Below are 906786 nucleotides of genomic sequence, written 5' to 3'. Positions count from 1 at the left end.
CGTGATGGACGGCGGAGCCGTGAGCGAGGTCCCGCAGAGCGTCGCGGAAGCCGGGTACTGCGGCCGGTTCGAGGAACACCGACAGCGGCTTCCCCCGCACGCGGCTCAGGGAGACCTGGAGCAACTGGGCGAGCGCGGGATTGGCGTCGTGCACCCGTCCGTCGCCGTCGGTGACGCACAGCCCCACCGGTGCGAGGGCACCGAAATGAACCCGCCACCGGCGCTCCGCCTCGTACCGCTCCAGCAACGCCAGAATCGTGCGCTGCTGCGCCGCGACCTCGGCCTCGGTCACGCGGAGCTCCTCGCGGGCGGTGTCCAGGTCGGCCAGCTCCTCGAGCGCCCGTTCGCCGAAGGGCAGCCGGCCCGGACCGACCTCGTCGTCCTCACTCGAGGTGCGCGGGCGGGGGACGTCGTCAGTCGCCACGGGCCCGGCGCTCCTCGTCGCGCTGCCGGCCCGGCGGGGGCGGACTCATCGCGGCGCGGACCGCCGTCGCCTCCGACCAGTGGGTGGCAGCGGCGCGCCGGTGTTCCGCCGCGTCGCCGATGCCGTGCGCCGCAGCGCGCTCGTGGGCCTCCGCGGCGCGCTCGTGCCCGACGGCGGCACGCTGGTGCGCGGAGTACGCGCGCTGTGCCGCGACCCGGGCGTGCACCGCGGCGGCCCGGACGTCGTCGGCGCCGGGCCGCTCGCCGGCGCCGAGCCGGACCAGGCGGTCGGCAAGCTCGACGCTGCGCCGCGCGGCCTCGCGGGCGCGATCGCCGGCCGGCCCGGCGTCCTGCTCGTCCCTCGGCATGGGGGCAGTCTGCTCTCCTGGGCCGCCCGCGGCACCGGTCCGCGCGCCGTCGTGCAGGCGCCCCATGGGTCGGTCAGAGCTGGGACTCGTCGTCGGCGAGGATCATCGCCGACCGTCGTCCGGTCACCAGGTCGTGCGCGAGTTCCCAGACCGTGCACCCCAGCACGAAGGCGTGTCCCTTCAGCCGCGCGTAGGCGTCGTCGCGGTCCACCCCGAACGCCGCCATCGCCATGCCGAGCGCGACGTTGAGCGTGTCGTCCCCCAGCTCGGCCGCCGACGTCGGCGTGGTGTCGACGAGCTCCGGGTCGGTCAGCCGCTTCACCAGCATCTGGTAGACGATCGCCGCGAGGTGGGTGAGCATCTTCACCTCGTCGTCGGTGAAGGGATGCAGCAAGGAACGGCCGACCGCGAGAAAACCGAGGACGGCGCCCGGGGCCGGCGCACCCACGGCCCGCAGCGGCAGCAGGGCGAGGCTGCGCAGGCCCGAGCACGCCGGGTCCAGGCTCGCCAGCAGCGGCCACCGCGCGCGCTCGGACAGCACATCGCCCAGGACGACGGGTGCCCCCGTCCGGTACAGCTCGACCGCCGGCCCCTCGCTGACCGACTGCTGCCAGTCCCCGAACTGGCGAAGCCGCGCGTCGGAGCCGGGCAGGGTCGCGTGGTGCTCCATGTCGAGGGCCACGACCACCGCAGCGGCGTCGAGGGGGATGATGCGCGACATCGCCGAGGACAACCACAGCTCCGGCGCGGCCGCCTCGGACACCGGCGTCCACGTCCGGTGCGCCAGGGCCCCCACAGAGCCGGCCTGCTCAGCCGCCGTGCCGAAGCGTCGTCCGCTCCGCACCGCCTCGAGCACCTGGCGCGCCGTCGACCTGGTCACGGCGGCGCGACGGCGCGTGTCCTGAGCGCGGCGGCGTACCTCGAAGGCTGCCGTCCTCGCCTGACGCGCGTCGCCTCGCGCGGCGTCTCCGTCCATGGTCATCGCTGCCCCCGGCCCGTCGTGAGCCCCCGCCGAACGAAGGGCCGACGGGCAGGTCCCATGGTGGAACGGACCACGGCCTCTGCACCACCCGGGGGACCGTCACGAGCAGGAAGTTCACAGGCGGAAGTTCCCCGGCGCGGACGGAGACCTGCTGCCGTACCGTGGAGTCCGGTGACCTCCACCCGGGAATCCGCGAGCCGGAGAGTCGGTGAGCCATGGCGCCAGCCGTCGCCGGCCGCACTCCCAGCGTCGCGCCGGGGCAGGCGTACCGGCACCGCGGCCTGATCTACGCGTCCACGCAGGATTTCCTCGCGGCCGCCGTGCCGTTCCTGACCGAGGGGCTCGACGCGGGCCAGCCGGTCGTCCTCGGCTGCCGGCCGGAACTGAACGCGCTCCTGCTCGAGGCGCTCGGCCACGACGAGCGCGTCTCCCTGCTCTCCGAGGGCGACGTCAGCACCAGTGACGTGCGGGCGCTGGCGGCCCGCCACCGCATGGTCGGCCGGCAGCTGACGGGCGGCGCCTCCGGGGTCCGGCTGATCGTCGAGCCGGTCCACCGCGACGACCGGGAGGGCTGGCGTGAGTGGCTGCGCTTCGAGGCGGCCTCCAACGTGGCCACGGGCCCGGTGCCGCTGGCGATCGTGTGCGCCTACGACGCGCGGAGCCTGTCCGAGCCGGTCCGGCGCGGCGTCGAGGCGACCCACCCGGTGATGCTCACCGCCTCCGGCGACGTCCCCAACGATCGCTACGTCGATCCCGTGCTCGTCCTGCTGCGCGCCACGGCGCCGCCGGATCCGGTGGAGACCACCCGGCCGACCCTGCACCTGACCCGCCTCACGGAGGCCGGAGGACTGCCGCAACTGCGCCGGCGGGTGCGGGCGGTACTCGACCTGCCCGGTGGCGACCAGCAGCCGAAGGCGGACTTCGCCATGGCGGTCGGGGAGGTCCTCGACAACGCGTTCCGGCACGGTCGGCCACCGGTGGAGTTGCGCCTGTGGGTCACGCCGACCCGGTTGGTCTGCACGGTGACCGACCACGGGGACGGCTTCGACGACCCGTGGGCCGGGTACCGCCCGCCGTCCGTCGGCACCCCGCGACGGGGCTCGGGTCTGTGGCTGGCCCGGCAGATGTGCGACACCGTCCAGGCATCGACGGACGGGCTGTTCACCGTGCGGCTGACGACGTCCCTGCTGGAACACGCCCGGGAGCCGCCCGGCGCGACCGCGCAGGCCGCCTATGCCGAGGCGGCGGTCAGCCGCGCCGAACAGGCCCACAGCCGGTCCCGGCAGCTGCGGAACGCGTCGCACGGCCACGCCGACTGGGCCCTCGACATGCGCCAGGAGGGACGCCGGGCCGCGACGCGGCTCGACGAGGTCAGCGATCAGGTCCGGGACCGCCGTCAGTGAGCCCGGGGGGCGGCGACGCCGACCCCGCCTGCCCCGCCGCGCGGCGACGTTCCTGCTCCGAGTACTGCTGTGCCTGCTCCGCGTGCGACCGCAGCCGGGCGGCGAGCTCGGCGTGCCCGCGCCGGTCGGCGGCGGTGGCCAGGTCGCTGAACGTGACGGCCAACGCGGCCTCGGTGCGGGCGATGTCCGCCTCGGTCGCGGTGAGGGCGGCGTTGACTCGGATCAGAGCGGCCCGGGTCCGACGGACCCGGGCCGCGGTGGATTCGACGTCCTTCGCCAGCCGGGAGGGGCCGGGGGCGGTGTCCGGCGCGCCGCTCATCGTCACGCGCCAAGTCTCCGCTGCCGCGGACTCGACCGCTACGCCCCGCCCCTTCCCGGTGTCGGATCCGAGCCGCCCGACGCCGGCCCGCGACCGGCCTGGCAGAGGGCGGGAGCCCTGTGTCAGGCGCCGGGAACGAGCTGAGAGTGCCCCCGGCAGGATTCGAACCTGCGCACCCGCCTCCGGAGGGCGGTGCTCTATCCCCTGAGCTACGGGGGCTCGTGTGCGTGGGGCAGGGAAGAAGTTACCAGCCGCACCCGCGCGTCCCGACAGGCCCCGTCACGGGGGCGGCAGCGGAGTGCCGCCCCGGGCCGTGAGCATGTCGGCCATCGTCCGCACCTCGGCGCCCTGGGTCTGGGCGATGGACCGCGCGAGGGTCCGGACGGGGGACAGCTCGGCGTGCGACGCGGCGTACTCGGCCATGCCGGAGCCGCCCTGGTGGTGCCGGATCATCAGCCGCAGGAACTGGACGTCGAACGCCGTCCCGGACAGCGACCGCAGCTCGGCCAGCTCCTCCTCGGTGGCCATGCCCGGCATCAGGCCGGTGCCGGAGTGGTCGTGGCCGGAGGCGCCCATCCAGGCCATCTGCGTGCCGCCCGTCGGCGGCAGCCCCCACAGGCTCAGCCACCCCTGCATCCGGCCGATCTGGTTGGTCTGGGTGGTCGCGATGTCGAAGCCGAGCTGCCGCACCTCGGGGTCCGTGCTGCGGTCGGCGACGAGGTTGGCCATCTCCACGCCCTGGAGGTGGTGGGCGGCCATGTCCCGGGAGAACCCCGCGTCGACTGAGTCCGCCGTCGGGGGGTCCTCCCGGGCGATGCCCAGGGCCACCGCGCCCGCGCCGCCGAGGACGACCAGCGCGACGGCGATGATCCCGAGCAGGACCGCCCGCAGCCGGCTGTGGGGTGCAGCGGCCGGCTCCGTCGCGACGTCCTCGGGGCTGACGACGGCCATGGTCAGGGCGCGTCGGTCCCGCCGGCCTCGGGGGACGGCGTGGTGGGCATGTCGCTCGAGCCGACCGGCGCGCTCGCTTCCCCGTTGGTCAGCGGGGAGGCGACGAAGTCGGGGTTCTCACAGGACGCGCCGGGCTCCGGCGTGTTGTCCGCGTTGTAGGTCAGGAAGTCGACGAACTGCTTGATCCGCTCGTCCGTGGCCGAGTCCACCTTCAGCTGGTGGTTCCAGGCCTGCAGGCTGACCGCGGCGTCCAGGCCCGGCCGCGGGGAGAGCATGGTCCCCGACGTGTTGTCGACGATCTCGCTGAGCGCGTCGATGCCGTCCTGGTCGACCAGATCGGGGTTGTAGACGATCCACACGGCGCCGTGCTCGAGGGAGTGGACGGCGTTCTCGTTGCGGATGTCGACGGTGTACACGGTGCCCGTGCAGTCGGCCCAGACGCCATCGTGCGGGCCGCCGACCGGCGGCGACTCCTTGTACTGGACCTGCGTGGTGACGTGCTCCTGGCCCTTGGCGTAGTCGTAGGTCTGGATCCCCGCGATCTGGTCGACCGAGGTGACCTTGCCCTCGTTCGCCTTGCGCACCTGGATGGTCGCGTAGGTGATGACCGCCGCCGCGAAGACCACGACCGCGACCGCGCCGGCGATCAGCCCCCAGGGCTTGCGCTGCTGGGTGACCACCTGCGTCGGCGGCCGGGTGCGCCCGCCCTTGCCGCCGGCCGGCCGCGTGGTTCCCTTGGCGCCGGAACGGGACGCCGAGCCGCCACCGGCCGACCGGCCGGACCCGCCGCGGGTCTCGCCGCGCACGGCACGCGCGTCGTCGGTCTTGCGGTCCTTGGCCAAGGCCACTCCTCGATGCTGGGCGCGGGCGCGCGCCGTCGGGGGCGAGCGCGCCCTCCTCCGCGCCGCAGTCTAGGTCGGCGAGCTGTGGACGCCGGGGAACCGAAGGTCCGCGGGCGGCAGGGTCCGACGACGGGCGCGCGGGGGCCGGACGGCGCCTCAGTACGCTCGAGCAGTGACACCCGAGCAGCTGCGCGACGTCGTCCGGACCGCCGTGGCCGCGGCCGTCGACCGAGGCGCGCTGTCGGTCGAGGTCCCCGCCGACGTCCTCGTCGAGCGGCCGAAGAACCCCGAGCACGGCGACTACGCCACCAACACGGCCCTCCGGCTGGCCAAGGCCGCCGGCCGCCCGCCGCGCGAGGTGGCCGAGGTGCTGGCCGGCGAGCTGCGCGCGCACCCGGGCATCGCGTCGGTCGACATCGCCGGCCCCGGCTTCCTCAACCTGGTCCTCGCCAAGGACGCGCTCGGGCAGATCGCCGTCCGGGCGGTGACCGCGGGGGCGGAGTACGGGCGCACCGAGGTGCTGGCCGGTCAGCGGCTGAACCTCGAGTTCGTCTCGGCCAACCCCACCGGGCCGGTGCACATCGGCGGCACCCGGTGGGCCGCCGTCGGCGACGCGCTCGCCCGCCTGCTCGAGACCTCCGGCGCCGACGTCACCCGCGAGTACTACTTCAACGACGCCGGCGCGCAGATCGACCGGTTCGCGCGCAGCCTGCAGGCCGCGGCCAGGCAGCAGCCCGTGCCCGAGGACGGCTACGCCGGCGCTTACATCGACGACATCGCCGCGCAGGTCGTCGAGGAGGAGCCCGGCCTGCTCGAGCAGGAGGACGACGAGGAGCAGCTGCGCGTCTTCCGCTCCCGCGGCGTCGACCTCATGTGGGACGAGATCAAGGGCTCGCTCGCGCAGTTCGGCGTCGTGTTCGACGTCTACTTCTCCGAGCGGACGCTGCACGAGACCGCCGCGCTGGAGAAGGCGATCGCCCGGCTGCGGGAGAAGGGGCACGTCTACGAGGCCGACGGCGCCGTCTGGCTGCGGACGACGGACTTCGCCGACGACAAGGACCGCGTGCTGATCAAGAGCGACGGCGAGCCGACCTACTTCGCCGCCGACTGCGCCTACTACCTGAACAAGCGCGAGCGCGGCTTCGACAAGGTGGTGATCATGCTCGGCGCCGACCACACCGGCTACGTCGGCCGGTACAAGGCGCTGGTGGCCGCCATGGGTGACGACCCCGACGCCAACCTGGAGATCCTCATCGGCCAGCTGGTCAACCTGCTGCAGGGCGGCGAGCCGGTGCGGATGAGCAAGCGGGCCGGCACCGTGGTCAACCTGGAGGACCTGGTCGAGGCGATCGGCGCCGACGCCGCCCGCTACGCGCTGGCGCGCACGTCGATCGACCAGACGATCGACCTGGACCTGGACCTGTGGAGCCGGCAGACCAACGACAACCCGGTCTTCTACGTCCAGTACGCGCACGCGCGCATCTCGTCGGTGCTGCGCAACGCCGCCGACCTGGGCCTGGCGCTCGGGGACGCCGCGGAGGTCGACACCGCCCAGCTCTCCCATCCGCGCGAGGGCGACCTGCTGCGCGCGATCGGCGAGTTCCCGCGGGTGCTGACGACGGCGGCCGAGCTGCGGGCGCCGCACCGGGTGGCCCGCTACCTCGAGGAGCTGGCCGGCACCTACCACCGGTTCTACGACAACTGCCGGGTCCTCCCGCGCGGCGACGAGGAGGCCACCCCGCTGAACACCGCCCGGCTCTGGCTGTGCGCCGCGACCGCGGTCGTGCTGCGCAACGGCCTCGGCGTCCTCGGCGTGCACGCTCCGGAGCGGATGTGAGGGCGCACCCCGCGGGCCCCCTGCACGGGAGCCTCGCGCAGCCCACCCCGGCCGGCTCCCCGCCCGCGGACCTCGGCGTCGTCGACCCGCACGTCTGGCCGCGCACCGCCGAGCGCATCGACGGCGAGCTGCACCTCGGCGGGCGGGCCGTCACCGAGCTGGCCCGCACGCACGGCACGCCGCTGTTCGTCCTCGACGAGACCGACTTCCGCGGCCGCGCCGCCGACTTCGCCGCCGCGTTCGCCGGCGCCGACGTGCACTACGCGTCGAAGGCGTTCCTCTGCGGCCAGGTGGCCCGCTGGATCGCCGAGGACGGCCTGCACCTGGACGCCTGCTCCGGCAACGAGCTGGCGCTGGCGCTGGCCGCCGGGTTCCCGGCCGGGCGGATCGCGCTGCACGGCAACAACAAGTCGCCGGTCGAGCTGCAGATGGCCGTCGACGCCGGCATCGGGCGGATCGTGCTCGACTCGTTCGACGAGATCGACCGGCTGGTGCCGCTCGCCGCGGCACGGGTGGCCGCCGGCGGCTCCCCGGTCGCCGTCCTCGTCCGCTCGACGGTCGGCATCGAGGCGCACACCCACGAGTTCATCGCCACCGCGCACGAGGACCAGAAGTTCGGCTTCTCGCTGGCCACCGGTGACGCGCTGGCCGCGGCGGTGCGGGTGATCCGGGAGCCGGCGCTGCACCTGGCCGGCCTGCACAGCCACATCGGCTCGCAGATCTTCGACACCGCCGGGTTCGAGGCCGCCGCGCACCGCGTCGTGGGGCTGCTCGGCCAGATCCGCCAGGCGACGGGGGAGGTGCTCGGCGAGCTCAACCTCGGGGGCGGCTTCGGCATCGCCTACGTCTCCGACGACGACCCGGTGAGCCCGCACGACGTGGCCGGCCGGCTGCGCGCGGTCGTGGCCGCCGAGTGCGCGGCCCTGGACCTCCCGGTGCCCCGGCTGGCCGTGGAGCCGGGCCGGGCCATCGCCGGGCCGGGCACGGTGACGCTCTACGAGATCGGCACGATCAAGCCGGTGCGGCTCGGCGCCAGCGGCACGCCCGGCGCCCCGCTGGTGCGCAACTACGTGTCGGTGGACGGCGGCATGAGCGACAACATCCGCACCGCCCTCTACGACGCGGCCTACACCTGCGTGCTCGCCAACCGCACCTCCGACGCCCCGCCGGCGCTGTGCCGGGTGGTCGGCAAGCACTGCGAGAGCGGCGACGTGCTGGTCCGCGACCTGTGGCTGCCCTCCGACGTGCAGGCCGGCGACCTGCTGGCGGTCGCCGCCACGGGCGCCTACTGCTGGTCGATGGCGAGCAACTACAACTATCTGCTCAAGCCTCCGGTGGTCGCCGTGCGGGACGGCGCCGCCACGGAACTCGTGCGGCGTCAGACACTGTCCGACGTGTTCGCTCTCGACGCGGTCCTCGCGGACGTGCCCGCACCCGCGCCCGCCCCCTCCCAGCCGGCCCCCGAGCACCCCGTGGGAGCCCGATCATGAGCGCCCCCCTGCGCGTCGCCCTGCTCGGCTGCGGCACCGTCGGCGGCGCGGTGCTGCGGCTCATCGGGGAGCAGGCCGAGGACCTCGCCGCCCGGATCGGCCGCCGCGTCGAGGTCGCCGGCGTCGCCGTCCGCCGTCCGGACCACCACCGGGACGTCCCGGCGGAGCTGCTCACGACCGACGCCGAGGCGCTGGTCAGCCGTGAGGACGTCGACCTCGTCGTCGAGGTGATCGGCGGCATCGAGCCGGCCCGCACGCTGCTGATGGCCGCGTTCGAGGCGGGCAAGCCGGTGGTCAGCGCGAACAAGGCGCTGCTCGCCGAGGACGGCGTCGCGCTGCACGCCGCGGCCGCCAAGGCCGGTGTCGACCTCTACTACGAGGCCGCGGTGGCCGGTGCCATCCCGCTGCTGCGCCCGCTGCGCGAGTCGCTGGCCGGTGACCAGCTGCGCCGCGTCGTCGGCATCGTCAACGGGACGACGAACTACATCCTCTCCCGCATGGCCGAGACCGGCGCCGGGTTCACCGAGGCGCTGGCCGAGGCGACCGAGCTGGGCTACGCCGAGGCCGACCCGACCGCCGACGTCGACGGCTTCGACGCCGCCGCGAAGGCCGCGATCCTCGCCGGCCTGGCGTTCCACACGCCGGTGACCGCGGCCGACGTCTACCGCGAGGGTATCTCCGCGGTCACCGCCACCGACGTGGCCCGCGCGGCAGAGATCGGCTGCGTGGTCAAGCTGCTGGCGATCTGCGAGCGGGTGCCCGGCCCGGACGGAGACTCGGTGGCCGTCCGCGTGCACCCGGCGATGATCCCGACGTCGCACCCCCTGGCCGCGGTCGGCGGGGCGTTCAACGCGGTGTTCGTCGAGGCCGAGGCCGCGGGGCAGCTGATGTTCTACGGGCAGGGCGCCGGCGGCGAGCCCACCGCCAGCGCCGTCCTCGGCGACCTGGTCGCGGTGGCCCGCAACCGGCTGGCCGGCGCCGCGGGCCCGGCCGTCACCTCCTACGCCGGCCTGCCCACGCGGCCGATCGCGGAGACCCCGACGCGCTACCACGTGAGCCTCGACGTGGCCGACAAGCCGGGCGTGCTGTCGGCCGTCGCGCACGAGTTCGCCGAGCACGGGGTGAGCATCGCCACCGTCCGCCAGGACGGGCACGGCGACGCCGCGACGCTGGTGATCGTGACCCACAGCGCCCCCGACGCGGCCCTCTCGGCGACGGTCGAGGCGCTGCAGGAGATGCCCGCGGTCCGCGGGGTGACCAGCGTGCTGCGCGTGGAGGGGCTCACATGAACGCGAGGACGACGGGCGAGCGAGCATCGCAGCGAGGAACGAGCGAGGAGCGGAACGAGTCCGGAGTCGAGTCATGAGCTCAGTTCCGCAGGTGATGTCGCCGTACTGGCCGGGGCTGATCGAGGCCTACCGCTCCCGGCTGCCGGTCAGCGCCGACACCCCGGTCGTCACCCTCCAGGAGGGGGCGACGCCGCTGGTGCCGGCGAAGGAGCTCTCCCGCCGCACCGGCTGCGACGTCTACCTGAAGGTCGAGGGCGCCAACCCGACCGGGTCGTTCAAGGACCGCGGGATGACGATGGCCATCACCAAGGCCGTCGAGGAGGGCTCGCAGGCGGTCATCTGCGCCTCCACCGGCAACACCAGCGCCAGCGCCGCCGCCTACGCCGCCCGCGCCGGGCTGGTCTGCGCCGTCCTGGTGCCGCAGGGCAAGATCGCCACCGGCAAGCTCGCCCAGGCGCTGGTGCACGGGGCGAAGCTGCTGCAGGTCCAGGGCAACTTCGACGACTGCCTCGCGCTGGCCAGCAAGCTGGCGATCGACTACCCGGTCAGCCTGGTCAACAGCGTCAACCAGTACCGGATCGAGGGGCAGAAGACCGCCTCGTTCGAGATCGTCGACGTGCTCGGCGACGCCCCCGACGTCCACTGCCTGCCGGTCGGCAACGCCGGCAACATCACCGCGTACTGGCAGGGCTACCGCGAGTACGCCGCCGACGGGATCGCGACGAGGACCCCGCGGATGTGGGGCTTCCAGGCCTCCGGCGCCGCGCCGATCGTCAACGGCGCTGTCGTGGAGCAGCCGACGACGATCGCCACCGCGATCCGGATCGGCAACCCGGCCTCGTGGACCAAGGCGCTGGCCGCGCGGGACGACTCCGGCGGCCGGATCGACGCCGTCACCGACCGGGCGATCCTCGCCGCCTACCGCCTGCTCGCCCGCACCGAGGCGGTCTTCGTCGAGCCCGCCTCCGCGGCGTCGGTCGCCGGGCTGCTGCAGGTCGCGGAGGCCGGCGGGCTGCCGGCCGGCTCGCGGGTGGTGTGCACGGTCACCGGCAACGGGCTGAAGGACCCGGAGTGGGCCATCTCCGGCGCCCCGGCCCCGGTGACCATCCCGGTCGACGCCGCCGCGGCCGCCGCCCAGCTCGGTCTATGACCTCCACGGTTCGGGTCCGTGTACCCGCCACGAGCGCGAACCTCGGTCCCGCGTTCGACTGCGCCGGCCTCGCGCTGACCTGCCACGACGTCCTCGAGTTCGGCGTCACCGACGGCGGGCTGTCCATCGGGATCAGCGGGGTGGGCGCGGGGGAGCTGCCGACCGACGAGTCGCATCTCGTCGTCCGCGCGTTCCGGGCCGCGTGCGACGAGCTCGGCTGGACGCCGTCCGGCCTGCGGCTGACCGCGACCAACGAGATCCCGCAGGGGCGGGGGATGGGCTCGTCGGCGGCCGCCGTCGTCGCCGGCGTCGTCGGGGCGTGGGCGCTGTGCCCGGACGTCGCGACGATCGACACCGACGCCGTCCTGCGGCTGACCACCGAGCTGGAGGGGCACCCCGACAACGTCGCGCCCTGCCTGCTCGGCGGGGCCACGCTGTCGTGGACGACGGAGCGCGGCGCCCGCGCCGAGCGGATCGACGTGCACCCGGAGATCCGGCCGGTGGTGCTCGTCCCGGAGCGCACGCTCTCGACGCACGTCGCCCGCGGGCTGCTGCCCAACGTCGTCCCGCACACCGACGCGAGCTTCAACGCCGGCCGCTCCGCGCTGCTGGTGCACGCCCTCACCCAGGCGCCGGGATTGCTGCTCGAGGCGACCGAGGACCGGCTGCACCAGCGCCAGCGGGCGGCCGCGATGCCCGAGTCGGCGGCGCTGATCGAGCGGCTGCGCGCGGCGGGGCACGCCGCCGTCGTCTCGGGCGCCGGGCCGAGCGTGCTCGTGCTCAGCGGGGCGGCGGCCGCGGCGGACGAGGTGAGATCGCTCACCCCTGAGGGGTGGGACGTGCGGCCGCTCGACGTCGACCCGACCGGGGCGCAGGTAGTCTCGGAAGGGGCCGAGGTAAAGTCCTGATAACGAGGAACACGCCGGGAAAGCACGGTGTTGTCGTGTCCGTGGGTCGCGTCTAGGCTCACGGCGTAGCCGCCCTCTCGGGCGAGCCTCGCGCGGGGCGTTGCAGACGATTCCGTCGCCGCTGATCCGCCTCGCACCCATGAGATCCGCTCCCTTTGTCGTCCCGTCACCGGCCGGACCGCCAGGGGAACGGGTCACCCCCTGCGCTGGTAGGCGCAGGTCACCGCAGGGAAGGACCTGTACGTGAGTGAAAGCACCGACCTCGTCGTGACCGGCGCGCAGTCCGCTGCCGGCTCGAGCGAGGCACCTGCCGCTTCTGGGACGGCGGGTCGTTCCCGTCGCCGCGGCAGCGGGCTGTCCGGGATGCTGCTGCCCGAACTGCAGCAACTGGCGGCCGAACTGGGCATCTCCGGCACCGGCCGGATGCGCAAGAGCGACCTCGTCGCCGCCATCTCCGAGCGCCAGTCCGGCGGGTCGGCCGACGGCACCGTGCCTGCCCCGGCGACCTCGACGGAGAGTGCGGGAAGCGGGAAGCGCAGCGGTGGCGCGCCCGCCACCGCCGAGCCGCTCGAGGCCCCGGTCAGCGGTGGCGCCAACGCCGGCCCGGTCGTGAGCGCCCCCGAGGTCGAGAGCACCACGGGTCGCCGTCGTCGTGGCGCCAGCCGCCCCGCCGGGTCCCCGGCCGTCACCGACGCCGCCCCGGCCGAGACCACCGCGCCCGCCGAGGCGGCGCCGGCGCAGACCGAGGCGAGCGCTCCCGCCGAGGAGCGCACCGAGGGCGAGCGCCCGCAGCGCAGCCGCGACCGCCAGCGCAGCCGTGACGGCCGCGACGGCGGCGAGCGGACCGAGCGCGCGGAGCGGACCGAGCGCGCGGAGCGGACCGAGCGCACGGAGCGCACCGAGCGCACCGACGGCGACCGCCAGCAGCGCAACCGCGACCGGGACGGCGGCGATCGCCCCGGCAACCGCGAGGGCAACCGCGGTCCCGAGCGCGGCGAGCGCACCGACCGCGGCGGGCGGCCGGACAACCGCGCCGACAACCGCGGCGGGGACAACCGTGGCGGCACCGACCGCGACGAGGACGACGACGACTTCGAGGGCGGCCGCGGCCGCCGCGGGCGCCGCTACCGCGACCGCAACCGGCGCGGTGGCCGGGACCGCTTCGAGCCGAACGAGCCGACCGTCAGCGAGGACGACGTCCTCCTGCCGGTGGCCGGCATCCTCGACGTCCTGGACAACTACGCGTTCGTCCGCACCTCGGGCTACCTGACCGGGCCGAACGACGTCTACGTCTCCCTGTCGCAGGTCCGCCGTTACGGCCTGCGACGCGGCGACGCCATCACCGGCGCCGTCCGCCAGCCCCGCGAGGGTGAGCGCAAGGACAAGTACAACGCGCTCGTCCGCCTGGACACGGTGAACGGCCTGGAGCCCGAGCAGGCGCGCCAGCGCCCCGAGTTCCACAAGCTGACCCCGCTCTACCCGCAGGAGCGCCTGCGGCTGGAGACCGAGTCGCACCAGCTGACCACCCGGGTCATCGACCTGGTCATGCCGATCGGCAAGGGGCAGCGCGCGCTGATCGTCAGCCCGCCGAAGGCCGGCAAGACGATGGTGCTGCAGGCGATCGCCAACGCGATCACCACCAACAACCCGGAGTGCCACCTCATGGTCGTCCTCGTCGACGAGCGGCCCGAGGAGGTCACCGACATGCAGCGCTCGGTGAAGGGCGAGGTCATCGCCTCGACCTTCGACCGGCCGCCGTCGGACCACACCACGGTCGCCGAGCTGTCGATCGAGCGGGCCAAGCGCCTGGTCGAGATGGGCCACGACGTCGTCGTCCTGCTCGACTCGATCACCCGGCTGGGCCGCGCCTACAACCTGGCGGCCCCCGCCAGCGGGCGCATCCTCTCCGGTGGTGTCGACTCGACGGCGCTGTACCCGCCGAAGCGGTTCCTCGGTGCGGCGCGCAACATCGAGCACGGCGGCTCGCTGACGATCATCGCCTCGGCGCTGGTCGAGACCGGGTCGACCATGGACACGGTCATCTTCGAGGAGTTCAAGGGCACCGGTAACGCGGAGATCAAGCTCGACCGCCGGCTGGCGGACAAGCGGGTCTTCCCGGCCGTGGACGTCAACGCGTCGGGCACGCGCAAGGAGGAGATCCTCATGTCGCCCGACGAGCTGGCCATCCTCATCAAGCTGCGCCGGGTGCTGTCCGCTCTCGAGCCGCAGCAGGCCCTCGAACTGCTGCTCGACAAGCTGCGCAAGACGCGCACCAACGTCGAGTTCCTCATGCAGATCCAGAAGACCACCCTGGGGCCGGGCAACGACTGAAAAGACGATCGGGGATACTCACCGATCGAGTGGCGCCGGCGGGCGTGGAATGCATCCCCGCCCGTCGGCGTTCGACCACCCGCAAGCTTTCGCAACGAAGAGGCAGAGGCGCATGAAGCCCGACATCCACCCGGCCTACAACGTCACCACCGTGACCTGCGGCTGCGGCAACACCTTCACGACGCGCAGCACGTCCCCGAGCGGTCAGCTGACCGTCGAGGTGTGCTCGGCGTGCCATCCCTTCTACACCGGCAAGCAGAAGATCCTGGACACCGGTGGCCGCGTCGCCCGCTTCGAGAAGCGGTTCGGCAAGCGGACCGCCGGCTCCGGCGCCGACAAGTAGCGACACCGACGGCGCCCGTGCCCACCCCGGAAGGGGAGGGGACGGGCGCCGTCGTCGTGTCCGCACCGCGCTACCGCGCTTTATCGCGATAAAGCGCACTGAGAGGCGAACGTGATGAGCACCGAGGCCGGCACCGACCGGTTGGCGGGGCTGCTCGCCGAGCACGCCTCGCTGGAGGCCGAGCTCGCCGACCCGGCGGTGCACGCCGACCAGTCGCGTGCCCGCCGGCTCGGCCGCCGCTACGCGCAGCTGGCGCCGGTCGTGGAGACCGCCCGCGCGCTCGACAGCGCCCGCGACGACCTCGCCGCCGCGCGTGAGCTGGCCGCCGAGGACGCCTCCTTCGCCGCCGAGGCGACCTCGCTCGAGGCCCGCATCGACGAGCTGTCGGATCGGCTCCGCGAGCAGCTGCTGCCCAAGGACCCCGACGACGACAAGGACGTCATCCTCGAGATCAAGGCGGGGGAGGGCGGCGCGGAGTCGGCGCTGTTCGCCGGCGACCTGCTGCGCATGTACCTGCGCTACGCCGAGCGGCGCGGCTGGTCGGCCGAGGTGATCGACGCCGTCGACGCCGAGCTGGGCGGGTACAAGGACGTCTCGGTCGCGGTGAAGTGCCGGGCGGCCTCAGGCGACACTGCGGGCATCTGGTCGCGGCTGAAGTTCGAGGGCGGCGTGCACCGCGTGCAGCGGGTGCCGGTCACCGAGAGCCAGGGCCGCATCCACACCTCGGCCGCCGGCGTCCTGGTGCTGCCCGAGGCCGAGGAGGTCGACGTCACCGTCGACGCCAACGACCTGCGCATCGACGTCTTCCGGTCGAGCGGGCCGGGCGGGCAGAGCGTCAACACGACCGACTCGGCGGTGCGGATCACCCACCTGCCCACCGGCATCGTGGTCAGCTGCCAGAACGAGAAGAGCCAGCTGCAGAACCGGGAGTCGGCGCTGCGCATCCTGCGCTCGCGGCTGCTGGCCGCCGCCCGCGAGGAGGCCGCCGCCGCGGCCAGCGACCAGCGGCGCAGCCAGGTGCGGACGGTCGACCGCAGCGAGCGGGTGCGCACCTACAACTTCCCGGAGAACCGGATCTCCGACCACCGGGTCGGCTACAAGGCCTACAACCTCGACCAGGTGCTCGACGGCGACCTCGACGCGGTCATCGACGCGCTGACCCGCGCGCACACCGCCGAGCTGCTGGCGGCCGGCTCCTGAATCCGCGCACGCTGCTCGCCGAGGCCGCCCGCCGGCTGGCCGAGGCCGGGGTCGAGTCGCCCCGGGTGGACGCCGAGCTGCTGCTCGCCTGCGCACTCGGCACGTCCCGGACGGCGCTGCTCACCCTCGACGCCGTCCCGGACGACGCCGCCGCCCGCTTCGCCGCGCTGCTCGACCAGCGCGCCGACCGCGTGCCCCTGCAGCACCTCACCGGCCGGGCGCCGTTCCGCCACCTCGAGCTCGCCGTCGGCCCGGGCGTCTTCGTGCCCCGGCCGGAGACCGAGCAGCTGGCCGGCTGGGCGCTCGAGCGGCTGGCGGGCATGCCGCAACCGCTCGTCGTCGACCTGGGCGCCGGCTCCGGGGCCCTGGCGCTCTCGATCGCCCACGAGCACCCCGGCGCCCGGGTGGTCGCCGTCGAGCGCGATCCGGTGGCCATCGAGTGGACGCGCACCAACGCCACCGGCTCGACCGTCGAGGTGCTGGCCGGCGACATGACCGACCCCGTGCTGCTGCGCGAGCTCGACGGCGCCGTCGACCTCGTCGTCTCGAACCCGCCCTACGTGCCGGACGGCGCCGGCCTGCCGCGCGAGGTCGCCGACCACGACCCGCCGCTGGCGCTGTGGGGCGGCCCCGACGGGCTCGACGTCGTCCGCGGGCTGCTCGACACCGCCGCCCGGCTGCTGCGCCCCGGCGGCGGCCTCGGCATCGAGCACGCCGACCAGCAGGGCACCGCGCTGCCCGCGCTGGTCCGGGCCCACGGCGGGTTCGCCGACGTGGCGGACCACCCCGACCTCGCCGGCCGGCCCCGGTACACGACCGCTCAGCGCTCGCAGAGCGCGAACTCGTAGCCCGCCGTGCCGGGCGTGGTGAGCCCGAGGTCGCGGCGCAGCACCATCACCTGCGCGGGAGCCGGCGCGCACGGCCCGTACTCCACGTCGAGGACGACGTCGTAGGCGGCCGCGTACGCCGCGCACTCGCCGAGCGCCGCGCAGTCCTCGGTGATCGCGAAGTCGAACCCGAGGTCCTCCCCGAGGAGCTCGACGGCGTTCTTCTGCGCGATCGCGAGGCCGTCGGCGTGCGCGCGGGCGACCAGCAGCCGGGCCATGGCGACGGCGTCCGCCCGGTCGAGCGCACCGCCGGAGCGGGTCCAGCTGTCCAGGTTGTCCGGCTCGACGGCGTCGAACCGGTCCTCCGCGCAGCCGTCGATCCACCCGCCGACGGTCTCCATCAGCGCCGCGCGCCGGGCCACCGTCGAGATGTCGAAGAGGTGCTCGCGGGGCCAGTCGGGGTCCTCGACGCGGTCGCCGTCGGCGTCGTGCAGCAGCAGGGACTCGGGGACGGCGTCCTCGCCCGGCTGGGTCTGGAACGCGTTGACCGAGCAGACGGAGTAGTGGCCGCGGTTCGGGGCGTCGTGCCGGTCGCGGACGAGGATGCCCACCCCCTCCGGGGCCGGGTAGGCGCCGCCGAGCTGGTAGTCGAAGGCGGTCCCGCGCGGCGGGGCGGTGATGTGCTGCGCGGCGGAGCAGCCGGTCAGCAGGAGCAGCCCGGCGACGGCGACGGCGTCCCACCGCACAACGTCCGAGGGTACGTGCGGCAGGATCGGACGGCGTGGCCGACGTGTACGACTGCTCCGACCCCGACGCCCGCGAGGCCGGCCTCGACGCCGCCGTCGCCGCGATCAGCGCGGGCCAGCTGGTCCTGTTGCCGACCGACACCGTGTACGGGGTCGCGGCCGACGCGTTCTCGCCGACGGCGGTGACCGGGCTGCTGGCGGCGAAGAACCGCGGCCGCGCGATGCCGGTGCCGGTGCTGATCGGCGAGTCCTCGACGATGGGCGGCCTGGTGCTGCGGGTGCCGCCGGTGGCCACCCAGCTGGCGGAGGCGTTCTGGCCGGGCGGGCTGACCGTCGTCGTCGAGCACGCGCCCTCGCTGGCCTGGGATCTCGGGGACGCCGAGGGCACCGTGGCCATCCGCCTGCCGGACGACGACGTGGCCCGTTCCCTGCTGCGCCAGACCGGTCCGCTGGCCGTCTCCAGCGCCAACCGCTCGGGTCGCCCGGCGGCGACGACCGCGGAGCAGGCGATCAAGCAGCTGGGCATGCACGCGGCGGTCGTCCTGGACGGCGGCCCGCGTGCGAACTCGGAGCCGAGCACGATCGTCGACTGCACCGGACCGACGCCCCGCGTCCTGCGGGTGGGCGCCATCTCCGTCGACCGGCTCCGCGAGGTCGTGCCCGAGATCACCGACTGAACGGAGGGGGACCGGCACGGATCCCCTCCGTTCCGGGGCTGGGCGATACCGTGGGACGACAGCCCCCCGCCTCGACGCCTCTGGAGCGCGCCGCGATGAGCACCCCCTACTGGGGCCCGGACTTCGACGCCCTGGCCGCCTTCGATCCCGACATCGCCGGCGTCGTCACCGACGAGCTGGACCGCCTGCGTGGCGGCCTCCAGCTGATCGCCAGCGAGAACTTCACCAGCCCGGCGGTGCTCGCCGCGCTGGGCAGCACCCTGTCGAACAAGTACGCCGAGGGCTACCCGGGACGGCGGTACTACGGCGGCTGCGAGGTGGTCGACCGGGCCGAGGAGATCGGCATCGCCCGGGCCAAGGAGCTCTTCGGCGCCGAGCACGCCAACCTGCAGCCGCACTCGGGCGCCAACGCCAACCTGGCGGCGTACGGCGCCTTCCTGCAGCCCGGCGACACCTTCCTCGCCATGGCCCTGCCGCACGGCGGCCACCTGACCCACGGCGCGAAGGTGTCCTTCTCCGGCAAGTGGTTCAACGCCGTCCAGTACGGCGTCAACCCGGAGACCGAGCACATCGACTACGACCAGGTCCGCGACCTGGCCCGCGAGCACCGGCCCAAGATGATCATCTGCGGCGGCTCGGCGATCCCGCGGCTGATCGACTTCGCGGCGTTCCGCCAGATCTGCGACGAGGTCGGCGCGATCATGATGGTCGACGCCGCGCACTTCATCGGCCTGGTCGCGGGCAAGGCGATCCCGAGCCCGGTGCCCTACGCCGACGTGGTCACCTTCACCACGCACAAGGTGCTGCGCGGCCCCCGCGGCGGCGCGTTCGTCTGCAAGGCCGAGCACGCCAAGGCGCTGGACAAGGCCGCCTTCCCGATGATGCAGGGCGGCCCGCTCATGCACGCGGTCGCGGCCAAGGCCGTGAACCTCAAGGAGTGCCTGCAGCCGGAGTACCAGGCCTACGCCCGGCAGGTCATCGCCAACGCGCAGACCCTCACCGAGGGCCTCGCGGCGGAGGGGCTGCGGCCGGTCGCCGGCGGCACCGACACCCACCTGGCGCTGCTCGACCTGCGCGAGACCGGCGTGACCGGCGCGGAGGCCGAGGCCCGCTGCGACGCCGCGGGCATCGTGCTCAACAAGAACGCCATCCCGAACGACCCGCAGCCGGCGTCGGTCGCCTCGGGCATCCGCGTCGGCAGCCCGGCGGTCACCACGCAGGGCATGACCGAGACGGACATGAAGGAGATCGCCTCGCTCATCGGGACGGCGATCCGCGACACCGACGGCAGCCGGACCGCGGAGGTCAACACCGCGGTCCGCGAGCTGGTCGGCGCGCACCCCGCGTATCCCCACACCGCGCAGGCCGTCTGACTCCGACATGCGCGAGTACGCCGTCGTCCTGCTCACCGCCGGTCTGGTCACCTTCCTGGCCACACCGGTGGTGCGGATGGTGGCGATCCGCTGGCGCATGATGGCCGCGCCCCGCGAGCGGGACGTGCACGTCATCCCGACCCCGCGGGGCGGCGGCGTGGCCATGTACCTGGGGGTGGCCGCGGCGGTGCTGGTCGCCACGCGGCTGCCGGCCCTGCAGCGGACCTTCGACGACTCGCAGACCGCGGCCGTGCTGGTCGCGGGCGGGCTGATCTGCCTGCTCGGCGTGCTCGACGACAAGTTCGGCCTGGACGCGCTGACCAAGCTGACCGGGCAGATCGCCGCGGCCGGCGTCATGGTGCTGCTCGGCGTCCAGCTGGCCTTCGTCTTCCTGCCCGTCGCCGACATCGGCACGCTGTCGCTCGGCCCGAGCATCGGCGTGCCGCTGACCGTCCTGCTCACCGTCCTCACGGTGAACGCGCTGAACTTCATCGACGGCCTCGACGGGCTCGCCGCCGGGGTCTCGGCGATCGCGGCCCTGGCCTTCTTCGCCTACAGCTACAACCTCGGCCTGGTCGGCTACGACGACGTCGCCAGCGCGCCGGCGCTCATCACCGCCGTTCTGGCGGGGGCCTGCCTGGGCTTCCTGCCGCACAACTTCAGCCCGGCGCGGATCTTCATGGGCGACTCGGGCTCGATGCTGGTCGGCCTGATGCTGTCGGCGGCCGCGGTGACGGCGACCGGGGGAGTGGACCCGCAGTCGTTCGACTCGGCGGCCAGCCTGCTGCCGCTCGCGCTGCCGCTGCTCGTGCCGATCGCGGTGCTCTTCATCCCGTTCGTCGACCTGGTCATGGCGGTCGTGCGCCGCAGCCTGCGCGGCAGGTCGCCGTTCTCGCCGGACAAGATGCACCTGCACCACCGGCTGCTCTCGATCGGCCACTCGCACCGGCGCGCGGTGCTGGTCATGTACTTCTGGGCGGCGCTGCTCTCCTTCGGGGCGGTCACGCTGTCCATCACCGGCGGCCGGGTCGAGCTGCTCCTCGCCATCGGCGTGCTGCTCGCCATCGGCGTCGTCGTCGTCCTGAGCCCGCGTGCCCGCCGGGCGGCGCGGGAGGCGCGGGCCGCCGAGCTGGCGGCGCAGAAGGAGCGCAGCCGGGCCGCCCACCCGACGGCCCGCGCGGTGCGGACGGCGGCCGTGCCGCCCGCCGCGGCCGAGCAGGCGCCGGCGCGACCGGGCGTGCGGCAGGTGGTCCCGTGACGGCGCCGACGCGCTCGAGCGCGCCCTGGGACCTGTCGTTCCTCCGGGTCGGCGCCCTTGTCGCGCTGAGTGTCACGGCGGTCGCGGCACCGGTCGTGGGGCTGCTCATGAGCTGGCCGGATGCCATCGGTGTGCTGGTGGGGGCGGTGATCGTCACCGTGTTCTTCTGCGCCTCCGGGGTGGTCGTCGCCTGGGCCGGGCGGATCTCGGACTCCTTCACGCTGCCCGCGGCGCTGGGCATGTTCTTCGTCAAGGCGCTCGCGCTCTTCGCCCTGCTGAACGCGCTCCCCGAGGACGGCTGGCTCGACCGGCTGACGCTCGCCTGGTCGGTCGTCGTGGGCGCGCTGCTGTGGAGCGGTGTCCAGCTCCGCTGGGTCTGGACCCGCCAGCTCTACTACGTCCAGCCCCCGCCGCCGCCCTCCGCCGAGGTCTGAGCACGGGCCCGGTCGACGGCCGGGAAAGCCCCCTCACAAGGGGCTTGATAGTGTCCGTCGCGATGGCCGAGGACATGTCCCCTCGTGGGGGCCCCCGGTCTCGACCTGCGAATCCAGCGCGGGGCGGCAGCGGTGCCGACACGGGCTGGTCGATCATCGGGACGATGTTGTCCGGGATGGCCGTGTGGGGCGGGGCCGGATGGCTGCTCGACCGGTGGCTGGACACGAAGGTGTTCGTCCCGGTCGGGATCCTCCTCGGCATGGCGGTGGCCATCTACCTGGTCGTCGTGAAGTACGGAGCCGTCGACCCGCCCGCGGGGACGCGGTCAGGGAACACCCCGGGCGGACGACGGAGCCGGCCCAGGACGCAGAAGGGACAACGGTGACCTCCAGCGCCCTCGCGCTCGGTGATGTGATCGCCGCCGCCAGCGATGGTTTCGAGGCCCCGGGCCTCGGTGAGTTCTACCCGGAGCCGATCGCGACGTTCTCCCTGTTCGGGATCCCGTTCGAAGTCACCCGGATCACGATCATCCTGTGGATCGCGACGTTCGCGATGCTGGCGTTCCTGATCGCCACGGTGCGCAAGCCGTCGATCGTGCCGGGCAAGCTGCAGTTCGTCGGCGAGACGGGCTATTCGCTCGTGCGCGACGGCATCGCCCGTGACGTCGTCGGCCCCAAGGGGCTGCCGTTCGCGCCCTTCCTGGCGTCGCTGTTCTTCTTCATCCTCGCGAACAACCTGATGTCGATCATCCCGTTCGCGCAGATCTCGCCGATGTCGAAGTTCGCCTTCCCGCTGGTCCTCGCGCTGATCTGCTGGGTGCTCTACATCTACATCGGGATCCGCGAGCAGGGCGCCGGCCGCTACTTCAAGGACATCCTGTTCCTGCCCGGCGTGCCCGCCCCGATGTACATCCTCGTGACGCCGATCGAGATCCTGCAGAACTTCATCGTGCGGCCGTTCACCCTCGCCGTCCGACTCTTCGCCAACATGTTCGCCGGCCACATGCTGCTGGTCGTCTTCTCGCTCGGCGCCGTCTACCTGTTCAGCCGCTTCGGGGAGAACTTCTCCTGGATCTTCGGCCCGGTGTCGGCCCTGATGGCGATCGTGATGACCTTCTTCGAGCTGCTGGTCATCTTCCTGCAGGCCTACGTCTTCACGGTCCTGATGGGCACCTACCTGAACGGGTCCATCGAAGCCGAGCACTGAGCCGGCACCAGCAGCACCACCCGGACAGCACCACCGCACGAACCCCGCAAGCCGCCCGGAGGACACCGGGCGACGACACAGGAGGAAAGACCCCGTCATGGATCTTCTGGCAGAAGTCAGCGGCAGCATCGGCTCGGTCGGCTACGGCCTCGCCGCGATCGGCCCGGGCATCGGCGTGGGCATCGTGTGGGCGGCCTACATCCAGGCCACCGCCCGCCAGCCCGAGTCGGCCGGTCTCACCCGTACCTACGCGTTCCTCGGGTTCGCCCTCTCCGAGGCGCTCGCCCTGATCGGCTTCGTCGTCCCCTTCGTCTTCGGCATCTGATCCGTACCTGCACGTACGGGTTCCGTCACCGACCAGGATGGTGAACACCATGCTCATCTGGGCCGCCGAGGAAGAACACAACCCGCTCCTCCCGCCCCTGGGCGAGATCGTCATCGGCCTGATCGCGTTCGCGATCGTGCTGGTAGTGCTGTTCAAGTTCGTCGCGCCTCGCTTCGAGCAGGTATTCCGCGCCCGCCGCGAGGCGATCGAGGGCGGGATCGAGCGCGCCGAGGCCATGCAGGCCGAGGCCAAGGCGGCGCTGGAGCAGTACCGCGCGCAGCTGGCCGAGGCCCGCACCGAGGCGGCCCAGATCCGCGACGCCGCCCGGGCGGAGGGGCAGCAGATCCTCGAGGAGCTGCGCGTCCAGGCCCAGGAGGAGTCCGCGCGCATCCTCGCCCGGGGTGAGGAGCAGCTGGCCGCGAACCGGCAGTCGGTGGTCAACGAGCTGCGCGGTCAGCTCGGCGCCCTGGCCGTCGAGCTCGCCGGCAAGGTGGTCGGTGAGTCGCTCGCCGACGAGGCGCGCCGGCGGGGCACCGTCGACCGTTTCCTGGACCAGCTCGACACGCTGACCGCCGGCTCCGACGGCCGTGGCGGCAGCACCGTCGCGGCCCAGGACGGCGGCCGCTGATGGATGCCTCCAGCCGGGCCGCGCTGGCCGGGTCGCGCGAGCGTCTCGACGAGCGGTCGCGCGGCGCGTCGGCCCAGGCTCTGCTGAGCCTCGCCGACGAGCTGTTCGCCGTCGCGCGGCTGCTCGACGGCCAGCCGACGCTGCGCCGCGCGCTCTCCGACCCGGCCGCCAAGCCCGACGACCGCGCGGGCCTGGCCCGCCGGCTGCTCGCCGGCAAGCTGTCGGAGGTGGCCCTCGACCTGGTCGAGACGGTCGCGCGGCAGCGCTGGTCGCGGCCGCTGGACCTGGTCGAGGCCGCCGAGGCGCTGGCCACCGACTCCGCGTTCCTCGCCGCCGACGCCGGCGGGCACCTCGACGGCGTCGAGGACGAGCTGTTCCGGTTCGGCCGCATCGTCGCCGGCGACCCCGCCCTCTCGCGCGTGCTGAGCGACCGCACGGCCTCCGCCAAGGGCAAGGCCGAGCTGCTCGACCGGCTGCTCGGGCGCAAGGTCGACCCGGTCACCGCGCTGCTGCTGCGCAACGTCCTCACCGGCCGGCACGTCGGGCAGGCGGAGAACGCGATCGAGCGGCTCTCCGAGGCAGCCGCCGCCCGGCGCGGCCGGTCGGTGGCCTTCGTGACGTCGGCGGTCGCGTTGAGCCCCGCCCAGGAGCAACGGCTCGGGCAGCTGCTCGGCCGGCTCTACGGGCGGACGATCGGCCTGCAGGTGACCGTCGACCCCGACGTGCTCGGTGGCCTGGTCATCCGCGTCGGCGACGAGGTCATCGACGGCAGCATCGCCCACCGGCTCGAAGCCGCCGGCCGACGGCTCGTCGGCTGACCGCCCCCCAGACTCCAGAACACATCCAGCAGGGAAGAGGACGCGCGCCATGGCCGAGCTGACCATCTCCGCGGACGAGATCCGCAGCGCCATCCAGAGTTACGTCACCGAGTACGCCCCCGACGTCTCCCGTGAAGAGGTCGGGACCGTCACGGAGGCCGGCGACGGCATCGCCCGGGTCGAGGGCCTGCCCTCGGTCATGACCAACGAGCTGCTCGAGTTCGAGAGCGGCGTCCGCGGTCTGGCGCTCAACCTCGACGTCCGCGAGGTCGGCGTCGTCGTCCTGGGTGACTTCGCCGGCATCGAGGAGGGCCAGCAGGTCCGCCGCACCGGTGAGGTGCTCTCGGTGCCCGTCGGTGAGGGGTACCTCGGCCGGGTCGTCGACCCGCTGGGCAACCCGATCGACGGCGGCGGCCCGATCGAGACCTCCGGCCGCCGCGCCCTGGAGCTGCAGGCGCCGACCGTCGTGCAGCGGCAGTCGGTGCACGAGCCGATGCAGACCGGCATCAAGGCGATCGACGCCATGACCCCGATCGGCCGCGGCCAGCGTCAGCTGGTCATCGGCGACCGGCAGACCGGCAAGACCGCGATCGTCGTCGACACGATCATCAACCAGAAGGAGGCCTGGGCCACCGGCGACCCGAAGCAGCAGGTCCGCTGCATCTACGTCGCCGTCGGCCAGAAGGGCTCCACCATCGCCGGCATCCGCGCCTCCCTCGAGGAGGCCGGCGCGATGGAGTACACGACGATCGTCGCCGCCCCGGCCTCAGAGGCCGCCGGCTTCAAGTACATCGCGCCGTACACCGGCTCGGCCATCGGCCAGCACTGGATGTACGAGGGCAAGCACGTCCTGATCGTGTTCGACGACCTGTCCAAGCAGGCCGAGGCCTACCGCGCCGTCTCGCTGCTGCTGCGCCGGCCGCCGGGCCGCGAGGCGTACCCCGGCGACGTCTTCTACCTCCACTCCCGGCTGCTGGAGCGCTGCGCCAAGCTCTCCGACGAGCTGGGCGCGGGCTCGATGACCGGTCTGCCGCTGATCGAGACCAAGGGCAACGACGTGTCGGCCTACATCCCGACCAACGTCATCTCGATCACCGACGGGCAGATCTTCCTCGAGACCGGTCTGTTCAACTCCGGTGTCCGCCCGGCCATCAACGTCGGCATCTCGGTGTCCCGCGTCGGCGGCTCGGCGCAGATCAAGGCCATGAAGTCGGTCGCCGGCCGGCTGCGCCTGGACCTCGCCCAATACCGCGAGCTCGAGGCCTTCGCCTCGTTCTCCTCCGACCTCGACGCCACCAGCCGCGCCACCCTGGACCGCGGGCAGCGCCTGGTCGAGCTGCTCAAGCAGGGCCAGTACCAGCCGTACCCGGTCGAGCGCGAGGTCGTCTCCATCTGGCTGGGCACCACCGGCAAGCTGGACAAGGTCCCGGTGAGCGAGGTGCGCCGCTTCGAGAGCGAGTTCCTCGACTTCGTCGCCCGCAACCACACGGGCGTCTTCGACGAGATCCGCACCTCGAAGGCCCTCGGCGACGACGCCGTCTCCTCCCTGGAGAAGGCCGTGGACGACTTCTACGGCCAGTACCAGACCGCCGAGGGCGAGACGCTGCGCATCAACGAGCCCGAGGCCGAGGCCATGGACGCCTCGGAGCGCGGCCAGGAGCGCGTCCAGGTGAAGCGGGGCTGACGTGGCCGGTTCCCTTCGCGCGCTGCGGCGCCGCATCCGCTCCACGCAGTCGACGAAGAAGATCTTCTCGGCGCAGGAGCTGATCGCCGGTGCCCGCATCGTGCGCGCCCAGGCCCGGGTGGAGGCGTCCAAGCCCTACGCCCGGGAGATCACGCGGGTGCTGTCGGCGCTGGCCTCCTCGGCCAGCCTCGACCACCCGCTGCTGACCGAGCGGCAGAACCCGCGGCGGGCCGCGGTCCTGGTGATCACCTCCGACCGCGGGTTCGCCGGCTCGTACAACGTCAACGTCCTGCGCCGCACCGAGGAGCTGCTGTCGCTCCTCCGGCAGGAGGGCAAGGACCCGGTGCTCTACGTGGTCGGCCGCAAGGGGGAGACCTACTACTCCTTCCGCAGTCGGCCGTTCGAGGAGTCGTTCACCGGCTTCTCCGAGCAGCCGCACTACGTCAACGCGCAGGAGGTCGGGCGCGTCCTCATCGACGCCTTCACCGCCGGTGAGGACGACGAGGACGGCGGCCCGGGGGCGGACGACGTGCTCGGCGTCGACGAGCTGCACATCGTCTACACCGAGTTCCGCTCGCTGCTCTCGCAGGTCCCGGTCGCCAAGCGGATGGCTCCGCTGGAGGTCGAGGAGGTCGAGGAGTTCGACTACGAGCGGGAGGACCGCGCAGCCGGGCACACCGGCGAGAGCGGCGTCCCGACGTCCTACGAGTTCGAGCCCTCCGCCGAGGCGCTGCTCGACGCGCTGCTGCCGAAGTACATCACCACCCGGATCTACGCGGCGATGCTCGAGTCGGCCGCCTCGGAGTCCGCGTCCCGGCGCCGGGCGATGAAGTCGGCCTCCGACAACGCCGAGGAGCTGGCCAAGAACCTCTCGCGTCAGGCCAACCAGGCCCGCCAGGCCGAGATCACCCAGGAGATCAGCGAGATCGTCGGCGGCGCCGACGCCCTCGTGTCGGCCGGCGCCGACGACTGACCGTCTTCACACAGGAGAGCACTTCATGACCGTCACCGAGGACCGTCCGTCCACCTCGCCGACCGGGGCCGCCACCGGCCGGGTCGTGCGGGTCACCGGACCCGTCGTCGACGTCGAGTTCCCGCGCGACGCGATGCCCGACCTGTTCAACGCCCTGAAGGTGGAGGTCACCCTCGCCGACCTGGGCAAGACGCTGACCCTCGAGGTCGCCCAGCACCTGGGTGACAACGTGGTCCGCACCATCTCGATGCAGCCGACCGACGGCCTGGTCCGCGGCGCCGAGGTCAGCGATACCGGCGGCCCGATCTCGGTGCCCGTCGGGGACGTCACCAAGGGCCACGTGTTCAACGCCCTCGGGGAGTGCCTCGACGAGCCCGGCTACGGCAGGGACGCCACGCACTGGGGCATCCACCGGCACGCGCCGCGCTTCGACCAGCTCGAGGGCCGCACCGAGATGCTGGAGACCGGCATCAAGGTCATCGACCTGCTGACCCCGTACGTGGCCGGCGGGAAGATCGGCCTGTTCGGCGGCGCCGGCGTGGGCAAGACCGTGCTGATCCAGGAGATGATCCGCCGGGTCGCCCAGGAGTTCGGTGGCGTGTCGGTGTTCGCCGGCGTCGGCGAGCGCACCCGCGAGGGCAACGACCTGATCACGGAGATGACCGAGTCCGGCGTCATCGAGTCCACCGCGCTGGTCTTCGGCCAGATGGACGAGCCGCCGGGCACCCGGCTGCGGGTGGCCCTGTCGGCGCTGACGATGGCGGAGTACTTCCGCGACGAGCAGAACCAGGACGTGCTGCTCTTCATCGACAACATCTTCCGGTTCACCCAGGCCGGCTCCGAGGTCTCCACGCTGCTCGGCCGCATGCCGTCGGCCGTGGGGTACCAGCCGACCCTCGCCGACGAGATGGGCGAGCTGCAGGAGCGGATCACCTCGACCCGCGGCCACTCCATCACCTCGATGCAGGCGATCTACGTGCCCGCCGACGACATCACCGACCCGGCGCCGCACACCACCTTCGCCCACCTCGACGCGACGACCGTGCTCTCGCGGCCGATCTCGGAGAAGGGCATCTATCCGGCCGTGGACCCGCTGGACTCCTCGAGCCGCATCCTGGACCCGCAGTACATCGGCCAGGAGCACTACAGCATCGCCCGCGAGGTGCAGCGGATCCTGCAGCGCTACGTCGAGCTCCAGGACATCATCGCCATCCTCGGCATCGACGAGCTCGGTGAGGAGGACAAGGTCACCGTCCAGCGGGCGCGGCGCATCGAGCGCTTCCTCTCGCAGAACATGTTCGTGGCCGAGGCCTTCACCGGGCAGCCGGGATCCTTCGTGCCGCTGTCGGAGACCCTCGAGGCGTTCAAGGCGCTCACCGAGGGCACCTACGACCACGTGCCGGAGCAGGCCTTCTTCATGTGCGGTGGACTCGAGGATCTCGAGAAGAACGCGGAGAAGCTCAAGCGCAACTGAAAGAGGACCCGCTGCAGGGACCCTGCAGCGGGGCCGTTCCAGCACGGCATCGGCCGGGTCCCCCTCACGGGGGCCCGGCCGTCGCGTCTCCGGCGGACCGGCGTTCCCCCGACCGGGTGATCTCTACCTGAGACGACTGCTTCCCCCGCCCCGCGCTGCCGAGCATGCTGGTGGTGCCCAGACCTGGGGCGCTGTGGGAGACGAAGGTGGAACCGGAGATCACGAGGACCGACGACGGTGGGGCCGGCTGGAGCTGGCCGCCCTACGCGCCGTGGGAGTCGCACAGCCAGCCGCGCTACGTCGTCGAGGACTGGGCCCCGGCCTCCACCGTCCGCCACCCGTGGGTGCGCGTGGGGCGCTGGACGCTCCTCTACCGTCGCGCAGCCTAGGCTCGGGGCGGGTGCCCTGGACGGGGCCGCCGCCGGCCGCGACGCTAAAGTGTCGCTGACCCGTCGTCGTGTCCTCCGAGACCGGCGACCCGTACCGCCATCGTCGGTGGACCCCGAGGAGTGTCGTGGCGACCCTGCAGGTCGAGTTGGTGGCCGTCGAGCGCAGGCTCTGGTCGGGCGAGGCCCGCATGGTCATCGCCCGCACGACCGAGGGCGAGCTGGGCGTCCTGCCCGGTCACGCCCCGCTGCTGGGGCAGCTCGCCGAGGGCGGTGTGGTCACCATCCGCACCGAGTCCGGTGAGGACGTCGTCGTCGCCGCCCACGGCGGCTTCCTGTCGGTGACCGAGCGCGGTGTGTCCATCCTCGCCGAGACCGCGGAGTTCTCCGGCGACATCGACGTCGAGCGGGCCCGGGACGCGCTGCGCCGCGCCGAGTCCGACGACGACCCCGAGTCCGTGGCCGCCGCCCGCCGGGCGATCGGGCGGCTGCGCGCCGCCGGTCAGGACGTCTGACCCGCCCGTCGACGGCTGTCCCCGGATGCCCACGGACCCGCCATGACGGTGGTCCTGCTGGTGCTGGCCGGGGTCGTGCTGGTCGCGGTGGTGGTCGCCTTCCTGCTCCGCCGCCGCTTCCTGCTCTCCGGCCTGGGCGCGGTCACCATGTGGCTGCGCCCCGCGCACTCGTCGCGGTGGTCGGTCGGGGTCGCCTGGTTCGGCGGCGACAGCCTGCTCTGGTACCGCGCCCTCTCGCTGGCCGTGCGGCCGCAGCGCCGGCTGCCCCGCGCCGACCTGCGGGTCGAGGGACGGCGGCCCGCGGGTCCGGACGACCTGGCGCTCCCCGCCGACGTCGTCGTCCTCACCTGTGAGACCCGGGAGGGCCGGCAGGAGCTGGCCATGGAGCCCTCCACGCTGACCGGCTTCCTCTCCTGGGTGGAGTCCGCGCCCGGCCTGCGCTGAACGCCGCTACTCCTTCGCCGCGCGCTGCGCGTGCACGCCGCTGTGCGCGCCCGGCTCCCACAGCACGTCGCCGTCGGGATTGGCGACCCTGGCGAGGATGAACAGCAGGTCCGAGAGCCGGTTGAGGTAGCGCGCGGTCTCCGGATTGGTGCGCTCGCCGTCGGCGGCGAGCAGCGCCCACACGCTGCGCTCGGCCCGCCGGACCACCACCCGGCCCTGGTGCAGCAGCGCCGCGGCCGGGGTGCCGCCGGGCAGGATGAAGCTGGCCAGCTTCGGCAGGTCGGCGTTCCAGGTGTCGCAGGCCGCCTCCAGCCGCTCGGTGTAGGCGGCGGTCACCCGCAGCGGCGGGAACTCCGGGTCCGGCGTGATCGGCGTCGACAGGTCCGCGCCGACGTCGAACAGGTCGTTCTGGACGCTGCGCAGCAGTTCGGCGACCGGCTCGGGCGGCGAGCCCAGCGCGAGCGCGACGCCGAGGACGCTGTTGGCCTCGTCCACGTCGGCGTAGGCGACCAGGCGCGGGTCGGTCTTGGCCACCCGGCTCATGTCGCCCAGGTGCGTCTGGCCGGCGTCGCCGGTCTTCGTGTAGATGCGCGTCAGCCGGACCGTCATGGGCCGACTCTAAGGCGGCCGTAGGGTGGACCGGTGGACTGCTTCCAGGTGACCGGTGGAACGTCCCTGCGTGGACGGGTACGGGTCACGGGTGCCAAGAACAGCGCCCTGAAGCTCATGGCCGCCGCGCTGCTGGCACCGGGGCGCACCGCCCTGGACGAGGTCCCCGACATCCTCGACGTGTCGATCATGAGCGAGGTGCTGCGCCGGCTCGGCTGCGGCGTCGCCTACGAGCGCACGCCCGGCAGCGGCGGGGGCGGCCGGGTGACCATCGACGTCCCCGAGGACCCGTCGACCGAGACCGACTACGACCTGGTCCGCCGCATGCGCGCCTCGATCAGCGTGCTCGGCCCGCTGGTCGCGCGCTGCGGCAGCGCCCGGGTGGCGCTGCCCGGCGGCGACGCGATCGGCTCCCGCGGGCTGGACATGCACATCTCCGGGCTGGAGAAGCTCGGCGCGACGATCACCAGCGAGCACGGCTTCCTCGTCGCCGGCGCGCCGACGCTGAAGGGCACCTCGATCTGGCTGGACTTCCCGTCCGTCGGCGCGACGGAGAACCTGGTCATGGCCGCCGTCCTCGCCGAGGGGACGACGGTCATCGACAACGCCGCCCGCGAGCCGGAGATCGTCGACCTGTGCGCGATGCTGGCGCTGATGGGCGCCAAGGTCGACGGGGCGGGCACGTCCACGATCACCGTCGAGGGCGTCTCGGCGCTCACCCCGGTCACCTACACCACCGTCCCCGACCGGATCGTGGCCGGCACCTGGGCGATCGGCGCGGTGATGACCCAGGGCGACATCGTCATCGAGCGCGCGGTGGCCGACCACCTCACCGTCGCGCTGGACAAGCTGCACACCGCCGGTGCGCGCGTGGAGGCGCTGCCGGACGGCGTCCGGGTGGCGATGGACGAGCGGCCCCGCGGGGTGGACGTCGTCACGCTGCCCTACCCGGGCTTCCCGACCGACCTGCAGCCGATGGCCGTGGCGCTGGCCGCGGTCTCCACGGGCACCGCCCTGATCACGGAGAACGTGTTCGAGGGCCGGTTCATGTTCGTCAACGAGCTGGTCCGGCTCGGGGCGTCGGTGCGCATCGACGGGCACCACGCCGTCGTCCGCGGCCGGGAGCGGCTCTCCAGCGCCCCGGTGGTGGCCACCGACATCCGGGCCGGCGCGGGGCTGGTGCTGGCCGGCCTGGTCTCCGACGGGGTGACCGAGGTGCAGGAGGTGCACCACGTCGACCGCGGCTATCCGGCCTTCGTCGAGCAGCTGTGCGGGCTCGGTGCCCAGGTCGAGCGGGTGCAGCGGGAGTTCTGAACTACTCCGGCGCGGCGAACGACGCGGCCAGCGCCCGGGCGCGGTCGGCGTCCTCGGGGAAGACCAGCACGTCGGCACGCAGCGGCTCGGGGAACCGGATCGTCGACCGGATGCCGGCGTCGGAGAGCACGGCCCGCAGTGCCAGCGCCGACTCCCGGCGCGAGAACGTCGCGACCCGGGTGAGCAGCCCGTCCTCGGTGGCGCTGGACCGGGACGCCCGCGAGCCGGTGCCGAAGGCCCAGCGCAGGAACAGCCCGATGAGCAGCAGGACGACGATCGCGATCACCGGACCGACCGCGTAGTGCAGGCTGCCCGCCTGGATCGGCACGGCCCACCTCCCGCGTCGGCGTTCCTCCCGCCGAGTGTGCCACCGGTCACCATCCCCGGGACCCGGCGGGCTACTGCCCGGTAACCGCCTTAGACTCCGGCGGCATGCCGTTCCCTTCAACGCCGAAGGACCGCGACCGGCCCTGGGTGATGCGCACCTACGCCGGCCACTCCTCGCCCGCGGAGTCCAACGCGCTGTACCGGCGCAACCTGGCCAAGGGCCAGACCGGGCTGTCGGTGGCCTTCGACCTGCCGACGCAGACCGGCTACGACCCCGACGACGAACTCGCCGCCGGTGAGGTCGGCAAGGTGGGCGTGCCGATCACCTCCCTCGCCGACATGCGGGCGCTGTTCGACGGCATCCCGCTCGACGAGATGAACACGTCGATGACGATCAACGCCACGGCGATGTGGCTGCTCGCGCTCTACCAGGTGGTCGCGGAGGAGCACGGGCACGACGTCTCGCAGCTGGCCGGGACGACGCAGAACGACATCATCAAGGAGTACCTGTCGCGCGGGACCTACGTCTTCCCGCCCGGGCCCTCGATGCGGCTGATCACCGACATGGTCGCCTACACGGTGACGGCGTTGCCGAAGTGGAACCCGATCAACATCTGCAGCTACCACCTGCAGGAGGCCGGGGCCACGCCGGTGCAGGAGATCGCCTACGCGCTGTCCACCGCGATCGCCGTCCTGGACTCGGTGCGCGACTCCGGCCAGGTGCCGGCCGACCGCTTCGGCGAGGTCGTCGCCCGCATCTCCTTCTTCGTCAACGCGGGCGTCCGCTTCGTCGAGGAGATGTGCAAGATGCGGGCCTTCACCCAGCTCTGGGACGAGCTGACGAAGGAGCGCTACGGCGTCGAGGACCCCAAGCACCGGCGGTTCCGCTACGGCGTGCAGGTCAACTCGCTCGGGCTGACCGAGGCCCAGCCGGAGAACAACGTCCAGCGGATCGTGCTGGAGATGCTCGCGGTCACGCTGTCGAAGGACGCCCGCGCCCGCGCCGTGCAGCTGCCCGCGTGGAACGAGGCGCTCGGCCTGCCCCGGCCGTGGGACCAGCAGTGGTCGCTGCGGCTGCAGCAGGTGCTGGCCTACGAGACCGACCTGCTCGAGTACGACGACCTGTTCGCGGGCTCCGTGGTGGTCGAGCAGAAGGTGGCCGAGCTGGTCGAGGGCGCCCGCGCGGAGATCGCCCGGGTGCAGGAGATGGGCGGCGCCGTCGCCGCGGTCGAGAACGGCTACATGAAGGGTCAGCTGGTCGCGTCGCTGGCCGAGCGGCGTCGGCGCATGGAGAGCGGCGCGGACGTCGTCGTCGGCGTCAACAGGTTCGAGAGCACCGAGCCCAACCCGCTGCTCGCCGACCTCGACACCGCGATCCAGACCGTCGACCCCGCGGTGGAGGCGGCGGCCTGCGAGTCGGTGAAGCGCTGGCGCGACGAGCGCGACCCGGAGCCGGCGCGGCGGGCGCTGGACCGGCTGCGGGCGGCCGCCGACACGTCCGAGAACCTCATGGCGGCGACCCTCGAGTGCGCCCGCGCCGGTGTGACGACGGGGGAGTGGGCCGGGGTCCTGCGGGAGGTGTTCGGGGAGTACCGGGCGCCCACCGGGGTGAGCGCGGCGACGGGCGGCGGCGAGGCCGACGAGTCGCTGGCCGACGTCCGGGCGCGGGTGCGGGCGACCGGTGAGGAGCTCGGCGGCCGGCTGCGCTTCCTGGTCGGCAAGCCGGGCCTGGACGGGCACTCCAACGGCGCCGAGCAGATCGCCGTCCGCGCGCGGGACGCCGGGTTCGAGGTGATCTACCAGGGCATCCGGCTCACCCCGGCTCAGATCGTCTCCGCCGCGGTCCAGGAGGACGTGCACGTCGTCGGGCTGTCGGTGCTCTCCGGCTCGCACCTGCAGGTGGTGCCGGCCGTGCTGCGCGGGCTGAGGGAAGCCGGGCTGGACGACGTCCCGGTGGTCGTCGGCGGGATCGTGCCGGACAGCGACGCCCGGCGGCTGCGCGAGCAGGGCGTCGCGCGGGTGTTCACGCCGAAGGACTTCGGGCTCACCCAGATCATGGGCGAGGTCGTCGACGTGATCCGCGAGGCCCACGGCCTGGGGGAGAAGGTCACCGCCCCCGCCTGAGCAAGGACCCCGTCCTCCCCACCCGTCGCGAGCTCAGGGCGGGACCCGGGACGGGGCCGCGAAGCGGGCGTCCTCCACACCGGGGGAGAAGAGCACGCTCATCGGCGGGCCGGACGGTGGCGGCAACCCCGCGGCCGCGAGCGGGTCGCCGTCCAGGCTGGTGAGCTCCGCCGCGCGCAGCGGCCACGGTCCGTGCGCCAGGGGCAGATGGACCGTGCGCCCCGCGACCCGCGTGTGCAGCCCCCACCGGTCGGTGAGGAACCGCTCCAGCGGTCCCGGCTCGACCGGCTCGCCGATGGTCAGCGCGATCCGCCGGCGCCCGGCGGCGGCCTCGTAGCGGTCGTCGTCCCGGTGGATCCGGGTGCGGGACCAGACGTACGGCAGGCGGATCAGGGTCCGGGCCACCAGGACCGGCACCAGCCGGGCGGCGTCCATCCGCAGGAAGACGACGCCGCGGCGGCCGGCCCCGTCGATCGAGTAGAGCCGCACGTTCACCTGGCCGAACGACCCCAGGTACGGCACGGCAGGACCTCGGCCGGGCGCGGTGCGGGTGATCCGCAGCGCCACCACACCGACGTGTGCTCTGCCCTCGAACAGGTCCGGGCGGGTGCCCGGCGGCAGGAGCGGCGCCGCGGTCGCGGGGTCCAGCGGCCAGTGCAGGAAAGCAACGTCCCGCAGCGCCTGGCGCAGCAGCACCGGCTCGGCCATCAGGTCAGCCGGACGACGCCGCCCTCGGTGGCGCTGCGGCGGGCCGCGTCGAGCACCGTGGCCGTGGCGATCGCGTCGCGGCCGGTCACCGGCAGGTCGCCGTCCCCCCGGACCGCGGCCGCGAACGCCGGGTAGAACGTGTTCCAGGCGCCGGGCACGGTCGGCACCGTCTCGCCCTCGTCGCCGCGCGAGAACCGGCCCCAGCGCGTCTCCGGCTCGGCGCCCCAGTCCCGGCCCTCGGTGGCCGGCGTCCGGCCGGCGAGCAGGGCCGGCTCCTGGGAGTCCATCGGTCCGCCGACGACGTAGGCGCCCTCGGTGCCGGACACCCGGAAGCGGTCGCCGGGCGCGCCCTGGGTCCAGCTGCCCCACAGGTGCGAGCGGGCGCCGTTCTCGTGGGTCAGCGCGACGAAGAAGTCGTCGTCGAGGCCGCGTGCGTTGACGTGCCACTCGGCGTAGACCGCGGCGACCGGCCCGAGCAGCACCAGCGCCTGGTCGACCAGATGGCTGCCGAAGTCGCGCAGCGTGCCCCCGCCGGCCGGCGGCGGACCCGGCTCGGGGTCGAACCGCTCGAACCGCGACTCGAAGCGGGTGATCGTGCCCAGCCGGCCGCTGTCGGCCAGGGCGCGGACGGTGAGGAAGTCGGAGTCCCAGCGCCGGTTCTGGTACGGCGCCAGCGGCAGCCCGAGCCGCTCGGCCCGCTCCACCGAACCGCGGGCCGCCTCGGCGTCGAGGGCGAACGGCTTGTCGCACACCACCGCGAGGCCCAGCTCGAGCGCGGCGTCGGTGAGCGCGGTGTGCGTGTCGGCGGGCGTGGAGATCGCCACCGCCTCCGCGCCGGCCGCCGCCAGCTCCTCCAGCGAGCCGAACACCGCGGCGTCCGGGTGCTCCCGGCGCACCAGCTCCTGCCGCTCGGCGGACGTCGTCACGACGCCGAGGAAGGCGCATTCGGGGGCGGCGGCCAGCAGCGGGGCGTGGAAGTACCGGCCGCCGAAGCCGTACCCCACCAGTCCGAACCGGACGGGTTCCATGGCGCTCCTCCCTCGGGCAGTCGTTCCCCGCGGTGCTTGTGCTCTGCCCACCATGGTGGGCAGAGCACAAGCACCGAGCGATCATGGCGTGTGGACGTTGCCCCGGTCGCCGCCGGGTGGTGGAGTCGGCCCATGAGCGAGGACGGCGCACCGCGGATCGAGCGCGACGGCGACACGGTCTGCATCACGATGACCCGAGGGGCGCGGCGCAACGCGCTGGCCCGGGACCACCTGCAGCAGCTGCTGGCCGCCTTCACCGAGGCCGGCGGCTCGGACGCGACGGGGATCGTGCTGGCCGGCGAGGGGCCGGTGTTCAGCGCGGGCCACGACTTCCGCGACGTCAAGGACAAGCCGGTGACCGAGGTGCGCAGCCTGCTGGCGCTGTGCACCGAGCTGATGCAGACCATCCAGGACGTGCCCCAGGTCGTCGTCGCGCGGGTGCACGCCCTCGCGACGGCCGCCGGGTGCCAGCTGGTGGCCTCCTGCGACCTCGCGGTCGCCGCCGAGTCGGCGGGCTTCGCCGCGCCCGGCGGCAAGGGCGGCTGGTTCTGCCACACGCCGATGGTCGCCATCGCCCGCAACGTCGGCCGCAAGCGGGCGATGGAGCTGGCGCTGACCGGCGACGTCATCGACGCCCGGACGGCGCTGGACTGGGGGCTGGTCAACAGGGTGGTGCCCGACGACGAGCTCGACAAGGCGGTCCGCGACCTGCTGGACCGGGCCACCCGCGGCTCGCGGGCGAGCAAGGCCTGGGGCAAGCGGACGATGTACGCCCAGCTCGACCGGACCGAGCGGGACGCCTACGCCATCGCCGTCGAGGTCATGGCCGCGGCCAGCCAGCTCCCGGGCGCCCGCGAGGGCATGGCCTCGTTCCTGGAGAAGCGACACCCGGTGTGGCCCGACTGAAGCCGCGAGCCGAGCGTCCCTGGATGCCCGGCTACGGGATCCTCCCCGCCGACCAGGGCAGCGGCCTGATGCCGTGGGCCGAGGCCGAGCGGCGGCTGACCGCCTCGCACGACTACTGGTGCGCCACCGTGTGCCCGGACGGCCGCCCGCACGTCATGCCGGTCTGGGGCGTGTGGGAGGGCGCGCGGCTGTGGTTCTCCAGCGGGCTGCGCTCGCGCAAGGCCCGCAACCTCGCCGCCGACCCGCGGTGCACGCTCACGACGGACGACGCCGGCGACCCGGTGGTCCTCGAGGGCGAGGCGGAGCGGGTCACCGATGCGGCGCGCATCGCCGGGTTCGTGGCCGCGGTCAACGCCAAGTACGACGCCGGCGTGACGGTCGAGTTCCAGGACCCGGCCGTGAACGGCACCTTCGCCGTCCGGCCGGTGCGGGCCTTCGCCCTCTCCGGCGCAGACTTCCCCGGCAGCCCGACCCGCTGGACGTTCCCCGCCGAGTGAGCCTCCGCACACCGGGGATGGTTGCGCGCCGGAACGGCATTGACCCCTTCCGTGCAGAACCTGTGGGGCCTCACGCGACGGCGTGCGCTGGACTTCGGCCGGGTGACGACCGCCGGCTGTTGACGCCGACCGTCGTCCCTCCTCCTCCCGAAGCTCATTCTGCGAAAGGCTCCACCTCTCGTGCTCGCACGTCTCCGCCGAGTTCCGTTCTCGGCGCAGGTCCTCCTCGCTCTCGTCGTCGGCGTCGCCCTCGGCCTGGTCGCCCGCGGCCTCGGCCCCGTCGACGACGGCTCGCCCAACTGGCTGACCAGCACCCTGGACACCGTCGGCCACACCTTCGTCGCGCTGCTGCGCGTCATCGTGGTGCCGCTGATCGTCACCGCGGTCATCGTCAGCATCGCCAACCTCAAGCAGGTCTCCAACGCCGCGCGGCTCGCGGCCCGCACGCTGCTGTGGTTCGCCGTCACCGCGCTGATCGCGGTGTCCATCGGCATCGGCCTGGGCCTGCTGACCCAGCCCGGCCGCAACAGCTCCGTCGACGCGGCCGGCGCCACGTTCGACGGCTCCACCGGGTCGTGGTGGGACTTCCTCACCGGCCTGGTGCCCGGCAACATCCTCGGCCTGCAGGCCGCGGCGAACGACGACGGCTCGATCGGGCTGTCGTTCAACGTGCTGCAGCTGATCGTGCTCGCCGTGGCGATCGGCGTCGCCGCGCTCAAGGTGGGCGAGGCCGCCGAGCCGTTCCTGCGGCTCACCCGCTCGGTGCTCGCGATCGTGCAGAAGGTGCTGTGGTGGGTCATCCTGCTCGCGCCGATCGGCACGGTGGGCCTGATCGGCAACGCCGTCGCCAGCTACGGCTGGGAGTCCCTCGGCTCGCTGGGCGCCTTCGCCGGCTCGGTCTACGCGGGTCTGGCCCTCGTGCTGCTGGTCGTCTACCCGGTGCTGCTGCGGCTGCACGGCCTCTCGCCGCGGCGGTTCTTCGCCGGTGCATGGCCGGCCATCCAGCTGGCCTTCGTCTCGCGCTCGTCGATCGGCACCCTGCCCGTCACCGAGCGGGTCACCGAGCAGAACCTGGGCGTGCCCCGCTCGTACGCGTCCTTCGCGGTGCCGCTGGGCGCGACGACCAAGATGGACGGCTGCGCCGCGATCTACCCCGCACTCGCGGCGATCTTCGTGGCCCAGTTCTTCGGCGTGGACCTCTCGATCACCGACTACCTGCTGATCGTCCTGGTGTCGGTCGTCGGGTCCGCGGCCACGGCCGGCGTCACCGGCGCGGTGGTCATGCTGACCCTCACCCTGTCCACGCTGGGGCTGCCGCTGGCGGGCGTCGGCCTGCTGCTGGCCATCGACCCGATCCTGGACATGGGCCGGACGGCGGTGAACGTCGCCGGTCAGGCGCTGGTGCCGACGATCGTGGCCAAGCGCGAGGGCATCCTCGACCTCGAGCGCTACGAGTCGACGTCGACGATCGACACGCTCGCCACGGTCGAGGAGCGCAGTGGCGTGGACGCCGACCTGCGTTCCCGGGAGCCGGCGGTCGCCTGAGGTTCCACGCCGACGGGCCCGGCCCCCCGCACGGGGGCCGGGCCCGTCGGCGTCCTCAGCCTCGTTGCAGGTCGGCGCAGCCGGTCTCGTGGGGGAGGAGCGGGCGGAACAGCACCGACCAGCGGGCGCCGTCCGCGGTGACCCACGGGGTGAGCGCGTTCGCCTGCGCCGCCGCGTCGAGCACCGCGGCGGCCTGCCCGCCGGTCGCGAGGACGCAGGAGAGGCCGAGCGGCGCCGCGAGCGGCTCGCCGGGCAGCGCGGGGCCGGGCCAGGCGGTGTCCGGCTGGGGCAGGTCCGGCTCCGCCGCGTACGGGGTGGCCAGCGCGGCCACGTCCTCGGGCGCGTAGGACTCGGAGGCGCCGCCGGACAGTCCGCTGAGCTCGTCGAGGAGTTCCCGCAGCTCGGCGCGGGCGGCGGTCTGCTCCGCGGTGAGGCCGGCGCTGTCAGCCCCGGCCTCCGCCAGGGCGTAGACCTCCCGGACGATCGTCTCCAGGCCGGTCGAGACGGTGAAGCGGGTGGACGGCGCGTCCGCCAGCGGGGGAGTGCCCAGGTCGCCGGTGTCGCCCACGCCGGCGTCGAGGGCCCGGTCCACGAGGTCCTGCACCGCGGCGCGGTCGATGCGCGCCACCTGCAGGTTGGGCAGCGCCGGGCCGGGATGGACGGCGGGCACGGGCCCCTCGCTGATCACCCGGCCGTCGCCGTACACCGAGACCAGCGGCAGCCGGCCGGCCAGCAGCTGCGGGGTCACGAAGCCGCCGGTCCAGGCCACCTGCAGGACCAGGTCGTCGGGGGCGTAGGAGTAGGGGCCTGCGGGGGTGCCGCCGCCGTCGTCCCCGCCGCCGCGCGCGCAGGCGCCGAGGACGAGGAGCAGGACCAGGGCGGCGGACCGGGCCACGCGGAGCGTCACGGCCCTTCGACGATCGCGTGCCCGTCGCGGTTCCGGACGGGCGGCGAGGTAGCGTCGGCCCCCGTGCGCCTGGTCATCGCCCGCTGCTCCGTCGACTACATCGGCCGGCTCACCGCCCATCTGCCGATGGCGACCCGGCTCCTGCTGGTGAAGGCCGACGGCTCGGTGTCCATCCACGCCGACGACCGCGCCTACAAGCCGCTGAACTGGATGAGCCCGCCGTGCTCGCTCAAGGACGAGCTGACCGACGGCACGGGCACCTGGACGGTCACCAACAAGGCCGGCGAGCAGCTGATCATCACGGTCGAGTCGGTCGAGCACGACTCCTCCCACGAGCTCGGCGTCGACCCAGGCCTGCAGAAGGACGGCGTCGAGGCCGAGCTGCAGCGGCTGCTGGCCCTGCACGTGGAGACGTTCGGGCCGGGGTGGACGCTGGTCCGCCGCGAGTACCCGACCGCGATCGGCCCGGTCGACCTGCTCTGCCGCGACGCCAGCGGCACCACGGTCGCCGTCGAGGTCAAGCGCCGCGGCGAGATCGACGGCGTCGAGCAGCTGACCCGCTACCTGGAGCTGCTCAACCGCGACCCGCTGCTCGCGCCGGTGAAGGGCGTGTTCGCCGCGCAGGAGATCAAGCCGCAGGCGCGGGTGCTGGCCACCGACCGCGGCATCGACTGCCTGACCGTCGACTACGCCGTCCTCAAGGGCACCGACGACCCCTCCGCTCGGCTGTTCTGAGCGTCGCCGACCGCCTGACCCGCCGTGCGGGTCACCGCGGCCGCCGGCTCCAGCCACCCCACGAGGGCGGCGAGGTCCATCCGCAGGATCTGCAGGGCGAACTCCGGCGTCACCGTGGCCAGGACGTCGCGCTCGCTGTGGATGTCGCCGTTGGCGCTGTCGGCCCCCTCGATGCTGAGGACGGCGGGGATCCCGGCGTCGAGGAACGGCACGTGGTCGCTGGCGAACGGGTTCAGCGACGTCTCCACGGCCAGCGAGCTGACGCTCGCCGCCGCCGTCGCCAGCTGGTTGATCATCACCGACGAGCGGGGAGCGCCCTCGAGCAGCACGGTCGGCGCGTCGGTGTTCAGCCGGCCGACCATGTCGAGGTTGAGGACGGCGCGGATCCGCGCCCGTTCGTCGTCCGGCAGCGAGTCGACGTACTGCTGGCTGCCGAACAGCCCCTCCTCCTCGCCACCGAACAGGATGACGCGCAGGTCGTGCCGCCAGGCCTCCCCGGCCAGCGCCGCCGCGATCTGGAGCACCCCGGCCGAGCCGCTGCCGTTGTCGTCGGCGCCCGGCGCGCGAGCCGACGGCCCGCCGGCGAGGTTGATGGAGTCCAGGTGCGCGGTGAGCAGGACCACCCCGCGGTTCCCCAGGCCGTCGCCCGGCCGGTCGCCGATCACGTTCCGGCTCGTGCCGGTGCCCACCGTGATGGCGGGCTGGGTCACGTCGAAGCCGAGCCCGGCCAGGCGGTCGGCGACCCACGAGGCCGCGGCGCCGAAGCCGTCGCTGAGCGAGTGCCTAGTGCCGAATCCGACGAGCTGGGTCAGGTCGGCGAGGAACTCCTCCGCCGAGAGCGTCGCCAGCAGTCCCGCGGTCAGCGGGTCCACCACGCGGGCGCGCGGGCGGGCCCGCTGGAGCACCAGGCCGTCCGCCGGCAGGACGTCCATCCGCCAGTCCCGCATCGCCAGCGTCTCCTCGGGGGGGCCCGGCTGCCAGGTGTCCGCGGACGGTGCCTCCACCACGATGTGGCGGCCGTGGTCGAACAGGACCGGCACGTCAGGGTGCTCGGCCTGGAACGACCGGCCCACCTGGGTCACGAGGACGGGCCGCGCGGCCCGTCCGGAGGCGGCCGGCCGCCACTCGAAGACCCGGTCACCGAAGCGCCAGCTGTCCGATTCGCTCATCTACGTGCTCTCCTTGCGCAGTTCGAGGCGGTCGGCGTCGACGTGGACGACCTCGAGCACCTCGGAGCCGGCGTCGGTGGAGACCTCCAGCCGCCCGGACGGCGTCGGCCGCCACTGCCCCGGCACCGGTTCGCGGGCGTCGCCGCGGCCCACCGCCCAGCGGGTGAAGCTGCCGTCCTCGGCGAACTCGATCCCGTCCCTGCCGCGCGCGCGGGGGAACCCGTAGCCGGCGGGGCGGTAGACGGCCACGTCCCCGTGGTCCTCCTCGAAGGAGTGCATCCAGCGGCCGGAGAGGGCGGCCGGGGCCGGTGGTTGGGACATCTGCCCTCCTCGTCAACTGTGGACAGGGTGTTTCCGGACACCGAACGCGGTGGCGGGAGCCGCGCCGCCCCCGCCACCGCGGAGGTGATCAGGCCCGCGCGGGGACCGGACGGTCGTCGGACGCGGCGGCCGGGAGGTCCTCCGCCGCATCCGCCGGGGCGGCCGCACGGAACGACGAGATGATCCCGCCCTGGTACTCGTAGCCGGTCAGCGACGGTCCCCAGGCCCGGCCGTCCCACCACTTGTGGTACAGCGCGCTGTCGGTGCCGGTGACGAAGACGTCGAGCCGGTTGGGGCCCCAGGCGGTGACCCGCGGCTCACCGACGATGACCCCGCCCTGGTACTCGTAGTCGGTGACCGACGGTCCCCAGGCCCGGCCGTCCCACCACTTGTGGTACAGCGCGCTGTCGGTGCCGGTGACGAAGACGTCGAGCCGGTTGGGCCCCCACGAGGCCACGGCCGGCGTGCTGGTGCAGACGCCGCCCATGTACTCGTAGCCGGTGACCGACGGTCCCCAGGCCCGGCCGTCCCACCACTTGTGGTACAGCGCGCTGTCGGTGCCGGTGACGAACAGGTCCAGCCGGTTCGGGCCCCAGGAGACCACCGTCGGCGGGCTGGTGCAGACACCGCCCAGCGATTCCCAGCCCGTCACCGACGGTCCCCAGCGGCCGTCGAACCACTTGTGCCAGACGGCGCCGTCGGTGCCGAGGACGAACAGGTCCAGCCGCCCGTTGCCCCACGACACCACGGTCGGCGGGCTCAGGCAGACGCCGCCCAGGCTCTCGTAGCCGGTGATCGACGGTCCCCAGGACCGGCCGTCCCACCACTTGTGGTAGACCGCCCGGTCGGTCCCGAGCACGAAGAGGTCGAGCCGGTTCGGCGCCCAGCTCGCCACCCGGGGCGGGCTCAGGCACACGCCGCCCATGTACTCGTAGTCGGTCAGCGACGGTCCCCAGGCCCGGCCGTCCCACCACTTGTGGTAGACCGCCCGGTCGGTGCCGATGACGAACGCGTCGAGCCGCCTCGGCCCCCAGGTGGCGACCTCGGGCGAGCTCTGGCAGACCCCGCCCTGCCGCTCGTAGCCGGTGAGGGAGGGTCCCCAGGCCCGGCCGTCCCACCACTTGTGGTACATCGCGCGGTCGGTCCCGATGACGAAGACGTCGAGCCGGTTCGGACCCCACGAGGGGACCGGCCCGGCGGGGCTCGGCCGGCCACCGGCCCGCGACACGTCCTCGCCCAGGGAGGAGCGGACGCCGTCGAGGCAGGCCTCCATGCGGGCCGCCTGGCCGTTGGTGAACATCACCATGCCGCGGTCGTCGGTGTAGTCCATGTAGTCGAAGAAGAGGTCGCCGTTCGGCCCGTTCTCGCAGGTGACGTGCGGGAACGTCGGGACGCCCATGTTGGGGCCGGCCTGGTTGGGCGTGTCGTCGACCTCGTCGGTCCCGCCGCAGCCGGTGCCGTCGTCCCCCCAGATGTGGAACAGGTTGAAGTAGTGCCCGACCTCGTGCGTCGTGGTGCGGCCGAGGTCGAACGGGGCCTGGGCCGTCCCCGTCGTCCCGAACCCGGTGTAGGTGATCACCACGCCGTCGGTCTCGGCCGGGCCGCCCGGGAACTGCGCGTAGCCGAGCAGACCGCCGCTGTCGAGCGGGCAGACCCAGATGTTGAGGTAGCGGTCCGCGGGCCAGGCGTCCTCGCCACCGGTCGAGCTCCGCTTGACCTTGTCGTCATCGCTGAACGCCGTCTCCGACGTCTGCGTCCGGGTGATGCCCGTCGTCGGATTGCCGTCCGGGTCGGTCGTCGCGAGGAAGAACTCCATCCGGCTGTCGGCGATCAGGCTCGAGAACGCCGGCGGCACGATCGACACGTCGGAGTTCGTGGCCCGGAAGTCCCTGTTGAGGACGTCGATCTGGCTGGTGACCTGCTCGTCGGGGATGTTCTGGTCGTCGGTGTTGTAGACCACGTGGACGACGACCGGGATGTGCACGACCCCCGGGAACCGTTCCTCCCCGCGGGCACGAGCGGCGAGGAGCGCGCGGGTCCGCGTCTCGATCCGGGACCTCGCCTCGCGGTACTCCTCCGAGCTGTTGAGCAGCCGCCGGTGGACCTCCTGCGCGCTGCAGCGGCGGCGGCGTGGCGTCTGGTCCTGGCCGCCCGGGCGGCCGCCCATGGCGTTGCCCCCGGCCGTCGCGCCCCGGTCCATCGCGTTGCCCGGCATGCCGCTGCTCGATGCGGAACCCATGCTGCTCTCGGCCATCTGACGTTCCCCCTCCGGTCGCTCGCGGAGGTCCAGGGTCCGCCGCGGGCCGGGGCGAGGGCATCAGGCAAACTACCTAGACCGCCCAGTTCCCTCGCTGGCGACGGCTCAGCCCAGGACCCCCAGCCGGTGCGCGGTGGCCGCCGCCGCGGTGCGGCTGCGCGCGCCGAGCTTGCTGAGGATGCTCGAGACGTGGACGCTCGCGGTCTTCTCGCTGATCATCAGCCCCGCGGCGATCTGCCGGTTGCTCGCGCCCGAGGCCACCAGCGACAGCACCTCGCGCTCCCGGGGGGTGAGCGTCGAGGTCGCGGGGTGCCGGAGGCGCTCGACGAGGTCCAGCCGGGTGGGGGGCGGCGCGGCGCCGTCCTCGGCCGGGCCGAGCGCGACGACGGCGGCGCCCAGGGTGCGCAGCGCCCGGTCCTCCTCCTCGGCCGCGCCGGTGCGCCGGGCGGTGGCGACCGCCGTCAGGGCCTGCAGGTGCGCCTCGCGGTAGCGGCCGGCGGACGCGAGCACGCGCGCGCGGCCGGCCTGCACCGCCGCGGTGAGCTCGGCCTCCGGTAGCTCCGGCAGCAGGAGCTGGGCGCTCTCGTACGTCGCGAGCGCCTCCTCGACCCGGCCGGCGTCGGCGAGGTGGCGGGCGAGCTGCTCCACCAGCCGGCAGCGGTTCTCCACGTCCGGCGCACCGGCCGCGGCCTGCCGCAGCAGCGCCGCCGCGCGGTGCGGGCGGCCGGCGCGGGCGCAGGCCAGCGCGGCCTCGCGCACCAGTGCCAGCCGGTCGAGGCCCGGGAGCGCGACGGCGGTGCCCAGCCGGTCCCAGAGCGCCAGGGCCCACTCGAGGTGCGCGCTGCTCTCCCGGGGGCAGGCCCGGCGGAGCGCCTCCCGTCCGGCCGACGCGGAGGCCGCGATCGCCGCGGCGGTCGGCGATCCGCGCGCCGGCCACGCCGCGAGGAGGGCCAGGGCCGCGGCCGGATTCCCCTCGGACCGCCGGCGCACGACCTCCGCCGTGTCCGGGTCGACCGGACCGCCGGCCGCGCCGGCGAGCACGGAGGTGACGTCGGCCGGGCTCAGCGGCGGCAGCTCGACCTCGACCACGCGTCCGGCCCGCGCGAGCCGGAGGAGCCACGGGCCCAGGCCGGCCGCGTCGTCGGTGCCGCAGCAGCGTCGGGTGACCACCAGCAGCGTGCGCGTCGCCTGCAGGTGGCAGGCCAGGAAGCCGAGCAGGTCGAGCGTGCACCGGTCGGCGAGGTGCACGTCGTCCAGGGCCAGGACGACGGGGCGGGTCCGGCCGAGGTCGGTCAGCGCCGCGGCGACCTGTGAGAACAGCCGGCGCCGGGATCCGGGCGCCGGCGGTGTGCACAGCCGCGCCGCCGGGGAGCCGGCCAGGGCCCGCTGCAGCGGCGCGAGGGGGAGCCGGGGCCCGGCCTCCGGCGGGCAGGTCCCCGAGAGGACGAGTGTGTCCTCCGGCAGGCCGGCGAGGAACTCGCGGAGAAGCCGGCTGCGGCCGCTGCCCGGCTCGCCGCTGACGGCCACGGTCCCCGGGACGGCGGCCCGTGCGGCCGCGTAGCGGTCCCGGAGCACGGCGAGCTCCCGGTCGCGGCCGGCGAGGGGCGGGTTCAGGGCGTCCTCGGCCACGCGGAGAGGCTAGGGGCGGTGCCGGATCCCCGGGACCGGGCCGATCACGGGCACCCGGCCCCCGGCGGGCCGGTCGCGGTGGGTGATCACGAGCCGACCCAGCGGACCGGGTCGTCCGCCCGGTTACCGGCGGGTAGCCCGCGGGGGACGACGATGGCGGGGGGTGAGACACTTCCCGCGATCCGCACGGCAGGAGGGTTGGCAGCGTGGCCAGAGAACTGACCGAGGTCGGCGTCGTCGGGCTGGGCACCATGGGTGCCGGCATCACGGAGGTGCTCGCCCGCGCGGGCCTGTCGGTGACCGCCGTCGAGGTGAACGACGAGGCGCTGGCCCGCGGCCGCGCGCACCTCGAGCACTCCACCGACCGGGCGCTGAAGCGGGGCAAGCTCGACCAGGCCGAGCGGGACGCGATCTTCGACCGGATCCGGTTCACCACCGCGCTCGAGGACCTCGCCCAGGCCGAGCTGGTCATCGAGGCCGTGCCGGAGCGCATGGAGCTCAAGACCGAGATCTTCTCGGCGCTGGACAAGATCTGCCCGCCGGACACCATCCTCGCGACCAACACCTCGAGCCTGTCGGTCACCGAGCTGTCGGTGGCCACCGGCCGGCCGAGCAAGGTCATCGGGATGCACTTCTTCAACCCGGCGCCGGTCATGAAGCTGGTCGAGGTCGTGCGGACGGTCGTCACCGACCCGGCGGTCATCGAGGACGTCGAGGCGCTGGCCGAGCGGCTGGGCAAGGTCGACGTGACCATCGGCGACAAGGCCGGGTTCATCGCCAACGCCCTGCTGTTCGGCTACCTCAACCACGCCGTCTCGATGTACGAGAACCGCTACGCCAGCCGTGAGGACATCGACGCGGCCATGCGCCTGGGCTGTGGGCTGCCCATGGGCCCGCTCGCGCTCATGGACCTCATCGGCATCGACACCGCCTACGAGATCCTCGACACGATGTACAAGCAGTCGCGCAACCGGCTGCACGCGCCCACCCCGATCATCAAGCAGATGATGACCGCGGGCCTGCTCGGCCGGAAGTCCGGCCGCGGCTTCTACACCTACGCCGAGCGGGACTCCGCCCAGGTCGTGCCCGACGCGCTCACCCCCGCCGAGGGCGGCGCGGTCGAGGGCGCCCGGCCGGTGTCCAAGGTCGGCGTCGTCGGCTCCGGGACCATGGCCACCGGGATCATCGAGGTCGTCGCCAAGGGCGGCTACGACGTCACCTTCGTGGCCCGCAGCGCCGACAAGGTCGAGGCGGTGCAGACGGTGCTGGCCAGGTCGCTCGACAAGCAGGTCGTGCGCGGCCGGCTGGAGGAGCCGGCCCGGGACGCGATCCTCGGCCGGATCACCGGGACGACGTCCCTGGACGACCTCGCCGACGTGGACCTGGTGATCGAGGCGGTCGTCGAGAACCTCGCGGTGAAGCAGGCGCTGTTCGCCAACCTGGGCGAGATCTGCAAGCCCGGCGCGGTCCTGGCGACCACCACCTCGAGCCTGCCTGTCATCGAGTGCGCCAAGGCCAGCGAGCGGCCGGCCGACGTCGTCGGCCTGCACTTCTTCAACCCCGCGCAGGTCATGAAGCTGGTCGAGGTGGTCTCCACCATCGCCACCGCGCCGGACGTCGCCGCCACGGCGCACGCGGTCTGCCAGCAGCTGGGCAAGCACGCGGTGTCCTGCACCGACCGGGCCGGGTTCATCGTCAACGCGCTGCTGTTCCCCTACCTCAACGACGCGGTGAAGATGCTGGAGGCGCACTACGCGACCTCCGACGACATCGACGCGGCGATGAAGGTCGGCTGCGGCTACCCGATGGGGCCCTTCGAGCTGCTGGACGTCGTCGGGCTCGACGTCTCCCTGGCCATCGAGCGGGAGCTGTACGTCGAGTTCCGCGAGCCCGGCTTCGCCCCGGCGCCGCTGCTGGAGCACCTGGTCACCGCGGGCTACCTCGGCCGCAAGACCGGCCGCGGCTTCCGGGACTACGCGAGCCGCTGACCCGGTGCCGCGGCGCAGGAGGAGCGGCCCGCCGGCGCGCCGCCCGGCGGCGCCGCGGGCCGAGACGGTCGAGGAGGGGCCGGACGGCGACTGGGTCGTCCGGTCGCTGACCGGCTCGGCGTCCACCAAGCCCTACCGCTGCCCGGGGTGCGACCAGGAGATCCGGCCGGCGACGCCGCACGTCGTCGTCTGGCCCGCCTACGCCCGCGACTCCGACCTCGATCCCTGGGACACCGACTCGGCGTCCGACCGGCGCCGGCACTGGCACACCGCCTGCTGGCGGGCCCGGGGCCGGCGCCGCTGAGGGACTTTCGGCGCCGAAAGTCCCTCAGGCGAGGCGGGCCCAGACCACCACGTTGTCGAGGTAGCTGCGCCGGCTCCGGTCGAAGGCGCCGCCGCAGGTGATCAGCCGGAGCTCGGCGCCCGGCGTCGGGCCGTAGACCTCGGCGGTCGGGAACGCGGTCTTGGGGTAGCGGGCGACGCGGGTGACGGTGAAGCGCGCCGTCGTCCCGTCGGCCCGCTGCACCCGCACCTCGTCGCCGGGCGCCAGCTCCGCCAGCCGGAAGAACACCCCCGGGCCGCGGAAGGAGTCGACGTGGCCCGCCAGCACGGCCGGGCCGACGTCACCGGGCACCGGGCCGGCGGCGAACCAGCCGGCCCGCGCCGGATCGTCCGGTGGCACCAGCACGCCCGCGGCGTCGACCGCGAGCGGCGGCAGCGGGCCGTCGACGCCGATCGCCGGGACCTGCAGGCGCAGCGCAGCCGGGGCCGGCACCAGCGAGGCCAGGAGGGACCGCAGGAAGCCCGGGAGTGAACCGCCGCCGGCCGGCACCCCACCCACGGGGACGACGTCGGCGGCGCCCACGGCGTCCCGCACCGGCCGCACCTCGAGCCCGCCCTCCTCGCGGTCCAGCACCAGCAGGCTGTGGACCGAGCCCGCCTCCAGCGTCACGGGGACCACCGTCGGGCGGCCGCCGTCGGGGGTGAGGCGCAGCGCAGGGCGCCCGGCGGGGACGTCGACGTAGCCGCCGGCGGCGCCGAACGCCAGATCCGTCGCCAGCGGTGCCCCGGCAGCGTCGACGTCCACGCGGGGGGCGCCGGCGGCGGCGGCGATCACCCGGACGCGCGCGGAGCCGGGCGCCGGCGCGGCGAGGTCGTCGTCGAGGACCGCCAGGGCCAGGTCGGCGAAGGAGCCCACCGCGGCGACCGTCCGGGCCGAGCCCGGGCGCACGTCGACGGTGGTGGAGAGCACCGGTGGGCCGGCCGGGTCGGCGCCGGCGGCGCGCAGGCTGACCGCGTACGTGCCGGCCGGCAGCTCCCGGTAGGCGGAGACCGCGCCGTAGCCGAGCCCGGGCTCGGTCGCGCTCCCGCCCGGGCCGGCGAGACCGGTGACGGCGACGTCGACGGCGGGGGAGTCGGGGGACAGGTGCGCCACCCGCAGCCGCCCGGTCTCCGCGGCTGCGGCCGGCGGTGCCGGCCAGACGAGCGCCGCTGCCACCCCGAGGACGGACAGGGCGGAGATCAGCCGCCGCACGAGCCCTTGTCTACCGGGCGCGCGCTGCGGAAACGGGACCGGCCCCCCGCGACGGGGTCGCGGGGGGCCGGGAGGCCGGGCGTTACCGCCGGTTCTGCGGCGGGGAGTCGATGACCTGGGTGGGCGGGCCCTGCACGGGGCTCGCGCTGGAGCCGCCACCGGACGGGGCCGGGGACGGCGACGGCCGCGGCGGCACGGGCATCCGGGCGCCGCTGGCCGCGGGCTCGGGCCGCCGCTCGGCCGGGCCGGTGGGCTGGTCGGCGGTCACGGCGGGCTGCACCGCGGTGGGCGGCCCGGACGGGCGGGCCGCCGGGGTCTCCTGCCGGATCGGCTGGCGGGCCGCCGCGGACTCGCCCTCCGCCGTGCGGACGGTGAGCTGGTTGGTCTGGGGCCCGGTGGTCTGGGGCGCCGTCTGCGGGCCGCCGGTCTCCGGGCGACGCTCCTCGGCCGCGGACCGGTCGGTGCCGGTCTGGGGGCGGTCACCGAGGTCGGGCAGCGAGCTGAGCAGCTGGCGGGCCTGCAGCAGCCGGGAGGTGAGCTCGTCGCGGACCTCGCGGATCGCTGCCGCCTTGGCCTCGGCTTCGGCGACGATCTGGGCGGCGTGCTGCTCGGCGGTGGCGACCCGCTGGCGGGCGGCCTGGGTCGAGACGCGCTCGCGCTCCTCGTCCTGGCGGGCGGCCTCCGCCCGCTTGGCGCGCATGGCGATCTCGAAGTCCTCCTCGGCCTTGGCGCGGCGGGCCTGGGACTCGGCGTCGAGCCGGGCCACCCGCTCCTGGGCCTTCTGCACCAGCTCGTCGGCGCGGATCTGCGCCTTGCTGGCGATCTGCTCGGCGTTCTGCCGGGCCTCGGCGATCATCCGTTCGACCTCGGCCTGGCCGGCCGCGTGCCGCTCGTGCATGGCACGCTCCTCGGCCGCGGTCTGCTCGCGGACCGCCTGGGCCTCCTGCTCGGCGATCCGCCGGATGTCGGCGGCCTCCTCCTCGGCCAGCCGGAGCATGTGCGAGATGCGCTCGCTCATGTTCTCGAAGGTCGGCGCGGCGGCGGTCGCGGCCTTGCGGCGCAGCGACTCGATCTCCCCGTGCATCGCCGACAGCTGGCCGGCCAGGTCGGCGGAGCGGGCGACCGCGGCGTCCCGGTCGGCCAGCGCGATCCGGAAGTCCGCCTCGAGGCGCTCGATGGTCTCGGCGACCTGGTTGCGGTCGTAACCCCGCAGCACCACGTCGAACGAGTGCTGAGCCTCGTGCATCGGCATCATGTCGCGGTGCGGGTCGCTCATGCGGGCCATCCTCTCAGACCTTCCGCTCGCGCACGGCGTGTCGGGTGGCGTGGCGGCGCGGTTCCCGGCTACTTCCCAGAAACCGCGCCGCGACCCCTGCTAGACCCCGCGGAAGCGGTTGATCTGCGTCTCGAACCGGGCGCGCTTCTCGCGGTCGCGCACGCCGAGGCCCTCCTCGGGCGCGAGGGTCAGGACGCCGACCTTGCCCTGGTGGGTGTTGTTCTTGACGTCGCAGGCGGCCTGGCCGACGTCGGCCATCGGGTAGGTCCGCGACAGGGTGGGGTGGATCAGGCCCTTGTCGATGAGCCGGTTGGCCTCCCACGCCTCGCGGTAGTTGGCGAAGTGGCTGCCGATGATCCGCTTGAGGTTCATCCACAGGTAGCGGTTGTCGTACTGGTGCAGATAGCCGCTGGTCGAGGCGCAGGTGACGATCGTGCCGCCCTTCTTGGCCACGTACACGCTGGCGCCGAAGGTCTCCCTCCCCGGGTGCTCGAAGACGATGTCGACGTCGTCGCCGCCGGTCAGCTGCCGGATCCGCTTGCCCAGGCGCTGCCACTCCTTGGGGTCCTGGGTGTCCTCGTCCTTCCAGAACTTGTAGCCCTCGGCGGTGCGGTCGATGACCAGCTCGGCGCCCATCCGGTGGCAGATCTCGGCCTTCTCCGGGCTGGACACGACGCAGACCGGGATCGCGCCGCCGTTGAGGGCCATCTGGGTCGCATACGAGCCCAGCCCGCCCGACGCGCCCCAGATCAGCACGACGTCGCCCTGCTTCATGTTCGCGCCGTTGTGCGAGACCAGCTGCCGGTAGGCGGTGGAGTTGACCAGCCCCGGGGCGGCGGCCTCCTCCCAGGTCAGGTGGGCCGGCTTGGGCATCAGCTGGTTGGTCTTGACCAGCGCCAGCTCGGCCAGCCCGCCGAAGTTGGTCTCGAAGCCCCAGATCCGCTGCTGCGGGTCGAGCATGGTGTCGTCGTGCCCGGCGGCGTCCTCCAGCTCCACCGACAGGCAGTGCGCCACCACCTCGTCGCCGGGCTTCCACTTGGACACGCCCGGCCCGGTGCGCAGCACCACGCCGGCCAGGTCCGAGCCGACCACGTGGTAGGGCAGGTCGTGCCGCTTGGACAGGTCGTTGAGCCGGCCGTAGCGCTCGAGGAACCCGAAGGTCGACACCGGCTCGAAGATCGACGTCCAGACGGTGTTGTAGTTCACCGACGACGCCATCACCGCCACGATCGCCTCACCCGGCCCCAGCTCGGGGGTCGGCACCTCCTCGACGTGCAGCGACTTGCGCGGGTCCTTGTCCTTGGTGGCCAGGCCCTCGAACATGTCCTGCTCGTCCTTGCGGACCAGCACCGCGCGGTAGGACTCCGGCACCGGCAGCCCGGCCACGGCGTCCAGCTGATCGGCGAGGATCGCGTCCCTGATCTCGTTCACTAGCGTCTCCCGGGTCTTCATTGGCTCGGAGGCGGTGGGATGCTGCTGGAGGTTACCGGCCGGTAACCGGTACCGCGAGTCCGCGGTTCAGTGCGCCGTCGCGGCCGGCTGGACGAGCTCGACGAGCACGCCGCCGGCGTCCTTGGGGTGCACGAAGTTGACCCGGCTGTCGGAGGTGCCGCGCTTGGGGGCGTCGTAGAGCAGCCGCAGCCCGCGCTCCCGGAGGGTGGCGCTGACCGCCTCGACGTCGTCCACCCGGAAGGCGAGCTGTTGCAGGCCCGGTCCGGAGCGGCCGATGAACTTGGCGATCGTCGATTCCGGCGTCAGCGGCGCCAGCAGCTGGATGCGGGTCTGGCCGTCGCCGACGGCCAGCATCGCCTCGCGGACGCCCTGCTCCTCGTTGGTCTCCTCGTGCACCGACCGCACGCCGAAGGCCTGCGCGTAGAAGGCGATCGCCTCGTCCAGGTCGGGGACGGCGATGCCGACGTGGTCGATCGTCGTGAACAGCTCACGGGGAAAGCTCTGCGCGTCGTCGGGCATGGCGCAGAGCATGCCGCTGCGGCTGCCCGAGCGGCGCGCCGGGGTGGCGTATATCACGTCGGCGGTCGCGACGGGCGTGGTGGCCGATCCGCCGTCCTATCCTGGGCGGCAGCCCGACGCACCGCACGGTGCGCCCCGAAACTCAGGCCGCCAACGACGGCGGCCCGGCACTGGAGGCCTCGCATGCCCCGATCGGTCATCGTCAGCGGCGCCCGCACCCCGATGGGGCGGCTGCTCGGCTCGCTCAAGGACTTCTCCGCCGCCGACCTCGGCGGCGTCGCGATCAAGGCCGCGCTGGAGCGGGCCGGCATCTCCGGCGACCAGGTCGACTACGTGATCATGGGCCAGGTCCTCCAGGCCGGCGCCGGGCAGAACCCGGCCCGTCCGGCCGCGGTGGCCGCCGGCATCCCGATGTCGGTGCCCTCGTTCACGCTCAACAAGGTCTGCCTCTCCGGCATCGACGCGATCGCCCTGGCCGACCAGCTCATCCGCGCCGGTGAGTTCGAGGTCGTCGTCGCCGGCGGCATGGAGTCGATGACCCAGGCCCCGCACATGCTGCTGAACTCCCGGGTCGGCACCAAGTACGGCGACACCACGCTGGTCGACGCGATGGCGCACGACGGGCTGTCGGACACCTTCGACCAGATCGCCATGGGGGCGCTGACCGAGCGGGCCAACGAGACCTACCAGCTGACCCGCGAGGAGCAGGACGCCTTCGCCGCCGCGTCGCACCAGCGCGCCGCCACGGCCGCGAAGAACGGGCTGTTCGACGACGAGGTCACGCCGGTGCTCATCCCGCAGCGCAAGGGCGACCCGATCGAGTTCCGCGAGGACGAGGGCATCCGCGCCGACACCACGGTCGAGAGCCTGGCCAAGCTGAAGCCGGCCTTCGCCAAGGACGGCACGATCACCGCCGGCACCGCGTCGCAGATCTCCGACGGCGCCTGCGCGGTCGTGGTCATGAGCGCGGAGAAGGCCGCCGAGCTGGGCCTCACCCCGCTGGCCGAGATCGGCGCGCACGGCGTCGTCGCCGGCCCGGACGCGACCCTGCAGACCCAGCCGTCGCGCGCCATCGCCAAGGCGTGCGAGCGCGAGGGCGTCGACCCCAAGGACCTCGACCTGGTCGAGATCAACGAGGCCTTCGCCGCGGTCGGCATCGTCTCCACCCGCGAGCTCGGCCTCGACCCGGAGAAGGTCAACGTCAACGGCGGCGCCATCGCCCTCGGTCACCCGATCGGCATGAGCGGGGCGCGCATCGTGCTGCACCTCGCGCTCGAGCTCGGCCGCCGCGGCGGCGGCGTGGGCGCCGCGGCGCTGTGCGGCGGCGGCGGCCAGGGCGACGCGCTGATCGTCCACGTGCCTGCTCGGTGAACGAGCGTGCGAGTTCACGGTTAGCAGAGCGAGCGCCGCGAACTCGCCCGACGAGCGCCAGCGAGGCGGGCGTGTGAGCGAGGGGACCGCGGTCCAGACGCCGGATCCCGCCGCCCCGACCGGGCGGCGGGGCCGGCGCAAGGTCGACGTCCCGGATCTCGTCTCGCGCGCCCGGGAGGGTGATGCACGGGCGGTGGCGCGGCTGATCTCGCTGGTCGAGGACGCCAGTCCCGCGCTGCGCGAGGTCGCCGCCGCGCTCGGCCCGCACACCGGGACGGCGCAGGTCCTCGGCCTGACCGGCTCACCCGGTGTCGGCAAGTCGACGACGACGACGGCGCTCGTGCGGGCCTTCCGGCAGCAGGGCAAGCGGGTCGGCGTGCTCGCGGTCGACCCGTCGTCCCCGTTCTCGGGCGGGGCGCTGCTCGGTGACCGTGTCCGCATGCAGGACCACGCGGGGGACAGCGGGGTCTACATCCGGTCGATGGCCTCGCGCGGGCACCTCGGCGGCTTGGCGTGGGCGACCCCGCAGGCGCTGCGCGTGCTCGATGCCGCGGGCTGCGACGTGGTGCTGATCGAGACGGTCGGCGTCGGCCAGTCCGAGCTGGAGATCGCCTCGCTGGCCGACACGACCCTGGTGCTGCTGGCGCCCGGCATGGGGGACGGCATCCAGGCGGCGAAGGCCGGGATCCTCGAGGTGGCCGACATCTTCGTGGTCAACAAGGCCGACCGGGACGGCGCCGACCAGACGGTGCGCGACCTGCGCTACATGCTCTCGCTCGGAGGCCGGCACTCCGAGGCCGGTCACTGGCGCCCGCCGATCGTCAAGACCGTCGCCGCCCGGGAGACCGACAACGGCGTCGACGAGGTGGTGGCCAAGGTCGAGGCGCACCGCGAGTGGCTGGAGTCCTCCGGCGAGGGGCACCGGCGGCGCAGCGAGCGGGCCGCCCGCGAGATCGAGGCGATCGCGCTGGCCGGCCTGCGCGAGCGCATGGGCGACGTGCACGGCTCCGCGGCGCTCGGCTCGCTGGCGGACAAGGTCGTCACCGGTCAGACCGACCCGTACTCGGCGGCCGACGAGCTGCTCGCCCAGCTCTGACGGGCGGCCGCGGCCCCGCGCGGCGACGATGGGCTGGTGAACGGTAAGCCGGACGCCGTCGTCGTCGGGGCGGGACCCAACGGACTGGCCGCCGCGCTGCGGCTGGCCGCCGCGGGCCTGCGGGTGCAGGTGGTGGAGGCCGGCGCCCGCCCGGGCGGCGGGATGCGCACCGAGGAGCTCATGCGCCCCGGCTACCACCACGACGTCTGCTCGATCGTGCAGCCGATGGCCGCGGCGGCCCCGTTCTTCCGCGAGTTCGACCCGGAGAGCCGCGGCGTCCGGCTCGTGCACCCGGAGATCAACTTCGCGCACCCGCTGGACGGCGGGCGGGCGTCGCTGTCCCGCCGCTCGCTGGAGGAGACCGCCGCGGGTCTCGGTCCGGACGCGGCGGCCTACCGGCGGCTGTTCGGGCCGATGGTCGAGCACGGCACCGACGTCGTCGACTTCTTCCTCACCAGCCGGCTGCGGTCGCTGCCCACCCGGTCCCCGCTGCAGATCGCGCACTTCGGGCTCAACGGGCTGCCGAACGTGCGCTGGCTGGCGCACCGGTACTTCGAGACCGACGGCGCGCAGGCGCTGCTGGCCGGCGCCGCGGCGCACGGCATGCTCGACCTGACCCAGCCGCTCACCTCGGCGCTGGGGATGCTGCTCACGATGCTGTCGCACCACGCCGGCTGGCCGTTGATCGAGGGCGGCTCGCAGAAGCTGGCCGACGCGATGGTCACCGCGCTCGAGGAGCAGGGCGGCGAGGTGGTGACCGGCCACCTCGTCACCGACCTGAGGGAGTTCGAGGGCGTTCCCGCCGTGCTGCTCGACACCACTCCCGAGGCCTTCGTCGCGATGGCCGGTGACCGGGTGAACGAGGGCTACCGCCGCTGGGTGTCGCGGTACCACCACGGCGCCGGCGTCTTCAAGATCGACTGGATCCTGTCGGAGCCCGTGCCCTGGACCAACCCGGACGTCCGGCGGGCGGGGACCCTCCACCTGGCCGGCACTCTCGACGAGACGATCGCGGGGGAGCGGGCCCCGAACGAGGGGCGGCTGACCGACCGGCCCTACGTGCTGGCGGTGCAGCCGACCGTGCCCGACCCCACGCGGGCGCCCGCGGGCGGGCACATCTTCTGGGCCTACGTGCACGTGCCGCACGGCTCGGACGTCGACATGACCGAAGCGATCGAGAACCAGGTGGAGCGGTTCGCGCCGGGGTTCCGGGACACCGTCGTCGAGCGGTACACCAAGACCGCCGTCGAGATGGAGAAGTGGAACCCGAGCTACCTCGGCGGGGACATCTCCAACGGCCAGGCGACGCTGCGCCAGATGCTCGCCCGCCCGGTGCCGCGGTGGAACACCTACAAGACCCCGGTGGAGGGCGTGTACCTCGCGTCGGCCGCGACCCCGCCCGGACCCGCCGTGCACGGCGCCTGCGGCGACAACGCGGCCCGGGTGGCGCTGCGCGAGGTGTTCGGCGTCCGTCGCGTGCCGCCGCTTCGCCCCGCGCTGGGTTGAGTTGTCCGCCGCGTTTGTCGGCACGCCGTGGTCTCGGCGTCGTCCGAGGCCACGGTCTGCCGACACTCAGCGGGCGCGAGCCAGCGTGCTGGCGACCCGCGCGGTGAGGCGCTCCGGATCGTCGAGATCTTCGGCGGTGACGAACACGACGGTCCACCCCGCGGCAGTGAGCCGGTTGAGCCGTCGCCGATCGCGCGCGACGTTCTGGCGCTCACCGTGCCATTGGCCCTCGTATTCCAGGGCGACCTTCACCTCGGGCCAGGCGAAGTCGACCCTCGCCACGAATCCGTCGGCGTCCCGGACGACGTGCTGCGCAACCGGCGCGGGGAGCCGTGACCGGCGCAGCAGCAAGCGCAGCCTCGTCTCCTGCGGTGATGCCGCCAGCCCGTCGGCCAGCGCGACTGCCGCCCTCGCGCGGCGGCTCCCGGGCCCGGACGCCTCGTTCGCGGCGCGCTGCACGGTTGCAAGGTCGACCACCCCGTGGCGATCAGGCGGTCGATGAGGATGACGGCGTCGTCCTGGCCGGCCCCGCGGGCGATGTCCACGGCCGTGGCTGCGGGTTTCGTGACCGGGACACCTCGTCGCAGGGTGATCGTGTCCGTGGCCAGGTCCCGGCGCCGCACACGGACGCCGCGCACCGCGGTGATCCTCCGGCCGAGCGGCACCGTGAGCTCGACGTCGTCCTCGGCACTCGCGGCATCGACGCCCCAGAGCACGGCCGCGCTCCGGCCGGTGACGACCGAGCCCGGCAGCAACGTACCGGCGGCCGCCACCGCACGCGTGGCGTGCGTCGCGGGCACGCAGGCGCAGACGTAGACGTCGTGGAAGAGCCGGCGCCAGGCGCTGCTGCGCAACTCGTTCCGGGTGAGCCGCCCGGCGGCGACCACAGCAGACCCACGGAACACCTTCCGATGCAGTTCGGCGGGACGTCGGGCGGCAACGGGCATCGCGGCAGCCTGCCGTGTCCGCGTGTCTTCGCGCCGACGGCGTCCACAGGACGTCGGCGATTGTCGGCACTGCGTGGCTTCGAACCCTGGGGAGGTCACGGTCTGTCGACAGCCGTCGCCACGGGATCCGAACATCGCTCGTGTGGGTCATCGCGCATCTCGGTGGCGCCTACCGCCCGGTAGCGTTCCGGCCATGGTCCGTGCGCTGGGGCTGCCGTTCGACCCGATCGAGCGCGCCGGGGAGACGTGGGAGCAGCGGTTCGGTCCGGCGTCGGCGATGCGGGCAGCGACGTCGGTGTTCCGCGTGCAGCAGATCCTGCTCGCCCGCTTCGACGAGGTGCTCAGGCCGCACGAGCTGACCTTCGCCCGCTACGAGGTCCTCGTCCTGCTCACCTTCAGCCGCACCGGCCGGCTGCCGCTCAAGGTGATCGGCAGCCGACTGATGGTCCACCCGACCAGCGTCACGAACGCGATCGACCGGCTGGTAGCCGCCGGCTACGTGGAGCGCCTGCCCAACCCCGCCGACGGCCGCGGCGTGCTCGCCGGCATCACCGACGCGGGCCGCGCGGTCGTGGAGGTCGCCACCGACGCGCTGACCGGCCTGGACTTCGGCCTGGGCGACCTGCCGGACGCCGAGTTGGACACCCTGTTCGGCATCCTCCGCCGCGTCCGCCTGGGCGCCGGCGACGTGGCCGAGGTGGAGCCGGTGGACAGCCGCACGTCGTAGCGGCGGTTGTTCGGACGTCCTAGCATCTGTCCATGAGTGACGAAGCCCGTCAGCGGTGGCAGCAGCGGTACGACGCAGCGCTCGCCGCGGGCAAGGTCCGCGACGCCGACTTCACCACGTTGTCGGGCGTCGAGGTGGACCCCGTCTACGGCCCCGCCGACGAGTCCGCCGTCCCCGGGTTCGAGCGGATCGGCTACCCGGGCGAGTTCCCGTTCACCCGGGGTCTGCACGCCACCGGCTACCGCGGGCGGGCGTGGACGATCCGGCAGTTCGCCGGCTTCGGCAACGCCAGGCAGACCAACGAGCGCTACCGGATGATCCTCAAGGAGGGTGGGGGCGGCCTCTCCGTCGCCTTCGACATGCCGACCCTCATGGGCCGCGACTCCGACGACCCGCGCTCGCTCGGCGAGGTCGGCCACTGCGGCGTCGCGATCGACTCGGCCGCCGACATGGACGTGCTCTTCGACAGCATCGACCTGGGCGGCACCACGACGTCCATGACGATCAGCGGTCCCGCCGTCCCGGTGTTCTGCATGTACCTCGTCGCCGCCGAGCGGCAGGGCGTCCCGATCGAGAAGCTCAACGGCACGCTGCAGACCGACATCTTCAAGGAGTACATCGCGCAGAAGGAGTGGCTGTTCCCGCCGAACCCGCACCTGCGCCTCATCGGCGACCTCATGGAGTACTGCGCGGAGAAGATCCCGGCGTACAAGCCGATCTCGGTGTCGGGCTACCACATCCGCGAAGCCGGCTCGACCGCCGCGCAGGAGCTGGCGTACACGCTGGCCGACGGCTTCGCCTACGTGGAGCTGGGCCTCTCCCGCGGGCTGGACATCGAGCAGTTCGCGCCCGGTCTGTCGTTCTTCTTCGACGCGCACGTCGACTTCTTCGAGGAGATCGCCAAGTTCCGCGCCGCCCGCCGGATCTGGGCGCGCTGGCTGCGCGACGTCTACGGCGCGACGACGGACAAGGCGCAGCAGCTGCGGTTCCACACGCAGACCGCGGGCGTCTCGCTCACCGCCCAGCAGCCGGACAACAACATCGTCCGGACGGCGGTCGAGGCGCTCTCCGCCGTCCTCGGCGGCACCCAGTCCCTGCACACCAACGCCCTCGACGAGGTGCTCGCGCTGCCCAGCGCCAAGGCCGCCCAGATCGCGCTGCGCACGCAGCAGGTGATCATGGAGGAGACCGGCGTCATGAACGTCGCCGACCCGCTCGGCGGCTCCTGGTACGTCGAGGCGCTCACCGACGAGTTGGAGCGCCAGGCGGAGGAGATCTTCACCCGCATCAAGGACATGGGCGCCGACGGCACGCTGACCTCGGGCATCCTGCGCGGCATCGAGGAGGGCTGGTTCACCGGGGAGATCGCCGAGGCCGCCTTCGTCTACCAGCGCGCGCTGGAGAAGGGGGACAAGAAGGTCGTCGGCGTCAACGTCTACGCCGGTTCGGTCGACGCGCACGACCAGCTCGACATCCTCCGGGTCAGCCACGAGGTCGAGCGGGACCAGAAGGCCGAGCTCGCCGAGCGGCGGAAGTCCCGGGACGACGAGGCCGCCCGCAAGGCGGTCGAGCGCATGGTCGAGGTGGGCCGGACCGAGGCGAACATGGTCCCGGCGATGCTCGACGCCGTCCGGGCGGAGGCCACCCTCGGCGAGATCTGCGACGCGCTGCGCACGGAGTGGGGCGGCTACACCGAGCCCGCGAGGTTCTGACGCCGAGGTGGGCCGGGAAGGCTCCGCGCAGGTCGGGGACGGCACCTGGCCGCGGTGTCGACCGGTAGGGAGACAATAGGAACATGCAGCCCACTCGTCCCGGCCGTCCCGACCCGCGGGCGCAGGCTCAGCAGGCGCAGATGGCCGCCTCGCTGGCCGGTGCCGTCGACCTCGCCGCAGTCAAGGCCCGCTCCGAGGCCGCCGCCCGTGCCCAGGCCGCTCCGCCGCCCAGCGCGGACGGTCCGGCCGGGGCGCCCGGGAGCGCGGTCGTCGACGTCACCGAGGCGACGTTCCAGGCCGAGGTGCTCGACCGTTCCTTCCAGGTGCCGGTGGTCCTCGACCTGTGGGCCGAGTGGTGCGGGCCGTGCAAGCAGCTCTCCCCGTTGCTCGAGCGGCTGGCCGTCGAGGGCGGCGGCTCGTGGGTGCTGGCCAAGATCGACGTGGACGCCAACCCGGGGCTCGCCCAAGGTCTGCGGGTGCAGGGCATCCCGGCGATCAAGGCGGTCTGGCAGGGCCAGTTGGTCGCGGAGTTCTCCGGTGCCATCCCGGAGGAGCAGGCGCGCGAGTTCGTCACCGAGCTCGTGCGGGCCACCGGCGGGACGGTTGCGGGGGCCGAGGACGGCGGCGCCCCGCTGGACGACCCGCGGCTGGACGCCGCCGAGGCCGCGCTCGAGAGCGGCGACCTGGCCGCGGCCGAGGAGGCCTACCGGGCGATCCTCGCGGAGGACCCCGACCACCCCGAGGCCGGCCTGGCGCTGCGTCAGGTCCAGCTGTTCCGCCGCGCGGAGGAGGCCGGGCCGAACGCGCTCGCCGAGGCCGACGCCGCCCGTGACGACGTCACCGCCCAGACCCGCGCCGCCGACTTCCTGCTCGGCATGGGGGACGTGGACGCGGCCTTCGACCGGCTGCTCGACGTCGTCCGCCGCACCGCCGGTGATGACCGCGACCAGGCGCGCAAGCACCTGGTGGAGCTGTTCGAGATCGTCGGCGACCAGGACCCGCGGGTCGCTGCTGCCCGGCGGCAGCTCTCCCTCGCCCTGTTCTGAGGCCCCGCTGCAGGGGCCCGCTGCGAGCTTGCGAGCAGTGAGGGGCAGGGGGGTCCTTTCTCAGGCGCCGACGTCGCAGGCGGCCGGGCCCTGGATGAATCCCTGACGGAAGAGGTCGACCAGTTCGAACCCGGACCGGTCGACACCCGGCAGCACCCGGTCGTCGCCGCCGTACTGCAGCAGGAACTGCACGCTCTCGTCGAGGTCGCCCGGTGAGATGAGCACGTCGCGGACCTGTCCGGTGGTCACCGCGGCGCCGAACCACCCGGACAGGCAGACCGCGGACTCGTAGGCGGCCCGGTCGTCGTCCGACAGCCCCAGGGCGTCGCGGGCGGCCAGGCCGTAGGGGATCGAGACGGCGGTGACGACGGCGTAGTCGCCCAGCTCGTAGGCCGGCCGGGCGAGATCCGGCTCGTCGTACCCGATCAGCTGCCTGTCGGCGCAATAGACGAGCAGCAGGTCTGCGTCGGCGCAGGCCGGCGGCCGGCTGAACGGCTCCAGGCTCACGTCGGGGAACTGTTCGCCGAAGACGTCGGGCAGCGCGCTGGTCCAGAAGCCCGTCAGCCCCTTCTCCATGAGCTCCTGCAGCTTCGAGTAGCTCTCGTTGCCCTGGCGTGCGATGTCCTCGTCGGTCTGGAACTGGCCCTGGGTGAACACGCGGTCGGGCCCGAAGTCGTCGCGGCACGCGGCCGGACCGTCGTCGAAGCCCTCCTGGAAGGCGGCGACACGGTCGAAGCCGGAACCGTGCGCGGACTGTGCCGCGGAGCTCGTGCCGACCGGGTCACGGAGGAGCAGGTAGCCGCGGAGCAGGTCGTCGAGCTGCGCCGTCCGCAGGGTCACGTGCGCGGCGGAGCCGTCAGCGACCCACGCCGTCCAGGCACCGGCGAAGCAGTCGGCCTGGGTCTCGGTGGCGATCGATGCCCCGGGCGAGCCGACCCGGGCCTGCACCGCGTGCCCGAACTCGTGCGCGACCACCAGGTCCGGGAGAAACCGGCCGTACTGATCGGCCAGCTCGCCGAGGAAGGCCCGGTCGTAGCTGATCGAGTCCGAGTTCGGGGTCCCCGGCTCGGCGCAGTAGAAGGCGTTGCCCTCGACCGCCGCGGGATCCTGGCCGCAGCCGATCCCCTGCGGGTACGCGCTGGGGTCGACGGCGTCGGGATCGACGCTGAAGTAACCGCCCTTCAGCGGGGGGAACGAGGTGCCGAACACGTCGGGGAACTGCTGGGCCCAGTAGTCCTGCAGGTCGGCCAGGGCGTTGCGGACCTCGTGGTCGACCGGGCTGTCGACGGCGCCGACGATGGTGAGCTCGCTGTTCTCGACCTCCGGTGCGGTGGTCCGGAGCCCGCCGGGCCGGCCGATCACCACCGTGGCGCAGCCGGTCAGCAGCACGCAGGCCGGCACGGTCGCCGCCACCAGGGTCACCCAGGATCGCTTCACCGTCCCTGTGATGCCCAGCGGCGGCCGGTATCACCACCCCGGGCGCGTTCAGCCCTGGATTCCGACGTCGCAGGCGCCGCCGCCCTGCAGGAAACCGGACCGGAAGGCCCGCAGCAGCTCGAACCCGGACAGGTCGGTGTCGGGGAACACCTTGTCGTCGGTGCCGTACGTCAGCAGGAACGACACGGCCTCGTCGATGTCGCCGGGCTGCAGGCGCACGGTCTCGTCCCGGCCGCTGAAGATCTGCGCCTCCCACCAGCCGGTCAGGCAGACCGCCGAGCGGGTGGCGTCGGCGTCGTCCGTGGAGAACCCGGCCTGGTCGCGCACGGCCAGGGCGTAGGGCAGCGAGATCGCCGTGGCCACGGAGAAGTCGCCCAGCTGGTCGTAGGCCGGCTGGGTCAGGTCGGTCTCGTCGAAGTAGACCGTCTGCTCGTCGGCGCAGTAGCCGAGGTCGCGGTCGCCGTCGACGCAGGCCGGCGCGGTGCCGTCGAACGCCTCGATCGCCGGCTCCTGGAACTCCGTGCCGAAGGCCTCGGGGAAGACGGTGCTCCAGAACGGCGGGAGGCTCTGGTCGACGAGGTCCAGGGTCTCGTCGTAGGGGGAGTTGCCCTGGTTGGCCTGGTCCTGCTGGCTGAACTCCTGCGCGGTGAAGACGCGGTCCGGGCCGAAGTTGTCGCGGCAGGCGGCCACGCCGTTGTCGTAGCCCTCGGCGATGGCCGAGACCCGGTCGAAGTACGAGCCGTGCGCGCCCTCGCGGGTCGGGTCGCTCCCGACGGCGTCGGCGGTGATCAGGTACCCGCGGATGATCTTGTCCAGCTCCGGCGTGCGGATGGCCACGTGGTCGGCGTTGCCGGCGACCACCCAGGCGGTCCAGGCGCCGGCGAAGCAGTCGGCCTGGGTCTCCACGTTGATCGACTCGCCGTCGAGCCCGTTGAACCGGTACTGGATCGCGTGGCCGAACTCGTGCGCCATGACGAACGGCACGAGGGAGCGGCCGTAGTCGTCGGACAGCTCGGTCAGGAAGTTCTTGTCGTAGCTGATGGAGTCGGAGTTGGCCGTGCCGGGTGCCGCGCAGAAGAAGGCGCCGGTGCCCTGCACCTGGAGCGGGTCCTGGCCGCAGCCGATGCCGTCCGGGAACTGCGATTCGTCCAGGCCCGCGAGGTCGACGCTGAAGATCCCGCCCTGCAGGGTCTGGAAGTCCTCGCCGAATGCCTCCGGGTAGGCCTCTTCCCAGAAGGTGTAGAGGTCCGCGAGCGCGTTGCGGGAGGCCTGGTCGACCGGGTCGTCCTCCTCCGCCGCGGTGATCGGGAACTCGTCCTGCGTCACGTCGACCGGGACGCCCTCACCGGGGGACGCCGAACCGGTGACGACGCTGGAGCAACCGGTGAGCAGCGTGCCGCCCACCGCAGCCGCGATGAGCACGCGACGCAGGCCTTGCCTCATGGAGCGCTGTTACCTCGTCCTTCGGGGCCGGCAGGCACCGGCGGTGATCTCGCAAGCCGGCACATGATGCCCGCTCGCGACCCCGCACGGGGCACGCGGGCGCGCGGCGGTGTCGCATCGACACCGCCGGTGACCCGCCCGCGACCAGCCCCGCGAGCGGCTCAGCCCTCGTGCAGGAACCAGACGGTGCCCAGTGGCGGCGCCTCGACGACGGCGGAGAACGGCTGCCCGTGATACGGCTCCTCGACCGCCTCGACCCCGCCCATGTTGCCGACACCGGAGCCGCCGTAGCCCTCGTAGTCGGTGTTGAGCACCTCCCGCCAGCGGCCGCCCCGCGGCAGCCCGATCCGGTACCCGGAGTGCGGATTGCCGGCGAAGTTCGCGACGCAGGCCAGCGCCTGGCCCTCCGCCGTCCGCTCCCCGCCGCCCTCGGTCTGCCCGGCGTCGGCGGGCGCGCCGTAGCGGAGGAAGGACAGCACGTTGCCCGACGAGTCGTTGGCGTCGATCCACTGGAAGCCGGCCGGCTCGACGTCGAGCGACCAGAGCGCCGCCAGTTCCTTGTAGCGGGCGTTGAGGTCGGTGACCAGCTGCAGGATCCCGCGGTGCGCCGGGTCGTCGAGGTGCCACCAGTCCAGCGACCGGCTCTCGGCCCACTCGGCGTCCTGGCCGAACTCCGAGCCCATGAACAGCAGCTGCTTGCCGGGGTGCGCCCACATGTAGGCGAGGTAGGCCCGCAGGTTGGCCAGCTGCTGCCAGCGGTCGCCGGGCATCTTCCGCAGCAGCGAGCCCTTGCCGTAGACGACCTCGTCGTGGCTGATCGGCAGCACGTAGTTCTCGGAGTAGGCGTAGATCATCGAGAACGTCAGCTGACCGTGGTGGTAGCTGCGGTGCACCGGCTGCTTCTCGATGTAGGCCAGCGAGTCGTGCATCCAGCCCATGTTCCACTTGAAGCCGAAGCCCAGGCCGCCGAGGTGCGTCTGGCGCGTGACCCCCGGCCAGGCCGTCGACTCCTCGGCGATGGTCACCACCCCCGGGACCTCGCGGTACACCGTGGCGTTCATCTCCTGGAGGAACGCGACCGCCTCGAGGTTCTCCCGCCCGCCGTGGACGTTGGGCACCCAGTCGGTGCGCGAGTAGTCCAGGTAGAGCATCGAGGCGACGGCGTCGACCCGCAGGCCGTCGACGTGGAACTCCTTGCACCAGTACAGCGCGTTGGCCACCAGGAAGTTGCGCACCTCGGTGCGGCCGAAGTCGAAGACGAACGTGCCCCAGTCCAGCTGCTCCCCGCGGCGCGGGTCGCCGTGCTCGTACAGCGGCGTCCCGTCGAAGCGGCCCAGCGCCCACTCGTCCTTGGGGAAGTGCGCGGGCACCCAGTCGACGATGACGCCGATGCCGGCCTGGTGCGCCTTGTCGATGAGGTAGCGCAGGTCGTCGGGGGAGCCGTAGCGCGAGGTGGGCGCGTAGTACGAGGTCACCTGGTAGCCCCAGGACCCGCCGAACGGGTGCTCGGCCAGCGGCATGAACTCGATGTGGGTGAACCCGGCCGAGACGACGTACTCGACGAGCTCGTCGGCCAGTTCGCGGTAGGACAGGCCCTGGCGCCACGAGCCTGCGTGCACCTCGTAGACGCTCATCGGCCGCTCGTGCCAGCCGCCGCGGGCGCGCTCGGCGAGCCACTCGTCGTCCTGCCACTCGTAGCGCGACTCGGTGACGACGGAGGCGTTCGCCGGGGGCACCTCGGTCTGGAAGGCGAGCGGGTCGGACTTCTCCCGCCACTGCCCGTCGGCGCCGAGGACGTGGTAGCGGTACCGGCTGCCGACCTGCACGCCGGGGATGAAGATCTCCCAGACGCCGGAGGCCCCCAGCGAGCGCATCGGGTAGGCGCGGGCCTGCCAGTAGTCGAAGTCGCCGGTGACCTTCACGCCGCGGGCGTTCGGCGCCCAGACGGCGAAGGAGACGCCCTCGACCGGGCCGCGGGGGGTGTCGTAGCGCCGGACGTGCGCGCCCAGCACCTCCCACAGCCGCTCGTGCCGGCCCTCGCCGATCAGGTACTGGTCGAGCTCGCCGACCGTCGGCATCCACCGGTACGGGTCGTCGACCTCGTAGGTGTTGGTGCCGCCCTGGCCGTCCCCGTAGGTCACCGCGATCCGGTAGTCGCCGGGCTGCTGGGGGAGGGTCGCCTCGTAGATGCCCCCGGCGTGCCGCTGGCGGGTCTCGTAGCGGGTGCCGTCCTGGTCGATGACGGCGACGCCGACCGCATCGGGGCGCAGCGTGCGCACCACCCAGCTGCCGTCGCCCACGGGGTGGGTGCCGAGCACCCGGTACGGGTCGTGGGACCAGCCCTCGACGACCCCGCGCAGGTCGTCGTCGGTCACCTCGGCGGGGGCCGCGGCACCGCTGGTGGCGGCCGGCTGCGTGGGAGCCGCCGGCTCGGCGGCGCCGGGGGCGGTGGTCACGGCCTCCGGCGTCCCCGGGGCCGTGGTCCCGGGCGAGGCCGGGGCGGCGGGTGCGCCGGTGCCGTCGCCCGGCTCGGCCACCGGTGCCGGCGGCACGACCGGGGGCGTCGTCCCCGGGGCCGTCTTCGCCGCGGCCTTGCGGGCGGTCGTCTTCTTGGCCGGCGCGGCCTTCTTCGCGGCCGCCTTCGCCGGTGCCGCCTTCTTGGCCGCGGTGGCCTTCGATGCGGTCGCCTTCGATGCGGTGGCCTTCGCCGGCGTGGTCTTCGCGGCGGTGGCCTTCTTGGTCGTGGCCGCCTGCTTCGCGGCCTTGCGGACCGGGCGGGCCCGGCTCACCGTCTCGTCGGCGTCGGCCTGCGCCTGGACCCGGGCGGTCGTCTCCTCCACGGCGGCCTGCAGCTCCTCCTTGCCCGCCACGTGGTCGCGTCCCTCGTCCGTCGTCATCGTGCCCTCGCCGTCTTCTCTGGTGCGTTCGTGTCGGTCGGATCCAGCCGCTGCATCAGTTGCCGGAGATCCGGGACAACGAGTGCAGCGGGATCATCAGCCAGTGCGGCCGGTTGCGTGCCTCGTAGACGCACTCGTACACCGCTTTGTCCGCCTCGAACGCGCGCAGGAGAGGGGAGTCCCCGCACGGGTCCAGCCCGCTGGCCGCTGAGTAGCCGGAGCAGTAGGCGTTCCGGTTGCGCTCTGCCCACTCCTGGGCGCGGTATGCGCGCTGGGGGTCGTCCGGCTGCTCGACGAGCATGTGACGTGCGGCGTAGTCGAAGCTGCGCAGCATCCCGGCGACGTCGCGCAGCGGGCTGTCCAGCTGCCGGCGCTCCGCCAGCGACCGGGCCGGCTCGCCCTCGAAGTCGAGCACGATCCAGCCGGTCGCGGTCCGCAGCACCTGGCCCAGGTGCAGGTCGCCGTGCACGCGCTGGCGCACGACCGGCTCGGAGCTGGCCGCCACCTTGGCGTACAGCGCGCGCAGGCCGTCGGCGTGCTCGGCCAGCTGCGGGACGACCTCGATCGCGGCGTCCAGCCGGGCGTTCATCTGCTCGGCCAGGGCGGTGAACCAGCCGGGATCGGCCGGCTCGGTCGGCAGCACCTTGGCCATGTCGGCGTGCACCGAGGCGGTGGCCGTGCCGAGCCGCTCGCTGTCCGCGGCGAAGTCGCCGCCGACCTCGTCGGCGTGCAGGTCGCCCTCGGCGTACAGGTCGCGGACGCTCGCCGTCGCCAGCCGCCACCCGTCGCTGGCGTTGGGCACGAACGTCTGCAGCATCGCCGCAGTGGCCGCCGGCGTCGCGGGGTCGGCGTCGTCGATCTCGACGTACCCGAGCAGCGGCGCGATGTGCTGGTTCTCGGTGCGCCGCAGCGCGTCGTGGATCTCGACGTCCGGGTTGAGCCCCGGCTCGAGCCGCCGGAAGAGCTTGAGGATGGCCTGGTCGCCGTAGATGAGCGAGGTGTTGCTCTGCTCGCCGGACACGATGTCGCCCGGCAGCCCCTCCGGGATGTAGGCGATCCCCGCCGGGTGGAAGTGCATCGGCCCGACGGTCGAGGCGTTCACCAGGTGGGCCAGCCACGGCACCGTCGCGTCGCGGTCGCGCATGGCGTCGTAGCCGTAGAGCTCACGGCCCTCGAAGGTGACCGCGCCGATGAAGGCGTGGGTCAGGTCGTCGTTCGGGTGGTCGTGCCAGGACACCGGTACCAGGTAGGTCTCCCGGTGCCCGTCGGCGTAGGTCACGCCGACGCGGTGGATCGACAGCACGGGGTTGTCCCGCTCGAGGAAGAACCCGCTCTCCTCGACGTCGGCCCACTCCCGGCCCTTGCCGCCGAACCAGCGCTGGTTCGGCATCCACTCCCGCAGCAGGTCGCTCGCAACGGTCATCGGGGGCCTCCCTCGTCGCCCTCGTCCCCGTTGCCGACCACGCCCGCCGACAGCAGGTCCGCGACGATCGCGCTGCCCGTCTCCTCCGGCTCGGGCTCGGGTTCGGGCTCGACCGGGCGGGCCAGCTCGAACCAGTAGAAGCCGTGCCCGGCCAGGGTGAGCATGTAGGGCAGGACGCCGATCTGCGGGAACTCCACCCGCCCGGTCAGCTCGATCGGCGTGAAGCCCTCGAACTGGCGCAGGTCCAGCTCCACCGGCTGAGGGAACCGCGAGAGGTTGTTGACGCAGAGCACGATGTCGTCCCCGAACCGGCGGACGAACGAGAGCACCGTGGGGTTGCGCGAGCCGACCTCCTCGAAGGAGCCGAGGCCGAAGGTGGGGTGCTCCTTGCGGACCTGGATCATCCGGCGGATCCACTGCAGCATCGAATTGGTGTTGCGCAGCTGCGCCTCGACGTTGGTGGTCTGGTAGCCGTAGACCGGGTCCATGTTCAGCGGCAGGTACATCCGCTGCGGGTCGGCGGTGGAGAAGCCGCCGTTGCGGTCCGGCGTCCACTGCATCGGCGTCCGGACGCCGTCGCGGTCACCGAGCCAGATGTTGTCGCCCATGCCGATCTCGTCGCCGTAGTAGAGGACCGGCGACCCGGGCAGGCTCAGCAGCAGCGCGTTGAACAGCTCGAGGGTGTTGGTGTCGTTCTCCAGCAGCGGGGCCAGCCGCCGGCGGATGCCGATGTTGGCCTTCATGCGGGGGTCCTTGGCGTACTCGCCCCACATGTAGTCGCGTTCCTCGTCGGTGACCATCTCGAGGGTCAGCTCGTCGTGGTTGCGCAGGAAGACGCCCCACTGGCAGTTCTTCGGGATGTCCGGCGTCTGCGCCATGATCTCCGAGATCGGGAAGCGCTGCTCCCGCCGCACGGCCATGAACAGGCGCGGCATGACCGGGAAGTGGAACGCCATCTGGCACTCGTCGCCGTCCTGGCCGAAGTACTCGACGACGTCGGCCGGCCACTGGTTGGCCTCGCACAGCAGCACCCGGTCGGGATAGTCGGCGTCGACCACCTTGCGCACCCGCTTGAGGAACTCGTGGGTGCGCGGGAGGTTCTCGCAGTTGGTCCCCTCCTCCTCGAACAGGTAGGGGACGGCGTCCAGCCGGAACCCGTCGATGCCCAGGTCCAGCCAGAACCGCAGGGCGTCGATGATCGCCTCCTGCACCCGCGGGTTCTCGAAGTTGAGGTCGGGCTGGTGGGAGAAGAAGCGGTGCCAGAAGTACTGCTTGCGCACCGGGTCGAACGTCCAGTTCGAGCTCTCGGTGTCGACGAAGATGATGCGGGCGTCGGAGTAGCCGGTGTCGTCGTCGGCCCACACGTAGAAGTCGCCGTACGGGCCCTCCGGGTCGCTGCGGCTGGCCTGGAACCAGGGGTGCTGGTCCGAGGTGTGGTTCATGACGAAGTCGATGATCACGCGCATGCCGCGGGCGTGGGCGGCGTCGAGGAAGTCCTTGAAGTCCTCGATGTCGCCGAACTCGGGCAGTACCGCGGTGTAGTCGCTGACGTCGTAGCCGCCGTCGCGCAGCGGGGAGGCGAAGAACGGCGGCAGCCACAGGCAGTCGACGCCCAGCCACTGCAGGTAGTCGAGCTTGTCCATCATGCCGCGCAGGTCGCCGACGCCGTCGGCGTTGCTGTCGGCGAAGCCGCGCACGAGCACCTCGTAGAAGACCGCGCGCTTGTACCACTCGGGGTCGCTGCCGGGAGCCGGCAGCAGCGAGCGCTCGTCGTCGCGGTCGGACGTGGCGGCGTCGGGGACGGAGAGGGTCATCGGGAGAAGTCGTCCTCGATCTTCTGGTGGAGCGGGGGAGGCCCGGGCGATCAGGAAACGGGCGGCGGGAACTTCACCGGCCGCGGGAAGGCGACCGAGAACACGTGCGCCGGCTCGCGGTAGGGGTCGAGCTCCAGGTAGTTGAACTGCCCCCAGTCCCAGGAGGCGCCGGTGAGCTCGTCGGTGACCGAGAACCGGTCGTGCCAGTCCAGGCCGAGGGTGGGCAGGTCGAGCGCCGTCGTCCCGATCTGGGTGTGGTGGCTGGAGAGGTTGACCACCACGAGCACGGCGTCGTTGGAGCCGGGATCGGTCTTCGAGAAGCAGATCAGGTTCGGGTTGTCGACCGGGTGGAAGCGCAGCGTGCGCAGCTGCTGCAGCGCCGGGTGTGCCCGCCGGATCTCGTTGAGCCGCCGGAGGTAGGGCACGAGGCTGCGGCCGGAGTGCTCGGCGCCGGCCCAGTCGCGGGGACGCAGCTGGTACTTCTCGCTGTCCAGGTACTCCTCGCTGCCCGGCCGGACGGCGACGTGCTCGAACAGCTCGAACCCGGAGTAGACGCCCCAGGTCGGGCTCATCATCGAGGCCAGCACCGCGCGGATCTTGAACATCGGCGGGCCGCCGTACTGCAGCGACTCGTGGAGGATGTCCGGGGTGTTCACGAAGAAGTTCGGCCGCATGTAGTGGCTGTTGCTGGCCAGCTCGCGGCCGTACTCCTCCAGCTCCCAGCGTTCGGTGCGCCAGGTGAAGTAGGTGTAGGACTGCGTGAACCCGAGTTTGGCCAGCTGGTGCATCATCGCCGGCCGGGTGAAGGCCTCGGCGAGGAAGAGCACGTCCGGGTCGGTCTTCTTCACCTCCCAGATCAGCCAGTGCCAGAAGTTCAGCGGCTTGGTGTGCGGGTTGTCGACGCGGAAGATCCGCACCCCCGCCGCGATCCAGTGCCGCACCACCCGGAGCACCTCGGCGTAGATGCCCTCGGGGTCGTTGTCGAAGTTGACCGGGTAGATGTCCTGGTACTTCTTCGGCGGGTTCTCCGCGTAGGCGATGGTGCCGTCGGGCTTGGTCGTGAACCACTCCGGGTGCTCCTTCACCCAGGGGTGGTCCGGTGCGGCCTGCAGGGCCAGGTCGAGCGCGACCTCCATGCCGAGCTCGCCGGCGCGCCAGACGAAGGCCTTGAAGTCGTCGAGCGTGCCCAGCTGCGGGTGGACGGCGTCGTGCCCGCCCTCGTCGCTGCCGATCGCCCACGGCGAGCCGACGTCGTCGGGCCCGATGTCGTAGGGGTTGCCGCCCGGGAACTGCGCGGTGTTCGGGCCCTTGCGGTTGACCCGGCCGATCGGGTGGATCGGCGGCAGGTAGACGACGTCGAAGCCCATGTCGGCGATCGCGGGCAGCCGGTTCTGGGCGTCCGCGAACGTGCCGTGCACCGGCCGGTCGGCCACCACGGCCCCCTCGGAGCGGGGAAGAACTCGTACCAGGAGCCGAACAGCGCCCGCGGCCGGTCGACCCACACCTCGTAGGCCGGCGTGGCCGTGACCAGCTCCCGGACCGGGTGGTCGTGCAGCACCTGCTGCAGCGCCGGGGCGAAGGCGCGCGCGACCCGGGCGGTGAGCTCCAGCGACTCGTCGCGCAGCGCGGCCGCGGCGGCGCCGACGGCGTCCCGGTGCTCCTCGGGGCAGTCGGTCGCGACCCGGTCGAGCAGCCGCGCGCCCTCCTCGAGGTCGTTGGCGAGCTCGGCGGGCCCCTGGCCGGCGGCGATCTTCACCTCGACCGCGTGGTGCCAGGTGGCCAGCGGATCGCTCCACGCCTCGACGGTGAAGGTCCACCGCCCCTCGCGGTCGGGCACGACGGTGGTCAGCCAGCGGTCGGGTTGCTCGCCGTAGCGGGCCATCCGGTTCAGCGGGGGCGTGCCGGTCCCGTCGGGCGGGCTCCACACCACATTGGCGGCGACGGCGTCGTGCCCCTCGCGGAACACGGTGGCGGTGATCGGCACGTGCTCGCCGACCACGGCGCGGGCGGAGAAGGACCCGCAGGACACGACGGGGGCGACATCGGTGATGCCGAGGCGGAGGTCAGGGCGGCCAGTCATCGGGCCAAACGCTAGCGAGATCGCGGAGCGCGAGCACCTCGGCGGTCACCCGTACGAGCTGGGACGAAAGGGAACCGTGGGGTCCGCCGTCCCCAGGCCACCCGCCGGGTCGACGCGTCGGCCGCGCCGCCCTGGTTAGGCTCGGCCGGTGCGAGCCCTCCGACGCTTCACCGTCCGCGCCTCCCTGCCCGAGCCGCTGACCCCGCTGGCCCAGCTGGTGATGAACCTGCGCTGGTCGTGGCACCCGGAGACCCGGGACCTCTTCGAGGCCCTGGATCCCGCGCTGTGGCAGACCTGCGGCGGCGACCCGGTCAAGATGATGGGCGAGATCTCGGCCGAGCGGCTCGCCACGCTGGCCAAGGACCGCCGCTTCCTGCGGCGCCTGCAGGACGTCGTCGACGACCTGCACGAGTACATGACCGCCGAGCTCTGGTACCAGTCGCTGGGCGCGGAGGCGCCGAGGTCCATCGCGTACTTCTCCGCCGAGTTCGGCATCACCGAGGTGCTGCCGCAGTACTCCGGCGGCCTGGGGATCCTCGCCGGCGACCACCTCAAGGCCGCCTCCGACCTCGGGGTCCCGCTGATCGGGGTGGGGCTGCTCTACCGCGCCGGGTACTTCGACCAGGGCCTGTCCGCCGACGGCTGGCAGCTCGAGCACTACCCGTCGCTGGACCCGCACGGGCTGCCGGTCAAGCTGCTGCGCCGTCCCGACGGCTCGGCCGTCGTCATCTCGGTGCCGCTGCCCGAGGGGCGCACGCTGCACGCGCACGTGTGGCGGGCCCAGGTCGGCCGCGTCTCGCTGCTGCTGCTCGACAGCGACATCGAGGAGAACGCCCCGGCCGAGCGGCACGTCACCGACCGGCTCTACGGCGGCGACGAGGACCACCGGCTGCGCCAGGAGATGCTGCTCGGCATCGGCGGCGTGCGGGCCCTGCGCGCCTACTGCTCGCTCACCGACACCCCGCAGCCGGAGGTGTTCCACGCCAACGAGGGCCACGCCGGCTTCCAGGGCATCGAGCGGATCCGCGAGCTCACCGAGTCGCACGGGCTGACCTTCCCCGAGGCGCTGCAGGCGGTCCGCGGCGGCACGGTGTTCACCACGCACACCCCGGTGCCGGCCGGCATCGACCGCTTCCCCCGCGCGCTGATCGAGCGGTACTTCGCCGGCTTCGGCGTCCCCCTCGACCAGCTGCTCGCGCTGGGCGGCGAGGACGACCCGACGAAGTTCAACATGGCGCACATGGGCCTGCGGCTGGGCCAGCGGGCCAACGGCGTCAGCCGGCTGCACGGCCGGGTCAGCCGGCACATGTTCAACGCCCTGTGGCCGGGCTTCGACGAGGACGACGTCCCGATCAGCTCGATCACCAACGGCGTGCACGCCTCCACCTGGACCGCCCGCGAGCTGGTCGAGCTGGGCACCCAGACGTCCAGCCAGGGCGACCCGGTCGCCGTCGACGGTCCGGTGCACTTCGACGGCGTCGACCGGATCCCGGCCGGGGAGCTGTGGACCACCCGGCGGATGCTGCGCGGCCGGCTGGTCGACGAGGTCCGCCGCCGGCTGCGGGACACCGCGCTCGCCCGCGGCCAGGTCGAGGCCGAGGTCGGCTGGATCGACAGCGCCTTCGACCCCGACGTCCTCACCATCGGCTTCGCGCGGCGGGTGCCGTCGTACAAGCGGCTCACCCTGATGCTGCGCGACCCCGAGCGGCTCAAGGCCCTGCTCCTCGACCCGGAGCGGCCGGTGCAGCTGATCATCGCCGGCAAGAGCCACCCCGCCGACGACGGCGGCAAGCAGCTGATCCAGCAGATGGTGCGCTTCGCCGACGACCCCGGGATCCGGCACCGGATCGCGTTCCTCCCCGGCTACGACATCGGCATGGCCCGCTACCTGTACTGGGGCTGCGACGTCTGGCTGAACAACCCGCTGCGGCCCCTGGAGGCGTGCGGCACGTCCGGGATGAAGGCCGCGCTCAACGGCGGGCTGAACCTCTCCATCCGCGACGGCTGGTGGGACGAGTGGTACGACGGCCAGAACGGCTGGGCGATCCCCACCGCCGACGGCGTGGCCGACCCCGACCGCCGTGACGAGGTCGAGGCCCGGGCGATCTACGACCTGCTGTCCACACAGGTGGCGCCGCGCTTCTACGAGCGCGACCGCGACGGCATCCCCGGCCGGTGGGTCGAGATGGTGCGGCACACGCTGCGCGAGACCGGCCCGAAGGTGCTGGCCGCCCGCATGGTCCGTGACTACGTGTGCGACCTGTACATGCCGGCCGCGCTCTCGGCGCGTTCGATGGCCGACATCGCGTACGGGCCGGCGCGGGAGGAGGCCGCGCGGCGGGCGCACCTGCTGGAGAACTGGGGCGCCGTCCGGGTCGCGCACGTCGAGGCCACCGGCGCCGGCGACACCCCGGAGATCGGGTCCACCCTGGCGCTGCGCGCCGAGGTGGAGCTGCCCGGCCTGACGCCGGCCGACGTCCAGGTGCAGGCCGCCTACGGCCGGGTGGACGACGCCGACGGGCTGCACGACGTCGAGTGCATCGCGATGGAGCACGAGCAGGTCGACGGTTCCCGGCACTGGTTCACCGCCACCGTGCCGCTGGAGCGCACCGGGGCCTTCGGGTACACGGTGCGGGTGCTGCCCCGCTCGGAGCACCTCGCGGACCCCGCCGAGCTGGGGGTCGTGACCACCGCCTGACCGCCGGAGTGGACGCCCGATCCATCGCTTGAGACCCTCAGGTCACGGGTACCACATGCACCCCGGGTGAGACCATGCTCGCCCGGCGTGGCGGTGGCGTGCGACCGCGCACACCGTCTGCGCATCACTAGGCTGGAGCCCATGCCCGACCGCTGTGAAGTCCTCCCCGGAGACTCGGTCGTCGCCCGTCGCGGCGGCGGTCTGCTGTGGGTCGACGCGCCCGGCTCGCCCGCCCTCGTGGCGGCCCTGCACGCCTGCCTGGGGGTCACCGGCCCCGGCGCCGACCGCGTCCTGGCCGCCGTCGCCGGCCAGGTCATGACGCTCGGCAACGGCGGCGTCTCGTTCGCCCTCGTGCTCACCGACGCCGCGCAGGGCGCCGGCACCGGTGTCGCGCTGTGGTCCGGCAAGGGCCAGCCCGCGGTCGACGGCGTCCCGGTCTCCGGCTCGTCGGTGGACGGCGGCTGCACGCTCGCCACCGGGTTCACGCTGGGCCAGACCCTCTACGTCGGGCCGGGCCAGGCGGCGCCGCAGGTACCGCCGGGTGTCGCCTTCGACCTGGTGGAGGGGACCGTCCCGGGTTCCGGGGTGATGCTGCAGCTCGCCGCCGCCGCGCCGCCGGCCTCCGCGCCGCAGCCGGCCGCCGCGCCCGCGCAGTCCTTCACCGCGTCGTCCGACGCCGGCTTCGGTGCGGCTCCGGCCGCGCCGGTCGCCCAGGCGCCGGCGGCCGACTCCGGTGAGCAGACCGCCTTCTGGCGGCCCGACGAGCCCTCGGCTCCGCTGCTGCGCTTCGACGACGGCATGGTGGTGACCGTCGACGAGGACCTCGTGCTGGGTCGCCGTCCGGACAACCACGAGCTGGTGACCAACGGGACGGCGCGGCCCGTGCCGATCGCCGACACCCAGAACGTGCTGTCCTCGGCGCACGCCGCCGTCCAGCGGGCCGGCCGCGAGGTGTCCCTGGTCGATCTCGGGTCGCTCAACGGCACCCACGTCGCCGGTCCCGAGGCCACCGAGTGGACCCAGCTCGAGCCCGGCGTGGCCCACCCGCTCTCCGACGGCGACCGGCTGCTGCTCGGCTGGACCGTCATCACCTTCGAACAGCCCCAGGACTGAGAAAGGGCCCCTGCCGGATCGCCGGCGGGGGCCCTTCGCGTTGCCGGGCGCGACCCCCGCGGTGCGGTCGCGACCCTCGCGGCACGCCGCGCGGTTCCCGGCCACGCCCTGCCGGTGAGTCGCGTCGTCCTCCCTCAGCGCAGCGCGTCCTGGCTCACCTCCCACCGTGAGCCAGGACCCGTCACGACCAGGTCAGCTGATCCCGGGCGGGGACCCCGGGCGGCGGAGGACCCGCATCAGCCAGACGCAGCGGCCGGGCAGCTCCACCGGCCCCGGGCCGACGACGGCCGGCCGCGGCGGGGCGCCGATCGGGTACTCCGTGGAGAGCGCGAGCTCGTAGCCGTCGGCCCACGGCGGACCGGGCAGCGTGACCTCGGTCGTCTCGGCCCCCGCGTGCAGCCAGACGAACCAGGACTCGTCGACCACCCGGCGGCCGAACTCGTCGCGGTGCCGGATGGCCCGGCCGTCGAGGTACATGCCGATCGTCTTCAGGCCGGTGTCGAACCAGTCCGACGTGGTCAGCTGCCGGCCCTCGGGGTTGAACCAGGCGAGGTCCCGGGTGCCGCCGGTCGCGGGGATCTCGTGGCCCTCGAAGAACGCCTCCTGCCGCAGCGCGGGGGCGGAGCGGCGCAGCCGCAGCAGCCGGGTGACGAAGGCGCGCAGGTCCTCGTCGACGTCCTTCCAGTCGACCCAGGAGACCTCGTTGTCCTGGCAGTAGGCGTTGTTGTTGCCCTGCTGGGTGCGGCCGAGCTCGTCGCCGGCGGTCAGCATCGGCACGCCGGTCGAGAGCAGCAGCGTGGCCAGGTGGTTGCGCACCTGCCGGGCACGCAGCGCGTTGACTGCCAGGTCGTCCGTGGGACCCTCCACGCCGCAGTTCCAGTTGCGGTTGTGGCTCTCGCCGTCCCGGTTGTCCTCGCCGTTCGCCTCGTTGCGCTTCTTCTGGTACGTGACCAGGTCGGCGAGGGTGAAGCCGTCGTGCGCCGTGACGAAGTTGACGCTGGCGAACGGACGGCGGCCGTCGGAGCGGTACAGGTCGGACGAGCCGGTCAGCCGGTACGCCAGGTCCCGGACGCCGACCTGCGCCCCCGACCACACGTCGCGGACGGTGTCGCGGTACTTGCCGTTCCACTCCGTCCACGGCGGCGGGAAGTTGCCCACCTGGTAGCCGCCCTCGCCGACGTCCCACGGCTCGGCGATCAGCTTCACCTGGCTGACCACCGGGTCCTGGTGGACGACGTCGAAGAACGCCGACAGCCGGTCGACGTCGTGCATCGAGCGGGCCAGCGCCGAGGCGAGGTCGAACCGGAAGCCGTCGACGTGCATCTCGGTCACCCAGTACCGCAGCGAGTCCATCAGCAGCGCCAGGACGGCGGGACGGCGGACGTCGAGGGTGTTCCCGCAGCCGGTGTAGTCGGTGTACCGGGAGCCGTCCCCGCCGCGCAGCCGGTAGTAGGCGCGGTTGTCGATGCCCTTGAACGACAGCGTCGGGCCGCTGTGGTCGCCCTCGGCGGTGTGGTTGTAGACGACGTCGAGGATCACCTCGATGCCCGCGGCGTGCAGCGCCTTGACCATCGCCTTGAACTCGGTGACCTGCCCGCCGCCGCTGCCGGCCGAGCTGTACTCGGCGTGCGGCGCGAAGTAGCCCAGCGTGTTGTAGCCCCAGTAGTTGGTCAGGCCGCGGCGCAGCAGGTGCGGCTCGCTGACGAAGTGGTGCACCGGCAGCAGCTCGACCGCGGTCACGCCCAGGCCGGTCAGGTGCTCGATGAACGCCGGGTGCGCCAGGCCCGCGTAGGTGCCGCGCAGGGCCGGGGGGACGTCGGGGTGGCGCATGGTCGCGCCCTTGACGTGCACCTCGTAGATGACGGTGTCCGACCACGAGGTGCCCGGCGGCCGGTCGCCCTCCCACGGGAAGGAGTCGTAGATGACCACGCCGCGCGGGACGAACGGCGCGGAGTCGCGGTCGTCGGGGGTGTGCGTGTCGGGCTGGTCGTCGCGGAACCCGAACAGCGACCCGTCCAGGGCCAGCCGGCCGTCGACGGCGCGGGCGTAGGGGTCGAGCAGCAGCTTGGCCGGGTTGTAGCGCAGGCCCTGCGGCGGGTCGTAGCCGCCGTGCACCCGGTAGCCGTAGCGCTGGCCCGGGCCGACGCCGGGCAGCCGCGCGTGCCACACCTGGTGGGTGCTCTCCTGCAGGCGGTGCCGGTGCTCGGTGCCGTCGGGGTCGAACAGGCAGAGGTCCACCGCGGAGGCGCCGGCCGACCAGAGCGCGAAGTTCGTGCCGGTGCCGTCCCAGTGCGCCCCGAGCGGGCTGGGGGACCCGGGCCACGTCTCGACCGCGGGGAGTGTGTCCACCCTGCGATCCTGCCCTCTCGGGAGCCGGGCCGCGTGGCAGGAAGCGGTACGCGGGTTGGTTGGATGGACGGGTGTCGAGCAGTGTGTCTGGTGGGGGTCGCGACGAGCCGGTCGTCCGCATGCGAGGGGTCGACGTCGTGCGGGGGGACAACCACCTCCTCCGCGGCGTCGACTGGGCCGTCGAGTCCGACCACCGCTGGGTGGTGCTCGGGCCGAACGGCGCCGGCAAGACGACGCTGCTGCAGCTGGCCGCCGCGCAGATGCACCCGACCCGCGGCGAGGTGCAGCTGCTGGGGGAGACCCTCGGCGCGGTCGACGTCTTCGAGCTGCGCCCGCGCATCGGCCTGACCAGCGCGGCGCTGGCCCAGCGGATCGGCCCGTCGGAGAAGACGGGGGACGTCGTCCTCTCCGCGGGGTACGCCGTCCTCGGCCGGTGGCGCGAGCGCTACGACGTCCACGACCTGACCCGCGCGGCGATGCTCATGCAGCAGTGGGGCGTCTCGCCGATGGCCAACCGCGCGTTCGGGACGCTGTCGGAGGGCGAGCGCAAGCGCGCCCAGATCGCCCGCGCGCTGATGCCCGACCCCGAGCTGCTGCTGCTCGACGAGCCGGGCGCGGGGCTGGACCTCGCCGGCCGCGAGGACCTCGTCGGCCGGCTCTCCGACCTCGCCCGCTACCACTACGCGCCGGCGCAGGTGCTGGTCACGCACCACGTCGAGGAGATCCCGCCCGGCTACTCCCACGCGCTGCTGCTGCGCGGCGGCGAGGTGGTGGCGGCCGGGCCGGCCGACGACGTCCTCACCGCGGCGGCGCTGTCGGAGACCTTCGGCCTGCCGCTGTCGCTCTCGCGCGAGGACGGCCGCTTCGCCGCCCGCCGCGCCTGACCGCGAGCGCTGGCTAGGGTGCCGGGCATGACCGAGCCCGAGTTCGTGACCCTGCAGGCCGAGGACGGGGTGGGCACGATCCGCCTCGACCGGCCGAAGATGAACGCGATCAACGAGCAGCTCCACTGGGAGGTCCGGCGGGCCGCCCAGGAGGCCGCCACGCGCGAGGACATCCGCGCCGTGGTGCTCTACGGCGGCGAGCGGGTCTTCGCGGCGGGTGCCGACATCAAGGCGATGTCGCAGCTCGACGGCGCGGCGATGGTGGCCTGGGGCCGCGAGCTGCAGAACTCGTTCATCGAGGTGCAGCGCATCCCCAAGCCGGTCATCGCGGCGGTCACCGGCTACGCGCTCGGCGGCGGCTACGAGCTGGCCCTGTGCGCCGACTTCCGGGTGCTCGGCGCCGGCGCGAAGATCGGCCAGCCCGAGATCCTGCTCGGCGTCATCCCGGGCGCCGGCGGCACGCAGCGGCTGGCCCGGCTGGTCGGCCCGGCCAAGGCCAAGGACCTCGTCTTCACCGGCCGGCACGTCGGCAGCGAGGAGGCGCTCGAGCTGGGCCTGGCCGACGCCGTCGTCCCGGACGACGAGGTGTACTCGACCGCGGTCGCGATGGCGAAGAAGTTCGCCGCCGGCCCGCCGCTGGCCCTGGCCGCGGCGAAGCGGGCGATCGAGGAGGGGCTGGACCTGCCGCTGGCGCGGGGCCTGGACCTGGAGAGCCGGCTGTTCGCCGAGCTGTTCGACACCGAGGACCAGAAGAGCGGGATGCGCTCGTTCCTGGAGAGCGGCCCCGGGAAGGCGACGTTCGCCGGTCGCTGAGCCGCCGCCCGGGGTCCCTCACACGTTCGGGTTCGCCGACGTCCCGGAACCGGCCCTGATCAGCCAGAATTCGCAGCGCCCGTCTGCCTGCCGGGCCAGCGGGGTCCGGCGGGCGCGGCGCCACGACTGGAGGAGTCCCGTGCGACGACGCACCCCGGTGACCGCCGTGGCGGTCCTGACGACCGCGCTCACCCTGGCCGCCTGCGGCTCGGACGACGGGGGGTCGGGGGGCGGCGGCGGCAGCGACACCGACGCCGCGACGGCGACCTCCGTCGACGACTTCGGCGGCATGGACGCCCTGGTCGAGGCCGCGCAGGCGGAGGGGACGCTGAACGTCATCGCGCTGCCGCGGGACTGGGCGAACTACGGCGAGATGCTCGACACCTTCGGTGAGAAGTACGGCATCGAGATCAACAGCGCGACGCCGGACGGCTCCAGCCAGGACGAGCTGAACACGGTCACCAGCCAGCGCGGCCAGGACCGCGCCCCCGACGTCCTCGACCTCGGGACGGCGTTCGCCCGGCAGGCGGCCGCGCAGGACCTCCTGGCGCCGTACCAGGTGGCCACCTGGGACGAGATCCCCGAGGGCCAGAAGGACGAGCAGGGCCTCTGGTACAACGACTACGGCGGCTACATCTCCATCGGCTGCAACCAGACGGTGATCGGCGACTGCCCGACCAGTTTCAAGGACCTGCTCGACCCGCAGTACGCCGGCCGGGTGGCCCTCAACGGCAATCCGACGCAGGCCGCGGCGGCCTTCGGCGGCGTGTGGGCGGCCGCGCTGTCCAACGGCGGCAGCCTCGACGACATCGGCCCGGGGATCGACTTCTTCGTCCAGGTCAAGGAGGTCGGCAACTTCAACCCGGTGGAGATCACCCCGGCCACGATCCAGAGCGGGGAGACGCCGCTCGCGATCGACTGGGACTACCTCAACGCCGGCCTCACCCAGACCCTCGCCGACCAGGGCGTGACCTGGCAGGTCAACGTGCCCAGCGACGGGCTCTTCGGCGGCTACTACAGCCAGGGGATCAGCAAGTTCGCCCCGCACCCCGCGGCGGCCCGGCTGTGGGAGGAGTTCCTCTACAGCGACGACGGCCAGAACATCTGGCTCAAGGGCGGCGCCCGTCCGGTGCGGCTGCCGTCGATGCAGGAGGCCGCGACCGCCGACGAGACGGCGCTCGCCGCGCTGCCGACGGTCGAGGGCACCGCGGACTTCCCGACCCAGGAGCAGGAGACGGCCGCCCAGCAGGTCGTGGCGACCCGGTGGAACGAGGAGATGTCGGGCTGAGCACCGTCCATGGCGCCCCGGTCCGCGACGGCGACGCCCCGGTCGCCGTCGCGGCGCCGGCGCCGAAGCTCCCACGGCGCCGGCGCCGGCGCCGGCGCCGCTGGGTGCGGGTGCTGCCGGCCCTCGGCGCGCTGCCGTTCTTCCTCTACGTCGCCGTCTTCCTGCTGCTGCCGGTCGGCGTGCTGGCGGTGGAGGCCTTCCGCGCGACCGATCCGGTGACCTTCCAGGAGTCCTGGTCGACGGCCTCGATCCGCGCGATCACCGAGGGCGCCTACCGCCGGGCCTACCTCGGCAGCCTGCGGCTGTCGGCGATCACCGCGGTGCTCGCGGCAGCCCTCGGCCTCGCGCTGGCCTTCGCGGTCCTGCGGACGCGGCGCGGCACGCTGCTGCGGCGGCTGGTGCTCACCGCCTCGGGGGTCGCGGCCAACTTCGGCGGCGTCCCGCTGGCCTTCGCCTTCCTGGCCACCATCGGCAACGCCGGCGTGCTCACCGCCCTGCTGCAGGACACGCTCGGCCTGGGCCTCGGCGGGTTCTCCCTGTACTCGATGACCGGGCTGGCGCTGGTCTACCTGTACTTCCTCATCCCGCTGATGGTCCTGACCATCACCCCGGCGCTGGAGGTGCTGCGGCCGCAGTGGCGGGAGGCCGCCGACAACCTCGGGGCCAGCGGCTGGCAGTACTGGCGCTACGTCGGCGGCCCGGTGCTCGCGCCGCCGGTCATCGGCGCCACCATGCTGCTGTTCGCCACCGCGTTCGCTGCCTACGCCACCGCCCGCGCGTTGGTCGGCAGCAGCGTGCCGCTGGTGACCCTGCAGATCGCCGACGCCCTGTCGAGCAACGTCGTCGTCGGCTCGGAGAACCTCGGCAAGGCGCTGGCGCTGGGGATGGTCGTGCTCATCGGGATCGTCATGGCGTTCTACGCCTGGGTGCAGCGGCGCACCCAGCGGTGGCTGTCGTGACCGCCTCGGCCGGGCTCGGCACGGTCACCGGGGCGGGCAGCGTCGCGCCGGCCCACCCGGTCCGGACGGCGGGGCGCGGCGCGCGGGGGTGGCGCTGGGCCGTGCTCGTCGTGCTGGGGCTGTACTTCGTCGTGCCGATCGCGGCCAGCGTGTGGTTCACGATCCGCGACCGCGGCCGGGGCGGGCTGACCGCGCGCCACTACACCGGCATCCCCGGCGCCGAGGGCTTCGCCGACGCGTTCATCCGCTCGCTGCTGCTCGCCGTCCTCACCGTGGTGCTGGCGCTGCTGCTCATGGTGCCGACCGTCGTCCTGGTGAATTTGCGCCTGCCGCGGCTGCGGACGGCGGTGGAGCTGCTCACCCTGCTGCCGCTGGTGCTGCCGCCGATCGCGCTGGTCGTGGGGGTGCGCAGCGTGCTGGCCTGGGCGCCCGACTACTTCCTCAACACGCCCCTGGCCGACGCGTTCTTCGCGCTCCAGGAGCCGTCGCTGCCGTGGATCCTCGTCCTCGTCTACGTCGTGCTGGCGCTGCCGTTCGTCTACCGGGCGCTCGATGCCGGGCTGCGCGGGGTCGACCTGCGGACGCTGACCGAGGCCGCGCGCAACCTCGGCGCCTCCTGGCCGCGGGTGCTGGTGTCGGTGGTGCTGCCGGTGCTGCGCACCTCCGTGCTCAACGCCGCGTTCCTGACCTTCGCCCTGGTGATGGGGGAGTACACGATCGCCGTGATCCTCGGGTTCGTCACGTTCCCGACCTGGATCGTGCAGATCGCCGGCTCGCAGCCGCAGCTGTCGGTGTCGGTGTCCGTGCTCTCCCTCGCCGTCACCTGGGCGCTGCTCCTGCTGATCTCCGCGCTGGACCGCCGGCGCACCGGGAAGGACCCCGCATGACCTCCGCCCCCGTCTCCGCCCCGGCCGGCGCCGCCGCCGAGCTGCGCGAGCGCCCCGGGGTCGCCGTCCGCCTCGAGGGGCTGACCCGGCGCTACGGCTCGGTCCTCGCCCTCGACGGCCTCGACCTGGAGATCGCCGGCGGCGAGCTGGTCGCGCTGCTGGGACCCTCGGGCTGCGGCAAGACGACGGCGCTGCGGGCGATCGCCGGCTTCGAGCGGCCCGACGCCGGGCGGGTGCTGCTCGACGGCCGCGACCTCACCGACGTCCCGGCCAGCAAGCGCGACATGGGCATGGTCTTCCAGGCCTACAGCCTGTTCCCGAACCTCACCGTGGCCGACAACGTCGCCTTCGGCCTGCGGGTGCGCCGCCGCGGCCGGACCGAGCAGCGGCGGCGGGCGGCGGAGCTGCTGGAGCTGGTCGGCCTGGCCGACCGCGGCGGGCGCTACCCGCACCAGCTCTCCGGCGGCCAGCAGCAGCGCGTGGCGCTGGCCCGGGCGCTGGCCGTCGCGCCCCAGGTGCTGCTGCTCGACGAGCCGCTGTCCGCGCTCGACGCGCAGGTCCGGGTGCAGTTGCGCGACGAGATCCGCCGGCTGCAGCTCGAGGTCGGCATCACCACGGTCTTCGTCACGCACGACCAGGCCGAGGCGCTGTCGGTGGCCGACCGCGTCGGCGTGCTGCGCGCGGGCCGGCTCGAGCAGGTGGCCGGGCCCGACGAGCTCTACGAGCGGCCGGCGACCGCCTTCGTCGCGCAGTTCGTCGGCACGATGAACCGGCTGCCCGCGACCCTGGTCGAGGGCGGTGTGCAGGTGCTCGGCACCCGGCGCCCGGTCGCCGGGGCGGTCCCGGCCGGCGGCCCGGGGGTCGCCCTCGTCCGGCCCGAGGCGCTGGGTGTTGCGGCCGACCCCGACGGCGCCGGCCGGGTGGTGACCCGCGTCTTCTCCGGCGCGGTCACCCGGCTGACCGTCGCGCTGCCGGACGGCACGGAGGTGCGGGCCGACGTCGCCAGCGCCGAGAGCCAGCACCTGGTGCCGGGGACGGCGGTCGAGGTCACCCTCGCCGAGCGTCCGCTGCTCGTGGCGCCGGTCGAGCCGGCGGGGGACGAACCGGCGTAGCCGTGCGGAATCATCGGGGGGTGACGGCGCCGGCAGACGACCTCGACCGCTCCGATCCCTCCGGCCGGGCCTGGGTGGACCGTGCGGTGGCCGCTGTGGAGGCCGACGCGCTGCGCAGCGCGGACACCCACCTGCTGGTCTACCCGCTGCCGCCGGAGTGGGGCGTCGACCTCTACCTCAAGGACGAGTCGACCCACCCGACCGGCAGCCTCAAGCACCGGCTGGCCCGCTCGCTGTTCCTCTACGCCCTCTGCTCCGGTCAGATCACCCAGGGCAGCACGGTGGTCGAGGCCTCCAGCGGCTCGACGGCGGTGAGCGAGGCCTACTTCGCGCGGATGCTGGGCCTGCCGTTCGTGGCGGTCATGCCCGCGAGCACCAGCCCCGAGAAGATCGCGCTCATCGAGTTCCACGGCGGGCGCTGCCACCTGGTGGGAGAGCCGTCGGCGGTCTACGACGAGGCCCGCCGGATCGCCGCGGAGACCGGCGGCCACTACCTCGACCAGTTCACCAACGCCGAGCGGGCCACCGACTGGCGCGGCAACAACAACATCGCCGAGTCGGTGTTCTCGCAGATGGGCCGCGAGCCGCACCCGGTGCCCGAGTGGGTCGTCGTCGGCGCGGGCACCGGCGGCACCAGCGCCACGATCGGCCGCTACCTGCGCTTCCGGCGGCTGCCCACCCGGCTGGCCGTCGTCGACCCGGAGGGGTCGTCGTTCTTCCCCGGCTGGCGGGACGGCGACCCGACGGTCGCGACCGGCCGGCCGTCGCGGATCGAGGGCATCGGGCGGCCGCGGGTGGAGCCGTCGTTCGTGCCGACGATCGTCGACCGGATGATCTGCGTCCCGGACGCCGCGTCGCTGGCCGCCGTCCGGCACCTGGAGCGGGTGACCGGGCGCCGGGCGGGCGGCTCCACCGGCACGAACCTCTGGGGTGCCTTCTCGCTCGTGGCCGAGATGCTGGCGGCGGGCCGGAACGGCAGCGTCGTCACCCTGCTGTGCGACGGCGGGGAACGCTACGCGCACACCTACTACTCCGACGAGTGGGTGGCCGCGCGCGGGCTGGACCTCGAGCCGTACGCCGCCACGCTCGACCGCTTCGCCAGCAGCGGGGATTGGCGGCCGCCGGCGTGATGCGGGTCACCAAGGCCCTGGGGGCTGGGTCCGTTACCGGCCAGTAACCTCCATGATCGGAGCTAGGCGGGCGGCAGGCCCGCGCCCCGACCCCATCGCGGAGGTAGGTCTGGCGATGAACATCGTCGTTCTGGTCAAGCAGGTCCCCGACTCGGGCAGCGCGCGTGCGCTCGACCCGGCGGACAACACCGTCGCCCGTGCGACGGCGGACAACGTCATCAACGAGATGGACGAGTACGCGATCGAGGAGGCATTGCAGGTCCGCGACCGCGAGGGCGGCGAGGTGACCGTGCTGTCCGTCGGCCCGGACTCGGCGACCGACGCGATCCGCAAGGCGCTGTCGATGGGCGCCGACAAGGCGGTGCACGTCTCCGACGAGGCCATCCACGGCTCGGACGCGGTGGCGACCTCCGCAGTCATCGCCGCGGCGCTGCAGCAGTTGGAGTACGACCTCGTCCTGTGCGGCGCCGAGGCCACCGACTCGCAGATGAGCGTCATGCCGGCGCTGCTGTCCGAGCGGCTGGGCATCCCGCAGCTGTCCGGCGCGCGCAAGCTCACCATCGAGGGCGGGCGGGCGTTGGTGGAGCGGCAGACCGACACCGGCTACTGGGCGCTGGAGGCCTCGCTGCCGGCGATCGTGTCCACCTGGGACTCGATCAACGAGCCGCGCTACCCGTCCTTCAAGGGCATCATGGCCGCCAAGAAGAAGCCGGTGGAGACCAAGTCCCTGGCCGACCTGGGTGTCGACGCCGGAAGCGTCGGCCTGGGCAGCGCCACCAGCCAGGTCCTCGACTTCGCCCCCCGCCCGCCCAAGGGCGCCGGTGTCAAGGTGACCGACGAGGGCGACGGCGCCGAGAAGCTCGTCGGCTTCCTCGCCGAGCAGAAGATCGTCTGACCGCGGACCCGAGCGAACAGAAGGAGATCGAGCAGTCATGGCAGAGGTCTTGGTCCTCGTCGAGCTCAACCCCGATGGCGGCGGCGTCCGCAAGACCACGCTGGAGGCGCTGACGGCCGCGCGTGCGCTGGGTGAGCCCTCCGCCGTCGTTCTCGGCGCCCCCGGCTCGGCCGCCGGCGCCAAGGACGCGCTGGCCGAGTACGGCGCGCAGAAGGTCTACGTCGCCGAGTCGCCCGACATCGACGACTACCTCGTCGCCCCCAAGGCCGAGGTGCTCGCGCAGCTGGTCGAGCGCGTCTCGCCGGCCGCGGTCGTCATCCCCTCCTCGCCGGAGGGCAAGGAGGTCGCCGCGCGCCTCGCGGTCAAGACCGGCAGCGGCTTCCTCACCGACGTCACCGAGATCACCGGCGACGGCACCGCCACCCAGGTGGCCTTCGCCGGGCAGGTCATCGTCCACTCGAAGGTCGCCACCGGCACCCCGATCTACACGCTGCGCGGCAACTCGGTCGCCCCGGAGCCGGCCTCCGGCGCCGCCGCCGAGGAGACCGTCGACGTCCAGCTCTCCGACGCCGCCAAGGCCGTCCGGGTGGTCGACCGGGTCGTGGAGCAGAAGAGCAGCCGGCCGGAGCTGACCGAGGCCGCGATCGTCGTCTCCGGCGGCCGCGGCGTCGCCAGCGCCGAGAACTTCTCGATCATCGAGGGCCTCGCCGACTCCCTCGGTGCCGCCGTCGGTGCGTCGCGCGCCGCGGTCGACTCCGGCTTCTACCCGCACACCTTCCAGGTGGGGCAGACCGGCAAGACCGTCTCGCCGCAGCTCTACATCGCCGTCGGCATCTCCGGCGCGATCCAGCACCGCGCCGGCATGCAGACCTCGAAGACGATCGTCGCGGTCAACAAGGACCCCGAGGCGCCGATCTTCGAGCTGGCCGACTTCGGCGTCGTCGGCGACCTGTTCCAGGTGGCCCCGCAGGCCACGGAGCTGATCAAGTCCCGCAAGTAGAAGGACCCTCCTGCCCCCCGCCACTCGCAAGCTCGCGGCGGGGCCCTGCAGGAGGGCCGTTCCAGTACGTCACGTCGGGCGCCGACCCCCTGGCGGGGTCGGCGCCCGACGTCTGTCCGGACGGGAACGTGCGGGTGGGTGCGACGGTTGGCAGGGAGGTGGCAGCGGTGACGCAGGGCGGGGTGTTCGACCGCGCGCACCGGCTGACCACCGCCGGCCTGCTCATGCTGGTCACCTTCATCGCCTTCGAGGCGATGGCCGTGGGGACGGCGATGCCGACCGCGGTCGCCGAGCTCGACGGGCTGGCCTGGTACGCGTGGCCGTTCTCCGCCTTCCTCGTCGCCTCCGTCGTCGGGATGGTCGTCGGCGGCGACCTCGGCGACCGGCGGGGGCCGCGGGTGGCCCTGCCCTGGGGTGTCGGCGCGTTCGCCGCGGGCCTGCTCACCGCCGGCGCGGCCGGGCACATGGCCGTCTTCGTGGCTGGGCGCGCCGTGCAGGGCTTCGGCGCCGGGGTGATCGCCGTCCTGCTGTACGTGATCGCCGGCCAGGCCTACGAGCCGGCGCTGCGCCCCCGGCTGTTCGGTGCGATCAGCGCCGCCTGGGTGCTGCCCGCGCTGGTCGGCCCCGTCGTGGCCGGGCTGCTCACCACGCACGCGACCTGGCGGCTGGTCTTCCTCGGCCTGCTGCCGCTCATCGTGCTGGGCCTGGCGCTGGTGCTGCCCGCCGTCCGGGCGCTCCCGGCGCCGGCGGAGGCCGCCGCGCACGGCGCCGGGCGACGGTGGTGGGCGCTGCTGGCCGGGCTCGGCATCGCCGCGCTGCAGTACGCCGGCCAGCGCCGGGACGCCGTCGCCCTGCTCGTCGCCGCCGCGGGACTGGCGGCGCTGGTCGCGGGCCTGCGGCCGCTGCTGCCGAGGGGCACCGGGCGGGCCGCGCGGGGGCTGCCCGCCGTCGTCGCCTCGCGCGGGCTGCTGGCCGGCGCCTTCTTCGGCATGGACGCGCTGCTGCCGCTCACCCTCACCGAGGTGCACGGGTTCGGCGCGACCGCCGCCGGCATCCCGCTCACCGCCGGCGCGGTCGGCTGGGCCGCGGCCTCGCAACTGCAGGGCCGGTTCCCCGACGCGCCGCGGGCGCGGCTGCTGCGGCTCGGGTTCGCGCTGCTCGCGGTCGGCCTCGGCGGCACGGCGCTGGCCGCCGTCCCGGCCCTCGGTGGCTGGCCGGCGTACCTGACCTGGGCCGTGGCCGGACTCGGCATGGGGCTCGGGATGCCGAGCGTCGGGGTGCTGCTGCTCGACCAGTCGCCCGAGCACCGGCGGGGCGCCGACTCCGCCGCGCTGCAGATCTCCGACGTCACCGCCTCGGCGCTGTGCATCGGGCTGGCCGGTGTCCTCGTCGCCGCCGCGGCGGCCGGGGCCCTGAGCCTGCCCGCCGCCATCCTGTGCTCGGTCGGCGCCTTCACGCTGCTCGCGCTGGTCGGCGTGGGGGTCGCCGGCCGCGCCGCGGCCCCGGTTCCCGGCCGGGGGGCTCCTTCGGACGCGACTACCCTGGCGGCGCCATGACTTATCTGGACCACGCGGCCACGACCCCGGTGCTGCCCGAGGTGCTGACCGCGATGACCGAGCAGCTCGGCCGCGTGGGCAACGCCTCCTCGCTGCACGCCAGCGGCCGGGCCGCCCGCCGGGTGGCCGAGCAGTCGCGCGAGCGGCTCGCCGAGGCGCTCGGCGCGCGCCCGTCGGAGGTGCTGTTCACCAGCGGCGGCACCGAGAGCGACAACCTCGCCCTCAAGGGCCTGTTCTGGGCCCGGCGCAGCGCCGACTCGCGCCGGCGGCGCATCGTGGTCAGCCCGGCCGAGCACCACGCCGTCCTCGACAGCGTCGAGTGGCTGGCCAAGCACGACGGCGCCGAGATCACCTGGCTGTCCCTCGAGCCGAGTGGGCGCGTCCGGCCGGAGGCCCTCGCCGAGGCGCTGGGCGACGGCTCGGACGTGGCGGTGGCCAGCGTCATGTGGGCCAACAACGAGATCGGCACGGTCAGCGACGTGGCCGCGCTCGCCGGCGTCGCGCACGCCGTCGGGGTGCCGCTGCACACCGACGCGGTGCAGGCGGTCGGCCAGGTGCCGGTCGACTTCGCCGCCAGCGGCGTGGACGCGCTCACCATGACCGGGCACAAGCTCGGCGGGCCGATGGGCGCCGGGGTGCTGCTGCTGCGCCGCGACGCCGAGTGCACCCCGCTGCTGCACGGCGGCGGGCAGGAGCGCGACGTCCGGTCGGGCACGCTCGACGTCGCGGCGATCGTCGGCCTGCAGGTGGCGACGACGACCGCCGTCGCCGCCCGGGAGGAGCGCGCCGGCCGGCTCACGCAGCTGCGCGACCGGCTGGTCGCCGGCGTGGTCGAGCGGGTCCCGGACGTCCAGCTCAACGGCGCGCCCCTGGACGACGTGGTGGCCGGCGGGCCCGGCCGGCTGCCGGGCAACGCGCACCTGTCGTTCGCCGGCGCGGAGGGCGACGCGCTGCTCATGCTGCTCGACGCACGCGGCATCGAGTGCTCGACCGGCTCGGCGTGCAGCGCCGGCGTGGCCCGGCCCAGCCACGTGCTGCTCGCCGTCGGCGCCGACTCCGACCGCGCGCGCAGCTCGCTGCGGTTCAGTCTCGGGCACACGAGCGTCGATGCCGACGTCGACGCGCTGCTCGAGGTCATCGCCCCCGTGGTGGAGCGGGCCCGCCGGGCGGGCATGGGCTCCCGATGAGGGTCCTCGCGGCCATGAGCGGGGGAGTGGACTCCGCGGTGGCGGCCGCGCTGGCCGTCGACGCCGGTCACGACGTCACCGGGGTGCACCTCGCGCTCTCCCAGCACCGGCAGGCGCTGCGCAGCGGCTCGCGCGGGTGCTGCAGCGTCGAGGACGCGCACGACGCCCGCCGGGTCGCCGACGAGCTGGGCATCCCGTTCTACGTGTGGGACCTCGCCGAGCGCTTCACCGAGGACGTCGTCGAGGACTTCGTCGCCGAGTACGCCGCCGGCCGCACGCCCAACCCGTGCCTGCGCTGCAACGAGAAGATCAAGTTCGCCGCCGTCCTCGACCGTGCGCGGGCGCTCGGGTTCGACGCCGTCGTCACCGGCCACCACGCCCGGCTGGCCGACGGCGAGCTGCGCCGCTCGGTGGACGCGGCCAAGGACCAGTCCTACGTGCTCGGCGTGCTCACCCGCGAGCAGCTGGCCGGGGCGAGGTTCCCGCTCGGGGGCATGACCAAGGACCGGGTCCGGGAGATCGCCGCCGAGCGCGGGTTCGCCGTCGCCGCCAAGCCCGACTCGCACGACATCTGCTTCATCCCCGACGGCGACACCCGCGGCTTCCTGGCGCGGCGGCTGGGCAGCCGCCCCGGCCCGCTGGTCGACGCCACCACCGGCGCGACCGTGGGGGAGCACGGGGGCACCTACGGCTTCACCGTCGGCCAGCGCCGCGGCCTCGGGGTGGACGTCGGCGACGCGCGGCCCCGCTACGTGCTCGGCATCGAGCCGGTCAGCCGCACGGTCACCATCGGGACGGCGGAGCTCGCCGGCGTCCGGGAGGTGCGGACCGCCCCGCCGACCTGGACCGGTGCCGCGCCCGCGCTGCCGTTCCGCGCCGAGGTGCAGCTGCGCGCGCACGGGACGCCGGTCGCCTGCGAGGTGACCGCCGCCGACGACGGGGGGCTGCGCCTGCAGCTCGCGGAGGAGCAGCGCGGGGTCGCGCCCGGCCAGTCCGCGGTGCTCTACGAGCCGGATGCCGCGCGCGGCGACCGGGTGCTCGGCCAGGGGACCGTGTCGCGGGCCGGCGAACCCTTCCCCCGGTGACGACGCCGGGCCGCTGAGCGGACCGGCTACCGTCGCCGTCGTGGTGCTGCCGACCGAACCCCAGCCGCAGGAGAACGAGCCGCGGCCGGTTGCCGCACCGTGGGGGCCGGCCTCCGGCGTCGGATCCCTGCCCGGCGTCGATCCCGCCGAGGCGATCCGGCTCGTGCTCGGCGAGCTGCCCGACTTCCCGCACCTGCCCGAGCTGCCGGCCCGCGGTCCCGGCGCGGACCTGATCGGCCGCACAGCGGCGCTGCTCGTCGACGTGGCCGTCGACCTCACGCCGGCCGGCTGGCGGCTGGTGCCCCGCCCGGGCATCGATATGCGCCGCGCCCGCGACCTGCTCGAGCGCGACCTCGACGCCCTGACCGACGTCGCCGACCGCTACACGGGCCCGTTCAAGGTCCAGGCGGCCGGCCCGTGGACCCTCGCCGCCGGGCTCGAGCGCAGCCGCGGCGACCGTGCCGTCGTCGATCCGGGGGCGCGGCGTGACGTCGCGCAGTCCCTGGCCGAGGGGCTGGCGGCGCACGCCGCGGCGGTCGCCGCGCGCGTGCCCGGCGCGCGGGTCGTCGTCCAGCTGGACGAGCCGTCGGTGCCGGCGGTGATCGAGGGCGCCCTGCCGACGGCGAGCGGCTTCGGCACGCTGCCGGCGGTCGAGGCCGACGTCGTCGAGCAGGAGCTGGCCGCCGTGGTCGCCGCCCTGCCCGGCACGGTGGTCGTGCACTGCTGCGCGCCGCGCGCCCCGCTCGAGCTGTTCCGCGCGGCCGGCGCCGAGGGCGTCTCGTTCGACTCTGCTCTCGTGCAGGACCTCGACGCGATCGGCACGGCGGTCGAGGCGGGCACCCACCTGCTGGTCGGCGTCGTCCCCGGGACCGACGCCCCGCTCGGCACGCCGAAGGCGACGGCCTCCCGGTTGCAGGGCCTCTGGCGCGAGCTCGGCTTCCCCGACGAGCGGCTGCACGAGGCGGTGACCGTCACCCCGGCGTGCGGCCTCGCCGGTGCGACGCCCGCCTACGCGCGTGCCGCCATGACCCACGTCCGCGAGGCGGCGAAGTACCTGCTCCCGGAGTGACCGCCACGGCAGGGTGAATGCGGGTTCGGCGTCGTACCCGCCGGATACGGTTCGGTCGTGAGCACCGAAGCGGAGATCGACGCCCCGCAGGTCGCGGCGGTGGGTGACCGGGAGGACCTCACCGAGGTCCCCGACGACGCCCGCACGCGCCACCGGGACCTGTCCGAGCTGCTGGACAAGTACGCGTTCGCCTACTACGTCCGCGACGAGCCGCTGGTCAGCGACGGTCAGTACGACGAGCTCATGGGCGAGCTCAAGACGGTCGAGTCCGCCCACCCCGCGCTGGTCACGCCGGACTCGCCGAGCCAGAAGGTCAACGGCGGGTTCACCGCCACCTTCGCCCCGGTGCAGCACCTGGAGCGGATGCAGAGCCTGGACAACGCGTTCAGCAGCGACGAGCTCTCGGCCTGGGCAGCGCGCGTCGAGCGCGAGGTCGGCACCGGCGCCCGCTACCTGTGCGAGCTGAAGATCGACGGCCTCGCCGTGGCGCTGCTCTACGAGCGCGGCCGGCTGGTGCGCGCGGCCACCCGCGGCGACGGCGTCACCGGCGAGGACGTCACCGCGAACGTGCGCACGATGCAGGACGTCCCGCAGCAGCTGACCGGGGACGACGTGCCCGAGCGGCTCGAGGTGCGCGGCGAGATCTACTTCCCGGTGGAGGCGTTCGCCGACCTCAACGCCTCGATGGTGGAGCAGGGCAAGGCGCCGTTCGCCAATCCGCGCAACGCCGCCGCGGGCTCCCTGCGGCAGAAGGACCCGCGGGTCACCGCGTCCCGGCGGCTGCGGCTGATCGTGCACGGCCTCGGCGCGCACGACGGGTGGCAGCCCGAGCAGCAGTCCGAGGCCTACGCCCGGCTGCGCGAGCTCGGCCTGCCGACCAGCGACCGGTTCCGGGTGGTCGACGACCTCGAGGGCGTCTGGGCCTACATCGAGCACTACCGGGAGAACCGGCACGCGGTCGAGCACGAGATCGACGGCGTCGTCGTCAAGGTCGACCAGGTGGCGCTGCAGCGCCGGCTCGGCTCGACCTCTCGCGCCCCCCGCTGGGCGATCGCGTTCAAGTACCCGCCGGAGGAGGCGACCACCAAGCTCCTCGACGTCCGGGTCAACGTCGGGCGCACCGGCCGGGTCACCCCGTTCGCGTTCATGGAGCCGGTCAAGGTCGCCGGCTCCACCGTCCAGCTCGCGACGCTGCACAACGCCAGCGAGGTCAAGCGCAAGGGCGTGCTCATCGGCGACACCGTCGTCATCCGCAAGGCCGGCGACGTCATCCCCGAGGTCCTCGGCCCGGTGGTCGCGGCGCGGACCGGCGACGAGCGCGAGTTCGTAATGCCGACGCACTGCCCCGAGTGCGGCTCGGAGCTGCGGCCGGAGAAGGAGGGCGACGCCGACATCCGCTGCCCCAACGCCCGGTCCTGCCCGGCGCAGCTGCGGGAGCGCGTGTTCCACGTCGCCGGCCGCGGCGCGTTCGACATCGAGAACCTCGGCTACGAGGCCGCGATCGCGCTGCTGCAGAGCGCCCTTCTGCAGGACGAGGGCGACATCTTCTTCCTCGACGCCGCGAAGCTCGAGCAGAGGGACTTCTTCACCAAGAAGGACGGCACGCTGTCGGCCAACGGGCAGAAGCTGCTGGCCAACCTCGAGACCCGCAAGGACGTCCCGCTGTGGCGGGTGCTGGTGGCGCTCTCCATCCGGCACGTCGGCCCGACCGCCGCGCAGGCGCTGGCCCGCGACTTCCGCTCGCTGGACCGGATCGCCGAGGCCGGCGAGGAGGAGCTGGCCGCGGCCGACGGCGTCGGCCCGACGATCGCCACGTCCATCCGCGACTGGTTCGCCGTCGACTGGCACCGCGAGGTCGTGGAGAAGTGGCGCGCCGCCGGCGTCCGGATGGCCGACGAGGGCGAGGCCGCCGGCCCCGGCCCGCTGACCGGTGTCACCGTCGTCGTCACCGGCTCGCTGCGCGACTACAGCCGCGACCAGGCCACCGCCGCCATCCAGGAACGCGGCGGCAAGGTCACCGGCTCGGTCAGCAAGAAGACCGGCTTCGTCGTCGTCGGCGCCGACCCGGGCAGCAAGTACGACAAGGCCGTGCAGGTCAAGGTGCCGATCCTGGACGACGACGGCTTCCGCGTGCTGCTCGAGCAGGGGCCGGACGCGGCCCGGGCGGCCGCCACGATCGGCGACGGCGGGGAGCCGGCGTGAGCCTCGACCTGGTGGAGCTGGAGGAGAGCGGCTGGCGGGCGCTCGCCGAGAGCGCCGAGGCGGCGGCGGACTTCTACGAGCGGACGCTGGACGTCTCGGTGGTCATGCTCTTCCCCGGCGGCGCCCGCATCGACGACCGCGCCGCGGTCATCGCCTCGATGGGCGGTCCACCCTGGTCCGCCTACGCGCTCGAGGACCCGCAGGTCCTGGAGCTCACCCCGGACATCGGCCTGGTCACCTACGGCGTGGTGGCGCAGCGCGAGGGCGCCCCGGCCTACTCGGCGCTGATCAGCAGCCTGTACGTGCGGCGCCCGGACGGCTGGAAGCTGGCCTTCCACCAGCAGACGCCGCGCTGACGCGCACCGGCCGCCGGGCGCTCAGGCCGGCGGCAGGTGGGTGACCGTTCCGGCGATGCCGCTGAGGTGGGCCAGCCGGAGCAGCTCCGAGCGGCGGTACGCCGGTCCGCCGGAGCGGCCGAGCACCACCGCGGCCCGCCCGCCGAACGGCGCGGCCATCATCTCGATGGCCATGGCCCGCCACCGCTCGGGCAGCCAGTCCTCGTCGCTCGGCAGCAGCCGCGGGGCCGTCAACGGCATCCACGGCAGGGCCATCCCCTCGAACGCCGGCGCCGCCTCCGAGGCCGCCAGCACCTCGCACGCCTCCGGGACGGCGCCGGCCAGCAGGACCGCCCAGCCGCTGTGGAAGACCCGCGGCAGCTCGGCCGCCAGCAGCTTCTCCGCCGTCCCGTCGGCCGCGCGGGCCAGCTCGTCGAGCAGGTCCAGCTCGCGGTGGGTGTCCAGCGTGCCGGAGAACGGCCGCAGCGACTCCACCTCGACGCCCGGCACGGTCCGGGCGGCGGTGATCAGGCTGTCGGGCAGCCGGCCGTCCGGCAGCTCCACGACGACGTCGTCGACGGCCAGGCCGCCGGCCCGCTCGAGGACGTCGAGGGAGACGATGTCGATGCCGGCTTCGCCGAGCGCCGTGGCGACGGCGCCCAGGATGCCCGGGCGGTCGGGGACCACGAGGCGCAGGAGATAGGACACGGTTCCTCCGGGACGTCCATGCTGTCAGCCGCTGCGGTGCTGGCCATCTCCGTCGATCGCCGGTCGGCGTCCAGCTTCCCGCATGCACCCGCCCCGGGTCGAGCGCACCCCCCTCCCACGTATGGTGACGGGGTTGCATCCCTGGATCCGCGCGGTGCGCACACGCGCCGCCGAAGTGGAGTTCGCGCCGCAGTGAACAAGCTCTCCCGGGACGAGGTCGCCCACCTGGCGCGCCTGGCCCGCCTCGCCGTGACCGACGAGGAGCTCGACGTCTTCGCCGGCCAGCTCGACGTCATCCTGGACGCTGTCGCGCGGGTGGGTGAGGCGGCGGCCGAGGACGTCGCCCCGACCACGCACGCCGTCCCGATGACCAACGTCTTCCGCCCCGACGTCGTCACCCCGAGCCTGCCCCGGGACGTCGTCCTCGCCCAGGCCCCCGCCGCGGAGGACGGCCGCTTCCGCGTGCCCCGCATCCTCGGGGAGGAAGCGTGAGCACCGACCTGGTTCGCGCCGACGTCGCCGAGCTGACCCGGCTGCTCTCCTCGGGCGAGGCGAGCGCCGTCGAGGTCACGCAGGCCCACCTCGACCGGATCGCCGCCGAGGACGGCCGCATCGCCGCCTACCTGCACGTCGACGCCGACGCGGCGCTCAAGCAGGCCGGCGACATCGACGCCGCCCGCGCCGCCGGTACCGAGCTCGGCCCGCTGGCCGGCGTACCGCTGGCGCTCAAGGACGTGTTCGTCACCGAGGGCGTTCCCTCGACCAGCGGCTCGAAGATCCTCGAGGGCTGGCGGCCGCCCTACGACGCCACCGTCGCCGCGCGGCTCAAGGCCGCGGGCACCGTCCTGCTGGGCAAGACCAACATGGACGAGTTCGCGATGGGCTCCTCCACCGAGAACTCCGCCTACGGCGCCACCCGCAACCCCTGGGACCTCGAGCGGGTCCCCGGCGGGTCGTCGGGCGGGTCCTCCGCGGCGGTCGCCGGCTTCCTCGCCCCGTGGGCGCTGGGCACCGACACCGGCGGCTCGATCCGCCAGCCCGCCGCGGTGACCGGCCTGGTCGGGCACAAGCCGACGTATGGCTCGGTGTCCCGCTACGGGCTGATCGCGTTCTCCTCGAGCCTGGACCAGGCCGGGCCGATGGCGCGCACCGTGCTCGACGCCGCCGTCCTGCACGAGGCGATCGGCGGGCACGACCCGCGCGATTCCACGAGCATCGACGCCCCGCTGCCGCCGCTGGCCGAGTGCGCCCGCCGCGGCGCCGACGGCGACCTCTCCGGCCTGCGCGTCGGCGTCGTCCGGCAGCTCGGCGGCGAGGGGCACACCGAAGGCTACGAGCCCGGCGTGCTGGCCCGGTTCGCCGAGGGGGTCGAGCAGCTGCGGCGCATGGGGGCGGAGGTCACCGAGGTCTCCTGCCCGGCCTTCGACCTGGCGCTGCCCGCGTACTACCTGATCGCGCCGAGCGAGGCGTCGTCCAACCTGGCCCGCTTCGACGGCGTCCGATACGGGCTGCGGGTCGGCGACGACGGCGTCAACGACCTCGACACGGTCATGGCGCTCACCCGCGAGAAGGGCTTCGGCCCCGAGGTGAAGCGCCGGATCATCCTCGGCACCTACGCGCTCTCGAGCGGCTACTACGAGGCCTACTACGGCCAGGCGCAGAAGGTGCGCACGCTGATCAGCCGCGACTTCTCCGGCGCGTTCGAGGGCTGCGACGTCCTGGTCAGCCCGACCACGCCGACCGTCGCGTTCCCGCTCGGCGCCCGCGTCGACGACCCGCTGGCGATGTACGCGGCCGACCTGTGCACCCTGCCGGCGAGCCTGGCCGGGCTGCCGGCCATCTCGGTGCCGTGCGGGCTGGCCGACGGGCTCCCGGTCGGGTTCCAGATCATGGCGCCGGCGCTGGCCGACGACCGCTGCTACCGCGTGGCCGCGGCCCTCGAGGCCGCCCTGGACGCCGCCCGCGGGCACCGGTTGCTCGACGAGCTGGCCGGCCGTGGGGACGCGGCGTGAGCGGCCCGCTGAAGGCCGCCTGGGCCCTGACCGCGTTCGTCGTGCTCGCCGGGCTGGTGCTCTGGCTGACCACCGGGCGGGCCGTCTTCGCGGTCTTCCTCGTCCTCGGCGCGCTCACCGGTGTGGGCGCCTGGGTCACCGGCCGCGCCGAGAAGAACAGCAAGAGGGAGACGCCGTGACGACGACGACCGGGGAGCGGCTGGCCGACTTCGACGACCTGCTGACCCGCTACGAGCCGGTGATCGGGCTGGAGACGCACGTCGAGCTCGGCACCGCCTCGAAGATGTTCTGCGGGTGCGCGACCACGTTCGGCGCCGAGCCCAACACCCAGACCTGCCCGGTCTGCCTGGGCCTGCCGGGCTCGCTGCCGGTGGCCAACGCGGCCGCGATCGAGGCGACGATCCGCATCGGCCTGGCCCTGGGCTGCCGGATCGCCACGTGGTGCCGGTTCGCGCGGAAGAACTACTTCTACCCGGACATCCCGAAGGGCTTCCAGACCAGCCAGTACGACGAGCCGCTGTGCACGGCCGGGCACCTGGACGTCGAGGTGGACGGCGAGACCTACCGGGTGGAGATCGAGCGGGTGCACCTCGAGGAGGACACCGGCAAGAACCTGCACGTCGGCGGCGCGACGGGGCGGATCCACGGCGCCGACCACTCGCTGATCGACTACAACCGGGCCGGGATCCCGCTGGTCGAGATCGTCACCCGGCCGATCCCGGGCACCGGCGCCAAGGCGCCCGAGGTGGCCCGCGCGTACGTCACCGAGCTGCGCGACATCCTGCTGGCCCTCGGCGTCTCCGAGGTGCGCATGGAGCAGGGCAACCTGCGCTCGGACGTCAACACCTCGCTGGCGCCGATCGGCAGCCTCGAGTGGGGCCTGCGCACCGAGACGAAGAACGTGAACTCGCTGCGGTCGGTGGAGCGTTCCGTCCGCTTCGAGATGCGCCGGCAGGCCGCCGTCCTCGACGCCGGTGAGCGGGTGATGCAGGAGACCCGCCACTTCCACGAGGACACCGGCACGACCTCGCCCGGCCGCAGCAAGGAGGAGGCGACCGACTACCGGTACTTCCCCGAGCCCGACCTGGTGCCGATCGCCCCGGACCCCGAGTGGGTGGAGAAGCTGACCGCCGCCCTGCCCGAGCTGCCGGCCGCCCGCCGGGCCCGGCTGCGCGAGGAGTGGGGCCTGTCGGACACCGAGATGGCCTGGCTGGTCAACGCCGGCGCGCTCGGCCTGGTCGCCGACACCGTCGCGGCCGGCGCCACCCCCGCCGACGCGCGCAAGTGGTGGCTGGGCGAGCTGGCCCGCCGCGCCAACGACGCCGGGGTCGACCTCGCGGAGCTGCCGGTCACCCCGCGCCAGGTCGCCGAGCTCACCCGGCTGGTGGCCGAGGGCACGGTCAACGACCAGCTGGCGCGGCAGGCGCTCGACGGCGTGCTGGCCGGCGAGGGCGATCCGGCCGCGGTCGTGGAGTCGCGCGGGCTGGCGGTCATGGGGGAGTCCGACGAGCTGGTCGCCGCGGTCGAGGCGGCCATCGCGGGCGCGCCCGACGTGGTCGAGAAGGTCCGCAGCGGCAAGGTCGCCGCCCTCGGCGCGCTCGTCGGCCAGGTCATGAAGGCCACGAAGGGCAAGGCCGACGCACCGACGGTGAAGCGCATGCTCGAAGAGCGCGTCCTGGGCTGATGCCCGGGCTTTCCGTACCGCCGTACCGAAAGCCCGGGTCCTACAGCGGGGAGTCTCCGCCGCTCGTCGGCGGGATGATCCGCAGCACCTTGTCGTCGCCGTCCCGCGGGACGCCGATCCCGTCGCGGTTGGACGTGGTCACCCACAGGCCGCCCTGCGGGTCGAGGACGACGGTGTGCAGCCGGCCGTAGGTGCCCGACAGGAACGCCTCCGGCTCGTCGACGACGGCGCCCTGGTTGTTCAGGGTGGCGATCGCGATCCGCTCGCCCTCGAGCATGCCGAGGAACACCGTCTGCCCGGACACCGCGCAGCCACCAGGCCCGCCCGCGGCTGTCGGGAACGTGACCACGGGGTCGATCCGCCCGGCGGTCAGCGTCGGCCAGCCGTAGTCCCCGTCGGGGACGATCGCGTTCAGCTCGTCGGTGCCGGTCACCGAGTCGTCGGTGGCGAACAGCGTCTCGTCCCCGCCCAGGCACAGCGCGGTCACGTCGGCCAGCCCCCGCGCGTGCACCGGGCCGGCGCCCACCGGCCGGCCGAACACGTCGACGTGCAGCACCTTGCCGGCCAGCGACTGCGGGTCCTGGGCCAGGACGGCGTTGCCGGTGTCGCCGGTCCCGACGTAGAGGGTGCCGTCGAAGCCGAACAGCAGCCCGCCGCCGTTGTGCGTCTCGCCGCGCGGGATCCCGGTCAGCACCGGGTTCGGCGTCCCGCCGATCGGGAAGCGGACGACGCGGTTGTCCGTGGCCGTGGAGATGTAGGCGTAGAGCAGGCCGTCCTCGGCGAAGGTGGGGGAGAGGGCCAGCCCGAGCAGCCCGCCGTCACCGGCGGTGTCGATGCCGGCCACCGTCATCAGTTCCCGCGCCGGCGAGCGGTCCGGGAAGACCTGCAGGAGGCGGCCGGTCTCACGCTCGCCGACGATCGCCGTCCCGTCGGGGAGCACGACCAGGCCGGTCGGCACGTTCAGGTCGGTCGCGACCACGTTGGGGTCGCCGGCCTGCTGGCCGGACCCGGGATCGGCCGGCTGGCCGGGGGCCGGCGCCGGCACGGAGTCCGACGGCGGCCCGACCTCCGGCGGCGCGCCCTCGGGGAGGGGGCGCCAGGGGCCGTCCTGCTGGTAGCCGTCGGTGCCGCAGGCGGCCAGTGCGGTGGCCAGGGTGAGGGCGGCGAGCAGCCGCGACGCGCGGCCCGCCGTCTGTCGCCTCACCCGGTTCACAGTACGTGCGACGAGCGCCCAGGTGGGGCCGGCAGCCCCGGTCCGCGAGCGGGTGGACCGCGCGGGCTAGCTTCGGGACCCGTGCGCCACGCGACCACCGGGACCGACGTCGTCGGCCCCGACGAGACCCTGTCCGTGCTCGTCCCCTCCACCGCGCTGGCCCGCGCGGTCGAGGCGCTCTCCCCCCGGGTGCGGGCGCACCGGTTCGACCCGGCCGACGGGCTGCCCACCGGGGAGGCCGCGGCCGCGCAGGTCCTCGTCCCGCGGGGCGGTGGCTTCCTGCCCGACGAGCTGTTCGCGGCGCTGCCGCGGCTGCGCCTGGTGCAGCTGATGAGCGCCGGGGCGGAGAAGTTCGCCGGCCGGATGCCCGAGGGCGTGGTGCTGTGCAACGCCCGCGGGGCGCACACCCCGTCGACCGCCGAGTGGGCGGTGACCGCGACCCTCGCCGCGCTGCGCGGCATCCCCGAGTTCGTCCGCGCGCAGGACGCCGGCCGGTGGTCGCCGAGCACCCAGCGGTCGCTGGTCGGGGCGCGGGTGCTGATCGTCGGCGCCGGCGACATCGGGCGGGCCATCGGCCGGATGATGGCCGGCTTCGACGCCGAGCTCACCTACGTGGCGCGCACCGCCCGGGACGGCGTCCACTCGACCGCGGAGCTGCCGCGGCTGCTCCCGGAGGCCGACGTCGTCGTCCTCATCGTCCCGGTGACGCCGGAGACCACCGGACTGGTCGACGCCCGGTTCCTCGCCGCGATGAAGGACGGCGCGCTGCTGGTCAACGCCGCCCGGGGCGTGGTCGTCGACACCGACGCGCTGGTGGCCGAGCTGGCCAGCGGGCGGCTGCGCGCGGCCCTGGACGTCACCGACCCCGAGCCGCTGCCCGAGGGGCACCCGCTGTGGTCGGCGCCCGGTCTGCTGCTCACCCCGCACGTCGCCGGCGCGGTGCCCGACACCAACGCCCGCGCCACCGCGGCGATCACCGACCAGCTCACCCGGGTGCTGGAGGGCCGCCCGCTGGAGAACGTCGTCGGCGCCTACTGAAAGGACCCCGCTGCCCCCCGCTCGCAGGCTCGCGGCGGCCCCCTGAAGGGTGGCCACCTATACGGGGATGCGCCCGCCGGAGAGCTCGGAGAGCCGGGGGAGGTCGCGGGCGCGCAGCACGGGCAGGGCCACCTCGGTGCCGCCGGTGGTGACCAGCCACAGGTCGCCGCGCTCGCCCACCCGGATGCCGGCCAGCTCCGGCCACCGCACCGTCCGCGCGCCGACGACCTGGCGGGCGGTGATGCCCTCGTCGTCGATGTCCACGCCCACCCGCAGCACCCACGCGGCGGCCAGCAGCGGCAGCAGCAGGACGACGAGCGCCCACGGGGTCGCCGCGGCGAACGGGATGACGCAGATGAGCAGGATGACGACCGGCAGCAACGCCGTCCGGCTCATCCGCAAGCGTGCAGGAACGGCCACGAGGACCGATGGTCCCAGACGTCCCCCGTCGCCCCGCCCGCCGGCGGGCCTACCCTGTCGGCTCGTGACGAGCGTCGAGGACCGACCCACCAGCCCCCAGACCGCCGACCTGAAGCCGCGCAGCCGCGAGGTGACCGACGGCATCACCAAGGCCCCGGCCCGCGCCATGCTGCGCGCCGTCGGCATGGGGGACGACGACTGGGAGAAGCCGCAGATCGGCGTGGCGTCGTCCTGGAACGAGATCACCCCCTGCAACCTCTCGCTGGACCGGCTGGCCAAGCGGGCCAAGGAGGGCGTGCACGCCGCCGGCGGCTACCCGCTGGAGTTCGGCACGATCTCGGTCTCCGACGGCATCTCGATGGGCCACGAGGGCATGCGCGCCTCGCTGGTCTCCCGCGAGGTCATCGCCGACTCCGTCGAGACGGTCATGTTCGCCGAGCGGCTCGACGGCTCGGTGCTGCTCGCCGGCTGCGACAAGTCCCTGCCCGGCATGCTCATGGCCGCCGCCCGCCTCGACCTCGCCAGCGTCTTCCTCTACTCGGGCTCGACGCTGCCCGGCCGGCTCGGCGACCGCGACGACATCACGATCATCGACGTCTTCGAGGCCGTCGGGGCCTGCGCCCGCGGCCTGATCACCCGCGACGAGCTGGCCGAGGTCGAGAAGGCCGCCTGCCCCGGCATGGGCGCGTGCGGCGGCATGTACACCGCCAACACCATGGCCAGCGTCGCCGAGGCGCTCGGCATGGCCCTGCCCGGCAGCGCCGCCCCGCCGGCTCCCGACAGCCGCCGCGACGCGTTCGCCGTCGCCTCCGGCGAGGCCGTGGTCAACCTGCTCCGCAAGGGCATCACCGCGCGCCAGATCATGACCAAGCAGGCGTTCGAGAACGCGATCACCGTCGTCATGGCGCTCGGCGGCTCGACCAACGCCGTCCTGCACCTGCTGGCGATCGCCCGTGAGGCGCAGGTGGACCTGACCCTCGACGACTTCAACCGGATCGGGGACCGCACCCCGCACCTGGCCGACGTCAAGCCGTTCGGCCGCTACGTGATGACCGACATCGACCGCGTCGGCGGCGTCCCGGTCGTGCTGCGGGCGCTGCTGGACGCCGGCCTGCTGCACGGCGACGCGCTCACGGTGACCGGCAAGACGATGGCGGAGAACCTCGCCGAGATCGCCCCGCCGGACCTCGACGGCACGATCGTCCACGCGATGAACAACCCGATCCACAAGACCGGCGGGCTCACCATCCTGCACGGCTCGCTGGCGCCGGAGGGTGCGGTCGTGAAGTCCGCCGGGTTCGACGCCGACGTCTTCGAGGGCACCGCGCGGGTGTTCGACGGCGAGCAGGGCGCGATGGACGCCGTCACCGAGGGCACCCTGAAGTCCGGGGACGTCGTCGTCATCCGCTACGAGGGCCCGCGGGGCGGCCCGGGGATGCGCGAGATGCTCGCCGTGACCGGCGCGATCAAGGGCGCCGGCCTCGGCAAGGACGTCCTGCTGCTCACCGACGGGCGCTTCTCGGGCGGGACGACGGGCCTGTGCATCGGCCACGTCGCGCCCGAGGCCACCGACGGCGGCCCGATCGCGTTCGTCCGGGACGGCGACCGCATCCGGCTCGACCTCACCACCCGCACGCTCGACCTGCTGGTGGACGACGACGAGCTGGCCCGCCGCCAGGAGGGCTGGGCGCCGCCGGCGCCGCGCTACACCACCGGCGTGCTCGCCAAGTACGCCAAGCTGGTGGGCTCCGCGGCCCAGGGCGCCATCTGCGGCTGACGCCGGTTCGGGCGTCATGGGCGCCAGCCGCGGCTGAGCAGGGCCCGCCGCGTGCGGTCGACGACGGTCGCGGGACGGGCGAGGTGGCGGCCGGCGCAGCGCAGGACGAGCCACCCGTCGGCCGCCATCAGGGCGTAGCGGTCGATGTCCTGACCGAACTGCCCGGCGTCGGCGTGGTCACGCCCCTCGTGCTCGAGGGCCACCTTCCACTCCGCGTAGCCGAGATCGGCATGGACGACGGCGCGGCCCCACCGGTCGCGGAGCGGGATCTGCGGCCGCGGAACCGGCAGGCCGGCGTCGTGCAGCCAGTACCGGACCAGGCTGTCCGGGCGGGACTGCGCCGTGCCGGTGAGCAGCGGAGCACAGGCACGGGCGCGCGCCACCCCCCGGACGCCGCCGGCCCGGCCCAGGCGTGCCGCGAGGTCCGGCGCGGTCAGCCGCCCCGCGCGCATCAGCCCGTCGCCGGCCGCCACCAGCTCGGCCGGCGGCAGGCGTGCCGCCAGGTCCAGGAAGGTCTGCGCGCCGCTGGTCACCCGCAGGCCGGAGACCTCGGTGACGTCGTCGCCGCGCAGCTCCCGCACGTGCACCTCGAGCCCACGCCGGCGCGGGAGCACCGGCCGGGGGCGCAGCGCGACCTGCACCGCGGACGGCGGGTCGACGTCCGCCCTGAGCAGCGCGGCCGCGGTCTCCAGGCCGAACGCGGCGTCCGGGGGCAGCAGCCGGGTCCAGGCGCGGCAGCGGACGAGCAGCGTGGGGGACACCGCCCGGCTCCCGGAGCGCCGGGTGTCCTCGGTGCCGAGCGGGACGTCGTCCATGCGCCGACGATGCGGACGGCGGCGGGCCGGTGGTGCCCGCGCGGCGGTTCTGTGGACGCCCCGCCCGGCTGTGGAGAACCCCCGCTGAGCCGATCGGGGGACACCCCCCGAACGGGTGACGGCCTGCCCGCGCGGCCTCCACACGCTGCGTGAGCGTGCCGACAGACGCCGTGTGGAGAGGCTGAGGTGGGCGCTGGGCGCCGCCGCCGTGCTGGCCGGTGCTGCCTGCGCGGCCGCGGCGGTCGACGACTCGCTCGACGGCGCCGCCGATCTCGCGGTCGTCGTCCTGGGGCTGGTCATCAGCGCGGTCGTCTGGACGGCGGGCCGGTCGAAGAGCTCCGGCGTCCGTGGCTGGCGGCTGCTGGCCGCGGCGCCGCTGTTCCCCGTGCTCGGCGCCGGCCTCGCCGCGTTCGCCGGACCGTCGGGACCGCTGCAGCTGGCGGTCCTCCGCTGGGTGCCCACGGTGCCCGGCTACGCGGTCGCCATCCTCGGCATCCTGACGCTGGTCGACCGCGCGCGGCTGCGTGCCGGCCGGCGCGTGCTGGTCGAGCTGGCCCTGTTCGTCCTCGCCTGCCTGATCGTCGTCGAGCTGCTGCTGATCGGCCCCGAGGGGCACTGGTCCGCGCTCGGCGTGGGCGGGCGGCTGGTCCTCGGCGCCGCCGTCGTCGTCACCTCGCTGACCATGGCCGCGGCGCTCACCCTGCTCGGCGTCGTCGAGTCCACGCGCCAGCGCATGGCGGTCGTGCTGCTCGTCGGGGCGGTCTCGCTGACCGCGGGCCGCGGGCTGTCGACGGCGGCGCAGCTGGTCGGCGCCCCGGGCGCGGGCGTGGCCAGCCGCTTCCTCGTCGTCGCCGGCCTGAGCCTGCTCGGTCTCGCCGCCCTGGTCGACCCGGGCCGGCGCAGCGGCACGCCGTCCCGGCCGGTGAGCGGCCGGTCCACCGCGCTGGGCCAGGCCCTGCCGCACGTCGCCATGGTCGTGGCGGTGGTGACCATCGGCACGGCGGCCCTGCTCGGCATCCCGCCGAACCCGTTCAGCTTCGTCGGCGGCACCGCGTGCATCGTGCTCGCCGCGGTGCACCGGTGGGTCACCGCCCGCGACGAGCAGCTGATGGGCGCCCGGCTGCGCCGCAGCGAGGCCTACTTCCGGTCGCTGGTGTCCTCCTCGGCCGACGCCGTCCTCATCCTGGACGGCGGCCTGCGGATCACCTGGGCCTCCCCGTCGCTGGGCGGCATCCTCGGCGAGGCGGCCGGGGAGCTGCCCGGCCGGCTGCTGCCGGACGTCGTCCACCCCGACGACGCCGAGACGCTGGCCGCGCTGCTGCCCACCGCCACGGAGAACGACGCACCCCACGGCGAGCTGCCCCTGCTGCGGCTGACCGACGCCGCCGGCGCGTGGCGCTCCCTCGAGGCGAGCGTCTCAGACCTGCGCCGCGACCCCGAGGTGGGCGCGGTCGTGCTGCGCTGCCGCGACGTCACCGAGCGGCAGGCCCGCGAGGAGGCCCTGCGCAGCGTCGCCTACACCGACCCCATGACCGGGCTGCCCAACCAGGCCGGGTTCCTGCGCGCCGTGCACCGCTCGCTCGACGAGGCCGTCGAACCCGAGGGCCGCGTGGGCACCAGCCTGCTGCTCATCGAGCTCCAGGGCCTCGCCGAGGCCCGCGAGCACACCGGCCGCGACGTGGTCGCCAGCGTGGTGGCCGAGATCGGCGGGCGGCTGCGGAGCACCGTCCGCGGCGGCGACGTCGTCGCCCGGATGGGCGGCGGGGCGTTCGCGATCCTCGCCCGCAGCACGGCGCCGGAGGCCGACCAGCTCGCCGACCGCTGCCTCGCCGTCGTCGAGCGGCCCATCTCGACCGCGGCCGGCATCGTCGACCTGACCGCGGGGATCGGCCTGGTCACGCTCGAGCCGGGGCTGGCCGTCGAGGACCTGCTGTTCCGCGCCGCGCTCGCCGTCCGCGCCGCCCATGCGGCCGGACTGGGGACGGCGATCCGGTACACCCCGGCCCTCGGCGAGGCCGCGGCGCGGCGCGAGCGGCTGCGGATCGACCTGCAGGGCGCCCGCGCCCGCGGCGAGCTCGACCTGCTCTTCTCGCCGATCGTCTCCCTCGAGGAGCAGCGGGTCGCCGGCGTCGAGGCGCACCTGCGCTGGCGGCACCCCGAGTTCGGCGAGGTGCCGGCCGCGGAGTTCCTGCCCATCGCCGAGCGGTCCGGCCTCATCGGCGACCTGCAGGGCTGGGCCCTCGAGGCCGCCGCGACCGCGGTGCGCACCCTGCCCTCGGCCGGTGCGCCGCTGCGGCTCGGGGTCGACGTCTCGGCCGCCTACGTCGCCGGCGGCACCCTGGTCGCCGACGTCGAGAGCGCCCTGGAGCGCTCCGGGCTCACGCCGGAGCGGCTGGTGCTGGAGATCTCCGAGGCGACCGTGCTCGCCGACGACGAGCGCATCGGCATGGACATCGCGACCGTGCGGCTCATGGGCGTGCACGTCGCGCTCGACCACTTCGGCACCGGCTACTCGTCGCTGGCCAACCTCACCCGGCTGCCCATCGACATCCTCAAGCTCGACCGGTCCTTCCTGTCCCGCATGGACCGGGACGCGCAGGACCGGGCGCTGTGCGAGTCGGTCGTGGGCATCGGCCGGGCGCTGGGCGTCGACGTCGTCGCCGAGGGCGTGGAGACGCCGGCCCAGCTGGCCACCCTCTGCGGCTTCTCCTGCGGGTTCGCGCAGGGGTTCCTGATCTCGCGGCCGCTGCCGCTCGGTGAGCTCTCGGCGCTGCTCGAAGCCCGCGCCGGTGTCCTGTGGCCGGGCCTGGTCGGCCAGCGCTGAGCGGGGAGCCGGCGCCGGCCTGGCCCCGTGCCGCCGTCGTGGGCCCGCTCGCCGCGCTCGCCGTCGTCCTCGCCGCCCAGGAGTTGCTCCTCCCCGCGTGGACCCCGATCGCCGCCCCCGCGGCGCTCGCGGCCGCGACCGGGGTCGTGAGCGTGCTGGTGCTGCGGCACTGCCGGCGGCTGGACCGGCTCGTCGCCGCGACGTGGCACGGGTTCGCGGTCATCGCCGGCCTGCTGGCCCTGGGCCAGCTCATCCGCGCCGTCACCGCCGTCGGGGTCAACCCGCCCGCCGCCGGCCCCTCGGACCTCGTGCTGGCGGCCACCGGCCCGGCCTCGATCCTCCTCTGCGCCCGCCTGGTGGGGTCCACCCGCGGCCGGATCCGCGCGCAGGTGGTCCTGGACGCCGCCGTCGCCTCCGCTGCGCTGGCCGTCGCGCTGGAGATGCTGATCCCGTTCGCGGTGGGCGCCGCCGACCGCGGCGGGGACGGATTCCTGATCGTCGGCTACCCGGCCGTCAGCGCGGTCCTCTGCACGGTCGGCCTGGTCACCCTCGGCGGCGTCTCCGCGCCCCGCCGTGTCGCCGCCGGCTGGCTGCTGCTCGGGTTCGCGAACCTGGCCGTGGCGATGGCCTCCGGCGCGCTGGCCGTCGCCCGGCCCGCTCCCGTGCTGGACGTCGTCACGAGCACCGCCTACCTGGCCATGCTGGTCGCGGCCACGTTCGCGCTGGCGGCCGATCCCGGGCCGCAGGCACCGACCCGGGAGCCGACCGCGGCGGTGCCCCTGGCCGGCGTCGTCGTCAGCTACTGCCTCAGCTTCGTCGTCGTCCTGCTCCTGCTCGGCGGCTGGGCGCTGGGCCACCCGCCGACGACGGTCGAGCTGGTCACCGTCGCGGTGCTGCTCCTGCTGACCTTCGTCCGCACCCTGGTCTGGGCGCGCGACGGCGCCCGGCTGACCCGGCAGGTGCTGCGGACCGAGGGCTTCTTCCGGTCGCTCGTGCACCGGGCCGCCGACATCACGATCGTGCTGGACGCGGCGGGTGCCATCACCTGGGCCTCGGGCGCAGGCCAGACACCCACCTCGTGGTCCGCCCGCGACCTCGAGGGCCGGCCGCTGGCGGGCTTCGTGCACCCCGACGACCGGCACGAGCTGCTGCGCGCCCTCGGCCGCACGGCCGACCTGGACGACGGGCCCGCGCCGGTCTTCCGGCTGCGCACCCGGGACGGCGGCTGGCGGCGCCTGGAGACGGTCCGGACGGCGTCGTCGGCGGGCCTGCCCGGCCGCGGCGTCGACTCCGACGGCACCGTGCTGCACCTGCGCGACGTCGTCGAGCGGCGCAGCGCCGAGCTGGACCTCGAGCGCATGGCCTACACCGACTTCCTCACCGGGCTGCCGAACCGCGCCCGGCTGATGGCCGCGCTGGAGACCGCCCGCGCCCGCGCGTCCCGGCGGGGCGAGTTCTGCGTGCTCATGCTCGACCTCGACGGCTTCAAGCCGGTGAACGACCTCGCCGGCCACGACGCGGGCGACGACCTGCTCGTCCAGGTCGCCGCCCGGCTGCGCCGCACCGTCCGGGACCGGGACCTGATCAGCCGGCTCGGTGGGGACGAGTTCGCCGTCCTGGTGCGGGCCGGGCTGGACGAGGCGACCGTGCTGGCCGAGCGCATCGTCGCCGAGCTGCACGACCTGCGCCCGAGCGCGGCGGCCGACGGGCTGGTCCTCGAGGTCTCGGGCAGCGTCGGCGTGGCCGAGCTCGACCCGGCCGACGACGTCGCGACGACGATGCGCCAGGCCGACCTCGCGCTGCGCGCGGCCAAGACCGCCGGCAAGAACTGCGTGCGGCTGCACGCCGTGGACGACGACCCCGGACGGCGGGCCCGGCTCGCGCGGGACCTGCCGCGGGCCATCGAGGACGGGCAGCTGCGCCTGGTGTTCCAGCCGGTCGTCGGCGTCGCGGAGCGGCGGGTGCTCGGGCTGGAGGCGCTGGTCCGCTGGCAGCACCCGGAGCTCGGCACCGTCCCGCCGGACGAGTTCATCTCCCTGGCCGAGGCCGACGGGCTGATCGTGGCGCTGGAGCGGTGGGTGCTGGGCGCGGCGACCGCCACCCTCGCGCCGCTGCTGGCCGAGGGCCGGGACCTGCGGCTCGGCGTCAACGTCTCGGTGCGCCACCTGCAGGCCGGGTGCCTGGCGCCCGACGTCGCCCGCGCGCTGGCCGACAGCGGCGTGTCGCCGCAGCGGCTGATGCTGGAGATCACCGAGTCGGTGCTCATGGCCGCCCAGGACCAGATGGCGGGGGAGCTCTCGACGCTGCGCGAGATGGGCTGCGTGCTCTCCCTCGACGACTTCGGCAAGGGCTACTCCTCACTGGCGCGGCTGGCCCGCCTTCCGGTCGACATCCTCAAGATGGACCGCGAGTTCGTCGGGAACATCGACGGGGACCCGCGCAGCGCGGCCATCGTCGGCAGCGTCGTGGAGCTCGGCCGCACCCTCGGGATGGACGTCGTCGCCGAGGGCGTCGAGACCGCCGGTCAGCTGGCGGCCCTGCACGGGCTCGGCTGCCGCTACCTCCAGGGCTATCTGCTCGGCCGCCCGGTGCCCGCGGAGCAGCTGTCCGCGGTGCTCGACGGGTTCGACCCCGGGCTGCTCGACGAGGCGGCCGATCTCACGGATTCGATGCTCGCCGTCCACTGAGTGGGACGCGTTAGTTGACGGAGCCGCCCGGCAGGGCGCAGAGTGTGCGGGTGCGTCCTGCCCGCCAGCTCCTCGTAGTCGCCTAGCGCGCCGGTCTGCCGACCGACGCGCTGACCCTTCGTGCCTGCGGCACGAGGGGTTTTTTGTTGCCCGCACCGCACCCCGCCCGCACCGCACGGCCCCCGTCCCAGGAGAACGCCGCGATGAGCACCACCACCCCCCGCGAGTCCGCCAGCCGCGAGGCCGCCGCCTCGCTGGCCGGCGTCGAGACCACGGCCGGCCCCGAGACCGCGCCCGCCCCCCGGGCACCCGAGCCGGCCACCGGCATCACCGGGGCGCAGAGCCTCGTCCGCTCGCTCGAGGCGGTCGGCGTCGAGGTGATCTTCGGCATCCCCGGCGGCGCGATCCTGCCCGCGTACGACCCGCTGTTCGACTCCACGGTGCGCCACGTGCTGGTCCGGCACGAGCAGGGCGCCGGGCACGCGGCGACCGGCTACGCGCAGGCCACCGGCAAGGTCGGCGTCTGCATGGCGACCTCCGGGCCGGGCGCCACGAACCTGGTCACCCCGCTGGCCGACGCGCACATGGACTCGGTGCCGATCGTCGCGATCACCGGCCAGGTGCCCAGCGCCGCGATCGGCACGGACGCCTTCCAGGAGGCCGACATCCGCGGCATCACGATGCCGGTCACCAAGCACAACTACCTGATCACCCATGCCGACGAGATCCCGCAGCGGATCGCCGAGGCATTCCACCTCGCCGCCACCGGCCGGCCCGGCCCCGTCCTCGTCGACATCTCCAAGGACGCCCTCCAGGCGCGGACGGACTTCTCCTGGCCGCCGCGGATGGACCTGCCCGGCTACAAGCCGACCACCCGGCCGCACGGCAAGCAGGTCCGCGAGGCGGCGCAGCTGATCGCTGCCGCCCGGCGCCCGGTGCTCTACGTGGGCGGCGGCGTCATCAAGGCCGGGGCGACCGAGGAGCTCAAGGAGCTCGTCGAGCTGACCGGCGCGCCGGTCGTCACCACGCTGATGGCGCGCGGGGCGTTCCCGGACAGCGACCGCCGGCACCTGGGCATGCCCGGCATGCACGGCACGGTGGCCGCGGTGACGGCACTGCAGAAGGCCGACGTCATCGTGGCGCTCGGCGCGCGCTTCGACGACCGGGTGACCGGCAAGCTGTCGACCTTCGCGCCCGGCGCGCTGATCGTGCACGCCGACATCGACCCGGCCGAGATCGGCAAGAACCGCAGGGCCGACGTCCCGATCGTGGGCGACGCCAAGGAGACGATCGCCCAGCTGGTCGACGTGCTGCGGCACGAGCACGACGCCGGGCGGACGGCGGACCTCTCGGCCTGGTGGGCGCAGCTGGACAGTTGGCGCGACAAGTACCCGCTCGGCTACGAGTGGCCCGAGGACGGGACGCTGTCGCCGCAGTACGTCATCGAGCGGCTCGGCGCGATCGCCGGACCGGACGCGATCTACGCCGCCGGCGTCGGCCAGCACCAGATGTGGGCCGCGCAGTTCATCTCCTACGAGAAGCCCGCCACCTGGCTCAACAGCGGCGGCCTCGGGACGATGGGATACGCCGTCCCCGCCGCGATGGGGGCCAAGTACGGCCGGCCGGAGACCACCGTCTGGGCGATCGACGGCGACGGCTGCTTCCAGATGACCAACCAGGAGCTGGCCACCTGCGCCATCGAGGGCATCCCGGTCAAGATCGCGATCATCAACAACGGGAACCTCGGCATGGTCCGGCAGTGGCAGACGCTGTTCTACGAGAGCCGCTACTCGAACACCAAGCTGCACGCCCAGAACGAGGACGGGACGCCCAAGCAGGTGCGGATCCCCGACTTCGTGCTGCTCGCCGAGGCGATGGGCTGCGTCGGGCTGCGCTGCGAGAGCAAGGACGACGTCGACGCGGTGATCGAGAAGGCCATGGCGATCAACGACGCGCCGGTGGTCATCGACTTCGTCGTCGGCCACGACGCCCAGGTCTGGCCGATGGTCGCGGCCGGGGCGAGCAACGACGACATCATGGCCGCGCGCGACGTGCGCCCGGTCTTCGGCGACGACCAGGTGTAGGACCCCCGTTCCCCCCACCCCTCGCACGCTCGGGGCGGGCCCCGGAACGGGGGCCGCCCGCTGGTGACGACCCGCTTAGAAAGGAACGTTGGGCAATGCCGCGCCACACCCTGTCCGTGCTGGTCGAGAACAAGTCCGGTGTCCTGGCCCGCGTCTCGGCGCTGTTCAGCCGCCGCGGGTTCAACATCGAGTCCCTCGCCGTCGGGCCGACGGAGAACCCGGACCTCTCCCGCATGACGATCGTCGCGGACGCCGAGTCCGCGCCGCTGGAACAGATCACCAAGCAGCTGAACAAGCTGATCGAGGTGATCAAGATCGTCGAGCTCGAGGAGGGCGCCGCCGTCGCGCGCGAGCTGCTGCTGGTCAAGGTCCGCGCCCCGCTGGCCGACCGCACCCAGGTCCTGCAGACGGCGGAGCTCTTCCGCGCCCGCGTCGTCGACGTCAACACCGACACGGTGACCCTCGAGGCCACCGGAACCCCCGACAAGCTGCAGGCGCTGCTCGCCGTCCTCTCCCCCCTGGGGATCAAGGAGATGGCCCAGTCCGGCACCGTGGCCCTGGGCCGCGGTCCGAGGTCGATGTCGGGCGCGGGTACCTTGCGCCCCGTCGAGCGCACCGCCTGAGACCGCTCAGAAAGAACAACCGAAGGGACGTACCACCGCATGGCCGCCGAGATCTTCTACGACGACGACGCCGACCTCTCGATCATCCAGGGGCGCACCGTCGCCGTCCTTGGCTACGGCAGCCAGGGGCACGCGCACGCCCTCTCGCTGCGCGACTCCGGGGTCGACGTCCGCGTCGGCCTGCCCGAGGGCTCCAAGAGCCGGGCCAAGGCCGAGGCGGAGGGCCTGCGGGTCGTCACCCCGGCCGAGGCGGCCGCCGAGGCCGACCTGATCATGATCCTGGTGCCCGACCACGTGCAGCGGAAGCTGTACGCCGAGGCCGTGGAGCCCAACCTGCAGGACGGCGACGCGCTGTTCTTCGCCCACGGCTTCAACATCCGGTTCGGCTACATCAAGCCCCCGGCCGGCGTCGACGTCGCCATGGTCGCCCCCAAGGGCCCCGGCCACCTGGTGCGCCGCGAGTTCGAGAACGGCAAGGGCGTCCCCGCGCTGGTCGCCGTCGAGCAGGACGCCAGCGGTCAGGCGCTGCAGCTGGGCCTGTCCTACGCCAAGGCGATCGGTGGCGCCCGCGCCGGCGTCATCAGGACGACCTTCGCCGAGGAGACCGAGACCGACCTGTTCGGCGAGCAGGCCGTGCTCTGCGGCGGCATGTCCGCCCTGGTGACGGCGGGCTTCGAGACCCTGACCGAGGCCGGCTACCAGCCGGAGATCGCCTACTTCGAGTGCCTGCACGAGCTGAAGCTGATCGTCGACCTCATGTACGAGGGCGGCATCGCCAAGCAGCGCTGGTCGGTGTCGGACACCGCCGAGTACGGCGACTACACCTCCGGCCCGAAGGTCATCGACGAGCGGGTCAAGGCGACCATGGGCGACATCCTGGCCGCGATCAAGGACGGCTCGTGGGCCGCCTCGTTCATCGCCGACCAGGACGCCGGCGCGCCGGACTTCAAGCGCCGCCGCGCCGAGGCCGAGGCGCACCCGATCGAGGAGACCGGCCGCAAGCTGCGCGGCCTGATGAGCTGGGTGTCCGCGTCGGACGACTACACCGGTACCGCCGCCCGCAACTGAGGAAGGGCCCCCTTCTCCCCACCCCTCGCTCCGCTCGGGGTGGGACCCGGAAGGGGGCCGCTCCGGTACGTCACCAGAAGGGCCCCCGCCGCCGGCCGGCAGCGGGGGCCCTTCTCGTGTGCGGCTACTTCGCGCCGCGGCTGGCGAAGTACTGCTTGGACACCGGCTGCACCAGCAGGAAGACGATGGCCGCACCGATGATCAGGGAGACGACCGACGAGAAGTCGAAGCTGCCCTGCACCAGGTAGGAGATGAGCGCGAGGAGGCTGAGTCCGGCCGTGATGCCACCCGCGATCTTGAGCAGCATGCTGCCCTTCCCCTGGATGGCCTGGACGCCGCCGACGATGTTCAGCGCGGCCAGGGCCAGGTAGAGGATGCCGAAGATCGCCGCGATGCCACCCAGGAGGGTCGAGGCGGCGAAGAACAGCAGGCCGCCGAGCAGCAGGAAGAACGCGACGACGAAGCCCAGGATCGCGGCGACGAGCACCTGGGGCGGGCGCGCGGTGGACGGCGCGCCGTACCCGGCGGGATCGCCGGTGTAGGAAGGCGCGGGCTGGTAGCCCTGCGGCTGAGGAGCTCCCCAGCCCGGCTGGCCCTGAGGAGCACCCCCCTGCGGGAAGTTCGGATCGGAGCCGGGGGTGGGCGTGGACATGAGCGGCTTCCTCCTGGTACGTGCGTCCGCCTGACTGGCGGTCGGCGGCGGAGTGTAGGGGCAGGCGCACGGCCGTGGGGCGGTCCGCGCCGTGTTCGAGATGCGCCCGTGATCGTTTCTGGATCAGGGGCGGATCAGCTGCTCACCGGCCCCGGAGCGCCCGGTGGGTCCGGAAGAACTGAGAGGCGGCACGGACCGACAGCAGGATCACGATCGCCAGCGCGGCCAGGAAGAACAGCAGGCTCGCGACGATCGACCCGCCGCCGGCCTCGTCGGCGTTGGCCAGGTTGCCGATGAACCCGAAGGCCGTGAAGGCGAGCGCGATCGAGCCGCCGACGAGCAGCAGCACCCGGCTCCGGCCGGTGAGAGCCCACACCGAGCCCCAGATCATGAGCACCGTCCAGACCAGGGCCAGGATGCCGACGACGATCAGCGCGCCGCCGAGGAAGCCGAAGGCCTCGCCGAAGCCGGGCAGCTGCTGCTCGAAGTCGTCCGAGCCCCCGGTCGCCACGGCGCCGACGAAGAGGAAGAGGATCGTCACCAGGGCGCCGATGGCCCCGAAGATGAAGCCGAGGACCGCCGCGGTCACCACGCCGCCGGGCTTGGCCGGGCGGCTTCCGGGCGCCGGCTGCCCGTAGCCCCCGGGCGTCGAGTACTGCCCGTAGGGCATGGGCTGCTGCTGGCCGTACGGCGACTGCTGGCCGTACGGGGACGCCGGGTACTGCGGTTGTGCGCCGTACTGCGGCTGCTGCCCGTACGGCTGGGACTGGCCGTAAGGGTTGTTCGGCTGCTCGGTCATGATCTCCTCCGTCGGCGCCGGCGATGCCGACTTCTCCGGCGCCAGGATGTCCGTCCGGTGATCCTCAGGGCAAGCAGCGTCCCCGGGACGGGTGGTGTCGCTCCAGGGACCGGCTGACGCCGGCCCGGCCTGCGCTCCTAGGCTGTCCTGCCGTGACCACGACCGCGCCCGTCGTCCTGATCGCCGAAGAACTGGCCCCGAGCGTCCTGGAGGTGCTCGGCGGGGACGTCGAGATCCGGCACGTCGACGGCGCCGACCGTGCCGCCCTGCTGCCGGCCCTGGCCGACGCCGCGGCCGTGATGATCCGCAGCGCGACGCAGATCGACGCGGAGGCCCTGGCCGCCGCCCCCAACCTCAAGGTCGTCGCCCGCGCCGGCATCGGCCTGGACAACGTCGACGTCAACGCCGCCACCGCGCGCGGTGTCATGGTGGTCAACGCCCCGACGTCGAACATCGTCAGCGCCGCCGAGCACGCCGTCGCGCTGCTGCTGGCCGCCGCGCGGCACATCCCGGCCGCCGACGCGTCGCTGCGCGAGGGGCAGTGGAAGCGGTCGAAGTTCACCGGCGTCGAGGTCACCGAGAAGACCGTCGGCGTGGTCGGGCTGGGGCGCATCGGCGTCCTCGTCGCCCAGCGCCTGGCCGCCTTCGGCGTCGAGCTGATCGCCTACGACCCCTACATCCAGCCCGGCCGGGCCGCGCAGCTCGGCGCGCGGCTGGTCTCGCTGGAGGAGCTGCTCCGCGAGTCGGACTTCATCACCATCCACCTGCCCAAGACGCCGGAGACCGTCGGCCTGATCGGCGCCGCGGAGCTCGCCCTCACCAAGCCCGGCGTGATCATCGTCAACGCCGCCCGCGGCGGGCTGGTCGACGAGGCGGCCCTGGCCGACGCGCTGAAGTCCGGCCACGTCGGCGCGGCCGGCATCGACGTCTACGCCACGGAGCCGTGCACCGACAGCGCCCTGTTCGAGCTGCCCAACACGGTGGTCACCCCGCACCTCGGGGCCTCCACCACCGAGGCGCAGGACAAGGCGGGGACGGCGGTGGCCCGCTCGGTGCGCCTGGCGCTGGAGGGCGAGTTCGTCCCCGACGCGGTCAACGTGCAGGCCGGGGGCGTGGTGGCCGAGGACGTGCGCCCGGGGCTGCCGCTGGCGGAGAAGCTCGGCCGGTTGTTCACCGCGGTCGCCGGCGGGCTCGCCCAGTCGCTCACCGTGGAGGTGCGCGGCAAGCTGGCCGAGTTCGACGACTCGGTCATGCAGCTCGCCGTCCTCAAGGGCGTCTTCTCCGACGTCGTCGAGGAGCAGGTGACCTATGTCAACGCCCCGCTGCTGGCCCAGCAGCGCGGGCTGGAGGTGGCACTGTCGAGCGATCTCGAGAGCCCCACCTACCGCAACCTGGTCACCGTCCGCGGGGCGATGGCCGACGGAACGCAGCTCGCCGTCTCGGGCACGCTGTACGGCAAGAACCAGGTGCCGCGGCTGACCGAGGTCGCCGGCTTCGAGATCGACCTCGAGGCGTCGGGCTACCTGTTGTTCTTCACCTACACCGACCGGCCCGGCGTGGTCGGCACGGTGGGTGCCGCGCTGGGCGAGGCGGGCGTCAACATCGCCGGTGCGCAGGTCAGCCGGACGACGCGCGGCGGCGAGGCGCTCATGGCGGTCACCGTCGACAACCCGGTGAGCACCGAACTGCTCGAGGACATCGCCGGGCGGATCGGGGCGCGCGAGGCACGTGCCGCAGATCTCAACAACGCCTGACCTAGGGTTCCCTGTCATGCGCCTGGCAGTGATCCCTGGAGACGGCATCGGGCCCGAGGTGGTGGCCGAGGGCCTCAAGGTCCTCACGGAGGTCGCCCCCGACGTCGAGACGACGCAGTACGACCTCGGCGCGGCCCGATGGCAGCGCACCGGCGAGCTGCTGCCGGACACCGTGCTCGGCGAGCTGCGCCAGCACGACGCGATCCTGCTCGGCGCCGTCGGCGACCCCGGGGTGCCCAGCGGCATCCTCGAGCGCGGCCTGCTGCTGCGGCTGCGCTTCGAGCTCGACCACCACGTCAACCTCCGCCCCGCGAAGCTGTTCGACGGCGTGCAGAGCCCGCTGGCCGACCCCGGGCCGATCGACATCCTCTGCATCCGCGAGGGCACCGAGGGGCCCTACGTCGGCAACGGCGGCGTGCTGCGCAAGGACACCCCGCACGAGATCGCCACCGAGGTCAGCCTCAACACCGCCTACGGCGTGGAGCGGGTGGCGCGCTACGCCTTCGAGCGGGCGATGCTGCGGCCGCGGCGGCACCTCACGCTGATCCACAAGACCAACGTGCTGACCCACGCGGGCGGCCTGTGGTCGCGCACGGTCGAGGAGCTGGCCGCGGAGTTCCCCGACGTCACCGTCGCCTACCAGCACGTGGACGCCGCGTCGATGTTCTTCCTGACCGACCCGGGGCGCTTCGACGTCATCGTCACCGACAACCTCTTCGGCGACATCATCACCGACATCGCCGCCGCGGCGACCGGTGGTATCGGGCTCGCGGCCAGCGGCAACCTCGACGTCTCCGGCACCAACCCGAGCATGTTCGAGCCGGTGCACGGCTCCGCGCCGGACATCGCCGGGCAGGGGCTCGCCGACCCGACCGCCACGGTGCTCTCGATCGGCCTGCTGCTCGACCACCTCGGTCGTGCCGACCAGGCGAAGAAGGTCAACGCGGCGGTCGCCTTCGACCTGTCCACGCGCGACCCGCAGGGGCCGGTCCGGACGGCGGAGGTCGGCGACCGGCTGGCCGCGCTCGCCGGCGGCTGATGAAGGACCCCGCTGCCCCCCACCGCTCGCACGCTCGCGGCGGGCCCCTGCAGCAGGGTCGCTCCAGCACGTCACCGTTCCCCTGGGAGGAGTCCCGGCGGGCGTTCGCCGACGCCGCCGGCTGGTTCGTGCGCACTGCCGGGCTCGTCGGCGACCGCTGGGCCGAGCCGGGCCTGGGGGAGTGGGACGTCCGTGCGCTGGTCGGCCACACCAGCCGCTCGTTCCTGACGGTCGAGGAGTACCTGGCCCGGCCGGCGGCGGCCGTCGAGGTCGCCTCGGCGGCGGACTACTACGGCGCGATCCGCGGGATGACCGACGGGCCGGCGGTCGCCCAGCGGGGGCGTGACGCCGGTGCCGCGCTCGGCGACGACCCGGCGGCCGCGGTGGCGGAGATCGCCGCCCGTGTCGTGCCGTTCGTGGCGGCTTGCACCGGCGACGAGCTGCCGACCACGCTCGCGGGCGGCATGCGGCTGGCCGACTACCTGCCCACGCGCACGTTCGAGCTCGTCGTCCACACGTGCGACCTGGCTCTGGCGCTCGGCGAGCCGATGGACGTACCGCCGGCGGCTGCCGCCCAGGCCCTGGCCCTGGTTTCGGAACTCGCGGTCACCAACGGCCTCGCCGGACCGCTGCTGCTCGGGGCCACCGGCCGACCGGCGCTCCCGGAGGGCTTCTCCGTCCTCTGACCGCGCCCGCCACGATCAGCTCAGCTCACCGCAGCGCGTCCTGGCTCACGTCCCACCGTGAGCCAGGACGACCTGGGATCAGCTGACCTGATCATGGCGCGGCCTCCACCAGCAGGGCGCCCACCGGAACCGGCAGGGCGGCCCGCGCCGTCAGCTCCTCCGGGGCCGGCCACTCCGGGCGGACGGTGCAGCCGGCCGGCGACGCCTCGATCACCACCACCGGCCGCCACTCCCAGCCGCGCTGCGGCTCCCGAGCGGCGAGCACGCCGGCCGGCAGCGTCGCGGGCAGCCGGCACCACCACCGCCGGTCCAGGCTCGGCAACCCGCGCTCGGCCAGCACGACGAGCGCAGACCCGCGGTCCTGGGCGGGCCCCAGCGCAGACCCGACCAGCGAGGTCGGGACGACGCGGCCGTCGCCGTCGGGCACGAGGTAGCCGACGTGCTCGGCGTCGGACGGGCGGGTGACCGGGGTCCAGGAGGTCGGGATCACCGCAGAGGAGTAGCAGGCGCACCGCAGGTCGCTCACCCGGTTTTCCGGACCGCGCGCACCCACGGCGGTCCGGGCCGTGCTTTACTCGTCGGCGATGACCGCCGTCCGCTCGATCATTATCGCCTAGCGCGCAGTCCGTTCCCGACTGCGCGCAGACCTCCCGTACCCGGGGGGTCTTTTTGTTTGCCGGGAACATCTCGCCCACCAGCACCCAGGGGATCCCATGTCGACCGACCTCGACCCGACGACCTCCGTGGAAGCCGCCCGCGACTTCCACGTCTTCGACACCACCCTGCGCGACGGCGCCCAGCGCGAGGGCGTCAGCTACTCGGTAGCCGACAAGCTCGCCGTCGCCCGGCTGCTGGACGAGATCGGTGTCGGCTTCATCGAGGGCGGCTGGCCCGGCGCACTGCCGAAGGACACCGAGTTCTTCGCCCGCGCCCGCACCGAGCTCAAGCTGCGGCACGCCCAGCTGGTCGCGTTCGGCGCCACCCGCAAGGCCGGCGTCCGCGTGGAGGACGACCCGCAGGTGAAGGCGCTGCTGGACGCCGAGACGCCGGTCGTGTGCCTGGTCGCCAAGTCCGACGTCCGGCACGTGCGCGAGGCCCTGCGGACGACGCTCGAGGAGAACCTCGCGATGGTCGCCGACACCGTCGCGTTCTTCGTCGGCCACGGCCGGCGGGTGTTCCTCGACTGCGAGCACTTCTTCGACGGCTACAAGGCCGACCGCGACTACGGCGTGCGCGTCCTGGAGGCCGCGTTCGGCGCCGGCGCCGAGGTCGGCGTCATGTGCGACACCAACGGCGGCATGCTGCCGATGGAGCTGGGCCGGATCGTGGCCGACGTCCGCTCCCGGGTCGGCGGCAAGCTCGGCATCCACTGCCAGGACGACACCGGCTGCGCCGTCGCCAACAGCCTGGCCGCCGTCGAGTCCGGGGTCACGCACGTCCAGGGGACGGCGAACGGCTACGGCGAGCGCGCCGGCAACGCCGACACGTTCTCCCTCATCGGCAACCTGGTGACCAAGCTGGGCCTGCCGGTGGTGCCCGCCGAGTGCCTGCCCGAGCTGCAGCGGGTCAGCCACGCGATCGCCGAGCTGGCCAACATCGCCCCGAACGACCACCAGCCCTTCGTCGGCACCTCGGCCTTCGCGCACAAGGCCGGCCTGCACGCCAGCGCCATCAAGGTCCGCCCGGAGCTCTACAACCACCTCGATCCGGCCGTCGTCGGCAACGACATGCGCATCCTGGTCACCGAGATGGCCGGCCGCGCCTCGGTCGAGCTCAAGGGCCGCGAGCTCGGCGTCGACCTCGACGGGCACGCCGACGTCATCGGGAAGGTCGTCGACCAGGTCAAGGTCCTCGAGGCCGACGGCTGGTCGTTCGAGGCGGCCGACGCCTCCTTCGAGCTGCTCCTGCGCGCCGCCCTGCCCGAGGCCCCCGACCCGCTGTTCGAGCTGGAGAGCTACAAGACCTCGGTCGAGCACTGGGGCAACGGCGTCGTCGTCAGCGAGGCGACGGTGAAGGTGCACGTCGACGGCGAGCGGATCATCAGCACCGCCGAGGGCAACGGCCCTGTCAACGCCCTGGACAACGCGCTGCGCCAGGCCCTGGTCAACCGCTACCCGCAGCTGGGCGGCGTCTCGCTGGCCGACTACAAGGTCCGCATCCTGGGCTGGAAGAGCGGCACCGGCGCCACCACGAGGGTGCTCATCGACACCACGGACGGCGTGGGGGAGTGGACCACCGTCGGCGTCCACTCGAACATCGTCGAGGCCTCCTGGCACGCCCTCGTCGACGCGCTGACCTACGCCGTCCGCCACCGCTCGCCGGTGGTCAGCCCGCAGGGCTGAGAGCTACGCGGTCCCGCGCCGGAGGTCGTCCTCGATCTCCCTGACCGTCGCCAGCAGCGGCGGCAGGAGATCGGACCGGATGGCCTCCGGCGTGCTGCGCCGCGCGGACGCCGACATGTTCATCGCCGCGACCACCTGCCCGTCGCGGTCGTGGACCGGGACGGCGATCGAGCGCAGCCCCTCCTCGAGCTCCTGGTCGACCAGGGCCCAGCCGGCCACGGCCACCTCGGCGAGGACGTCACGCAGCCCCGCCGGGTCGGTCACCGTGAACGGGGTCAGCGGCTCGAGCCGGACGGCGGCCAGGTAGGCCTCCCGGGCGTCCTCGGGCAGCGCGGCGAGCAGGACGCGGCCCATCGACGTGGCGTAGGCCGGGAAGCGGGTCCCCACGCTGATCGCCACGGTCATGATCCGCACGGTCGGAACGCGCGCGATGTAGACGATGTCCCCGGCGTCGAGCACCGAGATGGAGCAGGACTCGTGCACCGTCGCGGTCAGCGCCTCCATGTGCGGCTGGGCGACGTCGGGCAGCGTCAGGCTCGAGAGGTAGGCGTAGCCCAGCTCGAGCACGCGGGGCCGCAGCGAGAACAGCCGCCCGTCGGTGCGCACGTAGCCCAGTTCGGCCAGCGTGAGCAGGAAGCGGCGGGCGGCCGCGCGGGTCAGCCCGGTCTGTCGCGCGACGTCGCTCAGAGTCAGCCGCGGATGGCTGCGGTCGAACGCGCGGATCACCGCGAGCCCGCGCTCCAGGGACTGCACGAACGCCGTCCTGCGCTCCCCGGCTTCGTCAGGTGACGGTTGGGTATCGGACGTTGACGTGACGGTGGTCACACTCATACGTTCCCCATGCGTTCTCTTCGTGAACGGCTGTGCGCGATGCGCACATCGATTGTCACCATCCGGACCGGCTCCGTCCGGGGACGACTCCGACATGCAGAGAGACCTCAGCCAGTTCCGTCGCTCCCGCGTGGCCGGCCGCCGTCCCGTCCCCGAGGGGGGACGGCGATGACGGCCAGCGACGCCGCCACGGCCCGCGCGGGCGTCGTGCCCGCTCGGCGTCGCCGTGACCTGTCCGGCTCGCTGCTCGGCCTGCTGGGCCTGGTGATCTTCGCGCTGGTGCTGGAACTGCTGCCGCGCAGCGGCCTGGTCTCGGAGGAGTTCTTCCCGCCCTTCAGCGAGATGGTCTCGACGCTCGTGGGCCAGTTCGGCGAGGCGTCGTTCTGGCAGGCGACCTGGGACACGGTCCGCACCTGGGGGGTCGGCCTGGCCATCGCCCTGGTCGCGGGCATCGGGCTGGGGCTGCTGCTGGGGTCGGTGGAGGTGCTGCGCCGGTTGACCGCCTCGACGATCGAGTTCCTGCGGCCGGTGCCGTCGGTGGCGCTGATCCCGCTGGCGGTGCTGATCTTCGGGATCCGGGACATCTCATCCACGGTGATGCTGGTGGTCTACGCCGCCTTCTGGCAGGTGCTGATCCAGGTGATCTACGGCGTGCACGACGTGGACCCGGTGGCGCGGGAGACCGCCCGCTCCTACCGGCTGGGTTCGGTGGCGCGGCTGCGGTGGCTGGTCTGGCCGACCGCGCTGCCCTACGTGATGACCGGCGTGCGACTCGGGGCGGCGGTGGCGCTGATCCTGGCGGTGACCGGCGAGCTGATCATCGGCGGCGGCGTGGGGCTCGGCGCGGCGATCGCCAACGCGCAGTCCTCCGGCGCCGTCCCGCTGGTGTACGCGCTGGTGATCTTCACCGGCCTGCTCGGCGTGGTCGTGAACCTGGGCGCCCGGTTCCTGGAGCGGCGGGTGCTGGCCTGGCACACCTCGGTGCGCGCGGACCTGGCGGGCTGAGCGATGGGGTCCCGCTGGGCGAAGTCGGCGGTGTACGCGCTCGCTCTGCCGGTCGTGCTGCTGGTGGGCTGGTGGGTGCTCTCCGCGGACAGCCAGACCTACTACTGGCCGCCGCTGTCGACCATCCTCGGCCGGTTCCCGGACGTGTGGTTCGGTGCGCGGATCGGCGACGACGTCCTGCCCAGCGTCGGGCGGCTGTTGCTCGGCTACGCCGGTGCCGTCGTCCTCGGTATCGGGCTGGGCGTGCTGCTGGGCGGCAACCGGACGCTGCGGCGGACCACCGAGCCGGTGCTGGAGTTCTTCCGGGCGATCCCGCCTCCGGTGCTCATCCCCATCCTGTTCCTCTTCGCCGGGATCGGTACCACCGCCAAGATCATCGTGATCATCTCCGGGGCCGTCTGGCCGGTGCTGCTCAACACCGTGGAGGGCGTGCGCGCGGTGGACGAGGTGCTCTCCGACACCTCCCGCTCCTACCGGATCACCGGCCTCGCCCGGCTGCGGTACCTGGTGCTGCCGGCCGCCTCGCCGCAGATCGTCGCCGGCATGCGGCAGGCGCTGAGCATCTCGATCATCCTGATGGTCATCTCGGAGATGTTCGCCTCGTCCAACGGGCTGGGGTTCGCGATCGTGCAGTTCCAGCGCAGCTTCGCCATCCCGGAGATGTGGACCGGGATCCTGCTGCTGGGCCTGCTCGGCGTGGCGCTCTCGCTGATCTTCGCCCTGTTCGAGCGGCGCACCCTGCGCTGGTACCGCGGCCTGCGCGCCGCGCAACGAGGAGAGAGATGAGCTCACCGGCCGGCGCGCTGCTCGAGGTGGCGGGCGTGCAGAAGATCTACACCGGCGCCGGGCGCACGGTGGAGGCGGTGCGGGATCTGACCTTCGCGGTCGGCGACGGGGAGCTGGTATGCATCGTCGGCCCGTCCGGGGCCGGGAAGACGACGCTGCTGAAGATCATCGCCGGGCTGCTCGCCCCGACGAAGGGCAGCGTGACCCTGGCCGGGCAGACGGTGACCAGGCCGCCGGAGTCCATGGCCGTCGTCTTCCAGGAGTACGGCCGCTCGCTGTTCCCGTGGCTGACCGTGGTCGGCAACGTCGAGCTGCCGCTGAAGCAGAAGAAACTGTCCAGGGGCGAGCGCCGCCGCCTCGTCGCCGACGCGCTGGAGGCGGTCGGGCTGGCCGAGGCGCACGGCGCCTACCCGTGGCAGCTCTCCGGCGGCATGCAGCAGCGCGTGGCGATCGCCCGCGCGGTGGCCTACCAGCCGCGGGTGCTGCTGATGGACGAGCCGTTCGCCGCCGTCGACGCCCAGACCCGCGCCGACCTCGAGGACCTCATCCGCAACCTCTGGCACCGGCTGGGCGTCACGATCCTGTTCGTCACCCACGACATCGACGAATCGGTCTACCTCGGCCAGCGCGTCCTGGTCCTGTCCTCCTCCCCGACGGTGGTGATGGAGGACCTGACCATCGACCTGCCCGACGCGCGCAACCAGCTCGAGACCCGCTCCTCGCGGCACTTCGCCGAACTGCGCGCGCACGTCTACGAGCAGATCCAGCTCGCCAAGCACCGCCGCGGCGGCGGCCCCGCCGCGACCCCCGACGCCGGGGCCTACGACGCCTCGGAGCCCGCGGCCGGCCCGGGGAGATGAGCGCCGCCGGCCGACCGGCCCGTCCCGCACACCCGACACCGGCAAGGAGCCACCATGCGTCGTCTGCTGACCCCGATCGCCGTCCTGGCGCTCCTGACCACCGCCGCCTGCGGTTCGGGTGACGGCGGCGGTGGCTCGTCCTCGGGTGAGGGCGGCGGCACCACGGCGCTCACCGTCGGGGTCATCCCGATCGTCGACGTCGCGCCCATCTACCTCGGCAAGGAGCAGGGCTTCTTCGAGGACCACGACATCGACCTGACGCTGGTCCAGGAGTCCGGCGGCGCGGCCGCGGTGCCCGGTGTCGTCGCCGGCGACTTCGAGTTCTCCTTCGGCAACGTCACCTCGATCCTGCTCGCCGCGTCCCAGAGCATCCCGCTGCGCATCGTCGCCGAGGGCAACTCGTCGACCGGCGACCCGGAGACCGACTTCTCCTACGTCGTCGTCCCGCCGGACAGCCCGATCCAGACCGCGGCCGACCTGGCCGGCAAGACGGTGTCGGTGAACAACCTCAAGAACATCGGCGAGGTGACCATCCGCAAGGTGGTGGAGGACGCCGGCGGCGACCCCGACAGCGTCAACTTCGTCGAGCTGGCCTTCCCCGACATGCCCGCCGCCGTGCTGAACGGCGACGTCGACGCCGCCTGGGTGGTCGAGCCGTTCGTCACCGCGGCGACCTCGCAGGGCGCCCGCAAGGTCGTGGCCAACTTCGCCGAGGCGGTCGACGACCTGACGGTGGCCACGTACTTCACCACCGAGCAGTACATCCAGCAGAACCCGGACGTCGTCGACAATTTCCAGGCCGCGATCCAGGAGTCGCTCAAGTACGCCAACGACAACCCCGACGAGGTCCGCCGCATCGTCACGACCTACACGCAGATCGCCCCCGAGGTCGCCGACCAGATCGCGCTGCCGGCGTTCCCGCAGGACGTGAACGTGGACTCGCTGGAGACGGTGGCCGACCTGATGACGCAGTACGGCATCACCGAGGACACCGTCGACGTCTCGTCGCTGCTCGCGACGGACTGACGACGCGGCCCATGACCGACCCCTCGACAGGGACGGCGCGGACCGTCCGGGACGCCACGCTGGAGGAGTGCCGGCGGCTCGGCCTGACGACGATCTTCGCCAACCCCGGCTCGACCGAGGTGCCCCTGCTCGCCGGGCTGCCGGAGGACATCCGGTTCGTCCTGGCCCTGCACGAGGGGTCGGTCGTGGGCGTCGCGACCGGCTGGGCGATCGCGAACGAGCGCCCGGCCCTGGTCAACCTGCACACGACCGCGGGGCTGGGGAACGCGGTCGGGGCGCTGGCCACCGCCCGGGTCAACCGCGCGCCGCTGGTCGTGCTGGTCGGCCAGCAGGACCGCCGGCACCTGGCCCTCGAGCCGTTCCTCACCGGCCGGCTCGAGGGTCTGGCCGGCGACTACCCGGTGTGGGTCGACCAGCCCCTGACCGCCCAGGACGTGCCCGGTGCCATCGGGCGCGCCTACCAGGAGGCGCTCACGCACCGCGGCCCGGCGCTGGTGCTCGTCCCGATGGACGACTGGGCGCAGCCCCTGACCGCCGGCGGCCCGCCGGCCGCACCGCGCGCGGTCCGGCGTCCGGCCGGCGTCGACGAGGCGACCGTCACCGAGGTCGCCGACCTGCTCGACGGCGCGCGGGCGCCGCTGCTCGTCGTGGGAGCCGGCGCCGACACGGCCGGCACCCGGGCGGCGCTGGTCGCGCTCGCCGAGCGGCTCGACGCGCCGGTGCGGCAGGAGGCCTTCGGGGCCCGCGCCGGCTTTCCGCAGGACCACCCGCACTACGCCGGCCTGCTGCCCGCCGGCCGCGGCCGGCTGCGGGGGGTGCTGGCGCCGCACGACGTCGTCCTCGTGGTGGGCGCGCCGGTCTTCCGGCAGTACCCGTACGAGCCCGGGCCGTTCGCCGAGGACGGCGTCCGGATCGTCCAGGTCAGCCAGGACCCCGCCGAGGTGCACCGCAGCCCGGCCGACCTGGCGGTGCTCACCGATCCGCGGGTGTTCTGCGCCGCGCTCGCCGAGCGGGTGACGCCGCGCGCGCCCTCCGGCCGGCCCCCGCGGGTGGTGCCGCGGATCCCGCAGCCCGGGCCGGGCGAGCCGCTGCGGGCGCCGCACGTGTACGCGCTGCTCGCCGAGCGCACCGACCGCGACACGGTGATCGTCGAGGAGACGCCGTCCACCCGGCAGGCGCTGGAGGAGACGGTGCCGGCCCGCGAGCCGCTGGGCTTCCTGTCCGCCGCGATGGGCGGGCTGGGCTTCGGCCTGCCGGCCGCGATCGGCGTGCGGATGGCGCAGCCGAACCGGCCGGTCGTCGCGGTCCTCGGCGACGGCTCGTCGCTGTACGCCGTCCAGGCGCTGTGGACGGCGGCGAACTACGGCGTCGGCACGCTGTTCGTCGTCCTCGCCAACGGGGGCTACGCGATCATGGACAAGCTGGCCGAGCGCACCGGCCAGAAGGCGCCGTGGCCGGGCTTCCCCGAGGTGCGGCTCTCCGCCCTCGCCGCCGCGCTGGGCTGCCCGGCCCGCCGGATCGCCACCTACGACGAGCTGCTGGAGGCCCTGGACGACGTCCTGCCCCGGCTGCGCACGATGGACGCCCCGCTGCTGCTGGACGTCGAGGTCACGCCGGAGCGCGAGTTCAACCCGTGACCGGCTCGACCCGGCTGCGCAGCAGGCAGAAGGCGTTGCCCTCCGGGTCGGCCAGCACGTGCCAGGACTCCTCGCCGGTCTGGCCCACGTCGGCCGGGGTGGCGCCCAGCTCCAGCAGCCGGGCCAGCTCGGCGTCCTGGTCGCGGTCGGTGGCGGAGACGTCGATGTGCAGCCGCGCCTTGCCCGGCGCCGGGTCGGGTACCGGCGCGAACACGAGCGTGGGCGCCGCCCCGCCGAAGCCGGCCTCCGGGCCGATCTCGACGGCGCCGTCCTCGTCGCGGGACAGGACGCGGTAGCCGAGCACCGCGGCCCACCAGGCGGCCAGCGCGTCGGCGTCGCGGCAGTCGACCACCAGCTCGGTGAACCGGCAGGCCACGCGCGGCCCTCAGCCGCGCGGCCGGATCTCGCCCATGGGCCCCCAGCCGCTGAGGTCGGGGACGTCCGCGTAGATGATCTGCGGCTGCGCGGCCACGAGGTCGGGGGCCTCGTCGACGAACCGCTTGAAGTGGTCGGTCCCGGTGTGCGCGGCCCCGGCGGCGGCGTCCCGGAAGCCCTCCACGCACACGAACGTGTCGGGCTCGTCCAGGCTGCGCGACCACTCGAAGAAGAGGCTGCCCTCCTCGGCGTTCACCGCGCGGGCGTAGTCGCCGGCCAGCGCCGTCCACTCACCGGCGCGCTCTGGCCGGACGGGGAACTTGACCACGATGAGGATCATGGGCCGACCGTAGCCCGGAGCGGGCCGGGGCTTCCACCGCTGGCCGACTAGCCTCGACGCCGTGCGCATCGTCCGCTTCGCGAGCCCTCAGGGCATGTCCTTCGGCGTCCTCGACGGGGACGGCCACGTCGCCCAGATCGAGGGTCACCCGTTCGGCCAGATCTCCTTCACCGGCGCCCGCCACGCCCAGGCCGACGTCCGGCTGCTCTCGCCGATCCTGCCGAGCAAGGTCGTGGCCGTCGGCAAGAACTACGCCGAGCACGTCAAGGAGATGAACACCGGCGACGCGCCCAAGGAGCCGCTGCTGTTCCTCAAGCCGTCGACCTCGGTGATCGGCCCCGGCGACGCCATCCGCATCCCGCCGGGCAGCACCAACGTCCACCACGAGGCCGAGCTCGCCGTCGTCATCGGCGCCCGCGGCGCCCGGCACGTCCGCCCGGACCAGGTGGCGGCCAGCATCTTCGGCTACACGATCGCCAACGACGTCACCGAGCGGGACATGCAGAAGAGCGACGGGCAGTGGACCCGCGCCAAGGGCTTCGACTCGTTCTGCCCGATCGGCCCGTGGATCGAGACCGACCTCGCCGGCCTGGGCAAGGACCCGGCGGACCTCGAGGTCACCTGCACCGTGGACGACGAGCTGCGCCAGTCCGGCCGCACCAGCCAGCTGCTCTTCGACGTCCCGACGCTGATCTCCTACATCTCCGACGTCATGACGCTGCTGCCGGGCGACGTCGTCCTCACCGGCACGCCGAGCGGCGTCGGGCCGATCAAGGCCGGCCAGCGGGTGGACGTGACGATCGAGGGGCTGGGCACCCTGTCCAACCCGGTGTCGGACGCCGACCGCGTCTCCACCGCCGGCGGGGCCCGATGAGCGTCACCCGGTTCTGCCCGTCCCCGACGGGCCTGGTGCACGTCGGCGCCATGCGGACGGCGCTGTTCAACTGGGCGCACGCGCGGCACACCGGCGGCACGTTCGTCTTCCGGATCGAGGACACCGACGCCGCCCGCGACACCGAGGAGTCCTACCGGCACCTGCTCGAGTGCATGCGCTGGCTCGGGCTGGAGTGGGACGAGGGCCCCGAGGTCGGGGGACCGCACGGGCCCTACCGGCAGTCCGAGCGGCACGAGATCTACCGCGACGTCGCCGCCAAGCTGCTCGAGGCCGGGCACGCCTACGAGTCCTTCTCCACCAACGAGGAGGTCGACGCCCGCCGCCTGGCCGCCGGCCAGGACCCCAAGCTCGGCTACGACAACGCCGACCGCTATCTCACCGACGCCCAGAAGCAGGCCTTCCGGGACGAGGGCCGGCTGCCGGTGCTCCGGCTGGCGATGCCCGACACCGACATCACCTGGACCGACCTGGTCCGCGGCGACATCTCCTTCGCCGCCGGATCGATCCCCGACTTCGTGCTGCTGCGCGGCAACGGCGTGCCGCTCTACCCCTTCACCAACCCGGTCGACGACGCGCTGATGGGCGTCACCGACGTGCTGCGCGGCGAGGACCTGCTGCCCTCCACCCCGCGGCAGATCGCGCTGTACCAGGCGCTCACGGACGTCGGCGTCGCCAAGGGGACGCCGCGGTTCGGGCACCTGCCGCTGGTCTTCGGCGAGGGCAACAAGAAGCTGTCCAAGCGCGACCCGCAGTCCAACTTCGACGTCTACCGCGACCGCGGCTTCCTGCCCGAGGGGCTGATCAACTACCTCGCGCTGCTCGGCTGGGCGATCGCCGACGACCGCGACGTGTTCTCGCCCACCGAGATGGTCGAGGCCTTCGACGTCACCCGGGTCAGCGCCAACCCGGCGCGGTTCGACCTGAAGAAGGCCGAGGCGATCAACGCCACGCACCTGCGCGCGCTGCCGCTGGGGGAGTTCGTCGAGCGGGTGATCCCGTTCCTGGCCGCGGCCGGGCTGGTCGCCGAGCCGCCGACGGAGGAGCAGCGCCGGGTGCTCGAGGCGATCGCCCCGCTCGCCCAGGAGCGCATGGTGGTGCTCTCCGACGCCGTCGGGCTGCTCTCCTTCCTGTTCACCGAGGACGTCGAGATCGACCCCGCGGCCGCCGACAAGCAGCTCGCCGGGAACGGCGCGGGGGAGGTGCTGGACGCGGCCTCGGCGGCGCTGGCCGGCCTGGACAGCTGGACCACCGAGGCGATCGAGGAGGCGCTGAAGACGGCGCTGGTCGACGGCCTCGGCCGCAAGCCCCGGCAGGCCTTCGGGCCGGTGCGGGTCGCGGTCAGCGGACGGACGGTCTCCCCGCCGCTGTACGAGTCGATCGAGCTGCTCGGCCGTGAGCGGACCCTCGCCCGCCTGGACCGGGCCCGCCGGCTGGCCGGCTGAGCGGGCCGCGGATGACCGCCCCGGAGCACGAGCCCTACGCGGGACCGCCGCCGACCGGGCCGTACGGCGCACCGCCCGTCGTCCCCGGCGCGGTCCGGGCGCCCTGGACGGGCGGCTACCCGGCACCGCCGGGACCGTGGCCGCAGCCGCCCTGGGGCACCGCGCCCTGGGGCACCGCGCCCTGGGGCACCGCGCCGTGGCCGGCCGCGCCGTATCCCGGGGCGCCGTGGGGGCAGGCCGTCGCGCCGTGGCCGCCCGGGCCCCCGATCCGCTGGCAGCCGCCCCCGGGCACGCCGCCGCACGACGTGCCCCGGCCGTTCCTGCAGGTCATGCGCTCGCGGGACTGGCGCTGGTGGCGCCCGCTGCTCGGGCTGGTGCTGTTCGGCGTCGTCTTCTCGGTGGCCGACGTCATCGTCGTCCTGGTGGCCCTGCTGACCGCCGTCGGGCCGGATCTGGCGCTGCAGAACCTCACCGACCCGGTCACCCTGCTGGTCACCAACCTGACGCTGATCGTGGCCATCCCGACCGTCTGGCTGGCCTGGGCGGTCGCGCACGGGATGCGGATCGGCTGGTCGTCGTCCGTGCTGGCCCGGCTGCGACGGCGGCTGTTCCTGCCGCTGACCCTGCGGGCGCTGGCCACCCTCGGCGTGGGGCTCGCCCTCACCGTGGGCATCTCCGTGGCCTTCGATCCGGCCGCGGTCACCGGGCCGATCCCTGGCTACGGCTGGCTGCTCCTGGTCGTGTTTCTCACCACACCGCTGCAGTCGGCTGCGGAGGAGTACCTCTTCCGCGGCTACCTCAGCCAGGCGATCGCCGGCTGGATCCGCGCCCCCCGGGCGGGGGCGGTCGTGGCCGCGGTGCTCACCGCCGCGCTGTTCTCCCTGGCGCACATCCCACCGGACGTCGTGACCTTCCTGGACCGGTTCTTCTTCGGTCTCGCCGCCTCCGCGGTGGTGTGGCTGACCGGGGGGCTGGAGGCGGCCATCGTGCTGCACGCGGTCAACAATGTGCTGGTCTTCGTCCTGGCGGGCGCACTCGGCGAGGCCGTCGCGACCGAGGACGTCTCCGGTCCCGGCGTGCTGGCGGTGCTCGTGGACCTGCTCGCCATGGGCGCCTACGTGGCCGCCGTCGGCCTCGTCCGGCGGCGGCTGGAGCCCGAGACGGTCACTGCCGCGCTGGACCTGCGCCCGCCCGCGCCGGCGGTCGCGGGGCCGGGTCCGAACGGGCCCGCGGCCCCGGCGCCGGGGCAGCCGCAGCCCGCCACGCCCTGGGGGCGGTGACCGCCTCTCCGGAACCGTCAGGTATGGTCTCTTCCTGGCGCCGCGAGGTGCCGCGCCACCCTTGGGGTATGGGGTAATTGGCAGCCCGACGGATTCTGGCTCCGTTAGTCTAGGTTCGAGTCCTGGTACCCCAGCGAGGAAGCCTGGTTCCTCTTGCAGTACCGCACGGCCCCGTCGTCTAGCGGCCCAGGACGCCGCCCTCTCACGGCGGTAGCGAGGGTTCGAATCCCTTCGGGGCTACGCACCGCGAGCGCCCCCGGCCCACCCGGCCGGGGGCGCTCGTGCGTTCGGGGCACGGCCCGGTGGCACCGGCCGGCCCCGGGCGTGGCAGGATCGGTGCTGCCGCGGCCCCGTCGTCTAGCGGCCCAGGACGCCGCCCTCTCAAGGCGGTAGCGGGGGTTCGAATCCCCTCGGGGCTACGTCTGTGCGAGGAGCTCCCGGCCACCGGCCGGGAGCTCCTCGGCGTTCGGGGGCGCTCCCCACCCCGAGTGGCCCATGATCCGAACGCGGGGATAGCGTTCTGTGGGCCGAGACCCGGCCCCCTGGACGCGGAGGTCGGTCAGCGGTGATCCGGACGAGTCGTCGGCTGGCCGACGGCCGGGAGATTCTCTACTACGACGAGGACGGGTCCCCCGGGACCCGTGATGCGGTCGACACCCGCGACCTCCCGCCGGTCAGCACCCGCTCGCAGCTGCGCTACGACGCCCTGCTCGGCGAGTGGGTCGCCATCGCCTCGCACCGGCAGTCGCGCACGTTCCTGCCGCCGGCCGACGAGTGCCCGCTCGACCCGTCGCGGCCGGGGCGGCCGACCGAGATCCCGGAGAGCGACTACCAGGTCGTCGTCTTCGAGAACCGGTTCCCGTCGCTGGCGACCGGCGTCGACCGCGACGTGCCGCCGACCGCACCCGGCGCCCCGCTGGCCGAGCTGCGCCCCGGCTTCGGCCGCTGCGAGGTCGTCTGCTTCACCGACGCGCACGACCGCGTCTTCGCCGAGCTCGGCCCCGGGCGGGCCCGCCTGGTGGTCGACGCCTGGGCCGACCGGACCGAGGCCCTCTCCGCCGTCGACGGCGTCGAGTACGTCTTCCCGTTCGAGAACCACGGCGAGGAGATCGGGGTGACCCTCTCCCACCCGCACGGGCAGATCTACGCCTACCCGTACCTGCCGCCCCGCGCGGCGAAGATCCTCGACTCCGTCCGGCGGGCGGACGGCGACCTGTTCGCCGAGGTGGTGGAGAGCGAGCGCAAGGGCCCGCGGGTGGTCTGCGAGAACGAGCTCTGGACGGCGTTCGTCCCCGCCGCGGCGCGCTGGCCGTACGAGGTGCACTTCTTCCCGACCCGGCGGGTGCCCGACCTGCCGGCGCTCGACGACGCCCAGCGGGACGCCTTCGTCGAGGTCTACCTCGACGTGCTCGGCCGCTTCGCGCGCCGGTTCGACACCCCGATGCCCTACATCGCCGCCTGGAACCAGGCGCCGGTGCGCGAGGGCCGTGACGAGTGGTGGCTGCACCTGCAGCTGTTCTCGATCCGGCGGGCCCCCGGCAAGCTCAAGTACCTGGCCGGCTCGGAGTCGGGGATGGGTGCGTTCATCACGGACACCAACCCGGAGGACGTCGCCGAGCAGCTGCGTGCCGTGGTCGTGGGCGCGTGAGCGACGCGCAGGCGGCGAAGACCGCCCGCGAGGCGTTCACCGCACGGTTCGGCACCGAGCCCGCCGGCGTGTGGGCGGCGCCCGGCCGGGTCAACGTGATCGGCGAGCACACCGACTACAACGGCGGCTTCGTGCTGCCGATGGCGCTGCCGCACTCGACGCGCGCGGCGGTCGGCCCGCGGACCGACGGCGCGGTCGCGTTCGCCTCGCTGCAGCAGCCCGAGGACGTCGTCGTCGTGCCGGTCGCCGCTCTGGAGCCCGGCCGGCCCGCCGGCTGGGCCGGCTACCCCGCCGGGGTCGTGCACGAGCTGCGCGAGGCGGTGGCTGGGGGCGGCGGGCTCTCGGTGCTCGTCGACAGCGACGTCCCCGCCGGCGCGGGTCTGTCGTCGTCGGCCGCCCTCGAGTGCGCCGTCGCCCTCGCCGTGCGGGACCTGTGCGCGCCCCAACTGAGCGCGGCCGACCTGGTCGACGTCGCCCGGCGGGCCGAGAACGACTTCGTCGGGGCACCCACCGGGATCCTCGACCAGTCGGCGTCGATGCTCTGCACGGCGGGGCACGCGCTGTTCCTCGACACCCGCGACCGCAGCAGCGAGCAGGTGCCCTTCGACCTGGCCGCCGCCGGGCTGGCGCTCCTGGTCGTCGACACCGGCCAGACCCACGAGCACGCCGGCGGCGGGTACGGCGACCGTCGCCGCGAGTGCGAGGAGGCGGCCGCCCGCCTCGGGGTCGGACTGCTGCGCGAGGTCCCCGACGTCGCCGCGCTCGCCGTCCTGGCCGACGGCACCCCCGGCGGCGCGGTGCTCCAGCGGCGGGCCCGGCACATCGTGACCGAGAACGCCCGGGTGCTGGAGGCTGTCGCGGCGCTGCGGGGTAAGGAGGACGTCCGGGCGATCGGGCCGGTGCTCACGGCCGGCCACCTCTCCCTGCGCGACGACTTCGAGATCTCGACGCCGCTGCTGGACGCGGTGGTCGAGGCCTCGACCGCCGCCGGGGCGTACGGCGCCCGCATGGTCGGCGGCGGTTTCGGGGGGAGCGCGATCGCGCTGGTCGACGCCGACCGGGTGGATGCGGTGGTCGCGGCCGTCACCGAGAGGTTCGACCGCGAGGGGGCGCCGCCGCCCCGCACGTTCGTCGCCGTCCCCTCGGAAGGGGCCCGGCGCATCGCGTGAATCCCGCGTCCGCGGGAGGAAGAAGGCCTTCGTGGACCTCAGACTCGACGCCTCGTTCGTCGACTACGCGCTGGTCGTCGTGTACTTCGCCGTCGTCCTCGGCATCGGGTTCGCCGCCCGGCGCCGGGTGTCCGACAGCCTCGACTTCTTCCTGTCCGGCCGGTCCCTGCCGGCCTGGATCACCGGACTGGCCTTCATCTCGGCCAACCTCGGCGCCGTCGAGATCGTCGGCATGTCCGCCAACGGCGCCCAGTACGGCATGCCGACCTTCCACTACTACTGGGTCGGCGCCATCCCGGCGATGCTCTTCCTCGGCATCGTGATGATGCCCTTCTACTACGGCTCCAAGGTCCGCAGCGTCCCGGAGTTCATGCGCCGCCGCTTCGGCACCGGAGCGCACCTGGTGAACGCGATCAGCTTCGCCGTCGCCCAGGTGCTCATCGCGGGCATCAACCTGTACCTGCTGGCCAGCATCGTGAACGCGCTGCTCGGCTGGCCGCTGTGGGTCTCGCTGATCGTCGCCGCGGCGATCGTGCTCAGCTACATCACCCTCGGCGGGCTCTCCGCGGCGATCTACAACGAGGTGCTGCAGTTCTTCGTGATCGTCGCCGCGCTGCTGCCGCTCACCCTCATCGGCCTCAACCGGGTCGGCGGCATCGGCGGCCTGGTCGACAAGATGACCGCTGCGGGCAACGCGGACGAGCTCTCCTCCTGGCCCGGGACCAACCTCACCGGCTTCACCAGCTCCTTCTGGTCGGTCATCGGCATCGTGTTCGGCCTGGGCTTCGTGCTCTCCTTCGGCTACTGGACGACGAACTTCGTCGAGGTGCAGCGGGCGTTCGCGACCAAGTCGATGTCCGCGGCCCGCGCCACCCCGGTCGTCGGCTCGTTCCCGAAGATGTTCATCCCGTTCATCGTCGTGATCCCGGGGATGATCGCCGGCGTCCTGGTGCCCGCCGTCGCCCAGGCGAAGGAGAGCGGCGACGCGAGCTTCGACTACAACAACTCGATCCTGTTCCTGATCCAGGACACGCTGCCCAACGGGCTGCTGGGTGTGGCGCTGGCCGGCCTGCTGGCGGCGTTCATGGCCGGCATGGCGGCCAACATCTCGGCCTTCAACACCGTGTTCAGCTACGACATCTGGCAGCAGTACGTGAAGAAGGACCGGCCGGACGGCTACTACCTGCGGATCGGGCGGCTGGCCACGGTCGCCGCCACGGTCATCGCCATCGGGACCGCGCTGATCGCCGCGGGCTACAGCAACCTGATGGACTACCTGCAGTTGCTCTTCGGCTTCTTCAACGCGCCGCTGTTCGCGACGTTCATCCTCGGCATGTTCTGGAAGCGGATGACCGCGACCGCGGGCTGGGCGGGCCTGGTCTCCGGCACGGTCGCCGCCGTCCTGGTCGCGGTGCTCAGCGAGGACGCCCTCGGGACGGCGTCGCTGGGCGTGCTCCCGCTGTCCGGCCAGGGGGCGAGCTTCGTCGCCGCCGGTGTGGCGTTCGTCGTGGACATCGTCGTGAGCGTCGTCGTCACCCAGGTGACCCGCCCGAGGCCGGCGGCCGAACTCGTCGGCCTCGTCTACTCCGAGACGCCCAAGGAGCAGCGCACCGACCCCGACGCGTCCCGGCTGCCCTGGTACCAGTCCCCGACCAAGCTGGCCGGCATCTCGCTGGTCCTGGTCATCGCCCTGAACCTGATCTTCCGCTGAGGAGCGCGCGATGAGCACCCCCACCTCCCGGGACGGCGGCCGCAAGCACACCGCCGGCGCCTACGACGTGCGCACCTTCATCGCCGGCCTGATCGGTCTCTACGGCGTCGTGCTGGTCCTCATGGGCCTGTTCGCGGACCCCGAGCCCGACAAGACCGGCGGCGTCAACGCCAACCTCTGGTCCGGCCTCGTGATGGTGGCCGTCGCGATCGCCTTCGCGGTGTGGACCCGGCTGCGCCCGGTCGTCGTCGACGAGCAGGCCGTCGCCGAGGCGCGGGAGAGCACGGACGAGGACCGCCCCGCCCATTAGGGACTTTTTCGGGCTCAAGTCCCGGGACTCGAGCCCGAAAAAGGTCCCCTCAGTTCTCGAGGACGGTGACGGGGACCCGCTGGACGAGGTTGTTCGCCATGCCCTGCCGGTTCCACTCCTGCTCGACCGGCTGCGTCTCCCCGGCCTCGTCGGTGGCGCGGGCCAGCAGCTCGGCACGCCCCGGGACGGCCTCCCACTCGTAGCACCACGCCCGCCAGGTGTAGGGGTGCTCGGGGTCGGCGGGGGAGAGGACGGCGTCGTCCCACGTGCCGCCGCCGTCGGTGCTCACCTCGACCCGGGTGACCGGCGCCTGCCCCGACCACGCCCGCCCCGACAGCTCGACCGTGCCCGGGCGCACGAATCGCTCCCGCGTCATGAAGTCCGGCCAGCCCGGCGGGGTGACCAGCGCCCGGGGCCGGATGCGGGTCACCGGCTCGCCGTCCTCGTGCGCGTCGACCTTCAGGCGGTAGGCGGTGGCGTTCTGGAAGCCGTCGAACGGCCGGTCGAGGACGTCGATCCGCCGCAGCCACTTGACGTGGGCCATGCCGTACCAGCCCGGGATGATCAGCCGCACCGGAGCACCGTGCTGCGGCGGCAGCGGAGCGCCGTTCATGCCCCACACCAGCAGCGCGTCGGAGCGCAGCGCTTCGGCGAGCGGCAGACCGCGGGCGTAGTCCTGCTCGACGCCGCGCTCGACGCCGTGGTCGGCGCCGGTGAAGACGACGTCGACCGCGTCCTCGGAGAGGCCCGCCTCCTCCAGCAGCGGTGCCAGCGGGGTACCGGTCCACTCGGCGGCGCCGACGGCCTCGAGCAGCCAGGGCTGGCTGACCGGCCGCGGCTCGTAGCGGGCGCGGCCGTTTCCGGCGCACTCCAGCAGCACGTGCGCGGTGACCTGCGGACGGCGCTGAAGCTGCTCGAGGCCGAGGCTCAGCGGCCGCTCGACGGCGCCGGTGAGCTCCAGTCGCCAGGTGCCGGGGTCGACGGCGGGGATGTCGTAGTGCGTGAGCACGTAGTGCAGCCCCGGCGGCGTGATGTCGTAGCGCAGCGCCTCGAGGGGCATCCCGTGGTTGCGGGTGGCCAGGGCCAGCTCGTCGAGGCCGATGCCCTCACCCGGCTCGGCGATGCGAGCACGGCCGGCGTGGGTCTCCGTGGCGGTCATGGGGTGCAGTGTTCGCCGAGCCGCCCGGCCGACGGAAGCCCGGGTTCAGCGGACGGCGCGGGAGATGGCCGAGGCGGCGTCGAGGACGGCGCCGATCACCTCCGGCGACGGACGGCGGCCCAGCCGCTCCACCGGCCCCGAGATGGAGACCGCGCCCAGCACGCCGCCCGCGCCGTCGCGCACCGGCGCCGACAGCGACGCCACCCCGGCCTCGCGCTCGGCGATGCTGTGCGCCCAGCCGCGCCGGCGCACGTCGAGCAGCGTGCGGGCGGTGAAACTGGCCGAGGGCAGCAGCGGCGTGACCTCGTCGGCGGGGGCGAAGGCGAGCAGGGCGTGCGCCGCGGACCCCGCGGTGAGCGGCAGCCGGGCGCCCACCGGCACCGTGTCGCGCAGCCCGTGCGCCCGCTCGGCGGCGGCGACGCAGACCCGCGAGGCGCCGTCCCGGACGTAGAACTGCGCGCTCTCGCCGCTCACGTCGCGCAGTGTCGCCAGGTGCCGCTCGGCCAGCTCGGCGAGGTTCGGGCCGCTGCGGGCCAGCTCGCGCAACCCCGGCCCGGTGGCCCAGGTGCCGGCCTCCGTGCGCTCCACGAGCCGGTGGCCCTCGAGCGCGACGGCCAGCCGGTGCGCCGTCGCCCGGGGCAGCCCGGTGCGCGCGACGAGGTCGGCGAGCGACGCCGGCTCCTCGGCGACGGCGCGGAGGATGGCCACCGCTTTGTCCAGAACCGCGACGGGGTTAGGCTGTCCCACACAGCAATACTTGCATCCCATACAGTGGGAGCGCCAGTGAGATCCCCCGAGAGGACCAGTGCCGTGCCGAAGACCCTGGCGGAGAAGGTCTACGACGCCCACGTCGTGCGCAGTGCAGCCGGTGAGCCGGACCTGCTCTACCTCGACCTGCACCTCGTGCACGAGGTGACCAGCCCGCAGGCGTTCGACGGTCTGCGCGCCGCCGGCCGCAAGGTCCGCCGTCCCGAGCTGACGATGGCGACCGAGGACCACAACGTCCCGACCCTCGACATCCTCGAGCCGATCGCCGACCCGGTCAGCCGCGCCCAGGTCGAGGCGCTGCGCACGAACGCCGCCGAGTTCGGCATCCGGCTCGCGCCGATGGGCGACCGCGACCAGGGCATCGTGCACGTCATCGGCCCGCAGCTGGGCCTCACCCAGCCGGGGACGACGATCGTCTGCGGCGACAGCCACACCTCGACGCACGGCGCGTTCGGCGCCCTGGCGTTCGGCATCGGGACCAGCGAGGTCGAGCACGTGCTGGCCACCCAGACCCTGCCGCAGTACCGGCCCAAGCAGATGGCGGTCACCGTCGACGGCGAGCTGCCCCCGGGCGTCTCGGCCAAGGACATCATCCTGGCCGTCATCGCCCAGATCGGCACCGGCGGCGGCCAGGGCCACGTCATCGAGTACCGCGGCAGCGCCATCGAGAAGCTCTCGATGGAGGCCCGGATGACCATCTGCAACATGTCGATCGAGGCCGGCGCCCGCGCCGGGTTGATCGCTCCCGACGAGACGACCTTCGAGTTCCTGAAGGGCCGCCCGCACGCCCCGCAGGGCGAGGACTGGGACGCCGCCGTCGAGTACTGGACGACGCTGCGCACCGACGAGGACGCCGTCTTCGACCGCGAGGTGCACATCGACGCCGCCGCGCTGACGCCGTACGTCACCTGGGGCACCAACCCCGGCCAGGGCCTGCCGATCTCCGAGCGGGTGCCCGATCCGGCCGAGATCGCCGACGAGCACGACCGCACCGCCGCCGAGCAGGCGCTGGCCTACATGGGCCTGACCGCCGGCACCCCGCTGCGGGAGATCAAGGTCGACACCGTCTTCCTCGGCTCGTGCACCAACGGCCGGATCGAGGACCTGCGGGTCGCCGCCGAGCTGCTGCGCGGCAAGAGGATCGACCCCGACACCCGGATGCTCGTCGTCCCCGGCTCGGTCGGGGTCAAGGCGCAGGCCGAGGCCGAGGGTCTGGACCAGGTGTTCCTCGAGGCCGGCGCCGAGTGGCGCGGCGCGGGCTGCTCGATGTGCCTGGGCATGAACCCCGACCAGCTGCAGCCGGGGGAGCGCTCGGCGTCCACCAGCAACCGCAACTTCCAGGGCCGGCAGGGCAAGGGCGGCCGGACCCACCTGGTGTCCCCGGCCGTCGCCGCCGCCACGGCGCTGACCGGCCACCTGAGCGCCCCCGCCGACCTCGAGACCGCTGGAGTTCCCGCCTGATGGACGCCTTCACCACCCACACCGGCACCGCGGCCCCGCTGCGGCGGACCAACGTCGACACCGACCAGATCATCCCGGCCGAGTACCTCAAGCGGATCACCCGCACCGGCTTCGAGGACGGCCTGTTCGTCGCCTGGCGCCGCAACGAGCCCGACTTCGTGCTCAACCAGCCGCAGTACGCGAACGCGTCGATCCTGGTCGCCGGGCCGGACTTCGGCACCGGCTCCTCCCGCGAGCACGCCGTCTGGGCGCTGCTCGACGGCGGCTTCCGCGCGGTGATCTCCTCGCGGTTCGCCGACATCTTCCGCAACAACTCGACCAAGTCGGGCCTGCTCACCGTGCTGCTGCCGCAGCCCGAGGTCGAGGCGCTGTGGACGGCGGTCGAGGCCGACCCGGCCACCGAGGTGACCGTCGACCTGGTCGCCAAGGAGGTCCGGTTCGCCGACCGGGTCGTCGGCTTCGACATCGACGACTACACCCGCTGGCGGCTGCTGGAGGGGCTGGACGACGTCGGCCTCACCGAGCGCCACGTCGGCGACATCGAGGCCTTCGAGGCGCAGCGCCCCTCCTGGAAGCCGCAGGCCCTGCCCGCCCGCTGAGAAAGGACCCCTCTGCCCCCCACCGCTCGCAAAGCTCGCGGCGGGACCCTGCAGAGGGGTCACTCAGAGCGCTGCGGAGAAGTCGCGGTAGTAGTCGGCGGTCAGCGCGCCGGGGCGGCCGCCGAGCGCCCAGGTGCTGCCCTTGGCCGCCGGCGGGTACAGCCGCCCCGCGACGCCCTCCCAGCGCACGCCCAGGGCCAGCAGCACCGACGGGATCGCCCCGCCCTGGCTGCACAGCACGGTGACGCCCGGGCGGTTCCGCGGCGCGAGCAGCCGCTCGACGATCGCCAGCCCGGCCTGCGGGTCGTCGGAGAACTCCTCCTCGCCGAGTTCACGGCAGGGCAGGACGTCGAGGCCGAGGTCGTCGGCCAGCGGCGCCACCGTGTCCCGGCAGCGGGTCCGCTCCGCCGACAGGACGGCGGTGGGCGCGAACAGCGGCAGCACGTCGGCGAGCCGCCGTGCCTGGCGGCGGCCCTTGGCGTCCAGCGGCCGCAGCTCGTCGGGGCCGTCCCACTCGGACCTGCTGCCGGCGCTGCCGTGGCGGATCAGCAGCAGCGTCGGCGCCCGCGGGACGTCGTCCCGGGCGAGGTCGGCGACCACCGCGCGGTCGTGCCCGTGCGTGACCAGTTGATCGGCCTCGCCGAGCGGCAGCCAGCGCAGCTCGTCGACCTCGGAGTTGGGCTCGAACTCCCCGCCGACGGCCTGCATCAGCCAGTAGTCGACCTGCTTGTCGCCCTCGGGGACGGCGTACCGGGTGCGCAGGCTGCGCCGGCCGACGACGACGGCCAGGCCGGTCTCCTCACCGACCTCGCGCACCGCCGCGGTCAGCGAGTGCTCGCCGGCGTCGAGCTTGCCCTTGGGCAGCGACCAGTCGTCGTACTTGGGCCGGTGCACCAGGGCCGTCTCGACGACGCCGTCCGGGCTCGCCCGCCAGACCACCCCACCCGCGGCGAGCACCGGCGTCTCAGCCGGCGTGCTCACCGGCCCGCTCCATGAGCTCGGCCTGGTAGTCCTGCTCGCCGCCGCGTGTCCACGCCCCGTCGGCGCCCAGCTCCCAGCACCGCACACCGGGCGCCATCGCCTCGTCGAACATCGTCTGCAGCTGGGCCCGTGCCGGCTCCTCGCAGACCTTGAGCAGCACCTCCACCCGCCGGTCGAGGTTGCGGTGCATAAGGTCGGCGCTGCCGATCCAGAACTCCGGCTCGCCGCCGTTGGCGAACGACATCACCCGCGAGTGCTCGAGGAAGCGGCCGACGATCGAGCGCACCCGGATGTTCTCCGACAGCCCCGGAACCCCCGGGCGCAGCGCGCAGATGCCGCGGATGAGCAGCTCCACCGGGACGCCGGCGGTCGACGCCTCGTACAGCGCATCGATGATCCGCTCGTCGACCAGCGCGTTCATCTTGAACCGGATGCCCGCCGGGCGGCCCTCCTCCGCGTGCCGGATCTCGCGCCGGATCTTGTCGATCAGGCCGGCGCGGATGCCGCGCGGCGCGACCATGAGCGTCCGGTAGGCGGTCTGCCGGGAGTAGCCGGTCAAGGTGTTGAACAGGTCGGTCAGGTCGGCGCCCACGCGCGGGTCGGCGGTGAGGATGCCGAGGTCCTCGTAGATGCGCGCCGTCTTCGGGTTGTAGTTACCGGTGCCGATGTGGCAGTACCGGCGCAGCACCCCGTGCTCGCGGCGCACCACCAGCGCGGTCTTGCAGTGCGTCTTCAGGCCCACCAGGCCGTAGACGACGTGGCAGCCCGCCTTCTCCAGCTCACGCGCCCAGCTGATGTTGGCCTCCTCGTCGAAACGCGCCTTGATCTCGACGAGGACGACGACCTGCTTGCCGGCCACGGCCGCGTCGACGAGCGCGTTGACGATCGGGGAGTCGCCGGAGGTGCGGTAGAGCGTCTGCTTGATCGCCAGCACGTTCGGGTCGGCGGCCGCCTGCTCGATGAAGCGCTGCACGCTGGTCGCGAACGAGTGGTACGGGTGGTGGACCAGCACGTCGCCCTCGCGCAGCGTGGCGAACACGCTCTTGGGCGTCTCGCCCTCGGACAGGCGCGGATGGGTGGCGGGGACGAACGGCTCGTCCTTGAGCTCGGGGCGGTCGAGGTCGTACAGGCCCCAGAGCGCGGCCAGGTCCAGCAGCCCGGGGACCTCGACGACGTCCTCCCGGCCGATCTCCAGCTCGGAGAGCAGCAGGTCGAGGATCTGCGGGTCCATCGTGTCGGTGACCTCCAGCCGCACCGCCGGGCCGAACCGGCGCCGGGCCAGCTCGCGCTCGAGGGCCTGCAGGAGGTCCTCGTCGCGGTCCTCCTCGACCTCCAGGTCGGCGTTGCGGGTGACCCGGAACAGGTGGTGGGCGAGCACCTCCAGGCCGGGGAACAGCTGCGGCAGGTGCGCGGCGATGAGGTCCTCGAGCGGCAGGAACGTCGCCCCGCCGTCCGCCGATCCGACCGGCACGAACCGCGGCACGTTGTTGGGCACCTTCACCCGGGCGAAGTGCGAGGTGCCGGCCTCCGGCTCGCGGACCGAGACGGCGAGGTTGAGGGAGAGCCCGCTGATGTACGGGAACGGGTGGGCCGGGTCGACCGCGAGCGGGGTGAGCACCGGGAAGACCTGGTCCCGGAAGTAGTCGCGCAGCCGCTTGGTCTCGGTGTCGGCGAGGTCCTCCCAGTGCACGATCCGGATCCCGGCCTCCTCGAGCCGTGGCGCGACGTCCTTCAGGAAGACGTTCGCGTGCCGGTGCACGAGGTCCTGGGTCCGCTCGATCACGCGGGACAGCTGCTCCCGGATGGTCAGCCCGTCGGGGGAGCGGACGGTGAGCCCGGTGCTCTGCCGGCGCTTGAGCCCGGCGATGCGGACCATGAAGAACTCGTCGAGGTTGCTGGCGAAGATCGCGAGGAACTTCACCCGCTCCAGCAGGGGCGAGGTGTCGTCCTCGGCCAGCTCCAGGACCCGGGCGTTGAAGTCCAGCCAGGACAGCTCGCGGTTGAGGAAGCGGTCGGCCGGCAGCGGCTGCTGCGCTCCTGCTGACCGGGCGGACGCCGTCTCGAGAGCCACGCCGTCATCGTGCCGTACCGGGGTGAACGGCGTGCGGGTGCGCTCAGGGGCGGGTGCTCGCCACGCCGAGCCGGCCGGTGACCGCCGCCGTGCTCGGGCCGACCCCGAGGCGCAGCGCCGCGCGGAGGGCGGCCTCCGTGTCGACGTCCTGCGCCAGCCCGGGCCAGTCGCCGACCAGTGGCAGGGCGCCGCTGGCCCGGTGCGCGGCGGCCGAGCCGGTGCCGAACCGCGGGTCCAGCGGTGCGCCGAGGGTGGTCAGCAGCGTCGTGCCGGTGCCGTCGGTGTCGGCGACGAAGCAGCGCGACGCGGCCTGCGCCGCGGTCAGCGCGGCCGCCAGTTCCTCCGGCCGCAGCGCCGGCAGGTCGGAGGAGAGCGCGGCCACGGCCGGCCCGCCGGCGCTGCGGGCGCCGTGCTCCAGGGCGGGGTTGAGCCCGCGGTCCGGCTCGTCGCCGACCGTCGCGGCGCCGATCGCGCGCACCGTCTCGCGGGCGGCCGGGTCGTCGGTGACCACCAGCACACGGCCGACGAGCGGGCAGTCGACGGCGGCGGCCACCGTGTCGGCCAGCAGGGCGAGCACCAGCTCGGCGTGCGCGGTGCCGCCCGGCCCGGCCGTGACGGGACGCAGGCGCGTCTTGGCCAGCGCCAGGCGCTTCGCCGGGATCACCACCGACCAGGTCGTCGCAGGCATCCCCCTCACGACCACATTGTCAGCACACCGCCACCGGCCTGCGGGGACCCCGCCTGCGGTGCTCCGGGCCGGAAGGGTCGATCATGGGCGGGATCACATCCCAGGAGGTGCCGGTGGCGAAGCAGACGCGACCGTCGAAGTGGCGAACCCGCCGGCCGATCCCGATCGGCATGTGGGTGTGCATCGCCACCGTGTACCCGGTCGCCTCGCTGCTGTTCCGGCTGCGCTACCGGCACGAGGAGCGCATCCCGCCGTCCGGACCGGTGCTGGTGGTGGCCAACCACGTCTCGATCCTCGACCCCATCGCCTGCGCGCGCCTGGTGTTCGACAGCGGCCGGATCCCGCACTTCCTCGCCAAGTCGTCGCTGTTCACGGGCGTCGTCGGCTGGGTGCTCCGGCACGCAGGGCAGATCCCGGTGGCCCGCTTCACCGCCGATGCGCGGGGCTCGGTGTCGGCCGCGCAGGCCGACCTGGCGGCCGGCAACGCGATCATCATCTACCCGGAGGGCTCGGTGACCCGCGACCCCGACTGGTGGCCGATGGAGTCGCGCACCGGCGTGGCGCGGCTGGCCCTGACCACCGACGCCGTCGTCGTCCCGGTCGCGCAGTGGGGGCCGCAGCGGCTGCACGACTACCACACGAAGAAGTGGCACCTGCGGCTGCGGACACCGGCCGACTACCTGGTCGGGGAGCCGGTCGACCTCACCGCGCTGCGCGCCGAGGTGCGCGCCGGGCGGCCGCTGTCGGCGGACCTGCTGCGGGACACGACCGACCTGATCATGTCGCGGGTGCGCGACCAGCTCGCCGAGCTGCGCGGCGAGCCGGCGCCGGTCGTCTTCCACCCGCGGCCGGGGCGCGAGCTGCCCGGCGACGTCTCCGGGAGCGCCGCGTGACGCGGGCGGCCGTGCTGGGGGCCGGTTCCTGGGGGACGACGTTCGCCAAGGTGCTGGCCGACGCCGGCTGCGACGTCGCCCTGTTCGCCCGCCGCTCCGAGCTGGCCAAGGCGATCACCGAGGACGGCGAGAACCGCGACTACCTGCCCGGTATCCGGCTGCCCTCCGCGGTGCGGGCCACCGCCGACGCGGGGGAGGCGCTGGTCGACGCCGACGTCGTCGTGCTCGCCGTCCCGTCGCAGTCGCTGCGCGCGAACCTGACCGAGTGGACGCCGCTGCTGCCGGCCGACGCCAGCCTGCTGTCGCTGATGAAGGGCATCGAGCTCGGCACGACCAAGCGGATGAGCGAGGTCATCTGCGAGGTCACCGGCGCCGGCACCGACCGGGTCGCCGCGCTCTCGGGACCGAACCTCGCCCGCGAGATCGCCGAGGAGCAGCCGGCGGCCACGGTCATCGGCTGCCCGGACACCGGCCGCGCCGAGGCGCTGCAGGCGGCCTGCAAGACGGCCTACCTGCGGCCGTACACCAATGCCGACCTGGTCGGCTGCGAGCTCGGCGGCGCGGTCAAGAACGTGATCGCGCTGGCCGTCGGGATGATGGAGGGGCTGGGTTTCGGCGACAACACCCGGGCCTCCCTGATCACCCGCGGGCTGGCCGAGACCGCCCGGCTCGGGATCGCGCTGGGCGCGGAGCTGACCACGTTCGCCGGGCTGGCCGGCCTCGGGGACCTGGTCGCCACCTGCAGCTCGCCGCTGTCGCGCAACCGGACCTTCGGCGAGAAGCTCGGCCGCGGGATGACGGTCGAGGAGGTGGAGCAGAGCACCCGCCAGACCGCCGAGGGCGTCAAGAGCTGCCGGTCGGTGCTCGACCTGGCCCGCGCCCACGGCGTCGAGGTCCCGATCACCGAGGCCGTCGTCCGCGTCTGCCACGAGGGGGAGGCCCCGGCGAAGATGGTGCGCGAGATCATGTCCCGCGAGGCGAAGGCCGAGTGAATCCCGAGTACGGCGACGGCACCCGGGCGGTCCGGGCGGGGGAGGACCCCGCCGTCCCCGGGGCGCCGCTGCGGCCCTCGCCGGTGTTCGCCGCGCCGTTCCACCTCGGCGACGTCCCGCCCCGCACCGGGGGCGCGGACGCCTACGCCCGCACCGAGCACCCGACGCTGCGCGTCCTGGAGGACGCGATCGGCGAGCTGGACGGCGGCCGGTGCCTGTCCTTCGCCACGGGCATGGCGGCGATCAGCGCCGCGCTGCTGGCCTGCGCGGGCGCCGGCGACCGGGTGGTGCTGCCGTCGGACGGCTACTACGCCACGCGGTTGCTGGCCGCCGACGAGCTCGCCCGCTTCGGGATGCGGGTGGAGTACGTCTCGACGCCGGACATCGGTGAGGTGGCCGCGCGCGGGGACCTCGAGGGCGCCCGTTTCGTGCTGCTGGAGACGCCGAGCAACCCGCAGCTCGACGTCTGCGACATCGCCGCCGTGGCGGCCGCCACGAAGGCGGCCGGCGCGCTGCTCGCCGTCGACAACACGACCGCGACGCCGCTCGGCCAGCGGCCGCTGGAGCTCGGCGCCGACCTGACGATCGGCAGCGACACCAAGGCCCTGACCGGGCACAGCGACCTGCTGCTCGGCCACGTGAGCACGCCCGACGGCGATCTGCACGCCCGCATGAAGGGCTGGCGCGACCACACCGGTGCCACCCCGGGGCCGTTCGAGGCGTGGCTGGGTCACCGGTCGATGAGCACCCTCGATCTGCGCCTGGCTCGGCAGGGCGCCACCGCCGCGGCGGTCGCCGACCTGCTCGCGGCCCACCCGGCGGTCACCGGCGTGCGGTGGCCGTGGCTTGCCGGTGACCCGTCGGCCGCCCTGGCCGTCCGCCAGATGCTGCGGCCGAACGGCGTGGTCTCCGCGACGCTGGCCTCGGCGGAGGCGGTCGGGCGGCTGCTCGGCGCCAGCCGGCTGTGGACCGCCGCCACGAGCTTCGGCGGGGTGCACAGCACGGTCGACCGGCGGGCGCAGTGGGGCGGGGACGCGGTGGACCCGGGCTTCGTGCGGTTCTCCTGCGGGATCGAGGACACCGCCGATCTGGTCGACGACCTCTCGGCGGCGCTCGACAGCCTCTGAGAGGGCCCCGTCCTCCTCACCCCTCGCAGGCTCGGGGCGAGCCTCTGGACGGGGCCGAGGACGGCCGGAGCTCCGCCCTCCGAAATTGCTCCGTTAGGGTCGGCCGCGATGAGCGGCAAGGGTGGCAAGGTGCGCGTCGCGGTCGTCTTCGGGGGGCGCAGCGCGGAGCACGCGATCTCCTGCGTGTCCGCGGGCAGCGTGATCGCCGCGCTGGACCCGGAGCGCTACGAGGTGGTGCGCGTCGGCATCGCCACCGACGGCCGTTGGGTGCTCGCCGACCCGGAGCAGGGGCTGGCGATCACCGACGGCCGGCTGCCCGAGGTCTCCGGGGGGACGGCGGTGTCGCTGGTCGGCGACCCGGCCGGCCGCGGGCTCGCCGTCCTCGAGCCGGGCGCGGCCATCGGACCGGCGCTGACCGAGGTCGACGTCGTCTTCCCGGTGCTGCACGGGGCCTACGGGGAGGACGGCACGATCCAGGGGCTGCTGGAGATGGCCGGGATCCCGTACGTGGGCTCCGGCGTCTTCGCCAGCGCCGCGTCGATGGACAAGGAGTTCACCAAGAAGCTGCTCGCGGCCGCCGGGCTGCCGCAGGGCGACCACGTGGTGCTGCGCGACGCCTCGGGCGCGATCTGCGCCGACCCGTCGATGCTCGACGACGCCGCGCGCGAGCGGCTGGGGCTGCCGGTGTTCGTCAAGCCGTCGCGGGCCGGCTCCAGCATCGGCATCACCAAGGTGACCGACTGGGCGGACTTCCCGGCCGCGGTGGCGACCGCTGCCGCCGTCGACCCCAAGGTCATCGTCGAGGCGGCCGTGCCGGGACGGGAGGTCGAGTGCGGCGTCCTGGCCGGGCCCGAGGGCGGGCCACCGGAGGCCAGCCTGCCCGCGGAGATCCGGCTGCGGCCGGGCACCGACTGGTACGACTTCGACGCCAAGTACCTCGACGACGCCGTCGACTTCGACGTCCCGGCCCAGCTCACCGCCGAGCAGACGCGGGCGGTGCAGGAGGCCGCCCGCCGGGCGTACTTCGCACTGGACTGCCGCGGGCTGGCACGGGTCGACTTCTTCCTGGGTAGTCACCCCGACGGCAGCGACCACCTGGTCATCAACGAGGTGAACACCATGCCCGGGTTCACGCCGATCTCGATGTTCCCTCGCATGTGGGCGGCCTCGGGGGTCAGCTATCCCGAGCTCGTCGATCGGCTGGTCGCCACGGCGCTGCGCGCCGGCGGCCGGGACGGCGGCCGGACCCCCCGGTGACCCACCGCCGGCTGTCCCTGCGACCGGGCACGGCCGGCCGGCTCCTGGCGGGTGCGCTGCTGTGCGCCGCCCCGCTGCTGACGGGCTGCTCCCGCTCCGTGGCCGGGGAGGCGACGGCCGCGCCGGAGGCGCCCGCGCCCACCTCGCCGGAGGAGCTCGAGGAACTGGTCGTGACCGAGGTGCCCTCCGGCCTGCCCCGGCTCCCCGACGACGCGCTCACCCCGCCGGCCGGCGCGAAGTGGGTGTCCGACGTCGCCGCCTACGCCCGCGACCCGCACCGCGAGCGCGACGTCCTCGCCGACCACGGCTTCCGGTTCGGCTGGGAGCGGTTCTGGGGCGCCGGCGCGGAGTCCGGGCCGGTGACCGGCGTGTTCGTCTACGAGTTCCGGGACCGGGCGGGCGCCGGCGCCTACGCGCGCGAGGTCGCCGGCAACGAGGCCGAGTTCTACCGCGGCATGCTGCGCGACGACCCGCCCGGCCTGCCCGGCGGCTGCCGGCTGCTCACCGTCGACCGGCCGGCGGAGGACCTGCCGGGCCCGGCGGCGATGGCCTGGTGCGGCTCCGGGGTGTTCGGCGTCTCGGTGACCTCCGTCGCGGGGTCGCCGTCGGCGGCCGCCGACGAGGTCGCCGCGGTCCTGCGCGCGCAGCTGGAGCGGCTGCCGCCGTCGTGACCGGTCAGGGCCCGGGCTGCGGCTCCTGGGCGGGCAGCGTGGTGGCGATGAGCGTGCTCAGCGCGGTGGCCGGGCCGCTGTCGACCGAGCTGGGGATCGCCAGCTGCACGTAGACCGGGCGGTCGACCGTCGTCCACACGACCGTGTCGGGGTCGGAGTCGTCGACGAACCACTGGACGGCGTTGATCTGGATCAGGCTGGCCGTGGCGTCGAAGCCGGCCGGGCGGTCCACGCCGCAGACCAGCACGACCGCGGGGTCGCCCCACGCGTAGGCGAACGGCGAGTCCGACTGCACCGGCCGGGACTGCTCGCCGGCGAGCTCGAGGGGGAGGGCGCCCATGAGCGCCGGGCAGTTCGCGTCCGCCTCCGGCGTCACCGGCGGGACGTCGACCGGCAGCGGCGAGAGGTCCGCGCGCTGGGGTGTCGGGGTGCCCTGGACCTCGGCCACGGCGCCGCCGTCCGAACCGCCGCCGAGGACCCGCACCAGGACGAGTGCGGCGACCACCACGGGGACCAGCACCGCCGCGGCGATCAGCGCGATCCGGCGGAGGGGGTCCTCGCGGCGGGCCGGCTCGCGGGAGGTGTCCTGGCTCAGGGCGGGGTCAGAGGTTGACGACGGGGCAGGTCAGCGTGCGCGTGATCCCGTCCACCGACTGGACCCGCGCGACGACGAGCCGGCCGAGCTCGTCGACGGTCTCGGCCTCGGCGCGGACGATGACGTCGTAGGGCCCGGTCACGTCCTCGGCCTTGGTGACGCCGTCGATCTCGCTGATCGTCGAGGCGACCTGCGCGGCCTTGCCGACTTCGGTCTGGATGAGGATGTAGGCGTGGACCACGGAAGACCCTTCCTGGGGCAGCGCTGCCGATGTGCTGATCCGGCCGGGTGGCGGACGACTGGAGACCTTACGGCAGCAGGGGAGGCCGGCCGGTGAGTCGACCCCGTCCGCTGGTCCCCCGGAACGACCCCGCCGACAGCGTGCGAGTTGTCGGCGAGTTCGGCGTGATCGCCCGCGTCGTCGCGCGGGCGGGCGCCGCCGCGGCCGCCGAGGTCGGGCCCGGCGACGACGCGGCGGTGGTGCGCACGCCGGACGGCCGCGTCGTCGCGACCACCGACGTCCTCGTCGAGGGGCGGCACTTCCGCCGCGACTGGTCCTCGGCCGAGGAGATCGGGCACAAGGCGGCCGCGGCCAACCTGGCCGACGTCGCCGCGATGGGCGGCGCGGCCACGGCGCTGCTGGTCGGGCTGGCCTGCCCGCCGGACACGCCGACGAGCTGGCTGGAGGGCGTGGCCGCGGGGCTCGCGGCCGAGTGCGCGCCGCTGGGTGCGGCCGTCGTCGGCGGCGACACCGTGGCAAGCGCCCCGGACAGCGCCGGCGTCGTCCTGTCGGTGACCGCGCTGGGCGACCTGGGCGGCCGGCCGCCGGTGCTGCGGTCGGGCGCCCGCCCGGGGGACGTCGTCGCGCTGGCCGGCCGGCTGGGGTGGTCGGCGTGCGGGCTGGCGGTGCTGCGGCGCGGGTTCACCAGCCCGGCCGTGGTGGTCGCCGCGCACCGCCGTCCCGAACCGCCCTACGCCGCCGGGCCCGCGGCCGCCGCGGCCGGGGCCACCGCCATGTGCGACGTCAGCGACGGGCTGCTGGCCGACGCCGGCCACCTCGCCACGGCGAGCGGCGCCGTGCTGGACCTCGACCGGGCCGCGCTGGTGCGCGCCTGCCTGGAGCCGCCGGGCCCGCTGCAGCAGGTCGCCGCCGCGCTCGGCGCCGACCCGATGGCGTGGGTGCTGACCGGGGGCGAGGACCACGCGCTGCTGGCCACCTTCCCGCCGGCGGTCGCGCTGCCCGAGGGGTGGGCCGCGATCGGCACCGTGCGGGAGGCCGGGCAGGATGCAGCCGTGCTGGTGAGCGGGCAGCCGGCGGCCGAGGCCGCGCGGGCGGTCGGAGCGGAGGGGCCGGGCCATGTCCACTTCGGCTGACGCCCTGCTGCGCGACGGCCGTGCCGTGCGGCTGCGGGCGGTGCCGTACGAGGACCCGGTCGCCCGGGAGCTGGTGGCGCGGGTCCAGCAGGAGTACACGGTGATCTACGGCGGGCCGGACGAGGCCGTCGTCGACCCCGCGGAGTTCCGCCCGCCGGCCGGGCTGTTCCTGGTCGTCGAGGTGGACGGCGAGCCGGCCGGGTGCGGCGCGTGGCGGGTGCACGAGCCGGGGGTCGTGGAGGTCAAGCGGGTCTACGTCGAGCCGGCGTTCCGCCGGCTGGGCCTGGCCCGGCTGGTCATGCGGGCGCTGGAGGAGACCGCGGCGCAGGCCGGCCACCGCGCGGTGGTGCTGAACTCGGGGCACCGGCAGCCCGAGGCGCTGGCGCTCTACGCCGGCAGTGGCTACGGGCCGGTGCCGGGGTACGGGGTCTACGCCGACGCGCCCGGCGCCGTGTTCCTCGGCAGGGAGCTGCCGACGGTCGGCCCTGGAGAGGAGTCGTCGTGGGCATCGTGACCATCTCCGCGCCCTACGGCGCCGGGGGCGCGGAGATCGCGCCGGCGGTCGCCGAGCGGCTGGGCCTGCCCTTCCACGACCGCGCCATCCCCGCGCAGGTGGCCGGGCGGCTCGGCGTCCCGGTGGCGGAGGCCGAGGCCAACGACGAGACCGTGGTGCGCGGGCTCTGGCGGCTGGTCGCCTCCCTGGGCACCATGCCCGACCCGGTGGGCGGGGTGCTGCCCGCGTCGGCCCTGCCCGACGAGCGGGCCTACCGGCAGCAGACCGAGAAGGTCCTCGCCGAGGTCGCCGACGGCGCCGGGGGAGTGGTGCTCGGGCGGGCGGGGGCGCTGGTGCTCGGCGAGCGGGCCGACGCGCTGCACGTGCGGCTGGACGGGCCGGCCGAGCGCCGGTTGGCCGCCGCGGTGGCCCGCTCGGGGCGGCCGGAGGAGGAGGTCCGCCGCGACCTCGAGGCCAACGACCGCACCCGGGAGGCCTACGTACGGCACTTCTACCGGTGCAACCCCGGTTCCGCGCGGCACTACCACCTGGTGATCGACAGCACCGCACTGCCGCTGGAGACGGTGGTCGAGCTCGTCGTCACCGCGGCGCACGCCCGGGGGATCGGCCGGCTCTGACGCCGTCCGGGAGGGGTGTGCGGAAGTGGCGCACTCCTCGCGCGGGGATGCGCCGTCGACGCGCACTCTTCGCGAGGCGGTCCACGCGAAGAACCCCGGAGGCCGGTGACCTCCGGGGTTCGCGTACGGCGACTGCCGTCAGCTCAGGCGCGCACGACCTTGCCCGCGCGGATGCACGAGGTGCAGGCGTTGATGCGCTTGCGGTTGCCCGGGGCGACGAGCGCCCGGACGGACTGGATGTTCGGGTTCCAACGGCGCGGCGTGCGGCGGTGCGAGTGCGACACCGACATACCGAAACCGGGCCCCTTGCCACAGACATCGCACACGGCAGCCACGGCGGATCACTCCCAGAGAAAATCGTTGCAGATCGGCGGTGCGCGACAGCGCCCGCACGGAAGACCGCCGAACAGTCTAGCCGGTCTCGGCGGACGGCGTCGCCGCGGGCGGCGGACCCGTGCAATTCCCGGCGATGTCGCCGCGCGTGGGTACCCTCCGGCCGTGCTGCAGGCGCTGGACGAGGCCGCGGCCGGCCGGTGGTGGCGGGCCGCGTGCGCAGCCCTGTCCGAGTCCCGCGGCCGGCTCGACGACCTCAACGTCTTCCCGGTGCCCGACGGCGACACCGGCACCAACCTGCTGCTCACCGCCGAGGCGGCGCTGGCCGCGCTCGACGAGGCCGGAGAGGACCCCGCCGAGTCGGTGTGGACGGTCATGGCCCGCGGCGCCGTCCTCGGCGCCCGGGGCAACTCCGGCACGATCCTCGCGCAGCTGTTCCGCGGCCTGGCCGACCAGCTCGCCGGCGAGGGTCCCGCCGACGGCCCGACGTTCGCCCTCGCGATGCAGAAGGCGGCCGACACCGCCTACACCGCCGTCGCCGACCCGGAGGAGGGCACGTTCCTCACCGTGGCCCGTGGCGGGGCCCGGGCGGCGATCGCCGTCGTCGACGAGGGCCGCATCGGGCTCGCCGACGTGGTGTGCGCCGCCGCCGACGGCGCCCGGGCGGCGCTGGAGGGCACCATCGACCAGCTCCCCGCGCTGCGCGACGCCGGGGTGGTGGACGCCGGCGGCGCCGGCCTGTGCCTGCTGCTCGACGCGCTGGTCAGCACGGTCACCGGCGTCGAGCCGGCCCGCCCCCCGCTGACGCGCCGCCCGCCGAACCGCGCGCACGGGCACGGCGACGCCCCGCACCAGCCCCCGGCCGGCCCCGGCAGCGAGGTGCAGTACCTGCTCGCCGACGCCGACGAGGAGGCGGTCGCCCGCCTGCACGACCGGCTCGCCGCCCTCGGCGACAGCCTCGTGGTGGTCGGCGTGGACACCCCCGAGGGGCGGGCGTGGAACGTGCACGTCCACGTCAGCGACGTCGGCGCCGCGATCGAGGCCGGCATCGAAGCGGGGCGGCCCTACCGGATCTCGGTCACCCCGCTGGCGCCGATCCGGCCACCGGCGCCGGTGCCCGGCACGCGCGCGGTCGTCGCGATCCTGCCGAGCACGGGGCTCGCCGAGCTGTTCACCGGTGAGGGCGTGCGGGTCATCACCTGCGGCCCCGACGGCGTCGCCGAGGACGACGTGCTCGCCGAGATCCTCGCCTGCACCGCGGCCGACGTCGTCGTCCTCCCGAACGACGCCGGGCTGACCGCCCTGGCCTCGCGGGCCGCCGAGCGCGCCCGCGACGAGGGCCGGGACGTCGCCGTCGTCCCCACCCGCTCCCCGGTGCAGGGCCTGGCGGCGATCGCCGTCGCCGACTCCGGCCGCCGCTTCGGCGACGACGTGATCGCGATGGCCGAGGCCGCGGCGGCGACCCGCTGGGCCGAGGTGACGATCGCCGACCAGGAGGCGCTGACCTCCGCCGGCCGCTGCTGGCCCGGCGACGCGCTCGGGTCGGCCGAGGGCGACGTGGTGATCCTCGGGCCGGACCTGACCGCCGTCGCCTGCGAGCTGCTCGACCGGTTGCTCTCGGCCGGCGGGGAGCTGGCGACCCTCGTGGTGGGACCCGACCCCGAGGTGGGCGACACGGTCGCCGCCCACCTCGCGGCCGCCCACCCCACCGTCGAGGTGACCCGCTACGACGGCGGGCCGGCCGGGGTGCTCCTGCTGGTGGGGGTCGAGTGAAGGTCGGCATCACGATGGACACGCCGCTGGCGAAGGTGCTCGGCGCCAAGACGGCGGAGGCGATGGAGTCCTCCCTCGAGCTGAGGACCGTGCGCGACCTGCTGCGGCACTACCCGCGGCGCTACGCCCGGCGCGGCGAGATGGCCAAGCTGGAGGATCTGCAGGTCGGCGACCGGGTCACGGTGCTGGCCCGCGTCGAGCGGATGAACACCCGCCCGATGCGCCAGCGGCGCGGCTCGCTCACCGAGGTGACGGTGTCCGACGGCGCGAACTCGATGCAGCTGGTCTTCTTCAACCGCAAGCACCCGAACCTGGCGGTGGGGGCGTGGGGCCTGTTCGCCGGCACCGTCGGCCAGTACAAGCAGGAGAAGCAGTTCGCCCACCCCGACTTCCACCTGCTCACCGGCGATGAGGACGAGGACTGGGCGCGGGCGCTCATCCCGATCTACCCGGCGACCAAGGACGTCTCCAGCTGGGTGCTGCAGCGCTCGATCAAGCTGCTGCTCGACACCCCGGGCGGCCTCGGCGCGCTGGTGTCCGACCCGCTGCCGGACGAGATCCGCGCCCGTCACGGCCTGCTGTCGCTGGGCGCGGCGCTGCTCGACATCCACCGGCCGACGTCGATGGACGACGTCGAGCGCGCCGCCGACCGGCTGAAGTGGGACGAGGCCCTGGTCCTGCAGCTCACCCTCGGCGCCCGCCGGCGCGCGGCCGCGCTCGAGCCGGGCGTCGCCCGCGCCCGGAAGCCCGGTGGCCTGCTCGACGCCGTCGACGCCGCGCTGCCGTTCACGCTCACCGACGGCCAGCGGGCCGTCGGTGACGAGCTCGCCGAGGAACTGTCCGACGAGCAGCCGATGCACCGCCTGCTGCAGGGCGAGGTCGGCGCCGGCAAGACCGTCGTGGCGCTGCGCGCGATGGCGCAGGTCGTCGACGCCGGCGGGCAGGCGGCGTTGCTCGCGCCGACGGAGGTCCTCGCCGCCCAGCACTACCGCGGCATCTCCGCCCTGCTCGGCCCGCTCGGTCGCGCCGGTGAGCTCGACGGCGACCCCGACGGCACGCGCGTGGTCCTGATGACCGGCTCGCAGAAGGCCGCCGCCCGTCGGGAGGCGCGGGCCGCGGCGGCCGACGGCAGCGCGGGGATCGTCATCGGCACGCACGCCCTGCTGCAGGAGAGCGTCGACTTCGCCGACCTCGGCCTGGTCGTCGTCGACGAGCAGCACCGCTTCGGCGTCGAGCAGCGCGACGCGCTGCGCGCCAAGGGCAACAAGCCCCCGCACGTGCTGGTCATGACGGCCACGCCGATCCCGCGCACGGTCGCGATGACGGTGTACGGCGACCTGGAGACCTCCGTCCTGCGTCAGCTGCCCAGCGGCCGCGGTGGGGTGGCCTCCTCCGTCGTCCCGGCCGCGGAGAAGCCGAGCTGGCTGGGCCGGGCGTGGGAACGGCTGCGCGAGGAGGTCGCCGCCGGCCGGCAGGCCTACGTCGTCTGCCCGCGGATCGGTGAGGACGGCGCCGACGCCGACGAGCCCGACGCCGAGGACGGCGCCCCCGCCGGTGACGAGGGCAGCAGTGAGCGGCGGCCCCCGCTCGCCGTCCTCGACGTCGCCGAGGCGCTGCGCGAGGGTCCGCTGGCCGGGCTGCGGCTCGACGTGCTGCACGGGCGGCTGACCCCGGAGGACAAGGACGCCCGGATGCGCGCCTTCGCCGCCGGCGAGATCGACGTCCTGGTCGCGACGACGGTGGTCGAGGTGGGCGTCGACGTGCCCAACGCCACGGTGATGGTCGTCATGGACGCCGACCGGTTCGGCGTCAGCCAGCTGCACCAGCTGCGCGGCCGGGTCGCCCGCGGCAAGCACCAGGGGCTGTGCCTGCTGGTCACCGAGGCACGCACGGCGTCCGCGAGCGGCGTCCGGCTGGCCGCGGTGGCGGCGACCTCCGACGGTTTCGAGCTGGCCCGCCTCGACCTGGAGACCCGCCGGGAGGGCGACATCCTCGGTGCCGCGCAGTCCGGCAGCCGGTCCGGGGTGAAGCTGCTCTCCCTGCTCGAGGACGAGGAGCTCATCGCCACCGCCCGCGCCGAGGCGCAGGCGCTGCTGGAGTCCGAGCACGGCCTCGCCGACCACCCGGGCCTGGCCGCGGAGGTCGCCAGGCTGGCCACCGACGAGCGCGCGGAGTGGCTGGAGAAGGCATGACCCGGCTGATCGCCGGGGAGGCCGGCGGGCGGCGGCTGAAGGTCCCGCCGACGGGCGTCCGCCCCACCGGCGACCGCGCCCGCGAGGGGCTGTTCAACTCGCTCGGGTCGCTGCTCGACCTCGACGGCGCGCGGGTGCTCGACCTCTACGCCGGGTCCGGCGCGCTCGGCCTGGAGGCGCTCTCCCGCGGGGCCGCGGAGGTCGTGCTGGTCGAGTCCGGACCCCGCGTGCTCCCGGTGCTCCGGGCCAACCTGGCCGCCGTCGGGCTGCCCGGCGGGCGCGTGGTGGCCGGCTCGGTGCCCACCGTGCTGGCCGGGCCCGCACCCGCGCGGTTCGACCTCGTGCTCGCCGATCCGCCCTACGCCACCCCGGTCCAGGAGGTGCTCGGGGTGCTGCGGGCGCTGATCGCGGGTAGGTGGCTGGCCGACGACGCCGTCGTCGTGGTCGAGCGGTCGAGTCGCGAGGAGCCCTGGGAATGGCCGACACCCCTGGCCGGACTGCGCGACCGCCGCTACGGAGAGGCCCTGCTCCGGTACGGTCGCCTGTCGTGAGGCGCGCCGTCTGCCCCGGATCCTTCGACCCGGTCACCAACGGCCACGTCGACGTCATCAACCGCGCGGCCGGCCTCTACGACGAGCTGGTGGTGGCCGTCCTGGTCAACCCCGGCAAGGCCGGCCTGTTCCCCGTCGAGGAGCGCATGGAGCTGCTCCGCGACGCCGTCGCCGGGCTGCCCAACGTCACCGTCGACAGCTTCCAGGGCCTGCTGGTCGACTACTGCCGCAGCCACGACATCCCGGTGATCGTCAAGGGCCTGCGCGCGGTCAGCGACTTCGAGTACGAGCTGCAGATGGCGCAGATGAACCGCGAGCTCGCCGGCGTCGAGACGCTGTTCGTGCCGACGGCGCCGCAGGTCGGGCACCTGTCCTCCAGCCTGGTCAAGCAGATCGCCCAGTTCGGCGGCGACGTCTCGAGCCTGGTGCCCAAGGCGGTCCTGGACCGGCTGCTGGTGCACCGCGAGCAGGCCCGGCAGGGCGAGGGGACGACGTCGTGACGCGCGGAACCGGCCACCAGAGCGAGGTCGTCTACCGGCTGTACGAGACGGTCGACGAGCTCACCACCGTCATCGAGAACGCCCGCAGCGTGCCGATGTCGGGCTCCTGCATGGTGCCCCGCGACCACCTGCTCGACCTGCTCGACGACCTGCGCGAGTCCCTTCCGGCCGAGGTCCAGCGGGCCGGGCGGATCGTCGAGCAGCGCACCGAGATCCTCGAGCAGGCGCAGGCCGAGGCCGAGCGGCTGACCGAGCACACCCGCGCCGAGAGCGAGCAGCTGGTCGCGACGGCCCGCCGCACCCGCGACGAGGTCCTCGGCATGGCGCGCCGGTCGCGCGACGACCTCATCGCGCAGGCGCAGGGCGAGGCCGAGGAACTGCTCGAGCAGGCCGAGGCCGAGGCCGAGCGGATCGTCGAGGAGGCCCGCCGCTCCGCCGAGGCGCTGCTCGCCGAGGCCGCGGAGCAGCAGGCCCAGGCGCTGGCCGCCGCGCAGGCCGAGCACGAGCGGCTGGTCACCGAGACCGAGGTGTACCAGACCGCGGTCGCCCGCGCGGACGAGCTGGGCGCGCAGACCGTCGCCGACGTGACCCGCATGCGCAGCGAGGTCGACGAGTACGTCGACACGCGGCTGGCCGACTTCGGCGGCACCCTGGAGCGCATGCTGCGCTCGGTCGAGGCCGCCCGGGGGAACCTCCGTTCCTCCTGACCGGACGGAGACTTCCCGTCGTCGGGTAGTCTTCTAGACCGGTCCGAGCGCCGGCGGCACCCCGCCCAGCCGGCCGACCCCCCGATCCCGACCGCGAGTACCGACATGCCTGCCGCAGTTCCGCACCGCACCGGCGCCGCGTCCTCCGACGCGCGGCGTCCCGCAGGCAACCCCTGGGTCGTCGAACTCCGGGAACTCGGCCGCCGCGCGGGCTCGATGCAGCAGCTCGAGCGGACGCTGCCCGCACCCGAGGGCTGGCGGGTCGAGCTGATCGGCGTCCCCGAGGGGGCCGAGGTCGCGCTGCGGCTGCGGCTGGAGTCGGTCATGGAGGGCGTGCTGGTCTCCGGGGAGATCGACGTGCCGCTCGTCGGCTCGTGCGCCCGGTGCCTGGAGCCGGTCGAGGACACCCTGGAGCTCGACGTCCAGGAGCTGTTCGCCTACGAGGGCAGCACCACCGAGGCGACCAGCGAGGAGGACGAGGTCCGCCTGGTCGAGCACGACCGCATCGACCTCGAGCCGATGATCCGCGACCTCGTCGTCCTGAGCCTGCCGCTCTCGCCGGTCTGCTCGGAGGACTGCTCCGGCCTGTGCGTCGACTGCGGCCAGCGGCTCGACGACCTCCCGGCCGACCACTCCCACGAACTGCTCGACCCCCGCTGGGCCGGACTCGCCGGCCGATTCGCTTCGTCGCCCGATGGTGACGACAACTCAGAGGAGAACTGACGTGGCCGTTCCGAAGCGGAAGATGTCCCGCGCCAACACCCGCTCCCGGCGGTCGCAGTGGAAGGCGACGGCCCCGTCGCTGACCCCGTGCCCGAACCGTGCCTGCGGCGAGCTCAAGCCGCCGCACCAGGCCTGCCCGAGCTGCGGCCAGTACGCCGGCCGCCAGGTCCTCTCGGTCTGATCCCGCCGGCCGCCGTGGGGAGCCCCGTCGCCGAGCCGTCCGCACCCGCGGGTGCGGACGGCGGCACCTCCCCGGCGGGGCAGGCGCACGCCGACCGCGCGGCCGCCTGGCTGCACGACGCCCTCGGGGTCGTGCTGCCCGGCGGCCTGCTGGCATTGGCGCTGACCCACCGCTCCTACGCCTACGAGAACGGCGGGCTGCCCACCAACGAGCGCCTGGAGTTCCTCGGGGACTCCGTGCTCGGGCTGGTCGTCACCGACGAGCTCTACCGCAGCCAGCCGGACCTGCCCGAGGGGCAGCTGGCCAAGCTGCGCGCCTCGGTGGTCAACATGACGTCGCTGGCCGGGGTCTCCCGGGGCCTCGGCGACGGCGGCATCGGGCCGCACCTGCTGCTCGGCCGCGGTGAGGAGACCACCGGCGGGCGTGAGAAGGACTCGATCCTCGCCGACGCCCTCGAGGCGCTGATCGGCGCGATCCACCTGGGCCGCGGCCTGGACGTCGCCGCCGCGATCGTGCACCGGCTGTTCGACCCGTTGCTGGCCGAGGCCGCCACCCGCGGCGCCGGTCTGGACTGGAAGACCAGCCTGCAGGAGCTCGGCGCGGCCCGCGGTCTCGGCCCGCCCAGCTACCTGATCGAGGACGACGGCCCCGACCACGCCAAGACGTTCACCGCCGCCGTCGTCCTCGCCGGGACCGTGCACGGCACCGGCAGGGGCCGCACGAAGAAGGCCGCCGAGCAGGAGGCCGCCGAGGCCGCCTGGCGCACTCTCTCCGCGGAGGGCTGAGTCGTGCCCGAACTGCCCGAGGTCGAGGTGGTGCGGCGCGGGCTGGAGCAGTGGGTCGCCGGGCGCACCGTCGCGTCGGTCGAGGTGCGCCACCCGCGCGCCGTGCGCCGGCACCTCGAGGGCACCGAGCACTTCGTCGCCGCGCTCACCGGCCGCACGCTGACCGCGGCGCACCGCCGCGGCAAGTACCTGTGGCTGCCGGTGGCCGAGCCGGACGGCGCGCCGGGCGATCGGGCGCTGGTGGCCCACCTGGGCATGAGCGGTCAGCTGCTGGTCGAGAAGCCCTCGCAGCCCGACGAGACCCACCTGCGCGCGCGGTTCACCTTCACCGACGGCGGCCGGGAGCTGCGCTTCGTCGACCAGCGGACCTTCGGCGGCCTCGCGGTGGAGGACTCGACCGGCGACGGCATCCCGCCGCGGCTGGCGCACATCGCCATCGACCCGCTCGACCCCTCCTTCGACGAGGCGGGGTTCAGCGCCGCGCTGCGGCGCCGGCGCACCGAGGTGAAGCGGGCCCTGCTCGACCAGACGCTGATCGGGGGCGTCGGCAACATCTACGCCGACGAGGCGCTCTGGCGGGCCCAGCTGCACGGCGCCCGCCCCACGGACAAGCTGACCCGGGCGCAGGTGGGTGCCGTCCTCGAGGGCGTCCGGGACGTGCTCGGGGAGGCGCTCGCGCAGGGTGGCACGTCGTTCGACTCGCTCTACGTCGACGTCAACGGCCAGAGCGGGTACTTCTCCCGGTTCCTGGCCGTGTACGGGCAGGCCGACCGCCCGTGCCCCCGCTGCGGGACGCCGGTCCGCCGCGAGGCGTTCATGAACCGCTCCAGCTACAGCTGCCCGCGCTGCCAGCCGCGGCCGCGCTCCCGCCGGTCATGAGCGACGTCCGCACTCTCGCCGTCGTCTCGGGCCACGTTCAGGGCGTCGGCTACCGCTACTTCGTCCGCGGGCTGGCCGACGCGGCCGGTCTGACCGGCTCGGCGCGCAACCTGCCCGACGGCCGGGTCGAGGTGGTGCTCGAGGGCCCGTCGACGGCGGTGAACGCCGTGGTGGCGCAGCTCGACGGTCCCCGCGCGCCCGGCAGCGTGACCCGCGTCGACGTCCGCAACGAGAGTGTGCAGGGAGGGGCGGGATTCACCGTCGCGTGACGAAGATGACACACCCGGGACACGGTGAGTAGGCAGTCTGGACGTTGACCTGCGTCTGCGGTCCTGTCACCCTTGTATCACCACTCCCGCGCCGACCGCTTCCCGGGGCGCCGGGTCACCAAACCGCTCGTCGGAAAGGCCGCCACAGTCATGGCAAAGGCCCTGTTCGGTCACCTCGTCGCACCTGTAGAGCTCCGAGTAGCCGAGGAGAACGCCGTCCTCCGGTCCAAGGTGCGTCGACTGGAACAGGAAGTCGCTCAGCTGCGTGCCGAACGCGACGCGCACATCGCCTCCGAGCTGCTGTCCCTGGCCGGCGAGAGCGCCGAGCCGGCGCTGGCCTGAACTCGTCCGTCACAGCGACACCACCGCACTCTCCGGCCCCTGATTGCCGGGGGTAGCTGCGTGTTTCCGGCTAAGATCCACTTTCTGTGCACCTGTCGAGCCTGACGCTCAAGGGCTTCAAGTCCTTCGCGTCCGCGACGACCCTGCGCCTGGAGCCGGGGATCACCGCCGTCGTCGGCCCCAACGGCTCGGGCAAGTCCAACGTCGTCGACGCCATCTCCTGGGTTCTCGGGGAGCAGGGCGCCAAGAGCCTGCGCGGCGGCAAGATGGAGGACGTCATCTTCGCCGGCACCGCCGGCCGGCCGCCCCTGGGCCGGGCCGAGGTGACGCTCACGATCGACAACGCCGACGGCGCCCTGCCGATCGCGTACACCGAGGTGTCGATCACCCGCCGCATGTACCGCTCCGGCGAGAGCGAGTACGAGATCAACGGCGACAAGGTCCGCCTGCTCGACGTCCAGGAGCTGCTGTCCGACTCGGGCATCGGCCGGGAGATGCACGTCATCGTCGGCCAGGGGCAGCTCGACGCCGTCCTCTCCGGCCGGCCGGAGGACCGCCGCGCCTTCATCGAGGAGGCCGCCGGCGTCCTCAAGCACCGCAAGCGCAAGGAGAAGGCGCTCCGCAAGCTCGACGGGATGCAGGCCAACCTCGACCGCCTCGCCGACCTCACCGCGGAGCTGCGCCGCCAGCTCAAGCCGCTCGGCAAGCAGGCCGAGGTGGCCCGCCGCGCGGCGTCGGTGCAGGCCAACCTGCGCGACGCCCGGCTGCGGCTGCTCGCCGATGACCTCGCGCAGCTGCGCGAGTCGCTGGAGAAGGACGTCGCCGACGAGGCCGCGGCCCGCGCCCGGCGCAGCGCCGTCGAGGCACAGCTGGCCGACGCGTCCCGCCGCGAGTCGGGGCTGGAGTCCGCGCTGGCCGCCGACGCGCCGCGGCTGCAGAGCGCGCAGGACACCTGGTACCGGCTCTCGGCGCTGGGCGAGCGCTTCCGCGGCGTCGCGCAGCTGGCCGCCGAGCGCCACCGGCACCTCTCCGCCGCCGCGCCGGCCGCCGGCACGGGCCGCGACCCCGACCAGCTCGAGGCCGAGGCCGACCGCGTCGCCGCCACCGAGGCCGAGCTCGCCGCCGGGCTGGAGGCCGAGCGCGGCCGGCTGGCCGCCGTCGTGAAGGAGCGCGCCGAGCTCGAGTCCGCGCTGACCGACGCCGAGCGCGCGGTCGTCGCCGCCGCCCGGGCGATCGCCGACCGGCGGGAGAAGCTCGCCCGGCTCTCCGGCGAGGTCGCCGCGGCCCGTTCCCGGGTCACCGCGGGGGAGGCCGAGATCGAGCGGCTCGCGCTCGCCGCCGGTGAGGCCGCCGACCGCGCCGAGGTCGCCGCCGAGCGGCTGGCCGACCGGCGCGGGCAGGTGGCCGAGCAGGAGGACACCGACGTCGCGCTGGTCGCGGCGCACGAGGACGCCGTCGCCGCGCACACCGCCGCCGCGAAGGCCGTCGCCGAGCTCGCCGAGGCCGAGCGCGCCGCCGAGCGGGACCGCGCCTCGTGGCGGGCCCGCCGCGACGCCCTCGCGCTGGGCCTCGCCCCGGCCGACGGCGCCGCCGCCGTGCTGGGCGCGGGCCTGGCCGGCGTGCTGGGCCCGGTGGCCGAGCAGCTGTCGGTGAGCCCCGGCTGGGAGGTGGCGCTGGCCGCCGCGCTGGGCGGGATGGCCGACGCCGTCGTCGTCGCCGGCGTGGCCGAGGCCGCGGCCGCGCTGACCCACCTGAAGGAGACGTCGGGCGGCCGCGCCGGGCTGCTGGTCACCGCGGGCCTGCCGCCGGTGCCGCGCGACGGCTGGCCGGAGCTGCCCGAGGGCGTCCGCTGGGCGCTGGACCTGGTGACCGCGCCGGAGGACCTGCGCGCAGCGCTGGCGCGGGCCCTGGAGCGGGTGGCCGTCGTCCCCTCGCTGGACGCCGCCGTCACCCTCGTCCGCACGCACCCCCGCGTTCGCGCCGTCACCGCCGGCGGCGACCTGGTCGGCGCCGACTGGGCGGTCGGCGGGCAGGCCGACGCGCCGTCCGGGCTCGAGCTGCGCGCCCGGGTCGACGAGGCGGCCGCCGAGCTCGGCCGCGCCGAGCAGCGCGCCGCCGAGCTGGCCGAGCAGCTGTCGGCCGCCCGCGAGGTGGCCGTCGCGCGGTCCGCCGACGTCGACGCGGCGCTGGCCGCCCGCCAGGCCTCCGACAAGAGCCGCTCCGCCGAGGCCGCCGCGCTCGCCGAGCTGGGCGCCGCCGCCCGGTCGGCCGCCGCCGAGGCCGAGCGCTCCGCCGCCGCCCGGGTGCGCGCCGAGCAAGCGCTCGAGCAGGCGGTCACGAAGCTGTCCGAGCTGGAGGGCCGGCTGGCCGCGGCCGAGGCCGAGCCGGTAGAGGAGGAGCCCTCCACCGAGGCGCGCGACCGGCTGCGGCTGGAGGTGGCCGCGGCCCGGCAGGCCGAGACCGAGGCGCGGCTCGCCGTCCGCACCGCGGAGGAGCGGGCCCGGGCGCTGTCCGGCCGCGCCGAGTCGCTGCGCCGGCAGGCCCGGCAGGAGCGGGCCGCCCGCGAGCGGGCCGCCGCGGCCCGCGCCGCCCGGGAGCGCGGGGCGCGGGTCGCCGCCGCCGTCCGGGCCGACGCCGAGACCGCGCTGGCCGCCGTCCACACCTCGCTGGCCCGCGCGGCCGCCGAGCGCGACGAGCTCGCCACCGCCCGCACCGGCCGGGAGGCCGAGCTGCTGGAGGTGCGGGCGCGGGTACGGGCCGCCACCGCCGAGCTGGACCGGCTCACCGACGAGGTGCACCGCGACGAGGTGGCCCGCGCCGAGCAGCGCTACCGGATCGAGGCGCTGGAGACCCGCGCCGCCGAGGAGTTCGGCGTCGACCTGCCGACACTGCTCGCCGAGTACGGGCCGGCCGCGCCGGTGCCGCCGGCACCCGAGGAGCTGGCGGCCGCCGAGGCGGCGGGGAAGCCCGAGCCGGACCCCACGCCCTACGACCGCGCCGTCCAGGAGCGGCGGGCGGCCAAGGCCGAGCGGGACCTCGCCACGCTCGGCAAGGTCAACCCGCTGGCCCTGGAGGAGTTCGCGGCCCTGGAGGAGCGGCACGGCTTCCTCGCCACGCAGCTCGAGGACCTCAAGAGCACCCGCCGCGACCTGATGACCGTCGTCCGCGAGGTCGACGAGCGGATCCACGACGTCTTCGCGAGCGCCTTCGCCGATGTCGCGCGCGAGTTCGAGCAGGTCTTCGCCACCCTCTTCCCGGGCGGCCAGGGGCGGCTGGTGCTCACCGACCCCGAGAACATGCTGACCACGGGCGTCGAGGTGGAGGCCCGGCCGCCGGGCAAGAAGGTCAAGCGGCTCTCGCTGCTCTCCGGCGGCGAGCGCTCGCTGACCGCGGTGGCGCTGCTGGTGGCGATCTTCCGGGCCCGGCCGTCGCCGTTCTACGTGCTCGACGAGGTCGAGGCCGCGCTGGACGACGTCAACCTCGGCCGGCTGCTCACCCTCGTCGAGCAGCTGCGGGCGACGTCGCAGCTGATCATCATCACGCACCAGAAGCGGACGATGGAGATCGCCGACGCCCTCTACGGCGTGAGCATGCGCGGTGACGGCATCACCGGCGTCATCAGCCAGCGGCTGCGCGAGCCCGAGCTCGAGAGCGCGTAGGCCCTACACCCCCGAGGCGATCTCAAGGTCGACCACGAGCGGCAGGTGGTCCGACGCCCCCTGACCGTCGAGGACGCGGGCCGAGGCGACGGCGACGCCCTCGGTGACCCACGCCTGGTCGATCCGCCGGTGCGGGGAGCCCGCCGGGTGGGTGAAGCCCGCGTCGTGCCGCCAGAACCGCCAGCCCGCGCGGTCCTCGCGGTCGCGGGCGACGGCCCAGGCGTCGGTGAACAGCGGGCGCAGCTCGGCCAGCTCCGGCGCGTCGGGGGTGGTGTTGAAGTCGCCCACGACCACCCCGGCCTCCATGGCCCCGGTGTGCAGGCCGGCCACGGCGGCCAGCTGCGCGGCCCGCTCCCCGCCGCTGCGGGTCAGGTGGGTGTTCGTGACCCACAGCGTCCCGCCGTCGAGCTCGAGGAGCGTCCGCAGCGCGGTGCGCGGCTCGCCGCCGCCCGGCAGCCGGTGGACGTCGCTGACCAGGATCGGCAGCCGGGAGAGCAGCGCGTTGCCGTACTCCTTGTCCGGGCGGTCGTCGCCGCGCTCCTCCTCGATCGCCGGCCCCCACGCCAGCTGCATGTCCAGGGCGCGCGAGAGCAGCAGCGGCTGGTCGACCTCCTCGCTGCGCGGCCCGTAGTGCCGGTCGACCTCCTGCAGGCAGATCACGTCGGCCTCGGCCGCCTGGAGCACCCTCGCCAACCGCGGCAGGTCGAACCGGTCGTCGGCGCCGACGCCGTGGCGGATGTTGAAGGTGACCAGCCGCACCGGGATCGGGGGCTGGTCCGGGCCGGGCGCCGGCTTGGTCATGACTCCAGCGTGTCAGGCCCGGTGAGCGGCACGTCGAGGACCTGTCGCAGCCCCTCCTCCCGGCCGCCGTCGTGGTCGGTCAGCCAGAGCACGAAGCGCGCCTGCCGGCCGTCGAGCACCAGTTCGCCCAGCTGGTTGCCGAAGAACGGGCCGGCCTGCTTCTGCCAGGTGAGCGCGCTCGGTCGCACCCGGGCGAGCCGGGCCAGGCCCGCGGTCAGGTTGCGGGCCCAGCGGCTCCAGCCGATCCGGAAGCCCACCTGGATCGGGTGCGGCGCCTGGTTGTGCAGCGGCGACACGGTCAGCTGGTGCACCCGCGTGGTCAGCCCCTCCGGGCGGACCAGCTCGGCTGCGTAGGCGTGGTGGACGTCGCCGGAGAGGACCAGCGCGCTGGCCGGCGGCCGGCCGTGCTCGCCGCGGGCCAGCGAGACCAGCGCGGCGCCGAGCCGCTCGAAGGACGCGCCGAACGCCGCCCAGTGCTCGAGGTCGGCGGCCTGGCGCAGCTTCTCCGCCAGCCGCCCCAGCGGTCGGCCCTCGTGCCGCACGTTGAGGGTCTCGTTCCACCGCTCGAGCTGGTGGATCGCCGGGGGCAGCAGCCACGGCAGCGAGGTGCCGATGACCAGGTGCTCGACGCCCTCGTCGGCGGCCCGGCGCATCGCGGCCTCGACCCAGTCGAACTCGGCGTCGTCGAGCATCCGCCGGTCCTGCTCGTCGAGGACGCGGCCCGCCCGGCTGTCCACCATGATCATGCGGGCGTCGCCCCAGTGCCGGACGTAGCTCCAGCGGATGCCCGCCGGCTCCGCGTCGGCCCGCTCGGCCATCTCGCACAGCAGCGGTTCGGCGTCGTCGTCGTCCTCGGGGAGGGCGAGGACGGCCTGCCAGGTCTTGTTGTCCGCCAGCTCCTGCGGACTGAGGTTGCCCAGGTGCTGGTAGACCCAGTAGCTGACCAGCCCGCCGGTGATCCGCGGGCGCCACCAGGCCTGCGGGGTCACCTCCCGCCGCCAGGCGGCCGAGGTGTTCCAGTCGTCGATCATCTCGTGGTCGTCGAAGATCATGGACGACGGGACCGTGGAGAGCAGCCAGCGGACCTGCGGATCGCTCCAGGACTCCGCGTAGAGCCGGGTGTACTCCTCGAAGTCCGAGACCTGGGCGTCCTCCGGCACCTCCGCGCCGCGGCGCAGCCCCAGCCAGCGGCGGGTGTGCGGGGTGAGCTCGTCGGCGTAGACCTGGTCCCCGAGGAGGACCAGCGCGTCGGGCCACTCGTCCTCCGGCGTCTCCGCCATCCGGAGGGCGTAGGCGTCGAGCGCGTCCGGCGGGATGCCGTGGCGGACGTCGACCGTCGTCGGTGAGGCGTAGCGGCAGGAGCCGAACACGATGCGGAAGGGCCCGGGCCGGCCCGCCGTGCGGATCCGGCTCTGCGGGAAGGGCGACTGCTGCGAGGGCCACACCCGCGCGCCGTCGAGGTGGACCTCGTACGGGGTGGTGCTGCCGGGCTCGAGGTCCTCGACGACGACCAGCCCGTAGTGGTGCCCGCGCACGCAGAAGGTCCGCGCCGTCCGGCCGAGCACCGAGACCTCGCAGGGCCGGTCGGTCTCCACCCAGACCGTCGCCGAGACCGGGTCCACGTGCCGCAGCAGCGGACCGAGGAGAAGCGCGGGGACGTCGTCGTCGGCGGGTGCGGTCATGCCCGCCACCCTTCCTCACGGACCCGTGTTGCGCCCAGGCGTGGCGCGGGCTGGGAGGATCAGGGCATGGATTACGTGCTCATCGCGATCGCGATCCTGGTGGTCGCCCTGCTCGCCGGGGTCGGCCTGCTCGTCAGCCGGGGACGGCGCACCACCCGCCTGGACGACGACGCCGCGGCGGGCACGACGCTGACCCGGCCGCGCCCGCCGCAACCCACCGCCCCACCGCAGCCGACCGCGCCCTCCCCGGGCGAGCAGGAGCAGCCGGACACCGTCTCGCCCGAGGCGCCGCCGGAGCCCGAGCTGCCGCCGGCCGAGCCCGAGCCGGGGCTGGTCTTCGAGACGCCGCTGCCCTCGGCCGGCCGGCTGGTGCGGCTGCGCTCCCGGCTGGCCCGCTCCCAGTCCTCGCTCGGCCGCGGCCTGCTCACCGTCCTGGCCCGGGAGAAGCTGACCGAGGACGACTGGGAGGAGCTCGAGGAGACCCTGCTGGCCGCCGACGTCGGCGTGGCCGCCACGACGCAGATCGTCGAGCGGCTGCGCACCCAGTCCATGGTGCTGGCCACCGCGTCCGGCGCCGAGCTGCGCGAGCTGCTGGTGCGCGAGCTGACCGCCGTCCTCGGCCCGGACCTCGACCGCTCGCTGGGCGCCGACCGGCACGACGGGCGACCCGGCGTCGTCCTCGTCGTCGGGGTCAACGGCGCGGGCAAGACGACCACGGTCGGCAAGGTCGCCCGCGTGCTCGTCGGCGACGGCAAGAGCGTCGTCCTGGGCGCCGCGGACACCTTCCGGGCCGCCGCCGCCGACCAGCTGGAGACCTGGGGCGAGCGGGTCGGCGTGCTCACCGTGCGCGGCCGCGAGGGCGCCGACCCGGCGTCGGTCGCCTTCGAGGCGGTGCGCACCGGCATGGAGGGCGAGGTCGACACCGTCGTCGTCGACACCGCCGGCCGGCTGCACACCAAGGCGGGGCTGATGGACGAGCTCGGCAAGATCAAGCGGGTCGTGGAGAAGCAGTCACCGGTCACCGAGACCCTGCTGGTGCTCGACGCCACGACCGGCCAGAACGGCGTCGTCCAGGCGCGGGTGTTCACCGAGGCGGTCGACGTCACCGGCGTCGTCCTGACCAAGCTCGACGGCACCGCCAAGGGCGGGATCGTCGTCTCGGTGCAGCGCGAGCTCGGCATCCCGGTCAAGCTGATCGGGCTGGGGGAGGGGCCGGACGACCTCGCCCCGTTCGAGCCGCAGGCCTTCGCCGAGGCGCTGGTCGGCGGCGCCGACTAGGCCCAACTAGGCCGCGCCCGAGCCGCGGCGCGCGGCCCGGGACCGCCAGAACCACAGCCCGGCGCCGACGATGGCCAGCGCGAGCACCACGACCGTGACGATCACCCCGGTGTTCGAGCCGCCGTCGTCCGCGGCGGGGGCGGCGGTGTCGCTCGGCGCGGCGGTGGTCGTCGGCGCGGCCGATGCAGACGTGGTGGACGCCGGCGCCGACGTCGCGGCGGCCGGCGCCACCGTGACCGAGGGGGCGGGGAAGTCCGGGTCGGGGGCGCCCGCCGTCGTCGGCTCGATCCAGGCGTCCTCGCTGCCGTCGCCGTAGCGCACGATCGTCGGGAACACCAGCTCGGTCAGGTCCGGCGGCAGCGTGGCGATCGTGACGGCGTACTCGGCGTCGGTGCCCGTGGCCAGGGTCGGCCCGGTGAGCTGGTAGCCGTTGTCGGTCGCCGACAGCGCCCACCCGGGCGGTCCGGAGGCCAGCGACACCCACTCCGGGAGCACGCCCTCCGGCAGCTGCGTCGCGACGCTGGCGATGCCGGCGGCGTCGGACTCGGCCTCGGCCGAGAAGGTGATGGTCACCGGACCGTCGCCGGCCTGCGCGCCGTCGCTGGCCGTGGCCTCGACGTGCGCGAGCGCCGGCCCGGCGCCGAGGATCAGCAGGGCGAGACCGAGGAGGGCGGGGAGAACCGTGCGGCGGGGTCGCATGCCGCATTGGTCGTCGCGCGGCGCCCGGGAGTTCCCGCCGGTCAGCCGTCCGCGGGTCCCGGCGTCCAGCGCTGCTCGATGCGGCCGAACCGCCAGACCGCCACCGCCCCGGCCCAGGCGACGACGAACAGGCCGACGATCGCGAAGCCGACGTACTCCAGGTCGAGCGAGGCGGCCCAGACCAGCGGCCCGGAGCCGATGTCCAGCCGGTCGACGAGCAGCCCCGCGAGCACCAGGACGCCGATGACGAGGGCGACGGTCACCGAGAGCAGCGTGACGGTCAGGTTGTAGAAGACCTTCCGGACCGGCTTGAGGAACGCCCAGCCGTAGGCCCGCGACATCAGGACGCCGTCGGCGGTGTCGAACAGGCTCATGCCGGCGGCGAAGAGGACCGGCAGCACGAGGATCGCGTACCAGGGCAGGACGAACGCGGCCGAGCCCGCGGCGAGCACCAGGAGCGCGACCTGGGTGGCGGTGTCGAAGCCCAGCCCCATGAGCAGCCCCACCGGGTAGAGGTGCCACGGCTTGCTCACACGCCGGGTCATGCGCCCCAGCAGCCGCGCGAGGAACCCTCGGTTGTGCAGGTGGCGCTCCAGCTCCGCCTCGTCGAACCGGCCCGAGCGCATCTGCCGGAACACCTTGGCGATGCCCACCGCCGCGACGAGGTTCATCAGCCCGATGAGCAGGAGGAACACCCCGGCGACGATCGTCCCGATCAGGCCGAGCAGCTGACCCACGCCCGAGTCGCCGTCCTGCACCACGCCGGCCACCGAGCGGACGCCGAGCACCAGCAGCAGGGCGGCTCCGAAGACCACGGAGGAGTGCCCCAGTGAGAACCAGAACCCGGTGCTCACCGAGGACCTGCCCTCGCCGACGAGCTTGCGGGTGGTGTTGTCGATCGAGGCGATGTGGTCGGCGTCGAAGGCGTGCCGCACGCCCAGCATGTAGGCCGTCAGCCCCACGCCGACGCCCAGGACGCCGGTGCTGCCCAGGTGGTAGCCCTTCGGGGCGACGGCGAGCACGAGCACGCCCCAGCCGACGACGTGCAGCAGCACGACGAACGCCGACATCCCGGCGATCGTCCGGCGGTCGCGCGTCGAGAACCGCCCGGGCGGTAGCTCGGTGGGCGACAGGGCCTGGCTGGTGGACGGCACGGCGGCAACCTTACTGCGAACGCTTTGCAACAACATTCGCGCGCCGGGTCGGTTGTGGTTCAGGTCACCCGCAGAGGACCGCGCAACACGGCTGGAACACGACGGCCGGACACGCGGCACGGAGTTCACCGCAGCGAAACAGTGGCGCGCGCTCAGGCGAAACAGGCCGACGGCACCGTGAACCCCACGTCGCCTCCATGGCCGGGGGCGCCGGACTCCCGCCCGTCCCCGGTGCGCCCACGTCGTCCCGGGTCCGTCCTCCCGTGGCCGTCCCCGGACCGCCACACCGATCCCGTCAGGAGGTTGCCGTGGTCAACACCGGCGACACCGCCTGGATCCTCACCAGCGCGGCGCTCGTGCTGCTGATGACTCCGGGCCTGGCGCTCTTCTACGGCGGCATGGTCCGCGCGAAGAGCGTGCTGAACATGATGATGATGAGCTTCGGGGCCCTGGCGCTGATCAGCGTCCTCTGGGTCCTGTGGGGCTACTCGATGGCCTTCGGCGACGACGTGGGCGCCGGCCTGCTCGGGAACCCGTTCCAGTACTTCGGCCTCAAGGGCCTCATGACCGACGTGACCAGCGACGCCGGCGGCCTGCCGACGATGGCGTTCGTCGGCTTCCAGGCGGTCTTCGCCATCATCACCGTCGCGCTGATCTCCGGCGCCATCGCCGACCGCGCCAAGTTCGGCGCCTGGCTGGTCTTCGCGGGCGTCTGGGCGACCATCGTGTACTTCCCGGTGGCGCACTGGGTCTTCGACTTCAGCCTCGGTGACCACGTCGGCGGCTGGATCGCCAACAGCCTCAAGGCGATCGACTTCGCCGGCGGCACCGCGGTGCACATCAACGCCGGCGCGGCGGGCCTGGCGTTGGCTCTCGTCCTCGGCAAGCGCCGCGGCTTCGGCCGCGACCCGATGCGGCCGCACAACCTGACGCTGGTGATGATCGGCGCCGGGCTGCTGTGGTTCGGCTGGTTCGGCTTCAACGCCGGGTCGGCTCTCGCGGCGAACAACACCGCCTCGGTCGTGTGGGTCAACACGATGGTGGCCACCGGTGCCGCCGCTCTGGGCTGGCTGCTCACGGAGAAGATCCGCGACGGCCACGCGACCTCGCTGGGCGGCGCCTCCGGCGTGGTCGCCGGCCTGGTCGCCATCACGCCGTCCTGCTCGGCGGTCTCGCCCGTCGGCGCGATCATCCTGGGCGCGATCGCCGGTGTCGTCTGCGCCCTCGCGGTGGGCCTGAAGTACCGGCTGGGCTACGACGACTCGCTCGACGTGGTCGGCGTCCACCTGGTCGGCGGTCTCTGGGGCACCATCGCCGTGGGTCTGCTCGCCGACCCCGACGCCCCGGCCGGCGTCGAGAGCCTCCTCTTCGGGGGCAGCCTCGACCAGCTGTGGCGCCAGGTCATCGGCGCGGTCTCCGTCCTGGTCTTCTCCTTCGTCCTCAGCGCGATCATCGGCTTCGTCATCCAGAAGGCGATGGGCTTCCGGGTCTCCGAGGAGGAGGAGGTCGCCGGGATCGACAGCGTCGAGCACGCCGAGACGGCGTACGACTTCGCCTCGCTCGGTGGCGGTGGGGGAACATCACTCGTCGGCCAGGCGCACGCCGAGGCCCGTAACACGGAAGGGGTCCGCGCATGAAGCTGGTCACCGCCATCGTCAAGCCCTTCAAGCTCGACGACGTCAAGAACGCCCTCGAGCTGATCGGCATCGCCGGCCTGACGGTCAGCGAGGTCCAGGGCTTCGGCCGCCAGCGCGGCCACACCGAGGTCTACCGCGGTGCGGAGTACCAGGTCGACTTCGTGCCCAAGGTCCGGATCGAGGTCGTCGTCAGCGAGCTCGACGCCGCCCGCGTCGTGGACGCCGTCGTGGAGTCGGCCTCCACGGGGCAGATCGGCGACGGGAAGGTGTGGGTCACCACGATCGACGAGATCGTGCGGGTCCGCACCGGCGAGCGCGGGGACGACGCGCTCTGACCCGGCCGCGCTGAGCGGCTGAGCACGCCCGTCGGCCGGGGTAGCCGGGGAGACCCGCTGCCCCGGCCGACGCATTCCGCGCGGGACGCACAGAGCCGGACCCACAGAGGGGACATCGTGCTGGACATCGAGGCGCTGCCGCGGCTGACCCGCGCCGAGCGGGTGCAGGCGCTGGACTCCTGGCTGGCCGGCCTGCTGACGGAGGCCGTGGGCGGCACCCCGCCGCCGAAGCAGCGGCGCGGGGCGCCGCCGCCCCGCACCGGCACCGAGGGGCTCGCGCTGGTCGCGGTGGGCAGCCTCGGCCGGCGCGAGCCGGCGCCGTACGGCGACCTCGACCTGGTGCTCGTGCACGACGGCCGCCCGGAGATCGCCGCGCTCGCCGACGCGCTCTGGTACCCGATCTGGGACACCGGCCTGCGGCTGGACCACTCGGTCCGGACCGTCCACGAGGCCGTCTCGGTCGCCTCGGCCGACGTCAAGGCCGGGCTCGGCCTGCTCGACGCCCGCCCGGTCGCCGGGGACGCCGCGCTGGCCGCGACCCTGCGCTCGGCCACGCTCGCCAGCTGGCGCTCCTCGGCGGGCAAGCTCCTCCCGCAGCTGCGCGACCTGCGACGCGGCCGCGCCCGGCAGCTCGGCGAGCTGGCCTTCCTGCTGGAGCCCGACCTCAAGGAGGCCTACGGCGGCCTGCGCGAAGGCCAGGTGCTGCGCGCCCTCGCGGCCGCCCAGCTGGCCGACGGCCCGGGCCCCGAGGCCGAGCAGGCCTACGCGCTGCTCCTCGACGTGCGCGACGAACTGCGGCGGCGCAGCGGCCGCCCGACCGACGTCCTGGTCCGCCAGGAGCAGCGGCCGGTCGCCGATGCGCTCGACCTGGCCGACGAGGACGCGCTGCTGCGCGAGGTCAGCCTGGCCGGACGCCGGCTGGCGTTCGTCGCCGACGAGACGTGGCGGCGGGTCGAGGCGGCGCTGGTCCGGCGCCCTCGCGGGCGCTACCGGCGGGTCGGCCGCGAGCCCCTCGCCGAGGGCGTGGTGCGCCAGGGCGACGAGGTCGTGCTGGCCCGCGACGCCCGCCCGGCCGCCGACCCCGGGCTGCTGCTGCGCGCCGCGGCGGCGGCCGCCCGCGCCGACGTCCCGCTGTCGCCCTACACGCTCAAGGTGCTGGCGGTGCACGCGCCGCCGCTGCCCGAGCCGTGGCCCGCGGAGGTGCGGTGGTCCTTCCTCCGGCTGCTGGCCTGCGGCCGGCCGGCCGTCGCCGTCCTCGAGCAGCTGGACCAGGAGGGGCTGCTGGCCCGGCTGCTGCCCGAGTGGGACCGCGTGCGCTCGCTGCCGCAGCGCCACCCGTGGCACCGCTTCACCGTCGACCGGCACCTGGTCGAGGCCGCCGCGGCGGCCGCCGAGCTCACCCACGACGTCGACCGTCCGGACCTGCTGCTGGTCGGCGCGCTGCTGCACGACATCGGCAAGGGCTATCCCGGCGACCACAGCATCGTGGGGGAGCCGATCGCCGCCGGCATCGCCGCCCGCATGGGCTTCACCCCGGCCGACGTGGTGACCATCGGCGCGCTGGTCCGCCATCACCTGCTGCTGCCCGACACCGCCACCCGGCGGGACATCGACGACCCCGCGACCGTCGCCCGCGTCGCCGGCACCATCGGCCGCGACGCCGCGGTCCTGCAGTTGCTGCACGCCCTCGCCCAGGCCGACGGCGCCGCCACCAGCGCCTCGGCGTGGTCACCGTGGAAGGCGCACCTGGTCGCCGCCCTCGTCGCCCGCGTGCAGGCCAGCCTCGGGTCCGCGCCGGCGCCCGAGCCCGAGCCGGTGCTGCACCCGGCGAAGGCCCAGGTGACCGCCATCGCCCCCGGCACGGCCGGGGAGCTGACGGTCGGGGTCGAGGACGTCGCCGACGGCCAGCAGGTCACGTTCGGGGCGCCGGACCGGCACGGGCTGTTCAGCGTCCTGGCCGGCGTCCTGGCGCTCAACCAGCTCGACGTGCGGGCGGCGAAGGTGTCCATCGAGCAGGGCTACGCCACCGCGGTGTTCGCCGTCCGGCCCCGGTTCGGCCGGGCGCCGGTGCCGGAGATCCTGGCCGACGGCGTGCGGGCGGCGTTGGAGGGCACGCTGTCGCTGCCGGCCCGGCTGCGGCAGCGGGAGGCGGACTACCGGCAGAACGGCGGCCGGGCGGCCGCCCCCCGCATCTCCTGGCACGACTCCGAGGTCAGCGGGGTGGCCACCGGCATCGTCGAGGTGCGGGCCGCCGACCGCGCGGGGCTGCTGTACCGGCTCACCGCGGCCCTGGCCGACGAGGGGCTCGACGTCACCTCGGCGCGGATCGAGACGCTCGGGGCGGACGCCGCCGACAGCTTCTACGTGGCGAACCCGTCGGGCGTGCCGATCGAGGCCGAGCAGCGCCGGCGGGTGGAGGCGGCGCTGGTCGGCGCCGCGGGGGGCGCGCCGGCCGACGTCCCGTAGCCCCGTCCCGGTGCGGAGCGTGCGCGACACGCCACGCGACGTCCCCGGTTCTGTCGGGGGCGCGTGCAACGGTTCCCCGGACGTCGCGGGACGGAACGGTCCCGCCTCGGGAGAGGGGAGCTCCTCGTGGAGAGCCGGATCTGGCCCTGCCGCAGTTGCGGGGAGGACCGCGTGTTCGTGCAGCCGCCGTGCGTCGACGGGCACAGCGCGGACGGCGGGGAGTGCCCGGAGTGGGCCTGCGCCGAGTGCGGCGACGCCGTGTTCTCCGGCGCGCCGATCCCGGTGGTCGAGGTGGCGCTGCCCCGCGCGGCCTGAGCTTTCGCCCGGCCGCCTCGATACCCTGGAGGCAGGAGGCGCGGCCCGGCCGCGCCCGTGACTTCGACGAGGACGTGCTGTGTTCGAGACCCTCTCCGACCGCCTGGACAAGGTCTTCACCGGCCTTCGGGGCAAGGGCCGGCTGACCGAGGCCGACATCGACGCGACGGCGCGGGAGATCCGCATCGCGCTGCTCGAGGCCGACGTCGCGCTGCCCGCCGTCCGGGCGTTCATCTCCGCGGTCAAGGAGCGGGCCCGCGGCGCCGACGTCTCGCAGGCGCTGAACCCGGCCCAGCAGTTCATCAAGATCGTCAACGAGGAGCTCATCGGCATCCTCGGCGGCGAGACCCGCCGGCTGCGGTTCGCCAAGACCTCGCCGACGGTGATCATGCTGGCCGGCCTGCAGGGCTCCGGTAAGACGACGCTCGCCGGCAAGCTCGGCCGCTGGCTGAAGTCGCAGGGCCACACGCCGCTGCTCGTCGCCGCCGACCTGCAGCGGCCGAACGCGGTCAACCAGCTCTCGATCGTGGCCGGCCAGGCCGGCGTCGACGTGTTCGCGCCGGAGCCGGGCAACGGCGTGGGCGACCCCGTCCGCGTCGCGGCCGACTCGATCGAGCACGCCCGCCGCACGATGCACGACGTCGTCGTCGTCGACACCGCCGGCCGGCTGGGCATCGACGCCGAGCTGATGCAGCAGGCCGCCGACATCCGCGACGCCGTCCGCCCGGACGAGACCCTGTTCGTCGTCGACGCGATGATCGGCCAGGACGCCGTCACGACCGCCGAGGCGTTCCGCGACGGCGTCGGCTTCTCCGGCGTCGTCCTCACCAAGCTCGACGGCGACGCCCGCGGTGGTGCGGCGCTCTCGGTCCGCTACGTGACCGGGCAGCCGATCATGTTCGCCTCCACCGGCGAGAAGCTCACCGACTTCGACGTCTTCCACCCCGAGCGGATGGCCTCGCGCATCCTCGGCATGGGCGACGTCCTCACCCTCATCGAGCAGGCCGAGCAGGCCTTCGACGCCGAGCAGGCCGAGAAGATGGCCGGCAAGCTCGTCAGCCGCGAGGGCTTCACGCTCGAGGACTTCCTCGAGCAGATGATGGCGATCCGCAAGATGGGCCCGATCGCCAACCTGCTCGGCATGCTGCCCGGCGCCGGGCAGATGAAGGAGCAGCTCAAGCAGATCGACGACCGCGACCTGGACCGCACCGCGGCCATCATCCGGTCGATGACGCCGGAGGAGCGGGTCAACTCCAAGATCATCAACGCCTCGCGGCGGGTGCGCATCGCCAACGGCTCCGGCGTCAGCGTCACCGACGTCAACCAGCTGCTGGAGCGCTTCGTCCAGGCCCAGAAGATGATGGGCCAGATGGCCGGCAGCATGGGGCTGCCGGGCATGGGCCCGATGTCGAAGAAGGCCCGCGGCCGGCAGATGCAGGCGCAGTCGAAGAAGGGCAAGAAGGGCAAGGGCAAGGCCAAGGGTGGCGGCCCCGCCCGCCGGCCGATGGGCGCGCCCGGCGGCTTCCCGGCCGCCGGCGGGAACCCCTTCGGCGGTGGGCTGCCCGGCGGCATGCCGGGCGGGATGCCGGGCCTGCCGCCCGGCCAGGGCCTGCCCGACCTCTCGAAGCTCGACTTCGACCAGTTCAAGGAGGACGGCGGCCGGTGAGCCCGGCCGTCCACCTCTCCGGCGTCGTGCTCCCCGAGGGGGAGCACCGCGACGTGTGGGTGCGCGACGGGCGGATCACCTTCGATCCGGTGCCCGGCGCGGAGACGGTCAGCCGCGGCGGGTGGCTGCTGCCCGGTCTGGTCGACGCGCACTGCCACGTCGGCATCGCGCCCGGGGGGACGCCGCTGGAGGACCCCGCCGCGCTGCGCGAGCAGGCGCTGACGGACCGGGCCGCCGGGGTCCTCGCCCTGCGCGACTGCGGGTCCCCGGTCGACACCCGCGCGCTGGACGACGATCCCGAGCTGCCGCGGATCATCCGCGCCGGCCGGCACATCGCCGCCCCGCGCCGCTACATCCCGGGTCTCGCCGCCGAGGTGGAGCCCGGCGACCTCGCCGCGGAGGTCCGCACCCAGGCCCGGCGGGGCGACGGCTGGGTGAAGCTGGTCGGCGACTGGATCGACCGCGGGGTCGGCGACCTGGCGCCGGAGTGGCCGCGCGAGGCGGTCGAAGCCGCGATCGCCGCCGCGCACGCGGAGGGCGCCCGCGTCACCGCGCACACGTTCGGCACCGACGCGCTGCCCGACCTGATCGACGCCGGCATCGACTGCATCGAGCACGGCACCGGGCTGACCGAGGAGCTCATCGGCCGCATGGCCGCCCGGGGCACCGCCGTCGTCCCGACCCTGGTCAACGTCGCCAACTTCCCGGGCTTCGCCGCGTCGGGGGAGAGGAAGTTCCCGTCCTACGCCTCGACGATGCGGCGGCTGCACGCATCGGCGGGGGCGGTCGTCCGGGCCGCGTTCGACGCCGGGGTGCCGGTGTACGCGGGCACCGACGCCGGCGGCGGGATCGCGCACGGGGTCATCGCCGACGAGGTGCGCGCACTCGCCGACGCGGGGCTGCCGGCCGAGGCGGCGCTGGCCGCGGCGTCGTGGGGTGCCCGCGACTGGCTGGGGCTGCCGTGCGTCGAGGAGGGCGCGCAGGCCGACCTGGTCGTCTACGACGCCGATCCGCGCAAGGACCTCGACGTGCTCGCCCGCCCGCAGCTCATGGTCCTGCGCGGCCGCCTCGTCGGCTGAGCGGAGTGCCCGGGCGCGGTTTCCGCTCCCGTGGCACTCCGCTCGGCGTCAGACGGTGACGCCGGCGGCGGTGCAGGCGTTGCCGAAGGCGGTGACCGGCTCCTCCAGCCCGCCGATCGCGGTGTACAGGTCGCCCCCGGACTCCACGTCGCCGATCACCTGGTCGGTCGCGGCGGAGACGTCGGCGGCGGCGTCGAGCAGGGCGGCGTCGGCGTCCTGGTGGTCCCGCGGCGCGTCGCGCAGCAGCTCGAGCAGGGGGACGACGTCGGCCGGGTTCACCTCGCCGCTCTCGTCGACGGCGAGCAGCGAGAGCCCGACGTAGCCGAACCAGCCGACGACCGCCTGGCAGAGCCCCTCGTCGCCGGGCACGCCCGCGCCGGGGACCGGGAGGTCGTCCGAGCCGGTGGCCTCGGTGCCGGGGTCGGCGGTCGCCGGGTCCGCGGTGCCCGGGTCGGCGGTGCCCGGGTCGCCGGCCTCCTCGATCGGGGGAGCGGCGGCCTCGCCGGTCTCCTCCTGCGTCGTGGGCGCGGGGGAGGCCGTGGCGTGGACGGTCGAGGAGCAGGCGGCGAGGGACAGGCCGGCGGTGGCGGCGAGGGCCAGGGTGACCAGCCGTCGGGGGGTGCGCATCGGGTTCTCCGTTCCGAGGGAGCCGCGGTGCGCGGCTCGGTCGGGACAGACGTTCGCCGGGGCCTCTTGGACGGTGCTTGCGCTCGGCTAGGCCGGCGGCCCAAGGTCCAGCGCGACCGTCGTCCCGGCCGGGGACGACGCCAGCCGCAGGCCGCCGCCGGAGTTCTCCGCGGTCCGGCGGGCGATGTCCAGGCCGAGCCCGGTCGACCCGCCGCCGCTGCGGCCGCGCTCGACCGCGGCCTCGGTCAGCCCCGGCCCGGTGTCGGCGACCGACACCTCGGCCCCGCCGCCGTCGCGCGGACGCACCGCCACCCGGAAGCCGGTGCCCTCGGCGGTGTGCGCGAAGACGTTGCCGAGCAGCGCATCCACGGCGGCGCCGAGGTCGGCCGCGGCCACGCGGACCGGCAGCGGCCGGCCGGGCAGGTCCAGGCCGACCTCGCGCCGCTCCTCCTCGGCGAGCAGCGACCAGAACGCCACGCGGTCGGCCACGACGGCCGTGGCGTCGCTGGCGGCGCCCAGCCCCTCGCGGACCGGCCGGCGGGCCTCGTTGATGATCTCGTCCACCGTCCGGCCGAGCGCGTCGACGTCGTCGAGCAGCCGTTCCCGGTCCGCGGCGGCCAGCGACTCGGCGTCCAGGCGCAGCGCGGTGAGCGGCGTGCGCAGCCGGTGGGCCAGGTCGGCCGCGGACTCGCGCTCGGCGGCGAGCAGCTCACCGATCCGCCCGGCCAGCCGGTTCACCGCCGTCCCGACCTCGTGGACCTCCGGCGGGCCGGCCGGCTGCACCCGCGCGGTGAGGTCACCGCTGCCCAGCCGGTGCGCGGTGTCGGCGAGCTCGGTGACCGGGCGGGTCAGGGAGCGGGCCAGGCGGTCGGCGACCAACAGGGCGAGGACGAAGAGCAGCAGGCCGAGGCCGGCCAGCACCAGCCAGGTTCGGGTCACGCCGGCCCGCAGCACGTCCGCGGGCACGAAGACCTCGACGACGGCGGTCCCGTCGACCCGCTGCACCGGCTGCACCAGCCGGGTGCCGTCGGCCGTGTCGATCTCGGTCGCGGTGGCCGGGGCGTCGGCGGTGCTCACCCCTTCGGTGCCCAGCCAGTTGCCGTCGGTCCAGCGGACGCCCGCGCGGTCCCCGTCGTCCCCGAGGCCGGAGAGGGCGACCTGCACGTCCGCCGGCTCGCGCAGGGCGACCGACGGGATGAGGAACTGCAGCTGCGACCGGGCCGAGTCCAGCGCCCGCGCCTCCGCCACCCGCGAGACCAGGGACGCCGCGGGCAGCAGGAAGGCCAGCAGCACGACCGAGGTCGTCGCCGCCACCAGCAGGGTGATCCGCCGTCTCACGGCTCGGGCTCGGCGTCGGGTTCCGCGAGCCGTACGCCGACGCCCCGCACCGTCTGGATCAGCCGGGGCTCGGCCGCGGATTCCCCGAGCTTGCGGCGCAGCCACGACAGGTGGACGTCGACGGTCTTGTCCGAGCCGCCGTAGGGCAGCTGCCACACCTCGCGCAGCAGCTCGCGCTTGGGCACCACCGTGCCGACCCGCGCGGCCAGGTAGGCGAGCAGGTCGAACTCCTTGGGCGCGAGCTCGACGGCGCGGCCGGCCAGGGTCACCCGCCGGCTGCGCGGGTCGACGGTCAGGTCGCCCACGGTCACCGGCGCCGGCCCGGTCTCGCCCCCGCCGGAGCGGCGCAGCACCGCGCGGATGCGGGCCTCGAGCTGGCCGGCCTGGAACGGCTTGAGCACGTAGTCGTCGGCGCCGGCGTCGAGCGCGGAGACGATGCTGCCGTCGTCGTCGCGGGCGGTCGCCACGATGACCGGCACGGAGGAGACCGCCCGCAGCATGCGCAGCAGCTCGGCGCCGTCGAGGTCGGGCAGCCCCAGGTCGAGGACGACGATGTCCGGCCGGCCCTCCACCGCCTGCTGCAGCCCGCCCAGCGCGGTGCCCGCGGAGCTGACGGCGTGGCCGCGCTCCCGCAGCGCCCGGATGAGGGCGGTGCGGATGCGTTCGTCGTCCTCCACGACCAGCACCTGTGCCACGACCGGGACGCTAACCCCGCACCGGGCGGTCGCAGGGCGCCCGCGCCGCACCTTGACCCGTCGTTGGGACTCTCTTAACCCTTCTGCGTGCAGGCTGACCGCCATGAAGCGCACTCTCCTGCTGGCCGCCGTGTGGCTCGCCGCCGCCGCGGCGGCCGTCGGCGTCGGTTTCCTCGCCGTGTCGCTGGTCGACGCCTCGGCGTCCCCGGCCACCCAGCCGGCCGCGGACACGACCGCCGCCACGACCAGCGCGACGAGCACCGGCACGCCGGCCCCGGCGCCGGTCGTCGCCTCGGGGGAGCAGGCCACCGCCGGGGGCACCGTGTTCGCCTCGTGCGTCGACGGCGGTGTGGACCTGGCCGCGGCGCCCGCCGCCGGCTGGGAGGTGGAGACCAACGCCGACCACGTGGAGTTCGAGAGCGCGACGCAGAAGGTCGAGGTCTTCGCGGACTGCGCGAGTGGCTCCCCGCAGTTCGTCGTCGAGGGGCCGCGGTCCAGCGGCGGCGGTGGCAGCGACGACACGGTGTCGTCCACGTCGTCCACGTCGTCCTCGTCGCCGGCGAACCCGGCCCCGACGGTCACCGACGACAACGGCGGCGGCGGCCACGGCTCCGACGACGCGCCCGGCGACGACCACGGTGGCGGTCGCGGGGGCCACGGCTCGGACGACTGATCAGGCCCACCGCCGGGCCCGGCTACCCCCGAAGCCGGGCCCGGCGGTGCTCTGCTGGGAGACTTTCCCCGTGCTGTTGCGGATGTCCTCCCTGTTCCTGCGCACCCTGCGCGACGACCCGGCCGATGCCGAGGTGCCGAGCCACCGGCTGCTCGTGCGCGCCGGCTACATCCGTCGTGCCGCGCCCGGCGGCTTCACCTGGCTGCCGCTGGGCTACCGCGTCTTCCGCAACGTGGAGCGGGTGGTCCGCGAGGAGATGGACGCGATGGGCGCCCAGGAGGTGCACTTCCCGGCCCTCCTGCCGCGCGAGCCCTACGAGGCGACCGGCCGGTGGACCGAGTACGGCGACAACCTGTTCCGGCTGCAGGACCGCCGCGGCGCCGACCACCTGCTCGGCCCCACCCACGAGGAGATGTTCACGCTCCTGGTGAAGGACCTGTACTCGTCGTACAAGGACCTGCCGCTGTCGCTGTACCAGATCCAGACCAAGTTCCGGGACGAGGCCCGGCCCCGCGCCGGGCTGCTGCGCGGCCGCGAGTTCACGATGAAGGACAGCTACTCCTTCGACGCCGACGACGCCGGCCTCGAGGCCTCCTACGCGAGGCACCGCGAGGCCTACATCAAGATCTTCGACCGGCTCGGCCTGGAGTACGTCATCGTCTCGGCGATGTCGGGCGCCATGGGCGGCTCGAAGAGCGAGGAGTTCCTGCACCCGACGGAGATCGGCGAGGACACCTTCGTCCGCTCGCCCGGCGGGTACGCGGCCAACGTCGAGGCCGTGAGCACCGTCGTCCCCGAGCCGATCCCGCTCGACGGGCTGCCGGCCGCGCACGTCGAGGACACCCCCGACACCCCGACCATCGAGACGCTCGTCGCCGTCGCCCGGCAGCTGTTCCCGGGCGAGGGCTACACCGCGGCCTCGACGCTGAAGAACGTCGTGGTCACCCTCGTGCACCCGGACGGCGCGCGGGAGCCGCTGGTCATCGGCATCCCGGGGGACCGCGAGGTCGACGCCAAGCGGCTGGAGGCGCAGGTCGCGCCGGCCGAGGTGGAGCCGTTCACCGAGTTCGACAAGCACCCGGGGCTGGTCAAGGGCTACATCGGCCCGGAGGCGCTGGGCAAGGACAGCGAGACCGGCATCCGCTTCCTGGTCGACCCGCGGGTCGTGCCGGGTACCCGGTGGATCACCGGCGCCAACGCCGAGGGCAAGCACGTCTTCGACCTCGTCGCCGGCCGGGACTTCACCTGGGACGGCGTCGTCGAGGCCGCCGAGGTGCTCCCCGGCGACCCGGCGCCGGACGGCTCCGGTCCGCTGGAGCTGGCCCGCGGCGTGGAGATCGGCCACATCTTCCAGCTCGGCCGCAAGTACGCCGACGCCCTCGGTCTGCAGGTGCTCGACGAGAACGGCAAGCTCGTCACGGTCACGATGGGCTCCTACGGCATCGGCGTCTCGCGCGCGGTCGCCGCGATCGCCGAGTCCACGCTCGACGAGCTGGGCCTGTGCTGGCCGCGCGAGATCGCGCCGGCCGACGTCCACGTCGTCGCCACGGGCAAGGACGCCGCCGTGTTCGAGGCGGCCGACGCCCTGTCGCGGGAGCTGGTCGCCGCCGGGCTGACCGTCCTCTACGACGACCGGCCCAAGGTCAGCCCCGGCGTGAAGTTCAAGGACGCCGAGCTGCTCGGGATGCCGACGATCGTGACCGTCGGCCGCGGCCTGGCCGAGGGCGTCGTCGAGCTGCGCGACCGGCGCTCCGGCGAGCGGACCGAGGTCCCGGTCGGCGAGGCCGCCGCCCGGGTGCTGTCCGCCGTCCGCGGCTAGTCGCCGTCCACCGGGCTGCCGAAGTCGTCGAGCACCCGTTCGAAGGGTGCGGGGGGCACGGCGATGGCGCCGGCGAAGGGGTAGTTGAAGCCGACCGTCACGAACAGGAGCACGCCGATGAGCACCGAGAGGCTGCCCACCATCACGAGGTGCAGCCCGGCGCGTTCGAGGCCGAACAACATCGCGAAGCCGACGGTGACGGTGGCGCCCACGAACAGTGCGATCCACAGGCTGCCGGGGATGCCGCTCTCCACGAAGTCGAGCCGCTGGCTGCGCAGGCTCACGAGCTCGTTCAGCCGCTCCACCTCGGCGGCCACGAACTCCTGCTGAGCGGGCGTCGCGATGGGGGTGGCGGCGAGCACGTCCGCCATCTGCGCGAGGATGTCGCCCGCCTCGGGGTCCCCCGGCCGCCCCTCCGCCATGGCCGGCCAGGAGTCCTCGACCACCTCGGTCGCGTACCGCACGACGAGGTCCTGGATCTGGGCCTGCGTGTCCGTGGGCAGGCCGATGCTGTCCCGGTAGATGGTCCGCAGGGCGCTCGCCTCCTGGCCGACCACCGCCTCGGCCCTGGTGACGGTCTCCCAGGCGACGATGACCACGAACGCCAGCAGCACCGCGTAGATGACACCGACGACCGCGATGATGAAGCCGACCACGTCGTTGTGCTCGCCGCGTGCCAGGGTCGGCCAGCGGCGCCGGATCCCGAGCTGGACGAGCAGGATCAGCGCGGGGACGACGATCACCAGCACGAGGAAGGCGAGCCATCCCGGGGCGGAGAGGATGCTCCGGACCATGCTGTCCTCCCGGGGCTCCTGATCCCGGGCGCCCGGGATCGCCTCGCGGTCGAGGGCAGCGTCGCACTCCCGGGCGGGGTGCGGAACCCATCCGGCGTCGTCGGTCCGGCCTGCCGGGGCCACGAGCTCGACTTCGTGGCCGTCGTCGTCCTCGGGTGGGTGGCCCGGTGCTGCGGGCCGCCGGCGACGCGGCACGAGCGCCTCGTCGCGGATCTGGCATGATGGTCGGTCGAACACGGCGGTCGCCGGCCCTCTCACCGTCGCCGGCCGTGTCCTATGGCTCCGCCCCGGCGTACCCCCACGCGTCCGTCCGGCGGGCAACCGACCGAAAGCGTTCGAGGAGTACACCACCCACCGTGGCCACCAAGATCAAGCTCATGCGCCTGGGCAAGATGCGCGCCCCGTACTACCGCATCGTCGTCGCCGACGCCCGCACCAAGCGCGACGGCCGGTCGATCGAGACGATCGGCAAGTACCACCCGAAGGAGGACCCCTCCTTCATCGAGGTGAACAGCGAGCGCGCGCAGTACTGGCTGGGCGTCGGTGCGCAGCCGACCGAGGCCGTCGCCGCCATCTTCCGGGTGACCGGTGACTGGCAGAAGTTCAAGGGCGAGCCGGCCCCGGCGCCGATGAAGGTCGCCGAGCCCAAGCCGGACAAGAAGGCCCTCTACGAGGCGGCCGTCCGCGCCTCCGGTGGCGAGGAGCCCGCCGCCGGCGCCACGACGCCGAAGAAGAAGGCCGCCCCGAAGAAGGCCACCGAGTCGCCGGCCGAGACCGTCGCCGAGGCCGCCGGTGCCGCCGGCGAGGGCCCGGCCTCGGGCGCCCCGGCCGAGACGCCCGCCGAGTAAGACGTGCTCGAAGAAGCGCTCGAGCACCTGGTCAAGGGCATCGTCGACCACCCCGACGACGTCACCGTCGACCTGCTGAACAGCCGCCGCGGCAAGACCCTCGAGGTGCGGGTGCACCCCGACGACCTCGGCAAGGTCATCGGCCGCGGCGGGCGCACCGCCAAGGCGCTGCGCCAGGTCATGACGGGGGTCGGCGGGCGCGGCCTGCGGGTCGACGTCGTCGACACCGACGGACGCTGAGCACCGACCCGACGGACACCGTGGTGGTCGGCCGCATCGGCCGGCCCCACGGTGTCCGCGGTGAGGTGACCGTCGAGGTCCGCACCGACGATCCCGACCTGCGCTTCACCCCCGGGGCGGAGCTGCGCACCGACCCCGCCGCGCGCGGGCCGCTGACGATCGAGCGCGCCCGCTGGCACCGCGAGGTGCTGCTCCTCACCCTCGACGGCGTCGAGGGCCGCGAGGCGGCCGATGAGCTGCGCGACACCCTCCTGCTCGTGGACGTCGCCGCGCTGCCCGAGCTCGAGGACCCCGACGCCTACTACGACCACCAGCTGGTCGGCCTGGACGCCCGGCTGCCCGACGGGTCGGTGCTCGGCGAGGTCACCGCCGTCCGCCACGAGGGCACCGAACTGCTCGTCGTCCGCCGGAGCGAGGGCGGCGAGGTGCTGATCCCGTTCGTGCGCACCATCGTGCCCACCGTCGACCTCGACGCCGGGCACGTCGTCGTGGACCCGCCCGAGGGTCTCCTGGAGCTCTAGATGGGCTACCGGATCGACGTCGTCACGATCTTCCCCGAGTACCTGGCGCCGCTGCGCCAGTCGCTGCTCGGCAAGGCCGCCGAGCGCGGCCTGGTCGCCATCGGCGTGCACGACCTGCGGCAGTGGACCGACGACGTCCACCGCACCGTGGACGACGCCCCGTACGGCGGCGGCCCCGGCATGGTCATGCGGCCGGAGCCCTGGGGACGGGCCCTCGACGAGGTCCGCCCGCCCGGCACGCGGCTGGTCGTGCCCACCCCCGCGGGCCGCCGGTTCACGCAGGCCATGGCCGCCGAGTGGGCCGCCGAGCCCGGCCTGGTCTTCGCCTGCGGCCGCTACGAGGGCATCGACCAGCGCGTCGCCGACTGGGCCGCCGCGGCGGGGCCGGTGTCCGAGGTCTCCCTCGGCGACTACGTCCTGGCCGGCGGCGAGTCCGCGGTGCTGGTGATGGTGGAGGCGGTCACCCGGCTGCTGCCCGGCGTCGTCGGCAACCGCGAGTCGGTCGAGTTCGACTCGCACGCCGACGGCCTGCTCGAGGGGCCCTCCTACACCCGGCCGGCGTCCTGGCGCGGCCACGACGTCCCGCCGGTGCTGCTCTCCGGCGACCACGCGGCGATCGCCCGCTGGCGGCGGGCGGAGTCGCTGCGGCGCACCGCGGCCCGCCGTCCCGACCTGCTCGCCGCGCTGCCCGAGACCGCGCTCTCCGACGGGGACCGGGCGGTCATCGAGGGTGAGTGAGCCCTGGATCCGGCCGACGGCGCGGGTCGTCGTGCTGGATCCCGCGGGCCGCGTGCTGCTGCTCGGGGCGCGGCTCACCGATCCGGCCGTTCCGCCCGGCGAGGTGCTGTTCTGGTACACCCCCGGCGGTGGCGTCGAGGACGGCGAGAGCGTCCGCACGGCCGCCGTCCGCGAGCTGGCCGAGGAGATCGGGCTGGTCGTCGAACCGGCCGCGCTGGAGGGCCCGGTGTGGCTGCGCCGGCACGTCGGCCCGTTCGCCGGCGTGGACATCGACTCCCGCGAGACCTTCTTCGTGCTGCGCGACGTCGTCCACGAGGTCGACCCGAGCGGCCGGACCGAGCTCGAGGTGCTGGGGGAGGAACCGCACCGCTGGTGGAGTGTGGCGGAGATCGCGGACGGCACCGAGGAGTTCGCTCCGCGCGAGCTGGCGCGGGTGCTCCCGGAGCTGCTGGCCGGCCCCTGGACGGGGCCGCCGCGCATCGTCGACTGAAGTTGTGGCACAGTAGAGAGCTGCTGCAGACGTCAGCGCCCGCTGACGCGTGCTCTCCCATGGAGCCGCAGCCCCCCGGGACGGACAGCCGGTGACCATCGCTGTCCGGGCCGAGAACGAGCCACCGCTAGGACGACAGGACTGCTGAGATGAACACCCTGGACGCACTCGACGCCGACTCGCTGCGCGCCGACATCCCCGAGTTCCGTCCCGGCGACACCGTGAAGGTGCACGTCCGCGTCGTCGAGGGCAACCGTTCCCGCATCCAGGTCTTCCAGGGTGTCGTCATCCGCCGTCAGGGCGGCGGCATCCGCGAGACCTTCACCGTGCGCAAGGTCAGCTTCGGCGTCGGCGTCGAGCGCACCTTCCCGGTGCACACCCCGGTCGTCGAGAAGATCGAGGTCGTGACCCGCGGTGACGTCCGCCGGGCCAAGCTGTACTACCTCCGCGAGCTGCGCGGCAAGGCCGCCAAGATCAAGGAGAAGCGCGAGCCCGTCGCGCGCTGACGCGGCTCACAGCTTCCGGGTCGAACGACCCGGCCTGACCCCGGCGGGTCCCACCCGGCCGTACGCTGGTCCTCGATGAGCAGCGACCGGCCCGTGGGGCCCGCCGACGTCGTCCCGGAGGACGACGGACAGCCCGGCTCCCAGGGCTCCGGGGAGCCGGCGGCGACGGAGGACGAGCGCCCGTCCCGTCGACGGCGGCACCGGCGCGAGAAGCCGAAGAAGAAGGGCTCGCTGCTGCGCGAGCTCCCGGTCCTGCTGCTGATCGCCTTCGTGCTGGCGCTGCTCGTCAAGACCTTCCTCGTGCAGGCGTTCTTCATCCCCTCGGGGTCGATGGAGAAGACGCTGCACGGCTGCACGGGCTGCACCGGCGACCGGGTCCTGGTCAACAAGGTGCCGTACTGGTTCGGTGAGCCGGAGCCCGGCGACATCGTCGTCTTCAAGGGGCCCGAGACCTGGGCGCCGGAGGTCGAGGTCGCCGAGCCGAGCAACTGGTTCTCCGGCGCGCTGCTGTGGTTGGGGCGCTCGATCGGGGTCGCCCCGCCCAGCGAGGACGACTACGTCAAGCGGGTCATCGCCACCGGCGGCCAGACCGTGCAGTGCTGCGACACCGAGGGCCGGGTCACCGTCGACGGCAAGCCCCTCGACGAGCCCTACATCTTCGAGAACAACCCCATCGAATCGCGCGCGTTCGGGCCGGTGACCGTTCCCGAGGGCCGGCTGTGGGTCATGGGTGACCACCGTTCGGCGTCGGCCGATTCGCGCATGCACGTCGGCGACAAGTACGCCGGGACCATTGCGGTGGACGACGTGATCGGCAAGGCCGCGGTCATCGTCTGGCCGCTCGACCGTTTCGGGCTGCTCGATTCTCCCGACATCCAGGCCGCGGGGGCCTCGGGCCCGGTGCCCGCCCCGGATGCCGTGGTTCCGGCGGCGATCGTGCCGTTCGTGCTGTGGCGGCGCCGACGGGCCGACTGACGGCCGGCAACCATTCCGGGAATTGCATCGACGTGGCCCGTGTGACTCGCGGCGCATCGAACACCGATCGGGGTGAATTCAAAAAAATCCCCAGAAAGTGTTCAAGCAACCGTTTCACCCGTCCGATGGAGGTGTTGGAACTTCCCGGAGTGTGAAACGGAGTCAGTTGTGTCTGCACCTATGGCGAGCACCGCCCGCGGCGTGACCCGCGTGCTCCTCCTCGCCGACAGCCCCGTGCTGCGTCGCGGCCTCGTCAGCATGGTCAACGAGACCGCCGGCATGCAGTCCGTGGGCACGCCCGGTGAGCTGCGCCGGGCCCTCACCCTGGTCGAGACCGCCCGCCCCGACGCCGTCGTCGTGGAGCTGGGCGCCGGCCGGGCGGCCACCCTCAACGCCTGCCGCGACCTGCGCCGCCGGTTCCCCCGCGTGACCATCGTGGCGCTGGCGACCTCCGAGGACCCGGCCGTGGTCAACGAGGCCGTCGCGGCCGGCGTCCGGGGCTACCTGCTCCTCAACACCTCGCCGACCCTGCTGGGCTGGGCGATCCTGGCCGCCCGCGCCGGGCGGACCGTGGTCGACCCGCAGATCCGCCGGGTCGAGCCGTCGGCCGTGCCCGCCGGCAAGCCGTTCGTCCCCGAGGTCCCGCTGACCCGCCGCGAGCAGGACGTGCTCGACGAGCTCATCCAGGGCCAGTCCAACCGGCAGATCGGCCGCAACCTGTTCATCAGCGAGGACACCGTCAAGTCCCACGTCAAGGCCATCCTGCGCAAGCTGGGTGCCCGCGACCGGGCGCACGCGGTCTCCCTCGTCCTGTCGTCGCGCAACGGCGGCGGGGTGTGCACCTGCGGCGCGCACGCCCTGACCGCCACGCCGGAGACGGCCGACGCCGACGCCTGAAGCCCCCTCCTTGGGATCCGGACCGTCCGCCTCCTCGGCGGTCCGGCAGCACGGGCCGGTCCCCTCGGGGGGACCGGCCCGTGCCGTATGTCGGGGGAGGGTGTCCCGGCGCCGTCCTGTCGCCGGGGCGTCGTAGGGTCGGACGGCGATGGCTCTGCGTTCCGCTCCCGCCCGCTCCGCTTCCCCCGGGCCGGCCGCCGACGAGCGTGCCGACGCGTTGTGGGACATGGAGCGCCGCCTCCGCCGCCGCGGGTTCTCCGCGATCGCCGGCGCCGACGAGGCCGGCCGCGGCGCGTGCGCCGGCCCCCTCGTGGCCGCCGCGTGCGTCCTGCCGGCCGGCCGCCGCGGCCGGGTGCCGGGGCTGGCCGACTCCAAGCTGCTCACCGCCGCGGCGCGCGAGCGGGTGTACGCCGAGATCGTCGACCGCGCGGTCGCCTGGTCGGTCGTCGTCATCTCGGTGGAGGACCTCGACGCCCGCGGAATGCACGTGACCAACCTCGAGGCGCTGCGCCGCGCCGTCTGCGCCCTCGAGCCGGGCCCCGACTACGTCCTGACCGACGGCTTCCCGGTGCCGGGGCTGGCCCGGCCGACCCTCGCCGTCTGGAAGGGCGACCGCGTGGCGGCCTGCGTGGCGGCCGCGTCCGTGCTGGCCAAGGTGAGCCGGGACCGGATGATGCTCGAGCTGCACGAGAAGTTCCCCGAGTACGACTTCGCCGGTCACAAGGGCTACATCACCGACGTCCACAGCGCCGCCCTGGAGCGGCACGGGCCGTGTCCCGAGCACCGGATGCGGTTCGTCAACGTCGCCCGCGCCCGGGACTCGCACGCCGTGCGCACGCTCCAGCTGACCGGCCCGGCCGGGATGGTCGATGATGAGCCCATGAGTCCCGCGCCCGGAGATCTGCGATGAGCACCGAGGATCTCGAGAAGTACGAGACCGAGATGGAGCTGCAGCTCTATCGCGAGTACCGGGACATCGTCCGCCAGTTCACCTACGTGGTGGAGACCGAGCGGCGGTTCTACCTGGCCAACTCGGTCGACCTGCAGGTCCGGGAGGCCGGCGGCGAGGTGTTCTTCGAGCTGAAGCTCTCCGACGCCTGGGTGTGGGACATGTACCGGCCGGCCCGCTTCGTGCGCAACGTGCGCGTGCTGACGTTCAAGGACGTCAACGTCGAGGAGCTGGACAAGCCCGACCTCGAGCTGCCCTCGACCTAGTGCCGCGGCTGCGAACGTTGGCCCTTCCTGAGCCGCCTCGGGGGTTGGAGTCTCGCGTCGTCTGATCCTGTCTTCCCCACAGGAGATGCGAGATGGTGCATCGGGTGCAGGTCCGTGCCATCAGCGCTGACGAGGGCAACCGGCTGTTACGGATCGTGCGCCGGTCCAGCGGTTCGGTGGTGACCTGGCGGCGGGCGCAGATGGTGCTGCTCTCGGCGCAGGGCATGGATGCCGCGAAGATCGCCGAGGTGACGTTCACCAGCGTTGATCGGGTGCGCGACGTGCTGCACAACTTCAACGCCGACGGGTTCGACTCGCTCCGGCCGAAGTACGCCGGCGGGCGGCCACCGAAGTTCGACCTCGTGCAGCGGGCTCAGATCAAGAAGATCGCGCTGGGGCGGCCGGCCGATCACGGGCTGCCGTTCTCGACCTGGAGCCTGTCGAAGCTGGCCGACTTCCTGGTCGCCGAGGGGGTGGTTGAGGACATCTCCCACGAGGGGCTGCGCGTGCTGCTGCGCGAGCAGGGCGTCTCCTTTCCAGGCCATCAAGACCTGGAAGACCAGCACCGATCCTGACTACGAGGCGAAGAAGAACCGGGTGCTGGGGCTCTATGCCATCGCCGACGGCAAGGCCGCACCCGGCCCCGGCGACCCGACCGTGGTGATCTGCATGGACGAGTTCGGGCCGCTGAACCTGCAGCCGCATCCGGGCAGGCAGTGGGCGCCGATCGCGGCTGGCTCCGGCGATCAGGGGCGGCCGCGGCGACGTCGCCGGCGGGCCACCTACAAGCGCCCGAACGGGATCCGTCACCTGCTGGCCGGCTACGACCTCTCGACTGACCGGCTCTACGGGCACATCAGGCTGCGCAAGGACCGCACCCAGTTCCTGGCCTTCTGCCGCTACCTGCGCTCCCTGCACCCACCGCAGGTGCGGATCGCGATCGTGCTGGACAACTTCAGTCCCCACCGGTCGACCAAGACCGATCGGCGGGTCGGGGACTGGGCCGCGGCGAACAACGTCGAGCTGGCCTACGTGCCCTTCTACGGGTCCTGGCTGAACCGGATCGAGGCCCAGTTCACCGCGCTGCGCTACTTCGCCCTCGACGGCACCGACCATGACAGCCACCGAGCGCAGGCCAGCATGATCCGCCGCTACATCGCCTGGCGGAACCGCCACGTGACCGACCCCGCGCTCCGCAAGGTCGTCCGCCGAGCCGAGACGATCAAACGGGCGAAGGTTGCCTGACCAGGCACTAGCTCGCCGGCTGCAGCGCCGCCTTCTCGCGCAGCACCTCCTCGACCGTGCGCAGCGGTCCGAGGCCCAGCCGGTCGACCAGGTCCGCGGTCGTCCAGGCGCTCTCGGAGGTCGCCAGCAGCCGGTTGAGCCCCATGATCCCGGCCAGCGACGGCGCGACCCGCCCGAACAGCCGCTGGGGGATGGCGTAGGCGGTCGCCGGCACGCCGAGGACCCGGACGGGCCGGCCCAGCACCCGGGCGTAGATCGCCGCGACGTCGGACCAGCTCAGGATCTCGGGCCCGGCGAGGTCGACCGCCCCGGTGAGCTCGGGGTGGTCGACGGCCGCGGCGAGCGCACGGGCGGCGTCGTGGACGGAGAGGAAAGACTGCCGGGCCGACGCGGGGCCGGGGACGACCATCAGGCCGCGGCGCTCCACCGTGCGGCCGGTCAGTCGCCGGAAGCGGCGCAGGGTGGCGTACGGGCGCTGCAGTGTGGCCCGCGACTCGCCCCGCAGCGGCAGCTCGCTGCCGACCAGGGCGAGCCACACCTCGGTGAACGGCGGCATCCGCAGCGAGACCCACGACAGGGTGGACCCGGCGAGCAGGCGCTCGATCCGCCGCTTGGACGCCGCGATCGGCACGTGCTCGTCGAGCGCCGTCTCCGGCACGCTGGCGAGCGCGAACCGGGAGACGCCGGCGCGCTGGGCCCTCCTGATGAGCTCGCCGTAGCCGGTGTCCAGCGCGGCGGCGGTGTCGCCGGTGCGGGCGGGGGCCGCCACGTTCGCCGTCGCCACCACCGCCGTGACGCCGTCGAGCGCGGCGTCCAGCGTCTCCGGCCGGGTCAGGTCCGCCGTCGCCAGCTCGGCACCGGTCGCCGCGAGGTCCCGCGCGGTCGCCGGGTCGCGCACCATCGCCCGCACCGGCCGCCTGTGGTCGCGCAGCGCCCGCACGACGAGGCTGCCCAGCTGTCCGGTCGCACCCACGACGAGGATCATCGCCACCTCCTCGGCCCGCCCCCGCACCCTCGTCCACAGCCGCAGCGCCCGTCCACAGGTCGACGGAGGGACTTGAGGCGGCCGCGGCGCGCCGCGACGGTCGGGACGTGTCCACGACCTCTGACCTCGGCGTCCACGGCGAGTGGATCGCCGCCGCCTATCTGACCGACGCCGGCCTGCGCGTCCTCGACCGCAACTGGCGCTGCCGGGAAGGCGAGCTCGACATCGTGGCGCGCGAGGGCTCCGCCCTGGTGTTCTGCGAGGTGAAGACCCGGCGCGGCACCGGCTTCGGCCACCCGGTCGAGGCGGTGACGGCGGTCAAGCAGCGCCGGCTGCGCACCCTCGCGCAGCGCTGGCTCGCCGCGCACGACGAGCACGCGCCCGACCTGCGCTTCGACGTCGTCGGTGTGCTCGTCCGCCCCGACCGGCCGGCGCTGGTCACCCACCTGCGCGGGGCGTTCTCGTGACGCTCGCCCGGACCTGGTCGGTCGGCCTGGTCGGTGTGCACGGCGCGATGGTCGAGATCGAGGTGGACCTGTCCTCGGCCGTGCCGCAGGTGATCCTCGTCGGGCTCCCGGACGCCGTGGTCCGCCAGTCGGTCGACCGGGTCCGCGCCGCGATCACCAACGCCGGGGCCGCCTGGCCGCAACGGCGGATCACCATCGGCCTCTCGCCGGCGTCGATGCCCAAACAGGGCAGCGGGTTCGATCTCGCCCTGGCCGCGGCCGTGCTCGCCGCGGCGGGGACGGTGCCGCCGGCCGCGGTCGAGGAGCTCGTGCTGCTGGGCGAGCTGGGGCTCGACGGCTCGGTCCGCGGGATCCGCGGGGTGCTGCCCGCCGTGCTCGCGGCCGCGCGGGCCGGTCACGCACAGGTCGTCGTCCCGCCGGCGAACGCCGACGAGGCCGCGCTGGCGGGCGGTATCGAGGTGCTGGCCCCGCCCACGCTCGCCGCCCTCGTGGACCACCTGACCGGGGGCGAGCGGCTGGCGCCGCACGTCCGCGGGCCGGTGCCGCCGCCGAATCCCGGTCCGGACCTCGGCGACGTCATGGGCCAGACGGCGGGCCGACGAGCGGTCGAGGTGGCGGCGGCCGGCGGCCACCATCTGTACCTGACCGGACCACCCGGCGCCGGCAAGACGATGCTCGCCGAGCGGCTGCCCGGTCTGCTGCCGCCCCTGGACGACGAGGCCGCGCTCGAGGTGACCGCGATCCACTCGATCGCCGGCACGCTGCCGCCCGGGGCGCCGCTGATCACCCGGCCCACCTTCGAGTCACCGCACCACTCCGCCAGCCTCGCCTCCCTGGTCGGCGGCGGCTCCGGGCACATCCGGCCGGGCGCGGTCTGCCGGGCGCACCGTGGGGTGCTCTTCCTCGACGAGGCGCCGGAGTTCCCCCGGGCCGTCCTCGACACGCTGCGCCAGCCGCTGGAGAAGGGGCAGGTGACCATCCAGCGGGTGTCGGGGGCCGCGACGTTCCCGTGCCGGGCGCAGCTCGTGCTGGCCGCCAATCCGTGTCCCTGCGCCAGCGCGGCCGGTGACGCCGCATGCACCTGCAGCGCCCTGGAGCGGCGGCGCTACCAGTCCCGCCTCTCCGGTCCGCTGCTGGACCGCATCGACCTGCGGGTCGACCTGCCGCCCGTCACCCGGGCGGCCTGGCTGGACGGGCTCGGCACCCCGGAGCCGACGGCGACCGTCGCGGTCCGGGTCGCCGCGGCGCGCGCCGTCGCCGCGGAGCGGCTGCGGGGGAGTGGCCTCACCCTCAACGCGCACGTCCCCGGCCGCCTCCTGCGCGAGCGCTGGCCGATCCCGCGAGCGTCGCTGGCGCTGGTCGAGCGGGCGCTGGAGCGGGGCGCGATCTCCGTGCGCGGCTTCGACCGCGTGCTGCGCGTGGCCTGGACCCTGGCCGATCTGGCGGGGCGGACGGTGCCCGGTGCCGACGAAGTGGCCGAGGCCCTCGGCATGCGGCTGCAGCGGGCGGCGGCATGAGCCTCGACGAGGACCTGGTGTCCGGCGAGGCGATGCCGGTCGTGCGGCGCGCTCGGGCATGGCTGAGCCGGGCGGTGGAGCCGGGCACGATCGACTTCTGGCGGTTCGTCGACCGGCTCGGACCGGTCGAGGCCGTGCGGCAGATCCGTGCGGGCGTGGCGCCGGCCCGGATCCTCGGGCTGGTCGGGGCGCGGGCCGGGCAGGACCAGAGCCTGGAGGACCTGCGCCGCGCCGAGCGCTGCGGCGCGCGGCTGGTCGTGCCCGAGGACGACGAGTGGCCGGCCTTCCCGCTGCACTCGCTGACCCTCGCCACCGCCGAGGAGCCCGATGACCCGCGGCGCCAGTCCCCGCGCACACTCGCCCCGGTGCCGCCGCTGGCGTTGTGGGTGCGCGGCCCGGCTCGCCTCGACGGGCTGGCCGACCGGTCGGTGGCGATCGTGGGGTCGCGCGCGTCGACCGCCTACGGCGAGCACGTGGCCGGCGAGTTCGGCTACCAGCTGGCCGAGCGCGGGTGGACGGTCGTCTCCGGCGGCGCCTTCGGCATCGATGCCGCCGCGCACCGCGGCGCGCTGGCCGCGGACGGGCCGACGATCGCCGTCCTGGCCTGCGGGGTCGACCGGCCCTACCCGGCCGGCAACGGCGCCCTGCTCAACCGGATCGCCGGCAGCGGGCTGCTGGTCAGCGAGTGGCCGCCGGGCGCCGCGCCGCACCAGCACCGCTTCCTGGTGCGCAACCGGCTCATCGCCGGGCTCACCCGCGGCACGGTGGTGGTCGAGGCCGCCGCCCGGTCGGGCGCGGTGGCCACGGCCAACCGGGCGAAGAAGCTGGGCAGGCTGGTCATGGCGGTGCCCGGGCCGGTGACGAGCGCGATGTCGGTCGGCTGCCACGAGCTGCTGCGGGGCACCGCCGAGGAGTCCGGTGCGCAGCTGGTCGCCTCGGCCGGGCACGTCCTGGACACGGTCGGCGGCCTGGGGGTCGACCTCGCCGCGCCGGCGGAGCGGCCGGCGAGCGCACGCGACGGGCTCTCCGATGTCGCGGTCCGGGTGCTGGACGCCTGCCCGGTGCGGATCGGCGTCCCGCCCGAGCGGCTGGCCTCGATCGCGGGCTGCGACGTCCTCGACGTCCTCCGGGTGCTCCCGGCCCTGGAGCTGGCCGAGCTCGTGCAGTGGACGGGCACCGGCTGGCGGCTCACCCCACCACCGAAGACCCCCGCGACGGCCTGGTGAGGTGGTGCGCGCGAGTCGATTGCGGGCAACCGGTCGGCGCGGCGCCTTGACGGTGCACGCGGCTCGTCGGACGGTTCCCCCGTGGCCGGGTCGACTGCGGAGGCACGGGCGGGACTGCCTCCGGCGCTCGCCGATGCCCTGGACGGGTTCGAGGAGCATCTGCGCGCCTCGCGCGACCTGTCCGCGCACACCGTCCGCGGCTATGTCGGCGACGTCGTCCGGCTGCTGGACCACCTCACCCGCCGCGGCGGCGCCACGGTCGCCGACCTCGACCTCGCGACGCTGCGCAGCTGGCTGGCCAAGGGACGCACCACCGGGCACAGCCGGGCCACCACCGCCCGCTCCGCCGCCGCCGCCCGCTCGTTCACCGCGTGGCTGCGGCGCTCCGGCCGGACCAACGAGGACGTCGGCCTGCGGCTGGTGAGCCCCAAGGCGCACCGCACGCTGCCCGACGTCCTCGCCCCCGATCAGGCGCGGGCGGTGCTGGAGACCACCGCCGCCGCCGACGAGCCGGCCGCCCTGCGCGACGCCGTCGTCCTGGAGCTGCTCTACGCCAGCGGCATCCGGGTGAGCGAGCTGGTCGGGCTGGACGTCGACGACGTCGACCGGGGCCGCCGGCTGCTGCGGGTGCTCGGCAAGGGCCGCAAGGAGCGCAGCGTCCCCTACGGCGTCCCGGCGGAGGCGGCGATCGACGCCTGGCTCACCCGCGGCCGTCCGGCGCTGGTCACGGCCGACTCCGGCCCGGCGCTGCTGCTCGGCGTCCGCGGCCGCCGGCTGGACCCGCGGGAGGCGCGGCGCGTCGTGCACAGCGCCGTCCGGGCCGCCCCCGGGGCCCCGGACATCGGCCCCCACGGGTTGCGGCACTCGGCCGCGACGCATGTGCTGGAGGGCGGCGCCGACCTGCGCTCGGTCCAGGAGCTGTTGGGCCACGCTAGCCTCGCGACGACCCAGATCTACACGCACGTGACGGTCGAGCGGCTCCGCGCGGTCCACGCCCAAGCGCATCCGAGAGCCTGAGGACGGTCGAGTGCGAGACCCACGGGGAACAGACCCGACCGACGTACTGGCAGCGAGCACCACCGAGGAGCAGGACCGTGCCTGAGGCGACCATCGAGCTGGACGAGCACAGCGAGGACGCCGACGCCGCGCTGGCCGATCTGTGGGGGCGCTACGTCACCGACCGCGCCCCCGAGCTGCGCGACCGGCTGATCCTCCACTACGCGCCGCTGGTGAAGTACGTCGCCGGCCGCGTCGGCAGCGGCCTGCCCGCGCACGTCGAGCAGGCCGACCTGGTCTCGTACGGCACGTTCGGGCTGATCGACGCGATCACCCGCTACGAGCCGACCCGCGAGGTCAAGTTCGAGAGCTACGCGATGGCGCGCATCCGCGGCGCGATCATCGACGAGCTGCGCAGCACCGACTGGATCCCGCGCTCGGTGCGCATGAAGGCGCGGCAGTTCGAGCGGGCCGTGGCCGGGCTGGAGAGCCGGCTGCAGCGGACGCCGACCGACGAAGAGGTCGCCGACGAGATGGACATGGACGTCGAGGACGTCCGCAAGTTCCTCGGTCAGCTGTCCCTGGTCAACGTCGTCGCCCTCGACGAGCTGCTCACCGACGACGACGGCGGCGCGCCCCGCCTGGTCGACACCCTGCAGGACTCCACCGCGCTGGACCCGCAGGCCATGGCCGAGCACGGGGAGGCCCGCCAGTTGCTCGCCCGCGCCGTCGAGCAGCTGCCCGAGCGGGAGAAGGTCGTCGTGAGCCTCTACTACTTCGAGGGCCTGACCCTGGCCGACATCGGCCGGGTCCTCGGCGTCACCGAGAGCCGGATCTGCCAGCTGCACACCAAGGCGGTGCTGCACCTGCGGACCAAGCTCGCCGACATCGCCTGACGATGGGCCTCAGGGACGTCGTCGGCGGCGGCGCGCAGGCCGTGCCGGTGCCGCTGGAGGAGGGCGAGACCGAGCTCGACCGCGTGGTCGCCGCGGTGCACCCGGGCACCCTCTCCTCGATCCCCGGCGACCTCGTGCTCACCACGTCCCGGCTGGTGTTCACGCCGTTGCCGGGGGGCAAGCAGCCCCAGCTCGTCGCCTGGCGCATCACGAAGGGCCGCAGCCGGACGAAGGCGCCCGACGGCCTGGCCGCCGTCCGCGCCGGTGCCTCGCCGGGCCTGATGCGCCCGCCGACGCTGCTGCTCACGACCGGCGACGGCACCAGGTGGGAGCTCGGCGTCCTCGCCGGCCGCCGCAAGGCCAACCGCTCGCCGGACAACGCCGCGGCCCGGGACCGCCTGGTCGAGGCGATCCAGCGCCGCCTGGCCGACTGACGCGGCTCAGCCGGCGGCCAGGAGCTCCCGGAGCGTCCGGCGGGACTGCGCGGCGAGCGCCGGGTTCGTGTCGCGGTAGTACGGCAGGGCGATCACCGCGACCGACAGCGCCCAGCCGCGGCCGCGCACCCACGTCGCGTCGTCCACCCCGAGCGCCGTCCGGTAGCGCTCGCGGGACGGCCCCGAGAACAGGTTCCACGCGACCAGCAGGTCCACCGCCGGGACGCCGACGTTCAGCGCCCCGAAGTCGAGGACGGCGCTGAGCCGGCCGTCGACGAGCAGCAGGTTGCCGGGAGCGAGGTCGCCGTGCACCCACACCGGCGGTGCGTCCCGGGCCGGGGCGGCCAGCGCGTCGTCCCAGATCACGGTGGCGGCGGCGGTGTCGATCTCGCCGGCGAGGGCGGCGATCGCTGCCCTCGTCGCGGCGTCCCGGTCGGCGAGCGGCCCACCGCGGCCGCCCGGCGCCGGTCGGTCGTCGCCCACGTCGATCCGGTGCAGCGCGCCGACGAACCCGGCCAGCTCCACCGCCGTCCGGTCGGGATCCCGCACGCGGTCGGGGGCGGCCTCCGACCCCGACAGCCACCGGTACACCGACCACGGCCACGGGTAGCCGGCGTCCGGCGCGCCTGCGGCCACCGGCGCCGGGATCGGCAACGGCAGCTGCGGCGCGAACCGGCGCATCCGGCGGTGCTCCTCCTCGACGTCGACCACCGCCCAGCCGATCCGCGGCAGCCGCACGACCAGGTCCTCGCCGAGCCGGTAGAGCGCGTGGTCCGTCCCCGAGGACGGCACGGGCCGGCCCGGCAGCTCCGACCACCGCGGGAACTGGTGGGCGAGCAGCCGCCGAACCAGGTCGACGTCGGTCTCCACCTCGCCGGCGTGCATGCGCCGTACGCCCATCCCACCTCCGCAGTCGAACGAGCAGAACCGGCGCGCGGATGCGTTGTCCACCGGATCACGGCGGCGGGAGAGTGGCGCATGGCCCCACCGCCTCGCACGGACGACGTCGAGCGCTGCGACGTGCTCGTCGTCGGCGCCGGTCCGACCGGGTTGACGCTCGCCGCCCAGCTGCAGGCCTTCGGCGTCTCGTTCGCGCTGGTCGACGCCGCGGCCGACCGGGTGCACGAATCGCGCGCGCTGGCGGTGCAGCCGCGCACCCTCGAGGTGCTCCGGCCGTTCGGGATCGGCGACGAGCTCGTCGCCCGCGGCAACCGCGGCGTCCGCCTGCGCCTCACCGCCGGCGGACGCGCGACGCACGTCCCCCTGTTCGACATCGGCGCCGAGGACACCGCCTATCCGTTCCTGCTCTTCCTCTCCCAGGCCGAGACCGAAGCGCTGCTCGCCGAGCACGTGGCAGGGCAGGGCGTCGCGATCCAGCGGCGCGTCGCCCTCGAGGACGTCCGCGAGGACGGCGACCGGATGACCTGCACGCTTCGCGGACCCGATGGCACGCAGCGCCGGCTCGCCGTCCGCTACCTCGTCGGCTGCGACGGCGCGCGCAGCACCGTCCGGGAGCGGGCGGGCATCCCGTTCACCGGCGGCCGCTACCCGCAGACGTTCGTCCTGGCCGACCTGGCGGCCGACGGCCTCGAGCCCGGCGCCGTCAACGCCTACGTCGCGCCCGAGGGACCGTTCCTGTTCTTCCCGCTCGGCTCGCCGGCGCCGTGGCGGCTGATCACCCTCCTGCCGCCGGGGCAGGCGCGGGACGGAATCGAGCTCGCCGAGATCCAGCGGCTCGCCGACGTCGCGACCGGCGGCCGCGTGCGGCTGCACGACCCCGTCTGGATCAGCGTCTTCCACGTCTCCCACCGCGGCGCGGCCCACTACCGCTCCGGCGGGATGTTCCTCGCCGGCGACGCCGCCCACGTGCACAGCCCCGCCGGCGGCCAGGGCATGAACACCGGCATCCAGGACGCGGTCAACCTGGGCTGGAAGCTGGGCCTGGTCTGCCGCGGGGCGGCACCGGACGCCCTGCTGGACTCCTACGACGCCGAGCGGCGGCCGGTCGGCGAGTACGTGCTCCGCTTCACCGACCGGGCGTTCACCGCGGCCACCTCGGGCAGCGCGGCGGCCCGCGTCGTCCGGGCGCGGGTCGTGCCCCGCCTGCTGCCCGCCGCGCTCCGGTTGCGGCCGGTCCGCCGGCTGGCCTTCCGCACGGTGTCGCAGCTCGGCATCCGCTACCGCCGCAGCCCGGCGGTCGTCCCGGCGTCGGCGGGGCCGCGCGGTCCGCGACCCGGCGACCGGCTGCCCGACGTCCGGGTCGACCGTGCCGGGCAGCAGCTCTGGTTGTCCGAGGCGCTGGCCGTGCCCGCGTTCTCCCTCCTCCTCCACGGCCCGCACGACGAGCCGGCCGACGAGGCCGCCGCGCAGCTGCGTGCCGACACGGCGCCATGGCTGGTCGTGCACCGGCTCGTGCCCGGTGGTGGCGGCCGGTCGCCGGCCGACGCGGACCTCGTCGACGTCACCGGGGCGGGGCGGCGGCGCCTGGGCCTGCGGGGGAGCGGCTGGCTGCTCGTGCGACCGGACGGGCACGTCGCCGCCCGCGCCGAGGGCACCGACCTGAGCGGCGCCCGGGCCTACACCGACCGGTGGCTGGCGGCGGCGCCTCCGCGGCGCACCAGCGCCTCCACCGGGCCGGTCAGGAACAGCAGCAGCAGCGCCCAGTAGTTCACGGCCGGGACCAGCGTGCCCAGCACCAGCGCGACGAGGAGCACGGCCGGACTCACCAGCGACGGGCCGCGGGCAGCCGCGGGTTCGTCCGTGTCGCGGCGCAGCGCCGGCCGGCGCCGGACCAGCAGGCTGATCGCGGACAGGAAGCAGGAGTTCAGCGTGATGGTCCCGATGTAGATCGCCACGGCGAGGCGCTCGATGCCGTAGCGGCCGGTGACCTGCGTGGCGAACGGCAGCAGGATGACGGTGAGGATCCAGCCGAGGTTCAGCAGGACGAACGCCCGGTCGTAGGCGCCCACCCGCTCGAGGAGCTGGTGGTGGGCGAGCCACAGCCGGGCGATCACGGCGAAGCTGAGGAAGAACGCGCCGAACTGGCCGGCCTCGTCGGCCAGCAGGCTGCCGAGCTCCTCCTGCGGACCGATCCCGTCGAGACCTCCACCAGCGGCAGGACCAGCAGGGTGATGGCGATGGCGACGACGGCGTCGAGGAAGGTGACGAACCTGTCGAGCCCGCGTTCGGTGCGCACCGGCGCAGGCTAGGGACGCCGGCCCTCCCCGTCAGCTCGCCGGACCGCTGGCCAGCGTGACGTCGGCCGTGTGCGTCGCCCCGGCGGCGTCGGTCCAGGTCACCGATTCCGTGTCGCCGGGGTCGTAGCCGGCGAGCGCGGTGGTCAGGTCGTCGGCGGACCCGATCGCCGTCCCGCCGACGGCGGTGACGACGTCGCCGGCCGCGAGCCCGGCCTGCTGCGCCGGTCCGCCGGAGACCACCCCCGCGACCGCGGCGCCGGTCGCGCCGGCCGGGGTCACCGAGACGCCGAGGAACGCGGGGTAGCCCTGATCGATCGTCGCCGACTCCACGCCGCTGACGATCTGCTCGGCGATCGAGAGCGCCGAGTCGATCGGGATCGCGTACCCGACGACGTCGCCGCCGGAGGAGGCCGCGGTGTCCATGCCGATGATCTCGCCGGAGGCGGTGTCGTAGAGCGGCCCGCCGGAGTCGCCGGCCTGGACGTCGGCGTCGGTCTCGATCAGGCCGCTCAGCTGCTCGGCGTTGCCGCCGGTCTCGTCGGTCGCGGTGATCGACTGGTCCACCGCGGTCACGGTGCCGCTGACCGCGCTCGGCGTCCCACCCGTGCCCCCGGCGTTGCCCACCGCGGTGACCGCGTCCCCGACGGCGGCGGCCTCGTCGCCGAAGTCGGCGACCTGCAGCCCCGAGACGCCGCTGAGCTGCAGCACCGCGACGTCGTCGGTGGCGTCGGTGCCGACGACGCCGAGCTGCTGGTCGTCCGTCACCTCCGTCGTCGCCGCCGTGGCGCCGCCGGCCGAACCGCCGCCGTCCGAGCCGCCGAACCCGAACGACCCCGAGGGCCAACGGTCGCCGGGCACCGTCGGCACGGTGTCCGCGGCCGTCCCGGCCCCCACCACCGTCGTCGCGCCCGCCGTCCCGACGCCCACGAGGACCGCGGTGGTGACGCCGACGGCGCCCAGCGCCCCGGCCACCGCCAGCGCTCTGCGGCGGCGCGGCGGCGGACCGGCCGGAGCCGGGGGGAGCGGGTGCACGACGAGAGGATCGGGGTTCTCGGTCACGGTCCCAGTGGAGGACGGCCGGTGATCAGGACGCTGTGGGGCCGCGGGGAAATGCCTGAGAGTGCCGGCTCACCCCCACGGCAGCAGCCGCACCCGGACCGGCCGAAGCAGCCCGAGCGGGTCGAGGTAGGTCTCGCCGCGGCGCACGCCCCAGTGCAGGCAGGCCGCGGCAGGGCAGCCGGCGTGCCCGGCCAGCAGCGTGCCGAGCGGGGAGCCCCGCGCCACCGCCTGGCCCGCGGCGACCGACGGGTCCACCGGCTCGTACGTCGTCCGCAGACCGCCCGGGTGGTCGACGCTCACCACCGGCCGCCCGGCGACCATCCCGGCGAAGGCCACCACACCGTCGCCCGCCGCGAGCACCGGCGCCCCCGGGGCGGCCGCGAGGTCCACGCCGCGGTGACCGGGGCCGAACGGGCCGGCGGGCGCCTCGAACGGCCGGGTGACCTCGGGCGTCCCGGCCAGCGGCCACGACCAGGCCGCGGCCGGCGCGGGGAGGGCGGGCTCCGGCGCCGCCTCCGCGGGCACGGGCACGAGCAGGGCGAGGCCGGCGACGGCGGCGAGCAGCAGGCGAAGGAGCACGGCGCCCACGGTGCCGCTCAGGGGTGCCCGAGAAGGCCGCGGCCGGCCGGCTGTGGACGGTTCCCGCGCCCGGGAAGGCCGCCTCCCCGCAGCGGGTATGCTGGTCGGTGCGATCCGTCTCGGGCGGGTCGACTTCGCGCGTTCTCCTCCCGCCGCACGGCGGGGCAAGCGCCACCTCGGTCCCGTCGGGCAACCGCCGGGCTGTGGTGCTGCCGGACGCCAGGGCGGGCGCCACCCGGTGCCCGCGTCAACCGAACAGCGCGGCCCCCGGGCCCGCGCGCCAGACAGAAAGGCTGCACGGCATGGCAGTCGTCAGCATGAAGCAGCTGCTCGACAGCGGCGTCCACTTCGGGCACCAGACCCGCCGCTGGAACCCCAAGATGAAGCGGTTCATCTTCACCGAGCGCAACGGCATCTACATCATCGACCTGCAGCAGACGCTCGGGTACATCGACCAGGCCTACGAGTTCGTCAAGCAGACCGTGGCCCACGGCGGCTCGATCATGTTCGTCGGGACCAAGCGCCAGGCGCAGGAGGTCATCGCCGAGCAGGCACAGCGCGTCGGCATGCCCTTCGTCAACCAGCGCTGGCTGGGCGGCATGCTCACCAACTTCCAGACCGTCCACAAGCGGCTCCAGCGGCTCAAGGAGCTCGAGGACATGGAGCAGACCGGCGTGATGGCCGGCCTGTCGAAGAAGGAGCAGCTGGGCCTGACCCGCGAGAAGGCCAAGCTGGAGCGCTCGCTCGGCGGCATCCGCGACATGCAGAAGGTGCCCAGCGCCATCTGGGTCGTGGACACCAAGAAGGAGCACATCGCCGTCGGCGAGGCCCGCAAGCTGGGCATCCCGGTCGTCGCGATCCTGGACACCAACTGCGACCCGGACGAGGTCGACTACAAGATCCCGGGCAACGACGACGCCATCCGCAGCGCCGCCCTGCTCACCCGCGTGATCGCCGACGCGGTCGCCGACGGCCTGATGGCCCGCTCGGCCGCGCAGGCCAACGCCGGCCGTGAGGACGGCGGCGAGCAGGCCATCGGCGGCGACGAGCCGCTGGCCGACTGGGAGCGCGAGCTGCTGACCGGCCAGCAGGGCGCCGAGGCGACCCCGCTGCCCGAGACCCCGGCCGAGCCGCCGGCCGTCACCGCCACCGAGGTCGCCCCGGTCGAGGGTGTGCCCGCCACCGGCGACACCGCGACCGGCACCCAGGGCGCTCAGAACGGCTGAGCCGCCGACGCCGCTCCCGCCTTGCCGGGAGCGGCGTCGCGGCACGCCCGCATCCCCTCGCACTCGCACCACCACACCCCAGAGGAAGTGACATGCCCGCCTTCACCGCAGCCGACGTCAAGCGCCTCCGCGACGCCACCGGCGCCGGCATGATGGACGCCAAGAAGGCCCTGACCGAGGCCGATGGCGAGTACGACAAGGCGATCGAGCTGCTGCGCATCAAGGGCGCCAAGGACGTCGGCAAGCGCCTCGAGCGCTCCACCACCAACGGCGTCGTCGTCAGCAAGGGCGGCGCGCTGCTCGAGCTCGACTGCGAGACCGACTTCGTCGCGAAGAACGCCGACTTCGTCGCCCTCGCCCAGCGCCTGCTCGAGATCGCGATCGAGCAGAGCCCGGCCGACGTGGCGGCCCTGCTGGCCACCGAGGTCGACGGCCAGACCGTCGAGAAGCTGATCGAGGCCGAGTCGGCCCGCATCGGCGAGAAGCTGGTCCTCTCGCGGTTCGCCCTCTTCGAGGGCCCGACCGCGGTGTACCTGCACAAGCGCGCCACCGACCTGCCCCCGGCCATCGGTGTCGCGGTGCAGTACCGCGGCGGCAGCGAGGACGCCGCGCGCAGCCTGGCGATGCACATCGCCGCCGCGCGCCCGCGCTACCTCAGCCGCGACGAGGTCCCGGCCGAGGCGGTCGAGACCGAGCGCCGCGTCGCCGAGCAGACGGCCAAGGAGGAGGGCAAGCCCGAGCAGGCGATCGTCAAGATCGTCGAGGGTCGGGTCAACGCCTACTACAAGGACTTCGTCCTGCTCGAGCAGCCGTCGATCACCGAGCCCAAGCGCACCGTGAAGCAGATCCTGGACGAGGCCGGCCTGACGGTCGACCGCTTCGCCCGCTTCGAGGTCGGCCAGGCCTGAACCCGGCCGCCCGCGCTCGTGACACCGGCCCCGTTCCTCGCCCGAGGGACGGGGCCGGTGTCACGTGCGGCAGGATCATCGAGAACAGACATCGAGCGAGGGATGAGCAGTTGACCGATACCGCCGAGTCCACCTCCGCCGCGGTTCCGTTGTCCGCCCCCAGCGCCTTCGCCCCCGCCGACGTCCGGGGCTACAAGCGGGTGCTGCTCAAGCTCTCCGGTGAGGCCTTCGGCGGCGGCAAGGTCGGCGTCGACTCCGCCATCGTGCAGAGCATCGCCCACCAGCTGGCCGAGGTGGTCCACGGCGGGACCCAGGTGGCCGTCGTGGTCGGTGGGGGCAACTTCTTCCGCGGCGCGGAGCTGGAGCAGGCCGGCATGGACCGCCGGCACGCCGACTACATGGGCATGCTGGGCACGGTCATGAACTGCCTGGCCCTGCAGGCCTTCTGCGAGCAGGTCGGCCTGCAGACCCGGGTCCAGACCGCGATCACGATGGGCCAGGTCGCCGAGCCCTACATCCCGCGCAAGGCGGTGCGGCACCTGGAGAAGGGCCGGCTGGTCATCTTCGGCGCCGGCGCCGGCATGCCGTACTTCTCGACCGACACGGTGGCCGCGCAGCGGGCGCTGGAGATCGGCTGCCAGGTGCTGCTGATGGCCAAGAACGGGGTGGACGGCGTGTACGACGACGACCCGCGCACCAACCCGGACGCCCGCATGTACCACGACCTGGAGTACGCGACCGTGCTGGCCAAGCAGCTGAAGGTGGCCGACGCGACGGCCATCAGCCTCTGCATGGACAACAGCATGCCGATCGTCGTCTTCAACCTGCTGCAGGACGGCAACATCGCCCGCGCCGTCGCAGGTGAGAGGATCGGGACGCTGATCAGCCAGCCGACCTGAGCGGCGGGCGGCCGGCACCTTTGGAGACGAGACCCGGCGGAACGAGCCGCCGGCAGGAGGAGAGACCCGTGATCGACGACACCCTGCTCGACGCCGAGGAGCGGATGGACAAGGCTCTGTCGGTCGCGCGCGAGGACCTCGGTTCGGTGCGCACGGGCCGCGCGGCCCCGTCGATGTTCAACAAGATCCTCGTCGACTACTACGGCACCCCGACCCCGGTGCCGCAGATGTCCTCCATCACCGTCCCCGAGGCGCGCATGGCGGTCATCAAGGCCTACGACAACAGCCAGCTGTCGGCGATCGAGAAGGCCATCCGCGACAGCGACCTCGGCGTGAACCCGACCAACGACGGCCAGATCATCCGCGTGGTCTTCCCGCAGCTCACCGAGGAGCGCCGGCGCGACCTGGTGAAGATGGCCCGGGCCAAGGGCGAGGACGCCAAGGTCGCGATCCGCAACGTGCGCCGCCGCTCCAAGGAGGAGCTCGACCGCATCGCCAAGGACGGCGAGGCCGGTGAGGACGACGTGCGGCGCGCGGAGAAGGAGCTCGACGACCTGACCAACCGGCACGTCCACCAGATCGACGAGGCGGTCAAGCACAAGGAGAGCGAGCTGCTCGAGGTCTGAGGCTGTTCCGGACCTCCTCCCATGAGCACTCCCTCCGCCGGCGGACCGCGACCGCGCGACCCGGGGACCGTCGAGCTGCCCGCGGCGCAGCCGGCCCGCGCGCCGCTGCACGACGACACCGGGCCGATCCCGATCGTCGGGGCCCGGCCGGCTCCGCCGCCGCCACCGTCCCCGCCGCCCCCGCCGCCGCGCCCGCCCGTCGCCGTCCCCGAGGAGCAGGACACGCAGGACGAGGAGGCGGCGCCGCCGCCGCGGAAGAGCCGGGCCGGGCGCGACCTCGGCGCGGCGATCGGCGTCGGCGTCGGCCTCGGCGCGGTCATCGTCGTCTCGCTGCTGGTGTACCGGCCGGCGTTCCTGCTGGTCCTGCTCGCTGCGGTGCTGGTCGGCGTCGTGGAGCTGACCCGTGCGCTGGAGGCCGGGGACTTCCGGCCGCCGCTGGTGCCGGTCGTCGTCGGCGCGGTGGCGATGACGGCGCTGGCCTGGACCCGCGGGCCCAGCGGCCTGGTCGTCGGCTTCCTCCTGACCGTGCTCGCCGTCGTCGTGTGGCGGCTGGCCGACGGGCCGGGGGACTACCTGCGCGACACCGCCGCCGGCGTGCTCGTCGCGCTCTACGTGCCGTTCCTCGCCGGGTTCGCCGTCCTGCTGCTGGTCCCGGACGACGGCGTCGCGCGGGTGCTGATCTTCATCGCCACCGTCGTCTGCAGCGACGTCGGCGGGTACGCGGCCGGCGTGCTGCTCGGCAAGCACCCGATGGCGCCGTCGATCAGCCCCAAGAAGTCGTGGGAGGGCATGGCCGGGTCGATCGTCGCCTGCGTCGTCCTGGCCACCCTGGTGCTCACCTTCACCTTCCACGCCCCGTGGTGGACCGGCCTGGTCTTCGGGCCGGCGATCGCGGTGTCGGCGACCATCGGCGACCTGGGGGAGTCGCTGATCAAGCGCGACCTCGGGATCAAGGACATGGGCAACCTGCTGCCCGGGCACGGCGGGATCATGGACCGGCTGGACTCGCTGCTGCCGTCGGCGGCGCTGGCCTACCTGCTCCTGTCGACGTTCGCGCCCGTCTGAGATGAGCGCACCGACCTCGGCGACCGGCGACCCGGGCCCGACGGAGTGGGGATCGTCGGTCGGCGTCGGCCCGTGGCCCGGACCGTGGCCGGAGGACCCGCGCTACGACCCGGAGCTGCTCGCGCACGGCGACCGGCGCAACGTCGCCGATCGCTACCGGTACTGGACGGTCGAGGCGATCGTCGCCGACCTCGACCTCCGCCGGCACCCGTTCCACGTCGCGATCGAGAACTTCGGCCACGACCTCAACATCGGGACCGTCGTCCGGACGGCGAACGCCTTCCTGGCCGCCGAGGTGCACGTCGTCGGGCGCCGTCGCTGGAACCGACGCGGGGCGATGGTGACCGACCGCTACCAGCACCTGCGCCACCACGCGGACGTCGCCGGCCTCGCCGCGTACGCCGCCGACGAGGGGCTGACCCTGGTCGCCGTCGACAACGGTCCCGGGGCCCTGCCGCTCGAGACGGCGGAGCTGCCGGAGCGGTGCGTGCTGCTCTTCGGTCAGGAGGGGCCCGGGCTGACGCCGGAGGCGCGCGCGGCGGCCGCGGTGACCGTCTCCATCGCGCAGTTCGGCTCCACGCGGTCGATCAACGCCGGCGTCGCCGCGGGGATCGCCATGCACTCCTGGATCCGGCAGCACGCCGACCTGGGCGCGGGGCGCGGGCTCAGCTGAGCGGCGGGTCGGGGTCGATGCCGCGGGCTTTCAGCGCCGACTCCACCGCGTCGCACACGGTGCGGACGACGGCCACCCGCGCCCACCGCTTGTCCTCCGCGGCGATGACGTGCCACGGCGCGGCCGGGGTGTCGGTGCGCTCGAGCATGTCCTCGACGGCTGCCTCGTAGTCATCCCGCTTGGCCCGGTTCCGCCAGTCCTCGTCGGTGAGCTTCCAGGCCCGGTACGGGTCGTCGCGCCGGGACTCGAAGCGGCGCAGCTGCTCCTCCGGCGACAGGTGCAGCCAGAACTTGACGATGATCATGCCCTCGGCGGCCAGGGAGTCCTCCAGATCGGAGATCTCGCGGTACGCCCGGCGCCAGTCCTCCTCGGGCGCGAAGCCCTCCACCCGCTCGACCAGCACGCGGCCGTACCAGGTGCGGTCGAACACGGCCATGCCGCCCCAGCCAGGTAGTGCCGGCCAGAACCGCCACAGGAAGTGGTGCCGCTTCTCGTCGTAGGTCGGGGCGGAGAACTGCCGCACCCGCACGTGCCGGGGGTCGAGGCGCTCGGTCAGCCGTTTGATCGCCCCGCCCTTGCCGGAGGCGTCCCACCCCTCGAAGAGCACGAGCAGCGGCGGCCCGAGCTCACCCGGGCCGATCTGCCCGCCCAGGAGCAGCCGCAGGTGCACCAGGCGCTTCTGCGCGACCTTGAGCTGCTTGGCCTCCTTGTCCTTCGACAGCCGCAGCGACAGGTCGACCTCGGTGAGCCGGCTCATGTGCCGAGCTTGGCGGCTGACTCCCGGTCGCGCCTCCGGGAGTCCGCGCCCGTCGTCCGGCACCATGTTCCGGCTGCGTTCTGTTAGCGGGGGATGACGTTGAGTGGCTGACAGGGAGTGAGCAGCAGTGACACGTGAGGACGACGAGGCACCGGACCTGGCGGAGACGCCGGCGATCGATGCTGCCGTGCTGGATGGCGCGGCCGACGAGGACGACGCGCGTCCGCGCTCGGACCTGTGGGACGAGCTCTGGGTGCCCGGCTGGGTGAGTGACGACGAGCCGGTGGACGACGAGCCGGTGGACGACGAGCCGGTGGACGACGAGCCGGTGGCCGCGGAGGACGCTCCGGACGACGCCGCGGAGCCGGCTGACGAGGCGCCCACCGCGGAGCCGCCGACCATCGAGCCGCCTGCGCTCGCGCCGGCCGTCGCGGTCGCGCCGACCGTCGTCGCGGCGCCCGTGCTGCCGCGGGTCGTGGTGCGCGCCCGTGTGCGGCCGCGGCGCCGCGCGGGGCTCGCGATCGTGGCCGGCCTGCTCGCCGCGGGCGGGATCGCCGGCGCCGCGCTGCTGGCCACCTCCTCGGGCTCGGTCCCCGCGGCCGAGGTGCGGTCGTCGCCGGCGGAGGTCACCACCCCGGCCCGTACGTCCTCTCCCACCGCACGGTCGGCCGTCGGCGCGGACGCCTGGGTGGCGCCGACGGAGACCCCGGCCCCGACGACCGCCGCCGAGACCCCGGCGACGTCCGCCCCGGTGCGCGAGCGGCCCCACACGACCGCGGCTCCCGCACCCGCGACGCCCCCGGCCCCGGCCCCGCCACCGGCACCAGCACCGGCACCGCCGTTGCTCCCGCTGCCGCAGGTCGTCGTCCCACCGGTGTCGCCGCCGGCGCCGGACGTCGTCCCGCCGGCGGATGATCCCCAGGACACCCCGGACCCGTCCGGCGACACCGGGCAGCCGACCGATCCGGGCGACGATCCGACCCCGAGCCCGACCGCGAGCCCGACGCCGACCGGCTCGACCGACGAGACGGCCCCGGGCGAGGGGGACGGCGCGGGGACCGCGCCGGAGGGGACCGAAGCGGTGACGACCACGACCGCGGAGCCGACCGAGCAGGACCCCGGGGGTGTGGCCGGCGCCCGGAGGCAGTGATCTGACCCGCATGCGGACCCGGGCAAGACCGGGCGGTGGGACCATGGAGCACGCCATGACTGCCCTGCCCCTCGTCTTCGACGCCCCCCGCCGCGGCAAGCCGCCCCGGCACCTCGCCGATCTGACCCGCGAGGAGGCGCGCGCGGCCGTCACCGAGCTGGGGCAGCCGGCCTTCCGCGCCGACCAGCTCGCGCGGCACTTCTACCGGGGGATCACCGACCCGGCGCAGATGACCGACCTGCCCGCCGCCGCCCGCGGCGACCTCGCCGAGGCGCTGCTGCCGGGTCTGCTGACGCCGGTCCGCCACCTGTCGGCCGACGGCGGCCGCACCCGCAAGACGCTCTGGCGGCTGCACGACGGCGCGCTGGTCGAGAGCGTGCTCATGCGCTACCCGGACCGCGCGACCGTGTGCATCTCCAGCCAGGCCGGCTGCGGCATGGCCTGCCCCTTCTGCGCGACCGGCCAGCAGGGCCTGACCCGCAACCTGTCGGCGGCCGAGATCATCGGCCAGGCGGTCGCGGCCGCCGCGGCCATGGCCAACGGCGAGATCCCCGGCGGCCCGGGCCGGCTGTCGAACGTCGTCTTCATGGGCATGGGCGAGCCGCTGGCCAACTACCCGCGGGTGCGCAAGACGCTGGACGCGCTGCTCACCCCGGCGCCGCACGGCCTCGGGCTCTCGCAGCGCTCCGTCACCGTGTCCACGGTCGGCCTCGTGCCGGGCATCCGCCGGCTCACCGAGGAGGACCTGCACGTCACCCTCGCGGTGAGCCTGCACGCCCCCGACGACGAGCTGCGCGACACCCTCGTGCCGATCAACACGCGCTGGAAGGTGCAGGAGGTCGTCGACGCCGCCGACGCCTACGCCGCGCGTACCGGCCGCCGGTACTCCGTCGAGTACGCCCTGATCCGCGACGTCAACGACCAGCCCGAGCGCGCCGACCTGCTCGGCCGGCTGCTGAAGAACCGCCTGGCGCACGTCAACCTCATCCCGCTCAACCCCACGCCGGGCAGCCCCTGGGACGCCAGCCCGCTGCCCGCCCAGCGCGAGTTCGTGGCCCGGCTGCGGGCCGCCGGGGTGGCGACGACGGTGCGCGACACCCGCGGCCAGGACATCGACGGCGCCTGCGGCCAGCTCGCCGCGGCCGACCGGGTGGACGGCGTCCCCGCCGTCGCCGTCCCGGCGCCGTCCCTGGAGCCGCCGGTCGAACTGGGCGCGGAAGCCGACCAGTGAGTGAGGAGACCCTCCCCGCCGAGGCGCACGGGCACACCCACTCCGACGTCTCGGGCGGGTGGCTGCGGGCCGCCGTGTTCGGCGCGATGGACGGCCTGGTCAGCAACACGGCGCTGGTCGCCGGCGTCGGCGGCGGCCGGGTCTCGGCGCACGCGATCGTGCTCACCGGGGTTGCGGGCCTGATCGCCGGCGCCATCTCCATGGCGCTCGGCGAGTACACCTCGGTCAAGACGCAGAACGAGCAGCTCGACCTCGAGGTGGAGCGGGAGCGCGCGGAGATGGAGCGCAACCCTCGGGGGGAGATCGCCGAGCTCGCCCAGATGATGGTCGACCGCGGCGTCGACCCCGAGTTGGCGGCCGAGACGGCGGAGCAGCTGCACCGTGACCGGGAGGCGGCGCTGCGGCTGCACATCGTCGCCGAGGTCGGGCTGAGCCCGGCGGACAAGCCCTCGCCCCGGACCGCGGCGCTCTCCTCGCTGGTGACCTTCTCGGTCGGCGCGGTCTTCCCGCTGCTGCCCTACCTGTTCGGCCTGCCGCTGCTGTGGGTCGCGCTGCTCTCCGGCGGGATCGGCCTGTTCGTCGCCGGCTGCCTGTCCGCGCGGTTCACCCCGCGCCCGTGGTGGTACGCGGGGCTGCGCCAGCTGCTGTTCGGCGCCGTGGCGGCCGGGGCCACCTACCTCATCGGGACGGCGATCGGCACCACCGCCGGCTGAGCGCTACTTGGAGCGCCAGGCGTTCTTCCGGCGGATCCGGTCGAACAGGAAGATGACCACCATCAGCGCGGCGAGCGAGATCAGCCAGATGTTCTCGACGTTGCCCTTGTGGTTGCCGACCAGGTAGGCGAGCAGCACCAGGGGTGCGATCCACCAGGTGCGCCGTCCCCACTTGCCCATCTCGCCGTGCCAGCCCCAGTCCTCGGGGCGCTCGTGCTCGACGGGGTGCTCCCCGTGCCGGACGAGGGCCTCCTCGCGGCCGGGCTGGTTCACGCGCTCGGTCGCCGGGTTGTGCTGACGCGATTCCTGGACCACGGCCGTCATCTTGCCAGCCGGGGCGCACCGGAAACCGGTGGGGACGGCGCGGCGTGCCGTCGGGGAGGATTCTCCCCGTGAGCGACGCGCGCGAGGTCACTGTCCTGGGCTCGACCGGCTCGATCGGCCGGCAGGCGATCCAGGTGGCGCAGCAGAATCCCGACCGGCTGCGGATCACCGCGCTGGCCGCCGGCGGTGGGGACGTCGCGCTCCTGGCCGAGCAGGCGCTGAGCCTCGGCGTCCGCACCGTCGCGGTCGCCCGCGCCACCGCCGCCCAGGACCTCCAGCTGGCCTTCTACGCCGCCGCCCAGCAGCGGGGCTGGGCGAAGGGCGAGTACGCGCTGCCCGAGATCCTCGCCGGGCCGCGCGCGGCCGAGGAGCTGGCGTCGCGGCCGGTGGACGTCGTCCTCAACGGGATCACCGGGTCCATCGGTCTCGGCCCCACCCTGTCGGCACTCGGCGCCGGGAACACCGTCGCGCTCGCGAACAAGGAGTCGCTGGTCGCCGGCGGAGACCTGGTCACCGCGGCGGCCGAGCCCGGCCAGCTGGTGCCGGTCGACTCCGAGCACTCCGCTCTGGCGCAGTGCCTGCGCGGCGGGCACAGGAGCGAGGTGGCGCGGTTGGTGCTCACCGCCAGCGGGGGGCCGTTCCGCGGCCGCAGCGCCGCCGAGCTCGAGGGGGTCACCGTCGAGGACGCCCTGGCCCACCCCACCTGGGACATGGGGCCGGTCGTCACGATCAACTCGGCCACGCTCATGAACAAGGGCCTGGAGCTCATCGAGGCGCACCTGCTCTTCGGCGTCCCGTACGCCGACATCGACGTCGTCGTGCACCCGCAGTCGATCGTGCACTCGATGGTCACCTTCGCTGACGGCGCGACGATCGCCCAGGCCAGCCCGCCGGACATGCGGCTGCCGATCGCGCTGGCCCTCGCCTGGCCCGACCGGCTGCCCGACGTCCAGCCGGCGCTGGACTGGTCGGCGGCGAGCAGCTGGGACTTCTACCCCCTCGACACCGACGCCTTCCCCGCCGTGGCGCTGGCCCGCCGGGCCGGGGAGGCGGGCGGCGTGGTGCCCGCGATGTTCAACGCGGCGAACGAGGAGGCGGTGGCCGCTTTCCTGGCGAGGAAGCTCGCGTTCTCAGCCATCGTGCAGGTTGTCACGCGTACCCTCGACGCGGCGCCGGAGCTCGGCGCACCCACGTGCGTGGATGACGTGCTGGCCGCGGAGAAGTGGGCCCGGGAGCACGCCCGCGCCGCCATCGCCGGAGGATGACCTGTCCGCTCTGCTGACCGTTCTGGGGATCGTCGCCTTCGCGCTCGGCCTGCTGTTCTCCATCGGCTTCCACGAGTACGGCCACTTCTTCTGGGCGCGGAAGTTCGGCATGCGGGTGCCGCAGTTCATGGTCGGCTTCGGCCCGACGGTGTTCTCGCGGCGCAGGGGCGAGACCGAGTACGGCGTCAAGGCGGTGCCCCTCGGCGGCTACATCCGCATCGTCGGCATGATCCCGCCGGCCGAGGAGGGCGAGAGCAAGCGCGCCACCCGGATGCGCAAGTTCATCGCCGAGGTCCGCGGCCAGGCGCTCCACGACATCCGCCCCGGTGACGAGGGCCGCGTCTTCTACGCCAAGCCCTGGTGGCAGCGGGTCATCGTCATGTTCGCTGGCCCGTTCCACAACCTCGTGCTCGCGGTCGTGTTCTTCACCGTCGTCCTCACCGCCGTGGGCACCAACGTCTTCACGACGACGCTCTCCAGCGTCCCGGCCTGCGTGCTGCCCGCGGGTGCGGAGACGGCGGCCGACGACAACGCCTGCGACGAGCCGATCCTCACCGGGGGCGCCGACGTCGGGCAGAAGTGCAGCCTCGGGACGGCGGACTGCGCGCTGCCGGCCGAGAGCCCCGCGGCCGCGGCCGGCCTGCGCCCCGGCGACACGATCGTCGGGATCGGCGGCCGCCCGCTGGAGACCGACGCCTTCGACAGCTGGACGACGGTCCAGGAGGCGATCCGCAGCTCCCCGGGCGAGGACGTCGTCCTGACCGTCGAGCGGGACGGCGACCGGCGCGACGTCACCGTGACGCCGATCGAGAACACCGTCTACGTCGAGGCCGGCAGCGCCGACACGACGACGGCCGGCTTCCTCGGCGTGAGCCCCACGCCCGGGTTCGCCCGCCAGTCGATCGGCGACGTGCCGGGCTACTTCGGCATGGTGATCACGCAGTCGGTCCAGAAGCTGGTGCAGATCCCCGAGCGCATCCCGCAGGTGTTCCGCGCGGCGTTCCTCGGCGAGGAGCGGGACCCGAACGGCCCGATCGGCGTCGTCGGGGTCGGCCGGATCTCGGGCGAGGTGTTCGCCGAGCAGAACTTCAGCGGCATCCAGAAGGTCAGCCTGTTCCTCAGCCTGCTGGCCTCGATCAACCTGGTGCTGTTCCTGTTCAACCTGCTGCCGATCTACCCGCTCGACGGCGGGCACATCGCGGGGGCGCTCTACGAGAAGGCGCGGGCCACCGTGGCCCGGGTGCGCGGCCGGCCCGACCCGGGCCCGTTCGACATCGCGCGGCTGATGCCGGTGGCCTACCTGGTGGCCGGCGTCTTCCTCGTGCTGTCGGCGCTGCTGCTCGTCGCCGACGTCGTCAACCCGATCACCATCGGCTAGCGCAGCAGCTCACAGTCCTGCTCCCGGCGTCGGTCGGCACACCGGGCGATACTGGGGGCATGGCGATCCCCGTCAGCCTCGGCATGCCCGAGGCGCCCCCGCCCGTGCTCGCTCCCCGCCGCAAGACCCGGCAGCTGAACGTCGGCGGGGTGGGGGTCGGCAGCGACTTCCCGGTCAGCGTGCAGTCGATGACGACGACGAAGACCGCAGACGTCAACGCCACGCTGCAGCAGATCGCCGAGCTCACCGCCTCGGGCTGCCAGATCGTGCGGGTCGCCGTCCCGGACACCGACGACGCCGAGGCGCTGCCGCAGATCGCGAAGCACTCGCAGATCCCGGTGATCGCCGACATCCACTTCCAGCCGCGGTACGTGTTCGCGGCCATCGACGCCGGGTGCGCCGCCGTGCGGGTCAACCCGGGCAACATCAAGAAGTTCGACGACCGGGTCGGCGAGATCGCCAGGGCGGCGAAGGACGCCGGCATCCCCATCCGGATCGGCGTGAACGCCGGCTCGCTCGACAAGCGGCTGCTGGCGAAGTACGGCAAGGCGACGCCCGAGGCGCTGGTCGAGTCGGCGCTGTGGGAGTGCTCGCTGTTCGAGGAGCACGACTTCCGCGACATCAAGATCTCGGTGAAGCACAACGACCCGGTCGTCATGGTGCGCGCCTACGAGCAGCTCGCCGCGCAGTGCGACTACCCGCTGCACCTCGGTGTCACCGAGGCCGGCCCGGCGTTCCAGGGCACGATCAAGTCCGCCGTCGCCTTCGGCGCGCTGCTGTCCCAGGGCATCGGCGACACGATCCGCGTCTCGCTCTCCGCCCCGCCGGTGGAGGAGGTCAAGGTCGGCACCCAGATCCTGGAGTCGCTGAACCTGCGGCAGCGCGGCCTGGAGATCGTCAGCTGCCCGTCGTGCGGCCGCGCGCAGGTCGACGTCTACCGGCTGGCCGACGAGGTCACCGCCGGCCTGGAGGGCATGGAGGTGCCGCTGCGGGTCGCGGTCATGGGCTGCGTCGTCAACGGTCCCGGCGAGGCCCGCGAGGCCGACCTCGGCGTCGCCTCCGGCAACGGCAAGGGGCAGATCTTCGTGAAGGGCGAGGTCATCAAGACCGTCCCCGAGTCGCAGATCGTCGAGACGCTCATCGAGGAGGCCCTGCGGCTCGCCGGGGAGTCCGCCGAGGGCGGCACCCCCGCCGGGTCACCGGTCGTCACCGTCTCCTGACCGCCGTCCCGGTCCCGCCGATGCTCCGCACGCAGCCCGCCCGAGTGCTCGGCGAGGCCGACGAACCGGCCGTGCTCCGGCTGCTGGCCTCCGATCCCGTGGCGGCCTGCGTGCTCGCCGGGCGGGTCGAGGCGGCCGGGACCTCGCCGACCACCCTGGGCGCCCCGCTCTGGGGCGTCGGCAACGGCGCGTCCCTCGACGCCGTCTGCCTGGCCGGGGCCAACCTGATCCCGTTCGCCGCGCCCGGCGCCGAGCGTGCCGCCGCCGCGGCCTTCGCCGACCGCGCCCGGCGGGCCGGCCGCCGCTGCTCGACGATCGTCGGGCCCGCGCCGTCGGTCGCCCCGCTCTGGGACCTGCTCGCCCCCTACTGGGGCCCGTGCCGCGACCACCGGCCGCGCCAGCCGCTGATGGCCATCGAGGGGCCGCCCGCCGTCCTGCCGGAGCCGCGGGTGCGCCCGGTGCGCCCGTCGGAGCTCGAGGTGCTGATGCCGGCCGCGATCGCCATGTTCACCGAGGAGGTCGGCGTCAGCCCGCTGCGCGCGGACGGCGGTGTCGGGTACCGCGCCCGCGTCTCCGAGCTGGTCCGGGCCGGGCAGTCGCTGGCCTGGATCGAGGGCGGCGAGGTGCTGTTCAAGGCCGAGATCGGCGCGGTGTCCCGCGCGGCCTGCCAGATCCAGGGCGTCTGGGTCGCGCCGGCCTACCGCGGCCGCGGCGTCGGCACGGTGGGGACGGCGGCCGTCGTCGAGTACGCCCGCAGCACCATCGCGCCGGTGGTGAGCCTCTACGTCAACGACTTCAACGCCCCCGCCCGCGCGGCCTACCGCCGGGTCGGCTTCCGCGAGGTCGGCCGCTACGCCAGCGTGCTGTTCTGACCCGTACCGCCGGGCGCCAGAGGGGTGCGGACGGCGCGGCGAGAGGCCACCATGGGCGCTGCCCGAGCCGGGGGCAGCCGACCCCGGCCACGGGTCACCTCGCCGGGAGCCGCGATGCCCACAGGGCTGATCGAACTGGTCGAGCACGAGCCGCAGCGGGTGGCGGTGGTCCACGGGAACGTGACCAACTCCGAGTTCGACGACTTCCTCGCGCGCGCCTTCAGCGAGGTCCGGGAGCTGCTGGCCGACCAGCACAGGGCCGCGGCCGGACCACCCTTCGCCCGCTACCGGGTGATCGGGCGCGGGATGGAGGTCGAGGCCGGCCTGCCGGTCGAGGACGGCGTCCGGCCGTCGGGCCGGGTGACCGTGGAGACGCTGCCCGGCGGCGCGATGGTGACGGCGCCGCACCAGGGCGACCACGACACCGTGGGCTTCACCTACGAGACCCTCTGGGAGTGGCTCGCCGGCAACGGCTGGGTCGCGACGGGCGACCCCTGGGAGTCCTACGTGGACCTGCCCGGGGCCTCCCCGGTGACCGTGGTGACCGTGCCCTGCCGGCGGGTCCCCCCGGCGCCGCCGCACCAGTTCCACAACTGACCGGCGGTGGTCACTCGCAGGCCACGCCGTCGCCGTCGCCGTCGAGCTCCGGGCGGTAGCCAGGCTGCCCCCTGTGCAGCGGCGCGGCATCGGCGGCCCGGGCGGCGTCGCAGCTCGCGTAGCCGGTCTCCGGAGCGGAGGACGGCGCCGGGACGCCGGCCGCGACCCCGCCGGGCAGCGGCTCGTCCGGGCAGGCGCTGAGCACCGTCGCGGCGGCGTTCTTCTCCGCGCCGGTCATCCACAGCCCGTAGGAGATCTTCACGGCCACCTGCCGGGCCACGTAGGCGCAGCGGTAGGACCGGTTCGGCGGCAGCCAGGTGGCCGCGTCGCCGTCCCCCTTCGCCGTGTTGAGCGAGCCGTCGACGGCCAGGAGGTTCAGCGGGTCGTTGGCGAAGGCGACACGGCGGTCGGCCGGCCAGCGCTGCGCGCCCTTCTGCCACGCGTCGGAGAGGGCGACGACGTGGTCGATCTGCACGTCGTCGCTGGTGTCCTGACCCCGCACGAACGCGATGGTGGAGCCGGAGTACGGATCGTCGAGCGTCCCGGTCCGGACCACGCAGTCGTGCGTGCCCGGCGCGAAGGTCTCGTCCACGAGGTCCCGGGCGAGGACGTCGTTGCGGGTGTCGCAGCCGTTGTGATCGGTGTCGACCCAGCCGGAGCCGAACTCGTCCCGCGCGTACCCCGTGCGCGGCGCGCGGCCCTTGACGTCGACGGCGGCCAGCGCCGCGAGCGCCGACGAGGACGGGGCGGCCTCGACCGCGGACGTCGCCGCCGGGTCGTCGAGGACGTCGCTCGGCCCGGTCGGGCCGGCCGACGGGAGCGCCGTGCACCCGGCGAGGCCGGCCAGCAGGACGACGCCGGCGGCCGCCGATCGCACGCATCGGCCCCACTGCTCCGTCACGAGATTCCCCCTTCCCCCGCGACGGTAGGTGAGCGCCCGCTCCCCGTCGGGAAGCGACCCTCCGCGCGTGTGCTCCGGCGCCGGGGGGTCGATCTGAGAGGGTGGCCGTCGTGCGTAGACGGCGGGGGAGAGCCCTGGTCCTGACCGCGGCGCTGCTGGCCGCGCCGGTGCTGACGGCGTGCTCGGGGTCCGCCGAGGACGACGTGCGGGCGGCCGCGCAGGACTTCCTCGACGAGTGGACCGGCGGCTCCCCGGACGCCGCGGCGAAGCTGACCAGCGATCCCGCCGCCACCACCGCGCTGCTGAAGCAGACCGCCGAGGACCTGCCCGGCGCGACGCTGTCCGCCGAGGTCGGCCGGGTGCGCGTCGACGGCGAGCAGGCGACCGTCGCCTGGACGCCGACCTGGGACCTCGCCGGGGCGCCCGACTGGAGCTACGACGCGACGCTGGACCTGCGGGAGGGCGACGACGGCTGGCAGGTGGTCAGCGCGCCGACGATCGTCAATCCCGGGCTGGGGGAGGGGCAGCACCTCGAGCTGGCCCGCACCCTGCCCGAGCGGGCCGCGATCACCGACGCCACGGGGGCGCCGCTGTTCACGCCGACCGAGGTGGTCAACGTCGGCGTGGACCCCGGTCAGGTCACCGACCTCCCCGCACTCGCCGCCGCGCTGTCCGCGGCCACCGGCATCGAGGCGCAGCAGATCGTCACCGACGTCCAGAAGGCCGAGCCGGGACAGTTCGTCCCGGTCATCACGCTGCGCCGTCCCGACTTCGAGGCGATCCGGGCCCAGGTGTTCGACCTGCCCGGCGCCGTCTTCCCGACCGACACGCGGCTGCTGGCGCCGAGCTCCCGCTTCGCGGTGGGCCTGCTGGGCCGGGTGGGGGCGGCCACCGCCGAGGTGCTCGACGAGACCAAGGGCGACGACGGCGAGCCGCTCTACGCCGCCGGCGACCAGCTCGGGCTGTCCGGCCTGCAGCGCGCCTTCCAGGAGCAGCTGACCGGCACCCCCGGGTTCACCGTGTCGGTGGCCAGCACCGACGAGGGCACCGGCGACGAGGGGCGCGAGATCGCCTCGGTCGCCCCGAAGGCCGGCACGCCGGTCCAGACGCCGCTGGTGCCGGCGATCCAGAACGCAGCCGACGCCGCCGTCGCCGGTCAGCAGCTGCCGACGCACATCGTCGTCGTCCGGCCGGGCACCGGGGAGCTCCTCGCCGTCTCGTCGAACGAGGCCGCGGACCCGGGCAACGCGCTGCGCGGCCAGTTCCCGCCCGGCTCGAGCATGAAGACGATGACGTCGACCGCGCTCCTCGCGGCCGGCGCGGTCACGCCGGACACCCCGGTGGCCTGTCCCGGCACCACCGTGGTCGAGGGCCGCGAGTTCGAGAACGAGGACCAGTTCGACCTCGGCACCGTGCCGTTCACCGAGGCGTTCGCTCAGTCCTGCAACACCACCTTCATCCAGCTGGGCCTCCAGCTGCCCGACGACGCCCTGGCGCAGGCGGCCGCCTCGTACGGCGTCGGCTCCGACTGGGACCTGCCCATCGGGATCTTCAGCGGCACGGTGCCCTCCGACGCGACCGGCACCACCAAGGCCGCCGACGCGATCGGGCAGGGGCAGGTGCTGATGAGCCCGGCGCAGATGGCGCTGGTCGCTGCGGGCATCGCCAGCGGCACGCCGGCCGCGCCGGTCGAGGTGGTCGGCGCCGATCCGGCCGGTGAGGCGCCGTCCGGGCCGTCGCAGCAGGTGCTCGACGCCCTGCGGCCGCTGATGCGGCAGGTCGTGCTCACCGGGACGGCCAAGGCCCTCGGTGGCCGCGGCGAGGTCTACGGCAAGACCGGGACGGCGGAGTTCGGCGACAAGACGCCGCCGGACGCGCACGGCTGGTTCGTCGGCTATCAGCTCGGCGGGCCGCAGGGCGACATCGCCTTCGCCGTCCTCGTGGAGGGCGGGCACTCCAGCAGCGCCGCCGTCGCGATCACCGACGCCTTCCTCGGCAACCTCGGCTGAGGGCCGCGCCGTTGTGCGCCGAGCCGCCCTGCCGGCGAGCGCGAAGGCCGGCTGAGCGCACAACCGCCGCCCGACGGCGCCCCGCTACTGCTCCGGGAGGCCGGGGAAGGCGGTGGTCACCGGGGTCTGCCCGGCGGCGGTCCGCCAGCCGACGGCGCGCCTCTCGGTGGCGCTGAGCGTGTCGACCGCGAGCTCCCGGACGTCGCGGTCGGCGGCGCCGCCGAGGACCCGCACCCACGCCCCGGCGACCCCGTTCTCGAGGACGACGGCCAGCGCGGCGGCGTCGACCGCCGACAGCACCGGGAAGGGGAGGTCGTACGCGGCCTTCGCCGGCACGGGGTCGGCCTCGCGCTCGTCCAGCATCGCGACGAGCTGGTCGCGGACGTCGCGGTGCTCGCCCTCGGACACCCCCGCCGTCGCGCGGGCGTCGGGCGCGAGCGACGCACCCACGACGCCGTAGCCCCACACGGCGGCGTGCTCGGCGGCCAGCGCCTCGCGCAGGGCCGAGGTCTCGGAGCGCGCGTCGACCTCGGTGCCGGTGTCGTCAGCCATTCGCCGTCCCCCTCACGCGAGCTGCGCGTCCTGGCCGCGCAGCCCCGCGGCGATCGAGCCGAGCAGCGCGGCCCGCGCCCCCGTCTGGTCGAGGCAGGCGGCGGCGTGCGAGTCGGCCGTCGCGGCGACCTGGCCGCGCAGCCAGGCGCGGGCCTCCGCGGCCGCCGGCGGCGCCGCGCCCGACGAGGAGGCGCTCGCGGAGGCGCCGGGCGCCGCCGCCTTCAGCCGGTCCAGCTGCTCCTGCGCCTGCGCCGCGAGGTCGGCCACCTGCAGCGCCGGGTCCGCCGTCGTGGCGGCCGTGAACGCCGCCACGAGGGCCTCCTGCACGGTCACCTGCCCGGCGAGCTCGTCGGCCTGCTGCGGGGTCACCGAGGCCTCGCCGCCGGACGACGTGCACCCGACCAGCAGCGCGCCGAGCCCCGCCGCCGAGGCGGCGAGCAGCGTGCGGCGGGAGAAGGCCGTGCGCGCGCCGGGTGCGGAGGGCGCCGCGGCGAGGGGAGTCGTGAGGGCCATCACCGCAATCCTGACAGCCGGGACCGCGGGGGGCCGCAACGGCTCCGGGCGACGCTCCGGGCGCGTCCCACCCGTCCCGCCCGGCACGGTCGCGTCCGGCGATGGCCCGCGTCCGGGCCGAACGTGCGCCACGACCGGGCGGTAGCCTGATCACTTCCCGCCGTTCCCGGCCCGACCAGCATCTGGACCGTCCGGGCGGCGGGTCTGCCGTGCGTGAGAGAGCCGATCGAGCACTGCGATCGTGCCAGGAGGAGGAGCCCGTGTCCGCGTCTCGCGGCAGCCGACGGCCCGATCCGGCGACCGAGCGGCTGGCCGGCTGGATCGAGCCCGTCGTCGGCGCCGCCGGCTACGACCTCGAGGAGCTCGTGGTCACCCCGGCCGGCCGGCGCAGCGTCGTCCGGGTGGTGGTCGACCGCGACCACGGCGTCACCCTCGACGACATCGCGGAGGTCAGCCGGGCGGTCTCGGCGGTTCTCGACGACAACGACGGCGACCTGGGCCGCGCGCCCTACGTCCTCGAGGTGACCAGCCCCGGGGTCGACCGGCCGCTCACCGAGCCGCGGCACTGGCGGCGCAACGTCGGGCGGCTGGTCTCGGTCGCGGTCGGCCCGGCCGGCTCGACCGAGCAGGTCACCGCCCGGATCACGGCCGTGGACGACGCCGGCGTCATGCTGGCCGTCGAGGCGAAGGGCAAGCCGGGAGCGAAGAAGCGGGCGCCGGTGCCCCGGCAGGTCCCGTGGGTCGCGCTGGGTCCCGGCCGGGTGCAGGTCGAGTTCGGCCGCGCCGCGGCGGGGGAGGACGACGGACCGGAGGACGATCTTCCGGACGACGAGGACGTGCGCTCGGGGAGCGACGGAGGAGAACGGTGAACATCGACGTGACCGCGCTCAAGGCGGTCGAGCGCGAGAAGGGCATCCCCGCGGACACGGTCATCGAGGCGATCGAGTCGGCCCTGGTGACCGCCTACCGGCACGCCGACGGCGCGGCCAAGCACGTGCGCGTGCACGTCGACCGCAAGACCGGTGAGGTCGCCGTCCTGGCGCAGGAGCTGGGGCCCGACGGCGAGGTCGTGCGCGAGTGGGACGACACCCCCTCCGACTTCGGCCGGATCGCGGCCAGCACGGCCAAGCAGGTCATCGTGCAGCGGCTGCGCGACGCCGAGCACGAGCAGACCTTCGGCGAGTACGCCGGCAAGGAGGGAGACATCGTCAGCGGCATCGTGCAGGCGCACGAGCGCCGCAACGTGCAGGGCACGGTGCTCATCGACATCGGCAAGGTGGAGGCCGTGCTGCCGCCCGCCGAGCAGGTGCCGCACGAGACCTACGCGCACGGCACCCGGCTCAAGGCCTACGTGGTCTCGGTGGCCCGCACCTTCCGCGGCCCCCAGGTCACCGTCTCGCGCACCCACCCGAACCTGGTGCGCAAGCTGTTCGCCCTCGAGGTGCCCGAGATCGCCGACGGCAGCGTGGAGATCGTCGCCGTGGCCCGCGAGGCCGGTCACCGGTCCAAGATCGCCGTCCGCACCAAGGTGGCCGGGCTCAACGCCAAGGGCGCGTGCATCGGCCCCATGGGGCAGCGGGTGCGCAACGTCATGAGCGAGCTGCACGGCGAGAAGATCGACATCGTCGACTGGTCGGACGACCCCGCCACGTTCGTCGCGTCCGCGCTCAGCCCCGCCCGGGTGAGCAGCGCCCGGGTGGTCGACCCGCAGGCCAAGGCGGTGCGGGTCGTCGTCCCCGACTACCAGCTCTCCCTGGCCATCGGTAAGGAAGGGCAGAACGCCCGGCTCGCCGCGCGGTTGACCGGCTGCCGGATCGACATCCGCAGCGACGCCCAGCCCGACGACGACGCGGCCAGCCCCTCCCCGGGGATCGGCCGGCCCCCGCTGCGTTCCGGCGCGCCCGCCGGCGGTCCCGGTGGACGCGGCCAGGCCCCGGGAGGGGGAGGTCACCGTCCGCCGCCGCGCCGCGCGGAACATCCCGGTCCCGCCGCGCGCTAGACTCCTCGGTGGCCGAAACGTCGATCCCGGTGCGCACCTGTGTGGGCTGCCGGAAGCGCGCTCCGGTCACCGACCTGCTGCGTGTCGTCGCTCGGAACGGGGTACTGATCCCTGATCCGCGGCGCCGGCTCCCCGGCCGGGGCGCCTCTCTGCACCCCACGCCGGAGTGCCTGCACGCAGCGGAGCGACGCCGGGCCTTCGTCCGGGCGCTGCGGTGCAGCGCCCCGCTGGAGGTCGGTCCGGTCCGGTCCCACGTTCTCGGCGTCTCCCCGGAGACGCACGCGGGCGCGGAACCGGAACGGGCACAGACAGCACGACAGACCCGCAGTTCCACAGTCGGGCCGGCACCAGGCCGGCCCACGCGTCGAGAGCAGGACGTCGTCGGATGAGTCAGCCGTGAAGTCCCCACGATGACCATGCACCACTAGCGACAAGGTCGAGCGGGCAAGCCGCCGGCCTCGAAGAGGAGATCCGTGCCAGGCAAAGCCCGCGTACACGAACTCGCCAAGGAGTTCGGAGTCGACAGCAAGACCGTTCTCGCGAAGCTCAAGGAGCAGGGCGAGTTCGTGAAGTCCGCCTCGTCCACCGTCGAGGCCCCCGTGGCCCGACGGCTGCGTGAGGCCCTAGCGCCCAGCGCCGGCGGCAACGGCACCTCGGCGCCGGCAGCTCGGCCCGCCGCTCCGGCGGCCCCGGCCGCTCCGCGTCCTGCTGCTGCGGCGCCCGCACCGGCCGCACCCGCCGCGCCGGCCCAGCCGGCCGTGCGCCCGACCGGGCCGACCCCGGGTCCGCGCCCTGCGCCCCGCCCCGCCGCGCCCCAGGCTCCGGCGGCCCAGGCTCCGGCGCCCCAGGCTCCGGCGGCCCAGGCTCCGGCGGCCCAGGCTCCGGCGGCCCAGGCTCCGGCGCCGTCCGCTCCGGCCGCTCCGGCCGCTCCGGCGCAGGGTGCCCCGGCGCCCGGCCCGCGTCCGGCCGCGCCCGGTCCGCGCCCCGCTCCCGCGGGTGGTGGGGGTGGGGCGTCGCGCCCGGGCGCCCCCGGCCCGCGGCCCGGTCCTCGTCCGGCCCCGCGGCCGGGCAACAACCCCTTCAGCAGCGCGCCGCGTCCCGCCCCCGCGGGCGGCGGCCCGCGTCCCGGTCCGGGTGCTCCCGGCGCCCGTCCGGCGCCGGGCGGTCCGCGTCCGGGTCCGGGTGCCGGCGGTCCCCGTCCGGCGGCCGGTCCCGGCGGTCCGCGTCCGGGCCCCGGTGCCGGTGGTCCGCGTCCCGCGGCCGGTCCGGGTGGGCCCCGGCCGAATCCCGGCATGATGCCGCAGCGCCCGTCGCCCGGCATGATGCCGCAGCGGCCGGCCGGCGGTGGCCGTCCTGGCGGCCCCGGTGGGCCCGGCGGCGGTCGTGGCCGTCCCGGTGGCGGCGGCGGTGGCGGTGGCTTCCGTCCCGGCGGCGGTGGCGGCGCCCCCGGTGGTGGCGGCGCTCCGGCCGGCGGTGGCTTCCGCGGTGGCGGCGGCGGCCGTGGCCGTGGTCGCGGTGGCTCCGGCGCGGGCACCGCGGGGGCCTTCGGGCGTCCCGGTGGCCGTGGCCCGGTCCGCGGCCGCAAGAGCAAGAAGCAGCGGCGTCAGGAGTTCGACTCCATGGCGGCGCCCAGCATGGGCGGCGTCAGCCTTCCCCGCGGCAACGGCCAGACGGTCCGCCTGCCGCGCGGCGCCTCGCTGACCGACCTGGCCGAGCGCATCGGCGCCCAGCCGGCCGCGCTCGTCACAGCCCTGTTCCACCTGGGCGAGATGGTGACCTCGACGCAGTCGGTGAACGACGAGACGCTGCAGCTGCTCGGCGCCGAGATCGGCTGGGACATCCAGGTGGTCAGCCCCGAGGACGAGGACCGGGAGCTGCTCTCCGACTTCGACCTCACCTTCGGCGACGAGGGTGACGCCGACGACTGGGACGAGGTCCGCCCGCCGGTCGTCACCGTCATGGGTCACGTCGACCACGGAAAGACCAAGCTGCTCGATGCCCTGCGCAACACCAATGTGGTGGCGCGCGAGGCCGGTGGCATCACGCAGCACATCGGCGCCTACCAGATCGTCAGCGAACTGGACGGCGTCGAGCGGCCGATCACCTTCATCGACACCCCGGGTCACGAGTCGTTCACCGCGATGCGTGCCCGTGGGGCGAAGGTCACCGACATCGTCGTGCTCGTGGTCGCCGCCGACGACGGCGTCATGCCGCAGACGGTCGAGGCGCTCAACCACGCCCAGGCCGCCGAGGTGCCGATCGTCGTCGCGGTGAACAAGATCGACAAGGAGGGGGCCAACCCCGCCAAGATCCGCCAGCAGCTCACCGAGTACGGGCTGGTGGCCGAGGAGTACGGCGGCGACACGATGTTCGTCGACGTCTCGGCGACCACGCGTCAGGGTCTCGACGACCTGACCGCGGCGATCCTGCTCACCGCCGACGCCTCGCTGGACCTGCGCGCCAACACCGAGCAGGACCCGCAGGGCGTGGTCATCGAGGGCAAGCTGGACAAGGGCCGGGGCCCCGTGGCTACCGTGCTTGTCCAGCGCGGCACGCTGCGGCAGGGGGACTCGATCGTGGCCGGTGACGCCTACGGTCGCGTCCGGTCGCTGCTCGACGAGCACGGCACCAAGCTCAAGGAGGCGCTGCCCTCCCGGCCGGTGCAGGTCGTCGGCCTCACCTCGGTGCCCCGTGCCGGCGACACCTTCCTCGTCGTCGAGGAGGACCGCGTCGCCCGGCAGATCGCCGATCGCCGCCAGGCCCGCATCCGCAACGCGCAGAACGCGACGATGCGCAAGCGGATCAGCCTGGAGGACCTCGACGCGGCGCTCAAGGAGACCCGCCAGCTCAACCTGATCATCAAGGGCGACAACTCGGGCACCGTCGAGGCGCTCGAAGAAGCGCTGATGAAGATCGAGGTGAGCGACGACATCTCGCTGCGGGTCATCCACCGCGGCGTCGGCGGGATCACCAAGAGCGACATCGACCTGGCGCTGGCCGACGACGTCATCGTCCTGGGCTTCAACGTCCGGGCCGAGGGCCAGGCCACCGAGCTCGCCAACCGCGAAGGCGTGGACGTCCGGTACTACACGGTCATCTACCAGGCCATCGAGGAGATCGAGGCCGCGCTCAAGGGCATGCTCAAGCCGGAGTACGAGGAGGTCCAGCTCGGCACGGCGGAGGTCCGTGAGGTCTTCCGGGTGCCGAAGATCGGCAACGTCGCCGGCTCGCTGGTCCGCAGCGGGACGATCGTCCGGAACTCGAAGGCCCGGCTCATCCGCGACGGTGCGGTGATCGCCGACAACCTCACCGTCGAGTCGCTGCGCCGGTTCAAGGACGACGCGACCGAGGTCCGCGAGGGCTACGAGTGCGGTATCGGCCTGGGGTCGTTCAACGACATCAAGGTCGAGGACGTGATCGAGACCTTCGAGATGCGCGAGAAGCCGCGCGCCTGAGGAGGTAGCGGCAGCAGGTTGGGGGTAGTCCGGTGTTCACCGGGGCGCTGACCGCCGACCTGCTGCTGGGCGACGTCCACTCGCTCAAGGGCAAGCGCGCCGTGGTCCGGCCGATCGTGGCCGAGCTGCGGCGCCGCTTCGCGGTGGCCGCCGCCGAGGTGGGCGACACCGACCTGCACCGCCGTGTGCAGGTCGGTGTCGCCACCGTCGCCGGGGACGCCGGTCAGGTGACCGACGTTCTCGACGCGTGCGAGCGGTTGCTGGCCGAGCGGCCGGAGGTGACGCTGCTGTCGACGCACCGGCAGCTGTTCTCCGACTCCGACTAGCCGCACCACCCGGCCCAGTTCCGCCGACCCCTGTCCGCCCGGGCGCGTGCTGCCGCGCCCCCGTCCCGAGGAGGGTCCGATGGCCGATCCGGCCCGCGCCCGCAAGCTGGCCGTCCGCATCCGGCAGATCGTCTCCGCCGCGATCGAGATGCAGATCAAGGACCCCCGCCTGGGCATGGTCACGGTGACCGATGCCCGCGTGACCAACGACCTCCGCGAGGCCACGGTCTTCTACACCGTCTTCGGCGACGACACCCAGGTCGCCGACTCGGCCAAGGCCCTCGCCAGCGCCACCGGAGTGCTCCGCTCCACCGTCGGCCGGCAGACCGGGGTGAAGTTCGTCCCCACGCTGACCTTCGTCGCCGACCACGTGCCCGACACCGCCCGCGAACTCGACGAGGCGCTCGAACGGGTCCGGCATGCCGACGCCGAGCTGGCCCGTGCCCGCGAGGGCGCCCGCTACGCCGGGGACGCCGACCCGTACCGGCACCCGGCGGAGCGTCTGGACGACGACGAGACTGCCGATGAGAGTCCTGACGACGTCGACGCCGCCCTCGGGCAAGCCGTGCCCGCCGATCCTTGGAGCCGTTCGTGAGCGAAGTGGACCCGGATCCCCAGCTCCCCGACGAGGGGCAGGACCGCGCCACCCTCGGCGGCCGGCCGGAGCCGGCCACGGGTGATCCCACCGAGGGCGGCAAGCGCGGGGAGATCGGCGAGGCGCCGAGCGTCGCCTCCGACGAGCCCGCCGACGGGAGCCGCTTCCCGGTCGGCGGCGGGCACGTGAGCGAGGAGTCCGACGCCGCTCCGGTCGCCGACCCGGGCCCGGACGCCTGAGCCTCATGAGCTTTCCCCTGCGTGAGGTCGCGCAGCCGACCGTCGCCGCCGTGCTCGCCGAGGCGGCCGACGCCCGCGCCACCGTCGTCCTGTCCGGGCACGTCCAGCCCGACGCCGACGCCATCGGCAGCACCCTCGCCCTCGCCGAGGGGCTGCGCCGGCGCGGCGCCCGCGTGCTCCCGACGTTCCCGGATCCCTTCGTGCTGCCCGCGTCGCTGGGCTGGTTCCCGGGTGCGGAGGCCTTCGTCCCCTCGAGCGAGGTCCCGGCCTCGCCGGACGTGTTCGTCAGCCTGGACGCCGCCTCCCCGGGCCGGCTCGGCGAGCTGGCCGGGCTGCTGGACTCCGCGGCCACGGCCGTGGTCATCGACCACCACGCCAGCAACCCCGGCTTCGGGGACGTGTCCCTCATCGACCCCTCCGCCCCGGCCACGGTGACGCTGGTCGCCGCGGTCCTCGACGACCTCGGGGTGCTGGTCGACCGCCGCCTCGCCACGTGCCTCTACGCCGGGCTGGCCGCCGACACCGGGTCCTTCCGCTTCGGCAGCACCCGGCCGGAGACCCACGCGTTCGCCGCCCGCCTGCTGGCCACCGGCATCGACCACGCCGACATCAGCCGTCGGCTGTTCGACACCGCACCGTTCGGCTGGCTGGGGCTGCTGTCGGTGGTCACCGGCCGCGCCGTCCTGGAGGCCGGCATCGGCGCGGGCCTGGTCTGGACCTGGTCGAGCACCGCCGAGGCGGCCGAGCACGGCCTGCCCGGTGAGCAGCTGGAGGCGCTGGTCGACGTCGTCCGCTCCACGCAGGAGGCCGACGTCGCCTGCGTGCTCAAGGGCCAGGACGACGGCTCGTGGTCGGTGTCGCTGCGCTCGCGCGGCGCCACGGACGTCGCCCGGGTCGCCATGGCGCTGGGCGGCGGCGGGCACCGCGCGGCCGCCGGCTACACGTCGTGGGACGACCGCGAGGCGACCGTGGCGGCGCTGCGGAAGCAGCTGTGCACATCGCTGCCCTCCGGCCAGCAACCGCGGCCAGGAGCCGTCCCCGACTGACGTGGAGCCCACCCACGGCTCCGCGTCGGAGGGCCTCCGGCCCCCGCGCCGCGGCCCGTCTGTCGTGTCCCTCGCGCTCCCGGCCCTGGTCGTCCTCGCCGCGGAGCCGCTGTACCTCCTGGTCGACACCGCCGTCGTCGGGCACCTGGGCACCGTGGCCCTGGGCGGGCTCGCCGTCGGCGGCGGCCTGCTGGCCTGGGCCGGGGCCCTGCTCAACTTCCTCGCCTACGGGACGACGGCCCGCGCCGCCCGCCGCGCCGGGGCCGGTGACCGGGCCGGCGCCGTCGCTGAGGGCGTGCAGGCCTCGTGGCTCGCGCTGGCGCTGGGCGTCGCCGTCCTGCTGCTGTTCCAGCTGCTCGCCGGGCCGCTGACCCGTCTGCTCGCCGGCTCCGCGGGCCCGGTCGCCGAGGCGGGGGAGACCTGGCTGCGGATCGCGTCGGTCGGCCTGCCGCTGCTGCTGCTCTCGCAGGCCGGGAACGGGTGGCTGCGCGGCGTGCAGGAGCTGCGCAAGCCGGTGCGCTACGTGCTCGGCGGCAGCCTGCTCAGCCTGGTCCTGTGCCCGCTGCTGGTGCAGCCCCTCGGGCTCGGCCTGCCGGGCTCGGCGGTCGCCAATGTCGCCGGCCAGGCGGTCGCCGCCGCGCTGTTCGTCCGGGCGCTGCGGCGCGAGGGGGTGCCGCTGCGTCCGCGCCCGGCTGCGATCCGCGCCCAGCTGGGCATCGGCCGCGACCTGCTGCTGCGGGCGGCGGTGCTGCAGCTGTCCTTCCTCGTCGCCGCCGGCGTGGTCGCCCGCGAGGGCGCGGCGCAGCTGGGCGCCCACCAGATCGCGCTGCAGCTGTTCTTCTTCCTCGCCCTGGTCCTCGACGCCTACGCGATCGCCGCGCAGACGCTGGTCGGCTCCGCCCTCGGCGCCGAGCGGCCCGACGAGGCGCGCGCGACCGCCCGGCGGGTGACCCTGTGGGGCCTGGGCACCGGCGTCCTCGTCGCCGCGCTGCTCCTCGCCCTGCGCGACGTGCTGCTCCCGCTGTTCACCAGCGACCCCGCCGTCCTCGAGCAGGCGGCGCTCGTCTGGTGGTTCCTGGCGCTGATGCAGCCGCTGGCCGGCGTCGTCTTCGCGCTCGACGGTGTGCTCATGGGCGCCGGCGACGTCGGCTACCTGCGCACCATCACGATCGGCTCCGCGCTGGTCGGGTTCCTCCCGCTCTCGCTGCTCGCGCACCCGCTCGGCTGGGGTCTGGCCGGCGTCTGGACCGGGCTGGACCTGTTCATCGGGCTCCGGCTGGTCGCCGTCCTGGGCCGCGTGGCCGGACGGCGCTGGCTGTCTGCTGGGGTGGTGGCGTGAGTCCGAGACGGCCCGACGCCGACGTCCCGCCCGGTCTGCTGCTGGTCGACAAGGCCGGCGGCATGACCTCGCACGACGTGGTGGCGCGGGCGCGGCGCGCCCTGTCGGTGCGCCGGGTCGGGCACGCCGGCACCCTCGACCCGATGGCCACCGGCCTGCTGGTCCTCGGCGTCGGCGCGGCCACCCGGCTGCTCGGGTACGTCGGCGGCCACGACAAGACCTACGAGGCGACGATCCGCCTCGGGCAGACGACGGTCACCGACGACCGCGAGGGCGAGGTGCTGGCCACGACGTCGGCGGCCTCCCTCACCGACGACGACGTCCGGACGGCGCTGGCCGCGCAGACCGGCGCCCTCCAGCAGGTGCCCTCGTCGGTGAGCGCGGTCAAGGTGGGCGGCCGGCGCTCCTACGACCGGGTGCGCGCCGGGGAGCAGGTCGAGCTGGCCCCGCGCGCGGTCACGGTGCACGACCTCACGGTCCACCGCATCGGCCGCCCCACTCCCGACCTGGTGGACGTCGACGTCACGGTCTCCTGCACCGCGGGCACCTACATCCGCGCCATCGCCCGCGACGCGGGGGCGGCCCTCGGGGTCGGCGGGCACCTCACCGCCCTGCGCCGCACCGCCTCCGGCCCGTTCACCGTCGCGCAGGCCGCCCCGGTGGAGGAGGCCGCCGCGGCGCTCGCGGTCGGCGGCGGGACCGGCACGCTCGGGCTCACCGAGGCGGCGACGACGACGTTCCCCGCCCGCGCGGTCACCGAGGACGAGGCGCGGGCCCTGGTCTTCGGCCAGCGGATCCCGGCCACCGGCGCGTCCGGGCTGCACGCCGCGGTCGACCCGGCCGGCCGGCTGGTCGCGCTGGTCGAGGACGCCGGCCGCACCGCGCGCGTGGCGGTCGGCTTCCCGCCGGGTGGCTAACCTCGCGTCCGTGACCCTCGACGCCCGCCTCGCCGCGCTGCACGAGCAGCTGGCCGCACTGCCAGGCGTGCTGGTCGCGTTCTCCGGCGGCGTCGACTCGGGGATGCTGCTCGCCGCGGCCGTCCGCGCCCTCGGCGCCGACCGGGTGGTCGCGGCCACCGCCGTCTCGGCGAGCCTGCCCGCGGCCGAGCGGGCCGGCGCGGTCGCGTTCGCGGCCGGGCTCGGCGTGCGGCACGAGCTGCCCCGCACCTTCGAGCTCGCCCGCGCCGGCTACGTCGCCAACGCCGGCGACCGCTGCGCCTTCTGCAAGACCGAGCTCGTCGACGTCCTGCTGCCGCTCGCGGCCCGGCTCGGCATCGCCGACGTCGTCACCGGCACCAACGCCGACGACATCGGAGCCGGCTTCCGGCCCGGCATCCGCGCCGCCGCCGAGCGGGGCGCCTGGGCGCCGCTGGCGAAGGCCGGCCTCACCAAGGGCGACGTCCGCGCGGCCGCCCTCCGGTGGGGCCTCTCCCTCGCGGACAAGCCGGCCGCCGCCTGCCTGGCCAGCCGGATCGCCTACGGCGTGCCGGTCTCCGCCGAGGGCCTGGCCCGCGTCGAGGCCGCGGAGGCGGCGCTGCGCGCGGCCCTCGCCGACGCCGGCCTGCCGGTGCGCGACCTGCGGGTCCGGGACCTGGGGGACGACGTCGCCCGGGTCGAGGTGGACGCCGCGCTGGTGCCGGAGCTGAGCCCGGAGCTGCTCGCCGCCGTCCGCGGCTTCGCCCGCGTGGAGGTCGACCCGCGCGGCTTCCGGTCCGGCTCGATGAACGAGCTGCTGCCGGACCCGGCCCGCTACCGCTGAGCCGAGCGGGCGATCCGCGCCGCGGCCACCCCGGCGCCGAAGCCGTTGTCGATGTTGACCACGAGCACGCCGGGGGCGCAGGCGGTGAGCATCGTGAGCAGCGCCGCGAGCCCCTCGAACGCCGCGCCGTAGCCCACCGACGTCGGGACGGCGACCACCAGCCGGTCGGTCAGCCCCGCCACAACGCTCGGCAGGGCGCCGTCCATCCCGGCGACGACGACCACGGCGTCGGCCGCGGCGACGTCCGGCGCGACCTCCAGGACGCGGTGCACCCCGGCGACGCCGACGTCGTCCACCCGCCCGGCGCGCACCCCGCAGGCGGCCAGCGTCGCCGCGACCTCCGCCGCCACCGGGCCGTCGGAGGTGCCGGCGGTCAGCACGAGCACGTTCCCGACCGGGGCCGGCAGCGCGCCCACGAACACGCAGCGGGCCTCGGCGTCGACCCGCGCCTGCGGCCACCGGGCCAGGACGGCGTCGGCGGTGGCGTCGTCCACCCTCGTGGCCCAGGCCAGCGGGGCGCCGGCGTCCAGCAGCCCGGCCAGGCAGGCCACCGTCTGCTCGGGTGTCTTGCCGGCGGCGTAGACGACCTCCGGGGTCCCGGTGCGGGCGGCCCGGTCGACGTCGAGCCGGGCGAAGCCGAGGTGGGCGGTGCGCTGCGGGTTCACGCCGTCCAGCATGCGGGATTGATCGCCGCCCGTGCCGGGAAGGGGAGGCCCCATGAGCGTCGTCAAGATCAATGCGATCACCGTGCCCAAGGACAAGCAGGGCCGCTTCGAGGAGCGGTTCCGCGGGCGGGCCGGGGCGGTCGAGGAGACCGAGGGCTTCGAGTGGTTCGAGTTGCTGCGGCCGCTCGAGGGCACCGACCAGTACCTCGTCTACACGCGGTGGAGCAGCGAGGAGGCCTACCGCACCTGGGAGAGCGGTCAGGACTTCGCCCGGGCGCACGAGGGCGGCGGCAGCGACCTCGCGCCCGCGGCCAGCGACTCGCACCACCTGTGGAGCTACGAGGTGATCGAGAGCGCGGGGCCGAAGGCCGGTCCGGCGTAAGCGGCTACTGTGACGAGGCGGGGCGGCGACCCGCCGTGCCCGCCACGTCCCTCGCCCGCAGGTAGGAGCCATGACCGACACGCTCTCCGACAGCCGCAACACCTCCCGGTTCTTCACCGAGGGTGTGCCGGTGGTCGTGGAGGACGTGCGCCGGCGGCCCCCGGCCGAGCGGACCGAGCTGCTGGCCGACCCCGGGTTCGGCCGCTACTTCACCGACTCGATGTTCGTGGCCCGCTACCGCACGGGGGAGGGCTGGTACGACGCTCGGCTGACCGCCTACGCCCCGCTGCAGATGGACCCGAGCACCGCCGCGCTGCACTACGCGCAGTCGATCTTCGAGGGGCTCAAGGCCTACGCCCAGCCCGACGGCAGCGTGGCCACCTTCCGGCCCGAGGCCAACGCCGCCCGCTTCGTCCGCGGCGCCAAGCGGCTGGCGATGCCGCCGGTGCCGGAGGAGGCGTTCATCGCCGCCGTCGACGCCCTGGTCGACGCCGACCGCGACTGGGTGCCCACCGGCCCCGACCAGACGCTGTACCTGCGGCCCTACCAGCTCGCCACGGAGCCGTTCCTCGGCGTCCGGCCGGCCAACGAGTACCTGTTCCTGGTCATCGCCAGCCCGGCCGGCGCCTACTTCGCCCGCGGCGTGCACCCGGTGTCGGTGTACCTCTCCGAGGACTACATCCGCGCGGCGCCGGGCGGCACCGGCGACGTGAAGTGCGCCGGCAACTACGCCGCCAGCCTGCTGGCGCAGGAGCAGGCGATCGCGGCCGGCTGCGACCAGGTCGTCTGGCTCGACGCGGTGGAGAAGCGCTACGTCGAGGAGATGGGCGGGATGAACCTGTTCTTCGTCCTCGGCTCCGGCGCCGACGCCGAGCTGGTCACCCCCGAGCTCACCGGCACGCTGCTGCCCGGCATCACCCGCGACTCGCTGATCACGCTGGCCCGCGAGAGCGGCCACCGGGTGACCGAGCGGCGGTTCAGCGTGGAGGAGTGGCGCAAGGGCGTCGCCGACGGCACCGTCACCGAGACCTTCGCCTGCGGCACCGCCGCCGTCATCACGCCGGTGGGCGAGGTGCGCGCCCGCACCGGCGACTTCGTCATCGGCGACGGCAGCCCCGGCCCGCTGTCGATGAAGCTGCGCGAGTCCCTCCTGGACATCCAGCACGGCCGGGTGGCCGACACCCACGGCTGGCTGCACCGGGTCTCCTGAGCGTGCGCCGCTGGCGGGGGCTGGAAGCGACCCCGGGAGATCTGGGCCGGACCGTCGTCACCATCGGGATGTACGACGGCGTCCACCGGGGTCACCAGGCGCTGATCGGTGAGGCGGTCGCGCGGGCCCGGGCGCTGAACCGGCCCTGCCTGCTGCTCACCTTCGACCCGCACCCGGCGGAGGTCATCCGCCCGGGCTCGCACCCGGCGATCCTCACGTCGATGGACCGCAAGGCCGAGCTGGTGGCCGACCTCGGCGTCGATGCCATGTGCGTGCTGCCGTTCACGCAGGACTTCATGCGGCTCTCGCCGGGCAGCTTCACGCACACGGTGCTCGTCGAGCACCTGCACGCGGCGCTGGTCGTCGTCGGCCCGAACTTCACCTACGGCCACAAGGCCGCGGGCAACGTGCAGACACTGGCCGACGAGGGGCGCCGGTTCGGCTTCGCGGTGGAGGGCGTGCCGCTGGCCAGTGTCGAGGACGACGACGCGGTCACGATCTCTTCCACCTACATCCGCGCCTGCGTCGCGGCCGGCGACATGGAGCCCGCCGCCCGGGCACTGGGGCGGTCGCACCGGGTGGACGGCGTCGTCGTCCGCGGGGACCGCCGCGGCCGGGCGCTGGGCTACCCGACGGCGAACGTGGAGACGCCGGCGTTCACCGCGGTCCCGGCCGACGGCGTGTACGCCGGGCACGTGGTCCTGCGCGACCCGCGCAGCGGAGCCAGCAAGCAGCGGTACCCCGCCGCGATCTCCGTCGGCACCAACCCGACCTTCGAGAGCAGCCGGCGCACCGTGGAGGCCTTCGTCCTCGACTTCGACGGCGACCTGTACGGCGAGCACGTCGGGGTGGAGTTCGTCTCCCGGCTGCGGGGCATGGTCGCCTTCCCCGACGTCGCCGCGCTGGTCGCGGCCATGGACGACGACGTCCGGCGGACCCGTGCCCTGCTGGACGTCCCGCCGCCGTCCTGAGCGCGCTGCCGGTCGCACCACGGCCGCTGGTAACCTCGAACGGACGTCGGTGAACCCGACGCGTGTGCAGGCTGCCCTCGTGACCGAGACCGGGGGCCACACGTGACCTGGCCAGGAGGCCGTCCATGGCGCTGGAGAGCGCAGTCAAGAAGCAGATCATGACCGAGTACGCGACGGTCGAGAACGACACCGGCTCGCCGGAGGTCCAGGTCGCGATGCTGACCCGCCGGATCAGCGACCTGACCGAGCACCTCAAGCAGCACAAGCACGACCACCACAGCCGGCGGGGCCTGCTCCTGCTGGTCGGACGTCGTCGCCGCCTGCTGAACTACCTGGCCAAGACCGACATCAGCCGCTACCGCTCGCTCATCGAGCGGCTCGGTCTGCGCCGGTAAGCACGACGAGGGGACCGTCCACGTGGACGGTCCCCTCTCTCGTGCGGCACCCGCCGCACGGGACCGACGACCCCCGCCGCACCCGTCAGCGGGCCGGTCCTCGGTAGTGGCTCCCGGGCATATCCGGTTCCCGTTCGGGGGATCAGTTCCCGGGGGCTTCGATCGAAGACCGGTCGCCCCGAAGCTGCAGGCGCAGGGTCGCCACAAGAGGAGAAGCGCACGAGGTTCTTCGGGGCAAGGGGCCCCGGGGGCCGTGTGCGACGAAGAGAGAAGGACACGTGTCCGCACCCACCACCCCGGGCAGCATCGCTGCCGAGTTCGACCCCGAGGACGGGGTCACCACGGCCACCGCCGTCATCGACAACGGCAGCTACGGCAGCCGCAGCATCACCTTCGAGACCGGCCGGCTCGCCCGTCAGGCCGCCGGCTCCGTCACGGTCACCATGGGCGACACCATGCTGCTCTCGGCCACCACGGCCGGCCGTCAGCCCAAGGACCAGTTCGACTTCTTCCCGCTCACCGTGGACGTCGAGGAGCGGATGTACGCCGCCGGGCGCATCCCCGGCTCGTTCTTCCGCCGGGAGGGCCGCCCCTCCGAGGACGCGATCCTCACCTGCCGGCTGATCGACCGCCCGCTGCGGCCGACGTTCGCCAAGGGCCTGCGCAACGAGGTCCAGGTGGTCATCACCGTCCTGTCGCTGGACCCCGACCACCTCTACGACGTGCTGGCGATCAACGGCGCCTCGGCGTCCACCCAGCTCTCCGGCCTGCCGTTCTCCGGCCCGGTCGGCGGCACCCGCGTGGCGCTGGTCAACGGCCAGTGGATCGGCTTCCCGACCCACAAGGAGCTCGAGGACGCCGTCTTCGACATGGTCGTGGCCGGCCGGGTCCTGCCCGACGGCGACGTCGCGATCATGATGGTCGAGGCCGAGGCCACCGAGAAGACGATCCAGCTCGTGGCCGGCGGCGCGACCGCCCCCACCGAGGAGGTCGTGGCCCAGGGCCTCGAGGCGGCCAAGCCGTTCATCAAGGTGCTCTGCGAGGCGCAGGCCGCCCTGGCCGGGAAGGCCGCCAAGCCGGTCGCCGACTTCCCGCGCTTCCTCGACTACCAGGACGACGTCTACGCCGCCGTCGAGGCCGAGGCGGCCACCGAGCTGGCCACCGTCCAGGCGATCCCGGGCAAGCACGACCGGGAGGCCGCCACCGACGAGCTCAAGGAGACGGTGAAGGCCAAGCTGGCCGACCAGTTCGCCGGCCGGGAGAAGGAGATCTCCGCGGCGTTCCGCGCGGTGACCAAGAAGGTCGTCCGGCAGCGGATCCTGCGCGACAAGGTCCGCATCGACGGCCGCGGCGTCACCGACATCCGGCCGCTGTCGGCCGAGGTCGAGGTCGTGCCGCGGGTGCACGGCTCGGCGCTGTTCGAGCGCGGCGAGACGCAGATCCTCGGCGTCACCACGCTGAACATGCTCCGGATGGAGCAGCAGCTCGACACGCTCTCGCCGGAGAACCGCAAGCGCTACATGCACAACTACAACTTCCCGCCGTACTCGACCGGTGAGACCGGCCGGGTCGGCTCACCCAAGCGCCGCGAGATCGGCCACGGCGCGCTCGCCGAGCGGGCGCTGCTGCCGGTGCTGCCCGACCGCGAGGAGTTCCCCTACGCGATCCGGCAGGTGTCCGAGGCGCTGAGCTCCAACGGCTCGACGTCCATGGGCTCGGTCTGCGCCTCGACCCTGTCGCTGCTCAACGCCGGTGTGCCGCTGCGCGCCCCGGTCGCCGGCATCGCGATGGGTCTAGTCTCCGACGAGGTCGACGGCAAGACGCAGTACGTCGCGCTGACCGACATCCTCGGCGCCGAGGACGCCTTCGGTGACATGGACTTCAAGGTCGCCGGCACCAAGGACTTCGTGACCGCCCTCCAGCTGGACACGAAGCTCGACGGCATCCCCTCCGACGTCCTGGCCCAGGCGCTGACCCAGGCCCGCGCGGCCCGGCTGCACATCCTCGACGTCATGGGCGAGGCCATCGACGGCCCCGACGAGATGAGCCCGTACGCGCCGCGCGTGACCACGGTGCGCATCCCGGTCGACAAGATCGGCGCGGTCATCGGTCCCAAGGGCCAGATGATCAACGCGATCCAGGACGAGACCGGCGCCGACATCACCATCGAGGACGACGGCACCATCTACGTCGGCGCGTCCGACGGCCCGTCGGCGCAGGCGGCGGTCGACCGCATCAACGCCATCGCCAACCCGCAGCTGCCCAAGGTCGGCGAGCGCTTCCTCGGCACCGTGGTGAAGACGACGCCGTTCGGCGCCTTCGTCTCGCTGCTGCCGGGCAAGGACGGCCTGGTGCACATCAGCAAGCTCGGTGGCGGCAAGCGCATCGGCAAGGTCGAGGACGTCGTCAACGTCGGCGACAAGCTGCAGGTCGAGATCACCGACATCGACGCCCGCGGCAAGATCAGCCTCGTCCCCGTCCAGGCCGAGGCCGCCGCCGAGGGCGGCGACTCCGCCGAGGCGGCTGCTGCCGAGGACGTGGCAGAGGCCGCGCACGCGGGTGAGTGACCACGCCTGAGGTTCTGGGCGACGGGGTGGGTGCCACGGCACCCACCCCGTTCCCTGTCGGGAAGACCGTGCTGCTCGACCAGGACGAGGTCGGCGGGCGGGTGGAGCGGACCGAGCTGCCCGGTGGGCTGCGGGTCCTGACCGAGACGATGCCGGGGGTGCTCTCGGCGACCCTCGGGATCTGGGTCGGCGTCGGCTCGCGGGACGAGACGCCCGCGCTGGCCGGCTCGTCGCACTTCCTCGAGCACCTGCTGTTCAAGGGGACGACGAGCCGCACCGCGCTGGAGATCGCGACGGCGATGGACGCCGTCGGCGGTGAGATGAACGCCTTCACCGCCAAGGAGCACACCTGCTACTACGCGAACGTGCTCGCCAGCGACCTGCCGCTGGCCGTCACCCTGCTCTCGGACCTGGTCACCGAGGCGTGCAACACCGCCGAGGACCTCGAGTCGGAGCGGACGGTGGTGCTCGAGGAGATCGCCATGCGCGACGACGAGCCCGCAGACGCGGTGCACGACCTGTTCGCCGAGACGCTGTTCGGTGCCACGCCGCTCGGGCGGTCCGTGCTCGGCTCGGTCGAGTCGATCGAGAACCTCACCCGGGACGACGTCGACGGCTGGTACCGGCGGCGTTACTCGATGCCCTCGATCGTCGTCACCGCGGCCGGCCGGGTGGACCACCAGCAGGTGCTCGACCTGGTCACCGCGGCGTTCGCCGACCGGCTCGGCGGCGAGTCCGGTCCCGCGCCGCTGCGCCGCGGCGACGACATCGCGCTGGAGCGCCCGGCCCGGGCCACCGGCCTGATCAACCGGCGCACCGAGCAGACCCACCTGCTCTACGGCGGCCTCGGCCTCGGCCGGCTCGACGAGCGGCGCTACGCCGCGGCCGTGCTGGAGACCGCCGTCGGCGGCGGGATGAGCTCGCGGCTGTTCCAGGAGATCCGCGAGAAGCGCGGACTGGTCTACAGCGTCGGCTCGGCCCTGACGCACTACGCCGGCACCGGCTCCTTCTCGGTGTATGCCGGCTGCTCGCCCAAGCGGGTGCCGGAGGTGTTGCGGCTTGTCCGCGAGGAGCTGGCGCGGGTGGCCGCCGAGGGGCTCACCCCCGAGGAGGTGGCGCGCGGCCGCGGGCAGCTCAAGGGCGGCCTGGTGCTCGGCCTCGAGGACACCGGCTCCCGGATGAGCCGGCTGGGCAAGAGCGAGCTGTCCTACGGGGAGTACCTGCCGGTGCGCGAGGTGCTGGCCCGCCTGGACGCCGTCGACGAGGGGCAGGTGCGCGCCGTCGGCGCCGACCTGCTGACCCGCGAGACCTGCCTGGCGGTCGTCGGCCCGTACCGCGAGTCGGACCTCGACCGCCTGTAGCGATGACCGGTCCGCTCGAGGTCCACAGCCCGCTGTCCCGCGGCGCCTTCGCGGTGACGGTCCTCGTGTCGCTGGCGGTGCTGTTCGCGCCGGCGAGCGACGTGCCGACCGCGCCGCCGGGCGTGGACAAGCTGGTCCACCTCCTCATCTTCGGCGCGCTGGCGTTCACCGGGCGCTGGGCCGGCTTGCCGCGGGCCCCGCTGGCCGGCCTGCTCGTGCTCTACGCAGCCGTCAGCGAGGTGCTGCAGAGCCTTCCGTTCCTCGACCGCTCGTCGTCGGTCGCCGACTGGCTGGCCGACGTCGCCGGCGTGCTGCTCGGGCTGCTGCTCTGGGGCTGGCTGGAGCGGCGGCGGGTGGCGCGCTGACCCGGTGTGTTGCACCGGGCCTGCCGGTTGGTAAGCCTGACGCCGTGACCACGAGCGCCTCGGTTCCCGGCCGGCAGTCCGATCCCTCCGACGGGGCCTCGGTGATCACCGTCGGCGTCCTCGGGGCGCGTGGCCGCATGGGCACCGAGGTGGTGAAGGCGATCAACGCCGCCGACGACCTCGAGCTCGTGGCGATGGTCGACGCCGGTGACTGGCTGTTCAACGTCGCCGACGCCGGCGCCCAGGTCGTCGTGGACTTCACCCGCCCGGACGTCGTCATGGACAACATCCGCTTCTGCATCGACAACAACATCCACTGCGTCGTGGGGACGACGGGCTTCGACGAGGCCAAGCTGGCGACGGTCGCCGAGTGGCTCGAGCCCAAGCCGGACCTCGGCGTGGTCATCGCCCCGAACTTCGGCATCGGCGCGGTGCTGCTGATGCGCTTCGCGCAGGAGGCGGCGCGGTTCTTCCCGTCGGCCGAGGTGGTCGAGCTGCACCACCCGAACAAGGTGGACGCCCCCTCGGGAACCGCCGTCCGCACCGCCCGTCTGGTGGCCGCCGCCCGCCGTGCCGCCGGCCTGCCGCCCGCGCCCGACGCGACGACGGACTCGCTGCCGGGTGCACGGGGCGCCGACGTGGAGGGGATCGCGGTGCACGCCGTGCGGCTCACCGGGCTGGTCGCCCACCAGGAGGTGCTCATGGGCGCTGCGGGGGAGACGTTGACCCTCCGCCACGACTCCTACGACCGCGCCTCCTTCATGCCGGGGGTGCTGCTCGCCGTCCGGGAGATCGGCCGGCGCCCCGGCCTGACCGTGGGGATCGAGGGCCTCCTCGGCCTGTGACGGGGGCCTCCGGGACCCCCTGTGCACCGGCCTCCGAAGTCGTGTATGGTCGTCGATGCGCCGCGCGGGGCCGAGAGGCCAGCCGGACGATCCCCTGCGGGAATGTCCGGTCGCGGTGTAGGGTTGGACAACAAGCCGCCATCGATGAAGCCCGTGAGGGTCTATTCGGTGCGCGTCCGCTCCTTGAGAACTCAACAGCGTGCCGAAAGTCAGTGCCAAGTAACAACCCCTTTGTGGGTTTCTTTGGGTTGATTGATATCGCGATCTGTCAGGTCGCGGTTCTCAGCCGGTATCAAATCATCTACGGAGAGTTTGATCCTGGCTCAGGACGAACGCTGGCGGCGTGCTTAACACATGCAAGTCGAACGGTGAACCCGCTTCGGTGGGGGATCAGTGGCGAACGGGTGAGTAACACGTGGGCAACCTGCCCCCGGCTCTGGGATAACTCCAAGAAATTGGGGCTAATACCGGATATGTCCGCTGACCGCATGGTCTGGTGGTGGAAAGGGTTTCCGGCTGGGGATGGGCCCGCGGCCTATCAGCTTGTTGGTGGGGTAGTGGCCTACCAAGGCGACGACGGGTAGCCGGCCTGAGAGGGTGACCGGCCACACTGGGACTGAGACACGGCCCAGACTCCTACGGGAGGCAGCAGTGGGGAATATTGCGCAATGGGCGAAAGCCTGACGCAGCGACGCCGCGTGGGGGATGACGGCCTTCGGGTTGTAAACCTCTTTCAGCAGGGACGAAGCCTTTTCGGTGACGGTACCTGCAGAAGAAGCACCGGCCAACTACGTGCCAGCAGCCGCGGTAATACGTAGGGTGCAAGCGTTGTCCGGAATTATTGGGCGTAAAGAGCTCGTAGGCGGTTCGTCGCGTCGGCTGTGAAATCCCGAGGCTCAACCTCGGGTCTGCAGTCGATACGGGCGGACTGGAGTTCGGCAGGGGAGACTGGAATTCCTGGTGTAGCGGTGAAATGCGCAGATATCAGGAGGAACACCGGTGGCGAAGGCGGGTCTCTGGGCCGATACTGACGCTGAGGAGCGAAAGCGTGGGGAGCGAACAGGATTAGATACCCTGGTAGTCCACGCCGTAAACGTTGGGCGCTAGGTGTGGGGGCCATTCCACGGTCTCCGTGCCGCAGCTAACGCATTAAGCGCCCCGCCTGGGGAGTACGGCCGCAAGGCTAAAACTCAAAGGAATTGACGGGGGCCCGCACAAGCGGCGGAGCATGTTGCTTAATTCGATGCAACGCGAAGAACCTTACCTAGGCTTGACATGCACGGAAATCTCCCAGAGATGGGGGGTCCGTAAGGGCCGTGCACAGGTGGTGCATGGTTGTCGTCAGCTCGTGTCGTGAGATGTTGGGTTAAGTCCCGCAACGAGCGCAACCCTCGTTCCATGTTGCCAGCACGTGATGGTGGGGACTCATGGGAGACTGCCGGGGTCAACTCGGAGGAAGGTGGGGATGACGTCAAATCATCATGCCCCTTATGTCTAGGGCTGCAAACATGCTACAATGGCCGGTACAAAGGGCTGCGATACCGTGAGGTGGAGCGAATCCCAAAAAGCCGGTCTCAGTTCGGATTGGGGTCTGCAACTCGACCCCATGAAGTTGGAGTCGCTAGTAATCGCAGATCAGCAACGCTGCGGTGAATACGTTCCCGGGCCTTGTACACACCGCCCGTCACGTCACGAAAGTCGGTAACGCCCGAAGCCGGTGGCCCAACCCCTCGTGGGAGGGAGCCGTCGAAGGCGGGATCGGCGATTGGGACGAAGTCGTAACAAGGTAGCCGTACCGGAAGGTGCGGCTGGATCACCTCCTTTCTAAGGAGCACTCGCCGGCCCGCTATCCGCGGGTCGGTGCAGAGCCATGCCAGCACGGTGACGGTCCGCCATCTGCGGTGGGCCGCGGGTTGTCTGGATGGTGCTCGAGGGTGGAACGCTGACCAGTTCGGCCGCCGGCCCGCGCCGGCCCCCAGTACTGCCGCCCCGCGAGGGGCTGCGTGGACCGGGGTGGGACGCGGGGACCGGGGTCGTAGGCACGCTGTTGGGTCCTGAGGGAGCGGGCCCGTCCCCGGGTGGGGGTGGGGCTTCCTCGACAGGGCCATCCGGTTTCCGGACCACCGCGCGCGGCGCGGGTTCGGCGGGAACGCCGGCGGATGGTGGCTGTTTGTTCGTTGAGAACTGCACAGTGGACGCGAGCATCTTTTTGAGCTCTGTGGTTTGCAGAGCGTGTAGGCCCGCCCGGACCGCCGGGCCCCTTGTCGGGGTGTGGTGGTGGGGGCGGAATTGTTGTGTGTCAAGTTGGTAAGGGCACACGGTGGATGCCTGGGCACCAGGAGCCGATGAAGGACGTGGGAGGCTGCGATAAGCCTCGGGGAGCTGCCAACCGAGCGTTGATCCGAGGATGTCCGAATGGGGGAACCCCGCACCAGTCATGTGGTGTGACCCGCGCCTGAACACATAGGGCGTGTGGAGGGAACGTGGGGAAGTGAAACATCTCAGTACCCACAGGAAGAGAAAACAACCGTGATTCCGTGAGTAGTGGCGAGCGAAAGCGGAGGAGGCTAAACCGGTCGCATGTGATACCCGGCAGGGGTTGTGCGGTCGGGGTTGTGGGACGATCCAGCCATTTCTGCCGGAGTGGCGGGGAGTGAGAAAGCGGCGTCGCTAGTGGAAGGCCTCTGGAAGGGGTCGCCGTAGAGGGTGAGAGCCCCGTACACGAAAGCGTGTCGCCTCCCGGATCTGTTTCCCAAGTAGCACCGAGCCCGTGAAATTCGGTGTGAATCCGGCGGGACCACCCGCTAAGCCTGAATACTCCCTGGTGACCGATAGCGGACAAGTACCGTGAGGGAAAGGTGAAAAGTACCCCGGGAGGGGAGTGAAATAGTACCTGAAACCGTGTGCCTACAAGCCGTGAGAGCCTTAGCCGCATCCGTGTGGCGGGGTGATTGCGTGCCTTTTGAAGAATGAGCCTGCGAGTTAGCGGTACGTGGCGAGGTTAACCCGTGGGGGGTAGCCGTAGCGAAAGCGAGTCCGAACAGGGCGCTTCTAGTCGCGTGCTCTAGACCCGAAGCCGAGTGATCTACCCATGGCCAGGTTGAAGCGCGGGTAAGACCGCGTGGAGGACCGAACCCACCAGGGTTGAAAACCTGGGGGATGAGCTGTGGGTAGGGGTGAAAGGCCAATCAAACTCGGTGATAGCTGGTTCTCCCCGAAATGCATTTAGGTGCAGCGTCGCGTGTTTCTTGCCGGAGGTAGAGCACTGGATGGCCTAGGGGGCCCACAAGCTTACTGAAGTCAACCAAACTCCGAATGCCGGTAAGTGAGAGCGCGGCAGTGAGACTGCGGGCGATAAGGTTCGTAGTCGAGAGGGAAACAGCCCAGATCATCGGCTAAGGCCCCTAAGCGTGTGCTAAGTGGAAAAGGATGTGGGATCGCAGAGACAACCAGGAGGTTGGCTTAGAAGCAGCCACCCTTGAAAGAGTGCGTAATAGCTCACTGGTCAAGTGGTTCCGCGCCGACAATGTAGCGGGGCTCAAGCACACCGCCGAAGCCGTGACACTCCAGCGTGTACTCCGCCGGTCCTCGTAGGGGCCGGCCAGGGGCTGGGGTGGGTAGGGGAGCGTCGCGTGGTGGGTGAAGCGGCGGAGGGATCCAGCCGTGGACGCCACGCGAGTGAGAATGCAGGCATGAGTAGCGAGAGGGGAGTGAGAAACTCCCCCGCCGGAAGACCAAGGGTTCCTGGGCCAGGCTAATCCGCCCAGGGTGAGTCGGGACCTAAGGCGAGGCCGACAGGCGTAGTCGATGGACAACGGGTTGATATTCCCGTACCCGCGAAGGAGCGTCCATGCCGAACCCGGCGATGCTAACCACCCGACGCCACGCCGAGCTTTCGAGCGGAGCGTGGTCGAGCGTGGGACCCGGACCGGTAGTAGGCAAGCGATGGGGTGACGCAGGAAGGTAGTCGGGCCGGTGAGTGGTGGTACCGGTGCAAGGGTGTGGCCCGCGGAGCAGGCAAATCCGTTCCGCATGCAGGGTGAGGCCTGACGCATAGCCGAATGAGGCGAATCCGATGATCCTATGCTGCCGAGAAAAGCCTCTAGCGAGTTCCGAGCGGCCCGTACCCCAAACCAACTCAGGTGGTCAGGTAGAGAATACCGAGGCGATCGAGCGAACTGTGGTTAAGGAACTCGGCAAAATGCCCCCGTAACTTCGGGAGAAGGGGGACCCTTCGCCGTCAACCGCCTCGCGCGGGGCAGCGGTGGGGGGTCGCAGAGACCAGTGAGAAGCGACTGTTTACTAAAAACACAGGTCCGTGCGAAGTCGTAAGACGATGTATACGGACTGACGCCTGCCCGGTGCTGGAACGTTAAGGGGACGGGTTAGTGCCCTCGGGTGCGAAGCTCAGAACTCAAGCGCCAGTAAACGGCGGTGGTAACTATAACCATCCTAAGGTAGCGAAATTCCTTGTCGGGTAAGTTCCGACCTGCACGAATGGCGTAACGACTTCTCAGCTGTCTCAACCACAGGCTCGGCGAAATTGCACTACGAGTAAAGATGCTCGTTACGCGCGGCAGGACGGAAAGACCCCGGGACCTTCACTACAGCTTGATATTGGTGTTCGGTTCGGCTTGTGTAGGATAGGTGGGAGACCGTGAAGCGGGCACGCCAGTGTCCGTGGAGTCGCCGTTGAAATACCACTCTGGTCGAATTGGATGTCTAACCTCGGTCCGTGATCCGGATCAGGAACAGTGTCAGGTGGGTAGTTTAACTGGGGCGGTTGCCTCCCAAAATGTAACGGAGGCGCCCAAAGGTTCCCTCAGCCTGGTTGGCAATCAGGTGTCGAGTGCAAGTGCACAAGGGAGCTTGACTGCGAGACCGACGGGTCGAGCAGGAGCGAAAGCTGGGACTAGTGACCCGGCACCGGCAGGTGGAAGCGGTGTCGCTCAACGGATAAAAGGTACCCCGGGGATAACAGGCTGATCTTCCCCAAGAGTCCATATCGACGGGATGGTTTGGCACCTCGATGTCGGCTCGTCGCATCCTGGGGCTGGAGTAGGTCCCAAGGGTTGGGCTGTTCGCCCATTAAAGCGGTACGCGAGCTGGGTTTAGAACGTCGTGAGACAGTTCGGTCCCTATCCGCCGCGCGCGTAAGAGACTTGCGAAGAGCTGTCCCTAGTACGAGAGGACCGGGACGGACGAACCTCTGGTGTGCCAGTTGTACCGCCAGGTGCACTGCTGGTTGGCTACGTTCGGCAGGGATAACCGCTGAAAGCATCTAAGCGGGAAGCTCGCTTCAAGATGAGGTCTCTCACCTCCATGAGAGGGTAAGGCCCCCGCCCAGACCAGCGGGTCGATAGGCCGGAAGTGGAAGCACCGCAAGGTGTGCAGCTGACCGGTACTAACAGGCCGAGGACTTGACTCACACACCCTCACGCCCCCGCGGCGGCAGCAAAAAGGGAAGTCTCGCGTCCACTGTGCGGTTCTGAACGCACAAACCGGCCCACCCCGTACAACGGGTGCCCGGTCTGACATGTTCACAGCGTTACGGCGGCCATGGCGAGAGGGAAACGCCCGGACCCATTCCGAACCCGGAAGCTAAGCCTCTCAGCGCCGATGGTACTGCCCCGGGGACGGGGTGGGAGAGTAGGACGCCGCCGGACAACCATTCCCGAACGGGGCCCCAGCCACCAGGCTGCGGGCCCCGTTCGGCATGCCCACGCCACCCCGGGCACGCCAGCCCGAAAACGCCCCGCACTCGATCGCGCGAAAGCCCCCGCACTCGATCGCGCGAAAGCCCCCGCACTCGATCGCGCGAAAGCCCCCGCACTCGAGCGCGCGAAAGCCCCCGCACTCGAGCGCGCGAAAGCCCCCGCACTCGAGCGCGCGAAAGCGCGCGGGGTCAAGGGACGGTGCGGCGGAGGCCTTAGCGGCGGGGTTCCTTGGTGGTGGCGCCGACATTGTCCGCGAGCCAGACGTTGAGCGGGTGCAGTTCGCGCCAGGCCGCGCGCACCTCGTCCAGCGCTTTCCGGTCGTGCAGCCAGTCGGCCGGCTCCCAGTGCCGGCTGGCGTGCAGCGACTTGTGCTTCAGCAGGTCCACCCGAGGGGCGTCGGCGGCGTGCCCGGACGGCACCCGGGTCAGGCGCTCGCCGTCGATGCTGAAGCCCGCGGCGGACAGTCGCTCCACCTCCTGTTGGAGGCGCGGTCCCTGCACGTCGTCGGCCACGGCACGGCGGTACCGGTCGACCTGGTCGGACTCCAGCCGCCACGAGCCGCCGGACACCAGCAGCCCGTCCGCGGAGATCTGCACGTACCAGGCGCCGGCACCACGCCCGTCGGGAGCCACGACCGCGCCGGCATGCGTCTTGTACGGCGTCTTGTCGTGGCTGAACCGCACATCGCGATACGGCCGGAACATCCTCGCCGTCCCGAACTCCGGCGCCAACTCCTCGAGCAGCGCCAGCATCGGCTTGCGCACCTGGGCCTCGTAGTCGGCCTTGTGCCGGGTCCAGTAGGTCTTGCTGTTGTCGGCCTCGAGGCCCTCGTAGAAGACCAGCCCCTCGTCCGGGAACCCCTCGAACGTCACCGGGTCTCCTCCCCGTCGTCGACTGCGTCGTCGAGCATCGTGTGCCAGCGGATCTCGCGCAGCGGCTCGCCGCCGGTGTCCAGGGTTCGTGCCCAGCCCTGCTGCGCCCAGCCGGCGGACTCGAAGAACCGGGCGGATACCCGGTCGGTCTCCGTCAGCCACACCTGCAGCCGGGCCGCGCCGGTCGCGCGGGCCAGGTCGGCGACCGCCGCGAGCAGCCGGCTGCCGTGGCCGCGCCGGCCCCAGCGCGGCTCCACCAGCAGCGTCGCGATCTCCGTCGTCGGCCCGGCCGGGTGCGGCGCCTCTCCGCGGGCGATCTCGGCGGGGCCGTAGGCGGCGAAGCCGACCACCTCGTCGCGCTCGACGGCCACCAGGACGCCGTGGCCGGGCGTCGGGGGCGTCAGCACGGCGGCGCGCCAGGACTCGGTCGCGGCCGACTCGTCCCAGTCGTCGAGGACGGCGAGGGGCAGGACGCCGCGGTAGGCGGTCCGCCAGGTCACCAGCTGGACGCGCGCGACCGCGGCGGCGTCGTCGACCCGCGCCGGCCGGACGGAGACCTCCGCCGTCCCCGAGAGACGAGGGAAAGGGCTGGCGGCGTCCACCCGGGCAGCGTAGGACGCGCGACGGACCGGCTCGGACGGGCGGCGGTGCGGGTGCTGGAATCGGGGCGTGACGACGACGCGCGAGAACAGCGCACCCCATCCGGCGGCCGGCGCCCGGCCGGTGACCGCCGGCGTCGTCGGCGCCCTGGCGATCGTCTACGTGGTCTGGGGCTCGACCTACCTGGCCATCAAGTACACCGTCGCCGATCTGCCGCCGCTCCTGGCCATGGGCTGCCGATTCCTGCTCGCCGGCACGCTGCTGCTGCTCGTCGTCCTCGCCACCCGCGGCCGGACGGCGCTGCGCACGACGCGCCGCCAGCTGGCCACGGCCGCGGCGTGCGGCCTGCTCCTGCTCGTGGGCGGCAACGGGCTGGTCGCCGTCGCGGAGCAGTACGTCGACTCCGGTCTGGCCGCGCTGCTCATCGCCGCGACGCCGCTGTGGGTCGTCGTCCTCCGGGCGCTGTTCGGGGACCGGCCCGGGGCGGCGACCGTCGGCGGGCTGGTCCTCGGCATGGCCGGCGTCGGCGTGCTGCTGCGGCCCGGCTTCGGTGGCGAGCACGGCATCGGTCCCCTCCTGCTGGTCTGCCTCAGCTCGCTGCTCTGGTCGATCGGCACGGTGCTCGCCACACGGCGCCCGCTGCCGGCGGACCCGTTCGCGACCACGGTCGTCGAGATGGCGGCCGGCGGGACGGCCATGGTCGTGCTCGGCTCGCTCGGCGGCGAGTGGGGGCGGGTCGACCTCGGTGCCGTCGACGCGGCCTCGTGGGTCGCCTTCGGCTACCTGGTCCTCGTCGGCAGCCTCGTCGCCTACAGCGCCTACGTGTGGTTGCTCGCGCACGCGCCGGTGTCGCTGGTGACCACCTACGCGTACGTGAACCCGGCCGTGGCGGTCGGCCTCGGCGCGCTGTTCCTCGGCGAGCCGCTCACCGGCCCCGTGCTCATCGGCGGCGCGGTCATCATCGCGGCGGTCGCCCTGGTCATCACGGCCGAGTCGCGCAGCGCCCGGCGCGCCCGACCGGCACGGGACGAAGGCCCCCTGCCGGTCGAGCCGACCTGAAACCGTCGGACCGGAACGGCAGGATCGATGGAGTGAGCACCCGAGTCGAGCGTCTCCCGGCGCCCCTGGCCCGGCGCATCGCCCTCGCCGCCCAGGGCTTCGCCGAGCCGCGGCCGACCGGCCTCGTCGACACCCGGCAGCTGCGCCGGCTCACCGCGCGGCTGGGCGTCGTCCAGATCGACTCGGTCAACGTGCTGTCCCGCTCGCACTACCTGCCCGCGTTCAGCCGGCTCGGGCCCTACCCCCGCGCGGCGCTGGACCACCTCGCCGGCCGCCGGAGGGAGCTGTTCGAGTACTGGGCGCACGAGGCGTCGTACCTGCCCGTGCGGCTGCAGCCGTACCTGCGCTGGCGCATGGCGGCCGCCGAGCAGCACGCCTGGGGATCGATGGTCCGTCTCCAGCGCGAGCGGCCCGGCTACGTCGCCGAGATCCTCGACCGCGTTCGCGAGCAGGGAGCGATCAAGGCGAGCGACCTGCTCGAGTCCCGGCCCGAGCGACCGGGAACCATGTGGAACTGGCACGCCGGCAAGGTCGCGCTCGAGTGGCTCTTCTACACCGGCGTGCTCACCGCGCGGCAGCGCACCGCGGGCTTCGAGCGCGTCTACGACCTCACCGAGCGGGTGCTGCCCGCCGAGGCCCTCGCCGTCCCGACGCCCGAGCCGGAGGCGGCGTTCCGCGAGCTGATCCGCACGGCGGCCCGGGCGCTGGGCGTGGCGACCGAACGGGATCTGCGCGACTACTTCCGCCTCAAGCCCGCGCCGGCGCGGCAGGCGATCGCCGAGCTGGCCGACGCCGGCGAGTTGCAGCCCGTCGAGGTCGACGGCTGGGCGGGGACGGCCTGGCTGGACCCGGCGGCGCGCCGGCCGCGCTGGATCCGCGCCCGCGCCCTGCTCAGCCCGTTCGACTCACTGGTGTGGGAGCGCCCGCGGGTCGAGCGCATCTTCGGCTTCCACTACCGCCTGGAGATCTACACGCCCGCGGCCAAGCGGGTGCACGGCTACTACGTGCTGCCCTTCCTGCTGGGCGACCGCCTGGTCGGCCGCGTCGATCTCAAGGCCGACCGGCAGGCCGGCGTCCTGCGCGTGCAGTCGGCCTTCGCCGAGGACGGCGTCGACCGTGCGCTGGTCGCCGCGGAGCTGGCCGACGAGCTGGCGCTCATGGCCGCGTGGCTGGAGCTGGACGCCGTCGCCGTCACCGACCGGGGAGATCTGGCGCCCGACCTGCAGGCGGTGCTGGGGCCGGCCGCCGCGACGGGCTGACCCGCGCCCGTCCGGCGGGGCCCCGGCCGCTCAGCTGCAGCGCAGGAGGATCTGGCTCATGCCGGCGTCGTCCGCCGGATGCGCAGGCCGCCGGAGACGGTCCGCACCGCGACGCTCAGCTCGGCCGGCCCGTCGCCGCCGGGCCCGTCCTCGTCGAGGTGGGACTCCATCCGGCCGGAGACGCTGGAGAGGTCCAGCCACACCCGCAGGCCCGGGACGACGCCCAGCGAGACGTCGCCCGACACCGTCTTGACGCTCACCTTGCCGCCGGCGACCCGGTCGATGCCGACGTCCCCGGACGCGGTGTTGATCGAGACGTCGCCCGCGGCGGAGCCGACCTCGACGTCGCCGGCCGCCGTCTTCACCTCCAGGCCGGCGCCCACGGACTCCACCCGCACGTCCGCCGATGCCGAGCCCACGGTCGCGCGGCCGGACACCGTGCCGACCCGGGCGGTCCCGCTCGCGGTGCGCAGCTGCAGGTCGGTGCAGGACTCGACGGCGGCGTCGGCGCTGGCGCCGGTCAGCTCGACCCGGCCCAGCTCGCCCCGCAGCTCGACGTCGGCCGAGGCGACGGCGACGCGGGCGGCGGTGCCCGGAGGGACGGCGACCCGCACCGCGAACGCGGGCGGCCGCAGCTGCAGCCGCCGCTCGGGCACGGTGACCCGCAACCGCGAGCCGACGAGATACAGGTCGACGCGGTCGAGGAGCTGCTCGGCGCCGCTGTCGAGGGGCTCGATCTCGACCACGTACTCGGTCGTGCCCTCGACCGCGTCGACGTCGACGGAGCCGGCGGGGTTGCGGATCTCGACGGCGAAGGGGCCGGCGCCGACGGGGAAGCGGTGCGTGCGCGTGTCCAACGGTTCCTCCAGGTGGGATCAGCTGCGGGCGAAGCCGGTGTAGCGGCGGGGGCCGCGGCCCGGCTGCGGACCAGGGCGGGGCTCGCGGAGCGCGCCCGAGACCGCCCGCACGAGCCAGGCGTTGAGCGAGACCCCGGAGGCGGCCGCGGCCGCCTCCGCGCGGGACTTGAGCTGCTCGGGGAGGCGCAGGCTGATGCGGGCGACCGACCCGTCGTCGTCCCCGCTGTCCTCGTCGCCGGCCTCGGGCTCCTCGGCCGGCTCGTGGTGCACGGGCGGGACGACGACGACCTCGGGGTCGCGCCCGCGCACGCGGATGTCGACGAGCGCGCCCTCGAGCGCCGCGGTCACCTCGGCCGCCATGTCCGACAGCGCGTTGGTGACCGTCAGCCGGACGGCGGGCTCCATCGTGTCGGCGAGCAGCCGGGCGGTCTCCCGCGCCTGCTCGCCGCCGGCGGCCGCGGCCGCGGTCAGGGCGGTCCGCAGGGCGTCGACGTAGTCGCTGAGATCCATGGACGCCATGGTGGCGTCATTCCCCCCGCACGACGGTGTCGGGCCCGCCGTGGTGCCGCCGCCAGGGGGACAGCAGGCGCGCGACGTCGCGGTCGTGGCCCCGCCCGGCGTGCCGGCCCCGGGACTGACGCAGCTGGCCCCGGAGTTCCTCGGTATATGTCCAGTTCTCCATGGCGCCACTATGGCACCATAATGACGCCATCACAACACCATGGTGCAGTCGTCGTGGTGTCGCCGGTTGCAGCGCCGTAGGCTCGGCGCCGTGCCACCGATCGCGCGGCTCACGGTCCAGGTGATCGCCCAGACGCACTTCGACCCCCCGGCCGACGTGCCCTGGGAGACCGACGCGGAGGGCGGCCAGGCGCTCGCCGAGTTCGCCGGCCGGGCCTGCTACCAGTCCTGGAGCAAGCCGAACCCGGCGACGGCGACCAACCAGGGCTACCTCCGGCACATCCTCGAGGTCGGCCACCTCTCGGTGCTCGAGCACGGGACGGTGAGCCTGTACCTGTCCGGGGTGTCCCGGTCGCTGACCCACGAGCTGATCCGCCACCGGCACTTCTCCTACAGCCAGCTCTCCCAGCGCTACGTCCCCGAGGGCAACGCCGCCGTCGTCGAACCGGTGGTCATCGCCGAGGACCCGGAGCTGCACGAGAAGTTCCTCGCGGCCACCGACGCCGCGCTGGCCGCCTACGGCGAGCTGCTCGAGGCCCTGGAGAAGCGGTTCGCCGACGTCCCGAACGGCACGCTGCGCCGCAAGCAGGCCCGCCAGGCCGCCCGAGCGGTGCTGCCCAACGCCATCGAGACCCGCATCGTCGTCACCGGCAACTACCGCGCCTGGCGGCACTTCATCGCGATGCGGGCCAGCGAGCACGCCGACGTCGAGATCCGCGAGCTGGCGATCGCCTGCCTGCGCGAGCTGCAGGCGGTGGCCGGCCACGTCTTCAGCGACTTCCGGATCAGCCGGCTGGCCGACGGCACCGAGGTGGCGGCCAGCCCGTACGTGGCCGAGGGGTAGGCGGGGACCCAGGGACTCCTGGGGCGTGGCCGGTCGATGGCGTCGGCACCCCGACCTAGAGTCGACGGGCGCCGACGAGGGGGAGTCACATGATCGACACGCAGTACGAGGACCTGCTGCGCCGGGTGCTGGAGACCGGCACCCCGAAGTCCGACCGCACCGGCACCGGCACGAGCAGTGTCTTCGGGGAGCGGCTGCGCTACGACCTGTCCCGAGGTTTCCCGCTGGTGACGACGAAGAAGGTGCACTTCAAGTCGGTCGCCTACGAGCTGCTGTGGTTCCTGCGCGGCGAGGGCAACGTCCGGTGGCTGCAGGAGCACGGCGTCTCCATCTGGGACGAGTGGGCGGCCGAGGACGGCGGCCTCGGGCCGGTGTACGGCGTCCAGTGGCGCTCCTGGCCCGCACCAGACGGCGGTGCGATCGACCAGATCTCCCAGGTGCTCGAGACCCTGCGCGCCGACCCGGACTCGCGGCGCATGCTCGTCTCCGCGTGGAACGTCGGCGCGCTGCCGGAGATGGCGCTGGCGCCGTGCCACGCGATGTTCCAGTTCTACGTCGCCGACGGCCGGCTCTCCTGCCAGCTCTACCAGCGCAGCGCGGACCTGTTCCTGGGGGTGCCGTTCAACATCGCCAGCTACGCGCTGCTCACCCAGATGGTCGCCCAGCAGGTCGGCCTGGAGCCCGGCGACTTCATCTGGGTCGGCGGGGACTGCCACGTCTACGCCAACCACGTCGACCAGGTGCGCGAGCAGCTCTCCCGCGAGGTCCGGCCGTTCCCGCGGCTGACGATCGACCGGGCGCCGTCGCTGTTCGAGTACGACTACGCCGACTTCCACGTGCACGACTACGACCCGCACCCGGCGATCCGCGCCGCGGTGGCGGTGTGAGCGTCCGGCTGGTCTGGGCGCAGGACACCGACGGCGTCATCGGGGCCGACGGGGCGCTGCCCTGGCACCTGCCCGAGGACCTGCGGCTGTTCCGCGCGCTCACCCTCGGCTCCACGGTCGTCATGGGCCGCCGGACCTGGCTGTCGCTGCCGCCGCGGGTGCGGCCGCTGCCCGGCCGGCGCAACGTCGTCCTCAGCACGACGCTCACCGACGCCGGGGTCGGCGTGCCGGTGGCGACCTCGGTCGAGGACGTCCTCGCGGCGCACGACGAGCTCTGGGTGATCGGCGGCGGCGGGGTCTACACGGCGTTCCTGCCGCACGCCGACGAGATCGTGGTCACCGAGGTCGACGGCCGGTTCCCCGGCGACACCTGGGCGCCCCGGCTCGACGGTGACTGGGAGCTCGAGATGCGCATGCCGGCGGAGGGCTGGCTGCCCTCCGCGGGCGGGCTCCGGTTCGCCGTCTCGTGGTGGCGACGGGGAGCAGCGGCCGGGTCCGCGACGAGCCCGGTCCCGGCGGCGCTGACACGCTGGCGCGCGGACGTCGTCGGCGAGGGCTGAGTCCGCTCCTCGGGGTCGGTAGATTCCTCCCATGAGCACCGATCCCGCGCGGCCCTTCGGGCGCGTGCTGACGGCGATGGTGACCCCCTTCGCCGATGACGGGACGATCGACCTCGCCGGTTCGCAGGAGCTCGCCGCCCACCTGGTGGACCGGTGTGCGCACGACGGCCTGGTCATCTCCGGGACGACGGGGGAGTCGCCCACCGTCTCCGACGCCGAGCAGCGAGCGGTGCTGGAGGCGGTGCTCGACGCCGTGGGCGACCGGGCGGTCGTCGTCGCCGGCGTCGGCACCAACGACACCGCGCACTCGATCGAGAAGGCCCGCGACGCCGAGCGGATCGGCGCGCACGGCCTGCTCGTCGTCACCCCGTACTACAACAAGCCGCCGCAGGCCGGGCTGCTCAAGCACTTCACCGCGGTCGCGGACGCGACGGACCTGCCGGTGATGCTCTACGACATCCCGCCGCGGGTCGTCGTCCCCATCGAGGTGGAGACCCTCGTCCGGGCCGCGGAGCACCCGCGGATCGTCGCGGTGAAGGACGCCAAGGGCGACCTCGGGTCCGTCGCCTGGACCCTCGCCCGCACCGACCTCGCGTACTACAGCGGCGAGGACATGCTCAACCTGCCGCTGCTGGCCCTGGGCGCGGTCGGGGTCGTCAGCGTCGTCGGCCACGTCGCCGGCCCCCGGATGGCGGAGCTGATCGCCGCGGTCGAGTCCGGCGATTTGGTGAAGGCGCGGGCGGTCAACGAGACCCTGCTGCCGCTCTACACCGGCATCTTCCGTACCCAGGGCGTCATCCTGGTCAAGGCGGCCCTGCGCGAGCTCGGCCTGCCCGGCGGGCCGGTCCGGCCGCCGCTGGTCGACGCCACCCCCGAACAGGTCGCGCAGCTGCGCACCGATCTCGCTGCCGGAGGCATAACCCTGTGAGCGATCCGGGAACACTCGTTCCGTGACCGGTCAGCTGGCCCAGCCCCATCTCGACCTGCAGGCCCCGCCGCCGCTGCCCGAGGGCGGCCTCCGGGTCATGGCCCTCGGCGGGCTCGGCGAGATCGGCCGCAACATGGCCGTCCTCGAGTACGACGGCGCACTGCTGGTCGTCGACTGCGGCGTCCTCTTCCCCGAGGCGGAGCAGCCGGGCGTCGACCTGATCCTGCCCGACTTCGGGGTCATCGAGCACCGCCTCGGCGACATCGCCGCCGTCGTCCTCACCCACGGGCACGAGGACCACATCGGCGCGGTGCCCTACCTGCTGCGGCTGCGCGGCGACATCCCGCTGGTGGGGTCGCGGTTCACGCTCGCGCTGGTCAGAGCCAAGCTGCGCGAGCACCGCATCGACCCGACGCTGGTCGAGGTGGCCGCCGGTGACGACCACGTCGCCGGGCCGTTCCACTGCGAGTTCATCAACGTCAACCACTCGATCCCCGACGCGCTGGCCGTCGCGGTGCACACGCCGGCCGGGACGGTCGTGCACACCGGCGACTTCAAGATGGACCAGCTGCCGCTCGACGGCGTCCTCACCGACCTCGGCGCGTTCGCCCGGCTCGGCGTGAGCGGTGGCATCGACCTGCTGATGGCCGACTCCACCAACGCGGAGGTGCCGGGCTTCGTCACCTCGGAGCGGGCCATCGGCCCCGTGCTCGAGGACGTCTTCCGGCGGGCCACCCAGCGGCTGATCGTCTCCAGCTTCGCCAGCCACGTGCACCGCATCCAGCAGGTCCTCGACGCCGCGGAGACGCACGGCCGCAAGGTCGCGTTCGTCGGCCGCTCGATGGTCCGCAACATGGGCGTCGCGCGCGACCTCGGGCTGCTGCGGGTCGCCCCCGGGCTGATGGTGCCGCTCGACGAGGCCACGTCGATGCCGCCGGAGAAGGTCGTGCTGGTCAGCACCGGGTCGCAGGGCGAGCCGCTGTCGGCGCTCGGCCGGATGGCCCGCGGCGAGCACCACCAGGTCACCATCGAGGCCGGCGACACGATCGTGCTGGCCTCCTCGCTGGTGCCCGGCAACGAGACCGCCGTCTACAAGGTGATCAACGGGCTGGCCCGGCTCGGCGCGACCGTCGTGCACAAGGAGACGGCGATGGTGCACGTCTCCGGGCACGCCCCGGCCGGCGAGCTGCGCACGCTGCTCAACGTGGCCAAGCCGCACTACCTGATGCCCGTGCACGGCGAGTGGCGGCATCTGCGGGCGCACGCGGCGCTCGCCGAGCAGACCGGGATGAGCAGCGACCGGGTGATCCTCGCCGAGAACGGCGTGGTGGTGGACCTGGTCGACGGCAAGGCCTCGATCACCGGGTCGGTACCGATCGGCGACGTCTACGTCGACGGGCTCAACGTCGGCGACGTGGGGGAGGAGTCGCTGCAGGCCCGGCGGATCCTCGGCGACGAGGGCTTCGTGGCCCTGACCGTCGTCATCGAGCCCTCGACGCGGACCATCGTCCGGCCGGTGCACCTGTCCACCCGCGGCTTCTCCGACGACCCGTCGGCCTTCGACGAGGTGCTGACCCTGGTCGAGACCAACCTGAAGCGCGCGCTGGAGGACGACGAGGTCGACCCGCACCGGCTCTCGCAGCTGATCCGCCGGACGGTCGGCAAGTGGGTGTCCGACACCTACCGCCGCCGCCCGATGATCATCCCCACGGTCCTCGAGGTGTAGTGGAGTGGCTCGGTGACGGAAACCGTCACCGAGCCACTCCACTACACCTCGATGGGGGTGATGCCTTCCTCCGCGGGGAGGGCGAAGCCCCAGACCTGGGCGTAGAAGGACAGCTCGCCGTCCAGGGCGGTGCGGATGTTCTCCGCGCGCCGGAACCCGTGCTGCTCGCCGGGGAAGAGCAGGTAGGCGTGCGGCACGCCCTTCTCCCGCAGCGCGGCGACGATCGTCTCGGCCTGCTGCGGCGGCACGACGCGGTCCTCCTCGCCCTGGAAGACGGCCAGCGGGGTGTCCAGGGCGCCCACGTGCGTGATCGGCGAGCGCTCGGCGTACACCTCACCCCCGGCCGGGTACGGCGCGACCAGGCCGTCGAGGTACCGCGACTCGAACTTGTGCGTGTCGGCGGCCAGGGCGGCGAGGTCGGCTATGCCGTAGTGGCTGGCGCCCGCGGTGAACACGCCGGGTCGCATCGTCAGGGCGGCCAGGGTCGTGTAGCCGCCGGCCGACCCGCCCCGGATCGCCATGCGCGCGGCGTCCGCCCGCCCCGCGTCGGCCAGGAAGCGGGCGCAGGCGATGACGTCGTCGAGGTCGGCCACGCCCCACCGCCCCTTGAGCGCCTCGCGGTACCGGCGGCCGTAGCCGGTGGAGCCGCGGTAGTCGACGTCGGCGACGCAGAAGCCGCGCGAGGTCCAGTACTGCACCGACAGGGCGAGGACGGACGACGCCGCGGCCGTCGGCCCGCCGTGCACCACGACGAGCAGCGGCGGCAGTTCGCCCTCCGGCGCGGTCACCTCGGGGTTGGTCGGCGGGTAGACCAGCGCGTGCGCCTCGGCGATGCCGGTGCCGCCGTCCTCGGTCGGGAAGGTGACGTGCTCCGGCCGGGAGAACCACGCGGGGTCGAGCCCGAGGTCGCGGGCCGGCCGCAGCACCTTCGCCGTCCCGTCATCGACCCCGACCCGCAGCACCACCGGCTCCGCCGCCGGGCCGCCGGCCACGCACACGACGCCGTCCCCGTCGGCAGCCAGCGAGCCGAACGCGGCGTACGGCAGGTCGAGCTCGCGCAGGTCGCCGTCCGGGCCGAGGACGCCGAGCCGGTCGGCGCCCTCCCGCGCGAAGGCGAGCATGATGCGGCCGTCGTCCAGGAGGGCGAAGCGGCGCTGCCCGAACTGCCACTGCGGGCCGGCGATGTCGCAGCCGACGTCGAGGACCAGCTCGCAACCGCGTCCCGGCCGCCAGCGGTGCAGCGACCACACGTCGGTGGCGTCGCACAGGAACCACAGCGTCCCGTCGGCGGCCCAGGTCGGCGAGACCACGGACTCGCCCGCACCGCCGGCGACGACCGTCTCGGTGCCGTCGGGCGCCCGGACGACCAGCTGCGCGGCGTCCCACGGCATGTCGGGGTGGTTCCACTGCAGCCACGACAGGGTGGCGCCGTCGGGCGCCTGCCGCGGGTCGGAGACGAAGTCGGGCCCGGTGACGAGCACGGTGGCGGTCCCGTCGGGCGCGATCCGCACGACCTCGTTGACGACGTCGGCCGCCGCGCCGCTGTCGGTGTGCGTCTCGCGGACGGCGAGCACGCCCGCCCCGTCGGGCAGGACGGCGAGGTCGGCGAAGCGGACGCCCGCGGGGATCGGCGGCTCCGGGGTCACCGCGACCGGCTCGTCCGCGCCCGGGTCGAGGCGGTACAGGCGCTGATCGGCGAACTCGGTGAACCACAGCGTGCCGCCCGCGACCGTCCACGCCCCGCCGCCGTACTCGTGCACCCGCGTCCGGGCGTTCCACGGCGGGGGCAGGACGTCGGCGCCGTTGCGGACGACCGCCGTCCGGCCGCCCTCGCCGGGGCGGGCCTCTCCCCACCAGACGTCACCGTCGTCGACCGCGACCCCGCTCGGGTGGGCGGCGGCGCGCACGACGAGCTCCGAGGTGAACGGGGTGGGCCAGCTTCCGTAGGGGAGGGGCATGGAGCAAACGGTAGGTGGGGGACACGACGTCTCGCCTGCCCGGTCAGGGGTGCACCCGGGATTACCGTCTGACGCATGCCTGCCCGCACCACGCCGACCCGCCGGCCGGCGGCGTCCTCCCGGAGCCGCTCCGGGTCGACGGCGTCCCGCAAGCGGGCACCCGCCAAACGGCCCGCCGCGGGCGGCCGCAAGCCGGCCGCCCGGAAGAAGTCCAACGGCGGACTGCTGCGCATCGTCGGGGGCAGCTGGTCCCTGCTCGCCAAGGGCGTGGGTGGCCTGGCCCGCTCGATCGCCCGCCCCGAGGAGGCCGAGCCGCTCGGTCCGGAGCACCGTCGCGACGGCGTCGGCCTGGCCGTGCTCGGGCTGGCGGTCGTCCTCGGCGCCGCGGTGTGGACCAACGGCATCGGCCCGGTCGGCGCGGCGATCGCCGACGGCAGCCGCTGGATCGTCGGCTCCGTCGTCGTCGTCCTGCCGGTGTTCTTCTTCTTCGTCTCGCTGCGCCTGCTGCGCCACCCGCCGAACCCGGAGGCGCGCGGCCGTCTCGTGGTCGGCTGGTTCTGCCTGATCGCCGCCGTCCAGGGCATCGCCTCCGTCGTCGGCGGCGGCGCGACGAACGGCCCCTCGCAGGGGCACCCCGGGTCCGGCGGGCTGGCCGGCTGGGCGGTCGGCACCCCGCTGTCCGCCGGCGTGGGCGCCGTCGTCGCCGTCGTCCTGCTCGTGCTGGTCGCCTTCTTCGGCCTGCTGGTCGTCACGGCGACGCCGGTGCACCAGATCCCCGAGCGGCTGCGCGAGCTCGCCGACCGCATGGTCGGCCGCGACTACGACGACGACGAGTACGACGACGACTACGACGACGAGGACGTCGAGGAGCAGCCCACGCGCGGCCGCCGCAAGCCGGCCGTGTCCGAGGACCTCCTCACCACCGGCCCGATCGACCACGCCGCCTTCGCCGAGGCCCCCGAGGCGGTCCGCCACGACCCCGCCGAGGACGTGGTCCCCGTCGGGCCGCCGCCGGTGCCCCGCCCGGCCGTGGTCGACCGGACGGCGCCGCCGGAGGCGCTCGAGCCGGTCACCGAGCCCGAGCAGCTGTCCATCCAGCCCGTCGAGGGCGACTACGTGCTGCCGGCGGTCACGATGCTGCGGCCGGGCACACCGCCGCGGGCGCGGTCGAAGTCCAACGACGTCGCCATCGAGGCGATCACCGGCGTGCTCGAGCAGTTCAACATCGACGCCGCCGTCACCGGCTTCACCCGGGGCCCGACGGTGACCCGCTACGAGGTGGAGCTCGGCCCCGCGGTCAAGGTCGAGAAGATCACCCAGCTGACCAAGAACATCGCCTACGCGGTGGCCAACGACAACATCCGGATCCTCGCGCCGATCCCGGGCAAGTCGGCGGTCGGCATCGAGGTGCCCAACACCGACCGCGAGACGGTCAGCCTCGGCGACGTGCTGCGCTCCGGGGCGGCCAAGCAGGACCCGCACCCGATGCTGGTCGGCCTCGGCAAGGACATCGAGGGCGGCTTCGTCTGCGCCAACCTGGCGAAGATGCCGCACCTGCTCGTCGCCGGCGCCACCGGTGCCGGTAAGTCCAGCTGCGTCAACTCGATCCTGACCTCGCTGCTGATCCGCGCGACGCCGGAGCAGCTGCGGCTGATCCTGGTCGACCCGAAGATGGTCGAGCTCACGCCGTACGACGGCATCCCGCACCTGATCACGCCGATCATCACCGACCCGAAGAAGGCCGCGACCGCCCTGGCCTGGCTGGTCGAGGAGATGGAGCAGCGCTACCAGGACATGCGGGCCACCGGCGTCCGGCACATCGACGACTTCAACCGCAAGGTGACCAAGGGCGAGATCGTCGCCCCGCCCGGCAGCGAGCGGGTGTACCGGGAGTACCCGTACATCCTCGCGGTGGTCGACGAGCTCGCCGACCTGATGATGGTCGCCCCGCGCGACGTCGAGGACTACATCGTCCGGATCACCCAGAAGGCGCGTGCGGCGGGCATCCACCTGATCCTCGCCACGCAGCGGCCGTCGGTCGACGTCGTCACCGGCCTGATCAAGGCCAACGTGCCGTCGCGGCTGGCGTTCTCCACCTCCAGCCTCACCGACAGCCGGGTCATCCTCGACCAGCCGGGCGCGGAGAAGCTCATCGGCATGGGCGACGCGCTCTTCCTGCCCATCGGGGCGGGCAAGCCGATGCGCGTCCAGGGCGCCTATGTCTCCGACACCGAGATCGAGGCGGTCGTCGAGTTCACCAAGCGCCAGGCCGAGCCGGAGTACCGCGAGGAGGTCTTCTCCGCCGGTGCCTCCGGTGAGAAGAAGGAGATCGACGAGGACATCGGCGGCGACCTCGACCTGCTGCTGCAGGCCGTGGAGCTCATCGTCACCAGCCAGTTCGGCTCCACGTCGATGCTGCAGCGCAAGCTGCGGGTCGGCTTCGCCAAGGCCGGCCGGCTCATGGACCTCATGGAGAGCCGCGGCATCGTCGGCCCGTCCGAGGGGTCCAAGGCCCGCGACGTGCTCATCAAGCCCGACGAGCTCGAGGCGACGCTGTTCACGATCCGCGGCGGCGGAGCCGAGTAGAAGGACCCCCTTGCCCCCCATCACCCGCAAGCTCGTGACGGGACCCTGCAAGGGGGCCGTGACACGAGTCCCACGGGCGGCCCGGCGCACAGCACATACGATGGGACGGTGACAGCCCTGCCCCGCCATGCCCGCACCGTGGCGGTGGTGACCCTCGGGTGCGCCCGCAACGAGGTCGACTCCGAGGAGCTCGCCGGCCGGCTCGCCGCCGACGGCTACGAGCTGGTGGACGACGCCGACGCGGCCGATGCCGTCCTGGTCAACACCTGCGGCTTCATCGAGAGCGCGAAGAAGGACTCCGTCGACGCGCTGCTCGCCGCGGGCGACTCGGGCGCTCCCGTGGTGGCCGTGGGCTGCATGGCCGAGCGCTACGGCTCGGAGCTGGCCGGGGCGCTGCCCGAGGCGACGGTCCTGGGCTTCGACGACTACGCGCAGATCGGTGACCGGCTGGACGACGTCCTGGCCGGGCGTCCGCTGGTGCCGCACACCCCGCGCGATCGGCGCACGCTGCTGCCGATCAGCCCGGTGGAGCGGTCCTCGGCGTCGGTCGATGCGGCCATCCCCGGGCACGACTGGCTGCGCCGCCGCCGGCTGTCCGGCGGTCCCTCGGCCGCCCTCAAGCTGGCCTCGGGCTGCGACCGCCGCTGCGCGTTCTGCGCGATCCCGACCTTCCGCGGGGCGTTCGTCTCGCGGCCGCCGGCCGAGGTGCTCTCCGAGGCGCAGTGGCTGGCCGCGCAGGGCGTGACCGAGCTCGTGCTGGTCAGCGAGAACTCGACCTCGTACGGCAAGGACCTCGGCGACCTGCGCTCGCTGGAGAAGCTGCTGCCGCAGCTCGCCGCGGTCGACGGCATCGCCCGCGTGCGCGTCGCCTACCTGCAGCCGGCCGAGCTGCGGCCCGGCCTGCTCGAGGTGATCGCCGGAACCGAGGGGGTCGCGCCCTACTTCGACCTGTCCTTCCAGCACTCCTCGCCGGCCCTGCTGCGCCGGATGCGCCGCTTCGGCGGCACCGACGACTTCCTCACGCTGATCGAGCGCGCCCGGTCGCTCGCGCCGACGGCCGGGTTCCGCACCAACGTGATCCTCGGCTTCCCCGGCGAGACCGAGGACGACGTCGCCGAGCTCGAGCGCTTCCTCTCCGAGGGCCGGCTCGACGCGGTCGGCGTCTTCGGCTACTCCGACGAGGAGGGCACCGAGGCGATCGGCCTGCCCGGCAAGCTCGACCAGGCCGAGATCGACGCCCGCGTCCGCCGGATCACCGACCTGGTCGAGGAGCTCACCGCGCAGCGGGCCGAGGACCGCCTCGGCGAGCGGGTCGACGTCCTGCTGCTCGAGGACCTCGGCGGCGGGGAGTGGACCGGCTCCGCCGCCCACCAGGACCCCGACAGCGACGGCACGACGCTCGTCACCGGGGTGCCCGAGGGCGTCGTCCCGGGCCAGGTCGTGACCGCCGAGGTCGTCGGCACCGACGGCGTCGACCTGGTCGCGGCCGCGCTGCAGCCCGCCGTCGTACCGGCCGGGCGGTGATCGTCGTGAGTGACGTCGCTCCTGACCCGGCCGCGACGCCGCCCCAGACCGCGCGCCTGCTCAACCTGCCCAACACGCTGACCGTGCTGCGGCTGGCGGTCGTCCCGGTGTTCGCCGTCCTGCTGCTCTCCGACCACGGCTCGTCCACCGCCGGCCGCTACTGGGCGACGCTGTTCTTCGCGCTGGCGATCATCACCGACCGCTACGACGGGATGATCGCCCGCCGCCGCGGTCAGGTGACCGAGTTCGGCAAGCTGGCCGACCCCATCGCGGACAAGGCGCTCACCGGCACCGCGCTGATCGGGCTGTCGATCCTCGGGCTGCTGCCGTGGTGGGTGACCGTGGTGATCCTGGCCCGCGAGGTGGGCGTCACGCTGCTGCGGTTCTGGGTGATCCGGCACGGGGTGATCGCCGCCAGCCGCGGGGGCAAGGCCAAGACGGTGCTGCAGGCGCTGGCGATCGGGCTCTACATCCTGCCGCTGACCGGGGTCCTGGCCAGCGCCCGCTGGTGGGTCATGGGTGCCGCGCTGGTGCTCACCGTCGTCACCGGGCTGGACTACGTCTACCGGGCGCTGACGCTGCGCCGCACCAGCGCCCGGGCCATGGCCCGCGCGGCGGCCCGCCGCGAGGCCGGGACGACGGGCAACTCGGGCTCGGTCACCGACACCGCGGCGTGAGCGCCGACCCCGCCGCCGTCCGCGTCCACGGGGCGCTGCTGGCCCGCGGGGAGACCGTCGCCGCCGCCGAGTCGCTGACCGCGGGGCTGTTCTGCGCGACGCTCGCCTCGGTGCCGGGCGCGAGCGCGACGCTGCGCGGGGGCGCCGTCGTCTACGCCACCGACCTCAAGGCGGTCCTGGCCGGCGTGCCCGAGGACCTGCTCGCCGCGCACGGCCCGGTGAGCCCGGAGACCGCCGCCGCGCTGGCCGAGGGCATCCGGGCCACCTGCCGGGCGGACTGGGGCGTCGGGCTGACCGGCGTCGCCGGTCCCGACCCGGTCGACGGGCATGGTCCGGGGCGGGTCTACCTCGGCATCGCCGACGGACGGCGCACCGACGTCACCCGGCTGGACCTGCCCGGGAACCGGCAGGTCGTGCGCGACGGCGCGGTCGCGGCCGCGTTCGCGCGGCTGCTCGACCTGCTGGCCGCGGGTGGGGAACGCCACTCCTGACCCCGGCGTTACGCCGTGAGCGGACGCGCGCCGGTCGGGTGGGTTCCCGTCAGCGGCTCCGCGTACCGTGAGCGCACGGCGCCCCCTCGGGGGCGCCGCCGCTTCCCACTGCAGGACAGGAGACGGCCATGACGCTGCTGCGCACCCAGCTCGGGAACACGCTGCGCGGCCACCGGTTGCGTCAGCGCCGCACCCTGCGCGACGTCTCGGGGAGGGCCCGGGTGAGCCTCGGGTACCTGTCCGAGGTGGAACGCGGGCAGAAGGAGGCGTCCTCGGAGCTGCTGGCGTCCATCTGCGACGCCCTCGACGTCGAGCTCGCCGACCTGCTCGCCGAGGTCAGCGACTCGCTGCGGGCCGGCTCGCCGGCGCCGGCCACCGTCCGCCCGCTCACGCCGTCCGCCGACGAGGCGACCGAGACCGCGGCCGAGCAGCCCGCTGCTCCGGCGGCCGCCGCCGAGCCCGCGCTGGCGCTCGTCGGCGCCGGTCAGTCCGCACGGGCCGCCGCGCGTCGCGGTGGGGCGGTCTCGCTGGCCGCCTGACGCGGCCGTTGTCGTCCCACCCGCCCGCGCACGTCCCGGGAGCGCACACCCGCGGCGGCAACGCGATGAACCGCACCCGCCGCGGGCTGCTCGACGGCGCCGCCCGGGCGTTCGCCGCCTCCGGCCTGCGCCGGGCCACCATGCAGTCGATCGCGGGCGCCGCCGGGGTCGCCAAGGCCACGCTCTACAACCACTTCCGGACCAAGGACGAGGTCGCCCGCGCGCTGCTGGACACCGAGCTGGACCGGCTGACCGCCCTGGCGGCCGGGCTCCCGCCGGCCGAGGCGCTCGCCGCCCTCGCCGACGAGTGCGCCGGGCACCCGGTGCTGCGCCGGCTGGCCGAGACCGAGCCGGGGCTGCTCGCCGGGCTGCTCGGCACCGACCGCTGGCCCGAGCTGACCGGCCGGCTCGCGAGCGCCCTGGGGGTGGACGACGAGGCCGCCGAGCTGGCCGCCCGCTGGCTGCTGGGCGTCGTCCTGCAGCCCGGCCGCTCGGGGCTCCGGCACCGGGCCGCCACCCGGCTGGCCGCCGTCCTCGCGGAGCCGCCGCCGCTCGCCTACTGAACCGCGGTGAGCACCGTGCGGTCCGCGCCCGGGCCGGCGTGGCCGGGGGAGACCGCGGCGTGCGCCCCGAGCCGCGCGGCCAGCGCGGTCACCGCCGGGTCGCCGGGCACCACGACGGCCTGCACCGCCCGCGCGCCCAGCCTCGTGGCCAGGCCTGCGAACCGGTCGAGCAGCGCGCCGGCCACGCCGGTGCGCCGGAACGCCGGGTGCACCGCCAGGGCGTGGACGACGGCCAGCCGGTCGACGGTCACCACCCCGAGCAGGTAGCCGGCGTCCCGGTCGTCGGGCGTGCGCGCGACCGCGCCGAAGCCGCCGAACTGGGCGAAGAACACCGGGTCGTGCCGGGCGCGGACCTCGTCCTCGTCGAGCCGGGTGCCTGCCCAGAACTCGCCGGCGGCAGCCAGCAGGCGCGTGCGCAGCGCCGTGGCGGAGAGCTCCTCGATGCCGACCAGCCGGAGGCCCGCGCTCACCGCCCGGCCAGGGAGCCGCGCGCCGCCGTCAGCTCGGCGCGGGTGGGCGGGTCGGCGCCGATCCGCGTGCAGTTGAGGGCGGCCACCAGCGCGGCGTCGTCCAGGATCGCGGTCAGCCGCTCGTCGTCGAGGTCGTCGAGCGCGGCGCGGGTGGTGATCCCGGCATCCAGCAGCCCGCTGAGCAGCCCGGCGGCCAGCGAGTCGCCGGCGCCCACGGTGTCGGCGACGGTCACCCGCGGCGGCCTCCGGTGCAGCAGGGGGCGGCCGGGGCGAGCGATCCGCAGCGGCGCCCCGCCGTCGGTGAGCAGCACCAGGCCGGGGCCGCGCTGCGCCCACTGCTGCGCGGCGGCGTCCAGGTCCGCGGTGCCCGGCTCCAGCCAGCCGAGGTCCTCGGCGCTGACCTTGACGACGTCGGCCCGGGCGACGAGCCGGTCGAGCCGCTCGCGCACCGCGGCGGCGCTGTTGCCGAGGCTCGCCCCGACCGGCCCATCGGCGAGCATCGGCCGGATGTTGGGGTCGACGCTGATCAGCGTGCGGCCCTCGTCGTCCAGCCGCGCCACCAGGGCCGCGATGGCGTCGCAGCCGGGCGGCGTCCAGCTGGAGATCGAGCCGACGTGCAGGATCCCGGGGAGCTCGCCGAACACCGCGGCGAGCTCGGCGTCGGTCCACTGCCAGTCCGCCGCGCCGAGCACGTGGAAGCCGTAGTCGGGCGAGCCGTCGGGGCCCAGGCCCACGACAGCGAGGCTCACCGGCTCGTGCGCCGTCACCAGGCCCTCGAGGCCCACCCCGGAGAGCTCGGCGTGCCGGCGCAGCGCGGGCGCCAGCGGCCCGGTGCCCAGCCGGGCGAGCAGCCGCACCGGCGCGCCGAGCCGGCCCGCGGCCACCGCGACGTTGAGCGCGTTGCCGCCCGGGCGGGCGATGTAGTGCGGCGCCGTCCCCTCCGGTCCGGCGTCCGCGGACGGGTTCGGGAGCAGGTCGACGACGAACTCACCGAGGACGCTCAGCACCGCGTTTGCTGGGGGCACGGCGGAACACTAGCGACGGGAACCCGGCGGGGAGCCGAGCAGTTGCCCGCGGTAGCGGATCACCTGGGACGATGAGGTGACGACGTCACACGCTCGCGGTCCGGCCGGAACCGCGCCGGACAGGAGGAACGATGCCCAACCCGTTCGTGAAGCTGTGGAAGTACCTCACGGCCTCGGCCAACGCCAAGATCGACGAGAAGGCGGATCCGAAGATCCAGATCGCCCAGGCGATCGAGGCGGAGCAGCAGCGCCACCAGGCGCTGGCCAACCAGGCCGCCGCGGTGCTGGGGAACCAGCGCCAGCTGGAGATGCGGCTCAACCGCCAGCTCGGTGAGGTGGAGAAGCTGCAGGCCTCGGCCCGCCAGGCGCTGGTCCTCGCCGATCAGACCCGCGGCAAGGGCGATGCGGCCAAGGCGGGGGAGTACGAGAACGCCGCGCAGGCCTTCGCCACCCAGCTGGTCGCCGCCGAGCAGGCGATGGAGGACCTCAAGCGCAGCCACGACGAGGCGCTGCAGGCCGCCGAGCAGGCCCGCGGCGCCGTCGAGCAGAGCCGCATGCGGCTGCAGACGACGCTGGCCGAGCGCACCAAGCTGATGAGCCAGCTCGAGCAGGCGAAGATGCAGGAGCACGTCGCCAGCTCGCTCAAGCAGGTCAACGAGCTCTCCGCGCCCGGCAACACGCCCAGCCTGCAGGAGGTCCGAGACAAGATCGAGGCCCGCTACGCCAACGCGCTCGGGCAGGCCGAGCTGGCGCAGACCTCGGTCGAGGGCCGGATGCTCGAGGTGCAGAAGGCGACCCTCGACGTCGCGGGCGCGTCCCGGCTGGACCAGATCCGCGCCTCGATGAACGCCGGCCCGGCCGCGGTCGAGGGCAGCTCGGCCGCCGCGGCGATCGAGCAGGGCACGCCGCCGGTCGAGCAGCCGGCCGCCGAGGCGCCGGTCGCGGAGCCGGTGGAGCGCCAGGAACCGACCGTCTAGCTCCGCTCGTGTCGGGCTTCGCCTACCCACCCGACGTCTACGCCGGCGACGGCGGGGAGGTCAGCGCCGTGCTGCGGCGCGCCGACCAGCCGCCGGAGCTGGCGCACGCGTCGGGTGGGGGCGCGGCCTACCTCGCCACGGGGGCGACCACGGGCGGCGCCTTCGGGCTCTACCGGTGGGACATGGGCCCACGGCCGAGCGGGCCGTCCCCGCACTTCCACCGCAGCCTCACCGAGTCGTTCTACGTGCTCTCCGGCGCCGTCCGGCTCTTCGACGGCGCCCGGTGGGTCGACGCGACCGCCGGGGACTTCCTGTTCGTGCCGGAGGGCGGCGTCCACGGATTCCGCAACGAGTCCGGCGAGCCGGCGTCGATGCTGATCCTGTTCACGCCGGGCGCGCCGCGGGAGGACTACTTCGAGACGCTGGCCGACGCGGTGCGCCGGGAGGCGATGACGGAGGAGGACTGGACGGCGTTCTACCTCCGGCACGACACCTTCTGGGTGGACGGTTCCTAGCGCGCGGTGATCGGCGGCGGCCGGTCCGGTTCACCGGTGCGCGCGCCCGGGTCGATGGGGGAGCGGGCGGCCTGGCAGCGGGGGCACCACCACGTGACCCGCTCCTGGGTGTCCGGTCCCTGCTCGCCGAGCAGGATCGTCGTGCCGCAGCGGCGGCACGGCTTACCGCGCCGGCCGGCGACCCAGTGGTCCTCCCCGCGGCGCAGGCTGCCCGTGGTGCTCTGCGCGGGACGGTCCCGGTTGGCCCGCATGAGGGTGCGGGCCCGCTCGACCAGCGCTCGCAGGTCGGGCACGTCGGAGACCCGCGCCCACGGGTGCACGCCGCAGAGGAACAGCGACTCGACCTTGTAGACGTTGCCGATGCCGGCCAGGTTGCGCTGGTCGAGCAGCGCCACGCCGATCTGCTCGTCGGGCCGCGCGGCCAGCCGGCGCAGCGCCTCCTCGAGGTCCCAGTCCGGGCCGAGGACGTCGGGGCCGAGATGCCCGACCAGCGAGCCCTCCTCCGCCGTCGGGACCAGGGCCAGGTCGTGCAGCCGGTAGCCGACGCAGTCGTGCTCGCCGGTGGTGAGCACCGCCCGGATGTCGTACGCCGGCCCGCCGCGCCATTTCCCCCCGGCGAGGTAGATGTGCCAGCTGCCGTCCATGCGGAAGTGGGTGTGCAGCGTCCGGTCGTCGGCCAGCCGGATCAGCAGGTGCTTGCCTCGGGGGACGACCTCGCGCACCCCGACGCCGGCCAGGTCGACCGCGGCCAGCCGGGGGACCCGCAGTTCGCCGCGGCGCAGCGTGGCGCCGGCCAGCGCGCGGTGCATGCGCTGGGCGGCCAGCCAGACGGTGTCTCCCTCGGGCACGGCCACCAGTCTGCTCCGCGGGGACGCCGGTCGTCGGCGCAGCTCACGGCGGTGTGAGGCCGCCGACACCCGGGATGGAACCGGCCGCCGCACGCGCTGAGCACTGGCGTGGAAGGAACCACGCGACTGCGCACCCTGCTGGCCGGCCCCGCCCCGGCGCCGGTGGCCGAGCCGGTGACCGTGACCGTGGCCCGCGTCGTCCGGCCCGACCGGCGGCAGGCGTTCGAGCGGTGGGCGGCGCACGCCCTCGCCATGGCGTCGTCCTTCCCCGGCAACCTCGGCGCGACGCTGCTGCACCCGGGTGCGGCCAGCTCCGAGTACCACCTGGTCTACCGGTTCGCCGACGACGAGTCCCTGGCCGGCTGGGAGCGCTCGCCCCAGCGGGCGGCGCTGCTCGCCGAGCTCGCGGAGATGGTCGACGAGGAGCGCTACGCCCGCGTCGAGGGCCTCGACAGCTTCTTCACCCGCCCGGCCGCGCCCGGCCCGCGCTGGCGCGCCACGCTGCTCACCATCGCCGCGGTCTTCGGGATCACCTCGCTGTTCCAGCAGCTGGTGACCCCGCACCTGACGAGCTGGCCGCTGGAGGCCCGGCTGGCGCTGTCCGCGGTCGTGGTCGTCGTCCTGCTCGGCTACGTGGTCATGCCGGCGCTGACGCGGCTGTTCCGCCGCTGGCTCCAGCCGCGCCGGCCCTGACCTCTGGCCCTCCGCCCTACGGTGAGGCATGGGCGCCCCCGCTGGCTGCGGTCCGGCCAGGCGGGGACGCGTGTGGCAGGTGGCGGTCTGCGGCACCCGCAAGCGGCTGCACGGGGACGACGCCGGCGCCGAGTTCGTCCGCTTCGTCACCGTCGGGGTGTCGAGCAGCCTCGTCTACTTCGCGCTCTTCCTGTCCCTGCGCGGGATCGGGCCGGTGCCGGCCAATGTGGTCGCGTTCGTGGTCTCCTCCGTCCTCGCCACCGAGCTGCACCGGCGGGTGACCTTCCACGCCGGCGGCCGGGTCGGCTGGCTGGCCGCCCAGTGGGAGGCCGGGGGCCTGGCGGTCGCGGGGCTGCTGGCCACCAGTGCCGCCCTGGCCGCCCTCGACGGGGTGCTCGGCACCGCCTGGTGGGCGCAGCTGGTGCTGATCGCGGCGGTCACCGGGGCGATCGGCCTGATCCGGTTCGCCGCGCTGCGGCTCTGGGTCTTCTCGGGGCACCCGCACCGGCCTGCGGTCTCGCCGTCCTGACGCTGGTCCTGGCTACGGTCGCCCCGTGCTGCAGACGATCGCGGTGGACGGGTACCGCTCCCTGCGCAGCCTCGTCGTCCCCCTAGGCCGGCTGACCGTCGTCACCGGCGCGAACGGTGCGGGCAAGTCCAGCCTCTACCGCGTGCTGCGGCTGCTGTCGGCGACCGCCCACGGCGGCGCGGTGCGGGCGCTGGCGGCCGAGGGTGGCCTGGAGTCGGTGCTCTGGGCCGGGCCGGAGGTGTTCGGCGAGGGCGTCCGCAGCGGCCGGCACCCGATCACCGGGACCGTGCGGACCCGTCCGGTGGCGCTCCGGATCGGCCTCGGCGGCGAGGACCTCGGCTACGCCATCGACTTCGGGCTGCCGAGGCCGGACGAGACGACGATGTTCGACCGCGACCCCGAGATCAAGCTCGAGGTGGTCTGGGCCGGGCCCGTCCTGCGCCCGTCGGCGGTGCTGAGCCGGCGGGCCGGGCCGGCCGTGATGACCCGGGACGGGCGCCGGTGGGCCGACACCGGGCGCCGGCTCGAGCGGCAGGACAGCCTGCTCGCCGAGGTGTCCGACGCCGTGACCGCCCCCGAGGTGCTCGCCGTGCGCAACCGGGTGCGCAGCTGGCGCTTCTACGACTCGTTCCGGACCGACCCGCAGGCCCCGGCCCGCGGTGCCCGGATGGGCACCTTCACGCCGGTGATGGCCGATGACGGCGGCGACCTCGCCTCGGCGCTGCAGACGCTGCGCGAGCTCGGGCCGGACGACGATCTGGACGACGCGATCGAGGAGGCGTTCCCCGGCAGCCGGCTGGAGATCGTCGACTCCGGCGGACTGTTCCGGCTGGGGCTGCGGCAGACCGGGCTGCTGCGCACGCTCGACGCCGCCGAGCTGTCCGACGGCACGCTGCGCTTCCTGCTGTGGGCGGCCGCCCTGCTCACCCCGCGGCCACCGGAGCTCTTCGTGCTCAACGAGCCGGAGACCAGTCTGCACCCGGACCTGCTGCGGCCGCTGGCGGGCATGGTGGCGCGGGCGGCGTCGCGCACCCAGGTCGTCGTGGTCACCCACTCGGCGCCGCTGCGCGCGCTGCTGGCCGACGACGTCGACGAGGACGACCGCCGCGACGTGCACCTGGTCAAGGTGAACGGCGAGACGGTCATCGACGGCCTGGGACCGCTGGACCTGCCGTCCTGGCACTGGCCGGAGCGCTGAGGCGCCCGTCTACAGCGGGCGGACCCCGGTCGCGTTGATCCCGCGGTCGCCGCGGGCGCGGGAGAACTCGACCCGCTGGCCCTCGACGAGCTCGCGGTAGCCGCCGTCGTCCTCGATCTCCGAGAAGTGGACGAACACGTCCTCGCCGCCGTCGTCCGGGGAGATGAAACCGAAGCCCTTGTCGGGGTTGAACCACTGGACGGTGCCCTGCGTCGCGCCGCCCGCATCGCGCCGTCCCCGGCTGCCGCGGTCGCCGCGGTCGCCGCGGTCGCGGTCCGCCGGCCGGGTCTCGCGGCGCCCGGGATCGCGCCGTGCCGGGGCGCCGCGGCCGGCGGAGAGCAGGCGGACGCCGTCGGCCTGCAGACCCCGCGGGCCCTCGACCAGCTCGAACTCGACGCGGTCGCCCTCCTCCGGCTCGTCCCGTCCGCTGCGCATCGCGGAGACGTGGACGAACACGTCGTCGGGGACGATGAAGCCGAAGCCCTTGTCGTCGTCGAACCGGGCGATCGTGCCGGTCATCACCGGCCCGCGCGGGCCGGCAGTGCGACCGGTGTCGCGCCGCGGCTCGCGCCGGTCGTCCCGCCGGTCGTCCCGGCGGTCGTCGCGGCGGTCGTCGCGGCCGCGCGCCGCCGGGCCGCCGCCGAGCGGCCGCACGTTCTCCGCCTGCTGGCCACGCGGGCCGGGCGACGCCGAGTACTCCACCCGCTGCCCCTCGTCGAGGGTGCGGAATCCGCCTGTGTCGGCGATCGCGGAGAAGTGGACGAAGACGTCGTCCCCGCCGTCCTCGGGTTCGATGAACCCGAAGCCCTTCTCCGGGTTGAACCACCGCACCGTGCCGACTGCCATCTGCTGCTCTACTTCCCGCGGGGCATCCGCCCGCGCTCTCCGACGCCCGCCTCCGAGCGTCACGATCCTCCGTACCAGCGTCCCAGCGCCGGGTCGCGCGTGCGCGGCCGGGTCAGCCGCGCACCCGAAGGCCGCGCGGCGTGGCCGCGAACCCGGCCGCCTGCAGGGCCGCCGACAGCGGCGTCGACTCGTGCACCGAGGCGCCGTCGGCCTTCTGCACCACCATGCGGCCGAGCGCACCCGCGGCCACCGCGCTCGACAACGCCGTCGCCGCCTCCTTGAGCACGTGCTCGTCCTCGGTCCACGACAGCAGCGTCTTGCCGCCGCGCTCGACGTAGAGGACGAGTTCGCCGTCGACGAGCACGACCAGCGCGCCGGCCTTGCGCCCCGCACGGTGACCGCTGCCGCGCCGCCCCGTGCCCTCGCCGATGTCGACGGCCTCCTCGCCCTCCGTGCCGCCGCGCTCGGGCCAGGGCAGCGCGGCGCCGTACACGTTGGCCGGGTCGGTCGCCGCGAGCACGACCGCGCCGGCGGGTTGCCGGTCGGGCGCGGCGAAGCTGCGCAGCCGGTCGACCGAGCCCGGGGTGCCGAACTGGGCGGCGCCCAGCGTCTCGACGAAGTAGCCGCGCCGCGCCCGGCCGTTCTCCTCGAACGCCCGCAGCACCGGGTACACCGCGGAGAACCCGCCGGTCACCTGCTCCGCCTGGACCGCACCGCGGGTGAGGACCCCGTGCCGCTCCAGCAGCGCCTCCGCGCGGGCGGTCGTGCGCCTGGTCGGATTGGTCTCCCGGTCGGGCAGCCGCGACCAGCGCCCCGCGACCGTGGGCGGGCCGGTGCGCGAGGGCATCGCCGGCCGGCCGAGCCGGGGGCGCCCGTAGCGGGAGCGGGTCACCCGGGGCTGCGGCACGGCCGCCCGCTTGTGCGTGCCCCCGCCGGCCAGCCGGGTGCGCAGCGGGGCGAGGGTGTCGTTGGTCAGCTGCCCGGACCAGACCAGGTCCCAGACCTCGTCGGCCAGCGCGGTGTCGTCGGTGGCGCCGACCAGATCGGACAGGCCGCGGAAGAACAGCGCCTGGCCGCCGGCCAGCTGCGCGAGCACCGCCGCGCCGACCGAGTCGGGCTCCGGGCTCTCCAGCGGCTCGGGGAGCAGCACGTCGGCGAGGTCGGCCGGGACGAGGCTGACCCAGCCGTCGCCCCCGGGCAGCCCGCCGGCACCGGCCCACAGCACCTCGCCGGCGCTGGTCAGCTCGTCGAGCATCGCGGGGGAGTAGTCGCGGACCCGCGCGGGCAGGACCAGCGACTCGAGCGCGCTGGCCGGCACGAGCGCCCCGGCCAGCTGCTCGACGACGGCGAGCACGCCGTCGGGCCCGCGCAGCCGGCTGCCGACCGACTGCCAGGACGGCGTGAACCGCGCGAGCGTGCCGACCGGCACCGGCTCGACCTCCTGGCGCAGCCGGGCCAGGCTGCGGCGGCGGATGCCGCGCAGCACCTCGGCGTCGCACCACTCCTGCCCGGTGCCGCCGGGCCGGAACTCCCCGGAGACCAGCCGCCCCGTGCCGACCAGCCGCTGCAGGGTGGCGGTCACCACGGCGACGCCGAGCCCGAGGCGGGCGGCGACCTCGGCCGGCTGGAACGGGCCGTGGGTGCGGGCGTAGCGGCCGATCAGGTCGCCCAGGGGGTCGGCGACCGGCTCGGTGAACACCTCCGGGACCCCGACCGGCAGCGCCGTCCCCAGCGCGTCGCGCAGCCGGCCGGCGTCCTCGATGGCGACGTAGCGCTCGTGGCCGGCGATGCGCACCTGCAGGGCCCGGCGGGACGCGACCAGCTCCTCCAGCCACGCCGGCGTCACCCCGCGGGCCATCGCCTCGGCCGCGGTCAGGTCGCCGACGTACCGGAGCAGGTCGGCGGCGCCGTCGAGGTCGCGGGGATGCCGCTCGGCGGGCAGCCGCTGCAGCTCGCGCTCGAGCTCGGCGATCGCCTCGGCGTCGAGGAGCTCGCGCAGCTCGGAGCGGCCGAGCAGCTCGGCGAGCAGCCCGGTGTCGAGGGCCAGCGCCTGCGCGCGCTGCTCGGCCAGCGGGGCGTCGCCCTCGTAGAGGAACTGGCCGACGTAGCCGAACAGCAGCGACTGCGCGAACGGCGACGCCGTCTGGGTCTGCACGTCGACCACCCGCACCCGGCGGGCGCGCACGTCGCGCATCAGCTCGATGAGCCCGGGGACGTCGTAGACGTCCTGCAGCACCTCGCGGGCGGCCTCGAGGGTGATCGGGAAGGAGGAGAACTCGCTCGCGACGGAGAGCAGCTGGGCGGAACGCTGGCGCTGCTGCCACAGCGGGGTGCGCTTGCGCGGGTCGCGGCGAGGGAGGAGCAGGGCGCGGGCGGCGCACTCGCGGAACCGGCTGGCGAACAGCGCGGAGCTGCCCACCTCGGCGGTCACCTCCCGCTCGACGTCGTCGGGGTCGAGCACGGCGAGGTCGGCCTCCGGCGGCTCCCCGGTGGTGTCGGGCAGCCGCAGCACGATCCCGTCGTCGGAGTGCATGGAGGCGACGTCCATGCCGTAGCGCTCCCGCAGCCGGGCGGCGAGGACCAGTGCCCACGGGGCGTTGACCTGGGCGCCGAAGGGCGAGTGGACGACGAGGCGCCAATCGCCGAGCTCGTCGCGGAACCGCTCGACCAGCAGCGTGCGGTCGTCGGGCAGGTGACCGGTCGCCGCCTTCTGCTCGGCCAGGTAGGCGGCGAGGTTCGCCGCGCCCCACTCGTCGAGCCCCGCGGCCCGGGCCCGCTCGAGCCCGGCCTCCGGGGTGGCCGACCCCACCTCGCGCAGGAACGCGCCCAGCGCCCGGCCGAGCTCCAGCGGCCGGCCCGGGGCGTCGCCCTTCCAGAAGGGCATCTTCCCGGGCTGCCCCGGCGCCGGGCTGACCAGCACGCGGTCGTGCGTGATGTCCTCGATCCGCCAGGACGACGACCCGAGCAGGAAGACGTCGCCGACCCGCGACTCGTAGACCATCTCCTCGTCGAGCTCGCCGACCCGGCGTCCGCCGGAGCCCTCCGAGCCGACCAGGAAGACGCCGAAGAGGCCGCGATCGGGGATGGTGCCGCCGCTGGTCACGGCCAGCCGCTGGGCGCCGGCGCGCGCGGTGAGCGTGTCGGTGACGCGGTCCCAGGTCAGCCGCGGCCGCAGCTCGGCGAACGCGTCCGACGGGTAGCGCCCGGCGAGCATGTCGAGGACGGCCTGCAGCGCCGACTCGGGCAGCGAGGCGAACGGCGCCGACCGCCGGACCAGCGCGCCGACCTCGTCGACGGTGCGCGGCCGCTCGGCGACGATCGCGACGATCTGCTGGGCGAGCACGTCGAGCGGATTGCGCAGGTAGCGGATCGACTCGATCGCGCCGGCCTTCATCCGCTCGGCCACCAGCGCGCACTGCACCAGGTCGCCGCGGTACTTGGGGAACAGCACCCCCCGGCTGACCGCGCCTACCTGGTGACCGGCGCGACCGACGCGCTGCAGCCCGGAGGCCACCGTCGGCGGCGCCTCGACCTGCACCACGAGGTCGACCGCGCCCATGTCGATGCCGAGCTCCAGGCTGGAGGTGGCGACGACGGCGGGCAGCCGGCCGGACTTCAGCGCCTCCTCGACGACCGCCCGCTGCTCGCGGGAGACCGAGCCGTGGTGGGCTGCGGCCACCGGCTGGAAGGCCTCGGGCAGCCCGCCGCCGGAGCCGGCCTGGGCCATGAGCGCGGCGGCGTTGGTGCCCGGCGGCACCGGCTCGCCCGTGGCCCGCTCGAAGGACAGCTCGTTGAGCCGGCTGGTCAGCCGCTCGGCGAGGCGCCGGGAATTGGCGAACACGATCGTGCTGCGGTGCGCCTCGACCAGGTCGAGCACCCGCTCCTCGACCGCCGGCCAGATCGACGTCCGCGGTTCGGCGCCCGCGGCCGAGCCGGTGAACTCGCCGGTGGGCTGACCGAGCTCGCTCATGTCCTCGACCGGGACGACGACCGAGAGGTCCCACTGCTTGCGCGCCTCGGGCGCGACGATCTGCACCGGCCGGCCGCCGGCGAGGAAGGTGGCGACCTCCTCGATCGGCCGCACGGTCGCCGACAGGCCGATCCGCTGCGCCGGCCGGTCGAGCAGCTCGTCGAGCCGGTCGAGGGAGACCGCGAGGTGCGCGCCGCGCTTGGTGTCGGCGACCGCGTGCACCTCGTCGACGATCACCGTCTCCACGCCGCGCAGCGCCTCCCGCGCCGAGCTGGTCAGCAGCAGGAACAGCGACTCCGGCGTGGTGATGAGGATGTCGGTGGGCCGGCGGGCGAAGGCGCGCCGCTCGTCGGCGGGGGTGTCGCCGGACCGGATCGCGACCTTCACCTCCGGCCGCGGCAGGCCCAGCCGCAGCGCGGCCTGCCCGATGCCGGTCAGCGGCGCCCGCAGGTTGCGCTCGACGTCGACGGCGAGGGCCTTGAGCGGGGACACGTAGAGGACGCGGCAGCGGGCCTGCTCGTCGGCGGGCAGCGGCGTGCTCGCCAGCCGGTCGAGCGACCAGAGGAAGGCGGCGAGGGTCTTGCCTGAGCCCGTCGGGGCGACGACCAGGGCGTGCTCGCCGCTGCTGATCGCCGACCAGGCGCCCTCCTGCGCCGGCGTGGGCGCCTCGAACGCACCGGTGAACCAGGCCCGGGTGGCCTCGGAGAACCGGTCGAGGGTCGACATGTCGGCAAGTGTCCCCGCTGGGTACGACACTTCGCTGGTGCAGGCGACCGGGTACCGACTGGACGTCGAGGACACCTTCGACGGCGACGAGCTGGACCGGGGCCTCTGGCTGCCGTACTACCTGCCGCACTGGAGCTCCCGGACGTCGGCCGCGGCCCGCTTCCGACTCGGCGACGGGTACCTGCGGCTGCTCGTCGAGGAGGACCAGCCGCCCTGGTGCCCGGAGTTCGACGGGCAGGTCCGGGTCTCCTCGCTGCAGACCGGGGAGTTCTGCGGGCCGCTCGGCAGCGCGGTCGGCCAGCACCGGTTCGCCCCGGAGGCCGTCGTGCGGGAGGAGCAGGACGACGTCCGCCTCTACACGCCGCGGTACGGCCTCTTCGAGATCCGCGCCCGGATGCGGGTCGACGCCGCCGGCATGGCCGCGCTCTGGATGATCGGCTACGAGGACGCCCCCGAGCGGTCCGCGGAGATCTGCGTCCTCGAGGTCTTCGGCCGCGACGTGGGTCCGGACGGCGCGCGCATCGGCATGGGCGTGCACCCGTTCGGCGACCCGTCGATCACCGACGAGTTCGAACAGGTGCCGCTGCCGATCGACGTCCGCGAGTTCCACGTCTACGCCGCGGAGTGGACAGAGGAGCAGGTGTCCTTCCTCGTCGACGGCGAGGTCGTGAAGGTCGTCCGGCAGTCGCCGTCCTACCCGATGCAGTTCATGCTCGACGTCTACGGCTTCCCCGGCCCGGACGGCGCCGCGCCAGGACCGCAGGAGCTGGTCGTCGACTGGTTCCGCGGCTGGCGGCCCGGGTCCGGCACACGGGAGACGTAGGGCACACTCCGGGACATGCGCCACTCCCTGTACGAGACCGGGCACGACGAGTTCCGCGACATGGTCCGCGGCTGGGCGGAGAAGAACGTCGCGCCGTTCCACGCGGACTGGGAGAAGGCCGGCATCGTGCCGCGGGAGGTCTGGCTCTCCGGCGGCGCGCAGGGCCTGCTCGGCATGGACATCGACGAGCAGTACGGCGGCGGGGGAGTCCGCGACTTCCGCTACAACGCCGTCCTCGACGAGGAGATGACCCGGATCGGTGCCAGCGGCGTCGGCTTCGGCCTGCACAACGACGTCGTCGCCCCCTACCTGCGCGACCTGGCCACCGACGAGCAGAAGCAGCGCTGGCTGCCGAAGTTCTGCAGCGGCGAGCTGATCACCGCGATCGCCATGACCGAGCCGGGCGCCGGCAGCGACCTGCAGGGCATCGCCACCACCGCGCGCAAGGACGGCGACGGCTGGGTGCTCAGCGGGGCGAAGACGTTCATCACCAACGGTATCAACGCCGACCTGGTCATCGTGGTGGCCCGCACCGAGCCCGAGGGGCCGGCGGCCAAGGGGATCAGCCTGCTGGTCGTCGAGCGGGACATGCCCGGCTTCAGCCGCGGCCGCAACCTGGACAAGGTGGGCCTCAAGGCGCAGGACACCGCGGAGCTGTTCTTCGACGACGTGCGGGTGCCGGCCGAGAACCTGCTCGGCACCGAGAACCGCGGCTTCTACCACCTCATGGAGAACCTGCCGCAGGAGCGGCTGTCGATCGCCGTCGGCGCGGTCGCCTCGGCCGAGACGGTGCTGGCCCAGACCCGCGAGTACGTGGCCGGGCGGACGGCGTTCGGCAAGCCGGTCGGCTCGTTCCAGAACACCCGCTTCGTGCTCGCCGAGCTGCACACCGAGGCGACGATCGCCCGCACGTTCGTCGACGAGTGCGTGCGCCAGCTCAACAGCGGCGACCTCACCGCCGTCGACGCCGCCATGGCCAAGTGGTGGACGACGGAGCTGCAGAACAAGGTCGCCGACCGCTGCCTGCAGCTGCACGGCGGCTACGGCTACATGGACGAGTACCCCGTCTCGAAGGCGTGGCGGGACGCCCGCGTGCAGTCGATCTACGGCGGCACGAACGAGATCATGAAGGAGATCATCGGCCGCTCGATGGGCTTGTAGGGGCTGCCAGACTGGCGGTCGTGACGCTGACCACCGCCGACCCGCGGGCAGTGCAGCGGCGCACCGTCGCCGTCCTCTCCGGCGCGGTGGCGCTCGCCGGGCTCGGGGTGACCGTCGGCATCACCGTCGGCGGGCTGCTCGCCCGCGCCGTGGCCGGCACCGACACCGCCGCGGGCCTCGGCCAGACCGCCGGGGTGCTCGGCTCGGCGGTGATCGCGGTGCCGCTCGCCCGGCTCAGCGACCGGGCGGGGCGGCGGGCCGGGCTGGTCACCGGGTACGGGATCGCCGTCCTCGGGTCGGTGCTGACCGTCGTCGCCGCCGCGCTGTCCTCGCTGCCGCTGCTGCTGGGCGGGCTGTTCTTCTTCGGCGCGGCCACCGCCTGCGGACTGCAGGCCCGCTACGCCGCCGCCGACCTGGCCGCCCCGGAGCGGCGCGGGCGGGCGCTGTCGATGGTCGTGTGGGCGACGGCGCTCGGGGCGGTCCTCGGGCCCAACCTGGCCGGACCGGGCAACACGCTCGGCCGTGCGCTCGGGCTGCCGGAGCTCGGTGGCGCCTTCGTCGTGTCGGTCGCGGTCTTCGGCGTCGTGGCCGCCGCGCTGCTGGTGCTCCTGCGTCCGGACCCGCTGCTGCTCGCCCGCCGGCTGGGCGGGAGCGGCGCGCCGGCCGGCCGCCCGCGCGGCGCCACCGCGGCGGCGCTGCGCGCCGTGTGGGCCACCCCGGGCGGGCGGCTGGGGATCACCGCGGTCGTCGTGGCCCACTCGGTGATGGTCGGCGTCATGGTGATGACGCCGGTGCACATGGGTCACGCCGGCGGCCCGGCCGGGACGACGCTGCGGATCATCGGCCTGGTCATCAGCGTGCACGTCGCCGGCATGTACCTGTTCTCGCCGCTCGTCGGCCTGCTGGCCGACCGCGCCGGGCGGTCGACGACCGTCGCGGCCGGCGGGCTGCTGCTCCTGGCCGCGGCCGCGCTCGCGGGGACGGCGGCGCCCGGGGCCGCGCTGCAGCTGGGCATCGGGCTGTTCCTGCTCGGGCTCGGCTGGTCCTGCGCGCTGATCGCCGGCTCGACGCTGGTGACCGAGTCGGTGAGCGCGGAGCTGCGACCCACCGCCCAGGGTGGCACCGACCTGCTCATGGGTCTCGGGGCGGCGCTGGCCGGGGCCGTCGGCGGCCCGCTGCTGGCGGTGGGCGGCTTCGGCCTGGTGTCGGGCGTCTCGGCGGCGCTGGTGCTGCCGCTGGCGCTCGTGTGGGCGCGGACGGCCCGGGCCGCCGCGCTTCAGCGGCCCCGGTAGTTCCGGATCAGCAGGACGATCAAGGCCACCAGGCAGGCCGCGATGCCGATCTGCAGGATCACGTCCCAGGTGGGCGAGCCCGTGCTGAGCCCCATGCGCCGAGGATAGGCCGGCGGTATGATGAATTTACTTCACGATGAAGGAGCTTCACCATGCCGGACGCCTGGACGGCGGTGCTGGACCGCATCCTCGAACTGGTGGCGGTGCTCGACACCGACACCCGCGAGAGCCTGGCCCGTGACGGGCTGACGCCGGCCCGCGCGCACCTGCTCTGGGTGCTCCAGCACCAGGGGCCGCTCCCGCAGCGTGCGCTCGCCGAGGCGCTGCGCGTGAGCGCCCGCAACATCACCGGCCTCGTCGACGGCCTGGTCGACGGCGGCTTCGTGACCCGGGAGCCGCATCCCACGGACCGCCGGGCCACGCTGGTGTCGTTCACCGAGCAGGGCGCCTCGACGGCGGCGCGGCTGGAGCGGGCGCACGCCGAGTTCGCGCGCATCCTGTTCGCCGACCTCCCCGAGGACCGGTTCCGCGCCTTTGCCGAGGGGCTGGAGCACGTGCTGGACCGGCTGCGTGAGCACGGGGTCTCCCTCGCCGACCAGGCGGAGCGGTGAGCGCCGCGGTGGCCCTGGCCCGGCGCCTGCTGGCCTACGAGCTGGGCATGTGGCGCAGTCTGTACCGCTGGGCGTTCCGCCGGCCGGTGGCGCCGGACGGTGAGGCGTACGCCTACGCCGGCGTGGTCACGCCGGTGATCTGGGCGTTCATCGGGGTCTCGGCGATCGAGGTGCCGGCGGTGCACCTGCTCCTGCCGTGGGAGGCGGTGCGCCGCGTCGCGCTCGTGCTGGGCGTCTACGGCCTGCTCTGGATGGTCGGCATGCTGGCCGCGCTCAAGACGCACCCGCACGTCCTCGACGCCGGCGGCCTGCGGGTGCGCAACGGCCTCTCGCTCGACGTCGTCGTCCCGTGGGAGCAGATCGCGTCGGTGCGGTACCGGATGCGCTCGCTGGAGGGCATGCGCCACATCCAGGTCCACGACGACGCGCTCTCGGTGGGGGTCGGCAGCCAGACCAACGTCGACGTCGTCCTGCGGGAGCCGGTGGTCCTGCCGGTCCGGCGGACGGCGGGGCAGCCGGTCGGCGAGGTGCGGATCTACGCGGACGACGCCCGCGGGCTGGTGGCCCGGCTGCGCCAGGGTCCCGGGCACCCCCGGCCGGCGGACGCGGGTGAGCGGGCGCGCTAGCGTCGGAGGGGTGCGCCTGCAGGAGTTCTGGTCCCGACTGACCGACCACTTCGGCTCGATGCGGGCCGAGAGCGTCGCGCGCGACCACGTCTTCGCCTCCCTCGGCGGCCGCAGCGCGGTCGAGGCGATCGAGGCGGGCGTGGCCGTCCGCCGGGTCTGGCTGGCGATCTGCGAGGAGTACGAGGTGCCGCCGAAACTGCGCTGAGCGGGGTTCGCGTGGCGCGTGGGACAGGTGGCGTGTCGACGTAGCAGTCGAACGCTTGTTCGGTCTACAGTCGTCCACAGGTCGGCCCCTTCTCCACAGCCGGGCCGGTCGACCGAGAACTGTCGGACCCCCGATCTAGCGTCGATCCCGACCGCTCCACGCGACTTTCCCGAAGGTGAGCACCATGGCAACGCTCGACCGCGACAAGGCCCTCGACATGGCCCTCGCCCAGATCGACAAGCAGTTCGGCAAGGGCTCCGTCATGCGCCTGGGCGACAGCGCCGCCCAGGCCATCAAGGTCATCCCGACCGGCTCCATCGCCCTGGACATCGCCCTGGGCATCGGGGGCCTGCCCCGTGGCCGGGTCGTCGAGGTCTACGGCCCGGAGGCCTCCGGTAAGACCACGGTCGCCCTGCACGCGGTGGCCAACGCCCAGGCCGCCGGCGGCATCGCCGCGTTCATCGACGCCGAGCACGCGCTCGACCCCGAGTACGCCCGGTCCATCGGCGTCGACACCGACGCCCTGCTGGTCAGCCAGCCCGACACCGGTGAGCAGGCGCTCGAGATCGCCGACATGCTGATCCGCTCCGGCGCGCTCGACATCATCGTCATCGACTCGGTGGCCGCGCTCGTGCCGCGGGCCGAGATCGAGGGCGAGATGGGCGACAGTCACGTCGGTCTGCAGGCCCGCCTGATGAGCCAGGCGCTGCGGAAGATCACCGGTGCGCTCAACAACTCGGGCACCACCGCGATCTTCATCAACCAGCTGCGCGAGAAGGTCGGCGTCGTCTACGGCTCGCCCGAGGTCACCACCGGTGGCCGCGCGCTGAAGTTCTACGCCTCCGTCCGCCTCGACGTCCGCCGCATCGAGACCCTCAAGCAGGGCACCGACGCGGTCGGCAGCCGGGTCCGCGTCAAGGTCGTCAAGAACAAGGTGGCCGCGCCGTTCAAGCAGGCCGAGCTCGACCTGCTCTGGGGCCAGGGCTTCAGCCGCGAGGGCGGCCTCATCGACGCCGGCGTCGAGCAGGGCTTCATCCGCAAGTCCGGCGCCTGGTACACGTACGAGGGCGACCAGCTCGGGCAGGGCAAGGAGAACGTCCGCAACTTCCTCCGCGACAACCCCGACCTCGCCGACGAGATCGAGAAGAAGGTCAAGGAGAAGCTCGGCATCGGCGCCACCCTCGACGCCCCGGCCGCCGAGGCGCCGGCCGCTCCGGCCGACTTCTGAGGCCTGCGGTGACCGCCCGCGCGACCCGCCGGCCCCGTGCCGGCGGGTCGCGCCGGTCCGCGCGCGGCGCGGCGGAGGGCCCGTCCGAGGCCGGCCTGGCCGGCGGGGACGACGCTGCCGCCCCGGGGGCGCCCGACGACGAGCCCGGCGATCCGGAGTCCGTGGCCCGGGCCATCTGCCTGCGCGCGCTGACCGGCGCCGCCAAGACCCGCAAGCAGCTCGCCGACCTGCTGGCCAAGCGGGGGGTGCCCGAGGAGGCGGCGACCGCCGTCCTCGACCGGTTCACCGAGGTCGGCCTGATCGACGACGCCGCCTTCGCCCGCGCCTGGGTCAGCTCCCGCCAGGCCGGCCGCGGCCTGGCCCGCCGGGCGCTGCGCGCGGAGCTGCAGGCCAAGGGGGTCGACCGCGAGCTGGCCGCCGCCGCGGTGGAGGAGGTCGACCCGCAGGAGGAGTGGGACGCGGCCCGGCGCCTGGTCGCCCGGCGGCTCCCCTCCATGCACCGGCTGGACCGGCAGACCGCCGAGCGGCGCCTCGTGGGCATGCTCGCCCGCAAGGGCTACGGCGGCGGGCTGGCCGCCTACGTCGTCCGTGAGGCGCTCGACGAGCGCGGCGACGAGGACGACGGCGGCCGGTACCAGCCGGACCTGGGCGAGGACGCCTTCCTGCCCTGAGTCAGCTGGGGTCGGGGTCCTTCGGGCCCTGCCGCGATCCTTCCGTCCCGCCGAGCTCGCTGACGCCCGCGTACGGCTCGTGGCGACGGCCCAGATGCGCCTCCGCCTGCAGCCGCTCGATGAGGTGCGGGTGGTGCGCCTCGAACGCCGGTCGGTTGGAGCGGATCCTCGGGATCTCCAGGAAGTTGTGCCGCGGCGGCGGGGACGACGTCGCCCACTCCAGCGAGTTGCCGTGGCCCCAGGGGTCGTCGCGCACCGCCAGCGCCCCGTACCGCCACGAGTGCACGACGTTGTAGAGGAACGGCAGGATCGAGGCGCCGAGCACGAAGCTGAAGATCGTCGAGATCGTGTTCAGCGTGGTGAACCCGTCGCTGGCCAGGTAGTCGGCGTAGCGCCGCGGCATGCCCTCGTTGCCCAGCCAGTGCTGGATGAGGAACGTGCCGTGGAACCCGATGAAGGTCATCCAGAACTGCAGCTTGCCGAGCCGCTCGTCGAGCATCCGGCCGCACATCTTCGGGAACCAGAACGCGATCCCGGCGTTCGCCGCGAACACGACGGTCCCGAACACCACGTAGTGGAAGTGCGCTACGACGAAGTAGCTGTCCGAGATGTGCCAGTCCAGCGGGGGCGACGCGAGCAGCACGCCGGTCAGCCCGCCCAGGAGGAAGGTGACCAGGAAGCCGATGCACCACAGCATCGGCGTCTCGAAACTGATCTTCCCCTTCCACATCGTGCCGATCCAGTTGACGAACTTGATCCCGGTCGGGACGGCGATCAGGTAGGTCAGGAAGCTGAAGAAGGGCAGCAGCACCGCGCCGGTGGCGAACATGTGGTGCGCCCACACGGCCAGCGACAGGAAGCCGATCGCCAGGGTGGCGAAGACCATGCCCTTGTAGCCGAACAGCGGCTTGCGGCTGAACACCGGGATGACCTCGGTGATGATCCCGAAGAACGGCAGCGCGATGATGTAGACCTCGGGGTGGCCGAAGTACCAGAACAGGTGCTGCCACAGCATCGGCCCACCGTTCGCCCGGGTGTAGACCAGCGCCCCGACGTTGCGGTCGGCGAGCAGGGCCATCAGCGCGGCGGTGAGGATCGGGAACGCCAGGAGCACGAGCAGGCTCGTGACCAGCGTGTTCCAGACGAAGATGGGCATCCGGAACATCGTCATGCCGGGCGCGCGCAGGCAGACGATCGTCGTGGCGAAGTTGACGCCGCCCAGGATGGTCCCGAGCCCGCTGACCGCCAGCCCCGCGATCCACAGGTTCGGGCCGGCGCCGGGCGTGTTGGTGATGTCGGACAGCGGCGTGTAGGCGGTCCACCCGAAGTCGGCGGCGCCGCCGGGGGTCAGGAACCCCGCCACCGCCAGCGAACTCCCGAACAGGAAGAGCCAGTACGAGAAGGCGTTCAGCCGTGGGAACGCGACGTCGGGGGAGCCGATCTGCAGCGGCATGATCAGGTTGCCGAAAGCGAAGAACAGCGGCGTCGCGAAGAACAGCAGCATGATCGTGCCGTGCATCGTGAACAGCTGGTTGTACTGCTCCGGTGACAGGAACTGCATTCGTGGCTGGGCCAGCTCGGCGCGCATGAGCATCGCCATCAGCCCGCCGACGACGAACCAGGCGAACGAGGTCGCCAGGTACATCAGGCCGATGGTCTTGTGGTCCGTCGTCCGCAGGAGGGTCGAGAGCCGCGACCCCTTCTCCGGATAGGCGACCGGGCTCGGCCGACTGACGATGGGGCTCGGGGCGATCGCGGTCATACCGCACCTCCATGCGGCCGCGGGCGCACGTCCGCGGCATACCGCGCGACCGCCTTCGCGCGGCAGGCCCATCGTGACGCAATCGGGCCCCGGACGAAACTCGTCCGCCCGCCCGATCTCAGGTCGCGGCGGCCCAGGCGGAGATGTCCACCGCGGCGCCGTCCGGCGCGTCGGCGTCCGGGACCAGCCACGCGGCGTCCCGGGGCGCGCCCTCGCCCAGCCACCGCAGGATCTGCAGGTCGAACCCGAGCCGGAAGGCCGCGGCGGGACGCCCTGCGGGGCCGAGGAAGACGACGTCGGTCTCGCCGCCGTCGGCGGCGCGCAGCACCACGCGGCACCGGCTCCGGCGGTGCCGTGCGGGCGGCACCGCCTCGACCACCACGGCGGTCGGCGCCCCCGCGGCCGCGGCGAACAGCGGGGCGGCGGCGCGCAGCCGGGCGACGAACTCCTGGGCGGCGTCCTGCTGCACCTGCTCGGGGTCCCCGGATCGGGGCACCGGTGGCAGGTGGCGCGGGCTGCGGGCGAGGACGGTCTCCATGGCGGCGGTCAGTGTCGCCGTCCCGACCGGGCCCGGCTGCGGCGGCGCGCCGGACGTGGCGCGAACCGCGCCGTACCCTCGCTCCTGACATGGAGACCGCGAACCCGCAGCCCGAGGCCCGCACCTACCGCGTGCGGACCTTCGGCTGCCAGATGAACGTGCACGACTCCGAGCGGCTGTCCGGCCTGCTCGAGGCCGCCGGCTACCGGCCCGCCGACGAGGGCAGCGACGCCGACGTCGTCGTCCTCAACACCTGCGCGGTCCGGGAGAACGCCGACAACCGGCTCTACGGCAACCTCGGCCACCTGCGGCCGGTCAAGGACGGCCACCCCGGGATGCAGATCGCCGTCGGCGGCTGCCTGGCGCAGAAGGACCGCGGGGAGATCGTCCGCCGGGCGCCCTGGGTCGACGTCGTCTTCGGCACGCACAACGTCGGCTCGCTGCCGGCCCTGCTCGAGCGCGCCCGGCACAACGCCGAGGCCCAGGTCGAGATCGCCGAGGCGCTGGAGGTCTTCCCCTCGACCCTGCCCGCCAAGCGGGACTCCGCCTACTCCGGCTGGGTGTCGATCAGCGTCGGCTGCAACAACACCTGCACGTTCTGCATCGTCCCGGCGCTGCGCGGCAAGGAGAAGGACCGCCGGCCGGGGGAGATCCTCGCCGAGGTGCAGGCACTGGTCGACCAGGGCGTCCTCGAGGTCACGCTGCTCGGGCAGAACGTGAACGCCTACGGGGTCGAGTTCCGCGACCGGGGCGCGTTCGCCGACCTGCTGCGCGCGGCCGGCCGGATCGAGGGCCTGGAGCGGATCCGCTTCACCAGCCCGCACCCGCGGGAGTTCACCGACGACGTCATCGACGCGATGGCCGAGACCCCGGCCGTCTGCCACCAGTTGCACATGCCGCTGCAGTCCGGGTCGGACGAGGTCCTCCGGCGGATGCGCCGCGGCTACCGGCAGGAGCGCTACCTCGGGATCATCGACCGGGTGCGCGCGGCGATGCCCGACGCCGCCCTCACCACCGACATCATCGTCGGCTTCCCCGGCGAGACCGACGCCGACTTCGAACAGACCCTCGACGTCGTCCGGCAGGCCCGCTTCGCCAGCGCCTTCACCTTCCAGTACTCCAAGCGCCCGGGGACACCGGCCGCCGAGATGGCCGAGCAGCTGCCGAAGGCCGTCGTCCAGGAGCGCTACGAGCGGCTGATCGCGCTGCAGGACGAGATCAGCTGGGCGGAGAACCGCGCGTTGATCGGCTCGACCGTGGAGCTGCTGGTCGCGGCGGGGGAGGGCAGCAAGGACGCCGTCCGTGGCCGGATGACCGGCCGCGCCCGCGACGGCCGGCTGGTGCACTTCACCGCGGCGGACGGCGTCCGGCCCGGCGACGTGGTCGAGACCGTGCTGACCCAGGCAGCGCCGCACCACCTGGTCGCCGACGGCCCGCTGCTCTCGCACCGGCGCACCCGAGCGGGCGACGCGAGCGAGGTGGGCACCCGCCCGACCACCCCCGGCATCCTGCTCGGCATGCCGAGGATCGGCGCCCCTGCCTGACCCTCGGGGCTCAGCTCGCCGGCGCGGGCGTGCGCGGAGCCTCCTGGGACAGGGACTCCAGGACCTCGACGACCCGCTCCGGCATCGACAGCTGCGGGATGTGCGCGGACGGGAGCCGCACGACGTGGTCCGCCCCCTGCGCGAAGGCCTCCTGCAGCTCCGGCGGGATCCCACGGTCCTGTTCGCAGACGACGTAGGTGACCGGATGCGTCCGTTGCGGGGCCGTGCTGGTGGAGGCGAACGCCGCACCGGACTGGAGGACGAGCAGCTCCCGAAGTTGGCGGGCCTGGTCCCTGCTCAGGTCGGCGCAGAGCGCCTCGTGGACGGCGTCGACGTCGTCACAGACCTCGAGGTTCCCGTCCTGCCGCGGCACGATCCACGACGGCAGAGGGCCCTCGCCCAGCATGGCCTGCAGGGACTGGCCGCGCTGGGGCCAGAAGGCCGTCAGGTACACCGCGTGCGCGACGCCGGGATCGTCGGCGAGCTCCGTGATCACCATGCCGCCGTAGGAGTGGCCGACCAGCACGACCGGTTCGCCGGCATCCCGGATCGCCGCCCTCACCGCCTCGGCGTCGGCCCGGAGGTCGCCGAGGGTGCTCGGGTCGGATCCGGCGCTGGGTAGCTCGACCGCAGTGGTCCGGTGGCCGTTCTGCTGCAAACGGGGGACGACCTCGTCCCACGCCCAGCCCCCGCTCCACGCCCCGTGCACGAGAACGAAGTGCGTCATGCCCCGGCAGTGTGGCCGGATCGCGCCTGCCCGCACCGCCGTGCGGCGTGCGATGCGGCAGACGCGGCGTGGGGTGACCGAGCGCAGCCGCCGGGTCAGCGGCGGCCGGCGGACTTCTCGGCCTCGGCGAGCCACTCCTGGCGGGTGGTGAGGTTGGCCCGCGCCTCCTCGATCCGGCGCTTGTCGCCGGCCGCCTCGGCCTTGGCCAGCTGCTCCTCGGCCTTGGTCACCGCCGCGCGCATCGAGGTCACCATCGGGTTCTCCGGAGCGCTGCGGGCGCGCCCCGCGTCGGCCGCGCCGCGGACCCGCTGCTCGACCGCCTGCATCCGGTCCTCCAGGGAGCGCATCGCGCCGCGCGGCACGTGGCCGATCGCGTCGTAGCGCTCCTGGATCTTGCGCAGCGCGTTCTGCGCGCCGCGCAGGTCCGTGGTCGGGTCGAGCTTCTCGGCCTCGGCGAGCAGCTCCTCCTTCTTCTGCTGGTTGGCCAGCTGCTCGGCGTTGCGCGCCTTGTCCTGCTCGCCGCGCGCGGTGAAGAAGACGTCCTGGGCGGCGCGGAACTGCTTCCACAGGTCGTCGTCGCCGTCGCGACCGGTGCGCGGCACGGCCTTCCAGCGGTCCATGAGGTTGCGCATGGCGGCCGAGGTGGCGCCCCAGTCGGTGGACGACGCGAGCCGCTGCGCCTCGGCGATGAGCTCCTGCTTGGCCGCGCGGGCCTCGTTGCGCTGCGCGTCGAGGGCCGCGAAGTGCGCGCCGCGGCGGCGGCCGAACGCGTCACGGGCGGCGGCGAAGCGCGACCACAGCGCCTCGTCGGTCTTGCGGTCGATGCCGCGGATCGTCTTCCACTCCTCGACGATCGCCTTGAGCCGGTCGCCGGCGGCCTTCCACGACGTCGAGTCCGCGGCGATCTGCTCGGCCTCGGCGGCCAGCGCCTCCTTGCGGGCGACCTGCGCGGCGCGGGCGGCTGCCTTCTCCGCGCGGGACTCGGCCGCGGCCTCGTCGGCGGTGCCGACCATCGCGCGGGCCCGGGCGGCGAGGCCGTCGAGGTCGCCGACCGCGGTGGCCGTGGGGATCGAGTCGGCCAGCGTCTGGGCCTTGGCCTTGAGCTCGCTGGGGTTGCCGGTGTGCGCCTTGAGCCGGGCCTCCAGCAGCGACACCTCGGTGGCGAGGTCGTCGTAGCGGCGGGCGTAGTGGGCCAGCCCCGCCGCGGGCTCGCCGGCCTGCCAGGAGCCGACCGCGCGCTCGCCCTCGGCGGTGCGGACGTAGACCGTGCCCTCCTCGTCGACGCGGCCCCACTGGCTGGGGTCGCTGGCCGCGGCGGCGGGCACGGGGTCGGGCGCCGGCACCTCGACGGCGGGGTTGGGCGCGTGCGTCGGGACGGCGGCCGGGGTGGGTGCGGGCGGCTCCGGCAGCTCCGGCGCGACGGCGACCTCGGGCACGACGGCGACCTCGGGCACGACGGCGACCTCGGGCGCGACGGCGACCTCGGGCGCCACGTCGGCGGCCGGCTCCTCGGCGGCGGGCGCCGGCTCGGCGATCGGCGCCTCGCTCCCGCCGATGGACGCGGCAAGGGACTCCGCAGTCTCCGTCGTCGGGTCGGCCAGCGCCGCGTCCCCGGGCGCCGGCGCGTCCGGCGTACCGGCCTCCGGCGTCACGGCGTCGGACGTCGCCGTCTCCGGCGGTAGAACCTGCTGCGTCCCGTCTCCGGGGTTCTCCGTGCTCGACACGGACCGCAGTGTCCCACGCCGCATCGGAGAGACTGCTCCGCGTGAGTGCTGTCCCGCCCGCGTCCCTCTCCGCCGAAGGGTCGACGGTTGCCGTGGCGTTCTGCCCGTCGCCACCGCTGCTGCCGCCCGTCGTCGCCGGACGGGCCGCCGCGGAGACCGCCGGCCTGCGCGCGGCCTGCGCCGACGCGGTCGCCGCGCTGCTCTCCGGCGGGCCGGAGGTCGTGGTGGTTGTGGGGGACGGCGCGGGGCCCGGCGTGCGCTTCGGCCCCGGGGACGGCGGTGACCTGGGCGGCTTCGGCGTCGACCTCGAGGTGGGGTTCGCCGGCCCGGTGGGCCCCGGCGCCCGGCGCCTGCCGCTGGCGCACACGCTCGGCGCCTGGCTGCTCGACGAGGCCGGCCACACCGGGACCCGCCTCGGCGTCGGGCCGCGGGACCTCGCCGCCGCGCTCGCCGGCCTGCCGCGGCACGTGGGCGTGCTCACGATGGGCGACGGGTCGGCGCGGCGCACGCTCAAGGCCCCCGGCTACCTCGACGAGGCGGCCGCCCCGTTCGACGCCGCCGTCGCGGCCGCGCTCGCCGCCGGGGACGCCGGGGCGCTCGCCGCCCTCGACGCCGACGAGGGGCGGCGGCTGCTCGCCTCCGGCGTGCCCACGTGGCGCGCGGTCGGGGCCGCCTGCGCCGGGCGGGACGTGGCCGCGACCCTGCGCTTCGACGACGCGCCCTTCGGCGTCGGCTATCTCGTCGCCGACTGGCACGTGACATGACGGCGCTGCCCTCGGTGGTCGCCGTCGTCGGGCCCACGGCCACCGGCAAGACAGCGCTCGCGGTCGAGCTGGCTGCCCGGCTCGGCGGCGAGGTCGTCAACGCCGACTCGATGCAGCTCTACCGCGGCATGGACATCGGCACCGCCAAGCCGACCCCCGCCGAGCGCGCCGGCGTACCGCACCACGTGCTCGACCTGTGGCACGTCCGCGAGCCGGCGTCGGTGGCCGAGTACCGGCAGCACGCGCGGGCCGCGATCGACCGGCTCCGCGCGGACGGCGTCGTCCCGCTGCTGGTCGGCGGCTCGGGGCTGTACGTGCGCGCCGTCCTCGACCGGCTGGACATCCCGGCGACCGATCGCGCGGTCCGGGCCCGGCTGGACGGCGAGCTCGCCGAGGCGGGCCCCGCCGCGCTGCACGCCCGGCTGGCCGCGGTCGACCCGGAGGCGGCGGCCGCGATCCTGCCGAGCAACGGACGGCGGATCGTCCGGGCCCTCGAGGTGATCGAGCTGACCGGCGGGCCGTTCCGGGCGACCCTGCCGGAGCCGACGCCGCACTACCCGGTCGTCGGCATCGGCCTGGACCGCGAGCCGGCGGAGCTGGACGAGCGGATCGCCGTCCGGGCGGACCGCATGTGGGCCGCCGGGTTCGTCGCCGAGGTCGAGGCGCTGGCCGCCGAGGGCCTGCGCGAGGGCCCGACGGCGTCGCGCGCGCTCGGCTACGCCCAGGTGCTCGCCCAGCTCGACGGCGCGCTCACCGCCGCCGAGGCGCGCGAGCGGACGGTCGGCACCACCCGCCGGTTCGTGCGGCGGCAGCGCTCGTGGTTCCGCCGCGACGCCACCCTCCGCTGGTTCGACGCTGCCCGGCCCGGCCTGGCCGACGCGGTCGCCGCGCACGTGGGCGAACGTACGATCGCCTCATGAGCGAGCGGGTGCTGAAGGGGCACGGCACCGAGAACGACTTCGTCGTCCTGCCCGACCCCGACGGCGCCGTCTGGCCGGAGGGCCGGCTCACCCCCGAGCTCGTCCGCCGGCTCTGCGAGCGCCGGGCCGGGCTCGGCGGCGACGGCGTGCTGCGCCTCGTCCGGAGCGCGCACGTGCCCGACGCGCCGGAGGTCCTGGGCGACGACCTCGACCGTTGCGAGTGGTTCATGGACCACCGCAACGCCGACGGCTCGTACGCGGAGATGTGCGGCAACGGGATCCGGCTGTTCCTGCACGCGCTGATCGGCGAGGGCCTGCTCGACCGCGGCGCCTGCGAGGCCGGGGTGCTCGTCGGCACCCGCGGCGGCCCGCGCCGGGTCGGGGCCGTGCCCGGCGGCGGCTACTGGGTGGACATGGGCCCGGCCCGCCCGTTCGGTCGCGGCGACGCCAAGGTGCCGGGCGGATCGCTGCCGGGGCTCGCGGTGTCGATGGGCAACCCGCACCTCGCCTGCCTCACCGACGTGCCGGTCGACACGGTCGACCTCGCAGCAGCTCCCGTCGTCGACCCCGCCCTCTTCCCGGAGGGCGTCAACGTCGAGGTGGTCAACGTGCTCGACCCGGGCCGGCACATCCGCCTGCGGGTGCACGAGCGCGGCGTCGGCGAGACCCGCTCCTGCGGCACCGGGGCCGTGGCCGCCGCGTACACGGCGCTGACCGCGAGCGGCACCGACACCGGCACCGTCGTCGTCGACGTGCCGGGCGGGCGGCTCACCGTCCGGATCGGCGAGGGGACGACGGTGCTCACCGGTCCCGCCGTCCTCGTCGCCGCCGGTGAGCTCGCCGCGGAGTGGCTCGAGGGCTGATCAGCGGTCGGCGGGCGGGTCCTCGTCGTCCGACTCGACCAGCGGGTCGAGGTGCCCGCCGCCGGGCGGGTTGAAGCTGCCCTCGGGATCCACGCCGCTGGCCGCGTCGAGGATGTCGCGGGGCGGGTTGAGGCCCTTCGGGTCGCGGCCGGGGTCGTCGATCTCGTCGCTGCTGCTCATGCGCGGCCCCTACCCGGCGACCGGCTCCTCATGCGGCGCCTCGAGCTCGCGCGGCAGCTCCCGCATGCCCATCAGCGGGCTGGCCACCACCCAGAGGGCGGCCAGCCCACCGAAGGCCACCGAGACCCACAGCGTCGGCACGACGCCGATCCAGCCGCCGAGCGCGCCACCGATCAGGGCGCCGAGCGGCTGGGTGCCGAACACGATGAACCGCACCGAGGCGTTCATCCGCCCGAGCAGGTGCGGCGGGCACAGCCGCTGCCGGAAGCTGACCTGGGTGATGTTGTAGGCGACGACCGCCCAGCTGAACCCGAACCAACCGAGGACCAGCAGCACCGCCGACGCGCCGACGGCGGCGAGCGGGATCAGCGCGGTGAACGGCATGATCATCAGCGACGACAGCGGGATGGCGCGCCCTTCGCCGACCCAGCGGGCGAACCGGGCGCCGGTGACCGCACCGACCAGGCCGCCGACGGAGCCCGCGGCGAAGACGATGCCGACGGTGCTCTCCGAGAGGCCGAGCTCGCGCAGCGCGTAGAGCACCAGCAGCGCCCCGCTCATCGCCGTGGCGAAGTTGGCGGTGCCCGTGCAGGCGACGATCCGGCGCAGCAGCGGGTGGCGGACGACGAACCCGAGCCCCTCGGCGATCTCGGCCCGCAGCGGCCGGCGGGCGGCCCGGTCGGGCACCGTGTCGACGTGCCGGATCCGCCCGATGAACAGCGCCGAGAACAGGAAGGACAGCGCGTCGAACGCGATGAGCACCGGGGCGCCGAGCACCCGGAGCAGGACGCCGGTGATCCCGGGACCGGCCACCTGGGCGACCGCGCGGCTGCTCTCGAGCTTGCCGTTGCCGTCGACGATCTGGTCGGGGGCGACCAGCGTGGGCAGGTAGCTCTGGTAGGCGACGTCGAAGAAGACCGTGGCCGTGCCGGTGACCGCCGCGACGAGGAACAGCTGCCACAGGGTGAGGACGTCGAGCACGTAGGCCAGCGGCAGCGTCGCGAGCGCCACCGCCCGCACGAGGTCGCCCGCCACCAGGACCCGCTTGCGCCGCCAGCGGTCCACCCACGCCCCGGCGGGCAGCCCGATGACGAGGAAGGCCGCCGTCTCCAGCGCGGTCAGCACGCCCATCTCCAGCGGCGTGGCGTCGAGCAGGGTGACGGCCAGGACCGGCAGCGCGAGCAGGGTGATCTGGGTGCCCAGCTGGCTGACCGTCTCGGCCGCCCACAGCTGACGGAAGTCGCGGTGCCCCCACAGGCCGGCCGGTGTGCTCACCGGGGCAGGATCCGTCGACTGATTGGGAAAAGTCAATCAGTGAACGGCGTGTCGCCTAGGCTCGTCCCGTGACGGCGGACGGCGCCCCGGACATCCGCGGGCCCAAGCGCAGGGCGACCGACGCCGAGTACCGCGCCGTCGCCTCCGCCGTCCGCCTGCGGATCCTCCGGATGTGCTGGTCGGAGGCGCTGACCAACAAGGAGCTGGCCGAGCGGCTGGGGCGCAACCCGGCGACGGTCCTGCACCACGTGCGCACCTTGGTCGACACCGGTTTCCTGGCCGCCCAGCCGGACCGGCGCGGCACCCGCGGCTCGCGCGAGGTGCCCTACCGGGCGACCGGCAAGAGCTGGCTGATGGACGTCGACGACCGGCCGCCGCCTCGCCGCGACCCGATGCTCGCCGCCTTCCTCGAGGAGGTGGGCGAGGTGGGGGAGCAGCACCTGCAGAGCAGCCGCCTGGGTCTGCGACTGTCGCCGGAGAACCTGGAGGAGTTCCGCCGGCGGCTGCACGGCCTCCTCGACGAGTACGCCCGCCGGCCCGAGGACCCGGACGCCGAGCACTGGTCGCTCTACCTCGGGATGCATCCCGAGCCATGAGGTGTTGCACCCGGTGATGACATCCCGTGCACAAACCCAGGTGACCACGTCGGAACCCCGTGTCACGCTGGAGCCGATGACCACCGCCTACGAAGCTCCTTCCCCCGGCGAGGCCGGTTTCGACGAGCCGGACGACACGACCGGCTCCTACGCCCTCGAGGAGCGCGGTGCGCTCCGCCGCGTCGCGGGGCTGTCGACCGAACTCGCCGACGTCACCGAGGTCGAGTACCGGCGGCTGCGCCTCGAGCGCGTCGTGCTCGTCGGGGTCTGGACCGAGGGGACGGCGGCCGACGCCGACCGCTCCCTCGCCGAGCTGGCCGCCCTCGCCGAGACCGCCGGATCGATGGTGCTCGAGGCGGTCAGCCAGCGGCGCTCCACGCCCGACGCCGGCACCTACGTCGGCTCCGGCAAGGCCGCCGAGATCCGGGACATCGTCGCCGCCACCGGCGCCGACACCGTGATCTGCGACGGTGAGCTGACCCCCGGCCAGCTCAACGCGCTGGAGAAGATCCTCAAGGTCAAGGTCGTCGACCGGACCGCGCTGATCCTCGACATCTTCGCCCAGCACGCCAGCAGCCGGGAGGGCAAGGCCCAGGTCGAGCTGGCCCAGATGGCCTACATGCTCCCGCGACTGCGCGGCTGGGGTGAGTCGCTGTCCCGGCAGGCCGGTGGCCGCGTGGCCGGCGGTGGCGGCATCGGTACCCGTGGCCCGGGTGAGACGAAGATCGAGACCGACCGGCGGCGGATCCGCGCGCGGATGAGCAAGCTGCGCCGGGAGATCGCCGGCATGGCGACGGCCCGCGCCACCCAGCGGTCCAACCGCGGGCGCAACGCCGTCCCGAGCGTGGCGATCGCCGGCTACACCAACGCCGGCAAGTCCAGCCTGCTCAACCGGCTGACCGGTGCCGGTGTGCTGGTCGAGAACGCGCTGTTCGCCACCCTCGACCCGACGGTCCGCCGAGCCGAGTCGCCGGACGGCCGCGAGTACACGCTCACCGACACCGTCGGCTTCGTGCGGCACCTGCCGCACCAACTGGTCGACGCCTTCCGCTCGACGCTGGAGGAGGTCGCCGCCGCCGACCTGCTCGTGCACGTCGTCGACGGCTCCGATCCCGACCCGCTGGGGCAGATCCAGGCGGTGCACACGGTGCTCGGCGAGATCGACGCGTCGGCGGTGCCGGAGCTCATCGTGGTCAACAAGGTCGACGCGATGACCGAGGACGACGTCCTGAGCCTGCGCCAGGCGCTGCCCGGCGCGGTCTGGGTCTCCGCCCGCACCGGGCACGGGATCGACCGACTGCGCGAGATCATCGCCGCGCGGCTGCCGCACCCGGACGTCGACGTCGAGGTCCTCGTGCCCTACGGGCGCGGTGACCTGGTCGCGCGCATGCACCGCGACGGCGAGGTGCTCTCCGAGCTGCACGAGGCCGGCGGCACGCGGCTGACCGCGCGGGTCGACGGTGCCCTCGCAGCGGCCCTGGAGGAGTTCGCCGCCCCGGCGGTCTGAGCCATTCCGGCAGGTCGAGATCACGAACGGGTCACGGGACCCGGTACCGTGAGGCCGTGACGATCGGCGCGATGCGGCGGGGATCCGGCGAGGCCTCCGCCGTCGCCGAACCCGACCACAAGGGCGTCCCGGCCGTCGTCTCGCCGGGCCGGCCGCCGTGGTGGCTGCTCGCGCTGGCGGGCGGGGTCACCGTGGTCGTGTCGATCGACCTGTTCAGCCGCGGCTCCCTCGAGCGCATGGACCTGCGCGTCTCCGAGGTGATCAGCTCGTGGGGCATCAAGGAGTCGGGCGCCTACTGGCCGGTCTGGGCGGTCACCCAGCTCGGCGGGCGCGGTTTCATCCTGATCGTGCTGGCGGCGCTGGTCGGCTACCTCGGCTGGCGGCGCCGGACGCTGGTGCCGCTGCTGCGCGTCCTCGTCGCCCTGGCCCTGCTCACAGCGGTCGTGTACGGCTTCAAGTACGGCGCCGGGCGGACCGCGCCGTCCTATCCGGGGTCGTTCTTCCACCGGGACGGCGCTTCCTACCCCTCGGGGCACGTGGCGAACGCCGTGCTGATGTGGGGCGTGGCCCGCTGGCAGGCGGTCGAGTTCGGCCTGCCCGCGCCGGTGCAGCGGGCGTTCCGGTGGCTGTCGATCCTCGGGCCGGTGGCCGCGGGCCTGGCGATGGTGGCCCTGGACTTCCACTGGGTCACCGACGCGGTCGTCGGCGGCGCCGTGGGCATCCTGCTGTTGGGCGTGGTGCACGCACTGGACGCGTCCGTTCTGTCACGCTGGGTACGTGCCCGAGCTGGCCGGCGGTCCGCCTAGTCGCGTGCGGGCGCACCTGTTGCCGGCGGCAGTAGCCCTGGCAACGGCGTTCGTGGTCGCCGGCGCCGTCCCGGCCGCCGCGGCGGCGGACGCCACCGCCCCGCATCCCCTGTGCCAGGTGACCGATCCCCGGCTCCCGGAGCTGTCCGGCCTGGTCGTGCTGGGCGATCGCATGGTGGCCATCAACGACGGCGGCGTGGAGCTGAACGTCTACGTGCTCGACACGGCCTGCCAGATCGTCGAGGTCCACTCCGCGCCGGTCGATCCCTACGACCCCGAGGACCTCGCGGTCGGAGCCGACGGCACCGTGTGGCTGGCCGACGTCGGGGACAACCGGACCAATCGGCCCACGGTCGCCCTCCTCGCCCTGCGCCTGGACGGGTCGACCGGGGTGTTCCGCATGAGCTATCCCGACGGGCCGCACGACGCCGAGTCGCTGCTGCTGGCCCCGGACGGGACGCCGTACCTCGTCACCAAGGAGATCCTCGGGGCCAGTGGCGTCTACCGGCCCACCGCCGCGCTGGTCGACGGGGGCGCGGTGGCGCTGGAGAGAGTGGCCTCGGTCAACTTCACGCTCACCGGCACGGACGGTGGGCCGGTGGGCCGCGCCGGCCAGCTGATGGCCACCGGGGGAGCGGTGTCGCGCGATGGCACGCTGCTCGCGCTGCGCACCTACACCGACGCCTACGTGTGGCCGCTGTCCGGCTCCGACGTGGCCGGCGCCCTGGGCGCCGCCCCCGTGCGGGTCGCGCTGCCCCCGGCCCCGCAGGGTGAGGCGATCAGCTTCAGCACCGACGACCGGCAGCTGGTGGTCGCCGGCGAGGGACTTCCCGGCGACGTGACCCTCGTGCCGGTCACGGCGCAGCCGGCGCCGGTCGCCGCCGCGGCGCAGGGCTCCGCCGAGGCCGACGCCGCATCGGGCCCGCCCGCGTTCACCGCGGGCCTCATCGCCGCCGCCGTGGCCACCGTGGTGGTCTGGCTGGGCGGCCTGCTGATCCGACGGCGCGGGACCGTCTGAGCCCCGCGCCGTCGCGGCTCAGACCCGGCGCAGGACGCTGACGACCCGGCCCAGGATCGTCGCGTCGTCGCCCGGGATCGGCTCGTACGCCGGGTTGTGCGGCAGCAGCCACACGTGCCCGTCGCGGCGCTTGTAGGTCTTCACCGTCGCCTCGCCGTCGATCATGGCCGCGACGATCTCGCCGTTCTCGGCGGTGGGCTGCTGCCGCACCACGACCCAGTCGCCGTCGCAGATCGCCGCCTCCACCATCGAGTCACCGGCGACCTTGAGCATGAACAGCGTCCCCTCGCCGACGAGCTCGCGGGGGAGGGGGAACACGTCCTCCACCGCCTGCTCGGCGAGGACCGGGCCGCCGGCCGCGATCCGGCCGACGAGCGGCACATAGGTCGGCGCGGCGGTGCCGGTCTCCTCGGCCACGGGCAGCGCGGTCGGGCCGTGCTCGCCCGGCAGCCGCACGTCGAGGGCGCGCGGCCGGTTGGGGTCGCGGCGAAGCCAGCCCTTCTTCTGCAGCACCGAGAGCTGGTGCGCCACCGACGAGGCCGAGGACAGCCCGACGGCCTCACCGATCTCGCGCACCGAGGGCGGATAGCCCCGCCGCTCGATCGAGTCGCGGATGACCTCGAGCACCCGCCGCTGCCGCTGCGTGAGGCCGTCGCCGGCCTCGCCGCGGTCCGGGAAGGACCGCACGGCGGCCGGTGCGTCGTCCGTCGTCGTGCCCGCCGTCTCCGCCGCACGGCGCCGGCCGGTCGTGCCCGCGCCGTCACCGGTCGACCGGCGACCGCCGGACGTCCCCCTCGTGCCCGCCACGTCTCCTCCTCGCCGCCGGCCCAGTCGCCGGATCGCGCCGTCCGTCCTTGGTGGCAGACGGTAGCGCCGCCGCTCGGATTTTTCAAACACACGTTCGAGTCGCGACGGGTCGGGTCGCTTCTGTCGGCCGCGTCCGGTAGACATTCGCACGGGCGTTCGAATCGAACACGCGTTCGAGAACGACGCGGTGTCGGGATCGGCGGGAGGAGAGTGTCGTGGGAAGCGTGCAGCAGGCAGTCCTGGACTTCGACGAGGCGGTGCAGGCGCCGTGGCGGCCCTCGCTCCGGTCCGTCTCGGGTGATCGTCCGCTGGAGACGGGGCGGCCCGCGCGGGCGGGCCGGTCGGTCCGGCCCGGCGAGCGGGTGGGCCGCTCGCCCTCCCCCCTCGCCCCGCCGGCCCGTCCGGCGTCCTCGGCGCCGGCCGGGCGCCCCGCGGCGGCCGGCCGCCCGGTCCGGGGCGGCTGCGCCACGCCATCCCGCACGCCGGCTGCTCCGCTGCGCCTCACCCCGCGCGCCCGCCGGCTGCTGGTCGCCCTCGGCCTGGCGGCGGCGGTTGCCGTCGGCTCCTGGCTCGGACCGCTGGTCGCCGGTGGCGCGGGCGGCGATCTGCGTCTCGCCGGGGTGAGCACGGTGGTGGTCGAGCCGGGTGACACGCTGTGGTCGATCGCGGCCGCCGTCGCCGACGCGGGCGACGACGTGCGCGCGGTGGTGTACGAGATCCAGCAGCTCAACGGGATCGACGGCGCGGACGTGGTGCCGGGTCAGGTGCTGCAGCTGCCGTGAGTGCCCGATGGCGAGAGCGGTCGCTTGTCGGTGCCCGGCCGGCCCGCGAAGACTCCGACAACATCGGGACGCCGACTTCGTCAACCCTCAGTACCCGCGCCTTCACGCTGCGTACTGACTCCACCGCTTACCGTCGTCGCGTGTCAGGCGTCATGGAGAGTCGTGCAGCGGTGTTCACCAGTCAGCCGCAGGACGTCGAGGTGTACTCGGCGGGGGAGTGGCTGCCCGGATCGCTGCTCGGCTGGCGGCACGACGCCGGCGGCGCCTGCCAGGTCTGGGTGCGCCTGACCGTCGGCGGGGTCGAAGAGTCCAGTTGGACCGACCTGAGCAGTCTGCGACTGCCCGAGCCGCACCTGTCCGTCGCCCCGGAGCCCGCGGTTGCCCCGGCGGAGGACCCGGCGGCCACGCGGAGCCTGCGCCTCGCCGACGTCTCGGCCACCGGTCCGGCACGCCGTGGCCGACCCGCGGCGCCCGGCGTGCGCCCTGTCCCGCAGGTGCGCGAGCTGCCCGGCGCCCGCGGGCTGCCCGCCGTCCGTGAGGACGCCGCCAGCCGAGCGGTGCATCCGGCCGGCCGGAGGCGCGCCGACTCGCGCGTCGTCGGTGAGACCGCCGAGTTCCCGGCGGTGGGGGCTCGGGCGGGACGGCACCGGGCTCCGGCGTCGCCGTCCGGAGCGGGCCGGCACCGTGCTGTCGACACGGGCGTCCGGGCCGCGGTGACCGACTCGCCGCTCGAGGTCCGCACGCCCGCGGCCCGCGCTGCGGAGGTGTGGGGCGCCCGGTCGGACGACACCTGGCCCGGCGTCCCCGGTGCCGACTGGTCCGGGTCCGGCGCCCTGTCGCCGGAGCCGGACCTGTTCACCCGGCCGATGCGGCTCGGTGACGTCGGACGGAGCGGGTCGGTGCCGCGGCCGCGCAGCGCGCGCCGGGACGACTCGCTGACCGGCGTCTGAGCCCGGCGGCCCGCGGCCCGTCGGCCGTCGCCGGACCGGTCCGGCGTCCGCCTCGCGCCCCCCGGCCCGGGGTCGCGCAGCATGCCCCTCTACCGCATCGCCGGCCTCCTCGCGGGCGCGTCGCGCGGCGTGTCGTGTGACGGCTGCGGCGAGTTGTTGCGGCTGGTCACGGGCGGGTCTCGGTGGAACACAACCCCCGTGCGTCCTCTTGCACATGTAGTGGAGCCGCGCCTAGGGTTCCCCTACATCTAGTAGTTACAGAGCCGTAGTTCTTCCACAAGCGGTCCTCAGGTTCTCCCCCGGGCGTCCACCGGATGTCCCCAGGAGGGTCCACAGGCCGGCTCGGCGGACAGGCTCTGAGCGAGGCTCGGGGAGGAGGCGGATCGCCGTGCGGTGCCCGTTCTGCCACAACCCGGACAGCCGGGTCATCGACTCCCGCGAGGCCGACGAGGGGGCGACCACTCGTCGCCGTCGCTCCTGCCCCGCCTGCGGGCGCCGGTTCACCACCGTCGAGGAGGCGGTGCTCGCCGTCGTCAAGCGCAGCGGGGTCAGCGAGCCGTTCAACCGCGCCAAGGTCGTCGCGGGCGTCCGGCGGGCCTGCCAGGGCCGTCCGGTGGACGAGGACCAGCTGGCCCAGCTGGCCCAGCAGGTCGAGGACGCCATCCGGGCCACCGGCGCGGCCGAGGTGCCGAGCCACGAGGTCGGGCTGGCGATCCTGCGGCCGCTGCGGGAACTGGACGAGGTGGCCTACCTCCGCTTCGCCAGCGTCTACCGCGCGTTCGACTCCCTCGAGGACTTCGAGAAGGAGATCACCGAGCTGCGGGCCCGGCACCTGCCGGGCGGCACCCCGCCGCTGCCGGGCATGCAGCCCGACGCCCCGCCGTCCCGCCGCCGGGGCGGCCGGCCGTCCACCGGCACCTGAAAAAAACTGTCAGTACCAGCCGATACACCAGTCCGAGCAGCACACAACTGCGGTTCTTCCCCAGCCGCTGCCGCACCAAGGGAGAGCTCCAACTCATGACCGAGACCGACGACCGCCTGACCCCCACCCGAGCACGTCGCGGGGGCAAGGCGCCAGCCCGGGGGAAGGGCCTGAAGGTCAAGCGGGTCTTCACGACCGCGGGTGTGCACCCGTACGACGAGGTGACGTGGGAGCGCCGCGACGTCGTCATGACGAACTGGCGTGACGGCTCGATCAACTTCGAGCAGCGCGGCGTCGAGTTCCCCGCCGAGTGGAGCATCAACGCCACCAACATCGTCACCACGAAGTACTTCCGCGGCGCGGTGGGTAGCCCGCAGCGCGAGAACAGCCTGCGTCAGCTCATCGACCGGGTGGTGCTCACCTACGGTGCGGCCGGCCGCGAGTACGGCTACTTCGCCACCGAGGGCGACGCGGAGATCTTCGAGCACGAGCTGACCTGGATGCTGCTGCACCAGTACTTCAGCTTCAACTCCCCGGTGTGGTTCAACGTCGGCACGAGCGCGCCGCAGCAGGTCAGCGCCTGCTTCATCCTCGCCGTCGACGACACGATGGACTCGATCCTCAACTGGTACCGGGAGGAGGGGCTGATCTTCAAGGGCGGCTCGGGCGCCGGCCTGAACCTCTCCCGCATCCGCTCCTCCAAGGAGCTGCTCTCCTCCGGTGGCACCGCCTCCGGCCCGGTCAGCTTCATGCGCGGCGCCGACGCCTCCGCCGGGACGATCAAGTCCGGTGGCGCCACCCGCCGCGCGGCCAAGATGGTCGTCCTCGACATCGACCACCCCGACATCGAGGAGTTCATCGAGACCAAGGCGCGCGAGGAGGACAAGATCCGCGCGCTGCGCGACGCCGGGTACGACATGGACCTCGGCGGCAAGGACATCACCAGCGTCCAGTACCAGAACGCCAACAACTCCGTCCGCGTCTCCGACGAGTTCATGCGCTCGGTCGAGGACGGCACCGAGTTCGGCCTGCGGGCCCGGCAGGACGGCGCGGTCATCTCGACCGTCGACGCCAAGGACCTGTTCCGCAAGGTCACCCAGGCGGCGTGGGAGTGCGCCGACCCGGGCATCCAGTACGACGACACGATCAACGACTGGCACACGAACCCCGAGACCGGGCGGATCAACGCGTCCAACCCGTGCTCGGAGTACATGAGCCTCGACAACAGCTCGTGCAACCTGGCGTCGTTGAACCTGATGAAGTTCCTCAAGGCCGACGGCACGTTCGACTCGAAGAACTTCGTCAAGGCCGTCGAGCTGGTCATCACCGCGATGGACATCTCGATCTGCTTTGCCGACTTCCCGACCGAGCCGATCGGCGAGACCACGCGGGCCTACCGGCAGCTGGGCATCGGCTACGCCAACCTCGGCGCGCTGCTCATGGCGACCGGCCACGCCTACGACTCGCGCGGTGGCCAGACCCTCGCCGCGGCGATCACCTCGCTGATGACCGGCACCGCCTACCGCCGCTCGGCCGAGCTGGCCGGCATCGTCGGGGCGTACGACGGCTTCGCCCGCAACGCCGACGCGCACGCCCGCGTCATGCGCAAGCACGCCGCGGCCAACGACGCGATCCGCCCCGTCGGCGCCGACGACGCCGACGTGCTCAAGGCCGCGACCGAGCAGTGGCAGCTGGGCCTGGAGATCGGCGCCGACAACGGCTGGCGCAACGCGCAGGCCTCGGTCCTGGCCCCCACCGGGACCATCGGCTTCATGATGGACTGCGACACGACCGGCATCGAGCCGGACTTCTCGCTGGTCAAGTTCAAGAAGCTGGTCGGCGGCGGCTCGATGCAGATCGTCAACCAGACGGTGCCGCGCGCGCTCAAGAGCCTGGGCTACCAGGAGGAGCAGATCGAGGCGATCGTCGAGTACATCGCCGAGCACGGCCACGTGGTCAACGCGCCGAGCCTGCGCCCGGAGCACTACGAGGTGTTCGACTGCGCGATGGGCGAGCGGGCCATCTCGCCAATGGGCCACGTCCGGATGATGGCGGCGGTCCAGCCGTTCATCTCCGGCGCCATCAGCAAGACGGTGAACATGCCGGAGTCGGCGACCGTCGAGGACGTCGAGAACATCTACTTCCAGGGCTGGAAGCTCGGCCTCAAGGCGCTGGCGATCTACCGCGACAACTGCAAGGTCGGCCAGCCGCTGTCCGACGCCAAGGCCAAGAAGGCCAGCGGTGAGGGTGGGGCGGAGGCCAAGACCGAGGCCGCCCCGGCGGCCCTGTCGCACCCGGTGCGCAAGCGGCTGCCGAAGAAGCGGACCAGCGTCACCACCTCGTTCAGCGTGGCCGGTGCCGAGGGCTACATGACCGCCGGCATGTACGAGGACGGCAGCCTCGGTGAGGTGTTCCTGAAGCTCGGCAAGCAGGGCTCGACCCTGGCCGGTGTCATGGACGCCTTCTCCATCGCGCTGTCGATCGCGCTGCAGCACGGTGTGCCGCTGGAGACCTACATCCAGAAGTTCACCAACATGCGCTTCGAGCCGGCCGGCATGACCGACGACCCGGACATCCGGATCGCCCAGTCGGTGATGGACTACATCTTCCGTCGCCTGGCGCTGGACCACCTGCCGGTCGAGACCCGCGCGACCCTCGGCATCTTCAGCGCCGAGGAGCGGGCGGCGCAGGTGTCCGGCTACGGCACCTCGGCGTCGGCCGGCACGGTCGTCGAGGAGGACGTCGACCTCGAGGCGCTGCGCGGCTCGGCGCCGACCGACGAGCGCAAGCCCGAGGCTGGTTCGTCGAAGGCGACCGAGAAGCCGGTCAAGGAGGCGCACTCCTCGGCGGAACTGCTCGAGCTGGTGACCGGCACTGCCACCGACGCGCCGCTGTGCATGACCTGCGGCACGAAGATGCGCCCCGCCGGCAGCTGCTACGTCTGCGAGGGCTGCGGCTCCACCAGCGGCTGCAGCTGATGTGAACGGCCAGGAAATGTCCCCGCCGGCGCGGCCGGCCATGACCTGATCCCGGTCAGCATGGTCCCGAGTGCGGTCGGCGGGACATCTCCTGGCTCGCGCGCCCCGTCCAACGGCCCGGTTCCTCCTCCAGGGACCGGGCCGTTGGCCGTCCGGGGGAGAGGGAGGAGCGGTACGCCCGCACTGCGGTGAACCCGCTACTGTCCGCTGCCGGACTGGTCGATGGGAGGTCGTGGTGTCGCAGGTCGTCGATTTCGAGAACGTGTCCACCGTCGGATTGGAGTCGTCGCCGGTTCCCGAGGCACTCGCCGGGTTGAGGGCCAACGAGGCTCGCTACTACAAGAACAAGTTCGGCCACGTCTTCACCGTCGACCCCGCGCCCGAAGCAGCGGAGACGGTCGACTGGGTGCACCGCATCCTCGAGGAGGAGCGCGACCTCGTCATCTCGTCCCGTCCGCTCGAGGCCACGACCTTCGAGGTCGACGGGACCCGGATGGCCTACGTGTTCTACGAATCCGGCCTGTCGATCAACGTGATGTACGGCCTGGAGGACGGGAAGAAGCGCGCCGTGGGGTTCAAGCTGTCCGACGGGATGGAGGTTCCCGAGGAACTCGCGTCCCGCTTCAAGTTCGCGCGCCAGAAGTCGAAGCTGGCCGGCACGATCCGCGGATCCTTCTTCGTGATCAAGGGTGAGTACTGAGGCGGGACGAACGTGTACGCGGCCGGCGCCGGTCGGTCGCGGTCAGAGCACCAGCTCGCGCCCGGCGCCGGCGGTCCGCGCGGCAGCGAGCACGAGGGTGGCCGCCGTGGCGTCCTGCACCGCGACGCCCACGGACTTGTACAGCGTGATCTGGTCCGGGGTGGTGCGGCCCGGCCGGGTGCCGGCGACGAGCTCGCCGACCTCGACGATCCCGTCCTCGGTGATGAGGCCCCCGCGCAGCGGCTCGGCCAGATCCGCGCTGCCCGCAGCGGCGACAGGTGCCAGCGCCACCCCGCGCGACTCGACGCACACCAGCGCCTCGGCGACCGTCGCGTCATCGACCTCCCGGCCGCCGGGCGCCCAGCCCACGGACGTCACGTGGGTACCGGGCGCCAGCCACTCCCGCCGCACCACCGGATCGGTGGGGTGGGTGGTCGCGCAGACGATGTGGGCGCCGTCCATCGCCTCCCGGTAGGAGCCGACCGCGCGGACCTCGACGTCGAGCTCCTTCCGCAGGTCCGCGGCCACGGACTCGGCCCGGACCTGGCTGCGGCCGGCCACCCGGACCTCGCGGAGCGGGCGCGCCCTCGCCATCGCCCGGGTGTGCGAGCGGGCCTGCACCCCGGTGCCCAGCACCGCCAGGACCGACGCGTCCGCCCGCGCCAACAGCCGCGCGGACAACGCCGAGCCGGCGCCGGTGCGGACGGCGGTGATCACGGTCCCGTCGAGCAGCGCGGCCGGGGCGCCGGTCGCGGCGTCGAAGACGACGATCACCGCCTGGTGGGTGGGCAACGCGGTTCCGGCGTTGCGCGGGAACAGCGAGACCAGCTTGGTCACGAGCGCACCCTGGGAGGGCACGTACCCGGGCATCGCGAGCAGCCGGCCGTCCGCGTCCTGGACGACGGCCCCGGTCCGCTCGGGCACCGACGCGCGGCCGGCGCTGAGGTCGGCCATCGCCGGGCCGAGCGCGTCGATCAGTGCGTCCAGGTCCAGGAGGGCGGCGATCTCATCGCCGGTGAGCACCAGCACCCGGCAGATGCTCCGCGCGGGTCCCGGTCGGGGTCAACGCGCCCCGCGACGGCCGACACGCGTGCGGGCGCGGGCGCACCGGCCCGCGCCGAGGCTCACCTAGCCTTCCGCGGGTGAGACAGCTGCTGCGGTTCGGGTGGGTCGAGGCGCAGTGCTGCCTGTTCGCTGTCCTGTTCTTCCTCGGACTGGCGCTCGTCCGGCTCGTGCCGCTCCCGGTCGATCCTGCCGACGCGCTGCTGATCTGGTGCCTCGCGGTCACGCTGGTGCTCTGGCTCGTCCGCTGGGAGACCGGGCGCGAGGTCGCCGTGATCTTCGGCTTCCACGTCGTCGGGCTGGCCCTGGAGCTGTTCAAGGTCCGGCAGGGCTCGTGGTCCTATCCCGACACCGGTGTCGCGACGATCGGCGGCGTCCCGCTCTACAGCGGATTCATGTACGCGGCCGTCGGCAGCTACGTCTGCCAGGCGTGGCGCCGGTTCGACCTGCGGATCACCGCCTACCGGGCCCGCACCACGGCCGCCGTGGCCGGCCTGATCTACCTGAACTTCTTCACCTCCTCCGTGATGTGGGACGCGCGGCTCGTGCTGGCCGCCGCGCTGCTGCTCGCGACCAGGCGCACCTGGGTGCACTTCACCGTCGGCGGCCACCGCTACGCGATGCCGCTCGCGCTCTCCTTCGGCCTCATCGGCTTCTTCCTCTGGGCCGCGGAGAACGCCGCCACGTTCCTGCGGGCCTGGCAGTACCCGTCGCAGGAGTCGGTGTGGACGCTGGTCCACCCCGCCAAGCTCGGGTCGTGGTCGCTGCTCGTCGTCGTCAGCATCGTGCTGGTCGCGGCGGTCAAGGCCTACGAGGGGCAGCTGTACGGGAGCGTGCGCGACCGGACCGTGCTCCGGGCCGGCACCGCAGCGCGGCGGCTCCCGCGACCGGTCGTCGCGACCGGCGCCGTCGAGCCCGTCGCGTCAGCGGCGGGCGACGCCGCCCCCTGACCGCGCGGGCACCCGGCGCTTGTCCCGCCGCGCCTGCACCGCCCGGACCACCCGCAGGACGGCGACCACCGCGGCGGGCACCGCGATCAGCAGCCACCCGTGGTCGCCGACGAAGTAGGCGATCGCGCAGAGGGCCACCCCGATCGCCACCGCCTGGCCGACGGTCCACAGGCGCTGCCGGCGCTCCACGCCGGCGTGCCCCGAGACGATGCGGCGGGCGAACAGCAGGGGCAGCACGACCAGGGCGATGCCCAGCGCCCAGCTGATCAGCACGACGGTGCCCTTGACGAACATCAGCAGCAGCCAGCCGACGATGCCGACGGCGGCGACGAGCGCCGCGCCGACGACCAGCGACGAGAGCAGCGGGCGGGACGTGCGGACCGGCCTGGTCATGGCGGCACGGTAGTCCCGGCTCCTGGGAAAGGGCTGTGATCGCCGCCCGGTCAGTGCGCGAACACGGCGGAGAGCGCCCGCCCGACGTCGCGGTGGTCGCGCACCAGCCGGACCCGCCCGCGGCCGAGCCGGGCCAGGTCGCGGCCGAGGTCGACGTCGTCCTCACCCGAGGTGTCCAGCAGGACGTCGAGCCGCGGCAGCCGCGCGGCGGTCGCGCGCGGGTCGGGGCCGGCGTTGTGCACGCAGTCGGACAGCAGCAGCACCCGGGCGTCCCGCGGGGACACGTTCGCCAGCTGCCGGCCGGCCACCTCCAGCGCGAACGCCACGTTGGTCAGCCCCCGGGCGGGCACGCGCAGCAGCAGGTCGAGCACCCGCAGCGGCGACACCGGCTCGCCGAGGCGCACCAGGACGGCCGCGTCGGACCAGAACGCCACGACGGCCAGCTGGTCGCGGTGCAGCTCCCCGGCGAGTGCGCCGACGGCCGCCGCCGCCGTCCGGACCCGCTCGCCCTTCATCGACCCGGAGACGTCCACGACCAGGACCACCGACCGGCGGGTGCGCTCCCGCTCGCGCACGATGATGTCGTCGTCCTCCGGGACGGGGTTGCCGGCCAGGACGTCGAGGGTCCGGTCGAGGTCGATGTCGTCGGCGACCGCCCGGTACGGGACGCTCTCCAGCTCGCCGATGCCGCGGCGGGCGTGGGTGTCGCGGCGCGGGCGGGGCATGGCGAGCCGGGCCGCGATCTCCCGCGCGCGCTGCCGGGCCACCCGCTCGTCGACGTCGGTGAGCCCGAGGTCGGCCAGCGCGATCGTCTGCGCCGGCTCGTCGGTCGTCCCCGGCGCGCTGCTCCCGCGCTGCCGGGCCGTGGGACCGCGCCGCCCGGCGTCGCGGGCGGAGAGCACCAGCCCGCCCTGACCGCCCGTGGCCGGGGCGAACAGCGAGGGCTCCTCGGTGAGCTGCTTGGGCCGGCGGCGCAACGGCCGCAGGGTCCGCGACCGGCTCGCGCGGGAGTCGCGCCGCCGGCGCACCGGGGAGTCGGCCTCGACCGCCCTTCAACCGGGCTGCGCGGCCGCCGGGCTGAGCAGGAAGTGGTCCTCCCAGATCTGGCGGAGCACGTCCTCCGGCGTCTCCTCGATCGTCTCCTCGAGATGGATCCGGCCGGACAGCGCCACGAGCATCGCGTCCAGGACCAGGGCGGTGTACGCCTCGGGCAGCCCTCGCGGCGGGTCGATCGAGGAGTCGTCCGGCAGGTCGACACCGCGCATCGTGGCCAGCTGCGCGGCGATGAGCGCGACGTCGATCGCGCCCCGCACGCTGCTGCCCTGCTGCACGTCCTCGCGCTCGCGGGTGGCCCGGGTGAGCCCGACCGCGTCGGCGACCAGGCGCGGCGAGGAGATCCCGGTGCGCCGGTCGACGATGCCGCGCTCGGCCTCGGCATCCTGGTAGTCGACCGACAGGCGGCACAGCCGGTCGTGCACGGACGTCGACAGCCGCGTCGTCCCGATGTTGTCGTACGGGTTCATCGAGGCGATGACGCGGAACGTCGGCAGCGCCTCCACGGTGCCCACCCGCGGGACGGCGATCCGCCGCTCGGCCATGGCGGTCAGCAGCGTGTTCAGCGTGTCCTCGGGCGCCCGGTTGAACTCCTCCACGTAGAGGAAGCCGCCGGTGCGCATCGCCTCCACCAGCGGGCCCGCGACGAAGTTGGCCTCGGAGTAGTCCTCGCGCAGCACCCGTGCCGGGTTGTGGTGCCCGACCAGCCGGGACGGCGTCAGGTCGGCGTTGCCCTCGACGAACAGCAGCGGGATGCCCCATTCGGCGGTGATGGCGCGCAGCAGCGTCGACTTGGAGGTCCCGGGCGGCCCCTCGAGCAGCACGTCGCGGCCGGCGGCGACGGCGGCGAGCAGCAGGTCGAGCTCGCGCCCGCGCCCGACCAGGTGGGTGGCGATGCGCGCCCGGGCCTCCCGGACGGCGGCGGCCTCGTCGCGGGTCACGCGGGTGCCGGCGAGGGCCGGGTCGGACAGCGGGGCGTCGGTGGTCAGAACCGCCTCCCGGGGTGCGCGGCGTGCACGGTCGCCGCCTGTCTACCGCCCGCGCCCGCCGTCCGCCACCACGGGTGCGGGCCTGCCCTTGACCCCGGGGTGTGACCCGCGCCACGGTCGGGGGACGGGCTCGGCGGAGAGCCCGTCGCCGAGGGGAGGCACGCGAAGTGGGACGAGTGCAGGGCAAGGTAGCTTTCATCACCGGAGCCGCACGCGGTCAGGGGCGGTCGCACGCGGTCCGCCTGGCCCAGGAGGGCGCCGACATCATCGCCGTGGACATCTGCGAGGACGTCCCCGGCGTGCCCTATCCGGGCGCCAACCAGTCGGACCTGGACCAGACGGTGAAGGAGGTGGAGAGCCTCGACCGCCGGATCGTGGCCCGGAAGGCCGACGTGCGCGACCTCTCGGCGCTGCAGGCCGCGGTCGACGAGGGCATGGCCCAGTTCGGCCACATCGACATCGTCTGCGCCAACGCCGGCATCGGGACCTTCGGCCCCGCGATGGACCTCAGCGAGGACGACTGGCAGACGATGCTCGACATCAACCTGACCGGTGTCTGGAAGACGGTGAAGGCCGCTGCCCGCCCGATGGTGGACCGCGGAGAGGGCGGCTCGATCATCCTGACCAGCTCCACTGCGGGGCTGGTGGCGTTCCCGAACCTCGCGCACTACACGTCGGCCAAGCACGGCGTCGTCGGGCTCATGCGGACGCTGGCCGTGGAGCTCGCGCCGGCCCGGATCCGGGTCAACTCCGTGCACCCCACCACCGTCGACACCCCGATGGTGCAGAACCCGGCCATGTACGAGCTGTTCGGGTTGCCGGGGGCCAGCCGCGAGGAGGCCGCCCAGGGCTTCCGGGCGATCAACGCGCTGCCGATCCCGTGGGTCGAGGCCGTCGACATCAGCAACGCCGTCCTGTTCCTCGCCTCGGACGAGGCGCGCTACGTCACCGGCATCACCCTGCAGGTCGACGCCGGAGGCACCGCGCCCTACCGGATCCCGCCCGAGGCCTGACCGCCCACGCGCGCCGTGGTCACCCGTCGCCCGGTGACCACGGCGTTGCTGTGCGCCGTCCCCTCGTGGAGCGGGGGCGACGAGCATCACAGAACGATCACGACGAAGCGCCTCCTGTCACGGGCGCATCGCGCCGATGACCTCTGTGGTCATCGATCCAGCATCTGCGGCACCGCTCAGCGACGAGGGTTCCGATCGGCGAACGCGAGTTCACCGACCGGTGGCCACGCCCCTCTCGTCCTCCTGAACGGAACCTCGCTCCACCATGATCGCCGCCCTCGGTTTCCTCGCGGCCGCCCTCAGCATCACCGTCGTCTGGCCCCAGGTCTGGCTCTCCTGCCGGCACGGCCGCACCCTCGGTCTGTCCCCGACGAGCACCTGGCTCGCCGTCGCCCTCAACCTCTGCTGGCTGACCTTCGGCGTCCTCATCGGGGACGCGGCGCAGACCGTGACCAACGCGGTCGTCGGCGCGGGGAACGCGGCCGTGCTGGCCGCCCTGCTGGCCGCCCAGCCGCACCTGCGCTCGCGCGCGATGCTGCGGGGCACCGCGTCCGGCGCCGCCGGTCTCGCCACGCTGGCCGGGGTCAGCCTGGTCGCGGTGGATCTGCTCGGCGCCGACCCGGCGGCGGTCGCCGGGACGCTCGGCTCGGTGGTCACCCTGGTCGGCGTGGCCGCCGCGCTGCCGCAGCTGCTGGGCATCCTGTTCGACCCCGCACGGGACCTCTCCGGCATGTCCCCGGCGCGGTGGTACCTGGGCGCGGGGTCGTGCACGTCCTGGCTGGGCTACGGGCTGCTGGTCCACCAGCCGGCCATGTGGCTCTCGGCCGGCTTCGGGCTGTGCTGCGCCGTCGCCACCTGCTGCGTCCTCCGCGCCCGGCGGACGGCGCCGGCCGGCCCGCCCGCCGCGCACCGGCCGGCCGTCGCCGTGCGGACCGGTCGGCTGCCGCGCGCGTTCGCCTGCCCCGCCGACGCGCGGGCGGTGCTCGCCGCCGCGGTCTGACGCTTCCGGCGACCCGGGTTCGCTGGACCGGGTGAGGAATTCCGGTGCGGCACGGTTCCGCGTGGCAGGCTGCGCGGGCCCGCACCGTCGTCCCGGAGGTCCCGTGTCGTCGAAGTCCCGCGTCGTCGCGGCGCTCGCCGCCGTCCTGCTGACCGCCTCCGGCTGCGGATTCCTCGACGCGCTCGCGCACCCGGGCCAGCAGGAGGAGGAGACCGGCAGCCGGACGACGACGGCCGCGGCGGCGCCGGCGAGCCCCACGCCGGATCCGGACGAGCCGGTCGTCGTCGCCCGGGCGGAACTGGACGCGGCCGACGGCGGCCCCGGCGGCACCCTGCAGGTCAGCGTCGGACCGGTGGCGACCGGCCTGGTGCTGCCGTTCATCGAGTTCTTCGAGGACTGCCCGGTCGAGGGGCCGTCGCTGCAGTACGTGCCGGTGACCTTCGAGTACTCGGTGCCGGGCGGCGGCCTCGCGGGCCACCTCACCGTCACGCCCGGCCCCGCCTCACCGGCCGACATCGGCGACGTCGGCGTCTTCTTCCCGCCGACCCCGGGCAACGACGTCTACTGCCAGGACTACCCGCCGCTGCCGACGACCGACACCTTCTGGGCGCACGGCGGCCCGGACAGCGTCACCGGGTGGGTCGTGCTCGACGACGCGGTCACGCCGGCCACGCCGGAGGGCCGGGCCGACGTCTTCCCGACGCTGCAGGCGCGCATCGACACCCTGCGCATCCGGGACCCCGACACCCTCGCCGAGCGGGCGCTCACCTTCGGGGCCGTCCGCGTGGGAGCGGCGTGCCCCGACGACCCGGCGGCTCTCTGCGTCCCGGTCGGCTGACGCCGCCCGGCGGCGGTGCAGCAGGATCGAGGGCATGGGCTACACCGCTGCCGAGGACCGCTACGACTCGATGACCTACCGGCGCTGCGGCCGCAGCGGCCTGGACCTGCCGGCGATCAGCCTGGGGCTCTGGCACAACTTCGGGGACGACGTCCCGCTCGATCGGCAGCGGTCGATCCTGCGCCGGGCCTTCGACCTCGGCATCACGCACTTCGACCTCGCGAACAACTACGGACCGCCCTACGGGTCCGCCGAGACCAACTTCGGCCGGCACCTGCGCGAGGACTTCGCCGCCTACCGCGACGAGCTGGTCATCTCCACGAAGGCCGGCTGGGACATGTGGCCGGGGCCGTACGGGCAGGGCGGCGGCTCGCGCAAGTACGTGCTCGCCAGCCTCGACCAGTCGCTGGCGCGGCTGGGCCTGGACTACGTCGACATCTTCTACTCCCACCGGCCGGACCCGACGACGCCGCTCGAGGAGACGATGGCTGCCCTCGACACCGCCGTCCGCTCGGGGAAGGCGCTCTACGCCGGGATCTCCTCCTACTCGCCGGAGGACACCGCCCGGGCGGCGGACATCCTCGCCGACCTGGGGACGCCGCTGCTGATCCACCAGCCGTCGTACTCGATGCTCAACCGCTGGATCGAGACCGAGGGCCTGCTCGACGTGCTCGCTGACAAGGGGGTCGGCTGCATCGCGTTCTCGCCGCTGGCCCAGGGCATGCTCACCGACCGCTACCTGCACGGCATCCCCGAGGGCTCGCGCGCCAGCCAGGACAAGTCGCTGTCCGCCGACCTGCTCAGCGAGGAGGCGCTCCGGCGGGTCCGGGCACTGAACGAGATCGCTTCCGGGCGGGGCCAGTCGCTGGCGCAGATGGCGCTGGCCTGGGCGCTGCGCGACCCGCGGGTGACGACGGTGCTCATCGGGGCGAGCAGCGTGACGCAGCTCGAGAACAACGTCGCTGCGTTGCAGCGCCTGGACTTCTCGCCCGATGAGCTGGCCGCGATCGACCGGCACGCCACCGACGCCGGGATCGACCTGTGGCAGGGCGCCCGCACCGGCAGTCTTTCGTGACCAAGGGCTCTCCGGGGAGGTCACTTCTCTGACTACGGTCAGGGAATGGACGCGACCGCGGTCGCGCGGGTCCGCCGCTTCAACCGCACCGTCACCCAGCGGCTGGGGGTGCTGGCGGAGACCTACCTGTCCCGCGGCCGGCCGATCGGCCAGGCGCGGCTGCTGTGGGAGATCGGTCCGGACGGCGCGCAGGTCCGGTCGCTGCGTGCCCGGCTCGACCTGGACTCGGGCTACCTGAGCCGGCTGCTGCGGGCGCTGGAGGACGACGGTCTCGTCGCGGTCGACGCGGATCCGGGGGACCGGCGGGTGCGGACGGCCGAGCTGACTCCCGCCGGACTGGCCGAGTACGCGGAGCTGGACCGGCGGTCCGACGAGCTGGCCGCCGGCATCCTCACCCCGCTCGACGACCGGCAGCGCGACCGGCTGGCCGCGGCGATGGCCGACGTCGAGCGGCTGCTCGCCGCGTCCATGGTCCGGATCGCGGTCACCGATCCGCGACGGCCGGAGGCGCGGGCGTGCCTGGCCGCGTACGCCGCCGAGCTGGACGAGCGCTTCGACGGCGGGTTCGACCCGGGACGGAGCATCCCGGCGGACGCGGCCGATCTGACGCCGCCGGCCGGGCTGCTGCTGGTCGCCACGCTGCACGGTGCACCGGTCGGCTGCGGCGCGCTGAAGTTCCATCCGGGCGCGCCGGCCGAGGTCAAACGGATGTGGGTGTCACCGACCGCCCGCGGTCTCGGCCTCGGCCGGCGGCTGCTCGCCGAGCTGGAGGCGCAGGCACGCGCGCACGGCGTCCGGGTGCTGCATCTGGAGACGAACCGGTCGCTGGTCGAGGCCATCGCGCTGTACCGCTCGGCCGGCTACCGCGAGGTGTCCGCGTTCAACGACGAGCCCTACGCCCACCACTGGTTCGAGAAGACGCTCTAAAACTGGCAGGTACGCGCCCAGCCGGCGGGCGCGCGCCCGGCACGGAGCGTTCGGCCGCTGCACGCCTATCGCCGAGCCTGATGACGGCGGTGCCGCCGTTCCCACCTGATCCTCGCGGGCCCATCTCCGCTCGTCGGTCGCAGAAACGGGCCGTTCGATCCGAATGCGAGCCTCGAGAAGGCAGTCCGTCAAGCGACTCTGAGCGGCAGGGATGTTGGATAGCGACGTTCTCCCGCCCGGCCTGACTCCAATAGCGGCTGGCGCGAACCTGTTGCCCTGCGTGGGATCCGTCGGCCGGGCGGGAGACGCCTTGGCCCGGCCGCTGGTGGAAGTGACCTAGTAGGAGCCTGCTGCAACAGGCCCGTCCCTGTCCTGTCCGACCGTCAGCTCGCGCCGTGCCCGCCCCACTCGATGCGAGCGAGAAGGACGGACCATGCCCACTCTGGCAGCGAACGCCGTCGTCGTCACCGGCGGCGTTGACACCCACCAGGACCTGCACGTCGCGGCCGCGCTCGATCAGCTGGGTCGGGTGTTGGGCACGCACGCGTTTCCCACGACTGTCGCCGGCTACCGGCAGCTGCTCGCGTGGTTGCGTGGGCACGGCCGCCTCGACAAGGTCGGCGTCGAGGGCACCGGCAGTTACGGGGCCGCACTCGCCCGGCACCTGACCGGCGCCGGGGTCGAGGTGATCGAGGTGGCGCGGCCGAACCGGCAGGTCCGCCGCCGCTACGGCAAGACCGACGTCGTCGACGCGATCGCCGCGGCCCGCGCCGTCCTGTCCGGTGAGGCCACCGGCACGCCCAAGAGTCACGACGGGCCGGTCGAGGCGCTGCGGACCCTGACGGCCGTGCAGCGCAGCGGGAACAAGGCCCGCACGCAGGCGCTCAACCAGATCCACCAGCTGCTGGTCACCGCACCGGCGGAGCTGCGCGCCCGGCTGCGGCCGCTCACGCGCAGGGACCTGCTCGCGACCTGCGCGGGCTTCCGGATCGCCGCGGACGACGACAGCCTGCAGGCCATGACCCGACTCGCTCTGCGCGAGTTGGCCCAGCGCGTCCTGCATCTGGACGAGCAGCTCGCTGTGGTCACGCAGCGACTGCACCGGATCACCGCCGACGTCGCACCGAAGCTGGTCGCCACCCCCGGCGTCGGTCCGGCGGTGGCCTCGGCATTGCTGATGACCGCCGGCGACAACCCGCACCGGATGGCCTCCGAGGCCGCGTTCGCGGCACTGTGCGGCAGCAACCCGATCCCGGCCAGCAGTGGCAAGACCAACCGGCACCGCCTCAACCGGGGCGGAGATCGCAACGCCAACGCCGCCCTCTGGCGCATCGTGATCGTCCGCCTCGCCTGCGATGAACGCACCAGGCAGTACCTCGCCCGACGTCAAGCCCAGGGCAAGACCAAAACCGAAGCGATCCGCTGCCTCAAGCGCTACGTGGCACGCGAGATCTTCAACGCGATGCCTTCACCAGTCGTGATTTGACAGTAGGAGCATCCCACTCAAGGACGCCCACGCTTTGAGTCGCGGATATTGGCTTCCACATTCGCGGTGAGGTCCGAGCAGCATGCACCCTATGCCCGTGGTCGGTGAGAGTAGCAATCATCGTGCGCTCAGTGCCGACGCGCTAGAAGAACTACAGGTCGATCGCGGAACCGCATTGCACTGTCGCGCCCCGCCCTACTCTTTGACGTTGTGTTGCTCCACCTCCAGTTGGGCAAGGTTCCGGACTACTTGCCGGCATTGATCGGTCTTGCAGCTATCGGCGCCCTACTTAGAGATCGTCGCAAGGATCGCAGCGAAAGAGCGCAAGCCGACACGCTTCGGCGTGCAGAAGCCTCGCTAATTGCGGCCCAGGTCATCGTGTCCCTGTCCGCGTTTCGGGGGGACCAAGGCGACGTATGGGTCGCTGTGCGCAACTTCTCGCCAGCGCCCGTCTTCAACGCGCACATCAACTGTAGCCACGCGAAGCTGCCAGATTTCACCTACAATTGGCCGTACATAGCACCGGCTTCGGTGGAGACTCGCAACTGGCTTGAGCGAGACACGTTAACCCTGCGACCAATTCCAGACGTCAATGATTTCACGTGGACGCTCGAAGCCACGGACATCTATGGAGAGCGTTGGCGCCGCGATTCCTCTGGGGCCGTTTCTCTTGTTTCGGACGACGCCGGCTAGCTATCGGAACACCGGGGTATTCCGCCTATGGGCAGCTCGTATGCGTCCATCACGCGCGCTTCAAGCGCCTAAAGGCCGCCTTCGAACCATCAGGCGAGTTGCCCATCGCGGCTCACCGCGAGGCACTGGCTCGAAAGCAGTGGCAGATAGTCGCCGGAAAGGCAAGGGCGCATGCGAACTGGCATTCATTTGCGAGCCCTTCATGCAGGCGCAAGGTGCTACCCACGCGATGAGACCGCTAGTATCTTGCGACGTCACCACGGCGTGGGGAACACCGTCGGACAGCATCGCGCCGTGGAAGGGGGACGCTCATGGGCTCAGCTCCTGCGCCTCAAGGACCGACTGGTGTGCCAGCCGGCACGAGGCCGGACGATAGGTCAAAGCCGGTATGGTTGGAGTATGCACGGTTCGGCGTCGAGATCCTTGGTTTTGTGGGCGTGATCATAACGCTCCTGTATGCCGGCCGAAGCGTTTCGGCTGCCAAGGACGCTGTCGCGGCCAGCAACAACCAACTCTCAGAGACGCGGTACGAGTCGGTTTATCAGCAACAACTGAACCTTTGGCAGCTTGCCGCGCAGCACCCTGAGCTGGCGCCTTATCTCACAGGAGGAGAGAAGCCGCCGCCCGCTCTCGTTCACGTGAATCTCGATGACGGTCAGGTCACAGAAGATCAGAAGAGTGAAGCTGCAAGGGATGCTGCGATTTCGAATGCGCTGGACTTCTACTCGTACGTCTTCGAGCAGTTGGTCCCCAGATATGACGACAACGATGCGCCGGTGGACCATGCGTTGCTCGCAAACCCGCAGGTCGCCCCGCCCTCCGGCCTAACCCAGGACGAATGGGAAGCATGGTCGACTTGGGCATCGACGATCGTAGGCGGCTTCAACGGCGCGCCGGGCATGTGCGACCTGTTGAATGAGCAACAAGCAGGCGGTGCCTATTTCTATGGGCACGCCTTCCGGCAAGCTGTGAGTGAGGCGGTGCCAGACTGCGTGAAGTGAAGCGCGGGTCCTGAATCAAGGGCGGGTTGCGTTCCAGGGGGCGTCGGACCGTGCCCGAAATCTCGCGTTCGTCATGGTTCCCGAGCGGTCCACTTGGGAGCAGTTCGGGCCGACAGACCACGCTGCACGGGCTACGGATTGACTCGACGCCCTTGCGGTGGCGCCGGTGTCCCTGAAGCCGCCCTCTGGGACACCGGACTCGTCTCAATGTGAGCTGGGCGCTCGTGTCGGCTCGTCGACATGGCGGCGAGCCGACATGTGTCTTCGGTCGCTAGAAGGGTGGCGGGTCGTCGTCCGGGTCAGGCGGTGGTTCGGGTGGCGGTCGCCGGCGCATCGCCCACGGCCGAGTGGTGCGGGTGACCCCGGACGGGGTGGTGACGTGCAGGGTGCCGTCGTCCTCCATGGCGAACCGCCAGCCGCGGAACAGCGTCTTGAGCCGGTGGTCGCTGCGGCACAGGCAGCACAGGTTGGTACAGGTGGTCGGTCCGCCGCAGGCGTGCGCGACGACGTGATCGAGGTCGGCCCAGCCCACTCGTTGGCTGCAGAACGGGTGCCGGCAGGTGCGGTCCCGGGTGCCGACGCACTCCCGCTGCTGCGCGGTGGGGGTGTAGCGGTCGGTGGCGGGCGGCGGGTTGAGGCCCTCGCCCCGCTTCACGAGGCGCCGCAGGTCGGCGTAGGAGAGCGTGGAGATCAACCGGCCGGACTCGTCGGTCAGCGCGAGGGTCAGCGACCCATCCGCCGGGGCCTGCAGCCCGAGCGCCCCGATCCGGCGCAGCAGCTCGGCCAGGTGGGCGGGGGTGATGGCGTAGCCGTTGACGTCGGCCGGCCGGGTGCTCGCCCCCTCGAGGGCCTCCAGCGCGGCGGTGATGGTCAGCGCGGCCCGCGCCCCCCGCGCGCCGATCGCGGCGCCGCGTACCAGCAGGGAGAAGATCTCGGCGCGCAGCTGCCCGATCGGCCGCTCATCGCCATCGGCCTTGGCCATCTGCGCCAGGGCGTTGATGAAGTCGAAGCCCTCGGCGGCCTCCTCGGCCGGCAGCTCCGCACCCAGGGCGGCGCGGCCCTCGCCGACCGGGTCGACGACCACGTCGGCGTTGCGCTCGGCCACCGTGCGGCGTTCCTCCGCCGCGGTCGCGTCGAGTTCCAGCAGCACCTCGAGGGTGCGCCGCTTGAGCGCGGCGAAGGTCAGCCCGACCGCCTCGGGCAGCACCACCGCCTCCACCCGGCCGGCCAGCTCCGGCCGGGTGTGCTTCAGGGTGTCGGCGAGGATCTGCGCCCGCCGCTCATCGAGCTCCCCCCGCTTCAGTGCGGCCTCGGTCGCCGGCAGGCTGTGCCGCCAGGTCCAGGCCCGGGCCAGCCGGTGCGCGGCGGTGCCGCGGCCGACGCCGAGCACCATCCCCAGCTCGTCGGGAAAGGACTCGCTGACGCCGGGGAAGTCGGGATCGGTCTGCCGCCACAGCCGGCTGCGCGCGCCCCGGCTGCCCGGCGGCGGATCGTCGAGGTCGGGCCGGTCGGCGGCGAAGGCGAGCATCAGGTCAGCCTCCCGGGCGGCGAGCCGCGCCCGCTGGGCCTGCAGCCGCTGCAACTCGGCCGCCTTCTCCTCCGGGGACAGCCAGGCCACCGGCGCCGGCGGGGCGACCGTCGGCCGCCAGGCCACGTCGACCACGATCTCCTCGAAGGAGTGCGGCGCGGCGGTGGTCATGGCCTCAAGCTACGGGCGGGGTCTGACAGTTTCGGCTGGTCAGCGGGTCGGGCTGTGACGGCGTACGGCTCTGCCGAGGCATGGGTTCCGAGATGGCGGAGGCCCGCACCAGGAGCCGTCGACGGCCCTAGCCTGTTGCGCCATGGCGGGCGGTGCCACCCCGACGCGCGATGCCGTGCGGCTGTCGGAGCTGCTGGCCGCGTGGTCGGTGGCGATCGACGTCGCGATGGTCATGCCGATGGAGTCCGGCCTGCGGGTCTGCTCGCGGGCGGTGCGGCTGGCCGAGCGGATGGACCTCGACGTCCCGGTCCGGCGGCGCGTCCACTACCTCGCGCTGCTGCGGCACATCGGCTGCACCGCGGAGAACGCGTCGCTGGCCGGCCTGCTCGGTGACGAGCGGGCCTTCCGCGCCGGCATCGGCACGCTCGACGTCTCCAACGGCCGGGCGCTGATGCCGTACCTCCTGCGGTTCACCGTCGGCTCCCGGCCGCTCGCCCAGCGGCCGGCGGCCCTGCTGCGCCTGGTGACCGGCGCCCGCGTCATGAAGGACGCCGGCGTCGCGGTGTGCGAGGTCGCGCAGCTGCTGATCGACCGGCTGGGCCTCGACGGCGACCTCCGCGAGCACCTCCGCGACGACGTCACCAAGGTCTTCGAGCGCCCCGACCGGAGGGGCTTCCCGAAGGGGATCGGCACGAGCGAGCTCTCGCTGCCCGCCCAGATCGTCCAGCTCGCCGAGGCGGTCACCGTCCACCTGCGCCTGGTGGGGGAGGATGCCGCCGTCGCCATGCTGCGCGAGCGGCGCGGCCGCGCCTTCCTGCCCGAGATCGTGGACGCGTTCCTCGCCGCGCCCGACCTGCTCACCGACCCGGACGACGCCTGGGCCGACGTGCTCGCCAGGGAGCCCGGCGGCGCCCCCGTCTCCGGCCCGGAGCAGATCGACGGCGTCCTGCGTGCCCTCGCCGACTTCACCGACCTCAAGTCGCCGTACACCGCCGGGCACTCCCGCGCGGTCGCCGACCTCGCCGGCGCCGCCGCACGGCACTGCGGGCTGCCCGCCGCCGACACCACCGCGCTACGGCGGGCCGGGTGGCTGCACGACGTCGGGCGGCTGACCGTCGCCGTCCCGGTGTGGGACAAGCCGGGGCCGCTGGACCGCGACGAGCGCGAGCAGGTGCGGTTGCACCCCTACGTCACCGAGCGGGTCTTCGCCCGGTCCCCGTTCCTGCGGCCGCTCGCCGCGCTGGCCGGGCAGCACCACGAGCGGGTCGACGGCAGCGGCTACCACCGCAACCAGCGCGGCGCCGACCTGAGCCTGCCGGCGCGCGTTCTCGCCGCCGCCGACGTCTACGCCGCCCTGGTCGCCGACCGCGCGCACCGCCCCGCGCTCGGCGCCCCCGAGGCCGCCGCGGCGCTGCGGGCCGCGGGCCGTGCCGGCCACCTGGACGCCGATGCCGTCGACGCCGTCCTGGCCGCGGCCGGCCACCCCGCCCGCCGCCGTCCGGCCGCGATCGCGGGGCTCACCGCCCGCGAGGTCGAGGTGCTCCGCCTGCTCGCGCGGGGGCGGTCCAACGCCGCCATCGCCGAGGCGCTCGTCGTCTCCCGCAAGACCGTCGAGCACCACCTCGAGGCGGTGTACGCCAAGCTCGGCGTCCACTCCCGCTCGGCCGCGACGCTGGTCGCCGTCCAGCACGGCCTCGTGCCGACCGACGGCGAAACATAGGGAGACCACCCCATCCGCCGTCCCCCGGGACGCCGGAGGCTCCTCGGCGTCGGACCCCGACCCGAGGAGGACCCAGATGACCACCGACGCGCGCACCCTCGCCGAGCGGCTCTTCGCCGTCATCGACGGCCAGCGCTGGGACGAGTACGAGACCGTCATGCATCCGGACACCCGGATGAGCTCGCCGTTCGCCGCGCTGCAGAGCGCGGCCGAGTGGGTGGCGTTCAGCCGCGGCTTCGCCGGCGCCATGCCCGACGGCCGGCACACCGTCACCGGCGTCGTCCAGGACGGCGACCGGTGCGCGATCGAGGGCACGTGGACCGGCACCCACACCGGGCCGCTGGCCTCGCCGAACGGTGAGATCCCGCCGACCGGCCGCACGGTCACGATGCCCTTCTGCGCGATCGCCACCCAGCGCGACGACCGGGTCGCCGAGGTGACCGTCTACCTCGACCAGCTCGGGATGCTCGCCCAGCTGGGCCTCGTCCCCGAACCGGCGTCCGCCGCGTAGCCCGGAGCACTCCGATGACCCTCGAGCAGCTCGTCGACCGGCACTACGCCGAGATCAACACCGGCGACTTCTCCGACGCCGCGGATCTCTTCGCCGCCGACGTCGTGACCCACGCGCCCGGCAGCGAGCCGATGTCCGGGGTCGAGCCCGTCGTCGCCTACGGGCAGGCGTTCCTCCGTGCCTTCCCGGGCGGCCGGATCTCCCGCGACCGGATCGTCGAGGACGGCGACCGGATCGTCGTGGAAGGCCGCTTCACCGGGACGCACACCGGCCCGCTGCAGACGCCCGCCGGGGAACTGCCGCCCACCGGCCGGCCGATCGTCCTGCCGTTCGCCGACGTCTTCCGCGTCGTCGACGGCAAGGTCGCCGAGCACCGGATCTACTACGACACCGCGGGCTTGCTCGCCCAGCTCGGGCTGCTGCCCGCCTGAGCACTAACGGCGCCCGGCGACCGTCGCACCCACGAGGACGACGGCGCCGAGCGCGGCCAGCTGCAGCACCGGCGCGGCCAGCGGGACGAGCAGCAGCAGGCCCGCGCCCGCCGCCGCACCGGCGATCAGCCCGAGCAGGATCTCGACGCTGTGCCACACCTCGCGCACCCCGCGGCCGGTGGCCAGCCGGATCACCACGGTGGTGAGCGTGCCGGTCAGGTAGGTGGTGGACATGCCGCTGACGCCGAAGCGCTGCACCGTGCTGCTCTGGATGCCGAGGCCGACGGCGGTGCAGAGCAGCAGCACGACCGCGATCCCGGTGCCGGGTTCCCCGCCGGTCAGCCACCAGCCGACCGCGTAGGCGGCGAAGAACACCAGCTCGACGGCGAGCCCCACGGTGACCGGCCGCGGCCAGACGCGGTCGCCGGGTGCGGGGGACCCGGCGACCCGGGCGCCCAGCGCGGCGCCGGCGCAGAACGCCAGGATCGCCAGCCCCGAGGCGGCGGCCAGCGTGCCGTCGGCCGAGCTCGCGGCGACGCCGAGCAGCACCATGTTGCCGGTCATGACGCTGGTGAAGGCCCCGCCGAGGGCGAGCAGGCCGATGGCGTCGGTGGCGCCGCTGACCACCGCGAGGGCGACGACCAGCGTCTGCCGCAGCCGCACCGCCGAGGGGGAGGGCAGGGAGGAGGTCGCGGGCGCGGGCGTCACAGAAGGAGCAGGCACCGTTGCAGGATGCGGTTCCGCCGACGTCGGGGCGCTGGTGCATGTGCACATCGATTTGTCCGAGACGTGTGCAGCATGACTCTCACCTGCGGAACGTGATCCGCCTAACTTCGTTGCCACACCGCCCCAGTTGGACGACGAACCGAGAAGGCGATCCCATGACGCAGATGCTCGACCGCACCGAGCTGCTCAGCCCCGAAGACTTCCGCGTCGCGCTGCAGGACGCGATCAAGGGCCGCGAGGCCAAGAACGCCTCCTTCAGCAAGGCGTGGGCCGACGGGCAGCTCGAGCGCCACCACTTCGCCCGCTGGGCCGAGAACCACTACCAGTACGTCGGCCCCTTCGCCGACTACCTCGGCTACATCTACGGCAACACCCCGGACACCTTCACCGAGGCGAAGGACTTCCTGCTCCAGAACATGTACGAGGAGGAGCTCGCCGACATCCGCCACACCGACCTGCTGATCCGCTTCGGAGAGGCCTGCGGGACGACGCGTGAGCGGATCGAGGACCCGAACAACGCCAACGCCGTGACCCGTGGCCTGCAGGCCTGGTGCTACGCGACGGCGATGCGGGAGCACTTCGTCGTCGCCACGGCCGCGCTGATCGTCGGCCTGGAGTCGCAGGTGCCCAGCATCTACAAGAAGCAGATCGTCCCGCTGCGTGAGGTCTACGGCTTCACCGAGGACGAGATCGAGTTCTTCGACCTGCACATCACCTCCGACGAGGTGCACGGCGAGCGCGGTTACCAGATCGTGCTCGAGCACGCCAACACCCCCGAGCTGCAGCAGCGCTGCCTGCAGTTCGTCCGGTGGGGCGCGGAGATGCGCTACAGCTACACCCGCTCCCTGTACGACACCTACGTCGCCGCGGACCTCGAGGGCGCCCAGGCCTGACGGCCTCCCGAGCAGACCGGGGTGCCGGGCGCATCGCCCGGCACCCCGGTTCCGCTCCCGGCGGTCCTCGCACCGCCCCCACTCCCTGATCTCCCTCCGCCGGCCCGCCGCCGGCGATCCCCGCACGACCTCGAGAGGCCTCTCCCGTGAGCCAGCCCGCGAGCCCCACGACCGATCCCTCCGCCGCGCCGGCCGACTGGGTGCACGTCGCCGAGCTGAAGGAGCTCGAGCGCCGCAAGCGCAAGCAGGTCACCGTCGGCGGCTGCCCGATCGCGCTGTTCCTCGTCGACGACGAGGTGTTCGCGATGGACGACATCTGCGTCCACAAGGAGCGCTTCCTGACCAAGGGCACGCTGCTCAACGGCCAGGTGATCTGCCCCGGCCACCAGTGGCGGTTCGACCCGCGCACCGGCGAGGCCGAGGACCAGGACGGCCGCCAGGCCACCTACGCGGTCCAGGTCACCGACGAGGGCGCGATCCTCGTCGGCTCCGAGCCCGTCACCCCCCGGCGCGAGTGCGCCTCCGACGAGTGCGCCTGAGGTGAGCAGCTCCATGACCACTGACCCGACCCTGGTCGTCGTCGGCGCCGGGCACGTCGCCGCGCAGGCCGCCCGCGCCCTGCGCCGCCGCGGCTTCGCCGGCCCCGTCGTCCTGCTGGGCGACGAGCCGACCGGCCCCTACCAGCGCCCGCACCTGTCGAAGGAGCGCCTCGCCTCCGGTGGCGAGGCCGGCCTGTGGCTGCTCGACCCCGCCTGGTGCGAGGCCAACGACGTCACGCTGCGTACCAACTGCACGGTCGACCGCGTCTCCGCCGCCACCGGCGAGGTGCTCCTCGCCGACGGCGCCGCGCTCGCCGCCGATCTCGTCCTGCTCGCCACCGGCGGCCGGCCGCGGCGGCTGCCCGGCGTCGAGGGCGAGCGGGTCCACCACATCCGCACGCTCGCCGACAGCGACCGGCTGCGCGACCGGCTGGCGCCGGGCCGCCGCATCGGCGTCCTCGGCGGCGGCTTCCTCGGCACCGAGGTGGCCGCGGCCGCCCGCACCCGCGGCGCCGACGTCGTCATCTTCGACCGCGACCCGGTGCTGCTGGCCCGCGTCCTCGGCACGGCGATCGGTTCCGCGCTCACCGAGATGCACCGGCAGCGGGGCACCGACCTGCGCCTCGGCCGGCCGATCAGCGCCATCCGCGCCGGTGCCGACGGCGTCGTCGTCTACACCCCCGAGGGCACCGAGACCGTCGACGAGCTCGTGGTCTGCGTCGGCATCGACCCGAACATCGACGTCGCCGTCCGCTCCGGGCTCGTCGTCGGCAACGGCGTCGAGACCGATGCCCAGGGCCGCACGTCCGTGCCGACCGTCTTCGCCGCCGGCGACGTCGCCGCGCACGACCACCCGCGCTACGGGCGGATCCGCGTCGAGCACGTCGACGTCGCCCAGCAGCAGGCCGCGGCGATCGCGTCGACCCTCGCCGGCCGCACCAAGACCTTCGCCGACCCGCACTGGTTCTGGACCGACCAGTACGACATCAACGTCCAGGGCCTGGGGCTGGGCGGCATCCGCCCGGACGACGTCCTGGTGACCCGCGGCGACGTCGCCGGCCTCGACGGCAGCGTGTTCTGGGTGCGCGACGGCCTGCTGGTCGCCGCCGCCACCGTGGAGCGCGGCGAGGACATCTCGATCGCCCGCGAGCTGATGGACCTGGAGATCCCCGTGAGCACCGAACAGCTGGCCGATGAGTCGGTCGAGCTGGAGGAGCTCCTCGAGCAGGAAGAGGTGCCGGTCTGATGGCCGCCACTGTGCGCAACCTCGTCGACGGCACCTGGGTCGAGTCGGTCACCGGCCGCACTCGCGAGCGGCGCAACCCCGCCGACACCCGCGACCTCGTCAGCACGTTCCCCGATTCCGACGCCAAGGACGCCGACGCCGCCGTCTCCGCGGTCGCCGCCGGCTGGCAGCAGTGGGCCGACACCGCCCCCGAGCAGCGGGCCAAGGTGCTCGAGGCCGCGGCCGGCGTGCTCGAGACGCAGAAGGCCACCCTGGTCGAGGAGCTCGTCCGCGAGGAGGGCAAGACCCGCGCCGAGGCCACGATGGAGGTCTCGCGCACGCCGATGAACCTGCGCTTCTACGCGGGTGAGGCGATGCGCACGGCGGGCGTCACCCTGCCCACCGGCGACGGCAGCCTGGTGTTCACGCTCCGTGCCCCGGTCGGTGTCGTCGCGGCGATCACCCCGTGGAACTTCCCGCTGAACATCCCCTCCCGCAAGCTCGGCCCGGCGCTGGCCGCCGGCAACGGCGTGGTCTTCAAGCCCAGCGAGGTGACCCCGCTGCTCGGCCAGCGGCTGGTCGACGCCCTGCTCGAGGCCGGCCTGCCCGCCGGCGCGATCGCGGTGCTGCACGGCGGCGCCGAGCCCTCCTCGGCGCTGGTCGCCGACGACCGTGTCGACGCCGTCACCTTCACCGGCTCCACCGCCGTCGGCGAGGCGATCCACCGCGTCTCCCGGGCCAGCCAGCGCACGCAGCTGGAGATGGGCGGCAAGAACCCCGTCGTCGTCCTGGACGACGCCGACCTCGACCGCGCCGCGACCCTCATCGTCAAGGGCGCGTTCGGCCTCTCCGGCCAGGCCTGCACCGGCACGAGCCGGGTGCTGGTGCACGACGCCGTGCACGACGCGCTGCTCGAGCGCATCGCCGCCAAGGCGCAGGCGCTGCGCGTCGGTCCCGGCCTGGCCGACGGCGTCGACCTCGGCCCGCTGGCCACCGAGCGGCAGAAGGAGTCGGTGCTCGGCCACGTCGCGCGGGCCCTCGACGACGGCGCCCGCCTGGTCATCGGCGGCCCCGGCGACGACACCCAGGACCTCACCGCCGGCGACCTGGCGCACGGGCACTTCGTCCGGCCGACGATCTTCACCGACGTCGACCCCGCCTCGGCGCTGGCCACCGAGGAGGTGTTCGGGCCGGTGCTCGCCGTGCTCCGTGTCGGCTCGCTCGACCACGCGCTGGAGTTGGCCGACGCCACCCGGTTCGGACTCTCCGCCGGCATCGTGACCGCCGACGTCTCGAAGGCGCTCACGTTCGCCCGGCGGGCGACGGCCGGCCTGGTGAAGGTCAACCAGCCGACCACCGGACAGGCCATGAACGCGCCCTTCGGCGGCCTCAAGGACAGCAGCACCCAGACGTCGAAGGAGCAGGCGGGCGAGTCGATGATGGCCTTCTACACCGTCGACAAGACCGTCTACCTCAGCGCATGACCGCCACGGAGAACACGATGAGCAACCCCGCGTCCGACGCCGAGCTGGCCGCGGCCGGCACCGAGTGCGCCTACGTGCGCATCTGCCGCGTCGGTCAGGTGCCCGACGGCTACGTCCGCCGCTTCTACGCCGAGACCGACCACGGCCAGATGGAGCTCGCGGTCGCCCGCCTCGACGGCAAGGCGTACGCCACCTCCAACTACTGCACCCACCTGGACTGCCTGCTGTCCTCGGGCAAGCTGCAGGACGACGGCATCCGCTGCTCCTGCCACAACAGCGTCTTCGACCTGGAGACCGGCGCGCCGATCCAGCCGCCGGCCACCGAGCCGATCCGCACCTACCCGGTGCGCGAGGAGGACGGCCAGGTGTTCGTCGGGCTGTCCGAGAAGGACGTCCTCGAGGGCGGCCCGCGCCGGCGCAAGCCACCAGCGGCCGAATGACCGAGCTCGCGAGGTCATCCAGGGGCACAGCACCGCCGGTCGCGTGGTCGACGAGCGCCAGCGAGGAGGACACGTGACCGTGCGGGGGGAGTGGCCGGAGTCCTGGGGCGCGGTCCGGACGTCGACCCTGGCCACGGGGGGCATGGTCAACAGCAGCTCCCCGGTGGTCAGCCAGGCCGGCGCCCGCGTGCTCGCCGAGGGCGGCACGGCCGTCGACGCCGTCCTCACGATGACCGCGGTGTCGTGGCTGGCGCTGCCCGGTCAGTGCGGCATCGGCGGTGACGCGTTCTTCGTCGTCCGCGAGCCGGACGGCCGGGTCTGGACGGTCAACGGCAGCGGGTACGGGCCGGACGGCGCCTCGGCCGAGGGCTACCTCGACCGCGGCCTGACGGCGGTGCCGCTCACCGGGCCGCAGGCCGTCGCGACGCCGGGCGCGCTCGGCGCGCTCGCGACGCTGCACGCCGTCGGCGGCACCCGCGAGCTGACCGAGCTGTGGGCGCCGGCCGCCGCCGCGGCGCGCACCGGGCTGCCCTGCACCGCGAAGAACCGGCGCGACATCGCCGAGCACGAGGCCGCCCTGGCCGCCGATCCGGGGCTGGCCCGCTGGCTGCTGCCGTCCGGACGGCTGCCCGACGTCGGGGACCGGCTGCCGGCGGCCGAGCTGGCCGACAGCATCGAGCTGCTGGCCCGCCGCCCGCTGGCCCTGTACGAGACCGGTCTCGCCGAGCGGGCGGTCGAGCTGCTGCGCGTCGGCGGGGCGCCGTTCTCGGGCGACGAGTGGGTGCTGGGCGGCGACGTGCCGGTGCAGGACGCGATCAGCGCGCCCTACGGCGACGTCACCGTCCACCAGACCCCGCCGCCGTCACCGGGCTGGATGGTGCTGCACCAGGCCGGGCTGCTCGCCGGCCGGCTCACCGGCCTGCCCACGTCGGGCGCCGAGTCGGTGCACCTGCTGGCGCTGGCCGCCCGCCGGGCCTTCCGCGACCGGTACGAGCGCTGCGCGTCGGACAACGACGCCTGGCGCGCGCTGCTCGGCGAGGACGAGCTCGCCCGGGCCCGGCGCGAGCTGGTCCGCGAGCCGGCGACCGTGGGGGCCCCGACCGGGATCGCGGGCGACACCACCAGCTGCCTGGCGGTGGACGCCGAGGGACGCGCGGTCAGCGCGATCTCCTCGCTGGCGTTCACCTTCGGCGCGCGCATCTCGATCCCTGGCACCGGCATCGCGCTGAACAACCGGCTGGCCCGCGGGGCGTACCTGCTCCCCGGGCACCCGAACGCGCTGGCGCCGCGGCGCAAGCCGCTGCACACCCTCAACGCGTGGGTGCTCACTGACCGGGCCGGGCGGCTGCGGCACGTGGGCAACACCCCGGGCGGCGACGGTCAGGTGCAGTGGAACATGCAGCTGATCTCGCACCTGGTCGACGGCGGGCTCGACCCGCAGGAGGCGGTGTCCGCGCCGCGGACCACCGTGCACCCGGGCAGCGACGCCGACTCGCTGAGCGCACCCGAGACCCTGCAGTGCGAGAGCCGGCTGGGCGGCGACGTCCTGGCCGAGCTGGCCGACCGCGGCCACGACGTCCGCGACATGGGCGCCTGGGGGGCCGGCGGCAGTGCGCTGGTCATCTCGGTCGACCACGACCGCGGGATCCTGGCGGGCGGCGCGGACCCCCGCCAGGACGGGATCGCGTTGGGGGTGTGAGCGTGTCCGAGCAGCAGAGCACCACGGTGCCACCGCAGGGCGCGTACGTGCCGGCCGTGGTGCACGGCGGTCTCGCCTACACGGCCGGCATGACCCCTCGCCGGCACGGGGAGCTCGTCGTCTCCGGGGTGGTGGGCCGCGAGCTCGACGTGGCCGCCGCCCGCGAGGCGGCGGGGCTGGCCGCGTCCAACGCCGTCACGGCGCTGGTGGAGGCGGTCGGGCTGGCCGGCATCGAGCGGTGCCTGAAGATGACGGTGTTCATCGCCGCCGTCGACGGGTTCACCGCCCACTCGGCGGTCGCCGACGGCGCCTCGGTGGTCCTGCGGGAGCGGCTGGGGGAGCGGGGCGCGGTCGCGCGCAGCGCCGTCGGCGTCCGCACGCTGCCGTCCGGGGCGCCGGTCGAGGTGGAGCTCGTCGCCGCCGTCGTCCAGGAGTAGGTCCGTGTCAGGCAGCCTTCGCCCTGTCGTTGGCTCGCCGCCGGCCCCGTGACGGCCGACCGACGCCACCGGATGTCGGATCGTGGTGGTCTCGGGGGCGCGCGACACCACCACGAGTCGACACCCGGTGGCGTCGGCAAACCGAGTCCCGCCCCCGTGCCCGGGCAAGGTGTGCCGGTCGCGGTACCAGGTCTGATAGAGCCGAGATCGGCGGTCTCGCACGCGTTGCCGGTGAAAGCGTGCGAGACCGCCGATGTCGACGGTCATGCGCCGGCGAAGGTCTTCGCGACGTGCTCCGCGAACGCCTCGAGCGCCGCCGCGCCCACGGCCTTGTCCTGCTCGCCGTTGCCGCCGCTCACGCCGACCGCGCCGACGATCTGGCCGTCGTGCACGATCGGGAAGCCGCCGACGAAGATCGCGAACTTGCCGGGCAGCATGTGCGAGATGCCGAAGGCCTCGTTGCCCGGAAGCGCCGGGCCGTTGGGCGGCTCGTTGAACAGGTGGGTGGCCCGCTCGTGGCCGGCCGCCGTGAAGGCCTTGGCGATCGAGATCTCCACCCCGGTCAGCCGCGCGCCCGGCAGGCGGTGCAGCGCGAGGACGTTGCCGCCGTCGTCGCAGACGCAGACCGTCTGCTTGACACCGATCTCCTCGGCCTTCGCGCGGGCTGCCTGGAGCATCGGAAGGGCGTCATCGAGGGTGATCCGGTAGACCTGATGCACAGGGGTTCTCCTCCTCCGGCCGTCGGCCGGTTCGACTGCGTCCGGCTCCCAGTCACGGAGCCGGCACGGGTACCACCTTCGGGGCTGGACGGACGTCCCGGCAATGGTGAGACTGCCGTGGACACACCGTCGGACGTTGTGCACTCTGACCCGAGAGGAGCGGCATGCCGCACGCGTACTCGGACGACGCGCTGACCCTGGCCCGGCTCCTCCAGGAGCCGGTGCTGCGGCGGGCGCGGATCCACGGCGGGCGCACCGCCGCGGTCACCCGGCTGGAGTGGGTGGCGCCCTGGGCGGTCTCCGCCCGCCAGGACGACGACCTCACCGGGGTGCTCGTCCACGCGCACGCCGACGAGCTCGCGGCCGACGGCGTCGCGGTGTCCGAGGCGGCCGACCGCCTCGCCGCCCGCGGGGCCGCCGCCCTGCTGGTCGACGGCTCCGCCTCCGGGGCGGCCGCCGTCGACGCGGCCTGCAAGCTGCCGCTGGTGACGTCCCCCGAGACGGTCCCGTTCGCGGCGGTCAACCGGCTGGTCGCCGACCTGACGCTGGCCCGGGAGACGCACGTCCTGCGGTACGGGCTCAGCGTGCACCGCGCGCTGGCCGAGCTGCTCTACCGCGGCGCGGAGCTCACCGCGCTGTGCAGCCAGATGTCGCGGATGTCCCAGCGGCCGGTGGCGGTGTTTGACAGCCAGGGCACGCTCGCCGCCCTGGAGCAGCGCCAGCCGCGGACGGTCGAGAACGCCGACCTCGCGCGGGCGTTCGCCGAGCAGGCGGAGGAGCTCGGCGCGCAGGGGACGCCGGAGGACCTGCACCCCCGGGTGGCCGAGATCCGGGTCGCGGGCAAGGAACTGGCCTGCGTGCTCACCCCGATCGTGCTGGGCGGCCGGCACGACGGCTGGATCCTGCTGCTCGAGGACGACGACGACCCGCACCCGCACGACCTCGCCGAGCACCGCGTGCTGGTCGAGCAGGCCGCGCCGATCGTCGGCACCGAGATGCTGCGGCTGCGCAGCGTGCAGCGGGCCAAGGAACAGGCCCGCGGCGACTTCGTGCACGGCCTGCTGCACGGGCGCTTCGCCACCACCGAGGACATCAGCGCCCGGGCCGCCCACTACGAGTTCCCGGTCCGGTCCTGGTTCGGCGTCCTGGTGGCCTCCGGGATCACCGTCCCCGGCGACGCGGACTCGCCGACCCGGCTGCAGTCCATCGCGCTGCAGGCCGCACGGCTGCTGCCCGAGCAGGAGCGGCACACCCAGGCGGCGATGGTCGGCGACGTGCTCGTCGTCGTCCGGGAGGCGGCCCGGCGGGGGTCGATGGGCACGCCGGACGCCGCGATCGCGGCCGTCGCCGAGTACGCGGCCGCCCTGAACAAGTACCTGAGCCGCCGCAAGGACCAGGGCGGCCGGCCGGTGCGGGTCACCTACGGGCGGCCGGTGGTGGGGGCGCTGGCCATCCCCGACAGCTACCGCGAGGCCCGCATGGCGCACGGCCTGCAGCAGCGGCTCGGTCTCCCGCCGGTCGCCGGCTACCAGGAGTTGCGGGTGCACGCGGTGCTCGAGGACGTCGCCGCGAGCCGGACCGGGCAGGGCTTCGCCACGGACATCCTCGCCCCGCTGCGCGATCCCGCCGCCGGGGATCTGGAGTCCGCCGTCCTCGCGTACGTCGCCAGCGGTGGCAACGTCAACGCCTCCGCACGCGACCTGCACATCCACCGCAACACGATGCTCTACAAGCTGGACCGGGCGTCGCGGCTGCTGGGCATGGACCTGCGGCAGGCCGAGAACCAGTTCGCGGTCTGGCTGGCGCACACCCTCGACCTGCTGGCCACCACCTCCGCCGAGGTCGAGCGGGTGGTCAGCCCGGTGTGACGGGGTCGGCCATCTCGCGGCCGAGGAAGCTCAGCACCAGGCCGGCGCCGGCCACGGCGGCGCAGCCGCCGAACAGCCAGCCCAGGCCGTCGGGCCAGGCGGCGGCCACGCCGGCGGTGCCGATCGCGGCGCCGACGAACCGCATCATGTTGAACAGCCCCAGGCCGGCGCCGCGCTGCCCGGCCGGCGACCGGGTGGCCCCGGTCAGCGCGGGGGTCTGCACCAGCGCGATCCCGGCGCCGGCGGCGAGCAGCAGGACGACGATCGGCAGCAGCCGCTCCACGCCGGTGCCGAGGAGGACGGCCAGCCCGGCGTCGACCGCGACGAGGACGCCGAGCCCGGTGCGCAGGACCGGCCGCGGCCCCACGCGGTCGGCGAGCACGCCGACCAGCGGCGCGAGCACCGCCCAGACCAGCGGCAGCGCGAAGATCAGCAGCCCGGTGACCGACACCGACAGACCGACCACGCCGGTGAGGTAGAGCGGGACGGCGACGAGCACCGCGGCCAGGCTGCTCTGCTGCACGAACACGCCCGTGGCGCTGCGCAGCCACCGCATCTCGATCAGCAGCCGTGGGTCGATGAACGGCCGCGCCCGGCGCAGGCCGGTGAGCACGAACACGACCAGCGACGCGACCCCGAGGACGACGCCGGCGATGGGCAGCGCCGCCGGGACGCCGGGCTGCGGGGCGGCCGTCACGGCCGTCATGACCAGGGCGACCCCGACGGTCAGCGAGCCCGCGCCGACGCCGTCGATCCGGCTGTGGGTGGACGTGTCGCGGGGCATGGCCCGCCAGGTCACCAGCAGCACCGCGATCGTGAGCGGGGCCAGCGCGCCGAAGATCCACCGCCAGCCGAACGCGTCGGCGACCAGCCCGCCGACCGGGGGCCCGATGGCCTGGCCGATGCCGTTGGCCGCGCCCCAGGTGCCCATGACGCGGCTGCGCTGGGCGGCCGGCCAGTTCCGGGCGAGCGTGCCCATGACGGCGACGGGAACCGCGGCGCAGCCGAGTCCCTGCAGCCCCCTGCTGGCCACCATGAACGGCAGCGACGGCGCCAGCGCGGCGCCGGTCGTGCCCACGAGCAGCACGGTGAGCGCGAGCAGCAGCGTGCGGCGGCGGCCGAGCCGGTCGCTGACCCAGCCGGTCAGCGGCATCGCGACGGCCAGGACGAGCACCGAGGCGGCGGCGACGAGCACGCCCTGGGTGACCGGGACGCCGAAGTCGGCGGTGATCTGCCGCAGGGGGACGTTGACGATGTTGTTGCTGATGGTGCCGAGTACCGTCGCACCGAGAAGGGCGGTGAGCAGCAGCGCCAGACCGGCCGGGGGCCGAGCAGCCTCGAGCGCCGGCGTCGTGCCACTGACCTGGGGCTGCGTCGTCGTTTCCGGCACAGACGTCCTCTCGCTGTTCCTACCGTTGACAGCGTCACAGTCGGTGTTCGGTCGCACTACGGCAGGCTGCACATTCGTGAGCAACACCACTGTGCACATCGCTCATGGACGGCGTGTGTCGAATCAAGGACCTTTTTGGCGACATCCCGTTGGCACACCCGTATAGGGGCATCCATGCATCTGACAGCAGCGCACTGGGTCTTCTTGGCAGGAGTCGTGGTCATCCTCGCCACGATGATCATGCGCAAGAACATCGTGGTGCCGGCCGTCGTCGCCACATTCCTGACTGCCCTGGTGTACACCGGCAGCCTGGCGACCGGCCTCTCCTCCGTGTTCAACGCCAGCCTCGTGGCTGCCACGAGCCTGTTCAGCATCTTCCTGATCATCGCGATGGTCACCGCGATGCTCCGGTCCCTCGAGGGCCTCGGGGCGGACCGGCGCATGGTCGCGCCGTTCCGGAAGGTCATGCGCAACGGTCACCTGGCCTTCTTCACCCTGGTGATCGTCACCTACTTCATCTCGCTGTTCTTCTGGCCGACCCCGGCCGTGCCGCTCATCGGTGCGGTGCTGGTCCCGGTCGCGATCCGGGCGGGCCTGCGGCCGCTGGCCGCCGGCTTCACCGTCGCGATCGCCGGCCAGGGCATGGCGCTGTCCTCGGACTACGTGATCCGGGTGGCCCCGGGCCTGTCCGCGACCGCCGCGAACGCCGACCCGAGCATCGTGGCCGACCGCGCCTTCGTCCTGTCGCTGATCGTCGGCGGTGTCGCGCTGGCCATCGGCTACGCGATGGAGCTGCGCAAGATGCGCCGGCCCTCCGACGAGTGGCTCAACGACTGGGAGTCGACCGCCGACCGCCGTGCGGTCGTGGCCGACGCCGAGGAGGTCATCGACGAGGACCCGCTGGGCGGCGTCGGCGCGGCCGGCACTACCCGCGGCGGCGGCAACGGCACCGGGCCCTCCGGGGGCGGCTCCGTGGTGACCGAGGAGCGCGAGCTCGTCGGCGTCGGTTCGGGTGCCCGCATCTCGGCGCCGGTGGACTCGCCCGAGCACATCGTCGGACACGGCGTCGCCCTGCGCGGCACGCCCGCCGGCGAGGCGGTTCCCGCCGAGGCGCACACGATCACCGTGGTCGACAAGCCGGCGGCGTCGAAGTTCTTCGCGCTGTTCGTGCCGCTGGCCTACCTGGCGCTGATCGTCTACCTCGTGGTCGCCAGCGTGTCCGACGCGGTGCCCGACCTGCAGGGTGGCGACGCCGCGGCGCTCGTCGGCGGCATCGCGCTGCTCACCGTGTTCGGCGCGGCGTTCGCGCGGAACAAGTCGACCTTCCTGGAGACCTCGGCCGAGCACATCGTCGACGGCCTGGTGTTCGCCTTCAAGGCGATGGGCGTGGTCCTGCCGATCGCCGGGTTCTTCTTCCTCGGCAACGGTGAGTTCTCCGCCCAGATCATGAGCCTGGGTGAGGACGCGACGGGTCCGTCGTTCCTGTACGACCTCGTCGTCGCCGGCCAGAACCAGCTGCCCGCCAACGGGCTGATCACCGCCTTCGGCATCCTGATCGTCGGCATGATCGCCGGTCTCGAGGGCTCCGGCTTCTCGGGCCTGCCGCTGACCGGCTCGCTGGCCGGCTCCCTCGCCGACGGCGCGGGTGTCAGCAGCCCGACGCTGGCCGCGATCGGCCAGATGGGCAACATCTGGTCCGGCGGTGGCACGCTCGTCGCCTGGTCCTCGCTGCTCGCCGTCGCCGGCTTCGTCCGGGTGCCGGCGGTCGAGCTGGCCCGCCGCTGCTTCCTCCCGGTGGTCGCCGGGCTGGTGATCTGCACCGTGTTCGCGGTGGTGGTCTTCGGCTAGCGCCGTCCCGCACAGCAAGGCAGCCCCGGACCGCCTGCGCGGTCCGGGGCTGCTGCGCGTCTGCGGGCTCAGTTCGTCGGGGTCAGGTGCCGCGGATCGGTGCTGAACGCCGTCCGCCAGACCAGGACGGCGGCGCGCCCGGCCAGTGTGGCCGCGACGGCCGGGCCGAGCAGTCGCCAGATCAGCGGTGCGTCCCACGCCAGGGGCAGCACGCCGAGGACGACGATCACGAGCGCCGTCCGGAGGAGGAAGGACCGCATCGAGCCGGGCGCCGATGCGGAACGAGCGGGTTCCTGCATGTCCCCAGTGTGGCTGCGTGATTGAGTGCACAACCACCCGGGTCCGACGGCTCACTCGCGCTCGAGCATGACCTCCTCCAGGTCCAGCTCGCGCTGGATCCGGCGGAACACCTCGTCGTCGATGCGGCGCGCGTCGCGGTAGCTCAGGAACACCTCGCGCTCGGCCAGGAGCAGCTCGCGGCGCAGCCGCCGGTAGACCTCGCTCGGGGTCGCGCCGGAGTCGGGGCCGCCGAGCCGCTCCCACGCCGCGTTGGTCCGCGCCTCGAGGCTGACCCGCAGCTTGGCGACCGCGCGCTCGGCCAGCGGGTCGCCGTCGTCCAGCTCGTCGAGCCGGGCGGCGGCGGCCCGGGCGGCGTCGTGCTGGGCCTGCGCCTCGGCCAGCGCGTCGGTGTAGTCCTCCCGCCCGCGCACCGCGAGCCGGCGGATCACGGCCGGCAGCGTCAGGCCCTGCAGCAGCAGGGTGCCGACGGTGACGACGAACGCCAGGTAGATGATCTCGTCGCGGCCGGGGAAGGGGACGTGGGCGTCGGTGGCGAGCGGGATGGCGGCGGCCGCGGCCAGCGACACGACGCCGCGCATCCCGGCCCAGGAGATGACCGCCGGCACCTGCCACGGCGGCGACGGGTCGCGTGCCCGCAGGCGGGCGGAGAGCCGGCGCGGCAGGTAGGTGGTCGGGAAGACCCAGGCGATCCGCACGACCACCGCCACGAGCAGCAGCACCAGCCCGACGAGGGTCAGCCACCCCAGCCCGGTGTCGATCGCGGCGGTGACCTCGCGCAGCTGCAGCCCGATGAGGGCGAACACGAACGACTCGAGCAGGGTGTCGACCGCCCGCCAGACCGCCTGGTCCTGCAGCCGGGCCACCGGGTCGGCCTGGTGCCCGCGGTGGCCGAGGTAGAGGCCGGCCATCACCACGGCGAGCACCCCCGAGGCGCCCGCCGCCTCGGCGATCCAGTAGCCGATGAACGGCACGAGCAGCCCGAGGGCGCTCTCCAGGACGCCGTCGCCCAGGAGCAGCCGCACCCGGTGCACCACCCAGCCCAGCGCCCAGCCGATCAGCGCCCCGCCGCCGGCCGCGAGCGCGAAGACGCCGAGGCCCTGCAGGATCGAGTAGCCCGCGCCCATGACCAGGGCCACCGCGACCTTGTACGCGGTCAGCGCGGTGGCGTCGTTGACCAGGCTCTCCCCGCCGAGGATGGTCATGATCCGCCGCGGCAGCCCCAGCCGGCGGCCGACCGCGGTGGCGGCCACCGCGTCCGGCGGCGCGACCACGGCACCCAGCACCAGCGCCGAGGTCAGCGGCAGACCCGGCACCAGCCACCAGGCGGCCAGCGCCACGGCCGCGGTCGAGACCAGGACCAGGCCCACGGCGAGCAGGCCGATGGTGCGCACGTTGTCGCGGATGCGGAGGTAGGAGCTGTCCAGCGCCGCCGAGTAGAGCAGCGGCGGCAGCACCAGCAGCAGGATCAGCTCGGGGTCGATCGCGTAGTCCGGGATGAAGGGCAGGAAGGACGCCGCGAGGCCGACGACGACGAGCAGCAACGGCGCCGAGACGTTGATCCGCCGCGCCAGGGCGGTGAGGGCGAACGCCCCGACCAGCAGGCCGATGAGCGGCAGCCCCTCCATCAGACGATCGCCTCGTCCACGTAGCACCACCGCCAGTCCTCGCCCGGCTGGAACGAGCGCATGACCGGGTGGGAGCTGTCTCGGAAGTGCGCCGACGCGTGCCGGTGCGGCGAGGAGTCGCAGCACGCCACGTGGCCGCAGCCCAGGCACTCCCGCAGGTGGACCCAGTTCCGCGACCCGATGGCCAGGCAGTCGGTGCAGCCCTCGGTCGAGCTCGGCGTCACGTCCCGGATCTGGTCCAGGTGCGTGCAGGTCCTCACGCGTGCTCCTCTCAGGGGTCACCGGAAGCAAACCGGTGCCCGAGCCAACGCCGCAACGTCGCTGCGTCTGCCCGGGCGTGACAGGGTCGGCGGGCGCCAGCGCCGGACAGGAGGGACGCCGTGGACTTCGACGAGGTCGCCGACGAGCTCTACGGCATCCCGCCGGAGGAGTTCACCGCCACCCGCCGCACGCGGGAGGAGGAGGCGCGCGCCGAGGGCGACCGGGTGCTGGCCAAGTCCATCTCCACGCTGCCCAAGCCGTCCCTGGCCGCGTGGGCGGTCAACGTGCTCGTCCGCGCCCACCGGGAGGAGATCGAGGGGCTGGTCGAGCTCGGCGGGCTGCTCCGGGAGGCGCAGGAGAACCTGGCCGGCGACCAGCTGCGCGCGCTGTCCGTGCAGCGCAACCAGCTGCTGGCCGCGCTCAGCCGGCAGGTGGTGGGGCTGACCCGCCGGCGCGGGCACCCGGTGAGCAGCGGGGTCACCGGGCAGGTGGAGGAGACGCTGCGCGCGGCGATGGCCGACCCCGACGCGGGGGAGGCGGTGCTCTCCGGCCGGCTCACCGCGCCGCTGTCCTACAGCGGGCTGGGCACCGGGCAGCGACCGGACCTGCGGGTGGTCCGCCCGCCGGAGCGGGAGCCCGCCGCCCCCGCGCCCAGGGCGCCGACGCCCAAGCAGCGGACGACGGCGGAGGACCGCCGGCGCGCCGCGGAGGAGAAGCGCCGGCGGGAGGAGGAGGCGGCCCGCCGGGAGGCCGAGGAGCGCCGGCGGCGGGAGCTCGCGGAGGCGCAGGAGGCCGCCGACGACGCGGCCGAGGTGGCGGCGGAGGCCGCGGCTGCCCTCGAGCGGGAGCAGGCGCGGGTCGACGAGCTGGACGCCCGGCACAAGGAGCTGCAGGACCGGGTCGAGGAGCTGATGGAGGAGCTCGCCCGCACCAGGCAGGAGACCACGTCGGTGGAGGGCCAGCTCTCGCGCGCCCAGCGGCGGCGGCAGTCGGCCGGACGGCGGGCCGGCGAGGCGGCCACCGCGCGCGACCGGGCGCTGGCGCGGCTCGAGGAACTGCGCGGGAAGGGCTGACCGCCGTCGCCTTGCCCCGGGAAAGGCGCAGGTCCAGACTCTGGCGCACCCCGGCCCATCGACGCGCGGAGGACCGCATGAGCACACCTCGGGACGACGACACCGTCGCCGGCACCAACCCGGACGACTCGCGCAGCGGCGCCGACATCGCCGAGGCCATCGAGGTGGCCGAGGAGGGCAGCCGGGTCGAGGCGGTGCACGACCGCGGCCAGTACGACACGACCGGCGAGGCGCCGGTGGAGCAGGTGCGCGACGACCCGGAGATGACCCAGGGCCAGGTGGTCTACGGCTCCGGGTCCGAGGGCGGGACGACGGGGACGAGCACCGAGGGCGTCAGCTCCGGCGCCGCCCAGTCGGTCCGCGGCGCCCGGCCGGTCGACCAGGCGTCCGCGGACTCCTCCGACCGCTGAGTGGAGTGCCGCGGCGCGGAGAACGCGCCCCTGGGCACTCCACTCAGGGGTGGCGCTCGGCGGTGACGGCGCCGGTGTCGGCCGTCTGCGAGGCGGCGGCGCGGGCGTCCAGGTCGTGCAGCGTGAGCTGGTGCGCGGGCGCCCGGTCGATGACCGTGCTCGAGGTGCAGCACAGGTCCTCCGGGACGTGCAGCAGCTCGGCCGGCTCGAGCAGCCGCCAGCCGGGGGCGTCGTCCATCCGCTCGGTCGCGACGACGACCGACCGGCAGTCGGTCAGCTCGGGTGCCCGGACGTGCATCGTGCCGGCGGTGCCGTGCTCGTCCTCGCCGCCGGCGGCCCGCTCGCAGACGAACAGGTCGTTCGTGTCGGGATAGCGCAGCGCCCACAGGTCGGTGGGTGTGGTGAGGACGAAGTTCAGCGAGAAGACCGGGACGTGGTCGGCCACCCACCCGATCGCCGCGCGGATGCCGGCATCGACGTCCCCGCCGTGCAGCTCGGTCTCCCGCGTGATCAGCGCGAACAGCCGCTCCGAGTCGGTGTCCCCGTGCACCAGGGAGCGGTGCTCGCCGAGGCGCTCCTCCAGCTCGGGCAGTCCCCACAGGACGCCGTTGTGGGCGAACAGCCGGCCGTGCTGCTCGAAGGGGTGGGTGTTCGCCGGCGCCGGCACCCCGGTCGAGGCGAACCGCAGGTGCGCCACGAAGGTGCGGGACCGCTCCTGCTGCGCCTCGCACGCGAACAGCTCGTCCTCGGCGGCCCGGACCGCGCCCTTGTCGACGTCGGGGCTGCCGTCCTCCTCGAAGGTCCCGATGCCGTACCCGTCCGGCTGCGTGGCGCTCTGCGCGGCCAGGCTCAGCGGCGCGTCCAGCAGCCAGAACGTGGCGCTGACCGTGCGCCGCCCGCCGTGCATCCCGAACAACCGGCACATGGCCGTGCTCCTACCTCGGCGCACCGCCGGCCAACCCTCGCCGGCGCCCGAGCGCGTCACCTCGCGCCCCGGCTGCCGACAGCGCCCAGATCCGGGCTCCATGATCACCTCGGGGTCAGCGGTGCCTCAACCGTCGCGAGGCGCCGCTGGACCCGAGGTGATCATGAAGGGTGGATGCGCCCGGGAGCCGGCCGGCGCCTGCTGGCGGTATCGGGTGCCGATACGGCGCGCCTGCGGACTGGGCCGGCCGGCCGCCCCGCCCCGCCTGGCCACCGTGATCTGCCCGTTGTGGCGGATTTCGATAGTTCGGCATGAGGCCGACGACTGGAGTTCGGTTCGCCCGGTGGAGTGACTGCGCTGCAGCGCCCCTCCCTTCCTGCCGATGAGCTCGTGACGACTGCCGCCGGCAAGGCCGGCGGCACGCTGCGTCGGACGGCACCCGATCCCGGAGGACCCATGAAGCGCCCCACCCGCCTGCCCCTGGCCGCCGCCGCGCTCGCCGGGCTGCTGGCCGTTGCCGCGTGCGGCAGCGACCCGACCGACGCCAACGCCGGCGCGTCGTCGGAGTCCGCGCCGACATCCGACGCCGAACAGGTTCCGCAGCTGGCCCCCGGCACGCAACTGTTCGAGGTAGCGGGTGCTCTACGACCCGCGGACAACGGTGGCCACCCCGACGGGGCGATCGTCGCCGTCGGCGACTTCACGGGCGACAGCGATCAGTTCGTGCTGCTGCGCCGCGACGCCATCCCGCAGCCGATCGACACGTCCAGCACGTTCGCCAGCGTCTCCAACATCGTGACCGCGGCCGGTGGCAGCCTCGTTCTCGTGGACGGCAAGTACGACGGCAAGTCCGGACTGCACGGCTTCGACGTCGCGACCGGCGAGGTCGCGTACAGCATCCAGCAGCCGACCGAGACACAGTGGGACGTCATCGGTACGACCGTCGATAGCGTGCTGGTCAGCATCGCCGGCACGCCGAGGGCCTACAGCCTCGCCGACGGCACGCAGCAGCCGTGGAACCCGCCCACGATGGACATGGACCGCTACGAGTTCTCCGGTAGCGGTGACGGCTACCTCCAGTACAGCGCCTACGGCTCGGGAGACCGCGTCCGCTTCGACATCGCCTCCGAGCAGCTGAGCCCATACCAGTCCCCCATAACTATCACTGGCGACTCGGCGAACTATGACGACGGCGAGGTCCGCTGGGCCGTTGACGGGCTTCCGCCGGGCCCGAGCTTCTACGACCGCACCGAGTTCGGTCGGGTCGTCTTCCGCGGCGGCCAGTTCAAGACGATGTTCGCCGTCGTCGACGCGGCCACCGGGGAACTGCTGCACACGGTGGACATGAAAGACGCCTACTCCGGACTCGACGACTGCTCTTCGAAGGGGATGCTGTCGGCCGACGCGCTACTCATCCGCTGCCAGTTCAACGACAGCGACGACTGGCGCGTGTTCGCGTACACCATCGAGCCAGGTGACGCGGTCAGCAGCGGCGTCGACTGAATCCGGCGGCGCGCTCGGCCGAGCCAGGACGCGCTCGACGGGACCGGAGAGGCGGAACGTCTCTCCGGCCCCGTCTCTTTGTTGTGCTGTGCGAGTAGGTAGTACACCGGTGACCGGGCCGCGGTCGAACTCCCGTTTGAGCGCCCGACCAAGATCCCGCACGTGGACGACCTGCTCGTGTGGTCCATGTGGTGTACCCGCGTGCGTCCAGGGCCGCGGACACCGATGCCGTCGCAGGCGGGTTCCCCGGGTCCTGATGCGCCGAGTTCTCGCCGGACCCGAATCGGACACCTGAGAGCAGACGAGCAGAGCGGCCAGCCGGTCAGCTCCACAGCTCGACGCGCACCGTGGGGTGGGCGCGGCCGGCGCGCCGCGGCCGGGCCAGCAGCGCGCTGGTCGCGTCGGGCGTGGTGAGGAAGCGCTGCAGCGCCCGGGCCGGGCCGCCGGCCCGCCCGGAGCCGGGCACGGTCGACCACCACAGCCCCTCGACCGGGGTGCCCTCCACCGGCAGCAGGACCAGGCTGCCCCGCCGCAGGTCCGCGGAGACCAGGTGCACCAGCGCGAGGACGACGCCCTGGCCGGACCGCGCCGCGTCCAGCGCCTCGGCCTCGCTGCCCAGGCGGTCGGGCACCGGCTCCCCGCCGTGCCCGCGTGCCCACCGCGCCTCCGCGCCGCCCGGGTCGAAGCCGCCGGGGCCGGCCAGCCAGCGGTGCCGGAGCAGCTCGGCGGGCGCGACCGGCGCGCCCCCGGCGAGCGGGTGGCCGGGGGCGGCCACCACGACGCGGCGGTAGCGGAGGAACGGCACCGACTCCAAGGACTGGCCCGGCAGCGGGTGCGGCCACGGGCCGAGGGCGATGTCGAGCAGGTCCTCGGCCAGCTCCGCGGCGACGTCGCCGCCGCCGACCTGGACCTCCACCGCGCAGTCGGGCACGCGGTCGGTGAACGCGGCCAGCAGCTGGTCCAGGTGCTCGGCGCACGCCGCTGCGGCCAGGATCCGCAGCGCTCCCGTGGTGGCGCCCGCCCGCGTGACGTCGCGGCGCGTGCGGTCGGCGAGCCGGACCAGCTCCCGCGCCCGGCCGGCCAGCGCGCGCCCGCCGGCGGTCAGGGAGATGCCGCCGCCCGACCGCACGAACAGCGGGTCGCCCAGGTCGCTGCGCAGCGCGGCGAGCGCGGCGGAGACGGCCGGCTCGCTCACTCCGAGGGCGGCGGCGGCCGCGCGGAGGGAGCCGAGCTCGGCGACGAGTGCAAACGTTCTGAGCTGGGTGAACGTCACTGTCCCACCACATAAGGGATCGCTTATCGGGATGTTGACACGCCCGAGAGCGGGGGACAAGGTCCCGGCCACCAGGGCTCCAGCGTCGGGGCCCGACGGTCAGGAGGTGCCCGTGCAGACTCCGGCTCCGTTCGACTACGTCCGCGCCGGCAGCGTCGGCGAGGCGCTCGACCTGCTCGAGCGCCACGGCCCGGAGGCCCGCGTCATCGCGGGCGGGCACAGCCTGCTGCCGATGATGAAGCTGCGGCTGGCCCGGCCCGAGTGGGTCATCGACATCAACGGCGTCACCGAGCTCGACCACATCACCGAGACCGCCGACCATCTGCTGGTCGGGGCGCTCACCCGGCACGCGACCCTGCTGGCGTCGCCGCTGGTCGGGCGGCTGTTCCCGATCGTGCACGACGCCGAGCGGGTCATCGCCGACCCCGTCGTCCGCAACCGCGGCACGATCGGCGGCTCGCTGGGCCAGGCCGACCCCGCCGAGGACCTCACCACGGTCTGCGACGTGCTCGACGCCGAGATCGTCATCGCCGGGCGCGGCGGCGAGCGGGTGCTCAGCATCGAGGAACTGCACCGCGGCCCGTACGAGACGGCCTGCGAGCAGTCCGAGCTGATCACCGAGATCCGCTTCCCGATCCGGCACGGACAGGGCAGCGCCTACGAGAAGGTCGAGCGCCGGGTGGGGGACTGGGCGGTCGCGGCGGCCGGCGCCGCCGTCGTCCTCGGGGACGACGGGACGATCGCCGACGTCACCGTCGGGCTGACCGCCCTCGGGGTCGAGGGCTGCGTGCCCGGGCTCGCCGAGGCGCTGTGCGAGCAGCCCCCCTCTGAGGAGCTGTTCGCCGAGGCCGGCCGGATCGCCGCCGCGGCCAGCGCGCCGGTCGAGGACCAGCGCGGGCCGGTCGACTACAAGCGGCACCTCGCCGACGAGCTCACCCGCCGCGTGCTGCGCACGTCCGTGGCCCGCGCCTCCGCGCTCACCCCCGCCTGAGAGGAAAGCGATCCATGCAGATCCACACCACGGTCAACGGCGCCGAGGTCACCGGGGACGTCGAGCCGCGGCTGCTGCTCGTGCACTTCCTGCGCGACACGCTCGGCCTCACCGGCACCCACTGGGGGTGCGACACCAGCAACTGCGGCACCTGCGTCGTCCTGATGGACGGCGAGCCGGTGAAGTCCTGCACGGTGCTCGCGGCGATGACCGAGGGGCACGAGATCCGCACCGTCGAGGGGTTGGCCCAGAACGGCGCCCTCGACCCCGTCCAGCAGGGCTTCATGGAGGAGCACGGACTGCAGTGCGGGTTCTGCACCCCCGGGATGATGCTCACCGCCCGGGCCCTGCTCGACCGGAACCCGGATCCCGGCGAGGGCGAGATCCGCGAGGCCATCTCCGGGCAGATCTGCCGCTGCACCGGCTACGCCACGATCGTCCGTTCCGTGCGCTGGGCCGCCGAGCACCCGGCCACGCCGGCCGCCGAGGAGGTGACGGCATGACCACCGTCGAGGAGCGCGCGGCGCAGGCCCGCGAGCCCAACCCGGCCATGACGTCGGCCGAGCGGCCGATCGGCTTCGGCCGCGTGCAGCGCAAGGAGGACCCGCGCTTCGTGCGGGGCAAGGGCCGCTACATCGACGACATCGTGCTGCCCGGGATGCTGTACGGCGCGGTGCTGCGCTCGCCGCTGGCGCACGCGCGGATCGTCTCGATCGACACCACCGAGGCCCTCGCCCACCCGAAGGTGCACGCCGTCATCACCGGCAAGGACCTCGAGGCGCTCAACCTCGCCTGGGCGCCGACGCTGTCCGCCGACGTCATGGCGATCCTGGCCACCGACAAGGTCCGCTTCCAGGGGCAGGAGGTCGCGTTCGTCGTCGCCGACGACCGCTACTCCGCCCGCGACGCGCTCGAGCTCATCGACGTCGAGTACGAGGACCTGCCGCCGCTCGTCGACGCCCGCCGGGCGATGGACCCCGGCGCCCCGGTGATCCGCGACGACCTCGAGGGCCGCACCGACAACCACATCTTCGACTGGGAGGCCGGCGACGCCGCCGCGACCGCCGCGGTGTTCGCCCGCGCCGAAGTCGTGGTGGCCGAGGAGGTCGTCTACCCGCGGGTGCACCCGGCGCCGATGGAGACCTGCGGCGCGGTCGCCGACTACGACCCGATCGACGGCAAGCTGACCCTGTACGAGACCACGCAGGCGCCGCACGCCCACCGGACCCTCTACGCGATGGTGGCCGGCATCCCCGAGCACAAGATCCGAATCATCGCCGGCGACATCGGCGGCGGGTTCGGCAACAAGGTGGGCATCTACCCGGGCTACGTCTGCGCCGTCGTCGGCTCGATCGTCACCGGCAAGCCGGTGAAGTGGGTCGAGGACCGGTCGGAGAACCTGATGTCCACGTCGTTCGCCCGCGACTACATCATGCGGGGCGAGGTCGCGGCGACCCGCGAGGGCAAGATCCTCGCCGTCCGGACGAAGGTGCTCGCCGACCACGGCGCGTTCAACGCGACCGCGCAGCCGACCAAGTACCCGGCCGGCTTCTTCTCCATCTTCACCGGCAGCTACGACCTCGAGGCCGCGCACTGCTCGGTCACCGGCGTCTACACCAACAAGGCGCCCGGCGGGGTGGCATACGCCTGCTCGTTCCGGGTGACCGAGGCGGTCTACCTGGTCGAGCGGATGGTCGACGTCCTCGCCGCGGAGCTGGAGATGGACCCGGCGGAGCTGCGGCTGAAGAACTTCATCCGCCCCGAGCAGTTCCCGTACCCCAACAAGACCGGCTGGGAGTACGACTCGGGCGACTACGAGCCGACGATGCGGCTGGCGATGCAGCTGGCCGGCTACGACGAGCTGCGCCGAGAGCAGGCCGAGAAGCGGGCCCGCGGGGAGCTCATGGGCATCGGCGTCTCGTTCTTCACCGAGACCGTCGGCGCCGGCCCGCGCAAGCACATGGACATCGTCGGGCTCGGGATGAACGACGGCGCCGAGGTGCGCGTGCACCCCACCGGCAAGGCCGTCGTCCGGCTGTCGGTGCAGACCCAGGGGCAGGGCCACGAGACGACGTTCGCGCAGATCGTCGCCGAGGAGCTCGGCATCCCGCCCGAGGACATCGAGGTCGTGCACGGCGACACCGACCAGACGCCGTTCGGGCTGGGCACCTACGGCAGCCGCTCGACGCCGGTCAGCGGCGGCGCGGTGGCCCTGGCCGCGCGCAAGGTCCGGGACAAGGCGCGGGCGGTCGCCGCGGCGATGCTGGAGACCCGGCCGGAGGACCTGGAGTGGGAGAAGGGCCGCTTCTTCGTGAAGGGCGACCCCACCGTCGGGAAGACGATCAACGAGATCGCGCTCGGCACCCACGGCACGGTCGCGCTCCCGGACGGCGTCGACGGCAATCTCGATGCCGAGGTCACCTACGACCCGCCGAACCTCACGTTCCCGTTCGGCGCCTACATCTGCGTGGTCGACGTCGACAAGGGCACCGGCAAGGTGCACGTGCGGCGGTTCATCGCGGTCGACGACTGCGGCACCCGCATCAACCCGATGATCGTCGAGGGCCAGATCCACGGCGGCCTCGCCGACGGTGTCGGGATGGCGCTCATGGAGTTCATCGGCTTCGACGAGCAGGGCAACTGCCTGGGCGGCTCGTTCATGGACTACCTGATCCCGACCGCCATGGAGGTGCCCGACTGGGAGACCGGCGAGACGGTCACCCCCTCGCCGCACCACCCGATCGGCGCGAAGGGCATCGGCGAGTCCGCGACGGTCGGCTCCCCGCCGGCAGTGGTCAACGCCGTCGTCGACGCGCTCGCGCCGTTCGGCGTGACCCACATGGACATGCCGTGCACGCCGGCCCGGGTGTGGGAGGCGATGCAGGGCCGGCCGACCCCGCCGATCTGAGAAAGGACCCCACTGCCCCCCACCACTCGTGAGCTCGTGGTGGGCCCCTGCAGCGGGGCCGACGATGAACTGGAAAGGAGCTGCATGTCGGTGCTCGACACCGCGGAGGCCCTGACCCGGGCGCGCGTGCCGTTCGTGCAGGCGACGGTGGTGCGGGCCCAGCGGCCGACCAGCGCGCACGCCGGCGACACCGCGCTGGTCCGGGCCGACGGCGTGATCGACGGCTTCGTCGGCGGGCAGTGCGCCGAGGCCTCCGTGCGCGAGTACGGGCTGCGCGTGCTCTCCGCCGGCGAGCCGCTGCTGCTGCGGATCGTGCCGGAGGGGGTCGGGGTCTCGGCCGACGAGGAGGGTGCGGTCACCGTCGCCAACCCGTGCCTGTCCGGCGGCTCGGTGGAGATCTTCCTCGAGCCGCGGGTGCCCCCGCCGCTGGTCGTGGTGGTGGGGGAGTCGCCGATCGCCGACGCGCTGGCCGAGCTGGGCCGCCCGCTCGGTTTCGCGGTCGAGCGCGGGTCCGGCGACGTCGCTCTGGACGGCGCCGAGGCCCTCGTCGTCGCCTCGCACGGACGGGGCGAGGAGCCGGCGCTGACCGCCGCGCTGCGGCTGGGCGTGCCCTACGTCGGGCTGATCGCCAGCCGGAAGCGCGGGGCGGCGGTGCTCGCCTCGCTGGACCTGCCGGCGGAGCTGATCGGGCGGGTGCACACCCCGGCCGGGCTGGACATCGGCGCGCGGACGGCGGCGGAGATCGCGCTGTCGGTGCTGGCCGAGATCGTCGCCGAGCGGCGCTCCCCGTCGGCGGCCGCGTCGGCGGCGCAGCCCGTCGGGCGGGCGGTGACCGCGGTCGACCCGGTGTGCGGCATGACCGTGGCCGCGGTCGACGCGACAATGCACGCCGACGTCGACGGCGTCCGGACCTGGTTCTGCGGCGAGGGCTGCCGCCGGGCCTTCCTCGCCGACCCGGCCGCGTATGCCTCCGCCTCCTGAGGGACTTTCCGCGCCGAAAGTCCCGGAGGGTCGGGGGACTTTCGGCGCGGAAAGTCCGCGAGCGGCACGGGAGGGCGCCGAGGCGGAGGTCCGCGAGCGGGTGCCGGACGTCGCCGCGCTGGCCGCTGCCCTCGACGAGGTCGACTACCTCGCCGACCCCGGCCTGGCGACGGCGCTGTTCCTCGCGGTGCGGCTGCCGCAGCCGCTGCTGCTCGAGGGCGAGCCCGGGGTCGGCAAGACGGAGGCCGCCAAGGCGCTCGCCCGCATGCTGGACACCCCGCTGTTCCGACTGCAGTGCTACGAGGGCATCGACGCGGCCGAGGCGCTCTACGAGTGGAACCACCCGCGCCAGCTGCTGGGCATCCGGCTGGCCGAGGCGCGGGGCGCGCCGCTGGCAGAGGAGGACCTCTTCGGCGCCGACTACCTGCTGCGGCGGCCGCTGCTGCAGGCGATCGAGCACCCGGGCCCGCGGCCGGCGGTGCTGCTGCTCGACGAGATCGACCGCGCCGACGCCGAGTTCGAGGCGTTCACCTTCGAGGTGCTGGCCGAGGCCGCGGTCACCGTGCCCGAGCTCGGCACCGTGCGGGCGACGCATCCGCCGGTCGTCGTCCTCACCTCGAACCGCACCCGCGACCTGCACGACGCGCTGACCCGGCGCTGCCTGTACCACTGGATCGACTACCCGGCGCCCGAGCGGGTCGCCGAGATCGTCCGCCGGCGGGTGCCGGGCAGCGCCGAGCCGCTCGCGCTGGACGCCGCCGGCGCGGTGACCCGGCTGCGCGGGCTGGACATGGTCAAGCCGCCGGGCATCGCCGAGGCGATCGACTGGGTGGCGGCGCTGAGCGTGCTCGGCGTCGACCGGCTGGACCCCGCGTCGGTCGCGGCGACCTGGGGGTCGGTGCTGAAGAACCGGGACGACCTGGAGCTGGCGCAGGCCCGGGGCGCCGGGTGGCTGGTCGGTGCCTGACGTCGCGGCCGGTCCGCTCGCCGTCGGCCTGACGACGGCGCTGCACCGGGCCGGCCTGCCCGCGCCGCCGGAGCGCTCGGTCGGGCTGGCGCGGGCGCTGCAGCTGGTGCCGCCGACCGACCGCGCGGCGCTCTACTGGACCTGCCGGGTCGCGCTGGTGACCGACCGCACGCAGCTGCCGGTCTTCGACGCGGTGTTCTCCGCCGTGTTCGACGGGTTGCTGGACCCCTCGGATTCCCGCGGCGACCCGACCGCGCCGCCATCGATCGGCTCGGAGCCGCGCACCCGGCCGGTGCCGCACGAGCCGTCCCTGGAGCGGCCGCCGGGCACCGGCTCGGGGGAGGCCGACCTGTCGCTGCCGGGCAGCGAGGGGGAGGGGGAGGACGCCGGCCGCGAGGTGCTGCTGGCCGCGGTCTCCACCGAGGAGCGGCTGCGGCACACCTCCTTCGCGGAGCTGAGCGCCGAGGAGCTGCTCGGCCTGCGCCGGGTGGTGCGCACGCTGGTGCTGGCGACGCCGCACCGGCGCAGCCGCCGCGTGCGCCCGACCCGCCACGGCGGCGAGCGGCTGGACCTGCGGCGCACGGTGCGCGCGGCGCAGCGCAGCGGCGGCGATCCGGCCCGGCTGATCGCGGCCCGCCGCCGGACGACGCCGCGGCGGCTCGTGCTGCTCTGCGACGTCTCCGGCTCGATGGAGCCCTACACGCGGGTCTACCTGTCGCTGCTGCAGGGCGCGGTGGCCGGCGCGCGGGCCGAGGCGTTCGTCTTCTCCACCGGCCTGACCCGGCTGACCCGGCAGCTGTCGCTGCGCGATCCCGATGCGGCGCTGGCCTGGGCGGGCGCGGCGTCGTCGGACTGGGCCGGCGGCACCCGGCTGGCGGAGGGCATCGGCCGGTTCGTCGCCGACCACGGCCGCCGGGGCCTGGCCCGCGGCGCGGTCGTCGTCGTCCTCTCCGACGGGTGGGCGCTGGACGAGCCGGCCGACGTCGCCGCCGCCATGGCCCGGCTGCGGCGGCTGGCGCACCGGATCGTGTGGGTGAACCCGCGCAAGGCGGCCGAGGGCTACGCGCCGCTGGTCGGCGGGATGGCCGCCGCGCTGCCCTACGTGGACGCGTTCGTCAGCGGGCACAGCTTGGCGGCGCTGGAGCAGGTCGTCGCCGCGGTCGCCGAGGACTGAGCACGTTCTCCGCCGTGATCATCGGCGAGTGGCTGCCCGACACGCCGACGCGGTGCGCCACGTGCCGATGATCACGGCGGACGTGGGCCGGCGGTGGGGCGGTTGGGAGATGAAGCAGTCCAACGGTGACTTCGGCGTCGCAGAACCGTCATAACCAGTGCCTAGCGTGCAGTGCACCGACGGAGGGCCAGGAGGTCGCCATGAGCGCCATCGTCACCAGCACCGACGAGCTCGACCTCGAGATCTCTGTCGCGTTCATCACCCTGGGCAGCGCCCGCGGCCGGTTCGACCGGTGCCCCAGCGGCGAGAACCAGCGGCGCGTCGACGAGGCCACCGCCGAGATGGACCGGCTGCTGGACCAGCGGCTGATCCTCCAGCAGCCGGCCGAGGCGGCCTGACCTCGAGAACTCTTGCGCAAACTGGTTTGCGATGCAAACCTGACGCCCTCGTCGTCGTGCCCGAGAGGCGTCCGCCATGACCGCTCCCGAAGAGGACCCCACCCCCCGCGAGATCGTCGCGGACCTCGATCGGCTGCGCGCCCGCGCCCGGGAGCGCAGCCGGCTGTGGTGGTTCCCGCTGACCCTCTTCGGCGCCCTGGTGCTGCTGGCGCTGCCGTTCCACGTCGACTGGTCGCCCGGGTCCACCGGCGACTCGTCGCCGTCGTCCTGGGCGAGCATCGTGATGCTGACCTGGGGCGGGATCGACAGCCCGGCGCCGCTGCTCACCGGCCTGTACTGGTTCGCCGCCCTGATCGTCGGCTACGTCGGCACCGGCCTGTACTACCGCCGGCACGCGCTCGTCACGGGCCTGCGCCGTCCGGTCCGCTGGTTCGTGACGCTGGGCGTGCTGCTGACCGTGTTCTTCCTGCCGGTCCGGGTGCTGCTCATGCTGCCGCTCTGGCGGACGACGTCGGCCGTCACGGTCATCCTCGCGACCGTCGTCGTGCTGGCGATCCGGGAGCGCAATCGCCTGCTGTGGACCGTGACCGGCGTCCTCGCGGTGGTCACCGTGCTGGTCAACGCCTACAACACGGAGAACGTGCTGTACCGGCTGGGCGTACCACTGCCCGAGGCGTGGGCGGTGCTGCCGAACGTCGCCCTGCCCGGTCTGGTGCTGCTGGCCGGCGGCCTGCTCGCCCGCCCGCGCGGGTCCCGGTCCCGCGCCGTGCCGCCGGCGGCGGTGCCGGCGTGACGCACCCGACCCGGGCGCTGTCCGAGGTGGTGCACCAGCGGCACCGGCTCGGCGTGCTCACCATCGCCCTGGAGGTCGACCAGGTCGAGTTCGGCTACCTGCGGGAGGCTCTCGACCTCACGGCCGGCAACCTGTCCCGCCACCTCACCGTCCTCGCGGAGGCGGGGCTGGTCGAGATCGAGAAGGGCTACGCCGGCCGGCGGCCGCGCACCTGGGTGCGGATCACGCCGGAGGGCCGGGCCGCGGTGGCGGCCGAACTGCGGGCGCTGCGGTCGCTGATCGCCCTGGAGACGGCGGCCCAGGCGAACGGCGACCCGCCCGCCTGAATCTCCTCAGCCCATCGTCTTCTGGCCGTCGAGGGACTCCCGCAGGATGTCGGCGTGCCCGGCGTGCTGGGCGGTCTCGGCGATGAGGTGCAGCATCGTGCGGCGCACCGACCACGACGCGCCCGGCTCGAACCACGGCGCCCGCGGCAGCGCGTAGGACGTGTCCAGATCCAGGGTGGCGACGAGCTCGTCGGTGCGGGCGGCGATCTCCTCGTACTCGGCCAGCACGCTCGCCAGGGTCTCGCCCTCCTGCAGCGACCACTCCGCCTGCCAGGCCTCCACGCTCCAGTTGCCGGTGTCGAACGCGTCGGCCCCGCGCTGGGCGAAGGCAGCCCAGGTCCGCTCGGTGTGCGCCACGTGCTTGATCAGGCCGGCGAGGGTCAGCTCGCTGGCGGTGGTCCGCTGGGTGGCCTGCTCGTCGGTGAGCCCCTGGACGGTGTAGCGCAGGAAGCCGCGGTGCCGGTCGAGGGTCTGCACCAGGTCGGCCCGCTCGCCGGTGAGGGTGGTCCGGCTCGTCGTCATGGCTGCCGCCTCTCGTCGTCCCTGCTGGTGAGAACCACGCTAGAGCCGCTTGAGGACAGTTCCTGTCCGCAATCCGGAAATACTGGCGACATGGCCGCCACCAGCTCGCGCACCCTCCGGCTGCTGTCGCTGCTGCAGTCCCGGCGGCACTGGGCCGGCGCCGATCTCGCCGACCGGCTCGGGGTGTCGGTCCGGACGCTGCGCCGGGACGTCGACCGGCTCCGCGAGCTCGGCTACCCGGTCGAGGCCCGGCGCGGGGTGGACGGCGGCTACGCGCTCGCGCCCGGCGCCGCGCTGCCGCCGCTGGTCCTCGACGACGACGAGGCGGTCGCGCTGGCGGTGGGGCTGCAGGCGGCGGCCGCGGTCGAGGTCGCCGGCATGGCCGAGACGTCGGTGCGGGCGCTGGCCAAGGTGGTGCAGGTGATGCCCGCCCGGCTGCGGCGGCGGGTGGACGCGCTGCGGGCGATGACCGTGCCCGGCGCGTGGGGGAACCCGGGCAGCGGCGGCGCGGTCGACCCCGCCGTCCTGACGACCGTGGCGCTGGCCTGCCGGGACGCCGAGCGGATCGGCTTCGCCTACACGGCGGCCGGCGGCGAGCGCACCGACCGCTCGGTCGAGCCGTTCCGGCTGGTCTCGCTCGGCCGGCGCTGGTACCTGGTCGGCTACGACCTCGACCGGGGCGACTGGCGCAGTTTCCGGCTGGACCGGCTCTCCGCGCCGCGCGGCACCGGGGTCCGGTTCGGCCCCCGGCGGTTCCCGGCCACCGACGCCGCCGCGTTCGTGCGCGACCGGATCGTGGACCTGCCCGCCCGGTACCCGGTGGCGGCCGTCGTCGCGGCGCCGGCGGCGCAGGTCCGCCGGCGGATCGGCCGGTGGGCGACGGTGGAGGGCGACGGCGACCACTGCCGGGTCCGCATCGACGCCGACGACCTCGACTGGGCGGCGACCGCGCTCGGCGTGGCCGGGGCGGACTTCACCGTCGTCGCCCCGCCGGAGCTGCGCGACCACCTCCGGGCGCTCTCCCGGCGCTTCGCCGAGGCGGCCGAAACCGTCGTACCCCGGGCCTAACGTCCTGCTCGTCCCCACAACTGGGGAGCGGGGACCGACCACTTCGCGGCTGCTGGACCGGCCGTCGGGACGCGAGTCTGGAGCCGCTCCACCAGCGCGAGCCACCTGTCGTACCGGAGGTCGTCATGAGCCCCACGATCACCACCATCGACCAGCTGGACTACGACATCTCGCTGGGCTACATCGCGCTCGGCGTCGCCCGCACCGCCTGGGACCACTGCCCGTCGGCGGAGAACACCCGGCGCGTGGCCGAGGCCGAGCAGGACGTGGACGCGCTCCTCGACGAGCGCCTGTCCCGCCGTTAGATCGCCCGCCGTGCATCGGGCGGGGTCCGACCCGGCCGGCCGTCGTCGTACGGCGACCCGTCGGTGTTCCTGACTCGACCGCACAGCACAGCGAGGAGGCAGCCATGGGGACCGCGAGCGCCGACTACGGGCTCATCGACGCAGAACTGAAGATCGCCGCGCTGCTCCTCGAGGGGGCGCGCACCAGGTACCGCGCGGACCCGTGCCAGGAGACCTGGGCGCACGTCGAACGCGCGCAGGACGACGTCGACCGGCTGCTCGACCGCCGGCTGGCCGTCCCGGACTGCTGGCCGCGGACTGCGGGTCCGGCCGACGGCACCTAGCGTCGTCGGCATGGCCGAGACCGCCCCGCGGGTCGCGATCGTCACCGGCTCCGAGTCGGGCATCGGGCGGGCCACCGCCGTGGCGCTCGCCGAGCAGGGCTGCGACCTCGGCATCACCTGGTACCGGGAGCGCGAGGCGGCCGAGGCGACCGCGGAGGAGGTGCGGGCGCTCGGCCGGCGTGCCGAGGTGCGGCCGCTCGACCTCACCCGGCTGCCGGACGCCGCCGGGGTCGTCGACGAGCTCGCGGACGCGCTCGGCGGGGTCGACGTCCTGGTCAACGACGCCGGCACCGGGCACATGACGCCGCTGCTCGAGCTGGACCTCGCCACCTGGCGCGAGGTCCTGGCCACCGACCTCGACGGCGCCTTCCTCTGCCTGCAGCACGCCGCCCGGCGCATGATCGCGGCGGGGCGCGGCGGGCGGATCATCAACATCACCAGCGTTCACGAGCACCAGCCGCGGGTCGGTGCCGCCGCCTACTGCGCGGCCAAGGGCGGGCTCGGCCTGCTCACCCGCGTCGCCGCGATCGAGCTCGCCGAGCACGGCATCACCGTCAACGCCGTCGCCCCGGGCGAGATCGCCACGCCGATGACCGGGCAGGAGGACCAGGACCCGACCGCACCCGGGCACGAGCGGCCGGGGGTGCCGCTGCGCCGTCCCGGCGACGCGCGGGAGGTGGCGGCCGTGGTGGCGTTCCTCGCCTCGCCGGGGGCCGGGTACGTCACCGGCGCCTCGTGGTCGGTGGACGGCGGCATGCTGCAGATGGGCCCGATGGCCGGCTCGCACCTGAAGAACGACGACTGGCGCCGCGGCTAGACCCTGCGGTTGCTGCGCTTCTGCCGGTAGAGGTCGGCATCGGCGCGGGCCAGCACGGTGGTGAGGGTGTCGCCGGCCTCGGCGGTCGCGATCCCGCCGGACCAGGCGAACTCGTGCGAGGCGGCCAGCCGCTCGAGGATCTCCCCGGCGCCCGTGCGGTCGGTGCCGGGCAGGCACAGCACGAACTCGTCGCCGCCGTAGCGGCCCAGCAGGTCGGCGGTGCGCAGCCGGCGCATCCAGCCCTGGGTGAGGTCGCGCAGCAGGTCGTCACCGGCGCCGTGGCCGAGCCGGTCGTTGACCTCCTTGAAGTCGTCGAGGTCGAGCAGCGCGACGCTCAGCGGCTCGCCGGTGCGGGCGGCGTGCGCCAGGTTGCGCGCCGCCTCCGCCTCCCAGGCCCGGCGGTTGGCCACCCCGGTGAGCGGGTCGGTCGCCGCGGCGGTGCGCAGGTGCAGCGCCAGCCGGCCCTGCAGGTCGGTGAGCGCGATGGTCGACACGACCAGCACGACCCACGGCACCAGGAAGCCGCTCGGCTGCGCGGCGTACGCCCCGACGCTGGCCGCGGCGACGAGGGCCAGCACGTGTAGGCGGGCGGTGCGCAGCGAGAAGAAGTGGGCGGCGTAGAGGCCGACGGCGATCAGCACCGGGCCGAGCCCGACGATGCCGACCTGCGTCGCCGACTGCCAGGCCAGGACGCCGATGAGCACGCTCATGGCCGCGACGGCGCCGTGCACGGCGGCGGCCGGCAGCCGCGAGCCGAGCAGCCAGATGCCGGCGCCGCCGAGCAGCCCGGCGGCGCCCAGGACCCAGAGCAGGGTCACCGGCGTGCGGTCGTGCATCGGCCACACCGCGCCGACGCAGCACAGCGCACCGCTGACGGCGTACAGCGCCGACAGCAGCGCCGCCGGTGTCGGTCGTCCCGCAGGCATGACGGATCCCTCCCTCGTGGGTCAAGGATCGTCACCCATACGACACTCCGGCACACCTGAACGCGCGGGACACCACTCGCCCGGGGGGCGGAGTCGCACGGACGAGCGTCAACCGCCGGTGAGCTCGGTGGGCACCGTGATGACGTCGACCATGGCCCCGCGCCGGAACACGGTCACCGGCAGCGGCTGCCCGATCGCGTCGGCGAACAGCAGCCGCTGCAGGCTCTGCGCCTCCGCCACCGGCCGCCGTCCGGCCTCGAGCACGAGGTCCCCGGCCTTGAGCCCGGCGCGGTCGGCCGGGGAGCCCGCGACGACGTCGACGATGCGCAGCCCGTGCCGCCGTCCGGTCCGCTCGGCCAGCTGGGCGGGCAGCGGCGCCGGCGTGCTCACCAGGCCGAGGTAGGCCCGCCGTACCCGGCCGTCGCTGATCAGGGAGCCGATGATCCGCCGGGTGGTGTCGTTGATCGGCACGGCCAGCCCCAGCCCCCAGCCCGCGACGGCGGTGTTGATGCCGACCACCCGGCTGGCGGAGTCGGCCAGCGCGCCGCCGGAGTTGCCGGGGTTGAGCGCGGCGTCGGTCTGGATGACGTCCTCGACCACCCGCGCCGTCCGCCCGTCCCGGGTGGGCAGCGACCGGCCGAGCCCGCTCACCACGCCCGCGGTCACCGAGCCGGCCAGCCCGAGCGGGTTGCCGACCGCGACGACGAGCTGGCCGACCCGCAGCGAGCCGGCGTCGCCGAGCTCGGCCGGCGGCGGGGTCGACGTCCGGGCCCGGACGACGGCGAGGTCCGACAGCGGGTCGGCGCCGATCACGTCGACGTCGGCCTCGGTGCCGTCGCTGAACACCGCCCGGCCGCGCCGCGAGCGGGCCACGACGTGCGCGTTGGTGAGCAGCAGGCCGTCAGGCGTGAAGACGACGGCGGAGCCGGCCCCGCCGCGGCCGTCGGCGGCGGTCACCTGCAGGGCGGCGACGTGCGGCGTGAGGTCCGCGGCGACCGCGGTGACGATGCGGGAGTAGGCGTCCAGGGCACTGTCGGCGGCCGCCTCGGTGCCCGGCTCGGGCAGGACGCTCATGGCGCGCCCCCTTCGACGATTACGCGATTACAACCCCAGTGAACGCCGTCCGTCGCGGCTGCGGCACCTCCCGCGTTCCGCCGTCGGTGAACACCTCAGCCGAGCGCGGTCCGCAGGAACCGCTCGATCGCCTCGAGCGTCGGCCTGGTCTCCTTCTCCGTGCCGCGGGTGGAGGTCGAGCGGACCACCGCCTCGGGGACGGCGGGGGAGACGATCCCCTTGTCGTGTCCGACCTCGGGCACCGAGAAGAACGTCGCCTCCGCGCCGGCCGCCTCCAGCGCCGCGAACAGCAGCTCGCTCTGGCCGTGCGGGACCAGCGCGTCGAGCTGCCCGTGCGCGATGAGGAACGGCGGGGCGCCGGCGGTCGCGTAGCTGCAGGGGTTCGCCGCACGGACGTCGTCCGGCCGGCTCTGGATCGGGAACCCCATCAGCCGGGACTCCGGCGACCCCGGGTCGTCGTGGCAGTCGGCCAGCCCCATCAGCTCGTTGAACGAGGCGCAGGCGCCCGGCAGCATCTGGGCGTCCATCTGCAGGAAGTCGGTGGGGCCGTACAGGTCGACGACGGCCTGTACCCGGCTGGGGTCGCCGGTCCCGGCGGTGAGCCCGGCCATCGCGGCAGTCCACCCGCCGGACGAGTCGCCCATGATCGCGAACCGGTCGGGGTCGAGGCCGTGCTCGCCGGCGTGCGCCCGCAGCCACCGGATCGCGGACTTGACGTCGTGCACCTGCGCCGGGAAGCGCGCCTGGCCGCTCGAACGGGTGCACACCCCGGCGACGGCGAACCCCGCCTCGGTGAACCAGGGGGCGAGCTCGGCGGCGTAGTAGGAGCCGCCGTCGTCCAGGAACGCGCTGCCGCCGCAGGCGACCAGCAGCGGCCACGGGCCGGCGCCCGCGGGCAGGTACAGGTCGAGCGTGTGGCCGCGACTGCCGGGCGGGTCGGCGGGGGCGTACTCGATGCCGGTCAGCGCTCGGGGCGACATGCCAGCAGTATGTCGGCCATGACCTCCTCCGACGCCGCGCGCCGGGCAGCGGCGGGGCGGGCGTGGGAGCAGCTCCGGCCCGGGCTCGCGGCCGAGGCCGAGGCGGCGCTGGGGGACGAGGCCGAGGCCTTCCTCACCCGCGCCGAGCTGGCGCTCCTCGACGTCCACGAACCGCTCGCCGTCCTCTACGACGACCCGGACGCTCTGTTCGCACGTGCCCTGCGCATCGTGCTGGCCGCCGCCGCTGAGCGCCCGGCGGCGCTGAGACGGCTCGACCGCCGCCGCGAGGTCGACCCCGCCTGGTTCCAGCGGGCCCGGATGCAGGGCTACGTCTGCTACGTCGACCACTTCTGCGCCACCCTCGACCGGCTGCCCGAGCACCTGGACTACCTGGCCGAGCTCGGCACCACCTACCTGCACCTCATGCCGCTGCTGCGGCCCCGCGAGGGCGAGAACGACGGCGGGTACGCGGTCATGGACTACCGCGCCGTCGACCCGCGGCTGGGCACCATGGCCGACCTGGAGCGGGTCGCCGCGGCGCTGCACGAGCGGGACATGAGCCTGTGCATCGACCTGGTGCTCAACCACACCGCGCGCGAGCACGCGTGGGCGCAGGGCTGGCTGGCCGGCGACCCGGCCTACGCCGGCTTCTACACCGCCTTTCCCGACCGCGAGATGCCCGACGCCTACGACGCGACGATCCCCGAGGTCTTCCCCGACCGGGCGCCGGGCTCGTTCAGCTGGGTGCCGGAGGCCTGCGGCGGCGCCGGCGGCTGGGTCTGGACGACGTTCTGGCCGTACCAGTGGGACCTCGACTACACCAACCCCGAGGTGACCCTGGCGATGCTCGGCGAGATCGTCTGGCTGGCCAACCGCGGGGTCGACGTCTTCCGCATGGACGCCGTCCCGTTCATGTGGAAGCGGCTCGGCACCAACAGCCAGAACCAGCCCGAGGTGCACACCCTGCTGCAGCTGCTGCACGCGCTGACCCGGCTGGCCGCGCCCGGCGTCATCTTCAAGGCCGAGGCGATCGTCGCCCCCGACGACCTGGTGCCCTACCTCGGCGGGCACGAGCGCTACCGCCCCGAGTGCGAGCTGGCCTACCACAACTCGCTCATGGTGCTGCTCTGGAGCAGCCTCGCCACCCAGGACGCCCGGCTGGCCCGGCACGCGCTGGGCCGCATGCGGCCGATCCCGGCCACGACGACGTGGGTCACCTACGTCCGCGGGCACGACGACATCGGCTGGGCGGTCACCGACGAGGACGCCGCGGCCATCGGGGTGGGCGGGCACTCGCACCGCCGCTTCCTCAATGACTTCTTCGCCGGCCACTACCCGGCGTCGGCGGCCCGCGGCGCGCTGTTCCAGGAGAACGCGCTCACCGGCGACGCCCGCATCTCCGGCTCGGCGGCGTCCCTGTGCGGCATCGAGGAGGCGCTGGAGCGCGGGGACGACGCCGCGCTGGATGCCGGGATCCGGCGGCTGGTGCTGCTGTACTCCGTCGCCTTCGCCTGGGGCGGCATCCCGCTGCTGTACATGGGCGACGAGATCGCGCTGGTCAACGACGACCGCTACCTCGAGGACCCCTCGCGCGCGCCGGACAACCGGTGGATGCACCGGCCGGTCATGGACTGGGCCGCGGCCGGGCGGCGCACGGACCCGACCACGCTGGAGGGCCGGGTGTTCGGCCGGATCCGGCAGCTGGGGGAGGTCCGCAGGTCGCTGCTCGCGCTGCGCGGGGGCAGCGAGTCCGTCGTGCTCGACGCCGGCAGCGACGCCGTCCTGGCCTGGCGACGACGGCACCCGCGCAGCGGCGCCTTCGTCGGCCTGGCCAACTTCGCACCGGGCCCGCGGGACGTCGACGCCGACACGGTCACCGGCTTCGGCAGCTTCGTCCCCGTGCTGACCAGCGACGGACCGCTGGAGGTGACGGCCGGCCGGCTGGTCCTGCCCGGCCTCGGGTTCGCCTGGCTCGCCGAGCCCTGAGCTCCCGAGCTCGGAGGTTCCGGGCCCTGCGGTTCCGGCCGGAACCGTCTCCCGGTCCGGGATGCGCCGGACGCCGTCCCGGCCGTACCGTTCCCGGCACGGGCCGCCGCCGCTCGCGGCGCAGACCGCCCCTCAGTGCGGAGGAGCGCCGCGTGGAACGTCCCCCCGTCCGCGTGCCCCCCGGCGCCACCTTCGGCGTCGAGGAGGAGTTCCACCTCGTCGACCCGGAGACCCTGGCGCTCACGCCGTCCCCGGAGCTGTCCGCCGCCGCCATGCACGGCCAGGTCGGCGGCCACCTGCACGCGGAGATCACCAACACCCAGCTGGAGGCCGCGACGGGCGTCTGCACGTCGCTGGCCGACCTGCGCGCGGAGCTGGCCGCCACGCGCGCCGAGGTGGGGGTGGCCGCGGCCGCCGCCGGCCGGGCGGTGCTCGCGGCCTCGACGCACCCGTTCGCGTCGTGGCGGGACCAGGAGCTCACCGACGCCCCGCGGTACGGGGACATGCTGCGGCGGTGGGGAGCGCTCGCCCTGCAGCAGGACATCTGCGGCTGTCACGTGCACGTGGGCGTGCCCGACCTGGAGACGGCGGTGGCGGTCATGGACCGCGCCCGGCCGTACCTGCCGCTGCTGCTGGCGATGACCGGCAGCTCGCCGTTCCACGACGGCGTGGACACCGGCTACGACAGCTACCGCACCCAGTGGTGGGGCCGGTGGCCGAACGCCGGGGCGCCGGAGTTCTTCGGCAGCGCCGAGCGGTTCACCCAGGTGGTGGCGGGGCTCGTCGGCTCCGGGGCGATCGCCGACGCCTCCCACCTGTACTGGGACGTGCGGCCGTCGTCCCACCTGCCCACGCTGGAGTTCCGCATCGCCGACCTGTGCACCCGCGTCGACGACACCGTCCTGCACGCCGCCCTGGTCCGCTCGCTGGTGCGGGTCCTCGCCGCCCGCGCCGACGACGGGCAGCCCTGCCCGGAGCCGCGGCCGGAGCTGCTGCGGGCGGCGCGCTGGCGGGCGGCCCGGGACGGCCTGTCCGGGGAGCTGTTCGACCCGGTGCGGGACCGGCTCGTCGGCGGCGAGGTGGCGGTCCGGGGACTGCTGACCGAGCTGGAGGAGGACCTGCGCGACCACGAGGAGTGGGCCGAGGTCGACGACCTGGTGCAGGGGCTGCTCTCGCGGGGTACCTCGGCCGCGCGGCAGCGGAGGACCTGGCTGCGCACCGGGGATCTCCGGGCGGTCGCGGCGGCGCTCGTCCAGGAGGGTGGCACCGGGGGAGTCTGATGGACGACGTCCGCTCGCTGGCCCTGCCGCTGGCCGGGCCGGCGGACCTCGATCCGCTGCTGGAGCGGATCGGGGATGCCCGCATCGTGGCGATCGGCGAGGCGAGCCACGGCACGCACGAGTACTACGCCTGGCGCGCGGCGCTGACCCGCCGGCTGATCGAGGAGCGCGGGTTCGGCCTGGTCGCCGTCGAGGGGGACTGGCCGGACTGCTACCGGGTCAACCGCAGCGTGCGGCTGCGGCCGGGCGCCGACGAGGACCCGCGCGACGCGCTCGACGCCTTCGCCCGGTGGCCGACCTGGATGTGGGCCAACGACGAGGTGAGCGAGTTCTGCCGCTGGCTGCGCGGGGTCAACGCCGGCCGGGACGACGCGGACCGGGTCGGCTTCTACGGGCTGGACGTCTACAGCCTGTGGGACTCGATGCACGAGCTGATCGGCTGGCTGCGCGCGCACGAGCCCGACCGGGTGCCGACCGCCGTCCGCGCCCTCCAGTGCTTCGAGCCCTTCGGTGAGGACGGCGCGGAGTACGCCTTCGCCAGCCGGTTCGCGCCGGCCTCCTGCGAGCAGGCGGTCGTGGACCTGCTGCGCCACCTGTGCGAGGAGCGCGGCCGCGCGTTGGCGACGACCGACGCGGAGGGCCGGTTCTCGGCCGAGCAGAACGCCGCGGTGGTCGTCGGCGCCGAGCGCTACTACCGCGCGATGGTCGGCGGCTCGGCCGAGTCGTGGAACGTCCGGGACGTGCACATGGCCGACACCCTCGACCGGCTGCTCGAGCACACCGCCGGGCGGGCCGTCGTGTGGGAGCACAACACGCACATCGGCGACGCCCACGCCACCGACATGGCCGCGGCCGGGATGGTCAACGTCGGGCAGCTCGTGCGGGAGCGGCACGGCGCGGACGCCGTCGTCCTCGTGGGCTTCGGCGGCCACCGGGGCGGGGTGATCGCGGGGGAGGAGTGGGGCGCCCAGATGGAGCGGATGACGGTGCCGCCCGCCCGCCCCGGCAGCCTCGAGGCGGTGCTGCACGAGGAGGTCGGCCGGGACGCGCTGTTCGTCGTCCCCCGGGGCGAGCGGCCCGGCTGGCTGGACCGGCGGCTGGACCATCGCGCGATCGGGGTCGTCTACCGGCCGTCGCGCGAGCGGTGGGGCAACTACGTGCCGACCGTGCTGGGCGAGCGCTACGACGCGTTCCTGTGGATCGAGGACACCCATCCGCTGCAGCCGCTGCACCTGGAGCGGGCCGACGAGCACGTGCCACCGGCGGCGCACGTCGCGTGACGGGAGCCGTCGTGGGCGGCGAGCGAGGGGCGGTCAGCGGATCCGGATCAGCACCCGGCCGAGGGCCCGCCGGTCATCGAGCTCGCGGATCGCGGCGGCGGCGTCGTCCAGCGCGTACACCGGCCCGATCGGCGGGTCGAGGTCCCCCGACTCGAGCAGCGGGTACAGGTCGCGCCACTGCCGGGCGGGGTAGTCCGGGTCGTCGGCCCAGAACTCGGCCGACGCCGCGCCGAGCACCGCGGTGTTGGTCAGCAGCAGCCGGTTCACCTTGACCGTGGGGATCTCCCGGCCGGTGAAGCCGAGGACGAGCAGCCGCCCCTCCCGCGCCAGGGAGCGCAGCGAGTCGGTGAACCGGTCCCCGCCCACCGGGTCGACGACGACGTCCACCCCGCGCCCGCCGGTGAGCCGGCGCGCCTCGTCGCGGAAGCCGTCGACCGCGACGACGTCGTGCGCCCCGGCGGCGCGGGCCACGTCGCCCTTCTCGGGCGTGGAGACGACGGCGATCACGCGGGCGCCGGCCGCCGCGGCCAGCTGGCAGGCGGCGGTGCCCACGCCGCCCGCGGCGCCGTGCACGAGCACCGTCTCGCCCTTCTCCAGCCGGGCGCGCCGGTGCAGCGCGAAGTGCATCGTCAGGTAGTTCAGCGGCAGCGCCGCGGCCTTGTCGAACGGCACCCGGTCGGGCAGCGGGAAGACCAGGTGGGCGGCGACCGCGACGGTCTCGGCGAAACCGCCGGTCATCGGCAGGGCGGCGACCCGTTGGCCGGCCCGGAAGCCCGCGGCATCGGCGCGGACCAGCCCGGAGACCTCGGCCCCCGGGCTGAACGGCAGCTCCGGGCGCCGCTGGTACTCCCCGCGGGTCTGCAGCACGTCGGGGAAGACGACGCCCGCGTACTCGACGTCGACGAGGACCTCACCCGGCTGCGGCGCCGGCTCCGGCCGCTCCCGGACTCGGACGGCGTCCGGGCCGGAGAGCTCGGTGATCACGGCGGCACGCACCCGGGCCACGCTAGGGCATGCCCGGTGCGACGGGGCGCGGGGTCGCGAGCCGGCGTGGTAGGCAGGCAGACACCCGAGGACGGGAGGCGAACGTGCAGGCGGTGGTCTACGAGCGCACCGGCGGCCCCGAGGTGCTGACGGTCCGCGACGTCCCCGACCCCGAGCCCGGCGAGGGCCAGGTGCTGGTCGACGTCGCGGCCGTGGGGGTCAACTTCCGCGACGTCTACGAGCGCGAGGGGCGCCCGCCCTACGGCGGGGGCGCCCTGCCCGCGGTGATCGGTGTGGAGGGCGCGGGCACCGTCCGCGGCACCGGGGAGCGGGTCGCGTGGCTGGACGTCGACGGCAGCTACGCCGCGCAGGTGGCCGCGCCGCGCGACCGGCTCGTGCCGGTGCCCGACGGGGTGGACCTGGAGGTCGCCGCGGCCGTGCTGCTGCAGGGCTGCACCGCGCAGTACCTCTCCGCCGACTCCTACCCGGTCGCCGAGGGGCAGTGGGCGGTCGTGCACAGCGCCGCCGGCGGCGTCGGTCTCCTGCTCACCCAGCTGGTCCGGGCCCGCGGCGGGCACGTGCTGGCGACCACCTCCAGCGAGGAGAAGGCCGAGCTCGCGCGGGCGGCCGGCGCCGACGACGTCGTCGTCGGCTACGAGGGCTTCGCCGAGCGGGTGCGCGAGCTCTCCGGCGGGGAGGGCGCCGCGGTCGTCTACGACGGTGTCGGCCGGACGACGTTCGCCGCGGGGCTCACCGCGCTGCGGCCCACCGGCCGGATGATCGTGTACGGCGCGGCGAGCGGGCAGCCCGATCCGCTGCCGGTGCAGCAGCTGGCCGCGCACGGCTCGCTGTACGTCCAACGCCCGACGCTGGGCACCTACACCGGCCCGCCGCAGATGCTGCGGGAGCGCGCGGGCGCCGTCCTGGACCAGATCGCCGCCGGCCGGCTCGACGTCCGCATCGGCGGGCGTCGTCCGCTCGCGGAGGCCCGGCGCGCGCACGAGGACCTCGGGGCCCGGCGGACCACCGGCAAATTGCTGCTGATGCCGTAGCCATTCCCGGCGAATGCCGGTGGATCGGCGTCCGCGACGCCGATCACATTGTCAGTGCTCGGCGTCCTTTCCGGTCCACCAGATGTCCAGGAACTCGTCGCGCACCGACGGCGGAACGTCCTGCAGGTCGGGAACGGCCCGGTCGCGCGCGTCGTGCCAGAAGCGTCGAATGGTCGAGGCGATGGTGCTCATTGCTTTGTCAGAACCTTTCGTGCTGTCGTCTGATGCCTTTCCAGTACAGCACGGCCGGCGCCGAAAATCCGGTAACGACGCCGTGTTGGCCCAATTATGTTCCGCTATTCACATTCGCGAAACGATAATTGCGATGCCCGTCACGCCGATCAGGCGGATCGGCGGCCGGTGAGGTCCTCGCCGGCCGGGGCCTCGTCGCTCAGCCCGCCCGTCTTGGACTGCTCGAAGTGCGGGCCAGCCTGCTCCAGCGCCAACCGGCCGTAGACCTGCTGCTGGGTGGCGACCCGTTGCGAGCGGCCGCGGCCGAGGAAGCTGACCGTCCAGTGCAGCACGGTCGTGATGCGGCTCTTGAAGCCCACGATGTAGAAGAGGTGGACGACCAGCCAGAGCACCCAGGCGATGAAGCCCTGGAACTTGAGGTTGCCGATGTCGGCGACCGCGGAGAACCGCGAGATCGTCGCCATCGACCCCTTGTCGAAGTAGTGGAAGGGCTTGGCCGGGGGCTTGCCGGCCAGCCGCCGCTTGATGGCGTCGGCCGCGTACTTGCCGCCCTGGATCGCGACCTGGGCGACGCCGGGCAGCTTGTCCAGGCTCATCATGTCGCCGACGACGTGCACCTCGGGGTGGCCGGGCAGCGTGAGGTCGGGCTGCACCTGCACCCGGCCGGCGCGGTCGACCTCGGCGTCGGACTGCTCGGCGAGCTGCTTGCCCAGCGAGGAGGCCTGCACGCCCGCGGCCCAGATCTTGGTCGCCGCGTTGATCCGGCGGACGGTGCCGTCGGCCTCCTTGATGTCGATGCCGTTCTCGTCGACGTTGGTCACCATCGCGCCGAGCTGGACCTCGACGCCGATGTCGCCCAGCTGCCGGCGCGCGCGGCCGCCGAGCCGCTCACCGAACTGCGGCAGCACCATCGGCGCGGCGTCGAGCAGGATGATCCGCGCGGTCGTCGGGTCGATGTTTCGGAAGTCCTTGCGCAGCGTGCGGTGCGCCAGCTCGGCGATCTGGCCGGCCATCTCCACGCCGGTCGGCCCCGCGCCGACGACGACGAAGGTCATCAGCCGGTCGATCTCGGCCTGGTCGGTGGCCAGCTCCGCAAGCTCGAACGCGCCGAAGATGCGGCCGCGCAGTTCGAGGGCGTCGTCGATGCTCTTCATGCCCGGCGCGAACTCGGCGAACTGGTCGTTGCCGAAGTAGGACTGCCCGGCGCCGGCGGCCACGATCAGCTCGTCGTACGGGTGCACCGTGGTGCGGCCCAGCACGGTGGAGGTGACGGTGCGGTTGGCCAGGTCGATGTGCGTGACCTCGCCGAGGACGACGCGGGCGTTCTGCTGCCGGCGCAGGATCTCGCGGGTGGCGGGGGCGATCTCGCCCTCCGAGAGGATGCCCGTGGCCACCTGGTAGAGCAGCGGCTGGAACAGGTGGTGGCTGGTCTTGCCGATGATCGTGACGTCGACCGGCGCGCGCCTGAGCGCCTGGGCGGCGAACAGCCCGCCGAACCCGGTGCCGACGATCACCACCCGCGGCCGACCGGTCGAGGACTCGCTGCCTGCCTGCGCTGGTGATGTCGTCATGATGAATCCAGTCTCCCACTCCGGGGGTTCCCGCACCGCGCAGGGCCGGGAGCGATCCGGGACACATCCTCCCTGCCCACCCGGCCCGACGGCCAATCGTGACCTCGACCCCGCAGCACCGCGGGTAGGAGCCCGGTATGTCCCCTCGCCTCGTGCTGGTCCCCGGGCTCGGCCTGGACGCCCGCTCGTCGGCCCGGTTGCGCCGCCGGGTGCCCGCCGACGTCGTCCTGCTGCCCGGGATGGGGTGCTCCGGCCCGGTGCCGTCGGTGGACGGCCTGGCCGGGCAGCTGCGTGCGCGGCTGGCGGGGGAGGGGCCGGTCGTGCTGGTCGGTCACTCGCAGAGCTGCCAGATCGTGGTCGCCGCCGCCGAGGACGACGACCGGGTCGCCGCCGTCGTCCTGCTCGGCCCGACGACCGACCCGCGGCTGCGGTCCGGCCGGGTCCTGGCCCGGTGGTGGCTGCGCACCGTCCTCCGTGAGCCGCCCTGGCAGTTCCCGCTCGTGCTCGCCCAGTGGTTGCGCACGGGACCGCGGCCGATGGTGGCCCTGTGGCGCTCGGCCTCGCCGGACCGGATCGACGCGCGGCTGCGGTCGATCGGCGTGCCGGTCACCGTCGTGCGGGGCACCCGGGACGCGCTCTGTCCGGTGGACTGGGCGCGGCGCCTGGCCGGCGCCGCGCCCCGCGGCCGGCTGGTCGAGGTGCCCGGCGCGGCGCACATGACCGTGCAGACGCACCCCGACGCGGTGGCCGCCGTCCTCCGGGGGGTGTCGGGGCGCGTCCAGGCCTGAGGGTGCGGGCCGCCGGCAGCCACGCGAGCCACCCGCTCGGGTCGCGCCCACCGGCGAATGGATCTTCCCCGGGTCGGCCCGTGCGACTATGGCGCCGTGGCGCAGACATCTGCCTCGGCCGGCGCGTTGCTGCGTCATGTGCGCACCGGTCGTGCGCGCAGCCGGGCGGACCTCGTCGCGCTGACCGGCGCCTCCCGGAACACCGTGAGCGCGCGCGTGGACCAGCTCATCGCGGCCAACCTCCTCGAGGAGGGCGGCCGCGGCTGGAGCACCGGCGGGCGGCCGCCGACGATCCTGCAGTTCAACAGCCGGGCCGGCTGCGTGCTGGCCGTGGACCTCGGTGTGACCAGCGTCGACGTCGCCGTGACCGACCTGTCCGCGCAGATCCTGGCCACCGTCGGCCATCCGATCGACATCGCGGAGGGGCCCGGCCCGGTATTGGCCGAGGTCGATCGCCTGGCTCAGAAGGTGCTCGACGAGGCGGGGCTCACGCCCGCCGAGGTGTGCGCGGTCGGGGTGGGGGTGCCCGGGCCGGTGGAGTTCTCGACCGGTCGGCCGTCCCACCCGCCGATCATGCCCGGCTGGCACGACCACCCCATCCCCAGCGCGTTCGGCCGCTACGAGTGCCCGGTCTACGTCGACAACGACGTGAACGTGATGGCGCTCGGTGAGATGGGCGTCGCCGGCTCGCTGCAGGACGTGCTCGTGGTGAAGGTCGGCACCGGCATCGGCTGCGGCGTCATCGTCGAGGGCCGCGTGTACCGAGGAGCGCAGGGCAGTGCCGGCGACATCGGGCACATCTACGTCGCGCAGCCCGACGACCGGAGCATCCCCTGCCGGTGCGGCAACGAGAACTGCCTCGAGGCGATCGCGGGCGGTGGTGCGCTGCTGCGCGACGCGCTGGCGGCGGGCCTGCCGGTGACCACGACACGGGACGTCGTCGAGCTGGCGGCCCGGGGCGACGGCCCGGCGCTCGAACTCGTGCGCGATGCCGGCCGGACGATCGGCACGGTGCTCGCCGCGCTGGTCAACTTCTTCAACCCGCACCGCATCGTCATGACCGGCGGGGTGGCCCAGGCCGGCCTTCCCCTGCTCGCCGGCATCCGGGAGACGGTCTACCGCCGGTCGCTGCCGCTGGCCGCACGGTCGCTGGAGATCACGGTCAGTGACGCGCCGGACCTCAGCGGCCGGGTCGGGGCCGCCCTCATGGCGATCGAGGGCTTCCTCGGGGAGGACTCCCTCCAGCAGGCCCTGGCCCGCTAGGCCCCCGACCTCCGCGGCCCGTGTGACGGCGGTCACACTCATTGCGGTTCGGTAACTCTGCCGGGTCGGGCGCTTGACCGTTCCTGTGAGCGGGCTTACGGTCCCGACTCAACCGACTAATGGTCAACGGTGAGCAAAAGTCCGGGGGTGGGGTGTGGCGGATCCGTCCGTCGGGGCAACGCCGTTGCTGCAGATGCACGGCATCGTGAAGACGTTTCCGGGGGTACGCGCCCTCGACGGGGTGGACCTCGACGTCCGGCCCGGTGAGGTGCACTGCCTGCTCGGCCAGAACGGTGCCGGCAAGTCGACGCTGATCAAGGTGCTGGCCGGCGCCCACCAGCCGGACGAGGGCCGGATCACCTGGGCCGGCGAGCCGGTGCGGCTCGGCAACCCGCAGGCGGCGATGAGCCTCGGGATCGCCACGATCTACCAGGAGCTCGACCTCGTCGCCGGCCTGACCGTCGCCGACAACATCTTCCTGGGCCGCGAGCACGCGCGCTTCGGCATCTCCCGGCCGGCGCAGGCCAACCGGGCGGCCGCCGAGCTGCTCGGCCGGCTCGGCCACGCCGAGATCCGGCCGTCGGCCGAGGTCGGCTCGCTGCCCGCCGCCGCCCAGCAGATGGTCAGCATCGCGCGGGCGCTGTCGCAGGACGCCCGGCTGATCATCATGGACGAGCCGTCGGCCGTGCTGGACAACGAGGAGGTCCAGCGGCTCTTCGCCGTCATCCGCGACCTCACCGCCCACGACGTCGCCGTCGTCTACATCTCCCACCGGCTGGAGGAGATCCGGGAGATCGGCGACCGGATCACCGTCCTCAAGGACGGCCGCACCGTGGCCACGGGGCTGCCCGTCCGGGAGACCCCGACCCGCGAGGTCATCACGCTGATGACCGGCCGCGACATCGAGTACGTCTTCCCGCCGCGCGGGACCGCGCGCAGCAGCGACCAGGAGTCGCTGCTGGAGGTCGACGGGCTCGGCCTGGCGGGGCACTTCTCGGACGTCTCGTTCACCGTGCGCCCTGGCGAGATCGTCGGCCTGGCCGGCCTGGTGGGGTCCGGGCGGTCGGAGATCCTCGAGACCCTTTACGGCGCGCGCCGGCCGACCAAGGGCACCGTGCGCGTCGCCGGCCGCCGGCTGCGCCCCGGCGACGTCGGCGCGGCCGTCGCCGCCGGAGTGGGCCTCGCGCCCGAGGAGCGCAAGAGCCAGGCGCTGCTCCTCGGTGACGCGGTGTACCGCAACATCAGCATCTCCAGCCTGCGGCGGTTCGCCCGGAGCGGCTTCCTCGCCCGCCGGGCGGAGAAGGCCGCAGCCCGCGAGCAGGTCGCCGCCCTGGAGGTCCGGCCGGCCGACGTCGACCGCGAGGTCCGCACGCTCTCCGGCGGCAACCAGCAGAAGGTCGTCCTGGCCCGCTGGCTGCTGCGCGAGTGCCGCGTGCTGCTGCTCGACGAGCCCACCCGCGGCGTCGACGTGGGCGCCCGCTCGGAGATCTACGCCCTGATCCGCGCCCTCGCCGACCGCGGCGTCGGCGTGGTCGTGGTGTCCAGCGAGATCCCGGAGGTCCTCGGCCTGGCCGACCGGGTCCTCGTGATCTCCGACGGCACGGTCGTCGCCGAGCGGCCGGCCGACTCGCTCGACGAGCACGCCGTGCTCGACATGGTCATGGAAGGGACGGTCGCCGTCCCCGCAGGAGAGCACGGAGGAACTGCGGCATGAGCACCACCACGAGCGCGACCACCGGAGAGACCGGGTCCGCGACGGCATCGCGCCGCTCCGGCGGGAAGGGGCCGGGCCTGATGGCCGGGCCGTTCGGCCGCCTGCTGGGCCTGGTCGTCGCCCTGGTCCTCCTGTGTGTCGTCGGCGTGATCACCGCGGGGGACCGGTTCGCCGACATCGACAACGTCCTGACCATCCTGCGACTGGCGGCCGTCATCGGCGTGGTCAGCGTGGGCATGACCTTCGTGATCATCGGCGGCGGCATCGACCTGTCGGTCGGCGCGATCGTCGCGCTGTCGTCGGTGTGGGCAACCACGCTGGCCACCCAGCAGATGGCCGAGAACGTCCACTGGATCGTCATGGTGCTCACCGCGATCCTGGTCGGAGCCGGCTGCGGCCTGGTCAACGGCGTGGTCATCGCCTACGGCAAGCTGGTCGCCTTCATCGCCACCCTCGCCATGCTCGCCGCCGCCCGTGGCCTCGCGGAGATCATGTCGAACCGGCGGACCCAGATCATCCGCGACCAGGACTTCCTCGACTTCTTCTCGGGCAGCGTGTTCGGCATCCCGACCCTGGTGATCATCTTCGCCCTGGTCGCCGTCCTCGGGTGGGTGCTGCTCAACCGGACGACGTTCGGCCGGCGCACCTTCGCCGTCGGCGGCAACGCCGAAGCGGCCCGCCTGGCCGGCATCCGGGTGCAGCGGCACACCGTGCTGCTCTACGTCCTCTCCGGCGTCGCCTGCGGCATCGCGGCCGTGATGCTGATGGCCCGCACGACGACCGGCAGCTCCACCCACGGGACGCTCTACGAGCTGGACGCGATCGCCGCCGTCGTCATCGGCGGCACGCTGCTCATCGGTGGTCGCGGCACGATCGTCGGCACCGTCCTCGGCGTGCTCATCTTCACCACGCTGGGCAACGTCTTCACGCTCAACAACCTGTCCAGCTCGGCCCAGGCGGTCGCCCGCGGCGTGATCATCGTGCTCGCCGTCCTGCTGCAGCAGCGGCTGGCGAGCCGGGAGGGCCGCAGCCGGTCGGCCCGCGCCCCGGGGGGACCGGGTGGCCTGGCGTCCGGGGGCACGGCCTCCGGTGGCACGACGTCCCCCGCGGCCGTGTCCGGCCCCACGACCTGATCCGGCGCGGCGTCCGGCCGCGGCCCGATCAGCACCACCCGGTGGCCCATCTGGTCCACCGGCGCACTTCCGGCTCCCCGGCACGCGGGGAGGCGATCCATCGAGGAGAGAACGCATGTCTGCAGCGCGGCAGCGCCGGTTCCGGCGCCTGATGCCCACGGCCGTGGGCCTGATCGCAGCCGGTGCCCTGGTGGCCGGCTGCACCGGCAACACCCCGGAGAGCTCCGGGAGCGGCGGCGGCAACAACGCGGCGAGCTCGAACGACGACAAGGGCGACACCGTCACGATCGGCTTCTCCGCGCCGGCGGCCGACCACGGCTGGATGGCCGGCATCACCAACGCCGCCCAGGCCGCGGCCGACCAGTACGAAGACGTCGAGCTCCAGGTCGCCGAGGGCACCAACGACGTCAGCACCCAGATCAGCCAGGTCGAGACGTTCATCAACGACGGTGTCGACGCGATCGTCCTGCTGCCCTTCGACGGCGCCGCGCTGACCCCGGTCGCCCTCAAGGCCATGCAGGCCGGCATCCCGGTGATCAACGTCGACCGCGAGTTCGACAGCCCGTTCGCCGCGCGCGCCACGATCCTGGGCGACAACTACGGCATGGGTGTCTCGGCCGGCACGTACATCTGCTCCCGGCTGAAGGACAACCCGAACGCGGTGATCGGCGAGGTCGCCGGCATCGACTCCCTGCCGCTCACCCAGGACCGCAGCCAGGGCTTCGCCGACGCGCTCGCCGACTGCGGCCTGAAGGTCAGCCACCGGGTGGCCGCCGAGTTCACCGTCGAGTCCGGTGAGGAGGCCATGTCCAACCTGCTCCAGGCCGCGCCGAAGCTCGACGCGGTGTGGAACCACGACGACGACCAGGGCATCGGCGTCCTGGCCGCCATCGAGAACGCCAACCGTGACGAGTTCTTCATGGTCGGCGGTGCCGGTTCGGCCAACGCCATGCGCTCGATCCAGGACGGCGACTCGGTCCTGGAGGCGACGGTCATCTACCCGTCCACCCAGGCGGCCGACGGCGTCAAGCTGGCCCGGCTCCTGGTTCAGGAGAAGGCGCTGTCCGACCTGGTCGAGAACGAGATCCCGCGCAAGATCACGCTCAACGCGCCGGTCGTGACCAAGGACAACGTCGACCAGTACATCGACAGCGCGTTCGAGTCCTGACCGACTGACGCCGGGGTCGCCGGATGCCGGGCCGGCATCCGGCGACCCCACCCCCGAGGAGTCTTCCCATGTCACCAGCCAAGCCCACCCTGGGCGTGGCCCTGATCGGTTACGCCTTCATGGGCGCCGCGCACTCGCAGGCCTGGCGCACCGCCCCCCACTTCTTCGACCTCCCGCTCCACCCGGAGCTGCGGGTCCTCGTCGGCCGCGACCGGGTCCGGCTCGAGGACGCCGCCGTCCGCCTCGGCTGGCAGCAGACGGAGACCGACTGGCGCCGGCTGCTCGAGCGCGACGACGTCGACCTCGTCGACGTCTGCACCCCCGGCGACACGCACGCCGAGATCGCCATCGCCGCGCTCGAGGCCGGCAAGCACGTGCTCTGCGAGAAGCCGCTGGCCAACACCGTGGCCGAGGCCGAGGCGATGGCCGAGGCCGCCGCCCGCGCCGCCGCCCGCGGCGTCCGGTCGATGGTCGGGTTCACCTACCGCCGCGTGCCGGCGATCGGCCTGGCCCGGCAGCTGGTCGCCGAGGGCCGCCTCGGCGAGATCCGGCACGTGCGCGCGCAGTACCTGCAGGACTGGATCGCCGACCCCGCCGCGCCGATGTCGTGGCGGCTGGAGAAGGAGAAGGCCGGTTCCGGCGCGCTCGGCGACATCGGCGCGCACATCATCGACCTCACGCAGTACATCACCGGTCAGGCGATCAGCGGCGTCAGCGGCATGCTCGAGACCTTCGTCAAGGAGCGGCCGCTGGCCGCCGCCGGCGGTGCGCTGTCCGGCGTCGGCGGCGAGGGGGTCGGCCAGGTCACGGTGGACGACGCGGCGGCCTTCCTGGCGCGCTTCGACGGTGGCGCGTTCGGCGTCTTCGAGGCGACCCGGTTCGCCACCGGCCGCAAGAACGCGATCCGCATCGAGATCAACGGCTCGGCCGGCAGCCTCGCGTTCGACTTCGAGGACATGAACGTCCTGCACTTCCTCGACGCGACCGACCCCGCGGCCACCGCCGGGTTCCGGCGCATCGTCGTCACCGAGCCCGACCACCCCTACGTGGCCGCCTGGTGGCCGGCCGGCCACGGCCTCGGCTACGAGCACGGCTTCACCCACCAGGTCGTCGACCTGCTGACCGCCATCGCCAAGGACGAGGACCCGGCGCCGTCGTTCGCCGACGGGCTGCAGGTGCAGCGGGTCCTCGCAGCCGTCGAGCGCAGCGCCGCCGAGGCCTCCACCTGGACCCGGATCTAGAAGGTCGAAGGACCCCGTCCTCCCCGCCCCTCGCGAGCTCGCGGCGGTGCCCTGGACGGGGCCGCAGGATCAATCGAATGAGAGGACCCCTCTGATGCCCCGTCCCGTCACCCTCTTCACCGGCCAGTGGGCCGATCTGCCCTTCGAGGAGGTCGCCCGGCTGGCCTCCGAGTGGGGCTACGACGGCCTCGAGATCGCTTGCTGGGGCGACCACCTCGACGTCGAGCGCGCCGCGAACGACGACTCCTACGTGCAGGAGCGCCTCGCGCTGCTGGACAAGTACGGCCTGCAGGTCTTCGCCATCTCCAACCACCTCAACGGCCAGGCGGTCTGCGACGACCCGATCGACGAGCGGCACCGCGGCATGGTCAACGCCCGCGTCTGGGGCGACGGTGAGCCCGAGGGCGTGCGGCAGCGCGCGGCCGAGGAGATGAAGCTGACCGCCCGCGCCGCGGCCAAGCTGGGGGTGACGACCGTCGTCGGGTTCACCGGGTCCAAGATCTGGAAGACCGTGGCGATGTTCCCGCCGGTGCCGGAGTCCATGATCGAGGACGGCTACGCCGACTTCGCCGCGCGCTGGAACCCGATCCTCGACGTCTTCGACGAGGTCGGCGTCCGCTTCGCGCACGAGGTGCACCCGTCGGAGATCGCCTACGACTACTGGACGACGGTGCGCACCCTGGAGGCGATCGGCCACCGCGAGGCGTTCGGGCTGAACTGGGACCCGTCGCACTTCGTCTGGCAGGACCTCGACCCGGTGTCGTTCATCTGGGACTTCAAGGACCGGATCTACCACGTCGACTGCAAGGACGCGAAGAAGCAGGTGGGCAACGGCCGCAACGGCCGGATGGGCTCGCACCTGCCGTGGGCCGACCCGCGGCGCGGCTGGGACTTCGTCTCGACCGGCCACGGCGACGTCCCGTGGGAGGCCTGCTTCCGGATGCTCAACACCATCGGCTACGACGGGCCGATCTCGGTGGAGTGGGAGGACGCCGGCATGGACCGGCTCGTCGGCGCTCCCGAGGCGCTGGAGTTCGTGCGCCGGCTGGCGTTCGACCCGCCCGCGGCCGCCTTCGACGCCGCGTTCGCCAGCGGCAACTGAGACGGAGCGGAGGCCGGGGAGCGAGGTTTCCTCGCTCCCCGGCCTCCGGTCAGCTCAGGCGCGAAGCTCGCGCCGGCGGCGGGCGGCGACGACGGCGAGCAGCGCCAGGACGACGAACCCGGCGGCCTCCACCACCACCGACTGCCACCAGAGCTCGGCCGACGTGACCTCCTTGAAGCCGAACAGCCCGACGGTCGTGGTGACGAGCAGCGCCCCGAGGGTGCCGATGCACAGCAGGGCGCCGAGCGTCGCGGCGATCGGCAGCCAGCGCAGCGGCGAGATCAGCACGAGCAGCGCCCCGCCGACCCCGAAGATCGTGTCCATCAGGAACGCCGTGCCGATCGTGGGGATGCTGTCGTAGCCCTGCTGCCACAGGTAGAAGTGGATGCCCGCGACGGCGAGCAGCAGCAGTGCGCCCACGATCCGCAGGACGCCGAGGAGGGTCCCCGACGTGCGACCCCGGGGAGCGGTCATCAGCTCACCGTCACCTCGACCTCCATGCCCATCGCCCGGTGGTTGCCGATGCCGCAGAAGAAGACGTACGAGCCGGGCTCGAGCGTCACCTCGACGGTGCCCGAGGAACCGGGCTGCAGCGTGTCGCTCTTGGCCACCTCGTTGCCGTCCTGCTCGATCACCAGGTTGTGCGTGGCCTGGCCGGTGTTGGTGACGTTGATCGTGTAGTCGCCGGCGGTCAGGTCGGTGCCGCTGTCGAGGGTGATCGAGAACTCCTTCTCGGTCGCGGTGAGCTCCTGGGCGGCCGCGCTCGATCCGCTCGCGGAGCTCTCCGCGGCGGAGCTGCTCGTCGTGCCGGCTGCCGTCGTCGGGTCGGCGCTGCCGCCGTCGTCGCTGCCGCCGCAGGCGGTCAGCAGTCCCAGGGCGAGCCCCAGGATCAGGACGGCGCTGCGTCGACGGACATGGGCAGGGGACATGCTGCCTCCTCGCGGCACGCGGCCGGCGCCCCGGCGGCGTCCGGACCCGGTGCCGAGATAGTGCAATCTTGACGGATGGGCGGGAAGGCCCTCCTGCCTGTGCAGACGCTATGAGCTCAGGTCGGACGGCGTGTCCGCGGCGAGTCCGGCGCGTTCCCGGCACCACGCCACGACCAGCCCCAGCAGCTCGGCGTCCACCGGCTCGCGCAGCTCCCGGCGGTAGGCGCGCAGGGACGGCGCCCCGGTCTGGCGGCGCAGCGTGTGGGTGAGGTCCGGGATCGTGCGGGTGGTGACCTCGCCCGGGACGAGCGCGGCGATCGTCGCGAGGTCGGCCGGGTCGACCTGCAGGTCCTTGCCGCCGGTGACCGCGAGGACGGGGACGGCGAGGCGGCGCAGGTCCTCGCGCGGATCGTGGTCGAGGAACTCGCGCAGCCACTTCGCGTTCACCCGGGCGCCGCCGAGGCGGGCCACGTCGGTGGTCGTGGCGCGGATCTTCGCGTGGTTGGCCGCGACCTTGCACTCGAGGTCGACGCGGAACAGCCGGAGCAGCGTGCGGACCGGCGCCGGGAGCGTGGGGGCGATCCGCCGCGCCTGCCAGCGCAGCAGCTCGTCGCCGGGCGTCGCGGACATCGACAGCAGGACGGCGCCGGTGACCGGGGCGCCGCGGCCGGCCAGCGCCGCGGCGAGGACGGCGCCCTCGCTGTGCCCCGCGACCAGCAGCCGCGCCGGGTCGGCCTCCGGCCGGGCGGCGAGCGTGCGCAGGGCCGCGCCGAGGTCGTCGACGTTGTCGTACAGCCCGGCGCGCCGCCAGTCACCCGGGCTCTCGCCGACGCCGCGCTTGTCGTAGCGCAGCGACGCGAGGCCGCCGTCGGCGAGGGCGTGCGCGAGCTGCCGGGCGACGTCGAAGCGGGCGCGGCGGTGGTTCGAGTCCCGGTCGAGCGGGCCGGAGCCGGACGCGATGACCACCGCCGGCGCCGGGACGAGCGCGTCCGGCAGGGTCAGCGTCCCGGCCAGGGGGACGGCGCCGTCGATCCGCACGGAGAGCTCGCGCACGTCAGCTCTCCCCGGTGAGCTCGGCGGCCAGCCGCGCGGCGTCGTCGTCCCCGACGATCAGAGCGGTGTAGCGCTGGCCGGTCAGCTCGACCCGCACGGCCGGCTGGCCGCGGCGGACGGAGACCAGGGTGCGGCCGCCAGGGCCGCGCCAGGTGCCGATCTTGCGGACACCCGGCAGGGCGAGGCCCGGCGCGCGCAGCCCGCGGATCGCGGTGAGCGGCTCGGTCTCGACGGAGACCGCCGCGACGGCGCTGCGCGGCACCTCGACGTCGCGGACCAGGCCGGCGATCTTCTCCCCGGGGGTGAAGGTGAGGCGGAGGGCGGAGTCGGTCCGTTGCAGCGTGGCCATGTCACTACTATTCTCAAGCCCGCGAACGATGTCAACTCTGAGAACGGTGGAGGTCGGATGGCGTCCGCGGACCTGCTGCTGCACCCCGTCCGGCTGCGCGTCGTCCAGGCGTTCCTCGGCGACCGCGTGCTCACCACCGCGGACCTGCGCACCGAGCTGCCCGACGTCCCGGCGGCGACGCTCTACCGGCACGTGGGCGTGCTCGCCGAGGCCGGTGTCCTCGCCGTCGTTGGGGAGCGGAAGGTCCGGGGCGCGGCGGAGCGCAGCTACCGGCTGGTCACCGACGCCGCGTCGATCAGCCCGGACGAGGCCGCGGCCCTCTCACCGGAGGAGCACCGCCGGGCGTTCGCGACGTTCGTGGCCGGCCTGCTCGCCGACTTCGACCGCTACCTCGACCGCCCCGGCGACGGGCCGGACCTCGGGCGCGACGGCGTCGGCTACCGGCACGTGGCGCTGTGGCAGACCGACGCGGAGTTCGCGGCCTTCCTCGACGAGCTCCGGACGCTGCTGCACACGCGGATGACCGCCGGCCCCGGCGAGGGGCGGCGGCGGCGGATCGTCAGCACCGTCCTGCTGCCGGGCGACTGACCCGGCGCGCTCAGGACTTGGCGGCCTTGCGGGCTTCGCGCCGGCCGGCCCTGGCGGCCTTGCGCGCCTGCTTCTCGGCCTTGCGCACCGAGACGCTGGGCCCGCTGAGCCCGCGCAGCATGATGGACAGGCCGATGCCGGCCAGCCAGGCGTCCTTGGCGAGCGCGAGGCCCTCCTGGGTGGGCGCCAGGCTGCCCTCTTTGCGCATGCCCGGGGTGTTCAGGTACAGCCCCAGCAGCCCGCCCGAGAACGCGGTGAGCGCCGCGCCGGCGACCACCGTCGGCACGAACGGCGTGAGCAGCGCCGCGCCGAGCGCGATCTCGGCGGTCGAGAGGTACTTGACGAACTGCTCGGGCGGCACCGACTTCAGGAACGGATAGGTCCCGGACGCGAAGCCGTGCACACCCGCGGCCGTGCCCGGGTCGGCGTTCCGCTTGCCGAGCCCGCTGTTGAGGATGAACGCGCCGGCCGAGACGCGGGCCGGGATCTCCGAAAGTGTGATGGGCAGTCCCATGGCGCCCCAGTGCCCGCCGCGACGATGCGTCAATCGTCGCGGCGGGCGACGGCGTCAGCGGCCGCGGCGGGAGCGGGCGCTGAAGGACGCCGCCGTCGTCGTCCCGGCGCGGGCCGCGAGCTCCGCCCGCGTCCGGGCCGGGCCGGTGGGCCGCGCGGTGGTGCTCTTCGTGGTGCTCTTCGCGGTCGCGCCGGAGCCGCCGCGGCGGCGCCGTCCGCCGCCCTGCCCCTGGGGCTGCGGCGCCGGGGCCGGCGCGGGCTCGACGTACGGGGCGGCCGGACCGGTGAGCGCGGTGATCTCGGCGGCGCCGGGGCGCACGGCGGTGACCGTGGGCTTGATGCCGGCCTGGCGGGCGAGCGTGCGCACCTCGCCGGCCTGGTCGGGGGTGCTGACGGTGACCACGGTGCCGCCCGCGCCGGCGCGCGCGGTGCGGCCGGAGCGGTGCAGGTAGGCCTTGTGCTCGGCCGGCGGGTCGACGTGCACCACGAGCGCGACGTCGTCCACGTGGATGCCGCGCGCGGCGATGTCGGTCGCGCACAGCACCCGGGTGCCCCCGGTGCTGAACGCCTCGAGGTTGCGCTCGCGGGCGTTCTGGCTGAGGTTGCCGTGCAGGTCGACGGCGGGCACGCCGGCGGCGGTGAGCTGCTTGGCCAGCTTCTTCGCCTGGTGCTTGGTGCGGGTGAACAGCACGCTGCGGCCCAGCCCGGAGGCCAGCTGCCGCACGATCTCGGCCTTGTCGGCGGCCGAGACCTGGAAGACGTGGTGGGTCATGGTCGCCACCGGCGCCACGGCCGGGTCGACCGAGTGCGTGGTGGGCGTGGTCAGGTAGCGCTTGACCAGGACGTCGACGCCGTTGTCCAGCGTCGCCGAGAACAGCAGCCGCTGGCCGACCTTCGGCGTCCGGTCGAGCAGCCGCTTGACGCCGGGCAGGAAGCCGAGGTCGGCCATGTGGTCGGCCTCGTCGAGCACGGTGATCTCGACGGCGGAGAGGTCGGCGTGGCCCTGGCCGATGAGGTCCTCGAGCCGGCCGGGGCAGGCGATGAGGACGTCGATGCCGCCGGCCAGCGCCTGCACCTGCGGGTTCTGGCCGACGCCGCCGAAGACGGTGGTGGCCTTCATGCCCAGCGCGCGCGCCAGCGGGTCGACGGTGGCGAGCACCTGGTTGGCCAGCTCGCGGGTGGGCACCAGCACCAGCGCGCGCGGCCGCTTCGGCGTGCGCTTGGTGTCGGAGGCGGCCAGCCGGGCGACCAGCGGCAGGCTGAAGGCCAGCGTCTTGCCGGAGCCGGTGCGGCCGCGGCCGAGCACGTCACGCCCGGCCAGGGTGTCGGGCAGCGTGGCGACCTGGATCGGGAACGGCGCGGTGATGCCGCTGGCGGCGAGCACCTCGACCAGCGGCGCGGGCACGCCGAGCGCGTCGAAGGTGGTGTCGGTGGGCAGCACGGTGGCGTCCGCGCCGGCCGGGACGACGGCGGGCGCCTCGGGCGCGGGGGTCTGCGGCGCGGTGTTCTGCGCGGGGCGGGGGCCGCGGCCGCGGCCGCCGCGACGGCGGCGGTTGCGGCTGGCGGAGTCGGACTGCGGAGCAGGGTGGGTCAACGAACTTCCTCGACGTCTCAGGTGGCCGTCGTCGCGTGCACACGGCGCACCGGCGCGCAGCAGCGCGCGGCCTCGTGGACGTCGACCCGGCCTGGCGCGCCTCGGTGGCGCTGCCTGGGCCCGACGTCGAGTCCTGCTCCGGATGAGCGAGGGCGGCGCCGGTCCCCCCACTCAACCAGATGCGGCACTCACGCGGGCCGTTCGGCCGACGAGTGTCTGGTCACACCCGGGGAGGGGCTCACTCCGCGAGCAGACGATCCAGGTCGTACGCGGCGCTGATCAGCGCGAGGTGCGTGAAGGCCTGGGGGAAGTTGCCGAGCTGCTCACCGGTCGGCCCGATCTCCTCCGCGTACAGGCCGACGTGGTTGGCATAGCCGAGCATCTTCTCGAAGGCCAGCCGCGCCTGGTCGAGCCGCCCGGCCCGGGCGAGCGCCTCCACCCACCAGAACGAGCACATGGAGAAGGTGGCCTCCGTCCCGGCGAGCCCGTCGGGGGAGGCGTCGGCGTGGTAGCGGTAGACCAGGCTGTCGGAGACCAGCTCGGCGGTGATGCCGTCGAGTGTGGAGAGCCAGCGCGGGTCGGTGGGCGCGATGAACTTCACCAGCGGCATGAGCAGCAGGGAGGCGTCGAGCACGTCGGTGTCGTAGTGCTGCACGAACGCGCGGCGACCGGCGTCCCAGCCGCGCGTCGTGATCTGGTGGTGGATCCGGTCCCGGACCGCCATCCAGCGCAGCAGGTCGGCCGGCAGGCCGCGCTGCAGGGCCATCCGGACGGCGCGCTCGAGCGCGACCCAGCTCATCAACCGGGAGTGCGTGTAGTTCCGGCGTCCTCCGCGGGTCTCCCAGATCCCCTCGTCGGGCTGGTCCCAGTGCTCCATCAGCCACTCGAGCGTGCGGGTGAGCTCCGCCCAGCCGTCCTGGTAGACGGGCAGCCCGGACCTGTCGCACAGGTAGAGGGAGTCCACGAGCTCGCCGTAGACGTCGAGCTGCAGCTGGCCCGCCGCGCCGTTCCCGATCCGCACCGGCGCCGACCCCCGATAGCCCTCCAGGTGCGAGAGCTCCTCCTCGGGCAGCTCCTCGCGCCCGTCGATGCCGTACATGATCTGCAGCGGGCCGGACTCGCGGTCGGCTCCCTGCCGGACGCGCTCCTGCAGCCAGCCCATGAACGCGCCGGCCTCCTCGGTGAAGCCCAGGCGGAGCAGCGCGTAGAGGGAGAAGGCGGCGTCGCGGAGCCACGTGTAGCGGTAGTCCCAGTTGCGTGCGCCGCCGAGCACCTCCGGCAGGCTCGTGGTCGCAGCGGCGACGATCGCGCCGGTGGGCGCGTAGGTGAGCAGCTTGAGCGTGAGCGCCGAGCGGTGCACCGTCTCGCGCCAGCGCCCGCCGTAGCGGCAGCGGCGCAACCAGTTCCGCCAGAACGCCACGGTGGCGTCGAAGTCGGCGGCGAGGTCGGCGTCGGAGTACGGCGCCGGCAGCTCGCCGGGCTCGAGGCGGTCGAGCACGAAGGTCGCCGTCTCCCCGGCCCGCAACTCGAAGCGGGCGCGCACGTCGCGGCCGTCGACCACCTCCAGCGGGCAGGACGTCGACAGCCCGAGCGTCAGCTCCGGCGAGCGGAACAGCGCGCCGTCCGGGCTGAGCGCGACCTCGTGGCGGGCGCGCGCGTAGTCGAACCGCGGCGCGACGTCGACGCGGAAGCCCATCCGGCCGCGCACCGCCACCAGCCGGCGGATCAGCCGGTGGCGGTGCGCCGCGGCGCCGGTACGGGGCGGGGGCATGAAGTCCTGCGCCTCACCCACCCCGCCGGGGGTGAGGAACCGGGTGATCAGCACGGCCGTGTCGGGCAGGTAGAGCTGCTTGGAGCTCCACCCGCCGTCCTCGGGTGCGAGGCGGAACCGGCCGCCCTGGTCGGCGTCGAGCAGCGCGCCGAACACGCTGGGCGAGTCGAACCGTGGGCAGCAGTACCAGTCGATCGTCCCGTCGGTGCCGACCAGCGCGACGGTGTGCAGGTCTCCGATCAGGCCGTGTTCGGCGATGGGCAGGTAGCGCGCCCGCGTGCCGTTCCCGGACACGGCCGTCCTCCTCCGGTCACGGCACGAGCACCAGCTTGCCCTTCGACGCAGAGCTCTGGAGCAGCTCGTGCGCGTGGCGTGCCTCGGACAGCGGCAGGCGCTCGGCCACGACCGGGTGGATCTTGTCCGCCTCGAGCAGCTCGAGCAGCGCGGTGAGGTCCTCCCGGAACCACTCCGGGTTGCGCGGGCCGCCGCCCACCAGCCGCGCAGGGCGACGGCTGGCCACCGGCAGCCACTGGCGGCTGTCGCGCAGCCGCTGGACGCGGTAGGCCATCACCCGCCGGCGGGGGTCGAGCAGGCCCCACAGCGCGACGGTCGCGGTCGCGCCGTACCAGGCGGCCCACCCGCGCCAGCTCTTGCGCCCGCCGGACAGGGTGGCGTAATGGCCGAAGACGACGAGGCGCCCGCCGGGCCGCAGCGCACGGAACGAGCGGATCGAGGTCGCGCCGCCCAGCCCGTCGAGGACGACGTCCACCCCGTCCCCGGTCAGCTCCCTGATCCGGGTCAGGAAGTCCTCGCTGCGGTAGTCGATCGCCACCGCGCCGAGCCGCTCGACCGTGGCGCGGTCGCGCGCCGACGCGGTGCCGTACATGCGCAGTGCGGCGAGCGCGCCGAGCTCGAGGACCGCGGTGCCCACCCGGCCGGCCGCGCCGTGCACCAGAACCGTCTCGCCGCTGTCCACCTGTGCCATGCGGTGCAGCACCTGGTACGCGGTCATGTAGGTCAGGACGAGGCCCACCACCTGGGCCGGGTCGAGGGCCTCGGGCACCCGGACCGCTTCGGCCTCCGGCACGCAGACGCGCTCCGCGTAGGCGCCGTACGCGGTCAGCGCGGCGACGCGGTCTCCCACGTGCAGCTGCGAGCAGCCGGGGCCGAGCTCGTCGACGACGCCCACCAGCTCGTAGCCCGGCGTGAACGGCGGCCGCGGCACGCCGAGATACGTGCCGGCGCGCAGCTGGGCATCGGTGAACGACACCCCGGCGGCCAGCACCCGGACGCGGACCTCACCCCGGCCCGGCCGGGGATCGTCGTCCTCCACCACTCGCAGGACATCGGGCCCGCCGAAGTGGTCCACGATCACGCGCTTCATCGCTCTCCGGCCTCCTCACGGTCGGCCAGCGCACCCCGCGACCGCGGCCAGGTCTCAGCCGGCTGTCGGGGTGTCGGTGCGACGGTCGTCGGCCGCGCACGGCACCACCCAGGGACGAAGGCCACGAGTGCCGACGCCGTTCGGCTCGACTGCGCGGCGCTCTACGCGGGCCGTTGGACAGGGACGGGCCGGGGTACATCCGCGCCGCGGAAGGTGCGGCGGTAGGCGAGCGGGGAGACCCCGATGGCGGCGCGCAGCTGCTGGCGCAGGGAGGCGGCGGTGCCGAAGCCGGCGTCGGCGGCGATCCGGTCGACCGGCGCATCGGTGGACTCGAGCAGCTCGCGGGCCAACGCGATGCGCTGCGCGGCGAGCCAGCGCTGCGGCGACTGCCCGGTCTCCTCGCGGAAGTGCCGGGTGAACGTGCGCACACTCATCCGCGCGTGCGCCGCGAGGGCGGCCAGGGTGAGCGGCTCGCCGAGCCGGGCGGTCGCCCAGGCCCGCGTGGCCGCCGTCCCCGTCCCGTCGCCGTCGGGCACCGGGCGCTCGACGAACTGGGACTGGCCGCCCTCGCGCCACGGCGCGACAACGCTGCGCCGGGCCACCCGGTTGGCCACCTCGCTGCCGTGGTCGCGGCGGACGACGTGCAGCAGCAGGTCGATGCCGGCGGCGTTGCCGGCCGAGGTGAGCACGTCGCCGTCGTCGACGAAGAGGACGTCGGGGTCCAGCCGCACCCGCGGGAACAGTTCGGCGAACCGCTCGGCGTAGAGCCAGTGGGTGGTCGCGGGCCGCCCGTCGAGCAGGCCGGCCCCGGCCAGGGCGAACGAGCCGGTGCAGATGGAGACCAGGCGGGCCCGTCCGGCGACCGACCGCAGCGCCTCGGCGGCGTCGTCCGGGAGCCGGCCGCCGGGCAGCGCGGTCGGCACGTGGATCCCGGGGACGACGACGGTGTCGGCAGTGGCCAGGACCGACGCGTCGTGCTCGGGGAGGACCGAGTAGCCGCCGGAGGTGCGCACCGGGCCGCCGTCCAGCGTGGCCACCCGCACCCGGTAGAGCTTGCCCCCGTCGGCGTCGACGGCGCCGCCGAGGAACTTGCTGGCCAGCCCGAGCTCGAAGGCCATCGGGTTCGGCAGGGCGAGCACCACGACCTCGTGCGGCGTCATGGCCGGATCCTTGCACATGTTGGCCATCGGGCCACTGTCCCGGTGCGCACCCGTCCGGCATGCTGTCTCGTCGTGACGAGCACGGCGCCGCCCCGCACCCACCGCATCCACCCCGCCTGGTGGGTGGCCGCGGTGACCTTCCTGGCGCTGGTCGGCGCGGCCGCGTTCCGGGCGGTCCCGGGCGTGCTCATCGACCCGCTGCACGCGGAGTTCGGCTGGTCGGTGTCGACCATCTCCGCCGCCGTCGCGGTCAACATGGCCCTGTACGGGCTGACCGCGCCGTTCGCGGCCGCGCTGATGGAGCGCTTCGGCATCCGCCGGGTCGTCGTGTGCGCCCTCCTGGTGACGGCGGCCGGCAGCGGGCTCACCGTGTTCATGACCGCGAGCTGGCAGCTGGTGCTGCTGTGGGGCTTCCTCGTCGGCCTGGGCACCGGCTCGATGGCGCTCTCGCTCGTGGCCACGGTGACCGGCCGCTGGTTCGTCGCCCGGCGCGGCCTGGTCTCCGGGATCCTCACCGCCGGCGGCGCCACCGGGCAGCTGGTCTTCCTGCCGCTGGTCGCCTGGGTGGACGGCGTGTGGGGCTGGCGGGCCGCCTCGCTCGGCACCACCGCCGCCGCGCTGGCCGTCGTCCCCCTGGTGGCCTGGCTGCTGCGCGACCGGCCGCGCGACCTCGGGGTCGCGCCCTACGGCGGCACGCCGGCCGACGACCTCGAGCCGGTGCGGACCGGCGCCGCGCGCACCGCGGTCCGCGGCCTGCTCGACGCCGCCCGCAGCCGGGTGTTCTGGATCCTCGCGGTCAGCTTCATGGTGTGCGGCGCCTCGACCAACGGGCTGGTGCAGCCGCACTTCATCCCGGCCGCGCACGATCACGGGATGCCGGTGACGACGGCGGCCGGCCTGCTGGCGGTGGTCGGCATCTTCGACATCGCCGGCACGATCTTCTCCGGCTGGCTGACCGACCGGTTCGACCCGCGGCTGCTGCTGCTGACCTACTACCTGTTCCGCGGGCTGTCGCTGTTCCTGCTGCCGTCGCTGTTCGCGCCCGGCGTGGGCCTGCCGATGCTGGCGTTCATCGTCTTCTACGGGCTGGACTGGGTGGCCACCGTCCCGCCGACGCTGGCGCTGTGCCGGCAGTACTTCGGCGGCCGCGCGCCGGTGGTCTTCGGCTGGGTGTTCGCCTCGCACCAGGTGGGCTCGGCGATCGCGGCGTTCGGCGGCGGCGGCGTCCGGGACGTCACCGGCTCCTACGCGCCGGCCTGGTACGCGGCCGGGGCGCTGTGCCTGCTGGCCTCGGTGCTGTCGATCTCGATCCGGCCGGGCGCGGGCAGCGGCGGGCTGGTGGGCCTGCCGCCGTCCCCGGTGCAGGCCGCCGCCGCCCAGAGCCACGGCTGAGCTCAGCCGCGGCCCCGGGGGAGGCTGCGGGTCCGGGCGGTGAACCGGGCGACGGCGGCGCGGCGGCGGTCGTCGGCCCGGCGCCGCTCGGTGGCGAGGCCCTCGGCGAAGCCGCGGGCGTACCAGAGCGGTGCGTTGACCACGAGGCCGCTCGGCGGGGGACCGGGCTGGTCGTCCCAGAGCCACGCGGCGAACTCGTCGGGGTCGCGGCCCCGGCACACGGGGCAGGCGGGGGACGCCGTCGGCTCGAATCGTGCGGCGAACCGTCCGTCGGCGCGGCCGAGCGACCGGGCCGACTCGAGCAGGTCGGCGTAGGACGGGGTGTTCACACCTCGTCAGAGCGCGGCAGCCGGCCCCGGATACGGGTCCTGCGTCAGGCGGCGCCGGCGAGGTCGGGATCGACGCTGCGGCCGGTGATCAGGTCGGCGGCCCGCTCCGCGATCATGATCGTCGGCGCGTTCGTGTTGCCGCGCACCAGCGTCGGCATGACCGAGGCGTCGACCACCCGCAGCCCCTCGAGCCCGTGCACCCGCAGCTGCGGGTCGACGACGGCGAGGTCGTCGGTGCCCATCCGGCAGGAGCCGACCGGGTGGTACAGCGACTCGAGCGTCTGCCGGACGGCGCGCCGGAGGTCCTCGCGTCGATGCGCGGTGCCGCCGGGCGACCACTCCTCGGCCAGCACCGGGGCCAGCGGGGCGACGCCGGCGATCTCCCGGGCCTTCGCCACGCCGGCCACCAGCGCGTCGAGGTCGCGCTCGTCGGTGAGGTAGCCGGCGTCGATCGCCGGCGCCCACGTCGGATCGGCCGACCGCAGCCGCACCGAGCCGCGCGAGTGCACGTGCACCAGCACGGTCGCGGCGGTGAACGCGTCGACGTCCGGATCGACCTCGGCCTGCCGCCAGAACTTCACCGGGAGGAAGTGGAACTGCAGATCGGGCTCGGCGAGGTCGTCGCGGGAGCGGGTGAACAGGCCGGCCTCGGCCAGGTTGGAGGTCAGCGGGCCGCGCCGGGCGCCGAACCACTGCGCGTACCCCGACGGCGACTCGGCCCGGAACAGCGACTTGCCGGAGCGGACGTGCCAGATCACCGGGACGAGCGGGTGGTCCTGCAGGCCCAGGCCCACGCCCGGCAGGTCGTGGACGACGTCGACGCCGACCTCGCGCAGGTGTCCGGCCGGGCCGATGCCGGAGAGCAGCAGCAGTTGCGGCGAGTTGATCGCCCCGCCGGCGAGGACGACCTCGGCCGCCGCCCGCGCGGTGTGCAGCGTGCCGCCGCGGCGGTACTCGACGCCGGTGGCCCGGCCGGCCTCCACCAGGACGCGGGTGGCGTGCGCGCCGGTGAGCACGGTGAGGTTGGGCCGGCCCAGCGCCGGCCGCAGGTAGGCGTCGGCGGCCGACCAGCGCCGTCCGCGCCGCTGGGTGACCTGGTAGAAGCCGACGCCCTCCTGCCGGGCGCCGTTGAAGTCGTCGTTGCGCGGATAGCCCGCGGCCACCGCCGCCTGGACGACGGCGCGGCTCCACCGGTGCGGCGAGCGGAGGTCCTCGACGCGCAGCGGACCGCCGACGCCGTGGTACTCGTCGGCGCCGCGGGCGTTGTCCTCCATGCGCCGGAACACCGGCAGCACGTGGTCGTAGGACCAGGCGTCGTCACCGGTCAGCTTCGCCCACTCGTCGTAATCGGCGGCCGCGCCGCGGATGTAGATCATCGCGTTGACCGACGACGAGCCGCCGAGCATCTTGCCGCGCGGCCAGAACAGCCGCCTGTCCTCGAGCCCCGGCTGCGGCTCGGTCGTGTAGTTCCAGTCGCGGCGGGTGCGCCACAGCTTGTACAGCGCCGCGGGCACCTTGACCTCGAGGACGTCGTCGGAGCCGCCTGCCTCCAGCAGCAGCACCCGCAGCGACGGGTCCTCCGTCAGCCGTCCGGCCAGCGCGCTCCCGGCCGAGCCGGCGCCGACGACGACCACGTCGTACTCGTGCTCAGGGCTCACCGGTGCCGCCCGTGCACGAGACCCATGACGCGGGCGAGTGCGTCGGCGGCCCGTGCCGGCCGGCCGAAGCTCATCAGGTTGACCGGGATGGACAGCCGCTGGCGGGTGATCGCCTTGGCGCGGGTGAACTCCTTGAGCCCGTCCTCGCCGTGGATCCGGCCGAAGCCGCTCTCGCCGACGCCGCCGAACGGCAGGGCCGGGATCGAGGCGAAGGTGAGGACCGAGTTCACCGACGTCATGCCGGTGCGCATCCGGCGGGCGAGATCCATCGCGCGGTCCTTGGACCGGGAGAACACCGCGCCGGCCAGGCCGTAGGAGGTGGCGTTGGTGCGCTCGAGCGCCTCCTCGGCGTCGCGCACCTTCGCGATGGTCAGCGTCGGGCCGAAGGTCTCCTCGCGGACGGCGGCCGAGGTCTCCGGCACGTCGAGCAGCACGGTCGGCGCGACGAACCCGCCGTCCACGCTGCCGCCGACGGCGGCGCGGCCGCCGCTGCCCGTCGCGTCCTCGAGGTGCCGGCGGATCACGTCGGCCTGCGCCGCCATCGTCATCGGGCCGTAGGCGGCCTCGTCGTCCGACCCCGGCCGGAGGTTCTGCACCTTCTCGGTGACCGCGGCGACGAACGCGTCGTAGACCCGTTCGGTGGCGTAGACGCGCTCGATGCCGATGCACGTCTGCCCGGCGTTGCTCATCGCGCCCCACACCGCGGCGTCGGCGGCGGCGGCCACGTCGGCATCGTCGTCGACGATCATGGCGTCCTTGCCGCCGAGCTCCATCAGCACCGGGACGAGGTTCTCGGCGCACGCGGCCATGACCTGTCGGCCGGTCGGGGCCGAGCCGGTGAAGGCCAGCTTGTCGACGCCCGCGCGGCACAGCGCGGCGCCCGTCGAGCCGAAGCCGGTGACGACCTGGAAGGCGTCCGCGGCGTCGGGGACGGCGGCGCGCCAGGCGGTCGCCAGCCAGGCGCCGATCGCGGGGGTGTGCTCCGACGGCTTGAAGAGGACGGCGTTGCCGGCCGCCAGCGCGTAGCCGATCGAGCCCATCGGCGTGAACACCGGGTAGTTCCACGGGCCGATCACGCCGATGACGCCGAGCGGCTGGTACTCGAGGTAGGCGGTGTGGTTGGCGGCGAGCATCCCGGAGCTGACCCGGCGCGGGCCGAGGGTCTTGCGGGCGTGGTTGCCGGCCCAGGCCAGGTGGTCGATCGCCAGGGTGATCTCGAGGATCGCGTCGGCGTGCGGCTTGCCGTTCTCCCGGTGCACCAGGTCGGCCAGCTCGTGCATGCGCCGGGCGAGGTAGCCGCGGTAGGCGGCCAGCCGCTGCCTGCGCCCGTCGTACCCGAGCGCGCGCCACGCCTCGGCGGCGGGGCGGGCGCGCTCGACGGTCTCCCGGACGGCGCCGGCGTCGTGCACCGGGAAGACGCCGACGACCGCGCCGGTGGCCGGGTCGGTGGACTCGAACGTCTCGGCGGTGGCCTTGTCCGTCTCGGAGTCGGACATCCGATCGGCGAGCGACATGGCCGGAGGCTACCCGCGAAGTTACCGGTGCGTAGCACAAGGACCCCCTGCCCCCACGGCTCGCACGCTCGCCGCGGGACCCTGCAGGGGGCCCGATCTGCGAGTCTGGGCCGGTGGAGATCGAGGTCCGGCAGGTGGACGGCGCTCTGTTCGACGACGTCCAGACGGTGCTCGGCGCCAAGGGGCCGGCCGCCCGCTGCCAGTGCCAGGGGTTCCGGATGGGCTGGTACGAGCGGCACACCGACGACGTCCCGGGCCGCCGCGAACGGCTGCGCGACCAGGTGCTCGAGGGCTACGGCCTCGTGGCGCACCTCGAGGGCGAGCCGGTGGGCTGGTGCTCGGTCGCGCCGCGCACCGACTACCCCTACCTGCGCGAGACCACCTGGAAGGGCCGCGCCGAGGACAAGGACGACGCGGGCATCTGGGCGGTCACCTGCTTCGTGACCCGGGCCGGCTACCGCCACCGGGGCGTGAGCCGCGCGCTGGCCGCCGGCACGGTCGACCTGGGCCGCGACGCCGGCGCCAGGGCCGTCGAGGCCTATCCGATGAAGCCGGCGCCGGGCAAGGAGGTGACCTGGGGGGAGATGCACGTCGGGGCGCTCAGCGCCTTCCTCGCTGCCGGGTTCCGGGTCGTGCACGTGCCGTCGCTGCGCCGCGCGATCGTGCGCTACGACTTCTAGCCCGTGACCGATCCCTTCGACACCGCCGCGATCCGGCGGCGGGTGCTGGCGGCCTGGGCGGACTCCCCGGCCCGCTTCCGCGAGGACGCCAACGCCGAGGAGGACCTGGTCCGCGGCGGCTACCGCGACCGGCTGCTGGTCGAGCTGGCGCAGAACGCCGCCGACGCGGCGGTCCGCGGCGGCGTCGCCGGCCGGCTGCGGCTGGTGCTGACCGGGGACGAGCTGCGGGCGGCCAACACCGGCGCCCCGCTCGACGCCGCCGGCGTGCAGGCGCTGGCGACGCTGCGGGCCTCGGCCAAGCGGGACGGTTCGGCGACCGTCGGCCGCTTCGGCGTCGGCTTCGCCGCGGTGCTCGCGGTCAGCGACGGGCCGGCGGTGCTGTCGAACAGGGGCGGGGTGGCGTTCAGCGCCGTCCGCACCCGGGCCGAGGTGGCCGCCCTCCCACCGCTGGCCGACGAGCTGGCCCGGCGCGACGGCGCCGTCCCGGTGCTCCGGCTGCCCTGGCCGGCCGAAGGGTCCCCGCCGGAGGGCTTCGCCACCGAGGTCGTGCTGCCGCTGCGGCCCGGCAGCCGCGCCGCCGTCCGCACCGCGCTGGACGGGCTGGACGCCGAGCTGCTGCTCGCCCTGCCCGGCCTCGAGCGCATCGACGTCGTCGTCGACGGCGCCACCCGCACCGCGGAAAGGGGACTTTCGGCGCCGAAAGTCCCCTTGAGCGACGGTGGGAGGACGACGGTCTGGCAGGTGGCGCAGCGGTCGGCGGAGCTGCCGGCCGGGCTGCTCGCGCAGCTGTCCGTGGAGGAGCGGGAGCGGCGCGGTTACACCGTCACCTGGGCGGTGCCCCTGGACGACGACGGGCGCCCGGCGCCGCTGCCGGGCCGCCAGGTGGTGCACGCCCCGACGCCCAGCGACGAGCCGCTGTCGCTGCCGGCGCGGCTGATCGCGCCGTTCCCGCTCGGCCCCGACCGCCGGCACGTGCTGCCCGGTCCGGTCACCGACGCGCTCGTCGACGTCGTCGCCGGCACCTACGCCGACCTGCTCGCCGCCCTGCCGAAGGACGCCGCGGTCCTCCGGCTGGTGCCGCGGGTCGGGCTGGCCGCCGCCGAGCTCGACGCCGCGCTGTGCACCGCGGTCCTCGACCGGCTGCGGGCCACCACGTGGCTGCCGGTCGCGGGGGAGGACGACGCCGTCCAGCCGCCGGGGCGGGCCGCCGTGCTCGACGCCGCGACCGACGAGCGGGTCGCCGCCCTGACCGGCGCGGTCCCCGGCCTGCTGCCCGCCGCCTGGTCGCGGCGCACCGACGCCCCGGCGCTGACCGCGCTCGGCGTGCGGCGCATCGGCCTGGCCGATGTCGTCGAGGCGGTCCGGGGCGTCCAGCGGCCGCCGGGCTGGTGGGCCGCCCTGTACGCCGCGCTCGCCGACGCCGACCGCGAGGAGCTCGGCGCGCTGCCGGTCCCGCTCGCCGACGGGCGCACCGCGCACGGCGCGGCCGGCGTCCTGCTGCCCGAACCCGGACTGCCCGCCGACCGCCTCGGGCCGCTCGGACTGCGGCTGGCCGATCCGGCAGCGGTCGACGGCCCGGCCGCCCGCCGGCTCCTGGAGCGGCTCGGCGCCCGCCCCGCGACCGCGGCCGCGGTGCTCGCCGACCCCGCCGTGCGCGAGGCGGTCGAGCAGTCGGTCGACGCCGCGGAGGACCCGGCGGCTCTGGCCGACGCCGTGCTGGCCCTGGTCTCCGCCGTTGGCACGCACCCCGGGGAGCTGCCGTGGCTGGCCGAGCTGGCCCTGCCCGACGCCGACGGCGGCTGGGCGCCGGCCGGCGAGCTGCTGCTGCCGGGCTCGCCGCTGGCCGCCGTCCTCGCCGACGACGCCCTCGGGGTGCTGGATCCGGGCTTCCCGGCCGACCGGGACGCGCTGCGCGCCGCCGGCGTGCTGGACACCTTCGCGCTGGTGACCGCGGCCGACCCGGACGACCTCGATGTCGACGGGGCGGAGGAGTGGGCCGACGCCGTCCTCGACCGGCTGCCGCCGGACGTGCCGCCGCCCGACTGGCCGGAGCTGACCGCCGTCCGCGACCTGGAGCTGGTCACCGACTGGCCCGGCGCGCTCCGCCTGCTGGCCGCGCTGCCCGCGGCGGCCTGGGCCGACGTCCGGCTGGGGCAGACGGCCGTTCCGTCGTACCTGCGCTGGTGGCTGTCCACCCATCCGGTCCTGGTCGGACGGCGGCCCGACCGGCTGCGCGACCCGCGCGGTACCTCGTTACAGGGGCTGTACGACGCGGCCGACGCCGACGAGGCGTTGCTCGAGCTGCTGCGCCCGCCGGCCGGCCTGGACGACGTCCTCGCCGACGTCGACGGCGCGCTCGACCTGCTCGCCCGGCTCGGCGACCCGGCGCGCCCGGTCCGGCCCGAGCTGCTGCGCGGCGTGTACGCGCGGCTCGCCGCGGCGCTGGACGGGGTCGACGTCGACCCGCCCGCCCGCGTCCGGGTGGCGCCGGACCGGGTCGCCGAGGACGCCGTCGTCCTGGACGCCCCCTGGTTGCAGTCGCTGGTCGATGCGCCGCTGGTGCCCGCCGGCGGGGCGCCCGACGCCGTCGCCGACCTGCTCGACCTGCCGCTGGCCAGCGAGCTGGTCAGCGGCGCACCCGACGGCACGCCCGACCGCCGGCTGCGCTGGGACGACGTCCCCGGCGCCGGGCTCGCGGCGGCGCGCCTGGGCGTGCCAGGGCTCGACGGCGAGGTCGCCGTCCACGACCGGCTCACCGTGGCCGGACGGCGGGTGGCCTGGTGGCCGGGCGCGGACGTCGACGCCGTGGACGGGACGCCGGACGCGCTCGGCCGGGCGCTGGCCTGGCGGGCGGGCGCGTGGCCGCTGCGCCAGGCGCTGGCCGAGGCGTTCGCCCACCCCGAGCGGGCGGCGGAGCTGGGGGCCGAGGACGGGTTCGAGTGAGAGGGAGGAACACGTGCGGGTGACCACGGAGGTGCACGAGCGGGTGCTCGTCGTCCGGATGGACCGGGTGGACAAGCGCAACGCCGTCGACGCGGCGATGACCGCGGAGCTGAGTGCCGCGCTCGACCGCCTCGAGGACGACGACGAGCTGTGGGTCGGCGTGCTCACCGGCGGGCCCGGCGTCTTCTCGGCGGGCACCGACCTGATCGCCGGGGCGGGCGAGCCGACCGAGCGCGGCGGGAACTACGGCGTGGTCCGGCGGCGGCGCGGCAAGCCGCTGATCGCCGCGGTGGAGGGCCTGGCCCTCGGTGGCGGGATGGAGATGGTGCTCGCCTGCGACCTGGTCGTCGCCGCGCGCGGCGCCGCGTTCGGGCTGCCCGAGGTCGCCCGCGGCGTCGTCGCCACCTGCGCCGGGCTGTTCCGTGGCCCCCGCGCCCTGCCGCTCAACGTCGCCCGCGAGCTGCTGCTCACCGGCGACCGGCTCTCCGCCGAGCGGGCCGAGCGGCTCGGCTTCGTCAACGTGCTCACCGAGGACGGCGGCGCCGTCGCGGCCGCGATCGAGCTGGCCGCGCGGATCTGCCGCAACGCGCCGGTGTCCGTGCGGGCGTCCCTCACCGCCGTCGAGGAGACCGTGGCCGCCGACGACGAGCTGGGCTGGGCCGCCACCGCCCGGGCGATCGACACCGTCTGGGCCTCGGAGGACCGGGACGAGGGGCTGGCCGCGTTCGCCGAGAAGCGCGAGCCCGTCTGGAAGGGCCGTTAGAGGGGGGTGAGCACGAACAGCGCCTCGGCCTCGGCGCAGACCCGGTCGCCGTCGAGCAGCCGGCCCTCGACGAAGCGCTTGCGCCCGTCCGCGCGGACCACGGCGCCCTCCACGCACAGCTCGGTGCCGGGCGGCGTGAGGCTGCGGTAGGTCACGTGCAGGTAGGCCGTGCGCGGCAGCCGGCCGTCCCGGGCGCCCGCCAGCTGCCCCAGCAGCTCGTCGAACACCAGGGAGACCGCGCCGCCGTGCACGGCGCCGACGCCGACGTGGAAGCGGCCGAAGGTGACCCGCGCGCGGATGCCGGTGTCCGTCCACTCGTCCACGGTCGTGGGGGGCGCGAGCGTCTGGCCGCGGCCGGGCGCGCGGTCCAGCTTCCCGGCCAGCTGGGCGAGCGCGTCCACGCCCCACGGCTCCAGCAGCGCGGCGGCGGCCCGCAGGTGCTCCAGCGCCTGCGCCGACACCTCGGGCGGGGGGACGGCGGCGGCCGCGGCATCCTGCACCTCCCGGAGGGCGTCGGCGACGGCGAGGTATCCGCGGACCGTGCCCGGGACCCGCTGGGGCTGCGTCGTCTCCTCGGGCACGCCGCGACGATACGGTCGGGGCCGATGGCACTCGTCCTCGACGGCGCCGACGGCCTCGACCTGTCGCGCTGGATCCGCCCCGGCGACGGCCTGGTGTGGGGTCAGGCGTGCGCGGAACCGGCGGCGCTGACCGCCGCGCTCGCCCGGCAGGCGCCGGCGCTCGGTCCGCTGACCGCCTTCGTCGGCACGACCTACGCCGACGCGTTCGACCCGGCGGCGGCGCCGGACCTCCGGCTGCGCTCCTACGGGGCGAGCGGCCGCAACCGCGCCTGGCACGCCGCCGGCCTGCTCGAGGTGCTGCCGGTGCACTACTCGGCGCTGGCCGGGCTGCTGCGCCGGCGGGTGATCCCCGCCGACGTCGTCCTGCTGACCCTCGCCCCGCCCGGCCCGGACGGCCGGTACCCCCTGTCGCTGGCCGACGAGTACCTCTCGGCCGCGGCCGCCGGCGCGCGGGTGGTGATCGCCGAGGTCAGCCCGGCGTTCCCGAGCATCCCCGGCGCCCGCACCCTCGGCCCGGAGGAGATCGACGTCGTCGTCCGCACCGACCGCGCCCCGGTGACGTGGACGGCGCCGGAGCCCGACGACGTCGAGAAGCAGCTGGCCCGGCAGGTCGCGGCGCTCGTGCCGGACGGCGCCGTCGTGCAGATCGGCATCGGCTCGTTCCCCGGCGCGGTGCTCGCCGCCCTCGGCGAGCACAACGACCTCGGCATCCACTCCGGCCTGTTCGCCGACGGCATGGTCGACCTCGTCGAGCGCGGCGTCGTCACCAACCGGACCAAGCCGATCGACCGCGGGGTCAGCGTGGGTGGGGTGGTGATGGGCGGGGCGCGGCTGATCGAGTGGCTCGACGGCAACCCCCGCGTCGCCCTGCGGGACACCTCCTGCACCCACGACGTCGCGGTGCTCGGCTCGCTGCCGCGGTTCACCTCGGTCAACACCGCGCTGGAGGTGGACCTGACCGGCCAGGTCGGCGCGGAGGCGATCGGCGGGCGCTCCGTCGGCGGCATCGGGGGAGCGGTCGACTTCACGCGCGGTGCGCAGCGCTCGGACGGCGGGCTGCCGATCGTGGCGCTGCCGGCCTCCGGCCGCGGGCGCAGCCGGATCGTCGAGCGGCTGTCCGGCCCGGTCACGATCGGCCGGGCCGACGTCGGCGTCGTCGTCACCCAGTTCGGCGCCGCCGACCTGCGCGGGCTCGGGCCGGCCGCGCGCCGGGAGGCGCTGCTGGCGATCAGCGACCCGGACTGCCCGCCGGAGGAGGGCTGATCCGGCATCCTGCGGCCATGACCTCACCGACCCAGCAGCGCCGCGGCCGGCGGATCGCCATGACCCCCGACGAGCTCGACGCGTTCCTCCGCGCCGAGCACACCTGCCGGGTCGCCACGACCGGCGCCGACGGCCGGCCGCACGTCGTCCCCCTGTGGTTCGTCTGGGACGGCGCGAGCCTGTGGCTGCACTCCCTCGTGCGCAGCCGGCGGTGGGCCGACCTGGTCCGGGACCCGCGGGTCGCCGTCGTCGTCGACGCCGGCACCGAGTACTGGGAGCTGCGCGGCGTGGAGCTCACCGGCCGGGCCGAGGTGGTCGGCGACGTCCCGCGGGGCGCCGATCCGGTGCCCGAGCTCGCCGACCCGGAGCGGCTGTTCGCGCGCAAGTACACCGGCTCCGACGAGTTCGTCTCCGACGGCCGGCACGGCTGGCTGCGGGTCCGGCCGGAGAAGGTCGTCAGCTGGGACTTCCGCAAGAACCCCGCGTTGCGCGGCTAACGCCAGGCGAACACCGGCTGCTCGTAGTGCGCCACCCGCTGCACCTCGCCGCGGCAGGCGATCCGGCAGAACTGGTGCACGATCGCCGCCGTCGGCGCGTGCACCAGCCGGTCGAACAGCGGCAGCTGGATCACCGGCGCGTCGGACTCGGGGATGCGGACGAACCGCGGTTCGACGTCGAGGTCGGCCAGCGGCACCTGGTGGACGGCGGCGACCTCCGCCTCCGCGCCCACCAGGTCGCCGGCCGGGCCGGCCCAGCAGACGACCGGGGTCATGACGTACCCGGAGCGGGTCACGTAGTCGTCCAGCACCCCGAGGACGGCGTCCGCGCCGAGGACGAGCCCGACCTCCTCGCGGGTCTCGCGCAGCGCCCCCTCGACCGCGGTCTCGCCGGGCTCGCGGCGGCCCCCGGGCAGCGCCCACTGGCCGGCGTGCCCCCGCAGCCGCGCCGCCCGGCGGGTGATCAGCAGGCACGGCACGCCGTCGTGCTCGGTGACGCAGACGGCGACCGCGGCCTGCTTGAGCTCCGGCCGGTCGGCGGCGACCCGGGGGAAGCCGGCCAGCCGTGCGGCGACGGTCTCGCGGGTCAGGGGCACCCCGCGAGGTTACGGAACGCCGGCCCCACAAACGATGCGCTCAGAACCAGCGCGGCGCGGCCATCGCGCCGGGCGCGTGGCCGTGCCCGTTCGACGGCCGCCCGCGGGCGCCACGCCCGGCCGGCGCCCCGGGGGAGGGCGCCCGGGACCGCGTCCAGGCCTCGAACAGCGACCGCCACTGCTCGGCGGTCAGCGCGCCCGGCCGGGCGGTGGACGCGAGCCCTTCCCGGTGCAGCCAGCGGACTCCGGCCGGTCCGGGGAGGACGGCGCGCAGGCCCGGGCCGAGCGCGGAGGAGGCGAGGACGGCGGAGGTCAGCCGATCGAAGCGGGCGGCGTCGTCGTCGGGCAGCGCCGCGCGGGCGGCAGCGGCCGCGCCGTCGGCGGGGGAGTGGGCAGGGCGGGACATGCGGGCCTCCTGCGGGCAGGCGGGAACCCCGGCCGCGGACACGCGGCGGCAGGGCGGGAGGAGCGGGGAGCGCCGTCAGGGCGCGAGCAGGAGCGGCTCAGCAGGCCGCTCGGGGCGCGGGGCGGTCAGCGGTTCCGCATGGCCGCACGGTAGGCAGCCGCCGCGGCGGCTGTCGACGCAATTACTCCCCGGCCGCCTTGCGGGCCTGCCGGGCCTCCCACCGGGCGCGGTCGCGGGCACGGGCGTCCTTGGTCCGCTCCCACTTCTCGGCCCGCTTCCGGGCGCGGGCCAGCTCCCGCTGCTCGAAGGTCGGGTGCCGCTCCCAGTCGGCGGCCAGCGCCGCGACGGTGACGAGGGTGGCGACGATGATCGCGACGAATGCGGCGATGACCGGGTCGAGGACCAGGAAGGCCAGGACGGCGACGACCGCCCACACGAGCCCGCCGACCAGCCACCGCTTCGCCACGTCCCCAGTATCCGCGCCGTGCGCCGACCCTTGCGGTGGCGACGGGCACTCCGTACGGTTCGGGTTGCGGTTCAACAGCAAGCCGTGAACTGCCAGTGTCGGGTTGTGCGTCGTTTCGACGCCGTATCGCTCCCATTGGTCCGGTCCTCCCACTCTGAGAGGTACTTGTGACCGCAACTCTCGACCAGCCCAGCGGCGAACTGATAACCGTCTCCGTCGCCTTGTCCGGATCCACCGCGCGGCTCACCGCCGCCGGTGAGATCGACTGCTCCTCGGCCCCGCAGCTCACGACCGAGCTCAACCGCGTCCTCGACGCCGGGGTCCGCGAGCTCACCGTCGACCTCGCCGGGGTCACCTTCCTCGACTCCGCGGGCCTGTGCGCCCTGGCCGCCGTGCACCGGCGGGCCGTCGCCGAGGACGTCACGCTGCGGGTGCTCGCCGCGAGCCGTGCGGTGATCCGCCCGCTGCAGATCACCGGCCTGTGGCAGCTGCTCGCCGTCGAGCAGGTCGCGACCAGCTGAGGCCCCTGCAGGGGCCCGCCGCTACGCCGGGGACGACTGCCCGGCGTAGCGGCTCCGGAGGACGTGCTTGAGCAGCTTGCCGGTCGGCGTCCGGGGCAGCTCGTCGACCGCCTCGATGCTCCGCGGCCACTTGAACTTCGCCAGCCGCGACCGGCAGAGGTCCAGCAGCTCGGTCTCGAGCTCCGGCGTCCAGGTGACGCCGGCCGCGGGCTGGACGACGGCCTGCACCCGCTCGCCCATCTCCTCGTCGGGCAGCCCGATCACCGCGACGTCGTAGACCGCGGGGTGCTCGATGAGCACGTCCTCGATCTCCCGCGGGTAGATGTTCACGCCCCCCGAGATGATCATGTGCGACTGGCGGTCGGTGAGGTACAGGAAGTGGTCCTCGTCGAGGTAGCCCATGTCGCCGACGGTGGCCCAGTTCGGGTGGTCGGGGTGCTGGGCGGCGGCGGTCTTGGCCGGGTCGCCCAAGTACTGGAACGACAGTTCCTCGCGCTCGAAGTAGATGACGCCGGTCTCGCCGGTCGGCAGGTCGCGGCCGTCGTCGCCGACGACGTGCGCGATGCCGAGGACGCCGTCCTTGCCGACCGAGCCGGGCTTGGCCAGCCACTGCTGGCTGTCGATGAAGGTGATCCCGATGCCCTCGGTGGCGCTGTAGTACTCGTAGAGCACCGGGCCCCACCAGTCGATCATCGCCCGCTTGACCTCGACCGGGCAGGGCGCCGCCGCGTGGATCGCCACGCGCAGGCTCGAGACGTCGTAGCGGCTGCGCACCTCCTCCGGCAGCTTGAGCATCCGCACGAACATCGTCGGCACCCACTGGCTGTGCGTGACCCGGTGCTCCTGGATCGCGGCGAGCGCCTTCTCGGCGTCGAAGGACTCCAGCATCACGACCGTGCCGCCGGTCGAGTGGACGACGCCGACGAAGCGCAGCGGCGCGGCGTGGTAGATCGGCGCGGGGGAGAGGTAGACGGTGTCGGCGCTGAAGCCGTACATCGGCTGGAAGACCGCGACGTAGGTGTCGCCGGGCTCGGTCACGTCGCGGCCGGGCAACTGCGGCTTGATGCCCTTGGGCCGGCCGGTGGTGCCCGAGCTGTAGAGCATGTCCGCGCCGCGGGGCTGCTCGGCCGGGGGCACCGGGTTCGCCGCCGCGAGGGCCGCCTCGTAGTCGCCGAAGCCGTCGATCGGGCCGGCGAAGGCCAGCGTCTCGGTGATCGCCGGGGCGGCCGCGCGGACCTCGCGCGCCAGGTCGGCCAGCGCGGCCGAGGCGATGAGCACCCGCGCGCCGCAGTCGCCGACGATGTAGGCCGCCTCGGCGGCGGTCAGGTGCCAGTTCACCGCGGTCACGTAGAGCCCGGCCCGCTGGCAGGCCCAGTACACCTCGCAGGCCTGGGGGCGGTTGTCGGTGAGCAGCGCGACGACGTCCCCGGTGGCGAGGCCGAGCCCGCGCAGGTGGTCGGCCAGCCGCGCCGAGCGCTCCTCCAGCTGCCCGTAGGTCAGGGTTTCGCCGGAACCGGCCATGATCACGGCGGGCTTGTCGGGCGTGGTGGCGGCGAACGCACCGGGATAGGGCACTGGTCCTCCTCGCGTGAGACGACCGTCACCCTCGCAGACCCGGGTCGGGCGGGTCGAGGCGGGCCGGGGCAGACTGCGACCTGCAGGGGGAGAGGGACCTGCAGGTTGAGAGGGACCTGTAGGTGGAGAGGGACCGACGAAGGAGGAGCGCCGTGCGCGATGCGGTGATCTGCGAGCCGCTGCGGACCCCGGTCGGGGGCTTCGGCGGATCGCTTCGGGACGTACCGGTGCAGGACCTCGCGTCCACGGTGATCAAGGCGCTGATGGAGCGCACCGGGCTGCCGCCGGAATCGGTGGACGACGTCGTCCTCGGCCACTGCTATCCGACGATGGAGGCCCCCGCGCTGGGCCGGGTCGCCGCCCTGGACGCCGGCCTGCCGGTGACCGCGACCGGACTGCAGATCGACCGCCGCTGCGGCTCGGGCCTGCAGGCGGTGCTCTACGCGGCGATGCAGGTGCAGAACGGCGTCTCCGACGTCGTCCTGGCCGGTGGTGCCGAGTCGATGAGCAACGCGCCCTTCTACTCCGTCGCCATGCGCTGGGGAGTCAAGGCCGGCCCCGGGGTGCTGCTCAACGACGGGCTGGCCCGCGGCCGGGTGACCGCCGGCGGCGTGAACCACCCGGTGCCGGGCGGGATGATCGAGACGGCGGAGAACCTGCGCCGCGACTACAAGATCCCCCGCGAGGAGCAGGACGAGTACGCCGTCCGCTCCCACCAGCGCGCGGCCGCCGCCACCGAGGAGGGGCGGTTCGCCGACGAGATCGTCCCGGTGACCATCACCGGCCGGAAGGGCGACACCGTCGTCGAGCGCGACGAGCACATCCGCCCCGACTCGACCGTCGAGACCCTCGCCAAGCTGCGCCCGATCATGGGCAAGAACGACCCCGAGGCCACGGTCACCGCCGGCAACGCCAGCGGCCAGAACGACGGCGCCGCGATCTGCGTCGTCACCTCGCCGGAGAAGGCCGAGGAGCTCGGCCTGCGCCCGCTGGCCCGGCTCGTCTCGTGGGGCATCGGCGGCGTGCCGCCCAAGACCATGGGCATCGGCCCGGTGCCGGCCACGGCCAAGGCGCTGGAGCTGGCCGGGCTGAAGCTCTCGGACATCGACCTCATCGAGCTCAACGAGGCCTTCGCCTCCCAGGTGCTCGCGGTGACCCGGGAGTGGGGGTTCACCGACGCCGACTTCGAGCGCACGAACGTCAACGGCTCCGGCATCTCCCTCGGCCATCCGGTGGGTGCCACCGGCGGGCGGATCCTCGCCACGCTGACCCGCGAGATGGACCGGCGGCAGGCCCGCTACGGGCTGGAGACGATGTGCATCGGCGGCGGGCAGGGCCTGGCCGCGATCTTCGAGCGGGTGGCCTCGTGAGCCAGCGGGTCGCGATCGTCACAGGAGGCGCTCGGGGGATCGGGGCGGCGACCGCCCGGCGGCTGGCGGAGGACGGGTTCGCCGTCGCCGTCGTCGACCTCAAGGAGGACGACGCCCGCGACACCGTCCAGGCCATCGAGGGCGCAGGAGGCCGGGCGCTGGCCGTCGGCGCGGACGTCGGCGACGCGGCGCAGGTGCAGGCCGCGGTCGACCGGATCGCCGCCGAGCTCGGCCCGCCGGTGGTGCTGGTCAACAACGCCGGCGTCACCAAGGACAACCTGCTGTTCAAGATGACCGACGACGACTGGGACCTCGTCATGCACGTGCACCTGCGTGGCTCGTTCCTCATGGCGCGGGCGGCGCAGAAGTACATGACCGAGGCCAAGTGGGGCCGGATCGTGAACCTGTCGAGCACCTCGGCGCTCGGCAACCGCGGCCAGGCCAACTACTCGACCGCCAAGGCGGGGCTGCAGGGCTTCACCAAGACGCTGGCGATCGAGCTCGGCAGGTTCGGCGTCACGGCGAACGCGATCGCGCCCGGCTTCATCGCCACCGACATGACGAGGGCGACCGCGGCCCGCATCGGCCGGGACTGGGACGAGTACGTGGCCGAGCGGGCCGCCGCCATCCCCGTGGCCCGGGCGGGTCAGCCGGAGGACATCGCGCACACGGTGTCCTTCCTCGTCAGCGAGGGCGCCGGCTTCGTCTCCGGCCAGGTCATCTACGTCGCGGGCGGTCCCAAGGCCTGACGCGCGCCCGGCGCGGCTGTCCGTCATGATCACGTGGCGGGCGGACGCGACGGGAGGGCCGGGTGAACCTGGAGAAGGTCGTCTTCGGGTTCTTCGTCGTGCTCGCGGCGACCCTGAACTTCGGTTTCTTCATCGGCGACATCGACAACCCGGCCCTGCACAACCCGTACGAGCTGTTCGCGGCCGTCGTGGTCAACCTGATCGCGACCGTGCTCAAGTTCGGGGACCGGACGCAGATCGGCGCCGTCCACCTGGCCACCAGCCTGGTCGCCGACCTGCAGCTGATCGGCGCGTCGCTGATGTACGGCTACGCGGTCTACGTCTCCTCGGCCGGGCTCAACGAGGACTGGACGGCGAGCGTCGTGTCGCTGTCCGGCGGCGCGCTGCTGGCCAACGTCGTCTCGGTCGTGCTGCTCGTCGTGGAGACCGTGTCGTTCCACCGCAGCTGATCGGAGGCCGGCATGGGCAACCCTCTGCTCACCTTCTGGACCCGGCTGTTCGAGCCGGAGGAGCACGAGCGGCGGATCCGCCGGGCCCCGGTGCGGGTCGCGGCCGCGTCGGCGGCGCGGGCCTCGGAGGCGATCTTCCTGATCCTGCGGCGGATGCGCGCGCCGCTGATCGTGCTGATCACGATCTTCGCGGTGAGCGTCCTCGGGCTGACGCTGATCCCCGGCGTGGACGCCCAGGGCCGGCCGTGGCGGATGGGCTTTTTCGACGCCTTCTACGTCATGAGCTACACCGCGACGACCATCGGCTTCGGCGAGATCCCGTACCCGTTCACCTACAACCAGCGCATGTGGGTGACCATCTCGATCTACCTGACGGTGATCGGCTGGGCCTACGCCATCGGGTCGCTGCTCGCGCTGCTGCAGGACCGCTCGTTCCGGCAGGCGCTGGCCCTGCAGCGGTTCCGCCGCACGGTGTCCCGGCTGGCCGAGCCGTTCGTCCTCGTCGCAGGCTACGGCCGGGCCGGTGAGCTGCTCGGCCACGCGCTCGATGCGCTCGGCCGGCGGTTCGTCGTCCTCGACGCCTCGGTGGAGCGGATCGACGGCATCGAACTGGACTCCTTCCACGCCGACGTGCCGGGGCTGGCCGCCGACGCGCGCGATCCCGGCCACCTCGCTGTCGCCGGGCTCGACTCACGGCGGTGCGAGGCGGTCGTCGCGCTCACCGATGACGAGGAGGTCAACCTCTCCGTCGTCATGGCCGCCGCGCTGCTGCGCCCGGACCTGCCGGTGGTCGCCCGGGCGACCTCGCAGGCCATGGCGGAGCGGATGCGGGCGTTCGGCTCGCCGAGCGTGGTCAACCCGTTCGACCGGTTCGGTGACCACCTGCGCCTCGCGCTCAAGGCGCCGGCCAGCTACCAGCTGCTGACCTGGCTGGAGAGCGGGCCGGGCGCCGAGCTGCCCGAGCGCGGCCGGCCGCCCCGCGACGGCCGCTGGGTGGTCTGCGGCTACGGGCGACTGGGCCGGGAGATCACCGCCGACCTGCGCAGCGAGGGCATCGAGGTCACCGTCATCGAGCCGCACCCGTCCGGCGAGCCGGACGAGGGGATGGTCGTGGGGGACGGCGTCGAGCCGGAGGTGCTCGCACGGGCCCGCCTGGAGGACGCCGTCGGCTTCGTGGCGGGCACCGACAACGACACGACCAACCTCTCGCTGGTCGCCGCCGCCCGCCGGATCAACCGGTCGCTGTTCGTCGCCGCCCGCCAGAACCGGCCGGCCGGCGCGCCGCTGTTCGCCGCGATGCGGATCGACGCGCTGCTGGTGCCCACCGAGGTCATCGCGCACGAGGTCTACGCGCAGTTGTCCACGCCGCTGCTGTGGCGGTTCGTCCGCGAGCTGCCCGCGATGGACGAGCAGTGGGCGGCCGGCATCGTCGACCGGATGCGCGAGCTGTGCGGGCTGCGGCTGCAGGCGCTGTGGAAGGTGCGGCTGACGGCGCAGGAGGCGCCCGCCCTCTGCGAGCGGCTCGAGACCGGCGAGGTCCGCCTCGGTGACCTGCTGCGCGATCCGGAGACCCGCGAGGACCCGCTGCACGCGGTGGCCCTGCTCGTGCTGCGCGACGACGAGGCCGTCATGGGCCCGGACGGCGACTTCGCCCTGGCCGTGGGCGACGAGCTGCTGCTCGCCGGCCGGCCGAGCGCCCGGCGGGCGCTGTCGACGATCCTCGTGGTGGACGCCACGCTGGAGTACGTCGTCTCGGGCCGCCGGGTGCCCTCGAGCTGGATCTGGCGGAAGCTCAGCCGCCCGGTGGAGGCGGAGCCGGAGCCGGCGGGTCAGGTCCGCTCGGGGTAGCGGGCCCGGGCGAAGCAGAAGGCGCCGAACGCGGCGATGCCCAGCGCCACCAGCGTCAGCAGCACCTCGCCGAACGGGGCGTCGAGGATCGTGCGCAACGCGCCGTCCAGGCCGGTGGCCTTGGACGGGTCGAAGGTGATCGCCGCGTAGCCGAGCAGGACGCCGACCAGGGCCAGCGCGACGCCCTTGGCCGGGAAGCCGATCTGGCCGAGCCGGGTGATCAGCCGGGTGGCCTTGGGCGGTGCCTCGGACAGGTCGATCTGCTTGAGGAAGGTCTTCTTGACCCCGCGGACGACGTGGTGGACGCCGATGCCGATGAGGATCAGGCCCGCGATCGCCACCAGCCACCGGCCGCCGGGCCAGGAGAAGACGCCGGCGGTGCGCTGCTGCTGCTGCTGCGCGCTGGACTGCGGGCTGCCCAGCGCGAACCGGATCGCCATGATGGCCAGCCCGGCGTAGACCACCGCCTTGGCGATGGACTTGACGATCTTCTTGACCGCCTTCTTCTTCTGGTCCCCGGACGCCGACAGGCCGCTGCGCCAGCGCAGGATCTCGGCGGCCTGCCACGCGGCGAGCGCGATGAGGCCGACGGCGATGATCCACAGCAGCGGCTTGCCGACCGGCGAGCCGGCGAGGGTGGCCATGGCCCCGGACTGGTCGGCCTCCTGCCCGCCGCCGCCCCAGGCCAGCTGCAGGGCCAGCCAGGCGACGAGCACGTGCACGATCCCGTAGGCGATCAGCCCGATGCGGGCGAGGTTCTCGAGGCCGTCGCTCTGGCCGGCGCGGTCGGCGGCGTGGACCGCCTCACCGGCCGTTCCCTGTGCGCTCATGTCCGGGCTCCTTCGGAAGACGGTTCCCCCCGGGCACCGCATCGGTGCCGGTCCGGCACATACCCGCAGGTGGGCCGCCTTACCCCACCGGGTGCCGGGCCCTGGCGAGGCAGTACACGGTGAAGGCGGCGAGACCGGCCGCGACGACGGTGAGCACCCACTGCCCGTAGGGCTCTTCGGCGACCGTCCGCAGGGCGCCGTCCAGGCCGGTGGCCCGCTCGGCGTCGAAGGTGAGGGCGGCCCAGGCGACGACCAGGCCGACGAGGACGGCGGCGATCCCCTTGAGCACGAAGCCGACCTGGCTGAATCGGTGGGTGAGCGCGCACAGCCGGGGCGCGACCGAGGCCAGGTCGATCTCGCCGAGGAAGTCCGAGCGCAGGCCCTTGCGGACCAGGTAGCCGCCGATCGCCACGACGACCAGCCCGACCCCGATGACGAGGGCCTGCCCGCCGGGCCAGCCGAGCACGCCGCGGACGGCCTGCTCCTCGTCGCCGCGCCGCTGCCCGTCCCCGAGCGCCGCCCGCGCCGCGGAGAAGGCGAGGGAGCCGTAGAGCAACGCGCTGCCGACCGTCTTCGCCGCCTGGACGACGGCGGCCCGCCGCCTCGGACCGGGCGGGGGCAGCCGGCGGTGGTGGCGCACCACCTCGACCGCCTGCCACACGCCGAGGCCGGCCAGGCCGACGGCCAGCACCCAGAGGAGGACGCCGCCGCCGGGGGAGCGGTGCAGCACGGCCAGCGCGCCCGCCTGGTCGGCGGTGCCGCCGCCGGGCCCCCAGGCCAGCTCCAGCGCCAGCCACGCGACCAGCAGGTGCAGCAGCCCGTACCCGGCGAAGCCGAGCTGCGCGAGCCGCCGCAGCGCGGTGCTGCGGGCGGCGCGCCGCACCGACTCCGTCACGCCGCTCCCGTCCCGCTCGCTCCGGTGGCCCGCGCTGCCCGGGGCCGGTCCGCCCGCCGAGACTGGCACGACGGGCCCGCTTCCGCCGGGCGGTTCCCGGCGCGGCGCGGCCGGTGAGGGACACTGGAGCCGTGGCGAGCGCAGCACCCGGCATCCTGACCGCGCAGACGGCCCCCGACGTCGCCAAGCGCGCCTGGCCCCGCTGGCTCGCCCTGGGCTTGGCGATGCTGGCCGTCGCCGCGGTCGCGCTGCTCTGGCCGGCCGGCGGCGGGCGGCTGCTGCTCGGCGCCACCGGTGCGTTCCTCGCCGTCCGCGGGGCGCTGCTGGTCCGGGGTGCGGGCACCGGCGTCCTCGACCGCCGGGCACGGGGCCTGGGCGCCGGCGCCGTCGTCGCCGGGCTGGCCGCGCTCGCGGTCGCCGCGCTCTCCGCGGCCGTGGCCGGCTGGGTGCTGCTGGTCGCGATCCCGGTGCTGCTGCTGGCCGGCGCTCTTGTGCTGCTGGGCCGCGGCGGGACCGCCCGCCGGGGCGGCGTCGCGCTGCTGGTGTGGTCGCTGCTGGTCACCGGGCTGCTGGTGGCGACCGGCGTGGCGCAGGGCTGGGGCCGGGCCGCCGACGTCGCCACGGTGGTCGCGGCGCTCGTCGTCGCCGTCCTCGCCGTGCCGGTGCTCGTGGGCGCGGGCTCGCTGCGCCGCGCGGCCGCGCGCCCGGCGCCCGCGGTGCCGGCCGCGTGCGCGGGGTGCGCCTGCGGCGCCGGCGGCTGCGGGGCCCTCGGCTAGGAACGGCCGGATCCGTTCCGGTTCCCCCGGCACGGGCGGGGTACCGCAGCGGGCGTGCACGGCCACGTCTTCGTCGTCGGGGCGGACCTCACCCGGCTGTCCTGCGACGACGTCCTCGTCCCCACCGACCGGTCGCTGCGGGTCGCCCCGGGCTTCCGGTCCCTGATCCCCGACGAGGTGGTCACCGACGAGAACGCCGACGGCGTCTGCCTCGGGCTGTCGTGGTCGGGGGAGGAGCGGGTGCTCCCGGTGCCCGGGGACGCCGCGCGCCGGGTCTGGCTGGTCGACACCGTGGACGACGACGGGCGCGGCCTGCCGTGGCTGCTGGACGGCGCCCGCACGGCGCTGGCTGCGGTGGCGGAGCGGGAGGTGGCCCAGCCGGTGCACGGGCGGGCCCGCCGGCTGGTCGGCCTGCCCGCGCTGGGCACCGGCTGGGGCGGCGCGGCGGGGGAGCGGGGCACGCTGCTGCGCGAGCTGCTGCCGCTGCTGGGCGAGGCCGCCGCCGAGCACGGCTTCGACGTCGCCCTCGTGCTGCGCGGGCCGAGCGACCTGGCCGCCGCCCAGCGGGTGCGCCGCGGTGACGGCGGCGGCTGGGACCTGCCCGAGCACCTGCACGACCTCGCCGGGCGGCTCGGGGAGGCGGCGCGCCGCGGCCAGCTCGCGGTGTTCGTCGGCGCCGGCGTCAGCGCCGCCGCCGGCCTGCCCACCTGGGAGCAGCTGCTCGACGAGCTCGCCGCCCGCTCGGGCCTGGACGACGACCTGCGGGAGGGCCTGTCCCGGCTGCCGGCGCAGGACTCGGCGGCGCTGCTGGCCCGCGAGCTCGGCCGCGACGCGCTGGAGGGCTTCGTCAAGGAGCGCTTCGGCCCCGGCTGCTACGCGCTGGCGCACGCCCTGGTCGCCGACCTGCCGGTGCAGGAGTTCGTCACCACCAACTACGACCCGCTGGTGGAGCTGGCCGCCGCCGGCATCGGCCGCGACCTGACCGTGCTGCCCTTCGAGGAGTCGGTGCCCGGCGCGCCGTGGCTGCTCAAGCTGCACGGCGACGCCGCGCATCCGGAGAGCGTCGTCCTGACCCGCGAGGAGTACCTGCAGCTCGGCGACTCGCGGGCGGCGCTGGCCGGCGTCCTGCAGGCCCTGCTGCTGACCCGGCACGTGCTGTTCGTGGGCACCTCGATGCTCGACGACGACCTGATCCGGATCGCCCACCAGGTGCGCAGCGCGCTGCGTTTCGACGGCGGTGCCCGTCGCTGCGGCGGGACGGTGCTGGCGCTGCAGGAGGACCCGGCGCGGGCCCGGCTGTGGGAGCGGGACGTCGAGACGGTGGCCATGACGCCGGCCGGGACGTCGGCGGCCGAGGCGGCGCGCCGGCTCGAGGTGCTGCTCGACCTGATCGGCTGCCTGGCCACCCCGCCGACCGGCTACCTGCTCGACCCGGCCTACCGCGGCCTGCTCACCGACGGGGAGCAGGCGATGGCGGAGGCGCTGGGCGAGGTGGCCGGGCGCCTGCCGGGGGGCGACGAGTCGTCCTGGGCGGTGGCGGAGGTGGAGGCGTTGCTGCGCCGGCTCGGGCACGGCAGCACCGCCGGCACCGGCGCGGACGTACCGCCCGACGAGGCGACCGAGCCGCGCGACGACCGGCGGCAGGAGCAGCGACCGGGTTGACGATCATGATTGCCGCCGCGGGCGCCTGGGCACCGGACTGCGCATGCCGCTCGACGACAGCCTGCGCCTGCTCACCACGGGGTACGCCTGGCTGCCCGACAAGCGCCGCGCCGCCGCCGCCCGGACGGTCCGGGCGCGCCTGGTGGGCCGGCCGGCGGTCGGCCTCGAGGGGCCGGACGCCGCCCGGTTCTTCTACGACGAGGACCACGTCCGCCGGGCCGGGGCGCTGCCCGAGCCGGTGTCGGCGACGCTGTTCGGCAAGGGCGGCGTGCACCACCTCGACGGCCACGAGCACCGGGTGCGCAAGGCGATGTTCGTCGCGCTGCTGATGGGCGACGGGATCGGCTCGCTCGTGGAACGCACGACGGCGGCCTGGGATGACGCGGTGAAGGCGTGGGCGCGGCGCCGCTCGATCGTGCTGCACGAGGAGGCCGCGACGGTGCTGGCCGGCCCGGTCTCGCGCTGGGCGGGGATCCCGGTGGGCGACGACGAGGTGCCGGCCCTGGCCCGCGACCTGCTCGCGATGGTCGACGGCTTCGCCACCGGTGGCCCGCGGCACTGGCGGGCCCGCCGCGCCCGCGGCCGGCGGGAGGCCTGGCTGGCGCAGCTGGTCACCGACGTCCGGGAGGGGCGGACGACGGTGCCGGAGGGCTCCGCGGTGGACGTCGTCGCGCACCACCGGGACGCCGAGGGCGAGCAGCTGGAGCCCCGGGTCGCGGCCGTGGAGCTGATCAACATCATCCGGCCCACCACGGCGATCGCGTGGTTCCTCGCCTTCGCCGGGCACGCGCTGATCCGCTGGCCGCAGCACCGGGATCGGCTGGCCTCCGGCGACCCGGCGTTCGCGGAGGCGTTCGCGCACGAGGTGCGGCGCTTCTACCCGTTCGCGCCGTTCCTCGGCGGCAGGGCGCCGCGCGAGGTCGAGTGGGACGGCCGGCGCATCCCGGCGGGCGCGATGGTGCTCCTCGACCTCTTCGGGCAGAACCACGACCCCGAGGTGTGGGACGAGCCGTACGCGTTCCGCCCCGAGCGCTTCCTCGGCCGCGACATCGGCGCGTTCGAGCTCGTCCCGCAGGGCGGCGGCGACCCGCGGACCGGCCACCGCTGCCCCGGCGAGGACATCGTCGTCGCGCTGCTGGCGGCGCTGGCCGTGCGGCTGGCGCGCCTGGAGTTCGACGTCCCCGAGCAGGACCTCACCATCTCGCTGCGGCGGATCCCGGCGAAGCCGGCCAGCGGCGTCGTCCTCGCCGTCCACGGCTAGGGACTTCTTCGGGCTGAAGCCCCTGTGCGGGACCGGGGCCGGCGTCGCGGGCCAGCGCGACCGCCTCGGCCCGGCTGGCCGCGTGCAGCTTCGTGAGCACGTCGGACACCCGCCAACGACGCCTGGCTGCCGGCGCTGAGCACGGCGCTGCCGGCGATCGCCCGGACCTGGTGCGGGGTCCTCGTGCTGCGGATGGGCGACGGGGCCTGGGACCGCGCCTGACGGACACCCCCGAGCGGAGGCAGGGAGCGGAGGAAACCTCCGCTCCCTGCCTCCGTCTCAGTCGTGCAGGCGGGCGAGCTCGGGCGGGAGCTCGCCGGGGTGGACGACGGCGAGCGTGCGGGTGGCGCGGGTGAGCGCGACGTAGAGGTCGCTCCACCCGCGCACGCCCTCGGCCACGATCCCGGCCGGGTCGACCACGAGCACCGCGTCGAACTCCAGGCCCTTGGCGCCCTCCGGGGGGAGGACGACGGTGCCCGCGGTGAGGTCGGCGAGGGTGTCCGCCGAGGTGCCGGGCACGCGCGCCGCGACCGCCGCGGCCACCTCCGTCAGCCGGCTCGGCGGCACGAGGACGGCGAGCGTGCCCTCGCCCTCGGCCAGCCGGGCGGCGGTCTCGGCCACCCGTGCGGGAAGCTCGGCCTCGTCCACCCGCTCGGCGGTCGGCTGCTCCCCGGTGGAGCGGACCGACCGGGGCGCCGTGAGACCGCTGCCCGTCGCGACCAGCACGTCGGCGGCGACCGCCATGATCTCGGCCGGCGTCCGGTAGTTGATCGTCAGCTCCTCGAGCCGCCACCCGTCGCCCAGGTGCGGGCCCAGCGTCTGCGCCCACGACGTCGCCCCGGCCGCGGAGCCGGTCTGCGCCACGTCGCCGACCACGGTCATCGATCGGGTGGGCACGCGCCGCAGCACGGTCCGCCAGGCCATCGCGGAGAGCTCCTGCGCCTCGTCGACGACGACGTGCCCGAAGGTCCACGTCCGGTCGGCGGCGGCCCGCTCGGCCGCGGTCCGGGTGTCGACCACCTCCTGCCGCTCGGCGAGCAGCTCGGCGTCGAGGACGTCGGCGGCGGAGAGGAACTCGGCCTCCTCGCCCTCGTCGACGTCGGTCGACTGCGAGCCGGCGAGGATGTCGAGGGTCTCCTGGGCCTGCCGGACCAGCATCGAGCGCTGGCGGTCGGCCGCGGCGGCCGCGGCGGGGTCGATACCGAGCAGCTCCTCGGCCTCCTCGAGTAGCGGGACGTCGGCCGGCGTCCAGGCGGCGTCCGCGGGGCGGTGCAGCAGCGCGCGGTCGGCGTCGGACCAGCCGCGGGTCGCGGCCCTGATCCGCCGCGGGGAGGCGTAGAGGTCGCGGAGCAGCTGCTCGGCGGTCAGCCGCGGCCACAGCCGGTCGACCAGGTCGCGCACCGACGGCTCGCCGGCGACCTCCTCGCGGATCTCCTCGAGGTCGCGCCGGCTGAACAGGCTCGCCCCGCCCAGCGGGTCGGAGCCCAGCTGCTCGGCGTAGCGGCGGGCGATGAGGTCCACCACCTCGCGGGCGAACACGCGGCGGCCCTCGTTGTGCAGTCGCCGGCCGGCCCGGCCTCGGGTGCGGGCCTGCTTGGCGTCAGCGGGGCGGAACTCGACCTTGGTCCGGTCGACGACGACGGTCTCGACGCCGTCGGGCAGCGTCTCCCGGTCCCGGACGGCGGCCTTGAGGACGTCGACCATCGCCAGCCGGCCCTTCACCTCCGCGACCTCAGGCGGCTCGGTGCCGGTGGCGGTGAGCCCCGGCCGCAGCGAGGCGAGGTCGGACAGCAGCACGCCGGTCTCGCCCAGCGAGGGCAGGACGTCGGCGATGTAGCGCAGGAACGTCGTCGACGGGCCGACGACGAGCAGGCCGCTGCGGGCCAGCCGCTCGCGGTGCGTGTAGAGCAGGTAGGCCGCGCGGTGCAGCGCCACCGCCGTCTTGCCCGTGCCCGGGCCGCCCTGGACGACGAGCACGCCCTTGGCGTCGGCCCGGATGATGCGGTCCTGCTCGGCCTGGATGGTCCGCACGATGTCGGTCATCCGCCCGGTGCGGCTGGCGTTCAGGGCCGCCAGCAGCGCCGACTCGCCGGTCAGGCCGGAGGAGGTCGCGGCCGCGGGGTCGTCGGGGTCGAGCACCTCGTCGGACAGCGCCACCACCTCGCGCAGCCGGGTCCGGATGTGCCGGCGCCGGGCGATGCCGAGGTCGTTGAGCGCGGTCGCGGTGTAGAAGGGCTGGGCGGCGGGGGCGCGCCAGTCGACCAGCAGCGGCTCCTCGTCGCCGTCCTCGGCGGACAGGCCGATCCGGCCGACGTAGCGCGAGCCCGCATCGCCGCGCTGGTCCAGCCGGCCGAAGACCAGGCCGCTCTCGGCGGCGTCCAGGGCGGTCAGCCGGGCGGTCTGGAAGTTGGCCGCCGCCTCCCGCTCGCCGACCGACTGGGGCGTCGTCGGCCGGGTCGCCAGCGCCTCCCGCAGCCGGTGCACCGCGCGGGCCCGCACCTGGTCCAGCCGCCGGTAGCGCACGGTCACCGCGGTCTGCTCCGCGGTCAGCTCCGGGTCGGCGACGTCATCTCGTCGAGGACTCGACAATTCCTGCTCTCTCCGTTAAAATCCGTGCAATTCCGCAAATGTGCTGCTTTCCTGCAGTTGCAGCAATTCGCCATTGTGCGCAGATTCCCCCCGCCTTGTCACCCCGTCGGCCCGGCATGTCGCGCTACGGTTCGTCCGTGGGTCCCGGGCTGCTGGTCGCGCTGACCCTGCCGGGTCTGGTGCTGCTGCTGGTCGGCGTCGCGGTCGGGGAGCAGCTCGCCGCCCGGCTCGGCCGCCGCGGCCCGGTGTCCCGCCGGCGGCGGCACGCGCTGTCGGCCGGTGGGCTCGACGTCTTCTCCGCGGCCCTGGCGCCCGGCCGGGCGGTGGACCTCGAGCAGCAGCGCGCCCGGGAGCTGCGCCGCGACGACGTCGAGGACGGCGCCCCGCCCCGCAACCGGATCGACCTCGACGGTGGCGTCGCCTACCTGTGAGGCAATCGGCACGGGACCGCACGGAACCGCAACCTCGAGGTCACCGTCGCGTCACACGGCCTTCCTAGCGTGGTTCGCGATCGTCACCGAGCAGCGTGGTGACGAGTCGTCACTTCGAGGGGAACGAGCGCCATGAGCACCACCACGATCGTGCGGCCGGTCACCTGGACCTGCCCGAACTGCCACAAGGAGACGCGCGCGCCGCGCAAGCGCTGCACCGAGTGCGGCACGTCCCGCTACTGAAAGGACCACCCTTCCCCCCCCACGCCTCACAGGCTCAGCGCAGGGCCCTGGAGGGTGGCCGTTCCAGCAGGTGTCACAGGGCGGGCGGGGCTCCCCGCAGGCGGACGACGGCGGCGCGGTAGCGGCCGGACCCGACCGCCCGCCACGTCCACCGGCGGACCGTCGGGAGCCCGGAGAGCAGCCGCGCGCGGTCGCCGGCGCAGGCGTCCTCCATCGCGAGGCCGAGCACCAGCGTCTGCTCGCGGGGGAGAGATCCGAGCGCACCGAGCGGGCGATCGCCGTCCACGTGCAGGTCTCCAGGTGGGCTGCCAGCAGCGGGTGCAGCTGCTCCTCCTCGCGGGCGGTCTGCGCGTCGACGGCGTCGGCGAGGTCGAGGCAGGCCATCGCGAAGCTGTCCCGGGCGGCGCAGGTCTCGGCGACGGCCCACTGCCGGGCGGCGGTGGCGAGGTCGCGCAGCTCGTGGTCGATCCGGGCGCAGCTGTCGGTCCACTCGGCCAGCCGGGTGGCCAGCTCCTCGTCGCCGGGCAGCGCGCGCTGCAGCGCCGGCCAGAGCAGGTCCCGCTCGACCCGGTGGTGCTGCAGGAGCACGCGCCCGATCAGCTCGGCGTGCCGGGTGAGGGCGGCGGTGCGGGCCGGCTCGCCGGCCGGCGCCCAGGTCGACAGCTCGGCCAGCAGGCGCAGCTCGCGGCGCACCAGCGTGTGCAGGATGCGCTGGTAGGCGACGGCGCGGGTCGGCGTCGGCGTGGACGCGGCGGGGCGGACGGCGGCAGCCGGCCGGCCGGCGCCGGAGCGGGGGAGGACCGCGGTGGCGGTCATGGGACACCTCTGTTCACGGTTGCTGACGTCTCTGGCTCGGATCGGTGGGCACATTAGGGAGCCCGATGTCCCGGATGACAGGGATTTGTGTCCTGATACGTCCTGGGACCGGGAAAATTTCTCGGACGCCCGACTCCCGTGCGGCGCCGCTCCCCCGGGCGGATGACTCCCCGGGTCCGCGCTGCGGAGCAGCCCGGTCGTTGCGGGCTTGTCCGGTCCGCCGTCGCGAACCACCATGAGGCGATGAGCGTCGCCGCGCGCAACCGCGTCCGCGTGTGCGGACCTCCGGGCGCGCGGCCGATCGTGTTCGCCCACGGCTTCGGGTGCGACCAGGCCATGTGGCGGTTCGTCGCCCCCGACTTCGCCGTCGACCACCGGGTGGTCGTCTTCGACCACGTCGGCGCCGGCGACTCCGACCTGTCGGCCTACGACCCGGACAAGTACGGCTCGCTGCGCGGCTACGCCGCCGACGTCGTCGAGATCTGCCGCGAGCTCGAGCTCTCCGACGTGGTGTTCGTCGGGCACTCGGTGAGCGCGATGATCGGCGTCCTCGCGCTGCGGGAGGCGCCCGGGCTGTTCGGCGCGCTGGTCATGGTCGGCCCGAACCCCCGCTACGTGGACGACCACCCGTACGTGGGCGGGTTCAGCCGCGCCGACATCACCGGGCTGCTCGAGACGCTGGACAGCAACCACCTCGGCTGGTCCCGGCAGATGGCGCCGGTGATCATGGGCAACCCCGACCGGCCGGAGCTCACCGAGGAACTGAGCAACAGCTTCTGCCGCACCGACCCGGACATCGCCCGCCGGTTCGCCCGCGTGACCTTCCTGTCCGACACCCGGGCCGACCTGCCCGGCGTCCGCGTCCCCACCCTCGTGCTGCAGTGCAGCCAGGACGTCATCGCGCCCGACGTCGTCGGCCGGTACGTGCACGAGCAGATCCCCGGCAGCACGCTGACCCGGCTGGCGGCCACCGGCCACTGTCCGCACCTCTCAGCCCCGGAGGAGACCACTGCGGCGATCCGGGCGTTCCTCGCGACGTGAGCGGGGCGGACGTCGGCGTGGGCGCGCCCGATCCGCGGGGTGACCTGTCCCGGCTGCTGGAGGACGATCCCGCGGACCTGTACGACAACGCGCCCTGCGGCTACCTGTCCTCACTGCCCGACGGCACGATCGTGAAGGTCAACCGCACCTTCTGCGCGTGGACCGGGCGGCCGGCCGACGAGGTGCTGGGCAGCCGGTTCCAGGACCTGCTCGCCGTAGGCGGCCGGGTGTTCCACGAGACCCACCTGGCGCCGCTGCTGCGGATGCAGGGAGCGGTGCGGGAGATCGCGCTCGACCTCCTCCGGGTGGACGGCTCGGTGCTGCCCTGCCTGCTCAACGCGGTCGAGCTCCGCGACGACGCCGGTGCGCCGCTGCTGGTCCGCACCACCTTGTTCGAGGCGACCGCGCGGCGGCGCTACGAGCGCGAGCTGCTGGCCGCCCAGCGCGCCGCGGAGGAGTCCGAGGCCCGGTCGCGGACGCTGCAGCAGGTGGTCTGGGACCTGGCCGCGGCGACCACGGTTTCCGACGTGGCCGCCGTGATCGTGCAGCGCAGCCGGCGCGCGCTGCAGGCGGCGGGCGCGGCGCTGCTGCTCATCGACGAGCCCGACGACGCACCGGCCGATGAGCCCGCGCTGCGGCTGGTCCTGGCCGAGGGGCTGCCCGACGCGCTGCTGCACGAGCTGCAGCTCGCCGCCGGCGAGCGCCTGGCCCTCGAGCTCGCCCAGGGGGTGCGGTCGATCCCGCTGGACGACCGGATGCGGGAGGTGCAGCCCGCGGTGGCCGCGGCCCTGGCCGCCGCGCGGCTGACCGAGCTCGTCGTCGTCCCGGTCGCCGCCGACGGCCGGCGCCTCGGGGTGCTGGTCCTCGGACTCGGCAGCGGCGGGAACGGGCTGATCAGCCTGGAGGAACCGGTCGCCGGACTGCACCGGCCCCTGCCGGCCGCCGAGGTCGACCTGCTCTGGACGCTCGGCCGCCAGGCCGGTCAGGCGCTCGAGCGGGCGCAGCTGCACGAGGAGACCGCCCGGCAGGCGGAGCGGTCGGTCCTGCTGCTCGACGCCGCCCGGCTGATGGCCGGCGCCGCCGACGTCCGCGACCTGCTCGCCGCGATCGCCGAGCTCGCGGTGCCCCGGCTGGCCGACGTCGTCTTCATCGACCTGGCCGGCGACCAGGGGCTCTCCCGCATCGTGGCCCGCCACGGCGACCCCGCGCGCCAGTCCGTGGTCGACCGGCTGCGGCTGCACCACGCGGCCACGCGGAGCGGCTCCCCGCCGAGCTCGCGTGCGTACGTGCAGGGCCGCACCCAGTGGATCGCCGAGTTCGGCGACGACCTGCTGGCGCGGGTCGCCCGCGACGCGGAGGAGCTGCAGGCCGGCCTGGAGCTGGAGCTGCGCAGCCTGATCAGCGTGCCGCTCGTCGTGGAAGGGCGGCCGCTCGGCGTGATCACCCTGCTCGGCGACCGGTCCCGGCCGCGGTTCACCGCGGCGGACGTCGAGGTGGCCGAGCAGCTTGCCCTCCAGGTGACGCTGGTGGTCGACAAGGCTCAGCGCTACGAGCTCGACGTCCGGACCTCGCACACGCTGCAAGCGAACCTGCTGCCGCCACCCCCGCCGTCGGTCGAGGGGCTGGCCCTGGCCGTGCGGTACCTCGCGGCCACACGCGGGGTCGACGTGGGCGGCGACTTCTACGACGTGGTGACCCTGCCGGACGGCGCCGTCGCCCTGGCCGTCGGTGACGTGGTCGGCCACGACATCACCGCGGCGGCCACGATGGGTCAGCTGCACAGCGTGTACCGGGCGATGCTGGTCGACCAGCCCGCGCCCAGCGCGGTGATCGACCGGCTGCAGGCCAGCTGGTCGCTGCTCGGGCTGCAGCGGATGGCCACGGCGCTGTTCGCCACGCTCGAACCGGCCACCGGGCAGCTGCGGATCGCCTCGGCCGGGCACCTCTCGCCGGTGCTGATCGACCGCGGCGCCGCGCAGCTGCTGCCCGTCGCGCCCAGCCGGATGCTGGGTGCGCCGCCCGCGCCGGCGCCGGCCGCGGAGTGGGCGGGGGTCCTGCCCCCGGGCGCGACCCTGCTGCTGTTCACCGACGGGCTGGTGGAGAGCCGGTCGGCCGACCTGGACGACGGCCTGGACCGGCTGCTCACCGCGGCCGCGCGGGCCGGCACCGCCGACCCGGACGAGCTGGTCGACCGGCTGCTGGCCGACCTCACCGGCCCGCGCCGCGCCGACGACATCGCCCTGCTCGCGCTGACCCGGCTGGGGTGTGCCGCGCCGGGGACCGTGACCGGGGTGCGCGCAGAAGGTAGGTGCGCGACCGCCCCCGGGCGAGGATCGTGAGGGCAGCACGGCTCCGGGAGGGCGCCATGGACACCCGTGACGACGCGATCGCTCAGGCCCTCGACGGCGCGACCGGTGACTACGCCGTCTCCGGCGACGCGATGCGCTGGTCGCCGGACCTCGCCGACCAGCCGGCCCGCTCGCCGGGCGGGGCAGGCCTGCCCGGCGTCGACGTGGCGGCCGGGCTCGGCGCGGTGCTCGGCCTCGACGCCGCGGGCGTGCGCCGGCTGGTCTCCGGCGCCCTGTTCTCGCTCACGTCGGCGGCCAGCGATGTCGTGAGCGAGCTGCGCCAGCTCACCCGCGGATCGGCGTCGGAGGACGAGCCCTCGTCGTGAGCCGCCGGCCCTGACCTGCCCGGGCCGCCGACCCGACGCTCTGGCAGGGTGCGGGGCGTGAGCAACGCGTTGACGCTGGCGCCGGCGCCGCGGTCGGAGGCGGCCGAGCAGGTCCGCGAGGAGGTCCGTGCGTTCCTCGCCGACGAGCTCGCGGCCGGCTCGTTCACCACGCACGTCGACACCTGGCTGTCCGGGGTCGACCCGGCCTTCTCCAAGAAGCTCGGCGACCGCGGCTGGCTGGGCATGACCTGGCCGAAGCAGTACGGCGGGCACGAGCGGACGGCGATGGAGCGCTACGCCGTCACCGAGGAGCTGCTCGCTGCCGGCGCGCCGGTCGCCGGCCACTGGATCGCCGACCGGCAGTCCGGCCCGAACCTGCTGCGTTACGGCACCGAGGCGCAGAAGGCGGAGATCCTGCCGCGGATCGCGGCGGGCGAGTGCTTCTTCGTCATCGGCATGTCCGAGCCGGACTCCGGCTCCGACCTGGCCTCGATCCGCACCCGGGCGACCCGCAACGGCGACGGCGACTGGGTGGTCAACGGGGCCAAGATCTGGACGTCGAACGCGCACCACTCGCACTACGCGATCGTGCTGGTGCGGACCTCGCCGGCCGACCCGGCCAACCGGCACGCCGGGCTCTCGCAGCTGCTGGTCGACCTGGCCACGCCCGGGATCACGGTCAACCCGATCCGGATCCTCGACGGCGGGCACCACTTCAACGAGGTCGTCTTCGAGGACGTCGTCGTCCCCGCCGACATGGTGCTCGGCGAGGAGGGCAACGGCTGGCACCAGGTGACCGCGGAGCTGGCCTTCGAGCGCAGCGGCCCGGAGCGGTTCCTGTCCACCTATCCGCTGATCGCCGAGTTCGCCCGGCGGGTTTCTTCGTCGGGGGATCCGGCCGCGGTCGCGGTCCTGGGCCGGTTGTCGGCGCGGCTGCTGGCGCTGCGGCAGATGTCGCTGCGGATCGCCGCGGCGCTGGATCGCGGCGAGCTGCCCAACATCGCGGCGGCGCTGGTCAAGGACGTCGGGACGACGTTCGAGGCGGACGTGATCGACGAGGTCCGGCGGGTGGTCGAGGCGCCGGCGTCGCTGGACTCGCCGGACCCGCTGGCCCGCGCGCTGGCCGAGGCGCAGCTGCACGCCCCGGGCTACACGCTGCGGGGCGGGACGAACGAGATCCTGCGGGGGATCGTGGCTCGTGGATTGGGGCTGCGCTGATGGCGTCGGACCAGGACCTGGTCGTCGAGACCGTCCGGGACATCCTCGGCTCGCACGAGCCGTTCGTGCTCACCGCCGAGCGGCGGTGGGACGCCGGGCTGTGGGCCGCCCTGGCCGAGGCGGGGCTGACCGGCGTCGGCATCCCCGAGGAGGCCGGCGGCTCGGGCGGCGAGCTCGCCGACGCGGTCGCGATCGTGGCCACGCTGGCCGCCGGCGCCGCCGCCGTCCCCGTGGCCGAGCAGCTGCTGGCCGCGGGGCCCGCGCTGGCCGCGGCGGGCGTGGAGCACACCGCCTTCGACCAGCCGCTGACGATCGCCCTCGCCGAGGCGGTCACCGTCGAGGCGTCCGACGACGGCGACGGGCCGGGCCGGTTCTTCCTCACCGGGACGGCGACCGACGTCGCGTGGGCCGGCGTAGCGCAGCGGGTCGCCGTCCTCACGCAGCCGCCCGCCGGGCTGGACGGGGCGCTGCTCGCGCTGGTCGACGTCTCGGGGCTGGAGGCGACGGCGGCGGCGAACCTGGCGGGGGAGCCGCGGGGGTCGCTGGTGTTCCGGAGCACCCCGGCGACCGGGGCGGTGCTGACCGCGGCGCAGGCCGAGGCGGTGCGCGCCCGCTACGCGCTGGCGCGGGCGGTGCAGCTGTCGGCGGCGCTTCAGCAGGTGCTCGCCTGGACCGTGCAGTACGCCGGCGAGCGGCAGCAGTTCGGCCGGCCGCTGGCCAAGTTCCAGGCCATCCAGATGGAGCTGGCCGAGATGGCCGGCGAGGTCACCGCGGTCGCGGCGCTGGTCGACGCCGCCGTCCAGGCGCTCGACCGGGGGGAGAACGCCGTCCTCGCCGCCGCGGCGGCGAAGGTGCGGGCCGGTGCCGCCGTCGAGGTGGTGGCCCGGCTGGCCCACCAGGTGCACGGCGCGATCGGGTTCACGCAGGAGCACAAGCTGCAGAGCCTCACGCGGCGGCTGTGGTCCTGGCGCGACGAGGCCGGCAGCGAGCTGCACTGGTCGCGCGTGCTCGGTGCGGGCCTGCTCGCCGGCGCCGACGACCTCTGGCCGGCGCTCACCCGGGTGGTCTGACGCGGTTTCGCGCGATCAACCGCGCGCGGTTGATCGCGCGAAACCCCGGAGGACGACGTCCCTCAGACCATCTCGGGGACGCGCAGGTGGTGCAGGACGAGGTCCATCTCGGCCATGTCGGTGAGCTCCATGCTCACCGCCCGCGCGAACTCCTCGCGCATGGCCTCGGCCCGCTCGGTGGCGTACCGCATCTTCTCGCGGCTGGCGTAGGTCACCGAGGTGACCGTCCGCCCGCTGGCCCGGTTGACCATGAGGCTGACGCTGCAGAAACCGGGCAGCTCCTCCATCCGCGGCAGCATCGCCATGCGGAAGTCCTCGAGGTTGCTGTCCATCTGATCGGGGCTGCGCCGGCCCCAGATCACCCGGGTGCAGGCGCCCTCGGGCGCCTCGTGCAGGCGGTGCATGACCGCGATCTCCCACGGCTCGGTCTCGTACTCGCCGTCCATGATCTCGGCGCACCGCCGGCGGTAGTCGACGACGCTCTGCTCGGTGGCGTGCATCGCGGTCTCGTCGGCCCACGCGGAGGTGATGATGCAGCGGCCGTCGTCGCGGTCGCAGAGCATCGACACGCCCACGCAGCCGCTCATCCCCTGCAGGGCCGGCATGACCTCGTCGCGGACGTAGGCGATCGCGTCGTCCATCCGCTGACGGTTGCCTCGCACGGTGGTGGATCGGGCGTACATGACAGCACTCCTTTCCTGTGCCTTTCTCAGACGAGCTCGGGCACCCGCAGGTGGGCGAGCACGATGTCGAACTCGGCGACGTCGGTGATGTCGAAGCCGTGGCTGGCGGCGAACCGGTCGCGCAGTGCCAGGCCCCGCTCGGCCGAGCGGTCCATGGCGGCGCGGCTCTCGTAGCTGACCGCGGCCACCGCGCGGGCGGACTCGCGGTCGACCAGCACGCTGACCGCGCAGAAGCCGTCCATCTGCTCCAGCTGGGGTGGGATCGTCGTCCGCCAGGCCTCGAGGATCTTGTCCATCTGCCCGTGCTGCCCCTGGCACCAGATCACGCGGGCGCACGTGCCGTCCCCGGTCTCCCGCACCCGGTGCATGGCGGCGATCTCCCACTCCTCGACCATCGGCTCGCCCCCGAAGATCTGCGCTCCCCGTTCCCGGGCCGCGCCGACCGCCGCGGCGCTCGCCCGCATGGCCTCGGCCGACTCCCAGGCCGTCGTGGCGATACAGCGTCCCGTCTCGCGATCGCAGAGCATGGACAGGCCGACGCAGCCGTCCAGGGCGAGCAGCTTCGGCATCGCCTCGTCGCGGACGTAGGCGATGCCGTCGTCCAGCGTCTGGGGGGTGCCCTGCAGCGTGGTGGATCGGGCGTACATACGGCGCTCCCTCGTCCGGAACCGGCGACGCCCCCTGCGGCGTCGCCGCGCCCGTCACTGTCCTCGGTCGGGACGGCGAGGGGCAACGGCCGTCCGGCCGTCGATTCCGGCGAGGATGGGGGAATGACCGCCGCCGGAACCCACGGGCACACCCATCGGCTGGACCTCGTCGACGCGACGGTGCGCGAGTGGGACGCCACGGTGCTCGCGGTCGATCCCGAGCGGGGCATCGTGCTGGACAGATCGGCCTTCTACCCCGGCGGTGGCGGCCAGCCGCCGGACGAGGGCGTGCTGCTGTGGGGCGGGGTCCGCACCCGGATCGCCGGCAGCCGCAAGGGCGACGAGCTCTACCTGATCCCGGTCGAGGGCGATCCGGTGCCGCCGGCCGGGACCGCCGTCCGGGGCGCACTCGACGACGAGCGGCGGACGGCGCTGATGCGCACCCACTCAGGACTGCACGTGCTCACCGGCGTCGTCTTCCGTGACTTCGGGGCGCTCGTGACCGGCGGCAACATGGAGCCGCTCACGGCCCGGATGGACTTCGACCTGGCCGAGGTGCCGCCGGACTTCAAGGAGCGGGTCGCCGAGTCGGTCAACGCCGAGGTCGCCGCCGACCGGCCGATCGAGGTGAAGACCCTGCCGCGGGACGAGGCGTTCGCGATCCCGGACATCATCCGCACCGCGACCAACCTGCTGCCGCCCGACATCGAGGTGGTGCGGATCGTCGACATCGTCGGGCTGGACACCCAGGCCGACGGCGGCACCCACGTCGCATCGACGGCGATGGTCGGCCGGGTCGAGGTCACCAAGATGGAGAACAAGGGCCGCGGCTTCCGCCGCCTGCGCATCCGCGTCGTGTGAGTCGGGGACTTTCCGCGCCGAAAGTCCCTGCTAGCGGTGGGGGAGGCCGCCGGGGCCGTGGTCGGCGGGCACGGTCTCGTCCTCGGACGGCGGTCCCGGCGGGGTCCCGTCGCCGAACGGCCGGCCGCCCAGCGACTCCCGCCCGTGCGGGGTCAGCCAGACCGACGTGTCCGGCCCCTTCGGGATGACCTGCGTCGGGTTGATGTCCTTGTGGACGACGTAGTAGTGCTCCTTGATCTGCGGGAAGTCGATCGTGTCGCCGAACCCGGGGGTCTGGAACAGGTCGCGGGCATACCCCCACAGCGCGGGGAACTCGGACAGCTTCTGCCGGTTGCACTTGAAGTGGCCGTGGTAGACGGCGTCGAAGCGGGCCAGCGTGGTGAACAGCCGGACGTCGGCCTCGGTGATCGAGCCGCCCATCAGGTAGCGCCGCCCGGTCAGCCGCTCCTCGAGCCAGTCCAGCGCGGTGAACAGCCGGTCGAACGCCGTGTCGTACGCCCGCTGGGAGCCGGCGAAGCCGCAGCGGTACACCCCGTTGTTGACCTCGGTGTAGACCCGCTGCATCACCTCGTCCATCTCGTCCCGCAGCGGCTCGGGGCAGAGGTCGGGGGCGCCGTCGCGGTGGTAGGCCCGCCACTCCGTCGAGAGGTCCAGCGTGATCTGCGCGAAGTCGTTGGTGACCGCCTGCCCGGTCGGGACGTCGACGATCGTCGGCACGGTGATGCCGCGGTCGTAGTCCGGATCACGGGCGAGGAAGGCCTCCTGCAGCCGCTCGTAGCCGAGCACCGGGTCGCGGCCGCCGGGGTCCAGGTCGAACGTCCAGCTGCGCTCGTCGTGGGTCGGCCCGCACATCCCCATCGAGAGGACCTTCTCCAGGCCGAGCAGCCGGCGCACGATCACCGCCCGGTTCGCCCACGGGCAGGCGCGCGCGACCACCAGCCGGTAGCGGTCGGGCTCGACCGGCCAGCCGCTCGACCCGTCCGCGGTGATGCGGTCGGTGATGTAGTTCGAGTCGCGCGTGAAGTCCCCGCCGTCGCTGACGTAGCCGGAACCGCTGTTGTCCTCGCTCACGATGAGGAGCGTGCCCGCTCCCGGATTCCGCCAACCGGGCTTTCGGTGCAGCGGTGCAGAAAGCCCGGGTCGGGTCAGGCGGGGACGTCGCGGCTGCGGAAGCCGGCCAGCGCGACGGCGACCAGCGCGGCGGCCACCGCGAGCAGACCGACGAGGGGGACGACGTCGAGCTCCTCGGCCGGCACCCTCGGCACCCACGCCAGCGGCGAGAGCTTCTGCGCCCACTCCGGCAGGTCCAGCAGCGGCGCGAACAGCCCCACGACCAGCGCCCAGACGACGACCAGCCAGGACAGCGACGCCCACCGCGGCGCGGCGCCGAACAGCGCGGCCGCCAGCCCGATGACGACCAGCACGGCCGGCAGCTGCACCAGCGCCCCGGCCAGCTGGGCGCCGATCCGCCCGGGGTCGTCCAGCGCCGCCGCGGCGGCGAGCCCGTCGGCCAGCCCCCCGAGCACGAGCAGCAGAGCGGCAGCGCCGGACGTGACGGCGAGCCCCGAGCCGAGCAGTCGCCGCCGGTGCAGCGCCGTCCCGAGCAGCAGCTCGGCGCGGCCGGCGGACTCCTCGCCGCGCAGCCGCAGGACCGACGCGACGGCGAAGCCGGCCGCGCACAGCGCGAAGTACGTGCTGGCCGCCGCGGCGAAGCCGTCGGTGAGATTCCCGGCGTCGGCACCCACGGCCTCGAGCAGCCGCGGGTTGTCGGCGACCATGCCGACGACCGACTTCGCCAGCGACCCGAAGGTCAGCCCGAGCAGCACCAGCCCGACCGCCCAGCCGACGACCGTGCCGCGCTGCAGCCGGAGCAGCAGCCCGAGCGGGCCCGACAGCGAGGCGGCCGCCGCGGCCGGCCCCCGGCTCGGCGCGATCAGCCCCGCACCGACGTCCCGCCGGTCGCCGAGGGCGTACGCGACCGCGGCGAGCGCCGCGGTCAGCGCCACCGACAGCAGCAGCGGCCACCATCGCAGCTCCACGAAGGCGCGGGTCTGCTGCGCCCACGCGATGGGGGAGAGCCAGGACAGCGCGCTGCCGTGCTCCCGCACGATGTCGCCGACGCCGCGCACCACCGCGGCCGCCCCGAGGACGGCGAGCGCGGCGCCCGACGCCGCGCGCGCCTGGGTCATCGCCTGCGCGGTCACGCCGGCGACGCAGCCGAACACGATGCCGGTCAGCGCCCAGCCGACCGCGAGGGCAAGCGAGTCGACGGCGGCGAGCCCCGAGCCGGCCAGCCCGGCGAACACCACGACGCCGACCGCCAGGTTCGCCAGGGCCATGAGCAGCAGCGCGGCGGTCAGCGGAGCCCGCCGTCCCACCGCACCCGACAGCAGCAGCTCGGCGCTGCCGCCGTCCTCCTCGGCCCGGGTGTGCCGGACCACGAGCAGCAGCGACATGACCGCCATCGCGACCATGACCGACAGGCCGAGCTCGTTGGCGATCATCGCGCCGAGCGTGTAGTTCTCCGTGCCGTAGCCGGGGCCGCCGAGGATGATCCCGGCCGGCGTCTGCATGACCGCGGCCCGGCTCTGCCGGGCGGCCGCGGTGTCGTAGATCCGGCCGAGGCCGACGACGGCGTAGACGGTCAGCGCGCCCAGCGACAGCACCCAGATCAGCAGCCGGCGCCGGTCGCGGCGCAGGGCGGCCCGCAGCAGCGTGCCGGTGCCGACGTAGGCCGTCGACCGGGGGACGACGGCGACGGTCGCGGCGCTCATCGCGCCGGCTCCAGGGCCGCCAGCTCGTCGCCGTAGTGCTGCAGGAACAGCTGCTCCAGGGACGGCGGCGCGCAGACCAGGCTCTCCAGGCCCAGCGCCGCCAGCTCGCGGGTGACCCCGTCGAGGTGCTCGTTGTCCACCAGGAACGTCGCCCGGTTCCCGTCGGCGGCGAAGTCGTGGACGCCGGACAGCCCGGCCAGCGGCCCCGGGTCGGCGCGCGTGACGGCGGTGACCGTGTTGCGGGTCAGGTGCCGCAGCTGGGCCAGTGTGCCGCTCTCGACGGTCCGCCCGTTGCGGATGATCGTCACGGTGTCGCACAGCTTCTCGACCTCGGCGAGGATGTGGCTCGACAGCAGCACCGAGCGGCCGGCGTCGCGCGCCTCGGCGATGCACTCGGTGAACACCGCCTCCATCAGCGGGTCCAGACCGGAGGTCGGCTCGTCGAGCACCAGCAGCTCGACGTCGGCGGCCAGTGCCGCGACCAGCGCGACCTTCTGCCGGTTGCCCTTGGAGTAGGTCCGCGTCTTCTTGGTCGGGTCGAGCTCGAACCGCTCCAGCAGCTCGGCCTTGCGCTTCCCGTCGGGGCGCCCGCGCAGCCGGATCAGCAGGTCGATGACCTCGCCGCCGGTCAGGTTGGGCCACAGCGTCACCTCGCCGGGCACGTACGCCAGGCGGCGGTGCAGCGCGACGGCGTCGGCCCACGGGTCCCCGCCGAGCAGCCGCGCGCTGCCGCCGTCCGCCCGGAGCAGGCCGAGCAGGATCCGCAGCGTCGTCGACTTCCCCGCCCCGTTGGGCCCGAGGAACCCGGCGACCTGCCCCGGCTCGACCGTGAGGTCGAGCCCGTCGAGCGCGCGGACGTCGCCGAAGCGCTTGGTCAGGCCCTGGATCTCGACGGCTGGGTTCTCGACCGCGTTCATCTCTTCTCCCGGTACTGCACGTAGGCGTCGAGCAGCGAGGAATCGGTGAGCAGGCCCTCGGTGTAGAGCTCGAGGGCGGCCAGCGAGTTGGCCTCGGCGTAGCCGCGCAGGGTGGCGCGGTAGTCGCCGTCCACCGGCGGGTGCCGCCGGACGTACGACAGGACCGCGCCGATCCCGACGTCGACGAGGAACGACGCCCGGGCCGCCGGATCGCGGCTCGGCTTCATGCGGCCGGCGGCGACGGCGTCGGCCAGGTACTGCTCGGCGTCCTCGGTCATGCGCCGCAGCAGCGTGGCGGCCAGGTCGCCGCCGGAGAGCAGGGTCTGCACGAGGTAGCCGACCAGCGGGGCGAACTCGTCGAGGGCCGCGAGCTGGTGCAGCCAGTCGGCGGGGCCCTGCTGGGTGAAGGCGTCGGTCTCGGCCTCGCGGATCACGCGCAGGACGTGCTCGTCGCAGACCGCCCGCAGGCCGTCCTTGGAACCGAAGTGGTGGATGACCAGCCCGGGGCTGACGCCGGCGTCGGCGGCGATGGCGCGCACCGAGGCGCCGAAGCCGTCGGCGCCGAACCGGCGGATCGCGGCGTCGCGGATGCGGGCGCGGCCGGTCAGGTCCTCGTCAGCCGGGGCTGAACGCATGTTCAGTACGCTAGTCATGCGTTCAGCCTCGGGCAAGGGACTTTCGGCGCCGAAAGTCCCTCAGCCGGTGACCGGGCGCATGTAGGCCCGCCAGCCGCCGGAGGCGGTGATGTCGGCGGCCGCGTCGACCCCGCCCGGGTCGGTGAGGAAGCCGGGGACGACGCTGCCGTCGTCCAGCTCCACCGGCCCGAGGGCGAGCGGCGCGGCGACCGTCGGCAGCAGCTCGCCGAGACCGGCGGCCGGCAGGTCCCACACCTCGACCTCGAGCCCCTCGGCCGGCCCGCCCGCGTCCCGCACGAGGCCGGGGCGGGGCAGCGGACCGGGCACCCGGTACATCCGGTAGCCGCCGGCCGTGCGGGCGCGGGCGTGCAGCCGGCCGCCGAGCGCGACCAGTGCCGGGTTGAGCGGTTCCCCGGTGAGGTGGGCGCCGGCGACGGCGATCAGGCTGCGGGTGGGCACCGGCTCGACCGGCTCGCCGCACCAGCGCGCCGCCAGGTCCAGCAGCGGCCGGTCGGCGAACGCCGGGGCCAGGAGCTGGACGCCGAACGGCAGCCCGTCGTCCCGGAGCCCGGCCGGCACCGCGACCGCGCACAGGTCGAGCAGGTTGACCATGTTCGTGTACGTGCCGAGCCGGGCGTTGACACCGACCGGGTCCGCGGCCACCTCGGCCAGCGTCGGGTGCCCGGGGGTGACCGGCAGCAGCAGCGCGTCGGCGCCGACGAAGGCGCGCATCGCGACCGCCCGCAGCTCGGCCAGCCGCTGCTCGCCCCGGTAGACGTCGGCGCCGGTGATCGACCGCGCCGCCAGCACGATCGCCCGCACCGTCGGGTCCAGGTGCGGGCCGTCGGGCTCGAGCTCGTCGCCGAACGCGGCCAGCCGCTCGGCGAGGAACGGCCCGCCGTAGAGCAGCCGCGCCGCCTCGAGGAACGCCGACACGTCGACCGGCACCACCCGGGCCACGGTCGCCGTGTGCGCCAGCGCCGCCTCCCAGGCGGCGGCGTGCGGCCGGTCGAGGTCCAGCGGCCCGTCCGGGACGGCGATCACCCGCAGCTCGCGGGCCACCCCCACCGGCACCTGCGCCGGCCGCGACCACGGGTCCTCCGGATCGGGGCCGGCGAGCACCTCGAACGCGGTGCGGGCCAGCGCCACGGTCCGGGTGAACGTGGTGACGCAGTCCAGCGACGGCGCCGCCGGCAGCACGCCGCGGGTCGGGACGACGCCGCGGGTGGGCTTGAGGCCGACCAGGCCGTTGAACGCCGCCGGCACGCGGCCGCTGCCCGCGGTGTCGGTGCCCAGCGCCAGGGGGACGACGCCCGCGGCCACCGCGACCGCGCTGCCCGAGCTGCTGCCGCCGCTGACGTGCTCGGCGGAGAAGACGCTCGCGCAGGCCCCGTACGGCGAGCGGGTGCCGACCAGGCCGGTGGCGAACTGGTCCATGTTGGTCTTGCCGACCGGCACCGCGCCCGCGTCGAGCAGCCGGCGCACCGCGGTCGCCGACCGCGCCGCCGGGGCGGTGCGGGCCGGGCAGGCGGCGGTGGTCGGCACGCCGGCGACGTCGATGTTGTCCTTGACCGCGAACGGCAGGCCGGCCAGCGGCCCGTCGTCCGCCGGCTCCAGCGCGGCGACCTCCTCGGGCTCCAGCAGCCGGATGAACGCCGGCTGGTCGAGGTCCGCGGCGGGAGATGAGCGGTGGGTGGTGTTCGTCGGGGTGGTGGGGCGGGTGGACGTCACTGTCTGCTCCAGCGGGCGCGCTCGGCGTCGAACGCGGCGCGGCGCCGCGCCCGGACGTCGCCGATCTCGGCAGCGGAAGCCTCCTCCAGGGCGCGGACCTCGGCCAGGGAGAACGTCGCCGGCCGGACGTCGAGATCCGCCGTCCCCGCCTTGATCGCCGCCCGGCGCGACGCCAGCTCGTCGGCCGTCACCGGCACGAACCGCAGCCGGTCGAACTGGCGCAGCAGCCACGGTTTCTCCGTCGAGCCGGGCACGTGCCGCCAGACCGGGACGGTGCGGCCGACCAGCTGGTAGCCGCCCGGGCCCTCCATCCCGTAGACGCAGAGGTAGATCCCGCCGATGCCGACGGCGTTCTGCGGCGTCCAGGTGCGGGCCGGGTCGTACTTCGTGGTCACCAGCCGGTGCCGCGGGTCGATGGGGACGGCGACCGGCGCCCCCAGGTACACGTCGCCCAGGCCGACCACGAGGTAGGTCGCGGCGGTGACGATGTCGAAGACGTCGTCCCGGCGCTCGAGGTCGTTGACCCGCCGGATGAACTCCACGTTGTCCGGGCACCAGGGCGCGTCCGGCCGCACCGAGCGGGCGTAGCGGGCCATCGCCTCGTGCGCGGCGGGGTGGTCGAGCGCCAGCGGCAGGGTGACCTCGCGGACGTCGAGGGTGACCGTCTCCGGGTCGGGCACGTCCGCGGCCAGGTCCACCAGCAGCGCGGCGAGCACGGACAGCGGCAGCGCGCGCTCGTCGACCTGGACCAGCATCGAGCGCACGCCCTCGACCAGCTCGCGGACGGCGGGCAGCCGCAGATCCCGAAGCCGCTGGGCGAGCAGGTGCACCCACACCCGGACCGACAGGTCGAGCTCGGCGGGCCCGGCCTCGACCAGCAGGTGGGCGTCACCGGCGGCGCGCACGGTGAGCGCCGGCCGGTGCCCGTCGCCGGCCAGCTCCGCGAGCACCGGCCGCGTGCCCGTGAGGGGCCAAAATGGCCATTTTGGCCCCTTCTCGGGCGCCGGGATCGGAGGGCGGCCGGCCAGCGCGGCCTCGAAGGTCGCCGCGACCGCCGCGGCGGGCTCGGCGAGCAGGCCGGCGCGCTCGGCGTTCGCCGCGTCGGCGGCCTCCGGGGTCACCGGCAGCAGGCGCACGGTGTCGCCCGGCCGCAGCTGGGCGAGCATCCACCGGTCGGCCCGGACCACCACGCAGGGGACGACGAACCCGCCGAGGCTCGGCCCGTCCGGGCCGACGATCACCGGGGTGTCGCCGGAGAGCATGACCCCGCCGACCGGGTACGCGCTGTCGTGGATGTTCGACGGGTGCAGCCCCGCCTCGCCGCCGTCCTCGCGGGCCCACTGCGGCGCCGGGCCGACCAGCCGGATCCCGGTCCGGTCGGCGCGGTGGTCCACTCTCCAGGGAGCGGCGAACAGCGCGGCCACGCCGTCCTGGGTGAGGTGCTCGGGGTCGCCGTGCGGCCCGGGCAGCACCCGGAGCGTCCACTGGTCCGTGAGCGACGGCAGCAGCGGCGCGACGTCGATCGGCGCCTGCAGGTTCTCCGTCCGCCCGATCGGCAGCGCGTCGCCGGCGGCCAGCGCCCGCCCGCCGAGGCCGCCGAAGCCGCCCAGCAGGAACGTCGCCCGGCTGCCGAGCTCGCGCGGCACCGCGAGGCCGCCGGCGACGGCGAGGTAGCCGCGCATCCCCGGCGCTCCGCAGGGGCCCAGGTCGAGCACGCCGCCGGCGGGGACGACGGTCACCACGCCGGGCCGGACCGGTTGCCCGTCGAGGGTGGCGTCCGCGACGGCGCCGGCCAGGCAGACCAGGGTGCGCCGGTCGAAGCGCAGCCGCGGCCCGGTCATCACCGCCTCCAGGCCGGCCGCGGTCGGCGGGTTCCCGACGGCCCGGTTGGCCAGCGCGAAGGACAGGTCGTCCCACGCGCCGGACGGCGGCACGCCGACGTCCCACAGGCCGGTGCGGCCGGCGAGGTCCTGCACGCTGGTCTGCACGCCGGGGGAGAGCACCTCCACGGTGCCGGTCGTGACGACCGGCTGGACCGCGGTCATGCCCACCACCCCAGGAGCCGGATCGGGGTCGGGTCCCAGCCGTTGCACGGGTTGTTCAGCTGCGGGCAGTTGCTGATCAGCACCAGCACGTCCCGCTCGGCGCGCACCTCGACGTACTTGCCGGGGGCGGAGAGACCGTCGGCGAAGGTCAGCCCGCCGGCTGGCGTCAGGGGCACGTTCATGAAGAAGTTGACGTTGTGGCCGAGCTCGCGGGCGCCGATGCCGGCCTGCGCGCCGTAGCGGAGGAAGGTCTCGCGGCAGGCGTGCTGGTGGCGGGTGTGCATCCCGTAGCGGACGACGTTGGACTCCTGCGCGCAGGCGCCGCCGAGGGTGTCGTGCCGGCCGCAGGTGTCGGCGGTGATCGTCACCAGCGGGTCCAGGTTCACCGACAGCAGCCGCGACCCGGCGGTCAGGTACGCCGAGCCCTGCTCGCGGATGGTGTCCATCGCGCTGTACCGGTTGGCGACGTCCTCGGCGTCGTAGAACAGCGTGTCGGCCGCCTGGTTGCCGTGCAGGTCGACGATGCGGAACGAGCCGCCGGCGGGGATCCGGCCGAGGAAGCCGTCGCCGGCTTCGACCACCACGTCGAGGACGGCGTCGTCCGCCCGTTGGGGGCTCTCGACGACGGGGAGGGCGAACGTCGTCATGCCAGCACCGCCTGCGTGTTGGCGAGCGCGCGGGCGCTCTCGGGCCGGAAGGTGACAGAGGGGTCGTCCGGGCCGTAGGGCTCGCCGGCCTCGACGACGGCCCGGACGGCGCCCGGCGCCCACTCCGCCGCCATCGGGTGGGGGGCCGTGGCGAACACCAGCAGCAGGTCCTGCTCGGCGCGCAGGGTCACCCAGTCGCCGGCGCGGGCGTGGTCGGCGACGTGGGCGAACCCGCCGTCCGGACCGATCGCGACCTTCGCGAAGAAGTTCACGCAGCCGTGCAGGTCGGCCGGGCCGCGGCCGTGCTTGCGCAGCTCGCTGAGCAGCCCGTACCGGGCCGAGCGGCGCCACTCGTTGCGGTCGGTGCCGTACGACGACGGCCCGAACGCCGCGGTGTGGACGTCGAGGGAGTGCCCGGTGAGGCAGTCGTGCCAGTCCAGCGACGACCCGGTGACCGAGGCCAGCGCGGTGCCGCGGTCGCTCATCAGCACCATGGGCGGCCGGATCCGGGCGCTCATCTGCGCCTTGAGGGTGTCCGGGATGTTCAGCCGGTCCACTGGGTCGGCCGCGGCGTAGACCAGCGTGGAGCACACGGCGCCGTCGTCGAGGGCGGTCAGGCGCAGCACGCGGCCGGCCCTCAGCTGCAGCGACCAGTAGCCGCCGGCGGGGATGGCGTGGTCGAGGATCACTCCGCCACCTCCAGCGCCGGGGTGGCGAGCAGCGGAGCCGGGGCGGCCTGCCGCTTCTGGGCGGCGTAGGCCAGTGCGCCGACGGCCAGGGCCCCGGCGAGCAGCAGCTCGGGGAAGAACTGCAGGTACCACTCGGTGCCGAACACCTCGGCACGCGGCCAGCCCAAGTTGACCGCCATCGCGATGCCCCAGACGACGGCGAGGACGTTGACCACCAGGCCGAACCGGCCGAGCGAGAACAGCCCGTCGCCGCGGGCCCACCCGCCCCGCAGCCGGCGGCGCAGCAGCGGGATCGTCACCATCAGGTAGGCGATGTAGAGCAGCATGATGCAGACGCTGGTCAGCGCCAGGAAGACCGCCTCGTTGTGCACGTTGAGCACCAGCAGCGCGACGGTCAGGACGCCGACGACGACGGCCGGCAGGATCGGCGCGCCGGTGCGGCGGTTGACCTTCGACAGCGCCGCGGAGAACGGCAGGACCCGGTCGCGGGCCATCGAGAACATCATCCGGGTGGTCGCGGTCTGGATGGCCAGCGTGCAGACCAGCACCGCGATCGCCACGATCACCAGGAAGGCGCGGCCGAGACCGTCGCCGAGCCGGCTGAGCAGCACCGAGGGCAGGCCCTGGGCGGGGTCGCCGAGCGCGCCGTCGGTGAGGCTGGGCGCGGCCATCAGCGTGGCGAGCAGCATGAAGGCGCCGCCGATGCCGGAGACGACCAGCGCGCGGAGGATCGTGCGCGGCGCCGTCCGCCGCGGGTTCCTGGTCTCCTCGGAGAGCTCGCCGGCGCTGTCGAAGCCGACCATCACGTAGGCGGCCATCAGCCCGGAGACGACGAACGCCCACAGGTAGGGCGAGCCGGAGCCGCCGGCGATGCCGGTGTCGAGGACGACGCCCGGGCCCCGCTCGGCCTTGGAGAACAGCGCGACGCAGAGCAGCACGACGCCGACCAGCTCGCAGGTGACGCCGATGCTGTTGATGACCGACATGGCCCGGACGCCGACCGCGTTGATCAGCGTGGTCACGACGAGCACGCCGCTGCCCAGCAGGACGGCGTTGGCGGTGGGGCTCTCCAGGATCTGGAAGCCGCTCCAGATGGCCGGAAGCACGATCTGCATCGCGATCGCCGCGGCGGCCACGGTGACCACCTGCGCGACCAGCATCAGCCAGCCCGCCGTCCAGCCCCAGACGGCGCCGCCGAGGCGGGTGGCCCACTGGTAGATGCACCCGGAGATTGGATAGCGGGCGGCCAGCTCCGAGAAGCACAGCGCCACCAGCAGCTGGCCGGCGAACACGATCGGCCAGGTCCAGAAGAAGGAGGGCCCGCCGAAGCCGAAGCCGAAGCTGAACAGCTGGAACACCGTGGTCAGGATGGAGACGAACGAGAACCCGGCGGCGAACGAGCCGAAGCTGCCGATGCTGCGATGCAGCTGCGGCCGGTAGCCGAAGTTCTCCAGGTCGCTGTCGTCGGCGACGGCCGGAGCGGTACGGGGTGGGTCTGCGAGCGCGGTCATGGCCGGGCCCTCTCCTCCGCGGAGCCCGGGCACGGCCCGGGCCGGTGATGGCCTCCCGGGCTTTTCTCCCGCCGTGGGACGGGGCCGCTGCGCCCCGCCTGCATCTCTCGGACCAGTCCCGCTCGAGGTGAGCGGCGGAACCCTAGACGCGCCCCGCAGCAGGTCCTGCGGGTCGTCGAGGAGTCAACGGGGCGGCGATGTCACCGCCGGGTCCGTTTCGTGAAGTGCCGGTATCGGATCGCGCGCCGCTGTTGCGGCCCCGTTACGTCCGTTTCACGGCGCGCGTGCCTGGGTGAGATGCGGGCGCCCCGAGACCGCGCATCTCACGCCGGCCTGTGGACGGCGCCAGCAGGGCGGACGTCGCCGCGGCCATCCTCTGCCGGTGCCCCGACGCCCCGCTCCGTCGCGCCTGCGCGGTCCCAGCACCCGAGGGGACGCCGTGGCGGCGGGGCTCACCGACTGGGGACTGCGCCACCGGGACATCTCGCGGCTGTCCCGCGACACCTACCTCCCGGCCGCGCACGTCGCCGACCTGCGCTCACGGCTCCCGGCGATCCTGCTGACTTCTCCACCGGGCACGGTCGTCAGCCACGAGACCGCGGCGGCGCTGTGGAAGGTCGAGATCCCGTTGGTCCGCACCGACGGCCCGGTGCACCTGACCGTGCCGCCGCAGTCGCGAGCGCGAAACCGAAGCGACCGTCGGATCCACCGCGGCGTCGTCGAGGCGCACGACGTCGAGCGCCGCTGGCGCCTTCCGACCACCGCGCCCGCGCGGACATGGCGGGATCTGGCCGGCGTGCTCGGGCCGGCGGCACTGCTCGCCGTCACCGACCAGCTGCTCGGCTTCTGGTGCAGCCCGGCCGACCTGGAGCAGGCGCTGGCGCGTCGGCCGAACGGTCGCGGAGCGGCGCGCGCCCGCCGGGTGCTCCCGGTCGCGGACCCGAAGGTCGACTCACCGATGGAGTCGGTGCTCCGGTGGCTGCTGCACGAGGCGGGTCTGCCGCGGCCGGTGCTGCAGCACCGGGTGCTCGACGACCGGGGACGCCAGATCGGGTTCGGCGATCTCGTGTGGCCGGATCCCAAGGTGCTGGTGGAGTTCGACGGGAACGTGCACCGCGAGCGCAAGGTGTTCGTCGACGACCTCCGCCGGCAGAACCGGCTGGTCCTCGAGGGGTGGACGGTGCTGCGGTTCACCTCCGCCGACGTCCTGGGGCGGCCCGAGCAGGTCGTCGCCGCGATCCGGAGGGCGCTCGGCCGGTGAGATGCGCGGTCTCGTGGCTTCCCGGGCCGGGAAGCCACGAGAGCGCGCATCTCGCGTCAGAGCAGGCGGCCGAGGGTGAGCTCGTCGGGTGTGCCGCCGAAGTACCTGTCGAGCACCTGCGCGAACACCGGGTCGCCGTCGGCGGCGGCGAACAGGGTCATCGACGAGCGCAGCTTCTGCGCGTCGACCGGCCCGAGGACGGCGACCGCGTCGGAGCCGGGCAGGCCGAGCAGCGCCCGCGCGCACTCCACCAGCCGCGGGCCCAGCACCGGGTGCGCGAGATAGGCCCGCGCCTCGTCCAGGCCGGAGATCGCGTAGTACTGCGAGGCCGTGCTCCGGCCCAGCCCGGCGACCTGCGGGAAGACGAACCAGATCCAGTGGCCCTGCTTGTGCCCGGCGCGCAGCTCGGCCAGCGCCAGCTCGTAGGTGCCGCCGCGGTCCTGGGCGTCGAGGAATCTTTCGAGATCTGCGCTCATGTGTCGATCCGGCCGTCGTCCGTTCGTGTAGGAGGTGAGCCGGCAGGCTGCCGGCGCCGAGGAGGAGAGCAGAGATGGCCCTGTACGTGATCGGCATGTACCAGCCCGACGGGATCGTGCCCCCGCCCGAGTTCCTCGCCCCGATCATGGCCCAGCTCGGTGAGCTGCAGCAGGAGATGCAGACGGCCGGCGCCTGGGTCTTCTCCGGTGGGCTGCACGACGCGTCCACCGCGACCGTCCTGCAGAAGAACGACCGCGGCGACGTGCTCGTCACCGACGGTCCCTACACCGAGGGCAAGGAGCACCTGGGCGGGTTCACCGTCGTCGAGGCCCCGGACCTCGACGCGGCCCTGCACTGGGGACGGCGGCAGGCGGAGATCACCGGCCTGCCGATCGAGGTGCGGCCGTTCCGGGAACGCTTCGAGTGACCGACGCCGCCGGCGTCGCGCGGGTCTTCCGCGAGGAGCACGGCCGCGCCGTCGCCGTCCTGACCCGTGTCCTCGGCGACCTCGACCTCGCCGAGGACGCGGTGCAGGACGCGTTCGAGGCGGCAGTCGAGCGCTGGCCGGAGCAGGGGCTGCCGCCGAGCCCGGCCGGCTGGATCCTCACCACCGCCCGCAACCGGGCGATCGACCGCCTCCGGCGGGAGGCCACGCGGGACGACCGGCACGCCCAGGCCGCCCTGCTGCACGTGCAGGAGCGGGAGGAGGACGGCGTGGTGCGCGACGACCGGCTGCGGCTCATCTTCACCTGCTGCCACCCGGCGCTGGCCCCGGCGGCGCAGGTCGCGCTCACCCTGCGGCTGCTCGGCGGGCTCACCACCGCCGAGATCGCCCGCGCCTTCCTGGTGCCCGAGCCGACGATGGCGCAGCGGCTGGTGCGGGCGAAGGGCAAGATCCGCGACGCGCGCATCCCGTACCGGGTGCCGGACGAGGCGGAGCTGCCCGACCGGCTGCGCGCCGTCCTCGCGGTGGTCTACCTGGTCTTCACCGAAGGGCACACGGCGACCTCGGGCGACGCGCTCACCCGCGAGGACCTCTGCGCCGAGGCGATCCGGCTCGGCCGGCTGCTGGCCGAGCTGATGCCCGACGAGCCGGAGGTCACCGGGCTGCTCGCGCTGATGCTGCTCGTCGAGTCGCGCCGCCCGGCGCGGACCGGTCCGGACGGCGCCCTGGTGCTGCTCGCCGACCAGGACCGCAGCCGGTGGGACGCCGGCCTGATCGCCGAGGGCCAGGCGCTGGTGCGGCGGTGCCTGCGGCGCAACCGCCCGGGGCCGTACCAGGTGCAGGCCGCGATCAACGCCGTCCACAGCGACGCCGCGACCGCCGCCGACACCGACTGGCGGCAGATCGTCGCCCTCTACGACCAGCTGCTGGCGCTGACCCCCACGCCGGTCGTCGCGCTGCACCGGGCGGTCGCGGTCGCCGAGGTGGCGGGGCCGGCCGCCGCGCTCGCGCTCGTCGACGCCCTCGACCTGCCCGGCTACCACCTCGTCCCCGCGGTCCGCGCGGACCTGCTCCGCCGCCTCGGCCGGGACGCCGAGGCCGCGGCGGCCTACGCGGCCGCGCTGGAGCGGACCACCAACGAGGCCGAGCGGGCCTTCCTCGCCGGCCGGCTCGACACGGTCCGCGGCTGAGTCACCGCAGCGCGGCCTCCACCGCGCCGGCGACCGCGAGCAGGGCGGCGTCGTCGCCCGGCAGCGCCTCCAGCGAGATCCCGATCGGCAGGCCGGCCTCCGTCGTCCCCGCCGGCAGCGAGATCGCCGGCATCCCGGCGGTCGAGCCCGGCCCGGTGTTGCGGATCGAGGTGAGGAAGACCGGCACCTGGCGCCCGTTCAGCTCGGTCGTGTCGTCGCCCCCGAGCGGCGGCGCGGGCAGCGGAACCGTGGGGTAGACCAGCGCGTCGAGCCACTCGGTGTCGATCGGGCGGAGCGCGGCGGAGTAGGCGGCGCGCAGCCGCTCGCGGGTGGCCAGGGCCTGCCGGTAGACCTCGTCGGTGAAGCTGCCGCCGGCGGCCAGCTCCATGGCGCCGCGCACGTCGGGGGAGGCGACCCGGGCCAGGACGTCGGCGAAGGTCAGCTCCCGCTCGGGCCCGGGCAGGGTGGCGAGGTAGGCAGGGAGGTCCTCGGCGATCTCGAAGAAGACGATGGGGAACCCGCACTCCGCGTCCAGGTCGTGCGCGCCGGCGACGTCCACCTCGACCAGCTCGATCCCGGCGTCGGCGAGCCGGTCGAGCGACCGCTCGGTGCGGTCGGCGACCTCGGGGTGCAGGTCGTCGAAGTAGCCGCGGCGGGGGACGCCCAGCCGCGGCCGGCGGCCGGACGGACCGGCGGCCGGGTCGCCGGTCACCAGCTCGTCGACGACGGCGACGTCGGCGACCGCGGTGGCGAAGACGCCGGCGGTGTCGCGGGTGCGGGAGATCGGCACCACGCGATCGGTGCCCCACCGGCCGACCGTCGGCCGCCAGCCGACGACCCCGCAGTGCGCGGCCGGCACCCGCATCGAGCCGCCGGTGTCCGTGCCGAGGGCGATCGGGACGACGCCGGTCGCGACCGCCACCGCGGACCCGCCCGACGAGCCGCCGGGGGAGCGGCTCGGGTCGTGCGGGTTGCGGACCGGCCCGAACGCGGCGTTGTTGCTGGTGATGCCCAGCGCCAGCTCGTGCAGGTTGGTCTTGCCGACGATCCCGGCCCCGGCGGCGCGCAGCCGCTCGACGGCGCGGTGGTCCCGGCCCGGGCGGGAGTCCGCCAGGGCCGGGGTGCCGCCGGTCGTGGGGAAGTCGCGGGTGTCGAGGTTGTCCTTCACCGCCAGCGGGACGCCGGCGAGCGGGCCCGCGCCGGCCTCCACCCGCTCGGCCAGCGCGAGGAAGGCGCCCAGGCCGGCGATCCCCCGCGCTCGCCCGAGGGCCTCGGCGAGCACCTCCTCGGCGCTCGTCGCGGCGATGCGCTCCCGGAACCGGTCGAGACCCGAGGCCGACAGAGAGGTCATGCCGTCACCCCCGCAGCCGGGAGCGGACGAGCCGCCTGCTCCGGGAGCGCCCGTCCGAACAGGACGAGCACGGCGGGGGTGAGGACGACGCCGAGCAGCACGGACACGGCGAGGTAGGCCACGTCGCTCGTGGCGAGCGAGGCGACGACGTACACGACCAGCACGAGTGCCTCGGCCCACGCGAGGATCCGCAGCCGCGGTCGGGGGAACAGCGACGTCCCACAGAGCCGGCCAATCAGGACGAAGGCCGTCGCGAAGAGGGCGTACGCGCCGAGGCCCACGTAGGCGGTGAGGTTCCCGATCGTGTCGGAGGCCCGCCCGATGGCGACCAGGTCCTCCGGGGACGTCGCCGCGTACCCCGCGTCCCGCCAGAAACCGAGCTGGCTGAGGTAGACGAGGTCGGACAGCAGAGCCAGCATCGCGCCCACCTGGATGAGCATCGCCGGGAGCTCGACGCGCGGGTCGCCGTCGCCGACGGTGCGCACGAAGGCGCGGGCGAGGACGATCGCCGCGACGTAGCCGATCGGCCCGAGCACGTCGCGGACCGCGATGTCCCAGACGATGTCGTGCTGCCGTTCGATCCACGCGGCGTAGAACCCGGCCAGGTCCGCGGTGCGGCCGGCCGTGGTCTCCTCGAACGTGGGGATCGGGGCGAGCAGTTCGAGGCCGTCGGCGAGGAACAGCAGCGTCTGCGCCAGCAGGGCGACCGCCGCGACGATCGCGGCGGTGCGCCCCAGCCGGGTCCAGCCGGTTGCGCGGTCGCTCATGCGAGGTGGGTGCGGAACCAGCGCAGCTGCGCGGCGGCGTTCTGCTCGAACGTCGGCGGGGTGTACGCCTCGAAGTGCCCACCGGGCAGGACGACGAGCTCCTTGGGGTGCCGCGCCCGCTCGAAGTAGTCCAGCGCCAGGTCGGCCACCGTCAGGTGGTCCTTCGCCGCGACCACCATCATCAGGGGCGTGGGCGAGATGTCCTGGATGTAGGCGCCCGGCTCGTACTCGATGAACATCTCCACCGAGCGCAGGGTCACCTCGTTGCGCCAGCTCGGCGCCCGCTCCTGGGCCGCGTCGAGGAAGAAGTCGTGCGAGTCCTCGGTGGGCAGCGCGCAGGGCTCGTCCGGCTCCTTCTCCCAGGCCACCTGGATCATCCCCGGCTCCTTGCCGGCGTAGCGGGCGACGCGGTCGGCGTCGAACATGTCGCGGAGCGCGGCGAAGGTGTCCGACCGGATCAGCCGGCGGGCGTTGGCCAGCCCGCTGACCAGCGGCACCTGGGAGACGACGCAGCTCACCCGCCGGTCCAGGGCACCGACGACGAGGACGTGCGCGCCGCTGTAGCTCGAGCCCCACACGCCGATGCGCTGCGGGTCGGTCCACGGCTGGCCCAGCGCCCAGGTGATCGCCGTCCGGTAGTCGCGGATCTGCTGCCACGGGTCGATCTCGCCGCGCGGCTCGCCGTCCGAGGCGCCCAGGTTGCGGTTGTCGTAGACCAGCACGCCCAGCCCGCCGGCGGCGAAGTACTCGGCGAAGGAGTCCAGGTACATCTCCTTGACCGCCGAGTACCCGTGCGCCATCACGATCAGCGGCTGGGGGTCCCGGGGGCCGACGGAGCCGCCTTCGGGGGCGTAGTGCCAGCCGCGCAGGGTGACGCCGTCCTCGGTGGGGAACTCCACGTCCTGGCGCATGTCTCCTCCTGGGTGTGCTCGCAGGTGCTGCGCACTCTGCGCCGTCCGGAGAGGGGTGGCGGGCGGATTGCCGCGTTTGAGACACCGCCGCGCGGGTCGTCACCTCCCGTCGTCCCGTCGACGGGATCTGCACCGAGTGCCTCCCATGTGGTGTGCATCACAGCAAGTCTTGTGGCGTTCCGGAACTCGCGGCTAGCGTCCGCCCAGCTGACCGGGCCGCGAGCCGTCGGTCCCGGCGCCTTCGTGGAGGCTCCTCATGGCAGTGCTGCCTGACGTCCGGGCGACGACGCGCAATCCGCTCGAGCCGCTCGGCGCCGACGAGATCCGCCGGATCGCGGAGATCGTCCGCGAGCAGCGCCAGATCGGATCCCGGGTCCGGTTCGTGACCGTCGCGCTGCACGAGCCGGCCAAGCGGGAGGTGCTCGAGCACGATCGCAACGGCGGCCCCGCGCCCGACCGGGCCGGGTTCGCCGTCCTCTACGACCGCGAGGCGCAGCAGACGATCGAGGCCGTCGTCTCACTGTCGAGCGGCACGGTCACCTCGTGGCGCGTGCTCGCGGACGTGCAGCCGAGCGTGATGCTCGAGGAGTTCTTCCAGACCGAGGAGATCACCCGCGCCGACCCGCGCTGGCAGGAGGCGATGCGCAAGCGCGGGGTCACGGACTTCTCGCTGGCCATGATCGACCCGTGGGCCGCCGGCTACGACATCGAGGACCCGAAGGGACGCCGGCTGGTCCGGCCGCTGACCTTCGTCCGCTCGCGTGAGGACGACAACGGCTACGCCCGGCCGGTCGAGGGGCTGATCGCCCTCGTCGACCTGGACCTCATGGAGGTCATCGACGTCCGCGACCACGGCGTCGTCCCGCTGCCCCCGAAGGCCGGCAACTACATGCCGGAGCTGATGTTCGACGACGACAACCGGCCCGCGCACACCCGGCTGCGGGACGACGTCCGGCCGCTGGAGATCACCCAGCCCGAGGGGCCGAGCTTCAGCGTCGACGGGCACGCGGTCAGCTGGCAGAAGTGGCGGCTGCGGGTCGGCTACACCCCGCGCGAGGGGCTGGTGCTGCACCAGATCGGCTACGAGGACCGCGGCCGGCTGCGCCCGGTGATCTACCGGGCGTCGCTGTCGGAGATGTACATCCCCTACGGCGACCCGGCGCCGACGCACCGCATCAAGAACGTCTTCGACGAGGGGGAGTACGGCGTCGGGCTGCTGCTCAACCCGCTGGAGCTCGGCTGCGACTGCCTCGGCGAGATCCACTACTTCGACGCGGTCGCCAACGACCAGGAGGGCCAGCCGGTCACCATCCCGAACGCGATCTGCATGCACGAGGAGGACTACGGGGTCGGCTGGAAGCACACCGACTTCCGCACCGAGAAGATGGAGGTCCGCCGGTCCCGCCGGCTGGTGATCTCCTGCTTCGCCACCGTCGGCAACTACGAGTACGGCTTCTTCTGGTACCTCTACACCGACGGCACCATCCAGTACGAGGTGAAGCTGACCGGCGTCATCTCGACCGGCGCCCTCGCCGACGGGCAGCAGCCGCGGCACGGCGTCGTCGTCGCCCCCGGCCTGTACGGGCCGCACCACCAGCACTTCTTCAACGTCCGGCTGGACATGCAGGTCGACGGGGAACGCAACTCCGTCTACGAGGTGGACGCAGCCGCCCTGCCGCCCGGCCCGGACAACCCGTACGGCAACGCCTGGGAGGCGAGGAAGACCCTGCTCGGCCAGGAGTCCGAGGCCCGCCGGCTGATCGACCCGCTGGTCGCCCGGACCTGGTACGTCGTCAACCCGAACGAGACCAACGAGCTGGGGCAGCCTCCCGGCTACAAGCTCATGCCCGGCGACAACGTGCTGCCGCTGCAGCAGGAGGGCTCGCAGGCCTTCGCCCGCGCCCAGTTCGCCTACAAGCACCTGTGGGTCACGCAGTTCGACCCGCACGAGCGGTACGCCGCCGGCGACTACCCGAACCAGCACGGCTCACCCGGTGGCCTGCTGGAGTACCAGCAGGCCGACCGCCCGCTGGAGAACGAGGACCTCGTCGTCTGGTACTCCTTCGGCGCCCATCACGTGGTCCGGCCGGAGGACTGGCCGGTCATGCCGGTGAGCTACATCGGCTTCATGCTCAAGCCGGTCGGCTTCTTCGACGGCAATCCCGCGCTGGATCTGCCGCGTCCGGCCGCGGCCTGCCACACCGGGAACGGCCACGGCGACGGGCACGCCGCCGCCGACGCGAACGGGCAGGCCGGGCGGTGAGCGCGGACCAGACGGCGCCGCACGCCGTCCAGTCCGACACCGGGCTGGCCCACGGCTCGATGAGCCAGCTGGACGTGATGGCCCAGTCGGTGGCCGGCATCGCACCGAGCGCGGCCATGGCGACCACGCCCGCGCTGATCGCCCTGTTCGCCGGCCAGGGGGCGTGGCTGTCCTACGTCGCCGCCACCGTGGTCGTCGTCCTCGTCGGGCTGGTCGCGACCCAGTTCGGGCGGCGGTTCGCCTCCTCGGGCTCGCTGTACAGCTACGTGGCCCGCGGGCTGGGCCCGACCGGGGCGTTCGCCGCGGGCTGGGGACTGGTCATCGGCTACGTGTTCATCGCGATCATCGGCGTGCTCGGCACCGGCGTCTACTTCGGCAGCCTGCTCGGCCAGATGGGGATCTCGGCGACGAGCACCGTGGCGATCTGCATCATCCTGGCGGTCGCGGCGGTCGCGGCCGGGGCCTTCGCCGTCGTGGGCATCCAGATCTCCACCCGCGTGGGGCTCGTGCTCGAGGTCATCTCGATCGCTGCGGTGCTCCTCGTGCTCATCACGGTCCTGGCCAAGGGGGGCGCGGCCGGCGCAGGCACCTCGCAGTTCTCGTTCGAGGGCGTGAGCTTCGACGGCGTGGCCTTCGGCATCGTGCTCGGCGTGCTCGGCTTCGTCGGCTTCGAGAGCGCCGCCAGCCTGGGTGCGGAGGCGAAGGATCCGCACCGCGCGATCCCGCGGGCCGTGCTGGGCAGTGCCGTGCTCGTCGGCATCCTCTACGTCTTCGCGGCCTACACGATGGTGGAGGGCTTCGGCGACCCCGGGGCGCTGAGCGCGAGCACCGCGCCGATCAGCGACCTCGCGGCCCGGTTCGGGCTGGGCAGCGTCTCGTGGCTGGTGGATCTCGGGGTCACCGCGTCGTTCTTCGCCGTCACGATCGCCTGCATCAACGCCTCGTCGCGCATCATCTACACGATGGGCGAGGAGGACGTCCTGCCCCGCGTGCTCGGCCGGGCGCACCCCACGCACAAGACCCCGTACGTGGCGATCGCCGTCATCGCGCCGGTCGTGCTGGTGGTGCCCATCGTGTGGGTGGCCTCGGGGGCGGCGCCGCTGGAGGTGTTCGCCTACGTCGGCACGATCGGCACGTTCGGCTACATGCTCGCCTACGTGCTCATGGCGATCGCGCTGCCGTTCTTCCTGCGCCGGCGCGGTGAGGCCAACGCGCTGTCGGCGGTGCTGGCGGTGGTGGTGGTCGCGGCACTGCTCTACGTGTTCTACAAGAACGTGATCCCGGTGCCGCCCTACCCGCTGAACCTGATGCCGTGGATCTTCCTCGGCCTCGTCGTCCTCGGGTTCGTCTGGTACGCCATCGAGCGGGTGCGCAAGCCCCAGTTGGTCCGGGAGGTCGGCAGCCACGAGGAGGAGCCGATCCCGCCCGGCGCGCTGCACGAGGGCCGTCCGGCCGCGGACGGCGAGCAGGCGTAGGGGAGCAGCCGCGGCGGCTAGCCTCCGGCCATGCCGGAGACCGAGACGACGCCGCAGGTGCACGCGAACACCCGCGCGTTCCGCGGCGCGTCGTTCCACTACGCGGACTTCAGCGGCGCGACCTTCCGCGACTGCGACCTGAGCGGGGCGCGGATCGTCAGCTCGATCGTGGACGGCCTGGTGATCTCCGGGTTCAGCGGGCGGGCCGGCCGGGTGATGGTGGACGACGTCGACGTCAGCGCCTACGTGGCCGCGGAGCTCGACCGGCGCCATCCGGAGCGCGTGCGCCTGCGCGCGGCCGGGACCGCCGACGAGCTGCGCGCCGTGGGGGGCGAGCTCGAGCGTCTCTGGGACGACACGCTCGCCCGTGCCGGGCGGCTGCCCGAGGCGGCGCTGCAGGAGCGGGTCGGCGGGGAGTGGTCGTTCGTCGAGACGCTGCGCCACCTCGTCTTCGCCGTCGACTCGTGGGTGGGCGGATGGCTGCGCGGCGAGGCGGCGCCGTTCTCGCCGCTGGCCCTGCCGCCCACCGACCTGGCCCCGGAGGAGTGGCCGACGATCGGCCTCGACCCCGACGCCCGCCCCTCCTCCGCCGAGGCGGCGGCACTGTTCGCCGACCGGCGGGCACGGGTGCGCGCCGTCCTGGACGAGGTCACCGACGCCGAGCTGGACGAGCCGCGCACCGCCGCGCCCGTGCCGGCCTGGGGCGAGGAGACGCATGCGGTGCGGGCGTGCCTGCGGACGGTTCTGCAGGAGCTCAGCGAGCACCGCCGCTTCGCCGAGCGCGACCTCGCCGCGCTCACCTGAGTGCAGCCAACGTGATGAGGTCCCGCCATCAGCCTGCCGACCGGCGGCCCCTCGAGCCCTAGACGGACGGGCGCCGGGTGAGCGCGGCGCCGGCGGCCAGCACCAGCTGACCGACAACGAGCGCGGTGCCGGTCCACATCAGCCCGCCGGCGCCGGCGTGGACGTGCTGGTGCTGCGTCATCAGGGTGGCGTGCAGCAGCAGCATTCCGGCGTCGACCGCGGCGGTCAGCCCCCACACGGACGCCGTCGGCGAGCGCCACAGGTGCCAGGCGCAGGGCAGGCAGGCCAGCGCCATCGCGGCGAGGACCAGCCCGCCCAGGGAGTCCCCGCCCACCTGCAGCAGGTGCACCGCGGCGGAGGCCAGGGCGAGCGGGGCGGCCGCCCGGCCGAGGGAGAGAACCCCCGGCCGGGCGGCCGCGACGGCGCTCGTCATCCCTCGTGCGCGCAGTGCGAGGACGTCGACCGCGGCACCCCGAGGGCGGGGTTGCGGTCGAAGAAGCCCACCGGCTTGAGGGTGAAGCCGGTGTAGTCGGTCGGCATGACCGGCCAGTCCTCGGGCCGCGGGAAGTGGGTCAGCCCGAAGGTGTGCCACAGGACGACGTCGGCGTCCTCCAGTGGCGCGTCGTCCGCCACGAACGACGGCAGCCCGCCCTCCCCGGGGTGCTGGTTGACGAAGTCGCCGGCCGGATACCGCTCGGCCGGGTCGTACTCGGTCACCCACAGGCTCCTCGTCGAGAACGTCGCCCGCTGGTGGATCGAGGACTGCTCGTCGGCGAGCAGCAGCGGCTGGTTCTGCGGATGCAGGGCGTAGCCGACGGGCTGGCCGAGCCGGTTGGTCTTCGCCTGGTTGACCACGTGCCACGTGCGGCCGACCGTGGCGTCGGTGACCCGGCCGCCCTCCGACTCCCGGGTCAGCGGGGTCAGCCGGCGGGTGAACGCGTTGCCGTACGGGTTGCCGTCGCCCATCGGCACCCGCACCGCGTCCACCTCGTGCACGGTGTTCTGCTGGCCGTCGACGGCCATGTCCAGCCGGGCCGAGAACAGGTGCTGGTGGAACGGCGCCCCCAGCCCGGGCGCGATCTCGGTGGCGTACGGGTGGTCCTCGCCGCGGTAGGCGGAGGTGAAGACGATGCCGGTGGCCTTGCTCTCCAGCTGGATCGTGCCGTCGGTGTAGAGGTACCAGTAGAAGCCGTAGTCGTAGTTGCCGATCGTGGTGAAGAAGCTGATCACCAGCCGGCGCGAGCGCCGCGTCTCGGCCATCTGGTTGAACAGGTCGGTGTGCTTCCAGCCGACGCCGTAGTCCTCCTCGTGCAGGCAGATGGCGTTGGTGATGGTGCGCGGATTGCCGTCCTCGTCGGCGAGCAGCGCGTCGAAGTAGTGGATCTCGCCCAGGCAGTCGCAGCCCAGCTCGAGCGAGTTGGCGTACCGGGCGAAGAGGTACTCGCCGGTGTCGAAGTAGTTCTGCCAGAACCGCACCGGCGAGGGGTCGGCGTAGGGCACGACCATCTCGGCGATCGAGGCGCGGTAGACCACCGAGCGGCCGTCGATCGAGAGCTGGTTGAGGATCAGCCCCTCGCGGGGGTCGAAGCCGACCCGGAACTCCCAGCCGGCCCAGCGGACGACGTCGTCCTCGACCGTGAAGCTCGGTCCCTCGGGCTGGGTGATCTCGATCGGCTTGAGGTCGCGCGGCGTCGCCGGGTGCGCCTCGCCGTCCCACTCGCCGCGCTCGGCCGGCACGGGCAGGTCGAAGTGGTCGTGCACCGCGGTGGCCACCCCGCGGGTGATGTCGACGTAGGCGACCACCCCGTCGACCGGGTGCGCCCACGGCAGGTCGGCCTCGTCGGCCTGGTGGAACCCGAGCACGCGGACGACGCGGTGACCGAACTCGTCGGGGAAGTAGGAACCGGCCGACAGCGGGACGGCGCGCACGTTCGCGACCTCGAGGCCGCGCTTGGCCATCGCGGCGATCCAGCGCTCGTCGGTGGCCAGGATCGGCTCGATGGCCTCGAACTCGGCGTCGAGGATCGGCAGCTGGCCGTCGGCGACGGCGTTGATCTCCTCGTCGCGGACGACGGCGCGCCCGGTGACCGAGACGATGACGTCGCGGCCGGCGCCGGTGGCGCGGTCGAGCAGCAGCACCCGCAGCCGCCGCTCGAGCGGCTGGCCGGGGGACCAGGCGAGGACGTCGCGCTTGTGCGGCTCCTCGAGGCCGACGTAGACGAACTTGGTGCTCTCCTTCACCAGCCCGGCGGCCTGGACGACCTCGCGGGCGGCGGTGATCTCCTCGGGCGTCATCCGCGACAACGGGTGGGTGGCGGTGGACTGCGGAGCGGTGAGGGTCATGGGGTTCTCTCTCCTCAGATCTGCGGTGCGTTGTCGGCGAGGGACGCCGTGGTGAGGTTGCGGGCGGCGTTCGGACGGGCCTTGGCGAGCGCCCAGCCGGCGGCCAGGGCGACGGCGAGCAGCACGCCGGCGCCGACCCCGAGCGCGGTGTTGCCGCCCATGAGCAGCGGCAGGTTCTTGACGAGCAGCACGAGGATCAGGCCCAGGCCGACCAGGCCGAGGGCGGGCGCGATCAGCGAGTGCCATGGCCGGCGGTCCAGCCCGGTGCGCCGGAAGAACACGAGCACGGCCAGGCAGGCCAGCAGCATCAGGAGGACGATGCCGACGCTGGCGATGCCGGCCAGCCAGGTGAAGATCTCCAGCACCGGGTCCAGACCGGCGATCGCGCAGATCGCCATGAGCAGCGCGCCGACCGCGGTCGTGATCAGCGAGGCGACGTGCGGCGAGGCGTGCCGGGCGTGGCTGCGGCCGCAGATCCCGGGCAGCACGCCGGTGTTGCCGAGCGAGAACGCGTAGCGGGACAGCACGTTGTGGAACGACAGGATCGCCGCGAACAAGCTGGTCACGAAGAGCACCTGCATGATGTCGCCGATCACGGTGCCGACGTACTGCTGGGCGGTCGTGACCACGATGCCGCCCGGGTCGGCCGCGGACGCCTCGACGATCGAGCTGTCGCCCCACGCACTCACGATGGCCCACGACGAGAGCGTGTAGAAGACCCCGATGAGAGCCAGGGCGAGATACGTGGCGCGGGGGATGGTGCGGTTCGGGTCGCGGGCCTCGTCGCGGAAGATCGCCGTCGCCTCGAAGCCGATGAAGCCGGCGATGGCGAACATCAGCCCGATGCCGGGCGAGCCGGAGAGGATCTGCGAGGGCTGGAACATCGCCGTCGAGAAGCCCTCGGGGCCGCCGCCGTGGCCGATGATCCCGGCGTCCATGATCAGCACGATCGCGATCTCGGCGACCAGCAGGACACCGAGCACCTTGCTCGACAGCTCGATGTGCCGGTAGCCGAGCAGCCCGGTGACGGCGAGGACGGCGAACGTCCAGACCCACCAGGGCAGCGACGGCCCGCCGTACCCGGAGACCAGGTCGCCGAGCAGGAAGCCGATGTAGCCGTAGACGGCGCCCTGGACGGTGATGTAGCTGATCAGCGCGACCAGCGCGCTGCCGAGCCCGGCGCCGCGGCCGAGGCCGGTGCCGATGTAGGAGTAGAAGGCGCCGGCGTTCGGCACGTGCCGGGTCATCGCGGTGAAGCCGACGGCGAAGAAGAACAGCACGACCGCCGAGACGATGTACATCGCCGGGTAGCCGGCGCCGTTGCCGGCGGCGATGCCGATGGGCACGGAGCCGGCGATGACGGTCAGGGGTGCGGCGGCGGCGACCACCATGAACACGATGGCGCCCGGGCCGAGTCGGCCGGTCAGGCGATGGTGCTCGGCGGTGTCGGCGGTTGAGGAAGAGACGGTGGCCATGGGCGACCTCCGGGGCGGCGGCAGCGGAACTGCCGGGGGCGGACGGCGATGGCACGACAGCCTGATCCTCCGGCGGGCCGGGCTGGTTACACAACCGTCATAAATCGGAAACATCGGCGTGACATCGAACGGGAGACCGCGCTCACACTTTTCTCATTCGAGAACTCCGCTCGAGAACTCCGCTGGTGACCCGCCTGGTGGCTACGCTCGCGCACCACCACCCGAGGGGAGCGGCATGGCGCAGCGCAGCCCGGTCGTGCAGCTGCCGGCGCGGTCGCCGGTCGCGGGGCTGCGGCGCAGGCGGCTCTCGTTCGTCGAGGTGCTCGCGCAGTCGGTGTCGGCGCTCGCGCCGTCGGCGGCGATGGTCGTCGTCCCGTCGATCGTGCTCGTGGAGTCCGGGGCGGCCACGCTGCCGGCGTTCGTCGCGGCCACCGCGCTGGTGCTGCTGGTCGGCTGGTGCCTCACCCAGTTCGGCCGGCGGATGGCCGCGGTCGGCGGCACCTACAGCTACACCGCCAAGGGGCTGGGCCCGGTCGGGGCGCTCGTCGGCGGGTGGGCGCTGCTCATCGGCTACGCCGCGGTGGCGATGTCCGCGCTGGTCGGGTCCGCGGTGTACCTCGCCGGGCTGCTCGGCCTCGACCCGTCGCCGCCGGTGGTCCTGGGGATGGGGGCCGGGCTCGGCCTGCTCGCCACCCTGTGCGCGATCCGCGGCATCCAGCTCTCCGCGCGCATCGCGCTCGCCCTCGAGGTGTTCTCGATCGTGCTGGTCCTGCTCGTGCTCGGGGTGCTGCTGCTCGGCCCGCGGGGCGCGCCGGGCAGTGCGGCGCCGGTGGTCGACGCCTCGGTGCACTGGGGGTCGGTCGCGGTGGGCGTGGTGCTCGGCGTGACCGCGTTCATGGGGTTCGAAAGCGCGGCCACGCTCGGCGTCGAGGCCCGCCGTCCGCTGGTCGCCGTCCCGCGGGCGGTGCTGTGGACGCCGGCCGTGGCGGGGCTGCTGTTCTTCGCGGCGGCGGTCGCCCAGGTGGTGCTGCTGCGCGCGGCCCCGCTGGACGTGCTGACCAGCCCGGTGCCGGTGGCCGAGCTGGCCGACCGCGACGGGCTGGGCGTGCTGCGCCGGCTGCTCGACCTCGGCATCGCCGCGTCGTTCTTCGCCTGCGTCACCGGCTCGACGAACGCGCTGGGCCGGGTGCTGTTCTCCATGGCCCGCGAGGGCGTGCTCCCGGCCGCGCTCGGCCGCACGCACCCGCGGTTCGAGACGCCGCACCGCGCGCTGGCGCTGGTGCTGCCGGCCGTCGTCGGCGTGCCGGTGATCGCGCTCGCCGCGGGCGCGGGACCGCGGGCGGTGCTCACCGGTGCGCTGACCGTCTCCGCCTTCGGCTACGTGCTCGCCTACGTGCTGGCCTGCCTGGCCATGCCGCTGTTCCTGCGCCGCATCGGGGAGCTGACGCCGCTCGCGGCCGTCGCCGGGCTGCTCGCCGCCGGGGCGGGGGTGCTCGGGCTCGGCGCGGCGATGGCGGGCGCGTCGCTGTGGGGCGGGCAGGCCATGACGGTGGTCTTCCTCGCCGCGCTGCTGCCCGGGGTGCTCTGGGCGGTGTGGCTGCGGTGGCGGGCGCCGGACCGGCTGCGGGCGGTGGGCGTCTACGACCAGGCGACGGCGAGCAGCGTGCTCCCCGGCAGCCTGCCGGCCGGGCCGGTGCGATGACGCCGGCCGTCGACCGGGGGCTCACCGGCCGCCAGCCGAAGGCGGTGCAGAGCGCGCTGTCCATCCTCGAGACCGTCGCGCACGCCGGCGCCGGCGTCACCGCCAAGGAGGTGGCCGCGGAGCTGGGGCTGCCGCCCGCGACCACCTATCGGCTGCTCAACCTGCTGGTCGGCGAGGAGTACCTGGTGCGGCTGCCCGATCTGCACGGGTTCGCGCTCGGCCGCAAGGTCGCCGGGCTGACCGGCGGCAACGGCCCGGCACCGCTGTCGACGGCGGCCCGGGAGGTCGTCGCCGAGCTGCGCGGCCGGGTGCGCGCCGGCGTCCACCTGGTGCTCTACACGCCGACCGCGCTGCGCTGCGCCGACATCGACCCCGACCACCCGCTGCAGGCGCCGGAGCTCCTCGAGCGGCACCTGCACGCCTCGGCGGCCGGCAAGCTGCTGCTGGCCGAGCAGCCCGACTGGCAGGAGCTCCTGCACCCGTCCCGGCTGCACCGGGTCACCGCGCGGACCGTCGTCCGCGAGTCGGACCTCGACGCCGAGCTGCGCGAGGTCCAGCGGCGGGGGTGCGCGGTGCAGGCCGGCCAGTTGCACGACGACGTCGCCTGCGCCGCCGTCCCGGTGCGCTCGCCGGCCGGGGCCCTGGTGGCCGCCGTCCTGATCACCGTGCGCGGCGCGGACCCCGCGGCGCCCGCCGCGTACCTGGAGGTGGTGGCGGAGTTCGCCCGCCGGCTGGGGCCGCTGCTCGGCTGACTACGCCGTCCCGGCCAGCGCCCGGTCGACCGCGGGTGACCGGCGGATCGTCACCGGCCGCCCCGCCCGCTCGGCCGCCTCGAGGTGCTCACGCAGCAGCTCCCGCGCCCGCGGCGACAGCGAGATCACCGAGCCCGCGTCGATGCAGTCGATCCGTGCCGGCTCGCGCCCGTAGCGGCGCACGAAGGCGTCGACGGCCGCGGCGTCGACGACGCCGGCCAGGCACAGCGCCCGCCCTCCGGAGGTGTTGAGCAGGCGGACGACGCCCCGGCCGTTGCTCATACCCCGACGGGCCGGCGCGACCACTCCTCGCTGGCCTGGCCGAGCGCCACGGCGTGGGTGAGGCGCAGGCTGCCGGACAGCCACAGCAGGACGTCGTGCAGCCGCAGCCGGGTCAGCCAGGTGCCGAGCAGGTCGGCGACGGCCTCCTCGAGCAGCGCGAACGCCCGCGCGCCGGCCCGCAGCTCGCGGTGCACGACCGCCTCGACGCCGCTGTCGCCCTCCTGCACGTGCGGCCACAGCTGCCGCCGGGTGGTCGGGCTCAGGTGCGGCACGAGCGCGGGGGAGCGGTGGTGCAGCGCCGCCGAGACCACGTGCGCCAGCGGGCGGGCGCCGAGGTCGCGCAGCAGCGCCCCGGCCGTGCCGGGCTCCTCGAGCACGTCGAACTCGGCGGCCGGCAGCTCCCAGAAGGCCTGCCCTCGAGCGCGGTCGTGCAGCGCGGTCACCAGCGGGCCGACGTCGTCCAGCGCCGTGCGCACCGTCGTCCAGGAGGACGGGTCCAGCCGCCCGTGCAGCCCCTCGGCCACGAGGACGTCGTCGTCGCGGGGCGGCCCCTCCACCCGGGGCCGGCGGTCGAAGCGCTCGTAGCCGAAGGCGAGCACCTGCACCCAGCGGCCCTCGGGGTGCGACGGGGACCGGAACCGCAGCGGCCGCCGTCCGCGGGCGTAGCCGAGAACCGCGGCCAGCGCCGTGTCGAGGGGGATCGGCTCGGGTCCGGCGCTCGGCAGGTCGAGTGCGTCGTCGTCCACTCCCACCACCCCCGGCACGACCCGCGGGGAAACGAGCCGTGACCGGAGGGTAGCGGGGCCCATGCCGGTTCCAAGCGGCGGACCGCACCCTCCTCGGCGACGAGATCGAGAGGAGAACGGTCGTGAGGATGTGGCTCGTCGTGCTGGGCGTCGTGGTGTGCGCGGGTGCCGTCGTGGGCGGTGCCTGGTTCCTGGAGACGGCGCCGCCGCTGGGCTTCGGCCTCGTCGGCGCGAGCGTGCTGTTCGGCGCCGTCCTGGCGCAGCGGAACGCCGTCCGGACGCCGATCCGGACGACGGACGGCCGGCCGCCGGTGGCGGGCAGGGACTCCGCCGTCCCCGAGGCGGCGAACGCCGTCGGCGCCTTGCTGGACGCGCTGACGTGAGCAGGCTGGGCGGGCTCGCCGTCCTGGCGGGCGGCGGGGTGGTCGGACTCGGCTGGTATCTGCTGGAGGAAGCACCCGCGCCGGGCGCCGGCATGCTCGCAGCCGGCTGGGTGGTGACCGGCATCGGCGCTCTGCTCACGGTCCGCGGCCCCCGGCACGGCGCACCGCTGGACCGCCGCCCCGAGTCCACGGCGAGCGCCGCCCTGGACGTCCTGACCGGCTCCCCGAGGAGCGGTGGCAGCGGACTGCTGGACTTCCTCCCCTGACCGCGCGGCGATGAGTTCCGGCGGCCCTACCGGTCGAACCGGCATGCAGACGACGACGCTGGACCTCGGCCCGCAGACCGCCGAGGTCGCCCGGATCGTGGCGGGTGTGCGGGACGAGCAGCTGCCCGGGCCGACGCCGAACGAGGGGACGCCGGTGGCCGGGCTGCTCGACCACCTGGTCGGGCTGACGCTCGCCTTCCGGATGGGTGCCGAGAAGACGCCGCTGTCCGGGGGTCCGCAGGCGTCCGCGGACCACCTGGTGCCCGACTGGCGCACCGTGCTGCCCGCGCAGCTCGAGGCGCTGGCCGCGGCGTGGCGGGATCCCGCGGCGTGGGAGGGGTTCGCCGAGGTCGGCGGTGCCCGGCTGCCGGCGCAGGCCATGGGCGGCGTGGCGCTCAACGAGGTGCTGGTGCACGGCTGGGACCTCGCCGTCGCGACCGGCCAGGAGTACCGCGCCGACCCGGCGTCGGCCCAGGCGTGCCTGGAGCTGGTCACCGTGTTCAACCAGCCGGGCAACGAGGAGATGCGCAACGGGCAGTTCGGTCCCGTCGTGCCGGTCCCGGACGACGCCCCGGTGCTCGACCGCGTGCTCGGCCTCACCGGCCGCGACCCGCACTGGTCCGCGCCCTGATCGAGTCCAGGAGCGGGGGCGACCGGTCGGCCCGCCGCCCTGGGACGGCTACCGGGGGACGAGAGTGACGGGGCAGAGCAGCCCGCTCGCCCTGCTGAGCCGGCCGTCGGCGGTGAGCAGCGCGCAGTCCAGCACCTCGGCGAGCGCGACGTAGGCCGCGTCGTATGCGGAGAGGTTGTCCCGTAACTGCCACATCCGCGCCACCAGGCCGACCATCGGGTGCCGGGTGATCCCGAGCCGGCGCCAGGTGTCCAGCGCCGCCCAGCCCTGGTCGGCGGTGAGGTGCCGACCGGCCACCAGCCGGCGCAGGCCGCTGGTGACCTCGGCGTCGACGAGGTGCGGGACGTGGGCCTGCTCGCCGCTGATGGCCTCCCTCGCCGGCCCGGCGTTGAGCAGCGCGGAGATCGCCGCCGAGGAGTCGACGACGATCAACGCTCGGGACGCTCCGCGGCCACCGCCGCGACGATCGCTGCCGATGCGATCTCCAGGTCGGGCAGGGCATCGAGCAGCAGCCGGTTGTCGGCCCGACGCGAGACCGCGGCCAGTTCCCGGACGGCGACCGCACTCACCGAGGTGCCGTCCACGGCCGCAAGCCGTTCCAGGCGCTTGACGACGTCGTCAGGGACATTGCGCAGGTAGAGCGTTCGCACTCGCATCATGCTAGCGACGTGCTTGCACAATGCGACAGTTTCAGCGGCATCCGGTATCGGAACCTGGGCTACGACACCGATGAGTGTTCAAATAGTCACTGTCGGCGGTTACGGTGCGCGCCGTGCTGAGCCCCCGCGCCGCCGTCGCCGATCCAGCCCGTCTTGCGGCCATCGACAGCTACCGCCTGACCGGCCACGCCGGCGACTCCGACCTCGACGCCGTCGTCTCCTACATGGCCCGTGCCCTCGACGCTCCGATCGCGATCATCAACCTGGTCGGCCCGGACCTGCAGTGCTTCCCCGCCGAGATCGGCGTGGGGGCCGCGTACTCGCACGTCCCCGACGAGCTCTCGTTCTGCGCCTACGTCGTCGCCATGGGCGCGCCGCTCGAGGTGCCCGACGCTCAGGAGCACCCGGTCTTCGCCGAGAACCCGGCGGTCGCGGCCGGCGCGATCCGCGCCTACCTCGGCGTGCCGCTCGTCGACGAGGACGGCTTCGTCCTCGGCTCGCTCGGGGTCTTCGACGACGAGCCGCGCAGCTTCTCCGGCGCGGAGCTCGACGTCCTGCAGATCCAGGTCCGCCTGGTGCGCACCGTGCTCTCGCTGCGCCGCCAGGTCGCCGCCCACCAGTGGGACGCGCGGCTGCTCGCCCTGCAGGGCCGGGCGCTCGAGGCGGTGGCCACCGGCAGCCCGCTCGAGGACGTGCTCGACCTGCTCGCCGCGGCGGTCCGCGAGCTCGCGCCGGACGCCGACGCGCAGCAGCGGCTCGGCCTGCACGACACCGTCGAGCGGCTGACCACCGTGGCCACCGAGGCCGACGGCTGGCGAAAGGCCATGACCCGCATCGCCCGCCAGGACCCGCTCACCGGCCTGGCCAACCGCGGCCACCTGCTCGACGCCGGCCGGGAGGCGCTCACCGGCGGCGGCGCCGTCCTCTTCATCGACGTCGACCGGTTCAAGGAGGTCAACGACCGCGCCGGGCACGCGGTCGGCGACGCGCTGCTGGTGCGGCTCGCCGAACGGCTGCGCGAGCACCTCGGCGACGTCCCGGACGCCGTGGTCGGGCGGCTCGGCGGCGACGAGTTCGCCGCCGTCCTGCCGGGTCTGGACCGGACGACGGCGGCAACGGTCGGGGAACGGCTCGTCGCCGCCCTGGTCGACGAGGTCGAGGTGGGGCGGCGCAGCGTGCACGTCTCGGTCAGCATCGGGCTGGCCATGGCCGCGCCGGGGTCGACGTTCGAGCAGGTCCTCCAGGAGGCCGACCTGGCCATGTACGGCGCCAAGGAGCGCGGCCGCGGGGTGCTGCACGCGGAGGACCTCTCCGCCTGAGCCGGCCCGGGGTGGCGCAGCTCTCCGGCGCAGAATGGCCAGACGTGCACCAGGACACCCCCTTCGACACCAGTGGGACCGAGGTCGGCCCCGACGGGATCCGCCGCTACACGGGCCTGCACCGCAACCTCGTCGCGATGCTGCGCGACACCGTGGAGCGCCATCCCGAGCGCACCGCCGTCGTCGAGCCGGGCGGGCCGTCGGCGACCTACGCCGAGCTGTGGGACCGCGCGCGCCGCGTCGCCGGCGGGCTCGCGGACCTCGGGGTCGCACCCGGCGACCGCGTCGCCGTCCGCCTGGGCAACGGCCTGGACTGGGTGCTCGCGTTCTGGGGCACCCACCTCGCCGGCGGCGTCGTCGTCCCGGTGAACACCCGGCTGGCGGAGGCCGAGGTGCGGTTCGTCCTCGACGACTGCGGCGCGGCCACCGTCATCGCGGGGGAGCTGCCCGACGGCGAACCCCGGGAGCTGCCCGATCCCGCGCACGGCGACCTGGCCGCGCTGTTCTACACGAGCGGCACCACCGGGCGGCCCAAGGGCGCCATGACCACGCACGAGAACTTCCTGACGTCGGCGGAGACCGTGATCCGCGTGCGGAAGCTGCCGCGCGAGAGCGACGAACCGCTCACGACGCTGATCAGCGTGCCGCTGTTCCACGTCACCGGCTGCACCTCGCAGATGATGACCCAGGTCCGCATCGGCGGGACGGCGGTGATCCTGCCGCGGTTCGAGCCGGCCGCCTTCCTGCGCGCCATCGAGCAGTACCGGATCGCCCTGGTCACCAGCGTGCCGACCATCTACGAGCTGGTCCTGCGGCACCCGGACTTCGCGACGACCGACGTGTCCAGCATCCGCACGCTCAGCTACGGCGGCGCGCCCATCGCGCCCGAGCTGGTGCACCGGCTGCGCGCGGCCTTCCCCCATGCGCGGCTCGGCAACGGCTTCGGGCTGTCGGAGACCTCGGCGCTGGCCACCTTCCTGCCGGACGAGTACGCCGCGTCGCACGCCGACACGGTCGGCTTCGCCACGCCCGTGAACGACCTGCGCATCGACCGCCCCTCGGCGGAGGGCGTGGGGGAGCTGCTGATCCGAGGGCCGAACGTGGTGGCCGGCTACTGGGGCGACCCGGCGCGGACGGCGGAGACCTTCGTCGACGGCTGGCTGCACACCGGTGACATGGCGACCCTCACGGACGGCGTCGTGCGGATCGTCGACCGCGCCAAGGACATGATCAACCGCGGCGGCGAGAACGTGTACAGCGTCGAGGTGGAGAACGTGCTCTGCGCGCACCCCGACGTGGTCGAGGTCGCGGTCGTCGGCGTGCCGGATCCGGTGATGGGGGAGAAGGTGGGCGCCGTCGTCCTGGCCCGGGAGGGAGTGCCGGCCGGGGAGCTGATCCCATCGCTGGCCGCCTTCGCCCGGGCGCAGCTGGCCGACTTCAAGGTGCCGCAGTTCGTGCGGGTGCTCGAGGGCCCGCTGCCGCGCAACGCCGGCGGCAAGGTGCTCAAGGCGCCGCTGCGGCAGCACGGGGAGTGGACGCCGGTCCCGCGCTAACCTGCTATGTGACGCCCACGTCAATCAGGAGGACCAGTGCCGCGCTTCGTCGTCCCGATGACCCACCGGCCGGGGCGGGACGGGACGACGCCGACCACCCGGCACGTGCCGTTCTACCTGGCCATCGAGACGGCCTCGGACGCCTGGCAGCTGGCCCTGCGGGAGTACTGCCTGCCCGCGATCGCGCCGATGGACCTCGCCATGCGGCACACCGCGAGCGACTTCCGGCGGGAGCTGTTCACCGGTGAGCTCACCGTCGACGTGACCCTGAGACGCATCGGGACCACGTCGTTCGTCGTCGGCCTGGCGCTCGAGCAGGACGGCGCCGACGCCGGCGACGTCGAGTTCACGTTCGTCCTGGTCGACGGCTCGCGGACCGCCGCCGTTCCGATCACCCCCGCCCAGCGGGAGGTGCTGGAGAAGCTCCGGTACTGACCGGCGAGCCCCGGTGTCGGGAAGGATGACGGGGTGAACGTCGACGTCATCGTCCTGGGCCTCGGCGGCATGGGCAGCGCGGCCGCCGCGCACCTGGCCGCCCGCGGGCAGCGCGTGCTCGGGCTCGAGCGCTTCGGCCCGGCACACGCCCTCGGCTCGAGCCACGGCGGGTCGCGGATCATCCGGCAGGCCTACTTCGAGGACCCGGCCTACGTGCCGCTGGCCCTGCGCGCCTACGAGCTGTGGGAGCGGGCGGAACGCGACTCCGGCGCCGACCTGCTCACGATCACCGGCGGCGTCTACGTCGGCCACCCGGAGGTGCTCACCGTGGCCGGTGCGCTCGCCTCGGCGCGGGAGCACGACCTGCCGCACGAGGTGCTCGACGCCCCCGAGATCCGGCGCCGGTTCCCGACGCTGACCCCGGCCGACGACGAGGTCGCGGTCTACGAGGACGTCGCCGGTTTCGTCCGGCCCGAGGCCTCCGTGCAGGCCCACCTGGACCTGGCCGCGCGCGCCGGCGCCGAGCTGCGGTTCGACGAGCCGGCCGTCGGGTGGACGGCGACGCCCGGCGGCGTGCGGGTGACCACGGCCGCCGGGAGCTACGAGGCGGCGCAGCTGGTGATCTGCCCCGGCGCCTGGGCGCCGCAGCTGCTCGCCGACCTCGGCGTCCCGTTCACCGTCGAGCGGCAGGTCATGTACTGGTTCGAGCCGGAGGGCGGCGTCGGGCCGTTCGAGCGGCACCCGATCTGGATCCACGGCGCCGCCGACGACCTGCAGCTCTACGGCTTCCCCGCGATCGACGGCCCGGACGGCGGCGTGAAGACGGCGATCTTCCGCCACGGGACGCCGTGCACGCCGGAGACGATCGACCGCGTCGTCCACCCCGAGGAGGTCGCGTTCATCGCCGACCGGCTGCGCGCGGTGATGCCGACCCTGCCCGGGCGGTTCGTGACCGGGGCAGCCTGCATGTACACGAACACGCCCGACGAGCACTTCGTCGTCGCGCCCCACCCGGAGCACGAGCAGGTGACCGTGGCCTGCGGGTTCTCGGGTCACGGCTTCAAGTTCGTGCCGGTGGTGGGGGAGGTCCTCGCCGACCTCGTCACCGAGGGGACGACGCGCCATCCGATCGGCCTGTTCGACCCGCGTCGCGCCGCGCTGACCTGAGCCGGTGGCCACGATCAGCTGAGGTGATCGTGCGGCGTCCTGGCTCAGCGTGGGAGGTGAGCCAGGACGCGCTGCGGTGAGCTGAGCTGATCGTGGCGAGGCGGCGGTGCGCAATCGATTGTCCCCAACCGACCGGGCGTTCCGGAAGAACCGTTTCCACGTCCGGAGAGCGCGTTCGGGTCACGACCGCGAATCGGCGCCCCCAGGTGATTGACCTCACAGGGGGTTCCTGCCTAGCATCCCGGCAATCGTTTGCAGTGGCGCATCGAGGCAGGAGCGAAAACGCATGGTGCAGACCGCGGCTGGGGGTCGGCTGGACGCCGCCCCCTACTCCGGCATCCACGGCGGGGCAGGGGGGCGAGCGCAGGCCGCCCCGCAGTCCGGGTCGGACACCGTCATCGTCGCCCGCGACGTGACCGCAGGCTATGAGAACCGCCGGAAGAAGACGCGGCTGATCGCGCTGCGCGACGTCGACCTAGAGATCCGCCGCGGCGAGTTCCTCGCCATCGTCGGCCCGTCCGGGTGCGGCAAGAGCACGTTCATCAACATGATCGCCGGCTTCGTGAAGCCCCTCGAGGGCACGATCGAGGTCGACGGGCAGCCGGTCCGCGGCACGGGCGCCGACCGCGCGATGGTCTTCCAGGACTACGCGCTGCTGCCGTGGCGCACGGTCGAGCGCAACGTCTACTTCGCGATGGAGAACCGCGGCGAGAAGCCGTCGAAGAGCGAGCAGGCGGACCGCGTCGCCGAGGCGCTGGCCCTGGTGGGCCTCACCGGCTTCGAGAAGCACTACCCGCACGAGCTCTCCGGCGGCATGCGCCAGCGGGTCGGCATCGCCCGCGCGCTGGTCACCAAGCCGGCGATCCTGCTCATGGACGAGCCGTTCGGCGCGGTCGACGCCATGACCCGCGAGGCCATGCAGGCCGAGTTCGAGAAGATCATCGCCCAGACCCGGCAGACGGTCGTCTTCATCACGCACTCGATCGACGAGGCGGTCATGCTCGGCGACCGCGTCGCGGTGATCTCCCACCGGCCCGGCCGGATCAAGGAGGTCGTGGACGTCGACCTCCCGCGGCCGCGGCTCACCGGTGACGCGAAGAGCGATCCCCGCTTCGCCCAGCTGCGCGAGCACATCTGGGCCCTGCTGCAGGACGAGGCGCTGGGCGCCAAGGAGGCGAAGTAGTCCCGATGGCCACGACCCACGCCGGCGTCCCGGCGCCCGAGGCGACCGCCGTCCCGGCCCGCAGCGCCGTCACAGAGGACCTGAAGGTCTCCCGCTTCGCGCCGTTCCGCAACGCCACGATCACCGTCGTCAACCTGGCCGTGTTCTTCGTGATCTGGGAGCTCGTCGCCCGGTCCGAGGCGGTCAACCCGCTGTTCTTCCCGAGGATCAGCGACACCTTCGCGGCGATGTTCGAGGGCTTCGCCGACGGCACGATCCCCCCGCAGCTGTGGCACAGCATCTCGAACCTGCTGATCGGCCTGGCCATCTCGGCGGCGATCGGCATCCCGGTCGGCCTGTTCATGGGCGCCAGCAAGACCGCCGACCTGATCCTGTCGCCCTACGTGTGGGCGATGACGTCGCTGCCGCGCGTGGCGCTGATCCCGCTGCTGATCCTCATCCTGGGCTTCGGCAACGAGATGCAGCTGACGATCATCGTGCTGTCCGCGGTGTTCCCGATCATGGTCAACTGCATGGCCGGCGTGAAGACCGTGGACCCGTCGCTGCTGCGCGCCGGCCGCGTGTTCGGCACCAGCCGGCTGCAGACCTACTCGAAGATCATCCTGCCCTTCACCCTGCCGTTCGTGATCTCCGGCATCAACCAGGGCATCGCCCGCGGCCTGGTCGGCATGCTGATCGGTGAGCTGCTGGGCGGCGGCGGCAACGGCCTGGGCTTCCTGCTCGACCGCGCCGGCGACCAGTTCGACGCCCCGATGCTCTACGCGACGCTGATCATCCTCGCGGTGATGTCGGTGTCGCTGGTCCAGCTGATGCGCTGGCTGGAGCGGCGCGTCGCCCCCTGGCGCGAGGTCGGCGCCTGACCCCCTTCTCGACTCTCCCGAAGCCGGTCCGGCAGAGGGAACCCCGGATCCGGTTCGACACAAGGAAGAGGTACGCAATGCTGCGCAATCGATTGCTGTCGGGTGGGGCCACGCTGGCCCTGCTCGCCACCCTGGTCGCCTGCGGTTCGGACGACGGCGGCTCGGGCGGCGGCGGCAACGCCGCGCCCGCGACGCCGGCCAGCGAGTCGGAGATCAGCGGCGACATCGACACCTCGAAGGTCAAGAAGGACCTCGTCGTCGGCGTCGACAACCCCTACTACCTCTTCCACGAGGACATCCTGGTGGCCGAGGAGCAGGGCTACTTCGACGAGGTCGGCATCGACAACGTCGAGATCAAGACCATCGAGGACCCGCTGCCCGCGCTGATCGGCGGCTCGCTGGACCTCGCGCTCTACGACACCGACACCGCGATCGCCGCGGCCGCCAAGGGCGCCGGCGACATCACCTTCCTGTCCACCTACCTCGGCGGCGAGGCGAACATCCTCGGCGTCCGCGAGGGCATCGAGACGGCCGACGACCTCCGCGGCAAGACCATCACCGGCGGTCAGTTCGGCTCGCGGAACGACTTCCTGATCCGGAAGCTGCTGACCGACAACGGGCTCGACCCCGACAAGGACGTCAAGCTGGTCAGCACCGGCGGCCAGTCCAACGAGCGGCTGCAGTCGGTCATCGCCGGCACGGTGGACGGCGCCTCGCTGCAGCTGCGCCACCGCAGCCTGCTGGAGGCCGAGGGCGGCAAGTTCCTGTTCGAGGAGGTCGACCAGGTGCCGCAGAACGGCTGGTCGGTCGGCAGCCTGCTGCAGGAGAGCCCGGAGACCGTGGCCGCGTTCCTGACCGCCACGCTCAAGGCGCGGCAGTACATCAACGACTTCGCCAACAAGGACGCCGTCCTGACGCTCGCCGAGGACAACGGCTTCGAGCTGCCGCAGGAGTACAAGGACGCGTACGAGCACGAGAACGCGGCCGACTACCACACCGGTGACGGCGGCTTCGAGGTCGCGGACATGGATGACTTCATCAAGACCCAGACCGAGCTCGAGGTCATCCCGCCGAACACCGACTGGCGCGAGTTCACCAACCTGGTGCCGCTGTGGCGGGCCCAGAAGGCCCTCGGTCTGCCGCTGCGTCCGGCGCTCGCGGACGTGCAGTGACCGTAGGCACTGCCTCCGCCGACGGGCTGCGGCTGCTGTCGCAGCACGATCTCGGCGGCCGCGGGGACGGGATGCAGGTGCTCCGCGAGGGTGACGTCCTCTACGTCGCCCACAACGGCACCACCGGGGCGGGCACGTCGATCCTCGACGTGGCCGACCCGGCCCGTCCCCGCCTGGTCCGCCAGTGGGATGCGCCGGCGAACACGCACACCCACAAGGTGCAGGTCGCCGACGGGCTGCTGCTGACCAACCACGAGGGATTCCCGCTCCGGCCTCCGGGCCCGCGGGGCCCGTGGTCGGCGGGGCTGGCGGTCTACTCCCTCGAGGACCCGCTCGACCCCCATCAGATCGGGTTCTGGGAGTGCGGCGGCCGGGGCGTGCACCGGATCGTCTGGGAGGGCGGCCGGTACGCGCACATGTCGGCCACCCCGCCCGGGTTCAACGACCGGATCTGGGTCGTGGTCGACATGGCCGACCCGACCAACCCGACGCCGGTCGCGAAGTGGTGGTGGCCGGGGCAGTGGGTCGAGGCCGGCGAGCAGCCGACCTGGCCCGAGGGCAAGCGGTACGCCGCGCACCACGCCCTCGTCGCCGGTGACCGCGCCTACATGGGCTACGACGACGCCAACCTCGTCGTCCTGGACGTCTCGGACATGGCCAACCCCAAGCAGGTCGACTCCCTGACCTGGGGCGGGGACGCCACGCACACCTGCCTGCCCCTGCCGGGGCGGGGCCTGGTGGCGGCGACGGACGAGCAGCAGAAGGACGGGCCCGGTGCCCGGGAGCTGTTCATCCACCTGCTCGACGTCTCGGGCGACCAGGCGGGGTACGTGTCCCGGTTCCCCGGGCCGGCGGAGGCCGACTACGGCGCGCAGGAGCTGCGGTACGGCCCGCACAACCTGCACGAGAACCGGGCCGGCTCCTACCGCAGCGAGCGGCTGCTGTTCGCGACGTACTTCAACGCCGGCCTGCGGGTGTACGACACCGCCGACCCGGAGCACGTCGTCGAGGTCGGCCACTGGGTGTCGACGCCGCCCGAGGGCCAGGCGGCGCCGCAGGCGAACGACCTGTTCGTCGACAGCGACCGGCTGGTCTGGGTGACCGACCGGGTCTCCGGGGGCGTCGCGTGCCTGGAGCCCGACGACCGCCTCGCCGGCCTGATGGCCGAGGCGGCGCTGTGAGCGGCACCGGGGGCGGCGGTCCGGCCGCCCCCGGTGCCCGCGCCCGCGGGCTCGGGCTCGTCTCCTACACCGACGTCGCCGGCAGCCCGGTGTTCAAGCTGGCGCTGCAGGTGGTGGGCGAGCGCTGGTACCTCTACGCGACCCACTTCTGGGAGCCGCGGATCTCGGTCATCGACGTGACCGACCCGGCCTGCCCGAGGCTCGCGGCCGCCATCGAGGGACCGGAGCACACCGCCACCTGGCAGGTGCAGGTCGCCGACGGCCTGCTCGTGCAGGGCATGGAGCACATCCCGGTGCCCTGGGGCGGGGACCCGTCCCGGCCCGGTGACGAGGGCGTGCGCATCTTCGACGTCTCCGACCCGACGTCCCCGCAGCTTCTCGGGCACTGGCGCACCGGCGACAACGGCGTCCACCGCAACCACTGGACCGGCGGCCGGTATGTGCACTGCGCCGCCCACCAGCCCGGGTTCGACGGCAACATCTACGTGATCCTCGACATCGCCGACCCGCGCGAGCCGAAGGTGGCCGGGCGGTGGTTCGTGCCCGAGCAGTTCACCTCCGGCGGTGCCGCACCGGCGCAGCGGATCTCGCTGCACGGCCCGGCCTACGTCGAGGGGGACCGCGCCTACCTGCCGTACGGGGCGGCGGGCCTGGTCGTCCTGGACATCTCCGACGTGACCCGGCCGCGCCAGGTGTCGCGGCTGGAGATCGGGTCGGCGTTCGCCAGCATGATCGCGATGCACACGGCGGTCCCGCGCCCGGAGCGCGGCCTGCTGCTGGTCAACACCGAGGCGATCGCCGAGCGCAGCCAGGAGCCGTACAACTTCGCCGGCATCGTCGACATCAGCGACGAGACCAAGCCGCGGCTGGTGTCGCTGCTGCCGATCCCGGTGCCGGACGACGACGCCGGCTATCGGAACTTCTCACTGCGCGGGGGCCGGTTCGGGCCGCACAACCAGCACCACCCGCAGAACGGCGACCCGCATCTGTTCGACTCCGACGAGCTGATGTTCCTGACCTGGTTCAACGCGGGCCTGCGGGTCTACGACATCTCCGACGAGTACCTGCCGCGCGAGGTCGCCTCCTATCTGCCCGACGACCCGGCGGAGCGCCGCGGGCTGCTGCCGAAGGACCTGGTCACGCAGTCGGAGGACGTGCTCGTCGACGCCCGCGGCTACGTCTACCTGTCCGACAAGAACCACGGCCTGCACGTCCTGCGGCTCAGCGACCGCTGAAGACGCGGGCGGTGACCAGCGCCGTGGCGCACAGCCGCTCGTCGCCGTCCGCGACGGCGAAGACGTCGACCGCGGAGACGGTGAGCGCGCCCGCGCGCAGGACGCGGGCGCGCGCCCTGAGCGACTCGCCGCGCGCCTCGGCGAGGAACTTGGCGGTGTAGTCCGCGGTCGCCGCCGGCGTCGCGGGCGGGAAGAGGGTCAGGCCCGCGCTCACGCCGGTGAAGTCGGCCAGGGCCGCGATCGGGCTGGCCTGGAAGGCGCCGGGCGCGTGCGACAGCTCGGGCCGCCACGCCAGCCGGCTGACCGCCCGGCCGTCGTCGAGCTCCTCGAAGGTCAGCCCGAGCGCCGCCGCGACCGGCAGGCCGAGGACGAAGTCGGCGACGTCCTGCCGGAGTGCCGTCACGGTTCCTCCCGGGTGGTCAGCGCCCGCCAGGCGCCCTCGGCCAGGTCGGCCGCCGCCTCGCTGGGCCGCTGGCGGGAACGCCCGCGCAGCCAGTGCCGCGCGAACTCCGTCGCGGGCCCGAGCCACAGCGCGTGCCGGACCCCGAACGACCCCGCGACGAGCACCCCCGTCGCGCCCTGCCGCTCCAGCCAGTCGCCGACGGCCACGGCGTAGCGGCGGGCGTCCGCGCTGAGGTCGGGCTCGGCGGCGAGCAGCACCTCGTCCGGGAGGTCGCTGAAGATCCACCGGGCCACGTCCGGGTTCTCCTCGATCCAGCGCAGCTGCTCGGTCACGACGGAGCGGACGACGTCCTCCGCGGCGCGCTCCTCGGCCACCACGTCGAGGACCGCCTGCTGGCAGCGCCGCATGCCGTCGTTGAGCAGCCGGGCGGCCAGGTCGGCCCGGCGCGGGAAGTGGTGGTAGAGGCTGCCGTTGGACACCCCGGCGTCCCGGCGCACCTGCTCCAGCGAGGCGCCGGCGTACCCGTGCGCGACGAACAGCGGCAGCGCCGCGGCGAGCAGCCGGTCCGCAGTCCCCTGCATGGAGAAGAACTCTAGAGAACTACTCCAGTACGGGGAAGGGCGAGATGGCCGCGCCCCGCCGGAGGCGGGGGTCTCCGCCGGGGCGCGGCCCTCTCACCCCTGTCATCGCCGCGGGCGCCGAGAGGGGTACGCGGTTCTCGAGGATTTCTTGCGCATGCGTGGAGTTGATCTCGCGGATCGGCCGTCAGAGTTCTCGGTGCGGGGGTGATGAGCCCCCCTGGGGGAAGCCAGCGGGCCCCGCTCGTCCTGCACGGGGGAAGACGAGCGGGGCCCGAGGCATGTCCCCTGCGCGGGGGAACGGCCTGCACTGACGGGGTAATCGGAGACGCCGTCGTCACGGAATGTCAGCCGGACCGGTCAGGCTGTCGCCGTGGGCCGCATCGTCAGGAGAGCCGCCGCGACCGTGCTGACGGTCGTGGCCGCCGCGGGGCTGTCGGCCTTCGCGACCGTGGGCTCGTTCGCGGACGACGACCCGTTCCCGCACTCGGTGCTCGCGCCGGGCGGTTCCCGGTGAGCGCCTGCCCGGCGTGGGTCGAGGTCGCACTCGGCCGCGAGGTGCACTGCACCCACCCCGCCGGTCACAGCCCGGCCGAGGACATCCACCAGGGGCTGCTGCGGGTCACCCTGCCCGACGGGCGGGAGGTGGCCGCCTCGCTGGTGTGGAGCACCTCGCCGACGGAGTGGGACGAGCGCAACCTGGAGCGCTCGAGCTGACGCCCGCTAGCTCGTGACCTCCTCCAGCGCCGGCGGCAGCGGCAGGCCGAGCAGCTGGATCAGGCGGGCGACGGTGTCCTCGACGAAGTCCTCGTCGGGGACTGTGGTGCCGTTCTCGGCGACGAGCTCGCGGACGTCGTCCGGCCGTGGCGCGTGCCCGAGGGCCTGCTCGGCCCAGTCCACGAACCCGTCGACCTCGGCGGGGACGTCCAGCGGCCGGCTGGCGTCCGGGTCCTCGAAGTAGTCCCGCGGCTGGACGCCGAGGTAGAAGCGGCCGAGTCCGGGGGGTGCGGGGCGGTAGTCCACGGTCGCGATGTCGCTGTCGTGGATGTCGACGACCAGCTCGGTCGTGCCGCCGCCGTGGTCCTGCCACTCGCCGTCGCGGTAGATGAACGTCCCGAAGTAACCCACCCGCCCATGGTGAGGGAGCGACCCGGGGACACGCTATGAGCCCCGGGGCCCCGCGTGTCGGCTACGCCTGGGCGCCGACGCCGGCCATCAACTCGGTGATGACCTCCGCGACCGGCCGGATGCTGCCGACCGCACCCACGCCGGTCCCGGCGTAGAGCGCCATCGCCTCCACCCGGCCGTGGACGGCGACGGACGGCGGCACGCCGGCGCCGCGGGGGAGCGGGGTGGGGCCGCCGCTGCCGTCCAGGGTGCCGACGGGGTCGTCCGCGCCGCCGACCTCCTCGATGGCGCTGCGCAGCACCCGGGCGTGGGGGTTCGTCGCGCACAGCGGGCACACGGCGAAGGCGCCGGTGATCTGCGTGGCGTCGTCCTCGGCGTCGACGAGCGCCTGCTTGTACACCGGGTGCGCGCCGGACTCGGTGGTCGCGATGAACCTCGTGCCGATGCGCGCGCCGGCCGCCCCGGCCGAGAGTACCGCGGCGAGCGAGGCGAGGTCGGAGATGCCGCCCGCCGCCAGGACCGGGACGTCGACGGCGTCGAGCACCTCGCCGAGCAGCTGCAGCAGCGGCTGGCGGCCGCGGACGTGCCCGCCGGCCTCCGTCCCCTGCACCGAGAGGAGGTCGCAGCCGGCGTCCACCGCGTCGCACGCCTCGTGCAGCGAGCCGACCTGCCAGCTCACCAGCGCCCCGGACTCGTGCGCCAGCTCGACCAGCCGCGGCCGCGGGTCCAGCCAGAAGAAGTCGACCACGCGCACCCGCCCGGCGGCGGCCGCCACCGCGCGTTCGTCGACGTCCTCGGTGAGGAAGTTCGCGGCGAGGACGCCGTCGGTGCGGTCCCTCATCGCGTCGAGGCGCCGGGCCACGGCGTCGGCCGACATGCCCATCATCGTCATGCTGCCGACGGCGCCGGCGTTGGCGACCGCGGCGACGAGCTCCGGTGACGACACCGGCCCCATCGGCGCCTGCTGGATCGGGACAGAGCAGCCGACGAGCTGCGTGAACGGTGTCTGCATGGCGGGCCTCCCCTTCCGGCCTCCCCTTCCGGACGGAACGGTCCCGCTGGGACGGGCCGCGGTCAACCGGGCCGTGCGCGTCACATGCGCCGATGTCCCTTTCGGCGTCCCGGCTGCCGATGGGGGAGAAGGTGGCGGTGCCTGGATCCGCCGCCTGGGGAGGGTGCTTCGCAGATGGCGCGTCGACGTGGGCGGATCGGTAGGCGGATCGGCGACGGTCTGGCGGTGCTCGCGGGTGCCCGTCAGGACATCCTCGAGGTGGCGCCCGGCGCCCGCGCGCGGTTCGTCGCGCTGGGCGGGGTGCTGCTGAGCACGGGCGGTCTCGCCGTCCTGTCCGCGGCGTTCGCGGTGCACATGGCGCTCGGGGCGTGGTGGCCGGTCGCGCTGCTGGTCGGCCTCGGCTGGGGCACGGTGATCGTCAACCTCGACCGGATGCTGCTGGTCGGGATGGGGCACGACACGTCGCTCAAGCGCAACCTCGCCCTCGCCGTCCCCCGGGTCGGGCTGGCGCTGGTGCTCGGCGTGGTGATCTCGACGCCGCTGACCCTGCAGATCTTCCACAAGGAGATCGACACGCAGGTCGTCGCGCTGCAGGCCGAGGCGTCGGACGCCTACAACAAGAGCCTCGACTCCGACGCGCGCTTCGCCGGGCTGCCGGAGCTGCGCGAGCGGGTGGCGGCCGAGCAGGCGATCGTCGCCAGCGGTGGGCAGTCGGACGCGGACGTCGCCCCGGTGCAGTCCGCCGCCGCGGCCGCGCAGGCGGCGTACGACCAGGCGCTGGCCACGCAGCAGCAGCTGTCGGCCAGGGCGCAGTGCGAGCTCGACGGCACCTGCGGCACCGGGGACGCCGGCACCGGCGAGGCCTACGTGCAGGCCCGGGCCGCGGCCGACGCGCAGCACGGGGTCGTCGCGAGCGCGAAGGCCGACCTGGACGCCGCGCTCGCCGCCGTCTCGGCCGCCCAGGCGACCAGCGCGCAGCAGGCCGCCGGGAACCTAGCCACCGACCAGGCCGAGCTGGCGCGGCTGACCGACGTCCGGACCCGCCTGCAGGAGGCGTTCGACGCGACCAACGCCGACAACGGCGGCATCCTCATCCGGCTGCAGGCGCTCTCCCGGCTCAGCGACACCAACGCCACGCTCGGCGCCGCCCACTTCATGCTCTCGCTGCTGTTCATCTCGATCGAGCTGCTGCCGGTGCTGATGAAGATGCTGCTGAACTTCGCCCCGAAGAGCACCTACGACAAGCTCGCCGAGCTGCGCGACGACGGCGACCTCGAGGTCGAGACCCTGCAGCAGGCCTCGCGCCGCGAGGTCGAGCAGGCGCAGCAGGAGCTGCTGGTCATGGCCGAGAAGGAGCGCGTCGACCGGCAGAAGGAGGCCGTGCTCGCCCGCCGCCGCGCGCGCCTGCAGGCCGCACGGCAGGAGGCCGTCGCCGTCCCGCCGTCCCCGGAGGTCCGGCAGGCGGCCGACCCGATGGACGACGAGGCGGGACGACGGCAGTGGGACACCGGCCCGATCCTCGAGCTGGCCCGCAACGCCGCGGCGCGGACCGTGCGGTCGGTGCGCCGCCGGCCGGACCGGGTGCCCGAGACCGTCTGACGCCTACGACTGGCCCTTGGCGCCGACCTCCTGCTGGTAGCGCTCGGTCATCGTGGCGACGGCCTGCAGCTGCTGGGCGGCGTAGTCCTCGCGCTTGCCGCCGGCGTACTCCTTGGCGTCGCGCGTCTGCTGCGCGTGGCTGACCTGCCCGCCCTGGAAGTGCGGCATCACGTGCTGGGCGACCAGCTCCCAGGAGCGCCGGGTGGCCTCCGGGTTGGCCCACTCGTGGCCGAGCAGCAGCATGCAGCCGAAGCCGCCGGACTGGTCCCAGAGCCGCTGCACCTGCGCGCGGGCGTCCTCGACGGTGCCGATCGCGCCGATGCCGGCCTCGTTGATGAAGTCGATCATCTCCTTGAGGTCGCCGCCCTCGACCGCCATCTGCGGGAACGCGGCGGTCTTCTGGAAGTACCGGAACCAGGTCTCGATCCCGAACTCGACGTCCCGGTAGGCCTGCTCGCGGGTCTCGGCGACGTGCATGACGCCGACCAGCCGCCAGTCCCGGCGGTTCGCGGTCTGGCCGTAGTGCGCGGCCCGCTCCTCGATGACGTTCCAGTGGTGGGCGAGGGCGTCGAAGCCCTCCTTGGTGAGGGTGGCGCCGATCGACAGCAGCCCGAGGCCGTAGCGGCCGGCCAGGCGCGGGCCGGTGGGGGAGGCGACCGCGGCGACGGCGACCTCGAAGCACGGCTCGGTGTAGGGCCGCAGGTGCAGCCGGGCGTTGACCAGGTTGTGCGTGCGGGTCTGCTCGGTGACGGTCTCGCCGCGCAGCAGCCGCACGATGATGTCGAGGTCGACCTCCATCAGCTCGCGGGTGTCGGTCGGGTTGAGGCCCAGCATCATCGAGTCGGTGGGCAGCGAGCCCGGGCCGCAGCCGAGCATGGCGCGCCCGCGGGTCAGGTGGTCGAGCAGCACCATGCGCTCGGCCACCCAGAGCGGGTTGTGGTAGGCGATCGAGGTGACGCCGGTGCCGAGCTTGATCCGCTTCGTCCGCTCGGCCGCGGCGGCGATGAAGATCTCCGGCGACGCGATGAGCTCGGTGCCGGCCGAGTGGTGCTCACCGATCCACGCCTCGTCGTAGCCGAGCCGGTCGAGGTGCTCCACCAGCTCGAGGTCGCGCTGCAGTGCCAGCGTCGGGTTCTCCCCAGCGGGGTGGAACGGGGCCAGGAAGGTCCCGAAGCGCAGTCGGTCCACGACGTCCTCCTCGTCTCGGTGGTCGTCGTCCGAACGTAATGCGCGTCACATTCCGGCCGGTAGTCCTCAGGCGGACTCAGGTGCACGGAGGTGGGCCAGGGCCAGGTCCATCTCGGCGACGTCGACGATCCGGGCGCCCATGGCCTGGGCGAACTGCTCGCGCAGGTGCCGCGCCTGCTTGCGGGCCAGGCTGGCCGCGTCCCGGTCCTCGAAGGCGGTGACGCTGACCGTGCGCCCGTTGCGCCGGTCGACGAGCAGGCTGACGCTGCAGAACCCGGGCAGCTCCTGCAGCCGCGGCAGCAGGTTGGTGCGGTAGGCCGCGAGCAGGTCGTCGGCGTGGTTGGGCTGCACGCGGGCCCAGGCGACCTGGGCGCCGGCGCCGTCCCCGGCCGGGCGTTCCCGGTGCAGGACGGCGATCTCCCACTCCCGGACGTCGGCGTCCGAGCCGCCGAGCGCGAGGGCGAACCGGTTGCGGACCGGACGGAGGCGCTCCGCCGTGGCGCGCATGGCCTCCTCGGTCTCCCAGGCGGTGGCGGCGATGCAGCGGCCGCTCGCGCGGTCGGCGAGCATGGACAGGCCGACGCAGCCCTCGGTCTTCTCCAGCGCCGGCATCACGTTCTCGCGCAGGAACGCGACGCCGGCGTCGATGGCCCGCGGGTCGGCCAGGACGGTGGTGGACCGGACGTGCACGCGGTCACGGTCCCGCCCCGCCGGTCCGGTGTCCAGTGGGAAGAACTCAGGCGCGGTAGCGCACCTCGAAGGTCAGGCAGCCGTCCTCGCTGCGCCACGGGCCGTGCACCATGCCCGGCGGGCGGCAGGCGTACATGCCGGCGGTGAACGTCTCGTTCAGCCGCAGGTCGGTCAGCGACCCCTCGAGGACGTAGACCTCCTCCCAGAAGTCGTGCACCTGCTCGCCGTTGGGAGTGGTGTCCGTCCCCGGCTCGAACCGCAGGATGCGCGTGGCCACCCCGGACGCCGGATCGGCGGCGAGGACCCGCTCGGTGAGCTCGGGGACGACGCCCGCGCACGGCGTGAACGGGACGTCGGACGCCGGGAAGAACTCGTGCTCGGGCTTCGCCACGCCATCAGCTCCAGACTCTTGTGCGGTATGTGCACGCCATGTATACATCACGTTCATGTCAGGTGCATCACAGTCCACGGGGCCTCGGGAGAGCGCCCAGAACGTGGCCTACCGCTGGTTGAAGGAGCAGGTCGCGACCATGCCGCGGCACGAGGGCGTGTTCCTCACCGAGGGCGCCGCGGCCGAGGCGACCGGCATCTCCCGGACCCCGGTCCGCGAGGCGCTGCTGCGCCTGCAGGCCGAGGGCTTCCTGCAGATCGTGCCGAAGAAGGGCGCCTACGTCCCGCCGATCTCCGACGCCGAGGTCGAGGCCGTCATGCAGGCGCGCGCCCTCGTCGAGGACTGGTGCATCCGCCGGATCGCCCCGATCGCCGAGATCGTCACCGAGGAGCTGCGCCGGCTCATCGAGCAGCAGGAGCAGCTGCTGGGTGACCCGGTCGGCTTCATCGAGTGCGACCGCGCCTTCCACCGGGTGATCGTGGGCTCCGCGGGCAACCCGGTCCTGGCCGACTTCTACGAGACGCTGCGCGACCGTCAGGTCCGGATGGGGCTGCAGGCGGTCACCTCCGTGCCCGACCGCGCCCGGGGCGTCCTCACCGAGCACGGCGCCATCGTCGACGCCCTGCTCACCGGCGAGCCCGAGGCGGCCGGGCAGGCGCTGGCCGCGCACCTGGTCAGCACCGCCTCGGCGCTGCGGCTACCGAGCCCGCTCTCCTGGGCCGAGGGGCGGACCGCCCGATGAGGATCGCGCTCGTCCAGGTGGCCAGCCCGCCGACCGAGACGGTGGCCGCCCGGCGCGACCGGGTCGGCGACATGGTCGCCGACGCCGCCGGCGCCGACCTGGTCGTGCTGCCCGAGCTGTGGGCGCCCGGCTACTTCGCCTTCGGGGAGTACCCCGCGCGCGCCGAGACCCTGACCGGCGACACGGTCGCCGCCGGCGCCGAGTGGGCCCGCCGGCTCGGCTGCTACCTGCACCTGGGCAGCGTCCTCGAGCGGACGGCCGACGGCGCCCTGCACAACACCGCCGTCCTGCTCGACCCCGCCGGCGAGGTCGTGCACACCTACCGCAAGATCCACGTCTTCGGGTACCGATCCCGCGAGGCCGAGCTGCTCACCCCCGGCCAGGACGTCAGCGTGGCGACGACGAAGTTCGGCGCCACCTCCGCGACCACCTGTTACGACCTGCGCTTCCCCGAGCTGTGGCGGGAGCTGGTCGACCGCGGTGCCGAGACCGTCGTCGTCCCCGCCGCGTGGCCGGCCGCCCGGCGCGCGCACTGGCAGCTGTTCACCTCCTGCCGGGCCGTCGAGGAGCAGGTGCTCCTGATCGCCTGCAACGCGGTCGGGGAGCAGGACGGCGGCGTCGTCCTCGGCGGGCACAGCCGGGTCGTCGACCCCTGGGGCGAGGTCCTCGCCGAGGCCGGGGACGACGAGGGCCTCAAGGTCGTCGACGTCGACCCGGACGTCGTCTCCCGTGTCCGCGCCGAGTTCCCCGTGCTCGCCGACCGTCGCCTCGGAGGTCCCCGTGTCTGACGCCCTGGCCACCGCCCTCCGGCTGACCGTCGCCGGCTCGGCCGCCACGTTCGAGCTGTGCCCGGCGCGGCTCGTCGTCGCCGGCTACACCGGCCGCGACGAGGCCGCCGTCCGCCACCACATCGACGAGCTGGCCGCCATCGGCATCGCGCCGCCGCCGGCCGTGCCGATGCTCTACGACCTCGACCCGGCGCTGCTCACCGCCGAGGCCACCGCGTTCGCGGCCGACACCAGCTCCGGGGAGGTCGAGCCGGTCCTCGTCCGGCACGACGGCCGCTGGTACCTCGGCGTCGGGTCCGACCACACCGACCGCGAGCTGGAGCGGGCCGACATCAAGGCCTCCAAGGCCGCGTGCCCCAAGCCGCTCGGCGCGGAGGTCATCCCGCTCCCGGACGGCGTGGTCGACGGCGACTGCGACGACGCCTGGGACGCCGGCACGCTGGCCTCCTCCGTCGACGGCGAGCGCTACCAGTCCGGCCCGCTCGGGGCCCTGCGGACTCCGAGCGACCTGCTGCCGCGGGTCCTCCGGGCCTTCGCCGACGACGACCCCGCCGGGGACCTCGTCGTCTTCGCCGGAACCGTCCCGCTGCTCGACGGTGCCTTCCGCTTCGGCACCGACTGGCACCTGGAGCTCACGCTCGCCGGCCGGACCCTCACCCACAGCTACCGGGCCCGCTGACCGCACCCGGTTCGCACTTCCCCGTACCGCCCCACCCACCTCACAGAAGGTATGACGATGGACACTGCCGTCCTTCCCGGGACCACCTACACGACCAAGGAACGTCGCTCCGTTCTCGCGTCGGTGCTCGGTGGCTACTGGCTCGACTTCTACAACCTGCTGATCATCTCCTTCACGATGCCGGCGCTGGTCGCCACGTTCGGCATCTCGCTGGGCCAGGCCGGCCTGCTGACCTCGGTCATGCTGGTCACGTCGCTGATCGGCGGCGTCTCCTTCGGGTGGCTGGCCGACCGGTACGGCCGCAAGCGGGCGCTGCTGTGGGCCCTGGCGCTGTTCTCGGTCGGCGCCGTCGTATCGGCCTTCTCCTGGGACTACACGTCCCTGGTGGTCACCCGGGCGATCGCCGGCATCGGCATCGGCGGTGAGTGGGGCATCGGCATGGTCCTCTTCAGCGAGGTCTACTCCTCGAAGCGCCGCGGCCTGGGCGTCGCCGCGATCCAGGGCATGTCGTCGGCCGGCCTGGCGCTCGCCGTCTTCGTCTCCACCTACTTCGGCTCCACGCTGAGCACCGACTGGAGCTGGCGGGCCTCGTTCATCGTCGGCGCCGCGCCGATCCTGCTGATGCTCTACGTCCGCATCACCATGCCGGAGTCCAAGCTCTGGGAGCAGTACGACGAGATGCGCCGCGCCGGCACCCTGCCGGAGACCAAGAAGCGGCAGCGGTCGTCGATCCTGGAGATCTTCAAGGGCACCTCGCTGCGCTACACGCTGCTCGGCACTCTCATGGTCGGCGGCTACATGTTCGGCTACTGGACCGTCGCGCAGTTCATGCCGACCTACATGCGCGAGGGGCTGGGCGCCCCGCCGGAGGCCGTCCGCAACGCCACGCTGATCATCGCCGCCTGCCAGTTCGTGATGTTCCCGCTGATCGGCTGGGCCAGCGACCTGTTCGGCCGGCGCAAGGTCGTCGCCGCCTGCGGGATCGTCTCGGTGCTCGCCGTGGCCGGCATCTACTTCGGCGCGGGCTCGGCGCAGTACGCCGGCAACATCTTCACCTGGAACATCTTCTGGTGGTACCTGCTCTGGACGGCGATCGGCGCCGCCGCGATCGCGATCTTCGGCTCCTGGCTGTCCGAGCTCTACCCGGTGGAGCTGCGCTCGACCGCGGCCTCGACCGTCTACGTCGTCGGCCGCATGGCGTCGGCCGCCGCCATCCCGATCGCCGCGGGCGTCATCGCGTCCAGCCAGAACACGCCGCTGGGCATGTCGGTCGGCGTCATCGGCACCCTGCTGATGATCGTCTTCGCCGTCCTCCTGCCCGAGACCGTCGGCCGCGAGTTCAAGGTTCTCGAGACCAAGGACATCGCCCTGGAGCCGGCGGCCGGCGAGCCCGGTCCGGCGACCGCCCCCGCTGACCTGCAGCGGGCGAGCACGACCGACTGACGCGACCGGCCCAGGAGGTCATCCGCATGCCACTCATCCGCATCAACCACGCCGAGCCCCTCGACCCGACGGTGGTCGAGAACCTGCTCCGGTCGGTCACCGACGCCTACGTGGACGCCACCGGTGCCGACCCGGCCAAGGTGCACGTCCTCGTCGAGCAGGTGCCCACGACCCACTGGGGCGTCGGCGGCACGAGCCTCGCCGCCCGCCGGGCGGCGCAGGCCCAGGAAGGAAGGTCCGCATGAGCACCACCCTCAAGACCGTCGTCGCCGGAGGATTCCGGACGGCGTACCTCGAGGCCGGCGATCCGGCGGGGGAGACCGTCGTCCTGCTGCACGACGGCGCGTTCGGCACGACCGCCGAGCTGTGCTGGGGCCCGGTCGCCGAGTTGCTGGCGGCCGACGGCTTCCACGTCGTCGCCCCCGAGCTGCTCGGCTGGGGTGGCACGGACAAGGTCGTGTTCTTCGACCGGTCGCCGTACGCCCCGCGGGTCCCGCACGTCGCAGCGTTCGTCCGCGAGCTGGGCATCGAGCGGGCGCACTTCGCCGGCGTCTCGTTCGGCGGCTCGCTGCTGCTGCGTGCCCTCGTCGACCCGAGCCGGCCGCTGCCGGTCGGGCGGGCCGTGTCGTTCTCGGGCACGGGCGGCCCGTTCCGCCTGCCGGAGGGGACGGCGGCGCTGGCCGACTACGAGCCGAGCCTCGAGGCGGCCGAGCGGCTGACCGGGCTGCTGGTCCGCAGCACCGACGGGCTGGCCGAGCACATCCGGCAGCGCTACGAGAACAGCCTCGTGCCGGGTCACTGGGAGGCGATGACCGCGCCGCGGCTGAGCAACCCCGCCACGACGCGGCAGCTGCCGCCGGACACCTTCCTCGACGACCTGCAGGGGGTGCGGACGCCGCTGCTGCTCGTCGAGGGCCGGCACGACACCCTGCTGGAGACCGGGTGGTCGAAGAAGCTCGCCGACCTGGCGCCTGGCGCCACGGCGCTCGAGACCGACTTCGGCCACGAGCCCATGATCGAGGCGCCGGAGGAGACGGCCGCGCTGCTCGCCGGCTTCTTCCGCACCGGGGAGGTCTGAACCGGTGACTCTCACCGAGGAGAGCCGCGAGGCCGTCATCGCGGCCGGCCTGGTCGACTACGACCGGGTGGAGCCGATCACCGAGGACGACGCGTTCCTGGCCGAGGCGGTCCAGGAGGCCGACCTGCCGTCCCTGCTCGCCGCGCTGGCCCTGGCCACCGGTGACCAGAGCCTGCTGGCCGACGAGCTCAAGCCGCCGCTGCCGCCGATGGCCGCGGCGATCGAGCCGCACGGCGGGATGAGCGCGGAGGCCCAGGCCAAGGGCCGGGCGGCTGCGCTGGAGGCGCTCAAGCGGTTCCGGGACAGCGGCTCGGTGATCGCCCGGCAGCCGACCGCCGAGGACCTCGAGCGGATCATGTTCTTCCTGACCAAGGACGCCGGCCCCGAGTACCTGCCGCTGCTGCAGCACGAGCTGGGGCTGCCCCGGGACTACGGGACGCCGACGTGGACCAAGGACGAGGTCGCGCCGGACACCGACTTCACCGTCGCGGTGATCGGCGCCGGCTTCTCGGGGCTGGCCGCGGCCCACCGGCTCAAGCAGGCCGGGGTGCCGTTCGTGGTCTTCGAGAAGAACGCCGAGGTCGGCGGTACATGGTGGGAGAACTCCTACCCGGGCTGCCGGCTGGACACCCCGAACTTCGCCTACAGCCTCTCCTTCGCGCAGAAGGGGGACTGGCCGCAGCAGTTCTCGGGCCAGCCGGAGATCCACAAGTACCTCGGCGAGGTGGCCACCGGGTTCGGGCTGCGCGAGCACATCCGGCTCGGCACCGAGGTCCTGGAGGCGACGTTCGACGAGGACGCCGTCCGGTGGACCCTCGTCACCCGCGACGCGGAGGGCCGGGAGGAGACGCACACCTTCTCCGCCGTCATGACCGCGATGGGGCAGCTGAACCGGCCCAACTACCCGGACATCCCGGGGCGGGAGTCGTTCGCCGGCCCGGCGTTCCACTCGGCGCGCTGGGACCACTCGGTCGACCTGACCGGCCGGCGGGTGGCGGTGATCGGCACCGGGGCGAGCGCGTACCAGATCGTGCCGACGATCGTGGACTCCGTCGGCGAGCTGACGGTGTTCCAGCGCAACGCGCCGTGGATGCTGCCGACGCCGAACTACCACCACGACATCAAGTCCGGCATGCAGTGGCTGCTCGCGCACGTGCCCTACTACGGGCGGTGGGAGCGGTTCTGGCAGTTCTGGATCGCCGCCGAGGGCCGGCTGCCGTTCGTGCAGGTCGATCCGGAGTGGACCGAGCCCACCTCGACGTCGGCCAAGAACGCCGAGCTGCGCCGGCAGCTGCTGGAGCGGCTCGACGAGCAGTACGCCGACCGGCCGGACCTGCGGGCGAAGGTCGAGCCGACCTACCCGCCGGGCGCCAAGCGGATGACCCGCGACAACGGGGTGTGGGCGGCCGCGCTCAAGCGCTCGCACGTCTCGCTGGTCACCGACGGGATCACCGAGATCACCGAGAAGGGCATCCGGACGGCGGACGGCGTCCTGCACGAGGTCGACGTCATCGTCTACGCCACCGGGTTCCAGGCCTCGGACTACCTGGTGCCGATGAAGGTCACCGGCCGGGGCGGCGCGGACCTGCACGACACCTGGGGCGGGGACGCCCGGGCCTACCTCGGCGTGACCGTGCCCGGGTTCCCGAATCTGTTCATCGTCTTCGGGCCGAACAGCGGCGTCGTCGTCAACGGCAGCTCGGTGTTCATGGGCGAGTGCGCGGTGGAGTATTCGTTGGCGGCGATCGGCGCCCTGCTGCGCAGCGGCCACCGGGCGCTCGACGTCCGCCCGTCGGTGCTCGGGCCGTTCTGCGAGCGGGTCGACGAGGCGAACCGGCTGCGGGCCTGGGGCGCGTCGCAGGTGAGCAGCTGGTACAAGAACGCGTTCGGGCGGGCCTCGCAGGTCTGGCCGTTCTCGCTGCTCGAGTACTTCACCCTCACCCGGGAGTGCGAGCTGGCGGACTTCGAGCTGCTCTGACCGGGTTCCAGCTCCCCTCGGCCCCGCGCCGGCTCGACGAAGAGCCGGTGCGGGGCCGAGGGGCTTCTCAGGTCGTGCTCACCATGCGGGCGAACACGATGACGTTGTCCGCGTAGTCGCCGGTGCGGGAGTTGAACCGGCCGCCGCAGGTGATCAGCCGCAGGGCCGACCAGCCGACGTCGCCGTAGACCTCGCCGCTGGGGAAGCTGGTCTTCGCGTGCCGCTCGACCCGGCCGACGCGGAACGTGGCGGTCGTGCCGTCGGCGCGGTCCACCACGACCCGGTCGCCCGGGCGCAGCGCGCGCAGCCCGTAGAAGGCCCCCTTCTGGTCATCCCAGTCGATGTGCCCGACCAGGATGGAGGGGCCGAGCTCGCCCGGCGTCGGGCTGCCCTTGTACCAGCCCACCGGGTACGCGCCGGGCGGCAGCTCCATGGTGCCGTCGGCCTGCAGGCCCAGCTCCATGATCGAGGAGGTCATGCCGAGGGCCGGGATCCTGATCTTCACCGGTCTGCTCGCCGACATCGGCGGGAGGTCGGGGAACGTGAGGGGCGCGGCCGACGAGCTGGACGAGGTCGTCGTCGGTGGCGGCTGGGTCGTCGTCGGGGGCGGCGGTGCGACCTCCGACGTCGTCCGGGGCAGCTTGGGTGGCGCCGCCACGACCGCGTCGGGGACGGCGCGCCTGACCGGCTCGAGGCCGTGCCGGGGCGTGACGATCGCGACGACGAGGATCGCGACGCCGGCGAGCGCCAGCAGCGCGGACGCCGCCGTCCACACGCGCACCGCGCGGCGCCGGGCCGGGCGGCGCCCGGCGTGCCGGTGGAGTTCGAAGGGACCGATCCGCATGGGCCGCCGTCAGTGGGTCGCGCGGGCGCTGCGGCGAGCGGCCCAGGCGGCGCCACCCGAGCCGACGAGGAGCGCCGCGCCGCCGAGCGCGTAGAGGAAGGCCGGGCTGCCGTTGTTGCCGATGGTGCTGCCGTCACCGGCGTTCACCGCGCCCGACGGGCGGGTGGCCACCTGGCCGGCCGGGGTGGTCGCCACGGGGGCCGTGGTGGTCGTGCTGGTGGCGGCGATCGCGGCGGACGCTCCCGCGGTGGTCGTCCCGGCTGTCGAGCCGCTCGTGCCGGTCGTGGTGCAGCTGGTCGTCGGCGCCGTGGTCGTGGTGCCCGTGGTCGTGGTGCCCGTGGTCGTCGTCGGCGCGGTGGTCGTGGTGGTCGTGGTCGTCGCAGTCGTGGTGGTCGTAGTCGCCGTGGTGGTCGTCGGCGCCGTGGTCGTGGTGCAGGTGGTGGTCGTCGCAGCCCTGGCCGTTGGCCCGGAGGTCGTCGTCCCGGAGGTCGTCGTCGACCTGCTCGTCGTCCCGGAGGTCGTCGACCTGCTCGTCGTCGAGGTCGTCGTCGACCTGCTCGTCGTCGGGGTGGTCGTCCTCGTCGAGGTCGTCGTGCTCCCCGGGAGGGCGGAGTTGTCCTCGGCCAGGCCGTTGGGCAGGGTCTCGCAGGCCTGTCCGTCGTTGTCGGCGTCCAGGTTGTCCGGATCGCTCGGGTCCTGGAGCAGGTGGTTCTGGGCGTCCTGTCGCGTCGCGAAGTCCGAGCAGTTCTGGTCGTCCTGGGTTCCGCCCGGACCGTTCGGGTTGGGCGTGCTACCAGGGAGCGCGGAGCCGTCCTCGGACCGGCCGTTCACGGTCTCGCAGGCCTGTCCGTCGTTGTCAGCGTCCAGGTTGTCGGGATCGGTCGGGTCTTCCAGGAGGTGGGCCTGGGCCGCCGCCTGGGTCGGGAAGTCGGAGCAGTTCTGGTCGTCCCGGCCGTTGTTCGCGGAGGTCGTGGTCGTCGTCGTGGTGGTCGTGGCGGTCGTCGTCCCCGCGCGGGCGCCGAGGACGGTGCCGTCCTCGGTTCTGCCGTTGCCGGCGTCCTCGCACGCGGTGCCGTTGCCGTTACGGTCCTGGTCGTCGTTGTTGCCGTTGCGGTCCAGGTCGTCGGGGTCCCGCGGATCCTGGGTCAGGAAGTTCTGGGCGGCCGCCTGCGTCGCGAAGTCCTCGCAGTCCCTGTCCCCATAGGCGTTGGCCGTGCCCGCGAGCCCGAAGCACAGGATGGCCCCCGAGAGCAGCCCAGCTGCCGCGTACCTGTGACGACGCATATCTACATCTCCTGGGCGCGGGTGGTCGGCCGTGTTCACAGGGGTACTCATCTCGCACACAGGTCGCAATAGGGAATCGTTCCGAGACCAATGAATCTTTTCGGATCGCCGGATTACCCTTGTGCCGAAAGAAATTGAGCCAACACGCTCGGTGAACGGCGCGCACGCCACTCGACCAATTGGGGATTGCGCCCTCCGTCGCCGAGCGGATCGCCGGAGCCGCTCCGTGCGAGCCGGCGGCGGACGGTGTCGTTCCGACACGCTCCCTGCCTGGACGTTTCCTGGCCGACGACGCTAGCGTCGTCGGCCCTGCTCGGCGCTCAGCCGCACCCGCGACGCGGGTCGACGCCGTCCGGCAGCGGGAGGGGAATCATGCGCAGAACCGTCCTCGTCGCCACCGTTTCGGCGCTGTCATTCGGCCTTGCCGGAGTGGTCGCAGCCTCCGCGGTGGCCGACGACCGCGGCGGCCGGGACGGGGCGAAGACGCTCATTTTCGACGTCAGGTTCAGCCCCCAGACGATCGTTGCCACGAACAACGAGCGGGACCCGGGCAGCCCGTTCTCGGTCGGCGACGAGATCCTCTTCCGCGACCGGCTGTTCCAGAACGGGGACCAGGTCGGCGAGGAGGTCGGTTCCTGCGTCCTCGTGACCCTCGCTCCCGACGTCCTGGCCAACTGCAGCGCCGTGATCCGGCTGCCCGACGGCGACATCACCGCCCAGTTCGCCAACAGCCCCGGTCCGGACCCGAAGCCCCTGGCGCTGACCGGGGGCACGGGCGCCTACCGCAACGTCGGCGGCGAGGGAACCCTGGTCGAGTTCGGTGACGAGACGGGCACGCTGACACTGCAGGTGCTCGGCTTCGACACCCGGCGCTGACCTCACCGCCGGTCGGCGGGGGCGAGGTCCTCGAGGGTCCGGGTCAGCGCCTCGGTCAGCGGCCACCGCCGTCCCTCATCGCATGCCGCCTCGTAGGCTTCCGCGCCCAGTTGCTCCCGTGCCCGGGCGGCCAGGTCGTCCAGGAGCAGGGGGAGGGCGGGGGACGGCGGCGTCCCCACGAGTGCCCGGACCGCCCCCGCCGCACCCAGCGCCCGGGCCGCCACCTCCGGCCGGCCGTCGGTCAGGGCCAGTGCGGCCAGGCCCTCCAGCGCGTGTCCCGTGCTTGCGACCTGGCCGGCGCGCCGGCAGGCCGCCACCCCGTCGAGGATGGCTCCGCGCGCGGCGTCGATGTCGCCGTGGGCCGCGAGGGCGAGACCGCGGAGGCTGCGGGCCTGGGCGACCATGGCGTCGTCCCCGATCCCGTCGGCCAGGTCGGCCGCCGCCGCGTAGTGCCGCTGCGCCCCCTCGAAGTCGGAGTGCAGCAGCGACACGTCGCCGCTGGCGATCTCCATGTGTCCTTGGCCGAGCTCGTGGTGCAGCGCGGTGAACCGGGCCAGCGCGTCCTGGATGGCGGGCTCGGCGTCCTCGAGCGAGTCCTCGGCGATCGCGTAGTAGATGCCCGCGACGGCCGCGAGCGCCAGGTCGTTGGCGTGCTCGGCGTCGTCCGGGAGCAGTGCCCGCCCCTCCGGGAGCATCGACCGGACGGACTCGTAGTCGCCGAAGATGCCCCCGAGGAGGGCGCGCAGCACCAGCAGCCGGCCGCGCACGTCCGGAGCGGCGTCGTCGGCGCGCCGGAGGGCCCGGTCCAGCCAGTCCCTCGCCTCCACCTCGTCGTCGCGGCGGGTGCGGTACGAGAGGGTGTCGCGCAGGATCAGGGCGGCGGTGGCGAGGTCGCCGGTGTCGATGGCCCGCTGCAGTGCGGCCCGGAGGTTGGGCAACTCGGCGTCGAGGCGGTCGGCCCGGGCCCGGTGCTCGTGCCCGGTCGCCGTGAGCAGGCTCTCGACCATGTCGACCATCCAGCGGGTGTGCCGGCGCTCGGTCTCCTCCCGGTCGGGGGCGGCGGCCAGCTTCCCGACGGCGTAGGCGCGCACCGTCTCGAGCATGTCCAGCCGCGTCTCGCCGGAGCGGGTCAGCAGGCTGGCGTCGAGGAGCGCGGAGAGGCAGTCGAGGACGTCGGGCTCGCCGGGCCGGCCGCAGACGGCCTCCGCGGCGTCGAGCGTCCAGCCGCCGGTGAAGACGGCGAGCCGAGCGAAGACGCCCTGCTCGGGCGGGCCCAGCAGGCCGTAGCTCCAGTCCATGGTGGCGCGCAGCGTGCGCTGCCGGTCGGGGGCGTCGACCGGCCCGCCCGCGAGGACGTCGAGTCGCTCGGTGAGGCGGGTGAGCAGCGCGGTGGGCGTCATCAGCCGCACCCGGGCCGCGGCCAGCTCGATCGCCAGCGGCAGGCCGTCGAGGCGGTGGCAGATCTCGGCCACCGCCTCGGCGCTGAGGGCGTCGAGGGTGAAGCCGGGGCGGACGGCGCCGGCGCGCTCGGCGAAGAGCCTGATCGCGGCCGCCTGCTCGAGCGTCGCGAGCGGGTACTGCTGCTCGGCCCGCAGCCGGAGGAGTTGCCGGCTGGTCACGAGGGCGACGACGGACGGGACCGCGTCGAGCAGGCTTGCCACCTCCGTCGCGGCGGAGGCGACCTGCTCGAAGTTGTCGAGGACCAGCAGCGTGCGGTCGTCGCCGAGCGCCGCCCTGATGGCGTCCGTCGACTTCATGCCCCGCTCGCTCCGTGCGCCGACCGCGTCGATGACCGTCGGGAGCACGAGGGCGGGATCGCTGACGGCCGAGAGCGGGATGAAGACGGCGCCGCCGGGGAAGTCGGTGGCGACTGTTGTGGCCGCTTCGAGGGCGAGGCGGGTCTTGCCGACGCCGCCGGCTCCGGTGACCGTGACCAGCCGCGTCTGCGGGTCGCGGAGGAGTGCGGTGAGGGCCGCGAGGTCGTCGTCCCGGCCGAGCAGCTGCCCGGGCGGGGCGGGGACCCGGTGCTCGACGGCGAGGGTCTTCGGTGGCGGGAAGTCGGTGGGGAGCCCGTCGACGTCGAGTTGGTAGAGGGCGGCGGGCTGCGGGAAGTCCTTGAGCCGGTGTTCGCCGAGGGAGCGCAGGGCGGTGCCGGCCGGCAGCTGCTCGGCGGCCAGGGTGGCGGACGTGCCCGAGAGCAGGATCTGCCCGCCGGCGGCCGCCGCCGCGATGCGCGCCGCCCGGTGCACGTCCAGGCCGACGTAGCCGCCGGCGTTGAGGGCGGCCTCTCCGGTGTGCAGCCCCATCCGCACCTGAAGGGCCAAAGTGGCCACAATGGCCCGCTGGGCGTCGGCCGCGGCGGCGACCGCCTGCACGGCGGTGGGGAAGGCGACGAAGAACGCGTCGCCCTGGGTGTCGACCTCGCGGCCGCCGTGGGCGGCGAACGCTTCCCGCACCGTGCGCCGGTGGTCCTCCAGCGCGGCCGCGTACGCCTCCCGGTCCTCCCGCACCAGCCGGGTCGAGCCGGCGATGTCGGTGAACAGGAAGGTCACCGTGCCGGTCGGGAGGACGTCGTCCTCCTGTGTGTCGTGCTGGACCGCGGTGAGCTCCTCGGCCACGGCGGGCTCCCCAGGTGGGTCCGGGCTTCGTGCCGACCACCGAGCAGGGTAGGGACGACGTCAGCCGTCAGCCAGAGGCCTGCGACCGCCCTCTTTCCTCGCGGTCCGCTGGTCGGACGTCAGCGGCGACGGTGGTGGCGCCGGGCCGGCCTGACCCGGCGGTGACGGGGACGGCTGCGTCGGTCTCGTCCGGCGCCGACGGAACCGGTAGCCGCAGCGGCGGGCCTGGCCACCCCGAGGTACGTCGAGCCGCTTGCGACCTGCGGCGAAGGACAGCCGTCGAACGCAGGTGCTCGAACCTGCACGACGAGAGCGTCGCGGATGGTGCTGCGCCGGCCGGCCGAGATCCAGCAAGGCCAGCGCGCTCGTACTCCGGGTGCTGAAGTGCCCGCGGTCCGACCGGGGTCTCGACGGAAGAGACTGATGCGCTCAGGCGGAGGGGGCGGGGACCGTCATGGCCGGCGTGCTCGGCCGGTCGTCGGCTGCGGAAGGTATCTGCGCCGGCGCACGTGCTGTGGACAGTTGCCTCATGAGCGTGCCGAGCAGGGTCTCCAGTTCGTCGAGCCGCTCGCTCTGCTCCGCGTCCGGCGCCTCCAGATCGGCGTACAGCGGCCGGAACCAGGAGGCAAAGGCCGTGTCGTATAGGGCGGCGAAGGTCGCAAAGCCCAGGAGTGGGTGAGGCTCACGCGGGGGTCCGTCACCGAGCATCAGCTCACCGATCGCCCGCTGCTCCTCACGCCAGACCATGAACGCCTTCCCCAGCCTGTCGGTCTTGAACCGCCCGCGGATGCCCTGCATGGTCGCCCAGGCCTCAGGGTTGTTCTCCGCCAGCCGCAGACGGGCATCGGCCCGGTAGACGTTCTCGGCCGCGCCCCAGTACCGCGCGAACCGGTAGAACGTGCTCTTCAGCGCGACGTCGCGGCGAGCCTGGTCCCCGAAGTAGAGCCGGAAGCCCCTCTCTCGGATGTTGTGGATGCGGTCCCGGAGTTCTTCGGCTGCTCCCCGCAGCGTCGTCCAGAACTGGTCTCTGTCCGCCTCGTCGTTCCGCAGCTGTTCGGCCTCCTGCGTCTCGATCTGGAGACGCGACCTGAAGACCTCCAGATCGTGCTGGGCCTGGCTCTGGACGTTGATGATCGCCTCTTGAGCGGCGATCCGCCTTTCTTCCAGAGCCTCCTCGGCCTTCTGCTGCTTGTCCGTGAATTGCTGCTGCGCTCGTCGGTTTCTCTCGCCCTGGCGCCAGGTCACGTACCCGGCGATGAGAGCGGCCAGCACGCTCGCGACGGCAGCGACGACGGCTGCGACGACCGTGGGATCTCCCATGGGGCACCGTCCCGTCTTCTTCTGATGGGAGCGAGAAGAGGCATCCAGCCGCCCTGCTGTGACCCTCCGTCAGTGCACCGCCCGCTCCCGGCCTCCCACATGGCCGCGACCTCCCGGCTCCGTGGGTGTCCCACCCTCGCGGCCGATGCGGTGCCAGAACCAGGGCCCGAGGCCCTCCCCGAGCGCTACCAGCGTCCCCAGTGCACGACCTCGTCGAAGGGACGGCGGTCCGGCTTCTGGAGCGGGTGCAGCGGCCGGTCGGCCGGGTAGCCGAGGCCGAACATGTAGGCGCAGAAGCAGCCGTCGAGGAACCCGAGCACCTTCTGGGCCTGCTCCTGGTCGCGGACCGCCGAGTGACCTGAACCGATGCCCAGGTCCGCCGCGGTGATCATCATGAACGCGGTCGCCTGGCCGAAGTCGTAGGCGATCCGCTGGCGGACCTGGTCGTCGTCCGGCTGCTCGGCCACCAGGGCGATCGTCGCCGCCGAGCGGGCGATGTGCGTACCGCCCTGCGGCCAGGCCTTGGCGAGCTCGACGAGCTGCTCGCGGTCGGTGACGACGACGAAGTGCCACGGCTGCCAGTTCGACGACGACGGCGACCTGCGGCCTGCTTCGAGGATGCGCTCGAGATCGTCCCGGGGGATCGGCTGGTCGGTGTACTGGCGCACGTTGCGGCGTGCTCGGACGGCGTCCCACGTCTCCATGCCGCCCGTCCTACACCGTTCGAGGCGCCCTCACGTCTTTCCGATACGGCTGGCGAACCTTGTGCTCGAACACGTTGCCCCACAGTCCGAGCGGCAGGCCGTCGACCGGTGGGCGCTGGTCTGGCGTTCCGCCACGCGGCTCGATGGGGCGAGGCGTCAGGGATGCCTCAAGGGGCCGGCTTGGGTGTGCACTTTGTCCGGCTTGCTTTCAGGTCTGCGCCATCGGTTCGACGAGGCTGAGCGCGTATCCAGCGAACGCCGAGCTCTCTCAGGAATTACATCAGGGGGAGGGGAAGACATGACGTCGTGGGAACCCGGTGGTCGACCTCCGCAGGCGGCCGATCCTCGATGGGGAGCCGGCCGCCCGTGGCAGCCCGACCCGAGGCCTAATCTTCGGGACGGCTCGACGGGCAAGCGGAGAACATTGGAAGTCGTCACCAACTGGATCACCACAGTGACTGCCGTGGCGGCTCTTGCCTTGTCGGTGGTGACCTATGTGCAGGTCAACAGCGAATCGGATGTGCACCTGATCATGCCGCAGCAGCTGCGGATCTCCGCTCCCGACGACGGCCGCCAAAGCATCTACCTGCAGCCCACGTTTACCGCGAGCAGGAGGACGGAGCGTCCCGCCGTGCTGATGAACATGACGCTACTGGTGGAACCCCAGACCGACGGCGCAGAGATGCCCCTCTTCGCGTGGCACGAGGTCATCGACATCACTCAACTCGACGACGAGGATCGGGCGATCGTTCGTAGGCGTGTTTCGGATCCGGTCCCCGTGTTGATCTTCGGATCGGAGCCGATATCGCCGACTATCTGGTTCCTGGCGGCCACGCCCAGTCCGACCCTGACGGTGGGTAGGTTGGAGGCGACACTCCTGGTGGAATGGCAGGACAGGCCCTCCATGGTCCGAGACTTCTGCATCGATATATCGCAGGAAGCTGTGGACGACTTCGCCAAGGTGACGGACCCGGTCTTGTTCTATCGTTTCATCAAGTATGAGACGTCTGACTGTTATTTCCTCGAAGCGTAGCGGCACCAACGACCTCTGAGGCTTTCATTCGGTGGCCGCCGCTCAACCGCAATGGTTCGCGCAACCAGCTACCTGATGGTGCGCACGCCTGGCCCTCAATGCACGGCGCGCTCCTGCGCTTCCCAGTACGGCTTGCGCAGCTCTCGCTTGAGGACCTTGCCTGCGGCCGACAGCGGTAGCGCCTCGACGAGCTCCATGGAGCGCGGCGTCTTGTAGCCGGCGATCCGGTCGACGCAGAAGTCGTGCAGCTCCTCGAGGGTGACGGTGGCGCCGGCGGCCGGGACCACGACGGCGTGCACCCGCTCACCCCAGGTCTCGTCGGGAACGCCGATCACCGCGCAGGTGGCGACCGACGCGTGCTGGGCGAGGACGTTCTCCACCTCGACGGAGTACACGTTCTCCCCGCCGGTGATGATCATGTCCTTGATGCGGTCGGAGATGTAGACGTAGCCGTCGTCGTCCATGTAGCCGCCGTCGCCGGTGTGCATCCAGCCGCCGCGCAGCGCCTCCGCGGTCTCTGCAGGGCGGTTCCAGTAGCCGAGCATCACGTTGCCGCCGCGGACGACGATCTCGCCGACCTGGCCGCGGGGGAGCTCGACGTCGTCCGGACCGACGATGCGTACCTCGTTGTGCGGCAGGGCGCGGCCGGCCGCGCGCCGGCGCCGCGGGTCCTCGTGGTCGGTGGGGAAGTTGCCGGTGGCGCAGGGCGCGAGCTCGGTCATGCCGTAGAGCTGGGTGAACTGCGCGTTGGGCAAGGCCTTGAGCGCGCGGCCGAGCACCCCCTCGGACATGGGGGAGGCGCCGTACGTGATCCGCCGGATGCTGGTCAGGTCGAACTCGTCGATCCGCGCGTGGTCGACCAGCAGCTGGATCATGGTCGGCACGAGGAGAGCGTCGGTGACCTGGTGCTCGCTGACCGCCGTCATGACGGCGACCGGCTCGAACCCTGGGATCATGATGTGCGTGCCGCCGCGCAGCACCTGCGCCGTCCAGGCCGCCAGGTCGGCGAGGTGGAACATCGGGGCGGCGTGCAGGTAGACGCCGTCCGGACTCAGGAAGTGCTCGGTGGCCAGCGTGCCGATGCTCGACGCCAGCAGATTGGCGTGGCTGAGCATCACGCCCTTGGACCGGCCGGTGGTGCCGCCGGTGTAGAAGACGGCGGCCAGGTCCTCCCCGCCGCGGCGCTCGTCCTCGATCGGCTCGGACGTCGCGACGAGCTCCTCGAAGGACAGCATGCCGTCCGGGGTTGGGCCGTCGCCGGCGTGGACGACGTGCTCGATCCGCCCGTCGGCCGCGCGGATGCCGTCGACGTGGCCGGCGAAGGCGTCGTCGACGACCAGGACGCGGGCGTCGACCTCGGCGAGGGACTCGGCGATCTCCGGGATGCTCCAGCGCAGGTTGACCGGGACGACGACGCCGCCGGCCCACAGCGTGGCGGCGAGGAACTCGTGGTAGCGGTCGGAGTTGAGGGAGAGGATCGCGGCGCGCTCGCCGTCCTCGATGCCGAGGTCCTGCAGGGCGCCGGCCAGCCGGGCGATGCGGCCGACGGACTCCCGGTGGGTCCGGACGCGGCCGGCGCAGACGGTGGTGATGCCGTTCGGCTTCTGCTGGACGGCGCGGTGGAGTCCCTGGGTGAGGTTCACGGCGGCCTCGCGTCTCGTCGGCGGCCAGAAGGTGACGGGCGTCACCCGACCAGCTGAACGCGAGGTGGCGCAAGGGGGTCCGGTGCGGGGTGACCTCCCCGTGCTGAGGGCTCGGCGAGCGCGTGGTCTGATGCCGGGAGAGGTGCCGGCCGACAGCGGAGTCGGCCGCCTGGTCGAAGGGTGGGCTCGTGGCTGCTGGCTCCGGTGAGGTGCTGCTCGACTACGACGGAGCGGTGGCCGTCGTGACACTGAACGCGCCGGACCGGCGCAACGCCCTGACGCCCGGGATGGCCCACGAGCTGATGGCCACCTTCGACGAGGTGGACCGGCGGGAGGACGTCGGCGCGTTGGTCGTTCGCGCGGTGGGGAGGTCCTTCTGCGCCGGCGGGGACATCACGACGCTGACCGACGCGGGCCGCGACCCGGCCGAGGCCTCGAACTACGAGGGCATGTCGGCGATCTACGACTCCTTCTACCGGCTGGGGCAGGTGAAGGTGCCGACGATCGCGGCCGTGCGCGGGTCAGCGGTGGGCGCCGGGATGAACATGCTGCTGGCGGCCGACCTACGGATCATCGCGCGGGACGCCCGGCTGATCTGTGGCTTCCTCAAGCGCGGCCTACATCCGGGTGGTGGGCATTTCGTCATCCTGTCGCGCCTGATCGGCCGCGAGGCGGCCGCGGCTATGGCGCTGTTCGGCGAGGAGATCAACGGCGACCGGGCCCGCGAGCTCGGCCTGGCCTGGGATTCGGTGGACGACGACGCGGTCGAGGGCCGGGCGATGGAGCTGGCCGCTCGCGTCGCCGCCGATCCGGGTCTGGCCCGGGTAGCGGTGGGCAACTTCCGCAAGGAGGTCGTCAACGGCGCGGTGAGCTGGGAGGTGGCCACCCAATTCGAGCGCCCGGCGCAGATGTGGTCGATGCGCCGCTCGGCGGACTGAGGCGGAGCCGGCTCAGTAGCCCGGCAGCCACCGCCGCAGCTCGCCGTCCACCGCGACGGTGGCGTTCAGCGAGCAGAGGACCCCGACCAGCTCGGCGGCCACCCGCTGCAGCAGGAGGTGTCGGGCGGGGATCGTCAGCTTCCGTTGAGTGCGTTGGGCGGCGCCCAGGGGCTCGGAGGCGCGCCGGGTCTGCTCCTGCAGCCAGCTGCGGGTGAACGTGTACTGCTCACTGCGCAGCGGCTGCAGGTACGGGTCGAGCAGCGCGAGCAGGGCGGTCGGCGTCACGTCGTCCGCTCGGAGCAGGTGGGCCGAGGCGGCGATGCGGTGCAGTTGCGCCGGGTCGCCGTCCCGCCCGGCGGCGAGCAGGGGGCCGAGCCGGGGCGGCCAGCCGTGCGGCATGGGCTGGTTCGACCCGAAGTCGAGGACGCCGAGCCGGCCGTCGTCCATCAGCCGGAAGTTGCCCGGGTGCGGGTCCCCGTGCAGCCGCTGGGCCCGCGCCGGGCCGGAGGCGAACAGGCGCACGAGGACCTCGCCGCAGCGGTCGCGGTCGTCCTGGGTTCCGTGGGCGATGACGCGCGACAGGGGAGTGCCGTCGATCCACCGGGTGACGAGCACCTCGCCCTCGACGGCCAGCACCTCGGGCACGAGGACGTCGGGGTCGCCGCGGTAGGCGTCGGCGAAGGCGGCCTGGGCCTCTGCTTCCCGGGCGTAGTCGACCTCCTCGACGAACCGTTCGCGCAGCTCGGTGAAGAGCTCGCGGACGTCGAGGTGGGGGACGGCGGCTTTGACCAGCGGCGACAGGCCCTGCAGCATGCCGAGATCGGCGACCAGCGCCTCGGCGGCACCCGGGTACTGGACCTTGACGGCCACCGGCGTGCCGTCGGACCAGGTCGCGCGGTGGACCTGCCCGATGCTGGCGGCCGCGGCGGGCCGGATGTCGAAGTCGCGGAATCGTTCGCGCCAGTGCGGACCGAATGACGCGCTCAGTTGCTCGTGGACGCGGGCGGCCGGCATGGGCGGCGCCGCCTCCTGTAACCGGACGAGCGTCTCGCGGTAGGGGCCGGCCAGCTGCTCGGGGAGGGCGGCCTCCATCGCGGAGAGCGCCTGGCCCATCTTCATGGCGCCGCCCTTCAGATGGCCGAGGGTGGCGAACAGCTGCTCGGCGGTGCGCTGCTGGACTTGCGCGGCGACGAGTTCGGCGGGGCGGCCACCGAGGCGCTTGCCGAGGCCAAGGGCGGTGCGGCCGGCGTAGGCGGCGGGCAGCGCGGCGAGACGGGCCGTCCGGGCGAGGCGGCCCCGCGCCGGCGTCCCCTCGTCCGGACCGGTCACGGCTACCAGGGGGTGGTCGGCTCGAGGACGGCCTCGGTGAGCGCCTGGGTGCGCAGGTGCGTGACCTGCTGGTACTCGGGGTCGGCGACCATGCGGCTGAACGCCTCGCGGGAGGGATAGCGGACGAGCAGGACGGCGTCCCAGTCCTGGCCCTGCTCGGCGACGAGCGGTGTGCCGCCGTCGCCGGCGTAGAGGACCTCGCCGCCGTAGCGGGGGAGAAAGGTCTCGGAGAGGGCCTGGGCGTACTGGTCGTAGGACTCGCGGCCGCCCTCGGCGAAGCGGAGCAGGTTGAGCATGACGACGGGACCGCCGGGGTCCTCCTTGAGGAAGCGCTTGAGGTCCGCACTGCGGGGGTCGATCGCCATGTGTCGACGCTACTGGCGCATCTCCTCAGGCCGCGAAGCCGTCAGACCTGTTCGGGGACCCGCAGGTGGGCGACGGCGAGGTCCGGTCCTGGTCGAGCAGGAACACCGGCACTCGGGCGGCGTCGATGAGCTCGTCGACCTGCCGCTTGCCGGTTCGGAGGTCCGCCTTGGCCCAGCGGTTGGCCGATGTCTCGCGCAGGCGGTGCGCCTCGTCGACGATGAGGACGTCGAGGCCGTTGGGGTCGGCGTCCATGAACTGGTTGAAGTAGCGGAACAGCGCCGCGGTGCGTGGCGCGCGGTGGCCGGCCACCTTGCGCAGCGTCTGGGCAAACGACCGGGAGCCGGTCGCGTGCGCCACCCGGATCCCGCGGCGGACCAGCTCGCCGAGCAGGAAGAGTTCGATGACACTCCCGTTGCCCGGGCCGCCGATTACGATGACGAGCTCTTGTGGCCGCTCATTCGGGCTTTCTCCACCTCGTACAGGACGACTTTCTCCACCTCGTGCAGGACGAGATCGAACGCCACCTTCTGCTCGTCGAGGAGGACGAACTGCTCGCGGGTGCGCCGCTCCTCGGCGGCGACGGCGAGCAGCTGCTTGCTCGGCGCGACCGAATGGAGAGCAAGTGACACCCGAGCAGGAAGCGCAAGTCCACGACGCCCTACTGGCCTACTGGACAAGCCGCGACGAGGCGGCCATCCGCCAGGCCGCCCGAGGTGGCTCGGACGTGTGGCGGACGAGCGGGAGTCACCTCCGGCACCCATCTTGACCGGGTCGCCCAGTTGTTGGCCCGCGTCTGCCTGTACGCGTCGTCGGATCAGCGCACCACTCGGGCCGAGCCCAAACTGCGGGATGCACTGGGCGGCCGGCCCGACCTCGGCGAGGAGGTCCGCGCTCCGCAATCGCATATCTCCTGATGTGCGCACCCTTGCTACGAGCTGGGCTTGGACCCGTTCTTCGAGACCACCGCGTAGCCGGAGGCCGCGACGGCGGCGATGGTGCCACCGGCCACCAGCGCCTTCTGACCAGCTTCCTTGCCGGCGGTCCGCCTCTGCTGAGGATCGCGCAAGGCCTCACGCCACTTGATCGCATCCAGCGGACTGCGGTCAGACTTGATCCCTAGAGGGGTGTGAAAGTCGTCGACGATCGCTGCCGTGGCGTTGAGGGAGTCGATCACGGAGCGCGCGGCGCGCGCGTGGAGGAGGATGTTCTCGTTCGCGGTTCCGCCTGCCCCATCCAACCGCGACATTAGGCGCCTCGTGCTCTCGATCACAGCTGCTCGCCGCTTCTCCCGTGCAACTGCGACGCCAAGCCGGTGACCTCCAAGGTTCTCCGGCGCCGTAGCAAAAACATGGTCCAGCTCAACCACGCGGAACTCATCTTGCAGCTCGAAGCAGCGGGCGAGAATCGCGAGTTGGACCGCAGCCTCCCGCTCGATCTCCTGGACCTCCCGCTTCAACTCGCTGGCCTTGGTCTGGCTCTCGACCCTGTCGGCGAGTGCGCGTAGCGCAAGGAGCGCCTCCTCCTGCACGTTGAGGATGGTCTCCGATACCCCGCTGACCTTGTCCCACAGCGTCTTCGGGTCGCCACCCTGTGCACGGATGGTCATGGCTTCGTCGATAGCTGCGGCTGCGCTCATCATCTTGGCGAGCACAGTGTCCCGCTGTGCACGACGCACATCGTCGAGCTTCTTGTCGATGCGAAGGAGCAGTGCTCTCAGCTCCTGTGCCTCGGACTGCTGAGCGAACTGACTCATGAGGCCGCCCACGCCGGAGAGCACGGCAGGGTTCGACAACAGGGACCTCGGACCGTCTTCCACCTGGAGCCACTTGAGCGACTTCTTGCCCTTCTCCCCGAGCATGGCGTGGCTGATGCCCTTGGTCTTGGTCTTCATGAGACCGCCCGCGTCCTTGAGCCGCTGCGCCGACTCGGGCGTCAGCTTCAGGTACATCGCGGACTGTTCGACGATGGCGGAGACAGTTGTGACGGTGTCAGCTCCGGCCTTGAGAACCGTGCTAAGCCTGCCTAGGTCGAACTGCTGAGCCTGCTCCAGGAGACCGGCATGCACCAGGAATCCTTCGACAGCCGACGGATCTCCCGCGACCACGACACCTTCGCCGTCACCGACCAGTTCGATTTCACCCGACATTAGGCGCTCCGTCCGCTGACTCGAGAGTCGACGCGACGAAGCCGAGCGCCTCCGCCGAGGGCCAGGCCTTCGCTGCAACTGCAGCGAGTGCACGCCCCCGCTCCTCGATCGAGACCTCTCCCCACTGCAACACAGCGGCGATGTCGAGGTTGAGAAGGATGGAGCTCTGCTTTGCGAACTCCAGCTGCTTGTCGGCCCAACCAAGGTTGGAGACCGAGCCGTTGAAGTGCTGAGTCACCAGGGTCAGGTTGCCGATCGTGTTCTTGGCGAGGTTTCGTGCGTCTTTCGCCTTGATCCGTTCGACTTCATCGAGCGACTCGGCCAGCGGCCAGTACTTTTCCCATTTGTCGGGCAGGACGTGCTCGATCTGGAGCTTGCTGTAGTCCACGGCGGCCGGCGCCTGCTTCGGGTCGTCGGCGCGGAGGCGACTGTCGATCGCTCCAAGGACCAGGCGCTGGCGCTTCTGGTTCTGTCCGTAGAAGTTGTTGCCGAGCATGGCGGTGCGCAGCTCGTCATCGGTCGGCCAGCCAGCTCCGTGGAGCGCGGCGACGACGGCGTCACGCACGCCGCCCTGTGTGGCGGCCTTGGCGTCGGCCATGACCTTCACGAAGATCTGACCGTAGTTGCGCGTGCCCCAACCAGAGCCCGCGATCATCCTTCGTACGGTGAACGACTCGACAGCCTGCACTGCCTCACGATGCTCATCTGCACCGAGAAACGCCTCGGGGAGGGTTCGGAGCCAGGTCAGGAGTGGTATGGCCGTCAGGTTGCCGAGCTTGATCAGATGGTCGTACGCCTGACGCAGCACCTCGTCGGCAACGTGGCGCTCGGCATAGACCTCTTGGTACGCCTCGGCGAATGCCTTGAGGCTGGCAAGCAGTTCCTCGGTCTTCGGCTTCTCCTGATCGAGATAGGCCCGTACCTCGCCGTAGAGATTCCCGACCGACACGTCTGTCGCGGTGGTGGCCGTGAGCCAGACGGACAGGAGTACGTCGCGCTGGCCGCGCGCGGCGTGGCCGGTGCCGACCGTCTTCTTCCACCACGGGTCGTCGAATCCAGCCCAGTACCGGTCGTACATCTCATCGAGGTGCTCGGCCTTCGCGAACTCGGCACGGAGGAAGATCAGGTTTTTGACGAGGTCGGACGCCGAGAGTGGTGTCTGTCGACCGTTGAGCACCTCGAAGATGACCTGGGCGTCGTCGTTCTTCTCCAGGTCGATGACGACGAGCTTGAAGAGCGTGTCGGCGGCGTCCACGAGGGAGCGAACTCGTTCGACTCGCTCCTCCGCGACGGCTTCGCTGAGCGACTCGCGAGTGGCGTCGGCGAAGTAACGGCGAGCCTGTAGGTGCAGGTGATCGCTCTTGCCGTACGCCGGAACGTCATCGGAGATGACCATGGGCCACAACACCCGGTCGTCCCTGCGGGGCCACAACTTGTAGACGTCCTCAGGGAAAGCGCCGCTGTCCTCGTCGTTGCTGATCATCTTCGACAGGGACTTGGCCTTGCCCTTCAGCTCACCATCGACGTCCTCTTCCTGCACGACATCGAGAAGCCCGCGAAGCAGGAGCTGAAGGGTGGTCAGTCGCTGCTGACCGTCGATAACGGACCTAAGGGCGACGCCTCCCGCCGGGTACGGCAAGGAATCGCAGACAATTGCCCCGAGAAAGTGCGGCGAGACCGACGCCTCGTCTGGCTGCGACTCGGTCACCTTGGCGAACAGACGCCGCTGGAAAAGTCTGTCCGCTGTGGCCACCAGATCTGCAAAGAGCAGGCGCCACTGCTTCTCTTCAGTCCACTCGTAGCTGCGCTGGAATGTCGGGATGATGTATCGGCGCTCAGGCTTGAGAATTTCCCCGAGCGTCCAGGTCTTGGCTTCCACTCACACCACCTCGTCGAGAAACTCTTCGGCACACCAGTCGTCGAGTGAGCCGAGATAGGTCCAAGTTCCGTTCACCAGGGCAACGGCCTGGCCGACGCGGGTGAGGTGAACGTTGCCGCCGTGCGGGAGGAACTCGCGCCACCGTTCAGCGGCCTTGACCGCGATTTCGCCGTACTCGTTCGACAGCAGATCGGTCGTGGCCGGGTCGTAAAGGTCGCGGACGTGGCCGAGCAGGCGCAGGATGCGTGCCGGCGGCGCTGCGGGCCAGACGTCACCTACCGCAAGGTCGAGATACTCCTCGGTGAAGCTGCGCCGTTGGGCGTTGCGCTGTGCTTCTAACGCCGCCTCGAGGCCGGCGATCGTTTCTGCCATGATAGCCAGCTCGTTCGCGGCTGCTTCAGCGTCGGCCTTCGCTGCTTCACCCGCCGCGCGGGCCTTGGCAACCTCCACCGCCTGTGCCCTGTGCTTGGCCCGATACTCGTTAAGCTCCTTCGCAAGCTGGGACAGCATCTCGTCAGGCGCACCACCGAAAACCGCGCCACCCTTGAGGTCATCGACTCGCGCGATGAGCTGGGTGGCCTCGTCAGCGACGGGAAGTCCAAGAAACGATGCGACGTCACGAATCAACTCCGCGTCTGCGCGCAGCGTTTCGAGCGCGGGCACCTCGTCGAAGTGCTGCTCGCGGTTGCGGAACTTGATGGCGATGCTCTTGAACTTGCTCCAAAGGTCGAGAGGCATCGGCCCGAGACATTCCTTCAGCGGTGAGTCCATGTTCTTCGCGGGCTCATGCACGCAAAAGTTCGGGTCCCAGAGGTTCGGAACTCTCCTGTACATCGACACCTCGGGGAACTGCTGCTTGCGCGCCTCGACGAGCTGCCTCAGCCAGTCGTCGCCAAACTGTGGGCGTATCTTGTCGTCGTAAAGCTTGCCGAGGTCCCATCCGAATGCGCGGAGCATCGTCTGGGTGCCCTTGATGACCTCGCCGAACGAGCCATCGACCGGGAGTGCTGTTCCTACGCGGGGAATCATGACGCGAGCCTTGCCTTCACAATCGGCAGCACGCGAGTCAGTACGTAGACCGCGAGCGGTCCGAGCGCCTCGTAGCCCGGGAAAACGACAGCGAGCCTGTTCTTATAGGCGTTGCTCTTGTCACCAAGTACTTCGGCCCTCGTGCCAAAGTCGAGTGCCCCCGCCTCGAAGAACAAGGTCTCGGCGGACCGACCCAGCGTCGAGTCGAGCTCTGCGGGTGTTGCCTTCTTCGCGCTGCCCCAACCGTTCGGCCCCTCTGTCGGGTCCCACTGGAGCAGATCGGCGACGACATGCTCGGCACCGTCCTCGCGTGCCTTCACCGAGAGCCGCTCACCGCGCAGGAGACGGTCGTACGCGGGTGCACTGTCGCCCCGGCTGAGCGCGACGACGGCACCAGCGCCGTCCCACCGCTGATAGGCGATCTCCATGAGGAGGCCATCCGGAGCAGCCACGACCGCAGGCATCTCCCAGGCGTCGTGGGTCTCGCCTCCGAAGTCGGTGACCTGGAGCTCGTGTCCTCCTTGGTCCGGGACCAGAAGTGTGGCCGCGCCGACTTGAAACCTGCTCATCGCTGACCCACCTTGGCCTTCGCCGAGGCGGCCAGCAGCCTGGCATCAAGTCTCGCGTACCCACTGAAGAGCACCGCCTGTCGAGACTCTTCGTCAGCTTTGTCGGGAGCCAATCCGAAGAGGCCGTCGACGGCGCCGTCAAGGACAGCGTGGGCCGACTCAAGCTCTGCCGGAAGCGAGGAGGGTTGGTACAGAGCGGCAAGCGAGTGTGACGGGAAAGCGTCTCGCGCCGAGATCACACCCTTGCCTGCTTCAATCACCCTGGCCCGATCGTCTAAGGAAATCGACGGCAATGGAAAGTTGTTCCACACGATCGTGTTCGAGAAGCGCAGGCGCGACTCAAGTCGCCCACCCACCGCCCTTTGCCACGCGAGGAACATGGCCGAACTGATGACACCGAACAGGAAACCGTCCGCGTCTGCAGCGGTGAAGGTGGCGTCGCTGGCGATGACCTCGGCCGGAACATGGCGCACAGGAAAGTATGGTCGGAGCTCGCTCGTGACGCGCGGAATGATCACGTAGGGCTTCTTGTAAAGCGCTGGGCGCTGTCCGAAGAGGTGCGGCGTCACCGCCATTCCTCTTGTACTCGCAGCGCTGCTGTCTAGTCGGAACTCCCGGACGGCTTCCGTACGGCTCTTGAGCACCGGACTCGACTTGATTTCGGCTGCCGAGGCGTCAGTGAGCCACAAGCACCATCGCTCCCTGCTGTGGAGCAACTCCTCAGACCCCATGAACGGCCTGAGAAACTTCGTAGCGATGGGGTCCGCGAGAACCTCCGCAAGCTGCTCGGCTGTCACAACGAGGTTTCCGTCGTCCCGAGGCATGTTCCCAAAAGTCGCTTCTGGGAGGCCCTCAGCTAGTGGTTTCGTGCGCTTCACGACGAACACACGAGGTGCATCTACGAGATAGCCGTTGACCTGACTGACGCGGCGGGGCTCGGCCCCCCAAGCGGAGGCGTCATACAGGAGGGGTTTCGTGACTTGTCGAGCGAATCCCACGATGACGCAATGGACCGCCGCCTTGCCCGCCGCCTCCGAGGTCCAGGGGAATGTGCGATGGGCGAATTTGATGTCCCAACCAGCATCGAAGATCGGACCGAAGAGGTGGGGGACGGGGTCTCCCTGTGTGATCGAGTTCGTGGTAACAAATGCCCAGAGGCCCGGCTGGTTGCCGAAGTATGCCAATGCTTTTGCATGCCATCCAGTGACGTAGTCAAGGCGACTAATGTCATCCGTGCCCCAGGCGTCGCGAAGTTCCTGTGCTTGCGCAGGGCTTCGCGTGGCGTGCCCTAGGAACGGCGGATTCCCGGCAATAACAACGCCCGTAGTGCGTGGACAGACCTGCTGCCAGTCCGTCCGAAGTGCATTTCCAACGACGATTTTCGCCGACTTCTGAATGGGGAGCCGCTCGGGGGCCAGCCCGAAGCGCTCCTTCATCTTGAGGTCTGACTGTCGGTCGATCAGGAACATTGCCGTCTCGGCGATACGCGCGGGCCACTCGTCAATCTCGATTCCAAAGAAGTGGTCAAGCGTGACCTTGAGAAGGCCGGTCCAGTCAGCGTCGAGGGTGACGGCACCCTCGCCCTGTTGGTTGTTGGCGAGCGCCTCTATTATGTCCAGCTCAAGCGCCCGAAGTTCTCGGTAAGCCACAATAATGAAGTTGCCGCAGCCGCAAGCCGGGTCCATGTAGCGGATCTCGCCGAGTTTCTTCCATAGAACGTTGAGCGCGTTAACGCGTTTCTGCGGAGTATCCCTCGCAAGAGCAGCGATGAACTCCGCGCGCAGTTCATCCAGGAAGAGCGGGTTGAGCGTCTTGAGAATGTTCTCCTCAGACGTGTAGTGCTCACCGAGCTCGCGTCGAGTCTGCGCGTCGCGAACGGACTGGAACATCGACCCGAAGATGGCCGGGCTGATCGTTGACCAGTCGACCGCGCTCGCGTCTAAAATGGCCTTGCGGAAGTCATTGTCGAGGGCCGGTAGCGAGATGTTCTCGTCGAAGATGCCGCCATTGACGTAGGGGAATGCCGCCAGCCCGGGCGGGAGGCCCGTGCGGTCACCGGGGGCCATGTCGAGGGTGTGAAAGAGTGCGTTGAGTCGAGCCGCGATGTCCGACCCGTCGCGCGCCGTGTGGTCCTTGATGAAGTCCTGGAAGAGGTCAGGCAGCGGCTGCCCGGATGGGTCCTTCCACATCTCGGTGTCGTCGCCGAACAGGAGGAACAGGACACGTGCCAGGGTTACCGAGATCTCGTGATCGCGCTTCCTCGGGTCGACGCCCGGCGCGTACCCCTTCTCCACGGCGGCGTACATCTGGGCCATGAGCTTGGATGCGCGCTTGGTCTCGTGCTTGGTCTCGACATCGAAGGCGCCGCGGACGCGGGAGAGCAACTCGTTGACATCGATCTGGACGTCCGTGGGGAGCCGGATGGCGTCGAGTTTCGCAACGAACTTTGGGTCGTTGCTCCCGGCCTGGTGGAGGTGACGGGCGGGGCGCGAGATGACGCCGGAGCCCTTGGTGGTGCGGGACGGCCAGCGCCAGACCTGTTTGTCTCCGTCGTGGAAGATCACGAGGCGGTTTGTCGAGGTCTTCGCGATGGCCAGGTCGATCTTGGCCTCAGCGGCTGAGCCGGGCAACGCCGGGACCTCCCAGACGCGGACGCCTTGGTAGGAAGAGACGTTGGTAGCGGTGAGCTTGGAACCGTCACCCAGCTCGACCTCGATGGGCGGGTGGTTCGGTGCGCCCCAGAACAGGTCGAGGCGGAACAGGTCGCCGTACTTGCCTTCCTCGGCCCTGGCGATGAGGTTGTCCGTCATCGCGGGGTCACCCCGATCGAGCACACGATCTTGATCTCATCCTTCTCAGTGGTTCCTATGACGAGGCGCTCCTCGTCGTGAAGCTGTTTGACCAAGTCAGCGAGGTCCTGGTCGGAGTACTTCGCACGACGCGCCTGGCGGAGCCGGATGTTGGCGTACTCCGTAAGGGGGCGGTCGTTCATGGCAGCGAGCGCATGGCTGGCGTCGGCGCCGAAGATGGTCCCGCCGAGGCGTTCGACAGCCCACTTGCGTGCGCCCTTAAGATTGCCGGCCGTGACGATCTCGGTCGTCAGCTTCTCCTTAATCAGCTCTGTCTCACGGGCGAAGTGGTCTTCACGCAGCGGCGCCGCCGGCGTCGACTCCTGGGCGCGGAAGATGTGCAGCGCCTCCAGTGGAGTGAGCAGTCGCTCGACGGGGTCGCCGTCACCGTTGTCGAACGACGCAGCGAACGCGTCGATGCCCGAGGAGGTGCTGGCGAAGGTCGTGATTCCGGATTTGGTCTCATGGTCGTAAGGGTCGCGAGTGCTGTGGAGCATGTCCTGCATCTTGAGCACCCTGGCTGCGAGCTCGGGCTTGTGCTCCTTGACGCTCGACCAGACGAGCCATGCCTCGCTCACTGCGTCGGCCTCGCCTTCGTCCTGCTCCAGCTCCTCCTCGCCCGGGACGATGCCCTTATAGAGGTCGTCAAGGAGATTGACTTCCTTGTCGTCCCCGAAGAAGCGCTCGTCGGAACCGAAGGCGGCCGCGTTGTCGCCGAGGCGGCGACGGATTCGCTGGCGAAGCTGAATCGCGTTCTCGACCTTCTTGTGCGAGATCAGGTAGATGTTGACGGTGTCGGACCTCTGGCCAACACGGTCGACACGACCGGCCCGCTGGATGATCCGGATGATCGCCCACGGGAGGTCGTAGTTGACCACGACGTGGGAGTCCTGGAGATTCTGGCCTTCGGACAGGACGTCGGTGGCGACGAGGACGTCGATCGGATCGTCCACCGGAGTTGCGTCTTCCTCGTCCCCCGGAAGCTTGTTGCTCTCGGGCGAGAATCGACGCGCCAGGGCCGATGGATCTTCAGAGTCGCCGGAGGCGAGGCCAACGTTGGCGATCCCTGCTGCCTTGAGTGCCTCAGCGACGTAGACAGCGGTGTCGGCATATTCAGTGAAGACGAGCACCTTGTCGCCCTTGTGCTTGCCGCGGAGCAGGTCGACGAGGGCGTCGATCTTGGAGTCCTTGGCCGGGTCCCAGGTGCCGAAGCTGTCGAGCAGATCGGTGATGATGCGGTTGTCCCGTTCGAGATCCTTGTACAGCGTCTTCTTGAAGACCTGGGCACTCAACCACTTCGTCGATGCGGGAAGGCGGCGCCGGAGTTCCTTGTACTGCGACTCCAGACTCCCGTAGCCTTCCTGACCTTCTTCGACGTCCTCGTCAGTGACCATGAACTGGTGCTCGCTGAAGCTGCCGATCGGCACGTCGAGGCCGTTGTCGATCGCGTAGATAAAGAGCTCATTGCGGGCGCGCTGGCGCTGAAGACTCAGGATGAAGGAGTGCCCTGACGACGATAGGCGCTTGAAAAGGCCGATCCGGACGAACCCGCTGACGTTGCCGCGCCCTGAGCGGATGTCGGCGAGGATCCTCGTGTCGGACTCACTGTGCGGTGCCTTCGGATCGTCGTAGTCGGCAAGCCGGTAGCGCGGCAGCGTGAGGTCACGAACCGCGTCGAGAGTGCTGTCGTCCTCCATGAGACGGGCTGGGTCGTCGTCGGCGAACTCATGCCACAGCGGGCTAGGCACACGCGTCGGGAAGTGGAACCGCGTGCCGTTCGCGAACTCCAGGTACTCACGCTCCACGATCCTGCCGCCCGGGAGTGTGACCGCCTCCCTCATCGCCGTGCGCTTGATGAACGAGCGAGTGCGTCGGACGAGGTGGTCGCTCATCAGGCGCTTCCAGTCCTCCGGCTCCTCGGAGCGGCGGAAGGCGGCAAGGGTGGTGATCTTGCCGTCGACCTTGTCGATCAGCGTTGGGTCCTTCGCCATCGCGGCCGTGGGCTGGATCCCGAGGTCGTCGTCGTCCTCGATGTAGAGGCCGATCTGGTTGGCGACGTCGGCGAACGCGAGGTTGTAAGGAGTCGCGGTGAGGAGCAGGACCTTGGAGCCGTTGCGGCGGACGTAGTCCTTGATCGCCTCGGAAGCCTTAGTAGTGTTGTTCCGAAGGTTGTGCGACTCGTCGCAGATGACGAGGTGGAAGCGCTTGAGCTCTGGGAGCTTCTTGTCGGCCATCGAGTAGGGAATCACCCGGGCACCGACAAGGCCGTACTTCTCCAGGTGCTCCTCCCACATGTGCTCCAGGTTTTTCGGGCACAGTACGAGGGTCGTGTAGTCCTCGGCGGCTTCGAGCATCAGCGCGGTGGCGATCGCGGTGAGTGTCTTGCCGAGACCGACGACGTCGCCCAGCATCGTGCCGCCCCGGCGCACGATGCGGCGGGCGAGCGTTCGAACGGCTGTGGTCTGGTAGTCGAGGAGGAGGTTCTCGATCGACGGGGGCAGGACGTACCCCATGCCCTCTCGTGCGTCTTCGGACAGCGCGTGGCAGACCTTGAGGTAGACCTCATAGGGAGTTGGCTGGGTCTCCGATGCCCAGGACTCCTCGATGAGCTCGATGATCTCCTTGGTGATGGGGAGAGAGAAGACGTCGTTCCAGCGGTCCGTGAACCAGCCGGAGAGCTTCTCGGTGGCGTCGTTGTCGGTGACGTCGATGTTGAGTTCAAGGTTCCTGTACAAGCCTGCGTTCGTCATGTTCGACGAGCCGACGTACGCCCTTCGCTGCGCGAAGACATTGCCCGGTGCGTGGAAAATGTAGGTCTTGCCGTGCAGTGGTGCGGTGGTAAAGACCTTCATCTCGACCGCACCCGACGTTAGCTGCGCCTTGAGTTGCTGGAGCGTCTTCTGCTCAGCCTCCGACGGCAGCCCGCGCATGAGCTGGGTGCGCAAGTGCTTGACGAGGGACTCCTTGGCAGCCTGCGCCTTCGGCATGTCGTTGATATCGGAGCCGTAGGGCGGCGGTTGCACGACGTCCTGTAAGGCTGAGAGCATCGCCGACGAGTCGGCCGGCATCACCATGCCAACCAAGACTCGGACGGCAGCCGGTGCACCGTTCTGGCGGCTCGCGCTCTTGGCATCGACAATGTCGGCGAAACTCGCCCATCCACGGAGATCGAAGTAGCCGGTCGCAATGTCGCAGGTGTCGAATGCGGTCAGTGCTCTTTTGAGGGCAGGGCCGATCGCAGACTCAGTCTTCAGGTTGTCGAAGATGTCGGGCATCTGTCCTCCGTAGGCGTTCATTTAACGGTTCTAACCCTACCGATGACCGCGGACCGAGAGTGCGCAACCCGCACGACTGGACCTCGGCAGAAGGCGTAGGGGCGTTTATCAGAACCTCAACCGGCCACGCGCTCGGTCAGAGCGGCAACGTTCGAGGGGCGGCTCATCAGGGTGACCATTAACCACGTGGGTCCACCTGTGAATCCTCTCCGACGTCTCCGAGTAACTGGACGTAGATAGGGCGGCAGTCCCACGCGTGAACGGTTACTGGTCCCTCACTGAAAGGCCGCATCATGCGACCTTCGCCGCGTGGAAGACGTCAGCTGGCAGAGCGTGCTGAAGCTGCCACATGATCCGCATCGGGCGCTCGCCGGTGTGCGAGAGGTAGCTCATCGGCCCGGCGTAAAGGTACGGCGGTGCGCCGAGGGTGCCGTCGGCGGTCTTGGACTCGCGGACGAACAGGTGCACCGACGTGTCCATCTCGCGGTGGCGGATGTAGCGCTGGCCTGTCGGGGACTGCTCGGCCGTCGAGTTCTGTGACTCCCACTGGAAGAGCGTCGGGGAGATGGCGTGGTCGGCGTACATCGTGGTGGGGGAGAAGTGCGCCTCGGTCTTCACCAGTGTCACGAAGAAGACATCCGCCTGATCGCCCGGCAGCCAGCGGACGCCGGATCCCCACGTTCCATTGAGGTCTGTCATCCCGAATGCGGCCAGCGCCTCGTCTCGGCTGTAGCTGGCGTGCACGTGCAGGGGGCGGGGACCGGCGACCTCCAGAGCAGGTGCCACGCGGTGGATGCGGTCGAATAGGACACCGCCCAGCTCCGCGAGCTCATGCGCTCGCCCGGAGTTGCTCAGGAGTCGCTCTAGGCTGGCCTCGACGCTGCTGAACGGAGTCCGAGCGCCCCAGAGCGAGAAGTGCAGCATCGCCGCGAGCCGGCGCTGGCGCTCGTTGAATCCACCGCCTCCGGCGCCACGCGAGGACTCGGCCAGTTTGCGGACGAACCGCAGGCGCTCGACGTCGTCCATGTGCAACATCCGACCGAACGCGGAGCCCAGCGCCTTGTCGTCCGGCCCGGGAGCCTCGTCGTCCCACCCCGCAGCGCGCCGCAAGTCGAGCCAGCTGCGACCGCTGCCGCGGTACAGGTCCTCGACCTCGATCCCGGTCTCCTCCAGGAACTGAGCCATCGTGGGGCCTTGCTGAGCCCGCGCCTCAGCGATCAGCCCCTTCCACGAGACGTTGAGCGACTGCTTGATGTTGTTGAGCACGAGCTCCTGCGCCACCCGGTCGAGCTCGATGTGGCAGCCAGCCGGAAGCGTCGGGAAGCCCTGCTCCACCTCGCGCTGCAATCCCCTCCGCGTCGCACCGTTCAGCGCTCGGAAGCGCAGGTCGAAGCGGAACTCCTTGTGCTGAGCGCCGATGAAGTCGAGGACGGTTAGCTCGGCTTTGTCCTCGGACGGTCGCAGTCCCCGGCCGAGTTGCTGCAGGAAGATCGTCGCGCTCTCCGTCGGCCGCAGGAACAGCACGGTGTCCACGGTGGGCAGATCGATGCCCTCGTTGAACAGGTCCACGGTGAAGAGGACGTTCACCGTCTGGTCCCGCAGCGCCACGAGCGCCGCGGCCCGCTCCTCCCGGCTCGTCTTCGCGGTGACGGCCCGGCTCGGAATGCCCGCCTCGGTGAATCGGTGCGCCATGTACTCGGCGTGCTGAATGCTCACGCAGAAGCCCAGCGCGCGCATGCAGCCAGGGTCCTGAATCTTGTCGCGGACGGCCTGCAGCACCAGCCGGACGCGGCGGTCATGGCCGGTGTAGACGTTGGTGAGCTCCGCGACGTCGTAGCCCTGGCCGCGGCGCCACTTCAGCTGGTCGAGCGCGACGTCGTCGTGGATGCCGAAGTACTGGAACGGCGCCAGTAGCCCTTGCTCCAGCGCCTCCCACAGCCGCAGCTCGATCGCGGTGTGGCCGTCGAACCAGGTTCGCACGTCGGCGCCGTCCGTGCGCTCCGGTGTCGCCGTCAGCCCGAGCAGCACCTTGGGCTTCAGGTGATCGAGCAGACGCTGGTAGGTCGCCGCCATCGCGTGGTGGAACTCGTCTACGACCACCAGGTCGAACCGCGTCGGATCGAGCGCCGCGAAGTCGAGCTGGCTCAACGACTGCACCGACGCGAACACGTGCCGCCACTCGCGCGGGCGTTGCCCGCCGACAAACAGCTCCCCGAAGTCGCCCTGCCGGAGCACGTGCCGGAACGTCGACAGGCTCTGCGTCAGCAGCTCTTCCCGGTGCGCCACGAACAGCACCGTCTCCGCCCTGCCGGCGGCGCGCAGACGTCGATAGTCGAGGGCGGAGACGATCGTCTTCCCCGTGCCGGTCGCCATAACGACCAAGTTGCGCCAGCGATCGTGGATCTCTCGCTCGGCATGGAGCTCGTCGAGGATCTCCTGCTGGTAGCCGAAGGGCCGGACGTCGAGCGAGGTGATCTCGAGCGGCAGGTCCATCGGGCCGCCGCGCTCAGCGCTCAGCGCCTCCCGCAGTCGATCGCCGTCCCGACTGGGGTCGTAGGTCTCGAACGAGGGGTCCGCCCAGTAGCTCTCGAAGGTCTCCCCGAAGGTCTCGAGCAGATGCGACTGCTCGACGTTGGAGAGCCGGACGTTCCACTCGAGCCCGTCGGTCAGCGCGGTCTTGGAGAGGTTGGACGAGCCGACGTAGGCGGTCGACAACCCGGTCGACCGACGAAACAGCCACGCCTTAGCGTGCAGGCGCGTGGTTCGCGTTTCGTACGAGACCTTTACTTTGGCGCCCAGCTCGACCAGCCGGTCGATGGCGCGCTGATCGGTCGCGCCGATGTAGGTCGTCGTGATGACGCGCAGCCGACCGCCGCGTCGGAGAAGCTCGATGAGGGGCTTCTCGAGGACCCGCAGGCCTTGCCACTTGATGAAGGCGCACAGCAGGTCGACGTGGTCAGCGGAGGCGAGCTCACGTGCGACCTCGTAGCCGATCCGCGGCTGCTTCGGACCGTTCACCAGCAGGGCGCTCGACGTCAGGGGGATGGCGGGCCGATCGGGAAAGGCCACCGGCGCGGGGACTGTGCTGGGCTCGGCGACAGCGAGCAGCGTCTGCGCCGGCTCGACGATGGACTCCTGGTCGTCAGCAACGGACGGCGCCAGCGCTCCGATCGCCTTGACGATGCTGTTCGCGAGCTCGACCTGACGGCTCACCGCTGCCTGGTCGTCGCCACCGACCGCTCGGAGCGCCCGGTGTGCCAACAGCGCGATGTGCCGGGTCAGCGTGTCGTGCGAGTCGGCCGGATCCAATGCCCCCAGTTGCAGAAGGTCGTCCGCGGTGGATGAGAGCCGACGCTCCAGGCTGTTGGTCAGCAGGTGCTCGTACAGGCCGGCTGGCACATCCCCCATGGGCACAAGCTAGCCAGCGGTCTGCGCATCGCCGTCCAGCGCGGTAACCAGCGCGACGGACGAGTCATCCGTGGCTGATGGTCACCCGTTCGGTGTACTGGGCTCATCCGATCTCGTGAGTCCGTCGCAGCGTCATCCCGAGCACTCCCGTAAGCGTCAGAGGCCGCCGATACCTCCTCAGTCCAGCCATGCGGCCGCGAGCGACCGCGGTCAGGACGACGGAGGTCAACGGGGATGCACGTGGTGGATCTGACGGTGCTGAGCCAGTGGCGGTGACCGCACCGGCCAACGGTGGCCTGCACCTTCACCGCTCGGAAAGCGCGCAGATCCTGGTCGAGAAGCTCGCCGGTCTGCTCGCCACACCGCCGGAGGACCCGTTCGAGCGCGACGTCGTCGCGGTACCGGCGCGCGGGCTCGAGCGGTGGATCACCCAGCAGCTGGCTTCCCGGCTCGGGGCCAGTGGAGGCAACCGCGACGGCATCTGTGCCCGCGTCGACTTCCCGCGCCCCGACGACCTGCTGCTGCGCGCCGTCGCCGCGGCCAGTCCGCAGCACGCCGAGGCCGTTGAGGCCTGGCGGCCCGGCCGCGCCGTCTGGTCGATGCTCGACGTCCTCGACGAGGTGCTCCGCGAGACGCCCTCCGAGGGCGCCGACTGGTGCCCGGCACTACGCCGGCACCTCACGACCAACGACGGCTCTCTCAGCGAGCGCAGGTACGGCGTCGCCCGCAAGCTCACCGATCTGTTCGTGCACTACGCCGCTGGCCGCCCCGACCTCATCCGCGGCTGGGCGGCCGGCGACAGCAGCGCTCCAGCAGACCTCGACTGGCAGCCGGAGCTCTGGCGCCGTCTGGCCAGGCGGATCGACCAGCCCTCGCCGGCCGAACTGATCGACGACGCCTGCGCGGCGATCCGCCGCGACCCCGGCGCCGTCGACCTCCCGGCGCGGCTGAGCTTCTTCGGGGTCAGCCGCATCGATGCCGCGAACCTGCAGGTCCTCGAAGCACTGGCGGCAGACCGCGAGGTCCACCTCTGGCTCAACTCGGCCAGCCCCGCGCTGTGGGACGCCGTCCGGCAGACGAAGCCGCAGAGCCGGCAGCGGGCCGACCTCACCGTGCCGATCACCAACCCCCTGCTGGCATCGCTCTCCCGCGACATCCGCGAGCTGCAAGTCCGGCTTCAGGCCATTTCCGGCGCGACCGACCATCACCACGCTCGACCCAAGACCTCGGCGACGCTGCTCGGGCACCTGCAGGCCGGGCTGGCCCACGATTCCCAGCCCACGACGAAGCACCGCCTCACGACGGGTGACCGCTCCGTGCAGGTCCACGCCTGCCACGGCAAGGCCCGGCAGGTCGAGGTGCTGCGCGAGGTCATCACCGGCCTGCTCCAGGACGACGCGACCCTCGAGCCGCGCGACGTGCTCATCATGTGTCCCGACGTCGAGGCCTACGCGCCGCTGATCGACGCCGCCTTCACCCTCGACGGCCACCCGGCCGCCGGCCTCCGGGTGTCGATGGCCGACCGCTCCCCGCGTCGGGTAAACCCGCTGCTCGGCGTGGCCGCCGACCTCCTCGACCTGGCCGCCGGGAGGGTTCCCGCCACCCAGGCGCTCGACCTGGCCGCGGCTGACCCCATCCGGCTGCGCTTCGGCTTCGACGACGAGGACCTCGAGCGGCTGCGCGCCTGGACCGTCGACGCCGGCATCCGCTGGGGCCTGGACGGCGAGCACCGCGACCGCTGGCAGCTCGCCGCCGTGACCGACGGCACCTGGCGCGCCGGCATGAACCGGCTGCTCGCGGGCGTGGCCCTGGATCCCGACGGCGGGCTCTGCGGCACGGCGCTCGCGGTGGAGGGTGTCGAGTCCACGTCGATCGACCTCGTCGGCCGGTTCGCGGAATTCGTCGACCGGATCGACGACGCCGTCCGCCAGATGAGCGGCCGACGGACCGTGTCCACCTGGCTGGATCTGCTGGAGCGCTCGCTCGAGGCGCTCACCGACGTGCCGGCCGATGAGCCGTGGCAGGCCGCCGGCCTGCGCCGCGAGCTGGCCGAGGTCCGGGAGTCAGCGGCCGGGTCCGCGGCGGAGATCGGGCTGGCCGAGTTCACCGCGCTCATCGCCGGGCGTCTCGAGCCCCGGCCCACGTCGGCCGGCTTCCGCGAGGGCGGCCTGACCGTCTGCACCCTGACGCCCATGCGGTCGGTGCCGCACAAGGTCGTCTGCTTGCTGGGCATGGACGACGGCGCCTTTCCGCGCCGCGCCTCCGCCGACGGCGACACCCTGCTGCTGCGGGAGCCCCGAATCGGTGAGCGCGACCCGCGCAGCGAGGACCGCCAGCTGCTCCTCGACGCGCTCTGCGCCGCGGAGCAGCACCTGGTCGTCACCTACTGCGCGGCCGACGTCCGCACCGGTGCGCCGCTGCCGCCGGCCGTCCCGATCGGCGAGCTGCTGGACGCCCTCGACGCCATTGCCGAGACCGCCGGCGGCGCGCCGGTCCGCGAGGCGGTCGTCGTGCACCATCCGCTCCAGCCGTTCGACCGCCGCAACTTCCTCGACGGCACGCTGGGACGGCCCGGTCCGTTCTCCTTCGACGCGTCGGCGGTCGCCGGGGCCAACGCGCTCGCCGGCCCCCGCACGCCGGCACCGGCGTTCCTCGATCAGCCGCTGCCGCCGCCCGACGCCGACGTCCTCCCGCTCGACCAGCTCGTGTCGTTCTGGCAGCATCCGGCCAAGGAGTTCGTCCGGCAGCGGCTCGACGTCGGCCTTGCCACGTCCGACGAGTTCCCGGACGACGCGCTCCCGGTCGACCTCGACGCGCTCGCCCGCTGGGGCGTGGGGGACCGGGTCCTGCACGACGTCCTGCGCGACGTCGACCCGAGGCAGGCGCAGACGCACGAGCAGGCCCGCGGGGCGCTGCCGCCGTCCCCCGTCGGCGACCGGTTGCTCAGCGACATCTGCGCCGACGTCGACCGCGTGCTCGCCGCGTGCACGGGCGTGCGCGTCGGCCCCGCGGCGACGGTCGACGTCGACGTCGCCCTGCCCGGCGGCACGCGCCTGCAGGGCGCCGTCCGCGGCGTCTACGGCGACACGCTGCTCACCGTCACGTACTCGAAGATCCGGGCCAAGCAGCGGCTGCGCGCATGGGTGCAGCTGCTGGCCCTCACCGCGTCCGATCCGAGCCGGCCGTGGCGCGCAGTAGTCGTCGGCCAGCACGAGAAGAACAAGGTCGGCGGTGCGGACAACCACGCCTGCGTCGTGACCCTCGACCCGCTCGGGGACGACGCCCGGGCGACGCTAGCCGAGCTCGTGCGCCTGCGGTCCGTCGGCCTGTGCACGCCGCTCCCGCTGCCGGTGACCACGGGGGAGTGCTATGCCGCGCAGCGGCGCATCGACCCGACCAGCCCGGAGACCGCCCTCGCGGCCGCGGCCAAGAAGTGGTGCGACGGGCCCTTCCCCGACAACGCCGACGACGCGCACGTCCTCGTGTGGGGTGCGGAGGCGCCGTTCGACGTCTGCGAGGGGTGGACCGCCCCGCCCGGCGCCTTCGGCGCCACGACCCCGGGCGACACCGACTTCGAGCGGCTCGCCCGCGCGGTCTGGGACCAGCTGCTGGCCCACGAGAAGCAGGAGCAGCGATGAGCGCCGCGCCCACGCCCGTCGACCTGCGGGGGCCGCTGCCGACGGGCACCACCCTGCTCGAGGCCAGTGCCGGCACCGGCAAGACGTACACGATCACGGCACTGGTCACCCGGTACGTGGCCGAGGGCGCCGCCCGGCTCGATCAGCTCCTCGTGGTCACCTTCAGCCGCGCGGCGACCAGCGAGCTGCGCAGCCGGATCCGTCAGCGGCTGACCCGGACGCGCGACGCCCTCGCCGACCCGGCCGGCGCGCGCGCCTCGAAGGACCCGGTCGTCGCGCTGCTCGCCGAGGGCTCCGCCGGCGAGGTCGCGCAGCGGCGGCAGCGGCTCAGCGAAGCCGTCGCCGACTACGACGCCGCCACCATCGCCACCATCCACCAGTTCTGCCAGGACGCCCTGCGCGGGCTCGGCGTCGCGGCCGATGTGGACCACGGCACCGCGCTGAGCGAGAACCTCGAGGACCTGGTCAACGAGGTCTGCGACGACGTCTACCTCCGGCTGTTCTCCGAACTCCCGGCCGCTCAGCTCGTGGCGCTGCAGACCGACTTCCCGCACGCGAAGGCACGCGCGGTCGCCAAGGCCGCTGCCCTCGACGACCCGCAGGCGCTGCTCGCTCCGGCCGGCGCCCCGGCCGACTCGGTCGCCGGGTTCCGGGTGCGGTTCGCGCAGGAGGTGCGGGAGGAGACCGAGCGGCGCAAGCGCGCGCTGCGCGTCCAGGGCTTCGACGACCTGCTGATCCGGCTGCGGGACGCGCTCGCCGACCCGGCGGCGGGGGAGGCAGCCCGGCGCCGGCTGCGCGACCGCTACCAGGTGGTCCTGGTCGACGAATTCCAGGACACCGACCCGGTGCAGTGGGAGGTCTTCGAGCGCGCCTTCCACGGCGAGCGGACGCTCGTCCTCATCGGCGACCCGAAGCAGGCCATCTACGGCTTTCGCGGCGGCGACATCCGCACGTACCTGCGGGCGCACGAGGCGGCCACCACCCACCACAACCTCGACACGAACTTCCGCAGTGACCCGCGCGTCCTCGACGGCCTGCAGACGCTGTTCCGGGGCGCCGCCCTCGGCGACCCGCGGATCGCCGTCCGCCCGGTCGCCGCCGGACACACCGGCACGCTGCTGGCCGCGCCCACCGACACTCCGGTGCAGCTGCGCATGCTGGCCCGGGACGGTCTGTCGACCGTCCGCGGAGGGGGCATCCAGACCGACGAGGCACGCGAGGTCGTCGCCACCGACGTCGCCGCGCAGGTGCGGGCCTACCTCGACGCGGGGCACACCGTCGTCGCACGGGAGACCGGGGCCGAGCCCCGGGAGCTGACGTGTGGCGACCTGGCCGTGCTCGTGCGCACGGCGAGGCAGGCCCTGCTGGTCCGCGAGGCGCTGACCGCCCGCGGCATTCCCTCGGTGCTCAGCGGGCTCTCCAGTGTCTTCGACACCGCCGCCGCCGAGGACTGGCTGCTGCTGCTCGAGGCGCTGGGGCAGCCGCACCGCAGCGGTCTGGTGCGCCGGCTCGCGCTGACCTCGTGGTTCGGCTGGTCGGCTGCGCGCATCGACGAGCGGGGCAGCGACGGCACCGACGAGCTGGCCGACATCCTGCGCGGCTGGAACGAGGTGCTCACGAGTCGCGGCGTGGCCGGGCTGTTCGCCGCCGCGTGCTCGGACGGTGGGGTGCTCGAGCGGCTGCTCAGCCGCCCCGACGGCGAGCGGACGCTGACCGACCTGCGGCATGTCGCCGAGGCGCTGCACGCAGAGGCGGTGCGGTCGCGGCTCGGCGTCAGCGGCCTGCTCGGGTGGCTGCGCGCCCGGGTCGAGGAGGCACGCGGCGACCAGGACCAGGAGCGGGCGCGGCGGCTGGAGACCGATGACGCCGCAGTCCAGGTCGTCACCATCCACGCCAGCAAGGGGCTGGAGTTCCCCGTCGTCTTCGTGCCGTTCGGGTGGGACCCGTTCAGCGGTCCGAATGTCGAGCGGCTGCCGCGGATCCATGACGCAGACGACCGCCGGGTGCGGCACATCGGGGGTAGCTCGGACGGCGACTATCGCGCTTCCTGTGGGGAGGAGGACCGCGACTGCGCGGGGGAGGAGCTGCGGCTGCTCTACGTGGCGGCGACCCGGGCGATCTCCCGAGTGGTGCTGTGGTGGGCACCGGGGTCCATGACCAAGAAGAGTCCGCTGCAGTGGCTGCTCTTCACGGCAGATCCCGCCAACGACCCGGTCGCGAACGTCGCGGTCGCCGCAGACGCAGCCGCCCTGAGCCAGGTGGCGCAGCAGGTGGCGTGGGCGCCCGGTGGCATCGAGGTCGTGCCCTTCACGGCTGCGGACGCCGGCGCCGAGGAGTCCTCCTCCGGTCCGGTGGTGACCGAGTCCGCCGTCCTCACCGCGGCGACGTTCACCCAGCAGCTCGACTGGCGGTGGGGACGCACGTCGTACACGCGGCTCACCCGGGCGGTGCACGGCCGGCCGGCCGCGCCCGCCGCTGCGTCCGACGTCCAGATCACGGACGACGAGGCGGACGACGCCGCGCTGGAGGAGGTGACCGTCGAGGTGGCCGTGGCACAGGCTGCCGACCAGCTCCTGCGCGACACCCCGTCCCCGATGGCCGACCTGCCCGGCGGCGCGGCGTTCGGCGACCTCGTGCACACGATCCTGGAGGACGCGCTCCGTTCGGACGGCCAGCCGCTCGACCGGCTGCGGGAAGCCGCGCGGCGGCAGCTCGCCGGCCGGACCGGCGGCCTCGACCCGGAGACCCTCGCGGCGGCTCTGGCCCCCGCGCTCGCAACGCCGCTCGGGCCGCTCGCGGGCGGCCGGCCGCTGCAGGACATCGGGCCGCGCGACGTCCTCACGGAGGTGGGCTTCGAGCTCACCCTCGCGGGTGGCGATGTGCCGGTCGGCGATGTGCGCCTCGGGCACATCGGGACGCTGCTCGCGAAGTGGCTGCCCGACGGCGACCGGGTGACTCCCTACGCCGCCGCGCTGGCGTCCCCGGAGCTGGCGCAGCAGCCGCTGCGCGGGTACCTGACCGGTTCGCTGGATGCGGTGCTGCGGGTGCCCCGCGGGGGTTCGCCGCGGTACGTGGTCGTCGACCACAAGACCAACCGGCTCGCCGACCGGGCGGTTCCGCTGACCGCCTGGCACTACCGGCCGGCCGCGCTGGACGCCGCGATGATCGCCGCGCATTACCCGCTTCAGGCGCTGCTCTACGAGGTGGCGCTGCACCGGTTCCTGCGGTGGCGGCAGCCGGACTACGCGCCGGATCGCCACCTCGGCGGCGTCCTGTACCTCTTCCTGCGCGGCATGTGCGGCACAGCGCTGGGCACGGCGCCCGAGGGGGAGGGGCCCGGCGTCTGGTCCTGGCATCCGCCCGCCGAGCTCGTCGTCGACCTGTCGGACCTGCTCGCGGGAGGAAACTGATGACCGTCGTCCCGGAGGCCCGGCTGGCGCTGCGTGCCTCGGATTTGCTCCGCGCGTTCAACGAGGCTGGCGTGCTCCATGCCGCCGACGTCCATGTGGCCGAGCGGCTGGGGCAGTTGCTGGACGAGCGGGATCCGCGGGTGCTGCTGGCCACGGCGCTCGTCGTGCGCAGCACCCGGCAGGGCTCGGTCATGCTCACCCTGTCGGAGGCGCACCGGACGGCCGCGCCGGTCGAGGCTCCGGACGCGGTTGCCGCGACCGCGGCGCTGCCCTGGCCCGAGCCGGGGGAGTGGCGGGCCGCCATCGCCGCCAGCCCGCTCGTCGCCAACGGCGATCCCGAGGGCCGGCCGCTGCGCATGGAGGGCGACGACCTCTGGCTGGACCGCTACTGGCGGCAGGAGGTCGCTGTCGCCGAGCACCTGCGCCGGCGGGCCGCCGACGCGCCGGAGGTGGACCTGCCGCGGCTGCGGCAGGCGCTCGCCCGGCTGTGGCCCGGCGCCGAGGCGGACGACCAGCGGCTCGCGGCCGCGGTCTGCGCGCTCTCCCGGGTCTCCGTGCTTGCCGGCGGTCCAGGGACGGGCAAGACGACGACGGTGGCGCGGCTCATCGCGGCGTTCCGGGAACTCGCCGCGCCCGGTGAGCCGCCGCGGGTAGCGCTGGCTGCGCCCACCGGCAAGGCCGCCGCCCGCATGACGGAGGCGATGGAGCAGGCGGCGCTGGGCGACCCGACGCTCGTGCAGGCTGACCGGGAGCTGCTGGCCGGACTGCAGGCCAAGACGCTGCACCGGCTGCTGCGGATGGGCTACCGGTCGAGCAAGTTCGCGCCGGGGCCGGACAACCCGCTCCCGGTGGACGTGCTCGTCGTGGACGAGGCGTCGATGATCTCCCTCACGTTGTTCGCCCGGCTGCTGGATGCCCTGTCCCCGAAGGCCCGGCTGGTCGTCGTCGGGGACCCCGACCAGCTGACCGCCGTGGAGGCCGGCGCGGTTCTCGCTGACCTGACAGATGGTGTGACCGGCGCACGCACTCCGGCGCGCATCGCCCAATTGAAAGCCGTCGTACCCCACGACGTCGCGTGCGTGCCCCAGGCGCCGCAGTCGGCGGTGGCCCAGCTGCGTGACGGCATCGGCGTCCTCACGAAGGTGCACCGCTTCAGCGGATCGATCGCCGACCTGGCCACGGCGATCCGGTCGGGCGACTCCGATTCGGTGCTGGACGTGCTGCGCAGCGGCCGGGCGGGCGTGCGGTTCCTTGAGGTGGACGACGACGGACCGCTGACGGGGAGCCCGCTCGAACAGCTCCGGGACGAGGTCGTGCCGCACTGCCTGACGGTCATCGACGCGGCCCGGGCAGGGAATGCGGCAGCGGCCCTGAGTGCGCTGGAGGAGCACCGGCTGATGTGTGCCCACCGGCGGGGTCCGCGAGGGGTGGCGCACTGGGAGCGGCTGATCGAGCGCTGGATCACCGACGCACTCCTGGCGCGGGGCGAGGACGTCGTGATCCGGCGCGACGGCCGGTACGCCGGCCTGCCGCTGATCGTGCTCTCGAACGACTACGACAACGACCTCTTCAACGGCGACACCGGCGTCGTCGTGGCCGAGGACGGCGGCCTCGTCGGGATGTTCGGGTCTCCCTCGCAGCTGCTGAGAGTGCCGCTCGGGCGGTTGGGTGAGGTGGCGCCGATGCGCGCCCTGACCGTGCACCGGAGTCAGGGGTCGCAGTTCGCGAAGGTGACCGCGCTGCTCCCGCCGTCGACGTCGCGCCTGGCGACCCGGGAGATGCTCTACACCGCGGTGACCCGGACCAAGGATGAGGTCACCGTCGTCGGTTCGGCGTCCGCAGTCCTCGCGGCGGTGGCGCAGCCGGTGCAGCGGGCGACGGGACTGCGACGCCGGCTGGCCGCGGCGGGTTAGCGCGAGCCATCAAGCCGCCCGGCAGAGGCAGCGTGGCATCGCGTCCGGAATTTCGTTGCGGTCTGCGCCGGCTGCCGCGACGAGTTCGTCGACGGCCCGGTGCAGGGTGGCGCTGATTGTGCTGCCGGGCAGGCGGTCAGCGATCGCGGCATCGACGCTCGTGTAGTACCAGAGCAGTTCGTGCTCGCAGGCGTTGAACGTGTCCCAGAACCCCGGCCCATACGTGCGCAGGTCCGCGGCGATGGCGCGGCCGTTGTGGATCTTGTCCGCTGCGGTCACCAGCAGCGCGTCGGCCGGCTTCTTCAGCGGGTCGCGCAGTCCGGCGACGTACGGCTGCTTGCGCTCCGGCCAGGTGCCGGTCCGGTTGCCTGCCTCGTCCAGCCCGTCCGAGCACGCCTCGACGATCCGGGCCACGGCGTCGCCGAACTGCTCCTGGATCTCGCGCAGCACGGTCGGCCCCTGGCCGGCAGGGGCGTCCTCGACGGCGTCGTGCAGCAGGGCGGCGATCGCCTGGTCCTCGGTGCCGCCGTGCTCCAGCACCAGTGCGCTGACGCTCATCAGGTGCGACACGTACGGCACCCGCGAGCCCTTGCGCAGTTGGTCGCGGTGGTGCGCGGAGGCGGACGCGAACGCCTCGTCGAACCGCGTGCTCAGCGGGCCCGCGCCCATCGCGCGGCGGCCTTCCAGGGTCGTCGTCATCGGCTTCCTTCCTTTCGATGCCCTGCCGGGCCGGCGGCGACGATCGCCGCGACGTCGGGCGGTGCGGTGGTCTTCCGGGATGCCATCTGAATCCCCGCGTACAGCGCCCACTCCGAGTCGTCCCGGGCGTGTGCGTGATTTTCGACGGCGCGTCGAGCATGTCAGTGGCCTGTGACACTCTGCGCGCCCCGGCCGTCACGGGGACGGCTGAAAGCACGGGGGTGAGATGAGCGAGTCGATCGGCGTCCAGGCGGGGCGGATCTGTCCGCAGTGCGGCAAGGAGGACTCGGTCCCGCTGATCTGGGGACTGCCGGATGTCGAGGCCATGCAACTGGCAGAGCGCGGACTGGTGGCGCTCGGCGGTTGCATGGTGCCGGGGGAGATGCCTGTCCTCGCGTGTCGATCCTGCGGGCTCGAATGGGGCCGCGACGGCGACCCCACCGCCGACGAGCAGGCACTGGCCGACCTGTTCGCCGTCCGGCACGCCGACGTCGTCCGGGCTCTCGGGCGGGGCTGGCGGCGGGAGGACGCCACCACCGGGCAGGACGACGCGCAGTGGTTCGTCAGCGGCGAGCCGGCCCAGGTGGCCATCGGCGTCGTCGGACCGTGGTTCGTCCTCGCCCGGCCGCTGACCCGCTGGGGCGAGGACCGTCTCGCGCTGCAGTCAGCGGACCAGCAGCGGTTCGGCCGCGAGGACCTGCTGTTCCTGCCAGAGGTCGTCGCCGAGGCCGCGGACGCGATCGCCGCACGCCGGCGACGCTCGTTCCGCTGGTGCCGCAGCTGCCGAGGGGTCCATCCACCGGAGTGGTTCGTCGGCACCGAACGCATCTGCCGGCAGTGCGAGACGGCCTACGCGGACCTCGAGGCGTGACGCCGCCGGATCCCGACGCCGTCGCGGTTGCGCTGTTCGACGAGCCCGCGGCGCTCCCTGTTGTCGTCGTGGCGGAGGAGAGCGGCGCAGGCCGCCGCCCTCGCGCAGCTGAGGACACGGGCCGCCCGCGCAGTCTGAGGCTCGTGGGACAGGAGCGGGACGCATCCGCTCGAAATCGCGGGTTTCGCGACTCGGCCGTGTCAGGGTCCGCCGCGCGCCGTACCCATTCGGCCCCTCGAGGCCGCCAGCACAGAGGAGCCGACGTGACGGTTGCCGTCGTCGACGTGGAGACCACCGGCCTGTCGCCGCGCACGGACCGGGTGGTGGAGGTCGGGGTCGTCCTGCTCGACGACCGCGGCGAGGTCGAGGCCGAGTTCGAGACTCTCCTCAACCCCGGTCGGGACGTCGGCCCGACCGGGCTCCACGGCATCGGCGCCTCCGACGTCGTCGAGGCACCGACCTTCGCCGACATCGCCCCGTACCTGAGCTCGCTGCTCGCCGGCCGGGTGGTCGTCGCGCACAACGCGCTGTTCGACCTGCGATTCCTCGCCCGCGAGTTCGCGCGGGCCGGGCTCGCCGCCGACCTCGCCCCCACGCTGTGCACCATGCGGCTCGCCCCGCTGTTCTTCGGCCCGGGGACGCGGTCGCTGCGGGCGCTGTGCGGCTTCGCCGACATCCCGCTCGGGCACCACCACTCCGCGCTGCACGACGCCCGGGCCACCGCCGAGCTGATGCTGCACATGCTGTCGTCCTCCCTCGGTGAGGCATCACTCGCCGGTGCCGGCGTCCGGGTGCAGTTCGCCGACGACGGCAGCTACGAGGGCTTCGAGGCGCTCGACGCGTCCTGGGAGGAGCTGACCGACGCCGCGGGCACCGGGGGCGAGTCGCGGCCGCAGTGCCGCACGCTGCCGCGGAAGACCGCAGCCACCCTCACCCAGCAGCGCGACGGCTACCTCGGCCGGCTCGTCGCGGCGCTGCCCGTGCTGGACGACGTCCCGCCGACCATGGCGCCGTACCTGACGGTCCTCGACCAGGTGCTGGAGGATCGCCTGGTCAGTGCTCCGGAGGCCGACCAGCTCCTGGCGATCGCCAAGGAGCTCGGTTGCGGCCGCCGCGATGTCTTGGAGGCACACCAGCTCTACCTCGCGGCGCTGGCCAACGCCGCCTACGCGGACGGTGTCGTCACCGACGAGGAGCGCGCCGACCTGCACCGGGTCGCCGTCCTGCTCGGGATGGGGGGCATGGACGTCGCCCTCGCGCTGACCATTGCCCAGGGAACCGCTCAGGCGTCCGTGCCGCGGCAGACCGCTTTCCTCCCGCCGGGCACGAAGGTCGTCTTCACCGGCGCGATGAGCCGCACCCGCGACGAGCTCGAGCAGGCCGCGCGCGACGCCGGCCTGGTGCCGATGTCATCGGTCTCCAAGCAGACCGGCGTCGTCGTCTGCGCTGATCCGCACTCGCAGTCCGGCAAGGCGACCAAGGCTCGCGCGCTCGGCGTCCGGGTGATCAGCGAGGTGGTGTTCTGGCAGTCCCTGTCGGTCGCCGGGACGCCCGCGTGACCGCGCGCAGGTATCCCGACGAGCCGGTCTTCGGCTCGCCCGCCGAGCAGCTTTTCGTCGAGGCGCTGCAGGAGAGCCTGCCCGACGACGCCGTCCTGATCTGCGGGCAGCGGTTCAGCGACCGCAAGGAGGACCGCGAGGCCGACGTCATCGTGGCCTGGCCGGGCGTCGGCATCGCCGTGATCGAGGTCAAGGGCGGCAGCGTCTATCTCGCCGAGGGCGAGTGGCACCAGGTCGGCGGCGGCCTGGACAAGGTGATCCACCCGGTCGACCAGGCCCGCACCTGCAGGTACCTGCTGCGCACCTACCTCGACGAGCACCCGCGCTGGACCGAGGGCACCCCCCGGCTCGCCCATCTCGTCGCACTGCCCACGACGACGCTGCCCGACGACTTCTTCCTCCCCGACCTGCCGCGCTGGATGGTCCTCGACCAGACCGACGTCCCGTTCGCGGCGTCGCGGATCGAGGCGGCGCTGCGCAAGGTGGTCGACCAGCCCGACCCGCCGCTGCGCCAGGACGTCGAGGACCTGGTCGACTGCCTGCTCGGGTCGTCGATCCCGCAGCAGGACCTGGTCGCCGGCCTCGCCGAGAGCGAGGCCGCCTGCGACCTGCTCACCCGCGAGCAGGCCGACGTGCTCGACCGCCTGGAGCTCGTGCCGCGGGTCGAGATCCGCGGCGGGGCCGGGTCGGGCAAGACCTGGCTCGCGGTGGAGAAGGCCCGCCGGCTGGCCGCCTCGGGTCAGCGGGTGGCGCTGATGTGCTACTCCCGCGGGCTGGCGGAGTTCCTCAAGCGGCGGGTCGGCACGCTGCGGCGCAGGGAGCGGCCGGCCTACGTCGGCACGTTCCACTACCTCGGCATCGGCTGGGGCGTGGCCGAGGGCTCGGACGACGACAGCCCGTACTGGGAGGAGTTCCTCCCGGCACAGATGGTGTCCCTGGCGCAGGGGCTTCCGGAGCGGTTCGACGCGATCGTCATCGACGAGGCGCAGGACTTCGCCGCGAGCTGGTGGCCCGCCGTCCTGGCCGCGCTGCGCGACCCGGAGCGCGGCTCGCTCTACGTCTTCGCCGACGAGGGCCAGCGGGTCTTCGCCCGGCAGGGCCGACCCACGGTCGACCTGGTGCCGATCCCGCTGAACGAGAACCTGCGCAACACCAAGCAGATCGCCGGCACGTTCTCCAGCCTCGCGCCGTCGCAGATGCGGATCCGGGGGCGCAGCGGCGTCCCGGTCCGGTTCGTCCAGTGCGCCACCGAGGACGCCGTCGGGACGGCGGACGACGTCGCCGATGCGCTGCTCGACGAGGGCTGGCCGCCCCAATCCCTGGCCCTGCTGACCACTCACCGCCGGCACCCGGTGCAGGTCGAGCGGCAGGCCGCGGGGCAGGACGCCTACTGGGCGACCTACTGGGAGGACGACGACCTCTTCTACGGGCACGTGCTCGGGTTCAAGGGACTCGAGCGGCCAGCCGTCGTGCTGGCGGTCAACGGCTTCCGTGACGAGGCCCGCGCCCGGGAGATGCTCTACGTCGGCCTCTCTCGCGCTCGCGACCTGCTCGTCGTGTGCGGGGACATGGAACTCATCCGTCGTGTCGGCGGCCAGGCGGTCGCTCACCGGCTCACGGAGGCAGCGCAGGGATGACCCAGGCCGACACAATCTGGGACCTGGTCCGCCAGGCCTCCGAGTCGATGCCCGAGCCGTTCAGCCGGGCCGAGCTGCTGAAGTGGGTGACCCGGCGTCAACCGGACGTCGACGAGGCGTCCGTGACCGCGTATATGCAGGCAGCAAGGGCGAATGCGAGGAACTCCACAGCACGCTCGGTCACCGCACCCGACTAGGCGCGATATCGGCGGACGTACTCAGCGGAGGTGGCTGCGGGATCCAGAAAGACCTCGGAATCGAGCTTCACGAAGCGGTCCGGTCGGCGGAGCAGCCGCGTCCACACCTCATCGACCGTCCGGCCGACCCGCCGGTGGCTGTCCCGCGTCAGGCTCTCCTGGTACGCGGTGTTGGCCGCCGGGCAGACGTGCACGACGCGCACCACGTCGGCGTCGAGCTCTCCGCGCTTCTCCAGCTCGTGCGCGAGCAGCTGCTGACGCATCAGCTGGTAGAAGGGCTCGGCCAGCATGTCGTCGAAGGGCACCACGTCGGTCCGGAGCGGGCCGTCCGGCGCCTCCCACAGCGGGAGGTAGCGCTGACGCCGGACCGCATCGCCAGCAAGCTTTGCGGGCCGGCCGCGGCGGTACTCCTCCGTGTACTTCCACTCGACCAGAGCCAGCCCCGTCGCACCGCGTGACGTCCGGTAGCGGAAGGCGGCGTCGACGCTCGTGTTCTGCGCACCTCGGGTCCGCATGCCTCCGCGCCCTTCGCCGAGCACGTCGATCTCTCCGATGAACTCGAAGGTCACCAGCCGCTGCGGCTCGATCGGGAGAACCTCGGCGATGTCCAGGATGCCGCCGAACGCAGCGATGAGCGGCGCCGGATCCCGCACCATGCGGGCCAGCGCATTGACGCACTGCACCTGCGAGGACAGCAGATGGTTTCCTGGGGCGCTGCCGACCCCGCGGTGCCAGGGGATCTGCAGCTCGGCGAAGAGCGCGAGCGCCTCGTCCCGCACGTCCGGCAGCAGGTTGTACGCGGAGATCTCGGCCGGCAAGCAGAAATCGTAGGTTGCGCTGGGGTCGCCGCCCCACCACGCCGCCGGGCGGCGGGCCTGCTCCGGCAGCGTCGACGTCGAGGCCTTCCATTTGGTGGCTGTGGCCCGGCAGTCGTCACGAAAGCCGTTGTCGCCCGTCCGTCGGGGTGCAGACGTCCACTCAGTTGGGATCGTCCCGGCAGGCGCGGCCGCCGCTCGCGGGCGTGCATCAGGTCCGAACCAGTCGTGCACGCCTTGCACCGTCCAGTCGACGTCATCGTCCAGAGCCCTGAGCAGAGCCGGAGCGAACCGGGACAGGCCAACGGCCTCGTCAGCCCCCGATCCGATGACCAGATGGAGGAGAAGTCCCGCGTCCGGGGAGGCGCCTAACCGATCCCCGAGCACCTCCCGGTAGGCGCGGGCCCACGTGAGGTAGTCCCATCCCTGCAGCACGAGCAGCGGGTCGTCGTTGCTGCTCAGCTTGGTCTCGACCAGCCGGATGTCGCCATGACCGTCGAGCCCGACGAGATCGATGTATCCGCGGCTCCACTCGGCGCCCGTGTCCCGCGGTCGCCACGCGGGCACCTCGCGGAGCGCGGGCTGCTCGATGCCGACCAGCGACGGCAAACGGCGGAGTACCGCCTGCAACCAGTGCTCGTCCCGGCGGTGCAGCGCCGGATCCTCTGGAGTCAACCGGCGGGACATCGCTTCCTCGATCGCCGTCCGGGCGCGCCCGAACTCGTCGTCCGTCATGCCGGCCGCTTTGACCTCGAACGTCACCGGCGCGCGGTCCTCCGTCGACCCGTGGATGCCGGCAAGGACGCGGAGCCCGGCACGGTTACGGCGGATCGACAACACGCGCTGGCCCATGCAGTGCCACGAGCGCTCGTTCTGGCGGTGGGCGGCGTCCAACTCATGGTGCCGTGTCGCCCAGTCGACGAGGTCATCGACTGCGCCCGCGTGCGGGCCCAGGTGCAGGGCGGTTGCCGCCGCGGTGAACTCGTTTCGCGGGGACAGCCCGCCGAGCCGGTCGTGCAGTGCAGAAACGCTCTCTGCACGCCCGATCCCCTCGATCTGTTCGACGTCTTCGCCGTCGAACAACCAGAGCTCGGGTCGTCTCGCGGCGCGGAACCAGGGCAGCCGCTGCGTCGTCGCGGCGCAGTGGCCACGGGGCAGGGCCAAGACCAGGCGCCGGTCAGCAGCCCATGTCATCCCGTACGCAAGAGCGAGCTGGACTGCGTCCCCTTCCTGCGGTCCGGCGACGACCAGACAGCGGTCGCCGTCCGCGAACCAGGAGAAGCGCGCCGACGGCCCGGTCACCCGGGCGCTGATCCCGACCGATCCAGCGATACGTGGGGCGACGGTCTCGTCGAAGGACAGGCGGTCAGCGGGCACAGGCCTGGTTCTCCAGTTCGTCGATACGGACAGCCGGCGGCGGTCTCAGAGATAGCCGCCGGAGTCCTGTGACTTGGTGGGACGGCCGCGCGACTCCATCACCGCGAACAGCTCAGCGAGCGGCATCAGTTGCTCCGGCGCCACGGTCCTTACCCAGCCAGCGGCGAGCCGCAGCGGGGAAGGGCCACTAGGACTTCACGCGGCTGAGGCGGGGCCTTTTCGTCGGGAGATTCCGAAACCGTAGGGCCCAACTGGCACGGTCATCCGTTCAGCAGACCCCGATCTCGTCCAGTTGCTCGTGGGTGAGCCCGGCGAACGGGTCCGGGCAATCACGAGCAGGTGCGCGGCGAGCCAGGTTCGACCACCGGGTGATCACGGTGAGCCGCCTGGGGAGATCAACCGGCGCGGCGTGCCCCCCCGGGCTCTTCCGCTTCTGACCTAGTTTGGCGACGCCCTCTCCGCCGGCCATGGTGCGGTTGAGGCGGCCCTCACCAGGTAAGGATGTCCAGCACTCGCACATCGGTCAGGCGTGCCACCCTGCGGACTTCTTCGCCCCATCCGCGGCGCACCTCTCCTTCAGCGCAACAAGGCACTCACGATTGAGCAGCAGATCGTCCCGAATCGCGGCCCAGCACATGCGCCTGTGCCCACGGCTCGGGTGCTGCAGGACGGCCTGACGTGCGAGCCTGCGATATCTGCGCTCGAGGTGGCTGTCGAGGAGAGGGATCAGCGCAGGTCGCTTGAGGTGGAGCACCTTGCTGATCTTCGCCATGTTGACCCCGCGCGGGGCCTCGTCGCGGAAATGCGCGAAGAGCGCGCTCGCCCGGTCGTAGACGCCTCCGTCCGCACGCCGAAGTAGGCCCAGCCGACCCGACGCGTTGGGGTCTCACGGACAGCGAATGCCCGTGAGACCCCAATGGTGGCAGCCGTTGCGTTGGATCAGGCGTGGCCGGGCAGCGCAGCCGGCGCGTATCCGGGCAGGACCGGCACGGCGGCGACGGGCAAGGCGTCCATGAGCGGAAGCGGCTGACGGCTCCGGTCGAAGTCGGTGTGCTCCCACTTCCAACGAGAGATCCGCGGGCCGACCCAAATCAGGTACACCCCGAAGGTGATGACGCTCAAGAACAGCCACTTGAGCCAGTTGCCGAACAGGCCGGTCGCCGACCCGGTGAAGACGAGCTGAAAGCCGTCGATGAAGGAGTGCTTGGCCCGCCAGCGCTCGCGAAGCACCATCGCGAAGGGGTAGCAGATGCCGAGCGTGAAGACCGTGACGAGGCCGCCGAGGATGGCAGTCCCGACGTAGGTCGCTGCGCCGCCGTCGAAGCGGAACCGTCCAGATTTGGACATCGTGATCTCCCGTTGAGGTGAGCGGTGTGGCGCCGGACTCATCGGCAGCCGGTGTGCAAGTCGGAACGGGCCTGGTCCGCAAGTGTCCGGTGTGGCGCTGGACTCGTCTGGGATCGCGTCGTCGCGCTTGGCGTCATCACCCTGGCACCGGCACAACAGCCTCAACGGCCGAGGTGTCGCTCTTCGCAGCGGATGGTGGTCCAGCCCCATATCGCAACATCGCTGGTCGTAGGGAGCGGACGGCGAGGTCAAGCCCGCTGGCGTGGTGTGTGACGACTACCGCGTGATCTTCGGTTGGGTCAGGCGCTGAGCGCCGGGATCGTCGTCTGGGTGGTCACCTCCTCGGTGGCGTCGGCGGTGTCGGTGACGGGTCGGATGCGGCAGCGGGCGAGGACGTCGAGTCCGAGGTAGCGGCGGCCTTCGGCCCATTCGTCGTGCTGCTCGGCCAGCACCGCCCCAACCAGGCGGATGAGCGCGTCCCGGTCGGGGAAGATGCCGACCACGTCGGTGCGCCGGCGGATCTCCCGGTTGAGCCGCTCGGAGGGGTTGTTGCTCCAGATCTGCCGCCAGACCTCCTTGGGGAAGGCGGTGAAGGCCAGCACGTCGGCTCGCGCCCGCTCGAGGTGCTCGGCCACCCGGGGCAGCTTGTCGGTCAGGGCGTCGAGGACCCGGTCGAACTGGGCGTGCACCGAGTTCGCGTCGGGCTGGTCATAGACCGAATGCAGCAGCGCGCGCACCCACGGCCAGGACGCCTTCGGCGTGGCCGCCATCAAGTTCGCCGCATAATGCGTGCGGCAGCGCTGCCAGCCCGCACCCGGCAGGGTGGCGCCGATCGCGTCGACCAGACCGCGGTGAGCGTCGGAGGTCACCAGTTGCACCCCGGTGAGGCCGCGGGCGGTCAGGTCGCGGAAGAAGGCCAGCCAGCCGGCGCCGTCCTCGGCGGAGGTGACCTGCAGGCCAAGGATCTCCCGGTGCCCGTCGGCGTTGACCCCGGTGGCGACCAGGGCGTGCACGTTGACCACCCGGCCGCCCTCGCGGACCTTGAGCACGAGGGCGTCGGCGGCGAGGAACGTGTACGGGCCGGCATCCAGCGGGCGGTGGCGGAAGTCGGCGACCTGGGCGTCGAGGTCCTTGGCCATCTCGCTGACCTGCGACTTCGATAGCCGGGTGATCCCGAGGGACTCGACGAGCTTCTCCATCCGGCGCGTGCTCACGCCGAGCAGGTAGCTAGTGGCCACCACGGTGGTCAGCGCCCGTTCCGCCCGGCGGCGGCGCTCGAGCAGCCAGTCGGGAAAGTAGCTGCCCGACCGAAGCTTGGGGATCGCCACGTCCAGCGTGCCGGCGCGGGTGTCGAACTCCCGGAGCCGATAGCCGTTGCGCACGTTGGTCCGCTCGGCCGAGCGGGCGCCGTACTCCGCGCCGCAGACCGCGTCGGCCTCGGCGCTCATGAGCGTGTTGATGAACGTGGTCAGCATCTGGCGCAGCAGGTCAGGGCTGGCCTGGGCCAGCTGCTCGTCCAGAAAGCGGGCAGGGTCGATACTGGAAGGGGCGGTCATCGCGTCGAACTCCTGGGGCTGTGGAAGGTATCCAGAAGATCACGCGGTGGCCGCCTCTACGTGCAAGGCCCGCTACTCACCGGGGCCGTCGCACACCACCTTGGTGGACGCCACTGACGGCGAAGCGCCGCGGTGAAGGTCTTGGTGACGTCTGGGAGCCCTGCGCGCGGATCGCCGTGTTGCTGAGTCGAGGGTGCTGGTTCGGACCGGCCATGCCGATACGGGAAAGGCAACGCCTCGCCGAGCCAGGGAGCCCTGACGTGCCCAGGTCCACCGCGCCCCGGCGCCGCTCCGGACCCAGCAAGGGCTCCCGAGCCAAGCAAAGTTCCCGGTCCAAGAAGCGGCAGCCGGCGAAGCGTCGCCGTTCCCGGTCGAGGCGCGCTTTCCGGGCGGTCCTGCTCGTGGTGCTGGTGACGGCCGGAGTGCTGGGATGGCAGGCGGCCGGTCAGCCCCTGCCTGCGCTGCCCTTCTTCGGCTCGGACGCAGCAGGACCCACCTGGCCCCTCACCGGCGTCCCCGTCGACACAGTCGCCGACCGTCCGGCGCTCGCGGTGAAGATCGAGAACTCGGTCGACGCCCGCCCGCAGACGGGGCTGAACGCCGCCGACATGGTGTGGGAGCAGGTCGTCGAGGGCGGCATCACGCGATTCGTCGCGGTCTACCACTCGAACCTCCCGCCGGAGATCGGCCCGGTGCGGTCGATCCGGCCGATGGACCCCGCGATCGCCGCGCCCCTGCACGGGTTGCTGGCCTTCTCCGGCGGGCAGCGGCAGTACGTCGACGCCGTGGCAGCAGCCGGACTGCAGGTGCTCAGCAACGACGCCGGCGCCGACGGCTTCCACCGCACGACGACCCGCGTCGCCCCGCACAACGTCTACGCGGTGCCGCAGACCCTCGTCGACCAGGCCGACGCCGCGCACGGCGAGTCACCGGAGGCTCAGTTCGACTACGCCGCAACCGACGAGCAGCCCACCGCGGTCGCCGCCGGCCAGCCGACCGCCGCCCTGAACCTCACGCTGTCCGGCATCAGCACCCCGGGCTGGACCTGGAGCGGCGCGGACGGTCGCTGGCTGCGCGCCGAGGGGAGCACCCCGGCCGTCGAGGCGGACGGCGGGCAGATCGGCGCCGCCAACGTCGTCGTCCTGCGGGTCGACGTCGTCCAGACCGACGCCCGCGACCCTGCCGGCAACCCGGTCCCGGAGACCCTCCTCACCGGCGAAGGGGAAGCCCTCGTCGCCTCGAACGGCCACACGGTCGCAGCGAACTGGTCCAAGCCCGGCACCGGCGACCGCGTGACGTTGACCTCAGCGGACGGCGCCCCGGTGACCCTCGCACCCGGCACGACCTGGGTGGAGCTGGTTCCCAACGGCAGCGGCTCGGTGGCCACCGCCTGACAGGACACGCGGCGGAACACAGCGCCGGTTCAGTTGCGTTCCGTACGCTGGTCGATACCCAACGTGAAAGGACGGCGATCGTGGGCAAGCACCTGCTCGACGAGACGGCGGAGTTCAAGATGCCCCGGATCGGGCGGCACGCCGCCGACGACGAGGACGCGCTGGAGTTCACCCAGCGGTTCGACCCCGGCTTCCGGCGGCAGCCTCCCGTGCCCGGGGCGCCGGACAACGTCGAGTCGCGGTAGCCCGACCCGGGGTCAGAGCCAGGCCTCGATCTCGTCCAGCTGCTCGTGGGTGAGCCCGGCGAAGAGGTCCGGCGCCACCACGAGCACGTGCGGATGCGCCGCCAGCCAGTCCCCGGTCTCGGCGGCCTGTTCGGCCAGGTCGTCGTCGATCCAGACGATCCGCCGGTCCGGCTCGGCCTCGGCGACCTTCCGGGCCGCGCCCAGCTTCCACCAGTCGGAGATGCCGCCCAGCCGGCCGAGGAAGCCCTCCGGCGTGGCGTCGTCCCGGTCGTGGGTCTTCAGTCCGCGCGGCAGGCCCATCGGCTCGGCGAGCAGCCCGTCGGCGTCCGTCGTCCAGGTGGTGAGCCACTGGATCTCCACCCGGCCCGACTCGTGCAACCGCCGCAGCCGGGCGGTGACGGTCGGGTCCCAGGACAGCACGAACCCGTTGTAGGTGCCCCGCTGCCAGCCCTCCGGCAGGTCCGGGCACACGGCGTTGAGCACGCCGTCGACGTCCAGCAGCAGGATCGGGACGTCGGCGGGCATGCGGAACACCTCCGGGTAGCAAGCCTTCAACCCCGAGGCCGCATCTTCAACCGGAGGTAGACCCGCGCGGCGGCGGTTGGGCGCCGACCACGCCGGCGACCACCGCGGCCGCGGCGTGGCCCGCGCGCACGGCGTCCACGACCGGGGCCCCGGCGCGCCAGCCGGCCAGCACGCCGGCGGCGAACGCGTCGCCGCAGCCGGTCGTACCGCGCAGCTGGCCCTCCGGCAGTGGCTCCACCGGGAGCTGCCAGCCGCCCGTCCGCGTCACGACGCGGGTCGGCCGCGCGCCGGCGTGCACGAGCACCAGCTCCGGCGCCCACCCGGTCAGCCCCAGTTCCTCCGCCTCGGCCGCGTTGCAGAACAGGACGTCGGGCCGCAGCGCGGCGAGCAGCTCGACGTAGGCGTCCGCGCCGTGGCGCCGGATCCGCGTGGCGGCCGCGACGTCCACGCTGACCGGCACACCGTGCTCCCGCGCCAGGGACGCCGCCGCCCGTAGCGCCTCGGGAAAGCGCAGCAGGTCGTAGCCGTCCAGGTGGACGACGGCCGCGCCGGCCACCCACCCGGGGAGGACGTCGGCCGGCTCGAGCGCGCCCTCGCCGCGGTCGGTGAGCAGCGTGCGCTCGCCGTCCGGATGGACCAGCACGGTCGACAGCGGCGTCCGCCCGCGGCGCACCAGCGCCGTCTCCACCCCTCGCCCGACCAGCTCCGCGAGCAGCCCGTCGGACAGCGGGTCCGCACCGGCCCAGCCGGCCAGCCGCGCCGGCATCCCCAGCCGCGCCAGGTTCGCCGTCACGTTGGCCGGCGCCCCGCCCGCCGTCGCCGTCCGGACGACGCGCTGCTGGCCGCCGACCACCAGGGGCGCGGACAGCTCCAGCACCTGGTCGGCCACCAGCTTGCCCAGCGCGACGACCGGGCCAGAGCCGGCCGGTCGGGGCCAGCGGGGAGCGTCCTCGTGCGCCACGGGGACAGCGTGCCCGGATCAGCAGGCGGGCGCCGGGAGGCCTGCGAACTGCTCGAGCGCGGTCAGGAGCGACTCGAGGCCGTCGGGGCCGAGGACGACGGTGATGTGCGGGACGTCGCCGGGCTGGAGGAGGTCCGCGGCGTCGAGGGCCTCCGCGAGCTGCGACGCCTGCTCCTGCTCGGCGGCGGGGTAGAGGATCGCGCTCGCTGCGGCGTCGCCGGTGGTCGTGACCGTGCCGACAACCACGTCGGGAGCGGCGAGGAGGTCGGCCGCCTCGGTCGCCACCGCCGGATCACCGGTCGTGTTCAGGACGTCGACGGTGACCGATGGGCAGGACTCTGCGGTGGGGGTCGGCGTGGGCGTGGGCGTGGGCGTGGGCGTGGGCGTCGGGGTCGGGGTCGGCGTCGTGCTGTCCGCAGGCGGATCCGGTGTGGTGCTCTCCGGTGCCGGCGTTGTCGGCGTAGCGGCCGGCGGCGTGGTGGTCGGCGTCGCCTCCGGGGTCGTCGACTCGGGAGAAGTCGGCTCCGGGGTCGTGGGTTCCGAGGTGGTGGGTGCTGGTGTGGTGGGCTCCGGCGTCGTCGGCTCGGGCGTCGTGGGTTCCGGTGTCGTCGGCTCGGGTGTCGTCGGCTCCGGGGAAGCGGCTTCCGGTGTCGTGGGCTCCGTGGAAGTGGCTTCCGGGCTCGTCGGCTCGGGCGTCGTGGGTTCCGGGGTCGTGGGTTCCGGGGTCGTGGTCTCCGGCTCCGAGGGAGTGGCGAGCGGCTCAGGGGAGGGCGGTGGGGGCGACTCGGGTGCCGGTGCCGGCGGAGCCGCCGCGGCCTCGATCGCCGGCGGCTCAGGGGGAGCGGCCGGCGGCAGTGGCGTCGATTCGACGACCGTCGGCGGCAGGACCGGCGGCTCGCCCCCGGCGTAGTTCGCGGCCAGACCCAGCACGATGGCCACGTAGCTGCTCGAGTGGTTGTACGCGAACACCGCCCGGGCCTGGCCCGCGGTCGAGGACAGGTCCCCGCCCGCCCGGCAGAGATAGGTGGCAGCCGCGGCGGCCGCGTCGTAGATGTTGAACGGGTCCTCGCGGCCGTCGCCGTTGCCGTCGCGGCCGAACAACCGCCATGTCGACGGGATGAACTGCATCGGCCCCACGGCGCGGTCGTGCACCGCGTCGCCGTCCAGCCGTCCGCCGTCGGTGTCCGTGATCAGCGCGGTGCCGATGCCGGTGAGCGCGATGCCCACGATCGGCGGCGCCGACAGCCCGTCGGTGTACAGCGTCGCTCCGCCGAAGCGGCCGTGGTTGGACTCCACCCGCCCGATCGCCGCGAGCAGCGGCCAGCCGATCCCGCAACCGCTCGGGGCGCCCTCGGCCGCGCGCGTGTAGGCGTCGAGCGCGGTGGCGGGGATGCCGCTGGCGGTCAGCACCGACGCGAGGGCGGCGTCCACCGCCACGGCCTGGGACTCCGGTTCGGGAGCGGGGGCGGGTGCGGGTGCGGGTGCCGAGACCGGGGCGGCGGCGGGCGCGGGCTCCGGCGCCGGTGCCGGCGCTGCCGGAGGCGGGGCGGCCGGCGGGAGGGCAGCATCTCCGGCCGCGAACTCCGCGGCCACGCTGGGCTCGATCGGCGACACCGACGCGGACTGCAGCTTGCTCGTGAACGCGGCACTGGACCACCACGCCGAGGCCGAGCCGACCGCGGGGGTCACCTGGCTGGGGAACGCGAGCAGGGCTGCTGCCGTGAGACCCGCCGTCGCGGCAGCCGCCGCGAACCTGGCGTGCCGAACGGCCATCGGGCGCTCCCATGCTGAACGCTTCACGCGCGCCGCCGTCTGCGCGCCGTCCACCCCTCTCGATACCAGCCGACGCAGGGGTCAGCTACCGGTGCCCCCCTCCCGGCGCGAGGTCACCGGCGAGGCCCCGGCGTGCCGCTGACCCTCCGCACACCGCTGCCGCACAGGTGGTCCGCGTGCCCGAACCCCTGACCCCGGCGGCGGCGCGGTGGGACGATCGGTTCCGGAAGGACGTCTCCGAGGGAGGCGCCGGATGTCCAGGGCGTGGATCGGCTCCCAGGTGGCGGTGGCCGCCGTCCTGCTGGCCGCCTGCGGCCCGACGGACAGCGCTCCGAGCGCCCCGACCGACTGGCGCAACACCACCTACACGATCACCTGCGACGGCGTCGTCCCGGATGGCTTCCGGGCCACGCTGAAGGACGGCGCCGCGCGGGTGCCGGCCGAGAAGAGCACCGGCTACGACCACTTCGACGTCGCCTTCGAGGACCGATCCAGCGGGGACGTCGACGGCGACGGCCGGCCGGACACCGCCGTCCTGCTGCTGTGCTCACCGCAGCCGTCGAACGGGCTGCTCCAGGAGGCCCACGTCTACGCGGCCGACGGCGACGAGCTCGGCGTCCTGCCCAGCCCGCGCGCCCTGCGCAAGGACACCATCCTGGCTCCCGTGTACGACCCGGACGGGCTGTCGATCGAGGACGGCGACGTCGTCGCGCGGATGCACGCCTACGGGCCCGACGACAGCCACGCGAGCGGACCCTCCCTGCCGATCACCGTGCGCTGGCACTGGGACGGCGAGCACTTCGTCCAGCTCCCCTGACCGGCATCTGGACATCGCTCCGCCCTCGGGTGTCTGCTGACCCTCACCACCCCTGTTGGTCACCGTGCTCCGAGCGGAGGAGAAGCGGATGAACGGTGTGCACGATCTCGGCGGCACCGACGGGCTGGGTCCCGTCGTCACCGAGAAGGACGAACCGGTCTGGCATGCGGACTGGGAGAAGGTCTGCTTCGCCCTGTTCCCGACCAACGCCGTCAAGGGCTACTTCGGCGTCGACGAGTTCCGCTACGGCATCGAGCAGATGCACCCGGCGGAGTACCTGCTCTCGCCCTACTACGAGCACTGGCTGCACACCGCCACGCACTACACGGTGAAGGCCGGCGTCATCGACCCCGACGAGCTCGAGCGGCGCACGCAGTACTACCTCGACAACCCCGACGCCCCGGTGCCGCAGAAGACCGACCCCGAGCTCGCCGCGTTCATGGAGACGCTGGTCCGCCAGGGTGTGCCGGCCCGCCGCGAGTCCGACAAGCCGGCGAGGTTCTCCGTCGGCGACCGGGTCCGCGTCAAGGACGACAGCCCGTTCGGCCACACCCGCCGGGCCCGCTACATCCGCGGCCGCACCGGCACGATCCAGGCCGCGCACGGCACGTTCATCTACCCCGACAGCGCCGGCAACGGCCGGGGCGACGACCCCCAGCACGTCTACACCGTCGTCTTCACCGCCACCGACCTGTGGGGCGAGCACGGCGACCCCAACTCGACGGTCACGTTCGACGTCTGGGAGCCCTACCTCGAGCAGGCCTGACCACAGAGGAGAAGCCGGATGACCACCGAGACCCCGCTGCCGATCCCCAAGTCCGCGCAGCGCTCCGAGGAGGAGATCGCCGCCCGCGTCAAGGCGCTCGAGTCGATGCTGATCGAGCAGGGCGTCATGACCACCGACGCGATCGACCGCCTCGCCGAGATCTACGAGAACGAGGTGGGCCCGCAGCACGGCGCCCGCGTCGTCGCCAAGGCCTGGACCGACCCCGAGTACAAGGCGCGGCTGCTCGCCAACGCGACCGAGGCCTGCCAGGAGCTCGGCATCGGCGGGCTGCAGGGCGAGGACATGATCGCCGTCGAGAACACCGACACGGTGCACAACGTCATCGTCTGCACGCTGTGCTCCTGCTACCCGTGGCCGGTGCTCGGGCTGCCGCCGAACTGGTACAAGGCGCCGCCGTACCGCGCGCGGATGGTCCGCGAGCCGCGCACGGTGCTCCGCGACGACTTCGGGCTCGGCGTCCCCGAGGACGTCGAGATCCGGGTGTGGGACTCCAGCGCCGAGCTGCGCTACTTCGTCCTGCCGCAGCGGCCCGCCGGCACCGAGAACGCGTCGGAGGAGCAGCTCGCCGAGCTGGTCACCCGCGACTCGCTGATCGGCGTCGGCCAGCCGCTGGCTCCCGAGCACGCATGACGTCGCCGGACGACCGGGAGGCCGCCCGGCGCCGGGTCGAGCACCTGCTCCTGGAGCTGCCGCACCAGGAGCAGATCCGGCCCGAGGACGGCGACGTCGCCTTCGAGACGGCGTGGGAGATCCGCGCGTTCGCCCTCGCAGTGGCCGCGCACCAGGGCGGTCAGTACGACTGGCCGGAGTTCCAGCAGGCGCTGATCGCGGCCATCCGGGCCTGGGAGGACGCCGGCACCGGTGAGGACTGGCGCTACTACGACCGGTGGCTGGAGGCGCTGGAGACCCTGCTCGCCGAGCGGGGGCTGCTCGACCCGGCGGAGCTGGACGAGCGCACCCGGGTGGTGCTGACGACGCCGCGGGACATGCACCACCAGCGGGCCAAGCGCGAGCCGGTCGCCGTCGACGCCGGGCGGCGCTAGCTTTGCCGCACCGCCCTCCGGGTCGCCGTCCCGGAGGGCGCTCACGGGGGTCGCATGCGGGGGGAGTGGTGCCACTCCGTCGGGGTGAGTCGTCCCCGGCGGCCTTCAGTGCTGCCCGCGGCAGGTCGATGGCCAGGCCGACAGCGATGTCAGGCCCTGACCGCCGACCCGAGGACCGTGATGAGCAGCACCGCCGCCGCGACGCTGTGGCGTCGAGCGCGACGGCACCTGGCGCGGCCCACCGAGCCGGTGGAGCACACCCGGTGGCTGTTCTACGCGATCGCGCTGGTCTCCCTGCTGCTCACGGCTCCCGGCGCGATCGCCGAGCCCGAGCCGCTGACCCTCGTGCTGGTCGCCGTCTCCTGCCTGTCGCTGGCCGCCTCCTGGACGCACCGCTACCGGTCCCGGGCGGCCTCGCCGGCGTTCGACGTGGTCGACGTCCTCGCGGCGACCGCGTTCGCGCTGGCCTGCCCGATGCCGGCCGTCGCCTACGGGATCGTCTTCCCGGCCATGTGGTTCCGCACCATGTACGGCCGGACGTGGCGGGTCGGCGCCTACGCCGTCGGGCTGGGCGCCTCCCTGGTGGTGGCCACCCTCGCGTGGGGCGTCGTCCCGGGGCACCCCGCGTCGACCCCCGCCGGACCGGTGCTCGGCGCCCTCCCCGTCCTGGGCCTCACCTTCGTCGGCGCCCGGCACCTGGCGCTGGGCATGCTCGCGCGGGAGCAGACCCGGGGCCGGGACGCCGCGCTGCGCGAGCTCGGCACGAACCTGCTCGGGCTGACCGATCCGCTGGCGATCCGCGGGCACGGGTGGCGGGCCGTCGAGGAGGTCTGCCGGATGACGCCCGGGCTGCGGGTGCTGGCCGTCGCCGACGACGGGGACGAGGGCCTCCGCGTCGTCGAACGGGCCGGCGACTTCGTCCGCGACCTGCGCTCGCTGCCGCGGGAGCTGCTGCCGGCGACCGGCGACGCCGTCGAGGAGGTGCCGCGGCCGGGGCTGCTCGGCGCGGCCGCCGGCTTCACCGGGCAGTGGCTGCGCATGCCCCTGCCCGCGTTCCCCGGGCACTCCGCGCTCTTCCCCGGGCACTCCATGCTGGTCGGGGCGCCGGACGGCGTCCCGGGTGAGGCGGTCACCGCGCTGCAGTCGCTGAACAACCAGGTGGCCCTGGCGATGCGCAGCAGCGAGGCGCACCGCGACCTCGAGGTGCAGGCGCTCACCGACGCCCTCACCGGGCTGGCCAACCGGGCCGCCTTCACCGCCGCGCTCGACGAGGCCGCGCAGGACGCGACCGGCCGCAGCTGGGTGGTCTTCCTCGACCTCGACGACTTCAAGGTCGTCAACGACGGGCTCGGGCACGCCGCCGGCGACGAGCTGCTGCGGCACGTCGGGGAGCGCATGCTCGGTGCGCTGCGCGACGCGGACCTCTGCGCCCGCCTCGGCGGCGACGAGTTCGGCGTCCTGCTGGACGACGCCGGCGAGGACGAGGCCCGCCGGATCAGCCAGCGCCTGGTCGAGCTGCTGTCGGCGCCGATCACCCTCGAGGGGCGGCGCACCCAGGTGGGCGCCAGCGCCGGCCTGGCCCGCCTGCAACCCGGCGCCACGGGCACCGAGGCGGTGCAGCACGCCGACATCGCGATGTACGCCGCCAAGGCCGCCGGCAAGAACCGCGTGCAGGTGTTCTCGCCGGCCCTGCTCTCCGACACCTCGGCGCTCGAGGCGGAGCTGTGGCGGGCGGTGGTGGCGGGGGAGTTCGTCGTCCACTACCAGCCGATCGTCGCCACCGACGACGGCCGCTGCCTCGCGGTCGAGGCGCTGGTGCGCTGGGCGCACCCGGTGCGCGGGCTGCTGTCGCCGGCGGAGTTCCTCGACGTCGCCGAGCAGACCGGGGTGGTCATCCCGATCGGCGAGCAGGTGCTGCGCCGGGCCTGCGCCGACGCCGCCGCCTGGTCCGACGGCGACCAGGACGTCGCGCTGCACGTCAACGCCTCGCCGTCCCAGCTGGCGCACCCGCAGTTCGTGACCGTCGTCCGGGACTGCCTCGCCGCGTACGGGCTGGCCCCCGAGCGGCTGATCGTCGAGATCACCGAGTCGACCGTGCTCGACGCCCCGGCCGTGCAGGCGACCCTCGACGTCCTCGCCGGGCTCGGCGTCGGCATCGCGGTCGACGACTTCGGCACCGGCTACTCGGCGCTGACCACGCTGCGCAGCCTGCCGGTCGACGTCGTGAAGATCGACAAGTCGTTCGTCGCGGGCGCGGCGACGGTGGACGCCGACCAGGCGGTGATCGAGGCGATCGCGCAGATGGCCGACCGGCTCGGGCTGCAGACGGTGGCCGAGGGCGTGGAGGACCCCGCCCAGGCCGAGTTCGTCCGGCGGGCCGGGATCACCGCCGTCCAGGGCTTCCTGCACCAGGCGCCGGTGCCGGCCGCCGTCCTGACGGCCTGGCTGGCCTCGGGGGATCGGCACGTCCCGGCCCGGGTGCTCGTGTAGTCGCTCCATCGGTTGCGTCGTTCGACTTGAGGGTCTCAAGCCGGACGTCGATACCGAGGCATGGCCAGCGGCACGACCGAGGTCGTCCAGGGACGCGTTCCCGTCGAGCAGCGCGTCACGCCCGCGCGCTGCCCCCAGTGCTTCGTCACCCTGTCCCTCGACGACGAGCGACCACGGATCGGGTGGCTGCTGTGGGACGTGCACGTCCGGCCGCACGCCCGCATCGGGGTCGCGATCCGCTTCGAGTGCCCGAACGGCCACTGCAGCGACGACGACCCGGCGCTGCTCAAGGTGTTCCCCTCACGCCGGTTCTGAGCTGCGCGGGGACGGCGTAGGGTCGGATCGCCGTCGTCTTCCCGGGGTCCGCCTTGCCGGCTCGCGCCACCTCACGGCTGTCCCGCGGCGCCCTCCTCGCCGTGTCGCTGGTGCTTGCCTGTGCCGTGGTCGGCTGCGAACTCGGGCCGACCGTGCGCGGTGCGCCGGGAACCGCGCTCGCCGCCCTCGATGACGTGGCGGTCAAGGGCCGCGCCCCGCAGACCGGCTACGAGCGGGACCGGTTCGGCGACGGCTGGACCGACACCGACCGCAACGGCTGCGACACCCGCAACGACGTCCTCGCCCGCGACCTGGCGGACGAGACGTTCGTCGCCGGCACGCACCACTGCGTCGTCCGCACGGGCACGCTGCTCGACCCCTACTCGGGGCGGACCATCCGGTTCCGGCGGGGCGCGGAGACCAGCGAGGCGGTGCAGATCGACCACGTCGTGGCCCTGTCCGATGCCTGGCAGACGGGGGCCCAGCGATGGACGGCGCAGCGGCGAGCCGCCTTCGGGAACGATCCGCTGAACCTGCTGGCCGTCGACGGCCCGCTCAACCAGCAGAAGGGGGATGGCGACGCGGCCACCTGGCTGCCGCCCAACCGGGCGTTCCGCTGCCACTACGTCGCCCGGCAGGTGGCGGTGAAGGTCCGCTACGGCCTCTGGATGACCGCTGCGGAGCGAGACGCCGTCGAGCGGGTGTTGAGCACGTGCCCGGACGAGCCGCTGCCCGACGGCACGACCCCCAGCTCCGGACCCGCGGACGTGTTCTACGAGAACTGCGCCGCCGTCCGCGCCGCGGGGGCCGCACCGATTCGCCCCAGCGACCCCGGGTGGCGGGATCAGTTCGACGGCAACCGCGACGGCGTGGGCTGCGAGTAGGCCGGTCGACGTCGGATCTCGCCGGGGTGTAGACCGGCGAGGTGCATCGGATCGCCGTCCTCGACGACTACCAGTACGTGGCCGCGACCTACGCCGACTGGTCGCGGCTGCCCGAGTCGGTCGAGGTGGTCGAGTTCGCCGACCACGTCGACGACCTGGACACGCTGATCCGGCGGCTGCAGCCGTTCGACGTGATCGTGGCGATGCGGGAGCGGACGCCGTTCCCGCGGGCCTTGCTCGAGCGGCTGCCGAACCTGAAGCTGCTGGTCACCACCGGCGGGACCAACAAGTCGATCGACGGCGAGGCCGCTGCCGAGCGGGGCGTGGTCGTGTGCGGCACCGGTGCGCATCCGTCGGGGACGGCGGAGCTCACCTGGGCGCTGATCCTCGCCGTCGCCCGGCACGTGCCGCAGGAGGACGCCGCGGTCCGGGCCGGGGGCTGGCAGCAGACGGTCGGGCTCGACCTCGCCGGCGGCACGCTCGGCGTTCTCGGGCTGGGCCGGCTGGGGTCGCGCGTGGCTCAGATCGGGCAGGCCTTCGGCATGGACGTCGTCGCGTGGAGCGAGAACCTCACCGATGCGCGCGCGGCGGAGGTGGACGTCCGGCGGGTGTCGAAGGAGGAGCTGCTGTCGACCTCGGACGTCGTCACGATCCACCTGCAGTTGTCCGACCGGACGCGGGGGCTGATCGGGCGGCCGGAGCTGTCGCTCATGAAGCCGACGGCGATCCTGGTCAACACCTCGCGCGGCCCGATCGTCGACGAGCACGCGCTGGTCGAGGCGCTGCGCGGCGGCGCGATCCACGGCGCCGGGTTGGACGTGTTCGATCAGGAGCCGCTGCCTCGGCACCACCCGCTGCGGGAGCTGCGCCGCGCCGTCCTCACCCCGCACCTGGGCTACGTCACCGAGAAGACCTACGAGGTCTTCTACCGCGACGCCGTCGACGACGTGGCCGCCTGGCTCGCCGGCGGGCCGATCCGGGTGATCACGCCGGCCTGACGCGGTCAGGCCTCCGCGCGTCGAGATCCGCGTTCTCGTGGCATCTCGGTCCGGGAAGCCACGAGACCGCGGATCTCGTGCGGGTGATCATCCCCGCCCTGACCTGGCGTAGCGGCGGTTATCGTCCGCGATCGTGTCCTCGCTCGACCGCATCGTCCCAGCTCAGGGGCAGCCGCTGACCCGCTCCGCCCGCTTCATCAGCCGCACGCTGGACCGCCGCTGGCGGCTGCCGCGGGCGACCAGCGCGGTCCGCGTGCAGCGCGACGTCGACGTCCCCATGCGCGACGGCGCCGTCCTCCGGGCCGACGAGTACCTGCCGGCCACCGACGGGCCGCACCCGACGGTCCTGCTGCGCTCCCCGTACGGCCGCACCGGGCAGTTCGCCACCACCCTCGCGATGCCGTACGCGGCGCGCGGCTACGCGGTGGTGATGCAGAGCGTGCGCGGCACGTTCGGGTCCGGCGGCGAGTTCGAGCCGGTCGTCAACGAGGCGCGGGATGGGCAGGACACCGTCGCCTGGCTGCGCGTGCAGGACTGGTTCGACGGGCGGCTGGCCACTCTCGGCCCCAGCTACCTCGCCTACACGCAGTGGGCGCTGGCGCTCGACCCGCCACCCGAGCTCAAGGCCATGGTGCTGCACATCGGCCCGCACGACCTGGCGCAGGCCGGGATGCTCGACGGCGTCCCCCAGCTGCTCAACCTCGCCGTCTGGACGGAGCTGATCGCCCACCAGGAGCGCGTCGGCACGGTGCGCGGTCTGGTCCGGCTGATGACGGCGGAGCGGCGGCTCGCCCCGCACCTGCAGACGCTGCCGCTGGCCGGCCTGGCCGCCCGCTTCGGCGGCAACCCGGCGCCGTGGTTCGACGAGTGGATCGACCACTTCGACGCGGCCGACCCCTACTGGGACCGGTACCGGGCCACGCCCGCGGTGCACTCCTCGACCGTGCCCGCGCTGCTCATCGGCGGCTGGCAGGACTGGTTCCTCGAGCAGACGCTGTACCAGTACGCCGTCCTGCGCGATCGCGGCGTCGACGTGGCGCTGACCGTCGGGCCGTGGGCGCACCTCACCCTCGACGCCCGGGTCACCACCCGGGAGAGCCTCGCCTGGCTGGCCACGCACCTCCCGGTCGGGGACGCCGCGACGCCCGAGCGCCCCCGCGTTCGCGTCTTCGTGACCGGCGCCGCGCAGTGGCGCGAGCTGGCGGACTGGCCGCCGGCGACCGATGACCGCACCTGGTACCTGGCTCCCGCCGGTGGGCTGTCCGACGAGGCGCCCACGCAGCCCGGCGCAGGCACCTTCTTCACCTACGACCCGGCGGACCCGACGCCCTCGGTCGGCGGCCGGACGCTCGCCCGCGGCGCCGGGCGCCGGGACAACCGCCGGCTCGAGGCGCGGCCCGACGTCCGCACGTTCACCACCGCACCGCTGGAGACGCCGGTCGAGCTGCTGGGCGGCGCGCGCATCCGGCTGTTCCTCGACTCCGACAACCCGTACGCCGACGTGTTCCTGCGGCTGTGCGACGTCGACCCGCGCGGCCGGTCGGTCAACGTCACCGACCGGCTGGTGCGGCTCGACCTCGCCGACGGCGAACAGAGGGCCGGGGCCGTCGACGTGACCCTGCCCGACACCGCGCACCGCTTCCTCGCCGGGCACCGCATCCGGCTGCAGGTCTCCGGCGGCGCGCATCCGCGCTACGCCCGCAACCTCGGCACCGGGGAGCCGATCGGCCGGGCCACCCGCGGGGTGCCGGTGACCCACCGGATCGGCCACGACGTCGCGGCGCCGTCCTCGCTCACCCTGCCGGTGGGGTCCGCCTGACCCCCGTGATCATCGGCTGGTGGCTGTCGCCGTCGGCGTGTCGGCCAGCCACGTGCCGATGATCGCGGCGAGCAGCCGGGGGTCAACCGGCGAGAGCACCGCGCAGGCGCACTCCGGCCCCCCATCGGTCCGCGGTGGGTAGTGCGTCGCCGGGCGCGGCGTCACCGGTGTCGATCGCCGCCACGTCGCCCCACGCCGGCCCGACACCGAACCGGACGACGTCGGCGAGGTCGCCGGTCAGCACCACCGTGGCGGACTCGGTGGCCAGCTCGGCCTCGAAGCCGCCGTGCACGGTGACGGTGATCCGGTCACCGGGCACGGTGCCGTGCAGCCGGTGCTCCTTGCCGAACTTCCCCTCACTGCACTCGTCGAGCACGGCGCCGTCCGCAGCCTCGACGACAACCCGGCAGACGACGCCCTCGGGAACGCCCATGCCGCGGCTCGGTCCGTGCAGGACGCGCACCGTGGCGCCGACGCCGCTGTCGGCGAACCGGACGTCGTCACCGGCTGTGTAGTCGTACGGGTGCTTGCCGCGCCTTCGCCGTCCCACGACGTGCAGTGTCGGGTATCAGGCCGGTACGACCACGGGGCAGCGCAGCCCCGAGGCGCGGGCCAAGTGCTGGTCGACGGTGGCCAGCGGGGCATCCAGCAGCTCGGCGAGCGCCGCGTAGGTGGCGTCGTACGCGCTGACGCTGTTCCGCAGCTGAAGCGCCCGGTCGAGCAGAGGTTCGTGAGCGTGCCGCGCCACGGCAAGCGCGCGTAAATCGTCGAGGAACAGAAAGGCGTCGTCCGCCGGCAATCGTCCGGCCAGGACCCAGCGTCGGATGGCCGAGGTCACCTCGACGTCGAGCAGGTGCGGGGCGTGCACCTCGTCACGCTCGAGGAGTTGCCGCGCGGCATCTCCCTCCGCGCCCGCGACGAGCAGTGCGGCGACGACGACGGACGCATCCACGACGATCACCGCTCGGGCCGGTCTGCATGCACCTGGTCGACGACCTCTGCGAGGGAGACGTCGAGCCGGCGCGCTGCCGACCGCGCGAGAACCTCGGCCACGGGAGGCCGGGCGGCGACCCGCTCCAGCTCGCGCAGCACGTACTCGGACAGCGAGACACCGGCGGCTGCCGCGCGCCGCCGCAACTCGGCGTGCACGTCGTCGGGCACGTTGCGGACCTGCAGCATCTTGGCCACGGAGCCATCCTTGCATGCGATTCGCATGCGTTGGTCACACGTCGCCGTCGGTCGGGCGCCGCGCACGCTGGGACGCCTTCTTGCGGTTCGGGCGTCGTGACACGAGGTCGACGCTGGCGTCGCGCACTGTCCGAGCCTGGCCGTCCGGCGCAGCCGTGGACATCTTCGCTGAGGCGCAGAGCGAGCGGCACACGCGCTACGGATGGCGTATGGCGGCACTCGTGGGAGCCGGCTGACACCACCGTGGGAGCGGGCCGGTACTGGAACTACGCCTTCGGTGCCCGCAGCCCGCTCAGTGCGAGGCGCAGCGGGCCGGCGCTGAGCACCACGTCGGTGCCGCGCCCCGGCGCCGCCACCCGCGGCCGGGCCCAGCGCAGCGGCGTCCACCGCATCTCGATGGTCGGGCTCGTGCGTTCCGGCGACGCCTTCACCGGCTCGGCAGCGGTCACCGGGATCGGCGCGGCGGTCCGGAGATCGGCCAGGAGCTCGTCCTGCAGCGAGCTGCGGCGGGTCGTCATGCGGGGATCCTCTCGGCGGTGGCGAGCACCTCGTCGGCGAGCGCCGCGTACGCGGACCCCGCCGGGCTGGCCGGGCTGGACAGGGTGATCGGGCGCTTGGCCAGGGTGCTGGTGACGACGCGCCGCGACATCGGCACCCGGGTCTCGAAGATCGGCAGCCCGGTGCCCTCCAACGCGCCGGCGACCTCGCGGGCCGCCCGCCCGCGCTGGTCCCACAGCACGCACGCGGCGCCGGTCAGCTCCGCGGAGGTGTTCTCGTACGCCTGGTGCTGCTGGACGAACGCGGCCACGCGCAGCACCCCGATCGCCGAGCCCGGGTCGTTGGTGAACACGGCCAGTACCGAGTCGGCGGCGGCGACCGCAGCCAGCGTCAGGCCGCCGAGGTCCCCGCGGGTGTCGAGGACGACGTGGTCGTACTCGGCGAGCAGCGGCCGCAGCGCCCGGCGGACGCTCGTGGTCAGCCCACCCGCGGCGGCCAGCTGGCCCGCGGCGGTCTCGAGCGTCGGATGCGCGGGGATCACGTCGAGCCCCGGGGCGACGTCGTGCCGGACGACGGCCCGCGGGTCCGCGGTCGGGTTCTCGAGCAGGCCGGCGAGGCTGTCGTCCGCCGTCTTCGCGACCACGCCGAAGGCCCGCCCGAGGCTGTCCTGCGGATCGACGTCCACGGCGAGGACGCGGCCGTGCCGGGTGAGGGCGACTGCGAGGTTGGCCGCCGTCGTCGTCTTGCCCACGCCGCCCTTGGAGGAGCACACCGCCAGCCGCATGGCGGGGAGTGTGACGGAATTCGGCCCTTGCCCCGGGTAGGCGTGCCGGGTCGGCGGTGACGGTGCCCACGCATCGCACCGTGCGCATCGGCCTCACCGGCCTGTCGCCGCTCGTCGTAGCCCAGCGGTCACGGGTCCGACGTTGACCATCGGCGGGTGGCTGCCCGACACGCCGGGAGGGGCAGCCACCTGCCGATGATCAACGGTGCAGCACGGCTACGGGCGGGCGCCGAACCAGTCGATGCCCTCCAGCCGGGCCAGCGCGGCGTCGATCTGCTCGGCCATCCGGTCGAGAGCGCCGCTCTCCGCCGCGGTCGCCGCCACGGACAGCAGGACGCCCATGAACGCGCCGACGAGTGCGGTGACCCCCGGGTCGTCGGCCGGCCTGCGCGCGCTCTCGGCCAGTGCGGTGCGGCACCGCCCGGCGACGCTCACGAAGTTGTCGATCGACCGCGACCGCAGCGCGGGCTCGGCGAGCAGCAGCGCGGCGCGCTGGCCGCTGCGCGCCCATTCGTCGGCCGGCATCTGCGCGAAGGCGGCCCCGATCATGGCCCGCAGTGCGGTGATCGGGTCGGTCGCCGTCCCGGCCTCGCGGAAGGCCGCCACGAAGAGGTCGTCGTACTCGTCCTGGACGACGACGTCCTCCTTGGTGGCGAAGTAGCGGAAGAAGGTGCTCGGCGAGATCTCCGCGGCGGCCGCGATCTGGTCGACCGTCGTCGCCCCGTAGCCCTGCTCGCCGAACAGGCGCATCGCGTGTTCCTGGATCGCCCAGCGCGTCTTCGCCTTCTTCCGCTCCCGCAGCCCCTCCGTCATGCGGCGATTGTCACGGACTCGCGTTCTGCGGACGACGACGAACCGCGGGCCGGCAGCCGCAGCGCCGCCACCACCGCTCCGGCCACCGCCACCGCCGCGGTCACCAGCAGGACGACGGTCATCGCGTGCACGTACGCCGCGGACACCGAGGCGGTCAGCGCCGGGTTGCCCTGCGCCACGGCCATCCCCGCGGTCACCGACTCGCGCGCCGCCGCGGCCGCAGGCGCAGGCAGCCCCGCGAGGTCCAGCCGGCCGGTGTAGGCGGCGCTGGCGAGGCTGCCCAGCACGGCGACGCCCAGTGCGCCGCCGACCTGCCGCAGCGCCATGGTCAGCGCGGTGCCCGACCCGCTGTGCTCCTCCGGCACCTCGTCGAGGACGGCGTCCATCGCCGGCGTGATGGTGAGTCCCAGCCCGGCGCCGGTCAGCCCCAGCCAGACGGCCATCGCCGCGTACGGCGTCCCGACCTCGAGCGTGGCGCCCCACGTCAGGGCGCCCGCGATGACCAGCAGCCCGGCGACCACCGGCACCCGCGCCCCGAGCCCGACGGTCAGCCGCTCGCCGACCTTCGCGCCGACCACCAGGCCGAGGATCAGCGGCAGCAGCCGGAGGCCCGTGCCCAGCGGGTCGAAGCCGCGCACCGACTGCAGATACAGCGGCACCACGAAGAGCAGGCCGAGCATCGCGAACATCGCCACCGTCGCGCTGACCGTGCCCCAGGTGAACCGCGGCCGGCGCAGCAGCGCCAGGTCGACCATCGGCGTCGCCGTCCGCCGCTCCCAGGCGACGAACCCGGCCAGCAGCGCGATCCCGGCCAGCCCCGCCACCAGCACCGGCGCGCTGGTCCAGCCGCGCGCGGGCGCCTCGACGACTGCGAACACCAGCCCGACCAGCCCGGCGGTCGACAGCGCCGCGCCCGGCACGTCCAGGGGCGACGGCGAGGCCTCCCGCGACGCCGGCAGCAGGACGGCGACGCCGATCGCGGCCGCGACCCCGAGCGGCACGTTGATGAGGAAGACCGAGCCCCACCACGCGTGCTGCAGCAGCCAGCCACCGACGATCGGCCCCAGCGGGAGGCCGAGGCCGAGTGCGACGGTCACCGACGCGATCGCCTTGGGTCGCTCATCGGCGTCGAAGATCGACGGCAGCACGGCCAGCGGCACGGTCATGATCACGGCCGCGCCGATGCCCATGACGGCCCGGGCGACGATCAGCCAGGTCGCCGTCCCGGAGTAGGCGGCGCCCAGCGAGCCGAGGGTGAAGATCGCGATCCCGGTGACCAGCACCGGCCGCCGGCCCAGGCGGTCAGCGAGCGCGCCCGCGGGCAGCAGCAGGCCCGCCAGCACCAGGACGAAGGCGTCCACCGTCCACTGCAGCTGGGCGGTGCTCGCGCCCAGGTCCGCGGCCAGGGTGGGCAGCGCGACGTTGAGGATCGTCGAGTCCAGCCCGACGAGGAGGACGGCGAGCATCAGCGCGCCGAGCACCCACCACCGCCGAGGATCACGAGAGAGCGTCATGGCCGGTCTCCTGACAGCAGCTACGAACCGATAGTTACTGCAGAATGACAGTGACTTTCACATCTGCCCAGGGCCTTACGGCCTCCGCGACCCGGGGTCTTGCACGGGGCGGCGGTCCTCGGGAGGGTGCCCTTGCTGAGCGTCGGCGGGAGGGGAGCAGGCGATGAAGTACGTCGTGACCTGGCGGGAGCGTCCGACCGGTTCGGCCGCGGAGTACGAGGCGGCGCAGAAGCGCATCCTGGACGTCTTCTCGGGCTGGACGATGCCCGAGAGCCTCACGTTCCACCAGTTCCTGGTCCGGGTCGGTGAGTACGGGGGCTACGCGGTGATCGAGACCGACAGCCCTGACGACCTGCACTACCTCTGCACCGTCTACGCGGCGTTCGCCTTCACCGTCGAGCCGGTTCTGGACGTGATGGACGCAGTCGCCGCCGAGCAGCGCGCGATCGGGTACCGCGACTCACTCGCGACGGGCTGAGGAGCTACAGCCCCAGGTCGCTCAGCCCCGGGTGGTCGTCGGGGCGCCGGCCCTGCGGCCAGTGGTACTTCCGGTCGGCCTCGGTGATCGGCAGGTCGTTGATGCTGGCCATCCGGCGGCGCATCAGGCCGTCCCCGTCGAACTCCCAGTTCTCGTTCCCGTACGAGCGGAACCAGTTGCCCGAGTCGTCGTGCCACTCGTAGGCGAACCGGACGGCGATGCGGTTGCCGGCGAACGCCCACAGCTCCTTGATCAGCCGGTAGTCCAGCTCACGGGCCCACTTGCGGGTGAGGAACTCGCGGATCGCCGCCCGCCCGGTGAAGAACTCCGACCGGTTGCGCCACTGCGAGTGCTCCGAGTACGCGAGCGCCACCTTGTCCGGGTCGCGGGTGTTCCAGCCGTCCTCGGCCATGCGCACCTTCTGCACGGCCGAGTCGTGGTCGAACGGCGGGAGCGGCGGTCGGGTCATGAGAGCCTCCTGTCCAGGTCGAGCAGTGCGGCACGGAAGCAGCCCAGCGGCGCCTCGGCTACCCCCGCGCCGATCTGCCCGCTGCCGTCCGCGTTGTGCAGGATCCCGGTGGTCACCTTGGGCGTGATGCCGTGCTCCACCACCCGGCGGACGTCGACCCCCAGCGGCGTGCCGCGCCCGCCCGAGGCCGGCAGCAGGATCCGGCTCGACCGGCCGACGCACACGCGGTCCAGCTCCCGGGTCAGCTGCGCCGCCGCCTCCAGTCCGCCCACCAGCGAGCCCACGGACGGCGACCCCTCCGCCGCCGCGCCGCCGAGGCCCACGAGTTCGAGCACGGCACTGTCGCCGATGTCCGGCGCCCCGTCGTCCGGACCCCGGCCCGGGTGGAACAGCGCGCGGCCCACCGGCGGCGCCGGTGCGAGGAACCACGCCGAGCCCGGCAGCCGGACGCCGAACGTCGTCCCGTTGCGGGCCATCGTCGTCACCACCGACGAGCCGGGCACCTGACCGGCCCACTCGGTCAGCGCCCGCGCCGCGGCCATCGCCAGGGTCAGGAACAGCAGGTGGTTGCCGGAGAGGAACCGCGCCACCTCGACCCGCCGCGGGTGATCCGCGGCCATCAGCCCCGGCAGCAGCACCTTCAGCAGCAGGTTGGTCGCGGCCTGGGTGCGCACGTGCACGTCGTCGCCCATCGCCACCGCCTGCGCGGCCAGCGACAGGACGTCGACCGGCTCCTCGGCCGCCGCCACCGCCGAGGCCAGCACCGGCGCCACCGCCTCGCGCAGCAGCACCAGCCGCTCGACGGCGCCGTCCGTGTCCCGGCCGAACCACGGCACGTCGCCCGAGCCCTGGCCCAGCGGCGCCCAGGCGGTCACCGCGTCCAGGGACACCACCCACACCGGCGTCGACGGACCCACCACGGCGGCCATGGGGACGACGCCGCCCGACTCGTTCGCCGGCCCCAGCCCGACCGCCCCCGAGACCAGCAGCGCGTCGGCCTCGCCGACCGAGGCCGCCCACCCCTCCGCGACCACCGCGGCCCGCATCGACCGCCGCAGCGGATCGCCCACCTGCTCGAACGGCAGCGCCGGCCCGGCGTGCCGCAGCGACCGCCCGGTCAACCCCGGCACCACCTCGGCGGCCGGCCGGACGGCGGACAGCACCGGCACCCCGGTGTCCAGCCGGCGGAAGACCTCGGCGTTCGCCTCGTCGATCCGCTCGTTCAGGGGACCGCTGAGCCGGCGCAGCGCGCGCAGCGCCTCGACGTCCCCGCCGGCCGGCACCCGCCAGTCGACCTGCACCGCCGGCCGGCCCTGCGCCCGCACCGCGTCGGCGAACAGCGGCAGCCCGACGTTGACCACGGCCACCTCGTCCGGCAGCACTCCGCTCACGGCGCTCCTTCCGCCCCGGGGGACTTTCCGCGCCGAAAGTCCCCGAGGTGGTCCGGACTTTCGGCGCGGAAAGTCCCGGTGGCGACGGCGGCCGCCCGCGCCACCAGCGCGCGCTCCGCGCCGCGGAACCCCGCCCGCCGCTCCCGCGCCAGCGCCAGCCACCGCGCGGCCTCGGTGACGCAGGCCGCCGCCATCGCCTCCACCACCGGCGGCGCCGCCCCGCCGGCCGCCGTCCGGGTCTCGACGATCCGCCGCGGATCGAGCACCTCGGTCAGATCCCGCCCGGCCAGCCCGATCGGCGCCCCGGCGACCTCCGCCGCCGCGGCGTCGAGCATCGCCCCGGTCAGGTCCACCCCGCGCAGCCCCGCGGCCTGCGCGGACCGGACCGCCCGGCCGACCACCTCGTACGCGGTGCGGTAGTCGACGTCGCAGGTCTGCATCACGTACTCGGCGAGGTCGGTGGCCTGGCTGAACCCGGACTCCAGCGCCGCGGCCATCCGGGCGGCGTTGACCGTCAGCGTCCGCACCACGCCCGCGGTCAGCCGGGTGGTGCGCAGCGCCAGGTCCAGCGCCCGCGGCACCTCTCCGTAGGCGTAGATGAGGTTGTCGCTGCGCGCCGACGGGCTCTTCACCACCGCGAGGAACCCGCTGACCCGGCCGATCAGCGTCCCCGACGCCCCGCGCACGATCGACAGCGCGTACGGGTTGCGCTTCTGCGGCATGAGCACGCTGGCCCGGCTGTACCCGTCGGCCAGCGTCACGTAGTCGAACTCCAGCGACGCCCAGATCTCGAGGTCCTCGGCCAGCTTGCTCTGCGTGCCGACCAGGCTGGCCACCACCGCGAGGACGTCGACCAGCCCGTCGGTCTGCCACATCGCGTCGCGGGTGTGCTCGATGACCCCGTCGAAGCCGAGCATCGTCGCGACCGGGCCGCGGTCGTCGAGCAGCCGGCTGCCGTTGACGCAGCCCGCCCCGCCCGGGCTGGCGTTGATCCACGCCAGCGCCTCGACCAGCCGGCGCACGTCGCGCAGCACCGGATAGGCGAACGAGAGCAGGTAGTGCCCGAACGTCGAGGGCTGGGCGTGCTGCAGGTAGGTCTGGTCGGGCATCCAGGTGCGGCTGTGCCGCGCGCTCACCGCGGCGAGGACGTCGGCCAGCGCCGCGCCGGCCTCGATCAGGTCGACCACCTGGTCGCGCAGGTGCAGCCGCAGCGCGATCCGCACCGCCTCCCGCCGCGGCCGCCCGGCGTGCAGCCAGCCGGCGTCGGTGCCCAGCTGCGAGACGAAGTAGCGCTCGCGGCTGTTGTACGGCTCCCCGAACGCGGGGTCGTAGGGGAACTCGTCGGGCGCGGTGCGGTCGGCCTCGAGCAGCAGGCGCAGCAGCCGGCGGGCCGGCTCGTCGCGCACCACGCCGCGCGCATGCAGGTCCAGCACGTGCGCCAGGTCGGCCCGGTTGAGCCCGGCGTGCAGCAGCGGCGCGTCGGCGTTCTCCAGGTGGAAGCCGGACTCCACCAGTTCCGGGGCCGGGCCGCCGAGCGTCATCGCAGCCACCCCGCGACCGCGTCGAGCAGCCCGCCGGTGTGCCAGAACAGCGCCGGACCCCGAGTCACCGCCGGCAGGACCGCCAGCGCCTTCGCCGTGTAGACCGGGTCGAGCACCAGCCCCTCGGTGCGCAGTGCGAGGTCCGCGGCGGCCGACCCCTCGGGGGAGGGCAGCGCGTGCCCCGGCCCGCGGGCGTCGACGATCTCGACGTCCGCGGCGGACGGCGCCGGCTCCCCGCGCAGCGCCGCTACTGCCGTCGCCAGGTCGAGCACCCGCGCGGCGATCTCCGCGGGCGGCCGGCTCACCGACGCGCCCACCAGCCGCAGCGGCCGGCCGTGCGCCACGTTCCCGGCCACCAGCCCGGCCAGCGTGCCCCCGGACCCGGTCGGCACGAGCACCACCGGAGGGCCAAAATGGCCATTTTGGCCCTCCGCGAGCTGGGGGAGGAGCTCGTCGACGGCGTCCCGGTAGCCCGACGCCCCCACCGGGCTCGCCCCACCCCGGGGGACGACGTAGGGACGGCGACCCGCCGCGGCCAGCTCCGCCGCCACCGACGGCAGGCAGGCGTCGACAGAGGCCCGGTCCGGATCGCCGGTGAACCGCGGGCTCGCGCCCCACGCCCGCGCCGCGGCCAGGTTCGGGTGCCCCGCCCCGGGCGGCGACCCGGCGAGCACCAGCACGCAGTCCAGCCCGGCCCAGGCGGCCGCCGCCGTGGCCGCCTGCACGAAGTTCGAGCCGGGCACGCCGCCGGTCACGAGGACGTCGGCGCCCGCCCGCTGGGCGTCCGCGATCAGCGGCCCGAGCTGGCGGGCCTTGTTGCCGGCGACCGCGAACCCGGTGAGGTCGTCCCGCTTCACCAGCAGCGGCGCGGCCAGCCCCAGCGCCGCCCCGAGCCGCGGCGCCTCGACCAGCGGGGTGGGGAGCAGCGCGAGGGTCACGGCTCGGCCTCCCGCGCGGCACGGCCGCGGGCCACGACCAGGTCGACCATCTCGCCGACCGCTGCGACGTCGGGCTCCAGCGCCTCGAGGTCCTGCTCGGTGAGCAGGCCGGCGTTGACCAGCGCCCGCCGCATCGGCCGCCCGGTGAGCCGGGCGTCGGCGAGCGCGGCCTGCAACGCCTCCCGGGCGGCGTCCCGGCCCAGCCGCGGGGTGAGCAGGGTCAGCACCTGCTCGCTGCCGGCCGAGTCGTCGAGGTGGGCGGCCATCGCCGCGGCGTCGACCTCCAGGCCGGCCAGCAGGTCGGCGGCCAGGGCGCAGGCGGTCGCCGTCAGCAGGCAGGCCTCCGGCAGCGCCACCCACTCGGCCTTCCAGCTGCGGCCGTCGCGCTCGTGCACGCCGGACATGCCCTCGAGCAGCACGCCGGCCGAGGCCCGGGTCAGCCGGGCGAGGGTGTCGAGGTGCTCGCTGCGCTCGGGGTTGCGCTTGTGCGGCATCGTGATGCTGCCGACCGTGCCCTCGGTCCGCGGCTCACCCAGCTCGCCGAGCTCCGGCCGCTGCAGCTCGAACACCTCGTTGCCGATCCGCGCCAGCGTGCCGGTCACCATCGCGAACACCGCGCCGACCTCGGCGATCCGGTCGCGGGCGGTCAGCCACGAGATGCCCGGGTCGCCCAGCCCCAGCTCCGCGCAGAACCGCCGCCGGACCGCCAGCCCCCGCGGCCCCTGCCCGGCCAGGCTGCCGACCCCGCCGCCGAGCTGGCCGACCAGCCAGCGCGGCGACCCCTCGCGCAGCCGGTCCAGGTGCCGCCGCAGCTCGTCGGCCCACGACGCCGCCTTCCACCCGAACGTGATCGGCGCCCCGGTCTGGCCGTGGGTGCGGCCGGCCATCAGCGTGTCCCGGTGCCGCTCGGCCAGCTCCAGCGCGGCGTCCTCGGCGAGCAGCAGGTCGCGGCGCACCTCGGCCAGGACGGTGCGCAGCGCGGTCGCCGTCCACGTGTCGGTGAGGTCCTGCACGGTCGCGCCGACGTAGAGGTGGCGGTGCACGTCCTCGGGCAGCACCTCCCGGAGCGCGCGGATCAGCCCGAGCGTGCTGTGCCCGCTGGCCCGCGTCTCCGCGGCGACCAGCGACAGGTCGAGCAGCTCGACCCGCGCGCGCGTCGTGAGGACGTCGGCGGCCGGGCCGGGCACCAGCCCCTCCGCGGCCTGGGCCCGGGCGAGCGCGGCGAGCACGTCGAGCCAGCCCTGCAGCCGCCCGCGCTCCTCGAACACCGCCCGGACGGCGGGGGTGCCCCACAGGTGGGCGTACATCTCCGAGTCGGCGATCCGCGCACCGCTCATGTCGTCACCGCCGCCGCCAGCGCCGCCCGCAGCTGCCCGAACGACGCGCCCCACGGGGTGACCACCGTGCGCCCGTCGACCTCGTTGCGGTCCTCGAACAGGCAGCACTTGGTCACCAGCGGCTCGCCGGCCGGCAGTTCGAGGCCGCAGGCCAGCGTGCGCGGGCACATGTCGATCTGACGCACCGTGCCGCCGTAGAGGAAGTCGTGGATCGCCCGCGAGCGCGCGCAACCGACCAGCGTCCAGTCCGCCCGCGGCGGCACCTCGTCGAGGTAGGCGACGTCCGCCCCCGGCACGTCCACGCCGCCGCCCCGGCAGGGCAGCAGGTAGGCCGGGTCGCGGGGTTCGGGCAGCAGGTCGGTCAGTTCGACGACGTGCGGCACGAGCTGCACGCCGGGCAGGTCGTCGGCGGTGGCCAGCACCCGCCGCAGCTGGTCGACCAGCTTCGCCGGCCGCGGGGGGACGACGTCGAGCACGTGCACTCGCACGGGCGCTGGGTCGAGCACGAAGCTCACGTGCCCGTACGCGCCCTCGACCACGACGCACCGCGCGCCGGGCGCCTCCGCGGCGGCGGCGAGCAGCTCGGTGGGCACGCCGGTGTCGGCCTCCGGCCGGTGCAGGTACGCGGTCTCGTCGGGGCCGGCCAGCAGCTCGACGTCCTCGACGGCGGAGAACAGGCCGGTGGTGCGGCCGCGGACCAGCCGGACCAGCGCCGTCCGCCCGCCGTTGCGCACGACCATGTGGTCGCTGCGCCGGTACACCGGCCGAGAGGTGAGCAGCGCGCGCAGCGGCCCGGCCTCCAGCGGTACGTCGACGTCGGTGACCGAGACCTCGCGGTAGCGGTCCGGGTAGAGGCTCATCGCGGCACCAGGCCGAAGGTGTCGGCGCGCAGGCCCAGCCGCAGCGCCTCCACGCCGAGCGTCTCCGCCGGCGGGATGTTGCCGAGGTTCACGTCCGGGCCGAACCGCCGGATCAGCCACGCCTGCTGTTCCTTGCGCGGCGCCTCGAACACCGCGCACTCGACCCCGACGGCGTCCACCACCGCGGCGGCGACGTCGGTGCGCACGGCGCCGTCCGGGCCGAACAGGCCGACCGTGCCGCTCTCCCGCCCCTCGGTGACGACCCACGTCGCCCCGGCGGCGCGGTCGGCGGCGGCCGCGGCCGCCCATGCGGCGGGGGAGACCTCCGCGGCGGGGTCCTTGCTGCCGATCTCGGCGAGAACGACGAACCGCGCGGCCGCCGCCTCGATCAGCGCGCGTTTCTCGGACGGGCCGAGGGGCGCCACCCCGTTCGACACCTCGACGCAGGGGAAGCCGAGGTCCGCCGCCCAGGCCAGGAACTCGCCCGCCGCGCCCTGGTGCCAGGCGACCTCCAGCAACGTGCCGCCGGTGCAGCCCAGCACGCCGTGCTCGCCCAGGACGGCGAGCTTGTCGGCCAGCCCGGGATCGAGGTAGGCGGTGCCCCAGCCGAACTTCCAGACGTCGACGTAGTCGCCGCAGACCGCCAGCAACCGCGCGGCGTCGTCGGCGGGCAGTCCCTTGTCGAGCACGTGGGTCAGCCCGCACCGCCGCGGTTTGCGCGCACGCGGGGGCACCGCGAGGAAGCCCGGCGCGGTATTCACCTTCCGACACATCCGACCGTCAGGAGGTCGCCGTGGCCGATCTCGCCTCGCTCGCCGACGCCCTCCGGACGCTGCCGGGGGTGCGGGCCAAGGCCGACATCGGCCTGGTGGCCGACGTCCTCGGCGGCGGCGACTGGTACGCCGGCCCGGGGGACGACGGCGCGGTGCTGCCCGACGGCGCGGGCTCGGTCGTCGTCGGCGGGGAGGCGATCCTGCCGGCATTCGTCGCCGCCGACCCCCACGGCGCCGGGATCGCGGCCGTGCTGGCCAACGTCAACGACCTGGCCGCGATGGGCGCCCGCCCGGTCGCGCTGCTCGACACCGTGGTCGGCCCGCCCGAGGTGGCGCGGGAGGTGCTGCGCGGCATGCGCTGGGCCGCCGAGCGCTACGACGTCCCGATCGTCGGCGGCCACCTGACCCGCACCGACGGGCCGCCGGCGCTGTCGGCGTTCGGCATCGGCCGCGCCGAGCGGGTGCTCTCGGCGACGGCGGCCGCGCCCGGCCAGGTGCTGGTGCTGGGCTGCTGCCTGGACGGCGCGATGCGCACCGACTTCCTGTTCTTCCCCTCCTTCGAGCAGCGCGGTGACCGGCTGGCCGGCGACGTCCGGCTGCTCGCCGAGCTTGCCGCGGCCGGCGCGGCGGTGGCCGCCAAGGACGTGAGCATGGCCGGCCTGGTCGGCTCGCTGGCGATGCTGCTCGAGCCCGGGCGGCTGGGGGTCGCCCTCGACCTCGACGTCCTCCCGGTGCCCGCCGCGGTGCCGATGGCCGACTGGCTGGCCTGCTTCCCGGCGTTCGCCTTCCTGCTGACCTGCCCGCCCGAGCGGGTCGAGGACTGCCTCGCCGGCTTCCGGGACCGCGGGCTGACCGCCGCGGCGCTCGGGGTCCTCGACGACACCGGCCGGATCCGGCTGGTCCGCGCCGGGGACGAGGCGACCGTCTTCGACCTGACCCGCGAGGGGGTCACCAACCTGCGGCGCTGAGCTCATAGCGGGATCGACATCCACTGGTGCGGCACGCCGAGGTGGTCGGCCGGCGGCGCGGTCGGCGCCCAGCCGAGGTGCTGGAAGAAGCGCACGTTGACCTGCTGCACCCGGGCCTGCATCCGGGTGCCGCCCCGCTCGCCGGCCAGCGCCACGGCCAGCCGCACCAGCTGCCCGCCGATCCGGTCGCGGCGGAACGGCGGTAGCACCGCCAGCCGGTCGCCGTGCCAGAGCCCTCCGGTCAGCGGGTAGAGCCGCACCGTGCCGGCCGGCTCACCGCGCACGAAGCCCAGCACGTGCACCGTCGCCGCGTCGTCGTCGTGCTCGTCGGCGTCCGTGCCGTCGAACAGGCCCTGCTCGGCGACGAACACCGCCCGGCGGATCGCCAGGTGGACGGCCAGCTCGCCGGCGTCGGCCACCGGCCGGCAGCTCTCAGAGAGCGACGACGGGAAGGGACGGACGTCCGTCACGGATCCCCCTGTCCGAGCGCTCGAACGCGCCCAGGCCCGAGCAGGCCTGGCAGCGCGCGCAGCCGGCGGTGACCCCCGCGGCGGACAGCCCGCGCGCGGCCAGGTACGGGACGACGCGGCGGTAGACGGCCTCCACGGCCTCCCGCGGCGGCGGGCGGAACTCCTCCATGAGGCTGCCCGGCACCGGCCGCAGCGGGACGACGAACGGGTAGACGCCGAGGTCGATCGCCCGCCGGCAGCCCTCGACGGTGAGCTCGACGTCCTCGCCCATGCCGAGGATGACGTAGGTCGACACCTGCCCCGGCCCGAACGCGGCGACCGCCCGCTCCCACGCGGCGAAGTAGGCCTCGAGACCCCAGCGGGCCTTGCCCGGGGCCACCCGCGCCAGCACCGCGGGGTCGAAGCTCTCGACGTGGATGCCGACCGAGTCCACGCCGAGGTCGGCGACCCGGTCGATCACGTCGAGGTCGGACGGCGGCTCGAACTGCACCTGCACCGGCAGCCCGGCGGCCTCCTTGACCGCGGCGGCGCAGCGGGCGACGTACATCGCGCCCCGGTCGGGCGTGGCGGTGCTGCCGGTGGTCAGCGTCGCGTCGACGGCGCCGTCGAGGTCGCGGGCGGCTCGCGCCACCTCGCCCAGCATCGCGGGGGTCTTCTTCGCGATGGTGCGGCCGGCGGCCAGCGTGACGCCGATGCCGCAGAACCGGCACTGGTCGGCGGTGCCCCAGTAGGCGCAGGTCTGCAGCACGGTGCTGGCCACCGAGTCCAGGTGCAGCAGCGCGATCTGCCAGTACGGGATGCCGTCGGCGGTGGTCAGGTCGTAGTAGCGCGGGCGGGGCGCGGCGGACGCCGAGGCCAGCCGCACGCCGTCGCGGTAGACGCCCCACCCGCCGTCGTCCTCGCCGCGCAGCGTGTACGGGGAGTCGGCGACGTACGCGGCAGCGGTGGGCACGGTCGTGCGGACGCCCTCGACGTAGAGCATCCCGGCGTCGGCCGGCCCGGCCCCGCCGGTGCGGGTGGCCACGGGCACCTCGACGCGCAGCCCCTCGCTCTGCAGCGCGGTGATCAGCCGGGCGACGTCCTCCGCGGAGGGTGTGGGCGCTTCCGTGGTCACGGTCATGAGCCGCCCCTTCCTGGGCCGCCACCGGCGTTCACTATCGGAAACACTCGATCCGACCAGGGTGTCTGTCAAGGCCCTTCGAGTTCGGCCCGGACCGCCGCGGCGGCGTCGTCGCGGGCGGCCGCGTCGGGGTGGATCCTCATGTCGTCCCCGGCCTCGACCTCGCCGGTCGCCGGGTCGAGGCGGACCCGCCGGGTCTGGTGGACGACGCGGCGGTACTCCTCGTCGGGCGCGGCGGTGACCAGCACGCCCTCGCCGGTCGCGGTCGCCACCTCCAGCCGCGCGTACGGCAGGAACGGATCACCGTCGGCGGCGCCGCTCTCCTCGACGACGACCCAGCCGGCTCCGCCCGCGCGGGCCTCTTCGACGCGCCGCAGCCGGCGGCGGACGACCTGCTCGCCGCGCAGCTCCCGGTAGCGCAGGGCCAGCGCGGCCCGGGCCACGAGCTCCGGGTCGAGCTCGATCACCGACAGGCCGCCGTCGTCGGCGACGGCGGCGACCAGTTCCGGACCGCGCTCGGCGGCGGCGACGAGGGCGCTCGTGCCCGGCCCGAGCAGGCGCAGGTGGTCGGCGGTGGCCCGGACCAGCCGGACGATCCGCTGGTAGAGGTCCGGCCGCTCGAGGACGGCGGGGTAGAGCCGGGCCTCGGCCTGCTCCCACGAGACGGCGAGCAGGGTCGGCACCGGGCCGTCGTCGGGGTCCGGGGCGCCCGGCGCCGGGCCGGCGAAGGGATCGGCGGCGTCGCGGTTCATTGCGCTCCTCGGCGGCACGGGTTCACCATCTTCAACATGCCGTCTCCTATCCGATGCGGGAGAGGTGGTCGGCGATGAACCAGCGGACGGCCGTCGTCGCGGTCGGCGGGAACGCGCTGACCCGCGCCGACCAGCTCGGCGGCGCGGAGGAGATCGCGGCCAACGCCGCGGGGATGGCGGCCGCCCTCGCCGGGCTGGTGCGCGCCGGCCGCCGCGTCGCGGTCGTGCACGGCAACGGTCCGCAGGTCGGCAACCTGGCGCTGCAGCAGGACGCGCTCGCGGACGAGGTGCCACCGCAGCCCCTGCACCAGCTCTCGGCGATGACGCAGGGGCAGCTCGGCGGCGTCCTCGCGCGGGCGATCGACGTCGAGTGCGGGCAGGGGGCGGCCGTGTGCGTCCTGACGCACGTCGCCGTCGACCCGGCCGACCCGGCGTTCGCGCAGCCGACCAAGCCGATCGGGCCGTTCCTCGACCGCGCGGAGGCCGAGCAGCTGGCCCGCGAGCGCGGCTGGCGGGTGGTCGAGGACGCCGGCCGGGGCTGGCGCCGGGTGGTGCCGTCGCCGCGGCCGGCCGGGATCGTCGAGCTGGCCGCCGTCCGCACGCTGCTCGCGGCCGGGTCGGTGGTGCTCGCCGCGGGCGGCGGGGGGATCGCCGTCGCCGCGCGGGGGATGGTCGCGCTCGACGCCGTCATCGACAAGGACCTCGCCGCGGCCGCGCTGGCCACCGCGGTCGGTGCCGACGAGCTCTACCTGCTCACCGGGGTGGACTGCGTCGTGCTCGACCACGGCACCCCGCGGCAGCGGCCGGTGCACCGGCTCGACCCCGAGGAGGCCGCGGGTCACCTGGCGGCCGGTCAGTTCCCGCCCGGCAGCATGGGGCCGAAGATCACCGCGGCGCTGAACTTCCTGCGCGACGGGGGGCACCGCGCCATCATCACCTCCGCGCCGCTGCTGCGGGCCGCCGCCGTCGGCCGGTCCGGCGCGGGCACGGTGATCGAGCGCGCGACGGTGCCGGCGGGCGCGCGGTGACGGTGCGCGGCCTGCGGGTGCACCGCGACACCTATCTGGACTCGCTGCTGGTCATGGCGACCACGGTCGCCATGGACTCCCGGCCCGGGGTGAGCTGGGCGGGCGCGGTGATGGCGGGCCCGCGCGGCCTGGAGGACCTCGCCGCGGCGGGGTTCTCCGCCGAGGACCTCGACGGACTGACCGCCAACGACCTGGTGCTCGCCGCGGCGGCCGACGACGACGAGGTGCTGGCGGCGGCGCTGGACGCCGGCCGGGAGGTGGCGTTCGCCGAACGGGCGCCGGCCGCATCGGGCGCCGCCGAGTTCCCGCCCGCCGACCTGCGCGAGGCGGTGCGCCGCGCGCCGGAGTCGTCGGTGGCCGTCGTCTCGGTGCCCGGCGAGTACGCCGCGCTGGAGGCGCACCACGCCCTCACCGCCGGCCTGCACGTGCTGCTGTTCAGCGACAACGTGCCGGTCGAGGAGGAGGTCGAGCTCAAGGAGCGGGCGCTGCGGCTGGGTCGGCTGGTCATGGGCCCCGGCGCGGGCACCGCCGTGCTGGCCGGGACCGGGCTGGGGTTCGCCAACGCGTTGACCGCCTCCGGCGCGCGCGGGGTCGGCGTCGTGGCCGCCGCCGGCACCGGCGCGCAGGAGGTCTCGACCCTGCTCGACCGCTGGGGGGTGCCGGTCACGAACGTGATCGGCGTCGGCGGGCGCGACCTCGGCGGGCGGGTCGGGGGCCTGATGGCCCGGGCGGCGGTGCGGGCGCTGGCCGCCGACCCGGCGACCGCGGTGGTGCTGCTCGTGTCGAAGCCGCCGGACCCCGCGGTGGCGCGTTCCGTGCTCGCCGAGTGCGGCTCGACCCCGTCGGTCGCGGTGTTCCTCGGGCTCGCGGACGGCGGCGACGACCGGCTGGTCGCCACGCTCGAGAAGGGCGCGCGGGCCGCCGCGGAGCTGGCCGGCACGACGGTGCCGGCACCCGGCCCCGGCCTGCGCGAGCGGGTGGCCGCCGCGGTCCGCGACCTGCCGGGGGAGCGGCGCGCGGTCCGCGGGCTCTTCTCCGGCGGCACCCTCTGCTACGAGGCGCAGTACGTGCTCGAGCGGCTGCTCGGTCCGGTGTGGTCCAACGAGCCGCTGCGCGCCGGCCGCACCCCGCCCCCGCCCGACGGCGCGCCGCTGCTGCTCGACCTCGGCGCCGAGGAGTACACCCGCGGGCGGCCGCACCCGATGATCGACCCATCGCGCCGGCTGGAGCTGCTCCGGGACACCGCGGCCGACCCCGCGGTGGCGGTCGTGCTGCTCGACGTCGTCCTCGGGCACGGCAGCGCGGCCGACCCCGCCGGCGCCCTCGCGGAGGCCTGCGCCGGCCTCCGCGGCCCGCGGATCGTCACCTACCTGCTCGGCATCGAGGCCGACCCGCAGCGGTACTCCGCGCAGCGCGCCCGGCTGGAGGAGGCCGGCTGCCTGGTGCCCGAGACCAACGCGCAGGCCGCCCGCGCCGCGGCGGCGATCGCGCTGCGCCGTCCGGAGCTCGTCGAGGAGGACGCATGAGGCCGGTCGCGCTGCTGACCTACTCGACCAAGCCGCGCGGCGGCGTCGTGCACACGCTCGCCCTGGCCGAGGCGCTCGCTCAGCTCGGCGTCGACGTCCGGGTGGTCGCGCTGGGCGACCCGGCGGCCGGCTTCTACCGGCCGGTGCGGGCGCCGGTGGTGCTCGTGCCCGGGCCGGACGGCGCGCCGGACCTCGAGGCCAAGGTGGCCGGCTGCATCGACGTCCTCGAGCGGGTGCTGACCGACGTGGTGGGGGCGACGCCGGACGTCGTGCTGCACGCCCAGGACTGCATCAGCGCCCGCGCCGCCGCCCGGGTGCGCGATGCGGGGCGTGCGGTGCCCGTCGTCCGCACGGTGCACCACGTCGACGACTTCACCAGCCGGGTGCTGATGGACTGCCAGCGCGCCGCGATCCTCGAGCCCGACGTCGTGCTCGCGGTGACCGAGGTGTGGCGGGAGATCCTCGCGGCCGACTACGGGGTGCGGGCCGGCGTCGTCCCCAACGGGGTGGACGTCGACCGGTACGCCTCCGGAGCGGCGGCCCGGGCGGCGCAGTTGCGGGCGTCGGTCGGGGCCACCGGCCGGCCGCTGCTGCTCGCCGTCGGCGGGCTGGAGCCGCGCAAGGGCAGCGACGACCTGGTCCGGGCGCTGGCCGCCGTCCGCCGGTCGGGCCTCGACCCCGTCCTCGCCGTGCTCGGCGGGCACTCCTTCCAGGACTACCGCGCCTACTCCGACGCGGTGCGCGCGTCGCTCCCGGCGCTCGGGCTCGAGCTCGGCCGGGACGTGGTGGAGGTCGGCACCGTGCCGGACGAGGACATGCCGTCCTGGTACCGCGCCGCGGACGCCCTGGCCTTCCCGTCGGTCAAGGAGGGCTTCGGGCTGGCGGTGCTGGAGGCGATGAGCGCCGGGACGCCGGTGGTCACCAGCGACCTGCCGGTGTTCCGGGAGTGGCTGGTGCCCGGCCGGGACGCGCTGCTCGCGCCGGTCGGGGACGTCGACGCGCTGGCCGGCGCGCTGCTCGCCGTCCTGACCGACGACGGACTGCGCGCTGGCTTGATCACCGCCGGGCAGGAGGTGGCGCAGCGGTTCACCTGGGCCGCGAGCGCCCGCCGCCACCTGGAGATCTACGCCGCCCTCGACCGCGCCCCGGCCCCGGCCTGACGGGCCCCGCTCACGCGGCTTGACGGCGTAGCCTGCGGCCCTGGCGGCGCTCGGCTCCGGGAGGCGGCGCGTGCGGATCGCGGTGGTCGGCGGCAGCGCGGCGGGACTGTTCGCCGGGCTGCTGCTCGCCCGCGCCGGGCACGACGTGACGCTCCTGGACGGCGATCCGCTGGCGCCGGCGCCGGACGTGGAGTCCGCGGCCGAGGCGGCGTTCCGGGCGGCGGCCCCGCAACTGGTGCACCCGCACGCCCTGTACGGCCTCTGCCCGGAGCTGCTGCGCCGGCGGCTCCCCGACGTCCACGCCGGGCTGCTCGCCGCCGGGGTCGCCGAGGCGCCGCTGGCCGCGCAGCTGCCGCCCACCCTGCCGGACCGCAGCGCGTGGCCCGGTGACGAGCGGCTGACCGCCCTGATGACCCGGCGCTCGACGCTCGACTGGGTGCTGCGCCGTGCCGCCGCGGACCAGCCGGGCCTGACCGTGCACGGGGGCGAACGGGTCACCGGGCTGACCGCCTCCGCCGCCCGTCCGCCCCGGGTGACCGGGGTGCGCACCGGCACGAGCCGGCTGGCCGCGGACCTGGTGGTCGACGCCACGGGTCGCCGCTCGGTGATCGACCGCTGGCTCACATCCGTCGGCGGCCGGACGACGGCCACCGCCCGGGCCGAGTGCGGGCTGGCCTACTACAGCCGCCACTACCGCCTGCGCGGCTCGGACGGGCTCCCCGGACCGCTCGCCACGCGCCTGCTCGCCGCGCTGGACGAGTTCGCCATCGGCCTGTGGCGCGCGGACAACCAGACGATGGTGCTCGCCCTCGTCCCGATGGTGGAGGACAAGCGGTTCCGCAGCGTCGCGCGGGCCGACGTGTTCACCGCGGTGGCGCGCACGGTGCCGGCGTTCGCGGCCTGGCTGGACGTGCTGGAGCCGATCACCGCCGTCTTCCCGATGGGCGGACTGCACAACACCCTGCGCCGGCTGGTCGCCGACGGGACGCCCGTGGTCGCCGGGGCGGTGGCGATCGGCGACAGCGTTTGCACGACCAACCCCACCCTGGGCCGCGGGCTGGGCCTGGCGCTGCGGTCCGCCGCCGACCTGGTCGACGTCCTCGCGCAGGCCGGGTCGGCCGATCCGGTGGCCGCGCTGGACCGGGAGGTCGTCGCGCACGTCGAGCCGTTCTACCGCGACCAGGCGGCGATCGACGCCGCCCGGCTGACCGCCCTGCGGCACGCCGTCTTCGGCGCTCCGGCACCCCCGGCGACCGACCGGCCGGAGCGGGTCACCTTCGCCGACCTGCGCGGCGCCGCGCCGTTCGACCCGCTGGTGTTCCGCGCGTTCTGGAAGGTCATGGGCATGGTCGGCCTGCCCGAGGCCGTCTACACCGATCCCGCCGTGGTCGCCCGCACGCGGGAGGTCCTGCGCGAGCACGGCGGCGCCGCGCCGCTCGCCGGCCCCACCCACGAGGAGCTAGAGGCCGCGCTCGGGATCTGACCGGCCACCGTGGCGAGGTCATGGAACGGCCCCGCGGCAGGGGCCCGCCGCGAACGTGCGAGCGGTGGGGATGGTGACGTGCTGGAACGGCCATCCTTCAGGGACCCGCGCCGAGCGTGCGAGGCGTGGGGGGAAGGGTGGTCCTTCTACTGGGGGCGCAGGGCCATCCAGAGGGCGACGGCGTCGGTGGTGCCCGGGTTGCGCCAGAAGTGCGGCTGCACGGTGCGGAAGTGCAGCGAGTCGCCGGGCTCCAGGCAGTAACGCTGCTCGTTGACGACGAACTCGAGCCGCCCCTCGAGCAGGTAGACGAGCTCCTCGCCGGGGTGCTCCATCGCCTTCTCGCCGCTGCTGGCCCCGGGGACGACGGTCGCGCGGGCGCCGGCGAGGAAGAACCGGCCGTAGGCGCCGCTGATCCCGGCCAGATCGATGCCGGTGTGCGAGGTGAGGATCGGCCGCTGGTCGCCGTCCTTGATGAACACCGTCGGATCGGAGGCGACCTCCTCCTCGTCCACGAAGTACGCCACCGGGCGGCCGAGCGCGCCGGCCAGCTTGAGCAGCGTGGTGATCGTGGGCACCATGCCGCTCTGCTCGATCTTGTGGATGGCGGCCGCGGAGACGTCGGAGCGGGCGGCCAGCTGCTGCAGCGACAGCCCGGCCTGCTTGCGCAGCGAGCGCAGCTTCGGGCCGATGCCCGAGACGATCTGGGTGAGGTCCTGGGTCATCGGTTCCCCCTCGGGCAGTCCGACGCGCGCGTCGGAGTGGTTGCGGACCGTCCCGACTCTCTTGACGCCTCTCACCGGGGTGCACAGGATAGTGCACGCCTCGTTCCCCATGCTCAACGCTCACCGCGGGGCTCACCCCGGCGAAGGAGGCCCTCGTGGCCAGACGCATCGTCATCATCGGCGGGGGCGCGGCGGGCATCGGGGCGGCGGGTGCGGCGCGCGGCACCGACAGGGACGCCGAGATCACCGTCTACACCGAGTACGAGGACGCCGCGTACAGCCCCTGCGGGATCCCCTACGTGCACGGCGGCGAGATCCCCGACTTCGAGCGGCTGTTCCTCGGCACCAAGCAGCAGTACGCCGACGCCGGCATCGACATCCGCTACTCGACCGCGGTCAGGGCGATCGACCCGGTGGGCGCGAACGTCCGCGTCGGCAACGGGCCGCCGGTGCCCTACGACGCGCTGGTCGTCGCGACCGGCTGGGACTACGGCCGGCCCGACGTCCCCGGCGCGGACCTGGCCGGCATCTACTACATGAAGAACATCCGCGAGGCGATGCGGTGGCACGCGGTGCTCGACGGCGTCCGCTCCGCCGTCGTCCTGCACGCCGAGCCGCTCGGCATGGAGATGGTCACCGCGCTGTGCCACCGCGGCATCGAGACGCATCTGGTCGACCCCCACCCGTGGGCGCTGTCGATGGCCACCGACCCCGACATCGTCGCCCCGGTGCAGGAGTCCTGGCAGGAGATGGGCGGGCACCTGCACTTCAACACCAAGCTCGAGGCGATCCTCGGCGACGCCGCCGGCCGCGTCCGCGCCGTGGCCACCTCCGGCGGGGAGATCGCCTGCGACCTGGTCGTCGTCTGCACGCACAAGGTGCCGCGCACCGACCTGGGCACCGCGGCGGGGCTGAAGCTCGGCTCGGCCGGCGGGTTCGCCGTCGACGAGACGATGGCGACCTCGGTGCCGGGTGTCTGGGCGGCCGGTGACTGCGCGGAGATCCCGCACGGGGTCAGCAACGTGCCGATCCAGGGGCTGTCCGGCAGCCACGCCTACGCGCAGGGCAAGGTCGCCGGTGTCAACGCCGCGGGCGGACGGCGGGCCTACCAGCCGGTCTACGTGCCGTGGGCGATGGTCGCCGGCAAGTGGATGATCGGCGGCGTCTCCTTCAGCGAGACCCTGGCGACGGCGCTCGGCATCCCGTACGTGATGGGGCAGGCCCAGGGGATCTCGCGCGCCCGGTACTTCCCGGACGTCAAGCCGGTGAAGATCAAGCTGCTCGCCCAGCCGGGCAGCCTCAAGCTCATCGGCGCGCAGATGGTCGGCGGCGAGGGGATCAAGGAGCGGGCCGACTTCCTCGCCATGGCGGTGCGCAAGGGGATCACCCTGCGCGACCTGGCGACGATGGAGAACGTCTACTCCCCGCCCATCGGCGCGCTCAACGAGCCGATCGCGCTCGCGGCGCAGGACGCGCTCGTCCGGCTGGAGGGCTGAGGTGAGTTTCGCGCGGCGGCTGCGCGCGGTCTCCGAACGCCAGCTCATGGTCGCCGCCGAGCGCGACGTCGCCGCCCGCTACGGCACCACCCCGCCGCTGCCGCCGCGCGGCGTGGACCGCTTCTGGCAGCAGGTCTACGTCCCCGCCTACCACCGACTTCCCTGGAAGCTCCGCTCGACGGTGATGCGCGCGATGCCGGGCAGCCACCGCCGGACGTGGCATCAGCCCGAGCAGGGGAGCGGCCCGGCCGTCTGACGGCCTCGCACCGAGAACACCACCGAGTCAAGGAGGACCGTCGTGAGCAGCAAGACCGTGGACATCCCCAAGGCCCAGGACGGCGACGTCCTCTACGACCTCGAGGAGAAGGTGTTCCCGGACATCAAGGCCGAGCCGGGGCAGAAGGCGTTCGTCTTCATCCACACCGTGCCGTTCGAGGGGTCGGTGGCGCTGGTCAACCTGAAGACGGCGACCCGGCTGGTGCGCAAGGGCTTCGACGTGCACATCGTCCTGTACGGCCCCGGCGTGCTGCTGGGCTCGCGCACCCGCGGCTTCCCGCAGGTCGGCACCGAGGGCTTCCCGGGCAACCTGGCGGTGAACGAGCAGATCAAGACGCTGCTCAAGGAGGGCGCCTCGATCTACGCCTGCCGGTTCGCGATGGGCGCCCTGTACGGGTTCCGCGAGGACGACCTGATCGACGGGATCAAGGCGTTCAACCCGCTCGACGTCCTCGACTCCGCGCTCACCGCGTGGAAGGAAGGCGCCTTCCAGCTCAACACCTGGACCGTGTGACGGGTCGACAGCGCGCTTTATCGCGACAAAGCGCGCGCGCTTTGTCGCGATAAAGCGCGCCGGAGGGAGTTGCCATGGAGCGCGTGCACGACATGGGCGGGCGGACCCGCGCCTTCGGGCCGCTGCCGCCGATCGACCCCGACGAGCCGGTGTTCCACGACCCGTGGGAGGCCCGCACCTTCGCCCTCGCGCTGCTGTGCAACCGCGTCGCGGGGGCGAACCTGCACGCCTTCCGCCACGCCATCGAGCGCGTGCCCGAGGAGGAGTACCTGTCGGGTTACTACGAGCGGTGGCTGGCCAGCGCCGAGATCCTGCTGCTCGACAGCGGCATCCTCGCCCCCGGCGCGGTCGAGGCCCGGGCGCGACGGCTGCAGGGTGAGGACGTCGAGGAGCCGGCCGCCCCCGAGCCGCACAAGCCCACCATGGCCAGCGGCGGCGCCGGCAACCTGCGCACCGTCGAGGCGCCGCCGGCGTTCTCCGTCGGCGACGAGGTGCTCACGCAGACCGGGGAGCCCGCGCCGCACACCCGGCTGCCGTCCTACGTGCGCGGCCGCCGCGGCACCGTGACGGCGGTGCTGCCGGCGCAGGTCTTCCCCGACACCGCCGCGGCGTTCACCGGCGAGAACCCGCAGCACGTCTACGAGGTCCGGTTCGACTCCCGGGAGCTGTGGGGCCCGGACGCCGAGCCCGCCACCTTCAGCGTCGACCTGTACGAGAGCTACCTGGAGAAGGCCCGATGACCGACGTGCGGGAGACCGCGGACCCGACGCTCAGCCCGGCACTGCGCGCCGAAGCGCTCGAGTCGCTGCTGCTCGAGCGCGGCCTGATCGACACGGAGACGGTCGAGAAGTTCATCCGCACCTACGAGAGCGCGGTCGGCCCGATGAACGGCGCCAAGGTCGTGGCCAAGGCCTGGACCGATCCGGAGTACAAGCGCCGGCTGCTCGAGGACGGCTCCGCCGCGATCGCCGAGTTCGGCTTCACGGGCCCGCAGGGCGAGCACATGGTCGTCCTGGAGAACACCCCGGCCGTGCACCACGTCGTCGTCTGCACGCTGTGCTCCTGCTATCCGTGGCCGGTGCTCGGGCTGCCGCCGTCCTGGTACAAGGACCCGGCCTACCGCTCGCGCGTGGTCCGCGAGCCCCGCGCGGTGCTCGCGGAGTGGGGGACCGACGTCGGTGAGGACGTCGAGGTGCGGGTCTACGACTCGAGCTCCGAGGTGCGCTACCTGGTGCTGCCGGAGCGCCCCCCGGGCACCGAGTCGATGTCGGAGGAGGAGCTGGCCGGGCTGGTCACCCGGGACGCGATGGTCGGCGTCCGCCGGGTGGCGGCGCCGTGACCGTCGCGCTCGACGTCGACGGCCCGGCCGCGCCGCCGCGGTCCAACGGCGAGCTGGTCTTCGCCGCGCCGTGGGAGGGCCGCGCCTTCGGCCTGACCATGGCCCTCGTGGACGCCGGCACGATCGACTACGAGACCTTCCGGACGGCGCTGATCGACCGGATCGCCGCGGCGGACACCGAGGGCTTCAGCTACTACCGCTGCTGGCTGCAGGCGCTGGAGCGAGTGCTCGCCGGGGCCGGGCTGGTCTCGGCCGACGACGTCGGCGCGCGCTCGGCCGCGTTCGCCGCGCGGCCCGCCGGTCACGATCACGGGCACGACTGAGCGGGGCGGCACCAACACCGCCGTCGCCACCTGGCAGGGCGGCTGGCTGTGCACGGTCGAGGCCGGCGGCTTCCGGCTGACCGTCGACGAGCCGGAGTCGGTCGGCGGCACCGGCCGCGGGCCCATGCCCACCGACCTGCTGCTGGCCTCGCTGTCCTCCTGCTACGCCCTCGCGCTGGCCTGGGCGGCGGGCAAGCGCGGGATCGAGCTGCCGGACCTGACCGTCACCGCGACCGGCACCTACGCCGGCCCGCGGTTCTCCTCGCTCGCCCTCACGGTGGGCACCAGCGCGCCGGCGGACCAGGTGACGCCGCTGCTGGAGCCGGCGAAGCGGGTCTGCTACGTGTCCAACACGTTCGCCGCGGTGCCGGAGATCGAGGTCGGCCTGGCGGCCCTTGAGCTGCGGCACCGCCCGGAGGAGCCTCATCCCGCATGAGCGCCCCGCCCCGAGACATGGGCCAGCGGCTGGCCGCGCTGGCCGGCATGCGCCCCTGGTGGCCCCTGGTCGAGCCGTCGCCGCGGTGGATCCGCGTCCGGCTGGGCGACGAGCTCGTCGCCGACTCCCGCCGCGCCGTCCTGTTCGTGCAGTACGGGCCCGAGGCGCTGCCGCGGACGTTCCTGCCGACCTACTTCCTCCCGCCCGACGACGTCCGCCCCGGCGTCCTGGTCGATCCGGCGGACGACGACGGGATGACCGCCTGGACGGTGCAGGCCGGCGGCCGCCGGGCGGAGCGCGCCGCCTGGGCGCACGCCGAGCCGCCCCCGCCGCTGGAGGCGCTGGCCGGGCTGGTCACGTTCTCCTGGGGCCGCGGGCTCACCTGGTTCGAGGAGGACGAGCCGCTGGTCGCGCACGCCCGCGACCCGCACAAGCGGGTGGACGTCGTGCCCAGCTCGCGGGAGGTCCGCGTCGAGGTGGACGGCGAGCTGCTGGCCGAGAGCACGCGGCCGCTGCTGCTGTTCGAGACCTCGCTGCCGGTGCGCTACTACCTGCCGCCCGAGGACGTCCGCACCGAGCTGCGCCCCAGCCCGACGACGTCGACCTGCCCGTACAAGGGCGTGGCCAGCTGGTGGTCGGCGCGGGTCGGCGACCGGGTGCTCGAGGACGTCGCGTGGAGCTACGAGTCGCCGATCCCGGAGAACCCGCGGATCGCCGGCCGGATCTGCTTCCGCAACGAGCACGTCGACCTGGTCGTCGACGGCGAACCGCAGGAGCGGCCGGTCACACCCTGGTCATGACGTCCCGGAGAGCTGGCGCACCGCCTCGTCGATCGGTGCGCTGTCCTGCTCGACGGGCTCCACGTACAGCCGCCCCCACGCGATGTGGCCGTCGTCCCGCAGGCCGAAGACGGTCACGCCCTTCATGAGGAAGGGGCGGCCGTCGGCGTGGCTGCCCTTCCACACCCACTCCGACCAGGACGTCGTCCCGTCGGTGGTCTCCTTGACGACGCCGACCTGCAGGTCCGGGACGCCCACGAACATCTGCGTCCAGTTCTCGAGGACCTGGTCGCGGCCGCCGAAGCCGCGGTTGGGGTGCACCGGCTGCTCGCTGCGGTAGTCCGGGGCGAACAGCGCGGCCATGGCCTCGGGGTCGTGCGCGTTCATCGCGTCGCGCAGCCCCGTGATCGTGGCGTTCATGCCGGGCCTCCCGTGCGTGGGGACGCCCACCAGGCAGCCACCGCGGGCGGGCGGTGTCAATGCCTCCGGTGCCCCGGCCGTGCGGCCGGGGCACCGGAGCGCGGCTCAGACGAGCCGGCGGGCGCCGACGGCACCCGGCATGTACGCCAGGTCCACCACCTTGACCGGCTGGCCGTAGGTCGACGCGTGCACGATCTGGCCGTTGCCGATGTACATCGCGACGTGGCTCACCGGGCTGTAGAAGAAGACCAGGTCACCGGGCCGCAGCGCGTTCAGCGACACCGGCGTGCCGATGGTCGACTGCATCCGCGAGGAGTGCGGCAGGGAGACCCCGGCCGCCCGGTAGGCGTACTGCATCAGGCCCGAGCAGTCGAAGGCGTTCGGACCGGACCCGCCCCAGACGTAGGGGTCGCCGCGCTGGGCGAGTGCGGTGTCGACCGCCCTCTGGGCGGCGGCGTTGGCCGCGGCTGCGGGGGCTGCGACGGCGGTCCCGCCGCCCGAGTCCCCGCTGTTGGCGGAGGCGACTCCCGGGGAGAGGACGATTCCGGCGCCGGCGAGGAGGGCCAGGGCGGGAGCGGTGAAGCGACGGGCGAGGGACGTGTGTGCAGTCGTCATCGACGACGGTTCTCCTTGTTCTCCGAAGCCGCCTACCGAGTTAGCTGACGGGTTCGGGCTGGGGAACTCGCCCGGCGCGACCGGCCCCCATGACGGTCGTGCTTCACCCCAGTACTGCGGTGGGTCCCCGGTCCGGGCGCCGGCACGCGGCCGGCCGCCCGGTTCGGCGGCGTCCGGTGGGGTTCCCAGGTTCGGGAGTTGTGCGGCCCCATCCGGACCGCGAGAACGCTAGGAGGGTCTTTGGACCCCGTCGAATCGAGTCAGCCCCGCGTTTTGCCGCTCCGACACACCCGGGAGCGGGGTGCCTCGCCGTCCTGACCTGGCCGGACGCTCGACCGCACCACAGGACGGCGGTCGGCACGGGGAGTGCGCGTAACTCCGGCGTACCGGCACGGCACCACAGCGCGTGCGTGCCCGACCCCGAACCGGCAGCGGTTTCCGGCCCGACGGGTCAGCGCATCCGCTCCAGCGCCGCGGTGAAGCTGGCGTTCCACAGCCCGAGGTAGGGCCAGTTCGCGGCCACCCGCGCCGTCGCCTCGTCCGCCGAGAGCCCCTCCGTGCGCCGCAGCCACGCGCGCAGGACCAGCCCGGTGCGCGACGCCCCGCCGTGGCAGTGCACGAGCAGCCGCCGTCCCTCGTCGCGCAGCGCGGCCATGTCGGCGAGCACGTCCTCGAGGACGACGTCGAGCTCGGTGTTGTAGTCGTTGTCGGCCAGGTAGGCCATCCGCTGTACCTCGTGGCCGAACGGCTCACCCAGCCGGCACAGCGAGATGACCGCGAAGGTGCTGTCGCTGTAGCGGGCGCCGTCGAGGTTGCCCGCCCAGATGCCCGGCAGCACCTCCCGCGGGCCGATCCGCGGGATGACGCCGGGGTCGTACGGCGCAGCCGCGCGGCCGTCCAGGGCGGCGGCGAGCTCCTGCAGGTCGTCCAGCCGCCAGGACCGGCCGGCGGCCTCGCCGTGCACCACCGAGGACCAGCGCATCGGGATGCCGGCCATGCCGACGGTCGCGCCCGCCAGGGCACCCGCGACCGCGGCCCGCGCGGACGTGTCGCCGCCCTCGTCGACCGCCCTCCGCAGCACCTCGGCGAAGCTGCCGGCGTCCCGGAGCCGCGTGGGGTCCTCGCCGTCCAACGCCCGGCGCAGCGTGTCGCCGAGGTGCGCGCTGTCGTGGCCACCCGGGGCGCCCTGGCCACCGGACCGCGCATCTCGCGCGGCGCGGATCGCCCAGGGGAGCGCCTGCACGGGTGAAGCGGGCTCGACCGGCTCGCCGGCGACCACCTTCAACGCCACCGCCAGCGCGGCGCCGAAATCGTCCGTGAGCCGGCCGGGCGGGTCGCCGCACATCTCGGTGCGCACCCCGCGCGCCGGCACGGGGAACCGCCGGGAGAACTCGCCCGGCGGCAACCCGGCGAACGGCGCGCCGAGCGCGTCGCCCACGGCCGCGCCGACCAGCGCGCCGGCGACGCGGTGCGACCGGTCCATCCGCGGGGCGCTCACCCCGCCGACGCTACGGGCTCGGCCCGGCTCAGCCGCGGCGGCGCCGCTGGGCTGAGCCGTGCCTGGCACATACGTCGCCGAGACCGCACACCGACGAACGCATCGAGAGCTCGTCCCTGTGGCCCAGCGAAGCGATGCCTGGGAGATTCCTGTGACCCAGGTTGCTGATGCGGACGGCTCCGGCCTGCAATCCCGCAACGCGGGATTGCGCCATGTGAGGCTCCGCCCACAGCGCCGGACGAGACCGACCGGCGTGAACCGCGCGGTCGGCCTCGGTCGCCGGCATTGCTCCGAACGGGAAGACACATGACTCAGCAGATGCAGGCGCCGTTCGAGGCGCCCCAGCAGCCCACTCCGGCGAAGAAGCCCTTCTTCAAGAAGCCGTGGTTCCTCGTCCTCGCGGCCGTCGTGGTCGTCGGCATCATCATCAACGCCACGAAGGGCGGGAGCGAGACCGCGTCCACGGCCTCCGCTGACGCCTCCGCCGACGCCTCCACCGGCGCGACCGCGCCGGACCAGTCGCAGCCCGAGGCCGCGGAGACTGCCGCAGCCGACTTCGGCATCGGCCAGCCTGCTGCCGACGGCAAGTTCAGCTTCGTCGTCAACGGCGTCGACTGCAGCCAGACCCAGATCGGTAACCAGTACTTCAACACCACGGCGCAGGGCCAGTTCTGCATCGTCGACCTGACGGTCTCCAACATCGGTGACGAGCCGCAGAGCTTCTTCGGCGACAACGCCAGCCTGTTCAACGCCGAGGGCCAGGAGTTCTCGGCCGACGACGAGGCGGGCATGTACATGGAGGACTCCTCCTCGCTGTACGAGGAGATCAACCCCGGCAACACCCTCAACAGCAAGGTCATCTTCGACGTGCCGGCCGGCATGGTGCCGACCGCCGTCGAGCTGCACGACTCCGCCTTCTCCGGAGGCGTCACCGTCGCGCTCCAGTGACGAGCTGATCTGGGCCGGGGCATCTCGCTGAGGCGAGGTGCCCCGGTCTTTCTCGTTCAGCCGCGGCGGCGCCGCTTGGGCTGGTTCTCCGCGGCATCCCCGGGCAGCCGGGCCTCGGTCTTGGACGCCAGCGCCCGGGGCCAGCCGTCGTCCCGGGCCAGCAGCGCGAACTGGCGGGCGACGATCCCGGCCACCTCCTCGGCCGGCAGGCCGCACGGGAACAGCACCTCCCGCAACGCCCACCCGCGGCCGGCGACCTCCGACGACGCCACCGTCACCGCCAGCCGCTCCACCTGCCGCGCGGTCATCTGCCGCGCCGCCCAGCGCAGCGCCGTCCGCAGCGACTTCTCCGGCGTCACCCCGGCCAGCGTCGAGGCCCACTCGGCGTCGTAGAGCACCAGCTGCCCCAGCAGCTCGTCGTGCGCCTTCGTCCACGACGCCGACGCCCACTGCCGCAGCAGCGCCTCGCGCACCACCGGCCGCCGCGCGACCAGCCCGGCCAGCCCGGGCACGTCGTCGGTCAGCCCCACCAGGGGGACGTCGTGGCCGAGGCCCAGCGTCTGCTCCACCAGCAGGCCCGCCTCCGCGCTCATCCGCGCCACCCGGCGACCACGGGCGAGCTCCCGCACGAACCCCGAGGACAGCTCGCCCTGGGTCAGCCCGCCGTAGTCCGTCGTCCGCGCCCGGCCGCCGTCGAACACCGCCCGCAGCACCGCGCCGATCTCCACCGCGCGCACCCCCGCCCGCGCCGCCGGATCGCGCGCGACGGCCGCCAGCAGCGCGGCCTCGACGCCGAGGTCCCCGGCCGCGGCGGCCGTGGCGGCCGACGCCGCGCGCGGCGACTGCAGCCAGGACCCGACACCCGGCGAGGCCAGCACCGCGGTCAGCTGCGCGTCGGTCAGCGCCGCCGGGTCGAGCTCCATCCACTCGTCGGCGAACAGCCACGCGTCGAGCGCGTCGAAGCCGTCGACGTCGTCGGGGCACAAATCGCCCTTCGCCGCCGCCTCCAGCAGCGCCCGCGCCCGCGCGCCGTTCCCGGCGTCCGGGCCCGGCGGCCGGTACGAACCGACCAGCACCCGCACAGGGGCGGTGTCGCCCATCGTCTCCGCCGTCCGCACGTGCAGCGAGACGCCGGCGGTCAGCGCGCGCGGCAGCACGTCGAACACCACGGACGCCGACGGCAGCTGCACGACCCCGCCGCCGGACTCCACCGCCGCCAGCACCGCGGCCACCGGCGCCACCAGCGCGTCGATCTCGTCGGGCGTCAGCGCCGGCACCGACCGGCGGCCGGCCGGCACCCGCACCGGCGCGGCGTCGCGGGACGGCTCGGCGCCGGAGGGCAGCGCGGTCACGAAGCCGCCGGCGCGCTGCAGGGCCAGCACGTCGCGGGCGGTCAGCGCGCCGGCGCCGTCCCAGAGCAGGTGGACGACGTAGTTGCCCTGCCGGCCGAAGTCGTCGGAGACCACCGGCACCTTCGCGTACGCCAGCCGGCCGCCCGCGCGCGACAGCACCCCGAACGCGTCGCCGTCCGTCGGCTGGCCGATCAGCGAGCCGAGCGACGACCGCGACGTCCCCAGGGCCTTCGGCCAGTCCCGCGACATCGCGAAGACGCCGAACCCCGGCCCCTCCAGCGTCCGGCTGGCGGAGGTGTAGACCAGCTGCGGGCAGGCGGTCATGCCCGCGGCCATTCGGCCAGCGCCTGCTCCAGCTCCAGGCCCTCGCGCGGGATGAACCGGTGCCGCGCCAGCAGCACCAGCAGCGGGTCGAGCACGCCGGTCGGGGAGATCGACGGGTAGTGGCCGGCCTGCGGCTCCGACCCGGTCGCCGAGACCGCGTGCACGGTGGGGTCGGGCAGCCGGCCGAGCAGCGCCGTCAGCAGGTTCGACCCGCCGTTGTTCTCGAGGAAGTCGACCAGCCGGCCGCTGTTGGCCCGCACGTCCTCGAACAGCCGCGGCAGCCCGGCGGGGGAGAGGTCGGCGTCGCGCAGCGCGTCGGCCGGGAAGTCCGGCCGCGAGCACAGCTTGTCGGCCTTGGCCAGGATCACCGACGCCGAGACGTCGGCCAGGTAGGCGTCCTTCTTCAGCCCGCGGGCGCTGCGCAGCAGGTCGGCCAGGTTGACCAGCATCTGGGTCGGCCGGGCCAGCCCGATCGACGACTCACCGGGGTCGGCGGTCCCGGCCAGCCCGGGGAACATGCCCGGCGAGAGGACGACGATGACCGAGCTCGCGACGTAGAGGAACTTCCCGAACCGGCCGAGGTCCTCCTTGCGGTAGAGCTGCTCGCCGGAGGCGTCGAAGAAGACGACGTTCATCGACCGCTCCGGCGCCCCGCGGCTCGACCGCCGGAACACCACGGTCAGCGGCTCCGGCGACTGCCCCTCCTCGAGCAGCAGCGGGGTCAGCGGCAGCTGCCGCTTGTCGACCAGCAGCGGCTGGCGGTAGTTCAGCTCGAACCGGTCGGCGCTCTCCTCGTCCATCTCCACCGAGATGTCCAGCGGCGCCAGCGCACCGGCGTAGAGCTGGTCGAGCAGCACGGTGAGGTACGTGCTCTTCGACGCGCCGGTCAGCCCGACCAGCCCGACGACGACGGTCGGCCGGTCCAGGTAGTCCGGCGGGAGCCGGTGCCCGTTCGGGCAGACCGCCGACAGCCGCCGGGCGTCGCCCAGCGCCGCCTCGAACTGCGTCGACCGCGCCGGGCCGGGCTGCTCCACGGCGCGGAACGGCTCGGTGAACCGCTGCCAGCGGGTCTGCCGGGGCGGCGGGGCGACCCGCTGGCCGGCGGAGTTCTGCCAGGCCGAGAGGTGGAACCGCTCGAGGCAGCGGGGGCAGACGAAGGCCTTCGCGGGCATCTCAGCGCACCGTGAGCACGAAGATCAGCACCGTCGACAGCGCGAACACCAGCAGCAGCACCCGCTGCCGCCGCAGGTAGCGGTGCCGCCGCGCCTCGAGCGCCTGCTGCGCGAGCGCCCGCTGGTACATGCCGGTCACGGAAGAGGGCTCCTATCCGAAGGCGACGTGGTAGAGGACGGCGAGGACGAGCCCGACGAGCATCCCGAGCAGGACGACGACCCCGATCGCCACCGCGTAGCCGGTGGAGGTGTCGGCGATCGCCCGCTCCAGCCGGGACAGGTGGTAGCGGGCGACCTCGACGACGGCGTCCAGCGAGCGGAAGTCGCCGAGCACCGTCCGCGGCGAGGGGATCTCCGAGGCCTGCCCGAGCCAGCGGGTGCTCTGCTCCACGTCGCGGGCCAGCTCCGACAGCGACGGTCGGCGCTCGGGCTGGAACCGCAGCGCGTGCGTGACGCTGTCGAGCAGGTTGTGCGGCACCGGCGCGAGGTCGATGCGCCCGGCGCGCAGCTCCAGCCAGTAGTCGGCGGGGGAGAGCTCGTCGTCCGGGTCCACCGGGTGCCGGGCGCCGGCGGCGTAGGCGATGACCATGCCCCAGCTGTAGACGTCGCTGGCCTCGGTGAGCGGCAGCCCCTGCAGCTGCTCCGGGCTGGCGAACAGCTTCGAGCCGAAGCCGGCCATCGCCGAGGTGACCGTGCCCACCTGCTCGGTGCCGAGGTAGCGGCTGATGCCGAAGTCGACGAGGAAGACGCCCTTGTCGCTGATGATGATGTTGCCCGGCTTCACGTCGCGGTGGACGACCTTGGCGGCGTGCGCGTCGCGCAGCGCGCGGAGCAGGCCGATCGCGATGCGGCGCAGCTCCTCGGCGTTGAGCCCGCCGCGCTCGCGCTGGGCCAGGAACTCGTCGAGCGGCAGGCCGGCGATGTACTCCTGCACGTAGTAAGGGCTCTTCGCCTCGAGGTCCTGGGCGACGATCCGCGCGACCCGCGGGCTCTTGATCCGCGCGGCGTTCTCCACCTCGCGGGCGAACCCGCGGCGGGTCAGCTCACCGGCGTCCGCGGGCAGGCACTTGATCACGACCAGCGGCGCCGCGTCGTCGGCGCGGGCGACGAAGACGTCGGCGCCCTGCCCGCCGCGGGGCAGCCGGCACAGCACCGTGTACGGCCCGACCGCGACCGGGTCACCGGGCTCGAGCGGGTGGACGCGGCGGGCGCCGATCAGCGGGGTCAGGGCCTCGGTCGGAGGAAGCTCCTCAGCCACCACACCGCGCTCCCTCGTCCGTCCGGGGAGGCCGACGGTAAGCGGTCGCCGTCGCGACCAGAAGGCCTCCGTCCCCGCCTCACGCGCGGGCGGGTCGCCGGGTTCCCGATCGTGGACGGGCGCAACTGTTAGGTTGCCCGGCGTGCCGCGACGACGGTATCGACGCCGATCCAGCGGACGTCGTGTGCCGTCTCCGACCGCGCTGCGGGTGGCGCCGATCGTCGTCCTCGTGCTGGCCGTCTTCGTCCTGCTCCGCTTCACCGAGCAGCCCGGCCTCGCGGTGTCCCTCTACGGCCTCGTCCCGGTCGTGCTCGCCACGTTCTGGTTCTCCCTGACCGGCGGGCTGCTCACCGCGGTCGTCGTGCTCCTCGGTTTCCTCCTCGACGAGCAGCTGTCGCCGACGCCCGGGTTCTCGTCGGGGGACCTGCTGCTGGGCGCCCTCAACCGCGCCGTGGTCCTGCTCGGTGTGCCGTGCCTGGTCACCGTGCTGCTGCGCCGTGAACGCCGGCTGACCCGCGAGCTCGCCGTGCAGCGGACCGAGCTCGCCGAGCTGGAGTCCCTGCGGGCCGCGCTCACGCCGGCCGCCGTCCCGCCCCGGCCGGGGCTGGAGCTGGCGACGGCGTTCGTCCCGGCCGAGGGCGAGGTCGCCGGTGACTTCTACTTCGTGGCGGAAGGCCCGCGCGGCAGCACCACGGTGGTCGTGGGGGACGTCGTCGGCCACGGCCTGGAGGCCGCGCGCAGCGCCGCGTTCGTGCGGGCCACGATGGCGACGTTCGCGCGCTTCACCGACGACGCGGCCGAGCTGCTCCAGCTGGCCGACACGGCGCTGGCCGAGCGCGGCTCGCCCGTGTCGCAGTTCGTCACCGCGGTGGCCGTGAACATCACCGGCGACGGGCAGCTCCGCTGGGCCACGGCCGGGCATCCCGCGCCCTGGCGCCTGGCCACGGCCGCGTCGCTGGCCGAGGGCGGGGCCGGCACACCGCTCGGCACGGGCCTCGGCGAGCGGCGGCTGCCGGTCCGCCGGGCCGTGCTCGACAGCGGCGTCCTGCTCTTCACCGACGGCCTGACCGAGGGCCGCAGCGCGCGACGCACGCCCGGCGCCCCGGTCGAGCTCTTCGGTGAGCAGCGGGCGCGAGAGGTCGTCCGCGCGCACCGCGACGCCCCACCCGAGGACGTGGTGACCGCGGTGGTCGCCGCGGTCACCACGTTCGCCGGCGGAGTGCTCGCCGACGACCTCTGCCTCGTGGCGCTCCGTCCCCGGCCCTAGGGCTCAGCCCGGAACGCGGTCCAGGACGTAGGAGCCGGGTGCCGCCTCGATCGGCGGGTAGGACGTGCTGCCCAGCTCGGCCGGCGCGTCGACCAGGTCACCGGAGCGCTCGATCGTCCACTCCGCCCAGTGCTCCCACCAGCTGCCGCTGCGCTTGGTCGCCGAGGCCTTCCAGTCCTCCGGGTCCGGCCCCGGCTTGCCGCCGACCCAGTAGGAGGACTTCGGGTTGCCCGGCGGGTTGACCAGGCTCTGGATGTGCCCGCTGGAGCTCAGCACGAAGGTGCTGTCCCCGGACAGCAGCTGCGTCGTCCGGTAGCAGCCCTTCCACGGCGTGAGGTGGTCGGTCAGGGCGCCGGTGACGAAGGTCGGCACGGTGATGTTGGCCAGGTCGACCGGCGTCCCGAGCACCGTGGTCGCGCCGGGGACGACGAGCGAGTTGTCCCGGAAGACCTGCAGGAACTGCTCGTGCAGCGCGGCGGGCAGGTTGGTGCCGTCGGCGTTCCAGGCGAGGATGTCGAAGGCCGGCGGCGCCTCGCCCATCAGCCACTGGTTGACCAGGTAGTTGAAGACCAGGTCGTCGGGGCGCATCCAGGTGAACGTCGAGCCCATGGAGCGGGCGGTGATGACGCCGCCGGTCTTCGAGATCCTCCGGGCCAGCCCGGTCACCCGCTTGCCGGAGAACGCCCCGAGCGGCGCGCGGCTGTCGAAGTCGAGCAGGGTGACCGCGAAGCTCGCGCTGTGCACCGAGGTGTCGCCGAGCGCGGCGAGGTGGTTGAGCAGCGTCGTCTGCACGATGCCGCCGGCGCAGAAGCCGAGGGTGTTGACGTCGTCCGAGCCGGTGACCGACTTGGCCACCGCGACCGCCCGGCGGACCCGCTCGGCGTAGGTGTCGAGGTCCCAGTGCGCGTGCTTGCGCGACGGGTTGCGCCAGCTGATCAGGAAGACCTGCAGGCCCTGGTCGACGGCGTGCTCGACGAAGCTGCGCCCCGGCCGCAGGTCGAGGAAGTAGTAGCGGCCGATCGGCGGCGGCACGATCACCAGCGGCCGCTGCCGCACCTGCGGCGTCGACGGCTGGTACTGGATCAGCTCGATGACGTCGTCCCGGTACACGACCGAGCCCTTGGTGCGGCCGAGGTTGCGGCCGACCTGGTAGGCCGAGCGGTCGGTCTGCTGCGGCATGCCGCCGTTGGTGCGGACGTCCTCGGCCAGGTTCTTCAGGCTCCGGACGACGCTGGCGCCGCCGGTGTCGATCGCCCGCTTCACCGCCGCCGGGTTGCCCAGGAACGTGTTGGTCGGGGCCAGCGCGCTGGAGAGGGCGTTGACCGCGAAGCGGGCCCGCTCCACCTTGCGCCAGTCCGCGCCGTCGGCCTCGTACCCCTCGACCAGCTGGTCCAGGGACGACGACAGCGCCAGGTAGGACTGCCCGAGCCGCCGGTAGGCCGGGTTCGACGTCCAGGCCGGGTCGGCGAACCGCTTGTCCCCAGCGGGGTCGATGGCGTCGGTGCCGCGCACGATGCTCGCCAGATTCCGGCCCAGGCCCACGGCCTCGCGGGCCAGGCGCCGGGGGTGCAGCAGCGCGCCGGCCGCGTCGACGGCGGCAGCGCCGACCGGCGGCGGGGCGATGGCCTCGGCGGCCTCGGGGGCCGCGGCCTCGGCGGCGTCGGGCACGGGGGTCTTCGGAGCGGCGGTCACGCAACCTCCAGGAGAGCGAACTGGATGGTTTCGGACGCTAAGGGCCCGTCACGCACCCCATCCAGGGACCTCCGGCCCTGCTCACCCGAGTGTTCGCTCACAACCGGCGAGTAACAATTGAGGGCCAAAATGGCCATTTTGGCCCTCAGTGGGCGAGGGCTTCGCGCACGCGGACGACGACTCCGTCGAGATCCCGCAGGTCCGCGGCGCTGAGCCGGATCACGCGCCACCCGGCCGCGATCAGCCGCGCAAACCGGGCATCGTCACGGACGATCTGCGCGCCGTCGAAGTGGTGGGCACCCTCGTACTCGACCGCCAGCCGGGCCTCGGGCCAGGCGAGATCGACCCGGGCGACGAAGCGGCCGTCGACCCTCACCTCGAACTGCGGTACCGGGTCCAGCCCGGCGAGCGCCAGTGCGACGCGGACGCGGGACTCCGGCGCCGACTCCGCCCGCCCGTCCACGAGCGAGAAGGCCCGGCGGACCCGGGTGACCCCCCATCTCCCCGCGCCCGCATCGACCATCGCGGCGAGGCCGGTGGGCGTGACCGTGCCGGCGCGGACCATGGCGTCCAGGGCAGCCACCGCCGTCCCCAGTGGTTCCAGAGCGGCGACGTCCCAGGCGGTCCGCATCGACGAACTGACCGGTACTCCCTCGTGGAGCTCCACGTCGAGCTCGGACAACTCGGTCCTGTGCACTCGCACCTCGCGCGGCCCCTTCCACTGCACGCTTCCCGGGCGCAGGACGGTGACCGGGTCGTGCGCCCCCGCGAACGCGGCACCGTGCCACGCCGCCGCGGAATGGCCACCGATGGCCGTCCCCCGGGGTAGGAGGAGCGCCACCGCCCGGCAGCGCAACCGGTGATCGGGAGGAAGGGACGGGTCCGCGTACACGCCCTGGACGAGCCGGCGGTAACTGCGCTCGCGCAGCTGCTTGCGGGTCAGCAGACCTTCCGCGATCGCGTGGCTACCGATGAACACCCCGGGCATCAGGCGTCGACTCACCGCGGGAGCGTGACCGAGCCGCGCGATCGCCCGCTGCCGTCGTCCACAGCAGGGCCAAAATGGCCATTTTGGCCCTTGTCAGCCGAGCTGGAAGGGGTCCCGCGTGCCGCCGGTCAGCTCCACCCAGATCGACTTGGTCTCGGTGTACTCGTTGAGCGCCTCGATGCCGTTCTCCCGGCCCAGCCCCGAGGAGCCGAAGCCGCCGAACGGCATGTTCGGCGCCACCACCCGGTAGGCGTTGATCCACACCGTCCCCGCCCGCAGGCGAGCGGCCACGCGGTGGGCGCGGTGCACGTCCTTGGTCCACACCGACCCGGCCAGCCCGTACGGGGTGTCGTTGGCGAGCTTGAGCGCCTCGTCCTCGTCGGTGAAGGTCACCGCCGCGAGCACCGGCCCGAAGACCTCCTCGCGCACGATCGTGTGCCGCGGTCCGACCCCCGTGACGACGGTCGGCTGCACGAACAGCCCGCCCTGCTCCGCCGGCGAGCCGCCGCAGGCGAACGTCGCGCCCTCCTCCTGCGCGCCGCGCAGGTAGCCGAGCACCTTCTCGTACTGCGGCCGGTTGGCCACCGGGCCCATCTCGGTCTCGGGGTCGGTCGGGTCGCCGAGCCGGATGGTGCGGGCCCGCTCGGCCACCTTCGCCACCAGCGCGTCGTGGACGTCGGCGTGCACGATCAGCCGCGAACCGGCCATGCAGGTCTGCCCGGTCGCGGCGAAGACGCCGGCGACCAGGCCGTTGGCCGCGGCGTCGAGGTCGGCGTCGGCGAAGACGATCTGCGGGCTCTTGCCGCCCAGCTCCAGCGTCACCCGGTTGACGTTGGCCGCCGCCGCCTGCGCCACCCGGACGCCGGTCGCGGTCGAGCCGGTGAACGCCACCTTGTCCACGCCGCGGTGCCCGGCCAGCGCCGCGCCGGTGTCCCGGTTCCACGCGGTGACGACGTTGAGCACGCCGGCCGGCAGCCCGGCCTCGTGCAGGATCTCGGCGAAGGCGACCGTCGAGGCGGGGGAGTGCTCCGAGGGCTTGACGACGACGGTGTTGCCCGCGGCCAGCGCCGGCGCCAGCTTCCAGGTGAGCAGCAGCAGCGGCGAGTTCCACGGGGTGATCGCCGCGACCACGCCGACCGGCTCCCGGCGGGTGTAGCCGAAGTAGTTCGCGTTGACCGGCGGGACGGTGCGGCCCTCGAGCTTGTCGGCCAGCCCGGCGAAGTAGTGGAACCACTGCGGCAGCGCCTGCATCTGCCCGCGCATCTCGCGCAGCAGCTTGCCGGAGTCGCGGACCTCCAGCAGGGCGAGGCGCTCGGCCGCGGCACCCACGGCGTCCGCGCAGGCGCGCAGCACCGCCGCCCGCTGGAAGCCGGTGAGCGCGCCCCACTCGCCGTCGAACGCCGCGCGGGCCGAGCCGACCGCGGCGTCGACGTCCTCCGGGCCGCCGTCGGCCAGCCGCGCCCACGGCCGGCCGGTGTAGGGGTTCATCGACTCGAACGTGCGCCCACCCAGCGCGTCCACCGGCTTGCCGTCGATGAACAGCCGGAACTCCTCGAGCCGCTCCTCGGCCATGGTCGTCCCCCTAGGTCGTCGTCTCCGTCCCCCCGTGCGAGTGCGGATGCCCGTGCGCGTGACCCGGGACCGGGTCGCCGGCCCGCAGCGGAGCCCCGTGGAAGCGGCCCTCGTGCGCGAGGATCGGCCGCTGGTCGCCGCGCAGCTCCTCGTGCTTCTCCTCGAGCTTCTGCCGGGCACCCCACTCCCGGCGCAGCTGCCCGAGGTACTCGCGGTTGCCCTCGTAGGTGCCGCGCCAGGTCTGCGGCATCAGCTCCATCGGCCGGCCGGGGTCGGCCTGGCCGGCCAGCGCCACCCGGGAAGGCACCTTGACGGCTGAGGCCCCGCACGGGCAGGCGGCGGTGTCGCTCGCCGCCAGAGGGGCCATCGCCTCGAAGCGGTGCCCCGCGGCGCAGCGGTAGTCGTAGAGCGGCACCGCCGTCACCAGTTCTCGATGGACTTGCCGAAGATGTCGGCGATGTCGTCCTCGGTGACCGGGCGCGGGCAGGTGGCCAGCAGCCGCTGCTGCTTCATGGTGCCGGGGACCAGGTCGGGGATGTCGGACTCGGTGTAGCCGACCGCGCCGATGCCGTTGGGGATGCCGATGTCGCGCATCAGCTCGGTGAGCACCGTCGGCAGCTGCTGCCGGGGGTCGTTGGCCTTGTCGGTGTCCGGCCCGAGCAGCGACGCGGCCTTGAGGTGCCGCTCGGGCGCGGACTCGAAGCTGAACCGGAATGCCTCGGGCGCGGTCAGCGACACCGACATCCCGTGCGGGACCATCGGCTCGTCCTGCGGGTAGCCCGAGGGCCGGAAGTCCTTGACCATGCCGGCGATCGGGTAGGCGTTGGCGTGCGGGATGTGCACGCCGGAGTTGCCGAACCCCATCCCGGCGAACGTGGCCGCGGCCATCATGTCGGTGCGCGCGCCGACGTCGTCCCCCTCGTGCACGGCCTTGCGGAACGACCGCGCGAGCAGGGTCATCGCCCGTTCGCACCACAGGTCCGAGATCGGGTTGGAGCCGCAGTAGGTGACCCGCTGCTCCGGCTGCTTCTTGTCGAAGGTCTGGTACCAGCGGGCGGTGTAGCTCTCCAGCGCGTGGCACACGATGTCCATGCCGGACGCGGCGCTGACCTCCGGCGGCAGGGACAGCGTCAGCAGCGGGTCGACCACCGCCAGGGTCGGGCGCAGGCGCCAGTGGCTGATCCCCGTCTTCACCTTCATCGAGAGGACGTCGAGCACGCACATGGCCGTGCTCTCCGACCCGGTCCCGGCCGTCGTGGGGACGGCGATCAGCGGCTTGAGCTGCCCCTTGGGTGACCGCGCCTGCCCGATCGGCTTGTTGATGTAGTCCATCAGCTCGCCGCCGTCGGTGGTGAGCAGGTTGACCGCCTTGGCGGTGTCGATCGCCGAGCCGCCGCCCACGGCGATGAACCCGTCCCACGGCCCCTGCGCCTTCGCGTAGCCGGCCGCCTTGTCCATGCTCTCGTCGGTCGGCTCGACGTGGACGCCGTCGAAGATCTCCGCGCGGATGTCGTACCGGGTCAGCGAGTCGGCGATCCGCTGCGGCAACCCCGCGGAGTGCACGTTCGCGTCGGTGATGATCAGCACCCGCTCGACGCCGTACTGGGACAGGTCGAAGCCGATCTCGTCCACCGCGCCGGGGCCGAACTTCAGGGGCGGCGCGCCCCAGGTGAAGATCGTCTCCTCGGTCTGCGGGGTCTCGTGCGTGGCGGTCATCGGTCGCGCTCCTCGTCCGGGGTCAGCGGTAGCTGCCGGCAGGCGCCGTCCGCAGCTGGTGGATCTGGTCCGCGTCGTGGCCGAAGACCACGGTCGCGTTCGTCTCCTCGGCGATGCCCCGGATCTTCTCGACCGACGCGTAGAACTGCTCGAGGTTGTTCACGATCGCCGCGGGCACGGTCGGCGGCCCGTAGCTGGCGCCCATGTAGACGGCGTCGGCGGTGAAGATCATCGTGCCGGTCTCGCCCAGGTCGACCCGCATCGACATGCTGCCCGGCGTGTGCCCCGGGGTCTGGATGAAGCCGACGCCGGGGAGGAAGTCGGTGACGTCACCGGAGACCGTCTCGAACTGCAGCCCCTCGAAGTCGGCCTTCAGGTGGGCGCCGTTGAACGGCCCGTCGAAGGAGTGGCACCACTCCTTCTCCTTGTCGCTGCAGACCAGCGTGGCGTTCGTGCCCTCGAACATCTTCGCGTTGCCGGCGTGGTCGAAGTGCAGGTGCGAGAAGACGACGTAGTCGAGGTCGCCGGGAGCCAGGTTGAGCTGCTTGAGCCGGGAGTCGAGGTACTCGTCCTCGGAGACCTTGTCGTACGGGAAGAAGTCCTGCAGACCGGTCGGCGCCCAGCGCTCCTCCCAGTCGCGCGGGCAGCTGGTGTCCCACAGCAGCCGGCCGTCGGGAGTGTCGACCAACACGCAGTGCGTCGGGACGTCGACCCACTCGGCCGGCTGGTCCTTGTTCTGCCGCGAGCGCATGGCCCGGCCCGGAGCCAGCAGCAGCCAGGTGAGGTCGGCGGTCATCGCACCGCAGGGCAGGATGCTGACGGTGGTCTCCCTGGCCATGGGAACTCCCTCTCGCTGAGAGATGAATGGATGACCCGCACCTTTCGCCCGCCCGAAAGGTTGTGTCAAGCGTCACGTCCGAGCGGTCAGCCGCTGACGCGTTTGTAGAGGTCGGGCGGCGCGACACCGGCGTCGACGACGGCCGCCGACCACTCCTCGAGCTGCCGGATCAGGCCGTCGAGCTCCGGGCCGACGGCGTCGAGCGCGGGCCGCAGCGCGGCGTCGGTCCCCTCCTCGATCCCGTCGCGCAGCCGCCGTCCCTGCTCGGTGAGCCGGCCGTCGGCGACCAGCCCCCGCGCGACCAATGCGGCATCGGCGGCGGCCATGACCTCCGGCGCCCAGCCGCGGGTGCCGGCGTAGGCGGTCGGCGCCCAGCCGATCCAGTACTCGGTGAGCAGGTTCATCGCGACGCCGCTGATCCCGGCGGCGACGTTCGCGGCGATGTGCACGTCGCCGCGGTACTCGCGCAGCAGGGTGCAGGCGTGCCAGAGCTGCCCCAGCGGGTCGGCCGGCCAGGGCAGGGACAGCTGCCCGGCGAACAGCGGGCGGCCGGCGAGGTCCCCGGCGCAGACGTCGGTGGCGGTGCGCAGCAGCCGGACGGCGCCGGTGACGTCGGCGTCGCCGAGGACCTCGCGCAGCGTCTCGACCACGCCCTCCTCGCGGGCGGTGAGGACGTCGGCCCGGGAGGCCTTCGCCCGCCCCTCCTCGTACCACGAGGTGAGGACGGCGGGCTCGAAGACGCCGAACGCGGCCACCACCACCTGCGGCACCGGCTCGCCCATCGGCGCCGTCCGGCCCCAGACGTAGCCGGTGATGAAGTCCAGCCCGAGCGCCGCGAGCCGCTCGTTGACCGGCGGCCCCCACCAGCTGACCGTGGCGATCGCCTCGGTGGCGTCGCGCAGCCGGCGGGCGGGGGTGTCGGGCAGCGGGGGCGGCGTGCGCTCCTCCGCCGGCGGGACCAGGAAGATCGCCTTCGCCTCGGCGTAGTCCATGCCGCGCATCGTCGTCCCGGACGGCGGTGATCACCACGGCACGTCGCATGGCCGAGACTGGACCCGCGCAGCGTCGCGTACCGAGGAGCCCACCATGAGCCTGACCGCCGCCCGAGCCGAGAGCAGCACCGACTCCGCCCTGCGGCAGATCGAGCAGCGGCTGCTGTGGCTGGCGACCAACGTCGTCCACCACGCCAACCGCGTGCGGCCCAACCCGACCGGGCTCAAGGTCGGCGGCCACCAGGCCTCCAGCGCGTCGATGGTCACGATCATGACCTCGCTGTGGCTGGAGCAGCTGCGGGCCGACGACCGGGTGTCGGTCAAGCCGCACGCCTCGCCGGTGCTGCACGCGATGGAGTACCTGCTCGGCCATCTCGACCGGAAGTACCTGACCACGCTGCGCGAGTTCGGCGGCCTGCAGTCCTACCCGTCGCGGCTCAAGGACCCGGTGCCGGCCGACTACTCGACCGGCTCGGTCGGCATCGGCGCCACCGCGCCGATCTGGGGCGCGATCGCCCGCCGGTACGTCAACACCCAGCTCGGCGCCGGCGGCACCGGCCGGCAGTGGTCGCTGGTCGGGGACGCCGAGCTCGACGAGGGCGCCGTCTGGGAGGCGGTGCTGGACCCGATGGTCGCCGAGCTGGGCGAGGTCAACTGGATCGTCGACCTCAACCGCCAGTCCCTCGACCGCGTCGTCCCCACCTTCGGCGCGCCCCGGCTGTCGGGGATGTTCACCGCGGCCGGCTGGCAGGTGCTCACCGTCAAGTACGGCCGGCTGCTGGAGGAGCTGTTCGCCCGCGACGGCGGGCCGGCGCTGCGCGACCGCATCGACGAGATGTCCAACGCCGAGTACCAGCGGATGCTGCGCCGCACGCCGGCCGAGCTGCGCGAGCACCTGCCCGGCGGCGGCCCGGGCGCGGCGGCCATCGCCACGCTGATCGGCGAGGTCGGGGACGAGGACCTGGTGGCGGCGGTGCGCAACCTCGGCGGGCACGACCTCTCGGCGCTGCGCGAGGCGTTCGGCCGGATCGACGACACCCGCCCGACGGTGATCCTGGCCTACACGCTCAAGGGCTACGGGCTGGCGATCGAGGGGCATCCGCAGAACCACTCGGCGCTGCTCACCGACGCGCAGCTGGCCGAGCTCGCCGAGGACCTCGGCCTCGACGTCGCCGACCCGTGGGCGCCGTTCCCGCCCGGCAGCGACGCGGCCGCGCTGCTCGCCGAGGCGGCCGCGCGGCTCACCCGGGTCGCGCCGGTCGCCGAGCCGGCGCCGTCCGTTCCCGCCGACCTCGGCCGCACCCCGCACGGGACGGCGACGACGCAGGCGGCGCTCGGGCGGACGCTGCTGGACCTCAACCGGGCCGCCCCCGACGCGGGGCACCGCATCGTCACCGTCAGCCCGGACGTGTCGAGCTCCACCAACCTCGGCGGTTGGGTGAACAAGGTCGGGGTGTGGTCGCACGAGGCGCGCCAGGACTGGTTCGCCGACGACGCCGAGACGATCCTGCACTGGCGGGAGCGCCCGTCCGGCCAGCACATCGAGCTGGGCATCGCCGAGACCAACCTGGTCGGGGCGATCGGCGAGCTCGGGGCCACCTGGTCGCGGTGGGGGCAGCCGCTGCTGCCGATCGGCGTCCTCTACGACCCGTTCGTCGAGCGGGCGCTGGAGCCGTGGTCGTTCGGCATCTACGCCGGCGGGCAGTCGATCCTGGTGGGGACGCCGTCCGGGGTGACGCTGGCGCCCGAGGGCGGCGCGCACCAGTCGATCACCACGCCGTCGATCGGGCTGGAGCAGCCGGGCTGCGTGTCCTACGAGCCGGCGTTCGCGCTGGACACCGAGTGGTGCCTGCTGGCGGCGCTCGGTCGCCTCGGCAGGCCGGGCGGCTCGTCGGCGTACCTGCGGCTGTCGACCCGGCCGGTGGACCAGACGCTGGCCCGGATCCCGCCGGACCCCGCCGCGCGGGAGCGGCGGCGCCGGCAGGTCGTCGGCGGGGCCTACCGGCTGGGGCACGACGTGTCGGATCCGGGGATCACGCTCGTCGCGATGGGCGCCGTCGTCCCCGAGGTGCTCGCCGCGGCCGAGCGGCTGGACGGGCTCGGGTTCCCCGCCGACGTCGTGGTCGTCACCAGCCCGGGGCTGCTGTTCCGCGCGCTGCAGGCGCGCCGCGGCCTGGACGACGGACCGGCCTGGATCCTCGACTCCGCGTTCCCGGAGGACCGGGCCGCGCCGATGGTCACCGTGCTCGACGGGCACCCGCACACGCTGGCGTTCCTCGCCGGCGTCCGCGGCGTGCCGGGAACGCACCTCGGCGTGACCTCGTTCGGCCAGAGCGGTGACCTGGCCAGCGTGTACGAACTGCACGGCCTGGACACCGAGACCGTGGTGGGCGCGGCGCTGGACCTCGTCGACTGACCGGACCGAGACAGGGAGACACACGTGAAGCTGATGCGCAGCGCGATCGCGGCCGCGATCGCCAAGAAGGTCTTCGACGAGGCGAGGAAGCCGCAGAACCAGCAGAAGATCAAGGACTTCATCGCCCAGATGCAGAACAAGTCCGGCGCCAAGCGCCCGCCGAAGGGCCGCTACTGAGGTAGTCCCGCGTTGATCATCGGCGGGTGGTTGCCCCCTCCGGCGTGTCCACCAGCCACCTGCCGATGATCAACCGCGCGAGGGCTCAGCTGAAGCGCCAGCGGAGCTGACCGCTCCCGCCGGCGATGCAGACCAGGGGACGGTCGGCGGCGGTCACGGCGAGGGTGCCCTCGGCACCGCAGGGCTTGCCGGGGCTGCCGACGACGACGTCCGCGGCCGCGGGGACGGCGACCGGCTCGGGGGTCGGCGCCGCGGTCGTCTCCGCGGGGGCCGGCTGGGGCGAGGGCGTGACGACGGGTGCCTCGGGCACCGTCGACGTCGGTGCCGCCACCCCGTGCGGCAGGCCGCCGCGGCCCGTGGGCTCGGTGGCCGGGTCGGTGGTGAGCGAGGAGTTGTCCTGCGGCCGCTCGGACGAGGCCGGCGCCGTCACCGTGAGGCCGCCGACGAGCGCGAAACCGACCGCGGCGGCCACGACGAGCGCCGCCGTCCAGCGGACCGGCAGCGGTCGGACGCTGATGCGGTCTTCGGACCAGCGCACGGCGGTCACCTCCAGGTGCCGAGTAGACACCGACGGTAAGCACGTGATACCGCAGCGTCCCGGCTGCCGCGCCTGTTCGGCGGCCAGGTCGTGACGGATGGGGTGCGTGGTGCGTCAGCCCGCGTTGATCAGGCCCGACTCCTGCTCGGCGAGCCGGCCGTCGCCGAGCGCCGCGTCGAGGGCGGCCTCGAGCACCGGGGTCACCGTCGGCGTCCGCCGCTTGTAGCCGAACACCGTCGCGGCCTGGGTGAGCAGCTCGTCGCGCGCCATGCCCGCGGCCGCGCGGCACAGCGCCGCCATCGCGTTGACGATCTCCTCCGGCGGCACGTGCTCCAGCGGGCGCTCGCTGCTGGCGGACTGCCGCCGGAAGACGGCGTAGCCCGCGCGGTCGGCGCCGTCCGGCCACATCCACCCGTCGTCGGCCAGCGCCGAGGGCGGCAGCACCGAGAGGATCGCGTTCTTCCGCGCCTCGGTGACCCGGGTCAGGCCGAACGCGCCCGCGGTCAGCCGCACCAGCCGGTCGACGTGGATCGGGCCCTCGGCCTTGATGCCGGCGGTCAGCACCCGCCGCACCACCCGCGCCGACTTCGCCGCAGGCAGCTCGTCGAGGACCGTCTTCTCACCGGCCGTCCGCGGCGTCCACGGCACGAACGCCGTCTCGCCGTCCAGGACGGCGGGTCCGGCCGGAGCGGGCGCGACAGGCTTCGGCCGGGGCGCCGGGGCGGGGGCCGGAGCCGGCGCGGGGGTGGCCGGCACCGCGACCGACGCGGTCACCGACGCCCGCAGCGCGGCCACGCCCTTGAACGACTCGACCGCGGCGGTGGGGAACGGGATGGGCGCCGGGACCTCGACCGGAGCCGACTCGATCGCCGTCGCCAGGTGCTCGACGACCGACGCGGGGTCGGCCAGCCACGACGGCAGCCACACCCGCTCGACCACCGGCCAGCGCAGCATCCCGCCGAGCACCTCGACCGGCAGCCCGTCCCGGTCGCCGACGGTTCCGCGGCGGGCCCAGGCCGGCCCGTCCAGCAGCACCGCCATCACCGGGGTGTCGGGGTCGGCGGCGCGCGCCACCGACAGGTCGATCCGGAACTCGGACAGGCCGACGTCGGTGCGCACCACCAGGCCGCGGGCGCGCAGGGCCGAGGCGATCTCCTCGCGGTGCCGGTCCACGACCGACGTCGAGCGGGCGTCGCGCGGCAGCACGTCGGTGCCCATCGCGGCCAGGTCCAGGTAGGCCCGCAGGTGCTTGATGCCCACCGAGGAGGTCTCCTCGGCCCGCAGCTGCCCGGGGTCGAAGGAGGAGAAGACGACGACCTGCCGCCGCGCGCGGGTCACCGCGACGTTGAGCCGCCGCTCGCCGCCCACCCGGTTCAGCGGGCCGAAGTTCAGCGGCAGCTGGCCCTTCTCGTTCACCGAGAAGGCGGTGGAGAAGAAGACGACGTCGCGCTCGTCGCCCTGCACGTTCTCCAGGTTCTTAACGAACAGGCCCTCGCCGTCGGCGCGGTCCAGCGCCTCGGTCAGCCGCTCGTCGTCGGCGTCGCGCAGCAGCGTCTCGATCAGCGCCCGCTGCTGGGCGTTGAAGGTGACGACGCCGATCGAAGGAGGGCCCCCCGGCGGCGGCGCGCCCGCCGACAGGGCGAACCGGCGCCGGATCTCGGCGACGATCGCCTCGGCCTCGACCGGGTTGGTGCGCAGCAGCCGGCCGCCGCCGGAGCGGTGGAAGGTGCCGTTCACCCGCACCAGCGAGACCCCGCGGCCGTCCGGCTCGGCCGAGGGCCGCCCGTGGGTGGGCGCCGGGAACGACGAGAGCCGGTTCTCGTAGTACTGGGCGTTGGAGAACGCGATCAGCGACTCGTCCTGGCTGCGGTAGTGCCACGACAGCCAGTGCCGCGGCACCCGCGCCTGCACGCACTCGGAGAGGATCGACTCCTCGTCCTCCACGGCGGTGCCGCCGAAGTCGCCGGCCTCGTCCTCCGCGCCGGTGGTCGGCTCGGCGAACGACGTCGGCGGCATCTGCCGGGAGTCGCCGACGACGACCGCCGTCCGTGCGCGGCCCAGCGCGCCGACCGCGTCGGCCACGCGGATCTGCGAGGCCTCGTCGAAGACGACGACGTCGAACAGCCGGGTGTCGGCCGGGAAGAACCGCGCCACCGAGTCGGGGCTGACCAGCACGATCGGCATGACCGTGGTGATCAGCTCGCCGTACTGCGCCAGCAGCGCCCGCACGCCCAGGCCGCGCCGCTGCCGGGCGAGCTCCCGCTGCAGCGCGCCGACCTGCCCGGCGCCGAGCGCGGCGTCGAACGGCCGCGCGTCGACGACCGCGGCCGGCAGCGCCGAGGTCAGGTGCCGGCGCACCGCCTGCGACGCCGCGGTGAACCGGCGGATCGCCTTCTCGTGGAACTCGGCGTCGAACAGGTCCAAGCCGGTCGCGTCCCGCCGCTCGGCGACCGACGCCTCGGCCACGCCGCGGTCGTACGCGCGGACCGCGTCGTCGGCGTGCACCTGGCCGCTGACCAGCAGCGCGCGCGCCTCGATCAGCCCGGCGGTGCGCAGCGGCTCGAGGGTGTCGAGGAAGGAGACCCACCGGCGCAGCGACATCAGCCCGGGGTGCTCGACGCCGCGCTCGGGGCGGGTCATCGTCCAGCGCAGCGCCAGGCCGTCGTCCCCGGTCCACTGCGACAGCGCCGGCGAGGTGGTGCGGCAGACGTCGAGCAGGCGGACGACGGCGTCGCGCAGGCGGGTCACCTTCGCCGCGCCGCCCGGATCGTCGGTCTCGCCGCCGACGATGAGCTTGCGCAGCGCGACGTGGAACGGGCCGGAGCCGTCGACGGCCACCGCCGCCCGGCGCAGCCACGCGACCTGGCGGTCGATCAGCCCGGGGTCGGTGAACGGGTTCCAGCCCTCGGGGACGGCGATCCCGGGGATGGACGCCGCCCGCGCGGCGATCGCGGTCACCCCGTTCTGCACGCGCCACAGCCCCTCGACGAGCGCGGGCACGTCCTTGGGCCGGACGGAGGCGCCGGGCACGAACGCGCCCGCGAGGCGGTCGCGGACGGCGATCAGCCGGCGCCGCCGGCCGAACCAGCCCGACGCCGCGGCGCTGTGCGCGGCCACGTAGATCTCGGCCAGCGGCAGGCTCAGCGCCTCGGGGGTGGCGACATCCATGCCCGGGTGGCGGAACGCGGTGAACGCCGCGACCTCGCCCTGCATCGCCGCGGTGGCCGCCGTCCAGTACTCGCCGAAGGTCTCGTCGAGGACGTCGAGGCCGATCGGCGGGCCGGTGAGCAGGTGCGCGACGGCGTCGAGGTCCTCGGGGGTGCGCGCGTGCCGCAGCACCGAGGCCAGCGGCGTGCCGACCGGCAGGTCGCGCACCGCCTCGTCGACCTCGACGGCGGCGGCGTGCGCCGCGGGCAGGTCGATGGCCGGCGAGTCGACGAACGCCCACGGGTGGCGCGGCGAGGGGCGGGTCAGGTCGGCGATGTCGGGCAGCAGCGCCAGGGCGCGGCGCACCGCGGTCAGGGTCTCGTCGGGGGCGCCGGCCACGAACGGCGGCGGCACCGGCAGCGTCGGCACGTCGGTGCCGGCTGACAGCTCCGCCGTCCGCGCCGAGTACAGCGACAGCCCGGCGGCGTTGGGCGCGTGCAGCCGGTCGGCGTAGCGGGCCAGCAGCCGGCGGGCGCTGCGCAGGTCCTCGCCGTCGGCGGCCAGCCCCTGGGTGTCGACGGCGACGGCGTGCTCGAGCGCCTCGCGGATCTGCGCCCGCACCACCGACGCGCGGCTGCCCTTGTCGTGCAGGTCCAGCGCGAACGGGCCCATGCCGACGGCGTCGAGCCGTCGGGCGACGACGTCGAGCGCGGCCCGCTTCTCGGCGACGAACAGCACGCGCTTGCCGTCGGCGACCGCCCGCGTGAGCAGGTTGGTGATCGTCTGGGACTTGCCGGTGCCGGGCGGGCCCTCGAGCACGAAGGTGCGCCCGGCGCTCGCCTCGGCGATCGCGCGCAGCTGCGACGCGTCGGCCGGCGCCGGCAGCGCCGCGGCCAGCTCGTCGAGGTCGGCGAACTCGGCGCCGCCGCGGACCGGGTCGTCGAACGGCTCGGCGGGCTCGTAGACCAGGTGCTGCACCAGCGCGTTCTCGGCGAAGCGGGCCCAGTGCTCGTCGAGGTCCTTCCACAGCCGGTACTTGGCGAACTGCAGGATCGCCAGGTCCGCGGTCGGCTCGACGCGGTAGGGGAGCCGGTAGCCGACGAGCGCCGTCCGCATGGCCTCCAGCGCGGCGTCGAGATCGACGCCGGCGCCGTCCGCCGTCGGCTCGGCGAGCTGGGGGACGGTCAGCCCGTGCAGCTGGCGCAGCTTCTCCAGCAGGCAGTAGTTGGGCGTGCTGGAGCCGGACTCGTCGAGGGCGATCCGGTAGCCGCCGGTCCGGCCGGTGGGCGTGAGCGTGACCGGCACGAGGATCAGCGGCGAGCGCAGCGGCCGGCCGTCGAGCTCCCAGACCAGGCTGCCGAGGGCCAGATAGAGGTTGTTGGCGCCGGTCTCCTCGACCACGGTCTTGGCCTTGTAGGCCAGGTTGCGCAGCTTGGGCAGGTAGCCGGCCTCGGTGACGTCGGCGTGCACCGAGCGGCGCTCGACCAGCGCCTCGGCGAGCTGCTCGTCGGGCAGCTCGCGGGCGGTGGCGGCGCCGCGCTCCTTCGCGACCGCGGCGAGCTGGTCGGCCGGCAGGAGGGTGATCGGCGTCCCGTCGTGGACGAAGTTCTCGAGGATGCCCAGCGATCCGCCGGGGACGACGAGCGGCAGCCCGGAGCGCTCGGTGTAGTTGATCAGCCGGTTGCGCAGCGAGAGGTCGAGCAGCGCGTTCTTCCACTGCTGCACGCGCGGCGGCGCGTCGGGGCGGACGGCGCCCTCCCGAGGCCCGGCCGGGGGAGCGGCGTGCCGGGACTCGGTGGGGCGGTACTCGACGATCTGCAGCACGCCGTGGGCGTCGCGGGCGCGGGCGGGCAGCGGCAGGATGCCGTCGCGCCGGGCGCGGTGCACGTCGGTGACGCCGAGGACCCGGTCGAGGTCGCCGGTCAGCCAGTCGGCGTAGGCGGGCCGGGTCGTGCCCTCGGCGGTGAGCTGCGTCGTCTCGACCAGGCCGATCAGCCCGAGGTCGACGAGGTTGACCAGCGGCGCGACGTCGGTGGTGGCGGCGCTCTCGGCGCTGCGCTCCTCCCGCCAGTAGCCGAGGAAGGCGTGCCCCTCGGCCAGCCACAGCAGCGGCCGGACGCCGGCCTGCTCCAGCGCGGCGGCGAGCAGGACGACGGTGTCCAGGGGCGTGCCGACCCGCCAGGTGAGGACGTCGCCGGGCGTGCGCACCTGCTGGCCGATCTCGGTCCAGCTGGCCGGCGGCTCGCTGAAGCGGATGCCGTGGCCGCGGATCGCCTCGCCCAGTGCCGCGACGATCGCGTCCACCCGCTCGGGGCCGCCGTCGTAGCCGTCGACGAGGTCGCTGCCGGTGTCCCGGTCGAGGATCGCCGCGGCCTCCTCGATCAGGCCGGTGATCGCGGGGTGGTTGGGCTGCACGTGTGCCGCCAGCATCTCCAGCGCCAGCGGCACGGGCGTGGCCAGCCACTGCTGGGCGGCGAGCACCCGCACCGGCGTGCTGGCGTGCCCCAGGACCTGCTCGCCGGCGACCACCTCGACGTCGATGACGCCCGGGCGCTGGCTGTCGACCTGCAGCATCGCGGCGGGGTCGAGGGTGAGCGCGACGTCCGGGAGCACCGTCGTCCGGCCCTCGTCGAGGTCGGCGGTCAGCTCGACGGCGGTGCCGATCGGGCCCTCGGGGTCGCGCACCGACAGGCGCACCGTGGCGCCGCGGACCTGCGCGGTCGAGGTGAGCGCCAGCCGGTTGACCACCGGGACGCGGTTGTGCGCGAGCGCGTAGCTCAGCACCGGGGTGCTGGTGATCTCGACGGAGACCGACGTCGCCGGGACGACGTCGGCCGTCCGGAGCTCAGCGGTGTCCATGCGACTTGTCTACCGGGTGAGGACGGACCAGTCCGCCCAGGGGTCTGGTGTCCGGGGCGGGTGTGACGGGTGTGACGGAGGGATGCCCGAGATCACAGCGTGGACACGTGGCGTGAGGCGCCGTGTACGCCGATGGGGTCTTTCTGCCCGCGGGACGGGTCGGGCCGGCTGTGACCGGCGCTACGGTCCGGCCGATGAGCACCGAGCACCTGCCCACGATCTGGGAGCTGCTGGCCGAGGCGGCGCAGACGCTGCCCGAGCCGTTCAGCCGTGCCGCGCTGATCAACTGGGTGAGCGCCCGCCGTCCGGAGGTCGGGATCGCCTCGATCGCCGCGCACATCCAGTTCGCCACCGACAACGCCAGCCACACGCAGGCCACGCCGTTCGCCGGCCGCACGCCGCTGCTGCACCGGGTCGGCCGCGGCACCTACCGCCGCTACCGGGCGCCCGTGCCGCAGCGCTGGGCGCCGCCGGAGGTGGCCGCGGGCACGCCGTCCGGCGGCGGCCGCGTCGTCCTGATCGGCTCGTCCGGCGCGGTGGCGACCGGCGTCCAGCCGGCGGCGCGGTTGTTCGAGAGCCCCGGATTCGCCCGCGCCCGGGAGCACGCCCAGCGGTCCGGCTGCCCGTGGTTCGTGCTGTCGGCCAAGCACGGGCTGCTCGACCCCGACGACGTCGTCGGCCCGTTCGACGTCCTCTTCGGCGACCAGTCCGTCGGCTACCGGACGGCGTGGGCCGAGTGGGTGGTCGCCCAGCTCGCCGACCGCGTGCGGCTGCCCGGCACCACCGTCGAGGTGCACGGCGGCGTCGACTTCGCGCAGCCGCTGCGCACCCCGCTGGCCCGGCGCGGCGCCGCCCTCGAACTGCCGCTCCCCGACGGCTGGCTGGACGACGAGCCCGACACCCCGTCGACGCTCGGCCGGCTCCGCGACCGGCTGCACCGCCGCCGCGCCTGACGGTCACGGCCGCCCGGCGTGCGGCACCTCCACCTCGGTGGTCACCAGCACCGCCTCGCGCAGCGGCGCCCGGATGTGGGCGAAGGGGTCGGGCGCGGCGGCGATGAGCAGGGTGCGGCCGTCGTCCCCGCCGAGCATGCAGGCGTAGCAGCCCATGCCGTCCGGCCGCGGGATCTCCTCGACGAGCGTGCCGTCCGGCGTGATGACGGCGCCGTTCGGGCCGTGCAGGTCCTCGGCGACGACGGTCACCGTGCCGTCGGGGTCCACCCGCTTGAGCGACGTCGTCGCGATGTCCTCGCCCTCGTCGGGGTCGAAGCCGACGTCGCCGACGAACACGCGGCCGGCGTCGTCGGCGACGCAGTCGTTGGCGTGCCCGCCGCAGTACGCGGACAGGTCCGCCAGGGTGGACAGCTCGCCGTCCGCGAGGCGCAGGAGCCGGCGGTCCGTCATCGAGACGATCACCATCGAGCCGTCGCACACCCAGCCCAGCCCGGACGGCTGCTGCTCGATCTCGGCGACCACCGTGCTCGCGCCGTCCGGGGTGATCCGGGTGACCAGGTGCGTGCAGAAGTCCGAGATCCACCACGCGCCGTCGTGCCAGCGGGGTCCCTCGAAGAACGAGCCGCCGGTGAACAGCGTGCGCAGTGACCTCGTCGTCATGCCGACGGACGCTGTTGGGCCAGCTCGGCGACCGTCTCGGTGAGCACCGTCAGCGCCGGTTCGTAGAGCTCTGGCGCCGTGTACTCGTCCGGCGCGTGGCTGACCCCGTTGCGGCTGGGCACGAACAGCATCGCCGCCGGCACGTGCTCGGCCAGCACCATCGCGTCGTGCCCGGCGCCGCTGACCAGCTCGACCACCTCGGTGCCGGTCGCGGTCACCTGCCGGGCGAGCAGCGCGCGCAGCTCGCGGTCCAGCTCGGTCGCCGGGTGCAGGAACGTCTGGACGACGTCGGCCGCCAGCCCCTCCGCCGACGCCGCCTCGTTCACGTGCCGCTGGACGAGCTGGTCGGCCCGGTCCATGGCCGCCGCCGTCGCCCCGCGGATGTCGACGGTGAACCGCGCGACGCCGGGGATGACGTTGGCGCCGCCCGGCTCCACCTCGATCCGGCCGACGTTGACGGTCATGCCCTCCTCGGCTCGGACGGCGTCGCGCAGATCCAGCACGGTGCGGGCGGCGCCGGCCAGCGCGTCCTGCCGCGCGTCCATCGGCGTCGTCCCGGCGTGGTTGGCGGTGCCGCGCAGGGTGACCACGTAGCCGCGCATGCCGACGATCGCCGACACCACCGCCACCCGCTGCCCGGCGCGCTCCAGCCGCGGGCCCTGCTCGATGTGCAGCTCGAGGTAGTGCCCGACCCGGTCGACCACCGTGGCGCCGGGGAGCGCGGCCGGGTCGCCGCCGGTTGCCGTCATCGCGTCGCGCAGCACGACACCGTCGGCGTCCACCCGGTCGAGGAAGTGCGTGACGTCGTCGCCGCAGAAGGCGTGGCTGCCGAACATCGACGCGTCGTAGCGGGTGCCCTCCTCGTCGTTGAACGCGACCAGCCAGACGGGACGGCGCGGCGCGAACCCGCGCTCGCGCAGCCGGTGCAGCACCTCCAGGCCGCCGAGCACGCCGAACGCGCCGTCGTAGCGGCCGCCGTCGGGAACGGTGTCCAGGTGCGAGCCGACGACCACCGCCGGCGCATCCGGCTCCGAGCCCGCCCACCGGCAGACGACGTTGCCGGCCGGGTCGACCTCCGCCTCCAGCCCGAGCTCGGTGGCCTTGCCGACGAGCCACGCGTTCGCCTCGGCGAGCTCCGGCGACCACGACACCCGCGTCACCCCGCCGGAGGGCCGCCCGCCGATCGTGCCGAGTTCGTCCACCCAGGCCGCAAGTCTGGAGCTCATGGGCCCCGCACTACCCCGAGATGCGGACGCTTGTGCTCTGCCCACCAGGCTGGGCAGAGCACAAGGACGGCGGGAGGACTCAGCTGCCGGCGTAGCGCTGCTCCAGCTCCTGCACCTCGGGCAGCCCGATCAGGTCGGTGAACTCGCCGAACGACGGCAGCCCGTCGAGTGAGGGGACACCGTCCCGCTTCAGCGTCGCGAGCAGGGACCGGATCCCCGCCGTCGCGGCCAGCAGCGTGCCGATCGGGTAGATGACCAGCGCGAACCCGAGCTCGGCGATGCGCGCCAGCGACAGCGGCGGGGTTCTGCCGCCCTCGGCCCAGTTGAAGACCAGCGGTGCGACGCCGCGCAGCTCGGCGGCGACCGTCGCGATGTCGTCCTCCGAGGTCGGTGCCTCGACGAAGAGCAGGTCGGCGCCGGCGTCGGCGAACGCCTTCGCCCGGCCGATCGCCTCGTCCAGCCCGGCGACGGCGACGGCGTCGGTGCGGGCGATGATCACCAGGTCGGGGTCGCGCCGCGCCTCCACCGCAGCGCGGATCTTGCCCACCATCTCGTCGGCGCCGATCAGCGCCTTGCCGCTCATGTGCCCGCACTTCTTGGGCATGACCTGGTCCTCGAGCTGGATGCCGGCCACCCCGGCCCGCTCGTAGAGCTGCACGGTCCGCAGCACGTTGAGCGCGTTGCCGTAGCCGGTGTCGGCGTCGGCGATCATCGGGACGTCGACGGCGGAGACGATCCGCCGCGCGTTGTCGGCCATCTCCGTGCTCGAGAGCAGCCCGACGTCGGGTCGCCCGATCAGCGAGGCCGTCGTCCCGAAGCCGGTCATGTAGACGACGTCGAAGCCTGCCTGCTCGATCAGCCGGGCCGACAGCGCGTCGTACGCGCCCGGCGCGACCAGGGGCGACGAGCGACCGAGCAGCTCCCGCAGCCGGGCCCGGGGCGTGCGGTCCGTGCTCAGCAGATCTCCCACCGCTGCTCTCCCTTGATATCCGGACTTGCATACAGACACCGGCACGTTCCCGGAAGGCATTGCCTCCCGGAATCCCTCCACCCTAGGTTTGCACACAATCAGCCGAGGGATGTGACCGGTGACACGTTCGCTGACGTCCGCGGAGCGGACGCTCGCCGCGCTCCGGGAGCTCATCCTGGACGGCGGCCTGCGCCCCGGCGCGCGGCTCGGCGAGGTGGAGCTCGCCGAGCGGCTCGGGGTCAGCCGCACGCCGGTCCGCGAGGCGCTGTCCCGGCTGGCCGCCGAGGGCCTGGTCGAGATCGCGCCCAACCGCGGCGCCCGCGTGGCCACCTGGACCGTCGCCGAGCTCGAGGGCGTCTTCGACCTGCGCGCCTCTCTCGAGCCGCAGCTGACCGGCTTCGCCGTCGCCCGCGCGAGCCAGCAGGACGTCGACGACCTCGACGCGCTGGCCCGGGAGATGCTCGAGGTCGGCTCCCCGGGGCCGGGCCAGGACCTCGACGCGCTCGTCCCGCTCAACCGCGCGTTCCACGACCGGCTCGTCGCACTGGCCGACCACCCCACGCTCGCCGCCGCGCTGGCCGCGGCGATCAAGACGCCGATCGTCGTCCGCAACTTCCACACCTACGACGAGGCGTCGCTGCGCCGCAGCCTCGCCCACCACGCCGAGATCGTGGCCGCCGTCCGCGCCGGCGACGCCGACTGGGCCCGCGCCGTCATGACCGCGCACATCTCCAACGCCCGCGCCGTGATGGTGCGCGCCGCACGCGAGCAAGCACCCCGAGAAGAGGAGGCCTCATGAGTTACCGGCTCGGTGTCGACGTCGGCGGCACCTTCACCGACGTGCTGCTCGTCGAGGAGGGCAGCGGTGCCACCTGGCGGGCGAAGACCGCCTCGACGCCGGCCGACCAGGCCGTCGGCGTGCTGAACGGCATCGGCAAGGTGTGCGCGGAGGCCGGCATCGGGCTCGCCGAGGTCGCCCAGGTGCTGCACGGAACCACGGTGGCGACCAACGCGATACTCGAGGGCAAGGGCGCCACGGTCGGGCTGGTCACCACCAAGGGCTTCCGGCAGGTGCTGCAGATCGCCCGCTCCTTCGTCCCCGGCGGGCTGGCCGGCTGGATCATCTGGCCCAAGCCCGAGCCGCTGGCCGACCTGCAGAACACCGTCGAGGTCGACGAGCGGATCGCCAGCGACGGCAACGTCGTCCGCCCGCTCGACGAGGACGACGTCCGCCGGCAGCTGGCGAAGCTGCAGGGCCGCGGCGTGCAGGCCCTCGCCGTCAGCCTGATCAACTCCTTCGCCGACCCCGCCCACGAGCGGCGGATCGCCGAGCTGGCCGCCGAGTTCCTGCCCGGCGTCCCGGTGTCGCTGTCCTCCGACGTGCTGCCCGAGCTGCGCGAGTACGAGCGCACGCTCACCACCGTCGCCAACGGCTACGTGCAGCCGCAGGTGAAGAAGTACGTGCAGAACATCTCCGACCGGCTGCGCGAGGGCGGCGTCGCCGGGGAGCTGGCGATCCTGCGGTCCGACGGCGGGCTGCAGTCCGCGGACGCCGCGATCGCCGCGCCGGTGACGATGCTGCTCTCCGGCCCGGCCGGCGGGGTCACCGGCGCGGTCTGGGTGGCCGAGCAGTGCGGCTACCGCGACCTGATCACCTTCGACATGGGCGGCACCTCCACCGACGTCGCCCTGGTGCAGGGGCTGACCCCGCGGATCGGCCGGGAGACCAAGGTCGGCGACCTCACCGTCCGCGCGTCCAGCGTCGACGTCCGCACGGTGGGCGCCGGCGGCGGGTCGATCGCGCACGTGCCCGAGCTGACCAAGGCGCTGCGCGTGGGGCCGCAGTCCGCGGGCGCCGACCCGGGGCCGGCCGCGTACGGCAAGGGCGGCGTGGACCCGACGGTCACCGACGCCAACGTCGTCCTCGGGTACCTGCCGCCGTCGCTGGCCGGCGGCGAGATCACCCTCGACGTCGACGCCGCCCGCGCCTCGGTCGGCAAGATCGCCGAGGCGATGGGGCTGGAGTCGGCGGAGGCCGCGGCCGCGGGGATCGTCGACATCGTCAACGAGAACATGCTCGGCGGCCTGCGGCTGGTCACCGTGCAGCGCGGCTTCGACCCCCGCGACTTCGCGCTGGTGGCCTTCGGCGGCGCCGGCCCGCTGCACGCCAACGCCCTCGGCAAGCTCACCGGCGCGTGGCCGGTGATCATCCCGCCCGGGCCCGGGCTGCTCTGCGCCCTCGGCGACGCGACGACCAGCCTGCGCGACGAGTCGGCGCGTACCGTGCTGCGCCGCTTCGCCGAGCTCTCCGGCACCGACTTCGCCGGCGTGCTGCGCGAGCTCGCCGCCGACGCCGGGCAGCGGCTGACCGGGCAGGGCCTGGACCCGGCCGAGCAGACGGTCAGCTACCAGGTCGACGTCCGCTACCACGGGCAGGGCTTCGAGATCCCGATCGACGTCGACCCGGCCTGGCTGGACGACGACGACCCGCTGGCCCGCCTCGCGCGGACCTTCGACGCCGAGCACAGCCGGCTGTTCAGCTTCCTGCTCGAGGTCGACCACGAGATGGTCAACGCCCGCGCGACGGTCACCGGACCGAAGCCCGACGTGGCGCCGGTGCACCTCGAACAGGGGGACGGCGACCCGTCCGGCGCGCTGGTCGACACCCACCCGGTCTTCGTGTCCGGCGGTCAGGTGGCGGCGAACGTCTACGACCGGGCGAAGCTGCGGGCCGGCGACGTGATCCGCGGGCCGGCGATCGTCACCGAGATGGACTCGACCACCCTCGTCCTGCCCGACCACGCGGCCACGGTGCACGCGTCCGGCTCGCTGCTCATCAACCCGGAGGCGTGAGACATGGCACGGATCATCGAGACCGCGACCGGCGCGATCGAGTCGGTCGACGTCGACCCGGTCACCCTCGACCTCATCGAGAACGGGCTGCGCAACGCCCGCTACGAGATGGACGAGGTGCTGTTCCGGACCGCGCTCTCGCCGGGCATCCGCGAGCAGCACGACGAGTTCCCGCTGATCGGCGACCCGAGCGGCAAGATGGTCGTCGGCCAGTTCGGCCTGTCCATCCCCGACTTCCTCGACGGCTTCGAGGACACCATCGAGGAGGGCGACGTCCTGCTGACGTCGGACCCCTACTCGTGCGGGGCCGCGATCAGCCACGCCAACGACTGGCTGCTGGTGCTGCCGATCTTCCACGAGGGCCGGGTGGTCGGCTGGGCGTCGATGTTCGGGCACATGAGCGACGTCGGCGGCAAGACGCCGTCGTCCATGCCGACCGACGCGCAGACGATCTACGAGGAGGGCGTGGTCATCCCGCCGTTCAAGCTCTACCGCAAGGGCGAGCTCAACGGCGACGCGCTGCGGATCATCCTCAACCAGGTCCGCAAGCCCGACTGGAACCGCGCCGACCTCAACGGCCTGGTCGCCGCCTGCCGCACCGCCTCCCGGCGGGTGGTCGAGATGTGCGAGCGGTTCGGCACCGCCACCTACCTGTCGGCGCTCGACGCGCTGCTGCAGCGCAACTACGACGCGATGAAGGTGCTGCTGCAGATGGTGTTCGAGGAGGGCCGCACCCTCTCGTTCACCGACTACATCTGCGACGACGGCGTCGGCAACGGCCCCTACGAGCTGAAGCTGTCCCTGACCCGGACCGGCGACAAGGTGCACCTGGACTTCACCGGCTCCTCGCCGCAGGCGATCGGGCCGGTGAACTACTACCTGAACGAGAACCTGGCCCGGATGTTCTTCGGCATCTACATGATCACCGTGGCCGATCCGCAGATCCTCTGGAACGACGGCTTCTACCCGCTGGTCGACGTCACGATCCCCGACGGCTCGTACTGGAAGCCGAAGTTCCCGGCCGCGCTCAACGGCCGCAACCACGGCATCGGCCGGGTGTTCGACCTGTTCGGCGGGCTGCTCGGGCAGACCAACCCGGCGCTGCTCAACGCGGCCGGCTTCTCCTCCTCGCCGCACTTCATGTACTCGGGCTTCTACTCCTCCGGCGAGCGGAAGGGGGAGTGGTTCCAGCTGTACTCGATCGGGTTCGGCGGCATCCCCGGCCGGCCGCTCGGCGACGGCCCGGACGGCCACTCGCTGTGGCCGAGCTTCGTCAACATCCCCTGCGAGTACCTGGAGTCGTACTACCCGCTGCGGATCGAGACGTGGGAGACCGTCGCCGACACCGGCGGGCCGGGCCTGCACCGCGGCGGCAACGGCGTCGACGTCGCCTACGTCTTCGAGGAGCCCGGCGAGATCGCCATCCACGACGACCGGTGGCTGACCTATCCCTGGGGCGTCAACGGCGGCCACCCCGGCGCGCGCGGGCGCAAGTGGATCGACCGCGCCGACGGCATCCGCGAGGTGCTGCCGAGCAAGATCCACGGCGTGCGGGTGTTCCCGGGCGACGTCCTGCACTTCGTCACCTGGGGCGGCGGCGGGTGGGGCGACCCGCTGGAGCGCGACCCGGGCCTCGTCGCGCTGGAGGTGCGGCGCGGGCTGGTCACGGCCGACGGCGCGCGGCGCTACGGCGTCGTCGTCACCGGCGACGGCACGGTGGACGACGAGGCGACCCGGGCGCTGCGGGAGCGGCTGCGCGCCGGCCGGCCGGCCGATCTGCCGGTGTTCGACATGGGGCCGCCGATCGAGGAGCTGCTGGCCCGCTGCGAGGAGGAGACCGGGCTGCCGGCGCCGAAGCGGCCGGTCTGGGTCTGATGGGCCCGCACGGGACGCCGTTCACCGGCCGGGTCGGCTGGGGGACGCGGCCGGCGGTGCTCGTCATCGACCTGGTCCGCGCCTACACCGACCCGGGCGGGCCGTTCGAGCTCCCCGCGCCGGGGCCGGCGGTCGCGGCGGCCGACGCCCTGGTGACGGCGGCCCGGGCCGGTGGGCACCCCGTGCTCTGGACGGCGGTTCGCTACGCGGCCGGGCTGGCCGACGGCGGGCTGTTCGTGCAGAAGGTGCCCGCGCTGGCCTGCTTCGCCGAGGGCGCGCCCGGCGGCTGGGGCGAGTTGGTGCTCAAGCCCGAGCCGTGGGAGCCGGTGGTGGTGAAGCAGTACGCGTCGGCGTTCTTCGGCACGCCGCTGGCCGCGACCCTGCACACCCTGGGCGTCGACACGCTGGTGCTCGCCGGCGTCTCGACGTCCGGGTGCGTGCGCGCCTCGGCGATGGACGCGCTCAACTCCGGCTTCCGCCCGCAGGTGGTGCGCGAGGCCTGCGCCGACCGGTCCGACGCGCTGCACGAGAACAACCTCGCCGACCTCGACGCCAAGTACGCCGACGTCCTCGCCCTCGAGGAGGCACTCACCCACCTGTAGGGCCAAAGTGGCCATTTTGGCCCCACAGGGAGGCGGGATGGCGAGGACGAGCGCGGGCGTGCTGCTGTACCGGCGGGCGGCGGACGGCGTCGAGGTGCTCATCGGGCACATGGGCGGGCCGTTCTGGGCGAAGAAGGACGCCGGCGGCTGGTCGATCCCGAAGGGCGAGTACGAGGACGCCGAGGACCCGTTCGCCGTCGCCCAGCGGGAGTTCGAGGAGGAGCTCGGCTCGCCGGTGCCCGCGACGGAGTTCACGCCGCTCGGCGAGGTGAAGACCAGCGGCAAGGTGCTCACGATCTGGGCGGCCGAGGGCGACCTCGACGCCGACGCCTCGCACAGCAACACGTTCCTGCTCGAGTGGCCGCCGAGGTCGGGGCGCATGCAGGAGTTCCCGGAGATCGACCGCGCGGCCTGGGTCGGCGTCGAGGAGGCGCGGGAGAAGCTGGTCAAGGGGCAGCTGCCGTTCCTGGACCGGCTGCTGGACTCCCTCGGCTAGGTGCTGATCGCCGGAAGGTGCAGGTTCACGCCGAAGAGCACCAGCGGCCACAGGATGACCGCGACGATCAGCGACAGGATCTCGGACAGGCCGGCCACGCTGTTGTAGCCGTTGGTCAGGGCGACGACGAGGCCGATGGCCAGGTAGACGAGGCCGAACAGCGAGATGCGCACGGGTCCTCCTCGGGGCTCGGACCTGCGAGTGTGCGCCGCCGTCCTGTGCCGCGCCTGTCAGTCCGGCGTCAGGGGGCGGCGAGCCAGAGCATCTGCACCCAGGCGCTGCGCACGTTGCACTGCCCGATCAGCACCGCCCCCTGCGGGCCCGGCACGATCGACCGGACGTCGGGGCGGGAGGCGCAGCCCACGTCCAGCGGCCCGCGCACCTCCCCGGTCCGCAGGTCCACCGCCCGCGCCCCCTCCGCGGCCGGAAGCAGCGCCCAGACCTGCGCCGCCTCGACCGACAGCGTGTAGTCGAAGACGCGGTCCTCGAGCTGCACGAGCACCGGACCGGCGCCGCCGCCGTCGGGCACCGCGAGGATCCACGCGCCGTCGGGCACGGCGACGACCAGGAAGACGGTGCCGTCCGCTGCGACCGCGACCGCCTGGGTCTCGGCGCGCTCGGCCAGGCTGGTCACCCGCACCGGGTCGCCGGCCGGCACCAGCCCGGCGTCGTAGGCCAGCAGCGTCGGGATCCGCTGCTGGGGGACGTCGGTGGGGGAGGCGTCGAAGACCAGCGTCACGCCGCCGGCCGGCCGGGCGACCAGGCCGGCGAGCTGCCGGGCGAGGGGGAAGGCCGAGGCCGCCGCGACGTCGTCGGCGAGGTCCCGCTCGGTGAGCACCCGGCCGGTGGCGGCGTCGACGGCGGCGAGCGTCTCGCGGATGCCCGCGCCGGTCTCGACGGTGCTGACCAGGTACAGCGTGCGGCCGTCGGGGGACAGCGCCGAGCGGGCGTCCGCCGAGACGGTGCCGCGCTCGGCGGGCACGACCGGCACGGTGCGGACCTCGCCGGTCGCCGGGGTGACCACCTCGAACCCCAGGGCGGACGACGGCAGCCGCCCGGCCACCGCCACCGTCCCGTCCGGCAGCAGGTGGGTGCCCACCACGTTGTCGACCCGCGGGATCGGCACGGAGGCGGTCACCGCGAAGCCGTCGCCGGCGGGGCTCACCGTCGCCAGCCGCTGCGGCCGCCCGTCGCCCTCCTTGTCCAGGACCACGTAGGCGCCGCCGTCCGCCGCGGCCGCCGCCGAGCGGGCCCGCCAGAACGGCCCGGGTGTGGCCGGGCTCAGGTCGACCGCAGCGCGCAGCGTGGTCAGCGGGCCGGCGCTGGGCGGCGCGTCCACCGGCGGGCCGGCGTACGCGGGCAGCCCGGTCGAGGCGTCGGTCGGCCGGCCGGGCAGCGCCTCCTGGGACGACGGCGGCGACGGGGTCGGCTCGGGCGTGCGGCTCCGCTCCGCGGTGCAGGCCGACGCCAGCAGGCAGCCGGCCACCGCGGCCGCGGCCAGCGCCCCTTTCACGGGCCGGCCAGCCAGAGCAACGCCGTCCGCTGGGCGACGGCACCGCACTCGCCGAACACCGCCGCACCGCCCGCCCCGTCCACGATCCCGCGGACGTGCAGCCCCCCGGCGCAGCCGAGGTCGAGCGGCGCCGGCTGCTCGCGGGTGCGCAGGTCGACCGCGCGAATGCCGCCGAGCGCGGGCAGCAGCGCCCACTCCTGCGCGGGCTCCACCGCGAGCGCGTAGTCGTGCGCCGGGTCGGACAGCTCGGCCAGCACCGGCCCCGCGCCGCCGCCGTCGGGCACCGCGAGCACCCACACGTCCTCGCGCACCTCCACGACGACGAACACGGTGCCGTCGGCGCCGGCGGTGACCGCCTGGGTCTCGGCGCCCTCGGCGAGATCGGTCAGCCGCACCGGTTCGCCGTCCGGGGTCAGGTCGGGACCGAACGGCAGCAGGGTCGGGATCCGCTCCAGCCGGGCCGCCACCGGCGACGCGTCGAGCACCAGCGTCACCCCGCCCCCGGGCCGGGCCACCAGCGCCGCGGCCTCGAACCGGGCAGGGAACACCGACACCCGGGCGACGTCGTCGGTGACCGCCCGCCGGCCGACGACCTGGCCGGTCCCGGTGTCGACGGCGACCAGCTGCTCGGGGAAGTCCTGCCGCCGGCCGATCGCGGTGACGAACAGGTACACCCGGGAACCGTCCGCCGACACCGCCGAGTGGCCGAAGGGGATCACCCGCTCCGGCTCGAACCGCACGGCGACCGTCGTCCGGGCGGCGCCGGTGTCCGGGTCGACCACCGCGACGCCGTAGCCGCCGCCGGCGTCGTCCACCGGACCCAGCTCGCCGACGACGGCGGCCCGGCCGTCGGGCAGCACGTGCAGGTCGGCCACGTCGGTGAACGGGGGGAGCCGCACCGCGCCGGTGACGGCGAACCCGTCGCCGGCGGGGGCGACGGTGGCCAGCCAGGGCGCGGAGCGGTCGACCGGGCTGACCGCGACGAGCACCCGCCCGTCGGGGGTGGCCGCGGCCGCGCGGGGCACGGAGAACACCGTGGGCGTCGCGGCGGTCAGATCGACGGTCGCCCGGAGCGTGGTCAGCGGGCCGGCCGACGCCGGAGCCCCCGGAGGCGGGCCGCCGTAGGCCGGCAGGTCCACGGTGGCGTCGGTGGCCGGGGCGCGCGACGGCTCCGGGGCCGGGCCGCTGGCGGAGGCCGGCGTCGGCTCGTCGGGCGCCCGGTCCTCGGCCGCGGGGCAGCCGGTCAGCGTCGCGAGCACCAGCCCGGCGAGCGCGACCCCGGCCAGCCGGTGCCCGATCATGACGTCAGGTGTAGCACCGCGGGGGCGGCCCGCGCCGGGGTTCAGGCCCCGGCCAGCCAGAGCATCGGCGTGCCCGGCGCGGGGACGTCGCACTGCCCGAGCAGCAGCGCGCGGGACGGACCGGCGCCCGCGAGGACATCGAGCACCGGCCCGGCCGAGGGGCAGCCGACGTCGAGCCGGCCGACGGCGCCGGTGGCCAGGTCGACGGCCCGGGCGCCGCCGCGGGCCGGGAGCAGCGCCCAGCCCGCGGGGTCCACGACCACGGCGTCGTCGTAGGCGTGCCCGCCGATGTCGAGCACGTCGGTGACGCCGCCGTCCCGGACCGCGGTGAGCAGGTCGCCGTTCGGGGGCTGGACGGTGAGGTAGACGGTGCCGTCGGGGCCGAGGGCCGCGGCCTGGAGGTCGGCCCGGGCGTCGGCGATCGGCAGCCGCACCGGCTCGCCCACCGGTTCCAGCGCGGCGTCGTAGCTGAGCAGCGCCGGGTCCGGCCCGGCGAACGTGTCGGCCGCCCACGCGTCGAAGGCCAGCGTGACGCCGCCGTCGGGGCGCGCCAGGAGCCCGCCGGAGTAGGCGCCGACCGGGTTGGCGGAGACCGCGCGCACCTCTTCGAGCAGGTCCCGCCCGCCGAGGAAGGCGCCGGTGCGCGGATCGACCGCGACGAGCAGGTCGAGGTTGCGGTCGTCGACCGCGGTCGCCACGAACAGGTAGAGCGCCGCGCCGTCGGCCGACAGCGCCGAGCGGCCGAAGGAGAAGGCGGTGCCCTCCTCGAACGGGACGACGACGACGGTGCGGGCCGCGCCGGTGGCCGGGTCGACGGCGGCGAACCCGTAGTCCCGGGCCGGCCGCGGGAACTGCCCGGCGACGAGCACCTCGCCTGTGGGCAGCAGGTGCACGCCGAACACCTGCGCCAGCGGGGGCACGGGCACCGCGCGGACCAGCGTGCCGCCGCCGTCGACGGTGGCCAGCGCCGGCGCGCCCGTGCCGTCGGCCGGCAGCAGGACGACGTACGCGCCGCCGTCCGGGGCCGCGACCGCGGAGGCCACGCGGGCGGGGCGGCCGGGGAGCGCGGGGGAGAGGTCGACGGCGGCGCGGAGGACCAGCTGCGGACCACCGTCCGCGGGGCGCGGCCGCGTGGTGGGCGGGGGCGCCGCGGTCGCCGGGGCGGGCTGCGCCGCGGGCGGTTCGGGCGCGGTGCAGCCGGGCAGCGCGAGCAGCACGACGGTGGCCGCCCTCGCCAGGCGCCGGTGCCCGGTCATGGCCGAAGGGTGGCACCGGCGCGCAGGAAGTGGAGTGGCTCGGGAGCGGAAACCGCTCCCGAGCCACTCCACTCGGTCAGACCAGCGCGGGTGCCTTCGGCTGGGGCGGCGCGGGTACCTCGTCGGACTCGCGGATGCCGTAGCGGGCGTAGAGCCGGCGCAGCGGGCCGGGCGCGTACCAGTTCGCGTCGCCCAGCAGCCGCATCGTCGCGGGCACCAGCAGCGTCCGGACGATGGTCGCGTCGACCACGATCGCGATCAGCATCGCGACGCCGATCATCTTGATGAACGTGATCCCGGAGAGGGAGAACGCCGCGATCACGATGATCAGCAGCAGCGCGGCGCTCGTGATGATGCCGCCGGTGCGCTGCAGCCCCGTGGCGACCGCCCTCGTGTTGTCGCCGGTCAGGTCGTACTGCTCCCGGATCCGCGACATCAGGAACACCTCGTAGTCCATCGAGAGCCCGAAGACGATCGCCAGCACGAGGATCGGCTGGGTCGCCTCGATGAACCCGGTCGGCTCGAAGCCGAGCAGCCCGGAGAGGTGCCCGTCCTGGAAGATCCAGACCAGCGCGCCGAACGAGGCGCCGATCGACAGCACGTTCATCACCAGCGCCTTGAGCGGCAGCACGACCGAGCCGAAGGCCAGGAACAGCAGCACGAACGTCGTCGCGACGACCATGAGCGCCATCCACGGCAGCAGCGAGCCGAGGCTGTCGAGCAGGTCGGTGAGCACCGCGCTCTGCCCGCCGACCAGCGCCTGCCCGCCGTCCGGCGCCGGCACCTGCCGGATGTCGCCGACCAGGGCGCGGGCCTCGGCGTCCACCGGGTCACCGCCGTAGGAGACGGCCACGCGGGCGGTGCTGCCGGCCGCGCCGGTCACCTGCGCGCCGTCCACCCCGGGGACGGCGGCGACGTCGTCGACGTAGGCCTGCAGCGCCTGCCCGCCTTCCGGGGAGTCGACCGCCTCGGGCAGCGTCACGATCACCTCGATCGGCCCGTTCGCCGACTGCGGGAAGTCGCGCTCGATCGTCTCGGTGACGACGCGGCTCTCCGTGCCGGCCGGCAGCACGCGGACGTCGATGCCACCGAACTGCACGTTCAGGAACGGCAGCGCCAGCCCGATCAGCACCGCGACCACGGCGACGCTGATGGCGAGGGGACGGCGCATCACCGCGCGGGCGATCCGGTACCAGGCGCCGTGCGCCTCGGTGGTGGCGACCGGGGCCGGCCGCCGGAACAGCCGCCGGAAGAGCGGGCGCACCGACAGGGCGTCGACGCGCGGCCCCAGCATCCCGAGCAGCGCCGGGAGCAGGGTCAGCGCCGCCAGCATCGCGATGAGCACCGCGCTCATCCCGCCGAAGCCCATCGAGCGCAGGAACACCTGGGGGAAGATCAGCAGCCCGGCCAGCGAGATCGCGACGGTCAGCGCGGACACCGCCACGGTGCGGCCGGCGGTGGCCATCGTGCGGGCCAGGGCGTCCTCGACGGTCGGCTGCCGGCGGATCTCCTCGCGGAACCGGCTGACCACGAACAGCCCGTAGTCGATCGCCAGCCCCAGCCCCATGATCGTGACCACGTTGACCGCGAAGACCGAGACGTCGGTGACGCTCGTGAAGGCGCGCAGCGCGGCGAACGAGCCGAGGATCGCCGTCCCGCCGATCGCCAGCGGCAGGCTGGCCGCGGCCAGGCTGCCGAAGATGACCACGAGCAGCACCAGCAGGACCGGCATCGAGATCGACTCGGCGCGCGCGATGTCGGCGCTCACCCGGTCGTTGATGTCCTCGTTGATCACCGCGTTCCCGCCCACCTGCGTGGTCAGGCCGGGGGCGTCGAGATCGTCGCGCAGCCCGGCCGCGTACCCGTCGTCGGTGAGCGTGAGGACGGCGTAGGTGCTGTGCCGGTCCTCGCTCACCAGCGGCGCGGCGCCGGTGGACCAGAAGGTCGTCGTGCGGGCGACCTCGGCGGCCGGCAGTGCGTCCAGGGTCTGCGCGACGGCGTCGGCGAAGGCCGGGTCGTCGACGGTCAGGTCGGCGCTGGAGTAGAGGACGACGATGTCGGCGGCGTCGCGGCCGAGCTCGGCGGCGGCCACCTCGGCGGCCTTCGAGCTCTCGCTGCCGGGGTCCTCGAAGCCGGCGCCGGTCAGCCGGCCGAAGACGCCGGTGCCCCAGACGGCGGCGGTCGCGACGAGGACCAGTCCCAGCACGACCACCCAGCGGCGGCGCCGGTACATCACTCGCCCGAGGGCCTCGAACATGGCGTCTCCCGTGTTAGTGTCGATCACCGAAGTGAACGGTGTTAGCGAACGGCGCTAACTCTGCATACGGTGTTCACCGAAGTCAAGCGAGGACGCGCGGGTCATGACAGATGCCATGCCGGTGGAGCCGGTCAGCCGCCGCGACCGCGTGCGCGCCGACACGGTCCGCGAGATCAAGGAGACCGCCCGTCGCGTGTTGGTCGAGCAGGGCGGCGAGGGCTTCGCGCTGCGGGCGATCGCCCGCGAGATGGGCATGACCGCGCCGGCGCTCTACCGCTACTTCGACAGCCGGGAGAACCTCGTCGAGCACGTCGTCGCCGACCTCTACGACGAGCTGTGCGCGCACCTCGAGGCGGCGCGGGACGCCGCCGACCCCGCCGTGCCGGCCGTGCAGCTGCTGGCCGCCAGCCGCGCCTTCCGCCGGTGGGCGATCACCCACCACCAGGAGTTCGGGCTGCTGTTCGGCAGCGCCGGCGACGGCGTCGTCCCGTCCGGGGACCGGCTGCACGCCGACGAGACCAGCCCGGCGCACGCCGCCGCGGAACGCTTCGGCGCCATCTTCGCCGCGCTGATCGGGCGGGTGTACGCCGAGCGGCCGTTCCCGGTGCCGGCCGACGAGGACATCGATCCGGCGCTGGCCGGCCAGCTGCGCGAGTGGTGCGCGAACCTCCCGATCGAGGAGCTGCCGCTCGGGGTGGTGCGGGTCTTCCTGAGCTGCTGGGTCCGGCTCTACGGGCTGGTCGCGATGGAGGTCTTCGGGCACCTGAAGTTCGCGCTCAGCGACGCCGAGCCGTTGTTCGAGGCGGAGCTGCGCAGCCTCGCCGAGGTGCTCGGGATCGCCGACCAGTACGCCGTCGTCCGGCGGGCGTGACTCAGTTCACTGCTAGCAATTCGCTTGCAGGAGTTAGCACCGCCGGGGCGCGGGGCAGGACTGCAGACGTCAGGTCGAGACGATGTCTGGAGAGTCCCAGTGACCGAGAACCCCGCCCTCAAGAACGACCGGGCCAAGATCACCAACCAGCTCCGCGCCCTGGTGCTGCTGACGCAGACCGAGGAGCAGATCGCGCGCACGCGCATCGCCCAGGCGCGGACCGACGCCGTCCGGCGTGAGCTGACCCAGAACGCCGACCACGCCGCCGAGCGGACCCAGGCGATCACCGAGCAGCTGCGCGCCCTCGGCGGCGTGCCCGACGTCGTGAGCCCCGCGCTCGGCCGGCTGTCGGCCGGGCTGAAGGCCACCTTCGAGCAGGCCGAGCCGCTGGAGGAGGCGCTGCTGCAGGATCTGCAGCTCGAGCACCAGCTGCTCGACCGCGCCACCTACCTCAAGGTGCTCGCCGAGAAGGCGGAGCTGCCCAAGGTCCGCCAGCTCGCCGAGCGGCTGATCACCGCGCACGAGGCCACCGTCGAGTGGCTGACCGTGGTGCTGGCCGAGGAGGCCCTCGGCGGCCCGGCCGCGCTGCAGCCGACGCCGCTGCAGCGGGTCGCCGGGTCGATGGCCCACGCCGCCGTCACGCCGTACCGCTTCTGGGCCAACCGGGTGAACGAGACCGTCGACAGCGTCGCGCAGCGGCGTGAGCAGGCCGGGGAGCGCCTCGGCGACGTGGCCGGCAAGGCCGGTCAGCTGACCTCCGCCGTCCGGGAGACCCTCGCGGCCGGTCGGGCCGCCTCACTGCGCCGCGCCGAGCGGATCGCCCGCCGGGAGGGGCGCCGCGACGAGGCCGACGCCGCCAAGGCCGCCCGGGAGCAGCTGGGCGACGTCTCCGCCGACGAGCTGCCGATCAAGGGCTACGACTCGCTGTCCCAGCCCGACGCGATCAAGGCGGTCAAGCAGCTCAGGACGCCGCACGACATCAACGTGATCATCCGGTACGAGGAGACGCACAAGAACCGGTCGAACGTGGCCGGCGCCGCGCAGACCCAGCTGGCCGCCCTGGCCAAGGAGGCCGTGGGCGTCGACAGCTGACCCGCACCGACCACGAGGCCCGCGCCCTGTTCGGGGGCGCGGGCCTCACTGACCAGCGGGTCCGAAGCGTGGCGGCTGCGCCGCGCCGACGGCCTGCGGGAGGGTGATCCCATGCACATCACGCCCGAGGCGCTCGAACGGGAGTTCTCCCTGCCCACCGCCGCGACCCGGCTGGACTTCCTGTCCCGCCGCGACTCCGGCGGGGGCACGGTCAACAGGGTCGCGGAGGTCGACGAGGACGACTGGAGCGCCATCTCCGGGGCGGCGACCTCCCTGGACGTCGAGGAGTCCCTCGAGCTGCTCGCGCTGGGCGAGGTGGTCAGCCGCAAGGCCTACGACAGCCGGCTCACCGGCATGCGGGCGGCGCTGCGCGGCGGCGCCGGCTGGGACCAGATCGCCCGGGCCCTGGGCATGTCCCCGGCCGAGGCGTGGGACGTCTACCAGGAGCTGGTCGCCGCCGAGGACCCGGCGGACGCCGCTGCCCGCGAGCTCGCCGGCAGCCGCCCTACGCGCTGACCTCGACGCCGTGCCAGAACGCGACCCGGCCGGTGATCTCCTCGGCCGCGTCCTTGGGCTCGGGGTAGAACCACACCGCGTCCTTGTTCACCTGGCCGTCGACCTCGAGGTCGTAGTAGGAGGCGGTGCCCTTCCACGGGCAGACGGTGTGGGTCTCGGACGGGCGGAGGACGTCGTCGCGCACCGCGTCGCGCGGGAAGTAGGCGTTGCCCTCGACGGTGACGATGTCGTCGGACTTCGCGATGACGGTGCCGTTCCAGGTCGCTGTGGCCATGCCGCCGACAACCGCCGTCGGTCAGGGCCTGTTCCCGCGGACCCGCGCGAGCGCGGCGGGGGCTTGTGGGTACAGGCGCTGTAGGGAACCGGCGCGGGGTTGCAGCGACTGGATTCAGTGGCGCTGCACGCGCGGCGACGTCGGCAACGGGAGCCTGACCTGCGTTCTCGGCGCCAGAACGCAGGCAAGGCTGCCGTTGCCTCGGTCGCCCCGGTGCTAGGCGCGGATGTTCTGGTTCAGGCGGAACAGGTTGTCCGGGTCGTAGCGGCCTTTCACCTCACGCAGCCGGGCGTAGTTGGCGCCGTAGTTGTCGGCCGCCTTGGGCTGGTCGTCCGCGGCGAGGAAGTTGATGTAGCCACCCGGCTCGGAGTAGGGCGCGATCCCGGCGTAGTAGTCCCTCACCCAGCCGGTGTTCGCCTCGTTGGCGGCGGGGTCGGCCCACATGCCGGCGATGACGGTGGCGAACGTCGCCTCCCGGTGCCCGAAGGCGGTGGCTTCCGCGGGGACGTCGTGCACGGCTCCGTTGATCGGGTAGAGGTGCACCGCACAACTGACGTCCGGCACCTTCGGGCCGTACTCCATGTGCGCGGCGATCGCCTCGTCGGTCAGTTCCTCGACGTAGGCCGACTTCCAGTACTCCTGCACGCCCTTCGGGTAGAGCGCGTCGAAGGCGCTGTTCAGGGCCGGGTACGGCATGGGGCCGACGAGCTCGGCGATCGGCCGGGCGACGTCGCGGAAGCCCTGCAGGATCCGCTCGCCCTCCGGCTGCGCGCCGGTCCAGCAGCTCACGATCAGGATGACGGGCGTGAGGTGCCGCTCCGCGGGGATGAACTCCAGCGGGGGAGCCAGGTGGAACCCCGGGAAGCCGCCGTACTCCCGTGGCGCCGTCTCGATGAACTCGCGGAAGTACTCCAGCAGCGCCGGGGCGTCGGCGAGATCGAACAGCATCGGCCCACCGAGGATCGTCGTCACCGGGTGCAGCCGGTAGGTGAACCGGGTGACGACGCCGAAGTTGCCGCCGCCGCCGCGCAGCGCCCAGAACAGGTCGGCGTTCTCGTCCTCGCTGGCCAGCCGCACGCTGCCATCGGCGGTGACCACCTCGGCGGCCACCAGGTTGTCGGAGGAGAGACCGTGGCCGCGGGCGAGGTAGCCGATACCGCCGCCGAGGGTCAGCCCCCCGATGCCGGTGGTGGAGACGACACCGCCGGTGGTCGCCAGCCCGTGCTGCCCCGTGGCGTCGTTGAACTGCCCCCAGGTGGTGCCGCCGCCGGCGCTGGCGGTCCGCTGCTCGGGATCGACCTCGACGGAGTGCATCTCCACGAGGTCGGCGACGATCGCGTCGTCCGCCGTGCCGAAGCCGGGCACGCTGTGCCCGCCGCCGCGCACGGCCAGCGGCGTCCCGGTGTCGGCCGCGTACCGGACGACGGCCGCGACGTCGGCGCTGCTCGTGCACTGCACCACCGCCGCGGGGCGAGCGTCGATCATGCCGTTGTGGACCCGGCGCACCTCGTCGTAGTCGGCGTCCTCCGGCCGTACGACCCGCCCGCCCACCTCTCCGGCCAGCAGGTCCAGTGATGCGAGTGCCATGTCGGCTCCTTCCGATGCGCTCCGGGACCCGGAGCGGCGCCGACGGTAGAGCGGGCGGACCGGTCGCACATGACCAGAACGGACGGAATTCACGGCCGGCCGGCATGGTCAGATCTGGTCATCGACCCGGCTCCAGGGACGGCGCTAGCCTGCCGCCGTGTCCGGCTGGGTGCCGCCCCTCCCGGCGCGCTGGGCGGATCCGGCGCGTCCGACCTTCGTGGGCCGGCGGGCGGAGCAGGCCACCCTCGAGGAGATCTGGGCGGCGGTCGACGCCGGGCTGCGCCAGGTCGTCTTCCTCGGCGGCGAGCCCGGCGGCGGCAAGTCCCGGCTGCTCGCCGAGGTGTCGACGGCGCTGCACCGCTCCGGCGCGACCGTCCTGCTCGGCACCTGCGCGGCCGAGTTCGGCGCGCCCTACCAGCCCTTCGTCGAGCCGATCGAGGCGCTGCTGGCCCGGTCCTTGCCCGAGCGGGACGCCGACCGGCTGCGGACGCTGGCCGGCCAGCCGGCGGTCGCCGACCACGAGCACCGGCGAGAGCTGTTCGACGCCGTCGTCGGCGCGGTCCGCGCGGCCGCGGCCGAGGCGCCGCTGGTGCTGGCGCTCGAGGACCTGCACTGGGCCGGCCCGGCAGCGCTCCAGCTGCTGACCTACCTGGTCGAGCGGACGGCGGAGTGCCGGCTGCTCGTGCTCGGCACCCACCGCACGACCGCCCCCGACCGCTCCGGCGCGCTGGTCGGCACGATCGCGCAGCTCTACCGGCTCGACGGCGTCCGCCGCCTCGACCTGGCCGGATTGGACACCGAGGACATCGCCGAGTTCCTGCTGGCCGAGGGCCGGCTGTCGCTGAAGCGGGCGCGCAGCTCCGCGGCGCTGCTGCGGGACCAGACCGGGGGCAACCCGTTCTTCCTGCGCGAGCTCTGGCACGACCTCTCCGCGCGCGGCGCCCACCCCGTGGACCTGCGGGCGCCGCTCTCGGTCCGCGACACCGTCGCGAGCCGGCTCGAGCGGCTGCCGGAGGTCGAGCGCCGGACCCTGGAGCTGGCCGCCGTCATCGGCGAGGACGTCGACGTCGCCGCCCTGCTCGCCGCGGCCGACACCGAGCGCGCGGAGACGCTGACCGCCCTCGACGGCGCGGTGGCCTCCGGCTTGCTGGAGGCGCCCGTCGGGGGCGGGGTCCGGTTCGTGCACGCCCTCGCGCGGCAGGCGGTGCTCGAGGTGATGCCGGCGTCGCGGCGGGCACTGCGGCACGCGCACGTGGCCGGCGTCCTCGAGACGACGACGCCGCCGTCGGAGGCACGCACCCAGCGGCTGGCGTTCCACTACGCGCAGGCCGCGGCCCTGGGGTTCGCCGAGCAGGCGGTGCGCTACCTGACCGAGGCCGCGCAGGCCGCCGACCGCAGCCTGGCGCACGAGGACGCCGGCGCCGCCTACGAGCAGGCGGCCGCGCTCGCCGCCGTCCCCGCCGAGCGCGACCGGTTGCTCCACTCCGCCGCCGGGAGCCACCTGATGGGCGGTGACTTCGGCCGGGCGCGGCTGCTCGCCGAGCGCGTGGCGGGCACGGCCGGGCCCCGGGAGCGGCTGGAGGCCGCGATCCTCTACGAGGACGCCGCGTGGCGGCCCGGCCTGCCCGGGGCGCGGGCGGTGGAGCTGCTCACCGACGGGTTGCACGCCGTCACCGGTGACCCGGCCGACCCGCTGCGCGTCCGCGGCATGGCCAGCCTCGGCCGCGCGCTGGCCTTCACCGGCGCCACGGAGGCCGCCGCCACGGTCGGCGAGCACGCGATCGTCCTGGCCCGGTCGGCCGACGACGACCACCTGCTGGCGCACGCGCTTCAGGCGTCGCTGTGGAACGGGCTGCGCCCCGCGGACATGCCGATCAAGCTCGAGCGGGCCACGGAGCTCACGACGCTGGCCCGGCGCACCGGCGAGCCGCGGTACCTGGCCCAGTCCGCGTACTTCCGTGGCGCGATCGGCTACATGCGCGGTGATCCGGGCGGCCTGGCCCAGGCCCAGGAGGACCTGCTGCGGGCCGGCCGGTTCAGCGGCGAGGACTTCTACTCCTACGTGGCCGGCTGCATGCGCTACGCACTGCAGTTCGTCGAGGGCGACCTGACCGGTGCCCAGCGCACCTGCGACGAGCTGCTGGAGTTCGGCGAGGCGTTCGGCAGCGACGACACCGAGGGCGTCTCGGCGGTGCAGAGCTTCATGGTCCGGCGCGAGTCCGGCGCCCTGGAGAAGATCCGCCCGCTGATCACCGGTGAGGAACGGCCGCAGGACCACTGGGCACCCGGGCTGCTCGCGCTCTACACCGAGCTCGGCCTCGACCGGCCGGCGGCCCGGGTGCTGCACTGGCTGCTCGACGGCCGGCTCGGCCGCTTCCAGGAGTCGGCGCAGTGGCCCGCCGTGCTCGTGTTCGCGGTCGAGGCGGCGCTGCGGCTCGGCGACGAACCGGCGGCCCGGACCCTGCGGCCGATGCTCGACGAGTACGCCGGGCTCAACCTGGTGGCCGGCCAGTTCGTCGCGGTGTTCGGCGCGGCCGACCGCTACCGCGGCGCCGTGGAGTCACTCCTGGGCACCGGGGGCGCCGAGGCGCTGTTCGCGGCGGCGCTGGACCTCGACGAGCGGATGGCGGCGCCGCTGCACCGGGCGTACACCCTCGTCGCGCTCGCCCGGCACCTGCGCCGGTCCGGGGTGCGCGGCGCCCGGCTGGACGCCGTCGTGGCCGAGGCGCGCGCCCTGGCCGAGCCGCTCGGCCTGCGCCGGGTGCTGGACCTGGTGCAGGCGGAGCCGGAGCCGCGGCCGGCCGGCCCCGCCGGGCTGACCGCGCGGGAGACCGAGGTGCTCCGGCTGCTGGCGGACGGGATGCTCAACCGCGAGATCGCCGAGCGGCTGTTCATCAGCGAGAACACCGCCGCCAACCACGTGCGCAGCATCCTGGCGAAGACGGGCTCGGGGAACCGCACCCAGGCGGCGCGGTTCGCCGTCCTGCACCGGCTGCTGGACTGACGCCGGCCGAACCTAGAGCGGGACGAGGGTTGAGTCCGGCTGCATCGTCCCGGTCATCTCGACGATCACGTCGGCGGGCAGCCCGGCGCGCTCCGCCGCGCGCCGGATCGCGTCCGCCGACGGCGCCTCGTACAGGCAGTACGTCTTGCGCTTGTCGGCCGAGAGGAACGAGTACAGCCAGCGCACGCCCTCGTCGTCGTTGATCCGGTTGATGCCGTCGGCGTCCTCCTTGCTGACGTCCAGCTCGTCGGCGAAGCGCCGCTCGATCATGAAGACAGGCATCGACACCCCCCTCGCGAAGGGGTCACCGTACTCCGGCCGCCTGGCAGCGGGGCCGGGTCGCGCGCTACTCGAAGTAGCGGCGCGGCGTGTCCACCAGCATCTGCCGGATCTGCTCCTCGGTCACCCCGCGCTCGCGGAGCATGGGCAGCACGTCCTGGCTGATGTGCCGGTAGTTCCAGTTCGGCGCGATCCGCTCCTTCGCCGCGACGCCGTCCGGACCCGGGAAGTAGTCGATGTAGCAGCTGGCGTCGTGGGCGAGCACCATCCGGTCGGCGTAGCCGCGCTCGGCCAGCGCGACGATGGTGCCGACCCGGTCGGCCGTCGGGTTGAAGATGTCCAGCCCGAACCGATCCATGCCGAGCAGGCAGCCGGCGTCGGCGAGCTCGGTCAGGTAGTCGAGGTCGTTGCTGTCCCCGGCGTGGCCGATGACCACCTTGGTGAGGTCGACGTTTTCGTCGCGGAACACCTTCAGGGCCAGCAGCCCTGCCTGGTTGTGCGACGACGTGTGCACCGTGATCGGCGCCCCGGTGGCGCGGTGCGTGGCCGAGCAGGCGCGCAGGTTGCGCTCGACGCCCGGGGTCAGGCCCTTGGCCTCGACCACGCACTTGAGGAACGCCGCCTTGACCCCGGTGCCCGCGATGCCGTCGCGGATGTCGCCGGTGAAGTCGGTGACCATCGGGTCCTCGGGGACGTCGACCAGCAGACCGGGGCCCCGGTACTCGTACTGGTGCGGGATCTCGTCGTACGTGTACAGCCCGGTCGCCACGATGATGTTGACGTCGGTCTGCTCGGCGACCCGCTGCACGCGCGGGATGTAGCGGCCCAGCCCCCACACGGTCGGGTCGACGATCGTGTCGATGCCCAGGCCCTTGAGCTCGTTGAGCTTCTCGACCGCGTCAGCGACGCGTTCCTCCTCGTCCCACCAGGCGCCGGTGCCGTAGTTCTGCACGTGCTCGGTGGCGAGCACGAAGACGTGCTCGTGCATGAGCGTCGCGCCGAGCTCGGCGGTGTCGACGGGGCCACGGACGGTCTCGACGGTGGGCACGCGGGGGCCTCCAGGGGCGGGTCGGGCGGGGGGATGCGTCAGCGGACGGATTGCCACTCGGTCTGCTCGCGCAGCGGCGGTTTGAGCACCTTGCCGCCCGGGTTGCGCGGCAGCGGCTCGCTGCGGACCGCCACGTACTGCGGCACCTTGAAGTCGGCCAGCCGCTCCTTGGCGAAGACCAGCAGCTCGGACGGGTCCAGCTCGCGCCCGGGCAGCGGGACGACGACGGCGCCGACCTTCTCGCCCATCATCGGGTCCGGGACGCCCACGACGGCGACCTCGCCGACCGCCGGGTGCGCGGCCAGCGCGTTCTCCACCTCGACGCAGTACACGTTCTCGCCGCCGCGGTTGATCATGTCCTTCTTGCGGTCGACGATGTGGACGAGCCCCTCGCCGTCGATGCGCGCCAGGTCGCCGCTGTGCAGCCAGCCGTCGACGAAGGTCTCGCGGGTCTGCTGCTCCTTCTGCCAGTAGCCGGCGACCACGTTCGGCCCGCGGATCAGCAGCTCCCCGACACCGGTCTGCGGGTCGGGGTGGTCGAGGTCGAGGTCCACGACCGGGGCCGGGAAGCCCACGGAGTCGGCGTGCTCGGCGGCGTACTCGTCGGGCAGGTAGGTCGACACCGACGAGGTCTCGGTCAGCCCGAAGCCGTTGCCGACCCGCGCGGTCGGGAACGCCTGCTTGATCCGGTGCACCAGGTCCGGCGCGATCGGCGCGCCGCCGTAGCTGAGCGAGACCACCGACGAGGTGTCGATCTCGGCGAAGTTCGGCTGCTGGAGCGCCAGCCAGTAGATGGCCGGCACGGTGGTGAGGACGTCGATCCGCTCGTCCTGGATCGCCGAGAGGAACGCCTGCACCTCGAACGCCGGCATGATCACCGCCTTGCCGGCGACCGCCGTGACGACCAGCAGCTGGGAGTTGCAGCCGGTGACGTGGAACAGCGGCACCGAGATCAGCGTCGTGCGCGGCTCACGACCGAGGCTCAGGCAGCGCAGGCAGGTCTCGATGTTGGACAGGAAGTTCTCGTGGGTGGTCATCGCGCCCTTGGGGAAGCCGGTCGTCCCGCTCGTGTAGAAGATGCCGGCCAGGTCGGTGTGCGCCTGGTCGCTCACCTCCAGCGGGTCGCCGTCCGGCAGGGTGCTCCCGGGCTCGACGACGTACGCGGCGCCGGAGTCCTCGATGACGTAGCGCACCTCGGGCTCGGCGAAGCGGGTGTTCACCGGGACGACGACAGCCCCGGCCAGCAGCGTGCCCCAGAACGCGTGGACCCAGTCGTTGCCGTTGCCCAGCCGGTTGGCGACCCGGTCGCCGGGCTGCACGCCGGCAGCCCGCAGCCCGCCGGCGACCCGCGCGGCGCGGTCCCACAGCTGCCGGTAGGTCACCCGCGCGCCGCCGAGCTCGACCAGCGCCTCGGCGTCGGGGTGCGTGTCGACGGCGGTGCGCAGCATCCGCACCAGGTTCTGCGGCAGCCCGGTGTACCGGCGGACGCCGTCGGGGCCGGCCTCGGTGCCGCCGCGGTCGTAGGGGTAGGGCATGCCGGCCTCCTCGGGACGTCGTCGTCCGGAACCCCGAGTCTCGCGGGCTACCGGACGCCGTGTCCACCTGGTCAGCCGCCGGCCGGCGACCGCAGGCGGTCCTGGACCTGCTCCGCGCCGCGCACGACCGCGTCGGCCAGCGCACTGAGCGCGTCGCGGCTGCCCATGCGGCTGCTCGGGGCGGCGATGCCCAGCCCGGCCAGCGGCTGGCCCACCTGGTCCCGGAGAGCGACCGCGACGGCGCAGACACCGTCCGCGCTCTCCTCCCAGTTCAGGGCGAAGCCCTGGCGCCGGACCTCGTCCAGTTCCGTGCGCAGCGCGGCCAGGTCGGCCGGTGCTCCGGGCATGCCACCGGACGGCACCAGCCCGTCCGGGTACCGACGGTCCAGTTCGGCGTCCGGAAGACGGGCGAGGACGGCCTTGCCGACGGCGGAGGCGTGCGCCGGGCGCACGACGCCGGTGCGGTTGCCGACCCGGACCGAGCGCAGGCTCTCGGCGCAGTCGACGAACCGGACCGTGGCCCCCTCCAGGACGGCGAGGCTGGCGGTCTCGCCGGTCTCGTCCCGCAGTCGCTCCAGCACCGGGCGCGCGACCTGGCGAATGTCGATCCGGCTGAGCGCGGCCAGGCCCGCCTCGAGGAGCGCGGGACCGGGACGGTAGGCGCCGTTGGGCCGGTCCTGGGTGACGAACCCGCGCCGGCGCAGGGCCGTGAGCAGGCGGTGCGCCGTCGACCTGGCGACCCCCAGCAGGTCGGCGGCCTCGGCCACCCGCAGCGCCTGCCGCTCGCCGATCAGCTGCAGCAGCCAGAGGGCGTTGTCCACCGAGGTGCTCGGCGGTCCATCGATCGGCGCAGGATTCGACATGGCGGAAGTTTAGCCGAGCATCTGTGCAGCAGATGGAATTGCTGACAGCCTGACCGCATGACTCGGTCCTCTGCCACCGCCGCTCCCATCACCGCCGAGCGCCCGGTCGTGGTCGTCGGCGCCGGCCCGGTCGGCATGACGGCCGCCGCCGCGGTCGCCCACGCCGGCCTGCCGGTCGTGGTCGTCGAGCTGCACCCCGAGCCGCGACCGGACTGGCGGGCCAGCACGTTCCACGCGGCCACGCTGGAGCTGCTCGAGACGATCGACATCACCGGGCAGATGCACGACGAGGGCCTCGTCGTCCCGCAGTACCAGTTCCGCGACCGCCGCGACGGGCTGGTCGCCCTGTTCGACTTCACGCTGCTGGCCGACGAGACCCGCTTCCCCTACCGGCTGCAGCTCAACCAGCAGCACCTGGTGCGGATGCTCTTCGACCGACTGCGGCAGGACGCGCGCGTCCAGCTGCGCTTCGGCACCCGGTTCACCGGGCTGCGCATCGAGGACGACGGGCCCGTCGTCACCCTCGAGGGTCCCGAGGGCACGGTCGAGCTGGCGGCCTCGTACGTCATCGGCGCGGACGGCCCGCGCAGCGCCGTGCGCGCCGCGCTCGGCGTGGGGTTCGAGGGCTTCACGTATCCCGAACGGTTCGCCATCACGAGCACCTCGGTGGACCTGCAGGAGCTGCTGCCCGACCTCGGTCACGTCAACTACGTCGCCGACCCGGAGGAGTGGCTGTTCATCCTGCGCACGCCGGAGTCCTGGCGGGTGGTCTGGCCGGTCCCGGAGGGGATGAGCTCCGAGGAGGCCGCCGGCCCGGAGCGGCTGCAGCGGCAGCTCCAGCGCGTCGCGCCGTACGCGCCCGGCTATCCGGTCATCGATCACCAGGTCTACAACGTCCACCAGCGGGTCGCCGGAGCCTTCCGGGTCGGGCCGGTGCTGCTGGCCGGCGATGCCGCCCACATCAACTCCCCGCTCGGCGGTGTCGGCCTCAACTCCGGCATCCACGACGCGATGGACGCCGCGCGCCGGCTGGCCCGGGTCGCCGCCGAGGCCGCCGACCCGGACGCCGAGCTCGACGCCTACGACCGGATCCGGCGAACCGTGGCCGTGGAGTACGTGCAGGCCGACACCCAGCGCAACACCGACCGGCTGCGCGAGCGCGACGAGTCGGTGCGCCGGCAGCACCAGGACGAGATGCGGGCCATCGCCGCCGACCCCGAGCGGGCCCGCGCCTACATCCGGCGGGTCTCGCTGCTGGAGAGCGTGCAGCGCTTCGGCATCGGCCGCCCGCCCGCCGAGCTGGAGGGGGCCCGCTGAACGGGGACGAGCCGGCGGTCTCCAGCTGGGCCACCCCCGCCCGCGTCCCCACCGAGCTGGTCGAGCTGCGCCGCGCCGACGGTGTGCCGATCGACGCCCTCTGGTACCCGGCGCCCGGCGCTCGGACCGGGCTGCTGCACGTGCACGGCAAGGGCAGCAGCGTGCTCAGCGGGCCGAGCCGGTTCCTGCCGCCGCTGCTGCCGCAGGTGGCGCACCTCGCCGTCAACATGCGCTGCCACGACCTCGCCTACACCGTGGGGACCGACGACTACACCGTCGAGGGCGGCATGTGGGAAGACCTGGCGACGGGGCATCTCGACCTGGCCGCGGGGGTCGGCCACCTCCGCGAGCGCGGCATCGAGCAGATCGTGGTCTGCGGGCACTCCTCGGGTGGCTTCTACGCCGCCGACCTCATGACGCGGGAGGACGGCGTCGCCGCCTGGGTGCTGCTCTCGCCGCTGACCACCAACGCGAACCCGTTCCCGCTCTGGTGGCCCGCACCGGACGAGCGGGATCGGGCCGCCGAGCTCGCCCGGGCACTCGTCGCGGCCGGCCGGGGCCGGGAGCTCATCCCCGTCCCGGGCTGGTTCCACGCCATCAGCGCGGGCTCGCTGGTGCAGCGGCTCGCCGAGCCGGCCGGCCTGTGGGAGTCGAACGTCGCCCTGCGGACGGCGCCGACGCTGTGGGCGTGGGGCGACGCGGAGCCCCGCCACCAGCTGTGGGCCGGGCTGTTCGACGAGCTGGCCGGCCCGCGTGACCGGCGGCTGGTGCTGCCCGGCGCCGGCCACTACTACCGCGGTCAGGAGCGCGACCTCGCCGCCGGCATCGGCGCCTTCCTGGCCGGGCTGACCGGCGCTGAGCACCCGGCGGAATCAGCGCCCTCCATGCAGGCATGACCGGCGCGCCCCGACACCGACCCGCGGCGGAGATGATCGGGCCATGAAGGCTCTGGTCTACCGAGGCCCGTTCGACACCGCGCTCGAGGAGGTGCCCGAGCCGGTACCCGAGCCGGGCTCCGTGCTCGTCGAGGTGGCCGCCGTCGGCATGTGCGGCTCCGACGTCACCGCGTTCGCCGGGCACATGGACACCGCGAAGCCGGGGAACGTCCGCGGGCACGAGTTCGCCGGCCGGGTGGTGGCCGCGGCGGGTGCCGGCGAGGAGTGGATCGGCCGGCCGGTCTCGGTGAACCCGAACGTGACCTGCGGTCGGTGCCGGTTCTGCCTCGCAGGCGCCGACAACCTCTGCCCGGAGGGACTGCTGATCGGGGTGCACCGGGCCGGCGCCTACGCCGAGCTGGTCAGCGTCCCCTCGAGCCTCCTGGTCGAGTTCCCGGAGTCGATCGCCATGACCACCGCGGCGACCACCGAGCCGCTGGCGCAGGCGGTGCACGACGTCCGGCTGGCGCTGCGTGACGGCCCCGTCGAGACCGCCCTGGTCATCGGCGCGGGTGCGATCGGCTTCTTCGTCCTGCAGGCGGCCCGCAACCTCGGCATCGACTCGGTCGCCGTCCTCGAGCCGGACCCGGCCCGCCGGGGCGCGGCGGCAGCCGCCGGCGCCGCCCGGGTCTTCGCGTCCCCGGAGGAGGCCGACGACGCCCTGCGCGGGGCGCAGGTGGACGCCGTCTTCGACGCCGTCGGCACGGAGGCGACACGGCAGCTGGCCCTGGCCGGCACCCGGCAGGGCGGCACCGTCGTCCTCGTCGGGCTGCACGCCGACACCAGCACCCTGGCCTTCCGCGACGTCATCCGGCGGGAGATCACCCTGCGGGGGTCGATGGCCGAGACCGCCGACGACTTCCGGCTGGCCGCCGCCTGGCTGGCCGACGGCCGGGCCGGGCTGCCCGACCTCGCGGCGCCGCACGACCTCGCCGACGGCCCCGCGCTGTTCGCCGAGCTCGCCCGCGGCGGCCGCAGCGAGCTGCGCACCTTCCTCGCCGGCCGGCGCTGACGCGAGCGACGAGGGCCCCGACCGCACCGGCGGTCGGGGCCCTCGTCGGGAGCGACTCAGCTGAAGTCGAAGTTCTCCACCTGGACGTCCCGGGTCAGCTTCCAGTAGTCGAGGATCGGGAAGGGCCAGACCTGCGAGACCCGGCCGGTGCCCTTGTTCTTGTACCAGCTGTTCACGCTGCTGACGCCCCAGGAGGCGAGCCGGTTCGCGGCGTCCACCTTCTCCTGGTAGGCCGCCAGGACCTCGGGCCTGACGTCGATGGTCCGCTGCCCGGTGGTGAGCAGCAGCCGGATCGTCTGCAGCAGGTAGTGGACCTCGAGCTCCGACATCAGGATCAGGCTGCCGTTGATCACCAGGTTGGTGTTGGGCCCGAAGACGACGATCAGGTTCGGGAAGTCCGGCACGTGCATGCCGAGGTAGGCGGTCGCGTCGCCGGCCCAGCGCTCGTGCAGGTCCGCGCCGCCCCTGCCGGTGATGGTCATCGGCGTCAGGAAGTCCGAGGCCTTGAACCCGGTGGCGTAGATGATCACGTCCACCTGGTGCTCGACGCCGTCCGCGGTCAGGACGCCCTTCTCGGTGATCTCGACGATCCGGTCGGTGACCAGGTCGACGTGGTCACGCTTGAGCGCCGCCGGCCAGACGCCGTTGTCGCGCATCATCCGCTTGGCGCCCGGCGTGTAGGTCGGCATGACCTTCTCGAGCAGGTCCGGCCGGTCGCCGAACTGCTTCTCCATGTGCGCGGTCAGCACCTGGCGCAGCTCCTCGTTGCGGGCCGACACCGAGATCGGGTGCTCCCACTCGGGGTCGACGACCATGAACGGCCGGCGGCCCTCCACCGAGGTCCAGAACTGGAAGAAGCGGTACCAGCGGTGGTAGTAGGGCACGTGCCGGAACAGCCACGACAGCCCGGTCGGCAGCTCGTCGTGGTAGTCGGGAGCCGGGAGCATCCACGGCGGCGTCCGCTGGAACAGGTGCAGCTCGGCGACGTCGTCCACGATCGAGGGCACGACCTGGTAGGCGCTGGCGCCGGTGCCGATGACGGCCACCCGCTTGCCGGTGAGCGACTCGTCGTGGTTCCACTGCGCGGTGTGCCACGACGGGCCGGCGAAGCGGTCCTGGCCGGGGATGTCGGGGAAGTTCGGCCGGTTGAGCTGCCCGACCGCGGTGACCACCATGTTCGCGGTGATCGTGTACTCCGCGCCGTCCTTGGGCTGCACCCGCACGGTCCAGGTCGCGGTGTCCTCGTCGAACGCCGCGGCGACCACCTCCTGCTCGAAGCGGATGTGGCGGCGCAGGTCGAAGTCCTCGGCCACGTCGCGGAAGTAGTGCCAGATGGCGTCGCGGGCGGAGAACCGGTGCGGCCAGTTGTCCTTCTGCGCGAAGGAGTAGCTGTAGGCGAAGTTGTTGGTGTCCAGCCGGCAGCCCGGGTAGCTGTTCTCGTACCAGGTGCCGCCGACGTCGTCGTTCTTCTCCAGGACGACGAAGGGGACGCCGGCCTGCTCGAGCCGGTGTGCGGTCACCAGACCGGTCATGCCGGCCCCGACGACGACGACGGAGAAGTCGCGGTCGGGGGCGAGCTCGGCCTTCGTCCACTCCGGCGCGCCCGCGTCGACCGGCATGGCCAGCTCGTGGGCGAGCAGCGGCTGGTACTCGCCGGGGGCGTCGCCGGTCACGAACTCCATGAGCTCGGTGACCTGCTCGGGCTCGAGGTCGCCGTGCAGCCGGTAGCCGCCCTCGCGGTAGCGCAGCAGTGCCTGCAGGGCCAGTTCCCGCGCCCGGTCCTGGGCCTCCGGGGTCATGCCGCCCTGCGGGTCCACGCCGGCCGCGGTGAGCCGCATGTTCGGGCGCAGGCTGCGATCGACCAGACCCAGGTCGCCGGTCACCTGCGCCAGCGCGGGGAGCAGGGACGGCAGCTCGGCGTCGAGCAGGATCTGCCGGAGGCGGTCCTCGTCCTCGGAGAACGGCTCGGGGATGTGGGCGATCGCCATCGATGGTTCCTGCCTGTCTGGGGGGCGCGGCGCAGGGTTCGGCCGCCGCGAGGTGGAAACTGTCTAGCAACGGTCAGAACCGGCCCGCCAATACTTGGAACGCCTCCGGTGATCTCCCCGAGGAATGACAGCGGTCGGTGAGGGGTCGTCCCGGGCATGACGGGACGCGCCGGTGTCGATTCCCTGGAGTGCCAAGGGGCCTGAGCTCTGATTCCTGTGGGGAATCAGTTGGTCAGCGGCATGCATTGGAGTCATCGGTCACGGGCTGTTGTGATGCCAGTCACCAGCCGTTTCTGCCCTGCCGCTCCGGGGCCCGCCGATACCGAGGACCGATGCAGCCGATGACCCAGTCCGTCGCGCCCCTGGCGCCGAGCGCGGACGTCGTCGCGGTGGGCGGTGCGCGGGTGCGCGTGCTGCGGGCGGGCGGAGGCGCCCCGCTGGTCTACCTGCACGGCGTGGGCGACCTCGGCGGCTGGCTCCCGGCGCTGGCCGACCTGGCCACGGACCGGCGGGTGATCCGACCGGACCACCCCGGCTTCAACGGCAGCGAGGACGCGGCGGCCGTCGACTCGATCGGCGCGCTCGCCGAGCACACCCTCGCGCTGCTCGACGCCCTCGGGATCGAGCGGGCGGACGTGGTCGGCACCTCCCTCGGCGGGTGGATCGCCGCCGAGCTGGCGCTGCGCGCCCCCGATCGCGTCGGCCGGCTGGTGCTGGTCGACCCGGCGGGTCTCGAGGGCACGGTCCGGGGCCCGTCCATGTACGACGTCGATCCCGACGAGCTCGTGGCGCTCACCTGCGGCGACGCCGACTCCCTGGCCGCCGGCCGCGGTCGCGAGGCGGCCGTGCGGGCCGACGCGGCGCTGCGCACCCGTCGCGCCCGCAATGCCTCGGCCGCCCGCCGGCTGGGCGGGCCGGCACTGACCGACCCCGGCCTGGCCGCCCGGCTGACCGGGCTGCGGGTGCCGACGCTCGTGGTCTGGGGCGAGCTCGACGGGCTGCTGCCCGCACAGCTCGGCCGGGAGTGGGCCGCTGCCATCCCCGGCGCCCGGCTGCACGTGGTGCCGGGCGCGGGTCACCTGCCGCTCGTCGACCGTCCGGCGGAGTTCACCGCCCTGGTCCGCGACTTCCTCGCGGCGGACCCGGCCCTCCCGGCCGCGGTCGCCACTGCTCCTGCCGGCTCGGTAGCTCGGTAGGTCCACGGATTCCGGCCGCGCCGTGCGGACCGGTGCACAGAGAACACCAGGCGCAGGCCTCATCGCGGAGGTAAGTGTGAAGATCACGAAGTACGTCGCCGGGGTCACGCTCGTGGCCCTGACGGCCGCGTGCGGCGGCGGCAGCTCGGCCGCCGAGGGCGGCGACGGCGGGGACAGCTCCGGCGGTCCGGCCACGCTCAACGTCGCCTACGTGCCCTATAACGGCAACGCGCCGACCTTCCTGGGCATCGACCAGGGCATCTACGACGATCACGACATCACGCTGGACATGCAGGTCGCCCAGGCGCCGGCCGCCGCGATCTCCAGCCTCGTCAGCGGTGACGTGCAGATCGCCTTCACCACGATCGTCACCCTGGTGACGGCGGTGTCGCAGGGCACCCAGATCCGGTGCGTCACCCCGGTGGACGGCACGGTGAGCTCCTCGGACGACCAGCTGTCGACCGCCACGATGGTCCGGGCCGACAGCCCGGTGCAGACCCAGGCCGACCTCGAGGGCAAGAGCGTCGGCGTCGTGGCGCTCGGCTCGCAGAACCACCTGTTCACGCTGCAGGAGGCCGAGAAGGCCGGCATCGACCCGAAGAGCGTCAACGTCGTCCAGATCCCCTTCCCGCAGATGCAGCAGGCGCTGGAGTCCGGCCAGGTCGACGCGGTCGTGTCCACCCAGCCGTTCACCGCGCAGATCCAGGCCGCCGGCGGACGGGTCGTCAACTGGCCCGAGGCCGAGCTCAACGAGGGCGGCAACGGCACCTGCTACGCGGCCTCCGCCCAGTACATCCAGGAGAACCCGGACGTCGTCAAGCGGTTCGTCGAGGCGCACACCGAGGCGATCAACTACGCCAAGGACCACGTCGACGACGCCCGCGCGACCATCCCGAACTACATGGACGTCCCGGCCGAGGTCGCCAAGAGCGCCGTCCTGGGCGTGGACTACAACGCGGAGCTGAACACCGACTCGATCGAGAAGTTCGAGAAGTCGATGAAGCAGTTCGGGTTCATCGAGGACGACGTCCCGGTGGACGAGCTCGTCTACACCCCCTGACCGACCGGGGAGGCGCCGCCGCCGCGGCGCCTCCCCGGCCGTCGTCCCGACACCGGCGAACCGAGCAGAAGAGATCCAGGCGTATGAGCACATCCCTCCTCACCCCCCGGGACGCGGTCACGCCGCGCCCGGCTCCACCCCCGCGCAAGACGTGGGCGCGGGCCCGCCGGATCGCGGTCTCCCTCGCCGGCGTCGTCGGGTTGCTGCTCCTGTGGCTGGTGCTCGGCGCAACCGGCGTGCTCGACCCGGACGCCATCCCCGGACTGCCCGACACGGCCGCCGCGCTGGGCACGGAGCTGGTCAGCGGCGACTTCTGGGCGGCGCTCGGCGCGACGCTGTCCGGCTGGGGGCTCGGGCTGCTCGTCGGGTCCGTTGCCGGGCTGCTGCTCGGCACCCTGATCGGCCTGTCCTCGGTGCTGCAGGTCAGCACGGCGGTGGTCGTCGAGTTCCTCAAGACCGTCCCGATCATCGCGATCCTGCCGCTGGCGATCCTCGTGCTCGGCACCACGCTGACGATGAAGGTCGCGCTGGTCGCGTTCGGGGTCCTGTGGCCGCTGCTGGTGCAGACGATGTACGGCGTCAAGGCGATGGACCCGGTCATCCGCGACACGGCCACCGCCATGGGGATCGGCCCGGTTCGCCGGTTCTTCGTCGTGGTGCTGCCCTCGGCCGCGCCCTACATCGCCACCGGCCTGCGGGTGGCCGCGTCCGGGGCGCTCATCCTCACCGTCGTCGTCGAGCTGATCGCCGGCGGCTCCGGGCTCGGCGTGGAGATCTCCACCGCCGCGATCTCGGGCGCGCCGGCGCTGCCGGCCATGTACGCCCGCATCGTGGTCGCCGGGATCCTCGGCTTCCTCATGGCCGCGCTGCTCGGCCGCCTCGAGCGCCGCGTGCTGCGCTGGCACGAGGCCTACCGGCCGGGAGGTGCGGCATGACCCGCGCGCGACGGATCACCCTCACCCTGCTGCTCGGCGTCTGGCTGCCGATCGCGCTGATCGCCGCGTGGTGGTTCGGCTCGGCGGGCTCGTTCGACCCGTACTTCCCGCCGCTGCAGTCGATCGTGGACCGGCTGGCGAGCCTGTGGTTCTTCGACGGGATCACCGAGAACCTGCTGCCCAGCCTGGGCCACCTCGCCGTCGGCTACCTGCTGGCCGCGGTGGTCGGGATCGGCGTCGGCGCGCTGCTCTGGCGGCTGCCACCGCTGGCCACCGCGCTGCACCCGGTCATCTACTTCCTCTACGTGCTGCCGTCACCGGCGCTGCTCCCGGCGGTCATGCTGATCTTCGGGCTGGGCACGGCGATGAAGGTCTGGATCATCTTCTTCACCGCGGTGTGGCCGGTGCTGCTCAACACCGTCGACGGCCTGCGCGGCACCGACACCGTCAAGCTGGACCTGGCGCGGTCGATGAACCTCTCCACCCTGCAGACCCTGCGGCTGGTCGTGATCCCGTCGGCGGCGCCGCAGATCTTCGCCGGCCTCCGCACCGCCCTGCAGTTCGGGATCATCCTCATGGTGGTCAGCGAGTTCGCCGCGGCCACGGAGGGGATCGGCTACTTCATCCTCTACGCCCAGCAGACCTTCCGGACGATGGACATGTGGACCGGGATCCTCGTCCTCGGCGTCGTCGGATCGATCCTCAACTTCCTGTTCCTCCGACTCGAAAGGCGAGTGCTCCAGTGGCACTACCGCGCACGTACAGCCCTGAACATGGTGTGAGCACGGTGAACCCCGCCCCCGCCACCGCCGAGGACCGCCCGACCGTCGGGACGCCGGTGCTCGAGGCCCGGTCCGTCCAGAAGGCCTACCGCACGGACGACGGGCCGAAGGTCGCCGTCCAGGACATCAGCTTCAGCGTCGCGCCCGGCGAGTTCGTCTGCGTCGTCGGCCCCAGCGGTGCCGGCAAGACGACCCTGCTGCGCTGCCTGTCCGGTCTGATGCCGGCGACCAGCGGCGAGACCCTCTTCGAGGGCAAGGCGATCCAGCGGGTGCCCGACCGGCTGTCGGTCGTCTTCCAGGACTACAGCCGCTCGCTGTTCCCCTGGTCGAAGGTCGCCGCCAACGTCGAGCTGCCGCTGAAGGTGCGCAAGGTGCCCAAGGAGCAGCGGGCGGCGCGGGTCGCCGAGATGCTCGACGCCGTCGGCCTCTCCGGGGCCGGCAACAAGTACCCCTGGCAGCTGTCGGGCGGCATGCAGCAGCGGGTGGCGATCGCCCGGGCCCTGGCGTTCCGGCCGGATCTGCTGCTCATGGACGAGCCGTTCGCCTCGGTGGACGCCCAGACCCGGTTCGAGCTCGAGGACATGATCCTGCGGGTCCGCGACGAGTTCGGGGTCACGGTCGTGCTCGTCACGCACGACATCGACGAGGCGGTCTACCTCGCCGACCGGATCGTCGTGCTCTCCCAGGCGCCCAGCTCGGTCCAGGAGATCGTGCCCGTGCCGCTGGACCGCCCGCGGAACCAGGCGGTCACCCGCAACGACCCCGAGTTCGCCCACCTGCGGACCCGGATCCTCGAGATGGTGACCGGGCCCCGGCCCAGCTGATCCATGGAACTGCGACACCTCCGTTACTTCGTCGCCGTCGCCGAGGAGCTCCACTTCGGCCGCGCCGCCGAACGGCTGTTCATCGTCCAGCCGGCGCTGTCGAAGCAGATCGCGGCGCTGGAGAAGGAGCTCGGCGTCGAGCTGTTCGTCCGCACCAAGCGGCACGTGGAGATGACGCCGGCGGGGACGGCGCTGCTCGAGGACGCGCGGCAGGTGCTGGCCCAGGCCGAGGGAGCGAAGCTGCGCGCCCAGCTGGCCAGCCGGGGCGAGGTCGGCGTGCTGGAGGTCGGCTTCGTCGTCCCCGTGCTCTACGACCTGCTGCCGCACATGCTGCGGGCGTTCCGGGCGGAGTTCCCGACCGTCCGCCTCTCGCTGCACGAGCTGCACAGCCGGGAGATCACCAACGGGCTGATGAGCCGTGACCTGCACGTCGGGTTCAGCCGGCTGCCGATCAGCGGGGACGGCGACAGCCTGCGCGTGCTCCCGCTGGTGGAGGAGCCGGTGGTGGTCGCCGTCCCGGAGACGCACCCGTTCGCCGCCCGGGAGACGGTCGCGCTCGCCGACCTCGCCGACGAGGACCTGATCCTGATCACCCGGTCCGAGGAGCCCGAGCTCTACGACGCCCACGTCGCGGCGTGCGCCGCGGCCGGGTTCAAGCCGCGGGTCGCGCACCAGGTGGACCGCACGCACGTCGCGGTCGGCCTGGTCGCCGGCGGGCTGGGGATGTGCTTCGTCCCCTCCTCCGCGGAGCTGACCGCGCACCCCGGGGTCGCCTACCGGCCGCTGGTCGACCCCAGCCCCCGGATCACCTTCGGGGCCATCTGGAACCCCGAGGCCGTCGCCCCCGTGCTGCAGAACTTCCTCTCGCTGCGGCCGTGGGCCGGCGTCCGCAACGGCGTGCCGGCCGACGCCGCCCGACCGCTACCCCTCCACGAAGGAGCCGCCTGATGACCGCCTCGCCCCCGGCACCCGACCGTGCCGCCGTGCTGGACCGCCTCTTCGACGTCTCCGGGCTCGGCGCGGTGGTGACCGGCGCGGCCAGCGGCCTCGGGCTGGCCGTCGCCGAGGTCCTCGCCGAGTGCGGTGCCCACGTGACGCTCGCCGACGCCGATGCCGAGTCGCTGGCCGTCGTCACCAAGGAGCTGGCCGGGCGCGGGCTGTCGGTCCGCAGCGCGGTCGTCGACGTCGCCGAGCCCGACGCCGTCGACGAGCTCCTGCGGACGGCGTCCGAGCAGCCTGGCGGGCTCTCGATCGTCTTCGCCAACGCCGGCATCTCCGCCGGCACCGGCCCGACCACGCCCGAGGGACAGCTCACCGCGGTCGACCGCGACCGCTGGGACCGGGTGATCGCGATCAACCTCGGGGGCGTCTTCTCGACGCTTCAGGCGGCGGCGAAGTACGTGACCCGCGACGGGCGCGGGCGGGTCGTCGTCACCTCGTCGGTCGCCGGCCTCGGCGGGGACCCGATGGTCGGCTACGCCTACGCGGCCAGCAAGGCCGGGGTCATCGCCCTGGTCAAGCAGGCCTCGGCCGACCTCGGCCGGGACGGCATCCTCGTCAACGCCATCGCCCCCGGGTCCTTCCGCACCAACATCGCGGGCGGCCGGATCAAGACCCCGGGCGCCGCCGAGCAGTTCGCGCAGACCACCCTCGTCGGCCGGCTCGCCGAGCCGAGCGAGCTGCAGGGGCTGGCCCTGTTCCTCGCCTCGCCGGCGGCCGGCTACGTCACCGGCGCCACGTTCGTGATCGACGGCGGCGCCACCGCCATGCGCCAGCTCCCGCAGATCGGAGGAACCGACTCATGACTCTCTCCACCGACACCGAGGCGGAGCTGGAGGAGTTCTACCGGGACCTCGCCGCGGTGGACCTGCGGCCGCTGTGGACCATCACCGAGCAGCTGCTCACGCCCACCCCGAGGCCGAAGTCCATCCCGTGGCTGTGGTCGGCGGCGACGATGAAGCCGCTGGCCCGCCGGGCCATCCAGCTGGTCCCGGTGGAGCGGGGCGGGGAGCGGCGGGTGCTGAGCCTGCAGAACCCCGGCCTCGGCGGCCGGCCGTACGCGGCGGGGACGCTGTGGGGCGCGCTGCAGTGCCTGGGCCCGCGCGAGGTCGCGCCGGCGCACCGGCACACCCCGGGCGCGATCCGCTGGGTGCTCGAGGGCCAGGGCGTCTGGACGACGGTCGACGGCGACGCCTGCGACATGCGCCCGGGCGACCTGATCCTGACCCCGTCGATGAACTGGCACGACCACGTCAACGGCGGCGACGAGGAGATGTTCTGGTTCGACGGGCTCGACCTGCCGATGATCGAGGCCCTCGACGGCGTCTTCTTCGAGGAGTACCCGGGGCCGGGGGAGAGCCAGCCCGAGCCCGCGGAGCACAACACCTCCGAGCGCACGCACGCCGGCGGCACCCGCTACGTCGACGGCGCCGTCGACGGGCCGCTGAGCCCGGCCCCGTCGCCGCTGCTGATCTACCGCTGGGCCGACACCGCCGCCGAGCTCGACCGCCGGGCGCAGGGCAGCGACGAGGCGCTGACCGCGATCGAGTACGTCAACCCCACCACCGGCGCCAGCGTGCTGCCGACCCTCGGCTGCGCGGTGCACCGGGTGCGCGCCGGCCGGGCCACCACCCCGGTCCGCCGCTCGGGCAACGCCGTCTACGTCGTCTACCGGGGCGCCGGGTCCAGCGTCATCGACGGGCAGCGCTTCGACTGGGGGCCCGGCGACATGTTCGTCGTCCCGTCCTGGGCGGCCGTCGAGCACGCCGCCGAGGAGCAGGCGGACCTCTTCGTCCTCACCGACGCCCCGGTGCTGCGCGCCCTGGGCATCTACCGCGAGCAGGCGCTGCCCGGCCCGCAGGCCGTCACCAGCACCTTCACCCCCCGCTGAACTGGAGCACCGAACACGTGAAGCTGGCCCTCTTCGACGACAACCGCCTCGGCGTCGTCACCACCTCGCCCGACGGCGACACCGTCGTCGACGTCACCGACGCGCTGCCGTGGCCGCACGATCCCGACGCGCTGACCGCCGGCTGGTGGCGGGCGCTGTGCCGGGACTACGCCGGGCTCGCGCCGGCGCTCGCCGCCGCGGCGGCCCAGGGCACGCCCCGGCCGGTGGCCGAGGTGGAGCTGCGCGCCCCGGCGCTGGCTCCCACCAAGGTCATCGCCGCCGCCAGCAACTACGGCGACCACGTCGCCGAGATGCACGGCGTCCAGGAGCGGACGCTCGGCAAGGTCGAGCACTGGATGATGAACTTCGACGTCTTCCTCAAGGCGCCGTCGTCCATCGTCGGCCCCGGCTCGGACGTCGTGCTGCCGCCGGACGTCGTCGCCGCCGGCCACGAGGTGCACCACGAGTCGGAGCTGGTGATCGTCATCGGCCGCGGCGGCAAGGACATCCCGCTCGAGGCGGCGATGGACGCCGTCCTGGGCTTCACCGCGGGACTGGACATCACCGTCCGCTCGGCCGCCGACCGCTCCCGCCGCAAGAGCTACGACAGCTTCAGCCCGCTGGGCCCGTGGCTGGTCACCCGCGACGAGATCGGCGACGGCGGGGACCTCGGCATCCTGCTGACCAGCGGGGGAGAGGTGCGGCAGTCGGTCAACACCCGCGACCTGCTCACGCCGGTCCCGCAGATCGTGGCGTACGCCTCCACGATCATGACGCTCAACCCCGGCGACGTGATCTTCACCGGCGCCCCGCCCGGGGTCGGCCCGATCGCGGCCGGCGAGAAGCTGGAGATGACCATCGGCGGCATCGGCTCGATGACCGTCGCCGTCCGGGAGTGACACTGCTCCCGTGACCTCGGTGACGCTGGCCTACGGCCGGACCGGGCTGACCGTCGACGTCCCGGACGACGCGGCGGTGATCACCCCGGTGCACACCGCCGCGGCGCCGGACGTCGGGGCCGAGCTGCGGCGCGCGCTGCGCGAGCCGGTGTCCGGGCCGCCCCTGCGCGAGCGGGTGCGGCCCGGGCAGACGGTCGCGATCTCGGCGTGCGACATCACCCGGGCACAGCCGCGGCACCTGATGATCCCCGCGCTGCTCGAGGAGCTCGACGGCGTCGTCGACCTCGACGACGTCGTGATCCTGGTGGCGACCGGCACCCACCGCGCCAACACCGAGGCCGAGCTGCGGGCGATGTTCGGCGACGCCGTCGTCGACAGCGTGCGCATCGTCAACCACGACGCCCGCGCCCGCGACACCCACCGCTTCGTGGGCACGTTCGGCGACGGCGTCCCGGTGTGGCTCAACGAGCTCTGGGTCGACGCCGACGTGCGGCTGACCACCGGCTTCGTCGAGCCGCACTTCTTCGCCGGCTTCTCCGGCGGCCCCAAGATGATCGCCCCGGGACTGGCCGCGCTGGACACGGTCCTGGTCCTGCACGACGCGAAGCGGATCGGCGACCCGCGGGCCACCTGGGGGATCACCGAGGGCAACCCGGTGCACGACGACGTCCGCGCGGTCGCCGCCGGCACCGGGGCCACGTACGCCTTCGACGTCATCCTCAACCGCGAGCAGGAGGTCATCGCCGCGTTCGGCGGCGACCTGCTGCCGATGCACGCCGCGGCCGTGGCGGCGGCACGCGGCGTCGCCATGGCGCCGGTGGACGCGCCGTTCGACGTGGTCGTGACGACCGGCTCGGGCTATCCGCTGGACCAGAACCTGTACCAGTCGGTGAAGGGCATGTCCGCCGCCTCCCAGGTCGTGAAGCCCGGCGGGCTGATCGTCTGCGCCGCGGAGTGCGTCGACGGCTTCCCCGACCACGGCTCCTACCGGGAGGTGCTCACCTCGGCCGCCTCCCCGCAGGAGCTGCTCGACGTGATCTCCGCGCGGGAGGTCACCGTGCCCGACCAGTGGCAGGTGCAGATCCAGGCTCGCATCCAGGCGCGCAATCGGGTCATCATGCACACGTCGCATCTGTCGGACGACGAGCTCGCGGAGGCCCACCTGGCGCAGACCGCCGACATCTCCGAGGCCGTCGCGGCGGAGGTCCGCGACGTGGGCCGGGGAGCGCGCGTGTGCGTGCTCCCGGAGGGCCCGCAGACGATCCCGTACGTCCGGAGGGCCGGCCGCTGAGCACCGTCGTCGTCGCGCTCGACAAGTTCCGCGGCTCGCTGACGGCCGTGGAGGCCTGCGCGGCGCTGGTCCGGGGGCTGCAGGCCGCCGGGGCGGACGCGGCCGCGCTCCCGGTCGCCGACGGCGGGGAGGGCACGGTGGGCGCCGCCGTCAGCGCGGGCATGGGCGCGATCCACCGTCAGGTCAGCGGCCCGGCGGGGGAGCCGGTCGACGCGGTCCTCGCCGTCTCGCGGGAGTCCGCGGTGGTGGAGCTGGCCGAGGCCTCCGGCCTGCACCTGCTCGCCGAGCGGCAGCCGCTCACCGCCACCACCCGCGGGACCGGGGAGCTGATCCGCGCCGCGCTCGACCTCGGCTGCCGGTCGGTCGTCCTCGGCGTCGGCGGCAGCGCCACCACCGACGGCGGCGCGGGGCTGCTGGAGGCGCTCGGGGCGCGGCTGCGCGACGCGGACGGCCGGCCGCTGCCGCCGGGCGGCGCAGCGCTGCGCGACCTCGCCGAGCTCGACCTGTCGGGCCTGGACCCGCGACTCGCGGACACCCAGCTCACGCTGGCCAGCGACGTCGACAACCCGCTGCTGGGCCCGAACGGCGCGGCCGCGGTCTTCGGCCCGCAGAAGGGCGCGACCCCGGAGGACGTCGCCGTCCTCGAGGCCGGGCTGACCCGCTGGGCCGAACGGGTGGCCGCCGCGACCGGCCGCGACCTGGCCGAGCAGCCCGGCGCCGGCGCGGCCGGCGGCACCGGGTTCGCCGCGCTCGCCGTCCTGGGGGCGCGGATGCGGCCGGGCATCGACGTCGTCCTCGACGCGGTCGGCGCCGACCGCGCCCTCGCCGGCGCTGCGCTGGTCGTCGTGGGGGAGGGGAAGCTGGACGAGCAGAGCCTGGCCGGCAAGGCGCCGGTCGGGGTCGCCCGCCGCACCCCGCCCGGCGTCCCGGTGGTCGCGGTCTGCGGCGACTGCACCGTGTCCCCGGAGCGGCTGCGCGAGGTCGGCATCGGCGCGGTGCACACCCTGGTCGAGGAGGCCGGCGGCGACCGCGACCGGGCGATGGCCGACGCGGCGGAGCTGCTGGAGCGGATCGGCCGGCGGCTGACGTCCGGCTGAGCTGGCAGGCTCGCGGCCGTGCACCCGCTGGCCGGCTGGCTCGTCACCGCGGCCGGGGCCGTCGTCGTCCTGCTGGCGCTGCGGGACATCTTCCACACCCTGTGGCACCCGAGCGGGCGCAGCGGCTTCAGCCGGCGGGTGATGGCCGCCGTGTGGCGGGCCGGCCGACCCCGGCGCGGACGCCACCGGGTCAGCGTCCTGGCCGGGCCGCTGTCGATGGGCCTGGTCGTCATCGGCTGGGTGGCGCTGATCGCGCTGGGCTGGACGCTGGTCTACTGGCCGCACCTGAGCGGGGGCTTCGTCCTCGGCAGCGACCTGGTCAGCCGAGGCCGGGGCGGGCTGCTCGACGCGCTGTACGTGTCGATGGTGACCGTGGCGACGCTCGGGTTCGGCGACATCGTGCCGACCGAGGAGTGGCTGCGGATCGCCGTCCCGGTGGAGGCGCTGCTCGGGTTCGCGCTGATCACCGCGGCCGTCACGTGGGTGCTGCAGGTCTACCCCGCGCTGACCCGCCGCCGGTCGCTCGCCGTCCGGCTGTCGCTGCTGGGGCGGGCCGACGCCGTCCGGGTCCTGGCCGAGGAGGACATCGCGATGACCGCACCGCTGCTGGAGAGCCTCACCGGTGAGCTCGTGCAGGCGCGTGTCGACCTCAGGCAGTACGCCGAGACCTACTACTTCCGGGACGGCGAGGAGGCCGAGTCCCTGGCCGCCAACATCGGGACGGCGGCCCGGCTGGCGCGCGCGGCGGCCGGCTCGCCCCGGGCCGACGTCCGGTTCGCCGGGCGGCTGCTCGCCACGGCGCTCGACGACCTCGCCCGGCTGATCGACGAGCAGTTCCTGCGCATCGGCGGCTCCCTGGACGACGTCCTGGCGGGGTACGCCACCGACCACGGGCACCGCCCATTCCGTTCCGTCTGACAGAACGTCTGCATCCGCATGTCGCCGTCTCGCGAACCGACGGGCTAGCGTCGGCGGCGTCCCCGCACCCTGGAGGAGAAGTCGTGACACCCGAGACCCTGCCCTGGTGGGCGGACGGCGAGCGGCACCTCGCCACCGCCCTCGGCCGGCTCGTCGACGACGAGTTCGACCGGCCGTCGCTGCTGCCCGGCTGGACCCGGCAGACCCTGCTCGCCCACGTCGCCCGCAACGCCGACGCGCTGGTCAACCTGCTGACCTGGGCCCGCACCGGCGTCGAGACGCCGATGTACCCCTCCCAGGAGGCGCGGGAGGCCGGGATCGCCGAGACCGCGCAGCTGCCCGCCGACGCGCTGCGCGGGGAGGTGCTGGCCGCCACCGAGCGGCTCGCCGTGGCGGTCGGGCAGATGCCCGACGAGGCCTGGCAGGCCGAGGTGCGCACCAACCAGGGCCGCGCGGTCCCGGCGGCGGAGGTGCCGTGGATGCGCTGCCGCGAGGTGTGGGTGCACGCCGTCGACCTCGACGCCGGGGTCACCTTCGCCGACGTTCCCGACGACGTGCAGGCCGCGCTGGTCGACGACGTGTTCCGCATGTGGGACCGCCGCGACCAGGTGCCCGACGTCGTCCTGTTCGCCGGCGACCGCGAGTGGGGCACCGGCTCCCTCGCCGTCGCGGGCCCGCTGCCCGCGGTCACCGCCTGGGTGACCGGCCGCGGCACGGGTGAGGACCTCACCGCCGACGGTCCGCTGCCCACCCTGGCGGCGTGGCTGTGAGCGCCCCGGCCGCGGTGCGGGCGCCGGAGACCGCCGCCGACGTGGTCGTGGTCGGCGGCGGCATCGGCGGGCTGACCGCCGCGCTGGCCCTGGCCCGCTCGGGCCGCTCGGTGCGGGTGCTGGAGCGCTCCGCCGAGTTCGCCGAGGTCGGCGCGGGGCTGCAGCTGGCCCCGAACGCAACCCGGGAGCTGCGCCGGCTCGGCGTGCTCGACGAGATCGTCGCCCGCGGCGTGCTGCCGAAGCGGCTGGTGCTCCGCGACGCGGTCGACGGTTCGGAGCTCACCTCGCTGGGGCTGGGCGAGCAGTTCCGCGCCCGCTACGGCGGCCCGTACGTCGTCGTCCACCGCTCGGACCTGCTCGACGTCCTCGTGGGGGCGTGCGCGGCGGCCGGGGTGGCGCTGGAGACCGGCCGCAGCACCGTCGACGTCGAACAGGACGGCGACCGCGCCGAGGTGCACTGCGCCGACGGCTCGGTGCACAGCTGTGCCGCGGTGGTCGGCGCCGACGGGCTGCGCTCGGCGCTGCGCACGCGGCTCTCCGACGACCAGCCGGTGTCCTCGGGCTATGTCGCCTACCGCGGCACGGTGCCGTTCGCGCAGGCCGCCACGCACGTCGACCCCGGCGATGTGACCGTCTTCATCGGCCCGCACCTGCACTGCGTGCAGTACGCGCTGCGGGCCGGCGAGATGGCCAACACCGTCGCCGTCTTCCGCTCACCCGGGCACCTGGCCGACCCCGCCGATCCCGACTGGGGCGGTCCGGAGGAGCTCGACGAGGTCTTCGCCGGCACCTGCGCCGCCGTGCAGGACGCGCTGCCGCTGCTCTGGCGCGACCGCCGCTGGCAGATGTACGACCGCGAGCCGATCCGGCAGTGGGTCGACGGCCGCCTCGCGCTGCTCGGCGACGCGGCGCACCCGATGCTGCAGTACCTCGCGCAGGGTGCCTGCCAGTCGATCGAGGACGGCGTCGCGCTGGCCACCGCCCTGCAGGGCGAGGGCGACGTCCCGGCGGCGCTGGCCCGCTACGCCGACCTCCGCCGCGACCGCACCGCCCGCGTGCAGTCGACCGCCCGCACCTGGGGCGAGATCTGGCACGTCGACGGGGTGGCCCGGCTGCTGCGCAACGAGCTGCTGCGGACGCTTCCGACCGACCACACCCGCTGGGTCGACTGGCTCTACGGCCCGGCCCGGTAGGGACTTTCCGCGCCGAAAGTCCCCGCCTCAGCCGGCCAGCGTGGTCAGCTCCGTGGCGCAGCGGTGCAGCGCCGCGGTGAGCTCCGGGATCCGGCGCCGGGTCAGCCGCATGGCCGGCACGGACACCGTGACGGCGGCGAACGGCACGCCGGCGTCGTCCCGGACGGCGACCCCGACCGCGCTGATGCCGGCCTCGGTGTCGCCGTCGTTGACGCCGAAGCCGGCCTTGCGGACGGCGGCGAGCTGCTCGTGCAGCGCGGTCAGGGCGGTCGCGTCGAGTTCCCCGCGGTAGCGGGCGTCGACCTCGGCCGGGTCGAGCGCGGCCAGCAGGACCTTGCCGCCGGAGGCCGACGTCGCCGCCAGCCGCGCGCCGGCGCGCGAGCCGATCCGCAGCGGCTGGCGGCTCTCCTCGCTGTGCAGGAACACCGCGTCGCGGCCGTCGAGCACGACCAGGTGCACCGTCTCGTCGATCTCGTCGCGCAGCCGGCGCAGGACGGGCACGGCCAGCTCCACCAGCGCCGGGGTGGTGCGGGTGCGCTGCACGCCGCGGCGCAGCGCGGGGCCGGCGCGGTAGCGGCGGTCACCGGACTGGACGGCGAACTCCCGGTGCCGCAGCGTCGCGAGCAGCCGGTGTGCGGTGGAGCGGGCCACGCCCAGGTGCGCGGCGGCCTCGCTGACGCTGACCGCCTCGGTGGACTGCAGGAGCAGCACGAGCTGCAGGGCCTTGTCCGCGGCGTCGACGAGGTACGCCGGGGGAGGGGGCTGCTCGGCCACCCCGTCACGCTACGGCCGCGGCGCCGCCGATCTGCATTCCGCGGCCTGCGCCCACCCGGTAGAAAAAAGTTCGGCCGCGCTGTCGATCCCGTGTCGGTGCGTTCGACGTGTCAGCAGAACGGACCTCGCGCCGGTCGCCCGACCGGCCTCCGTTCCCCGGCGAAGGAGCTCATCCGATGCGTTACATGGTGATCGTCAAGGCGAACGAGCAGACCGAGAACGGCGTCCTGCCGACCGAGCAGGAGTTCGCCGAGATGGGCGCCTACAACGAGGAGCTGGTCAAGGCCGGCGTGCTGCTCGCCGGCGAGGGGCTGCTGCCCAGCTCCAAGGGGACGCGGGTCCGGTTCGACAAGGACGGCCGGTCGACGGTGATCGACGGCCCGTTCGCCGAGACCAAGGAGCTCGTCGCCGGCTTCTGGATCCTGCAGGTCTCCTCGCGCGAAGAGGTGATCGAGTGGGTGAAGAAGGCGCCGTTCCGCGACGGCGAGGTCGAGATCCGCAAGGTCGCCGAGGCCGAGGACTTCGGCGACTCGTTCACCCCCGAGCTGCGGGAGCAGGAGGACCGGCTGCGGGCGCAGTCCGCCGCGCAGCAGGGGGCGTGAGCGAGCCCGTTCCGACGGCGTCGGCGGCGACGGTGGACGTCCACCGCGTCGTCGACGCCGTCTGGCGCATGGAGTCGGCGAAGCTGGTCGGTGCGCTGACCCGCGTCACCGGCGACGTCGGCCTCGCCGAGGAACTGGCCCAGGACGCGCTCGTGGCCGCGCTCGAGCAGTGGCCGGCCGACGGCGTCCCCGACCGGCCCGGCGCCTGGTTGATGGCCACCGCCAAGCACCGGGCGATCGACACCTTCCGCCGCGCCGAGACGCTGCGGCGCAAGACCGCCGAGCTGGGCCGGGACCTGCAGGAGGCCGACGAGCCGGACTGGGCGGCCGCGCTCGACGAGGTCGTCGAGGACGACGTCCTGCGGCTGGTGTTCATCGCCTGCCACCCGGTGCTCAACCGGGACGCCCGCGTGGCGCTCACCCTGCGGCTGGTCGGGGGCCTGACCACCGACGAGATCGCCCGCGCCTTCCTCGTGCCCGAGGCGACGCTGGCGCAGCGGATCGTCCGGGCAAAGCGCACGCTCACCGCCGCGCGGGTGCCCTTCGAGGTGCCCGCGGGCGCGGACTTCACAGCCCGGCTCGCCTCGGTGCTCGAGGTGATCTACCTCGTCTTCAACGAGGGCTACGCGGCGACCGCCGGCGAGGACTGGATCCGCCCGACGCTGTGCCAGGAGGCGCTGCGGCTGGGCCGCATCCTGGCCGAGCTGACGCCGGGGGAGTCGGAGGTGCACGGGCTCGTCGCGCTGCTCGAGCTGCAGGCCTCGCGGCTGCGGGCCCGGATCGGGCCGGACGGCGCCCCGGTGCTGCTCGGCGACCAGGACCGCACGCGGTGGGACCGGGTGCTCATCGGCCGCGGCCTCGCCGCGCTGGAGCGGGCGGAGGACGCCGGTGGCAGCCTCGGGCCATACGCGCTGCAGGCGGCGATCGCGGCCTGCCACGCCCGCGCCCGGACGTTCGGGGAGACCGACTGGGTGCGGATCGCGGCGCTGTACGAGGCGCTGGCCGAGCTGACGCCGTCCCCGGTGATCGAGCTCAACCGGGCGGTCGCGGTGTCCCGCGCGTACGGGCCGGCTGCCGGGCTGGAGCTGGTCGAAGCGCTCACCGGAGTGGCGGCGCTGCGCGGCTACCACCTGCTGCCGAGCGTGCGCGGCGACCTGCTCGAGCAGCTGGGGCGGCTCGCCGAGGCGCGGGCCGAGTTCGAGCGCGCCGCCGCGCTGACCCGCAACGAGCCGGAGCGGGCGCTGCTGCTGGACCGCGCCGCGGCCTGCGGCGGCGCGCTCAGTTCCGCGTCAGCCGCTCGGCGTGCTCCCGCTCCTCCGGCCGCACCTCGGACGCCGCGGCGCTGACCAGCCGCCACGTCGTCCGGCCGCCGTCCGGCCGGTCCCCGGCACCGCGCTCGAGCGCCTCGGCGATGGTGGCCCGCACCCGCTGCTCGTCGTCCGGGTCGGCGGCGAACAGGATGCGCAGCCGCACCTCCTCGCCGGAGCGGGAGGCGGCGGTGTGGTGCGGGGCGAGCGGGCAGGGCGGCGGGTGCTCCCAGCTCCCGCAGAGGGCCACGGTGATCGCGCCCCCCGGGGCTCGGTCGTCCTCGGCCGGTTCCATGGCGAGCAGGGCGTCGTGGGCGAAGGGCAGGCGCGTCACGCGGTCATGGTGCCGTGCCTCCCGTGCTTTATCGCGATAAAGCACGGGAGGGTCAGTCGGGTTGGGAGTTCTCCACCAGCTGGGCGAGCAGGCGGCGCAGCTCGGCGACCTCGTCGTCCTCCAGGCCGGCCTTGAGCCGCCCCTCGAAGGCGGCCGCGGCCCGGCGGAGCCGGAGGAAGAGCGCCTCGCCGTCGTCGGTGAGCGTCACCTGCTGGACCCGGCGGTTGCCGGGGTCCCGGTCGCGGGTCACCAGCCCGGCGCGGACCAGACCGTCGAGGTGATGGGTGAGGGTCGGCTGCCGGACGCCGATCGCCTCGGCCAGCTCGCCCTGGGTGCGGTGCTCGCCGTTCTTCAGTGACGAAAGCACCAGCCAGGTGGCGGAGGAACCCCCGACGGCCGCGAGGGCGTCGTCGAACGCCCTGCTCAGCGTCTTGGCGACGCGGCCCACGAGAAGTCCGACGGGCAGCTCGGCGGGGCTCATCCGGCTATCTTAGATATCTAACGGTTAGGGATCTATCGATGTGCGTCGAGATGTTCCCGGGGCCGTCGACCGGGGTTCGCCTGCGCGTCAGATCGCCCGGCGAGCGTCAGGGCGTCGTCCCCGAACCCTGAGGAGCACCCCGCCCCATGACCACGTCCGAACAGCTGCCGCCGACCGACTCCGCGGTCTCCCGCCGCTCCTTCCTCGCCCGCGGCGCGGCGACCGGCCTGGGCATCGTCCTGGTCGGCAGCGTCGACACCCTCTTCGGTGCGACGCCCGCCTCGGCACGCCCCGGCGGTCCGCGCAGCGTCGGCTACGGCCCGCTGGTCCCCGACCCGAAGGGCGTCCTGTCCCTGCCCGAGGGCTTCCGCTACACCGTCGTCGCCCAGGCCGGCGTGACGAAACTCGACAGCGGCCACCTGACCCCGGCGGACCCCGACGGCGCGGCCGGCTTCCCGCGCCCGGGCGGCGGCACCGTGCTCGTCTACAACCACGAGGTCGGCGGCGACGAGGCCAACCCCGTGCCGCCCATCCCGGGCCTGGTCTACGACCCGGGTGCGCGCGGCGGGTGCACCACCCTGGAGGTCGACCGCGACGGCCGGCGGATCCGGGAGTACGTCAGCATCGCCGGCACGCACAACAACTGCGCGGGCGGCGTGACCCCGTGGGGCACCTGGCTCACCTGCGAGGAGACCGAGGCCGTCCCGACCGCCTCCAACGGGCTCCAGCAGCGGCACGGCTACGTCTTCGAGGTCGACCCCCACGACCAGTCGGCCAACCGGGAGCCGAAGCCGATCAAGGCCTTCGGCCGGTACGCCCACGAGGCCGTCGTCATCGACCCGCAGGAGAACCGCGCCTACCTCACCGAGGACGCCGGCAACCCCAACGGCCTGCTCTACCGGTGGACCGCGCCCCGCGGCGTGCGGTTGCGCAAGCGCGCGCTGCGCACCCTCGGCCCGGCCGAGGGCTCGCTGGAGGCGATGCGTGCCCTCGACCGCGGCACCCACGTGCCCGATCTGTCGGTCGCGACCGCGATCGGCACCACGTACCAGGTGGAGTGGGTGACCGTGCCCGACCGGGACGCCACCACGACCCCCACCCGGTCCCAGGCCTACGCGAAGCCGATCACCCGCAGCCGCAAGCTCGAGGGCATGTGGTGGGCCGACGGCGGCGCGTACTTCGTCTCGTCGTTCGCCCGCGCCTCCGACGGCAGCGCCGCCGAGCACGACGGGCAGGTCTGGTTCCTCGACCCGAAGAAGAACACCATCACACTCACGCTCCGGTTCGCCTACACCCCGACCGACCAGGACGGCGACCCCGACGGCCCGGACAACATCACCGTCTCCCCGTTCGGCGGCGTGATCATCGCCGAGGACGGCGAGGGCGCGCAGCACCTGCTCGGCGCGACCGACCGCGGCGAGGCGTTCCTCTTCGCGCGCAACGAGGTCAACGACGCCGAGTTCACCGGCCCCAACTTCTCGCCCGACAAGAAGATCCTCTTCGCCAACGTCCAGGGCGACGGCAGCCCGGGCAACCCCGGCTACGTCTTCGCCATCACCGGGCCGTTCCGGCACAGGACTGACGGCCGTCACCTGAACGCCGAGTGAGCGTCCGGAGGCGGCGGGCGACGCCCGCCGCCTCCGGTCATTCGGCACGACCCCTGCCGGGCGCCCGGTTAGGTTCCGGGGGTGGAGCACGACGAACCCGCCATCCGGGTGCGCGACCTGCGCAAGACCTTCCGCGTGCCCGAGCGCGAGGCGGGCCTGCGCGCGTCGCTGAAGAGCCTGGTCCGCCGGACCTACCGCGACGTGCACGCCGTCGCCGGCGTCTCGTTCGACATCGCCCCCGGCGAGGTCGTCGGGTTCCTCGGGCCCAACGGCGCCGGCAAGACGACGACGCTGAAGATGCTCTCCGGGCTGCTCTACCCGACCTCCGGCGAGGCCGTCGTCCTCGGGCACACGCCGTCGCGGCGGGAGAGGGACTACCTGCGGCAGATCACCCTGGTCATGGGCAACCGCAACCAGCTGCAGTGGGACATCCCCGCGGCGGACTCCTTCGAGATGAACCGCGCCATCTACCGGCTCGCCGACGCCGACTTCCGCCGCACCCGCGACGAGCTGGTCGAGCTGCTCGAGCTCGGCGACCTGATCAAGAAGCCGGTCCGCAACCTCTCCCTCGGCGAGCGGATGAAGGCAGAGATCGCGGCGGCGCTGCTGCACCGGCCGCGGGTGCTCTTCCTCGACGAGCCGACCATCGGCCTCGACGTCACGGCGCAGAAGCGGATCCGGGCGTTCCTCGCCGAGTACAACCGCCGGCACGGCGCGTCGGTGCTGCTCACCAGCCACTACATGGCCGACGTCCAGGCGCTGTGCCGGCGGGTGATCGTCATCGACGGCGGCGTCGTCCTCTACGACGGCGGCCTGCGGGAGCTCGCGACCCGGTTCTCGCCGCACCGCACGATCACCGTGACCCTGCCCGACCCGGCCCTCGACCTCTCCGGCTATGGGGAGGTGGTGCAGCCGCCGGACGACGAGGGGCGGGTGGTGCTGCGGGTGCCCACCGAGCGCAGCTCCGAGGTCGCCGCGGCGCTGCTGGCCGGCGCCGGGATCAGTGGGCTCACCATCGAGGAGCCGCCGGTCGAGGATGTCATCGAGCAGGTCTTCGCCGCCTCTCGGGAGCCGGCGTGACAGGCCTGCTCGGCTTCTACCGGGTGGTGGCCGCGACCGCGGTGCAGGCCCAGTTCCAGTACCGGACGGCGAACTACCTCTACATGATCGGCATGGTCGCCGAGCCGGTCGTCTACCTCGTGGTGTGGCAGACGGTGGCCCGGGCGCAGGGCGGCGCGGTCGAGGGCATCACGGCCGGGTCGTTCGCCGCGTACTACATCGTCTGGACGCTGGTCCGGAACATGAACATCGTCTTCACGCCCTACGGGTGGGAGGAGCGCATCCAGCGCGGCGAGCTGTCGGGGGCGCTGGTCCGCCCCGTGCACCCGATCCACTACGACCTGGCCTACTTCGCCGGCTGGAAGGTCGTCGTGATCGTGCTCTGGCTGCCGATCGCCGCGGTGCTGACGCTGCTGTTCCGGCCCACCTTCGACGTCTCGGTGCTGGAGGGCGTCGTCTTCTTCGCGGCGATCTGGGGCGCCTACCTGATCCGCTCGCTGCTGCTGTGGGTGCTCGGGATGGTCACCTTCTGGACGACGCGGGTCGGCGCGCTCTACCAGCTGTTCTTCACCGCGGAGCTGCTGCTCTCCGGCCGGCTGCTGCCGCTCGCGCTGCTGCCCGCCTGGGCCGAGGACGTGGCCGCCGTGTCGCCGTTCCCGTCGACGTTCGGCTACCCGATCGAGGTGCTGGCCGGCGACCTCACCACCCGCGAGCTGCTGCTCGGCCTCGCGGTGCAGGGGCTCTGGATCGCCGTCGGCACCGTGCTGGTGGCCGCGGTGTGGCGGTTCGGGATCCGCCGGTTCTCGGCGGTGGGCAACTGATGGCCCGCTCCGTCCTCGGCACCTTCCTGCGGGTCGGCGTGCAGAACGAGCTGCAGTACCGGGTCAACTTCGTGCTCAGCCTGGTGCAGTCCCTGGTCTCGGTGGGGACGTCACTGGCCGTGCTGGCGCTGGTCTTCCTGCACACCGACTCGCTGCGCGGCTGGAGCGGCGACGAGCTGGTCGTCGTCATGGGTGTGTTCGTGCTCATGGGCGGGGTGATCCGCTCGGTGATCCAGCCGAACATGCAGCAGCTGATGGTCGATGTGCAGGAGGGCACCCTCGACGGGCTGCTCACCAAGCCGGCCGACAGCCAGCTGCTCGTCAGCGTCCGGAAGTTCGACAGCTGGCAGGCCGTCGACGTGCTGGTCGGCGTGGCGCTCGTCGTCGTCGGCCTGGTGCGGCTCGGCCGCCCGGTCGGCCTGCCCGCCGTCCTGGCGTTCGCCCTCGCGCTGGTGTGCGGGGCCGTCGCGCTCTACTGCGTGTGGCTGCTGCTCAGCGTGACCGCGTTCTGGATCGTGCGGATCGACATGCTGGTCGAGCTGTTCGAGGGCCTCTACCAGGCCGGGCGCTGGCCGGTGGGCATCTACCCGGGCTGGCTGCGGTTCGGGCTGACCTTCCTGCTGCCGCTGGCCTTCGCGATCACCGTGCCCGCCTCGGCGCTGACCCGGGGGATCCCCGGCTGGGTGCTGCTCGGCACGGTCGCGTTCACCGCCGTCCTGTTCACGGTCACCCGGCTGGTGTGGCGTTACGGGCTGCGGCACTACACGGGGGCCTCCGCCTAGAGGCGCTCCAGCAGCACGCGGGCCAGGCGGACGGCGGCGTCGTCCGGAGGGTCCTGCCCGGCCGCGGCGCGCAGCCAGCCGGCCAGCGGGCCGGCGACGGCGGGGGAGAGGACGGCGATCCAGCGGGCGCTGGCGGCGCGGGCCTCGGCCACGTGCTCGGTGCCGCCGTCCGGCCGGTGCGCGACCACCTCCGGCCGGCTGGCCAGCAGCCCGCCGATCCGCCAGTCGCCGGCGGTCGTGCGCCCGGCCAGCGCGGTGAGCCGGTCGGCCGCCGTCCGGAGGAGCGCGGCGTCGTCCGAGGTCATTCGCACACCGTACGAGTGGCCTCACGGGCAGTTTCTGCGGTCGGCGGCGTGCCGCGCACCCCGGATCGCCGGCCGATGCCGACGAAGCGGAACGGGCGCGTGCCCGATATGGTCGGCACGGCGGCCACGGGTGGTGTCCCGGCGCCACGGGGGTGCGCCGGGCCGCCGGGGGACCCGCGCCGCCGTCAGCCGCGCCGCATCGGCACGTGCGGGATGCCGTCCTCCACGTAGCCGGGCCCGCTGCGCCGGAACCCGAACCGCTCGTACCAGCCCTCCAGGTGCGCCTGCGCACCCAGGACGATCGGGACGCCGTCGCCGCACAGGGCGATGCCCGCCTCGAGCAACCGCGCGGCCAGCCCCTGCCCGCGCCAGCCCACGGCAGTGGCCACCCGGCCGATCGCCCGGCGCGCCGGCTCCTCCAGCACCCGGATCGTCGCCACCGGCTCGCCGTCGGCCTCGAACCACAGGTGCACCGTGCCCGGCTCGAGATCCCGGCCGTCGAGCTCGGGATAGGGGCACTGCTGCTCGACCACGAACACGTCGACCCGCAGCCGGCACAGGCCGTACACCTCGCGCCCGGTCAGCTCGGGGAAACGGGCCTGGCGCAGCAGGGGATCGGCGGTCACGCCCGGATTCTTGCCCGGCCCGGACGACGCCCCCTCGGCAGGTGCGGGCGCATCTGATTAGGTGTGCCTTGCCTTATGTTCCCGGGAGGACCGCACGTGACCTGGCACGGCCGGACAACCGCCTTCTCGCTGACCCTCCTCGGCGTCGCCGGCGCGCTCGTGGCCTGCGGCGACTCCGGCGGGTCGGACGCCGACACGCTCACCGTCTACAGCGCCCAGCACGAGAGCCTGGTCAGCGCGATGCTCCAGGACTTCACCGCAGACACCGGCATCGAGGTCGAGTACCGCGAGGGCAACGACGCCGAGCTGGCCAACCAGATCGTGCAGGAGGGCGACGCCTCGCCGGCCGACGTCTTTCTGACCGAGAACAGCCCGTCGATCGACGTGGTCGACCAGGCGGGCCTGCTCGCCCCGCTCGACCAGGCGACGCTGGACCAGGTCGGCGCGCAGTACCGGCCGGCGTCCGGTACCTGGACCGGGTTCGCCGCCCGCGCCACGGTCCTGGGCTTCCAGCCGAAGGCGGTCACGGAGGACGAGCTGCCGGCCTCGCTCCTCGACCTCGCGAACCCCGAGTGGCGGGGCCGGGTCGGCATCGCGTCGGGCGGCGCGGACTTCCAGGCGATCGTCAGCGCGGTGCTGGAGCTGCGCGGCGAGGACGCCACCCGCGCCTGGCTCGAGGGCCTGCAGCGCAACGCCGAGATCTACGCCAGCAACACCGCCGTCATGAAGGCCGTCGACGAGGGCGAGATCGACGTCGGCGTGATGTACCACTACTACTGGTACCGCGACCAGGCCGAGCACGGCCTCGTCGGCGACGACGTCGTCCTGCACTACTTCCGCAACCAGGACCCGGGCGCCTTCGTCAGCGTGTCCGGCGCGGGCGTGCTGAAGTCCTCCGACCAGCCGGAGGACGCCCAGCGGCTGGTCGAGTACCTCACCAGCAAGGCGGCGCAGGAGCGGCTGGCCGACAGCGACGCGCTGGAGTACGCGGTGGGCGTCGACGTCGCGTCGGCCGAGGTGCTGCCCCCGCTGGCCGAGCTGCAGGCCCCCGAGATCGACCCCGGCTCGCTCAACGCGCCGCAGGTCACCGAGCTCATGCAGGAGGTGGGCCTGCTCTGACCACCGCGACCGGGCTCCCCGAAGGACCCGGGCGCACCCCGGCGCCCGCGGTCCCGGTCGCGGCTGCCCGGAGGCGGCCCGGTGGGGCGCTGCGGCGGCATCCGCTGACCCTGCTCCTGGCCGCCGCGGTCGCCGTCCTGGCGCTGCTGCCGCTGGGCTACATCGCCTACTACACCGCCGACGTCGGCTGGAGCGGCGTGCGGGAGCTGGTGTTCCGGCCGCGGGTCGCCGAGCTGCTGTGGAACACCGCCCGGCTCGTCGCCGGCACGGTGGCCCTGTGCGGGCTGCTGGGCGTGGGCGCCGCCTGGCTGGTGGAGCGGTCGTCGCTGCCGGGGCGCCGGGTGTGGCACGTGCTGCTGGTCGCGCCGCTCGCCGTCCCGGCGTTCGTCAACGGCTACGCGTGGATCTCCCTGCTGCCCGGCCTGGACGGCTACGGCGGCGCCCTGCTGGTCGTGACGCTGTCCTACTTCCCGTTCGTCTACCTGCCCGCCGTCGCCGCCTTCCGCGGCCTGGACCCGGCGCTGGAGGAGACCGCCCGCGGGCTGGGCCTGTCCAGCTGGGCGGTGTTCCGGCGGGTCCAGCTGCCGCAGCTGCGGGTGGCCGTGCTCGGCGGGAGCCTGCTGGTCGCGCTGCACCTGCTGGCCGAGTTCGGCGCCTTCGCGATGCTGCGCTACCCGACCTTCACGACGGCGATCTACGACCAGTACCGCGCCACGTTCAACGGCCCCGCCGCGACGATGCTGGCCGGCGTCCTGGTGCTGCTCTGCCTGTTCCTGCTGCTGGCCGAGCTGCGGCTGCGCGGCCGGCGCGGCTACGCCCGCAGCGGCCGCGGCGCCGCCCGGCCGCCCCGCCCGGTCGCGCTGCGGGGGCTCACCGGCCCCGCGCTCGCCGGCCTCGGCGCGCTGGTCGGCCTCGCCCTGGCCGTGCCGCTGGGCGCCCTGGTCGCCTGGCTGGTGCGGGGCAGCTCCACCGCCTTCGACGTCGACAAGCTGGTCACCACCACCGGCAGCACGCTGGCGCTGGCCGCGGCCGCGGCGGCGGTCACGACCGCGCTGGCGCTGCCCACCGGCTGGCTGGCCGTGCGGGAGCGCGGGCGGGTGGCCACCCTCCTCGAGCGCAGCACCTACCTCGGCAGCGCCGTCCCCGGGATCGTGATCGCGCTGGCCCTGGTGACCATCAGCATCCGGGCGACGCCGTGGCTGTACCAGACCGTGCCGGTCCTGCTGGCCGCCTACGCGATCCTCTTCCTGCCGCGGGCGATCGTGACCGTGCGGGCGGCGGTGGAGCAGTCGCCGCGGCTCTACGACGACGTCGCCGCCTCCCTCGGCTCCTCGCCGGCCGACCGGCTGCGGCGGGTGACCCTGCCGCTGCTGGCGCCGGGCATCGGCGCGGGCGCGGCGCTGGTGTTCCTCGCCGTCGTCACCGAGCTGACCGCGACCCTGCTGCTGGCGCCCACCGGGACGACGACGCTGGCCACGGCCTTCTGGTCGGCCAGCAGCGCCCTCGAGTACGGGGCGGCCGCGCCCTACGCCGTGATCATGGTGCTGCTCTCCGCACCGGCTACCGTCCTGCTGTCCCGCGATGCCCGACGAGGTCTGACGACATGAGCTCCCTGACCGTCCAGGACGTGACGAAGTCCTTCGGCGCCACGCCGGTGCTCACCGGCGTGGACCTGCACGTGCCGTCGGGCGGCTTCACCGCCCTGCTCGGCCCGTCCGGGTGCGGGAAGACGACGCTGCTGCGGCTGATCGCCGGGTTCGACGACCCCGACTCCGGCTCGATCGCGGTGGGCGAGACCGTCGTCGTCGGCACCGGGCGCAGCGTGCCCGCCCGCCGGCGCGGGATCGGCTTCGTGCCCCAGGAGGGCGGCCTGTTCCCGCACCTGTCGGTGGCCGGCAACGTCACCTTCGGCCTGCCCCGCCGCGAGCGCCGCGACGCCGAGCGGGTGCGCGCACTGCTCACCCTCGTCGGCCTGGACGACGGCCTGGCCGGGCGGCACCCGCACCAGCTCTCCGGCGGCCAGCAGCAGCGGGTGGCCCTCGCCCGGGCGCTCGCCCCGCGGCCCTCGCTGGTGCTGCTCGACGAGCCGTTCTCGTCCCTGGACGCGTCGCTGCGCGAGGAGACCCGGCAGGCGGTGGCGACGGCGCTGCGCGCGGCGGGCGCCACCGCCGTCCTGGTCACCCACGACCAGGCCGAGGCGCTGTCGATGGCCGACCAGGTCGCCGTCCTGCGCGGCGGGCGGCTGGTGCAGCTCACCGATCCGCGCACCCTCTACCGCAGCCCCCGCGACCTCGACGTCGCCACGTTCGTCGGCGAGGCCGTCGTCCTGGACGCGGAGGTGCGCGACGGCCGGGCCCGGTGCGTGCTCGGCGAGCTCGAGGTCGCGGGGGCGGCGGAGGGCCCCGCGCGGGTGCTGCTGCGCCCCGAGCAGCTGCGGCTGGGCGAACCCGGGGGAGGGCTGCCGGCCGCGCGCGTGCGCAGCGTCGACTTCTACGGGCACGACGCCCGGGTGTGGCTGGAGCTGCCGGGGGGCCTGACCGTCAGCGCGCGACTGGAGGGCACGCGGCTGCCGGTGGAGGGCCAGGACGTGTCGATCTCGGTCGTCGGCCCCGCGCTGCCGTTCCCGGCCGGCGCCCGGCCGGCGGAGGACCCGCGTCCCCTGGTGGCCGGCCAGCTCTGACCCCGACGCACTCGAGCTGTGCGTTCGAGTTAGGGATGCCTAAGCTAACCGCCGTGGACCTCCTCCTCTTCACGGTCGACCCGCAGTGGGGCGCCGACGTGGTCGCGGCCGGAGCGGCCGGGGTCGTCGTCGACTGGGAACGGCGCGGCAAGGCGCGCCGGCAGGCCGGTGAGGACACCCAGATCAGCACCGACACCCCGGCCGATCTCAGCCGCATGCGAGCCGCCTTTGACGGCCGGCTGCTGTGCCGGATCAACGGCCACGGCCCGTGGACCGCCGGCGAGGTCGAGGACGCGCTCGCGCGCGGGGCCGACGAGATCCTGCTCCCGATGGTGCGGACCCCAGAGGAGGTCGACCGCACCCTCGACCTGGTGGCCGGCCGCTGCGGGCTCGGCATCCTCATCGAGACGCAGGACGCCGTCGACCGGGCGGCCGCGCTGGCCGGCCGCCCGCTGTCGCGCATCTACGTCGGGCTCAACGACCTGCGCATCGACCGCCGGTCGGACTCGCTGTTCGACCCGCTGGTCGACGGCACGGTCGACGCCGTCCGGGCGGAGGTGACCCAGCCGTTCGGGGTCGCCGGCCTCACCCTGCCCGGGGGCGGCTTCCCGGTGCCGGGCGTGCTGCTGGCCGCCGAGCTGGTCCGGATCGGCACCGACTTCACCTTCCTGCGCCGCTCGTTCACCGCCGACATGGCCGGCCGGGACCCGTTCGTCGAGGTGCCGCGGCTGCGCGACTCCCTGGCGCGGCTGCGGGCGGCCGATCCGGCGCAGGCCGCCGAGCACCGCGCCCGCTTCGTGTCGGCCGTCGCCGGCCGGGAGGCCGCGGCGCCGGTGGCCACCCCGGCGTGAGGGCGCTCGTCACCGGCGCCGGCGGGTTCGTCGGGCGGCACCTGGTCGACCGGCTGCGGCGCGACGGCTGGGACGTCGTCGGCCTCACCCGCGCCGACGTCGACCTGACCGACCCGCGGGCCGGCGCGGCCGCCCTGCGCGCCGCCGATCCCGACGTCGTCTTCTCCCTGGCCGCCGCGCGGGCCAAGGCGACTCCGGCCGAGCGCGCGGCCACGGTGGCGGTCAACACCAGCCCCTGGCTGGTCGACGCGCTGCCCGACCGCTGCCGCGCCGTCGTGCGGCTCGGCTCGTCGACCGAGTACGCCGCCGGGAGCGGTCCGCTCGACGAGTCCGCGCCGGTGCGCCCGCGCGGCTTCTTCGGGGCGAGCAAGGCCGCCGGCTCGCTGCTGCTGCAGGCCGCGGCCGCCGAGCGCGGCCTGCGCGCGGTCGTCCTGCGGGCCTTCCAGGTCTACGGCCCCGGCGACCACCCCACGCGGCTGGTGCCGGTCGTGCTGGCCGCGGCCCGCACCGGCTGCCCCGTGCCGCTGCCCGCGCACGTGAGCCGCCGCGACTGGGTGTGGGTCGGCGACGTCGTCGACGCCTGCGTGCGCGCCGGGACCGCCGCCGACCTGCCGCCCGGCTGCGTGCTCAACGTCGGCACCGGCGTGCAGACGAGCACGGAGGAGCTGGTGGCCCTGGCCGAGCGGGTGACCGGCCAGCCCATCGCCACGGCGCCGGGCGCGCACCCGGGACGGGAGTGGGACGCCGCGGACTGGGTGTGCGATCCGACCGCGGCCCGGCGCCTGCTCGGCTGGGCGCCGAGGGTGGACCTCGCCGAGGGCCTGGCCCGGACGTGGTCGGCGGCGTGAGGCCCGGGACCGCGCCGCGGGTGTGCGTCGTCGTCCCGGTGTACGGCAACGCGCGCACGCTGCGCCCGCTGCGCGAGCGGCTGGCCGCCGCGCTGGCCGCCTACGACTGGCGCCTGCAGCTGGTCATCGACGCCTCGCCCGACGACAGCATCCGGGTGGCGCACGACCTGGCCGCCGCCGACGAGCGGGTCGCCGTCACGGGCCTGACGGTCAACGTGGGCCAGCACGCCGCGCTCACCACCGGCCTGGCCGGTGCGGAGGACGCCGACGTCTGGGTGTGCATGGACGCCGACCTGCAGGACCCGCCCGAGGCGGTCCCGCTGCTGCTCGACCGGCTGGCGGGCGGGGACGTCGAGGCGGTCTTCGCCGGCCGCCGCGGCGCGTACGAGCCGCTGCTGCGGCGGGTCACCGGGGTGCTGCACCGGCGGGTGGCAGCCCGGCTCACCGGCCTGCCGCCGGACGCCGGGGCCTTCCTGGCGATGCGCGCGAGCGCCCGGGACGCCGTCGTCGCCGCGCAGGCGCCGAGCGTGGTGCTCGCGGTCGGCCGGTCGGGGCTGCCGGTCGCCAGCGTGCCGGTGGTGCGCGCCCCGCGCGCCGAGGGCGACTCCGCATGGTCCACCCGCGGCCGGCTCGTCCAGTCGGCGCGTTCGCTGCGGTGGGCGCTGCGCACGCGGCGGAGGGGCTGAACGTGGAGGACGATGACAAGAGGGGTTGCGTGGTCGATCCCCGGGTACCCCCCGAGTCCGCGGGGGCGGTCGGACGTCCTGGTCCAGGGAGGCGGCGAGTGAGCGGACGCACCAACGCCCCCGAGCAGCTGCATGCCGTCGACATCCGCGTGCTCGTGGTCGACGACCACGCGCTCGTGCGGGAGATGCTCGCCGAGCTGCTCTCCCAGGAGGCCGGTCTCACGGTCGTCGGCGCGTGCGAGGACGGCTCGGAGGTCGTGGCCGCCGCCGCCCGCCTGCGCCCGGACGTCGTCGTCATGGACCTCAACATGCCGGTGATGGACGGCCTGGCCGCCACCCAGGCCCTCCGCGCCCTCGCCCCGGAGCCGCGGGTGGTCGTGCTGACCGCCGACGGCGACGGCGCCCGGCCCCGGGCCGCGGCCGCGGGCGCCGACGCCCTGGTGCCCAAGAGCGCCGACCCGGAGGCGCTGCTGACGTGTGTGCGCTGCGTGGCGCTGCGGCAGGAGGACTGCCCCTACTGCCTGTAGGGCGGGGCGACCGCCGCGGCCGCCGCCGCGTAGACCGCCGCCCACCCGCCGCTGACCGCCGCCGCCCGGCGGTACCGGGGCGAGCCGAGCAGCGGCACCATGCTCGCCGCGTGCAGCGCCTCGACGGCGGTCGCCGCGCGGACCGGGCCCCGGGCCGGGACGGCGAGGACCACCGCCGACTCCACGACCTGGCGGGCGCCGAGCACGCGGGCCACCCACAGCTTCGACCGCGGGAACTCCGGGCACAGCGCCGCGACGACCCGCTCGGGCCGCACGAGCAGCGCCAGCCCCCACAGCCCGCCGAGGCCGGCGAGCAATCGACTGAGCACGCGGTTCACGACGCTCCTCCTCACCGCGTCCAGAGCTGGACGACGAGGTCGGTCTTCGAGCCCGGGAACTCGCGTTCCGCGGTCAGCCGCAGGCCGGCGGCGAGCAGGATCGCGTCGTCGTCGGTCGGCTCGGGTGCGCCGTCGATCAGCCGGCGCACCACCCACACCCGGTCGGCGCCGGCGGGGGCGTCGTCCGGCGGCAGGATCAGGTCGGGCCGCAGCTCCGGAGCCAGCAGCCGCGTGTAGTGGTCCAGCCCCAGCGCCGAGCGCTGGTCGGCGGCTACGATCGGTTCCCGGGCCTGCCGGCTGCCGGCCAGGAAGCGGACGACGTCGTCGGAGCGCTCGCGCGCCTCGCGGTCGAACAGCGGTGCGCACGCCAGCAGCGAGCAGGCGACCAGCAGCGCGCCGACCGGCAGCCGGGCGGCGCGGGGGAGGGCCCAGGCGCCGGCCGCGGCCAGCACCCCCACACCCAGCAGGCCGGCCAGCAGGTAGCGCGGCAGGTACACCGGGCGCACCAGCTCGGCGAGGGTGAGCAGCAGCAGCGGGACGACGGCCCACGCGGCCGCGACCACCCGCACGCCGGTCGCGCGCAGCGCCCCGACGACCCCCAGTCCGACGGTGAGGAAGAGCAGCGGCCGCGCGTTCCCGGCCCACGCCGTCAGCGCCAGGTCGGCGAGCCGCCCGCCGGTGTCGTGCAGGTGCTCGGCGTTGCGGGCGCCGGTGCCGTTGAGCAGGTTGACCCCGACGAGCGCCGCCGTCGGCAGGGCGGCGAGGACGCCGACGGCGAGCAGCGGCAGGGCCCGACGGCCGCGCAGCACCAGGCCGGCGACCACGAACGCGGCGAGCACCGTGACCGCGTACCAGTGCGCCAGCCCCATCCCGGCGCCGGCCAGCCCGAACAGCAGCAGCCCGCGCGGGGCGCCGGCCAGCCAGCGGGCCAGGCCGAGCGCGGCCCCGCCGGTGGCCAGGACGGCGAGGCCGTAGCTGCGGGCCTCCACGGCCTGCTCGAGCACGAGCGGGGAGGCGGCGAGCACGGTGCCGGCGAGCACACCGGTCGCCCGGCCGGTCAGCCGCGTGACGGCGCGGGTGATCAGCGCCAGGCCACCCGCGGTCGCGAGCAGCGAGAACACCCGCAGTGCCGTGTCGCCGCCCAGGCCCGGGACGGACACCCACAGGTGCGCCACCACGTAGTAGGGGGCGTTGTACGACGGCGGGACGCCGGCCAGGTAGCTCGTCGTCCCCTCGCCCGAGGCGACGGCGGCGAGGATGTCGGACAGCGGCAGCCGCGCCACCTCGGCGGTGAACAACTCGTCGAACCACAGCCCGTGCCCGGGGCGCAGCAGCAGGCCGCCGAGGACCAGCACCAGGAGCGGGGGCAGCAGCTCGAGCACCCACCAGGGGCGGGGCCGGGCGGGTGCGGGAACGCTCGACGGCGGCGCGGGGGCGCGGGCGGCCGTCGACGTCACGCCGTCAGGTTAGGGCTGCCTACCCAGGGCATGTCTGACGGATCTCCAGCCTCGGTAGCGATCCGTCTGACACGCCCTAACGCTCGTCGTCCTCCTCGGGGAGCTCGTCGGTCGTGCCCTGCGCCCGCTTCCACAGCGGGGTGGCGAACCACCACCACCCCAGCAGGACGGCGACGGCGATCGCGGTGATCCAGGCCTGCATGGGGCTGAACAGCATGTCGACGACGAGCAGGACCGCCGAGCAGAGGGCGATCCCCAGCACGATCAGGCCGGCCAGCGCGGAGCGGCTGCTCCGGTGCAGCAGCTTCTCCTTGTCGTGCTGCCGGAACAGGATGCGGTGCTGGGCGGCGGGCGCGATCAGCAGGCCGGTGGCGATCACGGCGGCCACGAGGGTCACGAAGTACACGTCCTTCTGGAAGTCCGTCGTCTGCGTGACCCGCTGCTGGAACGGCACGACCAGGAGGAAGGCGAAGAGGAACTGCACCCCGGGCAGCGCCACGCGCAGCTCGTTGAGCAGCTCCATGAGCTCGCGGTTGATCCGCTCGGAGCGGGACTCGCCGTGCTGCGCGGCGCCCTCTCGAGACCGTTCGCGTGCCTCGCTGCCGCTGCTCATGGCAACCCGCCTCCCTGTCTCGCGCGCCTGTGTCGTTCACCTCTCGTTCACTTTGCTCACAGGAACACGGGCCAAACGCGGGTAACGCCCGGGCATGTCGATGTCGCAGCCACAGCAGCCGGAGATGGGTCAACCCGACGAGGGCATCCCCGCGGCGGATCCGGGCGCGGGAGCGCCGGAGCCGGCCGAGGGGTTCGGGGTCGGGGGAGAGGAGCCCGATCGTCCAGCGGGGGACCACGCCGACCCGCCCGACGATCCGCCCGACACCCCGCGGGACGACGTCCCGTTCCGGACGCCCGAGCCGGGCGGCTCCTGAGCGCGGGTCAGGCCGGCGTGCCGTAGCGCGCCGCGGCCCGCACGCGTGCCTTCGCCGCCTCGACCTCGCGGTCCTTGGGCGGCGCGCTCGTCACCAGCGACCCGAGCAGGCGGGCGGAGGCCGCGGCGACCTCCGCGACGGCGCGGTCGAACGCCTCGGCGTTGGCCTGGGACGGCCGCGTCGTCCCGCTGATCTTGCGGACGTACTGCAGGGCCGCCGCGTCGATCTCCGCGGGCGTCACCGGCGGCTCGAAGTTGGCCAGCGGTCGGATGTTCCGGCACATGCCGCGCAGCTTACGAGCGGCCACCGACGGTGCGGGCCGCTCAGACCGCGAAGCCGGCCCGGTCGATCTTGCGGTGGTAGCGGTCGCCGAGCTTGCCGCCGACGATCGCGCCGAGGAGCGTCGCCACGAGGATCGCCACGAGCGTGATGATCCCGGCGGTGGTCGCGGTGCCCTCGTCGACGGGGATGCGCGGCAGGTTGAGTTGCTGCAGCACGTTGTACTCGGCGCCGAGCGCGACGCCGGCCAGGGCCAGCAGGAGCACCACCACCAGCCCGATCAGCCAGACCGCGATGCCCTGGCGGACGCCGTCGAAGCGGGCCATGCGGCCGGCCACGTACCCGCCGGCGAGGTAGGCCAGGAACAGGACGACGAGGATCGCGATGCCGCCCGCGAGGCCGAGGGTGTCGGCCTGCGCGGCGGCCTCGTCGGCGGGGTCGACGCCGTGGGTCAGCCCGATCGCGACGCCGGTGGCCGAGAGGAGCGCGATGAGCACGACCGCCAGACCGTTGGCCGACAGCCAGCCGAAGAAGGCCGCTCCCCACTTGATGCCGCCGAAGCGGGCACGTTGCGCGGCGACCGCGTCGCGGGCCGCGCCGCGGGTGGCGTGCGCGCCCTCGGTCGTCGTCGTGGTGGACCCGTCGCGGTCCAGCGGTGCGCGGTCGTCCGTCGCCATGACAGGCCTCCTCGGTGGTGGGCGTAGTCGTGGATTCCCCTGTGCCACCTGCGCAAACGGGCCCCGGTGTCGCCCGATCGGGCGACGGCGGGTAGGCCTGTACCCGTGACCGTCGTGCTGGTGGACGCAGCCAACGTCGTCGGGTCTCGGCCGGACGGCTGGTGGCGGGACCGGGCCGGCGCGGCCGAGCGGCTGCTGCGCCGCCTGGCCGTGCTGCCCGGCCGGACGCTCCCCTCGCCCGACGGCGGCGAGTTCCGGTGCACGCGCGTCGTCGCGGTCGTGGAGGGCCAGGCCCGGGCCGCGGCGGCGCCGGACGGCGTCGACGTCGTGCGCGCCTCCGGCAGCGGGGACGACGCGCTCGCCGCGTGCGCTGCCGAGCTCGCCGCCGCGGGCGAGCCGCCGGTGGTGGTGACCGCCGACCGCGGCCTGCGCGCGCGGCTGCCCGCGGGCACCCCGGTCGCCGGCCCCGGCTGGCTGCTCGACCGGCTGGCGCATGGACCGGCGGAGGACGGGTAGATCGCGCACAACCCATTCCCGTGGAGCGGAGCAGCCGCATGCCCAAGACCGTCCTCGTCACCGGCGCCAGCAGCGGCATCGGCCGGGCCGCCGCCCACCGGTTCGCCCAGCGCGGCGACGCCGTCGTCCTGGTCGCCCGCGGTCGGGCCGCGCTCGAGGAGACGGCCGGGGAGGCGCGGGCAGCCGGCGCCGCGGACGCCGTCGTCTGCCCGGCCGACGTCACCGACGAGGACGCCGTCCGCGCGGTCGTCGAGGGTGCCGTCGCCCGCTTCGGCCGGCTCGATGTCGTGGTGCACTCCGCGCAGGTGATGGCGTACGGCCGGGTCGAGGACGTGCCGGCGAGCGTCTTCGACCGTGTCGTGGACACGGCCCTGCACGGCACGGCGAACGTGGGCCGCACGGTGCTGCCGGTCTTCCGCCGGCAGGGCGCCGGGCAGCTGGTCGTGGTCAGCTCGCTGCTGGCGTCGGTCGCCACCCCCCTCATGGGCAGCTACGTGGCCGCGAAGTGGGGGCAGATGGGGCTCGTCCGGGTGCTGCAGCAGGAGGTCCGCGACGTGCCCGGGATCTCCGTCTCCGCCGTCGGGTGCGGCGGCGTGAACACCCCGATCTACCACCAGGGCGCGACCTACATGGGCCGGACCGGCCGTCCGCCGATCCCGGTGTACTCGCCGGAGCGGGTGGCGAAGCGGATCCTCGGTGCCGTGGCCCGGCCGCGGCGCCTGGTCCACGCCGGGCCGCTCAACCCGCTGATCATCGCCGGGTTCCGCCTGCTCCCCGGCGTGTACGACGCCCTCGTGGAGCCGTTGCTGCGCACGTTCGCGGTCGCCCGGGAGGAGGTCGGGCCGACGGAGGGGAACGTGTTCTCCTCCCGGCCGCAGGGCAACGCCACCCGCGGCCCCTGGCGCAGCCTCTGACGGAGCGCGGACGTGCCCGTGGCGGCCGTTCCGGCACCAGGCCGGATCGTCCGTCGCGGATGAGGCCCGCCCGACGGGGCCGCTGTTTCACTGCTCGCTCGCCGTCGACCGGTTCTGCGGCGTGGATGTCGGGGACGTCGGTCCCGCCGACTCCGCTCCGGTGCCCTCGCCGCTCCGTGAGGAGCAGCCATGAGCACGACCACCGTCGTCCCGCCGACCGTGACCTCCGCCGCCTACGGGGTGCACTCGGAGGTCGGCGTGCTGCGCAAGGTGCTCGTCTGCGCGCCGGGTCTGGCCCACTCCCGGCTGACCCCCCGCAACTGCGACGACCTGCTCTTCGACGACGTGATGTGGGTGGACAACGCCCGCCGCGACCATGCCGACTTCGTCCTCAAGCTGCGCGACCGGGACGTGGAGGTCGTCGAACTGCACGACCTGCTGGCGCAGACGATGGCGATCCCGCGAGCGAAGACCTGGCTGCTGGATCGCAAGATCACCGCCAACGAGGTCGGCCTCGGCCTGGTCGACGCCACTCGCGAGTTCCTGGAAGGGCTCGACACCGGGCGGCTCGCCGAGTTCCTCGTCGGCGGGCTGGCCACCGTGGACCTGCCCGAGGACTTCCGGCCCGGCTACCTCGCGCTGGCGCGGGAGTCCACCGGCGTGCGCGAGTACCTCATGCCGCCGCTGCCCAACACCCTCTACACCCGCGACACCACCTGCTGGCTCTACGGCGGGCTCACGCTCAACCCGCTGTACTGGCCCGCCCGGCACGACGAGACGCTGCTGATGAAGGCGATCTACGCCTTCCACCCGGACTTCGCCGGCTCGACGGTGTGGTGGGGCGACCCGGAGCGGGACTGGGGCATGGCCACGATCGAGGGCGGCGACGTGATGCCGATCGGCAACGGCGCGGTCGCCATCGGCATGAGCGAGCGGACCTCGCGGCAGGCGATCACCCAGGTCGCGGCCGCGCTGTTCGAGCGGGGGGCCGCCACGAGGGTGATCGTCGCGGGCATGCCGAAGCTGCGCGCGGCGATGCACCTGGACACCGTGTTCACCTTCGCCGACCGGGACGTCGCCACCGCCTACCGCGACATCGTCGACGGCCTGCACACCTTCTCCCTGCGGCCGGGCGACAAGGAGCCGGTCGAGGTCACCGACGAGGGCGACCGCTCCTTCCCCGACGTGGTCGCCGAGGCGCTCGGCCTCTCCGAACTCCGGGTGCTCGAGACCGGTGGGGACGCCTACGCCAACGAGCGCCAGCAGTGGGACAGCGGCAACAACGTCGTCGCCGCCGCTCCCGGGGTCGTGTTCGCCTACGACCGCAACACCCACACCAACACCGTGCTGCGCAAGGCGGGCATCGAGGTGATCACGATCGTCGGCGCGGAGCTGGGCCGCGGCCGGGGCGGCGGGCACTGCATGACCTGCCCGATCATCCGCGACCCCGTCGACCTCTGAGCCGAACGCGCGCCGGCGCATCGGCGACAGCCATGGCAGAGCCTGGGATCCCGACGGCGAGACGGCCGTCGCTGATCGACGCCGTGGTGCCGTTGGTCGCCCTCACGGTCCTGATCGCGGGCTCGCTGCTGCTGTTCGGGCTCGACGCTCTGGACGGGCCGATCCAGGTGGCCCTGGTGGTGTGCGCCGCCATCGCGGCGCTGATCGTGCGCAAGAACGGGCACAGCTGGGAGGAGGTGGGACACGCCGAGCAGGAGGCGATCGCCTCGGTGACGAGCGCGTTGTTCATCCTGCTCGCCGTCGGCGCGCTGATCGGCACCTGGAACCTGTCCGGCACCATCCCGACGCTCGTCTACTACGGGATCCAGGTGCTGTCCCCGTCGTGGTTCTACGCAGCCGCGGCGCTCATCTGCGCGATCGTCGCGCTGAGCATCGGCAGCTCGTGGACCACCGCGGGGACGATCGGCGTGGGGCTGGTCGGCATCGCCAGCCTGCTCGGCGTCTCGGTGGCCATCACGGCCGGAGCCGTCATCTCGGGGGCCTACCTCGGCGACAAGACCTCGCCGCTGTCGGAGACGACCATCCTCACCGCCCAGATGGTGGGGGTCGAGCCGCGCGAACACATCAAGCGCCAGGTCTGGACCTCCGTGCCCGCCTTCGGGATCGCGCTCGTCGTGTTCTTCGTCCTCGGTTGGGTCACGGGCCCGGACGTGCACGACACCGTGTCGACCACGACGGAGCTGGCCGATCTGGACCAGCTCTACTGGATCAGCCCGGTGAACCTGCTGCCGCTGGTGCTGCTCGTCGTCCTGTCGGTGCGCAAGGCGCCGGCGTCGCTGGCGCTCCTCGGGTCGGCGATCTTCGCGGGCGTGCTGGCCGCGTTCACCCAGGCGCAGGTCGTCGCCGACTTCGTCGCCGGGCAGGGCAATGTGGTGGTGGAGTCGATCAAGGCGACCTGGCAGGCGATGGCGACCGGCTTCTCCGCCGACACCGGCCTCGCAGAGGTCGACCGGCTCGTCTCCCGCGGCGGCATGGCGAGCATGCTGTTCACGCTGTGGCTGATCTTCGGGGCGGTCACGTTCGGCGTCCTGCTGGAGCGGTTCGGGCTGATCGGGCGGCTGGTCGACCCGATGATCGCGGCCGCGAAGAGCACCGGGCGGCTGTTCGCCACCGTCTTCGCGTGCGCCTTCGGGCTGAACGTCTTCGCCGGTGACCAGTACATCGCCCTGGTCCTGCCCGCGCGCGTCTTCCGCGTCGAGTTCGCGCGTCGTGGTCTGGCGCCCACCAACCTGTCGCGGCTGACCGCCGACAGCGGCACGGTCACCTCGCCGTTGGTGCCCTGGAACTCGTGCGGGGCGTTCATGGGGGCCACCCTCGGCGTCTCGACCCTCCTGTACCTGCCGTGGGCCGTCTTCTGCTACGCGAGCCCCGCGCTGAGCGTGCTGTACGGAGTGACCGGTTTCAAGATCGAGAAGGTCGAGCCGACGGCGCTCGAGCCGTCATCAGGACGGGAGTGACCTGACCATGGTCGACACGATCCCTCCCCCTCGGGTCGCCGAGACGACTGCTGCCGACGCCCCGGTCGCGACGCCGGGGAAGATGAGCCTGCCCACCCTGACCGGCATGGTCGTCGGCAGCATGGTCGGCGCGGGCGTGTTCTCGCTGCCGGCCCGCTTCGGCGTGGCCACCGGCATCCTCGGGTCGCTGATCGCCTGGGCGATCGCGGGGACGGGGATGCTGATGCTCGCCTTCGTGTTCCAGAACCTCGCCATCCGCAAGCCCGAGCTGGATTCCGGCGTCTTCATCTACGCCAAGGCCGGCTTCGGCGACTACGTGGGGTTCAACTCGGCGATCGGCTTCTGGGCCAGTGCCGTCGCCGGGAACACCTTCTACTGGGTGTTCATCACCGCGACCCTCGGCGGGTTCTTCGGGGCGTTCGGCGACGGCGACACGGTGCTCGCGGTGGCGCTGTCCACCGCCGGCGTCTGGTTGTTCCACTACCTGATCGCGCGGGGGGTCCGCGACGCCGCCGTCATCAACCGGATCGTCACGGTCTTCAAGATCCTGCCGATCCTCACGTTCATCGTCGTGCTGTTCTTCGCGTTCGATGCCGGCGTCTTCGCCGACAACTGGATCGCCACCGGGTACGGCGACCTCGGCTCGCTCGACGAGCAGGTCCGCAACACCATGATCATCACGACGTTCGTGTTCATCGGCATCGAGGGCGCCAGCGTCTACTCGCGCTACGCCAAGCGCCGCGAGGACGTCGGCAGGGCGACCGTCCTGGGCTTCCTGAGCGTGCTGTCGATCTTCTCCCTGGTGACGCTCTCGAGCTACTCGGTGCTGGCCCAGCCGGACCTCGCCGCCACCCGCCAGCCCTCGATGATCGGCGTGTTCGAGTCGGTCGTCGGCGAGTGGGGCAGCTGGTTCATCAGCGTCGCCGTCATCGTGTCCGTCCTCGGCGCGTACCTCGCCTGGACGCTGATGGCCGCGGAGGTCATGTACATCCCGGCCCGCAACGAGGACTTCCCCGCCTTCCTCGGCAGGGAGAACGACAAGCAGTCGCCGATCACCGCCCTCGTCGTCACCTCCTTGGCGATCCAGGGACTCCTCGCGGCGACCCTCGTCCTGACCGACGCGCTGAACTTCATGCTCGACCTCTCCACCAGCCTGGCGCTGATCCCGTACCTCCTCGCCGCCGCGTACGCGCTGAAGCTGGCCCTCACGGGGGAGTCCTACGAGGACGTCGACGGCAGAACCCGCCGCAAGGAGGCGATCTTCGCGGGGATCGCCACCGTCTACACGCTGTTCCTCTTCGAGGCCGCCGGCCTGAAGTTCCTGCTGCTCGCGACGGTGATCCTCGCGCCGGCCACCCTGCTCTACGTCAAGGCGCGCAGCGAGCGGGGCCGCCGGATGTTCACCCCCACCGAGATCGCGCTCTGCGTCGTGATCGTGGGCGGCGGGATCACCGGCGTCGTCGGCCTGTCGACCGGCTTCATCGCCATCTGAGGAGTCGGCATGAACCGCATGCGAGTCGTCGCGACGATCCTGCTCACCCTGCTGGCGCTCGCCGGCTGCGGCGCCGGGCAGACCGGCTCCCCGGACCTCGCCCGGTCCCGGATCGGGCTCGACAGCGTCGACGGGCGGGTGGGGCAGCTCCGGCTGCTCAGCGTCTCCGTCGCGTCCCCCGGCACGCGCGGCAGCGTGCACATCGCCGGGAACAGCGCCGCGCTCCTGGTGACGATCGCGAACGACGGCGAGGCCGAGGACGCGCTCGCCGGGGTCAGCGCCGACGTCGCCGAGGAGGTGGTCCTCCGGGACGGCGACGCCGCGCCGGAGCCGCGCGTGGAGGTGCCGGTGCCCGCCGGCGGCGTCGCGGTGCTGCGCGAGGTGTCCGGACTGCACCTGGAGCTGTCCGGGCTGCAGGAGATCCTGCGCAGCGGCTTCAGCGTCCCGGTCACCTTCGAGTTCCGCGACGCCGGCCCGGTCACCCTCGAGGTGCCGATCCGCACCTACACCGACGTCCGCCCGGACCGGTTCAGCGCGCCGTGACCACGCGCCGGCCCGCCTCGGTGCGGGCGTAGCGGGCCGGCGGCTCCCCGACGACGCGGGTGAAGTCGCGCACGAGGTGCGCCTGGTCGGCGTAGCCGAGCTCGGCGGCCAGCGCCGCCCAGTCCACCGGGCCGGCGGCGGCGCGCCCCGCGGCCTCGTGCAGCCGCGCCCAGCGGACGAGCTCCTTGGGCCCCACCCCGATCCACTCCGCGCAGAACCGCTGCAGCGTCCGCGGGGTGGTGGCCAGCCGGACGGCGAGGTCCTCGACCCGGCGGATGCCGGGCTCGGCGTCCACCAGCCGCACCAGCTCGTCGGCGCGGTCGACCGCGGGATCGGGCGGGGGCGCGAGCGGCGCCAGGACGGCGTCGACGAGGGCCGTGGCCGCCAAGGCGTCGGGCGCGTCCGCGACGCCGGCCCGGACGGCGGCGGCGTCGACGTCCACCATCGCCGACACGGGCACCTCGGTGTCGGTCAGCGCGGACACCGGCCCGGCCAGCCACGGCCGTGCGCCGCCGGGACGGAAACGGACGCCGACGACCCGGCCGCGGCCGGTGAGCTCGTAGCCGTCGGCCGACCGGCGCAGCGGCCCGGTGACGCGCGCGCGGTCGGGCTCGAAGGACAGGTGCACCGACGGGTTGGGCAGGATCCGCTGCACGTGCCGGTGCCCGGCGGGCAGCGCCCACTCGACCGTCCAGTGGTACGCGACGAACGGCGCCGGCGAGGGCGAGGGCGGGTGCTGCGCGACGTCGAACACCGACGCCGTGGCGCGGGGGTGCACGATCCCGCGCCAGTTGCCGGTCGGCGGGATCGAGGTCACCGCGGCATTCTGTCGCGAATCTTCAAGACCCCCGGACACCGCCCGGGTGAGCTGGGGGCATGACGAACACGACCCTGCATGCCGATGCCCAGCAGGTGCGGGTGGCCGCGGAGCTGGCCGCGTCCGCCGTCGCCGCCGTCCGCCCGGACCGCTGGACGGCGCCCACCCCCTGCCGGGACCACGACCTGCGCGCTCTCGTCGACCACCTCGCCTGGGGCGCGCTGCTGTCCCGGTACGCCGCGACGCGCACCCCGCTCGACCGCGACTGGAGCGACGCGGAGCCGCCGCCGTTCCTCGCCGGCCTGCCGCCGGAGCGGTGGGCGCCGGCGATCGCGCGCGAACTACGGGCCGCCGCCGACGCCTGGGCCGCCCCGGGCGCCCGGGAGGGGGAGACGGTCATGGGGACGACGCCGATGCCCGCCGCGGTGGTCGCGCCGATGATGCTGGCCGAGTTCACCGTGCACGGCTGGGACGTCGCCCGGGCCGCGGGGGCGCACTACGCCGTCCCCGACGACCTGGGCCGCAGCACGCTCACCGCCGTCGAGGGGATCGCCGCGATGGGCCGCGACGGCGGCTGGTTCGGAGCCGAGGTGCCGGTGCCCGCGGACGCCCCCGCGTTCGAGCGCGCGCTCGGGCTCGCCGGCCGCGACCCGGGCTGGACGCCGGCCTGAGACCGCGACCACAGGAGCCGTTCCCGGTGGGAGAGGGAACGGCTCCTGTGACATGGCGGTGGTTCGTCTCACGGGAAGTTCACGGGGAAGTCGCGTGAACCGAAACAGGTCCTGGGGCACGGTGGAGACCGCGGGTGCCCGAGGTCGTGTGCTCTGCCCTGCCCCCTCGCCTTCCCGAGAGACTCCCCATGACGACTCCTTCCCTGCTCTCCCGCGCCCGCGCCCCCGTCGCGGGCCTCGCCCGCTCGACGGCGGCCCGCGCCCCGGAGCCCTCCCCGGGCCGGCTGCGGACCGCGGTCACCGCGCTGTTCGTGCTCGACGGCGCCGTGTTCGGCAGCTGGGCCGCCCGCGTGCCCGACGTCGCCGCGCGGGTCGGTGCCGACCACCGCACGCTGGGCGTCGCCCTGCTGTGCCTGTCGCTGGGCGCGCTGGTCTGCATGCGCGGCACCGGGGCGTGGTGCGCCCGGTTCGGCGCGGGGCGGGTGGCCGCCCTGGCCGCGGTCGCCGTCTCCGCCGGCGCCGTCCTCCCCGGTCTGGTGACCTCCGTGCCCGGCCTGTGCGTCGCGCTGTTCGTGTTCGGCGCCGCCACCGGCATGGTCAACGTCGCCGCCAACGCGGTCGGCGTCGCGGTCGAGACCCGGCTCGGCCGGCCGATCCTCTCCGGCCTGCACGCCGGCTTCAGCCTCGGCGGGCTCGGCGGCGCGCTGCTCGGCGGCGCGGTCTCGGCGGTGCTCGGCGTGCCGGCCCACCTCGCGCTGGTCGCCGCGGCCGGCCTGTTCGTCAGCGCGTGGGCGCTGCCCACGCTCCTGGGCGCCCGGCGGCGTGCGACGTCGCACGGCGCGTCCCGGGACGCCGGCGTCGCGAGGCGGCGGCCGACCGCGGTCCTCGTGGTGCTGGGCGCCATCGCCGGGTGCACGGCCTTCGGCGAGGGGGCGCTCACCGACTGGGGCGCCCTCCTGCTGCGCGAGGAGCTCGCCGCGCCGGCCACCGTGGCCGCCGCGGGGTACGCCGGCTTCTCCGTCGCGATGGCCGCGGGCCGGCTGGCAGGCGGCCGGCTGCTGCAGGCGATGGGGGAGCGGCGGCTGCTGGTCGGCGGTGCCGTGCTGGCCGCGGGCGGGGCGCTCGCGGCGGTGACCACGTCGTCCCTGGCCGTCGCGCTGGCCGGGTTCGTGCTCGTGGGCCTGGGCCTGGCCAACGTCTTCCCGCTGGCGATCGCCCGCGCCGGGCTGCTCGGCGGCGCGAGCGGCATCGCCCTGGCCACGACGGTCGGGTACACGGGGCTGCTCGGCGGCCCGCCGGTGATCGGGCTGCTCGCGGAGTCCGCCGGCCTGCCGGTCGCCGTCGGCTCGGTGTCGGTCCTCGCGCTGGTCGCCGCCGTCCTCGTGCTGACCGTGTCCGGCGAGCGGGTCCGCGTGCCGCGGCTGCGCAGCCTGCTCGACCGCGCCGTCGCCACCGTGGGTGACCGGCTGCCGCCGGTCGTCTCGGGCTTCGGTCACGGCACCGGCGTCTACGTGCGCGACCTGACGGCGCTCATCCCGGACTGATCGGCCGCAGCCGCCCCGTCAGGCGAGCTCGTCGTCGCGGGGCGGCTGCTTCCACTCCACGAGCAGGACCGTGGCGTCGTCGCTGGTGCGCCCTCGCCGCGCGGCCATGAGCGCGTGGGAGAGCCGGCGCACGGACTCCGTGGCGGCGAGGCCCTCGGCGGTGGTCTCCTCGAGCAGCTGTCCCAGCCGCGCCTCGCCGAACTGCTCGCCGTCCACCCGCTCCTCGACGACGCCGTCGGTGAAGAACAGGACGCGGTCGCCGGGCTCGAGCCGGGCCGACTGCTCGCTCGCCGGGCCGTCGCCGAGACCCAGCGGCCGGGTCACCTGGCCGGTCAGCTCGCCGACGACGGTGCTGTCGCGGACCAGCAGCGGAGGCGGGTGGCCGGCGTTGACCCAGCTGAGCTCGCCGCGCGCGGTGTCGAGCCGGCCGATCTGCGCGGTCGCGAACCGGCCCGGGAAGGTGCGGGCGACGGTCCGGTCCATCTCGGCGTACAGGTCGACGAGGGCGGAGTCCGCCCACCGCCCGTGGCGGTAGGCCGCGACCACGACCGTGGCCATGGTGGCGGCGTCGAGGCCGTGTCCCATGGCGTCGAAGACGGCGACGTGCAGCACGTGCTCGTCCATCGCGTAGTCGAAGGAGTCGCCGCCGACCTCGTAGGCGGGTTCCAGGACGCCGGCCAGGTCGACGTCCGGCGTGGTCATGGCCAGCGGTGGGAGGGTGGACCGCTGCAGCTGGGCGGCCAGATCGAGCGGCCGGATCGCGCGGGTCCGCGCGAACGTGTCGGTGTAGTGGTTCTTGGTCGCGACGAGGTCGGCGACCAGCCCGGCGAGTCGCTGCGCCAGCGTGCGGTCGCCTTGGCCGACGCGGGGCAGCGTGAAGGACAGGACGCCGACGCGGTCGGAGCCGTCGAGCATCGGCAGGTGCAGGCGCACGCCGCCGCCGGGCAGCGCGACCTCGACGGTCTCGTCGGTGCGGAAGGCGCGGCCTTCGGGGGTGGAGTCGATGGGTGCTCGCTCGCCGACGAGCCCGCGGCCACCCAGCGGCTGCAGGTGGACCTGGTCGTAGTCCTGCAGGTGGATGCTGACCTCCGAGCCGCCGGCCGCGGCGACCTCCTGCGCGACCAGTGGCCCGACCAGCCGCGGTGGCAGCAGGTGCGACCGGTCCAGCAGCGAGCCGAGCAGGGCCTCGCCGACACTCTCCGCGACCGGGCGCTCGCCGTTCCGGTCACGGAAGCCGACCGGCAGCGGCCGGTCGTTCCCGGATCCAGGCATCCTCGGACCATGCACGCCGGTAGGGGCGGCTAAACCCCTGGCGACGACGCATGACGCGGCGGGGGGAGGGAGCCGTCGGCTCCCTCCCCCCGCGGATCAGCGGTCGCGTTCCGGATCCGGTGGCGGTGGGTCCGCGGCGGCCGCGGTGCCGTGAGCGGCCTCGTGCTCGTGCCGCGCCGACACCGCGTTGGTCAGGCCGGTGTGGTGGTGCGCCTCGTCGATCTCGTGCGCGGCCTCCTCGAAGACTCCGGGGACCGGCGCCTTGCGGGGCAGCAGCTTCCGGATCAGGGGCCAGAGCAGGATCAGCGCGACGATGGTGAACACCACGACGGACATCGGGGTGATCAGCCCGGTGAGCCGGCCGTTGGACAGCTGCAGCGCCCTGCGGAGTTGCTCCTCGGCGAACGGGCCGAGGATCACGCCGATGATCGCCGGGAGCATCGGCAGGCCGTACCGCCGCATCATGAAGCCCAGCGCGCCGATGACCAGCAGCATGAACAGGTCGAACTGGTTGGCGTTCGACGCGTAGGCGCCGAGGCTGGCGAAGAACAGGATCCCCGCGTACAGGTACGACCGGGGGATTCGCAGCAGCTTGGCCCACAGCGGGGCCAGCGGCAGGTTCAGCACCAGCAGCGCCGTGTTGCCGATGAACAGGCTGGCGATCAGGCCCCAGACGAGGTCCGGCTCCTTGGCGAACAGCTGGGGGCCTGGCTCGATGCCGTAGCTGGTGATGGCGAAGAGCATGACCGCGGCCGTCGCCGTGGTCGGGATGCCCAGGGTCAGCAGCGGCACCATGCCACCGGCGGCCGAGGCGTTGTTGGTGGCCTCCGGCCCGGCCACGCCCTCGATCGCGCCCTTGCCGAACTCCTCGGGTCGCTTGGAGAGCCGCTTTTCCGTGACGTAGGAGAGGAAGGTCGGGATCTCCGCGCCGCCGGCGGGGATCGCGCCGAACGGGAAGCCGATCGCGGTGCCCCGCAGCCACGGCTTCCACGACCGTCGCCAGTCGTCCCGGCTCATCCGCGGGTTGCCGACCGGGATGACCTGGACCGGGCGCCGGCGCAGGTGCGCCGCCGTCCAGAGCGCCTCACCGACGGCGAACAGGCCGACCGCCACGACGATCACGTCGATGCCGTCGGCGAGCTCGGGGATGCCGAAGGTGAGCCGCTGCTCCCCGGACGAGTCGTCGATGCCGACCAGCCCGATGGCCAGGCCGATGCCCAGCGAGGCGAGGCCGCGGACGCGGGAGCTGCCGAGCACGGAGGTCACCGCGATGAAGGCGAGCAGCATGACCGCGAACATGTCGGCCGGGGAGACCTCGACGGCGAGGTCGGCCACCACGGGGGAGAGCAGGGCCAGCAGCAGCGTCGCGATCGTGCCGGCGACGAAGGAGCCGATGGCGGCGGTCGCCAGCGCCTGGGCGGCGCGGCCGGCCTTGGCCATCTTGTTGCCCTCGATCGCCGTCACCACCGACGACGTCTCGCCCGGGGTGTTGAGCAGGATCGACGTGGTCGAACCGCCGTACATGCCGCCGTAGTAGATGCCGGCGAACATGATGAGCGCGGTGGTCACGTCCAGCCCCCGGGTGAGCGGGAGCAGCAGCGCGACGGTCATGGCCGGGCCGATGCCCGGCAGGACGCCGATCGCCGTGCCGAGCAGGACGCCCAGGAGGGCGAACATGAGGTTCGTCGGCGTCAGGGCGGTGCTGAAGCCCTCGAGCAGTGAGGTGAGCGAGTCCATCAGAGGATTCCCCTCAGGATGCCCACGGGCAGCGAGACGCCGAGCCCGAGGACGAACAGGTACCAGCTGCCGACCGACAGGACGAGCGCGATGGCGGCGTCCCGGATGTAGTGCCGGCTACCGAGCGCGAAGGCCGAGCCCCAGAAGAGGACCGCCCCGGAGATCGCCCAGCCGAGGCTCTCGATGGTCAGCGCGTTGAAGGCGAAGGCGGCGACGAGGATCGCGATGGTGCGCCAGTCGCTGCGCCCGCCGAGCTCGACGTCCTCGCCGCCCTCGGGCTCTCCGCGGCCGCCGCGGTGGATGTCGAGCGCGAGGAAGACCGCGACAGCGAGGAGGAGCGCGCCGACCACCAGCGGCACCGCGGCGGGCCCCACCGGGCCGCGGGCGATCTTGCTCTCCGGCAGGAGCAGGGCCTGCACGATCACGACGGTCCCGAGAACTCCGAGGAACAGGGCCACTCCGTACTCGGAGCGGCCCTGCTCCTGGGAGCCGCCGGTGGCGGCGGCACTCATGTCAGACCAGACCCAGGTCGCTCAGGACGCCCTGGACGCGCTCGCTCTCGTCCTGGAGGAAGCTCGAGAACTCGTCGCCGGTCTGGAACGAGTCGGTCCAGCCCTGGTCCGCCAGGACCTTCTTCCAGGCGTCGCTGTCGTGCATCTCGGTGATGGCGTCGACGAAGCGCTGGGTCTCCTCCTCGGAGATGCCCGGGGCCGCCACGATGCCGCGCCAGTTGGTGAAGACCAGGTCGACGCCCTCGTCCTTGAGCGTCGGGGCGTCGACGCCCTCGACGGCGTCCTCGCTGGTGACGGCGAGGATGCGGACGTCGCCGGCCGCAGCCGACTCGGTCACCTCGCCGATGCCGGTCGCGGCGAAGGCGACGTCGCCGCCGAGGATGCCGGCCAGCAGCTCACCGCCGCCGTCGTAGGCGACGTAGTTGACGTCGGTCGGCGTGACGCCGACCTCCTGGGCCAGCAGCATCGGGGTCAGGTGGTCCGGACCGCCGGGGTTGGAGGCGCCGCCCACGGGGGTGTCCCCGGGGTTGGCCTTCCACGCGGTCACCAGGTCGTCGAGCGTCTTGTAGGGGGAGTCGCCCGGGACGACGATCGCCTCGGCCTCCTCGATCAGCTTCGCGATCGGGGTGGTCTGGTCGAGGGTGGCCTCGGACTGGTTGCTGTACTGCGCGCCGACGACGCCGAGCCCCATCTGCATGAGCAGCTCGGCGTTGCCCTTCTCGTTGACCAGCCGCTGCAGGCCGACGGTGCCGCCGGCGCCCTCGAGGTTGAACACCTCGACGTTGTCCGCCAGGCCCTCGTCCTCCAGCACCTGCGCCCACGCCCGCGCCGTGGTGTCGTAGCCACTGCCCGGGGAGTTGGGGACCATCACCCGCAGGCCGCTGATGGCGCCGTCGGACCCGCCGTCGGCGGCCGAACCGCCCTCGGCGGTGGTGCCGCAGCCCGTGAGCACGAGCCCGGCAGCAACGGCGCCGACGGCGCCGATCGCGAGCTTCCGAACGGAAGCAGTGCGCATCTTTCTCCTCCTGTCTGACCGGCGGATCACCGCCGCTGCAGGCGAAGGTGGCAACCGGGGTGGCCCGTGTCACGGTTGCGTGCGCATTGAGCTTTGTGGTCGTTGTGTCCACGGCCGTGACGGGATCTGCGGCGTGCTGAACTGCGCGCGCATGCTTGTGCCCAGATGTCCACATCGACAATCAGGAGAGAACCGTGACCCGGCGGCTGTCGCTGACCGGCCAGCTGCTCGCGCTGCAGGTGGTCATCGTCTGCGTCGTCCTGTTCGGGGTTGCCGCCGTGTCCGTGGCCCAGGCCATCCAGCGGGCCGAGCAGGTCGAGGGCCGGCGGGCGCAGGCCGTCGCCGAGTCCGTCGCCAACGGACGCGCGTTCCGGCAGGCGGTGCAGGACGGGGGGCTGGCCTTCGTCCGGGTGGCGGCCGAGAACGCGCGCAGCAGCTCGCTGTCCGAGTCGATCCTGGTCGCGCGCGCCGACCGGGCGGTCCTCGCCAGCTCGAACCCGTCGCAGCTGCACACCCGGCTCGACCTCGGTGAGAGCGACGTGCTCGAGGGGCGGTCCTGGCGCGGGGACGGCCGGACGCACGACGGCGGCCGGGCTGCGGTCGCCATGGCGCCGATCTACTCGACCGACGGCAGGGAGTTGCTCGGCCTGGTCGAGGTGCAGCGGGCCTACCCGGGGATCCGCGACGGGCTCGCCTCCGCGGTCCCCACACTGCTTACCTACCTCGGCGTGGCCAGCCTCATCGGGATCGGTGGCTCCCTCCTGGTGGCCCGTCGGGTGAAGCGGCAGACCCTCGGCCTGGAGCCGCTCGAGATCGCCGGGCTGGTCGAGCACCGCGACGCGATGCTGCACGGCATCCGCGAGGGCGTGATCGGGCTCGATCTGCGCGGCCGGGTCACGCTCGTCAACGACGAGGCGATCCGGCTGCTGCGCATCCCGGGTGACGCAGTGGGCCGCGGCCTCGAGGAACTCGGCGTGGGGGAGGAGATGCGCGAGGCGCTGCTCTCCGGCGAGGTGGAGCGCGACCGGGCAGTGGGCAGCGCCGGGCGGGTGCTCGTGGTCAACCGGCTGCCGATCTCCAGCAAGGGCCGGCCGATCGGCTCGGTGACCACGCTGCGCGACCGCACCGAGCTGCTCGAGCTGCGCCGCGAGCTCGACCTCACCCGGCACGTGACCGACACGCTGCGCGCGCAGGCGCACGAGTTCAGCAACCGGCTGCACACCATCGCCGGCCTGATCGAGCTCGGCGAGGCGGACGAGGCCGTGCGGTTCGTGCACCGGATCAGCTCCAGCCTGTCGGAGTTCAGCGGGGTGGTGACCGCGGCTGTGCGCGACCCTGCGATCGCCGCGCTGCTGATCGCCAAGGCCAGCCAGGCGGCCGAGCTCGGCGTGGAACTGCGGATCGCGCCGGACTCCTCCCTCCCGGCGCTGGACGGCGAGCTGAGCGCCGACGTCGCCACCGTCGTCGGCAACCTCGTGGACAACGCCATGGACGCGACCGCCTCGGTGGCCCGGCGCTGGGTGGAGGTCGAGCTCGGTCTGGTGGACGGCGACGTCGACGTCGTCGTCCGCGACTCCGGACCCGGTGTGCCACCCGGCATGGAGCGCGAGGTGTTCCGCCGCGGGGTGTCGTCCAAGGACGGTCAGCGCGGCATCGGGCTGTCGCTGGTGCACCTGGTCTGCACCCGGCGCGGCGGCAGCGTCACCGCGAGCTCGGACGGCGGGTCCACGTTCACCGCCCGGCTGCCCGCCGACCCGGCGCTGGTGACGTCGTGACCGGCGGCCGGCCGATCAGGGTGCTCATCGTCGACGACGACTTCATGGTGGCGAAGGTGCACGCCGGGTTCGTGCGCGCGCTCGACGGTTTCGAGGTCGTGGGGACGGCGTCCACCGGTGCACAGGCGCTGGAGGAGGTGGCTCGGCTGCGGCCGGACCTGGTGCTGCTCGACGTCTACCTGCCGGACATGACCGGACTGGACGTGCTCCGGCAACTGCGCAGCTCGAAGGTCCCGGCCGACGTCATCGTGATCAGCGCCGCGCGGGACGTCGACAGCATCCGCAGCGCGCTGCACGGCGGCGTGCTGCACTACCTGGTCAAGCCCTTCGACCGGCGGACGTTCGAGGAGCGGCTGCTCGACTACGCCGCGCTGCGCACCGACCTCGGCGTGCTCGAGGAGGCGGCGCAGGGGGACGTCGACCGGATGTTCGCGCTCTCGCGCGGCGGTCCGCGGCCGGCCCCCACGCCGAAGGGAATCGCGCCGGAGACCCTGGTGCTGGTGCGCGAGGCGCTGGCCGCGGCCGGCGCCGACGGCCTGTCGGCGACCGAGGCCAGCGAGCGCACCGGCCTGGCGCGGGTGAGCGCCCGGCGCTACCTGGAGCAGCTGGTCGCCCAGCAGGAGGCCGACGTCCGCCAGCGGTACGGGACGGCGGGCCGGCCGGAGCGCCGGTTCACCCTGCGCACCCCCCGCGCGCCGGCCTGACGTGCGTGGTCGCAACGACCGAAACGATCTCTACGGTCGCAATGCTGACTCACGTCCCCGGATCGGGAAGGCTGCCGGCATGACGATCGTCGTGGGTTACGTCCCCACCGCCGAGGGCGAGGCCGCCCTGGAGGCCGCGCTCACCGAGGCGCGGCGCCGCGAGGAGCCGCTGCACGTCGTGAACACCGCGCGCGGCGACTCCATGGCCGACAAGCGGTTCCTCTTCGAGGACGCGCTGGAGGACCTGCGCGGGAGGCTCGACACGAGCGCGGTCGTCTACGAGATCGACCAGAAGGTGCGCGGCAAGGAGGCCGCCGAGGAGATCGTCGAGGCCGCCGACCGGGTCAACGCCAGCCTGATCGTGATCGGCCTGCGCCGGCGCACGCCCACGGGCAAGCTGATCACCGGCAGCCAGGCGCAGCGGATCCTGCTGGACGCGAACTGCCCGGTGCTGGCGGTCAAGGCCCCCTGACCTCAGGCGAGCAGGTCCAGCGCGTCGGCGTCGCCCGGCCCGGCGAGCGCGGTGCGGAAGATGGTGCCCAGGCTCTGCGCCAGGTGCTCGCGGCAGGCGGCGGCCGCCTCGTCGGCGTCGCCGGCGAGCAGCGCGTCGCACATCCGCAGGTGCTCCTGCACCGACGCCTCGATGCGCTGCGGATCGCCGTGCGAGAGATTGCGCAGCCGGGCCGTGTGCGGCCGCAGCTCGCCGATCGTGCGGCGCAGGTGCTCGTTTCGGGTGGCGCCGATGACCGTCCAGTCGAACCGGTCGGCGAGCTCGTAGAACCGCGCCGAGCGAGCGGTCGAGGGGCTGCGCCCCTGGACCCGCGCGAACTCGCCGCGCAGCCGGGTGAGCTTCCGGCGCAGCCCGGGATCGCTCGCCGCGGCCGCCGCGGCCTGGCGCATCGCCTCCGGCTCGAGCAGCGACCGGAAGTCGAACAGGTCCCGCACGCTCTGCGGCGACACCCGCGACACCCGCGCGCCCTGGCGCGGGGTGATCTCGACCAGCCCTTCGGCGGCCAGCCGGCGCAGCGCCTCGCGCACGGGGGTGCGCGAGGCGCCGGTGCGCTCGACCAGCGTCAGCTCGGCCAGCGGCAGGCCCGGAGCCAGGGCGCCGGACTCGATCTCGGCCTTGAGCTGCCCATGGACCAGGTCGGCCTTGCTCTGCTCCGCCGTCATGCCGCTGCCGCCGGCAGGGGGACGCCGGTCTCCTCCGCCAGCCGTCGCAGGTCGGCCACCGACTGCTCGGCGAGCACCACGCCGCCGGCCGCGACGTTCGCGGCCTCGGCCCGGTCCTCGACCTCACCGGGGTAGAAGACCTCGTCGAAGCCCTGGGCCAGCGGCACCCCCTTGACCTCGTCGATGAGCCGCTCCACCCGCGCCAGGTAGCCGGCCGTGTCGCCGAACGCCGCCGGGTCGAGGGCGAGGAACAGGTGGCCGCACCCGCTGCGCGCCTCCGGCTCGTACGGCCCGTGCACCGCGGTGCCGACGCCGCTGCCGGTCAGGGCCCCGGAGAGCACGTCCATCACGAAGGCGATGGCGTAGCCCTTGTGGCCGGCCATCGGCAGGATCACCCCGAGCACCCCCTCCGCCGGGTCGGTGGTCGGCGCGCCCTCGCGGGTCAGCGCCCACGTGTCGGGGATCGGCTCGCCGCGGTTCTTCGCCAGGTAGACCTTGCCGCGGGCGACCGCGGTGTTCGCGATGTCGAGGGCGATGACCCGGCCGTCGGGGCCGGGCGCGGCGATCGACCACGGGTTGGTGCCGACCACCTTCTCCCGGCCACCCCACGGCGCCATCGCCGGGCTGGCGTTCGTCGTCAGGACGGCGACGCAGCCGTCCCGGGCGGCGCGGCGGGTGAACCACATCGCCGTCCCGAAGTGGTTGGAGTTCCGGACGCCGACGACGCCGACGCCGTGCGCGCGGGCCCGCTCGACGGCCAGCGCGCGCGCCCGGTCGGTGAGCACCTGGCCGACGCCGTCGCGGCCGTCGAGCAGCACCAGCGGCCCGGTGTCGGAGAGCACCGCTGGCTCGGTGCGCGCGGTCATCGCGCCGCTGCGCAGCCTCGCCACGTACCAGGGCAGCCGCAGCACGCCGTGCGACTGGTGTCCCCACAGGTCGGCCTGCACCAGGCTGTCGGCGACGAGCGCGGCGTCGTCGTCCGGGACGCCGGTCGCGCCGAGCACCCCGGCGGCGAACGCGCGCAGCTCCTCCGGCGCGATCCGGCCGGTCATTCCGACGCCGGCGCCGTCGCCGCGGGCATGTCCTGCACCCACCACGTGCGCACGTTGACGAACTCCCGGATGCCGGCCGCCGCCAGCTCCCGGCCGTAGCCGCTGCGCCCGGTTCCGCCGAACGGCATGCGGGCGTCGGAGGCGACGATCGCGTTCACGAAGGCGGCGCCGGAGCGGATGCGCCGGGCCACGGCGATCCCGCGGTCGGCGTCGGCCGTCCAGACGCTGGCGCCCAGGCCGAACCGGGTGTCGTTCGCGATCCGCACCGCGTCGTCGTCGCCGTCGGCGTCGATCACCGCGGCGACCGGGCCGAAGACCTCCTCGTCGTAGGCGGGCATGCCGGGGACGACGTCGGCCAGGACGGTCGGGGCGTAGAACCAGCCCGGCCGGTCCACCCGCCGGCCCCCGGCGAGCAGCCGGGCGCCCGCCGCGACCGACTTCTCCACCTGCCGGTCCACGCCGTCGAGCAGGTCCTTGCGCGCCATCGGGCCGACGTCGGTGCCCGGGGCCTCGGGGTCGCCGACGCTCAGCGCCTCGACCTCGGCGACCAGCAGCCGGGTGAACTCGTCGGCGACCGTGGCGTCGACCACGATCCGCTTGGGCGAGATGCAGCTCTGCCCGGCGTTGAGGAACCGTCCCCGGGCGGCCAGCGCGGCGACCCGCGGAAGGTCGGCGTCGGCCAGGACGACGAACGGGTCCGAGCCGCCCAGCTCGAGCACCGACTTCTTGATCGACCGCCCTGCCGCCGCGCCGACCGCGGCACCGGCCCGCTCGCTGCCGGTGATCGTGACCGCGCCGATCCGCGGGTCGTCGATCAGCCGCGCGGTCACGGCGGGCACGTCCGGCTCGGCGACGACGAGCGCGCCGAACAGTCCGGCCGGGGCACCGGCCTCCTCCAGCACCCGCTGCACGGCCAGCGCGCAGCCGGTCGTGTTGGGGGAGTGCTTGAGCAGCGCGCCGTTGCCGGCCATGAGGGCCGGCGCGGCGAACCGGAGCACCTGCCACAGGGGGAAGTTCCACGGCATGACGGCCAGCACCACGCCGACCGGCTCGTAGCCGATCCAGCTGCGGTCGGCGGAGGTCGCGACCGGCTCGTCGGCCAGGAAGCCGGCGGCGTGCTCGGCGTAGTAGTCGCACGCGGTCGCGCACTTCTCGACCTCGGCGCGGGCCTCGGCCAGCGGCTTGCCCATCTCCCGGGTGACCAGCAGGGCGAGACGGTCGACGTCGCGGCGGAGCACCTCGGCGGCGCGGCGCAGCACCGACGCCCGGGCGTCGAACCCGGCGGCCGCCCAGCCGACCTGCGCCGTCGCGGCGCGCTCCAGCGCGGCGTCGACCTCGGTCTCGGTGAACGGGGTGTAGCGCTCGAGCTGCTCCCCGGTCGCGGGGTTGACGGTGACGACGGCGGCGCTCACGCGTCGCCCCCAGGCGCGGGCGTGGCCCCGCGGTCGGCCTCGGAGAGGTGCTCGAACGTCTCGCCGGTGGCGGTGATGGTCCGGGTGACGTCGCGGCCGCCGTAGACCCAGTAGATAGTCATCGGCCCGTCGCCGCGGTTGCGGAAGCAGTGCGGAACTCCGGCCGGCACCCAGGTGGCCTGCCCGGCGACCAGGTCGAACTCGTCGTCGCCGACGACCGCGGTCGCCTCGCCCTCGTACACCAGCACCGTCTCCTCGACGTTGTGCGAGTGCAGCGGAATGCCGGTGCCGGGCGTGAAGACGGTCATCCCCGTGGTGACCCGGTTGGTCGCGCAGTTCCACTTGCCGACGAACGGGATCGTCACGACGCCGTTGCCGCGGTCGAAGCGCTCGATCTCCTGCGGGCGCAGCACCATCGACGGCGGCTCCGGCTGCCGGGCGCTCATGCCGGCACCTCCTCGCTGTGCGACACGAGCAGCGCGCCGGGGGTGTTCACCTGCTGCACGACGGTGCGCACGGCCGTCTCGCGCCAGGTGCGGAAGTGCGGTGCCGCGCGGTGCGCGTCGAAGGCCTCCGCGTCGGTGTAGAGCTCGTAGAGGACGAACCGGTTGTCGTCGTCCGCCACCGAGCAGACGTCGAACCGCAGGCATCCCGGCTCGTCGCGCACCGATGCCTCCGCGTTGGCGGTGATGCCGGCGAGGAACTCCTCCCGCCGCTCCGGATCCACCTGCATCTGCACCATCAAGCTGAACACGTGCGCTCCCTTCGTTGTATCCAACACTGTATACACAACGGGTTGATGAGTGAGGCCCGTTCGTCCCTTGCGGTTCCTAGGTCCCGCCGTCCACCCTCAATCGCCGGGCGGCCGCTCCGACGATGGCGAGCGTGCCCGCCGTGGCCCAGAGGACACCCGCCGAGCCGACGCCTGCGGCCAGGAAGCCGACCGTGCTGGGGATGAGCACCTGGCCCAGCCGGTTGCCGGTGAGACGCAGCGACATGGCCCGCCCGCGCAGGCCGGCGGGGGCGACCTCGGCCAGCCAGGACATGGTCAAGGGCTGGCCGACGCCGAGCCCGAGACCGAGCAGGACCACGAGGACGCCGATCGCCACCGGCGGCAGGGGAGCGGGGACGGCGGCCATGGCGGCGGCCGACAGCGCGACGCTGCCCATCATCAGCCGCCGCCGTCCGACCCACGTCACCAGCCGGCCGAGGAAGAAGCGGGACGTCATGGACGCCGCGGCGCGCAAGGTCAGCAGGACGCCGATGAAGCCGGCCGCGAGGTCGCGGTCGGCGCCGAGGGCGGGCAGGTAGACGAGTGTGATGTCGACCGCCGAGAGGACCACGCAGCTGACCAGGAGCGCGCGGATCAGCCCGGGCACCCGGAGCAGGGTGGCCATGCCGCCGTGCCCGGCGGTCCCTTCCCCGCGCTCTCGCCGCGGAACGCGCAGCAGCGTGGTGCAGGCCACCGGTACGACACCCAGCGCGGTGGCCACCGCGAAGATCGGCGTCGTGTCCGGGATGGCGCCCTCGCCGCCGATGAGCGGGATCAGCACCGGACCGATCGCCTGCCCCAGCGAGGCCGCGAAGGTGTAGTAGCCGAACGCGGTGTCGAACGTGCCGGGGCCGGCGGTGTTGGCCACGGCGGCCTGCTGCCCGACCACCGAGCACAGGTGGCCGGTGCCGAGCACGATGCTGCCGGCGACGAGCCCCGCGGCGCTCAGGCCCTCGAGCAGGAACACCCCGCCGGCCGCGGCCATCAGCACGGCCCCGACCAGCATGATCCGCCGCTCGCCGAATCGGTCGGTCGCCTGCCCGGACGGCACGGCCAGCACCAGGGGGACGACGGCGAAGCTGGCGGTCAGCGCGCCGAGCCAGGCTGAGGGCACGTCCAGTTCGATCGCCCGGTAGGCCGAGGTGGGGCGCAGCACGAAGGTGATCACCTGGGTGAACACCGAGTGCAGGAGCAGCAGGACGAGCATCCGGCGCCCGCCGAACGCGGCGCTCACCGCTCCCCGGCCGAGCGCTCGGTGTCCAGGCGCCAGGCGCTGCGCGCGCCGAGGCTGGAGGCCACGTGCCGCCGCATCAGCTTCCCGGCCGTGGCCGCCCGGTTGTCCCGGATCGCCTCGAACATCTGCCGGTGCTCCACCGCCCGGGCCTCGCGCTCCTCCGCACTGCGCTCGACCTCGAGGGCGTGCCGGCGGTAGCGGTCGGTCTTGTCCCACAGGCCCTCGAGGGCGTCGATCAGCAGCTTGTTGTGCGAGGCGTGGTGGATCGCCGTGTGGAACCCGCGGTGCGTGGCCAGCTGGGCGGCCGTGGGATTGCGCGGCAGCGACTCGAGGTGCTCCAGTGCATCGGCGATCGCGGCGAGGTCGTCGTCCGTCCGCCGCTGTGCCGCGAGCGAGGCGGCCAGCGGGTCGAGCTCCTGGCGCATCTCCAGCAGGTCGCGCGCCTCGTCCGCGTCGAGCGGCGCGACCCGCGCGTCGCGGTGCGCGTCGAGCTCGACGAGGCCTTCCTGCTTGAGCCGGCGCAGCGCCTCGCGCAGGGGGGTGGTGCTGATCCCGATGGTGCGGGCGAGCGCGGCCTGCTGCAGCACGGCCCCGGGGGCCAGCCGGCCGGAGACGATCAGGTCGCGCACCCGCCGGTAGGCCAGGTCGCTCTTGGTGGCGAACGGTGGGTCCGCGGATGCCGGCTCGAACACTCGGTGCTCCTCCCTTGCAGGTTTGTCGCTAGACCGTTATAGCTTATAACCAACCAACCCAGGAGGCACCGTGACACCACCGACCCTCGACCCGACCTACCGCCTCGGACTGCTCGTCGGTGACGGGATCGGCCCCGAGATCTCCCCGGCCGCGGTCCGGGTGATCGACGCGGCCCTCTCGGCGGTCGGCAGCCCGGCCATCGAGTGGCAGGAGCTGCCGATGGGCCTCGCCGCGATCGAGTCGCACGGCACCGCGCTGCCGGAGGAGACCGTCGCAGCCTTGGGGAAGCTCGACGGGTGGGTGCTCGGGCCGATCGACCCGGTTGGCTATCCCGAGCCCTTCAGGTCCCAGCTCGCGCCGAGCGGTGCCCTCCGCAAGCGCTTCGACCTGTACGCGAACGTGCGACCCGCCCGCGCACTGAGCTCGGGCCGGGTGGTCGTCCCCGACCTCGACCTGGTGATCTTCCGGGAGAACACCGAGGGCTTCTACGCCGACCGCAACACCGTCGCCGGCACCGGCGAGTTCATGCCCTCGCCGGACGTCGCGATCACGATGGGCATCGTCACCCGGCCGCGGGTGGAGCGGATCGCCGTCGCCGCGTTCGAGGCGGCGCGACGTCGCCGCAAGCACCTGACGATCGTGCACAAGGCGAACGTGCTGCGGCTGTCGATGGGACTGTTCCGCGACGTCTGCCGCGAGGTCGGCGCGCGGTATCCCGACGTCGCGGTCGACGACTTCCACATCGACGCGATGACCGTGCACCTCGTGCGCCGGGGCGGCGACTTCGACGTGATCGTCGCCGAGAACATGTTCGGCGACATCCTCTCCGACCTGACCGGCGAGCTGGCCGGCTCGCTCGGCATCGCGCCGTCGATCAACGCCTCCGACGACCGGGCCATGGCGCAGGCCGCGCACGGCTCGGCGCCCGACATCGCCGGCCAGGGCGTGGCCAATCCCGTGGCGATGATCCTGTCCGGCGCGATGCTGCTGGACTGGCTGGCCACCCGGCACGGCGACGAGCGGCTGGCCGCCGCGGCGGCTCGGATCGACTCGGCGGTGCGGTCCACCATCGACGGCGGCGTCCGCACGCGCGACCTCGGCGGCACCGCCACGACCAGCGGCTTCACCGACGCCGTCGTCACCGCCCTGTCCTGACCCACCTCCGACCCGAGAGCGAGCCGACGCGATGTCCCTCTCCACCACCGACCTCTCCGACGCGCATCCCGAGGCGCAGGTCTGCGAGCCGCTCTTCCAGTCCTACGGCGGCCGGCCGGCGTTCAGCGGCACGATCGCGACGCTCAAGGTCTTCGAGGACAACACGCTGGTCCGCGCCGCCGTCGAGCAGCCGGGGGAGGGCCGGGTGCTCGTTGTCGACGGCGGCGGCTCGGTGCGCTGCGCGCTGCTCGGCGGCAACCTCGCCGTGGCGGCCGCCGAGAACGGCTGGGCCGGCGTCGTCGTGAACGGCGCAGTGCGCGACGTCGACGAGATCGACGCGCAGCCGATCGGGGTGCGCGCGCTGGCCGCCCTGCCCCGCCGCAGCCAGAAGGGATTGCACTCGGGACAGGAGGGGATCCCGGTGATCTTCGCCGGCGTGGTCTTCCGCGAGGGGGAGTGGCTGTCCGCCGACCGGGACGGGATCGTCGTCCTGCCGGAGAACCCGGCCTAGTTCCGTCGCAGGAGGCGGGCCAGCCGGTGGGTGCGGCCGGCGGTGAGCTCGGCGACCGTCGGCGGCGCCGGCTCCGGCGCCGGCTCCGCCTCCAGCGCGGCGTGCCGCTCCTGCAGCCGGGCGCGCACGTCGTCGGCGGTGTAGGCCCGGCGCTGCCGCTCGTTGCGGGCGAGGACGGCGCCGGTCGCCGCCACGCCGGCGAGGCCGGCCAGTCCGAGCACCTTCCAGAGACGCATGATCCGTAAGTTAGCGCCGTGTCTGCCAGCCGCGCGCTCCCGCTCGACGAGGCGGTCGAGCTCACCCGCACCGGCGACGTCTGGGTCTTCCGCGGCGCCTCGCTGGCCGACCGGGCGATCCGGACGGTCACCAACGCGCCGGTCAACCACGTCGGCATGGCCGTCGTCCTCGAAGACCTGCCGCCGCTGCTCTGGCACGCCGAGCTCGGCAAGTCCCTGCCCGACGCGTGGAGCGGTGAGCACCACCGCGGTGTGCAGCTGCACGACCTGCGCGACGCGGTCCTCACCTGGCGCCGCCGCTACGGGCAGCGCGCGTGGCTGCGCCAGCTGGTCGGCCCGGCCGACGACGGCGGCGTGACCCGCGAGATGGAGGACGCCGTCCTGCGCACCGTCGCCAGGCTCGACGGCAAGCCGTTCCCGACGACGCGCGGCCTGGCGACGGGCTGGCTGAACGGGCGGCTGCGGCGGCAGACCTCGACCGAGGCCGTGTACTGCGCCGAGCTGGTCGCGGCGACCTACACGGCGATGGGGCTGCTGCCGCCGGAGCGGCCGCGCAACTGGTACGACCCGGGCCGCTTCTGGTCCGGCGACGACCTCGAGCTGCTGCAGGGCGCCACGCTGGGTGACGAGATCGCCGTCGACGTCCCGCTCACGGACGACGTCGCGGCGCGCACCTGACACTTCCGGGGGATCTCGTCTCGTTCGGCTTCCCGTGCCGCGAGACCGGGTCGATCAGGAACGCATGGCTTCTCCCGTCCTGCCCGACCCGACCGTGCCCGTCCTCTCCGCCGAACCGTTCGGCGAGGACAGCCTGCTGCCCGGCCCGGCCGCCCTGCTCGAGCGCCTCGCCGACCACCTGGCCGATCCCAGCGCCCCGCCCGCGACGCTCGGCATGATCGGCCTGCTGCGCCGGGACGACGGCTGGCCGACCGCACCGGAGACGCTCTCCGCGGTCACGAGCCTGCTGGCCCGCGGGGTGCGCGGCGACGACTGGCTGACCCGGGAGGGGACCGCGGAGTTCGCCGTCCTCATCACCGCCGGCCCGGACGCCGCCGAGGTGGCCATCGGCCGGCTGGTGCGCGTCGTGACCGGCGTGGTCACCGGCGTCGCCGCCTGCGCGGGGATCGCCGCCCTCGAGCCGGGGCTGCCGGGCGCCGAGGTGCGACGCCGGGCGCTGCTCTCCCTCGCCGCTGCCCGCACCCAGGGCGGCGGGCAGCTGGTCCGCTACCGCGGCAGCTGCTGAGCCCTAGTAGCGGGCCGGGGCCGTGCCCACCGTGGCGCCGGCCCCGAAGTACGACCGCGGCGGGTCGGCGTCGACCACCCGCTTGCCCAGCGGGAACAGCCCCACGAGGGCGAGCTTGAACAGCGCGATCCCGAACGGGATGCCGATGATCGTCACGCAGTAGGCGACGCCGGCGAGGACGTGCAGCAGCGACAGCCACCAGCCGATGAGCAGGAACCACAGCAGGTTGCCGACCGCCGAGGCGACGCCGGCGCCGGGGGTGGTCACGGTCGTCCGGCCGAACGGCCAGGCGGCGTAGCCGGCCAGCCGGAAGCAGGCGATGCCGAACGGGATCGTGACCACGAGCAGGCAGGCGAGCAGCCCGGCGAGCAGGTAGGCCAGCGCCAGCAGCCAGCCGTGGATCACGAGCCAGACGAGGTTGAGCACGAGGCGGAGTCCGTCCACGCCGGAGTCACGTGCGCGTGGCGTCCCCGGTTCCCGCGTGCGCCGCCGCGCTGCCCAGACCGACCTCGGTGTCGCCGGGCCGCGGCACGTCGTCGTCGTGGGTGACGCAGACGACCACCCGGCCGGCCAGCGCGGCGCGCAGGTCCGCCACCAGCGCCCGCGCCGTCGGCGGGTCCAGGTGCGCGGTGGGCTCGTCCAGGAGGACGACGTCGCGGTCGGCCAGCAGCGCGCGGGCGGCGGCCAGCCTGCGCCGCTCGCCGCCGGAGAGCGCGGTGCCGCCCGCGCCGACCTGCGTGTCCAGCCCGTCGGGCAGTGACGCGATCAGGCCACCGAGCCCGGCGGCGGCGAGCGCGGCCCGCATCCGTGCCTCGCCGTCCGGACCGGCCAGCGCGCCCCGCGGCGCGGCCGCGGCGAGGTTGGCCCGGATGCTCGAGGCGAACACGTGCGACTCCTGCGGCAGCCACGCCAGGCGGGCGCGCAGGTCGTCCCCGGCGATGCGGTCGGCGGGCGTGCCCCCGACCAGGTAGTCACCGGAGCGCGGCCGCAGCGCCGCCATCAGCACCGCCAGGAACGTCGACTTGCCCGCGCCGGAGGGGCCGCGCACCACCAGCCAGCCGTCGGTGCCGGCCTGCGCGTCCAGCCCGGTGAGCACGTCCGGACCGCCCGGCCAGCCGGCGGTCAGGTCCGCGACGGCCAGTCGCCGCACCGGGGACGGGGCCGGCGCGGGATCGGCCGGGTCGGCCGGCACCGGCGCGGTGAGGACGGCGTCGAGGCGGGCCCGTGCGTCGGCGAGGATGCCGCGCCGCTGTAGCGCCGCGACCAGCCCGGCCAGCGGCTCGGCCAGGGCCAGCGGCGCGAGCGCGAGCACGGCGACGGCCGGACCGCTCAGCCCGCCGGTGGCGCCGATCGCCGCCGCCACGACCGCGCCGAGCCCGGTGCCGAGGACGACGAGCCCGGTCCCCAGCGCGCCCGCGCGGGCGCCGGTGCGCTGTGCCGCGCCCTGGCGGTCGGCGAGCGCGGCGAGGTCGGCGGCCGTCCGGTCGGCGAGGCCGTGCGCCCGCAGGTCGCCGGCGCCGTCGAGCACGATCGCGGTCTCCCGCAGCGCGGCGACCCGCAGCGCGCCGTCCCGCCGTGCCGCGCCCGCGTCCACCCGGCGGTGCACCAGCAGGACGAGCGCGACGGTGAGCGCCAGCACGGCCGCGACCGCGGCGGCCGCGGCCGGGTCGAGCAGCGCCAGGGCGGCGACGGTCGCGGTCAGCACCGTGCCGGCGACCAGCATCGGCGGGCGCACCCGCACGGCGAGGTCCTGCACCAGCCCGACGTCGCCGACCACCCGGGCCAGCGCGGCCCCCGGCGTCCGGTCGGCGGCGACGCCCTGCTCGGCCAGCGCCCGCCAGACCCGAACGCGGGTGTCGGCGGCCAGGCGCAGCGCGGCGTCGTGCGCGGTCATCCGCTCCACCCAGCGCAGGCCGGCGCGGCCGAGGCCGAACGCCCGCACGCCGACGATCGCGACCATCAGCGTGAGGATCGGCGGCATCTCGGCGGCCCGGACGATCAGCCAGCCCGAGACGGCGGTGAGCGCGATGCCGGCGCCGCTCGACAGCGCGCCGGCGGTCACGGCCCGCAGCAGCGCCGTCCGCGGCCGGCGCGGCCCGCCGCCCGCCGTCGTCGGAATGTGGGAGGGCCGGTTTCCTGCGCTCGCAGACTCCGAGACCGCCGGGTGCGGCGCGGGCTCGGGCAGGTCACCGCTCAGCGTCACCGTGCGGTCGGCGAAGGCGGCCGGCGAAGGGTCGTGGGTGACCAGCACCGTCGTCACGGTGCCGCGCAGGTCGGCCAGCACCCGCGTGACCGTCGCCGCGGCCGCCTCGTCGAGGTGCGCGGTCGGCTCGTCGAGCAGCAGCAGGCGGGCGCCGCGCCGGATCCGCACCAGCGCGCGGGCCAGCGCAACCCGCTGCAGCTCGCCGGGGGAGAGGGTGGTGCAGTCACGGCCGGCCAGGGTGGTCGCGCCCACCTTCGCGAGGGCCGCGCGCAGGTCCTCGTCGTCCCCGCCGTGCCGGCGCAGCTCCTCGGCGACCGTCGCGGCGGTGGTGCGCGGGTGCTGCGGCACGTACGCCACCGGTCCGACGCCGGTCACCGCGCCGGTGACGACGGCGGACGGCGGGGTCAGCCCGGCCAGCACCGCCAGGAGCGTCGACTTGCCCGAGCCGCTGCGGCCGCGCACGGCGACCAGCTCGCCCGGCCGGACGGCGAGGTCGACCGGCGCCAGCGCGGGCAGCGACCGGCCGGGGTGGCGCACCGAGAGCCCGGCCACCGCGACGTCGGCGCCGCGCGGGTCGTCGTCCGCCGGCGCCGGGGCGACCGCGGCAACGGGCGCCGCCAGCACCGCGCGGGCCTCGGCGGCCGCGAGCGTCGCGGCCTCGTTGGCGTGGTGCGCGGCGCCGACCGCGCGAAGCGGGGCGAAGGCCTCGGGCGCCAGGAGCAGCGCGAACAGCCCGGCCGCGAGCGGCAGGCCGCCGTCCACCAGCCGCAGCCCGACGCCGACCGCGACCAGGGCGACCGACAGCGTGGCGATCAGCTCGAGCACGAGCGCGGAGAGGAACGCCAGCCGCAGCGTGGCCAGCGTCTTCTGCCGGGAGGCCTCGCCCAGCTCGGCGAGCGCCGCCGCCTGGTCGGCGGCGCGGCCGAGCCCGGCGAGCACGGGCAGGCCGCGGACCAGCTCGGCGACGTGCGCGGCGAGCCGGTCCAGGGCGCGGGCGGCGTCCGTGGTGCCGTCCCGGGTGTGCTTGCCGACCAGCACCATGAACAGCGGCACCAGCGGCAGGGTGAGCGCGACGATCCCCGCCGAGAGCAGGTCGGCCCACGCCAGCACGAGCAGCAGCAGCGGCGGGACGACCAGCGTCTGAGCGAACGCGGGCAGGAACGTCGCCAGCCCGGGGCCGAGGTCGGCCAGCCGGGTGGTCGCGAGGACGGCGGCCGGCCCGGGACCGCCCGCCGCCTGGACCGCCGCCGGGGTGGCCGCCAGCCGCTCGAGCAGCGCGCGGTGCAGCCGGTCCTCCGCGCGGCGGGCGTCGCGGGCGGCCAGCGCCTCACCGGCGGTCGAGGCCACGGCCCGCAGCGCCACCCCGGCGACCGCCACCGCCAGCGGCGCAGCGATGCCGCCGTCGGCCAGGCCGGCGACCCGCGCGATCGCCGTCGCCAGCCCGCCGGCCAGCAGCACGAGACCGGCGGTCGTGGCGACCGCGGCCAGCGCCGCCCGGACCAGCGCGCCGCGCAGCCCCGGGACGCCGGCCAGCGCGCCCAGCGGCCCCCGTGAACTCACGCGTGCACCGGATCGGCGGCCAGCCGCTTGCGGAACACCCAGTACGTCCAGGCCTGGTACGCGAGCACGACCGGCAGGCCGACCGAGGCCACCCAGGTCATCAAGGTCAGCGTGTAGTCGCTGACCGAGGCCGCGCCGATCGTGAGGTCGAACGCCGGGTCGACGGTCGAGGGGATCACCACCGGGTAGGCGGCGCCGAACACCGTCGCGGCCGACGCGGCCAGCAGCACCGCCCAGCCGGTGAACGCCTGCCCTTCGCGGTCGCGGCGGATCCGCGTCCAGGTCACGACCGCGGCCAGCACCGCAACCACCCACAGAACCGCGGTGACCGCCGTCCCGTCGCGCAGCTGCACCAGACCGGCCCACGCCAGCAGCGGGAGCGCCGCGACCGGCGACCAGCGCAGCGCGAACGCCCGCGCCCGCAGCCGCACCGGCCCGTCGGTCTTCAGCGCCAGGAACAGCGCGCCGTGCACCACCGCGAACGCGGCCACCGCCACGGCACCGAGCAGCGCCGGCCAGCCGAGTCCGGCGAACGCGCCGCCCACCCGGTTGCCGGCGCCGTCGATCGGCAGGCCGAGCGTGGTGGCGCCCAGGGCGGCGCCGACGCCGAGCCCCGCGACCAGGGAGCCGGCGGTGATCACGTGGGTCCAGGTGGCGTCCCAGCGCGGACCGGGGTGCGAGTGCCGCCACTCGAAGGCGACCGCGCGGACGATCAGCCCGAGCAGCACCAGCACGAACGGCAGGTAGAGCGCCGGCAGCCACGAGGCGTACCAGCCGGGGAAGGCGGCGAAGATCGCGCCGGCTGCGGTGATCAGCCAGACCTCGTTGCCGTCCCACAGCGGGCCGATGGTGCGCAGCATCAGGTGCCGGTCGTGCGGCGAGCGGCCGAGCACCGGCAGCAGCGCGGCCACGCCGATGTCGAAGCCCTCGAGGAGGAGGAAGCCGGTCCACAGCACGGCGACGGCGGCGAACCAGAGGGTGGGGAGGTCCATGACGTGAGCTGCCTTCGTGGTCAGTAAGCAAACGAGAGGACGTCGTCCTGTTCCGGCGTGCCCTCGGGGGGCTCGCCGGGCGTGGGCGAGTCGCCGGGCGAGGCGCCCTTCCGGACGAAGCGGGTGATCAGGAACAGTTCGATGACGGCGAGCACCCCGTAGACGGCGGTCAGCGCGATCAGCGACGTCCAGACCTCGGCGACGCTGATGCCGGGCGAGACGGCCTGGGCGGTGAAGAAGTACACCTGCTCGCCGACCGGCACGTCCGGGTTCGGGTAGACGACGAACGGCTGGCGGCCCATCTCGGTGAAGATCCAGCCGGTCGCGTTGGCCACGAACGGCGCGCCGACGGCGAGCAGCGCGCCGTGGACGCCGATCCGCGAGGTCGGCACCCGCCCGCGCCGGGTGGCCCACAGCGCGTAGGCGGCCACCGCGGCCGAGACCGCGCCCATGCCGATCATCAGCCGGAAGCTCCAGTAGGTCACCGCGAGCACCGGGGAGTAGTCGATCGGCTCGCCGGCCTTGTCCCCGAACGACGGGTCGTCGGGGTAGGTCGCGCCGTAGACCTCGGCGTAGCGCTCCTGCAGCGCGTCGACCCCGGGGACGGCGGTGGAGAAGTCGCTGTGCGCGAGGAACGACAGCAGCCCCGGCACGGTGATCGAGTGGACGTCGTCGCACTCGTTGGAGCCGAGCTTGCCGAAGGCGAAGATCGAGAACGGCGCCGGCGCCTCGGTCTCGCAGAGCGCCTCGGCGGAGCTCATCTTCAGCGGCTGCTGCTCGTACATGAGCTTGCCCTGCCAGTCGCCGGTGAGCGCCACCAGCACGAACGCGGCCAGCGACACCCAGCCGCCGAGCCGCACCGAGCGGCGCCACACCTGGTGGTCGACGTCCGTCGTGGGTGCGCCCGCCAGCTTCCGGCGGCGCAGGTGCCACAGCCCGATGCCGACCAGCAGCGCGCCGGCGACCATCAGCGCGGCGACGATCGCGTGACTGAACGCGGCCAGGGCGGTGTTGTTGGTCAGGACGGCGAGGAAGTCGACCTGGCGCGGCCGGCCGTCCTCGGTGAGCGTGACGCCGACCGGGTGCTGCATCCACGAGTTGGCCGCGATGATGAAGTACGCGCTGACCACCGAGCCGATGACCGCGGCCCAGAGCGAGGCCAGGTGCAGCTTCCTGGGCAGCCGGTCCCAGCCGAAGATCCACAGGCCGAGGAAGGTCGACTCGAGGAAGAAGGCGAGCAGCGCCTCCATCGCCAGCAGCGAGCCGAAGACGTCGCCGACGAAGCGCGAGTAGGCGCTCCAGGCCAGGCCGAACTGGAACTCCTGCACCAGGCCGGTGGCCACGCCGAGGGCGAAGTTGATCAGGTAGATGCGGCCCCAGAAGCGGGTCATCCGCAACCACTCGGGCTTGTTCGTCCGCAGCCAGAGCGTGTGCATCACCGCGACCAGCAGCCCCAGACCGATGGTCAGCGGGACCATCAGGAAGTGGTAGACGGTCGTGATGCCGAACTGCCAGCGGGCGATGTCGAGCACGTCCACCGTGGGGTCTCCCTCTGTCGTACGATCGACGTGTTCTTTCTACGCCGCGTAGAAGACAGTTTTCTACACGACGTAGAAGACGCGCGGTGTGATCTGTCGGACAGGAGGGCTCGTGGCCTCGCTCGGTGACCTGGAGCGTGCGGTGATGGAGTGGCTGTGGGCCAAGGACGCTCCCGCGGCGGCCACCGAGCTGCGCGACGCCCTCGCCGATCGCGGGCTGGCGCTGACCACCGTGCACACGGTGCTGAGCCGGCTCGAGCACAAGGGCTTCGTCGGCCACGACGACGCCCGGCCGCGCCGGTTCGCCCCCACGGCCAGCCGCGAGGACCACGCCGCCGAGCTGATGCACGAGGTGCTCGGCCAGGCCGGCGACCGGCAGGCGGTGCTGGCCCGCTTCGTCGGCAGTGTCAGCGAGGACGAGGCCCGGCTGCTGCGCGAGCTGCTCGCGGGCGGCTGAGCGGTCCCGACCCGGCCATGCTCCCTGCTACCGCGCTGGCCCTCGCCGTCCTCGCCGCGCTGCTCGCCTGGCCGGTGCCCGCCGTCCTGGCCCGCGCCGGGTGGCCGCGGCGCGACCCGCTGGTCGCGCTGGTGTGCTGGCAGGCGATCGGCCTGGCCGGCGGCCTGTCGATCATCGGCGCGCTGCTGGTGCACGGCCTGGCGCCGTGGGGGCACTCGCTGCCCGAGGCGGCCTGGGCGGTGCTCCGCGGGCACCCGGCGACCGTGCCGGTCCGCGGTGACCACTGGGTCACGCTGACCCTCGCCGGCGTGCTCGCCGCCGAGCTGCTCGGCGTCCTGCTGCTCTCCTGGGCGCGCACGGCGCGCACCCGCCGGCGGCACCGCGACCTGCTGGAGCTGATCGTGCGGCCCGCCGCGCTGCCGGACACCCGGCTGCTCGAGCACCCGGCGCCGGTGGCGTTCTGCATCCCGGGTGCGCGGCCGCTGCTGGTGCTGTCCTCCGGCATGGTCGCGGAGCTGGACGACGACCAGCTGGCTGCGGTCGTCGCGCACGAGCGGGCGCACCTGCGCGAACGGCACCACCTGTACCTCCTGCCGTTCGTCGCCTGGGAGGCGGCGCTGCCCGTGCTGCCGGCGGCGGCGCGGGCGCACGCCTCGGTGCGCCAGCTGGTCGAGATGCGCGCGGACGACGTCGCGCTGCGGCTGTTGCCCGCCGGCTCCCGCCGGACCCTGGCCCGGGCGATCGTCGCGGCCGCCGGCGGGGCCGGGGGCGAGGGGGTGCCCGCCGGGGCGCTGGCCGTCGGGGGCAGCGGGGCCGGCGCGCGCGTCGTCCGGCTGCTCGAGCCGCCGCGCCCGCTCGCCGCCGCCGCCCGCTGGACCGCGCTGGCCGCCGCGGCGCTGCTGCTGCTCGTCCCGACCGCGCTGCTGCTGCTCCCCGCCGTCCTGTAGCGCGTGCCACGATCCGGCTGTGCTGACCGTCGGAGTCGTGGCGCTGGGTGTTTCCGACGTCGATCGGGCCGCGGCCTTCTGGACCCTGGCGCTGGGCTACGAGGTGCGCCGCGACGGGTTCGGGGGCTGGGCGACGGTGCTCGAGCCACGGGACGGCGGATCCGGCACCCGGATCGCGCTGCAGCGCAGCGAGACGCTGCCGCAGGAGCGGCCGCGGCTGCACCTGGACCTGCACGTGCCGAACGCGGCGGAGCAGGCGGCCGAGGTCGAGCGGCTGGTCGCCCTGGGCGCCGCGCGGGTCGACTGGCGCGACTATCCCGAGGACCCGGACTTCGTCGTCCTGGCCGATCCGGAGGGCAACCGCTTCTGCGTCGTCGACGCAGGTCACGGGCGCGGCTAGCCAGTTCGGGGGCCAGACGGTCTCACAGCTCGCACCTAGGTTCCGGCCAGGCCCGTGCCAGCCGGCGGCTCCACGGTCTGACCGTGCCCGCCGTCACTTCTCAGAAGGCAGAGGTCGGCTGATGACGCCGCTGGACTTCCTCATCGCCGGGATCATCGCGGTGCTGATCCTGGTCGTCGGTTTCGCGCTGTGGCTCGCCGGCCGGAGGGAGTGACGGCGGGACCTCAGACCACCGGCTCCCGGACCCGGCCCGACGGCACCGGCAGCGCCGCGTCCCGGTTCTCCGGCAGCGGCGCGAACCCGCGCAGCCGCAGGCTGTTGGTCACCACGAAGACCGAGCTGAACGCCATGGCCGCCCCGGCGATCATCGGGTTGAGCAGCCCGGCTGCGGCCAGCGGCAGCGCCGCCACGTTGTAGGCGAAGGCCCAGAACAGGTTGCCCTTGATCGTCGCCAGCGTGCGGCGGGAGAGCCGGATCGCGTCGGCGGCGGCCCGCAGGTCGCCGCGCACCAGGGTCAGGTCGGACGCCTCGATCGCGACGTCGGTGCCGGTGCCCATCGCCAGGCCGAGGTCGGCCTGCGCGAGTGCGGCGGCGTCGTTCACGCCGTCGCCGACCATGGCCACGGTGCGCCCCTCGGCCTGCAGCCGGCGGACGACGTCGACCTTGTCCTTCGGCAGCACCTCGGCGATCACCTGGTCGATGCCGACGGCCGCGGCCACCGAGCGTGCGGCCGCCTCGTTGTCACCGGTCAGCAGCACCGGCCGCAGGCCCAGGTCGCGCAGCTGCCGGACGGCGGCGGCCGAGGTCGGCTTGACCGCGTCGGCGACGACGAGCACGCCGCGGGCAGCGCCGTCCCAGGCCACCGCGATCGCCGTGCGCCCCGCAGCCTCGGCCTCCCGGCGGGCGGCGTCGAGCGCCTCCGGCAGCGGCTCGGTCAGCAGCCGGGGCCGCCCGACGCGCACCGCCCGGCCCTCGACGCGGCCCCGGACGCCGAGGCCCGCGCGGTTGGCGAAGCCCTCGACGGCCGGCAGCGGACCGCGCTCGGCGGCGGCACGGGCCACCGCCTGCCCGATCGGGTGCTCCGACGCGGCCTCCAGCGCGCCGGCCACGCGCAGCAGCTCGCCGGCGTCCTCACCGGGGGCCGGGACGACGTCCTGCAGGGTCATCCGCCCGGTGGTGACCGTGCCGGTCTTGTCGAGGACGACGGTGTCCACCCGCCGCGTGGACTCCAGCACCTCCGGGCCCTTGATCAGGATGCCGAGCTGCGCGCCGCGGCCGGTGCCGACCATGAGGGCCGTCGGCGTGGCCAGCCCGAGCGCGCACGGGCAGGCGATGATCAGGACGGCGACGGCGGCGGTGAACGCGGTGGACAGGCCGGCGCCGGTGGCGATCCAGAAGCCCAGTGTCGCGACCGCCAGCGCGAGCACGACCGGCACGAAGACGCCGGAGATCCGGTCGGCCAGGCGCTGTACCTGAGCCTTGCCGTTCTGCGCGTCCTCGACCAGCCGCGCCATCTGCGCCAGCTGCGTCGCCGACCCGACGCGCGTGGCCCGGGCGACCAGCCGGCCGCCGGCGTTGACCGTCGCGCCGGCGACCGGATCGCCCGGCCCCACCTCGACCGGCACCGCCTCGCCGGTCAGCATCGAGGCGTCGACCGCCGAGGAGCCCTCGGTCACCTCGCCGTCCGCGGCGATCTTCTCGCCCGGCCGGACGACGAACTCGTCGCCGGCCACGAGCTGCTCGACGGGGACGCGGCGCTCGACGCCGTCGCGGAGGACCGACACCTCCTTGGCGCCCAACTCCAGCAGCGCGCGCAGCGCCGCCCCGGCCCGCCGCTTGGAGCGTGCCTCGGCGTACCGCCCGGCGAGCAGGAACGTGGTGACGACCGCGGCGGCCTCGAAGTACAGCTCGGCGTCCGTCCCGAGGACGAGCGCGACCAGCGACCAGCCGAACGCGCTGAGCGTGCCGAGGGAGACCAGGGTGTCCATCGTCGCGGCGCCGTGCCGCAGGTTGGTCCAGGCCGCCCGGTGGAACGGCAGGCCGCCCCAGACGACGACCGGCGTGGTGAGGGCGAGCGCGATCCACTGCGACGGGGTGCTCTGCAGCGCCGGGATCATCGCGAGGAGGACGACCGGCACGCTGAGCAGGGCGGAGACGAGGAGCCGTGTGGGCCCGCCGTCGCCCTGCGCGGCGGGTTCGGGTCGGGGCAACTCGGCGGTGTAGCCCGTCTTCTCGACGGTGGCGATGAGCTCGTCGGTCGTGACGCCGTCGGCGTAGCTGACCGTCGCCTTCTCGGTCGCGTAGTTGACCGTCGCGGTGACCCCGTCGAGCCGGTTGAGCTTCTTCTCGATGCGGGCGGCGCAGGACGCGCAGGTCATGCCACCGATCAGCAGGTCGGTGGTCCGCACGTGGCCGCCCGGGGTGGTCATCGTCAGGTCAGCGCCCGGCGAGCGCGTAGCCGGCCTCGTCGACGGCGGCGGCGACCGCGGCGTCGTCCACCGGCGCGTCGCTGGTGACGGTCAGCGCTCCGGACTCCAGGTCGACCTCGACGGCGGTGACGCCGGGCAGGGCCCCGACCTCCTCGCTCACCGCGTTCACGCAGTGGGCGCAGGTCATGCCGGTGACGGTGTAGCTGGTGGTGCTCACGACGGGTGCTTCCTCTCGGGGGTGTTACGACCGGACGAGCCGCGCGATGGCATCGGCCGCCTCGCGGACCTTCTCGTCGGCCTGGGGGCCGCCGGCCTGGGCGGCGGACACGACGCAGTGGGACAGGTGCTCCTCGAGCAGGCCGAGCGCGACCGACTGCAGCGCCTTCGTCATCGCCGAGACCTGGGTCAGGATGTCGATGCAGTACTTCTCGTCCTCGACCATGCGCTGCAGGCCGCGGGCCTGGCCCTCGATCCGCCGGAGCCGGGTGAGGTAGTCGGCCTTCTTGGAGATGTAGCCGTGGTGTGCCGGTGCGCCGGACTCGTCCATCACGAGACGAACCATACCCCCCTAGGGTGTCGGCGGCGAACCGTGCTCGTCGTGCTCCGCGCGCTCGGTCTCGAGGCGGGCGACGTCGGCGCGGGCCTCGGCGAGCTGGTCCTGGAGGTCGACGATCGTCTCGGCCGAGGCCATGGAGTGCCCGTCGTCGAGCAGGCCGCGCATCCGGGCGGCGACGACCAGCTGCTGGCGGGAGTAGCGGCGGTGCCCGCCGGGGGAGCGGTGCGGCTGGAGGACGCCGGAGGCGTCCAGGCTGCGCAGGAACGCGGCCTGCACGCCGAGCAGCTCGGCGGCCTGGCTCATCGTGAGGGCCGGGAAGTCCGGATCGTCCAGCCGGTCCAGCGGGTCCTCGGGCACGGAGCCCTCCTGTTCGCGGGGAAAGAGGCCGGAGGGCCGGGCCCGCTGCCGGGCCCGGCCCTCCCGTTCGACCGCCGTCAGGCCTCGACGGCCTTGCTGTGGCTCTCGCCCTCGATCGTCCGGCTCTCCACGGAGGCCGGCGCGTCGGCGCGGGTCACCTGGATCTTGCGGGCCCGCGCCTTCTCCGCCACCGGGATGCTCAGGGTGAGCACACCGTCGTGGTAACTCGCCTCGAGCCGGTCGGTGTCGAGACTGCGGCCGAGGACCAGCTGCCGGGTGTAGCTGCCGTACGGCCGCTCGGCGATGCTCCACTCGGCGTCCTCGAGCTGGGGGACCGACCGCTCGGCGCTCACGGTGAGCGTGTTGCCCTCGACCGACAGGTCGATCGAGCCGGGGTCGACGCCGGGCAGGTCGAAGTGGGCGACGAAGTGGTCGCCGACGCGGTAGGCGTCCATCGGCATGCCCGACAGCGCGCGTGCGGTGCCGGAACCCGTGCGGCCGGTGAGCTGGTCCAGCGCCCGGAAGGCGGCGTTGGTGGCGGCGAACGGGTCGTAGGCGGTCAGCATCATGATCGGTGCACCTCCTGCTGGATGTGTCTGGTGTTCGCTGCCCGAGGCCGGAACCTCTAGTGGCAAGTGGAGAATACCTCGACTGATGTCCCGCGTAAACATCTCGTGGCATCGCTCGGTTGGGCCGGGGCGGGAACGCCGCGCCGCTGCCGGGGCGTTGGCGGGTCGACCGTGAACTTCAGTTGTCCCCTCGCGCTGCCGATGTGTGGGTCGGCCCGAGCCGGGTGACCGGATCGCACGACCCTGGAGGAGCGATGGACTACCTGCGCCGATTGCAGATGGAGCGGCCCCTGCTCTTCTGGCTGGCCATCGCCGTGGCCTTCTGGCTCGGCTTCCAGCTCGTGTTGTTCGTCGCCCAGCTCGTGCTGGGGCCGTTCGGGCTGCCGTCGTGGGTGCCCTTGGCCGTCGTCCTGGGCGTCCTCGTCGTCATCGCCCGCCGACAGCAGCGGTAGGTCATTCATGGCTTCATGATCACCTCGGCTCCAGCGGTGCTTGCCGGCTCGTGGAGACACCGGTGGACCCGAGGTGATCATGAAGGGCCGGATCCGGGGACGGTCGACATCCAGGTCGCAGGAACGGTCGAGGCCGCGCTCAGTGCACCCAGCGCAGCGCCGCGGCCACCTCCTCCGGCGACCGGCCCTCGAGCGCCGCGATCTCCCCGCGCCGCACGTCGACGATCGTCGCCGCGAGCTCCTCGCCGAACACCCCGGTCAGGACGTCGTCCTGCTCGAAGGCCCGCACCGCCTCGTCCAGCGACGAGGGCAGCGGCCGGATCCCCGCCTCCCGCTGTCCCTCGTCGGACAGCGTCGCCGGGTCGACCCCGACCGGGTCCGGCAGCGTCGCGCCGGACGCGATTCCCGCCCGCCCGACCGCGAGCAGGCCGGCCATGAGCAGGTACGGGTTGGCCGCGGCGTCGAAGCTCTTGACCTCCACGTTGGCCGCCGCCTGCCGGTGCCCGGACGGCCCGGTCACGAAGCGGACGGCGGCCTCCCGGTTCTCCAGCCCCCAGACCGCGAACGCGCCCGCCCAGTGCGACGGGATCAGCCGCAGGTAGGACGCCCCCGTCGGGGCGCCCACCGCGAGCAGCGCGGGCAGGTGGCCGAGCAGCCCCGCGATGAACGCCTCGCCGTCCGGAGTCAGACCGAAGGTCCGGGATCCGCCGCTCATCAGGTTCTCGCCGTCCCGCCACAGCGACAGGTGCACGTGCCCGCCGTTGCCGACGCCGTCGGCCAGCACCTTGGGGGAGAAGGACGCGCGCATCCCGTGCCGCGCGCTCACCGCCTTGATCGTGTGCCGGACGAGCACGGTCGTGTCGGCGGCGGCCACCGGGTCCTCCGCCGCGATCGACAGCTCCAGCTGGCCGGCCGCGTACTCGGGGTGGAACTGGTCGACGGCGACGCCCTGCGCGGCGAGCGCGGTCAGGAGGTCCCGCGCGTAGTCGGAGACCCCGATGTGCCGGGTCATCCCGTAGGCCGGCCCGGAGACCCCGGGGACGAAGTCGTCGTTGCCCGCGAGCCCGACCACCCACTCGGTCTCGAAGGCGGCCTGCACGGTGAGCCCGTCCTCGGCCAGCTCGCCCACGACGCGGCGCAGCAGCGACCGGGAGTCCTGCACGTGCGGCGCGCCGTCCTGGTCGTAGCGGTCGACCGGCGCCCACGCCCAGCCGGGCTGTCCGGCCAGCACGGTCAGCCGGTCCAGGTCGGGGTGCAGCCGCAGGTCGCCGACGGCGCTGCCGGCGAAGCGCCCGGCGACGATGGAGTCGTCGAAGAGGAACGCGTCGAACACCGGGCTCATCCCGACGCCCCACGCCGCGGCGCTGGGCAGCTTGGCCAGCGGCACGGACTTCACCCGGGTCACGCCGCTGGTGTCGACCCACGGCAGGACGACGCCGACCACGCCGGCATCGCGGAGCCCGTCCAGCAGGTCCTCGGCCTGCACCCGTCGCCGATCCCGCTCCTCCTGCTGCAGCACTGTGCCTCCTGTCCACGGCGTCGCCCCGGCGCCGTACCGATGTCGAGACCGCGCAACAGACCTTCCCGGTCCGCTCCCTGCGGGAGCACACTCCTGCCGCTTGACCTGCGCAACCGTCCTCGAGCTAGGAGTTCCGCATGGCCGTCTCGCCGTCCCGTCCGGACGCCCCGGTCGAGCCCACCGGCCCCGGTCTGCGTCGCAGCCTCTCCGTCTGGCAGGCCGTCGGCCTGTCCGTGGCGCTGATGGCACCCAGCATGGCCGCCAACATCAACCCGCAGGGCACCGCGACCACGGTCGGCCGGGCCGTTCCGCTGGCCTTCCTGCTGGCCGCGATCGGCGTCCTGCTGGTCGCCTACGGGTTCGTCCGGCTCTGCCAGTACTTCCACCACGCCGGCTCGGTGTACGCCTTCGTCGGCGCCACCCTCGGCGCGCGCACCGGCCTGGTCAGCGGGTTCGCGCTGTTCGGCACCTACTGCTTCTACGGCGTGGTCACCTCGACCGCGACCGGCATCTTCGGGACGGCGTTCCTCGACGCCATCGGCGTGTGGCCGAACCCGCCGTGGTGGGCGCCGTTCGTGCTCGCGGCCCTGGCTGCGCTCGGCTGCCTGGCGCTGACCATCGTGCCGGCCCGGCGCGGCACCAGCGTGCTGCTCTCGGTCGAGGGCGCCACCGTCGCGCTCATCCTGGTGATCAGCGCGATCGTGCTGGTCCGCCTGCTCGCCGGCACCGCGCCCGGCGGGCAGACCTTCACCTGGTCGGTGTTCTCGGTCCCGCCGGGCACGGACACCTCCACCCTCTTCCTCGGCGTCGTCTTCGGGTTCCTGTCCTTCGCCGGCTTCGAGGCCGCGGCGACGCTGGGCGAGGAGGCGCGCAACCCGCGCAAGGACATCCCCCGCGCCATCCTCGGGACGGCGATCTTCGGCGGCGTCTACTTCACGATCGTCACCGCGATCGAGGTCATGGGCTTCGGGGCGGACGACGCCGGCGTGCAGAACTTCATCAACTCCAGCTCGCTGCTCGGCGACCTCGGCACCGTCTACATCGCCGGCTGGGTCGGCGACCTGATCACCCTCGGCGCGGCGATCAGCGCGTTCGGCTGCTGCCTGGCCTGCATGGTCGGCGCCTCACGGCTGGCCTACGCGTTCGCCCGCGACATGCGGCACGGGCACACGGCGCCGTCCGGGCTGGCCGGCACGACCAAGGCCGGGACGCCGGGCGCGGCCGCCGTCCTCGTCCTGGCGGTGATGGCGGTGATCATGCTGGTCATGGCGATCGCCGGCCGGGGCGAGGCGTTCAACGTGTTCCTGTGGTCGGGCACCATCGGCACGCTGATCCTGCTGGTCGCCTACGTGCTGACGACGATCGGCGCGATCAAGCTCGTCTTCGTCGAGCGCCGCATGCCGGGCGTGCCGATGTGGCAGGTCGTCGTCCCGGCCCTGGCGCTGGTCGTGCTCGGCTACACGCTCTACCGCAACGTGGTGCCCTTCCCGTCGCCCGACGACGGCGCGCTGTTCTGGAACCCGATCGTGGCCGGGGCCTGGATCGTCGTGTGCGTGGCCGCCGTGCTGGCCGCGCCGGCCGCCGCCCACCGGGCCGGGGAGGCGCTGACCGCGGCCGAGCTCGGCGCGCACGAGGAGGAGGTCCGCGCGGCCGGCGGGGTCGAGGCCCGGTGAGCCGCCCGGCGGAGTCGCGGGCCTTCACGCCGCGCACCCGGCCGGTGGTCCCGCCGATCCACCACTCCGTCACCTACTACCTCGACGACAAGGCCTACGCCGACGTCCAGGCCGGCGGTCTCGACGAGCACTGGTACGGCCGCTTCCGCAACCCGACGGCCGACGTCACCGCGTCGGCGGTGGCGCGGCTGGAGGGCGGCGCCGCCGCGCTCATGACCTCCTCGGGGATGGGCGCGATCGCCACCACCCTGCTCACGCTCGTCCGCGCCGGCGACCGGGTGGTGGCGGCCCGGCAGGTGTACGGCGACACCCGGGACCTGCTGGTCCGCGACCTGCCCGGCTGGGGTGTGGACGTCGTCCAGGTCGACGCCGCCGACCTCCACGCGTGGCGGGCGGCGGTCGCCGGCGGCCCGACCACGGTGGTCTACGCCGAGACGCTGGCCAACCCGCAGCTCGAGCTGACCGACGTCGCCGGCGTGGCGGCGACCGCGCACGAGGCCGGGGCGCGGTTCGTCGTCGACAACACCTTCGCGACGCCGTACCTGGTGCGGCCCCTGGCGCTCGGCGCGGACGTCGTCGTGCACTCGGCGACCAAGTTCCTCAACGGGCACTCCGACGTCATCGCCGGCGCGGTGGTGGGGGACGTCGACCTCGTCCGCGAGGTGCAGCGCCGGGTGATCACGCTCGGCACGTGCCTCGACGCGCACGCGGCCTACCAGGTGTGGCGCGGGCTGCAGACCTTCGAGGTGCGCATGGCCCGGCAGTGCGCCACCGCCGCGCGGATCGCCTCGGAGCTTCGCGACCACCCCGATGTCGTCGACGTCCGCTACCCGGAGCTCGGCGGCGCGATGGTCGCGTTCACCGTCGCCGGCGGGGACACGCGGGCGGGCGCGGTGATCCGCCGGTTGCAGGTGGCCAGCGAGGCGACCAGCCTCGGCGGGGTGGAGACGCTGGTCAGCACGCCCTTCAACTCCTCGCACTTCTCGCTGACGCCGGAGGAGCGGCGGGCCGCCCGGATCGACGACGGGATGATCCGGCTGTCCGTCGGCCTCGAGGACCCGGCCGAGCTGATCGCCGACCTGGTCGCCGGCCTCGAGGCGACCCGGTGATCGAGATAGCCCTCGTCGACCACCACTGCCACGGGCTGGTGACCCGCGACCTCGACCGCCCCGAGGTCGAGGCGATGCTCACCGAGGCCGAGGCGCCCGGGCTGGCCGGCACGCTGTTCGACTCGCAGATCGGGCTGGCGCTGCGCCGCTGGTGCGCGCCCGTGCTCGGCCTGGAGCCGCACGCGCCGGTCGACGCCTACCTGGCCCGCCGGGCGGCGCTCGGCGCCGACGAGGTCAACCGGCGGATGGTGGCCGCGACCGGCATCGGCACGTTCCTCGTCGACACCGGGTACGTGCCCGAGCCGATCACCTCGCCCGACGAGCTCGCCGCGCTGGCCGCGGGCACCGCGCGCGAGGTGGTCCGGCTGGAGGCGCTCGCCGAGGAGGTGCTGGCCGGGGGCTGCGCGGCCGGGGCGTTCGCCGGCGCGTTCCGGGAGCGGCTGGCCGAGCGCTGCGCCGGCGCGGTCGGCGTGAAGTCGATCGCGGCCTACCGGGTCGGCCTGGCGCTCGACGGCGCCCGCCCGTCCGACGCCGAGGTGGCCGGCGCGGCCGGCGCGCTGCTGCGGGCAGGTGGCCGGCCGCGGGTGGCCGACCCGGTCCTGCACCGCTTCCTCGTCTGGTGCGGCATCGACCTCGCGATGCCGGTGCAGTTCCACGTCGGCTACGGCGACGCCGACGTCGACCTGTACCGCTGCGACCCGCTGCTGCTCACCGACCTGCTGCGGGCGACCGCGCCGACCGGCGTGCCGGTGCTGCTGCTGCACAACTACCCGTTCCACCGCAACGCCGGCTACCTCGCCCAGGTCTTCCCGCACGTGTTCGCCGACGTCGGGCTGGCCACGCACAACGTGGGACGGCGGGCCGACGCGCTGCTCGCCGAGCTGCTGGAGCTGGCGCCGTTCGGCAAGGTGCTGTTCTCCACCGACGCCTTCGGCCTGGGCGAGCTCTACCTGATCTCCACCGCCCTGTTCCGGCGGGCACTGGGCCGGCTGCTCGATGCGGGCATCGCCGACGACGACTGGACGGCGGCCGACGCCGAGCGGATCGCGGCGGCGATCGGCGCGGGCAACGCGGCGCGCGCGTACGGGCTGGACGAGTGAGCGACCCGGCGCTCGCCGCCTGGTACCGGCTGCTCGAGGACACCGTGGTCGAGGAGGTCCCGGCGGCCGTGCGGCTGCGCCGGGAGCTGCACGCCGACCCGCGCCGCTCCGGGGAGGAGGAGGACACCGCGGCCGCGGTCGCATCCGCGCTCGGTGTCGGCGAGGGCCGGCCGACGGGGATCACCGGGCGGGCCCTCCGCGTGCTCACCGGCAGCACGCCGACGGTGGCGCTGCGGGCGGAGCTCGACGGGCTGGCGGTGATCGAGGCGACCGGTGTCCCGTGGGCGGCGCGCGCCGGGGTCATGCACGCCTGCGGGCACGACGTGCACCTGGCCGCGATGGTCGCGCTGTGCCGGGCGGTGCGCCGGGTGGGCGGCCCCGCGCCGGTGCTCGCCGTCCTGCAGCCGCGGGAGGAGGGGGAGCCCTCGGGCGGCCGGGACGTCGCGGAGTCCGGCGTCCTCGACGAGGAGGACGTCGGCGCGGTCGTCGGGGTGCACGTGCAGCCGCAGCTGCCGGCGGGCGTGGTGGCGGCGACCGCCGGACCGGTCAACGCCGCCGTCGACGAGGTGGTCGTCACCGTCCGCGGCCGCGGCGGGCACGCGGCCTATCCGCACACCACGCACGACCCGGTCCGCGCGCTGGCCGCCGTGGTCCTGGCGCTGCACACCCAGGTGGTCGCGCGGGTGGACCCGGTGGTCGGCGCGGTGCTGGCGATCACCCAGCTCGACGCCGGCAGCGCCTTCAACGTGGTGCCGGACACCGCCTGGGCGCGCGGCGGGTTGCGCACGATGCGACCCGAGGACCGCGCGCTGCTGCACACCGCGATCGAGGAGGTCGCCCGGCACACCGCGGCGGCGCACGGCTGCACCGCCGTCGTCGACATCCACCTGTCCGACCCGGTGCTGATCAACGACCCCGATCTGGCCGCCGCCGCGGTGCCCTGGCTGCGGCGGTCGGGGGCGGGCGTCGACGACACCTTCCGCTCGTTCGGCAGCGACGACTTCGCCCACTACTGCGCGGCACGGCCGGGGCTGATGCTCTTCCTCGGCGTCGACGGGGGCGAGCCGGACGCGGCCGGCAAGCGGCCGGGGCTGCACTCGCCGCGCTTCCTGCCGGACGACGACGCGGTCCGGCAGGCGGCCCTGGTGCTGCTCGCCGGCTACCTGGGTGCCGCCGGGCTGCACGGCCCCGTGCCGCATCCCCCCGCCGAGAGCGTGTGAACGACACCCCTGGCGGCTACCCGAGGGGGCGTGGACGAGCCGACGACCGCACCGAAGCAACCGGACGAGCACCCGGCGCCGGGGGAACCGCAGGTGACCTCCGTCCTGGAGGGCGACACCGCGGTCGTGACCGTGGTGGGCGAGCTGACCGAGGTGGCCCGGCGGCCGCTGGTGCGCACGGTCACCGACCTGCTGCTCAGCCACGCGCCCCTGCACCGGATCGAGCTGCGCCTGACCCGGGTCACCTTCATGAACTCGGGCGGGGTGGCGGTCCTGGTGCAGTTGCAGAAGCTGGGCCAGCCGCGGGCCGTCGAGGTCGTGCTGGTCAGGCCGCCGGACGCCGTCGCCCGGCCGCTGCAGCTCGCCGGGCTCTGGCACCGCTTCCCGGTGGTGGAGGAGGACAACTCCTAGCCTGGCCGGGTGCCGTCTTCCCCTTCGCACGACCACCGCCACGGCCCCGACCCGGACGCGCCGCCGCCCGACGAGCAGACCCTGGCCCGTCGGCGCCGCGCCGTCCGGCTGATGCTCGTCCTGCTCGTCCCCGTCGGGCTGGCCACCGTGCTCGGCCTGGTCCTGCTGTGGCCCAGCGGCGATCCCGGCCGCGCCGAGCGGGCCGCCGCGTCGGCGGTGCCGGCCGGCACCACGTTCCCCCACGGCACCGTCTCGGGCCTCACGCCCTACGACTGCTCGGTGATCGACCAGACCGGCCGCAACCAGCAGCTGACCTGCGCGACCGTGGTCGTCGAGGTCACCGAGGGGGCGAGCGAGGGGGAGTTCGTCCAGATCGACGTCCCGGCCGAGGTGGTGGCCTACGGGCTGGACGAGGGCGACGGGATCGTCCTCCAGCGCGACCCCGGCACCGACGAGGGCCCGACCTACTCCTTCGTCGACTACGCGCGCACGACGCCGATGGTGGTGCTCGCCCTCGCGTTCGCGGTGGTGGTCGGCGCGGTGGCCCGGCTGCGCGGGCTCGCCGCGCTGCTCGGTCTGGGCTTCGCGTTCGTCGTCCTGCTGCAGTTCGTGGTGCCGGCCCTGCTGGGCGGCGGCTCGCCGACCTGGGTCACCCTGGTCGGGTGCTCGGCGATCATGTTCGTCGTCCTGTACCTGGCCCACGGGTTCTCCGCGCGGACGACGACGGCGCTGGTCGGGACCCTGTTCGGGCTGGTGCTGATCGCCGGGCTCGGTGCGCTGGCGGTGTCGATCAGCCGGCTCACCGGCTTCTCCAGCGAGGAGACCCTGCAGCTGCAGGCGTACGACCCGACGCTGGACTTCTCCGGCCTGGTCATCGCCGGGGTCGTCGTCGCGGGGCTCGGCGTGCTGAACGACGTGACGATCACCCAGGCCTCGGCGGTGTGGCAGCTCAACGAGGCCGATCCGGGGATGAGCTGGCGGCAGCTGTTCTCCCGCGGGATGGCGATCGGCCGCGACCACATCGCCTCGACCGTGTACACGATCGTGTTCGCCTACGCCGGCATGGCGCTGCCGCTGCTGCTGCTCTTCGAGGTCTACACCCGCCCTGCCGGGACGGTGCTCACCAGCGACGTCGTGGCCGAGGAGGTGATCCGCACGCTGGTCGGCGGGATCGGCCTGGTGCTCGCGACACCGGTGACGACGGCGGTCGGCGCGTTCTTCGCCCGGCTCTCGTCGACCGAGGCCGGCGCGACGGCCGACCGCGGGTTCGCCGCGCTGCGTGCGAAGGTGGCCCGGTGAGTGATCTTCTCGCCGCCGCGGAGGCCGCCCCCGGGTTCATGCCCGCGGAGGAGGGGCAGGCGCTCTACGAGGCCGCCCGCGCCGTCGCCGTCCCCGGGCCGCTCCTGGAGATCGGCAGCTGGATGGGCAAGTCGGCGCTCTACCTCGCCGCCGCCGCCCGCGAGACGGGCCGCCAGGTGGTCACCGTCGACCACCACCGCGGCTCCGAGGAGCACCAGCCCGGCTGGGAGTACCACGACCCGTCCCTGGTCGACCCGGCCGTCGGTCGCATCGACACCCTGCCGGGGTTCCGCCGGACCATCGCCGACGCCGGCGCGGAGGACGTCGTCCTCGCCGTCGTCGGCCGCTCGGAGGTGCTGGCCCCGCTGTGGTCGACGCCGCTGGCCCTGCTGTTCCTCGACGGCAGCCACACCGAGGAGTCCGCGCGCCGCGACCAGGACGCGTGGGTGGCCAAGCTCGCGATCGGCGGCACGCTGGCGATCCACGACGTCTTCCCCGATCCGGCCGACGGCGGGCAGGCGCCGTTCGGCGTCTACACCCGGGTGCTGGCGACGGGGGCGTTCGCGGAGCTGCCCGCCACCGGATCCCTGCGGGTGCTGCGCCGTGAACGCTGACCGGCTCGACGCCGAGCGGGCCGCCGTCCTGGGCGACATCGAGTCGCTGACCCGGGAGTTCGACCAGGTGGTCGCGGCGTCGGAGGCGTCGAACGCCGACGACGAGCACGACCCCGAGGGCGCGACGATCGCATTCGAGCGCCAGCAGGTCGCGGCGCTGCTCGAGCAGGCGCGGCGGCGGCTGGCCGAGATCGATGCCGCCTTCGCCCGCCGGGAGGCCGGCACCTACGGCGTCTGCGAGACCTGCGGCCGGCCGATCGCGCCGGAACGGCTGGCCGCCCGCCCCGCCGCGCGCACCTGCATCGACTGCGCGATCTAGCTGACGTACCTCCGCGCGGTGGACCGCCGCTGCGCCTGCTCCAGCGCGGCGAACCGGGCCTCGGCGTGGGCGGGTAGCACCCGCCGCTCGCGCAGCACCCACGGCGCGCCGCGGACGGCGTCGAGCAGGCCCAGCGCGCTGACCCGGTCGCGCGGCAGCGCGCGCAGCAGGTCCAGCGTGCGGCGCAGCGCCGGGCGCACCGGCCGGCGCAGCCACGTCGTCCAGAGGGTGTTGCGGATGCCGTCCCGGCGCCGCTTGTGCGGGTCGCGGGACCGGCTCGCCTGGTGGTGCACGGTGAGCCGCGGCAGGTAGCACAGCTCCCAGCCGGCGGCGGCCAGGTCGCCGGCCATCAGCTCCTCCTCGCCGCCCAGCCACAGCCGCTCGGAGAAGCCGCCGATCTCGGTGAACGCCTCGCGGCGCAGCACCGAGGCGCCGGCCAGGAACGAGCCGAGGGCGGGGCCGGGCAGCCAGTCGGCACCGCGGACGGGGGAGTCGCGCAGCTCCGGCACGATCGGGTCCTCCCGCCCGCCGGGCTCGACCACGATGCGCGCGGTCACCACCGCCAGCCGCGGATGCGCGTCGAGGACGTCGGCGGCGGCGCGCAGCGAGCCCGGCTCCCACCATGTGTCGTCGTCGCAGAAGGCGACGTAGGGCGTGGTCAGCCGGGCGACCCCGAGATTGCGGCCGACGGCGCCGAGGTTCTCCGGGCTGGCGATCAGCTCGACCTCGGGAAAGCGCGCCCGGACGGCGTCGGCGGTGCCGTCGGTCGAGCCGTTGTCCACGACGACGACGTGCGGCCGCTCGGGCAGCGCGCGCAGCAGGGCGAGCGTGCGCAGCAGTTCGTCGCGGCGCTGATGGGTGATGACGACGACGGCGACCCGCGAGTCCTCCGTCACGCGCCCGCCAGCCGCTGGACGTCGGCCCAGACGGCCGGCGGCACGACCCGGCGGCGGCGCAGCGCGGCCGGGACGTCGGGGACGGCGCGGGCCAGGCCGCGCAGCCCGGGCTCGCCGGCGCGCACCGACTGCACCAGCAGGCCGGGCAGCGCGGCCGCGGGGGAGCGCATCAGCCCGGTGAGCACGCGGCTGCGCCAGATGGCCGCCTGCCGGCGGGCGGGGGCGTCCCGCCGCACCGACGGGTGGTGGTGGACGGTGACCTCGTCGACGTAGGCCATGCCCCAGCCGGCCGCCGCCAGGTCCAGGGCCACCCGCTCCTCCTCGCCGGGGAAGCGCACGACCGGGTCGAACCCGCCGACCGCCTCGAACGCCTCGGTGCGGACCAGCGCCGCGCAGGCGACGAAGCCGAGCAGGGCGGGGCCGGGCAGGTCCGCCGGGGTGCCGAGCGGGCTGTCGGCCATCTCGGCGCACACCGGGTCCAGACGCTCCTCCGGCCCGACGAGGATGCGGGCGTTGAGCAGCGCCAGGCGCGGGTGGGCCCGCATGATCTTCACCGCCCGGGCCAGGTCCCCGGGCGCCCACCACGAGTCGTCGTCGGCGAACGCGACGAACTCGGTGCCCGCGGCGGCCACGCCGCGGGTGCGCCCCCCGGCGCCCTCGTTGCGCCCCAGCGGCAGCACGGTGACCTCGGGGCGGGCCTCGCGGACCGCCTCGACGGTGCCGTCGGTCGAGCCGTTGTCGACGAGGATCACCGGCGCCTCGTGCCGGGGCAGGGTGGTCAGCAGGTCGTCCCTGCGGTTGCGGCTGGCGACGACGACGGTGACATCGGGGTTCACGGCAGAACTCTGCCCGCCCTCCGCGGCAGCCAATCAGCGCGCTCCGTGACCTCAGGGGCACCGGGAGCGGGCAGCGCGCCGGGCTCGGTGAACAGCCGCGCGGCGCCGCTCGCCCCGGCCAGGGCGTCGGCGGCCAGGACGACGGCCGCCGCCGTCCACGTCGTCCGCTCGACCGGCCACCGCGTGTCGTCGGCGTAGACGTACCCCGTCCAGTAGGACCCGTCGTCGTGCCGCAGGTGCTGCATGGCGGCGACCTGCTCGAGCGCCGCGTCGCGCTGGCCCGCGGCGGCGAGCGCGAGCGCGAGCTCGCAGGTCTCCGCGCCGGTCACCCACGGGCGGTCCGCGACGCACCGGGCGCCCAGCCCGGGGACGACGAAGCGGTCCCAGTCCGCGGCCAGCCGGTCGCGGGCGGCCTCGCCGGTGACCGCGCCGCCGAGCACCGGGTAGTACCAGTCCATCGAGTAGCGGGAGCGGTCGGCGAAGGCCTCGGGGCGCTCGCGCAGGGCGGCGCCGAGGTCGGTGACCGCCAGCTCCCAGTCCGGCTGCGGCTCGTCCAGCAGACCGGCCAGCGCGATGCCGCAGCGCAGCGCCTGGAACAGGCTGGCGTTGCCGGTGAGCAGCGCGGTGCCGTCGGGCGCTCCGTCGGGGCGCAGCGCCCAGCCGACCGCGCCGCCGGGCAGCTGCATGCGGGTGACCAGGTCCAGCCCGCGGCGGACGGCCGGCCACAGCTCGGTCACCCGCTCCTCGTCGCCGGTGACCAGCCAGCCGTGCCAGGTGCCGACCGCGAGGTAGCCGGCGTGGTTGCTCTCGGCGGCCGGCGCGCTGACCGCGCCGTCGCGGTACTCGGCGGCCCACGAGCCGTCCGGGCGCTGACGCCCGGCCAGCCACCGGTAGGCCGCGCGCGCCCGGGCGTGCTCGCCGCCGACGTCGAGCGCCATCGCCGCCTCGACCGAGTCCCAGGCGTCGAGGCTGCCGCCGCGGAACCACGGCAGAGCGCCGTCCCGGTGCTGCTCGGCGGCGATCGACGCGACGGTGCGGCGGACCTGCTCGCCGGTCAGGACGCCCGGCAGCACCGGCAGGTCGGCGTCAGCGGGCCGCAGCGGTCCGCTCCGCGTCCGTGCTGCCCGCCGCCGCGGCCGGCCGTCGCGCCGGGCGGGCGATGCCGGGCTTGTCCGCGTAGACCACCAGGCTCTTGCCGAGCACCGGGTCGAGCACCTTCTCGGCGGCGCGGGTCAGCCGGGGGCGCTGCATCAGGTCCCACACGAGCAGCCGGTGATAGGCGCGGACGGCGGCGGTGTCGCGGTCGACGCCGACGGCGCACTTCAGCCACCAGAACGGCGCGTGCAGGGCGTGCGCGTGGTGGCTCCCGCCGGGCACGAGCCCGGCGGCGGCGAGGCGGGTCCGCAGCACGTCACCGCGGTAGATGCGGACGTGCCCGCCCTCGTTGGTGTGGTAGGCGTCGGAGAGCGCCCAGCAGATCCGCTCGGGTCCGTAGCGCGGCACGGTCACCGCCGTTCGGCCGCCGGGCGCGAGCACGCGGGCGATCTCGGCGAACGCGGTTCCGTCGTCGGGGATGTGCTCGAGCACCTCGGAGGCGATCACCCGGTCGACGCCCGCGTCGGGGAACGGCAGGGCGGTCAGGTCGCCGCGGACCACCTCGAACCGGGCCCCGTCGGGCGCCTCGCCGGCGTCGGCGATCGCGCCCAGCCAGCGCTTCGTCGTCTCGACCTCGTGCTGCCCCCAGTCGACGGCGATCACGTGGGCGCCGCGGCGAAAGGCCTCGAAGGCGTGCCGGCCCTCGCCGCAGCCGAGGTCGAGCACGGTCATGCCCGGGCGGACGTCGAGCCGGTCGTAGTCGATCGTCAGCACGGGCGTCCCTTCGCGCGCAGCACCTCGGCGTACCAGTCGGCGGTGCGCTGCGCGGTGGCCCGCCAGGTGTAGGACTCGAGCACCCGGCGGCGGCCGGCGCGGCCCAGCTGCTCACCCAGCGACGGCGAATCCAGGACCAGCGCGAGCGCCGCGGTGAGCTCGCCGACGTCCCCGGCCTTGACGCGCACGCCGGCCTTGCTGCCCACCACCTCGGGCAGGGCGCCGGCGTCGGTGGTCACCAGCGGGGTGGCGCAGGCCATCGCCTCGATCGCGGGCAGGGAGAACCCCTCGTAGAGGGACGGGATCGCCACCACGGCGGCGCCCTGCAGCAGCTCGACGAGCTCGGGCTCGGGGAGGAAGCCGGTGAAGCGGACGGCGTCGCGCAGCGCGAGCCGGTCCAGCGCCGCCTCCGCGGGCCCGCCCGGCCGGGCGCTGCCGACGACGGTGAGCCGGACCGCGCGCTCGGTGCGCAGCTTCGCGACCGCCTCCAGCAGGTGGACCAGCCCCTTGAGCGGCACGTCGGCGCTGGTGATGACGACGATCGACTGCGGGTCGCGGGGCCGGCCGGGCGGCGGCGGGGTGAAGACGTCGGGGTCGATGCCGACCGGGATGACCTCGATGCCCTCGGCCGGCACGCGCATGTGCGTCTCGATGTCGCGGCGGGAGTTCTCCGAGACGGTGGTCAGCCCGTCGAGGCGGGGCGCGACGCGGGCCTGCATGCGGGTGAAGGCGTACCAGCGGCGCAGCGTCAGCCGGCGGCGCAGGGTGGGCGCGGCGGCGAGCTCGAGGTCGCGGTCGATGGCGATCGGGTGGTGGACGGTGGCCACGGTGGGCAGGCCCGCGCGGGTCAGCCGCAGCAGGCCGTAGCCGAGGGACTGGTTGTCGTGGACGACGTCGAACTCCGCCCGGCGGCGCTGCAGCAGGCGGGCGGCGCGCAGGCTGAACGTGAGCGGCTCGGGAAAGCCGGCGGCGCACATGGTCGCCCACTCGGCGACGTCCACCCAGTCGCGGAACTCCGACGGCCGCGGAGTCCGGAACGGATCCGGCTCGCGGTAGAGGTCGAGGCTCGGGACCCGCGTGAGGGCGATCCCGTCGAGCTCGGGATAGGGCTGGCCGCTGAGCACCTCGACGCGATGGCCGAGCTCGGCCAGCTCGCGCGAGAGCGCGCGCACGTACACGCCCTGGCCCCCGCTGTGCGGCTTGCTCCGGTAGGACAGCAGTGCAATGCGCAACGACCGTCCCATGCAGCGGACTCTAACGAGTGCGTTGTTACCGACCGGTCGCAGGCGCGACGGCCGGCGCCTGACAGGCTGGGACACATGCTGCGCCACGTCGTGCTCTTCACCTGGTCCAACGCCGCCGACGCGGAGCGCCGGGCGACCACGCTCGCCGCGCTGCGCCGGCTGCCCGAGGAGGTCGGCGGGATGACGGCATTCGCCGTCGGGGACGACGCCGGGCTGCGCGAGGGCAACGCGGACACCGCGCTGGTCGCGGACTTCCCCGACACCGAGGCCTACCTCCGCTACGCCCAGGACCCGGCGCACCTGGCGATGATCGAGGAGCACGTCAAGCCGTACGTCGCCGCGCGCACCGCCGTCCAGTACGAGGTCTGAGGGCCCGCGCCCGGGGCCGGTGCGCGACGGCGCCGGGCGGCCTACCGTCGCAGCCATGCTCCGCATCGCGCACCGTCGCCGCGCCGCCGGACTCCTCGGGGCCGGGCTGCTGGCCGGCGCGGTCCTGACCGGCTGCGGCAGCGACGAGACGGCGACCGCCCCGGCCGCCGCCACCGGCCCGGCGACCGCCGCCGCTCCGGCCGCCGACACGGGCACCGCGGACCTGACCGACGGCCTGCTGCCCGCCACGGCCTTCGGGCCGGACGCCACGGTCATGCCCGTGCCCGCCGACCGGCTGGACCGCGCGGGCGACCTGGCCGGTGCGCTGGCCTTCGTGCAGATCACCCCCGACAGCTGCGCGACGGCCCTGCGCGAGGCGCTCCCGCAGGTGGCCGCCGTGGCCGACGCGGCCGCGCAGGTCGCCCGGAGCGGGGACACGGTGACCGCCGAGCTGCTGGCCCGCCCGGCGGGAGCCGACGCCGTGGGGCGGTTCACCACGCTGAGCGAGGCCTGCGCGTCGGCGCGGGTGTCCGCGGGCGAGCACGGCGAGGGGACCGTCACGGTGACCCCGCTCGACCTCCCCGCCCTTCCTGGCGGTGTGCCCGCCGCGGGCGTGTCCGTCGCCGTCGACGCCTCCGGCCCGGACGGGCAGGCGTGGTCGGGCACCGCGCTGGCCGCGCTCGTGCAGGACGGGGACCGCGTGCTCGCCCTCGCCCAGGCGGCGCCCCCCGGCGGCGCCGTCGACCCCACCACGTTCACCGACCTCCTCCGGCAGGCCGTCGACGCGCAGGCCGCGCTCGACTGACGCCTGACGCTAGGCAGCGGCCCAGCTGCGGCGCCGCCGCGCGTCCACAGCCGCCGGCCCCGTCCACAGATCCGCCGGAGCGGGCCCGCGGCCGGCTGCCGGTGCCCAGGCTCCCTCGGCATGGACGAGTGCGAGTACGTGGTGCGGATCTCCGACCCCGGCGAGGTCGCGGCGGGCCTCCCGCACCTGCTGGGCTTCCGCCCGGAGGAGTCGGTGGTGATCGTCGGGCTGGGCGGGCCGTCGGGTGGGCGCGTGGGGCTGACCGTGCGGGCCGACATCCCGCCGCCGGAGCACGCCGGGCCGCTGGCGACGGACATGGCGCGCGGCGTCGCGACCGACGATCCGGCCGCCGTGCTGGTCGCCGTCGTATCCGAGGCCGACGACGAACCCCACGGGTGCGGCGGGGCGGACCTGCCGCACCGCGACCTCGTGCACGAACTGGTGATGGCCCTCGCGGAGCGGGCCATCCCGGTGCGCGACGTCCTCCTCGTCCGCCGCGGCCGCTGGTGGTCCTACGACTGCCCGTACGAGTGCTGCGCCCCGGCCGCCGGGACCCCGCTGCCCGAGGGCGTGTCCGCGCTGGCGGCCGCCTCCGTCGCCACCGGCCAGGTGCTCGCCCAGAGCCGCGAGGAGCTCGAGGCCCGGCTCACGCACCTGGACCGGATCGACCACGAGGACGTCCGCGAGGCCTCCTTCCAGATGGTGCGCACCCGCTCGGCGCGCGCGAAGGAGGCCGGCTGGGCCGCCGTCGAGCAGGACGCCTGGGCCGTCGTGGAGACCGCCGTCCGGGAGCGCCGCGCCGACGGCCTCGTGCCCGCGCTCCGTCCCCAGGAGGTGGCCGAGATCGTCTGGGGGCTGCAGCACAGCGCGCTCCGCGACCGCGCGCTCGGCCTGGCGCTGGGCGACGACGCGACCGCGGCCGAGGCGCTGTGGACCGAGTGCACCCGACGGGCACCGTGGATGCTCGCCGCCGCACCGGCCACCCTGCTCGCGGTCTGCGCCTGGCTGCGCGGGGACGGCGCCATGGCCGGTGTCGCCCTCGAGCGCGCGCTCTACAGCGACGAGGACTACCCGCTGGCCCGGCTGCTCCGCTCGGCCCTGGCCACGTGCCTGCGCCCCGAGGAGCTGCGGGCCATGATCGTCGCCACGGTGAGCCGGCTCGATGGCGCGCGCAGCGCCGGGTGAGCGCGGTGGCCGCTCAGAGCAGCTCGGGGCGCTGCCACTCCTCACCCAGCACGTGCTCGGCCAGGAAGGCGATGACCGTCTCGTACCAGACCGCCGCGTTCCCCGGCGTGAGCACCCAGTGGTTCTCGTCCGGGAAGTACAGGAACTTCGACGGGACGCCGCGCTTCTGCAGGTCGTACCAGAGGCGCAGCCCCTCGCCGATCGGCACGCGATAGTCCTTGTCGCCGTGGATGACCAGCATCGGCGTGCGGATCGCGTCGGCGAAGCGGTGCGGCGAGTTCTGCTCGTAGCGCTTGGGCTCGCGCAGCGGGTCGCCCCACTCCTTCTCCCAGTAGTACGCCGCGTCGGTGGTGCCGGTGAACGCGTCGAGGTCCCACAGGCTGGCGTGGGTCACGATCGCCCGGAACCGGTCGGTCTGCGTGGCGACCCAGTTGGCCATGTAACCGCCGAACGAGCCGCCCATCGCCGCGGTCCGGGTCTCGTCGATGTCGGGCCGCTGCTCCACGACGTCCACGGCCGCCATCAGGTCGGTGTAGGGAGCGCCGCCCCACTCGCCCCAGCCGCGCCGGACGAAGTCCTGGCCGAAGCCCTGCGACAGCGCCGGGTTCGGCAGCAGCACCGCGTAGCCACGGGCGGCCAGCACCCAGGGGCACCAGCGCCACGACCAGCCGTTCCAGCTCATCAGCGGCCCGCCGTGGATCCACAGCAGCAGCGGCGCCGGCGACTCGGCCGAGGCGCCCTCCGGCAGCACCAGCCAGCCCTGCACGCGGGCGCCGTCGGGCGCGGTGGCCTCGATCTCCTCCACCCGTCCCGGCAGGTGCTCGATCGTGCCGGGATCGGGGAGGACGACGGGCTCCTGCCGCTCGGCGGCCGGGTCCAGCCGGACCGGCGCCGGGGGGGAGTCGTAGGCCGAGCGCAGCGCGTACAGGGCGCTGCCGTCGCGGGCGACCTGCAGGTCGCTGTACGCCCCGTCGCCGGTGAGCCGCACCGGCGTCCCGCCGTCGGCGTCGACGCGGAAGATCGCGTGCCGGCCGTCGTCGTCGGCCAGGAAGTAGACCGCCGACCCGTCTGGGCTGAACTGCGGCGCGCTGGGCCAGCGGTCGAAACCGGCCGTCAGCTCGGTGGCGCGGCCGCTGTCGACCTCGACGCGCAGCAGCGTGTAGTCCGGCGGGTCGGCGTAGGTCGACATGGTCTCGCGCACGCAGACCAGCGCGCGGCCGTCCGGGGAGAAGCGGGCGCTGTGGATGTCGGCGAGCGGGTCGTCCACCAGGACCCGCGCCTCGCCGGTGGCGGTCTCGACGAGCACCAGCCGGGTGCGCCGCCCGGCCGGTCCGTCGGGGACCTCGTCGCTGCGTGCCAGCAGGCCGCCGTCGGGGGAGAGGCTGATCTCCTCGCCGGCGCCGTTCGGCCCGCCCGCGTCCGGGGTCAGATCACGCAGCTGCGCGGGCTCGGGCGCCTGGCCCGCGGCCGCCTCGGCGGGCACCTGCCCCAGCCAGAAGGCGTGCGGCACGGCGGGCCCCAGGTCGTGGTCCCAGAAGCGCACCGGGTAGCCCTCGTGCAGGATCGCCGAGACGCCGGCGTCCTTGCGGTCCTTGCGCCGGGCCTCGTCGGCCTCGGCGTCCCCGGCCCCGGGCATCGTCGAGGCGAGGACGGCGACGTCGCCGCTGTCGGCCGCGACGGCGAAGCCGCCGAGCCCCGCGCCGCGGGAGAGCACGAGCCGCGCCTCGCCGCCGGCCGGGGGCAGGCTCCACAGCGCGGCCTTCGGATCACCGTTCTTGTCGGCACCCGCGTCCGGGTCGGGGCGCGCGGAGGTGAACAGCAGCGAGCCGTCGGGCGCGAAGGCCGGCGAGGACTCACCCGGCGCGCTGCGCGTGAGCCGGTGCGCGGGACGCCGGCCCTCCGGGTCGAGCTCCCACAGCGCCGACTGCCACTTCTTCTTCTCCGGGTCCAGCGTCTGCACCGAGACGACCAGACGGCGCCCGTCCCGCGAGAGGGCCAGGCCGCCGAGGCGGGGCAGCGCGACGAAGTCGGCCAGCCGGTGGAACGGGCTGGGTGCGGGGGTCTCGGCGGCGGTGGCGGAAGGGTCGGGCTGGCTCACGGGGCGTCCTTCGCGGGCGGGGATCGTGCCCTCCACCGTAATGAGCGCCGGAGTGCCGCCCCGCCGGCGGTCCGGGGCGTCTCAGCCCAGCGGCACGAACCGGCGCAGCTTCCCGGTCCGCTCGTCCCTGGTCAGCACGGGAACCGCCTCGACGCTCACCCCGGCGCCGTGCAGACCCGCGCCGGCCAGCGCCACGGCGAGCCGGTCCCGCAGCCGGCCGAGGTCCGCCCCGCTCGGGGCGAGGACGCTCACGGCGATGCCGTCCGGCGTCTGCCGCACCTGGTAGTCGACGACCTCGGGGGAGTGGACCAGGACCGACCGGACGACCAGCGGGTGCAGCGCCTGGTCGCCGAACCGCAGAACGTCGTCCGAGCGCCCCTGGATGAGGGCGCGCAGGTGTCCGCCCCCCGGCGCCGGGGGCTGCGCGACGAAGCTGTCGGTGATCCGGTACCGGATCAGGGGCTGCAGCCGGTTCTCCAGCACGGTGACCAGCACCGAGGCGGACGGCGTCCCGGGCGGGACGGGCCGGTCGTGCTCGTCGACCGGCTCGACGATGCAGCCGTCCTCGGCCAGCACGATCGCCGGGTCGTCGGGCAGCGAACTGCCGGTCAGCCCCTCGGTGCTGCCGAAGCTGTCGATCACCGGCACCCCGAAGCCCGCGCGGATGGACGCTCGGAGCGCGGGCGTGAGCGTCTCGCTCGTGCAGGTCACGCTCACCGGCGCGATGCTCAGCTGCCCGGAACGCTGCTCGAACGCGAGCCGGGCCAGCATCGTGGGGTACCCGAACAGCGCCTGCGGCCGCAGCCCGTTGAGCCTCGCGACCATCTCCGGCAGCGGGAGGGTCACCGGGATCGAGGTGAAGTGGAACGGGAGGGCCCCGCCTGCGGTCAGGTCGGCGGCGGCGCGCGTGGCGTGCACGGGCGAGGCGGCGGCCACGAACGCGATGTGCAGCCCGCCCGGCGGGGTGCCGGTGGCACGCAGCCGGGCGACCAGTCCCCGGGAGAGGGAGCCCAGGAACTGCCGCTGCGCCACCAGGTCCTGGACGAACACCCCACGCGGGCCCGAACTCCCGCCGGAGGTCATCACCAGGGCGTCGTCCCCGATCACCGCCGGCTCCTCGACGGCCGCGGCCAGCGCCTCCTCGGCCGCGGCGCGGGTGATCCGCCGGTCGGTGACGACGTCGTCGAAGTGCGCCATGAGCTCGGCCTTGCTCATCACCGGCAGCGCCGACAGGTCCTCCGGGCCTATCGCGTCGAGGTCGAGGCCGGCCAGCCGCCGGGCGTGGAACGGCGAGTCCTCGGCGGCGGTCTGCAGCAACTCGCGCAGGCGCGCCCGTTGGTGCCGACGGATGGCGGCCCGGTCCCAGGCCAGCCGGGCGATCAGCTCGTCGTAGCCGCTCAGGAGCGCGGCCTGCAGCGCGGTGCGCAGCCCGGGAAAGGACGACATGGTGGGTGCCTGCATGGTGGTTCCCCTTGGTCACGAGCCCCCGTGTCGAATGGGTCAGGAGGGTGCGACGAGCCGGGCGAGGAGGTCCTCGAGCAGTTCGACGGGCAGCGCGTCCGGGTCGGCTGCGTGCTCCAGCACCGAGCCGCTGTCCACGGCGAAGACGAGCTGGGCGAAGACGCCGGGTGGGTACACGGGCGCGAGGCCGTCCTTGTCCAGGGCGGCGGTGACCGCCGCCGCGAAGTGCCAGCGGGCCCGTGCGTGCAGTTCGGCGTAGCGGGCGTTGAGAGCGGGGTCGCGGGCGGCGACGATCCGGAACTCGATGAGCAGGCGAGCCCAGTCGCCGGCCCCGGAGGTGCGCCGTGCGTTGGCCCGCAGCAGCGCCCGCAGCGCGTCCACCCCGGTGTGCTCGCGCACCAGCCGGGCGTTCTCCTCGGCGCGCGCGGCGATCCTCTGCGCGAGCAGGGCCAGGAACATGTCGGCCTTGCCAGCGAACTGCGAGTAGACGACGCCCTTGGAGAACCCGGCCTCGTCGGCGATCGCCTCCAGCGTCGCGCCGGTGTACCCCCGCTCCAGGAAGACCGCGCGGGCGGCCTCCAGCAGCAGCTCACGGTTGCGTTCGACCTGCTGGACCCGCGTCAGTCGCGTCGGCACGGACCGATTGGATACCACTGGTATTTGGATGCCAAGGGTATTTGGGCCCTCCTGCGGGCTGGCGACGCAGAGAGCCGCGGCCCCCGGGGGGACCGCGACTCTCGACAGCCTGGTTCTCGACAGCCCGGCTCAGAGGACGGCGGCCGCCTCGGCGGGGGTCAGGTCCTCGTCGAGGGCCCGGACGAACAGGTGCTGCGCCACCCCGGCGGGCAGCGCGTAGTCGTCGAGGGTCACCGAGCCGTCGGCGATGCGGGCGGTCATCGTGGCGCCCGGCCGGACACCTCGCTCGTCCAGGGCGCGCAGCGTCTCCGGCTCCTGCAGCTGCTCGCTGATCCGGGTGATCACCACCTGCCGACCCTCCGGGGTCGCGGTCGTGGACAGCAGGGTCAGCGCTTGCAGCACGGCGGAGGTCTCCCCACCGAGCGGCTCCTCGCCGGCCAGCATGTCCAGGCCGGGGATCGGGTTGCCGAACGGCGAGACCGTCGGGTTGCCGAGCAGCCGGAGCAGCTTGCGCTCCACCGCCTCGCTCATGACGTGCTCCCAGCGGCAGGCCTCCTCGTGCACGTCGGCGTAGTCGAGGCCGATCACGTCGACGAGCAGGCACTCGGCCAGCCGGTGCTTGCGCATGACCGCGGTGGCGAGCGCGCGGCCCTCCTCCGACAGCTGCAGGTGCCGGTCGCCCTCCACCCGGAGCAGACCGTCGCGCTCCATGCGCGCGACGGTCTGGCTGACGGTCGGGCCGCTCTGGTGCAGCCGCTCTGCGATCCGGGCGCGGAGCGGGACGATGCCCTCTTCCTCCAGCTCGAAGATCGTCCGGAGGTACATCTCCGTGGTGTCGATGAGGTCGTTCACAGGTACTCCTCCGTGTCGAACACGCATCCTACGGACGATCACCCCGGAATCGGCCGCCACGAGCCGGTGGCCGACAGCGGCGTCCGCCACTCACGTGACCGGGTAGCGTCGCCCGCGCCGGGCTGTGGTGCGAGGAGGAGCCCATGAGCGACGCGGTGACCGTGGTCTGGGACGACAGCCTGCTCGGTTACACGATGGGTGGCGAGCACCCGCTGCACCCCGTCCGTCTCGACCTCACCATGCGCCTGGCCGACGCGCTGGGCGTGCTGGCCGGCGACCGCATCGAGGTGGTCAAGCCGACACCGGCCGACGTCGACCTGCTCACGCTCGTGCACGACCCGGCCTACCTGGAGGCGGTCAAGCGCGCCCCGGCCGACCCCGACGTCGGCCACGGGCTCGGCACGCCCGACAACCCCATCTTCGACGGGATGTACGACGCCGCGGCGCTCATCGCCGGCGGCAGCGTGCTCGCCGCGCAGCTGGTCCACGAGGGCAGGGCCCAGCACGCTGTGAACATCTCCGGCGGCCTGCACCACGCCATGCGCGACGCCGCCTCGGGCTTCTGCATCTTCAACGACGCCGCGATCGCCATCCGCTGGCTGCTCAACCAGGGCTACGAGCGGATCGCCTACGTCGACGTCGACGTGCACCACGGGGACGGCGTCCAGGCGGCCTTCTACGACGAGCCGCGGGTGCTGACCGTGAGCGTGCACCAGACCCCGCTGACCCTCTTCCCGGGCACCGGCTTCCCCGAGGAGACCGGTGATCCGCACAAGGCGCTGGGCAGCGCGGTCAACCTCGCCCTGCCCAACGGCACCGACGACTCCGGGTGGCTGCGCGCGTTCAGCGCCGTCGTCCCGAGCGTGCTCAAGGCCTTCGCGCCGCAGATCATCGTCAGCCAGTGCGGCTGCGACGCCCACCACGAGGACCCCCTGGCCGACCTGGCGCTCACCGTCGACGGCCAGCGGGCCAGCTACCGCCTGATGCACGACCTGGCCCACGACATCTGCGACGGCCGGTGGATCGCCCTCGGCGGCGGGGGCTACGGCCTGGTCCGCTGCGTGCCCCGGGCCTGGACGCACCTGATCGCCACCGCCGGCGGCGTGCCGCTCGACCCGGCCACCGAGATCCCCGAGTCCTGGCGGCAGGACGTCGAGCGGCGCGGGCTGCGCGCCCGGCCGCCGACGCACATGACCGAGGGCGGCTGGACCGGCTTCGCCCACTGGGACATGTTCACCGAGTCCCGCGTCGACCGGGCGATCCTGCGCACCCGCCGCGCCTGCTTCCCCTACTTCGGCCTGGACCCGGACGACCCCCGTGACTGAGCAGCAGACGACGAGCGCGCCGCCGGCCGCCGAGTCACCACCCCCGCCGGCGCACTGGGAGGCCGACGTCATCGCCGCCGACGGCGGCACGGTGCACCTGCGGCCGATCTGCCCGGAGGACGCCGAGGGCCTGGTCGGGCTCATGGAGCGCAGCTCCGACCAGACCCGCTACTACCGCTTCTTCGGGCCGATGAAGCGGCTCTCCGAGCGCGACCTGCACCGGTTCACCCACGTCGACCACGTCGACCGGGTCGCCTTCGTCCTGCTGCTCGGCGGTGACCTCATCGGCGTCGGCCGCTACGACCGGCTGCCCGGCACCGACGAGGCCGAGGTGGCCTTCCTCATCGAGGACGCCCACCAGGGTCGCGGCCTGGGATCGGTGCTGCTCGAGCACCTGGCTGCGGCCGCCCGCGAGCGCGGCGTCGCGAAGTTCGTCGCCGAGGTGCTCAGCCAGAACGCCCGCATGGTCCGGGTCTTCCTCGACGCCGGGTACGAGCCCCGCCGCGAGTACGAGGACGGCGTCGTCCACCTGACCTTCCCGATCGCGCAGACCGAGACCGCGCTCGCCGTCGCCTACGAGCGCGAGCAGCGCAGCGAGTCCCGGTCGATCGCCCGGCTGCTCACCCCGTCGTCGGTCGCCGTCGTGGGGGCCAGCAACGACACGGGCAAGATCGGCAACGTGCTGCTCCGGCACCTGCTCGAGTACGGCTTCGACGGGCCGGTCTACCCGGTCAACCCCGGGGCCCGGCACGTCCGCGGGGTCCCCGCCTACGCCGACGTCGAGACGATCCCCGACGACGTCGACCTCGCCGTCATCGCGGTGCCGGCCGACCGGGTGGCCGGCGTCGTGGAGGCCTGCCGCCGCAAGCGGGTCCGCGGCCTGGTCGTCGTCTCCGGCGGGTTCGGGGAGTCCGGCGACGAGGGCCGGCTCGCCCAGCGCAACCTGGTCACCGCCGCCCGCGCCTCGGGCATGCGCGTCGTCGGGCCCAACTGCCTGGGCATCGTCAACACCGACCCCGACCTGCGGCTCAACGCCAGCCTCGCGCCGAAGGTCCCCGGCCGCGGCCGGGTCGGCTTCTTCGCCCAGTCCGGCGCGCTGGGCGTCGCCCTGCTGGAGCGCGCCCGCAGCCGCGGCATCGGGTTGTCCACCTTCGTGTCGGCCGGCAACCGCGCCGACGTCAGCGGCAACGACCTGCTGCAGTACTGGGCCACCGACCCCGCCACCGAGGTCGTGCTGCTGCACCTGGAGAGCTTCGGCAACCCGCGCAAGTTCGCCCGGCTGGCCCGTCGGGTCGGGCGCACAAAGCCGGTGGTGGCGGTCAAGAGCGGCCGGAACGTGGGCATGGCCCCGGGCCTGGCGGGGACGTCGGTGCAGGTCCCCGAGCAGTCGGTGGCCGCGCTGTTCGCCTCGGCCGGCGTCATCCGCGTGGAGACGGTCGCCCAGCTCTTCGACGTCGGCACGCTGCTGGCCCACCAGCCGCTGCCCGAGGGCGACCGCGTCGCCGTGGTCGGCAACTCCACCGCGCTGGGCGTGCTGGTCGCCGACGCCGTCCTCGAGCAGGGGCTCGAGCTCGCCGAGGACGCCCCGGTCGACATCGGGACGACGGCCGGGCCGGAGGCCTTCCGGGCCGCGCTGCAGGCGGCCGTGGACGACGACGGCGTCGATTCGATCGTCGCGGTCTACCTGCCGCCGATGGTCACCGGCTCCGCGGAGGTCGGCCGGGCGCTGCGCGAGGTGTCGCAGGGCTCACCGAAGCCGATCGTGGCGACGTTCCTGTCCACCGAGGGCGTCCCGCCGGAGCTCGCCGTCCTCGACGAGTCGGGGATGCCGGCCCGCGGCTCGGTCCCGTCGTTCTCCACACCGGAGCGCGCCGTCATCGCGCTGGCCATGGTCAGCCAGTACGCGCGCTGGCGGAGCCGGCCGGTCGGCCGGCTGCCCGAGCTGCCCGACGTCGACGAGGCCACCGCCCGGGCGGTCGTGCAGAAGGTCCTCGCCGAGGTCCCCGGCGGCCGCGACCTCACCGACGACGAGGCGCTGACCGTGCTGGGTGCCTACGGCGTCCCGCTGCTGCGCAGCCACCGGGTGACCAGCGCCGACGAGGCCGTGGCCGCCGCCGAGGAGATCGGCTACCCCGTCGTCCTCAAGTCGACCGCGCCCTGGCTGCGCGACCGGACCGACCTCGGCGGCGTGCGCCTGGACCTCAAGGACGCCGACGACGTCCGCGCCGCCCACGCCGCCATCCCGGCCGGTGATCCGATGATCGTGCAGGAGATGGCCGCGCCGGGCGTGGCCACGGTGGTCGGGATCGTCGACGACCCGTCGTTCGGCGCGCTGGTGAGCTTCGGGCTCGGGGGCGTCGCGACCGACCTGCTCGGCGACCGCGCCTATCGCACCCTGCCGCTGACCGACCTCGACGCCGCCGAGCTGGTGCGGGCGCCGCGGGCGTGGCCGCTGCTCAACGGGTACCGCGGCTCGGAGCCGGTCGACACCGCCGCGATCGAGCAGCTGCTGCTGCGGGTCGCGCGGCTGGCCGACGACCTGCCCGAGGTGCTGGTGCTGACGCTGGAGCCGGTCATCGTCGGGCCGCCCGACCCCTGGCACGGCGGGCGGTCACTGGTGGTCGCCGGCGGCGGCCTGCACGTCGGGCCGCCCACCGGCCGCGTCGAGCCGGGCCCCCGCCGGATGCGCAACCCGGTCTAGACACGACGACGGGCCGCCTCCCGAGGGAGGCGGCCCGTCGACGAGGCGCTCAGGCGAGGTAGTCGCGCAGGGCGTCGGCGCGCTGCGGGTCGCGCAGCTTGGCCATCGTCTCGCGCTCGATCTGCCGGACCCGCTCGCGGGACAGGCCGAACTGCTTGCCGATCTGCTCGAGGGTCCGCGGCTGGTTGCCGTCCAGACCGAACCGGAGGACGACGACGTCGCGCTCCCGGTCCTCGAGCGTCGACAGCACGTTGCGGACGTCGCCCTTCATCATCTGGAAGGCGACCGCGTCCTCGGCGACCGCGGCGTCGGCGTCCTCGATGAAGTCACCGAGGCGGGACTCCTCGTCGGCACCGACGGTCTGGTCGAGGCTGACCAGGTCGCGGCTGTACTCGAGCAGCTCGGTGATCCGCTCCGGCGTCATGTCCAGCTCGAGGCCGAGCTCCTCCGGAGTGGGCTCGCGCTCCAGCTCCTGGTGCACCCGGCGCCGGGTGCGCACGACCTTGTTGACCTGCTCGGCCAGGTGGACGGGCAGCCGGATGGTGCGGCCGGAGTCGGCCATCGCGCGGGTGATCGCCTGCCGGATCCACCACGTCGCGTACGTCGAGAACTTGAAGCCCTTGGTGTAGTCGAACTTCTCCACCGCGCGGATCAGGCCGACGTTGCCCTCCTGGATCAGGTCCAGGAACGTCATGCCGTGCCCGGTGTAGCGCTTGGCCACCGAGACGACCAGCCGCAGGTTGGCCTCGAGCAGGTGTGCCTTGGCGGCCTTCCCGTCGATGGCCAGCGCCTTGTAGTCCCGCTGCAGGGCAGGGGTCAGCTTCTTCTCGCCGAGCAGCCGCTCGGCGTAGAGCCCGGCCTCGATCCGCTTGGCCAGCTCCACCTCCTGCTCGGCGGTCAGCAGGGCGGTCTTGCCGATGGTGTTGAGGTACACGCGCACCAGGTCGGTCGACACCAGGCCCGTGGTGTCGGCCTCCCGGCGCGGCGAGCGCACCTGGAGGGTGTCAGTGGGGGAAGACTGCAACAGCGTCACGGTGTGTCTTCGTCCTTGCCTTCTGTTCGGATGCAACCGACGCGTCGTCGCGGGGCGGCACGATCCGGGCGTCGTGGTGCCGGTCTCCGGGATCGCCGGGGTGGCACCTGGCTCTTCTTCCGGTGTGGTACGCCCTGAACAACGGCGTCGACCGGGCTCCGTGTTCCGCGGAAGCCCGTATCACAGGGAACGCACAGGCCGTGCGTTCGATCACGTACACGTACGTGAACACGTACCCGGGTACGGGACGGTCTCAACGTGCGGTGCGCAATCTTTCTGCCGTCAGGTCTCCAGCAACAGAGTCATCGGGCCCTCGTTGACCGAGCTGACCTGCATGGACGCGCGGAACACGCCGGTGGCGACCGCCGCGCCACGCCGGCGCAGCTCGGCCACCACCTCCTCGACCAGGGGTTCGGCGGCCTCCGCCGGAGCCGCGGCGTCCCAGGACGGACGGCGCCCCTTGCGCGTGTCGGCGTAGAGCGTGAACTGACTCACCACGAGGACCGGCAGCCCGAGGTCGGCGGCCGACCGGGCCCCCGCGTCGCTCGGGAAGATCCGCAACTCGTGGATCTTGCGGGCCAGCGCCCGCGCGCGGTCGGCGTCGTCGTCCCGGCCGGCGCCCACCAGCGACAGCAGCCCGCGGCCGATCTCGCCCACGACCGCGCCGTCGACCGTTACAGCCGCTGCACTGACCCGGCTCACCACGGCGCGCACCGGGGCATTCTCCCCACCCCGCCCCGCGGTGGGCGCTCGGGCCTCGGGCCGGCGCGCGTAGGGTTGACAGCAACGAGTCGGTCCCAGGCACCCAGTCCCCGCTCGGAACGAAGGTTGCATGTCCACGCCCGAGGCCGGCGGTCTCAGGCCGCCACGCGATCCACGCGAGACCTTCGCGGAACTGAGCCGGATCATGCTCGGGAGCCAGCCGCTGTCGGCGGCCCTGGGCCGGGTCGCCGAGCTGGCCAAACAGGCCATCCCCGGTGTCGCAGACGTCTCGGTGACGCTGATCCAGGACGACGGCGGCAGCAGCGTGGCCTTCACCGGGCCGCTGGCCGCCCACCTCGACGAGCGCCAGTACGAGGCCGGATTCGGCCCGTGCATGGACGCCGCGATCTCCGGCCGGACCATCCGGATCGACGACACCGCCGACAGCACCGCCTACCCCGACTTCGCCCGACTGGCGCGGCGGCTCGGCGTCCTGCGCACGATGTCGGTCGGGCTGCCCGTCGCGCACCAGACGGTGGGCGCACTGAACCTCTACGCCCGTGAGGACGGCGTCTTCGACCAGCAGACCGAGGAACTCGCGACCACGTTCGCCTCCTATGCGGCGGTCGCCGTGTCCAACGCCGGGCTGTACGCCAGCACCGCCCAGCTGGCGGCCAACCTCCAGCGCGCGCTGGAGTCCCGCGCGGTCATCGACCAGGCCAAGGGCATCCTCATGGGGCGCCACGGCGTGTCCGCGGACGCGGCGTTCGACCGGCTGTCCCGGCGGTCGCAGGAGAGAAACCGCAAGCTGCGCGACCTCGCCACGGAGATCGTCGACGAGGTCCAGCGCGGGCGGCCGGCTCCGACGGAGTAGCCGGTCCGGGGTCGCGCACGAGCAGGGACGGGGCTCCCCCCCGGTAGTGGCGTGACGAGTGGCTCATCCTCCGGCCGCAGTCGCCCGGCGCCGGGGAGGAGGAAGCACCAACGGTGCACCAGGTGCTCCGCGCCGCCGCGGACAGCCCCGACTTCCGGAACGCATCGGCTCCGTACCTGCTGCTCGACACGGGCCTGCGGATCCGGGCAGCCAACGACGCCTACCTGGCCGCGACGCAGCGCGACCTCCCGGGCCTGCTGGGCGAGGTCATCGTCGATGCCCGGCGGCCGCGCCGGCCCGTGCGGCATCGAGCACCTCGAGGCAGGCGACCGCGTCCCAGGGGTCAACCGGGGGCGGCCCGTCCCCCCGGACGGCGCGGGCGAAGCCGGTGTAGAAGGCGCTCCAGTCGCCGCGCTGCGAGGGCACGGGGACGGCGACGCCGCCGAGCTCGCAGCCCTCGGCGCGCCCGATCAGCGGAGCGTGGAAGAGGCGGCCACCCTTGCCGTAGCCGACCAGGCCGATCCGTACCGGAACCGTGCTCATGCGATCGCCTCCGCAGTGGACCCGGCGGTCACAGGGCGCTCGCGTGCCGCTCGGCCTGGGCGGTGAGCCCGGCGCCCAGCGCGTCCGGCGTCCACTGCTCCGCCAGGGCGCGCCGGACGAGCTCGGCCTGGGTCTCGGGGGCCAGGCCGCCGAGGGGCTGGTCACGGTCGAGGTTGGTGGGGAAGGCGTAACCCTCGGCGGAGGCGGCGACGACGTTGCGCAGCCCGCGCCGGTCGGCGCCGGCGGCCCGCTGCTCGAGGAGCACCGGGTAGAGCGCGCGGCACATCGCGGCCCGGTCGACGGTCTCCATCGCCCGCCCGAAGGCGGAGGAGACCTGCAGCAGGTTGGCCATGCGCCGCACGTCGGCCGAACGGTTGGTGCCGGCGCCGTGGAACAGGGCCGGGTTGAAGAACGCGGCATCGCCCTTGCGCAGCGGGAGCTGGACGAAGTGCTCGTCGAAGTAGGCGGTGAACTCCGGCTGGTGGAAGGCGACGTAGCCGGGCGCGTACTTCTGCGAGTGCGGCAGGTACATGGTCGGCCCGGTCTCCACCGGCATGTCGCAGTGCGCCACCGCGCCCTGCAGCGTGAGCGCGGGGGAGAGGCGGTGCACGTGCGCCGGGAAGGCACGGCCCTGCTCCTCGGACATGAAGCCGAGGTGGTAGTCGCGGTGCGCGACCTGCGCCCTTCCTCCGGGGTTGACGACGTTGATCTGGCTGGTGACCTGGTAGCCGGGACCCAGCCACGCCTCCGAGATCAGCGCGATCACGTCGTTGGCGTAGTAGCCGGCGAACGCCGCCGGGTCGCGGACGGCGAACTTGTCCAGCGCGCCCCAGACGCGGTCGTTGGCGCCCGGCGTGGCGAAGTGGTCCCCGCTCGTCACGCCCGCGGCCCTCTGCTCCTCGATCAGCGCCTCGAAGACGGCGGTGGCGCGGTCCACGACCGTGGTGTCGGGGAAGGCGCCGGAGAAGACGACGATGCCCGGCCCGTCGGCGAGGGCGTGCGCCAGCTCGGCCTGCACGGCGCGCCGGCCCTCGGGCGTGGCGAGGGCGCCGCGCAGCCGGGAGCCGTAGACGGGGACGTTCTGCCGCACCTCGTCGGCGGAGGGGTGGTCGGCGAGCCCGGTGGTGGTCTCGACGACGGCGCGGAAGTCGGCCAGGCGGCAGTCGTCCGCGGTGAACCAGCCGGGAGCGGTCCGGGCGGCGAAGGCGGTCATGACGGCGTCCTTCCGGAGGCTGCGGGTGCACCGAGCCTGACGGAGCCGACGACGGGCCCACAACGTCGTCGGGCCATCATTTGTCCCTCAGACTGACCGGCGTGCCGCACCCGTACCCGATCCGTGAGATCGCCCGCCAGGCCGGCGTGAGCGAGGCGACCGTCGACCGCGTCCTCAACGCCCGCGGCGGCGTGCGGCAGAGCACCGTCGACGAGGTCCACCGCGCCGTCGCCGATCTGCACCGGCAGCGCTCCCAGCTCCGGCTGACCGGTCGCACCTTCTTCCTCGACCTGGTCGTCGACGCGCCCGCCCGGTTCTCGCAGGCGGTGCGCGTGGCGCTGGAGTCGCAGCTGCCGCTGGTGCGGCCGGCCACCTTCCGGGCGCGCTTCCACCTCGCCGAGGCCCCGCCCGTCCCCGAGCTGGTGGCCACCCTGGACGGCATCGCCCGGCGCGGCTCGCAGGGCGTCGTCCTCAAGGCCCCGGACCACCCGCAGGTCGTGGCCGCCGTCGACCGGCTGACCGAGGCCGGCATCCCCGTCGTCACGCACGTCACCGACCTGCCCACCAGCCGCCGGGTCGCCTACGTCGGCCTGGACAACCGGGCCGCCGGCGCCACCGCCGCCTACCTGCTCGACCAGTGGCTCGGCGACGACGGTGGCGCGGTGCTGGTCACCCGGGGAACCGGCTCCTTCCGCGGCGAGGACGACCGCGAGATGGGCTTCCGGGCGGCCCTGCGGCAGCTGCGGCCGGGCCGGCGGCAGGTCGACCTGGTCGACGCCAGCGGGGACGACGACGTGCTGCGCGGCCTGGTCCGGGACGCGCTGGCCGCCGACCCGGAGATCGCCGCCGTCTACTCGCTCTACGCCACCGGTGGGAACGCGGCGACCGTCGCCGCCTTCGCCGACGCCGGACGCCACTGCCGAGCGTTGGTCGCGCACGACCTGGACGCCGAGAACCTGGCGCTGCTGCAGGCCGGGCGGCTGTCGGCGGTGCTGTACCACGACCTCGCCCTCGACCTGCGCCGCGCCTGCCACATGGTGCTGCAGGCGCACGGGGACCTGCCCGGCAGCCCGCGCTCCTGGCACTCCGGTGTCCAGGTGGTCACCCCGTACAACATCCCCGCCGAGGCCCTGGCCGGGTCCTGACCGGCTGAGGGGTTTTTGAGGGATCGGCGCCGTTGACGGCGGTGTGGCGGTGACCACAGCCTTGACCCCGGCGGGGCCGGCACCGGCCGGCCGGGCAGCGAGTCGAGGAGATGCGTCGTGGCGCTGGACGTCGGGGTCATCGGGGTCGGCATGATCGGCCAGGAGCACGTCCGCCGGCTCGACGGCGGGCCCGGCGGCAGCCGCGTGGTGGCCGTCGCCGACGCCGACGCCGACCGCGCCGCCACCGTGGCCGGGCAGCTGCCCGCCGCGAAGGCGCTGGCCACCGGCGAGGAGCTGATCGCCTCCGACGCGGTCGACGCCGTGGTCGTCACCTCCTGGGGGCCCACGCACGAGCCGTACGTGCTGGCCGCGATCGCCGCCGGCAAGCCGGTGTTCTGCGAGAAGCCGCTGGCCACCACGCCGGAGGCCTGCCGGCGGATCGTGGACGCGGAGGTCGCCGCCGGCCGCCGGCTGGTCCAGGTCGGCTTCAACCGGCGCTACGACCCCGCGCACCGGGCCCTCAAGCAGGCCGTGGACGGCGGCGCCATCGGCGCGCCGCTGCTGGTGCACTGCGCGCACCGCAACGCCTCGGTGCCGCCGCACTACACCCGCGACATGTCCATCGCGGACACCGCCGTCCACGAGATCGACGAGCTGCGCTGGCTGCTCGGCCAGGAGATCGCCGCGGTCCAGGTGCTCAGCCCGCGCAGGAGCAGCCGCGGGGGCGAGCTGCAGGACCCCCTGCTCGTGCTGTTCGAGATGGCCGACGGCGTGCTCGTCGACGTCGAGGTGTCGGTCAACATCCACTACGGCTACGAGATCCGCTGCGAGGTCTCCGGGGAGACCGGCACCGTGGAGCTGGCCGAACCCGCGCCGGTGACCATCCGCCGCGCGGGCGCCGTCGCCGGCCTCGTCCCGGCCGACTGGCGGGAGCGCTTCGCCCTCTCCTACGACGTCGAGCTGCGCGAGTGGGTCGACACCGTCACCGCCGGGCGGCCGCCGCGGGGACCCGGCGCCTGGGACGGCTTCGCCGCGCAGGTGGTCTGCGACGCGGCGCTGCGCTCGCTGCACTCCGGTGGGCGGGTCGCGATCGAGCTGCCGACCCGGCCCGGCCTGTACGCGGGCGGGGCGCGATGAGCGCCGACCCGAGCATCGCCAACCGCGAGCTGCTGGCCACCTGCTGGACCTCGGCCGGGGACGCGGCGCCCGACCGCGGCGACGAGATCAGCCCCGTCGACCTGCGGACCCGGATCGAGACCGCGGCCGAGGTCGGCTGGGAGGGCTTCGGCCTCCTGCACGCCGACCTGGCGATCGCCCGCGACACGATCGGCCTGCCGGAGCTGCGCCGGATCTTCGACGGCGCCGGGATCCGGCACGTCGAGCTGGAGATCCTGCCCTGGTGGTGGACCACCGACGAGCGGCGAGGCATCTCCGACCGGCGGCGCACCCTGCTGCTCGACGCCGCCGGAGTCCTCGGCGCCCGCACCGTCAAGGTGGCCGCCGAGGGCGGCGGGCGGCCGGTCGACCCGGCGCGGTTCCACGAGGACTTCGACCGGCTGGCCACCGAGGCCGGCCACGCGGGCACCCGCGTGGCGCTCGAGTTCATGCCGATGACCAACCTGGCGACCCTGCGGGCCGGCGTCGACTTCGTCACCGCGGTCGGCAACCCGCACGGCGGGCTGGCCGTCGACACCTGGCACGTCCACCGCGGCGGGACGAGCTACGGCGAGCTGGAGCGGATCCTGCCGGCGGAGTACACGTTCGTCGTCGAGCTCGACGACGCCGCCGAACAGGTCGTCGGCACGCTGTGGGAGGACACGCTCGATCACCGTCGCCTCCCCGGCGAGGGCGACTTCGACGTGCCCGCCTTCATCGCCGCCGTCCACCGCGCGGGCTACCGGGGGCACTGGGGCGTGGAGATCATCTCCACCGAGCACCGGCAGCTGCCCGTCCGGGAGGGCCTCACCCGCGCCCGCGCCGCCACACTCCAGGCGCTGGCGGCCGCGGACGCGCTCGTGGCCTCGAAGGGCTGAGCGCCGTGCTGTTCACCGAGGAGCGGTCGGCCGAGGCGGTCGCCGCCAGCTTCGCCGGCACCCCGGACCCGCGGCTGCGGCAGGTGCTGACCTCGCTGGTCCACCACCTGCACGCGTTCGTCAAGGACGTCGAGCTGACCGAGGAGGAGTGGGGCGTCGCGATCGGGTTCCTCACCCGCACCGGGCAGATGTGCGACGACGTCCGGCAGGAGTTCATCCTGCTCTCCGACGTCCTCGGGATCTCGATGCTGGTGGAGACGATCAACCACCGCACCGGCGGCACCTCCACCGAGTCGACGGTGCTCGGGCCGTTCCACATGGTCGAGTCCCCGGAGCGGGAACCGGGCGACGACATCGCGCTCGACGGCAAGGGCACCCCCTGCCTGGTGTCCGGGCAGGTGACCGGGCCGGACGGCGAGCCGCTGGCCGGCGCCACCGTGGACGTGTGGCAGGCCGACGAGGACGGCTTCTACGACGTGCAGCAGCCGGGCATCCAGCCGCCGGGCAACCTGCGCGGGCTGTTCACCGCCGACGCCGACGGCCGGTTCTGGTTCCGCTCGGTGGTGCCGCGCTACTACCCGATCCCGGACGACGGCCCGGTCGGGCAGCTGCTGGCCGCGACCGCCCGGCATCCCAACCGCCCGGCGCACCTGCACGTCATCGCCTCCGCGCCGGGCTACCGGCCGGTGACCACGCACGTGTTCGTGGCCGACTCGCCCTATCTGGACTCCGACGCGGTCTTCGGGGTCAAGGAGAGCCTGATCCGGGACGTGCCGGAGGTCGACGACCCGGCCCGGGCGGCCGAGGTCGGCCTGGCCAACCCGTTCCGCACCCTCACCTTCGACCTGACCTTGCTCCGTGACGGAGGGAGAGCGTCATGATCCGCGCGTTCACCTACCAGGCGCTGCCGATGCGCGTGGTGTTCGGCGCCGGCTCGCTCGCCTCCCTGCCCGCCGAGGTCGAGGCCCTGCGGCTGACCCGGGTGCTCGTCCTGTGCTCACCCGAGCAGGAGGTCACCGGTAAGCAGGTCGCCGCCGCCCTGGGCGAGCGGGCGGTCGGCGTGCTGCCCGAGGCGCGGATGCACGTGCCGATCGAGGTCGCCCACCGGGCCCGGCAGCTGGCCGCCGAGCTCGGCGCCGACGGCTGCGTCGCCGTCGGCGGAGGCTCGGCGGTCGGGCTGGGCAAGGCGATCGCCCTCGAGCACGGGCTGCCGGTCATCGCCGTCCCGACCACCTACGCCGGCTCGGAGATGACCCCGGTGTGGGGGCTGACCGAGGGCGGGGCCAAGCGCACCGGCCGCGACATCCGGGTCCTGCCGAGGAGCGTCGTCTACGACGCCGAGCTGACCGTGAGCCTGCCCGCGGGGCTCTCGGCCACCAGCGGGATGAACGCCGTCGCGCACGCCGTCGAGGGCCTCTACGCCCCCGACGCGACGCCGATCGTCTCGCTCATGGCCGAGGAGGGCGCCCGGGCGCTGGCCGCCGCCCTGCCCCGGGTCGTCGCCGACGGCGCCGACCTCGACGCCCGCGGCGAGGCGCAGTACGGCGCGTGGCTGTGCGGCGCGGTGCTCGCCGCGACGACCATGTCGCTGCACCACAAGCTCTGCCACACCCTCGGCGGCACGCTCGACCTGCCGCATGCCCAGACGCACACCGTCGTCCTGCCGCACGCCCTCGCCTACAACGCCCCGGCCGCCCCGGAGGCGGTCGCCGCGCTCTCCCGCGCGCTCGGCGGCGTGCCCGACCCGGCCCGGGAGCTGTGGGAGCTGGCCGGCCGGCTCGGCGCTCCCCGCTCGCTGCGCGAGCTCGGCATGGCCGAGGACGACGTCCCGCGGATCGCCGAGCTCGCCGTCGCCGACCCGTACGCCAATCCCCGTCCGGTCACCCGGGACGGCGTCGCCGCGCTGCTGCGCGCCGCGTGGGCCGGCGACCCGCCCCCCGAGCAGAGGAGCAGGACATGACCGAGCCCGTCGTCGTCGGACTGCTGGGCATCACCCATCCACACGCCTCGGCGCGGGTCCGCGCCCTCCGCGAGATCGAGGGCGTGCACGTCGTGGCCGCCGCCGACGAGGACTCCCGGCTGAAGTACTTCACCGACAAGTACGGCCTCGATGCGGTCACCGCCGAGGAGATCCTCGCCGACGACCGCATCGGCGCGGTGCTGGTGCACTCGAAGAGCAAGGACATGGTCCCGCTGGCCCTGCGCGTCCTCGACGCCGGCAAGGCCGTGCTCGTCGAGAAGCCCGGCGGCGCGGCCCTGGCCGACATCCGCCAGCTGGCCGAGGCCGCCCGGGCGCCGGGAGCGATCGCGCAGGTCGGCTACAACGTGCGCTTCGCCGGCTCGGTGACCCGCGCCCGGCAGCTGCTCGACGCAGGCCTCATCGGCGACGTCGTGTCGGTGAGTGCCCGCGGCGCCCCGCTCATCGGCGAGCACCTGACCCAGCACCTCAACCAGCCGGCCGACATGGGCGGGGCGCTGTGGATCATCGGCTGCCACATGCTCGACGTCCTGCTGTCCCTCTACGGCCGCCCCGACAGCGTCAACGCGCGGGTGCGGAAGTACGCCCGGCTCTCCGACGCCGACAGCCGCGAGGACGCCGCCGCCGTGATCCTCACCTACCCCGAGCGGCAGGTCGTGTTCGACTTCGACGTCTACGACCGCCTGGAGTGGTTCGAGAGTTCCCGGGTGACCTTCCACGGCACCGGCGGCCTGCTGGAGATCGGCATCCTGCCGCAGTCGGTCCGCGTCCACCTGCCCGAGGCCCGCGACGGCTGGGGCCCGGGCTGGACCACGTGGGAGGAGAGCCGCTTCACCGTCCCCTTCGCGCGCACCGAGCAGAACACGTTCTCCGAGCTCCCGGAGCTGGACAACATCGACTTCTTCCGCCCCGAGATGCGCGGGTTCGTCGAGAGCATCCGCACCGGCGCGCCGGTCGCCGTCCCGGTCTCCGACGCGCTGGACGTCGCCCAGGTGGTCGACGCCTGCTACCGCTCGGAGCAGGCCCGCGGCGCCGACACGCCCCTGCACGACCTCGCCCGACCCACCCCTCGGAAGGAGGGCGCGCCGTGCGACTCGGACTGATCGGGCTCGGCAGGATCGGGGCGTTCCACGCCCGCACGCTGGCCGGGATCCCGGCGGTCGAGTCGCTGGTGGTGACCGACGCCGTCCCGGCCAGGACGAAGCAGGTCGCCGAGCGCCACTCCTCGGACGGCGTGGAGGGCGTCGACTCCGTGGCGGCGCTGCTCGCCTCCGGGGTCGACGGCGTGATCATCGCGGCGGGGACCGACGCGCACCCCGGGCTCGTCCTCGCCTGCGTCGAGGCCGGGTTGCCGACGCTGTGCGAGAAGCCGGTGGCGCAGACCGGCGCGGCCGGAGCCGAGCTGCTCCGCCGGCTCGAGGGCTGCACCGTGCCCGTGCAGATGGGGTTCCAGCGCCGCTACGACGCCGCCATCGCCGCGGCCCGGGCGGCGGTCGCCGGGGGCGAACTCGGCTGGATCACCACGATCCGGTCCACCACGCTCGACCCCGAGCCCCCGCCGCCCGGGTACGTGGCGGTCTCCGGAGGACTGTTCCGCGACTGCGGCGTGCACGACTTCGACGCCATCCGCTGGGTCACCGGCCAGGAGGCCGTCGAGGTCTACGCCACCGGCAGCAACCAGGGTGCGGACTTCTTCCGCCGGTACGGCGACGTCGACACCTCCGCCGCGATCGTCACCTTCGCCGACGGCGCGCTCGGGATCGTGTCCAACACCCGCTACAACGCCCGCGGCTACGACGTGCGGCTGGAGGTCCACGGCTCGAAGGACAGCGTCGCCGCCGGCGTCGACGACGGGTGGCCGATCCGGGCCACCGAACCCGGGGTGTCCTTCCCGGCCGGCCCGCCGCACCGGTTCTTCGTGGACCGGTTCCAGCCGGCCTTCCGGGCCCAGTTCGAGACCTTCCTCGAGGTCGCCGCCGGCGACCGCCCCTCGCCGTGCACGGTCGCCGACGGGTTGGAGGCGGACTGGATCGCCGAGGCGTGCGCGAGGTCGATGAGGGAGCACCGGCCGGTGCGGATCGAGGAGGTGCGCCTCGCATGATCGCCGACGAGCCGCTGCGGATCGGTGTGCTGGGCGCGGCGCGGATCGCCGGGCTCGCCGTCGTCGGGCCGGCCCGGGCGACCGGGACCCGCCTCGTGGCGGTCGCCGCCCGCGACCGCGCGCGGGCCACGGCCTTCGCGGCGGAGCACGGCGTGGAACGGGTGGTGGAGTCCTACGCCGACGTCGTCGCGCTGCCGGACGTCGAGGCCGTGTACGACCCGCTGCCCAACGCGCTGCACGGCACCTGGAACCTGGCCGCGATCGATGCCGGCAGGCACGTGCTGTCGGAGAAGCCGTTCGCCGCGAACGCCGAGGAGGCGGCCGACGTCGCTGCCGCCGCGCACCGCAGCGGCCTGGTCGTCGTCGAGGGGTTCCACTACCTGCACCACCCGGTGAACCGCCGACTGCACGAGCTGCTGGCCACCGGGGAGCTGGGGGAGCTGGTGCACGTCGAGACCACGCTGGAGATCCCGGACCCGGGTCCGCGCGACCCCCGCTGGTCGCTCGCCCTCGCCGGCGGCGCCACCATGGACCTCGGCTGCTACGCCCTGCACGCCCAGCGCGTCCTCGCGCCCTGGGCCGGCGGGGAACCGGAGCTGGTCGAGGCGCGGGCGGGGGAGCGGCCGGGCGCGCCGGGGGTCGACGAGTGGCTGGAGGCGCGGCTGCGCTTCCCGTCGGGGGCGACCGGGGTGGCCCGCTGTCACATGGCGAGCGACCGCCGGCTTCTGGGCTGCCGGGTCGTCGGGAGCCGGGGCGAGGTCTCCGTGACCAACTTCGCCGTCCCCCGGCCGGAGGAGGAGCTGGTCGTCCGGACGCCGGCCGGTGAACGCGTGGAACGGCACGGCAGCCGGTCGTCCTACGCCTACCAGCTCGAGGCGTTCGTCCGGGCGGTGCGCGAGGGCGCCCCGTTCCCGATCGACGTCGACGACGCCGTTGCGACCATGCGGTTGATCGACGCGTCCTATGCGGCCGCGGGACTGCGACCCCGGCCGCGCCTGCAGCCGGCGGCCGCGCCGGGCGTCTGACCGGCTGGGCGGTCCGGCGCACGGGCGGCAGGGCTCACGCGATGATCAGGTACAGGCCGTAGCCGACGATGAGCCCGGCGGCGAGCACGCAGAGCACGGCGACGGCCGTGCCGCCCGGGGAGTGGGTGCCGGAGGCGTGGTGACCGTTCGGACCGCCGATCCGCCGCTCCCGGGGGATGGACAAGCCGACGGTCGCCAAGGCGACGAGCAGGACGACGGTCACCGCGGCGGCCGCCGCGACGACCCCGACCGCGGCCAGCGACGCCCAGTCGATGTGCATGGGGACGGTCCTCTCCTGGTCAGGCGACGAGCTCGGACGCCGGTCGTGGCGGCACGTCGTTGACGTTGGCCGCGGTGACCGCGGTGCGGCGGGAGGCGCTGTAGATGCCCGAGGCCACGGCCACCCCGCTCACCGCGACGACGACGACCCCGGCGGGGCCGGTCGCGGCCAGCCACGACGCCGCCGCGCCCACGACCGCGGCCGCCGGGAGGGTGCAGGTCCAGGCCAGCGCGATCCTCCCGGCGACGCTCCAGTGCACCGACGCGAGCCGGCGACCGGCGGCCGATCCGAAGATCGAGCCGGTGCACACCTGGGTCGTGGAGAGCGGCAGTCCGAGGTGCGAGGAGGTCAGGATCACCGCCGCGCTGGTGGTCTCGGCGGCGAAGCCCTGGACCGGCTGGATGTCGCTCACCCGCTTGCCGAGCGTGCGGATGATCCGCCACCCGCCCATGTAGGTGCCCAGCCCGATCGCCAGCCCGGCGGCCAGGACGACCCACGGCGGCGGCGGCGAGCCGGCCGGCAGCAGGCCGGCGGTGATCAGCGTCAGCGTGATCACGCCCATGGTCTTCTGCGCGTCGTTGGTGCCATGAGCGAGGGCGAGCATCGACGACGACACCCTCTGGGAGAGCGTGAACGCCCGGCGGACGACGCCGGCGTCCGCCCGCGTGGTGACCCGAAGGGCGAGGTAGGTCGCGGTCACGGCGATGAGGGCAGCAACCACGGGAGAGAGCAGGGCGGGGAGGACGACCTTGTTCACGACCGTGGTGAAGTTGATCGCGCCGGCTCCGCCGGCCACCCAGGTCGCGCCGATCAGACCGCCGAACAGCGCGTGGGACGAACTGGAGGGCAGCCCGAGGAACCAGGTCAGCAGGTTCCAGACGATTGCCCCGATCAGCCCGGCGAAGATGACGACCGGGTTGATGAGCGTGTCATCGACGAGGCCGCCGGAGATGGTCTTCGCCACCTGGACCGACAGGAAGGCCCCTGCCACGTTCAGGCAGCCGGCGATCGCCACCGCGGATCTGGGCCGCCACGCGCCGGTCGCGATCGACGTGGCCATGGCGTTCGCCGTGTCGTGGAAGCCGTTCGTGAAGTCGAAGACCAACGCGGTCACCACGACGACGACGATCAGCGATGCATCCATGTCCCAGGCCCTCTGCTAGGCCGACGGCGACCCGGCGCTGGAGGCTGCCCCCACCGTCGTGGGCAGCGCGCAGGTACCGCGGTCCCGACCACGCCGCCAGGGCGGGCGGTGCGAGCACCGGGGCTCCGGACCGTTCCGCGAGGGACGGGACCGGCTCGCCCACGGCCGGGCGGAGAACCGCGGACAGTGGCATGCGCACCTCTCTCGTGACGCCCCCCGCGGTGGCCCTCGCGCCGTGCCTCGCCGGGCCGCCTCCGGTCGCGATCGGACGGTGACAGCCGACCGGCGGAGGGCGCATCACCCATCGGGGACGAGCGGTGCGGCTCAGTCGCCCGGAGAGGCCGCCCGGTGGCCTGCGGCGATGGTCGGGGGCGACGTCGCCGCCCCGCCGGCCGCTTCGGCAGCAGGCGCGCCGTCGACCGGGCCGACCGGGCGGCCGGCACGGGGCGCGCTCAGGCGCCTCAGCCAGGACGGGCTGACCAGGAATGCCTCCGCGCGCAGAGCGGCGACGCTGACCGCCGGCAGGTCACCGGCGCGGGCGAAGCACAGGAACCGAGGTACCCACTCCGGCCCGTACTTGGCGTTGGCCCGGTACAGCGATTCGATCTGCCAGAAGCGCGAGGCCTGCAGCAGCACGCCCCGCCACAGGCGCAGCACGGGGCCGGCGCCCAGCCGCTCGCCACGGGCGAAGACCGCGCGGAAGACGGCGAAGTTCAGCGACACACGCACCACGCCGAGCCGGCCGGCCTGGTCGAGCAGCCCGGTGACCATGAACTCGACCGTGCCGTTCTCGGCATCCCGCGCCCGGCGCATCACGTCGAGCGAGAGCCCGTGCTGTCCCCAGGGGACGAAGTGCAGCAACCCGTGGAGGACCCCGTCCTGGTCCACCGCCCGCACCAGGACGCAGGCGCCGTCGGCCGGATCCCCGAGCCGGCCCAGTGCCATCGAGTAGCCCCGTTCGACCGGGCCGTCGCGCCAGGAGTCGGCGGCCACCCGGACCGCCCGCCGCTCCTCGGGTGCGAGCTCGGCCATCCGGTCGACCCGGATCCGGTAGCCGGCCCGCCCGGCGCGCGCCACCGCCTGGCGCACGCCCCTCATCGATCGGCCCTGCGTGCTGAAGGTCGTCGCGTCCACGACGGCCTCGTCGCCGAGCTCCAACGCGTCCAGCCCCTCCCGGGCATAGCCGCCGGCGGCCCGCTCGCTCGCCCCGAGGATCGCCGGGGTCCAGCCGAAGTGCCGGGCTTCGTCCAGCCAGGCGCGGATCGCCCCCGGCCACGCCTCCGGGTCACCGATCGGGTCACCCGCCGCCAGGCTGACCGCGCCGACGACCCGATAGCTCACCGCCGCCTTGCCGCTGGGGGAGAACGTGACGGCGCGATCCCGGCGCAGCGAGAAGTAGGACAGCGAATCCGGGTCGTCCTGGCGGTCGAGCAGTTCCCGTAGCCGCTCTTCCTCCTCCGGCGTCAGCGGATGCGCTCCACCCGGCGGGCGCAACGCGACGGTGAGCACCGTCAGCAGGCACGCCGCACCCAGCACCACGAGGGAGACGGCGGCATCCTCCTGCGCGTCCGCCGTGCGGAAGACCACCGGGCCGGGAACACCGATCAGCCCCAGCGAGGCGTGCGCCAGCCGCTGCGGCGCCGTGACCGACTGTGCCTGCATCCGGACCCCTGCCGTGAGCAGCAGGAAGCCGAGCAGGACGGCGACCGCGACGGCGACGACCGCGACGCCCAGGGTCGTGCGGCGTGAGCGCGGGGGAGAGGCCGCGACGAAGCGAGCGCGGCCGGCCACGAGCAGGACGAGCACCGCGGCGGCCAGGGTCGCCTCCTCGACGTCGAGCCCTTTCACCACGTGCAGGACGATCGCCGCGCCGACGAGCCAGACGGCGGTCCACCACGCGCGCCGCCCGCCCCGGCGCAGCCCTCGGGCGAGGACGACGAGCAGGACCCCGACGGCCGCGGCGCCGGCGGTGGCCGCGGCGGGGGCCACGGGCGGCACGATCCCGGCAAGCACCTCCAGCCGGCTCCGCCACGCCGGCACCAGGGCCGAGACGACGCTGACCACACCGAGCAGGGCGACGAGGCGGGCCAGCAGCACCGGGCTCACCGCCGACCTCCACCCCGCCGCCGTCCTCGGGCGGTCCGGGGTCACCTGATCAGTCCAGGGGGACGGCGAACGGGCGGCGAGAGGCACAGGTCCCTCCGCCGGCTGCCCGGAGGTCCCACATGCGGGGGCGGCCGGCGCCGGTCAGCTGTCGCGGCGGCCGTTCAGCCAGGTGACCATCGCGGGGTCGCGGTGGTCGAAGAACAGGCTGGCGCCGGTGTCCAGCGCGGCGATGCGCGTCATCTCGTCGTCGGTGAGCTCGAAGGAGAAGATGTCGAAGTTCTCGGCCATGCGCTCGGGCCGCACGGACTTCGGGATGGCGACCACGCCGCGCTGGGTGAGCCAGCGCAGGACGACCTGGGCGACCGACTTGCCGTGTGCGGCCCCGATCTCGCTCAGCGTCGGGTTGGTGAACAGGTCGTTCTTGCCCTCGGCGAACCCGCCCCAGGACTCGATCTGCACGCCGTGCTCCCGCATGAGCTCCTGGTAGTCCGCCCGCTGGAAGAAGGGGTGGGTCTCGACCTGGTTCACGGCCGGGGTGATCTCGTTGTGGGCGATGAGGTCGACCAGCCGGTCGGGGTAGAAGTTGGAGACGCCGATGGCCCGGGCCAGGCCCTCCTCGGTCAGCTCCTGCATGGTCCGCCACTCGCTGTAGTAGTCGCCGAGGGGCTGGTGGATCAGGTAGAGGTCGACGTGGTCCAGCCCGAGGCGCTGCAGCGAGGCGTCGAAGGCCCGCCTGGTGTTCTCCCCGTTCGCCTGGATCCAGAGCTTGGTGGTGACGAAGAGCTGCTCGCGCGGAATGCCGCTGGCGGCGATGGCGCGGCCGACGGCTTCCTCGTTGGCATAGGCGGCGGCGGTGTCGATGTGCCGGTAGCCGGCGGCCAGGGCGTCGGTGACGGCCTGCTCGGTCTCCTGCGGCGGGATCTGGAAGACGCCGAAGCCGAGGATCGGCATCTGCACGCCGTTGTTCAGGGTGACGGTCTGCACTACGTGTCCTTGTCGTCGTTGGTGGGGTGATCGATGGGGACCGCCGGCCGCGGCCGGAGGTGCTGTGCCGCAACTGCTGCCGGCGTCAGGTGCTCATGCCTGCGGTCGCTCGCGGTCGGCGGAGAAGACCTGCTTGGCCACCGCGACGGCCGACATCGCCCGAGGCCAGCCGGCATGGAAGGCGAGGTGCACGATCGCCTCGACCAGCTCGGCCTCGGTGAGCCCGTTTGCCTTCGCCCGTTGCAGGTGCCCGACGAGCTGCTCGGTGCTGCCGTTGGTGACCAGCGCGGCGACGGTGATCAGGGAGCGGTCGCGGGCGGCCAGCTCGGGTCGGGCCCAGACGTCACCGAAGAGCACCTCGTCGGTCAGCTCGGCCAGCTTGGGGGCGATGTCTCCGACGAGGCGCTGCGCGGCGGAGGGTCCGGATGCCTGCTCGGGGGTGGTGCTCACGGGGTCTCCAGCGTGTCGATGGTCGGGGCGCCTGCGGTGTCGTTCCTGCGGCCGAGGATCAGCGGTCGATCCACTGCACCCACGATGCGCGCCCTCTCGGGGGTGTGTGAGGCCCTGTCTCAGGGGGACCAGCAGGGCCCCTCACGCAGGACGCGGGCCGCCTACCGTGGAGCCCCGGATCACCATGTGGGCGGTGGCACGCGCCGTCGGGGCAGGCAGCGATCAGCGAGGAGAAGACCGCGACCGTGGACGCTGCAGCGGACATCGCCGAGTTCCTGGCCACCCGCCGCGCTCGGTTGACCCCGGAGCAGGTCGGGCTGCCCAGCTACGGTCAGCGGCGGGTGGTCGGCCTGCGGCGCGAGGAGGTCGCCGCGCTGGCCGGTGTCAGCGCCGACTACTACCGGCGGCTGGAGCGTGGGCAGGTCGCCGGCGTGTCCGAGCAGGTCCTCGATGCCCTGGCGAGGGCGCTGCAGCTCGACGACGCCGAACGCACCCACCTGTTCGACCTGATCCGCGCCACCAGCCCGGTCGTCCGACGTCAGGTCCGCCCGGCCCGGCACCGGGTGCGCCCGGTCGTGCAGCGCCTGCTCGAGCAGATGACGGCGCCCGCGGTGGTCAGCACGGTCCACGGTGACCTGCTGGCGGCCAACCCGCTCGGGCGGGCTCTGTACGCGCCGGTGTTCGACAGCCGCGAGCAGCCGGCCAACTTCACCCGCTTCACGTTTCTGGACCCGGCCGCCGTCGACTTCTACCCGGACTGGGCACAGCTGGCCTCCGAGAGCGTGGCCGGCCTGCGTTCCCGGGCCGGGCGCAACCCCTACGACCGCCCACTGCAGGACCTCATCGGCGAGCTGGCCACCCGCAGCGACGAGTTCCGCAGCCGCTGGGCCGCGCACGACGTGCGGTTCCACCGCACCGGTCGCAAGCGGCTGCACCACCCGGTCGTCGGTGACCTCGAGCTCAGTTACGAGACGCTGACCCTCGAGCGGACGACGGCCTGGGCATCGCGCTGTACACCGCCGAGGCCGGCTCGCCTTCTCAGCAGGCACTGGACATGCTCGCCAGCTGGACCGCGACGCCCGATGCACTCGAGCGACGGCCGCTCGGCGAGGTCCACAGGCAGTAGCCACGTCCGGGTGACACGGCTCGACGTCGCGTCGGAGCATGAACTCCGCGTGCCGAACCTTCGCATCGCCCAGGACGACGCCGCCGACGAGCTGCTGAGCCGCGACCCGCTCGCGCTCGTCCTCGGCATGCGGTACGACCAGCACATGCGTCGATGAAGCACCGACGAGGCTGAAGGCGCTGGCCAACACCTGCGGTGGGACGGGCGTGCGGGGACGGTTCACCCCGCCGCGCCGGACGCGCCCGGCGGGAGGAACAGCCCCTTGCGCAGCGCGCGCACGGCGAGGCCGGTCCGCGATGGGGTACCCAGCAGCCGCATGCCGCGCCGGGCGGTTTCGGCGACGTCCTCGGGGGTGCTGTCCAGGGCGGCGGCGATGCGCAGGTCGTCCTCCCAGCCCGCCACGATCAGGCCGAGAACCTGCAGGTCGTGGCGGGAGAGGCCGTGCAGATCCGGCTCGGGGGAGAGCAGGACGGCGGCGCGCAGATGGTCGGCGACATCGTCGCGGCAGTCGAGCCCGGTGACCCGCAGCAGCGCTCCGCCCCCGGTGCCCAGCGCGGGGTGCAGAAAGGTTGCGTACCGGTCGCCGACGGCCAGGCGATCGACCACTTCGGCGACCGCCGGGGAGCCGGCGGCGAGCACCGGGTCGATGGGGAGCCCGGGCAGGGGCAGGGTGTTGCCAGCCTGGGTGAGCACCGTCCCGGCGAGGACATCGGGCACGGTCTCGGCGAACAGGCGGATGGCGGGCAGCCGGTCGACCGCCCGCGTGATGAGCGGGGCGAGGACGCCGGTCAGGTCCCGATCCGCGAGCGTGGGGCGGCCGTCGGCCCGGGAGAGCACCGTCAGGTGCCCGACGTGTCTGTGGTCGGCGGTGAACAGGGCTGCGTCGATGCCGCCGCGGAAGCCAGCCGGCGCCAGACAGCGGCGCCAGTACGCCGTCCCGCCGGCGACCGGGGACAGCTCGGTGGAGAGCAGCGGCCGGCCGGGTCGGTTCAGCCCGAGCCGGGCCAGTTCGGCGTCGGCCTCCGCGCTGGACCAGTAGGCGTGCAGGGCAGCGGCGTCGCCGGCGGAAGCCAGCGGGATCCGGATCTGCCGCTCGGGGTCCCGCAGCGCGATGGATGCGGCGTCGTAGCCGAAAATGGGGTAGAGCACCTGCAGGATCCGGCGGGCGCGCTCGGTGATGGGCACCGGCTCGTCCACGATCTGCGCGATGACCGCGGCCGCCCGCGCCGCCGTACCGTCCTCGGCCACGTGCCCGCCTCCCCGGAGCCCGGGCACGGGCCGCGATCGGGATGCCCGGCCGCTTCTGAGCTGAGGGCATCCATGTAAGGGGAGCGGGCCGGGCGGGTCGACGCGCAAACCGCAGAGCTCGGTGCGATTCGCGCGGACGTGTGGCCGGGCCGCCCTACATGCGGCGCAGGGTCGCCGAGGGGTTCTCGCCGAACTTCGTGCGGTAGGCGGCAGCGAACCGGCTCAGGTACAGGAATCCCCACCGGCCGGCGACGTGGGCGACCGTGGTGGTGTGCGGGTCGGCCGCCTGCAGCTCGGCGTGCGCACGGTCGAGGCGCACCGACCGCAGATACGCGCTCGGCGGGACCCCGTAGGACCGCGCGAACCCGTCCTGCAGGCTCCGCGCGCTCACCGCCACGTGGCGGGCCAGACTCGCGGTCGTCCACGGGTGCTCGGGACGGGCGCGGATGAGGTCGACCGCCTCGCGCACCGCCCGCGGGGCGCCTGGGCGGCGCGGACCGGCGAGGGCGTCGGTGTAGTTGTGCGGCTGGGCGAGCAGCAACCCGGCGGCGAGTGCCTGCGCCACGTGGGACGCGGCCAGGGGATGGTCGAGCAGGCCGTGCGCGTGGCGCGCTTGCCGCTCGACCAGCCACAGCGTGTCCAGCCAGGGTCGACCCGTGCCGGTGTCGACGTCCATCGCCTCGGCGAAGACGAGCGGCTTGGCCAGCGGCCGGTCCAGCATGGCCTCCAGTTCCCCTTGCAGCAGCGCGCGAGGGAACATCAGGCAGAACTGCCCGCAGCCGCCGCTCCAGTCGATGGCAGCGGACTCCCCGGGCATGAACACCGCCGCGCGGCGCGGCGTGCCTTCGACGCGCTCCCGTCGGCCGGCACGGAAGCGGGCCGAGCCGGAGATCGGCAGGTCCACGTGGTAGTTCTCGGCCTCGGCCGTGGCGACTTCCACGGCGCGACCGAACCGGGCGTAGGCGACCGTCACGTCCGCGACCCGGAGCGCGTTCAGCCGCATGTCCAGCCCGTCGGGGCCCGGTGGTTCGAGCATCCGCATGCGCAGCGGCAGGAACGTCGCGGCCATTGCTGCCTGCGCTTCGTCGCAGTCCGACGTCCGCGCCGCCGGGAACCGGTCCAGCGGTTCCGCTGCCATGCCCGCCTCCCGCCGTCCGCGGCTGTGCTGCTGCAGCGTCCGCACCCTACTTCGCAGGTGAACCGGCGCGGGAGCAAGCGGGGCAGAACGGGACGGCACCCCCTGGCTCATCCGCACCCACGCGGTCGACGCGAGGACGATGGCGCCGACGAACTGCTGAGCCAGGACCCGCTCGCGCTGCTCGTACCGGTTGCCGCGGTAGCGGCCGCCTGGGCCTGCTGGCCGGCTCAGGCGTCAACCAGGTGGCCGGCCCGACAGGATTCCGTCGTAGCGTTGCCGCGCTGCACGAACGGCTGGTCCGTTGGCCTCCTCCCAGGCCCGGATGGCTCTTGCCGGTTCGAACAAGCTCGCCCCCAGTTCGGTGTTGCCGTACTCGACGTGCGGCGGCACGGCGGGGTACTCGCGACGGACGACGATGCCGTCGCGTCCGAGTCCACGCAGGGAGTCGGTGAGAACCTGGGCGGTCACACCCGGGACCTGCGATCGCAGTCGTGTGAACCTCTGCGGTCCGGCCCCCAGGACGAGCAGGATCGGGAGCGTCCACTTGTGTGCGAGCACGTCGAGCGCCTGCCGTGGGGGCGAGCGGACGTCGTCATGACTCATTCGACTGGCAGTCACCGGGGCCTCCCGGGCGCGGCCGGTCATGTTGCACTGACCGGCGGATGGACCGCTACGTTGCTCGCATCCCTTCGGGGGCGCTACCGCACCACGCGCCACAGGCGTCGGCGCCCCCGGCTGTCGGGGGGCACCTGAGCTGCCGGGCAGCCCTTCCTGCCGTGACTGCGGGCACGCCGACCAGGCTTCGTGACAGGACCGAGCCGACGGTGATGGAGGAGACGGATGGCTGAGCCCACGAGGCACTACCAGGTCGGCTACTTCGTCGGAAGCCTGTCGACCACCTCGATCAACCGCATCCTGTCCCGGGCGTTGATCCGGTTGGCGCCGAGCGATCTGGAGTTCACCGAGATCCCCATCGGCAACCTTCCGCTGTACAGCCAGGACTACGACACCGACTATCCGCCGGAGGCGAGAGGGCTCAAGGAGGCCATCTCGCGGTCGGACGCCGTGCTCTTCGTGACCCCCGAGTACAACCGCTCGATCCCCGGCGCCCTGAAGAACGCCATCGACTGGGCATCGCGTCCCTGGGGGCAGAACTCCTTCCACCACATCCCGGCCGGCGTCATCGGGGCCTCGGTCGGGGCGATCGGCACGGCCGTGGCGCAACAGTCCCTGCGCGCGGTGCTCAGCTTCTGCAACGCCCGTCAGATGACCTCGCCCGAGGCCTACATCACGTACTCGACGGAGCGGTTCAAGGACGACGGCGAGGTCGTCGACGAGACGACGGCGCAGTTCCTCAAGGACTACATGCAGGAGTTCCGTGATCACGTCGTGCGGGTCCTGACCGTCCTGCCCCGGCCCTGATCCCTGGACGTCGCCCATCCGTGCTGATCGAGTCCGGCTGCTCGCACGATTGCGCAGGACTCGGGGTACGGCACCATGCTGGTTGTGCCGACACTCCGCATCGCCCAGGACGACGCCGCTGACGAGCTGCTGAGCCGCGACCCGCTCGCGCTCGTCCTCGGCATGCTGTACGACCAGCAGTTCCCGATGGAGCGCGCCTTCGCCGGGCCGCGGCTGCTGGCCGACCGGCTGAACGTCGACACCCTCGACGCCGCTGCGCTCGCGGCCACCGACCCCGAGCAGCTGGTGAAGGCCTTCCAGGGGCCGCCGGCCGTCCACCGCTATCCCGGCTCGATGGCGGCCCGCACCCAGGAGCTGTGCCGGCTGCTCGTCGAGCGCTACGGGGGCCGGGCCGACGCGCTGTGGGCCGACGCCCCCGACGGTGCCACGTTGGTGAAGCGGATCGGCGAGCTGCCCGGTTTCGGCGCGCAGAAGTCGAAGATCTTCGTCGCCCTCCTGGGCAAGCAGTACGGCGTCACCCCGCCCGGCTGGCGGGAGGCGGCCGGGGCCTACGGCGAGGAAGGGTCCCGGCGCTCGGTCGCGGACATCACCGGTCCGGAGTCGCTGGTCGAGGTCCGCGCGTTCAAGCAGGTGCAGAAGCAGGCGGCCAAGGCGGCCGGACCCGGCGCCTGAGAGCGAGCAAGGAAGTACCTGCATCGGCCCGGATGCGGTGGCACGATGGGCGGCGGAGCCGGTCCGCCCGCGCCGTGTCTTCCTCAGCGCGATCGGCCGGCGGAGGGATGGGTGACGTGGTCTCGAGCCAAGAGCCCGCACGTTCCCGCAGGGTCGAGCCGGTGCTGATCACCGATGCCCAGCGCAGCCTGCTCGAGGAGCACGCGGCACGGAAGAAGCGCTACGTGATCACCATGGGCATCCGTGCCCTGAGCGTGGTGCTGGCCACGGTCGTGTACGCGACGACGCACGTTCTCTGGCTGGTCCTGGCCTTCGCGGCTCTGGGCACCGTGCTGCCGTGGATCGCCGTGATCATGGCCAACGACGGGCCGCCCAAGAGCAAGCAGCACGTGCACCGCTACGACGCCCGGCCCGACCGCACGCTGGAGAACAAGGACGCGCGGGTCATCGAGGGTTAGCGCGCTCCGGGCCGCCCCACCACTTGCGCGGCCAGGGCCAGCCCGGCCTCCAGCGCCGCCGCCGGCTCGCCGCCGGCCAGCCAGACCGACAGCAGCCCCGCGGTGAAGGCATCCCCCGCCCCGGTCGTGTCCACCACCGTCGCCGGGTGCGCCGGCCGGTGCCGTAGCGCCGTCCCGGCGGCCCAGAGCGCGCCGTCCGCCCCCAGGCTGACCGCCACCGCCGGGTACCGCGCGGCCAGCGTGGACGCCGCGTCGGCGACGTCGGCGCAGCCGGTCAGCAGCCGCGCCTCCTCCGCGTTGGGCAGCAGCAGCGTGGCCGCGGCGGTGTCGGCCAGCCAGCGGTCGACGCCGTAGCGGCGCAGCGGCCCGGTCGAGGCGGGGTCCACCGACACCGTCGCCCCGGCGGCCGCCGCGGCGGCGAGAGCGGCCAGCCCCGCGGCGCGCGAGGACGCGTCGAGCAGCGGGTAGCCCGAGAGGTGCAGGTGCCCGCCCGGCGCGACCGGCGGGACGTCGTCGGGCAGCAGGGCGAGGTTCGCGCCCCGGTCGGCCAGCATGCTGCGCTGCCCGTCCGGCTCGACCAGGCTGACGATCGTGCCGGTCGGCGCCCCCGGCACAGTGCGCAGCGCCGTCCGCACCCCCGCCGCGGCCAGCTCGGCGGCGAGGACGGCACCGGCCGGGTCGTCGCCGACGCACGCGGCCAGCCGCACGGGGACGCCCAGCCGCGCCAGGTGGACGGCGACGTTCGCCCCGGCGCCCCCGCCGCGGGTGCGGATCGCCGCCGGCCGGTCGGAGCCCGGCGCGGGCTGGCCGTCCAGAACGGCGACGACGTCGGTGGCGACGTCCCCCACCACCAGGACCGGGCGCACCCTCAGCCCGCCCGCAGCGCGGCGGCGATCCGCCCGGCCAGCTCGGCGTTGCGCAGCACCAGCCGCACGTTGACCGCCAGGGTCGCGCCCGCGCTGGCCCGGTGCAGGTGGTCGAGCACGAACGGGGTGACCGCCTTGCCGCGCACCCCGGCCGCGCCGGCGGCGGCCAGCGCGTCGCCGATGACCCGGTCGTGCAGCTCCGGGTCGAGCTGCTCCTCGGCCGGCAGCGGGTTGGCGACGACCACCGCACCCGGCGCCAGGCCCCGGCGGGCGGCGAAGACGGCGGCGGCCTGCGCCGGGTCCTCCACCGACCAGTCCAGCGGCGATCCGGAGTCGGCGACGTAGAAGCCGGGAAAGGCCCGGGTGCGGTAGCCGACGACGGTGACCGACAGCGACTCCAGCCGCTCCAGCGTCGCCGGGACGTCGAGGATGGACTTCACGCCCGCGCAGACCACGACGATCGACGTGCGGGCCAGCGCGCCCAGGTCGGCGGACTCGTCGAAGGTCTCGGCGGCGTCGCGGTGCACCCCGCCCAGCCCGCCGGTGGCGAACACCTCGATCCCGGCGCGGGCGGCCAGCAACGCGGTGCCGGACACGGTGGTGGCCCCGGACCGCCCGAGGGCGGCGGCCACCGGCAGGTCCCGGACGCTCAGCTTGGCCAGGTCCGGGTCGCCGCAGACCCGGTCGACCTGCGCCGGCTCCAGCCCCACGTGCGGCACCCCGTCGAGGACGGCGATCGTCGCCGGCACCGCGCCGCCGCGCCGGACCGCGGCCTCGACGTCGTCGGCCGCCCGGCGGTTGTCCGGCCGGGGCAGGCCGTGGGCGAGCAGGGTGCTCTCGAGCGCCACGACCGGGCGGCCGGTGGCCAGCGCGTCGGCCACCGCGGGGGAGACGACGGCGCCGGGAACAGGGGAGTCGGGCTGCACGCTGCCATCATGGAGGGCGAACGACCGACGCCCCGCCCGCAGGGAGACACCGTGAGCAGCAGCGACATCCTCGAGAAGCCCGACGTCCGGGACGCCGACACCGACAAACCGGACGACATGTTCCACTACGTCCGCAAGAACAAGATCGCGGAGAGTGCGGTCATGGGCACGATGGTCCAGGCCCTGTGCGGCGAGGTCTTCCCGGTGACCAAGGCCCCGAAGCCCGGCAGTCCGGTGTGCCCGGCCTGCAAGGAGATCTACGAGTCGATGCGCCCGGAGTGAGCCGCGCGGGCGGTCAGCCGCCCAGGCCGAGCTTCTTCGCCTCGGACTGCAGCTTGGCCGCCCGCCGCTCCTGGCGCCGCCGCTCGTGCCGGCGCAGGGGCGCCGGCCAGCGCGCCTGGATGGTGGCGTTGAGCTCGGCGCCGAGCAGCACGGCCATCCCGAAGAAGAAGCAGAACAGCAGGGCCGCGATCGGGGCGGCCAGCGCCCCGTAGGGCAGCGCCGTGGTGAGGACGTCGGACACGTAGGTCCGCAGCACCGTCGAGGCGATCAGGAAGAACGCCATCGCCGCCAGCGCCCCCGGCAGGTGCCGCCGCCACGGCAGCCGGCGCGGCAGCATGACGTGGTAGAAGCTGGTCAGGACCACCACCAGGCCCATCACGACCAGCGGCCAGTACACCGCGTTGATCAGCACCGTGGCCAGCGGCCGCCAGCCGGCGGGCAGCAGGTCCACCAGGATCTCCCGGCCGAGCACGAGCAGGGGCAGGGTGAGCACCGCGACCACGAGCCCGACGACGAACAGCCACAGCGCCAGGAGCCGGGTGGCGATCGGCCCGCGGACGTCGCGCTGGTCGTAGGCGATGACCGCCGTGTTGATGAAGGTCGCCGTCGCCGACGAGCCCGCCCACAGCGAGAGCAGGAAGCCGACGCTGACGACGTCCAGCCGCCCGGAGCTCAGGATGTCGTTGAGCGTGGGCGCGACCAGCGAGTTCACGACGTCGGGGGTGAGCACCTCGGCGGAGGCGTCGAGCAGCTTGTCCTCGATCTCGGCCACCGACGCCGCGCCGATGACCTGGCCGACGTAACCCAGCGTCCCGAGCAGCCCGATCAGCAGCGGCGGCACGGAGAGGATCTGCCAGAACGACGCCTCGGCCGACAGCCCGAGGATGCGGTCCTGCCACGCCTTGGCCACCGTCCGCCCGGCCACCTCCAGCGGCACCCGCGCCCAGGCCGGCCAGCCGGCCAGGCGGCCGGAGCCCGGCTCGTCGGCCCGGCCGTCGCCCGGCGCGCCGTCGACCGCCGGCGGTGGCCCGTCGGCGGCCGGCTCGTCGCCGGCGCGCGGCGGGGAGCCGCTCGGCAGGACCGCGCTCATGGGCCCAGTGTGCACGCGACGACCTGCGCCGGACCGGATCGCCGCCGGTCCGCCGGCCGGTTCCCCCGGTGGAGGGACCGGCCGGTCGGCGGCGTCAGCCGCCCGGCGTGGGGGCGGGCGGGGGCGCGGCCGGGTCGGCCGGCGGCGGCACGCACCGGATGATGTCCTCGGCCGCGTAGTGGGTGTTGAACCGCTCGCGGCGGATCTCCGCGCCGGTGTTCAGGTCCTCGAACACGCGGGTCACGGTGATGTCGAAGCCGGTCGACCCCGACTGCGCCGTGCAGTCGCCGTCGTCCACCTTCTCGATGACGGCGGGCTCGCGGGTGTTGCGCCGCTCGCTGCTGACCGACTCGATGTCGTAGTGCTGGGTGCCCCAGAACGTCACGGTGAGCGAGCCGGGCGTCCAGCGCGTCTGCACGTAGATGCCGGTGTCGGTGTCGTTCTTCCAGACCAGGTCGATCAGGCCCTCGTACACGGTCGCCTCGCGGCCGGCCGGGTAGCGGCTGATGTAGAAGCTGTGCGGCTTGTGGTAGACGTCCTCGAGCCCGGCGAAGAAGACGGCGTTGAACATCGTCGTCGCGAACTGGCTCACGCCGCCGCCGACCGCCTGCGAGATCTGCCCGCCGCTGATGACCCCGGCGGGCACGTAGCCCTGCGCGGTGCCGCGCGGGCCGGTGTAGGTGTTGAGGCTGAAGGTCTCGCCCGGCCGGACGATCGCGCCGTCGACCTCGGCGGCGACCACGCGGATGTTCGTGCCGCTGGCCGAGCTGGTGAAGTTGGTCGTGAAGGTGCTGACCTGCTCGGTGATGCCGAGGGCCTGCGCCTGCTCGGTGGTGAACGCGGCCGGCACCGGGCCCAGCTCGGCGGTGACGCTGCGCGGCGCCGGGGCGGTGAGCACCGGCAGGAGTTGCCCGGCGAGCGTGGCGGGGTCCACTCCCGTGCCGTCCACCGAGGGGACGACGCTGATCGTGTCGCCGTCGACGTCGAAGTCGGCGTCCTTGGCCGGCGTGCCGAACTCGCCGAGCTCGTCGCCGAGCTCGGCCTGCAGCTTCGCCGGGTCGAGGGCGACGGCGAGCCGGCCGTCGTCCTGGGGGGTGAAGGTCAGCGCGGCGGCGATCGCGGTCTCCGGGATCTCGGCCGACGTGGCGCCGTCCTGGCTGACCAGGCTGACCGGCGCGGCCAGGCCCGGGGTGACCGTCTCGTCGAGCACCCGCTGCGCCTCGGCGGCGTCGACGTGCGGCGCGGCGACCTCGACGGGCAGCGCGATGGGGTCCGCCGGGTCGGCGCCGGCGGCCAGCGCGCCGGTGATCGCCTCGACGGCGCCGTCGTGGTCCAGGCTGCGACCGTCGGCCGGCGGGACGAGCTCGGGCGTGGTGCCGTGCACCGCGATGCCGGCCTCGACCGGGGCGACGTCGACCTGCCCGGCGATCGCGTCGAGCTGGGCGCCCAGCGCCGCCCGGTCGATGGCGAGCACCGGCTCGACGTCCTGGTCGCCGAAGAACGAGGTCAGCCGGGTCCAGGGGTTCAGCGGCTGGTCGTCGGCGGCGTCGACGGTCGCGTCGACGTCCAGGGTGATGCCGGCGGTGGCCGGCGACAGGGTGGTGGTGAAGTCGTCGGCGGCGACGGTGTGCTCGGCGGCGATCCGCTCGCCGACCTGCTGCTCGAGGGTCCGCGCGGCCTCGGCGGGGGAGAGCCCGCCGATGTCGACGCCCGCGACCACGGTGTTGCGGGGGATGTCGCCGGAGGAGAGCAGCAGGTCCACGCCGTAGGCGCCGGCCAGCACCACGACGGCGGCGGCGGGCGCGAGGACGGCGGGGCGGCGCCACCAGGGACGGCGGGGGCTGCCCGTGCCGCCGTCCTCGCCACCGGTCGCGGCGGGCGGCTCGGCCGGGGTGCCGGGGCCGGCGCCGTCGGTGGGCAGCGCGGTCGTGTCGTGGGTGCCGGGCGTCTCCGGCGTGTCCGTGAGCGCGGCGTCGGCCAGTACCTGGGTGCTGTCCTGCTCGGGAGCCGCGTCGCCCGCCGTGGTGGGCTCGGCCGTGGTGGGCTCGGCCGCGGGCGCGGCGGCTGCCGGGGCCGGTGCGGCCTCCGGCGTCGCCTTCAGCCACTCACGGGAGACCGGGCGGGTGTCGTCGACCTGCTCGACGTAGGGGGGCAGGACCGCTGGGTCCTGCGGGGCGGGCTGCGCCGGGGCGGGCGGCGGCGTGCCCTGGACGGCGGACTGCCCGTGCGCGGCCGGGACGGCTCCGGTCGGCGGTGGGGCGACGACGGGTCCGCCCAGGCGGGCGGTCTCGTCGGGCGCGGCACCGTGCTCGGCGCGGGTCTGCTGGGGCATGGGACTTTCCTCGGGTCGCCGTCGACCGGGCGACCCCGGAAACGACGGAGCCGCCGGCCCCTCGCCCGCGGGAGGCGGGACGGAGGACGCGGCGGCATCGTCGGGAGAGAGCTCTGTCATTGCGGCGCGACGATAGCGCCTCTCTCACGTTGTGATGCGCTGCTCACCGTCAGTTTCGATGATGTCGACGGCGATGTCACGCAACTTGCTCTCGTACTCACGGGCGTGGTGACCGCAGAAGACGAGGTCACTCCCGCTGGCGAGCACGACACGCACCTTCGCCAGGGCGCCACAACGGTCACAGTGGAAGGGCACGACCAGGTCGTCGGTGGGCGGGGTCGTCGTCAGCGTCTGGGTCATCTGGGTCTCACTCGCTCTCTACCGCACGGACCCGCGGCTGCGGATCGGCCTCCTGCACAGCGCCAGGATGGACCCTCCCATTCCCGTATCCCGTCCAATCGGTCCGTGACTCGCCGGGGAGCGGGACCGGTGGGACGCGAGGTGTCGGGTAGCAGGGGACGTCACTGGAGCAGTGCTGTTTCTCGGTCGTGCTGTGTTGCCGTACTGGTGTTTCGTTCACCGGCCGGGACCGGTTCGTGGGTCCGCTGCTGCTTGCCTTGCTGTTCCCACGGTACGCGGCTTACCCGTGGCCGAGCGGCTCACACAGGCCGCATAGCGCGGACGGGTGAGATCGTGACCAAGCCGCAACACGGCCGTGTCCGGCGCGATGCCGCAGGTCGGGACGCCGGGGCCGGCGGACCCGCGTGGCCGCGTGGCCGTCCCCGGAGCGGCCCGGGCGGCGGCCAGTGATGGTCCTCACAGCACCGGGGCCCGGCCGCCAGTGGCGGACCGGGCCCCGAAAAGAGACTGCGGGGTCGTCCCGGCTGGGCCCCGGAGGGGTCCGAGTCGGGACGACGAAGCGGCTCAACGGCGCAGGGGCACGGCACCTGGCCGCGGTGCCGTCCGGTAGGACGGCAGTGACACAGATCAGTCGAGATAGTCGCGCAGCACCTGGGAGCGGCTCGGGTGGCGCAGCTTCGACATCGTCTTCGACTCGATCTGCCGGATCCGCTCACGGGTGACCCCGTAGACCTGGCCGATCTCGTCGAGGGTGCGCGGCTGGCCGTCGGTGAGGCCGAACCGCAGCCGGACGACGCCGGCCTCCCGCTCGGAGAGGGTCTGCAGCACGCTGGTGAGCTGGTCCTGCATGAGGGTGAAGCTCACCGCGTCGACCGCGACGACGGCCTCGGAGTCCTCGATGAAGTCGCCGAGCTGGCTGTCGCCCTCGTCGCCGATGGTCTGGTCGAGGCTGATCGGCTCCCGGGCGTACTGCTGGATCTCCAGCACCTTGTCCGGGGTGATGTCCATCTCCTTGGCCAGCTCCTCCGGGGTGGGCTCGCGCCCGAGGTCCTGGAGCAGCTCGCGCTGGATGCGGCCGAGCTTGTTGATGACCTCGACCATGTGCACCGGGATGCGGATGGTGCGGGCCTGGTCGGCCATGGCGCGGGTGATCGCCTGCCGGATCCACCAGGTGGCGTACGTGGAGAACTTGTAGCCCTTGGTGTAGTCGAACTTCTCGACCGCGCGGATCAGGCCGAGGTTGCCCTCCTGGATCAGGTCCAGGAACGCCATGCCGCGGCCGGTGTAGCGCTTGGCGAGGGAGACCACGAGGCGCAGGTTGGCCTCGAGCAGGTGGTTCTTGGCGCGCTCGCCGTCGCGGACGATCCAGTTGAGGTCACGCCGCATCTGCGGGGAGAGCTTCTGGCCCTCGTCCTCGACCTGGCGCAGCCGCTCGGCGGCGTACAGGCCGGCCTCGATCCGCTTGGCGAGGTCGACCTCCTCCTCCGCGTTGAGCAGCGCGACCTTGCCGATCTGCTTGAGGTAGGCGCGGACGGAGTCGGCCGACGCGGTGAGCTCGGCGTCCTTGCGGGCCTGCCGCAGCGCCTCGGACTCCTCCTCGTCGTCCCACTCGAAGTCGGCGGAGGCCTCCTCCTCGGCGGCGACCTCGCCGTCGGCGGGGCCCTCGGCGACGCCGTCGGGGCCGGCTACGACCGTCTCGTCGAGGCTGAGGCCCTCGTCGTTGGAGACGGCGGTCAGGACCGCGCCGCCCTCACCCGTTCCCGGGGACGGCGCGATGGTGGGCTTGGTGCGCCCGCCGGCGGTCTTCGCCGCCTTCGCGGGGGCCTTCTTCTTCGTGGCTGCCGCGGCCTTCGGAGCTGCCTCCTGGGGGACCGCTGCGGTGGCCCGAGGGGCCCGGGTACCGGCGGCGACCGTCCTGGTGCGAGAGCGGGTGCTCGCGGCGGCTGCTTCCGGTGCTGGCTGGTCGGCGGGCACTCAGGTTCCTTCCCGTGCTGGGTCGTTCCCCAGGGGTCCGAATAGCCCCCGGGCAGCGGCACCCCCCAGCGTCCGGACGGCCGATGGATCCCGGGCACACCGGCACGGCGTTTGGCCGGCGGTGGTGCGGGGGATCCCTCCCGGCTGGCGGACGACGGGGTGGGGCTCTCCTATTGTAACGACCGTCAACGGCGTTTCCACCGTTCCGGACGGCTGCTGCTCGCTCCTACGGGGCGACCCGCACCCGGTCGGGTGCGTGCTCACTCTCCGGAGCCGTCGTCGTCACTGGCCGACGTGCTCGTGCGCGGCCAGCGCGGCGCCCACGATCCCGGCGTCGTTCTGCAGCTGCGCCGGGACGACCTCGGTGCGCGTGCTGAGCAGCGGCACCCACTTGTGCGCCTTCTTGCTCACCCCGCCGCCGACGATGATCAGGTCCGGCCAGAGCCCGGCCTCCAGGACGTCGAGGTAGCGGTCGACGCGCTTGGCCCACTCCGGGTAGCTGAGGTCCTCCCGCTCGCGGGCGGCGGCCGAGGCGCGCCGTTCGCCGTCCTCCCCGTCGACCTGGATGTGCCCGAACTCGGTGTTCGGTACCAGGCGGCCGTCGACGAACAGCGCGCTGCCGATGCCGGTGCCGAAGGTGAGCATGAGGACGATGCCGTCCCGGTCGCGGCCGGCGCCGTAGCGGATCTCGGCCACCCCGGCGGCGTCGGCGTCGTTGAGCGTCTGCACGTGCCTGCCGGGGATGCGCGACGCGACCCCTTCGGCGAGGTTCGTGCCGAGCCAGCTCTTGTCGACGTTGGCCGCGGTGTAGGCGACCCCGTGCTTCATGACGCCCGGAAAGGTCACGCCGACCGGGTGCTCCCAGTCGAACGCGGCCACGACCTGGGCCACCACGTCGCAGACAGCGTCGGGCAGTGACGGCTGCGGGGTCTCGATGCGCACCCGCTCGCCGACGAGCTCGCCCTTGGCCAGGTCGACCCGGCAGCCCTTGATGCCGCTGCCCCCGATGTCCACTCCGAAGCCCTGCACGGCCGACAGCGTAGTGATCAGCGCGACAGCGCGGACGGGCCGGTGACCGACTCGGGCAGGATCGGCGCGTGACTCCCTCTCCCGGCCCCGCCGACACCGAGCTGCTCGACCTCGCCGTGGCGACCGCGCAGGAGGCGGCGGCGCTGGTCGCGCGCGGCCGGGCGACCGCCGCCGAGCAGGTGGACGTGAAGTCCAGCCCGGTCGACATGGTCACCGCCGTGGACCGGGCCAGCGAGGAGCTCGTCGTCGGGCGCCTGCTGGGCGCGCGGCCCGACGACGGGCTGCTGGGGGAGGAGGGCGGCGAGCGCACCGGCACGACCGGGGTGCGCTGGATCGTCGACCCGATCGACGGCACCACCAACTTCGTCTACGGCCTGCCCGCCTACGCCGTCTCGATCGCCGCCGAGGTGGACGGCGAGGTGCGGGCCGGCGCGGTCCTCAACGCCGCCACGGGCGAGCTGTTCACCGCGACCCTGGGCGGGGGTGCGCGGCTGTCGGTGCCCGGCCGCGAGCCGGTGCCGCTGCGCGTCGGCGAGCCGGGGTCGCTCGAGCAGGCGCTGGTGGCCACCGGCTTCGGCTATCGCACGGAGCAGCGACGGGCGCAGGGCGCGGTGGTCGCCGAGGTGCTGCCGCTGGTCCGTGACATCCGCCGCAACGGCTCGGCCGCGCTGGACCTCTGCAGCGTGGCGGCCGGCCGGGTCGACGCCTACTACGAGCGGCACCTCAACCTGTGGGACGTCGCCGCGGGCGGCCTCATCGCCGCCGAGGCCGGGGCCGTGGTCACCGGCCTGCCGGGGCGTCCGTTCGCCGATCCGCTCGGCATCGCCGCCGCGCCGTCCGTCGCCGAGGAGTTCGTGGCGCTCCTCGCGCGGCTGCACGGCTAGCAGGCCGACTGGGCGCTGGCGCCGGCGGACAGCGCCGCCGCGACGTCCTCGGTGCTGGCCAGCCCCTGGTAGTCGGGGCCCACGACGAGGTCGACCACCCCGGTGGCGCGGGTGTCCTCGTAGTCGGTCGCCCCGGGCAGGTACAGCGCGACGTACAGCGCGGCGTCGGCCCCACGCGGGCCGTGCCGCACCTCGCCGGCACCGGTCACCTCGCGGCCGCTGGAGTCGTTGGCGACCTCGTCGACGACGAACCCGAGCTGCCCCAGCGCGCCGGCCACCTCGCCGGCCAGGCCCTGCTGGTCGGTGGCGTTGAGCACCCGCACGTTGATGGTGGTCGGGTCCATCGACGGCGCCGCCGCGGCGGCGGTGCTGCACGCCGCCTGCTGCTCGGCCTCCCGCGCCTGGTCCTGGCGCAGCACGTTCCACCACACGCCGAGGGCCGCCAGGGCGAGCACGAGGAGGAAGATCAGCGGCGGGATCGGGCGCCGTCCGCTCCGGGCCCGCACCGCAGGCCGGTCCGTCCGTTCACCAACCCCGGTCACGGTCTCCTCCTCGCTGGCAGTCGGCGGGAGTCTAGGTCGGTGCGAGCCCCCTAGATCGCACCGTGGTCCAGCGCGGCGCGTCCCAACTCCACGCACGGATCGATGCGGTCCGCGTAACCGCTCGTGTCCTTGCCCGCCATGGCGCCGGCGGCCGAGCGCGCGACGATCCCGGCGACGATCGCGGCGAACTTGAAGTAGGCGAAGCCGACGTACCAGTTGAGGTTCGACAGGTCGAGGCCGGTGTCCTGCGCGTAGCGCTCGGCGACCTCGGTGCGGACCGGGAAGCCGGGCAGCGCGGTCACCGAGCTCTGCGTCGCCGGGAGGTTCTCCCCGGCCTGCGGCCAGTAGACGAGCAGCATCGCCAGGTCGGCGAGCGGGTCGCCGAGCGTCGACATCTCCCAGTCCAGGACGGCGAGGACGTGCCCCGGCTTGTCCGGGTCGAGCAGGCAGTTGTCGAGCCGGTAGTCGCCGTGGACGACGGCGTGGCGCTGGGTGTCCGGCACCGTCTCGGCCAGCCGGGCGGCGAGCGCGTCGAGGCCGGGGCGGTCCCGGTCGCGGGTGGCCTCCCACTGCTTGGTCCAGCGGCGCACCTGCCGGGCCATGAACCCCTCGGGCCGGCCGAACTCGCCCAGCCCGACCGCGTGGTAGTCGACGCCGTGCAGGTCGGCGAGGACGTCGACGAGCCCCTCGCCGATCGACCGGCGCTGCTCCGGCGCGTCGGCGTAGCCGGCGGGGATCTCGGTCACCACGTGCACCCCGGCGACCCGCTCCATCACGTAGAAGGGGGAGCCGAGCACCGCGGTGTCCGTGCACAGGTGCAGCGTGCGCGGAACGGGGACGTCGGTCGGGCCGAGCGCGGTGATCACCGTGTACTCGCGCTCCATGTCGTGCGCGGTGGCGAGGACGGCGCCGGTCGGGGGCCGCCTCAGGATCACCGCCTCGTCGGCCGGCCTCCCGGCCGGGGTCACCGTGTAGGTGAGGTTCGACATGCCCGCGGCGATGAGGTCGACCGACACCGATCGCCACTTCTCATCCCCGAGCACGGAGGCCAGGTACGGCCCGACGACGGCTGGATCAGCACCCACGGGAGTCGACACGGCGGCAGGGTAACCTCTGGCGCTCCGCGCCCCGACCGTGCCTTCTCGGACGAGAGGTGTGGCCGGTCTCGCACCGGGCACAAACGGGGGCCTCGCGGCGTTGGGGGGCTGCCGGTCTCGCAACCGAGCGCTCCCGGACGCCGGGAGAGCGCGGGACGGACCCGGACAGCACCACCGACCGGTGACCCAGCAGCGGGCCACCGGCAGCAGACCTCCGGCCACCCTCGGGTGGCCGGCCAGGACGGCGGCGCACCACCGCCGCCGTCAGACGAACGCGGGCCCGACGCCCGCGAGAGAACCCCGGAGGAGGGGCACACCCCATGGCCACCGACTACGACGCCCCACGCCGCAGCGAGGCGGACGAGCTCGGCGAGGACTCGCTCGAGGAGCTCAAGGCGAGGCGCGCGGAGGCGCAGTCCGCATCCGTCGACGTCGACGAGACCGACTTCAACGAGAACCTCGAGCTGCCCGGCGCGGACCTGTCCAACGAGGAGCTCACCGTCCGCGTGCTCCCCAAGCAGGAGGACGAGTTCACCTGCTCGCGCTGCTTCCTGGTGCAGCACCGCAGCCGCCTGGCCGCCACCCGCGGCGACCAGATGTACTGCCGGGACTGCGCTGCCTGATCGGCCGATGACCGAGGAGCACCCGCGCACGGGCGCGGCGAGGGACGTCCCCCCGCCGCGCCCGGTTCGCGCGCCTGCCGCCGCGCCCGAGCCCGACGACGGCACCCCCCTCGGCCGGGCCGCGCGCGCCGTGGCCGACGTGGTGGGCGGGCTGCTCGGCACCAACGGCAACGGGGCCGCGGCGACCCCGGCCGACGACGCCCCCTCGGCTGTCAGCGGCCTCAAGGACGTCCTCGGCGCGGTCGCCGGGGCGGCCGCCGCCTGGCGCGACCGGCGCGGCTCCGCGGCCCCCGCCGCGGCCCCGCAGTCGAACGGGGACGGCGCCGGGGAGCGCTCGCCCGGCGCTTTCCTCGGCGACCTGCTGGCCGCGGCCGCGCCGCGGCTGCCGATCCGCGACGCCGCGCGTCTGCGGGCGGCCTACCCCGGCGCCACGGACGACCAGATCGCCGACGCGCTGGTGGCCCGTGCCGCCCGGCTGACCGCCGGCATCGGCGCGGCCACGGGCGGGCTCGCGGCGGCCCAGTGGCTGGCGGCGCCGTCCCTGCTCGCCCTGCCGCTGGAGCTGGGCGCCGAGACCGTGCTGGTCGCCGCGGTCGAGGTCGTGCTGCTCGGCGAGCTGCACGAGCTCCACGGGCGGCCCGCCGTGGGCGACTCCCGGGCCCGCGCGGCGACGTACCTGTCCAGCTGGTCGGACCAGCGCGCCGTCGAGGGCGGCGCGACCCCGACGCTCGTCTCGGTGCTCGGCAGCGCCGGCCTGCGGGCGCTCAGCCGCCGGATGACGCGGCGGCTGGCCCGCGGGATCCCCGGCGCGGCGCCGTTCCTGCTGGGCGCGGCGATCGCCGGGCGAGGCAACCGCCGGGCCACCGAGACGCTGGCCCGCCGGGTGCTGACCGACCTGCGCGCTCCGTGGGGACCGCGCGGCTAGGGTCGCGGTCGTGGCCGACTTCCCTGCACCCGAGGTGGACGTCCCGGTGCGCCTGAGCTCCCCGGACGCGACCGCGCCCCGGTACGCCCTGCCCGGCGACGCCGGCGCGGACCTGACCCTCGCCGAGGACGTCGAGCTCGCCCCGTTCCAGCGGGCGCTGGTCGGCACGGGTGTGGCCGTCGCGATCCCGGAGGGCTACGCCGGGTTCGTGCATCCGCGGTCCGGCCTCGCCCACCGGCTGGGCCTGAGCCTGGTCAACGCGCCGGGCACCATCGACGCCGGCTACCGCGGCGAGATCAAGGTGAACCTGGTCAACCTCGACCCCCTCACGCCCCTGACCCTGCGCCGGGGCGACCGCGTCGCCCAGCTGGTGGTCCAGCCGGTGGTGCGGGCCCGCTTCGTCCCGGTCGAGCAGCTGCCGGACAGCGACCGCGGCGCCGGCGGGCACGGCTCGACCGGCGGGCACGGCGAGCTGGTGTCCGGCGCACCTCTCGAGGGGCGGGGCTGACATGCCGTTCGGACGGCGGCGGAACCGGATCGACCGCAGCCTGCGCGAGCGCGGCGTCCCGCCGGAGCCGCAGGTGCGTGACCGCGAGACCGTCGCGACCACCGGCCCGTGGGACGAGGCCGACGCGCCCGACGACGGCGTGGCCCGCATGGACCTCGGCTGCCTGCGGCTGCCCGCGGTGGCCGGCATGGAGCTGCGGGTCGACGTCAACGCCCAGCAGAAGGTGGTCGGGGCGACCCTGCGCCTGGGGGAGTCGACGCTGTCGGTGTCGGCCTTCGCCGCGCCCCGGGCCGTCGGCATCTGGGACGACGTCCGCGCCGACCTGGCCAGGAGCGCCTCGGGCCAGGGCGCCTCGCTCAAGGAGGTCGACGGGCCGTTCGGGGCCGAGCTGGCCGGCACGGTCACGGTGCCGGCGCCGCAGCAGCCGGGGCAGACCGCGGCGCCCAAGCCGGTGCGCCGGCCGGCCCGCTTCCTCGGCGTCGACGGCCCGCGCTGGTTCCTGCGGGGGATGATCAGCGGCCCGGCGGGGGAGGACCCGGCGGCCGCGGCGCCGCTGGAGGAGGCGTTCCGCCAGATCGTCGTCGTCCGCGGGGGCGAGCCGATGCCGGTGCGCGAGCAGCTGCCGATGACCCTGCCGCCGCAGGCGGCCGCCCAGGTCCAGGCCGCCCAGGCCCAGGCCCAGGCGGCTCAGGCCCAGGCTCAGCAGCCGGCGCGCGACGCCTGAGGTGGCCGCGCAGGTCCACTCCTACGGGCCGGGACCGGACCGGTTCCTCGAGCTCACCCTGCCGGCCGGTGACGGCCCGGCGCCCGTGGCCGTCGTCCTGCACGGCGGCTTCTGGCGGGCCGCCTACGGCGTCGAGCTCGCCCGGCCGCTGGCCGCCGACCTCGCCGGGGCCGGCTGGGCCGCGGTCGCCGTCGAGTACCGCCGGGTCGGCGCGGGCGGTGGGTGGCCGGAGACCGTCCTGGACGTCGCCGCCGCGCTCGACGCGCTGCCGGACCTCGCGCCCGGCCGGCTGGACCTCGGCGAGCTCGCCGTCATCGGCCACTCGGCCGGGGGGCACCTCGCCGCCTGGGCGGCCGGCCGCGGGCACCTGCCGGAGGGGGCCCCGGGGGCGGGGCCGCGGGTCCCGGTGACCGCGACGGTGCTTCAGGCCGGTGTGCTCGACCTCGGGCTCGCCGACGAGGACGGCCTCGGCGCCGGCGCGGTCCGGGACTTCCTGGGCGTGCCCGCCGGCGAGGCGCCGGAGCGGTGGGCGCACGCCGACCCCGCGCGGCTGCTGCCGACCGGCGCGGCGGTGCTCTGCGTGCACGGCCTCGCCGACGACGTCGTCCCGCTGAACCAGACCGAGCGCTACGCGGCGCTGGCCCGGGCGGCGGGTGACCGGGTGGAGGTGCACGTCGCGCCCGGCGACCACATGGCCGTCATCGATCCCGGCGGCGTGTCGTGGCAGATCGTGCGGGACTGGCTGGAGGCACGGCGGATCGCCCGCGTCAACCGGATTACGCTGGGGGCGTGACAGAGACGAAGTCACGCGGCTGGTTCTCGCGAACCCTCGAGCGCCTGACCGCGGACGACCACACGATCGACGCGGAGGAGCTCCGCGCCGAGGCGGCCAGCGCCGGCTGCGAGCCGGTGAGCATGTGCCGCAAGGGCAAGGTCGTCACCGTGACCGGCCGGCTCAAGTCGGTGGTCTACACGCCACGCGAGACGGTGCCGACCCTCGAGGCCGAGCTGTTCGACGGCTCCGGCTCGGTCACCCTCGTCTGGCTCGGCCGGCGTCGCATCCCCGGCATCGAGCCGGGCCGCACGCTCTCCGCCCACGGCCGCTTCGCCTCCTTCGACGGCAAGCAGGTCATCTACAACCCCCGGTACGAGCTGGCCGCAGGGTGACGGCCGACCGCCGGTGACCGGAGCGGGGGAAGCGACAGGCGGGAGGCGGCGGTGACCACAGCGGACGGCGGCCCGGGCCCGGTCGACGGCCGGGACACCGGCGGGGCGCCGGAGCCGCTCACCTTCGACCGGCACCTGGTCCTGCAGCAGCTCGGCGGCTGGCGCGGCATGCTCGACGCCACGCTGCCGACGGTCGCCTTCATCGTCGCCAACTCCCTCGGCGGGCTCCGCGTCGGCATCTGGACGGCGCTCGGCGTCGCGTTGCTGGTGTTCGTCCTCCGGCTGGCGCGCCGGGAGAGCATCCAGCAGGGCGTCAGCGGGCTGATCGGCGTCGCCGTGGCCGTCGCCATCGCCGCCGCCTCCGGCCAGGCCCGCGACTTCTTCGTGCTCGGCATCGTGCGCAACGCGGCGATCGGCGTGGTGCTGATCGGCTCGATCCTCGTCCGCCGGCCGCTGGTGGGCTACATCGCCGAGTTCCTCGCGCCCAGCCACCTCGGCGCGATGGCCTCGCACTCGCTGCCCGGGCTGCGCACCAAGATCGGCCGGGTCAGCGACACGCTGCACCACCGCCCGCCGCGCGACCCCGAGACGGGGCTGCGGCCGGCCGATCCGGAACCCGAGCAGCACTGGCGCGAGGACCCGCGCATGCTGCGCGCCTACTCCTGGCTGACCGCGCTGTGGGGCGGGACGTTCCTGCTGCGGGTCGCCGTCCAGGGGCTGCTCTACCAGCGCAACGACGTGGAGCTCCTGGGCACCGCCTCGCTGGTGCTCGGCCTGCCGGTCACCGCGGCCGAGCTGATCATCACGCTGTGGGTGGTCGCCCGCCTGCACCGCCACCGCTGCCCCGAGCCGGAGGAGGCCACGGTGGACGGCGAGGGCGAGGCCTCCGCGGCCTAGAGAGGGCCGCCGCCCGCCGGGGCCAGCACCGCCTGCAGCTGCTCCTCGACCTCGGCGTGGGCCACGAAGAGCAGCTCGTCGCCGGCCTCCAGGGGCTCGTCGGGCGTCGGGTTGATGACCCGTTCGCCGCGCAGGATGGCGGTCAGCACCGTCTCCCGCGGCAGCGGTACCTCGCGCAGCGGCTTGCCCACCCACGGGGTGTCCTCGGCCAGGGTGATCTCGACCAGGTTGGCCGCGCCCTTGCGGAAGCTCATCAGCCGGACGACGTCGCCGACCGTCACCGCCTCCTCGACCAGCGCCGCGAGCACCCGCGGCGTCGAGACGGCGACGTCGACGCCCCACGCCTCGGTGTAGAGCCACTCGTTGCGCGGCTCCTTCACGCGGGCCACCACCCGGTTGACCGCGAACTCGGTCTTGGCCAGCAGCGCGAAGACCAGGTTGGCCTTGTCGTCGCCGGTGGCGGCGATCGCGACGTCGGAGGTGGCCAGCTGCGCCTCCTCCAGGGAGGACACCTCGCAGGCGTCGGCCTGCACCCACTCCGCGCCCGGCACCGCGCGGGTGCGCACCTTGCGGCCGTCCTTCTCGATCAGCATCACGCTGTGCCCGTTCGCGAGCAGCTCCCCGGCGATGGACCGGCCCACCGCGCCGGCCCCCGCGATCGTGACCCGCATCAGGCGTGCCCTCCCTCGGCGCCCCGCTCGACGATGTCGTGCACCCGCGGGGCGATCGCGTCGGTGACCGCGACGACCAGGTGGTCGCCGTCCTGGAGCACCGTGCCGGGCGTGGGCAGCTGGGCCTCGCCGAAGCGGACCAGCCAGGCCGCGCGGGCCCCCGAGGCGGCCTCGAGCTCGGCGAGCTTGCGGCCCACCCACACCTCCGTGACGGTGACCCGCATGAGCAGCACCTGTCCGGTGGGCTCGCGCCACATCTCGCTGACCTTGACCGAGAGCAGCTCGCGCAGCAGCCGGTTGACCGTCCACGGGACGGTGGCCACGCTCGGGATGCCCATCCGCTCGTAGACCTCGGCCCGCTTCTCGTCGTAGATCCGCGCGACGACGTGCTGGACGCCGAAGGTCTCCCGCGCGACCCGGGCGCTGATGATGTTCGAGTTGTCGCCGCTGCTGACCGCGGCGAAGGCGCCCGCCGAGTCGATGCCCGCGTCGAGCAACGTCTGCCGGTCGAAGCCCAGCCCGGTGACCTGGCGGCCGCCGAAGTCGGCGCCCAGCCGGCGGAACGCCTCGGGGTCCTGGTCGATCACCGCGACGCTGTGGCCGATCTCCTCGAGCCGGCGGGCGATCGCCGAGCCGACGCGGCCGCAGCCCATCACGACCACGTGCACGAACCACTCCTCGGGGGATCGCCGCGGACGCTGGTGCCCGCTGCTGCCGGGCGCGAAGCTACACCCGCGCCGGGGGCCCGAGCCGCCAGGACGCACGGATCTCCTCCTGCCGGAGGGACGCGCCGCCGGCGAGGGCGCACGGGGTACCCGGACCTACGTACCATCGCCGCCGTGCCGTCCCTGTCCGACCTCGGACAACTCCCGAAACGACTCGTCCTCGGGCGCCCCGTGCGCAGCGACCGGGTCGGGGAGTCGTTGCTGTCCAAGCGCCTCGCCCTCCCGATCTTCGCCAGCGACGCCCTGTCGTCGGTCGCCTACGCGACCCAGGAGATCCTGATCATCCTGACCCTCGGCGGGGTGGCCTACCTGTACCTCGCGCCCTGGCTGGCGGCCGGCGTCGTCGTCCTGCTGGTGACCGTGGTGCTCTCCTACCGGCAGGTGGTGCACGCCTACCCCTCGGGCGGCGGCGACTACGAGGTCGCGATGAAGAACCACGGGCAGTTCGCGGCGCTGGTCGTCGCGAGCGCCCTGCTCACCGACTACGTGCTCACCGTCGCCGTCTCGGTCTCGTCCGGCACCGACAACATCATCTCGGCGTTCCCGTCGCTCAACCAGCACCGCGTGCTGATCGCCGTCGGGCTGGTGGCCGTGCTCGCCGCGGCGAACCTGCGCGGGCTGCGCGAGTCCGGGAAGACCTTCGCCGTCCCGACCTACCTGTTCGCGACCGGCATCCTGATCATGATCGCCACGGGGCTGGTCCGGGAGTTCTTCGGGACGCCGATCGAGGCGGAGTCGGCGCAGTACGGGATCACCCCCGACGCGGCCCACACGAGCATCACCGGGCTCGCCCTGGTGTTCTTCGCGCTGCGCGCGTTCGCCTCGGGGACGACGGCGCTGACCGGCATCGAGGCGGTCGCCAACGGCGTGCCGGCGTTCAAGCCGCCGAAGAGCCGCAACGCCGCGATCACGCTGACCCTGCTCGGCGCCCTGGCGTGCACGCTGTTCGCCGGGGTGACCGCGCTGGCGGTGATGGCCCACGTGCACTACGTCGACCCGGCCGACCCGTGCCGCCTGGTGGGCTTCCCGAACTGCGAGACCGCGCCGCAGCTGACCGTGATCGCGCAGCTCGCGGCGGCCACCTTCGGCGGCGAGGGGTCGGTCGGCTTCTTCTACGTGCAGGCGACGACGGCCCTGGTCCTCATCCTGGCCGCGAACACCGCCTTCAACGGCTTCCCGCTGCTGGGCTCGGTGCTGGCCCAGGACCGTTTCCTGCCGCGCCAGCTGCACACCCGCGGCGACAAGCTGGTGTTCAGCAACGGCATCCTGCTGCTGGCCGGGTTCGCCGCGCTGCTGATCATCGCGTTCGACGCCGACGTCACCCGGCTGATCCAGCTCTACATCATCGGGGTGTTCACCAGCTTCAGCATCGGCCAGTGGGGCATGGTCCGGCACTGGAACCGCCTGCTGCGCACCGAGCGCGATCCGGGGGTCCGCCGGCGCACCCGCCGCTCGCAGATCATCAACACCATCGGCGGCTCGCTGACCAGCGCCGTCCTGGTGATCATCATCATCACGAAGTTCAGCCACGGCGCCTGGCTGGTGCTCGTGGCGATGCCGCTGATCTTCCTGCTCATGAAGGCGATCAACCGGCACTACGCCAACGTCGCCGTCCAGCTGGTGCCCGACAGCGACGCCCGGCTGCTGCCCAGCAAGGTGCACGCGATCGTGCTCGTGTCGAAGGTGCACAAGCCGACGCTGCGGGCGCTCGCCTTCGCCCGGGCCACCCGGCCGGACGTGCTCACCGCGCTGACCGTGAACGTCGACGACAAGGAGACCCGCGGGCTGCAGGCGGAGTGGGAGCGCTACGACATCCCCATCCCGCTGACCGTGCTGGAGTCGCCCTACCGGGAGATCACCCGGCCGGTGCTGGACTACGTGAAGGCGATCCGCCGCGACAGCCCGCGCGAGCTGGTGGTCGTCTTCGTGCCGCAGTACGTGGTGGGTCACTGGTGGGAGAACGTGCTGCACAACCAGAGCGCGCTGCGGCTGCGCGCCCGCCTGCAGTTCACCCCCGGGGTCATGATCACCACGGTGCCGTGGCAGCTGGAGAGCTCCATCGGCCGTGAGGAGAACGGCTCCCGCGGTCAGGGCCCGATGCCCGGCGACCTGCGCCGCGGGATCGCCGAGGACGAGGTCCCGGCCACCCCGTATGGCTGAGCGCCGGCGACTGCGGCCTCCCGGCCCTGCCGCGGACCGCGGCGGCGGCTGGACCGGCCGCGAGCTCGAGGTCGAGGTCGGCCCGGTCGCGCACGGCGGGCACTGCGTCGCCCGGTCCGAGGGGCGGGTGGTGTTCGTCCGCCACGCGCTGCCGGGGGAGCGGGTCGTCGTCCGCGTGACCGAGGACCGGCATCCCGGCTACTGCCGCGCCGACGCCGTCGAGGTCCTGCAGGCACACCCGTCGCGGGTCGAGCGCCCCTGCCCGTACAGCGGTCCGGGCAAGTGCGGCGGCTGCGACTGGCAGCACGTGGCGCCGGAGGAGCAGCGCCGGCTCAAGGCCGCCGTCGTCCGGGAGCAGCTGGCCCGCCTGGCCCGCATCGAGGACGTCGACGTCGAGGTCGAGGAGCTCCCCGGCGGGCCGCTGCGCTGGCGCTCGCGGACGCGGTTCGCCGTCGACCGCACCGGCACGCCCGGCCTGCGGCGGCACCGCTCGCACGACGTCGTCCCGCTCGGGGACTGCCCGATCACCGTCGAGCCCGCGGCGCGCGCCGTCCTCGACCGGCGCTGGCCGGGCGCCGGTGCGGTGGACGTGTCGATCGACGCGGCCGGCGCCGTCACCACCACCCGGCTGGACCGCCGGGGCAAGCCGCAGTCCACCCGCGTCCTGCGGCCGGGGTCGGACGTGCCCGAGGAGCCGGCCGGCCGGGCCGAGCGGCACGCCGGCGGCCGCGACTGGGAGGTCGAGGGCACCGGCTTCTGGCAGGTCCACCCCGGCGCCGCCGACGCGCTGGTCGACGCCGTGGCCGGCTTCGCCCGGGTGCGGGAGGGGGAGACGGTCCTCGACCTCTACGCCGGCGCCGGGCTGTTCGGCGGCGCGCTCGCCCCGGCCGTCGGGCTCGGCGGCCGCGTGGTGTGCGTCGAGTCCGACCCCGGCGCCTGCGCCGCCGCCGACGCCAACCTCGCCGGCCTGCCGCAGGCCGAGGTCTGGCAGGGCGAGGTGGACGCCGAGGGGCTGCGCGAGCTGCTCGTCGAGCTCGGCGGGGCGCCGGACGTCGTCGTCCTGGACCCGCCGCGGGCCGGCGCCGGCCCGGCGGTGAGCCGGCTGCTGGCCGGCACGGCGGCGCGCGCGGTCGTGTACGTGGCGTGCGACCCGGCGTCGCTGGCCCGGGACGTCGCCGCGTTCGTGGGCGCGGGGTACCGCCTGGCCGCTGTCCGCGGGTTCGACGCCTTCCCGATGACCGCTCACGTGGAATGCGTCGCTCTGCTGGAACCGGCGTTGCCGGAGTCCACGAGTGGGGCAGTTGGTCACTCGTGAGGAGGACCACGGTCCCCATCGGGTGAGAACCGGGGCTGTGCGGGGGCATCGCCGCTTACCTTCCCGTCGTGCCAGGTCAGCGCCGTACCGCGGGAACGCTTCTCGTCCTGCTGGTGCTCGCCGCTGCGCTGGCGGTCCTGCTGCCGCGGCTGTCCGGCGGGGTCGTCATGGGCCCGCCGTCGCTCGAGCTGCCGCCGGTCGCCGACGACGCCCCGACGGTGGTCTTCCTGGGCGACTCGTGGACGGTGGGGCGCGGGGCGACCGACCTGCAGGGCTACGCCGTCCGCACCGCCGCGGAGCTCGGCTGGCACGCGCGGGTGCTGGGCGTCGGCGGCAGCGGGTACAGCGTGCCGGGGCCGCACGACAACGTCTTCGCCGAGCGGCTCGGGGCGGCGGTCGACGGCGCCCCTGGCCTGATCGTCGTCCAGGGCAGCCTCAACGAGCGGCACAGCTCTGCGGAGGCGCTCGCCGCCGCGGCCACGGCCACGCTCACCGAGCTCCGCGACTCGGCCGACCCGGCGACCCGGATCGTCGTGGTCGGCGCGGCCGACAACCCCGGGACGCCCGAGGCGACGATCGACTGGATCAACCGCGCCATCGGGTCGGCGGCGGCGGAGGCCGGCCTGCCCTTCGTCGACCCCGCGGCCGAGGGCTGGCTCGACCGGGACGACCCGCGGCTCTGGGCCGACTCGATCCACCCGAGCGACCTGGGGCACCTGCTGTTCGCCGCGCGGCTGGCGCCGGGCCTGCGGGGGCCGAGGGGGGCCTGAGGCCCACCGGCTACCGTGCGGGGGTGACCACCTGGGAATACGCCTCGGTCATCACCGCCAACGACGCCGAGAGCCAGCGCGCCGGTGTGAGCGTGAAGCTCCCCGGCGGGACGCTGGAGCGGCAGCAGGGCGACACCAGCTCGGTGCTCAACCGGCTCGGCGGGCAGGGCTGGGAGCTCGTGAGCTACCACTCCAGCGGGGCGGGCACGTGGGGCTTCGAGCAGTTCTGGCTCAAGCGGCCCGTGTCGTCCTGAGCGCGCAGGCCCGTCGGTGGGCGGGTGCATCGTGAGCTCCGTGGACGCGACGGTGCCCCCCGGCTGGCCCGAGGAGGTCCGGCCGCCCGGTGCTCCCGACTGGGAGCGGACGGCGGTCGCGTGGCTGTTCGACCTGGTGCCGCCGGACTACCGCGCGCACGAGGTGCTGCGCCGCTACCCGGTGCTGCTCGCCCGCTTCGCCGGCGACCACGTCGACGCGGGGCTCGAGGCGGCCCGCAAGGGCTGGCGGACGGTGCGCGTGGAGCTCGCCGACCAGCTGCCCGCCGACGCCATGGAGGCGGCGATCACCGCCTACGAGCGGGAGGGCACCCGGCTGGCCGCCGCCGCCCGGGGGATCGAGGTGGTCGCGAGCGCGCTGCGGGGAGAGCGCTGGGTCCCGCGGCTGTAGGCGGGAGGGAAGGCTGGGCCACCCGGGTCCGGTGGGGCGGGGCGTTCGCGTCGGGCTCCCGCGGAAGCCCGCGGGGCGGCTTTCATGGAGGACGTGCTGCACATGCAGGAGTCGCCGGCGAGGGCCGCGGTGCCCGCGGATCCGGCCGGACCGCCCGCTGGACGCTCCTGGGCGCGGTGGCCGGTCGCCGTCCTGACCGCCGGCGCCGCCGCGTACACGCTCCTGCCGCAGGTGCGGCCGTTCGCGGTGCGGGCCTTCTCGCCGCATCCGATGAGCCCCTACGTCGTCCGCCAGTACTGGCTGTCCTACGAGCACGGGTTCGTGCGCCGGGCGCTGCCCGGTCAGGTCCTGCACTGGCTCAGCGGCGGCGCGGACCCGGGCTACCGGCTGGTGCGGCTGGCCGGGGTGGGGCTCGCCGTGGCCGCCGTGCTCGCGGTCTGCGTGCTCGCCGTCGTCCTCGCTCGGCGCGCCGAGGGCTGGGCGGGCCGGATCGGCGTCGCCGCCGTCGTCGTGGGGACGCCGCTGACCGCCTCGCTCTACGTCCGGGACGTCGGCCGCACCGACACCGTCGGCGTCCTCGTCCTGGTCGCGCTCGCCTGCCTCCCGTGGCGGCGGCTGCCCGTCTGGGCCGTCCTGGCGGCCGTCGTGGCCTGACGGCGACCGCGGCGGCGACCGAGGAGTTCCTGGTCGTCGTCGTCCTCCCCGTGGCCGCGCTGGCCCTGCACCGCCGGCTCCCGCACCGGTGGCCGCTGATCGCCGGAGCGCTGCTGCCGGCGGTCCTCGTGGCCGCGCTCAGCGCGCTGCTGCGGGCCCCGGCGCGGACCATCGACGAGGCGCTGGCCGCGGCGAACGCCGCGGGGGCGCCCCCGCCCACGCTCGTCGTCGTCGACCACGACTCGGTGTCGCGGCTCAAGTACGGGTTCGTCGAGAACTTCGTCACCTACTACCGGCTCACCGACCCGCTGACCGATGTCGTCCTGACCCTGCTGTGGGGCGCGGTGTTCGGCCTGACCGTCTGGCTGGTGTGGGCCCTGCTCGGCGGATCGCTCCGCAGGCGGGTGTTCCTCGCCGCGCTGGGCTGGTACACGATCGCGGCGCTGCTGCTCTCGGCCTCCGGCATCGACTACCGCCGCTGGTGGGCGCTGGCCGCCGTCGCGGCGCTGGCGACCCTGGCCCTCAGCCGGGTCGGGCGGCCCCGCGTTCCGGCTCCGCCGTGGCGGCTGCTCGCGGCCGCCGCCGTCCTCGCCGGGCTGACCGTGTGGATGTTCGCCTGGCCGATCTACCTGCCGCACCTCTTCGCGTAGCGACGCCGCCGCGACGGCGCTCAGCCTGAGCGCGCTCGCGGTCGCGGCTACAGTGGGTCGGCGGCCGTCTTCCCGAGCCGGGTTCCCCGAGCCGCCCTGCCGCCGACGGAGAGAGGACACCGCCGAGCCGTGCCGCTCCTGCGATCGCTCCAGGGTCCCGCCGACCTCCGGGCGCTGGCCGCCGACCAGCTCCCCTTCCTCGCGGCCGAGATCCGGGACGCGCTGGTGAACAGCGTCGCCAAGACCGGTGGCCACCTGGGCCCCAACCTGGGCGCGGTCGAGCTGACCATCGCCCTGCACCGCGTGTTCGACTCCCCGCGCGAGCCGATCGTCTTCGACACCGGCCACCAGGCCTACGTGCACAAGATGCTCACCGGCCGGGTCGACGCCTTCGACCGGCTGCGCCAGCGCGACGGGCTCTCCGGCTACCCCAGCCGCACCGAGAGCGAGCACGACTGGATCGAGAACAGCCACGCCTCGACGGCGCTGTCCTACGCCGACGGCCTGGCCAAGGCCTTCGCCATCCGCGGCGACCAGCGGCCGGTCGTGGCGGTCGTCGGCGACGGCGCGCTCACCGGCGGGATGTCCTGGGAGGCGCTGAACAACATCGCGGCCGCCCAGGACCGCCCGGTCGTCATCGTCGTCAACGACAACGGCCGCTCCTACTCGCCGACGATCGGCGGAGTCGCCGACGCGCTGGCCACCCTGCGGCTGCGCCCCGGCTACGAGCAGGCGCTGCTCGCCGTCCGCCAGGCGCTGCACAAGGCCCCGGTGGTCGGCCCGGCGCTCTACGACGCGCTGCACGCGATCAAGAAGGGCCTCAAGGACGTCCTGTCGCCGCAGGGCATGTTCGAGGACCTCGGGCTGAAGTACGTCGGCCCGGTCGACGGGCACGACATCGAGGCCATGGAGTCGGCGCTGCGCCGGGCCCGCTCGTTCGGCCGCCCGGTGATCGTGCACGCCGTCACCACGAAGGGCTTCGGCTACCCGCCGGCCGAGACCGACCAGATCGACGCCTGGCACGCCACCGGCGTCTTCGACCCCGACAGCGGCACCAGCGCCCGCAAGGCCGGCCTGGCGTGGACCGACGCCTTCGCCGACGAGCTGGTCCGCATCGGCGCCGAGCGGCCCGACGTCGTCGCGATCACCGCGGCCATGCTGCACCCGACCGGGCTGGCGCCGTTCGCCGAGCGGTTCCCCGAGCGGACCTTCGACGTCGGCATCGCCGAGCAGCACGCGCTGACCTCGGCCGCGGGGCTGGGGATGGGCGGCCTGCACCCGGTCGTCGCGGTCTACTCGACGTTCCTCAACCGGGCGTTCGACCAGCTGCTCATGGACGTCGCGCTGCACCGGCAGCCGGTCACCGTCGTCCTCGACCGCGCCGGGGTCACCGGGGACGACGGCGCCTCGCACAACGGCATGTGGGACATGTCGATCCTCTCCGTCGTCCCGGGGCTGCGGCTGGCCGCGCCACGCGACGAGGCGACCCTGCGCGAGGAGCTGCGCGAGGCCGTCGAGGTGGCCGACGGGCCCACCGTCGTCCGCTTCCCGAAGGGCTCGCTGCCGCCGGACATCCCGGCCCTGGAGCGGCGCGGCCCGGTCGACGTCCTTCGCCGGGGAGCGCGCAACGACGTCCTGCTGGTCGCCGTCGGCTCGATGGCGCCGGTCTGCCTGGCCGCCGCCGAGCGGGCCGCCGACCACGGCATCGAGGTCACCGTCGTCGACCCGCGCTGGGTGCTGCCGGTGTCGGCCAAGCTGGTCGACCAGGCCGCCGGCTACCGGCTCGTGGTCACCGTCGAGGACGGCGGCCGGGCCGGCGGGGTCGGGACGACGCTGACCCAGGCGCTGCAGGACCGGCAGATCGACGTCCCGGTGCGGGCCCTGGGCCTGCCGCAGCAGTTCTTCGCGCACGGCAGCCGCGGCCAGGTGCTGGCCGACGCCGGGCTCACCGAGCAGGACGTCGCCCGGCGCATCGCCGAGTGGACGGCGGTGCTCACCGAGCGGGCCGAGGGCGCGCCGCGCGCCGTCCAGGGCGCGCCGGTCGAGGGCCAGACGTGACCGACACATCGGGGGAGTGGGTGATCGCCGAGATCCAGGTGGCGCCCTCGCCGCCGGGGACCCCGGACAACCCGCACGCCCACGTGGAGGCCGCGATCGAGGTGATCGCGGGCTCCGGCCTGCGCTACGAGGTCGGGGCCCTCGGCACGACGCTCGAGGGCGAGGCCGACGCGGTCTGGGACACCCTGCGCGCCGCCCACGAGGCGATGCTGCTGGCGGGCGCCAACGGCGGGCTGTCGCACGTCAAGATCGCCTCGGTCCAGCGCACGATGAGCAACCTCACGGCGAAGTTCCGCTGAGGTGCCGGCGGCGCCACCGTTCGGCGATGACCTCCTCGGGGGTGCCGTCGTCGTAGGCCGGTGAGACCAGCTCCTCCGCGCGCTCGACGTCGATCACCACCACGGCCTGCGCCGCCGGCGCGGAGGCGGGCCGGGCGTACCAGACCAGCACCTCCTCGAACACCGGCCCGCTGGTGTGCACGGTGCCCCGGCCGGCGAACCGCCACCCCTTGCGCCGGATCGGGTCGACCACGTTCACCTCGACCGCCGGGTTGACCGCCAGGTTGGCCACCGTGCCGGGGGAGTGGATGTGCAGGAACACGAGCCGGCCGTCGTCCCACACCCGCGTCGTGCCCTTCGGTGACAGCGCCGGCGTCCCGTCCGGCCGCACCGTGGCCACGAAGCCGAGGCTCTGCTCGGCGACCACCCTTTTCATCTGCTCGGTCAGCCGCATGCCGCCGAGCCTGGCACCCGCCCGCCGTTGACATGTGACTTTTTGGTCACCTATCTTCGTCGTGTGGCGGACGACGACCGCGTGTTCAAGGCGCTGGCCGATCCGACGCGCCGGTTCCTGCTCGACCTGCTGTTCGCCCGCGACGGCCGGACGCTGACCGAGCTCGAGTCGCAGCTGGAGATGACGCGCTACGGCGTGATGAAGCACCTGCGGGTCCTCGAGGAGGCCAACCTCGTCGTCACCCGGCGGCAGGGGCGGGAGAAGCTGCACTTCCTCAACCCCGTGCCGATCCGCGAGATCCACGACCGGTGGATCGACAAGTACACGGAGCGCCACGTCGCGGCGCTCATCGACCTCAAGCACGAGCTGGAGAGCGACCATGACGAGCACTGAGACGGTCTCGACCGAGCGCGCCACGACGACGCAGGTGCACCGCGTCTACATCCGGGCCACGCCGGAGCGCATCTGGCAGGCGATCACCGACCCCGAGTGGAACGGCCGCTACGGCTACTCGGCGCCGGCCGAGTACGACCTGCGGGCCGGAGGCGCCTTCCGGTCGTTCGCGACCGAGGAGATGAAGGCGGCGTCGGCGGAGATGGGCTTCCCGTGTCCCGACGTGATCGTCGACGGCGAGGTGATCGAGGTCGACCCGCCGCGAAGGCTGGTGCAGACCTGGCGGATGCTCATGGACCCGACGGCGGCGGCCGAGGGCTTCAGCCGCCTCACCTACGAGATCGAGGGCCCGGGGGAGGACGGCGTCTGCCGGCTCACCGTGACGCACGAGCTGGCCGGCATGACGACGCTGTACGCGATGACGTCCGGCGACAACGAGTTCGGCGGCATGGGCGGCGGCGGCTGGCCGTGGGTGCTCAGCGACCTCAAGACCCTGTTGGAGACCGGCGCGGCCTTCTCCCAGCCGGCGGCCTCCTAGCTCACCGCAGCGGGTCCTCCCTCGCTGCGCACGGTGAGGGAGGACCTGCTGCGATCACCTGAGCTGATCGTGGCCACGCCCCGCTCCGGAACGGGGGGCCACTACAAGTTACCTGTCAGTAAGGCGAGAGGAACTGCGCCGCATCCCCCGATTGGGGGAGCCCCCGACGCTGCCTTTGGGGATCGATGCCGCGCGATGCGGGCCGGAAGCTGAACCGGGCGGTCCTTGTCACCGCCCTCATGGTCATCGCGCTCGGGGTCGTCTCCGGGCTGAGGGGGGAACTTCGTGCACTCGACATCGGAGTGGGTCGGAAAGGGCGCAGAGCCACCAGCCACCTTCCGGCCGGCGCGGTCGCGGGGACTCGCCCGCGTCCTCGCCGGCCTGCTCGCCGTGATCACGGTCGTGGGCGTGAGCGCGGTCTTCGCGCCGTCCGCCTCCGCGGCTCTCTCCTCGTTCGGGCCGATCGACCCGGTCAACAAGTTCCCCACGTACTACACGGACGCCAAGGGACTCAGCCTGGAGCTGTGCCAGGACGGAGCGCCGAACTGCCTGTCCGGCCCGGAGCTCATCCAGGACGTGCACGCGGCCGGCGGTGACGCCGAGGCGTTCTACTACGCCGTCGACTCCGAGCTCACCTACAACGCCGGGGGCGCCGTCTTCCAGCTGCACGACGCCCTGGAGGCGGCATACGCGGCGGACGGGCCGGGCCAGGAGCAGGTCTTCATGCGCACCCAGGTGCGCGCGAGGGACGGCGGCCTGCAGCCGAACGCCGTCTACAAGGTCACCGACCCCTACGGCACCTTCACCTGCACCGCGGACGAGAACGGCGAGATCGACGCCAACGGCTGCCGCGTCGAGACCACACCGGTGGCGGGGGAGTTCAACCGACCGCTGGGTGGCCGCATCGGCCCGTTCCTGACCTCGGACCCCACGTCGCCGGCTCCTCCGGCGGGCTACCTCGGTGACCAGAACACGACGCGCAAGGTCGTCGGCTCGCCGACCAACTTCAACGCCTTCCGTGTCGAGGGCCCGCTGCTGACCGGCACCTGCCGCAACGCGGACGGCACCACCGTCAACAACTGCGTGCAGACCGACCAGTTCCTCCTCCAGGGCAAGATCCGGGACACGGCCGGTGAGACCGTGACGACCCCCGCGGGCAACTCGACGAACGTGACGACGGCGACGAACGTCACGGCGACCTTCGCCGCGGACGTGCAGCCGGTGTCCACGGCGAACTTCACGCTGCGGGCCGACGGTGCCAGCAGCGACATCCCCGCGGCCGTCACCTACGACGCCGCCTCGAAGACGGCCACGCTGGACCCGACCGCCAACCTGGCGACCAGCACGAAGTACACGGCCACGCTGAGGGGAGTCAAGGACGCGGCCGGCACCACGCTGCCCGACGTCGTCTGGAGCTTCACCACGGCCGCGCCGTTTCCGGACACGGGGCTGAAGTCGTTCGGCCCGATCGACCCGGCCAGCAACTTCCCCACGTACTACACGGACGCCAACGCGCTGAGCCTGGCCATGTGCCAGGACGGAGCGCCGAACTGCCTCTCCGGCCCGGAGCTCATCCAGGACGTGCACGCGGCCGGCGGTGACGCCGAGGCGTTCTACTACGCGGCCGACGCCGACGTGGGTCCGATCACCGTGCACAACGCCCTCGAGGCGGCGTACACGGCGGACGGCCCGGGCACGGAGGCGACGTTCCTGCGCACCCAGATCGCCGCGCAGAAGGGCGGCCTGACGCCGGGCGCCGAGTACAAGATCACCGATCCGTACGGTCCGCTGAGCTGCACCGCCGACGCCAACGGCGAGATGCGCAACAACTCCTGCCGGACCGAGACCACCGTGGTCGAGGGCGACTTCGCCCGTGCGCTGGACGGCCGGATCGCCCACTTCCTGACCTGGGACACCTACGGCGCGGCGACCGGCGCTCCGCCGGCGGGCTACATCGGCGACGGCGACACCACCGCGCACAAGGTGACGGGTTCGCCGAGCGGCTTCAACAAGGTCCGCGTCGAGGGGCCGGGCATCAACCCGACCGCGACGGATGCGTGCCCGGACGTCCCCGGCGAGATCACGGACTGCGCCGAGACGGACCTCTTCTTCCTGTGGGGCAAGGTGGCCCAGGACACGGCGGTGCCGACGGTGACCGTTCGTACCCCTGACACCGACGCCAAGGACGTGGCGGTGGCGACCGACGTGACCGCCACGTTCAGCGAGGGCGTGCAGGGCGTCGACAAGGCGAGCTTCACCCTGAAGGACGCGAACGGGGCGACGCTCCCCGGCACCGTGACCCGGACCGGCAGCTCCAACCAGTGGGTCCTCAAGCCGGACGCCGAGCTGGCGTTCAGCACCACCTACACGGCCACGCTGACCACGGCGATCCGGGATGCGACGGGCAACCCGCTGGCCCAGGACACCAGCTGGAGCTTCACGACCACTGCGTCGCCGGACACCGCGGTTCCGACCGTGACCGGGCAGACCCCGGCCGCCGACGCGACGGACGTGGCGGTGGCGACCGACGTGACCGCGACGTTCAGCGAGGACGTGCAGGGCGTCGGCGACCAGACCGTCACGCTGAAGGCTGCCGACGGCACCGCCGTTCCCGCGGCGGTCGCCTACGACGCGGCCACCCGGACGGCGACGCTGAACCCGGCGGGCGACCTGGCCGCCGACACCCAGTACACGGCCACGCTGACCGGCGGGGCCACGGCGATCCGGGACACGGCCGGCAACCCGCTGACCACCCTCGGCTGGAGCTTCAGGACGTCCGCGGCGCCCGCGGACACCGCGGCTCCGACGGTGACCGGGCAGACCCCGGCCGCCGACGCGACGGACGTGGCGGTGGCGACCGACGTGACCGCGACGTTCAGCGAGGACGTCCAGGGCGTCGGCGACCGGACCGTCACGCTGAAGGCTGCCGACGGCACCGCCGTCTCGGCGGCGGTCAGCTACGACGCGACCACCAGGACGGCGACGCTGAACCCGGCGGAGAACCTGACCGCCAGCACCGTCTACACGGCGACGCTGAGCGACGGTCCGACGCCGATCCAGGACGCGGCGGGCAACCCGCTGGCCAAGACCAGCTGGAGCTTCACCACCGCGGCGCCGCCGGACACCACCGCGCCGGCGGTCACCGTCCGGAACCCGACGGCGAACTCCACCGGCGTGGACGTGGCGACCGACGTGACCGCGACGTTCAGCGAGGGCGTGCAGGGCGTCGACAAGGACAGCTTCACCCTGATCGACAAGGCGGGGACGACGATCCCTGCGACGGTGACCGGGCCCAATGACCAGTGGGTCCTCAACCCGGACGCCGACCTGGCGTTCAGCACCGACTACACGGTCGAGCTGACCGGCGGGGCGACGGCGATCCGGGACGCGGCGGGCAACCCGCTGACCACCCTGAGCTGGAGCTTCACCACCGCGGCGCCGCCGGACACCGCGGCGCCGACGGTCACCGGGCAGGCGCCGGCACCGGACGCGACGAACGTGGCTGTGGCGAACAGCGTCACCGCGACCTTCAGTGAGACCGTCCAGGGCGTCAGCGGGACGACGTTCGTCCTGCGGGCGGCCAACGGCACCGCCGTCACGGCGGCGGTCACGTACAACGCGACCGCCCAGACGGCGACATTGGACCCGACGGCTGACCTGGCCGCCAACACCCGGTACACGGCCACGCTGAGCGGCGGTCCGACGGGGATCCAGGACGCGGCGGGCAACCAGCTGGCCGACCTCAGCTGGAGCTTCACCACCGCGGCGCCCGCGGACACCACGGCCCCGACGATCACCGCCCGGGCACCGCAGCTGAACGCGACCGGGGTGGCGATGACCGACAACGTCACCGCGACCTTCAACGAGAGCGTGCAGGGTGTCAGCGGGACGACGTTCGTCCTGCGGGCGGCGGGCAGCACCACGGACATCGCCGCCACGGTGGGCTACGACGCCGCCACCCGGGTGGCCACGCTGGACCCGACGGCGAACCTCGTCGCCGGCACCTCCTACACGGCCACGCTCACCGGCGGGGCCCAGGCGATCCGGGACATGGCGGGCAACGCCTTTCCCACCGGAAGCTGGACCTTCACCACGGTGGCTCCCGCGAACACCCCGCCGACGGTGACCGCCCGGACCCCCGCGGCGGACGCCACCGGGGTGGGCGTGACCTCGGACGTGACCGCCACCTTCAGCGAGGCCGTCACCGGGATCTCCGGGACGACGGTCACGCTGAAGAACGCGGCCGGGACGACGGTCGCCGCGGCGGTCGGCTACAACGCCACCACCCGCGTCGTCACGCTGAACCCGACGGCGAGCCTGGCCAACGACACCCGCTACACGGCGACGCTGACCGGCGGGACGACGGCGATCCGGGACACGGCGGGGGCGGCGCTGGCCACGGTCAGCTGGTCCTTCCTCACCGGCCCGGCGCCCACGGTCACCGCGCGGACGCCGGCCGCGAACGCCGTCACCGTCCCGGTGGCGAACAACATCACCGCGACCTTCAGCGAGAACGTCACCGGGGTCTCCGGGACGACGGTCACGCTGAAGAACGCGGCCGGGACGACGGTCCCCGCGGCGGTCACCTACAGCGCCACCACCCGCGTCGCCACGCTGAACCCGACGGCGAACCTGGCCAACGACACCCGCTACACGGTGACGCTGACCGGCGGGGCCACCGCGATCCGGGACGCCGGGGGCAACCCGCTGGCGGCCACCACGTGGACGTTCACCACCGGCCCGGCGCCGACGGTGACGACGCGGACCCCGGCCGCGGGCGCCTTCAACGTCAGCCGCACGGGCAACATCACCGCGACGTTCAGCGAGGCGGTCACCGGTGTCTCCGCGACGACGTTCACCCTGCGGAACGCGGCCACGGGGGCGACCGTCACCGGCGTCGTGACGCGGAACGGGACCACCAACCAGTGGATCCTCGACCCGTCCGCGACGCTGGCCGCGAACACCCGCTACACCGTCGTCCTCACCGGGGGCGGCACGGCGATCCGCGACGGGTCGGGCAACCCGCTGACCAACACGTCGTGGAGCTTCACCACCGGCCGTTAGGCCGCGCACGGGGGTGAGCGGCCATCGGTCGCCGCCCCGCACCACTCCGGCCCCTGCCGCGTCCGCGGTGGGGGCCGGAGTGTCTCCCGGCTACGCCCGACCACCGAGGCCGGCGGTCAGGACTCCTCGCCGACGTCCCCGACGGGGAGGACGGCCTCCAGCGCGGCGCCGCCCTCCTCCCGATTGGAGAGCCTGAAGGTGCCGCCGGCCTCGGTGACCCGCTCGCGCACCAGCCGCAGCCCGAAGTGCCCCTCGCCGGCCTGCTCGACGACCTCGTCGGCGTCCTCGTCGGGTGCGATGGGCAGGCCCACGCCGTCGTCCTCCACGGTGAGCCGCACGGCCGGGGATCCGTCGAGCTCCGCCCCGCGCAGCCGGATCAGCACCGTGCGCGCCTTGGCGTGCTTGACGACGTTGGCCAGCGCCTCCTTGGCGGTGCGGTAGACGATCGCCGCCGAGGCCGACGACATGGGGGGCAACGGCTCCGCGTCGACCTCCACCAGGAGTCCCTGCTCGTCCATCAGCTCGCTGCCGAGCCCCCGGAGCGCCTCGGCCAGGCCCGGACCGCTCAGGTCGGGCGGGTAGATGTCGACCATCAGCCGGCGCAGCGAGGCGACGGCCCGGCGGGTGGCCGTCACCATGCGGTCCACCGTGGCCTGCTGCCGTTCGGGCAGGCTCGGTTTCAGGGCCGACAGCCCGTAGCTCACCCCCGCGAGGTCCTGCACCGGGCCGTCGTGCAGGTCGGCGGCGATGCTGCGCCGCTCGCGGTCGGAGGCGGCCAGGTTCCGCTGGACGAGATCGGTCCGCTCGGCCTGCTGACGGCTGAGGCGCCGGGCCATGGACGCGGCGATGGGGAACTGCAGGACCTGGAGGACGACGAGCGTCCCGAGGGCCAGGGGCAGGGTGCGCTGCCGCAGGAGCGCCGCGTCCTCCTCGATCATCCCCGTGCTGAAGTACGCCTCGAAGGCCAGGTCCTGCCCGCCCGCCTTGATCGGGGTGTACACCTCGAGCTGCGGCTCGGCGTGCAGGTCGGCATCGTCGACCTCGGGGTCGTCGTCGATGTCGGACGTGACGTCCCCGTCGATGGCGGCCAGCAGCTCGGGCGTGGGCGGGACCCGGGTGCCGATCCGGCTCCTGTCGCTCGAGTAGAGGATCGTGCCCTCGGCGTTCCAGACGTAGACCTCGGTGATGCTGCGGTCGCGCATCCGGATGTTGACGATCTGGTCGAGGTCGCGCTTGTCCTCCAGCTCACCGTTGAGATAGTTGTCCAGCAGCGGCTCGACGAGGAACTGGGCCATGCGGCTGGTGCTGACCTCCGCCTCGTGCCGTGCGCTGTCGCGGGCGAGCTTCTCGGTGATCAGGATCGTGATGGCCGCGACGGCGAAGAGCACGACCAGTGCGACGGCGACGAAGGCGACGAGTTCGCGACGCAGGGCACCACCGCGGCGGAAGGCCGGCAGCCCCAGTCGCCTCCGTGGCATGCGTTTCCTCACACGGCTCCGCCCCCGCCGCAGCCTGCGGCCTCGCGCAGTATCTGTGCGACCGGCTCGCGGCGCGGGCCCTCCCGGGAAGATCACCCGATCAGGACGCCGCCGTCCGGTCGCGTCGTCACCGCGGGCAGCCTACCGGTTGTGCGCGGTGAAGGGACGTGCGCGGGCGGTCAGTCCTGCGGCAGGTAGGCCCGGGCCGGCGGGCTCCAGGCGCTGCCGCCCTGGGCCACCAGGCGGATCGCTTCGGACAGCTCGCTCGGGTCGCCGTCCTTGAGCAGGAAGCCGGCCGCGCCGAGGGCGTGGGCCTGCCGCACGTGGTCGACTGTCAGGCTGCCGGTGAGCACCACGATCCGCGATCCGGGCTCCTCGGTGAGCAGCACGCGGGCGGCCTCGAGGCCGTCCATCTTCGGCATCACGATGTCCATGACCACGACGTCGGGCTGGGTCGCGCGCGCCTTCTCGAGCACGCCGGTGCCGTCACAGCACTCGGCCACGACCGTGACCCCGGCCGTTCCGTTGAGCAGATCGACCAGGGCATCCCGTACGAGGTCGTTGTCCTCGACGATCATGACCTTGATCACTGGCCCTCGCTCTCGTGCCCCGTGTGCTGTGCGGCGCAACGGCCCTTCCCTGGACCACGCAGCACGTCGAGGGTGCGCTCTCACCATGGTCCGCCGGAACGCCCGGACGGGCCATGAGCGACCCCCCAAAAGGGGGCGGACCCCAAGCTACCTCGTGGTACCTCCGGGTACCACGCTCGGGGACCCGGGCCTCAGGCGGCGGTGGCCGCCTCGGTGAGCAGGTCGCGGGTCAGCTCGACCTGCCACTCGCGCGCGCCGCCGCCGCGCAGCGCCTCGGCCACCGCGTCAGGGGACCGGGGCTCGGGCGGGGTCCACATCAGCCGCCGGACCAGGTCGGGGGAGAGCAGGTTCTCGACCGGCACGTGCCAGTGCTCCGACAGCTTCGCCAGCCCCGCGCGGGCCAGCTGCAGCCGGGCCGCCGCGGCCGGGTCGCGGTCGGCCCAGCGGTTGACCGGCGGCGGCCCGTCCCCGGGGCGGCTCTGCACGGGCAGCTCCGACTCCGGCAACGCCCGGCCGCGGGCCAGGGCGCCGAACCAGGTGCCGACCAGCCGGCGGTTGGCCCGCCCGCGGAAGACGGGCAGCTCCAGCAGCGCCGCCTCGGTCCTGGGGTCGGCCTGGACGGCGGAGACCATCGCCGAGTCGGGCAGGACCCGGCCGGGGGCGATGTCGCGCCGCCGGGCGAGGTCGTCGCGGGCCTGCCACAGCGCCCGCAGCATCCCCAGCTGCCGGCGGTTGCGCAGCCCGTGGACGCCGGAGGTCCGCCGCCACGGGTCGGGCTTGGGCGCGGGCGGCCCCGCGGCGAGGATCGCCTCGAACTCCTGCCGCGCCCACTCGGTCTTGCCCTGCTCCTCGAGGATCGCGGCGAGCGCGTCGCGCAGGTCGACGAGCACCTCGACGTCCAGCGCGGCGTAGATCAGCCACTCCTCCGGCAGCGGGCGGGTGCTCCAGTCGGCCGCGGAGTGCCCCTTCTGCAGCGAGAACCCGAGCAGGGACTCGACGACGGCGCCGAGCCCGACCCGCGGCAGGCCGGCCAGCCGGGCGGCGAGCTCGGTGTCGAAGATCTGCTTCGGGACCAGGCCGATCTCGGCCAGGCAGGGCAGGTCCTGGTTGGCCGCGTGCAGCACCCACTCGGCGTCGGCGATCGCGGCCTGGACGGCGGAGAGGTCCGGCAGCGGCACCGGGTCGATCAGGCCGGTGCCGGAGCCGGTGCGGCGCAGCTGCACGAGGTAGGCCCGCTGGCCGTAGCGGTAGCCGGAGGCGCGCTCGGCGTCGACGGCGACCGGCCCGGACCCCGCCGCCAGCGCCTCGGCGTAGTCGACCAGCTGCGTGGACGTCTCGATGACCGGCGGCAACCCCTCGCGGGGGGCGAGCAGGGGAGTCGCGGGAGGCGCGTCCTCCTCCGGCGCCGGAGTGGGCTCGGTGCTCAGAGCTCGTCCACCTTCTCGCGGATGTCGCGGTCGACCAGGCCGGCGAGGCGGCCCGCACCCGTGCGGTCGCACCGCAGCGGACAGGGAAGAGGGCTCACCGGCTCAGCGGAGGGACTCCGCTGGCTCGTCCGATGTTAGAGAGTCTCGCCGTCGTCGCGGCCGGAGGGATCCAGCAACCTCACCCCTGGGGGCGGGAGGCCGGCCGCGGTGCCCAGCACCTCCAGGAAGGCGGACAGGTGCCGGTCGAGGGCGCTGTTGTCCTCCGCCGTCCAGGAGGCGCGGATCTCGACCTCCACGGAGTGCTCCGGTCCGGCCAGGTCGCCGAAGCGGGTGGACGCCGTCCGGGTGACCGTTCCGCCGACCGCGTGGTGCCCCGCGCCGGCCTCGCCCAGGGCGTCGGTCAGCCAGCTCCAGGCCACCTCGGAGAACATGGTGTCGTCGACCATGGTCTCGTCCGTGACCGCCGAGACGTATCCGACGCAGCGCGTCGTGCCGTCCCACGCCTGGTGGCCGTTCGGGTCGAACAGCACGATGAACCGGCCGCTGGCGACCTCGACCTCGTCGTCGCCGTCCGGCTCGTACACCTGGGCGCCCAGCGCGTGCGCCCATGGCGCCAGCCGTTGCGGTGCGGGGATGTGCTCGAGCACGATCTCCGGGCGCGGGCGTACGGTCGCCATGGCATCGAGGGCGGCCCGGAACGCCGCGGGCGGCTCCCCGCCGGCCGCGTCCCCGCTGCCGGCCAGGCTGTGCGGCTCCACGCACGCAGGGTAGGGCGCGAACGGCGTCCGTGCGCCCGCCACGCCGCACGCGGCCAGCCCGCTTCCTTCCGTAATTGCCTGGTCGCGGAGGGTGTGGTGTCGCCGTCTGGGAGACTCGGCGGTCGTGAACGCCGTGCCCGACAGCGCCGCCGCTGCCGACTCCGACCTCGTCCGCGCCGCCCGGGGGCTGCCGGTGGACCGCACCCCGGTCTGGTTCATGCGCCAGGCCGGGCGGTCGCTGCCCGAGTACCGCGCGCTGCGCGCCGGGACGGCGATGCTCGAGTCCTGCCAGGACCCGGACCTGGTCACCGAGATCACCCTGCAGCCGGTGCGCCGGCACGGGGTGGACGCCGCGATCCTCTTCTCCGACATCGTGCTGCCGCTGGTCGTGGCCGGCGTCGACATCGAGATCAAGCCGGGCGTCGGCCCGGTCGTGGCCGAGCCGGTCCGGTCGGTCGCCGACGTCGACGCGCTGCCGCCGCTGGAGCCCGAGCGCCTGGACTTCCTCGAGACCGCCGTCCGCCGGCTGGTCGCCGAGCTCGGTCCCACGCCGCTGATCGGGTTCGCCGGCGCGCCGTTCACCCTGGCCACGTACCTGATCGAGGGCGGGCCCTCCAAGGAGCACGCCCGCACGAAGGCGTTCATGTACGCCGAGCCGGAGGCCTGGTCGCGGCTGCTCGACCGGCTGGCCGTCTCGGCGGCGACGTTCCTGCGCGCCCAGGTCGACGCCGGCGCCGCGGCCGTGCAGCTGTTCGACAGCTGGGCCGGCGTGCTCTCGGCCGCCGACTACGCCGAGCGGGTGCTGCCGCACTCCCGCGCGGTGTTCGACGGCCTCGGTGACCGGGACGTGCCGCGGATCCACTTCGGCGTCGGCACCGGGGAGCTGCTCCCGCTGATCGGCGACGCCGGCGCGGACGTCGTCGGCGTCGACTGGCGGGTGCCGCTGGACGAGGCGGCCCGCCGGGTCGGCCCCGGCCGGTCGCTGCAGGGCAACCTCGACCCCGCGGTGCTGCTCGCCGACCGGGCGACGGTCGACCGCGAGGTGCGCCGGGTGGTCGAGCAGGGCCGCGCCGCGCGGGGGCACATCTTCAACCTGGGCCACGGCGTCCTGCCCGAGACCGACCCCGGCGTGCTCACCCACGTCGTCGAGCTGGTCCACGAGCTGTCCGCCCGATGAGGCTGGCCGTCGTCGGCGCCGGCATCACCGGCCTGGCCGCCGCGTTCGAGTGGCGGCGGCGCTGTCCGGACGACGAGATCGTCGTCCTGGAGGCCGGCGACCGGATCGGCGGCAAGCTGCACCGCGTCGAGCTGGCCGGGCACTGGTACGACACCGGCCCGGAGGCGATGCTCGCCCGCGTCCCCGAGGCGGTGGAGCTGGTCGAGGCGCTCGGCCTGGGCGACCAGCTGGTCGCGCCGGCCACCACGCAGGCCTCCGTCGTCCTGCCCGACGGGCGGCACCCGCTGCCGGCCGGCACCGTGCTCGGCGTCCCGGCCTCGACCGAGGGGCTGGCCGGCTTCCTCTCTCCGGACGGCGTCGCCCGGGTGGCCGCCGAGGCCGGCCTGCCGCCGGTCCGGCTGGACGGCGACGTGGCCGTGGGCGGGCTGCTGCGCGAGCGGCTCGGCGACGAGGTCGTCGACCGCCTCGTCGAGCCGCTGCTCGGCGGCGTCTACGCCGGGCGGGCCGACGAGCTCTCCCTGGTCGCGACGATGCCGGCCCTGGCGGCGCAGCTGTCGGACACCGGGTCGGTGCTCGCCGCGGCGGCCGCGGCCCGCGACGCCGGTGCCCGCAGCCGCGGGGACGACGACGGGCCGGTGTTCGCCACGGTCCGCGACGGCATCGGCGCGCTGCCGGCCGCCCTGGTCGCCGCGGCCCGCGCGACGGTGCGGCTGGGCACGCCGGCGCACGCGCTGCGGAAGACCGCGGCGGCCGGTTGGGAACTCGCGGTCGGCCCGGCCGCCGCGCCGCAGGCCCTGACCGCCGACGCCGTCCTCGTCACCGCCCCCGCCGCGAAGGCCGCCCGGCTGCTGGCAGGCGCCGTGCCGGACGCGGTCGAGCCGCTGCGCGGCATCCCCTACGCGTCGACGGCCGTGGTGGCGATGGCGTTCCCCGCGCAGGAGGTCGCCGCCGGCTCCGGCCTGCTGGTGCCGCCGGTCACCGGCCGGCTGGTGAAGGGCGTCACCGTCTCGTCGGCGAAGTGGCCGCACCTGGCCGGCGAGGTGCTGCTCGTGCGCGCCTCGGTCGGCCGGTTCCGGGACGAGTCGGAGCTCCAGCGCGGGGACGACGACCTCACCGCCGCCGTCGTCGCGGACGTCGCCGACCTGCTGCAGCTCGTGCGGCCAGAACCGGTCGAGACGCGGCTGGTCCGCTGGGGCGGCGGCATCCCGCAGTACCTGGTGGGGCACCAGGCGCGGGTGGACGCGGTGCGCGCCGCGGTGAGCGAGCGGCCCGGGCTGGCGATCGCCGGCGCCGCGTTCCGCGGGGTGGGCGTCCCCGCCTGCATCCGCGACGCGCGGCACGCGGTCGACGCCCTGCTCTGAGCGCCGCCGGGACCGCCGGCGGTGCGAGGGACAATGAGCCCATGAGCGAGCAGCAGACGGGTGAGCAGACCGGGGAACGCAGCATCGGCAAGCGGGCGAACGAGCTCAACGCGGCCATCCGCTACACGATGTGGTCGGTCTTCCGGGTGGCGCGCCCGTTCGGGGAGGAGCAGCGCTCGGCCGCCGTCGACGAGGCGCAGGCCCTGATCGACGAGCTGGCCGGCAAGGACGTCGTCGTCCGCGGGACCTACGACGTGTCGGGGCTGCGGGCCGACGCCGACCTGATGGTCTGGTGGCACGCGTCGTCGGCGGAGGCCCTGCAGGAGGCCTACGGCCGGCTGCGCCGCACCGCCCTGGGCCGCCGGCTCGAGCCGGTGTGGTCGCAGATGGCGCTGCACCGGCCGGCGGAGTTCAACAAGAGCCACATCCCGGCGTTCCTCGCCGACGAGGAGCCGCGCCGCTTCGTCTGCGTGTACCCGTTCGTGCGCTCCTACGAGTGGTACCTGCTGCCCGACGAGGAGCGCCGGTTCATGCTCGCCGAGCACGGGAAGATGGCCCGCGGCTACCCCGACGTCCGGGCCAACACGGTCGCCGCGTTCGCCCTCGGCGACTACGAGTGGATGCTCGCCTTCGAGGCCGACGAGCTGCACCGCATCGTCGACCTCATGCGCGAGCTGCGGGCCGCGACCGCGCGCCGGCACGTCCGCGAGGAGGTGCCGTTCTACACCGGCGTCCGCAAGCCGGTGGCCGAGCTGGTGGCCGACCTGCCGTAGTCGGGGTGCGGGAGCGCAGGCTTCCTGCGCTCCCGCACCCCGCTCAGCCCTCGGCGGGCTCGAGCCGGATGCTCACCGAGTTGATGCAGTAGCGGTCGCCGGTCGGCGTCTGCGGGGCGTCGTCGAAGACGTGGCCGAGGTGGCTGTGGCAGGCGCCGCACAGCACCTCGGTGCGGACCATCCCGTGGCCGCGGTCCTCGCGGAGGATCACGTTGTCGCCCGCCGACGGCTCCCAGAACGACGGCCAGCCGCAGTGCGAGTCGAACTTGGTGTCCGACCGGAACAGCTCGGCGCCGCAGGCCCGGCAGCTGTAGACCCCGACGGTCTTGGTGTCGACGTACTCGCCGGTCCACGGCCGCTCGGTGCCGGCCTGCCGGAGGACGGCGTACTCCTCCGGGGAGAGCTGTGCCCGCCACTCCTCGTCGGACTTGCTGACCCGGGGCTGCTGCTCTGCGGATGCGGTCATGACCTCACCGTACGGCGGCCGCGCCACCTGCCGGGAGGTGCCGGGATGCGGGACCGGGAGACTGGGCCGGTGACCGTGCAGCAGCCCCTGGACGACGTCTGGTTCACCCGCGACCTGCCGGTGCTGCGGGCGATCGCCCGGCTCGTCGACGCGCCGGCGCACGGCGGCGCCCCGTACCTGGGGCAGGTCGTGCCGGCCAGCGGCCTGGCGAAGGCCGACGTCGTCGCCGCGGCGCGCGCCCTCGTCTCGGCGGGCTACGTCGAGGCGCTGACCAACTACGCCGGCGAGATCGTCCGGTTCACCGGCATCTCGGCCGAGGCGCGGCGGCTGGCGGGGCTCTGGCCGACGCCGCAGGGGGAGTGGGACCGGCTGCTCGAGCAGCTCGCCGCCCGGGCGGAGAACGCACCGACCGACGTCGAGCGGCAGCGGTGGCACGCCCTGGCCGACGCCGCGGGAGCGCTCGGCCCAGATGACGGCGCCCTGCTCATGGCCGCGCTGATCGGTGGCTACGTGCCCCGGCGGCGCTGAGGACCCGCACACGACAGCGCCCCCGCCCGGCGAACCGGACGGGGGCGCTGTCGTGAACGGAGAAGATCAGAGAGGCTGAACGTTCGCCGCCTGCGGGCCCTTCTGGCCCTGCTCGATGTCGAACGAGATGCGCTGGCCCTCGTCGAGCGAGCGGTACCCGCTGGTCTGGATGGACGAGTAGTGGACGAAGACGTCCGGTCCACCACCGTCAGGGGTGGCGAAGCCGAACCCCTTCTCCGCGTTGAACCACTTCACTGTTCCTTCGGGCATTCCCTGCTCCTAGCTGAGGTACTGCATCGGGGTCCTGCCATTGCGCAGAGCCTTCCCGACGGGGAGAACCCTAGCCGTACCCAGCGGGGAATGAGGGCATCGGACTCCGGGAAATCCGCAGATTGCGCCGCGGCGACGCTCAGCCCCCGGGTTGGAGCACCTCGTTCCACGGCCGGATCGACCACTCCGCCACGACGCCGTTGACCACGAACGGGTCGCCGGCGATGAACTCCTCCGCGGCCTCGCGGGTGGTGAAGACCCCGATGGCGTCGCCGTTGCCCGGCTCGTCGAGCGGGCCGGCGAGCAACAGGACCCCGCGCTCGTGGAACTCGTCCAGCCGCGCCCGGTGGCCCTGGTAGTTGGCCTGGGCCAGCGGCAGGAAGTCGTCCACGGCGCGGTAGGACATCAGGTACCTCATGGGCGTCATCCTGGCCGAACCGGGCAGCTCGGCGGCCGTTCGCGCCGGGACTACAGGAGGCGGCCGTCCCGGTCGAGGATCTCGGAGGGGACGTAGAGGGGGAGCGTGCCGTCGGCGGCACGGCCGGCGTAGTCGGGTCCGGCGAAGGACGCCGGCGACGCGGGCAGTGCCCGGGGCTCCGGGCGCCACGCCTGCACGGTGATCGGCTCGTACGCCGCCTCGGCGGCCAGGCGGGCGCGCTCCCGGTGCCAGGCCAGCATCGAGCGGCGCCAGCGCCGGCCGAGCAGGTCCAGGGCGACGAGGACGGCGACGCCGATGGCCACCGTCAGGATCCCGTTGGCGACGGCGGTGGCGATGTCGAGCGCGGTCAGCCGAGGCCAGCCGATCTCATCGAGCCGCGCGATGACGAGCTCGGCCAGGACGTAGAGCAGCCCATACACCACGAACGAGATCCGCACGTCCTCACCTCCTCGCCTGTGCTCGTCCACGGCATCAACGGCGGGAAGGGCACCCGGCACGAGCGCAACCGGCCGGGAAGGGCGCCGCGGTCACCCGTGCGGGTGAGGCGGGCGGTCTTGCGGTGATCGTGCGGTTTCCTCGCGGGGGCCCTGCGGGAGGGCCCGCAGAGTCATCGGTGACCGGGACGGACCCGGCCAGCCGACTTCCAGGAGCACCCGTCATGGAGACCACCGCCACCCTCGCCCCCGTCGCCCGTCCGCGCCTCGCGGCGGCGAACTTCCTGCCCGCCGGGGTGGGTGGCCGCGCGGTGGTCGCCCAGGCGGTGTCCGTGGCCTTCGCCGTCCGGACCGACCCGGCCGCGGCCGTGGCGGCGCACGCCCTCGACGCCGACGTCGTCGCCGCCCTGCTGGCCCGCTGATCCCCGCCCCTCCCGGTCACGGGAGGGGCCGCCTGCGCCGATAGGGAGTCCGTGACGACTCCCGGAGACACGCAGGCACTTCCTCGCATCCCGGTCCCCGGCACGGGCGCCGGTTCCGCCCACCCCACCGTGGCGCTCACGCTGGCCACGGCGACCGAGCCGCAGCCCGCCCGTGCCGAGGCGCAGGCCGCTCCCGTGGCCGCCGCGGAGGCGCCGGCCGAGTCGCACGAGCGCATCTACGAAGAGGCGATGGCGGCGATCGCCGCGCTGGCCAGCGGCTGGTCCTCGTCGGGAAAGCCGACCGGCCGCCACCGCGCCGCCGCCTGACGCTTCGCGGCTGGCCCGCTCCGGTCAGCCGGCCTGACCGGAGATGTTCACCAGCCAGCTGACGCCGAACCGGTCGACGCACATCCCGAACCGGTCGCCCCACGGCGCCTTCTCCAGCGGCATGGCGACCGTGCCGCCGTCGGCGAGCCGGTCGAACCAGCCGGAGAGCAGCGCCTCGTCGTCCCCGGAGAGCGACATGCTGAAGCCGCTCGTCGGCCGGTACTCCATCGAGCTCGGGGTGTCGGAGCCCATGAAGGTGACGCCGTTGTCGCCCTCGAGCTGCGCGTGCATGACCAGGTCGTCCTCCGCCGGGTTCTGCGAGGCCTGGAACTCCTTGAACGTCGAGATCTGCAGGGAGCCGCCGAAGACCGAGCGGTAGAACTCCATCGCCGCGCGGGCGTTGTCGCGGAAGCTCAGGTACGGGTTCAGCTGGACGGACATCGCGGGCTCCTCGAGCGATCGGTGGGTCGGTCGGTCGCCGCGGGGGAAGCGGGCGGAGGCCATCATCGCCGTCCCGTCGGCTGCAGGTGAAGACCGCGGAGTGCGACGCAACTCATCCGTCGGCCGGGGAAGCAGCGAACACCGGTCGGGGTTGAGCGAGGGTCGCTCGACGATCAGGAAGAAGAAGCACCACCATGTCCGATCGCTCCACCTGCTACCGGCACAGCCGCTCGACCTGGGTGGCCAGCTGCCCCGACTGCACCGATTGGCACCTCGCCCGGCTCGCCGCCCGGCGCGCCGAGCGGTCCGAGGACCGGGAGCCCGCCGCCCCCGATGCGAACCAGGTCGGCGCCGTGGTCTGACGCCGCCGTATCACCGGCCCCGCCGGCGGGCTCCGTACCGGCGTGGGGCAGCTGTGGGGCTTCGCGCTGCTGGCGCTGGTCATGTCGATCACCCCGGGGCCGGACGACGTCCTCGTGGTCGGCAGCGCGGTGCGCGGCGGCCCCCGCCTGGCCGCGGCGACGGCCGCCGGCATCGCCGCGGGCTCCCTCGCCTGGGGCGCGGCCACCGGCATCGGCCTGGCCGGCGTGCTGTCCCGGTCGCCGGCGGTGTACGACGGGATCCGGTTCGCGGGCGCCGCCTACCTCGTCGTCCTGGGGGCGGTGCCGCTGCTCGCGCCGCTGCTGCGGCGGGCGCGACCGGCCGTGGCCGAGGTGCACGCCGCCGTGCGCGGCGGACTCGGCCCCGCCTTCGCCACCGGGCTGCTCAGCGACCTGCTCAATCCCAAGATCGGGATGTTCTACCTCGCCGGCGTGCCCCAGTTCGTGCCCCCAGGTCAGGACGTCCTGGGGTGGACGCTGCTGCTCTCCGGCATCGACGTCGCCGTTGCCATGGCCTGGTTCGCCGTCCTGGCCTGGGCGGCCTGCGCGGCGGTGGCCGGTGTGCGCCGTCCCGCCGTCGGGGTGTGGTCCCAGCGGGTGGCCGGCGTCTCCCTCGTCGGCGTCGGGGTGGCCGCCGCGCTCGGCTGGTGACCAGGCGGCTCGAGAAACCGGCGGAGCCGTCTCTCCGAGGAGCTCCCTGTTACATGACGCACTCCGGAACGCTCAATGACTGGAACAACCCCGTCAATTGCTCGGCCAGTTCGTCGGTCGTTGCCAATTGATCCATGAGCTCGTCGTCGCTCAGCTCATCCAATCGACTGTACGTGGATTCCAGGAGACTGATCCGGCGGTCCCAGACAGCGATCATCCGATCATGCATTGCCTTGAGCTCGTGGGGCGGCGATAGCGCCTCGATGCCGTCGACTTCGTCTTCCTCGATCTTGATGGCCGCGCCGAACAGAGTGTCCTCGGCGTCCAACTCCTCAAGCCGTCGCGCTTCTTCTTTCGCATCCAGGCACAGCCGACTGACTCTGTCCTGATACTGATGTCGCGTAAGTGTCGCCTGCGTCTGCGTGATTTCCGTGCTCTGGCCGGAGCCCGACGTCACCGTGAACAGGACGCCGAGGGCCGTCAGGCAGGTGATGCCGACGCCTGCACCGATTGCTACCCGTAGCCTGATGCGCGCGCGGGCTTGCAGTTGGCTCCGTGACTCGCCGCCCCTGCTCTTTCCCTTGCGCTCATCCTTCCGATACCAGACCAGGAGCAGGCCGAGCGCCGCGATGGCCGTGCTGATGACACCGCCCGCGATGCTGACGCTTTGAGCATCCATGCGGGGTCCTCAGCATTCCTGCGCCGTCCGCCGATCAGTCGGGAGCTTTCGCACTGTCGATCCACGAAACTGGGCAAGCTGTCGCCCTTGATCTAGCCACTGGTGTCGTACGGCGTGGCGATGTCCATGTCCGTATCGATCCAGACAAGCCAGAGCTCACCCTCGCCCGTCGCGTCATACTCTCGCACTATCGCCAGCTCCTGGGTGGGATCCGGGTTGTTCTGGGCGACTCCCTCCAGGACTTGATTGATCTCACTGGCCGTCGCCTCGAGAAGATCGTTGCCCGGGGGCGCGGAAAGGTGAGCGCGATAGCAACCTTGAGTCGGCAGTGTGCAACAGATGTATCGCCCGCCGCTCTTCCGGCGAACCCAGTCCCTTGGCATCTCGACTCCTTCTGTGAATCGACATTCCAGAATTCGTCACACGACCGGCGTCCCAGGCCCGGCGAGGAGATCGGGTTACGAGAAGTGCCGGAACGCAAGGGTGCCAGCTCTGCCGTCACCGGAGCGTGACGGCGGCGTCGCCCCGCCGGCGCTGCCGTGGACGGCGACCGGCACTGTTGCGTGCGCGACATGCGGGCGTTCGGACTCAAGGGCTGCCACGAACGTGCCGAAGGTGCTTCCGGTGCGTCGGCGGCCGCAGTGCCCCGTGCCGACGCGGCCCCTCGGACCGGCACCGACCGCCGTCCCCAGAAGCACAGGAGCGCCGAACTCACGATGCACGTACTTCCGAAGCACCAACAGCGCACTGCCGACCTCGCGTCGCGCCGTCGCGGGACGGCGACGCGCGCCACGGCGCTCGCGCTCGCCGCCGCGGCGGGGATCACGGTGCTGTCCGGCTGTGCCGGCGCCGCGCAGGCGCCCGCGGCCGGCGGCTCCGCCACGTACGGCGTCGCCGACGCCTGGCCGGAGAACCTCTTCCCCTACATCGCCGCGGGGAACACCACGACGGTGCAGGACCTGCTCGGCCGCGTGCTGCCGTCGGTGTTCATCGTCCAGCCCGACTACACCGTGGAGTACGACCGCGAACTGCTCGCGGACGAGCCGCAGAACACCCTGGTGAACGGGCTGCAGACCACGGTCTACCACCTGAACCCGGACGCGGTCTGGAGCGACGGCACCCCGATCAGCGCCGACGACTTCGCCTACACCTGGCACGTCAGCACCAGCACCGACCAGGGCGGCTGCGCCGGCAACATGAGCACGACCGGTGTGGAGAACATCAGCGGCGTCACCGGCTCGGACGACGGCAAGACCGTCACCGTCACCTACGCCACGCCGTTCTCGGACTGGCAGAGCCTGTTCTCCGGCGCGCAGCCGCTGCTGCCGGCCCACCTCATGGCGGATCCGGACCCCGTCGAGCAGTGCGCCACCTTCGACGCCGGCTGGGCCACCGCCGACGGCCTGCCCGAGGACATCTCCGGCGGCCCGTGGCAGCTGGACAGCGGCAGCATCGACGCCGCCGGCCAGACCGCCGTCCTCACGCCGAACCCCGGGTACTGGGGCGCCGCGCCGGGGCTGAGCCGGCTGATCGTCCGCGTCGTCGGCGCCGACCCGGACGTGCAGGCCCTGGGGCTGGAGAACGGCGAGCTCGACGTCATCCGCCCGCAGCCGCAGCTCGACCTGATCGAGCGGATCGACGCCCTGGCGCCCGACGTCACCAGCGAGAGCACCTTCGGGCTGTCGTTCGAGCACCTGGACTTCAACACGCAGGACCCGCAGCTGGCCGACGTGAACGTCCGGCGGGCCTTCGCCATGGCGCTGGACCGGCAGGAGATCGTCGACCAGACCGTCGGCCAGATCTCGCCGGACGCCCAGGTGCTCGACAACCACCTGTACGTCAACAACCAGCCGCAGTACCGCGACAACGCGCCGGCGGAGTACGCGACCCAGGACGTCGCGGGCGCCAAGGCGCTGCTGGAGCAGTCCGGCTACGTCCTCGGGGACGACGGTGTGTACGCCAAGGGCGACCAGCGGCTGTCCTTCCGCATCGACACCACCCCGGGCAACGCCCTGCGGGAGACCACCATCACGGTCATGGCGCAGCAGCTCGCGCAGGCCGGCATCGAGGTGACCTTCAACCCGAACCCCGACCTGTTCAGCGGTCCGGACACGCCGACGTCGGTCGTCGCCGGCGGGTTCCAGATCGCGCTGTTCGCCTCGACCGGCTCGCCGTTCGCGACCAGCATGCTGCCGTCCTACCAGTCGCCGGCGCGCGGCTTCGGCCAGAACGTCTCGCGTGCCGGGACGGCCGAGATCGACGCGCTGCTCGACAAGGTGGCCTCGGACCAGGACCGGACCCAGCAGGCGGCCGACGCCAACGCGGTGGACGCGTTGCTGTGGGACCAGATGGCGACCATCCCGCTCTACCAGAAGCCGACCCTGCTGGCGTACGACAGCTCGCTGGAGAACGTCCGCAACAACGCCAGCCAGAGCGGGCCGCTGTGGAACGTGGAGGCCTGGGCGCTCGGGCAGTGACCTCTGAGCGGTAGGGGACGCAGAGCCCGCCTGGTCGACGTCGACCAGGCGGGCTCTGCCGTTTCGTGCCGTCGACGAGCGGCGGGCGCGCGGCGAGACTGAACCACCCGGGCCGCGCGATCCGTAGCCTCCTGCACACCGAGTGACGGAGGCGCGATGCATGTAGTTCCCCCCGCGACGGCCCGGATCCACGTCGTGGCCGGCAGCAGGACCCAGGGGTGAGACAGGACGAACGCGCTCCGTTCCAGTCGGCGCTGCAGCGGGCGAGGCAGGCCGCCTACCCTCCCGGCGAGTTCGTGGGTCAGGAGAGCTTCATGCAGGCCGGCGAGATCCGGCGGCTGGCCCGCCGCGCCCGCATCGGTCCCGGCGTCCCGGTCCTCGACGTGTGCTGCGGGGTGGCCGGGCCGGGCCGGCTGATCGCGGCGGAGCTGGGCTGCCGCTATCTCGGCCTGGACTACTCCGCCAGCGCCCTGGAGATCGCCCGCGAACTGGCCGGCGATCTGCCGTGCCGTTTCGAGCGGGCGCTCGTCCCGCCGTTGCCCGACGGCCCCTTCGAGGTCGTGCTCCTCCTGGAGGCGATGCTGGCCTTTCCCGACAAGCAGGACCTCGTGGGCGAGGTGGGTCGGGTGCTCGAGCCGGGCGGGCGCTTCGCCTTCACCGTCGAGGAGGGCCGGCCGCTCTCGCCCGAGGAGCGCGACCGGATGCCCGACGCGGACACCGTCTGGCCCATCGACCTGGCGGAGTTGACCGCCCTGCTGGACGAGGCCGGGCTGACCGTGACGTCGCGGGAGGAGTGCACCGCCCCCCATCGCGCGGTGGCGGCGGCGATGCTGCAGTCGTTCCGGGAGGACTCGGCCGGGATCACCGGCCAGGTCGGGACGCAGGCCCTGACCGATCTGATCACCGCCCATCAGCTGTGGGCCGACTGGCTGGGCAGCGGGCGGGTGCGGAAGTTCGCGCTGGTGGCCGAGAAGCGATGAGCTACAGCTACACCAGCTACCTGGCCGCGAAGAAGTCGGTGGACGACCGGGCCCTCAACCGCCCGGTGCTGGACGAACTCCGCCGCCTGATGCCGGCGGGCGCGCCCCGGATCCTGGAGGTCGGCGCCGGCCTGGGGACGATGGTGGCCCGCCTGCTGGAGTGGCAGGTCATCAGCGGCGGCGAGTACACCCTGCTCGACGTCGATCGGCAGCTGCTGCGCGATTCGCGCGCGTGGCTCGGCGAGTGGGCGGCCGCGCGGGGGGTGCCCACCGAACCGCTGCCGGACGGGCTGCGCCTGGGCGATCTGCGGGTCCGCCTGGTCGAGGCCGAGCTCGGCGGCTACCTGCAGGCCGGGCACGGGGAACCGGCCGACGTGCTGATCGCCAACGCGTTCCTGGACGTCGTGGACGTGCCGTCCGTCCTGCCCCGGCTCCTCCGGCTCCTGGTGCCCGGTGGCGTGTACTGGTTCACGATCAACTTCGACGGCGAGAGCGTCTTCCAGCCCGACCACCCCCACGACGGCGACGTCCTGGGGGCCTATCACCGCAGCATGGACGAGCGCGTCCGGCACGGCGGGCCGGCGGGGGAGAGCCGGGCCGGGCGCCATCTCTTCGGCCACCTGTGCGCCGCCGGAGCGCCGCCGTCGGCGTCGGGGTCGTCGGACTGGGTGGTGCACGCGCGCCCGGACGGTGCCTATCCGGACGGTGAGGCCCACTTCCTGGCGTGCATCCTGCAGACGATCGAGGACGAGCTGGCGAACCGGGAGGGAGGCGACGGCCTGGCCGACTGGATGACGGCCCGCCGCCGCCAGCTGGCCCGCGGCGAGCTGCTCTACATCGCCCACCAGCTCGATTTCGCCGGCCGGTCGCCCGGGTAGCGAAGCAGGGCCCGGATCGCGCGCTCTCGGCGAGCCCGCCGTGGACCGCCTGATTGCCGGGTGAACCATCTCGACCGCGGATCCGTGCTCCCTGTCAAAGGGAGCGACGGGTCGATACGGAGGCGCCGTGCGCACGGTTCGACTCGCCACGGTGCTCGGCGCTCTGATCACCCCCGTCCTGCTCGGAATCCTCGCCCTGACCGCCGGTCTCGGCGCTGCGGGCTGGGTCCTCGGACTGGCCGTCGGCTGGGGGGCCACGGCGCTCCTGGTCGCCGGCCGGAGCCGGAGCGGAGCACGTGGGCCCAAGCACGGTTCCCGACGTCGACCGGCGGTGGTCGGCGGAGGGGCGATCCTCCCGGCGGACTGGGTCACCCTGACCCGGGCGCTGCTGACCGCGGGGGTCGCGGGACTGGTCGCCGACTCGTCCGACCGGCCGCCGGCGGTCGCCGCGCTGGTGATCCTCGCCTCCGTCGCGCTCGTCCTCGACAGCGTCGACGGGCAGGTGGCGCGCCGCACCGGAACCGTCACGGCATTCGGTGCGCGCTTCGACTGCGAGGTCGACGCGTTCCTCATCCTGCTGCTGAGCGTGGCGGTGTCCCGGGACTACGGCGGCTGGGTGCTGGTCATCGGCATCGCCCGCTACGCGCTGCTGGTCGCCGGGTGGGCGGTCCCGTGGCTCGCCGCGCCGCTGCCGCCGCGGTACTGGGGCAAGGTCGTCGCGGCCGTGCAGGGCGTCGTCCTCACCGTCGCGGTCTCCGGGCTGCTGCCGCGCCTGGCCGGCATGCTCGCGGTCGGCGTCGCGCTGGTGCTGCTGGTCGAGTCGTTCGGCAGGAGCATCGTCTGGCTCTACCGCACCGGCGCCGGTCCGCGCACCCGCCGGGCGCTGCGATTCGCCACCGCGCTGGTCGCGGTCGGCGTCGTCTGGGCCGTTCTCGTCGCACCGCCGCGGCTCGATCAGCTGACGCCGGCCGCGTTCGCGCGCATCCCGGTGGAGGGCCTGGCCCTGGTCGGCATCGGCCTGCTGTTGCCGCCCCGGCCGCGACGGGTGCTGGCGGTGGCGGCCGGGGTCGCGCTGAGCCTGCTCGCCGTCCTCAAGCTGTTCGACCTGGGCTTCTACGAGAACCTGGGCCGTCCGTTCAACCCCCTGCTCGACTGGGGGTTCCTCCTCCCGGCGGTCGGCGTGCTGCGCGACTCGATCGGATCCGCGGCGACCAACGTCGTCCTCGTCCTGGCCGGGCTTGCCGTCGTGCTGCTGATCGCGGTCATCGTCGCGTCGACGATCCGGGTCAGCGGCGTGACCGCCCACCACCGGCGGCGCTCGGCCGGCGGGGTGGCCGTCCTGGGCACCGTCTGGGCGGTGTGTGCCGCGCTGTCGCTGCAGCTCGTCCCGGGCACCCCGATCGCCTCGGCGAGCAGCGCCGGGCTGGCCGTCACGCACGAGCGCGCCGTCGAGGGGGCCGTGCGGAACCAGCAGCGCTTCGAGGCGGCCAGCGCCTCGGCCGACCCGTATGCCGACGTGCCCACCTCGGACCTGCTCACCGGGCTGCGCGGCAAGGACGTCATCGTCGCCTTCGTCGAGAGCTACGGCCAGTCCGCGGTGCAGGGCAGCTCCTACTCACCCGGCGTCGAGGCGGTGCTGCGCAGCAGCGGCGCCGGCCTGGCCCGGTCCGGGTACTCGGCGCGCAGCGCCTTCCTCGACTCCCCGACCTTCGGCGGCGGCAGCTGGCTGGCCCACGCGACCCTGGAGTCCGGACTGTGGATCGACAGCAACCCGCTCTACGACCAGCTCATGGCCGGTGACCGGTTCACGCTGAGCGACGCCTTCGGCAAGGCGGGCTGGCGCACCGTCGCCGTCACCCCGGCCAACGAGCAGCCGTGGCCGGAGGGCAAGTCCTTCTACCACTATGACCAGATCTACGACTCGAGCAATCTCGGCTACCAGGGCCCGAAGTTCGGCTGGGCCGAGATGCCCGACCAGTACACCCTGGCCACCTTCCAGCGGTTCGAGCTCGACTCCGCGCACGACCCCCTGATGGCCGAGATCCATCTCGTCTCCTCGCACCACCCGTGGAGCCCGCTGCCGACCATGGTGCCCTGGGACCAGCTCGGCGACGGCTCGATCTTCGACCCGATGCCCGGTCAGGGGCTGTCGGCGGACGAGGCCTGGCGCGACATGGACACCGTCCGCCGGCTCTACGGGCAGTCCATCGAGTACTCCCTGGACGCGCTGCTCTCCTGGTTCACCAACCTGCACGACGACGACCTCGTCCTCGTGCTGCTCGGCGACCACCAACCGGTCGCGACGGTGAGCGGCGACGACGCCACCCACCAGGTGCCCATCTCCTTCGTGGCCTCCGACCCCGCCGTGCTCGACCGCGTCGCCTCCTGGCAGTGGCAGGCAGGGCTGCTGCCGAGCGCGACCGCCCCCGTGTGGCGCATGGACGCCTTCCGCGACCGGTTCCTGGACGCCTTCAACAGCTCCGCGGCCCCGCGCTGACGCACGTGGCATCGATGCCTGCGTACGAGAGGAGCCCCGGCGCGGTCCTCCCCGTGGTGGAGGAGGAACCGCCCGCTCCTCCCGCCACGGGACCCGGCGTGCACGTCGTCGTCCCGGCCGGGATCGACGATCCTGCGCGGGTCAGCGGCGGCAACCGCTACGACCGGAAGGTCTGCGACGGCCTCCGGGACGCCGGGTGGGCCGTGGCCGAGATCGCCGTCCCGGGGTCCTGGCCGCGACCCGATGCCGCAGCCCTGGGCGCCCTGGGGCGGGCACTCGACGCCCAGCCGGCCGGCGCGCTGGTCCTCGTCGACGGGCTGATCGCCTCCGCGGCCCGCACGGTGCTCGTGCCGCGGTCGGACCGGCTGCGCCTCGTCGTCCTGGTGCACATGATCTTCGGCGGGGACGACGTCGCCGCGTGCGACGAGCGGGCCGTGCTCGCCGCCGCGCGGGCCGTCGTCACCACCAGCGCCTGGACCCGGCGTCAGTTGCTCGACCGGTACGCGCTCCCGCCTGCCCGCGTGCACGTCGCCCGCCCGGGGACCGAGGCGGTGCCGGTGAGCGCCCGGCCGGCCGACGGCGGACGGCTGCTGTGCGTCGGGGCGCTCGCGCCGCACAAGGGCCAGGACCTGCTGCTGGAGGCGCTGGCCGCAACGGCCCGCCTGCGCTGGCGCTGCGCGCTCGTCGGCCCGCTGGATAGCGACCCGCGCTTCGTCTCGTCCCTGCGGCGACGGGCCGCGGCCGCGGGGATCGCCGATCGGCTGCGGATCCCGGGTCCCCGCACCGGAGCCGCCCTGCAGGACGAGTACCGCAGAGCCGACCTGCTCGTCGTGCCCTCGCGGACGGAGACCTACGGCATGGCGGTCACCGAGGCGCTCGCCGCCGGCCTACCCGTGATCGCGAGCGGCGTCGGCGGGCTCCCCGAGGCCCTGGGACGCACGGTGTACGGCGTGCCGGGTCTCCTGGTGCCGCCCGAGGACGGTGCCGCCCTCACCGTGGCGCTCGCCCGCTGGCTCACCGACGCCGGTCTGCGCCGGCGTCTGCGGCGGGCGGCCCTGCGCCGGCGGGAGACCCTGCCGGGCTGGCAGGCGACCGGCGTCCGCCTCCGGGCCGTGCTGTCCGCCGTCCATGCTGAACTGGATCGGCCGGCTCGCCCGTGTTGACCAGTGCGGGGGACGGAGGGCGGGCGGGCTTGAGGCGACGTGCGTGGACGGCGGCACGCCTGCTGTGCGCTGCCCTGATCCTGGTCGCCCTCGTCCGGCAGGTCGGTGCCGGCCCGTTCCTGGACGGCCTGCGCGGGCTCGGCCCGGGCACGCTGCTCGCCGCCACCGCGATCGGCGCCGTGATCACCCTCTGCTCGGCTTGGCGCTGGCGGGTCGTGGCCGGGGCGATGGGGGTGGGCATCGCGCTGCCCGCCGCCACGGCCGCCTACTACCGGTCGCAGTTCCTCAACAGCGTGCTGCCCGGGGGCGTCGTCGGTGACGTCCAGCGGGGGGTGCAGCACGGCGTCGGCGCCGGCGACCTCGGCCGCGGTCTGCGGGCCGTCGTCTGGGAGCGCGCGGCGGGACAGGCCATCCAGGTGGCGCTGGCCCTCGTCGTCCTCCTGGCCGTCCCCTCGCCGGTGCAGGGGGTGATACCGCTGGTCGCCGCGGCGAGCGCCGCGGCCGTGGTCGCCGTCCTGGTCGCCGGCCGCGGGGTGCTGCGGCGCGCCCCCGCCGCCCCGGGGCGCGTCCTCGGCAGGACGTTCGCCGAGATCCGCCAGGCGCTGTTGCAGCCGGCCACGTGGCCCGCCGTCCTGCTCACCTCGCTGCTCGTCGTCGGCGGGCTGCTGGGCATGTTCCTGATCGCGGCGCGAGCCGCCGGAGTGGACGGCCCGCCGCAGCAGTTGCTCCCGCTGGCGCTGATCGTCCTGCTGGCCGCCGCGGTGCCGCTCAACATCGGGGGATGGGGGCCGCGCGAGAGCGTCGCGGCCTGGGCCTTCGCGTCCGCGGGCTGGGGCGCCGGCCCCGGAACCGCCGTCGCGACCGCCTTCGGCGTGATGACCCTGGTGGCGACGCTGCCCGGCGCCGTCGTCCTCCTCGTCGGCTGGCCGCACCCCCGGTGGCGGAGAGCCCGGCCGGAGGAGGCGCCGGACGCGGCGACCGGAGAGGTGCTCAGCGCGGCCTCGCCGGACGGTGTGCCGCAGGCCTGACCGTTACTCGTGACCGGCTGGTCGTCCCGCGCGGGACGGCACCAGTTCCGCCACCGCCTGCTCCAGCGCGGCCCGGAAGGCACGCACCGCCGGGTGGGCCGCGGAGCCGCGGCGGACCCCGGTGAACAGCCGACGGGTGGGCCGGCCGGGCAGCGCTCCCAGCTGCACCGCCGGCCGCCGGAAGGTCCACAGCAGGTCGGGGAGCAGCGCCAGCGCGTGACCGTTCTCGACCAGGTGCACGTGCAGGAGATAGTCGGGGCTGTCGAAGCGGACGTCCGGCTCCGAGCCCGTCTCGCGCAGCAGCCGGCGCGCCCACCGGCCGGGCGGGGTGTCGGCGGGGTCGAGCACCCACGGCACGCCGGCGAGGTCGGCGGGCATCGCCGGGCGGCGGCTCAGCGGCCCCTCCGGCGGCAGGGCCAGCCGGATCTCGTCGAGCAGCAGATCCCGCTCGTCGACGCCGGGCGGCGCGCCCACCCCGCCCGGGTACTCCTCGCCGAGGACGACGTCGACGTCGTGGGCGAGCAGCCCGGCGAAGGACGGCTCGGGTTGGCGCTGGGTGATCTCGACCCGCAGGCGGGGGTGCTCGGCGGCCAGCCGCGTCAGCGCGGCGGGCACCAGGGTGAGCAGCACGCTCTGGAAGGAGGCCACCCGCAGCGTCCCGGAGACCTCGGTCAGCGAGGCGGCCAGCTCCGCCTCGGCCAGCTCCAGCCGCTCGAGCACCGCGTCGGTGTGCCCGACGAGGATGCGTGCCTGCTCGGTCAGCCGGACCCCGCGGCCCACCCGCTCGAGCAGCCGCACCCCGGTCTCCGTCTCCAGCTGGGACAGCTGCTGGGAGATCGCCGACGGGCTGTAGTTGAGCGCGCGGGCGACCTCGGCCAGCGTGCCGCGCCGTTCGAGCTCGCGCAGCAGCCTCAGCCGGTGGACGTCGAGCATCCGGCACCCCCCCGATCGTTCAGTCACGCTTACCAGTATGGGCCTGAAACATTCGCTGGACGATCCGATTCAGTGGCCGGACGCTGGACGGGTGACGACGACGAGCCCCGCGCCGACCGCCTCCCGCGCCGCACCGGTGCGCGAGGGCAGCGGCGTCGCCGTCCTCATGGTGCTCGGCTCGTGCACGTCGCTGCAGGTGGGCGCGGCGTTCGCGGCCCGCCTGTTCCCGGTGATCGGCAGCTCCGCCGCGACGTTCCTGCGGCTGGCCATCGCCGCCGTCGTGGTGCTCGTCGCCGTCCGGCCGCAGCTGCACCGGTGGACGGCCGGCCAGTGGCGGTCGGTGGCGCTGCTCGGGCTGTCGCTCGCGACCATGAACGGCTGCTTCTACGCCGCGATCGCCCGCATCCCGCTGGGCACCGCGGTGACCATCGAGTTCCTCGGGCCGCTGACGCTGGCCGCCGTGCTCTCCCGGCGGCTGCGCGACCTGGTGTGGGTGCTGCTCGCCGCCGGCGGGGTCGTCCTGCTCGGGGCGGCCGACGGCGTCGGCGGCGGCCGGCTCGATCCGGTCGGGATCGGCTTCGCGCTGGCCGCCGGGGTGTTCTGGGCCGGCTACATCCTGGCCGGCGCGCGGGTCGGAGCCGCCGTCCCGGGCCAGGGAGGGCTGGGCGGGGCGCTGCTGGTCGGCGCGGTGCTGCTGGCGCCGCTGGGTGTGCCGGGGGCGGTCGCGGTGACGACCCGGCCGGAGGTGCTGCTGCTCGCCGCGGGCACCGCCGTGCTCGCCTCGGTCATCCCGTACTCCCTGGAGCTCGCCGCGCTGCGGCGGCTGCCGCCGCGGCTGTTCGGCGTCCTGCTCAGCCTCGAGCCCGCCGTCGCGGCGACCGCCGGCCGGCTGCTGCTGGACCAGCGGATGGGGGTCCGCGAGGCGGTCGCCGTCGCGGTCGTCGTCCTCGCCAGCGCAGGGTCCACGCTCACCGCCCGGCGGACCGCGGACACTCCCGCCCTCGGCTGACTCCTCCGGACGGCCTGACAGGTGCACGATGGCGGGCATCGTTCGCCTCATCCCGAGGGACGCGTGAGAGATGGTCGCCCCGCTCGCCGCCACCACCAACTGGACCGGGATGGCCGGCGTCTCGAGTCTCCTGCTGTCGGCGAGCATCATCGCGGCCCTCATCACCGGGACCATCAACCTGACCCTCGCCCGCCGACGGAGCCGTGAGGAGGAGCGCGCGAGGGTGCGCAACACCTTCGCCGAGGCATTCAAGGCCTACAGCGAATACCGCGAGTTCCCCAACGCGATCGCCCGGCGCGACGCCGCCCGGTCAGCGGACGAGCGGCAGCGGTTGTTCGAGGCGCTGCGTCAGCTCGATGCCCGGCTCGCGTTCTACCGGACCTGGGCCCTGCTCGAGGCCCCGGCGGTCGGCGCCGTGTACGAGGCCCTCCTCGAGGAGGCGCGGGCCATCACCGACAAGGCCATGCGAGCCGCGTGGGCCCAGCCGGTCGATGCCGACGACGTCGACCAGAACCTCGATCCACGGCTCCTGGACCCCGCGGCGCTCACCTCGTCCGAGGACGCCTTCCGCGAGGCCGTGGCGATGCACCTGCGGAAGCTCGCGCCGCGCTGGTCGTGACACCGCCGGTGCGTTCAGTCCTCGCCGGCCGGCTTGCGCGCCCGGCTGGGCTGCACCCGCATCGGCTCGCCGGGCATCTTCGGGTAGTCCGGGGGATAGGGCAGGTCGCCGAGGCCCTGGTCCGCGGCCTGCCGCTCGGCGAGCTCGAGCAGCGGCTCGATGGAGAACGAGTGCTCGGCCAGGCCGGCGTGCTTGTCACCGACCTCGGCGAAGCGCTTGGGCATGGTGAGGACGTCGAAGTCGGTCGGGTGGACGTCGGGCAGCTCGTCCCAGTCGACCGGGGCGGACACCGGCGCGTGCGGCTTGGGCCGGATGGAGTAGGCGGAGGCGATCGTGCGGTCCCGGGCCATCTGGTTGTAGTCGATGAAGATCTTCTCGCCGCGCTCCTCCTTCCACCACGACATCGTCACGCGGTCGGGCAGCCGGCGTTCCAGCTCGCGTCCGAACGCGATCACCGAGCGGCGCACCTCCGGAAAGGTCCACCGCGGCTGGATCGGCACGTAGATGTGCACGCCGCGCCCGCCGGAGGTCTTCGGCCAGCCCTGCATGCCGAACTCGCCGAGCAGTTCGCGCACGTGCGGTGCCACCCACACCGCGTCGGAGAAGTCCGTGCCCGGCTGCGGGTCGAGGTCGATGCGGATCTGATCGGGCTGCTCGACGTCGGTCTTCGACACCGGCCACGGGTGGAAGGTCAGCGTGCCCAGGTTGGCGCACCACGCGACCACGGCGACCGAGTCGGGCGCGACCTCGTCCGCCGTCCGCCCGCTGGGGAAGGTGATGTGCGCCGTCTGCACCCATTCGGGCGCGTTCTTCGGCACCCGCTTCTGGTAGAAGGCGTCGCCGGTGTTGTCGACCCGCGTCGAGATCCGGGCGCCCTCGAACACCCCGCCGGGCCAGCGCTCCAGCGTCGTCGGCCGGTCCCGCAGCGCGAACAGGATGCCGGGGCCCACCGACACGAAGTACTCGACGACGTCGATCTTGCGGATCCCGCGCTCGGCGAAGTACGGCTTCTCCGGGTTGGAGACGCGCACCTCGTGCCCGTCGATCTGCAGGACGGCGGCGTCCTTGCTCGCGGCCATGGGCGCTGCTCCTCTCGCTCAGCAGCGCGGGGAAGGCGCTGGCGCCGTGCTAGGCGGCCGGGCAGGTCAGCCCGTCCTGCGGCGCGGTCAGGTCGATCAGGTACCTGTTCACCGCGTCGGTGACGCACGGGGTCTTGGGGTAGCTCGTGTGCCCCTGACCCTGCCACGTCAGCAGGACGCCGGACTCCAGATCCTTTGCCATGTCCACCGCACCGGGCAGCGGGGTCACCGGATCGCCGGAATTGCCGACGACGAGGATCGGCGCCGAGCCGTCGGCGTCGCGCTTCGGCAGCGGCGTCCGGTCGACGTCCCAGGCCGAGCAGGTGTAGAGGCTGACCGCCGACCCGGCCCCGAACAGCGGGTACTTCTCGTTCCACTCGGCGGCCAGTTTGCGCACCTGGCTCTCCGGCACGTCCTCGTCGGTGCTGGTGTCCGCGCAGTTGATCGTGATGTTGGCGTCGAACAGGTTGGAGTAGCTGCCGTCGTCCAGCCGGCCGGAGTAGCTGTCGGCCAGGGAGAACACGCCCGCCGAGTCGCCCTTCTGGGCCGCGGCCAGCGCCTGGGCCAGCTGCGGCCAGGACCCCTGGTCGTAGAGCGCGGCCTGGATCGCGGTCATGACCACGCCGGCGGTCGCCTTCCGCTTCTCGCCCTGGGCCGTGCTCGGGATCGGCGTCGCGCCGGCCTGGGCGAGCAGGTCGGTCACGGCCTTGCGCGGGTCCGGTCCGATCGGGCAGCCGGCGATCAGGCCGGTGCAGTTCTGGGCGAAGGCGTCGAAGCCGGCCTCGAAGCCGGCCGCGCTGGCCTCGGCGTCCTCCACCGGGTCGGCCTCGGGGTCGACCGCCGCGTCGAGCACGAGCGCGCGCACCTTGTCGGGGAACAGCTCGGCGTAGGTGGAGCCCAGGGTGGTGCCGTACGAGTAGCCGAGGTAGGTCAGCTGGTCGTCGCCCAGGGCCTCGCGGATGCGGTCCATGTCCCGGGCGGTGTCGACGGTGTTGAAGCTGCCCAGCGCGTCGCCGTACTTGTCCTCGCAGTCCGACGCCACCTCGTCGGCGAGCGCGAGCGCGTCGTCGAGCTGCTTCTCGGTGACCGGCCGCGGCTCCGCGGCCACCAGCCGATCCTTCAGCTCGGCGGGGATGCACTCGACCGGCGTGGACAGGCCCACACCCCGCGGGTCGAAGCCGACCAGGTCGAACCGGCGCAGCACGTCCTCCGGCATGGACAGGGCCAGCCCGATCGCGGCGTCCGCGCCCGAGCCGCCGGGACCGCCCGGGTTGATCACCAGGGAGCCGATCCGGTCGGTCTGCCCGGCCAGCTTCACCCGCACCAGGAACAGCGGGAGCGTCGCCCCCTGTGGCTCGTCGTAGCTGATCGGCACCTCGGTGCGGCCGCACTCGAAGCCGAGGTCGCGGTCCGCGCCGGGCTGCCCGGCGATCAGCGGCAGGATCTGCTCGCTGCAGTCGCTCCACTCGATCGGCGGCACCTCGGCGGGCGTCGCCGCGCCGCTGTCCTCCGCCGTCTCCGACGCCGCCATCGTGGTGGCGAACGAGGTGCAGCCGGTCAGCAGGAGCAGCAGCCCCGCGACCGCGGCGAGCAGGTGAGGACGACGACGCATGATCACGAGCGTATGGGCCTCCCGCCGCCCGTGCAGCGGACCGCCGGCCGGGGAGGGCCGGTTCAGCCGTCCAGCACCTCGGCGAGGTCGTACCTCACCGGGATGTCGAGCTGGTCGTACGTGCAGCTCAGCGGCTCCCTGTCGGTCCGCCAGCGGAGGAACTGGCCGGTGTGACGAAGCCGACGCCCCTCGAGCTGGTCGTACTTGATCTCCACGACCAGCTCCGGGCGCAGCGGCACCCAGGAGAGGTCCTTCTTGGCGTTCCACCGGCTGATCGCCCCGGGCATCCGCCGCTCGGGACCGCCCTCCTCCGCCGCCCCGTTCGCGGCGGCGGCCGCCGCGGCCGCCTGGAACTCGGCCCAGTCCCGCCAGGGGTGGTTCTCCAGCGCGTTCTCCCGGTACGGCGCCAGCTCCTCCACCAGCTCCGCCCGGCGGGCCATCGGGAAGGACGCCGCGACGCCGATGTGCTGCAGGTCGCCGGCGTCGTTGTACAGCCCGAGCAGCAGCGAGCCCACGATCGGCCCGCTCTTGTGCCACCGGAACCCCGCGACCACGCAGTCGGCGGTGCGCACGTGCTTGACCTTGGTCATCAACCGCTGATCGGGCCCGTACGGCAGATCGGCCGCCTTGGCGACGACGCCGTCCAGCCCGGCGCCCTCGAACTCCTCGAACCAGCGCTGCGCGGTCGCGGCGTCCTGGGTGATCGAGGTGACGTGCACCGACGGCGTCGTCGTCACGACCTCCCGCAGCCTGGCCTGCCGCTCGGCGAACGGCGTCTCGAGGAAGGACTCGTCGCCGAGGGCGAGCAGGTCGAAGGCGACGAACGTGCCCGGGGTGTTCTCCGCCAGCAGGTTGACCCGCGAGGCGGCGGGGTGGATGCGCTGCAGCAGCGCCTCGAAGTCGAGCCGGTCGCCGGTCTGGATGACGATCTCGCCGTCGACCACGCAACGCTCCGGCAGTGCGGCCCTGACCGCCTCGACCACCTCGGGGAAGTAGCGGGTCAGCGGCCGCTCGTTGCGGCTGCCCAGCTCCACCTCGTCGCCGTCCCGGAACACGATGCAGCGGAAGCCGTCCCACTTCGGCTCGTAGTACAGGCCGTCCCCGGTGGGCAGCTTGGTCGAGGCCTTGGCCAGCATCGGCTTCACCGGCGGGAGCAGCGGCAGGTCCATGACCTGCAGTCAAGCAGCAGGGGACGACGTCCGGCGAGCACGGCGCGTCCCCGGCACCACGGCGGGCACCCGTTCGGCGTAGTCGTCGTAGGTCGCGCCCAGCGTGCGGCGCAGGTCGCGCTCCTCGAACCGGAGCCCGACGGCGATGTAGGCGGACGCGGCGACCGCGAACAGCAGGTGCCCGACGGTCATCCGGGGCGTGGCCCAGAAGGCGATCAGCAGCCCGAGCATCATCGGGTGCCGCACCCAGGCGTAGAGCCACCGCTCGGAGAACGCGGGGCCGGGATACGGACCGCGGGCCGGGTCCCACCGAGCCTGGCGCAGGCCGGTGAAGTCCCCGTGGTCCACCATGAACGTCACCGCGAACACGACCGACCAGCCCAGGACGTAGAGCGCCCACAGCACCGGGACCCACGGGCCGGAGACGCTCCAGACCTCACCCGGCAGCGGCCGCCACTGCCAGAAGAGCAGGCCGAGCAGCAGCGCGGAGACGAGCACGAACGTGCTGCGCTCGACGGCCGCGGGCAGCACGCGGGCCAGCCGGCGCTTGACCCCGGCGCGCGGCATGACCGAGTGCTGCACCGCGAACAGCAGCAGCAGCGCCGCGTCGATCAGCAGCGACGTCCACCGCGAGCCGCGCGGCGGCCCGTCGACGCTGGTGGGGGCGAGCGACAGGTCGGCGAGGAAGCCGACCGCCCAGACCGAGGCGGCCAGGAAGGCGGCGTAGGCGAGGACGGCGTACGCCTGGAGGAGGGGGCGTGCGGATCGCATGCCCCTGACCCTGCGGCTGCCCGGCCGTGCGAGTCAGCCGTGGAAACACCTCAGTTCCGGGCCATCCAGACCGCGACCTGGGCACGGGAGCGCACCCCGAGCCGCATCCGGATCCGGTCCACGTGGGACTCGACCGAGCGCTCGGTGATGACCAGCCGGGCCGCGATCTCGCGGTTGGTCAGCCCCTCGGCGACCAGCGTCGCGACCTCGCGCTGGCGCGGGGTCAGGGTGGGCGCGGCCGGGCGACGGGACGCGCGCAGGCCGAGGAAGGCGCGGATCGTGCGGCTGAGCGCGTCCGCGTCGCCGACGAACGGCAGGTGGCTGCGCCCGGGCAGCACCGCGAGCCGCGCGCCGGGGATCCCGGCGGCGAGCGCCTCGCCCTGGCGCAGCGGCGCGGCGCGGTCCCGCTCGCGGTGGACGACGAGGGTCGGGGCACGGACCTGCAGGAGGAGGCCCGTGACGTCCACGTCGTAGCAGGTGGCGAGCATGTCCCGGGCCCGGTCCGCCGGCGCCGCCGCCCGCTGGTAGCCGGCGAACGCCTGGCGGGTCGCCCGGTCGGCGTCGGGGGCGAAGATGTCGGTCAGGACGTCGGAGCCGAGACCCCACTCCGTGGCCACGAGGCCCAGCACGTGCTCCCGGACGGCGGGGGCGGCGATCTCCGCGCCCCGCGCCCAGCCGCCGTAGAGCACCAGCCGGCGCACCCGCGCGGGGTGCTCGGCGGCCCACCGGACCGCCACGGCCGCGCCCAGGGAGGTGCCCACCAGGTCGACGGGCTCCGGTCCCGCGGCCGCCATGACCGCCGTGAGGGCGTCGTCCTCCAGGTCGGGCGAGGGCCGGCGCGGGGTGGGCCCGGAGAGGCCGCAGCCGGGCTTGTCGTAGCGGATCAGGGTCCGGCCCTCGGCCAGCGCCCGGTAGAAGGCGCGCTCCGCCGGCAGGGCCCAGCCGCGCTCGAGGTGGGTCAGCCAGCCGGACACGTAGACCAGGGCGGGGCCGGAGCCCGCGGCGGCGTAGGCGATCGGGTCGCCGTCCGGGAGCCGCACCCGCGCGATGCGCTGGTCCACCCTGCGGATTCTGCCTCCGCGGGGGCCGGACCGAGGGCGAACCGATCAGTCCCGTCGGACGCCGTAGCGGGTGAAGAGCATGCCGTCCTCCTCGAGCACCTGGGTCAGGTCGAGCCGGACGAAGTCGTGCAGGGGCTCGTCGCCGACCAGCCGCACCTCGCCGCCGACGAGGGCGGGGGCGATGGACAGGTCGAGCTCGTCGACCACGCCCGCGGCCAGCGAGCTGCGCAGCAGCTGGGGACCGCCCTCGCAGGTGATCTCCACGAGGCCCCGCTCGACCAGCCGGTCGACGGCCGTCGGCAGGTCGACGTCGTCCTCCCCGCAGACCAGCACCTGCATGCCGGCGGCCGCCAGCGCGGCCCGCCGGTCGGGGTCCGCGGCCTCGCAGGTGAGGACCAGGGTGGGGGAGGAGCCGCCCGCCAGCGGGCTCTGCGGGCTCAGGGACGCCCGGCGGGTGACCACGGCGATCGGCGCGGTGCCCGCCCGGCCGAGCGCCAGCCGGATCCGGCCCACCGCGGAGTCGTCGGACATCGGGCCGTAGCCCTCGGCGAGCGCGGTGCCGGCGCCGACCAGGACGACGTCGGCCAGCGCGCGCAGCATCCGGAACACCCGCAGGTCACCCGGCGACTGCAGGCCCCGGCTGCGCCCGGAGACGGTCGTCGCGCCGTCGAGGGAGGCGATGAAGTTGACCCGCAGGAACCGCCCGGGCGGGGCCTCGTAGGCCTGCGCCAGGCTCGCGTCGTCGTCGAGGTCCCGGACGTCGGGGAACACGGCGCGCATGTCAGCAGGTGGTCAGGACGGCGGCGGTCTCCGCCGGCAGGGTCACGGTCTCCCGGTCCAGCCGGGGCTGCTCGCCGGTGCTGAACAGCACCCCGGTGGCCGGGCGGTCGATCTCCAGCTCGCGGGGCGCGTCGGCCAGGTTGGCGACGACGCGCAGCGAGCCGCGGGTGATGGCGATCCAGCGGTCGTCGTCGTCCCAGCTGACCGCCATCGCGGCGAGGTCGGGGTCGACCAGCTCGGGGTGGTGCCGGCGCAGGGCCAGGAGCGTCCGGTGGATCTCGAGCAACCGGTCGTGCGGCTCCTTGGCCGGCTCGGACCAGTCGAGCTTGGAGCGGGTGAACGTCTCGGGGTCCTGCGGGTCGGGGACGACGTCGGCGTCCCAGCCGTGCTCGGCGAACTCCCCGATCCGGCCCTCGGCCGTCGCCCGGCCCAGCTCGGGCTCCGGATGGCTGGTGAAGAACTGCCAGGGCGTCGTCGCCCCCCACTCCTCGCCCATGAACAGCATCGGCGTGAACGGGCTGGTCAGCACGATCGTCGCGCCGACGGCGAGCAGGCCGGGGGAGAGGGACGCCGAGATCCGGTCGCCGACCGCCCGGTTGCCGATCTGGTCGTGGTCCTGCAGGTAGCCGAGGAACTTCCAGCCGGGCAGCAGCGCGGTGTCGACCGGGCGGCCGTGGTGCCGCCGGCGGAAGCTGGACCACGCGCCGTCGTGGAAGAACGCGCCGGTGAGCGTCTTGGCCAGCCCGGCGAGCCCGGCCTCGGCGAAGTCGCCGTAGTAGCCCTGCCCCTCGCCGGTCAGCGACGCGTGCAGGGCGTGGTGGAAGTCGTCGCTCCACTGGGCGGTCAGCCCGAGCCCGCCGGCCACCCGCGGGGTGACCATCCGCGGGTCGTTGAGGTCGCTCTCGGCGATCAGCGTCAGCGGCCGGCCGACGGCGACGGACAGCTTGTCGACCTCCTGCGCCATCTCCTCCAGCACGTGCGTGGCCCGCTCGTCGACCAGCGCGTGGACGGCGTCGAGCCGCAGCCCGTCGACGTGCATGTCCCGGAACCACATCAGGGCGTTGTCGAGGACGTAGCGGCGCACCTGGTCGGAGTCCGGCCCGGAGAGGTTGATCGAGCTGCCCCAGGTGGTGGCGCCCCCCGAGGCGTTGATCGGGAAGAACTCCGGCAGGTAGTTCCCGGACGGGCCGAGGTGGTTGTAGACGACGTCCTGGATCACGCCGAGCCCGCGCTGGTGGCAGGCGTCGACGAACCGCTGGTAGGCCGCGGGACCGCCGTAGGTCTCCTGGACCGCGTACCAGAGGACGCCGTCGTAGCCCCAGTTGTGCGGTCCGTTGAACGCGTTGACCGGCAGCAGCTCGACGAAGTCGACGCCGAGGTCGACCAGGTGGCCCAGCTTGTCGATCGCGGCGTCCAGGGTGCCCTCGGGGGTGAACGTGCCGACGTGCAGCTCGTAGACGGCGCCGCCGGCCAGCGGCCGCCCGGTCCACGCGGTGTCGCCCCACGAGTGGGCGGACGGGTCGAACCGGCGGGACAGGCCGTGCACGCCGTCGGGCTGGCGTCGCGAGCGCGGGTCCGGGCGCGGCGTCTGGTTGTCGTCCAGCAGGAACCCGTAGTCCGCCTCCGGGGAGGCCTCGACCTCCGCGCGCCACCAGCCGTCGTCGTCCCGGCTCATGTCGTGGACGGCGCCGTCGACCTGGAGCCGCACGCGCTCCGGCAGCGGCGCCCAGACGGCGAACTCGACGGGGTCGGGCATGGAGGAGCCTTCCTTCCGGCAGCGGGAGCCCAGGCATCATGCCCGGGCGCCGTCGGCTCAATCGTCGGCGACCCGGACGACGACGCTGCCGAGCTTGCGGCCGGTCTCGACGTACCGGTAGGCCTCGACGATCCGCTCGAGCGGGTAGCGGCGATCGACGAGCGGCCGGAACCGGCCGGACCCGAGCAGCTCCGCGAGGCGCCGGATCATCGCCTGGTCGTGCCGGGGATACGGGAAGCGCACCCGCCGGCCGGGCGACAGGGGCGAGACCGCCGCGAGCGCCAGGTTCTGCGCCGCCGGCCCGAGCTCCGCCGAGGTGTAGGTGCCGCGGGGTCCCAGCAGCGGCCGGCAGCGGGCGAACGTGCTCTTCCCGACCGCGTCGAGGACGGCGTCGTAGCGCTGCCCGTCGTCGGTGACGTCCTCGGCGGCGGCGTCCACGACGCGCTCGGCGCCCAGCCCGCGGACGACGTCGGCGTTGCCCGGCGCCACGGCGGTCACCCGGACGCCGCCGGCCGCGAGCAGCTGGACGGCCGCCGAGCCGATCGCCCCGGTGGCCCCGAGCACGAGGACGGACTGCCCGCGCCGAACCCGGGCGACCCGGACGAAGGCGAGGGCGTAGTGCGCGCCCTCGGTGGCCGCGGCCGCCTCGTGGAAGTCCACCCCCGGCGGCACCCGCGCGACCGAGGCGTGCGCGCCGACGGCCGGGTGCTCCGCGTGCGCGCCGAACCGGCCCTCCACGTAGCCGAACACGCGGTCCCCGGGCGCGAACGTCGTGACCTCCGGCCCGGCCGCCGTCACCACGCCCGCGAACTCCGTCCCGAGCACCCGCACGCGGGGCCGCGGGAGGCCGGTGCCGAGCCGGACGAGGACGGGCGTGCCCGCGCGGTAGGCGCAGTCGGTGCGGTTCACCGTCGTGGCCACCACGCGCACCAGCAGGTCGTCGTCGGCGGTCCGCGGCGGGTCCACGTCCAGGACCCGGACGACGTCCGGCGGGCCGTACCGGGTGCGGACGGCGGCGCGCACGGCCGGACCCTACCGGCGCCTCGACGCGACGAGAGCCGGGCCGGGGAACGCCACCCCGGCCCGGCTCCCTCGCCCGCTCCTCCCGTCAGACGTGCAGGCGCTGGCCCACGTAGATCATGTGCGGGTTGTGGACGGCGCCCCGGTTCTGCGCCCAGAGCGCGCGCCAGCTGATGCCGTGCGCACGCGCGATCTTCGCGAGCGTGTCACCGCTCTTCACCACGTAGCTGCCCCCGGACGCGTGCGACGCGTGCGAGGCCCGCGCCGACGTGGCACCCGGTGTCGAGCCGCCCCGCAGGTGCCGCCCGCAGACCGGCCACGCGCCGACGCCCTGGCCGGCGAGCGTCCGTTCGGCCACGGCGATCTGCTGCGCCGGTGATGCCAGATCGGCCCGGGCGGCGTAGGCGCCACCGCCGTAGGCCAGCCAGGTGGAGCGGCTGAACTGCAGCCCGCCGTAGTAGCCGTTGCCGGTGTTGATGTGCCAGTTCCCCCCGGACTCGCACTGTGCGACGCCGCTCCAGTCGTGTCCGGCGGCGGACGCCGGCGCGGCGAGGGCGACGCCCCCGATCGCGGTGCCCAGGGCCAGCGCACCGCCGCACAGCAGGCGGCGGACACGGCGGTACCCGGGAAGGTCGTGCTGGGACATGGATCCTCCGATCCCCGCCGGCGAGGTGAGCTGTCGGGTTCGGGCGATCGGTGTGCCCGGCCGCCGGTGGCGGCTTCACCCCGAGACGCAGCGCGTGCGTCAGATGTGGTTCCCCCGCCCCCGTCCGTGGGCTGATCAGAGGGACAGGCAGCCGGTGGACGGGGTTGGGCGGGCCGGCGCCTCGCACCCGGCCGAGTGAGGCCCGGGCACGCGCGAAACCGTAGGGAGGGCCCTCCGGCTGGGCCTGTCGAACCGGGCGGTTCCCGGGCGTGGCGTCGGCGTTTCGCCGACGCGCCGACGCCGGTCCTGCACAGCGCACTCGCCCCGCGACACACCGTCGCGGAGCGGGTGCTTCCCGCATCCGGGTGACGGTGCGCGCGTCGCGGCGGAACCGGCCCCACCGGCGGCTGCCGCCCGCTACGGTCCCGTGCCGACCGGTACCACCGAGTACCCCAACCCCGCCGGCAAGGGAGCATGCATGGGCGCGCTGCGAACGGTCGTCTTCCCGGCCCTGCGGCTGCTGGTCTGGGCGGTCATCGCCGCCGCCCTCGCGGTGCTCGCCTTCCGCGGCGGCGCGGACGCCGACGTGGCCGCCGGCCCCGGCGCGCCGACCGTCGACCTGACCGCGCCGACCGTTCCCGCCGCCCGCGGCTCGGTGGTCAACACGGTCACCGTCACCGGCACGGTCGTGGCCGATCCCGCCGTCCCGGTGAAGGCCACCGCGGCCGGCACCGTCCGCCGGCTGCTGGTCGCCGCCGGGGACCGCGTGACCGCGGGGCAGGCGCTGCTCGAGATCCGCTCGGAGGAGGAGCGCGAGCCCCTCACCGGCACCGACGCCGAGGGCAACCCGACCGTGACGCCCCGCCCGCCGCTGGTGACGACCACGACGGTGAAGACGGCCGCGGCCGGCACGGTCGGCGCCCTGGACGTGCTGGTCGACCAGGTCGTCGCGGTGGGGGACCGGGTCGGCGCGGTCTCCCCGGGCACGCTGTCGGTCACCGCCCCGCTCACCCAGGCCCAGCAGTTCCGGCTGCTCACCCCGCCCTCCACCGCGCAGGTCACGGTGCAGGGCGGCCCGGCGCCCTTCCCGTGCGGCGGCCTGACACTCGGCGCCCCGGACGACGACAGCGTCCAGGACCCGGCGACGGGCGACCCGTCCCTCGGCGGGGCGGTCACCGCGTCGGCCGGCGCGGGCGCCACGGCCCGCTGCGCGGTGCCGCCGGAGGCGACCGTGTTCGCCGGCATGGGGGCCTCGATGGCGATCGAGGCCGGCCGGGCCGACGACGTCCTGGTCGTGCCGATCACCGCGGTGCAGGGCACGGTGCAGACCGGCAACGTCTGGGTGATGGGCGCCGACGGTGCACCGGAGCAGCGGCAGGTCGCGCTCGGCCTCACGGACGGCGACCTGATCGAGGTGCGCGAGGGGCTTGCCGAGGGCGACGCGGTGCTGCAGTTCGTCCCGGTGCCCGACGACACCGTCCAGGACCCCGCGACGGGCGGTCCGTTCGGATGAGCCTGCTCACCCTGGCCGGGGTCTGCCGCGACGTCGCGCTGCCCGACGGCGACCTGCTGCGCATCCTCACCGGCGTCGACCTCGAGGTGGGCGCCGGCGAGCACGTCGCCGTCGTCGGCCGGTCCGGCTCGGGCAAGTCGACCCTGCTCAACATCCTGGGCCTGCTCGACAGCCCCACCGCCGGCAGCTACCTGCTCGACGGGGAGCCGACGGACCGCTTCCGCGCCCGCCGCCGCTCCCGGCTGCGCGGCGAGGTGTTCGGGTTCGTCTTCCAGCAGTTCAACCTGCTGCCGCGGCGCACCGCCGTCGAGAACGTCGCGGCGCCGCTGCTCTACGCGCGCGGGCGCAGCTACTTCCGCCGGACCCGGCTCGCCCGGGAGATGCTCGACCGGGTGGGCCTGGCGGCCCGCGCCGACCAGGTGCCCGAGCGGCTCTCCGGCGGCGAGCAGCAGCGGGTCGCGATCGCCCGCGCGCTGGTGCGCTCGCCGCGGGTCGTCCTCGCCGACGAGCCCACCGGCGCTCTGGACGTCGAGACCGGCGCGCGGGTCATGGCGCTGCTCACACAGGTGACGGCGGAGACCGGCGCGGCGCTGGTCACCATCACCCACGACCACTCGGTCGCCGCGCTGGCCGACCGGCAGTACCGCCTGGACGGCGGCCACCTGACCCCGCTCGGGGCGCCGGCGGAGGTCCGGGCCGCGACCGCCGAGCGGGCCGTTCCGTGATCGCCGTCCTCGCGGCGCTGCGGGAGGCGTGGGACGAGGTGCGGGTGCACAAGTCCCGCGTCGTCCTCTCGCTGGTCGGCGTGTTCCTGGCCGTGTTCGCCATGACGACGGTGACCGCGCTCGGCCTGATCGTCGCGCAGATCCAGCAGGAGCAGTCCGAGCGCGGCGGCGGCCGGCCGGCCACGATCGGGGTCAGCGCCTTCGATCCGCAGTCCGGCCTGCCCGCGCCCGCGCAGGAGTGGGACGCCGCCGTCGCCGACCTGCTCGCCCGCTACCGGATCACCACCGCGGCCACGATCGGCTACGAGGAGGACCTGTTCCGGCTGCCGGGCGGCACGCAGGCGGTGCAGGTGATGCGGGTGTCGCCGTCCTACGGCCAGCTGCACCGCATCCAGCCGGTCGAGGGCCGGTGGCTGCGCGACGGCGACCGCGACTCGCTGTCCCCGGCCCTCGTGGTGAACGAGGCGTTCCTGCAGGTGCTCGGGGCGAGCGACCTGTCCGGGCACCCGACGGTGGTCATCGGCGGGCCGGACCCGGTGCGGGCGACGGTGGTCGGGGTCGTCCGCGAGGGGTTCGACCAGCCGATGGTCTACCGCGTGGACCGCTCGGCCGGCGCCGGGCAGACCGCGGACGCGACGTCGTCGGCCTTCTTCGGCCCGCCGACGCTCGAGCTCTGGGTGCCCTCGCGGCAGGCCGACGAGGTGATCGCCACCGTCCAGAACGACCTCGGCCTGGCGCTGCCCGGCGTCGAGGTGCAGGCGTTCCGGCAGGACGCCGGCAACATCGAGGAGACCCTGGCCACCCTGCGGACGGCGATCCGCGGTGCCGGGATCGTGGTGCTCGTCCTCGGCGGCCTGAGCGTGCTCAACATCGGCCTGGTGACCGTCCGCCAGCGGATCCGCGAGATCGGCGTGCGCCGCAGCTTCGGGGCCACCTCCGCGCGGATCTTCTCCGCGGTGATGCTGGAGAGCGTCTGCGCCACCTTCGTCGCCGGCGTGGTCGCCGTCGGCGCCTCCGTCGTCCTCGTCCGCAACCTCCCGCTGGAGCAGTGGCTGGGCAACGGCATCCCGCTCGCCGACACCCCCGGGTTCCCGGTGGCGGCGGCGGTCGAGGGCCTCGTCGCCGCCACCGCCGTCGGCGCGCTGGCCGGCCTGCTGCCCGCGATCATCGCCGTCCGCGCGAAGGTGATCGACGCCATTCGTTTCTAGTCGCGGACGAGGAGCGCCACCGGCAGGCGGGCGAGGGCGTCGGCCAGCGGCGCCCCCGCGGCGTCGGAGACCACCCGCGTCCCGGTGATCAGGTCCCGCCAGGCGCCGTTCGGCAGCTGCAGCGCCGTGTCGCCCCAGCCGCCGAGCTCCGCGAGCCCGACCGGCAGCCGGGTGGCCACGGACACCGCCCCACCCCGGTCGAACGCGACGACGTGCCCCGCGGCGGACCCGGTGGCCTCGGCCGGCTCGTACCCGTCGAACCACTCCGGGTGATCGCGCCGGGCCCGCAGCGTCCGGGAGACGACGAGCAGCTTGGCCGCGCCGGTGTCGTCCATCCCGGGGGTCTCGCCGCCGTCGAGGGACGCCAGCAGCCGCCGGCGCAGGTCGTAGTCGACCGGCCGCCGGTTGTCCGGGTCCACCAGCGAGAGGTCCCAGAGCTCGGTGCCCTGGTAGACGTCGGGGACGCCGGGCATGGTCAGCTGCAGCAGCTTCTGGGACAGCGAGTTCGACCGGCCGAACCCCGCGATCCGCTCGACGAACTTGTGGATCCGCGCAGCCGTCGCCTCGTCGTCGTAGGCGGCGTCGACCAGCGCGTGCAGCTGCTCCTCGAACTCCTGCACCGGGTTGGTCCAGGTGGTCGACGTACCGGCCTCGCGGGCGGCCTTCTCCACGTAGGCGTGCGCCCGCTCGCGCGAGAGCGGCCACGCGCCCACCAGGTTCTGCCACACCAGGTGCGCCAGCGGCCGGTCGGCCAGCGGGTGCCGGGACAGCAGGTAGCGGACCAGGCTCGCCCACTCGGTCGGGAGCTCCGCGAGCACGGCCAGCCGGGCGCGGACGTCCTCGCTGCGCTTGGTGTCGTGCGTCGACAGCGTGGTCATCGACGCCGGCTTGCGCGCCAGCCGGCGTCGCTGCGCCTCGTGGAACTCCTCGACGGTGCTGCCGAACCGCGCCGGGTCGCCGCCGACCTCGTTGAGCGCCACGAACCGCGCCCAGCGGTAGTAGGCGGAGTCCTCCACGCCCTTGGCCATGACCGGGCCGCTGGTCTGCTCGAACCGGGTGGCGGCCTCGGTGCCGGCCTGCGCGAGCACCGGGTGCAGCGCGTCGACGGCGGCCACCAGGTCGGGACGGCGGTCGCGGACGGCGGCCACCGTCGCGTCGAGGTGCTCGCGGCCGTCGGGCAGGTAGCTGCGGTAGACGGCGAACGTCGCGAGCAGCTCGGCCAGCGCCTCACGAATGCGTTCGGCGTCCACCCCCGGCAGCTCGCCGATCACCCGCACCAGGCGGGCGACCTCCGAGCCGAGCATGCCGTCGGTGACCTCGCGCTTGCAGTCGTGCACCAGCCGCGCGTAGTCGACGGTCCGGCCGGCCAGCTCGGTGTCCAGCGCGGTCAGCGCCGCCTCGCCGGCGGGATCGACCAGGACGTCGTCCACCTCGGCGAGCGCGTCGTAGCCGGTGGTCCCCGCCGTCGCCCAGCTCTCCGGCAGCTCCTCGCCGGGCTCGAGGATCTTCTCGACGACCGTCCACCGGTGGTCCGAGGCCTCGGCGAGCCGGTCGAGGTAGCCCTTCGGGTCGGCCAGGCCGTCGGGGTGGTCGATCCGCAGCCCGTCGACCGCGCCTTCGTGGACCAGGCGCAGCACCAGGTCGTGGGTGGCGTCGAAGATCGCCGGGTCCTCCACGCGCAGCCCGGCGAGGGTGTTGATCGCGAAGAACCGCCGGTAGTTCAGGTCGGTGTCGGCGCGCCGCCAGTCGACGAGCTCGTAGTGCTGGCGGGCGTGCACCTCCTGCGGGGTCCCGCCGTCCGTGCCGGGCGCGAGCGGGAAGCGGTTGTCGTAGTAGCGCAGCTCGCCGTCGATCACCTCGAGCTTCTCGACGTCGTCCGCGGAGCCCAGGACGGGAAGCCGGACCTTGCCGCCGCCGAACGCCCAGTCGATGTCGAAGGCATCGGCATGAGCACTGGTGCGCCCGTTCTTCAGCACGTCCCACCACCAGGGCGCGGCGGCGGGGTCGGCGACGCCCATGTGGTTGGGCACCAGGTCGAGCACCAGCCCGAGGCCGTGCTCGTGCAGCGCCGCGACGAACCGGTCGAAGCCCTCCCGCCCGCCGCGCGCCTCGTCGATGTGCGCGTGGTCGACGGTGTCGTAGCCGTGGTTGCTGCCCTCGGCCGAGCGCAGCAGGGGAGAGGCGTAGGCGTGCGTCACCCCGAGGTCGGCGAGGTAGCCGGCCACCTCGGCCGCGTCCTCCAGCGAGAAGCCGGCGTGGATCTGCAGCCGGTAGGTCGCGGCCGGGACGCGGCGGCGGCGCTCGACGTCGTCGGTCCGCTCGCTCACGAGGCCGCGCGCAGGACGACGGTGGCGCGGGCGGCGACGGTGAGCGACTCGCCGGGCTTGAGCTCGTCGGGCTCGAGCTCGCCGTGCTCGGCGGTGTCGAGCACGACCGTCCACGCGGTGGCGTACTCGCCCGTCGGCAGGGTGAACTCCATCGGCTCGTGGTGCGCGTTGAACGCCAGGTAGAAGCAGTCGTCGAGGATCTCCTCGCCGCGCTCGTCGGTCTCCCGGATGCCGTGGCCGTTGAGGTACATGGCCAGCGACTTGGCGAAGCCGACGTCCCAGTCGTCGTCGCTCATCAGGTCGCCCGCCGGCGTCAGCCAGGCGACGTCGGGCACCGGGTCGCCCTCGGCCCGGCGCACCGGCCGGCCGGAGAGGAAGCGGCGCCGGCGGAACACCGGGTGGTCGGTGCGCAGCTTGATGACCTGCTTGGTGAACTCCACCAGCCGCTCGTCGACGTCGTCCCAGTGGATCCAGGTGAGCTCGGAGTCCTGGGCGTAGCCGTTGTTGTTGCCCTGCTGCGTGCGGCCCATCTCGTCGCCGTGCAGCAGCATCGGCACGCCCTGGGACAGCATCAGCGAGGTCAGGAAGTTGCGCTGCTGGCGGGCACGCAGGGAGAGCACCTTCGGGTCGTCGGTCTCGCCCTCGACCCCGCAGTTCCAGCTGCGGTTGTGGCTCTCGCCGTCGTTGTTGCCCTCGCCGTTGGCCTCGTTGTGCTTCTCGTTGTAGGAGACCAGGTCGCGCAGCGTGAAGCCGTCGTGGGCGGTGACGAAGTTGATGCTGGCCACCGGCCGCCGGCCGGAGTGCTGGTACAGGTCCGAGGAGCCGGTGATCCGGCTGGCGAACTCGCCGATCGTCGCGTCCTCGCCGCGCCAGAAGTCGCGGACGGTGTCCCGGTACTTGCCGTTCCACTCGGTCCACAGGGCCGGGAAGTTGCCGACCTGGTAGCCGCCCTCGCCGACGTCCCACGGCTCGGCGATCAGCTTGACCTGGCTGACCACCGGGTCCTGGTGCACCAGGTCGAAGAACGCCGACAACCGGTCGACGTCGTGCAGCTCGCGGGCCAGCGTGGAGGCGAGGTCGAAGCGGAACCCGTCGACGTGCATCTCGGTGACCCAGTAGCGCAGCGAGTCCATGATCAGCTGCAGCGCCTGGGGGGTGCGGGCGTTCAGCGAGTTACCGGTGCCGGTGTAGTCCATGTAGTACTGCTGGTCGTCCTCGACCAGCCGGTAGTAGGCCCGGTTGTCGATGCCCTTGAACGACAGCGTCGGGCCCAGGTGGTTGCCCTCCGCCGTGTGGTTGTAGACGACGTCGAGGATGACCTCGATGCCGGCCTCGTGCAGGGTCCGGACCATGCCCTTGAACTCCTGCACCTGCTGCCCGGCGTCGGTGCTGCTGGCGTACTCGTTGTGCGGGGCGAAGAAGCCGATCGTGTTGTAGCCCCAGTAGTTGCGCAGGCCCTTCTGCTGCAGGGTGTCGTCCTGCACGAACTGGTGCACCGGCATGAGCTCGATCGCGGTGACCCCGAGATCCTGCAGGTACTCGACGATCGCCGGGTGCGCGATGCCGGCGTAGGTGCCGCGCAGCTCCTCCGGGATCCGCGGGTGGGTCATGGTCAGGCCCTTGACGTGGGCCTCGTAGATGACCGACTGGTGGTAGGGCGTCTTCGGCGGACGGTCCACGCCCCAGTCGAAGTACGGGTTGACGACGACGGACTTCGGCATGTGCGGCGCGGAGTCCTCGTCGTTGGGCTCCTTGGTCTCGAAGTCGTAGCCGAAGACCGACGGGTCCCAGTCGACGCCGCCCTCGATCGCCTTCGCGTAGGGGTCGAGCAGCAGCTTGTTCGGGTTGCAGCGCAGCCCCTGCGAAGGGTCGTAGGGCCCGTGCACGCGGTAGCCGTACTTCTGCCCGGGCTGGATGCCGGGGAGGAACGCGTGCCAGACGAAGCCGTCCATCTCCGGCAGCTCGACGCGCTGCTCGTTGCCCTCGTCGTCGAACAGGCACAGCTCGACCTTCTCGGCCACCTCGCTGAAGATCGCGAAGTTGGTGCCGGTGCCGTCGTACGTGGCACCCAGCGGATAGGCGGCCCCGGGCCAGACCTGCGTCATGCGGTGTTCCTCCTGCGGTGGCCCTCTGGCGGCAGAGGGCAGTGGCCCCCTGTCCCGGACGGGGACAGGGGGTCGGACGGGCGTCGCTCGCGGCTGTGCCCGCGTCCACTGTTCCGCACACCTGGATCACCCGCGGAGAGACGTGTCTCACCTGCGGCCCGTGCGGGAGGACGACGACGCCCCCCGCGGCGGGGCCGCGAGGGGCCCGGCCGCGAGGGGCGGCGTGCGCAGGTCCGGCCCGGCGACGGGCGCCGGGGCGCGGGAGAGCGGCACCCGCCGGGGTCCGACCTCGCCCGGGAGCCCGGGTGGCGCTGGTCCCCGGCGGGTACCGCTGCTGCGACCGAGAACGCTAGGGGGACACGCCGACGAGGACAAGTAACCGGGCGCCCTCCGGCGTCCCGCGGGCACCAGTTCCCGCTCGGACCCGTTCTGTCACACCCGCGTCGTACCGTCGTCGGCGTGCGCGCGACCACCGACATCCGGCCTACCCAGGGGCGCTTCCGCGTCGTCAGCGAGTTCGAGCCCTCGGGTGACCAGCCGGCCGCCATCAAGGACCTCGCCCAGCGGGTCGACGCCGGGGAGAAGGACGTCGTCCTGCTCGGTGCCACCGGCACCGGCAAGTCGGCGACCACCGCCTGGCTGGTCGAGCAGGTCCAGCGCCCGACGCTGGTCATGGCGCCGAACAAGACCCTCGCCGCGCAGCTGGCCAACGAGTTCCGGGAGCTGTTCCCCGACAACGCCGTCGAGTACTTCGTCTCGTACTACGACTACTACCAGCCCGAGGCCTACGTCCCGCAGACCGACACCTACATCGAGAAGGACTCCTCGATCAACGAGGAGGTCGAGCGGCTGCGGCACTCGGCGACGATGAGCCTGCTCACCCGCCGCGACGTCATCGTGGTGGCCACTGTCTCGTGCATCTACGGCCTGGGCACGCCGCAGGAGTACGTCGACCGGGCGCTGCGGGTGCGGGTGGGGGAGTCGCACGACCGAGACGACCTGCTGCGCACACTCGTCACCGAGCAGTACACCCGCAACGACCTGTCGTTCACCCGCGGCACGTTCCGGGTCCGGGGCGACACGATCGAGGTCTTCCCGGTCTACGAGGAGCTCGCCGTCCGGATCGAGATGTTCGGCGACGAGGTGGAGCGGCTGTACTACCTGCACCCGCTCACCGGCGAGGTGGTCCGCGAGGTCGACGAGATCTTCGTCTTCCCGGCCACCCACTACGCCGCCGGCCCCGACCGCATGGAGCGGGCGATCAAGGGCATCGAGAACGAGCTCGAGGACCGGCTGGCCGAGCTGGAGCGGCAGGGCAAGCTGCTGGAGGCCCAGCGGCTGCGCATGCGGACCACCTACGACATCGAGATGATGCGCCAGGTCGGGTTCTGCTCCGGCATCGAGAACTACTCGCGGCACATCGACGGCCGCGCCGCCGGGAGCGCCGGTTCCTGTCTGATCGACTACTTCCCGGACGACTTCCTGCTGGTCATCGACGAGTCGCACGTGACCGTGCCGCAGATCGGCGGTATGTACGAGGGCGACATGAGCCGCAAGCGGACCCTCGTCGAGCACGGTTTCCGGCTGCCCTCGGCGATGGACAACCGGCCGCTGCGCTGGGAGGAGTTCCAGGACCGGATCGGGCAGACCGTCTACCTGTCGGCGACGCCCGGCCCCTACGAGCTGGGCCGCACCGGCGGTGAGTTCGTCGAGCAGGTCATCCGCCCGACCGGTCTGGTCGACCCCGAGGTCGTGGTCAAGCCGACCAAGGGGCAGATCGACGACCTGGTGCACGAGATCCGGCTGCGCACCGAGAAGGACGAGCGGGTCCTGGTCACCACGCTGACCAAGAAGATGGCCGAGGACCTCACCGACTACCTGCTCGAGCTCGGCATCAAGGTCCGGTACCTGCACTCCGAGGTCGACACCCTGCGCCGGGTGGAGCTGCTCCGCGAGCTCCGGCAGGGCGAGTACGACGTGCTGGTCGGCATCAACCTGCTGCGGGAGGGGCTGGACCTGCCCGAGGTGTCGCTGGTGGCGATCCTCGACGCCGACAAGGAGGGCTTCCTGCGGTCGGGCACCTCGCTGATCCAGACGATCGGCCGCGCGGCCCGCAACGTCTCCGGCCAGGTGCACATGTACGCCGACAAGATCACCCCGTCGATGGCGACGGCGATCGAGGAGACCAACCGGCGCCGAGAGAAGCAGATCGCCTACAACATTGAGCGGGGCATCGACCCCCAGCCGCTGCGCAAGAAGATCGTCGACATCCTCGACGGCATCTACCGCGAGGCCGAGGACGCCGAGTCCGCGGAGCTGCTCGGCGGATCCGGGCGGCAGCAGTCGCGCGGCAAGTCGCCGGTGCCGGGGCTGTCGTCGAAGAAGGCGGGCCGTGGATCAGGGGCTGCCGGGGCGATCGACGTCCAGGGCCTGCCGCGCAACGAGCTCGCCGACCTGATCACGCAGATGAACGAGCAGATGCTGGCCGCCGCCCGCGAGCTGCAGTTCGAGGTGGCCGCCCGGCTGCGCGACGAGCTCGCCGAGCTGAAGAAGGAGCTCCGCCAGCTCGACGCCGCCCACGCCTGAAACGGCCATCCTGCCCCCACCGCTCGCAAGCTCGCGGCGGGCCCCTGCAGGATGGCCGCCGTGGAGCGCGACGAGCTGGTCGACTACTGCCTGGGCAAGCCGGGCGCCGAGGAGACCTATCCCTGGGGCGAGGCCGAGCTGGTGGCCAAGGTCGGGGGCAAGGCGTTCGCGTTCATCGGTCTCGACGGCGGCAGCGTCGCCCTCAAGTGCGGCCGGAACGCCGAGGAGGCCGCCGAGCGGCGCGAGCGCCATCCGGCCGCGATCACGATGAGCCACTACGTCGGGCGCTACGGCTGGAACTCCGTCGACTGGACCGGGAAGGTGCCCGACGACGAGGTCCGCGAGCTGATCGACACCTCGTACGACGCGATCGTGGCGGCGCTGCCGAAGAGCAAGCGGCCGGCGGCCGGCTGACCGGGCCGGTCAGCTCTCCGCGCGGCGCAGGTCCCGCCGCTGCTTGCCCAGACTCGCCACCACCGTGATCAGCAGGACCGCGAGGATGAAGCCCAGCGAGGTGGCGATCCCGATGTGCGGCAGCGGAATCGGCCCGACGGCGTCGATGTGCGAGCCGTGCAGGGCCTCCACCACCAGCTTGACGCCGATGAACGCGAGGATCACCGACAGCCCGACGTTGAGGAAGATCAGCTTCTCCAGCAGGCCGCCGATCAGGAAGTAGAGCTGGCGCAGCCCCATCAGCGCGAACGCGTTGGCGGTGATGATCACGTACGGGTCCGAGGTCAGACCGAAGATCGCGGGGATGGAGTCCAGCGCGAACACCACGTTGGCGATGCTGATCGCCGCGATGACGACGACCAGCGGCGTCACGAGCCGCCGCCGTCCGGACCGCACCGTGAGCGCCGCGTCCGAGTAGTCCGGCGTCAGGGGCAGCACCCGCCGCAGCCCCCGCACCACGGCGCCCTCGTGGTACTCGTTCTCCTCGGCCGGGCTCTCCACCGCCAGCTTCACGGCCGTGTAGATCAGGAACGCGCCGAAGAAGTAGAAGACCCAGCTGGCGGCGGCGATCGCGGCGGCGCCGGCGGCGATGAACACCGCGCGCAGCAGCATCGAGACCACGATGCCGATGTAGAGCACCTTGTCCACGGCCAGGGCCGGCACGGCGAACCGCGCCATGATGATCACGAACACGAACAGGTTGTCGACGCTCAGGCTGTACTCGGTGATGTAGCCGGCGACGAACTCGCTGCCCGCCGTCCCGCCCCGGAAGACGAACATGCCCACCGCGAACAGCGCGGCCAGCCCGACGTAGAACGTGACCCAGAGCGTCGCCTGACGCATCGTCACGGCGGTGTCGCGACGGGCGATGACGATCAGGTCGAGCACGACGATGGCGAGGAAGCCGACGGCCGTCAGGATCCAGACGCCGAGCGAGACGGAGGTGAACATGCAGATCCTCTGGGCGCCCGACGACGCGACGATCGGGGAATGGCGGCACGGCTCCCGGGGATGACGTCGCCCGGCGCGTTCGCAGCCTAACCGACCGCCGGGCCGGCGGCCGCGGCCGGACGGCGTGCGCCACGCCACGATCGGAACACGGTCGTCCCTGTCGTGCGTTGTGCGGATCGGACCCCGTAGGGTGTCCCGTGGATGCCGGGTGCGCTGCACCGGGTGTCCGTCGTGGAGGGGAGTATCCCGCCCGCGGCGGAGTCGTCATCACGAGGTCTGCGACCTCCGGCTCCGTCGGTCGCCGGTTTTCCGGCGATGGGAGAGACCTCCGGTTACTGACGCTTGCCAGTCAACCGGAGGTATTTGTCGCATGGACGTCCCCTTCTGGGTGTGGGCGATCACCGTCGGAGTGATCGTCGGGATGCTGGTCTTCGATCTCGTCGGCCACGTCCGGACCCCGCACGCCCCCACGCTGCGCGAGGCGGCGCTGTGGTCCGCCGGCTACGTCGGCATCGCCGTCGTCTTCGGCCTGCTCATCCTGTGGTTCTACGGGCCCGAGTTCGGCGGGGAGTACTTCGCCGGCTACGTGACGGAGAAGAGCCTGTCGGTCGACAACCTCTTCGTCTTCGTCCTGATCATGTCGAGCTTCGCGGTGCCGCGGGCGCTGCAGCAGAAGGTGCTGCTCTACGGCATCACCTTCGCCCTGGCGCTGCGGACGCTGTTCATCTTCGTCGGCGCCGCGGCCATCGAGCAGTTCAGCTGGGTGTTCTACCTCTTCGGCGCGTTCCTCGTCTGGACGGCGGTCGCCCAGGCGCGCGGCGGCCACCAGGGGAACGACGAGTACTCCGAGAACGGCATCCTGCGGCTGACCCGCCGGATCCTGCCGACCACCGAGGAGTACCACTCCGACAAGCTGACGACGAGGATCGACGGGAAGCGCCTCATCACCCCGCTGGCGATCGCGCTGGTCGCCATCGGGAGCGCCGACGTCCTGTTCGCCGTCGACTCGATCCCGGCGATCTTCGGGCTGACCCAGGAGACGTTCCTGGTGTTCGCGGCGAACGCGTTCTCGCTGCTGGGCCTGCGGCAGCTGTTCTTCCTCATCGACGGCCTGCTCGACCGGCTGGTCTACCTGCACTACGGCCTGGCCGTGATCCTCGGCTTCATCGGCGTCAAGCTGCTGGTCCACGCGCTGCACACGAACGACCTGCCGTTCGTCAACAGCGGCGAGCACGTGACGCTGCTGCCCGAGATCCCGACCTGGCTGTCCCTGACGGTGATCCTGGCGACGCTGCTGGTCACCACGGTCGCGAGCCTGCTGAAGAACCGGTCCGACAACGCGGGGGCCGTCGGGTCCGCGGAGTCGGCGGACCGGCCCGCCCTCCGTCTCTGACCCGACCGGCCGGGCTCCGCGCGGAGCCCGGACCCTGACCACCGAGGTGGCCCCCCGTGCAACTCCCCGTCTGGTTCCAGGTCGCGACCTTCGTGGGGCTCACGCTCCTGCTGGTCGGCGACCTCGCCATCGTCGCTCGCCGCCCGCACGAGCCCTCGATGAAGGAGGCCGGCCTCTGGGTCGGCTTCTACGTGGGCCTGGCGGTGGTCTTCGGCGGCGTCCTGTGGGCGGTCGCCGGCGGCACGTTCGCCACGGAGTTCTACGCGGGCTGGCTGACCGAGTACTCGCTCTCGGTCGACAACCTCTTCGTGTTCGTGATCATCATGGCCCGCTTCCGGGTGCCGCGGCACCTGCAGCAGGAGGCCCTGATGGTCGGGATCATCATCGCGCTGGTCCTGCGCGGCCTGTTCATCCTCGCCGGCGCCGCGCTGATCAACCAGTTCACCTGGGTCTTCTACATCTTCGGCGCGTTCCTCGTGTACACGGCGATCAACCTCGTCCGGCACCGTGACGACGAGGACGACTACGAGGAGAACGCGCTCATCCGGCGGATGCGCGCGGTCCTGCCGATGACCACCGACTTCCAGGGCGGCAAGCTGCGCATCCAGGAGGCCGGCAAGAAGCTCTGGACGCCGATGATCGTGGTCTTCCTGGCCCTCGGCACCACCGACCTGATCTTCGCGCTGGACAGCATCCCGGCGATCTTCGGCCTGACCCGCGAGCCGTTCATCGTCTTCACCGCGAACGTCTTCGCCCTCATGGGGCTGCGCCAGCTCTACTTCCTGCTCGGCGGCCTGCTCAAGCGGCTGGTCTACCTGTCCCTCGGCCTGGCGGTGATCCTCGCCTTCATCGGCGTCAAGCTGGTGCTCGAGGCGCTGCACGAGAACTCGCTGCCGTTCATCAATGGCGGCGAGCACCTCGACGCCGTCCCGACCATCCCGATCTGGCTGTCGCTGACGATCATCATCGGCGTGCTCGCGGTGGCCACCGTGGCCAGCCTGATGAAGACCCGGGGTCAGTTCCGCCCGGCGCCGGCCCTGAGCGCGCCCGAGGAGGCGGCGGAGGCGGTCGAGGACGACGCGGCGGTCGAGGACGACGCGGCGGTCCAGCGGCGCCCGTCGTGAGCTACCGGGGCCGCCCGCCCGCCTCGACCGTGGCGCCGGCGGCGGCGACCAGCTCGCCGTCCCGGTAGACCTCGCGCACCCGGCCGGCCAGCTCGGTCAGGTCCTGCGGGTCGCCGTCCAGGACGACGAGGTCGGCGACCTTGCCCGGCTCGAGGCTGCCGAAGCCGTGGTCGACCCCCAGCAGCCGGGCCGCCTCGAGGGTGGTCGAGCGCCACACCTGCTCCGGCGTCATCCCGACGCCGGCCATGAGCGCCAGCTCGCCGAGGTTGGTGCCGTGCGGGCCGACGCCGGTGTCGGTTCCCATCGCGATCTTCACGCCGGCCGCCGCCGCCCGCGCCACCGAGGCGTCGTGGACCTTCTGCACCGCGACCGCCTTGGCCAGCATCGCCTCGGGCAGCGAGGCGCCGGCGGCCACGGCCTCGAGGACGGCGCGCGGCGCGGAGAGGGTCGGCACCAGCCAGGTGCCCCGCTCGAGCATGAGGTCGATCGCCTCGTCGTCGAGGAAGATGCCGTGCTCGATCGAGCGGATCCCGGCGCGGACGGCGGCCTTGATGCCTTCGGTGCTCTGCGCGTGCGCCATCACCGCCACGCCCGCGGCCTCGGCCTCCTCGACCAGCACGTCGAGCTCGGCCGAGCGGAAGTGCGGGTGCTGCGGGTCGTCCCGCGCGGAGAGCACGCCGCCGCTGGTGGCCACCTTGATCACGTCGGCCCCGGCGCGCAGCAGCTCGCGGACCTTGCGGCGCATCTCGTCGGGCCCGTCGACGATCGTGTCCGGCCGGCCCGGGTGCGGCGGCATGTGCGGGACGTCGGCGCCGCAGACGTGCCAGCCGTCGCCGTGTCCGCCGGTCTGGCTGAGCATGCTGATCGCGATCTGCATCCGCGGGCCGGCGACCAGCCCGTTGCGCACCGCCTCCGCGACGCCGAGGTCCGCCCCGCCGGCGTCGCGCACGTGCGTGATGCCCTGGACGAGAGTGCGGCGCAGGTTGTGCACCGCCTCGAAGAACGGGTAGCTGAACGGCGTCTGCAGGTGCCGCAGCACGTCGACGCCGCTCATCATCACGTGCACGTGGCAGTCGAAGAACCCGGGGAAGACCGTCGCGCCCGAGCAGTCGACCGCCTCGTCGCCGTCCAGGCCGAGGCCGACCTCGACCACGCGGCCGTCCTCGACGACGACGTCCGCCTTGGTCGCGGGGCTGCCCGTCCCGTCGAAGACCTGCCCACCGGTGAAGAGAACGCGGCTCACGGCCGCACTGTAGGCCTCACCCGTTAGCGGTGCTCAGGATCCACCCGGTGGCGCGGCTGGGCTAGCGTCGATCGTCATGCGGCCCACCGACCTCGCCCTGCTGCGGATCCCGGGGGTCCCGACCGTCTCCCCGGACGGCCGGATGGCCGTGGTCGCGGTCACCCGGCTGGACCTGGACGCCGACGAGTACCGCGGCCAGCTGTGGGCGGTGCCCACCGACGGCTCGGCGCCCGCCCGGCCGCTCACGAGCGGTGCCCGGGACAGCGCGCCGGCGTTCTCCCCGGACGGCCGGTGGCTGGCCTACCTGTCCGCGGCCCCCGGCGGGCGCCCGCAGGTGCACGTGCTGCCCACGTCGGGCGGTGCCGCGCGGGCCCTGACCGAGTGCCCGCTCGGCGCCGGCGCGCCGGTGTGGTCGCCGGACTCCCGGCGGCTGGCCTTCGTCGCCCGCGTCCCCGAGGAGGGCCGCTACGGCACCGTCGAGGGGGTCGGGCCGGCGGCCGAGCCGCCGCGGCTGATCACCACGCTGCAGTACCGCCAGGACAACGTGGGGTTCGTCACCGACCGGCGCAGCCAGGTCTTCGTCGTGGCGCTGCCCGAGGACGGCGGGGACGACGCCGCCGCGCCGCCGCGGCCGGTGCAGGTGACCACCGGCGACGCCGACTGCACCGAGGTCGCGTGGCGCCCGGACGGGGGCGAGCTGGCCTTCGTCTCCTCACGGCACGAGCGCGCCGACCGCGACCTGGTCACCGACGTGTACGCCGTCGGCCCCGACGGCTCGCAGCTGCGGCGGGTGACGCAGTCCCGCGGCGACTGCTCCCGCCCGGCGTACGACCGCACCGGCCGCACGATCTACCTCACCGCCGTCCCCGACCTGGGGCCCGACGGCCTCGGCTTCGTCGGCAGCCAGGCGACGCTGTGCCGGGTGGACGCCGCGGGCGGGCCGCTCGAGCCGCTGCTCGACCCGGAGGAGCACCACCGCGGCGACGAGACCCCGGGGACGGTGTTCGCCGACGGCGCGGCGCTGTTCGGCGTCGAGCGGCGCGGGGCGGTAGAGCTGCTGCGCGTGCCGCTCGACGGCGGGACGCCGACGGCGCTGGTGGACGGGCCGTTCACCGTCCGCGGGTTCGCCGTCGGGGGGGACGTCGTCGTCGCCACGGTGGCGCACGACCGGTCGGCCGGCGAGCTGATCGCCATCACCCCGGGGACGCGGCGGCTGCTCACCTCCTTCGGCGCCGACCTCGGCGCCACCGGCCGGGTGCACCGGATGGCGGAGCGGACGGCGACCGCCCCCGACGGCCACCCCGTCCACGGCTGGGTCGCGGTGCCCGAGGGGCCGGGACCGCACCCGGTGCTGCTCACCATCCACGGCGGGCCGTTCTCCCAGTACGGCTGGACGCTGTTCGACGAGACGCAGACCTACGTGTCGGCCGGCTACGCGGTCGTGCAGTGCAACCCGCGCGGCTCGTCCGGGTACGGGCAGGCGCACGGCCGGGCCATCCAGGGCCGCTGGGGCACGCTGGACACCGACGACGTCCTGGCCTTCCTGGACGCCGCGCTCGAGGACCCGCGCCTGGACGCCGGCCGCGTCGGCGTCATGGGCGGGTCGTACGGCGGGTACCTGACCACGATGCTGCTCGGCCGGACGACGCGGTTCGTCGCAGGCATCAGCGAGCGGGCGTTCACCGACCCGGTGAGCTTCGTCGGCTCCTCCGACATCGGGTGGTTCTTCCCCGACCAGTACCTCGGCACCGATCCCGAGCGGATCGCCGCGCAGAGCCCGATGACCACCGTCGAGAAGATCACCACGCCGACGATGGTGATCCACTCGGAGGAGGACTGGCGCTGCCCGGTCGAGCAGGGGCTGCGCCTCTACGTCGCCCTCAAGCGGCGCGACGTCCCCACCGAGCTGCTGCTCTTCCCCGGCGAGGGGCACGAGCTGTCCCGGTCCGGCCGGCCGCGGCACCGCCTGGCCCGGCTGGAGCACGTGCTGCGCTGGTGGGCCCGCTGGCTGCCGACCGACCGGAACCCGGGCGAGGTGGAGCTGCCGGCGGCGGTCGCGACCCCGGAGGTGGACGACGGCGAGGCGGTGGACCCGGCGCCGCTGACCGTGCGCTCCACCCGGGTCCCGTGACCGACCTCCGGGCGGCGGCCGGCGAGCTCGCCGCCACCGCGCTGCGCACCGTGCAGGCCGAGTTCCCGTACGACCTGCGGGTGCTCTACACCGCGCCGGGCGCCGCGCCCGAGCGGCCGCGCGACCGGCACCCCGCCTTCTACGGCAGCTTCGACTGGCACTCCGCCGTCGAGATGCACTGGGTGCTGCTGCGGCTGCTCCGCCGCTTCCCCGGCGAGGTCGACGCCGCCGCGGTCCGTACCGTCCTCGACGCGCACCTGACCCCCGAGGCGATCGTCGTCGAGACGGCGTACTACGCGGCGAACCCCGGTGCGCAACGGCCGTACGGCTGGGGCTGGGCGCTGACGCTGCACGAGGAGGCGGCGTCCTGGCCGGACGCGGCTCACTGGGCCGTGGCGCTGCGGCCGCTCGCCGACCACTTCCTCGACGCGCTGGCCGCCTGGCTGCCGAACGCGCCGTACCCGGTGCGGCACGGCGTCCACCCGAACGGCGCCTTCGGGCTGATCCGCTCGCTGCCGGCCGCCCGCCGGCGGGCGCGGACCGGCGACGACCGGGTGCTGCGCGCGATCGAGGACGCCGCGCGGCGGTGGTTCGCCGCCGACCGGGACGCCGCCGTGCGCTGGGAGCCGTCGGGTGCGGACTTCCTCTCCCCGGTGCTCACCGAGGCGGTGCTCATGGCCGACGTGCTGCCGCCGGCGGAGTTCGGGGACTGGGTGAGGGCCTTCCTCCCCGACCTGGGCAGGCGCCCGCTGTTCGAGCCCGCCGTCGTCGCCGACTCCGGCGACGGGCAGACCGCGCACCTGCACGGGCTGAACCTGAGCCGGGCGTGGGCGCTGCGCCGGCTGGCGGCGCACGTGCCCGAGGCCCGCGACCTGCTGCTCGACACCGCCCGCCGGCACGCCGAGCCGGAGCTGGCCGAGGTCAGCGGCAGCGACTACATGGTCGAGCACTGGCTGGCCGCCTACGCCCTGCTCTACCTGGACGAGGAGCACTGACCGGAGGCAGGGTGGGGCCGTGGTCCAGCGCCGGGTCCCGAAGTGGTCGGAGTTCAACGAGCTGATCCAGCCGCGGCGATTGCCGGGCGACGCGCTCGACCGGCGGCTGGCGCGGGCGGCGACCGTCGGCGACCTGCGCGAGATCGCCCGACGGCGGGTGCCGCAGGCGGTCTTCGACTACACCGACGGCGCCGCCGGGGCGGAGCTCTCGCTGCGCCGCTCGCGCGAGGCCTACGAACGGGTCGAGTTCCTGCCCAACGTGCTGCGCGACGTCAGCGTGGTCGACCCGTCGACGACGCTGCTCGGGGCGCCGTCCGCCCTGCCGCTGGCCTTCGCCCCCACCGGCTTCACCCGGCTCATGCACACCGAGGGGGAAGGGGCGGTCGCCCGCGTGGCCGAGCGCACCGGTATCCCGATGGCGCTGTCGACCATGGGGACGACGTCGGTGGAGGCGCTGGCCGAGGCCGCACCCGGCGCCCGGAAGTGGTTCCAGCTCTACCTGTGGCGCGATCGCGACGCCAGCCGCGCCCTGGTCGAGCGGGCGAAGGCAGCCGGTTTCGAGGCGCTGGTGCTGACCGTCGACACCCCGGTCGCCGGGCCGCGGCTGCGCGACGTCCGCAACGGCTTCTCCATCCCGCCGGCGCTGACCCTGCGCACGTTCGCCAACGCCGCCGTTCACCCGCGCTGGTGGGTCGACCTGCTCACCACCCCGCCGCTGGAGTTCGCCTCGCTGCACACGTGGGGCGGCACGGTCGCCGAGCTGGTCGACCGGGTGTTCGAGCCGGCCGCCACGATGGCCGACATCGGTGAGCTGAAGGCGTCCTGGCCGGGGGCTCTGATCGTCAAGGGGGTGCAGGGCGTGGACGACGCCCGCGCCGTCGTGGACGCCGGGGCCGACGCCGTCGTCGTCAGCAACCACGGCGGTCGCCAACTCGACCGGGCACCGGTCCCGCTCGAGCTGCTGCCCGCCGTGGTGGAGGCCGTCGGTGACCGCGCGGAGGTGTACGTCGACGGCGGGATCCTCGACGGCGCCGACGTCGTCGCCGCGGTCGCGATGGGGGCGCGGGGCTGCCTCGTCGGCCGGGCGTTCCTCTACGGCCTCATGGCCGGTGGCGAGCGCGGCGTGCAGCGGATGGCCGACATCCTGACCAAGGAGATCACCCGCACCATGCAGCTGCTCGGGGCAGCGAGCGTCCCCGAGCTGGCGGGCAGGGCCCGGCTGCGGGACTGAGGGCATTGCCCCGGTGACCTGGGGCTTCCTAGGGTGGCGCATGGACGTCGTCGAGATCGTGCCCACGTTCGAGCAGTACGCGTTCACCTTCGGTGGCGTGGCCCCGCTGCGGCGCATCACCCCTGGCACGGCGCTGCGGCTGTGGTCCGACGACGCGTTCTGCGGCGTCATCCGCAAGGTCGAGGACCTCTCCAGCGAGAAGGTCGACCTGCGCTTCGTCAACCCGCAGACCGGGCCCTTCCACGTCGAGGGCGCCGAGCCCGGCGACACCCTCGCGCTGCACTTCGTCGACATGGAGCCGGCCCGCGACTGGGGCGCCTCGGCCGCGATCCCGTTCTTCGGCGGTCTGACCAGCACCGACCGGGTCGCCATGCTGCAGGACCCGCTGCCCGACACCACCTGGATCTACGAGCTCGACCGCGCTCGGAACACGGTGACCTTCGCGGCCGGGCGCAGCGACTTCTCCGTCGAGCTGCCGGTCGCGCCGATGCTCGGCACCGTCGGCGTCGCGCCACCCGGGGGAGAGGTGCGCAGCTCGCTGGTGCCCGAGCGCTTCGGCGGCAACATGGACACCCCGCAGATGCGCCCGGGCACCACCTGCTTCCTCGGGGTCAACGTCGAGGGCGCGCTGTTCTCGATCGGCGACGGGCACTACCGCCAGGGCGAGGGCGAGGCCTGCGGCACCGCCGTCGAGGGCGCGATGACGACGACGCTGATCGTCGAGCTGATCAAGGGCGGCGCGCCGGCCTGGCCGCGGCTCGAGGACGACGCGCACTGGATGACCGTCGGCTCCAGCCGCCCGCTCGAGGACGCCTGGCGGATCGGCCAGGTGGAGCTGGTGCGCTGGTTCGAGGAGCTCTACGGCCTGCACCCGATGGACGCCTACCAGCTCCTGTCGCAGATCACCGAGGTGCCGATCGCCAACGTCGTCGACGCCAACTACAGCGCCGTCGTCAAGGCACCCAAGGCGCTGCTGCCCTCGGCCACCGCGTACGGCGGCCTGCACGCCGAGCTCCGTTCCCGCGCTCGTTCCCTCTGAGAGGACATGCCATGGATCTCCAGCTCGCCGGCTCCCGCGTGCTCGTCACGGGAGGCACCAAGGGCATCGGGCGCGCGATCGTCGAGGCGTTCGCCGAGGAGGGCGCCGCCGTCGAGTTCTGCGCGCGGGACTCCGCCGAGATCGAGATGACGGAGAAGGCGCTCGCCGGCCGCGGTGCCGGGGTGCGCGGCGTGCAGCTCGACGTCCGCAACGGCCCGGCGCTGGTCGCCTGGGTCGAGGACGCCGCGGAGCGGCTCGGCGGCCTCGACGCCGTCGTCGCCAACGTCAGCGCGCTCGCCGTCCCCGACACCGAGGAGAACTGGTACGTCGGGTTCGAGACCGACCTGATGCACACCGTGCGCCTGGCGAAGACGGCGCTGCCGTACCTGGAGGCGAGCGGGCACGGCTCGATCGTCGCCATCTCCAGTGTGTCCGGCCGCGAGGCCGACTTCGCCTCCGGACCGTACGGAACCATGAAGACGGCGATCGTCGGCTACATCGCCGGGCTGGCCCTGCAGCTGGCCGGCCGGGGTGTGCGGGCCAACGTCGTCTCCCCGGGGAACACCTACTTCGAGGGCGGGTTCTGGCACGGCGCCCAGCAGAAGCTGCCCGACCTGTACACCCAGGTCCTCGGGGTGAACCCGACCGGCCGCATGGGCACGCCGGAGGAGGTCGCCAAGGCCGTCGTCTTCCTCTCCAGCCCGGTCTCCAGCTTCACCACCGGCAGCCATCTGGTGGTGGACGGCGCCGTGACGCGCGGCATCCAGCTCTGACGCCGGTCCTCTCCACCCGGGCGCTCGGCCGGGCGACGCTCGCGCGGCAGCTGCTGCTGGAGCGGGTCGACCGGCCGGTGCCCGGCGTGCTCGAGCACCTGGTGGGGCTGCAGGCGCAGGTGCCGCGGGTGCCGCACCTCGCGCTGTGGGACCGGCTGGCGCCGTACGACCCGGCGGAGCTGGACGGGCTGCTGGCGGCCCGCCGGGCGGTGCGCACCCAGTTGATGCGGACGACGATCCACCTGGTCACCGCCGCCGACGCGCTCGCGCTGCGCCCGCTGCTGCAGCCGGTCCTCGACCGGACCGTCGCGAGCACCGCCTGGGGGCAGCGGCTGCGCGGCCGGGACGTCGCCGCGCTGGTCGAGGAGGCCGAGGGCCTGCTCGCGGAGCGCCCGATGGGGCGGGCCGGGCTGACCCGCGCGCTCGCCGACCGCCACCCGGACGCCGACGCCGAGGCGGTCGCCTTCTGCGTCAGCTACTGGGTGCCGTGGGTGCAGCCGCCGCCGCGCGGCACCTGGTCCGGCGCCGGCGCGGCGGTCATGGCGCCGACGTCGTCCTGGCTGGGGACCGGCGACGGGGCCGCGCCGGTCGAGGACGTCGTCCTGCGCTACCTGGCCGCGTTCGGCCCGGCGAGCGTCCGCGACGCGCAGGTCTGGTGCGGGCTGACGCGGCTGGGGGAGGTCGTCGAGCGGCTGGGCCCGCGGCTGCGGCGGTTCCGCACCGAGGACGGCGCCGAGCTGGTCGACGTCCCCGACGCCCCGCTGCCCGACCCGGACACCCCGGCCCCGGTCCGCTTCCTCGCCGAGTACGACAACGTCACGCTCTCGCACGCCGAGCGGTCGCGGGTCGTCGCCGACGCCGAGCACGTGCCGGTGCCCGGCGGGCCGGGCGGCTGGACCGGCAGCCTGCTGGTCGACGGCCGGGTCTCGGCGATGTGGGGCGCCCGGCGCTCCGGCGACGGGCTGGTGCTCGAGGTGCGCCCGTCGCTGCCGCTGACCGCCGGGCAGCGGGACGAGATCGCCGCCGAGGGCGCCGCCCTGCTCGCCTTCCTGGCGCCGGACCGCCCGCACGACGTGCGGTTCCCCTAGCGTGCACGGATGGCGCTCATCTACCCCGTTCAGGCCGACGCCCCCGAGCCGGAGGACGGGACCGAACCCGACTTCGCCGAGCTGGCCGCCGACCTCTCCGACACCTGGCTGGTCGAGATCGCCGTCGGCGAGGACGGGGACGACGCGTGCTTCGGCCCGCTCACCGCGCGGGCGGCCTGGGACCTCGCCCTCGGCCTCGACCAGCGGCGGCCGGCGTGGACGGTCTCGGTCGTGCCCCTGCACGTCGCCGGGCCGGCGGACGAGCTGATCGAGCTCTTCGAGGAGGACGACCAGGAGGAGTAGCCCGGCCGCTCAGCCGGTCACCGCCGACGTGCCGAGGCTCGCCGAGCGGTGCAGCCCGGCGGCCTCGAGCGCCTCCCGGACGACCCGCCACGCCGCCGCCTCGGGCGTCCAGTTCTCGATGTGCCAGCTCGAGTCCAGGCGGTCCACCATCTGTCGCGCCACCTCGGCCGGGACGAAGACCTCCAGCGTGACCGTGTAGCCGGTGAGCTGCGGAGGGGTGGCGGGCATCGTGTCCTCCTGTCGTCGGTGCGACCTACCAGCCGCGCTCGCGCCACTCCCCGAGGTTCGGCCGCTCGGTCCCCAGGGTGGTGTCCTTGCCGTGCCCGGGATAGACCCACGTGTCGTCGGGGAGGGTGCCGAACAGCCGCGCCTCGACGTCGTCGATCAGACTGGCGAACCGCTGCGGGTCCTGCTGGGTGTTGCCGACGCCGCCGGGGAAGAGGCTGTCCCCGGTGAAGACGTGCGTGCCGGCGCCCTCGGGTCCGCGCCAGACCAGCGCGATGCTGCCGGGGGTGTGGCCGCGCAGGTGCACGACCTCGAGGCTCTGCCCGCCGACGGTGACCGTGTCGCCGTGCTGCACCGCGCGTTGCACGGGCACCGGCAGGTCGCCGGCGTCGTCGGGGTGGGCGACGGTGACCGCGCCGGTCGCTTCGACGACCTGGGGCAGCGCGCGGTGGTGGTCCCAGTGCCCGTGGGTGGTGACGACGGTGCGCACGTCGGCGTCGCCGATCAGCGCCAGCACCCTGTCGGGCTCGGCCGCCGCGTCGACGAGCAGCGCCTCGCCGCTCTCTGGGTCGCGCAGCAGGTAGACGTTGTTCGCCATCTCGCTGACGGCGAGCTTGCTGATGGTCAGCCCGGGCAGCTCCCGGACGTCGGCCGGACCGCCGACCTCGACGTCCCCGGTGTAGGTCATCTGGGCTCCGATCGGAAAGTGTCAGCGACCGCGGTTAGGTTCCTTGGTCATGGACGCTAGCGGAGCCGTGGACCCCGCTCATCCGGTCGCCCGGGTCGTCGGCCTGCCGGCCACCGAGATCGCGGCCCGCGTGCGGTCGGGGGCCCTGACGGCGGTCGACGTCGTCCGCGCGCACCTCGACCACATCGCCGAGGTGGACGCGCGGGTGGGTGCCTTCCGGGTGATCCGTGACGGCGCGGCGCTGGCCGAGGCCGCCGCCGTCGACGCCTCGCCGTCCCGCGCCGCGCTGCCGCTGGCGGGCGTGCCCGTGGCGGTCAAGGACAACGTCGCCGTCGCCGGCGAGGTCTGCACCGACGGCTCCCTCGCCGGCCCGCAGGAGCCCGCCGCGGCCGATCACCCGGTGGTCGCCCGGCTGCGGGCGGCGGGCGCCGTCGTCGTCGGGATCACGCGGGTGCCGGAGCTGTGCCTCTACGGCGCGACCGACGGGCCGCACGCGGTCAGCCGCAACCCCTGGGACACCGCCCTCACCCCGGGCGGCAGCTCCGGCGGCAGCGCCGCCGCGGTCGCCTCGGCGTGCGTGCCGATCGCCCACGGCAACGACGGTTTCGGTTCGCTGCGCATCCCGGCGGCCGCCTGCGGGCTGGTCACCCTCAAGCCCGGGCGTGGGGTCATCCCCGCCGACCTGGGCTTCGACAGCTGGTCGGGCATGGCCGAGAACGGGGCGCTGGCCACCACGGTGGCCGATCTCGCGATGGCGACGTCCGTCCTGGCCGGACGCGAACTGGGCCCGGACGATCCCGGGCGTCCGCTGCGGATCGCGGTCTCGCTGCGCTCGCCGGTGCCCGGCGTCCGGCCGGACGCGGTCACCCGCGTGGCGGTCGAGGACACGGTCGCCCGGCTGCGGGACGCCGGCCACGTCGTCGTCCGCAAGAACCCGGTGATCACCCCGCCCGCGGCGGCGGGTGCGCTGGCGCGGTGGATGGCCGGGGCGCACGACGACGCCGAGACGTTCGGGCTGGACCGGGACGGGCTGCAGCCGCGCAGCCGCACCCACGCCCGGATCGGCCGGGTCGTGCGGCGGGCCGGGCTGGTCCGGCCGGCGACGGGGGAGCGCTTCCGCGAGCGGACGGCGGCCTTCTTCGACGACGTCGACGTCCTGCTCACCCCCGTCACCAACGGGCCGCCGCTGGCCGCGCGGCCGTGGCACGAGCGGTCCTTCGTGGCCAACATCACCGCCAACACCCGGTGGGCGCCGTGGGCCTCCCCGTGGAACCTGGCCGGCGTCCCCGCGCTGGTCCTACCGGTCGCGGAGCGGCCCGAGGGGCTGCCGGTAGCGGTCCAGTTCGTCGGCCCCCCAGGCGCCGAAGGGCGACTACTCTGGCTAGCCGCGGAGCTGGAACGTCGCCGGCCCTGGCGTCGTCACGCGCCGGTCTTCGACCCCGCCGTGCCATCGATGGCGTCGACCGCCTGAGCTGCACTTCCCCGAGCGGCACCGCCGCCGCACGTCGGGCAGGCCTGCGCCCGGCACCCGCACCAGTTCCACCCAGAACCGCTCCATCGGAACCATCCGCCCGTAGATCCACCCCTCGAACGACAGGGAACACATGGACCGCCTCGTCGTCCGCGGCGCCCGCGAGCACAACCTCAAGGACGTCCACCTCGACCTGCCCCGCGACGCCCTGATCGTGTTCACGGGCCTCTCCGGCTCGGGCAAGTCCAGCCTCGCCTTCGACACGATCTTCGCCGAGGGCCAGCGCCGGTACGTGGAGTCGCTGTCGGCCTACGCCCGCCAGTTCCTCGGCCAGATGGACAAGCCGGACGTCGACTTCATCGAGGGGCTCTCGCCGGCAGTCTCCATCGACCAGAAGTCGACCAACCGCAACCCGCGGTCGACGGTCGGCACGATCACCGAGGTCTACGACTACCTCCGGCTGCTGTACGCCCGCGCCGGGCAGCCGCACTGCCCGAACTGCGGCAAGCCGATCTCGCGGCAGACGCCGCAGCAGATCGTCGACCAGGTCCTGGCGATGGAGGAGGGCACCCGCTTCCAGGTGCTCGCCCCGGTCGTGCGTGCGCGCAAGGGCGAGTACGTCGACCTGTTCAGCTCCCTGCAGACGCAGGGCTTCTCCCGCGTCCGGGTGGACGGCGTCGTGCACCCGCTCACCGAGCCGCCGAAGCTCAAGAAGCAGGAGAAGCACACGATCGAGGTGATCGTGGACCGGTTGACGGTCAAGGAGAGCGCGAAGCGGCGGCTGACCGACTCGGTCGAGACCGCGCTGGGGCTCGCCGGCGGCCTCGTCGTCCTCGACTTCGTCGACCTGCCCGAGGACGACCCGCACCGCGAGCGGACCTACTCCGAGCACCTGGCCTGCGTGGACGACGGCCTGTCGTTCGAGGCCCTCGAGCCGCGGTCGTTCTCGTTCAACTCGCCGTTCGGCGCCTGCCCGGAGTGCACCGGCATCGGCACCCGCAAGGAGGTCGACCCGGAGCTCGTCGTCCCCGATCCGGAGAAGTCCCTGGGCCAGGGTGCGGTGGCGCCGTGGGCCGGCTCGATGAGCAACGAGTACTTCACCCGGCTGCTCACCGGCCTGGCCGACCAGCTCGGCTTCTCCATGGACACCCCGTGGGAGCGGCTGCCGGTCAAGGTGCAGAAGGCCGTGCTGCACGGCTCGCCCGACCAGGTGCACGTGCGCTACCGCAACCGCTACGGCCGCGAGCGCAGCTACTACGCGGCGTTCGAGGGCGTGCTGCCCTTCCTCGAGCGGCGGCACGAGGACACCGACAGCGACTACATGCGGGACAAGTACGAGGGCTACATGCGCGACGTGCCCTGTCCCGTCTGCCACGGCACCCGGCTCAAGCCCGAGATCCTGGCCGTGAAGCTCAGCGGCCGCTCGATCGCCGAGGTCACCAACCTCTCGATCGGCGAGGCCTCGCAGTGGCTGGGCGCGCTGGAGCTGGGGGAGCGTGAGCGCGCGATCGCCGAGCGCGTGCTCAAGGAGATCCAGGCCCGGCTGTCCTTCCTCGTCGACGTCGGTCTGGACTACCTCTCGCTCGACCGCCCCGCGGCCACGCTGGCCGGTGGCGAGGCGCAGCGGATCCGGCTGGCGACGCAGATCGGCTCCGGCCTGGTCGGCGTCCTCTACGTGCTGGACGAGCCGTCGATCGGGCTGCACCAGCGGGACAACTCCCGGCTGATCGAGACGCTGGTCCGGCTCCGGGACATGGGGAACACGCTGATCGTCGTCGAGCACGACGAGGACACGATCAAGGTCGCCGACTGGGTGGTCGACATCGGCCCGGGCGCCGGCGAGCACGGCGGCGAGATCGTCGTCAGCGGCACCGTCGAGGACCTGCTGGCCTCCGAGTCGTCGCTCACCGGCGCCTACCTGTCGGGGCGCAAGGAGATCACCGTCCCGACGAAGCGGCGCGAGCCGGAGCCGGGCCGCGAGCTGGTGGTCAAGGGCGCCCGGGAGCACAACCTCAAGGGCGTCGACGTCACGTTCCCGCTGGGCTGCTTCGTGGCGGTCACCGGCGTCTCCGGGTCGGGCAAGTCGACGCTGGTCAACGACATCCTCTACACGACGCTGGCCAACCAGCTCAACCGCGCGCGGCTCGTGGCGGGGCGGCACCGGACGATCACCGGGCTCGAGCAGCTCGACAAGGTGGTGCACGTCGACCAGTCGCCGATCGGCCGCACCCCGCGGTCGAACCCGGCGACCTACACCGGCGTGTACGACCACGTCCGCAAGCTCTTCGCCCAGACCTCCGAGGCGAAGATGCGCGGCTACCTGCCCGGCCGGTTCTCGTTCAACGTCAAGGGCGGCCGCTGCGAGGCGTGCTCCGGTGACGGCACGATCAAGATCGAGATGAACTTCCTGCCGGACGTCTACGTCCCCTGCGAGGTGTGCAAGGGCGCCCGGTACAACCGGGAGACGCTCGAGGTGCACTACAAGGGCAAGACGATCGCCGAGGTCCTCGACATGCCGATCGAGGAGGCCGCGGAGTTCTTCGCGGCCATCCCGCCGATCGCGCGGCACCTGAAGACGCTGGCCGACGTCGGCCTCGGGTACGTCCGGCTCGGCCAGCCGGCGCCGACCCTCTCCGGCGGTGAGGCGCAGCGGGTGAAGCTGGCCAGCGAGCTGCAGAAGCGGTCCACCGGCCGGACGATCTACGTGCTGGACGAGCCGACCACCGGACTGCACTTCGAGGACATCCGCAAGCTGCTGCTGGTGCTGCAGGGCCTGGTCGACAAGGGCAACTCGGTCGTCGTCATCGAGCACAACCTCGACGTCATCAAGAGCGCCGACTGGATCATCGACATGGGGCCGGAGGGCGGGTTCCGCGGCGGCACGGTCGTCGCCGAGGGGCCGCCCGAGTTCGTCGCCACCGTGCCCGAGAGCCACACCGGCCGCTACCTCGCCCTGCACCTCGATCCGGACGCCGTCGCCGCCGCGGCGGCACCGAAGAAGCGGGCCCGCAAGAAGGCCAGCTGAGCACCGTCCGGGCCCGGGACGCGTCCCCGGCCCGGACGGTGCTCTCGACCCGGTCAATCCTCACCGCGCCGGACCCAGGCGCGCACCGCCAGGCGCACGAGCCGCACAGCGAGGGTGACCACCGAGCCGAGCGAAGGCTCGGACATGAGCGGCCTGGGGGTGTGCAGCAGCATCAGGCCGCCGGTCGCCTGTCGGAACGCCTGAGCCCGAGGGTTCCCCATCGACGCGTTCCGGCCTTCGACCGTGTGCCAGCGTGCCGAGCGCCCCATCACCCAACTCGCATGGGGTCGCCCGAGGCGGGGGAGGCCGTTCGGCAGCTGCTGCCCGTCGTAGGTCTGCCGGTGGAACGGGAAGCCGTCGAGCGGGGTGAGGCGGGTGTCCTGGGGCGGCGTCACAGGTCGAGCCTGCCATCCGGATCGTGTCCTGCCGGAAGTTGTCCACAGGCCGTTGACTTGCGCGTTCGCTCCTCCACAGCGGTTGCCGAAGTGTGCTGTTCGAACATATGATCGAGGGCATGAACGACGACGTTCCCGGCCTCGGCAGGTCGGGAGTGGTACCCGCGGTGGCGGCCCGCCGGGCGCGGCAGCGGGCGGCGGTGGCCGCGGCCGTGGCGTCGTCGTCGGGGTGGCCGGGGTTCGCGCCGCAGACCGGGTTGGCCGCCGGTCCGCTGGGGCTGGCGCAGGCCGCGGACCGGGAGCTGGCCCGCTGGTTCGCGGGGCGGGCGCGGGCGCTGGCCGAGTTCGCGCTGTCCCGCTCCCCGGAGGCGGATCGGGCGCAGGGTGAGCCGGGGGCGATGAGCGCGGCGCGGTGGGCGGCGCGGCCGGAGATCCTCACGCAGACCAGCGAGTGGAGCGCGCAGGAGGTCTCCATCGCCCTCACCTGTAGCCAGATCCGTGCGGAGAAGGTGCTGGAGGAGTCGCTGACCCTGGTGCAGCGGCTGCCGGGCACGCTGGCGGCGCTGGAGGGCGGACTGCTCACCGTCGAGCACCGGTGGCCGATGCTGGAGCAGGTCGCTCCGATCCGGGACGACGCCCTGCGCGGGGAGGTCGAGGCGGAGCTGCTGCGCTGGGTGGCCGCCCGCGCCGAACAGCGGACGATCACCACCCCGGCGCAGCTGGCCGACAAGGCCCGCCGGCTGGTGGCCAAGCGCGACGCCCGGGACGAGGCGCAGAAGGCGCTGCGGGCGCTACGGGGCCGGGGGGTGTTCCGGCAGCGCGAGCGCGGGGAGGGCCTGGCCGGGCTGGGCGTGGTCGGCACCGAGGTCGAGATGACGGTGTTCCTCGCCGCGCTGGGGGCGTACGCGGATGCGGTGGAGGACGAGCCGGGTGCGGCGGCCCGGTCGCGGGCGATGAAGATGTGGGACTGCCTTCAGGACCTGGTGCTGCGCCCCGGCCGCACGGTGTTGCCGCTGCAGGTCACCCTCACCGTGGTCGCCGGGCTGCAGTCCCTGCTCGGCGGTGACGGCCCGGTCGAGGTCGACGGCGTCCAGGTGTCGGCCGAGGCGGCGCGGGCGCTGCTGCGGCTGATCACCGGCAGCCCGCTCGGTGCGGCCGCCCGCGCCGAGTACCTCCGCCTGGCCGTGCAGGCAGCGGCCGGCGGCGCGGGAACCACCGAGGACCGTGCCTCCGACCTCGTCGGCGAGGAGGACTACGACGAGGACGCCGACCCCGACTACGACGACGACTTTCCCGACGACGTCGACGAGGACGCCGCCCCCGACTTCGACGACCTCGACGACCTCGACGACGTCGACGAGGAGCTCGACGCCGAGGGGGCGGTGGAGCCGATCGAGGGCCTGCCCGACGGCATCGCGCCGGCCGACCTGGCCGAGGATCCGTTGCTGACGCCGGGGCAGCGGCGCTGGCTGCGCCGGCTCGAGGCGCAGTACTGGGCCGGGTGGGAAGGCCGGCTGAACGCCGGTGCATTCGACGATCCCGAGCCGCCGGGCGAGGCGGAGGTCCTCGCCGCCGCGGCGCGGGCCGCCGCCGCCGGCTGGGCCGCGGAGCAACGCGCCGTCACCGAGGCCGCCGAGCGGTGGTGGGCGGAGTTCCTGGCGGGCCTGCATCCCGATCCCGACCCGCACGGGGACGGCTGGCCGAACGACGCCCCCGCCCCGCCGCCGGCCAACAGCGCACCGGCCGCCCCGTCGTCGATGACCCCGTCGCCGGGCGGCGGCTGGTGGGCGACCGCGGACCGGGCGGTCGAGGACGCCTCCCGGGCGCTGCGCGACGCCCGGCTCGCCGTCGCCCACGCCCGCCGGCTGGTGCGCACCGCGGAGCGGGCCGATGCCGCCGACGAGGCCGCGTGGCGGACCGGCCCGGCCGGCCGGGTCAGCGCCGCCACCGACGCCCTGGGCGCGCTGTGCGCCGCGGCCGCCGCCGACCGCCGGGCGGTGGCCGGCCTGCTGGGCCGCACCGCCGGCGGCGGCCTGGCCGACCGCCCGCGGCTGGCCCTGGTCGACGCCCCGACCGGGGCGCTGGTCTGCCTGACCGACCTGCCGTCCCTGCGCCGCGCCGCGCGCTGCGACCGGCCGGCCTGCACCCGCCGCCCCGAGCGCTGCGATCACGACCTGACCGGCCGGCCCGGCCTCGGCGCCCCCGGCCCCACCGACGGCTACCGGCCCGGCGCCGAGCTCGACCGGTTCGTGCGCGCCCGCGACCGCCGCTGCCGCTTCCCCGGCTGCCGCCGCCTGATCGCGACCGGCGAGCTGGACCACCGCATCCGCTGGCCCGACGGCCCCACCGCCGCCGGCAACCTGGCCGGGTTCTGCGTCGGCAACCACCGGGGCAAACACCAGGCCCCGGGCTGGTCCTACGACGCAAACCCCGGCGGCACGCTGACCGTCACCACCCCCACCGGCCTGGTCGCCAACACCACGCCACCGCCCTACTGAGTGGCGATTCGGAAGGCTGGCCTCGGCCCGCTGTGGTTGGCTCGACTCACCGATGGGTCTCTCGGAGGTGATCAGCCTGGAGCTGACGCGTCGTGGCCGCGCCGGCGCTCGGTGCGCCGGCCGCTTGTGCCGGAACGGTGGTGCAGCCGGGCGGCCTCTCGCGGCTGCGGATCAGGAGCCGGCGACCAGCGGCGTGCCATTCGAGCTGCGCCGTCCCGTCCGGGGCAAGGACGTCGCCGAGGCCCTGGCGGCGGCGATCGACGAGACCTCGGCCGAACTGCTCGTCATCGGGGTGCGCCGGAGGACGCCGGTCGGCAAGCTCCTGATGGGCAGCGCCGCCCAGCGCATCCTGCTGGAGGTCGACTGCCCGATCCTGGCGGTGAAGACTCCACCGCGCCGCAGCGGAGGATGAGGAAGGGAAGGCGCCGATGAGGACGTCCGCGGACGTGAAGCTCCTGCAAGCGGTCGACCACGTGCGGGTGGTCTACCGGCGATGGCAGCCGGACGGCGACGTCCGGGCGACGGTGCAGATCGTCCACGGGGCCTCCGAGCACTCGGCCCGCTACGGGCGGCTTGCCGACGCCCTCGTCGAGCGGGGGCTCGCGGTCTACGCGATGGACCTGCGCGGGCACGGCCGCACCGCCGAGGGCACCGGGGTCGGCAAGTTCGGCGGACTCGGCGTCGAGCGGGTGCTGGACGACGTCTGCGGGCTGCACCGGGTGATGTCCGACGAGCACCCCGGCGTGCCACGCATCCTCGTCGGCCACTCGATGGGCTCGATCATCGCGCTGGCCGCGGCCGAGCGGGACGGCGACGACCTCGCCGGGCTGGTGCTCTCCGGGCCGATCGGGGTCGCGCCGGAGCTGGTCGACACGGTCACCGCGCTGGACGCGGCCGTCGCCTCCGGCATGGGCGACCAGGTGCTCGACGCGCTCGGCGCCTTCAACCAGCCGTTCGAGCCGGCGCGCACGCCCTTCGACTGGCTCTCCCGCGACCCCGCCGAGGTCGACGCCTACATCAGCGACCCGCTCTGCGGCGAGCAGATGCCCCTGACCCACGCCTACGCCGCGGGCGTCTTCGGCATGGCCGTCCGCGGGGCGTCCCCTGAGGCCGTCAAGGACCTGCCCGACGGCCTGCCCGTGCTGCTCCTCTCCGGCCAGCGGGACCCCGTCGGCGGCACCGACGGCAGCCGGGTCACCGCGCTCGCCGAGATGCTGCGGGACCGCGGCCTCCCCGTCGAGCAGCACGTGTACCCGGACGCCCGGCACGAGGTCTTCAACGAGACCAACCGCGACGAGGTCACCAAGGACCTGCTCGGCTGGCTCGACGCCCGGCTGGCCGGCGGCTGAGGCCGCGGGCTGGACCTTGCCGCGCGGCAACGTCCTAGCGTCCGCAGGCGTGGACGAGGGAACCGGGCGGCTGACCATCGGCCAGCTGGCCGCCGCGGTCGGCATCACGGCCAAGGCGCTGCGCCACTACGACCGGGTCGGGTTGTTCGCGCCCGACGACGTCGACGGCGCCACCGGCTACCGCTGGTACGCCGCTGACCGGCTGCCGCAGGCCCGGTTGATCGCCCGCCTGCGCGCTGTCGGGGTGCCGCTGGAGGGCATCGCCGAGTGCCTCGCCGCGGCCGGCGATCCGGACGTGGTCGAGCGTGTGCTGGCCGGGCACCGGCGCCGGCTGGAGAGCCGGTTGGCCCGCGTGCGCGGCGACCTGCACCGCCTGTCGCACCTGCAGGAGGACGACGACCACGAGGGGACGGCGCCCGACCTCCCGCAGCCGCCCCCGGCGCCCATCACCCCGGCCGCCCCCGACGAGCGGCAGCTGGCCGTCGACCTGTTCAACGGCGTCTGGGCGCTCCTGGAGACCGAGGACCGCACGCCGGCCCAGGACGACCGCATGGTGCACATGGCGCACGCCTCCCGCTACCACTGGGAGCAGGCCGGGACGGCGGCGAACCTGGCCCGCGGCGAGTGGCAGTGCTCGCGCGTCTACGCCGTCCTCGGGCGTGCCGAGCCCGCCCGGCACCACGCCCGCCGCGTCCTCGAGATCTGCCAGGAGAACGGCATCGGCGACTGGGACCTGGCCTTCGCCCACGAGGCGCTGGCCCGCGCGGCCGCGGTGGCGGAAGACCGCGAGGCGGTCGCGCGCCACCTCGCCGACGCGCGGACAGCTGCCGCGCACATCAGCGACCCCGAGGACCGCGCGCTGCTCGAGAGCGACCTGGCGACGATCGTGCAGCCGGCCAGCTGACCGTCCACCGCTCTCCGGGCGCGAGCGCCGCCCACTCCGCCTCCGCGGACCGCAGCGCCGCCGCGGCCCGGTCCAGCTCGGCGCGGTCCAGGCCGGCCAGCTGCGCGGGCAGCACCTCCTCGCCCAGCGCCAGCCGGGCGACGACGTCGGCCAGGTGCTCGGCGGCCATGATGCGCTGCCGGCGCTCCTTCTTGAGCCGGTCGGAGCGCTCGGCGACGTGCGGCGGCCGCCGTCCCGACAGGTGCCGCATGCTGCCCCAGACGACGCCGTCGGCCACGCAGCCCCAGATGCCGTCGGTCACCCCGAGCGAGGCCTCCACCAGCGCGTGCACCAGGTCGTGTGGCAGCCGCGCGCCGCCGCCCGCGCCGCGCATCCGGAACACCACGCCGTCGTCCCGCTCGACGAGCGCCTCGACCGGGCGGCGGTCGGCCATCCGCTCGAAGGTGATCCGCACGCGCCCAGCATCCCGGCGGTCACAACCGAATTACCGGCGTGTCAGACCCCCGACCTAATCTGGACCCGTGCCCGACCCGTCCACGTACCGACCGGCGGTCGGCAGCATCCCGGAGTCGCCGGGGGTCTACAAGTTCCGCGACCCGAGCGGCCGGGTCATCTACGTCGGCAAGGCCAAGAGCCTGCGCCAGCGGCTGAACAGCTACTTCGCCGACGTCGCAGGCCTGCACCCGCGCACCCGCCAGATGGTGACGACGGCGGCCAGCGTCGAGTGGACCGTCGTCGGCACCGAGGTCGAGGCGCTCCAGCTCGAGTACAACTGGATCAAGGAGTTCGACCCCCGCTTCAACGTCCGCTACCGCGACGACAAGAGCTACCCGTCGCTGGCCGTGACGCTGAACGAGGAGTACCCGCGGCTGCAGGTCATGCGCGGCCCCAAGCGCAAGGGCGTCCGCTACTTCGGCCCCTACGCGCACGCCTGGGCGATCCGCGAGACCCTCGACACGCTCACCCGCGTCTTCCCGGCCCGCACCTGCTCCAACGGCGTCTTCAAGCGCGCCGGCCAGATCGGCCGCCCGTGCCTGCTGGGTTACATCGGCAAGTGCTCGGCGCCCTGCGTCGGCCGGGTCAGCGCCGAGGAGCACCGGGAGATCGTCGACGACTTCGTCGACTTCATGGCCGGCCGCACCGACCTCATGGTCAAGCGGCTCGAGCGGGAGATGGCCGCGGCGTCGGAGGCCCTGGAGTTCGAGAAGGCCGCCCGGCTGCGCGACGACCTCGGCGCCCTGCGCCGCGCCATGGAGAAGCAGGCCGTCGTCCTCGGCGACGGCACGGACGCCGACGTCGTCGCCTTCGCCCAGGACGAGCTGGAGGCCGCCGTCCAGGTCTTCCACGTCCGCGGCGGGCGGGTGCGCGGCCAGCGCGGCTGGATCATCGACAAGGTCGAGGAGGTCAGCACCGGCGAGCTGGTCGAGCAGTTCCTGCTGCAGGTCTACGGCGGCGTCGACGAGGAGACCGGGGCCGGCGAGGCGGGGGAGATGGTCCCCAAGGAGGTCCTCGTCCCCGAGCTGCCGGACGACGCCGACGTCTACGAGGAGCTGCTCAGCGAGCTGCGCGGCAGCCGGGTGAGCCTGCGCGTGCCGCAGCGCGGCGACAAGCGCAGCCTCCTCGAGACGGTCGAGCGCAACGCCAAGGAGGCCTTCGCCCGGCACCGGGTGAAGCGGGCCAGCGACCTCACCGCCCGGAGCCTCGCGCTGCAGGAGCTGCAGGAGGCACTCGACCTGCCCGACGCGCCGCTGCGGATCGAGTGCATCGACGTCTCGCACGTCCAGCAGACCAACGTCGTCGCCAGCATGGTGGTCTTCGAGGACGGGCTGGCCAAGAAGTCCGACTACCGCCGGTTCTCCGTCACGCACGGAACCGACGACACCGCGGCCATGGCCGAGGTGGTCCGCCGCCGCTTCGCCCGCCACCTCAAGGAGGAGGCCGACCGGCGCGACGAGCAGGGCATCGCGGCCGAGGAGGGCCGGCCGCGCAAGTTCGCCTACCCGCCCAACCTGCTCGTCGTGGACGGCGGTGCGCCCCAGGTCGCTGCGGCGGCTCGCTCGCTCGACGAGCTCGGCATCGTCGACGTCGCCGTCTGCGGCCTCGCGAAGCGCATGGAGGAGGTCTGGCTGCCCGGTGAGCCCGACCCGGTGATCCTGCCGCGCACCTCCGAGGGGCTGTACCTGCTGCAGCGGGTCCGCGACGAGGCCCACCGGTTCGCGATCACGTACCACCGCCAGAAGCGGTCGACCAGCATGCTGGTGTCGCTCCTGGACGACGTCCCCGGCCTCGGGGACACCCGGCGGAAGGCGCTGATGAAGAAGTTCGGCTCGCTCAAGCGGCTGCGGGCGGCGACGGTCGAGGAGCTCATGACCGTGCCCGGCATCGGCCGGCGGACGGCGGAGGCGGTGCAGGCCGCGATCGCCGAGCCGTCGGTGGAGCCGGAGGAGTCGACCCTGGCGCCGGACGGCCCCGCGGAGCGCGGCGAGCCGACCCCGGACGCCGGCGACACCGCCGAGGTCGGCCGCGTGGGCGCGGCCCGGTGAGCGTCGACGGACCCACGCCCCCGGAGGTCCCGCCGCTGGAGGTCGTCGTCGTCACCGGGCTGTCGGGGGCGGGCAAGAACAGCGCCGGGCGGGTGCTCGAGGACCTCGGCTGGTTCGTCGTGGACAACCTGCCGCCGGCGCTGCTGCTGCCGATGGTCGAGCTCGGCGCCCGCGGAGACATCCGCCGCTTCGCCGCCGTCGTCGACGTGCGCAGCCGGGCGTTCACCAGCGACCTGCAGGAGGCGATCCGGGTCCTCGCCGAGGCCGGCCACCGGCCGCGGGTGCTCTACGTGCACGCCCGCGACGAGGTGCTGATCCGCCGCTACGAGTCCAACCGCCGCGAGCACCCGCTGCAGGGCAGCGGCCGGCTGATCGACGGCATCTCCGCCGAGCGGGCGCTGCTCACCGGCATCGCCGGCGAGGCCGACCTCTGGGTGGACACCAGCGACCTCAACGTCCACCAGCTGCGCGCCACGCTGGAGAACGCCTTCGCCCGCGAGGGGCAGACCCCGCCGCTGACGGCGACCGTGCTCAGCTTCGGCTTCAAGTACGGGCTGCCGCTGGACGCCGACCTGGTGGTCGACGCCCGGTTCCTGCCCAACCCGCACTGGATCCCCGAGCTGCGGCCGAAGACCGGCCGGGACGCGGAGGTCCGCGACTACGTCCTCGGCCAGGACGACGCCACCGAGTTCCTCGACCGCTACACCGACGTGCTGCGCGTGCTCGTCCCCGGCTACCGCCGCGAGGGCAAGCGGTACCTGACGCTCGCCGTGGGCTGCACCGGCGGCAAGCACCGCAGCGTCGCCATCGCCGAGGAGTTCGCCCGCCGGCTCTCGAACGAGGGGGTCGCCGCCGTCGCCCGGCACCGCGACCTGGGCCGCGAGTGATGGGGCCGCACCCTCGCGTGGTCGCCTTCGGAGGCGGCCACGGGCTGGCCGCCGCGCTCGCCGCGTGGCGGCGGCTCACCCCCGAGCTCACCGCGGTGGTCACCGTCGCCGACGACGGCGGCTCCTCCGGCCGGATCCGGCGCGAGCTGCCCGTCCTGCCGCCCGGCGACCTGCGGATGGCGCTGGCCGCGCTCGCCGGCGAGGGGGAGCGGCCCGCGTCGATCGCGGCGCTGCTGCAGCACCGGTTCGGCGGCACCGGCGTCCTGGCCGGGCACCCGGTGGGCAACCTGGTCCTCACCGGGCTGGCCGACATGTACGGCGGCGACACGGTGCGCGCCCTCGACGAGCTGTGCGCGCTGCTGGGCGCCCACGGCCGCGTCCTGCCCATGGCCGACGTCCCGCTGGACCTGGTGGCACGCGTGGAGAGCGTCGACCCCGACGACCCCGCCCGCACCCGGACCATCCGCGGGCAGGTCGCGGTCGCGACCACCCCCGGGCGGGTCCGCGACATCCTCGTCTCGCCGCCCGACCCGCCGGTCAACGGCGCCGTCCTCGACGCGATCGCCGCGGCGGACGTCGTCTCGCTCGGCCCCGGCTCCTGGTACACCTCCGTGCTGCCGCACCTGCTCGTGCCCCGGCTGCGCGCCGCGCTCGAGCGCAGCACCGCCCGCAAGGTCGTCGTCCTGAACCTGGAGCCGCAACCCGGTGAGACCGACGGATTCAGCCCCGAGGAGCACCTCCGCGTGCTGCAGGCTCACCTCGGCGGAGTGGCGTTGCACACGGTGATTGCTGATGAGGAATCGGTGGTTGACCGCCATGGTCTCCTAACTGCAGTGCGTGAGTGCGGCGCCGAGCTCGTCCTGGCCCCGGTCGCCGAGCTCGACGGCGCACCACGGCACGATCCCGAGCGGCTTGCCGGTGCCCTGGCCTCCGTGGTCGGGGCACGCTGAAGGAGTAGGTGTGCTCGGCCGGGTATCGGAACGGGCGGTGCCGGGCAGGGGTACGAGGGGGAAAGGAACTCCGCACATGGCGATGACCGCAATGGTCAAGGACGAGCTCTCACGGGTGGAGTGCACGAAGACCTCGGAGCGCAAGGCCGAGGTCACCGCGCTGCTGCGCTTCTCCGGCGGGCTGCACATCGTCGGCGGCCGGGTCGTCATCGAGGCCGAGCTCGACACCGGCTCGGTCGCCCGCCGGCTGCGCCGCGACATCAGCGAGGTGTACGGCTACACGAGCGGGGTCAGCGTGCTCGCCGGCGGCAACATCCGCCGCGGCGTCCGCTACCTGGTGCGGATCGCCAAGCACGGCGAGGGCCTGGCCCGGCAGACCGGCTTGGTCGACCAGCGCGGCCGCCCCGTCCGCGGCCTGCCGCCCGCGGTGGTGTCCGGCAGCATCAACGACGCCGAGGCGGCCTGGCGCGGCGCCTTCCTGGCCCACGGCTCGCTCACCGAGCCCGGCCGTTCCTCCTCCCTCGAGGTCACCTGCCCCGGCCCCGAGGCGGCCATGGCCCTCGTCGGCGCCGCCCGCCGGCTGGGCATCGCGGCCAAGGCCCGCGAGGTCCGCGGCGCCGACCGGGTCGTCGTCCGGGACGGCGACGCGATCAGCGCGCTGCTCACCCGCATGGGCGCCCACGACGCCGTCCTGGCCTGGGAGGAGCGGCGGATGCGCCGCGAGGTCCGGGCCACCGCCAACCGGCTGGCCAACTTCGACGACGCCAACCTGCGCCGCTCGGCGCGGGCCGCGGTCGCGGCCAGCGCCCGGGTGGAGCGCGCGCTGGAGATCCTCGCCAACGACGCCCCCGAGCACCTGCTGGTCGCCGGCCGGCTGCGCCTCGAGCACGGTCAGGCCTCGCTGGAGGAGCTCGGTCAGCGCGCCGACCCGCCGATGACCAAGGACGCCGTCGCGGGCCGGATCCGCCGGCTGCTGGCGATGGCCGACAAGCGCGCCAAGGACCTCGGCATCCCGGACACGGAGTCCGCCGTCACCGACGACATGCTCGCTCAATAGCGCTGCCTCACCACCCGAGCCTCCGCGGGCCCGGACCGATAGGGTTTCGGGCGGAGCGAGGCCGCGTGCTCCGCGCGGCCCCCTGACGGCATGGAGGTCCTCGTGACGGTCCGGGTAGGCATCAACGGGTTCGGGCGCATCGGCCGCAACTTCTACCGCGCGGCTGCCGCCAGCGGCGCGGACGTCGAGATCGTGGCGGTCAACGACCTGACCACCCCCGAGGCGCTGGCGCACCTGCTGAAGTACGACAGCATCCTCGGCAAGTTCCCCGAAGAGGTCGCCGCCGTCGGCGACGGGATCAAGGTCGGCGGCGCCACTCTCAAGGTGCTCGCCGAGCGCGACCCGGCCGCGCTGCCGTGGGCCGACCTTGGCGTCGACGTCGTCGTGGAGTCCACCGGCTTCTTCACCAAGGCCGAGGACGCGCGCAAGCACGTCGACGCGGGCGGCGCCAAGAAGGTCGTCATCTCCGCCCCCGCCACGGGCGACGACCTCACGATCGTCATGGGCGTCAACGACCACCTCTACGACGGCTCGCAGACGATCATCAGCAACGCGTCCTGCACGACGAACTGCCTCGCCCCGCTGGCCAAGGTGCTCAACGACGCCTTCGGCATCGAGCGCGGTCTGATGACCACGATCCACGCCTACACCGCCGACCAGAACCTGCAGGACGGCCCGCACAAGGACCTGCGCCGGGCCCGCGCCGCCGCGCTGAACATGGTGCCGACCTCCACCGGCGCCGCCAAGGCGATCGGGCTGGTCCTGCCGGAGCTCAAGGGCAAGCTCGACGGGTACGCCATCCGCGTCCCGGTGCCCACCGGCTCGGCGACCGACCTCACCGTCCAGCTGACCCGCGAGGCCTCGGCCGAGGACATCGACGCCGCCTACCGCGAGGCCGCGGCCGGTCCGCTGGGCAAGTACCTCACCTACACCGATGCACCGATCGTCTCCTCCGACATCGTCACCGACCCGTCGTCCTGCATCTACGACGCGAAGCTGACCAAGGTCTTCGGCCCGATGGCCAAGGTCCTCGGCTGGTACGACAACGAGTGGGGCTACTCCAACCGCCTCGTCGACTCCGTCGTCCTGGTCGGCAACTCCCTCTGATGCGCAGCCTCGACGACCTGCTCGCCGAGGGCGTCTCGGGCCGGCGCGTGTTCCTGCGCGCCGACCTGAACGTCCCGCTGGACAAGACCACGCGGGCGATCACCGACGACGGCCGGATCCGCGCCAGCCTGCCCACGCTGCAGGCGCTGCGCGACGCCGGCGCGCGGGTGGTCGTCGCGGCGCACCTGGGCCGGCCGAAGGGCGCACCGGACCCGCAGTACTCGCTGGCCCCGGTCGCCGGCCGGCTGGGTGAGCTGCTCGGCGCCGAGGTGCCGCTGGCCGGCGACGTCGCCGGCGACGACGCGCGGGCCAAGGCCGAGGGGCTCGAGGACGGCGACGTCCTGCTGCTGGAGAACGTCCGCTTCGAGGCGGCCGAGACCAGCAAGGACGACGCCGAGCGCGGGGCGCTGGCCGACCGGCTGGCCGGCCTCGCCGACGTGTACGTCGACGACGCGTTCGGCGCCGTGCACCGCAAGCACGCCTCGGTGTACGACATCGCCGAGCGGCTGCCGCACTACGCCGGGCGGCTGGTCGCCCAGGAGCTCGACGTGCTGCGCCGGCTCACCACCGACCCCGAGCGGCCGTACGTCGTCGTCCTCGGCGGCTCCAAGGTGAGCGACAAGCTGGCCGTGATCGAGGCGCTGCTGCCCAAGGTCGACCGGCTGCTGGTCGGCGGCGGGATGTGCTTCACCTTCCTCAAGGCCCAGGGGCACGAGGTCGGCAAGTCGCTGCTGGAGACCGACCAGGTCGACACCTGCCGGCGGCTGCTCGACGACGCCGGCGACCGGATCGTGCTGCCGGTCGACGTGGTGTGCGCCCCGGAGTTCAGCGCGGACGCCCCCACGACCACCGTGCCGGTCGAGCAGATCCCCGCCGACCAGCTCGGTCTGGACGTCGGCCCGCGCACGGTCGAGCTGTTCGCCCGCGAGCTGGCCGGGGCGCTGACCGTCTTCTGGAACGGCCCGATGGGTGTCTTCGAGCTCGCGCCGTTCGCCGCCGGCACCCGCGGGGTGGCCGAGGCGGCGGCGAAGGTCGAGGGGCTCTCGGTCGTCGGCGGCGGCGACTCCGCGGCGGCGGTCCGCCAGCTCGGCCTCGACGAGTCGGCGTTCGGGCACATCAGCACCGGCGGCGGCGCGTCGCTGGAGTACCTCGAGGGCCGGCAGCTGCCGGGCCTGACGGTTCTGGACCGGTGATGGCGCGCACCGCACCGGCGCCGAAGCGGGAAGGCCGCCGTCCGCTCATCGCCGGCAACTGGAAGATGCACCTGTCCCACCTCGAGGCCATCGGGCTGGTGCAGAAGCTGGTGTTCAGCCTGTCCGAGCAGGTGCTCGACACCACCGAGATGGTGGTGCTGCCGCCGTTCACCGCGCTGCGCAGCGTGCAGACGCTGGTCACCGGCGACAAGCTGCCGGTCGGCTTCGGCGCGCAGGACCTCTCGGTGCACGACTCCGGCGCCTACACCGGCGAGATCAGCGGGGCGATGCTCGCCGCGCTGGCCTGCGGCTACGTCGTCGTCGGACACTCCGAGCGGCGGGCGTTGCACGGCGAGGACGACGCGCTGGTCGGCCGCAAGGTGCAGGCCGCCCTGCGGCACGAGCTGACGCCGATCCTCTGCGTGGGCGAGGGCCTGGAGATCCGCCGCGCGCGGGAGCACGTCGGGTACTGCACGAGCCAGCTCGACGCCGCGCTCGAGGGGCTGACCGCCGAGCAGGTGCAGCGCGTGGTGATCGCCTACGAGCCGGTCTGGGCGATCGGGACCGGCGAGGTGGCCACCCCGGACGATGCGCAGGAGGTCTGCGGGGCGCTGCGTGCGCGGCTCGCCGAGCGCTTCGGCCCGGAGACGGCCGCCGTCGTCCGTATCCTCTACGGGGGATCGGTCAAGGCCGGGAACACGGCCGGGATCCTGGCCGGGCCGGACGTCGACGGAGCCCTCGTGGGCGGTGCCAGCCTGGACGCCGACGAGTTCGCACAGATCTGCCGGATCGCGGCCGACGGCGGCTGACCGCCGCCCTGCCGCTCCGGCGGCAGGGGGAGTGGTAGTGGGGGGCGTCCTCGAACGCGTGCCGGCGTGGGCGCGGGGCCGGTGGCGCCCCCTGGGCATCGTCGTCGCCGTCGTCCTGGTGGTCGTGCTGGCGGTCAGCTGCAGCGGCGGGTCCAGCGGCACCGTCGACGTCCCGGTGCAGGGCGGCGGCGCGAACGCCGGGGTCGACGGCGTCCGCGCGCCCTCCGACACGACCGGGGGCGCGCTCCGGGTGGTCGCCGCGCAGGTCGACAGCCTCGACCCCCAGCGGTCCTACTCGCCGGGCGTGTGGAACCTCATGCGGCTCTACGTCCGCACGCTGGTCACCTACGACCCGACGCCCGGCCGGACCGGGGAGCTCCTCCCGGACCTGGCCACCGACACCGGCACCACCCCGGACGGGGGGTCGACCTGGACGTTCACCCTCCGCGAGGGCGTGGCGTTCGAGGGCGACCGGCCGATCACCTCGCGGGACGTGAAGTACGGCATCGAGCGGTCCTTCGCCTCCGACGTCGTAGTCGGCGGCCCGACCTACGTGGTCGACCTGCTCGACGACCCGGCCAACCCCTACGCCGGCCCGTACCAGGACGAGGCTGCGGACAAGCTGGGCCTCGGGGCGATCGAGACCCCCGACGACCGGACGATCGTGTTCCACCTGCGCACGCCGCAGCCGGACTTCCCGTTCGTCCTGGCGCTGCCCTCGAGCAGCCCGGTGCCGATCGAGGCCGACACGGGCAAGGACTACGGCGGCGACCCGGTCTCGTCGGGGCCGTACGCGATCACCTCGGTCGATCCGAGGACCGGGATCCGGCTCGAGCGCAACGCCAGCTGGGACCCGGCGACCGACGACGTCCGGACGGCGCTGCCCGACTCGGTCGTCGTCCGGACCGGGCTGACCGGGATGGAGCGCGACCAGGCGCTGCTCGCCGGCTCGGCCGACGTGGACCTCTCCGGCGCCGGCGTGCAGACCGCGACCACCGCCCGGCTCGCCGAGGACGGCGACCCGCCGCTCGCCGACCGAGCGGACGACGTCACCACCGGCGCGATGCGGCTGCTCGCGCTGCCGACCAACGTCGCGCCGTTCGACAACGCCGACTGCCGGGCCGCGGTCGCCGCCGCCGTCGACCGCCGTGACCTGCAGAAGGTGCTGGGCGGGGCGGGCGACGCCGTCCGCAGCTCCGTCCTGTGGCCGCGCGGCCTGCCCGGTGGCCCCGACGACCCCGATCCGCGCCCCGACCTCGACGCGGCGCGCGCCTCGCTCGAGAAGTGCGGGCAGCCCGACGGGTTCTCGACGGTCCTCGCCGTCGCCGACGCGCCCAGCAGCGTGGACCTGGCCAACGCCGTCGCCGGCCAGCTCGGTGAGATCGGCATCGAGGTCGAGGTCCGGCCGCTGGACCCGGCCACCTTCTACGCCAAGGACGTCGGCAACCCCGACAACGTGGCCGCCAACGGCTTCGGCATCGTGCTGGCCACCTGGACGGCGGACTTCCCGACGCCCGGCTCGTTCCTCGCGCCGCTGGTCGACGGGCGCAGCGTGCGGCCGGTCGGCAACACCAACTACGCGCGGCTGACCGACAAGACCATCGACGGCCTCGTCGACACCGCCCGGAAGGCGCCCGACGCGGACGCGGCGCTGACGGCGTGGGCCGACGTCGCGGACGCCGCGGGGGAGACCGGCGCCTACGTGCCGCTGGCCGAGACCCGCATCCAGCTGATCGCCGGGCAGCGGTTGCGCAACGGGCTGGTGATGCAGCCGTACGGCGGGTACGACCTCGCCACCGCCGGCCTTCGCTGAGCGTCGGTTACCCTCGTCGCCATGGTCGAGCTCATCCTGAACGTGCTGCTGGTGATCAGCAGCCTGCTGCTGGTGGTGCTGATCCTGCTGCACCGCGGCAAGGGCGGCGGCCTGTCCTCGATGTTCGGTGGCGCGGTGTCCTCGTCACTGGCCGGCTCGTCGGTGGTCGAGAAGAACCTCAACCGGCTGACCGTGTTCTGCGGCGTGATCTGGGCCGTCTGCATCGTCGCGCTGGGCATCCTGCTCAAGGTCTGACCGCCCGGCGCGCGCGAAACTGCGAGGGAGATCGCACTCCGAGGCCCTAGACTGCGCGCGCGGCCCCTCGTCGGCCGCCCCGTCCCAGAGATCAGGGAGCGCTCGTGGCTGGTGGCAACGCGATCCGGGGCACCCGGGTCGGCGCAGGTCCGATGGGTGAGGCCGAGCGCGGGGAGGCCGCACCGCGGCACCGCGTCGCCTTCTGGTGCGCCAACGGGCACGAGACCCGGGTCGCCTTCGCCACGGACGCCGACATCCCCGAGATCTGGGACTGCCCCCGCTGCGGCCTGCCCGCCGGCCAGGACCAGCAGGACCCGCCGCCGGCGCCGCGCACCGAGCCGTACAAGACCCATCTCGCCTACGTGCGCGAGCGGCGCAGCGACGCTGACGGCGACGCGCTGCTCGAGGAGGCCCTCAGCCGGCTGCAGGCCCGCCGCGGCGGCTGAGCCCTAGCGGTCCGCCCGCGTCCAGCGGGCCTCGAGGACGTCCCAGTACTCGCTGCGCGGGTGCTCGCGGCGGGGCCGCTGCACGGGCTCGCTCGCCGGTCGCGGGCTGGGGATGACGGCGGCGGCGCTCAGGGCTGCGGTCATGGCGGGATCTCCTTCGACGGTCGGGAAGTGTGGCCCGACGTCAGGGTGCGGTCGACCCCTTGTGCGGCACCTGAGGCTTTCTCGGATCACCGCCGCGCGGCGCGCGCACGCTGTCAGCGGACGCGCACCTCCGGGTCAGGCCCGGGCTTCCAGTCGGCTCGCCGCGGCGGCGTCGAGCAGCCACCTCGTCGCCCGCTTTCCGTGGACGGCGCCGGCCGGCAGCTCCTCGCCCGGCGCTCCCCGGACACCGCGGGCGACCGCCTCGGCCTTGCCCTCGCCGGCCACGAGCAGCCAGACCTCCTCGGCGGAGTTGATCGCCGGGAAGCCCAGGCTCACCCGCGTCGGCGGCGGCTTCGGGCAGTCGTGGACGGCGACCACCGGCCGCTCGTCCCGGGACGCGGGGGAGTCGGGGAAGATCGAGGCCACGTGGCCCTCGGGGCCCATGCCGAGCAGCAGGACGTCGAAGCGCGGGAGGTCATCGTCGCCGGCGAGTTCGGCCAGTTCGCCCGCGTACCAGTCCGCGGCCTCCTCGGCGGTGCCGAACTCCCCGCCCGCGGCCGGCATGGCGTGCACGCGGACCTCCGGCACCCCGACCCGGTCCAGCAGCGCCCGTCGCGCGCCGAGCTCGTTGCGGTCGTCGCTGTCGGCGGGCACGAACCGCTCGTCGCTCCACCAGATCTCGACCGCGGTCCAGTCGACGACCTCGCGCTCGGGCTCGGCGGCCAGGTCGGCCACCCGCTCCAGCATCGCGGTGCCGACGCCGCCGCCGGTGAGCACCACCGACGCCGTCCCGTGCACCGTCTGGGCGGCCGCGAGCCGGGCGACCAGCGCGGCCGCGGCCGCGCGGGCCAGCCGGTCGGCGTCGGGCTCGATGACGATGTCGGGCGGTTGGACCCCGGCCTCGGCGAGCTCGGCAGCCGCCCGCTCACCCGGTGAGAGCGACATCAGCGCACCGCCTCCTCGTCGGCCGGGGACGAAGCGGTCGCGGAGCCGGACCCCTCGGCCCGCTTGCCGGCGCCCCGCTTGGCCGCGGGGCGGGTGCTCGCCGGCCGCGTGCCGGCCGGGCGCGCGGTGCCGGGGCGGGCGCTCGCGTGCGGATCGGCCGGGTCGAACCAGACGTGCTCGCGGACGGGGGAGCGCTCGGACAGGCCGGACACCCCGGTCGCGGCCTCCAGCGCCTCGCTGTAGGGCTCGTCGGGGTCCAGCCGGCGCAGCTCCTCGCCGACCAGGTCGCCCAGCGGGCGGTCCGGCAGCGCGACGCTGGTGTCCGGCCGGAACGGCTGGGTGATCGTCGCGCCGCCGCGCCGGTCGGCCTGCACCCGGATCTCCTCGTTCTCGTCGAGCTCCAGGACGACGGCGTCGACGCCGCTCGGCCCCGGCGTGCGCTCACCCTTGACCACGCCGATCGAGCAGCCGCAGCGGGAGGCCAGCCACCCGGCGAGCAGCTCCGCGGTGGGATGGCCGGGCTTGCCCTCCACCCGGCCGCCGCGGACCCGCACCGGCTCGCCGCGCCGGCCGGCCACCGAGTCGACGGTGGAGGTGAGCGTGGCCCGCCACGGGGTGCTGCGGGTCCAGGCCAGGTCCGTGTCGCCGGGCGCGTAGTCGTCGGCGCGCGTCTTCAGTGCGGTGGCCAGGTCGTCGGCGATCGAGCTGTCGGTGATCCGCCGGTCGGCGATGACCGCCAGCGGGTCGGTGCACATCTGCTCGGGCGGCTCGGCGTGCCACCAGGTGACCACGGGGGCGTCGGCGGCCAGCAGCGGCAGCACGACGGACTCGGCGTGCAGCGCGAGCCGGCCGTACATCCGCATGACGACGGCCTCGCCGGGGCCCAGCCGGCCGCCGATGAGCACCTCGGCGTCCAGCCGCGGCTGCGGGGCGTCGATCTGCCGGCGGACGACGACGAGCAGCCGGCAGGGGTGCTGCTCGGCGGCGGCGGTCGCGGCCTCCTCGGCCTCGGCCACCCGCGACTCGTCGGCGACGACGACCAGGGTCAGCGCGACCCCGGACAGCACGGCGCCGCCGGTGCGACGCTGCGCGGCCAGTTCCTTGACGACGGCGGAACCGGTGGTGTCCCAGAGCGTGGTCATGGCCTCCGCCACCTCCTCTTCTCGGCGGCGAGCATCTCCTCGGCGGCGCGGGGGCCCCACTCGCCGGCCCGGTAGAAGTGCGGCGTGGTGCCGGCCCAGAACTCCTCCAGCGGGTCGATCACCCGCCACGACGCCTCCACCTCGGCGTTGCGGGGGAAGAGCGTCGCGTCACCCAGCAGCACGTCGAGCAGCAGCCGCTCGTAGGCCTCGGGGCTGGACTCGGTGAACTGCTCGCCGTAGAGGAAGTCCATCGCCACGTCGCGGACCTCCATGACGCTGCCGGGCACCTTCGACCCGAACTTGAGGGTGACCCCCTCGTCGGGCTGCACGCGCACGACCAGCTGGTTGTTGCCCAGCTCCTCGGTGTCGGTGGGCGCGAAGGGCAGGTGCGGCGCGCGCTGGAACATCAGCGCGATCTCGGTGACCCGGCGGGGCAGCCGCTTGCCGGTGCGCAGGTAGAACGGCACGCCGGCCCAGCGGCGGGTCTCCACCCCGAGCCGGACGGCGGCGAAGGTCTCGACGTTCGACTTCTCGTCGACGCCGTCCTCCTGCCGGTAGCCCTTGACCCGCTGCCCGGCCAGCCAGCCCTGCTCGTACTGGCCGCGGACGGCGAAGGTCTGCAGGTCCTCGGGCAGGGAGATCGCCCGCAGCACCTTGAGCTTCTCGGTGCGGATCTCCTCGGCGGAGAACTCGACCGGCTCCTCCATGGCGGTGAGCGCGAGCAGCTGCAGCAGGTGGTTCTGCAGCACGTCGCGGGCGGCGCCGGTCTTCTCGTAGAACGCGGCTCGCCCGCCGATGCCGACGTCCTCGGCCATCGTGATCTGCACCGAGTCGACGTGGTGGCCGTTCCAGATCGGCTCGAACAGCTCGTTGGCGAACCTCAGGGCCAGCAGGTTCTGGACCGTCTCCTTGCCCAGGTAGTGGTCGATCCGGAAGACGTCCTCGGGGCCGAACACCGAGTCCACCAGCGCGTTCAGCTCGCGGCTGGAGGGCAGGTCGTGGCCGAACGGCTTCTCCACGACCACCCGCCGCCACCGGTCGGGCGTGCTCTCGGCCATCCCGGTGCGCTGCATCTGCTTGAGGACGACGGGGAACATCGCCGGCGGGATCGACAGGTAGAACGCCGCGTTGCCGCCGATGCCGTGGCTGCCCTCGAGCTCGCTGAGCGTGCCGGCGAGCTCGTCGAAGGCGTTGTCGTCGTCGAACGAGCCCATCACGAAGTGGACGCTGCTGGCCAGCTGGTCCCAGACCTCCTCGCGCCACGGCGTCCGGGCGGCGTTGCGGGCCGCGTCCCGGGCCAGGTCGGCGAAGTCGGAGTCGCCCCAGTCGCGGCGGGCGAAGCCGAGGAGCGCGAAGTTGGTCGGCAGCAGGCCCCGGTTGGCCAGGTCGTAGATCGCCGGGAGCAGCTTCTTGCGGGCGAGGTCCCCGGTGATCCCGAAGACCACGAGCGCGCAGGGCTCGGGGACGCGGGGCAGCCGCCGGTCCCGCGGATCGCGCAGCGGGTTCGTGATCATCGTTCGTCCTCGAGGTCGGCAGGCGGGTCCGCCGTCCGGCCCGACGGCGGGCCGGACGGCGAAACGATCAACGGAGGTCGGCGGCTGCTACTTGCGCTTCTCCAGCTCGCTCTTCACCGACTCGGTGAGCTCGTCCCAGGAGTCCACGAACTTCTGGACGCCCTCGTCCTCCAGCACCTTGAAGACGTCGTCGAGGTCCACCCCGGCGTCGGCGACCGCCTTCATGACCTCGGCGGCCTCGTCGTAGCTCTTCTGGATCGGGGTGCCGGGCTCGCCGTGGTCGGCGTAGGCCATGAGCGTCTTCTCCGGCATCGTGTTGACCGTGTTGGGCGCGATCAGCTCGGAGACGTAGAGCGTGTCCGGGTAGTCCGGGTTCTTCACACCGGTCGACGCCCAGAGCGGCCGCTGCGGCCGCGCCCCGTGGGCCTCCAGCTTCCGCCAGCGCTCCGAGGAGAAGACCTCCTCGTAGGCCTGGTAGGCCAGCCGGGCGTTGGCGACGGCGGCCCTGCCCTTGAGCGAGGGGTCGGCGCCGAGCTTGTCCAGCCGCTTGTCGATCTCGGTGTCGACGCGGGACACGAAGAACGAGGCGACGGACTCGACCCGGGCGCAGCCCGGGCCCTCCGCGAGGCACCTCTCGAGCCCGGTGAGGTAGGCGTCCATGACCTGGCGGTAGCGCTCCAGGCTGAAGATCAGCGTGACGTTGACGCTGATGCCCTGGCTGATGGCCTCGGTGATCGCCGGCAGGCCGGCCTCGGTGGCCGGGATCTTGATGAACAGGTTGGGCCGGTCGACCAGCCACCACAGGTGCGCGGCCTCCGACGAGGTCGCGTCCGTGTCGTGCGCCAGGCCCGGCGCCACCTCCAGCGACACGCGGCCGTCGATCCCGGTGCGCTCGGCCACCGGCCGCAGCAGGTCGCAGGCCTCGCGGACGTCGGCGGCGGTGACCGTGCGCAGCGCCTCCTCGACGCTCACGCTGCGGACGGCCAGGTCGTGGACCTGCTGGTCGTAGAGGTCCGAGCCACTGATCGCCGAGGCGAAGATCGTCGGGTTGGTGGTGACCCCGACGACGCAGTGCTCGTCGACCAGCGACTGCAGGTTGCCGCTGCGCATCCGGTCGCGGGAGAGGTCGTCGAGCCAGATGGAGACCCCGGCCGCCGAGAGCTCGGCCAGCCGCTTGTTCTGTGCCATGTCACTGCCCTTCTTCGATGGAGCCGGTCTGTTCAGCGGTCGCCGGTGGCGTGGGGAAGGCCGCCGGTGGCCGGCACCGGGCCGGCCGGGACGGCGGCGCCGGACCGCGCGGCCTCGATGCTCTCGCGGGCGGCGGCGACGACCGCCTCGTGCGTCAGCCCGAACTCCTCGTAGAGCACGCTGTACGCGGCGCTGGCCCCGTAGTGGGTGAGGCCCACGATCCGCCCGGCGTCGCCGACGAACTCGCGCCAGCCCATGGGCACGCCCGCCTCGACGCTCACGCGGGCTCGCACCGACGGCGGCAGGACCTGCTCCTTGTAGGCCTGGTCCTGGTCGGCGAACCACTCGACGCAGGGCACCGAGACCACGCGGGTCGGGACGCCGTCGGCCTCCAGCTGCTCGCGGGCGGCCACGGCGATCTGCACCTCGGAGCCGGTGCTCAGCAGGATCACCTCGGGCTCGCCGTTCGACGCGTCGGCCAACACATAGGCACCACGCGCGACGCCCTCGGCCGAGTTCATCACCGTGCGGTCGAACACCGGCAGGTTCTGCCGGGAGAGCAGGAGCCCGGCCGGGCGGTCGTTGTTCTCGAGGATCGTCCGCCAGGCGACGGCGGTCTCGTTGGCGTCGGCCGGGCGGACGACGTCCAGCCCCGGCATGGCGCGCAGCGCGGCGTAGTGCTCGATCGGCTGGTGGGTCGGGCCGTCCTCGCCGAGACCGATCGAGTCGTGGGTCCAGACGTAGATCACCGGCAGCTGCATGAGCGCGGCCAGCCGGACCGCGCCGCGCATGTAGTCGGAGAAGGTGAGGAAGGTGCCGCCGTAGACCCGGGTGCCGCCGTGCAGGGCGATCCCGTTCATGATCGCGCCCATCGCGTGCTCGCGGACACCGAAGTGCAGCGTGCGGCCGTAGGGGCCGCCCGACCACATCTTCGTCTGCCGGTTGGCGGGCAGGAACGACGGTTCGCCCTTGACGGCGGTGTTGTTGCTCTCCGCGAGGTCGGCCGAGCCGCCCCACAGCTCCGGCAGCGCGGGGTAGAGCGCGGCGAGGACCTCGCCGGAGGCCTTGCGGGTGGCCACGCCCTTCGGGTCGGCGTCCCAGGTGGGGAGCTTGTCGGCCCAGCCCTCGGGCAGCGTGCGGGTGGTCATCCGCTCCAGGAGGGCGGCGCCCTCCGGGTTCTCCTTCCTCCAGGCGTCGAAGCGCTGCTGCCAGGCGGCGTGCTCCTTCTTGCCGCGGTCGACGACCCGGCGGGCGTGCTCGAGGACCTCCGGCGCGACCTCGAAGGTCTGCTCCGGGTCGAACCCCAGGACCTGCTTGGTGGCCTTGACCTCGTCCTCGCCGAGCGCGGAGCCGTGCGCGGCGCCGGTGTTCTGCTTGTTCGGGGCGGGCCAGGCGATGATCGTCCGCAGCACGATGATCGACGGCCGGCTCGTCTCGGCCCTGGCGGCGGCGAACGCGGCGTCGATCGCGGCGAGGTCCTCACCGTCGTCGATCCGCTGCACGTGCCAGCCGTAGGCCTCGTAGCGCTTGCCGACGTCCTCGGTGAAGGCGACGTTCGTGTCGTCCTCGATCGAGATCCGGTTGTCGTCGTAGACCAGGACCAGGTTGCCCAGCTGCTGGGTGCCGGCCAGGGACGACGCCTCGCCGCTGACGCCCTCCTCCAGGTCGCCGTCGGAGGCGAAGACCCAGATGGTGTGGTCGAAGAGGCTCTCGCCCTCGGGGGTGTCGGGGTCGAACAGCCCGCGCTCGCGGCGCGCGGCCATCGCCATGCCGACGGCGTTGCCGACGCCCTGGCCGAGCGGGCCGGTCGTCGTCTCGACGCCGGGGGTGTGGTTGACCTCGGGGTGGCCCGGGGTCTTCGAGCCCCAGGTCCGCAGCGCCTGCAGGTCCTCGACCTCGAGGCCGTAGCCGGAGAGGAAGAGCTGGATGTAGAGGGTGAGGCTCGAGTGCCCCATCGACAGCACGAAGCGGTCGCGGCCGACCCAGTTCGGGTCGCTGGGGTCGTGCCGCAGCCACTTCTGGAAGAGCAGATAGGAGGTGGGCGCCATGCTCATCGCCGTGCCGGGGTGGCCGTTGCCGACCTTCTGGACGGCGTCCATGGCCAGCACGCGGACCAAGTCGATGGCGCGGCGGTCGAGTTCACCGAAGCCCTCGGGCAGGGTGGGGTTCGGCTGACGGGGCGCGCCGGTCGGGGCGTCGGTGGCGGCCTCGGCCGGGGCCTCGGACTCGGTGCTCTGCGTTCCCATGTCGGTTCGGTGCTCCCTCGGGTCGGGCCTGCGGGCCACCCGGGTGACCGGTCGGGCCGGGCGCCCGGGCGGACGACGGTGCGCGGGGCGGCGGCGGTCTGGGCACCGTCGTCGTCGACGTCGGCCCTACCCGCTGCACGCGCAGCATCAACGTGACCAAACCCTAGTCATCCCGGCCGGTCCGGCGCCGGGCCGAGGGCTACAGTTGGCCCGTTCTCATCCCCCGCCTCGAAGGGACCCCCGTGCTGTTTCTCCGCCCGGTGGGGCCCTGCGTCGCTGCGGGGGAGGGGCCCAGGTGACGGCGGTCTCGGAGCGGCCGGCGATCGCGACCCGCCGGGTCTCCGCGGTGCTGCGCGCCTACGTGGCGCTGACCAAGCCGCGGATCATCGAGCTGCTGCTGGTCACGACGGTGCCGGCGATGATGCTGGCCGCCCGCGGGTGGCCGTCGTGGGGGCTGCTGGTCCCGACGCTGGTCGGCGGCACGCTCGCGGCCGGCGCGGCCAACGTCTTCAACTGCTGGTACGACCGGGACATCGACCGGCTGATGCACCGCACCGAGCGGCGGCCGCTGCCGATGGGCGAGATCAGCCCGCGCGGCGCCCTGGTCTTCGGGCTGGTGCTCACCGTGGTGTCGACGGCGCTGCTCGCCGCGACCACGACGCTGCTGGCGGCGGGCCTGGCGCTGGGGGCGATCGCCTACTACGCCGTGATCTACACGATGGTGCTCAAGCGGCACACCCGGCACTCGACGCTGTTCGGCGGCGTGCCCGGGGCGGCGCCGGTGCTCATCGGCTGGGCGGCGGTGACCGGCTCGCTGGCCTGGCCGGCCGTCGTCTTCTTCGGCGTCGTCTTCTGCTGGCAGCTGCCGCACTTCTGGGCGCTGGCGATGCGGTTCCGCGCCGACTACGCGCGCGCCGAGGTGCCGATGCTGCCGGTGGTGGCGAGCCCGCTGTCGGTGGGCCGGCAGACCGTCGCCTGGGCCTGGCTGACCGTCGCCGTCTCGCTGCTGCTCTGGCCGGTGGGGGCGGCGTACGGGATCGGCTGGCTCTACACCGCGGCCGCCGCCGGCCTCGGTCTGTGGTTCGCGATCGAGGCGCACCGGCTGCTCTCGCGGATCCGCCGCGACGCCGAGACCCGCCCGATGCAGCTGTTCCACATCTCGATCTCCTACATGGCGTTGCTGAGCGTCGCGATCATCCTCGACGTCCTGGTCTGAGCGCTCACCGCCGCCGCGTTGACGGCGCGGTGACGGGTGCGCGCCTAGGGTGCGGCATTCCCGTCCGCAAGGAGCCGGCGATGCGTACTCGGCGTGGGGCGACCCTGCTCCTCTCGGCGGCCCTGGTGCTCACGGCCCCGGGGGTGGCCCGGGCCCACGACGGTCGGGGCGGCCCGGCCGAGCCGCACCTGCTCGTGACGTTCTCCGACGCCGGCGCGGGGAGCACGATCGGTCCCGACGGCGACCTGTACGTCACCGAGCCCGCCGCGGGTGAGGTGTCCCGCATCGACCGCCGGACCGGCCACGTGACCGTCGTGGCGACGTGCCTGCCGCGCCGGGCCGCGTCGGCCACCAACGGTGGCGCGATGGACGTGGCGTTCCTGAGCGGCCGGATGTACGTCCTGGTCGGCGCGTTCGTCGGGACCGCCGTCACCGGTGTCTACCGGGCGGACGGCGACGACTGCCGGGTCGTCGCCGACACCGGCGCCTTCTCCAAGGCGCACCCGCCCCGGGCCGGGGGCCAGCTGCCCACCGGCGTGCCGTACGCGATGGAGCCGTTCCGCGGCGGCTTCCTTGTCACCGACGGCAACCACAACCGGGTGCTGCGCGCGGACCTCGACGGGGAGGTGCGCCCGGTCCTGGAGCTGGACAACGTGGTGCCGACGGGTCTGGCGCGCGACGGCCGCCGCATCCACGTCGCCCAGGCCGGGCCGGTGCCCCATCTGCCGGAGAACGGCCGGGTCGTGTCGTTCCGCGTCGGTTCGGACCAGGTGCGGGAGGTCGCGAGGGGCGGCCGGCTCCTGACGGACGTGGAGTTCGGGCGGCACGGGGAGTACGCGCTGTCGCAGGGCGTCTTCCCCGCGGGCAAGCCGCCGGCGACGCCCGCCAACCCGGACACCGGGCAGCTGCTCCGCGTCGACGACGGCGGCTTCGACGTCGTCGCCGAGCGGCTGGACCGGCCCACCTCGATGGAGCTGACCCGGGGGACCGCCTACGTGGTGACCTACGACGGCGAGGTCTGGCGGGTGGACCTGTCGTAGCCGCGCGCCGGGGCCTCGAGCGGCAGCTCGGACGCCGGGCCGCGGATCGACCACACCAGCCGCGCCGTGTACGCGGCGATCAGGGCCGCCCCGAGCATGTGCAGGAGGACGACGGCGATCGGCAGGGACAGGAAGTACTGCACGTAGCCGATGACGCCCTGTGCCAGCTGGACGATCAGCAGATCGCGCGCGGCGCGACGCACGCGGCCGGGGGAGTCGGTGGCGTAGAGCGCGACCAGCAGCGCGACGGTCAGCCCGATCAGCAGGAAGACGACGTCGGCGTGCAGCTGGCTGACCAGCTCGGGGTCGAAGCCGGTGCGCCCGGCCTTCGGGTCGCCGCTGTGCGGCCCGCTGCCGGTCACGACGGTGCCGATGACCAGGACGAGCGCCGTGACGACGGCGATGCCCGCAACCAGCAGCGGCAGCGGACGGCGGACGACGAGCTGCCCCACCCCGGGCTCGCGCGAGCGCAGCCACAGGATCGTGGCCACCGCGACCAGCACCATCGACAGCAGGAAGTGGACGGCCACGGTCCACGGGTTCAGCCCGGTGAGCACCGTGATGCCGCCGAGGGCGGCCTGCACCGGGATGCCGAGGAAGCTCAGGACGGCGAGCGGGCGCAGGTCACGCCGGGCGGAGCGCCACACGACCACCAGGACGGCGACCGCGGTGATCGTCAGCAGGAACGTGAGCGTGCGGTTGCCGAACTCGATCACGCCGTGCCCGGCCAGCTCCGGCGTCGGCACGAAGCTCTTGTCGGTGCAGCGCGGCCAGGTCGGGCAGCCCAGCCCCGAGCCGGTCAGCCGCACCGCGCCGCCGGTGACCACGATCAGCACGTTGGCGACCGCATTGGCGAGGGCCACGCGCGAGACGACGGCGGGGGAGAAGGACCGAGGGAGAACCGCCACGGCCCGATGCTAGAAGCCGGCGTGCGCGCGGGCGGACCCCGCTGGTTGCGCCTCGCCGGAAATAGGTCACACTTGTGTTGTGGAAACCAGCTCGGCGGCTCCGGTCCGCTCGTCGGCGGGTGCCGACGACGGCCGCACGCGCCATCGGGTGACCGCGCTGCTGCTCGAACGTGGCCCGCAGACCGCTGCCGAGCTCGCCGCCGATCTCGGCATCTCGCCGGCCGCCGTCCGCCGGCACCTCGACGCCCTCGTGGCCGCCGGCCGGGTGGAGGAGCGGGCCACCCACGACCCGCACCGGGGCCGCGGCCGCCCGGCGCGGCACTTCCGGCTCACCGAGGCCGGTCGCGCGACCTTCCCGCACGCCTACGACGACCTGGCCCTGACCGCGCTGCGCCACGTCGCCGCGGTCGGTGGTCCGGACGCCGTCCGCGCCGTCGCCGAGGCGCAGATGGCCGGCCTCGAGGCCCGCGCCTCCAGCGCGGTCGCGGCCGCCACCAGCGGCGGTCCGGCCGGAGACGAGGCCCCCGTCGACCGGGCGCAGGCCCTGGCCGCGGCCCTCACGGCCGAGGGCTACGCTGCGACGGCTTCGGCGATCCGCAGCGGCGGTCAGCTCTGCCAGCACCACTGCCCGGTGGCGCACGTGGCGGCGGAGTTCCCCCAGCTGTGCGAGGCCGAGACGGCGGTGATCGGCCGGCTCGTGGGTACCCACGTGCAGCGGCTGGCCACGATCGCGCACGGCGACGGGATCTGCACCACACACATCCCGGGCACGCCGCCGGCCGGGAACAGAACGACCCTCGCAGGCCCTGTACCAAGGGAACGCCACGCGCAGGCGCGCAGCATGAACGTGGCGGCAACCTCCCTCCGCACCACCCCGACCGATTCCCGGGAGAGGACGCACGCATGACCAGCACCCAGCAGCCGGTGGGCACGCCGCTGACGCAGGACGAGCAGATCGAGCAGCTCGGCCGCTACCAGTACGGCTGGGCCGACGCCGACGTCGCCGGGGCGTCCGCTCGCCGTGGCCTGGACGAGGACGTCGTCCGGGACATCTCCCGCCGCAAGAACGAGCCCGAGTGGATGCTCGAGCGCCGGCTCAAGGCGCTGAAGCTCTTCGAGCGCAAGCCGATGCCCGACTGGGGTTCGGACCTCTCCGGCATCGACTTCCAGAACATCAAGTACTTCGTGCGCTCGACCGAGGCCCAGGCGACCTCGTGGGACGAGCTGCCCGAGGACATCAAGAACACCTACGACAAGCTGGGCATCCCGGAGGCCGAGAAGCAGCGGCTGATCGCCGGTGTCGCGGCCCAGTACGAGTCCGAGGTCGTCTACCACAAGATCCGCGAGGACCTCGAGGAGCAGGGCGTCGTCTTCCTCGACACCGACACCGCGCTCAAGGAGCACGAGGACCTCTTCAAGGAGTACTTCGGCTCGGTCATCCCGTCCGGCGACAACAAGTTCGCCGCGCTGAACACCGCGACCTGGTCCGGCGGCTCGTTCATCTACGTGCCGAAGGGCGTGCACGTCGAGATCCCGCTGCAGGCCTACTTCCGGATCAACACCGAGAACATGGGCCAGTTCGAGCGGACGCTGATCATCGTCGACGAGGGCGCCTACGTGCACTACGTCGAGGGCTGCACCGCGCCGATCTACAAGTCGGACTCGCTGCACTCGGCGGTCGTCGAGATCATCGTCAAGAAGAACGCGCGCTGCCGGTACACGACCATCCAGAACTGGTCGAACAACGTCTACAACCTGGTCACCAAGCGGGCGATCGCCCACGAGGGCGCGACCATGGAGTGGATCGACGGCAACCTCGGTTCCAAGGTCACCATGAAGTACCCGGCGGTCTGGATGACCGGCGAGCACGCCAAGGGCGAGGTGCTCTCCATCGCCTTCGCCGGCGAGGGCCAGCACCAGGACGCCGGCGCCAAGATGGTGCACGCCGCGCCGAACACCTCCTCGACCATCGTGTCGAAGTCGGTGGCCCGTGGCGGCGGCCGCACCTCCTACCGCGGCCTCGTCCAGATCGACGAGGGCGCGCACGGCTCGAAGTCCACGGTGAAGTGCGACGCGCTGCTGGTCGACACGATCAGCCGGTCGGACACCTACCCCTACGTCGACGTCCGCGAGGACGACGTCGCCATGGGCCACGAGGCGACCGTGTCCCGGGTCAGCGAGGACCAGCTGTTCTACCTGATGAGCCGCGGCCTGTCCGAGGACGAGGCGATGGCCATGGTGGTGCGCGGGTTCGTCGAGCCGATCGCCCGTGAGCTGCCGATGGAGTACGCCCTCGAGCTCAACCGCCTCATCGAGCTGCAGATGGAAGGTGCCGTCGGCTGATGGCCTCCCCGCTTCCCCCCGCCGGCGCCCATTCGCACGGTGGGCCCGTTCCCACGGGCTCGCCGGCGGAGCGGTTCACCTCGACCGACCCCGAGGCGTTCGGCAAGCCGTCCGGCCGCGAGGAGGACTGGCGCTTCACCCCGATGCGCCGGGTCCGCCCGCTGCTGAACGGCGAGCCGTCCGACGCGCAGCTGGCCTGGGACACCGACCTGCCCGAGGGCGTCGAGCTCTCCCGCGTCGAGGCCGACGACCCGCTGCTCAAGGGGCTGCCCGAGCCGGCCGACTACCTCGCCGCGCTCACCCGGCAGCGCAGCGGCGGCGCCGGCGTCGTCCGCGTGGCCGCCGAGGCGCAGCTGGACCGGCCGGTCGGTCTGCGACTGTCCGGCACGGGGACCGAGGACGTCGTCTGGGGCCAGCTGGTGATCGACGTCGGCGCCTACGCCAAGGCGACGATCGTGCTCGACCACTCCGGGCTCGCGCGGTACTCCGGCGGCGTGGCCGTCCTGGTGGGTGACGGCGCGCAGGTGACGGTCGTATCGGTGCAGGACTGGGCGCCCGGTGCGCTGCACGGCGGCCAGTACGACGCCGTCGTCGGCCGGGACGCCACCTTCAAGCAGATCGTGGTGACCCTCGGCGGCGACCTCGTCCGGCTGGTCAGCAACGTGCAGTACGCCGGCCCGGGCGCGCAGGCCGAGCTGTTCGGCGTCTACTTCGCCGACGAGACCCAGCACCAGGAGCACCGGCTCTGGGTCGACCACGCCGTGCCGCACTGCCGCAGCAACGTCCTCTACAAGGGCGCGCTGCAGGGCGAGGACGCGCACACGGTCTGGATCGGCGACGTCCGCATCCGGCCCGCCGCGATCGGCACCGACACCTACGAGCTCAATCGCAACCTGGTGCTCACCGACGGCGCCCGCGCCGACTCGGTGCCGAACCTGGAGATCGAGACCGGCGAGATCGTCGGCGCCGGCCACGCCAGCGCCACCGGCCGGTTCGACGACGAGCAGCTGTTCTACCTCTGCTCCCGGGGCATCGACGCCGAGACCGCGCGTCGCCTCGTCGTCCGCGGCTTCTTCGCCGACGTCGTGCAGCACATGGGCGTCCCGGAGCTGCAGGACCGCCTGATGCGCACGATCGAGCAGCGCCTCGGCGCGCTCCCGGGCCTCGACGAGCAGCCGGTCGAGGTGGCCTGACCATGGCCTTCGAGCGGGTGTGCGCGCTGAGCGACGTCCCCGAGCCCGGCGCGCTGCGCGTCGAGCTCGCGGACATCGACATCGCCGTCGTCCGCTTCGAGGGCGAGATCTACGCCCTCGAGGACCTGTGCTCGCACGCCGAGGTGCCGCTCTCCGAGGGCGACGTCGAGGAGTTCAAGGGCGCCCCGACCATCGAGTGCTGGCTGCACGGGTCGTGCTTCGACCTGCGCAGCGGCGAGCCCACCAACCTGCCGGCCACCGAGCCGGTCTCCGTCTACCCGGTCCGCGTGGAGGGGGAGGACGTGTACGTCGACACAGAGGCTGATGCCGCGTCGGACGACCGCCTTCCTCGAGCGGCCAACAGCTGAGGAGCGAGAAGAAGAGTGTCCGTGCTGGAGATCCGCGACCTGCACGTCAGCGTGGGGGAGGGCGACGACGCCAAGGAGATCCTCCGCGGCGTCGACCTGACCGTCCGCTCCGGTGAGACCCACGCGATCATGGGCCCCAACGGGTCGGGCAAGTCGACCCTGGCCTACTCGATCGCCGGCCACCCCAAGTACACGATCACCGGCGGCACGGTGACCCTCGACGGCGAGGACGTCCTCGCGATGAGCGTCGACGAGCGAGCCCGCGCCGGCCTGTTCCTCGCCATGCAGTACCCGGTCGAGGTCCCCGGCGTCTCGGTGTCGAACTTCCTGCGCACCGCAGCCACCGCGGTCCAGGGCGAGGCGCCCAAGCTGCGCACCTGGGTCAAGGACGTCAAGGCCGAGATGTCCGCGCTGGAGATGGACCCGGCGTTCGCCGAGCGCAACGTCAACGAGGGTTTCTCCGGCGGTGAGAAGAAGCGCCACGAGATCCTGCAGATGCGGCTGCTCAAGCCGAAGATCGCGATCCTCGACGAGACCGACTCCGGCCTCGACGTCGACGCGCTCCGCGTGGTCTCCGAGGGGGTCAACCGCAGCCGCGAGGACGGCGACGTCGGCACCCTGCTGATCACGCACTACACGCGCATCCTGCGCTACATCAAGCCCGACTTCGTGCACGTCTTCGTCGCCGGAAAGATCGTCGACGAGGGCGGCCGGGAGCTCGCCGACAAGCTCGAGGAGCAGGGCTACGCCGCGTACGTGGCCGGCTCGAAGGAGACCGCGAAGGCATGACCGCGACCGTCTCGCGTCCCTCGGGGACGCGTTCCCCGCTGCCCCTGGACGTCGAGGCGATCCGGAAGGACTTCCCGATCCTGTCCCGGACGGTCCGGAACGGGAAGAAGCTGGTCTACCTCGACTCCGGGGCGACCGCGCAGAAGCCGCGCGCCGTCCTCGACGCCGAGCGCGACTTCTACGAGAACCACAACGCCGCCGTGCACCGGGGCGCGCACCAGCTGGCCGAGGAGGCGACCGACCTCTACGAGGAGGCCCGCCGCAAGGTCGCGCGGTTCATCGGCACCACCGACGAGCGCGAGGTCGTGTTCACCCGCAACACGACCGAGTCGATCAACCTCGTCGCCTACGCCCTCTCCAACGCCGCCACGGCGAAGGAGGAGGAGTTCCGCACGTACGCCGTCGGCCAGGGCGACGAGATCGTCGTGACCGAGATGGAGCACCACGGCAACCTCGTGCCCTGGCAGCAGCTGTGCGAGCGGACCGGGGCCACCCTGCGCTGGCTGGGCCTGACCGACGACGGCCGGCTGGACCTCTCCGACCTGGCAACGGTGATCAACGAGCGGACCAAGCTGGTCGCCGTCACCCACCAGTCGAACATCCTCGGCACGATCAACCCGATCGCGCCGATCGTGGCGCGGGCCCGGGAGGTCGGCGCCCTGGTGCTGGTCGACGGCGCGCAGTCGGTGCCGCACCAGCCGGTCGACGTCGCCGAACTCGGCGTGGACTTCCTCGCCTTCTCCGGCCACAAGATGCTCGGCCCCTCGGGCATCGGTGTGCTGTGGGGCCGGTACGAGGTGCTGGACAAGCTGCCGCCGTTCCTGACCGGCGGGTCGATGATCGAGGTCGTGCGGATGGAGGGCAGCACCTTCGCCGCCCCGCCGCAGCGCTTCGAGGCCGGCGTCCCCATGACCGCGCAGGTCATCGGTCTGGGCGCCGCCGTCGACTACCTCGACGCGCTCGGCATGGACAAGGTCGAGGAGCACGAGAAGGCGCTCACCGGCTACGCGCTGGAGAAGCTGCAGGCGATCCCCGGCGTCACCGTGATCGGGCCGCCCGACACCGTGGCCCGCGGGGGAGCGGTCTCGTTCACCGTCGAGGGCATCCACCCGCACGACGTCGGCCAGGTCCTCGACGACCTCGGCATCGCCGTCCGGGTGGGGCACCACTGCGCGTGGCCGGTGGTCCGGCGCTACGGCGTCCCGGCGACGACCCGCGCCACGTTCTACGTGCACACCGGCTACGACGACATCGACGCGCTCGCCGACGGCGTGCGGGAAGCTCAGCGCTTCTTCGGCGTTGTTCCCACGCAGGAGGGCTGAGCATGCAGCTGGAGTCGATGTACCAGGAGATCATCCTGGACCACTACCGGAACCCGCACGGCCGCGGTCTGCGCGAGCCGTACGAGGCCGAGGTGCACCACGTCAACCCGACCTGCGGTGACGAGGTGACCCTGCGGGTGCACCTGGAGGGCGACACGATCGCCGACGTGTCCTACGAGGGCATGGGCTGCTCGATCAGCCAGGCCTCGGTGTCGGCGATGTACGACCTGGTGATCGGCCGGACGGTGCCCGAGGCGCTGGAGACCGGCGAGCACTTCATGACCCTGATGCAGTCCAAGGGCGACGCATCGGTGGCCGAGAAGCTCGAGGACGAGCTGGAGGACGCCGTCGCGTTCGCCGGCGTGTCGAAGTACCCGGCGCGGATCAAGTGCGCGCTGATGAGCTGGATGGCGTTGAAGGACGCCTCCGCCCGTGCGTGGGGAGGACAGTCATGACCACGGAAGAGGCCGCTCCCGAGCTGCCGCCGTACAAGTCGGCGCTGCTCGAGGACGTCGAGGAGGCCATGCGCGACGTCGTCGACCCCGAGCTCGGCGTCAACGTCGTCGACCTCGGCCTGGTCTACGGCATCGACGTCGACGACAACAACGTCGCCGTCCTCGACATGACCCTGACCTCGGCGGCCTGCCCGCTGACCGACGTCATCGAGGACCAGGCCCGCCAGGCGCTGACCGGCGGTCCCGGCCCCGGGCTGGTCGACGACATCCGGATCAACTGGGTCTGGATGCCGCCGTGGGGCCCCGACAAGATCACCGAGGACGGCCGCGAGCAGCTGCGCGCGCTCGGCTTCCGCGTCTGAACCAGCTCTTCGCTCGGCTCGCCGCGCGTGACGCACCTCCGGCTGACGCGAGCGTGACGGTGTTGCCCGCGCCCCCCGGGGCGCGGGCAGTCGTCGTCGGGGGGACGGCGTGGCACGTCGTCGCCGCGGACGTCGACCCCGCGTGGGTGGCCGCGCAGGTCGCGCACGACCCGATCGCCGCGCCGCTGGGCGCCCGCTTCCTCGCCGCGCTGGCCGACCGGGTGGGCGCCGAGCCCGGCGTCCTCGACGTGGTGCTCGTCGCGCCGCCGGCGCCGGCGGGACCGGGCCTGGACCTGGTGCCGGCCGACGTCGACCACCCGCGGGTGGACCGCGCGCTGCTGCACCGCCGCGACGTCCGGGTCTGGTGCACGCCCGACGGCGCCGGCCTGCTCACCGTCGGCCGCGGCGTCGCCGGCCGGTGGGAGACGTCGATGGAGGTCGACCCCGCCGCCCGCGGCCGCGGCCTCGGGACGGCGCTGGCCGACGCCGCGCCCGCGCTCGTGCCGGACGGCGCACCGCTGTGGGCGCAGGTGGCGCCGGCCAACACCGCCTCGCTGCGCGCCTTCCTCGCTGCCGGCTACCGCCCCGTCTGCGCCGAGGTGCTCTTCGGCCCCTGACCCTGTCCGGCGGTGTCCAAAGCACCTGTCTCCCCGCCGCGGCCGGGACTACGGTGCCCTCCGACCGCATGGGGACGGCTCGCCGAGGGGGAGCGCGATGACCGAGACCGGCACCCGCACCGTGATGGACGCCTACCTCCACGCACTGATGGTCCGGGCGGACTTCGCGGAGTTCTTCGCTCCGGACGTCGTCTGGACCACGATGGAGACCGGCGAGGAGGTGCACGGTCGCGAGGCGGTCCGGGACCTGATCGTCGGCATGCACACGCGGACCTTCGACGCCCGGCCGGAACTCGTGAGCCTGGTCTGCGGCGACGGGATCGCGATGGTCGAGGCCGTCTTCGTCGGCCGGCACACCGCGGACTTCGCGGGCGTGCCGGCGACCGGGACGCAGGTCCGGATCCCGTACACCGTGGCCTACGACGTCACCGGCGGGCGCATCACCGCGCTGCGGACGTACCTTCCCGTGACGGGCCTGCGTGCCCGGCTCGCCGAGGCCGCCCAGGTGGTGAGCGCGGCGCCGGCCACCTGAGTCCGGCCTCGCGGTCAGCGCAGGTCGGCGAGGCGGGCGTCGAAGAAGGCGATCGGGAACTGCTCGCCGCGCGCGCCGACCGCCAGCAGGACGGCGCCGATCACCAGGGCGGCAGCCACCGGCCAGAGCAGCGTGGCCAGCGCCAGGGCGAGCGCCGTCCCCACGGCGGTCGCCGCGCCGATGACCAGCGGCGCCCGCACACCCGCCGCCCCGGCGGCGACCATCGCGACAGCGGACGCCGTCAGGACGACGACGGGTCGGGTGCTGCCCGGCAGCACCACGGCCATGACCGCCGACGGCACCGCCGCCACCAGCAGGGCCGGGCCCCACGCCGGCCAGGACGGCCCCTCGGCCAGGCGCGGCCCCTGGGCCAGCAGCAGCCCCGCCGCGAGCGGCAGCGTGTACCCCTCCAGTACGTGCACGTCCTGGATCGCGACGGCCAGCCACGTGGCCGCGGTCAGCTGCGCGGCGGCCACCCACCAGGCGGCCGACGGCGGGGACTCGCCGACCGGCCGCGCGGTCCACACCGCGAACTCCCCGGTCAGCACCCCCTGCGCGGCGAGCGCCACCGCCAGCGCAGGCAGCCCGGCCGACCCGGCCAGGGCCAGCGCGGCGACGGCCGCGGCGGCGGACACCACCAGCGTCGGGGTCCGCGCGGGGACGGCGAGCGGCCCGCTCGCCACCAGCCCGGCGCCGTACAGGCCGGTCAGCACCGCGGCGGCCGGCAGCGGATCCAGCACCCCGGCCGGCACCGCGTGCAGCGCGGCCGCGGCCAGGCAGCCGACGGCCCAGGGCACGGACGTCGGCTGCTCGCCCGGGCGGCGCGCCGCGATGAAGACGCTCGGCACCGCGGTGAGCAGGAACAGCAGCGACAGCTCCGCCCAGTCGGCGCGGACCGCCAGCTGGATCAGCGCCGCCAGGGCCATGACCGAGCCCGCGGCGGTCGCGGCCGGCCCCAGCAGCCCGCGTCGCCACCCGCTCAGGTGGTGCGGCACCGTCGTCGCCAGCAGCACCCCGGCGTAGCCGGCCGCGGTGATCCCCGGGGAGCCGAGCGCGGCCAGCGACCCGGAGATCCCGGCCCCGGCCACCGCCCCCGCCAGCACGGGGACCACGACCGGTGGGCCGAGCAGCGCGTCGAGGTCCGCCCGCAGCCGCGCCGGCAGCAGCCCGGCCGCCGCGGCGACGAGCAGCAGCGCGGCCAGGTGCCGCGAGAGCCCCGGTCCGGTCCAGGCGGTCGCCGTCCCGCCGACGACGCCGGCGACCCACCACGGGGCCGTCGTGACCAGGGCGACCCGCGCCACGACCCGGCGGCCCCACAGCGCGGTGCCGAGGCCGACCAGCGCGACGGCGAGGTACAGCGACGCGTGCAGCGGGCCGGGGACGTCGTCCACCGCGCGCAGGACCGCCACCTGCAGGGCCGCCCAGGAGGCCAGCGGCCACGCGGCCGTCGACCGCGCGAGGAGGTGCAGGCCGAGGCCGACCGCCGCGACCGCGGCCGGCGCGGCGGGGCTGCCCTCCCCGAGCGCGCTCGCGGCCAGGGCGACGCCGGCCGCGCAGGCGGCCAGGGTCTCCTCGGTGCTGCGCAGGCCGTTGAGCGCGGCCAGCAGCGAGAGCCCGGCGGCGACGACGGCCAGCAGCAGCAGCGGAAGCCGGGCGGCCACCCCGCCGAACGCGCCCACGACCGCCGCGGCCGCGCTGACGACCAGCACCGCACCCACGCCGAGCAGCACCTGCAGCGGCCGGGCGCGGTAGGGCAGGGGAGGAGTGCCCATGCGCTCACCGTAGGGGTGCGCCGGGCCCGGGGCAGCGGGTCAGCGCATCTGCGCGACCCAGGCCACCGCCTCCCGCGCCTGCTGCCGCCGCCGCTCGTAGGTGGCGCCGACGAGGAGCAGCAGCAGCCCGGCTGCGGTGAGCGTGATCCAGCGCGGCAGCAGCGGCGCGTAGGGCCCCAGCCGGCCGATCACGACGAACGCCAGCGAGGCGGCGCCGACCACGAACGGCGACTGCCGGTGGGTCAGCACCCCGGTGACGGTGAGCACCGCCGCCGCCGCGACCACGAACACCAGCCGGACGGCGGTCGGCTGCGTGACCACGAGGAACGCCGACGGCGCCAGGGCCACCGCGACCGCCGGCCCCTCGGCCGCCCACGACGGGCCCCGCGCGAGCAGCCGGGGCAGCCCGGCCAGCAGCAGAGCCACGGCCGCCGGGAGCGTGTAGGCCTCCGGGGTGTCGACGCGGGCCCCGGCCAGGGCGATCCAGGCCGCGATCACCAGGTCCGCGACCGCCACCAGGGCGATCCAGCTGCGCTTGGCGACCAGCGCGTAGCAGGCGGCCGCGGCGCCGGCCACCGCCAGCTGCAGCCCGACCTGCCCCCACGCGTCGACCGTCGCGCTCGTGCCGGCGGCCAGCAGTCCCGCCAGGCCGGCGGCCGCGGCCAGCGGCGTCTCCTCCGGCCGGGCCGCCCGCAGCGCGGCCAGCCCGAACGCCGTCGCCGACACGAGGGCCAGCAGCAGCCCCGCGACCGTCGCCGGCAGCAGGCCCCCGCCGCGGGCCACCAGGACGGCGACGACCGGGGCCAGCACCGCCGCGGCGGCGGCGGGGACCCGCAGCCGGGGCAGCAGGACGGCGGCGAGCGCGGCCGGCACGGTGGCGGCCAGGACGACCAACGACAGCGGCAGCGCGCGGCCGTCGCTGGCCAGCAGCTCGACGCCGACGAGGCCGGTGGCCGTGCCGCCTGCGACCAGGCCTGCGGTGACCACCCGGGAGCCGGCGAGCGGCACGGCGGCGGTGAGCAGGGCGACGCCGGCCGCGGCGGCGACCACCGGGCCGGGCTCGCCCGCCGTGTCCAGCGAGAAGCCGAGCGCCAGGCCGGTGATGCCCGCGCCCGCCGCCACCACGAGCGCGGCGCCGGGGAGGAGGGGCGCCACCCGCGGCACGCGGAGCAGCAGCAGCGCCGCCGCGGCGGCGACCGCCAGGGTCGCCGTCGCCGTCCAGGACTCGGCCGCCGACGAGCCGGCCGCGACCGCGACGCCGCCGACCGCGCCCACGACCAGCCACAGCAGCGCCAGGACGGCCGCGACCGGCCGCAGCGGGGCCCGCAGCGCCAGCAGCACGGCGACGTCCAGGGCGACCAGCCCGAACGCGGCGGCCACGCCGGCCGGCCCGGCCAGCACGCCGGCCGTCATGAGCAGGAACGGCACCGGCTGAGCGGCGAGCAGGGCCACCAGCGGCCAGGTCACCGTCGTCCGGGTGAGCCGCCCCAGCCCGACGGCGACGAGGACGACGATCCCGCAGGCGATCGCCGACCACAGGCGCACCGGCAGCCCGTCCACGCCGAGCAGTCCCTTGCCGTAGGCGGCGCCGAGGTCGACGGCGAGCAGCGCCGCCCCGGCGGCCGCCAGGGCCTCCTCGGTGGCGCGCAGCCCGCGGCGGGCGCTCCACGCCGACGTGGCGCAGGCCGTCGCCGTCACCAGCACCATGACCGTCGCCTGGAAGGCGAGCCCGAGGCGGGTCCACGCCAGCGCGACGAAGGCCACCGCGCCGGCGACCAGCAGCAGCGCCCCGAGGCCGAGCAGTACCTGCTGGGGGCTCAGCCGGTGGCGGGGCGGCGCGGGCGGCTGCGGCGCCACCCACGGGGGCGGTGCGGAGAGCGGGGGCGGCGTGGTCGGCGGCGGCGGTGCGTAGACAGGCGCAGGCGCAGGCGCGGCGGCACCGGGCGCCGCGGCGCGCAGCGAGACGAGCAGCGCGTCCCGGTCCCGGGTGAGCTCGGCCAGGGTCGCGCCGATGCGGGCGACGACCAGCGCGGCGTGGCCGACGGCCGGCAGGCCGCACGTGGTGCACGGGATGCCGGCCGGTCCGGTCGCGAGCGTGCCGCAGACGGGACAGGGCAGCGCAGGAGGCCCGGGCGGTTGCATGGGCGCATCGTGACGCGTCCGCAGCCACCGCAGAAGCATTGTCCACATGCCGGGTGACGCCGCGCACGTACCGCCGATTGCGGTCGGTGGATCGCCGGCGAGCGCCTACTCTGGGATCAGTGATCACGACGACCGGCCTCGAGCTGCGCGCCGGCGCCCGCATCCTCATCAGCGACGCCACCCTGCGCGTGCAGCCCGGCGACCGCATCGGGCTGGTCGGGCGCAACGGCGCGGGCAAGACGACGACGCTCACCACGCTCGCCGGCGAGCGGCTGGCGCACGCCGGCAAGGTCGAGGTCAGCGGCGAGATCGGCTACCTCCCGCAGGACCCCCGCAGCGGCGACCTCGACATCACCGCCAGCGACCGCGTGCTCTCCGGCCGCGGCCTCGACGTCCTCCGGGCCCAGATGATCAAGGCGCAGGTCGCGATGGCCGAGCCGGCCGACGACGCCGAGCGCGACCGCGCCGTCCGCCGTTACGGCCGGCTGGAGGACCAGTTCGCCGCCCTCGGCGGCTACGCGGCCGAGAGCGAGGCGGCGCGCATCTGCACCGCCCTCGGCCTGCCGGACCGGGTGCTGGTCCAGCCGCTGAGGACCCTCTCCGGGGGCCAGCGGCGCCGGGTGGAGCTCGCCCGGATCCTGTTCTCCGACGCCGAGACGCTGCTGCTCGACGAGCCGACCAACCACCTCGACGCCGACTCGATCACCTGGCTGAAGAGCTTCCTGGCCGCGCACAAGGGCGGGCTCATCGTCATCAGCCACGACGTCGAGCTGCTCGACGCCGTCGTCAACAAGGTGTGGCACCTCGACGCCAACCGGGCCACCGTCGACGTCTACAACCTCGGCTGGAAGCCCTACCTGGCGCAGCGGGAGACCGACGAGCGCCGCCGCCGCCAGGAGCGGGCCAACACCGAGCGCAAGATCGAGGCCCTGACCTCGCAGGCCGACAAGATGCGGGCCAAGGCGACGAAGGCGCGGGCCGCGCAGAGCATGGACAAGCGGGCCGCCCGCCTCGCCGCGGGGCTGGAGGAGGTCCGGGCCCACGACCGGGTGGCCAAGCTCCGGTTCCCGACGCCGGCCGCGTGCGGCCGCACGCCGCTCATGGCCGAGGGCCTGTCCAAGAACTACGGCTCGCTCGAGGTCTTCACCGACGTCGACCTGGCCGTCGACCGGGGGACGCGGGTCGTCGTCCTCGGGCTCAACGGCGCCGGGAAGACGACGCTGCTGCGGATCCTGGCCGGGACCGAGACCCCCGACACCGGCGAGGTGCAGCCCGGCCACGGGCTGCGGATCGGCTACTACGCGCAGGAGCACGAGACGCTCGACCTCGACCGCTCCCTGCTCGAGGTGATGCGGTCGGCGGCGCCGGAGAGCACCGACACCGAGCTGCGGCGGATCCTGGGCGCCTTCCTGTTCTCCGGTGAGGCCGTCGACCAGCGGGCCGGCACCCTCTCCGGCGGCGAGAAGACCCGGCTGGCGATGGCCACCCTCGTCGTCTCCGGCGCCAACGTGCTGCTGCTCGACGAGCCCACCAACAACCTCGACCCGGCCAGCCGCGAGCAGGTGCTGCAGGCGCTGCGCACCTACGCCGGGGCGATCGTGCTGGTCACGCACGACGAAGGCGCGGTCCGGGCGCTGAACCCCGACAAGGTGATCCTGCTGCCCGACGGCACCGAGGACGCCTGGAGCGAGGACCTCGCCGACCTCGTCGAGCTCGCCTGACCGATCACGTCGTCGGTTTCCGGCCGACACCGCGTCCCCGTGACGCACGACACCGTTTCCGGTCGCCGTCCTCGCCCTCCTGGGTGATCATGGCTCCGGGATGCCGGTGCCAGCAGGGGCCCCAGCGCCCAGGGACGAGCTGCCACCACCGGGCCGGCGCGTGCGCCGGGAACGGTCGGCGCCGACACGGAGGGGAGTCATGGCCGACTCGAACACGGCGGACCTCGGCAAGGGCAAGCGCATCACGGGTGGGGACCGGACGTCGCTCGCCGACGAGTTGCGCAAGCGCTACGACGGCGGCGAGAGCATCCGGTCCCTGGCGACCTCGACAAACCGCTCGTACGGCTTCGTGCACCGGTTGCTGTCGGAGTCGGGGGCGTCGCTGCGCAGCCGCGGTGGGGCGAACCGGAGCGCCGCCAAGAAGGCCGGGTAGATATACAAGACCGTGTGACAGACACGAGTCCTGACGGCTGGGTCCGCACCGACCGGGACGGCGCCGTCCTCACGGTCACCCTGGACCGGCCGGACCAGTTGAACGCGCAGACCCCGGCGACGTGGACGGCCCTGCGCCGCGTCGCCGACACCCTGGACGACGGAGTCCGCGTGGTCGTGGTACGGGGGGCGGGCCGCGCGTTCTCCGCCGGGCTGGACCGCAGCCTGTTCAGCACCGAGGCGGGCGCGGGCACGCTGGGCGAGCTGGCGGCCATGCCCGCCGACCTGGCCCAGGAACGCATCCGCGGCTACCAGAGCGCGTTCCGCTGGCTGCGCTCGCCAGGGGTGGTGTCCGTCGCCGCGGTGCAGGGCCACGCGCTCGGGGCCGGCGCGCAGCTGGCGCTGGCCTGCGACCTGCGGATCCTCGCCGAGGACGCCCAGCTGAGGCTGCCGGAGGCCACGCTGGGCCTGGTGCCCGACCTGACCGGCACCAGCAACCTGGTCGACCTGGTCGGCTACGCCCGCGCCATGGAGATCTGCCTGACCGGGCGGGCCGTCGGCGCGACCGAGGCGCGGGCGATCGGCGCCGCCAACCTCGTCGTCCCGCTCGGCGAGCTCGACGCCGCGGTCGCCGACCTCGTCGCCGCGCTGCTGGCCCCGCCGGCCGGGGCGGTCCGCGAGACGGCGGAGCTCATCCGGTCGGCCGTGCACAACGACCACGAGACCCAGGACGCCGCCGAGCGGGAGGCCCAGGTGCGTCGCATCACCGATCTCGTCAGCGGTCGCTGAGACACTGGTTCCTACGGGCTCTCTGTACCGAGAGCCCGAGGAACAGGCCGCCTCATGGCGGTGTTGGCGGGGCGGGGAAGTCGGCCATAGGAAGGAGGCGGCGTGGACATGAGCAGTCCCATGACCTCCATGGCGGCGATGCGGTCCTTCCGGCGCGACCCGTCGGTGACCTCCCGCGAGGTGCCCAAGGGCACGGTCAAGCGGATCGTCGGTGTCGCCCGGCCCTACCGCCGGGAGCTCACGTTCTTCCTGCTGCTGGTCGTGGCCTCGTCGGTGATCGGGGTGCTGACCCCGCTGCTGGCCGGCGACATCGTCAACCGCATCGCGCGTCTCGACGGCACGGCGGGCGCGATCGTGCGCATCGCGCTGATCATCGCCGGCCTGGCCGTCCTCGACGCCGGCATCTCGCTGGCCACCCGCTGGTTCTCCGCGCGCATCGGCGAGGGCGTCATCTACGACCTGCGCAGCCGGGTGTTCGAGCACGTGCAGCGCATGCCGGTCGCGTTCTTCACCCGCACGCAGACCGGCGCGCTGGTCAGCCGGCTCAACAACGACGTCATCGGCGCGCAGCAGGCGTTCACGTCGACGCTGTCCGGAGTCGTCTCCAACGCGATCGGCCTCGTGCTCACCGCCGGCGTCATGTTCTCGCTGTCCTGGCAGATCACCCTGCTCTCGCTGGTGATGGTGCCGCTGTTCGTGCTGCCGGCCCGCCGGATCGGCACGCGGCTGCAGGAGATCACCCGGGAGTCCTACGGGCTCAACGCCTCGATGAACGCGACGATGACCGAGCGGTTCAACGTCGCCGGCGCGCTGCTGGTCAAGCTGTTCGGCCGGCCGCGGGCCGAGGCGGAGTCCTTCCGCGGCCGCGCGGCCCGGGTGCGCGACATCGGCGTCCTGTCGGCCATGTACGGCCGCACCTTCTTCACCGCGCTGACCCTGGTCGCCGCGCTGGCCACCGCGCTGGTCTACGGCCTCGGCGGATGGCTGGCCTTCAACGGGACCTTGAGCCCCGGCGACGTCGTGGCCCTCGCCCTGCTGCTCTCCCGGCTGTACGGCCCGCTGACCGCGCTGTCCAACGTCCGCGTCGACGTCATGAGCGCGATGGTCAGCTTCGACCGCGTCTTCGAGGTCCTCGACCTGCCGCCGATGATCCGCGAGGCGCCGGACGCCGTCCCGGTCCCGGCCGACGACCGGTCGATCGAGTTCGACTCCGTGTCGTTCAGCTACCCGTCGGCCGCCGACGTCTCGCTGGCCTCTCTGGAGGAGGTGTCGCTGCCCGAGCACGGCGGCCCGACGGCGGTCCTGCACGACGTGTCGTTCCGGGTGCAGCCGGGTCAGCTCGTCGCCCTCGTCGGGCACTCCGGCGCCGGCAAGTCGACCATCGCCCACCTCGTGCCGCGGCTCTACGACGTCACCGGCGGGTCCGTGCGGGTGGGCGGCATCGACGTCCGGCGGGCCACGCTCGCCTCGCTGCGCGACAGCATCGGCGTGGTCAGCCAGGACGCGCACCTGTTCCACGACACGATCCGCGCCAACCTCCTCTACGCGCGGCCCGAGGCCACCGAGGACGAGCTGTGGGCCGCCCTCACCGGCGCCCGGATCGCCGCCCTGATCCGCTCGCTGCCCGACGGCCTGGACACGGTGGTCGGCGACCGCGGTTACCGGCTCTCCGGCGGCGAGAAGCAGCGGCTGGCGATCGCCCGCGTGCTGCTCAAGGGCCCGGGCATCGTGATCCTCGACGAGGCGACCGCGCACCTGGACAGCGAGAGCGAGCTGGCCGTGCAGCATGCCCTGGACGCCGCCCTGACCGGCCGGACGTCGCTGGTCATCGCGCACCGGCTGTCGACGATCCGGAACGCCGACCGGATCCTCGTGGTGGACGACGGTCGCATCGTGGAGTCGGGCACGCACGAGGAGTTGCTGGCGCTCGGGGGCCGGTACGCCGATCTCTACCGCACCCAGTTCACCGGCGGAGAGCCGCAGACGGTCGACGCGGCCTGACCACTAGCGTCACTCCTGTCCCAGCACGCAAGAGGAGCTCCGAGTGACTGCCGCCCACCCGCACGACGCCATGATCCGCACGCTGTACGTCCAGTTGCTCGACGGCTGGAACCGGCGCAGCGGCGCGGGGGTCGCGGCGGTGTTCGCCGACGACGGCGACATCATCGGGTTCGACGGCAGCCACCACAGCGGCCGGCTGTCCATCGCCTCGGACCTGCGGCGCATCTTCGGCAGCCACCAGACGCCGGCCTACGTCGGGCTGATCCGGGCGGTGCGCCCGATCACCGAGGGGGTCGCCGTCCTGCACGCCCACGCGGGGATGATCCCGCCCGGCGGCAACGACCTGGACCCGGCGCTGCTGACCGTGCACACCCTGGTCGCGGTCGAGGAGTCGCCGGGCCGCTGGAAGATCTCGCTGTTCCAGAGCACGCCCGCGGCCTGGGACGGCCGCGAGGACGCGCGGCAGGCGCTGCTGGCCGAGCTGCGGGGCCTGCTGGCACCCCAGTGAGCGTGCTCGTCCCCGCCGGGGAACTGCTCGGCCGGCCGGGCAGGACCGTGCTGCTCGACGTCCGCTGGGCGCTGGGCGACGACCGCGGCCACGAGCGCTACCTCGAGGGGCACCTGCCGGGCGCGGTCTTCGTCGACCTCGACGCCGAGCTGGCCGATCCGCCGTCCCCCGAGCGCGGCCGCCACCCGCTGCCGTCGCTGCATCGACTGCAATCGGCGGCCCGCCGCTGGGGCATCCGGACCGCCGACCGGGTCGTCGCCTACGACGACTCCGGCGGGGCCGCGGCCGCCCGGGCGTGGTGGCTGCTGCGCTGGGGCGGCCTCACCGACGTGCGGCTGCTGGACGGCGGGCTGGCGGCCTGGCGCCGGGCCGGTGGCGCCGTGGAGACCGGCGAGGTCGTGCCCGAGCCGGGGGACGTCGTCCTGACCGAGGGCGGCATGCCGGTGCTCGAGCTCGAGGAGGTGGCTGCCTTGCCCCGGGACGGCGGCCTGCTCCTCGACGCCCGCGCCGCCGAGCGGTACCGGGGCGAGGTCGAGCCGGTCGACCCCCGGGCCGGGCACGTGCCGGGCGCGGTCAGCGCGCCGACGACGCAGAACCTCGCCGGCGACGGCACGTTCCTTCCAGTCGCTGCACTGACCGAGCGCTTCGCCGCGCTCGGCGCCACCTCCGGCGGGCGGGTCGGTGTCTACTGCGGCTCGGGGGTCACCGCGGCGCACGAGGTCGCCGCCCTGACCGAGGCCGGCATCGAGGCGGCGCTGTGGCCGGGCTCGTGGTCGCAGTGGTCGGCCGACCCCGCCCGTCCCGCGGCGACCGGTCCCGAACCGGGCTGAGCGCGGCCATCATCGCGGCATGACCGCGCCCGCCACCCGCCCGAGCCCGGGCACCTGGATCGTCGCCGGGGTCGCCGGCGCCGCGCACGGTGTCGTGGGCGTGTTCTACCTGGCCTCCGGCCTGGTCGCGCCGCTCTGGGCGATCGTGCTGCTCATCGCGTGGTGGGTGGCGCTGGCCGTCGTGCTGGTCCGCCTCGCGCTGCGCGGCTCGTGGTGGACGCCGGTCGTGCCCGTCGTCGCGTTCGGCACCTGGTACGCCGTCCTCATGCTGGGGGGATGGCTGCTGGGCTGGACCGCCTGAGCGTCCTCCTCTCCGGGATCTCCAGCCGGCCGCCCCGCAGCGCCAGCATCCAGCCGACCACGACCACGTTGACGGCCAGGTCCGTCGCCGTGGCGTAGCGCGCCCCGGTCTCGTGGGCCTCGCGGGTCTGCTGGAGCGCGAGCGCCGTCGTGCCCGCCGCCCCGTGGAGCGCATGCGTCCGCACCAGCAGGTCGGACTGCAGGTGGTAGTCGTACACCGCGCTGGTCACCACCGCGCCGAAGCCGACCAGGGTGCCGGCGACGGCGACCAGCAGAGCCGCCGCCGCGACCCGCCGTCCCGAGCGCAGGGCCGGCCCGAGGCGCCGGCGGGCGACCGCCAGCGCCCCCAGGACCGCCAGCACGTACACCGGCAGCAGCAGCGTCGAGATGAGCAGCCAGCCGGCGAACGGGGACTGGGACCGTTCGATCGCGCCCACCGCGCCCTGGATGGCGATGAGCACGAACCCGTCGGCGTAGGCCATCAGGGCGGCGAAACCCAGCACCGTCGTCCAGGGGACGGGCCGGGGTCCCGGCAGCGCCCCCCGCCGCTGCCGGGTCGTCGGAGCGGGCCGGGTCGCCCCGGCCGCCGTCGTCACACGATCTCCCAGCCGAACATCATGGCGTGGTCCTCGTGCGCGAGGTTGTGGCAGTGCGCCACGTACGGCCCGGTGAAGTCCCGGAAGCCGCGGTAGATGATCACCGACTCGCTCGGGTCGAGGGCCACGAGGTCCTCGCGCGAGACGTCGTCGGGGTGCCCGCGATCCGGGGTGTTCGTGACGTCCTTGCCGTTGCGCTGGATGTTCCGGTGCTCCTCCATGTGCAGGTGGAAGGGGTGCACCCAGCCGCCGCCACCGTTGCGGATCTCCCAGATGGCGAAGCTGTTCTTCGGCATCGAGGCCGGGAGCGTCTTGCCGGCCGGGTTCTTCAGGCTGGTCAGCACCCTCGTCGGGTCGAACGGCTTGCCGTTGATCAGCCACTCGATCTCGCCGCCGGCGCTGCCGCGCTGCACCTCGAAGACGTGCCGGTTCCTCAGCATGGCCTGCACGTCGCCCCGGATCGGCGGGAGGTCGCGAAGCTTGCCGAGGGTCGCCGGGTCCGCGCTGTCGTCCGGGGTGACCTTGCCCAGGACGAACTTCAGCACCGGCACCTTGTACGCGGGGTCGGGGCTGAAGCGCGTGGAGTTGGACCAGATCCGGCCGGTCGGCATCTTCATGACGTTGGTCAGGTAGACGACGTCGCCCTCGGACGTCGTCTTGCCGTCCATGTAGTGGCCGAAGTCGATGATCACCTCGCGCCGCTTGGCCGGCCACAGCTCGAACGAGTCCCGCGTGATCGCGAACGGCAGCAGCCCGCCGTCCGTGGCGATCTGGGTGAACCGCATGCACTGCTGGCCGTCGGGGATGCGGTACTGCCCTTGCAGATCCTCATCCTTCATCCCGAGGTCCCTGGCCGCCGATTTGGGGCCCTGGGTCGAGCTCATCAGCTTGAACTCGTAGATCCGGGCGATCGAGGCGTCGAGGAACCGGAAGCGGTACTTGCGCCGCTCCACGTTCATCACCGGGTAGGCGATGCCGTTCACGGTGAAGATGTCGCCGACGAAGCCGTGGTTGGGGAAGTGCTTGAAGAAGGTCCTGCCCCACCACTCCGGGTGTGCCCTGTTGGGCGGCACGTCGGGGTACTCGCGGTCGTGGAAGTCGTGGTGGACCGTGACGCCGTCGTCGAGCCGGCAGTCGAACAAGGCCAGCGGGACGTCGTAGTCGACGTCGAAGGTGCCGTCGTGATCGCTGCGTCTGCCCGGGAGCCGCAGCCCGGCCGGATCCCGCTCCTCACCCGAGTCCTTCACCGGGTCGTAGATGGGGTACAGGCCGACCAGGCCCTTGTAGACGTTCGCGCCGGTGAAGTCCATCCGGTGGTCGTGGAACCAGAAGAAGCTCTGCTTCTCGGTCTCGTCGTTGCCTGCCGGCCAGTTCAGGTACAGGTTGTCGACGTACTTCTTGGGCCCGTAACCGCGGATCTTCGAGCGCCCGTACTTGGCCTCGAAGAAGTGCGGATTGCCGTCGCTCTCCGGGGCGGAGTGCCCGTTGTGCAGGTGGATCAGGAACGTCTGGTCCGGTGCACCGAAGTCCTGCAGCGGGAGTCCGAGTGGGTTCTGGTCCAGTTCGTTGGTGAGCCGGACGACGACCGGCTTGCCGTACTCGGCGTTGATCCGCGGCCCGGGGAATGTTCCGTCGAAGCCGTAGATCGTGCTCAGGGGGAGGTCGCGCGGCTTACCCGCGGGGAACGTGGGCTTCCCGGCTGCATCGAACGACGTCGTCGGCTGCCCGTCCGAGTTGATCGCCAGGACCTGCTGCTTCGTGAACGCGTGGCCGCGGATCTGCACCCGGACGTCGTAGGTGATCGGGAAGGGCAGGGCCCCGCTCGGGACCTCGTCCACCCACATCTGGTGGTTCTGGAACACGTCCGGCGGGTCCAGCGGATCCTGCAGATTGGTCTGCACCGCCTTCGACGGCGGGGGGGTGAGCGGCTTGGGGATCAGTGCCAGGGGGTTCTTGAGCTCGTCGGTGAACGGATTCAGGATCAGCGGGCTGGTCGGGAAGACCTCGGTGTAGATGGAGTCGGCGAAGGCGGTGGACGCAGCGCCGAACACGCCGTCCAGGGTCCAGAGGCCGCGCGCTTCCAGGTTGGGCGCCAGCAGCGACCGGGCGGCGTAGAAGCCGGCTGCGGCGGTGCCCAGGGCTCCGACCCGGAGGAAGGTCCGCCGGGTGACCCCGCCGTCCTCGGGGCCGGCGGGTGCGTCGGGCACGGCGGGCGCCGGGCTTCCGATGAGCTGGTCGTCGGGGGTCATGGAGGGTCCTCTCCATCGGTGCGCGCCGCCCGGGCGGGCGGCCCCGGCGGCACACGGCACAGCGGGATACGGCCGGGCGCCGGAGCAGGTCCGGCGGCGCCCGGAAGAGGTGTTCTTCGGCGCTGCTGATCAGGCGCGGTCAGGGGTCCAGCAGGCCCCCGCGGGTACCTCCGGCGGATCGGGGACCGGGACGTCGTCCTCGTGTCGTGGTCGGTGCGGTGTGCCCACCGGTCCGGCGGAGCGTCGCGGCGCGGTCGCGCGCCGGACCCCGGCCGGCTGCGGTCGAGCGACGCACGTCGTCCCGTGGACCAGCGGCGCGGTCACTCGTCGTGAGTTGCGGCGGACGGCGTGGCTGTGCGCGAGCCGGCCTCGCCGGATGCGTGAGGCGTCGTTCATACCGAGGCCCCGGTGGATCGGATTGTCTCCCCCGACAGCAGGCAACTGTGGCTCGCAGGAAAGAAAGTTGGTAGCCGCAATCTGGGGAGGTCGTACGACCCTTGGCCTAGAGCGTCGCCACGCTGCGCGTCCGGGACGGTGCGCTTGGTCTCGAGCGGCGACGAGGTCAGATCGGGGGGAGCTGCTGGGGTGTGACGGACCGCGGGTCGATGCCGCCCTGGCCGACCTGCATCTGGAACATCATGTCGTGGTCCTCGTGGTCGGCGTTGTGGCAGTGCAGCATGTACTTGCCCGGGTGCGGCCCGAACTTGCCGATGAACCGGATCGTCTCGTTCTCCCCGAGGTAGACGACGTCCTTGGGGCCGAGTTCCTGCGCCCGCGGCGGCCGGCCGTTCCGTTCGAGGATCAGGAAGTCGATCAGGTGGACGTGGATCGGGTGGAACCAGCCGCCCGACCGGTTCTCCAGGGTCCACACCTCCGTGGCGTCGAGAGCCGGGTCCGCGATGACCTTCGTGAAATTCGATGCCTCGACCTGTGCCCACGTCTGGCCGTTGATGGTCCACTCGCCGTCCTTGCGCTCGAAGCGCAGGTTCCTCGTCTTCGCCCCGGCGGGATCCAGGTGCATCACCTCCGGATCACCCAGGGGTGAGGGCACCGCACCGTTGCCGGCGCCGTCGAACGCATCGCCCACGACGTCGAACGCCATCACCTTGTCGGTGTTCGCGAAGTCGACGGTGTTGTCCACCCCGAGGTTGCGCAGCTCGACGCGGGTTCCTGCCCGGTACGCGGCGAAGTCGATGATCAGCTCGTAGCGCTCGGCCATCCCGACCTTGAGCTCGGTCACCACCTGGGGCGTGCGGACGAAGCCACCGTCGGTCGCGATGACGGTCATCGGCCCCCCGGTGCTCAGCCGCAGCCGGTATCCGCGGGCGATCGAGGCATCGAGCAGCCGGAAGCGGTACTTCCGGCGCTTGACCGCCAGCCTCGGCCAGGGGACCCCGTTGACCAGGATGACGTCGCCCATGACCCCGGCCGTGCTGCGGTCGTCGAAGAGCAGGTCGCCGTTGGCCTGGAACGCGGCGTCGCTGATGATCAGCGGCTGCTCGAACTCACCCCGGGGGAGGTCCGGTTCCTGGCCCTCCGGTGGGAGCAGCCAGTACTGCGCCGCCATGCCCATGTAGACGTTCTCGGCGGTGTGGTGCACGCCGTGGTCGTGGTACCAGAGGGTCCGGGGCGCGGTGTTGTTCTCGTACTCGTAGGTCTTCCCGAAGCCCGGAAAGCTCAGGTCGTCGGCGTACCCGTCGAACTGCGGGAAGGACGGGTGGCCGTGCAGGTGCGTCGAGGTCGACGGCACGTAGCGGAGGAACGGGTGCCTGCCCGGTAGCCGGTTGTTCTGCGTCACCCGGATCAGCTGGTCCTGCCGGACCCGGATCGTGGGGCCGGGGAACGTGGGACCCAGGCCCGGCTCCTCGTAGCCGAAGATCTGGGTGGTCGGGCCGGTGCCGAGGATGTCGACGCGGGCGGACTTCTGCTCGAGGACGACCGACGGCCGGCTCGGTCCGAGGTCCACGAAGCGGGGTGCCTTGAAGGCGCGGGTGTAGGGCTTCGGCAGCTTGCTGGCGGGGAGCTCGGAGGCCTGGTCGGCGCTGAGCGAGACGGTGAGCGGGACGGCCAGCGCGGCGGTCCCGAAGGCGGTGAGCTTGAGCAGGTCCCGGCGGGTGAGAGAGGTGTCGTCCATGGCGATGTCCGTCTTCTCCGGACGTGTCCCCCGTCGGGCAGAACTGTCGCTCTCCCGGGACTTTGGTCGGTAGACCAAAAGCGGTGAGGTCGTACGACCCTGTCCGCCGTGCGTCGGTACGGAACGTGACCGTCCGCAGCGGCGGAGGAGTCGCGGCCCGCCGGCCGCCCGGCGTCAGGCCGGGACGGCGACCGGGACGGCGTGCGGCGCGGGCCGGCGACGGCGGCCGACCAGGGCGCCGGCGCCGATGAGCACCAGGCCGGCGGCGCACCAGGTGCCGAGCACGAGCAGGGGAGCACCGGCGCCCGCCCCGTCGAACCAGGAGACCGACCGCAGCAGCGTGCCCGTCGCTCCGGGCGGCAGCAGCCGGCCGAGGGTGCCCCAGCCACTCGGCAGCAGCTCGGGCGCGCTCGCCAGCCCCGAGAGCGGGTTGCCGAGCAGGACCACCACGGCGGCCCCGAGTCCGAGGCCGGGGGCGCCGGCCAGCGACTCCAGCCCGAGCAGCACCAGTGCCGTGGCGGCCATGCCGAGGGCCACCACCGCCGCCGTCGTCCACCAGCCGCTCTCCAGCGAGCCGAGCCACGTGCCGAGCACCGTCGCGGTCACCATGCCGCCGGCCACCGCCATGGCGAGGGCCGCGGCGATGCGCAGGCCCGGGCGGCGGACCAGCCGGGAGACCAGGGCCGCGGTGACGATGCCGCCGAGGGCCAGGGGCAGCGCCGCCGCGGCCAGCCCCGCGCCGCGGGGATCGCTCGCCGGCGTCGGGACGACGTCCTCGACCGGCACCGCGGTTCCCGACGCCGCGCCGAGACCCGCGGCCACCTGGCGCAGGGACTGGGCGACCAGCGGCGAGGCGGCGGAGGCGACCAGCAGCCGCGGACCGCCGGCGTCGACCACCACGGCGCCGTAGACCGCCCGGTCCTCGATGGCCGCGCGGGCCGCCGGCTCGTCGGGGAGCGAGCGGACGTCGAAGGCGCCCGGCTCGGCCTCGCCGAGTGCGGCCGCGACCTGGGCCGTGGCCGCGGCCGGTCCCGCCACGGCGATCGGGAGGTCACGGGGTGCCGAGCGGACGGCCGGCCACGCGAAGGCGGTGAGTACCACGGTGAGGACGACGGAGACGAGCACGACGAGCGGCACCAGGCGGGCGGCGTCGTGACGCGGGGCGGGGAGGGACATGGCGCGACCTGCCTAAAACGAATGACCGTTCGCTTGCAAGGTCGAGCCTCCTCGGCGCCGGGGGCCGTGTCAAGAACGATCGTTCGTTTTACTATGGCGCCGTGCCCCGAGTCTCCGAGTCCTACCTGACCGCGCGCCGCGACCAGATCCTCGACGCGGCCACCGCCCGGTTCGCCGTCAACGGCTTCCAGGCCACCGGGATGGCCGACGTCATCGCGGCCAGCGGGCTCTCCGCGGGCGCGGTGTACCGCTACTTCCGCAGCAAGGACGAGCTGATCGAGGCGATCGTCGACCGCGTCCTGGGCCGCGCCGCGGAGCGCTTCGAGCGATTGCTGGAGGAGGACTCCGCGCCGGATCCCGCCGAGGCGGTGGCCACGGCCGTGGATCTGGTGGTCACCGTCGGGCACGCCGGGTCGGTGGACGTCACCCGGGTCGCCGTCCAGGCCTGGGCCGAGTCGCTGCGCAACCCCGCGGTGGCCGCCGTCGCCGGCAACGCCTACGGCACGATGCGCGGCTACTTCGTGGAGGTCGTCCGCCGGGCGCAGAAGGCCGGCCGGCTGCCGGCCGGTGCCGACCCGGCCGCCCTGGGCGCGGCGCTGTTCTCGCTGGTGCTGGGCTTCCTCCTGCAGCGGCTGCTGCTGGGCGACGTCGAGGCCGAGGCCTACGTCGCCGCCGTCCGCGCGCTGCTCGCGTAGCGCGGATCAGTCGCCGGCGTCGAGGACGGCCCGCAGGGCCGGTTCCAGGAGGCGCTCGATGTCCTCGCGCGCCGCCTGTGCCAACCCGGGGATCTGGAGCAGGTAGCGCGCCAGCCCGAGCCCGAACGTGCAGGCCATGACCAGCGCAGCCTTGAGCTCGGCGTCCTTGCCGCCGATCTTTTCGGCGAGTCCCTGGACGAGGGAGCACATCACCTCGTCCCGCATGATCCGGTGCGCCTCGGGATGGGTGAGGAAGTTGCGGGCGAGGGCGGCCGCGGCCTCGCGGTCTCCCGCCTCCTCGAACTTGGCGAACAGGTCGTGCAGCGCGGCCGCCGGGATCTCGTCGCGCTCGGCCCCGCGGAGCAGTCCGCCGCCGTGGGCGCCCTTCATCGCCGCGGCGAACAGGCCTTCCTTGCTGCCGTAGTACTGCATCACCAGCGCCGGATCGACCCCGGCACGCTGCGCAACGCCGCGGATCGTGGCGCGGTCGAAGCCCTCTTCGGCGAAGAGCCGGCGGGCGGTCTGGAGGATGCACGCCTCGGTCCGGCGGCGCCGTTCCTCCCGTGACGTCGGTTCGGCACTGAACGTGGACACGCGCTCACTCTACAGGCGTTGACCCAGCCGCGCCTCCGCTCTACGTTCGTTGAGTCAATGACTCCACGGCTGTTGAGCCAGCCAGCAAGGGGCTTGCTGTGACCACCACCGACGCCGGCCCGACGGTCGGCCCACCCCGACTCCCGGACGGCCGCGAGGTCCGCAGAGGCCTCGCCCTCCTCGTCCTCGCGATGAGCCAGCTGATGATCGTGCTCGACGTGAGCGTCGTGAACGTCGCCCTGCCGGACATCGCCAAGGACCTGCACGTCGCCAGCGCCAACGACCTGTCCTGGGTCGTCACCGGCTACACCCTGACCTTCGGCGGGTTCCTGCTGCTCGGTGGCAAGCTCGCCGACCGGCTCGGCCGCCGCCGCATCTTCGTCGCCGGGGCGGCCCTGTTCGCCGTCGCCTCGCTGCTCGGCGGCCTGGCCGGCAGCCTCGGCCTGCTCATCGGCGCCCGCCTGCTGCAGGGCCTCGGCGGCGCGCTGATGGCGCCGTCGGCGCTGTCGATGCTCACCGTCGTGTTCGCCGAGGGCCGGGAGCGCAACCGCGCGCTCGGCGTCTGGGCGGCGATCTCGGCCGGCGGCGCGGCCATCGGCCTCATCCTCGGCGGCGTGCTCACCGAGTACGCCAGCTGGCGCTGGGTGCTGTTCATCAACGTCCCGGTCGCGGCGCTGGCCGTGCTCGGCGCGCTGCGGATCCTGCCCGAGAGCCGCGACGCCCGCGCTCGGGGCTTCGACGTCCCGGGCGCCGTGCTGGCAACCGGCGGCCTGATGGCGCTGGTGTACGCGCTGGTCAAGGGCAACGACTACGGCTGGACGTCGGCCCGCACGCTCCTGACGTTGGGGCTCGCGGTGGTCCTGCTCGCCGCGTTCGTCGTCGTCCAACGCCGGGTGCGCGACCCGCTGGTCGACTTCCGGCTCTTCCGCTCCCGCAGCCTGCTGGGTGCGGACCTCGGCTCGCTGTTCGTCGGGGCGGGGCTGTTCGCCGTCTTCTTCTTCCTCATCCTCTGGATGCAGCAGGTGCACGGGTACTCGCCGCTGCGGGCCGGCTTCGCGTTCCTGCCCATGACCGGCTTCATCGTGGTGGGGGCCGCGATCTCGTCGCAGCTGCTGGCCCGGATCGGGGCGCGGCCGCTGCTGATCGTGGGGCCGACCCTGGGTGCGGCGGGGATGCTCATGCTCGCGCTGCGGCTGCAGCCGGACTCCGGCTACGCGAGCGTCATCCTGCCCGCGCTGTGCCTGCTGGCCCTCGGCATGGGCATGACCTTCGTCGCGCTCACCAGCTCGGCGGTCGCCGGCGTGCCCCAGGAGGATGCCGGTGTGGCCAGCGCCCTGCTGAACTCGGGGCAGCAGATCGGCGGCTCGCTGGGGTTGGCGATCCTGACCGCGGTGAGCACGGCGCGCACCGACGCCATCGCGGCCGGTCCGCCCGGGTCGCCGGGGTTCGTCGACGCGCTGGTGTCGGGCTGGGCGCTCGGCTTCGTCGTGGCGGCCGGCTTCCTCGCCATGGCCGGGATCGTCAGCGGCGTCCTGGTCCGGCAGCCGCGGACCGGTGCGGCCGTCGAGCCGGAGCCGGCGCTCGCGGTCTAGACCGTCCGTGCGGCGTCGTAGCGGTCGAGCAGCACGGCGGCGATCCGGTCGTCGGGCAGCAGGGGAGCGGTCACCGCGTCGGCGCCCGCCGCGGCCAACTTGCCGGCGAAGTGGCCGGGCGCCAGCAGGTAGGCCGCGACGACGACCCGCTCGGCGCCGCCGCGGCGGGCCAGCGCGACGGCGTCCGGCACCGTCGGCTGCGCCGCGGAGCCGAAGCCGGTGCTCACCGGGCCGGCCCAGCGTCGCTGCAGCAGATCGGCGGTGTGCGCGACGTCGGCTCCCGAGCGCGGGTCGCTGGACCCGGCGGCGGCCAGGACGACGGCGGTGGCCCGGTCGGCGCCGGCCTCCCGCAGCCGGTCGGCCAGCACTTCGACCAGCCGCTCGTCGGGGCCCAGCGGCCGGGCGGCGACCGCGCCGGGATGGGCGGCGACCGCACCGGCGATGTCGACGTGCACGTGGTAGCCGCCGGAGAGCAGCAGCGGGACGACGACCGCCGCCCGCCCCTCGGCGGCCAGCCCGGCCACGACGTCGACCACGGTCGGCGGCTGCACGTCGACGAACGCGGCGGTGGTGACCAGGCCGGGGCGCAGCCGGCGGGCGGCGAGGGCGAGCTCGGCGATCAGCCGGCGGCCGGTGGCGTTGCGGGTGCCGTGCGCGCAGGCCACGAGCACCGGCCCGTGGCCCTCTCGCAGGGGCCCGCCGCGAGCCTGCGAGCGGTGGGGGGCGAGGGGGTCCGTCAAGGCGACCGGAGCCGCCCGCCGTCGACGGCGACGACCGTCCCGGTCACGTAGGAGGCTGCGGGGGAGAGCAGGAAGGCCGCCACCCGGCCGAACTCCTCGGGCTCGCCGACCCGGCGCAGCGGGATACCGGCCTCGGTCGCCTTCCGTGCCGCCTCGGGGTCGCCGGAGGAGCCCCACAGGTCGGTCATCCGGTCGGTGGCGATGGAGCCCGGCATCAGCCCGAACACGCGGACCCCCCGCGGACCCAGGTCGTCGGCGAGCGACTTGATGGTCATCGCCAGGCCCGGCCGCAGGGCGTTGGAGATGGCCAGCCCGCGCAGCGGCTCACGCACCGACGTGGAGAGGACGAAGCCGATCGCGGCGCCCTCGCCGAGGTGCGGGACCAGCGCCCGGACCAGCCACAGCGGCCCGAGGACGACGCTGTCGTAGGCGGCCCGCCACTGCTCCGGCGTCGTCTCGAAGATCTCCCCGGCCGCGGGACCGCCCACCGAGATCAGCGCGCCGTCCAGCCGGCCCAGCCGCTCGGTCGCCTCGGCGGCCAGCCGCTGCACCGCGTCGCCGTCGGCGAGGTCCGCGGTCGTGCCGAACGCCGACGGCTCGCCGCCGAGGTCGGTGACCGCCTGCGAGACCGACTCGGCGCCGCGCGAGCTGAGCACCACGCGCGCGCCGTCGTCGACCAGGGCCCGGGCGGTCGCGAACCCCAGCCCCCGGCTCGCGCCGGTGAGCAGGTAGCCGCGACCGCCCAGCCCCAGGTCCATCCCGGGATCAGCCCTGGCGCAGGGAGCGCAGGACGTACTGCATGATCCCGCCGTTGCGGTAGTAGTTCGCCTCGCCGGGGGTGTCGATCCGGACGCGGGCGTCGAACTCGACGTCGCCGGCCTTCACCTTCACCGTGCGCGGCGTCTCGCCGTCGTTGAGCGCGGTGATCCCGGTGATGGTGAACTCCTCGTCGCCGGTCAGGCCGAGCGACTCGCGGTTCTCACCCTCGGGGAACTGCAGCGGCAGCACGCCCATGCCGATCAGGTTCGACCGGTGGATCCGCTCGTAGCTCTCGGCGATGACCGCCTTGACCCCGAGCAGCGCCGTCCCCTTGGCCGCCCAGTCGCGCGACGAGCCGGAGCCGTACTCCTTGCCGGCCAGCACGACCAGCGGGATGCCCTGCTCCTGGTAGGCCTCGGAGGCCTCGTAGATCGACGTCGTCTCGCCGGTCAGGTGGTTCTTGGTGACGCCGCCCTCGGTGCCGGGCACCAGCAGGTTGCGCAGCCGGATGTTGGCGAACGTGCCGCGGATCATCACCTCGTGGTTCCCGCGCCGGGAGCCGTAGGAGTTGAAGTCGCGCCGGTCGACGCCGTGCTCGCGCAGGTACTTCCCGGCCGGGCTGTCGGCCTTGATCGAGCCGGCCGGCGAGATGTGGTCGGTCGTGACCGAGTCACCCAGCACCGCCAGCGTGCGCGCGCCCTCGATGTCGGTCACCGCGGCCGGGGTCTCCGGCATGCCCTCGAAGTACGGGGGCTTGCGCACGTAGGTGCTCTCGGCGTCCCAGGCGAAGGTGTCGCCGGTCGGCGTGGGCAGGTTCTGCCACTGCTCGGTGCCGGCGAAGACGTCGGCGTAGTCCTTGGCGAACATCTCCGCCGAGATCGCCTCGTCGATGGTCCGCTGGACCTCCTGCGGCGAGGGCCAGATGTCGCGCAGGTACACGTCCTGACCGTCGCTGCCCTTGCCGAGCGGCTCGGTGGTCAGGTCGAGGTCCATCGTCCCGGCCAGCGCATAGGCGATCACCAGCGGCGGGGAGGCCAGGTAGTTCATCTTGACGTCGGGGTTGATCCGGCCTTCGAAATTGCGGTTGCCGGAGAGCACCGAGACGACGGCGAGGTCGGCCTCGTTGACCGCGTCGGACACCGGCTGGGGCAGCGGGCCGGAGTTGCCGATGCAGGTCGTGCAGCCGTAGCCGACCAGGTGGAAGCCGAGCTTCTCCAGGTACGGCGTGACGCCGGCCTTCTCGTAGTAGTCGGTGACGACCTTGGACCCGGGGGCCAGCGAGGTCTTCACCCACGGCTTGGTCTGCAGGCCCGCCTCGACGGCCTTCTTGGCCAGCAGCGCGGCGCCCAGCATCACCTGCGGGTTCGAGGTGTTGGTGCACGAGGTGATCGCGGCGATCACCACGTGGCCGTGGTCGACGAAGGTCTCGGTGCCGTCCTCGAGCACGACCTTGGTCGGCCGCGAGGCGCGGTCGGCCACCGGGTGCAGGACCACCTTGTGCGGCTTGCCGCTGTCGCCGTCGGCGTGCGCGAACGGGCTGGCCGGGTCGGACGCCGGGAAGGTCTCCTCCACCGACTCGTCGACGGTGGACACCGCCTCCGGGGCGACGTCGGGGTCGTGCGAGATCTCCTCGACCTTGGCGTAGGTGGGCAGCGCGTCCCGGAAGGCCGTCTTGGCGTCGGAGAGCGCGACGCGGTCCTGCGGGCGCTTCGGGCCGGCGATCGACGGGACGACGGTGGCGAGGTCGAGCTCGAGGTACTCGGAGAACGCGGGCTCGCGGCTCGGGTCGTGCCAGAGGCCCTGCTCCTTGGCGTAGGCCTCGACGAGCGCGACCTGCTCGGCCGAGCGGCCGGTGAGCTTGAGATAGGCGATGGTCTCCTCGTCGATGGGGAACATCGCCGCGGTCGAGCCGAACTCCGGGCTCATGTTGCCGATCGTGGCCCGGTTGGCCAGCGGGACGGCGGAGACGCCCTCGCCGTAGAACTCGACGAACTTCCCGACCACGCCGTGCTGGCGCAGCATCTCGGTGATGGTGAGCACCAGGTCGGTGGCGGTGGATCCCTCGGGCAGCTCACCGGTCAGCTTGAACCCGACGACCCGCGGGATGAGCATCGAGACCGGCTGGCCGAGCATGGCCGCCTCGGCCTCGATGCCGCCGACGCCCCAGCCGAGCACGCCGAGGCCGTTGACCATCGTGGTGTGGGAGTCGGTGCCCACGCAGGTGTCGGGGTAGGCCACCACGCGGTCGCCGTCCTGGCGCGGGAAGACCACGCGGGCCAGGTGCTCGACGTTGACCTGGTGCACGATGCCCATGCCGGGCGGGACGACCTTGAAGTTGTCGAAGGCGCCCTGGCCCCAGCGCAGGAACTGGTAGCGCTCGCCGTTGCGCTGGTACTCGATCTCCACGTTGCGCTCGAACGAGTCCGGCGTGCCGAACACGTCGACGATCACCGAGTGGTCGATGACCATCTCGGCCGGCGCGAGCGGGTTGATCTTCTGCGGGTCGCCGCCGATCTCGGCCATGGCCTCGCGCATGGTGGCCAGGTCGACGATGCAGGGCACGCCGGTGAAGTCCTGCATGACCACCCGGGCCGGGGTGAACTGGATCTCCTGGTCCGGCTCGGCGGACGGGTCCCAGTTCGCCAGCGCCCGGACGTGGTCGGCGGTGATGTCCTCGCCGTCCTCGGTGCGCAGCAGGTTCTCCAGCAGCACCTTCAGGCTGAAGGGCAGCTTGTCGGCGCCCTCCACCGCGTCGAGCCGGTAGATCTCGTAGTCGGTGCCCTCGACGCTCAGCGTCGCCCGTGCTCCGAAGCTGTCCTTGCTGGCTGCCACTTGTGCGCCTCACCCTCGCTGGTCGCTCGCGCTCGTTACCACCCTGGATCATCCCAGTCCCGGTCGCAGGGCGAGGCGCCGGGCCGGGAGCGGGTCACTCGTGACCTGCGACACCGCGCGGCTGCGGGCACATACGGTGAGGCGGTGACGGGGGGACGGCGGTGGGGACGGCGGCGGCCGGAGAGGGAGGAGCGGCGCCGCTCCTGGCTGCTGGAGCTGCCCGTCCTGCTGATCGTGGCGCTGGTGCTCGCCCTGCTCGTGAAGACCTTCCTCGTGCAGGCCTTCTTCATCCCGTCCGGGTCGATGGAGCGGACGCTGCACGGCTGCGCCGGCTGCACCGGCGACCGCGTGCTGGTGACCAAGCCGCCGTACTGGTTCTCCGACCCGCAGCCCGGTGACGTCGTCGTCTTCCGGGGGCCGGACACCTGGGAGCCGGAGGTCGCCGCGGACGAGCCGTCGAACTGGTTCTCCGGGGCGCTGCTCGCGGTCGGTCGCGCGATCGGCGTCGCCCCACCCGCCCAGGACGACTTCGTCAAGCGGGTGATCGCCGTCGGCGGGCAGACCGTGCAGTGCTGCGACGCGCACGGGCGCGTGACCGTGGACGGGAAACCGCTCGACGAGCCGTACATCTTCGAGAACACCCCGCTGGACCAGCGGGCGTTCGGGCCGGTGACCGTGCCGGAGGGCCGGCTGTTCGTGATGGGTGACCACCGCGCGGTCTCCTACGACTCGACCCGGCACATCGCTGACACGTACGGCGGGACGATCGCCGTGGACGACGTGATCGGCAAGGCCTCCCTGATCGTCTGGCCACCCGGCCGCTTCGGCGGCGTCGACGACCCCGACCCGCAGGAGGGACCGTGACCCCGCCCGACTGGCTGGCGGCCGCCCGGCAGATCACCGTGCTCACCGGCGCGGGCATCTCCACCGACAGCGGTATCCCGGACTTCCGCGGGCCGCAGGGCGTGTGGACCCGCGATCCGGAGGCGGAGAAGCTCTCGACGCTGCAGTACTACGTCGCCGATCCGGAGATCCGCAGCCGGGCCTGGCAGGAGCGCCGGCGGCACCCGGCGTGGACCGCCGAGCCGAACGGGGCGCACGCCGCACTGGTCGGCCTCGAGCGCCAGGGCCGGCTGCGGGCGCTGGTCACCCAGAACATCGACGGCCTGCACCAGAAGGCGGGCTCGTCGGCCGCGAAGGTCATCGAGGTGCACGGCACCGTGCACGCGGTCGCCTGCCTGTCCTGCGGCGACCGGACGACGATGCGCAGCGCGCTCGACCGGGTGGAGGCCGGCGAACCGGACCCGGCCTGCCTCGTCTGCGGCGGCATCCTGAAGTCCGCGACGATCAGCTTCGGGCAGGCGCTGGACGCCGACGTCATCGACGCCGCGGTGGCCGCCGCCGCGGACTGCGACGTCTTCCTGGCCGTGGGGACGTCGCTGACGGTCCACCCGGCCGCCGGCCTCACCGACGTCGCCGCGCGGCACGGCGCCCGCATCGGCGTGGTCAACGCCCAGCCGACGCCGTACGACGACCTCGCCGACCTCGTCGTGCGCGAGCCGATCGGCACCGCCCTGCCGCGGCTGCTCGCGGGATAACGTGACGGCGACCACGTCGAGCGGCCGGTCCGCCGGGCCGGCCCTGGCCACCGGGAGCCGGCATGCGCGTGCCCTTGACCACCCGTGACTTCCTCGACCGCGCCGAGCTTGTCTACGGCGACCGGGTGGGCATCGTCGACGAGCCCGACCAGCCCGCGCCGTCGCTGGGCGAGCTGACCTACCGCGAGGTGGCCCGCCGCGGCCGGGCGTTCCAGGCAGCGATGGACGAGCTCGGCATCGCCGAGGGCGAGCGCGTGGCCATCGTGAGCCACAACTCCGCCCGGCTGCTGGAGCTGCTGCTCGCCGTCCCCTCGTCGGGGCGGGTGCTGGTGCCGATCAACTTCCGGCTCTCGGAGGACGAGGTCCGCTACATCGTCGGGCACTCCGGTGCGCGGGTGCTGCTGGTCGACCCGGAGCTGGAGACCTCGCTCAAGGCCGTGGACGCCGAGCACAAGTTCGGCACGGGGGAGGAGTACGAGCAGCTGCTCCGCTTCGACACCGAGCCGCGGCCGTGGGGCGAGCCGGACGAGGACGCCACAGCCACGATCAACTACACCAGCGGGACGACGGCGCGGCCCAAGGGCGTGCAGATGACCCACCGCAACATCTGGACCAACGCCGTCACCTTCGGCATGCACATGCAGGTCAGCGACCGCGACGTGCTGATGCACACGCTGCCGATGTTCCACTGCAACGGCTGGGGCATGCCCTACACGGTCACCGGCCTCGGGGGCCGGCACGTCGTCATCCGCAAGATCGACGGGGCGGAGATCCTGCGCCGGGTCGACCGGCACGGCGTCACCCTGATGTGCGGGGCGCCGGCGGTGTGGAACGCCGTCCTCGAGGCCGCGCAGCACTGGGACGGCGAGATCCCCGGCCGCGACCGCGTCCGGATCGTCGTCGCCGGCGCGCCGCCGCCGTCGAAGACCATCGCCCGGGTCGAGGCCGAGCTGGGCTGGCAGTTCAACCAGATCTACGGCCTGACCGAGACCGCGCCGCTGCTCACCATCAACCGGCCGCGGGAGGAGTTCGACGCGCTCGAGCGGGAGGACCGGGCCAAGAAGCTGTCCCGGGCCGGCGTGCCGGCGCTCGGCATCCGGCTGCAGACCAGCGAGGCCGGCGAGGTGCTGGCCCAGGGCAACGTCGTCCTGGCCGGGTACTGGGAGAACCCCGACGCCTCCGCCGAGGCGCTCGACGGCGGCTGGTTCCACACCGGGGACGGCGGCTCGATCGACGAGGCCGGCTACCTCACCATCTCCGACCGCAAGAAGGACGTGATCATCACCGGCGGGGAGAACGTCTCCTCGATCGAGGTCGAGGACGTCGTCTTCAGCCACCCGGCGGTCGCCGAGGTCGCGGTCATCGGCATCCCCGACGACAAGTGGGGCGAGCTGGTGACGGCGCTCGTCGTCCCCGTCGAGGGGCAGCAGGTCACGGCGGAGGAGATCATCGCCCACTGCCGCGGCAAGATCGCCGGGTACAAGATCCCCAAGCGGGTCGAGTTCCGCGACGCGCTCGCGCGCACCGCGACCGGCAAGATCCAGAAGTTCAAGCTCCGCGAGAGCTTCTGGTCGACGTCCGACCGCCAGGTGAACTGACCGTTCGCTCCTCCGTGAGCCCTCATCCCCCGGGGTGAGACCCCCCTCCGCAACCCGACCGGATCTGTCGATCTCGGACGTCGGGCGTGCTGTCCGTGCGCCCGGGTCCGAGATCGGAGGTCGGTTTTCGTGCGTGCGCGCAGAGCTCCTGGGCGCGTGGTGGGGACGGCGACCGGCATCGTCCTGACCGCTGCCCTCGCCCTCGGCGTCACCGCCGGACCCGCAGCGGCCGCCCCCCGGCGACCGACCGACTCCCAGGTGCAGCAGGCGCAGGCCGCCGCCGACGACGCCGCCGACCGGATCGACGCGCTGTCGGCCGAGCTGGCCGACGCGCAGACCGCGGTCTCCCGCGCGCAGGCCTCCTCGGCCATCGCGCTGGACGACTACCAGGCCAAGCAGGCCGGCTTCGAGGCCGCGCAGGCCGCCGCGCAGCAGGCCGCCGCCGCGGCCGCGCAGGCCGCGGCCGACGAGCAGGCGGCCGAGGACGCGCTGGTCGCGTTCGCCCGCCGCAGCTTCATGTCGCACAGCACCTACGCCGGGGCGGCCGCGCTGGTCACCTCGGCCAACCCGGCCGAGCTGGTCGAGCGGGCCGCCCTGCTCGATGCCGCCGGGGCGCACCGCACCGACGAGGTCGACCGGTTCGGCGTGGCGCGCGAGCAGGCCGACCGGGCCGACGCCGCCGCCCAGAGCTCGCTGGCCGAGGCCGATGTGCTCAAGGAGCAGGCTGCCCAGGCGCTGACCGTGGCGCAGGACGCCGAGCGCGACGCCCGCGCGAAGGCGGCCGAGGTGGCCGCCGAGCAGACCGACCTGCAGGCCGAGCTCGACCGGGCGAAGGCCGAGCTGGTCGAGCTGGTGGGGGAGCAGCAGGCCGCCGACCGGCTGGCCCGCCAGGTCTCCTCGACCGCCACGGCCGGCTCGAACGCCGACCCGGTGAACCGGACCGAGGCCGGGCCGGGCTCGGCGACTGCCGCGCAGGCGGCGATCGAGGCCGGCATGGCCCACCTCGGCACCCGCTACTCTTGGGGCGGCGGCGGCGCGCACGGCCCGAGCCTCGGCATCGACCTCGACGCCACCGTGGTCGGGTTCGACTGCAGCGGCCTGACCCAGTACGCCTACTACCAGGCGGGGATCTCGATCCCGCGCAACAGCCGGGCGCAGTACGCGGACCTGCCGAAGGTGGCCAAGTCCGACCTGCAGGCCGGTGACCTGGTGTTCTGGGCGAACGACCCGGCCGACCCGAGCACGATCCACCACGTGGCGATCTGGCTGGGCGACGGCACGGTGCTGCAGGCGCCGGAGAGCGGCGACGTCGTCAAGGTCTCGAGGATGTGGTGGACCGGGTACGCCGGCGCGGTGCGGCCGTCTGCCTGAGCGCCCGGAAAGCAAAGGGCGTCGGGCAGCCACGGGGGGAGCTGCCCGACGCGGAACCAGGCTAGCAGTGATCGCGCCCTCCCCGGCAGGGGTGTGCACACACGTCGTGTCGGGCAGCGAGGCACAGCGCCGGCTCAGGAACCTGTAGGACACTGGCCGTCGACGGGCGCGCCGCCCGTCGACGGCCTTCTGCGCGGAAGGCCGGAGACCGGCAGGACCAGGGAGCCACGTGACCAGCGCCGCCAGCACTCCGCTCGAGACCCCCTCCGGCGGTTCGCCGTCCGGCAGCTCCGCCGTGGGCGCGGGCGCGCCGGTGCCGCCCTCGGCGGACGCGGCGCGGCTGGAGCGGGTCCTGTTCGAGATCAAGCGGGTCATCGTCGGCCAGGACCGGCTGGTGGAGCGCATGCTCGTGGCGCTGCTCGCGCGCGGCCACGTCCTGCTCGAGGGCGTGCCCGGCGTGGCCAAGACCCTGGCCGTCGAGACGCTGGCCACCGTCGTCGGCGGCACGTTCGCCCGCCTGCAGTTCACCCCGGACCTGGTGCCGGCCGACATCATCGGCACCCGCATCTACAAGGCCGGGCAGGACACCTTCGCGACCGAGCTCGGTCCGGTGTTCGCCAACTTCGTGCTCACCGACGAGATCAACCGCGCCCCGGCGAAGGTGCAGTCGGCGCTGCTGGAGGTCATGGCCGAGCGGCAGGTCTCCATCGGCGGCGTGACGCACCCGCTGCCGGATCCGTTCCTGGTGCTGGCCACGCAGAACCCGATCGAGTCCGAGGGCGTCTACCCGCTGCCCGAGGCGCAGCGGGACCGGTTCCTCATGAAGGTGCTCGTCGACTACCCGAGCCCCGAGGAGGAGCGCGAGATCATCTACCGGATGGGCTCCGAGCCGCCGGTGGCCGAGACCGTCCTCGAGCCCGGCGACCTGCTGCGCATGCAGAAGGCCGCGTCGCACGTCTTCGTGCACCACGCCCTCGTCGACTACGTCGTCCGGCTGGTCGTGGCCACCCGGTCGCCGCGCCAGCACGGCATGGACGACGTCGCGACCTGGGTGTCGTACGGGGCCAGCCCGCGCGCCTCGCTCGGGCTGATCGCCGCGGCCCGCGCGCTGGCGCTGATCCGGGGCCGCGATTACGTGCTCCCGCAGGACGTCCTCGACGTCACCGCCGACGTGCTCCGGCACCGGCTGGTGCTCTCCTACGACGCGCTGGCCGACGGCGTGCCGGCCGACCACGTGGTCAAGCGGATCGTGCAGACGGTGCCGCTGCCGCAGGTGGCGCCGCGCCAGCGGGCCGCCGGCTACGGCGCGAGCGTGCCGGGCGGCCCGCACGTGCCGCAGGGGCCGGTGTTCCCCGTCCCGCCGGCCGGGCCGGTGCACTACGGGCCGCCCGGTCCGCAGGCGGCCGGTGCGCAGCCGCCGTCGCCGAACGGCGCACCCGCGGCGCAGGGCAACGCCTTCGTCCAGGGTCCGCAGAGCGCCCAGGGCTCGTGACGCCGCTGTTCCGCCGGGGTGGCGCTCCCGAGGAGGCGCCGCCGGCCGGACCGGCCCACCCCGGGCTGCTGCTGCACGCCGCCGCGGGAACGCCGGGCTCCGGCATCGACCCGGGCGCCGGGGACGGCGCGCCGCCGCGGTTCACCGACGGCCCCGCCGACGTGCTGCTGCGCCGGCTGGAGCTCACCGTCCGCCGCCGCCTCGACGGGCTGCTGCAGGGCGACCACCTCGGTCTCGTACCTGGCTCGGGGAGCGAGGCCGGCGACTCGCGGACCTACCACCCGGGCGACGACGTCCGGCGGATGGACTGGCCGGTCACCGCGCGCACCCAGGTGCCGCACGTCCGCGAGACGATCGCCGACCGCGAGCTGGAGACCTGGGCGGTCGTCGACCTGTCGGCGAGCCTGGACTTCGGGACGGCGAACTGCCAGAAGCGCGACCTGGTCATCGCCGGGCTGGCCGCGGTCAGCCACCTGACCGTGCACGGCGGCAACCGGCTCGGCGCGGTGGTCACCACCGGCGAGCGGGTGGACCGCTACCCGGCGATGAACGGCCGGCTGGCCGCGGAGCGGCTGCTGCGCTCGGTCGTGGCGACGCCCCGGGCCGCCGGCGGCCGTCGCGGTGACCTGGCCGCGGCGCTGGAGACGCTGCGCCGTCCGCACCGTCGCCGCGGGCTGGTCGTCGTCCTCTCCGACTTCCTGGGCGACGCCGACTGGGAGCGCCCGCTGCGCGGCCTGTCGGCCCGGCACGAGCTGCTGGCCATCGAGGTGGTCGACCCGCGGGAGCTCGAGCTGCCGGACGTCGGCGACCTGACCGTGGTCGACCCGGAGAGCGGGCAGACCCTGGACGTGCCCACGGGCAATGCGGAGTTCCGCCGGCGCTTCGCCGAGGGCGCCGCCGCGCAGCGCCAGGCGATCGCCGCCGCGCTGCGGCGGGCCGGCGCCGGCCACCTGCAGCTGCGCACCGACCGCGACTGGCTCATGGACGTCGTTCGTTTCGTCGCCGACCGCCGGCGTGCCGGAACCGGAGGTGCCTCCCGATGAGCTTCCAGTCCCCGGTCTGGCTGCTGCTGCTCCTGGCCGTCGCCGCGCTGGTCGGCCTGTACGTGTGGCTGCAGCTGCGCCGCAAGCGCTACGCCGCGCGGTTCACCAACGTCGCGCTGCTGGGCACGCTGGTGCCCAAGCGCCCCGGCTGGCGCCGGCACCTGGCCTTCGGGCTGGTCGCGCTGGCGATCGCGGCGCTCGTGGTGTCCCTCGCCGTCCCGAGCAGCAAGGTCCGCGTCCCGCGGGAGCGGGCGACGGTGATCATGGCGGTCGACGTGTCGCTGTCGATGAAGGCCACCGACATCGAGCCCAACCGCTTCCAGGCCATGCAGACCGCGGCCAAGCAGTTCGTCGACGTGCTGCCCGAGCGGATCAACCTCGGGCTGGTGTCGTTCGCCGGGTCGGCGACCACGCTGGTGCCGCCGACCACCGACCGCGCCCAGGTGCGGGCCGCGATCGACCACCTGGAGCTGGCCGAGGCGACCGCGATCGGCGAGGCCGTGTTCACCTCGCTGACCGCGATCGAGAACTTCCAGGACAGCCTGGACACGCCCAGCAAGGACCTCCCGCCGGCCCGTGTCGTGCTGCTCTCCGACGGCTACAACACCGTCGGCCGCGACGACACCCAGGCGATCGACGCGGCGACCGCGGCGAAGATCCCGGTCTCGACGATCGCGTTCGGCACCGACTTCGGCACGCTCGACCTCAACGGCGAGACGGTGCCGGTGCCGGTGGACCGCGCGACGCTGAAGAAGATCGCCGACGAGACCGGCGGCAGCTACAGCGAGGCGGCCAGCGCGGCGGAGCTGGAGAAGGTCTACGCCGACCTCGGCAGCCAGATCGGGTACACCACCGAGCCGCACGACATCAGCCCGTGGTTCGTGCGCGTCGGCGTCTTCCTGGCCCTGCTCGGCGCCGTCCTCAGCCTGCTCTGGACCAGCCGCCTGCTCTAGGTGTGCTGCCCGGACAGGTTGGTCAAGCGCGTGATCGGGGGACGGTTTCCGATCGCGGTGTGGGGCCGGTGATGGTTGTACTCGTGCAGCCAGGCCGGCAGTGCCTTTCGGCGCGCTGATTCGCTGAGGAACATGCGGCCGAAGGCCCAGCCGTCGGCCAGGGTGCGGTGGAACCGTTCGATCTTGCCGTTGGTCTGCGGCCGATAGGGCCGGGTCCGCTTGAGATTGATCCCGAGCTCGGCGCAGGCATCGCGCCAGGCGTGCGAGCGGTAGGCCGAGCCGTTGTCGGACAGCACCCGCTGGGTGGTGACGCCCCGCGCGGCGAACCAATCCACCGCGCGGCGCAGCACGCCGATCGCGGTGGCGGCGGTCTCGTCGTCGTGGGTCTCGGCGTAGGCGACGCGGCTGTGATCGTCGATCACCGTGTGCACGAATGCCGTGCCGATCACCGGGTTGTGGTGGGCGTTGCGGGGCGTGCCGGGCGTGGCCGCCCGGTTCTTCTTGCCCTGCTGGCGCCCGACGTAGCGCCAGCCGCCGCCGTCGGGGATGTTGCCCAGCTTCTTGACGTCGACGTGCAGCAGCGAGCCGGGGTACTCATGTTCATAGCGGCGGATCGGCTCGCCGGTGGCCCGGTCGACATGGGAGAGCCGGTTGAGCCGGCAGCGAACCAGCACCGCGTGCACGGTCGAGGGCGCCAGGCCGACGCGGTCGGCGATCTGGACTGGGCCGAGGCGCTTTTTCCAGCGCAGGTGCACGATCTTGCGCACCACCGGCCGCGGCGTCCGGCGCGGGCAGGAATGCGGTCGTGAGCTGCGATCCTGCATCGCCGCCGGGCCGCCCCGGCGGTACCGGTCGGCCCAGCGCTTGGCTGTGGGCCAGGAGACGTTGAACACCGCCGCGGCGTAGCTGATCGACCAGTTCTCGTCGACCACGGCGCGGCCGAGCTTCAGCCGGTGACGAGGGGTCAGGGCAGCGTTAGCGTGAGACACGAGGACCTCCGGGTTGGTGAGCGGGTGCCTTCAGCAGCCCCACTCCACGTCCGGAGGTCCTCCCTCCACAAGATCGATCAGTCAGATCGAGTGGTCACACGCCCTCGACCAACGTCTCTGGTCAGTACATCTAGGGACTGTTTCGGGCTCAAGTCCGGGGACTTGAGCCCGAAAAGTCCCTCAGACGCTGAAGCCGCGCTGACGGCGGACCAGCTTCTTGATCATGAACAGGGTCTGCAGCACGGTGATCAGGTAGAGCACCGGCCAGCCGATCGACAGGATCGCCGACTGGACGCCGACGCTCTGCTGGTTCCAGGCGAAGATCAGCACGACGAACGTGGCCACCGCGCAGACGGCCGGCATCACGTAGGCCGATCCGCGGCCGCGTTCGGCGGCCGCCTGCGCGGCCCAGTTGTCCTTCTCGGAGCGGGCGAAGAACTGCACCCACGCCGTCACGAAGTGCCCCATGCGGACCCACATGTACAGCTCCGCCGGGGCGAACAGCAGCGCGTAGAAGATGTCCGAGGCGCTCTTGTCGTGCATCGCCGCGGCGATGCGCAGGTTGAGCAGCGTGGCCACCGCCGGCGGGATCAGCCAGATCGGGTTGAAGACGAAGGCGTCGATCGACAGCGCCGCGGCGAGCAGCAGGAGGAAGCTCATGCGGGTGCCCACGTTGAACAGCATCGAGACGTTCTCGTACCAGCGCAGCCGCAGGTTGGGGTGCAACGGCTGACCCTTGTTGTCGCCGCGCTGGCCGGGCCAGAGCAGGTCGATGCCGCCGAAGTTCCACTTCACCTGCTGCCCGTGCAGCGCGCGCAGGGTGAGCATCGGCCCCACGAAGGCCCGGGCGCGGGCGCTGATCTTCGTGCTGAAGCCGGCGTCCTTGATCTGCAGCGAGAGCTTGGAGTCCTCCACCTCCGAGTCGCGCACCCACGGCGCGGACTGGTGGTGGCGGTACATGACCGACTCCAGGGCACGCATGCTGAACAGGCTGGCCTGACCGCCGAGGACGGCCATGTTCCGGCCGCGGACCAGGTTGTCCATGTTGAACCCGGCGAACTGGGCCCGCTGCCCGGCGACGAGGAAGCGCGCCATCGCGCCCTTCACCTTGCTCTTGTCGAAGGTGTAGATGGCCGAGATCCCGCCGATGCGCGGGTCGGAGACCATCTCCTTCTCGAGCCACTCGACGCAGCGGCGGTCGAGGGTGGTGTCGCCGTCGACGCCCAGGACGTAGTCGTAGCCGCGGCTGAGGTAGTAGCCGAAGTTCAGCGCGCCGACCTTCTTGTCCGGGTTCACCCCGATGTCGTGGACGTACACGTGGGTCCGGAAGACCTCGCCCTTGACCACCCGTTCGTGCGGGCCGGCGAAGCGCCGCGCGATCTCCGGGGTGTCGTCGTCGGTGTTGTTGATGATGACGTGGATGACGTCCGGCAGCCGCGTCTGGGACAGCAGCGAGGTGAGGACGTCGGCGATCGTCGACTCCTCGTTGTACGCCGGGACGATGCAGCTGATCGTCGCGGTGCGGGGGAGGTCGCGCGCCGGGTCGGTGAAGTCCTCCGGGAGCAGCGCGGTGAT

864 protein-coding genes, 4 tRNA genes, 3 rRNA genes, 6 pseudogenes and 3 riboswitches (2 of these 880 running past the window's edge) are annotated in these 906786 nt (G+C 73.9%); of the genes and pseudogenes, 533 read left to right on the top strand and 344 right to left on the bottom strand.

Annotated features, from left to right (window positions below; genetic code table 11):
- From AB3388_RS22180 to AB3388_RS22170, 3 genes are all read right to left on the bottom strand, one after another.
- A protein-coding gene (locus AB3388_RS22180; protein ID WP_495407481.1) for a GAF and ANTAR domain-containing protein crosses the window boundary here: on the bottom strand, positions 1-424 show its beginning. 872 nt of this gene lie to the left of the window's left edge; 424 of the gene's 1296 nt are visible here — the first part of the coding sequence; it begins with the start codon at positions 422-424; its stop codon lies off the left edge, out of view.
- On the bottom strand, positions 414-791 hold the full coding sequence (locus AB3388_RS22175) for a hypothetical protein (protein ID WP_495407480.1): 378 nt from the start codon (positions 789-791) through the stop codon (positions 414-416). Before AB3388_RS22175 ends, AB3388_RS22180 begins: the two co-directional genes overlap by 11 nt.
- Positions 792-864: 73 nt before the next feature.
- Positions 865-1671 (bottom strand): GAF domain-containing protein, encoded by an 807-nt coding sequence (locus tag AB3388_RS22170; protein ID WP_495407479.1) that lies wholly within the window; start codon positions 1669-1671, stop codon positions 865-867.
- A gap of 317 nt (positions 1672-1988) precedes the next feature.
- On the opposite strand from AB3388_RS22170, the gene AB3388_RS22165 reads away from it, so the two are divergent.
- Positions 1989-3176 (top strand): anti-sigma factor RsbA family regulatory protein, encoded by a 1188-nt coding sequence (locus tag AB3388_RS22165; RefSeq protein WP_495407478.1) that lies wholly within the window; start codon positions 1989-1991, stop codon positions 3174-3176.
- Here the strand turns inward: AB3388_RS22165 and AB3388_RS22160 are convergent.
- From AB3388_RS22160 to AB3388_RS22145, 4 genes are all read right to left on the bottom strand, one after another.
- Entirely contained in the window at positions 3145-3501 is a 357-nt protein-coding gene (locus AB3388_RS22160; protein WP_495407477.1) for a hypothetical protein, read from the bottom strand. The two genes, AB3388_RS22165 and AB3388_RS22160, sit on opposite strands and share 32 nt — an antisense overlap.
- 141 nt (positions 3502-3642) lie before the next feature.
- A tRNA-Arg gene (locus AB3388_RS22155) sits at positions 3643-3714 on the bottom strand.
- 60 nt (positions 3715-3774) lie between these two features.
- A complete protein-coding gene (locus AB3388_RS22150) occupies positions 3775-4446 on the bottom strand; it encodes a DUF305 domain-containing protein (RefSeq protein ID WP_495407476.1) in 672 nt (223 codons plus the stop codon).
- A 2-nt stretch (positions 4447-4448) separates the two neighbouring features.
- A complete protein-coding gene (locus AB3388_RS22145; protein ID WP_495407475.1) occupies positions 4449-5294 on the bottom strand; it encodes a thioredoxin-like domain-containing protein in 846 nt (281 codons plus the stop codon).
- 166 nt (positions 5295-5460) lie between these two features.
- Between AB3388_RS22145 and argS the strand changes: the two genes are divergently transcribed.
- The 9 genes from argS (at position 5461) to prmC (ending at position 16684) form a co-directional block, all read left to right on the top strand.
- Positions 5461-7125 (top strand): arginine--tRNA ligase, encoded by a 1665-nt coding sequence (argS, locus tag AB3388_RS22140; RefSeq protein WP_495407474.1) that lies wholly within the window; start codon positions 5461-5463, stop codon positions 7123-7125.
- Positions 7122-8615 carry a diaminopimelate decarboxylase gene (gene lysA / locus AB3388_RS22135; RefSeq protein ID WP_495407473.1) on the top strand — a complete coding sequence of 498 codons (1494 nt, stop codon included), beginning with the start codon at positions 7122-7124 and terminating at the stop codon, positions 8613-8615. The genes argS and lysA overlap by 4 nt, the downstream gene beginning before the upstream one ends.
- A complete protein-coding gene (locus tag AB3388_RS22130) occupies positions 8612-9904 on the top strand; it encodes a homoserine dehydrogenase (protein WP_495407472.1) in 1293 nt (430 codons plus the stop codon). Before lysA ends, AB3388_RS22130 begins: the two co-directional genes overlap by 4 nt.
- A 73-nt stretch (positions 9905-9977) precedes the next feature.
- Positions 9978-11054: a threonine synthase gene (gene thrC, locus AB3388_RS22125; protein ID WP_495407471.1), complete on the top strand. Its 1077-nt coding sequence runs from the start codon at positions 9978-9980 to the stop codon at positions 11052-11054.
- The gene (gene thrB, locus AB3388_RS22120; protein WP_495407470.1) at positions 11051-11962 is read left to right on the top strand and encodes a homoserine kinase; all 912 of its coding nucleotides are present in this window, start codon (positions 11051-11053) and stop codon (positions 11960-11962) included. Before thrC ends, thrB begins: the two co-directional genes overlap by 4 nt.
- A gap of 363 nt (positions 11963-12325) precedes the next feature.
- Positions 12326-14293 (top strand): transcription termination factor Rho, encoded by a 1968-nt coding sequence (gene rho / locus AB3388_RS22115; RefSeq protein WP_495407469.1) that lies wholly within the window; start codon positions 12326-12328, stop codon positions 14291-14293.
- Positions 14294-14405: 112 nt separating this feature from the next.
- Positions 14406-14636 carry a 50S ribosomal protein L31 gene (rpmE, locus tag AB3388_RS22110; protein WP_495407468.1) on the top strand — a complete coding sequence of 77 codons (231 nt, stop codon included), beginning with the start codon at positions 14406-14408 and terminating at the stop codon, positions 14634-14636.
- Between the two features lie 114 nt (positions 14637-14750).
- Positions 14751-15836: a peptide chain release factor 1 gene (gene prfA / locus AB3388_RS22105; RefSeq protein WP_495407467.1), complete on the top strand. Its 1086-nt coding sequence runs from the start codon at positions 14751-14753 to the stop codon at positions 15834-15836.
- A complete protein-coding gene (gene prmC, locus AB3388_RS22100; protein ID WP_495411478.1) occupies positions 15833-16684 on the top strand; it encodes a peptide chain release factor N(5)-glutamine methyltransferase in 852 nt (283 codons plus the stop codon). Before prfA ends, prmC begins: the two co-directional genes overlap by 4 nt.
- Here prmC and AB3388_RS22095 read toward each other — a convergent pair.
- Complete coding sequence (locus AB3388_RS22095) at positions 16657-17409, bottom strand: endo alpha-1,4 polygalactosaminidase (RefSeq protein WP_495407466.1); 753 nt, start codon at positions 17407-17409, stop codon at positions 16657-16659. The genes prmC and AB3388_RS22095 overlap by 28 nt on opposite strands.
- A gap of 35 nt (positions 17410-17444) precedes the next feature.
- Here AB3388_RS22095 and AB3388_RS22090 point away from each other — a divergent pair, with 35 nt between their 5' ends.
- From AB3388_RS22090 to AB3388_RS22020, 15 genes are all read left to right on the top strand, one after another.
- A complete protein-coding gene (locus AB3388_RS22090) occupies positions 17445-18086 on the top strand; it encodes an L-threonylcarbamoyladenylate synthase (protein WP_495407465.1) in 642 nt (213 codons plus the stop codon).
- 95 nt (positions 18087-18181) lie between these two features.
- Positions 18182-19459 (top strand): serine hydroxymethyltransferase, encoded by a 1278-nt coding sequence (gene glyA / locus AB3388_RS22085; protein ID WP_495407464.1) that lies wholly within the window; start codon positions 18182-18184, stop codon positions 19457-19459.
- 7 nt (positions 19460-19466) lie between these two features.
- The gene (locus AB3388_RS22080; protein ID WP_495407463.1) at positions 19467-20717 is read left to right on the top strand and encodes a glycosyltransferase family 4 protein; all 1251 of its coding nucleotides are present in this window, start codon (positions 19467-19469) and stop codon (positions 20715-20717) included.
- Positions 20714-21151, top strand: a complete 438-nt coding sequence (locus AB3388_RS22075; protein WP_495407462.1) for a Cg1360 family ATP-synthase-associated protein — start codon at positions 20714-20716, stop codon at positions 21149-21151. The genes AB3388_RS22080 and AB3388_RS22075 overlap by 4 nt, the downstream gene beginning before the upstream one ends.
- Positions 21152-21315: 164 nt before the next feature.
- Complete coding sequence (locus AB3388_RS22070; protein WP_495407461.1) at positions 21316-21537, top strand: AtpZ/AtpI family protein; 222 nt, start codon at positions 21316-21318, stop codon at positions 21535-21537.
- Positions 21534-22358 (top strand): F0F1 ATP synthase subunit A, encoded by an 825-nt coding sequence (atpB, locus tag AB3388_RS22065; protein WP_495407460.1) that lies wholly within the window; start codon positions 21534-21536, stop codon positions 22356-22358. Before AB3388_RS22070 ends, atpB begins: the two co-directional genes overlap by 4 nt.
- 97 nt (positions 22359-22455) lie before the next feature.
- Complete coding sequence (gene atpE / locus AB3388_RS22060) at positions 22456-22683, top strand: ATP synthase F0 subunit C (protein ID WP_495407459.1); 228 nt, start codon at positions 22456-22458, stop codon at positions 22681-22683.
- A 49-nt stretch (positions 22684-22732) separates the two neighbouring features.
- Complete coding sequence (locus tag AB3388_RS22055; protein WP_495407458.1) at positions 22733-23311, top strand: F0F1 ATP synthase subunit B; 579 nt, start codon at positions 22733-22735, stop codon at positions 23309-23311.
- Positions 23311-24129 (top strand): F0F1 ATP synthase subunit delta, encoded by an 819-nt coding sequence (locus AB3388_RS22050; RefSeq protein WP_495407457.1) that lies wholly within the window; start codon positions 23311-23313, stop codon positions 24127-24129. The genes AB3388_RS22055 and AB3388_RS22050 overlap by 1 nt, the downstream gene beginning before the upstream one ends.
- A gap of 49 nt (positions 24130-24178) precedes the next feature.
- Entirely contained in the window at positions 24179-25813 is a 1635-nt protein-coding gene (atpA, locus tag AB3388_RS22045) for a F0F1 ATP synthase subunit alpha (protein ID WP_495407456.1), read from the top strand.
- A gap of 1 nt (position 25814) precedes the next feature.
- Positions 25815-26786, top strand: coding sequence for a F0F1 ATP synthase subunit gamma (locus tag AB3388_RS22040; RefSeq protein ID WP_495407455.1), 972 nt, complete (start codon positions 25815-25817; stop codon positions 26784-26786).
- A gap of 25 nt (positions 26787-26811) precedes the next feature.
- Positions 26812-28260, top strand: coding sequence for a F0F1 ATP synthase subunit beta (atpD, locus tag AB3388_RS22035; protein WP_495407454.1), 1449 nt, complete (start codon positions 26812-26814; stop codon positions 28258-28260).
- 173 nt (positions 28261-28433) lie between these two features.
- Positions 28434-28649 (top strand): hypothetical protein, encoded by a 216-nt coding sequence (locus AB3388_RS22030; protein WP_495407453.1) that lies wholly within the window; start codon positions 28434-28436, stop codon positions 28647-28649.
- Between the two features lie 125 nt (positions 28650-28774).
- Positions 28775-29161, top strand: coding sequence for a F0F1 ATP synthase subunit epsilon (locus tag AB3388_RS22025; protein WP_495407452.1), 387 nt, complete (start codon positions 28775-28777; stop codon positions 29159-29161).
- Between the two features lie 42 nt (positions 29162-29203).
- Positions 29204-29605: a DUF2550 domain-containing protein gene (locus tag AB3388_RS22020; protein WP_495407451.1), complete on the top strand. Its 402-nt coding sequence runs from the start codon at positions 29204-29206 to the stop codon at positions 29603-29605.
- A gap of 6 nt (positions 29606-29611) precedes the next feature.
- On the opposite strand, the gene AB3388_RS22015 is transcribed toward AB3388_RS22020, so the two are convergent.
- Positions 29612-30214, bottom strand: a complete 603-nt coding sequence (locus tag AB3388_RS22015) for a cob(I)yrinic acid a,c-diamide adenosyltransferase (RefSeq protein WP_495407450.1) — start codon at positions 30212-30214, stop codon at positions 29612-29614.
- A 33-nt stretch (positions 30215-30247) separates the two neighbouring features.
- Here AB3388_RS22015 and murA point away from each other — a divergent pair, with 33 nt between their 5' ends.
- Positions 30248-31528, top strand: coding sequence for a UDP-N-acetylglucosamine 1-carboxyvinyltransferase (gene murA / locus AB3388_RS22010; RefSeq protein WP_495407449.1), 1281 nt, complete (start codon positions 30248-30250; stop codon positions 31526-31528).
- A 1-nt stretch (position 31529) separates the two neighbouring features.
- Here the strand turns inward: murA and AB3388_RS22005 are convergent, their stop codons facing one another.
- The gene (locus tag AB3388_RS22005) at positions 31530-31856 is read right to left on the bottom strand and encodes a hypothetical protein (RefSeq protein WP_495407448.1); all 327 of its coding nucleotides are present in this window, start codon (positions 31854-31856) and stop codon (positions 31530-31532) included.
- Between the two features lie 104 nt (positions 31857-31960).
- Between AB3388_RS22005 and AB3388_RS22000 the strand changes: the two genes are divergently transcribed.
- Positions 31961-33979: a protein meaA gene (locus AB3388_RS22000; RefSeq protein WP_495407447.1), complete on the top strand. Its 2019-nt coding sequence runs from the start codon at positions 31961-31963 to the stop codon at positions 33977-33979.
- Between the two features lie 33 nt (positions 33980-34012).
- On the opposite strand, the gene AB3388_RS21995 is transcribed toward AB3388_RS22000, so the two are convergent.
- The gene (locus AB3388_RS21995; RefSeq protein WP_495407446.1) at positions 34013-34687 is read right to left on the bottom strand and encodes a YqjF family protein; all 675 of its coding nucleotides are present in this window, start codon (positions 34685-34687) and stop codon (positions 34013-34015) included.
- A complete protein-coding gene (locus AB3388_RS21990; protein WP_495407445.1) occupies positions 34687-35715 on the bottom strand; it encodes a Gfo/Idh/MocA family protein in 1029 nt (342 codons plus the stop codon). The genes AB3388_RS21995 and AB3388_RS21990 overlap by 1 nt, the downstream gene beginning before the upstream one ends.
- Positions 35716-35847: 132 nt before the next feature.
- On the opposite strand from AB3388_RS21990, the gene AB3388_RS21985 reads away from it, so the two are divergent.
- The 3 genes from AB3388_RS21985 (at position 35848) to AB3388_RS21975 (ending at position 38663) form a co-directional block, all read left to right on the top strand.
- Positions 35848-36621 carry an enoyl-CoA hydratase-related protein gene (locus AB3388_RS21985; RefSeq protein WP_495407444.1) on the top strand — a complete coding sequence of 258 codons (774 nt, stop codon included), beginning with the start codon at positions 35848-35850 and terminating at the stop codon, positions 36619-36621.
- A 23-nt stretch (positions 36622-36644) separates the two neighbouring features.
- Positions 36645-37118, top strand: coding sequence for a pyridoxamine 5'-phosphate oxidase family protein (locus AB3388_RS21980; protein WP_495407443.1), 474 nt, complete (start codon positions 36645-36647; stop codon positions 37116-37118).
- A 180-nt stretch (positions 37119-37298) separates the two neighbouring features.
- Entirely contained in the window at positions 37299-38663 is a 1365-nt protein-coding gene (locus AB3388_RS21975; protein ID WP_495407442.1) for a dicarboxylate/amino acid:cation symporter, read from the top strand.
- 55 nt (positions 38664-38718) lie between these two features.
- On the opposite strand, the gene AB3388_RS21970 is transcribed toward AB3388_RS21975, so the two are convergent.
- On the bottom strand, positions 38719-39570 hold the full coding sequence (locus tag AB3388_RS21970; protein WP_495407441.1) for a hypothetical protein: 852 nt from the start codon (positions 39568-39570) through the stop codon (positions 38719-38721).
- A gap of 63 nt (positions 39571-39633) precedes the next feature.
- On the opposite strand from AB3388_RS21970, the gene nucS reads away from it, so the two are divergent.
- Positions 39634-40305, top strand: coding sequence for an endonuclease NucS (gene nucS, locus AB3388_RS21965; protein ID WP_495407440.1), 672 nt, complete (start codon positions 39634-39636; stop codon positions 40303-40305).
- On the opposite strand, the gene AB3388_RS21960 is transcribed toward nucS, so the two are convergent.
- The 4 genes from AB3388_RS21960 to AB3388_RS21945 form a co-directional block, all read right to left on the bottom strand.
- Positions 40257-41474: a M28 family metallopeptidase gene (locus AB3388_RS21960; RefSeq protein ID WP_495407439.1), complete on the bottom strand. Its 1218-nt coding sequence runs from the start codon at positions 41472-41474 to the stop codon at positions 40257-40259. The genes nucS and AB3388_RS21960 overlap by 49 nt on opposite strands.
- A complete protein-coding gene (locus AB3388_RS21955; RefSeq protein ID WP_495407438.1) occupies positions 41475-41795 on the bottom strand; it encodes a hypothetical protein in 321 nt (106 codons plus the stop codon).
- A gap of 88 nt (positions 41796-41883) precedes the next feature.
- Positions 41884-44049, bottom strand: coding sequence for a DUF8189 domain-containing protein (locus AB3388_RS21950; protein ID WP_495407437.1), 2166 nt, complete (start codon positions 44047-44049; stop codon positions 41884-41886).
- A 108-nt stretch (positions 44050-44157) separates the two neighbouring features.
- Positions 44158-45681 (bottom strand): tetratricopeptide repeat protein, encoded by a 1524-nt coding sequence (locus AB3388_RS21945; RefSeq protein ID WP_495407436.1) that lies wholly within the window; start codon positions 45679-45681, stop codon positions 44158-44160.
- 206 nt (positions 45682-45887) lie between these two features.
- Here AB3388_RS21945 and AB3388_RS21940 point away from each other — a divergent pair, with 206 nt between their 5' ends.
- Both AB3388_RS21940 and AB3388_RS21935 read left to right on the top strand, forming a co-directional pair.
- Positions 45888-47669, top strand: coding sequence for a 3-hydroxyacyl-CoA dehydrogenase family protein (locus AB3388_RS21940; protein WP_495407435.1), 1782 nt, complete (start codon positions 45888-45890; stop codon positions 47667-47669).
- 4 nt (positions 47670-47673) lie between these two features.
- A complete protein-coding gene (locus tag AB3388_RS21935) occupies positions 47674-47973 on the top strand; it encodes an Rv1322 family protein (RefSeq protein WP_495407434.1) in 300 nt (99 codons plus the stop codon).
- Positions 47974-47997: 24 nt separating this feature from the next.
- On the opposite strand, the gene AB3388_RS21930 is transcribed toward AB3388_RS21935, so the two are convergent.
- From AB3388_RS21930 to mce, 4 genes are all read right to left on the bottom strand, one after another.
- Positions 47998-49203, bottom strand: a complete 1206-nt coding sequence (locus AB3388_RS21930; RefSeq protein WP_495407433.1) for a class F sortase — start codon at positions 49201-49203, stop codon at positions 47998-48000.
- An 82-nt stretch (positions 49204-49285) separates the two neighbouring features.
- Positions 49286-50479, bottom strand: coding sequence for a hypothetical protein (locus AB3388_RS21925; RefSeq protein WP_495407432.1), 1194 nt, complete (start codon positions 50477-50479; stop codon positions 49286-49288).
- 99 nt (positions 50480-50578) lie between these two features.
- Positions 50579-51910: a crotonyl-CoA carboxylase/reductase gene (gene ccrA, locus AB3388_RS21920; RefSeq protein ID WP_495407431.1), complete on the bottom strand. Its 1332-nt coding sequence runs from the start codon at positions 51908-51910 to the stop codon at positions 50579-50581.
- A gap of 87 nt (positions 51911-51997) precedes the next feature.
- Entirely contained in the window at positions 51998-52450 is a 453-nt protein-coding gene (gene mce, locus AB3388_RS21915; protein ID WP_495407430.1) for a methylmalonyl-CoA epimerase, read from the bottom strand.
- A gap of 183 nt (positions 52451-52633) precedes the next feature.
- Here mce and AB3388_RS21910 point away from each other — a divergent pair, with 183 nt between their 5' ends.
- The 3 genes from AB3388_RS21910 to AB3388_RS21900 all read left to right on the top strand — a co-directional run bounded on the left by AB3388_RS21910 (position 52634) and on the right by AB3388_RS21900 (position 56423).
- Positions 52634-53821, top strand: a complete 1188-nt coding sequence (locus AB3388_RS21910) for an acetyl-CoA C-acetyltransferase (protein WP_495407429.1) — start codon at positions 52634-52636, stop codon at positions 53819-53821.
- A gap of 73 nt (positions 53822-53894) precedes the next feature.
- Positions 53895-54917 (top strand): methylmalonyl Co-A mutase-associated GTPase MeaB, encoded by a 1023-nt coding sequence (meaB, locus tag AB3388_RS21905; RefSeq protein WP_495407428.1) that lies wholly within the window; start codon positions 53895-53897, stop codon positions 54915-54917.
- 36 nt (positions 54918-54953) lie between these two features.
- Complete coding sequence (locus AB3388_RS21900; protein WP_495407427.1) at positions 54954-56423, top strand: phytoene desaturase family protein; 1470 nt, start codon at positions 54954-54956, stop codon at positions 56421-56423.
- 66 nt (positions 56424-56489) lie between these two features.
- Here the strand turns inward: AB3388_RS21900 and AB3388_RS21895 are convergent, their stop codons facing one another.
- Together AB3388_RS21895 and AB3388_RS21890 are read right to left on the bottom strand one after the other, a co-directional pair.
- Positions 56490-56882 carry an endonuclease domain-containing protein gene (locus AB3388_RS21895; RefSeq protein WP_495407426.1) on the bottom strand — a complete coding sequence of 131 codons (393 nt, stop codon included), beginning with the start codon at positions 56880-56882 and terminating at the stop codon, positions 56490-56492.
- A 128-nt stretch (positions 56883-57010) separates the two neighbouring features.
- Positions 57011-57370: pseudogene (locus AB3388_RS21890) on the bottom strand (hypothetical protein); the annotation flags it as partial.
- A 193-nt stretch (positions 57371-57563) separates the two neighbouring features.
- Here AB3388_RS21890 and AB3388_RS21885 point away from each other — a divergent pair.
- From AB3388_RS21885 to AB3388_RS21875, 3 genes are all read left to right on the top strand, one after another.
- Positions 57564-58097, top strand: coding sequence for a MarR family winged helix-turn-helix transcriptional regulator (locus AB3388_RS21885; RefSeq protein ID WP_495407425.1), 534 nt, complete (start codon positions 57564-57566; stop codon positions 58095-58097).
- A 32-nt stretch (positions 58098-58129) separates the two neighbouring features.
- Positions 58130-59809, top strand: a complete 1680-nt coding sequence (gene icmA, locus AB3388_RS21880) for a coenzyme B12-dependent isobutyryl-CoA mutase large subunit (protein ID WP_495407424.1) — start codon at positions 58130-58132, stop codon at positions 59807-59809.
- A gap of 83 nt (positions 59810-59892) precedes the next feature.
- Positions 59893-60855: a tetratricopeptide repeat protein gene (locus AB3388_RS21875; protein ID WP_495407423.1), complete on the top strand. Its 963-nt coding sequence runs from the start codon at positions 59893-59895 to the stop codon at positions 60853-60855.
- Positions 60856-60915: 60 nt separating this feature from the next.
- On the opposite strand, the gene AB3388_RS21870 is transcribed toward AB3388_RS21875, so the two are convergent.
- From AB3388_RS21870 to AB3388_RS21840, 7 genes and pseudogenes are all read right to left on the bottom strand, one after another.
- Positions 60916-62292 carry a neutral zinc metallopeptidase gene (locus AB3388_RS21870; RefSeq protein ID WP_495407422.1) on the bottom strand — a complete coding sequence of 459 codons (1377 nt, stop codon included), beginning with the start codon at positions 62290-62292 and terminating at the stop codon, positions 60916-60918.
- 48 nt (positions 62293-62340) lie between these two features.
- Positions 62341-63735, bottom strand: coding sequence for a neutral zinc metallopeptidase (locus AB3388_RS21865; RefSeq protein ID WP_495407421.1), 1395 nt, complete (start codon positions 63733-63735; stop codon positions 62341-62343).
- Between the two features lie 161 nt (positions 63736-63896).
- The gene (gene glgB / locus AB3388_RS21860; protein WP_495407420.1) at positions 63897-66632 is read right to left on the bottom strand and encodes a 1,4-alpha-glucan branching protein GlgB; all 2736 of its coding nucleotides are present in this window, start codon (positions 66630-66632) and stop codon (positions 63897-63899) included.
- 55 nt (positions 66633-66687) lie between these two features.
- Positions 66688-68055, bottom strand: coding sequence for a maltokinase N-terminal cap-like domain-containing protein (locus tag AB3388_RS21855; RefSeq protein WP_495407419.1), 1368 nt, complete (start codon positions 68053-68055; stop codon positions 66688-66690).
- Positions 68052-69869, bottom strand: a complete 1818-nt coding sequence (gene treS / locus AB3388_RS21850) for a maltose alpha-D-glucosyltransferase (RefSeq protein ID WP_495407418.1) — start codon at positions 69867-69869, stop codon at positions 68052-68054. The genes AB3388_RS21855 and treS overlap by 4 nt, the downstream gene beginning before the upstream one ends.
- 50 nt (positions 69870-69919) lie before the next feature.
- Positions 69920-71302, bottom strand: coding sequence for a hypothetical protein (locus AB3388_RS21845; protein WP_495407417.1), 1383 nt, complete (start codon positions 71300-71302; stop codon positions 69920-69922).
- A gap of 116 nt (positions 71303-71418) precedes the next feature.
- Positions 71419-71949, bottom strand: a pseudogene (locus tag AB3388_RS21840) (maltotransferase domain-containing protein); the annotation flags it as partial.
- 148 nt (positions 71950-72097) lie between these two features.
- Between AB3388_RS21840 and glgP the strand changes: the two are divergent.
- Positions 72098-74647: an alpha-glucan family phosphorylase gene (gene glgP, locus AB3388_RS21835; protein ID WP_495407416.1), complete on the top strand. Its 2550-nt coding sequence runs from the start codon at positions 72098-72100 to the stop codon at positions 74645-74647.
- Between the two features lie 141 nt (positions 74648-74788).
- Complete coding sequence (locus AB3388_RS21830) at positions 74789-75760, top strand: FHA domain-containing protein (RefSeq protein ID WP_495407415.1); 972 nt, start codon at positions 74789-74791, stop codon at positions 75758-75760.
- 192 nt (positions 75761-75952) lie between these two features.
- On the opposite strand, the gene glgX (AB3388_RS21825) is transcribed toward AB3388_RS21830, so the two are convergent.
- The gene (glgX, locus tag AB3388_RS21825; protein ID WP_495407414.1) at positions 75953-78109 is read right to left on the bottom strand and encodes a glycogen debranching protein GlgX; all 2157 of its coding nucleotides are present in this window, start codon (positions 78107-78109) and stop codon (positions 75953-75955) included.
- A gap of 119 nt (positions 78110-78228) precedes the next feature.
- Between glgX (AB3388_RS21825) and AB3388_RS21820 the strand changes: the two genes are divergently transcribed.
- From AB3388_RS21820 to AB3388_RS21750, 15 genes are all read left to right on the top strand, one after another.
- Entirely contained in the window at positions 78229-78993 is a 765-nt protein-coding gene (locus tag AB3388_RS21820; protein WP_495407413.1) for an ABC transporter ATP-binding protein, read from the top strand.
- A 27-nt stretch (positions 78994-79020) separates the two neighbouring features.
- Entirely contained in the window at positions 79021-79806 is a 786-nt protein-coding gene (locus AB3388_RS21815; RefSeq protein WP_495407412.1) for an enoyl-CoA hydratase/isomerase family protein, read from the top strand.
- A gap of 139 nt (positions 79807-79945) precedes the next feature.
- Entirely contained in the window at positions 79946-81094 is a 1149-nt protein-coding gene (locus AB3388_RS21810) for an ABC transporter substrate-binding protein (RefSeq protein WP_495407411.1), read from the top strand.
- Positions 81070-82053, top strand: a complete 984-nt coding sequence (locus tag AB3388_RS21805; RefSeq protein WP_495407410.1) for an ABC transporter permease — start codon at positions 81070-81072, stop codon at positions 82051-82053. The genes AB3388_RS21810 and AB3388_RS21805 overlap by 25 nt, the downstream gene beginning before the upstream one ends.
- The gene (locus AB3388_RS21800) at positions 82050-82940 is read left to right on the top strand and encodes an ABC transporter permease family protein (protein WP_495407409.1); all 891 of its coding nucleotides are present in this window, start codon (positions 82050-82052) and stop codon (positions 82938-82940) included. Before AB3388_RS21805 ends, AB3388_RS21800 begins: the two co-directional genes overlap by 4 nt.
- The gene (locus AB3388_RS21795; protein ID WP_495407408.1) at positions 82937-84052 is read left to right on the top strand and encodes an ABC transporter ATP-binding protein; all 1116 of its coding nucleotides are present in this window, start codon (positions 82937-82939) and stop codon (positions 84050-84052) included. The genes AB3388_RS21800 and AB3388_RS21795 overlap by 4 nt, the downstream gene beginning before the upstream one ends.
- 20 nt (positions 84053-84072) lie before the next feature.
- Positions 84073-85182 (top strand): L-cysteine desulfhydrase Cds1, encoded by a 1110-nt coding sequence (gene cds1 / locus AB3388_RS21790; protein ID WP_495407407.1) that lies wholly within the window; start codon positions 84073-84075, stop codon positions 85180-85182.
- A 115-nt stretch (positions 85183-85297) separates the two neighbouring features.
- On the top strand, positions 85298-86077 hold the full coding sequence (locus AB3388_RS21785; protein WP_495407406.1) for an electron transfer flavoprotein subunit beta/FixA family protein: 780 nt from the start codon (positions 85298-85300) through the stop codon (positions 86075-86077).
- 37 nt (positions 86078-86114) lie between these two features.
- A complete protein-coding gene (locus AB3388_RS21780; protein WP_495407405.1) occupies positions 86115-87077 on the top strand; it encodes an electron transfer flavoprotein subunit alpha/FixB family protein in 963 nt (320 codons plus the stop codon).
- Positions 87078-87244: 167 nt separating this feature from the next.
- Positions 87245-88633, top strand: coding sequence for an MFS transporter (locus AB3388_RS21775; RefSeq protein WP_495407404.1), 1389 nt, complete (start codon positions 87245-87247; stop codon positions 88631-88633).
- On the top strand, positions 88630-89820 hold the full coding sequence (locus tag AB3388_RS21770; protein ID WP_495407403.1) for a cysteine desulfurase family protein: 1191 nt from the start codon (positions 88630-88632) through the stop codon (positions 89818-89820). Before AB3388_RS21775 ends, AB3388_RS21770 begins: the two co-directional genes overlap by 4 nt.
- Entirely contained in the window at positions 89817-90905 is a 1089-nt protein-coding gene (mnmA, locus tag AB3388_RS21765; protein ID WP_495407402.1) for a tRNA 2-thiouridine(34) synthase MnmA, read from the top strand. The genes AB3388_RS21770 and mnmA overlap by 4 nt, the downstream gene beginning before the upstream one ends.
- A 40-nt stretch (positions 90906-90945) precedes the next feature.
- Positions 90946-91974: a methionine synthase gene (locus tag AB3388_RS21760; RefSeq protein WP_495407401.1), complete on the top strand. Its 1029-nt coding sequence runs from the start codon at positions 90946-90948 to the stop codon at positions 91972-91974.
- Between the two features lie 57 nt (positions 91975-92031).
- Positions 92032-94176: an NAD-dependent DNA ligase LigA gene (gene ligA / locus AB3388_RS21755; protein WP_495407400.1), complete on the top strand. Its 2145-nt coding sequence runs from the start codon at positions 92032-92034 to the stop codon at positions 94174-94176.
- Positions 94173-94532, top strand: a complete 360-nt coding sequence (locus AB3388_RS21750) for a DUF4440 domain-containing protein (RefSeq protein ID WP_495407399.1) — start codon at positions 94173-94175, stop codon at positions 94530-94532. The genes ligA and AB3388_RS21750 overlap by 4 nt, the downstream gene beginning before the upstream one ends.
- 21 nt (positions 94533-94553) lie before the next feature.
- On the opposite strand, the gene AB3388_RS21745 is transcribed toward AB3388_RS21750, so the two are convergent.
- The gene (locus AB3388_RS21745) at positions 94554-95219 is read right to left on the bottom strand and encodes an ACT domain-containing protein (RefSeq protein WP_495407398.1); all 666 of its coding nucleotides are present in this window, start codon (positions 95217-95219) and stop codon (positions 94554-94556) included.
- Positions 95220-95411: 192 nt separating this feature from the next.
- Here AB3388_RS21745 and gatC point away from each other — a divergent pair, with 192 nt between their 5' ends.
- The 4 genes from gatC to gatB are packed head-to-tail and all read left to right on the top strand — an operon-like array spanning position 95412 to position 98915.
- On the top strand, positions 95412-95711 hold the full coding sequence (gene gatC, locus AB3388_RS21740) for an Asp-tRNA(Asn)/Glu-tRNA(Gln) amidotransferase subunit GatC (protein ID WP_495407397.1): 300 nt from the start codon (positions 95412-95414) through the stop codon (positions 95709-95711).
- Entirely contained in the window at positions 95708-97231 is a 1524-nt protein-coding gene (gene gatA, locus AB3388_RS21735) for an Asp-tRNA(Asn)/Glu-tRNA(Gln) amidotransferase subunit GatA (protein WP_495407396.1), read from the top strand. Before gatC ends, gatA begins: the two co-directional genes overlap by 4 nt.
- Positions 97228-97410 (top strand): hypothetical protein, encoded by a 183-nt coding sequence (locus tag AB3388_RS21730; RefSeq protein ID WP_495407395.1) that lies wholly within the window; start codon positions 97228-97230, stop codon positions 97408-97410. The genes gatA and AB3388_RS21730 overlap by 4 nt, the downstream gene beginning before the upstream one ends.
- Positions 97407-98915 carry an Asp-tRNA(Asn)/Glu-tRNA(Gln) amidotransferase subunit GatB gene (gatB, locus tag AB3388_RS21725; RefSeq protein ID WP_495407394.1) on the top strand — a complete coding sequence of 503 codons (1509 nt, stop codon included), beginning with the start codon at positions 97407-97409 and terminating at the stop codon, positions 98913-98915. The genes AB3388_RS21730 and gatB overlap by 4 nt, the downstream gene beginning before the upstream one ends.
- 40 nt (positions 98916-98955) lie before the next feature.
- On the opposite strand, the gene AB3388_RS21720 is transcribed toward gatB, so the two are convergent.
- The gene (locus AB3388_RS21720; RefSeq protein ID WP_495407393.1) at positions 98956-100119 is read right to left on the bottom strand and encodes a PQQ-dependent sugar dehydrogenase; all 1164 of its coding nucleotides are present in this window, start codon (positions 100117-100119) and stop codon (positions 98956-98958) included.
- A gap of 90 nt (positions 100120-100209) precedes the next feature.
- Between AB3388_RS21720 and AB3388_RS21715 the strand changes: the two genes are divergently transcribed.
- On the top strand, positions 100210-101166 hold the full coding sequence (locus tag AB3388_RS21715) for a 2-hydroxyacid dehydrogenase (protein WP_495407392.1): 957 nt from the start codon (positions 100210-100212) through the stop codon (positions 101164-101166).
- A 57-nt stretch (positions 101167-101223) separates the two neighbouring features.
- Here the strand turns inward: AB3388_RS21715 and AB3388_RS21710 are convergent, their stop codons facing one another.
- Positions 101224-101586 carry a PH domain-containing protein gene (locus AB3388_RS21710; protein ID WP_495407391.1) on the bottom strand — a complete coding sequence of 121 codons (363 nt, stop codon included), beginning with the start codon at positions 101584-101586 and terminating at the stop codon, positions 101224-101226.
- A gap of 64 nt (positions 101587-101650) precedes the next feature.
- On the opposite strand from AB3388_RS21710, the gene ilvD reads away from it, so the two are divergent.
- On the top strand, positions 101651-103363 hold the full coding sequence (gene ilvD / locus AB3388_RS21705) for a dihydroxy-acid dehydratase (protein WP_495407390.1): 1713 nt from the start codon (positions 101651-101653) through the stop codon (positions 103361-103363).
- Between the two features lie 14 nt (positions 103364-103377).
- Here the strand turns inward: ilvD and AB3388_RS21700 are convergent, their stop codons facing one another.
- Complete coding sequence (locus AB3388_RS21700) at positions 103378-104178, bottom strand: type IV toxin-antitoxin system AbiEi family antitoxin (RefSeq protein WP_495407389.1); 801 nt, start codon at positions 104176-104178, stop codon at positions 103378-103380.
- 172 nt (positions 104179-104350) lie between these two features.
- Here AB3388_RS21700 and AB3388_RS21695 point away from each other — a divergent pair, with 172 nt between their 5' ends.
- The 5 genes from AB3388_RS21695 to ilvC all read left to right on the top strand — a co-directional run bounded on the left by AB3388_RS21695 (position 104351) and on the right by ilvC (position 113464).
- Entirely contained in the window at positions 104351-107002 is a 2652-nt protein-coding gene (locus tag AB3388_RS21695; RefSeq protein WP_495407388.1) for a putative bifunctional diguanylate cyclase/phosphodiesterase, read from the top strand.
- A 38-nt stretch (positions 107003-107040) separates the two neighbouring features.
- Positions 107041-109689, top strand: coding sequence for a putative bifunctional diguanylate cyclase/phosphodiesterase (locus AB3388_RS21690; protein WP_495407387.1), 2649 nt, complete (start codon positions 107041-107043; stop codon positions 109687-109689).
- A 203-nt stretch (positions 109690-109892) separates the two neighbouring features.
- Positions 109893-111773, top strand: coding sequence for an acetolactate synthase large subunit (locus tag AB3388_RS21685; protein WP_495407386.1), 1881 nt, complete (start codon positions 109893-109895; stop codon positions 111771-111773).
- Positions 111774-111868: 95 nt separating this feature from the next.
- Entirely contained in the window at positions 111869-112396 is a 528-nt protein-coding gene (gene ilvN, locus AB3388_RS21680) for an acetolactate synthase small subunit (RefSeq protein WP_495407385.1), read from the top strand.
- 39 nt (positions 112397-112435) lie between these two features.
- On the top strand, positions 112436-113464 hold the full coding sequence (gene ilvC, locus AB3388_RS21675; RefSeq protein ID WP_495407384.1) for a ketol-acid reductoisomerase: 1029 nt from the start codon (positions 112436-112438) through the stop codon (positions 113462-113464).
- Positions 113465-113588: 124 nt separating this feature from the next.
- On the opposite strand, the gene AB3388_RS21670 is transcribed toward ilvC, so the two are convergent.
- Entirely contained in the window at positions 113589-114116 is a 528-nt protein-coding gene (locus tag AB3388_RS21670; protein ID WP_495407383.1) for a hypothetical protein, read from the bottom strand.
- Between the two features lie 142 nt (positions 114117-114258).
- Positions 114259-114915 carry a hypothetical protein gene (locus tag AB3388_RS21665; protein WP_495407382.1) on the bottom strand — a complete coding sequence of 219 codons (657 nt, stop codon included), beginning with the start codon at positions 114913-114915 and terminating at the stop codon, positions 114259-114261.
- Between the two features lie 152 nt (positions 114916-115067).
- On the opposite strand from AB3388_RS21665, the gene serA reads away from it, so the two are divergent.
- From serA to AB3388_RS21650, 3 genes are read left to right on the top strand one after another with little or no spacing between them, the layout of a single operon-like run.
- Positions 115068-116669, top strand: coding sequence for a phosphoglycerate dehydrogenase (serA, locus tag AB3388_RS21660; protein WP_495407381.1), 1602 nt, complete (start codon positions 115068-115070; stop codon positions 116667-116669).
- A 16-nt stretch (positions 116670-116685) separates the two neighbouring features.
- Complete coding sequence (locus AB3388_RS21655; protein ID WP_495407380.1) at positions 116686-117708, top strand: 3-isopropylmalate dehydrogenase; 1023 nt, start codon at positions 116686-116688, stop codon at positions 117706-117708.
- Positions 117708-118394, top strand: a complete 687-nt coding sequence (locus tag AB3388_RS21650) for a maleylpyruvate isomerase N-terminal domain-containing protein (protein WP_495407379.1) — start codon at positions 117708-117710, stop codon at positions 118392-118394. The genes AB3388_RS21655 and AB3388_RS21650 overlap by 1 nt, the downstream gene beginning before the upstream one ends.
- Before the next feature lie 91 nt (positions 118395-118485).
- Here the strand turns inward: AB3388_RS21650 and AB3388_RS21645 are convergent, their stop codons facing one another.
- The gene (locus tag AB3388_RS21645) at positions 118486-118920 is read right to left on the bottom strand and encodes a hypothetical protein (RefSeq protein ID WP_495407378.1); all 435 of its coding nucleotides are present in this window, start codon (positions 118918-118920) and stop codon (positions 118486-118488) included.
- Between the two features lie 187 nt (positions 118921-119107).
- Here AB3388_RS21645 and cimA point away from each other — a divergent pair, with 187 nt between their 5' ends.
- Positions 119108-120736 (top strand): citramalate synthase, encoded by a 1629-nt coding sequence (gene cimA / locus AB3388_RS21640; RefSeq protein ID WP_495407377.1) that lies wholly within the window; start codon positions 119108-119110, stop codon positions 120734-120736.
- A gap of 3 nt (positions 120737-120739) precedes the next feature.
- Here the strand turns inward: cimA and AB3388_RS21635 are convergent, their stop codons facing one another.
- On the bottom strand, positions 120740-121489 hold the full coding sequence (locus AB3388_RS21635) for an IclR family transcriptional regulator (protein ID WP_495407376.1): 750 nt from the start codon (positions 121487-121489) through the stop codon (positions 120740-120742).
- A gap of 246 nt (positions 121490-121735) precedes the next feature.
- Between AB3388_RS21635 and AB3388_RS21630 the strand changes: the two genes are divergently transcribed.
- The 5 genes from AB3388_RS21630 to AB3388_RS21610 are packed head-to-tail and all read left to right on the top strand — an operon-like array spanning position 121736 to position 126881.
- Complete coding sequence (locus AB3388_RS21630) at positions 121736-122572, top strand: ABC transporter permease (protein WP_495407375.1); 837 nt, start codon at positions 121736-121738, stop codon at positions 122570-122572.
- A gap of 30 nt (positions 122573-122602) precedes the next feature.
- Positions 122603-123358 (top strand): ABC transporter permease, encoded by a 756-nt coding sequence (locus AB3388_RS21625; RefSeq protein ID WP_495407374.1) that lies wholly within the window; start codon positions 122603-122605, stop codon positions 123356-123358.
- Entirely contained in the window at positions 123355-124218 is an 864-nt protein-coding gene (locus tag AB3388_RS21620) for an ABC transporter ATP-binding protein (RefSeq protein WP_495407373.1), read from the top strand. Before AB3388_RS21625 ends, AB3388_RS21620 begins: the two co-directional genes overlap by 4 nt.
- Positions 124219-124272: 54 nt before the next feature.
- Positions 124273-125244: an ABC transporter substrate-binding protein gene (locus AB3388_RS21615; protein WP_495407372.1), complete on the top strand. Its 972-nt coding sequence runs from the start codon at positions 124273-124275 to the stop codon at positions 125242-125244.
- Between the two features lie 11 nt (positions 125245-125255).
- A complete protein-coding gene (locus tag AB3388_RS21610) occupies positions 125256-126881 on the top strand; it encodes a thiamine pyrophosphate-dependent enzyme (RefSeq protein ID WP_495407371.1) in 1626 nt (541 codons plus the stop codon).
- On the opposite strand, the gene AB3388_RS21605 is transcribed toward AB3388_RS21610, so the two are convergent.
- Positions 126871-127257, bottom strand: coding sequence for a VOC family protein (locus AB3388_RS21605; protein WP_495407370.1), 387 nt, complete (start codon positions 127255-127257; stop codon positions 126871-126873). The two genes, AB3388_RS21610 and AB3388_RS21605, sit on opposite strands and share 11 nt — an antisense overlap.
- Before the next feature lie 9 nt (positions 127258-127266).
- Positions 127267-127596: a putative quinol monooxygenase gene (locus AB3388_RS21600; RefSeq protein ID WP_495407369.1), complete on the bottom strand. Its 330-nt coding sequence runs from the start codon at positions 127594-127596 to the stop codon at positions 127267-127269.
- Positions 127597-127657: 61 nt separating this feature from the next.
- On the opposite strand from AB3388_RS21600, the gene AB3388_RS21595 reads away from it, so the two are divergent.
- From AB3388_RS21595 to AB3388_RS21550, 10 genes are all read left to right on the top strand, one after another.
- Positions 127658-128470, top strand: a complete 813-nt coding sequence (locus AB3388_RS21595) for a fumarylacetoacetate hydrolase family protein (protein WP_495407368.1) — start codon at positions 127658-127660, stop codon at positions 128468-128470.
- A complete protein-coding gene (gltX, locus tag AB3388_RS21590) occupies positions 128467-129933 on the top strand; it encodes a glutamate--tRNA ligase (RefSeq protein WP_495407367.1) in 1467 nt (488 codons plus the stop codon). The genes AB3388_RS21595 and gltX overlap by 4 nt, the downstream gene beginning before the upstream one ends.
- A gap of 11 nt (positions 129934-129944) precedes the next feature.
- Positions 129945-131213 (top strand): CPBP family intramembrane glutamic endopeptidase, encoded by a 1269-nt coding sequence (locus tag AB3388_RS21585; protein WP_495407366.1) that lies wholly within the window; start codon positions 129945-129947, stop codon positions 131211-131213.
- Between the two features lie 62 nt (positions 131214-131275).
- Positions 131276-131347, top strand: a tRNA-Gln gene (locus tag AB3388_RS21580).
- A gap of 33 nt (positions 131348-131380) precedes the next feature.
- A tRNA-Glu gene (locus AB3388_RS21575) sits at positions 131381-131453 on the top strand.
- A 106-nt stretch (positions 131454-131559) separates the two neighbouring features.
- A tRNA-Glu gene (locus AB3388_RS21570) sits at positions 131560-131632 on the top strand.
- 146 nt (positions 131633-131778) lie between these two features.
- The gene (gene galT, locus AB3388_RS21565) at positions 131779-132861 is read left to right on the top strand and encodes a galactose-1-phosphate uridylyltransferase (RefSeq protein ID WP_495407365.1); all 1083 of its coding nucleotides are present in this window, start codon (positions 131779-131781) and stop codon (positions 132859-132861) included.
- Positions 132858-134030 (top strand): galactokinase, encoded by a 1173-nt coding sequence (galK, locus tag AB3388_RS21560; protein ID WP_495407364.1) that lies wholly within the window; start codon positions 132858-132860, stop codon positions 134028-134030. The genes galT and galK overlap by 4 nt, the downstream gene beginning before the upstream one ends.
- Positions 134031-134061: 31 nt before the next feature.
- Positions 134062-135741 carry a sodium:solute symporter family protein gene (locus tag AB3388_RS21555; protein WP_495407363.1) on the top strand — a complete coding sequence of 560 codons (1680 nt, stop codon included), beginning with the start codon at positions 134062-134064 and terminating at the stop codon, positions 135739-135741.
- 10 nt (positions 135742-135751) lie between these two features.
- Complete coding sequence (locus AB3388_RS21550; RefSeq protein WP_495407362.1) at positions 135752-136051, top strand: hypothetical protein; 300 nt, start codon at positions 135752-135754, stop codon at positions 136049-136051.
- Positions 136052-136100: 49 nt separating this feature from the next.
- Here AB3388_RS21550 and AB3388_RS21545 read toward each other — a convergent pair whose 3' ends face one another.
- Positions 136101-137210, bottom strand: coding sequence for a sulfite oxidase (locus AB3388_RS21545; protein WP_495407361.1), 1110 nt, complete (start codon positions 137208-137210; stop codon positions 136101-136103).
- Between the two features lie 45 nt (positions 137211-137255).
- A complete protein-coding gene (locus AB3388_RS21540; protein ID WP_495407360.1) occupies positions 137256-137978 on the bottom strand; it encodes an IclR family transcriptional regulator in 723 nt (240 codons plus the stop codon).
- Positions 137979-138020: 42 nt separating this feature from the next.
- Between AB3388_RS21540 and leuC the strand changes: the two genes are divergently transcribed.
- Both leuC and leuD read left to right on the top strand, forming a co-directional pair.
- Positions 138021-139439, top strand: a complete 1419-nt coding sequence (leuC, locus tag AB3388_RS21535; RefSeq protein ID WP_495407359.1) for a 3-isopropylmalate dehydratase large subunit — start codon at positions 138021-138023, stop codon at positions 139437-139439.
- Entirely contained in the window at positions 139439-140038 is a 600-nt protein-coding gene (gene leuD, locus AB3388_RS21530; protein ID WP_495407358.1) for a 3-isopropylmalate dehydratase small subunit, read from the top strand. Before leuC ends, leuD begins: the two co-directional genes overlap by 1 nt.
- Before the next feature lie 63 nt (positions 140039-140101).
- Here leuD and AB3388_RS21525 read toward each other — a convergent pair whose 3' ends face one another.
- Genes AB3388_RS21525 through cofC form a run of 3 tightly spaced genes read right to left on the bottom strand, consistent with a single transcriptional unit; the run spans position 140102 to position 143778 of the window.
- Entirely contained in the window at positions 140102-141019 is a 918-nt protein-coding gene (locus AB3388_RS21525; protein WP_495407357.1) for an NUDIX hydrolase, read from the bottom strand.
- Positions 141003-143090: an RNA degradosome polyphosphate kinase gene (locus AB3388_RS21520; protein WP_495407356.1), complete on the bottom strand. Its 2088-nt coding sequence runs from the start codon at positions 143088-143090 to the stop codon at positions 141003-141005. Before AB3388_RS21520 ends, AB3388_RS21525 begins: the two co-directional genes overlap by 17 nt.
- A gap of 43 nt (positions 143091-143133) precedes the next feature.
- The gene (cofC, locus tag AB3388_RS21515; RefSeq protein WP_495411477.1) at positions 143134-143778 is read right to left on the bottom strand and encodes a 2-phospho-L-lactate guanylyltransferase; all 645 of its coding nucleotides are present in this window, start codon (positions 143776-143778) and stop codon (positions 143134-143136) included.
- Positions 143779-143891: 113 nt separating this feature from the next.
- On the opposite strand from cofC, the gene AB3388_RS21510 reads away from it, so the two are divergent.
- The 5 genes from AB3388_RS21510 to AB3388_RS21490 all read left to right on the top strand — a co-directional run bounded on the left by AB3388_RS21510 (position 143892) and on the right by AB3388_RS21490 (position 148718).
- A complete protein-coding gene (locus AB3388_RS21510; protein WP_495407355.1) occupies positions 143892-144671 on the top strand; it encodes a lysophospholipid acyltransferase family protein in 780 nt (259 codons plus the stop codon).
- Positions 144668-145663 carry an NAD(P)H-dependent glycerol-3-phosphate dehydrogenase gene (locus AB3388_RS21505; protein ID WP_495407354.1) on the top strand — a complete coding sequence of 332 codons (996 nt, stop codon included), beginning with the start codon at positions 144668-144670 and terminating at the stop codon, positions 145661-145663. The genes AB3388_RS21510 and AB3388_RS21505 overlap by 4 nt, the downstream gene beginning before the upstream one ends.
- Positions 145660-146790 (top strand): cystathionine gamma-lyase, encoded by a 1131-nt coding sequence (locus tag AB3388_RS21500; RefSeq protein WP_495407353.1) that lies wholly within the window; start codon positions 145660-145662, stop codon positions 146788-146790. Before AB3388_RS21505 ends, AB3388_RS21500 begins: the two co-directional genes overlap by 4 nt.
- 108 nt (positions 146791-146898) lie before the next feature.
- On the top strand, positions 146899-148047 hold the full coding sequence (locus AB3388_RS21495) for a D-alanine--D-alanine ligase family protein (RefSeq protein ID WP_495407352.1): 1149 nt from the start codon (positions 146899-146901) through the stop codon (positions 148045-148047).
- Entirely contained in the window at positions 148044-148718 is a 675-nt protein-coding gene (locus AB3388_RS21490) for a hypothetical protein (RefSeq protein ID WP_495407351.1), read from the top strand. The genes AB3388_RS21495 and AB3388_RS21490 overlap by 4 nt, the downstream gene beginning before the upstream one ends.
- Before the next feature lie 4 nt (positions 148719-148722).
- Here the strand turns inward: AB3388_RS21490 and AB3388_RS21485 are convergent, their stop codons facing one another.
- Complete coding sequence (locus AB3388_RS21485) at positions 148723-149238, bottom strand: DUF3515 domain-containing protein (RefSeq protein WP_495407350.1); 516 nt, start codon at positions 149236-149238, stop codon at positions 148723-148725.
- 82 nt (positions 149239-149320) lie between these two features.
- Positions 149321-149554: an Lrp/AsnC ligand binding domain-containing protein gene (locus AB3388_RS21480; RefSeq protein WP_179715053.1), complete on the bottom strand. Its 234-nt coding sequence runs from the start codon at positions 149552-149554 to the stop codon at positions 149321-149323.
- Positions 149555-149646: 92 nt separating this feature from the next.
- Here AB3388_RS21480 and AB3388_RS21475 point away from each other — a divergent pair, with 92 nt between their 5' ends.
- From AB3388_RS21475 to AB3388_RS21465, 3 genes are read left to right on the top strand one after another with little or no spacing between them, the layout of a single operon-like run.
- Complete coding sequence (locus AB3388_RS21475; RefSeq protein ID WP_495407349.1) at positions 149647-150687, top strand: thiamine-phosphate kinase; 1041 nt, start codon at positions 149647-149649, stop codon at positions 150685-150687.
- Entirely contained in the window at positions 150671-151201 is a 531-nt protein-coding gene (locus AB3388_RS21470; RefSeq protein ID WP_495407348.1) for a GNAT family N-acetyltransferase, read from the top strand. Before AB3388_RS21475 ends, AB3388_RS21470 begins: the two co-directional genes overlap by 17 nt.
- Positions 151189-151818, top strand: a complete 630-nt coding sequence (locus tag AB3388_RS21465; protein ID WP_495407347.1) for a cytidylate kinase-like family protein — start codon at positions 151189-151191, stop codon at positions 151816-151818. The genes AB3388_RS21470 and AB3388_RS21465 overlap by 13 nt, the downstream gene beginning before the upstream one ends.
- Positions 151819-151961: 143 nt before the next feature.
- Here AB3388_RS21465 and rpmB read toward each other — a convergent pair whose 3' ends face one another.
- Positions 151962-152144 carry a 50S ribosomal protein L28 gene (gene rpmB, locus AB3388_RS21460; RefSeq protein WP_436277817.1) on the bottom strand — a complete coding sequence of 61 codons (183 nt, stop codon included), beginning with the start codon at positions 152142-152144 and terminating at the stop codon, positions 151962-151964.
- Positions 152145-152316: 172 nt separating this feature from the next.
- On the opposite strand from rpmB, the gene AB3388_RS21455 reads away from it, so the two are divergent.
- The 12 genes from AB3388_RS21455 to smc all read left to right on the top strand — a co-directional run bounded on the left by AB3388_RS21455 (position 152317) and on the right by smc (position 164712).
- Complete coding sequence (locus AB3388_RS21455; RefSeq protein ID WP_495407346.1) at positions 152317-153924, top strand: DAK2 domain-containing protein; 1608 nt, start codon at positions 152317-152319, stop codon at positions 153922-153924.
- Positions 153925-153938: 14 nt separating this feature from the next.
- Complete coding sequence (gene recG, locus AB3388_RS21450; RefSeq protein ID WP_495407345.1) at positions 153939-156116, top strand: ATP-dependent DNA helicase RecG; 2178 nt, start codon at positions 153939-153941, stop codon at positions 156114-156116.
- The gene (rsmD, locus tag AB3388_RS21445) at positions 156113-156667 is read left to right on the top strand and encodes a 16S rRNA (guanine(966)-N(2))-methyltransferase RsmD (RefSeq protein ID WP_495407344.1); all 555 of its coding nucleotides are present in this window, start codon (positions 156113-156115) and stop codon (positions 156665-156667) included. The genes recG and rsmD overlap by 4 nt, the downstream gene beginning before the upstream one ends.
- The gene (gene coaD, locus AB3388_RS21440; protein ID WP_495407343.1) at positions 156664-157167 is read left to right on the top strand and encodes a pantetheine-phosphate adenylyltransferase; all 504 of its coding nucleotides are present in this window, start codon (positions 156664-156666) and stop codon (positions 157165-157167) included. Before rsmD ends, coaD begins: the two co-directional genes overlap by 4 nt.
- A complete protein-coding gene (locus tag AB3388_RS21435) occupies positions 157164-157874 on the top strand; it encodes a hypothetical protein (protein WP_495407342.1) in 711 nt (236 codons plus the stop codon). The genes coaD and AB3388_RS21435 overlap by 4 nt, the downstream gene beginning before the upstream one ends.
- Before the next feature lie 105 nt (positions 157875-157979).
- The gene (locus tag AB3388_RS21430) at positions 157980-158597 is read left to right on the top strand and encodes a YceD family protein (RefSeq protein WP_495407341.1); all 618 of its coding nucleotides are present in this window, start codon (positions 157980-157982) and stop codon (positions 158595-158597) included.
- Position 158598: 1 nt separating this feature from the next.
- Positions 158599-158778: a 50S ribosomal protein L32 gene (gene rpmF / locus AB3388_RS21425; RefSeq protein WP_495407340.1), complete on the top strand. Its 180-nt coding sequence runs from the start codon at positions 158599-158601 to the stop codon at positions 158776-158778.
- Positions 158779-158792: 14 nt separating this feature from the next.
- On the top strand, positions 158793-159563 hold the full coding sequence (gene rnc, locus AB3388_RS21420; RefSeq protein ID WP_495407339.1) for a ribonuclease III: 771 nt from the start codon (positions 158793-158795) through the stop codon (positions 159561-159563).
- Between the two features lie 3 nt (positions 159564-159566).
- Positions 159567-160442 carry a bifunctional DNA-formamidopyrimidine glycosylase/DNA-(apurinic or apyrimidinic site) lyase gene (mutM, locus tag AB3388_RS21415; protein WP_495407338.1) on the top strand — a complete coding sequence of 292 codons (876 nt, stop codon included), beginning with the start codon at positions 159567-159569 and terminating at the stop codon, positions 160440-160442.
- A complete protein-coding gene (locus AB3388_RS21410) occupies positions 160439-160711 on the top strand; it encodes an acylphosphatase (RefSeq protein WP_495407337.1) in 273 nt (90 codons plus the stop codon). The genes mutM and AB3388_RS21410 overlap by 4 nt, the downstream gene beginning before the upstream one ends.
- Positions 160712-160861: 150 nt before the next feature.
- Positions 160862-161053 carry a hypothetical protein gene (locus AB3388_RS21405; protein ID WP_495407336.1) on the top strand — a complete coding sequence of 64 codons (192 nt, stop codon included), beginning with the start codon at positions 160862-160864 and terminating at the stop codon, positions 161051-161053.
- An 86-nt stretch (positions 161054-161139) separates the two neighbouring features.
- Positions 161140-164712 (top strand): chromosome segregation protein SMC, encoded by a 3573-nt coding sequence (smc, locus tag AB3388_RS21400; RefSeq protein ID WP_495407335.1) that lies wholly within the window; start codon positions 161140-161142, stop codon positions 164710-164712.
- Between the two features lie 3 nt (positions 164713-164715).
- On the opposite strand, the gene AB3388_RS21395 is transcribed toward smc, so the two are convergent.
- Together AB3388_RS21395 and AB3388_RS21390 are read right to left on the bottom strand one after the other, a co-directional pair.
- Complete coding sequence (locus AB3388_RS21395; RefSeq protein ID WP_495407334.1) at positions 164716-165513, bottom strand: endonuclease/exonuclease/phosphatase family protein; 798 nt, start codon at positions 165511-165513, stop codon at positions 164716-164718.
- Positions 165510-167195 carry an alkaline phosphatase D family protein gene (locus tag AB3388_RS21390; RefSeq protein WP_495407333.1) on the bottom strand — a complete coding sequence of 562 codons (1686 nt, stop codon included), beginning with the start codon at positions 167193-167195 and terminating at the stop codon, positions 165510-165512. The genes AB3388_RS21395 and AB3388_RS21390 overlap by 4 nt, the downstream gene beginning before the upstream one ends.
- Before the next feature lie 66 nt (positions 167196-167261).
- Between AB3388_RS21390 and ftsY the strand changes: the two genes are divergently transcribed.
- Positions 167262-168473: a signal recognition particle-docking protein FtsY gene (gene ftsY, locus AB3388_RS21385; protein ID WP_495407332.1), complete on the top strand. Its 1212-nt coding sequence runs from the start codon at positions 167262-167264 to the stop codon at positions 168471-168473.
- 6 nt (positions 168474-168479) lie between these two features.
- On the opposite strand, the gene AB3388_RS21380 is transcribed toward ftsY, so the two are convergent.
- A complete protein-coding gene (locus AB3388_RS21380) occupies positions 168480-169172 on the bottom strand; it encodes a DUF1775 domain-containing protein (protein ID WP_495407331.1) in 693 nt (230 codons plus the stop codon).
- Positions 169173-169213: 41 nt separating this feature from the next.
- The gene (nicT, locus tag AB3388_RS21375; protein WP_495407330.1) at positions 169214-170326 is read right to left on the bottom strand and encodes a Nickel transporter NicT; all 1113 of its coding nucleotides are present in this window, start codon (positions 170324-170326) and stop codon (positions 169214-169216) included.
- Positions 170327-170634: 308 nt separating this feature from the next.
- On the opposite strand from nicT, the gene AB3388_RS21370 reads away from it, so the two are divergent.
- The 6 genes from AB3388_RS21370 to AB3388_RS21345 all read left to right on the top strand — a co-directional run bounded on the left by AB3388_RS21370 (position 170635) and on the right by AB3388_RS21345 (position 177824).
- Complete coding sequence (locus AB3388_RS21370) at positions 170635-171963, top strand: ammonium transporter (protein ID WP_495407329.1); 1329 nt, start codon at positions 170635-170637, stop codon at positions 171961-171963.
- On the top strand, positions 171960-172298 hold the full coding sequence (locus AB3388_RS21365) for a P-II family nitrogen regulator (RefSeq protein ID WP_263551933.1): 339 nt from the start codon (positions 171960-171962) through the stop codon (positions 172296-172298). Before AB3388_RS21370 ends, AB3388_RS21365 begins: the two co-directional genes overlap by 4 nt.
- Positions 172299-172415: 117 nt before the next feature.
- A complete protein-coding gene (locus AB3388_RS21360) occupies positions 172416-174764 on the top strand; it encodes a [protein-PII] uridylyltransferase (RefSeq protein ID WP_495407328.1) in 2349 nt (782 codons plus the stop codon).
- Between the two features lie 171 nt (positions 174765-174935).
- Positions 174936-175079, top strand: coding sequence for a hypothetical protein (locus tag AB3388_RS21355; protein WP_495407327.1), 144 nt, complete (start codon positions 174936-174938; stop codon positions 175077-175079).
- Positions 175080-175158: 79 nt separating this feature from the next.
- Complete coding sequence (gene ffh, locus AB3388_RS21350) at positions 175159-176745, top strand: signal recognition particle protein (protein WP_495407326.1); 1587 nt, start codon at positions 175159-175161, stop codon at positions 176743-176745.
- Positions 176742-177824 (top strand): amidohydrolase family protein, encoded by a 1083-nt coding sequence (locus AB3388_RS21345; RefSeq protein ID WP_495407325.1) that lies wholly within the window; start codon positions 176742-176744, stop codon positions 177822-177824. Before ffh ends, AB3388_RS21345 begins: the two co-directional genes overlap by 4 nt.
- 48 nt (positions 177825-177872) lie before the next feature.
- On the opposite strand, the gene AB3388_RS21340 is transcribed toward AB3388_RS21345, so the two are convergent.
- The 3 genes from AB3388_RS21340 to AB3388_RS21330 all read right to left on the bottom strand — a co-directional run bounded on the left by AB3388_RS21340 (position 177873) and on the right by AB3388_RS21330 (position 180484).
- On the bottom strand, positions 177873-178451 hold the full coding sequence (locus AB3388_RS21340; RefSeq protein ID WP_495407324.1) for a hypothetical protein: 579 nt from the start codon (positions 178449-178451) through the stop codon (positions 177873-177875).
- A gap of 87 nt (positions 178452-178538) precedes the next feature.
- Positions 178539-179789 (bottom strand): ATP-binding protein, encoded by a 1251-nt coding sequence (locus AB3388_RS21335; protein ID WP_495407323.1) that lies wholly within the window; start codon positions 179787-179789, stop codon positions 178539-178541.
- On the bottom strand, positions 179786-180484 hold the full coding sequence (locus tag AB3388_RS21330; RefSeq protein ID WP_495407322.1) for a response regulator transcription factor: 699 nt from the start codon (positions 180482-180484) through the stop codon (positions 179786-179788). The genes AB3388_RS21335 and AB3388_RS21330 overlap by 4 nt, the downstream gene beginning before the upstream one ends.
- Before the next feature lie 103 nt (positions 180485-180587).
- On the opposite strand from AB3388_RS21330, the gene AB3388_RS21325 reads away from it, so the two are divergent.
- A complete protein-coding gene (locus tag AB3388_RS21325) occupies positions 180588-181157 on the top strand; it encodes a hypothetical protein (protein ID WP_495407321.1) in 570 nt (189 codons plus the stop codon).
- 70 nt (positions 181158-181227) lie between these two features.
- On the top strand, positions 181228-182976 hold the full coding sequence (locus AB3388_RS21320; protein ID WP_495407320.1) for a proline--tRNA ligase: 1749 nt from the start codon (positions 181228-181230) through the stop codon (positions 182974-182976).
- On the opposite strand, the gene AB3388_RS21315 is transcribed toward AB3388_RS21320, so the two are convergent.
- Entirely contained in the window at positions 182973-183770 is a 798-nt protein-coding gene (locus AB3388_RS21315; RefSeq protein WP_495407319.1) for a bestrophin-like domain, read from the bottom strand. The genes AB3388_RS21320 and AB3388_RS21315 overlap by 4 nt on opposite strands.
- A gap of 356 nt (positions 183771-184126) precedes the next feature.
- On the opposite strand from AB3388_RS21315, the gene rpsP reads away from it, so the two are divergent.
- The 12 genes from rpsP (at position 184127) to AB3388_RS21255 (ending at position 191445) form a co-directional block, all read left to right on the top strand.
- Positions 184127-184618, top strand: coding sequence for a 30S ribosomal protein S16 (rpsP, locus tag AB3388_RS21310; RefSeq protein WP_495407318.1), 492 nt, complete (start codon positions 184127-184129; stop codon positions 184616-184618).
- 3 nt (positions 184619-184621) lie between these two features.
- On the top strand, positions 184622-184858 hold the full coding sequence (locus AB3388_RS21305; RefSeq protein WP_448627359.1) for an RNA-binding protein: 237 nt from the start codon (positions 184622-184624) through the stop codon (positions 184856-184858).
- Between the two features lie 20 nt (positions 184859-184878).
- Entirely contained in the window at positions 184879-185379 is a 501-nt protein-coding gene (rimM, locus tag AB3388_RS21300; RefSeq protein WP_495407317.1) for a ribosome maturation factor RimM, read from the top strand.
- Entirely contained in the window at positions 185380-186117 is a 738-nt protein-coding gene (gene trmD, locus AB3388_RS21295; RefSeq protein ID WP_495407316.1) for a tRNA (guanosine(37)-N1)-methyltransferase TrmD, read from the top strand. It begins immediately after the preceding gene.
- On the top strand, positions 186110-186607 hold the full coding sequence (locus AB3388_RS21290) for an NUDIX hydrolase (RefSeq protein WP_495407315.1): 498 nt from the start codon (positions 186110-186112) through the stop codon (positions 186605-186607). The genes trmD and AB3388_RS21290 overlap by 8 nt, the downstream gene beginning before the upstream one ends.
- Positions 186608-186756: 149 nt before the next feature.
- Positions 186757-187113, top strand: a complete 357-nt coding sequence (rplS, locus tag AB3388_RS21285; protein ID WP_495407314.1) for a 50S ribosomal protein L19 — start codon at positions 186757-186759, stop codon at positions 187111-187113.
- Positions 187114-187188: 75 nt separating this feature from the next.
- Positions 187189-188088: a signal peptidase I gene (lepB, locus tag AB3388_RS21280; RefSeq protein ID WP_495407313.1), complete on the top strand. Its 900-nt coding sequence runs from the start codon at positions 187189-187191 to the stop codon at positions 188086-188088.
- A 201-nt stretch (positions 188089-188289) separates the two neighbouring features.
- Complete coding sequence (locus AB3388_RS21275) at positions 188290-188985, top strand: LuxR C-terminal-related transcriptional regulator (RefSeq protein ID WP_495407312.1); 696 nt, start codon at positions 188290-188292, stop codon at positions 188983-188985.
- A gap of 148 nt (positions 188986-189133) precedes the next feature.
- Positions 189134-189895, top strand: a complete 762-nt coding sequence (locus AB3388_RS21270) for a ribonuclease HII (RefSeq protein ID WP_495407311.1) — start codon at positions 189134-189136, stop codon at positions 189893-189895.
- Positions 189892-190200, top strand: coding sequence for a DUF2469 domain-containing protein (locus AB3388_RS21265; protein ID WP_495407310.1), 309 nt, complete (start codon positions 189892-189894; stop codon positions 190198-190200). Before AB3388_RS21270 ends, AB3388_RS21265 begins: the two co-directional genes overlap by 4 nt.
- 104 nt (positions 190201-190304) lie before the next feature.
- Entirely contained in the window at positions 190305-190775 is a 471-nt protein-coding gene (locus tag AB3388_RS21260; protein ID WP_495406634.1) for a helix-turn-helix domain-containing protein, read from the top strand.
- A gap of 22 nt (positions 190776-190797) precedes the next feature.
- On the top strand, positions 190798-191445 hold the full coding sequence (locus AB3388_RS21255) for a transposase (protein ID WP_495406635.1): 648 nt from the start codon (positions 190798-190800) through the stop codon (positions 191443-191445).
- Positions 191446-191452: 7 nt separating this feature from the next.
- Here AB3388_RS21255 and AB3388_RS21250 read toward each other — a convergent pair whose 3' ends face one another.
- On the bottom strand, positions 191453-192430 hold the full coding sequence (locus tag AB3388_RS21250; protein WP_495407309.1) for an SDR family oxidoreductase: 978 nt from the start codon (positions 192428-192430) through the stop codon (positions 191453-191455).
- 107 nt (positions 192431-192537) lie between these two features.
- On the opposite strand from AB3388_RS21250, the gene AB3388_RS21245 reads away from it, so the two are divergent.
- The 6 genes from AB3388_RS21245 to AB3388_RS21220 all read left to right on the top strand — a co-directional run bounded on the left by AB3388_RS21245 (position 192538) and on the right by AB3388_RS21220 (position 197966).
- Complete coding sequence (locus tag AB3388_RS21245; RefSeq protein ID WP_495407308.1) at positions 192538-192897, top strand: YraN family protein; 360 nt, start codon at positions 192538-192540, stop codon at positions 192895-192897.
- On the top strand, positions 192894-194414 hold the full coding sequence (locus AB3388_RS21240) for a YifB family Mg chelatase-like AAA ATPase (RefSeq protein WP_495407307.1): 1521 nt from the start codon (positions 192894-192896) through the stop codon (positions 194412-194414). Before AB3388_RS21245 ends, AB3388_RS21240 begins: the two co-directional genes overlap by 4 nt.
- Positions 194411-195640, top strand: coding sequence for a DNA-processing protein DprA (gene dprA / locus AB3388_RS21235; protein WP_495407306.1), 1230 nt, complete (start codon positions 194411-194413; stop codon positions 195638-195640). Before AB3388_RS21240 ends, dprA begins: the two co-directional genes overlap by 4 nt.
- 81 nt (positions 195641-195721) lie before the next feature.
- Complete coding sequence (locus tag AB3388_RS21230; RefSeq protein WP_495407305.1) at positions 195722-196657, top strand: tyrosine recombinase XerC; 936 nt, start codon at positions 195722-195724, stop codon at positions 196655-196657.
- Positions 196658-196734: 77 nt separating this feature from the next.
- Positions 196735-197532, top strand: coding sequence for an RNA polymerase sigma factor WhiG (gene whiG / locus AB3388_RS21225; protein ID WP_495407304.1), 798 nt, complete (start codon positions 196735-196737; stop codon positions 197530-197532).
- Positions 197533-197534: 2 nt separating this feature from the next.
- Positions 197535-197966: a hypothetical protein gene (locus AB3388_RS21220; protein WP_495407303.1), complete on the top strand. Its 432-nt coding sequence runs from the start codon at positions 197535-197537 to the stop codon at positions 197964-197966.
- 6 nt (positions 197967-197972) lie between these two features.
- On the opposite strand, the gene AB3388_RS21215 is transcribed toward AB3388_RS21220, so the two are convergent.
- Positions 197973-198866 carry an aminoglycoside phosphotransferase family protein gene (locus tag AB3388_RS21215; protein ID WP_495407302.1) on the bottom strand — a complete coding sequence of 298 codons (894 nt, stop codon included), beginning with the start codon at positions 198864-198866 and terminating at the stop codon, positions 197973-197975.
- Positions 198867-198944: 78 nt separating this feature from the next.
- Between AB3388_RS21215 and AB3388_RS21210 the strand changes: the two genes are divergently transcribed.
- A complete protein-coding gene (locus tag AB3388_RS21210; protein ID WP_495407301.1) occupies positions 198945-200633 on the top strand; it encodes an FAD-dependent monooxygenase in 1689 nt (562 codons plus the stop codon).
- Here the strand turns inward: AB3388_RS21210 and AB3388_RS21205 are convergent.
- The 3 genes and pseudogenes from AB3388_RS21205 to AB3388_RS21195 all read right to left on the bottom strand — a co-directional run bounded on the left by AB3388_RS21205 (position 200543) and on the right by AB3388_RS21195 (position 202801).
- Positions 200543-201162: pseudogene (locus AB3388_RS21205) on the bottom strand (TMEM175 family protein). The gene AB3388_RS21210 and the pseudogene AB3388_RS21205 sit on opposite strands and share 91 nt — an antisense overlap.
- Before the next feature lie 31 nt (positions 201163-201193).
- Positions 201194-202222, bottom strand: coding sequence for a S1C family serine protease (locus tag AB3388_RS21200; protein ID WP_495407300.1), 1029 nt, complete (start codon positions 202220-202222; stop codon positions 201194-201196).
- 69 nt (positions 202223-202291) lie between these two features.
- Positions 202292-202801, bottom strand: a complete 510-nt coding sequence (locus AB3388_RS21195; RefSeq protein ID WP_495407299.1) for a murein hydrolase activator EnvC family protein — start codon at positions 202799-202801, stop codon at positions 202292-202294.
- A gap of 302 nt (positions 202802-203103) precedes the next feature.
- On the opposite strand from AB3388_RS21195, the gene rpsB reads away from it, so the two are divergent.
- The 6 genes from rpsB to AB3388_RS21165 all read left to right on the top strand — a co-directional run bounded on the left by rpsB (position 203104) and on the right by AB3388_RS21165 (position 208198).
- Positions 203104-204027, top strand: a complete 924-nt coding sequence (rpsB, locus tag AB3388_RS21190) for a 30S ribosomal protein S2 (RefSeq protein ID WP_495407298.1) — start codon at positions 203104-203106, stop codon at positions 204025-204027.
- A 92-nt stretch (positions 204028-204119) separates the two neighbouring features.
- A complete protein-coding gene (gene tsf / locus AB3388_RS21185; protein WP_495407297.1) occupies positions 204120-204935 on the top strand; it encodes a translation elongation factor Ts in 816 nt (271 codons plus the stop codon).
- 110 nt (positions 204936-205045) lie between these two features.
- Complete coding sequence (pyrH, locus tag AB3388_RS21180; protein WP_495407296.1) at positions 205046-205834, top strand: UMP kinase; 789 nt, start codon at positions 205046-205048, stop codon at positions 205832-205834.
- A 68-nt stretch (positions 205835-205902) separates the two neighbouring features.
- On the top strand, positions 205903-206460 hold the full coding sequence (frr, locus tag AB3388_RS21175) for a ribosome recycling factor (RefSeq protein WP_495407295.1): 558 nt from the start codon (positions 205903-205905) through the stop codon (positions 206458-206460).
- Between the two features lie 21 nt (positions 206461-206481).
- Complete coding sequence (locus AB3388_RS21170) at positions 206482-207525, top strand: phosphatidate cytidylyltransferase (protein WP_495407294.1); 1044 nt, start codon at positions 206482-206484, stop codon at positions 207523-207525.
- A 1-nt stretch (position 207526) separates the two neighbouring features.
- Entirely contained in the window at positions 207527-208198 is a 672-nt protein-coding gene (locus AB3388_RS21165; RefSeq protein WP_495407293.1) for a TrmH family RNA methyltransferase, read from the top strand.
- Here the strand turns inward: AB3388_RS21165 and AB3388_RS21160 are convergent.
- The gene (locus AB3388_RS21160) at positions 208191-208955 is read right to left on the bottom strand and encodes a polyphosphate kinase 2 family protein (protein WP_495407292.1); all 765 of its coding nucleotides are present in this window, start codon (positions 208953-208955) and stop codon (positions 208191-208193) included. The two genes, AB3388_RS21165 and AB3388_RS21160, sit on opposite strands and share 8 nt — an antisense overlap.
- 127 nt (positions 208956-209082) lie before the next feature.
- Here AB3388_RS21160 and AB3388_RS21155 point away from each other — a divergent pair, with 127 nt between their 5' ends.
- Genes AB3388_RS21155 through AB3388_RS21145 form a run of 3 tightly spaced genes read left to right on the top strand, consistent with a single transcriptional unit; the run spans position 209083 to position 212049 of the window.
- The gene (locus tag AB3388_RS21155; protein WP_495407291.1) at positions 209083-210105 is read left to right on the top strand and encodes a hypothetical protein; all 1023 of its coding nucleotides are present in this window, start codon (positions 209083-209085) and stop codon (positions 210103-210105) included.
- Positions 210106-210160: 55 nt separating this feature from the next.
- Positions 210161-211336 carry a dual-specificity RNA methyltransferase RlmN gene (gene rlmN / locus AB3388_RS21150; RefSeq protein WP_495407290.1) on the top strand — a complete coding sequence of 392 codons (1176 nt, stop codon included), beginning with the start codon at positions 210161-210163 and terminating at the stop codon, positions 211334-211336.
- The gene (locus AB3388_RS21145) at positions 211333-212049 is read left to right on the top strand and encodes a VIT1/CCC1 transporter family protein (RefSeq protein ID WP_495407289.1); all 717 of its coding nucleotides are present in this window, start codon (positions 211333-211335) and stop codon (positions 212047-212049) included. The genes rlmN and AB3388_RS21145 overlap by 4 nt, the downstream gene beginning before the upstream one ends.
- A 3-nt stretch (positions 212050-212052) precedes the next feature.
- Here the strand turns inward: AB3388_RS21145 and AB3388_RS21140 are convergent, their stop codons facing one another.
- Positions 212053-212373, bottom strand: coding sequence for a DUF2631 domain-containing protein (locus tag AB3388_RS21140; RefSeq protein WP_495407288.1), 321 nt, complete (start codon positions 212371-212373; stop codon positions 212053-212055).
- Positions 212374-212441: 68 nt separating this feature from the next.
- On the opposite strand from AB3388_RS21140, the gene dxr reads away from it, so the two are divergent.
- From dxr to AB3388_RS21115, 5 genes are all read left to right on the top strand, one after another.
- Entirely contained in the window at positions 212442-213638 is a 1197-nt protein-coding gene (gene dxr, locus AB3388_RS21135; RefSeq protein ID WP_495407287.1) for a 1-deoxy-D-xylulose-5-phosphate reductoisomerase, read from the top strand.
- The gene (locus AB3388_RS21130; RefSeq protein WP_495407286.1) at positions 213574-215016 is read left to right on the top strand and encodes a M50 family metallopeptidase; all 1443 of its coding nucleotides are present in this window, start codon (positions 213574-213576) and stop codon (positions 215014-215016) included. Before dxr ends, AB3388_RS21130 begins: the two co-directional genes overlap by 65 nt.
- 59 nt (positions 215017-215075) lie before the next feature.
- Complete coding sequence (gene ispG, locus AB3388_RS21125) at positions 215076-216236, top strand: flavodoxin-dependent (E)-4-hydroxy-3-methylbut-2-enyl-diphosphate synthase (protein WP_495407285.1); 1161 nt, start codon at positions 215076-215078, stop codon at positions 216234-216236.
- 20 nt (positions 216237-216256) lie between these two features.
- Positions 216257-217108, top strand: a complete 852-nt coding sequence (locus AB3388_RS21120; protein WP_495407284.1) for a GNAT family N-acetyltransferase — start codon at positions 216257-216259, stop codon at positions 217106-217108.
- 114 nt (positions 217109-217222) lie between these two features.
- Positions 217223-217705 carry a GyrI-like domain-containing protein gene (locus tag AB3388_RS21115; RefSeq protein ID WP_495407283.1) on the top strand — a complete coding sequence of 161 codons (483 nt, stop codon included), beginning with the start codon at positions 217223-217225 and terminating at the stop codon, positions 217703-217705.
- A gap of 10 nt (positions 217706-217715) precedes the next feature.
- On the opposite strand, the gene AB3388_RS21110 is transcribed toward AB3388_RS21115, so the two are convergent.
- Positions 217716-218606 carry a GmrSD restriction endonuclease domain-containing protein gene (locus tag AB3388_RS21110; RefSeq protein ID WP_495407282.1) on the bottom strand — a complete coding sequence of 297 codons (891 nt, stop codon included), beginning with the start codon at positions 218604-218606 and terminating at the stop codon, positions 217716-217718.
- Between the two features lie 110 nt (positions 218607-218716).
- Here AB3388_RS21110 and AB3388_RS21105 point away from each other — a divergent pair, with 110 nt between their 5' ends.
- Positions 218717-220615 carry a penicillin-binding transpeptidase domain-containing protein gene (locus AB3388_RS21105; protein ID WP_495407281.1) on the top strand — a complete coding sequence of 633 codons (1899 nt, stop codon included), beginning with the start codon at positions 218717-218719 and terminating at the stop codon, positions 220613-220615.
- A gap of 84 nt (positions 220616-220699) precedes the next feature.
- Here AB3388_RS21105 and AB3388_RS21100 read toward each other — a convergent pair whose 3' ends face one another.
- Together AB3388_RS21100 and AB3388_RS21095 are read right to left on the bottom strand one after the other, a co-directional pair.
- Complete coding sequence (locus AB3388_RS21100; protein WP_495407280.1) at positions 220700-221167, bottom strand: ferritin-like domain-containing protein; 468 nt, start codon at positions 221165-221167, stop codon at positions 220700-220702.
- 12 nt (positions 221168-221179) lie between these two features.
- Positions 221180-221680: a hypothetical protein gene (locus AB3388_RS21095; protein ID WP_495407279.1), complete on the bottom strand. Its 501-nt coding sequence runs from the start codon at positions 221678-221680 to the stop codon at positions 221180-221182.
- Positions 221681-221940: 260 nt separating this feature from the next.
- Here AB3388_RS21095 and rimP point away from each other — a divergent pair, with 260 nt between their 5' ends.
- From rimP to larE, 12 genes and pseudogenes are all read left to right on the top strand, one after another.
- On the top strand, positions 221941-222549 hold the full coding sequence (gene rimP, locus AB3388_RS21090) for a ribosome maturation factor RimP (protein WP_495407278.1): 609 nt from the start codon (positions 221941-221943) through the stop codon (positions 222547-222549).
- Entirely contained in the window at positions 222546-223679 is a 1134-nt protein-coding gene (gene nusA, locus AB3388_RS21085; RefSeq protein WP_495407277.1) for a transcription termination factor NusA, read from the top strand. The genes rimP and nusA overlap by 4 nt, the downstream gene beginning before the upstream one ends.
- Positions 223680-223687: 8 nt before the next feature.
- Positions 223688-224068: a YlxR family protein gene (locus tag AB3388_RS21080; RefSeq protein ID WP_495407276.1), complete on the top strand. Its 381-nt coding sequence runs from the start codon at positions 223688-223690 to the stop codon at positions 224066-224068.
- An 84-nt stretch (positions 224069-224152) separates the two neighbouring features.
- Positions 224153-224293: pseudogene (locus AB3388_RS21075) on the top strand (translation initiation factor IF-2 N-terminal domain-containing protein); the annotation flags it as partial.
- A 1005-nt stretch (positions 224294-225298) separates the two neighbouring features.
- On the top strand, positions 225299-227134 hold the full coding sequence (gene infB, locus AB3388_RS21070) for a translation initiation factor IF-2 (protein WP_495411476.1): 1836 nt from the start codon (positions 225299-225301) through the stop codon (positions 227132-227134).
- Positions 227135-227166: 32 nt separating this feature from the next.
- Positions 227167-227460, top strand: a complete 294-nt coding sequence (locus AB3388_RS21065; RefSeq protein WP_495407275.1) for a DUF503 domain-containing protein — start codon at positions 227167-227169, stop codon at positions 227458-227460.
- A 79-nt stretch (positions 227461-227539) separates the two neighbouring features.
- Positions 227540-228055 (top strand): 30S ribosome-binding factor RbfA, encoded by a 516-nt coding sequence (gene rbfA / locus AB3388_RS21060; RefSeq protein ID WP_495407274.1) that lies wholly within the window; start codon positions 227540-227542, stop codon positions 228053-228055.
- Entirely contained in the window at positions 228052-228294 is a 243-nt protein-coding gene (locus AB3388_RS21055; RefSeq protein WP_495407273.1) for a hypothetical protein, read from the top strand. The genes rbfA and AB3388_RS21055 overlap by 4 nt, the downstream gene beginning before the upstream one ends.
- A gap of 5 nt (positions 228295-228299) precedes the next feature.
- Positions 228300-229340, top strand: a complete 1041-nt coding sequence (locus AB3388_RS21050) for a DHH family phosphoesterase (RefSeq protein ID WP_495407272.1) — start codon at positions 228300-228302, stop codon at positions 229338-229340.
- A 64-nt stretch (positions 229341-229404) separates the two neighbouring features.
- Entirely contained in the window at positions 229405-230679 is a 1275-nt protein-coding gene (locus AB3388_RS21045) for an MATE family efflux transporter (protein WP_495407271.1), read from the top strand.
- Positions 230676-231596, top strand: a complete 921-nt coding sequence (truB, locus tag AB3388_RS21040; protein WP_495407270.1) for a tRNA pseudouridine(55) synthase TruB — start codon at positions 230676-230678, stop codon at positions 231594-231596. The genes AB3388_RS21045 and truB overlap by 4 nt, the downstream gene beginning before the upstream one ends.
- A gap of 10 nt (positions 231597-231606) precedes the next feature.
- Positions 231607-232437, top strand: a complete 831-nt coding sequence (gene larE, locus AB3388_RS21035) for an ATP-dependent sacrificial sulfur transferase LarE (protein ID WP_495407269.1) — start codon at positions 231607-231609, stop codon at positions 232435-232437.
- Here the strand turns inward: larE and larB are convergent.
- Positions 232428-233102: a nickel pincer cofactor biosynthesis protein LarB gene (larB, locus tag AB3388_RS21030; protein WP_495407268.1), complete on the bottom strand. Its 675-nt coding sequence runs from the start codon at positions 233100-233102 to the stop codon at positions 232428-232430. The two genes, larE and larB, sit on opposite strands and share 10 nt — an antisense overlap.
- A 52-nt stretch (positions 233103-233154) precedes the next feature.
- Here larB and AB3388_RS21025 point away from each other — a divergent pair, with 52 nt between their 5' ends.
- The 11 genes from AB3388_RS21025 (at position 233155) to rrf (ending at position 246864) form a co-directional block, all read left to right on the top strand.
- Positions 233155-233484 (top strand): antibiotic biosynthesis monooxygenase family protein, encoded by a 330-nt coding sequence (locus AB3388_RS21025; protein WP_495407267.1) that lies wholly within the window; start codon positions 233155-233157, stop codon positions 233482-233484.
- Positions 233485-233554: 70 nt separating this feature from the next.
- On the top strand, positions 233555-234694 hold the full coding sequence (locus AB3388_RS21020; RefSeq protein WP_495407266.1) for a branched-chain amino acid aminotransferase: 1140 nt from the start codon (positions 233555-233557) through the stop codon (positions 234692-234694).
- Positions 234695-234696: 2 nt separating this feature from the next.
- Positions 234697-235665 carry a bifunctional riboflavin kinase/FAD synthetase gene (locus AB3388_RS21015; RefSeq protein ID WP_495407265.1) on the top strand — a complete coding sequence of 323 codons (969 nt, stop codon included), beginning with the start codon at positions 234697-234699 and terminating at the stop codon, positions 235663-235665.
- A 125-nt stretch (positions 235666-235790) separates the two neighbouring features.
- A complete protein-coding gene (gene rpsO, locus AB3388_RS21010) occupies positions 235791-236060 on the top strand; it encodes a 30S ribosomal protein S15 (protein WP_495407264.1) in 270 nt (89 codons plus the stop codon).
- A gap of 278 nt (positions 236061-236338) precedes the next feature.
- Positions 236339-238627, top strand: coding sequence for a polyribonucleotide nucleotidyltransferase (locus AB3388_RS21005; RefSeq protein WP_495407263.1), 2289 nt, complete (start codon positions 236339-236341; stop codon positions 238625-238627).
- Positions 238628-238695: 68 nt separating this feature from the next.
- Positions 238696-239988 (top strand): M16 family metallopeptidase, encoded by a 1293-nt coding sequence (locus AB3388_RS21000; RefSeq protein WP_495407262.1) that lies wholly within the window; start codon positions 238696-238698, stop codon positions 239986-239988.
- A 2-nt stretch (positions 239989-239990) separates the two neighbouring features.
- The gene (locus AB3388_RS20995; RefSeq protein ID WP_495407261.1) at positions 239991-240353 is read left to right on the top strand and encodes a VanZ family protein; all 363 of its coding nucleotides are present in this window, start codon (positions 239991-239993) and stop codon (positions 240351-240353) included.
- Between the two features lie 44 nt (positions 240354-240397).
- Positions 240398-241198 (top strand): 4-hydroxy-tetrahydrodipicolinate reductase, encoded by an 801-nt coding sequence (dapB, locus tag AB3388_RS20990; protein WP_495407260.1) that lies wholly within the window; start codon positions 240398-240400, stop codon positions 241196-241198.
- Positions 241199-241498: 300 nt separating this feature from the next.
- Positions 241499-243022: ribosomal RNA gene (locus tag AB3388_RS20985) — 16S ribosomal RNA — on the top strand.
- A gap of 473 nt (positions 243023-243495) precedes the next feature.
- Positions 243496-246626 (top strand): 23S ribosomal RNA (locus AB3388_RS20980).
- A 121-nt stretch (positions 246627-246747) separates the two neighbouring features.
- A 5S ribosomal RNA gene (rrf, locus tag AB3388_RS20975) occupies positions 246748-246864 on the top strand.
- The 16S, 23S and 5S rRNA genes sit together here, the layout of an rRNA operon.
- Before the next feature lie 263 nt (positions 246865-247127).
- Here the strand turns inward: rrf and AB3388_RS20970 are convergent.
- Both AB3388_RS20970 and AB3388_RS20965 read right to left on the bottom strand, forming a co-directional pair.
- The gene (locus tag AB3388_RS20970; RefSeq protein ID WP_495407259.1) at positions 247128-247787 is read right to left on the bottom strand and encodes a DUF2461 domain-containing protein; all 660 of its coding nucleotides are present in this window, start codon (positions 247785-247787) and stop codon (positions 247128-247130) included.
- Positions 247784-248389 carry a GNAT family N-acetyltransferase gene (locus tag AB3388_RS20965; protein WP_495407258.1) on the bottom strand — a complete coding sequence of 202 codons (606 nt, stop codon included), beginning with the start codon at positions 248387-248389 and terminating at the stop codon, positions 247784-247786. Before AB3388_RS20965 ends, AB3388_RS20970 begins: the two co-directional genes overlap by 4 nt.
- Positions 248390-248456: 67 nt before the next feature.
- On the opposite strand from AB3388_RS20965, the gene AB3388_RS20960 reads away from it, so the two are divergent.
- Entirely contained in the window at positions 248457-249446 is a 990-nt protein-coding gene (locus AB3388_RS20960; RefSeq protein WP_495407257.1) for an EamA family transporter, read from the top strand.
- A gap of 32 nt (positions 249447-249478) precedes the next feature.
- Positions 249479-250705, top strand: a complete 1227-nt coding sequence (locus AB3388_RS20955; protein ID WP_495407256.1) for a winged helix-turn-helix domain-containing protein — start codon at positions 249479-249481, stop codon at positions 250703-250705.
- Positions 250706-250761: 56 nt separating this feature from the next.
- Here the strand turns inward: AB3388_RS20955 and AB3388_RS20950 are convergent, their stop codons facing one another.
- Positions 250762-251562 carry a DUF4097 family beta strand repeat-containing protein gene (locus AB3388_RS20950; RefSeq protein ID WP_495407255.1) on the bottom strand — a complete coding sequence of 267 codons (801 nt, stop codon included), beginning with the start codon at positions 251560-251562 and terminating at the stop codon, positions 250762-250764.
- A gap of 18 nt (positions 251563-251580) precedes the next feature.
- Complete coding sequence (locus tag AB3388_RS20945; protein WP_495407254.1) at positions 251581-252072, bottom strand: toxin-antitoxin system HicB family antitoxin; 492 nt, start codon at positions 252070-252072, stop codon at positions 251581-251583.
- A 262-nt stretch (positions 252073-252334) separates the two neighbouring features.
- Between AB3388_RS20945 and thyX the strand changes: the two genes are divergently transcribed.
- The 5 genes from thyX to AB3388_RS20920 all read left to right on the top strand — a co-directional run bounded on the left by thyX (position 252335) and on the right by AB3388_RS20920 (position 257188).
- Positions 252335-253087, top strand: coding sequence for an FAD-dependent thymidylate synthase (thyX, locus tag AB3388_RS20940; protein ID WP_495407253.1), 753 nt, complete (start codon positions 252335-252337; stop codon positions 253085-253087).
- A gap of 89 nt (positions 253088-253176) precedes the next feature.
- The gene (locus AB3388_RS20935; RefSeq protein WP_495407252.1) at positions 253177-253974 is read left to right on the top strand and encodes a thymidylate synthase; all 798 of its coding nucleotides are present in this window, start codon (positions 253177-253179) and stop codon (positions 253972-253974) included.
- A complete protein-coding gene (locus AB3388_RS20930) occupies positions 253971-254534 on the top strand; it encodes a dihydrofolate reductase (RefSeq protein ID WP_495407251.1) in 564 nt (187 codons plus the stop codon). Before AB3388_RS20935 ends, AB3388_RS20930 begins: the two co-directional genes overlap by 4 nt.
- 31 nt (positions 254535-254565) lie before the next feature.
- Positions 254566-255462 (top strand): 4-hydroxy-tetrahydrodipicolinate synthase, encoded by an 897-nt coding sequence (gene dapA, locus AB3388_RS20925; RefSeq protein ID WP_495407250.1) that lies wholly within the window; start codon positions 254566-254568, stop codon positions 255460-255462.
- A 22-nt stretch (positions 255463-255484) separates the two neighbouring features.
- Complete coding sequence (locus AB3388_RS20920) at positions 255485-257188, top strand: ribonuclease J (protein ID WP_495407249.1); 1704 nt, start codon at positions 255485-255487, stop codon at positions 257186-257188.
- A gap of 41 nt (positions 257189-257229) precedes the next feature.
- Here the strand turns inward: AB3388_RS20920 and AB3388_RS20915 are convergent, their stop codons facing one another.
- On the bottom strand, positions 257230-259146 hold the full coding sequence (locus AB3388_RS20915) for a prolyl oligopeptidase family serine peptidase (protein WP_495407248.1): 1917 nt from the start codon (positions 259144-259146) through the stop codon (positions 257230-257232).
- 75 nt (positions 259147-259221) lie between these two features.
- Here AB3388_RS20915 and AB3388_RS20910 point away from each other — a divergent pair, with 75 nt between their 5' ends.
- The 6 genes from AB3388_RS20910 to AB3388_RS20885 all read left to right on the top strand — a co-directional run bounded on the left by AB3388_RS20910 (position 259222) and on the right by AB3388_RS20885 (position 265526).
- Positions 259222-261732, top strand: coding sequence for a DNA translocase FtsK (locus AB3388_RS20910; RefSeq protein WP_495407247.1), 2511 nt, complete (start codon positions 259222-259224; stop codon positions 261730-261732).
- A gap of 108 nt (positions 261733-261840) precedes the next feature.
- Complete coding sequence (rimO, locus tag AB3388_RS20905; protein ID WP_495407246.1) at positions 261841-263256, top strand: 30S ribosomal protein S12 methylthiotransferase RimO; 1416 nt, start codon at positions 261841-261843, stop codon at positions 263254-263256.
- 5 nt (positions 263257-263261) lie between these two features.
- Positions 263262-263933, top strand: coding sequence for a CDP-diacylglycerol--glycerol-3-phosphate 3-phosphatidyltransferase (pgsA, locus tag AB3388_RS20900; protein ID WP_495407245.1), 672 nt, complete (start codon positions 263262-263264; stop codon positions 263931-263933).
- Positions 263930-264424 carry a CinA family protein gene (locus tag AB3388_RS20895; RefSeq protein ID WP_495407244.1) on the top strand — a complete coding sequence of 165 codons (495 nt, stop codon included), beginning with the start codon at positions 263930-263932 and terminating at the stop codon, positions 264422-264424. Before pgsA ends, AB3388_RS20895 begins: the two co-directional genes overlap by 4 nt.
- A 128-nt stretch (positions 264425-264552) precedes the next feature.
- Positions 264553-264963 (top strand): helix-turn-helix domain-containing protein, encoded by a 411-nt coding sequence (locus tag AB3388_RS20890; protein ID WP_495407243.1) that lies wholly within the window; start codon positions 264553-264555, stop codon positions 264961-264963.
- A gap of 65 nt (positions 264964-265028) precedes the next feature.
- Positions 265029-265526 (top strand): TetR family transcriptional regulator, encoded by a 498-nt coding sequence (locus tag AB3388_RS20885; protein ID WP_495407242.1) that lies wholly within the window; start codon positions 265029-265031, stop codon positions 265524-265526.
- On the opposite strand, the gene AB3388_RS20880 is transcribed toward AB3388_RS20885, so the two are convergent.
- Together AB3388_RS20880 and AB3388_RS20875 are read right to left on the bottom strand one after the other, a co-directional pair.
- Complete coding sequence (locus AB3388_RS20880) at positions 265520-265996, bottom strand: GNAT family N-acetyltransferase (RefSeq protein ID WP_495407241.1); 477 nt, start codon at positions 265994-265996, stop codon at positions 265520-265522. The genes AB3388_RS20885 and AB3388_RS20880 overlap by 7 nt on opposite strands.
- The gene (locus AB3388_RS20875) at positions 265993-267021 is read right to left on the bottom strand and encodes a PfkB family carbohydrate kinase (protein WP_495407240.1); all 1029 of its coding nucleotides are present in this window, start codon (positions 267019-267021) and stop codon (positions 265993-265995) included. Before AB3388_RS20875 ends, AB3388_RS20880 begins: the two co-directional genes overlap by 4 nt.
- Positions 267022-267152: 131 nt before the next feature.
- On the opposite strand from AB3388_RS20875, the gene AB3388_RS20870 reads away from it, so the two are divergent.
- Both AB3388_RS20870 and AB3388_RS20865 read left to right on the top strand, forming a co-directional pair.
- Positions 267153-267998 (top strand): PspA/IM30 family protein, encoded by an 846-nt coding sequence (locus tag AB3388_RS20870; RefSeq protein ID WP_495407239.1) that lies wholly within the window; start codon positions 267153-267155, stop codon positions 267996-267998.
- 8 nt (positions 267999-268006) lie between these two features.
- The gene (locus AB3388_RS20865; RefSeq protein ID WP_495407238.1) at positions 268007-268513 is read left to right on the top strand and encodes a cupin domain-containing protein; all 507 of its coding nucleotides are present in this window, start codon (positions 268007-268009) and stop codon (positions 268511-268513) included.
- On the opposite strand, the gene AB3388_RS20860 is transcribed toward AB3388_RS20865, so the two are convergent.
- On the bottom strand, positions 268510-269361 hold the full coding sequence (locus tag AB3388_RS20860) for a DNA-formamidopyrimidine glycosylase family protein (RefSeq protein WP_495407237.1): 852 nt from the start codon (positions 269359-269361) through the stop codon (positions 268510-268512). The genes AB3388_RS20865 and AB3388_RS20860 overlap by 4 nt on opposite strands.
- A gap of 108 nt (positions 269362-269469) precedes the next feature.
- On the opposite strand from AB3388_RS20860, the gene AB3388_RS20855 reads away from it, so the two are divergent.
- From AB3388_RS20855 to AB3388_RS20845, 3 genes are all read left to right on the top strand, one after another.
- Positions 269470-270054 (top strand): antibiotic biosynthesis monooxygenase, encoded by a 585-nt coding sequence (locus AB3388_RS20855; protein WP_495407236.1) that lies wholly within the window; start codon positions 269470-269472, stop codon positions 270052-270054.
- Positions 270055-270124: 70 nt separating this feature from the next.
- A complete protein-coding gene (locus AB3388_RS20850) occupies positions 270125-270583 on the top strand; it encodes a GtrA family protein (protein WP_495407235.1) in 459 nt (152 codons plus the stop codon).
- A gap of 25 nt (positions 270584-270608) precedes the next feature.
- Entirely contained in the window at positions 270609-271781 is a 1173-nt protein-coding gene (locus AB3388_RS20845; protein WP_495407234.1) for an AAA family ATPase, read from the top strand.
- A gap of 9 nt (positions 271782-271790) precedes the next feature.
- Here AB3388_RS20845 and AB3388_RS20840 read toward each other — a convergent pair whose 3' ends face one another.
- Entirely contained in the window at positions 271791-272627 is an 837-nt protein-coding gene (locus tag AB3388_RS20840) for a cold-shock protein (RefSeq protein ID WP_495407233.1), read from the bottom strand.
- A 112-nt stretch (positions 272628-272739) separates the two neighbouring features.
- Positions 272740-277323 (bottom strand): ATP-dependent helicase, encoded by a 4584-nt coding sequence (locus AB3388_RS20835; RefSeq protein WP_495407232.1) that lies wholly within the window; start codon positions 277321-277323, stop codon positions 272740-272742.
- Between the two features lie 37 nt (positions 277324-277360).
- Between AB3388_RS20835 and AB3388_RS20830 the strand changes: the two genes are divergently transcribed.
- The 8 genes from AB3388_RS20830 (at position 277361) to AB3388_RS20795 (ending at position 283940) form a co-directional block, all read left to right on the top strand.
- Positions 277361-278146 carry a glycoside hydrolase family 16 protein gene (locus tag AB3388_RS20830; protein WP_495407231.1) on the top strand — a complete coding sequence of 262 codons (786 nt, stop codon included), beginning with the start codon at positions 277361-277363 and terminating at the stop codon, positions 278144-278146.
- A 15-nt stretch (positions 278147-278161) separates the two neighbouring features.
- Positions 278162-279307 carry an acyl-CoA dehydrogenase family protein gene (locus AB3388_RS20825; RefSeq protein ID WP_495407230.1) on the top strand — a complete coding sequence of 382 codons (1146 nt, stop codon included), beginning with the start codon at positions 278162-278164 and terminating at the stop codon, positions 279305-279307.
- A gap of 20 nt (positions 279308-279327) precedes the next feature.
- Positions 279328-280599, top strand: coding sequence for an MFS transporter (locus AB3388_RS20820; RefSeq protein ID WP_495407229.1), 1272 nt, complete (start codon positions 279328-279330; stop codon positions 280597-280599).
- Between the two features lie 152 nt (positions 280600-280751).
- The gene (locus AB3388_RS20815; protein WP_495407228.1) at positions 280752-281210 is read left to right on the top strand and encodes a MarR family winged helix-turn-helix transcriptional regulator; all 459 of its coding nucleotides are present in this window, start codon (positions 280752-280754) and stop codon (positions 281208-281210) included.
- The gene (locus AB3388_RS20810) at positions 281207-281836 is read left to right on the top strand and encodes a hypothetical protein (RefSeq protein ID WP_495407227.1); all 630 of its coding nucleotides are present in this window, start codon (positions 281207-281209) and stop codon (positions 281834-281836) included. Before AB3388_RS20815 ends, AB3388_RS20810 begins: the two co-directional genes overlap by 4 nt.
- Positions 281837-281846: 10 nt before the next feature.
- Positions 281847-282041: a DUF3046 domain-containing protein gene (locus tag AB3388_RS20805; RefSeq protein ID WP_495407226.1), complete on the top strand. Its 195-nt coding sequence runs from the start codon at positions 281847-281849 to the stop codon at positions 282039-282041.
- Between the two features lie 184 nt (positions 282042-282225).
- A complete protein-coding gene (recA, locus tag AB3388_RS20800) occupies positions 282226-283269 on the top strand; it encodes a recombinase RecA (RefSeq protein WP_495407225.1) in 1044 nt (347 codons plus the stop codon).
- 8 nt (positions 283270-283277) lie between these two features.
- Complete coding sequence (locus AB3388_RS20795) at positions 283278-283940, top strand: regulatory protein RecX (RefSeq protein WP_495407224.1); 663 nt, start codon at positions 283278-283280, stop codon at positions 283938-283940.
- Between the two features lies 1 nt (position 283941).
- On the opposite strand, the gene ctaD is transcribed toward AB3388_RS20795, so the two are convergent.
- Positions 283942-285702, bottom strand: a complete 1761-nt coding sequence (gene ctaD / locus AB3388_RS20790) for an aa3-type cytochrome oxidase subunit I (RefSeq protein WP_495407223.1) — start codon at positions 285700-285702, stop codon at positions 283942-283944.
- A 118-nt stretch (positions 285703-285820) separates the two neighbouring features.
- Entirely contained in the window at positions 285821-286240 is a 420-nt protein-coding gene (locus AB3388_RS20785) for a hypothetical protein (RefSeq protein WP_495407222.1), read from the bottom strand.
- Positions 286241-286329: 89 nt separating this feature from the next.
- Between AB3388_RS20785 and miaB the strand changes: the two genes are divergently transcribed.
- Positions 286330-287784, top strand: a complete 1455-nt coding sequence (miaB, locus tag AB3388_RS20780) for a tRNA (N6-isopentenyl adenosine(37)-C2)-methylthiotransferase MiaB (protein WP_495407221.1) — start codon at positions 286330-286332, stop codon at positions 287782-287784.
- 10 nt (positions 287785-287794) lie between these two features.
- Here miaB and AB3388_RS20775 read toward each other — a convergent pair whose 3' ends face one another.
- Together AB3388_RS20775 and AB3388_RS20770 are read right to left on the bottom strand one after the other, a co-directional pair.
- On the bottom strand, positions 287795-288511 hold the full coding sequence (locus AB3388_RS20775; RefSeq protein ID WP_495407220.1) for an alpha/beta fold hydrolase: 717 nt from the start codon (positions 288509-288511) through the stop codon (positions 287795-287797).
- Positions 288512-288606: 95 nt separating this feature from the next.
- Positions 288607-290235 carry a DUF349 domain-containing protein gene (locus AB3388_RS20770; RefSeq protein ID WP_495407219.1) on the bottom strand — a complete coding sequence of 543 codons (1629 nt, stop codon included), beginning with the start codon at positions 290233-290235 and terminating at the stop codon, positions 288607-288609.
- Between the two features lie 41 nt (positions 290236-290276).
- On the opposite strand from AB3388_RS20770, the gene AB3388_RS20765 reads away from it, so the two are divergent.
- The 3 genes from AB3388_RS20765 to dapF are packed head-to-tail and all read left to right on the top strand — an operon-like array spanning position 290277 to position 292782.
- Complete coding sequence (locus AB3388_RS20765; RefSeq protein WP_495407218.1) at positions 290277-290999, top strand: class III extradiol ring-cleavage dioxygenase family protein; 723 nt, start codon at positions 290277-290279, stop codon at positions 290997-290999.
- Positions 290996-291919, top strand: a complete 924-nt coding sequence (gene miaA / locus AB3388_RS20760) for a tRNA (adenosine(37)-N6)-dimethylallyltransferase MiaA (protein ID WP_495407217.1) — start codon at positions 290996-290998, stop codon at positions 291917-291919. The genes AB3388_RS20765 and miaA overlap by 4 nt, the downstream gene beginning before the upstream one ends.
- Positions 291916-292782, top strand: coding sequence for a diaminopimelate epimerase (gene dapF / locus AB3388_RS20755; RefSeq protein WP_495407216.1), 867 nt, complete (start codon positions 291916-291918; stop codon positions 292780-292782). The genes miaA and dapF overlap by 4 nt, the downstream gene beginning before the upstream one ends.
- On the opposite strand, the gene AB3388_RS20750 is transcribed toward dapF, so the two are convergent.
- Entirely contained in the window at positions 292783-292962 is a 180-nt protein-coding gene (locus tag AB3388_RS20750; RefSeq protein ID WP_495407215.1) for a hypothetical protein, read from the bottom strand.
- A gap of 9 nt (positions 292963-292971) precedes the next feature.
- Positions 292972-294237 (bottom strand): MFS transporter, encoded by a 1266-nt coding sequence (locus AB3388_RS20745; protein ID WP_495407214.1) that lies wholly within the window; start codon positions 294235-294237, stop codon positions 292972-292974.
- A 68-nt stretch (positions 294238-294305) separates the two neighbouring features.
- Here AB3388_RS20745 and AB3388_RS20740 point away from each other — a divergent pair, with 68 nt between their 5' ends.
- The 4 genes from AB3388_RS20740 to AB3388_RS20725 all read left to right on the top strand — a co-directional run bounded on the left by AB3388_RS20740 (position 294306) and on the right by AB3388_RS20725 (position 298164).
- Complete coding sequence (locus tag AB3388_RS20740) at positions 294306-294833, top strand: ArsR/SmtB family transcription factor (protein ID WP_495407213.1); 528 nt, start codon at positions 294306-294308, stop codon at positions 294831-294833.
- 76 nt (positions 294834-294909) lie between these two features.
- Positions 294910-296340: a GTPase HflX gene (gene hflX, locus AB3388_RS20735; RefSeq protein ID WP_495407212.1), complete on the top strand. Its 1431-nt coding sequence runs from the start codon at positions 294910-294912 to the stop codon at positions 296338-296340.
- A gap of 56 nt (positions 296341-296396) precedes the next feature.
- Entirely contained in the window at positions 296397-297146 is a 750-nt protein-coding gene (locus tag AB3388_RS20730; protein WP_495407211.1) for a phosphatase PAP2 family protein, read from the top strand.
- A 4-nt stretch (positions 297147-297150) separates the two neighbouring features.
- Positions 297151-298164, top strand: coding sequence for an NHL repeat-containing protein (locus AB3388_RS20725; RefSeq protein ID WP_495407210.1), 1014 nt, complete (start codon positions 297151-297153; stop codon positions 298162-298164).
- A gap of 18 nt (positions 298165-298182) precedes the next feature.
- Here the strand turns inward: AB3388_RS20725 and lexA are convergent, their stop codons facing one another.
- On the bottom strand, positions 298183-298971 hold the full coding sequence (gene lexA, locus AB3388_RS20720; protein WP_495407209.1) for a transcriptional repressor LexA: 789 nt from the start codon (positions 298969-298971) through the stop codon (positions 298183-298185).
- Between the two features lie 215 nt (positions 298972-299186).
- On the opposite strand from lexA, the gene AB3388_RS20715 reads away from it, so the two are divergent.
- From AB3388_RS20715 to AB3388_RS20695, 5 genes are all read left to right on the top strand, one after another.
- Positions 299187-299753, top strand: coding sequence for a LysM peptidoglycan-binding domain-containing protein (locus AB3388_RS20715; RefSeq protein ID WP_495407208.1), 567 nt, complete (start codon positions 299187-299189; stop codon positions 299751-299753).
- Positions 299754-299893: 140 nt separating this feature from the next.
- Positions 299894-300703: a hypothetical protein gene (locus AB3388_RS20710; protein WP_495407207.1), complete on the top strand. Its 810-nt coding sequence runs from the start codon at positions 299894-299896 to the stop codon at positions 300701-300703.
- Positions 300704-301091: 388 nt separating this feature from the next.
- Positions 301092-301625, top strand: coding sequence for a transcriptional regulator NrdR (nrdR, locus tag AB3388_RS20705; protein ID WP_495407206.1), 534 nt, complete (start codon positions 301092-301094; stop codon positions 301623-301625).
- A gap of 95 nt (positions 301626-301720) precedes the next feature.
- A complete protein-coding gene (locus AB3388_RS20700) occupies positions 301721-304603 on the top strand; it encodes a vitamin B12-dependent ribonucleotide reductase (protein WP_495407205.1) in 2883 nt (960 codons plus the stop codon).
- 235 nt (positions 304604-304838) lie between these two features.
- On the top strand, positions 304839-305303 hold the full coding sequence (locus AB3388_RS20695) for a DUF8821 family protein (RefSeq protein ID WP_495407204.1): 465 nt from the start codon (positions 304839-304841) through the stop codon (positions 305301-305303).
- A gap of 42 nt (positions 305304-305345) precedes the next feature.
- Here AB3388_RS20695 and AB3388_RS20690 read toward each other — a convergent pair whose 3' ends face one another.
- Positions 305346-306332, bottom strand: a complete 987-nt coding sequence (locus AB3388_RS20690) for an ornithine cyclodeaminase family protein (RefSeq protein ID WP_495407203.1) — start codon at positions 306330-306332, stop codon at positions 305346-305348.
- Positions 306333-306445: 113 nt separating this feature from the next.
- Here AB3388_RS20690 and AB3388_RS20685 point away from each other — a divergent pair, with 113 nt between their 5' ends.
- Positions 306446-307315: a DUF817 domain-containing protein gene (locus tag AB3388_RS20685; RefSeq protein ID WP_495407202.1), complete on the top strand. Its 870-nt coding sequence runs from the start codon at positions 306446-306448 to the stop codon at positions 307313-307315.
- Here AB3388_RS20685 and AB3388_RS20680 read toward each other — a convergent pair.
- From AB3388_RS20680 to AB3388_RS20670, 3 genes are all read right to left on the bottom strand, one after another.
- Positions 307289-307708 (bottom strand): hypothetical protein, encoded by a 420-nt coding sequence (locus AB3388_RS20680; protein ID WP_495407201.1) that lies wholly within the window; start codon positions 307706-307708, stop codon positions 307289-307291. The two genes, AB3388_RS20685 and AB3388_RS20680, sit on opposite strands and share 27 nt — an antisense overlap.
- A 50-nt stretch (positions 307709-307758) precedes the next feature.
- Positions 307759-308685: a vWA domain-containing protein gene (locus AB3388_RS20675; protein WP_495407200.1), complete on the bottom strand. Its 927-nt coding sequence runs from the start codon at positions 308683-308685 to the stop codon at positions 307759-307761.
- Between the two features lie 75 nt (positions 308686-308760).
- Entirely contained in the window at positions 308761-309702 is a 942-nt protein-coding gene (locus AB3388_RS20670; RefSeq protein ID WP_495407199.1) for an AAA family ATPase, read from the bottom strand.
- A gap of 215 nt (positions 309703-309917) precedes the next feature.
- Here AB3388_RS20670 and AB3388_RS20665 point away from each other — a divergent pair, with 215 nt between their 5' ends.
- The 8 genes from AB3388_RS20665 (at position 309918) to AB3388_RS20630 (ending at position 317783) form a co-directional block, all read left to right on the top strand.
- The gene (locus tag AB3388_RS20665; RefSeq protein ID WP_495407198.1) at positions 309918-310763 is read left to right on the top strand and encodes a mycofactocin-coupled SDR family oxidoreductase; all 846 of its coding nucleotides are present in this window, start codon (positions 309918-309920) and stop codon (positions 310761-310763) included.
- A 265-nt stretch (positions 310764-311028) separates the two neighbouring features.
- Positions 311029-311763, top strand: a complete 735-nt coding sequence (locus AB3388_RS20660) for a SemiSWEET transporter (RefSeq protein ID WP_495407197.1) — start codon at positions 311029-311031, stop codon at positions 311761-311763.
- Between the two features lie 103 nt (positions 311764-311866).
- The gene (locus AB3388_RS20655; RefSeq protein WP_495407196.1) at positions 311867-312601 is read left to right on the top strand and encodes a hypothetical protein; all 735 of its coding nucleotides are present in this window, start codon (positions 311867-311869) and stop codon (positions 312599-312601) included.
- 34 nt (positions 312602-312635) lie between these two features.
- Positions 312636-313676: an L-glyceraldehyde 3-phosphate reductase gene (mgrA, locus tag AB3388_RS20650; protein WP_495407195.1), complete on the top strand. Its 1041-nt coding sequence runs from the start codon at positions 312636-312638 to the stop codon at positions 313674-313676.
- 45 nt (positions 313677-313721) lie between these two features.
- A complete protein-coding gene (locus AB3388_RS20645; RefSeq protein ID WP_495407194.1) occupies positions 313722-314603 on the top strand; it encodes a bifunctional helix-turn-helix transcriptional regulator/GNAT family N-acetyltransferase in 882 nt (293 codons plus the stop codon).
- A gap of 433 nt (positions 314604-315036) precedes the next feature.
- Complete coding sequence (locus AB3388_RS20640) at positions 315037-316089, top strand: IS110 family RNA-guided transposase (protein WP_495407193.1); 1053 nt, start codon at positions 315037-315039, stop codon at positions 316087-316089.
- 210 nt (positions 316090-316299) lie between these two features.
- Positions 316300-316782, top strand: coding sequence for a hypothetical protein (locus AB3388_RS20635; protein WP_495407192.1), 483 nt, complete (start codon positions 316300-316302; stop codon positions 316780-316782).
- A gap of 347 nt (positions 316783-317129) precedes the next feature.
- Positions 317130-317783, top strand: coding sequence for a hypothetical protein (locus tag AB3388_RS20630; RefSeq protein ID WP_495407191.1), 654 nt, complete (start codon positions 317130-317132; stop codon positions 317781-317783).
- 271 nt (positions 317784-318054) lie between these two features.
- On the opposite strand, the gene AB3388_RS20625 is transcribed toward AB3388_RS20630, so the two are convergent.
- Entirely contained in the window at positions 318055-319482 is a 1428-nt protein-coding gene (locus tag AB3388_RS20625; protein WP_495407190.1) for an HNH endonuclease signature motif containing protein, read from the bottom strand.
- A gap of 142 nt (positions 319483-319624) precedes the next feature.
- Between AB3388_RS20625 and AB3388_RS20620 the strand changes: the two genes are divergently transcribed.
- From AB3388_RS20620 to AB3388_RS20610, 3 genes are all read left to right on the top strand, one after another.
- Positions 319625-321202, top strand: a complete 1578-nt coding sequence (locus AB3388_RS20620) for an HD domain-containing phosphohydrolase (RefSeq protein ID WP_495407189.1) — start codon at positions 319625-319627, stop codon at positions 321200-321202.
- A gap of 76 nt (positions 321203-321278) precedes the next feature.
- A complete protein-coding gene (locus AB3388_RS20615) occupies positions 321279-321713 on the top strand; it encodes an ester cyclase (protein ID WP_495407188.1) in 435 nt (144 codons plus the stop codon).
- A 14-nt stretch (positions 321714-321727) separates the two neighbouring features.
- Positions 321728-322144 (top strand): ester cyclase, encoded by a 417-nt coding sequence (locus AB3388_RS20610; protein ID WP_495407187.1) that lies wholly within the window; start codon positions 321728-321730, stop codon positions 322142-322144.
- A 3-nt stretch (positions 322145-322147) separates the two neighbouring features.
- Here the strand turns inward: AB3388_RS20610 and AB3388_RS20605 are convergent, their stop codons facing one another.
- The gene (locus tag AB3388_RS20605; RefSeq protein WP_495407186.1) at positions 322148-322867 is read right to left on the bottom strand and encodes a DUF1275 family protein; all 720 of its coding nucleotides are present in this window, start codon (positions 322865-322867) and stop codon (positions 322148-322150) included.
- A gap of 158 nt (positions 322868-323025) precedes the next feature.
- Between AB3388_RS20605 and AB3388_RS20600 the strand changes: the two genes are divergently transcribed.
- The 7 genes from AB3388_RS20600 (at position 323026) to AB3388_RS20570 (ending at position 329587) form a co-directional block, all read left to right on the top strand.
- Positions 323026-323763, top strand: a complete 738-nt coding sequence (locus AB3388_RS20600; protein WP_495407185.1) for an iron-containing redox enzyme family protein — start codon at positions 323026-323028, stop codon at positions 323761-323763.
- Between the two features lie 146 nt (positions 323764-323909).
- Positions 323910-324302: a Rieske (2Fe-2S) protein gene (locus AB3388_RS20595; RefSeq protein ID WP_495407184.1), complete on the top strand. Its 393-nt coding sequence runs from the start codon at positions 323910-323912 to the stop codon at positions 324300-324302.
- A 13-nt stretch (positions 324303-324315) separates the two neighbouring features.
- Positions 324316-325548 (top strand): NAD(P)/FAD-dependent oxidoreductase, encoded by a 1233-nt coding sequence (locus AB3388_RS20590; RefSeq protein ID WP_495407183.1) that lies wholly within the window; start codon positions 324316-324318, stop codon positions 325546-325548.
- On the top strand, positions 325548-327011 hold the full coding sequence (locus AB3388_RS20585; RefSeq protein WP_495407182.1) for an aldehyde dehydrogenase family protein: 1464 nt from the start codon (positions 325548-325550) through the stop codon (positions 327009-327011). Before AB3388_RS20590 ends, AB3388_RS20585 begins: the two co-directional genes overlap by 1 nt.
- The gene (locus tag AB3388_RS20580) at positions 327008-327451 is read left to right on the top strand and encodes a Rieske (2Fe-2S) protein (RefSeq protein WP_495407181.1); all 444 of its coding nucleotides are present in this window, start codon (positions 327008-327010) and stop codon (positions 327449-327451) included. Before AB3388_RS20585 ends, AB3388_RS20580 begins: the two co-directional genes overlap by 4 nt.
- A gap of 73 nt (positions 327452-327524) precedes the next feature.
- Entirely contained in the window at positions 327525-329150 is a 1626-nt protein-coding gene (locus AB3388_RS20575; RefSeq protein ID WP_495407180.1) for a gamma-glutamyltransferase family protein, read from the top strand.
- A 2-nt stretch (positions 329151-329152) separates the two neighbouring features.
- Positions 329153-329587, top strand: a complete 435-nt coding sequence (locus AB3388_RS20570) for a RidA family protein (RefSeq protein ID WP_495407179.1) — start codon at positions 329153-329155, stop codon at positions 329585-329587.
- Between the two features lie 263 nt (positions 329588-329850).
- Here the strand turns inward: AB3388_RS20570 and AB3388_RS20565 are convergent, their stop codons facing one another.
- Positions 329851-330306, bottom strand: a complete 456-nt coding sequence (locus AB3388_RS20565) for a GlcG/HbpS family heme-binding protein (RefSeq protein WP_495407178.1) — start codon at positions 330304-330306, stop codon at positions 329851-329853.
- Positions 330307-330470: 164 nt separating this feature from the next.
- Here AB3388_RS20565 and AB3388_RS20560 point away from each other — a divergent pair, with 164 nt between their 5' ends.
- Entirely contained in the window at positions 330471-332174 is a 1704-nt protein-coding gene (locus AB3388_RS20560) for a PucR family transcriptional regulator (protein ID WP_495407177.1), read from the top strand.
- Here AB3388_RS20560 and AB3388_RS20555 read toward each other — a convergent pair.
- Positions 332161-333564 carry an MFS transporter gene (locus AB3388_RS20555; RefSeq protein WP_495407176.1) on the bottom strand — a complete coding sequence of 468 codons (1404 nt, stop codon included), beginning with the start codon at positions 333562-333564 and terminating at the stop codon, positions 332161-332163. The two genes, AB3388_RS20560 and AB3388_RS20555, sit on opposite strands and share 14 nt — an antisense overlap.
- Positions 333565-333738: 174 nt before the next feature.
- Here AB3388_RS20555 and AB3388_RS20550 point away from each other — a divergent pair, with 174 nt between their 5' ends.
- Positions 333739-335412, top strand: a complete 1674-nt coding sequence (locus tag AB3388_RS20550) for a hypothetical protein (RefSeq protein WP_495407175.1) — start codon at positions 333739-333741, stop codon at positions 335410-335412.
- 68 nt (positions 335413-335480) lie between these two features.
- Here the strand turns inward: AB3388_RS20550 and AB3388_RS20545 are convergent, their stop codons facing one another.
- The 3 genes from AB3388_RS20545 to AB3388_RS20535 are packed head-to-tail and all read right to left on the bottom strand — an operon-like array spanning position 335481 to position 337597.
- A complete protein-coding gene (locus tag AB3388_RS20545; protein ID WP_495407174.1) occupies positions 335481-335711 on the bottom strand; it encodes a hypothetical protein in 231 nt (76 codons plus the stop codon).
- Between the two features lie 51 nt (positions 335712-335762).
- Complete coding sequence (locus AB3388_RS20540) at positions 335763-337337, bottom strand: Na+/H+ antiporter (protein WP_495407173.1); 1575 nt, start codon at positions 337335-337337, stop codon at positions 335763-335765.
- The gene (locus AB3388_RS20535; protein WP_495407172.1) at positions 337337-337597 is read right to left on the bottom strand and encodes a ubiquitin carboxyl-terminal hydrolase 14; all 261 of its coding nucleotides are present in this window, start codon (positions 337595-337597) and stop codon (positions 337337-337339) included. The genes AB3388_RS20540 and AB3388_RS20535 overlap by 1 nt, the downstream gene beginning before the upstream one ends.
- 120 nt (positions 337598-337717) lie before the next feature.
- Between AB3388_RS20535 and AB3388_RS20530 the strand changes: the two genes are divergently transcribed.
- Together AB3388_RS20530 and AB3388_RS20525 are read left to right on the top strand one after the other, a co-directional pair.
- On the top strand, positions 337718-338671 hold the full coding sequence (locus AB3388_RS20530; RefSeq protein ID WP_495407171.1) for a hypothetical protein: 954 nt from the start codon (positions 337718-337720) through the stop codon (positions 338669-338671).
- A gap of 77 nt (positions 338672-338748) precedes the next feature.
- A complete protein-coding gene (locus AB3388_RS20525; RefSeq protein ID WP_495407170.1) occupies positions 338749-339081 on the top strand; it encodes a hypothetical protein in 333 nt (110 codons plus the stop codon).
- Positions 339082-339124: 43 nt separating this feature from the next.
- On the opposite strand, the gene AB3388_RS20520 is transcribed toward AB3388_RS20525, so the two are convergent.
- Entirely contained in the window at positions 339125-340006 is an 882-nt protein-coding gene (locus AB3388_RS20520) for a class II glutamine amidotransferase (protein WP_495407169.1), read from the bottom strand.
- 390 nt (positions 340007-340396) lie between these two features.
- On the opposite strand from AB3388_RS20520, the gene AB3388_RS20515 reads away from it, so the two are divergent.
- On the top strand, positions 340397-341509 hold the full coding sequence (locus AB3388_RS20515; RefSeq protein WP_495407168.1) for a hypothetical protein: 1113 nt from the start codon (positions 340397-340399) through the stop codon (positions 341507-341509).
- A 322-nt stretch (positions 341510-341831) separates the two neighbouring features.
- Here AB3388_RS20515 and AB3388_RS20510 read toward each other — a convergent pair whose 3' ends face one another.
- Complete coding sequence (locus AB3388_RS20510; protein WP_495407167.1) at positions 341832-342782, bottom strand: LysR family transcriptional regulator; 951 nt, start codon at positions 342780-342782, stop codon at positions 341832-341834.
- Positions 342783-342894: 112 nt separating this feature from the next.
- On the opposite strand from AB3388_RS20510, the gene AB3388_RS20505 reads away from it, so the two are divergent.
- From AB3388_RS20505 to AB3388_RS20465, 9 genes are all read left to right on the top strand, one after another.
- Positions 342895-343773, top strand: coding sequence for an FAD binding domain-containing protein (locus tag AB3388_RS20505; RefSeq protein WP_495407166.1), 879 nt, complete (start codon positions 342895-342897; stop codon positions 343771-343773).
- Positions 343774-343787: 14 nt separating this feature from the next.
- Positions 343788-344276 (top strand): (2Fe-2S)-binding protein, encoded by a 489-nt coding sequence (locus tag AB3388_RS20500; RefSeq protein ID WP_495407165.1) that lies wholly within the window; start codon positions 343788-343790, stop codon positions 344274-344276.
- Entirely contained in the window at positions 344273-346681 is a 2409-nt protein-coding gene (locus AB3388_RS20495) for an aerobic carbon-monoxide dehydrogenase large subunit (RefSeq protein WP_495407164.1), read from the top strand. The genes AB3388_RS20500 and AB3388_RS20495 overlap by 4 nt, the downstream gene beginning before the upstream one ends.
- Before the next feature lie 84 nt (positions 346682-346765).
- Positions 346766-347662, top strand: a complete 897-nt coding sequence (locus AB3388_RS20490; protein WP_495407163.1) for an XdhC family protein — start codon at positions 346766-346768, stop codon at positions 347660-347662.
- A 100-nt stretch (positions 347663-347762) separates the two neighbouring features.
- A complete protein-coding gene (locus tag AB3388_RS20485; RefSeq protein WP_495407162.1) occupies positions 347763-348629 on the top strand; it encodes an AAA family ATPase in 867 nt (288 codons plus the stop codon).
- Positions 348622-349803 carry a vWA domain-containing protein gene (locus AB3388_RS20480; protein WP_495407161.1) on the top strand — a complete coding sequence of 394 codons (1182 nt, stop codon included), beginning with the start codon at positions 348622-348624 and terminating at the stop codon, positions 349801-349803. The genes AB3388_RS20485 and AB3388_RS20480 overlap by 8 nt, the downstream gene beginning before the upstream one ends.
- Positions 349804-350003: 200 nt before the next feature.
- A complete protein-coding gene (locus AB3388_RS20475) occupies positions 350004-350201 on the top strand; it encodes a hypothetical protein (RefSeq protein ID WP_495407160.1) in 198 nt (65 codons plus the stop codon).
- Between the two features lie 76 nt (positions 350202-350277).
- On the top strand, positions 350278-350994 hold the full coding sequence (locus AB3388_RS20470) for a hypothetical protein (RefSeq protein WP_495407159.1): 717 nt from the start codon (positions 350278-350280) through the stop codon (positions 350992-350994).
- Positions 350991-351320, top strand: coding sequence for a winged helix-turn-helix domain-containing protein (locus AB3388_RS20465; protein WP_495407158.1), 330 nt, complete (start codon positions 350991-350993; stop codon positions 351318-351320). Before AB3388_RS20470 ends, AB3388_RS20465 begins: the two co-directional genes overlap by 4 nt.
- A gap of 6 nt (positions 351321-351326) precedes the next feature.
- On the opposite strand, the gene AB3388_RS20460 is transcribed toward AB3388_RS20465, so the two are convergent.
- Positions 351327-351842 (bottom strand): DinB family protein, encoded by a 516-nt coding sequence (locus AB3388_RS20460; protein WP_495407157.1) that lies wholly within the window; start codon positions 351840-351842, stop codon positions 351327-351329.
- Positions 351843-351932: 90 nt separating this feature from the next.
- On the opposite strand from AB3388_RS20460, the gene AB3388_RS20455 reads away from it, so the two are divergent.
- The 4 genes from AB3388_RS20455 (at position 351933) to AB3388_RS20440 (ending at position 354355) form a co-directional block, all read left to right on the top strand.
- A complete protein-coding gene (locus tag AB3388_RS20455) occupies positions 351933-352910 on the top strand; it encodes a helix-turn-helix transcriptional regulator (protein ID WP_495407156.1) in 978 nt (325 codons plus the stop codon).
- A 125-nt stretch (positions 352911-353035) separates the two neighbouring features.
- Positions 353036-353215: a hypothetical protein gene (locus tag AB3388_RS20450; RefSeq protein WP_495407155.1), complete on the top strand. Its 180-nt coding sequence runs from the start codon at positions 353036-353038 to the stop codon at positions 353213-353215.
- 104 nt (positions 353216-353319) lie between these two features.
- A complete protein-coding gene (locus AB3388_RS20445; RefSeq protein ID WP_495407154.1) occupies positions 353320-353538 on the top strand; it encodes a hypothetical protein in 219 nt (72 codons plus the stop codon).
- Between the two features lie 10 nt (positions 353539-353548).
- On the top strand, positions 353549-354355 hold the full coding sequence (locus AB3388_RS20440) for an SDR family oxidoreductase (protein ID WP_495407153.1): 807 nt from the start codon (positions 353549-353551) through the stop codon (positions 354353-354355).
- Here AB3388_RS20440 and AB3388_RS20435 read toward each other — a convergent pair.
- The 3 genes from AB3388_RS20435 to AB3388_RS20425 all read right to left on the bottom strand — a co-directional run bounded on the left by AB3388_RS20435 (position 354352) and on the right by AB3388_RS20425 (position 357335).
- The gene (locus AB3388_RS20435; protein WP_495407152.1) at positions 354352-355281 is read right to left on the bottom strand and encodes a GGDEF domain-containing protein; all 930 of its coding nucleotides are present in this window, start codon (positions 355279-355281) and stop codon (positions 354352-354354) included. The genes AB3388_RS20440 and AB3388_RS20435 overlap by 4 nt on opposite strands.
- Positions 355282-355389: 108 nt before the next feature.
- Positions 355390-356355 (bottom strand): S1C family serine protease, encoded by a 966-nt coding sequence (locus AB3388_RS20430; RefSeq protein WP_495407151.1) that lies wholly within the window; start codon positions 356353-356355, stop codon positions 355390-355392.
- A gap of 95 nt (positions 356356-356450) precedes the next feature.
- A complete protein-coding gene (locus AB3388_RS20425) occupies positions 356451-357335 on the bottom strand; it encodes an alpha/beta hydrolase fold domain-containing protein (protein ID WP_495407150.1) in 885 nt (294 codons plus the stop codon).
- 18 nt (positions 357336-357353) lie between these two features.
- Between AB3388_RS20425 and AB3388_RS20420 the strand changes: the two genes are divergently transcribed.
- From AB3388_RS20420 to AB3388_RS20410, 3 genes are all read left to right on the top strand, one after another.
- The gene (locus AB3388_RS20420; RefSeq protein WP_495407149.1) at positions 357354-359321 is read left to right on the top strand and encodes an alpha-amylase family protein; all 1968 of its coding nucleotides are present in this window, start codon (positions 357354-357356) and stop codon (positions 359319-359321) included.
- Between the two features lie 152 nt (positions 359322-359473).
- The gene (locus tag AB3388_RS20415; RefSeq protein WP_495407148.1) at positions 359474-360601 is read left to right on the top strand and encodes a carboxylate-amine ligase; all 1128 of its coding nucleotides are present in this window, start codon (positions 359474-359476) and stop codon (positions 360599-360601) included.
- Positions 360601-361881, top strand: a complete 1281-nt coding sequence (locus AB3388_RS20410) for an erythromycin esterase family protein (RefSeq protein WP_495407147.1) — start codon at positions 360601-360603, stop codon at positions 361879-361881. The genes AB3388_RS20415 and AB3388_RS20410 overlap by 1 nt, the downstream gene beginning before the upstream one ends.
- A 33-nt stretch (positions 361882-361914) precedes the next feature.
- Here the strand turns inward: AB3388_RS20410 and AB3388_RS20405 are convergent, their stop codons facing one another.
- Positions 361915-362877, bottom strand: coding sequence for an NADPH:quinone oxidoreductase family protein (locus tag AB3388_RS20405; RefSeq protein ID WP_495407146.1), 963 nt, complete (start codon positions 362875-362877; stop codon positions 361915-361917).
- Positions 362878-362969: 92 nt separating this feature from the next.
- On the opposite strand from AB3388_RS20405, the gene AB3388_RS20400 reads away from it, so the two are divergent.
- Entirely contained in the window at positions 362970-363917 is a 948-nt protein-coding gene (locus AB3388_RS20400) for a quinone oxidoreductase family protein (protein ID WP_495407145.1), read from the top strand.
- A 51-nt stretch (positions 363918-363968) separates the two neighbouring features.
- Here the strand turns inward: AB3388_RS20400 and AB3388_RS20395 are convergent, their stop codons facing one another.
- Together AB3388_RS20395 and AB3388_RS20390 are read right to left on the bottom strand one after the other, a co-directional pair.
- The gene (locus tag AB3388_RS20395) at positions 363969-364109 is read right to left on the bottom strand and encodes a hypothetical protein (RefSeq protein ID WP_495407144.1); all 141 of its coding nucleotides are present in this window, start codon (positions 364107-364109) and stop codon (positions 363969-363971) included.
- A gap of 149 nt (positions 364110-364258) precedes the next feature.
- Positions 364259-365680: an NAD(P)/FAD-dependent oxidoreductase gene (locus AB3388_RS20390; protein WP_495407143.1), complete on the bottom strand. Its 1422-nt coding sequence runs from the start codon at positions 365678-365680 to the stop codon at positions 364259-364261.
- 137 nt (positions 365681-365817) lie between these two features.
- Here AB3388_RS20390 and AB3388_RS20385 point away from each other — a divergent pair, with 137 nt between their 5' ends.
- The 7 genes from AB3388_RS20385 (at position 365818) to AB3388_RS20355 (ending at position 374089) form a co-directional block, all read left to right on the top strand.
- Positions 365818-366468: an alpha/beta fold hydrolase gene (locus tag AB3388_RS20385; protein WP_495407142.1), complete on the top strand. Its 651-nt coding sequence runs from the start codon at positions 365818-365820 to the stop codon at positions 366466-366468.
- A gap of 96 nt (positions 366469-366564) precedes the next feature.
- The gene (locus tag AB3388_RS20380) at positions 366565-367731 is read left to right on the top strand and encodes an ROK family protein (RefSeq protein ID WP_495407141.1); all 1167 of its coding nucleotides are present in this window, start codon (positions 366565-366567) and stop codon (positions 367729-367731) included.
- 205 nt (positions 367732-367936) lie between these two features.
- Positions 367937-369445 (top strand): sugar ABC transporter ATP-binding protein, encoded by a 1509-nt coding sequence (locus tag AB3388_RS20375; protein WP_495407140.1) that lies wholly within the window; start codon positions 367937-367939, stop codon positions 369443-369445.
- Complete coding sequence (locus tag AB3388_RS20370) at positions 369442-370578, top strand: ABC transporter permease (protein ID WP_495407139.1); 1137 nt, start codon at positions 369442-369444, stop codon at positions 370576-370578. The genes AB3388_RS20375 and AB3388_RS20370 overlap by 4 nt, the downstream gene beginning before the upstream one ends.
- A 115-nt stretch (positions 370579-370693) precedes the next feature.
- Positions 370694-371746: a substrate-binding domain-containing protein gene (locus AB3388_RS20365; RefSeq protein ID WP_495407138.1), complete on the top strand. Its 1053-nt coding sequence runs from the start codon at positions 370694-370696 to the stop codon at positions 371744-371746.
- Positions 371747-371814: 68 nt separating this feature from the next.
- Positions 371815-372987, top strand: a complete 1173-nt coding sequence (locus AB3388_RS20360) for a Gfo/Idh/MocA family protein (RefSeq protein WP_495407137.1) — start codon at positions 371815-371817, stop codon at positions 372985-372987.
- Positions 372988-373081: 94 nt separating this feature from the next.
- Entirely contained in the window at positions 373082-374089 is a 1008-nt protein-coding gene (locus AB3388_RS20355) for a sugar phosphate isomerase/epimerase family protein (protein WP_495407136.1), read from the top strand.
- A 54-nt stretch (positions 374090-374143) separates the two neighbouring features.
- Here AB3388_RS20355 and AB3388_RS20350 read toward each other — a convergent pair whose 3' ends face one another.
- From AB3388_RS20350 to AB3388_RS20335, 4 genes are all read right to left on the bottom strand, one after another.
- Complete coding sequence (locus AB3388_RS20350) at positions 374144-374563, bottom strand: hypothetical protein (RefSeq protein WP_495407135.1); 420 nt, start codon at positions 374561-374563, stop codon at positions 374144-374146.
- A complete protein-coding gene (locus AB3388_RS20345; RefSeq protein WP_495407134.1) occupies positions 374563-375018 on the bottom strand; it encodes a cupredoxin domain-containing protein in 456 nt (151 codons plus the stop codon). The genes AB3388_RS20350 and AB3388_RS20345 overlap by 1 nt, the downstream gene beginning before the upstream one ends.
- Before the next feature lie 108 nt (positions 375019-375126).
- A complete protein-coding gene (locus AB3388_RS20340) occupies positions 375127-376071 on the bottom strand; it encodes an alpha/beta hydrolase family protein (protein WP_495407133.1) in 945 nt (314 codons plus the stop codon).
- Between the two features lies 1 nt (position 376072).
- A complete protein-coding gene (locus AB3388_RS20335) occupies positions 376073-376420 on the bottom strand; it encodes a hypothetical protein (protein ID WP_495407132.1) in 348 nt (115 codons plus the stop codon).
- 57 nt (positions 376421-376477) lie between these two features.
- On the opposite strand from AB3388_RS20335, the gene AB3388_RS20330 reads away from it, so the two are divergent.
- On the top strand, positions 376478-377008 hold the full coding sequence (locus AB3388_RS20330; RefSeq protein ID WP_495407131.1) for a helix-turn-helix domain-containing protein: 531 nt from the start codon (positions 376478-376480) through the stop codon (positions 377006-377008).
- 10 nt (positions 377009-377018) lie between these two features.
- Here the strand turns inward: AB3388_RS20330 and AB3388_RS20325 are convergent, their stop codons facing one another.
- The 5 genes from AB3388_RS20325 to AB3388_RS20305 all read right to left on the bottom strand — a co-directional run bounded on the left by AB3388_RS20325 (position 377019) and on the right by AB3388_RS20305 (position 383430).
- The gene (locus tag AB3388_RS20325) at positions 377019-377522 is read right to left on the bottom strand and encodes a hypothetical protein (RefSeq protein ID WP_495407130.1); all 504 of its coding nucleotides are present in this window, start codon (positions 377520-377522) and stop codon (positions 377019-377021) included.
- Positions 377523-377576: 54 nt separating this feature from the next.
- Entirely contained in the window at positions 377577-379115 is a 1539-nt protein-coding gene (locus tag AB3388_RS20320; protein ID WP_495407129.1) for a DEAD/DEAH box helicase, read from the bottom strand.
- A 238-nt stretch (positions 379116-379353) separates the two neighbouring features.
- Entirely contained in the window at positions 379354-381180 is a 1827-nt protein-coding gene (locus AB3388_RS20315; RefSeq protein ID WP_495407128.1) for a glycoside hydrolase family 15 protein, read from the bottom strand.
- A 16-nt stretch (positions 381181-381196) separates the two neighbouring features.
- On the bottom strand, positions 381197-382270 hold the full coding sequence (locus AB3388_RS20310; protein WP_495407127.1) for a medium chain dehydrogenase/reductase family protein: 1074 nt from the start codon (positions 382268-382270) through the stop codon (positions 381197-381199).
- A gap of 161 nt (positions 382271-382431) precedes the next feature.
- Positions 382432-383430 carry a GlxA family transcriptional regulator gene (locus tag AB3388_RS20305; protein ID WP_495407126.1) on the bottom strand — a complete coding sequence of 333 codons (999 nt, stop codon included), beginning with the start codon at positions 383428-383430 and terminating at the stop codon, positions 382432-382434.
- Between the two features lie 72 nt (positions 383431-383502).
- On the opposite strand from AB3388_RS20305, the gene AB3388_RS20300 reads away from it, so the two are divergent.
- Positions 383503-384822, top strand: a complete 1320-nt coding sequence (locus AB3388_RS20300; RefSeq protein WP_495407125.1) for an MFS transporter — start codon at positions 383503-383505, stop codon at positions 384820-384822.
- 2 nt (positions 384823-384824) lie between these two features.
- On the opposite strand, the gene AB3388_RS20295 is transcribed toward AB3388_RS20300, so the two are convergent.
- Genes AB3388_RS20295 through AB3388_RS20285 form a run of 3 tightly spaced genes read right to left on the bottom strand, consistent with a single transcriptional unit; the run spans position 384825 to position 388323 of the window.
- A complete protein-coding gene (locus AB3388_RS20295) occupies positions 384825-385151 on the bottom strand; it encodes a hypothetical protein (protein WP_495407124.1) in 327 nt (108 codons plus the stop codon).
- A gap of 44 nt (positions 385152-385195) precedes the next feature.
- The gene (locus tag AB3388_RS20290; RefSeq protein ID WP_495407123.1) at positions 385196-386809 is read right to left on the bottom strand and encodes a GMC family oxidoreductase; all 1614 of its coding nucleotides are present in this window, start codon (positions 386807-386809) and stop codon (positions 385196-385198) included.
- Positions 386806-388323: an aldehyde dehydrogenase family protein gene (locus tag AB3388_RS20285; RefSeq protein WP_495407122.1), complete on the bottom strand. Its 1518-nt coding sequence runs from the start codon at positions 388321-388323 to the stop codon at positions 386806-386808. Before AB3388_RS20285 ends, AB3388_RS20290 begins: the two co-directional genes overlap by 4 nt.
- Before the next feature lie 113 nt (positions 388324-388436).
- Here AB3388_RS20285 and AB3388_RS20280 point away from each other — a divergent pair, with 113 nt between their 5' ends.
- Genes AB3388_RS20280 through AB3388_RS20270 form a run of 3 tightly spaced genes read left to right on the top strand, consistent with a single transcriptional unit; the run spans position 388437 to position 392709 of the window.
- The gene (locus AB3388_RS20280; protein ID WP_495407121.1) at positions 388437-389003 is read left to right on the top strand and encodes a GNAT family N-acetyltransferase; all 567 of its coding nucleotides are present in this window, start codon (positions 388437-388439) and stop codon (positions 389001-389003) included.
- A 3-nt stretch (positions 389004-389006) separates the two neighbouring features.
- Positions 389007-391946, top strand: a complete 2940-nt coding sequence (locus AB3388_RS20275; RefSeq protein WP_495407120.1) for a sacsin N-terminal ATP-binding-like domain-containing protein — start codon at positions 389007-389009, stop codon at positions 391944-391946.
- Between the two features lie 13 nt (positions 391947-391959).
- Entirely contained in the window at positions 391960-392709 is a 750-nt protein-coding gene (locus AB3388_RS20270) for an enoyl-CoA hydratase-related protein (RefSeq protein WP_495407119.1), read from the top strand.
- On the opposite strand, the gene AB3388_RS20265 is transcribed toward AB3388_RS20270, so the two are convergent.
- The gene (locus tag AB3388_RS20265) at positions 392706-393290 is read right to left on the bottom strand and encodes a PaaI family thioesterase (RefSeq protein WP_495407118.1); all 585 of its coding nucleotides are present in this window, start codon (positions 393288-393290) and stop codon (positions 392706-392708) included. The two genes, AB3388_RS20270 and AB3388_RS20265, sit on opposite strands and share 4 nt — an antisense overlap.
- 24 nt (positions 393291-393314) lie before the next feature.
- Here AB3388_RS20265 and AB3388_RS20260 point away from each other — a divergent pair, with 24 nt between their 5' ends.
- Together AB3388_RS20260 and AB3388_RS20255 are read left to right on the top strand one after the other, a co-directional pair.
- A complete protein-coding gene (locus AB3388_RS20260) occupies positions 393315-394553 on the top strand; it encodes an acetyl-CoA hydrolase/transferase family protein (RefSeq protein ID WP_495407117.1) in 1239 nt (412 codons plus the stop codon).
- 17 nt (positions 394554-394570) lie between these two features.
- Entirely contained in the window at positions 394571-395050 is a 480-nt protein-coding gene (locus AB3388_RS20255; RefSeq protein WP_495407116.1) for a pyridoxamine 5'-phosphate oxidase family protein, read from the top strand.
- Here AB3388_RS20255 and AB3388_RS20250 read toward each other — a convergent pair.
- The 3 genes from AB3388_RS20250 to AB3388_RS20240 all read right to left on the bottom strand — a co-directional run bounded on the left by AB3388_RS20250 (position 395047) and on the right by AB3388_RS20240 (position 396518).
- Positions 395047-395646 (bottom strand): NUDIX hydrolase, encoded by a 600-nt coding sequence (locus AB3388_RS20250; protein ID WP_495407115.1) that lies wholly within the window; start codon positions 395644-395646, stop codon positions 395047-395049. The two genes, AB3388_RS20255 and AB3388_RS20250, sit on opposite strands and share 4 nt — an antisense overlap.
- Positions 395647-395686: 40 nt before the next feature.
- Positions 395687-396052 (bottom strand): hypothetical protein, encoded by a 366-nt coding sequence (locus AB3388_RS20245; protein WP_495407114.1) that lies wholly within the window; start codon positions 396050-396052, stop codon positions 395687-395689.
- Positions 396053-396233: 181 nt separating this feature from the next.
- On the bottom strand, positions 396234-396518 hold the full coding sequence (locus AB3388_RS20240) for a hypothetical protein (RefSeq protein ID WP_495407113.1): 285 nt from the start codon (positions 396516-396518) through the stop codon (positions 396234-396236).
- Between the two features lie 221 nt (positions 396519-396739).
- Between AB3388_RS20240 and AB3388_RS20235 the strand changes: the two genes are divergently transcribed.
- Positions 396740-397039 carry an STAS domain-containing protein gene (locus AB3388_RS20235; protein WP_495407112.1) on the top strand — a complete coding sequence of 100 codons (300 nt, stop codon included), beginning with the start codon at positions 396740-396742 and terminating at the stop codon, positions 397037-397039.
- 21 nt (positions 397040-397060) lie between these two features.
- On the opposite strand, the gene AB3388_RS20230 is transcribed toward AB3388_RS20235, so the two are convergent.
- Positions 397061-398614, bottom strand: coding sequence for an acyl-CoA synthetase (locus tag AB3388_RS20230; protein ID WP_495407111.1), 1554 nt, complete (start codon positions 398612-398614; stop codon positions 397061-397063).
- Positions 398615-398766: 152 nt separating this feature from the next.
- On the opposite strand from AB3388_RS20230, the gene AB3388_RS20225 reads away from it, so the two are divergent.
- The 4 genes from AB3388_RS20225 to AB3388_RS20210 all read left to right on the top strand — a co-directional run bounded on the left by AB3388_RS20225 (position 398767) and on the right by AB3388_RS20210 (position 403030).
- Entirely contained in the window at positions 398767-399984 is a 1218-nt protein-coding gene (locus AB3388_RS20225; RefSeq protein WP_495407110.1) for an acetyl-CoA C-acetyltransferase, read from the top strand.
- Positions 399981-400733 (top strand): 3-oxoacyl-ACP reductase FabG, encoded by a 753-nt coding sequence (gene fabG, locus AB3388_RS20220; protein WP_495407109.1) that lies wholly within the window; start codon positions 399981-399983, stop codon positions 400731-400733. Before AB3388_RS20225 ends, fabG begins: the two co-directional genes overlap by 4 nt.
- A 62-nt stretch (positions 400734-400795) precedes the next feature.
- Complete coding sequence (locus AB3388_RS20215; protein ID WP_495407108.1) at positions 400796-401182, top strand: DUF6394 family protein; 387 nt, start codon at positions 400796-400798, stop codon at positions 401180-401182.
- Positions 401183-401194: 12 nt separating this feature from the next.
- A complete protein-coding gene (locus AB3388_RS20210; protein ID WP_495407107.1) occupies positions 401195-403030 on the top strand; it encodes a potassium channel family protein in 1836 nt (611 codons plus the stop codon).
- On the opposite strand, the gene AB3388_RS20205 is transcribed toward AB3388_RS20210, so the two are convergent.
- Positions 403012-403860: a DUF1206 domain-containing protein gene (locus tag AB3388_RS20205; protein WP_495407106.1), complete on the bottom strand. Its 849-nt coding sequence runs from the start codon at positions 403858-403860 to the stop codon at positions 403012-403014. The two genes, AB3388_RS20210 and AB3388_RS20205, sit on opposite strands and share 19 nt — an antisense overlap.
- Positions 403861-403939: 79 nt before the next feature.
- Entirely contained in the window at positions 403940-404755 is an 816-nt protein-coding gene (locus tag AB3388_RS20200; protein ID WP_495407105.1) for a DUF1206 domain-containing protein, read from the bottom strand.
- A gap of 131 nt (positions 404756-404886) precedes the next feature.
- On the opposite strand from AB3388_RS20200, the gene AB3388_RS20195 reads away from it, so the two are divergent.
- The 3 genes from AB3388_RS20195 to AB3388_RS20185 are packed head-to-tail and all read left to right on the top strand — an operon-like array spanning position 404887 to position 408454.
- A complete protein-coding gene (locus AB3388_RS20195; protein WP_495407104.1) occupies positions 404887-405531 on the top strand; it encodes a hypothetical protein in 645 nt (214 codons plus the stop codon).
- Positions 405532-405585: 54 nt separating this feature from the next.
- Positions 405586-407193 carry an SIR2 family NAD-dependent protein deacylase gene (locus AB3388_RS20190; RefSeq protein ID WP_495407103.1) on the top strand — a complete coding sequence of 536 codons (1608 nt, stop codon included), beginning with the start codon at positions 405586-405588 and terminating at the stop codon, positions 407191-407193.
- 43 nt (positions 407194-407236) lie between these two features.
- Positions 407237-408454 carry a cytochrome P450 gene (locus AB3388_RS20185; protein WP_495407102.1) on the top strand — a complete coding sequence of 406 codons (1218 nt, stop codon included), beginning with the start codon at positions 407237-407239 and terminating at the stop codon, positions 408452-408454.
- Between the two features lie 279 nt (positions 408455-408733).
- Here AB3388_RS20185 and AB3388_RS20180 read toward each other — a convergent pair whose 3' ends face one another.
- Positions 408734-411043 carry a HelD family protein gene (locus tag AB3388_RS20180; RefSeq protein WP_495407101.1) on the bottom strand — a complete coding sequence of 770 codons (2310 nt, stop codon included), beginning with the start codon at positions 411041-411043 and terminating at the stop codon, positions 408734-408736.
- A 137-nt stretch (positions 411044-411180) separates the two neighbouring features.
- On the opposite strand from AB3388_RS20180, the gene AB3388_RS20175 reads away from it, so the two are divergent.
- A complete protein-coding gene (locus AB3388_RS20175; RefSeq protein WP_495407100.1) occupies positions 411181-411474 on the top strand; it encodes a DUF6191 domain-containing protein in 294 nt (97 codons plus the stop codon).
- Between the two features lie 316 nt (positions 411475-411790).
- Here AB3388_RS20175 and AB3388_RS20170 read toward each other — a convergent pair whose 3' ends face one another.
- Positions 411791-412003, bottom strand: coding sequence for a hypothetical protein (locus tag AB3388_RS20170; RefSeq protein WP_495411489.1), 213 nt, complete (start codon positions 412001-412003; stop codon positions 411791-411793).
- A gap of 83 nt (positions 412004-412086) precedes the next feature.
- Positions 412087-412533, bottom strand: a pseudogene (locus AB3388_RS20165) (hemerythrin domain-containing protein); the annotation flags it as partial.
- 243 nt (positions 412534-412776) lie between these two features.
- Here AB3388_RS20165 and AB3388_RS20160 point away from each other — a divergent pair.
- From AB3388_RS20160 to AB3388_RS20140, 5 genes are read left to right on the top strand one after another with little or no spacing between them, the layout of a single operon-like run.
- On the top strand, positions 412777-413574 hold the full coding sequence (locus tag AB3388_RS20160; protein ID WP_495407099.1) for an alpha/beta fold hydrolase: 798 nt from the start codon (positions 412777-412779) through the stop codon (positions 413572-413574).
- Entirely contained in the window at positions 413571-415913 is a 2343-nt protein-coding gene (locus AB3388_RS20155) for a SpoIIE family protein phosphatase (protein ID WP_495407098.1), read from the top strand. Before AB3388_RS20160 ends, AB3388_RS20155 begins: the two co-directional genes overlap by 4 nt.
- Positions 415914-415939: 26 nt before the next feature.
- A complete protein-coding gene (locus tag AB3388_RS20150) occupies positions 415940-416248 on the top strand; it encodes a hypothetical protein (protein ID WP_495407097.1) in 309 nt (102 codons plus the stop codon).
- Positions 416249-416305: 57 nt separating this feature from the next.
- Positions 416306-417466 (top strand): acyl-CoA dehydrogenase family protein, encoded by a 1161-nt coding sequence (locus tag AB3388_RS20145; RefSeq protein WP_495407096.1) that lies wholly within the window; start codon positions 416306-416308, stop codon positions 417464-417466.
- Positions 417466-418536, top strand: coding sequence for an acyl-CoA dehydrogenase family protein (locus AB3388_RS20140; RefSeq protein ID WP_495407095.1), 1071 nt, complete (start codon positions 417466-417468; stop codon positions 418534-418536). The genes AB3388_RS20145 and AB3388_RS20140 overlap by 1 nt, the downstream gene beginning before the upstream one ends.
- A 62-nt stretch (positions 418537-418598) precedes the next feature.
- On the opposite strand, the gene AB3388_RS20135 is transcribed toward AB3388_RS20140, so the two are convergent.
- A complete protein-coding gene (locus AB3388_RS20135; protein WP_495407094.1) occupies positions 418599-419219 on the bottom strand; it encodes an antibiotic biosynthesis monooxygenase in 621 nt (206 codons plus the stop codon).
- 26 nt (positions 419220-419245) lie between these two features.
- The gene (locus AB3388_RS20130) at positions 419246-419866 is read right to left on the bottom strand and encodes a hypothetical protein (protein WP_495407093.1); all 621 of its coding nucleotides are present in this window, start codon (positions 419864-419866) and stop codon (positions 419246-419248) included.
- Between the two features lie 123 nt (positions 419867-419989).
- Between AB3388_RS20130 and AB3388_RS20125 the strand changes: the two genes are divergently transcribed.
- On the top strand, positions 419990-420727 hold the full coding sequence (locus AB3388_RS20125; protein WP_495407092.1) for an alanyl-tRNA editing protein: 738 nt from the start codon (positions 419990-419992) through the stop codon (positions 420725-420727).
- Positions 420728-420757: 30 nt separating this feature from the next.
- Here AB3388_RS20125 and AB3388_RS20120 read toward each other — a convergent pair whose 3' ends face one another.
- From AB3388_RS20120 to AB3388_RS20080, 9 genes are all read right to left on the bottom strand, one after another.
- A complete protein-coding gene (locus AB3388_RS20120; RefSeq protein ID WP_495407091.1) occupies positions 420758-421798 on the bottom strand; it encodes a glutathione S-transferase family protein in 1041 nt (346 codons plus the stop codon).
- A 74-nt stretch (positions 421799-421872) separates the two neighbouring features.
- Positions 421873-423501: an ABC transporter permease gene (locus AB3388_RS20115; protein WP_495407090.1), complete on the bottom strand. Its 1629-nt coding sequence runs from the start codon at positions 423499-423501 to the stop codon at positions 421873-421875.
- Positions 423498-424418: an ABC transporter ATP-binding protein gene (locus tag AB3388_RS20110; RefSeq protein ID WP_495407089.1), complete on the bottom strand. Its 921-nt coding sequence runs from the start codon at positions 424416-424418 to the stop codon at positions 423498-423500. The genes AB3388_RS20115 and AB3388_RS20110 overlap by 4 nt, the downstream gene beginning before the upstream one ends.
- Positions 424415-425053, bottom strand: coding sequence for a TetR/AcrR family transcriptional regulator (locus AB3388_RS20105; protein WP_495407088.1), 639 nt, complete (start codon positions 425051-425053; stop codon positions 424415-424417). Before AB3388_RS20105 ends, AB3388_RS20110 begins: the two co-directional genes overlap by 4 nt.
- Before the next feature lie 60 nt (positions 425054-425113).
- Entirely contained in the window at positions 425114-426784 is a 1671-nt protein-coding gene (gene atzF / locus AB3388_RS20100) for an allophanate hydrolase (RefSeq protein WP_495407087.1), read from the bottom strand.
- Positions 426781-428829, bottom strand: coding sequence for a 5-oxoprolinase/urea amidolyase family protein (locus tag AB3388_RS20095; protein ID WP_495407086.1), 2049 nt, complete (start codon positions 428827-428829; stop codon positions 426781-426783). The genes atzF and AB3388_RS20095 overlap by 4 nt, the downstream gene beginning before the upstream one ends.
- Positions 428826-429476, bottom strand: a complete 651-nt coding sequence (locus AB3388_RS20090) for an urea amidolyase associated protein UAAP2 (protein ID WP_495407085.1) — start codon at positions 429474-429476, stop codon at positions 428826-428828. The genes AB3388_RS20095 and AB3388_RS20090 overlap by 4 nt, the downstream gene beginning before the upstream one ends.
- Complete coding sequence (locus AB3388_RS20085) at positions 429473-430165, bottom strand: urea amidolyase associated protein UAAP1 (protein ID WP_495407084.1); 693 nt, start codon at positions 430163-430165, stop codon at positions 429473-429475. The genes AB3388_RS20090 and AB3388_RS20085 overlap by 4 nt, the downstream gene beginning before the upstream one ends.
- On the bottom strand, positions 430162-431676 hold the full coding sequence (locus tag AB3388_RS20080; RefSeq protein ID WP_495407083.1) for an amino acid permease: 1515 nt from the start codon (positions 431674-431676) through the stop codon (positions 430162-430164). Before AB3388_RS20080 ends, AB3388_RS20085 begins: the two co-directional genes overlap by 4 nt.
- Before the next feature lie 50 nt (positions 431677-431726).
- Positions 431727-431833: riboswitch (guanidine-I (ykkC/yxkD leader) on the bottom strand.
- Between the two features lie 282 nt (positions 431834-432115).
- On the opposite strand from AB3388_RS20080, the gene AB3388_RS20075 reads away from it, so the two are divergent.
- Positions 432116-432937, top strand: a complete 822-nt coding sequence (locus tag AB3388_RS20075; RefSeq protein WP_495407082.1) for a DUF559 domain-containing protein — start codon at positions 432116-432118, stop codon at positions 432935-432937.
- Between the two features lie 56 nt (positions 432938-432993).
- On the opposite strand, the gene AB3388_RS20070 is transcribed toward AB3388_RS20075, so the two are convergent.
- Entirely contained in the window at positions 432994-433413 is a 420-nt protein-coding gene (locus AB3388_RS20070) for a DUF1810 domain-containing protein (protein WP_495407081.1), read from the bottom strand.
- Between the two features lie 74 nt (positions 433414-433487).
- On the opposite strand from AB3388_RS20070, the gene AB3388_RS20065 reads away from it, so the two are divergent.
- Both AB3388_RS20065 and AB3388_RS20060 read left to right on the top strand, forming a co-directional pair.
- A complete protein-coding gene (locus tag AB3388_RS20065; RefSeq protein WP_495407080.1) occupies positions 433488-433841 on the top strand; it encodes a YciI family protein in 354 nt (117 codons plus the stop codon).
- Positions 433838-435049: an RNA polymerase sigma factor gene (locus AB3388_RS20060; RefSeq protein WP_495407079.1), complete on the top strand. Its 1212-nt coding sequence runs from the start codon at positions 433838-433840 to the stop codon at positions 435047-435049. Before AB3388_RS20065 ends, AB3388_RS20060 begins: the two co-directional genes overlap by 4 nt.
- Position 435050: 1 nt before the next feature.
- Here the strand turns inward: AB3388_RS20060 and AB3388_RS20055 are convergent, their stop codons facing one another.
- From AB3388_RS20055 to AB3388_RS20045, 3 genes are read right to left on the bottom strand one after another with little or no spacing between them, the layout of a single operon-like run.
- Complete coding sequence (locus AB3388_RS20055) at positions 435051-436400, bottom strand: amidase family protein (protein WP_495407078.1); 1350 nt, start codon at positions 436398-436400, stop codon at positions 435051-435053.
- On the bottom strand, positions 436397-437167 hold the full coding sequence (locus AB3388_RS20050) for a hypothetical protein (protein WP_495407077.1): 771 nt from the start codon (positions 437165-437167) through the stop codon (positions 436397-436399). Before AB3388_RS20050 ends, AB3388_RS20055 begins: the two co-directional genes overlap by 4 nt.
- A complete protein-coding gene (locus AB3388_RS20045; protein WP_495407076.1) occupies positions 437164-438078 on the bottom strand; it encodes an alpha/beta hydrolase in 915 nt (304 codons plus the stop codon). The genes AB3388_RS20050 and AB3388_RS20045 overlap by 4 nt, the downstream gene beginning before the upstream one ends.
- A gap of 256 nt (positions 438079-438334) precedes the next feature.
- Between AB3388_RS20045 and AB3388_RS20040 the strand changes: the two genes are divergently transcribed.
- From AB3388_RS20040 to AB3388_RS20030, 3 genes are read left to right on the top strand one after another with little or no spacing between them, the layout of a single operon-like run.
- Positions 438335-440341, top strand: coding sequence for a primary-amine oxidase (locus AB3388_RS20040; protein WP_495407075.1), 2007 nt, complete (start codon positions 438335-438337; stop codon positions 440339-440341).
- Complete coding sequence (locus AB3388_RS20035; protein WP_495407074.1) at positions 440338-441816, top strand: APC family permease; 1479 nt, start codon at positions 440338-440340, stop codon at positions 441814-441816. Before AB3388_RS20040 ends, AB3388_RS20035 begins: the two co-directional genes overlap by 4 nt.
- 30 nt (positions 441817-441846) lie before the next feature.
- Complete coding sequence (locus AB3388_RS20030; RefSeq protein ID WP_495407073.1) at positions 441847-442620, top strand: DinB family protein; 774 nt, start codon at positions 441847-441849, stop codon at positions 442618-442620.
- A gap of 58 nt (positions 442621-442678) precedes the next feature.
- Here the strand turns inward: AB3388_RS20030 and AB3388_RS20025 are convergent, their stop codons facing one another.
- Genes AB3388_RS20025 through AB3388_RS20015 form a run of 3 tightly spaced genes read right to left on the bottom strand, consistent with a single transcriptional unit; the run spans position 442679 to position 446438 of the window.
- Positions 442679-443053: a hypothetical protein gene (locus AB3388_RS20025; RefSeq protein ID WP_495407072.1), complete on the bottom strand. Its 375-nt coding sequence runs from the start codon at positions 443051-443053 to the stop codon at positions 442679-442681.
- On the bottom strand, positions 443050-444963 hold the full coding sequence (locus AB3388_RS20020) for a primary-amine oxidase (protein WP_495407071.1): 1914 nt from the start codon (positions 444961-444963) through the stop codon (positions 443050-443052). The genes AB3388_RS20025 and AB3388_RS20020 overlap by 4 nt, the downstream gene beginning before the upstream one ends.
- A gap of 14 nt (positions 444964-444977) precedes the next feature.
- Entirely contained in the window at positions 444978-446438 is a 1461-nt protein-coding gene (locus AB3388_RS20015) for an APC family permease (RefSeq protein WP_495407070.1), read from the bottom strand.
- A 235-nt stretch (positions 446439-446673) separates the two neighbouring features.
- Here AB3388_RS20015 and AB3388_RS20010 point away from each other — a divergent pair, with 235 nt between their 5' ends.
- Complete coding sequence (locus tag AB3388_RS20010; RefSeq protein ID WP_495407069.1) at positions 446674-448140, top strand: APC family permease; 1467 nt, start codon at positions 446674-446676, stop codon at positions 448138-448140.
- Positions 448137-448892, top strand: coding sequence for an IclR family transcriptional regulator (locus tag AB3388_RS20005; protein WP_495407068.1), 756 nt, complete (start codon positions 448137-448139; stop codon positions 448890-448892). Before AB3388_RS20010 ends, AB3388_RS20005 begins: the two co-directional genes overlap by 4 nt.
- Here the strand turns inward: AB3388_RS20005 and AB3388_RS20000 are convergent, their stop codons facing one another.
- Entirely contained in the window at positions 448893-449174 is a 282-nt protein-coding gene (locus AB3388_RS20000) for a hypothetical protein (protein ID WP_495407067.1), read from the bottom strand. It abuts the gene before it with no gap.
- The gene (locus AB3388_RS19995; protein ID WP_495407066.1) at positions 449171-449920 is read right to left on the bottom strand and encodes a hypothetical protein; all 750 of its coding nucleotides are present in this window, start codon (positions 449918-449920) and stop codon (positions 449171-449173) included. Before AB3388_RS19995 ends, AB3388_RS20000 begins: the two co-directional genes overlap by 4 nt.
- Before the next feature lie 122 nt (positions 449921-450042).
- On the opposite strand from AB3388_RS19995, the gene AB3388_RS19990 reads away from it, so the two are divergent.
- Genes AB3388_RS19990 through AB3388_RS19980 form a run of 3 tightly spaced genes read left to right on the top strand, consistent with a single transcriptional unit; the run spans position 450043 to position 451200 of the window.
- The gene (locus AB3388_RS19990) at positions 450043-450303 is read left to right on the top strand and encodes a hypothetical protein (protein ID WP_495407065.1); all 261 of its coding nucleotides are present in this window, start codon (positions 450043-450045) and stop codon (positions 450301-450303) included.
- A complete protein-coding gene (locus AB3388_RS19985) occupies positions 450300-450569 on the top strand; it encodes a hypothetical protein (RefSeq protein ID WP_495407064.1) in 270 nt (89 codons plus the stop codon). Before AB3388_RS19990 ends, AB3388_RS19985 begins: the two co-directional genes overlap by 4 nt.
- A 43-nt stretch (positions 450570-450612) precedes the next feature.
- On the top strand, positions 450613-451200 hold the full coding sequence (locus AB3388_RS19980) for a TIGR03086 family metal-binding protein (protein WP_495407063.1): 588 nt from the start codon (positions 450613-450615) through the stop codon (positions 451198-451200).
- Positions 451201-451248: 48 nt separating this feature from the next.
- Here the strand turns inward: AB3388_RS19980 and AB3388_RS19975 are convergent, their stop codons facing one another.
- Together AB3388_RS19975 and AB3388_RS19970 are read right to left on the bottom strand one after the other, a co-directional pair.
- Complete coding sequence (locus AB3388_RS19975) at positions 451249-451632, bottom strand: type II toxin-antitoxin system VapC family toxin (RefSeq protein ID WP_495407062.1); 384 nt, start codon at positions 451630-451632, stop codon at positions 451249-451251.
- Positions 451629-451850, bottom strand: coding sequence for a hypothetical protein (locus AB3388_RS19970; protein WP_495407061.1), 222 nt, complete (start codon positions 451848-451850; stop codon positions 451629-451631). Before AB3388_RS19970 ends, AB3388_RS19975 begins: the two co-directional genes overlap by 4 nt.
- Positions 451851-451972: 122 nt before the next feature.
- Here AB3388_RS19970 and AB3388_RS19965 point away from each other — a divergent pair, with 122 nt between their 5' ends.
- The 9 genes from AB3388_RS19965 (at position 451973) to AB3388_RS19925 (ending at position 461964) form a co-directional block, all read left to right on the top strand.
- Entirely contained in the window at positions 451973-453178 is a 1206-nt protein-coding gene (locus AB3388_RS19965) for a diguanylate cyclase domain-containing protein (protein WP_495407060.1), read from the top strand.
- A gap of 44 nt (positions 453179-453222) precedes the next feature.
- Entirely contained in the window at positions 453223-454731 is a 1509-nt protein-coding gene (locus tag AB3388_RS19960; RefSeq protein ID WP_495407059.1) for a class I adenylate-forming enzyme family protein, read from the top strand.
- Positions 454732-454767: 36 nt separating this feature from the next.
- Positions 454768-455166, top strand: coding sequence for an acyl-CoA thioesterase (locus tag AB3388_RS19955; RefSeq protein WP_495407058.1), 399 nt, complete (start codon positions 454768-454770; stop codon positions 455164-455166).
- Between the two features lie 33 nt (positions 455167-455199).
- Positions 455200-456333 (top strand): N-methyl-L-tryptophan oxidase, encoded by a 1134-nt coding sequence (solA, locus tag AB3388_RS19950; protein ID WP_495407057.1) that lies wholly within the window; start codon positions 455200-455202, stop codon positions 456331-456333.
- A gap of 286 nt (positions 456334-456619) precedes the next feature.
- The gene (locus AB3388_RS19945) at positions 456620-457516 is read left to right on the top strand and encodes an ABC transporter ATP-binding protein (RefSeq protein WP_495407056.1); all 897 of its coding nucleotides are present in this window, start codon (positions 456620-456622) and stop codon (positions 457514-457516) included.
- A gap of 5 nt (positions 457517-457521) precedes the next feature.
- The gene (locus AB3388_RS19940) at positions 457522-458376 is read left to right on the top strand and encodes an ABC transporter permease (RefSeq protein ID WP_495407055.1); all 855 of its coding nucleotides are present in this window, start codon (positions 457522-457524) and stop codon (positions 458374-458376) included.
- Positions 458377-458453: 77 nt separating this feature from the next.
- The gene (locus AB3388_RS19935; protein ID WP_495407054.1) at positions 458454-459548 is read left to right on the top strand and encodes an ABC transporter substrate-binding protein; all 1095 of its coding nucleotides are present in this window, start codon (positions 458454-458456) and stop codon (positions 459546-459548) included.
- Positions 459545-460729 (top strand): LVIVD repeat-containing protein, encoded by a 1185-nt coding sequence (locus AB3388_RS19930; protein ID WP_495407053.1) that lies wholly within the window; start codon positions 459545-459547, stop codon positions 460727-460729. The genes AB3388_RS19935 and AB3388_RS19930 overlap by 4 nt, the downstream gene beginning before the upstream one ends.
- On the top strand, positions 460726-461964 hold the full coding sequence (locus tag AB3388_RS19925; protein ID WP_495407052.1) for an LVIVD repeat-containing protein: 1239 nt from the start codon (positions 460726-460728) through the stop codon (positions 461962-461964). The genes AB3388_RS19930 and AB3388_RS19925 overlap by 4 nt, the downstream gene beginning before the upstream one ends.
- Here the strand turns inward: AB3388_RS19925 and AB3388_RS19920 are convergent.
- Together AB3388_RS19920 and AB3388_RS19915 are read right to left on the bottom strand one after the other, a co-directional pair.
- Positions 461951-462367 (bottom strand): PaaI family thioesterase, encoded by a 417-nt coding sequence (locus tag AB3388_RS19920; protein ID WP_495407051.1) that lies wholly within the window; start codon positions 462365-462367, stop codon positions 461951-461953. The genes AB3388_RS19925 and AB3388_RS19920 overlap by 14 nt on opposite strands.
- Entirely contained in the window at positions 462364-462948 is a 585-nt protein-coding gene (locus tag AB3388_RS19915; protein ID WP_495407050.1) for a TetR/AcrR family transcriptional regulator, read from the bottom strand. The genes AB3388_RS19920 and AB3388_RS19915 overlap by 4 nt, the downstream gene beginning before the upstream one ends.
- Positions 462949-463318: 370 nt before the next feature.
- On the opposite strand from AB3388_RS19915, the gene AB3388_RS19910 reads away from it, so the two are divergent.
- Together AB3388_RS19910 and AB3388_RS19905 are read left to right on the top strand one after the other, a co-directional pair.
- On the top strand, positions 463319-463462 hold the full coding sequence (locus tag AB3388_RS19910) for a hypothetical protein (RefSeq protein ID WP_495407049.1): 144 nt from the start codon (positions 463319-463321) through the stop codon (positions 463460-463462).
- Positions 463459-463662, top strand: coding sequence for a hypothetical protein (locus AB3388_RS19905; RefSeq protein ID WP_495407048.1), 204 nt, complete (start codon positions 463459-463461; stop codon positions 463660-463662). The genes AB3388_RS19910 and AB3388_RS19905 overlap by 4 nt, the downstream gene beginning before the upstream one ends.
- 6 nt (positions 463663-463668) lie before the next feature.
- On the opposite strand, the gene AB3388_RS19900 is transcribed toward AB3388_RS19905, so the two are convergent.
- Positions 463669-464073 (bottom strand): hypothetical protein, encoded by a 405-nt coding sequence (locus AB3388_RS19900; RefSeq protein ID WP_495407047.1) that lies wholly within the window; start codon positions 464071-464073, stop codon positions 463669-463671.
- Positions 464074-464134: 61 nt separating this feature from the next.
- Entirely contained in the window at positions 464135-465085 is a 951-nt protein-coding gene (locus tag AB3388_RS19895; RefSeq protein ID WP_495407046.1) for an NAD(P)H-dependent flavin oxidoreductase, read from the bottom strand.
- Positions 465086-465310: 225 nt separating this feature from the next.
- Here AB3388_RS19895 and AB3388_RS19890 point away from each other — a divergent pair, with 225 nt between their 5' ends.
- Entirely contained in the window at positions 465311-466684 is a 1374-nt protein-coding gene (locus AB3388_RS19890; protein WP_495407045.1) for a DUF4407 domain-containing protein, read from the top strand.
- 3 nt (positions 466685-466687) lie between these two features.
- On the opposite strand, the gene AB3388_RS19885 is transcribed toward AB3388_RS19890, so the two are convergent.
- The 3 genes from AB3388_RS19885 to AB3388_RS19875 form a co-directional block, all read right to left on the bottom strand.
- Positions 466688-467872: an LLM class flavin-dependent oxidoreductase gene (locus AB3388_RS19885; RefSeq protein ID WP_495407044.1), complete on the bottom strand. Its 1185-nt coding sequence runs from the start codon at positions 467870-467872 to the stop codon at positions 466688-466690.
- 66 nt (positions 467873-467938) lie between these two features.
- Positions 467939-468562, bottom strand: coding sequence for an antibiotic biosynthesis monooxygenase (locus AB3388_RS19880; RefSeq protein WP_495407043.1), 624 nt, complete (start codon positions 468560-468562; stop codon positions 467939-467941).
- 46 nt (positions 468563-468608) lie between these two features.
- The gene (locus AB3388_RS19875) at positions 468609-468953 is read right to left on the bottom strand and encodes a cupin domain-containing protein (RefSeq protein ID WP_495407042.1); all 345 of its coding nucleotides are present in this window, start codon (positions 468951-468953) and stop codon (positions 468609-468611) included.
- Between the two features lie 55 nt (positions 468954-469008).
- On the opposite strand from AB3388_RS19875, the gene AB3388_RS19870 reads away from it, so the two are divergent.
- Genes AB3388_RS19870 through AB3388_RS19840 form a run of 7 tightly spaced genes read left to right on the top strand, consistent with a single transcriptional unit; the run spans position 469009 to position 475661 of the window.
- Entirely contained in the window at positions 469009-469695 is a 687-nt protein-coding gene (locus tag AB3388_RS19870) for a GntR family transcriptional regulator (protein WP_495407041.1), read from the top strand.
- Positions 469692-470483: a nitrilase-related carbon-nitrogen hydrolase gene (locus AB3388_RS19865; RefSeq protein WP_495407040.1), complete on the top strand. Its 792-nt coding sequence runs from the start codon at positions 469692-469694 to the stop codon at positions 470481-470483. The genes AB3388_RS19870 and AB3388_RS19865 overlap by 4 nt, the downstream gene beginning before the upstream one ends.
- The gene (locus AB3388_RS19860) at positions 470476-471162 is read left to right on the top strand and encodes a DUF2848 family protein (RefSeq protein WP_495407039.1); all 687 of its coding nucleotides are present in this window, start codon (positions 470476-470478) and stop codon (positions 471160-471162) included. The genes AB3388_RS19865 and AB3388_RS19860 overlap by 8 nt, the downstream gene beginning before the upstream one ends.
- Positions 471163-471219: 57 nt before the next feature.
- The gene (locus tag AB3388_RS19855) at positions 471220-472605 is read left to right on the top strand and encodes an MFS transporter (protein ID WP_495407038.1); all 1386 of its coding nucleotides are present in this window, start codon (positions 471220-471222) and stop codon (positions 472603-472605) included.
- A 26-nt stretch (positions 472606-472631) separates the two neighbouring features.
- Positions 472632-472850: a tautomerase family protein gene (locus AB3388_RS19850; RefSeq protein ID WP_495407037.1), complete on the top strand. Its 219-nt coding sequence runs from the start codon at positions 472632-472634 to the stop codon at positions 472848-472850.
- Positions 472847-473683, top strand: a complete 837-nt coding sequence (locus tag AB3388_RS19845) for an alpha/beta fold hydrolase (RefSeq protein WP_495407036.1) — start codon at positions 472847-472849, stop codon at positions 473681-473683. Before AB3388_RS19850 ends, AB3388_RS19845 begins: the two co-directional genes overlap by 4 nt.
- A gap of 4 nt (positions 473684-473687) precedes the next feature.
- Positions 473688-475661, top strand: coding sequence for a flavin-containing monooxygenase (locus tag AB3388_RS19840; protein ID WP_495407035.1), 1974 nt, complete (start codon positions 473688-473690; stop codon positions 475659-475661).
- A 67-nt stretch (positions 475662-475728) separates the two neighbouring features.
- Here the strand turns inward: AB3388_RS19840 and AB3388_RS19835 are convergent, their stop codons facing one another.
- The 3 genes and pseudogenes from AB3388_RS19835 to AB3388_RS19825 form a co-directional block, all read right to left on the bottom strand.
- On the bottom strand, positions 475729-476505 hold the full coding sequence (locus AB3388_RS19835) for a class F sortase (RefSeq protein WP_495407034.1): 777 nt from the start codon (positions 476503-476505) through the stop codon (positions 475729-475731).
- 9 nt (positions 476506-476514) lie between these two features.
- Entirely contained in the window at positions 476515-476700 is a 186-nt protein-coding gene (locus AB3388_RS19830) for a hypothetical protein (RefSeq protein WP_495411488.1), read from the bottom strand.
- 687 nt (positions 476701-477387) lie between these two features.
- Positions 477388-477789, bottom strand: a pseudogene (locus AB3388_RS19825) (hypothetical protein); the annotation flags it as partial.
- Between the two features lie 429 nt (positions 477790-478218).
- On the opposite strand from AB3388_RS19825, the gene AB3388_RS19820 reads away from it, so the two are divergent.
- Entirely contained in the window at positions 478219-478665 is a 447-nt protein-coding gene (locus AB3388_RS19820) for an allene oxide cyclase barrel-like domain-containing protein (protein WP_495407033.1), read from the top strand.
- Between the two features lie 2 nt (positions 478666-478667).
- Here the strand turns inward: AB3388_RS19820 and AB3388_RS19815 are convergent, their stop codons facing one another.
- The 3 genes from AB3388_RS19815 to AB3388_RS19805 form a co-directional block, all read right to left on the bottom strand.
- Complete coding sequence (locus AB3388_RS19815) at positions 478668-481283, bottom strand: ATP-binding protein (RefSeq protein ID WP_495407032.1); 2616 nt, start codon at positions 481281-481283, stop codon at positions 478668-478670.
- Between the two features lie 429 nt (positions 481284-481712).
- On the bottom strand, positions 481713-482603 hold the full coding sequence (locus tag AB3388_RS19810; RefSeq protein WP_495407031.1) for a hypothetical protein: 891 nt from the start codon (positions 482601-482603) through the stop codon (positions 481713-481715).
- A gap of 185 nt (positions 482604-482788) precedes the next feature.
- On the bottom strand, positions 482789-483307 hold the full coding sequence (locus AB3388_RS19805) for a nitroreductase family protein (RefSeq protein ID WP_495407030.1): 519 nt from the start codon (positions 483305-483307) through the stop codon (positions 482789-482791).
- 298 nt (positions 483308-483605) lie between these two features.
- On the opposite strand from AB3388_RS19805, the gene AB3388_RS19800 reads away from it, so the two are divergent.
- Positions 483606-484340, top strand: coding sequence for a hypothetical protein (locus AB3388_RS19800; RefSeq protein ID WP_495407029.1), 735 nt, complete (start codon positions 483606-483608; stop codon positions 484338-484340).
- Between the two features lie 95 nt (positions 484341-484435).
- On the opposite strand, the gene AB3388_RS19795 is transcribed toward AB3388_RS19800, so the two are convergent.
- Positions 484436-486028 carry a long-chain-fatty-acid--CoA ligase gene (locus AB3388_RS19795; RefSeq protein WP_495407028.1) on the bottom strand — a complete coding sequence of 531 codons (1593 nt, stop codon included), beginning with the start codon at positions 486026-486028 and terminating at the stop codon, positions 484436-484438.
- A 143-nt stretch (positions 486029-486171) separates the two neighbouring features.
- Here AB3388_RS19795 and AB3388_RS19790 point away from each other — a divergent pair, with 143 nt between their 5' ends.
- The gene (locus AB3388_RS19790; protein ID WP_495407027.1) at positions 486172-486921 is read left to right on the top strand and encodes an enoyl-CoA hydratase/isomerase family protein; all 750 of its coding nucleotides are present in this window, start codon (positions 486172-486174) and stop codon (positions 486919-486921) included.
- 12 nt (positions 486922-486933) lie between these two features.
- Here the strand turns inward: AB3388_RS19790 and AB3388_RS19785 are convergent, their stop codons facing one another.
- From AB3388_RS19785 to AB3388_RS19735, 11 genes are all read right to left on the bottom strand, one after another.
- The gene (locus AB3388_RS19785) at positions 486934-488250 is read right to left on the bottom strand and encodes an ABC1 kinase family protein (RefSeq protein ID WP_495407026.1); all 1317 of its coding nucleotides are present in this window, start codon (positions 488248-488250) and stop codon (positions 486934-486936) included.
- A gap of 2 nt (positions 488251-488252) precedes the next feature.
- Complete coding sequence (locus AB3388_RS19780) at positions 488253-488615, bottom strand: DUF1330 domain-containing protein (protein ID WP_495407025.1); 363 nt, start codon at positions 488613-488615, stop codon at positions 488253-488255.
- 25 nt (positions 488616-488640) lie between these two features.
- Positions 488641-489006, bottom strand: coding sequence for a DNA/RNA helicase domain-containing protein (locus AB3388_RS19775; RefSeq protein WP_495411475.1), 366 nt, complete (start codon positions 489004-489006; stop codon positions 488641-488643).
- Between the two features lie 38 nt (positions 489007-489044).
- Positions 489045-489245 carry a hypothetical protein gene (locus AB3388_RS19770; RefSeq protein ID WP_495407024.1) on the bottom strand — a complete coding sequence of 67 codons (201 nt, stop codon included), beginning with the start codon at positions 489243-489245 and terminating at the stop codon, positions 489045-489047.
- A gap of 299 nt (positions 489246-489544) precedes the next feature.
- Positions 489545-490762, bottom strand: coding sequence for a hypothetical protein (locus AB3388_RS19765; protein ID WP_495407023.1), 1218 nt, complete (start codon positions 490760-490762; stop codon positions 489545-489547).
- Entirely contained in the window at positions 490752-492641 is a 1890-nt protein-coding gene (locus tag AB3388_RS19760; RefSeq protein ID WP_495407022.1) for a DUF262 domain-containing protein, read from the bottom strand. The genes AB3388_RS19765 and AB3388_RS19760 overlap by 11 nt, the downstream gene beginning before the upstream one ends.
- Positions 492642-493670 (bottom strand): hypothetical protein, encoded by a 1029-nt coding sequence (locus tag AB3388_RS19755; protein ID WP_495407021.1) that lies wholly within the window; start codon positions 493668-493670, stop codon positions 492642-492644. It abuts the gene before it with no gap.
- On the bottom strand, positions 493667-494239 hold the full coding sequence (locus tag AB3388_RS19750; protein WP_495407020.1) for a hypothetical protein: 573 nt from the start codon (positions 494237-494239) through the stop codon (positions 493667-493669). Before AB3388_RS19750 ends, AB3388_RS19755 begins: the two co-directional genes overlap by 4 nt.
- Entirely contained in the window at positions 494236-497049 is a 2814-nt protein-coding gene (locus AB3388_RS19745; RefSeq protein WP_495407019.1) for a class I SAM-dependent DNA methyltransferase, read from the bottom strand. Before AB3388_RS19745 ends, AB3388_RS19750 begins: the two co-directional genes overlap by 4 nt.
- On the bottom strand, positions 497046-500363 hold the full coding sequence (locus tag AB3388_RS19740; RefSeq protein WP_495407018.1) for a helicase-related protein: 3318 nt from the start codon (positions 500361-500363) through the stop codon (positions 497046-497048). The genes AB3388_RS19745 and AB3388_RS19740 overlap by 4 nt, the downstream gene beginning before the upstream one ends.
- Positions 500364-500654: 291 nt before the next feature.
- Entirely contained in the window at positions 500655-503771 is a 3117-nt protein-coding gene (locus AB3388_RS19735; RefSeq protein WP_495407017.1) for a DEAD/DEAH box helicase, read from the bottom strand.
- 272 nt (positions 503772-504043) lie between these two features.
- Between AB3388_RS19735 and recC the strand changes: the two genes are divergently transcribed.
- From recC to recD, 3 genes are read left to right on the top strand one after another with little or no spacing between them, the layout of a single operon-like run.
- Positions 504044-507409: an exodeoxyribonuclease V subunit gamma gene (gene recC, locus AB3388_RS19730; protein WP_495407016.1), complete on the top strand. Its 3366-nt coding sequence runs from the start codon at positions 504044-504046 to the stop codon at positions 507407-507409.
- Positions 507406-510819, top strand: a complete 3414-nt coding sequence (locus AB3388_RS19725; RefSeq protein WP_495407015.1) for a UvrD-helicase domain-containing protein — start codon at positions 507406-507408, stop codon at positions 510817-510819. Before recC ends, AB3388_RS19725 begins: the two co-directional genes overlap by 4 nt.
- Positions 510819-512732 carry an exodeoxyribonuclease V subunit alpha gene (gene recD / locus AB3388_RS19720; protein WP_495407014.1) on the top strand — a complete coding sequence of 638 codons (1914 nt, stop codon included), beginning with the start codon at positions 510819-510821 and terminating at the stop codon, positions 512730-512732. Before AB3388_RS19725 ends, recD begins: the two co-directional genes overlap by 1 nt.
- A 9-nt stretch (positions 512733-512741) precedes the next feature.
- Here the strand turns inward: recD and AB3388_RS19715 are convergent, their stop codons facing one another.
- Positions 512742-513431: an HD domain-containing protein gene (locus AB3388_RS19715; protein ID WP_495407013.1), complete on the bottom strand. Its 690-nt coding sequence runs from the start codon at positions 513429-513431 to the stop codon at positions 512742-512744.
- A gap of 226 nt (positions 513432-513657) precedes the next feature.
- Here AB3388_RS19715 and AB3388_RS19710 point away from each other — a divergent pair, with 226 nt between their 5' ends.
- From AB3388_RS19710 to AB3388_RS19695, 4 genes are all read left to right on the top strand, one after another.
- Positions 513658-514302 (top strand): hypothetical protein, encoded by a 645-nt coding sequence (locus AB3388_RS19710; RefSeq protein ID WP_495407012.1) that lies wholly within the window; start codon positions 513658-513660, stop codon positions 514300-514302.
- A 263-nt stretch (positions 514303-514565) separates the two neighbouring features.
- The gene (locus tag AB3388_RS19705) at positions 514566-515861 is read left to right on the top strand and encodes an exonuclease domain-containing protein (protein ID WP_495407011.1); all 1296 of its coding nucleotides are present in this window, start codon (positions 514566-514568) and stop codon (positions 515859-515861) included.
- Entirely contained in the window at positions 515858-517498 is a 1641-nt protein-coding gene (locus AB3388_RS19700; RefSeq protein WP_495407010.1) for an NERD domain-containing protein, read from the top strand. The genes AB3388_RS19705 and AB3388_RS19700 overlap by 4 nt, the downstream gene beginning before the upstream one ends.
- Complete coding sequence (locus tag AB3388_RS19695) at positions 517495-517695, top strand: DUF7669 domain-containing protein (protein ID WP_495407009.1); 201 nt, start codon at positions 517495-517497, stop codon at positions 517693-517695. Before AB3388_RS19700 ends, AB3388_RS19695 begins: the two co-directional genes overlap by 4 nt.
- Here the strand turns inward: AB3388_RS19695 and AB3388_RS19690 are convergent.
- The 4 genes from AB3388_RS19690 to AB3388_RS19675 all read right to left on the bottom strand — a co-directional run bounded on the left by AB3388_RS19690 (position 517692) and on the right by AB3388_RS19675 (position 522790).
- Positions 517692-519887 carry a PGN_0703 family putative restriction endonuclease gene (locus AB3388_RS19690; RefSeq protein ID WP_495407008.1) on the bottom strand — a complete coding sequence of 732 codons (2196 nt, stop codon included), beginning with the start codon at positions 519885-519887 and terminating at the stop codon, positions 517692-517694. The two genes, AB3388_RS19695 and AB3388_RS19690, sit on opposite strands and share 4 nt — an antisense overlap.
- Before the next feature lie 523 nt (positions 519888-520410).
- Entirely contained in the window at positions 520411-520752 is a 342-nt protein-coding gene (locus AB3388_RS19685) for a DUF6308 family protein (protein ID WP_495411474.1), read from the bottom strand.
- 74 nt (positions 520753-520826) lie between these two features.
- Positions 520827-521234: a DUF898 family protein gene (locus AB3388_RS19680; protein ID WP_495407007.1), complete on the bottom strand. Its 408-nt coding sequence runs from the start codon at positions 521232-521234 to the stop codon at positions 520827-520829.
- A gap of 299 nt (positions 521235-521533) precedes the next feature.
- Positions 521534-522790 carry an IS256 family transposase gene (locus AB3388_RS19675; RefSeq protein WP_495406347.1) on the bottom strand — a complete coding sequence of 419 codons (1257 nt, stop codon included), beginning with the start codon at positions 522788-522790 and terminating at the stop codon, positions 521534-521536.
- Between the two features lie 260 nt (positions 522791-523050).
- On the opposite strand from AB3388_RS19675, the gene AB3388_RS19670 reads away from it, so the two are divergent.
- On the top strand, positions 523051-524184 hold the full coding sequence (locus AB3388_RS19670; RefSeq protein WP_495407006.1) for a DUF3048 domain-containing protein: 1134 nt from the start codon (positions 523051-523053) through the stop codon (positions 524182-524184).
- Positions 524185-524264: 80 nt separating this feature from the next.
- On the top strand, positions 524265-524429 hold the full coding sequence (locus AB3388_RS19665; RefSeq protein ID WP_495407005.1) for a hypothetical protein: 165 nt from the start codon (positions 524265-524267) through the stop codon (positions 524427-524429).
- A gap of 12 nt (positions 524430-524441) precedes the next feature.
- Here AB3388_RS19665 and AB3388_RS19660 read toward each other — a convergent pair whose 3' ends face one another.
- The 3 genes from AB3388_RS19660 to AB3388_RS19650 are packed head-to-tail and all read right to left on the bottom strand — an operon-like array spanning position 524442 to position 527742.
- Complete coding sequence (locus AB3388_RS19660) at positions 524442-524954, bottom strand: HAD domain-containing protein (RefSeq protein WP_495407004.1); 513 nt, start codon at positions 524952-524954, stop codon at positions 524442-524444.
- Between the two features lie 46 nt (positions 524955-525000).
- The gene (locus AB3388_RS19655) at positions 525001-525915 is read right to left on the bottom strand and encodes a carbohydrate kinase family protein (protein WP_495407003.1); all 915 of its coding nucleotides are present in this window, start codon (positions 525913-525915) and stop codon (positions 525001-525003) included.
- 18 nt (positions 525916-525933) lie between these two features.
- Positions 525934-527742 (bottom strand): LytR C-terminal domain-containing protein, encoded by a 1809-nt coding sequence (locus AB3388_RS19650; protein WP_495407002.1) that lies wholly within the window; start codon positions 527740-527742, stop codon positions 525934-525936.
- A gap of 199 nt (positions 527743-527941) precedes the next feature.
- Here AB3388_RS19650 and AB3388_RS19645 point away from each other — a divergent pair, with 199 nt between their 5' ends.
- The 9 genes from AB3388_RS19645 (at position 527942) to AB3388_RS19605 (ending at position 536841) form a co-directional block, all read left to right on the top strand.
- Positions 527942-528505, top strand: coding sequence for a hypothetical protein (locus AB3388_RS19645; RefSeq protein ID WP_495407001.1), 564 nt, complete (start codon positions 527942-527944; stop codon positions 528503-528505).
- Between the two features lie 88 nt (positions 528506-528593).
- Positions 528594-529271, top strand: coding sequence for a nitrile hydratase subunit beta (nthB, locus tag AB3388_RS19640; protein WP_495407000.1), 678 nt, complete (start codon positions 528594-528596; stop codon positions 529269-529271).
- An 18-nt stretch (positions 529272-529289) separates the two neighbouring features.
- On the top strand, positions 529290-529922 hold the full coding sequence (gene nthA / locus AB3388_RS19635) for a nitrile hydratase subunit alpha (protein WP_495406999.1): 633 nt from the start codon (positions 529290-529292) through the stop codon (positions 529920-529922).
- Complete coding sequence (locus AB3388_RS19630; protein ID WP_495406998.1) at positions 529919-530335, top strand: nitrile hydratase accessory protein; 417 nt, start codon at positions 529919-529921, stop codon at positions 530333-530335. The genes nthA (AB3388_RS19635) and AB3388_RS19630 overlap by 4 nt, the downstream gene beginning before the upstream one ends.
- A gap of 180 nt (positions 530336-530515) precedes the next feature.
- The gene (locus AB3388_RS19625; RefSeq protein ID WP_495406997.1) at positions 530516-532825 is read left to right on the top strand and encodes a putative bifunctional diguanylate cyclase/phosphodiesterase; all 2310 of its coding nucleotides are present in this window, start codon (positions 530516-530518) and stop codon (positions 532823-532825) included.
- Between the two features lie 60 nt (positions 532826-532885).
- Positions 532886-533140, top strand: coding sequence for a hypothetical protein (locus tag AB3388_RS19620; protein ID WP_495406996.1), 255 nt, complete (start codon positions 532886-532888; stop codon positions 533138-533140).
- Between the two features lie 101 nt (positions 533141-533241).
- Positions 533242-534024 carry a GmrSD restriction endonuclease domain-containing protein gene (locus AB3388_RS19615; RefSeq protein ID WP_495406995.1) on the top strand — a complete coding sequence of 261 codons (783 nt, stop codon included), beginning with the start codon at positions 533242-533244 and terminating at the stop codon, positions 534022-534024.
- A 41-nt stretch (positions 534025-534065) separates the two neighbouring features.
- Complete coding sequence (locus AB3388_RS19610; protein ID WP_495406994.1) at positions 534066-535022, top strand: D-2-hydroxyacid dehydrogenase family protein; 957 nt, start codon at positions 534066-534068, stop codon at positions 535020-535022.
- A 133-nt stretch (positions 535023-535155) separates the two neighbouring features.
- Positions 535156-536841 carry a CocE/NonD family hydrolase gene (locus AB3388_RS19605; protein ID WP_495406993.1) on the top strand — a complete coding sequence of 562 codons (1686 nt, stop codon included), beginning with the start codon at positions 535156-535158 and terminating at the stop codon, positions 536839-536841.
- Positions 536842-536923: 82 nt separating this feature from the next.
- Here the strand turns inward: AB3388_RS19605 and AB3388_RS19600 are convergent, their stop codons facing one another.
- From AB3388_RS19600 to AB3388_RS19570, 7 genes are all read right to left on the bottom strand, one after another.
- The gene (locus AB3388_RS19600; protein ID WP_495406992.1) at positions 536924-537391 is read right to left on the bottom strand and encodes a hypothetical protein; all 468 of its coding nucleotides are present in this window, start codon (positions 537389-537391) and stop codon (positions 536924-536926) included.
- An 18-nt stretch (positions 537392-537409) separates the two neighbouring features.
- The gene (locus tag AB3388_RS19595) at positions 537410-537793 is read right to left on the bottom strand and encodes a type II toxin-antitoxin system VapC family toxin (RefSeq protein WP_495406991.1); all 384 of its coding nucleotides are present in this window, start codon (positions 537791-537793) and stop codon (positions 537410-537412) included.
- A gap of 5 nt (positions 537794-537798) precedes the next feature.
- Positions 537799-538020 carry a FitA-like ribbon-helix-helix domain-containing protein gene (locus AB3388_RS19590; RefSeq protein WP_495411473.1) on the bottom strand — a complete coding sequence of 74 codons (222 nt, stop codon included), beginning with the start codon at positions 538018-538020 and terminating at the stop codon, positions 537799-537801.
- Between the two features lie 275 nt (positions 538021-538295).
- Positions 538296-538547 (bottom strand): hypothetical protein, encoded by a 252-nt coding sequence (locus AB3388_RS19585; protein WP_495406990.1) that lies wholly within the window; start codon positions 538545-538547, stop codon positions 538296-538298.
- Positions 538544-539311: a ParA family protein gene (locus AB3388_RS19580; RefSeq protein ID WP_495406989.1), complete on the bottom strand. Its 768-nt coding sequence runs from the start codon at positions 539309-539311 to the stop codon at positions 538544-538546. The genes AB3388_RS19585 and AB3388_RS19580 overlap by 4 nt, the downstream gene beginning before the upstream one ends.
- Positions 539312-539527: 216 nt before the next feature.
- Positions 539528-540124, bottom strand: a complete 597-nt coding sequence (locus AB3388_RS19575; protein WP_495406988.1) for a TetR/AcrR family transcriptional regulator — start codon at positions 540122-540124, stop codon at positions 539528-539530.
- Positions 540121-541638, bottom strand: a complete 1518-nt coding sequence (locus tag AB3388_RS19570) for a DHA2 family efflux MFS transporter permease subunit (protein WP_495406987.1) — start codon at positions 541636-541638, stop codon at positions 540121-540123. The genes AB3388_RS19575 and AB3388_RS19570 overlap by 4 nt, the downstream gene beginning before the upstream one ends.
- Positions 541639-541801: 163 nt before the next feature.
- Here AB3388_RS19570 and AB3388_RS19565 point away from each other — a divergent pair, with 163 nt between their 5' ends.
- Entirely contained in the window at positions 541802-542116 is a 315-nt protein-coding gene (locus AB3388_RS19565) for a DUF3303 domain-containing protein (protein WP_495406986.1), read from the top strand.
- 4 nt (positions 542117-542120) lie between these two features.
- Here AB3388_RS19565 and AB3388_RS19560 read toward each other — a convergent pair whose 3' ends face one another.
- From AB3388_RS19560 to AB3388_RS19530, 7 genes are read right to left on the bottom strand one after another with little or no spacing between them, the layout of a single operon-like run.
- Positions 542121-542585: a nuclear transport factor 2 family protein gene (locus AB3388_RS19560; protein ID WP_495406985.1), complete on the bottom strand. Its 465-nt coding sequence runs from the start codon at positions 542583-542585 to the stop codon at positions 542121-542123.
- On the bottom strand, positions 542582-543976 hold the full coding sequence (locus AB3388_RS19555) for a YlbE family protein (RefSeq protein ID WP_495406984.1): 1395 nt from the start codon (positions 543974-543976) through the stop codon (positions 542582-542584). Before AB3388_RS19555 ends, AB3388_RS19560 begins: the two co-directional genes overlap by 4 nt.
- Entirely contained in the window at positions 543973-545517 is a 1545-nt protein-coding gene (locus AB3388_RS19550) for an argininosuccinate lyase (protein WP_495406983.1), read from the bottom strand. Before AB3388_RS19550 ends, AB3388_RS19555 begins: the two co-directional genes overlap by 4 nt.
- Positions 545514-546455, bottom strand: coding sequence for a 1-aminocyclopropane-1-carboxylate deaminase/D-cysteine desulfhydrase (locus tag AB3388_RS19545; RefSeq protein ID WP_495406982.1), 942 nt, complete (start codon positions 546453-546455; stop codon positions 545514-545516). The genes AB3388_RS19550 and AB3388_RS19545 overlap by 4 nt, the downstream gene beginning before the upstream one ends.
- The gene (locus AB3388_RS19540) at positions 546452-547792 is read right to left on the bottom strand and encodes a lyase family protein (protein WP_495406981.1); all 1341 of its coding nucleotides are present in this window, start codon (positions 547790-547792) and stop codon (positions 546452-546454) included. The genes AB3388_RS19545 and AB3388_RS19540 overlap by 4 nt, the downstream gene beginning before the upstream one ends.
- Positions 547789-548652 carry an XcbA family protein gene (locus AB3388_RS19535; RefSeq protein ID WP_495406980.1) on the bottom strand — a complete coding sequence of 288 codons (864 nt, stop codon included), beginning with the start codon at positions 548650-548652 and terminating at the stop codon, positions 547789-547791. Before AB3388_RS19535 ends, AB3388_RS19540 begins: the two co-directional genes overlap by 4 nt.
- Positions 548649-549425, bottom strand: a complete 777-nt coding sequence (locus AB3388_RS19530) for a phosphosulfolactate synthase (RefSeq protein WP_495406979.1) — start codon at positions 549423-549425, stop codon at positions 548649-548651. The genes AB3388_RS19535 and AB3388_RS19530 overlap by 4 nt, the downstream gene beginning before the upstream one ends.
- A gap of 20 nt (positions 549426-549445) precedes the next feature.
- On the opposite strand from AB3388_RS19530, the gene AB3388_RS19525 reads away from it, so the two are divergent.
- On the top strand, positions 549446-550393 hold the full coding sequence (locus tag AB3388_RS19525) for an AIR synthase related protein (RefSeq protein WP_495406978.1): 948 nt from the start codon (positions 549446-549448) through the stop codon (positions 550391-550393).
- A gap of 2 nt (positions 550394-550395) precedes the next feature.
- On the opposite strand, the gene AB3388_RS19520 is transcribed toward AB3388_RS19525, so the two are convergent.
- From AB3388_RS19520 to AB3388_RS19510, 3 genes are all read right to left on the bottom strand, one after another.
- Positions 550396-550812, bottom strand: coding sequence for an MSMEG_0567/Sll0786 family nitrogen starvation N-acetyltransferase (locus tag AB3388_RS19520; protein WP_495406977.1), 417 nt, complete (start codon positions 550810-550812; stop codon positions 550396-550398).
- A 13-nt stretch (positions 550813-550825) separates the two neighbouring features.
- A complete protein-coding gene (locus AB3388_RS19515) occupies positions 550826-551983 on the bottom strand; it encodes an MSMEG_0568 family radical SAM protein (RefSeq protein WP_495406976.1) in 1158 nt (385 codons plus the stop codon).
- Between the two features lie 68 nt (positions 551984-552051).
- A complete protein-coding gene (locus AB3388_RS19510) occupies positions 552052-552735 on the bottom strand; it encodes a hypothetical protein (RefSeq protein ID WP_495406975.1) in 684 nt (227 codons plus the stop codon).
- 74 nt (positions 552736-552809) lie between these two features.
- Here AB3388_RS19510 and AB3388_RS19505 point away from each other — a divergent pair, with 74 nt between their 5' ends.
- The 4 genes from AB3388_RS19505 (at position 552810) to AB3388_RS19490 (ending at position 557932) form a co-directional block, all read left to right on the top strand.
- Positions 552810-553763 (top strand): amino acid kinase family protein, encoded by a 954-nt coding sequence (locus tag AB3388_RS19505; protein ID WP_495406974.1) that lies wholly within the window; start codon positions 552810-552812, stop codon positions 553761-553763.
- Positions 553760-555289, top strand: a complete 1530-nt coding sequence (locus tag AB3388_RS19500) for an AllF/FdrA family protein (protein ID WP_495406973.1) — start codon at positions 553760-553762, stop codon at positions 555287-555289. Before AB3388_RS19505 ends, AB3388_RS19500 begins: the two co-directional genes overlap by 4 nt.
- Positions 555286-556449 (top strand): MSMEG_0565 family glycosyltransferase, encoded by a 1164-nt coding sequence (locus AB3388_RS19495; protein WP_495406972.1) that lies wholly within the window; start codon positions 555286-555288, stop codon positions 556447-556449. The genes AB3388_RS19500 and AB3388_RS19495 overlap by 4 nt, the downstream gene beginning before the upstream one ends.
- Positions 556450-556519: 70 nt before the next feature.
- A complete protein-coding gene (locus AB3388_RS19490) occupies positions 556520-557932 on the top strand; it encodes an FAD-dependent oxidoreductase (protein WP_495406971.1) in 1413 nt (470 codons plus the stop codon).
- A gap of 146 nt (positions 557933-558078) precedes the next feature.
- On the opposite strand, the gene AB3388_RS19485 is transcribed toward AB3388_RS19490, so the two are convergent.
- Positions 558079-558654, bottom strand: coding sequence for a cupin domain-containing protein (locus tag AB3388_RS19485; protein WP_448627750.1), 576 nt, complete (start codon positions 558652-558654; stop codon positions 558079-558081).
- 155 nt (positions 558655-558809) lie between these two features.
- On the opposite strand from AB3388_RS19485, the gene AB3388_RS19480 reads away from it, so the two are divergent.
- The 8 genes from AB3388_RS19480 (at position 558810) to AB3388_RS19445 (ending at position 563838) form a co-directional block, all read left to right on the top strand.
- A complete protein-coding gene (locus AB3388_RS19480; protein WP_495406970.1) occupies positions 558810-560150 on the top strand; it encodes an FAD-dependent oxidoreductase in 1341 nt (446 codons plus the stop codon).
- Between the two features lies 1 nt (position 560151).
- Positions 560152-560406 carry a hypothetical protein gene (locus AB3388_RS19475; protein WP_495406969.1) on the top strand — a complete coding sequence of 85 codons (255 nt, stop codon included), beginning with the start codon at positions 560152-560154 and terminating at the stop codon, positions 560404-560406.
- 42 nt (positions 560407-560448) lie between these two features.
- Entirely contained in the window at positions 560449-560940 is a 492-nt protein-coding gene (locus AB3388_RS19470) for an MSMEG_0572/Sll0783 family nitrogen starvation response protein (protein ID WP_448627753.1), read from the top strand.
- Between the two features lie 74 nt (positions 560941-561014).
- Complete coding sequence (nthB, locus tag AB3388_RS19465; protein WP_495406968.1) at positions 561015-561680, top strand: nitrile hydratase subunit beta; 666 nt, start codon at positions 561015-561017, stop codon at positions 561678-561680.
- Positions 561677-562279, top strand: coding sequence for a nitrile hydratase subunit alpha (nthA, locus tag AB3388_RS19460; RefSeq protein WP_495406967.1), 603 nt, complete (start codon positions 561677-561679; stop codon positions 562277-562279). The genes nthB (AB3388_RS19465) and nthA (AB3388_RS19460) overlap by 4 nt, the downstream gene beginning before the upstream one ends.
- The gene (locus tag AB3388_RS19455; protein ID WP_495406966.1) at positions 562276-562602 is read left to right on the top strand and encodes a nitrile hydratase accessory protein; all 327 of its coding nucleotides are present in this window, start codon (positions 562276-562278) and stop codon (positions 562600-562602) included. Before nthA (AB3388_RS19460) ends, AB3388_RS19455 begins: the two co-directional genes overlap by 4 nt.
- Entirely contained in the window at positions 562586-563038 is a 453-nt protein-coding gene (locus tag AB3388_RS19450; protein WP_495411472.1) for an OsmC family protein, read from the top strand. Before AB3388_RS19455 ends, AB3388_RS19450 begins: the two co-directional genes overlap by 17 nt.
- Complete coding sequence (locus AB3388_RS19445; RefSeq protein ID WP_495406965.1) at positions 563035-563838, top strand: DUF427 domain-containing protein; 804 nt, start codon at positions 563035-563037, stop codon at positions 563836-563838. The genes AB3388_RS19450 and AB3388_RS19445 overlap by 4 nt, the downstream gene beginning before the upstream one ends.
- On the opposite strand, the gene AB3388_RS19440 is transcribed toward AB3388_RS19445, so the two are convergent.
- The 3 genes from AB3388_RS19440 to AB3388_RS19430 all read right to left on the bottom strand — a co-directional run bounded on the left by AB3388_RS19440 (position 563833) and on the right by AB3388_RS19430 (position 566350).
- Entirely contained in the window at positions 563833-564237 is a 405-nt protein-coding gene (locus AB3388_RS19440; RefSeq protein WP_495406964.1) for a nuclear transport factor 2 family protein, read from the bottom strand. The two genes, AB3388_RS19445 and AB3388_RS19440, sit on opposite strands and share 6 nt — an antisense overlap.
- Positions 564238-564342: 105 nt before the next feature.
- Positions 564343-564852, bottom strand: coding sequence for a C40 family peptidase (locus tag AB3388_RS19435; RefSeq protein WP_495406963.1), 510 nt, complete (start codon positions 564850-564852; stop codon positions 564343-564345).
- Positions 564853-564867: 15 nt separating this feature from the next.
- A riboswitch (cyclic di-AMP (ydaO/yuaA leader) is annotated at positions 564868-565031 on the bottom strand.
- Positions 565032-565303: 272 nt separating this feature from the next.
- Entirely contained in the window at positions 565304-566350 is a 1047-nt protein-coding gene (locus tag AB3388_RS19430; protein WP_495406962.1) for an ADP-ribosylglycohydrolase family protein, read from the bottom strand.
- A gap of 306 nt (positions 566351-566656) precedes the next feature.
- Between AB3388_RS19430 and AB3388_RS19425 the strand changes: the two genes are divergently transcribed.
- Positions 566657-567298: a DUF4352 domain-containing protein gene (locus AB3388_RS19425; RefSeq protein WP_495406961.1), complete on the top strand. Its 642-nt coding sequence runs from the start codon at positions 566657-566659 to the stop codon at positions 567296-567298.
- A gap of 56 nt (positions 567299-567354) precedes the next feature.
- Here the strand turns inward: AB3388_RS19425 and AB3388_RS19420 are convergent, their stop codons facing one another.
- From AB3388_RS19420 to AB3388_RS19405, 4 genes are read right to left on the bottom strand one after another with little or no spacing between them, the layout of a single operon-like run.
- Entirely contained in the window at positions 567355-568986 is a 1632-nt protein-coding gene (locus AB3388_RS19420) for a hypothetical protein (RefSeq protein WP_495406960.1), read from the bottom strand.
- Positions 568971-570146 (bottom strand): hypothetical protein, encoded by a 1176-nt coding sequence (locus AB3388_RS19415; protein ID WP_495406959.1) that lies wholly within the window; start codon positions 570144-570146, stop codon positions 568971-568973. Before AB3388_RS19415 ends, AB3388_RS19420 begins: the two co-directional genes overlap by 16 nt.
- A 1-nt stretch (position 570147) precedes the next feature.
- Positions 570148-570285 (bottom strand): hypothetical protein, encoded by a 138-nt coding sequence (locus AB3388_RS19410; protein WP_495406958.1) that lies wholly within the window; start codon positions 570283-570285, stop codon positions 570148-570150.
- A 12-nt stretch (positions 570286-570297) separates the two neighbouring features.
- Entirely contained in the window at positions 570298-571404 is a 1107-nt protein-coding gene (locus AB3388_RS19405; RefSeq protein ID WP_495406957.1) for a serine/threonine-protein kinase, read from the bottom strand.
- Between the two features lie 184 nt (positions 571405-571588).
- Here AB3388_RS19405 and AB3388_RS19400 point away from each other — a divergent pair, with 184 nt between their 5' ends.
- Positions 571589-572671 carry a PP2C family protein-serine/threonine phosphatase gene (locus tag AB3388_RS19400; RefSeq protein ID WP_495406956.1) on the top strand — a complete coding sequence of 361 codons (1083 nt, stop codon included), beginning with the start codon at positions 571589-571591 and terminating at the stop codon, positions 572669-572671.
- Positions 572672-572674: 3 nt separating this feature from the next.
- Here AB3388_RS19400 and AB3388_RS19395 read toward each other — a convergent pair whose 3' ends face one another.
- The 7 genes from AB3388_RS19395 to AB3388_RS19365 form a co-directional block, all read right to left on the bottom strand.
- The gene (locus AB3388_RS19395) at positions 572675-574363 is read right to left on the bottom strand and encodes a PHA/PHB synthase family protein (RefSeq protein ID WP_495406955.1); all 1689 of its coding nucleotides are present in this window, start codon (positions 574361-574363) and stop codon (positions 572675-572677) included.
- Positions 574364-574508: 145 nt separating this feature from the next.
- On the bottom strand, positions 574509-575366 hold the full coding sequence (locus AB3388_RS19390; RefSeq protein ID WP_495406954.1) for an endonuclease domain-containing protein: 858 nt from the start codon (positions 575364-575366) through the stop codon (positions 574509-574511).
- A 78-nt stretch (positions 575367-575444) separates the two neighbouring features.
- Entirely contained in the window at positions 575445-576923 is a 1479-nt protein-coding gene (locus AB3388_RS19385; protein ID WP_495406953.1) for an aldehyde dehydrogenase, read from the bottom strand.
- Between the two features lie 10 nt (positions 576924-576933).
- The gene (locus AB3388_RS19380; RefSeq protein ID WP_495406952.1) at positions 576934-577347 is read right to left on the bottom strand and encodes an FmdB family zinc ribbon protein; all 414 of its coding nucleotides are present in this window, start codon (positions 577345-577347) and stop codon (positions 576934-576936) included.
- Positions 577344-578639, bottom strand: a complete 1296-nt coding sequence (locus AB3388_RS19375; protein WP_495406951.1) for a hydroxyacid-oxoacid transhydrogenase — start codon at positions 578637-578639, stop codon at positions 577344-577346. The genes AB3388_RS19380 and AB3388_RS19375 overlap by 4 nt, the downstream gene beginning before the upstream one ends.
- A 22-nt stretch (positions 578640-578661) precedes the next feature.
- On the bottom strand, positions 578662-579477 hold the full coding sequence (locus AB3388_RS19370) for an N-acyl homoserine lactonase family protein (RefSeq protein ID WP_495406950.1): 816 nt from the start codon (positions 579475-579477) through the stop codon (positions 578662-578664).
- Positions 579478-579563: 86 nt separating this feature from the next.
- On the bottom strand, positions 579564-580469 hold the full coding sequence (locus AB3388_RS19365) for an SCO6745 family protein (protein ID WP_495406949.1): 906 nt from the start codon (positions 580467-580469) through the stop codon (positions 579564-579566).
- A gap of 94 nt (positions 580470-580563) precedes the next feature.
- On the opposite strand from AB3388_RS19365, the gene AB3388_RS19360 reads away from it, so the two are divergent.
- Complete coding sequence (locus tag AB3388_RS19360) at positions 580564-582885, top strand: thiamine pyrophosphate-binding protein (RefSeq protein WP_495406948.1); 2322 nt, start codon at positions 580564-580566, stop codon at positions 582883-582885.
- A gap of 24 nt (positions 582886-582909) precedes the next feature.
- Positions 582910-583062, top strand: coding sequence for a hypothetical protein (locus AB3388_RS19355; protein WP_495406947.1), 153 nt, complete (start codon positions 582910-582912; stop codon positions 583060-583062).
- Between the two features lie 85 nt (positions 583063-583147).
- Here the strand turns inward: AB3388_RS19355 and AB3388_RS19350 are convergent, their stop codons facing one another.
- Entirely contained in the window at positions 583148-583600 is a 453-nt protein-coding gene (locus AB3388_RS19350) for a hypothetical protein (RefSeq protein ID WP_495406946.1), read from the bottom strand.
- Between the two features lie 114 nt (positions 583601-583714).
- Positions 583715-589606 carry an anti-phage protein ProA gene (gene proA, locus AB3388_RS19345; RefSeq protein ID WP_495406945.1) on the bottom strand — a complete coding sequence of 1964 codons (5892 nt, stop codon included), beginning with the start codon at positions 589604-589606 and terminating at the stop codon, positions 583715-583717.
- Positions 589607-589800: 194 nt separating this feature from the next.
- Between proA and AB3388_RS19340 the strand changes: the two genes are divergently transcribed.
- The gene (locus tag AB3388_RS19340; protein WP_495406944.1) at positions 589801-590559 is read left to right on the top strand and encodes a DUF6884 domain-containing protein; all 759 of its coding nucleotides are present in this window, start codon (positions 589801-589803) and stop codon (positions 590557-590559) included.
- Positions 590560-590562: 3 nt separating this feature from the next.
- Here the strand turns inward: AB3388_RS19340 and AB3388_RS19335 are convergent, their stop codons facing one another.
- The 3 genes from AB3388_RS19335 to AB3388_RS19325 all read right to left on the bottom strand — a co-directional run bounded on the left by AB3388_RS19335 (position 590563) and on the right by AB3388_RS19325 (position 593415).
- Positions 590563-591219, bottom strand: a complete 657-nt coding sequence (locus AB3388_RS19335; protein ID WP_495406943.1) for an SMP-30/gluconolactonase/LRE family protein — start codon at positions 591217-591219, stop codon at positions 590563-590565.
- Positions 591216-592445 carry a Zn-dependent hydrolase gene (locus AB3388_RS19330; protein WP_495406942.1) on the bottom strand — a complete coding sequence of 410 codons (1230 nt, stop codon included), beginning with the start codon at positions 592443-592445 and terminating at the stop codon, positions 591216-591218. Before AB3388_RS19330 ends, AB3388_RS19335 begins: the two co-directional genes overlap by 4 nt.
- Before the next feature lie 79 nt (positions 592446-592524).
- A complete protein-coding gene (locus AB3388_RS19325; protein WP_495406941.1) occupies positions 592525-593415 on the bottom strand; it encodes an isocitrate lyase/PEP mutase family protein in 891 nt (296 codons plus the stop codon).
- Positions 593416-593533: 118 nt separating this feature from the next.
- On the opposite strand from AB3388_RS19325, the gene AB3388_RS19320 reads away from it, so the two are divergent.
- From AB3388_RS19320 to AB3388_RS19300, 5 genes are read left to right on the top strand one after another with little or no spacing between them, the layout of a single operon-like run.
- A complete protein-coding gene (locus AB3388_RS19320; RefSeq protein ID WP_495406940.1) occupies positions 593534-594214 on the top strand; it encodes a GntR family transcriptional regulator in 681 nt (226 codons plus the stop codon).
- Positions 594211-596268, top strand: a complete 2058-nt coding sequence (locus AB3388_RS19315; protein ID WP_495406939.1) for a hydantoinase/oxoprolinase family protein — start codon at positions 594211-594213, stop codon at positions 596266-596268. Before AB3388_RS19320 ends, AB3388_RS19315 begins: the two co-directional genes overlap by 4 nt.
- Positions 596269-596271: 3 nt before the next feature.
- Positions 596272-598143 (top strand): hydantoinase B/oxoprolinase family protein, encoded by a 1872-nt coding sequence (locus AB3388_RS19310; protein ID WP_495406938.1) that lies wholly within the window; start codon positions 596272-596274, stop codon positions 598141-598143.
- Positions 598143-598745, top strand: coding sequence for an isochorismatase family protein (locus tag AB3388_RS19305; RefSeq protein WP_495406937.1), 603 nt, complete (start codon positions 598143-598145; stop codon positions 598743-598745). Before AB3388_RS19310 ends, AB3388_RS19305 begins: the two co-directional genes overlap by 1 nt.
- 37 nt (positions 598746-598782) lie before the next feature.
- Positions 598783-599241 carry an NUDIX hydrolase gene (locus AB3388_RS19300; protein WP_495406936.1) on the top strand — a complete coding sequence of 153 codons (459 nt, stop codon included), beginning with the start codon at positions 598783-598785 and terminating at the stop codon, positions 599239-599241.
- Here the strand turns inward: AB3388_RS19300 and AB3388_RS19295 are convergent.
- From AB3388_RS19295 to AB3388_RS19275, 5 genes are all read right to left on the bottom strand, one after another.
- A complete protein-coding gene (locus AB3388_RS19295; protein ID WP_495406935.1) occupies positions 599238-599414 on the bottom strand; it encodes a hypothetical protein in 177 nt (58 codons plus the stop codon). The genes AB3388_RS19300 and AB3388_RS19295 overlap by 4 nt on opposite strands.
- A gap of 68 nt (positions 599415-599482) precedes the next feature.
- A complete protein-coding gene (locus tag AB3388_RS19290) occupies positions 599483-600754 on the bottom strand; it encodes a hypothetical protein (protein ID WP_495406934.1) in 1272 nt (423 codons plus the stop codon).
- The gene (locus AB3388_RS19285; RefSeq protein WP_495406933.1) at positions 600751-602055 is read right to left on the bottom strand and encodes a TolB-like translocation protein; all 1305 of its coding nucleotides are present in this window, start codon (positions 602053-602055) and stop codon (positions 600751-600753) included. The genes AB3388_RS19290 and AB3388_RS19285 overlap by 4 nt, the downstream gene beginning before the upstream one ends.
- Before the next feature lie 41 nt (positions 602056-602096).
- Entirely contained in the window at positions 602097-603311 is a 1215-nt protein-coding gene (locus tag AB3388_RS19280) for an NHL repeat-containing protein (RefSeq protein ID WP_495406932.1), read from the bottom strand.
- A 76-nt stretch (positions 603312-603387) separates the two neighbouring features.
- Positions 603388-605595, bottom strand: a complete 2208-nt coding sequence (locus tag AB3388_RS19275) for an MMPL family transporter (protein WP_495406931.1) — start codon at positions 605593-605595, stop codon at positions 603388-603390.
- A 76-nt stretch (positions 605596-605671) separates the two neighbouring features.
- On the opposite strand from AB3388_RS19275, the gene AB3388_RS19270 reads away from it, so the two are divergent.
- The 3 genes from AB3388_RS19270 to AB3388_RS19260 all read left to right on the top strand — a co-directional run bounded on the left by AB3388_RS19270 (position 605672) and on the right by AB3388_RS19260 (position 608047).
- Entirely contained in the window at positions 605672-606439 is a 768-nt protein-coding gene (locus AB3388_RS19270) for a TetR/AcrR family transcriptional regulator (protein WP_495406930.1), read from the top strand.
- Between the two features lie 99 nt (positions 606440-606538).
- Positions 606539-607531: a ferritin-like domain-containing protein gene (locus AB3388_RS19265; RefSeq protein WP_495406929.1), complete on the top strand. Its 993-nt coding sequence runs from the start codon at positions 606539-606541 to the stop codon at positions 607529-607531.
- A gap of 111 nt (positions 607532-607642) precedes the next feature.
- Entirely contained in the window at positions 607643-608047 is a 405-nt protein-coding gene (locus tag AB3388_RS19260) for a hypothetical protein (RefSeq protein WP_495406928.1), read from the top strand.
- Here the strand turns inward: AB3388_RS19260 and AB3388_RS19255 are convergent.
- Together AB3388_RS19255 and AB3388_RS19250 are read right to left on the bottom strand one after the other, a co-directional pair.
- Positions 608037-608321 carry a DUF427 domain-containing protein gene (locus AB3388_RS19255; RefSeq protein ID WP_495406927.1) on the bottom strand — a complete coding sequence of 95 codons (285 nt, stop codon included), beginning with the start codon at positions 608319-608321 and terminating at the stop codon, positions 608037-608039. The genes AB3388_RS19260 and AB3388_RS19255 overlap by 11 nt on opposite strands.
- A 216-nt stretch (positions 608322-608537) precedes the next feature.
- A complete protein-coding gene (locus AB3388_RS19250; protein WP_495406926.1) occupies positions 608538-609908 on the bottom strand; it encodes an FAD-binding oxidoreductase in 1371 nt (456 codons plus the stop codon).
- A 157-nt stretch (positions 609909-610065) separates the two neighbouring features.
- Here AB3388_RS19250 and AB3388_RS19245 point away from each other — a divergent pair, with 157 nt between their 5' ends.
- Positions 610066-612912 (top strand): helix-turn-helix transcriptional regulator, encoded by a 2847-nt coding sequence (locus tag AB3388_RS19245; RefSeq protein WP_495406925.1) that lies wholly within the window; start codon positions 610066-610068, stop codon positions 612910-612912.
- A 12-nt stretch (positions 612913-612924) separates the two neighbouring features.
- Here AB3388_RS19245 and AB3388_RS19240 read toward each other — a convergent pair whose 3' ends face one another.
- From AB3388_RS19240 to AB3388_RS19225, 4 genes are all read right to left on the bottom strand, one after another.
- Positions 612925-613194, bottom strand: a complete 270-nt coding sequence (locus AB3388_RS19240; RefSeq protein WP_495406924.1) for a DUF4242 domain-containing protein — start codon at positions 613192-613194, stop codon at positions 612925-612927.
- Between the two features lie 64 nt (positions 613195-613258).
- Positions 613259-614239: a phosphotriesterase family protein gene (locus AB3388_RS19235; protein WP_495406923.1), complete on the bottom strand. Its 981-nt coding sequence runs from the start codon at positions 614237-614239 to the stop codon at positions 613259-613261.
- Between the two features lie 38 nt (positions 614240-614277).
- Positions 614278-615774, bottom strand: coding sequence for a class I adenylate-forming enzyme family protein (locus tag AB3388_RS19230; RefSeq protein WP_495406922.1), 1497 nt, complete (start codon positions 615772-615774; stop codon positions 614278-614280).
- A gap of 71 nt (positions 615775-615845) precedes the next feature.
- Positions 615846-616637: an IclR family transcriptional regulator gene (locus tag AB3388_RS19225; RefSeq protein ID WP_495406921.1), complete on the bottom strand. Its 792-nt coding sequence runs from the start codon at positions 616635-616637 to the stop codon at positions 615846-615848.
- A 57-nt stretch (positions 616638-616694) separates the two neighbouring features.
- On the opposite strand from AB3388_RS19225, the gene AB3388_RS19220 reads away from it, so the two are divergent.
- The 3 genes from AB3388_RS19220 (at position 616695) to AB3388_RS19210 (ending at position 619901) form a co-directional block, all read left to right on the top strand.
- Positions 616695-617954 (top strand): FAD-dependent oxidoreductase, encoded by a 1260-nt coding sequence (locus tag AB3388_RS19220; protein WP_495406920.1) that lies wholly within the window; start codon positions 616695-616697, stop codon positions 617952-617954.
- An 83-nt stretch (positions 617955-618037) separates the two neighbouring features.
- Positions 618038-618850, top strand: coding sequence for an alpha/beta fold hydrolase (locus AB3388_RS19215; RefSeq protein ID WP_495406919.1), 813 nt, complete (start codon positions 618038-618040; stop codon positions 618848-618850).
- A gap of 43 nt (positions 618851-618893) precedes the next feature.
- Positions 618894-619901, top strand: a complete 1008-nt coding sequence (locus AB3388_RS19210) for an alcohol dehydrogenase catalytic domain-containing protein (protein ID WP_495406918.1) — start codon at positions 618894-618896, stop codon at positions 619899-619901.
- Between the two features lie 56 nt (positions 619902-619957).
- Here AB3388_RS19210 and AB3388_RS19205 read toward each other — a convergent pair whose 3' ends face one another.
- Entirely contained in the window at positions 619958-621889 is a 1932-nt protein-coding gene (locus tag AB3388_RS19205) for a flavin-containing monooxygenase (protein WP_495406917.1), read from the bottom strand.
- 341 nt (positions 621890-622230) lie between these two features.
- Here AB3388_RS19205 and AB3388_RS19200 point away from each other — a divergent pair, with 341 nt between their 5' ends.
- The 14 genes from AB3388_RS19200 (at position 622231) to AB3388_RS19135 (ending at position 635744) form a co-directional block, all read left to right on the top strand.
- On the top strand, positions 622231-623085 hold the full coding sequence (locus AB3388_RS19200) for an alpha/beta fold hydrolase (protein ID WP_495406916.1): 855 nt from the start codon (positions 622231-622233) through the stop codon (positions 623083-623085).
- 76 nt (positions 623086-623161) lie between these two features.
- Positions 623162-624145 (top strand): ABC transporter substrate-binding protein, encoded by a 984-nt coding sequence (locus tag AB3388_RS19195; RefSeq protein WP_495406915.1) that lies wholly within the window; start codon positions 623162-623164, stop codon positions 624143-624145.
- An 83-nt stretch (positions 624146-624228) separates the two neighbouring features.
- Positions 624229-625080, top strand: a complete 852-nt coding sequence (locus AB3388_RS19190) for an ABC transporter permease (RefSeq protein WP_495406914.1) — start codon at positions 624229-624231, stop codon at positions 625078-625080.
- On the top strand, positions 625077-625862 hold the full coding sequence (locus tag AB3388_RS19185) for an ABC transporter permease (RefSeq protein WP_495406913.1): 786 nt from the start codon (positions 625077-625079) through the stop codon (positions 625860-625862). Before AB3388_RS19190 ends, AB3388_RS19185 begins: the two co-directional genes overlap by 4 nt.
- Positions 625863-625867: 5 nt before the next feature.
- Positions 625868-626686, top strand: coding sequence for an ABC transporter ATP-binding protein (locus AB3388_RS19180; RefSeq protein WP_495406912.1), 819 nt, complete (start codon positions 625868-625870; stop codon positions 626684-626686).
- Between the two features lie 3 nt (positions 626687-626689).
- Positions 626690-627634: a LysR substrate-binding domain-containing protein gene (locus AB3388_RS19175; protein WP_495406911.1), complete on the top strand. Its 945-nt coding sequence runs from the start codon at positions 626690-626692 to the stop codon at positions 627632-627634.
- Complete coding sequence (locus AB3388_RS19170) at positions 627634-628491, top strand: SDR family NAD(P)-dependent oxidoreductase (RefSeq protein ID WP_495406910.1); 858 nt, start codon at positions 627634-627636, stop codon at positions 628489-628491. The genes AB3388_RS19175 and AB3388_RS19170 overlap by 1 nt, the downstream gene beginning before the upstream one ends.
- A complete protein-coding gene (locus AB3388_RS19165) occupies positions 628488-629576 on the top strand; it encodes a cupin domain-containing protein (protein ID WP_495406909.1) in 1089 nt (362 codons plus the stop codon). Before AB3388_RS19170 ends, AB3388_RS19165 begins: the two co-directional genes overlap by 4 nt.
- Positions 629577-629593: 17 nt before the next feature.
- Positions 629594-630475 (top strand): fumarylacetoacetate hydrolase family protein, encoded by an 882-nt coding sequence (locus tag AB3388_RS19160; protein ID WP_495406908.1) that lies wholly within the window; start codon positions 629594-629596, stop codon positions 630473-630475.
- A gap of 10 nt (positions 630476-630485) precedes the next feature.
- Positions 630486-631766, top strand: coding sequence for a nickel-dependent lactate racemase (larA, locus tag AB3388_RS19155; RefSeq protein WP_495406907.1), 1281 nt, complete (start codon positions 630486-630488; stop codon positions 631764-631766).
- Positions 631709-632863 carry a glycerate kinase gene (locus AB3388_RS19150; RefSeq protein ID WP_495406906.1) on the top strand — a complete coding sequence of 385 codons (1155 nt, stop codon included), beginning with the start codon at positions 631709-631711 and terminating at the stop codon, positions 632861-632863. The genes larA and AB3388_RS19150 overlap by 58 nt, the downstream gene beginning before the upstream one ends.
- 18 nt (positions 632864-632881) lie before the next feature.
- The gene (locus AB3388_RS19145; protein WP_495406905.1) at positions 632882-633781 is read left to right on the top strand and encodes a potassium channel family protein; all 900 of its coding nucleotides are present in this window, start codon (positions 632882-632884) and stop codon (positions 633779-633781) included.
- Between the two features lie 83 nt (positions 633782-633864).
- Positions 633865-634551 carry a maleylpyruvate isomerase family mycothiol-dependent enzyme gene (locus AB3388_RS19140; protein ID WP_495406904.1) on the top strand — a complete coding sequence of 229 codons (687 nt, stop codon included), beginning with the start codon at positions 633865-633867 and terminating at the stop codon, positions 634549-634551.
- Positions 634542-635744 carry an FAD-dependent oxidoreductase gene (locus tag AB3388_RS19135; protein ID WP_495406903.1) on the top strand — a complete coding sequence of 401 codons (1203 nt, stop codon included), beginning with the start codon at positions 634542-634544 and terminating at the stop codon, positions 635742-635744. Before AB3388_RS19140 ends, AB3388_RS19135 begins: the two co-directional genes overlap by 10 nt.
- A 27-nt stretch (positions 635745-635771) precedes the next feature.
- Here AB3388_RS19135 and AB3388_RS19130 read toward each other — a convergent pair whose 3' ends face one another.
- Positions 635772-636518: an IclR family transcriptional regulator gene (locus AB3388_RS19130; RefSeq protein ID WP_495406902.1), complete on the bottom strand. Its 747-nt coding sequence runs from the start codon at positions 636516-636518 to the stop codon at positions 635772-635774.
- 176 nt (positions 636519-636694) lie between these two features.
- Here AB3388_RS19130 and AB3388_RS19125 point away from each other — a divergent pair, with 176 nt between their 5' ends.
- Together AB3388_RS19125 and AB3388_RS19120 are read left to right on the top strand one after the other, a co-directional pair.
- The gene (locus tag AB3388_RS19125; protein ID WP_495406901.1) at positions 636695-637120 is read left to right on the top strand and encodes a YciI family protein; all 426 of its coding nucleotides are present in this window, start codon (positions 636695-636697) and stop codon (positions 637118-637120) included.
- Positions 637117-638466 carry an RNA polymerase sigma factor gene (locus AB3388_RS19120; protein ID WP_495406900.1) on the top strand — a complete coding sequence of 450 codons (1350 nt, stop codon included), beginning with the start codon at positions 637117-637119 and terminating at the stop codon, positions 638464-638466. The genes AB3388_RS19125 and AB3388_RS19120 overlap by 4 nt, the downstream gene beginning before the upstream one ends.
- Here the strand turns inward: AB3388_RS19120 and AB3388_RS19115 are convergent.
- Together AB3388_RS19115 and AB3388_RS19110 are read right to left on the bottom strand one after the other, a co-directional pair.
- On the bottom strand, positions 638399-638761 hold the full coding sequence (locus AB3388_RS19115; protein WP_495406899.1) for a hypothetical protein: 363 nt from the start codon (positions 638759-638761) through the stop codon (positions 638399-638401). The genes AB3388_RS19120 and AB3388_RS19115 overlap by 68 nt on opposite strands.
- A 52-nt stretch (positions 638762-638813) precedes the next feature.
- A complete protein-coding gene (locus AB3388_RS19110) occupies positions 638814-639242 on the bottom strand; it encodes a MarR family winged helix-turn-helix transcriptional regulator (RefSeq protein WP_495406898.1) in 429 nt (142 codons plus the stop codon).
- 146 nt (positions 639243-639388) lie between these two features.
- Here AB3388_RS19110 and AB3388_RS19105 point away from each other — a divergent pair, with 146 nt between their 5' ends.
- The 4 genes from AB3388_RS19105 (at position 639389) to AB3388_RS19090 (ending at position 643511) form a co-directional block, all read left to right on the top strand.
- Positions 639389-640849 (top strand): alkaline phosphatase PhoX, encoded by a 1461-nt coding sequence (locus AB3388_RS19105; RefSeq protein ID WP_495406897.1) that lies wholly within the window; start codon positions 639389-639391, stop codon positions 640847-640849.
- A gap of 81 nt (positions 640850-640930) precedes the next feature.
- Positions 640931-641929 (top strand): ABC transporter ATP-binding protein, encoded by a 999-nt coding sequence (locus tag AB3388_RS19100; protein ID WP_495406896.1) that lies wholly within the window; start codon positions 640931-640933, stop codon positions 641927-641929.
- Positions 641926-642729 carry an ABC transporter permease gene (locus tag AB3388_RS19095; protein WP_495406895.1) on the top strand — a complete coding sequence of 268 codons (804 nt, stop codon included), beginning with the start codon at positions 641926-641928 and terminating at the stop codon, positions 642727-642729. The genes AB3388_RS19100 and AB3388_RS19095 overlap by 4 nt, the downstream gene beginning before the upstream one ends.
- On the top strand, positions 642729-643511 hold the full coding sequence (locus tag AB3388_RS19090; protein WP_495406894.1) for an ABC transporter permease: 783 nt from the start codon (positions 642729-642731) through the stop codon (positions 643509-643511). Before AB3388_RS19095 ends, AB3388_RS19090 begins: the two co-directional genes overlap by 1 nt.
- On the opposite strand, the gene AB3388_RS19085 is transcribed toward AB3388_RS19090, so the two are convergent.
- On the bottom strand, positions 643508-643816 hold the full coding sequence (locus AB3388_RS19085; protein WP_495406893.1) for a hypothetical protein: 309 nt from the start codon (positions 643814-643816) through the stop codon (positions 643508-643510). The genes AB3388_RS19090 and AB3388_RS19085 overlap by 4 nt on opposite strands.
- A 185-nt stretch (positions 643817-644001) precedes the next feature.
- A complete protein-coding gene (locus AB3388_RS19080; RefSeq protein ID WP_495406892.1) occupies positions 644002-644442 on the bottom strand; it encodes a GNAT family N-acetyltransferase in 441 nt (146 codons plus the stop codon).
- Between the two features lie 96 nt (positions 644443-644538).
- Here AB3388_RS19080 and AB3388_RS19075 point away from each other — a divergent pair, with 96 nt between their 5' ends.
- The 7 genes from AB3388_RS19075 to AB3388_RS19045 all read left to right on the top strand — a co-directional run bounded on the left by AB3388_RS19075 (position 644539) and on the right by AB3388_RS19045 (position 651153).
- Positions 644539-645561, top strand: coding sequence for an iron ABC transporter substrate-binding protein (locus tag AB3388_RS19075; RefSeq protein ID WP_495406891.1), 1023 nt, complete (start codon positions 644539-644541; stop codon positions 645559-645561).
- Positions 645562-645758: 197 nt separating this feature from the next.
- A complete protein-coding gene (locus AB3388_RS19070; RefSeq protein ID WP_495406890.1) occupies positions 645759-647168 on the top strand; it encodes an ABC transporter permease in 1410 nt (469 codons plus the stop codon).
- Entirely contained in the window at positions 647165-648241 is a 1077-nt protein-coding gene (locus tag AB3388_RS19065) for an ABC transporter ATP-binding protein (RefSeq protein WP_495406889.1), read from the top strand. Before AB3388_RS19070 ends, AB3388_RS19065 begins: the two co-directional genes overlap by 4 nt.
- Before the next feature lie 53 nt (positions 648242-648294).
- Complete coding sequence (locus AB3388_RS19060; RefSeq protein ID WP_495406888.1) at positions 648295-649092, top strand: aldolase/citrate lyase family protein; 798 nt, start codon at positions 648295-648297, stop codon at positions 649090-649092.
- Positions 649089-649940 (top strand): NAD-dependent epimerase/dehydratase family protein, encoded by an 852-nt coding sequence (locus tag AB3388_RS19055; protein WP_495406887.1) that lies wholly within the window; start codon positions 649089-649091, stop codon positions 649938-649940. The genes AB3388_RS19060 and AB3388_RS19055 overlap by 4 nt, the downstream gene beginning before the upstream one ends.
- Positions 649937-650626 (top strand): glycosyltransferase, encoded by a 690-nt coding sequence (locus tag AB3388_RS19050; protein WP_495406886.1) that lies wholly within the window; start codon positions 649937-649939, stop codon positions 650624-650626. The genes AB3388_RS19055 and AB3388_RS19050 overlap by 4 nt, the downstream gene beginning before the upstream one ends.
- 98 nt (positions 650627-650724) lie before the next feature.
- Entirely contained in the window at positions 650725-651153 is a 429-nt protein-coding gene (locus AB3388_RS19045) for a response regulator (RefSeq protein ID WP_495406885.1), read from the top strand.
- Here AB3388_RS19045 and AB3388_RS19040 read toward each other — a convergent pair.
- From AB3388_RS19040 to AB3388_RS19030, 3 genes are all read right to left on the bottom strand, one after another.
- Positions 651141-651491 carry a hypothetical protein gene (locus AB3388_RS19040; protein ID WP_495406884.1) on the bottom strand — a complete coding sequence of 117 codons (351 nt, stop codon included), beginning with the start codon at positions 651489-651491 and terminating at the stop codon, positions 651141-651143. The genes AB3388_RS19045 and AB3388_RS19040 overlap by 13 nt on opposite strands.
- A gap of 11 nt (positions 651492-651502) precedes the next feature.
- A complete protein-coding gene (locus tag AB3388_RS19035; RefSeq protein ID WP_495406883.1) occupies positions 651503-652948 on the bottom strand; it encodes a hypothetical protein in 1446 nt (481 codons plus the stop codon).
- A gap of 76 nt (positions 652949-653024) precedes the next feature.
- Positions 653025-653561, bottom strand: a complete 537-nt coding sequence (locus tag AB3388_RS19030) for a DUF6328 family protein (protein ID WP_495406882.1) — start codon at positions 653559-653561, stop codon at positions 653025-653027.
- A 124-nt stretch (positions 653562-653685) separates the two neighbouring features.
- Here AB3388_RS19030 and AB3388_RS19025 point away from each other — a divergent pair, with 124 nt between their 5' ends.
- Complete coding sequence (locus AB3388_RS19025) at positions 653686-653877, top strand: hypothetical protein (RefSeq protein WP_495406881.1); 192 nt, start codon at positions 653686-653688, stop codon at positions 653875-653877.
- Between the two features lie 7 nt (positions 653878-653884).
- On the opposite strand, the gene AB3388_RS19020 is transcribed toward AB3388_RS19025, so the two are convergent.
- Positions 653885-654160, bottom strand: a complete 276-nt coding sequence (locus tag AB3388_RS19020) for a DUF2277 domain-containing protein (RefSeq protein ID WP_495406880.1) — start codon at positions 654158-654160, stop codon at positions 653885-653887.
- Positions 654161-654200: 40 nt separating this feature from the next.
- Positions 654201-654833, bottom strand: coding sequence for a hypothetical protein (locus AB3388_RS19015; protein WP_495406879.1), 633 nt, complete (start codon positions 654831-654833; stop codon positions 654201-654203).
- A gap of 105 nt (positions 654834-654938) precedes the next feature.
- Between AB3388_RS19015 and AB3388_RS19010 the strand changes: the two genes are divergently transcribed.
- The 6 genes from AB3388_RS19010 (at position 654939) to AB3388_RS18985 (ending at position 661276) form a co-directional block, all read left to right on the top strand.
- A complete protein-coding gene (locus AB3388_RS19010; RefSeq protein ID WP_495406878.1) occupies positions 654939-655349 on the top strand; it encodes a hypothetical protein in 411 nt (136 codons plus the stop codon).
- A 38-nt stretch (positions 655350-655387) separates the two neighbouring features.
- A complete protein-coding gene (locus tag AB3388_RS19005) occupies positions 655388-656263 on the top strand; it encodes an SDR family NAD(P)-dependent oxidoreductase (protein WP_495406877.1) in 876 nt (291 codons plus the stop codon).
- A 189-nt stretch (positions 656264-656452) separates the two neighbouring features.
- Complete coding sequence (locus AB3388_RS19000; protein ID WP_495406876.1) at positions 656453-657724, top strand: arginine deiminase; 1272 nt, start codon at positions 656453-656455, stop codon at positions 657722-657724.
- Between the two features lie 32 nt (positions 657725-657756).
- The gene (gene nhaC, locus AB3388_RS18995) at positions 657757-659241 is read left to right on the top strand and encodes a Na+/H+ antiporter NhaC (protein ID WP_495406875.1); all 1485 of its coding nucleotides are present in this window, start codon (positions 657757-657759) and stop codon (positions 659239-659241) included.
- Positions 659242-659248: 7 nt separating this feature from the next.
- Positions 659249-660733, top strand: coding sequence for a basic amino acid/polyamine antiporter (locus AB3388_RS18990; protein ID WP_495406874.1), 1485 nt, complete (start codon positions 659249-659251; stop codon positions 660731-660733).
- Between the two features lie 9 nt (positions 660734-660742).
- Positions 660743-661276 carry a copper chaperone PCu(A)C gene (locus tag AB3388_RS18985; RefSeq protein ID WP_495406873.1) on the top strand — a complete coding sequence of 178 codons (534 nt, stop codon included), beginning with the start codon at positions 660743-660745 and terminating at the stop codon, positions 661274-661276.
- Here AB3388_RS18985 and AB3388_RS18980 read toward each other — a convergent pair.
- Positions 661263-662093 carry a DUF6597 domain-containing transcriptional factor gene (locus AB3388_RS18980; RefSeq protein ID WP_495406872.1) on the bottom strand — a complete coding sequence of 277 codons (831 nt, stop codon included), beginning with the start codon at positions 662091-662093 and terminating at the stop codon, positions 661263-661265. The genes AB3388_RS18985 and AB3388_RS18980 overlap by 14 nt on opposite strands.
- A gap of 59 nt (positions 662094-662152) precedes the next feature.
- Here AB3388_RS18980 and AB3388_RS18975 point away from each other — a divergent pair, with 59 nt between their 5' ends.
- Entirely contained in the window at positions 662153-662764 is a 612-nt protein-coding gene (locus tag AB3388_RS18975) for a TIGR03086 family metal-binding protein (protein WP_495406871.1), read from the top strand.
- 188 nt (positions 662765-662952) lie between these two features.
- Positions 662953-664308 (top strand): MFS transporter, encoded by a 1356-nt coding sequence (locus AB3388_RS18970; RefSeq protein ID WP_495406870.1) that lies wholly within the window; start codon positions 662953-662955, stop codon positions 664306-664308.
- Between the two features lie 18 nt (positions 664309-664326).
- Here AB3388_RS18970 and AB3388_RS18965 read toward each other — a convergent pair whose 3' ends face one another.
- The 4 genes from AB3388_RS18965 to AB3388_RS18950 all read right to left on the bottom strand — a co-directional run bounded on the left by AB3388_RS18965 (position 664327) and on the right by AB3388_RS18950 (position 668844).
- Positions 664327-665580, bottom strand: coding sequence for a PP2C family protein-serine/threonine phosphatase (locus AB3388_RS18965; RefSeq protein WP_495406869.1), 1254 nt, complete (start codon positions 665578-665580; stop codon positions 664327-664329).
- Between the two features lie 96 nt (positions 665581-665676).
- Complete coding sequence (locus tag AB3388_RS18960; RefSeq protein ID WP_495406868.1) at positions 665677-667317, bottom strand: tripartite tricarboxylate transporter permease; 1641 nt, start codon at positions 667315-667317, stop codon at positions 665677-665679.
- Positions 667317-667829 carry a tripartite tricarboxylate transporter TctB family protein gene (locus AB3388_RS18955; protein ID WP_495406867.1) on the bottom strand — a complete coding sequence of 171 codons (513 nt, stop codon included), beginning with the start codon at positions 667827-667829 and terminating at the stop codon, positions 667317-667319. The genes AB3388_RS18960 and AB3388_RS18955 overlap by 1 nt, the downstream gene beginning before the upstream one ends.
- A 1-nt stretch (position 667830) precedes the next feature.
- Positions 667831-668844, bottom strand: a complete 1014-nt coding sequence (locus AB3388_RS18950) for a Bug family tripartite tricarboxylate transporter substrate binding protein (RefSeq protein ID WP_495406866.1) — start codon at positions 668842-668844, stop codon at positions 667831-667833.
- 194 nt (positions 668845-669038) lie between these two features.
- Here AB3388_RS18950 and AB3388_RS18945 point away from each other — a divergent pair, with 194 nt between their 5' ends.
- The 3 genes from AB3388_RS18945 (at position 669039) to AB3388_RS18935 (ending at position 671795) form a co-directional block, all read left to right on the top strand.
- A complete protein-coding gene (locus AB3388_RS18945; RefSeq protein ID WP_495406865.1) occupies positions 669039-670619 on the top strand; it encodes a sensor histidine kinase in 1581 nt (526 codons plus the stop codon).
- Complete coding sequence (locus tag AB3388_RS18940; RefSeq protein ID WP_495406864.1) at positions 670616-671323, top strand: response regulator; 708 nt, start codon at positions 670616-670618, stop codon at positions 671321-671323. The genes AB3388_RS18945 and AB3388_RS18940 overlap by 4 nt, the downstream gene beginning before the upstream one ends.
- Positions 671324-671402: 79 nt before the next feature.
- On the top strand, positions 671403-671795 hold the full coding sequence (locus AB3388_RS18935) for a universal stress protein (RefSeq protein ID WP_495406863.1): 393 nt from the start codon (positions 671403-671405) through the stop codon (positions 671793-671795).
- A 2-nt stretch (positions 671796-671797) separates the two neighbouring features.
- Here AB3388_RS18935 and AB3388_RS18930 read toward each other — a convergent pair whose 3' ends face one another.
- From AB3388_RS18930 to AB3388_RS18900, 7 genes are all read right to left on the bottom strand, one after another.
- Entirely contained in the window at positions 671798-672496 is a 699-nt protein-coding gene (locus tag AB3388_RS18930; protein WP_495406862.1) for a GntR family transcriptional regulator, read from the bottom strand.
- The gene (locus AB3388_RS18925; protein ID WP_495406861.1) at positions 672493-673548 is read right to left on the bottom strand and encodes an Ldh family oxidoreductase; all 1056 of its coding nucleotides are present in this window, start codon (positions 673546-673548) and stop codon (positions 672493-672495) included. Before AB3388_RS18925 ends, AB3388_RS18930 begins: the two co-directional genes overlap by 4 nt.
- Complete coding sequence (locus tag AB3388_RS18920) at positions 673545-674960, bottom strand: NAD-dependent succinate-semialdehyde dehydrogenase (protein WP_495406860.1); 1416 nt, start codon at positions 674958-674960, stop codon at positions 673545-673547. The genes AB3388_RS18925 and AB3388_RS18920 overlap by 4 nt, the downstream gene beginning before the upstream one ends.
- On the bottom strand, positions 674957-675406 hold the full coding sequence (locus AB3388_RS18915; RefSeq protein ID WP_495406859.1) for a cupin domain-containing protein: 450 nt from the start codon (positions 675404-675406) through the stop codon (positions 674957-674959). The genes AB3388_RS18920 and AB3388_RS18915 overlap by 4 nt, the downstream gene beginning before the upstream one ends.
- Positions 675403-675714, bottom strand: coding sequence for a putative quinol monooxygenase (locus tag AB3388_RS18910; protein ID WP_495406858.1), 312 nt, complete (start codon positions 675712-675714; stop codon positions 675403-675405). Before AB3388_RS18910 ends, AB3388_RS18915 begins: the two co-directional genes overlap by 4 nt.
- Before the next feature lie 76 nt (positions 675715-675790).
- Positions 675791-676966, bottom strand: coding sequence for an MFS transporter (locus AB3388_RS18905; RefSeq protein ID WP_495406857.1), 1176 nt, complete (start codon positions 676964-676966; stop codon positions 675791-675793).
- A complete protein-coding gene (locus tag AB3388_RS18900; protein WP_495406856.1) occupies positions 676963-677658 on the bottom strand; it encodes a GntR family transcriptional regulator in 696 nt (231 codons plus the stop codon). Before AB3388_RS18900 ends, AB3388_RS18905 begins: the two co-directional genes overlap by 4 nt.
- 70 nt (positions 677659-677728) lie before the next feature.
- Here AB3388_RS18900 and AB3388_RS18895 point away from each other — a divergent pair, with 70 nt between their 5' ends.
- Positions 677729-678814, top strand: a complete 1086-nt coding sequence (locus AB3388_RS18895; protein ID WP_495406855.1) for an isocitrate/isopropylmalate dehydrogenase family protein — start codon at positions 677729-677731, stop codon at positions 678812-678814.
- A gap of 31 nt (positions 678815-678845) precedes the next feature.
- On the top strand, positions 678846-679325 hold the full coding sequence (gene rraA, locus AB3388_RS18890) for a ribonuclease E activity regulator RraA (protein ID WP_495406854.1): 480 nt from the start codon (positions 678846-678848) through the stop codon (positions 679323-679325).
- Here the strand turns inward: rraA and AB3388_RS18885 are convergent.
- A complete protein-coding gene (locus AB3388_RS18885; RefSeq protein ID WP_495406853.1) occupies positions 679322-679561 on the bottom strand; it encodes a hypothetical protein in 240 nt (79 codons plus the stop codon). The genes rraA and AB3388_RS18885 overlap by 4 nt on opposite strands.
- Positions 679562-679579: 18 nt before the next feature.
- Between AB3388_RS18885 and AB3388_RS18880 the strand changes: the two genes are divergently transcribed.
- The gene (locus tag AB3388_RS18880) at positions 679580-680239 is read left to right on the top strand and encodes a hypothetical protein (protein WP_495406852.1); all 660 of its coding nucleotides are present in this window, start codon (positions 679580-679582) and stop codon (positions 680237-680239) included.
- 64 nt (positions 680240-680303) lie between these two features.
- Positions 680304-680804: a hypothetical protein gene (locus AB3388_RS18875; RefSeq protein ID WP_495406851.1), complete on the top strand. Its 501-nt coding sequence runs from the start codon at positions 680304-680306 to the stop codon at positions 680802-680804.
- A 3-nt stretch (positions 680805-680807) separates the two neighbouring features.
- On the opposite strand, the gene AB3388_RS18870 is transcribed toward AB3388_RS18875, so the two are convergent.
- Genes AB3388_RS18870 through AB3388_RS18855 form a run of 4 tightly spaced genes read right to left on the bottom strand, consistent with a single transcriptional unit; the run spans position 680808 to position 687097 of the window.
- On the bottom strand, positions 680808-681248 hold the full coding sequence (locus tag AB3388_RS18870; RefSeq protein WP_495406850.1) for a YccF domain-containing protein: 441 nt from the start codon (positions 681246-681248) through the stop codon (positions 680808-680810).
- Between the two features lie 7 nt (positions 681249-681255).
- Positions 681256-684567 carry a thiol reductant ABC exporter subunit CydC gene (cydC, locus tag AB3388_RS18865; RefSeq protein WP_495406849.1) on the bottom strand — a complete coding sequence of 1104 codons (3312 nt, stop codon included), beginning with the start codon at positions 684565-684567 and terminating at the stop codon, positions 681256-681258.
- Complete coding sequence (gene cydB, locus AB3388_RS18860; RefSeq protein ID WP_495406848.1) at positions 684564-685559, bottom strand: cytochrome d ubiquinol oxidase subunit II; 996 nt, start codon at positions 685557-685559, stop codon at positions 684564-684566. Before cydB ends, cydC begins: the two co-directional genes overlap by 4 nt.
- 20 nt (positions 685560-685579) lie before the next feature.
- Positions 685580-687097: a cytochrome ubiquinol oxidase subunit I gene (locus AB3388_RS18855; protein WP_495406847.1), complete on the bottom strand. Its 1518-nt coding sequence runs from the start codon at positions 687095-687097 to the stop codon at positions 685580-685582.
- Positions 687098-687209: 112 nt separating this feature from the next.
- Here AB3388_RS18855 and AB3388_RS18850 point away from each other — a divergent pair, with 112 nt between their 5' ends.
- From AB3388_RS18850 to AB3388_RS18840, 3 genes are read left to right on the top strand one after another with little or no spacing between them, the layout of a single operon-like run.
- Positions 687210-687554, top strand: coding sequence for a BlaI/MecI/CopY family transcriptional regulator (locus tag AB3388_RS18850; RefSeq protein ID WP_495406846.1), 345 nt, complete (start codon positions 687210-687212; stop codon positions 687552-687554).
- Between the two features lie 17 nt (positions 687555-687571).
- On the top strand, positions 687572-688501 hold the full coding sequence (locus AB3388_RS18845; RefSeq protein ID WP_495406845.1) for a M56 family metallopeptidase: 930 nt from the start codon (positions 687572-687574) through the stop codon (positions 688499-688501).
- Positions 688502-688520: 19 nt separating this feature from the next.
- A complete protein-coding gene (locus AB3388_RS18840; protein ID WP_495406844.1) occupies positions 688521-688901 on the top strand; it encodes a VOC family protein in 381 nt (126 codons plus the stop codon).
- Between the two features lie 224 nt (positions 688902-689125).
- On the opposite strand, the gene AB3388_RS18835 is transcribed toward AB3388_RS18840, so the two are convergent.
- The 5 genes from AB3388_RS18835 to AB3388_RS18815 form a co-directional block, all read right to left on the bottom strand.
- Positions 689126-691330, bottom strand: a complete 2205-nt coding sequence (locus AB3388_RS18835; protein WP_495406843.1) for a heavy metal translocating P-type ATPase — start codon at positions 691328-691330, stop codon at positions 689126-689128.
- Positions 691331-691337: 7 nt separating this feature from the next.
- Positions 691338-691547: a heavy-metal-associated domain-containing protein gene (locus AB3388_RS18830; RefSeq protein WP_495406842.1), complete on the bottom strand. Its 210-nt coding sequence runs from the start codon at positions 691545-691547 to the stop codon at positions 691338-691340.
- 24 nt (positions 691548-691571) lie between these two features.
- Positions 691572-691892: a metal-sensitive transcriptional regulator gene (locus AB3388_RS18825; RefSeq protein ID WP_495406841.1), complete on the bottom strand. Its 321-nt coding sequence runs from the start codon at positions 691890-691892 to the stop codon at positions 691572-691574.
- A gap of 6 nt (positions 691893-691898) precedes the next feature.
- Positions 691899-692243 carry a MerR family transcriptional regulator gene (locus tag AB3388_RS18820; protein ID WP_495406840.1) on the bottom strand — a complete coding sequence of 115 codons (345 nt, stop codon included), beginning with the start codon at positions 692241-692243 and terminating at the stop codon, positions 691899-691901.
- A gap of 77 nt (positions 692244-692320) precedes the next feature.
- Positions 692321-692812, bottom strand: a complete 492-nt coding sequence (locus tag AB3388_RS18815) for an Hsp20/alpha crystallin family protein (RefSeq protein WP_495406839.1) — start codon at positions 692810-692812, stop codon at positions 692321-692323.
- 254 nt (positions 692813-693066) lie between these two features.
- Here AB3388_RS18815 and AB3388_RS18810 point away from each other — a divergent pair, with 254 nt between their 5' ends.
- Complete coding sequence (locus AB3388_RS18810; RefSeq protein ID WP_495406838.1) at positions 693067-693264, top strand: hypothetical protein; 198 nt, start codon at positions 693067-693069, stop codon at positions 693262-693264.
- A 139-nt stretch (positions 693265-693403) separates the two neighbouring features.
- Here AB3388_RS18810 and AB3388_RS18805 read toward each other — a convergent pair whose 3' ends face one another.
- Positions 693404-694783 carry a glutamine synthetase family protein gene (locus tag AB3388_RS18805; protein WP_495406837.1) on the bottom strand — a complete coding sequence of 460 codons (1380 nt, stop codon included), beginning with the start codon at positions 694781-694783 and terminating at the stop codon, positions 693404-693406.
- Positions 694784-694920: 137 nt separating this feature from the next.
- On the opposite strand from AB3388_RS18805, the gene AB3388_RS18800 reads away from it, so the two are divergent.
- The 8 genes from AB3388_RS18800 to AB3388_RS18765 are packed head-to-tail and all read left to right on the top strand — an operon-like array spanning position 694921 to position 702528.
- Positions 694921-696456, top strand: coding sequence for an APC family permease (locus tag AB3388_RS18800; RefSeq protein WP_495406836.1), 1536 nt, complete (start codon positions 694921-694923; stop codon positions 696454-696456).
- Positions 696453-697565, top strand: a complete 1113-nt coding sequence (locus AB3388_RS18795; RefSeq protein ID WP_495406835.1) for a trans-sulfuration enzyme family protein — start codon at positions 696453-696455, stop codon at positions 697563-697565. Before AB3388_RS18800 ends, AB3388_RS18795 begins: the two co-directional genes overlap by 4 nt.
- A complete protein-coding gene (locus tag AB3388_RS18790; RefSeq protein WP_495406834.1) occupies positions 697562-698665 on the top strand; it encodes an amidohydrolase in 1104 nt (367 codons plus the stop codon). Before AB3388_RS18795 ends, AB3388_RS18790 begins: the two co-directional genes overlap by 4 nt.
- Positions 698662-699885 (top strand): M20 metallopeptidase family protein, encoded by a 1224-nt coding sequence (locus AB3388_RS18785; protein ID WP_495406833.1) that lies wholly within the window; start codon positions 698662-698664, stop codon positions 699883-699885. The genes AB3388_RS18790 and AB3388_RS18785 overlap by 4 nt, the downstream gene beginning before the upstream one ends.
- 30 nt (positions 699886-699915) lie before the next feature.
- The gene (locus AB3388_RS18780; RefSeq protein WP_495406832.1) at positions 699916-700296 is read left to right on the top strand and encodes an STAS domain-containing protein; all 381 of its coding nucleotides are present in this window, start codon (positions 699916-699918) and stop codon (positions 700294-700296) included.
- Between the two features lie 9 nt (positions 700297-700305).
- Positions 700306-701595 (top strand): YibE/F family protein, encoded by a 1290-nt coding sequence (locus AB3388_RS18775; protein WP_495406831.1) that lies wholly within the window; start codon positions 700306-700308, stop codon positions 701593-701595.
- Positions 701592-702209 (top strand): class I SAM-dependent methyltransferase, encoded by a 618-nt coding sequence (locus AB3388_RS18770; protein ID WP_495406830.1) that lies wholly within the window; start codon positions 701592-701594, stop codon positions 702207-702209. The genes AB3388_RS18775 and AB3388_RS18770 overlap by 4 nt, the downstream gene beginning before the upstream one ends.
- Positions 702199-702528, top strand: a complete 330-nt coding sequence (locus AB3388_RS18765; protein ID WP_495406829.1) for a TraR/DksA family transcriptional regulator — start codon at positions 702199-702201, stop codon at positions 702526-702528. Before AB3388_RS18770 ends, AB3388_RS18765 begins: the two co-directional genes overlap by 11 nt.
- On the opposite strand, the gene AB3388_RS18760 is transcribed toward AB3388_RS18765, so the two are convergent.
- Genes AB3388_RS18760 through AB3388_RS18740 form a run of 5 tightly spaced genes read right to left on the bottom strand, consistent with a single transcriptional unit; the run spans position 702525 to position 707373 of the window.
- Positions 702525-703424, bottom strand: coding sequence for a glycosyltransferase family 2 protein (locus AB3388_RS18760; RefSeq protein WP_495406828.1), 900 nt, complete (start codon positions 703422-703424; stop codon positions 702525-702527). The genes AB3388_RS18765 and AB3388_RS18760 overlap by 4 nt on opposite strands.
- Positions 703421-704260: a glycosyltransferase family 2 protein gene (locus AB3388_RS18755; protein ID WP_495406827.1), complete on the bottom strand. Its 840-nt coding sequence runs from the start codon at positions 704258-704260 to the stop codon at positions 703421-703423. Before AB3388_RS18755 ends, AB3388_RS18760 begins: the two co-directional genes overlap by 4 nt.
- The gene (locus AB3388_RS18750) at positions 704257-705333 is read right to left on the bottom strand and encodes a prenyltransferase/squalene oxidase repeat-containing protein (RefSeq protein WP_495406826.1); all 1077 of its coding nucleotides are present in this window, start codon (positions 705331-705333) and stop codon (positions 704257-704259) included. Before AB3388_RS18750 ends, AB3388_RS18755 begins: the two co-directional genes overlap by 4 nt.
- Positions 705334-705346: 13 nt before the next feature.
- The gene (locus tag AB3388_RS18745; protein ID WP_495406825.1) at positions 705347-706129 is read right to left on the bottom strand and encodes a class I SAM-dependent methyltransferase; all 783 of its coding nucleotides are present in this window, start codon (positions 706127-706129) and stop codon (positions 705347-705349) included.
- Positions 706123-707373: a glycosyltransferase family 4 protein gene (locus AB3388_RS18740; RefSeq protein WP_495406824.1), complete on the bottom strand. Its 1251-nt coding sequence runs from the start codon at positions 707371-707373 to the stop codon at positions 706123-706125. The genes AB3388_RS18745 and AB3388_RS18740 overlap by 7 nt, the downstream gene beginning before the upstream one ends.
- A gap of 75 nt (positions 707374-707448) precedes the next feature.
- Between AB3388_RS18740 and AB3388_RS18735 the strand changes: the two genes are divergently transcribed.
- The 3 genes from AB3388_RS18735 to AB3388_RS18725 all read left to right on the top strand — a co-directional run bounded on the left by AB3388_RS18735 (position 707449) and on the right by AB3388_RS18725 (position 709732).
- A complete protein-coding gene (locus tag AB3388_RS18735; protein ID WP_495406823.1) occupies positions 707449-707742 on the top strand; it encodes a Dabb family protein in 294 nt (97 codons plus the stop codon).
- 55 nt (positions 707743-707797) lie between these two features.
- Positions 707798-708547, top strand: a complete 750-nt coding sequence (locus tag AB3388_RS18730; protein ID WP_495406822.1) for a hypothetical protein — start codon at positions 707798-707800, stop codon at positions 708545-708547.
- A 120-nt stretch (positions 708548-708667) separates the two neighbouring features.
- Positions 708668-709732 carry a DUF4192 domain-containing protein gene (locus AB3388_RS18725; RefSeq protein WP_495406821.1) on the top strand — a complete coding sequence of 355 codons (1065 nt, stop codon included), beginning with the start codon at positions 708668-708670 and terminating at the stop codon, positions 709730-709732.
- Between the two features lie 13 nt (positions 709733-709745).
- Here AB3388_RS18725 and AB3388_RS18720 read toward each other — a convergent pair whose 3' ends face one another.
- From AB3388_RS18720 to AB3388_RS18705, 4 genes are all read right to left on the bottom strand, one after another.
- The gene (locus AB3388_RS18720; RefSeq protein ID WP_495406820.1) at positions 709746-711830 is read right to left on the bottom strand and encodes a S9 family peptidase; all 2085 of its coding nucleotides are present in this window, start codon (positions 711828-711830) and stop codon (positions 709746-709748) included.
- 81 nt (positions 711831-711911) lie between these two features.
- Entirely contained in the window at positions 711912-713291 is a 1380-nt protein-coding gene (locus AB3388_RS18715) for a phenylacetate--CoA ligase family protein (protein ID WP_495406819.1), read from the bottom strand.
- 39 nt (positions 713292-713330) lie between these two features.
- On the bottom strand, positions 713331-713927 hold the full coding sequence (locus tag AB3388_RS18710) for a TetR/AcrR family transcriptional regulator (RefSeq protein WP_495406818.1): 597 nt from the start codon (positions 713925-713927) through the stop codon (positions 713331-713333).
- Positions 713928-714056: 129 nt separating this feature from the next.
- Positions 714057-714779 (bottom strand): iron-dependent transcriptional repressor DtxR, encoded by a 723-nt coding sequence (locus AB3388_RS18705; RefSeq protein ID WP_495406817.1) that lies wholly within the window; start codon positions 714777-714779, stop codon positions 714057-714059.
- 143 nt (positions 714780-714922) lie between these two features.
- Here AB3388_RS18705 and AB3388_RS18700 point away from each other — a divergent pair, with 143 nt between their 5' ends.
- Both AB3388_RS18700 and AB3388_RS18695 read left to right on the top strand, forming a co-directional pair.
- The gene (locus tag AB3388_RS18700; RefSeq protein ID WP_495406816.1) at positions 714923-716104 is read left to right on the top strand and encodes an acetoin utilization protein AcuC; all 1182 of its coding nucleotides are present in this window, start codon (positions 714923-714925) and stop codon (positions 716102-716104) included.
- Positions 716097-718805 carry a bifunctional acetate--CoA ligase family protein/GNAT family N-acetyltransferase gene (locus tag AB3388_RS18695; protein ID WP_495406815.1) on the top strand — a complete coding sequence of 903 codons (2709 nt, stop codon included), beginning with the start codon at positions 716097-716099 and terminating at the stop codon, positions 718803-718805. Before AB3388_RS18700 ends, AB3388_RS18695 begins: the two co-directional genes overlap by 8 nt.
- 49 nt (positions 718806-718854) lie before the next feature.
- Here AB3388_RS18695 and sigB read toward each other — a convergent pair whose 3' ends face one another.
- Positions 718855-719838: an RNA polymerase sigma factor SigB gene (gene sigB / locus AB3388_RS18690; protein WP_495406814.1), complete on the bottom strand. Its 984-nt coding sequence runs from the start codon at positions 719836-719838 to the stop codon at positions 718855-718857.
- Between the two features lie 282 nt (positions 719839-720120).
- Positions 720121-720552, bottom strand: a complete 432-nt coding sequence (dtd, locus tag AB3388_RS18685; protein WP_495406813.1) for a D-aminoacyl-tRNA deacylase — start codon at positions 720550-720552, stop codon at positions 720121-720123.
- Positions 720553-720745: 193 nt separating this feature from the next.
- Between dtd and AB3388_RS18680 the strand changes: the two genes are divergently transcribed.
- Positions 720746-721414: an ANTAR domain-containing protein gene (locus AB3388_RS18680; protein WP_495406812.1), complete on the top strand. Its 669-nt coding sequence runs from the start codon at positions 720746-720748 to the stop codon at positions 721412-721414.
- Between the two features lie 267 nt (positions 721415-721681).
- On the opposite strand, the gene AB3388_RS18675 is transcribed toward AB3388_RS18680, so the two are convergent.
- Entirely contained in the window at positions 721682-721957 is a 276-nt protein-coding gene (locus AB3388_RS18675; RefSeq protein WP_495406811.1) for a hypothetical protein, read from the bottom strand.
- A gap of 28 nt (positions 721958-721985) precedes the next feature.
- Complete coding sequence (locus tag AB3388_RS18670; protein WP_495406810.1) at positions 721986-723170, bottom strand: phytanoyl-CoA dioxygenase family protein; 1185 nt, start codon at positions 723168-723170, stop codon at positions 721986-721988.
- A 101-nt stretch (positions 723171-723271) separates the two neighbouring features.
- On the opposite strand from AB3388_RS18670, the gene AB3388_RS18665 reads away from it, so the two are divergent.
- The 8 genes from AB3388_RS18665 (at position 723272) to AB3388_RS18630 (ending at position 731452) form a co-directional block, all read left to right on the top strand.
- Positions 723272-724315 (top strand): LacI family DNA-binding transcriptional regulator, encoded by a 1044-nt coding sequence (locus tag AB3388_RS18665; protein WP_495406809.1) that lies wholly within the window; start codon positions 723272-723274, stop codon positions 724313-724315.
- 117 nt (positions 724316-724432) lie between these two features.
- A complete protein-coding gene (locus AB3388_RS18660) occupies positions 724433-725452 on the top strand; it encodes a Gfo/Idh/MocA family oxidoreductase (protein WP_495406808.1) in 1020 nt (339 codons plus the stop codon).
- Positions 725449-726348, top strand: coding sequence for a sugar phosphate isomerase/epimerase family protein (locus AB3388_RS18655; protein WP_495406807.1), 900 nt, complete (start codon positions 725449-725451; stop codon positions 726346-726348). Before AB3388_RS18660 ends, AB3388_RS18655 begins: the two co-directional genes overlap by 4 nt.
- A gap of 5 nt (positions 726349-726353) precedes the next feature.
- A complete protein-coding gene (locus AB3388_RS18650) occupies positions 726354-727229 on the top strand; it encodes an intradiol ring-cleavage dioxygenase (protein ID WP_495406806.1) in 876 nt (291 codons plus the stop codon).
- The gene (locus tag AB3388_RS18645) at positions 727226-728308 is read left to right on the top strand and encodes a maleylacetate reductase (protein WP_495406805.1); all 1083 of its coding nucleotides are present in this window, start codon (positions 727226-727228) and stop codon (positions 728306-728308) included. Before AB3388_RS18650 ends, AB3388_RS18645 begins: the two co-directional genes overlap by 4 nt.
- Positions 728305-729429: a Gfo/Idh/MocA family protein gene (locus AB3388_RS18640; RefSeq protein WP_495406804.1), complete on the top strand. Its 1125-nt coding sequence runs from the start codon at positions 728305-728307 to the stop codon at positions 729427-729429. Before AB3388_RS18645 ends, AB3388_RS18640 begins: the two co-directional genes overlap by 4 nt.
- Positions 729414-730427 carry a Gfo/Idh/MocA family protein gene (locus AB3388_RS18635; protein WP_495406803.1) on the top strand — a complete coding sequence of 338 codons (1014 nt, stop codon included), beginning with the start codon at positions 729414-729416 and terminating at the stop codon, positions 730425-730427. The genes AB3388_RS18640 and AB3388_RS18635 overlap by 16 nt, the downstream gene beginning before the upstream one ends.
- Positions 730424-731452 (top strand): Gfo/Idh/MocA family protein, encoded by a 1029-nt coding sequence (locus AB3388_RS18630; protein WP_495406802.1) that lies wholly within the window; start codon positions 730424-730426, stop codon positions 731450-731452. The genes AB3388_RS18635 and AB3388_RS18630 overlap by 4 nt, the downstream gene beginning before the upstream one ends.
- A gap of 34 nt (positions 731453-731486) precedes the next feature.
- On the opposite strand, the gene AB3388_RS18625 is transcribed toward AB3388_RS18630, so the two are convergent.
- The 5 genes from AB3388_RS18625 to AB3388_RS18605 all read right to left on the bottom strand — a co-directional run bounded on the left by AB3388_RS18625 (position 731487) and on the right by AB3388_RS18605 (position 736416).
- Positions 731487-731732, bottom strand: a complete 246-nt coding sequence (locus AB3388_RS18625; RefSeq protein ID WP_495406801.1) for a hypothetical protein — start codon at positions 731730-731732, stop codon at positions 731487-731489.
- Between the two features lie 19 nt (positions 731733-731751).
- Positions 731752-732876 carry an inorganic phosphate transporter gene (locus tag AB3388_RS18620; RefSeq protein ID WP_495406800.1) on the bottom strand — a complete coding sequence of 375 codons (1125 nt, stop codon included), beginning with the start codon at positions 732874-732876 and terminating at the stop codon, positions 731752-731754.
- Positions 732877-733200: 324 nt separating this feature from the next.
- Positions 733201-734982 (bottom strand): phosphatidylglycerol lysyltransferase domain-containing protein, encoded by a 1782-nt coding sequence (locus AB3388_RS18615; RefSeq protein WP_495406799.1) that lies wholly within the window; start codon positions 734980-734982, stop codon positions 733201-733203.
- Between the two features lie 141 nt (positions 734983-735123).
- The gene (locus AB3388_RS18610) at positions 735124-735966 is read right to left on the bottom strand and encodes an aldo/keto reductase (RefSeq protein ID WP_495406798.1); all 843 of its coding nucleotides are present in this window, start codon (positions 735964-735966) and stop codon (positions 735124-735126) included.
- A 93-nt stretch (positions 735967-736059) separates the two neighbouring features.
- A complete protein-coding gene (locus AB3388_RS18605) occupies positions 736060-736416 on the bottom strand; it encodes a carboxymuconolactone decarboxylase family protein (protein ID WP_495406797.1) in 357 nt (118 codons plus the stop codon).
- A gap of 245 nt (positions 736417-736661) precedes the next feature.
- On the opposite strand from AB3388_RS18605, the gene AB3388_RS18600 reads away from it, so the two are divergent.
- A complete protein-coding gene (locus tag AB3388_RS18600) occupies positions 736662-737699 on the top strand; it encodes a helix-turn-helix transcriptional regulator (RefSeq protein ID WP_495406796.1) in 1038 nt (345 codons plus the stop codon).
- A gap of 62 nt (positions 737700-737761) precedes the next feature.
- Here the strand turns inward: AB3388_RS18600 and AB3388_RS18595 are convergent, their stop codons facing one another.
- The 3 genes from AB3388_RS18595 to AB3388_RS18585 form a co-directional block, all read right to left on the bottom strand.
- Positions 737762-738790, bottom strand: a complete 1029-nt coding sequence (locus AB3388_RS18595) for a hypothetical protein (protein ID WP_495406795.1) — start codon at positions 738788-738790, stop codon at positions 737762-737764.
- Positions 738791-738944: 154 nt separating this feature from the next.
- Positions 738945-739928: an AraC family transcriptional regulator gene (locus tag AB3388_RS18590; RefSeq protein WP_495406794.1), complete on the bottom strand. Its 984-nt coding sequence runs from the start codon at positions 739926-739928 to the stop codon at positions 738945-738947.
- Positions 739929-740162: 234 nt separating this feature from the next.
- The gene (locus AB3388_RS18585; protein WP_495411471.1) at positions 740163-740531 is read right to left on the bottom strand and encodes a winged helix-turn-helix transcriptional regulator; all 369 of its coding nucleotides are present in this window, start codon (positions 740529-740531) and stop codon (positions 740163-740165) included.
- A 237-nt stretch (positions 740532-740768) separates the two neighbouring features.
- On the opposite strand from AB3388_RS18585, the gene AB3388_RS18580 reads away from it, so the two are divergent.
- The 3 genes from AB3388_RS18580 (at position 740769) to AB3388_RS18570 (ending at position 742480) form a co-directional block, all read left to right on the top strand.
- Positions 740769-741350 (top strand): NADPH-dependent FMN reductase, encoded by a 582-nt coding sequence (locus AB3388_RS18580; RefSeq protein WP_495406793.1) that lies wholly within the window; start codon positions 740769-740771, stop codon positions 741348-741350.
- A gap of 75 nt (positions 741351-741425) precedes the next feature.
- Positions 741426-742022 carry an HhH-GPD-type base excision DNA repair protein gene (locus tag AB3388_RS18575; protein WP_495406792.1) on the top strand — a complete coding sequence of 199 codons (597 nt, stop codon included), beginning with the start codon at positions 741426-741428 and terminating at the stop codon, positions 742020-742022.
- Positions 742023-742183: 161 nt separating this feature from the next.
- Positions 742184-742480: a DUF3099 domain-containing protein gene (locus AB3388_RS18570; RefSeq protein WP_495406791.1), complete on the top strand. Its 297-nt coding sequence runs from the start codon at positions 742184-742186 to the stop codon at positions 742478-742480.
- Here the strand turns inward: AB3388_RS18570 and AB3388_RS18565 are convergent.
- Both AB3388_RS18565 and AB3388_RS18560 read right to left on the bottom strand, forming a co-directional pair.
- Positions 742477-743346, bottom strand: coding sequence for a carbohydrate kinase family protein (locus AB3388_RS18565; RefSeq protein WP_495406790.1), 870 nt, complete (start codon positions 743344-743346; stop codon positions 742477-742479). The genes AB3388_RS18570 and AB3388_RS18565 overlap by 4 nt on opposite strands.
- Positions 743347-743348: 2 nt before the next feature.
- The gene (locus AB3388_RS18560; protein ID WP_495406789.1) at positions 743349-744272 is read right to left on the bottom strand and encodes a pseudouridine-5'-phosphate glycosidase; all 924 of its coding nucleotides are present in this window, start codon (positions 744270-744272) and stop codon (positions 743349-743351) included.
- A 51-nt stretch (positions 744273-744323) separates the two neighbouring features.
- On the opposite strand from AB3388_RS18560, the gene AB3388_RS18555 reads away from it, so the two are divergent.
- On the top strand, positions 744324-744554 hold the full coding sequence (locus AB3388_RS18555) for a DUF3039 domain-containing protein (RefSeq protein ID WP_495406788.1): 231 nt from the start codon (positions 744324-744326) through the stop codon (positions 744552-744554).
- A gap of 13 nt (positions 744555-744567) precedes the next feature.
- On the opposite strand, the gene AB3388_RS18550 is transcribed toward AB3388_RS18555, so the two are convergent.
- The 5 genes from AB3388_RS18550 to ppgK form a co-directional block, all read right to left on the bottom strand.
- Positions 744568-745644, bottom strand: a complete 1077-nt coding sequence (locus AB3388_RS18550) for a YihY/virulence factor BrkB family protein (RefSeq protein ID WP_495406787.1) — start codon at positions 745642-745644, stop codon at positions 744568-744570.
- Between the two features lie 94 nt (positions 745645-745738).
- On the bottom strand, positions 745739-747976 hold the full coding sequence (locus tag AB3388_RS18545; protein ID WP_495406786.1) for a VanW family protein: 2238 nt from the start codon (positions 747974-747976) through the stop codon (positions 745739-745741).
- 144 nt (positions 747977-748120) lie between these two features.
- Positions 748121-748336: a DUF7455 domain-containing protein gene (locus tag AB3388_RS18540; protein WP_448627903.1), complete on the bottom strand. Its 216-nt coding sequence runs from the start codon at positions 748334-748336 to the stop codon at positions 748121-748123.
- A gap of 627 nt (positions 748337-748963) precedes the next feature.
- Positions 748964-750310: an RNA polymerase sigma factor gene (locus tag AB3388_RS18535; RefSeq protein ID WP_495406785.1), complete on the bottom strand. Its 1347-nt coding sequence runs from the start codon at positions 750308-750310 to the stop codon at positions 748964-748966.
- A gap of 282 nt (positions 750311-750592) precedes the next feature.
- Positions 750593-751339 carry a polyphosphate--glucose phosphotransferase gene (gene ppgK, locus AB3388_RS18530; RefSeq protein ID WP_495406784.1) on the bottom strand — a complete coding sequence of 249 codons (747 nt, stop codon included), beginning with the start codon at positions 751337-751339 and terminating at the stop codon, positions 750593-750595.
- Between the two features lie 68 nt (positions 751340-751407).
- Here ppgK and AB3388_RS18525 point away from each other — a divergent pair, with 68 nt between their 5' ends.
- Positions 751408-752223 carry an inositol monophosphatase family protein gene (locus AB3388_RS18525; RefSeq protein ID WP_495406783.1) on the top strand — a complete coding sequence of 272 codons (816 nt, stop codon included), beginning with the start codon at positions 751408-751410 and terminating at the stop codon, positions 752221-752223.
- On the opposite strand, the gene AB3388_RS18520 is transcribed toward AB3388_RS18525, so the two are convergent.
- On the bottom strand, positions 752220-752765 hold the full coding sequence (locus AB3388_RS18520; RefSeq protein ID WP_495406782.1) for a LytR C-terminal domain-containing protein: 546 nt from the start codon (positions 752763-752765) through the stop codon (positions 752220-752222). The two genes, AB3388_RS18525 and AB3388_RS18520, sit on opposite strands and share 4 nt — an antisense overlap.
- A gap of 50 nt (positions 752766-752815) precedes the next feature.
- A complete protein-coding gene (locus tag AB3388_RS18515) occupies positions 752816-753862 on the bottom strand; it encodes a phosphotransferase family protein (RefSeq protein ID WP_495406781.1) in 1047 nt (348 codons plus the stop codon).
- A 320-nt stretch (positions 753863-754182) separates the two neighbouring features.
- On the opposite strand from AB3388_RS18515, the gene AB3388_RS18510 reads away from it, so the two are divergent.
- The 7 genes from AB3388_RS18510 to AB3388_RS18480 are packed head-to-tail and all read left to right on the top strand — an operon-like array spanning position 754183 to position 758706.
- On the top strand, positions 754183-754485 hold the full coding sequence (locus AB3388_RS18510; RefSeq protein ID WP_179714531.1) for a DUF4193 domain-containing protein: 303 nt from the start codon (positions 754183-754185) through the stop codon (positions 754483-754485).
- Positions 754486-754492: 7 nt separating this feature from the next.
- Positions 754493-755410, top strand: coding sequence for a hypothetical protein (locus tag AB3388_RS18505; RefSeq protein ID WP_495406780.1), 918 nt, complete (start codon positions 754493-754495; stop codon positions 755408-755410).
- A 10-nt stretch (positions 755411-755420) separates the two neighbouring features.
- On the top strand, positions 755421-755918 hold the full coding sequence (dut, locus tag AB3388_RS18500; protein WP_495406779.1) for a dUTP diphosphatase: 498 nt from the start codon (positions 755421-755423) through the stop codon (positions 755916-755918).
- Position 755919: 1 nt separating this feature from the next.
- Positions 755920-756642, top strand: a complete 723-nt coding sequence (locus AB3388_RS18495) for a DUF3710 domain-containing protein (protein WP_495406778.1) — start codon at positions 755920-755922, stop codon at positions 756640-756642.
- Between the two features lies 1 nt (position 756643).
- Entirely contained in the window at positions 756644-757435 is a 792-nt protein-coding gene (locus tag AB3388_RS18490) for an alpha/beta hydrolase family protein (protein WP_495406777.1), read from the top strand.
- Positions 757432-757809, top strand: coding sequence for an OB-fold nucleic acid binding domain-containing protein (locus AB3388_RS18485; RefSeq protein WP_495406776.1), 378 nt, complete (start codon positions 757432-757434; stop codon positions 757807-757809). Before AB3388_RS18490 ends, AB3388_RS18485 begins: the two co-directional genes overlap by 4 nt.
- 51 nt (positions 757810-757860) lie before the next feature.
- Positions 757861-758706 (top strand): DUF3159 domain-containing protein, encoded by an 846-nt coding sequence (locus tag AB3388_RS18480; RefSeq protein ID WP_495406775.1) that lies wholly within the window; start codon positions 757861-757863, stop codon positions 758704-758706.
- Here AB3388_RS18480 and AB3388_RS18475 read toward each other — a convergent pair.
- Together AB3388_RS18475 and AB3388_RS18470 are read right to left on the bottom strand one after the other, a co-directional pair.
- Positions 758703-759377, bottom strand: coding sequence for a potassium channel family protein (locus AB3388_RS18475; RefSeq protein WP_495406774.1), 675 nt, complete (start codon positions 759375-759377; stop codon positions 758703-758705). The genes AB3388_RS18480 and AB3388_RS18475 overlap by 4 nt on opposite strands.
- On the bottom strand, positions 759377-760045 hold the full coding sequence (locus AB3388_RS18470; RefSeq protein WP_495406773.1) for a potassium channel family protein: 669 nt from the start codon (positions 760043-760045) through the stop codon (positions 759377-759379). The genes AB3388_RS18475 and AB3388_RS18470 overlap by 1 nt, the downstream gene beginning before the upstream one ends.
- A gap of 171 nt (positions 760046-760216) precedes the next feature.
- Here AB3388_RS18470 and AB3388_RS18465 point away from each other — a divergent pair, with 171 nt between their 5' ends.
- The 9 genes from AB3388_RS18465 (at position 760217) to AB3388_RS18425 (ending at position 768671) form a co-directional block, all read left to right on the top strand.
- Entirely contained in the window at positions 760217-762262 is a 2046-nt protein-coding gene (locus tag AB3388_RS18465; protein ID WP_495406772.1) for an APC family permease, read from the top strand.
- Entirely contained in the window at positions 762255-763577 is a 1323-nt protein-coding gene (locus tag AB3388_RS18460; protein WP_495406771.1) for a class I SAM-dependent RNA methyltransferase, read from the top strand. Before AB3388_RS18465 ends, AB3388_RS18460 begins: the two co-directional genes overlap by 8 nt.
- A gap of 68 nt (positions 763578-763645) precedes the next feature.
- On the top strand, positions 763646-764347 hold the full coding sequence (locus AB3388_RS18455; RefSeq protein WP_495406770.1) for an SGNH/GDSL hydrolase family protein: 702 nt from the start codon (positions 763646-763648) through the stop codon (positions 764345-764347).
- A 23-nt stretch (positions 764348-764370) separates the two neighbouring features.
- Positions 764371-764601: a DUF4177 domain-containing protein gene (locus tag AB3388_RS18450; protein WP_495406769.1), complete on the top strand. Its 231-nt coding sequence runs from the start codon at positions 764371-764373 to the stop codon at positions 764599-764601.
- Between the two features lie 40 nt (positions 764602-764641).
- Positions 764642-765010: a hypothetical protein gene (locus tag AB3388_RS18445; protein WP_495406768.1), complete on the top strand. Its 369-nt coding sequence runs from the start codon at positions 764642-764644 to the stop codon at positions 765008-765010.
- Positions 765011-765094: 84 nt separating this feature from the next.
- Complete coding sequence (locus tag AB3388_RS18440) at positions 765095-765664, top strand: hypothetical protein (protein ID WP_495406767.1); 570 nt, start codon at positions 765095-765097, stop codon at positions 765662-765664.
- Positions 765616-766314 carry a hypothetical protein gene (locus AB3388_RS18435; RefSeq protein WP_495406766.1) on the top strand — a complete coding sequence of 233 codons (699 nt, stop codon included), beginning with the start codon at positions 765616-765618 and terminating at the stop codon, positions 766312-766314. Before AB3388_RS18440 ends, AB3388_RS18435 begins: the two co-directional genes overlap by 49 nt.
- 129 nt (positions 766315-766443) lie before the next feature.
- Positions 766444-768372: a 1-deoxy-D-xylulose-5-phosphate synthase gene (dxs, locus tag AB3388_RS18430; protein WP_495406765.1), complete on the top strand. Its 1929-nt coding sequence runs from the start codon at positions 766444-766446 to the stop codon at positions 768370-768372.
- Positions 768369-768671, top strand: a complete 303-nt coding sequence (locus AB3388_RS18425) for a thiamine-binding protein (protein WP_495406764.1) — start codon at positions 768369-768371, stop codon at positions 768669-768671. Before dxs ends, AB3388_RS18425 begins: the two co-directional genes overlap by 4 nt.
- On the opposite strand, the gene AB3388_RS18420 is transcribed toward AB3388_RS18425, so the two are convergent.
- Positions 768652-769104: a pyridoxamine 5'-phosphate oxidase family protein gene (locus AB3388_RS18420; RefSeq protein ID WP_495406763.1), complete on the bottom strand. Its 453-nt coding sequence runs from the start codon at positions 769102-769104 to the stop codon at positions 768652-768654. The two genes, AB3388_RS18425 and AB3388_RS18420, sit on opposite strands and share 20 nt — an antisense overlap.
- Before the next feature lie 63 nt (positions 769105-769167).
- Here AB3388_RS18420 and AB3388_RS18415 point away from each other — a divergent pair, with 63 nt between their 5' ends.
- From AB3388_RS18415 to AB3388_RS18405, 3 genes are all read left to right on the top strand, one after another.
- A complete protein-coding gene (locus AB3388_RS18415; RefSeq protein WP_495406762.1) occupies positions 769168-769497 on the top strand; it encodes an ArsR/SmtB family transcription factor in 330 nt (109 codons plus the stop codon).
- Positions 769484-770035 (top strand): SRPBCC domain-containing protein, encoded by a 552-nt coding sequence (locus AB3388_RS18410; protein WP_495406761.1) that lies wholly within the window; start codon positions 769484-769486, stop codon positions 770033-770035. Before AB3388_RS18415 ends, AB3388_RS18410 begins: the two co-directional genes overlap by 14 nt.
- A gap of 408 nt (positions 770036-770443) precedes the next feature.
- Complete coding sequence (locus AB3388_RS18405; RefSeq protein ID WP_495406760.1) at positions 770444-775099, top strand: Ig-like domain-containing protein; 4656 nt, start codon at positions 770444-770446, stop codon at positions 775097-775099.
- A 116-nt stretch (positions 775100-775215) separates the two neighbouring features.
- On the opposite strand, the gene AB3388_RS18400 is transcribed toward AB3388_RS18405, so the two are convergent.
- From AB3388_RS18400 to AB3388_RS18385, 4 genes are all read right to left on the bottom strand, one after another.
- Positions 775216-776577, bottom strand: a complete 1362-nt coding sequence (locus tag AB3388_RS18400; RefSeq protein WP_495406759.1) for a sensor histidine kinase — start codon at positions 776575-776577, stop codon at positions 775216-775218.
- A 179-nt stretch (positions 776578-776756) separates the two neighbouring features.
- Positions 776757-777167 carry a response regulator gene (locus AB3388_RS18395; protein ID WP_495406758.1) on the bottom strand — a complete coding sequence of 137 codons (411 nt, stop codon included), beginning with the start codon at positions 777165-777167 and terminating at the stop codon, positions 776757-776759.
- A gap of 191 nt (positions 777168-777358) precedes the next feature.
- On the bottom strand, positions 777359-778519 hold the full coding sequence (locus tag AB3388_RS18390; protein ID WP_495406757.1) for an HRDC domain-containing protein: 1161 nt from the start codon (positions 778517-778519) through the stop codon (positions 777359-777361).
- A 209-nt stretch (positions 778520-778728) separates the two neighbouring features.
- Positions 778729-779352 (bottom strand): DUF3000 domain-containing protein, encoded by a 624-nt coding sequence (locus AB3388_RS18385; RefSeq protein ID WP_495406756.1) that lies wholly within the window; start codon positions 779350-779352, stop codon positions 778729-778731.
- Positions 779353-779476: 124 nt separating this feature from the next.
- On the opposite strand from AB3388_RS18385, the gene hemE reads away from it, so the two are divergent.
- The 3 genes from hemE to hemQ are packed head-to-tail and all read left to right on the top strand — an operon-like array spanning position 779477 to position 782663.
- Entirely contained in the window at positions 779477-780529 is a 1053-nt protein-coding gene (gene hemE, locus AB3388_RS18380; protein ID WP_495406755.1) for a uroporphyrinogen decarboxylase, read from the top strand.
- Positions 780526-781890 carry a protoporphyrinogen oxidase gene (gene hemG, locus AB3388_RS18375; RefSeq protein ID WP_495406754.1) on the top strand — a complete coding sequence of 455 codons (1365 nt, stop codon included), beginning with the start codon at positions 780526-780528 and terminating at the stop codon, positions 781888-781890. Before hemE ends, hemG begins: the two co-directional genes overlap by 4 nt.
- A gap of 41 nt (positions 781891-781931) precedes the next feature.
- The gene (hemQ, locus tag AB3388_RS18370; protein ID WP_495406753.1) at positions 781932-782663 is read left to right on the top strand and encodes a hydrogen peroxide-dependent heme synthase; all 732 of its coding nucleotides are present in this window, start codon (positions 781932-781934) and stop codon (positions 782661-782663) included.
- Positions 782664-782706: 43 nt separating this feature from the next.
- Here hemQ and msrB read toward each other — a convergent pair whose 3' ends face one another.
- On the bottom strand, positions 782707-783129 hold the full coding sequence (msrB, locus tag AB3388_RS18365) for a peptide-methionine (R)-S-oxide reductase MsrB (protein ID WP_495406752.1): 423 nt from the start codon (positions 783127-783129) through the stop codon (positions 782707-782709).
- 69 nt (positions 783130-783198) lie between these two features.
- On the opposite strand from msrB, the gene AB3388_RS18360 reads away from it, so the two are divergent.
- Positions 783199-783657, top strand: a complete 459-nt coding sequence (locus AB3388_RS18360; RefSeq protein WP_495406751.1) for a hypothetical protein — start codon at positions 783199-783201, stop codon at positions 783655-783657.
- A gap of 66 nt (positions 783658-783723) precedes the next feature.
- Here AB3388_RS18360 and AB3388_RS18355 read toward each other — a convergent pair whose 3' ends face one another.
- The 3 genes from AB3388_RS18355 to AB3388_RS18345 form a co-directional block, all read right to left on the bottom strand.
- Positions 783724-783927, bottom strand: coding sequence for a cold-shock protein (locus AB3388_RS18355; RefSeq protein WP_448627940.1), 204 nt, complete (start codon positions 783925-783927; stop codon positions 783724-783726).
- Positions 783928-784066: 139 nt separating this feature from the next.
- The gene (locus tag AB3388_RS18350; protein WP_495406750.1) at positions 784067-784345 is read right to left on the bottom strand and encodes a YciI family protein; all 279 of its coding nucleotides are present in this window, start codon (positions 784343-784345) and stop codon (positions 784067-784069) included.
- Positions 784346-784395: 50 nt separating this feature from the next.
- Positions 784396-784803 carry a hypothetical protein gene (locus AB3388_RS18345; protein ID WP_495406749.1) on the bottom strand — a complete coding sequence of 136 codons (408 nt, stop codon included), beginning with the start codon at positions 784801-784803 and terminating at the stop codon, positions 784396-784398.
- 221 nt (positions 784804-785024) lie between these two features.
- Between AB3388_RS18345 and AB3388_RS18340 the strand changes: the two genes are divergently transcribed.
- Both AB3388_RS18340 and AB3388_RS18335 read left to right on the top strand, forming a co-directional pair.
- Positions 785025-785222 (top strand): hypothetical protein, encoded by a 198-nt coding sequence (locus AB3388_RS18340; protein ID WP_495406748.1) that lies wholly within the window; start codon positions 785025-785027, stop codon positions 785220-785222.
- 51 nt (positions 785223-785273) lie between these two features.
- Positions 785274-785549 (top strand): hypothetical protein, encoded by a 276-nt coding sequence (locus tag AB3388_RS18335; protein WP_495406747.1) that lies wholly within the window; start codon positions 785274-785276, stop codon positions 785547-785549.
- 24 nt (positions 785550-785573) lie between these two features.
- Here the strand turns inward: AB3388_RS18335 and AB3388_RS18330 are convergent, their stop codons facing one another.
- Entirely contained in the window at positions 785574-785990 is a 417-nt protein-coding gene (locus tag AB3388_RS18330) for a VOC family protein (protein ID WP_495406746.1), read from the bottom strand.
- Positions 785991-786184: 194 nt separating this feature from the next.
- On the opposite strand from AB3388_RS18330, the gene AB3388_RS18325 reads away from it, so the two are divergent.
- Positions 786185-786352: a hypothetical protein gene (locus tag AB3388_RS18325; RefSeq protein WP_495406745.1), complete on the top strand. Its 168-nt coding sequence runs from the start codon at positions 786185-786187 to the stop codon at positions 786350-786352.
- A gap of 42 nt (positions 786353-786394) precedes the next feature.
- Positions 786395-787021 carry a LysE family translocator gene (locus tag AB3388_RS18320; RefSeq protein WP_495406744.1) on the top strand — a complete coding sequence of 209 codons (627 nt, stop codon included), beginning with the start codon at positions 786395-786397 and terminating at the stop codon, positions 787019-787021.
- Between the two features lie 49 nt (positions 787022-787070).
- On the opposite strand, the gene AB3388_RS18315 is transcribed toward AB3388_RS18320, so the two are convergent.
- Entirely contained in the window at positions 787071-787700 is a 630-nt protein-coding gene (locus AB3388_RS18315; RefSeq protein WP_495406743.1) for a hypothetical protein, read from the bottom strand.
- 716 nt (positions 787701-788416) lie between these two features.
- Here AB3388_RS18315 and AB3388_RS18310 point away from each other — a divergent pair.
- The 6 genes from AB3388_RS18310 to AB3388_RS18285 all read left to right on the top strand — a co-directional run bounded on the left by AB3388_RS18310 (position 788417) and on the right by AB3388_RS18285 (position 796723).
- Positions 788417-790177 (top strand): ABC transporter family substrate-binding protein, encoded by a 1761-nt coding sequence (locus AB3388_RS18310; protein WP_495406742.1) that lies wholly within the window; start codon positions 788417-788419, stop codon positions 790175-790177.
- Positions 790178-790395: 218 nt separating this feature from the next.
- Positions 790396-791157, top strand: a complete 762-nt coding sequence (locus AB3388_RS18305) for a class I SAM-dependent methyltransferase (protein WP_495406741.1) — start codon at positions 790396-790398, stop codon at positions 791155-791157.
- Positions 791154-792035 carry a hypothetical protein gene (locus AB3388_RS18300; RefSeq protein ID WP_495406740.1) on the top strand — a complete coding sequence of 294 codons (882 nt, stop codon included), beginning with the start codon at positions 791154-791156 and terminating at the stop codon, positions 792033-792035. Before AB3388_RS18305 ends, AB3388_RS18300 begins: the two co-directional genes overlap by 4 nt.
- A 127-nt stretch (positions 792036-792162) precedes the next feature.
- The gene (locus tag AB3388_RS18295; RefSeq protein ID WP_495406739.1) at positions 792163-794532 is read left to right on the top strand and encodes a CDP-alcohol phosphatidyltransferase family protein; all 2370 of its coding nucleotides are present in this window, start codon (positions 792163-792165) and stop codon (positions 794530-794532) included.
- Positions 794533-794546: 14 nt separating this feature from the next.
- Entirely contained in the window at positions 794547-795695 is a 1149-nt protein-coding gene (locus AB3388_RS18290) for a glycosyltransferase family 4 protein (protein ID WP_495406738.1), read from the top strand.
- 29 nt (positions 795696-795724) lie between these two features.
- A complete protein-coding gene (locus tag AB3388_RS18285; protein ID WP_495406737.1) occupies positions 795725-796723 on the top strand; it encodes a lysylphosphatidylglycerol synthase transmembrane domain-containing protein in 999 nt (332 codons plus the stop codon).
- A gap of 3 nt (positions 796724-796726) precedes the next feature.
- Here the strand turns inward: AB3388_RS18285 and AB3388_RS18280 are convergent, their stop codons facing one another.
- A complete protein-coding gene (locus AB3388_RS18280; protein ID WP_495406736.1) occupies positions 796727-797683 on the bottom strand; it encodes a LysR family transcriptional regulator in 957 nt (318 codons plus the stop codon).
- Positions 797684-797747: 64 nt separating this feature from the next.
- On the opposite strand from AB3388_RS18280, the gene AB3388_RS18275 reads away from it, so the two are divergent.
- Positions 797748-798665, top strand: a complete 918-nt coding sequence (locus AB3388_RS18275; protein ID WP_495406735.1) for an EamA family transporter — start codon at positions 797748-797750, stop codon at positions 798663-798665.
- Between the two features lie 70 nt (positions 798666-798735).
- Positions 798736-799284, top strand: coding sequence for a hypothetical protein (locus AB3388_RS18270; RefSeq protein WP_495406734.1), 549 nt, complete (start codon positions 798736-798738; stop codon positions 799282-799284).
- A gap of 14 nt (positions 799285-799298) precedes the next feature.
- On the opposite strand, the gene AB3388_RS18265 is transcribed toward AB3388_RS18270, so the two are convergent.
- From AB3388_RS18265 to AB3388_RS18225, 9 genes are all read right to left on the bottom strand, one after another.
- Positions 799299-800363 carry a DNA polymerase domain-containing protein gene (locus tag AB3388_RS18265; protein ID WP_495406733.1) on the bottom strand — a complete coding sequence of 355 codons (1065 nt, stop codon included), beginning with the start codon at positions 800361-800363 and terminating at the stop codon, positions 799299-799301.
- Positions 800364-800412: 49 nt separating this feature from the next.
- A complete protein-coding gene (locus tag AB3388_RS18260; protein ID WP_495406732.1) occupies positions 800413-801975 on the bottom strand; it encodes an alpha/beta hydrolase in 1563 nt (520 codons plus the stop codon).
- 62 nt (positions 801976-802037) lie between these two features.
- The gene (locus AB3388_RS18255; protein ID WP_495406731.1) at positions 802038-803144 is read right to left on the bottom strand and encodes an ATP-dependent DNA ligase; all 1107 of its coding nucleotides are present in this window, start codon (positions 803142-803144) and stop codon (positions 802038-802040) included.
- A 9-nt stretch (positions 803145-803153) separates the two neighbouring features.
- Positions 803154-803915: a methyltransferase family protein gene (locus tag AB3388_RS18250; RefSeq protein WP_495406730.1), complete on the bottom strand. Its 762-nt coding sequence runs from the start codon at positions 803913-803915 to the stop codon at positions 803154-803156.
- Between the two features lie 50 nt (positions 803916-803965).
- Entirely contained in the window at positions 803966-804976 is a 1011-nt protein-coding gene (locus AB3388_RS18245) for an alpha/beta fold hydrolase (protein ID WP_495406729.1), read from the bottom strand.
- Positions 804977-805021: 45 nt separating this feature from the next.
- Positions 805022-805756 (bottom strand): dihydrofolate reductase family protein, encoded by a 735-nt coding sequence (locus AB3388_RS18240; protein WP_495406728.1) that lies wholly within the window; start codon positions 805754-805756, stop codon positions 805022-805024.
- Between the two features lies 1 nt (position 805757).
- Positions 805758-807512: a malto-oligosyltrehalose trehalohydrolase gene (treZ, locus tag AB3388_RS18235; RefSeq protein ID WP_495406727.1), complete on the bottom strand. Its 1755-nt coding sequence runs from the start codon at positions 807510-807512 to the stop codon at positions 805758-805760.
- 57 nt (positions 807513-807569) lie between these two features.
- A complete protein-coding gene (locus tag AB3388_RS18230; protein WP_495406726.1) occupies positions 807570-808535 on the bottom strand; it encodes an NAD(P)-dependent alcohol dehydrogenase in 966 nt (321 codons plus the stop codon).
- A gap of 85 nt (positions 808536-808620) precedes the next feature.
- On the bottom strand, positions 808621-809178 hold the full coding sequence (locus tag AB3388_RS18225) for a transglycosylase family protein (RefSeq protein ID WP_495406725.1): 558 nt from the start codon (positions 809176-809178) through the stop codon (positions 808621-808623).
- Positions 809179-809338: riboswitch (cyclic di-AMP (ydaO/yuaA leader) on the bottom strand.
- Between the two features lie 318 nt (positions 809339-809656).
- Here AB3388_RS18225 and AB3388_RS18220 point away from each other — a divergent pair.
- The 3 genes from AB3388_RS18220 to AB3388_RS18210 are packed head-to-tail and all read left to right on the top strand — an operon-like array spanning position 809657 to position 812624.
- Complete coding sequence (locus tag AB3388_RS18220) at positions 809657-810691, top strand: permuted SH3 domain-containing protein (RefSeq protein WP_495406724.1); 1035 nt, start codon at positions 809657-809659, stop codon at positions 810689-810691.
- Positions 810688-811416 (top strand): ABC transporter ATP-binding protein, encoded by a 729-nt coding sequence (locus AB3388_RS18215; RefSeq protein ID WP_495406723.1) that lies wholly within the window; start codon positions 810688-810690, stop codon positions 811414-811416. The genes AB3388_RS18220 and AB3388_RS18215 overlap by 4 nt, the downstream gene beginning before the upstream one ends.
- Positions 811413-812624: an ABC transporter permease gene (locus AB3388_RS18210; protein ID WP_495406722.1), complete on the top strand. Its 1212-nt coding sequence runs from the start codon at positions 811413-811415 to the stop codon at positions 812622-812624. Before AB3388_RS18215 ends, AB3388_RS18210 begins: the two co-directional genes overlap by 4 nt.
- Here the strand turns inward: AB3388_RS18210 and treY are convergent.
- Both treY and glgX (AB3388_RS18200) read right to left on the bottom strand, forming a co-directional pair.
- Entirely contained in the window at positions 812621-814951 is a 2331-nt protein-coding gene (treY, locus tag AB3388_RS18205; RefSeq protein WP_495406721.1) for a malto-oligosyltrehalose synthase, read from the bottom strand. The genes AB3388_RS18210 and treY overlap by 4 nt on opposite strands.
- A complete protein-coding gene (glgX, locus tag AB3388_RS18200; RefSeq protein ID WP_495406720.1) occupies positions 814948-817056 on the bottom strand; it encodes a glycogen debranching protein GlgX in 2109 nt (702 codons plus the stop codon). The genes treY and glgX (AB3388_RS18200) overlap by 4 nt, the downstream gene beginning before the upstream one ends.
- A 459-nt stretch (positions 817057-817515) precedes the next feature.
- Between glgX (AB3388_RS18200) and uvrB the strand changes: the two genes are divergently transcribed.
- Together uvrB and AB3388_RS18190 are read left to right on the top strand one after the other, a co-directional pair.
- Positions 817516-819642 carry an excinuclease ABC subunit UvrB gene (uvrB, locus tag AB3388_RS18195; RefSeq protein ID WP_495406719.1) on the top strand — a complete coding sequence of 709 codons (2127 nt, stop codon included), beginning with the start codon at positions 817516-817518 and terminating at the stop codon, positions 819640-819642.
- A 60-nt stretch (positions 819643-819702) separates the two neighbouring features.
- Positions 819703-820056, top strand: coding sequence for an MmcQ/YjbR family DNA-binding protein (locus AB3388_RS18190; RefSeq protein ID WP_495406718.1), 354 nt, complete (start codon positions 819703-819705; stop codon positions 820054-820056).
- A 9-nt stretch (positions 820057-820065) separates the two neighbouring features.
- Here the strand turns inward: AB3388_RS18190 and AB3388_RS18185 are convergent, their stop codons facing one another.
- The gene (locus AB3388_RS18185; protein ID WP_495406717.1) at positions 820066-821046 is read right to left on the bottom strand and encodes a TerC/Alx family metal homeostasis membrane protein; all 981 of its coding nucleotides are present in this window, start codon (positions 821044-821046) and stop codon (positions 820066-820068) included.
- A gap of 370 nt (positions 821047-821416) precedes the next feature.
- On the opposite strand from AB3388_RS18185, the gene AB3388_RS18180 reads away from it, so the two are divergent.
- Together AB3388_RS18180 and AB3388_RS18175 are read left to right on the top strand one after the other, a co-directional pair.
- Entirely contained in the window at positions 821417-822439 is a 1023-nt protein-coding gene (locus tag AB3388_RS18180; protein WP_495406716.1) for a TerC family protein, read from the top strand.
- A gap of 56 nt (positions 822440-822495) precedes the next feature.
- On the top strand, positions 822496-823563 hold the full coding sequence (locus AB3388_RS18175) for a TerC family protein (protein ID WP_495406715.1): 1068 nt from the start codon (positions 822496-822498) through the stop codon (positions 823561-823563).
- Position 823564: 1 nt separating this feature from the next.
- On the opposite strand, the gene AB3388_RS18170 is transcribed toward AB3388_RS18175, so the two are convergent.
- A complete protein-coding gene (locus AB3388_RS18170) occupies positions 823565-824806 on the bottom strand; it encodes a metal-dependent hydrolase family protein (RefSeq protein ID WP_495406714.1) in 1242 nt (413 codons plus the stop codon).
- A gap of 76 nt (positions 824807-824882) precedes the next feature.
- Here AB3388_RS18170 and AB3388_RS18165 point away from each other — a divergent pair, with 76 nt between their 5' ends.
- The 7 genes from AB3388_RS18165 (at position 824883) to AB3388_RS18135 (ending at position 832366) form a co-directional block, all read left to right on the top strand.
- Positions 824883-826937: a S9 family peptidase gene (locus tag AB3388_RS18165; RefSeq protein ID WP_495406713.1), complete on the top strand. Its 2055-nt coding sequence runs from the start codon at positions 824883-824885 to the stop codon at positions 826935-826937.
- Entirely contained in the window at positions 826934-827932 is a 999-nt protein-coding gene (locus tag AB3388_RS18160; RefSeq protein WP_495406712.1) for a DUF2891 domain-containing protein, read from the top strand. Before AB3388_RS18165 ends, AB3388_RS18160 begins: the two co-directional genes overlap by 4 nt.
- Before the next feature lie 19 nt (positions 827933-827951).
- A complete protein-coding gene (locus AB3388_RS18155) occupies positions 827952-829163 on the top strand; it encodes an alpha-hydroxy acid oxidase (protein ID WP_495406711.1) in 1212 nt (403 codons plus the stop codon).
- A 40-nt stretch (positions 829164-829203) separates the two neighbouring features.
- Positions 829204-830202, top strand: a complete 999-nt coding sequence (locus tag AB3388_RS18150) for an acetamidase/formamidase family protein (protein ID WP_495406710.1) — start codon at positions 829204-829206, stop codon at positions 830200-830202.
- Between the two features lie 11 nt (positions 830203-830213).
- On the top strand, positions 830214-830975 hold the full coding sequence (locus AB3388_RS18145) for an SDR family NAD(P)-dependent oxidoreductase (RefSeq protein ID WP_495406709.1): 762 nt from the start codon (positions 830214-830216) through the stop codon (positions 830973-830975).
- Positions 830976-831061: 86 nt separating this feature from the next.
- Positions 831062-832063: a winged helix DNA-binding domain-containing protein gene (locus AB3388_RS18140; RefSeq protein WP_495406708.1), complete on the top strand. Its 1002-nt coding sequence runs from the start codon at positions 831062-831064 to the stop codon at positions 832061-832063.
- A gap of 9 nt (positions 832064-832072) precedes the next feature.
- On the top strand, positions 832073-832366 hold the full coding sequence (locus tag AB3388_RS18135; RefSeq protein WP_495406707.1) for a hypothetical protein: 294 nt from the start codon (positions 832073-832075) through the stop codon (positions 832364-832366).
- 9 nt (positions 832367-832375) lie between these two features.
- Here the strand turns inward: AB3388_RS18135 and AB3388_RS18130 are convergent, their stop codons facing one another.
- Entirely contained in the window at positions 832376-832594 is a 219-nt protein-coding gene (locus AB3388_RS18130; RefSeq protein WP_495406706.1) for a hypothetical protein, read from the bottom strand.
- Positions 832595-832619: 25 nt separating this feature from the next.
- Positions 832620-833279, bottom strand: a complete 660-nt coding sequence (locus tag AB3388_RS18125; protein ID WP_495406705.1) for an MBL fold metallo-hydrolase — start codon at positions 833277-833279, stop codon at positions 832620-832622.
- A 49-nt stretch (positions 833280-833328) separates the two neighbouring features.
- Between AB3388_RS18125 and AB3388_RS18120 the strand changes: the two genes are divergently transcribed.
- Entirely contained in the window at positions 833329-834750 is a 1422-nt protein-coding gene (locus AB3388_RS18120; RefSeq protein WP_495406704.1) for an amidase, read from the top strand.
- A gap of 133 nt (positions 834751-834883) precedes the next feature.
- Positions 834884-837775, top strand: coding sequence for an excinuclease ABC subunit UvrA (gene uvrA / locus AB3388_RS18115; RefSeq protein ID WP_495406703.1), 2892 nt, complete (start codon positions 834884-834886; stop codon positions 837773-837775).
- A 53-nt stretch (positions 837776-837828) separates the two neighbouring features.
- Here the strand turns inward: uvrA and AB3388_RS18110 are convergent, their stop codons facing one another.
- The gene (locus tag AB3388_RS18110) at positions 837829-838170 is read right to left on the bottom strand and encodes a hypothetical protein (protein WP_495406702.1); all 342 of its coding nucleotides are present in this window, start codon (positions 838168-838170) and stop codon (positions 837829-837831) included.
- A 119-nt stretch (positions 838171-838289) separates the two neighbouring features.
- On the opposite strand from AB3388_RS18110, the gene AB3388_RS18105 reads away from it, so the two are divergent.
- Genes AB3388_RS18105 through AB3388_RS18090 form a run of 4 tightly spaced genes read left to right on the top strand, consistent with a single transcriptional unit; the run spans position 838290 to position 842921 of the window.
- Positions 838290-840668, top strand: coding sequence for an HNH endonuclease signature motif containing protein (locus tag AB3388_RS18105; RefSeq protein ID WP_495406701.1), 2379 nt, complete (start codon positions 838290-838292; stop codon positions 840666-840668).
- A gap of 52 nt (positions 840669-840720) precedes the next feature.
- Positions 840721-841080 (top strand): universal stress protein, encoded by a 360-nt coding sequence (locus AB3388_RS18100; protein ID WP_495406700.1) that lies wholly within the window; start codon positions 840721-840723, stop codon positions 841078-841080.
- 34 nt (positions 841081-841114) lie between these two features.
- Positions 841115-842017, top strand: a complete 903-nt coding sequence (locus AB3388_RS18095; protein WP_495406699.1) for an alpha/beta fold hydrolase — start codon at positions 841115-841117, stop codon at positions 842015-842017.
- A 49-nt stretch (positions 842018-842066) separates the two neighbouring features.
- A complete protein-coding gene (locus tag AB3388_RS18090; RefSeq protein ID WP_495406698.1) occupies positions 842067-842921 on the top strand; it encodes a MerR family transcriptional regulator in 855 nt (284 codons plus the stop codon).
- Here AB3388_RS18090 and AB3388_RS18085 read toward each other — a convergent pair.
- Entirely contained in the window at positions 842854-843375 is a 522-nt protein-coding gene (locus AB3388_RS18085) for a hypothetical protein (RefSeq protein ID WP_495406697.1), read from the bottom strand. The genes AB3388_RS18090 and AB3388_RS18085 overlap by 68 nt on opposite strands.
- Before the next feature lie 67 nt (positions 843376-843442).
- Between AB3388_RS18085 and uvrC the strand changes: the two genes are divergently transcribed.
- The 10 genes from uvrC (at position 843443) to AB3388_RS18035 (ending at position 853981) form a co-directional block, all read left to right on the top strand.
- Positions 843443-845464 (top strand): excinuclease ABC subunit UvrC, encoded by a 2022-nt coding sequence (gene uvrC / locus AB3388_RS18080; protein ID WP_495406696.1) that lies wholly within the window; start codon positions 843443-843445, stop codon positions 845462-845464.
- Entirely contained in the window at positions 845461-846351 is an 891-nt protein-coding gene (rapZ, locus tag AB3388_RS18075; protein ID WP_495406695.1) for an RNase adapter RapZ, read from the top strand. The genes uvrC and rapZ overlap by 4 nt, the downstream gene beginning before the upstream one ends.
- A gap of 17 nt (positions 846352-846368) precedes the next feature.
- Complete coding sequence (locus tag AB3388_RS18070) at positions 846369-847301, top strand: gluconeogenesis factor YvcK family protein (protein WP_495406694.1); 933 nt, start codon at positions 846369-846371, stop codon at positions 847299-847301.
- 76 nt (positions 847302-847377) lie between these two features.
- Positions 847378-848358 carry a DNA-binding protein WhiA gene (gene whiA, locus AB3388_RS18065; RefSeq protein WP_448628000.1) on the top strand — a complete coding sequence of 327 codons (981 nt, stop codon included), beginning with the start codon at positions 847378-847380 and terminating at the stop codon, positions 848356-848358.
- 102 nt (positions 848359-848460) lie between these two features.
- On the top strand, positions 848461-849465 hold the full coding sequence (gene gap / locus AB3388_RS18060) for a type I glyceraldehyde-3-phosphate dehydrogenase (protein ID WP_495406693.1): 1005 nt from the start codon (positions 848461-848463) through the stop codon (positions 849463-849465).
- On the top strand, positions 849465-850658 hold the full coding sequence (locus AB3388_RS18055) for a phosphoglycerate kinase (protein ID WP_495406692.1): 1194 nt from the start codon (positions 849465-849467) through the stop codon (positions 850656-850658). Before gap ends, AB3388_RS18055 begins: the two co-directional genes overlap by 1 nt.
- Positions 850658-851467, top strand: coding sequence for a triose-phosphate isomerase (tpiA, locus tag AB3388_RS18050; protein ID WP_495406691.1), 810 nt, complete (start codon positions 850658-850660; stop codon positions 851465-851467). The genes AB3388_RS18055 and tpiA overlap by 1 nt, the downstream gene beginning before the upstream one ends.
- Positions 851468-851504: 37 nt before the next feature.
- Positions 851505-853280 (top strand): ABC transporter substrate-binding protein, encoded by a 1776-nt coding sequence (locus AB3388_RS18045; protein WP_495406690.1) that lies wholly within the window; start codon positions 851505-851507, stop codon positions 853278-853280.
- Between the two features lie 21 nt (positions 853281-853301).
- Positions 853302-853535: a preprotein translocase subunit SecG gene (gene secG / locus AB3388_RS18040; RefSeq protein ID WP_495406689.1), complete on the top strand. Its 234-nt coding sequence runs from the start codon at positions 853302-853304 to the stop codon at positions 853533-853535.
- Between the two features lie 104 nt (positions 853536-853639).
- Positions 853640-853981, top strand: coding sequence for an RNA polymerase-binding protein RbpA (locus AB3388_RS18035; RefSeq protein WP_495406688.1), 342 nt, complete (start codon positions 853640-853642; stop codon positions 853979-853981).
- A 3-nt stretch (positions 853982-853984) separates the two neighbouring features.
- Here AB3388_RS18035 and AB3388_RS18030 read toward each other — a convergent pair whose 3' ends face one another.
- The 6 genes from AB3388_RS18030 to tkt form a co-directional block, all read right to left on the bottom strand.
- Positions 853985-854125 carry a hypothetical protein gene (locus AB3388_RS18030; RefSeq protein WP_495406687.1) on the bottom strand — a complete coding sequence of 47 codons (141 nt, stop codon included), beginning with the start codon at positions 854123-854125 and terminating at the stop codon, positions 853985-853987.
- Between the two features lie 135 nt (positions 854126-854260).
- Positions 854261-855070: a 6-phosphogluconolactonase gene (gene pgl, locus AB3388_RS18025; protein ID WP_495406686.1), complete on the bottom strand. Its 810-nt coding sequence runs from the start codon at positions 855068-855070 to the stop codon at positions 854261-854263.
- The gene (locus AB3388_RS18020) at positions 855070-856212 is read right to left on the bottom strand and encodes a glucose-6-phosphate dehydrogenase assembly protein OpcA (protein ID WP_495406685.1); all 1143 of its coding nucleotides are present in this window, start codon (positions 856210-856212) and stop codon (positions 855070-855072) included. The genes pgl and AB3388_RS18020 overlap by 1 nt, the downstream gene beginning before the upstream one ends.
- Positions 856209-857726 carry a glucose-6-phosphate dehydrogenase gene (gene zwf, locus AB3388_RS18015; RefSeq protein WP_495406684.1) on the bottom strand — a complete coding sequence of 506 codons (1518 nt, stop codon included), beginning with the start codon at positions 857724-857726 and terminating at the stop codon, positions 856209-856211. Before zwf ends, AB3388_RS18020 begins: the two co-directional genes overlap by 4 nt.
- Before the next feature lie 87 nt (positions 857727-857813).
- Positions 857814-858914, bottom strand: coding sequence for a transaldolase (tal, locus tag AB3388_RS18010; RefSeq protein WP_495406683.1), 1101 nt, complete (start codon positions 858912-858914; stop codon positions 857814-857816).
- A 32-nt stretch (positions 858915-858946) separates the two neighbouring features.
- The gene (gene tkt / locus AB3388_RS18005) at positions 858947-861160 is read right to left on the bottom strand and encodes a transketolase (RefSeq protein WP_495406682.1); all 2214 of its coding nucleotides are present in this window, start codon (positions 861158-861160) and stop codon (positions 858947-858949) included.
- A 295-nt stretch (positions 861161-861455) separates the two neighbouring features.
- Between tkt and AB3388_RS18000 the strand changes: the two genes are divergently transcribed.
- A complete protein-coding gene (locus AB3388_RS18000; RefSeq protein ID WP_495406681.1) occupies positions 861456-862376 on the top strand; it encodes a heme o synthase in 921 nt (306 codons plus the stop codon).
- Positions 862377-862456: 80 nt separating this feature from the next.
- Entirely contained in the window at positions 862457-863416 is a 960-nt protein-coding gene (locus AB3388_RS17995) for a ScyD/ScyE family protein (RefSeq protein ID WP_495406680.1), read from the top strand.
- Here AB3388_RS17995 and AB3388_RS17990 read toward each other — a convergent pair.
- Positions 863380-864324, bottom strand: a complete 945-nt coding sequence (locus tag AB3388_RS17990) for a COX15/CtaA family protein (protein ID WP_495406679.1) — start codon at positions 864322-864324, stop codon at positions 863380-863382. The genes AB3388_RS17995 and AB3388_RS17990 overlap by 37 nt on opposite strands.
- A 79-nt stretch (positions 864325-864403) precedes the next feature.
- Here AB3388_RS17990 and AB3388_RS17985 point away from each other — a divergent pair, with 79 nt between their 5' ends.
- From AB3388_RS17985 to AB3388_RS17940, 10 genes are all read left to right on the top strand, one after another.
- A complete protein-coding gene (locus tag AB3388_RS17985) occupies positions 864404-865231 on the top strand; it encodes a helix-turn-helix transcriptional regulator (RefSeq protein ID WP_495406678.1) in 828 nt (275 codons plus the stop codon).
- Positions 865228-866667 carry a Fe-S cluster assembly protein SufB gene (gene sufB, locus AB3388_RS17980; protein ID WP_495406677.1) on the top strand — a complete coding sequence of 480 codons (1440 nt, stop codon included), beginning with the start codon at positions 865228-865230 and terminating at the stop codon, positions 866665-866667. The genes AB3388_RS17985 and sufB overlap by 4 nt, the downstream gene beginning before the upstream one ends.
- Positions 866667-867860, top strand: a complete 1194-nt coding sequence (gene sufD, locus AB3388_RS17975; protein ID WP_495406676.1) for a Fe-S cluster assembly protein SufD — start codon at positions 866667-866669, stop codon at positions 867858-867860. The genes sufB and sufD overlap by 1 nt, the downstream gene beginning before the upstream one ends.
- 2 nt (positions 867861-867862) lie before the next feature.
- Entirely contained in the window at positions 867863-868228 is a 366-nt protein-coding gene (locus tag AB3388_RS17970; protein WP_495406675.1) for a non-heme iron oxygenase ferredoxin subunit, read from the top strand.
- A gap of 15 nt (positions 868229-868243) precedes the next feature.
- On the top strand, positions 868244-869017 hold the full coding sequence (sufC, locus tag AB3388_RS17965; protein WP_495406674.1) for a Fe-S cluster assembly ATPase SufC: 774 nt from the start codon (positions 868244-868246) through the stop codon (positions 869015-869017).
- Positions 869014-870339 carry a cysteine desulfurase gene (locus AB3388_RS17960; protein ID WP_495406673.1) on the top strand — a complete coding sequence of 442 codons (1326 nt, stop codon included), beginning with the start codon at positions 869014-869016 and terminating at the stop codon, positions 870337-870339. The genes sufC and AB3388_RS17960 overlap by 4 nt, the downstream gene beginning before the upstream one ends.
- Positions 870340-870341: 2 nt before the next feature.
- Complete coding sequence (gene sufU, locus AB3388_RS17955; protein ID WP_495406672.1) at positions 870342-870794, top strand: Fe-S cluster assembly sulfur transfer protein SufU; 453 nt, start codon at positions 870342-870344, stop codon at positions 870792-870794.
- On the top strand, positions 870791-871156 hold the full coding sequence (locus tag AB3388_RS17950) for a metal-sulfur cluster assembly factor (protein ID WP_495406671.1): 366 nt from the start codon (positions 870791-870793) through the stop codon (positions 871154-871156). The genes sufU and AB3388_RS17950 overlap by 4 nt, the downstream gene beginning before the upstream one ends.
- Before the next feature lie 62 nt (positions 871157-871218).
- Positions 871219-871773, top strand: coding sequence for a GNAT family N-acetyltransferase (locus AB3388_RS17945; protein WP_495406670.1), 555 nt, complete (start codon positions 871219-871221; stop codon positions 871771-871773).
- A 97-nt stretch (positions 871774-871870) separates the two neighbouring features.
- Positions 871871-872305 (top strand): ester cyclase, encoded by a 435-nt coding sequence (locus AB3388_RS17940; RefSeq protein ID WP_495406669.1) that lies wholly within the window; start codon positions 871871-871873, stop codon positions 872303-872305.
- Between the two features lie 14 nt (positions 872306-872319).
- Here AB3388_RS17940 and AB3388_RS17935 read toward each other — a convergent pair whose 3' ends face one another.
- A complete protein-coding gene (locus AB3388_RS17935) occupies positions 872320-874077 on the bottom strand; it encodes an SCO7613 C-terminal domain-containing membrane protein (RefSeq protein ID WP_495406668.1) in 1758 nt (585 codons plus the stop codon).
- A 39-nt stretch (positions 874078-874116) separates the two neighbouring features.
- Positions 874117-876219 carry a DUF2157 domain-containing protein gene (locus AB3388_RS17930; protein ID WP_495406667.1) on the bottom strand — a complete coding sequence of 701 codons (2103 nt, stop codon included), beginning with the start codon at positions 876217-876219 and terminating at the stop codon, positions 874117-874119.
- Positions 876220-876338: 119 nt separating this feature from the next.
- Between AB3388_RS17930 and AB3388_RS17925 the strand changes: the two genes are divergently transcribed.
- The 7 genes from AB3388_RS17925 to AB3388_RS17895 all read left to right on the top strand — a co-directional run bounded on the left by AB3388_RS17925 (position 876339) and on the right by AB3388_RS17895 (position 882801).
- The gene (locus AB3388_RS17925; protein WP_495406666.1) at positions 876339-877940 is read left to right on the top strand and encodes an ABC-F family ATP-binding cassette domain-containing protein; all 1602 of its coding nucleotides are present in this window, start codon (positions 876339-876341) and stop codon (positions 877938-877940) included.
- 199 nt (positions 877941-878139) lie between these two features.
- Complete coding sequence (locus AB3388_RS17920) at positions 878140-878373, top strand: helix-turn-helix domain-containing protein (RefSeq protein WP_495406665.1); 234 nt, start codon at positions 878140-878142, stop codon at positions 878371-878373.
- 14 nt (positions 878374-878387) lie between these two features.
- Entirely contained in the window at positions 878388-879161 is a 774-nt protein-coding gene (locus AB3388_RS17915; protein WP_495406664.1) for an enoyl-CoA hydratase/isomerase family protein, read from the top strand.
- A 108-nt stretch (positions 879162-879269) separates the two neighbouring features.
- The gene (locus AB3388_RS17910; RefSeq protein WP_495406663.1) at positions 879270-881162 is read left to right on the top strand and encodes an ABC transporter ATP-binding protein; all 1893 of its coding nucleotides are present in this window, start codon (positions 879270-879272) and stop codon (positions 881160-881162) included.
- 43 nt (positions 881163-881205) lie between these two features.
- On the top strand, positions 881206-881670 hold the full coding sequence (locus tag AB3388_RS17905) for an SgcJ/EcaC family oxidoreductase (RefSeq protein WP_495406662.1): 465 nt from the start codon (positions 881206-881208) through the stop codon (positions 881668-881670).
- Between the two features lie 2 nt (positions 881671-881672).
- Positions 881673-882500: a sulfurtransferase gene (locus AB3388_RS17900; RefSeq protein ID WP_495406661.1), complete on the top strand. Its 828-nt coding sequence runs from the start codon at positions 881673-881675 to the stop codon at positions 882498-882500.
- Between the two features lie 19 nt (positions 882501-882519).
- On the top strand, positions 882520-882801 hold the full coding sequence (locus AB3388_RS17895) for a hypothetical protein (RefSeq protein ID WP_495406660.1): 282 nt from the start codon (positions 882520-882522) through the stop codon (positions 882799-882801).
- Here the strand turns inward: AB3388_RS17895 and AB3388_RS17890 are convergent.
- The 4 genes from AB3388_RS17890 to AB3388_RS17875 all read right to left on the bottom strand — a co-directional run bounded on the left by AB3388_RS17890 (position 882764) and on the right by AB3388_RS17875 (position 888955).
- Positions 882764-883396 carry a hypothetical protein gene (locus tag AB3388_RS17890; protein WP_495406659.1) on the bottom strand — a complete coding sequence of 211 codons (633 nt, stop codon included), beginning with the start codon at positions 883394-883396 and terminating at the stop codon, positions 882764-882766. The genes AB3388_RS17895 and AB3388_RS17890 overlap by 38 nt on opposite strands.
- On the bottom strand, positions 883393-885645 hold the full coding sequence (locus AB3388_RS17885; RefSeq protein WP_495406658.1) for a multicopper oxidase family protein: 2253 nt from the start codon (positions 885643-885645) through the stop codon (positions 883393-883395). The genes AB3388_RS17890 and AB3388_RS17885 overlap by 4 nt, the downstream gene beginning before the upstream one ends.
- A 562-nt stretch (positions 885646-886207) precedes the next feature.
- Complete coding sequence (locus AB3388_RS17880) at positions 886208-887779, bottom strand: multicopper oxidase family protein (protein WP_495406657.1); 1572 nt, start codon at positions 887777-887779, stop codon at positions 886208-886210.
- Between the two features lie 174 nt (positions 887780-887953).
- Positions 887954-888955: a hypothetical protein gene (locus AB3388_RS17875; RefSeq protein ID WP_495406656.1), complete on the bottom strand. Its 1002-nt coding sequence runs from the start codon at positions 888953-888955 to the stop codon at positions 887954-887956.
- Between the two features lie 101 nt (positions 888956-889056).
- Between AB3388_RS17875 and AB3388_RS17870 the strand changes: the two genes are divergently transcribed.
- Positions 889057-889650 (top strand): TetR/AcrR family transcriptional regulator, encoded by a 594-nt coding sequence (locus tag AB3388_RS17870; RefSeq protein WP_495406655.1) that lies wholly within the window; start codon positions 889057-889059, stop codon positions 889648-889650.
- 6 nt (positions 889651-889656) lie between these two features.
- Here AB3388_RS17870 and AB3388_RS17865 read toward each other — a convergent pair whose 3' ends face one another.
- Positions 889657-890244: a TetR/AcrR family transcriptional regulator gene (locus AB3388_RS17865; protein WP_495406654.1), complete on the bottom strand. Its 588-nt coding sequence runs from the start codon at positions 890242-890244 to the stop codon at positions 889657-889659.
- Positions 890245-890342: 98 nt separating this feature from the next.
- Here AB3388_RS17865 and AB3388_RS17860 point away from each other — a divergent pair, with 98 nt between their 5' ends.
- Positions 890343-891836 (top strand): DHA2 family efflux MFS transporter permease subunit, encoded by a 1494-nt coding sequence (locus AB3388_RS17860; protein WP_495406653.1) that lies wholly within the window; start codon positions 890343-890345, stop codon positions 891834-891836.
- Here AB3388_RS17860 and AB3388_RS17855 read toward each other — a convergent pair.
- The 3 genes from AB3388_RS17855 to AB3388_RS17845 all read right to left on the bottom strand — a co-directional run bounded on the left by AB3388_RS17855 (position 891833) and on the right by AB3388_RS17845 (position 896167).
- A complete protein-coding gene (locus tag AB3388_RS17855) occupies positions 891833-892507 on the bottom strand; it encodes a sirohydrochlorin chelatase (RefSeq protein ID WP_495406652.1) in 675 nt (224 codons plus the stop codon). The genes AB3388_RS17860 and AB3388_RS17855 overlap by 4 nt on opposite strands.
- A gap of 65 nt (positions 892508-892572) precedes the next feature.
- Positions 892573-893334 (bottom strand): SDR family oxidoreductase, encoded by a 762-nt coding sequence (locus tag AB3388_RS17850; protein WP_495406651.1) that lies wholly within the window; start codon positions 893332-893334, stop codon positions 892573-892575.
- Positions 893335-893341: 7 nt separating this feature from the next.
- On the bottom strand, positions 893342-896167 hold the full coding sequence (locus AB3388_RS17845; RefSeq protein ID WP_495406650.1) for an aconitate hydratase: 2826 nt from the start codon (positions 896165-896167) through the stop codon (positions 893342-893344).
- Between the two features lie 144 nt (positions 896168-896311).
- On the opposite strand from AB3388_RS17845, the gene lepB (AB3388_RS17840) reads away from it, so the two are divergent.
- From lepB (AB3388_RS17840) to AB3388_RS17810, 7 genes are all read left to right on the top strand, one after another.
- On the top strand, positions 896312-897031 hold the full coding sequence (gene lepB / locus AB3388_RS17840) for a signal peptidase I (RefSeq protein ID WP_495406649.1): 720 nt from the start codon (positions 896312-896314) through the stop codon (positions 897029-897031).
- Entirely contained in the window at positions 897028-897765 is a 738-nt protein-coding gene (locus tag AB3388_RS17835; RefSeq protein ID WP_495406648.1) for an SIR2 family NAD-dependent protein deacylase, read from the top strand. The genes lepB (AB3388_RS17840) and AB3388_RS17835 overlap by 4 nt, the downstream gene beginning before the upstream one ends.
- A 62-nt stretch (positions 897766-897827) precedes the next feature.
- Positions 897828-899363 carry an AMP-binding protein gene (locus tag AB3388_RS17830; protein ID WP_495406647.1) on the top strand — a complete coding sequence of 512 codons (1536 nt, stop codon included), beginning with the start codon at positions 897828-897830 and terminating at the stop codon, positions 899361-899363.
- Between the two features lie 156 nt (positions 899364-899519).
- On the top strand, positions 899520-900734 hold the full coding sequence (locus tag AB3388_RS17825; protein ID WP_495406646.1) for a C40 family peptidase: 1215 nt from the start codon (positions 899520-899522) through the stop codon (positions 900732-900734).
- A gap of 229 nt (positions 900735-900963) precedes the next feature.
- Positions 900964-902226, top strand: a complete 1263-nt coding sequence (locus tag AB3388_RS17820; protein WP_495406645.1) for an AAA family ATPase — start codon at positions 900964-900966, stop codon at positions 902224-902226.
- Positions 902223-903269: a DUF58 domain-containing protein gene (locus AB3388_RS17815; RefSeq protein ID WP_495406644.1), complete on the top strand. Its 1047-nt coding sequence runs from the start codon at positions 902223-902225 to the stop codon at positions 903267-903269. Before AB3388_RS17820 ends, AB3388_RS17815 begins: the two co-directional genes overlap by 4 nt.
- The gene (locus AB3388_RS17810) at positions 903266-904222 is read left to right on the top strand and encodes a VWA domain-containing protein (RefSeq protein WP_495406643.1); all 957 of its coding nucleotides are present in this window, start codon (positions 903266-903268) and stop codon (positions 904220-904222) included. Before AB3388_RS17815 ends, AB3388_RS17810 begins: the two co-directional genes overlap by 4 nt.
- Here the strand turns inward: AB3388_RS17810 and AB3388_RS17805 are convergent.
- Complete coding sequence (locus tag AB3388_RS17805) at positions 904219-905211, bottom strand: IS481 family transposase (RefSeq protein WP_495406642.1); 993 nt, start codon at positions 905209-905211, stop codon at positions 904219-904221. The genes AB3388_RS17810 and AB3388_RS17805 overlap by 4 nt on opposite strands.
- 180 nt (positions 905212-905391) lie before the next feature.
- On the bottom strand, positions 905392-906786 hold the 3' portion of the coding sequence (locus AB3388_RS17800) for a glycosyltransferase family 2 protein (protein ID WP_495406641.1). Its footprint extends 90 nt past the window's final position; the window shows 1395 of its 1485 coding nt (coding positions 91-1485); its start codon lies off the right edge, out of view; its stop codon occupies positions 905392-905394.

The organism is Geodermatophilus sp. SMS 5-13, assembly GCF_059428245.1.
Note: the sequence above shows the minus strand (reverse complement) of the source record. Positions and strands in the feature narration are given on the sequence as shown.

Excerpts from the sequence above, each read along its gene's own strand:
- AB3388_RS22175 (WP_495407480.1), bottom strand. The coding sequence starts at position 791 with ATGCCGAGGGACGAGCAGGACGCCGGGCCGGCCGGCGATCGCGCCCGC.
- AB3388_RS22165 (WP_495407478.1), top strand. The coding sequence starts at position 1,989 with ATGGCGCCAGCCGTCGCCGGCCGCACTCCCAGCGTCGCGCCGGGGCAG.
- AB3388_RS22150 (WP_495407476.1), bottom strand. The coding sequence starts at position 4,446 with ATGGCCGTCGTCAGCCCCGAGGACGTCGCGACGGAGCCGGCCGCTGCA.
- AB3388_RS22130 (WP_495407472.1), top strand. The coding sequence starts at position 8,612 with ATGAGCGCCCCCCTGCGCGTCGCCCTGCTCGGCTGCGGCACCGTCGGC.
- thrC (WP_495407471.1), top strand. The coding sequence starts at position 9,978 with ATGAGCTCAGTTCCGCAGGTGATGTCGCCGTACTGGCCGGGGCTGATC.
- thrB (WP_495407470.1), top strand. The coding sequence starts at position 11,051 with ATGACCTCCACGGTTCGGGTCCGTGTACCCGCCACGAGCGCGAACCTC.
- rho (WP_495407469.1), top strand. The coding sequence starts at position 12,326 with ATGCTGCTGCCCGAACTGCAGCAACTGGCGGCCGAACTGGGCATCTCC.
- rpmE (WP_495407468.1), top strand. The coding sequence starts at position 14,406 with ATGAAGCCCGACATCCACCCGGCCTACAACGTCACCACCGTGACCTGC.
- prfA (WP_495407467.1), top strand. The coding sequence starts at position 14,751 with ATGAGCACCGAGGCCGGCACCGACCGGTTGGCGGGGCTGCTCGCCGAG.
- glyA (WP_495407464.1), top strand. The coding sequence starts at position 18,182 with ATGAGCACCCCCTACTGGGGCCCGGACTTCGACGCCCTGGCCGCCTTC.
- AB3388_RS22080 (WP_495407463.1), top strand. The coding sequence starts at position 19,467 with ATGCGCGAGTACGCCGTCGTCCTGCTCACCGCCGGTCTGGTCACCTTC.
- AB3388_RS22070 (WP_495407461.1), top strand. The coding sequence starts at position 21,316 with ATGTTGTCCGGGATGGCCGTGTGGGGCGGGGCCGGATGGCTGCTCGAC.
- atpE (WP_495407459.1), top strand. The coding sequence starts at position 22,456 with ATGGATCTTCTGGCAGAAGTCAGCGGCAGCATCGGCTCGGTCGGCTAC.
- AB3388_RS22055 (WP_495407458.1), top strand. The coding sequence starts at position 22,733 with ATGCTCATCTGGGCCGCCGAGGAAGAACACAACCCGCTCCTCCCGCCC.
- AB3388_RS22050 (WP_495407457.1), top strand. The coding sequence starts at position 23,311 with ATGGATGCCTCCAGCCGGGCCGCGCTGGCCGGGTCGCGCGAGCGTCTC.
- atpA (WP_495407456.1), top strand. The coding sequence starts at position 24,179 with ATGGCCGAGCTGACCATCTCCGCGGACGAGATCCGCAGCGCCATCCAG.
- atpD (WP_495407454.1), top strand. The coding sequence starts at position 26,812 with ATGACCGTCACCGAGGACCGTCCGTCCACCTCGCCGACCGGGGCCGCC.
- AB3388_RS22020 (WP_495407451.1), top strand. The coding sequence starts at position 29,204 with ATGACGGTGGTCCTGCTGGTGCTGGCCGGGGTCGTGCTGGTCGCGGTG.
- AB3388_RS22015 (WP_495407450.1), bottom strand. The coding sequence starts at position 30,214 with ATGACGGTCCGGCTGACGCGCATCTACACGAAGACCGGCGACGCCGGC.
- AB3388_RS22000 (WP_495407447.1), top strand. The coding sequence starts at position 31,961 with ATGCCGTTCCCTTCAACGCCGAAGGACCGCGACCGGCCCTGGGTGATG.
- AB3388_RS21995 (WP_495407446.1), bottom strand. The coding sequence starts at position 34,687 with ATGGCCGAGCCGGTGCTGCTGCGCCAGGCGCTGCGGGACGTTGCTTTC.
- AB3388_RS21990 (WP_495407445.1), bottom strand. The coding sequence starts at position 35,715 with ATGGAACCCGTCCGGTTCGGACTGGTGGGGTACGGCTTCGGCGGCCGG.
- AB3388_RS21985 (WP_495407444.1), top strand. The coding sequence starts at position 35,848 with ATGAGCGAGGACGGCGCACCGCGGATCGAGCGCGACGGCGACACGGTC.
- AB3388_RS21980 (WP_495407443.1), top strand. The coding sequence starts at position 36,645 with ATGCCCGGCTACGGGATCCTCCCCGCCGACCAGGGCAGCGGCCTGATG.
- AB3388_RS21960 (WP_495407439.1), bottom strand. The coding sequence starts at position 41,474 with ATGAGCGAATCGGACAGCTGGCGCTTCGGTGACCGGGTCTTCGAGTGG.
- AB3388_RS21955 (WP_495407438.1), bottom strand. The coding sequence starts at position 41,795 with ATGTCCCAACCACCGGCCCCGGCCGCCCTCTCCGGCCGCTGGATGCAC.
- AB3388_RS21950 (WP_495407437.1), bottom strand. The coding sequence starts at position 44,049 with ATGGCCGAGAGCAGCATGGGTTCCGCATCGAGCAGCGGCATGCCGGGC.
- AB3388_RS21925 (WP_495407432.1), bottom strand. The coding sequence starts at position 50,479 with ATGAGCGACCCGCACCGCGACATGATGCCGATGCACGAGGCTCAGCAC.
- mce (WP_495407430.1), bottom strand. The coding sequence starts at position 52,450 with ATGCCCGACGACGCGCAGAGCTTTCCCCGTGAGCTGTTCACGACGATC.
- AB3388_RS21910 (WP_495407429.1), top strand. The coding sequence starts at position 52,634 with ATGCCCCGATCGGTCATCGTCAGCGGCGCCCGCACCCCGATGGGGCGG.
- AB3388_RS21885 (WP_495407425.1), top strand. The coding sequence starts at position 57,564 with ATGGTCCGTGCGCTGGGGCTGCCGTTCGACCCGATCGAGCGCGCCGGG.
- icmA (WP_495407424.1), top strand. The coding sequence starts at position 58,130 with ATGAGTGACGAAGCCCGTCAGCGGTGGCAGCAGCGGTACGACGCAGCG.
- AB3388_RS21875 (WP_495407423.1), top strand. The coding sequence starts at position 59,893 with ATGCAGCCCACTCGTCCCGGCCGTCCCGACCCGCGGGCGCAGGCTCAG.
- AB3388_RS21865 (WP_495407421.1), bottom strand. The coding sequence starts at position 63,735 with ATGAGGCAAGGCCTGCGTCGCGTGCTCATCGCGGCTGCGGTGGGCGGC.
- glgB (WP_495407420.1), bottom strand. The coding sequence starts at position 66,632 with ATGACGACGGACGAGGGACGCGACCACGTGGCGGGCAAGGAGGAGCTG.
- AB3388_RS21855 (WP_495407419.1), bottom strand. The coding sequence starts at position 68,055 with ATGACCGTTGCGAGCGACCTGCTGCGGGAGTGGATGCCGAACCAGCGC.
- treS (WP_495407418.1), bottom strand. The coding sequence starts at position 69,869 with ATGACCCTCTCCGTCCCCGACGCCGCCACGTCCGACCGCGACGACGAG.
- AB3388_RS21830 (WP_495407415.1), top strand. The coding sequence starts at position 74,789 with ATGCCCGACCGCTGTGAAGTCCTCCCCGGAGACTCGGTCGTCGCCCGT.
- AB3388_RS21820 (WP_495407413.1), top strand. The coding sequence starts at position 78,229 with ATGCGAGGGGTCGACGTCGTGCGGGGGGACAACCACCTCCTCCGCGGC.
- AB3388_RS21815 (WP_495407412.1), top strand. The coding sequence starts at position 79,021 with ATGACCGAGCCCGAGTTCGTGACCCTGCAGGCCGAGGACGGGGTGGGC.
- AB3388_RS21795 (WP_495407408.1), top strand. The coding sequence starts at position 82,937 with ATGACCTCCGCCCCCGTCTCCGCCCCGGCCGGCGCCGCCGCCGAGCTG.
- AB3388_RS21785 (WP_495407406.1), top strand. The coding sequence starts at position 85,298 with ATGAACATCGTCGTTCTGGTCAAGCAGGTCCCCGACTCGGGCAGCGCG.
- AB3388_RS21780 (WP_495407405.1), top strand. The coding sequence starts at position 86,115 with ATGGCAGAGGTCTTGGTCCTCGTCGAGCTCAACCCCGATGGCGGCGGC.
- AB3388_RS21770 (WP_495407403.1), top strand. The coding sequence starts at position 88,630 with ATGACTTATCTGGACCACGCGGCCACGACCCCGGTGCTGCCCGAGGTG.
- mnmA (WP_495407402.1), top strand. The coding sequence starts at position 89,817 with ATGAGGGTCCTCGCGGCCATGAGCGGGGGAGTGGACTCCGCGGTGGCG.
- AB3388_RS21700 (WP_495407389.1), bottom strand. The coding sequence starts at position 104,178 with ATGGACGACGTCCCGCTCGGCACCGAGGACACCCGGCGCTCCGGGAGC.
- AB3388_RS21685 (WP_495407386.1), top strand. The coding sequence starts at position 109,893 with ATGAGCACCACCACCCCCCGCGAGTCCGCCAGCCGCGAGGCCGCCGCC.
- ilvN (WP_495407385.1), top strand. The coding sequence starts at position 111,869 with ATGCCGCGCCACACCCTGTCCGTGCTGGTCGAGAACAAGTCCGGTGTC.
- ilvC (WP_495407384.1), top strand. The coding sequence starts at position 112,436 with ATGGCCGCCGAGATCTTCTACGACGACGACGCCGACCTCTCGATCATC.
- AB3388_RS21670 (WP_495407383.1), bottom strand. The coding sequence starts at position 114,116 with ATGTCCACGCCCACCCCCGGCTCCGATCCGAACTTCCCGCAGGGGGGT.
- AB3388_RS21665 (WP_495407382.1), bottom strand. The coding sequence starts at position 114,915 with ATGACCGAGCAGCCGAACAACCCTTACGGCCAGTCCCAGCCGTACGGG.
- AB3388_RS21655 (WP_495407380.1), top strand. The coding sequence starts at position 116,686 with ATGCGCCTGGCAGTGATCCCTGGAGACGGCATCGGGCCCGAGGTGGTG.
- AB3388_RS21650 (WP_495407379.1), top strand. The coding sequence starts at position 117,708 with ATGAAGGACCCCGCTGCCCCCCACCGCTCGCACGCTCGCGGCGGGCCC.
- cimA (WP_495407377.1), top strand. The coding sequence starts at position 119,108 with ATGTCGACCGACCTCGACCCGACGACCTCCGTGGAAGCCGCCCGCGAC.
- AB3388_RS21630 (WP_495407375.1), top strand. The coding sequence starts at position 121,736 with ATGACGGCCAGCGACGCCGCCACGGCCCGCGCGGGCGTCGTGCCCGCT.
- AB3388_RS21620 (WP_495407373.1), top strand. The coding sequence starts at position 123,355 with ATGAGCTCACCGGCCGGCGCGCTGCTCGAGGTGGCGGGCGTGCAGAAG.
- AB3388_RS21615 (WP_495407372.1), top strand. The coding sequence starts at position 124,273 with ATGCGTCGTCTGCTGACCCCGATCGCCGTCCTGGCGCTCCTGACCACC.
- AB3388_RS21610 (WP_495407371.1), top strand. The coding sequence starts at position 125,256 with ATGACCGACCCCTCGACAGGGACGGCGCGGACCGTCCGGGACGCCACG.
- AB3388_RS21600 (WP_495407369.1), bottom strand. The coding sequence starts at position 127,596 with ATGATCCTCATCGTGGTCAAGTTCCCCGTCCGGCCAGAGCGCGCCGGT.
- gltX (WP_495407367.1), top strand. The coding sequence starts at position 128,467 with ATGAGCGTCACCCGGTTCTGCCCGTCCCCGACGGGCCTGGTGCACGTC.
- AB3388_RS21585 (WP_495407366.1), top strand. The coding sequence starts at position 129,945 with ATGACCGCCCCGGAGCACGAGCCCTACGCGGGACCGCCGCCGACCGGG.
- AB3388_RS21550 (WP_495407362.1), top strand. The coding sequence starts at position 135,752 with ATGAGCACCCCCACCTCCCGGGACGGCGGCCGCAAGCACACCGCCGGC.
- AB3388_RS21545 (WP_495407361.1), bottom strand. The coding sequence starts at position 137,210 with ATGACCGCCACGGAGACCCACGCCGGCCGTGCTCGCATCGCCGAGCCG.
- AB3388_RS21540 (WP_495407360.1), bottom strand. The coding sequence starts at position 137,978 with ATGGGATGCAAGTATTGCTGTGTGGGACAGCCTAACCCCGTCGCGGTT.
- leuD (WP_495407358.1), top strand. The coding sequence starts at position 139,439 with ATGGACGCCTTCACCACCCACACCGGCACCGCGGCCCCGCTGCGGCGG.
- cofC (WP_495411477.1), bottom strand. The coding sequence starts at position 143,778 with ATGCCTGCGACGACCTGGTCGGTGGTGATCCCGGCGAAGCGCCTGGCG.
- AB3388_RS21495 (WP_495407352.1), top strand. The coding sequence starts at position 146,899 with ATGAGCGGCAAGGGTGGCAAGGTGCGCGTCGCGGTCGTCTTCGGGGGG.
- AB3388_RS21470 (WP_495407348.1), top strand. The coding sequence starts at position 150,671 with ATGTCCACTTCGGCTGACGCCCTGCTGCGCGACGGCCGTGCCGTGCGG.
- recG (WP_495407345.1), top strand. The coding sequence starts at position 153,939 with ATGGACACGCCGCTGGCGAAGGTGCTCGGCGCCAAGACGGCGGAGGCG.
- rsmD (WP_495407344.1), top strand. The coding sequence starts at position 156,113 with ATGACCCGGCTGATCGCCGGGGAGGCCGGCGGGCGGCGGCTGAAGGTC.
- AB3388_RS21430 (WP_495407341.1), top strand. The coding sequence starts at position 157,980 with ATGCCTGCCGCAGTTCCGCACCGCACCGGCGCCGCGTCCTCCGACGCG.
- AB3388_RS21410 (WP_495407337.1), top strand. The coding sequence starts at position 160,439 with ATGAGCGACGTCCGCACTCTCGCCGTCGTCTCGGGCCACGTTCAGGGC.
- AB3388_RS21405 (WP_495407336.1), top strand. The coding sequence starts at position 160,862 with ATGGCAAAGGCCCTGTTCGGTCACCTCGTCGCACCTGTAGAGCTCCGA.
- AB3388_RS21395 (WP_495407334.1), bottom strand. The coding sequence starts at position 165,513 with ATGACCAAGCCGGCGCCCGGCCCGGACCAGCCCCCGATCCCGGTGCGG.
- AB3388_RS21390 (WP_495407333.1), bottom strand. The coding sequence starts at position 167,195 with ATGACCGCACCCGCCGACGACGACGTCCCCGCGCTTCTCCTCGGTCCG.
- ftsY (WP_495407332.1), top strand. The coding sequence starts at position 167,262 with ATGGATTACGTGCTCATCGCGATCGCGATCCTGGTGGTCGCCCTGCTC.
- AB3388_RS21380 (WP_495407331.1), bottom strand. The coding sequence starts at position 169,172 with ATGCGACCCCGCCGCACGGTTCTCCCCGCCCTCCTCGGTCTCGCCCTG.
- AB3388_RS21365 (WP_263551933.1), top strand. The coding sequence starts at position 171,960 with ATGAAGCTGGTCACCGCCATCGTCAAGCCCTTCAAGCTCGACGACGTC.
- AB3388_RS21340 (WP_495407324.1), bottom strand. The coding sequence starts at position 178,451 with ATGCGCACCCCCCGACGGCTGGTCACCCTGGCCCTCGCCGCCACCGCC.
- AB3388_RS21325 (WP_495407321.1), top strand. The coding sequence starts at position 180,588 with ATGAAGCGCACTCTCCTGCTGGCCGCCGTGTGGCTCGCCGCCGCCGCG.
- AB3388_RS21315 (WP_495407319.1), bottom strand. The coding sequence starts at position 183,770 with ATGGTCCGGAGCATCCTCTCCGCCCCGGGATGGCTCGCCTTCCTCGTG.
- trmD (WP_495407316.1), top strand. The coding sequence starts at position 185,380 with ATGGGCTACCGGATCGACGTCGTCACGATCTTCCCCGAGTACCTGGCG.
- rplS (WP_495407314.1), top strand. The coding sequence starts at position 186,757 with ATGAACACCCTGGACGCACTCGACGCCGACTCGCTGCGCGCCGACATC.
- lepB (WP_495407313.1), top strand. The coding sequence starts at position 187,189 with ATGAGCAGCGACCGGCCCGTGGGGCCCGCCGACGTCGTCCCGGAGGAC.
- AB3388_RS21270 (WP_495407311.1), top strand. The coding sequence starts at position 189,134 with ATGGCTCTGCGTTCCGCTCCCGCCCGCTCCGCTTCCCCCGGGCCGGCC.
- AB3388_RS21265 (WP_495407310.1), top strand. The coding sequence starts at position 189,892 with ATGAGCACCGAGGATCTCGAGAAGTACGAGACCGAGATGGAGCTGCAG.
- AB3388_RS21250 (WP_495407309.1), bottom strand. The coding sequence starts at position 192,430 with ATGATCCTCGTCGTGGGTGCGACCGGACAGCTGGGCAGCCTCGTCGTG.
- dprA (WP_495407306.1), top strand. The coding sequence starts at position 194,411 with ATGAGCCTCGACGAGGACCTGGTGTCCGGCGAGGCGATGCCGGTCGTG.
- AB3388_RS21220 (WP_495407303.1), top strand. The coding sequence starts at position 197,535 with ATGGGCCTCAGGGACGTCGTCGGCGGCGGCGCGCAGGCCGTGCCGGTG.
- AB3388_RS21215 (WP_495407302.1), bottom strand. The coding sequence starts at position 198,866 with ATGGGCGTACGGCGCATGCACGCCGGCGAGGTGGAGACCGACGTCGAC.
- AB3388_RS21210 (WP_495407301.1), top strand. The coding sequence starts at position 198,945 with ATGGCCCCACCGCCTCGCACGGACGACGTCGAGCGCTGCGACGTGCTC.
- rpsB (WP_495407298.1), top strand. The coding sequence starts at position 203,104 with ATGGCAGTCGTCAGCATGAAGCAGCTGCTCGACAGCGGCGTCCACTTC.
- tsf (WP_495407297.1), top strand. The coding sequence starts at position 204,120 with ATGCCCGCCTTCACCGCAGCCGACGTCAAGCGCCTCCGCGACGCCACC.
- AB3388_RS21170 (WP_495407294.1), top strand. The coding sequence starts at position 206,482 with ATGAGCACTCCCTCCGCCGGCGGACCGCGACCGCGCGACCCGGGGACC.
- AB3388_RS21165 (WP_495407293.1), top strand. The coding sequence starts at position 207,527 with ATGAGCGCACCGACCTCGGCGACCGGCGACCCGGGCCCGACGGAGTGG.
- AB3388_RS21160 (WP_495407292.1), bottom strand. The coding sequence starts at position 208,955 with ATGAGCCGGCTCACCGAGGTCGACCTGTCGCTGCGGCTGTCGAAGGAC.
- rlmN (WP_495407290.1), top strand. The coding sequence starts at position 210,161 with ATGACTGCCCTGCCCCTCGTCTTCGACGCCCCCCGCCGCGGCAAGCCG.
- AB3388_RS21140 (WP_495407288.1), bottom strand. The coding sequence starts at position 212,373 with ATGACGGCCGTGGTCCAGGAATCGCGTCAGCACAACCCGGCGACCGAG.
- AB3388_RS21130 (WP_495407286.1), top strand. The coding sequence starts at position 213,574 with ATGACGTGCTGGCCGCGGAGAAGTGGGCCCGGGAGCACGCCCGCGCCG.
- ispG (WP_495407285.1), top strand. The coding sequence starts at position 215,076 with ATGGCGATCCCCGTCAGCCTCGGCATGCCCGAGGCGCCCCCGCCCGTG.
- AB3388_RS21120 (WP_495407284.1), top strand. The coding sequence starts at position 216,257 with ATGCTCCGCACGCAGCCCGCCCGAGTGCTCGGCGAGGCCGACGAACCG.
- AB3388_RS21115 (WP_495407283.1), top strand. The coding sequence starts at position 217,223 with ATGCCCACAGGGCTGATCGAACTGGTCGAGCACGAGCCGCAGCGGGTG.
- AB3388_RS21100 (WP_495407280.1), bottom strand. The coding sequence starts at position 221,167 with ATGGCTGACGACACCGGCACCGAGGTCGACGCGCGCTCCGAGACCTCG.
- AB3388_RS21095 (WP_495407279.1), bottom strand. The coding sequence starts at position 221,680 with ATGGCCCTCACGACTCCCCTCGCCGCGGCGCCCTCCGCACCCGGCGCG.
- infB (WP_495411476.1), top strand. The coding sequence starts at position 225,299 with ATGGCGGCGCCCAGCATGGGCGGCGTCAGCCTTCCCCGCGGCAACGGC.
- rbfA (WP_495407274.1), top strand. The coding sequence starts at position 227,540 with ATGGCCGATCCGGCCCGCGCCCGCAAGCTGGCCGTCCGCATCCGGCAG.
- AB3388_RS21050 (WP_495407272.1), top strand. The coding sequence starts at position 228,300 with ATGAGCTTTCCCCTGCGTGAGGTCGCGCAGCCGACCGTCGCCGCCGTG.
- AB3388_RS21025 (WP_495407267.1), top strand. The coding sequence starts at position 233,155 with ATGAGCGTCGTCAAGATCAATGCGATCACCGTGCCCAAGGACAAGCAG.
- AB3388_RS21020 (WP_495407266.1), top strand. The coding sequence starts at position 233,555 with ATGACCGACACGCTCTCCGACAGCCGCAACACCTCCCGGTTCTTCACC.
- rpsO (WP_495407264.1), top strand. The coding sequence starts at position 235,791 with ATGGCGCTGGAGAGCGCAGTCAAGAAGCAGATCATGACCGAGTACGCG.
- AB3388_RS20995 (WP_495407261.1), top strand. The coding sequence starts at position 239,991 with ATGACCGGTCCGCTCGAGGTCCACAGCCCGCTGTCCCGCGGCGCCTTC.
- AB3388_RS20945 (WP_495407254.1), bottom strand. The coding sequence starts at position 252,072 with ATGGATCTCAGCGACTACGTCGACGCCCTGCGGACCGCCCTGACCGCG.
- AB3388_RS20935 (WP_495407252.1), top strand. The coding sequence starts at position 253,177 with ATGATCGACACGCAGTACGAGGACCTGCTGCGCCGGGTGCTGGAGACC.
- dapA (WP_495407250.1), top strand. The coding sequence starts at position 254,566 with ATGAGCACCGATCCCGCGCGGCCCTTCGGGCGCGTGCTGACGGCGATG.
- AB3388_RS20915 (WP_495407248.1), bottom strand. The coding sequence starts at position 259,146 with ATGCCCCTCCCCTACGGAAGCTGGCCCACCCCGTTCACCTCGGAGCTC.
- AB3388_RS20910 (WP_495407247.1), top strand. The coding sequence starts at position 259,222 with ATGCCTGCCCGCACCACGCCGACCCGCCGGCCGGCGGCGTCCTCCCGG.
- AB3388_RS20890 (WP_495407243.1), top strand. The coding sequence starts at position 264,553 with ATGACGCTGCTGCGCACCCAGCTCGGGAACACGCTGCGCGGCCACCGG.
- AB3388_RS20885 (WP_495407242.1), top strand. The coding sequence starts at position 265,029 with ATGAACCGCACCCGCCGCGGGCTGCTCGACGGCGCCGCCCGGGCGTTC.
- AB3388_RS20870 (WP_495407239.1), top strand. The coding sequence starts at position 267,153 with ATGCCCAACCCGTTCGTGAAGCTGTGGAAGTACCTCACGGCCTCGGCC.
- AB3388_RS20840 (WP_495407233.1), bottom strand. The coding sequence starts at position 272,627 with ATGGCAGTCGGCACGGTGCGGTGGTTCAACCCGGAGAAGGGCTTCGGG.
- AB3388_RS20835 (WP_495407232.1), bottom strand. The coding sequence starts at position 277,323 with ATGTCGACCCTCGACCGGTTCTCCGAGGCCACCCGGGCCTGGTTCACC.
- AB3388_RS20825 (WP_495407230.1), top strand. The coding sequence starts at position 278,162 with ATGCGCCACTCCCTGTACGAGACCGGGCACGACGAGTTCCGCGACATG.
- AB3388_RS20815 (WP_495407228.1), top strand. The coding sequence starts at position 280,752 with ATGCCGGACGCCTGGACGGCGGTGCTGGACCGCATCCTCGAACTGGTG.
- recA (WP_495407225.1), top strand. The coding sequence starts at position 282,226 with ATGGCAACGCTCGACCGCGACAAGGCCCTCGACATGGCCCTCGCCCAG.
- ctaD (WP_495407223.1), bottom strand. The coding sequence starts at position 285,702 with ATGACCGCGATCGCCCCGAGCCCCATCGTCAGTCGGCCGAGCCCGGTC.
- AB3388_RS20785 (WP_495407222.1), bottom strand. The coding sequence starts at position 286,240 with ATGGAGACCGTCCTCGCCCGCAGCCCGCGCCACCTGCCACCGGTGCCC.
- miaB (WP_495407221.1), top strand. The coding sequence starts at position 286,330 with ATGGAGACCGCGAACCCGCAGCCCGAGGCCCGCACCTACCGCGTGCGG.
- AB3388_RS20775 (WP_495407220.1), bottom strand. The coding sequence starts at position 288,511 with ATGACGCACTTCGTTCTCGTGCACGGGGCGTGGAGCGGGGGCTGGGCG.
- miaA (WP_495407217.1), top strand. The coding sequence starts at position 290,996 with ATGACGGCGCTGCCCTCGGTGGTCGCCGTCGTCGGGCCCACGGCCACC.
- dapF (WP_495407216.1), top strand. The coding sequence starts at position 291,916 with ATGAGCGAGCGGGTGCTGAAGGGGCACGGCACCGAGAACGACTTCGTC.
- AB3388_RS20750 (WP_495407215.1), bottom strand. The coding sequence starts at position 292,962 with ATGAGCAGCAGCGACGAGATCGACGACCCCGGCCGCGACCCGAAGGGC.
- hflX (WP_495407212.1), top strand. The coding sequence starts at position 294,910 with ATGACCACCGCCTACGAAGCTCCTTCCCCCGGCGAGGCCGGTTTCGAC.
- AB3388_RS20700 (WP_495407205.1), top strand. The coding sequence starts at position 301,721 with ATGACCGAGACCGACGACCGCCTGACCCCCACCCGAGCACGTCGCGGG.
- AB3388_RS20680 (WP_495407201.1), bottom strand. The coding sequence starts at position 307,708 with ATGACCAGGCCGGTCCGCACGTCCCGCCCGCTGCTCTCGTCGCTGGTC.
- AB3388_RS20660 (WP_495407197.1), top strand. The coding sequence starts at position 311,029 with ATGATCGCCGCCCTCGGTTTCCTCGCGGCCGCCCTCAGCATCACCGTC.
- mgrA (WP_495407195.1), top strand. The coding sequence starts at position 312,636 with ATGGGCTACACCGCTGCCGAGGACCGCTACGACTCGATGACCTACCGG.
- AB3388_RS20645 (WP_495407194.1), top strand. The coding sequence starts at position 313,722 with ATGGACGCGACCGCGGTCGCGCGGGTCCGCCGCTTCAACCGCACCGTC.
- AB3388_RS20640 (WP_495407193.1), top strand. The coding sequence starts at position 315,037 with ATGCCCACTCTGGCAGCGAACGCCGTCGTCGTCACCGGCGGCGTTGAC.
- AB3388_RS20625 (WP_495407190.1), bottom strand. The coding sequence starts at position 319,482 with ATGACCACCGCCGCGCCGCACTCCTTCGAGGAGATCGTGGTCGACGTG.
- AB3388_RS20620 (WP_495407189.1), top strand. The coding sequence starts at position 319,625 with ATGGCGGGCGGTGCCACCCCGACGCGCGATGCCGTGCGGCTGTCGGAG.
- AB3388_RS20615 (WP_495407188.1), top strand. The coding sequence starts at position 321,279 with ATGACCACCGACGCGCGCACCCTCGCCGAGCGGCTCTTCGCCGTCATC.
- AB3388_RS20610 (WP_495407187.1), top strand. The coding sequence starts at position 321,728 with ATGACCCTCGAGCAGCTCGTCGACCGGCACTACGCCGAGATCAACACC.
- AB3388_RS20600 (WP_495407185.1), top strand. The coding sequence starts at position 323,026 with ATGACGCAGATGCTCGACCGCACCGAGCTGCTCAGCCCCGAAGACTTC.
- AB3388_RS20590 (WP_495407183.1), top strand. The coding sequence starts at position 324,316 with ATGACCACTGACCCGACCCTGGTCGTCGTCGGCGCCGGGCACGTCGCC.
- AB3388_RS20585 (WP_495407182.1), top strand. The coding sequence starts at position 325,548 with ATGGCCGCCACTGTGCGCAACCTCGTCGACGGCACCTGGGTCGAGTCG.
- AB3388_RS20580 (WP_495407181.1), top strand. The coding sequence starts at position 327,008 with ATGACCGCCACGGAGAACACGATGAGCAACCCCGCGTCCGACGCCGAG.
- AB3388_RS20560 (WP_495407177.1), top strand. The coding sequence starts at position 330,471 with ATGCCGCACGCGTACTCGGACGACGCGCTGACCCTGGCCCGGCTCCTC.
- AB3388_RS20550 (WP_495407175.1), top strand. The coding sequence starts at position 333,739 with ATGCATCTGACAGCAGCGCACTGGGTCTTCTTGGCAGGAGTCGTGGTC.
- AB3388_RS20545 (WP_495407174.1), bottom strand. The coding sequence starts at position 335,711 with ATGCAGGAACCCGCTCGTTCCGCATCGGCGCCCGGCTCGATGCGGTCC.
- AB3388_RS20540 (WP_495407173.1), bottom strand. The coding sequence starts at position 337,337 with ATGGAGGGGCTGCCGCTCATCGGCCTGCTGGTCGGGGCGTTCGCCCTC.
- AB3388_RS20525 (WP_495407170.1), top strand. The coding sequence starts at position 338,749 with ATGAGCACACCTCGGGACGACGACACCGTCGCCGGCACCAACCCGGAC.
- AB3388_RS20520 (WP_495407169.1), bottom strand. The coding sequence starts at position 340,006 with ATGTGCCGGTTGTTCGGGATGCACGGCGGGCGGCGCACGGTCAGCGCC.
- AB3388_RS20500 (WP_495407165.1), top strand. The coding sequence starts at position 343,788 with ATGCAGATCCACACCACGGTCAACGGCGCCGAGGTCACCGGGGACGTC.
- AB3388_RS20495 (WP_495407164.1), top strand. The coding sequence starts at position 344,273 with ATGACCACCGTCGAGGAGCGCGCGGCGCAGGCCCGCGAGCCCAACCCG.
- AB3388_RS20490 (WP_495407163.1), top strand. The coding sequence starts at position 346,766 with ATGTCGGTGCTCGACACCGCGGAGGCCCTGACCCGGGCGCGCGTGCCG.
- AB3388_RS20475 (WP_495407160.1), top strand. The coding sequence starts at position 350,004 with ATGAGCGCCATCGTCACCAGCACCGACGAGCTCGACCTCGAGATCTCT.
- AB3388_RS20470 (WP_495407159.1), top strand. The coding sequence starts at position 350,278 with ATGACCGCTCCCGAAGAGGACCCCACCCCCCGCGAGATCGTCGCGGAC.
- AB3388_RS20460 (WP_495407157.1), bottom strand. The coding sequence starts at position 351,842 with ATGACGACGAGCCGGACCACCCTCACCGGCGAGCGGGCCGACCTGGTG.
- AB3388_RS20455 (WP_495407156.1), top strand. The coding sequence starts at position 351,933 with ATGGCCGCCACCAGCTCGCGCACCCTCCGGCTGCTGTCGCTGCTGCAG.
- AB3388_RS20450 (WP_495407155.1), top strand. The coding sequence starts at position 353,036 with ATGAGCCCCACGATCACCACCATCGACCAGCTGGACTACGACATCTCG.
- AB3388_RS20445 (WP_495407154.1), top strand. The coding sequence starts at position 353,320 with ATGGGGACCGCGAGCGCCGACTACGGGCTCATCGACGCAGAACTGAAG.
- AB3388_RS20440 (WP_495407153.1), top strand. The coding sequence starts at position 353,549 with ATGGCCGAGACCGCCCCGCGGGTCGCGATCGTCACCGGCTCCGAGTCG.
- AB3388_RS20435 (WP_495407152.1), bottom strand. The coding sequence starts at position 355,281 with ATGCCTGCGGGACGACCGACACCGGCGGCGCTGCTGTCGGCGCTGTAC.
- AB3388_RS20430 (WP_495407151.1), bottom strand. The coding sequence starts at position 356,355 with ATGAGCGTCCTGCCCGAGCCGGGCACCGAGGCGGCCGCCGACAGTGCC.
- AB3388_RS20425 (WP_495407150.1), bottom strand. The coding sequence starts at position 357,335 with ATGTCGCCCCGAGCGCTGACCGGCATCGAGTACGCCCCCGCCGACCCG.
- AB3388_RS20420 (WP_495407149.1), top strand. The coding sequence starts at position 357,354 with ATGACCTCCTCCGACGCCGCGCGCCGGGCAGCGGCGGGGCGGGCGTGG.
- AB3388_RS20410 (WP_495407147.1), top strand. The coding sequence starts at position 360,601 with ATGGACGACGTCCGCTCGCTGGCCCTGCCGCTGGCCGGGCCGGCGGAC.
- AB3388_RS20395 (WP_495407144.1), bottom strand. The coding sequence starts at position 364,109 with ATGAGCACCATCGCCTCGACCATTCGACGCTTCTGGCACGACGCGCGC.
- AB3388_RS20390 (WP_495407143.1), bottom strand. The coding sequence starts at position 365,680 with ATGACGACATCACCAGCGCAGGCAGGCAGCGAGTCCTCGACCGGTCGG.
- AB3388_RS20385 (WP_495407142.1), top strand. The coding sequence starts at position 365,818 with ATGTCCCCTCGCCTCGTGCTGGTCCCCGGGCTCGGCCTGGACGCCCGC.
- AB3388_RS20370 (WP_495407139.1), top strand. The coding sequence starts at position 369,442 with ATGAGCACCACCACGAGCGCGACCACCGGAGAGACCGGGTCCGCGACG.
- AB3388_RS20365 (WP_495407138.1), top strand. The coding sequence starts at position 370,694 with ATGTCTGCAGCGCGGCAGCGCCGGTTCCGGCGCCTGATGCCCACGGCC.
- AB3388_RS20360 (WP_495407137.1), top strand. The coding sequence starts at position 371,815 with ATGTCACCAGCCAAGCCCACCCTGGGCGTGGCCCTGATCGGTTACGCC.
- AB3388_RS20355 (WP_495407136.1), top strand. The coding sequence starts at position 373,082 with ATGCCCCGTCCCGTCACCCTCTTCACCGGCCAGTGGGCCGATCTGCCC.
- AB3388_RS20350 (WP_495407135.1), bottom strand. The coding sequence starts at position 374,563 with ATGACCGCTCCCCGGGGTCGCACGTCGGGGACCCTCCTCGGCGTCCTG.
- AB3388_RS20345 (WP_495407134.1), bottom strand. The coding sequence starts at position 375,018 with ATGTCCCCTGCCCATGTCCGTCGACGCAGCGCCGTCCTGATCCTGGGG.
- AB3388_RS20335 (WP_495407132.1), bottom strand. The coding sequence starts at position 376,420 with ATGGCCACGCTGCAACGGACCGACTCCGCCCTCCGCCTCACCTTCACC.
- AB3388_RS20330 (WP_495407131.1), top strand. The coding sequence starts at position 376,478 with ATGGCGTCCGCGGACCTGCTGCTGCACCCCGTCCGGCTGCGCGTCGTC.
- AB3388_RS20325 (WP_495407130.1), bottom strand. The coding sequence starts at position 377,522 with ATGGGACTGCCCATCACACTTTCGGAGATCCCGGCCCGCGTCTCGGCC.
- AB3388_RS20310 (WP_495407127.1), bottom strand. The coding sequence starts at position 382,270 with ATGAAGCGCGTGATCGTGGACCACTTCGGCGGGCCCGATGTCCTGCGA.
- AB3388_RS20305 (WP_495407126.1), bottom strand. The coding sequence starts at position 383,430 with ATGACGCCGCACGAGGTCGTGGTGCTCGCCCTGCCGAACCCGATGGCC.
- AB3388_RS20285 (WP_495407122.1), bottom strand. The coding sequence starts at position 388,323 with ATGTCGCTCGCCGATCGGATGTCCGACTCCGAGACGGACAAGGCCACC.
- AB3388_RS20260 (WP_495407117.1), top strand. The coding sequence starts at position 393,315 with ATGGCACTCGTCCTCGACGGCGCCGACGGCCTCGACCTGTCGCGCTGG.
- AB3388_RS20255 (WP_495407116.1), top strand. The coding sequence starts at position 394,571 with ATGACCTCACCGACCCAGCAGCGCCGCGGCCGGCGGATCGCCATGACC.
- AB3388_RS20245 (WP_495407114.1), bottom strand. The coding sequence starts at position 396,052 with ATGTCCCGCCCTGCCCACTCCCCCGCCGACGGCGCGGCCGCTGCCGCC.
- AB3388_RS20210 (WP_495407107.1), top strand. The coding sequence starts at position 401,195 with ATGGGCAACCCTCTGCTCACCTTCTGGACCCGGCTGTTCGAGCCGGAG.
- AB3388_RS20205 (WP_495407106.1), bottom strand. The coding sequence starts at position 403,860 with ATGAGCGCACAGGGAACGGCCGGTGAGGCGGTCCACGCCGCCGACCGC.
- AB3388_RS20185 (WP_495407102.1), top strand. The coding sequence starts at position 407,237 with ATGCCGCTCGACGACAGCCTGCGCCTGCTCACCACGGGGTACGCCTGG.
- AB3388_RS20160 (WP_495407099.1), top strand. The coding sequence starts at position 412,777 with ATGAGCGTCGCCGCGCGCAACCGCGTCCGCGTGTGCGGACCTCCGGGC.
- AB3388_RS20150 (WP_495407097.1), top strand. The coding sequence starts at position 415,940 with ATGGACACCCGTGACGACGCGATCGCTCAGGCCCTCGACGGCGCGACC.
- AB3388_RS20140 (WP_495407095.1), top strand. The coding sequence starts at position 417,466 with ATGGCGTCGGACCAGGACCTGGTCGTCGAGACCGTCCGGGACATCCTC.
- AB3388_RS20135 (WP_495407094.1), bottom strand. The coding sequence starts at position 419,219 with ATGTACGCCCGATCCACCACCGTGCGAGGCAACCGTCAGCGGATGGAC.
- AB3388_RS20130 (WP_495407093.1), bottom strand. The coding sequence starts at position 419,866 with ATGTACGCCCGATCCACCACGCTGCAGGGCACCCCCCAGACGCTGGAC.
- AB3388_RS20125 (WP_495407092.1), top strand. The coding sequence starts at position 419,990 with ATGACCGCCGCCGGAACCCACGGGCACACCCATCGGCTGGACCTCGTC.
- AB3388_RS20115 (WP_495407090.1), bottom strand. The coding sequence starts at position 423,501 with ATGAGCGCCGCGACCGTCGCCGTCGTCCCCCGGTCGACGGCCTACGTC.
- AB3388_RS20110 (WP_495407089.1), bottom strand. The coding sequence starts at position 424,418 with ATGAACGCGGTCGAGAACCCAGCCGTCGAGATCCAGGGCCTGACCAAG.
- AB3388_RS20105 (WP_495407088.1), bottom strand. The coding sequence starts at position 425,053 with ATGCGTTCAGCCCCGGCTGACGAGGACCTGACCGGCCGCGCCCGCATC.
- AB3388_RS20095 (WP_495407086.1), bottom strand. The coding sequence starts at position 428,829 with ATGACCGCGGTCCAGCCGGTCGTCACGACCGGCACCGTGGAGGTGCTC.
- AB3388_RS20090 (WP_495407085.1), bottom strand. The coding sequence starts at position 429,476 with ATGACGACGTTCGCCCTCCCCGTCGTCGAGAGCCCCCAACGGGCGGAC.
- AB3388_RS20080 (WP_495407083.1), bottom strand. The coding sequence starts at position 431,676 with ATGACCGCGCTCGCAGACCCACCCCGTACCGCTCCGGCCGTCGCCGAC.
- AB3388_RS20070 (WP_495407081.1), bottom strand. The coding sequence starts at position 433,413 with ATGAGCGCAGATCTCGAAAGATTCCTCGACGCCCAGGACCGCGGCGGC.
- AB3388_RS20065 (WP_495407080.1), top strand. The coding sequence starts at position 433,488 with ATGGCCCTGTACGTGATCGGCATGTACCAGCCCGACGGGATCGTGCCC.
- AB3388_RS20055 (WP_495407078.1), bottom strand. The coding sequence starts at position 436,400 with ATGACCTCTCTGTCGGCCTCGGGTCTCGACCGGTTCCGGGAGCGCATC.
- AB3388_RS20050 (WP_495407077.1), bottom strand. The coding sequence starts at position 437,167 with ATGAGCGACCGCGCAACCGGCTGGACCCGGCTGGGGCGCACCGCCGCG.
- AB3388_RS20045 (WP_495407076.1), bottom strand. The coding sequence starts at position 438,078 with ATGCGCCAGGACGTGGAGTTCCCCACCGAGGACGGCGTCACCCTGCGC.
- AB3388_RS20040 (WP_495407075.1), top strand. The coding sequence starts at position 438,335 with ATGGCAGTGCTGCCTGACGTCCGGGCGACGACGCGCAATCCGCTCGAG.
- AB3388_RS20030 (WP_495407073.1), top strand. The coding sequence starts at position 441,847 with ATGCCGGAGACCGAGACGACGCCGCAGGTGCACGCGAACACCCGCGCG.
- AB3388_RS20025 (WP_495407072.1), bottom strand. The coding sequence starts at position 443,053 with ATGACGAGCGCCGTCGCGGCCGCCCGGCCGGGGGTTCTCTCCCTCGGC.
- AB3388_RS20020 (WP_495407071.1), bottom strand. The coding sequence starts at position 444,963 with ATGACCCTCACCGCTCCGCAGTCCACCGCCACCCACCCGTTGTCGCGG.
- AB3388_RS20015 (WP_495407070.1), bottom strand. The coding sequence starts at position 446,438 with ATGGCCACCGTCTCTTCCTCAACCGCCGACACCGCCGAGCACCATCGC.
- AB3388_RS20010 (WP_495407069.1), top strand. The coding sequence starts at position 446,674 with ATGGCGCAGCGCAGCCCGGTCGTGCAGCTGCCGGCGCGGTCGCCGGTC.
- AB3388_RS20005 (WP_495407068.1), top strand. The coding sequence starts at position 448,137 with ATGACGCCGGCCGTCGACCGGGGGCTCACCGGCCGCCAGCCGAAGGCG.
- AB3388_RS20000 (WP_495407067.1), bottom strand. The coding sequence starts at position 449,174 with ATGAGCAACGGCCGGGGCGTCGTCCGCCTGCTCAACACCTCCGGAGGG.
- AB3388_RS19980 (WP_495407063.1), top strand. The coding sequence starts at position 450,613 with ATGCAGACGACGACGCTGGACCTCGGCCCGCAGACCGCCGAGGTCGCC.
- AB3388_RS19945 (WP_495407056.1), top strand. The coding sequence starts at position 456,620 with ATGGTGCAGACCGCGGCTGGGGGTCGGCTGGACGCCGCCCCCTACTCC.
- AB3388_RS19940 (WP_495407055.1), top strand. The coding sequence starts at position 457,522 with ATGGCCACGACCCACGCCGGCGTCCCGGCGCCCGAGGCGACCGCCGTC.
- AB3388_RS19935 (WP_495407054.1), top strand. The coding sequence starts at position 458,454 with ATGCTGCGCAATCGATTGCTGTCGGGTGGGGCCACGCTGGCCCTGCTC.
- AB3388_RS19915 (WP_495407050.1), bottom strand. The coding sequence starts at position 462,948 with ATGCAGGGGACTGCGGACCGGCTGCTCGCCGCGGCGCTGCCGCTGTTC.
- AB3388_RS19895 (WP_495407046.1), bottom strand. The coding sequence starts at position 465,085 with ATGCAGACACCGTTCACGCAGCTCGTCGGCTGCTCTGTCCCGATCCAG.
- AB3388_RS19870 (WP_495407041.1), top strand. The coding sequence starts at position 469,009 with ATGTCAGGTGCATCACAGTCCACGGGGCCTCGGGAGAGCGCCCAGAAC.
- AB3388_RS19865 (WP_495407040.1), top strand. The coding sequence starts at position 469,692 with ATGAGGATCGCGCTCGTCCAGGTGGCCAGCCCGCCGACCGAGACGGTG.
- AB3388_RS19855 (WP_495407038.1), top strand. The coding sequence starts at position 471,220 with ATGGACACTGCCGTCCTTCCCGGGACCACCTACACGACCAAGGAACGT.
- AB3388_RS19850 (WP_495407037.1), top strand. The coding sequence starts at position 472,632 with ATGCCACTCATCCGCATCAACCACGCCGAGCCCCTCGACCCGACGGTG.
- AB3388_RS19845 (WP_495407036.1), top strand. The coding sequence starts at position 472,847 with ATGAGCACCACCCTCAAGACCGTCGTCGCCGGAGGATTCCGGACGGCG.
- AB3388_RS19835 (WP_495407034.1), bottom strand. The coding sequence starts at position 476,505 with ATGCGGATCGGTCCCTTCGAACTCCACCGGCACGCCGGGCGCCGCCCG.
- AB3388_RS19810 (WP_495407031.1), bottom strand. The coding sequence starts at position 482,603 with ATGGGAGATCCCACGGTCGTCGCAGCCGTCGTCGCTGCCGTCGCGAGC.
- AB3388_RS19805 (WP_495407030.1), bottom strand. The coding sequence starts at position 483,307 with ATGGAGACGTGGGACGCCGTCCGAGCACGCCGCAACGTGCGCCAGTAC.
- AB3388_RS19800 (WP_495407029.1), top strand. The coding sequence starts at position 483,606 with ATGACGTCGTGGGAACCCGGTGGTCGACCTCCGCAGGCGGCCGATCCT.
- AB3388_RS19780 (WP_495407025.1), bottom strand. The coding sequence starts at position 488,615 with ATGGCGATCGACCCCCGCAGTGCGGACCTCAAGCGCTTCCTCAAGGAG.
- AB3388_RS19765 (WP_495407023.1), bottom strand. The coding sequence starts at position 490,762 with ATGTCGGGTGAAATCGAACTGGTCGGTGACGGCGAAGGTGTCGTGGTC.
- AB3388_RS19755 (WP_495407021.1), bottom strand. The coding sequence starts at position 493,670 with ATGATTCCCCGCGTAGGAACAGCACTCCCGGTCGATGGCTCGTTCGGC.
- AB3388_RS19750 (WP_495407020.1), bottom strand. The coding sequence starts at position 494,239 with ATGAGCAGGTTTCAAGTCGGCGCGGCCACACTTCTGGTCCCGGACCAA.
- AB3388_RS19745 (WP_495407019.1), bottom strand. The coding sequence starts at position 497,049 with ATGACGGACAACCTCATCGCCAGGGCCGAGGAAGGCAAGTACGGCGAC.
- AB3388_RS19740 (WP_495407018.1), bottom strand. The coding sequence starts at position 500,363 with ATGCCCGACATCTTCGACAACCTGAAGACTGAGTCTGCGATCGGCCCT.
- AB3388_RS19735 (WP_495407017.1), bottom strand. The coding sequence starts at position 503,771 with ATGGGGGATGTGCCAGCCGGCCTGTACGAGCACCTGCTGACCAACAGC.
- AB3388_RS19725 (WP_495407015.1), top strand. The coding sequence starts at position 507,406 with ATGAGCGCCGCGCCCACGCCCGTCGACCTGCGGGGGCCGCTGCCGACG.
- recD (WP_495407014.1), top strand. The coding sequence starts at position 510,819 with ATGACCGTCGTCCCGGAGGCCCGGCTGGCGCTGCGTGCCTCGGATTTG.
- AB3388_RS19715 (WP_495407013.1), bottom strand. The coding sequence starts at position 513,431 with ATGACGACGACCCTGGAAGGCCGCCGCGCGATGGGCGCGGGCCCGCTG.
- AB3388_RS19710 (WP_495407012.1), top strand. The coding sequence starts at position 513,658 with ATGAGCGAGTCGATCGGCGTCCAGGCGGGGCGGATCTGTCCGCAGTGC.
- AB3388_RS19695 (WP_495407009.1), top strand. The coding sequence starts at position 517,495 with ATGACCCAGGCCGACACAATCTGGGACCTGGTCCGCCAGGCCTCCGAG.
- AB3388_RS19680 (WP_495407007.1), bottom strand. The coding sequence starts at position 521,234 with ATGTCCAAATCTGGACGGTTCCGCTTCGACGGCGGCGCAGCGACCTAC.
- AB3388_RS19675 (WP_495406347.1), bottom strand. The coding sequence starts at position 522,790 with ATGACCGCCCCTTCCAGTATCGACCCTGCCCGCTTTCTGGACGAGCAG.
- AB3388_RS19660 (WP_495407004.1), bottom strand. The coding sequence starts at position 524,954 with ATGCCCGCCGACGTCCCGATCCTGCTGCTGGACGTCGACGGCGTGCTC.
- AB3388_RS19645 (WP_495407001.1), top strand. The coding sequence starts at position 527,942 with ATGTCCAGGGCGTGGATCGGCTCCCAGGTGGCGGTGGCCGCCGTCCTG.
- nthB (WP_495407000.1), top strand. The coding sequence starts at position 528,594 with ATGAACGGTGTGCACGATCTCGGCGGCACCGACGGGCTGGGTCCCGTC.
- nthA (WP_495406999.1), top strand. The coding sequence starts at position 529,290 with ATGACCACCGAGACCCCGCTGCCGATCCCCAAGTCCGCGCAGCGCTCC.
- AB3388_RS19630 (WP_495406998.1), top strand. The coding sequence starts at position 529,919 with ATGACGTCGCCGGACGACCGGGAGGCCGCCCGGCGCCGGGTCGAGCAC.
- AB3388_RS19625 (WP_495406997.1), top strand. The coding sequence starts at position 530,516 with ATGAGCAGCACCGCCGCCGCGACGCTGTGGCGTCGAGCGCGACGGCAC.
- AB3388_RS19620 (WP_495406996.1), top strand. The coding sequence starts at position 532,886 with ATGGCCAGCGGCACGACCGAGGTCGTCCAGGGACGCGTTCCCGTCGAG.
- AB3388_RS19590 (WP_495411473.1), bottom strand. The coding sequence starts at position 538,020 with ATGCTGCAGGTCCGCAACGTGCCCGACGACGTGCACGCCGAGTTGCGG.
- AB3388_RS19585 (WP_495406990.1), bottom strand. The coding sequence starts at position 538,547 with ATGACGACCCGCCGCAGCTCGCTGCAGGACGAGCTCCTGGCCGATCTC.
- AB3388_RS19580 (WP_495406989.1), bottom strand. The coding sequence starts at position 539,311 with ATGCGGCTGGCGGTGTGCTCCTCCAAGGGCGGCGTGGGCAAGACGACG.
- AB3388_RS19575 (WP_495406988.1), bottom strand. The coding sequence starts at position 540,124 with ATGACGGAGGGGCTGCGGGAGCGGAAGAAGGCGAAGACGCGCTGGGCG.
- AB3388_RS19570 (WP_495406987.1), bottom strand. The coding sequence starts at position 541,638 with ATGACGCTCTCTCGTGATCCTCGGCGGTGGTGGGTGCTCGGCGCGCTG.
- AB3388_RS19565 (WP_495406986.1), top strand. The coding sequence starts at position 541,802 with ATGAAGTACGTCGTGACCTGGCGGGAGCGTCCGACCGGTTCGGCCGCG.
- AB3388_RS19560 (WP_495406985.1), bottom strand. The coding sequence starts at position 542,585 with ATGACCCGACCGCCGCTCCCGCCGTTCGACCACGACTCGGCCGTGCAG.
- AB3388_RS19550 (WP_495406983.1), bottom strand. The coding sequence starts at position 545,517 with ATGACGCTCGGCGGCCCGGCCCCGGAACTGGTGGAGTCCGGCTTCCAC.
- AB3388_RS19540 (WP_495406981.1), bottom strand. The coding sequence starts at position 547,792 with ATGAGCGGTGCGCGGATCGCCGACTCGGAGATGTACGCCCACCTGTGG.
- AB3388_RS19535 (WP_495406980.1), bottom strand. The coding sequence starts at position 548,652 with ATGAGCCTCTACCCGGACCGCTACCGCGAGGTCTCGGTCACCGACGTC.
- AB3388_RS19530 (WP_495406979.1), bottom strand. The coding sequence starts at position 549,425 with ATGTGTCGGAAGGTGAATACCGCGCCGGGCTTCCTCGCGGTGCCCCCG.
- AB3388_RS19515 (WP_495406976.1), bottom strand. The coding sequence starts at position 551,983 with ATGACCGTGACCACGGAAGCGCCCACACCCTCCGCGGAGGACGTCGCC.
- AB3388_RS19510 (WP_495406975.1), bottom strand. The coding sequence starts at position 552,735 with ATGAACCGCGACGCCGCCGATCCCTTCGCCGGCCCGGCGCCGGGCGCC.
- AB3388_RS19505 (WP_495406974.1), top strand. The coding sequence starts at position 552,810 with ATGAACCAGCGGACGGCCGTCGTCGCGGTCGGCGGGAACGCGCTGACC.
- AB3388_RS19495 (WP_495406972.1), top strand. The coding sequence starts at position 555,286 with ATGAGGCCGGTCGCGCTGCTGACCTACTCGACCAAGCCGCGCGGCGGC.
- AB3388_RS19485 (WP_448627750.1), bottom strand. The coding sequence starts at position 558,654 with ATGACCCAGGACCTCACCCAGATCGTCTCGGGCATCGGCCCGAAGCTG.
- nthB (WP_495406968.1), top strand. The coding sequence starts at position 561,015 with ATGGAGCGCGTGCACGACATGGGCGGGCGGACCCGCGCCTTCGGGCCG.
- nthA (WP_495406967.1), top strand. The coding sequence starts at position 561,677 with ATGACCGACGTGCGGGAGACCGCGGACCCGACGCTCAGCCCGGCACTG.
- AB3388_RS19445 (WP_495406965.1), top strand. The coding sequence starts at position 563,035 with ATGAGCGCCCCGCCCCGAGACATGGGCCAGCGGCTGGCCGCGCTGGCC.
- AB3388_RS19440 (WP_495406964.1), bottom strand. The coding sequence starts at position 564,237 with ATGAACGCCACGATCACGGGGCTGCGCGACGCGATGAACGCGCACGAC.
- AB3388_RS19435 (WP_495406963.1), bottom strand. The coding sequence starts at position 564,852 with ATGACGACTGCACACACGTCCCTCGCCCGTCGCTTCACCGCTCCCGCC.
- AB3388_RS19425 (WP_495406961.1), top strand. The coding sequence starts at position 566,657 with ATGACTCAGCAGATGCAGGCGCCGTTCGAGGCGCCCCAGCAGCCCACT.
- AB3388_RS19420 (WP_495406960.1), bottom strand. The coding sequence starts at position 568,986 with ATGGCCGCGGGCATGACCGCCTGCCCGCAGCTGGTCTACACCTCCGCC.
- AB3388_RS19415 (WP_495406959.1), bottom strand. The coding sequence starts at position 570,146 with ATGCCCGCGAAGGCCTTCGTCTGCCCCCGCTGCCTCGAGCGGTTCCAC.
- AB3388_RS19385 (WP_495406953.1), bottom strand. The coding sequence starts at position 576,923 with ATGGCCGAGGAGCGGCTCGAGGAGTTCCGGCTGTTCATCGACGGCAAG.
- AB3388_RS19375 (WP_495406951.1), bottom strand. The coding sequence starts at position 578,639 with ATGACCGCCACGCACGAGACCCCGCAGACCGAGGAGACGATCTTCACC.
- AB3388_RS19370 (WP_495406950.1), bottom strand. The coding sequence starts at position 579,477 with ATGGCCAGGGAGACCACCGTCAGCATCCTGCCCTGCGGTGCGATGACC.
- AB3388_RS19365 (WP_495406949.1), bottom strand. The coding sequence starts at position 580,469 with ATGGACTACGCCGAGGCGAAGGCGATCTTCCTGGTCCCGCCGGCGGAG.
- AB3388_RS19360 (WP_495406948.1), top strand. The coding sequence starts at position 580,564 with ATGAGCCTGACCGCCGCCCGAGCCGAGAGCAGCACCGACTCCGCCCTG.
- proA (WP_495406945.1), bottom strand. The coding sequence starts at position 589,606 with ATGGACACCGCTGAGCTCCGGACGGCCGACGTCGTCCCGGCGACGTCG.
- AB3388_RS19340 (WP_495406944.1), top strand. The coding sequence starts at position 589,801 with ATGAGCACCGAGCACCTGCCCACGATCTGGGAGCTGCTGGCCGAGGCG.
- AB3388_RS19335 (WP_495406943.1), bottom strand. The coding sequence starts at position 591,219 with ATGACGACGAGGTCACTGCGCACGCTGTTCACCGGCGGCTCGTTCTTC.
- AB3388_RS19330 (WP_495406942.1), bottom strand. The coding sequence starts at position 592,445 with ATGAGCTCCAGACTTGCGGCCTGGGTGGACGAACTCGGCACGATCGGC.
- AB3388_RS19315 (WP_495406939.1), top strand. The coding sequence starts at position 594,211 with ATGAGTTACCGGCTCGGTGTCGACGTCGGCGGCACCTTCACCGACGTG.
- AB3388_RS19310 (WP_495406938.1), top strand. The coding sequence starts at position 596,272 with ATGGCACGGATCATCGAGACCGCGACCGGCGCGATCGAGTCGGTCGAC.
- AB3388_RS19305 (WP_495406937.1), top strand. The coding sequence starts at position 598,143 with ATGGGCCCGCACGGGACGCCGTTCACCGGCCGGGTCGGCTGGGGGACG.
- AB3388_RS19300 (WP_495406936.1), top strand. The coding sequence starts at position 598,783 with ATGGCGAGGACGAGCGCGGGCGTGCTGCTGTACCGGCGGGCGGCGGAC.
- AB3388_RS19285 (WP_495406933.1), bottom strand. The coding sequence starts at position 602,055 with ATGATCGGGCACCGGCTGGCCGGGGTCGCGCTCGCCGGGCTGGTGCTC.
- AB3388_RS19280 (WP_495406932.1), bottom strand. The coding sequence starts at position 603,311 with ATGACCGGGCACCGGCGCCTGGCGAGGGCGGCCACCGTCGTGCTGCTC.
- AB3388_RS19270 (WP_495406930.1), top strand. The coding sequence starts at position 605,672 with ATGACAGATGCCATGCCGGTGGAGCCGGTCAGCCGCCGCGACCGCGTG.
- AB3388_RS19260 (WP_495406928.1), top strand. The coding sequence starts at position 607,643 with ATGCACATCACGCCCGAGGCGCTCGAACGGGAGTTCTCCCTGCCCACC.
- AB3388_RS19255 (WP_495406927.1), bottom strand. The coding sequence starts at position 608,321 with ATGGCCACAGCGACCTGGAACGGCACCGTCATCGCGAAGTCCGACGAC.
- AB3388_RS19250 (WP_495406926.1), bottom strand. The coding sequence starts at position 609,908 with ATGGCACTCGCATCACTGGACCTGCTGGCCGGAGAGGTGGGCGGGCGG.
- AB3388_RS19240 (WP_495406924.1), bottom strand. The coding sequence starts at position 613,194 with ATGCCTGTCTTCATGATCGAGCGGCGCTTCGCCGACGAGCTGGACGTC.
- AB3388_RS19230 (WP_495406922.1), bottom strand. The coding sequence starts at position 615,774 with ATGCCCTACCCCTACGACCGCGGCGGCACCGAGGCCGGCCCCGACGGC.
- AB3388_RS19225 (WP_495406921.1), bottom strand. The coding sequence starts at position 616,637 with ATGTCGAATCCTGCGCCGATCGATGGACCGCCGAGCACCTCGGTGGAC.
- AB3388_RS19220 (WP_495406920.1), top strand. The coding sequence starts at position 616,695 with ATGACTCGGTCCTCTGCCACCGCCGCTCCCATCACCGCCGAGCGCCCG.
- AB3388_RS19210 (WP_495406918.1), top strand. The coding sequence starts at position 618,894 with ATGAAGGCTCTGGTCTACCGAGGCCCGTTCGACACCGCGCTCGAGGAG.
- AB3388_RS19205 (WP_495406917.1), bottom strand. The coding sequence starts at position 621,889 with ATGGCGATCGCCCACATCCCCGAGCCGTTCTCCGAGGACGAGGACCGC.
- AB3388_RS19200 (WP_495406916.1), top strand. The coding sequence starts at position 622,231 with ATGACCCAGTCCGTCGCGCCCCTGGCGCCGAGCGCGGACGTCGTCGCG.
- AB3388_RS19190 (WP_495406914.1), top strand. The coding sequence starts at position 624,229 with ATGAGCACATCCCTCCTCACCCCCCGGGACGCGGTCACGCCGCGCCCG.
- AB3388_RS19185 (WP_495406913.1), top strand. The coding sequence starts at position 625,077 with ATGACCCGCGCGCGACGGATCACCCTCACCCTGCTGCTCGGCGTCTGG.
- AB3388_RS19175 (WP_495406911.1), top strand. The coding sequence starts at position 626,690 with ATGGAACTGCGACACCTCCGTTACTTCGTCGCCGTCGCCGAGGAGCTC.
- AB3388_RS19170 (WP_495406910.1), top strand. The coding sequence starts at position 627,634 with ATGACCGCCTCGCCCCCGGCACCCGACCGTGCCGCCGTGCTGGACCGC.
- AB3388_RS19165 (WP_495406909.1), top strand. The coding sequence starts at position 628,488 with ATGACTCTCTCCACCGACACCGAGGCGGAGCTGGAGGAGTTCTACCGG.
- AB3388_RS19125 (WP_495406901.1), top strand. The coding sequence starts at position 636,695 with ATGCGTTACATGGTGATCGTCAAGGCGAACGAGCAGACCGAGAACGGC.
- AB3388_RS19110 (WP_495406898.1), bottom strand. The coding sequence starts at position 639,242 with ATGAGCCCCGCCGAGCTGCCCGTCGGACTTCTCGTGGGCCGCGTCGCC.
- AB3388_RS19105 (WP_495406897.1), top strand. The coding sequence starts at position 639,389 with ATGACCACGTCCGAACAGCTGCCGCCGACCGACTCCGCGGTCTCCCGC.
- AB3388_RS19090 (WP_495406894.1), top strand. The coding sequence starts at position 642,729 with ATGGCCCGCTCCGTCCTCGGCACCTTCCTGCGGGTCGGCGTGCAGAAC.
- AB3388_RS19085 (WP_495406893.1), bottom strand. The coding sequence starts at position 643,816 with ATGACCTCGGACGACGCCGCGCTCCTCCGGACGGCGGCCGACCGGCTC.
- AB3388_RS19065 (WP_495406889.1), top strand. The coding sequence starts at position 647,165 with ATGAGCTCCCTGACCGTCCAGGACGTGACGAAGTCCTTCGGCGCCACG.
- AB3388_RS19030 (WP_495406882.1), bottom strand. The coding sequence starts at position 653,561 with ATGAGCAGCGGCAGCGAGGCACGCGAACGGTCTCGAGAGGGCGCCGCG.
- AB3388_RS19025 (WP_495406881.1), top strand. The coding sequence starts at position 653,686 with ATGGGTCAACCCGACGAGGGCATCCCCGCGGCGGATCCGGGCGCGGGA.
- AB3388_RS19020 (WP_495406880.1), bottom strand. The coding sequence starts at position 654,160 with ATGTGCCGGAACATCCGACCGCTGGCCAACTTCGAGCCGCCGGTGACG.
- AB3388_RS19015 (WP_495406879.1), bottom strand. The coding sequence starts at position 654,833 with ATGGCGACGGACGACCGCGCACCGCTGGACCGCGACGGGTCCACCACG.
- AB3388_RS19005 (WP_495406877.1), top strand. The coding sequence starts at position 655,388 with ATGCCCAAGACCGTCCTCGTCACCGGCGCCAGCAGCGGCATCGGCCGG.
- AB3388_RS19000 (WP_495406876.1), top strand. The coding sequence starts at position 656,453 with ATGAGCACGACCACCGTCGTCCCGCCGACCGTGACCTCCGCCGCCTAC.
- nhaC (WP_495406875.1), top strand. The coding sequence starts at position 657,757 with ATGGCAGAGCCTGGGATCCCGACGGCGAGACGGCCGTCGCTGATCGAC.
- AB3388_RS18990 (WP_495406874.1), top strand. The coding sequence starts at position 659,249 with ATGGTCGACACGATCCCTCCCCCTCGGGTCGCCGAGACGACTGCTGCC.
- AB3388_RS18985 (WP_495406873.1), top strand. The coding sequence starts at position 660,743 with ATGAACCGCATGCGAGTCGTCGCGACGATCCTGCTCACCCTGCTGGCG.
- AB3388_RS18975 (WP_495406871.1), top strand. The coding sequence starts at position 662,153 with ATGACGAACACGACCCTGCATGCCGATGCCCAGCAGGTGCGGGTGGCC.
- AB3388_RS18970 (WP_495406870.1), top strand. The coding sequence starts at position 662,953 with ATGACGACTCCTTCCCTGCTCTCCCGCGCCCGCGCCCCCGTCGCGGGC.
- AB3388_RS18965 (WP_495406869.1), bottom strand. The coding sequence starts at position 665,580 with ATGCCTGGATCCGGGAACGACCGGCCGCTGCCGGTCGGCTTCCGTGAC.
- AB3388_RS18960 (WP_495406868.1), bottom strand. The coding sequence starts at position 667,317 with ATGGACTCGCTCACCTCACTGCTCGAGGGCTTCAGCACCGCCCTGACG.
- AB3388_RS18955 (WP_495406867.1), bottom strand. The coding sequence starts at position 667,829 with ATGAGTGCCGCCGCCACCGGCGGCTCCCAGGAGCAGGGCCGCTCCGAG.
- AB3388_RS18950 (WP_495406866.1), bottom strand. The coding sequence starts at position 668,844 with ATGCGCACTGCTTCCGTTCGGAAGCTCGCGATCGGCGCCGTCGGCGCC.
- AB3388_RS18935 (WP_495406863.1), top strand. The coding sequence starts at position 671,403 with ATGACGATCGTCGTGGGTTACGTCCCCACCGCCGAGGGCGAGGCCGCC.
- AB3388_RS18930 (WP_495406862.1), bottom strand. The coding sequence starts at position 672,496 with ATGACGGCGGAGCAGAGCAAGGCCGACCTGGTCCATGGGCAGCTCAAG.
- AB3388_RS18925 (WP_495406861.1), bottom strand. The coding sequence starts at position 673,548 with ATGACCGGCCGGATCGCGCCGGAGGAGCTGCGCGCGTTCGCCGCCGGG.
- AB3388_RS18915 (WP_495406859.1), bottom strand. The coding sequence starts at position 675,406 with ATGAGCGCCCGGCAGCCGGAGCCGCCGTCGATGGTGCTGCGCCCGCAG.
- rraA (WP_495406854.1), top strand. The coding sequence starts at position 678,846 with ATGTCCCTCTCCACCACCGACCTCTCCGACGCGCATCCCGAGGCGCAG.
- AB3388_RS18885 (WP_495406853.1), bottom strand. The coding sequence starts at position 679,561 with ATGCGTCTCTGGAAGGTGCTCGGACTGGCCGGCCTCGCCGGCGTGGCG.
- AB3388_RS18875 (WP_495406851.1), top strand. The coding sequence starts at position 680,304 with ATGGCTTCTCCCGTCCTGCCCGACCCGACCGTGCCCGTCCTCTCCGCC.
- cydB (WP_495406848.1), bottom strand. The coding sequence starts at position 685,559 with ATGGACCTCCCCACCCTCTGGTTCGCCGCCGTCGCCGTGCTGTGGACC.
- AB3388_RS18845 (WP_495406845.1), top strand. The coding sequence starts at position 687,572 with ATGCTCCCTGCTACCGCGCTGGCCCTCGCCGTCCTCGCCGCGCTGCTC.
- AB3388_RS18835 (WP_495406843.1), bottom strand. The coding sequence starts at position 691,330 with ATGACCACCCCGGGCGGCCACGTGCGGACCACCGACCTGCTGATCGGT.
- AB3388_RS18825 (WP_495406841.1), bottom strand. The coding sequence starts at position 691,892 with ATGGTTCGTCTCGTGATGGACGAGTCCGGCGCACCGGCACACCACGGC.
- AB3388_RS18815 (WP_495406839.1), bottom strand. The coding sequence starts at position 692,812 with ATGATGCTGACCGCCTACGACCCGTTCGCCGCCACCAACGCCGCCTTC.
- AB3388_RS18810 (WP_495406838.1), top strand. The coding sequence starts at position 693,067 with ATGGACTACCTGCGCCGATTGCAGATGGAGCGGCCCCTGCTCTTCTGG.
- AB3388_RS18800 (WP_495406836.1), top strand. The coding sequence starts at position 694,921 with ATGGCCGTCTCGCCGTCCCGTCCGGACGCCCCGGTCGAGCCCACCGGC.
- AB3388_RS18740 (WP_495406824.1), bottom strand. The coding sequence starts at position 707,373 with ATGGGACGGTCGTTGCGCATTGCACTGCTGTCCTACCGGAGCAAGCCG.
- AB3388_RS18735 (WP_495406823.1), top strand. The coding sequence starts at position 707,449 with ATGCTGCGCCACGTCGTGCTCTTCACCTGGTCCAACGCCGCCGACGCG.
- AB3388_RS18730 (WP_495406822.1), top strand. The coding sequence starts at position 707,798 with ATGCTCCGCATCGCGCACCGTCGCCGCGCCGCCGGACTCCTCGGGGCC.
- AB3388_RS18725 (WP_495406821.1), top strand. The coding sequence starts at position 708,668 with ATGGACGAGTGCGAGTACGTGGTGCGGATCTCCGACCCCGGCGAGGTC.
- AB3388_RS18715 (WP_495406819.1), bottom strand. The coding sequence starts at position 713,291 with ATGCAGGCACCCACCATGTCGTCCTTTCCCGGGCTGCGCACCGCGCTG.
- AB3388_RS18700 (WP_495406816.1), top strand. The coding sequence starts at position 714,923 with ATGAGCGACGCGGTGACCGTGGTCTGGGACGACAGCCTGCTCGGTTAC.
- AB3388_RS18680 (WP_495406812.1), top strand. The coding sequence starts at position 720,746 with ATGCTCGGGAGCCAGCCGCTGTCGGCGGCCCTGGGCCGGGTCGCCGAG.
- AB3388_RS18675 (WP_495406811.1), bottom strand. The coding sequence starts at position 721,957 with ATGAGCACGGTTCCGGTACGGATCGGCCTGGTCGGCTACGGCAAGGGT.
- AB3388_RS18670 (WP_495406810.1), bottom strand. The coding sequence starts at position 723,170 with ATGACCGCCTTCGCCGCCCGGACCGCTCCCGGCTGGTTCACCGCGGAC.
- AB3388_RS18655 (WP_495406807.1), top strand. The coding sequence starts at position 725,449 with ATGAGCGCCGACCCGAGCATCGCCAACCGCGAGCTGCTGGCCACCTGC.
- AB3388_RS18645 (WP_495406805.1), top strand. The coding sequence starts at position 727,226 with ATGATCCGCGCGTTCACCTACCAGGCGCTGCCGATGCGCGTGGTGTTC.
- AB3388_RS18640 (WP_495406804.1), top strand. The coding sequence starts at position 728,305 with ATGACCGAGCCCGTCGTCGTCGGACTGCTGGGCATCACCCATCCACAC.
- AB3388_RS18630 (WP_495406802.1), top strand. The coding sequence starts at position 730,424 with ATGATCGCCGACGAGCCGCTGCGGATCGGTGTGCTGGGCGCGGCGCGG.
- AB3388_RS18625 (WP_495406801.1), bottom strand. The coding sequence starts at position 731,732 with ATGCACATCGACTGGGCGTCGCTGGCCGCGGTCGGGGTCGTCGCGGCG.
- AB3388_RS18620 (WP_495406800.1), bottom strand. The coding sequence starts at position 732,876 with ATGGATGCATCGCTGATCGTCGTCGTCGTGGTGACCGCGTTGGTCTTC.
- AB3388_RS18590 (WP_495406794.1), bottom strand. The coding sequence starts at position 739,928 with ATGGCAGCGGAACCGCTGGACCGGTTCCCGGCGGCGCGGACGTCGGAC.
- AB3388_RS18585 (WP_495411471.1), bottom strand. The coding sequence starts at position 740,531 with ATGAGTCATGACGACGTCCGCTCGCCCCCACGGCAGGCGCTCGACGTG.
- AB3388_RS18580 (WP_495406793.1), top strand. The coding sequence starts at position 740,769 with ATGGCTGAGCCCACGAGGCACTACCAGGTCGGCTACTTCGTCGGAAGC.
- AB3388_RS18575 (WP_495406792.1), top strand. The coding sequence starts at position 741,426 with ATGCTGGTTGTGCCGACACTCCGCATCGCCCAGGACGACGCCGCTGAC.
- AB3388_RS18550 (WP_495406787.1), bottom strand. The coding sequence starts at position 745,644 with ATGAGCGCGGTCCTGCCGAGCGGCTCCCCGCCGCGCGCCGGCGACGAG.
- AB3388_RS18545 (WP_495406786.1), bottom strand. The coding sequence starts at position 747,976 with ATGCCCCAGCAGACCCGCGCCGAGCACGGTGCCGCGCCCGACGAGACC.
- AB3388_RS18540 (WP_448627903.1), bottom strand. The coding sequence starts at position 748,336 with ATGACCCAGACGCTGACGACGACCCCGCCCACCGACGACCTGGTCGTG.
- AB3388_RS18510 (WP_179714531.1), top strand. The coding sequence starts at position 754,183 with ATGGCCACCGACTACGACGCCCCACGCCGCAGCGAGGCGGACGAGCTC.
- AB3388_RS18505 (WP_495406780.1), top strand. The coding sequence starts at position 754,493 with ATGACCGAGGAGCACCCGCGCACGGGCGCGGCGAGGGACGTCCCCCCG.
- AB3388_RS18495 (WP_495406778.1), top strand. The coding sequence starts at position 755,920 with ATGCCGTTCGGACGGCGGCGGAACCGGATCGACCGCAGCCTGCGCGAG.
- AB3388_RS18475 (WP_495406774.1), bottom strand. The coding sequence starts at position 759,377 with ATGCGGGTCACGATCGCGGGGGCCGGCGCGGTGGGCCGGTCCATCGCC.
- AB3388_RS18460 (WP_495406771.1), top strand. The coding sequence starts at position 762,255 with ATGGCTGAGCGCCGGCGACTGCGGCCTCCCGGCCCTGCCGCGGACCGC.
- AB3388_RS18440 (WP_495406767.1), top strand. The coding sequence starts at position 765,095 with ATGGAGGACGTGCTGCACATGCAGGAGTCGCCGGCGAGGGCCGCGGTG.
- AB3388_RS18420 (WP_495406763.1), bottom strand. The coding sequence starts at position 769,104 with ATGCGGCTGACCGAGCAGATGAAAAGGGTGGTCGCCGAGCAGAGCCTC.
- AB3388_RS18410 (WP_495406761.1), top strand. The coding sequence starts at position 769,484 with ATGACGAGCACTGAGACGGTCTCGACCGAGCGCGCCACGACGACGCAG.
- AB3388_RS18400 (WP_495406759.1), bottom strand. The coding sequence starts at position 776,577 with ATGCCACGGAGGCGACTGGGGCTGCCGGCCTTCCGCCGCGGTGGTGCC.
- hemG (WP_495406754.1), top strand. The coding sequence starts at position 780,526 with ATGAGGCTGGCCGTCGTCGGCGCCGGCATCACCGGCCTGGCCGCCGCG.
- hemQ (WP_495406753.1), top strand. The coding sequence starts at position 781,932 with ATGAGCGAGCAGCAGACGGGTGAGCAGACCGGGGAACGCAGCATCGGC.
- msrB (WP_495406752.1), bottom strand. The coding sequence starts at position 783,129 with ATGACCGCATCCGCAGAGCAGCAGCCCCGGGTCAGCAAGTCCGACGAG.
- AB3388_RS18355 (WP_448627940.1), bottom strand. The coding sequence starts at position 783,927 with ATGCCCGAAGGAACAGTGAAGTGGTTCAACGCGGAGAAGGGGTTCGGC.
- AB3388_RS18350 (WP_495406750.1), bottom strand. The coding sequence starts at position 784,345 with ATGAGGTACCTGATGTCCTACCGCGCCGTGGACGACTTCCTGCCGCTG.
- AB3388_RS18340 (WP_495406748.1), top strand. The coding sequence starts at position 785,025 with ATGGAGACCACCGCCACCCTCGCCCCCGTCGCCCGTCCGCGCCTCGCG.
- AB3388_RS18330 (WP_495406746.1), bottom strand. The coding sequence starts at position 785,990 with ATGTCCGTCCAGCTGAACCCGTACCTGAGCTTCCGCGACAACGCCCGC.
- AB3388_RS18325 (WP_495406745.1), top strand. The coding sequence starts at position 786,185 with ATGTCCGATCGCTCCACCTGCTACCGGCACAGCCGCTCGACCTGGGTG.
- AB3388_RS18315 (WP_495406743.1), bottom strand. The coding sequence starts at position 787,700 with ATGGATGCTCAAAGCGTCAGCATCGCGGGCGGTGTCATCAGCACGGCC.
- AB3388_RS18310 (WP_495406742.1), top strand. The coding sequence starts at position 788,417 with ATGCACGTACTTCCGAAGCACCAACAGCGCACTGCCGACCTCGCGTCG.
- AB3388_RS18300 (WP_495406740.1), top strand. The coding sequence starts at position 791,154 with ATGAGCTACAGCTACACCAGCTACCTGGCCGCGAAGAAGTCGGTGGAC.
- AB3388_RS18290 (WP_495406738.1), top strand. The coding sequence starts at position 794,547 with ATGCCTGCGTACGAGAGGAGCCCCGGCGCGGTCCTCCCCGTGGTGGAG.
- AB3388_RS18270 (WP_495406734.1), top strand. The coding sequence starts at position 798,736 with ATGGTCGCCCCGCTCGCCGCCACCACCAACTGGACCGGGATGGCCGGC.
- AB3388_RS18265 (WP_495406733.1), bottom strand. The coding sequence starts at position 800,363 with ATGGCCGCGAGCAAGGACGCCGCCGTCCTGCAGATCGACGGGCACGAG.
- AB3388_RS18260 (WP_495406732.1), bottom strand. The coding sequence starts at position 801,975 with ATGCGTCGTCGTCCTCACCTGCTCGCCGCGGTCGCGGGGCTGCTGCTC.
- AB3388_RS18255 (WP_495406731.1), bottom strand. The coding sequence starts at position 803,144 with ATGGACCTGCCGCTGCTCCCGCCGGTGAAGCCGATGCTGGCCAAGGCC.
- AB3388_RS18250 (WP_495406730.1), bottom strand. The coding sequence starts at position 803,915 with ATGCGATCCGCACGCCCCCTCCTCCAGGCGTACGCCGTCCTCGCCTAC.
- AB3388_RS18240 (WP_495406728.1), bottom strand. The coding sequence starts at position 805,756 with ATGCGCGCCGTGTTCCCCGACGTCCGGGACCTCGACGACGACGCGAGC.
- treZ (WP_495406727.1), bottom strand. The coding sequence starts at position 807,512 with ATGCCCGACCCCGTCGAGTTCGCCGTCTGGGCGCCGCTGCCGGAGCGC.
- AB3388_RS18225 (WP_495406725.1), bottom strand. The coding sequence starts at position 809,178 with ATGTCCCAGCACGACCTTCCCGGGTACCGCCGTGTCCGCCGCCTGCTG.
- AB3388_RS18220 (WP_495406724.1), top strand. The coding sequence starts at position 809,657 with ATGGGCGCGCTGCGAACGGTCGTCTTCCCGGCCCTGCGGCTGCTGGTC.
- AB3388_RS18215 (WP_495406723.1), top strand. The coding sequence starts at position 810,688 with ATGAGCCTGCTCACCCTGGCCGGGGTCTGCCGCGACGTCGCGCTGCCC.
- glgX (WP_495406720.1), bottom strand. The coding sequence starts at position 817,056 with ATGACGCAGGTCTGGCCCGGGGCCGCCTATCCGCTGGGTGCCACGTAC.
- AB3388_RS18185 (WP_495406717.1), bottom strand. The coding sequence starts at position 821,046 with ATGTTCACCTCCGTCTCGCTCGGCGTCTGGATCCTGACGGCCGTCGGC.
- AB3388_RS18180 (WP_495406716.1), top strand. The coding sequence starts at position 821,417 with ATGGACGTCCCCTTCTGGGTGTGGGCGATCACCGTCGGAGTGATCGTC.
- AB3388_RS18165 (WP_495406713.1), top strand. The coding sequence starts at position 824,883 with ATGCGGCCCACCGACCTCGCCCTGCTGCGGATCCCGGGGGTCCCGACC.
- AB3388_RS18150 (WP_495406710.1), top strand. The coding sequence starts at position 829,204 with ATGGACGTCGTCGAGATCGTGCCCACGTTCGAGCAGTACGCGTTCACC.
- AB3388_RS18145 (WP_495406709.1), top strand. The coding sequence starts at position 830,214 with ATGGATCTCCAGCTCGCCGGCTCCCGCGTGCTCGTCACGGGAGGCACC.
- AB3388_RS18135 (WP_495406707.1), top strand. The coding sequence starts at position 832,073 with ATGGCGCTCATCTACCCCGTTCAGGCCGACGCCCCCGAGCCGGAGGAC.
- AB3388_RS18130 (WP_495406706.1), bottom strand. The coding sequence starts at position 832,594 with ATGCCCGCCACCCCTCCGCAGCTCACCGGCTACACGGTCACGCTGGAG.
- AB3388_RS18125 (WP_495406705.1), bottom strand. The coding sequence starts at position 833,279 with ATGACCTACACCGGGGACGTCGAGGTCGGCGGTCCGGCCGACGTCCGG.
- AB3388_RS18120 (WP_495406704.1), top strand. The coding sequence starts at position 833,329 with ATGGACGCTAGCGGAGCCGTGGACCCCGCTCATCCGGTCGCCCGGGTC.
- uvrA (WP_495406703.1), top strand. The coding sequence starts at position 834,884 with ATGGACCGCCTCGTCGTCCGCGGCGCCCGCGAGCACAACCTCAAGGAC.
- AB3388_RS18105 (WP_495406701.1), top strand. The coding sequence starts at position 838,290 with ATGAACGACGACGTTCCCGGCCTCGGCAGGTCGGGAGTGGTACCCGCG.
- AB3388_RS18100 (WP_495406700.1), top strand. The coding sequence starts at position 840,721 with ATGGGTCTCTCGGAGGTGATCAGCCTGGAGCTGACGCGTCGTGGCCGC.
- whiA (WP_448628000.1), top strand. The coding sequence starts at position 847,378 with ATGGCGATGACCGCAATGGTCAAGGACGAGCTCTCACGGGTGGAGTGC.
- AB3388_RS18055 (WP_495406692.1), top strand. The coding sequence starts at position 849,465 with ATGCGCAGCCTCGACGACCTGCTCGCCGAGGGCGTCTCGGGCCGGCGC.
- tpiA (WP_495406691.1), top strand. The coding sequence starts at position 850,658 with ATGGCGCGCACCGCACCGGCGCCGAAGCGGGAAGGCCGCCGTCCGCTC.
- secG (WP_495406689.1), top strand. The coding sequence starts at position 853,302 with ATGGTCGAGCTCATCCTGAACGTGCTGCTGGTGATCAGCAGCCTGCTG.
- AB3388_RS18030 (WP_495406687.1), bottom strand. The coding sequence starts at position 854,125 with ATGACCGCAGCCCTGAGCGCCGCCGCCGTCATCCCCAGCCCGCGACCG.
- pgl (WP_495406686.1), bottom strand. The coding sequence starts at position 855,070 with ATGTCGCTCTCACCGGGTGAGCGGGCGGCTGCCGAGCTCGCCGAGGCC.
- AB3388_RS18020 (WP_495406685.1), bottom strand. The coding sequence starts at position 856,212 with ATGACCACGCTCTGGGACACCACCGGTTCCGCCGTCGTCAAGGAACTG.
- zwf (WP_495406684.1), bottom strand. The coding sequence starts at position 857,726 with ATGATCACGAACCCGCTGCGCGATCCGCGGGACCGGCGGCTGCCCCGC.
- tal (WP_495406683.1), bottom strand. The coding sequence starts at position 858,914 with ATGGCACAGAACAAGCGGCTGGCCGAGCTCTCGGCGGCCGGGGTCTCC.
- tkt (WP_495406682.1), bottom strand. The coding sequence starts at position 861,160 with ATGGGAACGCAGAGCACCGAGTCCGAGGCCCCGGCCGAGGCCGCCACC.
- AB3388_RS17995 (WP_495406680.1), top strand. The coding sequence starts at position 862,457 with ATGCGTACTCGGCGTGGGGCGACCCTGCTCCTCTCGGCGGCCCTGGTG.
- sufB (WP_495406677.1), top strand. The coding sequence starts at position 865,228 with ATGACCAGCACCCAGCAGCCGGTGGGCACGCCGCTGACGCAGGACGAG.
- sufD (WP_495406676.1), top strand. The coding sequence starts at position 866,667 with ATGGCCTCCCCGCTTCCCCCCGCCGGCGCCCATTCGCACGGTGGGCCC.
- AB3388_RS17970 (WP_495406675.1), top strand. The coding sequence starts at position 867,863 with ATGGCCTTCGAGCGGGTGTGCGCGCTGAGCGACGTCCCCGAGCCCGGC.
- AB3388_RS17960 (WP_495406673.1), top strand. The coding sequence starts at position 869,014 with ATGACCGCGACCGTCTCGCGTCCCTCGGGGACGCGTTCCCCGCTGCCC.
- sufU (WP_495406672.1), top strand. The coding sequence starts at position 870,342 with ATGCAGCTGGAGTCGATGTACCAGGAGATCATCCTGGACCACTACCGG.
- AB3388_RS17950 (WP_495406671.1), top strand. The coding sequence starts at position 870,791 with ATGACCACGGAAGAGGCCGCTCCCGAGCTGCCGCCGTACAAGTCGGCG.
- AB3388_RS17940 (WP_495406669.1), top strand. The coding sequence starts at position 871,871 with ATGACCGAGACCGGCACCCGCACCGTGATGGACGCCTACCTCCACGCA.
- AB3388_RS17935 (WP_495406668.1), bottom strand. The coding sequence starts at position 874,077 with ATGGGCACTCCTCCCCTGCCCTACCGCGCCCGGCCGCTGCAGGTGCTG.
- AB3388_RS17930 (WP_495406667.1), bottom strand. The coding sequence starts at position 876,219 with ATGCAACCGCCCGGGCCTCCTGCGCTGCCCTGTCCCGTCTGCGGCACG.
- AB3388_RS17920 (WP_495406665.1), top strand. The coding sequence starts at position 878,140 with ATGGCCGACTCGAACACGGCGGACCTCGGCAAGGGCAAGCGCATCACG.
- AB3388_RS17910 (WP_495406663.1), top strand. The coding sequence starts at position 879,270 with ATGAGCAGTCCCATGACCTCCATGGCGGCGATGCGGTCCTTCCGGCGC.
- AB3388_RS17895 (WP_495406660.1), top strand. The coding sequence starts at position 882,520 with ATGACCGCGCCCGCCACCCGCCCGAGCCCGGGCACCTGGATCGTCGCC.
- AB3388_RS17885 (WP_495406658.1), bottom strand. The coding sequence starts at position 885,645 with ATGACCCCCGACGACCAGCTCATCGGAAGCCCGGCGCCCGCCGTGCCC.
- AB3388_RS17880 (WP_495406657.1), bottom strand. The coding sequence starts at position 887,779 with ATGGACGACACCTCTCTCACCCGCCGGGACCTGCTCAAGCTCACCGCC.
- AB3388_RS17875 (WP_495406656.1), bottom strand. The coding sequence starts at position 888,955 with ATGTCCCTCCCCGCCCCGCGTCACGACGCCGCCCGCCTGGTGCCGCTC.
- AB3388_RS17850 (WP_495406651.1), bottom strand. The coding sequence starts at position 893,334 with ATGGACCTGGGGCTGGGCGGTCGCGGCTACCTGCTCACCGGCGCGAGC.
- AB3388_RS17830 (WP_495406647.1), top strand. The coding sequence starts at position 897,828 with ATGCGCGTGCCCTTGACCACCCGTGACTTCCTCGACCGCGCCGAGCTT.
- AB3388_RS17810 (WP_495406643.1), top strand. The coding sequence starts at position 903,266 with ATGAGCTTCCAGTCCCCGGTCTGGCTGCTGCTGCTCCTGGCCGTCGCC.